This window comes from Nocardioides sp. DN36, assembly GCF_055380375.1.
In genome coordinates this window covers 3,044,928-3,941,280 of sequence record NZ_AP043823.1, presented here as the reverse complement: position 1 = coordinate 3,941,280, position 896,353 = coordinate 3,044,928, and the positions used below count along the sequence as shown (strand labels likewise).

At 72.4% G+C, this 896,353-nt stretch carries 872 protein-coding genes, 16 tRNA genes, 1 other RNA gene, 2 pseudogenes and 1 riboswitch (2 of these 892 only partly in view); of the genes and pseudogenes, 560 read left to right on the top strand and 331 right to left on the bottom strand.

The features are described from left to right. Nucleotides 1-735: the 5' portion of a replicative DNA helicase gene (gene dnaB, locus ACZ43H_RS19890; protein WP_464590883.1), read on the bottom strand. 555 nt of this gene lie to the left of the window's left edge; the window shows 735 of its 1,290 coding nt (coding positions 1-735); its start codon is at nt 733-735; the stop codon falls past the left edge of the window. A gap of 713 nt (nt 736-1,448) precedes the next feature. Between dnaB and ACZ43H_RS19885 the strand changes: the two genes are divergently transcribed. Both ACZ43H_RS19885 and ACZ43H_RS19880 read left to right on the top strand, forming a co-directional pair. Continuing rightward, a complete protein-coding gene (locus ACZ43H_RS19885; RefSeq protein WP_464585804.1) occupies nt 1,449-2,819 on the top strand; it encodes an MATE family efflux transporter in 1,371 nt (456 codons plus the stop codon). A 9-nt stretch (nt 2,820-2,828) separates the two neighbouring features. Beyond that, entirely contained in the window at nt 2,829-3,416 is a 588-nt protein-coding gene (locus ACZ43H_RS19880; RefSeq protein WP_464585802.1) for a hypothetical protein, read from the top strand. A gap of 24 nt (nt 3,417-3,440) precedes the next feature. On the opposite strand, the gene rplI is transcribed toward ACZ43H_RS19880, so the two are convergent. The 4 genes from rplI to rpsF all read right to left on the bottom strand — a co-directional run bounded on the left by rplI (nt 3,441) and on the right by rpsF (nt 5,188). Beyond that, the gene (gene rplI, locus ACZ43H_RS19875; RefSeq protein WP_464585800.1) at nt 3,441-3,887 is read right to left on the bottom strand and encodes a 50S ribosomal protein L9; all 447 of its coding nucleotides are present in this window, start codon (nt 3,885-3,887) and stop codon (nt 3,441-3,443) included. 14 nt (nt 3,888-3,901) lie between these two features. Continuing rightward, complete coding sequence (rpsR, locus tag ACZ43H_RS19870; protein ID WP_179661957.1) at nt 3,902-4,138, bottom strand: 30S ribosomal protein S18; 237 nt, start codon at nt 4,136-4,138, stop codon at nt 3,902-3,904. A gap of 71 nt (nt 4,139-4,209) precedes the next feature. After that, nucleotides 4,210-4,800, bottom strand: coding sequence for a single-stranded DNA-binding protein (locus ACZ43H_RS19865; protein WP_464585798.1), 591 nt, complete (start codon nt 4,798-4,800; stop codon nt 4,210-4,212). A 97-nt stretch (nt 4,801-4,897) separates the two neighbouring features. Further along, nucleotides 4,898-5,188, bottom strand: a complete 291-nt coding sequence (gene rpsF / locus ACZ43H_RS19860) for a 30S ribosomal protein S6 (protein WP_379182452.1) — start codon at nt 5,186-5,188, stop codon at nt 4,898-4,900. Nucleotides 5,189-5,413: 225 nt separating this feature from the next. On the opposite strand from rpsF, the gene ACZ43H_RS19855 reads away from it, so the two are divergent. Then, on the top strand, nt 5,414-6,613 hold the full coding sequence (locus ACZ43H_RS19855; protein WP_464585797.1) for a serine/threonine-protein kinase: 1,200 nt from the start codon (nt 5,414-5,416) through the stop codon (nt 6,611-6,613). Here the strand turns inward: ACZ43H_RS19855 and ACZ43H_RS19850 are convergent. The 3 genes from ACZ43H_RS19850 to ACZ43H_RS19840 form a co-directional block, all read right to left on the bottom strand. Next, nucleotides 6,595-7,989, bottom strand: coding sequence for a hypothetical protein (locus tag ACZ43H_RS19850; RefSeq protein WP_464585795.1), 1,395 nt, complete (start codon nt 7,987-7,989; stop codon nt 6,595-6,597). The two genes, ACZ43H_RS19855 and ACZ43H_RS19850, sit on opposite strands and share 19 nt — an antisense overlap. Before the next feature lie 61 nt (nt 7,990-8,050). Continuing rightward, nucleotides 8,051-8,173, bottom strand: coding sequence for a hypothetical protein (locus ACZ43H_RS19845; RefSeq protein ID WP_464585794.1), 123 nt, complete (start codon nt 8,171-8,173; stop codon nt 8,051-8,053). Continuing rightward, nucleotides 8,170-9,369: a hypothetical protein gene (locus tag ACZ43H_RS19840; protein WP_464585792.1), complete on the bottom strand. Its 1,200-nt coding sequence runs from the start codon at nt 9,367-9,369 to the stop codon at nt 8,170-8,172. Before ACZ43H_RS19840 ends, ACZ43H_RS19845 begins: the two co-directional genes overlap by 4 nt. A 161-nt stretch (nt 9,370-9,530) precedes the next feature. Here ACZ43H_RS19840 and ACZ43H_RS19835 point away from each other — a divergent pair, with 161 nt between their 5' ends. Genes ACZ43H_RS19835 through ACZ43H_RS19820 form a run of 4 tightly spaced genes read left to right on the top strand, consistent with a single transcriptional unit; the run spans nt 9,531 to nt 13,954 of the window. Then, a complete protein-coding gene (locus ACZ43H_RS19835) occupies nt 9,531-10,880 on the top strand; it encodes a threonine dehydratase (RefSeq protein ID WP_464585790.1) in 1,350 nt (449 codons plus the stop codon). Nucleotides 10,881-10,884: 4 nt separating this feature from the next. Next, complete coding sequence (locus ACZ43H_RS19830; protein WP_464585789.1) at nt 10,885-11,703, top strand: deoxyribonuclease IV; 819 nt, start codon at nt 10,885-10,887, stop codon at nt 11,701-11,703. After that, complete coding sequence (locus ACZ43H_RS19825; protein WP_464585787.1) at nt 11,700-12,875, top strand: lipid II:glycine glycyltransferase FemX; 1,176 nt, start codon at nt 11,700-11,702, stop codon at nt 12,873-12,875. The genes ACZ43H_RS19830 and ACZ43H_RS19825 overlap by 4 nt, the downstream gene beginning before the upstream one ends. Continuing rightward, nucleotides 12,872-13,954, top strand: a complete 1,083-nt coding sequence (locus ACZ43H_RS19820) for an alanine racemase (RefSeq protein ID WP_464585786.1) — start codon at nt 12,872-12,874, stop codon at nt 13,952-13,954. The genes ACZ43H_RS19825 and ACZ43H_RS19820 overlap by 4 nt, the downstream gene beginning before the upstream one ends. On the opposite strand, the gene ACZ43H_RS19815 is transcribed toward ACZ43H_RS19820, so the two are convergent. Beyond that, complete coding sequence (locus ACZ43H_RS19815; protein WP_464585784.1) at nt 13,947-15,392, bottom strand: glycosyltransferase family 87 protein; 1,446 nt, start codon at nt 15,390-15,392, stop codon at nt 13,947-13,949. The two genes, ACZ43H_RS19820 and ACZ43H_RS19815, sit on opposite strands and share 8 nt — an antisense overlap. Next, a complete protein-coding gene (locus tag ACZ43H_RS19810) occupies nt 15,389-17,701 on the bottom strand; it encodes a transglycosylase domain-containing protein (protein ID WP_464585782.1) in 2,313 nt (770 codons plus the stop codon). The genes ACZ43H_RS19815 and ACZ43H_RS19810 overlap by 4 nt, the downstream gene beginning before the upstream one ends. A 152-nt stretch (nt 17,702-17,853) precedes the next feature. Between ACZ43H_RS19810 and ACZ43H_RS19805 the strand changes: the two genes are divergently transcribed. Beyond that, on the top strand, nt 17,854-18,483 hold the full coding sequence (locus ACZ43H_RS19805; protein ID WP_464585780.1) for a PadR family transcriptional regulator: 630 nt from the start codon (nt 17,854-17,856) through the stop codon (nt 18,481-18,483). Nucleotides 18,484-18,500: 17 nt separating this feature from the next. Next, nucleotides 18,501-19,586, top strand: a complete 1,086-nt coding sequence (locus ACZ43H_RS19800; RefSeq protein ID WP_379182428.1) for an inositol-3-phosphate synthase — start codon at nt 18,501-18,503, stop codon at nt 19,584-19,586. A gap of 165 nt (nt 19,587-19,751) precedes the next feature. Here the strand turns inward: ACZ43H_RS19800 and ACZ43H_RS19795 are convergent, their stop codons facing one another. The 4 genes from ACZ43H_RS19795 to ACZ43H_RS19780 form a co-directional block, all read right to left on the bottom strand. Next, entirely contained in the window at nt 19,752-20,231 is a 480-nt protein-coding gene (locus ACZ43H_RS19795) for an SRPBCC family protein (protein ID WP_464585778.1), read from the bottom strand. Between the two features lie 91 nt (nt 20,232-20,322). Further along, entirely contained in the window at nt 20,323-20,907 is a 585-nt protein-coding gene (locus ACZ43H_RS19790) for a TetR/AcrR family transcriptional regulator (RefSeq protein ID WP_464585776.1), read from the bottom strand. A gap of 10 nt (nt 20,908-20,917) precedes the next feature. Further along, nucleotides 20,918-21,793, bottom strand: coding sequence for an aldo/keto reductase (locus ACZ43H_RS19785; protein WP_464590881.1), 876 nt, complete (start codon nt 21,791-21,793; stop codon nt 20,918-20,920). An 83-nt stretch (nt 21,794-21,876) separates the two neighbouring features. Next, entirely contained in the window at nt 21,877-22,449 is a 573-nt protein-coding gene (locus tag ACZ43H_RS19780; protein ID WP_464585775.1) for a TetR/AcrR family transcriptional regulator, read from the bottom strand. Between the two features lie 86 nt (nt 22,450-22,535). Between ACZ43H_RS19780 and ACZ43H_RS19775 the strand changes: the two genes are divergently transcribed. Next, the gene (locus ACZ43H_RS19775; RefSeq protein WP_464585773.1) at nt 22,536-23,213 is read left to right on the top strand and encodes an NADPH-dependent F420 reductase; all 678 of its coding nucleotides are present in this window, start codon (nt 22,536-22,538) and stop codon (nt 23,211-23,213) included. Between the two features lies 1 nt (nt 23,214). Here ACZ43H_RS19775 and ACZ43H_RS19770 read toward each other — a convergent pair whose 3' ends face one another. Further along, a complete protein-coding gene (locus tag ACZ43H_RS19770; RefSeq protein WP_464590879.1) occupies nt 23,215-24,639 on the bottom strand; it encodes a CCA tRNA nucleotidyltransferase in 1,425 nt (474 codons plus the stop codon). A 139-nt stretch (nt 24,640-24,778) separates the two neighbouring features. Between ACZ43H_RS19770 and ACZ43H_RS19765 the strand changes: the two genes are divergently transcribed. The 7 genes from ACZ43H_RS19765 (at nt 24,779) to trxA (ACZ43H_RS19735) (ending at nt 33,545) form a co-directional block, all read left to right on the top strand. Further along, nucleotides 24,779-26,944, top strand: coding sequence for a DUF6049 family protein (locus ACZ43H_RS19765; RefSeq protein WP_464585771.1), 2,166 nt, complete (start codon nt 24,779-24,781; stop codon nt 26,942-26,944). Nucleotides 26,945-26,954: 10 nt separating this feature from the next. After that, nucleotides 26,955-28,619: a murein biosynthesis integral membrane protein MurJ gene (gene murJ / locus ACZ43H_RS19760; RefSeq protein ID WP_464585770.1), complete on the top strand. Its 1,665-nt coding sequence runs from the start codon at nt 26,955-26,957 to the stop codon at nt 28,617-28,619. A 39-nt stretch (nt 28,620-28,658) separates the two neighbouring features. Further along, nucleotides 28,659-30,572, top strand: coding sequence for a protein kinase family protein (locus ACZ43H_RS19755; protein WP_464585768.1), 1,914 nt, complete (start codon nt 28,659-28,661; stop codon nt 30,570-30,572). Then, entirely contained in the window at nt 30,569-31,273 is a 705-nt protein-coding gene (gene sigM, locus ACZ43H_RS19750; RefSeq protein ID WP_464585766.1) for an RNA polymerase sigma factor SigM, read from the top strand. Before ACZ43H_RS19755 ends, sigM begins: the two co-directional genes overlap by 4 nt. A 52-nt stretch (nt 31,274-31,325) precedes the next feature. Then, nucleotides 31,326-32,048 carry a hypothetical protein gene (locus tag ACZ43H_RS19745; protein ID WP_464585765.1) on the top strand — a complete coding sequence of 241 codons (723 nt, stop codon included), beginning with the start codon at nt 31,326-31,328 and terminating at the stop codon, nt 32,046-32,048. Between the two features lie 86 nt (nt 32,049-32,134). Further along, complete coding sequence (gene trxB, locus ACZ43H_RS19740; RefSeq protein ID WP_464585763.1) at nt 32,135-33,136, top strand: thioredoxin-disulfide reductase; 1,002 nt, start codon at nt 32,135-32,137, stop codon at nt 33,134-33,136. An 85-nt stretch (nt 33,137-33,221) separates the two neighbouring features. Beyond that, on the top strand, nt 33,222-33,545 hold the full coding sequence (trxA, locus tag ACZ43H_RS19735; RefSeq protein ID WP_379182405.1) for a thioredoxin: 324 nt from the start codon (nt 33,222-33,224) through the stop codon (nt 33,543-33,545). Between the two features lie 23 nt (nt 33,546-33,568). On the opposite strand, the gene ACZ43H_RS19730 is transcribed toward trxA (ACZ43H_RS19735), so the two are convergent. Next, entirely contained in the window at nt 33,569-34,216 is a 648-nt protein-coding gene (locus ACZ43H_RS19730; RefSeq protein ID WP_464585761.1) for an N-acetyltransferase family protein, read from the bottom strand. A 108-nt stretch (nt 34,217-34,324) separates the two neighbouring features. Between ACZ43H_RS19730 and ACZ43H_RS19725 the strand changes: the two genes are divergently transcribed. From ACZ43H_RS19725 to ACZ43H_RS19715, 3 genes are read left to right on the top strand one after another with little or no spacing between them, the layout of a single operon-like run. Further along, nucleotides 34,325-35,671, top strand: coding sequence for an aminotransferase-like domain-containing protein (locus tag ACZ43H_RS19725; protein WP_464585759.1), 1,347 nt, complete (start codon nt 34,325-34,327; stop codon nt 35,669-35,671). Between the two features lie 20 nt (nt 35,672-35,691). Next, nucleotides 35,692-36,669, top strand: a complete 978-nt coding sequence (locus ACZ43H_RS19720; protein ID WP_464585757.1) for a D-alanine--D-alanine ligase family protein — start codon at nt 35,692-35,694, stop codon at nt 36,667-36,669. Between the two features lie 2 nt (nt 36,670-36,671). Then, entirely contained in the window at nt 36,672-37,439 is a 768-nt protein-coding gene (locus tag ACZ43H_RS19715) for a lysophospholipid acyltransferase family protein (RefSeq protein WP_464585755.1), read from the top strand. A 276-nt stretch (nt 37,440-37,715) separates the two neighbouring features. On the opposite strand, the gene ACZ43H_RS19710 is transcribed toward ACZ43H_RS19715, so the two are convergent. The 8 genes from ACZ43H_RS19710 to rpmH all read right to left on the bottom strand — a co-directional run bounded on the left by ACZ43H_RS19710 (nt 37,716) and on the right by rpmH (nt 42,983). Then, nucleotides 37,716-38,786 carry a ParB/RepB/Spo0J family partition protein gene (locus tag ACZ43H_RS19710; RefSeq protein ID WP_464585753.1) on the bottom strand — a complete coding sequence of 357 codons (1,071 nt, stop codon included), beginning with the start codon at nt 38,784-38,786 and terminating at the stop codon, nt 37,716-37,718. Next, the gene (locus ACZ43H_RS19705) at nt 38,783-39,775 is read right to left on the bottom strand and encodes a ParA family protein (protein WP_464590878.1); all 993 of its coding nucleotides are present in this window, start codon (nt 39,773-39,775) and stop codon (nt 38,783-38,785) included. Before ACZ43H_RS19705 ends, ACZ43H_RS19710 begins: the two co-directional genes overlap by 4 nt. A 131-nt stretch (nt 39,776-39,906) precedes the next feature. Beyond that, a complete protein-coding gene (gene rsmG, locus ACZ43H_RS19700) occupies nt 39,907-40,599 on the bottom strand; it encodes a 16S rRNA (guanine(527)-N(7))-methyltransferase RsmG (protein WP_464585751.1) in 693 nt (230 codons plus the stop codon). Between the two features lie 54 nt (nt 40,600-40,653). Then, the gene (locus ACZ43H_RS19695) at nt 40,654-41,208 is read right to left on the bottom strand and encodes a Jag family protein (protein ID WP_464585749.1); all 555 of its coding nucleotides are present in this window, start codon (nt 41,206-41,208) and stop codon (nt 40,654-40,656) included. Continuing rightward, nucleotides 41,205-42,170 carry a membrane protein insertase YidC gene (yidC, locus tag ACZ43H_RS19690; protein ID WP_464590876.1) on the bottom strand — a complete coding sequence of 322 codons (966 nt, stop codon included), beginning with the start codon at nt 42,168-42,170 and terminating at the stop codon, nt 41,205-41,207. The genes ACZ43H_RS19695 and yidC overlap by 4 nt, the downstream gene beginning before the upstream one ends. Nucleotides 42,171-42,206: 36 nt before the next feature. Then, on the bottom strand, nt 42,207-42,470 hold the full coding sequence (gene yidD, locus ACZ43H_RS19685; RefSeq protein ID WP_464585747.1) for a membrane protein insertion efficiency factor YidD: 264 nt from the start codon (nt 42,468-42,470) through the stop codon (nt 42,207-42,209). After that, nucleotides 42,467-42,817, bottom strand: a complete 351-nt coding sequence (gene rnpA / locus ACZ43H_RS19680) for a ribonuclease P protein component (RefSeq protein WP_464585745.1) — start codon at nt 42,815-42,817, stop codon at nt 42,467-42,469. The genes yidD and rnpA overlap by 4 nt, the downstream gene beginning before the upstream one ends. A gap of 28 nt (nt 42,818-42,845) precedes the next feature. Further along, nucleotides 42,846-42,983 (bottom strand): 50S ribosomal protein L34, encoded by a 138-nt coding sequence (gene rpmH, locus ACZ43H_RS19675; RefSeq protein ID WP_011758123.1) that lies wholly within the window; start codon nt 42,981-42,983, stop codon nt 42,846-42,848. A gap of 557 nt (nt 42,984-43,540) precedes the next feature. Here rpmH and dnaA point away from each other — a divergent pair. The 14 genes from dnaA to ACZ43H_RS19605 all read left to right on the top strand — a co-directional run bounded on the left by dnaA (nt 43,541) and on the right by ACZ43H_RS19605 (nt 58,334). Beyond that, nucleotides 43,541-44,983: a chromosomal replication initiator protein DnaA gene (gene dnaA / locus ACZ43H_RS19670; protein WP_464585743.1), complete on the top strand. Its 1,443-nt coding sequence runs from the start codon at nt 43,541-43,543 to the stop codon at nt 44,981-44,983. Between the two features lie 595 nt (nt 44,984-45,578). Then, complete coding sequence (dnaN, locus tag ACZ43H_RS19665) at nt 45,579-46,718, top strand: DNA polymerase III subunit beta (RefSeq protein ID WP_464585742.1); 1,140 nt, start codon at nt 45,579-45,581, stop codon at nt 46,716-46,718. Nucleotides 46,719-46,842: 124 nt separating this feature from the next. After that, a complete protein-coding gene (gnd, locus tag ACZ43H_RS19660) occupies nt 46,843-47,754 on the top strand; it encodes a phosphogluconate dehydrogenase (NAD(+)-dependent, decarboxylating) (RefSeq protein WP_464585740.1) in 912 nt (303 codons plus the stop codon). A 7-nt stretch (nt 47,755-47,761) separates the two neighbouring features. Further along, nucleotides 47,762-48,946, top strand: a complete 1,185-nt coding sequence (gene recF / locus ACZ43H_RS19655; protein WP_464585738.1) for a DNA replication/repair protein RecF — start codon at nt 47,762-47,764, stop codon at nt 48,944-48,946. After that, nucleotides 48,936-49,553, top strand: a complete 618-nt coding sequence (locus ACZ43H_RS19650; RefSeq protein ID WP_464585737.1) for a DciA family protein — start codon at nt 48,936-48,938, stop codon at nt 49,551-49,553. Before recF ends, ACZ43H_RS19650 begins: the two co-directional genes overlap by 11 nt. Before the next feature lie 318 nt (nt 49,554-49,871). Then, nucleotides 49,872-52,037, top strand: a complete 2,166-nt coding sequence (gyrB, locus tag ACZ43H_RS19645) for a DNA topoisomerase (ATP-hydrolyzing) subunit B (protein WP_464585735.1) — start codon at nt 49,872-49,874, stop codon at nt 52,035-52,037. Between the two features lie 156 nt (nt 52,038-52,193). Continuing rightward, entirely contained in the window at nt 52,194-54,839 is a 2,646-nt protein-coding gene (gene gyrA, locus ACZ43H_RS19640; RefSeq protein WP_464590874.1) for a DNA gyrase subunit A, read from the top strand. After that, nucleotides 54,839-55,405, top strand: a complete 567-nt coding sequence (locus ACZ43H_RS19635; RefSeq protein ID WP_464585734.1) for a DUF3566 domain-containing protein — start codon at nt 54,839-54,841, stop codon at nt 55,403-55,405. The genes gyrA and ACZ43H_RS19635 overlap by 1 nt, the downstream gene beginning before the upstream one ends. A 112-nt stretch (nt 55,406-55,517) precedes the next feature. Then, nucleotides 55,518-55,594, top strand: a tRNA-Ile gene (locus tag ACZ43H_RS19630). A 53-nt stretch (nt 55,595-55,647) separates the two neighbouring features. Next, nucleotides 55,648-55,773, top strand: a complete 126-nt coding sequence (locus tag ACZ43H_RS19625) for a DLW-39 family protein (protein WP_464585732.1) — start codon at nt 55,648-55,650, stop codon at nt 55,771-55,773. A gap of 12 nt (nt 55,774-55,785) precedes the next feature. Beyond that, a tRNA-Ala gene (locus tag ACZ43H_RS19620) sits at nt 55,786-55,858 on the top strand. A 138-nt stretch (nt 55,859-55,996) separates the two neighbouring features. Beyond that, nucleotides 55,997-56,551 (top strand): LURP-one-related/scramblase family protein, encoded by a 555-nt coding sequence (locus ACZ43H_RS19615; RefSeq protein WP_464585730.1) that lies wholly within the window; start codon nt 55,997-55,999, stop codon nt 56,549-56,551. A 56-nt stretch (nt 56,552-56,607) separates the two neighbouring features. After that, nucleotides 56,608-57,336, top strand: coding sequence for a hypothetical protein (locus ACZ43H_RS19610; RefSeq protein ID WP_464585728.1), 729 nt, complete (start codon nt 56,608-56,610; stop codon nt 57,334-57,336). Continuing rightward, on the top strand, nt 57,318-58,334 hold the full coding sequence (locus ACZ43H_RS19605; RefSeq protein WP_464585726.1) for a hypothetical protein: 1,017 nt from the start codon (nt 57,318-57,320) through the stop codon (nt 58,332-58,334). Before ACZ43H_RS19610 ends, ACZ43H_RS19605 begins: the two co-directional genes overlap by 19 nt. A 3-nt stretch (nt 58,335-58,337) precedes the next feature. Here ACZ43H_RS19605 and ACZ43H_RS19600 read toward each other — a convergent pair whose 3' ends face one another. The 3 genes from ACZ43H_RS19600 to ACZ43H_RS19590 are packed head-to-tail and all read right to left on the bottom strand — an operon-like array spanning nt 58,338 to nt 60,618. Further along, on the bottom strand, nt 58,338-59,135 hold the full coding sequence (locus tag ACZ43H_RS19600) for an MBL fold metallo-hydrolase (RefSeq protein WP_464585724.1): 798 nt from the start codon (nt 59,133-59,135) through the stop codon (nt 58,338-58,340). Next, the gene (locus tag ACZ43H_RS19595) at nt 59,132-59,899 is read right to left on the bottom strand and encodes a sterol desaturase family protein (RefSeq protein WP_464585723.1); all 768 of its coding nucleotides are present in this window, start codon (nt 59,897-59,899) and stop codon (nt 59,132-59,134) included. The genes ACZ43H_RS19600 and ACZ43H_RS19595 overlap by 4 nt, the downstream gene beginning before the upstream one ends. Next, nucleotides 59,896-60,618, bottom strand: a complete 723-nt coding sequence (locus ACZ43H_RS19590) for a FadR/GntR family transcriptional regulator (protein WP_464585721.1) — start codon at nt 60,616-60,618, stop codon at nt 59,896-59,898. Before ACZ43H_RS19590 ends, ACZ43H_RS19595 begins: the two co-directional genes overlap by 4 nt. Before the next feature lie 115 nt (nt 60,619-60,733). Here ACZ43H_RS19590 and ACZ43H_RS19585 point away from each other — a divergent pair, with 115 nt between their 5' ends. From ACZ43H_RS19585 to ACZ43H_RS19570, 4 genes are read left to right on the top strand one after another with little or no spacing between them, the layout of a single operon-like run. Continuing rightward, complete coding sequence (locus tag ACZ43H_RS19585; RefSeq protein WP_464585719.1) at nt 60,734-61,537, top strand: SURF1 family protein; 804 nt, start codon at nt 60,734-60,736, stop codon at nt 61,535-61,537. Next, nucleotides 61,534-61,905, top strand: coding sequence for a DUF3817 domain-containing protein (locus ACZ43H_RS19580; RefSeq protein ID WP_464585717.1), 372 nt, complete (start codon nt 61,534-61,536; stop codon nt 61,903-61,905). The genes ACZ43H_RS19585 and ACZ43H_RS19580 overlap by 4 nt, the downstream gene beginning before the upstream one ends. A gap of 4 nt (nt 61,906-61,909) precedes the next feature. After that, complete coding sequence (locus tag ACZ43H_RS19575; RefSeq protein ID WP_464585715.1) at nt 61,910-62,752, top strand: patatin-like phospholipase family protein; 843 nt, start codon at nt 61,910-61,912, stop codon at nt 62,750-62,752. Continuing rightward, nucleotides 62,749-63,774: a 1-acyl-sn-glycerol-3-phosphate acyltransferase gene (locus ACZ43H_RS19570; protein WP_464585714.1), complete on the top strand. Its 1,026-nt coding sequence runs from the start codon at nt 62,749-62,751 to the stop codon at nt 63,772-63,774. The genes ACZ43H_RS19575 and ACZ43H_RS19570 overlap by 4 nt, the downstream gene beginning before the upstream one ends. A gap of 13 nt (nt 63,775-63,787) precedes the next feature. Here ACZ43H_RS19570 and ACZ43H_RS19565 read toward each other — a convergent pair whose 3' ends face one another. Beyond that, the gene (locus tag ACZ43H_RS19565) at nt 63,788-64,600 is read right to left on the bottom strand and encodes a hypothetical protein (protein ID WP_464585713.1); all 813 of its coding nucleotides are present in this window, start codon (nt 64,598-64,600) and stop codon (nt 63,788-63,790) included. 186 nt (nt 64,601-64,786) lie between these two features. On the opposite strand from ACZ43H_RS19565, the gene ACZ43H_RS19560 reads away from it, so the two are divergent. After that, on the top strand, nt 64,787-65,299 hold the full coding sequence (locus ACZ43H_RS19560; protein ID WP_464585711.1) for a peptidylprolyl isomerase: 513 nt from the start codon (nt 64,787-64,789) through the stop codon (nt 65,297-65,299). Between the two features lie 26 nt (nt 65,300-65,325). Next, nucleotides 65,326-66,237, top strand: a complete 912-nt coding sequence (locus ACZ43H_RS19555; protein ID WP_464585710.1) for a rhomboid family intramembrane serine protease — start codon at nt 65,326-65,328, stop codon at nt 66,235-66,237. A 331-nt stretch (nt 66,238-66,568) separates the two neighbouring features. On the opposite strand, the gene ACZ43H_RS19550 is transcribed toward ACZ43H_RS19555, so the two are convergent. Further along, complete coding sequence (locus ACZ43H_RS19550; RefSeq protein ID WP_464585708.1) at nt 66,569-67,342, bottom strand: CPBP family glutamic-type intramembrane protease; 774 nt, start codon at nt 67,340-67,342, stop codon at nt 66,569-66,571. Between the two features lie 164 nt (nt 67,343-67,506). Here ACZ43H_RS19550 and ACZ43H_RS19545 point away from each other — a divergent pair, with 164 nt between their 5' ends. The 4 genes from ACZ43H_RS19545 to ACZ43H_RS19530 are packed head-to-tail and all read left to right on the top strand — an operon-like array spanning nt 67,507 to nt 72,789. Then, nucleotides 67,507-68,448 carry an ABC transporter permease gene (locus ACZ43H_RS19545; protein WP_464585706.1) on the top strand — a complete coding sequence of 314 codons (942 nt, stop codon included), beginning with the start codon at nt 67,507-67,509 and terminating at the stop codon, nt 68,446-68,448. Further along, a complete protein-coding gene (locus tag ACZ43H_RS19540; protein ID WP_464585704.1) occupies nt 68,445-69,443 on the top strand; it encodes an ABC transporter permease in 999 nt (332 codons plus the stop codon). Before ACZ43H_RS19545 ends, ACZ43H_RS19540 begins: the two co-directional genes overlap by 4 nt. Before the next feature lie 29 nt (nt 69,444-69,472). Next, complete coding sequence (locus ACZ43H_RS19535; RefSeq protein ID WP_464585702.1) at nt 69,473-71,128, top strand: ABC transporter substrate-binding protein; 1,656 nt, start codon at nt 69,473-69,475, stop codon at nt 71,126-71,128. Further along, nucleotides 71,125-72,789: a dipeptide ABC transporter ATP-binding protein gene (locus tag ACZ43H_RS19530; protein ID WP_464585700.1), complete on the top strand. Its 1,665-nt coding sequence runs from the start codon at nt 71,125-71,127 to the stop codon at nt 72,787-72,789. Before ACZ43H_RS19535 ends, ACZ43H_RS19530 begins: the two co-directional genes overlap by 4 nt. 16 nt (nt 72,790-72,805) lie before the next feature. On the opposite strand, the gene ACZ43H_RS19525 is transcribed toward ACZ43H_RS19530, so the two are convergent. Further along, on the bottom strand, nt 72,806-73,273 hold the full coding sequence (locus tag ACZ43H_RS19525; protein ID WP_464585698.1) for a cell division protein CrgA: 468 nt from the start codon (nt 73,271-73,273) through the stop codon (nt 72,806-72,808). Between the two features lie 116 nt (nt 73,274-73,389). Here ACZ43H_RS19525 and ACZ43H_RS19520 point away from each other — a divergent pair, with 116 nt between their 5' ends. Then, on the top strand, nt 73,390-74,184 hold the full coding sequence (locus ACZ43H_RS19520; RefSeq protein WP_464585696.1) for a DUF881 domain-containing protein: 795 nt from the start codon (nt 73,390-73,392) through the stop codon (nt 74,182-74,184). A gap of 9 nt (nt 74,185-74,193) precedes the next feature. Here the strand turns inward: ACZ43H_RS19520 and pknB are convergent, their stop codons facing one another. From pknB to ACZ43H_RS19485, 7 genes are read right to left on the bottom strand one after another with little or no spacing between them, the layout of a single operon-like run. Further along, a complete protein-coding gene (gene pknB, locus ACZ43H_RS19515; protein WP_464585694.1) occupies nt 74,194-75,975 on the bottom strand; it encodes a Stk1 family PASTA domain-containing Ser/Thr kinase in 1,782 nt (593 codons plus the stop codon). After that, nucleotides 75,975-77,417, bottom strand: coding sequence for a protein kinase domain-containing protein (locus ACZ43H_RS19510; protein ID WP_464585693.1), 1,443 nt, complete (start codon nt 77,415-77,417; stop codon nt 75,975-75,977). The genes pknB and ACZ43H_RS19510 overlap by 1 nt, the downstream gene beginning before the upstream one ends. Continuing rightward, entirely contained in the window at nt 77,414-78,880 is a 1,467-nt protein-coding gene (locus tag ACZ43H_RS19505; RefSeq protein WP_464585691.1) for a peptidoglycan D,D-transpeptidase FtsI family protein, read from the bottom strand. The genes ACZ43H_RS19510 and ACZ43H_RS19505 overlap by 4 nt, the downstream gene beginning before the upstream one ends. Continuing rightward, nucleotides 78,877-80,307 (bottom strand): FtsW/RodA/SpoVE family cell cycle protein, encoded by a 1,431-nt coding sequence (locus tag ACZ43H_RS19500; protein ID WP_464585689.1) that lies wholly within the window; start codon nt 80,305-80,307, stop codon nt 78,877-78,879. The genes ACZ43H_RS19505 and ACZ43H_RS19500 overlap by 4 nt, the downstream gene beginning before the upstream one ends. Nucleotides 80,308-80,310: 3 nt before the next feature. Then, nucleotides 80,311-81,618 carry a PP2C family protein-serine/threonine phosphatase gene (locus ACZ43H_RS19495; RefSeq protein ID WP_464585687.1) on the bottom strand — a complete coding sequence of 436 codons (1,308 nt, stop codon included), beginning with the start codon at nt 81,616-81,618 and terminating at the stop codon, nt 80,311-80,313. A gap of 6 nt (nt 81,619-81,624) precedes the next feature. Beyond that, a complete protein-coding gene (locus ACZ43H_RS19490) occupies nt 81,625-82,104 on the bottom strand; it encodes an FHA domain-containing protein FhaB/FipA (RefSeq protein WP_464585686.1) in 480 nt (159 codons plus the stop codon). Then, entirely contained in the window at nt 82,097-82,804 is a 708-nt protein-coding gene (locus ACZ43H_RS19485) for an FhaA domain-containing protein (protein WP_464585684.1), read from the bottom strand. The genes ACZ43H_RS19490 and ACZ43H_RS19485 overlap by 8 nt, the downstream gene beginning before the upstream one ends. A gap of 178 nt (nt 82,805-82,982) precedes the next feature. Here ACZ43H_RS19485 and ACZ43H_RS19480 point away from each other — a divergent pair. Continuing rightward, nucleotides 82,983-83,069 (top strand) — tRNA-Leu (locus ACZ43H_RS19480). Between the two features lie 73 nt (nt 83,070-83,142). On the opposite strand, the gene ACZ43H_RS19475 is transcribed toward ACZ43H_RS19480, so the two are convergent. Together ACZ43H_RS19475 and ACZ43H_RS19470 are read right to left on the bottom strand one after the other, a co-directional pair. Further along, entirely contained in the window at nt 83,143-83,418 is a 276-nt protein-coding gene (locus ACZ43H_RS19475) for a GNAT family N-acetyltransferase (RefSeq protein WP_464585682.1), read from the bottom strand. Between the two features lie 447 nt (nt 83,419-83,865). Continuing rightward, on the bottom strand, nt 83,866-84,783 hold the full coding sequence (locus tag ACZ43H_RS19470; protein ID WP_464585680.1) for a homocysteine S-methyltransferase family protein: 918 nt from the start codon (nt 84,781-84,783) through the stop codon (nt 83,866-83,868). A gap of 69 nt (nt 84,784-84,852) precedes the next feature. Here ACZ43H_RS19470 and ACZ43H_RS19465 point away from each other — a divergent pair, with 69 nt between their 5' ends. After that, nucleotides 84,853-85,461: a TetR/AcrR family transcriptional regulator gene (locus ACZ43H_RS19465; protein ID WP_464585678.1), complete on the top strand. Its 609-nt coding sequence runs from the start codon at nt 84,853-84,855 to the stop codon at nt 85,459-85,461. Between the two features lie 11 nt (nt 85,462-85,472). Here the strand turns inward: ACZ43H_RS19465 and ACZ43H_RS19460 are convergent, their stop codons facing one another. Continuing rightward, nucleotides 85,473-86,300 carry a hypothetical protein gene (locus tag ACZ43H_RS19460; protein ID WP_464585677.1) on the bottom strand — a complete coding sequence of 276 codons (828 nt, stop codon included), beginning with the start codon at nt 86,298-86,300 and terminating at the stop codon, nt 85,473-85,475. Continuing rightward, nucleotides 86,290-86,790: an RNA polymerase sigma factor gene (locus ACZ43H_RS19455; RefSeq protein ID WP_464585675.1), complete on the bottom strand. Its 501-nt coding sequence runs from the start codon at nt 86,788-86,790 to the stop codon at nt 86,290-86,292. Before ACZ43H_RS19455 ends, ACZ43H_RS19460 begins: the two co-directional genes overlap by 11 nt. 201 nt (nt 86,791-86,991) lie before the next feature. On the opposite strand from ACZ43H_RS19455, the gene ACZ43H_RS19450 reads away from it, so the two are divergent. From ACZ43H_RS19450 to ACZ43H_RS19420, 7 genes are all read left to right on the top strand, one after another. Next, entirely contained in the window at nt 86,992-87,912 is a 921-nt protein-coding gene (locus tag ACZ43H_RS19450; RefSeq protein WP_464585673.1) for an NADP-dependent oxidoreductase, read from the top strand. Between the two features lie 32 nt (nt 87,913-87,944). After that, nucleotides 87,945-89,378: a 2-oxoadipate dioxygenase/decarboxylase gene (gene hglS, locus ACZ43H_RS19445; protein WP_464585671.1), complete on the top strand. Its 1,434-nt coding sequence runs from the start codon at nt 87,945-87,947 to the stop codon at nt 89,376-89,378. Nucleotides 89,379-89,462: 84 nt separating this feature from the next. After that, nucleotides 89,463-90,626, top strand: a complete 1,164-nt coding sequence (locus ACZ43H_RS19440; RefSeq protein WP_464585670.1) for an NAD(P)/FAD-dependent oxidoreductase — start codon at nt 89,463-89,465, stop codon at nt 90,624-90,626. 29 nt (nt 90,627-90,655) lie between these two features. Beyond that, entirely contained in the window at nt 90,656-92,191 is a 1,536-nt protein-coding gene (amaB, locus tag ACZ43H_RS19435) for an L-piperidine-6-carboxylate dehydrogenase (protein WP_464585668.1), read from the top strand. Nucleotides 92,192-92,352: 161 nt separating this feature from the next. Further along, a complete protein-coding gene (locus ACZ43H_RS19430; protein ID WP_464585666.1) occupies nt 92,353-93,381 on the top strand; it encodes a ScyD/ScyE family protein in 1,029 nt (342 codons plus the stop codon). Between the two features lie 74 nt (nt 93,382-93,455). After that, a complete protein-coding gene (gene dps / locus ACZ43H_RS19425) occupies nt 93,456-94,010 on the top strand; it encodes a DNA starvation/stationary phase protection protein Dps (RefSeq protein ID WP_464585664.1) in 555 nt (184 codons plus the stop codon). 61 nt (nt 94,011-94,071) lie between these two features. Next, nucleotides 94,072-94,731 carry a hypothetical protein gene (locus ACZ43H_RS19420; protein ID WP_464585663.1) on the top strand — a complete coding sequence of 220 codons (660 nt, stop codon included), beginning with the start codon at nt 94,072-94,074 and terminating at the stop codon, nt 94,729-94,731. A 16-nt stretch (nt 94,732-94,747) separates the two neighbouring features. Here ACZ43H_RS19420 and ACZ43H_RS19415 read toward each other — a convergent pair whose 3' ends face one another. From ACZ43H_RS19415 to ACZ43H_RS19395, 5 genes are all read right to left on the bottom strand, one after another. Further along, nucleotides 94,748-95,620, bottom strand: a complete 873-nt coding sequence (locus ACZ43H_RS19415; protein ID WP_464585662.1) for a phosphatase PAP2 family protein — start codon at nt 95,618-95,620, stop codon at nt 94,748-94,750. Next, a complete protein-coding gene (locus ACZ43H_RS19410) occupies nt 95,617-96,408 on the bottom strand; it encodes a VTC domain-containing protein (protein WP_464585660.1) in 792 nt (263 codons plus the stop codon). Before ACZ43H_RS19410 ends, ACZ43H_RS19415 begins: the two co-directional genes overlap by 4 nt. Beyond that, nucleotides 96,398-97,057: a DUF4956 domain-containing protein gene (locus ACZ43H_RS19405; RefSeq protein WP_464585658.1), complete on the bottom strand. Its 660-nt coding sequence runs from the start codon at nt 97,055-97,057 to the stop codon at nt 96,398-96,400. Before ACZ43H_RS19405 ends, ACZ43H_RS19410 begins: the two co-directional genes overlap by 11 nt. A gap of 72 nt (nt 97,058-97,129) precedes the next feature. Next, nucleotides 97,130-98,578, bottom strand: coding sequence for an ATP-binding protein (locus tag ACZ43H_RS19400; protein ID WP_464585656.1), 1,449 nt, complete (start codon nt 98,576-98,578; stop codon nt 97,130-97,132). After that, on the bottom strand, nt 98,575-99,264 hold the full coding sequence (locus tag ACZ43H_RS19395; RefSeq protein WP_464585654.1) for a response regulator transcription factor: 690 nt from the start codon (nt 99,262-99,264) through the stop codon (nt 98,575-98,577). The genes ACZ43H_RS19400 and ACZ43H_RS19395 overlap by 4 nt, the downstream gene beginning before the upstream one ends. Before the next feature lie 54 nt (nt 99,265-99,318). On the opposite strand from ACZ43H_RS19395, the gene ACZ43H_RS19390 reads away from it, so the two are divergent. After that, entirely contained in the window at nt 99,319-100,575 is a 1,257-nt protein-coding gene (locus ACZ43H_RS19390) for an MFS transporter (protein WP_464585653.1), read from the top strand. On the opposite strand, the gene ACZ43H_RS19385 is transcribed toward ACZ43H_RS19390, so the two are convergent. Continuing rightward, a complete protein-coding gene (locus ACZ43H_RS19385; protein WP_464585652.1) occupies nt 100,556-100,741 on the bottom strand; it encodes a hypothetical protein in 186 nt (61 codons plus the stop codon). The two genes, ACZ43H_RS19390 and ACZ43H_RS19385, sit on opposite strands and share 20 nt — an antisense overlap. A gap of 171 nt (nt 100,742-100,912) precedes the next feature. On the opposite strand from ACZ43H_RS19385, the gene ACZ43H_RS19380 reads away from it, so the two are divergent. The 3 genes from ACZ43H_RS19380 to ACZ43H_RS19370 all read left to right on the top strand — a co-directional run bounded on the left by ACZ43H_RS19380 (nt 100,913) and on the right by ACZ43H_RS19370 (nt 103,381). After that, nucleotides 100,913-101,413, top strand: coding sequence for a glutathione peroxidase (locus tag ACZ43H_RS19380; protein ID WP_464585650.1), 501 nt, complete (start codon nt 100,913-100,915; stop codon nt 101,411-101,413). Further along, nucleotides 101,410-101,886, top strand: a complete 477-nt coding sequence (locus ACZ43H_RS19375; RefSeq protein ID WP_464585648.1) for an SRPBCC family protein — start codon at nt 101,410-101,412, stop codon at nt 101,884-101,886. The genes ACZ43H_RS19380 and ACZ43H_RS19375 overlap by 4 nt, the downstream gene beginning before the upstream one ends. A 115-nt stretch (nt 101,887-102,001) precedes the next feature. Further along, nucleotides 102,002-103,381: an NAD-dependent malic enzyme gene (locus ACZ43H_RS19370; RefSeq protein ID WP_464585646.1), complete on the top strand. Its 1,380-nt coding sequence runs from the start codon at nt 102,002-102,004 to the stop codon at nt 103,379-103,381. 30 nt (nt 103,382-103,411) lie between these two features. On the opposite strand, the gene ppgK is transcribed toward ACZ43H_RS19370, so the two are convergent. Continuing rightward, entirely contained in the window at nt 103,412-104,170 is a 759-nt protein-coding gene (gene ppgK / locus ACZ43H_RS19365; RefSeq protein ID WP_464585645.1) for a polyphosphate--glucose phosphotransferase, read from the bottom strand. Nucleotides 104,171-104,287: 117 nt separating this feature from the next. Between ppgK and ACZ43H_RS19360 the strand changes: the two genes are divergently transcribed. The 5 genes from ACZ43H_RS19360 to ACZ43H_RS19340 all read left to right on the top strand — a co-directional run bounded on the left by ACZ43H_RS19360 (nt 104,288) and on the right by ACZ43H_RS19340 (nt 108,986). Continuing rightward, nucleotides 104,288-104,833 carry a DUF4232 domain-containing protein gene (locus ACZ43H_RS19360; RefSeq protein ID WP_464585643.1) on the top strand — a complete coding sequence of 182 codons (546 nt, stop codon included), beginning with the start codon at nt 104,288-104,290 and terminating at the stop codon, nt 104,831-104,833. Nucleotides 104,834-104,851: 18 nt separating this feature from the next. Then, nucleotides 104,852-105,493, top strand: a complete 642-nt coding sequence (locus ACZ43H_RS19355) for a PadR family transcriptional regulator (RefSeq protein WP_464585641.1) — start codon at nt 104,852-104,854, stop codon at nt 105,491-105,493. 149 nt (nt 105,494-105,642) lie between these two features. Beyond that, nucleotides 105,643-106,701 (top strand): ATP-binding cassette domain-containing protein, encoded by a 1,059-nt coding sequence (locus ACZ43H_RS19350; protein ID WP_464585639.1) that lies wholly within the window; start codon nt 105,643-105,645, stop codon nt 106,699-106,701. Continuing rightward, nucleotides 106,698-107,459, top strand: a complete 762-nt coding sequence (locus tag ACZ43H_RS19345) for an ABC transporter permease (RefSeq protein WP_464585638.1) — start codon at nt 106,698-106,700, stop codon at nt 107,457-107,459. The genes ACZ43H_RS19350 and ACZ43H_RS19345 overlap by 4 nt, the downstream gene beginning before the upstream one ends. A gap of 84 nt (nt 107,460-107,543) precedes the next feature. After that, complete coding sequence (locus ACZ43H_RS19340) at nt 107,544-108,986, top strand: fatty acid desaturase (RefSeq protein WP_464585636.1); 1,443 nt, start codon at nt 107,544-107,546, stop codon at nt 108,984-108,986. A gap of 308 nt (nt 108,987-109,294) precedes the next feature. Here the strand turns inward: ACZ43H_RS19340 and ACZ43H_RS19335 are convergent, their stop codons facing one another. Then, nucleotides 109,295-110,695: an HNH endonuclease gene (locus ACZ43H_RS19335; RefSeq protein ID WP_464585635.1), complete on the bottom strand. Its 1,401-nt coding sequence runs from the start codon at nt 110,693-110,695 to the stop codon at nt 109,295-109,297. 1,240 nt (nt 110,696-111,935) lie between these two features. Between ACZ43H_RS19335 and ACZ43H_RS19330 the strand changes: the two genes are divergently transcribed. The 3 genes from ACZ43H_RS19330 to ACZ43H_RS19320 all read left to right on the top strand — a co-directional run bounded on the left by ACZ43H_RS19330 (nt 111,936) and on the right by ACZ43H_RS19320 (nt 114,872). Beyond that, nucleotides 111,936-112,529: a TetR/AcrR family transcriptional regulator gene (locus tag ACZ43H_RS19330; RefSeq protein WP_464585633.1), complete on the top strand. Its 594-nt coding sequence runs from the start codon at nt 111,936-111,938 to the stop codon at nt 112,527-112,529. Then, a complete protein-coding gene (locus ACZ43H_RS19325) occupies nt 112,526-113,926 on the top strand; it encodes an MFS transporter (protein WP_464585632.1) in 1,401 nt (466 codons plus the stop codon). Before ACZ43H_RS19330 ends, ACZ43H_RS19325 begins: the two co-directional genes overlap by 4 nt. Before the next feature lie 97 nt (nt 113,927-114,023). Next, entirely contained in the window at nt 114,024-114,872 is an 849-nt protein-coding gene (locus ACZ43H_RS19320) for a methylenetetrahydrofolate reductase (RefSeq protein ID WP_464585631.1), read from the top strand. On the opposite strand, the gene ACZ43H_RS19315 is transcribed toward ACZ43H_RS19320, so the two are convergent. The 8 genes from ACZ43H_RS19315 to ACZ43H_RS19280 are packed head-to-tail and all read right to left on the bottom strand — an operon-like array spanning nt 114,839 to nt 121,394. After that, the gene (locus tag ACZ43H_RS19315) at nt 114,839-115,477 is read right to left on the bottom strand and encodes a pyridoxamine 5'-phosphate oxidase family protein (RefSeq protein ID WP_464585629.1); all 639 of its coding nucleotides are present in this window, start codon (nt 115,475-115,477) and stop codon (nt 114,839-114,841) included. The genes ACZ43H_RS19320 and ACZ43H_RS19315 overlap by 34 nt on opposite strands. Before the next feature lie 14 nt (nt 115,478-115,491). Then, nucleotides 115,492-115,944, bottom strand: a complete 453-nt coding sequence (locus tag ACZ43H_RS19310; RefSeq protein ID WP_464585627.1) for a VOC family protein — start codon at nt 115,942-115,944, stop codon at nt 115,492-115,494. A gap of 56 nt (nt 115,945-116,000) precedes the next feature. Beyond that, entirely contained in the window at nt 116,001-116,432 is a 432-nt protein-coding gene (locus tag ACZ43H_RS19305; RefSeq protein WP_464585625.1) for a hypothetical protein, read from the bottom strand. A 51-nt stretch (nt 116,433-116,483) separates the two neighbouring features. Then, complete coding sequence (locus ACZ43H_RS19300) at nt 116,484-117,149, bottom strand: DUF1638 domain-containing protein (RefSeq protein ID WP_464585624.1); 666 nt, start codon at nt 117,147-117,149, stop codon at nt 116,484-116,486. Beyond that, nucleotides 117,088-119,061 (bottom strand): ASKHA domain-containing protein, encoded by a 1,974-nt coding sequence (locus ACZ43H_RS19295; RefSeq protein ID WP_464585622.1) that lies wholly within the window; start codon nt 119,059-119,061, stop codon nt 117,088-117,090. The genes ACZ43H_RS19300 and ACZ43H_RS19295 overlap by 62 nt, the downstream gene beginning before the upstream one ends. A gap of 4 nt (nt 119,062-119,065) precedes the next feature. Then, the gene (locus ACZ43H_RS19290) at nt 119,066-119,947 is read right to left on the bottom strand and encodes a dihydropteroate synthase (RefSeq protein WP_464585621.1); all 882 of its coding nucleotides are present in this window, start codon (nt 119,945-119,947) and stop codon (nt 119,066-119,068) included. Beyond that, nucleotides 119,944-120,609: a corrinoid protein gene (locus ACZ43H_RS19285; protein ID WP_464585619.1), complete on the bottom strand. Its 666-nt coding sequence runs from the start codon at nt 120,607-120,609 to the stop codon at nt 119,944-119,946. Before ACZ43H_RS19285 ends, ACZ43H_RS19290 begins: the two co-directional genes overlap by 4 nt. After that, on the bottom strand, nt 120,609-121,394 hold the full coding sequence (locus tag ACZ43H_RS19280) for an IclR family transcriptional regulator (protein ID WP_464585617.1): 786 nt from the start codon (nt 121,392-121,394) through the stop codon (nt 120,609-120,611). The genes ACZ43H_RS19285 and ACZ43H_RS19280 overlap by 1 nt, the downstream gene beginning before the upstream one ends. Before the next feature lie 150 nt (nt 121,395-121,544). On the opposite strand from ACZ43H_RS19280, the gene ACZ43H_RS19275 reads away from it, so the two are divergent. The 12 genes from ACZ43H_RS19275 (at nt 121,545) to ACZ43H_RS19220 (ending at nt 138,168) form a co-directional block, all read left to right on the top strand. Beyond that, nucleotides 121,545-122,984: a trimethylamine methyltransferase family protein gene (locus ACZ43H_RS19275; RefSeq protein WP_464585615.1), complete on the top strand. Its 1,440-nt coding sequence runs from the start codon at nt 121,545-121,547 to the stop codon at nt 122,982-122,984. A 4-nt stretch (nt 122,985-122,988) separates the two neighbouring features. Further along, entirely contained in the window at nt 122,989-123,876 is an 888-nt protein-coding gene (gene purU, locus ACZ43H_RS19270) for a formyltetrahydrofolate deformylase (RefSeq protein WP_464585614.1), read from the top strand. A 79-nt stretch (nt 123,877-123,955) separates the two neighbouring features. Then, nucleotides 123,956-124,732, top strand: a complete 777-nt coding sequence (locus tag ACZ43H_RS19265) for an IclR family transcriptional regulator (protein WP_464585612.1) — start codon at nt 123,956-123,958, stop codon at nt 124,730-124,732. Nucleotides 124,733-124,970: 238 nt separating this feature from the next. Then, complete coding sequence (locus tag ACZ43H_RS19260) at nt 124,971-126,464, top strand: aldehyde dehydrogenase family protein (RefSeq protein WP_464585611.1); 1,494 nt, start codon at nt 124,971-124,973, stop codon at nt 126,462-126,464. A 30-nt stretch (nt 126,465-126,494) separates the two neighbouring features. Beyond that, complete coding sequence (betA, locus tag ACZ43H_RS19255; protein ID WP_464585609.1) at nt 126,495-128,210, top strand: choline dehydrogenase; 1,716 nt, start codon at nt 126,495-126,497, stop codon at nt 128,208-128,210. Beyond that, the gene (locus ACZ43H_RS19250; RefSeq protein ID WP_464585607.1) at nt 128,207-129,298 is read left to right on the top strand and encodes a quaternary amine ABC transporter ATP-binding protein; all 1,092 of its coding nucleotides are present in this window, start codon (nt 128,207-128,209) and stop codon (nt 129,296-129,298) included. Before betA ends, ACZ43H_RS19250 begins: the two co-directional genes overlap by 4 nt. Continuing rightward, nucleotides 129,295-131,349, top strand: coding sequence for an ABC transporter permease (locus ACZ43H_RS19245; protein WP_464585605.1), 2,055 nt, complete (start codon nt 129,295-129,297; stop codon nt 131,347-131,349). The genes ACZ43H_RS19250 and ACZ43H_RS19245 overlap by 4 nt, the downstream gene beginning before the upstream one ends. 29 nt (nt 131,350-131,378) lie before the next feature. Continuing rightward, a complete protein-coding gene (locus tag ACZ43H_RS19240; RefSeq protein ID WP_464585603.1) occupies nt 131,379-132,356 on the top strand; it encodes an ABC transporter substrate-binding protein in 978 nt (325 codons plus the stop codon). A gap of 128 nt (nt 132,357-132,484) precedes the next feature. Then, nucleotides 132,485-135,022: a GcvT family protein gene (locus tag ACZ43H_RS19235; RefSeq protein WP_464585601.1), complete on the top strand. Its 2,538-nt coding sequence runs from the start codon at nt 132,485-132,487 to the stop codon at nt 135,020-135,022. A gap of 1 nt (nt 135,023) precedes the next feature. After that, nucleotides 135,024-135,809 (top strand): electron transfer flavoprotein subunit beta/FixA family protein, encoded by a 786-nt coding sequence (locus ACZ43H_RS19230; protein ID WP_464585599.1) that lies wholly within the window; start codon nt 135,024-135,026, stop codon nt 135,807-135,809. Further along, nucleotides 135,806-136,783 carry an electron transfer flavoprotein subunit alpha/FixB family protein gene (locus tag ACZ43H_RS19225; protein ID WP_464585598.1) on the top strand — a complete coding sequence of 326 codons (978 nt, stop codon included), beginning with the start codon at nt 135,806-135,808 and terminating at the stop codon, nt 136,781-136,783. The genes ACZ43H_RS19230 and ACZ43H_RS19225 overlap by 4 nt, the downstream gene beginning before the upstream one ends. A gap of 158 nt (nt 136,784-136,941) precedes the next feature. Next, the gene (locus ACZ43H_RS19220; protein ID WP_464585596.1) at nt 136,942-138,168 is read left to right on the top strand and encodes a M15 family metallopeptidase; all 1,227 of its coding nucleotides are present in this window, start codon (nt 136,942-136,944) and stop codon (nt 138,166-138,168) included. A 3-nt stretch (nt 138,169-138,171) separates the two neighbouring features. On the opposite strand, the gene ACZ43H_RS19215 is transcribed toward ACZ43H_RS19220, so the two are convergent. Beyond that, nucleotides 138,172-139,056, bottom strand: a complete 885-nt coding sequence (locus ACZ43H_RS19215; RefSeq protein WP_464585594.1) for an alpha/beta hydrolase — start codon at nt 139,054-139,056, stop codon at nt 138,172-138,174. A 98-nt stretch (nt 139,057-139,154) separates the two neighbouring features. Here ACZ43H_RS19215 and ACZ43H_RS19210 point away from each other — a divergent pair, with 98 nt between their 5' ends. Both ACZ43H_RS19210 and ACZ43H_RS19205 read left to right on the top strand, forming a co-directional pair. Further along, nucleotides 139,155-140,135, top strand: coding sequence for an NADPH:quinone oxidoreductase family protein (locus tag ACZ43H_RS19210; protein ID WP_464585592.1), 981 nt, complete (start codon nt 139,155-139,157; stop codon nt 140,133-140,135). A gap of 47 nt (nt 140,136-140,182) precedes the next feature. Continuing rightward, nucleotides 140,183-142,135 carry a M13 family metallopeptidase gene (locus tag ACZ43H_RS19205; protein ID WP_464585591.1) on the top strand — a complete coding sequence of 651 codons (1,953 nt, stop codon included), beginning with the start codon at nt 140,183-140,185 and terminating at the stop codon, nt 142,133-142,135. A 12-nt stretch (nt 142,136-142,147) separates the two neighbouring features. On the opposite strand, the gene ACZ43H_RS19200 is transcribed toward ACZ43H_RS19205, so the two are convergent. Both ACZ43H_RS19200 and ACZ43H_RS19195 read right to left on the bottom strand, forming a co-directional pair. After that, complete coding sequence (locus tag ACZ43H_RS19200) at nt 142,148-142,810, bottom strand: calcium-binding protein (protein WP_464585589.1); 663 nt, start codon at nt 142,808-142,810, stop codon at nt 142,148-142,150. After that, nucleotides 142,810-143,556: a calcium-binding protein gene (locus ACZ43H_RS19195; RefSeq protein ID WP_464585587.1), complete on the bottom strand. Its 747-nt coding sequence runs from the start codon at nt 143,554-143,556 to the stop codon at nt 142,810-142,812. The genes ACZ43H_RS19200 and ACZ43H_RS19195 overlap by 1 nt, the downstream gene beginning before the upstream one ends. A gap of 35 nt (nt 143,557-143,591) precedes the next feature. Here ACZ43H_RS19195 and ACZ43H_RS19190 point away from each other — a divergent pair, with 35 nt between their 5' ends. Continuing rightward, nucleotides 143,592-144,113: a hypothetical protein gene (locus tag ACZ43H_RS19190; RefSeq protein ID WP_464585585.1), complete on the top strand. Its 522-nt coding sequence runs from the start codon at nt 143,592-143,594 to the stop codon at nt 144,111-144,113. A 60-nt stretch (nt 144,114-144,173) separates the two neighbouring features. On the opposite strand, the gene ACZ43H_RS19185 is transcribed toward ACZ43H_RS19190, so the two are convergent. Continuing rightward, nucleotides 144,174-144,917, bottom strand: coding sequence for a calcium-binding protein (locus tag ACZ43H_RS19185; RefSeq protein ID WP_464585583.1), 744 nt, complete (start codon nt 144,915-144,917; stop codon nt 144,174-144,176). Between the two features lie 84 nt (nt 144,918-145,001). Between ACZ43H_RS19185 and ACZ43H_RS19180 the strand changes: the two genes are divergently transcribed. Next, the gene (locus tag ACZ43H_RS19180; RefSeq protein ID WP_464585581.1) at nt 145,002-147,149 is read left to right on the top strand and encodes a RecQ family ATP-dependent DNA helicase; all 2,148 of its coding nucleotides are present in this window, start codon (nt 145,002-145,004) and stop codon (nt 147,147-147,149) included. Nucleotides 147,150-147,268: 119 nt separating this feature from the next. Continuing rightward, entirely contained in the window at nt 147,269-147,790 is a 522-nt protein-coding gene (locus ACZ43H_RS19175; RefSeq protein WP_464585579.1) for a hypothetical protein, read from the top strand. Between the two features lie 105 nt (nt 147,791-147,895). On the opposite strand, the gene ACZ43H_RS19170 is transcribed toward ACZ43H_RS19175, so the two are convergent. From ACZ43H_RS19170 to ACZ43H_RS19155, 4 genes are all read right to left on the bottom strand, one after another. Further along, complete coding sequence (locus ACZ43H_RS19170) at nt 147,896-149,140, bottom strand: acyltransferase family protein (RefSeq protein WP_464585577.1); 1,245 nt, start codon at nt 149,138-149,140, stop codon at nt 147,896-147,898. Further along, the gene (locus ACZ43H_RS19165; protein WP_464585575.1) at nt 149,137-151,050 is read right to left on the bottom strand and encodes a glycosyltransferase family 2 protein; all 1,914 of its coding nucleotides are present in this window, start codon (nt 151,048-151,050) and stop codon (nt 149,137-149,139) included. The genes ACZ43H_RS19170 and ACZ43H_RS19165 overlap by 4 nt, the downstream gene beginning before the upstream one ends. Before the next feature lie 299 nt (nt 151,051-151,349). Next, nucleotides 151,350-152,825: a DHA2 family efflux MFS transporter permease subunit gene (locus ACZ43H_RS19160; protein WP_464585573.1), complete on the bottom strand. Its 1,476-nt coding sequence runs from the start codon at nt 152,823-152,825 to the stop codon at nt 151,350-151,352. Nucleotides 152,826-152,925: 100 nt separating this feature from the next. Beyond that, complete coding sequence (locus ACZ43H_RS19155) at nt 152,926-153,414, bottom strand: glutathione peroxidase (protein ID WP_464585571.1); 489 nt, start codon at nt 153,412-153,414, stop codon at nt 152,926-152,928. 87 nt (nt 153,415-153,501) lie between these two features. Between ACZ43H_RS19155 and ACZ43H_RS19150 the strand changes: the two genes are divergently transcribed. Continuing rightward, nucleotides 153,502-156,294: a DEAD/DEAH box helicase gene (locus tag ACZ43H_RS19150; protein ID WP_464585569.1), complete on the top strand. Its 2,793-nt coding sequence runs from the start codon at nt 153,502-153,504 to the stop codon at nt 156,292-156,294. Then, the gene (locus ACZ43H_RS19145) at nt 156,291-156,968 is read left to right on the top strand and encodes an SWIM zinc finger family protein (RefSeq protein ID WP_464585567.1); all 678 of its coding nucleotides are present in this window, start codon (nt 156,291-156,293) and stop codon (nt 156,966-156,968) included. Before ACZ43H_RS19150 ends, ACZ43H_RS19145 begins: the two co-directional genes overlap by 4 nt. A gap of 222 nt (nt 156,969-157,190) precedes the next feature. On the opposite strand, the gene ACZ43H_RS19140 is transcribed toward ACZ43H_RS19145, so the two are convergent. Genes ACZ43H_RS19140 through trxA (ACZ43H_RS19125) form a run of 4 tightly spaced genes read right to left on the bottom strand, consistent with a single transcriptional unit; the run spans nt 157,191 to nt 158,845 of the window. Further along, nucleotides 157,191-157,787 carry an SACE_7040 family transcriptional regulator gene (locus tag ACZ43H_RS19140; RefSeq protein WP_464585566.1) on the bottom strand — a complete coding sequence of 199 codons (597 nt, stop codon included), beginning with the start codon at nt 157,785-157,787 and terminating at the stop codon, nt 157,191-157,193. 24 nt (nt 157,788-157,811) lie between these two features. Beyond that, entirely contained in the window at nt 157,812-158,075 is a 264-nt protein-coding gene (locus ACZ43H_RS19135; protein WP_379182191.1) for a metal-sensitive transcriptional regulator, read from the bottom strand. 3 nt (nt 158,076-158,078) lie between these two features. Further along, entirely contained in the window at nt 158,079-158,474 is a 396-nt protein-coding gene (locus tag ACZ43H_RS19130; protein ID WP_464585563.1) for a DUF302 domain-containing protein, read from the bottom strand. Beyond that, nucleotides 158,474-158,845 (bottom strand): thioredoxin, encoded by a 372-nt coding sequence (gene trxA / locus ACZ43H_RS19125; protein WP_464585561.1) that lies wholly within the window; start codon nt 158,843-158,845, stop codon nt 158,474-158,476. Before trxA (ACZ43H_RS19125) ends, ACZ43H_RS19130 begins: the two co-directional genes overlap by 1 nt. Before the next feature lie 106 nt (nt 158,846-158,951). Between trxA (ACZ43H_RS19125) and ACZ43H_RS19120 the strand changes: the two genes are divergently transcribed. From ACZ43H_RS19120 to ACZ43H_RS19105, 4 genes are read left to right on the top strand one after another with little or no spacing between them, the layout of a single operon-like run. Then, entirely contained in the window at nt 158,952-159,260 is a 309-nt protein-coding gene (locus ACZ43H_RS19120) for a rhodanese-like domain-containing protein (RefSeq protein ID WP_464585559.1), read from the top strand. Continuing rightward, the gene (locus ACZ43H_RS19115; protein WP_464585557.1) at nt 159,260-160,639 is read left to right on the top strand and encodes a rhodanese-like domain-containing protein; all 1,380 of its coding nucleotides are present in this window, start codon (nt 159,260-159,262) and stop codon (nt 160,637-160,639) included. The genes ACZ43H_RS19120 and ACZ43H_RS19115 overlap by 1 nt, the downstream gene beginning before the upstream one ends. Next, a complete protein-coding gene (locus ACZ43H_RS19110) occupies nt 160,636-161,481 on the top strand; it encodes a sulfite exporter TauE/SafE family protein (RefSeq protein ID WP_464585555.1) in 846 nt (281 codons plus the stop codon). The genes ACZ43H_RS19115 and ACZ43H_RS19110 overlap by 4 nt, the downstream gene beginning before the upstream one ends. Before the next feature lie 46 nt (nt 161,482-161,527). Further along, nucleotides 161,528-161,695: a hypothetical protein gene (locus ACZ43H_RS19105; RefSeq protein WP_464585553.1), complete on the top strand. Its 168-nt coding sequence runs from the start codon at nt 161,528-161,530 to the stop codon at nt 161,693-161,695. Between the two features lie 97 nt (nt 161,696-161,792). Here the strand turns inward: ACZ43H_RS19105 and ACZ43H_RS19100 are convergent, their stop codons facing one another. Next, a complete protein-coding gene (locus ACZ43H_RS19100; RefSeq protein ID WP_464585551.1) occupies nt 161,793-162,206 on the bottom strand; it encodes a VOC family protein in 414 nt (137 codons plus the stop codon). Nucleotides 162,207-162,292: 86 nt separating this feature from the next. On the opposite strand from ACZ43H_RS19100, the gene ACZ43H_RS19095 reads away from it, so the two are divergent. From ACZ43H_RS19095 to ACZ43H_RS19070, 6 genes are all read left to right on the top strand, one after another. After that, nucleotides 162,293-163,852: a carboxyl transferase domain-containing protein gene (locus ACZ43H_RS19095; protein ID WP_464590872.1), complete on the top strand. Its 1,560-nt coding sequence runs from the start codon at nt 162,293-162,295 to the stop codon at nt 163,850-163,852. A gap of 121 nt (nt 163,853-163,973) precedes the next feature. Next, complete coding sequence (locus ACZ43H_RS19090; RefSeq protein ID WP_464585549.1) at nt 163,974-165,908, top strand: acetyl/propionyl/methylcrotonyl-CoA carboxylase subunit alpha; 1,935 nt, start codon at nt 163,974-163,976, stop codon at nt 165,906-165,908. Between the two features lie 31 nt (nt 165,909-165,939). Continuing rightward, entirely contained in the window at nt 165,940-166,911 is a 972-nt protein-coding gene (locus ACZ43H_RS19085) for a hydroxymethylglutaryl-CoA lyase (RefSeq protein ID WP_464585547.1), read from the top strand. Then, nucleotides 166,908-167,999 (top strand): hypothetical protein, encoded by a 1,092-nt coding sequence (locus ACZ43H_RS19080; protein ID WP_464585545.1) that lies wholly within the window; start codon nt 166,908-166,910, stop codon nt 167,997-167,999. Before ACZ43H_RS19085 ends, ACZ43H_RS19080 begins: the two co-directional genes overlap by 4 nt. Continuing rightward, nucleotides 167,996-169,147 (top strand): hypothetical protein, encoded by a 1,152-nt coding sequence (locus ACZ43H_RS19075; protein WP_464585543.1) that lies wholly within the window; start codon nt 167,996-167,998, stop codon nt 169,145-169,147. Before ACZ43H_RS19080 ends, ACZ43H_RS19075 begins: the two co-directional genes overlap by 4 nt. Next, nucleotides 169,144-170,358, top strand: a complete 1,215-nt coding sequence (locus tag ACZ43H_RS19070) for a hypothetical protein (RefSeq protein ID WP_464585541.1) — start codon at nt 169,144-169,146, stop codon at nt 170,356-170,358. The genes ACZ43H_RS19075 and ACZ43H_RS19070 overlap by 4 nt, the downstream gene beginning before the upstream one ends. Here ACZ43H_RS19070 and ACZ43H_RS19065 read toward each other — a convergent pair. Beyond that, complete coding sequence (locus ACZ43H_RS19065; RefSeq protein ID WP_464585539.1) at nt 170,319-170,999, bottom strand: EcsC family protein; 681 nt, start codon at nt 170,997-170,999, stop codon at nt 170,319-170,321. The genes ACZ43H_RS19070 and ACZ43H_RS19065 overlap by 40 nt on opposite strands. 44 nt (nt 171,000-171,043) lie before the next feature. Here ACZ43H_RS19065 and aat point away from each other — a divergent pair, with 44 nt between their 5' ends. The 4 genes from aat to ACZ43H_RS19045 all read left to right on the top strand — a co-directional run bounded on the left by aat (nt 171,044) and on the right by ACZ43H_RS19045 (nt 174,188). After that, nucleotides 171,044-171,721 carry a leucyl/phenylalanyl-tRNA--protein transferase gene (gene aat / locus ACZ43H_RS19060; RefSeq protein ID WP_464585537.1) on the top strand — a complete coding sequence of 226 codons (678 nt, stop codon included), beginning with the start codon at nt 171,044-171,046 and terminating at the stop codon, nt 171,719-171,721. 176 nt (nt 171,722-171,897) lie between these two features. Further along, the gene (locus tag ACZ43H_RS19055; RefSeq protein ID WP_464585535.1) at nt 171,898-172,371 is read left to right on the top strand and encodes a hypothetical protein; all 474 of its coding nucleotides are present in this window, start codon (nt 171,898-171,900) and stop codon (nt 172,369-172,371) included. A gap of 148 nt (nt 172,372-172,519) precedes the next feature. After that, nucleotides 172,520-172,924 (top strand): hypothetical protein, encoded by a 405-nt coding sequence (locus tag ACZ43H_RS19050; protein ID WP_464585534.1) that lies wholly within the window; start codon nt 172,520-172,522, stop codon nt 172,922-172,924. A gap of 142 nt (nt 172,925-173,066) precedes the next feature. After that, nucleotides 173,067-174,188 (top strand): phosphotransferase, encoded by a 1,122-nt coding sequence (locus ACZ43H_RS19045; protein WP_464585532.1) that lies wholly within the window; start codon nt 173,067-173,069, stop codon nt 174,186-174,188. Nucleotides 174,189-174,232: 44 nt separating this feature from the next. Here the strand turns inward: ACZ43H_RS19045 and ACZ43H_RS19040 are convergent, their stop codons facing one another. Both ACZ43H_RS19040 and ACZ43H_RS19035 read right to left on the bottom strand, forming a co-directional pair. After that, nucleotides 174,233-174,589 carry a rhodanese-like domain-containing protein gene (locus tag ACZ43H_RS19040; RefSeq protein WP_464585531.1) on the bottom strand — a complete coding sequence of 119 codons (357 nt, stop codon included), beginning with the start codon at nt 174,587-174,589 and terminating at the stop codon, nt 174,233-174,235. After that, complete coding sequence (locus ACZ43H_RS19035) at nt 174,586-175,452, bottom strand: Fpg/Nei family DNA glycosylase (protein ID WP_464585530.1); 867 nt, start codon at nt 175,450-175,452, stop codon at nt 174,586-174,588. The genes ACZ43H_RS19040 and ACZ43H_RS19035 overlap by 4 nt, the downstream gene beginning before the upstream one ends. A gap of 82 nt (nt 175,453-175,534) precedes the next feature. Here ACZ43H_RS19035 and ACZ43H_RS19030 point away from each other — a divergent pair, with 82 nt between their 5' ends. Both ACZ43H_RS19030 and ACZ43H_RS19025 read left to right on the top strand, forming a co-directional pair. Next, entirely contained in the window at nt 175,535-175,822 is a 288-nt protein-coding gene (locus ACZ43H_RS19030; protein ID WP_464585529.1) for a hypothetical protein, read from the top strand. Between the two features lie 197 nt (nt 175,823-176,019). Continuing rightward, on the top strand, nt 176,020-177,234 hold the full coding sequence (locus tag ACZ43H_RS19025) for an ATP-binding protein (protein WP_464585528.1): 1,215 nt from the start codon (nt 176,020-176,022) through the stop codon (nt 177,232-177,234). Nucleotides 177,235-177,293: 59 nt separating this feature from the next. On the opposite strand, the gene ACZ43H_RS19020 is transcribed toward ACZ43H_RS19025, so the two are convergent. Then, nucleotides 177,294-177,791: an N-acetyltransferase family protein gene (locus ACZ43H_RS19020; protein WP_464585526.1), complete on the bottom strand. Its 498-nt coding sequence runs from the start codon at nt 177,789-177,791 to the stop codon at nt 177,294-177,296. Between the two features lie 146 nt (nt 177,792-177,937). Between ACZ43H_RS19020 and ACZ43H_RS19015 the strand changes: the two genes are divergently transcribed. Next, on the top strand, nt 177,938-178,720 hold the full coding sequence (locus ACZ43H_RS19015; protein ID WP_464585524.1) for a glycerophosphodiester phosphodiesterase: 783 nt from the start codon (nt 177,938-177,940) through the stop codon (nt 178,718-178,720). Between the two features lie 43 nt (nt 178,721-178,763). Then, a complete protein-coding gene (locus tag ACZ43H_RS19010; protein ID WP_464585522.1) occupies nt 178,764-179,705 on the top strand; it encodes a DUF5926 family protein in 942 nt (313 codons plus the stop codon). A gap of 178 nt (nt 179,706-179,883) precedes the next feature. Here the strand turns inward: ACZ43H_RS19010 and ACZ43H_RS19005 are convergent, their stop codons facing one another. The 6 genes from ACZ43H_RS19005 to larB form a co-directional block, all read right to left on the bottom strand. Further along, nucleotides 179,884-180,939, bottom strand: coding sequence for an adenylate/guanylate cyclase domain-containing protein (locus tag ACZ43H_RS19005; RefSeq protein ID WP_464585520.1), 1,056 nt, complete (start codon nt 180,937-180,939; stop codon nt 179,884-179,886). Further along, nucleotides 180,936-181,313 carry a Crp/Fnr family transcriptional regulator gene (locus tag ACZ43H_RS19000; protein ID WP_464585519.1) on the bottom strand — a complete coding sequence of 126 codons (378 nt, stop codon included), beginning with the start codon at nt 181,311-181,313 and terminating at the stop codon, nt 180,936-180,938. The genes ACZ43H_RS19005 and ACZ43H_RS19000 overlap by 4 nt, the downstream gene beginning before the upstream one ends. Nucleotides 181,314-181,399: 86 nt before the next feature. Beyond that, entirely contained in the window at nt 181,400-182,620 is a 1,221-nt protein-coding gene (locus tag ACZ43H_RS18995; RefSeq protein WP_464585517.1) for an arginine deiminase, read from the bottom strand. Between the two features lie 55 nt (nt 182,621-182,675). Next, a complete protein-coding gene (locus ACZ43H_RS18990) occupies nt 182,676-183,272 on the bottom strand; it encodes a TMEM165/GDT1 family protein (RefSeq protein ID WP_464585515.1) in 597 nt (198 codons plus the stop codon). Nucleotides 183,273-183,279: 7 nt separating this feature from the next. Further along, nucleotides 183,280-184,497, bottom strand: a complete 1,218-nt coding sequence (larC, locus tag ACZ43H_RS18985) for a nickel pincer cofactor biosynthesis protein LarC (protein WP_464585513.1) — start codon at nt 184,495-184,497, stop codon at nt 183,280-183,282. Further along, entirely contained in the window at nt 184,494-185,240 is a 747-nt protein-coding gene (larB, locus tag ACZ43H_RS18980; protein ID WP_464585511.1) for a nickel pincer cofactor biosynthesis protein LarB, read from the bottom strand. The genes larC and larB overlap by 4 nt, the downstream gene beginning before the upstream one ends. 114 nt (nt 185,241-185,354) lie before the next feature. Between larB and ACZ43H_RS18975 the strand changes: the two genes are divergently transcribed. Then, a complete protein-coding gene (locus ACZ43H_RS18975; RefSeq protein ID WP_464585509.1) occupies nt 185,355-186,167 on the top strand; it encodes a VOC family protein in 813 nt (270 codons plus the stop codon). A 15-nt stretch (nt 186,168-186,182) separates the two neighbouring features. Here ACZ43H_RS18975 and ACZ43H_RS18970 read toward each other — a convergent pair whose 3' ends face one another. Then, nucleotides 186,183-187,031 carry a prephenate dehydratase gene (locus ACZ43H_RS18970; RefSeq protein ID WP_464585507.1) on the bottom strand — a complete coding sequence of 283 codons (849 nt, stop codon included), beginning with the start codon at nt 187,029-187,031 and terminating at the stop codon, nt 186,183-186,185. Between the two features lie 102 nt (nt 187,032-187,133). On the opposite strand from ACZ43H_RS18970, the gene ACZ43H_RS18965 reads away from it, so the two are divergent. Then, complete coding sequence (locus ACZ43H_RS18965; RefSeq protein ID WP_464585506.1) at nt 187,134-187,532, top strand: DUF4446 family protein; 399 nt, start codon at nt 187,134-187,136, stop codon at nt 187,530-187,532. A 7-nt stretch (nt 187,533-187,539) separates the two neighbouring features. On the opposite strand, the gene ACZ43H_RS18960 is transcribed toward ACZ43H_RS18965, so the two are convergent. From ACZ43H_RS18960 to kdpA, 5 genes are read right to left on the bottom strand one after another with little or no spacing between them, the layout of a single operon-like run. Next, a complete protein-coding gene (locus tag ACZ43H_RS18960; RefSeq protein ID WP_464585504.1) occupies nt 187,540-188,220 on the bottom strand; it encodes a response regulator in 681 nt (226 codons plus the stop codon). Beyond that, entirely contained in the window at nt 188,217-190,727 is a 2,511-nt protein-coding gene (locus ACZ43H_RS18955) for a sensor histidine kinase (protein WP_464585502.1), read from the bottom strand. Before ACZ43H_RS18955 ends, ACZ43H_RS18960 begins: the two co-directional genes overlap by 4 nt. 20 nt (nt 190,728-190,747) lie before the next feature. Beyond that, nucleotides 190,748-191,374 (bottom strand): potassium-transporting ATPase subunit KdpC, encoded by a 627-nt coding sequence (gene kdpC / locus ACZ43H_RS18950; protein ID WP_464585500.1) that lies wholly within the window; start codon nt 191,372-191,374, stop codon nt 190,748-190,750. 13 nt (nt 191,375-191,387) lie between these two features. Continuing rightward, nucleotides 191,388-193,532: a potassium-transporting ATPase subunit KdpB gene (kdpB, locus tag ACZ43H_RS18945; RefSeq protein ID WP_464585499.1), complete on the bottom strand. Its 2,145-nt coding sequence runs from the start codon at nt 193,530-193,532 to the stop codon at nt 191,388-191,390. Next, a complete protein-coding gene (kdpA, locus tag ACZ43H_RS18940; RefSeq protein ID WP_464585497.1) occupies nt 193,529-195,193 on the bottom strand; it encodes a potassium-transporting ATPase subunit KdpA in 1,665 nt (554 codons plus the stop codon). The genes kdpB and kdpA overlap by 4 nt, the downstream gene beginning before the upstream one ends. A 365-nt stretch (nt 195,194-195,558) precedes the next feature. On the opposite strand from kdpA, the gene ACZ43H_RS18935 reads away from it, so the two are divergent. Beyond that, on the top strand, nt 195,559-195,993 hold the full coding sequence (locus ACZ43H_RS18935) for a hypothetical protein (protein ID WP_464585496.1): 435 nt from the start codon (nt 195,559-195,561) through the stop codon (nt 195,991-195,993). A gap of 4 nt (nt 195,994-195,997) precedes the next feature. Here the strand turns inward: ACZ43H_RS18935 and ACZ43H_RS18930 are convergent, their stop codons facing one another. Beyond that, nucleotides 195,998-197,980: an APC family permease gene (locus ACZ43H_RS18930; protein WP_464585494.1), complete on the bottom strand. Its 1,983-nt coding sequence runs from the start codon at nt 197,978-197,980 to the stop codon at nt 195,998-196,000. 178 nt (nt 197,981-198,158) lie between these two features. Here ACZ43H_RS18930 and ACZ43H_RS18925 point away from each other — a divergent pair, with 178 nt between their 5' ends. Continuing rightward, the gene (locus ACZ43H_RS18925) at nt 198,159-198,692 is read left to right on the top strand and encodes a GNAT family N-acetyltransferase (protein WP_464585492.1); all 534 of its coding nucleotides are present in this window, start codon (nt 198,159-198,161) and stop codon (nt 198,690-198,692) included. Nucleotides 198,693-198,766: 74 nt separating this feature from the next. Here the strand turns inward: ACZ43H_RS18925 and ACZ43H_RS18920 are convergent, their stop codons facing one another. Further along, nucleotides 198,767-200,341 carry a bifunctional phosphatase PAP2/diacylglycerol kinase family protein gene (locus ACZ43H_RS18920; RefSeq protein WP_464585491.1) on the bottom strand — a complete coding sequence of 525 codons (1,575 nt, stop codon included), beginning with the start codon at nt 200,339-200,341 and terminating at the stop codon, nt 198,767-198,769. 172 nt (nt 200,342-200,513) lie between these two features. Between ACZ43H_RS18920 and serS the strand changes: the two genes are divergently transcribed. The 5 genes from serS to ACZ43H_RS18895 are packed head-to-tail and all read left to right on the top strand — an operon-like array spanning nt 200,514 to nt 204,520. Continuing rightward, complete coding sequence (gene serS, locus ACZ43H_RS18915; protein WP_464585489.1) at nt 200,514-201,794, top strand: serine--tRNA ligase; 1,281 nt, start codon at nt 200,514-200,516, stop codon at nt 201,792-201,794. Continuing rightward, complete coding sequence (locus ACZ43H_RS18910) at nt 201,791-202,627, top strand: HAD family hydrolase (RefSeq protein WP_464585487.1); 837 nt, start codon at nt 201,791-201,793, stop codon at nt 202,625-202,627. Before serS ends, ACZ43H_RS18910 begins: the two co-directional genes overlap by 4 nt. Continuing rightward, the gene (locus ACZ43H_RS18905; protein ID WP_464585485.1) at nt 202,624-203,112 is read left to right on the top strand and encodes a GNAT family N-acetyltransferase; all 489 of its coding nucleotides are present in this window, start codon (nt 202,624-202,626) and stop codon (nt 203,110-203,112) included. Before ACZ43H_RS18910 ends, ACZ43H_RS18905 begins: the two co-directional genes overlap by 4 nt. Next, nucleotides 203,109-203,903: an HAD family hydrolase gene (locus ACZ43H_RS18900; protein ID WP_464585484.1), complete on the top strand. Its 795-nt coding sequence runs from the start codon at nt 203,109-203,111 to the stop codon at nt 203,901-203,903. The genes ACZ43H_RS18905 and ACZ43H_RS18900 overlap by 4 nt, the downstream gene beginning before the upstream one ends. Before the next feature lie 17 nt (nt 203,904-203,920). After that, nucleotides 203,921-204,520 carry a hypothetical protein gene (locus tag ACZ43H_RS18895; RefSeq protein WP_464585483.1) on the top strand — a complete coding sequence of 200 codons (600 nt, stop codon included), beginning with the start codon at nt 203,921-203,923 and terminating at the stop codon, nt 204,518-204,520. Between the two features lie 7 nt (nt 204,521-204,527). Here ACZ43H_RS18895 and ACZ43H_RS18890 read toward each other — a convergent pair whose 3' ends face one another. The 4 genes from ACZ43H_RS18890 to mobA all read right to left on the bottom strand — a co-directional run bounded on the left by ACZ43H_RS18890 (nt 204,528) and on the right by mobA (nt 207,247). Continuing rightward, nucleotides 204,528-205,127, bottom strand: a complete 600-nt coding sequence (locus ACZ43H_RS18890; protein WP_464585481.1) for a bacterial proteasome activator family protein — start codon at nt 205,125-205,127, stop codon at nt 204,528-204,530. Between the two features lie 134 nt (nt 205,128-205,261). Next, the gene (locus ACZ43H_RS18885; RefSeq protein ID WP_464585479.1) at nt 205,262-206,239 is read right to left on the bottom strand and encodes an NAD(P)H-quinone oxidoreductase; all 978 of its coding nucleotides are present in this window, start codon (nt 206,237-206,239) and stop codon (nt 205,262-205,264) included. 53 nt (nt 206,240-206,292) lie between these two features. Continuing rightward, nucleotides 206,293-206,616 carry a DUF6457 domain-containing protein gene (locus ACZ43H_RS18880; RefSeq protein WP_464585477.1) on the bottom strand — a complete coding sequence of 108 codons (324 nt, stop codon included), beginning with the start codon at nt 206,614-206,616 and terminating at the stop codon, nt 206,293-206,295. A gap of 4 nt (nt 206,617-206,620) precedes the next feature. Beyond that, entirely contained in the window at nt 206,621-207,247 is a 627-nt protein-coding gene (gene mobA / locus ACZ43H_RS18875) for a molybdenum cofactor guanylyltransferase (protein ID WP_464585475.1), read from the bottom strand. Nucleotides 207,248-207,293: 46 nt separating this feature from the next. Here mobA and ACZ43H_RS18870 point away from each other — a divergent pair, with 46 nt between their 5' ends. Then, nucleotides 207,294-208,067, top strand: a complete 774-nt coding sequence (locus ACZ43H_RS18870; protein WP_464585473.1) for a carbon-nitrogen hydrolase family protein — start codon at nt 207,294-207,296, stop codon at nt 208,065-208,067. Nucleotides 208,068-208,078: 11 nt separating this feature from the next. Further along, nucleotides 208,079-209,140 carry a hypothetical protein gene (locus tag ACZ43H_RS18865; protein ID WP_464585471.1) on the top strand — a complete coding sequence of 354 codons (1,062 nt, stop codon included), beginning with the start codon at nt 208,079-208,081 and terminating at the stop codon, nt 209,138-209,140. 37 nt (nt 209,141-209,177) lie between these two features. Here the strand turns inward: ACZ43H_RS18865 and ACZ43H_RS18860 are convergent. Both ACZ43H_RS18860 and ACZ43H_RS18855 read right to left on the bottom strand, forming a co-directional pair. Then, nucleotides 209,178-209,266 (bottom strand) — tRNA-Ser (locus ACZ43H_RS18860). 59 nt (nt 209,267-209,325) lie between these two features. Then, the gene (locus ACZ43H_RS18855) at nt 209,326-209,757 is read right to left on the bottom strand and encodes a hypothetical protein (RefSeq protein WP_464585469.1); all 432 of its coding nucleotides are present in this window, start codon (nt 209,755-209,757) and stop codon (nt 209,326-209,328) included. Between the two features lie 113 nt (nt 209,758-209,870). Between ACZ43H_RS18855 and ACZ43H_RS18850 the strand changes: the two genes are divergently transcribed. Next, entirely contained in the window at nt 209,871-210,332 is a 462-nt protein-coding gene (locus tag ACZ43H_RS18850) for a hypothetical protein (RefSeq protein WP_464585467.1), read from the top strand. 82 nt (nt 210,333-210,414) lie between these two features. Here ACZ43H_RS18850 and ACZ43H_RS18845 read toward each other — a convergent pair whose 3' ends face one another. Next, a complete protein-coding gene (locus tag ACZ43H_RS18845; RefSeq protein WP_464585466.1) occupies nt 210,415-211,071 on the bottom strand; it encodes a septum formation family protein in 657 nt (218 codons plus the stop codon). 322 nt (nt 211,072-211,393) lie between these two features. Here ACZ43H_RS18845 and ACZ43H_RS18840 point away from each other — a divergent pair. Beyond that, a tRNA-Ser gene (locus tag ACZ43H_RS18840) sits at nt 211,394-211,486 on the top strand. A 195-nt stretch (nt 211,487-211,681) separates the two neighbouring features. Next, a complete protein-coding gene (locus tag ACZ43H_RS18835; RefSeq protein ID WP_464585464.1) occupies nt 211,682-211,804 on the top strand; it encodes a hypothetical protein in 123 nt (40 codons plus the stop codon). A gap of 185 nt (nt 211,805-211,989) precedes the next feature. On the opposite strand, the gene ACZ43H_RS18830 is transcribed toward ACZ43H_RS18835, so the two are convergent. The 3 genes from ACZ43H_RS18830 to ACZ43H_RS18820 form a co-directional block, all read right to left on the bottom strand. Continuing rightward, a complete protein-coding gene (locus tag ACZ43H_RS18830) occupies nt 211,990-213,003 on the bottom strand; it encodes a LuxR family transcriptional regulator (RefSeq protein ID WP_464585462.1) in 1,014 nt (337 codons plus the stop codon). Between the two features lie 118 nt (nt 213,004-213,121). Further along, nucleotides 213,122-214,930, bottom strand: a complete 1,809-nt coding sequence (locus ACZ43H_RS18825; RefSeq protein WP_464585460.1) for a phosphoenolpyruvate carboxykinase (GTP) — start codon at nt 214,928-214,930, stop codon at nt 213,122-213,124. 296 nt (nt 214,931-215,226) lie between these two features. Beyond that, nucleotides 215,227-215,781 carry a hypothetical protein gene (locus tag ACZ43H_RS18820; protein WP_464585458.1) on the bottom strand — a complete coding sequence of 185 codons (555 nt, stop codon included), beginning with the start codon at nt 215,779-215,781 and terminating at the stop codon, nt 215,227-215,229. Nucleotides 215,782-215,891: 110 nt separating this feature from the next. Between ACZ43H_RS18820 and ACZ43H_RS18815 the strand changes: the two genes are divergently transcribed. From ACZ43H_RS18815 to ACZ43H_RS18800, 4 genes are all read left to right on the top strand, one after another. Further along, nucleotides 215,892-215,964 (top strand) — tRNA-Arg (locus tag ACZ43H_RS18815). 450 nt (nt 215,965-216,414) lie between these two features. Further along, nucleotides 216,415-217,125 (top strand): hypothetical protein, encoded by a 711-nt coding sequence (locus ACZ43H_RS18810; RefSeq protein ID WP_464585456.1) that lies wholly within the window; start codon nt 216,415-216,417, stop codon nt 217,123-217,125. A 178-nt stretch (nt 217,126-217,303) separates the two neighbouring features. Beyond that, entirely contained in the window at nt 217,304-217,483 is a 180-nt protein-coding gene (locus ACZ43H_RS18805) for a hypothetical protein (protein ID WP_464585455.1), read from the top strand. 159 nt (nt 217,484-217,642) lie between these two features. Next, nucleotides 217,643-218,452, top strand: coding sequence for a class II glutamine amidotransferase (locus ACZ43H_RS18800; RefSeq protein WP_464585453.1), 810 nt, complete (start codon nt 217,643-217,645; stop codon nt 218,450-218,452). Nucleotides 218,453-218,500: 48 nt separating this feature from the next. On the opposite strand, the gene ACZ43H_RS18795 is transcribed toward ACZ43H_RS18800, so the two are convergent. The 3 genes from ACZ43H_RS18795 to ACZ43H_RS18785 form a co-directional block, all read right to left on the bottom strand. Then, complete coding sequence (locus ACZ43H_RS18795; protein WP_464585451.1) at nt 218,501-220,003, bottom strand: DUF2252 domain-containing protein; 1,503 nt, start codon at nt 220,001-220,003, stop codon at nt 218,501-218,503. A 214-nt stretch (nt 220,004-220,217) separates the two neighbouring features. After that, nucleotides 220,218-220,373 carry a hypothetical protein gene (locus ACZ43H_RS18790; protein ID WP_464585449.1) on the bottom strand — a complete coding sequence of 52 codons (156 nt, stop codon included), beginning with the start codon at nt 220,371-220,373 and terminating at the stop codon, nt 220,218-220,220. Between the two features lies 1 nt (nt 220,374). After that, the gene (locus tag ACZ43H_RS18785) at nt 220,375-220,839 is read right to left on the bottom strand and encodes a DUF6325 family protein (protein WP_464585447.1); all 465 of its coding nucleotides are present in this window, start codon (nt 220,837-220,839) and stop codon (nt 220,375-220,377) included. Between the two features lie 168 nt (nt 220,840-221,007). Here ACZ43H_RS18785 and ACZ43H_RS18780 point away from each other — a divergent pair, with 168 nt between their 5' ends. Continuing rightward, complete coding sequence (locus tag ACZ43H_RS18780) at nt 221,008-222,444, top strand: MFS transporter (protein ID WP_464585446.1); 1,437 nt, start codon at nt 221,008-221,010, stop codon at nt 222,442-222,444. Nucleotides 222,445-222,479: 35 nt separating this feature from the next. Here the strand turns inward: ACZ43H_RS18780 and ACZ43H_RS18775 are convergent, their stop codons facing one another. Continuing rightward, the gene (locus ACZ43H_RS18775; protein ID WP_464585445.1) at nt 222,480-222,941 is read right to left on the bottom strand and encodes a MarR family transcriptional regulator; all 462 of its coding nucleotides are present in this window, start codon (nt 222,939-222,941) and stop codon (nt 222,480-222,482) included. Between the two features lie 90 nt (nt 222,942-223,031). Here ACZ43H_RS18775 and ACZ43H_RS18770 point away from each other — a divergent pair, with 90 nt between their 5' ends. The 3 genes from ACZ43H_RS18770 (at nt 223,032) to ACZ43H_RS18760 (ending at nt 224,273) form a co-directional block, all read left to right on the top strand. After that, nucleotides 223,032-223,430, top strand: coding sequence for a hypothetical protein (locus ACZ43H_RS18770; RefSeq protein ID WP_464585443.1), 399 nt, complete (start codon nt 223,032-223,034; stop codon nt 223,428-223,430). Nucleotides 223,431-223,474: 44 nt separating this feature from the next. After that, nucleotides 223,475-223,777: a chorismate mutase gene (locus ACZ43H_RS18765; protein ID WP_464585441.1), complete on the top strand. Its 303-nt coding sequence runs from the start codon at nt 223,475-223,477 to the stop codon at nt 223,775-223,777. Nucleotides 223,778-223,886: 109 nt separating this feature from the next. After that, on the top strand, nt 223,887-224,273 hold the full coding sequence (locus ACZ43H_RS18760; protein WP_464585440.1) for a hypothetical protein: 387 nt from the start codon (nt 223,887-223,889) through the stop codon (nt 224,271-224,273). A gap of 18 nt (nt 224,274-224,291) precedes the next feature. Here ACZ43H_RS18760 and ACZ43H_RS18755 read toward each other — a convergent pair whose 3' ends face one another. Next, nucleotides 224,292-224,759 carry an Lrp/AsnC family transcriptional regulator gene (locus ACZ43H_RS18755; RefSeq protein WP_464585438.1) on the bottom strand — a complete coding sequence of 156 codons (468 nt, stop codon included), beginning with the start codon at nt 224,757-224,759 and terminating at the stop codon, nt 224,292-224,294. Nucleotides 224,760-224,890: 131 nt separating this feature from the next. Here ACZ43H_RS18755 and pdhA point away from each other — a divergent pair, with 131 nt between their 5' ends. The 4 genes from pdhA (at nt 224,891) to paaK (ending at nt 229,871) form a co-directional block, all read left to right on the top strand. Further along, nucleotides 224,891-225,988, top strand: coding sequence for a pyruvate dehydrogenase (acetyl-transferring) E1 component subunit alpha (gene pdhA / locus ACZ43H_RS18750; RefSeq protein WP_464585437.1), 1,098 nt, complete (start codon nt 224,891-224,893; stop codon nt 225,986-225,988). Continuing rightward, complete coding sequence (locus ACZ43H_RS18745) at nt 225,985-226,971, top strand: alpha-ketoacid dehydrogenase subunit beta (RefSeq protein WP_464585435.1); 987 nt, start codon at nt 225,985-225,987, stop codon at nt 226,969-226,971. The genes pdhA and ACZ43H_RS18745 overlap by 4 nt, the downstream gene beginning before the upstream one ends. Then, nucleotides 226,971-228,353 carry a dihydrolipoamide acetyltransferase family protein gene (locus ACZ43H_RS18740; RefSeq protein ID WP_464585433.1) on the top strand — a complete coding sequence of 461 codons (1,383 nt, stop codon included), beginning with the start codon at nt 226,971-226,973 and terminating at the stop codon, nt 228,351-228,353. The genes ACZ43H_RS18745 and ACZ43H_RS18740 overlap by 1 nt, the downstream gene beginning before the upstream one ends. A 210-nt stretch (nt 228,354-228,563) precedes the next feature. Next, nucleotides 228,564-229,871: a phenylacetate--CoA ligase PaaK gene (gene paaK / locus ACZ43H_RS18735; protein ID WP_464585431.1), complete on the top strand. Its 1,308-nt coding sequence runs from the start codon at nt 228,564-228,566 to the stop codon at nt 229,869-229,871. Between the two features lie 87 nt (nt 229,872-229,958). Here the strand turns inward: paaK and ACZ43H_RS18730 are convergent, their stop codons facing one another. Continuing rightward, on the bottom strand, nt 229,959-230,279 hold the full coding sequence (locus ACZ43H_RS18730; RefSeq protein ID WP_464585429.1) for an EthD family reductase: 321 nt from the start codon (nt 230,277-230,279) through the stop codon (nt 229,959-229,961). A 4-nt stretch (nt 230,280-230,283) separates the two neighbouring features. After that, a complete protein-coding gene (paaZ, locus tag ACZ43H_RS18725) occupies nt 230,284-232,326 on the bottom strand; it encodes a phenylacetic acid degradation bifunctional protein PaaZ (protein WP_464585427.1) in 2,043 nt (680 codons plus the stop codon). Between the two features lie 96 nt (nt 232,327-232,422). Between paaZ and paaA the strand changes: the two genes are divergently transcribed. The 8 genes from paaA (at nt 232,423) to paaI (ending at nt 238,470) form a co-directional block, all read left to right on the top strand. Further along, nucleotides 232,423-233,391 carry a 1,2-phenylacetyl-CoA epoxidase subunit PaaA gene (gene paaA, locus ACZ43H_RS18720; protein WP_464585426.1) on the top strand — a complete coding sequence of 323 codons (969 nt, stop codon included), beginning with the start codon at nt 232,423-232,425 and terminating at the stop codon, nt 233,389-233,391. Further along, complete coding sequence (gene paaB, locus ACZ43H_RS18715) at nt 233,388-233,759, top strand: 1,2-phenylacetyl-CoA epoxidase subunit PaaB (protein WP_464585424.1); 372 nt, start codon at nt 233,388-233,390, stop codon at nt 233,757-233,759. Before paaA ends, paaB begins: the two co-directional genes overlap by 4 nt. Nucleotides 233,760-233,790: 31 nt before the next feature. Continuing rightward, nucleotides 233,791-234,759, top strand: coding sequence for a 1,2-phenylacetyl-CoA epoxidase subunit PaaC (paaC, locus tag ACZ43H_RS18710; RefSeq protein ID WP_464585423.1), 969 nt, complete (start codon nt 233,791-233,793; stop codon nt 234,757-234,759). Continuing rightward, nucleotides 234,759-235,283, top strand: coding sequence for a 1,2-phenylacetyl-CoA epoxidase subunit PaaD (paaD, locus tag ACZ43H_RS18705; protein WP_464585421.1), 525 nt, complete (start codon nt 234,759-234,761; stop codon nt 235,281-235,283). Before paaC ends, paaD begins: the two co-directional genes overlap by 1 nt. Before the next feature lies 1 nt (nt 235,284). Beyond that, complete coding sequence (gene paaE / locus ACZ43H_RS18700; RefSeq protein ID WP_464585420.1) at nt 235,285-236,373, top strand: 1,2-phenylacetyl-CoA epoxidase subunit PaaE; 1,089 nt, start codon at nt 235,285-235,287, stop codon at nt 236,371-236,373. 68 nt (nt 236,374-236,441) lie between these two features. After that, nucleotides 236,442-237,188, top strand: coding sequence for an enoyl-CoA hydratase/isomerase family protein (locus ACZ43H_RS18695; RefSeq protein ID WP_464585418.1), 747 nt, complete (start codon nt 236,442-236,444; stop codon nt 237,186-237,188). Continuing rightward, nucleotides 237,188-238,036: a 3-hydroxyacyl-CoA dehydrogenase family protein gene (locus ACZ43H_RS18690; protein WP_464585417.1), complete on the top strand. Its 849-nt coding sequence runs from the start codon at nt 237,188-237,190 to the stop codon at nt 238,034-238,036. Before ACZ43H_RS18695 ends, ACZ43H_RS18690 begins: the two co-directional genes overlap by 1 nt. Then, a complete protein-coding gene (gene paaI, locus ACZ43H_RS18685) occupies nt 238,030-238,470 on the top strand; it encodes a hydroxyphenylacetyl-CoA thioesterase PaaI (protein ID WP_464585415.1) in 441 nt (146 codons plus the stop codon). The genes ACZ43H_RS18690 and paaI overlap by 7 nt, the downstream gene beginning before the upstream one ends. Before the next feature lie 108 nt (nt 238,471-238,578). Here paaI and ACZ43H_RS18680 read toward each other — a convergent pair whose 3' ends face one another. Next, entirely contained in the window at nt 238,579-239,205 is a 627-nt protein-coding gene (locus ACZ43H_RS18680; protein WP_464585413.1) for a TetR/AcrR family transcriptional regulator, read from the bottom strand. A gap of 310 nt (nt 239,206-239,515) precedes the next feature. Between ACZ43H_RS18680 and ACZ43H_RS18675 the strand changes: the two genes are divergently transcribed. Continuing rightward, nucleotides 239,516-239,953: a PGPGW domain-containing protein gene (locus tag ACZ43H_RS18675; RefSeq protein WP_464585412.1), complete on the top strand. Its 438-nt coding sequence runs from the start codon at nt 239,516-239,518 to the stop codon at nt 239,951-239,953. 22 nt (nt 239,954-239,975) lie between these two features. Here the strand turns inward: ACZ43H_RS18675 and ACZ43H_RS18670 are convergent, their stop codons facing one another. Both ACZ43H_RS18670 and ACZ43H_RS18665 read right to left on the bottom strand, forming a co-directional pair. Beyond that, nucleotides 239,976-241,175: a 4-hydroxybenzoate 3-monooxygenase gene (locus ACZ43H_RS18670; RefSeq protein WP_464585411.1), complete on the bottom strand. Its 1,200-nt coding sequence runs from the start codon at nt 241,173-241,175 to the stop codon at nt 239,976-239,978. A gap of 70 nt (nt 241,176-241,245) precedes the next feature. After that, the gene (locus tag ACZ43H_RS18665) at nt 241,246-241,695 is read right to left on the bottom strand and encodes a response regulator (RefSeq protein WP_464585409.1); all 450 of its coding nucleotides are present in this window, start codon (nt 241,693-241,695) and stop codon (nt 241,246-241,248) included. Nucleotides 241,696-241,871: 176 nt separating this feature from the next. Between ACZ43H_RS18665 and ACZ43H_RS18660 the strand changes: the two genes are divergently transcribed. Next, on the top strand, nt 241,872-242,546 hold the full coding sequence (locus ACZ43H_RS18660; protein WP_464585407.1) for a response regulator: 675 nt from the start codon (nt 241,872-241,874) through the stop codon (nt 242,544-242,546). 8 nt (nt 242,547-242,554) lie between these two features. Here ACZ43H_RS18660 and ACZ43H_RS18655 read toward each other — a convergent pair whose 3' ends face one another. Beyond that, a complete protein-coding gene (locus ACZ43H_RS18655) occupies nt 242,555-243,325 on the bottom strand; it encodes an IclR family transcriptional regulator (RefSeq protein WP_464585405.1) in 771 nt (256 codons plus the stop codon). A gap of 70 nt (nt 243,326-243,395) precedes the next feature. On the opposite strand from ACZ43H_RS18655, the gene pcaH reads away from it, so the two are divergent. The 5 genes from pcaH (at nt 243,396) to ACZ43H_RS18630 (ending at nt 248,153) form a co-directional block, all read left to right on the top strand. Beyond that, complete coding sequence (gene pcaH / locus ACZ43H_RS18650) at nt 243,396-244,190, top strand: protocatechuate 3,4-dioxygenase subunit beta (RefSeq protein ID WP_464585404.1); 795 nt, start codon at nt 243,396-243,398, stop codon at nt 244,188-244,190. Then, nucleotides 244,187-244,795: a protocatechuate 3,4-dioxygenase subunit alpha gene (pcaG, locus tag ACZ43H_RS18645; RefSeq protein WP_464585402.1), complete on the top strand. Its 609-nt coding sequence runs from the start codon at nt 244,187-244,189 to the stop codon at nt 244,793-244,795. Before pcaH ends, pcaG begins: the two co-directional genes overlap by 4 nt. Nucleotides 244,796-244,799: 4 nt before the next feature. After that, a complete protein-coding gene (locus ACZ43H_RS18640) occupies nt 244,800-246,056 on the top strand; it encodes a lyase family protein (RefSeq protein WP_464585400.1) in 1,257 nt (418 codons plus the stop codon). Then, nucleotides 246,053-247,252, top strand: coding sequence for a bifunctional 3-oxoadipate enol-lactonase/4-carboxymuconolactone decarboxylase PcaDC (gene pcaDC / locus ACZ43H_RS18635; RefSeq protein WP_464585398.1), 1,200 nt, complete (start codon nt 246,053-246,055; stop codon nt 247,250-247,252). The genes ACZ43H_RS18640 and pcaDC overlap by 4 nt, the downstream gene beginning before the upstream one ends. 115 nt (nt 247,253-247,367) lie before the next feature. Next, complete coding sequence (locus ACZ43H_RS18630; RefSeq protein ID WP_464585396.1) at nt 247,368-248,153, top strand: IclR family transcriptional regulator domain-containing protein; 786 nt, start codon at nt 247,368-247,370, stop codon at nt 248,151-248,153. A 254-nt stretch (nt 248,154-248,407) separates the two neighbouring features. Here the strand turns inward: ACZ43H_RS18630 and ACZ43H_RS18625 are convergent, their stop codons facing one another. Further along, nucleotides 248,408-248,911 carry a VOC family protein gene (locus ACZ43H_RS18625; protein ID WP_464585394.1) on the bottom strand — a complete coding sequence of 168 codons (504 nt, stop codon included), beginning with the start codon at nt 248,909-248,911 and terminating at the stop codon, nt 248,408-248,410. A 44-nt stretch (nt 248,912-248,955) separates the two neighbouring features. Beyond that, complete coding sequence (locus tag ACZ43H_RS18620; RefSeq protein ID WP_464585391.1) at nt 248,956-249,723, bottom strand: pirin family protein; 768 nt, start codon at nt 249,721-249,723, stop codon at nt 248,956-248,958. 104 nt (nt 249,724-249,827) lie between these two features. On the opposite strand from ACZ43H_RS18620, the gene ACZ43H_RS18615 reads away from it, so the two are divergent. The 4 genes from ACZ43H_RS18615 (at nt 249,828) to ACZ43H_RS18600 (ending at nt 252,925) form a co-directional block, all read left to right on the top strand. Continuing rightward, nucleotides 249,828-250,283 carry a MarR family winged helix-turn-helix transcriptional regulator gene (locus ACZ43H_RS18615; RefSeq protein WP_464585389.1) on the top strand — a complete coding sequence of 152 codons (456 nt, stop codon included), beginning with the start codon at nt 249,828-249,830 and terminating at the stop codon, nt 250,281-250,283. Between the two features lie 85 nt (nt 250,284-250,368). Next, nucleotides 250,369-251,559, top strand: a complete 1,191-nt coding sequence (locus ACZ43H_RS18610) for a thiolase family protein (RefSeq protein WP_464585387.1) — start codon at nt 250,369-250,371, stop codon at nt 251,557-251,559. Then, nucleotides 251,556-252,239 carry a 3-oxoacid CoA-transferase subunit A gene (locus tag ACZ43H_RS18605; RefSeq protein ID WP_464585385.1) on the top strand — a complete coding sequence of 228 codons (684 nt, stop codon included), beginning with the start codon at nt 251,556-251,558 and terminating at the stop codon, nt 252,237-252,239. Before ACZ43H_RS18610 ends, ACZ43H_RS18605 begins: the two co-directional genes overlap by 4 nt. Further along, nucleotides 252,236-252,925 carry a 3-oxoacid CoA-transferase subunit B gene (locus tag ACZ43H_RS18600; protein WP_464585383.1) on the top strand — a complete coding sequence of 230 codons (690 nt, stop codon included), beginning with the start codon at nt 252,236-252,238 and terminating at the stop codon, nt 252,923-252,925. The genes ACZ43H_RS18605 and ACZ43H_RS18600 overlap by 4 nt, the downstream gene beginning before the upstream one ends. A gap of 75 nt (nt 252,926-253,000) precedes the next feature. Here the strand turns inward: ACZ43H_RS18600 and ACZ43H_RS18595 are convergent, their stop codons facing one another. The 6 genes from ACZ43H_RS18595 to kdgD all read right to left on the bottom strand — a co-directional run bounded on the left by ACZ43H_RS18595 (nt 253,001) and on the right by kdgD (nt 258,944). Continuing rightward, a complete protein-coding gene (locus ACZ43H_RS18595) occupies nt 253,001-253,633 on the bottom strand; it encodes a sulfite exporter TauE/SafE family protein (protein ID WP_464590870.1) in 633 nt (210 codons plus the stop codon). Nucleotides 253,634-253,754: 121 nt separating this feature from the next. Continuing rightward, on the bottom strand, nt 253,755-254,144 hold the full coding sequence (locus tag ACZ43H_RS18590) for a universal stress protein (protein WP_464585381.1): 390 nt from the start codon (nt 254,142-254,144) through the stop codon (nt 253,755-253,757). Beyond that, nucleotides 254,141-255,088 carry a 2-hydroxyacid dehydrogenase gene (locus ACZ43H_RS18585; protein WP_464585379.1) on the bottom strand — a complete coding sequence of 316 codons (948 nt, stop codon included), beginning with the start codon at nt 255,086-255,088 and terminating at the stop codon, nt 254,141-254,143. The genes ACZ43H_RS18590 and ACZ43H_RS18585 overlap by 4 nt, the downstream gene beginning before the upstream one ends. Further along, entirely contained in the window at nt 255,085-256,443 is a 1,359-nt protein-coding gene (locus ACZ43H_RS18580) for an enolase C-terminal domain-like protein (RefSeq protein WP_464585377.1), read from the bottom strand. Before ACZ43H_RS18580 ends, ACZ43H_RS18585 begins: the two co-directional genes overlap by 4 nt. Further along, entirely contained in the window at nt 256,436-258,028 is a 1,593-nt protein-coding gene (locus tag ACZ43H_RS18575; RefSeq protein WP_464585375.1) for an aldehyde dehydrogenase (NADP(+)), read from the bottom strand. Before ACZ43H_RS18575 ends, ACZ43H_RS18580 begins: the two co-directional genes overlap by 8 nt. A gap of 1 nt (nt 258,029) precedes the next feature. Next, a complete protein-coding gene (gene kdgD / locus ACZ43H_RS18570) occupies nt 258,030-258,944 on the bottom strand; it encodes a 5-dehydro-4-deoxyglucarate dehydratase (protein WP_464585373.1) in 915 nt (304 codons plus the stop codon). A 279-nt stretch (nt 258,945-259,223) separates the two neighbouring features. On the opposite strand from kdgD, the gene ACZ43H_RS18565 reads away from it, so the two are divergent. The 6 genes from ACZ43H_RS18565 to ACZ43H_RS18540 all read left to right on the top strand — a co-directional run bounded on the left by ACZ43H_RS18565 (nt 259,224) and on the right by ACZ43H_RS18540 (nt 265,531). Then, nucleotides 259,224-260,795 (top strand): ABC transporter substrate-binding protein, encoded by a 1,572-nt coding sequence (locus ACZ43H_RS18565; protein ID WP_464585371.1) that lies wholly within the window; start codon nt 259,224-259,226, stop codon nt 260,793-260,795. A 79-nt stretch (nt 260,796-260,874) separates the two neighbouring features. After that, nucleotides 260,875-261,804, top strand: coding sequence for an ABC transporter permease (locus ACZ43H_RS18560; RefSeq protein WP_464585369.1), 930 nt, complete (start codon nt 260,875-260,877; stop codon nt 261,802-261,804). 10 nt (nt 261,805-261,814) lie between these two features. Further along, entirely contained in the window at nt 261,815-262,795 is a 981-nt protein-coding gene (locus ACZ43H_RS18555) for an ABC transporter permease (RefSeq protein ID WP_464585367.1), read from the top strand. After that, nucleotides 262,792-263,811 (top strand): ABC transporter ATP-binding protein, encoded by a 1,020-nt coding sequence (locus ACZ43H_RS18550; RefSeq protein ID WP_464585365.1) that lies wholly within the window; start codon nt 262,792-262,794, stop codon nt 263,809-263,811. The genes ACZ43H_RS18555 and ACZ43H_RS18550 overlap by 4 nt, the downstream gene beginning before the upstream one ends. Next, nucleotides 263,808-264,806 (top strand): ABC transporter ATP-binding protein, encoded by a 999-nt coding sequence (locus ACZ43H_RS18545; RefSeq protein ID WP_464585363.1) that lies wholly within the window; start codon nt 263,808-263,810, stop codon nt 264,804-264,806. The genes ACZ43H_RS18550 and ACZ43H_RS18545 overlap by 4 nt, the downstream gene beginning before the upstream one ends. Continuing rightward, complete coding sequence (locus ACZ43H_RS18540; RefSeq protein ID WP_464585361.1) at nt 264,806-265,531, top strand: TSUP family transporter; 726 nt, start codon at nt 264,806-264,808, stop codon at nt 265,529-265,531. The genes ACZ43H_RS18545 and ACZ43H_RS18540 overlap by 1 nt, the downstream gene beginning before the upstream one ends. Before the next feature lie 147 nt (nt 265,532-265,678). On the opposite strand, the gene ACZ43H_RS18535 is transcribed toward ACZ43H_RS18540, so the two are convergent. From ACZ43H_RS18535 to ACZ43H_RS18515, 5 genes are all read right to left on the bottom strand, one after another. Continuing rightward, nucleotides 265,679-266,689 carry a 2-hydroxyacid dehydrogenase gene (locus ACZ43H_RS18535; protein WP_464585359.1) on the bottom strand — a complete coding sequence of 337 codons (1,011 nt, stop codon included), beginning with the start codon at nt 266,687-266,689 and terminating at the stop codon, nt 265,679-265,681. Continuing rightward, a complete protein-coding gene (locus tag ACZ43H_RS18530) occupies nt 266,686-267,984 on the bottom strand; it encodes a glucarate dehydratase family protein (protein WP_464590868.1) in 1,299 nt (432 codons plus the stop codon). The genes ACZ43H_RS18535 and ACZ43H_RS18530 overlap by 4 nt, the downstream gene beginning before the upstream one ends. A 62-nt stretch (nt 267,985-268,046) precedes the next feature. Beyond that, nucleotides 268,047-268,862, bottom strand: a complete 816-nt coding sequence (locus tag ACZ43H_RS18525; RefSeq protein ID WP_464585357.1) for an IclR family transcriptional regulator — start codon at nt 268,860-268,862, stop codon at nt 268,047-268,049. A 237-nt stretch (nt 268,863-269,099) separates the two neighbouring features. After that, nucleotides 269,100-269,846 (bottom strand): DUF1684 domain-containing protein, encoded by a 747-nt coding sequence (locus tag ACZ43H_RS18520; protein WP_464585356.1) that lies wholly within the window; start codon nt 269,844-269,846, stop codon nt 269,100-269,102. 51 nt (nt 269,847-269,897) lie between these two features. Further along, nucleotides 269,898-270,188 (bottom strand): DUF1330 domain-containing protein, encoded by a 291-nt coding sequence (locus ACZ43H_RS18515; RefSeq protein WP_464585354.1) that lies wholly within the window; start codon nt 270,186-270,188, stop codon nt 269,898-269,900. An 83-nt stretch (nt 270,189-270,271) separates the two neighbouring features. Here ACZ43H_RS18515 and recC point away from each other — a divergent pair, with 83 nt between their 5' ends. From recC to ACZ43H_RS18495, 4 genes are all read left to right on the top strand, one after another. Beyond that, complete coding sequence (recC, locus tag ACZ43H_RS18510; RefSeq protein WP_464585352.1) at nt 270,272-273,574, top strand: exodeoxyribonuclease V subunit gamma; 3,303 nt, start codon at nt 270,272-270,274, stop codon at nt 273,572-273,574. Beyond that, nucleotides 273,574-276,873 carry an exodeoxyribonuclease V subunit beta gene (gene recB, locus ACZ43H_RS18505; RefSeq protein ID WP_464585350.1) on the top strand — a complete coding sequence of 1,100 codons (3,300 nt, stop codon included), beginning with the start codon at nt 273,574-273,576 and terminating at the stop codon, nt 276,871-276,873. The genes recC and recB overlap by 1 nt, the downstream gene beginning before the upstream one ends. Next, nucleotides 276,870-278,636: an exodeoxyribonuclease V subunit alpha gene (gene recD / locus ACZ43H_RS18500; protein ID WP_464585348.1), complete on the top strand. Its 1,767-nt coding sequence runs from the start codon at nt 276,870-276,872 to the stop codon at nt 278,634-278,636. Before recB ends, recD begins: the two co-directional genes overlap by 4 nt. A gap of 83 nt (nt 278,637-278,719) precedes the next feature. Further along, nucleotides 278,720-279,343: an ACT domain-containing protein gene (locus ACZ43H_RS18495; protein WP_464585346.1), complete on the top strand. Its 624-nt coding sequence runs from the start codon at nt 278,720-278,722 to the stop codon at nt 279,341-279,343. Between the two features lie 149 nt (nt 279,344-279,492). On the opposite strand, the gene ACZ43H_RS18490 is transcribed toward ACZ43H_RS18495, so the two are convergent. Beyond that, the gene (locus ACZ43H_RS18490) at nt 279,493-280,980 is read right to left on the bottom strand and encodes an alpha/beta hydrolase family protein (RefSeq protein ID WP_464585344.1); all 1,488 of its coding nucleotides are present in this window, start codon (nt 280,978-280,980) and stop codon (nt 279,493-279,495) included. A gap of 154 nt (nt 280,981-281,134) precedes the next feature. Here ACZ43H_RS18490 and ACZ43H_RS18485 point away from each other — a divergent pair, with 154 nt between their 5' ends. Both ACZ43H_RS18485 and ACZ43H_RS18480 read left to right on the top strand, forming a co-directional pair. Further along, a complete protein-coding gene (locus ACZ43H_RS18485) occupies nt 281,135-282,070 on the top strand; it encodes a 1,4-dihydroxy-2-naphthoyl-CoA synthase (protein WP_464585343.1) in 936 nt (311 codons plus the stop codon). 25 nt (nt 282,071-282,095) lie between these two features. Further along, nucleotides 282,096-282,617, top strand: a complete 522-nt coding sequence (locus ACZ43H_RS18480) for a hypothetical protein (RefSeq protein ID WP_464585342.1) — start codon at nt 282,096-282,098, stop codon at nt 282,615-282,617. On the opposite strand, the gene ACZ43H_RS18475 is transcribed toward ACZ43H_RS18480, so the two are convergent. The 3 genes from ACZ43H_RS18475 to ACZ43H_RS18465 are packed head-to-tail and all read right to left on the bottom strand — an operon-like array spanning nt 282,614 to nt 284,863. Then, complete coding sequence (locus tag ACZ43H_RS18475; protein ID WP_464585340.1) at nt 282,614-283,117, bottom strand: hypothetical protein; 504 nt, start codon at nt 283,115-283,117, stop codon at nt 282,614-282,616. The genes ACZ43H_RS18480 and ACZ43H_RS18475 overlap by 4 nt on opposite strands. A gap of 46 nt (nt 283,118-283,163) precedes the next feature. Next, a complete protein-coding gene (locus tag ACZ43H_RS18470; RefSeq protein ID WP_464585338.1) occupies nt 283,164-284,495 on the bottom strand; it encodes a putative T7SS-secreted protein in 1,332 nt (443 codons plus the stop codon). Further along, nucleotides 284,492-284,863 (bottom strand): WXG100 family type VII secretion target, encoded by a 372-nt coding sequence (locus ACZ43H_RS18465; RefSeq protein ID WP_464585336.1) that lies wholly within the window; start codon nt 284,861-284,863, stop codon nt 284,492-284,494. Before ACZ43H_RS18465 ends, ACZ43H_RS18470 begins: the two co-directional genes overlap by 4 nt. Before the next feature lie 137 nt (nt 284,864-285,000). On the opposite strand from ACZ43H_RS18465, the gene ACZ43H_RS18460 reads away from it, so the two are divergent. Next, complete coding sequence (locus ACZ43H_RS18460; protein WP_464585334.1) at nt 285,001-285,513, top strand: DUF4333 domain-containing protein; 513 nt, start codon at nt 285,001-285,003, stop codon at nt 285,511-285,513. A gap of 116 nt (nt 285,514-285,629) precedes the next feature. Then, the gene (locus ACZ43H_RS18455) at nt 285,630-286,145 is read left to right on the top strand and encodes a class I SAM-dependent methyltransferase (protein WP_464585332.1); all 516 of its coding nucleotides are present in this window, start codon (nt 285,630-285,632) and stop codon (nt 286,143-286,145) included. On the opposite strand, the gene ACZ43H_RS18450 is transcribed toward ACZ43H_RS18455, so the two are convergent. Then, nucleotides 286,120-286,893, bottom strand: a complete 774-nt coding sequence (locus tag ACZ43H_RS18450) for an MOSC domain-containing protein (RefSeq protein ID WP_464585331.1) — start codon at nt 286,891-286,893, stop codon at nt 286,120-286,122. The two genes, ACZ43H_RS18455 and ACZ43H_RS18450, sit on opposite strands and share 26 nt — an antisense overlap. A 68-nt stretch (nt 286,894-286,961) precedes the next feature. Further along, entirely contained in the window at nt 286,962-288,221 is a 1,260-nt protein-coding gene (locus ACZ43H_RS18445) for an MFS transporter (protein ID WP_464585329.1), read from the bottom strand. An 82-nt stretch (nt 288,222-288,303) separates the two neighbouring features. On the opposite strand from ACZ43H_RS18445, the gene ACZ43H_RS18440 reads away from it, so the two are divergent. The 3 genes from ACZ43H_RS18440 to ACZ43H_RS18430 all read left to right on the top strand — a co-directional run bounded on the left by ACZ43H_RS18440 (nt 288,304) and on the right by ACZ43H_RS18430 (nt 290,826). Further along, a complete protein-coding gene (locus tag ACZ43H_RS18440; RefSeq protein WP_464585327.1) occupies nt 288,304-289,170 on the top strand; it encodes a LysR family transcriptional regulator in 867 nt (288 codons plus the stop codon). 101 nt (nt 289,171-289,271) lie between these two features. Continuing rightward, a complete protein-coding gene (locus ACZ43H_RS18435) occupies nt 289,272-290,057 on the top strand; it encodes an alpha/beta fold hydrolase (protein ID WP_464585325.1) in 786 nt (261 codons plus the stop codon). Nucleotides 290,058-290,139: 82 nt separating this feature from the next. Next, the gene (locus ACZ43H_RS18430; protein ID WP_464585322.1) at nt 290,140-290,826 is read left to right on the top strand and encodes an NAD-dependent deacylase; all 687 of its coding nucleotides are present in this window, start codon (nt 290,140-290,142) and stop codon (nt 290,824-290,826) included. 55 nt (nt 290,827-290,881) lie between these two features. Here the strand turns inward: ACZ43H_RS18430 and treZ are convergent, their stop codons facing one another. Genes treZ through glgX form a run of 3 tightly spaced genes read right to left on the bottom strand, consistent with a single transcriptional unit; the run spans nt 290,882 to nt 297,159 of the window. Continuing rightward, nucleotides 290,882-292,633 carry a malto-oligosyltrehalose trehalohydrolase gene (treZ, locus tag ACZ43H_RS18425; RefSeq protein WP_464585321.1) on the bottom strand — a complete coding sequence of 584 codons (1,752 nt, stop codon included), beginning with the start codon at nt 292,631-292,633 and terminating at the stop codon, nt 290,882-290,884. After that, nucleotides 292,633-294,978 carry a malto-oligosyltrehalose synthase gene (gene treY, locus ACZ43H_RS18420; protein WP_464585319.1) on the bottom strand — a complete coding sequence of 782 codons (2,346 nt, stop codon included), beginning with the start codon at nt 294,976-294,978 and terminating at the stop codon, nt 292,633-292,635. Before treY ends, treZ begins: the two co-directional genes overlap by 1 nt. A 9-nt stretch (nt 294,979-294,987) precedes the next feature. Then, entirely contained in the window at nt 294,988-297,159 is a 2,172-nt protein-coding gene (gene glgX, locus ACZ43H_RS18415; protein WP_464585317.1) for a glycogen debranching protein GlgX, read from the bottom strand. 149 nt (nt 297,160-297,308) lie between these two features. Here glgX and ACZ43H_RS18410 point away from each other — a divergent pair, with 149 nt between their 5' ends. The 4 genes from ACZ43H_RS18410 to ACZ43H_RS18395 all read left to right on the top strand — a co-directional run bounded on the left by ACZ43H_RS18410 (nt 297,309) and on the right by ACZ43H_RS18395 (nt 302,165). Then, nucleotides 297,309-298,775: an MDR family MFS transporter gene (locus ACZ43H_RS18410; RefSeq protein WP_464585316.1), complete on the top strand. Its 1,467-nt coding sequence runs from the start codon at nt 297,309-297,311 to the stop codon at nt 298,773-298,775. A gap of 41 nt (nt 298,776-298,816) precedes the next feature. Beyond that, complete coding sequence (locus tag ACZ43H_RS18405; RefSeq protein ID WP_464585314.1) at nt 298,817-300,133, top strand: serpin family protein; 1,317 nt, start codon at nt 298,817-298,819, stop codon at nt 300,131-300,133. A gap of 69 nt (nt 300,134-300,202) precedes the next feature. Next, nucleotides 300,203-301,348, top strand: a complete 1,146-nt coding sequence (locus tag ACZ43H_RS18400; protein ID WP_464585313.1) for an acyl-CoA dehydrogenase family protein — start codon at nt 300,203-300,205, stop codon at nt 301,346-301,348. Nucleotides 301,349-301,424: 76 nt separating this feature from the next. Beyond that, nucleotides 301,425-302,165 carry a VIT1/CCC1 transporter family protein gene (locus ACZ43H_RS18395; protein ID WP_464585311.1) on the top strand — a complete coding sequence of 247 codons (741 nt, stop codon included), beginning with the start codon at nt 301,425-301,427 and terminating at the stop codon, nt 302,163-302,165. 27 nt (nt 302,166-302,192) lie between these two features. Here ACZ43H_RS18395 and ACZ43H_RS18390 read toward each other — a convergent pair whose 3' ends face one another. Further along, the gene (locus ACZ43H_RS18390) at nt 302,193-303,209 is read right to left on the bottom strand and encodes a LacI family DNA-binding transcriptional regulator (RefSeq protein WP_464585309.1); all 1,017 of its coding nucleotides are present in this window, start codon (nt 303,207-303,209) and stop codon (nt 302,193-302,195) included. A gap of 107 nt (nt 303,210-303,316) precedes the next feature. Here ACZ43H_RS18390 and ACZ43H_RS18385 point away from each other — a divergent pair, with 107 nt between their 5' ends. From ACZ43H_RS18385 to ACZ43H_RS18350, 8 genes are all read left to right on the top strand, one after another. Next, nucleotides 303,317-304,627 carry an extracellular solute-binding protein gene (locus ACZ43H_RS18385; protein ID WP_464585308.1) on the top strand — a complete coding sequence of 437 codons (1,311 nt, stop codon included), beginning with the start codon at nt 303,317-303,319 and terminating at the stop codon, nt 304,625-304,627. A gap of 114 nt (nt 304,628-304,741) precedes the next feature. Continuing rightward, nucleotides 304,742-305,767: a carbohydrate ABC transporter permease gene (locus tag ACZ43H_RS18380; RefSeq protein ID WP_464585306.1), complete on the top strand. Its 1,026-nt coding sequence runs from the start codon at nt 304,742-304,744 to the stop codon at nt 305,765-305,767. Further along, entirely contained in the window at nt 305,767-306,666 is a 900-nt protein-coding gene (locus ACZ43H_RS18375; RefSeq protein WP_464585303.1) for a sugar ABC transporter permease, read from the top strand. The genes ACZ43H_RS18380 and ACZ43H_RS18375 overlap by 1 nt, the downstream gene beginning before the upstream one ends. A 22-nt stretch (nt 306,667-306,688) precedes the next feature. Beyond that, on the top strand, nt 306,689-307,249 hold the full coding sequence (gene thpR, locus ACZ43H_RS18370) for an RNA 2',3'-cyclic phosphodiesterase (RefSeq protein ID WP_464590866.1): 561 nt from the start codon (nt 306,689-306,691) through the stop codon (nt 307,247-307,249). A gap of 160 nt (nt 307,250-307,409) precedes the next feature. After that, nucleotides 307,410-308,555 (top strand): NAD(P) transhydrogenase subunit alpha, encoded by a 1,146-nt coding sequence (locus tag ACZ43H_RS18365; protein WP_464585301.1) that lies wholly within the window; start codon nt 307,410-307,412, stop codon nt 308,553-308,555. Next, on the top strand, nt 308,552-308,866 hold the full coding sequence (locus ACZ43H_RS18360) for an NAD(P) transhydrogenase subunit alpha part 2 (protein WP_464585299.1): 315 nt from the start codon (nt 308,552-308,554) through the stop codon (nt 308,864-308,866). Before ACZ43H_RS18365 ends, ACZ43H_RS18360 begins: the two co-directional genes overlap by 4 nt. Continuing rightward, on the top strand, nt 308,863-310,245 hold the full coding sequence (locus ACZ43H_RS18355) for an NAD(P)(+) transhydrogenase (Re/Si-specific) subunit beta (RefSeq protein ID WP_464585297.1): 1,383 nt from the start codon (nt 308,863-308,865) through the stop codon (nt 310,243-310,245). Before ACZ43H_RS18360 ends, ACZ43H_RS18355 begins: the two co-directional genes overlap by 4 nt. A gap of 73 nt (nt 310,246-310,318) precedes the next feature. Further along, entirely contained in the window at nt 310,319-310,492 is a 174-nt protein-coding gene (locus tag ACZ43H_RS18350; RefSeq protein ID WP_464585295.1) for a hypothetical protein, read from the top strand. A 47-nt stretch (nt 310,493-310,539) separates the two neighbouring features. Here ACZ43H_RS18350 and ACZ43H_RS18345 read toward each other — a convergent pair whose 3' ends face one another. Together ACZ43H_RS18345 and upp are read right to left on the bottom strand one after the other, a co-directional pair. Continuing rightward, complete coding sequence (locus tag ACZ43H_RS18345) at nt 310,540-311,766, bottom strand: IS30 family transposase (protein ID WP_464585293.1); 1,227 nt, start codon at nt 311,764-311,766, stop codon at nt 310,540-310,542. Between the two features lie 109 nt (nt 311,767-311,875). Further along, nucleotides 311,876-312,517 (bottom strand): uracil phosphoribosyltransferase, encoded by a 642-nt coding sequence (gene upp, locus ACZ43H_RS18340; RefSeq protein WP_464585292.1) that lies wholly within the window; start codon nt 312,515-312,517, stop codon nt 311,876-311,878. Between the two features lie 133 nt (nt 312,518-312,650). Here upp and ACZ43H_RS18335 point away from each other — a divergent pair, with 133 nt between their 5' ends. The 3 genes from ACZ43H_RS18335 to ACZ43H_RS18325 all read left to right on the top strand — a co-directional run bounded on the left by ACZ43H_RS18335 (nt 312,651) and on the right by ACZ43H_RS18325 (nt 314,102). Further along, on the top strand, nt 312,651-313,136 hold the full coding sequence (locus ACZ43H_RS18335) for a tRNA adenosine deaminase-associated protein (protein ID WP_464585290.1): 486 nt from the start codon (nt 312,651-312,653) through the stop codon (nt 313,134-313,136). A 6-nt stretch (nt 313,137-313,142) separates the two neighbouring features. Further along, the gene (locus tag ACZ43H_RS18330) at nt 313,143-313,607 is read left to right on the top strand and encodes a nucleoside deaminase (protein WP_464585288.1); all 465 of its coding nucleotides are present in this window, start codon (nt 313,143-313,145) and stop codon (nt 313,605-313,607) included. A gap of 63 nt (nt 313,608-313,670) precedes the next feature. Next, nucleotides 313,671-314,102: an SRPBCC family protein gene (locus ACZ43H_RS18325; RefSeq protein ID WP_464585286.1), complete on the top strand. Its 432-nt coding sequence runs from the start codon at nt 313,671-313,673 to the stop codon at nt 314,100-314,102. On the opposite strand, the gene ACZ43H_RS18320 is transcribed toward ACZ43H_RS18325, so the two are convergent. Continuing rightward, a complete protein-coding gene (locus ACZ43H_RS18320) occupies nt 314,083-314,238 on the bottom strand; it encodes a hypothetical protein (RefSeq protein WP_379181931.1) in 156 nt (51 codons plus the stop codon). The genes ACZ43H_RS18325 and ACZ43H_RS18320 overlap by 20 nt on opposite strands. A gap of 90 nt (nt 314,239-314,328) precedes the next feature. Here ACZ43H_RS18320 and ACZ43H_RS18315 point away from each other — a divergent pair, with 90 nt between their 5' ends. From ACZ43H_RS18315 to ACZ43H_RS18305, 3 genes are all read left to right on the top strand, one after another. Beyond that, nucleotides 314,329-315,333, top strand: coding sequence for a serine hydrolase domain-containing protein (locus ACZ43H_RS18315; protein WP_464585283.1), 1,005 nt, complete (start codon nt 314,329-314,331; stop codon nt 315,331-315,333). 154 nt (nt 315,334-315,487) lie between these two features. After that, nucleotides 315,488-315,838: a YciI family protein gene (locus ACZ43H_RS18310; protein WP_464585281.1), complete on the top strand. Its 351-nt coding sequence runs from the start codon at nt 315,488-315,490 to the stop codon at nt 315,836-315,838. Between the two features lie 46 nt (nt 315,839-315,884). Further along, nucleotides 315,885-317,159 (top strand): RNA polymerase sigma factor, encoded by a 1,275-nt coding sequence (locus ACZ43H_RS18305; RefSeq protein ID WP_464585279.1) that lies wholly within the window; start codon nt 315,885-315,887, stop codon nt 317,157-317,159. A gap of 97 nt (nt 317,160-317,256) precedes the next feature. On the opposite strand, the gene ACZ43H_RS18300 is transcribed toward ACZ43H_RS18305, so the two are convergent. Further along, nucleotides 317,257-318,024, bottom strand: coding sequence for a TolB family protein (locus tag ACZ43H_RS18300; RefSeq protein WP_464585277.1), 768 nt, complete (start codon nt 318,022-318,024; stop codon nt 317,257-317,259). Nucleotides 318,025-318,155: 131 nt separating this feature from the next. On the opposite strand from ACZ43H_RS18300, the gene istA reads away from it, so the two are divergent. Beyond that, nucleotides 318,156-319,691 carry an IS21 family transposase gene (istA, locus tag ACZ43H_RS18295; protein WP_021473522.1) on the top strand — a complete coding sequence of 512 codons (1,536 nt, stop codon included), beginning with the start codon at nt 318,156-318,158 and terminating at the stop codon, nt 319,689-319,691. Continuing rightward, on the top strand, nt 319,688-320,473 hold the full coding sequence (istB, locus tag ACZ43H_RS18290) for an IS21-like element helper ATPase IstB (protein WP_021473521.1): 786 nt from the start codon (nt 319,688-319,690) through the stop codon (nt 320,471-320,473). Before istA ends, istB begins: the two co-directional genes overlap by 4 nt. Before the next feature lie 110 nt (nt 320,474-320,583). On the opposite strand, the gene ACZ43H_RS18285 is transcribed toward istB, so the two are convergent. Both ACZ43H_RS18285 and ACZ43H_RS18280 read right to left on the bottom strand, forming a co-directional pair. After that, nucleotides 320,584-320,976, bottom strand: a complete 393-nt coding sequence (locus ACZ43H_RS18285) for a TolB family protein (protein ID WP_464585275.1) — start codon at nt 320,974-320,976, stop codon at nt 320,584-320,586. Further along, nucleotides 320,973-321,917 (bottom strand): TolB family protein, encoded by a 945-nt coding sequence (locus ACZ43H_RS18280; RefSeq protein WP_464585273.1) that lies wholly within the window; start codon nt 321,915-321,917, stop codon nt 320,973-320,975. Before ACZ43H_RS18280 ends, ACZ43H_RS18285 begins: the two co-directional genes overlap by 4 nt. A gap of 245 nt (nt 321,918-322,162) precedes the next feature. Between ACZ43H_RS18280 and ACZ43H_RS18275 the strand changes: the two genes are divergently transcribed. The 6 genes from ACZ43H_RS18275 to ACZ43H_RS18250 all read left to right on the top strand — a co-directional run bounded on the left by ACZ43H_RS18275 (nt 322,163) and on the right by ACZ43H_RS18250 (nt 326,489). Further along, complete coding sequence (locus tag ACZ43H_RS18275; protein ID WP_464585272.1) at nt 322,163-322,351, top strand: hypothetical protein; 189 nt, start codon at nt 322,163-322,165, stop codon at nt 322,349-322,351. Between the two features lie 86 nt (nt 322,352-322,437). Then, the gene (locus ACZ43H_RS18270) at nt 322,438-322,806 is read left to right on the top strand and encodes a cupin domain-containing protein (protein WP_464585270.1); all 369 of its coding nucleotides are present in this window, start codon (nt 322,438-322,440) and stop codon (nt 322,804-322,806) included. A 53-nt stretch (nt 322,807-322,859) separates the two neighbouring features. Then, nucleotides 322,860-323,954 (top strand): WD40/YVTN/BNR-like repeat-containing protein, encoded by a 1,095-nt coding sequence (locus ACZ43H_RS18265; RefSeq protein WP_464585268.1) that lies wholly within the window; start codon nt 322,860-322,862, stop codon nt 323,952-323,954. Nucleotides 323,955-324,026: 72 nt separating this feature from the next. Continuing rightward, nucleotides 324,027-325,337 (top strand): FUSC family protein, encoded by a 1,311-nt coding sequence (locus tag ACZ43H_RS18260; RefSeq protein WP_464585266.1) that lies wholly within the window; start codon nt 324,027-324,029, stop codon nt 325,335-325,337. A gap of 130 nt (nt 325,338-325,467) precedes the next feature. Then, nucleotides 325,468-326,019: a hypothetical protein gene (locus tag ACZ43H_RS18255; RefSeq protein ID WP_464585264.1), complete on the top strand. Its 552-nt coding sequence runs from the start codon at nt 325,468-325,470 to the stop codon at nt 326,017-326,019. Between the two features lie 212 nt (nt 326,020-326,231). Further along, nucleotides 326,232-326,489 (top strand): PspC domain-containing protein, encoded by a 258-nt coding sequence (locus tag ACZ43H_RS18250; RefSeq protein WP_464585262.1) that lies wholly within the window; start codon nt 326,232-326,234, stop codon nt 326,487-326,489. A gap of 16 nt (nt 326,490-326,505) precedes the next feature. Here ACZ43H_RS18250 and ACZ43H_RS18245 read toward each other — a convergent pair whose 3' ends face one another. Together ACZ43H_RS18245 and ACZ43H_RS18240 are read right to left on the bottom strand one after the other, a co-directional pair. Beyond that, entirely contained in the window at nt 326,506-326,988 is a 483-nt protein-coding gene (locus tag ACZ43H_RS18245) for a hypothetical protein (protein ID WP_464585260.1), read from the bottom strand. 105 nt (nt 326,989-327,093) lie between these two features. Then, a complete protein-coding gene (locus ACZ43H_RS18240) occupies nt 327,094-327,843 on the bottom strand; it encodes a lipoate--protein ligase family protein (RefSeq protein WP_464585258.1) in 750 nt (249 codons plus the stop codon). 241 nt (nt 327,844-328,084) lie between these two features. Between ACZ43H_RS18240 and ACZ43H_RS18235 the strand changes: the two genes are divergently transcribed. The 5 genes from ACZ43H_RS18235 to ACZ43H_RS18215 all read left to right on the top strand — a co-directional run bounded on the left by ACZ43H_RS18235 (nt 328,085) and on the right by ACZ43H_RS18215 (nt 333,625). Beyond that, the gene (locus tag ACZ43H_RS18235) at nt 328,085-329,314 is read left to right on the top strand and encodes an alpha-hydroxy acid oxidase (RefSeq protein ID WP_464585257.1); all 1,230 of its coding nucleotides are present in this window, start codon (nt 328,085-328,087) and stop codon (nt 329,312-329,314) included. A 47-nt stretch (nt 329,315-329,361) separates the two neighbouring features. Beyond that, nucleotides 329,362-330,420, top strand: coding sequence for a PLP-dependent cysteine synthase family protein (locus tag ACZ43H_RS18230; protein ID WP_464585255.1), 1,059 nt, complete (start codon nt 329,362-329,364; stop codon nt 330,418-330,420). Between the two features lie 154 nt (nt 330,421-330,574). Next, complete coding sequence (locus ACZ43H_RS18225) at nt 330,575-332,527, top strand: CocE/NonD family hydrolase (protein ID WP_464585253.1); 1,953 nt, start codon at nt 330,575-330,577, stop codon at nt 332,525-332,527. Between the two features lie 51 nt (nt 332,528-332,578). Beyond that, nucleotides 332,579-332,665, top strand: a tRNA-Ser gene (locus ACZ43H_RS18220). A gap of 108 nt (nt 332,666-332,773) precedes the next feature. Then, the gene (locus tag ACZ43H_RS18215) at nt 332,774-333,625 is read left to right on the top strand and encodes a phosphotransferase (RefSeq protein WP_464585251.1); all 852 of its coding nucleotides are present in this window, start codon (nt 332,774-332,776) and stop codon (nt 333,623-333,625) included. A 100-nt stretch (nt 333,626-333,725) separates the two neighbouring features. Here the strand turns inward: ACZ43H_RS18215 and ACZ43H_RS18210 are convergent, their stop codons facing one another. Both ACZ43H_RS18210 and ACZ43H_RS18205 read right to left on the bottom strand, forming a co-directional pair. Next, complete coding sequence (locus ACZ43H_RS18210) at nt 333,726-334,280, bottom strand: AAA family ATPase (protein ID WP_464585249.1); 555 nt, start codon at nt 334,278-334,280, stop codon at nt 333,726-333,728. A 42-nt stretch (nt 334,281-334,322) separates the two neighbouring features. Continuing rightward, nucleotides 334,323-335,693, bottom strand: a complete 1,371-nt coding sequence (locus ACZ43H_RS18205; RefSeq protein ID WP_464585247.1) for an FAD-binding oxidoreductase — start codon at nt 335,691-335,693, stop codon at nt 334,323-334,325. Between the two features lie 193 nt (nt 335,694-335,886). On the opposite strand from ACZ43H_RS18205, the gene ACZ43H_RS18200 reads away from it, so the two are divergent. Next, the gene (locus ACZ43H_RS18200) at nt 335,887-336,681 is read left to right on the top strand and encodes an MBL fold metallo-hydrolase (RefSeq protein ID WP_464585245.1); all 795 of its coding nucleotides are present in this window, start codon (nt 335,887-335,889) and stop codon (nt 336,679-336,681) included. A gap of 12 nt (nt 336,682-336,693) precedes the next feature. On the opposite strand, the gene ACZ43H_RS18195 is transcribed toward ACZ43H_RS18200, so the two are convergent. Further along, nucleotides 336,694-336,948 (bottom strand): GlsB/YeaQ/YmgE family stress response membrane protein, encoded by a 255-nt coding sequence (locus tag ACZ43H_RS18195; RefSeq protein ID WP_464585243.1) that lies wholly within the window; start codon nt 336,946-336,948, stop codon nt 336,694-336,696. A 117-nt stretch (nt 336,949-337,065) separates the two neighbouring features. Between ACZ43H_RS18195 and ACZ43H_RS18190 the strand changes: the two genes are divergently transcribed. After that, a complete protein-coding gene (locus tag ACZ43H_RS18190; protein WP_464585241.1) occupies nt 337,066-337,335 on the top strand; it encodes a dsRBD fold-containing protein in 270 nt (89 codons plus the stop codon). Nucleotides 337,336-337,338: 3 nt separating this feature from the next. Here ACZ43H_RS18190 and ACZ43H_RS18185 read toward each other — a convergent pair whose 3' ends face one another. The 5 genes from ACZ43H_RS18185 to ACZ43H_RS18165 form a co-directional block, all read right to left on the bottom strand. After that, nucleotides 337,339-338,490 (bottom strand): alkaline phosphatase family protein, encoded by a 1,152-nt coding sequence (locus tag ACZ43H_RS18185; protein ID WP_464585239.1) that lies wholly within the window; start codon nt 338,488-338,490, stop codon nt 337,339-337,341. Between the two features lie 157 nt (nt 338,491-338,647). Then, nucleotides 338,648-341,206 (bottom strand): cation-translocating P-type ATPase, encoded by a 2,559-nt coding sequence (locus ACZ43H_RS18180; RefSeq protein ID WP_464585238.1) that lies wholly within the window; start codon nt 341,204-341,206, stop codon nt 338,648-338,650. Then, the gene (locus ACZ43H_RS18175; protein WP_464585236.1) at nt 341,169-341,375 is read right to left on the bottom strand and encodes a DUF1918 domain-containing protein; all 207 of its coding nucleotides are present in this window, start codon (nt 341,373-341,375) and stop codon (nt 341,169-341,171) included. The genes ACZ43H_RS18180 and ACZ43H_RS18175 overlap by 38 nt, the downstream gene beginning before the upstream one ends. Before the next feature lie 38 nt (nt 341,376-341,413). Further along, nucleotides 341,414-342,262 carry an ABC transporter permease gene (locus ACZ43H_RS18170; protein WP_464585234.1) on the bottom strand — a complete coding sequence of 283 codons (849 nt, stop codon included), beginning with the start codon at nt 342,260-342,262 and terminating at the stop codon, nt 341,414-341,416. Next, complete coding sequence (locus ACZ43H_RS18165) at nt 342,247-343,152, bottom strand: ABC transporter ATP-binding protein (protein ID WP_464585232.1); 906 nt, start codon at nt 343,150-343,152, stop codon at nt 342,247-342,249. Before ACZ43H_RS18165 ends, ACZ43H_RS18170 begins: the two co-directional genes overlap by 16 nt. 298 nt (nt 343,153-343,450) lie before the next feature. Here ACZ43H_RS18165 and ACZ43H_RS18160 point away from each other — a divergent pair, with 298 nt between their 5' ends. After that, entirely contained in the window at nt 343,451-344,215 is a 765-nt protein-coding gene (locus ACZ43H_RS18160) for a crotonase/enoyl-CoA hydratase family protein (protein WP_464585230.1), read from the top strand. A gap of 27 nt (nt 344,216-344,242) precedes the next feature. Here the strand turns inward: ACZ43H_RS18160 and ACZ43H_RS18155 are convergent, their stop codons facing one another. Both ACZ43H_RS18155 and ACZ43H_RS18150 read right to left on the bottom strand, forming a co-directional pair. Beyond that, nucleotides 344,243-344,620: a hypothetical protein gene (locus tag ACZ43H_RS18155; RefSeq protein WP_464585228.1), complete on the bottom strand. Its 378-nt coding sequence runs from the start codon at nt 344,618-344,620 to the stop codon at nt 344,243-344,245. 54 nt (nt 344,621-344,674) lie between these two features. Then, a complete protein-coding gene (locus tag ACZ43H_RS18150; RefSeq protein ID WP_464585227.1) occupies nt 344,675-346,207 on the bottom strand; it encodes a hypothetical protein in 1,533 nt (510 codons plus the stop codon). Nucleotides 346,208-346,307: 100 nt separating this feature from the next. Between ACZ43H_RS18150 and ACZ43H_RS18145 the strand changes: the two genes are divergently transcribed. After that, nucleotides 346,308-347,195 carry an AAA family ATPase gene (locus ACZ43H_RS18145; RefSeq protein ID WP_464585225.1) on the top strand — a complete coding sequence of 296 codons (888 nt, stop codon included), beginning with the start codon at nt 346,308-346,310 and terminating at the stop codon, nt 347,193-347,195. A gap of 18 nt (nt 347,196-347,213) precedes the next feature. Further along, nucleotides 347,214-348,593 carry a vWA domain-containing protein gene (locus ACZ43H_RS18140; RefSeq protein ID WP_464585223.1) on the top strand — a complete coding sequence of 460 codons (1,380 nt, stop codon included), beginning with the start codon at nt 347,214-347,216 and terminating at the stop codon, nt 348,591-348,593. 3 nt (nt 348,594-348,596) lie between these two features. On the opposite strand, the gene ACZ43H_RS18135 is transcribed toward ACZ43H_RS18140, so the two are convergent. Genes ACZ43H_RS18135 through ACZ43H_RS18125 form a run of 3 tightly spaced genes read right to left on the bottom strand, consistent with a single transcriptional unit; the run spans nt 348,597 to nt 351,299 of the window. Continuing rightward, nucleotides 348,597-349,931, bottom strand: a complete 1,335-nt coding sequence (locus ACZ43H_RS18135) for a hypothetical protein (RefSeq protein ID WP_464585221.1) — start codon at nt 349,929-349,931, stop codon at nt 348,597-348,599. Further along, the gene (locus ACZ43H_RS18130) at nt 349,928-350,854 is read right to left on the bottom strand and encodes a hypothetical protein (protein WP_464585219.1); all 927 of its coding nucleotides are present in this window, start codon (nt 350,852-350,854) and stop codon (nt 349,928-349,930) included. Before ACZ43H_RS18130 ends, ACZ43H_RS18135 begins: the two co-directional genes overlap by 4 nt. 1 nt (nt 350,855) lies before the next feature. Beyond that, nucleotides 350,856-351,299, bottom strand: coding sequence for a hypothetical protein (locus ACZ43H_RS18125; RefSeq protein WP_464585217.1), 444 nt, complete (start codon nt 351,297-351,299; stop codon nt 350,856-350,858). Between the two features lie 157 nt (nt 351,300-351,456). Here ACZ43H_RS18125 and ACZ43H_RS18120 point away from each other — a divergent pair, with 157 nt between their 5' ends. Beyond that, on the top strand, nt 351,457-352,710 hold the full coding sequence (locus ACZ43H_RS18120) for a YncE family protein (RefSeq protein WP_464585215.1): 1,254 nt from the start codon (nt 351,457-351,459) through the stop codon (nt 352,708-352,710). A gap of 10 nt (nt 352,711-352,720) precedes the next feature. Here the strand turns inward: ACZ43H_RS18120 and ACZ43H_RS18115 are convergent, their stop codons facing one another. Continuing rightward, nucleotides 352,721-353,893, bottom strand: a complete 1,173-nt coding sequence (locus tag ACZ43H_RS18115) for a pyridoxal phosphate-dependent aminotransferase (protein ID WP_464585213.1) — start codon at nt 353,891-353,893, stop codon at nt 352,721-352,723. A 101-nt stretch (nt 353,894-353,994) separates the two neighbouring features. Here ACZ43H_RS18115 and ACZ43H_RS18110 point away from each other — a divergent pair, with 101 nt between their 5' ends. Then, on the top strand, nt 353,995-355,509 hold the full coding sequence (locus ACZ43H_RS18110; RefSeq protein WP_464585211.1) for a potassium/proton antiporter: 1,515 nt from the start codon (nt 353,995-353,997) through the stop codon (nt 355,507-355,509). Between the two features lie 10 nt (nt 355,510-355,519). Here the strand turns inward: ACZ43H_RS18110 and ACZ43H_RS18105 are convergent, their stop codons facing one another. Both ACZ43H_RS18105 and ACZ43H_RS18100 read right to left on the bottom strand, forming a co-directional pair. After that, nucleotides 355,520-356,029, bottom strand: a complete 510-nt coding sequence (locus tag ACZ43H_RS18105; protein ID WP_464585209.1) for a LytR C-terminal domain-containing protein — start codon at nt 356,027-356,029, stop codon at nt 355,520-355,522. Beyond that, on the bottom strand, nt 356,029-356,325 hold the full coding sequence (locus tag ACZ43H_RS18100) for a type II toxin-antitoxin system VapB family antitoxin (RefSeq protein ID WP_464585208.1): 297 nt from the start codon (nt 356,323-356,325) through the stop codon (nt 356,029-356,031). Before ACZ43H_RS18100 ends, ACZ43H_RS18105 begins: the two co-directional genes overlap by 1 nt. Before the next feature lie 85 nt (nt 356,326-356,410). Between ACZ43H_RS18100 and ACZ43H_RS18095 the strand changes: the two genes are divergently transcribed. After that, nucleotides 356,411-358,030, top strand: coding sequence for a helicase HerA-like domain-containing protein (locus ACZ43H_RS18095; protein ID WP_464585206.1), 1,620 nt, complete (start codon nt 356,411-356,413; stop codon nt 358,028-358,030). Between the two features lie 23 nt (nt 358,031-358,053). Here ACZ43H_RS18095 and ACZ43H_RS18090 read toward each other — a convergent pair whose 3' ends face one another. The 3 genes from ACZ43H_RS18090 to ACZ43H_RS18080 all read right to left on the bottom strand — a co-directional run bounded on the left by ACZ43H_RS18090 (nt 358,054) and on the right by ACZ43H_RS18080 (nt 362,985). After that, nucleotides 358,054-358,239, bottom strand: coding sequence for a hypothetical protein (locus ACZ43H_RS18090; RefSeq protein ID WP_464585205.1), 186 nt, complete (start codon nt 358,237-358,239; stop codon nt 358,054-358,056). Between the two features lie 104 nt (nt 358,240-358,343). Continuing rightward, nucleotides 358,344-362,324, bottom strand: a complete 3,981-nt coding sequence (gene eccCa / locus ACZ43H_RS18085; protein WP_464585203.1) for a type VII secretion protein EccCa — start codon at nt 362,322-362,324, stop codon at nt 358,344-358,346. 64 nt (nt 362,325-362,388) lie between these two features. Continuing rightward, a complete protein-coding gene (locus tag ACZ43H_RS18080) occupies nt 362,389-362,985 on the bottom strand; it encodes a hypothetical protein (protein WP_464585201.1) in 597 nt (198 codons plus the stop codon). A 45-nt stretch (nt 362,986-363,030) separates the two neighbouring features. Here ACZ43H_RS18080 and ACZ43H_RS18075 point away from each other — a divergent pair, with 45 nt between their 5' ends. From ACZ43H_RS18075 to ACZ43H_RS18040, 8 genes are all read left to right on the top strand, one after another. Next, nucleotides 363,031-364,470, top strand: coding sequence for a hypothetical protein (locus ACZ43H_RS18075; RefSeq protein WP_464585199.1), 1,440 nt, complete (start codon nt 363,031-363,033; stop codon nt 364,468-364,470). A gap of 126 nt (nt 364,471-364,596) precedes the next feature. Next, complete coding sequence (locus tag ACZ43H_RS18070; RefSeq protein ID WP_464585196.1) at nt 364,597-364,920, top strand: WXG100 family type VII secretion target; 324 nt, start codon at nt 364,597-364,599, stop codon at nt 364,918-364,920. A 28-nt stretch (nt 364,921-364,948) separates the two neighbouring features. After that, complete coding sequence (locus ACZ43H_RS18065) at nt 364,949-365,245, top strand: WXG100 family type VII secretion target (RefSeq protein WP_379181755.1); 297 nt, start codon at nt 364,949-364,951, stop codon at nt 365,243-365,245. Nucleotides 365,246-365,342: 97 nt separating this feature from the next. Then, entirely contained in the window at nt 365,343-365,801 is a 459-nt protein-coding gene (locus ACZ43H_RS18060; protein WP_464585194.1) for a hypothetical protein, read from the top strand. Beyond that, the gene (locus tag ACZ43H_RS18055; protein ID WP_464585192.1) at nt 365,798-367,138 is read left to right on the top strand and encodes a hypothetical protein; all 1,341 of its coding nucleotides are present in this window, start codon (nt 365,798-365,800) and stop codon (nt 367,136-367,138) included. The genes ACZ43H_RS18060 and ACZ43H_RS18055 overlap by 4 nt, the downstream gene beginning before the upstream one ends. A 157-nt stretch (nt 367,139-367,295) precedes the next feature. Continuing rightward, nucleotides 367,296-368,648, top strand: coding sequence for a type VII secretion integral membrane protein EccD (eccD, locus tag ACZ43H_RS18050; protein ID WP_464585189.1), 1,353 nt, complete (start codon nt 367,296-367,298; stop codon nt 368,646-368,648). Nucleotides 368,649-368,655: 7 nt separating this feature from the next. Then, nucleotides 368,656-370,104 carry a type VII secretion protein EccB gene (gene eccB, locus ACZ43H_RS18045; RefSeq protein WP_464585187.1) on the top strand — a complete coding sequence of 483 codons (1,449 nt, stop codon included), beginning with the start codon at nt 368,656-368,658 and terminating at the stop codon, nt 370,102-370,104. Continuing rightward, nucleotides 370,095-371,363, top strand: a complete 1,269-nt coding sequence (locus ACZ43H_RS18040; RefSeq protein WP_464585185.1) for a S8 family serine peptidase — start codon at nt 370,095-370,097, stop codon at nt 371,361-371,363. Before eccB ends, ACZ43H_RS18040 begins: the two co-directional genes overlap by 10 nt. Nucleotides 371,364-371,422: 59 nt before the next feature. Here the strand turns inward: ACZ43H_RS18040 and ACZ43H_RS18035 are convergent. After that, a tRNA-Ser gene (locus ACZ43H_RS18035) sits at nt 371,423-371,508 on the bottom strand. 97 nt (nt 371,509-371,605) lie between these two features. On the opposite strand from ACZ43H_RS18035, the gene ffs reads away from it, so the two are divergent. From ffs to ACZ43H_RS18000, 7 genes are all read left to right on the top strand, one after another. Then, nucleotides 371,606-371,696, top strand: an RNA gene (gene ffs / locus ACZ43H_RS18030) — signal recognition particle sRNA small type. Nucleotides 371,697-371,874: 178 nt separating this feature from the next. Next, nucleotides 371,875-374,037: a DNA polymerase III subunit gamma and tau gene (locus ACZ43H_RS18025; RefSeq protein ID WP_464585183.1), complete on the top strand. Its 2,163-nt coding sequence runs from the start codon at nt 371,875-371,877 to the stop codon at nt 374,035-374,037. A gap of 31 nt (nt 374,038-374,068) precedes the next feature. Then, nucleotides 374,069-374,443 carry a YbaB/EbfC family nucleoid-associated protein gene (locus ACZ43H_RS18020; RefSeq protein ID WP_464585181.1) on the top strand — a complete coding sequence of 125 codons (375 nt, stop codon included), beginning with the start codon at nt 374,069-374,071 and terminating at the stop codon, nt 374,441-374,443. A 13-nt stretch (nt 374,444-374,456) separates the two neighbouring features. After that, on the top strand, nt 374,457-375,053 hold the full coding sequence (gene recR / locus ACZ43H_RS18015) for a recombination mediator RecR (RefSeq protein WP_464585179.1): 597 nt from the start codon (nt 374,457-374,459) through the stop codon (nt 375,051-375,053). Further along, nucleotides 375,050-375,661 carry a DUF5063 domain-containing protein gene (locus tag ACZ43H_RS18010; protein WP_464585177.1) on the top strand — a complete coding sequence of 204 codons (612 nt, stop codon included), beginning with the start codon at nt 375,050-375,052 and terminating at the stop codon, nt 375,659-375,661. The genes recR and ACZ43H_RS18010 overlap by 4 nt, the downstream gene beginning before the upstream one ends. Nucleotides 375,662-375,754: 93 nt before the next feature. Continuing rightward, nucleotides 375,755-377,029, top strand: a complete 1,275-nt coding sequence (locus tag ACZ43H_RS18005) for an aspartate kinase (RefSeq protein WP_464585175.1) — start codon at nt 375,755-375,757, stop codon at nt 377,027-377,029. Beyond that, on the top strand, nt 377,026-378,054 hold the full coding sequence (locus ACZ43H_RS18000; RefSeq protein WP_464585173.1) for an aspartate-semialdehyde dehydrogenase: 1,029 nt from the start codon (nt 377,026-377,028) through the stop codon (nt 378,052-378,054). Before ACZ43H_RS18005 ends, ACZ43H_RS18000 begins: the two co-directional genes overlap by 4 nt. 23 nt (nt 378,055-378,077) lie before the next feature. Here ACZ43H_RS18000 and ACZ43H_RS17995 read toward each other — a convergent pair whose 3' ends face one another. From ACZ43H_RS17995 to ACZ43H_RS17985, 3 genes are all read right to left on the bottom strand, one after another. Then, nucleotides 378,078-378,875, bottom strand: a complete 798-nt coding sequence (locus ACZ43H_RS17995; RefSeq protein ID WP_464585171.1) for a hypothetical protein — start codon at nt 378,873-378,875, stop codon at nt 378,078-378,080. A gap of 96 nt (nt 378,876-378,971) precedes the next feature. Next, nucleotides 378,972-379,048 (bottom strand) — tRNA-Pro (locus ACZ43H_RS17990). Between the two features lie 103 nt (nt 379,049-379,151). Beyond that, nucleotides 379,152-380,087: a metallophosphoesterase gene (locus tag ACZ43H_RS17985; RefSeq protein WP_464585169.1), complete on the bottom strand. Its 936-nt coding sequence runs from the start codon at nt 380,085-380,087 to the stop codon at nt 379,152-379,154. 26 nt (nt 380,088-380,113) lie between these two features. Here ACZ43H_RS17985 and ACZ43H_RS17980 point away from each other — a divergent pair, with 26 nt between their 5' ends. After that, on the top strand, nt 380,114-380,572 hold the full coding sequence (locus ACZ43H_RS17980) for a GatB/YqeY domain-containing protein (protein WP_464585167.1): 459 nt from the start codon (nt 380,114-380,116) through the stop codon (nt 380,570-380,572). A gap of 34 nt (nt 380,573-380,606) precedes the next feature. Here ACZ43H_RS17980 and ACZ43H_RS17975 read toward each other — a convergent pair whose 3' ends face one another. Further along, nucleotides 380,607-383,039 carry a penicillin-binding protein gene (locus ACZ43H_RS17975; protein ID WP_464585165.1) on the bottom strand — a complete coding sequence of 811 codons (2,433 nt, stop codon included), beginning with the start codon at nt 383,037-383,039 and terminating at the stop codon, nt 380,607-380,609. Nucleotides 383,040-383,234: 195 nt separating this feature from the next. Here ACZ43H_RS17975 and ACZ43H_RS17970 point away from each other — a divergent pair, with 195 nt between their 5' ends. After that, a complete protein-coding gene (locus ACZ43H_RS17970; protein ID WP_464585163.1) occupies nt 383,235-383,531 on the top strand; it encodes a WhiB family transcriptional regulator in 297 nt (98 codons plus the stop codon). A gap of 63 nt (nt 383,532-383,594) precedes the next feature. On the opposite strand, the gene bagB is transcribed toward ACZ43H_RS17970, so the two are convergent. Together bagB and bagA are read right to left on the bottom strand one after the other, a co-directional pair. Further along, on the bottom strand, nt 383,595-384,791 hold the full coding sequence (gene bagB / locus ACZ43H_RS17965; protein WP_464585161.1) for an ATPase BagB: 1,197 nt from the start codon (nt 384,789-384,791) through the stop codon (nt 383,595-383,597). Beyond that, on the bottom strand, nt 384,788-385,798 hold the full coding sequence (gene bagA / locus ACZ43H_RS17960; protein WP_464585159.1) for an ATPase BagA: 1,011 nt from the start codon (nt 385,796-385,798) through the stop codon (nt 384,788-384,790). Before bagA ends, bagB begins: the two co-directional genes overlap by 4 nt. A gap of 203 nt (nt 385,799-386,001) precedes the next feature. Between bagA and ACZ43H_RS17955 the strand changes: the two genes are divergently transcribed. Then, the gene (locus ACZ43H_RS17955) at nt 386,002-386,781 is read left to right on the top strand and encodes a CoA transferase subunit A (RefSeq protein WP_464585157.1); all 780 of its coding nucleotides are present in this window, start codon (nt 386,002-386,004) and stop codon (nt 386,779-386,781) included. A 1-nt stretch (nt 386,782) separates the two neighbouring features. Further along, nucleotides 386,783-387,427 carry a CoA transferase subunit B gene (locus ACZ43H_RS17950; RefSeq protein WP_464585155.1) on the top strand — a complete coding sequence of 215 codons (645 nt, stop codon included), beginning with the start codon at nt 386,783-386,785 and terminating at the stop codon, nt 387,425-387,427. A 22-nt stretch (nt 387,428-387,449) separates the two neighbouring features. Here the strand turns inward: ACZ43H_RS17950 and ACZ43H_RS17945 are convergent, their stop codons facing one another. Next, on the bottom strand, nt 387,450-388,805 hold the full coding sequence (locus tag ACZ43H_RS17945; RefSeq protein WP_464585153.1) for an MFS transporter: 1,356 nt from the start codon (nt 388,803-388,805) through the stop codon (nt 387,450-387,452). A 249-nt stretch (nt 388,806-389,054) separates the two neighbouring features. On the opposite strand from ACZ43H_RS17945, the gene ACZ43H_RS17940 reads away from it, so the two are divergent. The 4 genes from ACZ43H_RS17940 to ACZ43H_RS17925 all read left to right on the top strand — a co-directional run bounded on the left by ACZ43H_RS17940 (nt 389,055) and on the right by ACZ43H_RS17925 (nt 391,382). Beyond that, nucleotides 389,055-389,213 (top strand): DUF4177 domain-containing protein, encoded by a 159-nt coding sequence (locus ACZ43H_RS17940; protein WP_165236972.1) that lies wholly within the window; start codon nt 389,055-389,057, stop codon nt 389,211-389,213. Continuing rightward, on the top strand, nt 389,210-389,668 hold the full coding sequence (locus ACZ43H_RS17935; protein ID WP_464585151.1) for a RidA family protein: 459 nt from the start codon (nt 389,210-389,212) through the stop codon (nt 389,666-389,668). Before ACZ43H_RS17940 ends, ACZ43H_RS17935 begins: the two co-directional genes overlap by 4 nt. After that, the gene (locus ACZ43H_RS17930) at nt 389,668-390,540 is read left to right on the top strand and encodes an NUDIX hydrolase (RefSeq protein ID WP_464585149.1); all 873 of its coding nucleotides are present in this window, start codon (nt 389,668-389,670) and stop codon (nt 390,538-390,540) included. Before ACZ43H_RS17935 ends, ACZ43H_RS17930 begins: the two co-directional genes overlap by 1 nt. A 68-nt stretch (nt 390,541-390,608) precedes the next feature. After that, the gene (locus tag ACZ43H_RS17925) at nt 390,609-391,382 is read left to right on the top strand and encodes an MBL fold metallo-hydrolase (protein WP_464590864.1); all 774 of its coding nucleotides are present in this window, start codon (nt 390,609-390,611) and stop codon (nt 391,380-391,382) included. Between the two features lie 34 nt (nt 391,383-391,416). On the opposite strand, the gene ACZ43H_RS17920 is transcribed toward ACZ43H_RS17925, so the two are convergent. The 3 genes from ACZ43H_RS17920 to ACZ43H_RS17910 form a co-directional block, all read right to left on the bottom strand. Further along, nucleotides 391,417-392,787 carry a hypothetical protein gene (locus tag ACZ43H_RS17920; RefSeq protein WP_464585147.1) on the bottom strand — a complete coding sequence of 457 codons (1,371 nt, stop codon included), beginning with the start codon at nt 392,785-392,787 and terminating at the stop codon, nt 391,417-391,419. Beyond that, nucleotides 392,784-393,287: a SigE family RNA polymerase sigma factor gene (locus tag ACZ43H_RS17915; RefSeq protein ID WP_464585145.1), complete on the bottom strand. Its 504-nt coding sequence runs from the start codon at nt 393,285-393,287 to the stop codon at nt 392,784-392,786. The genes ACZ43H_RS17920 and ACZ43H_RS17915 overlap by 4 nt, the downstream gene beginning before the upstream one ends. A 72-nt stretch (nt 393,288-393,359) precedes the next feature. Beyond that, the gene (locus ACZ43H_RS17910) at nt 393,360-394,037 is read right to left on the bottom strand and encodes a Crp/Fnr family transcriptional regulator (RefSeq protein WP_246355054.1); all 678 of its coding nucleotides are present in this window, start codon (nt 394,035-394,037) and stop codon (nt 393,360-393,362) included. Nucleotides 394,038-394,173: 136 nt separating this feature from the next. Between ACZ43H_RS17910 and nth the strand changes: the two genes are divergently transcribed. Genes nth through ACZ43H_RS17890 form a run of 4 tightly spaced genes read left to right on the top strand, consistent with a single transcriptional unit; the run spans nt 394,174 to nt 397,359 of the window. Continuing rightward, complete coding sequence (gene nth / locus ACZ43H_RS17905) at nt 394,174-394,878, top strand: endonuclease III (RefSeq protein WP_464585142.1); 705 nt, start codon at nt 394,174-394,176, stop codon at nt 394,876-394,878. Beyond that, nucleotides 394,875-395,480, top strand: a complete 606-nt coding sequence (locus tag ACZ43H_RS17900; protein WP_464585140.1) for a TlpA family protein disulfide reductase — start codon at nt 394,875-394,877, stop codon at nt 395,478-395,480. The genes nth and ACZ43H_RS17900 overlap by 4 nt, the downstream gene beginning before the upstream one ends. After that, nucleotides 395,477-396,187 carry an NUDIX hydrolase gene (locus ACZ43H_RS17895; protein WP_464585138.1) on the top strand — a complete coding sequence of 237 codons (711 nt, stop codon included), beginning with the start codon at nt 395,477-395,479 and terminating at the stop codon, nt 396,185-396,187. Before ACZ43H_RS17900 ends, ACZ43H_RS17895 begins: the two co-directional genes overlap by 4 nt. A 2-nt stretch (nt 396,188-396,189) precedes the next feature. Beyond that, nucleotides 396,190-397,359, top strand: a complete 1,170-nt coding sequence (locus ACZ43H_RS17890) for a MarP family serine protease (RefSeq protein WP_464590862.1) — start codon at nt 396,190-396,192, stop codon at nt 397,357-397,359. On the opposite strand, the gene ACZ43H_RS17885 is transcribed toward ACZ43H_RS17890, so the two are convergent. From ACZ43H_RS17885 to ACZ43H_RS17870, 4 genes are all read right to left on the bottom strand, one after another. Next, nucleotides 397,360-397,779, bottom strand: coding sequence for a phage holin family protein (locus ACZ43H_RS17885; protein WP_464585136.1), 420 nt, complete (start codon nt 397,777-397,779; stop codon nt 397,360-397,362). It lies immediately after the preceding gene. 78 nt (nt 397,780-397,857) lie between these two features. Then, the gene (gene nhaA / locus ACZ43H_RS17880) at nt 397,858-399,099 is read right to left on the bottom strand and encodes a Na+/H+ antiporter NhaA (RefSeq protein WP_464585134.1); all 1,242 of its coding nucleotides are present in this window, start codon (nt 399,097-399,099) and stop codon (nt 397,858-397,860) included. 265 nt (nt 399,100-399,364) lie between these two features. Beyond that, nucleotides 399,365-401,359: an acetate--CoA ligase gene (gene acs / locus ACZ43H_RS17875; RefSeq protein WP_464585132.1), complete on the bottom strand. Its 1,995-nt coding sequence runs from the start codon at nt 401,357-401,359 to the stop codon at nt 399,365-399,367. Nucleotides 401,360-401,471: 112 nt separating this feature from the next. After that, entirely contained in the window at nt 401,472-402,365 is an 894-nt protein-coding gene (locus ACZ43H_RS17870; protein WP_464585130.1) for a class I SAM-dependent methyltransferase, read from the bottom strand. 58 nt (nt 402,366-402,423) lie between these two features. Here ACZ43H_RS17870 and ACZ43H_RS17865 point away from each other — a divergent pair, with 58 nt between their 5' ends. After that, the gene (locus tag ACZ43H_RS17865) at nt 402,424-403,158 is read left to right on the top strand and encodes a Fic family protein (RefSeq protein ID WP_464585128.1); all 735 of its coding nucleotides are present in this window, start codon (nt 402,424-402,426) and stop codon (nt 403,156-403,158) included. 259 nt (nt 403,159-403,417) lie between these two features. Here ACZ43H_RS17865 and ACZ43H_RS17860 read toward each other — a convergent pair whose 3' ends face one another. Further along, complete coding sequence (locus tag ACZ43H_RS17860) at nt 403,418-404,218, bottom strand: HAD family hydrolase (protein ID WP_464585127.1); 801 nt, start codon at nt 404,216-404,218, stop codon at nt 403,418-403,420. Between the two features lie 137 nt (nt 404,219-404,355). Here ACZ43H_RS17860 and ssd point away from each other — a divergent pair. The 7 genes and pseudogenes from ssd to ACZ43H_RS17825 all read left to right on the top strand — a co-directional run bounded on the left by ssd (nt 404,356) and on the right by ACZ43H_RS17825 (nt 409,181). Continuing rightward, nucleotides 404,356-405,401: pseudogene (gene ssd, locus ACZ43H_RS17855) on the top strand (septum site-determining protein Ssd). Next, nucleotides 405,398-406,564 (top strand): TadA family conjugal transfer-associated ATPase, encoded by a 1,167-nt coding sequence (locus ACZ43H_RS17850; RefSeq protein ID WP_464585126.1) that lies wholly within the window; start codon nt 405,398-405,400, stop codon nt 406,562-406,564. Before ssd ends, ACZ43H_RS17850 begins: the two are co-directional and overlap by 4 nt. Next, complete coding sequence (locus ACZ43H_RS17845; RefSeq protein ID WP_464585124.1) at nt 406,561-407,325, top strand: type II secretion system F family protein; 765 nt, start codon at nt 406,561-406,563, stop codon at nt 407,323-407,325. The genes ACZ43H_RS17850 and ACZ43H_RS17845 overlap by 4 nt, the downstream gene beginning before the upstream one ends. A gap of 113 nt (nt 407,326-407,438) precedes the next feature. Next, nucleotides 407,439-408,035: a type II secretion system F family protein gene (locus ACZ43H_RS17840; protein WP_464585122.1), complete on the top strand. Its 597-nt coding sequence runs from the start codon at nt 407,439-407,441 to the stop codon at nt 408,033-408,035. A gap of 146 nt (nt 408,036-408,181) precedes the next feature. After that, nucleotides 408,182-408,463, top strand: coding sequence for a DUF4244 domain-containing protein (locus ACZ43H_RS17835; RefSeq protein WP_464585120.1), 282 nt, complete (start codon nt 408,182-408,184; stop codon nt 408,461-408,463). Further along, nucleotides 408,460-408,843, top strand: a complete 384-nt coding sequence (locus ACZ43H_RS17830; protein WP_464585118.1) for a TadE family type IV pilus minor pilin — start codon at nt 408,460-408,462, stop codon at nt 408,841-408,843. Before ACZ43H_RS17835 ends, ACZ43H_RS17830 begins: the two co-directional genes overlap by 4 nt. Next, nucleotides 408,840-409,181, top strand: a complete 342-nt coding sequence (locus tag ACZ43H_RS17825; protein ID WP_464585116.1) for an Rv3654c family TadE-like protein — start codon at nt 408,840-408,842, stop codon at nt 409,179-409,181. Before ACZ43H_RS17830 ends, ACZ43H_RS17825 begins: the two co-directional genes overlap by 4 nt. Before the next feature lie 24 nt (nt 409,182-409,205). Here ACZ43H_RS17825 and ACZ43H_RS17820 read toward each other — a convergent pair whose 3' ends face one another. Then, nucleotides 409,206-411,542: a DEAD/DEAH box helicase gene (locus tag ACZ43H_RS17820; RefSeq protein ID WP_464585114.1), complete on the bottom strand. Its 2,337-nt coding sequence runs from the start codon at nt 411,540-411,542 to the stop codon at nt 409,206-409,208. A gap of 170 nt (nt 411,543-411,712) precedes the next feature. On the opposite strand from ACZ43H_RS17820, the gene ACZ43H_RS17815 reads away from it, so the two are divergent. The 3 genes from ACZ43H_RS17815 (at nt 411,713) to ACZ43H_RS17805 (ending at nt 416,362) form a co-directional block, all read left to right on the top strand. Beyond that, nucleotides 411,713-412,051: an STAS domain-containing protein gene (locus tag ACZ43H_RS17815; RefSeq protein ID WP_379177299.1), complete on the top strand. Its 339-nt coding sequence runs from the start codon at nt 411,713-411,715 to the stop codon at nt 412,049-412,051. Nucleotides 412,052-412,277: 226 nt separating this feature from the next. Further along, entirely contained in the window at nt 412,278-414,719 is a 2,442-nt protein-coding gene (locus tag ACZ43H_RS17810; protein WP_464585111.1) for a sodium-translocating pyrophosphatase, read from the top strand. Nucleotides 414,720-414,883: 164 nt separating this feature from the next. Continuing rightward, nucleotides 414,884-416,362 carry a DUF7059 domain-containing protein gene (locus ACZ43H_RS17805; protein WP_464585110.1) on the top strand — a complete coding sequence of 493 codons (1,479 nt, stop codon included), beginning with the start codon at nt 414,884-414,886 and terminating at the stop codon, nt 416,360-416,362. Nucleotides 416,363-416,374: 12 nt separating this feature from the next. On the opposite strand, the gene ACZ43H_RS17800 is transcribed toward ACZ43H_RS17805, so the two are convergent. After that, the gene (locus ACZ43H_RS17800) at nt 416,375-417,178 is read right to left on the bottom strand and encodes a hypothetical protein (protein ID WP_464585108.1); all 804 of its coding nucleotides are present in this window, start codon (nt 417,176-417,178) and stop codon (nt 416,375-416,377) included. Nucleotides 417,179-417,374: 196 nt separating this feature from the next. On the opposite strand from ACZ43H_RS17800, the gene topA reads away from it, so the two are divergent. The 4 genes from topA to ACZ43H_RS17780 all read left to right on the top strand — a co-directional run bounded on the left by topA (nt 417,375) and on the right by ACZ43H_RS17780 (nt 423,688). Next, on the top strand, nt 417,375-420,068 hold the full coding sequence (gene topA, locus ACZ43H_RS17795; RefSeq protein ID WP_464585106.1) for a type I DNA topoisomerase: 2,694 nt from the start codon (nt 417,375-417,377) through the stop codon (nt 420,066-420,068). A 169-nt stretch (nt 420,069-420,237) separates the two neighbouring features. Next, the gene (gene tmk, locus ACZ43H_RS17790; RefSeq protein ID WP_464585104.1) at nt 420,238-420,897 is read left to right on the top strand and encodes a dTMP kinase; all 660 of its coding nucleotides are present in this window, start codon (nt 420,238-420,240) and stop codon (nt 420,895-420,897) included. Continuing rightward, nucleotides 420,894-422,135 carry a DNA polymerase III subunit delta' gene (locus ACZ43H_RS17785; protein WP_464585102.1) on the top strand — a complete coding sequence of 414 codons (1,242 nt, stop codon included), beginning with the start codon at nt 420,894-420,896 and terminating at the stop codon, nt 422,133-422,135. Before tmk ends, ACZ43H_RS17785 begins: the two co-directional genes overlap by 4 nt. After that, nucleotides 422,132-423,688, top strand: coding sequence for an alpha/beta hydrolase (locus ACZ43H_RS17780; RefSeq protein WP_464585101.1), 1,557 nt, complete (start codon nt 422,132-422,134; stop codon nt 423,686-423,688). The genes ACZ43H_RS17785 and ACZ43H_RS17780 overlap by 4 nt, the downstream gene beginning before the upstream one ends. 98 nt (nt 423,689-423,786) lie before the next feature. Here the strand turns inward: ACZ43H_RS17780 and ACZ43H_RS17775 are convergent, their stop codons facing one another. Beyond that, complete coding sequence (locus ACZ43H_RS17775; RefSeq protein ID WP_464585099.1) at nt 423,787-424,725, bottom strand: TauD/TfdA dioxygenase family protein; 939 nt, start codon at nt 424,723-424,725, stop codon at nt 423,787-423,789. Nucleotides 424,726-424,798: 73 nt separating this feature from the next. Beyond that, a complete protein-coding gene (locus ACZ43H_RS17770) occupies nt 424,799-425,725 on the bottom strand; it encodes a LysR family transcriptional regulator (RefSeq protein WP_464585097.1) in 927 nt (308 codons plus the stop codon). A 105-nt stretch (nt 425,726-425,830) separates the two neighbouring features. Between ACZ43H_RS17770 and ACZ43H_RS17765 the strand changes: the two genes are divergently transcribed. Both ACZ43H_RS17765 and ACZ43H_RS17760 read left to right on the top strand, forming a co-directional pair. Beyond that, on the top strand, nt 425,831-426,013 hold the full coding sequence (locus tag ACZ43H_RS17765) for a hypothetical protein (RefSeq protein WP_464585095.1): 183 nt from the start codon (nt 425,831-425,833) through the stop codon (nt 426,011-426,013). Nucleotides 426,014-426,120: 107 nt separating this feature from the next. Continuing rightward, a tRNA-Thr gene (locus tag ACZ43H_RS17760) sits at nt 426,121-426,193 on the top strand. Between the two features lie 132 nt (nt 426,194-426,325). On the opposite strand, the gene ACZ43H_RS17755 is transcribed toward ACZ43H_RS17760, so the two are convergent. The 4 genes from ACZ43H_RS17755 to ACZ43H_RS17740 all read right to left on the bottom strand — a co-directional run bounded on the left by ACZ43H_RS17755 (nt 426,326) and on the right by ACZ43H_RS17740 (nt 429,620). Further along, entirely contained in the window at nt 426,326-427,807 is a 1,482-nt protein-coding gene (locus ACZ43H_RS17755; RefSeq protein ID WP_464585093.1) for an NAD-dependent succinate-semialdehyde dehydrogenase, read from the bottom strand. 93 nt (nt 427,808-427,900) lie between these two features. Next, nucleotides 427,901-428,563: a GntR family transcriptional regulator gene (locus ACZ43H_RS17750; RefSeq protein WP_464585091.1), complete on the bottom strand. Its 663-nt coding sequence runs from the start codon at nt 428,561-428,563 to the stop codon at nt 427,901-427,903. A gap of 35 nt (nt 428,564-428,598) precedes the next feature. Then, complete coding sequence (locus tag ACZ43H_RS17745) at nt 428,599-429,102, bottom strand: flavin reductase family protein (protein ID WP_464585090.1); 504 nt, start codon at nt 429,100-429,102, stop codon at nt 428,599-428,601. Nucleotides 429,103-429,191: 89 nt separating this feature from the next. Continuing rightward, complete coding sequence (locus ACZ43H_RS17740) at nt 429,192-429,620, bottom strand: ester cyclase (RefSeq protein ID WP_464585088.1); 429 nt, start codon at nt 429,618-429,620, stop codon at nt 429,192-429,194. A 250-nt stretch (nt 429,621-429,870) separates the two neighbouring features. Here ACZ43H_RS17740 and ACZ43H_RS17735 point away from each other — a divergent pair, with 250 nt between their 5' ends. The 9 genes from ACZ43H_RS17735 (at nt 429,871) to ACZ43H_RS17695 (ending at nt 438,509) form a co-directional block, all read left to right on the top strand. Continuing rightward, nucleotides 429,871-430,491: an amino acid synthesis family protein gene (locus tag ACZ43H_RS17735; protein ID WP_464585087.1), complete on the top strand. Its 621-nt coding sequence runs from the start codon at nt 429,871-429,873 to the stop codon at nt 430,489-430,491. Beyond that, nucleotides 430,488-431,039, top strand: coding sequence for an amino acid synthesis family protein (locus tag ACZ43H_RS17730; protein ID WP_464585085.1), 552 nt, complete (start codon nt 430,488-430,490; stop codon nt 431,037-431,039). Before ACZ43H_RS17735 ends, ACZ43H_RS17730 begins: the two co-directional genes overlap by 4 nt. Before the next feature lie 10 nt (nt 431,040-431,049). Beyond that, nucleotides 431,050-431,793, top strand: coding sequence for an alpha/beta fold hydrolase (locus ACZ43H_RS17725; protein ID WP_464585083.1), 744 nt, complete (start codon nt 431,050-431,052; stop codon nt 431,791-431,793). Continuing rightward, entirely contained in the window at nt 431,786-433,273 is a 1,488-nt protein-coding gene (locus ACZ43H_RS17720) for an aldehyde dehydrogenase (protein ID WP_464585082.1), read from the top strand. The genes ACZ43H_RS17725 and ACZ43H_RS17720 overlap by 8 nt, the downstream gene beginning before the upstream one ends. Before the next feature lies 1 nt (nt 433,274). After that, a complete protein-coding gene (locus ACZ43H_RS17715; RefSeq protein WP_464585081.1) occupies nt 433,275-433,502 on the top strand; it encodes a tautomerase family protein in 228 nt (75 codons plus the stop codon). Beyond that, the gene (locus tag ACZ43H_RS17710) at nt 433,499-434,542 is read left to right on the top strand and encodes an LLM class flavin-dependent oxidoreductase (RefSeq protein WP_464585079.1); all 1,044 of its coding nucleotides are present in this window, start codon (nt 433,499-433,501) and stop codon (nt 434,540-434,542) included. Before ACZ43H_RS17715 ends, ACZ43H_RS17710 begins: the two co-directional genes overlap by 4 nt. A gap of 485 nt (nt 434,543-435,027) precedes the next feature. Further along, the gene (locus ACZ43H_RS17705) at nt 435,028-436,500 is read left to right on the top strand and encodes a purine-cytosine permease family protein (RefSeq protein ID WP_464585077.1); all 1,473 of its coding nucleotides are present in this window, start codon (nt 435,028-435,030) and stop codon (nt 436,498-436,500) included. A gap of 93 nt (nt 436,501-436,593) precedes the next feature. Continuing rightward, nucleotides 436,594-437,211, top strand: coding sequence for a cysteine hydrolase family protein (locus ACZ43H_RS17700; protein WP_464585075.1), 618 nt, complete (start codon nt 436,594-436,596; stop codon nt 437,209-437,211). A 221-nt stretch (nt 437,212-437,432) separates the two neighbouring features. Then, nucleotides 437,433-438,509 (top strand): acyltransferase family protein, encoded by a 1,077-nt coding sequence (locus ACZ43H_RS17695; RefSeq protein WP_464585073.1) that lies wholly within the window; start codon nt 437,433-437,435, stop codon nt 438,507-438,509. A 3-nt stretch (nt 438,510-438,512) separates the two neighbouring features. On the opposite strand, the gene ACZ43H_RS17690 is transcribed toward ACZ43H_RS17695, so the two are convergent. From ACZ43H_RS17690 to ACZ43H_RS17675, 4 genes are all read right to left on the bottom strand, one after another. Then, nucleotides 438,513-438,980 (bottom strand): PTS sugar transporter subunit IIA, encoded by a 468-nt coding sequence (locus tag ACZ43H_RS17690; RefSeq protein WP_464585071.1) that lies wholly within the window; start codon nt 438,978-438,980, stop codon nt 438,513-438,515. Continuing rightward, a complete protein-coding gene (locus ACZ43H_RS17685) occupies nt 438,977-440,263 on the bottom strand; it encodes an MFS transporter (RefSeq protein ID WP_464585070.1) in 1,287 nt (428 codons plus the stop codon). The genes ACZ43H_RS17690 and ACZ43H_RS17685 overlap by 4 nt, the downstream gene beginning before the upstream one ends. A 78-nt stretch (nt 440,264-440,341) precedes the next feature. Further along, nucleotides 440,342-440,875: a DUF421 domain-containing protein gene (locus ACZ43H_RS17680; RefSeq protein WP_464585068.1), complete on the bottom strand. Its 534-nt coding sequence runs from the start codon at nt 440,873-440,875 to the stop codon at nt 440,342-440,344. A 7-nt stretch (nt 440,876-440,882) separates the two neighbouring features. Further along, nucleotides 440,883-443,138 (bottom strand): SpoIIE family protein phosphatase, encoded by a 2,256-nt coding sequence (locus ACZ43H_RS17675; protein WP_464585066.1) that lies wholly within the window; start codon nt 443,136-443,138, stop codon nt 440,883-440,885. A 140-nt stretch (nt 443,139-443,278) separates the two neighbouring features. On the opposite strand from ACZ43H_RS17675, the gene ACZ43H_RS17670 reads away from it, so the two are divergent. Next, nucleotides 443,279-443,623: an STAS domain-containing protein gene (locus tag ACZ43H_RS17670; RefSeq protein ID WP_464585065.1), complete on the top strand. Its 345-nt coding sequence runs from the start codon at nt 443,279-443,281 to the stop codon at nt 443,621-443,623. A gap of 20 nt (nt 443,624-443,643) precedes the next feature. On the opposite strand, the gene ACZ43H_RS17665 is transcribed toward ACZ43H_RS17670, so the two are convergent. Together ACZ43H_RS17665 and ACZ43H_RS17660 are read right to left on the bottom strand one after the other, a co-directional pair. Next, nucleotides 443,644-444,066, bottom strand: a complete 423-nt coding sequence (locus ACZ43H_RS17665) for an ATP-binding protein (RefSeq protein WP_464585064.1) — start codon at nt 444,064-444,066, stop codon at nt 443,644-443,646. A gap of 12 nt (nt 444,067-444,078) precedes the next feature. Further along, on the bottom strand, nt 444,079-444,387 hold the full coding sequence (locus ACZ43H_RS17660; RefSeq protein WP_464585062.1) for an STAS domain-containing protein: 309 nt from the start codon (nt 444,385-444,387) through the stop codon (nt 444,079-444,081). Nucleotides 444,388-444,450: 63 nt separating this feature from the next. On the opposite strand from ACZ43H_RS17660, the gene ACZ43H_RS17655 reads away from it, so the two are divergent. Beyond that, a complete protein-coding gene (locus ACZ43H_RS17655) occupies nt 444,451-445,158 on the top strand; it encodes a biliverdin-producing heme oxygenase (RefSeq protein WP_464585060.1) in 708 nt (235 codons plus the stop codon). Here the strand turns inward: ACZ43H_RS17655 and ACZ43H_RS17650 are convergent. Continuing rightward, entirely contained in the window at nt 445,121-445,915 is a 795-nt protein-coding gene (locus tag ACZ43H_RS17650) for a putative protein N(5)-glutamine methyltransferase (protein WP_464585058.1), read from the bottom strand. The two genes, ACZ43H_RS17655 and ACZ43H_RS17650, sit on opposite strands and share 38 nt — an antisense overlap. Nucleotides 445,916-445,957: 42 nt before the next feature. Between ACZ43H_RS17650 and ACZ43H_RS17645 the strand changes: the two genes are divergently transcribed. Together ACZ43H_RS17645 and ACZ43H_RS17640 are read left to right on the top strand one after the other, a co-directional pair. Then, entirely contained in the window at nt 445,958-446,341 is a 384-nt protein-coding gene (locus tag ACZ43H_RS17645; protein WP_464585056.1) for a hypothetical protein, read from the top strand. Further along, nucleotides 446,334-446,756, top strand: a complete 423-nt coding sequence (locus ACZ43H_RS17640) for a hypothetical protein (protein ID WP_464585054.1) — start codon at nt 446,334-446,336, stop codon at nt 446,754-446,756. The genes ACZ43H_RS17645 and ACZ43H_RS17640 overlap by 8 nt, the downstream gene beginning before the upstream one ends. A 4-nt stretch (nt 446,757-446,760) precedes the next feature. Here the strand turns inward: ACZ43H_RS17640 and ACZ43H_RS17635 are convergent, their stop codons facing one another. Both ACZ43H_RS17635 and ACZ43H_RS17630 read right to left on the bottom strand, forming a co-directional pair. Further along, entirely contained in the window at nt 446,761-447,273 is a 513-nt protein-coding gene (locus ACZ43H_RS17635) for a DinB family protein (protein ID WP_464585052.1), read from the bottom strand. Then, nucleotides 447,270-447,677, bottom strand: a complete 408-nt coding sequence (locus ACZ43H_RS17630) for a VOC family protein (RefSeq protein WP_464585050.1) — start codon at nt 447,675-447,677, stop codon at nt 447,270-447,272. Before ACZ43H_RS17630 ends, ACZ43H_RS17635 begins: the two co-directional genes overlap by 4 nt. 94 nt (nt 447,678-447,771) lie before the next feature. Between ACZ43H_RS17630 and ACZ43H_RS17625 the strand changes: the two genes are divergently transcribed. After that, on the top strand, nt 447,772-448,833 hold the full coding sequence (locus ACZ43H_RS17625) for an MBL fold metallo-hydrolase (RefSeq protein ID WP_464585048.1): 1,062 nt from the start codon (nt 447,772-447,774) through the stop codon (nt 448,831-448,833). Here the strand turns inward: ACZ43H_RS17625 and ACZ43H_RS17620 are convergent. Then, nucleotides 448,817-449,254: a GNAT family N-acetyltransferase gene (locus tag ACZ43H_RS17620; protein WP_464585046.1), complete on the bottom strand. Its 438-nt coding sequence runs from the start codon at nt 449,252-449,254 to the stop codon at nt 448,817-448,819. The two genes, ACZ43H_RS17625 and ACZ43H_RS17620, sit on opposite strands and share 17 nt — an antisense overlap. Beyond that, nucleotides 449,251-450,180 (bottom strand): alpha/beta hydrolase, encoded by a 930-nt coding sequence (locus ACZ43H_RS17615; RefSeq protein WP_464585044.1) that lies wholly within the window; start codon nt 450,178-450,180, stop codon nt 449,251-449,253. Before ACZ43H_RS17615 ends, ACZ43H_RS17620 begins: the two co-directional genes overlap by 4 nt. Nucleotides 450,181-450,260: 80 nt before the next feature. On the opposite strand from ACZ43H_RS17615, the gene ACZ43H_RS17610 reads away from it, so the two are divergent. The 9 genes from ACZ43H_RS17610 to ACZ43H_RS17570 all read left to right on the top strand — a co-directional run bounded on the left by ACZ43H_RS17610 (nt 450,261) and on the right by ACZ43H_RS17570 (nt 460,970). Continuing rightward, the gene (locus ACZ43H_RS17610; RefSeq protein WP_464585042.1) at nt 450,261-450,845 is read left to right on the top strand and encodes a carboxymuconolactone decarboxylase family protein; all 585 of its coding nucleotides are present in this window, start codon (nt 450,261-450,263) and stop codon (nt 450,843-450,845) included. Next, on the top strand, nt 450,842-451,726 hold the full coding sequence (locus ACZ43H_RS17605) for an RNA polymerase sigma-70 factor (protein WP_464585040.1): 885 nt from the start codon (nt 450,842-450,844) through the stop codon (nt 451,724-451,726). The genes ACZ43H_RS17610 and ACZ43H_RS17605 overlap by 4 nt, the downstream gene beginning before the upstream one ends. Before the next feature lie 15 nt (nt 451,727-451,741). Then, nucleotides 451,742-451,861, top strand: a riboswitch (TPP riboswitch). Next, nucleotides 451,851-452,918, top strand: coding sequence for a thiamine ABC transporter substrate-binding protein (locus ACZ43H_RS17600; protein ID WP_464585038.1), 1,068 nt, complete (start codon nt 451,851-451,853; stop codon nt 452,916-452,918). (Overlaps the previous riboswitch by 11 nt.) A gap of 10 nt (nt 452,919-452,928) precedes the next feature. After that, nucleotides 452,929-454,572 carry an ABC transporter permease gene (locus ACZ43H_RS17595; protein WP_464585037.1) on the top strand — a complete coding sequence of 548 codons (1,644 nt, stop codon included), beginning with the start codon at nt 452,929-452,931 and terminating at the stop codon, nt 454,570-454,572. Between the two features lie 5 nt (nt 454,573-454,577). After that, on the top strand, nt 454,578-455,570 hold the full coding sequence (locus tag ACZ43H_RS17590) for an ABC transporter ATP-binding protein (RefSeq protein WP_464585035.1): 993 nt from the start codon (nt 454,578-454,580) through the stop codon (nt 455,568-455,570). Between the two features lie 30 nt (nt 455,571-455,600). Continuing rightward, a complete protein-coding gene (locus ACZ43H_RS17585) occupies nt 455,601-456,647 on the top strand; it encodes a phosphatase PAP2 family protein (RefSeq protein ID WP_464585033.1) in 1,047 nt (348 codons plus the stop codon). Nucleotides 456,648-456,915: 268 nt separating this feature from the next. Further along, nucleotides 456,916-458,214, top strand: a complete 1,299-nt coding sequence (locus ACZ43H_RS17580; RefSeq protein WP_464585031.1) for a C40 family peptidase — start codon at nt 456,916-456,918, stop codon at nt 458,212-458,214. Between the two features lie 89 nt (nt 458,215-458,303). Then, nucleotides 458,304-460,295: an acyl-CoA dehydrogenase family protein gene (locus ACZ43H_RS17575; protein WP_464585029.1), complete on the top strand. Its 1,992-nt coding sequence runs from the start codon at nt 458,304-458,306 to the stop codon at nt 460,293-460,295. Between the two features lie 3 nt (nt 460,296-460,298). After that, a complete protein-coding gene (locus ACZ43H_RS17570) occupies nt 460,299-460,970 on the top strand; it encodes a class I SAM-dependent methyltransferase (protein WP_464585027.1) in 672 nt (223 codons plus the stop codon). A gap of 77 nt (nt 460,971-461,047) precedes the next feature. Here the strand turns inward: ACZ43H_RS17570 and ACZ43H_RS17565 are convergent, their stop codons facing one another. Next, nucleotides 461,048-461,560 (bottom strand): inorganic diphosphatase, encoded by a 513-nt coding sequence (locus ACZ43H_RS17565; protein WP_445322247.1) that lies wholly within the window; start codon nt 461,558-461,560, stop codon nt 461,048-461,050. Between the two features lie 159 nt (nt 461,561-461,719). Here ACZ43H_RS17565 and dacB point away from each other — a divergent pair, with 159 nt between their 5' ends. The 13 genes from dacB to ACZ43H_RS17500 all read left to right on the top strand — a co-directional run bounded on the left by dacB (nt 461,720) and on the right by ACZ43H_RS17500 (nt 473,536). Further along, nucleotides 461,720-463,111, top strand: coding sequence for a D-alanyl-D-alanine carboxypeptidase/D-alanyl-D-alanine endopeptidase (gene dacB / locus ACZ43H_RS17560; RefSeq protein WP_464585025.1), 1,392 nt, complete (start codon nt 461,720-461,722; stop codon nt 463,109-463,111). A 50-nt stretch (nt 463,112-463,161) separates the two neighbouring features. After that, entirely contained in the window at nt 463,162-464,193 is a 1,032-nt protein-coding gene (locus tag ACZ43H_RS17555; RefSeq protein ID WP_464585023.1) for a zinc-dependent metalloprotease, read from the top strand. A 16-nt stretch (nt 464,194-464,209) separates the two neighbouring features. Then, a complete protein-coding gene (gene tilS / locus ACZ43H_RS17550) occupies nt 464,210-465,193 on the top strand; it encodes a tRNA lysidine(34) synthetase TilS (RefSeq protein WP_464585021.1) in 984 nt (327 codons plus the stop codon). An 82-nt stretch (nt 465,194-465,275) separates the two neighbouring features. Then, nucleotides 465,276-466,013, top strand: a complete 738-nt coding sequence (locus ACZ43H_RS17545) for an Ig-like domain repeat protein (RefSeq protein WP_464585020.1) — start codon at nt 465,276-465,278, stop codon at nt 466,011-466,013. Between the two features lie 58 nt (nt 466,014-466,071). Continuing rightward, nucleotides 466,072-466,623 (top strand): hypoxanthine phosphoribosyltransferase, encoded by a 552-nt coding sequence (gene hpt, locus ACZ43H_RS17540; RefSeq protein ID WP_464585018.1) that lies wholly within the window; start codon nt 466,072-466,074, stop codon nt 466,621-466,623. Between the two features lie 139 nt (nt 466,624-466,762). Next, nucleotides 466,763-468,817 (top strand): ATP-dependent zinc metalloprotease FtsH, encoded by a 2,055-nt coding sequence (ftsH, locus tag ACZ43H_RS17535; protein ID WP_464585017.1) that lies wholly within the window; start codon nt 466,763-466,765, stop codon nt 468,815-468,817. After that, nucleotides 468,814-469,428 (top strand): GTP cyclohydrolase I FolE, encoded by a 615-nt coding sequence (gene folE / locus ACZ43H_RS17530; RefSeq protein WP_464585015.1) that lies wholly within the window; start codon nt 468,814-468,816, stop codon nt 469,426-469,428. The genes ftsH and folE overlap by 4 nt, the downstream gene beginning before the upstream one ends. Next, the gene (folP, locus tag ACZ43H_RS17525) at nt 469,428-470,309 is read left to right on the top strand and encodes a dihydropteroate synthase (RefSeq protein WP_464585014.1); all 882 of its coding nucleotides are present in this window, start codon (nt 469,428-469,430) and stop codon (nt 470,307-470,309) included. Before folE ends, folP begins: the two co-directional genes overlap by 1 nt. Next, a complete protein-coding gene (gene folB, locus ACZ43H_RS17520; protein WP_379177213.1) occupies nt 470,306-470,677 on the top strand; it encodes a dihydroneopterin aldolase in 372 nt (123 codons plus the stop codon). Before folP ends, folB begins: the two co-directional genes overlap by 4 nt. After that, nucleotides 470,674-471,243 (top strand): 2-amino-4-hydroxy-6-hydroxymethyldihydropteridine diphosphokinase, encoded by a 570-nt coding sequence (gene folK, locus ACZ43H_RS17515; protein WP_464585012.1) that lies wholly within the window; start codon nt 470,674-470,676, stop codon nt 471,241-471,243. The genes folB and folK overlap by 4 nt, the downstream gene beginning before the upstream one ends. Further along, nucleotides 471,240-471,728 carry a DUF3180 domain-containing protein gene (locus ACZ43H_RS17510; protein WP_464585010.1) on the top strand — a complete coding sequence of 163 codons (489 nt, stop codon included), beginning with the start codon at nt 471,240-471,242 and terminating at the stop codon, nt 471,726-471,728. The genes folK and ACZ43H_RS17510 overlap by 4 nt, the downstream gene beginning before the upstream one ends. A gap of 9 nt (nt 471,729-471,737) precedes the next feature. Then, nucleotides 471,738-472,346 (top strand): hypothetical protein, encoded by a 609-nt coding sequence (locus ACZ43H_RS17505; RefSeq protein ID WP_464585008.1) that lies wholly within the window; start codon nt 471,738-471,740, stop codon nt 472,344-472,346. An 89-nt stretch (nt 472,347-472,435) separates the two neighbouring features. After that, the gene (locus ACZ43H_RS17500; protein ID WP_464585006.1) at nt 472,436-473,536 is read left to right on the top strand and encodes a GNAT family N-acetyltransferase; all 1,101 of its coding nucleotides are present in this window, start codon (nt 472,436-472,438) and stop codon (nt 473,534-473,536) included. Nucleotides 473,537-473,793: 257 nt separating this feature from the next. Here ACZ43H_RS17500 and ACZ43H_RS17495 read toward each other — a convergent pair whose 3' ends face one another. Further along, nucleotides 473,794-474,813: an ABC transporter ATP-binding protein gene (locus tag ACZ43H_RS17495; RefSeq protein WP_464585005.1), complete on the bottom strand. Its 1,020-nt coding sequence runs from the start codon at nt 474,811-474,813 to the stop codon at nt 473,794-473,796. A gap of 3 nt (nt 474,814-474,816) precedes the next feature. Between ACZ43H_RS17495 and ACZ43H_RS17490 the strand changes: the two genes are divergently transcribed. The 11 genes from ACZ43H_RS17490 to ACZ43H_RS17440 all read left to right on the top strand — a co-directional run bounded on the left by ACZ43H_RS17490 (nt 474,817) and on the right by ACZ43H_RS17440 (nt 491,298). Continuing rightward, nucleotides 474,817-475,524, top strand: a complete 708-nt coding sequence (locus ACZ43H_RS17490; protein WP_464585003.1) for an ABC transporter permease — start codon at nt 474,817-474,819, stop codon at nt 475,522-475,524. Beyond that, a complete protein-coding gene (locus tag ACZ43H_RS17485) occupies nt 475,521-476,285 on the top strand; it encodes an ABC transporter permease (protein WP_464585001.1) in 765 nt (254 codons plus the stop codon). Before ACZ43H_RS17490 ends, ACZ43H_RS17485 begins: the two co-directional genes overlap by 4 nt. Before the next feature lie 68 nt (nt 476,286-476,353). Next, nucleotides 476,354-477,310 carry an ABC transporter substrate-binding protein gene (locus ACZ43H_RS17480; protein WP_464585000.1) on the top strand — a complete coding sequence of 319 codons (957 nt, stop codon included), beginning with the start codon at nt 476,354-476,356 and terminating at the stop codon, nt 477,308-477,310. 30 nt (nt 477,311-477,340) lie between these two features. Further along, a complete protein-coding gene (locus ACZ43H_RS17475) occupies nt 477,341-480,304 on the top strand; it encodes a CDP-glycerol glycerophosphotransferase family protein (protein ID WP_464584998.1) in 2,964 nt (987 codons plus the stop codon). 64 nt (nt 480,305-480,368) lie between these two features. Further along, entirely contained in the window at nt 480,369-482,234 is a 1,866-nt protein-coding gene (locus tag ACZ43H_RS17470) for a class I SAM-dependent methyltransferase (protein WP_464584996.1), read from the top strand. Then, nucleotides 482,231-482,992, top strand: a complete 762-nt coding sequence (locus ACZ43H_RS17465; protein WP_464584994.1) for a class I SAM-dependent methyltransferase — start codon at nt 482,231-482,233, stop codon at nt 482,990-482,992. The genes ACZ43H_RS17470 and ACZ43H_RS17465 overlap by 4 nt, the downstream gene beginning before the upstream one ends. Beyond that, nucleotides 482,989-483,504: a hypothetical protein gene (locus tag ACZ43H_RS17460; RefSeq protein ID WP_464584992.1), complete on the top strand. Its 516-nt coding sequence runs from the start codon at nt 482,989-482,991 to the stop codon at nt 483,502-483,504. The genes ACZ43H_RS17465 and ACZ43H_RS17460 overlap by 4 nt, the downstream gene beginning before the upstream one ends. Beyond that, complete coding sequence (locus tag ACZ43H_RS17455) at nt 483,501-485,345, top strand: glycosyltransferase family 61 protein (protein ID WP_464584990.1); 1,845 nt, start codon at nt 483,501-483,503, stop codon at nt 485,343-485,345. Before ACZ43H_RS17460 ends, ACZ43H_RS17455 begins: the two co-directional genes overlap by 4 nt. Nucleotides 485,346-485,422: 77 nt before the next feature. After that, entirely contained in the window at nt 485,423-488,977 is a 3,555-nt protein-coding gene (locus ACZ43H_RS17450; protein WP_464584988.1) for a bifunctional glycosyltransferase/CDP-glycerol:glycerophosphate glycerophosphotransferase, read from the top strand. A 45-nt stretch (nt 488,978-489,022) separates the two neighbouring features. After that, complete coding sequence (locus ACZ43H_RS17445; protein ID WP_464584986.1) at nt 489,023-490,093, top strand: sulfotransferase family protein; 1,071 nt, start codon at nt 489,023-489,025, stop codon at nt 490,091-490,093. A 14-nt stretch (nt 490,094-490,107) separates the two neighbouring features. Next, the gene (locus ACZ43H_RS17440; RefSeq protein WP_464584984.1) at nt 490,108-491,298 is read left to right on the top strand and encodes a hypothetical protein; all 1,191 of its coding nucleotides are present in this window, start codon (nt 490,108-490,110) and stop codon (nt 491,296-491,298) included. Between the two features lie 46 nt (nt 491,299-491,344). Here ACZ43H_RS17440 and ACZ43H_RS17435 read toward each other — a convergent pair whose 3' ends face one another. Beyond that, nucleotides 491,345-492,769, bottom strand: a complete 1,425-nt coding sequence (locus tag ACZ43H_RS17435; protein ID WP_464584982.1) for an SDR family NAD(P)-dependent oxidoreductase — start codon at nt 492,767-492,769, stop codon at nt 491,345-491,347. Between the two features lie 117 nt (nt 492,770-492,886). On the opposite strand from ACZ43H_RS17435, the gene ACZ43H_RS17430 reads away from it, so the two are divergent. From ACZ43H_RS17430 to ACZ43H_RS17365, 14 genes are all read left to right on the top strand, one after another. After that, nucleotides 492,887-494,023, top strand: a complete 1,137-nt coding sequence (locus ACZ43H_RS17430) for a hypothetical protein (protein ID WP_464584980.1) — start codon at nt 492,887-492,889, stop codon at nt 494,021-494,023. A gap of 55 nt (nt 494,024-494,078) precedes the next feature. After that, entirely contained in the window at nt 494,079-494,834 is a 756-nt protein-coding gene (locus ACZ43H_RS17425; protein WP_464584978.1) for a TylF/MycF/NovP-related O-methyltransferase, read from the top strand. A 204-nt stretch (nt 494,835-495,038) separates the two neighbouring features. Continuing rightward, a complete protein-coding gene (locus tag ACZ43H_RS17420) occupies nt 495,039-495,953 on the top strand; it encodes a Rossmann-like and DUF2520 domain-containing protein (protein WP_464584976.1) in 915 nt (304 codons plus the stop codon). Then, a complete protein-coding gene (gene panC, locus ACZ43H_RS17415; RefSeq protein ID WP_464584974.1) occupies nt 495,950-496,849 on the top strand; it encodes a pantoate--beta-alanine ligase in 900 nt (299 codons plus the stop codon). Before ACZ43H_RS17420 ends, panC begins: the two co-directional genes overlap by 4 nt. Continuing rightward, entirely contained in the window at nt 496,849-497,268 is a 420-nt protein-coding gene (gene panD / locus ACZ43H_RS17410; protein ID WP_464584972.1) for an aspartate 1-decarboxylase, read from the top strand. Before panC ends, panD begins: the two co-directional genes overlap by 1 nt. Nucleotides 497,269-497,277: 9 nt before the next feature. Continuing rightward, nucleotides 497,278-498,951, top strand: a complete 1,674-nt coding sequence (locus tag ACZ43H_RS17405; protein WP_464584970.1) for an L-aspartate oxidase — start codon at nt 497,278-497,280, stop codon at nt 498,949-498,951. 10 nt (nt 498,952-498,961) lie between these two features. Then, the gene (gene nadC, locus ACZ43H_RS17400; protein ID WP_464584968.1) at nt 498,962-499,879 is read left to right on the top strand and encodes a carboxylating nicotinate-nucleotide diphosphorylase; all 918 of its coding nucleotides are present in this window, start codon (nt 498,962-498,964) and stop codon (nt 499,877-499,879) included. A 5-nt stretch (nt 499,880-499,884) separates the two neighbouring features. Continuing rightward, nucleotides 499,885-500,658, top strand: coding sequence for a type III pantothenate kinase (locus ACZ43H_RS17395; protein ID WP_464584966.1), 774 nt, complete (start codon nt 499,885-499,887; stop codon nt 500,656-500,658). A gap of 113 nt (nt 500,659-500,771) precedes the next feature. Continuing rightward, nucleotides 500,772-501,233: a WXG100 family type VII secretion target gene (locus ACZ43H_RS17390; RefSeq protein WP_464584964.1), complete on the top strand. Its 462-nt coding sequence runs from the start codon at nt 500,772-500,774 to the stop codon at nt 501,231-501,233. After that, nucleotides 501,230-502,186, top strand: a complete 957-nt coding sequence (locus ACZ43H_RS17385) for a hypothetical protein (protein ID WP_464584963.1) — start codon at nt 501,230-501,232, stop codon at nt 502,184-502,186. The genes ACZ43H_RS17390 and ACZ43H_RS17385 overlap by 4 nt, the downstream gene beginning before the upstream one ends. Next, entirely contained in the window at nt 502,183-503,607 is a 1,425-nt protein-coding gene (locus tag ACZ43H_RS17380; RefSeq protein WP_464584961.1) for a PGAP1-like alpha/beta domain-containing protein, read from the top strand. Before ACZ43H_RS17385 ends, ACZ43H_RS17380 begins: the two co-directional genes overlap by 4 nt. Continuing rightward, entirely contained in the window at nt 503,604-504,347 is a 744-nt protein-coding gene (locus ACZ43H_RS17375; RefSeq protein ID WP_464584959.1) for a hypothetical protein, read from the top strand. Before ACZ43H_RS17380 ends, ACZ43H_RS17375 begins: the two co-directional genes overlap by 4 nt. A 126-nt stretch (nt 504,348-504,473) precedes the next feature. Further along, entirely contained in the window at nt 504,474-504,809 is a 336-nt protein-coding gene (locus ACZ43H_RS17370; protein WP_464584957.1) for a histone-like nucleoid-structuring protein Lsr2, read from the top strand. A gap of 244 nt (nt 504,810-505,053) precedes the next feature. Then, entirely contained in the window at nt 505,054-507,642 is a 2,589-nt protein-coding gene (locus ACZ43H_RS17365; protein WP_464584955.1) for an ATP-dependent Clp protease ATP-binding subunit, read from the top strand. 176 nt (nt 507,643-507,818) lie between these two features. On the opposite strand, the gene ACZ43H_RS17360 is transcribed toward ACZ43H_RS17365, so the two are convergent. Further along, a complete protein-coding gene (locus tag ACZ43H_RS17360; RefSeq protein ID WP_464584953.1) occupies nt 507,819-508,685 on the bottom strand; it encodes an A/G-specific adenine glycosylase in 867 nt (288 codons plus the stop codon). A gap of 103 nt (nt 508,686-508,788) precedes the next feature. Here ACZ43H_RS17360 and ACZ43H_RS17355 point away from each other — a divergent pair, with 103 nt between their 5' ends. Continuing rightward, entirely contained in the window at nt 508,789-509,541 is a 753-nt protein-coding gene (locus ACZ43H_RS17355; RefSeq protein WP_464584951.1) for a hypothetical protein, read from the top strand. A 24-nt stretch (nt 509,542-509,565) separates the two neighbouring features. On the opposite strand, the gene disA is transcribed toward ACZ43H_RS17355, so the two are convergent. Beyond that, entirely contained in the window at nt 509,566-510,648 is a 1,083-nt protein-coding gene (gene disA / locus ACZ43H_RS17350) for a DNA integrity scanning diadenylate cyclase DisA (RefSeq protein WP_464590860.1), read from the bottom strand. Between the two features lie 122 nt (nt 510,649-510,770). After that, nucleotides 510,771-512,192 carry a DNA repair protein RadA gene (radA, locus tag ACZ43H_RS17345; RefSeq protein ID WP_464584949.1) on the bottom strand — a complete coding sequence of 474 codons (1,422 nt, stop codon included), beginning with the start codon at nt 512,190-512,192 and terminating at the stop codon, nt 510,771-510,773. A gap of 132 nt (nt 512,193-512,324) precedes the next feature. Between radA and ACZ43H_RS17340 the strand changes: the two genes are divergently transcribed. After that, nucleotides 512,325-513,356 carry a LacI family DNA-binding transcriptional regulator gene (locus ACZ43H_RS17340; RefSeq protein WP_464584947.1) on the top strand — a complete coding sequence of 344 codons (1,032 nt, stop codon included), beginning with the start codon at nt 512,325-512,327 and terminating at the stop codon, nt 513,354-513,356. Between the two features lie 84 nt (nt 513,357-513,440). Here ACZ43H_RS17340 and ACZ43H_RS17335 read toward each other — a convergent pair whose 3' ends face one another. The 3 genes from ACZ43H_RS17335 to ACZ43H_RS17325 all read right to left on the bottom strand — a co-directional run bounded on the left by ACZ43H_RS17335 (nt 513,441) and on the right by ACZ43H_RS17325 (nt 515,712). Beyond that, the gene (locus tag ACZ43H_RS17335; RefSeq protein ID WP_464584945.1) at nt 513,441-514,127 is read right to left on the bottom strand and encodes a class I SAM-dependent methyltransferase; all 687 of its coding nucleotides are present in this window, start codon (nt 514,125-514,127) and stop codon (nt 513,441-513,443) included. Nucleotides 514,128-514,144: 17 nt separating this feature from the next. Further along, nucleotides 514,145-514,783 carry a VOC family protein gene (locus ACZ43H_RS17330; protein WP_464584943.1) on the bottom strand — a complete coding sequence of 213 codons (639 nt, stop codon included), beginning with the start codon at nt 514,781-514,783 and terminating at the stop codon, nt 514,145-514,147. A gap of 149 nt (nt 514,784-514,932) precedes the next feature. Next, nucleotides 514,933-515,712: a DUF3109 family protein gene (locus ACZ43H_RS17325; protein WP_464584941.1), complete on the bottom strand. Its 780-nt coding sequence runs from the start codon at nt 515,710-515,712 to the stop codon at nt 514,933-514,935. A gap of 33 nt (nt 515,713-515,745) precedes the next feature. On the opposite strand from ACZ43H_RS17325, the gene ACZ43H_RS17320 reads away from it, so the two are divergent. From ACZ43H_RS17320 to ACZ43H_RS17285, 8 genes are all read left to right on the top strand, one after another. Next, entirely contained in the window at nt 515,746-516,681 is a 936-nt protein-coding gene (locus ACZ43H_RS17320) for a Ppx/GppA family phosphatase (RefSeq protein ID WP_464584939.1), read from the top strand. A 1-nt stretch (nt 516,682) separates the two neighbouring features. Beyond that, nucleotides 516,683-517,474 (top strand): sugar phosphate isomerase/epimerase family protein, encoded by a 792-nt coding sequence (locus ACZ43H_RS17315; protein ID WP_464584937.1) that lies wholly within the window; start codon nt 516,683-516,685, stop codon nt 517,472-517,474. Nucleotides 517,475-517,622: 148 nt separating this feature from the next. After that, complete coding sequence (locus tag ACZ43H_RS17310) at nt 517,623-518,333, top strand: ABC transporter ATP-binding protein (RefSeq protein ID WP_464584935.1); 711 nt, start codon at nt 517,623-517,625, stop codon at nt 518,331-518,333. Next, nucleotides 518,330-519,067, top strand: coding sequence for an ABC transporter permease (locus ACZ43H_RS17305; RefSeq protein WP_464584933.1), 738 nt, complete (start codon nt 518,330-518,332; stop codon nt 519,065-519,067). Before ACZ43H_RS17310 ends, ACZ43H_RS17305 begins: the two co-directional genes overlap by 4 nt. A gap of 78 nt (nt 519,068-519,145) precedes the next feature. Continuing rightward, entirely contained in the window at nt 519,146-520,081 is a 936-nt protein-coding gene (locus tag ACZ43H_RS17300; protein ID WP_464584931.1) for a proline dehydrogenase family protein, read from the top strand. Nucleotides 520,082-520,136: 55 nt separating this feature from the next. Then, on the top strand, nt 520,137-520,949 hold the full coding sequence (gene proC, locus ACZ43H_RS17295; protein WP_464584929.1) for a pyrroline-5-carboxylate reductase: 813 nt from the start codon (nt 520,137-520,139) through the stop codon (nt 520,947-520,949). 46 nt (nt 520,950-520,995) lie between these two features. Beyond that, nucleotides 520,996-521,910 (top strand): haloalkane dehalogenase, encoded by a 915-nt coding sequence (locus tag ACZ43H_RS17290; protein WP_464584927.1) that lies wholly within the window; start codon nt 520,996-520,998, stop codon nt 521,908-521,910. 41 nt (nt 521,911-521,951) lie between these two features. Beyond that, nucleotides 521,952-522,701 (top strand): alpha/beta fold hydrolase, encoded by a 750-nt coding sequence (locus ACZ43H_RS17285; RefSeq protein WP_464584925.1) that lies wholly within the window; start codon nt 521,952-521,954, stop codon nt 522,699-522,701. A 10-nt stretch (nt 522,702-522,711) separates the two neighbouring features. Here ACZ43H_RS17285 and trpS read toward each other — a convergent pair whose 3' ends face one another. Next, on the bottom strand, nt 522,712-523,671 hold the full coding sequence (gene trpS, locus ACZ43H_RS17280) for a tryptophan--tRNA ligase (RefSeq protein WP_464584923.1): 960 nt from the start codon (nt 523,669-523,671) through the stop codon (nt 522,712-522,714). A 227-nt stretch (nt 523,672-523,898) separates the two neighbouring features. On the opposite strand from trpS, the gene ACZ43H_RS17275 reads away from it, so the two are divergent. The 5 genes from ACZ43H_RS17275 to ACZ43H_RS17255 all read left to right on the top strand — a co-directional run bounded on the left by ACZ43H_RS17275 (nt 523,899) and on the right by ACZ43H_RS17255 (nt 527,897). Further along, nucleotides 523,899-525,086, top strand: a complete 1,188-nt coding sequence (locus tag ACZ43H_RS17275; RefSeq protein ID WP_464584921.1) for an acetoin utilization protein AcuC — start codon at nt 523,899-523,901, stop codon at nt 525,084-525,086. Nucleotides 525,087-525,271: 185 nt separating this feature from the next. Beyond that, nucleotides 525,272-525,478, top strand: coding sequence for a helix-turn-helix domain-containing protein (locus ACZ43H_RS17270; RefSeq protein ID WP_344153105.1), 207 nt, complete (start codon nt 525,272-525,274; stop codon nt 525,476-525,478). 138 nt (nt 525,479-525,616) lie between these two features. Beyond that, nucleotides 525,617-525,718: a 30S ribosomal protein bS22 gene (locus ACZ43H_RS17265; protein WP_008356322.1), complete on the top strand. Its 102-nt coding sequence runs from the start codon at nt 525,617-525,619 to the stop codon at nt 525,716-525,718. A 12-nt stretch (nt 525,719-525,730) separates the two neighbouring features. Then, nucleotides 525,731-526,774 carry an NAD-dependent epimerase/dehydratase family protein gene (locus tag ACZ43H_RS17260; RefSeq protein ID WP_464584919.1) on the top strand — a complete coding sequence of 348 codons (1,044 nt, stop codon included), beginning with the start codon at nt 525,731-525,733 and terminating at the stop codon, nt 526,772-526,774. Continuing rightward, entirely contained in the window at nt 526,767-527,897 is a 1,131-nt protein-coding gene (locus ACZ43H_RS17255; RefSeq protein ID WP_464584917.1) for a lysophospholipid acyltransferase family protein, read from the top strand. Before ACZ43H_RS17260 ends, ACZ43H_RS17255 begins: the two co-directional genes overlap by 8 nt. Before the next feature lie 39 nt (nt 527,898-527,936). Here the strand turns inward: ACZ43H_RS17255 and ACZ43H_RS17250 are convergent, their stop codons facing one another. The 3 genes from ACZ43H_RS17250 to ACZ43H_RS17240 form a co-directional block, all read right to left on the bottom strand. Next, nucleotides 527,937-529,082, bottom strand: a complete 1,146-nt coding sequence (locus tag ACZ43H_RS17250; protein WP_464584915.1) for a DUF5667 domain-containing protein — start codon at nt 529,080-529,082, stop codon at nt 527,937-527,939. Nucleotides 529,083-529,215: 133 nt separating this feature from the next. Beyond that, entirely contained in the window at nt 529,216-529,980 is a 765-nt protein-coding gene (locus ACZ43H_RS17245; RefSeq protein ID WP_464584913.1) for a sigma-70 family RNA polymerase sigma factor, read from the bottom strand. Between the two features lie 144 nt (nt 529,981-530,124). Next, nucleotides 530,125-531,012 (bottom strand): HAD family hydrolase, encoded by an 888-nt coding sequence (locus ACZ43H_RS17240; RefSeq protein WP_464584911.1) that lies wholly within the window; start codon nt 531,010-531,012, stop codon nt 530,125-530,127. Nucleotides 531,013-531,078: 66 nt separating this feature from the next. On the opposite strand from ACZ43H_RS17240, the gene ACZ43H_RS17235 reads away from it, so the two are divergent. The 7 genes from ACZ43H_RS17235 (at nt 531,079) to hemB (ending at nt 538,924) form a co-directional block, all read left to right on the top strand. Next, a complete protein-coding gene (locus tag ACZ43H_RS17235) occupies nt 531,079-532,692 on the top strand; it encodes a class I adenylate-forming enzyme family protein (protein ID WP_464584909.1) in 1,614 nt (537 codons plus the stop codon). A gap of 5 nt (nt 532,693-532,697) precedes the next feature. Further along, a complete protein-coding gene (locus ACZ43H_RS17230) occupies nt 532,698-532,949 on the top strand; it encodes a glutaredoxin family protein (RefSeq protein WP_464590858.1) in 252 nt (83 codons plus the stop codon). 218 nt (nt 532,950-533,167) lie between these two features. Continuing rightward, a complete protein-coding gene (locus ACZ43H_RS17225; RefSeq protein ID WP_464584907.1) occupies nt 533,168-533,836 on the top strand; it encodes a redox-sensing transcriptional repressor Rex in 669 nt (222 codons plus the stop codon). Further along, nucleotides 533,833-535,125: a glutamyl-tRNA reductase gene (locus ACZ43H_RS17220; RefSeq protein ID WP_464584906.1), complete on the top strand. Its 1,293-nt coding sequence runs from the start codon at nt 533,833-533,835 to the stop codon at nt 535,123-535,125. Before ACZ43H_RS17225 ends, ACZ43H_RS17220 begins: the two co-directional genes overlap by 4 nt. Next, nucleotides 535,122-536,072, top strand: coding sequence for a hydroxymethylbilane synthase (gene hemC, locus ACZ43H_RS17215; RefSeq protein ID WP_464584904.1), 951 nt, complete (start codon nt 535,122-535,124; stop codon nt 536,070-536,072). Before ACZ43H_RS17220 ends, hemC begins: the two co-directional genes overlap by 4 nt. Further along, nucleotides 536,069-537,751: a bifunctional uroporphyrinogen-III C-methyltransferase/uroporphyrinogen-III synthase gene (locus ACZ43H_RS17210; RefSeq protein WP_464584903.1), complete on the top strand. Its 1,683-nt coding sequence runs from the start codon at nt 536,069-536,071 to the stop codon at nt 537,749-537,751. Before hemC ends, ACZ43H_RS17210 begins: the two co-directional genes overlap by 4 nt. 174 nt (nt 537,752-537,925) lie before the next feature. After that, nucleotides 537,926-538,924, top strand: a complete 999-nt coding sequence (hemB, locus tag ACZ43H_RS17205; protein WP_464584901.1) for a porphobilinogen synthase — start codon at nt 537,926-537,928, stop codon at nt 538,922-538,924. Nucleotides 538,925-539,053: 129 nt separating this feature from the next. Here hemB and ACZ43H_RS17200 read toward each other — a convergent pair whose 3' ends face one another. After that, nucleotides 539,054-540,226: a lytic transglycosylase domain-containing protein gene (locus tag ACZ43H_RS17200; protein ID WP_464584899.1), complete on the bottom strand. Its 1,173-nt coding sequence runs from the start codon at nt 540,224-540,226 to the stop codon at nt 539,054-539,056. A gap of 256 nt (nt 540,227-540,482) precedes the next feature. Between ACZ43H_RS17200 and hemL the strand changes: the two genes are divergently transcribed. From hemL to ccsB, 6 genes are read left to right on the top strand one after another with little or no spacing between them, the layout of a single operon-like run. Next, complete coding sequence (gene hemL, locus ACZ43H_RS17195) at nt 540,483-541,844, top strand: glutamate-1-semialdehyde 2,1-aminomutase (RefSeq protein ID WP_464584898.1); 1,362 nt, start codon at nt 540,483-540,485, stop codon at nt 541,842-541,844. Then, nucleotides 541,844-542,524 carry a histidine phosphatase family protein gene (locus tag ACZ43H_RS17190; RefSeq protein WP_464584896.1) on the top strand — a complete coding sequence of 227 codons (681 nt, stop codon included), beginning with the start codon at nt 541,844-541,846 and terminating at the stop codon, nt 542,522-542,524. The genes hemL and ACZ43H_RS17190 overlap by 1 nt, the downstream gene beginning before the upstream one ends. Before the next feature lie 2 nt (nt 542,525-542,526). Continuing rightward, entirely contained in the window at nt 542,527-543,147 is a 621-nt protein-coding gene (locus ACZ43H_RS17185) for a TlpA family protein disulfide reductase (protein WP_464584894.1), read from the top strand. Further along, complete coding sequence (locus ACZ43H_RS17180; protein WP_464584892.1) at nt 543,140-543,901, top strand: cytochrome c biogenesis CcdA family protein; 762 nt, start codon at nt 543,140-543,142, stop codon at nt 543,899-543,901. The genes ACZ43H_RS17185 and ACZ43H_RS17180 overlap by 8 nt, the downstream gene beginning before the upstream one ends. Then, the gene (resB, locus tag ACZ43H_RS17175) at nt 543,898-545,508 is read left to right on the top strand and encodes a cytochrome c biogenesis protein ResB (protein WP_464584890.1); all 1,611 of its coding nucleotides are present in this window, start codon (nt 543,898-543,900) and stop codon (nt 545,506-545,508) included. The genes ACZ43H_RS17180 and resB overlap by 4 nt, the downstream gene beginning before the upstream one ends. Continuing rightward, a complete protein-coding gene (gene ccsB, locus ACZ43H_RS17170; RefSeq protein ID WP_464584888.1) occupies nt 545,505-546,530 on the top strand; it encodes a c-type cytochrome biogenesis protein CcsB in 1,026 nt (341 codons plus the stop codon). Before resB ends, ccsB begins: the two co-directional genes overlap by 4 nt. Before the next feature lie 2 nt (nt 546,531-546,532). Here the strand turns inward: ccsB and ACZ43H_RS17165 are convergent, their stop codons facing one another. Further along, the gene (locus ACZ43H_RS17165; RefSeq protein WP_464584886.1) at nt 546,533-546,730 is read right to left on the bottom strand and encodes a hypothetical protein; all 198 of its coding nucleotides are present in this window, start codon (nt 546,728-546,730) and stop codon (nt 546,533-546,535) included. A 44-nt stretch (nt 546,731-546,774) separates the two neighbouring features. On the opposite strand from ACZ43H_RS17165, the gene ACZ43H_RS17160 reads away from it, so the two are divergent. Beyond that, nucleotides 546,775-547,041, top strand: a complete 267-nt coding sequence (locus ACZ43H_RS17160; protein WP_464584885.1) for a DUF4229 domain-containing protein — start codon at nt 546,775-546,777, stop codon at nt 547,039-547,041. Nucleotides 547,042-547,069: 28 nt separating this feature from the next. Here the strand turns inward: ACZ43H_RS17160 and ACZ43H_RS17155 are convergent, their stop codons facing one another. Then, nucleotides 547,070-547,198 carry a hypothetical protein gene (locus ACZ43H_RS17155; protein ID WP_379177078.1) on the bottom strand — a complete coding sequence of 43 codons (129 nt, stop codon included), beginning with the start codon at nt 547,196-547,198 and terminating at the stop codon, nt 547,070-547,072. 29 nt (nt 547,199-547,227) lie between these two features. Beyond that, complete coding sequence (locus ACZ43H_RS17150; protein ID WP_464584883.1) at nt 547,228-548,118, bottom strand: 1,4-dihydroxy-2-naphthoate polyprenyltransferase; 891 nt, start codon at nt 548,116-548,118, stop codon at nt 547,228-547,230. Nucleotides 548,119-548,205: 87 nt separating this feature from the next. On the opposite strand from ACZ43H_RS17150, the gene ACZ43H_RS17145 reads away from it, so the two are divergent. The 6 genes from ACZ43H_RS17145 to ACZ43H_RS17120 are packed head-to-tail and all read left to right on the top strand — an operon-like array spanning nt 548,206 to nt 555,075. Continuing rightward, entirely contained in the window at nt 548,206-549,255 is a 1,050-nt protein-coding gene (locus ACZ43H_RS17145; RefSeq protein ID WP_464584881.1) for an AMP-binding protein, read from the top strand. Between the two features lie 29 nt (nt 549,256-549,284). Next, nucleotides 549,285-550,232, top strand: a complete 948-nt coding sequence (locus ACZ43H_RS17140; protein WP_464590856.1) for an o-succinylbenzoate synthase — start codon at nt 549,285-549,287, stop codon at nt 550,230-550,232. Next, nucleotides 550,229-551,818, top strand: a complete 1,590-nt coding sequence (menD, locus tag ACZ43H_RS17135; RefSeq protein WP_464584879.1) for a 2-succinyl-5-enolpyruvyl-6-hydroxy-3-cyclohexene-1-carboxylic-acid synthase — start codon at nt 550,229-550,231, stop codon at nt 551,816-551,818. Before ACZ43H_RS17140 ends, menD begins: the two co-directional genes overlap by 4 nt. A gap of 46 nt (nt 551,819-551,864) precedes the next feature. Beyond that, nucleotides 551,865-552,200 carry a hypothetical protein gene (locus tag ACZ43H_RS17130; RefSeq protein ID WP_464584877.1) on the top strand — a complete coding sequence of 112 codons (336 nt, stop codon included), beginning with the start codon at nt 551,865-551,867 and terminating at the stop codon, nt 552,198-552,200. A gap of 37 nt (nt 552,201-552,237) precedes the next feature. Continuing rightward, a complete protein-coding gene (locus tag ACZ43H_RS17125; protein WP_464584875.1) occupies nt 552,238-553,158 on the top strand; it encodes a helix-turn-helix domain-containing protein in 921 nt (306 codons plus the stop codon). 42 nt (nt 553,159-553,200) lie between these two features. Continuing rightward, nucleotides 553,201-555,075: a cation:proton antiporter domain-containing protein gene (locus ACZ43H_RS17120; protein WP_464584874.1), complete on the top strand. Its 1,875-nt coding sequence runs from the start codon at nt 553,201-553,203 to the stop codon at nt 555,073-555,075. A gap of 18 nt (nt 555,076-555,093) precedes the next feature. Here the strand turns inward: ACZ43H_RS17120 and ACZ43H_RS17115 are convergent, their stop codons facing one another. The 5 genes from ACZ43H_RS17115 to ACZ43H_RS17095 form a co-directional block, all read right to left on the bottom strand. Then, nucleotides 555,094-555,984, bottom strand: a complete 891-nt coding sequence (locus tag ACZ43H_RS17115; protein WP_464584872.1) for an alpha/beta fold hydrolase — start codon at nt 555,982-555,984, stop codon at nt 555,094-555,096. 35 nt (nt 555,985-556,019) lie between these two features. Then, nucleotides 556,020-556,610 (bottom strand): TetR/AcrR family transcriptional regulator, encoded by a 591-nt coding sequence (locus ACZ43H_RS17110; RefSeq protein ID WP_464584870.1) that lies wholly within the window; start codon nt 556,608-556,610, stop codon nt 556,020-556,022. A gap of 62 nt (nt 556,611-556,672) precedes the next feature. After that, nucleotides 556,673-557,494 carry an NmrA family NAD(P)-binding protein gene (locus ACZ43H_RS17105; protein WP_464584868.1) on the bottom strand — a complete coding sequence of 274 codons (822 nt, stop codon included), beginning with the start codon at nt 557,492-557,494 and terminating at the stop codon, nt 556,673-556,675. A 42-nt stretch (nt 557,495-557,536) separates the two neighbouring features. Beyond that, a complete protein-coding gene (locus ACZ43H_RS17100; protein WP_464584866.1) occupies nt 557,537-558,037 on the bottom strand; it encodes an N-acetyltransferase family protein in 501 nt (166 codons plus the stop codon). Next, nucleotides 558,034-558,642, bottom strand: a complete 609-nt coding sequence (locus ACZ43H_RS17095) for a LysE family transporter (protein ID WP_464584864.1) — start codon at nt 558,640-558,642, stop codon at nt 558,034-558,036. Before ACZ43H_RS17095 ends, ACZ43H_RS17100 begins: the two co-directional genes overlap by 4 nt. A gap of 54 nt (nt 558,643-558,696) precedes the next feature. On the opposite strand from ACZ43H_RS17095, the gene ACZ43H_RS17090 reads away from it, so the two are divergent. Next, entirely contained in the window at nt 558,697-559,347 is a 651-nt protein-coding gene (locus ACZ43H_RS17090) for an MBL fold metallo-hydrolase (protein ID WP_464584862.1), read from the top strand. Nucleotides 559,348-559,493: 146 nt separating this feature from the next. After that, nucleotides 559,494-559,958 carry a pyridoxamine 5'-phosphate oxidase family protein gene (locus ACZ43H_RS17085; RefSeq protein ID WP_464584860.1) on the top strand — a complete coding sequence of 155 codons (465 nt, stop codon included), beginning with the start codon at nt 559,494-559,496 and terminating at the stop codon, nt 559,956-559,958. Nucleotides 559,959-560,015: 57 nt separating this feature from the next. On the opposite strand, the gene ACZ43H_RS17080 is transcribed toward ACZ43H_RS17085, so the two are convergent. Together ACZ43H_RS17080 and ACZ43H_RS17075 are read right to left on the bottom strand one after the other, a co-directional pair. Further along, nucleotides 560,016-561,287: an isochorismate synthase gene (locus tag ACZ43H_RS17080; protein ID WP_464584858.1), complete on the bottom strand. Its 1,272-nt coding sequence runs from the start codon at nt 561,285-561,287 to the stop codon at nt 560,016-560,018. A gap of 57 nt (nt 561,288-561,344) precedes the next feature. Next, nucleotides 561,345-562,460, bottom strand: coding sequence for a L,D-transpeptidase family protein (locus tag ACZ43H_RS17075; RefSeq protein ID WP_464584857.1), 1,116 nt, complete (start codon nt 562,458-562,460; stop codon nt 561,345-561,347). A gap of 149 nt (nt 562,461-562,609) precedes the next feature. On the opposite strand from ACZ43H_RS17075, the gene ACZ43H_RS17070 reads away from it, so the two are divergent. The 16 genes from ACZ43H_RS17070 to ACZ43H_RS16995 all read left to right on the top strand — a co-directional run bounded on the left by ACZ43H_RS17070 (nt 562,610) and on the right by ACZ43H_RS16995 (nt 580,409). Next, on the top strand, nt 562,610-563,302 hold the full coding sequence (locus ACZ43H_RS17070; RefSeq protein ID WP_464584856.1) for a demethylmenaquinone methyltransferase: 693 nt from the start codon (nt 562,610-562,612) through the stop codon (nt 563,300-563,302). 277 nt (nt 563,303-563,579) lie between these two features. Further along, entirely contained in the window at nt 563,580-563,939 is a 360-nt protein-coding gene (locus ACZ43H_RS17065; protein WP_464584854.1) for an NADH-quinone oxidoreductase subunit A, read from the top strand. A gap of 39 nt (nt 563,940-563,978) precedes the next feature. Next, the gene (locus tag ACZ43H_RS17060) at nt 563,979-564,533 is read left to right on the top strand and encodes a NuoB/complex I 20 kDa subunit family protein (protein WP_379177043.1); all 555 of its coding nucleotides are present in this window, start codon (nt 563,979-563,981) and stop codon (nt 564,531-564,533) included. After that, nucleotides 564,530-565,258 carry an NADH-quinone oxidoreductase subunit C gene (locus tag ACZ43H_RS17055; RefSeq protein ID WP_464584852.1) on the top strand — a complete coding sequence of 243 codons (729 nt, stop codon included), beginning with the start codon at nt 564,530-564,532 and terminating at the stop codon, nt 565,256-565,258. Before ACZ43H_RS17060 ends, ACZ43H_RS17055 begins: the two co-directional genes overlap by 4 nt. 88 nt (nt 565,259-565,346) lie before the next feature. Beyond that, nucleotides 565,347-566,687 (top strand): NADH-quinone oxidoreductase subunit D, encoded by a 1,341-nt coding sequence (locus ACZ43H_RS17050; RefSeq protein ID WP_464584851.1) that lies wholly within the window; start codon nt 565,347-565,349, stop codon nt 566,685-566,687. After that, nucleotides 566,684-567,475, top strand: a complete 792-nt coding sequence (nuoE, locus tag ACZ43H_RS17045; protein WP_464584850.1) for an NADH-quinone oxidoreductase subunit NuoE — start codon at nt 566,684-566,686, stop codon at nt 567,473-567,475. The genes ACZ43H_RS17050 and nuoE overlap by 4 nt, the downstream gene beginning before the upstream one ends. A 57-nt stretch (nt 567,476-567,532) precedes the next feature. After that, nucleotides 567,533-568,843 (top strand): NADH-quinone oxidoreductase subunit NuoF, encoded by a 1,311-nt coding sequence (gene nuoF / locus ACZ43H_RS17040; protein ID WP_464584848.1) that lies wholly within the window; start codon nt 567,533-567,535, stop codon nt 568,841-568,843. Beyond that, complete coding sequence (locus tag ACZ43H_RS17035) at nt 568,840-571,293, top strand: NADH-quinone oxidoreductase subunit G (protein ID WP_464584846.1); 2,454 nt, start codon at nt 568,840-568,842, stop codon at nt 571,291-571,293. The genes nuoF and ACZ43H_RS17035 overlap by 4 nt, the downstream gene beginning before the upstream one ends. Then, a complete protein-coding gene (nuoH, locus tag ACZ43H_RS17030; RefSeq protein WP_464590854.1) occupies nt 571,293-572,591 on the top strand; it encodes an NADH-quinone oxidoreductase subunit NuoH in 1,299 nt (432 codons plus the stop codon). The genes ACZ43H_RS17035 and nuoH overlap by 1 nt, the downstream gene beginning before the upstream one ends. Beyond that, nucleotides 572,591-573,169 carry an NADH-quinone oxidoreductase subunit NuoI gene (nuoI, locus tag ACZ43H_RS17025; RefSeq protein WP_464584844.1) on the top strand — a complete coding sequence of 193 codons (579 nt, stop codon included), beginning with the start codon at nt 572,591-572,593 and terminating at the stop codon, nt 573,167-573,169. The genes nuoH and nuoI overlap by 1 nt, the downstream gene beginning before the upstream one ends. After that, on the top strand, nt 573,166-573,966 hold the full coding sequence (locus tag ACZ43H_RS17020) for an NADH-quinone oxidoreductase subunit J (protein WP_464584842.1): 801 nt from the start codon (nt 573,166-573,168) through the stop codon (nt 573,964-573,966). Before nuoI ends, ACZ43H_RS17020 begins: the two co-directional genes overlap by 4 nt. Beyond that, nucleotides 573,963-574,262, top strand: a complete 300-nt coding sequence (gene nuoK, locus ACZ43H_RS17015) for an NADH-quinone oxidoreductase subunit NuoK (RefSeq protein WP_180935411.1) — start codon at nt 573,963-573,965, stop codon at nt 574,260-574,262. Before ACZ43H_RS17020 ends, nuoK begins: the two co-directional genes overlap by 4 nt. Before the next feature lie 54 nt (nt 574,263-574,316). Continuing rightward, entirely contained in the window at nt 574,317-576,215 is a 1,899-nt protein-coding gene (gene nuoL, locus ACZ43H_RS17010) for an NADH-quinone oxidoreductase subunit L (protein WP_464590852.1), read from the top strand. After that, a complete protein-coding gene (locus ACZ43H_RS17005) occupies nt 576,212-577,753 on the top strand; it encodes an NADH-quinone oxidoreductase subunit M (protein WP_464584840.1) in 1,542 nt (513 codons plus the stop codon). The genes nuoL and ACZ43H_RS17005 overlap by 4 nt, the downstream gene beginning before the upstream one ends. Nucleotides 577,754-577,845: 92 nt before the next feature. Then, nucleotides 577,846-579,402, top strand: coding sequence for an NADH-quinone oxidoreductase subunit NuoN (gene nuoN / locus ACZ43H_RS17000; protein ID WP_464590850.1), 1,557 nt, complete (start codon nt 577,846-577,848; stop codon nt 579,400-579,402). Nucleotides 579,403-579,476: 74 nt separating this feature from the next. Continuing rightward, nucleotides 579,477-580,409 (top strand): polyprenyl synthetase family protein, encoded by a 933-nt coding sequence (locus tag ACZ43H_RS16995; RefSeq protein WP_464590848.1) that lies wholly within the window; start codon nt 579,477-579,479, stop codon nt 580,407-580,409. A gap of 57 nt (nt 580,410-580,466) precedes the next feature. On the opposite strand, the gene rarD is transcribed toward ACZ43H_RS16995, so the two are convergent. Beyond that, complete coding sequence (gene rarD, locus ACZ43H_RS16990; protein ID WP_464584838.1) at nt 580,467-581,375, bottom strand: EamA family transporter RarD; 909 nt, start codon at nt 581,373-581,375, stop codon at nt 580,467-580,469. 132 nt (nt 581,376-581,507) lie between these two features. Here rarD and ACZ43H_RS16985 point away from each other — a divergent pair, with 132 nt between their 5' ends. Continuing rightward, nucleotides 581,508-581,951 (top strand): hypothetical protein, encoded by a 444-nt coding sequence (locus ACZ43H_RS16985; protein ID WP_464584836.1) that lies wholly within the window; start codon nt 581,508-581,510, stop codon nt 581,949-581,951. Between the two features lie 73 nt (nt 581,952-582,024). On the opposite strand, the gene ACZ43H_RS16980 is transcribed toward ACZ43H_RS16985, so the two are convergent. Beyond that, a complete protein-coding gene (locus ACZ43H_RS16980; protein WP_464584834.1) occupies nt 582,025-583,119 on the bottom strand; it encodes a 2-oxoacid:ferredoxin oxidoreductase subunit beta in 1,095 nt (364 codons plus the stop codon). After that, complete coding sequence (locus ACZ43H_RS16975; RefSeq protein WP_464590846.1) at nt 583,116-585,050, bottom strand: 2-oxoacid:acceptor oxidoreductase subunit alpha; 1,935 nt, start codon at nt 585,048-585,050, stop codon at nt 583,116-583,118. The genes ACZ43H_RS16980 and ACZ43H_RS16975 overlap by 4 nt, the downstream gene beginning before the upstream one ends. 221 nt (nt 585,051-585,271) lie before the next feature. Between ACZ43H_RS16975 and ACZ43H_RS16970 the strand changes: the two genes are divergently transcribed. The 4 genes from ACZ43H_RS16970 to ACZ43H_RS16955 all read left to right on the top strand — a co-directional run bounded on the left by ACZ43H_RS16970 (nt 585,272) and on the right by ACZ43H_RS16955 (nt 588,948). Then, entirely contained in the window at nt 585,272-586,291 is a 1,020-nt protein-coding gene (locus ACZ43H_RS16970; protein ID WP_464584832.1) for a sulfate ABC transporter substrate-binding protein, read from the top strand. Nucleotides 586,292-586,398: 107 nt separating this feature from the next. Beyond that, complete coding sequence (cysT, locus tag ACZ43H_RS16965; RefSeq protein WP_464584830.1) at nt 586,399-587,142, top strand: sulfate ABC transporter permease subunit CysT; 744 nt, start codon at nt 586,399-586,401, stop codon at nt 587,140-587,142. Then, complete coding sequence (locus ACZ43H_RS16960; RefSeq protein WP_464584828.1) at nt 587,135-587,968, top strand: sulfate ABC transporter permease; 834 nt, start codon at nt 587,135-587,137, stop codon at nt 587,966-587,968. Before cysT ends, ACZ43H_RS16960 begins: the two co-directional genes overlap by 8 nt. Continuing rightward, entirely contained in the window at nt 587,965-588,948 is a 984-nt protein-coding gene (locus ACZ43H_RS16955; protein WP_464584826.1) for a sulfate/molybdate ABC transporter ATP-binding protein, read from the top strand. The genes ACZ43H_RS16960 and ACZ43H_RS16955 overlap by 4 nt, the downstream gene beginning before the upstream one ends. Nucleotides 588,949-589,026: 78 nt before the next feature. On the opposite strand, the gene ACZ43H_RS16950 is transcribed toward ACZ43H_RS16955, so the two are convergent. Next, nucleotides 589,027-589,518, bottom strand: coding sequence for a YajQ family cyclic di-GMP-binding protein (locus tag ACZ43H_RS16950; protein ID WP_379177009.1), 492 nt, complete (start codon nt 589,516-589,518; stop codon nt 589,027-589,029). A 120-nt stretch (nt 589,519-589,638) separates the two neighbouring features. Here ACZ43H_RS16950 and ACZ43H_RS16945 point away from each other — a divergent pair. Together ACZ43H_RS16945 and ACZ43H_RS16940 are read left to right on the top strand one after the other, a co-directional pair. After that, nucleotides 589,639-589,720 (top strand) — tRNA-Tyr (locus tag ACZ43H_RS16945). A 190-nt stretch (nt 589,721-589,910) separates the two neighbouring features. Continuing rightward, entirely contained in the window at nt 589,911-590,681 is a 771-nt protein-coding gene (locus tag ACZ43H_RS16940; protein ID WP_464584824.1) for a ribosome hibernation promotion factor, read from the top strand. Between the two features lie 6 nt (nt 590,682-590,687). Here the strand turns inward: ACZ43H_RS16940 and ACZ43H_RS16935 are convergent, their stop codons facing one another. Further along, on the bottom strand, nt 590,688-591,626 hold the full coding sequence (locus ACZ43H_RS16935; RefSeq protein ID WP_464584822.1) for a metallophosphoesterase: 939 nt from the start codon (nt 591,624-591,626) through the stop codon (nt 590,688-590,690). A gap of 79 nt (nt 591,627-591,705) precedes the next feature. On the opposite strand from ACZ43H_RS16935, the gene ACZ43H_RS16930 reads away from it, so the two are divergent. Further along, nucleotides 591,706-592,983, top strand: coding sequence for a hydroxyacid-oxoacid transhydrogenase (locus ACZ43H_RS16930; RefSeq protein ID WP_464584820.1), 1,278 nt, complete (start codon nt 591,706-591,708; stop codon nt 592,981-592,983). A gap of 19 nt (nt 592,984-593,002) precedes the next feature. On the opposite strand, the gene ACZ43H_RS16925 is transcribed toward ACZ43H_RS16930, so the two are convergent. Further along, nucleotides 593,003-593,872, bottom strand: coding sequence for a TetR family transcriptional regulator (locus ACZ43H_RS16925; protein ID WP_464584819.1), 870 nt, complete (start codon nt 593,870-593,872; stop codon nt 593,003-593,005). 167 nt (nt 593,873-594,039) lie between these two features. On the opposite strand from ACZ43H_RS16925, the gene ACZ43H_RS16920 reads away from it, so the two are divergent. The 11 genes from ACZ43H_RS16920 to ACZ43H_RS16870 all read left to right on the top strand — a co-directional run bounded on the left by ACZ43H_RS16920 (nt 594,040) and on the right by ACZ43H_RS16870 (nt 608,569). Further along, nucleotides 594,040-594,993 carry a cyclase family protein gene (locus tag ACZ43H_RS16920; protein WP_464584817.1) on the top strand — a complete coding sequence of 318 codons (954 nt, stop codon included), beginning with the start codon at nt 594,040-594,042 and terminating at the stop codon, nt 594,991-594,993. 26 nt (nt 594,994-595,019) lie between these two features. Further along, nucleotides 595,020-596,684 carry a class I adenylate-forming enzyme family protein gene (locus tag ACZ43H_RS16915; RefSeq protein ID WP_464584816.1) on the top strand — a complete coding sequence of 555 codons (1,665 nt, stop codon included), beginning with the start codon at nt 595,020-595,022 and terminating at the stop codon, nt 596,682-596,684. Beyond that, entirely contained in the window at nt 596,681-597,763 is a 1,083-nt protein-coding gene (locus ACZ43H_RS16910) for a phosphotransferase family protein (protein WP_464584814.1), read from the top strand. Before ACZ43H_RS16915 ends, ACZ43H_RS16910 begins: the two co-directional genes overlap by 4 nt. Nucleotides 597,764-597,765: 2 nt before the next feature. Next, nucleotides 597,766-598,971, top strand: coding sequence for an acyl-CoA dehydrogenase family protein (locus tag ACZ43H_RS16905; RefSeq protein WP_464584812.1), 1,206 nt, complete (start codon nt 597,766-597,768; stop codon nt 598,969-598,971). 230 nt (nt 598,972-599,201) lie between these two features. After that, nucleotides 599,202-601,373 (top strand): malate synthase G, encoded by a 2,172-nt coding sequence (locus tag ACZ43H_RS16900; RefSeq protein WP_464584810.1) that lies wholly within the window; start codon nt 599,202-599,204, stop codon nt 601,371-601,373. Continuing rightward, a complete protein-coding gene (locus ACZ43H_RS16895; RefSeq protein ID WP_464584808.1) occupies nt 601,370-601,798 on the top strand; it encodes a GlcG/HbpS family heme-binding protein in 429 nt (142 codons plus the stop codon). The genes ACZ43H_RS16900 and ACZ43H_RS16895 overlap by 4 nt, the downstream gene beginning before the upstream one ends. 14 nt (nt 601,799-601,812) lie before the next feature. After that, nucleotides 601,813-603,327 (top strand): FAD-linked oxidase C-terminal domain-containing protein, encoded by a 1,515-nt coding sequence (locus ACZ43H_RS16890; RefSeq protein ID WP_464584806.1) that lies wholly within the window; start codon nt 601,813-601,815, stop codon nt 603,325-603,327. Nucleotides 603,328-603,343: 16 nt separating this feature from the next. Next, on the top strand, nt 603,344-604,591 hold the full coding sequence (locus tag ACZ43H_RS16885) for an FAD-binding oxidoreductase (RefSeq protein ID WP_464584805.1): 1,248 nt from the start codon (nt 603,344-603,346) through the stop codon (nt 604,589-604,591). Beyond that, nucleotides 604,591-605,976: a (Fe-S)-binding protein gene (locus tag ACZ43H_RS16880; RefSeq protein ID WP_464584803.1), complete on the top strand. Its 1,386-nt coding sequence runs from the start codon at nt 604,591-604,593 to the stop codon at nt 605,974-605,976. Before ACZ43H_RS16885 ends, ACZ43H_RS16880 begins: the two co-directional genes overlap by 1 nt. A gap of 26 nt (nt 605,977-606,002) precedes the next feature. Beyond that, nucleotides 606,003-607,787 (top strand): L-lactate permease, encoded by a 1,785-nt coding sequence (locus ACZ43H_RS16875; protein WP_464584801.1) that lies wholly within the window; start codon nt 606,003-606,005, stop codon nt 607,785-607,787. Nucleotides 607,788-607,819: 32 nt separating this feature from the next. Beyond that, a complete protein-coding gene (locus tag ACZ43H_RS16870) occupies nt 607,820-608,569 on the top strand; it encodes an IclR family transcriptional regulator (RefSeq protein ID WP_464584799.1) in 750 nt (249 codons plus the stop codon). A 113-nt stretch (nt 608,570-608,682) separates the two neighbouring features. On the opposite strand, the gene fahA is transcribed toward ACZ43H_RS16870, so the two are convergent. Continuing rightward, nucleotides 608,683-609,906 (bottom strand): fumarylacetoacetase, encoded by a 1,224-nt coding sequence (fahA, locus tag ACZ43H_RS16865; protein WP_464584797.1) that lies wholly within the window; start codon nt 609,904-609,906, stop codon nt 608,683-608,685. Continuing rightward, nucleotides 609,903-610,775, bottom strand: a complete 873-nt coding sequence (locus tag ACZ43H_RS16860) for a hypothetical protein (RefSeq protein ID WP_464584795.1) — start codon at nt 610,773-610,775, stop codon at nt 609,903-609,905. Before ACZ43H_RS16860 ends, fahA begins: the two co-directional genes overlap by 4 nt. A 69-nt stretch (nt 610,776-610,844) precedes the next feature. On the opposite strand from ACZ43H_RS16860, the gene ACZ43H_RS16855 reads away from it, so the two are divergent. The 6 genes from ACZ43H_RS16855 to ACZ43H_RS16830 all read left to right on the top strand — a co-directional run bounded on the left by ACZ43H_RS16855 (nt 610,845) and on the right by ACZ43H_RS16830 (nt 617,402). Further along, the gene (locus ACZ43H_RS16855; RefSeq protein ID WP_464584793.1) at nt 610,845-612,098 is read left to right on the top strand and encodes a homogentisate 1,2-dioxygenase domain-containing protein; all 1,254 of its coding nucleotides are present in this window, start codon (nt 610,845-610,847) and stop codon (nt 612,096-612,098) included. 34 nt (nt 612,099-612,132) lie between these two features. Continuing rightward, the gene (locus ACZ43H_RS16850) at nt 612,133-612,426 is read left to right on the top strand and encodes a DUF1905 domain-containing protein (RefSeq protein ID WP_464584791.1); all 294 of its coding nucleotides are present in this window, start codon (nt 612,133-612,135) and stop codon (nt 612,424-612,426) included. Between the two features lie 96 nt (nt 612,427-612,522). Beyond that, entirely contained in the window at nt 612,523-614,907 is a 2,385-nt protein-coding gene (locus ACZ43H_RS16845) for an FdhF/YdeP family oxidoreductase (protein ID WP_464584789.1), read from the top strand. A 23-nt stretch (nt 614,908-614,930) separates the two neighbouring features. After that, nucleotides 614,931-615,926, top strand: a complete 996-nt coding sequence (locus ACZ43H_RS16840) for a pirin family protein (protein WP_464584787.1) — start codon at nt 614,931-614,933, stop codon at nt 615,924-615,926. A gap of 65 nt (nt 615,927-615,991) precedes the next feature. Next, a complete protein-coding gene (locus ACZ43H_RS16835; RefSeq protein WP_464584786.1) occupies nt 615,992-616,720 on the top strand; it encodes a flavodoxin family protein in 729 nt (242 codons plus the stop codon). A gap of 100 nt (nt 616,721-616,820) precedes the next feature. Further along, nucleotides 616,821-617,402 (top strand): DNA-3-methyladenine glycosylase I, encoded by a 582-nt coding sequence (locus ACZ43H_RS16830; RefSeq protein WP_464584785.1) that lies wholly within the window; start codon nt 616,821-616,823, stop codon nt 617,400-617,402. A gap of 4 nt (nt 617,403-617,406) precedes the next feature. Here the strand turns inward: ACZ43H_RS16830 and ACZ43H_RS16825 are convergent, their stop codons facing one another. After that, entirely contained in the window at nt 617,407-617,853 is a 447-nt protein-coding gene (locus tag ACZ43H_RS16825; protein WP_464584783.1) for a MarR family winged helix-turn-helix transcriptional regulator, read from the bottom strand. Nucleotides 617,854-617,930: 77 nt separating this feature from the next. On the opposite strand from ACZ43H_RS16825, the gene ACZ43H_RS16820 reads away from it, so the two are divergent. Continuing rightward, nucleotides 617,931-618,278: a hypothetical protein gene (locus ACZ43H_RS16820; RefSeq protein WP_464584781.1), complete on the top strand. Its 348-nt coding sequence runs from the start codon at nt 617,931-617,933 to the stop codon at nt 618,276-618,278. Nucleotides 618,279-618,456: 178 nt separating this feature from the next. Here the strand turns inward: ACZ43H_RS16820 and eda are convergent, their stop codons facing one another. Genes eda through zwf form a run of 3 tightly spaced genes read right to left on the bottom strand, consistent with a single transcriptional unit; the run spans nt 618,457 to nt 622,437 of the window. Further along, nucleotides 618,457-619,089 (bottom strand): bifunctional 4-hydroxy-2-oxoglutarate aldolase/2-dehydro-3-deoxy-phosphogluconate aldolase, encoded by a 633-nt coding sequence (gene eda, locus ACZ43H_RS16815; protein ID WP_464584779.1) that lies wholly within the window; start codon nt 619,087-619,089, stop codon nt 618,457-618,459. Next, on the bottom strand, nt 619,076-620,944 hold the full coding sequence (gene edd / locus ACZ43H_RS16810) for a phosphogluconate dehydratase (RefSeq protein ID WP_464584777.1): 1,869 nt from the start codon (nt 620,942-620,944) through the stop codon (nt 619,076-619,078). The genes eda and edd overlap by 14 nt, the downstream gene beginning before the upstream one ends. Further along, on the bottom strand, nt 620,941-622,437 hold the full coding sequence (zwf, locus tag ACZ43H_RS16805) for a glucose-6-phosphate dehydrogenase (RefSeq protein ID WP_464584775.1): 1,497 nt from the start codon (nt 622,435-622,437) through the stop codon (nt 620,941-620,943). Before zwf ends, edd begins: the two co-directional genes overlap by 4 nt. Before the next feature lie 96 nt (nt 622,438-622,533). Here zwf and ACZ43H_RS16800 point away from each other — a divergent pair, with 96 nt between their 5' ends. Then, complete coding sequence (locus ACZ43H_RS16800; protein ID WP_464584773.1) at nt 622,534-623,754, top strand: ROK family protein; 1,221 nt, start codon at nt 622,534-622,536, stop codon at nt 623,752-623,754. Nucleotides 623,755-623,780: 26 nt separating this feature from the next. Further along, nucleotides 623,781-625,181 carry an amidase gene (locus tag ACZ43H_RS16795; protein WP_464584771.1) on the top strand — a complete coding sequence of 467 codons (1,401 nt, stop codon included), beginning with the start codon at nt 623,781-623,783 and terminating at the stop codon, nt 625,179-625,181. 255 nt (nt 625,182-625,436) lie between these two features. On the opposite strand, the gene ACZ43H_RS16790 is transcribed toward ACZ43H_RS16795, so the two are convergent. Next, nucleotides 625,437-626,234 carry a thioesterase family protein gene (locus ACZ43H_RS16790; protein ID WP_464584770.1) on the bottom strand — a complete coding sequence of 266 codons (798 nt, stop codon included), beginning with the start codon at nt 626,232-626,234 and terminating at the stop codon, nt 625,437-625,439. Between the two features lie 30 nt (nt 626,235-626,264). On the opposite strand from ACZ43H_RS16790, the gene ACZ43H_RS16785 reads away from it, so the two are divergent. The 6 genes from ACZ43H_RS16785 (at nt 626,265) to ACZ43H_RS16760 (ending at nt 628,578) form a co-directional block, all read left to right on the top strand. After that, nucleotides 626,265-626,337 (top strand) — tRNA-Thr (locus ACZ43H_RS16785). 53 nt (nt 626,338-626,390) lie between these two features. Beyond that, a tRNA-Met gene (locus tag ACZ43H_RS16780) sits at nt 626,391-626,464 on the top strand. Between the two features lie 36 nt (nt 626,465-626,500). Further along, nucleotides 626,501-626,671, top strand: coding sequence for a 50S ribosomal protein L33 (rpmG, locus tag ACZ43H_RS16775; protein WP_121804265.1), 171 nt, complete (start codon nt 626,501-626,503; stop codon nt 626,669-626,671). Nucleotides 626,672-626,763: 92 nt separating this feature from the next. Beyond that, nucleotides 626,764-627,168 carry an FAS1-like dehydratase domain-containing protein gene (locus ACZ43H_RS16770; RefSeq protein WP_464584767.1) on the top strand — a complete coding sequence of 135 codons (405 nt, stop codon included), beginning with the start codon at nt 626,764-626,766 and terminating at the stop codon, nt 627,166-627,168. After that, nucleotides 627,165-627,542 (top strand): MaoC/PaaZ C-terminal domain-containing protein, encoded by a 378-nt coding sequence (locus ACZ43H_RS16765; RefSeq protein WP_464584765.1) that lies wholly within the window; start codon nt 627,165-627,167, stop codon nt 627,540-627,542. The genes ACZ43H_RS16770 and ACZ43H_RS16765 overlap by 4 nt, the downstream gene beginning before the upstream one ends. Next, complete coding sequence (locus ACZ43H_RS16760; protein ID WP_464584763.1) at nt 627,535-628,578, top strand: UDP-N-acetylmuramate dehydrogenase; 1,044 nt, start codon at nt 627,535-627,537, stop codon at nt 628,576-628,578. Before ACZ43H_RS16765 ends, ACZ43H_RS16760 begins: the two co-directional genes overlap by 8 nt. 24 nt (nt 628,579-628,602) lie before the next feature. Here the strand turns inward: ACZ43H_RS16760 and ACZ43H_RS16755 are convergent, their stop codons facing one another. The 3 genes from ACZ43H_RS16755 to ACZ43H_RS16745 all read right to left on the bottom strand — a co-directional run bounded on the left by ACZ43H_RS16755 (nt 628,603) and on the right by ACZ43H_RS16745 (nt 631,498). Beyond that, on the bottom strand, nt 628,603-629,187 hold the full coding sequence (locus tag ACZ43H_RS16755) for a DUF4190 domain-containing protein (RefSeq protein ID WP_464584761.1): 585 nt from the start codon (nt 629,185-629,187) through the stop codon (nt 628,603-628,605). Then, nucleotides 629,184-630,158, bottom strand: a complete 975-nt coding sequence (locus ACZ43H_RS16750) for an adenosine deaminase (RefSeq protein WP_464590844.1) — start codon at nt 630,156-630,158, stop codon at nt 629,184-629,186. Before ACZ43H_RS16750 ends, ACZ43H_RS16755 begins: the two co-directional genes overlap by 4 nt. 95 nt (nt 630,159-630,253) lie before the next feature. Next, entirely contained in the window at nt 630,254-631,498 is a 1,245-nt protein-coding gene (locus tag ACZ43H_RS16745) for a pyridoxal phosphate-dependent aminotransferase (RefSeq protein WP_464584757.1), read from the bottom strand. 172 nt (nt 631,499-631,670) lie between these two features. Here ACZ43H_RS16745 and ACZ43H_RS16740 point away from each other — a divergent pair. The 5 genes from ACZ43H_RS16740 (at nt 631,671) to rplA (ending at nt 634,444) form a co-directional block, all read left to right on the top strand. Continuing rightward, nucleotides 631,671-631,743, top strand: a tRNA-Trp gene (locus ACZ43H_RS16740). An 86-nt stretch (nt 631,744-631,829) separates the two neighbouring features. Continuing rightward, on the top strand, nt 631,830-632,078 hold the full coding sequence (secE, locus tag ACZ43H_RS16735) for a preprotein translocase subunit SecE (RefSeq protein ID WP_464584755.1): 249 nt from the start codon (nt 631,830-631,832) through the stop codon (nt 632,076-632,078). A gap of 87 nt (nt 632,079-632,165) precedes the next feature. Beyond that, nucleotides 632,166-633,005 carry a transcription termination/antitermination protein NusG gene (gene nusG / locus ACZ43H_RS16730; RefSeq protein ID WP_464584753.1) on the top strand — a complete coding sequence of 280 codons (840 nt, stop codon included), beginning with the start codon at nt 632,166-632,168 and terminating at the stop codon, nt 633,003-633,005. 184 nt (nt 633,006-633,189) lie between these two features. After that, complete coding sequence (gene rplK, locus ACZ43H_RS16725) at nt 633,190-633,618, top strand: 50S ribosomal protein L11 (protein WP_125036546.1); 429 nt, start codon at nt 633,190-633,192, stop codon at nt 633,616-633,618. A 106-nt stretch (nt 633,619-633,724) separates the two neighbouring features. Then, nucleotides 633,725-634,444, top strand: coding sequence for a 50S ribosomal protein L1 (gene rplA, locus ACZ43H_RS16720; RefSeq protein WP_464584750.1), 720 nt, complete (start codon nt 633,725-633,727; stop codon nt 634,442-634,444). An 81-nt stretch (nt 634,445-634,525) separates the two neighbouring features. Here rplA and ACZ43H_RS16715 read toward each other — a convergent pair whose 3' ends face one another. Continuing rightward, nucleotides 634,526-635,521 (bottom strand): DnaB-like helicase C-terminal domain-containing protein, encoded by a 996-nt coding sequence (locus tag ACZ43H_RS16715; RefSeq protein WP_464584749.1) that lies wholly within the window; start codon nt 635,519-635,521, stop codon nt 634,526-634,528. 125 nt (nt 635,522-635,646) lie between these two features. Between ACZ43H_RS16715 and ACZ43H_RS16710 the strand changes: the two genes are divergently transcribed. The 24 genes from ACZ43H_RS16710 (at nt 635,647) to ACZ43H_RS16595 (ending at nt 667,363) form a co-directional block, all read left to right on the top strand. Continuing rightward, a complete protein-coding gene (locus ACZ43H_RS16710; RefSeq protein WP_464584747.1) occupies nt 635,647-636,597 on the top strand; it encodes a D-2-hydroxyacid dehydrogenase family protein in 951 nt (316 codons plus the stop codon). Nucleotides 636,598-636,831: 234 nt separating this feature from the next. After that, nucleotides 636,832-637,494, top strand: coding sequence for a 50S ribosomal protein L10 (gene rplJ, locus ACZ43H_RS16705; RefSeq protein WP_464584745.1), 663 nt, complete (start codon nt 636,832-636,834; stop codon nt 637,492-637,494). Between the two features lie 75 nt (nt 637,495-637,569). After that, a complete protein-coding gene (gene rplL / locus ACZ43H_RS16700; RefSeq protein ID WP_379176917.1) occupies nt 637,570-637,965 on the top strand; it encodes a 50S ribosomal protein L7/L12 in 396 nt (131 codons plus the stop codon). A 328-nt stretch (nt 637,966-638,293) separates the two neighbouring features. Continuing rightward, a complete protein-coding gene (locus ACZ43H_RS16695) occupies nt 638,294-639,247 on the top strand; it encodes an ABC transporter ATP-binding protein (protein WP_464584742.1) in 954 nt (317 codons plus the stop codon). A 4-nt stretch (nt 639,248-639,251) separates the two neighbouring features. Beyond that, complete coding sequence (locus ACZ43H_RS16690; protein ID WP_379176913.1) at nt 639,252-640,037, top strand: MlaE family ABC transporter permease; 786 nt, start codon at nt 639,252-639,254, stop codon at nt 640,035-640,037. A gap of 5 nt (nt 640,038-640,042) precedes the next feature. Further along, the gene (locus ACZ43H_RS16685) at nt 640,043-640,870 is read left to right on the top strand and encodes an MlaE family ABC transporter permease (protein WP_464584739.1); all 828 of its coding nucleotides are present in this window, start codon (nt 640,043-640,045) and stop codon (nt 640,868-640,870) included. Between the two features lie 7 nt (nt 640,871-640,877). Continuing rightward, on the top strand, nt 640,878-642,155 hold the full coding sequence (locus ACZ43H_RS16680) for an MCE family protein (RefSeq protein WP_464584737.1): 1,278 nt from the start codon (nt 640,878-640,880) through the stop codon (nt 642,153-642,155). Further along, nucleotides 642,152-643,207: an MCE family protein gene (locus ACZ43H_RS16675; RefSeq protein WP_464584735.1), complete on the top strand. Its 1,056-nt coding sequence runs from the start codon at nt 642,152-642,154 to the stop codon at nt 643,205-643,207. Before ACZ43H_RS16680 ends, ACZ43H_RS16675 begins: the two co-directional genes overlap by 4 nt. Beyond that, complete coding sequence (locus ACZ43H_RS16670) at nt 643,207-644,172, top strand: MCE family protein (protein WP_464584732.1); 966 nt, start codon at nt 643,207-643,209, stop codon at nt 644,170-644,172. Before ACZ43H_RS16675 ends, ACZ43H_RS16670 begins: the two co-directional genes overlap by 1 nt. Nucleotide 644,173: 1 nt before the next feature. After that, on the top strand, nt 644,174-645,334 hold the full coding sequence (locus ACZ43H_RS16665; protein ID WP_464584730.1) for an MCE family protein: 1,161 nt from the start codon (nt 644,174-644,176) through the stop codon (nt 645,332-645,334). Beyond that, a complete protein-coding gene (locus ACZ43H_RS16660; RefSeq protein ID WP_464584728.1) occupies nt 645,331-646,734 on the top strand; it encodes an MCE family protein in 1,404 nt (467 codons plus the stop codon). Before ACZ43H_RS16665 ends, ACZ43H_RS16660 begins: the two co-directional genes overlap by 4 nt. Beyond that, nucleotides 646,731-648,044 carry an MCE family protein gene (locus ACZ43H_RS16655; RefSeq protein ID WP_464584726.1) on the top strand — a complete coding sequence of 438 codons (1,314 nt, stop codon included), beginning with the start codon at nt 646,731-646,733 and terminating at the stop codon, nt 648,042-648,044. The genes ACZ43H_RS16660 and ACZ43H_RS16655 overlap by 4 nt, the downstream gene beginning before the upstream one ends. Beyond that, nucleotides 648,041-648,634 carry a hypothetical protein gene (locus tag ACZ43H_RS16650; protein WP_464584724.1) on the top strand — a complete coding sequence of 198 codons (594 nt, stop codon included), beginning with the start codon at nt 648,041-648,043 and terminating at the stop codon, nt 648,632-648,634. Before ACZ43H_RS16655 ends, ACZ43H_RS16650 begins: the two co-directional genes overlap by 4 nt. Continuing rightward, on the top strand, nt 648,631-649,434 hold the full coding sequence (locus tag ACZ43H_RS16645) for a J domain-containing protein (protein ID WP_464584722.1): 804 nt from the start codon (nt 648,631-648,633) through the stop codon (nt 649,432-649,434). The genes ACZ43H_RS16650 and ACZ43H_RS16645 overlap by 4 nt, the downstream gene beginning before the upstream one ends. 274 nt (nt 649,435-649,708) lie before the next feature. Beyond that, complete coding sequence (rpoB, locus tag ACZ43H_RS16640; protein ID WP_464584720.1) at nt 649,709-653,188, top strand: DNA-directed RNA polymerase subunit beta; 3,480 nt, start codon at nt 649,709-649,711, stop codon at nt 653,186-653,188. Between the two features lie 91 nt (nt 653,189-653,279). After that, the gene (locus ACZ43H_RS16635) at nt 653,280-657,176 is read left to right on the top strand and encodes a DNA-directed RNA polymerase subunit beta' (RefSeq protein ID WP_464584718.1); all 3,897 of its coding nucleotides are present in this window, start codon (nt 653,280-653,282) and stop codon (nt 657,174-657,176) included. A 504-nt stretch (nt 657,177-657,680) separates the two neighbouring features. Then, nucleotides 657,681-658,073, top strand: coding sequence for a hypothetical protein (locus tag ACZ43H_RS16630; protein WP_464584716.1), 393 nt, complete (start codon nt 657,681-657,683; stop codon nt 658,071-658,073). A 57-nt stretch (nt 658,074-658,130) separates the two neighbouring features. Continuing rightward, a complete protein-coding gene (locus tag ACZ43H_RS16625) occupies nt 658,131-659,384 on the top strand; it encodes a geranylgeranyl reductase family protein (protein ID WP_464584714.1) in 1,254 nt (417 codons plus the stop codon). Further along, nucleotides 659,384-660,172: a lysophospholipid acyltransferase family protein gene (locus ACZ43H_RS16620; RefSeq protein WP_464584712.1), complete on the top strand. Its 789-nt coding sequence runs from the start codon at nt 659,384-659,386 to the stop codon at nt 660,170-660,172. The genes ACZ43H_RS16625 and ACZ43H_RS16620 overlap by 1 nt, the downstream gene beginning before the upstream one ends. A 5-nt stretch (nt 660,173-660,177) precedes the next feature. After that, complete coding sequence (locus tag ACZ43H_RS16615; protein ID WP_464584710.1) at nt 660,178-661,089, top strand: NUDIX domain-containing protein; 912 nt, start codon at nt 660,178-660,180, stop codon at nt 661,087-661,089. A gap of 53 nt (nt 661,090-661,142) precedes the next feature. Next, nucleotides 661,143-663,992, top strand: a complete 2,850-nt coding sequence (locus ACZ43H_RS16610; protein ID WP_464584708.1) for an FAD-binding and (Fe-S)-binding domain-containing protein — start codon at nt 661,143-661,145, stop codon at nt 663,990-663,992. Between the two features lie 88 nt (nt 663,993-664,080). Beyond that, a complete protein-coding gene (locus ACZ43H_RS16605) occupies nt 664,081-665,340 on the top strand; it encodes a class I SAM-dependent methyltransferase (protein WP_464584706.1) in 1,260 nt (419 codons plus the stop codon). After that, nucleotides 665,333-666,322: a hypothetical protein gene (locus tag ACZ43H_RS16600; RefSeq protein ID WP_464584704.1), complete on the top strand. Its 990-nt coding sequence runs from the start codon at nt 665,333-665,335 to the stop codon at nt 666,320-666,322. Before ACZ43H_RS16605 ends, ACZ43H_RS16600 begins: the two co-directional genes overlap by 8 nt. A 36-nt stretch (nt 666,323-666,358) precedes the next feature. After that, nucleotides 666,359-667,363, top strand: coding sequence for a DNA topoisomerase IB (locus ACZ43H_RS16595; RefSeq protein WP_464584702.1), 1,005 nt, complete (start codon nt 666,359-666,361; stop codon nt 667,361-667,363). 6 nt (nt 667,364-667,369) lie between these two features. Here ACZ43H_RS16595 and ACZ43H_RS16590 read toward each other — a convergent pair whose 3' ends face one another. Beyond that, entirely contained in the window at nt 667,370-668,209 is an 840-nt protein-coding gene (locus ACZ43H_RS16590; protein WP_464584700.1) for a GNAT family N-acetyltransferase, read from the bottom strand. Nucleotides 668,210-668,284: 75 nt separating this feature from the next. On the opposite strand from ACZ43H_RS16590, the gene ACZ43H_RS16585 reads away from it, so the two are divergent. Further along, a complete protein-coding gene (locus ACZ43H_RS16585; RefSeq protein WP_464584698.1) occupies nt 668,285-668,782 on the top strand; it encodes a macro domain-containing protein in 498 nt (165 codons plus the stop codon). A 425-nt stretch (nt 668,783-669,207) separates the two neighbouring features. On the opposite strand, the pseudogene ACZ43H_RS16580 reads toward ACZ43H_RS16585, so the two are convergent. Beyond that, nucleotides 669,208-669,753: pseudogene (locus ACZ43H_RS16580) on the bottom strand (helix-turn-helix transcriptional regulator); the annotation flags it as partial. A gap of 80 nt (nt 669,754-669,833) precedes the next feature. On the opposite strand from ACZ43H_RS16580, the gene ACZ43H_RS16575 reads away from it, so the two are divergent. Further along, the gene (locus ACZ43H_RS16575; RefSeq protein WP_464584696.1) at nt 669,834-671,009 is read left to right on the top strand and encodes an epoxide hydrolase family protein; all 1,176 of its coding nucleotides are present in this window, start codon (nt 669,834-669,836) and stop codon (nt 671,007-671,009) included. Here ACZ43H_RS16575 and ACZ43H_RS16570 read toward each other — a convergent pair. Further along, the gene (locus tag ACZ43H_RS16570) at nt 670,994-671,989 is read right to left on the bottom strand and encodes a helix-turn-helix transcriptional regulator (protein WP_464584694.1); all 996 of its coding nucleotides are present in this window, start codon (nt 671,987-671,989) and stop codon (nt 670,994-670,996) included. The two genes, ACZ43H_RS16575 and ACZ43H_RS16570, sit on opposite strands and share 16 nt — an antisense overlap. A gap of 82 nt (nt 671,990-672,071) precedes the next feature. Between ACZ43H_RS16570 and ACZ43H_RS16565 the strand changes: the two genes are divergently transcribed. Then, entirely contained in the window at nt 672,072-672,812 is a 741-nt protein-coding gene (locus ACZ43H_RS16565; RefSeq protein WP_464584692.1) for an alpha/beta fold hydrolase, read from the top strand. Nucleotides 672,813-672,861: 49 nt separating this feature from the next. On the opposite strand, the gene serC is transcribed toward ACZ43H_RS16565, so the two are convergent. Continuing rightward, entirely contained in the window at nt 672,862-674,001 is a 1,140-nt protein-coding gene (gene serC, locus ACZ43H_RS16560; RefSeq protein WP_464584690.1) for a phosphoserine transaminase, read from the bottom strand. A 96-nt stretch (nt 674,002-674,097) separates the two neighbouring features. Here serC and ACZ43H_RS16555 point away from each other — a divergent pair, with 96 nt between their 5' ends. Next, on the top strand, nt 674,098-674,577 hold the full coding sequence (locus tag ACZ43H_RS16555) for a zinc ribbon domain-containing protein (protein ID WP_464584688.1): 480 nt from the start codon (nt 674,098-674,100) through the stop codon (nt 674,575-674,577). Then, nucleotides 674,570-675,064 (top strand): GNAT family N-acetyltransferase, encoded by a 495-nt coding sequence (locus tag ACZ43H_RS16550; RefSeq protein ID WP_464584686.1) that lies wholly within the window; start codon nt 674,570-674,572, stop codon nt 675,062-675,064. Before ACZ43H_RS16555 ends, ACZ43H_RS16550 begins: the two co-directional genes overlap by 8 nt. Before the next feature lie 18 nt (nt 675,065-675,082). Here ACZ43H_RS16550 and ACZ43H_RS16545 read toward each other — a convergent pair whose 3' ends face one another. The 3 genes from ACZ43H_RS16545 to ACZ43H_RS16535 all read right to left on the bottom strand — a co-directional run bounded on the left by ACZ43H_RS16545 (nt 675,083) and on the right by ACZ43H_RS16535 (nt 678,065). Further along, nucleotides 675,083-676,171: a hypothetical protein gene (locus ACZ43H_RS16545; RefSeq protein ID WP_464584684.1), complete on the bottom strand. Its 1,089-nt coding sequence runs from the start codon at nt 676,169-676,171 to the stop codon at nt 675,083-675,085. Between the two features lie 91 nt (nt 676,172-676,262). Then, nucleotides 676,263-677,273 carry a TerC/Alx family metal homeostasis membrane protein gene (locus tag ACZ43H_RS16540; RefSeq protein ID WP_464584682.1) on the bottom strand — a complete coding sequence of 337 codons (1,011 nt, stop codon included), beginning with the start codon at nt 677,271-677,273 and terminating at the stop codon, nt 676,263-676,265. Between the two features lie 192 nt (nt 677,274-677,465). Further along, complete coding sequence (locus ACZ43H_RS16535) at nt 677,466-678,065, bottom strand: class I SAM-dependent methyltransferase (RefSeq protein WP_464584680.1); 600 nt, start codon at nt 678,063-678,065, stop codon at nt 677,466-677,468. A 102-nt stretch (nt 678,066-678,167) separates the two neighbouring features. On the opposite strand from ACZ43H_RS16535, the gene ACZ43H_RS16530 reads away from it, so the two are divergent. Beyond that, nucleotides 678,168-678,737 carry a hypothetical protein gene (locus ACZ43H_RS16530; protein ID WP_464584678.1) on the top strand — a complete coding sequence of 190 codons (570 nt, stop codon included), beginning with the start codon at nt 678,168-678,170 and terminating at the stop codon, nt 678,735-678,737. 54 nt (nt 678,738-678,791) lie between these two features. Here the strand turns inward: ACZ43H_RS16530 and ACZ43H_RS16525 are convergent, their stop codons facing one another. Beyond that, nucleotides 678,792-679,895 (bottom strand): citrate synthase 2, encoded by a 1,104-nt coding sequence (locus tag ACZ43H_RS16525; RefSeq protein ID WP_464584676.1) that lies wholly within the window; start codon nt 679,893-679,895, stop codon nt 678,792-678,794. A gap of 113 nt (nt 679,896-680,008) precedes the next feature. Between ACZ43H_RS16525 and pdxH the strand changes: the two genes are divergently transcribed. From pdxH to ACZ43H_RS16495, 6 genes are all read left to right on the top strand, one after another. Next, a complete protein-coding gene (gene pdxH / locus ACZ43H_RS16520) occupies nt 680,009-680,668 on the top strand; it encodes a pyridoxamine 5'-phosphate oxidase (RefSeq protein WP_464584674.1) in 660 nt (219 codons plus the stop codon). A gap of 62 nt (nt 680,669-680,730) precedes the next feature. Further along, nucleotides 680,731-681,315 (top strand): TetR/AcrR family transcriptional regulator, encoded by a 585-nt coding sequence (locus tag ACZ43H_RS16515; RefSeq protein WP_464584672.1) that lies wholly within the window; start codon nt 680,731-680,733, stop codon nt 681,313-681,315. Beyond that, nucleotides 681,315-683,051: an ABC transporter ATP-binding protein gene (locus ACZ43H_RS16510; protein ID WP_464584670.1), complete on the top strand. Its 1,737-nt coding sequence runs from the start codon at nt 681,315-681,317 to the stop codon at nt 683,049-683,051. The genes ACZ43H_RS16515 and ACZ43H_RS16510 overlap by 1 nt, the downstream gene beginning before the upstream one ends. Next, on the top strand, nt 683,048-685,063 hold the full coding sequence (locus ACZ43H_RS16505) for an ABC transporter ATP-binding protein (protein WP_464584668.1): 2,016 nt from the start codon (nt 683,048-683,050) through the stop codon (nt 685,061-685,063). The genes ACZ43H_RS16510 and ACZ43H_RS16505 overlap by 4 nt, the downstream gene beginning before the upstream one ends. 523 nt (nt 685,064-685,586) lie before the next feature. Next, a complete protein-coding gene (locus tag ACZ43H_RS16500; RefSeq protein ID WP_464584666.1) occupies nt 685,587-687,200 on the top strand; it encodes an MDR family MFS transporter in 1,614 nt (537 codons plus the stop codon). Then, nucleotides 687,197-687,658 (top strand): MarR family winged helix-turn-helix transcriptional regulator, encoded by a 462-nt coding sequence (locus ACZ43H_RS16495; protein WP_464584664.1) that lies wholly within the window; start codon nt 687,197-687,199, stop codon nt 687,656-687,658. Before ACZ43H_RS16500 ends, ACZ43H_RS16495 begins: the two co-directional genes overlap by 4 nt. 72 nt (nt 687,659-687,730) lie before the next feature. Here ACZ43H_RS16495 and ACZ43H_RS16490 read toward each other — a convergent pair whose 3' ends face one another. The 3 genes from ACZ43H_RS16490 to ACZ43H_RS16480 form a co-directional block, all read right to left on the bottom strand. After that, nucleotides 687,731-689,344, bottom strand: a complete 1,614-nt coding sequence (locus ACZ43H_RS16490; protein WP_464584662.1) for a glycoside hydrolase family 13 protein — start codon at nt 689,342-689,344, stop codon at nt 687,731-687,733. 114 nt (nt 689,345-689,458) lie between these two features. Further along, nucleotides 689,459-690,250, bottom strand: coding sequence for a hotdog family protein (locus tag ACZ43H_RS16485; protein WP_464584660.1), 792 nt, complete (start codon nt 690,248-690,250; stop codon nt 689,459-689,461). Beyond that, nucleotides 690,247-691,602, bottom strand: coding sequence for a cryptochrome/photolyase family protein (locus tag ACZ43H_RS16480; protein WP_464584658.1), 1,356 nt, complete (start codon nt 691,600-691,602; stop codon nt 690,247-690,249). The genes ACZ43H_RS16485 and ACZ43H_RS16480 overlap by 4 nt, the downstream gene beginning before the upstream one ends. Before the next feature lie 70 nt (nt 691,603-691,672). Between ACZ43H_RS16480 and ACZ43H_RS16475 the strand changes: the two genes are divergently transcribed. Continuing rightward, nucleotides 691,673-692,359 (top strand): metal-dependent transcriptional regulator, encoded by a 687-nt coding sequence (locus tag ACZ43H_RS16475; protein WP_464584656.1) that lies wholly within the window; start codon nt 691,673-691,675, stop codon nt 692,357-692,359. A gap of 62 nt (nt 692,360-692,421) precedes the next feature. Here the strand turns inward: ACZ43H_RS16475 and ACZ43H_RS16470 are convergent, their stop codons facing one another. Continuing rightward, a complete protein-coding gene (locus ACZ43H_RS16470; RefSeq protein ID WP_464584654.1) occupies nt 692,422-693,273 on the bottom strand; it encodes an NAD-dependent protein deacetylase in 852 nt (283 codons plus the stop codon). Beyond that, entirely contained in the window at nt 693,270-693,539 is a 270-nt protein-coding gene (locus tag ACZ43H_RS16465; RefSeq protein WP_464584652.1) for a DUF2277 domain-containing protein, read from the bottom strand. The genes ACZ43H_RS16470 and ACZ43H_RS16465 overlap by 4 nt, the downstream gene beginning before the upstream one ends. 135 nt (nt 693,540-693,674) lie before the next feature. Between ACZ43H_RS16465 and ACZ43H_RS16460 the strand changes: the two genes are divergently transcribed. From ACZ43H_RS16460 to ACZ43H_RS16450, 3 genes are all read left to right on the top strand, one after another. Further along, on the top strand, nt 693,675-693,890 hold the full coding sequence (locus tag ACZ43H_RS16460) for a hypothetical protein (RefSeq protein ID WP_464584650.1): 216 nt from the start codon (nt 693,675-693,677) through the stop codon (nt 693,888-693,890). A gap of 9 nt (nt 693,891-693,899) precedes the next feature. Next, the gene (locus tag ACZ43H_RS16455) at nt 693,900-695,084 is read left to right on the top strand and encodes a saccharopine dehydrogenase family protein (protein WP_464584648.1); all 1,185 of its coding nucleotides are present in this window, start codon (nt 693,900-693,902) and stop codon (nt 695,082-695,084) included. An 83-nt stretch (nt 695,085-695,167) separates the two neighbouring features. After that, complete coding sequence (locus ACZ43H_RS16450; protein ID WP_464584646.1) at nt 695,168-695,446, top strand: DUF4333 domain-containing protein; 279 nt, start codon at nt 695,168-695,170, stop codon at nt 695,444-695,446. 12 nt (nt 695,447-695,458) lie between these two features. On the opposite strand, the gene ACZ43H_RS16445 is transcribed toward ACZ43H_RS16450, so the two are convergent. Both ACZ43H_RS16445 and ACZ43H_RS16440 read right to left on the bottom strand, forming a co-directional pair. After that, the gene (locus tag ACZ43H_RS16445; RefSeq protein WP_464584644.1) at nt 695,459-695,656 is read right to left on the bottom strand and encodes a hypothetical protein; all 198 of its coding nucleotides are present in this window, start codon (nt 695,654-695,656) and stop codon (nt 695,459-695,461) included. A gap of 124 nt (nt 695,657-695,780) precedes the next feature. Continuing rightward, a tRNA-Arg gene (locus tag ACZ43H_RS16440) sits at nt 695,781-695,853 on the bottom strand. Between the two features lie 315 nt (nt 695,854-696,168). Here ACZ43H_RS16440 and ACZ43H_RS16435 point away from each other — a divergent pair. The 3 genes from ACZ43H_RS16435 (at nt 696,169) to ACZ43H_RS16425 (ending at nt 699,662) form a co-directional block, all read left to right on the top strand. Continuing rightward, on the top strand, nt 696,169-696,849 hold the full coding sequence (locus tag ACZ43H_RS16435) for a hypothetical protein (RefSeq protein ID WP_464584642.1): 681 nt from the start codon (nt 696,169-696,171) through the stop codon (nt 696,847-696,849). A 119-nt stretch (nt 696,850-696,968) separates the two neighbouring features. Next, complete coding sequence (locus ACZ43H_RS16430; RefSeq protein WP_464584640.1) at nt 696,969-698,264, top strand: hemolysin family protein; 1,296 nt, start codon at nt 696,969-696,971, stop codon at nt 698,262-698,264. Between the two features lie 63 nt (nt 698,265-698,327). Beyond that, entirely contained in the window at nt 698,328-699,662 is a 1,335-nt protein-coding gene (locus ACZ43H_RS16425; protein WP_464584638.1) for a chloride channel protein, read from the top strand. Here the strand turns inward: ACZ43H_RS16425 and argS are convergent. Continuing rightward, a complete protein-coding gene (argS, locus tag ACZ43H_RS16420) occupies nt 699,640-701,367 on the bottom strand; it encodes an arginine--tRNA ligase (RefSeq protein ID WP_464584636.1) in 1,728 nt (575 codons plus the stop codon). The genes ACZ43H_RS16425 and argS overlap by 23 nt on opposite strands. A gap of 135 nt (nt 701,368-701,502) precedes the next feature. On the opposite strand from argS, the gene ACZ43H_RS16415 reads away from it, so the two are divergent. Further along, nucleotides 701,503-702,726, top strand: a complete 1,224-nt coding sequence (locus ACZ43H_RS16415; RefSeq protein WP_464584634.1) for an LCP family protein — start codon at nt 701,503-701,505, stop codon at nt 702,724-702,726. Between the two features lie 10 nt (nt 702,727-702,736). Next, nucleotides 702,737-702,898, top strand: a complete 162-nt coding sequence (locus tag ACZ43H_RS16410; protein WP_464584632.1) for a hypothetical protein — start codon at nt 702,737-702,739, stop codon at nt 702,896-702,898. A gap of 16 nt (nt 702,899-702,914) precedes the next feature. Here ACZ43H_RS16410 and ACZ43H_RS16405 read toward each other — a convergent pair whose 3' ends face one another. From ACZ43H_RS16405 to ACZ43H_RS16395, 3 genes are all read right to left on the bottom strand, one after another. Next, complete coding sequence (locus ACZ43H_RS16405) at nt 702,915-703,274, bottom strand: MscL family protein (protein WP_464584630.1); 360 nt, start codon at nt 703,272-703,274, stop codon at nt 702,915-702,917. A gap of 53 nt (nt 703,275-703,327) precedes the next feature. Then, on the bottom strand, nt 703,328-703,963 hold the full coding sequence (locus tag ACZ43H_RS16400) for an SAF domain-containing protein (protein WP_464584628.1): 636 nt from the start codon (nt 703,961-703,963) through the stop codon (nt 703,328-703,330). Nucleotides 703,964-704,033: 70 nt separating this feature from the next. Continuing rightward, nucleotides 704,034-704,333 (bottom strand): FmdB family zinc ribbon protein, encoded by a 300-nt coding sequence (locus ACZ43H_RS16395; protein ID WP_464584626.1) that lies wholly within the window; start codon nt 704,331-704,333, stop codon nt 704,034-704,036. 82 nt (nt 704,334-704,415) lie between these two features. Between ACZ43H_RS16395 and ACZ43H_RS16390 the strand changes: the two genes are divergently transcribed. Beyond that, nucleotides 704,416-707,049, top strand: a complete 2,634-nt coding sequence (locus ACZ43H_RS16390; protein WP_464584624.1) for a penicillin acylase family protein — start codon at nt 704,416-704,418, stop codon at nt 707,047-707,049. On the opposite strand, the gene ACZ43H_RS16385 is transcribed toward ACZ43H_RS16390, so the two are convergent. Continuing rightward, entirely contained in the window at nt 707,046-707,660 is a 615-nt protein-coding gene (locus ACZ43H_RS16385) for a 5-formyltetrahydrofolate cyclo-ligase (protein ID WP_464584622.1), read from the bottom strand. The genes ACZ43H_RS16390 and ACZ43H_RS16385 overlap by 4 nt on opposite strands. Before the next feature lie 23 nt (nt 707,661-707,683). Between ACZ43H_RS16385 and ACZ43H_RS16380 the strand changes: the two genes are divergently transcribed. Genes ACZ43H_RS16380 through ACZ43H_RS16360 form a run of 5 tightly spaced genes read left to right on the top strand, consistent with a single transcriptional unit; the run spans nt 707,684 to nt 711,864 of the window. Then, nucleotides 707,684-709,096, top strand: a complete 1,413-nt coding sequence (locus ACZ43H_RS16380) for a UTP--glucose-1-phosphate uridylyltransferase (RefSeq protein ID WP_464584620.1) — start codon at nt 707,684-707,686, stop codon at nt 709,094-709,096. Further along, nucleotides 709,089-710,321, top strand: coding sequence for a molybdotransferase-like divisome protein Glp (gene glp / locus ACZ43H_RS16375; protein WP_464584618.1), 1,233 nt, complete (start codon nt 709,089-709,091; stop codon nt 710,319-710,321). Before ACZ43H_RS16380 ends, glp begins: the two co-directional genes overlap by 8 nt. Before the next feature lie 51 nt (nt 710,322-710,372). Then, on the top strand, nt 710,373-710,810 hold the full coding sequence (moaC, locus tag ACZ43H_RS16370; RefSeq protein ID WP_464590842.1) for a cyclic pyranopterin monophosphate synthase MoaC: 438 nt from the start codon (nt 710,373-710,375) through the stop codon (nt 710,808-710,810). Further along, nucleotides 710,807-711,283: a MogA/MoaB family molybdenum cofactor biosynthesis protein gene (locus ACZ43H_RS16365; protein ID WP_464584616.1), complete on the top strand. Its 477-nt coding sequence runs from the start codon at nt 710,807-710,809 to the stop codon at nt 711,281-711,283. Before moaC ends, ACZ43H_RS16365 begins: the two co-directional genes overlap by 4 nt. After that, nucleotides 711,280-711,864, top strand: coding sequence for a GNAT family N-acetyltransferase (locus ACZ43H_RS16360; protein ID WP_464584614.1), 585 nt, complete (start codon nt 711,280-711,282; stop codon nt 711,862-711,864). The genes ACZ43H_RS16365 and ACZ43H_RS16360 overlap by 4 nt, the downstream gene beginning before the upstream one ends. Here the strand turns inward: ACZ43H_RS16360 and ACZ43H_RS16355 are convergent. After that, the gene (locus ACZ43H_RS16355; RefSeq protein ID WP_464584612.1) at nt 711,815-713,356 is read right to left on the bottom strand and encodes a sulfatase-like hydrolase/transferase; all 1,542 of its coding nucleotides are present in this window, start codon (nt 713,354-713,356) and stop codon (nt 711,815-711,817) included. The genes ACZ43H_RS16360 and ACZ43H_RS16355 overlap by 50 nt on opposite strands. A 220-nt stretch (nt 713,357-713,576) precedes the next feature. On the opposite strand from ACZ43H_RS16355, the gene sepX reads away from it, so the two are divergent. After that, nucleotides 713,577-714,470, top strand: coding sequence for a divisome protein SepX/GlpR (sepX, locus tag ACZ43H_RS16350; protein ID WP_464584610.1), 894 nt, complete (start codon nt 713,577-713,579; stop codon nt 714,468-714,470). Between the two features lie 108 nt (nt 714,471-714,578). Next, a tRNA-Ala gene (locus ACZ43H_RS16345) sits at nt 714,579-714,654 on the top strand. A 74-nt stretch (nt 714,655-714,728) separates the two neighbouring features. On the opposite strand, the gene ACZ43H_RS16340 is transcribed toward ACZ43H_RS16345, so the two are convergent. Then, a complete protein-coding gene (locus ACZ43H_RS16340) occupies nt 714,729-715,214 on the bottom strand; it encodes a cupin domain-containing protein (protein WP_464584608.1) in 486 nt (161 codons plus the stop codon). A gap of 3 nt (nt 715,215-715,217) precedes the next feature. Beyond that, nucleotides 715,218-715,511, bottom strand: coding sequence for a DUF4287 domain-containing protein (locus ACZ43H_RS16335; protein ID WP_464584606.1), 294 nt, complete (start codon nt 715,509-715,511; stop codon nt 715,218-715,220). 178 nt (nt 715,512-715,689) lie between these two features. Between ACZ43H_RS16335 and ACZ43H_RS16330 the strand changes: the two genes are divergently transcribed. The 3 genes from ACZ43H_RS16330 to ACZ43H_RS16320 all read left to right on the top strand — a co-directional run bounded on the left by ACZ43H_RS16330 (nt 715,690) and on the right by ACZ43H_RS16320 (nt 720,545). After that, nucleotides 715,690-718,656, top strand: coding sequence for a helix-turn-helix transcriptional regulator (locus tag ACZ43H_RS16330; RefSeq protein ID WP_464584604.1), 2,967 nt, complete (start codon nt 715,690-715,692; stop codon nt 718,654-718,656). 105 nt (nt 718,657-718,761) lie between these two features. After that, a complete protein-coding gene (locus tag ACZ43H_RS16325) occupies nt 718,762-720,150 on the top strand; it encodes an FAD-binding oxidoreductase (protein WP_464584602.1) in 1,389 nt (462 codons plus the stop codon). Then, nucleotides 720,147-720,545 carry a cupin domain-containing protein gene (locus ACZ43H_RS16320; RefSeq protein WP_464584600.1) on the top strand — a complete coding sequence of 133 codons (399 nt, stop codon included), beginning with the start codon at nt 720,147-720,149 and terminating at the stop codon, nt 720,543-720,545. Before ACZ43H_RS16325 ends, ACZ43H_RS16320 begins: the two co-directional genes overlap by 4 nt. Here the strand turns inward: ACZ43H_RS16320 and ACZ43H_RS16315 are convergent. Together ACZ43H_RS16315 and ACZ43H_RS16310 are read right to left on the bottom strand one after the other, a co-directional pair. After that, nucleotides 720,529-721,932, bottom strand: coding sequence for a hypothetical protein (locus ACZ43H_RS16315; RefSeq protein WP_464584598.1), 1,404 nt, complete (start codon nt 721,930-721,932; stop codon nt 720,529-720,531). The two genes, ACZ43H_RS16320 and ACZ43H_RS16315, sit on opposite strands and share 17 nt — an antisense overlap. 108 nt (nt 721,933-722,040) lie before the next feature. Continuing rightward, on the bottom strand, nt 722,041-722,646 hold the full coding sequence (locus ACZ43H_RS16310; protein ID WP_464584596.1) for a TetR/AcrR family transcriptional regulator: 606 nt from the start codon (nt 722,644-722,646) through the stop codon (nt 722,041-722,043). Nucleotides 722,647-722,735: 89 nt separating this feature from the next. Between ACZ43H_RS16310 and ACZ43H_RS16305 the strand changes: the two genes are divergently transcribed. Together ACZ43H_RS16305 and ACZ43H_RS16300 are read left to right on the top strand one after the other, a co-directional pair. Beyond that, on the top strand, nt 722,736-724,346 hold the full coding sequence (locus ACZ43H_RS16305; protein WP_464584594.1) for an MFS transporter: 1,611 nt from the start codon (nt 722,736-722,738) through the stop codon (nt 724,344-724,346). A gap of 84 nt (nt 724,347-724,430) precedes the next feature. Next, nucleotides 724,431-725,156, top strand: coding sequence for a ZIP family metal transporter (locus ACZ43H_RS16300; RefSeq protein ID WP_464584592.1), 726 nt, complete (start codon nt 724,431-724,433; stop codon nt 725,154-725,156). Between the two features lie 13 nt (nt 725,157-725,169). Here ACZ43H_RS16300 and ACZ43H_RS16295 read toward each other — a convergent pair whose 3' ends face one another. Beyond that, nucleotides 725,170-725,574, bottom strand: coding sequence for a pyridoxamine 5'-phosphate oxidase family protein (locus ACZ43H_RS16295; protein WP_464584590.1), 405 nt, complete (start codon nt 725,572-725,574; stop codon nt 725,170-725,172). 72 nt (nt 725,575-725,646) lie between these two features. Between ACZ43H_RS16295 and ACZ43H_RS16290 the strand changes: the two genes are divergently transcribed. Next, entirely contained in the window at nt 725,647-726,612 is a 966-nt protein-coding gene (locus tag ACZ43H_RS16290) for an SDR family NAD(P)-dependent oxidoreductase (protein WP_464584588.1), read from the top strand. Between the two features lies 1 nt (nt 726,613). Here ACZ43H_RS16290 and ACZ43H_RS16285 read toward each other — a convergent pair whose 3' ends face one another. Continuing rightward, nucleotides 726,614-728,290: a dolichyl-phosphate-mannose--protein mannosyltransferase gene (locus ACZ43H_RS16285; RefSeq protein WP_464584586.1), complete on the bottom strand. Its 1,677-nt coding sequence runs from the start codon at nt 728,288-728,290 to the stop codon at nt 726,614-726,616. Nucleotides 728,291-728,444: 154 nt separating this feature from the next. Between ACZ43H_RS16285 and ACZ43H_RS16280 the strand changes: the two genes are divergently transcribed. The 7 genes from ACZ43H_RS16280 (at nt 728,445) to ACZ43H_RS16250 (ending at nt 736,292) form a co-directional block, all read left to right on the top strand. Next, a complete protein-coding gene (locus ACZ43H_RS16280) occupies nt 728,445-729,314 on the top strand; it encodes an endonuclease/exonuclease/phosphatase family protein (RefSeq protein WP_464584584.1) in 870 nt (289 codons plus the stop codon). A gap of 29 nt (nt 729,315-729,343) precedes the next feature. After that, entirely contained in the window at nt 729,344-730,186 is an 843-nt protein-coding gene (gene rsmI, locus ACZ43H_RS16275; protein WP_464584582.1) for a 16S rRNA (cytidine(1402)-2'-O)-methyltransferase, read from the top strand. A gap of 28 nt (nt 730,187-730,214) precedes the next feature. After that, nucleotides 730,215-731,117, top strand: a complete 903-nt coding sequence (locus ACZ43H_RS16270; RefSeq protein ID WP_464584580.1) for a TatD family hydrolase — start codon at nt 730,215-730,217, stop codon at nt 731,115-731,117. A gap of 276 nt (nt 731,118-731,393) precedes the next feature. Beyond that, entirely contained in the window at nt 731,394-732,539 is a 1,146-nt protein-coding gene (locus ACZ43H_RS16265) for a transglycosylase family protein (protein ID WP_464584578.1), read from the top strand. 54 nt (nt 732,540-732,593) lie between these two features. After that, nucleotides 732,594-733,505 carry a 16S rRNA (adenine(1518)-N(6)/adenine(1519)-N(6))-dimethyltransferase RsmA gene (gene rsmA / locus ACZ43H_RS16260; protein WP_464584576.1) on the top strand — a complete coding sequence of 304 codons (912 nt, stop codon included), beginning with the start codon at nt 732,594-732,596 and terminating at the stop codon, nt 733,503-733,505. After that, complete coding sequence (locus ACZ43H_RS16255; RefSeq protein ID WP_464584574.1) at nt 733,502-734,443, top strand: 4-(cytidine 5'-diphospho)-2-C-methyl-D-erythritol kinase; 942 nt, start codon at nt 733,502-733,504, stop codon at nt 734,441-734,443. Before rsmA ends, ACZ43H_RS16255 begins: the two co-directional genes overlap by 4 nt. After that, nucleotides 734,436-736,292, top strand: coding sequence for an ABC-F family ATP-binding cassette domain-containing protein (locus tag ACZ43H_RS16250; RefSeq protein WP_464584572.1), 1,857 nt, complete (start codon nt 734,436-734,438; stop codon nt 736,290-736,292). The genes ACZ43H_RS16255 and ACZ43H_RS16250 overlap by 8 nt, the downstream gene beginning before the upstream one ends. Before the next feature lie 114 nt (nt 736,293-736,406). Here ACZ43H_RS16250 and ACZ43H_RS16245 read toward each other — a convergent pair whose 3' ends face one another. Beyond that, on the bottom strand, nt 736,407-736,892 hold the full coding sequence (locus tag ACZ43H_RS16245) for a MarR family winged helix-turn-helix transcriptional regulator (protein ID WP_379176752.1): 486 nt from the start codon (nt 736,890-736,892) through the stop codon (nt 736,407-736,409). Between the two features lie 69 nt (nt 736,893-736,961). Here ACZ43H_RS16245 and ACZ43H_RS16240 point away from each other — a divergent pair, with 69 nt between their 5' ends. Continuing rightward, a complete protein-coding gene (locus ACZ43H_RS16240; protein WP_464584570.1) occupies nt 736,962-737,786 on the top strand; it encodes a trans-aconitate 2-methyltransferase in 825 nt (274 codons plus the stop codon). Beyond that, entirely contained in the window at nt 737,783-738,169 is a 387-nt protein-coding gene (locus ACZ43H_RS16235) for a VOC family protein (protein ID WP_464584568.1), read from the top strand. Before ACZ43H_RS16240 ends, ACZ43H_RS16235 begins: the two co-directional genes overlap by 4 nt. A 7-nt stretch (nt 738,170-738,176) precedes the next feature. On the opposite strand, the gene ACZ43H_RS16230 is transcribed toward ACZ43H_RS16235, so the two are convergent. Beyond that, nucleotides 738,177-738,302 (bottom strand): hypothetical protein, encoded by a 126-nt coding sequence (locus ACZ43H_RS16230; protein WP_464584566.1) that lies wholly within the window; start codon nt 738,300-738,302, stop codon nt 738,177-738,179. Between the two features lie 35 nt (nt 738,303-738,337). Between ACZ43H_RS16230 and ACZ43H_RS16225 the strand changes: the two genes are divergently transcribed. Continuing rightward, nucleotides 738,338-738,799: a hotdog fold domain-containing protein gene (locus tag ACZ43H_RS16225; RefSeq protein ID WP_464584564.1), complete on the top strand. Its 462-nt coding sequence runs from the start codon at nt 738,338-738,340 to the stop codon at nt 738,797-738,799. Here ACZ43H_RS16225 and ACZ43H_RS16220 read toward each other — a convergent pair. After that, nucleotides 738,771-739,502 (bottom strand): hypothetical protein, encoded by a 732-nt coding sequence (locus tag ACZ43H_RS16220; protein WP_464584562.1) that lies wholly within the window; start codon nt 739,500-739,502, stop codon nt 738,771-738,773. The genes ACZ43H_RS16225 and ACZ43H_RS16220 overlap by 29 nt on opposite strands. 110 nt (nt 739,503-739,612) lie before the next feature. Here ACZ43H_RS16220 and ACZ43H_RS16215 point away from each other — a divergent pair, with 110 nt between their 5' ends. Together ACZ43H_RS16215 and ACZ43H_RS16210 are read left to right on the top strand one after the other, a co-directional pair. Further along, the gene (locus tag ACZ43H_RS16215; RefSeq protein WP_464584560.1) at nt 739,613-740,740 is read left to right on the top strand and encodes a sensor histidine kinase; all 1,128 of its coding nucleotides are present in this window, start codon (nt 739,613-739,615) and stop codon (nt 740,738-740,740) included. Beyond that, a complete protein-coding gene (locus tag ACZ43H_RS16210) occupies nt 740,737-741,378 on the top strand; it encodes a response regulator (RefSeq protein WP_464584558.1) in 642 nt (213 codons plus the stop codon). The genes ACZ43H_RS16215 and ACZ43H_RS16210 overlap by 4 nt, the downstream gene beginning before the upstream one ends. On the opposite strand, the gene ACZ43H_RS16205 is transcribed toward ACZ43H_RS16210, so the two are convergent. Both ACZ43H_RS16205 and ACZ43H_RS16200 read right to left on the bottom strand, forming a co-directional pair. Then, nucleotides 741,371-742,843 carry a CehA/McbA family metallohydrolase gene (locus ACZ43H_RS16205; protein WP_464584556.1) on the bottom strand — a complete coding sequence of 491 codons (1,473 nt, stop codon included), beginning with the start codon at nt 742,841-742,843 and terminating at the stop codon, nt 741,371-741,373. The genes ACZ43H_RS16210 and ACZ43H_RS16205 overlap by 8 nt on opposite strands. Continuing rightward, nucleotides 742,840-743,115, bottom strand: coding sequence for a hypothetical protein (locus ACZ43H_RS16200; RefSeq protein WP_464584554.1), 276 nt, complete (start codon nt 743,113-743,115; stop codon nt 742,840-742,842). Before ACZ43H_RS16200 ends, ACZ43H_RS16205 begins: the two co-directional genes overlap by 4 nt. Before the next feature lie 124 nt (nt 743,116-743,239). On the opposite strand from ACZ43H_RS16200, the gene miaB reads away from it, so the two are divergent. Both miaB and ACZ43H_RS16190 read left to right on the top strand, forming a co-directional pair. After that, complete coding sequence (gene miaB / locus ACZ43H_RS16195; protein ID WP_464584552.1) at nt 743,240-744,730, top strand: tRNA (N6-isopentenyl adenosine(37)-C2)-methylthiotransferase MiaB; 1,491 nt, start codon at nt 743,240-743,242, stop codon at nt 744,728-744,730. Between the two features lie 118 nt (nt 744,731-744,848). Continuing rightward, on the top strand, nt 744,849-745,043 hold the full coding sequence (locus ACZ43H_RS16190; protein WP_464584550.1) for a hypothetical protein: 195 nt from the start codon (nt 744,849-744,851) through the stop codon (nt 745,041-745,043). A 33-nt stretch (nt 745,044-745,076) separates the two neighbouring features. Here ACZ43H_RS16190 and ACZ43H_RS16185 read toward each other — a convergent pair whose 3' ends face one another. Genes ACZ43H_RS16185 through ACZ43H_RS16160 form a run of 6 tightly spaced genes read right to left on the bottom strand, consistent with a single transcriptional unit; the run spans nt 745,077 to nt 746,725 of the window. Then, nucleotides 745,077-745,358 carry a hypothetical protein gene (locus ACZ43H_RS16185; RefSeq protein ID WP_464584548.1) on the bottom strand — a complete coding sequence of 94 codons (282 nt, stop codon included), beginning with the start codon at nt 745,356-745,358 and terminating at the stop codon, nt 745,077-745,079. Next, entirely contained in the window at nt 745,355-745,606 is a 252-nt protein-coding gene (locus ACZ43H_RS16180; protein WP_464584547.1) for a hypothetical protein, read from the bottom strand. The genes ACZ43H_RS16185 and ACZ43H_RS16180 overlap by 4 nt, the downstream gene beginning before the upstream one ends. Then, entirely contained in the window at nt 745,603-746,103 is a 501-nt protein-coding gene (locus ACZ43H_RS16175; RefSeq protein WP_464584545.1) for an NUDIX hydrolase, read from the bottom strand. The genes ACZ43H_RS16180 and ACZ43H_RS16175 overlap by 4 nt, the downstream gene beginning before the upstream one ends. Then, nucleotides 746,100-746,291 (bottom strand): hypothetical protein, encoded by a 192-nt coding sequence (locus ACZ43H_RS16170; RefSeq protein WP_464584543.1) that lies wholly within the window; start codon nt 746,289-746,291, stop codon nt 746,100-746,102. Before ACZ43H_RS16170 ends, ACZ43H_RS16175 begins: the two co-directional genes overlap by 4 nt. A 57-nt stretch (nt 746,292-746,348) precedes the next feature. Continuing rightward, entirely contained in the window at nt 746,349-746,510 is a 162-nt protein-coding gene (locus tag ACZ43H_RS16165; RefSeq protein ID WP_464584541.1) for a hypothetical protein, read from the bottom strand. After that, nucleotides 746,507-746,725, bottom strand: a complete 219-nt coding sequence (locus ACZ43H_RS16160) for an antitoxin (protein ID WP_464584539.1) — start codon at nt 746,723-746,725, stop codon at nt 746,507-746,509. Before ACZ43H_RS16160 ends, ACZ43H_RS16165 begins: the two co-directional genes overlap by 4 nt. Before the next feature lie 74 nt (nt 746,726-746,799). Between ACZ43H_RS16160 and miaA the strand changes: the two genes are divergently transcribed. The 6 genes from miaA (at nt 746,800) to ACZ43H_RS16130 (ending at nt 752,625) form a co-directional block, all read left to right on the top strand. Then, the gene (gene miaA, locus ACZ43H_RS16155; protein ID WP_464584537.1) at nt 746,800-747,720 is read left to right on the top strand and encodes a tRNA (adenosine(37)-N6)-dimethylallyltransferase MiaA; all 921 of its coding nucleotides are present in this window, start codon (nt 746,800-746,802) and stop codon (nt 747,718-747,720) included. Between the two features lie 3 nt (nt 747,721-747,723). Further along, nucleotides 747,724-748,272, top strand: a complete 549-nt coding sequence (locus ACZ43H_RS16150) for a dihydrofolate reductase family protein (protein ID WP_464584535.1) — start codon at nt 747,724-747,726, stop codon at nt 748,270-748,272. 77 nt (nt 748,273-748,349) lie between these two features. Continuing rightward, nucleotides 748,350-750,206 (top strand): gamma-glutamyltransferase, encoded by a 1,857-nt coding sequence (gene ggt, locus ACZ43H_RS16145; RefSeq protein WP_464584533.1) that lies wholly within the window; start codon nt 748,350-748,352, stop codon nt 750,204-750,206. Nucleotides 750,207-750,291: 85 nt separating this feature from the next. Further along, nucleotides 750,292-750,933 carry a pyridoxamine 5'-phosphate oxidase family protein gene (locus tag ACZ43H_RS16140; protein ID WP_464584531.1) on the top strand — a complete coding sequence of 214 codons (642 nt, stop codon included), beginning with the start codon at nt 750,292-750,294 and terminating at the stop codon, nt 750,931-750,933. After that, nucleotides 750,926-751,780: a diaminopimelate epimerase gene (gene dapF, locus ACZ43H_RS16135; RefSeq protein ID WP_464584529.1), complete on the top strand. Its 855-nt coding sequence runs from the start codon at nt 750,926-750,928 to the stop codon at nt 751,778-751,780. Before ACZ43H_RS16140 ends, dapF begins: the two co-directional genes overlap by 8 nt. Nucleotides 751,781-751,848: 68 nt before the next feature. After that, a complete protein-coding gene (locus tag ACZ43H_RS16130) occupies nt 751,849-752,625 on the top strand; it encodes an SDR family NAD(P)-dependent oxidoreductase (RefSeq protein ID WP_464584527.1) in 777 nt (258 codons plus the stop codon). On the opposite strand, the gene ACZ43H_RS16125 is transcribed toward ACZ43H_RS16130, so the two are convergent. From ACZ43H_RS16125 to ACZ43H_RS16115, 3 genes are all read right to left on the bottom strand, one after another. Beyond that, on the bottom strand, nt 752,626-755,571 hold the full coding sequence (locus ACZ43H_RS16125) for a hypothetical protein (protein WP_464584525.1): 2,946 nt from the start codon (nt 755,569-755,571) through the stop codon (nt 752,626-752,628). 204 nt (nt 755,572-755,775) lie between these two features. Then, nucleotides 755,776-756,414, bottom strand: coding sequence for a nucleoside/nucleotide kinase family protein (locus tag ACZ43H_RS16120; RefSeq protein ID WP_464584523.1), 639 nt, complete (start codon nt 756,412-756,414; stop codon nt 755,776-755,778). Nucleotides 756,415-756,419: 5 nt separating this feature from the next. Further along, complete coding sequence (locus ACZ43H_RS16115; protein ID WP_464584521.1) at nt 756,420-758,906, bottom strand: GcvT family protein; 2,487 nt, start codon at nt 758,904-758,906, stop codon at nt 756,420-756,422. Nucleotides 758,907-759,030: 124 nt separating this feature from the next. Between ACZ43H_RS16115 and hflX the strand changes: the two genes are divergently transcribed. After that, on the top strand, nt 759,031-760,539 hold the full coding sequence (gene hflX, locus ACZ43H_RS16110; protein WP_464584519.1) for a GTPase HflX: 1,509 nt from the start codon (nt 759,031-759,033) through the stop codon (nt 760,537-760,539). A gap of 60 nt (nt 760,540-760,599) precedes the next feature. On the opposite strand, the gene ACZ43H_RS16105 is transcribed toward hflX, so the two are convergent. From ACZ43H_RS16105 to ACZ43H_RS16085, 5 genes are read right to left on the bottom strand one after another with little or no spacing between them, the layout of a single operon-like run. Continuing rightward, nucleotides 760,600-760,797 carry a ferredoxin gene (locus tag ACZ43H_RS16105; protein ID WP_464584517.1) on the bottom strand — a complete coding sequence of 66 codons (198 nt, stop codon included), beginning with the start codon at nt 760,795-760,797 and terminating at the stop codon, nt 760,600-760,602. Continuing rightward, a complete protein-coding gene (locus tag ACZ43H_RS16100) occupies nt 760,794-762,041 on the bottom strand; it encodes an NADH-ubiquinone oxidoreductase-F iron-sulfur binding region domain-containing protein (RefSeq protein WP_464584515.1) in 1,248 nt (415 codons plus the stop codon). The genes ACZ43H_RS16105 and ACZ43H_RS16100 overlap by 4 nt, the downstream gene beginning before the upstream one ends. Next, entirely contained in the window at nt 762,038-762,616 is a 579-nt protein-coding gene (locus ACZ43H_RS16095; protein WP_464584513.1) for a ferric reductase, read from the bottom strand. The genes ACZ43H_RS16100 and ACZ43H_RS16095 overlap by 4 nt, the downstream gene beginning before the upstream one ends. Then, complete coding sequence (locus ACZ43H_RS16090; RefSeq protein ID WP_464584511.1) at nt 762,613-763,542, bottom strand: FAD:protein FMN transferase; 930 nt, start codon at nt 763,540-763,542, stop codon at nt 762,613-762,615. The genes ACZ43H_RS16095 and ACZ43H_RS16090 overlap by 4 nt, the downstream gene beginning before the upstream one ends. A gap of 2 nt (nt 763,543-763,544) precedes the next feature. Next, nucleotides 763,545-764,048 (bottom strand): hypothetical protein, encoded by a 504-nt coding sequence (locus ACZ43H_RS16085; protein ID WP_464584509.1) that lies wholly within the window; start codon nt 764,046-764,048, stop codon nt 763,545-763,547. 132 nt (nt 764,049-764,180) lie between these two features. Between ACZ43H_RS16085 and ACZ43H_RS16080 the strand changes: the two genes are divergently transcribed. Then, entirely contained in the window at nt 764,181-764,675 is a 495-nt protein-coding gene (locus ACZ43H_RS16080; RefSeq protein ID WP_464584507.1) for a hypothetical protein, read from the top strand. Between the two features lie 13 nt (nt 764,676-764,688). On the opposite strand, the gene ACZ43H_RS16075 is transcribed toward ACZ43H_RS16080, so the two are convergent. Beyond that, nucleotides 764,689-765,966, bottom strand: coding sequence for a sensor histidine kinase (locus ACZ43H_RS16075; protein ID WP_464584505.1), 1,278 nt, complete (start codon nt 765,964-765,966; stop codon nt 764,689-764,691). After that, a complete protein-coding gene (locus tag ACZ43H_RS16070) occupies nt 765,966-766,661 on the bottom strand; it encodes a response regulator transcription factor (RefSeq protein ID WP_464584503.1) in 696 nt (231 codons plus the stop codon). Before ACZ43H_RS16070 ends, ACZ43H_RS16075 begins: the two co-directional genes overlap by 1 nt. Before the next feature lie 47 nt (nt 766,662-766,708). Here ACZ43H_RS16070 and ACZ43H_RS16065 point away from each other — a divergent pair, with 47 nt between their 5' ends. The 3 genes from ACZ43H_RS16065 to ACZ43H_RS16055 all read left to right on the top strand — a co-directional run bounded on the left by ACZ43H_RS16065 (nt 766,709) and on the right by ACZ43H_RS16055 (nt 768,139). Then, a complete protein-coding gene (locus ACZ43H_RS16065; protein WP_464584501.1) occupies nt 766,709-766,861 on the top strand; it encodes a hypothetical protein in 153 nt (50 codons plus the stop codon). Between the two features lie 231 nt (nt 766,862-767,092). Next, complete coding sequence (locus tag ACZ43H_RS16060) at nt 767,093-767,287, top strand: hypothetical protein (protein ID WP_464584499.1); 195 nt, start codon at nt 767,093-767,095, stop codon at nt 767,285-767,287. 96 nt (nt 767,288-767,383) lie between these two features. After that, a complete protein-coding gene (locus tag ACZ43H_RS16055; protein ID WP_464584497.1) occupies nt 767,384-768,139 on the top strand; it encodes an SGNH/GDSL hydrolase family protein in 756 nt (251 codons plus the stop codon). Here ACZ43H_RS16055 and ACZ43H_RS16050 read toward each other — a convergent pair. Then, nucleotides 768,117-769,010 carry an alpha/beta fold hydrolase gene (locus ACZ43H_RS16050; protein ID WP_464584495.1) on the bottom strand — a complete coding sequence of 298 codons (894 nt, stop codon included), beginning with the start codon at nt 769,008-769,010 and terminating at the stop codon, nt 768,117-768,119. The genes ACZ43H_RS16055 and ACZ43H_RS16050 overlap by 23 nt on opposite strands. A 118-nt stretch (nt 769,011-769,128) precedes the next feature. Between ACZ43H_RS16050 and ACZ43H_RS16045 the strand changes: the two genes are divergently transcribed. Next, nucleotides 769,129-771,156, top strand: coding sequence for an ATP-dependent DNA helicase (locus tag ACZ43H_RS16045; protein ID WP_464584492.1), 2,028 nt, complete (start codon nt 769,129-769,131; stop codon nt 771,154-771,156). A 75-nt stretch (nt 771,157-771,231) separates the two neighbouring features. Here ACZ43H_RS16045 and ACZ43H_RS16040 read toward each other — a convergent pair whose 3' ends face one another. From ACZ43H_RS16040 to ACZ43H_RS16020, 5 genes are all read right to left on the bottom strand, one after another. Further along, nucleotides 771,232-772,542 carry an alkaline phosphatase family protein gene (locus ACZ43H_RS16040; RefSeq protein WP_464584490.1) on the bottom strand — a complete coding sequence of 437 codons (1,311 nt, stop codon included), beginning with the start codon at nt 772,540-772,542 and terminating at the stop codon, nt 771,232-771,234. Next, a complete protein-coding gene (locus ACZ43H_RS16035) occupies nt 772,542-774,290 on the bottom strand; it encodes an alkaline phosphatase D family protein (protein WP_464584488.1) in 1,749 nt (582 codons plus the stop codon). The genes ACZ43H_RS16040 and ACZ43H_RS16035 overlap by 1 nt, the downstream gene beginning before the upstream one ends. A 109-nt stretch (nt 774,291-774,399) precedes the next feature. Next, complete coding sequence (locus ACZ43H_RS16030) at nt 774,400-775,221, bottom strand: phosphatase PAP2 family protein (protein ID WP_464584486.1); 822 nt, start codon at nt 775,219-775,221, stop codon at nt 774,400-774,402. Between the two features lie 86 nt (nt 775,222-775,307). Beyond that, nucleotides 775,308-776,030, bottom strand: coding sequence for a transcriptional repressor LexA (gene lexA / locus ACZ43H_RS16025; RefSeq protein ID WP_379176680.1), 723 nt, complete (start codon nt 776,028-776,030; stop codon nt 775,308-775,310). 128 nt (nt 776,031-776,158) lie between these two features. Continuing rightward, nucleotides 776,159-776,950, bottom strand: coding sequence for a GNAT family N-acetyltransferase (locus ACZ43H_RS16020; RefSeq protein WP_464584484.1), 792 nt, complete (start codon nt 776,948-776,950; stop codon nt 776,159-776,161). A 59-nt stretch (nt 776,951-777,009) separates the two neighbouring features. Between ACZ43H_RS16020 and ACZ43H_RS16015 the strand changes: the two genes are divergently transcribed. The 5 genes from ACZ43H_RS16015 (at nt 777,010) to ACZ43H_RS15995 (ending at nt 780,566) form a co-directional block, all read left to right on the top strand. Next, entirely contained in the window at nt 777,010-777,807 is a 798-nt protein-coding gene (locus ACZ43H_RS16015) for an SDR family NAD(P)-dependent oxidoreductase (protein ID WP_464584482.1), read from the top strand. A gap of 214 nt (nt 777,808-778,021) precedes the next feature. Further along, entirely contained in the window at nt 778,022-778,561 is a 540-nt protein-coding gene (locus ACZ43H_RS16010) for a DUF6318 family protein (protein WP_464584480.1), read from the top strand. Nucleotides 778,562-778,890: 329 nt separating this feature from the next. Further along, nucleotides 778,891-779,316 carry a hypothetical protein gene (locus ACZ43H_RS16005; protein ID WP_464584478.1) on the top strand — a complete coding sequence of 142 codons (426 nt, stop codon included), beginning with the start codon at nt 778,891-778,893 and terminating at the stop codon, nt 779,314-779,316. Nucleotides 779,317-779,633: 317 nt separating this feature from the next. Beyond that, entirely contained in the window at nt 779,634-780,026 is a 393-nt protein-coding gene (locus tag ACZ43H_RS16000; protein ID WP_464584476.1) for a LysM peptidoglycan-binding domain-containing protein, read from the top strand. A gap of 123 nt (nt 780,027-780,149) precedes the next feature. Then, complete coding sequence (locus ACZ43H_RS15995) at nt 780,150-780,566, top strand: DUF3052 domain-containing protein (RefSeq protein ID WP_464584474.1); 417 nt, start codon at nt 780,150-780,152, stop codon at nt 780,564-780,566. Between the two features lie 19 nt (nt 780,567-780,585). Here the strand turns inward: ACZ43H_RS15995 and ACZ43H_RS15990 are convergent, their stop codons facing one another. Continuing rightward, entirely contained in the window at nt 780,586-780,885 is a 300-nt protein-coding gene (locus ACZ43H_RS15990; RefSeq protein WP_464584472.1) for a hypothetical protein, read from the bottom strand. Nucleotides 780,886-781,163: 278 nt separating this feature from the next. Here ACZ43H_RS15990 and ACZ43H_RS15985 point away from each other — a divergent pair, with 278 nt between their 5' ends. From ACZ43H_RS15985 to ACZ43H_RS15945, 9 genes are all read left to right on the top strand, one after another. Beyond that, a complete protein-coding gene (locus ACZ43H_RS15985; protein ID WP_464584470.1) occupies nt 781,164-782,123 on the top strand; it encodes an ATP-binding protein in 960 nt (319 codons plus the stop codon). Between the two features lie 39 nt (nt 782,124-782,162). Further along, a complete protein-coding gene (locus ACZ43H_RS15980; protein WP_464584468.1) occupies nt 782,163-782,666 on the top strand; it encodes a mismatch-specific DNA-glycosylase in 504 nt (167 codons plus the stop codon). A gap of 419 nt (nt 782,667-783,085) precedes the next feature. After that, entirely contained in the window at nt 783,086-783,604 is a 519-nt protein-coding gene (nrdR, locus tag ACZ43H_RS15975; RefSeq protein WP_379176660.1) for a transcriptional regulator NrdR, read from the top strand. A gap of 154 nt (nt 783,605-783,758) precedes the next feature. Then, nucleotides 783,759-786,674 (top strand): vitamin B12-dependent ribonucleotide reductase, encoded by a 2,916-nt coding sequence (locus tag ACZ43H_RS15970; protein WP_464584466.1) that lies wholly within the window; start codon nt 783,759-783,761, stop codon nt 786,672-786,674. Between the two features lie 393 nt (nt 786,675-787,067). Then, a complete protein-coding gene (locus tag ACZ43H_RS15965; RefSeq protein WP_464584464.1) occupies nt 787,068-787,556 on the top strand; it encodes a hypothetical protein in 489 nt (162 codons plus the stop codon). 366 nt (nt 787,557-787,922) lie between these two features. After that, nucleotides 787,923-789,197, top strand: a complete 1,275-nt coding sequence (locus ACZ43H_RS15960; RefSeq protein ID WP_464584462.1) for a hypothetical protein — start codon at nt 787,923-787,925, stop codon at nt 789,195-789,197. 113 nt (nt 789,198-789,310) lie between these two features. Next, nucleotides 789,311-790,696, top strand: a complete 1,386-nt coding sequence (locus ACZ43H_RS15955; RefSeq protein WP_464584460.1) for an SNIPE associated domain-containing protein — start codon at nt 789,311-789,313, stop codon at nt 790,694-790,696. 1,232 nt (nt 790,697-791,928) lie between these two features. Next, nucleotides 791,929-792,861 (top strand): KAP family P-loop NTPase fold protein, encoded by a 933-nt coding sequence (locus ACZ43H_RS15950; protein ID WP_464584458.1) that lies wholly within the window; start codon nt 791,929-791,931, stop codon nt 792,859-792,861. 54 nt (nt 792,862-792,915) lie between these two features. Beyond that, complete coding sequence (locus tag ACZ43H_RS15945) at nt 792,916-794,172, top strand: hypothetical protein (RefSeq protein WP_464584456.1); 1,257 nt, start codon at nt 792,916-792,918, stop codon at nt 794,170-794,172. A 43-nt stretch (nt 794,173-794,215) separates the two neighbouring features. Here ACZ43H_RS15945 and ACZ43H_RS15940 read toward each other — a convergent pair whose 3' ends face one another. The 5 genes from ACZ43H_RS15940 to ACZ43H_RS15920 form a co-directional block, all read right to left on the bottom strand. Then, the gene (locus tag ACZ43H_RS15940) at nt 794,216-795,268 is read right to left on the bottom strand and encodes a tyrosine-type recombinase/integrase (RefSeq protein WP_464584454.1); all 1,053 of its coding nucleotides are present in this window, start codon (nt 795,266-795,268) and stop codon (nt 794,216-794,218) included. Between the two features lie 364 nt (nt 795,269-795,632). After that, nucleotides 795,633-796,430: a hypothetical protein gene (locus ACZ43H_RS15935; protein ID WP_464584452.1), complete on the bottom strand. Its 798-nt coding sequence runs from the start codon at nt 796,428-796,430 to the stop codon at nt 795,633-795,635. Between the two features lie 257 nt (nt 796,431-796,687). Further along, complete coding sequence (locus ACZ43H_RS15930) at nt 796,688-798,829, bottom strand: AAA family ATPase (RefSeq protein WP_464584450.1); 2,142 nt, start codon at nt 798,827-798,829, stop codon at nt 796,688-796,690. Between the two features lie 219 nt (nt 798,830-799,048). Beyond that, nucleotides 799,049-799,693 (bottom strand): hypothetical protein, encoded by a 645-nt coding sequence (locus ACZ43H_RS15925; RefSeq protein WP_464584448.1) that lies wholly within the window; start codon nt 799,691-799,693, stop codon nt 799,049-799,051. Between the two features lie 280 nt (nt 799,694-799,973). Continuing rightward, nucleotides 799,974-803,066, bottom strand: coding sequence for a DEAD/DEAH box helicase (locus tag ACZ43H_RS15920; RefSeq protein WP_464590840.1), 3,093 nt, complete (start codon nt 803,064-803,066; stop codon nt 799,974-799,976). Nucleotides 803,067-803,227: 161 nt separating this feature from the next. Between ACZ43H_RS15920 and ACZ43H_RS15915 the strand changes: the two genes are divergently transcribed. From ACZ43H_RS15915 to ACZ43H_RS15875, 9 genes are all read left to right on the top strand, one after another. Next, nucleotides 803,228-803,485 (top strand): excalibur calcium-binding domain-containing protein, encoded by a 258-nt coding sequence (locus ACZ43H_RS15915; protein WP_464584446.1) that lies wholly within the window; start codon nt 803,228-803,230, stop codon nt 803,483-803,485. 146 nt (nt 803,486-803,631) lie between these two features. After that, on the top strand, nt 803,632-804,621 hold the full coding sequence (locus ACZ43H_RS15910) for a nuclease-related domain-containing protein (protein WP_464584445.1): 990 nt from the start codon (nt 803,632-803,634) through the stop codon (nt 804,619-804,621). Nucleotides 804,622-804,712: 91 nt separating this feature from the next. After that, on the top strand, nt 804,713-804,838 hold the full coding sequence (locus tag ACZ43H_RS15905) for a hypothetical protein (RefSeq protein WP_464584443.1): 126 nt from the start codon (nt 804,713-804,715) through the stop codon (nt 804,836-804,838). After that, nucleotides 804,835-805,533 (top strand): aspartate/glutamate racemase family protein, encoded by a 699-nt coding sequence (locus ACZ43H_RS15900; RefSeq protein ID WP_464584441.1) that lies wholly within the window; start codon nt 804,835-804,837, stop codon nt 805,531-805,533. Before ACZ43H_RS15905 ends, ACZ43H_RS15900 begins: the two co-directional genes overlap by 4 nt. Before the next feature lie 29 nt (nt 805,534-805,562). Next, nucleotides 805,563-806,006, top strand: a complete 444-nt coding sequence (locus ACZ43H_RS15895) for a hypothetical protein (protein ID WP_464584439.1) — start codon at nt 805,563-805,565, stop codon at nt 806,004-806,006. Nucleotides 806,007-806,083: 77 nt separating this feature from the next. Beyond that, on the top strand, nt 806,084-807,334 hold the full coding sequence (locus ACZ43H_RS15890; RefSeq protein ID WP_464584437.1) for a lipase family protein: 1,251 nt from the start codon (nt 806,084-806,086) through the stop codon (nt 807,332-807,334). Between the two features lie 228 nt (nt 807,335-807,562). After that, entirely contained in the window at nt 807,563-809,449 is a 1,887-nt protein-coding gene (locus ACZ43H_RS15885; protein WP_464584435.1) for a FlgD immunoglobulin-like domain containing protein, read from the top strand. A 57-nt stretch (nt 809,450-809,506) separates the two neighbouring features. Further along, nucleotides 809,507-809,854 (top strand): DUF898 family protein, encoded by a 348-nt coding sequence (locus ACZ43H_RS15880; RefSeq protein ID WP_464584433.1) that lies wholly within the window; start codon nt 809,507-809,509, stop codon nt 809,852-809,854. Between the two features lie 31 nt (nt 809,855-809,885). Then, nucleotides 809,886-812,051 carry an FUSC family protein gene (locus tag ACZ43H_RS15875; RefSeq protein WP_464584431.1) on the top strand — a complete coding sequence of 722 codons (2,166 nt, stop codon included), beginning with the start codon at nt 809,886-809,888 and terminating at the stop codon, nt 812,049-812,051. On the opposite strand, the gene ACZ43H_RS15870 is transcribed toward ACZ43H_RS15875, so the two are convergent. Next, the gene (locus ACZ43H_RS15870; RefSeq protein ID WP_464584429.1) at nt 812,048-812,602 is read right to left on the bottom strand and encodes a hypothetical protein; all 555 of its coding nucleotides are present in this window, start codon (nt 812,600-812,602) and stop codon (nt 812,048-812,050) included. The two genes, ACZ43H_RS15875 and ACZ43H_RS15870, sit on opposite strands and share 4 nt — an antisense overlap. Before the next feature lie 206 nt (nt 812,603-812,808). Between ACZ43H_RS15870 and ACZ43H_RS15865 the strand changes: the two genes are divergently transcribed. Then, entirely contained in the window at nt 812,809-813,219 is a 411-nt protein-coding gene (locus ACZ43H_RS15865; RefSeq protein WP_464584427.1) for a hypothetical protein, read from the top strand. A gap of 52 nt (nt 813,220-813,271) precedes the next feature. Here ACZ43H_RS15865 and ACZ43H_RS15860 read toward each other — a convergent pair whose 3' ends face one another. Next, the gene (locus tag ACZ43H_RS15860; protein WP_464584425.1) at nt 813,272-813,475 is read right to left on the bottom strand and encodes a hypothetical protein; all 204 of its coding nucleotides are present in this window, start codon (nt 813,473-813,475) and stop codon (nt 813,272-813,274) included. Between the two features lie 243 nt (nt 813,476-813,718). Between ACZ43H_RS15860 and ACZ43H_RS15855 the strand changes: the two genes are divergently transcribed. The 12 genes from ACZ43H_RS15855 (at nt 813,719) to ACZ43H_RS15800 (ending at nt 827,194) form a co-directional block, all read left to right on the top strand. Further along, entirely contained in the window at nt 813,719-814,747 is a 1,029-nt protein-coding gene (locus tag ACZ43H_RS15855) for a LacI family DNA-binding transcriptional regulator (RefSeq protein ID WP_464584423.1), read from the top strand. Beyond that, nucleotides 814,744-815,682 (top strand): carbohydrate ABC transporter permease, encoded by a 939-nt coding sequence (locus ACZ43H_RS15850; RefSeq protein ID WP_464584421.1) that lies wholly within the window; start codon nt 814,744-814,746, stop codon nt 815,680-815,682. Before ACZ43H_RS15855 ends, ACZ43H_RS15850 begins: the two co-directional genes overlap by 4 nt. Beyond that, the gene (locus tag ACZ43H_RS15845; RefSeq protein WP_464584419.1) at nt 815,679-816,521 is read left to right on the top strand and encodes a carbohydrate ABC transporter permease; all 843 of its coding nucleotides are present in this window, start codon (nt 815,679-815,681) and stop codon (nt 816,519-816,521) included. Before ACZ43H_RS15850 ends, ACZ43H_RS15845 begins: the two co-directional genes overlap by 4 nt. A 57-nt stretch (nt 816,522-816,578) precedes the next feature. Next, nucleotides 816,579-817,865, top strand: coding sequence for an ABC transporter substrate-binding protein (locus ACZ43H_RS15840; RefSeq protein ID WP_464584418.1), 1,287 nt, complete (start codon nt 816,579-816,581; stop codon nt 817,863-817,865). A gap of 17 nt (nt 817,866-817,882) precedes the next feature. Continuing rightward, on the top strand, nt 817,883-819,034 hold the full coding sequence (locus ACZ43H_RS15835; RefSeq protein WP_464584416.1) for an ADP-ribosylglycohydrolase family protein: 1,152 nt from the start codon (nt 817,883-817,885) through the stop codon (nt 819,032-819,034). Continuing rightward, complete coding sequence (locus ACZ43H_RS15830; protein WP_464584414.1) at nt 819,031-820,395, top strand: ADP-ribosylglycohydrolase family protein; 1,365 nt, start codon at nt 819,031-819,033, stop codon at nt 820,393-820,395. The genes ACZ43H_RS15835 and ACZ43H_RS15830 overlap by 4 nt, the downstream gene beginning before the upstream one ends. Further along, a complete protein-coding gene (locus ACZ43H_RS15825) occupies nt 820,392-821,309 on the top strand; it encodes a ribokinase (protein ID WP_464584412.1) in 918 nt (305 codons plus the stop codon). Before ACZ43H_RS15830 ends, ACZ43H_RS15825 begins: the two co-directional genes overlap by 4 nt. Beyond that, the gene (locus ACZ43H_RS15820) at nt 821,306-823,279 is read left to right on the top strand and encodes an SUMF1/EgtB/PvdO family nonheme iron enzyme (RefSeq protein WP_464584410.1); all 1,974 of its coding nucleotides are present in this window, start codon (nt 821,306-821,308) and stop codon (nt 823,277-823,279) included. Before ACZ43H_RS15825 ends, ACZ43H_RS15820 begins: the two co-directional genes overlap by 4 nt. Next, nucleotides 823,276-824,463, top strand: a complete 1,188-nt coding sequence (locus tag ACZ43H_RS15815) for a CaiB/BaiF CoA transferase family protein (protein WP_464584408.1) — start codon at nt 823,276-823,278, stop codon at nt 824,461-824,463. The genes ACZ43H_RS15820 and ACZ43H_RS15815 overlap by 4 nt, the downstream gene beginning before the upstream one ends. Continuing rightward, the gene (locus tag ACZ43H_RS15810) at nt 824,460-825,218 is read left to right on the top strand and encodes an HpcH/HpaI aldolase/citrate lyase family protein (RefSeq protein ID WP_464584406.1); all 759 of its coding nucleotides are present in this window, start codon (nt 824,460-824,462) and stop codon (nt 825,216-825,218) included. The genes ACZ43H_RS15815 and ACZ43H_RS15810 overlap by 4 nt, the downstream gene beginning before the upstream one ends. A 63-nt stretch (nt 825,219-825,281) precedes the next feature. Continuing rightward, nucleotides 825,282-825,944, top strand: a complete 663-nt coding sequence (locus ACZ43H_RS15805) for a hypothetical protein (RefSeq protein ID WP_464584404.1) — start codon at nt 825,282-825,284, stop codon at nt 825,942-825,944. A 26-nt stretch (nt 825,945-825,970) separates the two neighbouring features. Beyond that, nucleotides 825,971-827,194, top strand: a complete 1,224-nt coding sequence (locus ACZ43H_RS15800; RefSeq protein WP_464584402.1) for a hypothetical protein — start codon at nt 825,971-825,973, stop codon at nt 827,192-827,194. Nucleotides 827,195-827,238: 44 nt separating this feature from the next. Here ACZ43H_RS15800 and ACZ43H_RS15795 read toward each other — a convergent pair whose 3' ends face one another. Both ACZ43H_RS15795 and ACZ43H_RS15790 read right to left on the bottom strand, forming a co-directional pair. Further along, nucleotides 827,239-828,867 carry a LuxR C-terminal-related transcriptional regulator gene (locus ACZ43H_RS15795; protein WP_464584401.1) on the bottom strand — a complete coding sequence of 543 codons (1,629 nt, stop codon included), beginning with the start codon at nt 828,865-828,867 and terminating at the stop codon, nt 827,239-827,241. 45 nt (nt 828,868-828,912) lie between these two features. Continuing rightward, entirely contained in the window at nt 828,913-829,986 is a 1,074-nt protein-coding gene (locus ACZ43H_RS15790) for a flavin-containing monooxygenase (RefSeq protein ID WP_464584399.1), read from the bottom strand. 188 nt (nt 829,987-830,174) lie between these two features. On the opposite strand from ACZ43H_RS15790, the gene ACZ43H_RS15785 reads away from it, so the two are divergent. Beyond that, nucleotides 830,175-830,861: a SprT family zinc-dependent metalloprotease gene (locus ACZ43H_RS15785; RefSeq protein ID WP_464584397.1), complete on the top strand. Its 687-nt coding sequence runs from the start codon at nt 830,175-830,177 to the stop codon at nt 830,859-830,861. A 143-nt stretch (nt 830,862-831,004) separates the two neighbouring features. Here the strand turns inward: ACZ43H_RS15785 and ACZ43H_RS15780 are convergent, their stop codons facing one another. The 4 genes from ACZ43H_RS15780 to ACZ43H_RS15765 are packed head-to-tail and all read right to left on the bottom strand — an operon-like array spanning nt 831,005 to nt 833,341. Next, nucleotides 831,005-831,295, bottom strand: coding sequence for a contact-dependent growth inhibition system immunity protein (locus ACZ43H_RS15780; protein WP_464584395.1), 291 nt, complete (start codon nt 831,293-831,295; stop codon nt 831,005-831,007). Between the two features lie 17 nt (nt 831,296-831,312). Further along, nucleotides 831,313-832,716: an RNase A-like domain-containing protein gene (locus tag ACZ43H_RS15775; protein ID WP_464584393.1), complete on the bottom strand. Its 1,404-nt coding sequence runs from the start codon at nt 832,714-832,716 to the stop codon at nt 831,313-831,315. Continuing rightward, nucleotides 832,713-833,018, bottom strand: a complete 306-nt coding sequence (locus ACZ43H_RS15770; RefSeq protein WP_464584391.1) for a WXG100 family type VII secretion target — start codon at nt 833,016-833,018, stop codon at nt 832,713-832,715. Before ACZ43H_RS15770 ends, ACZ43H_RS15775 begins: the two co-directional genes overlap by 4 nt. Next, nucleotides 833,015-833,341, bottom strand: coding sequence for a WXG100 family type VII secretion target (locus ACZ43H_RS15765; RefSeq protein ID WP_464584389.1), 327 nt, complete (start codon nt 833,339-833,341; stop codon nt 833,015-833,017). Before ACZ43H_RS15765 ends, ACZ43H_RS15770 begins: the two co-directional genes overlap by 4 nt. A gap of 115 nt (nt 833,342-833,456) precedes the next feature. On the opposite strand from ACZ43H_RS15765, the gene rlmC reads away from it, so the two are divergent. Next, nucleotides 833,457-834,587, top strand: a complete 1,131-nt coding sequence (rlmC, locus tag ACZ43H_RS15760) for a 23S rRNA (uracil(747)-C(5))-methyltransferase RlmC (protein ID WP_464584387.1) — start codon at nt 833,457-833,459, stop codon at nt 834,585-834,587. A gap of 89 nt (nt 834,588-834,676) precedes the next feature. Here rlmC and ACZ43H_RS15755 read toward each other — a convergent pair whose 3' ends face one another. Then, nucleotides 834,677-835,258, bottom strand: a complete 582-nt coding sequence (locus tag ACZ43H_RS15755; protein ID WP_464584385.1) for a hypothetical protein — start codon at nt 835,256-835,258, stop codon at nt 834,677-834,679. Between the two features lie 156 nt (nt 835,259-835,414). Here ACZ43H_RS15755 and ACZ43H_RS15750 point away from each other — a divergent pair, with 156 nt between their 5' ends. Both ACZ43H_RS15750 and ACZ43H_RS15745 read left to right on the top strand, forming a co-directional pair. Continuing rightward, nucleotides 835,415-835,816, top strand: a complete 402-nt coding sequence (locus ACZ43H_RS15750; RefSeq protein ID WP_464584383.1) for a hypothetical protein — start codon at nt 835,415-835,417, stop codon at nt 835,814-835,816. Between the two features lies 1 nt (nt 835,817). Further along, nucleotides 835,818-837,098, top strand: coding sequence for a hypothetical protein (locus ACZ43H_RS15745; protein ID WP_464584381.1), 1,281 nt, complete (start codon nt 835,818-835,820; stop codon nt 837,096-837,098). Here ACZ43H_RS15745 and ACZ43H_RS15740 read toward each other — a convergent pair. Then, complete coding sequence (locus tag ACZ43H_RS15740; protein ID WP_464584379.1) at nt 837,038-838,135, bottom strand: flavin-containing monooxygenase; 1,098 nt, start codon at nt 838,133-838,135, stop codon at nt 837,038-837,040. The genes ACZ43H_RS15745 and ACZ43H_RS15740 overlap by 61 nt on opposite strands. Before the next feature lie 297 nt (nt 838,136-838,432). Between ACZ43H_RS15740 and ACZ43H_RS15735 the strand changes: the two genes are divergently transcribed. The 3 genes from ACZ43H_RS15735 to ACZ43H_RS15725 all read left to right on the top strand — a co-directional run bounded on the left by ACZ43H_RS15735 (nt 838,433) and on the right by ACZ43H_RS15725 (nt 843,538). Continuing rightward, nucleotides 838,433-839,887 carry an MFS transporter gene (locus tag ACZ43H_RS15735; RefSeq protein WP_464584378.1) on the top strand — a complete coding sequence of 485 codons (1,455 nt, stop codon included), beginning with the start codon at nt 838,433-838,435 and terminating at the stop codon, nt 839,885-839,887. A gap of 85 nt (nt 839,888-839,972) precedes the next feature. Further along, on the top strand, nt 839,973-840,188 hold the full coding sequence (locus tag ACZ43H_RS15730) for a heavy-metal-associated domain-containing protein (protein ID WP_464584375.1): 216 nt from the start codon (nt 839,973-839,975) through the stop codon (nt 840,186-840,188). 56 nt (nt 840,189-840,244) lie between these two features. Next, nucleotides 840,245-843,538, top strand: a complete 3,294-nt coding sequence (locus tag ACZ43H_RS15725) for a heavy metal translocating P-type ATPase (RefSeq protein WP_464584373.1) — start codon at nt 840,245-840,247, stop codon at nt 843,536-843,538. A gap of 12 nt (nt 843,539-843,550) precedes the next feature. Here ACZ43H_RS15725 and ACZ43H_RS15720 read toward each other — a convergent pair whose 3' ends face one another. Next, a complete protein-coding gene (locus ACZ43H_RS15720) occupies nt 843,551-844,105 on the bottom strand; it encodes a cysteine hydrolase family protein (protein ID WP_464584371.1) in 555 nt (184 codons plus the stop codon). A 10-nt stretch (nt 844,106-844,115) separates the two neighbouring features. Beyond that, a complete protein-coding gene (locus tag ACZ43H_RS15715; RefSeq protein WP_464584369.1) occupies nt 844,116-846,845 on the bottom strand; it encodes a helix-turn-helix transcriptional regulator in 2,730 nt (909 codons plus the stop codon). Between the two features lie 123 nt (nt 846,846-846,968). On the opposite strand from ACZ43H_RS15715, the gene ACZ43H_RS15710 reads away from it, so the two are divergent. Next, nucleotides 846,969-847,445, top strand: a complete 477-nt coding sequence (locus ACZ43H_RS15710) for an N-acetyltransferase family protein (RefSeq protein WP_464584367.1) — start codon at nt 846,969-846,971, stop codon at nt 847,443-847,445. Here ACZ43H_RS15710 and ACZ43H_RS15705 read toward each other — a convergent pair. After that, nucleotides 847,429-847,902 (bottom strand): hypothetical protein, encoded by a 474-nt coding sequence (locus ACZ43H_RS15705; RefSeq protein ID WP_464584365.1) that lies wholly within the window; start codon nt 847,900-847,902, stop codon nt 847,429-847,431. The genes ACZ43H_RS15710 and ACZ43H_RS15705 overlap by 17 nt on opposite strands. A 186-nt stretch (nt 847,903-848,088) precedes the next feature. Between ACZ43H_RS15705 and ACZ43H_RS15700 the strand changes: the two genes are divergently transcribed. The 3 genes from ACZ43H_RS15700 (at nt 848,089) to ACZ43H_RS15690 (ending at nt 851,333) form a co-directional block, all read left to right on the top strand. Further along, nucleotides 848,089-848,235 carry a hypothetical protein gene (locus ACZ43H_RS15700; protein WP_464584363.1) on the top strand — a complete coding sequence of 49 codons (147 nt, stop codon included), beginning with the start codon at nt 848,089-848,091 and terminating at the stop codon, nt 848,233-848,235. Between the two features lie 88 nt (nt 848,236-848,323). Continuing rightward, the gene (locus ACZ43H_RS15695) at nt 848,324-850,663 is read left to right on the top strand and encodes a transketolase-like TK C-terminal-containing protein (RefSeq protein ID WP_464584361.1); all 2,340 of its coding nucleotides are present in this window, start codon (nt 848,324-848,326) and stop codon (nt 850,661-850,663) included. Nucleotides 850,664-850,751: 88 nt separating this feature from the next. Continuing rightward, nucleotides 850,752-851,333, top strand: coding sequence for a thermonuclease family protein (locus tag ACZ43H_RS15690; RefSeq protein ID WP_464584359.1), 582 nt, complete (start codon nt 850,752-850,754; stop codon nt 851,331-851,333). Here ACZ43H_RS15690 and ACZ43H_RS15685 read toward each other — a convergent pair. Next, nucleotides 851,289-852,806, bottom strand: a complete 1,518-nt coding sequence (locus tag ACZ43H_RS15685; RefSeq protein ID WP_464584357.1) for an MFS transporter — start codon at nt 852,804-852,806, stop codon at nt 851,289-851,291. The genes ACZ43H_RS15690 and ACZ43H_RS15685 overlap by 45 nt on opposite strands. A gap of 148 nt (nt 852,807-852,954) precedes the next feature. On the opposite strand from ACZ43H_RS15685, the gene ACZ43H_RS15680 reads away from it, so the two are divergent. Further along, complete coding sequence (locus ACZ43H_RS15680) at nt 852,955-854,328, top strand: NAD-dependent succinate-semialdehyde dehydrogenase (RefSeq protein WP_464584355.1); 1,374 nt, start codon at nt 852,955-852,957, stop codon at nt 854,326-854,328. Nucleotides 854,329-854,342: 14 nt separating this feature from the next. Here ACZ43H_RS15680 and ACZ43H_RS15675 read toward each other — a convergent pair whose 3' ends face one another. Further along, a complete protein-coding gene (locus ACZ43H_RS15675) occupies nt 854,343-855,098 on the bottom strand; it encodes an MOSC domain-containing protein (protein ID WP_464584353.1) in 756 nt (251 codons plus the stop codon). 31 nt (nt 855,099-855,129) lie between these two features. After that, entirely contained in the window at nt 855,130-855,255 is a 126-nt protein-coding gene (locus tag ACZ43H_RS15670) for a hypothetical protein (RefSeq protein ID WP_464584351.1), read from the bottom strand. A gap of 249 nt (nt 855,256-855,504) precedes the next feature. On the opposite strand from ACZ43H_RS15670, the gene ACZ43H_RS15665 reads away from it, so the two are divergent. Further along, nucleotides 855,505-856,755, top strand: a complete 1,251-nt coding sequence (locus ACZ43H_RS15665; RefSeq protein ID WP_464584349.1) for an HNH endonuclease signature motif containing protein — start codon at nt 855,505-855,507, stop codon at nt 856,753-856,755. 19 nt (nt 856,756-856,774) lie between these two features. On the opposite strand, the gene ACZ43H_RS15660 is transcribed toward ACZ43H_RS15665, so the two are convergent. The 3 genes from ACZ43H_RS15660 to ACZ43H_RS15650 are packed head-to-tail and all read right to left on the bottom strand — an operon-like array spanning nt 856,775 to nt 859,518. Beyond that, nucleotides 856,775-857,158, bottom strand: coding sequence for a hypothetical protein (locus ACZ43H_RS15660; protein WP_464584347.1), 384 nt, complete (start codon nt 857,156-857,158; stop codon nt 856,775-856,777). Nucleotides 857,159-857,210: 52 nt separating this feature from the next. Beyond that, nucleotides 857,211-858,353 (bottom strand): acyl-CoA dehydrogenase family protein, encoded by a 1,143-nt coding sequence (locus tag ACZ43H_RS15655; protein WP_464584345.1) that lies wholly within the window; start codon nt 858,351-858,353, stop codon nt 857,211-857,213. Nucleotides 858,354-858,366: 13 nt separating this feature from the next. Continuing rightward, a complete protein-coding gene (locus tag ACZ43H_RS15650) occupies nt 858,367-859,518 on the bottom strand; it encodes an acyl-CoA dehydrogenase family protein (protein WP_464584343.1) in 1,152 nt (383 codons plus the stop codon). A gap of 117 nt (nt 859,519-859,635) precedes the next feature. Between ACZ43H_RS15650 and ACZ43H_RS15645 the strand changes: the two genes are divergently transcribed. Next, the gene (locus ACZ43H_RS15645; protein ID WP_464584341.1) at nt 859,636-860,088 is read left to right on the top strand and encodes a hypothetical protein; all 453 of its coding nucleotides are present in this window, start codon (nt 859,636-859,638) and stop codon (nt 860,086-860,088) included. Between the two features lie 22 nt (nt 860,089-860,110). Here the strand turns inward: ACZ43H_RS15645 and ACZ43H_RS15640 are convergent, their stop codons facing one another. After that, complete coding sequence (locus ACZ43H_RS15640; protein ID WP_464584339.1) at nt 860,111-860,716, bottom strand: hypothetical protein; 606 nt, start codon at nt 860,714-860,716, stop codon at nt 860,111-860,113. Between the two features lie 62 nt (nt 860,717-860,778). On the opposite strand from ACZ43H_RS15640, the gene ACZ43H_RS15635 reads away from it, so the two are divergent. Beyond that, entirely contained in the window at nt 860,779-860,943 is a 165-nt protein-coding gene (locus tag ACZ43H_RS15635) for a hypothetical protein (protein ID WP_464584337.1), read from the top strand. A gap of 26 nt (nt 860,944-860,969) precedes the next feature. Here ACZ43H_RS15635 and ACZ43H_RS15630 read toward each other — a convergent pair whose 3' ends face one another. From ACZ43H_RS15630 to ACZ43H_RS15620, 3 genes are read right to left on the bottom strand one after another with little or no spacing between them, the layout of a single operon-like run. Further along, nucleotides 860,970-861,443, bottom strand: coding sequence for a hypothetical protein (locus ACZ43H_RS15630; protein WP_464584335.1), 474 nt, complete (start codon nt 861,441-861,443; stop codon nt 860,970-860,972). Then, a complete protein-coding gene (locus ACZ43H_RS15625) occupies nt 861,440-862,588 on the bottom strand; it encodes a serine/threonine-protein kinase (protein ID WP_464584333.1) in 1,149 nt (382 codons plus the stop codon). Before ACZ43H_RS15625 ends, ACZ43H_RS15630 begins: the two co-directional genes overlap by 4 nt. A 37-nt stretch (nt 862,589-862,625) precedes the next feature. Continuing rightward, a complete protein-coding gene (locus tag ACZ43H_RS15620) occupies nt 862,626-862,775 on the bottom strand; it encodes a hypothetical protein (RefSeq protein WP_379177902.1) in 150 nt (49 codons plus the stop codon). A 197-nt stretch (nt 862,776-862,972) separates the two neighbouring features. On the opposite strand from ACZ43H_RS15620, the gene ACZ43H_RS15615 reads away from it, so the two are divergent. The 3 genes from ACZ43H_RS15615 to ACZ43H_RS15605 all read left to right on the top strand — a co-directional run bounded on the left by ACZ43H_RS15615 (nt 862,973) and on the right by ACZ43H_RS15605 (nt 866,536). Next, on the top strand, nt 862,973-863,557 hold the full coding sequence (locus ACZ43H_RS15615; protein ID WP_464584331.1) for a hypothetical protein: 585 nt from the start codon (nt 862,973-862,975) through the stop codon (nt 863,555-863,557). Between the two features lie 80 nt (nt 863,558-863,637). Beyond that, a complete protein-coding gene (locus tag ACZ43H_RS15610) occupies nt 863,638-864,732 on the top strand; it encodes a CHASE3 domain-containing protein (RefSeq protein WP_464584329.1) in 1,095 nt (364 codons plus the stop codon). Nucleotides 864,733-865,063: 331 nt separating this feature from the next. Further along, complete coding sequence (locus ACZ43H_RS15605) at nt 865,064-866,536, top strand: glycoside hydrolase family 30 protein (RefSeq protein WP_464584327.1); 1,473 nt, start codon at nt 865,064-865,066, stop codon at nt 866,534-866,536. Here ACZ43H_RS15605 and ACZ43H_RS15600 read toward each other — a convergent pair. Beyond that, the gene (locus ACZ43H_RS15600) at nt 866,511-867,317 is read right to left on the bottom strand and encodes a hypothetical protein (RefSeq protein WP_464584325.1); all 807 of its coding nucleotides are present in this window, start codon (nt 867,315-867,317) and stop codon (nt 866,511-866,513) included. The genes ACZ43H_RS15605 and ACZ43H_RS15600 overlap by 26 nt on opposite strands. 24 nt (nt 867,318-867,341) lie before the next feature. Beyond that, on the bottom strand, nt 867,342-867,761 hold the full coding sequence (locus ACZ43H_RS15595) for an Hsp20/alpha crystallin family protein (protein ID WP_464584323.1): 420 nt from the start codon (nt 867,759-867,761) through the stop codon (nt 867,342-867,344). 135 nt (nt 867,762-867,896) lie between these two features. On the opposite strand from ACZ43H_RS15595, the gene ACZ43H_RS15590 reads away from it, so the two are divergent. The 5 genes from ACZ43H_RS15590 (at nt 867,897) to ACZ43H_RS15570 (ending at nt 871,852) form a co-directional block, all read left to right on the top strand. Continuing rightward, the gene (locus ACZ43H_RS15590) at nt 867,897-868,532 is read left to right on the top strand and encodes an alpha/beta hydrolase (RefSeq protein WP_464584322.1); all 636 of its coding nucleotides are present in this window, start codon (nt 867,897-867,899) and stop codon (nt 868,530-868,532) included. A 141-nt stretch (nt 868,533-868,673) separates the two neighbouring features. After that, nucleotides 868,674-869,894: a hypothetical protein gene (locus tag ACZ43H_RS15585; RefSeq protein ID WP_464584320.1), complete on the top strand. Its 1,221-nt coding sequence runs from the start codon at nt 868,674-868,676 to the stop codon at nt 869,892-869,894. A 35-nt stretch (nt 869,895-869,929) separates the two neighbouring features. Then, nucleotides 869,930-870,388 carry a TspO/MBR family protein gene (locus tag ACZ43H_RS15580; protein ID WP_464584318.1) on the top strand — a complete coding sequence of 153 codons (459 nt, stop codon included), beginning with the start codon at nt 869,930-869,932 and terminating at the stop codon, nt 870,386-870,388. Then, complete coding sequence (locus ACZ43H_RS15575; protein ID WP_464584316.1) at nt 870,385-870,732, top strand: TraR/DksA family transcriptional regulator; 348 nt, start codon at nt 870,385-870,387, stop codon at nt 870,730-870,732. Before ACZ43H_RS15580 ends, ACZ43H_RS15575 begins: the two co-directional genes overlap by 4 nt. Before the next feature lie 49 nt (nt 870,733-870,781). Further along, nucleotides 870,782-871,852 carry an NADH:flavin oxidoreductase/NADH oxidase gene (locus tag ACZ43H_RS15570; protein WP_464584314.1) on the top strand — a complete coding sequence of 357 codons (1,071 nt, stop codon included), beginning with the start codon at nt 870,782-870,784 and terminating at the stop codon, nt 871,850-871,852. 49 nt (nt 871,853-871,901) lie between these two features. Here ACZ43H_RS15570 and ACZ43H_RS15565 read toward each other — a convergent pair whose 3' ends face one another. Beyond that, complete coding sequence (locus ACZ43H_RS15565) at nt 871,902-872,606, bottom strand: FadR/GntR family transcriptional regulator (RefSeq protein WP_464584312.1); 705 nt, start codon at nt 872,604-872,606, stop codon at nt 871,902-871,904. A 153-nt stretch (nt 872,607-872,759) separates the two neighbouring features. Here ACZ43H_RS15565 and ACZ43H_RS15560 point away from each other — a divergent pair, with 153 nt between their 5' ends. From ACZ43H_RS15560 to ACZ43H_RS15550, 3 genes are all read left to right on the top strand, one after another. Further along, a complete protein-coding gene (locus ACZ43H_RS15560; RefSeq protein ID WP_464584310.1) occupies nt 872,760-873,281 on the top strand; it encodes a gluconokinase in 522 nt (173 codons plus the stop codon). Then, nucleotides 873,281-874,717, top strand: a complete 1,437-nt coding sequence (locus ACZ43H_RS15555) for a GntP family permease (RefSeq protein ID WP_464584308.1) — start codon at nt 873,281-873,283, stop codon at nt 874,715-874,717. The genes ACZ43H_RS15560 and ACZ43H_RS15555 overlap by 1 nt, the downstream gene beginning before the upstream one ends. Before the next feature lie 114 nt (nt 874,718-874,831). Beyond that, the gene (locus ACZ43H_RS15550) at nt 874,832-876,115 is read left to right on the top strand and encodes an MFS transporter (protein ID WP_464584306.1); all 1,284 of its coding nucleotides are present in this window, start codon (nt 874,832-874,834) and stop codon (nt 876,113-876,115) included. On the opposite strand, the gene ACZ43H_RS15545 is transcribed toward ACZ43H_RS15550, so the two are convergent. Further along, nucleotides 876,103-876,534, bottom strand: a complete 432-nt coding sequence (locus ACZ43H_RS15545; RefSeq protein WP_464584304.1) for a hypothetical protein — start codon at nt 876,532-876,534, stop codon at nt 876,103-876,105. The two genes, ACZ43H_RS15550 and ACZ43H_RS15545, sit on opposite strands and share 13 nt — an antisense overlap. Before the next feature lie 63 nt (nt 876,535-876,597). Further along, nucleotides 876,598-877,797: a glycogen synthase gene (glgA, locus tag ACZ43H_RS15540; protein WP_464584302.1), complete on the bottom strand. Its 1,200-nt coding sequence runs from the start codon at nt 877,795-877,797 to the stop codon at nt 876,598-876,600. Nucleotides 877,798-877,849: 52 nt separating this feature from the next. Here glgA and glgC point away from each other — a divergent pair, with 52 nt between their 5' ends. Continuing rightward, the gene (gene glgC, locus ACZ43H_RS15535) at nt 877,850-879,097 is read left to right on the top strand and encodes a glucose-1-phosphate adenylyltransferase (RefSeq protein ID WP_464584300.1); all 1,248 of its coding nucleotides are present in this window, start codon (nt 877,850-877,852) and stop codon (nt 879,095-879,097) included. A gap of 96 nt (nt 879,098-879,193) precedes the next feature. On the opposite strand, the gene ACZ43H_RS15530 is transcribed toward glgC, so the two are convergent. Then, nucleotides 879,194-879,760 carry a mismatch-specific DNA-glycosylase gene (locus tag ACZ43H_RS15530; protein WP_464584298.1) on the bottom strand — a complete coding sequence of 189 codons (567 nt, stop codon included), beginning with the start codon at nt 879,758-879,760 and terminating at the stop codon, nt 879,194-879,196. Between the two features lie 75 nt (nt 879,761-879,835). On the opposite strand from ACZ43H_RS15530, the gene ACZ43H_RS15525 reads away from it, so the two are divergent. Continuing rightward, nucleotides 879,836-880,357, top strand: coding sequence for a hypothetical protein (locus tag ACZ43H_RS15525; protein ID WP_464584296.1), 522 nt, complete (start codon nt 879,836-879,838; stop codon nt 880,355-880,357). Nucleotides 880,358-880,377: 20 nt separating this feature from the next. Here the strand turns inward: ACZ43H_RS15525 and ACZ43H_RS15520 are convergent, their stop codons facing one another. Then, on the bottom strand, nt 880,378-881,934 hold the full coding sequence (locus tag ACZ43H_RS15520; protein ID WP_464584295.1) for an alpha/beta fold hydrolase: 1,557 nt from the start codon (nt 881,932-881,934) through the stop codon (nt 880,378-880,380). A 122-nt stretch (nt 881,935-882,056) separates the two neighbouring features. Between ACZ43H_RS15520 and ACZ43H_RS15515 the strand changes: the two genes are divergently transcribed. Next, nucleotides 882,057-883,247: a site-specific DNA-methyltransferase gene (locus ACZ43H_RS15515; RefSeq protein ID WP_464584293.1), complete on the top strand. Its 1,191-nt coding sequence runs from the start codon at nt 882,057-882,059 to the stop codon at nt 883,245-883,247. Continuing rightward, nucleotides 883,244-884,095 carry an oxidoreductase gene (locus ACZ43H_RS15510; RefSeq protein WP_464584292.1) on the top strand — a complete coding sequence of 284 codons (852 nt, stop codon included), beginning with the start codon at nt 883,244-883,246 and terminating at the stop codon, nt 884,093-884,095. The genes ACZ43H_RS15515 and ACZ43H_RS15510 overlap by 4 nt, the downstream gene beginning before the upstream one ends. Before the next feature lies 1 nt (nt 884,096). Here ACZ43H_RS15510 and ACZ43H_RS15505 read toward each other — a convergent pair whose 3' ends face one another. Continuing rightward, the gene (locus ACZ43H_RS15505; RefSeq protein WP_464584290.1) at nt 884,097-885,509 is read right to left on the bottom strand and encodes a WS/DGAT/MGAT family O-acyltransferase; all 1,413 of its coding nucleotides are present in this window, start codon (nt 885,507-885,509) and stop codon (nt 884,097-884,099) included. Nucleotides 885,510-885,651: 142 nt separating this feature from the next. Between ACZ43H_RS15505 and ACZ43H_RS15500 the strand changes: the two genes are divergently transcribed. From ACZ43H_RS15500 to ACZ43H_RS15480, 5 genes are all read left to right on the top strand, one after another. Next, the gene (locus tag ACZ43H_RS15500; protein ID WP_464584288.1) at nt 885,652-886,326 is read left to right on the top strand and encodes an HNH endonuclease family protein; all 675 of its coding nucleotides are present in this window, start codon (nt 885,652-885,654) and stop codon (nt 886,324-886,326) included. A 141-nt stretch (nt 886,327-886,467) separates the two neighbouring features. After that, nucleotides 886,468-886,779, top strand: a complete 312-nt coding sequence (locus ACZ43H_RS15495) for a hypothetical protein (RefSeq protein WP_464584287.1) — start codon at nt 886,468-886,470, stop codon at nt 886,777-886,779. A gap of 42 nt (nt 886,780-886,821) precedes the next feature. Beyond that, nucleotides 886,822-887,922: an FUSC family protein gene (locus ACZ43H_RS15490; RefSeq protein WP_464584285.1), complete on the top strand. Its 1,101-nt coding sequence runs from the start codon at nt 886,822-886,824 to the stop codon at nt 887,920-887,922. 38 nt (nt 887,923-887,960) lie between these two features. Beyond that, complete coding sequence (locus tag ACZ43H_RS15485) at nt 887,961-889,022, top strand: DNA polymerase IV (protein ID WP_464584283.1); 1,062 nt, start codon at nt 887,961-887,963, stop codon at nt 889,020-889,022. Continuing rightward, on the top strand, nt 889,019-889,519 hold the full coding sequence (locus ACZ43H_RS15480; RefSeq protein ID WP_464584281.1) for an SRPBCC family protein: 501 nt from the start codon (nt 889,019-889,021) through the stop codon (nt 889,517-889,519). Before ACZ43H_RS15485 ends, ACZ43H_RS15480 begins: the two co-directional genes overlap by 4 nt. Nucleotides 889,520-889,540: 21 nt before the next feature. On the opposite strand, the gene ACZ43H_RS15475 is transcribed toward ACZ43H_RS15480, so the two are convergent. Then, nucleotides 889,541-890,683, bottom strand: coding sequence for a glutamate--cysteine ligase (locus ACZ43H_RS15475; protein WP_464584279.1), 1,143 nt, complete (start codon nt 890,681-890,683; stop codon nt 889,541-889,543). A gap of 42 nt (nt 890,684-890,725) precedes the next feature. On the opposite strand from ACZ43H_RS15475, the gene ACZ43H_RS15470 reads away from it, so the two are divergent. Next, complete coding sequence (locus ACZ43H_RS15470; protein WP_464584277.1) at nt 890,726-892,108, top strand: threonine/serine exporter family protein; 1,383 nt, start codon at nt 890,726-890,728, stop codon at nt 892,106-892,108. Nucleotides 892,109-892,126: 18 nt separating this feature from the next. On the opposite strand, the gene ACZ43H_RS15465 is transcribed toward ACZ43H_RS15470, so the two are convergent. From ACZ43H_RS15465 to ACZ43H_RS15455, 3 genes are read right to left on the bottom strand one after another with little or no spacing between them, the layout of a single operon-like run. Continuing rightward, on the bottom strand, nt 892,127-892,669 hold the full coding sequence (locus tag ACZ43H_RS15465; protein ID WP_464584275.1) for a DUF402 domain-containing protein: 543 nt from the start codon (nt 892,667-892,669) through the stop codon (nt 892,127-892,129). Nucleotides 892,670-892,685: 16 nt separating this feature from the next. Further along, entirely contained in the window at nt 892,686-893,528 is an 843-nt protein-coding gene (locus tag ACZ43H_RS15460) for an SDR family NAD(P)-dependent oxidoreductase (RefSeq protein ID WP_464584273.1), read from the bottom strand. After that, a complete protein-coding gene (locus ACZ43H_RS15455; protein WP_464584271.1) occupies nt 893,525-895,048 on the bottom strand; it encodes a flavin-containing monooxygenase in 1,524 nt (507 codons plus the stop codon). Before ACZ43H_RS15455 ends, ACZ43H_RS15460 begins: the two co-directional genes overlap by 4 nt. Before the next feature lie 49 nt (nt 895,049-895,097). Here ACZ43H_RS15455 and ACZ43H_RS15450 point away from each other — a divergent pair, with 49 nt between their 5' ends. Then, nucleotides 895,098-895,730, top strand: coding sequence for a TetR/AcrR family transcriptional regulator (locus tag ACZ43H_RS15450; protein WP_464584269.1), 633 nt, complete (start codon nt 895,098-895,100; stop codon nt 895,728-895,730). A gap of 40 nt (nt 895,731-895,770) precedes the next feature. After that, a complete protein-coding gene (locus ACZ43H_RS15445) occupies nt 895,771-896,214 on the top strand; it encodes a pyridoxamine 5'-phosphate oxidase family protein (protein ID WP_464584268.1) in 444 nt (147 codons plus the stop codon). A gap of 11 nt (nt 896,215-896,225) precedes the next feature. Here ACZ43H_RS15445 and ACZ43H_RS15440 read toward each other — a convergent pair whose 3' ends face one another. Continuing rightward, nucleotides 896,226-896,353: the 3' portion of a mannosyltransferase YkcB-related protein gene (locus ACZ43H_RS15440; RefSeq protein ID WP_464584266.1), read on the bottom strand. 1,834 nt of this gene lie beyond the right edge of the window; 128 of the gene's 1,962 nt are visible here — the last part of the coding sequence; its start codon lies off the right edge, out of view; its stop codon occupies nt 896,226-896,228.

The following is an 896,353-nucleotide window of genomic DNA, read 5'->3' as shown; positions in this document are numbered from 1 at the left end:
GACCTTCGCCTCAGCCGACAGCAGGCGCATGGTGATCTCCGAGCGCGTCATCTCCAGGCTGAAGAAGGCGCTCGTCAGGTTGTTGTGGATCGAGGCGGCCCGACAGAAGTCGAGGGCGAGGGTCGACTTCCCCATGGCAGGACGCGCCGCGACGATGATCATCTGGCCCGAGTGCAGACCGTTGGTCAGGTCGTCGAGGTCGGCGAAACCGGTCGGCACGCCGTACAGGCCCGCCTCGCGGTTGCTGATCGCCTCGATCTCGTCGAGGACGCCGTCCATGATGTCGGACAGCGGGGCGTAGTCCTCGCCCGTGCGCTTGTCCGCGATCTTGTAGACCTCGGCCTGCGCCTGGTCGACCACGTCGTCGATCTGGCCCTCGCCGGCGTAGCCGATCTGGACGATCTTGGTGCCGGCGTCGACGAGCTTGCGCAGGATCGACTTCTCGCGGACGATCTCGGCGTAGTAGCCGGCGTTCGCCGCGATCGGCACGTTGGCCGACAGCGTGTGGAGGTACGGCGCCCCGCCGATCCGCTGCAGCTCGCCGCGACGCTGGAGCTCGGCCGCGACGGTGACCATGTCGACCGGCTCGCCGCGGCTGTAGAGGTCGAGGATCGCCTCGTGGATCGTCTCGTGCGAGGGACGGTAGAAGTCGGTGCCGCGCAGCACCTCGGCGACGTCGGCGATGGCGTCCTTGGACAGCAGCATCGAGCCGAGCACGGACTGCTCGGCGGCCATGTCCTGCGGCGGGGTGCGGTCACCGGGACGGCTGGGCCGCTCGCCGGGCGCGTACGGCGCCGGGCCGTCGCCCCACTCGTCGAGCGGAGACTCCGCGAGCCCTCCGTCGAACTGGCTGGCGGAGCCGTGTTCCCGGAACTCCTGCCCCGTCGTGCTCACCCTGGGCCTCCTGCACTCGTCTTCTCGTCCCGGCACCGTCCGGCCCGCCGCCGTCGCGCCGGCTCCGCGCGCCCCCGGGCGCGGCACCGACCACGGTAGGGACGGGTGCCGACAACGGGGCGATCGAGGACGCCTGCGAGGCCCCCGGGGCGGTTCCCGGGGCCCGGGCGACCCCCGGACCGTACGTCGGCGGGGCAGCCCGGTGAAAGCCCGTTGTCCACAGGTCCTGGGGATAACAGGCCGAAGGTCGTGGACGACACGCGGCGAGTTGTGCACCAGCTGGGGAGCAACCTGTGGACAACTGGGGAGCCAATCCGACGAAAGAGCTCCTGACCTGCGAAAACGCATTCCCACAGGTGTGGATGGAAAATACCTGAAAGATCTGTTCGTTCACCCTCCGGACACCTCTTCGACCCCCCTCGGCTATGTCGACAAAGCACCCGAACCCCGGGATTCCCACAGATGGGGCATAGTTACCCACAGGGGTTGGCGGGCTAGCCTTCGTGGGGGGCATCACAGCGTGAGTGGTCCTTACAGTGACTAGAATCACCACCGTGTCATCCACCGACCGCGAGATCTGGCGGCTCGCCGTCCCGGCCTTCCTGGCGCTGGTGGCCGAGCCGCTCTTCCTGCTCGCCGACGCCGCGATCGTGGGCCACCTCGGCACCACGGAGCTGGCCGGCCTGGGCCTCGCCGGTGCCGTGATCCAGACCGCGGTCGGGCTGTGCGTCTTCCTGGCCTACGGCACGACGGCCTCGGTGGCCCGCCACCTCGGGGCCGGCGACCTGCGGGGCGCCCTCGCGCAGGGCATCGACGGGGTCTGGCTGGCGGTGGGCATCGGCGCGCTGACCACGCTCGCGGGCGTCGTGCTCGCAGGACCGCTGGTCGGCCTCTTCGGTGCCGCGCCCGAGGTGAGCGACGCGGCCACCACCTACCTGCGGATCGCCTTCCTCGGCACCACCCCGTTGCTGGTCATGCTGGCCACCACCGGCGTGCTGCGCGGCCTCCAGGACACCCGGAGCCCGCTCGTGGTCGCGGTGGCCGGTAACGCCCTCAACGTCGTGCTCAACCTGCTCCTCGTCTTCGGACCCGGGCCGCTCCCGCACTTGGGCATCGCCGGGTCCGCGCTCGGGTCGGTCCTCGCCCAGGTTGCCAGCGCCGCCGCGCTGCTGCTGGTCGTGGTCCGCGCCGCCCGGCGCGAGCAGGCACCCCTGCGCCCCGACCTCGCCGGCATCCGGGCGGCCGCGCACGCCGGGGTCGCGCTCGTGGTCCGGACCCTCACCCTGCGCGCGGCGCTGCTGGTCACGACGTACGCCGTGACGCTCGGCGCCGCGGGCGGCCGCGACCAGCAGGTCGAGCTGGCCACCCACCAGCTGGCGATGACGATCTGGTCGTTCCTCGCCTTCGTGCTCGACGCGATCGCCATCGCCGCGCAGGCGATCACCGGGCGCCACCTCGGCGCCGGCGACGCACCGGGAACCCGCGCCGTCACCCGGCGGATGGTCACCTGGGGGCTGCGCGCGGGCGTCGTGACCGGGGTCCTGCTCGCCCTCGCCAGCCCCCTGCTGGGCGCCCTGTTCACCGACGACGCCGCTGTCCGCGACCAGCTGGTGCCGGTGCTGGTCGTCGCCGCGCTCGGCCAACCCGTCGCCGGGGTCGTGTTCGTGCTGGACGGGGTGCTGATCGGCGCGGGTGACGGCCGCTACCTCGCCCGGGCCGGCCTGGTCACCCTCGTGGTCTACGCCCCGGTGGTGCTGGCGCTGGCGCAGGGCTCGGCCGGCCTGGTCGCGATCTGGGTGGCATTCGCCGGCCTGTTCATGGGCGCGCGCCTGGTGGTGCTCGTCCGCAGGGAGCGGCGCGACGACTGGCTGGTGACCGGGGTCGGCCCGACGGCCGCCTCCTCGCCGCCGACCCCGGCTGCGTAGGTTGACCCCATGAAGCCGCTCCAGTCGATCGCGATGGGGCTGCTCATCGTGGTGCTCTCGGCCCGCTTCGGCGGGTACGACGCCCTGGCCGACCCGGTCGGCTGGCTGCTGGTGGTGCTCGGGGTGCGCGCGCTGCCCGACGGCGTGCCCCACCTCGGCCCGCTCCGCGGCCTCGCGGCCCTGGCCGGGGCCGTCTCCGCGGTCGTCTGGTTCCCGGCGGTCACCGACGCTCTCTACGACGCGGACGCGTCGCTGGGCTGGGCGGCCAACCTGCCCGAGCTGCTGTTCTCGGCCCTGCTGTGCCACGCGCTGGCCGCCGCGGCCGACGCCGTCGGGGACGCGCGACCCGCTCGCCGGCTGCGGCTCCTGCGCACGGCCGTCGTCGTGGTCGGCCTGCTCCCGGTCCTGGTCTTCGGCGGCGGGCTGGCGTCCTTCGAGACGACCTCCTACCTCGCCGCCGGCGTCGTGGCGGTGGCGCTCATCTGGCTGCTCTTCCGCCACTCCTCCGCCCCGTGGGCGCTGCCCGACGACCCCGACCGGGCGGGCTCGACGACGACAGGGGCCGTCCCTCCCGACGGAGGAACGGCCCCTGGCTGAGCGTCATGCGGCTCGGGCGTGAGGTCAGGCCGGGATCACGTTGAGGGCCACCGTGGCGGACACCTCGTCGTGGAGCTTGACCGAGACCTCGTGGGCCCCGAGCGACTTGATCGGGTTCTCGACCACGATCGTGCGCTTGTCGACCTGCTCGCCCGACGCCTCGGTGAGCGCGCCGGCGATCTCGGCGACGGTGACGGCGCCGAACAGGCGACCGCCCTCGCCGGCCCGGACCTTGACGGCGACCGTCTGGGCCTCGAGCTTGCCCTTGATCTGCGCGGCGTGGTCGTGGTCGCGGACGGCACGCGAGGCGCGCGCGGCCTTGATCGACTCGACGGTCTTCTCGGCACCGCGGGTCCAGCGGATGGCGACGCCACGCGGGACCAGGTAGTTGCGGCCGTAGCCGTCCTTGACCTCGACGATGTCGCCGGGGGCACCGAGGCCGGTGACCTCCTGGGTGAGGATGAGCTTCATCTGACTGGCTCCTCTCAGCGACCGGTGGACGTGTAGGGCAGCAGGGCGAGCTCGCGGGCGTTCTTGACCGCGATCGCCACGTCGCGCTGGTGCTGGACGCAGTTGCCGGTCACCCGACGCGCGCGGATCTTGCCGCGGTCGGAGATGAACTTGCGGAGCAGCGCGGTGTCCTTGTAGTCGACACCGGTCGCCTTCTCCTTGCAGAACTGGCAAACCTTCTTCTTGGGCTTGCGAATCACTGCCTTGGCCATTGTGGTGCTTCCTTTCTAGAAGCCCGGCTGACGCCGGAATGGTTGAGGGATTCGGTTGGGATGGTGCTGGATCAGAAGGGGGGCTCGTCCGAGCCGACGCCGGGCGCACCCCAGGGGTCGTTGCCCTGGGGCTGACCGCCGCCGTAGCCGCCGCCCGACTGGCCGCCCTGGCCACCCGACTGGCCACCCGACTGGGGAGCCGGGGTCGCCCACGGGTCGTTGCCGCCGGACTGCGGCCGGGACTGACCGCCCTGGCCGCCCTGGCCGCCGCCGGAGTAACCCCCGCCGCCGCCCTGACGGGAGGCACGGGTGACCTTCGCGGTGGCGAACGCCAGGGAGGGGCCCACCTCGTCGACCTCGAGCTCGACGACGGTGCGCTTCTCACCCTCGCGGGTCTCGTAGGAGCGCTGCTTGAGGCGACCCTGCACGACGACACGCATGCCGCGCTGCAGGGACTCGGCGACGTTCTCCGCGGCCTGCCGCCAGACCGAGCAGCTGAGGAACAGCGCGTCGCCGTCCTTCCACTCGTTGGCCTGTCGGTCGAAGGTGCGCGGCGTCGACGCGATCCGGAAGTTCGCCACGGCCGCCCCCGAGGGGGTGAAGCGCAGCTCCGGGTCGTCGACGAGGTTGCCGACCACCGTGATGACGGTCTCGCCTGCCATGCGGTCTCCTAGCTAGTTCTGATCAAGCCGTTGATCGATTCGCGCCCATCGTTGCCGCTGGCACCGACAGGCGGAAGGTTTCCTCCACAATCGACGCTCAGTGAGCGTCGGGGCGCATGACCTTCGTGCGGAGGATCGACTCGTTGAGGCCGAGCTGACGGTCGAACTCCTTGACCGTGGCGGGCTCGGCGTTCAGCGTGATGACGGCGTAGATGCCCTCGGCGTTCTTCTTGACCTCGTAGGCGAGGCGGCGACGTCCCCAGACGTCGACGGACTCGATGCTGCCGCCATCCTTGCGGATGACGTTGAGGTACTTGTCGAGAGACGTCTCGACGGTGCGCTCTTCGATGCTGGGGTCGAGGATGACCATGACTTCATAGGCACGCAAAGCGGTCTCCACCTCCTCTGGACTCGGCGGCCACGGTCTCTCCGTGGCAGGAGGGCGTTGCGTTCCCCACCGGTGACGTACGTCGGGTGGGGGTGCTCCGCGCTCGGCCCGTCGGTGGGCGTCGACACGGAGAACGCCCAAGGCTAACAGCGGCGATCCCGCGGGCCGAAATCCCTGCCCCGGCGCCGGAGTGAACCCGCCGCCCGCTGGGTATCGTCCCCCGCGATGACCGAGAGCAGCAGTCCCCAGCCGGGCCACCCGTCGAGCCCCACCGCGTCGCAGGCGCCCTCCCAGGCACCCTCGCAGGCACCCTCGCAGGCACCGCCCCCGCCCCTGGCCGGCCGCTACGTGCTCGTCGACCAGATCGGCGCCGGCGGCATGGGCTCGGTCTGGCGCGCGTGGGACCTGCGCACCGGCCGCTTCGTCGCGGCCAAGGTCCTCGGGCAGCACGACGGCGGCATGCTGCTGCGCTTCGTGCGCGAGCAGTCGGTCCGCATCCAGCACCCCCACGTGGTCGCGCCCAGCGGCTGGGCCGCCGAGGACAACCTGGTGGTCTTCACCATGGACCTGGTCCGTGGCGGGTCGGTGCAGACACTGCTCGGCGACCACGGCCCGCTCCCCGAGAGCTACGTCGCGGTCGTGCTGGACCAGACGCTCCAGGCGCTGGAGGCGATCCACGGCGCGGGCGTGGTCCACCGCGACATCAAGCCGGCCAACCTGCTGCTCGAGGCCACCGGCACCCGCCGGCCGGTCGTGCGGGTGGGTGACTTCGGCGTCGCCGCGCTCGTCGACGACGTGCGGCTCACCCGCTTCCCGGGGGCCATCGGCACCGACGGCTACATGGCGCCCGAGCAGGTCCGCGGCGCGGCGCCCGACCCGCGGCAGGACCTCTACGCCACCGGCGTGGTCGCCATCCAGATGCTCACCGGCCTCTCCCCGCGCCAGCAGCAGGGCGCCCCGCCCGGCGTGCTCAAGCCGCTGCTCGACGCGATGACCAGCGCCGACGTCGAGCAGCGGCCCCCGTCGGCGTCGGCCGCCCTCGACTACCTGCGCCGGCTCGGCGTGCCCCCGGGGGCGCCGTGGCAGGACGACCCCGAGCCGCCCGAGGTCTTCGACCAGCTCGGTGACGTCGCGGTCCCCGCCCACTCCCCCGCGCCCACCTCCGGGGCTCCGTCCGGCGCGCCCTCGGGCGCCCCGGCCCACGGCGCTCCCGCTCACGGCGCTGCGTCGTACGGCGCGCCCGCGGGCCCGCCGTCCGGGTCGCCGTCCGGGTCGTGGAGCCCGTCCGCGCAGGACGGGCCGGCCACGACGGTCCGGGGCGCCGCGCCCGCCGCGGGCGGGTCGTCGGCGACGCTGATCGCGATCGCCTGCTTCGTCGTGGCGCTGGTGCTCAGCGCGGTCGCGCTCTACCTCGTGGTCGGCTGACGGCGCCGGCTCCGCACCAGCAGGACCACCCCGGCGACGACCAGCAGCGCCGCACCTGCGGCCAGGCCGGCCACGACCGCGACGTTCGTGCCCTCGTCCTGCCGGTCGGACGCCGTCGGCTCACCGGCCCCGGACGTCGACGCCTCGGAGGGGTCGTAGGCCACCGGCTCGGCTCCCGTGGGTGCCGGCAGTGCGGTGGTGGTCCCGGCGTACACGGGCTTCCTGCCCCGCTCGTAGAGACCGGTCGGACCCTTGACGCCCGGTCCCAGCGTCATCGGCAGGGTGGCGTCCTCGTCACCGGTGACGTTCCCGGCGTAGACCGCGATGTAGTACAGGCCGGGCTCCGCGGTCAGCGGCGCCTCGCTGTCGAAGTAGTCGGTGGGCTTGTAGTCGGTGCGTGAGCGCGGCGAGACCAGCCAGCCGTGCGTCTCGACGGTGACCGGCGCGGAGCCGAGCGTGGCGGTGGGCTGGTGCCGGTCGGTGTCCAGCTCGCCGACGCTCACCACGCCACCCACGGGCGAGACCAGGCGGATCTCCACGCCCGCGCCGCCGTTGTTGCCCTCCTCGTCGGTGATGGTGGCCAGGGCGTCGAGCTCCTCGTTGAAGCCCAGCGGGACGGCGAACCACGACACCCGCCCCAGGGGCAGGTCCACGTGCACCGAGTCGTCGGGGGCCAGCACCGGCGCGTCGGTCATGGAGGTGCCGGGCTCGACGCTCAGCTCGGGCGGGCCGGGTGCGTAGACCTCGGCGCTGCCGTAGCCGGTCGGCGGCAGCTGGTCGAGGTTGGTCGCGGGCGCGGCCTCCCAGACGTCGAGCTCGTAGGGGACGTCGGCGGGCAGCTCGGTCCCCTCGTTGCTGAACACCAGCAGGAAGAACTCGTCCGCCTCGGCGCACTCCGGCTTGGGGTTGGAGAACCCCGCGTGCGTCGACAGGGGCATCAGCCGGGCGCGCTGCTCCTTGTCGTAGATCGTCCGGCCGCACACGACCAGGCTGCCGTCGGGGTTGCGCACCAGCAGCACCGCCCGGGGCCGCTCGCGACGCTTCGTGTGCTCGGGGTCCAGCACCGTGACGCCGAACATGACGGCCGAGCCGTCGATGGTGCGCCGGAACTTGTAGATGTTCTCCTGCGAGGTGGCCGCGGTCTTGTCGACGTAGCGACCCGAGGTGATCGTCGCCGCGGTCTCCGCCGTGTCCCCACCGTCGACGGGGGTCAGTCCCTCGGGCACCACGACCCCGGAGCCGTCGGCCATCGAGGCGGGCGCCGCGGCGGCGGGCAGGGCGGGGACGAGCCCGGCCGCGAGCAGCACGGCCGCGCCGAGGGCGCTCGTCGCACGGGCGGGGACGGGTCGACGGCGCAGGGCGCTCAGGTGGCTCACCAGGGTTCTCCGGTCAGGTCGGTGGGGCTGCTGTCGTGGTTCGCGGGACAGGTCGGGCGACTCATCGGCGACGGCCCGTCGTGAGGGCGACCAGGCCGGCGAGCAGCGCGACGCCGGCGACCGCGAGCAGGCCGAAGGCGAGGCCCCAGGGCCGGGTCTCGGCGAGGAGCAGCAGGGCGGTCACGGGTTCGCCCTGCGACGGACGAACAGGACGGCGCCGGCGGCCGCGAACGCCGCGGCGGTGGCGAACAGCCCGCCCACCAGCGGCCAGGGTGGAGCGCTCGGGTCGGAGGCGGCCGACGAGGTGGATCGCTCGCCGGGCGCCGAGCCGTTCACGAACGGCATCGGAGGCGGGTCGTCGGCGTACTCCGGCGGCTTCGGGGCGTAGTCGGTCACCGTGGCCACGGTGAGCGTCACGTCCACCCCGCTGCTGGGGGCGTCCTCGGGGGCGGTGTCGATCGACAGGTAGTAGTCACCGGCGAAGGCGGCCGGCGCCTGGTCCGCGGGCCCCTCCCGGTTGCGCCAGGCCACCGTCGGCGTCACCCAGCCGGCCGGGTCCCCCGACCCGTCCAGGGTGATCTCGCGGGCCTCGGGCCCGCCGCTGTACGCCGTGTCGCCGAGCGTGCCGCCCAGCGGCGTGAACCAGCGGGCCTCCACCGCGGCGTAGCCGCGGGCCCGGGTCCTGCTGGTGGCCTCGACCTGGGCGTGCTGGCCCCAGGTGAGCGGGATCCGGAGCAGGGCCGGCTCGCCGGGGTCGACGTGCACGGAGTAGGTGCCCTCGGAGACCTCGGGGGCGTCGGTGAAGGTGCGCCCGGCCACGACCTGCTGCGGCTGGGAGTCGGCGCCGGTCCGGCTCCAGACCACCGACAGGCTCTTCTCGGGCAGCATGGCCTCGTTGGTCACCGGCGGCTCCTCCCAGACCACGAGCTGGAAGTCACCCGGAGGCACGTCGGACTGGGCCGTCCGCAGCACCACCGAGCCGGCCTGCCGGCAGGCGGCCGACCGGTCGGTGCTGAACAGCTCGCTGGCGATCCCGCTCTGGCCCGCGGTCGACGACAGGGACTCGTAGCCGACGCACGGCTCGCCGGTCCCGTCCGGGCTGCTCTCGAGGGTGAGGGTGGGCGAGGTCGTCCTGGTGCTGCCGGGCACGAGCGCCGTGGCGCCGTACCAGAGCGTGCCGTCCGGGTCGTCGCGCTGCACCTCGACGTACTGCTCCTCCGTGCCCTGCGCGACCGGCACGGTGTAGAGGCCGCTGCCCACGAGGGTCGTCTCCTGCACGTTGGTGCCCGGGGTCACCGGCTCGCCGGCGAACCCGTGCCCCTCCGCCGCCACGGCCGCGGGGGCGGCGAGGACCAGCACCCCGAGTCCGAGCGTGGCCACGGCCCGCATCCTGGCGGCAGTCACCCGAGAGTCCCCCTTGCACCGTTCGCTGGTTCCGGTCACGGCCGGGGTCTACGGTGAACCGCGGCGGCCGCTGGGAACAGGCTTCCACGCTGCCGCCGGCCGAAACATCGCGGGCTCGACACGAGGAGGTCTCCACCGTGACCGACACGGGTGCGGACGACGCCGCCGAGGTGGCGGCGGGGCGGCGCCACCAGCAGGAGGAGCTGTACGGCGCGCCCGTGCAGGCGCTGCTGGACCGGGTCGCCGAGCACGTCGGGCTCGACCTGCGCGAGGTCGCCGGCACGATCGGGGTGTCCGTGCCGATGCTGACGGCGGTGGCCGAGGCCCGCCGGACCCGGATCGGCAACCCCGTCGCCACCACCCGGCTGTCGATGCTGCGCGACCTCGCCGACCACCTCGCGTCCGGGGCCGCCGACCCCGGCGACATCCCGGTGTCCGTGGCCCAGATCGCCGTCGCCACCGGCCCGCTGCCCGCGAGCGGCGCCACCGTGGTGGCGCCGTCCTCCCGGGCGGGTCGGTCCGACACCGGCTCGGCCATCACCCTCCACTCGCTCCGCGCGGCCACGGCGCGGGTGCGCGACCACGTCCCGGTCACTGCCACCCTGCGCTGGCCGCTGCTCGAGCGCTTCACCGGCACGACCACCTTCGTCAAGCACGAGAACCACAACCCCACCGGCGCGTTCAAGGTGCGAGGCGGCCTGAACTTCGTGGCCCGGCTGCTGGCCGCGGGAGACCCGCCGCCCGGCCTGGTCTCGGCCAGCCGCGGCAACCACAGCCAGAGCCTGGCCCTCGCCGGGCGCGTGCACGACGTGCCGGTGACGATCGTGGTGCCCGAGGGCAACTCCGCGGACAAGAACCAGGCCACCGAGGCGTACGGCGCGGAGGTGGTCGTGCACGGGCGCGACTTCCAGGAGGCCGTCGAGCACGCCGAGCTCCTCGCGACCGAGCGCGGGCTGCTGATGGTGCCGTCGTTCCACCCGTGGCTGGTCGAGGGCGTGGCGACGTACGCCGCCGAGCTGCACGAGGCCGTGCCCGACCTCGACGTCGTCTACGTGCCCGTCGGCATGGGCAGCGGCATCTGCGCCAACATCACGGTGCGCGACCTGCTCGGACGCGGGTGCGAGGTCGTGGGTGTGGTCGCCGAGCGTGCGCCGGCGTACGCCCTCTCCTTCGCGGCCGGCGAGCCGGTGCCGACCGAGACGGCCGACACCTTCGTGGACGGCGTGGCCTGCCGCACGCCGCACCCGGAGGCGGTGGCCACCATCAGCACCGGCGCGGCCCGCTTCGTGCGGGTCAGCGAGGAGCAGGCCGCCGAGGCGATGGCGCTGATGTACCGCTGCACGCACAACCTCGCCGAGCCTGCGGGAGCCCTGGCGCTGGCCGGGCTGCTGGCCGAGCGCGAGCGGGTCGACGGCGCGAAGGTCGCGGTCGTGCACACCGGGGGCAACGCCGACTTCGAGGTCCTGCAGCGTGCCTTCCTAGGATGACCGGATGAGCATCAGCATCGGAGCCCACGTCGACCAGACCGACCCGATCGCCGAGGCGAAGGCCCGGCAGGCGCCGCTGGTGCAGTTCTTCCTCGGCGACCCGCAGGGCTACAAGGGCCCGGAGTTCGCCTACGCCGGCGGCGCCGAGGGCCTGCGCGCCGACGCCGAGGCAGCGGGCATCGACCTCTACGTCCATGCGCCCTACATCGTGAACGTCGCGACCACGAACAACCGGATCCGGATCCCGAGCCGCAAGCTGCTCCAGCAGCACGTCGATGCCGCCGCCGCGATCGGCGCCAAGGGCCTGATCGTCCACGGCGGGCACGTCAACAAGGCCGACGACCCCGCCAAGGGCTTCGACAACTGGCGCAAGGCCATCGAGGCGACCGACCTGAAGCTGCCGCTGCTGATCGAGAACACCGCCGGCGGCGAGAACGCCATGACCCGCTACCTCGAGCGGATCGCCGGGGTGTGGGAGGCGATCTCCACCACCGAGCAGTTCGACATGGTCGGCTTCTGCCTCGACACCTGCCACGCCCACGCGGGCGGCAACGCGCTCGAGACGGTCGTCGACGACGTACGCCGGATCACCGGCCGGATCGACCTGGTGCACTGCAACGACAGCCGGGACGAGTTCGACTCCGGCGCCGACCGGCACGCCAACTTCGGCAACGGCCGGATCGACCCCGACCTCCTCGCCTCCGTGGTCCGCGACGCCGGCGCGCCGGTGGTCTGCGAGACCCCCGGCGGCGCCGAGGAGCACCGGGCGGACTTCGACTGGCTGCGCGAGCGGCTGCAGCCGACCGGTAGCCTCGGCGGGTGACTTCCCCGCTCTCCGGCCCGCTGACCGTGCGCGAGGTGTCCGAGGAGCAGCACCTCGACTTCCTCCGCCACCGCCGCTCGGCGAGCTTCCTGCAGACCCCCGCCTGGGGCCGGGTGAAGTCGGAGTGGCGCCGCGAGTCCCTCGGCTGGTTCCGCGGCGACGAGCTCGCCGGCGTCGGGCTGGTGCTCTACCGACAGCTGCCGAAGGTCAGGCGCTACCTGGCCTACCTGCCCGAGGGCCCCGTCATCGACTGGGCCGACGACGACCTCACCGCCTGGCTCACCCCGATGACGGCCCACCTCAAGGCCCGCGGCGCCTTCGGCGTCCGGATGGGCCCGCCGGTGGTGACCCGTCGCTGGAGCGCGGCGCAGGTCAAGGAGGGCATCGCCGACGAGGCGGTCCGCCGGCTCGGCGACGTGCCCCCCACCGAGCGCGACCACACCGGCGCCCGCGTGGTCTCCCAGCTCGACGACCTCGGCTGGCGGCTGCAGGCGGTCGAGGGCGGTTTCGCGGCCGGCCAGCCGCAGTACAACTTCCAGATCCCGCTGCGCACGCCCGACGGGGAGGCCCGCACCGAGGACGACGTGCTCAAGGGCATGAACCAGCTGTGGCGCCGCAACATCAAGAAGGCCACCAAGGAGGGCGTCGAGGTCACCTCGTCGGCGACCGCCGCCGAGGCGCTGGAGAGCCTGCCCGCCTTCCACGACCTCTACGTCCACACCGCCGAGCGCGACCACTTCACCCCGCGCCCCCTCTCCTACTTCCGCACCATGGTCGAGGCGCTGGGGTCCGAGGAGCCGGACCGGATCCGGATCTACCTCGCCCGGCACGACGGCGACCTGGTCGCGGCCACGATCGCGATCCGGGTCGGCGGCCACGCGTGGTACTCCTACGGCGCCTCCTCGACCGCGAAGCGCGAGGTCCGCGGCTCCAACGCCGTGCAGTGGGCGATGATCCGCGACGCCCTCGCGGCGGGCGCCGACGTCTACGACCTGCGCGGCATCACCGACACCCTGGACCCCGACGACTCCCACGTCGGCCTGATCCAGTTCAAGGTCGGCACCGGCGGCGAGGCCGTGGAGTACGCCGGCGAGTGGGACCTCCCGCTCAACCGCCCGCTCTACAAGGCGTTCGACGTCTACATGGCCCGTCGCTCGGGAGGCCGCGGATGAGCCTGGTCCTCACCGTCGACGGCGAGCGCTGGCGGGCCCACCTGCGCTCGGTGGCCGAGGCCAACCCCGGCCTGGTGCCGGTCGCCAAGGGCAACGGCTACGGCTTCACCGTGGGCCGGCTGGCCCGCCGCACCCAGTGGCTCGCCGACCAGGGCCTGGGCGGCGACACCCTGGCCGTGGGCACGTACGACGAGCTCCCGCACGTCGCGGACCGCTTCCGGGGCGACCTGCTGGTGCTCACCCCCTGGCGACCGTTCGGGGTCGCGCTGGAGACCGACCCCGACCTGGCACCACGCCTGGTCCACACGGTGGGTCGCATCTCGGACCTGGCCGACCTGCTGGCGCGCCAGCCCGACGCGCGGTTCGTGCTCGAGCGCGTCACCAGCATGCTGCGCCACGGCCTCTCGGCCCGCGACCTGTGGGCGGCCGCCCGGATGCTCCACGACCACCCGCAGGCGCGGCTCGAGGGGGTGGCGATGCACCTGCCGCTCGCCCAGGGCTCGCACCTGTCCGAGGTGAGCCGGCTGATGAACGACGTCGTGGCCGCCGAGCTCCCTGAGGGCCACGGCGCCACGACCGTCTGGGTCAGCCACCTGACCGGGGACGAGCTGGCCCGGCTGCGCGCGTCGTACCCCGACTTCAGCGTGCGCCCGCGCATCGGCACCAACCTGTGGCTCGGTGACCGCGGCGCGCTGCGGGTCACCTCCACGGTGCTCGACGTCCACCCGGTCGAGCGCGGCGACGTCTTCGGCTACCGCGGCCGCACCGCGCCCAAGCACGGCCACATCCTGGTGGTCAGCGGTGGCACCGCCCACGGCATCGGTCTCGAGGCGCCGACCGGCGACGGCTCGATCAAGGCGCGCGCGGCCACGCTGGCGCGCGGCGGCCTGGACGCGGTCGGCTTCGTGCGCTCGCCGTTCTCCATCGACGGCAAGCAGCGCCTGTTCGCGGAACCGCCGCACATGCAGGCCTCGATGCTCTTCCTGCCCCACGGCGCGCACGTGCCCGAGGTCGGCGACCGGATCGACGTGCGGGTCCGGTTCACGACCACGGCCTTCGACCGCGTCGTGGTCAGCTGACCGGGCCGGACCTCAGCGCCAGCGACGGCTCCGGCCGGGGCCGGGGCACCCAGTCCCCGCCCCGGACGGGGTCGTGCCGCGGCCGCAGCACGTCGCGCGCCACCAGGACCACCAGGTAGAGCTCGGCGGCCATCCGGGCGAGCACCGCGAACCAGTAGAAGCCGGCGTCGCCTCCCGCGGCGGGCGCGAGGTAGCCGCCGAGGTACCACCACACGGCGGCGAAGTAGAGCACCTCGCCTGCCTGCCAGACGAGCTGGTCGCGCCAGCGCGGCCGGGCGAGCACGGCGAGCGGCAGCAGCCACAGGACGTACTGCGGCGAGTAGACCTTGTTGACCAGCAGGAAGCCGGCGACCACGAGGAAGCCCAGCTGCGCCAGCCTCGGTGTCGAGGGGGCCAGCAGCCCGAGCACCAGGACCCCGAAGCACCAGGCCGCGAAGAACAGCCACGAGACGACGTTGATGGTGTGCACGGCGACGGTGTCGTCGGTCGCCTGGGCGATGACCAGCCAGATCGAGCCGAGGTCGGCGCCGCGGTCGGAGTTGAAGGTCCAGAAGACCCGCCACTGGTCCGGGCCGGTCAGGTAGGCCGGCAGGTCCGCCACCACCCAGGCCACGACGGCCGCGCCGGTCGCGGTCGCGAACGCGCGCCACTGCCGGCGCCGCGCGCAGATGACCAGCAGCCCCCCGAGCAGGAAGAGCGGGTAGAGCTTGGTGGCGGTGCCGAGGCCGATCAGGACGCCGGTGAGGACCGGACGGTCCCGCGACCAGGCCCACAGGGCGCCGGCGACCAGTCCGACCGCGAGCAGGTCCCAGTTGACCAGTGCCGTCAGCGCCAGCGCCGGGGACAGCGCGAAGAGCGCGGCGTCCCAGGGTCGGCGCGGGTTCACACCCGCCAGGAACCAGGCGGCGAGCAGCGCCACCGCCGCCATGCCCAGGGCGTTCACGGCGACGAACAGCCGCGACTCGGCCTTGACCTGGTCCGTGGCGGCCAGGGCGTCCGGCGACCGGGAGTACCTCGGCTCCAGGTCGGGCGACCCGCTCAGCCAGTGGGTGACCCATGCGGTCCCCCAGGCCCAGTAGGAGATCCCGACGGGGTACTCCATGACGTCGTACCGCGCCCGCACCTGCGCGTCGTCGGTGTAGGGCCAGTTCAGCTCCACGAGGCCGCGGCCGGTGTAGAGGTAGGGCAGGTCGGAGTAGCACATGTGGGAGTAGCGGGCGTCGCCGTCGAGCCACGAGTCGTGGTAGCAGTCGGCCTTCTGCACCATGCCGAGCGCGAAGCACAGCGCGGTCAGGGCCAGCACCACCCGGACCGGCGTCCACCACCGGTGCCGCCCCGCGTGCTCGCCCACGGGCCCGCCGACACCCTCGCTCAGGGCCGCGACGACGGGGTCGTCGAGGGTGGGGTGGACCCGCTCGTCCCCCGTGCCGGACGTCACCTGCTGACGAACCGGCGCTGCTCGCTCGCCACGCCGTTCCCGTTCCCGGGCTTGGTCGGCGACGGGTTCCCCGGGTTGGACGGCGACTGGGACGGTGACTGCGAGGGCGAGGAGCTGCCGGACGGCGGGCAGCCCAGCGGCCCGCAGGTGTCGCTCGGCGACGGCTGCGAGGTGGTCGGCGACTGGCTCGGCGACGACGAGCTCGACGGGGACCTGGTCGGGCTCTGCGAGGGCTTCTTGGTCGGCGACGGCTGCTTGGTCGGCGACGGCGGCGGCGTGTAGGGGGCGTGGCCCTCCTCGGGCGCCACACCGTCGACGTACGCCGGCGGCGGGAACGCCTCGACGGGCAGGCCCTCCATGTCGCGCTTCATGACCGCGGTCCAGGTGTCGGCCGGGTAGTCGGCACCGAAGTACGACGGCAGCCAGCCGTCGAGCTGCTCGTTGCCCTTGCCGCGGACGTACATGACGGCCGTGGACAGCTGCGGCGTGTAGCCGACGAACCAGGCCGAGGAGACGTCGTCGTCGGCGTTGGTCGCGGTGCCGGTCTTGCCGGCCGCCGGCCGGCCGAGCGCGAGGGCGGCGGTGCCGGTGCCGTGCTGGACCACCTGCTGCATCGCGTAGGAGGTGTCCGCCGCGATGTCCTCGGGGATCGCGTCCTTGGTGGCCTGCTTGTAGGACCAGAGCGTCTCGCCGCTCTTGCTCACGACCTTGTCGATCACGTGCACGTCGGCGCGCTGGCCGCCGTTCGCGATGGTCGCGTAGGCGTTGGCCATGTTGATCGGCGCGACGGTGGCCGAGCCGAGCGCGATGCCGGTGACGGGCTCGAGGCCGGGGCTGGTGTCGAGGTGGTTGTAGCCGGAGCGGTTCTTGTCCCACTTCGGGATGCCGAGGGCGTTGGCGGTCTCGAGGATCTTCTCCGGCCCGTCGCTGCCCATGGACATGGTCAGGTCGGCGTAGGCGGTGTTGATCGACTCCTCGGTCGCGGTGATCATGTTCACCGCGGAGCCGTAGTCCTCGCCGAGGCCGTCCGGGCCGGTGCCCTCGTTGCGCACCCGGTCCCCGGTGCCCTCGCCGTTGTAGTAGTACGGCGAGTTGCCGTCGAAGGTGTCCTTGAGCGAGAAGCCCGCCTTCAGCCCGGCCGCCAGCGCGAACGGCTTGAAGGACGACCCCGGGGCGCCGCCGGTCTCGGCCCAGTTGATCTGGGACTGCACGTAGTCCTGGCCGCCGTAGAAGCCGCGCAGCGCGCCGGTCCCCGGCTCCACGCTGGCGACCGCGATGTGCAGCTGCTTGTCGGAGAAGCCGTCCGGCCGGGCCTCCATCACGCCCTGCTCGGCGGCGTCCATCGCCTTCTTGGTGAAGGTCGTCGTGACCCGCAGGCCGCCACCGTCGATCTGCTCGTCGGTGAAGTCCAGCGCGTGCAGCTCGTCGCGGACCATCGAGAGCATGTGGCCCTTCTGGCCGCCGTACTGGCTCTGCGCCTGGATCTTGGGGAAGGTCGGGAGCCGCTTCCCGGCCTTCTCGGCCTGGTCGGCGGAGATGTTGCCCTGGTCGGCCATGCCGTTGAGCACGTAGGCGTAGCGCTCCTTGAGGTTGGCGCGCGCGTCCTTGCCGTTGGCGGGGTCGAACAGGGTGGGGTTGTTGAGCACGCTGGCGAGCACGGCGGCCTCGCGCAGCGTGAGGTCCTTGGCGTCCTTGTCGAAGTAGGCGCGCGAGGCGGCCTGGACGCCGTACGCGCCGCGGCCGAAGTAGATGGTGTTGAGGTAGCCCTCGAGGATCTGCGACTTGCTCAGCTGCTTCTGGATCTTCAGCGAGAGCACGGCCTCCTTCAGCTTGCGCTGGTAGGACCGCTCCTGGGTCAGGTAGAGGATCTTGACGTACTGCTGGGTGATCGTCGAGGCGCCCTGGGTGGAGTTGCCGCGCGCGTTGCTGAAGGCCGCCCGGAGGATGCCCTTGGGGTCGATGCCCTTGTCGGTCCAGAACGACTTGTTCTCCGCGGCGACCACCGCGTCCTGCATCTTCTGCGGGATCTCCTTGAGGGGGATCGACTCGCGGTTCTGGGTGGCGTACTGCCCCAGCTCGGTCTTGCCGTCGGCGTAGTAGACGAACGACGTCTGGGTCTGGAAGTCCTTGTTGGGGTTCGGGATGTCGATGGTGCGGTACAGGTAGAAGAAACCACCCGCCACCACCAGCGCGCCCACCAGCGCCGCGACCAGGAGCCACTTCCCGACACGCTTGAGCCGCGTCTTGTTGCTCGAGGGGGGCTTGGGGGACGACTTGGCGGGGCCCGCGGCCCTGCGCTTACCACTCAACTTCGGCTCTCCGGGGACTCGGGAGCGCGTTCGACGGTACGTCGAACCGCGCGCTCGGCGGGGGCGACCTCAACAGGGTACGCATCCCCCACGTGGCGCCCGATCACACCGTGTTGTCCACCACGGTTGGATATATCGCTACGATAGGTCACATGGCACGTCGTGCAGAGACCATCGAGCTGGCAGTCCTCGGGCTGCTGCACGAGGGACCCATGCACGGCTACGAGCTGCGCAAGCGGCTCAACCTGATGCTCGGGTGGGGGCGCGTGCTGTCCTACGGCTCGCTCTACCCGACCCTGAAGAAGATGCTGCGCGGACAGCTGATCGAGGAGGCGGCGGCGACGCCGGCGCCCGTGACCCGCCGCCCGCGCATCGTCTACCAGGTGACCGAGGCCGGTCACCGGGAGTTCGAGCGCCTGATGTCGGAGGTCGGTCCCACCGCGTGGGAGGACGACAACTTCGACATCCGCTTCGCCTTCTTCGGCCGCACCGACATGGAGATCCGGCTGCGCGTGCTCGAGGGCCGCCGCACCCGGCTCCAGGAACGGCTGGACCGGGTCCAGAACCAGCTGGCGATGACCCAGAAGGAGGTCGACCGGTACGCCGCCGAGCTGCAACGGCACGGCGTCGAGTCGGTCGAGCGGGAGGTCCGGTGGCTCTCGGACCTGATCAGCGCCGAGCGCAACCAGGGCGAGCTCCCCGGATCGGCTGCTGCAGCCGGCCCGGCAGGCCCAGATCCCACCAGCACCACAGACTCAGCAGAAGTCGCTCCCCAGAAGTGAGAAGGAAGGAAACCCCGATGGGTTCGGTACGAGTAGCAATCGTGGGAGTGGGCAACTGCGCCACTTCCCTGATCCAGGGCGTGGAGTACTACAAGGACGCCGACCCCGCGGGCAACGTCCCCGGACTGATGCACGTGCTGTTCGGCGAGTACCACGTCTCCGACGTGACGTTCGTCGCCGCGTTCGACGTCGACGACAAGAAGGTCGGCAAGGACCTGTCCGAGGCCATCAACGCCTCGGAGAACAACACCATCAAGATCACCGACGTGCCCACGCTCGGCGTGGAGGTGCAGCGCGGCCACACCCTCGACGGGCTCGGCAAGTACTACCGCGAGACCATCGAGGAGTCGGCCGCCGAGCCGGTCGACGTGGTCAAGGTCCTCAAGGACACCCAGGCCGACGTCCTCGTGTCCTACCTCCCGGTGGGCTCCGAGGAGGCCGACAAGTTCTACGCCCAGTGCGCGATCGACGCCGGCGTGGCCTTCGTCAACGCGCTGCCCGTCTTCATCGCCTCCGACCCGGTGTGGGCCAAGAAGTTCGAGGACGCGGGCGTCCCGATCGTCGGCGACGACATCAAGTCCCAGGTCGGCGCGACCATCACCCACCGGGTGATGGCCAAGCTGTTCGAGGACCGCGGCGTCGCGCTGGACCGCACCTACCAGCTCAACGTCGGCGGCAACATGGACTTCAAGAACATGCTCGAGCGCGAGCGCCTGGAGTCCAAGAAGGTCTCCAAGACCCAGGCCGTGACGTCCAACCTGCACGGCGAGCTGGCCGACAAGATCCACGACCGCAACGTGCACATCGGTCCGTCGGACTACGTCGCGTGGCTCGACGACCGCAAGTGGGCCTACGTGCGCCTCGAGGGTCGCGCCTTCGGCGACGTCCCGCTGAACCTCGAGTACAAGCTCGAGGTCTGGGACTCCCCGAACTCCGCCGGCATCATCATCGACGCCATCCGCGCCGCGAAGATCGCCAAGGACCGTGGCATCGGCGGGCCGATCATCTCGGCGTCGTCCTACCTCATGAAGTCCCCGCCGGTGCAGCTGCCCGACGAGGAGGGCCGCCGCCGCGTGGAGGCCTTCATCGCCGGCGAGGAGTGACCTGCCGGTCCTGAGGACCTGAAATGGATCGACCCGCCCGGAGCAGTGCTCCGGGCGGGTCGATGTCATCTCTGCGCCTCTCGGCGCGACACACACACGCGAGAGAACTGCCCGATCCCTGAGTCGCGCAAACCCTCGCCCGGAGCGGCCTGCGTCACACGCGGGTCAGGACGCGACGGTCCGGCGGGTCTCCGCCTCGGCCCTGATCCGCTCCAGGGTCCGGCGCATGCCGGCCCGCAGCTCCTCGGTGAAGACCTGCTGACCGCCCAGGGCGACCCGGGTCAGGCCCCGGGAGACCGCCGAGATGCCATCGGGAGCGCTGCGCCGCTCGGTCACCCGGGTGCCGCCGGAGTCGGTCGGCTCCAGGGTGAAGGACCAGACGGTCCAGTTCTCCTGGATCCGGAAGGCGAGCTCGCGGTGCGGGTCGCACGTCACGACCTTGGCCCGGGTCGGCCAGAACAGCGGGCCGCGGCGGTTGAGGTTGAGGAACGTCGTGCCCTCCTGCACCGGTCGACCGCGCACGATCGTCTTCACGACCTGCGGGCTCCACGACGACATCCGGGCCACGTCGGACACCAGCGCCCACACCGCGGCGGGCGGGGCCGCGACCTCGATGGTCTCCTCGAGCAGGGGTTCGACACTCATGGTTCTCTCCAGTCGGCAGGGGACACTGCCGGCGAACCTACCGTCGGTATGTCGGCCCCGTCAGCGTGACGGTGGCCACGCGGCGGTCCGCTCAGGTGCGCGGGCGCAGCCCGTCGAGGACCAGGTCCAGCACACACTCGAGCTGGTCGGTGAGCCGCGGATCACCCCATTCGTCCGCGTGCGCGGGATGGTGGAACAGCGCAGTCGCCTGGAGCACCGCCCGACCGGCCACCCGCGGGTCCGCGGCGACGAGGTCACCCGTGGCCACCCCGTCGGCCACGATCCGCGCCACCTGGGCAGCCAGGTGGTCGACGTGCGCCCCGACCACCTCCCGGGACTCCTCGGTGAGCCGGCGGAAGGTCGCGAACAGCTCCGGATCCTCGCGGGCGATGCCCTGCTTGGTGGCCGCCAGCAGCCCGACCCAGGCCCGCAACCGCTCCTCGGCGCTGCCCGGCCCTGCCGCAACCTGCTCCAGCGGCGCGGACACCCGGTCCAGCCACCGCTGCGTCACCGCGTCCCGGAGGGCGGCCTTGCTCGGGAAGTGCCGGTAGACCGTCCCGTGGCTCACGTCGAGCGCGCGCGCCACGTCGACGACCGTGGTCTTGGCGGGGCCGAAGCGGCGCAGCACGTCCTCGGCGGTGTCGAGGATGGTCTCGGCGGTCAGGGGCTCGGGCACGGCAGGCAACCTACTTCTCGCTGTCGAGGAACGACATCTGCATCGCGTCGTACCGCGTGCCCGCCACCGCCCCCACGGGCACGGCGGCCTCGATCGCGGCCAGGTCGGCCCCGGTCAGCTCGAGGTCGAGCGCGCCGAGCGACTCCGCGAGACGGGTCCGGGTGCGCGCACCCACCAGCGGGACGACCTGCTCGCCGCGGGCGGCCACCCATGCGATCGCCACCTGGGCCACCGTGGCGTCGCGGTCCTCGGCGACCTCACGCAGAGCATCGACGAGCCGCAGGTTCGCGTCGAGGTTGTCGCCGGTGAACCGGGGCAGGTGCGCCCGGAAGTCGCGGACATCGCGGTCGGCACTCCAGTGCCCCGAGAGCAGGCCGCGCGACAGGACGCCGTACGCCGTGATGCCGACGCCGAGCTCGCGGGCGGTGGGGAGGATCTCGGCCTCGATGCCGCGCGAGATCAGGGAGTACTCGATCTGCAGGTCCGCGATCGGGTGCACGGCGTGGGCCCGGCGCAGGGTCTCGGCGCCGACCTCCGAGAGCCCGACGTGGCGGACCCATCCGGCCTCGACCAGGTCAGCGAGCGCGCCGACGGTCTCCTCGATCGGGACGCTGGGGTCGAAGCGCGCGGGCCGGTAGATGTCGACGTGGTCGGTGCCGAGCCGCTGGAGCGTGTAGCCGAGGAAGTTCCTGATGGCCGCGGGGCGGGTGTCGGTGCCGCCCCAGGAGCCGTCCGGGCCACGCAGGGCACCGAACTTCACGCTGATCACGACGTCCTCACGGTCCCGCCCTCGGAGCGCGTCGCGGAGCAACATCTCGTTGTGGCCCATGCCGTAGAAGTCACCGGTGTCGAGGAGGGTGACTCCCGCATCGAGGGCCTCGTGGATGGTGGCGATGCTCTCCGAGTCGTCGGGCGGTGGAGGTCGAGGGGCTGGTCATACCTCCATGATGAGAGATGGACTGACAGATTTCAAGTTTTGTCAGTCATTGCGGCGGCGACCAGCGCCGCGGCCGACCGCTTGGCCTGGGCCGCGGCCTCCGGGTCGGCGTCGAGGGCCCCGCTGGCCAGGCCGCCGTCCAGCAGCAGCGTGAGGGAGCGGGCCAGCCCGCCCGGGTCCTCGGCCCCGGCCTCCTCGGCCAGGCCGCGCACCCAGGCGAGCACGTCGCGCTTGTGGGCGACGGTGCGGTCGTGCACCGGCGAGCCGGGCGTCGCCTCGGCGGCAGCGTTGATGAAGGCGCAGCCGCGGTAGCCCTCGCGCCGACAGGCGCTCCCGAGCGCGTCGAAGAGTCCGACGAGCCGGTCCGCCGACTCCGCCCCCGCCGCCTCCGCGGCCGCGTGGAGCTGGCCCGACCAGATGCCGTCGACCTTGTCGAGGTAGGCGACGACCAGGTCGTCCTTGGCCGGGAAGTGCTTGTAGAAGGTCGCCTTGGCGACGCCCGACTCGGCGATGATCCGGTCGACACCCACGGCGCGGATGCCGTGCGCGTAGAAGAGCCGGAAGGCGGTGTCGAGGATGCGCTGGCGAGCGGAGGGCGGGGGCACGTGTTGATGGTAGACAGATCTGTCTGCTAACGTCCACCTCGTGGTAGACAGACCTGTCTACCCATCGATCTTCCACAGGAGACACCATGAACATCGCAGTCCTCGGCACCGGCATGGTGGGCCAGGCCCTCGCCGGCCGTCTCGACGAGCTCGGCCACACCGTCGTCGTCGGCACCCGCGACCCGCAGGCGACGCTCGAGCGCACCGAGCCGGACGGCATGGGCAACCCGCCCTTCTCCGCATGGCACGCCCAGCACCCCGGGGTCGGCCTCGCGACCTTCGCCGACGCGGCCGCCGGCGCCGAGCTCATCGTGAACGCCTCCAACGGCGGCGCCACCCTCGAGCTCCTCCGCCTCGCCGGGGCCGAGAACCTCGCCGGCAAGCCGCTGCTCGACATCGCCAACCCCCTCGACTTCTCGCAGGGCTTCCCGCCCAGCCTGTTCGTCAAGGACACCGACTCCCTGGGCGAGCAGGTGCAGCGCGAGTTCCCCGACGCGAAGGTGGTCAAGGCGCTCAACACCCTCAACGCCACGCTGATGGTCGAGCCGAGGTCCCTCGGCGCGAGCAGCACCGTCTTCGTCTCCGGCGACGACGCGGAGGCCAAGGCGACCGTGGTGGCCCTGCTCGAGAGCTTCGGTCACGACGACGTCATCGACCTCGGCGCCCTCGAGACCGCCCGGGGCACCGAGATGCTGCTGCCGATCTGGCTGCGGCTCATGAACGCCCTCGGCACCGCCCAGTTCAACTTCAAGATCGTGCGCTGAGCTAGGCGGAACGCTCGGCCCACCAGGCGCGCAGCGCCGCCTCGGCGGCCTCGGGTGACATCGGGCCCTGGTCCATGCGCAGCTCGAGCAGGTGCTGGTAGGCCTGGCCGACCTCGCGGCCCGGGCCGATCCCGAGGATCTCCATGATCTGGTTGCCGTCGAGGTCGGGCCGGATCGAGGCCAGCTCCTCCTCCTCGGACAGCCGCTCGATCCGCGCCTCGAGGTCGTCGTAGGTGCGGCGCAGCCGGTCGGCCTTGCGCTGGTTGCGGGTCGTGCAGTCGGCGCGGGTCAGCACGTGCAGCCGCTCGAGCTGGTCGCCGGCGTCGCGCACGTAGCGGCGTACGGCCGAGTCGGTCCACTCGCCCGAGCCGTAGCCGTGGAAGCGCAGGTGCAGCTCGACCAGCTTGCTGACCGCGTCGATCTGGTCGTTGGAGAAGCGCAGCGCCTTCATCCGCTTGCGGGTGATCTTGGCGCCCACCACGTCGTGGTGGTGGAAGGTGACGGTGCCGTCGTCGACGAAGCGCCGGGTCCGGGGCTTGCCGACGTCGTGCATCAGCGCCGCGAAGCGGGACACGAAGTCCGGACCCTGCCCGGGAAGCCGGGGCTCGAGGTCGATCGCCTGCTCCAGCACGGTGAGGGTGTGCTCGTAGACGTCCTTGTGCCGGTGGTGCTCGTCGCGCTCCAGGGCGAGCGCCGGCAGCTCGGGCAGGACGTGGTCGGCGAGCCCGGTCTCCACCAGCAACGTCAGGCCCAGCCGGGGGTACGGCGCGCAGACCAGCTTGACCAGCTCGTCGCGGACCCGCTCGGCCGAGATGATCTCGATCCGGCCCGCCATCGCGCGCATCGCCTCGACCACGGCGGGGTCGACGGCGAACCCGAGCTGGGCGGCGAACCGGGCCGCCCGCATCATCCGCAGCGGGTCGTCGGAGAAGGAGTCCTCCGGCCGGCCCGGGGTGCGCAGCACCCGGTGGGCGAGGTCGACGACACCGCCGTAGGGGTCCTCGAATGCCCGGTCGGGCACCGACACGGCCATCGCGTTGACGGTGAAGTCACGCCTCCCCAGGTCTCCGGCGAGCGTGTCGCCGAAGTCGACGTCCGGCTTGCGGGAGGTGGGGTCGTAGGTCTCCGAGCGGTACGTCGTGATCTCGACCTGCCACTCGCCCTTGCGGCAGCCGATGGTGCCGAAGGCGCGGCCCATGTCCCAGATGGCGTCGGCCCAGCCCTTGAGGAGCCGCTCGGTCTGCTCGGGACGCGCGGACGTGGTGAAGTCGAGGTCGTTGTGCCGGCGGCCGAGCATCGCGTCGCGCACCGGCCCGCCGACCAGGAAGAGCTCGTGCCCCGCGTCACGGAACCGACGCCCCAGGTCGTCGATCACCGGCGCGATCCGGTCCAGCTCCGCCGCCACCGAGCGCTGCACGTCGGTCATCTGCAGGGGTGGGAGCGGGGCGTCGGGCACGGAGGGCAACTCTAGCGACCCACGGCCGGGGAACTCACGTCGGCGGAGCATCCGCGACGGGCCGGGAGCAGGCACGGAACCCGGAGCCGTGACGGCTAGAGTCAAGGCCGTGCCTCGCCCCACGTCGCTGCTTGCTGCCCTCGTGGCGCTCGTGGCGGCGTTCACGGGCGGCTGTCCGGCCGCCGTGGCTGCGGACCCCGGCGCCGTGGTCTCCCGGGCCGCCCACCCGAGGGCCACCCAAGGAACCCCGCTGTCGGTGACCATCGACTCCCTCAGCCCAGCCGTCGTCCCGCGCAAGGGTCCGATCCGGGTCACCGGCTCGGTCACCAACGAGGACGACGGGCCCTGGACGTCGGTCCAGGTGTTCGCCTTCCTCGGCGCCACCCCGCTGACCACGACCGCCGAGCTGGACGCGGCGGGCGACGTCCCCCCGGAGCAGGACGTCGGCGCCCGCATCACGTCCGACGGCTTCGACACGATCGACCGGATCGAGCCCGGCGAGTCCAAGCAGTTCTCCATCCTGGTGACCCAGTCCCAGATCACCGTCACCGAGGCCGGCGTCTACTGGTTCGGGGTGCACGCCCTCGGCTCGGGACCCGAGGGCCGGATCGACGGTGCCGACGGGCGGGCCCGCACCTTCCTCCCGCTGGTGCCCCGCACCCGGCAGCCGGTGGACACCGCCCTGGTGCTGCCCCTGCGCCGCGCCGTGTCCTACGCCCCCGACGGCAGCGTCGAGGACCTCGAGGGGTGGGACGAGTCGCTGGACGTCGGCGGTCGGCTGCGCTCCATGGTGGACTTCGGGGCGGCGGCCGGCTCCCGGCCGATCACCTGGCTGCTCGACCCCGCACTGCCGGACGTGGTCCGCACGCTCACCCTGGGCAACCCGCCGCGCTCCCTGGCCCCCAGCCTGCCCGAGACCGGGGACGGGAGCGGGGACGGCCCGTCGTCGGACCCCAGCGTGACCGCCGAGCCCGCCCCGTCGGGGGACGCCTCCGGGGACGCCGCGGCTGCGGAGACGACCGACCCCCGGCTCGACGCCGTCGCCGAGTCCGGCACCGACTGGCTCAACCGTCTCCACGAGGCGCTGGCCGGCCAGCAGGTGCTGGCCCTGCCGTACGGCGACCTCGACGTCGCCGCGGCGGCCGAGCACGACCCCGGTCTCTACCGCCGGGCCGACCAGCGCAGCGGCACGGAGCTGGCGCCGTGGGGCATCCCGATGAGCCGAGGGGTGTCCTCCCCGGACGGCTTCCTCGACGAGGCCGCGATCCGGGCCACCCCCCGCCGTTCCACCATCCTGGTGACCGACCAGATGCTCGGCCCCGACGCGCCGCCGGTGATCAGGACCGCCGGCCGTCGTGTCGTCACCACCTCGTCCGGTGCGGCCTCGGGCGGCCCCGGGCCCGACGACCCGCTCGGGCTCGTCACGCTGCGCCAGCGGATCCTGGCCGAGGCCGCGGTCCGGGAGCTGTCCCCCGGACGCCCGCCGCTCGTCGTGGTGCTGCCGTCGTACTGGACGCCTGGCTCGGCCGCGGGCTTCTTCGAGGGGCTGGACCAGGACTGGCTCGACCTCACCTCGGTCTCCGGCCTCGCCACCGGTCCGGCGCGCAAGGTGGACCCGGGCCGGCTCGACTACCCGCGCAGCCAGGAGGAGCGTGAGCTCCCCTCGGCCAACTTCACCTCGGCCAGGCGGCTGGTCCGCGTCGCCGAGACCCTGCAGAACGTGCTCACCGTCAACACGACGGTCGCGGCCGCTGCCGCCGACCAGGCGATGGTCTCCAGCTCCTTCGGACACCGGTCCACTCCCGCGGCGACGCGGGCGGCGACCGACCGCTCGCGGTCCTGGATCGAGCAGCAGGTCTCCGGCATCAGGATCGACGCGCCGCCGGCCGTCACCCTGTCCAGCCGGAGCGGCAGGTTCGCCGCCACCATCACCAACGGGCTCGACGAGCCGGTCACCGTCCGGATCCGCGCCCTCACCGACGAGCCGGACGCGATCCGCGGACCGGAGAAGGTCGAGATCGGGCCGGGCGGGCAGACCACCGTGCTGCTCAACGCGTCCTTCTCCACCCTGGGCATCCACAACGTGACGCTGTTCGTCACCGACTCCGACAACAGGCCGCTCGGGTCCTCCGACCAGCTGCCCATCCGGTCGGCCCAGGTCAGCCAGATCATCTGGCTCATCCTGGGCGCCGGCGTGGCGCTGCTGTTCGGCGCGATCGCCGTACGCCTGGTCCGACGGGTGCGCGCCGCGGCCCACGCAAGGCAGTCCTCGTGAGGAGGCGGGCATGAGCTCCTCGGAGAGCCAGAAGATCCTGAGCTCCAGCGCGGTGATGGCCGCCGGCACCGTCGTGTCTCGGTTGAGCGGGTTCGTGCGCGCCTTCCTGCTGACGGCCGCCCTGGGCAACCTGCTGCACGCCGACCTGTTCACGATCGGGAACACGATCCCGAACATGCTCTACATCCTGCTGGCCGGCGGCGTGTTCAACGCGGTGCTGGTGCCCCAGCTGGTGCGGGCGATGAAGCAGGACGACGACGGCGGCGAGGCCTACACCAACCGGATCGTCACGCTGGCCGCCCTGTTCCTGGCCGTGGTCTCGGTGGTGCTCGTGGCGGCGGCGCCGTGGGTGATGTCGCTCTACCTGAACTCCTGCTTCGAGTCCGCGGACCTGGCTGCCCAGCGGGAGTCGGTGATCGCCTTCGCCCGCTACTGCCTGCCGCAGGTCTTCTTCTACGGCATGTTCGTGCTGGTCGGGCAGATCCTGAACTCGCGCGGCCGCTTCGGCCCGATGATGTGGGCGCCGATCGCCAACAACGTCATCTCGGTGGCGGTGCTGGTCGTCTACCTGGTGGTCTACGGACCGGTCGCCGAGGGCGAGAAGCTCAGCGCCTTCACCTCCGGCCAGGAGCTGCTGCTCGGCATCGGCTCGACCGTCGGCATCGCCGCGCAGCTGCTCATCCTGCTGCCCTACCTCAAGGCCGCCGGCTTCAGCTACCGGCCGCGCTTCGACTTCCGCAACACCGGCCTCTCGCACACGCTGCGGCTCGGGGTGTGGACGGTCCTGTTCGTGGTCGTCAACCAGATCGCCTACACGGTGGTCGTGCGGCTCGCCTCCGGCGGCACCGCGGGCTGCGGGTCGGGCGGGGAGACCGGGACGGGCTACACGGTCTACTCGACGACGTTCCTGATCGTGATGGTGCCGCACTCGGTGATCACCGTCTCGCTCGCCACCGCGATCCTGCCGCGCCTGGCGGCGAGCGCTGCCGACGGCAACCTCGCCGGGCTCGCGCGCACCCTGAGCGGCACCCTGCGCACCGCGCTGGCGGTGATCATCCCGTTCGCCTGCCTGATGCCCCTGATCGCCGGCGACGTCGCCAACACGGTCTCCTTCGGTGCGGTCCGGGACAACTACGACCTGTTCACGCTCTCGCTCGCGCTCTTCGGCCCGGCGATCGCGCTGTTCACCGTCCACTACCTGATGCTGCGCGGCTTCTACGCCCTCGAGCAGACCCGCACCGTGTTCTGGATCCAGTGCGGTGTCGCGGCCACCAACATCGTGGTCGCGATGGCGCTGGTGGCGCGCACCGACGCCGAGCACACCTCGCCCTCGCTGGTGGTGGCCTACGCCGCGTCGTACGCCGTCGGCTCGGTGGTGTCCTACTCGGTGCTGCGCCGCGAGCTGGGCGGGCTGCGGACGCGCACCCTGGTCCGCTTCGGGGTCCGGATGGCGATCGCGGTCGGGGTCTCCACGGTGGCGGCCTTCGGGTTCCGCGAGGTGCTGGGGGTGCTCGGCGACGACCCCACCAACGCGGTCGCGGCGCTGCGTGCCCTCTTGGTGACGCTCCTGGACGGCGCGGTGTTCCTGGTGCTGGCGAGGTTCCTGCGGATCACCGAGGTCACCGAGGTCGTCGACATGTTCGCGAGACGCCTGCCCTCGCGCGGGCGGGGCTGAGCCTACGATGACCACGAGATCGCTGTAGGAGGGAGCTGCGTGCCGTTGTCCGTCCGGCCCGGCGACGTCCTCGCCGACCGTTACCGCCTCGTCGACCTGCTCGTCGAGAGCGGGAGCGGCAGGTTCTGGCGTGCGCACGACCGGGTCCTGGAGCGCCACGTGGCCCTGCACGTGCTCGAGGCCGACGACGAGCGCGCCCCCCGGCTGCTGGAGGCGGCCCGCCAGTCCGCGACCGTTCCGGACCGGCACCTGCTGCGCGTCCTCGACGCCGACCAGGTCGACGGGCTCTGCTACGTCGTCAACGAGTGGGGGTCGGGCAGCTCCCTGGACATCATGCTGGCGAACGACGGCCCGCTCGCCGCGCGCCGCGCCGCCTGGCTGGTCTCGGAGGTGGCCTCGTCGGTGGCCTCGGGCCACGACGCCGGCGTGGCCCACGGCCGCCTGGTCCCCGAGAACGTCCTGGTCGACGCCACCGGCAACATCCGGGTGATCGGCTTCTCCGTCGATGCCGCCCTGCACGGCCTGCCCGCCGGGCGGACCTCCAGCGACGTGGTCGACCTCGGGGCGCTCCTCTACTGCGCGCTCACCGGCCGGTGGCCGGGGGTGTCCCACTCCGGGGTGCCGGCCGCCCCGAACGAGCACGGCCGGGTGCTGCGGCCGCGGCAGGTGCGGGCCGGCATCCCCCGCCCCCTCGACGCGCTCTGCGACCAGGTGCTGAACCCGTACTCCGGCCCCGCCTCCCGCGACGGTCACGACCTGACCACGGCGAGGGGCATCGCCGACTTCCTGCGTGACTTCGTCGGCGACCCGACCGGGATGGCCGAGGCCGAGGCCGCCAGCCGCGGCGCCTCGAACCACACCGTCGTCCTGCCCGCGCTGCCGACCGCGGCCACCGGCACCCTCGGCCGGCCGACCGCGGCCACCCCCCGGGGCGAGCCCGACCCCGAGCCGGCTCCGGCACCGCCTGCCGCTGCCCCTACTCCTACACAGGCCTCCACCCCGACGGCTACACCGCCGGCGGGACAGGAGGCCGCGACCGACGAGCCCTCCCGGTCCGGCCCGGCCGAGCAGCCCACCCAGGCGGGGCTGCCGATCTTCGACGACGACAACGACGACGTCTCCTGGCTCACCGCCCGGTCCACCCCGCCACCCCCGCCCCCGCCGTTCGAGGAGCCTCCGGAGCGGCCGCTGTTCGCCCCCGAGCCCACCGACGGGCAGCCGGTCCGCAGGCCGCGGCCCCACGCCGCGTCGACCGCGCCACCGGACTACTGGCCGTGGGACACCGGCACCGGCACGGGCACCGGCACGACACCGGTGGCCGAGGAGGACGAGGAGGACGACGAGGTCCCAGGGCGCAGCTGGCTGCGCCTGGCGGCCCTGATCGGGCTCAGCCTGGTCCTGCTGCTGGCCGTCGTCGTCGCCTTCAACCTCGGGCGGGGACGCAGCCCCCTGGGTGCCAAGCCGGAGGCGGACTCGCCGGCGCCCTCGCCGTCGACGAGCGCCTCGCCGACCCCCCTGACCGGAGTGACCGCCGGCGACTTCGACCCCCAGGGCGACCCGCCGGAGGAGAACCCCGACCTGGCTCCACTCGCGGTCGACGGCGACCCGACCACCGCATGGCGCACGATGACCTACAACGAGGACCTCGGGCCCGGCGGCCTGAAGACCGGCGTCGGGCTCACCCTGGACCTCGGGTCCGTGCACGACGTCTCGTCGGTCGACCTCACCGTCCTCGGCGGCGCCACCGGCGTCTCCGTGTACCCGACCGGCAAGGCCCCCACCACGGTCACCGGGCTGACGGCCGCCGCGACCGCCGACGTGACCCGCCCCCGACAGCGGGTCGCGCTCGACGAGCCGGTGCGCGCCCGCTACGTCACCATCTGGCTGACGTCCCTGCCCGAGGTCGACGGCGGGTTCCGCGGTGAGGTGGCCGAGGTGACGGTCCGCGGATGACCGGGTCCCACGAGGCCGATCCCGCGGGCACCGGCACCGACACCCGCACCGACGCCGAGCTGCTGCGCGCCCACGTCGACGGCGAGACCGACGCGTTCGGGGTCCTCTTCGCGCGGCACCGCGACCGGCTCTGGGCGGTTGCCCTGCGCACGATGGGCAACCCCGAGGACGCGGCGGACGGGCTGCAGGACGGCCTGGTCGCTGCGTACCGGCGAGCCGGTTCGTTCCGCGGGGAGGCCGCCGTCACGACCTGGCTGCACCGGGTCGTGGTCAACGCCTGCCTGGACCGCCTCCGCGCCGCGAGGTCCCGGCGGGCCGAGCCGCTCCCCGACGACCTCGAGGAGTACCAGCGCCGCGGCGCCGTCGCGCCCACCACCGGCGACGACCCCGCCGAGGTGGCCGTGAGCCGGGACCGACGCGAGCAGGTGCTGGCAGCACTGGCCACCCTCCCACCCGAGCAGCGCGCGGCGCTGGTCCTCGTGGACATGGAGGGCTACCCGGTCGCCGAGGCGGCCCAGGTGCTCGGCTGCGCCACGGGCACCGTCAAGTCGCGGTGCTTCCGCGGCCGGGCCCGTCTCGCCGAGCTGCTGGGCGTGCTCGCCCCTGCGGGTGACCGGGACCACGCCGGTCCGGGGAACCCCGACCCCGCCCGGTCCGTCCCATCCACCGAGCCCCCACGCGGTCCCCCGGACGACCGGTGAGCCGCACCCGCTGACACCCATCACCTTTCCCCGCCGCCGAGAGGAGGACCCCATGGCCGCCGACGAACGCCCCGAGCTCGGCCCCGAGCAGGAGCGGGAGGTACGCCGCCTGCTCGCCGACGCCCGGCACACCGAGCCGATCCCGGTCGACGTCTCGGCACGCCTCGAGAGGGTCCTCGCCGAGCTGGCGGAGCAGCAGTCCACGGGCTCGCCGGGCGTGGACGACCCGGACCCGACGGCCCCCGGCACCGTCACGGAGCTCGCCTCACGGCGCCGCCGGCGCGCCGCCTCCGTCCTGGTCGCCGCCGCCGCCGTGGTGGCCGTGGGCGTCGGCCTCTCCCAGGTGGTCGACGTCTCCCCGAACGGCTCGGACTCGGACAGCGCCTCCTCCGCCGGCCAGGCCGCCCGCGACAGCTCGGGCTCCTCCTCGGGCCGCTCCCGGATCGAGCGGAGCGAGGTCGGCGCGGACGCTCCCGAGGACAACATGATGGCGCTGGCCGCGCCGGTCCGGGTGCGACCGGACCACTTCTCCGCCGACGTGGCGAGAGCCCGACGGACCGCCGGTGAGCAGGCGGCGTACTCCGCACAGGACCGGCGCCACCCCTTCGAGTGCGCGGCCGGCGACTGGGGCCGGGGCAAGCTCGTGCCGGTGCGCTACGACGGCACCAACGCGGTTCTCGTGCTGCGTCCGGTGACCGGCGACTCCCAGGTCGTCGACCTCTTCGCGTGCGGCGGCTCCGACGCGGTGCGCTCGATCACGCTCCCCGCGCGCTGAGGGAATGCCGCTCGCCTACGATCGGTTCTGACCACGAGCCAACAGGGCGGCACCGAGCGCCACCCGCCGAGGAGAGATCGTCCCCCATGTCTGAGTCCGGCACCCGCAACGTCATCATCATCGGCTCGGGTCCGTCCGGGTACACCGCGGCGGTCTACGCCGCCCGGGCGAGCCTGCACCCGCTGGTCTTCGAGGGATCGGTGACCGCCGGAGGCGCGCTGATGAACACGACCGAGGTCGAGAACTTCCCCGGCTTCCGCGACGGCATCATGGGCCCCGCGCTGATGGACGAGATGCGTGCCCAGGCCGAGCGGTTCGGCGCCGAGCTGGTCCCCGACGACGTCGTCGAGGTCGACCTGACCGGTGACGTGAAGGTCGTGAAGACCGCCACAGACACCTACACCGCCAAGGCGGTCGTGCTGGCCACCGGCTCCGGCTACCGCAAGCTCGGGCTGCCCCGCGAGGAGGAGCTCTCCGGTCGCGGCGTCTCGTGGTGCGCGACCTGCGACGGCTTCTTCTTCCGCGACCAGCACATCGCCGTGGTCGGCGGTGGTGACTCCGCGATCGAGGAGGCGACCTTCCTGACCCGGTTCGGCACCAAGGTCTCCCTGATCGTGCGTCGCGACGAGCTGCGCGCCTCCAAGATCATGCAGGAGCGGGCGTTCGCCGACCCCAAGCTCGAGATCGTCTGGAACTCGGTCGTCGAGGAGATCAACGGCGAGGACCGGCTGGAGTCGGTGACCCTCAAGGACACCGTCACCGGCGAGAAGCGCACGCTGGACGCCACCGGCCTGTTCATCGCGATCGGCCACGACCCCCGCTCGGAGCTGCTCAAGGGCCAGGTCGACCTCGACGAGAACGGCTACGTCGTCGTCTCGCACCCCTCGACCGGGACCAACCTGCCGGGCGTCTTCGCCGCGGGCGACCTGGTCGACCACCACTACCGCCAGGCGATCACCGCCGCCGGCACCGGCTGCGCGGCCGCGCTCGACGCCGAGCGCTACCTCGCCGAGCTCGACCACGTCGCCTCGACCCCGCAGGAGGCCCAGGCGCGGGCCGACGCGGAGATGGCGACCCAGGGCTCCTGAGCCGCTGACCCCCGGCGTGGTGGGAACAACTGTCCCCGCCCTGGTGTTGACTCGTCCGAGAAGACTTCAAGAGAAAGGTGTGACCGTGGCGAACATCGCTGCCGTGACCGACGCCGAGTTCGAGGCGCAGGTCCTCAAGTCCGACAAGCCCGTCCTGGTGGACTTCTGGGCGGAGTGGTGCGGCCCGTGCCGCCAGGTCGCCCCGATCCTCGACGAGATCGCGACCGCCCACGGCGACAAGATCACGTTCTTCAAGATGAACGTGGACGAGAACCCGGTCACCCCCTCGTCGTACCGCGTCACCGGCATCCCGACCATCAACGTCTACCAGAACGGTGAGGTCGTGAAGTCGATCGTCGGGGCCCGCCCGAAGGCCGCGCTGCTCAACGAGCTCGCCGACCTCATCTGAGCCTTCCGGTCAGAGCCTGACCGTCACGTGACGGTGCGCCCGCTCCTCGTCGCCTTCGGCGTAGGGGCGGGCGCTGGCTTCTTCACGGGGCGCACGACGCCCAGCAGTCGCTCGAGGGCAGCCTCCAGCTCGTCGCGCCAGGTCAGCGTGGAGCGCAGCTCCATCCGCATCCGGGGACTGGTGCCGTGGGCCCGCTGGGTCTTGAACCCCACGCTGCCGAGGAACTCCACGGGGGCCACGCAGCGGCGGTTGCCCCGCACGTCACCGAACGCCTCCACCGCCCTGATCCCGCCCCGTTCGATCAGGTCCCGGGCCATGCCCTGCACCAGCATCCGCCCGAGCCCGCCCCCGGCGTGCTCGGGGGCGACGTACACGTTGGTGAGCAGGACCGCGTCCGGCGACACCGGGGCGGTCGGGAAGCTCGCAGCGCCGGGCACGAACGCCTCCGGCGCGTAGATGAGGTAGCCGACCGGCACGTCGTCGACGAGCGCCACCCGGCCGCACGAGCCCCACTCGCGCAGCACCTCGGAGACCCAGGCGTCCTTCTCGCCGCGCGGGTCGTCGACCCGCTCGCGCCGCACGGGGTCGAGCTCCCAGAACAGGCACGAGCGGCACGGCTCGGGCAGGGCGTCGAGGTGGTCCAGCGTGAGCCGGACGATCTTGCGTGACATCGGCACCTCCTGCCGTGCTGCCCGGACCGGTGGACGACTGTGACCGACCCGCCCAATCCCCGGGCTGCACGTGCGGCCCGGACTCCCATCGTTCATGCTAGGCCTGTCATGGACAACACCCCCGCGCCCCGCGTCAGCACCAGCGTCACCGCCGGATCCGGCACCCGCCTCGACTCCTACGTCGACCGCTACGCCGCGCGCACCGCAGGGATGACCGCCTCGGAGATCCGCGCCCTCTTCGCCGTGGCCTCGCGGCCCGAGGTGGTCTCGCTGGCCGGCGGCATGCCGAACATCTCCGGCCTGCCGCTCGACGTCGTGGGGAGCGCGATCGCCGAGCTGGTCGCGACCAACGGCCCGGTCGCGCTGCAGTACGGCTCCGGCCAGGGCGACCCGACCCTGCGCGAGCAGATCTGCGACGTGATGCGGCTCGAGGGCATCGAGGCGCACCCCGACGACGTGGTGGTGACGGTCGGCTCCCAGCAAGCCGTCGACCTGGTCACCCGGATCTTCTGCGACCCCGGGGACGTCGTGCTCTGCGAGGCGCCGTCGTACGTCGGGGCGCTCGGCGTCTTCCGATCGTTCCAGTGCGACGTCGTGCACGTCGAGATGGACGCCGACGGGCTGGTCCCGGCCGCGCTCGAGCAGGCGATCACCGCCGTGCGGGCGGCCGGCAAGACCATCAAGTTCCTCTACACGATCCCCAACTTCCACAACCCGGCCGGCGTCACGCTGGCGGCCGAGCGGCGCCCGGAGATCCTCGAGATCTGCCGGCGCCACGACATCCTGGTGCTCGAGGACAACCCCTACGGACTGCTCGGCTTCGAGGGCGAGCCCCGGCGGGCGCTGCGAGCCGACGAGGCCGAGGGCGTGATCTACCTCGGGTCGTTCTCCAAGACCTTCTCGCCCGGGATGCGGGTGGGCTGGGCGCTGGCCCCGCACGCGGTGCGCGAGAAGCTGGTGCTCGCCCAGGAGTCCGCGACCCTGTGCCCTCCGTCCTTCAGCCAGATGGCCGTCTCGACCTACCTCGCCGGCCACGACTGGCAGGGCCAGATCAAGCAGATGCGGGAGATGTACCGCGAGCGGCGCGACGCGATGATGGAGGCGCTGCGCGACTACATGCCCGCGTCGTGCTCGTGGAACGAGCCCGACGGCGGTTTCTTCGTGTGGGTGACGCTTCCGCCCGGCATCGACGCCAAGGCGATGCTGCCGCGCGCGGTCACCGCGCGGGTGGCCTACGTACCCGGCACTGCCTTCTTCGCCGACGGCTTCGGCTCGGGCTCCATGCGGCTGTCGTTCTGCTACCCGACCCCCGAGCGGATCCGTGAGGGCGTACGCCGCCTCGCGGGCGTGCTCGAGGCCGAGATGGAGCTGCGCGAGACGTTCGGGGCCGCGGCACCGACCCGGGGCCTGGACGCCCGCAGCGGCTACGACGCCCCCAGCACCGACCTGAGCTGACCGAGATGAGCGGAGAACACGTGAGCATCGACGACGGCGCCCCCACCGGGGCGGTGCTCGTGCTGGCCGGCGGGCTGTCCCACGAGCGGGACGTGTCGCTGCGCTCGGGCCGTCGGGTCGCCGAGGCGCTGCGGGGCACCGGCCTCGAGGTCGTGGAGCGCGACGTCGACGCCTCGCTGCTGGCCACGCTGCGCACCGAGCGTCCCGCCTGCGTGGTCCCGATGCTGCACGGCGAGACCGGTGAGGACGGCGCCATCCGCGAGGTGCTCGAGCTCCTCTCGGTCCCGTACGTCGGCGCGCCCCCGGCCGCCTGCCGCACCGCGTTCGACAAGCCGGTCGCCAAGGCGGTGGTCGCGCGGGCCGGGATCGACACCCCCGAGGCGGTCTGCCTCCCGCACGAGACCTTCCGCGAGCTCGGCGCCGCCGCCGTGATGGAGGCGCTGGTCGCGCGCCTGGGTCTCCCCCTGATGGTCAAGCCCGCCAAGAGCGGGTCCGCGCTGGGCTGCTCGGTGGTCCGCCGGGCCGAGGAGCTGCCCTCCGCGATGGTGAACGCGTTCGCGTACGGCGACGTGGCGCTGCTCGAGCAGTTCGTCGAGGGCCTCGAGGTGGCGGTCCCGGTCATCGACGACGGCTCCGGGCCCCGGGCGCTGCCGGCCGTGGCGATCCGTCCCGACGGCGGGGTCTACGACTACACGGCGCGCTACACCGCGGGCTCGACCGAGTTCGTCACCCCGGCGCCGCTGGACGCGGACCTGTCCGCCGAGGTCGCCCGGGTGGCCCTGCTGGCCCACGAGGTGCTCGGACTGCGCGACGTCTCCCGGTCTGACCTGATCGTCGACCCCGCGGGCCGGGTATGGTTCCTCGAGGTCAACGTGGCCCCCGGGTTCACCGAGACCTCGACCGTGCCGCTCGCGATCCAGGCCGCCGGCCTGGACCTCGGCAAGGTGTGTGCCTCCCTCGTCCAGGCCGCCGTGTCGCGGAGCAGCCCCCAGGAGTAGACGTGCGTGACCTGACCTACCCCCCGATCATCGTCACCGCCAAGACCGCGTTCCGCCTGCTGGGCCAGCGGTTCCTGATGTCCGGCACCGAGCACGTGCCCCGTGAGGGCGGCGTGCTGCTGGCCTACAACCACATCGGGTACGTCGACTTCGTCTACGGGGGGCTGGCCGCCAACCCGTCGGGTCGGCTGGTGCGCTTCATGGCCAAGCGCGAGCTGTTCGACCACCGCTGGACCGGTCCGCTGATGCGCTCGCTGCACCACATCGAGGTGGACCGCGGCGAGGGTCTCGCGTCGTACCACACCGCGGTCGACTACCTGAAGGCCGGCGAGGCCGTCGGGATCTTCCCCGAGGCCACCATCTCGAGGTCGATGGAGCTCAAGGAGTTCAAGACCGGCGCGGTCCGGATCGCGGCCGCTGCGGGCGTGCCGATCGTGCCGGTGATCCTGTGGGGCACCCAGCGCATGATGACCAAGGGCCACCCCAAGGACTTCTCGCGGGGCAAGACCATCAGCATCACGGTCGGCGAGCCGATGCTGCCCAGCGGCGAGGACCCCACCGCGGAGACGGCCGAGCTCCGGGCCCGGATGGCCGCGATGCTCGACGAAGCGATCCGGGAGTACCCCGCCGAGGAGCAGCCGCCGGGTGCCTGGTGGGTGCCGGCCTCGCACGGCGGCGGTGCGCCGACGCCGGAGGAGGCGCTGGCGCTCGACGCCGCCGAGAAGCGCGAGCGGGCGGCCAAGCGCGCGGCCCGTCGCGCCCGCACCTGATCCCACCCGGCTGACGAGCGCCCGCTGGCCCCCGGATCCGGTGCTGTCAGCGGCGATCTGGGGGCAGTTGCTGCCCCTGCAGCCCCCGTGGACGCGGTGACACGGCGCTCAGAATCGTTCCTGGACAACTTTTCGGGCGCTCGCGGGGCGGTTTCAGCAACCATCGGCCCGTCCTGACGGGCCGGGAGCCCGGTGTTTCACGTGCAACAACGCGGTGAGAGCGCTGCAGTTCGTCGCTTTATCGACAAAGCAATTTGTCACTTTGTCGACAAATCGTCAGATCGGTCGGTCCGTGCGGTTGCGCGGGTCCATCACGTCGACGATGCGCTGGAGGTCCTCCAGTGAGGCGAACTCGACGGTGATCTTGCCCTTGCTCTTGCCCAGGTCGACCTTGACCCGCGTCTCGAAGCGGTCCGAGAGACGGTCGGCGAGGTCCACAAGACCCGGGGCAGTCGGCCGGCGTCGCGTCGTGCGTTGCGCGGGAGTGCTCCCGTCGCCGATGGCCACGATCTCCTCGAGCCCACGCACACTGATGCCCTCGGCGACGACGCGCTGGGCGAGACGGTCCTGCAGCTCCGGGTCCTCCACGGCCAGGAGCGCCCGCGCGTGGCCGGCCGAGAGCACCCCGGCCGCCACCCGGCGCTGCACGGCCGGGCTGAGCCGGAGCAGCCGCAGGGTGTTGCTGATCTGGGGTCGGGAGCGACCGATCCGCGAGGCCAGCTCGTCGTGGGTGCAGCCGAAGTCCTCCAGCATCTGCTGGTAGGCCGCCGCCTCCTCGAGGGGGTTCAGCTGCGAGCGGTGCAGGTTCTCCAGCAGCGCGTCGCGGAGCATGTCGTTGTCGTCGGTCTCACGGACGATCGCGGGAATCGTCTCCAGACCGGCCTCCTGGGAGGCGCGCCAGCGACGCTCGCCCATGACCAGCTCGTAGGCGTCCACACCGGTGCGGCGCACCACGACCGGCTGCAGGAGCCCGACCTCGCGGATGGAGTGCACCAGCTCGGCCATCGCGTCCTCGTCGAAGACCTGGCGGGGCTGCACCCGGTTGGGCGAGATCTGCTCGAGCGGGACCTCGGCGAAGTACGCCCCTGCCACGGGCGCCAGGCCCTGGTCGGGGACGACCCGGTCCGCCGGCGGACCACCCGCGTCGGCCGCTCCGTCGTGCTGTCCATCCTGACCGGCGCCGACCCCGGAACCGGACAGGCCGGCCGCCTGCGTGTCGGCCCCGTCCGGCCGCGCGGCCGACGACTCGCCGGCACCGGGGGTCTGCGGCGCGGCGGGCGCCGTCGGGATCAGCGAGCCGAGACCGCGGCCGAGCCCACGACGCTGCTGAGGACGACTGGCGTTCATCGGGGGGCTCCCTTGGTGGCGATCTCACGCGCGGCCTCGAGGTAGCACAGCGCGCCCGGCGATCCCGGATCGTAGGTCATCACGGTCTGGCCGTACGACGGGGCCTCGGAGACCCGCACCGACCGCGGGATGCTGGTCTTGAGCACCTGGTCACCGAAGTGCTCGCGCACCTCCTCGGCGACCCCCGCGGCGAGCCGGGTGCGGGCGTCGTACATCGTCACCAGGATCGTGGACACCTGCAGCCGCGGGTTCAGGTGGGCACGCACCATCTCGACGGTCTCCAGCAGCTGTCCGAGACCCTCGAGCGCGTAGTACTCCGCCTGGATGGGGATCATCATCTCCGCACCGGCCACGAGCGCGTTGAGCGTGAGCAGCCCGAGCGAGGGTGGGCAGTCGATGAGCACGAAGTCGTAGCGCTCCTCGCCCACCTCGGCCGCACTCCCGACCCGGGGGTGCCCCTGGATCGCCCGGTGCAGCCGGCTCTCACGAGCCACCACGCTCACCAGCTCGATCTCGGCGCCCGCGAGGTCGATGGTCGCCGGCACGACGTCGAGGTTGGCCACCTCGGGGCAGGGGCTGACGACCTCCGCCAGCGGAGCCCCGTCCACGAGTGCGTCGTACGTCGAGGCCACACCGCGGTGGTGCTCCACGCCGAGCGCCGTGGAGGCATTGCCCTGCGGGTCGAGGTCGATCACCAGGACGCGCTGCCCCAGCTGGGCCAGCGCGGCCGCGACGTTCACGGTGGACGTCGTCTTGCCGACGCCGCCCTTCTGGTTCGCCACCACGAGGACCCGGGTGGTGTCGGGGCGGGGCAGCGCCGGCCGCATCCGAGCGCCGTGACGCGCGAGCACGGTGTGCTCGGCCGCACGGGCCAGCGGCGTCGCCGCGTCGTCGAAGCCGGGCTCCGCGGCGGCCAGGTCGGCCGCCGTCCGTACCGTGAACGTCCGCGTGGGCGGTGTTTCACGTGAAACCACGTCGTCCTCTTCCATCGTCACTTGTGGATGATCGGCCTCAACCTGTGGAGAATCACGCTCAACAGGCCATCCCAGACCGGTGGATAACGTCGGCTCGGCATCCTCGGGCCAGCCGGGGGACGTGCGCCCGTCCCGGCTTGTCTCGGTCACGCCTTCCGCCTCCGCTTCGCTCCGCGTCGGCGTCCCGAGGCAGAGTCGCGCCGGGCTGCCCGATCCGCAGCCAGCGGCCAAGATACCTGCGTCGGATCCGCCCAGGCCACCTGGAGGGCGTACGTCGGACGCTCGACCAGCTCCGCACCGAGCACGCGCACCTCGGGCTCCGCGCATCCCCACTCACGGACCGCGTCCCGGGCGGCCTCGACCTCGTCGCGAACCGAGGAACCCTTCATCGCCACCAGGGCCCCGGTCGGGGCCACCAGGGGCATCGACCAGCCGAGCAGCCGGTCCAGGGGAGCGACCGCGCGGGAGGTGACCACGTCGAACCGGCGCTGCCCGTGCAGCGACTCCGCCCGCCCGCGCACCACCTCGACGCGGGACAGCTCCAGCTCGGTGACCACCTCGTCGAGGAACGTGGTGCGTCGCAGCAGCGGCTCGACCAACGTGATCTGCAGGTCGGGTCGGGCGATCGCCAGCACCAGCCCCGGCAGGCCGGCGCCGGTCCCGATGTCGCACAGCGTGACCCCGTCCGGCACCAGGTCGCCGAGCAGCGCGCAGTTCACGAGGTGTCGCTCCCAGAGGCGCGGGGCCTCCCGGGGGCCGATCAGGCCGCGGACCACCCCCTCGGTGGCGAGCAGCTCCGCGTAGCGCTCCGCGAGCGGAAGCCGCTCAGACGGGAACACCCCCCGGGCCACGTCGGGCGCGGGGGGTGTTTCACGTGAAACGTCAGCCATCGGTCACTCGGGCAGCACGACGACGTACCGGCGCGGCTCGGCGCCCTCGGACTCCGAGCTCAGCCCCGCAGCGGCGACCGCGTCGTGGACCACCTTGCGCTCGAAGGGGGACATGGGGTCCAACGAGACCGGCTCGCCGTGCTCGCGGACGCGGGCGATCGTCTCCTCGGCGAGGGCCACCAGCTGCTCGCGCTTGCGCGCCCGGTAACCCGACACGTCGAGCATCAGCCGGGAGCGCTCACCGGTCTCACGGTAGACCGCCAGCCGGGTCAGCTCCTGCAGGGCGTCGAGCACCTCGCCGTCGCGACCGACGAGCTGGCTCAGCTCGGCACCCACGATGGAGACCGCGGCCCGATCGCCCTCGACGTCCATGTCGAGGTCGCCGTCGAGGTCGGCGATGTCGAGCAGCTCCTCGAGGTAGTCCGCCGCGATGTCGCCCTCGTGCTCGAGCTCACGGACCCGGTCCGCGCCGGTGGTCGCGGTGGTCTCCTCGGTCACGCCGTCCTCGACGCTCTCGACGTTCTCGGCCTGGGTGGTGTCGGTGCCGGACTCGCTCACTGCTGCTCTCCCTCGGGGTTCGTCTTGTCGGTCGGGCGCGATCCGCCGGCCTTCTTGCGCTGCTCGCGGGACTGCCGCTTCGGCTGCTGGCGCCGGGCGGGGCGAGGCTCGGCCTCCGGCTCGACGGCGGCGGGCGTCGCGGGCGTGGCCGGGTGGCCGTGCTTGGCGGCCTTGGCGGCGTCACGGTCGGCCTTGGCCTGCGCGGCGGGCGTGCCCGGGGCGGGGTTGTTGCGGATCACGTAGAACTGCTGGCCCATCGTCCACAGGTTCGACGTGGTCCAGTAGAGGAGCACGCCGATCGGGAAGGCGATACCACCGACGGCGAAGACGACGGGGAGGACGTAGAGCAGCATCTTCTGCTGCTGTGCGTACGGACCGCTGAGCGCGTCCGACGGCATGTTCTTGCTCATCAGCTGGCGCTGCGTGGTGAAGGTAGTGGCGGTCATGGCGACCACGAGGATCGCCGCGACGACCATCACCGAGGTGTTGCCACCGTTGTCGAGGAACGTGTCGGCCAGCGGGATGTGGCCGAACAGCTTCGCCTCGCCGAACTGCTTGGCCATCGAGTCGGTCAGCACGCCGTTGCCGGTCTTGTTCTTCGCGGCGTGATCGAGCAGCCGGAACAGCGCCAGGAAGATCGGCATCTGCAGGAGGATCGGCAGGCACGAGGCGAACGGGTTGGTGCCCGTCTCCTTGTACAGCTTCATCGTCTCCTGGGCGAGCTTCTCCCGGTCGTGGCCGTACTTCTTCTGCAGCTCCTTGACCTTGGGCTGGATCAGCTGCATGTTCCGGCTGGACTTGATCTGCTTGACGAACAGCGGGATCAGCGCAGCACGGATGACGAGGGTCAGGCCGATGATCGACAGGGCCCACGAAGCGCCCCCCGCCGGGTTGAGCACGAGGCTGAACACCTCGTGCCAGGCGACCAGGACCGCCGAGATCGCGTAGTAGAGCGGGGTCATGATGAAGTGACCGATGTCGCCCAGGATTCCCACGGGTCAGGCTCCTTGCGTAGGGGGAGTTCCCGCGCTCACGCGGGGAGGCTTGTGTCGAACCGGCACCGGGTCGTAGCCGCCGGCGGCCCAGGGGTGGCAGCGCAGCAGGCGGCGTACGGCAAGCCAGCTGCCGCGCAGGCTGCCGTGCTCGCGCACCGCCTCCAGGGCGTAGGCCGAGCAGGAGGGGTGGTAGCGGCAGACCTGTCCGTACAGCGGGCTGATCACCGCGCGGTAGGCCTTGAGCAGGCCGATCAGGACGTACTTCACGCGACGAGCACCCGCCCCAGGCAACGCTCGAGGTCGGCGCCGAGTTCCGCGTACGTCGCACCGGCGGCCGCGGGCAGCGCCCGGACCACGAGCACAGCGGAGCCCGGGAGCGACGAGACGTGCTCCCGGGCCAGGTGTCTGAGTCGACGCTTCACGCGGTTGCGGGTCGCGGCGTTGCCCACCGCCTTGCTGACGACGAATCCCACCCGGGGTGGCCCGGAGGGTTCACCGGAGCGGGCCTGGGCGTGCAGGTGCACCACCAGGGTCCGCGAACCAGCGCGCCGCCCGGCGCGGACTGCCTCCCGGAAGGAGGTGGAGTCACGCAGCCGGTGCGGCGCGGTCAGCACGGGGTGGCCCGCCGGCAGAGGCGAGGCCTCAGACGGCCAGGCTCTTGCGGCCCTTGCGACGACGCGAGGACAGGATGGCGCGACCGGCGCGGGTGCGCATGCGCAGGCGGAACCCGTGCACCTTGTGACGGCGGCGGTTGTTCGGCTGGTACGTACGCTTGCTCACGAGCTTCTCTCCATGGTGTGACAGGGCAGCCACGCCGGTGGATCGGCAGCACCATCGGAGCCTCGGGCTCCGGACGCCTTTCGGCTGGCACCGCCCACCCACGAGCGCACAGCTGCGTGGACATGCGGCACCGGTCGACACCGGGTGACCGGCCAACGGTACGCGCTGGCGTTCAACAGGGTCAAACCGGCGTCCGGGGCCTCCTCCAGAGCCTGTGGATGACGTCTTGCTCCGCCCCGTCGCGCCTTGTTACGTTCAAGCCCTCCGAGGTTCCCCCACACCCCCGGACTCCTGTGGATCAACAGGCCGTGTGACGTCCGCCACTTTCCTGGCTTTCGCCCTCTGACCTGCGAAGACAGCGATCCGCAAGTCGTCGGGGCGTGTCTCGGACCGCGACTCTCCACAGGGAGGGTCTCGGGTTCACAACCTGTGGACAAAGTTGTGGAGAGAAAACCGGACCCATCCGATCGTCGGTTCCCCTGCGGCACGCCGCCGAGGGCGGCGAGCATGGGGCCCGACGACGAGCGCACGACCACCGGAAGCGAGGCGGGAACCCCGTGGAGCAAGGCACCTCGGACCTCAACGTCGCCTGGCGGGGCGTCGTCGACGACCTGCAGCCCAACCAGCGGGCCTGGCTGCGCGCCAGCGAGCCCGTCACCCTGCACGAGAGCACGGCGATCATCGCCGTGCCCAACGACTTCACCCGCACCCAGCTCGAGGGCCGGTTGCGCGGTCAGCTCGAGGACGCCCTCACCGTGGCCTTCGGGCGTGAGATCCGGATCGCGGTGACGGTCAACCCCCAGCTCGACGAGGACGCGACCGCCGACACCGCGCCGGTGATCAACAACTCGACAAGTCGAGAGATCGACATGTCGACAATTTCCCAGCCCGACGTGACACCGCCGCCGCCGGCGCGCGGGCCGGTCGACCCGGTCGAGTCACTGCCGCGTCCCACGGCGCTGGAGACCCGGCTCAACCCGAAGTACACCTTCGAGACCTTCGTCATCGGTTCGTCCAACCGCTTCCCGCACGCCGCCGCCGTCGCAGTGGCCGAGGCGCCGGGCAAGGCGTACAACCCGCTGCTCGTCTACGGCGACTCCGGTCTCGGCAAGACCCACCTGCTCCACGCGATCGGCCACTACGTCCGCAGCCTCTACAGCGGCGCGAAGGTCAGGTACGTCTCGAGCGAGGAGTTCACCAACGAGTTCATCAACGCGATCCGCGACGACCGGCAGGACCGGTTCAAGCGCCGCTACCGCGACGTGGACGTGCTCCTCATCGACGACATCCAGTTCCTGGAGGGCAAGACCCAGACCCAGGAGGAGTTCTTCCACACGTTCAACACGCTCCACAACGCCAACAAGCAGATCGTGCTCACCTCGGACCGTGCGCCCAAGCGGCTCGAGGCGCTGGAGGACCGGCTGCGCAACCGGTTCGAGTGGGGCCTGATCACCGACGTCCAGCCGCCGGACCTCGAGACCCGCATCGCCATCCTGCGCAAGAAGGCGGCGATGGACCGGCTCACCGCGCCGCCGGACGTGCTGGAGTTCATCGCCTCGAAGATCCAGACCAACATCCGCGAGCTCGAGGGCGCGCTGATCCGGGTGACGGCCTTCGCGAACCTCAACCGCCAGGAGGTCGACATGACCCTGGCCGAGATCGTCCTCAAGGACCTGATCCCCGAGGGCGGCGAGCCGGAGATCACCGCGGCGCTGATCATCGCCCAGACCGCGGCGTACTTCGGCCTCTCGATCGAGGAGCTCACCGGCCCCAGCCGCGGCCGGCACCTGGTCATGGCCCGGCAGATCGCGATGTACCTGTGCCGCGAGCTGACAGATCTCTCCCTGCCCAAGATCGGCGCCCAGTTCGGCAACCGCGACCACACGACCGTGATGTACGCCGACCGCAAGATCAACCAGCTCCTCGCCGAGCGCCGCGCCGTCTTCAACCAGGTCAGCGAGCTGACCAACCGCGTGAAGATGCAGGCCCGTCAGGTCTGAGAGACGTGCCCTTGACGGGCCGAGACCCCGCAAATGGCTCTCCAGAAAGCGTTCTGAGCGCTCTCGACCACCCACGACGCCCGGCTCGACGCCGGGCGTCGTGCTCATTTCGCTTCCTGACGAGCCATTTTCGGCTCCCGGACACGGGACGAATCACACGTCCCGGCCCTGTGGAGGGCTTGTGGTTCCGCGTGACATCGACGTGGAGCAGCTGTGGAAACTCCGGGCACGACTGACGGAACAAGATCCGAACTGCACAAGGACGTGTCATCCGCACCGCGCCGCTCCACAGGCCCTGTGCACCGAAATTCGCGGGCTGACCTGCACGGACCTGAGTTCTCCACAGTTTCCACGGATGCTGTGACTCCGACCTACCTCCAGACATCACGATCCCCGGTGAACATCCATCCGGCCCCCGACCTGGGGACAACCTGCCCCGGGACCCTCCGCGAACGCTCGGGGACCGGGAGGTCGTGCGCGAGGGCAAACGACACCGAACCTCCCACCGCACCCGCTCGCATGGCAGGATTCACCTCCCAGACCTCGCACCCCACAACCTCGAGTTGTGATTCACCGACCCGAAGGAACACCCAACGTGAAGTTCCGCGTCGATCGCGACGTGCTCGCCGATGCCGTTGCCTGGGCCGCACGCAGCCTCCCGGTCCGTCCGAGCGTCCCGGTGCTGGCCGGGCTCCTCATCGACGCGAGCGACGAGGGGCTGGTCCTCTCGACCTTCGACTACGAGACCTCGGCGCGCGCCACCCTCAAGGCCGAGGTCAGCGACGAGGGCCGCGCGCTGGTCAGCGGCCGGCTGCTCGCCGACATCTGCCGCAGCCTCCCGGCCAAGCCGGTGGAGATGGTGCTCGACGGCGCCCGGGTCTCGCTGACCTGCGGCTCGGCCCGCTTCAGCCTGCAGACGATGCCGGTCGACGACTACCCGTCGCTGCCCGACATGCCCGCCGCGACCGGCACGGTGCAGAGCGACCACTTCGCGCACGCCGTCGCCCAGGCCGTCACCGCGGCCGGCCGCGACGACATGCTGCCGGTGCTCACCGGCGTGCGGATCGAGATCGAGGGTTCGACGATCTCGCTGCTGGCCACCGACCGCTTCCGCCTGTCCCACCGCGAGCTGGGCTGGGACCCGCGCACCCCCGACGAGTCGCTGGCCGCCCTGGTCCCGGCCAAGGTGCTCGGCGACACCGCCAAGTCCCTCACCGCCGGCAGCGAGGTCACCATCGCCCTCGCCGCATCGGGCACCGGTGAGGGCATCATCGGCTTCGAGGGCGCGGCGCCCGGCGGCGTACGCCGCACCACCACCCGCCTGCTGGACGGGGAGTTCCCCAAGGTCCGCAGCCTGTTCCCCAACGAGCACCAGACCAGGGCGCTGGTCGACAAGGCCGCGCTGATCGAGTCGGTCAAGCGCGTGGCCCTGGTGGCCGAGCGCAACACCGCGGTCCAGCTCGCCTTCAGCGACGGGGTGCTGACCCTGGACGCCGGCTCCGGCGACGAGGCGCAGGCCTCGGAGTCGATCGAGGCGACCATCGAGGGCGAGGACATCACCACGGGCTTCAACCCGCAGTTCCTGCTCGACGGGCTCGGCGCGATCGACCAGCCGGTGGTCGAGCTGGCCTTCACCCAGGCCTCCAAGCCGGTCGTCATCAGCGGCAAGGTGGACGACGACGCCGAGGCGTCGCCGTTCCGCTACCTCCTGATGCCGCGCCGTCTCCTGTCCTGAGCGGGCCCGGCATCCCGCTCCGCGGCGCTCTCGTCGCTCCACGACCGGACCCGGGCCGCCCTCGCTCCTCGGCCCTGCCACAGGGGCGCCGGCCGCCGTCACCCTCGACCCTTAGGCTCTTCGCATGAAACTTGGACTTGTTGGACTCGGGAAGATGGGCGGGAACATGCGCACCCGCCTGCGCCAGGCCGGCCACACGGTCGTCGGCTACGACCGGAACCCGGACGTGTCCGACGTCGAGAGCCTCGAGGAGCTCGTCGCGCAGCTGCCTGCGCCGCGCGTCGTCTGGGTGATGGTTCCTGCGGGCGACCCGACCCGGGAGACCGTCCGGACCCTGGGCGACCTGCTGTCCGAGGGCGACCTGGTGGTCGACGGCGGCAACTCGCGGTGGACCGACGACCAGGCCAACGCCGAGATGCTGGCCCAGAAGGGCGTCGGCTTCGTCGACTGCGGTGTCTCCGGCGGGGTCTGGGGCCTGGAGAACGGCTACGCCCTGATGTGCGGCGGCTCCGAGGAGGACGTCGCCAAGGTCCAGCCCGCGTTCGATGCGCTTAAGCCCGAGGGTGACTCCGGCTTCGTGCACGCGGGCAAGGCGCCGGGCGCGGGGCACTTCGCCAAGATGGTCCACAACGGCATCGAGTACGCCATGATGCAGGCCTACGCGGAGGGCTTCGAGCTTCTGGAGAAGGTCGACCTGGTGGAGAACGTCGTCGACGTCTTCGACTCCTGGCGCGAGGGCACCGTCATCCGCTCCTGGCTGCTCGACCTGCTGGTCACCGCGCTGAAGGACGACACCCACCTCGACAAGCTCGCGGGCTACGCCGAGGACTCCGGCGAGGGTCGCTGGACCGTCGAGGCGGCCATCGACAACGCCGTCCCGCTCAACGTGATCACCGCCTCGCTCTTCGCCCGGTTCGCCTCGCGCCAGGACGAGAGCCCGGCGATGAAGGCGATCGCGGCCATGCGCAACCAGTTCGGCGGGCACGCGACCCGCACCGCGCCGCCGCCCGGCGGCGACGCAGCCCGGGGGGACTAGCACTCCGGTGCACGTCTCCCACCTCGTCCTGCACGACTTCCGCTCGTACGCCGCCGCGGACGTCCGGCTCGAGCCGGGCGTCACCGCGTTCATCGGGCGCAACGGACAGGGGAAGACGAACCTGGTCGAGGCGATCGACTACCTCTCCCGGCTCTCCTCGCACCGGGTGGCGACCGACGCTCCCCTGGTCCGGTCCGGAGCGGACCAGGCGGTGGTGCGGGCCGCGGTCGTGCGGGACGGCCGGACGGCGGTGCTCGAGGTCGAGCTCAACCCGGGTCGCGCCAACCGGGCCCGGGTCAACAAGTCGCCGCTCCCCCGGGCCCGCGACCTGGTGGGGCTGCTGCGCACGATCGTCTTCTCCCCCGAGGACCTGACCCTGGTCAAGGGCGACCCCTCGGACCGGCGCCGCTTCCTCGACGACCTGCTGGTTCTCCGGATCCCGCGGCTGGCCGGGGTCCGCGCCGACTACGACCGGGTGCTGCGCCAGCGCAACTCGCTGCTCAAGAACATCGGGGTGGCCCGGCGTGGGGGCCGCGACGCGCAGGAGTCGGCGCTCTCCACGCTCGCGGTCTGGGACGACAACCTCGCGCGCACCGGGGCCGAGCTGCTCGCCGAGCGGCTGCAGCTCGTGGACGCGCTGCGCCCCTACCTCGGCAAGGCGTACGAGACGGTGGCCCGCGGTGCCTCGCGCGACGACGCCGAGATCACCTACAAGGCCTCCTTCGAGCTGCCCGACGGGCACGGCGCGCTCCCCGACCGGGCGGTGCTCACCGAGGCGCTGCTCGCCGAGGTCGAGCGCAGGCGCGGCGAGGAGCTCGACCGCGGGGTCTCGCTGGTCGGACCCCACCGCGACGACCTGCTGCTGACGCTGGGCCACGGCGCGGGAGACGGCGGCACCCGGCTGCCGGTCAAGGGGTACGCCTCGCACGGCGAGTCGTGGTCCTTCGCGCTGGCGCTGCGGCTGGCGTCCTACGACCTGCTCCGTGCCGACGGGGACGACCCGATCCTCATCCTCGACGACGTCTTCGCCGAGCTGGACAGCGAACGCCGCGCGCAGCTGGCCGACCTGGTCGCCGGCGCCGAGCAGGTGCTGGTCACGGCGGCGGTCGGTGCCGACGTGCCGCCCGCGCTGGCCGGCGCGCGGTTCGTGGTGGCCGACGGCGAGGTCCGCAGGGCCGACGATGACCGGTGACGAGGAGGCCCTCCTCCCCGACGGCGCCGATGGCGTCGACGGCCCCGACGCCGACGCCGCCGGTCCCGACGCTTCCGGGCCGGCCGCACCCGACCCGGTGGTGGAGAACCACCGTGACGACGGGCTCGACCTCGCCCGGGCGCTGACCCGGGCGACCGCGCGCGCTGGTGGGGCGCCCGTCCGGCGCGCCAGGAAGTCCACCGGGCGGCGCTCCTCGTCCACCCGCGTGTCCGGCGCGCACCCCGACGACCGCGACCCGCAGCTGCTCGACAGCGTGGTCAACCGGCTCGTCGACGACCACGGCTGGGACCTCGACCTGCGGGTGCACGGGGTGTTCGGTCGCTGGCAGGAGCTGGTCGGACAGGAGGTGGCCCAGCACTGCACCCCGGAGGCGTTCGCCGAGGGCAAGCTCGTGGTGCGCACCGACTCGACCGCGTGGGCGACCCAGCTGCGGCTGCTCGCGCCGACGATCGTGCGCCGCCTCAACGAGGAGCTCGGCCACGGCACCGTCACGATCATCGAGGTGCTCGGTCCGCACCTGCCGACCTGGAAGAAGGGGCCCCGTTCGGCCCGCGACGGCCGGGGGCCGCGCGACACCTACGGCTGAGCCTCGTTTCACATGAAACGCCGCCACCTGAAACACCGCGACCGCCTGGTCGGCAGGGGTGCCTGCGAGACGATCTGCGAGGCCATCCGACGTACAGGGACCTGTCCGACCCCCTGAACGGCGGTTGCAGAGGCCCTCACGACCCGCTCAGGGGCCCATTTTGTCCACAGTTCCCCCCATCTGTGGGGTCGGTACGTGGTTTACGGCGCTGTGGCCGGTATCATGGCGTTCAGGGTCGCCGGCTCCTGGCTGCGGCGGCCTTCTGTGTGTCAGCCGCCGCCCGCTCCCGTGGGGCGGCCCCAAACTGTAGAGGTGTGCGTGACCGACGAACAGCACGTCGAGAACCCCGTCGAGACCCCTGCCGACACCCCGGCAGGCACCGCAGCACCAGACCAGGCAGAGGCGCCGGTCCCGCCCGCGCTGCGGGGCACCGCACCGGACGCCGGCACGTCGTACGACGCCTCCGCGATCCAGGTGCTCGAGGGCCTCGAGGCGGTCCGCAAGCGTCCGGGCATGTACATCGGCTCGACCGGTGAGCGCGGCCTGCACCACCTGATCTGGGAGATCGTGGACAACGCGGTCGACGAGTCGCTGGCCGGCTACTGCGACCGGATCGTGCTGACGCTGCAGGCCGACGGCGCCATCCGGGTCGAGGACAACGGCCGCGGCATCCCCACCGACACCGCGCCCGGGCAGGAGATGCCCGCGGTGACGATGGCGCTGACCATGCTGCACGCCGGCGGCAAGTTCGGCGGCGGCGGTTACAAGGTGTCCGGTGGCCTGCACGGCGTCGGCGTCTCGGTCGTCAACGCGCTCTCCACGCACCTGACGGTCGAGGTGAAGAACCGCGGCCACCTGTGGCGCCAGAGCTTCAGCCTCGGTGACCCGGACGGTCCGCTGGAGCAGGTCCGCCCGATGGAGCCCGGCGAGCGCACCGGCACCACGGTCATCTACTGGGCCTCCCCCGACATCTTCGAGACCACGACGTACTCCCTGGAGACGATCACCAACCGCATCCGCGAGATGGCCTTCCTCAACAAGGGCCTCGAGATCGTGGTGCGCGACGAGCGCCCCCAGGCCGAGGAGGTCCTCGAGGCGGTCCAGGACGAGACCGTCGCCGACGACGTCGACCAGGGCGGCAGCGACGCGATCCGCAAGGGTGAGGGCGGCGGCCTGGAGCGGATCTTCAAGTACGACCGCGGCCTCGTCGACTACGTCGAGCACCTCAACCGACGCAAGCAGGTCGCCAACCCCACGGTCATCGCCTTCGAGGCGGAGACCCCGGAGTCGGTCGAGAACCACATGAGCCTCGAGGTGGCCATGCAGTGGAACACGACCTTCTCGGAGTCGGTCCACACCTTCGCCAACACCATCAACACCCACGAGGGCGGCACCCACGAGGAGGGCTTCCGCGCGGCCCTCACCTCCCTGGTCAACAACTGGGGCGAGGAGTGGGGCCTGATGAAGAAGCCCGAGGACCGGGTCAAGGGCGACGACATCCGCGAGGGCCTCACCGCGATCATCTCGGTGAAGCTCGGCGAGCCCCAGTTCGAGGGCCAGACCAAGACCAAGCTCGGCAACACCGAGGCCAAGGGCTTCGTCCAGCGGATCATGAACGACCAGCTCGGCGACTGGTTCGAGAAGAACCCCGCCGAGGGCCGCGAGATCGTGCGCAAGGCGCAGGCCGCGGCGTCGGCCCGGATCGCCGCCCGCAAGGCGCGCGACCTGGCCCGCAACCGCAAGGGCCTCCTCGGTGGCGGCGGCCTGCCCGGCAAGCTGTCGGACTGCCAGTCCACCAACCCCGCCGAGTGCGAGGTCTTCATCGTGGAGGGTGACTCCGCAGGCGGCTCGGCCCGGCAGGGCCGCGACCCGCGGGTGCAGGCGATCCTGCCGATCCGCGGCAAGATCCTCAACGTCGAGAAGGCCCGCATCGACAAGGTCCTCGGCAACCAGGAGGTGCAGGCGATCATCTCCGCGCTCGGCACCGGCATCCACGAGGAGTTCAGCCTCGACAAGCTGCGCTACCACAAGGTCGTGCTGATGGCCGACGCCGACGTCGACGGCCACCACATCAACACGCTGCTGCTGACGCTGCTGTTCCGGTTCATGAAGCCGCTGATCGAGCACGGCCACGTCTACATGGCCCAGCCCCCGCTCTACCGCCTCCGCTGGAACAAGCCGGCCGAGCACGAGTTCGTCTACTCCGACGCCGAGCGCGACGCGCTGATGCGCGACGGCCTCGAGCAGGGCAAGAAGCTGCCCAAGGAGAACCCGGTCCAGCGCTACAAGGGTCTCGGCGAGATGAACGCCGAGGAGCTGTGGGAGACCACGATGAACCCCCAGCAGCGGCTGATGCTCCAGGTGACCCTCGACGACGCCGCCCAGGCCGACGAGATCTTCTCGGTGCTGATGGGCGAGGACGTCGAGCAGCGCCGCTCCTTCATCCAGCGCAACGCCAAGGACGTGCGATTCCTCGATATCTAGGTCTCTAGCGAGATCCCTAGATTCGAGTAGAGCAGCCCAGAGAGACCCAGAGAAGAGTTCTGAGACGTGACTGAGACCCCCACGGACAGCACCGGCGGGACCGGCGGACCCGAGGACCCGGGCGGCCGCATCGAGCCCATCGAGCTGCAGACCTCGATGCAGCGGGCCTACATCGACTACGCGATGGCGGTCATCGTCGGGCGCGCGCTGCCCGACGTGCGCGACGGCCTCAAGCCGGTGCACCGGCGGGTGCTCTACGCGATGTTCGACGGCGGCTACCGCCCCGACCGCGGCTTCTCCAAGTGCTCCCGCGTCGTCGGTGATGTCATGGGTCAGTACCACCCCCACGGCGACTCGGCGATCTACGACACCCTGGTCCGCCTCGCGCAGCCGTGGGTGATGCGGGCGCCGCTGATCCACGGGCAGGGCAACTTCGGCTCGCCGGGCAACGACTCCGCCGCCGCCATGCGGTACACCGAGTGCCGGATGGCGCCGCTGGCCCTGGAGATGGTCCGCGACATCCAGGAAGACACCGTCGACTTCCAGCCCAACTACGACGGGCGCTCGCAGGAGCCGACGGTGCTGCCGTCGCGCTACCCCAACCTGCTCGTCAACGGCTCGGCCGGCATCGCGGTCGGCATGGCCACCAACATCCCGCCGCACAACCTGCGCGAGGTCGCCGAGGGCGCCATCTGGGCGCTCGAGCACCCGGACGCCACCCGCGAGGAGCTGCAGGACGCGCTCGTCGAGCGGGTCAAGGGTCCCGACTTCCCCAACGGTGCGCTGATCGTGGGCCGCCAGGGCATCGAGCAGGCCTACCGCACGGGCCGGGGCTCGGTCACGCAGCGCGCGGTCATCGAGATCGACGAGGACTCCCGCGGCCGCACCTGCCTGGTGATCACCGAGCTGCCCTACATGGTCAACCCGGACAACCTGGCGCTGAAGATCGCCGAGCTCGCCGACTCCGGCAAGGTCCAGGGCATCTCCGACGTCCGTGACGACTCCTCGGGCCGCACGGGTCAGCGCCTCGTCGTGGTGCTGCGTCGCGACGCGGTCGCCCGCGTCGTGCTGAACAACCTGCTCAAGCACACCGAGCTGCAGACCAACTTCAGCGCGAACATGCTGGCCCTGGTCGACGGCGTGCCGCGCACCCTGACCATCGACCAGTTCATCTCGAACTGGGTCGCCCACCAAATCGAGGTCATCCAGCGGCGTACCCGCTTCCGCCTCGCCGAGGCCGAGCGGCTCGCCCACGTCCAGCGCGGCCTGGTCAAGGCGCTCGACGCGCTCGACGAGGTCATCGCGCTGATCCGCCGCTCCCCCGACGTCGAGGACGCGCGCACGGGCCTGATGCAGCTGCTCGACATCGACGAGGTCCAGGCCCAGGCCATCCTCGACCTGCAGCTGCGCCGGCTGGCCGCGCTGCAGCGCCAGGCGATCATCGACCGCCTCGCCGAGCTCGAGCGCACCATCGCCGACCTGCAGGACATCCTGGCCAACGAGGCGCGGCAGCGTCAGATCGTGGCCGACGAGCTGACCGAGATCGTCGAGAAGTACGGCGACGACCGGCGCAGCCAGATCATCGCGGCCGACGGCGACCTGTCGATGGAGGACCTGATCCCCGACGAGGACCTCGTCGTCTCCATCACTCGCGGCGGCTACGCCAAGCGCACCCGCGCCGACCAGTACCGCACCCAGAAGCGTGGCGGGAAGGGCGTGCGCGGCGCGACCCTGCGCGGCGACGACGTGGTCGAGCACTTCATCGCCACGACCAACCACCACTGGCTGCTGTTCTTCACCACCGCCGGCCGGGTCTACCGCACCAAGGCCTACAACCTGCCCGAGGCGTCGCGTGACGCGAAGGGCGGCCACGTCGCCGGGCTGCTAAGCTTCCAGCCCGACGAGAACATCGCGCAGGTGCTGGCGATCCGCGACTACGACCAGGCGCCGTACCTCGTCCTGGCCACCCGCAACGGCCTGGTCAAGAAGACCCGCCTGGCCGACTACAACAGCCCGCGCCAGGCGGGCGTCATCGCGATCAACTTCCGCGAGGACGACGACGAGCTGATCGGCGCCGAGCTGGTCAACTCCGAGGACCACATCCTGCTGGTCTCCCGCAAGGGTCAGGCGATCCGGTTCCCCGCCGACGACAGCCAGCTGCGACCGATGGGTCGCGCGACGTCGGGCGTCTCGGGCATGAAGTTCCGCGAGGGCGACTCGCTGCTGTCGATGTCGGTGATCCGGGCCGAGCAGGTCGCGGCCGAGGAGGCCGCCGAGGCCAAGGCGGAGGCGGCCGGTGCGTCGACGGAGCCGGGCGCGCTGCCCGACGTCAAGGAGCAGTACGTCTTCACGATCACCGACGGCGGTTTCGCCAAGCGCACCCGCATCTCGGAGTACCGCCTGCAGTCGCGCGGCGGCCTGGGCATCAAGGCGATGTCGCTGGCCAACGAGGAGCGTGGCGGCCTGGTCGGCGCGTTCATCGTGGAGGAGGGCGACGAGATCCTCTCCATCACCCAGGGTGGCCAGGTCGTGCGCAGCCCCATCAACGACCAGTTCCGGGCCACCGGACGCTCGACGATGGGCGTGAAGTTCGTGACGCCGAAGTCCGGTGACGCGGTCGCCGTGGTCGCCCGTTCGGTCGAGGCACGCGAGGACGAGGAGGACGGCGAGGTCGCCGAGGAATCGCCCGCCGTGGAGTCGGATGCAACAATCGATGGATCTGCCTCCGACCCGGCCGAGGCAGCGACCCCCGGCTCCGACACGACCGGCTCCGACCCGACAGGGGAGAGTGAGGAAGACTGATGACGGAACGTCCCGTCGAACGCACCTCCACCCGCACGACCCGTGACCGCAGCCGCGCCGAGGACACCTCGGTCCGGGCGCCGCTCGGCGAGCGCATCTCGGCCAAGCTGAGCAGCGCCGCCGACGAGCACCGGGCCAACGCCAACCCGGACTCGCGCACCGCGGCGAAGAAGGCGGCCCCGAGCGGCCGCCCGCCGCGCCGGGCCCGGCTCCGGCTGACGCGGATCGACCCGTGGTCGGTGATGAAGACGGCGTTCCTGCTCTCGGTCGCCTTCGGCGTGGTCACCGTGGTGTCCGTGCTGATGGTGTGGTCCGTGCTCGGCGCGGCCGGCGTGTGGGACTCCATCAACCAGACGGTGCAGGACGTCGTGGGCGGCCAGGACTCCGCGAGCTTCGACGTGGAGAACTACCTCGGCACCTCCCGGGTGCTCGGCTTCACCATGCTCGTCGCGGTGATCGACGTGGTCCTGCTGACCGCGATCGCGACGCTCGGGGCCTTCCTCTACAACATGGCCGCTGCCCTGCTCGGGGGCATCGAGGTCACGCTCGCGGAGGACGAGCGCTGAGCCCGTCGGGCGTCGTACCTCCCGTTTTGTCGGGCCGCGACGCCCTGCGGTAGTGTCTCCCCTCGGTCGCTGGTCGACCATCCCTGGCACAGGCTTCGCCTCGGCCAGACCCGGGCCTATAGCTCAGACGGTTAGAGCGCTTCCCTGATAAGGAAGAGGTCACAGGTTCAAGTCCTGTTAGGCCCACCACCCGGATCGACCGGCCGGACCCGTCCGGCCCGCCCGACGACGTAGGAGTCGCCATGAAGAAGCTCGTCCTGGTCCTGCTGGCGGCGGCCGGCGCCTTCGTCGCGAAGAAGAAGATCGACGAGGGTCGCACCGAGCAGGCCCTGTGGGCCGAGGCCACCGACAACGTCGAGCGCGGCTGACACTCCCGACCAGGGGCCTTGGCGCAATTGGTAGCGCACCTGCTTTGCAAGCAGGGGGTTAGGGGTTCGAGTCCCCTAGGCTCCACCCGTTCTCCCGCCGGAACCCCACGGGTTCCTCCCGGCTCCACCGGTCGCTGAGCCGACGACTCATCCCTCCTGAGGGATGCGGGCGCGCGCCGGTCGCGTGACGCTTGCCGCCTGTGCCGAGAGGGAGGTGGCGGCGATGCCGCTGGGACGACGACACGAGCGCCGCGAGGACCGGCGTGACGAGCGAGGCGGCGATCCGGGCGGGGTGACCTACCGGATGCGCCAGCGGATGCTCTCGATCGGTGACGACTACTGGATCGAGAACGCCGACGGGGAGCGCGCCTACAAGGTCGACGGGAAGGCGCTCCGGCTCCGCAAGACCCTCGTGCTCGAGGACGCGCACGGGCACGCGCTGGCGAAGATCCAGGAGCGGGTGGCCCGGCTGCGGGACTCCATGGAGGTCGAGGACGCCGACGGGAACCGGTTGGCGATGGTCAAGAAGGCACTGGTCACCCCGCTGCGGGACCGGTGGGTCGTGGACGTGAACGGCGGGCCTGACCTCGAGGTGAAGGGCAACCTGATGGACCACGAGTACACCTTCACCGAGGGCGACCGGGTCGTTGCGTCGGTCTCGAAGCGGTGGTTCCGCGTCGCCGACACCTACGGCGTGGAGATCGAGCCGGGCCAGGACCCGGTGGTGCTCCTGGCCGCCACGGTCGCCATCGACACGATGGCCCACGAGGAGCGCTGAGCCGTCCTCCGCCAGTAGCCTCGTCCCCGGCATCGAGGTCAGGGGAGGTACGTGCTGTGCAGGTGGTGACGAGCGCCGATCGATCGGACCTGGAGTCCGAGGTCCGCGAGGCGTTCCGGGAGCGGTGGCCGGAGTTCATCTTCCACGGGGAGGCGGCCCCGAAGTACCTCGCCCGGGTGGGTGAGTACTTCCGGCACTTCGACATCCTGCTGCTCGACGAGGGGAAGGTGGCCGCCGGCGGGTGGGGTGTCCCGTTCGCGTGGACCGGTGACGTCGAGGACCTGCCGGACGGGTACGACGGGGCGCTCGCGCGCTCCGTCGAGGACCACGAGGCCGGACGCGCGCCCAACGCCCTGAGCTTCATGGCCGCGGCGGTCGCACCCGCCTTCGACAAGCAGGGACTGGCCCAGCAGGTGCTCACGGCGCTCGTGGCGCGCGCCGAGGAGCACGGCATCACACACGTGGTGGCGCCCCTGCGCCCGACGTGGAAGCACCGCTACCCGCTCACGCCGATGGCGGAGTACGCCACCTGGGTGCGCGAGGACGGCCTGTCGATCGACCCGTGGATCCGCACCCACCAGCGGATGGGCGCCACGGTGCTCGGTCCGGCCGCCAGGTCGATGGTCATCAGCGGCACGGTGGCCGAGTGGGAGTCGTGGGCCGAGATGGCCTTCCCCGTGAGCGGGCAGTACGTCGTCCCGGACGCGCTCGGCCTGCTCGAGGTCGACCGTGACGCCGACCGGGCTACGTACGTCGAGGAGAACCTGTGGGTCCAGCACCGCTGACCCGCTCCCTCCTCCCGACGCTGCTGCTCGTCCTCCTCGGTTCCGGGTGCGACGACGTCCCGCCACCGCAGGCCGACGCGCCGGCTCCGCCTGCGCGTCTGGCCGGGACCCCGTCGTACGACGCACGCGAGGAGCCCGCGGAGGCGGTGCTGCCGCTGGTCCCGGCGACTGCCACGACGCTGACCGTCACCGATCTCGACGGGGTGCGCCGCCAGCTCGGGGTGCCGGACCTGACCAGCGCGGACCTGATGACGGACCGCTCGGAGTTCTGGGAGCGGGCGTCGAGCGAGGCCCCGCTGCTGACCGAGGGGATGCTGCGCGACGACACCTCGGAGCTGATGCTCGACCACGGCTTCACCGAGGACGACGTCGACTGGGAGGCCCACTTCACCGGCCCCGACGGCAACGGCTTCGTGCTCGCCTTCCGCCCCGACCTGGACATGGGTGCCGTCGCCGGGGCCGTCGAGGCCGGGGTCGGACCGCTCGCGGGGGCGCAGGTGCTGCGGGGGTCGCACCTGGTCGTCTCGGGCGTGGCCACTGACGGCGCGGACAGCTGGGCGACCGACCCGGCGGTGGTGCCGCTCGTCGGGGACCCGGCCGAGGCGACCTACGTCCGTCGAGGCTGCGTGCCCCTCGCCGACGCCCTGGGTGCGGACGCGTCGGCCGACGACCAGGACGCGGTGCTCGCGCACCACGACGTGACCGACCTCGACCAGCTGGACGCCGTCGCGGTCGGCTTCGGCGACCACCTCGCGACGGTGCGGCTGGGCACGGACCGGGCGGACCTCTTCGACCGGCTCCACCTCGGCGACGACTGGCCCGGTGGCGACCCGTCCTTCGGGGACGGCTTCACCCGCGGCGTCGGGGACCCGGCCACCGGACGGATCGGGTACGACGTGCCGCGGCCGCCGCTGGCGGCCGGGCTGGCGCTGACCGAGACGCTGCCCTTCGCGGTGTGCAACGAGGTCACCCCGATCCCGGAGCCGACCGGGCTGTGACCGTCAGCCCGCGGTGAGGGCGGCGAGCTCGGTGGCGTCGTGGGCGCTGAACACGGTGACCTCGCCGGCGTGCGCCGCACGGAGCTCGCGGAGCCGCTCCTGGTTGTGCCGGCGCTGCAGGTCGTCGGTCGCCATCAGGCGCTGGAACACGCGCAGGCCGGGCGGGGTCGTGACCGGCGAGCCCAGGTCCCCGGGGTGGAAGTAGGAGTCGCCCGCGTGCAGCAGCCAGTGGCCGTCGGGACGGCGGACGGCGACGCCGCAGTGGCCGCGGGTGTGGCCGCGCAGGGGGACCAGGAGGAGGTCGTCGTCGAGCGCGGTCACGGCGCCGAGGCCGAACCACTCCTCCCCCGCGACCCGGTGGCGCTCCCAGCGCGGCCCGTGTGCCCACTGCGCGGCGACGTAGCGCGCCCGCTCCCGCAGCTGCGGGTGCAACGCGGCGTCGAGCTCGTCGCCGAGCACGTGGACCCGCGCCTGCGGGAAGTCGCCGATCCCGCCGGCGTGGTCGAGGTCGAGGTGGGTGAGCACGATGTCGGTGACGTCCTCGACCCGGTGGCCGCGGGCCAGGACCTGCGCCCGGGCCGTCTCCGCCGGGTCGAGCACCGGCCGCACGACCGCCCGGAACGGTCGCCCGAGACGGCGCGGGTCGGCGATGTCCGCGGTCCCGAAGCCGGTGTCGACGAGCAGCAGGCCGCCGGGGCGCTCGACCAGCAGGCAGTGGGCGACCATCCGCTCGGCCGAGATCCGCCCGCCGAACGCGCCGGCGGGCCGCATGGTGGCGCAGTTGAGGTGGTGGACGGTCACGAGGCGATCGTGCCGTCCCGCTCGGCCTCCGTCGCGTGCAACCGCCGGACCGTCGGGGAGGTCTGCACCGCTGCCGGATCCGGGTAGGTGCCGAACAGGCGGTCGGCGGTCCCCGCGGTGGTCACCGTGAACCAGTAGTGCTCGTTCTTGTAGTGGTGGAGGCGGTGGTTGCGCCACACCGAGCGGAACCACGCCGACCGGGGCCGGTAGTCGCTGTGCACGAGGTAGTGGGTCCACTCGTAGCCGATCTTGATGGCGTGGACCGAGACGAGCAGCGACAGCGCGCTCGGGGTCGTCGGCATCGCCAGCAGCGCGACGGCGACGTACGCCGGCAGCAGCCAGACCAGCGCCCGCCACGGGATGAACACCAGCGGCAGGTCCCGGGGGTCGGCGTGGTGGGCGCGGTGCTCCCGCGCCAGGAGGGAGTCGACGGTGACCGGCCCGAGCGAGCGAGGCCGCCAGTGCAGGATCGCGACGTGGATGCACCACTCGATCACCGGGAAGAGAGCGACGAGGGCGGCGGGGACCAGCAGCTCCCACCAGGAACCACCGCCGACGGCCACCCGTGCGACGACCGAGCCGAGGAGGAAGGCCGAGATCAGCCAGGGGCTCGGGTGCCGCCAGAACTCCCGCCAGGCCGCGATCATCGGCAGCGACTGGCGTCGCCGCGCCGGGCCGGCCCCGGTCATCCGGTCCAGTCGGGCCTCGTCGGCGGCCAGCCGCTGGGCGGCGAGCTGCTCGACCTCGGGGTCGGGCTTGGTCATCGCTTCTCCTCGAGCTGCTGCAGGGCGGCGAGCAGGCTGGTGGTGGCCGGGCGCAGCACGCGCTCGGCGGCGGCGCGGGCGGTGTCGGGGTCCCCCTCGCCGATGGCGGCGGTCAGCACCCGGTAGACCCCGACCTGGCCCACCTCCTCGGCCATCGCGGGGGCGAGCGCCTCGAGCGCGGGCTCGTACGCCGCGCGCAGGCTGTTGAACATGAGTCGGAACGTCAGCGAGTCCGCCGCGTCCACGACCACGTCCCAGTAGGCCAGCGCGTGGACCTGCCGCTCGACGTCGTCGTCCGTCGCGGCGAGCGCGTCGACGGTCCCGGTGAGGGCGGCGGTCAGGGCCGGTCCCCCACGCTCGGCGGCCAGGGCGGCCACGCCCGGTCCGACGACCAGCCGCGCCTCGAGGATGCTGCGGGCGACCGCCGCGTCGAGGGCGCCGCCACGCACCAGCAGCCGGGGCAGCAGGTCGAGGCCGGCGTACCGGCGGAAGTCGCGCACCGTGGTGGCCCCGCCGTGCCGGACCTCGAGCAGTCGGGTCTGGGCCATCCGCTGCAGTGCCTCGCGCACCGCGGGTCGGGACACCCCGAGCACCTCGGCGAGCCGGCGCTCGCTCGGGAGCGCCTCGCCGGCCTCGAGCCCCCCGTCCACGACCTCGGAGAGCACCTGGTCGAAGACCTCGTCGGGCACGGACCGGCGGTTCACGGGCTGCAACGGCATGCCGGGGACGCTAGGACGGGTGATCCGAGTGGTCAAGTGGTCTGACCAGTATGTGGGAGCGGGGTCACCTGCCCCGAGGCCGGTTCCGGGGCCGCTGCGACGTACGCTGGAGGCCGTGCCCACCCTGCTCGCCCCGCGCTACTGGGGCGCGCACCTGCTGGCGCTGGTGCTCACCGCCGCGGCCGTCGGGCTCGGCGTGTGGCAGTACGACGCCTGGCAGGCGCGGCGGGCCGCGGAGGCCACCGACCTGACCCTCGAGGACCCGGTCCCGCTGGAGTCGGTGATCGGCCCCGACGACCCGTTCCCCGGGACCAAGGTGGGCCAGCCGGTCATCCTGGACGGGCAGTGGGTGCCCGAGGGGACCGTCTACGTGTCCGGACGCGAGCAGGACGGCCGGGACGGCTACTGGGTGGTGACACCGCTGGCGATCACCGGCGCGGGCGACCCGGCCATCCCCGTCGTCCGCGGCTGGGTGGGCGACTGGCACGACGCGCCGAAGGCCCCGACGGGCAGCGCCGAGATGGTCGGCTGGCTCCAGCCGACCGAGGGCACCGGCGAGGTCGACGACGACCCGAGCGACGACGTGCTGCCGCAGCTGCGCACCGCGGACGTGATCCAGCACGTCGACCAGGACCTCTACGGCGCGTACGCCGTGGTCGCCGACAAGGCGGCACCGGGCGCCTGGCCGGTCGGTGCGAACGCCCTCAACGACGGCACCGCCGGGCTCGCGGCCGCCGACCTCGCGCAGCTCCCCGACGCCGGCCGGTTCACCGCGCTGCGCAACCTGCTCTACGCGATCGAGTGGGTGTTCTTCGGGGCGTTCGTGGTGTTCGTGTGGTGGCGCTGGACACAGGACGTGCGCCGGGAGGCCGCCACCGAGCCGGAGCCACAGGACGACCCGGTACCTTCGGAGCCGTGACCGGCACCGACAACCTCCGTGGCCCCCTGACCCGCTACCGCGTCATGGCGACCGTGGTCGGCGTGCTGCTGATCGTCCTGATCCTGATCGGCGTCCCGCTGAAGTACCTCACCACCGACGGCTCCGACCTCCAGCGCCTCGGCGAGTGGATCACGACGTACCTCGGTATCGCCCACGGCTGGCTCTACATGATCTTCCTGGTCACGGCCTTCTGGCTCTCCCGCAAGGCGCGCTGGGAGCTGCCGTTCACGGTCGTCACCCTGCTGTGCGGCACCATCCCGATCGCCAGCTTCTGGGCCGAGCACCGCGCCACCCAGCGGGTGCGCGCCGAGCACCCCGAGCTGGTCTCACCCGCAGAGCGGGTCTAGGCGCGTGACGACCGCGTTCGTGCTGGGCGGCGGTGGCGTGCTCGGCGCGGTCGAGGTCGGCATGCTCAGGGCCCTGTTCGAGCGCGGCGTCACCCCCGACCTCGTGCTCGGCACCAGCGTGGGTGCGCTCAACGGCGCGATGGTCGCCCGCGACCCCTCCCTCGAGGTCATCGAACGGCTCACCGAGCTCTGGCGGGGCGCGAGCCGCTCCGGCCAGGAGGTGTACGGCGACCGGGCGCTGCGCACCGTCCGCCGTGCGGTCTCCACCGGCACCCACATCTACTCCGCGAAGCCGCTGAAGAAGAGACTCGCCGAGGAGCTCGGCGACCTGACGTTCGAGGACCTCCCGGTCCGCTTCCAGGTGTGCGCGGCCTGCATCGAGCGGTCGGCGGAGCACTGGTTCGACTCCGGGCCCGTGGTCGACGCGGTCGTCGCCAGCGCCGCCGTGCCCGGCCTGCTGCCGCCGGCCAGGGTGGGCGACGAGCACTTCCTCGACGGCGGCATCGTCAACTCGATCCCCGTCGGCCGGGCGGTCCAGCTGGGGGCGACCCGGATCTTCGTGCTCCAGGTCGGCCGCGTGGACCGACCGCTGAGCGTGCCGCGGCGACCCTGGGAGGTCGCGCGGGTGTCGTTCGAGATCGCCCGCCGGCACCGGTTCGTGCGCGAGATGGCCGAGCTGCCCGAGGACGTGGAGGCGCACGTGCTGCCGGCGCGGGGCACGTCCAGCCGGGACGACTCGCTGCTCGGCAGCCGCGACTTCAGCAGCGTGGAAGCGCGCATCGACGAGACCTACGAGGCCTGCGTGGCCTACCTCGAGGAGCACCTGCCCACCGCGGGGCACCCGTGATCCGGCTGCTGCGGCGGGTCGTCCTGGCGCCGCTCGTCGTGCTGGTCACCGCGCTGGTGTGGTTCACGCTGCCGCTGTGGCTGATCGTGGCCGCGGCCCTCTCCCCGGTGCTGCCCGGGCGCTGGCGGGCACTGCGGCTGCTGTGGGTGTTCATCCTCTACCTCACCTGCGAGGCGCTGCTGCTCGTGGTGATGCTCGGGCTGTGGCTCGCCTCCGGGTTCGGCCGGCGGATCAGGACGCCGTACTTCGAGGGCATCCACTACGACCTGGTGCAGGGCGTCATGTGGGTGTTCTTCCGGGAGGCGCGTCGGGTGCTGCGGCTGCGGATCGTCACCGACGGCCCCGCGCCGGACGCGCACCCGGGCATCCCGATCCTGGTGTGCTGCCGGCACGCCGGGCCGGGCGACTCGTTCACGCTCATCTACGCGCTCATGCACTGGTACTCGCGCGAGCCGCGGGTCGTCCTCAAGGACACCCTGGCCTGGGACCCGGCGATCGACGTGCTGCTCAGCCGGATCCCGGCGCGCTTCATCTCCCCGAACCCGGCCGCCGGGGAGGACCTCGAGTCGCACATCGCGGCCCTGGCGTCGGGGCTGGACGAGAACGACGCGTTCGTGATCTTCCCCGAGGGGGGCAACTTCACCCCTGAGCGGCGCCAGCGGGGCATCGACCGGCTGCGCCGGCTCGGCCTCGAGCGGATGGCGCGGCGGGCCGAGGAGATGACCAACGTGCTCGCGCCGCGACCCGGCGGCTTCCTCGCAGCGCTCGACGCCGCACCGGACGCCGACGTGGTCCTGGTCGCCCACACCGGGCTGGACCACCTGCGGACCGTGGGTGACCTGTGGCGCGAGCTGCCCATGGACAAGCAGCTGATCATGCGCTGGTGGCAGGTGCCGCGGGCCGAGATCCCCGAGGGCCGGGAGGCCCGGATCGACTGGCTCTACGCGTGGTGGGAGCGGATCGACACCTGGGTGGAGCAGAACCGGCCGGAGGATCTCTCCTCCGGCCGGTCCGGCAGCTGACGGTGCGGGGCGCTCAGGCCTTGTCGTCCTCGTCGAGGTCGACGACCTCGGCGGGGTTGTCCGGCGTGGTGACCGGGTGCGGCGACTCTGCCTGGTCGGCCAGCGCCTCGTCCGGCGAGGAGCCCGCGTTGTCGTCCTCGCCCTCCTCGGCACCCGACATCGGGGCGGCCGGGGTCGCGGGGGCGGCGGGCGGCGAGGGAGCCGGCGCCGGCGTGGGCACGTAGGACGACTGCCAGTTGTCGCTGGCCCCGCCGCCCTGGAGCTTCTTGGCCACGAAGCCGAGCACGGCGGCGATACCGCCGATGAGCACGATCTTCTTGAGCTTGCTCCCCTTCTTCTTCTCCGGGTTGAGCTCGGCGGCCTTGGCGGCGGCCAGGTCGCGGCCCTCGGCGGCCTTCTCGGCGGCGTAGCTGGCGCCCTGGGCGACCTTCTCGGTGGCGATCGCCGCACCCGCCGCGACCACCGGGGCGGCCTTCGCACGGGCGTCGGCCAGCACGGGGGCGGCCTTGTCACGGGCGTCGGCGAGGTAGGGGGCGGCCTTCTCGCGGGCGTCCGCCACGTAGGGAGCCGCCTTGGCGCGGGCGTCGGCCAGCGCGGGCGCGGCCTTCTCCCTGGCGTCGGCCACGTACGGCGCGGCCTTGGCGCGGGCGTCGGCCAGCGCCGGGGCGGCCTTCTCACGCGCCTCGGCGAGCAGCGGCAGCGCGCGCTCCTTGGCGTCCAGGGCAGCGGCCTTGGCGGTCTCGGCGGCCGACTCGAGCTGCGGCCGGACCGTGTCGACGTACTCGGAGGCTTGATCGATCAGCGACTTCTTCTTGCGCAGGCCCATGGGCGTGACACTTCCTTCTCGTCGTGTGACTTCCATTCGATCATGTCTGACCCGACCCAACCAGCGCCCGGTCGTCCTGCCCACCGTGCTGCTGGCCGTGTTGCGGGGTGTCTTGTCGCGCGTGCGAGGATCGGGCACAGACAGCATCGACGGTCACGTCGTACCCATTCCACGCGAGAGGCAGTCATGGCTGACCAGCAGGCCATTCTGAAGACCAACAGGGGTGACATCACCGTCAACCTGTTCCCCGACCACGCTCCCGAGACGGTTGCCAACTTCACCGGGCTGGCCGAGGGCACCAAGTCGTACGACGCCGGCAACGGCAGGACCGGCCCGTTCTACGACGGCCTGGGCTTCCACCGCGTCATCGAGGGCTTCATGATCCAGGGCGGCTGCCCGCTCGGCACCGGCACCGGCGGCCCCGGCTACACCTTCAAGGACGAGCCGCACCCCGAGCTCACCTTCGACAAGCCCTACCTGCTCGCGATGGCCAACGCCGGCCCGGGCACCAACGGCTCGCAGTTCTTCATCACCGTCGGTGCGACCACCTGGCTGAACTTCAAGCACACGATCTTCGGCGAGGTGGCCGACCAGGCCTCGCGCGACGTCGTCGACGCGATCGCCACGACCGCCACCGGCCCCGGTGACCGCCCGCTCGAGCCGGTCGTCATCGAGCACGTCGAGGTCGTGCGCTCCTGAGCGAGCCGCAGACTCCCGCGACCGGGGTGCCGACGTGCTACCGGCACCCCGGCCGGGAGTCCTACATCCGTTGCCAGCGCTGCGACCGGCCGATCTGCCCGGACTGCATGCGCGACGCCGCCGTGGGCTTCCAGTGCCCCCAGTGCGTGGCGGAGGGGGCCAGGAACACCCGCAGCGGACGGACGGCGTACGGCGGGCTGCGGCCCGGCAACGCCGGCATCACCTCGATGGTGCTGATCGGGATCAACGCGGCGGTGTGGCTGCTGGTGATGGCCACCGGTGGCTCGGCCAGCGCGCTGCTCAACAAGCTGATGCTGCTGCCCACCGGGCGCTGCGTCTCCTCCCAGCGGCCGGACCTGTACTTCCCCAGCATCGGCAGCGAGACCGCCTGCTCGTCGACCGGCCAGGGTGACTGGGTCCCCGGGGTCAGCGACGGTGCCTGGTGGCAGCTGTTCACCAGCGCCTTCACCCACGTCGAGATCTGGCACATCGGCTTCAACATGCTGGCCCTGTGGTTCCTCGGGCCGCAGCTGGAGCTCGCGGTCGGCCGGGTCCGGTTCCTGGCGCTCTACCTGCTCTCCGCCCTGGCCGGCTCCACGCTGGTCTACTGGGTGGCGCCCGTCGACGGCTCCACGCTCGGCGCCTCCGGGGCGATCTTCGGCCTGATGGGCGCGCTGCTCGTGATCGCCTTCAAGGTAGGCGGCAACGTGCAGCCGATCCTGGCCTGGATCGGCATCAACTTCCTCTTCACCGTGGTCGGCCGTGGCTTCATCTCCTGGCAGGGTCACCTCGGCGGCTTCATCGGGGGCACCCTCATCGCGCTCGTCCTCGTCTACGCACCGCGAGCGCACCGCACCCTGTGGCAGTCGTGCGGCCTCGGTGTGATCGCGGCCGCCCTCGTGGTCGCCGTCCTATTGCGCACCGCCGCCCTGACCTGACCGGTCCGGGCGCCTGTGGACAACCACCGGCGTCACCCCGCGACCTGTGGACACCGGGCCCTCGATACGGTTCATCCACAGGCACCTGGGGATCAACCGCCCCTCTGTCCACAGGGGAGCCGCGCCTTCCGGCCGGCGCCGGACCCCGGCAGCCCCCGGCGTACCCACTTCTGGGTATGCGCTCGTGACACCGCCTGCGAGCAGCGCCATCGTTGCGGCACGTTGTGCACAACTGTGGAATCACCTGTGGAGAACTACATCGATGTAGTTCTCCACAGGGTTGTCCCCAGTTGTGCACGAACTCCGGGGGCCGCAGCCGCCCCCGCCGCCCTCAGGAGAACACCGCGACGGCGGTCATGAGGCTCACGATCGTGTTCACGACCACGTGCGTGGCGATGGCCACCTCGAGGCTGCGGGTCCGCCACGCATGCACCGAGACGGCGACCTGGACCAGGAGGACGAGCAGGAATTCGGCCGGCTCCCACAGGTGCTCGGTGGCGAACAGGCAGCCGAGGAGCACGGGCTGGACCCCGGCCCGGACCGGCAGCCGGGTCATCAGGTGGCCCTTCCAGTAGAGCTCCTCGACCACGGGGTTCACGACTGCGTCGAGGATCCAGTTGGCCACCAGGGCGACGACCACCGCGAGGGTGCCGTAGGCCGTCACGTCACGAGGGTGCAGGGTCGGTGACAGGTCGCTGGGAAGCCAGCCGAACGCGGCGTCGATCGCACCGGAGACCGGGGCCAGCACGCCGGCCAGGACGACGGTCAGGGCGACGAAGCCGATCGTCCAGGCCAGCACCCGACGCGCCGGAAGCCTGCGGTCGAGGCTCACCGCCCCCCGGATGGACGCGATCCCCGTGTGCCGGAGGGCGTAGCGGCGCAGGTAGCCGATCTCGAGGAGGGTGACGACCCCGATCGCCACGGTGTAGCCGAGGGTCGCGGGGAGCCCGACGCTGCGGGCGGCCGGCGCGACGGTGAGGGCCAGCAGCACGGTGACGGCGCCGGGAGCCATGTTCACCAGGAGGGCGCGCGGCCACGAGTAGGGGACGTCGACCGGGGTCGACGAGGTGACGGGTGAGGTGTGGGAGAGGGGGGTCGTGTCCATGGCTCCACCGTGGCCGGATCCGGATCGCGGTCCTTGACGGATCCCTGCCGATGATCTGGAGAACGGGTGCAGGACCCCGCCGCCTCAACCCCATTATCGGGTAAGTGAGTCGACTTTGATAGGTTTCCACGTCGTTCTCACCCGCACCCGTTCAAGGAGGGCCTGTGGCTGCGCTGACCGGCCCCGACGCCGTCGAGCTCGCAGTGCCGGACACCCGGTTCCGGCCGAGCCCCTGGCGGACCTTCCGCCGTGACCGCGCCGCCATGCTCGGCCTGGCCGTCGTGGTCGCGGCGTTCCTGCTCGCGCTCGCGGCTCCGTGGGTCGCGCGCCTCGGCGGGCACGACCCGTTCACCTACGACGCGTCGGCACTCGCCGACGACGGCTCGCCGATCGGCGCCTTCGGCGGTGTCAGCGCCCGGCACTGGTTCGGAGCCGAGCCGCTCACCGGTCGCGACCTCTTCGCGGTCGTGGTCTACGGCGCCCGGACCTCGATCCTGGTGGGCCTGGCGGCCACGGTCGTCTCGGTCACCATCGGGGTCCTGCTCGGCACCAGCGCGGCGCTCCTGGGCGGCGCCTATGACCTCGTGGTCAGCCGAGGCACCGACGTGCTGCTGGGCTTCCCGAGCCTGATCTTCATGATCGCCCTGGGGGCGCTCGCTCCCGCGGCGATCCCGAAGTGGCTGCTCGTGGTGGGAGTGATCGGTCTGTTCGGCTGGCCTCCGGTGGCGCGGGTGGTGCGCGCGCAGTCGCTCACCCTCATGCAGCGGGACTTCACCCGGGCCTCCCGGGCCATGGGCGCCGGTCCCTGGCACGTGCTCCGGGAGCAGCTGCTGCCCAACCTGTGGGGCACCGTCATCGTGTTCGCGACCATGGCCATCCCCGGCAACATCGGCGCCGAGGCCGCCCTCTCCTTCCTCGGGGTCGGCGTGCCGCCACCGACACCCGCGTGGGGACGCACCATCGGCACGGCGATCGGCTGGATCGCCACCGACCCCTGGTACCTGCTCTGGCCGGCGCTCGCGCTCTTCGCGGTGACCTGGGCGTTCAACCTGGTCGGCGACGGGCTCCGCGACGCGCTGGACCCGCGCCTGGCGGGGGAACGATGACCACGACGTCGTACGTCCTGCGGCGGGTGCTCGCCGCCGTCCTGGTGCTGCTGGCGATCGCCGCCCTCACCTTCCTGGTCTTCCACCTGCTGCCCAGCGACGTCTCGCAGGCGTCGTGCGGCAAGCCCTGCACCACCGAACGCCGCGAGACCGTGCGGCACTTCCTCGGCTACGACCAGCCGGTGCTGGTGCAGCTCGGGGACTTCCTGCGCGGGATCCTCGTGGGCCGCGACTACGGCTCCGGCGGTGCCACCGTGCACTGCTCGGCGCCGTGCTTCGGCTACTCGTTCCGGCTCAACGAGCCGGTCACCACCCTGATCTGGGACCGCTTCGGCGTGACCGCCTCGATCGCGGTGGGCGCAGCAGTCCTGTGGACGCTCGTGGGTGTCACCACCGGCGTCGTCGCGGCGCTGCGGCGCAACAGCTGGGTCGACCGGGCCGCGATGGCCTCCACGGTCGTGGGGGTCTCGGCCCCCACCTACCTCGTCGGCCTGGTCGGCATCTACGTCCTGGGCTTCAAGCTCGACGCCGTCCCGGTCGGTGGCTACGTGCCGCTGGCTGACGGGATGGTCCCGTGGGCCTGGCACCTGGTGCTGCCGTGGTGCGTCCTCGCGGTCGCCAGCTCCGCGGTCTACACCCGGCTGACCCGCACCCAGATGCTCGACGTGCTCGAGGAGAACTTCGTGCGGACGGCCCGCGCCAAGGGCCTCTCCGAGCGCCGCGTCGTCACGCACCATGCGCTGCGCAACGCCCTGCTGCCGGTCGTCACCATCTTCGGCCTCGACCTCGGCAGCCTCCTGGGCGGCGCGGTCATCACCGAGAAGATCTTCAGCATGCAGGGCCTCGGCGCGCTGCTCGTCGACTCCGTCGGCAACCTCGACCTGCAGGTCGTCCTCGGCGTGACCCTCTTCTCGGCCTTCCTCATCGTCCTGGCCAACCTGGCCGTGGACCTCGCCTACGTCCGTCTCGACCCGCGCGTGGCGCGGCGCGGCTGACCCATCCACCCCACCAGAAGGAACGACCCGTGAATCGCACCCTCATCTCCCTGGCGGCCACCGCAGTCCTGGCCGTCACCGCAGCCGGCTGCAACGCCAACGGCAAGGACGACTCCTCCGCCACCTCGGGCTTCCACCGCGGCGGCACCCTGACCATCTACACCTCGTCCACCGAGCAGAGCTTCGACCCGGCCAAGAGCCAGAGCCTGGCGATCACCTCGCAGGGGCTGGTGCACCGCCGGCTCACCACCTGGGACATCCGCCCCGGCCAGCCGCCGAAGGTCGTCCCCGACCTGGCCACCGACACCGGCACCGCCAGCGACGGTGGCCGCACCTGGACCTTCACGCTCAAGCCCGGGCTGACGTTCTCCAACGGCGACCCCATCACGTCCGCCGACATCAAGTACGGCCTCGAGCGCTCCTTCGCCCCCGAGCTCTCCGGCGGCCTCGGCTACCACAAGACGCTGCTCGTCGGCGGGGACGACTACACCGGGCCCTACCAGGGCAAGGAGCTCGACTCCATCGAGACGCCGGACGACCGCACCATCGTCTTCAAGCTCGACACGCCGTACGGCGACTGGCCGTGGATCGCCTCGATGCCGGCGTTCGCACCGGTGCCCGAGGCCGAGGACACCGACCCCGCGACCTACGGCAGCGACCCGGTCGCCTCCGGCCCCTACGAGGTGGCCGAGAACGAGCCCGGCACGGCGGTCACCCTCGAGCGCAACCCCGAGTGGAGCACCAGGACCGACGACGTACGCCTCGGCGGGCCCGACGAGATCGTCTTCAAGCTCGGCCAGGAGGACACCGTCGCCGCGCAGCAGCTGATCGCCGACAGCGGGGAGGCCAGTGCCGCCTTCGGTGCCGGCTTCGTGCCGCCCGCGCAGCTGAAGCAGATCACGAGCAACCCGTCGGCCAAGGAGCGCCTGGCGCTGTCCGACCCCGGCGCGCTGGCGTACCTCGCGATCAACAACCAGCGGCCCGGCCTCGACGACGTCAAGGTGCGCCAAGCCATCGAGTACGCCGTCGACAAGCGCGCCTTCCAGCTCGCGGCCGGTGGCTCGCAGGGCGGCGAGCTGGCGACCACGCTGATCACCCCCGGCATCCCCGGCCGTGAGGAGTACGACCTGTACCCCGCGCCGGAGACCGGTGACGTCGCGAAGGCCAAGGAGCTCCTCGGCTCGACGAAGCTCGACCTGACGCTGGTCACCCCCAACGACGGTCAGTCCGTCGCCCGGGCCGAGGCGATCCAGCAGGGCCTGCAGCGGGCGGGCATCAAGGTCACGATCGACCCGCAGGACTCGAACGTCTACTACGACACGATCACCGGAGACAAGGGCGACTACGACCTCGCGGTCAGCAGCTGGCAGCCCGACTTCCCCAGCGCCAACGGCAACATCTCGCCGCTGTTCGACTCCAGCCAGATCGGGGGCGGCAGCTACAACCTGTCGCGCTACTCCGACAAGGAGGTCGACGCCCTGATCGCGAAGGCCACCGGTGAGGTCGACCCGGCGGCGGCGCAGGAGGCTTGGGCGCAGGCGGACAAGCGGATCATGGAGGACGCCCCCGTCGTGCCGCTGCTCTACACCCGCAACGCGTTCCTGCGCGGCTCGGACGTGCAGAACTTCGACGTGTCCGGGTTCCCGAACTACCCGAACTACCTGCGCACCTCGCTGGCGCAGTGACCTCCGTGACCGAGCCGCTGCTCAGCATCCGTGACCTGACCGTCGCGTTCCCCGACGGCCGGCGCGGCCCGCGCCGCGTGGTGCACGGGATCGACCTCGACGTGCCTCGCGGTCGGGTCGTGGCCGTCGTCGGCGAATCGGGCTCCGGCAAGTCGGTCACCGCGCAGTCCGTCCTCCGCCTGCACGCCCCCGGCGTGCAGGTGGGGGGCCGGGTGCTGCTCGACGGGGTGGACCTCCTCACCCTCGACGACGCGTCGCTGCGCGCCGTGCGGGGCGCCCGCGTCGGCACCGTCTTCCAGGAGCCGATGGCCGCCTGGAACCCGGTGCACACCATCGGCAGCCAGATCCGGGAGGCGCTGCGGGCCCACGACCGGGCGGGAGGGGCCGAGGACCGGGTCCACGAGCTGCTCGCCGCGGCCGGCCTCGGCGACCCGGCTCGGGTCGCGGCGTCCTACCCGCACCAGCTGTCGGGCGGGCAGCTGCAGCGGGCCATGATCGCGATGGCGACCAGCCGCGGTCCCGCGCTGCTGATCGCCGACGAACCGACCACGGCGCTCGACGTGACCGTGCAGGCCGGCGTGCTGGACCTGCTCCGTGGCCTCGCCGGCGACGGCACCGCGGTCCTGCTGATCACCCACGACATGGGCGTGGTCGCCGACCTCGCCGACGACGTGGTGGTGATGGAGAAGGGGCGGGTCGTGGAGCGCGGCCCGGCCGCCTCGGTGCTCGTCGACCCGCAGGAGCCCTACACGCGCAGCCTGCTGGCGGCGGTGCCCACGCTGCCCGCGGCGGGCGCTCTCGCTTCCGGTCCTGCCCCCGTCCGGGCCGCGAGCCGTACGTCGGTCGTGGCGCGTCTGGAGCAGGTGGACGTGACCTACGGCGACACCCGCGCGCTGCGCCGTGGGACCGGGACGCACGCCGTACGCGGCGTGGACCTCGCCGTGCGTCAGGGCGAGACGCTCGGCCTGGTCGGTGAGTCAGGGTCGGGCAAGTCGACCCTCGGCCGCTGCCTGAGCGGCCTGGTCCGGCCGACGGCGGGGAGGGCGCTGCTCGACGGCGCCGACCTGGGAGCGACGAGCCGGCGCGGCCAGCGCGAGCTGCTGCGGCAGGTCGGCATCGTCTTCCAGGACCCGAGCTCGTCGCTGAACCCCAGGCACCCGGTGGGCCGCTCGATCAGCGAGCCGCTGCGACTGGCGTCCTGGTCGGCGCCGCGGGCCCGGGCCCGCGTGGAGGAGCTCCTGGAGTCGGTCGACCTCGACCCGTCGTACGCCGAGCGGTTCCCGCACCAGCTGTCGGGTGGACAGCGTCAGCGGGTCGCGATCGCCCGCGCGCTCGCGCTGCGCCCACGACTGCTCGTCGCGGACGAGCCGACCAGCGCGCTCGACGTGTCGGTGCAGGCCACGGTGCTCGCGCTGCTGCGTCGCCTCCAGGGCGAGATCGGGTTCGCCTGCCTGCTGGTCACCCACGACCTGGCGGTCGTCGGTGCCGTCGCCGACCGGGTGGCGGTGATGCGCGACGGCGTGCTCGTGGAGGAGGGCGACACCCACCGGGTGCTGACCCGCCCGGAGCACGAGTACACCGCCCAGCTGCTCGCGGCGGCGCCGGTGGCCGATCCCCGGGTGCAGCGGGCACGCCGCACCGCGCGGGCCGTCCCGGCGTGAGGCCGCGACGGGTCGGTCACTCCCAGCGGGTCGCGAAGGTGAAGCCGACGGCCATGAAGCCGATGCCGACCAGCAGGTTCTTCTGACCGAGGTCGTCGAAGATCGGCAGCCGGCTGAGGTCGTCGCTGATGATGTAGAAGGTGCAGATCCACACCAGGCCGATCAGGAAGCAGCCCAGCATCCCGACCACCACGCCGCGGCCGCGGCCGAGCGGGGTCGACGGGTGGGCGGCGATCATCAGGCCGAGCATGATCGCGCCGAAGCCGATCAGGTAGTTCCAGTCACCCAGGTCCGCCATCCAAGCCGGGCTGCCCGGGTCGGGCGCGGGGACCGCGGTCGGGTCGACCCGGACCGCGGCGTAGTAGTAGGCCATCCACGCGATGCCCAGGACGATGAGCAGCAGCGAGACGACGAACCGCGCCGAGAACACCGGTCCCCGGGTCGGGTCGAGAAAGTCCGGCTGCTTGGCCTTCGGCTTGGACACGAGCTGCTCCTCGGTGGTGGGCCCTGGCGGGTCCTGTTTCTGGTCCTGTTGCGGGGCGTGCTCCTGCGCACGCGCCGGTGACGCATCGTCACAGGTCGCGGGCTACCTTAGTCGGCGTGACCCCTGGATCCCACGCGCGGCCCGCCGACGACGGGTCGGGGCGACCCGGTCGTCCGCGCCGCCCCCGCCGGCCCCGGAGCTGGTGGCGGGTCGGCACCCCGGTGGTGGTCCTGCTGTGCGGCGGCCTGTTCATCGTGAGCGGCCTCAACAGCCACGGCACCGACCTGCGCCCGGGGCGCTACACCGACCTGGCGTCCCTGGTGAGCAGCCAGGCCCGGCAGTACGGCGCGCTGCAGCAGCGGGTCAAGGACCTGAACTCCGACGTCGCCACCCTCACCGACGCGATGGACGACCGGGAGGTCCAGCGCTACCAGCGGCGCATCGAGAAGCTGAAGGACCCCGCCGGACTCGTGCCCCGCACCGGCCCGGGCGTGACCGTCACCCTCTCCGACGCCCCCGAGGACGTCATCAACAACAGCAACGTCGAGGTGAAGTACCTCATCGTGCACCAGCAGGACATCCAGGCGGTGGTCAACGCGATGTGGAAGGCCGGCGCCACCGCGGTCACCGTCAACGGCCAGCGGGTCGTCACGACCACCGGCATCAAGTGCGAGGGCAACTCCGTGCAGCTGCAGGGTGTGCCCTACCCGCAGCCCTACGTCATCTCCGCGGTGGGTGACCAGGCGTCGCTGCTGGCCTCCATCGACAGCGACGAGTACCTCCAGGTCTACCGCGAGCAGGCGGCCGACCCGACGATCTCGGTCGGCTGGGACCTCCGGCTCGAGGACAGCGTCACCGCGCCGGCGTACGACGGGCTGCTCAGCCTGGACTACGCCAAGCCGCTGAGCTGACCGCCCCGGTCAGCGCAGGCGGCCCGGCGGGAGACCGCTGCGCTGCGTGGTCGGCGGCTCGGTGGGCAGCGTCGGGGACTCCGAGGGGGACTCGGACGGGGAGGGCGTCGGGCTCGGTGCCTGGTAGGTCGACACCACGATGGTCACCGTGGAGCCCTCCGAGGCGGTCTCGCCACCGGCCGGGCTCTGGTCGATCACCGTGCCCGCGGGCTCGGTGGTGTTGTCCGACTCGAGGACCTTCGGGGAGAAGCCGGCGTCGCGCACCTTCTTCTCCGCCTCGTCCTGCTTGAGGCCCACCACGTCCGGCACCTTCTCGGGACCGTCGGAGTACATCACCGTGACGGTCGTGCCCTGCGGGACGTTCTCGCCGCCCGGCGGCGTGGTGGAGAGCACCTGGCCCCGCGGCTCGTCGGAGTCCTGCTCCTTGAGCACCGGCTTCAGCTTGGCACTGCGCAGCGTGGCGGCCGCGGCCTCCTTGTCCTGGCCCACCACCGACGGCACGGTCACCAGCGGCTTGCCGGTCGAGACCACGAAGTCGATGTCGGACCCGGGATCGACGTACTGGTCGCGGTTGGGGTCCTGGCTGATGACCTTGTCCTTGGCCACGTCCTGGTCGGCCTGGTAGTCGACCCGGCCCACCCCCAGGCCGGCGTCGCCGACCGCGGCGCGGGCCTGCTGCTCGGTCAGCCCGATCAGGTTCGGCACCTGGGTCTGCTCGACCTGGTTCTCGAACATCCGGGGGAGGACGAAGTAGGCGGCCGCGGCGAGGAGCAGGGCCACCAGGACGGCCAGGGCCACGACCATGCCGTTGCGACCGCGCCGGTCGTCGTCGTCGGACGGGGGTACGGCTGGCCGCACCGCGGTCGCGTCGACCGGCGGCTCCACCGGCGGGATCACGCTGGTCGGGGGCGCCGGGGCCAGCACCGCGTGCACGGGGCGCCCGGCGAGGTAGCGCTCGATGTCGCTGCGCATGGCGGCCGCCGACTGGTAGCGGTCCTCGAGCCGCTTGGCGAGCGCCTTCATCACGATGGCGTCGATCTCCGGCGGCAGGTCGGTGTCGTGGTCGGACGGCGGGGCGGCCGGCTCGCGGACGTGCTGGTAGGCCACCGCCACCGGGCTGTCGCCCACGAACGGCGGGCGACCGGTCAGCAGCTCGTAGAGCAGGCACCCGGCGGAGTAGACGTCCGAGCGCGAGTCGACGGTCTCGCCGCGGGCCTGCTCGGGGGAGAGGTACTGCGCGGTGCCGACCACGGCCGCGGTCTGGGTCATCGTCGAGGAGGCGTCGCTGATCGCGCGGGCGATGCCGAAGTCCATGACCTTGACGTCGCCGCTGGGCGTGAGCATCACGTTGCCGGGCTTGATGTCGCGGTGGATGATCCCGGCGCGGTGGCTGTAGTCGAGCGCGGACAGCACGCCGCTGGTGATCTCCAGGGCCCGCTCGGGGAGGATCTTGCGGCCCTCGCGCAGGATGTCGCGCAGCGTCCGCCCGGCGACGTACTCCATGACGATGTAGGGCTGGGCGACGTCGGACCCGTCGGTCGACATCTCCTCGCCGGTGTCGTAGACCGCCACGATCGAGGGGTGGTTGAGCGAGGCCGAGGACTGCGCCTCGCGCCGGAAGCGCGCCTGGAACGTCGCGTCGCTGGCGAGGTCGGTGCGCAGCCGCTTCACGGCGACGACCCGCCCGAGACGGGTGTCGATGCCCTTGCGGACCTCGGCCATGCCGCCCCGGCCGAGGAGCTCGCCGAGCTCGTAGCGACCACCGACCACGGTCGGCTGTGCGTTGCTCATCAGCGGGCGTCCCTTCCGTCGAGCGCACTGGGTGCGGAGGTGGTGGGGGTGCTGCTGGTCGGGGACGTGCTGGCCGGAGCCTGGGTGGCCGGCGCCGTGGTCGTCTGGCTCGGGCTCGGGCTCGGTGCCGTCGTGGTCGGGCTCTGGGAGGGGGACGGCGTGGTCGAGGACGAGGGCGTCCCGGACGGGGTCGTGGACGGCGAGCTCGACGACGGCGTCTTCGAGGGGCTCTTCGACGGGCTGGTCGAGGGGCTCGTCGAGGTGGGGGTCCGGCTGGGCTGCTGCGACGGCGACTGGGTGCGCGAGCGCGACGGGCTGGGGGTCGGGTTCTCGGTGGGGCCGGTCTGGTCACTCTCGCTGCCGAGGACCAGGAAGCCGATGACGACCGCGGCCAGCACCACGAACGCGCCGACCAGCAGCCACAGGGCGCCACGACGACGGCGCCCGCCGGACTCGTCGCGGGGGGTGGCCGGGGTGGGGGCGGGAGTGGGGGTCGGGTCCGCGACGGCAGCACCGGCGGCGGCACCGGCCGCGGGCACCCCGCCCGCGATGACCTGGGTGCTCTCGGTGTCGGGGGGCAGCACCAGCGCGGTGGCGGCGGTGGCCGGGTCGCGCAGCGCAGCGGCGAAGGAGGCGCCGTCGGGGTAGCGGTCACCGGGCTCCTTGGCCATCGCCTTGCGGACGACGGCCGCGAGGTCGGCGGGGACCTCGGGCGGGAGCGGCGGGACCGGCTCGCGCAGGTGGGCCAGCGCGGTGGCGATGGGGGTCTCGGCGACGAACGGGCGTCGGCCGGCGAGGCACTCGAAGGCCACCACGCCGAGGGAGTAGACGTCGGAGGCCGGCGTGACGGCGGTGCCGCGGGCCTGCTCGGGCGAGAGGTACTGGGGGGTGCCCATCACCTGCCCGGTCTGGGTGAGCGCCAGCCCGTCGGCGGCGCGCGCGATGCCGAAGTCGGTGATCTTGACCTCGCGGGCCGGGGTGACCAGCAGGTTCGCTGGCTTGACGTCGCGGTGCACGATGCCGGCGTCGTGCGCGGCGCCGATGGCCGCGGCGGCCTGCGCCAGCAGGTCCCGGGCGACGTCGGGGTCCATCGGCGCACCGGGGCGCAGCAGGGCCGAGAGCGGCTGGCCGTCGACCAGCTCCATCACCAGGTAGGGCCGGGGCGCGTCCGACCCGTCGGTCGGGGACGCCTCGCCGAAGTCGAAGACGGCCGCGATGCCCGGGTGGTGCAGGGACCCCGCGTGCCGGGCCTCGGTCTCGAAGCGGGACCGGAACGACTCGTCGTCGGCGTACTCGCCCTTGAGCACCTTGATCGCGACCTCGCGACCCAGCACGGTGTCGGTGCCCCGCCAGACCTCACCCATCCCGCCGGTGGCGATCCGGGAGTCGAGCCGGTAGCGGCGGCCGTCGTCGGCGTACCCGTGGTCCTGCTGCTCGCTCACTTGATCACCGCCTCCATGACCGCCTTGGCGATGGGGCCGCCGAGCATGCCGCCGGCGATCTCGCCGCGCGGGATGTCGGCCTTCTGGATCATGACCGCCACGGCGACCTGCGGGTCGTCGGCGGGCGCGAAGGAGATGAACCAGGCGTACGGCGGCACGTTGTCGATGCCGCTCTGGGCGGTGCCGGTCTTGCCGGCCACGTCGATGCCCGGGATGGCGGCGGGGTTGGCGGTGCCGTTGCTGACCGTGGAGACGAGCAGCTTGGTCAGCTCGCTGGCCGTCGAGGCCGAGACCGCGCGGGAGAGCTCGCTGGGCTCGGTCTTGTCGAGCACGTCGAGCTCCGGCGACTGCACCTCGTCCACGACGTAGGGGCGCATGACCGTGCCGCCGTTGGCGATGCCGGCCGCGACCATCGCCATCTGCAGTGGCGTGGCGGCGACCTCGTACTGGCCGATGCCGCTCTGGCCGACCTGCGCCTCGTTCATGTCCTTGGGGAAGTTCGACTCCGCCTGCGGGCCGAGGTCCTCGAGGTAGTGGCTGTTGAAGCCGAACGCCTCGGCCTGCTTCTGCATCCCCTCGGCGCCGACCTCGTTGGCGAGGGCGGCGAAGGTGGTGTTGCAGGAGTTCTCCATCGCCTGGGCGAAGGGGATCCGGTTGGTGCCGCAGTCGCGGCCCTCGTTGTCGATCAGGCCGGACTCGCCGCTGGTGAGCGGCAGCTGGTACGTCGCGCCACCGGGCACCTGGGAGTCGGCGTCGTAGCTGCCGCTCTCGATCGCGGCCGCGGCGGTGACGACCTTGAACGTCGAGCCGGGTGGCAGCCGGGTCTGGATGGCCCGGTTGACCAGCGGGTCGGAGTCGTCGGCGTTGAGGCGGTCGTAGGCGTCGCCGGCGGCGCCGAAGTCGTGGGAGGCCAGCTTGTTGGGGTCGTAGCTGGGCAGCGAGACCATCGCCAGGATCTTGCCGGTGTTGGGCTCCAGCGCCACCACCGAGCCCTCGACGTCGCCGGGCAGCGCGCTCAGCCCGTTGTAGGCAGCGGTCTGGGCCGCGGGGTCGATGGTGAGCTCGACGCTGCCGCCCTTGGACGAGTCGTTGCTCAGCAGGTCGACCAGCTTGGTCACGAACAGCAGCGAGTCGTCGCCGGAGAGCACGTCGTTCTGCGACTGCTCGATGCCGGTCTGGCTGTAGTAGGAGAACCACCCGGTCAGTGGGGCGTACTTGAACGGCTCCGGGTAGGTGCGCTGGAACTTGTACTGGTCGTCGACCGGCACGCTCTGCGCGACCGGGTCGCGGCCGACGAGGATCGCGCCCCGCTCGCGGGAGAAGGCCGCGGCGATGACCCGGCGGTTGCGGGGGTCCTTGTCCAGTGCGCCGGCCTTGTAGTACTGCAGGTAGGTCGCGTTGAGCATGAGCGCGACGAACAGCAGCAGGCAGAAGATCGAGATCGTGCGGATCGGCTTGTTCATGCCTCGCTCCTCACGGTCTTGACCACCTGGGTCGCATCGTTGTCGGCCGAGTCGTCGTCACCGGAGAGGTCCGGGATCGGCCGGCGGGCCTGGTCTGAGATGCGGAGCAGCAACGCGATGATCACCCAGTTCGCGACGAGCGAGGACCCGCCGTAGGAGAGGAACGGTGTGGTGAGGCCGGTGAGCGGGATCAGGCCGGTGACGCCGCCGATGACCACGAAGACCTGCAGCGCGAAGACGGCCGCGAGTCCGGTGGCCATCAGCTTGCCGAACCCGTCGCGGCAGACCAGCGCCGCGCGCAGGGCACGCTCCACGATCAGCCCGTACATCAGGATGACCGCGATGACGGCGGTGAGCCCGAGCTCCTCACCGATCGAGCTGACGATGAAGTCGGAGTTGGCGTAGGGCACCCGCTCCGGGCTGCCCCCGCCGAAGCCACGGCCGATCAGGCCGCCCCAGCCCATGCCGAACCTCGCCTCGACGGGCTGGAAGCTCAGGGCGCCGAACTTGTCGTCGTAGTAGTGCATCGGGTCGAGCCACACGTCGACGCGGACCGCCACGTGGCCGAACAGCTTGTAGGCCAGCAGCGCGCCGGCGAGGAAGAGCCCGCCGCCGACGACCAGCCAGCCCGGCCGCTCGGTGGCGACGTACAGCATGATCAGGAAGAGGCCGAAGAAGAGCAGGCTGGAGCCGAGGTCGTGCTGGAAGACCAGGATGCCGAGGCTGACCAGCCACATGGCCAGGATCGGGCCGAGGTCGCGGCCACGGGGCAGGTCCACGAACAGCACCCGGCGGCCGGCGAGCGCGAGCGCGTCGCGGTGCAGCACCAGGTAGCCGGCGAAGGCGATGACGAGCAGGACCTTGGCGACCTCGCCGGGCTGGAAGCTGAACGGCCCGAGGTGGATCCAGATCCGGGCCCCGTTGATCGTCCTGCCGACCACCGGAAGCATGGGCAGCAGCAGCAGCACGATCGCGGCCAGGCCGCTGGTGTAGGTGAACCGCTGCAGCACCCGGTGGTCGCGCAGCAGGATCAGGGTGCCGACGAACAGCAGCACGCCGAGCGTCATCCAGATCAGCTGCTGCTGGGCGAAGCCGCCGTGGGTGGTCGAGCTCGAGTCGGTCTCGTAGGCCAGGTCGAGGCGGTGGATGACGGCCAGGCCGAAGCCGTTGAGGGCGGCCACGACCGGGAGCAGCACCGGGTCGGCGTACGGCGCGACGAACCGCACCACCACGTGGCAGCCGATGACGAGCAGCGCCAGCCAGCCGCCGTACCCGACGATGTCGGCCGGGACCTCGCCCTCGACGCCGATGCCGACGGCGGCGTACGCCCCGATGCCCACCGCGAGGGCGAGCACGAGCAGGAAGAGCTCCGCGCCCCGGCGGCGCCGGTGCACGAATCCCAGGAAGGAGCCGGTGTTCTGGGCCATCGCTCAGCCGTCCGCGGTCGTGTCGGTGGACTGCTTGGCCGCGAGGTTGTCGACCGCGCGGCGGGCGTCCTCGAGGCTGCCGGTGTCGATGCCCTCGCGGACCTTGCCGGCGTCGAAGTCGGAGAGCCGGGCGAGCTCGACGTTGGTCGTCTCGTACGGCGTGGAGAGCGAGACCCCCGGCAGGTCGGCGTTGAGGCCGCGGAAGATCACGACGGTGCCGTCCTGCTCGCCGACGAAGTACTGCTGCTGGCTCCAGGACCAGGCGGCCGCCAGGCCGACCCAGGCGAGGCCGGCCACCACGACCAGGGCGAGCAGCCGCCGCAGCCACAGGAAGCGGCGCGGCGCGCGGGGGGCGTAGCGGGCCGCCTCCGGGTCGAGCGGGTCGTTGGAGATCGCGAACGGGACGTCGTCGGGGATCTCGGCGGCGACCGGCTCGAGCTCGCCGGTGTCGCCGGAGCGGTGGCCGCGGAAGAGGCTGCCCTTCGCGCCCCGGCCGCGGCGCCGCAGCTCCGCGGCGGCGCCGACGAGGATCGGTCGGGTCTCTTCCTCCGGGGCGCTGCCGGCGACGACGTCGGCCACGATGCAGGTCACGTTGTCGGAGCTGCCGGCCTCCAGGCTGGCGCGCACCAGCTCGACGGCGGCGAACTCCGCGCTGCCGGTGGAGAGGATGTCGGCGAGCCGGTGGTCGTCGAGGACGCCGCAGGCGCCGTCGCTGCACAGCAGCAGCCGGTCGCCCTCGGCTAGGCCGATGTGGAAGAGGTCGGGCTCGGCCTCGTGGATGCCGTCGAGCGCCTTGAGGATCAGGTTGCGGTGGGGGTGGACCCGGGCCTCGTCCTCGGTGATCCGGCCCTCGTCGATCAGGCTCTGGACGAAGGTGTGGTCCTTGGTGAGCTGGGTGATCTCGCCCTCGCGGTAGAGGTAGGCGCGGCTGTCGCCCACGTGGCCGAGGCCGAGCCGCTCGCCGTCGAAGAGCGCGACCGTGGCGGTGGTGCTGGTGCCGTTGAGCGAGGGGTCCTCGTCGACGAGCTCGCCGATCCGGTCGTGGGCCCGGTGCAGCGCGCCGGCGACCTGGCCGAGGAGGTCCTCGGTGGGCGGGTGGTCGAGCCGCCGCAGCTGCTGGACCGCCGTGCCCGACGCGATGTCGCCGCGGGCGGCGCCGCCCACGCCGTCGCAGACCGTGAGCAGCCAGGGGCCGGCGTACCCGGAGTCCTGGTTGTCCTTGCGCACCCGCCCCACGTCGGAGATGGCCGCGAAGCGCAGGTGCAGCGGGGTGTCCGGCGTGGGGGGAGGCTCGGTGATCGGCTGGGTCATCCGCGACTACTTCCGCAGCTCGAGGATCGTCTTGCCGATGCGCACCTGGGTGCCGAGGCTGATCGTGGTCGGCTGGGTGATGCGCACGCTGCCGATGTAGGTGCCGTTGGTGGAGCCGAGGTCCTCCACGAACCACTGGTCGCCGGAGGCGGCGATCCGGGCGTGCCGGGTGGAGACGTAGTCGTCGTCGAGGCGGATGGCGGCGTCGCTGCCGCGTCCGATGAGGATCGGGGCCGCGTCGAGCTCGGCCCGCTCACCGGAGTTGGCGCCCTCGGTGACCAGGACGTGGGTGGGTGCCCCGCGACGGCGGCTGGGCGCCTTGGCGGGCTTGCCCTGCTTGCCGGCCCGGCGGTCGGTCGCGCGGGCCGCCTCGGGCACGCGCGCGCCGAACATGTCGGAGCGGATCACCGAGATCGCCGACAGCACGAAGATCCAGAGGATCGCCAGGTAGGCGATCCGGATCAGGAAGAGGGTCAGCTCAGACATCCACGTCCTCCTCGACGACGCGCACCGTCATCGTGGTGTTGCCGATCTTGACCTGCGTGCCGTCGCGGACGCCGGTGTGGGTGACGCGGTGGCCGTCGACGAGCATGCCGTTGGTGGAGCCGAGGTCGCGGACCTCGATCCGGTCGCCGCCCGGCGAGACCGAGAACTCGACGTGGCGCCGGCTGACGCCGGGGTCGTTGATCCGGACGTCGGCCTCGGTGCCGCGGCCGATGACCAGGCCGGGCTGCTGGAGCGGGTGGCGGGTGCCGTTGACCTCGAGCACGGCCCGGGCGCGGCGCGCCTGCGTGTGGGTGGCGTTGCCGGTGACCTTCGCCTGGGCGCGGCTGCGGATCCGGAACCGGCCGGTGGTGAGGTCCTCGGCGGACTCGAAGTCGACGGTGACGGGGCCGGGGAAGACGTAGCCCTGCTGGTCGGCGTGGTCCTGCAGCTGGCGGACCATCTCCTCCGACATCGCGGAGTCGTACGCCGCGAGCCGGTCGAGGTCGGTCGCCGAGAGCTCGACGTGGAAGTCGTTGGGGACCATCCGCCGCTCGCGGGAGAGGATCTGGGTGTTGTTGTCGCACTCGCGCTGGAGCGCGGCGGCGATCTCGACGGGCTGCACCGCCGAGCGGAACGCCCGGGCGAACGCCCCGGAGATCATCTGCTCGAGCCTGTGCTCGAACCGTGACAGTCCGCTCATGCTGCCCGCCTCCTTCCGTTCCTCGGCCGAGCCGGCCGCCTCGACCACGGCAGGCCGACGAGCCCAGCAGCTCGCTGGGTCGCGACCGATCGTAACGGGGTCTGCACAGGCCGTGGTGCAGCCCCTCGGCCCGGTTTGGGAATGTCCGACGGGCTGGGATACCGTGTGCTCGCTTCAAGCGCGAGTGGCGGAATAGGCAGACGCGCACGGTTCAGGTCCGTGTGTCCGAAAGGACGTGGGGGTTCAACTCCCCCCTCGCGCACCACCACCATCATGACGAAGGCCCCGGACGAGAGTCCGGGGCCTTCGTGCTCTCCCGGGGCCGGCACCGACGAGCGTCACGCGGTGTGCGCCGGGCGCGGCTCCCGCCACATCTGCCACAGCGGCGGCGACGCGTCCACGGACAGCTCCCCGGTGACCTCGAAGCCGTGCCGCTCGTAGAGCGCCCGGTTCCGTGGGCTGGTCGCCTCGAGGTAGGCAGGGAGACCTTCCTCGTCGGCACGGTCCAGTCGGGACCGGAGCAGCCGGCCGCCGTACCCCTGTCCCTGACGCTGCGCGTGGACGCCCGCGAACCAGAGGTAGAGATGCGGGTCGTGGGGATGTCGGGCCTCCATGAGCCCGCTCAGCGCCTCGATCCGCGCCGGTGCCGGACCGCCGAGGTCGTCGGTGACCGTCCCGAGCCGTGCCCCCCTCGTCCTCGGTCAGGGGCGGTGCATCGGGCGGGACCCAGAGCGCCGCGCCGGCCCGGTCCCGGGTGCAGTACGTCTCGTGGTGGGCGAGGAGGGCATCGACGACGACCCGGAACCACGCGGCCAGACGGTGGTCACGCTGATGCGGGTCGGGGATGCACCAGGTGAAGACCGGGTCGTCCCGGAAGGCGCTGGCGAGCGTCAGGCTCAGGCCGGCGGCGTCGCCCGGCGTGGCCCTGCGGACGCCACCGACCTGGTCGCCAGCGGCCAGAGGGGCGCCGGGAAGGCCGGGGTGGCGTGGGTCGACGGTCGAGGTGAGGTGGGTGTTCATGGTGTGTCTCCGTGATGGTCGGGTCTGACGACGGGCGGGGGTCACACGCCCCAGAGGGCGGCGACGTGACGGGCGTCGGTGCCGCAGCAGCCGCCGACGACAGCCAGCCCGGGGAGGTGGGCGCGCAGCGCGTCGTAGGACGAGGTCAGGAGGTCCAGGTCGCCCGCATCGAGCTCCTCGGCCGCGTCGAGCTCGGCATGGGTGAGGGTGGATGCGTTCGGGTTGACCTGGACGATCCGGTCGAGCCACGTGCCGCCGTCCAGAGCGGGCGCGACGTGGGTGGGGTGGGCGCAGTTGACGATGAACCCGTCGGGCGCCTCCTCGGCCTCGACCAGCGTCACCGCCTCGCGCAGCGGGGTCCCGTCCGGCAGCCGGCCGTCGGTCTCGACGGTGAAGCCCACCAGCACCGGCACGCCGGCCTGCCGCGCGGCCCGCGCGATCCCGACGCCCTCCTCGGGGGTGGTGATCGTGTAGGCAGCGGCCACGTCGACCCCCGCCGCGGCGAAGGCCTCCAGCTGCAGACGGTGGTAGTCCGCGGCCTGGTCGGGGTCGGTCCTCTCGCCCGCGACGTACCCGTCGCCGCGCGGACCCACGGCACCGATGACCCGGACGTCACCGAGATCGGCGTAGGACTCTCGCAGCTGGTGCAGGAACGAGATCGCCGCCCGGTTCACCCGAGCGAGCGCAGTGGCGTCGTACCCGACCCTGGTGCCCCAGTCCGGGTTCGCGCGCCACGTCGGTGACTCGAGGGTGAGGCCGACGCCGGCCGCGCGCGCGATCGCGGCGTAGCCGTCGTAGTAGTCACGCAGCAACGCCCGCCCCCGCTCGTCCTCGACGAGCGGGAACGAGGCGAACTCCGGCAGGTCGACCCCGCGGTTGAAGATCAGGTCGGTCTCCAGACCGCCGTCGCTGACGTAGCGACCGGCAGTGAGCCAGGAGAGGTTCTCGGCAGTCTTCATGGTGCTCCTCCTTGAAACAGACTGATTGGTCTGTTTGTAACAGACCGTCTGGTCTGATACAAGGTGTTCATGCCGAAGAACGGGGCCATCAACCGGGAGCGGATCCTCGACGCCGCGCAGCACCTGGTGATCGAGAACGGGTTCGCAGCCACGTCCGTCGACCAGGTGCTCAGGGCCGCCGGGACGTCGAAGGGTGCGTTCTTCCACCACTTCGACTCCAAGGTCGACCTCGCGCGAGCCCTGACCGAGCGGTACGTCGCCGCGGACATCGGGCAGCTGCAGTCTGCCCTCGAGGCCACCGGATCGGTGGCCGATCCCGCGGACCGCGTCGTCGAGTTCGTCCGCTGGTTCGAGGACGCGGCCGAGGAGATCATGTCCGCGCAGAGCAACTGCCTCTACGTCGCGGTGCTCACCGAGCAGCAGCTGGTCTCGAACGGCACCGCGGACCTGATCCACCACGCCATCGAGGTCTGGCGCAAGGAGATCGCCGACCTCCTCACGGCCGCCGCCACGTCTCGCGGCCTCGACCTCGGGGACGTCGACGCCCTGGCCGACCACGTGTTCGTGACGTTCGAGGGGGCGTTCCTGCTGTGCCGCTCCACCGGGACGCCCGAGCACATGCGGGCCCAGCTCGGGGTGCTGCGTCGCCTGCTCGCGAGCCTGCTCCGCGTCGGGTGACCTGCACCCGGTCAGGTGCCGTGGTAGGTGGCCGACTCGACCATCCGGACGAGCTCGTCGACCTGGGCGTCGGTGACGTGGAGCCCGTAGCTGGCGAAGACAGCCACCCGCTGACCGTCGACGTCGAAGGTCCACATCAGGGTCGTGAAGCCCGGCGCCTGGGCGAACATGCCGGGGACGGCGTAGAGCGAGCTGGTCCGGTGACCGCACCGCGCGGTCTCCTTGCCGAGCGTGTCACGCAGCTCGACGCGGTACCCGGGGTGCCCGTCCAGGCTGACCGGCTCTGGGGCCGACGCGGACATCGCCGCGACGGAGCCGATGGCCCGCGCCACCTCGAGCGGCGTGGGGCTGGCCCCCAGACCTGTGTGCGAGCACCGGCCGAGGACGGCGTCCGGGCCGGCGAAGAAGTCCAGGCGACGGGTGGCCGGCCGCTCGGCGGGACCCGTGGCCAGGGCGTAGCGGTCGTCCTGCCCCCAGCCGGCGGGGACATCGACCTCCGCCTCGACCCCGTGCCACCAGTTCCCGGGCAGGAAGGACACCCGGTAGGTCCCGGGGGCCAGGTGGGCGGGATCGGCGAACGCGCCCCGGTTCGGGGTGAGCGCCTGCACCGTGACCGGCTTGCTCGGCTCCGGCTCCGCGGCCCGGGGTCGCCAGTCGTGGCCGGCGAGCAGCACGGCCAGCGCCACCGCGGCGGCCAGCACTGCGGCGTACGTCGCCTGCCTGGTGCGCCGGCGCGTGGCGGCCCGGGCCAGGACGCGGTGGAGCTCGGCCTCGACGTCGGGGTGGATCGAGTCGACCCCCCACGCCAGGGACTCCCGCAGGTCCTCCTCACTGGGCATCGCGCTCACCTCCCTCGGTCGGGTCGGTCAGGCTCGTGCCCAGGCGCGCGCGGGCCTGGAACAGGTGCTGCCTGACGGTCGCGGGGGAGACCTCCATGAGCCGGGCGATCTCGTCCACGGGTCGGTCCTCGAGGTAGTAGAGCGCGACCGCCGCCCGCTGGCGCGGGGGGAGCGAGGCCACCGCCTCGAACAGGTCCAGGTCCGGGAGCCGGTCGGTCGCCCCGTGGTCGACCAGCGTCAGCGTCAGCACCTGGCGGCGTTCCCGCTCGGCCCGGCGGATCCCCTCGCGGACCGCCACGGTGCGCACCCAGGCGGCCGGGTGGTCGTACGACGCCGCCTCCGACCAGCGCTCGTAGAGCCGCAGGAACGCCTCCTGGGTGACCTCCTCGGCGCGGCCGTGGTCGTGGAGGACGACGTACGCCGTGCGCAGGACCGAGGTGTAGTAGGCACGGAACACCTCCTCGAACCCGCTGCGTTGGACGCTGCGCATCTCGACTCCTCGTGGAGACCTGTCCGGCTCTTGCCCCCGTCCAGCCTCCTCGTACTGGAGAGGCCTGACGAGGGCCGAAGGTTCAGGTGGCGCCCGCTGGACTGGTCCACCGGGCAAGGAACGTCACAGCGTGCGGCGGGAAGGCTGCTCCCGGTGCGGGTGGTTGACGTCGACGACCCCCCAGCAGAAGGAGCAGAGAACATGCGTGCCGTCACCTACCCGGCGTACAGCGAGGACATCTCGACCCTGGAGGTCCGCGACGTCGCGGACCCGAAGGTCGGCCCGGGAGCCGTGCTGATCGAGGTCCGGGCCGCCGGGGTGAACCCGGTCGACTGGAAGCTGATGGCCGGCGGGCTGGACGGCCTCATGGACGCCGTCTTCCCCGTCATCCCGGGGTGGGACGTGGCCGGCACGGTGGTCGCGGTCGGGCCGGACACCCCCGAGCTCGCCGTCGGCGACGAGGTGATGGCCTACGCGCGCAAGGACACGGTGCACGGCGGCACGTTCGCCGAGCAGGTGGCCGTCCCGGCCTGGTCGGTGGCCCGCAAGCCGGCGTCCCTGACGTGGGAACAGGCTGGTGGCCTGCCGCTCGCGGGCGGCACGGCGCTGCGCACGCTGGACGTGCTGGAGGTCGGTGAGGGCGACACGGTCCTGGTCCACGCCGCCGCGGGTGGCGTCGGCAGCCTCGCCGTCCAGATCGCCGTCGCGCGTGGCGCCCGCGTGGTCGGGACCGCCTCCGAGGCCAACCACGAGTTCCTGCGCGGCCTGGGCGCCGAGCCGGTGGCGTACGGCGAGGGCCTGGTCGAGCGAGTCCGGGCGCTCGCGCCGGAGGGCGTGGACGCCGTGGCCGACTTCGTGGGTGGCCAGCTCGAGACCACGCTGGCGGTGCTCGCGGAGGGTGGCCGGCACGCCTCGATCGCCGACGGCTCGGTGGAGGAGCACGGCGGCCACGCCGTGTGGGTGCGCCCGCTCGGCTCGGAGACCGCGCGGCTCGCGGAGCTCGCCGACCAGGGCAGGTTGACCGTCGAGGTCGCGCGCACCTTCGGGCTCGAGGAGGTCGCGGAGGCGTTCGCGCTGAGCCAGCAGGGCCACACCCGCGGCAAGATCGTCATCGTGCCCTGACGTCCGGGGCCCGCGAGACGGAGGTGACCGCGATGAGCAGGACGACCGGCACGGTGGGGCGGACCGAGCTGCGGGCACGCTTCGCCGCCCGCCTCTCCTCCCTGTACGGGTCCGAGGTGCCGGCGTACACGACGCTGGTGCAGGTCTCGGAGGAGGTGAACCAGCGCGTCCTGTCCCGGCGCGGCGCGGACGCCGAGCGGCTCGGCACGATCGAGCGGGTGACCGCCGAGCGACACGGCGCGATCCGGGTCGGCTCGCCGCGCGAGCTCGCCGAGGTGGCCCGCGTGTTCGGGGCGCTGGGCATGTCGCCGTGCGGGTTCTACGACCTGCGCGACGCGGCGCCGGCGCCGATCCCGGTCGTGTCGACCGCGTTCCGGCCTCTGGAGCGCGAGGAGCTGGCCGCGAACCCGTTCCGGGTCTTCACCTCGGCGCTCGTCCCCGAGGACCGGCGCTTCTTCGACGAGGACCTCGAGGGCCGCCTGCAACGGTTCGTCGCCGCCCGCCGGCTCTTCCCCGAGGAGCTGCTGGTGCTCGCCGACCGGGCCGTGGAGCACCGGGAGCTCTCCGCCGACGACGCCGAGCGGTACCTCGAGCTCGCCACGGCGGCCTTCGCGCTCTCGCCCGAGCCGGTCGACCGGGCGTGGTACGCCGAGCTGGAGCGCGTCTCCGGCGTCGCCGCCGACATCGGCGGTGTCGGCAGCACCCACGTCAACCACCTCACGCCGCGGGTGCTCGACATCGACGACCTGTACGCCTCGATGCAGGCCCGCGGCATCGAGATGATCGACGAGATCCAGGGGCCGCCCCGCTGGGACGGACCGGACGTGCTGCTGCGGCAGACGTCGTTCCGCGCGCTGTCGGAGCCGCGCCGCTTCCGGGAGGTCGACGGCACCGTCAGCGAGGGGGCGCTGCGGGTGCGGTTCGGCGAGGTCGAGGCCCGCGGCATCGCGCTCACCCCGGCCGGCCGGGAGGTGTACGACGCGCTGGTGGCCGACGTCGACCGCCGGCTGGTCGAGGAGCCGGGTGCCGGGCGGGCGGACGTGGCGCGGCAGGTGTGGACCGAGGGGCTGCCCGACACCGAGCACGGGCTCTGGCGGGCCGGGCTGGGGTTCTTCACCGTCGCCGTCGACGACGCGGTGGCGGCAGGGGACGCCGACCCGCGCCAGCGGGCCGCGATCGCGTCCGGCGGGGTCGTCGAGCTCGTGGATGCGGGCGTCCTGCGGCTCGAGCCGATCGTCTACGAGGACTTCCTGCCCCGCTCGGCGGCGGGCATCTTCGCCTCGAACCTGAGCGACCGCGGCAGCATGGACGCCGAGCAGGGCGGGGCGGCCCGCGACGCCGCGTGGATGTCGGAGGTGCTGGGCACGACGGTGGCGGTCCCCGAGGAGGTCTACGCCCGGGAGGCGGCGGCCTCCCTCGAGAAGGCGGCGCGCCGGCTGGGGATCGAGGCCGGCCGCTTGTCCTGAGGTGTGGTCCGGATCACGATGGGTGCCTCAGCATGGTGGGCAGGCCGGTCCCGGCCGGCCCCCGATCCGAGAGCGAGGACCCACGTGGCGCCTGCCGCAGGCTTCCCGACCCACGCGTCCGTCGTCATCGTCGGTGGCGGGGTGATGGGCCTGAGCACCGCCTACCACCTCGCTCGGGCAGGGGTCACCGACGTCGTCCTCCTCGAGCGGGACGAGCTCGGCTCGGGGTCGACGTGCAAGGCGGCCGGCGGCGTCCGGGCGCAGTTCTCCGACCGGGTCAACATCGAGCTGGGGCTGCGCAGCCTGGAGACGTTCGCGGGGTTCGCGGACACCTTCGGCCAGGAGATCGACCTGCACCGGGTCGGCTACCTCTTCCTCCTCGACCGGCCCGAGCACGTCGCCGCCTTCGAGCAGAACGTCGCCCTGCAGAACGAGCTCGGCGTGCCGAGCCGGATGATCGACGTCGCCGAGGCCGCCCGCCTCTCCCCGATGATCAGCACCGACGGCCTCCTCGCGGCCGCCTGGTCGCCCACCGACGGGCACTGCACGCCCGAGTCGGTCGTCCTCGGGTACGCCGGGGCCGCGCGCCGCGCGGGTGCCCGCCTGGTCCGTGGCTGCACCCTCAGAGGCATCGTCCTGGAGGGCGACCGGATCACCGCGGTCGACACCGACCGGGGCCGGATCGTGACGGACACGGTCGTCTGCACCGCCGGTGCCTGGTCCCGGGCCGTCGGCGAGATGGCCGGCGTGGACCTCCCGGTCGAGCCGGTCCGCCGCCAGATCCTGACCACCGGGCCGGTGCCGGGCCTGGACCGTCGGACGCCGTTCACCATCGACTTCTCCACCAGCTTCTACTTCCACCGCGAGGGCCGGGGGCTGCTGCTGGGCATGTCGGACCCCGACGAGGAGCCCGGCTTCGACCTCACCCGGTCCGACCGGTGGCTGCCGCGGCTGGCCGAGGCGATCGGGCACCGGGCGCCCGCCCTCGCGGACGTCGGGCTGGCAGGCGGGTGGGCCGGGCTCTACGAGATGACGCCGGACCACAACGCGTTGATCGGGGAGGCGACCGGCGTCTCCCGGTTCCTCTACGCGACCGGCTTCTCGGGCCACGGCTTCCTGATGGGCCCGGCGGTGGGTGAGGTGGTGCGGGACCTCTTCCTGCGCCGGGAGCCGGTCGTGGAAGTGTCCACCCTGCACGCCGACCGCTTCGCCCGCAGCGGCCTGCGCCCCGAGCTGAACATCGTCTGACCTCGCGACCCACGCCGAAGGAGCACCCCATGACCACCCACCAGATCCCCGACGGCGAGACCCTGGCGTCCCTGGCGCTGGAGACCGCCCGGCGGTGCGGCGTCGACACCGACGCCGTCGCGGGCGACGTCACCGTCACCTCGCCGGTCAACGGAAAGCCCCTGACGTCGGTGCGCTGGGTCGACGCGGCCGCGGTCGACGAGGCCGTCGCGCGCGCCCACGCGGCGTTCCTGCGGTGGCGGACCGTGCCCGCACCGGCCCGCGGCGCGCTGGTCAAGAGGTTCGGTGAGCTGCTGGCGGACCACAAGGAGGACATCGCCACCCTGATCAGCCTCGAGGTCGGCAAGATCACCTCGGAGGCGCGCGGCGAGGTGCAGGAGATGATCGACATCTGCGACTTCGCGCTGGGCCTCTCCCGCCAGCTCTACGGGCGGACCATGCCGTCCGAGCGCCCGGGGCACCGGCTGATGGAGACCTGGCACCCGCTCGGAGTCGTCGGTGTCATCAGCGCCTTCAACTTCCCCGCCGCCGTGTGGTCGTGGAACACCGCCGTGGCGCTGGTGTGCGGCGACCCGGTGGTCTGGAAGCCGTCCGAGCTCGCGCCGCTCACCGCGCTGGCCTGCCACGCCGTGCTGGCCCAGGCGATCGCGGAGCTCGACGCGCCCGCCGACCTGTCCCAGGTCCTGCTCGGTGGCGCCGACGTCGGCGAGGCGCTCGTGGACCACGCCGGCGTCGCGCTCCTCTCGGCCACCGGGTCCACCCGGATGGGTCGGGCCGTGGGCCCGCGGGTCGCGGACCGCTTCGGCCGGTCCCTGCTCGAGCTCGGTGGCAACAACGCCGCGATCGTCGCGCCCAGCGCCGACCTCGACCTGACCACCCGCGGCATCGTGTTCTCGGCCGCCGGCACCGCAGGCCAGCGCTGCACCACGATGCGCCGCGTGATCGCGCACGCCAGCGTCATCGACGAGCTGACCGACCGGCTGGTGGCGGCGTACGACCGGCTCCCGATCGGCAACCCGATGACGGAGGGCACCCTCGTGGGTCCGCTGATCCACGCCGGCTCCTTCCAGGCCATGGAGAAGGCCCTGGGCCGGGCCGCGGAGGAGGGCGGCAAGCTGGTCGCGGGCGGCGGCCGTGCGCTGGCGGACGAGGCACCGGACGCCTACTACGCCCGGCCGGCGATCGTGCGCATCGACGCCCAGACCCCGGTGGTGGAGCAGGAGACCTTCGCGCCGGTCCTCTACGTGCTGCCCTACGAGGACCTCGACGAGGCGATCGCGCTGAACAACGCCGTGCCCCAGGGGCTGTCGTCGAGCATCTTCACGGGCGACCAGGCCGAGGCCGAGCGGTTCGTGTCGGCCGAGGGCTCCGACTGCGGCATCGTCAACGTCAACATCGGCACCTCCGGCGCCGAGATCGGCGGGGCCTTCGGCGGCGAGAAGGAGACCGGCGGGGGCCGCGAGTCCGGGTCGGACGCCTGGCGTGCCTACATGCGGCGGGCGACCAACACCGTGAACTTCTCCGGGGAGCTGCCGCTGGCGCAGGGCGTGGACTTCACGGTCTGACGGGCGCAGCGCGAGAGGTCAGGGGCCTTGGTCCCTACCTCTCGCGCGCGCCGGCGAGGTAGGCCGGAGGGGATCCTCACTACCACCGGAACGAGCGCGTCCGTGCTCGCTCGTCAGTGGCACCAGCACCTCGACCCTGCCGGACCCTGACGGAGGCTCTCATGCGTCACCCCCGCACCATCCTCGCGTGCGCCGCGGCCCTCGCGGCGCTCACCGCCTTCACCACCACCAGCCCTGCCGCGACGGCTCGCGCGCCCCAGGTGCCCACGGGGGCCTGGTGCGTCGGCGACCACGGGCACAGCCGGATCCTCGTCCGCCACCTGCAGGGCTCGGTCGGCAGCACGGTCGGACCCGACGGTGCGCTCTACGTGCCCGAGGGCATCCCCGGGCGCATCACCCGGATCGACCCGCGCACCGGGCACAGGTCGGTCTTCGCCACCGGACTGCCCCCACGGGTCGTCGAGGGGTTCGGCGGCGCGGTCGACGTCGCGTTCGTCCACCGCACGGCGTACGCGCTGGTGACCCTCGTCGGCAGTGACGTGGGCGGCAGCAGCACCGTCGGCGTCTACCGCATCGACGGACGGCACAAGGCCACGGTCGTCGCCGACATCGGGACCTGGGCCATCGACCACCCACCCGTCCCGGACTTCTTCGTCCCGAGCGGCGTGCAGTACGCCATGCAGCCCTACCGCGGAGACCTGCTCGTCACCGACGGTCACCACAACCGGGTGCTCAGGATCGACCTCGACGGCGCGGTCGGTGCCAACGTCTCCGAGGTGATCGCGTTCGACGACATCGTGCCCACCGGGCTGGACGTGCGCGGCGGCACCATCTACCTGGCCGAGGCCGGGCCGGTCCCGCACCTGCCGCGGAACGGCAAGGTCGTCACCTTCACCACGAGCCACCCGGTCGCCGAGCAGATCGCGAGCGGCGCCCGGCTGAACGTCGACGTCGAGCTCGGGGCCGGCCACCGGCTCTTCGCGCTCTCCCAGGGCAGGTTCCCCGTCGGCAACGACGAGGGGACGCCGGCGGCGCCGAACACCGGGGCGCTGATGCGGGTCAACGACGACGGCACCATGACGCGCGTCGTGCGGGGCCTCGACCGCCCGACGTCGATGGAGCTCATCGGGAGCACCGGGTACGTCGTGGGCCTGGCCGGTCAGGTCTGGAAGGTCACGTGCCTGGGCTGATCACCGAGCAGTGGGAGCGTGAATCTTCAACCACACCCCGTTTGTGGTGCGTGCGGCCGGGTAACGGAGAGGGCATGGCGACCAACAAGAAGCTCCACTACACCGTGCCCGGCATGACCGAGAGCGACGCCGTCCGCGTCGTCGAGCTGCTCCAGGACCGGCTGCACGCCTGCAACGACCTCCACCTCACCCTCAAGCACGTCCACTGGAACGTCGTCGGCCCGCACTTCATCGCGGTGCACGAGATGATCGACCCCCAGGTCGAGGCCGTCCGCGGCTTCGCCGACGACCTGGCCGAGCGGATCGCGACCCTGGGCGGCTCGCCCCTGGGCACCCCGGGCGCGCTGGTCCAGGCGCGCAGCTGGGACGAGTACAGCATCGGCCGGGCCACCACCCAGGAGCACCTCGGGGCGCTTGACTTCGTCTACCAGGGCGTGATCACGAGCTACCGCGACGGCATCAAGGAGCTCGACGACCTCGACCTGGTCACCCAGGACATGTTCATCGCGCAGACCGAGCAGCTCGAGCTGTTCCACTGGTTCGTGCGGGCGCACCTCGAGGACAAGGGCGGCCACCTGTCCACCTCCGGCGCGGACTCCGAGCGGGAGGCCGCCGACAGCGCGGGCTGACGCGTCGTACGACGACCGGGGCGCGGGCCGACGCGACCGGTGGGGTCTGGATACTGACCCCATGAAACGCGGCCTGCGCCCCCGCTCGTTGCTGCTCGTCCTGCTGGTCGCGGTGCTGGTCAACCTGCCCGTCGCGCACGACGGGTGGACCCGCTGGCGGGTGGAGCGGTCGGGGACCGACGTGACCGCGACCGTCGTGGACCACACGGTGATCGGGAGCGGGTCGGGCGCGGACCACTACCTGTCCTTCCGCTACGCCAAGGCCGTCGACCCCGACCGGCGCACATGGTCGGTCGAGGTCGACGCGGCGACGTACGCCGCCGCCGTGGCCGACGAGCGGCTCGCGGTGCGCGTGGTCGAGGGCGACCCCGGGGCCTACACCGTCGACGGCGAGGTCACCAGCCGGCTCGGCCTCGTCCTCACCCTGCTGGCCGACCTGGTCCTCGTCGCCGTGGTCCTCCTCGTCTGGCGCCTCGGCGGCCGCCGTCGACCGCGGCTGTTCGTGGTGGCGACCACCGACGTGGCGAGCTGCGAGCGCGGCACCGCGCTGGAGCGGATCAGCGGGGACCTCTACCTGGTCCGCGGCGAGGTCTCGGCGATCGAGGGGGACCGGATCGTGCTCGACCTCGGCGACCGCGAGGTCGCGGTGACCCTGGACGGGCACCGCAACGCCGTCGGCCGCCACGAGTCCGCCGAGGTCCACGGGCGGCTCGTGGGCTGACCGCACCGGTGGCGCCTCAGGACGCCGGCACCGGCTCCTGGCCGCGCGTGACGAGGAGGTACTCCCCGATCATGTCGCCGAGCAGGGCGCCGGCGGTGATGTCGCTGGGCACGTGCCCGGCCATGTAGACCCGCGACCACGCGACCTCGTCCAGCGTCCACCGGTAGTCCTGCGCCCGGTGCGGGGAGCGGCCGGTGAGGTACGTCGACGCCGCGGCCCCGGCGGTCGCGTGCCGCGAGGGGTAGGAGCAGGGGCAGACCTGGCCGGGGGTGACGGTGTGGTCGGGACGCAGCGAGGGGTCGACGACGTACGGCGCCGACTGCTGGTACTTCGCGCCGAGGTCGTCGGCGACCTGCTTGGCCATCGACAGGGCGTCGTCGACGTCGGTCTTCAGGGTGTCCCCGGTGCCGGACGGGAGCAGCTCGGCCTGGTCGTGGGCGGCCAGCTTCCAGACGTCCTTCTTGCCGTAGGCTTCCAGCCAGGTCGCGGCCGCGACCCCGGCGTCGGTGCGGGTGGGGGCGATGGCCTGGACCTCCTTGATCTCCCGGGCCCGGTCGGTGGCCGAGGGCGGCGGGGGCAGGGTCTTCTCGAGCCAGGCGGTGAACGCGGCGTCGTCGGGCGTCGCGCCGTGCCGGCTCCACCAGCCGGCCATCAGCCGCTCGGCACGTGGCTGCTGCCGGTCGATGCGCTGCCCGAGCGGCCCGATCGCACTGTCGGGGAAGAGCGCCGGCGGCGGATCGGCCTCGATCCGGTCCTTGGCCGAGGTGTTCACGAACGTGGAGTAGGCCCACGGGGCCACGGCGCCGCCGAGGACCGCGAGCGCCGCGACGACCGCGATGACGACGAACCGGCGGCGACGGCGAGGGGCTCGGGCTGGGGACGTGCTCATGCGATGGCCTCCTGGAGGTGCAGCTGCCGGCCGCGCAGCCTGCGGACGTCGTTGTCGGGGATGTCCGCACGCAGCAGGGACGCGGCGGAGACGTACTTGGAGAAGGAGCGGGGGCGGGCGCCGAGGGCACCGAGCAGCGCGTCGGCGCTCCCGGGCCGCAGCCCGCCCTTGGTCTCGACGAGCACCCAGTCCTCGTCGACCCAGACCCGGCCGCCGCCCAGCGAGCACTCGACGCCCCAGTCGAGGGTCACCCGCAGCGACGCGGCGGTGTCGGCCAGCGTGAGGCGCTGGTAGTCGACGCGCATCGACGGTCCGAGGGACGACACGTCGACCTCGACCCCGCGGTCGCGCAGGGCGGCGGTGGCGAAGGTGGCCTCGTCGTCGCCGAGCCGGCCGTGCTGGTCGGGGTGGCTCAGGGCCACGCTCTTGCTGGTCACGCCCCGGCCGTCGCGGGTCTTCACCTCGAAGCGGCACAGTCGGTCCTCGACGTACATCCGGCTGCGCACCTTCCACCGGCGCCGGCGGCGCTGGACGTGGTCGCGGCAGGCGTCGAGCCGAGGCGTGTCGAAGTAGACCGAGGAGTACGACGTGGTGCGGCGGCCGTCGATGGTCAGGACGCGGTAGGTGTCCGGCAGCCGGTCGAGGAAGGCGCTCGCCAGCCGTCGGTCCACGAGGTACTTCCGGTCGACGCGGGTCAGCTGGGCGGCCTCGACGACGACCTCCTCGAGCCCGACGCCGGCGCGCTCACCCGTCGCGAACGGGATGCTGCGCAGTCGCTCAGCGGGCACCGGCGGCCTCGCTCTCGGCGGCGTCGACGCGGGCGGTCGCCGCCTGGGCGTCCGCCCAGGCCCACCAGGTGTCCTCGACCGCCACCCGGACCCGCACCCGGGTGGTGTCGCGGACGAAGTCGACCTCGTCGACGGTGAGGCCCACCGGCTCGAGCCCCATCCGCTCGCGGACCTCGGCGGTGACGGCCTCGGAGTCGGTCAGGGCGCGGTCCAGGGTCAGCCGAACTACCCGGGTCGGGCTGGTCACCCGCGACTCGTCGGTCAGCCAGATCGCCACCAGCAGCACCACGTCGAGCGCGACGACGAGGGCCAGGTTGCGCTCGGGCAACCCGTTGACGAGGGCCAGGATCAGCGCCACGAACGTGTAGGCGACGTCCTTGAGGGTGAACGCCGCGCTGCGCAGCCGGACCAGGCTGAGCAGGCCGAAGAGCCCGAACCCGATCCCGGTCGGGAAGTCGCCCGAGCCGATCGCGGACACCGCCGCGAACAGCCCGATGTTGAGAGCGGTGAACACCAGCGTCATCTCGGGTGCCGCCGCGCGCCGGCGGTAGAGCACACCGACGAGCACGAGCATGGACAGCACGTCCAGGCCGAGCCGGGCCGGGCCGCCGAGGTTGCCGAGCGCGCTCGACAGGAGGTCGTTGAGCATGTGAGAGGCCTTTCGCCATCGGGACGGTGGCCACGCTAGGAACGCAACGTGAATCCCCGATGAAGCCCGGGCTCAGTCGGGGACGGGCAGCAGCACCGTGACGGTCATCCGGTCGTCGTGCTCGCAGGGGACGTCGGTGCCGGCGCCGTACCGCTCGTGGTGCCCACCGGAGCACAGCCGGAGCTCGCCGCCGGCCCGGGTCACGAGGCTCTCGACGAGCGACAGGCCCAGCCCGAAGCCCTCGCGGGACCGGGAGCCCGCGGCGCGGGTGAAGCGCCGGGTGGCCGTGGCGAGCAGCTCGGGCTCCATGCCGGGGCCGCAGTCGGCGACGCGGAGCCGGGCGTGCGCACCGACGGTGTCGACGGACACCACGACCGGGGGCGCTCCGTGCCGGGCGGCGTTGTCCAGCAGGTTGCCGACCAGCTGGCCCGCGGCGGCCTCGGACAGCGCCACCGCGGCCGCGGAGGCGTCGAGGCGGATGGCCCGGTCGAGGGAGGAGCCGCCGTGGTGGGTGGCGCGGTCCACCGCGTTGCGCCGCTCGACCTCGGCCCGGGCGACCGCGGCGAGGTCGCAGCCGCCCGCGTCCACCCGCTCGTGGCCGACGTCGAGCAGGTGGTCGGCGAGCTGCACCAGCCGGACCACGTCGGTCTCGATCTCGGCGAGGATCGCCTCGTGCTCGGCCAGCGTGCGGGACCTGCGACGGGCGAGCTGCAGCCGGGTGGTGAGCAGCGTCAGCGGGGTGCGCAGCTCGTGGCTGGCGTCGTTGACGAAGCGACGCTCCCGCTCGACCGCCTCCTCGAGGGCGGCGAGCATCGCGTTGAGGGTGTCGCCGAGCCGCGTCACCTCGTCGTTGCGACCGGCCGGCACCTCCAGGCGCACGCCGGTCGCGCCCCCCACGATGTCGGCGGCCTGGGCCCGGTAGCGCTCGACCGGCCGGAGCGCGAACCGGGCCAGCAGGTCCCCGACGAGCGCGGTGACCAGGAGGGCGCCGAGCCCGGCGACGGCCAGCTGGGCCAGCAGCTCGAGCAGGGCCTCGTCCCGGTGGTCGCGGCGTACGGCGACCACGAGCACCGCGGCCTCCTGGCCGGTGGGCAGCGGGGTGGCGTAGACCCGGAGCGGGTCCTGCGTGGTGGGCAGCAGCGCGCCGATGTCCTGCCGCACCGGGTCGTCGAGCGCCCGGCGCGCGGTGGCGGGCGAGATGAGGGGGCGGCCGCGCAGCGTCGGGCTGGCGGAGACGACCTGCCCGTCCCGGTCCAGCACCTGGTAGAGCTCGTTGCCCACGACCTGGCTGACGTCGGGGACCAGCTGGCCGTCGGGCTCGACCAGCGGGGCCAGCCGGCGCGTGTCGGCACTCAGGTCGCCGTCGAGCTGCCGGTCGAGGGCGAACTGCACGCGCCAGTAGACGAAGCCACCGGCCGCGGTGAGGACCAGCAGCATGGTCGCCGAGAACCCGGCCACCAGGCGCACCCGCAGGGGGAGCCGGGAGACCCGGCCGCGCAGGCCGCGGACCGCCCCGCTCACGGCCCCGCCGACGGCACGGGGTCGATCCGGTAGCCGGCGCCCCGCAGCGTGGTGATGGTGCTGGTGCCGAAAGGCCGGTCGATCTTGGCCCGCAGGCTCGCGACGTGGACGTCGATGACGTTGCTGCGCAGGTCGGTGTCGCCGTCCCAGACCTCGTCGAGGATGGTGAACCGGGTGACCAGGAGGCCGGCCCGCTCCATCAGCAGCCGCAGGATGTCGAACTCCCGGGCCGAGAGGTCGATCTCGACCTCGCCGCGGCGGACCCGCCGCGCGGCCGGGTCCAGCACCAGGTCGCCGACCCGCAGCGGCTGCTCCTCGTCGCCGACCGCACGCCGGTGCAGCGCGCGCAGCCGGGCCACCAGCTCGTCGAGGTCGAACGGCTTGAGCAGGTAGTCGTCGGCGCCGGCCTCCAGCCCCGCGACCCGGTCCGGCACGGTGGTCCGCGCGGTCAGCACGAGCACGGGCGTGCGCACCCCGGCCTCCCGCAGCCTGCGGCACACGGTGACGCCCTCGAGACCGGGGAGCATCCAGTCCAGCAGCAGCACGTCGTACGACGCGTCGCCGAGCGCGGCGCCGTAGGCCGCACGCCCGTCACCGACGACGTCGACCTCCCAGCCGATCTCGGCCAGGGACTGCTCGAGGAGGGCGGCCAGCCGGGGCTCGTCCTCCGCGACGAGCACCTTCACCTGGCTGTCCGTCCGCGCACGGCTCGACGGTAGCGTCCGTGACGTGAACGCCTCATGAAGACGACGGCGAACGTGCGGACGGAGCCGGCCTGGTCGCCGTGGCGCACGGTGGTGTGGTTCGGCGTCGTCAGCCTGGCCGCGGACATGGTCTACGAGGGTGCCCGGTCGATCACCGGGCCATACCTCGCGGCCCTGGGCGCCTCCGCGCTGGTCGTCGGCGTCGTCACTGGTGCCGGCGAGGCGGCCGCGCTCGTGCTCCGCCTGGTGTCCGGCCCGCTGGCCGACCGGAGCGGGGCCTACTGGCCGCTGACGATCGTGGGCTACGCGATGACCGCGGTGTGCGTGCCGCTGATGGCGGTCGCGCCGTTCCTGGGGGCGGCGGGGCTGGCGTTCGGCGCCACCATGGTGCTGCTCGAGCGCACCGGCAAGGCGGTCCGCAGCCCGTCGAAGTCGGCGCTGCTCGCGCATGCCGCCCGGTCCGTGGGCCGCGGCAAGGGCTTCGCGGTGCACAAGGCGCTCGACCAGGTGGGCGCGTTCGCCGGTCCCCTGGTGGTCGCGGGGGTCATCGCGCTGACCACCCGTACCTGGGCCGGCCTGGCGGTGCTCGCGGTGCCGGGTGCGCTCGCGATGGTGCTGCTGGTGGTGATCCGGGCGCGGGTCCCGGACATGAGCGTGTACGACGAGCCCGAACCGGACGTGGTGGTCGAGCCTGCGTCCCCCGCCGCGGGCCCCGCCGGGAAGCCCGCCGTGACACCCGCGCCGAAGCGGCTGCCCCGGGACTTCCACCTGTTCGCGCTGTCGTGCGCGGCGAGCACGCTCGGGCTGATGACCTTCGGCCTGATCGGCTTCCACCTCAGTGACGCCGGGCTGGTCCGGCCGGCGATGGTGCCGGTGGTCTACGCGGTGGCGATGGCGGTCGAGGCCGTCTCCGCCCTGGTGACCGGCCTGGCCTACGACCGGGTCGGCGCGCGGGTGCTGCTGGTGCTGCCGTTCCTGGTGGCGCTGGTGCCGCTGCTCTCCCTCGCCGACACCCTCGGCGTCGCGCTGGCGGGCGTGCTGGTGTGGGGCGCCGCCGTGGGGGTGCAGGACTCCACGGTCAAGGCGCTGGTCGCGGACCTGGTGCCGTCGGCGCGGCTGGCCACGGCGTACGGCGTCTTCGCGGCGTTCCAGGGTGCCGCCGCCCTCGCCGGGGGCCTGCTCGCCGGTGCCCTCTACAGCGGTGCGCGCGCCGACCTCGTGCTCGTGCTCGGCGCCTGCCAGGCGTTGTCGCTGGTGCTGCTGGTCGTGGTGCTCAGGCGGCGAGCCGGCTGAGGTCGGCGCCGTCCTGCTCGCCCGAGGGGCGCAGCGATGCGGTCTCCTCCTGCAGGGCGCGGCGCGCGGCCGGTGCGCCGTAGACCATGAGGACCAGCACCATCAGGATCGGCACGAGAAGCGTGAAGCCCATGGCACTGGCGGTGAACACGGCGACGAACGACATCTCGGGACTGCTCCTCCGGTGGGACACGGGGTTGGCCGGACAGGTCTGACGTGCCGTCCCCTCGAAGGAGACCGTGCTCGGTGGGGCCTTGGTGGAAACAGTGGTCCAGACCGGTTGGAGGGGTGATGTCGGCCACGGCACCGCGACCACCCCTTTGCCACACTCGGTGCCATGCCCACCCTCCACGACTTCGAAGCCCGCGGCATCGACGGCAGCACCGTCGACCTCGGTACGTTCTCGGGCCAGGTCGTCCTGGTCGTCAACACCGCCTCGCAGTGCGGGTTCACGCCGCAGTACCGCGGCCTGCAGGAGCTGCACGACACGTACGCCGGCCGCGGGTTCAGCGTGCTCGGCTTCCCGTGCGACCAGTTCGGCGGCCAGGAGCCCGGCAGCGAGGAGGAGATCGCGTCGTTCTGCGAGCGCAACTTCGGGGTCACCTTCCCGCTCTTCGCGAAGGTCGACGTGAACGGCGCCGACGCGCACCCGCTGTTCGCCTGGCTCCGCTCGGAGAAGCGGGGCCTGCTCGGCGGGCGGATCAAGTGGAACTTCACCAAGTTCCTCGTCGACCACGACGGGCGTGTGATCGGCCGCTACGGCCCGACCACGGCGCCGGAGAAGATCGCCGCCGACATCGAGGCCGCGCTGCAGGAGATGGACGAGGCCGCCGCATGACCCGCTTCTCCGCACGGACCGAGGCCCGGGCGGTGGTGGGGGCCGAGCGCGCCGACATCTGGGCCGCGCTGACCGACCCGGCGCTGGTGGCGCGGATGACGCCGTTCGTCACCCGGATCTCCGACCGCGGCGAGCACTGGTTCTGGGAGATGAGCAAGCTGCAGGTGGCCGGGGTCGGCGTGGCGCCGGCCTTCACCGAGCAGATGACGTTCACCGACAAGGAGCGCATCGAGTTCCACCACGACCCGCCGTCGGGCGAGAAGGAGCGGGCCGGCGCCTACGGGTGGTACGACCTCGGTGACCACGACGACGGCACCGTGCTGGCGACCCGGCTGGAGATCGCGGTCGACCTGCCGCTGCCGCGCGCCGCGGCGCCAGCGGTGCGCACCGCGATGCGGGGCGTGATGGCCACCATGGGGGACCGGTTCTCGCACAACCTGCTTGATCATCTGGGTGCTCCGCGCCGATCCTGAGTCGTGCTCCGCGCCGATCCTGAACCGTGCTCCGCGCCGGGCGTGAGCCGGGTTTCGGTCGTTTCGGTCCCGAGGTGACTTGCCCGTAACCACGCCCTCGGAGCAGGGTTCGACCATGGCCGCCACCACCTCGTCGTACTCGATCACCATGCGCCTGCACACCGCGCCCGACCACGGGGTGGTGGGAGCGGTCGCCACGGCGATCGCGCAGGCCGGCGGGATCGTGACCGCGATCGACGTGGCGGAGTCGAGCCACGACCGCCTCGTCGTCGACGTGACCTGCTCGGCCAGCGACGCCGACCACGCCCACGAGCTCGAGGTGGCGGTGGACCTCGTGGACGGCGTGCACGTCTACAAGACCAGCGACCGGACCTTCCTGCTGCACATCGGCGGCAAGATCGAGGTCACCTCCAAGGTGCCGCTGCGCAACCGCGACGACCTGTCGATGGCGTACACGCCGGGGGTGGGCCGGGTCAGCAAGGCGATCGCCGAGCACCCCGAGGACGTGTGGCGGCTGACGACCAAGGGCAACACGGTCGCGGTGGTGACCGACGGCTCCGCGGTGCTCGGCCTGGGCAACATCGGCCCCGGCGCGGCGATGCCGGTCATGGAGGGCAAAGCGGCGCTGTTCAAGCGGTTCGCCGACATCGACGCCTGGCCGATCTGCCTGGACACCCAGGACACCGACGAGATCGTGCGCGCGGTGGAGATGATCGCGCCGGGCTTCGGCGGCATCAACCTGGAGGACATCGCCGCGCCCCGCTGCTTCGAGATCGAGCGCCGGCTGCGGCAGAGCCTGGACATCCCGGTCTTCCACGACGACCAGCACGGCACCGCGATCGTGGTGCTGGCCGCGCTGACCAACGCGCTGCGGGTCGTGAAGAAGGACCTGGCCGGCGTCCGGGTCGTGGTCTCCGGCGGCGGCGCCGCCGGCACCGCCATCGTGACCCTGCTCCTCGCGGCCGGCGTCACCGACGTCGTGGTCGTCGACCGGGCTGGGGCGCTCTCCGCGGACGACGACTCCCTGGCCCCCGCGCACCGCGAGCTCGCCGAGGCCACGAACCCGCGCCGGGTGCGTGGCGACCTGCACACCGTGCTCGCCGACGCCGACGTCTTCATCGGGGTCAGCGCCCCCGGCGTGCTCAAGGCCGAGTGGATCGAGGACATGGCCGACGACGCGGTGGTCTTCGCGCTCGCCAACCCCGACCCCGAGGTCGACCCCGCCGAGGCGGAGAAGTACGCCGCGGTGGTCGCCAGCGGCCGGTCGGACTACCCCAACCAGATCAACAACGTGCTGGCCTTCCCCGGTGTGTTCCGGGGCCTGCTCGACGCGCGCGCCCACGAGATCACGACCGACATGCTGCTGCGCGCTGCGAAGGCGATCGCGCACGTGGTCAAGGACGACGAGCTGAACCCGAACTTCATCATCCCGACGGTCTTCCACCCGGACGTGCCCAAGGCGGTCGCCGCCGCGATCCGCGGCACGGCCGACTGAGCCCGGGGGCCTGGCCAGGCCCTCATCGGCTCAGAGGATCCCGGACTCCTCGCTGGCGTAGAGCGCGGCACCGACCACGCCCGCCTTGTTGAGCAGGGTGGCGGGGACGATCTCGGTGTCGAGGTCGAGCAGCGGGAGGAACTGGTCGGCCTTCTTGCTGACCCCGCCGCCGACGACGAAGAGCTCGGGGGAGAAGAGCCGCTCGAGCGTGCGGTAGTAGGTCGTGAGCCGGCCCGCCCACTCCTTCCACGAGAGGTCCTTCGCCTCGCGGACGCTGTTGGCGCTGCGCGTCTCGGCGGCCCGACCGTCGATCTCGAGGTGGCCGAGCTCGGAGTTGGGCACCAGCACGCCGTCGTACACCATCGCCGAGCCGATGCCGGTCCCGAGCGTGGTGACGATGACCAGGCCCATCCGGCCCTTCGCCGCGCCGTACCGCACCTCCGCGAGGCCGGCGGCGTCGGCGTCGTTGACCACGTGCACGTCGCGGCCGGTGGCCTCGGTGAACAGCGCGTCCGCGTCGGTGCCGACCCAGGAGTCGTCGATGTTGGCGGCCGAGTGCACGACGCCGTGGTGGACGATGCCGGGCACGGTCACGCCGACCGGCCCCTCCGAGTCCGGGAAGCGGGCCAGCAGGTCGACGAAGACCTCGGCCACCGCCTGGGGGGTGGACGGTTGCGGCGTGCGGATCCGCTCGCGCTCGACGGCGAAGTCGCCGGCCGCGAGATCGACCGGTGCGCCCTTGATGCCGGTGCCGCCGAAGTCGATGCCGACGGGGAGTTCCTTGGTCACGAGCCAAATCTCCACCGGGATCAGGGACCGAAGCAACTGGTCGGGGCCGCGGATGCGTGTTTCGGTCGAGGCGTCTTCGCGAGTGGCGCGGGGCCGCACACCGAGGAGGAGGTCACCATGACGAGGATGCGTAGCTGGGTCGGACCGCTGGCGGCGCTGGGGCTGGCGCTCTCGGGAACCCTGACCGGACTGGCCGGACCGGGCACGGTGGTGGGCGCCGGGACCACGGCGTACGCCGGAACCGTGGCCGCCTGCACCGCGCCGGCCATCGACGTGCGCAAGGGGCGTCTCGAGGGCGCGGCGGGCAGTCGCTTCCAGACCGTGCGCGTCATCAACACCGGCGGCCAGGCGTGCGCGACGCCGGGCTGGACCCGCTACCGGTTCTACAACCGCGACGGGCTGATCGGGTTCCGGTCGACGAGGAACCCGGGGTACGACCCCACGGCGGCGCCGGTGGTGCTGGGGGCCGGTGAGACCGGGCGGTCGACGCTCTCCTGGACCGACCCGGGGCCGGTGCCGCGCGCGAAGTGCCACCCGCGTCACGCCAGCGGGGTCCGGGTCAAGGTCGCGGGCCTGCCCGGCCACTACTTCCTGCGGATGGACGTGCGGGTCTGCACGACGAAGGCGTACCGCCCGCACGGGACGCGGATCTCCACCAGCTGACACTCCTACACTGCGCCTGTGGCCGCCCACGAGACCCGCATGCTGCTCCTGGGGGCGGTCGCGCTCTTCGAGCCCGTCAACGGCTACCAGATCCGGCGGGAGCTGGTCTCGTGGGAGGTCGACCGCTGGGCGCACGTGAACCCGGGGTCGATCTACAGCGGGCTGGCCACGCTCACCCGGCTCGGGCAGCTGGAGCGGACCGACCTCGTGGACGGCACGCGTGAGGTCGCGGTCTACGAGCTCACGGACGCGGGCCGCGAGGAGCTGCGACGGCTGATGCAGCAGGCCCTGGAGCGGGTCGACCTGTACGACGGTGTCGCGTTCCACGCGGCGTTCGGGCTGCTGCCGCTGATGTCGCGCGCGGAGGCCGTCGGGCACCTGCGCCGCCGCCTCGAGGGGCTGGGCGAGGCGGTCCGGCAGCTCGACGAGGTCGGGGCGGCGCCGAGCCCGCACGCCCCGCCGCACGCGATGACCGGGCTGCGGCTGCAACGGGACCGGGCAGCGGTCGAGCAGGCCTGGCTGGGTGAGGTGCTGGCCGACGTGGAGCGGGGCGGCCTGGACTTCCGGGGCGAGCCGTGGACGTGGGAGGCCCCGGCCGACGACCCCGGGTGGCAGATGCACCTGGACCGCGAGAAGTACCGCGCCCTGCTCGGCCGCTGACGCCTGCTCCTCCTCACCTCGCGTCTCGCGATGAGTCCTGGGCGTGGCTTCGGTCGGTACTCCCACGCCCCGCTGGGCGAAAGCGGTTGACGGCATCTGTTCAACCTTGAACACTGGGTATGTTCAAGGTTGAACACGAAGGGGAGAGCATGATCCACGCACGAGGACTGGTGCAGACGTTCCACACCGGTCAGGGCAGGAAGAAGAAGGAGGTGCGCGCCGTCGACGGCGTGGACCTCGACGTCGCCGAGGGCGAGGTGGTCGGGTTCCTCGGACCCAACGGGGCCGGCAAGACCACCACGCTGCGGATGCTGACCACCCTGCTGCGCCCCACCGCGGGCACGGCCACGGTGGCGGGGTGCGACGTGGTCCGCGAGCCGGTCCTGGTGCGGCGCAGCATCGGCTACGTCAGCCAGGTCGGCTCGACGTTCTCCGGCGCCTACGCGGGCGACGAGGTGGTCGACCACGGGATGCTCTACGGGATGCGCCGCGCGGACGCGGTCGCCCGGGGCCAGCAGCTCTTCGAGCAGCTGCAGCTGCAGGGGCTGTGGAAGCGGATGCCCAAGAACATGTCCGGCGGGCAGAAGCGTCGGCTCGACATCGTGATGGGCCTGATCCACGAGCCGAGCCTGGTCTTCCTCGACGAGCCGACGACGGGGCTCGACCCGCAGGCGCGGGCCAACCTCTGGGAGCACATCGCCGGCCTGCGGACCCGCAAGGGGGCGACGGTCTTCCTGACCACCCACTACCTCGACGAGGCCGACGCGCTGGCGGACCGGATCGTCATCATCGACCAGGGCCGGATCGTCGCCTCGGACACCGCCGACAACCTCAAGGCCCAGGTCTCCGGCGACCTCGTCGACCTCGAGGTCGCGGCCGACGACCAGGTCAGCGTCGCAGCCGAGCGGCTCGGCCACCTCAGCGACCGGGTCGACGTCGAGGGCCGCCACGTCCGGGGGCGGGTGCAGCGCGCGGGGCGCGTCGTACCCTCCCTGCTGCGCGAGCTCGACGGCGCCGGCGTCTCCCTGGACTCGATCGAGGTGCTCCGCCCGACGCTGGACGACGTGTTCCTGACCCTCACCGGTCGCTCGCTGCGGGACGCGGAGGCCGGCGACGTTGCCGACCCCTCGTCCGAGGCGACCGGCACCCCTCCCGACGGCGCCGCGGGTGTCGTCGCCGACCCCGTGCTCGAAGGAGCCGACCGATGAGCTTCCTCCGTGAGTCCTCCGTGGTGTTCCGCCGCCAGATCCGGATGAACCTGCGCAACCCCGCCTGGGTCCTGATCGGGATCATGCAGCCGGTGCTGTACCTGGTCCTCTTCGGCCCGCTGCTCAAGCCGCTGGTCGGCTCGTTCGACACCGGCACCACCAACGCCTACACGTTCCTGGTGCCCGGCCTGCTGGTCCAGCTGGGCATGTTCGGCGCGTTCTTCGCCGGCTTCGGGCTGATCGGCGAGTGGCGTGAGGGCGTCATCGAGGCGGAGCGCGTCACCCCTGCCTCGCGGTCGGCGCTGCTCGTGGGCCGGCTGATGCGCGACATCCTGCAGCTCCTCGTGCAGGCGCTGATCCTGGTCGGGCTCGGCTACGCGATGGGCATGCGGGGCTCGCTCGGCGGGGTCGCGCTGGGCATCGTGATCACGCTGCTGGTCGGCGGTGCCTGCGCGGCCGCGTCCAACGCGCTCGCGCTCACCACCAAGAGCGAGGACGTGATGGCCCCGGTCATCAACATCGTGATGATGCCGGTGCTGCTGCTGAGCGGGATCCTGCTGCCGATGACGATCGGCGCCGACTGGCTCAAGCGGACCAGCGACTTCATGCCGTTCCGCTGGATCGTGGACGCGGTCCGTGACGTCTTCGGCGGGGACCTGGCCAGCAGCCACGTGGCGTGGGGGACCGGCTGGGCCCTGGTGCTCTTCGCGCTCGCCTTCTGGTGGGGCACGGCGGTCTTCCGCAAGGAGAACGCCTGACTTTACAAAGCAGGACCTCTTGTCAAGCCGGGTTTACAGACCCTATGGTCGTGTAAACCCGGCTTCGGCAGGAAGGCAGCGGCCATGAGCACGACCTCGCAGCGCCCCTCCGGGGGCACGTCCGGCACCGTCCCGACCGGCTCGACCGAGCGGTGGACGGACAGGAAGCGCTACCTGTGGCTGATCGGCCTCGTGGTGCCGTCCCTGGCCTTCATCGGCTACGGCATGTGGGCGCTGACCGGCTGGGGCGTGTGGTTCTGGATCGGGCCGATCGTGATCCTGGTCGTCGTACCCGCCATCGACCTCGTCGCCGGGCTGGACCGCTCCAACCCGCCCGACGACGTCATCGAGGCGCTCGAGAAGGACCGGTACTACCGGTGGGTCACCTACCTGTTCCTGCCGATCCAGTACGCCGGCTTCGTCGGCGCGCTCTACCTGATCAGCGGGGGCGCCGACCTCGCGACCGTGGACAGGATCGGGCTGGCCGTCTCGATCGGCTGCATCGGCGGGATCGGCATCAACACCGCCCACGAGCTCGGCCACAAGAAGGAGAGCCACGAGCGCTGGCTCTCGAAGATCGCGCTCGCCCAGAGCTTCTACGGCCACTTCTACATCGAGCACAACCGCGGCCACCACGTCCGGGTCGCCACCCTCGAGGACCCGGCCAGCAGCCGGGTGGGCGAGAACTTCTACCAGTTCTGGCCGCGCACCGTGATCGGGTCGCTCAAGAGCGCGTGGCGCCTCGAGAAGCGTCGGTACGCCCGCCGCAAGCAGCACCCGTTCCGGATCGGCAACGACGTGCTCAACGCCTGGCTGATGTCAGCGGTCCTGTGGGGCGGGCTCATCGCGTGGCTCGGCGTCGGGATCCTGCCGTACCTGCTCATCCAGGCGGTCGTCGGCTTCTCGCTGCTCGAGGTCGTCAACTACATGGAGCACTACGGGATGCTCCGGCAGAAGGTCGGCGTCGGCGAGCGGCAGCGCTACGAGCGGGTCGACCCGTCGCACTCGTGGAACTCCAACAACATCGCCACCAACGTGCTGCTCTACCACCTGCAGCGGCACAGCGACCACCACGCCAACCCCACCCGGCGCTACCAGACGCTGCGCGACTTCGAGGAGAGCCCGGTTCTCCCGACCGGGTACGCCGGGATGATCGTCCTCGCCATCGTCCCCGCCGTCTGGCGGCGGGTCATGGACCCGCGCGTGCTCGCGCACTTCGACGGTGACCTCACCCGCGCCAACCTCTCGCCGCGCAAGCGCGACCGGATCCTCGCGAAGTACCCGCCGCCTTCCCACGGCGAGCCCACCGCCACCGACGTGAGCGTCGCCGCGGCGCAGGCGGTCGAGGTCCTCGCCGCGCAGTGCCCCGGGTGCGGCTACGTGTACGACGTGAACGCCGGTGACGAGCACGAAGGGTTCGCTGCCGGCACCGCCTGGGCGGACGTTCCCGACAGCTGGTGCTGTCCTGACTGTGGGGTGCGGGAGAAGGTCGACTTCATTCCTCTCGCGAAGTCTGAGGTTGCCTGAATCCTTTCGGGGTGTTGCCTTCTTCCGGCAGTGGCCTTCTCCGGCGGTTGCCGGCCCTCTCGGTGCTGTGGCTCGCTGCTGGCTTCGTGTGGCCCTTCGCCGCGGACCGTGCGCCGTCGCTTGCTTCGCTGCGGCGCCGGTTCCGTTTGCTCTCGTTGCGGTTCGCCGCGGCGCCTTCGCTCGCTCTTACGCTCCTTGCGCGCGGTTCGCGGCTGCGGGCCACTCCTGGCCGGCAGCCTCTCCTTCGCCCCTTCTCTGCTGGGGGTTGTTGTCGATCCCTGACCGTGCTCGACGGCTGATTCGTCTCCTCACTCGCGTCGGGGGCGGGATCGGGTCCACTGGTCGGGTGGGTGGCCGGGTCTCGGGGGTGGCCGGAACTCCGGCTTGCCGTCTGCGGGGCTGATCCGGACCTGCCAGGGGGTGTGGTGGACGGTGCGGTGGTGGTGGCCGCACAGCAGGACCAGGTTGTCCAGGCTGGTGTCGCCGCCCTCCGACCACGGGGTGATGTGGTGGGCGTGGCCCATCACCGGCGGTCGGGTGCAGCTGGGGAAGGCGCAGTGTCGGTCGCGGCAGACCAGGGCCCGCCACAGGGCCGGTGTCACCAGCCGGTGGGTGCGGCCGACGTCGAGGACCTCGCCCCTGCCACCGAGGGCGATGGGGATGATGTCGGCGTCGCAGGCCAGCCGCCGCACCACGGCCGGGGTGAGCTCCAGGCCGTCGTCGGTCACCCCTCCGACCGGGGTGGCGGCGTCTGGTGTGGTGGTGCCGAGGGTGGCCCAGTCGATCTGGCCCCGGAGGGTCTCGAGGGTGACGGTGACCGCGATGCGGGGGCGGGCGCCGTGGCAGTCGGGTGGGAGGTCGGTGGTCAGGGCGTGCCGGGCGGTCTCGACCAGGGCGTCCCACAACCGGGCGCCGTGATCCCTCGGGTCCTCGGCCTCGGCGCAGTCCGGGTCATCCTCATTATCTGTGCCGGTGCCGGTGCCGTTGCCGGTTGTGGTGGCGGTGGCGGGCTGGGGCTTGGTGAGTGGGAGGAGGGCGGCCTTGATCAGGGCGGCGTCCTCGATGGTGCCGCGGCCGCGGAGTCGGATGCCGCCGGCGCCGTCCTCGGTGATCGCGAGGTACCGGTGGTGGTGCGCGGCCCGGTCCTCCCGGTCCAAGGCCTGCTCGAGCTGGCGTTCGGCCTTGTCGGGGTCCACCAGGACGGCGAGGCGTTTGCCGACGGTGGCCAGGTCGGTGGCGTTCAACCGGCCCGCCTCGCCCAGCAACGCGGCCTCGCCCTCGGCCCGGACCGTTGGGTTGAGGGGGAGCCTGTCGACCGCGGTCACGATCACCGACGCCTGCTCCGGCGACACATGTCCCGCGGCGAGTGCCGCGTGGGTGGTCGCGTAGTCGCCGACGAGGGCCGTGGCCTGGCGGACGGTGCGGTGGCCCTCGGCGTGGTGCAGACCGGCGAGGTGGGTGAACCACGCCGCGGTCGACCCCCACGCCAGCTCGGTCTTGGCGACCCCGCGGGCCTCGATCTCGGCCAGCACCGGCGCCTGCACCGCCGCGACCCGGCAGCGGACCTGCTCCAGCGCGGCGACCACGTCGACCAGCTCGTCGCTGGTCTTGGCGGCCCAGAGCACCTCGCCGAGCTGGGTGAGCAGCGCGGCCGCGGCGGCGGCCACCCCGGCGGGGCTGGTCGTCGTGTCGGTCGGCTGCTGCTCCATGACCTGACTCAACCAGTAGGCGCCGACAGTCCCGGCCTCCTGACCTGTGGATATCTCGCTGGGCGAGATGCTTTCCGAAGAAAGTTTCGAGGAGCAGTTTGAACGCCTTGGCGGCGCTCTTGGGGGCAACCGCAGGGACCCTCGCCGAATGGTCACAGACTCCACCGGATCGGCCAGATTCGATGCGGTTGGTGACCAAACCACACACCCCGAACCCGGGAGCCGGCGCCGTCCGAGGCGGACCTCCCCGTATCCGGCCAGGACCACCACCGAAGGCAACCGGAGGGCCGGGAGCGAGTCGGAGCCCGGCGCCGACGCCCGCCGCCCGGCCGGGTCGCCAAGGAGGGGTGCCGATTGGTCACAGCCCGCATCGGATCGCGCCGATCCGATGCGGTTGGTGACCAAACCGCACACCCCGGAACCCGGGAGCCGGCGCCGTCCGAGGCTGACCTCCCCGTATCCGGCCAGGACCACCACCGAAGGCAACCGGAGGGCCGGGAGCGAGTCGGAGCCCGAACCCGACGCCAGCCGCCCGGCCGGCTCACCCAGGAGGGGCGCCGAATGATCACAGACGGCATCGGAAACCGTCGATCCTGTGCGGTTGGTGACCAAACCGCACACCCCGAAAGCCGGGAGTCGGCGTCGGCCGAGGCGGACCTCCCCGTAGCCAGCCAGGACCGCCACCGAAGGCAACCGGAGAGCCGGGAGCGAGCCGGAGCCCGAACCCGACGCCAGCCGCCCGTCCGGCTCGCCAAGGAGGGGTGCCGAATGGTCACAGCCCGCATCGGACTGCGCCGATCTGATGCGGTTGGTGACCAAACCGCACGCCCGGAAGCCGGGAGCCAGCCCCGACCCCAGCTGACCCGCCCCGTAGCCGGCAAAGGACCGCCACCAAAGGCAACCGGAGGGCCGGGAGCGAGCCGGAGCCCGACCCCGGACGCCAGCCGCCCGGCCATGTCGCCAGGAGGGGTGCCGAATGGTCACAGACCCCACCGAACCGCGCCGATCCGATGCGGTTGGTGACCAAACCGCACACCCCGAACCCGGAAGCCAGCCCCAAGCCCAGCGGACCTCCCAGGTAGCCAGCCAGGACCGCCACCGAAGGCAACTGGAGAGCCGGGGAGCCGGCCCCGACCCGGGCGGACCTGTCCCGTAGCCGGGAGCGAGCCGGAGCCCGAACTCGACGCCAGCCACCCCCAGCACGAGCGCACAGGATCACCCGACTTCCTAGACTGGTCCCGTGACCAGCGCCCCGCACGCCGCCGCCGCGGCGCCCACCATGCGCGAGCGCATCGTCGAGAGCGCGGTGGCGCTGACGACGGAGGTCGGGTGGGCGCGGGTCACCATGGCCACGGTGGCGGACCGGGTCGGGGTGAGCCGGCAGACGGTCTACAACGAGGTCGGCACCAAGCCGGGGCTGGCCGAGGCGATGATCCTGCACGAGCTCGACCGCTTCCTCGGCGTGGTCAACCTCGCCTTCGACGCGCACCCGGACGACCTGGTCGCCGCGATCGGGGAGGCGTCGCGGGGGGTGTTGGTGCTGGCCCAGGACAACCAGCTGCTGCACGCGGTGGTCTCGGCGACGCACGGAGCCGACACCGAGCTGCTCCCGCTGCTGACGACGCACGCCGAGTCGCTGCTGGCGGCGGCGAAGATCGTGATCGCCGACCGGATCGAGCCCTACGACCTCCGTCTCGACGAGGAGCACCTCGAGGCCGCGATCGACATGGTGGTGCGGGTCGTGCTCAGCCACGTCATGCAGCCGTCCGGACCCCCGGAGCGCACGGCCGCCGACATCGCCTGGATCTCCGCTCGCGTGCTGCGCAGCCCGTGAGCGAGTCGGGGACCGCGCCCGCGGTCCGGCTGGGCACGGCCGCCGGTCGTGGAGTCGTGGTCGCCGCCGTGCTCGGGTCGGGGATGACCCTGCTGGACGGCACGGTCGTGAACGTCGCGCTGCGCACGGTCGGCCGCGACCTCGACGCGAGCCTGGCCGAGCTGCAGTGGATCACCAACGGCTACCTCCTCTCGCTGGCCAGCCTGATCCTGCTCGGCGGCTCGCTCGGCGACCGGTTCGGCCGCCGGCGGGTCTTCGAGGTGGGGACGGTCTGGTTCGCCCTGGCCTCGCTCGCCTGCGGCCTCGCGCCCACCCCCGTCGCCCTGATCGCCGCCCGGATCCTGCAGGGGGTCGGCGCCGCGCTGCTGACGCCGGGGAGCCTGGCGATGATCCAGGGCGCCTTCCACCGCGACGACCGGTCCCGCGCGATCGGGTCGTGGTCGGGGCTGGGCAGCATCGCCGCGGCCCTCGGCCCGTTCGTCGGCGGCGGGCTGGTGGAGTACGCCTCCTGGCGCTGGATCTTCCTGATCAACCTGCCGGTCGCCGTGGTGGCGGTCGTGGTGGCCCGGCGCTGGGTGCCCGAGACCCTCGACCCGGCCGCGCCCGACCGGTTCGACGTCCCCGGGGCGGCGCTGGCCGCGATCACGCTCGGCACCGCGACGTACGCCCTGATCCAGTGGGGCGACCCGCTGGCGCCGTGGGCGGCCGGGACGGCGGCGCTCGCAGGGGTGGCGTTCGTGCTCGTCGAGAGGGCCAGCTCGCACCCGATGCTCGCGCTCGGCATCTTCGCCGACCGCACCTTCAGCGCCGCCAACGCGATGACCCTGCTGGTCTACGCGGCGCTGGGCGCGGTGCTGTTCTTCCTGGTGCTGCAGCTGCAGACGGTCGGCGGCTACGGGCCGCTGCTCGCCGGCATCTCCACGCTCCCGATCACCCTCTGCATGATCTTCCTGGCCGCTCGCGGGGGTGCGCTCGCGGCCCGGATCGGGCCCCGGGTGCCGATGACGTTCGGTCCGCTGGTGATGGCCGGCGGGACGCTGCTGCTGCTCCGGGTCGGCCCGGACGTGTCCTACTGGACCGACGTGCTGCCGGGGCTGACCGTCTTCGGGCTCGGCCTCGCGCTGATGGTCGCCCCGCTGACCGCGACCGTGCTGGCCGCCGCGCCCCAGGCGCACGCCGGGATCGCGAGCGGGGTGAACAACGCCGTCGCCCGCTCCGGCTCGCTGCTCGCGGTCGCGGCGCTCCCGGTGGCGGTCGGGCTGACCGGGGAGCAGTACGCCGATCCGGTCGCCTTCGACGCGGCGTACCGCACCGCCGTGGTCGCCTGCGCCGTCCTGCTGGCGCTCGGCGGCGTGCTCTCGTGGTGCACGATCCGCAACCCCAGCGGACGAGGCTGACCATCGGCCGGAACGTCGGCCCGTCGCCCCTTTTCGGCGCCTCCGGCGGCGGCTAGCATGAGCGGCAATCGGTGCGCATCACGAAACGGAGTGCATCATGCGCAACAAAGATGTCGCGCGGACCATGGTGCGCCTGCTCGAGCAGGCGCGGTACGAGGTGCTGCCCACCGCCACCACCGAGGACAAGCTCCTCACCCACGTCCCCCGGGACCGCACCGTCACCGTCACCGCCTCCCCGAGCAAGGGGCTCGAGGCGACGCTCGACCTCGCCGAGCGGCTGACCGGCCACGGGTACGTCGCGGTGCCGCACCTCGCGGCGAGGATGATCAGTGGTCGCACCGAGCTCGCCGAGATCTGCGCGCGGCTGACCGGCAAGGGGATCACCCGGATCTTCGTCCCGGGCGGCGACGCGGAGCCGGTGGGGGACTACCCCGACGCGCTCTCGCTGCTCGAGGACCTCGCCGACCTCGGCCACCCGTTCAGCCAGGTCGGGATCACCGGCTACCCCGAGTCGCACCCCACCATCCACGACGACCTCACGGTGCAGTCGATGTGGGACAAGCGCCGCTACGCCACCCACATCGTCAGCAACCTGACCTTCGACCCGGCGGTGATCTCCTCGTGGGTACTCCGGCTGCGCACCCGCGGCGTCACGATGCCGTTGCTGCTGGGGCTGCCCGGCCCGGTGGAGCGCGCCAAGCTGCTGGCCATGGCGACCAAGATCGGGGTGGGCGAGTCGACCCGGTTCCTGGTCAAGCACAAGGGGACGTTCGCCCGGCTGGCCGCGCCCGGCGGGTTCACCGGTGAGCGGTTCCTCGAGAAGTGCGCGCCCGCCCTCGGCGAGCCCGGCGCCCTGGTCGAGGGGCTGCACGTCTTCACGTTCAACCAGATCGCCGAGACCGAGGCCTGGCGTCAGGACCTGCTGGGGCGGTTGCGCAGCCGCTGAACCGACGGCGGCAGCGGCAGGTCCGCCGCCCACGGCGCCGGGACCGGCGGGTCCAGCACGGTGCGCAGCGGCACCAGCCCGCTCCACACGTCCGGCTCCGCGCCGGCCTCCTCGGGCGTCGCGGGCCACCCGTCGGTGACCTTCAACAGCCAGCTGCCGGCCACGATCGGCAGCGCGAGCGCCCGGCTCGCGGCCAGCTCCTTGCGGGTCGACCGCCGCACCTCCGACGTACGCCCCGGGAGCAGGCTCTCGGAGAAGGTGTCGAGCGCCGCCTCCGGCGGGTCGACGACCGTCAGCGCCCCGCGGATCGTCGCGGAGCGGTAGTTGACCGAGGACTCGAACGTCGTCGGCGCGACCACCAGCGCGTCGAGGGCGAACACCGTGAGCACCGCCGGTGCCCCGGCCGCCACCCGGCGCAGCGCCCCCGCGCCGGTCGAGCCGTGCAGGAGCACCCGATCACCGTCGCGGGCGTAGAGCATCGGCACGGCGAGCGGCTCGCCGTCGGCGACCGTGGACAGCACCCCGACCCACTGGGAGTCGAGGAGGTCGTCGAGGACCGCTCGGTCGGTGACGCCGTACTCGGGGAACCGGTTCAGCTCGCTCACGCCCCGGCCTCCGGTCAGCTCGAGACGAAGATGCAGAACGGGTGGCCGCTCGGGTCCGCGAACACGTAGAGCGGCTCCTCCTCGTCGGCGCTGCGGTCGTGGAGCACGGCCCCACCGAGGTCGAGCACCCGCTGCCGCTGCCGCTCGAGGCTCTCCACGTCGGAGACGGCCATGTCGAGGTGCAGCATCATCTGCTGGTCACCCGGCCGGTCGGGCCCCGGCGTCCACACCGGCGCGACGAACTCGGCGTTGGCCTGGAAGGCGAGCCCGCGGCCCGAGCGCCAGGCGTCCGGCTCGGGGCGCAGCACCAGCCAGTCCTCGCCGCGCTCGTCGGGCTCGCCCGCGGCCGGCGGCTCGTCGCCGGGGCGGTAGGAGTACCCCAGCAGCAGGCGGTAGAACTCGGCGAGCCGCCTCGGGTGGCGGCAGTCGAGGACGGTCTGGGCGACGAACGGGTGGGCGTCGGTCACGCCCCGACGGTACGACAGCGCGGCCCGCCCGTCAGCCGTCGGGGAGATCGGCGCCGTCACCTCGGGCGGGGCGGGCGGTAGTCCGTCTGGTGCAGGGTCAGGGCGACCCGCCCCCGGCCGTGGGGGCGTTCGGGCCACAGCCCCAGCCGTACGACGTACGCGCCGTCGGGGGAGTGCAGCTCCCAGGACGGGCCGGCCGTCCGCCAGCCGGCCAGCTCGAAGGCGTGGGTGACCTGACGGCGCCGGAGCTCGCGTGGCGCCAGCGCCGCCAGCAGGGCGTCGCCGCCGTTCCCGCACTGGACCCGCAGGTGCTGAACCACGGCCTCGGGCTGGACCACGCTCAGCATCCGCTCCATCTGCACCAGGTCGCGCCGCTGGTCGCGCTCGCACATCGCCGCCTGCGTCCAGTCGCCCGCCACGACCGCACCGAGCCCGCACGCGGTCACCGTCGCGGTGGCCGTGACGAGCAGTGCCACGGGGTGGTGCATCCTTCGAGGCTAGGACGGTTCGGGCCCGTCGTAATCACCGACAATGGGTGATCAGCCGGGGGTCGCGACCAGCGTCGAGAGCACCGACTCGAGCCCGCCGTCCCCGGTCTCGACCACGGTCAGCGGCAGGCCGATCCGTCCGGCGGCGTCCTCGGCCAGGGCGCGCAGCTCGTCGTCCGGTGCCTGGGCCAGCCACACCACCCGGGTGTAGTGGCCGAAATAGGCCTCCCGCAGCTCCGGCCAGCGGTCCAGCCCCAGCTCCTGCTCGACCGTCCGGGCGAACGACCGGACCAGGAAGTCGGTGAGCAGGTAGGTGCCGGGCTCCTCGTCGAAGAGGCGCTCGACGCGACCGGAGCCGGCGTACACGTCGTAGCAGTGCAGTCCCGGCAGGCGCTCGACACCCAGCTCGCGGCAGACCTCGTCGAGCGCGCCGTAGGTGCCACAGTCGGCGTACCCGACGACGATGCGGTCGTACGCCGCGGCGAGGCGCAGCGCGAGCGCCCGGACCTCGCCGGCGATCCGCTGCGGCTGGTTGTGCAGCAGCGGCGGCAGCGGGTGCACGTCGAGCGGCCAGCCCGTGCGGGCGGCGACCGCGGCGGCGGGCTGGGCCAGGGCCCCGCAGGCGAGGAGGGCGCAGGGCCGCCGGGCCGCGGGCTCAGAAGCCGAGCTGCTCGACGAAGCGGTCGTTGAAGTCGGGACGGTCGGAGAGCTCGACATAGGTCACCTCCTCCAGCAGCGTGCGCGCACCGGCCCGCTCGCGCACCGAGAGCAGCGCCATCTTGGCGCCCTCGCCGGCGACGTTGCCGGCGGAGACGATGCGCAGCACGGGCAGCTTGGGCACCAGCCCGATCCGGACGGCCGAGGCGGGGGAGAGGTAGCTGCCGAACGAGCCGGCCAGCAGCACCTGCTGGACGTCGCGGTGCTCGAGGCCGAGCTCCTCGAGGAGGAGCGACCAGCCGGTGGAGATCGCGGCCTTGGCGAACTGCAGCTCGCGTACGTCGCGCTGGGAGAGCACGACGCACTCGTCGGTCTTGGCGTCGGGGTAGGGGCGGTGCAGCACGAACACGCGCTCCTCGCCGATGCGGGTCAGCCGGTCGGCGAGGGCCGGCACCTCCTCGGCGGCCCGCTCGTCGGGCACGAACCGGCCGGTGCCGTCCAGCAGGCCGACCCGCACGAGCTCGGAGACCGCGTCGACCAGGCCGGACCCGCACAGGCCCCGCGGCTCGACGTCACCGATGACCGACAGCTCGACGGTGTCCCCGAGCTTGACCACCTCGATCGCGCCGTCGGCAGCGCGCATGCCGCACCGGATCGCGCCGCCCTCGAACGCCGGCCCCGCGGGTGCCGCGGTCGACAGGATCCTCTCGCCGTCGCTGAGCACGATCTCGCAGTTGGTGCCGACGTCGATGAAGAGCCGGGTGCGCTTGTCGCGGTCCATCCCGGTGGCGAGCATGCCGGCGACGATGTCGCCGCCGACGTAGGCGCCGAGGGCGGGGAAGAGGTACGCCCGGGCCCGCGGGTGGAGGGCCAGGCCGAGGTCGGTGGCGAGCACCGACGGCGGCTGGGAGGTGGACATGACGAAGGGCGCCACGCCCAGCGGCTCGGGGTCGATGCCGAGCGCCAGCGCGGTCATGGTGGCGTTGCCGGCCACCGCGACCTCGTAGACGCGGGCCGGGTCGACGCCGCCCTCACGACACACCTGGTCGGCCAGCTGGGCGAGGGTCTCTCCGGCCGCGGTGCGCAGCCGACCGAGCGCCTGGGGGTCGAGCATGGTGGCGCTGATCCGGGTGATCACGTCACCGCCGAACGGCTGCTGCCGGTTGAGCATCGAGGTGACCGCGAGCGGGGTGCCGGTGGCCACGTCGAGCAGGGTGGCGACGACCGTGGTGGTCCCGAGGTCGAAGGCGATCGCGTAGCGCTCCGCGGTCGTGTCACCCGGCTCCACGTCGACGAGCGCCTCGTCCACGACGACCGCGGTCACCTTGAAGTCACCCTCGCGCAGCACCCCGGGCAACCGCTGCAGGACGTGCAGGTCGGCGACCGGAGCGAGGTCGTCGATCGCCCCCAGCAGGCGGTCGAGGTCGGTGCGCTGGTCGGTGAGGCTGGGCTCGTCGAGCTCGACGTACCGCTTCTGGAGGGCGGGCCGCAGGATGACCTGGCGGCCGACGCCGACCGTGGCCGCCTTGGGTCGGGTGGTGAGCGGCGGGACGTCGACCGCGAGGTCACGGGTCGCCTGGACCAGGCAGGCCAGCCGCCAGCCGTCGTCGAGCTGCGCGCGGCTGAACGTGCGCACGTCGTGCCGCGAGATCGGGCTCGGCCCCTCGATGCGGACCCTGCACTTGTGGCAGGTGCCGTGGCCGCCGCAGGTCGAGTCGATGGCGATGCCGTTCCACGACGCCGAGTCGAAGACCGTCACCCCCGGCGGCACCCGCACCGACCGGTGCGTGGGCGGCGCCTCCCCGCCGGGGTCGACGGTGAACGAGAGCTCCACCCGGCCGGTGCCGTCGTGGACCGCCTGCTCGGTGCCCGGCGGTTCGAGCAGCCCCTCCCGGCGGACCCCGGCAAGGAAGAACTCGCCGCCCGGGAGGTCGGCCGACCCGGGGTCGGTGCGGTCGTCGGGCCCGGTCATGTGCTCACGCCGGCGCTGCCTGCTTCTTGCGGTGCGCCGCGATCCAGGCCATGCCCCACTCGTCGTGGTCGAGCAGCAGGTCCGCGGCCTTGACCGCGTCGACGATCTGGGGCGTGCGGACGTCCATGATCGCGCTGGTCAGGCCGGCGTGCATGGCCATCGGCAGGAAGGCCCCTCCGATGGTGTGCCGGTCGGGCATCCCGAAGGAGACGTTCGAGGCGCCGAGGGTCATGTTGACCCCGAAGTCGTGGCGGATCCGGGAGATCGTCTCCAGGGTGGTGCGCACGACGGAGGTGTCGGCCCCGATCGGCATGGCCAGCGGGTCGATGACGATGTCCTCGACCGCGATGCCGTACTCCTGCGTGGCGACGCGGATGATCTTGGCGGTCAGCTCGAGGCGCTTGTCGGCCTCCATGGGGATCTCGTCGGCGTCGTTGGGCAGGGCGATCACCGCGGCGTCGTACTTCTTGACCAGCGGGAGGATCGCCGCCATCCGGTCGTCCTCGGCGGTGATCGAGTTGACCAGCGCCCTGCCGTCGTACGCCGCCAGCCCGGCCTCGAGCGCCTCGACCACCGAGGAGTCGATGCAGATCGGGGTGTCGGTGAGCTCCTGCACCAGCCGGATCGCGCGGGCCAGCAGGTCGGCCTCGTCGGTGAGCGGGACCCCCATGTTCACGTCGAGGACGTCGGCACCCCCGGCGACCTGGGCGTGCACGTCGCGCTCGATCGCGGACAGGTCGCCCGCGCGCAGCTGCTCCTGGAAGATCTTGCGACCGGTGGGGTTGATCCGCTCGCCGATCAGGCAGAACCGCCGGCCGTGCCCGATCACGACCTCCTTGGTCGCGGAGCGGAGCACGGTCTCCCGCTGCTCGGCGGGGCCCGTCATGCCGGCACCTTGGAGCGACGGTCCTGGAGCAGCGACTTGGCCCGCTTGACGGTGGCGGAGGCGTCGGCGGCGTACCCGTCGGCGCCCACGGCGTCGGCGTACTCCTGGGTGACCGGGGCGCCACCCACCATCACGATCACCGAGTCGCGGATGCCGGCCTTCTCGAGGGCGTTCATGTTGGCCTTGAACATCGGCATCGTGGTGGTGAGGAACGCCGAGAAGCCCACGATGTCGGGCTGGTGCTCCTCGATGGCGGCCACGAACTTCTCCGGGGCGACCTGGACGCCGAGGTCGATCACCTCGAAGCCGGCGCCCTCGAGCATGATGTTGACGAGGTTCTTGCCGATGTCGTGGACGTCGCCCTTGACGGTGCCCATCAGGAACTTGCCGATGGTCTGGACGCCGGTCTCGGCGAGCAATGGGCGCAGCCGCTCCATCGCCCCGGCCATGGCGCGGCCGGCGATGAGCATCTCGGGGACGAAGAAGTCGCCGCGCTCGAAGCGGGCGCCCACCTCCTCCAGCGAGGGGATCAGGGCGTCGAACAGCAGGGTCTGGGGCTCCATGTCGAGCTCGAGCCCCTCGTTGGTCAGCTCGAGGACGCGCGGAGCGTTGCCCACGAGCGTCTCGTCGTAGAGGCTCTGCAGGATCTCTTCGGGGGTCATTACGCCACGCCCTCCTTGCGGGTGCGGCCGCGCAGCAGCGTGGAGAGCTGCGCGGCGTGGTCGAGGAGCTGCTGGCCGAGCTCGGTGAGCCGGCCCTCCATCCGTGGGGTGGGTCCCGAGACACCCAGGGCCGCGACCAGCTCGCCGCGGTGGCCGTGCACGGGGACGGCGACACCGGAGAGCCCGACCTCGAGCTCGTCGGTGGTGACCGCCCAGCCGCGGCGGCGGGTCCGCTCGCCGTCGCGACGCAGGTCGTCGGGGTCGCACAGGGTCGCCCCGGTCAGCCGGTCCAGCGGTCCGGTCGGGATCGGCAGCGCCCCGAAGGCGAGGAACACCTTGCCCAGCGCCGAGCAGTGCACCGGCACGTCGACCTCGGTCCAGTCGCGGGTGCCGAGCATGTAGCGGGAGTCGACCTGGGCGACCTGCACCACCCGGTCGCCGCGCACGACGCTGAGGTGGACGGTCTCGTGGGTGGCCTCGCCGATCTCGTCGAGGACGGGGTGGGCCAGCCGCACCAGCTCCTCCCACGGGTCGTGCCGCGCGGCGTACAGCCAGAACAGCCGGCCGGCGACGTAGGAACCGGTCTCGTTGCGCTCCAGCAGCCCGGTCCGCTCCAGCGCGGACAGCATCCGCGAGGTGGTCGACTTCGCCAGGCCGCACTCCTCCTGGAGGTCGGCGAAGGTGAGCGGCTCGTCGGCGCGCACGACCGTGGACACCAGCAGCGCCGCGCGGTCGACGGCCTGGGTGCCGGTCGACGTGCCGTTGCTGGTCGCGGTCTCGCTCACGGGCGGAGCTCCTGGTCGGAGGGCTGGGCGGAAGATCCCCTGAATTGGTTCCACATCATGGAACCAAAGTCCCACATGATGAGGCTAGGATCGCGACGAGGGTGCGGTCAAGGGGCCGCGCCCACCGGGTTCGCCGCCGCAGGAGGTCCGATGTTCCGCAACCGCATGCCGCGCTACGAGGTGCTCTCCGAGGAGGCGATGGCCACCCTCGACGGCGGCTGGCGCCGCCTGGTGACGGAGATCGGCGTGGAGTTCATGGACTCCCGCGCGCTCGACCTGTTCCGTGCGGCCGGCCAGAAGGTGGAGGACAACACCGTCTTCCTCGACCCGGACTTCGTGCTGGAGCAGGTGGCCAAGGCGCCGCGCGAGTTCGACGTGCAGGCCCGCAACCCCGAGCACTCCATCCACATCGGCGGCGACGCGATGGCGTTCGGCGCCGTCTACGGGCCGCCCTTCGTGCGGGAGGGCGACGTACGCCGCGACGGCACCATGGACGACTTCCGCAACTTCAGCCGGCTGGCGCAGACCTTCGGGGTGCTCGACTCGGCGGGCGGCGTGATCACCGAGCCCAACGACACCCCGCTGGACAGCCGGCACCTCGACATGACCTACGCCCTGCAGACGCTGACCGACAAGGTCTACATGGGCAACGTCGTCTCCGGCGTGAACGCGCGCGACACCCTCGCGATGACCGAGATCCTCTTCGGCTCCCGCGAGGCCATCGAGGCCACGCCGGCCACGATCTCGCTGATCAACTGCAACTCGCCGCTGCGCTGGGACGACCGGATGCTCGAGGCGCAGTTCGAGTACTCCGGCGCCAACCAGCCGGTCGTGCTCACGCCGTTCATCCTGATGGGCGCGATGTCGCCGGTGACCATCCCCGCCGCGCTCGTGCAGCAGATGGCCGAGGCGCTCTCGGGGATCGCGCTCTCCCAGCTGATCCGGCCCGGCTGCCCGGTGATCTTCGGGTCGTTCCTGTCCAACATCGACATGCAGTCGGGCTCGCCCACGTTCGGCACCCCCGAGTCCGGGCTGGGCCTGCTGTGCACCGGCCAGATCGCCCGCCACTTCGGGCTGCCGTTCCGCACCGGCGGCGGGCTCACCTCCGCCCAGGTGCCCGACGCCCAGGCCGGCTACGAGGCGCTGATGACGCTGCTGCCGACGTTCCTCGCCGGAGCCAACTGGGTGATGCACTCGGCCGGGTGGCTCGAGGGCGGCCTGGTCGCAGGCTTCGAGAAGTTCATCATCGACGTCGAGCTCGTGCAGATGCTCCAGCACGAGTTCACGCCGCTGGAGATCGACGAGGCGTCGATGGCGTTCGACGCCCACCAGGAGGTCGGCCACGGCGGCCACTTCCTGGGCGCGATGCACACGATGGAGCGGTTCCGCACCTGCTTCTACCGCCCGATGCTGTCGTCCTCGGAGAACTACGAGCGCTGGATGCGCAACGGCGCCAAGGACACCGCCACGCGCGCCGGCGAGATCTGGCGCAAGAAGCTCGAGGAGTACCAGCAGCCGGCGCTGGACGACGCCGTCCGGCAGGAGCTGGAGGAGTACGTCGTCCGCCGTCGTGCGGAACTGGGAGACTAGGTCCGTGCCCAGCTCCCCCGTCTCCGCCAACGCGACCACGCCCGCCGGCGACTTCGTCCTGGTGCTCGACTGCCCCGACCGCCCGGGCATCGTGCACGCGGTCTCCGGGTTCCTCGTCGAGCACGGCGGCAACATCGTGGAGAGCCAGCAGTTCGGCGACCAGAACACCGGCCGCTTCTTCATGCGCATCGACTTCCTCACCGAGGGCGCCACGACGCTGGAGCAGCTGCGCGGGGACTTCGCCGCGGTGGCGCGGACCTTCGACATGCGCTTCGAGCTCTGGGACGCCCGCGCGCCGTACCGCACGCTGATCATGGTCAGCAAGCACCTGCACTGCCTCAACGACCTGCTGTTCCGGCACAGCACCGGCGCCCTGCAGATCGACATCCCGGTGGTCGTGTCCAACCACCCCGACGCCGAGCCGCTGGTGCGGTCCTACGGCCTCGACTTCGCGCACGTGCCGGTCACCCCGGAGACCAAGCCCGCCGCCGAGGCCGAGCTGCTGCGGCTGGTCAAGGAGCACGACGTCGACCTCGTCGTGCTGGCCCGCTACATGCAGGTGCTCTCCGACGACCTGTGCCGCGAGCTGAGCGGCAAGGCGATCAACATCCACCACTCGTTCCTGCCGAGCTTCAAGGGCGCCAAGCCCTACCACCAGGCCTACGACCGCGGGGTCAAGCTGGTCGGGGCGACCGCCCACTACGTGACCGCGGATCTCGACGAGGGCCCGATCATCGAGCAGGACGTGATCCGGGTCGACCACAACCACACCCAGGAGCAGCTGGTCGCCGCCGGGCGCGACGTCGAGGCGCAGGTGCTCTCGCGGGCCGTGCGCTGGCACTCCGAGTCGCGGGTGCTCCTCAACGGGCACCGCACCGTCGTCTTCCGCTGACCTGCGTCGCGACGCGCCGGGCCCGCGCGACGCGCCGGGCCCGCGTGACACGTTGCGTCACGCGGCCTAGCGTTGCGCCATGAGCAACGCGGTGGAGGTGGCCCCGGGCGGGGTCCAGTCGGTGGACCGGGCGCTGACCATCCTCGAGGTGCTGGCCCGGATCGGCGAGGCCGGCGTCACCGAGATCGCGGCCGAGCTCGGCGTCCACAAGAGCACGGCGTTCCGGCTGGTCACCACGCTGGAGTCGCACCGGCTGGTCGAGCAGACCGCCGACCGCGGCAAGTACCGCCTCGGCGTCGGCCTGCTCCGCCTCGCCGGCGCCACCACCGCGCGCCTCGACCTGGTCCAGGAGGCGCGCCCGGTCTGCCGCCAGCTCGCCGCCGACACCGGCGAGACCGTCAACATCGCGGTGCTCTCGGAGAGCTCGGCGCTCTACCTCGACCAGGTCGCCGGCAGCTCGGCGCTGCAGCCGCACAACTGGGTCGGCCAGCACATCCCGCTGCACGCGACCAGCAACGGCAAGGTGCTGCTCAGCGGCCTCGACGCCGGCGCCCTCGACGAGGTGCTCGGCGGGCTGTCGCGCTACACGGCGATGACCATCACCCGGAAGTCGCAGCTGCGCGAGGAGCTCGCGGTCGTCCGCGAGCAGGGGTACGCCGTCGCGGTGGACGAGCTCGAGGTCGGGCTGACCGCCGTCGCCGCACCGATCCACAACGCCCACGGCGACGTGATCGCCTCGATGAGCGTGTCCGGCCCGACGTTCCGGCTGTCCCAGGAGCGGGTCGAGAAGGTGCTGCCGATGCTGGTCGAGGCCGCGCTCGAGGTCTCGCACCGGCTCGGGTGGGGCCACCGCTGACGACGAGCTTGCGCCGACTCGACCCTGTTTCGTGACGAAGTTGCGCCGACTCGACCCTGTTTCGCGGCGAGCTTGCGCCGACTCGACCTGCTCTCGGGAGGCTCACGCTTGTGCCTCACCTTGGTCACGTCAGGCCGAAGGTCCTTGACGTGACCACGCGAGTCCCACCATTCTCGGAATGTTCTCCGCTGGGTTGCGAGTGGAGGAATGGGTTGCGGATGGCGCAACGCTAGCGCGGGTGACCGCGGTGGGAGGGCAGCCGATGGCGGAGCTCTACGTCGACGGGGAGTGGACGAGCGCGCGCTCCGGTGGCCGCAGGGAGATCCGTTGTCCGGCGGACGGCTCGCTGGTCGCCGAGGTCGACGAGGCCGGCGCCGAGGACACGGCCGCGGCCATCGCCGCGGCCCACCGCGCCTTCCACGACGGCCCCTGGCCGCGGACGTCGGCGCGCGAGCGCGGGGACCTGCTGCTGGTGGTGGCCGACCTGCTCGAGCGGGACACCGCCATCGTGGCCGACCTGGAGTCGAGGGACACCGGCAAGCGGCTGGTCGAGAGCGAGTACGACGTCGCCGACGTGGTCTCCGTCTTCCGCCACTACGGCCGGGTCGCCGCGGAGGAGTCGGGCCGGGTCGTCGACACCGGCAACCCCGACGTGGTCAGCCGGATCGTGCACGAGCCGGTCGGCGTCTGCGGCCTGATCACCCCCTGGAACTACCCGCTGCTGCAGGTCTCCTGGAAGGTCGCGCCCTGCCTGGCGGCCGGCAACACCTTCGTGCTCAAGCCCAGCGAGATCACCCCGCACACCGCGATCCACCTGATGAAGCTGCTGGAGGAGGCCGGGCTCCCGGCGGGTGTCGGCAACCTCGTCCTCGGTGCCGGCGCCGCGGCCGGCGCCCCACTGTCGGAGGACCCGCGTGTCGACCTGGTCTCCTTCACCGGCGGCCTGGCCACAGGCAAGGCGATCATGGCCGCGGCCGCAGGCTCGGTGAAGAAGGTCGCGCTGGAGCTCGGCGGCAAGAACCCCAACATCGTCTTCGCCGACGCCGACCGCGAGGTGGCGCTCGACTTCGCGCTCACCGCCGTCTTCCTGCACTCCGGCCAGGTCTGCTCCGCCGGCGCCCGGCTGCTGGTCGAGGAGTCGATCCACGACGAGTTCGTGGACGCGCTCGTCGAGCGGGCGGGCCGGATCCGCCTCGGTGGCCCCTTCGACGACAAGGCCGAGACCGGGCCGCTGACCAGCTCCGGGCACCGCGACAAGGTCGAGCGGTACGTCGCCGCCGGGCTCGCGGAGGGCGCGGTGCTGCGCTGCGGTGGCGCCCGCCCCGACGATCCCGCCCTGGTCGACGGCTTCTACTACCTGCCCACGGTCCTGGACCGGTGCACGAGCTCGATGTCGGTGACCCAGGACGAGTCGTTCGGGCCGGTGCTCACCGTGGAGACCTTCCGCACCGAGGACGAGGCGGTCGCGATCGCCAACGACAGCATCTACGGGCTCGCCGGCGCGGTGTGGACCAGCGACGCCGGCCGGGCCGAGCGGGTCGCGGCCGGGCTGCGGATGGGCACCGTCTGGATCAACGACTACCACCCCTACGTGCCGCAGGCCGAGTGGGGCGGTTACAAGCAGTCCGGCATCGGGCGCGAGCTCGGCAACGCCGGCCTGGAGGAGTACCGCGAGACCAAGCACGTCTGGCACAACATCCGTCCGGCAGTCCAAGGCTGGTTCAAGGGCTAGATCCACGGGGCCGACCCACGAGGAGGGTGCATGAGCGACGAGCGGTACGACATCGTCATCGTCGGAGGTGGCTCCGCGGGGTGTGCCCTGGCGAACAGGCTCTCGGCCGACCCGGCCACGCGGGTGCTGGTCCTCGAGGCGGGCCGCTCCGACTACCGGATCGACCCGTTCGTGCACATGCCGGCGGCGCTGCCCATCCCGATCGGGAACCGGCTCTACGACTGGAAGTACGAGACCGACCCCGAGCCGCACATGAACGGCCGGCGCATCTTCCACGCCCGCGGCAAGGTGCTCGGCGGATCCAGCAGCATCAACGGGATGATCTTCCAGCGGGGCAACCCGATGGACTACGAGCGCTGGGCGCGCGAGCCGGGCATGAAGGAGTGGGACTACCTCCACTGCCTGCCCTACTTCAAGAAGATGGAGACCGTCCTGCTCGAGGACGGCAGCAACGGTGCCGACGGGTGGCGCGGCGGCTCCGGGCCGCTGGTGCTCGAGCGCGGCCCCGCGACCAACCCGCTGTTCGGCGCGTTCTTCGCCGCGGCCCAGGAGGCGGGCTACCCGCTGACCGACGACGTCAACGGCTACCGCCAGGAGGGGTTCGCGAAGTTCGACCGCAACGTGCACCGGGGCCGCCGGCTCTCCGCGGCCCGCGCCTACCTGCACCCGGTGAAGTCGCGCAAGAACCTGAGGGTCGAGACGCTCGCGCTCGTCACCGGCGTCCGGTTCCAGGGCCGGCGGGCGGTCGGCGTCGACTACCTGCGGGGCGGGCGGATGCGCCGCAGCGTCGCCGCCGGTGAGGTCATCCTGTGCGGCGGCGCGATCAACACCCCGCAGCTGCTCCAGCTCTCCGGTGTCGGCGACGAGGCGCTGCTGCGCAGCCAGGGCGTCGAGCTGGTGCACCACCTGCCCGGCGTCGGCGAGAACCTCCAGGACCACCTCGAGGTCTACATCCAGTACGCCTCGAAGCAGCCGGTCTCGATCGCACCCGGCCTGCGGATGCGCGCCCGTCCCAAGATCGCCTACGACTGGCTCTTCCACCGCTCCGGCCTCGGCGCCACCAACCACTTCGAGGGCGGCGGCTTCTGCCGCAGCAACGAGGACGTGGACTACCCGAACCTGATGTTCCACTTCCTTCCGGTCGCGATCCGGTACGACGGCTCCTCGCCGACGCAGGGACACGGCTACCAGGTCCACATCGGGCCGATGTACGCCGACACCCGCGGCTGGGTGCGGATCCGCTCCAGGGACCCGCGGCAGCACCCGTCGATGCAGTTCAACTACCTCTCCACGCCCAACGACAAGCGCGAGTGGGTCGAGGCGATCCGGGTCGCGCGCGACATCCTCAACCAGCCCGCGTTCGCGCCGTACAACGACGGCGAGCTCTCGCCGGGCCCGTCGGTGAGCACCGACGAGGAGATCCTGGACTGGGTGCGCGCGGACGCCGAGACCGCCCTGCACCCGTCGTGCACGGCGAAGATGGGCGTGGACGACTCGGCCGTGGTCGACCCGGCCACCATGCAGGTGCACGGCACCGAGGGGCTGCGCGTCGTCGACGCCTCGGTCTTCCCGTTCGTCACCAACGGCAACATCTACGCCCCCGTGATGATGGTGGCCGAGAAGGCTGCCGACCTGATCGCGGGCAACACCCCGCTGCCGGCCGCCGAGGTCCCGTACTACCGCTACCGCGACGGCATGCCCCTCTACCCGCCCGGCGACAGCCGCAACCCGGAGGACCGCTCATGACCACCTCGACCACGCCGGACACCTCGCCCAGCGCCGGAACGACCGTCACGAAGGGCGGCGCCCCGGCCGTCCACGTCGACAGCCTCTGGAAGATCTTCGGCCCGCAGGCCGACAAGGTCATCGGGACCCCCGACGCCGACCTCTCCCGTGCCGAGCTGAAGAAGAAGACCGGCTGCGTGGTGGGCGTGAAGGACGTGTCCTTCGACGTCGCCCCCGGCGAGGTCTTCGTGGTGATGGGGCTCTCCGGCTCGGGCAAGTCGACGCTGGTGCGCTGCCTGACGCGGCTCATCGAGCCCACCGCCGGGACGGTCCGGATCGACGGCGTCGACGTCACCGGGGCCTCCGACTCGCAGCTGCGCGACCTCCGGCGCAACCAGGTGTCGATGGTGTTCCAGCACTTCGGGCTGCTGCCGCACCGCCAGGTCATCGACAACGTCGCCTACGGCCTCGAGGTCCGGGGCATGGGGCGCAAGGAGCGGCGCGCCAAGGCCGAGAGCGTGGTCAACCTGGTCGGCCTGGAGGGCTACGAGGCGTCCTACCCCGACCAGCTCTCGGGCGGCATGCAGCAGCGCGTCGGCCTGGCCCGGGCGCTGGCGGGGGACCCGGACATCCTGCTCTTCGACGAGCCCTTCTCGGCGCTCGACCCGCTGATCCGCCGCGACATGCAGAACGAGGTGATCAGGCTCCACCACGAGCTCGGCAAGACCATGGTGTTCATCACCCACGACCTGCAGGAGGCGCTCAAGCTCGGGGACCGGATCATGATCCTGCGTGACGGCGAGATCGTGCAGGTCGGCTCCCCGGACGAGGTGGTCGGGGCCCCCGCGGACGACTACGTCCGCGACTTCACCTCCGAGGTCCCGCGCTCGCACGTCCTGACCCTGCGCTGGGTGATGCGTGAGCCGCGTCCCGACGACTCGACGGAGGGTCCGGTCATGTCGCCCGACACGATCGTGCGCCAGGCGGCCCGCGCCGCGCTCGCCTCGGACCACCCGGTGCGGGTGATGGAGGGAGACCGGCTGGTCGGCATCGTCGACGACGACGCCATCCTGCGGGTGGTCGTGGCCGAGGAGGGGATCCCCGCATGACCGCGATCCCCACGACCCACAGCCTGCGGGCCCGGCCGGCGGTGATGGGGGCGTTCCGCGCCCACTGGCGGCTCTGGTCGCTCCTGGGCGTGGTCGTGGGCTGGATCGCGCTCTGGGCGGCCTTCCAGGGCGAGGACACGCTGGCGATCAGCGGCTCGGCCCTCACCGACGTGCACAGCAAGCTCCTCGACGCCAGCAACTGGGTCGAGGACGCCGCGGCGTCGGGATCCAGTGCCTGGGTCAACGTCGCCAACGACTTCGCCGACGCCCTGAACGCCGTCTTCGAGTGGCTCCAGCACGTGTTCACGGTCGCCGAGTTCCCGCGCCCCCTCCCGCAGGTCGGCTGGCTGGGGACCATCGCCCTGGCGGCGTGGGTGACCTTCGCGGTGGCCGGCTGGCGGATGCTGCTGCTGGTGGTCCCGTCGTTCCTCATGTTCGGGTTCCTCGGCTACTGGGACGACTCGATCGACATGCTCCTGCTCATCGGGCTGTCCGTCGCCGTGGCCGCCGCCGTCGGCATCCCGCTCGGCATCTGGATGGGCCACAGCAAGACCGTCACCGCGATCATCACGCCGGTGCTCGACGTGATGCAGACGATGCCGACGTTCGTCTACCTGCTGCCGATCGCGATCCTCTTCGGCATCGGGCCCGCCGCGGCCATCGTGGTGACCCTGATCTACGCCACCCCTCCGGTCGTCCGGATCAGCGCGCACGGCATCAGGACGCTCCCCGCCGGCGTGCTCGAGGCGACCGACTCCCTCGGCCAGGGCGGCCGGCAACGCCTGCTGAAGGTCGAGCTGCCGCTGGCCAAGCGCACCATCATCGTGGGCCTCAACCAGACCATGATGGCGGCGCTGTCGATGGCCACCATCGCGGCCTTCATCGACGGGCCCGGCCTCGGCCAGCCCGTCCTCGACGGGCTCAAGCGCGGCCAGCTCGGCACATCGTTCGTCGCCGGCCTCGCGATCGTGATCATGGCGATCATGCTGGACCGCACGATCACCGCGGCCAGCGTGCGCAGCGAGCAGGCGAAGCGAGCCGGCGGCGGGTTCCTGCGGCTGCGCCGGATCGCGCTCGGTGTCGGCGGCGCGGGCACGCTGGTGGCGCTCTACCTCTCGCACAACTACGTCTGGGCGAACGAGTTCCCGAGCAAGCCCGACCTCGGCACCCCGATCCGGGACAAGGTCGACCAGTTCGGCGACTGGCTGCGCTCCGACCTCTCGAGCTTCACCAACTCCGTCCAGACCGGCTTCACCGAGCACTTCCTGAACCCGGTGCAGTCCCTGATCGCCGACTCGCCGTGGTTCGTCACGGGGGCGGCGCTGCTGCTCATCGCCGCCATCGTGGGTGGCGTCCGCGCGTTCGCCGTCTCGCTGGTCTGCCTGGCCGGGATCTACTACCTCGACCTGTGGAACAACGCGATGATCACGCTCACCGCGGTCGTGGTGGCGACGGTCGCGGTCGTGGCCCTCGCGGTGGTGTTCGGCGTCTGGATGGGGCGCAGCCGGGGGGCGGACCGGTCGATCCGGCCGTTCCTGGACGCCGGCCAGACCATCCCGGCGTTCGTCTACCTGATCCCGATCCTGATCCTCTTCGGGGCCAACCGGTTCACGGCCATGGTCGCCGGCGTCATCTACGCCGCGCCGGTGGCGATCAAGCTGGTCGCCGACGGGGTCCGCGGCGTCTCGACCAACACGGTCGAGGCCGCCGAGTCCTGCGGCTCGAACACCTGGCAGACGATCACCAAGGTCCAGCTCCCCATGTCCCGCGGCTCGCTGCTGCTCGCCGTCAACCAGGGCCTGCTCTACGTGCTGTCGATGGTCGTCATCGGCGGCATGGTCGGCGCCGGAGCGCTCGGCTTCGACATCGTGCACGGCTTCCGGCAGGCCAACTACACCGGCCGCGGGCTCGCCGCCGGGATCACGATCGTGCTGCTCGGGATCATGCTCGACCGGATCACGACGTACGGCGCCCAGCGGACGCAGCGCGGCCCGAAGCTGTCCGCGACCGCACGCTGGCGCGAGGTCCTGCGCCTCGCCCCGCCCAAGTAGCCCCACCACTCAACGAAGGGTCAACAACAATGAGAGTCAAGCGCACACACGCCGTGCTGGCGGCACTGGCGACCACGTCGGCACTCGCGCTGAGCGCGTGCGGGGGTGGCTCCATCGAGAACGCCGACAAGCCTGCCGGCGGGAAGGACTGCGGCGACCTCAACATGGCCGTCAACCCGTGGGTCGGCTACGAGGCGGACGCCTACGTCGTCGGCTACGTCGCCGAGAACAAGCTCGGCTGCACCGTCAACTACAAGGACCTCGACGAGCAGGTGTCCTGGAAGGGCTTCGGCAACGGCACGGTCGACGTCGTCATCGAGAACTGGGGCCACCCGGAGCTGCAGAAGAAGTACATGACGGACCAGGGCGGCGACGGCACGGCGGTGGATGCCGGACTCACCGGGAACGACGGCGTGATCGGCTGGTACGTCCCGCCGTGGATGGCCGACAAGTACCCCGACATCACGAACTGGAAGAACCTCAACAAGTACGCCGACCTCTTCAAGACCCCCGAGTCCGGGGACCTGGGCACGTTCTACGACGGCGACCCGGGCTTCGTCACCAACGACGAGGCGCTGGTGAAGAACCTCGACCTCAACTACAAGGTCGTCTACGCCGGCAGCGAGACCGCGCTGATCGAGGGCTTCCGGGACGCGGAGCAGAACAAGACCCCCTACATCGGCTACTTCTACGAGCCGCAGTGGTTCCTCTCCGAGGTGCCCCTGGTCAAGGTCGACCTGCCCAAGTACACCAAGGGCTGCGACGCCGACCCGACGAAGGTCGCCTGCGACTACCCGCCGTACCCGCTGAACAAGGTGGTCGCGAAGGACTTCGCCGACTCCGGCAGCCCGGCGTACCAGCTGGTGAAGAACTTCACCTGGACCAACGACGACCAGAACCTCGTGGCGAAGTACATCGCCGAGGACCAGATGGACCCCGAGGAGGCCGCCAAGAAGTGGGTGGACGCCAACCCCGACAAGGTCGACGCCTGGCTCAAGGGCATCTGACCGCCTGATCGCCAGGTCGTGCCCGGCCGGGCCATTGACACCCCGGTCGGGCACGACTCATATTTGAGGTGTCTCGCATCACGCACCGCGTTGCACATGACGCAACAAGCAAGTACGGGAGAGGTCTCATGGCAGAGGTCCCCGCCACCGCACGGGTGGTCGTCATCGGCGCCGGCATCGTCGGCAACAGCCTGGTCCACCACCTGGCGCGGCTGGGGTGGCGCGACATCGTCCAGATCGACAAGGGGCCGCTGCCCAACCCGGGGGGCTCGACCGGTCACGCGTCCAACTTCATCTTCCCCGTGGACCACTCCCGGGAGATCACCGACCTGACCCTGGACTCGGTGCGGCAGTACCAGGAGATGGGCGTCTTCACGCAGTCCGGCGGCTTCGAGCTCGCCCGGACGCCCGAGCGGATGGAGGAGTTGCGCCGGCGCATGTCCAGCGCGAAGGCCTGGGGCATCGAGGCCGAGCTCGTCGACCCGGCGTTCGTGAAGGAGAGGGTGTCCTTCATCGAGACCGCCCAGTTCATCGGCGCGTTCTGGACCCCGAGCGTGGGCGTGGTCGACTCGCTGCGCGCGGGCACGATCATGCGCGAGAAGGCCCTGGAGTCCGGCGCGCTCACCGTCGTACCCACCGTCGAGGTCACCGGCCTCGACGTGGAGGGAGGCCGCATCCGCCGGGTGCGCACCACCGGTGGCGACATCGAGGCCGAGGCGGTCGTGATCGCCTGTGGCGTGTGGAGCCCGAAGATCGGCGACATGGCCGGCATCAGCATCCCGCTGACCCCGGCGGTGCACCAGATGATCAGCGTCGGCCCGTGCCCACAGCTCGCCGAGCGCGAGGGCGAGATCTCGTTCCCGATCGTCCGGGACATGGACACCTTCTGCTACGAGCGCCAGCACGGCGCCGACATGGAGGTCGGCTCCTACGCCCACCGCGCGATCCTCCACGAGCCCGAGGACATCCCCTCGATCGAGCAGGCCAAGCTGTCGCCGACCGAGATGCCGTTCACCTCCGACGACTTCGACCCCCAGCTCGAGCAGGCCTACGAGCTGATGCCCGAGCTGCTCGGCGCCGAGGGCGCCGAGATGCGCTACGCGATCAACGGCCTGCTCTCCCTGACCTGCGACGGCAGCCCGATCCTCGGCGAGAGCGAGGTCCGCGGGCTGTGGACCGCCGCCGCGGTGTGGATCAAGGAGGGCCCCGGCGTCGGCCGCGCGGTCGCCGAGTGGATGACCCACGGCCACTCCGAGATCGACGTCTCGCACAGCGACATCGCCCGCTTCCACACCCACCAGAAGCGCCGTGAGCACACCCGGCTGCGCACCACCGAGTCGTTCATCAAGACCTACGGGATCATCCACCCCGCCGAGCAGTACGAGTCCGACCGCGACCAGCGGCTCTCGCCGATGCACGAGTCGGAGAAGAAGCTCGGCGCCTTCTTCTACGAGACCGCCGGCTGGGAGCGGCCGCACTGGTACGAGTCCAACGCCGGGCTGCTCGAGGAGTACGGCGACGCCGTGATGCCGCGCGAGCACGAGTGGGACGCGCGCTGGTGGAGCCCGATCATCAACGCCGAGCACCTGCGGATGCGCGAGGCGGCCGGCGTGATCGACCTGACCGCCTTCTGTGTCTTCGACATCACCGGCCCCGACGCGCTCGCGGCCGTGCAGCGCACCTGCGTCGCGCAGTGCGACGTCGCGGTCGGCAAGGTCGTCTACACGCCGGTCCTCGACCCCAAGGGCGGCTTCCGGTCCGACCTGACCGTGATGCGGCTCGGCGACAACCACTTCCGCGTGGTCACCGGCGGCGCCCACGGGATGGCCGACCGCAAGTGGTTCGCCGACCAGCTGGCCGACGTCACGGGCGGGGACGGCGCCACCTCGCTGACCGACCTGACCGACGAGGTCTCGACGATCGGGCTGTGGGGCCCGCGGGCCCGCGACATCCTCGCCTCGCTCACCTCCGACGACGTGTCCGACGCGGGCTTCGGGTTCCTGACCTGCCGGGAGATCACGGTGCAGACGGCGGGGGGTCGGGGAACCACCGTCCTGGCCTCGCGGATCTCCTACGTCGGCGAGCTCGGCTGGGAGCTCTACGTGCCGTTCGAGGACGCCGCCGACGTGTGGGAGACCCTGCTCGAGGCGGGTGCCCCGCACGGCGCGGTCCCGGTCGGGATCGGCGTCTACGGCACCACGGGCCGGATCGAGAAGGGCTACCGCGCGTTCGGCTACGAGCTCGACGCCGAGCGGACCATCGTCGAGGCGGGCATGCAGCGGCCCAAGGTGAAGGCCGCGGACTTCGTCGGCCGGGAGGCCTACCTGCAGCAGCGAGAGGCTGCTCCTGCTGCTGTCCTGTGCACGATGACCGTCGACGACCACACCTCGGCGTCCGGCGTGAAGCGCTACATGCTGGGTGGGGAGCCGATCCTCACCAGGGACGGCGGCACCCTCACCGACGGGCACGGCCACCACCCCTACGTCACCACCGCCGGCTCCGCGCCGTCGCTCGGCAAGCACGTGCTGATGGCCTACCTGCCGCCGGACCAGGCGGTCGTGGGCAACCAGCTCGCCGTGTCGTACATGGAGGAGCTCTATCCCGTGACCGTCGGCTCGGTCGACGCGACCGGGCTCTTCGACCCCGCCAACGAGCGGATCCACTGAGATGGTGAACGTGCTGGTCTGCATCAAGCGGGTGGTCGACTCCACCGGTGAGGTGGTGCTCACCGACGACGGCCAGGCCGTCGACGGGCGGTACGCCGGCTTCACGATGAGCAACCACGAGGAGTGCGCCGTCGAGCTGGCCGTCCAGGTGGCGGCCGCGACCGGGGGCGAGGCGACCGTGCTGACCCTCGGCGACGCGGGCGCCGTCGAGCAGCTGCGCTCCGCGCTCGCCGTGGGCTGCACCGCCGCCACCCACGTCGAGGCCGACCCGGCGCGGTTCGGCCCGGCCGACGTGGCCCGCGAGATCGCCGCGGTGGTCCGCGACCACGAGGCCGCGGGGCGCTCCCACGACCTGGTGCTGCTCGGCAACGACGCCGCCGACAGCGGCGACTTCCAGGTCGGCATCCGGCTCGCCTACGAGCTCGGCCGGCCGGTCGTCAACGGGGTCGCCACGGTGCGGGTCGAGGACGGCCCGGACGGGCGGAGCGCGGTCGCCGGCGGCGACGGCCCGGAGGGCCACGAGACCTACCGGGTCCCGCTCCCCGCCGTGGTGACGGTCCTGGAGGGCGGTGTCGAGCCGCGCTACCCGACCGTGCCCGGCCGGATGAAGGCCAAGAAGGTGCCGGTCGAGCAGCGCTCCCCGATGGCGGAGCCGGCCGGCCCGAAGCGGGTCCGGCTGCTGCTGCCCCCGCCCGCTCCCAGCAACGTCCAGGTCCTCGGCAAGGGGGCGGACGCCGCCCCGGCCGTGGTCGACCTCTTCGAGCAGCTGGGGGTGCTGGCCCGATGATCCTGGTCCTGGTCGAGACCGACGCCTCGGGCGCGGTCGAGGTGTCCCGTGAGGCGCTCACCCTCGCCCGCGACCTGTCCGCCGCCGGGGGTGGCGTGCCGGTCGACGCGGTCGTGGTCGGTGTCGTTCCGGACGGGCTGCAGCCGCAGCTGGCGGCGTACGGCGTCCGCACGGTGCACCATGCCGACGGCGACGAGCTCGCGGCGTTCTCCGGTGCCGCCTGGGCGGCCGCGGTGCAGGAGGCCCGCGAGGCCGCCGGCTCGGTCGTGGTGATGGCGGCCGGGACCCCGCGCGGCAACGAGGTGCTCGCACACGTAGGCGCCCGGCTCGGCGTCGCGATGGCCGCGAACGTGGTGTCCTTCGGCGGGCTGTCGCCGTTCGTGGTGACCCGGCAGGTGGTCGGGGGCGCCGCGCTGGAGGAGATGCGCCTCGACGAGCGGCCGGCGGTGTTCACCGTCGCCGGGCACGCGGTCGAGGCGGTGCCGGCGGCCGTGCCCGGACCCGCCGAGGTGGTCGAGTGCCGCCCCGTGCTGACCGACGCCGACCTGGTGGCCCGGGTGGTCTCCACCGAGGAGCCGGAGCCGGACCTCTCGGGGTCGCTCAAGTCGGCCCGGGTCGTGGTGGGCGCGGGCCGGGGCGCCGGCAGCGCGGACGGGTTCTCCGACCTGCTGGAGCTGACCGAGCTGCTCGGCGCCAACCTCGGTGTCTCGCGGGTGGTCACGTCGCTGGGCTGGCGGCCCCACCACGAGCAGGTCGGCCAGACCGGCTCCCGGATCTCGCCGGACCTCTACATCCCGTGTGGGATCAGCGGCGCGATCCAGCACTGGGCCGGCTGCGCCACGGCCAAGAACATCCTCGCCATCAACACCGACCCCGACGCGCCGATGGTCACCAAGGCGACGTACGCCGTCATCGGCGACCTGCACGAGGTGGTCCCCGCGATCAACGCGGAGATCCGCAGGCGCCGCGGCTGACGCCGAGAGCACGCCGAGTCGGCGCTGGTTGACCACGAAGGCCCGCCGAGTCGGCGCTGGTTGACGCCGCGCGGGCTGCCCGGGTGTCAACGAACGCCGACTCGGCGTGCTGGGGCTTGCGCGCGAGACCTACCCTGATCCCACGGGGAGGGAGGGCCATGCGCGGACGACGGGCACTGGCGGCGTTCGCGCTGCCGACGGTGCTGGCGCTGACGGCCGCCTGCACGGGCACCAGCGCCGACGAGGCCGCGGACCCCGAGTCGTCGTCCGCCGCCACGGGTGCCTCGAGCGCGACGCCGGGCGGCAGCAGCTCGGCCGCCCCGGCCGCGGATCCCGAGCACGCCGTCGACCCGCCCGGGCCGCGCACCGGCGTCGTCGGCATCGCCGACGTGCTCGTCTACAACACCTCCTCGCTCAGCCCCGCCACCGTCCGCCGGATCAGGCAGCTCGACGGTGTCACCCGCGTCGAGACGCTCTCCCTGGCCCAGGTGGTGATCGAGAACGAGGCGATCACGGTCGCGGCCGTCGACCCGGGCACCTACCGCAACTTCACGCCGTACGCCTCCGCCGAGACCCAGGCGGTGTGGGACCGGGTGGCCGGCGGCGAGCTGGCGCTCCGCCCGGCGCTGCGCGACAAGCTCCCGACCGACAAGCAGGACTACCTGCGCCTCGGCAGCGACAAGGACGCCACCGCGGTGCACATCGGGGCGTTCGCGCCCCAGACCCCCGAGGTGGACGCGGTCGTCAACAGCAGCTGGGCCCCGACGCTGGGCATGGAGCCCGACAACGCCCTGCTGATCGCCACCGGCCAGACCTCGCCCGAGTCGCTGCGCAAGAAGATCGAGAAGATCGCGGGCAACGACGCCTCGGTGCAGATGACCGACATCGTCGCCCGCCGCGGGCTCGACCCCGACGTGAAGCAGACGGCGTTCCTGGTCGGCACCGTCGCGGACGCGGTCGGCACGTTCAACTACACCGTGCTCGGTGGTGGCCGGATCGCGCCCGACCCGGCCTGGGTCTCCTCCCACATCGCCACCGAGACCGTCCCGATCCTCGGCAGCGTCACCTGCAACAAGCTGATCTTCCCGCAGCTCACCGCGGCGCTGAACGAGATCGTCGACCGGGGCCTCGCCGACAAGATCCACCCCGGTGAGTACGCCGGCTGCTACTACCCGCGCTTCATCGCCGGCACCACCTCGCTGTCCAACCACTCCTTCGGGCTGGCGCTGGACCTCAACGTCCCGGGCAACCAGCGGGGCACCGCGGGGGAGATGGACCGCGACGTGGTCGCGATCTTCAAGCAGTGGGGCTTCGCCTGGGGCGGCGACTGGCACTACACCGACCCGATGCACTTCGAGATGAACGCGCTGGTCAACCCCCGCTGACTCTCAGCCGACCGGGTCGCTGGTGTGCCGCCGGATCCGGTCCGCGACCAGCGCCATGGTCGCCGCCGCCCCCAGCAGGTCGTCGGTCAGGAAGTAGTGGTCGGCTCCCGGGGTGGTCGCGTGCAGGACCGGCACGTCGGCCTCGCGCAGCCGCTGCGCGTACAGGTCGCCCTGGGGGCGCAGGGTGTCGCGCTCCGCGGTCAGCACCACGGCCGGCGGCAGGCCCGTGAGGTCGCGAGCCAGCAGCGGCGAGGCGTAGGGCTCGCGCCGGGTCGCCTCGTCGGGGAAGTAGACGCGCCGGACCAGCCGGCGCAGCCCCGGCGAGACCATCCCCGTCCCGGCCTGCGGCTCGGACGCGACGTCGAGCGCCGGGACGCCGAGCACCTGCAGGGCGGGCCGGAACGAGCCCCGGTCGCGGGCCTGCAGGCACACCGAGGCGGCCAGCGCGCCGCCGGAGCTGAGGCCGCCGACGGCGACGCGACGCCCGTCGACCCCGATCCGGTCACCGTGGTCGGCCACCCAGGCGGTGACGTCGTGGCACTCGTGCTGGGCGACGGGGTAGGTGACGTACGGCCCCGCTCGGAAGTCCACGTTGACGACGACGACACCGGCCTCCGCGGCGACGTACCGGCACCAGAAGTCGTCCATCTCCGGGTAGCGCATCAGGAAGGCGCCACCGTGGAAGTGCACGTAGGCCGGCAGCAGGTGGGGTGGCAGGTCGGGGTCGCGGTACACGTGAACGGGGACGTCGCCGTACCTCGTCGGGACGCGGTGGTGCAGCGGCGGCGGCAGGTCGCTGCCCGAGAACCGCAGGTCCTCGCCGTACCGCACGGTCCAGCGTGCGGTCGCGTGCATGAGCGCAGCACGCAGCCGGTCGTCGATCCTCATCGAATCCCCTCACCCCACACCATGTTCGGTGACCCCGGCCGTCCGGATGAGGGTGACCTGCACAGGTCCAGACCAGCGGCACCGATAGCGTGCGGGCCATGCGCGCCGTCCAGGTCATCACGCCCACCGGTCCCGCCGACCTCGAGGTCCGCGACGTCGCGGAGCCGACGCCCGGCCCCGACGACGTCCTCGTCGAGGTGCACCGGGTCGGCATCTCGTTCCCGGACCTGCTGCTGAGCCGCGGTGAGTACCAGCTCAAGCCGGAGCCGCCGTTCACCCTCGGCGTCGACTTCGCCGGCACCGTGCTGCGCCCCGCCGAGTCCGGTGCGGGCGGCTTCGAGGTCGGCCAGCGGGTCGCCGGCGTCGGGGCATACGGCGGTGCCGCGGAGCAGGTGGCCACGCCCGCGATGTTCACCTTCCCGCTGCCCGACGCGCTGTCGTTCGACGAGGGCGCGGCGCTGCCGATGAACTACCTCACGGCGCAGTTCGCCCTCGCCGAGCGCGGCCGGCTGCGCGCCGGGGAGACCGTGCTCGTGCACGGCGCCGCCGGCGGGGTCGGCACCGCCACCATCCAGGTCGCGAAGGGGTACGGCGCCCGCACCATCGCCGTCGTGAGCTCGGAGGAGAAGGCCGCCGTGGCCCGGCAGGCGGGGGCGGACGAGACGGTGCTTCTCGACGGGTTCAGGGAGGCCGTCGTCACCCTGACCGACGGGCGGGGCGTGGACGTCGTCATGGACGTCGTCGGCGGCGACGTCTTCACCGACTCGCTGCGGGTGCTGGCGCCCCAGGGTCGGCTGCTGGTGGTGGGCTTCGCCGCCGGGCAGGGGATCCCGCAGGTCAAGGTCAACCGGCTGCTGCTGAACAACGTCGACGTCCGCGGCGTCGGCTGGGGCGCCTACGCGATGACCCGTCCCGGCTTCATGCAGGAGCAGTGGGCGGAGCTGGCCCCGATGATGGAGAGCGGCGTGGTCCGCCCGCCGGTCGGCGCGACGTACCCCCTCGAGGAGTTCGGTCGGGCGCTGGCGGACATGGACCAGCGGCGCACGCTGGGCAAGTCCGTCGTCCGGGTGCGCGACTGACCCCTGCCCGGCTTGCCAGCACGCGCCCGGCCGTTAGGGTCGGGGGCGTGAGCATCCTGGACGAGGCCCGCGAGGGCATGAACCCCGACATCCGGCCGCAGGACGACCTGTTCGGCCACGTCAACGGCCGTTGGCTCGACGAGACGGAGATCCCCTCGGACCGCTCCAGCTGGGGCCCGTTCGTCCAGCTCGCCGACGCGGCGGAGGAGCAGGTCCACCGGATCATCGAGGACCTCGCGGAGGCGGTCACCCGCGGCGACGAGGGCCTCGGCGACGACGCCCGCAAGATCGGTGACATCTTCGCCTCCTTCATGGACGCCGAGGCGATCGCCCACAAGGGCCTGCGCCCGGTGCGTCCGCTCATCGACGCGGTGGCCTCGCTGCGCGACGTCCGCGACCTCGCGGCGTTCCTCGGCGAGTTCGAGCGGATCGGCGGGCACGGCCTCTTCGGCTCCTACGTCGACACCGACGACCGCCAGTCCGACCGCTACCTGTTCCACCTCGTGCAGGGCGGGCTCGGGCTGCCCGACGAGTCCTACTACCGCGACGACAAGTTCGCGGAGGTGCGCGAGAAGTACGTCGCCTACCTGACCCGGCTGCTCGGCCTGGTCGAGCACGAGGACCCCGCCGGTGCCGCGGCCACGATCCTGGCCATCGACACGCGGCTGGCCGCCGGTCACTGGGAGCGCGCCGAGACCCGTGACGTGCAGAAGACCTACAACCTGATGACGGCGGAGCAGCTCAAGGAGCTGTGCCCGTCGTTCGACTGGGACGCCTACGTCACCAACCTCGGCGGCAACGAGCGCACCATCGCCGAGGTCTGCGTCCGGCAGCCGTCGTACCTCGCGCACCTGTCCACCGTGCTCGACGAGGTCCCGATCGAGGACTGGAAGCAGTGGCTGCTCAGCCACGTGGTCCGCTCGGCCGCGCCGTACCTCACCGACGACTTCGTCGAGACCAACTTCGACTTCTACGGCCGCACCCTCAACGGCACCCCCGAGCTGCGCGCCCGCTGGAAGCGCGGCGTGGCGCTGGTCGAGGGCGCGATCGGCGAGGCGGTCGGCAAGGAGTACGTCGCCCGGCACTTCCCGCCGAGCTCGAAGGCGCAGATGGACGAGCTGGTGGCCAACCTGCTCGCGGCCTACCGCGACTCGATCTCGCGGCTGGACTGGATGACCGACGAGACCAAGAAGCGGGCCTACGAGAAGCTCGAGACCTTCAACCCGAAGATCGGCTACCCGAAGAAGTTCCGCGACTACTCCGCGCTGCAGGTGCGCGCCGACGACCTGCTCGGCAACGTCGCCGCCGCGTCGGCGTTCGAGACCGACCGCCAGCTGGCGAAGATCGGCGCGCCGGTCGACCGCGACGAGTGGTTCATGCTGCCGCAGACGGTCAACGCCTACTACAACCCCGGCACCAACGAGATCTGCTTCCCGGCCGGGATCCTGCAGAAGCCGTTCTTCAGCCCGGACGCGCACCCCGCGGAGAACTACGGCGGCATCGGTGCGGTCATCGGGCACGAGATCGGCCACGGCTTCGACGACCAGGGCGCGCAGTACGACGGCGACGGCAACCTCAACGACTGGTGGAGCGCTGCCGACAAGGCGGCGTTCGAGGTGAAGTCGAAGGCGCTCATCGAGCAGTACGACGCCTTCGAGCCGCGCACCCTGCCCGGTGAGCACGTCAACGGCGCGCTGACCGTCGGCGAGAACATCGGCGACCTGGGTGGCCTGACCATCGGCCACACGGCGTACCTCATCTCCCAGGGCGGCCAGGCCTCCGTCGAGGACCGGCAGCGGCTGTTCATGAACTGGGCCTACTGCTGGCGCACCAAGCGCCGCAAGGAGCAGGAGCTGCAGTTCCTCACCATCGACCCGCACTCGCCCGCCGAGTTCCGCGCCAACATCGTGCGCAACCTCGACGAGTTCCACGAGGTGTTCGGCACCGCCGAGGGCGACGGGCTGTGGCTCGACCCCGCGGAGCGCGTCCGCATCTGGTGAGGTGGCCGGCGGTCAGCCGGCCACGACGCAGCTGACGGGCCGCTCGACGGCGTGACAGCTGTCGTAGCCGGCTCCGCCGTCGCCACGGTCGTCGTCGTTGCCGAGCCCGTCGCCGTCCAGCAGGTCGTCGCCCCGTCCGCCGGACAGCCGGTCGTCGTGGATGCCGCCCGCGAGGCGGTCGTCGCCGCGGCCGCCGTACGCCGTGTTCCGGCCGCGCGAGAGGTGGAGCAGATCGTCGCCCCGCCGGCCCCGGACCAGGTCGCCGCCGGTGCCGGCGAACAGGCCGTCCGCGCCGGGGCCGCCGAGCAGGGTGTCGGCGCCGGCGTCGCCGTGCACGAACGTCATGGGGGCGCCGGCCCGGGAGTCGACCACGATGAGATCGGCCTGCTCGCCGCCGTAGGCGTCGGCGCCCTGCGGTACCCGGATCCGGTCCCGGCCGGCCATGCCGTAGGCGGCCTGCGCGCCACAGATGCGGTCGTCGCCGCCCTCGCCGGTCACGGTCGCCCCGCCGACGACGACGTCGTCGCCGGCGGTCCCGTGCACGTCCTCGGCCGGGCCGGCGACGACGGTGGCCACGCGCCCGAAGCAGGTCGGGGTGGTGCCGGCGGCGACCGGCTCCTGGAGCAGCGCGCCGCTCCCGGCCAGCAGGAGGAGAGCTGAGAGGACGACGCGCATCAGCCGGCGATCTCGCAGCTGGTCTCGCGCTCGATCTCGCCGCAGGTGTCGCGGCCTCGTCCCCCGTCGCCCAGGTCGTGGTCGTCGACGTTCCCGCCGCCGTACAACGTGTCGTCGCCGCGGCCGCCGTAGAGCCGGTCGTCCTTGACGTGCCCGATGATGCCGTCCGCCCCGCGGCCGCCGTGGGCGACGTTCTCGCCCCAGTTGAGGTGGATCGAGTCCCGCCCGGCGCCGCCGTGCACGGTGTCGCCGCCGACGCCGGTGAAGACGAGGTCACGGCCCGGACCACCGCGCACGACGTCCGCGCCCGCCTTGCCGTAGACGTGCGCGGGGGCGGACCCGGGGGCGGAGCGGGTGACGAACAGGTCGTCGCCGGGCCCACCCTGGCCGGACGCCCCGGCCGCCACCTCGATCCGGTCCTCGCCCGCCTGCCCGTGGGCCTTGCCCGTGAACCCGCACAGTCGGTCGTCGCCGTTCCCGCCGTAGACGTCGCTGCCGCCGACGATCACGTCGTCGCCATCGGTGCCGACCGCCTCCTCGCCCGGCGCCGCGACGATCGTGGCCGCGCGTCCGAAACAGGTCGGCACCCCCGCGGCGGGAGCGGGGGCCGGGGCGCCGAGCAGGACGAGTGGACCGGCCACCGTGGCCAGGGCCGCGAGGCGACTGACGAGCGAGGGCACACGACCTCCCGGGAGCGCGACGACGATGTCGGCAATGTCGCACGGTCGGGGCAGCTCGCGCAGCATCTTCGCGGCCTTGCCTCGCGTGTAATGATGATTACATGATTACGAATGAGGATCTGGAGCGGGTGCGGGGCTGGTTCGCCGGCCGCCTGCCCGAGGAGTGGACGGTCGAGGCGCCGCGGGTGGCGGTCGACCGTGAGGAGATCACGGTGGTCCTGACCATCCCCGACGTCGAGCTCGCGGACGACGTCACCGACGCGGAGCGTGCGGAGGCGCAGGCCGGCCGGGCCCGGGCGTTCCGGGAGGACACCCGCGAACGCCGCATGGAGATCGCCCGCGAGGCCGAGCACCGGTTCGAGCGGAAGGTCTCCTGGGGTGTCCGGGTCGGCGGGCGCGAGGAGCTGTGGACGCATGTCGCGGCGCCCGTCATGACCCGGCTGCGGCAGCCGCAGCGCCAGGTGCTCGACACCCTCGTCGAGGCCGGCGTGGCGCGGTCGCGGTCGGAGGCCCTGGCGTGGTGCGTCCGGCTGGTCGGCCAGCACGAGGGCGACTGGCTCGCCGAGCTGCGCGAGGCGATGGGCGCCGTGGCCGACGTCCGCGGCCGGGGCCCCGCCGCCTGACCCGATGCAGTCGTGCGGCCCAGAGTGCGCCCCGGCGCACCATGGGCCGCACGACTCGTGTCAGCTGCGCTCGCAGTGGGACCGGTGCTCGACGTCGCCGTGACAGCGGTCGGTCCCGGCGCCGGCGCGACCCGTGTCGTCGTCGGCACCACCGACGAGGTCGTCGCCGCCGCGCCCGCCCTCGAGCAGGTCGTCCCCGCCCCTGCCGTCGAGGCTGTCGTGGCCCCGTCCGCCCGAGAGCCGGTCGTCACCGCCCATGCCGAACAGGCTGTCCCACCCGGGGCCGGCGGCCAGCACGTCGCTCCCGCTGCCCCCGTCTAGGAACTGCTCGGCGCCGCGGGACCTCAGCGTGTCGTCACCCGCGCCGCCGGCCAGGCGGCCCACCCGGTCGGCCGTGAGCAGCACCAGGTCGTCGCCGCCCTGGCCCGAGAGCTCCGGGTAGTCCCCGCCCCGGCCTCCGAAGCGGATCCGGTCGTCGCCGGCGCCGCCGTACACGAGGATCGCCCCGCAGACCCGGTCGCCGCCGTCGCCGGCGTGCACCTCGGCGCCTCCGCGGGCCACGATCACGTCCGGTCCCGGTGTCCCGGTGAGGTAGCCGGTTCCGACGATCGTGGCGGGCTTCCCGAAGCAGCGCGGCGTCGTCGTACCCGGGACGGCCTCGCCCGGGCCCGCGCCGAGCACAGCGGCGAGCGTGACGGTCAGTCCGACGTTGACGACGGCCGCCAGCATCATCCGGTTCGAGCCCACGATGTCCCCCGAGTGGTCGTGGCGGCCGGCGCCGCCTCCATCGGTAGAGACGCGCACGGGGCCCGAGGGGTTGCCTCGTCGCACCCTCGACCTGTGGAGGGCGTACGACGCGTGGTCGGAGGTCGCTGGTAGACAGGCCGGGTGAGCCCCTCCCAGTCGACGACCGCCGACGTCCGCCAGCAGACCCGCGACCGGGCGGAGGCCCACCTCCGCGCGCTCGTCGGGGCCCGGGACGGGCAGCCCGAGGCGCGCCTGCGTGAGGACCAGTGGACCGCGATCGAGGCGCTGGCCGTCGACCGACGACGGTCCCTGGTCGTGCAGCGCACGGGGTGGGGCAAGTCCGCGGTCTACTTCGTGGCGACCCTGCTGCTGCGCGAGGCCGGCGCCGGGCCGACGGTGATCGTCTCGCCGCTGCTGGCCCTGATGCGCAACCAGATCGCGGCCGCGGAGCGGGCCGGGATCCGCGCCGTGACCATCAACTCGACCAACATCGAGGACTGGGAGCCCATCCACGACGCCATCCGGGCCGGCGAGGTCGACGTCCTCCTGGTCAGCCCCGAGCGGCTCAACAACCCCGGCTTCCGCGACGAGGTGCTGCCGAGGTTGGCCGGCACCTGCGGGTTGCTCGTGGTCGACGAGGCGCACTGCATCTCCGACTGGGGTCACGACTTCCGGCCCGACTACCGCCGGATCCGCACCCTGCTGGGCGACCTGCCTGGGGGCATCCCCGTGCTCGCCACCACCGCGACCGCCAACGCCCGGGTCACCGCCGACGTCGCCGAGCAGCTGGGCGTCTCGGGCTCCTCCACGACCGATTCCGGTGACGGGGTGCTGGTGCTGCGGGGCTCGCTGGACCGCGAGTCGCTCCGGCTGGGCGTGGTGCGGCTCAAGACCGCCGAGCAACGGCTGGCCTGGCTGGCCGACCACCTCGCCGAGCAGCCCGGTTCGGGGATCATCTACTGCCTCACGGTCGCCGCGACCCAGGAGATCGCCGACTACCTGCGCTCCCGCGGCCACGACGTCGCGGCGTACTCCGGACAGACCGACCCCACCGAGCGGCACGCCCTCGAGCAGGACCTCGGCGCCGGGCGGGTCAAGGCGCTGGTGGCCACCAGCGCCCTCGGCATGGGCTTCGACGCGACACTCGGCTTCGTCGTCAACATGGGCGCGCCGTCCTCGCCGGTCGCCTACTACCAGCAGGTCGGCCGCGCGGGCCGTGGCACCGACGAGGCGACCGTGGTGCTGCTGCCGGCGATCGAGGACCGCGACATCTGGGCCTACTTCGCCTCGCTGGCCTTCCCGCGCGAGGAGCTGGTGCGCCAGACCCTGCAGGTGCTGGCCGACGAGGGGCGTCCGATGAGCACCGCCGCCCTCGAGACGTACGTCGAGCTCAACCGCAACCGCCTCGAGACGATGCTCAAGGTGCTCGACGTGGACGGCGCCGTGCGGCGGGTCCGCGGCGGGTGGGAGGCGACCGGCCAGGAGTGGGTGTACGACGAGGAGCGCTACCGGCGGGTGACCGAGGCCCGGGAGCGGGAGCAGCAGGCGATGCTGGACTACCTCGACACCGACCGCTGCCGGATGTGGTTCCTGCGCGACCAGCTCGACGACCCCGCTGCCGACCGCTGCGGGCGCTGCGACAACTGCGGTGGGCTCGACCTGTCCACGGAGGTGTCGGCGGCGTCGGTCGAGGAGGCGGGGGCGCGACTCGCGCGTCCGGGTGTGCCGATCGAGCCCCGGAAGATGTGGCCGACCGCCCTGGCCAACCTGGGCGTCGACCTGCGCGGCAAGGTCGGGGACGGAGCGAGCGAGGGGCGTGCCGTCGCCCGGCTCACCGACCTCGGCTACGGCCAGGCGCTCCGCGAGCTGTTCCGCCCCGGCCAGCCCGACGGCCCGGTGCCGGTGCCGCTGGTGAAGGCGGTCATCGAGGTGCTGGGCGACTGGCGCCCGAGCGTCGACGCGATCGTCGTCGTGGAGTCCGCGACCCGACCGACGTTGACCGCCGACCTGGCCGAGGGGCTCTCCCGCTACCTGCGGGTCCCGGTGATGGGGCGCTGGTCGATCGTCGACCCCGACGTGGAGCCGGGGCGGGGCGCGATGAACTCCGCGCAGCGCGTGGCCGCGGTCGGCCGCAGGTTCCGGCTCGAGGGCGAGCCGCTGGAGGGCCGATCGGTGCTGCTCGTCGACGACCTGGTCGTCACCGGCTGGACCCTCACCCTGGCCGCCCGGGCCGCTCGCGCGGCGGGTGCGGCCGAGGTGCTGCCGCTGGCGCTCGCCCTGCAGTCCTGAGCCGCCGCTCCGAGCGGTCAGCGAGTTCCCGCATTTCGCCTTCGGAGCAGCGGTGCGGTCCCTACTCTCGTGGTGACACCGCCGCCGGGGGACGGCGCCGCACTCTCGGAGGAAACCTCATGATCCGTTCCCGTCACGCCGCTGCCGTGCTCCTCACCGGAGCGCTGGTCCTCACCGGCGGCGCCGCCTCGGCCGCCCACAAGTCCGCGAAGGACAAGTCCGACGACGCCGCCCCGGCGGCCGACATCACCCGCGTCTCGGTCAAGAACACCGCGAAGACGCTCACCATCCACACCAAGCTGCAGAAGGCGTCCGCCGGTCGCAGCCACGTGGTGGCCACGCTGACCCCGGCCGCCGAGGGTGCGACGCCGTACGTCGTCCGCACCGTCGAGACCGGGAAGGGCAAGAAGGTCGGGGCGACCCTGGAGACCACCGCCGCCGACGCGACCGAGCCCACCGCCGTCGACTGCCCGGGCATCAAGGCCGCCGTGTCCTCCGGGCGCTCCGGCCAGGTCGTGATCCGGGTCCCGCAGTCCTGCTTCGGGGACGCCGCCGGCACGCTCACCGTCGAGGTGGTCACCGAGACCGCCGGTGGTGACGTCGCCGACGAGGCGCCCACCCTCAAGGTCAAGCAGGACTGACCTCCTCGCCCACTCGTTGAGATGGGCCTCGTTCACACGTGAGCTGGGCCTGGTTCGGTCCTCACGACCGAACCAGGCCCAGTTGAAGCCCGATTTCGGCCCATCTCAACGAGCGGCGGCGACCTCGTCCTCGCGCAGGTGGGCGTAGTAGTCACGCGGGCGGCCGTCGCGGTCGATCATCGACAGCAGCCGCAGCCCGGCGGCCTCGACCGTCCGCGAGCTGACCCAGGCCAGCGCCATGGTCGGGAGAGCGACCAGCACCGCCGACACCAGGAACCACGGTCCGGGCCGGGCGTCGGGCAGGACACCGAGCGAGTCCAGGAAGCGCATCACCGGCTCGTGGATCAGGTAGACGCCGTAGCCCAGCGTCCCGACCCAGACCAGCGGCTTCCACTCCAGCCAGGCCGGCCACGGGCCGTCGTGGAGCACGACCGAGGCCAGGGCGACCGTGATCGCGGCGGCGTACAGCGGGTGCCACCACTCACCGTCGATGCTGATCGGCCGCGTCATCACCAGCGCGCCGAGCGCGGCCACGCCCAGCGTGGCGGCCAGGCCGCGCAGTGGGGCCGAGAGCCGCACACCGGCCGCGCTGAGCACGGCCAGCCCCATGCCGAGGCCGAAGTCGGTGGCGCGGGAGAGCGGCGAGAACCAGATCGACCAGTTCGTCGGGTCCTGGCTGGTCAGCACGGTCGCCCACAGCAGGTAGGCGCCGCCGACCACCACGGACAGGGCCGGCAGTGCGGCCACGACGGCGATCCGGGCGCTGCGCCCCGGCGTACGACGGGCCGCGGCGTTCACGAGCGGCACCGCGAGGGCCATCAGCAGGTAGAAGTGGAACTCCACCGCCAGGGACCAGGCCGGGCCGTCGGTCCAGAAGATGTAGCTGTCGCTGTAGACGTGGGTGAACGTCAGGTGCAGGACCAGGTCCTGCCAGTGCCCGGGCCAGGCCGGGTTGGTGACGGCCCACACGACCAGCACCACGGTCAGGTAGAGCGGGAGCAGCCGCGCCATCCGGCGGTAGAGCAGCACGCGGCCGGGGCGGCCCCGGCGGCCCTCGATCGCGGAGCGCGCGACGGGCAGCCACAGGACCAGCCCGGACAGCACGAAGAACATGTCCACGAACAGGTCGGTGCCGAGCATCGCCTGGTGGGCCGAGCCGGACCAAGGCCATGCGCTGTCCGGACCCGAGCGGTTGTGCTGGTAGGCGTGGAAGGTGACGACGGCCAGCGCGGCGAGGCCGCGCAGCCAGCCCAGCGGGAACACCACGCGGCGGGCGCGTGCCGTGTCCGCGGGGTCGGTGGCGGGGGCGTTGGCCAGGGTCGGGGTCGGGGGTGTGAGGGTCGCGGTCATGCGGCCACCTCCGTCCGGTCGGAGTCGGTGCGGTCGGTGTCGGTGGAGCCGGAGCTGGCGGCGGTGCGCGGGGTGACCACCCACTGGTGCTCACCGCGCAGCTGCTTGAGGTGTGCGATCCGGTTCACCAGGTTCTTGGCCTCGGTGTAGAAGAGCAGGTTCGCCAGCGCTGCCCCGACGAACCACCACGGGTGACGGCGCAGCTCGGGCGCCGCGAGCCGCCAGGCGGCCAGCGTCTGCAGGGGACCGGACGCGGTCACGAACAGGGTGAGGAGCAGGAACATCGGCGAGCCGAGGTCGAAGCCGCCGTCGCGCCAGGCGAGGAAGCCGAAGAGCGGCCACACCGACATCGCGATCCAGGGGTAGAGCTCGCGCCAGCCCAGCAGGTAGACGACGCCGAGCTTCTGGCGCAGGGTCAGGGTGGGCTTGCGCAGGATCGGGCCGAGGTGCCGCAGCGACACCTGGAACCAGCCCTGGGCCCAGCGCATCCGCTGCTTCCACAGCGCGCGGGGGGTCTCCGGGGCGAGCTCGTGGCTGACCAGGCCGGGGTCGTTGACGATCCGGCCGTCCGCCTCGAGGACCCGCATGGAGGCCTCGATGTCCTCGGTCAGGAAGGAGCCACGCAGACGGATCCGCTCCAGGGCGGAGGCCCGCCAGTAGCCGTTGGAGCCGCCGAAGATGCCGAACTTGTACAGCGCGGTGCGGCCGGGGTGGGCCACGGCGTAGATCTGCTCGAACTCGACGGCGATCAGCTTCGCGAGCGCGGAGTCGTCGCCGTTGCGGATCACGCAGTGACCCTGCACGACGTCGGCACCGTCGGCGATCCAGCGCCAGGCGCGCTCGAACGAGCCCGGGGCCGGGTGGTGGTCGGCGTCGAAGATGCCGACGAACTCACCCTCCGCCACACGCAGCGCGGCGTTGACGTTCTGGGCCTTGGAGGTGCTGTCGGGCACCTTCAGCACGGTCAGTTCCGGGTGTCGCGTCGACAGCAGGCCCAGGTCGCCCTCGACCTCGAGCGGCACGGGGGTGTTGTAGGCCACCACGACCTGCAGGCCGCCGGAGTACTCCTGCTCGAGGAAGGAGTGCACGGTGTCCAGGATCGTGTCGGCCTCGTTGGGCAGGTACGCCGCGATCACGGCCGTCGCCCTCGGGGCGGGACCCTCGGGCTCGGCGGGCAGGCGTGGCGGCTCGAGCGCCTGGGAGCACTCGGCCCAGATCGTGAAGCCAGTCAGGCCCAGGGCACTCACCAGCACCCAGTACAGCGGCCCGGAGAGGTCGATGCCGACCATCGAGAGACCGACCAGGGCGAGGAACGGCAGCACGACGCTGCCGACGGTGGCGAGGAGCATCTGGCGGCTGGCGCTCACCCAGGTGACGGCCTTGTGCCGGGTCCTGACGTGCACGCCCTGCTGACGGGGCTGGTGGTCGCGCTGGTTGAGCGACTCCGCAGCCGCGGTGGTGGCGTGCGCCTCGGCCTGGGCCGGGTCCTGCTTGCGGGTGATCGGCGCCCAGCCGACACCGAGGTCGATGACGCCGTCCCTGTCCTGCAGGCGGTCGAGGACCTCGATGGCGTGGTAGGCCATCTCCTGCAGGCGGACCGGGCGAGCAGCCCGGTCCTCGTGCCGCAGCCGCAGGGTGAGTCGTCCGTCGGGCGTGCCGGCGACGATCTCGCCGGGCTGGAGGAAGCGGGTGAGCCGCTCGGCGGCCGCGGTGACGAGCTCGCCGGAGGCGCGGACCGAGGCGGTGACGTCGTCGCCGGGCACGGCCCACACCGGGTCGATGACCGCGACGATCTCGCGGTGCCGGGTGGGCACGGGCAGCCGGGAGCGGGCCGGAAGCCGGATGATCTCGGTCGGGGAGACCACCCGAGGTGCGTCGGGGGCCTGCTGTCGGGGGAGGAGGAGGGACACGTGCGTGACCTTTCGGAGTCGACGGGCGCCGCACACGTCACGGGGACGGCGGGCTGCTGACGGGTCGGACACGGACGGGCCGGGGGCCACGATCGTGCGTCGAAAGGCGCGCTGCGTGAGTCGCGCTGGATCGACCACCGTCCCGAACTCGGACCCGGCTCTGCAAGTCGGGTGCTCCGGCCGGGCGTGGTCGCCGTCACGGATCCGGACACGCAGCGACCCCGGCTCCCGCTCGGGGAACCGGGGTCACGGGTGCTGCGTCACACCGGCAGCGTGGGTGACGTCACGCGGCGGGACGGTCAGTGGACCGCCATCGCGGCCGCGTCGACCGGCTGCTCGGACCGGCTGCGCGGCAGGAACCATGCGGGGATCAGGCACGCGGCCACCATCACCGTGGCGATGACGAACACGTCGGCGTAGACGCCGGCCATGTCCGCGGGGACCGAGGCCGGGACGGTCGGGTCCACGTGGTCCTGGAGGCCGTTGGTGAGCAGCACCGAGAAGACGGCGGTGCCGATCGAGGCCGCGACCTGCTGGACGATGTTCATCAGCGTCGAGCCGCGGGCGATCGTGTGGTCCTTCAGGGTCTGCAGCGCCGCCGACATGATCGGCATCATCGTGCCGCCCATGCCGAGGCCCATCACGAAGAGCGCCGAGAGCAGGAAGGTGTACGACGTGGTGTCGGTGACCTGCGTGAACATCCCCATGCCGATCGTGATCACGACGATGCCGGCCATCACGATCTTGCCGGGGCCGATGCGGTCGGCCAGCACGCCCGCCACCGGCATGGTGAGCATCGCGCCGATGCCCTGCGGGGCCAGCAGCACGCCGGCCCCCAGCGCGTCCTCGCCGCGGACGGTCTGGAAGTAGAGGGGGAAGAGGAGGCTGGCACCGAAGAAGGCGATCGCGAACAGCGACATCGCCACCACCGCCACCGTCATGCGCGGGTTCTGGAACAGCCGCAGGTCGACCAGCGGGTGGATGTTGCGGCGGTGCAGCGCCCACGGCACGAACGCGGCGATCAGCAGCGCGCCGACCACGGCCGGGACCAGGACCTGGGCGTCCCACACGGTGCCGGCGGACGGGATCGAGGAGACGCCGTACAGGAAGGCGGCCAGGCCCGGCGAGAGCAGCACCATCCCGAGCCAGTCGAAGGTCTCGGACGGCTCGACGTTGTCGCGGGGCAGCACCAGGGCGGCGTAGACGATCGCGAGGACGCCGATCGGCACGTTGATCAGGAAGATCCAGTGCCAGCTGGCCGAGTCGATCAGGGCGCCGCCGAGGATCGGGCCGAAGATCGGTCCCAGCAGCATCGGGATGCCCAGGACCGCCATCACCCGGCCGACCCGCTCCGGGCCCGCGGCCCGGGTCAGGATCGTCATGCCGAGCGGCATCAGCATGCCGCCGCCGAGGCCCTGGACCACGCGGAAGGCGACCAGCATCTCGAGCGTGCTCGCCGCGGCGCACAGCGCGGAGCCGGCCGCGAAGAGCACGATCGCCAGCAGGTAGAGGCGCTTGGTGCCGAAGCGGTCGGCCGCCCAGCCGGTGAGCGGGATGACGCTCGCCAGCGCGAGGGTGTAGCCGGTCATCGTCCACGCGACCTCGGCGGACGTCGCGTCGAACTCGGTCTGGAACGTCTTGAGCGCCACCGAGACGACGGTGATGTCGAGGATGGACATGATGGCGCCGAGCACGACCACGCCGGCGACGACCAGCACGCCCTTGTCGAGCTTGTCGGTCGGTGGCGTGGTCCCGGGAGCGGTGTCGATGGTCACCGCTCGAGGCTAGGTGGGACCTCCGACAGCGGCATCCGACTTTGGTCGACGCCCGGAGTGCGGTCGGTCACGCCGACCCCTGGCCAGCCGTGGATCCGCCTCAGGCGAGCAGGTCCTCCACCGCGGCGACGACCAGCTCGTCGTCCGGCTCGACGCGCGGGGAGAAGCGGGCGACCACCGTGCCCTCGGCGTCGACCAGGAACTTCTCGAAGTTCCAGGTGATGTCTCCCGTCGAGCCCTTCTCGTCGGGCGCGGCCACCAGCTCGGCGTACACGGCGTGGCGGCCGTCGCCGTTGACCTCGACCTTCTCGGTCATCGGGAACGTCACGCCGTACGTCGCCGAGCAGAACTCTGCGATCTCCTCCGAGCTGCCGGGCTCCTGGGCGCCGAACTGGTTGCACGGCAGCCCGACGACGGTGAACCCGCGGTCGGCGTACTTCTCGTGGAGCTGCTCGAGGCCGGTGTACTGCGGGGTCAGCCCGCACCTGCTCGCGACGTTGACCAGCAGCGCCGGGCGCCCGCCGGTGATCTCGCCGAGCGTGGTGGGCGTCCCGTCCAGGCGGGCGATGGGGGCGTCGAGGATGCTCATGGGGGGCGAGTCTACGAGCGCGGGGGAACCCGTCGTCGGTACCGGTCGTTACCGTCGAGTCCCCACCCCGCCTCCCGAGGTCTGCGCTTGAGCTTCGTTCCCGTCACCGGTCCGGCGACCTTCCGACCCGGCGACCCGCCCCGCGAGGGGGTCGTCGAGTTCACTGACGACCGCCGGACGGTGGCGCTGCCGATCCGCGCAGCGCTGCCGGTGCTCACCCGCGCCCACGCGCGCGACGACCTGCACCCCAGCGTCGCGCTGCTCTCCGGCGCCGCGCTGCTCGGCATGCGGCTGGTGGCGGCCGGCAAGTTCGAGCCGGCCGAGGGGTCGACGCCCTCCTGGCGGGTCGCGCCGCTGGACGACGCCGACCGTGACCGGGTCGCCATGCTGGCCAGGGCGCGGGAGCACGACGGTCTCGGGGAGGACCTCGCCGAGGACGTCGTCCGCGGCCTGCTGGACGCCGTGGCCGATGCCATGCCCCGCAGCGCCCCGGTCACCGGGGCCCGCCGCCGGGCCGGCGGGTCCGCGGGCACCTCCTCCGACGGGCGGGGACGCCCGGCGCCCAGGGGTGACTTCGCGGCGCGCCTGCAGGCCCGCATCGACGGGCAGCGCGCCGCCGACGGTCCCCAGCTGGTCGCGCTCTCGCTGCGGGTCGAGGCCGACGAGGAGGAGCTGGTCGCCGGGGCCGTGCGCCTGGTGCTGCAGGTCCACGACGCCCAGAACCCGCTCCACGTCTGCGACGCGGCCCTGCTGTGGGCCGATGGTGCGCCCGGGGCCGCACACGGCTTCGGGGACCGGGCCCGCACCCACGCCAGCATCGCCCTGCGCGCCGCCGCCGACGCCTGGCCGGTCCTGGACCGGCTGCTCGAGCTGCGCGTGCCCGACCAGATCACGCTCGACAGCGACGAGCTGGTGAGCCTGCTCGAGGACGGCGTCGGGGCGCTGCGCGAGCGCGGCGTGGACGTGCTCTGGCCGCGCTCGCTGGGTCGGGACCTGACCACGACCGCGGTGCTGGACCGGGCTCCGCAGGCCCCGCGCGAGGCGCAGCTGGTGCCGGGGCTGCTCGGCCCCGACACCCTGTTCGCCTTCAGCTGGCAGGTCGCGCTGCACGGCGACCCGCTGACCGAGGAGGAGATGGACGAGCTGGCGGCCGCCGCGGCGCCGGTGCTCAAGCTGCGCGGCAGCTGGACCGTCGTCGACCCCGCCGTGGCCCGCAAGGCCCGCCGCCGGCTGATCCGGACCGTCAAGCCTGCTCAGGCCGTCGCGGCGGCGCTCACCGGCGTCGCCGAGGTCGGCCCTGCGGGCGCCGAGGACTCCTCGCCGGAGCCGGTGGTCGTCGGCGCCAGCCTGCTCCGGGTCCGGGAGCAGTTGCTGTCGGCCGCGACCCGGGAGCCGGTGCCCGCGCCGCCCGGCCTCGAAGCCACCTTGCGGGGATACCAGCAGCAGGGGCTGACCTGGCTGGTCGAGCTCACCTCCCTGGGCCTGGGGGCCTGCCTCGCCGACGACATGGGGCTCGGCAAGACCGTCACCCTGATCGCGCTGCACCTGCACCGCGTCGCGGAGGGGGCGGTCGCCGGCCGGCCGGTCGGTCCCACGCTGGTGGTCTGCCCGGCCAGCCTGCTCGGCAACTGGGAGGCCGAGATCGAGCGGTTCGGGCCCGGGGTCGCCGTACGCCGCTTCCACGGCGGCCGGCGCTCGCTCGAAGGACTCGAGGGCGGCTTCGTGCTCACGACCTACGGCACCATGCGCCGCGACCACGAGGCGCTGGCCGAGGTCGGCTGGGACCTGGTCGTCGCCGACGAGGCCCAGCACGTCAAGAACGCGCGCTCCTCCACCGCCCGCCACCTGCGGGCGATCCCCAGCGCGGCCCGGGTGGCGCTGACCGGCACACCGGTGGAGAACAACCTGACCGAGCTGTGGGCGATCCTGGACTGGACGACGCCCGGCCTGCTCGGCAGTCGCAACGCGTTCCGCAAGGTGTGGGCCGGGCCGATCGAGTCCGGCCTCGAGCCGACCAAGGCGCGTCAGTTCGCCGCGCTGATCGGCCCGTTCCTGCTGCGTCGCCGCAAGTCCGACCCGGGCATCGCGCCCGAGCTGCCGGCGAAGACCGAGACCGACCACCTGATCAGCCTCACCCGCGAGCAGGTCGTGCTCTACGAGGCCTTCGTGCGCGACACGATGGACCGCATCGAGCGCGCCGACGAGGAGACGCGTCGCGGTCTGGTGCTGGCGCTGCTCACCGGCCTCAAGCAGATCTGCAACCACCCGGCCCACTTCCTCAAGCAGTCGACCGGCCGGCTGTCGGGGCGCTCGGAGAAGCTCGACCTCCTCGATGAGCTGCTCGGCACCGTCCTGGCGGAGGACGGCGCGGTGCTGGTCTTCACCCAGTACGTCGCCATGGGGCGCCTGCTCGAGCAGCACCTCACCCGCGCCGGCGTGCCCCACCAGTTCCTGCACGGCGGCACCCCGGTCCGGGAGCGGGAGGCGATGGTGGCCCGGTTCCAGGCCGGCCCCGACGACCCGGCCGCCGGGCCAGCGGTGCCGGTCTTCCTGCTCTCGCTCAAGGCCGGCGGCACCGGCCTGAACCTCACCCGGGCCGACCACGTCGTCCACCTCGACCGCTGGTGGAACCCCGCGGTGGAGGAGCAGGCCACCGACCGCGCCTACCGGATCGGGCAGACCCGGCCGGTGCAGGTGCACCGGCTGATCACCCGGGGCACGATCGAGGAGCGGATCGCGGAGCTGCTCACCCGCAAGCGCGCCCTGGCCGACTCGGTGCTGGCCCGCGGTGAGGCGGCGCTGACCGAGCTGAGCAACGAGGACCTGCGCGACCTGGTCACCCTGCGCCGGCACAGCGACAACCCGGGTGGTGAGGCGTGACCGCCGTCGTCCACCCTGCCCTGCCGGCCAGACGCGGCGCCGCGCGGGCGACGACCTGGTGGGGACGGGCGTGGGCACGGGCGGTCGAGGAGGCGGCGTACTCCGACCGCGACCTGGTGGCCGGCCGGGCCCTGGCCCGGGCGGGGCACGTCGGCGGGATCACCACCGACGTCGGCCGGTTCGTGGCGGCCGTCGAGGACGGCGACGGCCTGTGGACGGTGTCCGGCACGCTGCCGGTGCTCGACGAGGCGGCCGGCGCCGGCCTGGTCGAGACCGTGGCGGCGGAGTCGGGACGGGTCGCGGCGCTGCTGGCCGGCGACCTCCCGCACCCCCTGGTCGAGCACGCGGAGGAGGCCGGGGTCGAGCTGCTGCCCTACGGCGGCGAGCTCGGCACCGACTGCACCTGCTCGGCCTGGGTGGACCCGTGCGTGCACGCGATCGCGGTGCTCTCGCAGCTGGCCTGGCTCATCGAGGCCGACCCGTTCGTCCTGCTGCAGCTGCGCGGGCTGCCGCGCGACGAGCTGCTGGCCCGCCTGCACGCGGGATCGGAGGTCGCGGGGGCGTCGGAGGGCTCCGACGACCTCGACGCGGGGCTCGACGCGGCGCTGCGGGCGGCGCTGCTGCTGCGGCTGCTCGAGGAGGACGCCGACCAGCCGGTCGACCACCTCTTCTGATCGTCGACCTGTCGCAGGTTCACGCCTGGAGGTCGTCGACCTGTCGCAGGTTCACGCCTGGAGGTCGTCGACCTGTCGCAGGTTCACGGGCCGAGCTGTCGAACAGCGACGGGTCGACGCGCCACGCGGTGAAGCAGCGACGGGTCGACGCGCCACGCGGTGAAGTTGCGACGGGTCGACGCGCCACGCGGTGAAGTTGCGACGGGTCGACGTCTCCCTGCGTCAAGAAGCGACGGGTCGGTGCTCCGAGATCCCGAGTGCACCCAGCGCCATCTCCTGCAGCAGCCCGCGCATCGGGGCGTCGGGGAGCAGGCTGCTGTGCGGCGTGGAGTTGATCAGCCCGAACGCTGCGTGCGCCATCGCCCGGGCCCGGTCCTGCCCGAGGTCGTCGTGGACTCGGCGGAGCTGGTCGGCCCACAGGTCGACGTACTCGCGCTGCAGGCTGCGGACCTGCTCGCGGGCCTCGCGCGGCAGCGACTGCCAGTCGCGGTCCTGCACCACGATCAGCGGCCGGTGCCGCAGTGCGAAGTCGACGTGCCAGTCGACGAGCGCCGCCAGCGCCGCCTCCGGGCCGGCGGCGGCGGTGACCCGCCTTCGGCCGACGCCGAGCAGCTCCTGGCTGATCGAGACCAGCATCTCGGCGAGCACGGCGTCCTTGGAGGCGAAGTGCTTGTAGAGGGCCGGGCCGGAGATCCCGCACGCGGCCCCGAGGTCGGCGACCGACACGCCGTGGAAGCCACGGGCCGCGAACAGCTCGGCCGCCGTCGCGAGGATCTGCTCGCGTCGGGTGCGGGGGTCCCGCTCGGCCTCGGTGGTCACGCCTGAAGGTTAGCGCTCGTTAACTCAGGCGAGCGAGAGGAAGAGCTTCTCCATCTTCTTCACGTCCACGTCGTCGATGCCCCCGCCCTCGGTCAGGCACTGCTGCAGCCCGGTCGCCACGATGGCGAAGCCGGCGCGGTCCAGCGCCCGGGAGACCGCTGCCAGCTGGGTCACGACGTCCTCGCACTCGCGGCCCTCCTCGAGCATCCGCAGGACGCCGGCCAGCTGCCCCTGCGCGCGCTTGATGCGGTTGATGACCGGCGTCATCTCCTGGGGGTCCAGCTCCATGGGTCAGCTCTCCTGGGTCAGGGTGGCGAGGGCGGCGGTCAGGCGCTGCCGGGCGTCGGCGGCGACGTCGCAGAGTGCGTCCCCGGCGAGCCGGGTCATCGCGTCGGGGTCGAAGGCTTCCACGACCGTCGTGTCCGCGTCGACAGAGCGGACCGCCACATTGCAGGGCAGCACGGTCGCGATGGCGGGGTCGATCTGCAACGCCTGGTGGGCCAGCTGGGGCCGGCAGGCGCCGAGGATGACGTGCGGCGCGACGTCGACGTCGAGCTTGGCCTTCAGCGTCTCCCGGAGGTCGATCTCGGTGAGCACGCCGAAGCCCTGGTCGGCCAGTGCCGCCCGCACGTCGGCCACGGTGCGGTCGTAGGACCGGTGGACCGTGGCCTGCAGGGTGTAGCCCATCAGGACCCCTGCCCGTCGGCGGCGTCCATCTGGGCCCGGACCTGGTCCATGTCGAGGTCACGCACCGCGGCGATCACTTGCTCCAGCGCCGTCGCGGGCAGCGCGCCGGGCTGCGAGAAGACCAGGACCCCCTCCTTGAAGGCCATCAGCGTCGGGATGGAGGTGATCCGGGCAGCGCCGGCGAGCGCCTGCTCCGCCTCGGTGTCGACCGAGCCGAAGTAGACGTCGGTGTGCACCTCGGACGCGGCCTCGTACACCGGCGCGAACTGGCGGCACGGTCCGCACCAGGAGGCCCAGAAGTCCACCAGGACGATGTCGTTCTCGACGACGGTGCGCTCGAAGTTCTCTGCGGTCAGCGTGTTGGCGGCCATGGCCTGCCCCTCTCTCGAAGTCCCTTTGACAATACCCCCCGGGGTGTTATCGTGAACAGCGTACATACCCCCAGGGGTATCTATCAAGACTCGAGGAAGGGTTCGGATGCGTGAGATCGACGTGGAACAGCTCGACGCGGTCCTCGACGAGGGCGGGGTGCTGGTCGACGTGCGCGAGCCGAGGGAGTACGCCGCCGGCCACGTGCCGGGAGCGGTCCTCATCCCGATGGGCCAGCTGACCTCGCGGCTCGACGAGCTGGACCGGAAGGTTCCGGTGCACCTGATCTGCGCCTCGGGCAACCGCAGCGGCGCGATGGCCGACGTCCTCGCCGCCCGCCGCTTCGATGCCGTCAACGTGCTCGGCGGCACCTCGGCCTGGGCGACCTCCGGTCGCCCGCTGGAGAGCGGGCTGTGATGCCCGGCCTCACGATCCTGGCGATCGACACCCCGACCCTGGGCGATCGCAGCTACCTCGTCCACGACGGCGAGGTCGCCTTCGTGGTCGACCCGCAGCGCGACATCGACCGGGTGCTGGATCTCCTCGCGGAGCACGACGTGCGGCTCACCCACGTCTTCGAGACCCACATCCACAACGACTACGTGACCGGCGGCCTCGCGCTGGCGCGGCGCACGGGCGCGGCGTACCTGGTGAACGAGGCCGACGAGGTCTCCTTCGAGCGGACCCCGGTTCGCGACGGCCAGCGGGTCGAGGTGGGGAGGCGGATGCGGGTGACCGCGCTGGCCACGCCGGGCCACACCTTCACCCACCTCGCCTACGCGCTCGCCGACGAGGACGCCAACCTCGACGAGTCGGTGGCGGTGTTCTCGGGTGGCTCGCTGCTGTACGGCGCCACCGGGCGGCCCGACCTGCTCGGGCCCGCGCACACCCACGACCTGGTCCGGCACCAGCACGCCTCGGTCCACCGGCTGGCAGACCTGCTCCCCGACGAGGCCGGGGTCTTCCCGACCCACGGCTTCGGCTCCTTCTGCTCCGCGACGCAGTCCGAGGCGACGGAGTCGACGATCGGACAGGAGAGGCAGGTCAACCCGGTCCTCACCCAGGACGAGGAGACGTACGTCGCCGAGCTGCTCGCCGGGCTCGGGGCCTGGCCGGCGTACTACGCGCACATGGCGCCGGCGAACGCCGCCGGTCCCGCCGAGCCGGACCTGAGCCTGCCCGGCGTGGCCGACCCCGACGAGCTCCGCAAGCGGATCGAGGGGGGTGAGTGGGTCGTCGACCTGCGCAACCGCACGGCCTTCGCCGCCGGCCACGTCCGCGGCACGCTGAACTTCGGCCTCGACGGCGGCTTCGCGACGTACCTCGGCTGGCTCATCGCCTGGGGCACCCCGCTGACCCTGCTGGGAGAGACCCCGGAGGCGGTCGCCGAGGCGCAGCGGGAGCTGGTCCGGATCGGCATCGACCGCCCGGAGGCCCACGCCACGGGTGGCCCCGCGGACTGGACGACCGACGACCTGGCCAGCTTCCCGACGGCCACGTTCGCCGACCTCGCCCAGGTGCGCCACCATCGCGAGGTGGTCGTCCTGGACGTACGCCGGGCGGAGGAGCACGACGCCGCCCGCATCGACGGCGCGGTCAACGTGCCCCTGCACGAGCTGACCGGGCGCCTCAGCGAGGTCCCGGCCGGCGAGGTCTGGGTGCACTGCGCGGGCGGTTACCGCGCCTCGGTCGCGGCCTCGGTGCTCGACGCGGCGGGCCGCACGCTGGTCGCCGTCGACGACTCCTTCGAGAACGCGGAGAAGGTCGGACTCCACCTGGTGGGACCCGAGGCGTGACTCTCGTCGTCCTCGCCGTCGTCGCCGGCGCGCTGATCGGGCTCAGCCTGGGTGCGCTCGGCGGTGGCGGCTCCATCCTCGCCGTGCCGGTGCTGGTCTACGCCCTGGGGCAGAGCCCCGCCCAGGCGACGACCGGGTCGCTGGTCGTGGTCGGCGTGACCTCGCTGCTCGGCGCGGTCACGGCGCACCGCGCGGGGAACGTGCTGCTCGGCCGGGGAGTGGCCTTCGGACTGGTCACGGTCGGGGGCGCGGTCGCGGGGGCCAAGGCCTCGGCACACGTGTCCGAGCCCGTGCTGCTGGCGGCGTTCTCGGCGCTGATGCTCGTGGTCGGGGTGCTGATGGTGGTGCGCCAGGTCCGATCCCGCGGCCGAGCGGACACGGGCGACGTCCGTCGGGCCACGCTCGACGACCCCATCGTCTCGCTACGCCTGAATGCTGCCGGGGCCCCGACCTTCGCCTGCCAGTGCCCGCGCGCCCTGAAGGTCCTCGTGACCGCCACGGCGGTCGGCCTGCTGACCGGCTTCCTCGGGGTCGGTGGCGGTTTCCTCGTCGTCCCGGCGCTGGTGCTCGCGCTGGCGCTCCCCATGGAGTACGCCGCGGGCACCTCCCTGGTCGTCATCACCATCACCAGCGCGGTGGCGCTCGCCGTCCGCGCCGGGTCCGGGACCCATCCCGACTGGGGCCTGGTCCTGCTCCTGACCGCGGCGTCCGCTGTCGGCGGCGTCGTCGGCGCCCGGGTCGCGGCCCGCGCCGACACCCGCAGGCTCGCCGCCGCCTTCTCCGGCCTGGTCGTCGCGGTGGCCGTCGCCTCCGCCGCCCAGGCCCTGCCCGCCCTCGCCTGACACCACTCGATCCCGACACCCGATCCCGATCCGAAGGAGAAACACCATGTGCCGACCCGTCGTCTGCAAGACCTGCGGCAAGACCACGTGGGCCGGTTGCGGCATGCACGTCAACCAGGTCCTCGCCGGCGTACCCGCCTCCGACCGCTGCCCCGGCCACGCCAAGCCGGAGCGCTCCGGTGGCCTGTGGAGCCGGCTGACCGGGCGCGGCTGAGCGGAGGCCCCCGAACTTGTAACGCTCCGTTAGGGAGACAGGTGCTCCGCCACAGAGGAGCACCAGAGCCCTTAACGGAGCGTTACAAGTGGCTGTCTCAGCCGACCGGCAGGGCCCGCAACACGCAGAACTCGTTGCCGTCCGGGTCGGCCATGACCACCCACGAGACGTCCTGCTGACCGACGTCGACCCGGCGGGCGCCGAGCGACTCGAGGCGCTCGACCTCGGCCGCCTGGTCGACGGGGCGCAGGTCGAGGTGCAGGCGGTTCTTGGTCGCCTTGTCCTCCGGCACCCGCAGGAAGAGCAGGTCGGGGGAGACGCCGTCCTCGGGGCTGCCGGCGGGCGGCTCGAGGACGATCTCCGCGTCGGTCTCGTGCGTACGCCGCCAGCCCAGCGCCTGCTGCCAGAAGCCGGCGACGCGGGCGGGGTCGGTGGAGTCCACGCACACGCACTGCCAGCGCAGTCCGGGGGTCGCGGGGGCAGGGTCAGGTGTTCTCGTCGAGTCACTCATCGACCCGCACTCTGGCAGGGGACCGGCCTCGTCGGCACCGGGTTTACGCCGGGGTTAACGATCGCTAACCTGACGGGGTGAGCGACATGAAGGAGCTGGTCGACGACCTCCGCGAGCGCCTGGCGGTGGCCCGTCGCGGCGGCAGCGAGGCCGCGCGCAAGAAGCACACCGACCGCGGCAAGCTGCTGGTCCGCGACCGGGTGGACCGGCTCCTGGACCCCGGCAGCCCGTTCCTCGAGCTGAGCCCCCTCGCGGCGACCGGCATGTACGGCGCCACGGACGGCGAGGAGGCCGTCCCGAGCGCCGGCGTCGTCACCGGCATCGGCCGGGTGAGCGGCCGTGAGTGCGTGGTCGTCGCCAACGACGCGACCGTCAAGGGCGGCACGTACTACCCGATGACGGTCAAGAAGCACCTGCGCGCGCAGACCGTCGCCGCCGACAACCGGCTGCCCTGCCTCTACCTGGTCGACTCCGGCGGCGCGTTCCTGCCGATGCAGGACGACGTCTTCCCCGACCGCGAGCACTTCGGCCGGATCTTCTTCAACCAGGCCAACCTCTCCGCGCGCGGCATCCCCCAGGTCGCCAGCGTGATGGGCTCCTGCACCGCCGGCGGCGCCTACGTCCCGGCGATGTCGGACGAGACGGTGATCGTCAAGGAGCAGGGCACGATCTTCCTCGGCGGGCCGCCGCTGGTGAAGGCTGCGACCGGCGAGGTCGTCACCGCCGAAGAACTCGGCGGCGGCGACGTGCACGCCCGCACCTCCGGCGTGGTCGACCACCTCGCTGAGGACGACGCCCACGCGCTCGCGATCGTGCGCAGCATCGTCGCGACCTTCGAGCGCCCCACGGTTCCCTCGATCGCGCAGCACGAGGTCGAGGAGCCCCACGAGGACCCCGCGTCGCTCTACGACGTCGTGCCGACCGACACCCGCACGCCCTATGACGTGCGGGAGGTGATCCGCCGGGTGGTGGACGCCAGCCGCTTCCACGAGTTCAAGAAGCTGTACGGCGAGACGCTGGTCTGCGGCTTCGCCCGGATCCACGGCTACCCGGTCGGCATCGTGGCCAACAACGGCATCCTGTTCAGCGAGTCGGCGCTCAAGGGCGCGCACTTCATCGAGCTGTGCAACCAGCGCGGCGTGCCGCTGGTGTTCCTGCAGAACATCACCGGCTTCATGGTGGGCCGCGAGTACGAGAACCGCGGCATCGCCCGCGACGGCGCCAAGCTGGTCACCGCGGTCGCCTGCTCGGTGGTGCCGAAGTTCACCGTCGTCATCGGCGGTTCCTTCGGCGCCGGCAACTACGGCATGTGCGGACGCGCCTACGACCCGCGGTTCCTGTGGATGTGGCCCAACGCCCGGATCTCGGTGATGGGCGGCGAGCAGGCCGCGAGCGTGCTCGCCACCGTCCGGCGGGACGGCATCGAGTCCCGGGGCGAGCAGTGGTCGCCCGAGGCGGAGGAGGAGTTCAAGGCCCCGATCCGCGACCAGTACGAGCACCAGGGGTCGCCGTACTACTCCACCGCGCGGCTCTGGGACGACGGCGTGATCGACCCGGTCGACACCCGCCGCGTCCTCGGCATGGGCCTCGCGGCCGCGGCCAACGCGCCGCTCCCCGAGCCCTCCTACGGCATCTTCAGGATGTGAGGCTCGCAGTGGCGTGCGAGGAACGAGCGCGACGCGTGAGCGAGACCAGGTTGAGCAAGCCCTGCGACCGAGGCACGAGGCCGCACGGGGCGCGTCGAAACAGCGGAACGAAGGCAGGCACATGATCGACTCAGTCCTCATCGCCAACCGTGGCGAGATCGCCCTGCGCGTGATCCGCGCCTGCCGCGCCGTGGGCGTGCGCAGCATCGCGATCTACTCCGACCTCGACCGCAGCGCGCTGCACGTGCGCGAGGCCGACGACGCCGTCCGCGTCGGCAGCTACCTCGACATCGACGAGGTCGTGGCCGCCGCCCGGACCACGGGCGCGGCCGCGATCCACCCGGGCTACGGCTTCCTGTCCGAGCGCGCGGAGTTCGCGCGCGCCGTGGAGGCCGCGGGGATCAAGCTGGTCGGCCCGTCCGCGGACGTGATGGAGCAGATGGGCCGCAAGGACGCCGCGCGCGAGGTCGCGGTCAAGGCGGGGGTTCCGGTGGTGCCGGCGTACTCCGTCGACGACCCGGTCTCCGAGATGCGCTTCCCGGTGCTGGTGAAGGCCGCGGCCGGTGGCGGCGGCAAGGGCATGCGGGTGGTCCGTGAGCCGGAGGCGTACGCCGAGGCCGTGGCCGCCGCGCGCCGCGAGGCCGCGAGCTCGTTCGGCGACGACACCCTCCTGGTCGAGAAGTACGTCGAGCGCGGCCGCCACATCGAGGTCCAGGTGCTCGCCGACGCCCACGGCAACGTGGTCCACCTCTTCGAGCGCGACTGCTCGACCCAGCGACGTCACCAGAAGGTCCTCGAGGAGGCCCCCGCTCCGACGATCACCGCCGAGACCCGCCGGGTGGTCACCGAGTCGGCCGTCGCGCTGGCCACCGCCGTCGGCTACGAGAGCGCCGGCACCGTCGAGTTCCTGCTCGACGACACGACCGGGGACGTCTACTTCCTGGAGATGAACACCCGCCTGCAGGTCGAGCACCCGGTGACGGAGTCCGTGGTCGTGTGCACCTCCCCGCAGCAGCGCGCGACCGGCATCGTCGGCGAGCACGTCGACCTGGTGCAGCTGCAGCTGCGGGTCGCCTCGGGCGAGCCGCTGCCGTTCAGCCAGGGCGACCTGGCGCTGTCCGGGCACGCGATCGAGGCGCGGGTCTACGCCGAGGACTCCTTCGGCGGCTTCCTGCCGCAGGCGGGCACGGCCACCTTGGTGCGCTGGCCCGAGCGGGTCCGCGTGGACCACGCGCTGGAGAGCGGACAGGTCGTCAGCACGTCGTACGACCCCATGCTCGGCAAGGTCATCGCCCGCGGGCCGGACCGCGAGAGCGCCCGCCGTGCGCTGGTCGCGGCGCTCGACGAGACCGCGGTCCTCGGCCTGACCACCAACACCGGGTTCCTCCGCGCGCTGGTCGCCAGCGACGAGTTCCGCGACGCAGGCATCGACACCGCCTGGCTGGACCGGAACACCGTCCCCGAGCCGTCCCGCGACCTCGCCCGAGTCTTCGTGGCCTGGGTGAGCGCGATGCTCGTCGCCGAGCAGGAGCCGGGCCACCCGTTCCACGCCGACGGCTGGCGCTCCGGAGCCGACCCCGCGCCGATCCTGGTCGAGCTCGACGAGACCGTCCCGGTCGACCGCGCCCGCGGCCGGGTCGGCGACCACGAGGTCCGGCAGCTCTCCGCCGCCCACCACGTCGCGGTGCTCGTCATCGACGGCCGCCGCGAGCAGGCCGTGGTGAACGTGCAGCCGCACGTCGTCGAGGCCGTCCACCGCGGACAGCGTTTCGTCTTCGAGCGGCCCGACGTCTTCGGTGACCACGCCCACGACGCCGGGGACGGCGCGATCATGGCGCCGATGCCCGGCACCGTCCTCGACGTCCGGGTCGAGGCCGGCCAGACGGTCGCGGAGGGGGACCTCCTCGGCGCGATGGAGGCGATGAAGATGGAGCTCAGCCTCAAGGCGCCGTTCGCCGGCACGGTCACCGCGGTCGACGCGGCCGCCGGCGACCAGGTGGCGCTGGGCGCCCGGCTGTTCCTGGTCGAGCCGCACGAAGCCGGGGCGGACGGATGACGTCCCCCCGCTCGCCCCGAGGAGAGAGCTGATGCGCACCCCCACCGTCGTCCCCGCCGGCGTCACGCCGGTCGCCGCGATGCCCGAGCGGGTCACGATCTACGAGGTCGGCCCCCGCGACGGCCTGCAGAACGAGAAGACGCTGGTCCCGACGGAGGTCAAGGCCGAGTTCGTACGCCGCCTGCTCGCCGCCGGCCTGCCGATCGTCGAGGCCACCAGCTTCGTGCACCCGAAGTGGGTGCCCCAGCTGGCCGACGCCGCCGAGCTGATGACGATGCTGGGCGACGCCGGCCGCGGCTGCCCGGTGCTGGTGCCCAACGACCGCGGCCTGGACCGGGCGCTCGAGCTGGGCGTGCGGCACATCGCGATCTTCGGCTCGGCCACCGAGACGTTCGCGCAGAAGAACCTCAACCGCAGCCTCGACGAGCAGTTCGCGATGTTCGAGCCGACGGTGGTCCGCGCCCGCGAGCACGGCCTGGACGTCCGCGCCTACGTCAGCATGTGCTTCGGCGACCCGTGGGAGGGCTCGGTCCCGGTCGAGCAGGTCGTGCGTGTCGGGAAGCGGCTCTTCGACCTCGGCGCCAGCCAGCTCAGCCTCGGCGACACGATCGGCGTCGGCACGGCCGGCCACGTGACCGCGCTGGTCCACGCCTTCGTGGCGGCCGGCATGGGCACCGACCAGCTCGCGATGCACTTCCACGACACCTACGGCCAGGCGCTCGCCAACGCCTATGCGGCGCTGCAGGCCGGCATCACGACGTACGACGCCAGCGCCGGCGGCCTCGGCGGCTGCCCGTACGCCAAGAGCGCCACCGGCAACCTGGCCACCGAGGACCTCGTGTGGATGCTGCGGGGCCTGGGCATCGAGACCGGTGTCGACCTCGAGGAGGTCGCCGCGGCCAGCGTCTGGATGGCCGGCCACCTGGGCCGACCCAGCCCCTCCGCCGTGGTTCGTGCCCTCGCCCCGGCCGCGACAGCGGGTGCGGCAGAATCGGGCGCATGAGCCGGGTCGTCTACCTCCACGTCGGCGCGCCCAAGACCGGCACCACCTACGTCCAGGACCGGCTCGGCCTGAACACCCGCACGCTCGCCGAGCAGGGCGTGCACGTGCCGACCGGTTCGCCGCTGGTCAGCCCCGCGCTCTTCCAGTTCCGGGCGGCCCTCGACCTGCTGGGTCAGGACTGGGGCGGCCGGCCCGGGCACGCCTCGGGCGCCTGGCGCGCCCTGGTGAAGAAGGTGCGCCGCAGCTCGGGCAGCGTGATCGTCAGCCACGAGATCCTGGCGCCGGCCTCGCCCGAGAAGGTCGCCCGGGCGATGCGCGACCTGCGCGGCAGCGAGGTGCACGTCGTCTACTCCGCCCGCGACCTGGCCCGTCAGGTGCCGGCCGCGTGGCAGGAGAGCATCAAGCAGGGCCGCAAGTGGTCCTACAAGAGCTTCCTCAACCGCTGCGAGCGCGGCGACTCGTGGTTCTTCCGGGCCTTCGACCTGCCGAACGTGCTCGAGACGTGGGGCGCCGGGCTGCCGCCCGAGCGGATCCACGTGCTGACCGTCCCGCGGCCGGGCGCGGTCGGCGACACCCTGTGGGACCGCTTCTGCCGGGCCACCGGGATCGACCCCGCGTGGGCCCCGGTCGACAGCGACCAGGCCAACCGCTCCCTCGGCACCGCGGAGACCCAGGTGCTCCGGCAGCTCAACCGTCGGATCAAGCGGGCGACCCGGCGCGAGGCGACGTACGACGAGCTGATCCGTCAGATGCTCGCCCAGGACCAGCTGGTCCGGCGCTCCTCGCCGCCGGTGCGGCTGCCTCCCGACCGGTTCCCCTGGGCCGAGGCCGAGGCGGAGCGCTGGATCGAGTGGCTGCGGGGCAGCGGCGTCGACGTCGTCGGCGACGTCGAGGAGCTGCGCCCGCTCCGTCCTGCGGACGAGGAGAGGTGGCGCAACCCGGACAAGATCGGGGCCAAGAAGCAGCTGCGCGCCTCCCTCGACGCGCTGGCCGCGATGACGCAGGAGGCCGCCAGCCGGCCGGACCCCGAGCGCCAGCTGGTCCGCCGGGTCCGCACCCGCGCCGTCGAGCGGTTGCGCAGGTCGTGAGCGACGAGGACACCCCCGGCGTACGCCGAGCCTGGGGGTGGGTGGGCCACCTGCGCGACGGGGGGACCACCCCGTGGCGCGAGTGGGCGGGGACCGGCCCCGCGGGCGGAGAGGTTCTCCCGGGGGCGCAGCAGCTGGAGCTGCTGCGGCGGCTCAACCGTGCCGGTCGACCCTCGACCACGCTGGTGGGCCGGGTCCTGACCGCCTCCGCACCCGGCCGTGGACGGCCCGACCTCGAGCTGGACGGCGCGGTCGCCCCACGTCGCTTCGGCCCGCCGCCGGTGGACCCGTGCGACCTGCCCGACGACGAGCTGCTCCGGGTGGCGTCGAGCCTGCTGGCCGAGGACGTGGTCGCCGCCGGGCCCGCGGCGCACGCCGCGGTGCCGCAGCCCGGCTGGGTGCGGCCCTGGCGCACGCGCTACCGGCTCGGCGGCGACCCGGCCCTCACCGAGCCGCTGCGCGCCCAGCTGGTCGCGCGGGGCCGGCCGCCCGGCGGTCGTCGTGCCACGGTGCTGCTGCTCGGCACGGACATGGGGCAGCTCCTGGCCGACGTCTGGGAGCACCGCTGCTTCGAGGTCGGCGGCGCGTCGTGGGCCCGCTGGCTGGACACGCTGGCCCGTCACGACCGCCTGCCGCCGCGGGCGGACCTGCTGACGATCGCCCGGGACTGGACGGCCCGTTCCGGTGGCCGACCGGTGGAGATCGTGCTCGACCTGTCGGCGTTGCCGCGGCTGGTGGGCGTACGCCGCCTCACGCTGGATGCCGCGCCCGTGTCCGCGGACTCGGCCGACCTGGCCCGCAGGGTGGCCGCGGTGCTCGGCCTGCTCGTCGTACCCCGTCGTCGCGAGGAGCTGCTCCGGGAGGTCCTGCGGCCCCGGCTGGTCGCGCTCGGGGGCCCGCCCGCGGCCGTCCCCGAGCGGCACCACGCCTGGGTGCACGCCCACGCCTGCCGGGTGCGGGACGGGCTGCTGCGTGCTGGCTACCCTGTGCACGGTGATCCGGACGGGCTGCTGCCCCGGGCCAGGGCCGGTGTCGAGCCGTCCGAAGCGGGAGTGCTGGAGCTGGCGCTCCGGCTGCTGCTCGACGAAGACACGGCCGCCGGGCTGAACGGGCACGGGATCGTCGAGGACGAGGGGAGTACGAGGTGACCAAGCGGGTCCTCCTGCACGTCGGCACCCCCAAGACGGGCACGTCGTACCTCCAGGACGTGCTGTTCCGGAACCGGCGCATGCTGCGCGCCCACGGCATCCACTACCCCGCCCACCGGTTCGACGCGCACTTCCTGGCGGCGCTCGACCTGATGCGGCTGCCCTGGGGAGGCCTGGAGGCGGAGGCGGTCGGTGCGTGGGACGAGCTCGCTGCCCGGGTCCGTCGCGCGCACGGCACCTCGATCATCAGCCACGAGATCCTCGCGACCGCCTCGCGCTCGCAGGTGGGACGGGCGCTGGAGTCGCTGGGCCACGGGGACGGCACCGAGATCCACATCGTGCTGTCCGTGCGCGACCTGGTCCGCCAGATCCCCGCGGAGTGGCAGGAGAACGTCAAGCACCGCAGCACCATCAGCTACGCCAGGTTCATCGAGCAGATCCGGGACCCGCGCCGGGAGAGCCGGATCGCCGCCTGGTTCTGGGGCGTCCAGGAGGTGCCCGAGATCCTCGACCGGTGGGGCCACGACCTGCCGCCCGAGCGCATCCACCTGGTGACGGTCCCGCCGCCGGGCGGCCCGCCGACGCTGCTGTGGCAGCGGTTCAGCCGGGCGTTCGGCCTCGACGGCCTCGACCTCGACCTGGAGGCGGAGCGGGCCAACCCCTCGCTGGGGGTGCCCGAGACGGCGCTGCTGCGACGGATCAACCTCTCGGTCAACCGCGACCTCGACCCGCCGGACTACCGGCCGCTGGTGCGGGAGCTGCTGGCCCACCAGACCCTGTCGCGACGCGCCGGCTCGCCCCGGCTGGCACTGCCCCCGGCCGTGCACCCCTGGGCCCAGGACCTGGGCCGGGCCTGGGCGGAGGAGATCGACAAGCGGGGGTACGACGTGGTCGGCGACCTCGCCGACCTGACCGGACCGCCCGCGCCGCAGCACTGGTCCGACCCGGACCGCCCGCGGGAGAAGCAGGTCGCGGGGGCGGCGCTGGACGCGATCTCGGCGCTGCTGCTGGAGAACGCGCGGCTGCGCCACGTCGAGGAACGGCTGGCCGGCGAGCTCGACCAGGCCCACCGGTCCCTCGAGCGGGCCTACCTCCGCCCGACGTACCGACTCCGGGAGAAGACCGTGCGCCGGCTGCGGGCCAGCCCGGCCGGGCGCGCCCTGCTCAAGGCCTACCGGGTGGCGCGGGGCAGGAGCTCCCGGTCGGCGTAGCGGCCGATCCGCCAGGTCGAGATGCCGTCCGCGCCGGCGCCGACCAGGCCACCGACCACCGGGACCCGCCGGCCCACCGTCGTCGCGAGGCGCTTGCCGGCGACCCGGGCGATCATGTCGGAGGCGACCTCCGCGGAGATGATCCGGTCCAGGTCGGGGTCGTGCAGCGGCGCGGTCGCCAGGGCCATCGGGGGCGCGGGCAGGCGCCGCTTCTTCACCAGCTGCTCGATCTGGTCCTCGCCCAGGAGGCTGGCCAGCACGGCGTTGCGCACCCGGGGGTCGGTGAGGTCGTAGCCCCGGAGGTGGGCGATGCCGGCGATCATCCGGGACTGGATCAGTGCCAGCCCGGTGATGTTGGCCGGGATCAGCACGGCCGCGGTGACCAGGCCGCCGAGGTTGGTCGCGAAGCCCTGCGCGCCGGCGTACCGGACGTGGTTCTCGATCACCTCGTGCACGGCACGACCGACGTCGCCGTGCTGCTCGGCCAGCTGCTTCTCGGCGGCGTGCGCGGCGGGTGGCAGTGGGCCGACGCCGTGGATGGCGCGGTGCAGCGCCTCCCGGACGAACGCCGTGGTCACGCCGGGGAGGGCGTCGGGGATCTTCGGGGCCAGCCGCTTCCCGATGCTGCTGCTCGCGCTCATGCCTCGATCCTAGGGGCGGGGTGATGGCCACTACGGTGGGCGCCGTGCCGATCGAACCGCCGCCGTCGGGCTGGGCCTTCGGGGACCCCACCGACTACGACCCCACCGACGACCTGGTCGCGATCGGGGCCGACCTGGAGCCGGGCACGCTGCTCGCGGCCTACCGGCGGGGGCTCTTCCCGATGCCTTCGGGCTCGCAGGGCGACCCGACGTACTGGTTCAGCCCGGTGCGCCGCGGCGTGCTGCCGCTGGACGGCCTGGTGGTGTCCCGCTCGCTGCGCCGGGCGGCCCGCGACTTCGAGATCCGCGTGGACACGGCGTTCGCCGAGGTCGTGGATGCCTGCGCCGACCCCCGGCGGGCCCAGGGCTGGATCGACGACGACGTCAAGACGGCCTACGGGCGCCTGCACGAGCTCGGCTGGGCGCACTCGGTCGAGGCGTGGCAGGACGGCCGGCTCGTCGGCGGGCTGTACGGCGTTTCGATCGGCGGGCTGTTCGCGGGCGAGTCGATGTTCCACCGGGTCCGGGACGCCTCCAAGGTGGCGCTCGTGGGACTGGTGGGGCTGCTGAGGGACGAGCACGCCCCGGACCGGCTGCTCGACGTGCAGTGGAGCACCCCCCACCTGGCCAGCCTGGGGGTCGTCGAGGTGAGCCGGACGGCGTACCTGCGCCGGTTGCGGGTCGCGCTGGGCGTGCCGGAGCCTGCCGGTTTCACCGGCTGACCTGTGAAACCGGCACGTGTCGGGTGGTGCGCCCCCTGACAGGTGCCAGTTCTCCCTGACAGGTGTGATGCGTCACGTCCCTCGCCCAGGCGGGGGGGCTCCTCAGGAACGGGTCAGGTTCACGTGGCACAGTCGACGACTTGCCGACATCGACTCCCAAGAGGGGACCGAACCTCATGAAGCACGCCCTGATCGCCGCCGCCCTGCTGTCGCTGGGAGGTGTCGCCGCCGGCTGTGGAGGCAACGACTCGGCCAGTGACGCCGACGCCTCCTCCGCGAGCTCGAGCAGCAGCCCGTCCGGCGCCCCGACCGACGCCTCGGCGACCGAGCTCTGCTCGGCGCTCACCTCGGGATCCTCGATCAAGACCGGCGCCGACGTCGTCGCGTTCGCCAAGAGCCTGGAGCAGGCCGGCACGCCCTCCGACATCCCGGCCGACGCCCGCAAGGGCTTCGAGACCTACGTCTCGGTCCTCGAGGACATCGACCCGAAGCTCACGGCCAAGCAGCTCCAGACGATGAAGGACCCCGACCTGAGCAAGGCCCAGCAGCTGAGCGTCCAGTCGTTCCTGCAGTACGCCGGGCAGGCGTGCGCCGCGGGCGCCTCGAGCCCGTCGCAGGGCACCGAGTCCCCGTCCGGCGGGGCCAGCTGACCCACCGCATCTCCTGGTGAGCCGCAGGGCCACCGTCCTCCCCGGACGGTGGCCCTGCGGCACGTCTGCGGCCGGTCCGGCCCGGTGCGCATGAATCCGGTCGGACGGGGGAGGGTGTCCTCCGAGACGGACCGACAAAGGAGAACGCATGAAGCACGCACTGATCGCCGCCTGCCTGGTGCTGACCGCGGGCACCACCGCGGGTTGTGGTGGCGGGCCGCCGGAGGACGCCTCGAAGGCCGACTTCTGCGGCACCTTCGACGACATCGCCAAGGACATGGGGGACCTCGACGAGAACGCCAAGGACTCCGACATCGTGAAGGCGATCAAGTCCGCCGCGGACAAGCTCGAGGAGACCGGGACCCCCGAGGGGATCCCGGACGACGCCCGCAAGGGCTTCGAGACCGAGATCCAGAAGATCGGCGACCTCGACGACGACGCGTCGCAGGACGAGGTCGAGAAGCTCGACTCCGACCTGAGCGACGACGAGCAGAAGCAGGTCGACGCGTTCGACGAGTACGTCACGAAGACCTGCGGCGACTCCACCGAGTGACGACGCGTTCCCGGGAGCAGGGGCGGGCGGCCGGGAGGCCGCCCGCCCCTGCCGCGTCCGGGCCAAGACGACCTGCGTGTGCTCGCCGGGACAGCTGATTCGGGACCGGTCATCGGGGTCGACTCGTGGGACACTGCGACCCGTGAGCAGCCGCGCGTACGACGCCGCGCCGGTCACCGAGACCGACATGTACGCCGTCTCCCGGGCTCTCGACGACCCCGGGCCGTGGACCGCGCGCCGGTTGGACTACTTCTCCGCGCTGGCCACGACGGGAGGCCTGTGGCGATTCGAGGGAAGGACGTCCTCCTGCGTGCTCAAGGTGGTGCAGGCCGAACAGGTACGTGCGCCGGGCCTGCAGGGCGATCCGTTCGTCCCCTCGAGCTTCACGTTCTGGCGTCGTGAGGCCGACCTGTACGCGCGCGGCGTCGCGGACCTCCTGCCCGTGGGGCTGCGGATGCCCCGGTTGGTGCACCGCCGAGACGCCGAGGACCGGGTGCTGCTGTGGCTCGAGGACGTGCCGGGTCGTCATGACCGTGACCTGTCCGATGCTGACCTCCGCCGCACCTGCCACGCCCTGGGTCGCGCCCAGGCGCATGCCCCGGCCCCGGCAGGGCCACCGTGGTCTGCGAACACGCTGCGAGAGATCGTCGCTCCGCGACTCGGGCTGAAGGACGTCCTCGAGGATGTCGCGGCGTTCGACCACCCCGATCTCGAGGGGGTGGTCGGTGAGGTCGAGCGCGCGGCCAGCCGGCGGCTGTTCGAGAGGATGCCGCTCGTCCTGGACCGGCTGGAGGGTGCCCCGCAGGTGCTGTGCCACCACGACTTCTGGTCGGCCAACATCTTCATCCAGCACGACGGCGAGCTGGTGCTGCTGGACTGGGCGCATGCCGGGGGCGGTGTCGTCGGCGCCGATGTAGCGGTCCTGGTCGGCACCCTCATCGGTGACCGTTACCGACCGGTGGAGGCGTTTCCGGAGCTGCTGCGTGTGCTGAGTGGCGCCTACGTCGACGGCCTGCTGTCGGAGGGCTGGCCAGGGGATCCGGTGCAGGTGCTGGCGACCATCGCGCTGGCGGCGCCGGCGCGGTTCCTCGGAGCCGTCGCCAACCTACCCCGGCTGGTGCGCGACCCCGGGCTCATGCAGCTGGTCTGCGCGCGAGCGGATTGGCAGCCCGCCGACTTCGTCAGCGCCATGGCCCGGTTCGTGGTGCTCCTCGACGACACGGTCGACGAGTCCCTGGCCCGGCTGCCCGACCGGGGCGCCTGACCCGGGAGCCGGTGCCGGGGACACGGGCAGGCGCGGCGGATCACTCACACCACGTGCGGGGGGCCGCCGTTCTCGTTGACCATGGGCCGGCCGGCACCGGCCCACTCGACCATGCCGCCCTCGAGGTTGACCGCGTCGATCCCCTGCTGCACCAGGTAGCTGACGGCCTGCGCGGAGCGGCCACCGATCTTGCACACCACGAGGGTCTGCCCGACGGGCAGCTCGGCCAGCCGCTGCGGCAGCTGCATGAGCGGGATGTGCAGCGCGCCCTCGATGTGACCGTGCTGCCACTCCACCGGCTCGCGCACGTCGAGGACCACCACCCCGTCGGGGATCGGGTCGGGGACACCCTCCACGGTCACGGTCGGGATCTGGTGGTGCATGGTGGCGTCTCCGGTCACTTGAGGAGCTTGGACATCCGGCGGTCGGCGAGCGGCTTGCCGCCGGTCTGGCAGGTGGGGCAGTACTGCAGGCTGGAGTCGGCGAACGAGACCTCGCGGACGGTGTCGCCGCACACCGGGCAGGGCTGGCCGGTGCGCCCGTGCACGGCGAGGTTGGACTTCTTCTCGCCCTTCAGCTCGCTGGCCGCCAGTCCGCGGGACCGCTCGACCGCGTCGCCGAGCACGGTGCGTACGGCGTCGTACAACGTCTGGAGCTCGGTGTCGTCGAGGCTGTTGGCCGGCTTGAACGGCGACATCCGAGCGGCGTGGAGCAGCTCGTCGGAGTAGGCGTTGCCGATCCCCGCGATGGTGCCCTGGTGGCGCAGCACGCCCTTGATCTGCTTGCGCCCCTCGCGCTCGAGGATCGCCCGGAACACGTCGATGGTGAACTCGTCGGCGAGCGGGTCCGGGCCGAGGCTGGCCAGTCCGGGCACGTCGGTGGGCTCGCGCACGACGTACATCGCCAGGCTCTTGCGGGTGCCGGCCTCGGTGACGTCGAGCCCGGCGCCGTCGTCGAGCACGATGCGCACGGCGAGCGGTGACTTGTTGCTCGGCTTGGGCGGGATCGTGGGGACCTCGTCGCGCCAGCGCACCCAGCCGGCGCGGGCCAGGTGGAACACGACGTGCAGGCCGGAGGTCTGGATGTCGAGATACTTGCCGTGCCGGGTGACGCCCTCCACGAACGTGCCCTCGAGGGCCGAGAGCGGCGGGTCGAAGGTCTTCAGGGCGCTGAACGCGGCGACGTGGACCTTGACGATCGCACGGTCCCGCAGCCGGCTCCCCAGGTCCAGGGCCAGCGCTTCCACCTCGGGCAGCTCGGGCACGCGCGCCAGTGTAGGCCGCGCGCGTGGGAGCGGGCCTGCCGATTCTCTGGTCCGGCCGCCCGGCGAGGGGCATCATGGAGGCATGGCCACCGCGCGACCACTGCCGGAGACGGGGTCGATCTTCCTCGACGCCCGTGGCGGCGACCGCGCGCTCCGGGTCTCCTGGCACCACGAGTCGGGGCTGGTCGTGCTCTCGCTCTGGCGCGACAACGTGTGCTCGGGCTCCTTCCGGCTCGCCGTCGACGAGGTGCCCGACCTGATCGACCTGCTCCGCGCCGGCCTCGACTCGGCGTACGACGTCTCCCTGGGCCACCGCTCCCGCGGCCCCCACGACACCCGCGTCATCCCGCGCGTCTCCCACCCCGCCTGACGAGATAGTCCGGCACGTTTCTGACGGGGTGCGCCATGGATAGTCCGGCACGTTTCTGACGGGCAACGGGGTAGTCCGGCACGTTCCTGACGTGCTCGCCGCCCGGCGACGTCAGAAACGTGCCGGACTATCGCTGGTTCTACGCCACGCGAGGGAAATCTACGGTTCACGCTAGAGACCCCGATACGGTCCTAGGCGTGGACCCGATCAGGAACCCCTACGCGCCCGGGGCCGGGCAGCGCCCGCCCGAGCTCGCCGGCCGCGACGAGCAGCTGCAGGCGTTCGACATCGTGCTGGAGCGGGTGGCCAAGGGGCGTCCCGAGCGCAGCCTGGTGCTGACCGGCCTGCGCGGCGTCGGCAAGACGGTGCTGCTCAACGCGCTGCGCTCGGCGGCCGTACGCCGTCGCTGGGGCACCGGCAAGCTCGAGGCCCGGCCCGACCAGGGGCTGCGGCGGCCGCTGTCGAGCGCCCTGCACCAGGCGGTCCGCGAGCTCGGCCACCCGCAGGCCGACGACGTCGACCACGTGCTGGGGGTGATCAAGTCCTTCGCCCAGCGCGAGGCCGGCCCGGCGGCGAAGCTCCGAGACCAGTGGAGCCCGGGGATCGACGTGCCCGCGGTCAAGGGTCGCGCCGACTCCGGTGACATCGAGATCGACCTGGTCGAGCTGTTCACCGAGCTCGGCGGGCTGGCCAGCGATGTCGGCAAGGGCATCGGCGTCTTCATCGACGAGATGCAGGACCTCGGCCCCGACGACGTGTCGGCGCTGTGCGCCGCCTGCCACGAGATCAGCCAGTCCGGGCTGCCGGTGATCGTGGTCGGCGCCGGCCTGCCGCACCTGCCGGCGGTGCTCTCGGCCAGCAAGTCCTACTCCGAGCGGCTCTTCCGCTACCAGCGCATCGACCGGCTGGCCCGCGAGGCCGCGGACCGCGCGCTGAGCGCGCCCGCCGAGGACGAGGACGCGGCGTACGCCGAGGACGCGCTGGCGGCGATGTACGCCGCGACCGGGGGCTACCCCTACTTCATCCAGGCCTACGGCAAGGTCGTCTGGGACCTCGCGCCTCGCTCGCCGATCACGGCCGAGGACGTCGCGGTGGCCGCGCCCGAGGCCGAGCGGGAGCTGGCGGTCGGCTTCTTCGGCAGCCGCTACGAACGGGCGACGCCTGGGGAGCGGGAGTACCTCCGGGCGATGGCCGACGCCGCCGTCGAGATCGCGGAGCGCGGCGAGGAGGAGCTCGACGAGATCCAGAGCGTGCCGACGTCCGACGTGGCGGCCGCGCTCGGCAAGAAGCCGCAGTCCCTCTCCCCGGCGCGCGACGCGCTGCTGAAGAAGGGCCTGATCTACTCCGGGGAGCGCGGCCGGATCGCCTTCACCGTGCCCCACTTCGGGCGGTACCTCCGCCAGCACGCCTGAGCGCTGCGAGCCGTGTGCCTCAGAACGCGCCTGGGCGCGTGCTCAGGCACACGACTCGTTCAGCGGGCCTCGAGCAGCGCCTCGCCGTCCTCCTCCCCGATCACCACGAAGCCGAGCCGCTCGTAGAGGGCGCGGGCGCGCGGGTTGTCGTGCTGCACGGTGGCCCGGGCCGGCAGGCCGGCGTGGTGCGCCTCGACGACGAGCTGCTCGATCAGGTGCGTCCCGATCCCGTGCCCCTGGTGGGCGGGCAGCAGCTGGATGCCGGCGACCTCGACGAAGCCAGGGGTCCGCACCACCCGGAGCCGGCCGGCCCGCTCGCCGTGGATCTCGATGACGTACGTCGTGCTGTGCTCGAGGCCCGGCGGCGGGGTTCCGGTGACCTGCGCGGCGGTCCAGGCGGTGAACCTGGTCCGCCACGCGTGCTCGTCGAAGTCGGCCGGTAGCCGGTTCTGGGCGCTGGTCGCCACGATCACCACGTCGGTGAGGAAGGCGATGTCGTGGTCGGTCGCCGGGCGCAGGTGGACCGACGGCATGGGCGTCACCGGCTCGAGGCTCACACGGGGAAGGTACGTCGCGACGGGTCCGCGCGCGCCCGGATCGGGCCCTCGTCCCCAGCCCGAGGGATCGCCGGCCGGTGGGAAGCGGGGGTGCCGCCCGCGATCCTCCCTCCGCTCCTGTGGCCGGACCGGACACAATGACGCCCATGAGGCCGCAGGTCGTCGCCCACCGGGGCGCCAGCCACGACAAAGCCGAGCACACCCTCGGGGCCTACCTCGCCGCCCTCGACGACGGCGCCGAGGCGCTCGAGTGCGACGTGCGGCTCACGGCCGACGGGCACCTGGTGTGCGTGCACGACCGCAACCTGCGACGGACCGCAGCCACCCGCGCCATCGTCTCGACGATGGAGCTCGCCGACCTCGACGAGCTCGACTTCGCCTCGTGGAAGCACCCGTGGTCCGAGCTCGACGACGAGGCGCCGGAGCGCGACGAGGACCTGGACCGGGTGCTCACCCTGCGCAAGCTGCTCGAGACCGTCGCCGACTACGACCGCCCGGTCGAGGTCGCCATCGAGACCAAGCACCCCACCCGCTACGCCGGCCTGGTCGAGCGCCGCGTGGTCGACCTGCTCCGCGACTTCGGCTGGGACGTCCCCGGTGCGCCGGTCCGGGTGATGAGCTTCTCGTGGACAGCCCTCCAGCGCATCGAGCGGCTGGCGCCGGGCATCCAGCTGGTCCAGCTCCTCGAGCGGGCGCAGTACTGGCCGATGCTGCGTGGCGTCATCGGCGAGAGCTGGATCGTGGGCCCGGGCATCAAGGAGCTGCAGGACCACCCCAAGCTCGGCCGCCGGATCGCCAAGGCCGGCCACCAGATGCACGTGTGGACGGTCAACACCCCCGCCGAGCTGCAGCTGTGCCTCGACCTCGGGGTCACCGCGGTGATCAGCGACCGGCCGGCGTACATGCTCGAGCTGCTGGGCGAGCGCTGAGCCGGTTGCCGGGTCGCCGCGGGCGCCGTATAGGTTCGCGCCCATGGCCAAGCGTTCCCGCACCAAAGCCCGCGACACCCAGCTCCCCGAGGGCGAGGTCGGCCCCCGCCAGCCCTGCCCGTGCGGCTCGGGCAAGCGCTACAAGGCCTGCCACGGCGCCGCGGGTGGCGCCCCGAGCGTCTTCGTCTCCCGCCCGTTCGAGGGCATGCCCTCGGAGTGCGACGTGGTCGCGCTGCGCGAGCTGGTCCCGGCCGCGACCGCGCCGCTGACGCTGAAGGAGCCCGACAGCGCCGGCCGCAGCGTCCAGCTCTGCTCGCTGCTGCCGATGGCCGCGCCCGCGATGGTGCGTGAGAGCGGTCAGATCTGGCTGGGCCTGCAGGTCCAGCACAACTTCGGCGACCCGGCCCGCGACCTCGGCGCGGTGCTGCAGAAGGCCCTCGCGACCGAGGAGCCCGGCATCGTCGGCCTGACCGACCCGCCCGGCGAGGGCCCGCGCCTGCAGGACCTGATCACCGGGGACCGGCTCGACGTGACCGTCCACGACGGCTTCGAGTACTGGATCGCCGACGTCGAGGACCAGTCCGGCATGGCGGCGGCCCTCGAGCAGGCCAACGCGGCGGCCAGCCCCACCGCGCGCCTGACGTCGGTCGAGGCGGCGTACTGGACCAACGTGGGCTCCAAGGAGCACCTGCGCTGGGTGATGCCCGAGCCCGAGGACCAGCTGCTCGACGCGCTCGCCCGCCTGCACGCCGCCGGCAAGGACGACATCGCTCCGGGCTCGCGCTTCGTGGGCATGTTCCGGGCCCACGGCCTGCTCGCCCCGGTCTGGGATCTCCCGGTCGGCACCGGCCCGGAGCCGCTGGAGGAGCCTGCCGAACGGTTCGCGGCCGATCTGGCCGAGGCGCTCGCCGACACGTCCCCGCTGACCGCCGAGCAGCGCTCCGCCCGCTCGGGCCTGGCCAACCGTCAGGTCACGATCCGCTAGACCGGGGGAGGCGTACGCCGGTTCGGTGTGCCGAACTTGTGGTAGATCACCCCGAAATTCTCGGGCGGGGGATTGTGTGACCAACCCGCGTCACGTAGATTTTCAACTGCCCGGTCGTTGTTGTGTCCCCCGTCGACAACGGCCGGGCTTTTCAATGCCCGGATCCGGGCGGCCCGCGTCAGCCCGCGCCGCGGGCCCGGCGCAGCACGTGCGGCTGGAGCCGCGCGTAGCCCTTCACCGGCGTCCGCCGCATCCGGCGGAACGTGTACGCCGCGTCCGCGGCCGGCTCCGCCTCGTCGTCCGGTGAGCGCCCCGACAGCGCCTCGTAGGCGCCCCGGTCGACCAGCACCGTGCCGGGACGGGCGACCGAGGTGAGCCGGGCGGCGATGTTCACGACCGGCCCGAAGACGTCGCCGAGACGGCTGACCACGGGACCGTGGGCCAGGCCGGCCCGGACCTGGGGGAACCGGTCCTGCTCGTCCGCGCCGCGCTCGGTCATCCGCAGCGCCACCTCGGCCGCGGCCGTCGCGTCGTCGGCCACGAAGAGCACCTCGTCGCCGATGGTCTTGATCATCCGGCCGCCGTGGTCGACCACGAGCCCGGTCGCCTCGTCCTCGAAGTGCTCCAGCCAGTCGACGAGCTCACCCTCGGCGAGGTTCTTGCTCTGCGAGGTGTAGCCCACGATGTCGACGAAGCAGACGCTCTGCGGCGTCGCGGCCGACCCGGAGGACTCGACCGTGAGCAGTCGGCTGGTGGCACTGGCGAGGTGGCGCCGCCAGATGTAGCTCTGCAGCTTCTCCACCCGGGGCAGCACCGAGGCGGCGAGCTCGGTCAGCCGCTGCTGCGGGTCGGGCCCCTCGATCGCGACGTCGGTGAGCAGGTCGGTCTGCCACTCGGCCAGCCGGGCGTAGCTGCGACCCCAGGTCCGCACCAGGGCGGCCTGCGAGTCGGGACCGAGGATGCCCAGCTCCATCAGGTCGTGGGTGAGCACCAGGGCCTGCACGTCGGCCTCGGTGAAGGCGACGGCGTCGTCGGTCTGGTTCGGGAAGCCCAGCAGCCGCCACAGCTGCTCGGCCACCTCGAGGGGTACGCCGGCCCGCTCGGCCACCTCGACCCGGGTCAGGCCGGGCTGCTCGCCCAGCAGGAAGGTCTCGACCACCTCGAGCGCCTCGGCGAGGTCGGGCAGCTCGACCGCGCCGGTGTCCGGCGCGGAGCCCTCGTCGGGTGCGCTCACTCAGCCCGGCTGAGGCGCTGGTCCGCCGCCGCGCGGAGCGCCTCGGCGAACGCCGGGATCTCCTCGCAGAGGCCCCGGACCGCCTCGTCGGTGAAGTGGATCAGCTCGAGCGGGGTCAGCGCCACGATCGAGGCGGTCCGCAGCGAGTGGTTGACGATGGCGGCCTCACCCATGATCTCGCCGGGGCCGAGCTGGGCGATCTCGTCGCCGTGGCGGCGTACCGACACCGTGCCCTCGAGCAGGATGTAGGCCTTGTCGGCCGGGGTCTTCTCCCAGATGGGAGACCAGCCCGCAGGCACCTTCACCCTGGTGCCGGCCGCGCTGATGCGCGCGACCTCCTGTGGCGTGAACGAGTCGAAGAACGAGACAGACATGCCGTGCCTTTCGCAGACGGTCCTCCCCGGCCGGATCCTCGCCGACCGGGGCCGGGGGTGTCCAGCGTCCCGGGGCGTACCGTTCGTCACGCCTCGGGGAGCGGCTCCCGGGAGATCGGGCAGCTCATGCAGCGCGGCCCGCCGCGGCCCGAGCCCAGCTCCGACCCGGCGATCCGGACGACCTCGATGCCGGCCTCCTCGAGGCGGGAGTTGGTCTCGTCATTGCGCTCGTAGGCCACGGCCACCCGGGGCGCGAGGGCCAGGGTGTTGTTGCCGTCGTCCCACTGCTCGCGCTCGGCGGTGACGGGGTCCAGGCCGGTGTCGATCTGGTGCAGGGTGTCGATCTGCATGGCCTTGGCGGCCGCGACCAGGAACGGCTCGGCCTCGGCGATGCGCAGCTCCAGGTCACCCTCGGCGGCCGAGCCGTCGGCGGTGGTGACGGCGTAGGCCTGCAGCGAGTCGGCGACGTTGGGGTACATCACGATCTTGTCGACGTCGACCATGGTGGCCACGGTGTCGAGGTGCATGGTCGCCCGCTCCTGGGCGATCGGGACCGCCAGCACGGTGTGCGCGAGGTCGGCGTGGAAGACCTGGCGGGCGAAGCGCTCGACGCCCGCGGGGGTGGTGCGCTCGCCGACGCCGACGGCGATCACGCCGGGCGCGAGCAGCAGCACGTCGCCGCCCTCCACATGCTCGTGGTGCCAGCCGTGGATCTTGCGGGTGCCGCGGAAGCGCGGGTGCTCGGTGTAGATCAGCTCGGTGAGCTGGGTCTCCCGCGCGCGGGCCGGCATGGCGAGCGAGGTGACCGCGACCCGGTCCCGCACCCAGACGCTGGAGTCGCGCGTGAACAGCAGGTTGGGCAGCGGGTCGATGAGGAAGTCGTCGCTGGCCAGCAGCGAGGTGACCAGCCCGAAGCCGCCGCGCACCTCGTCGTTGCGGATGCCGGCGGTGAGGTAGCCGGTGAGCTCCTCGGGGGAGGCCTCGCGCAGGGCGTGCGCGAGGTAGGTGCGCATGGTGTCGCCGAGGTGCAGCCCCGAGAGCGCGGTGGTGATCGCGTGGTTGCGGGCGACCTCGCTCTCCAGCGTCTCGGCGATCAGGTCGGTCAGGTAGAGCACCTCGACGCCGCGGTCCCGCAGCGCCTGGGCGAAGGCGTCGTGCTCGTCCTGGGCGCGGGCCACCCACGGGATGCCGTCGAAGAGCAGCTTGTCGTTGTTGCGCGGCGTCAACCGCTTCAGCTCCGGGCCCGGGCGGTGGAGCATGACGGTCTGGAGCCTGCCGACCTCGCTGTCGGCGCCGTGCTGGGTCATGTGCAGCACTCTAGTGGCGCGGGCGCCCGTTGCAGGACCCGCGCCACCTTCGGCCTCAGGCCAGGAGCTCGTACGCCGTGAGCCCGGCGAGCACGAGGCAGACCGCCGCGCCGAGGTAGTGCAGCGTGTGCAGCGAGATGAACTTCAGCAGGGTCCGCCCCGCGATGGCGGCGAGCCCGCTGACCACGAGCAGGGCGCCCAGCGCACCGATGAAGACGCTGACCGGGTCCTCGTACTTCGCCACCAGCGAGATCGTCAGCAGCTGGGAGAGGTCGCCCCACTCGGCGGCGAACAGGATCAGGAAGCAGGTGAGCACGGCCTTCCAGCCGGTCGCGGCGGTCGCCTTGGCGGCGTACTCCTCCTCGTCCTCGCTGGCCTGGTGGTGGCTGCGGCCCTCGCGGAAGAGCAGCACCGCCCCGATGAGGAAGATCGCGCCGGCGACCGCGCGGACCAGGTCCTCGGGCAGGAAGGTCACCGCGTGCCCGAGCAGCACCGCCACGACCGTCTGCACCAGGAAGGCCAGGCCGACGCCGATCCAGACGAGGAGCGGGCGGTACTTCGTGGCCAGCACCAGGGTGGCGACGAAGGTCTTGTCGGGCAGCTCCACCACGAAGATCGCGACGAAGGTGAGGGCGATGACCACGAGGTCCATCAGGGGATCAGGGCTCCTGTCGGAGGAAGGCGCGGCTCGCGGCCACGGCGTCGTTGAGCACGTCGAGCACGGGGCGCCCGAGGGCCGCGGCGGCGCGCGCCACGTCGTCGTACTCCGGTTGGGCGTTGACCAGCACGCCGTCGTGCCGGGCCAGCTTGACCGCCACGGTCTGGCCGTCGATGTCGACGGAGACCATCTCGCGGTCCAGGGCGTGCTTGCCGAGGGGTTGCTCGCGCAGGCCGATCGTGGAGGTCTGCCGGAAGATCTCGGCGCGGACGGCCGCGGCCCGGTCGGCGGCGACCAGGACGCTGAGAGTGTGGGCCGGGCGACCCTTCTTCATCAGGATCGGCGTCAGCCAGGCGTCCGAGGCGCCCGCCTCGAGCAGCGCGGCGATCACCGCGGGCCAGACCCGGGGGTCCAGGTCGTCGATGTTGGTCTCGACGAGGAGCGGGGGCGCCCCAGCGGGTGAGCCGGCTCCCGTGGCCGACCCGGCTCCGGTGGTCGAGCTCCTCGAGACCAGCACCCGCAGCACGTTCGCGTGCCCCTCGGGGTCGCGGCCGCCGGCGCCGACGCCGATGGTGTCGGTGGTCATCACGGGCTGCGGCCCCCAGCCGGTCGCCAGCGTCGTGAGCAGGGCGGCGCCGGTGGGGGTGCACAGCTCGGTGGCGGGCGCCCCGGGCGGACCGGCGTACGACGGCACACCGCGCAGCAGCTCGGCCACGGCGGGCGGGGGGACGGGGAGGGTGCCGTGGGCGCCCCGGACGGTCCCCGAGCCGACGGCGACGGGGGAGACGACGACCTCGGCGAGCCCGAGGTGGGCGAAGCCAGCGCACACCCCGACCACGTCGGCGATCGCGTCCAGCGCCCCCACCTCGTGGAAGTGCACCTCGTCGGGGTCGTGGCCGTGGACCGCGCCCTCGGCGACGGCGAGCCGCTCGAACGTGCGGGTCGCGAGCTCGCGCACCTCGTCGTCGAGGTCGGCCGCAGCCAGCAGCGCGCGGATGTCGCGCCAGGTGCGGTGGTGGACGGAGTCCGCGACCTCCACGTGGCAGCGGGTGGCGGCGAAGCCGTTGCGGGTCACCTGCTCGACGTCGAGGGTCACCGGCTCGGGCGCGATCGCGTCGACCGCGCCCTGCAGCACGTCGACCGGCACGCCCGCGCCCACCAGGGCGCCCAGCAGCATGTCGCCACTGGCACCCGAGGAGGCGTCGACCCAGATCGTCACGAGGCCCCCGGCCGCGGGGCCGCGTTGCGGGCGACCCGGGCGGCGAAGACGCCGGCGCCGTAGCCGTTGTCGATGTTGACGACCGTGACTCCCGGGGCGCACGAGTTCAGCATGCCCAGGAGGGCGGCGAGCCCGCCGAACGAGGCGCCGTACCCCACGGAGGTGGGGACCGCCACGAGGGGGACACCGGTCAGCCCGCCGACGACGGACGGCAGGGCGCCCTCCATCCCGGCGACCACGACCAGGCAGTCGGCGGCGGCCAGCCGGTCCCGGACGCCGAGGATCCGGTGCAGCCCGGCGACGCCGACGTCCTCGATCCGGTCCACGCCGGCGCCGTGCACCCGGATCGTGAGGGCCGCCTCGGCCGCGACGGAGGCGTCGGAGGTGCCGGCGCTGACCACCGCCACCGTGCCGCGCGCCGTCGGCAGCGGTCCGAGGGTGACGGCTCGGGCGACCGGGTCGAGCGTCGCACCGGGCAGGGCGTCGGCGACCCGGGCGAGGGCCTCGTCGGAGAGCCGGGTCGCGAGCACCGCGCGCTCGGGGTGGCGCTCCTGGAGGGTGCGCAGGATCTCGACGACCTGGTGGGGCGTCTTGCCGGCGCCGTAGACGACCTCGGGGTCACCGGTGCGGGCGGCGCGGTCGACGTCCACGCGCGCGAAGCCGAGGTCGGCGACGCGCGGGTCGGGCGAGGCGCCGGACGTCGGGCGGTCCCCCGGGTGTGCAGGGTGGTCGGGCTGGTCCACGCAGAGGAACCTACCCGGCGCCGCACCCGGCACCGGCTCCCGCCCGGGCCCTACGACCCTGTCCGCCGGTCCGCCTCGGGGTGTTGGCTCCCGGTGGGTGGAGGACCCGCCCGGGTGCCGACGACCCGGGGTGACGAGGAGGCCGTCGTGGCGAGGTTCGAGCGCTACCCGCAGGGGACGCCCTGCTACGTCGAGCTGACGACACCCGACCAGGCGGCGGCGCGAGCCTTCTACACCGGGCTGTTCGGCTGGGAGGTCGAGGAGGTCCCTGTCGACGACGAGGGCTCCCACTACCTGACGGCGGCCCTCGAGGGGGACCCCGTCGCCGGCATCGCCGGTCAGGGGCCGGACCAGGCCGGCCGGCCGGCGTCCTGGGCGGTCTACCTCGCGGTGGACGACGTCGCCGCCGCGGCGACCCGGGTGGCGGGGGCCGGCGGGAAGGTCCTGGCCGGGCCGTTCGACGTGATGGAGCTGGGCCGGATGGCGGTCGTGGAGGACCCCACCGGCGCCCGCGTCAACCTGTGGCAGTCCCTGACCCACGCGGGCACCGTGCGTGCCAACGAGCCCGGCACCCCGGTGTGGCACGAGCTGATGACCCCCGACGTCGACCGCGCCACCCGCTTCTACAGCGACGTCCTCGGGGTGGGCTGGGAGACGATGCCGGTGGACGGCACCGACTACTCCTGCCTCGTGGTCGAGGGGCGGCAGGTCGCCGGCGCGATGGCGCCGCCCCGGCCCGGGATCCCGCCGTGCTGGTCGGTCTACTTCGACGTGGAGAGCGTGGACGACGCGGTGGCGTGGGCCCAGCACCTCGGCGCGACGGTCCTGGCGCCCGCCTTCGACCTCCCCGGGGTGGGCCGGATGGCCGTGCTCGCCGACCCGCAGGGCGCCACGTTCGACCTGATGCAGTCCCAGCCGGCGGGCTGAGCCGGTCGTCGCGGGTCAGCCCGCGCGGAAGGGGTCGGCGGGGTAGACGCCGAGGACCTTCACGTCGGTGGTGAAGAAGGCGAGCTCCTCGAGCGCGTTGCGCACCGGTACGTCGTCGGGGTGGCCGTCGACCTCGGCGAGGAACTGGGTCGCGGTGAACTCCCCGCCGACCATGTAGCTCTCCAGCTTGGTCATGTTGACGCCGTTCGTGGCGAAGCCACCGAGGGCCTTGTAGAGCGCGGCGGGCAGGTTGCGGACGTTGAAGATGAAGCTGGTCACCACGGGGCCGTCGCCGGCGGGCGCCTCGACGAGCTCGCGGGAGAGGACCACGAACCGGGTGGTGTTGTGCTCCTCGTCCTCCACGTCGTCGGCCAGGACCTGCAGGCCGTAGATGTCGGCAGCCAGCGGCGGCGAGATCGCGGCCTGGGTCGGGTCGCCGGCCTCGGCGACCTCGCGGGCCGCTCCCGCGGTGTCGCCGGAGATGATCGGTGTGAGGCCGTGCTCGCGGATGACCTTGCGGCACTGGCCGAGCGCGTGGACGTGGCTGTGCACGGTGCGGATGGTGTCCAGCGTGGAGCCGGGGACCCCCATCAGGCTGAACCGGATCCGCAGGAAGTGCTCGGCGATGATGTGCAGGTCCGACGCCGGGAGGAAGTGGTGGATGTCGGCGACCCGGCCGGCGATCGAGTTGTCGATCGGGATCATGGCCAGGTCGGCCTCGCCCGACTCGACCGCGGCGAAGACGTCCTCGAACGACGCGCAGGGGAGCGCCTCCCAGTCCGGGTAGTGCTCCTTGCACACCAGGTGCGAGTTGGCGCCTGGTTCTCCCTGGTAGGCGATGCGTCGGTCGGTCACGCTCCTCATGCTTCCACGGCTCGCGCATCCCCTCGTCGCGTTGACCACCCGTTGGCCGTCACCGGGCGGGGCGCCGCCGGTTGGCGGAGTTCGCTACCTAGGCTTCGCACCGTGCCGTTCCTCGTCTCGATCGCCCTGCTGGTCGCCCTCGCCGCCCTGGTCCTCTCGGTCCTCTCGCTCCGCCGGCAGAGTGCCGCCCGGCGCAAGGTCGGCGCCGACGCGCTGCCCCAGGACGTCTACGGCCTGCGGCAGGAGGTCGCGGCGTTGCGCGCCGAGGCCCGCGACGCGCTGCGCCACCTCGCGGTGGTCCGGTACGACGCCTTCGGGGACATGGGCGGCCACCTGTCCTGGTCGCTCGCGCTCCTCGACGAGAGCGGCCACGGGGTCGTGCTGACCTCGATCCACGGCCGCAGCGACTCGCGCACCTACGCCAAGAGCATCTCGGCCTGGTCCTGCGAGCAGCAGCTCTCGCCGGAGGAGCAGGAGGCGATCGAGGGCGCCCGCCCGTAGCGTCCGGTCACGGCTCCAGCGTGTAGCCCAGCCCGCTGCTGGTCACCAGGTGGCGCGGGTGCGCGGGGTCGTCCTCGAGCTTGCGCCGCAGCTGCGCGGCGTACACCCGCAGGTAGTGGCTCTCGTGCTCGTACGCCGGCCCCCACACCTCGCGCAGGATCTGCTGTCGCGAGACCAGCTTGCCGAGGTTGCGGGCGAGCAGCTCGAGGAAGGCCCACTCCGTGGGGGTGAGGCGTACGTCGGCCCCGGCTCGGGTCACCTTCTTGCGGGCCAGGTCGATGACCAGGTCCCCCACCTCCACGACGGAGGCGCCCGGTGCCGTCTCCTGGCTGCGGCGCACCGCAGCCCGCAGCCGGGCCATCAGCTCGTTCATCGCGAACGGCTTGGTGACGTAGTCGTCGGCGCCGAGGTCGAGCGCCTCCACCTTGTCCTCGCCGTGCTGGCGCGCGGAGAGCACCACGATCGGCACGCTCGTCCAGCCACGCAGGCCGGCGATCACCTCGGTGCCGTCCATGTCGGGGAGGCCGAGGTCGAGCACGACCACGTCGGGATGCGTCTCGGCGGCAGCGGTGAGCGCGCCGCGCCCGTCGGCGGCGGTGACGACCTCCCAGCCGTGCGCGCGGAGGTTGATCGCCAGCGCGCGGGCCAGCGCCGGCTCGTCGTCGACGACCAGCACGCGGTGGCTCATGCGTCCTCGCTCTCGGGATCGACCCGCGGGACGGACAGCACCATCGTCAGCCCGCCACCCGGCGTGTCCTCCGCGGTCAGGGTGCCCCCCATCGCCTCGGTGAGGCCGCGAGCCACGGCCAGGCCGAGCCCGAGGCCACCGGGGCTGGTGTCGCCGAGACGCTGGAACGGCTCGAACATCCGCTCGCGCAGAGGGGCGGGCACGCCCGGGCCGCGGTCGACCACGAGGATCGACATCTCGTGCTCGAGGACCTGCGCGACCACGCGGACCGGTGTCCCTCGCGAGACCCGGACCGCGTTGGCGACCAGGTTCGCGACGACCCGCTCGAGCAGCCCCGCGTCGGTCCGCACGAACGGCGCCGACTCGTCCAGCTCGAGGACGACGCTGCCCGGCGGGTGGCCGGCCACCGCGATCGGCAGGATCTCCTCGAGGCTGCGGGGCCGCAGCACCGGGTGCAGGAGCCCGGTCTGCAGCCGGGACAGGTCGAGCAGGTCGTCGATGAGGTGCTCGAGCTGGTCGGTGGCGGAGTCGACGGCCTCGACCAGGGTGCGCCGGTCGGCCTCGTCGAGAGCACGCCCGCCGGAGACGAGGCCGTCCACCGCCGTGCGCATGGTGGCCAGCGGCGTACGCAGGTCGTGCGAGACGGCGCGCAGGATCGCGGTGCTGGTCGCGTCCGCGCGCTCGAGCGCGACCGCGCGGTTCTCGCTCTCGCGCAGCCGTCGGTACTCCAGCACCAGGCCGGTCTGGACGGCGAACCCCTCGAGCACCCGCTGGTCGGAGGCGCGCAGCGTCGACCCGCGCAGGGCGAGGACGTGGTCGTCGTCGACGGTGACCCGGGAGTCGGCCCCGTCCGGCACCGCCGCCGGGTGCGGTCCGCTCGCGGCGACCAGCCGCCAGGTGCCGGCAGGGGTCCGGGCCAGCAGCGCCACGGAGTCCTGGGCGAAGGTCTCCCGCAGCCGCTCCACGATCGCCTCGGCGGTGTCCTGACCGGTGAGCACCGACTGGGACAGCGACGCCAGGGTCGCGGCCTCGGCCCGTGCCTGCGCGGCCTCGGAGGCGCGGCGGGAGGCCCGGTCGACCACGGTCGCCACGCCGACGGCCACGGCGACGTAGACCATCAGGGCGACCAGGTTGGTGGGCTCGGCGATGGTCAGGCGACCGACCGGAGGGGTGAAGAACCAGTTGAGCGTGAGGAACCCGGCCAGGGCGGCCAGGAGGGCGGGCAGCATCCCGCCCACGAGGGCGACCAGGACGGTGCCGGCGAGGAAGAGCAGCAGCGCCAGGGGCAGCTGGTGGGACTCGTCCAGCGACTGCAGCCCGGCGGCCAGCACCAGCGGCAGCGCGAGGGCCAGGAGCCAGCCGACCAGCTGGCGGCGACGGCTGAGCGGCGACAGCTGCCTGCGGGAGCGAGCCGCCCCCGCCACCCGCTCGTGGGTGACCAGGTGGACGTCGATCGCCCCCGCCAGCGAGGCGATGCGGTCGCCGGTGGATCCCGTGAAGAGCCGGCGGAGCCTGCCGTGCCGCGAGACACCGACCACGATCATCGTCGCGTTGGCACCGGTGGCGAAGTCCACGACGGAGTCCGCCACCTCCTCACCCACCACGGTGTGGAAGGAGCCTCCCAGCGACTCGACCAGCTGCTGGGAGCGGGCGACCCGCCCGTCGTCGACGTTGCGGAGGCCGTCGGTGGCGATCACGTGCACGGCCAGCAGCTCCGAGCCGGCTGCCCGCTGGGCGAGGCGCGCGCCGCGACGCAGCAGCGTCTCGCTCTCCTCGCCTCCCGTGACCGCGACGACGATGCGCTCCTTGGTCGGCCAGGGGGCTGCGATGTCGTGCGCCCGACGGTAGTCATCAAGGGCGTCGTCGACCCGGTCGGCGAGCCAGAGCAGGGCCAGCTCACGCAGCGCGGTCAGGTTGCCGACCCGGAAGTAGGACGCCAGCGAGGCGTCGATCTGCTCAGGCCGGTAGATGTTGCCGTGCGCCATCCGCCGCCGCAGCGCGTCCGGGGCCATGTCGACCAGCTGGATCTGGTCGGCGGTGCGGACCACGTCGTCGGGAACGGTCTCGCGCTGCCGGACCCCGGTGATCCGCTCCACCTCGTCGTTGATCGACTCCAGGTGCTGGATGTTGACGGTGGTGATGACGTCGATGCCCGCGGCTCGCAGGTCCTCGACGTCCTGGGCGCGCTTCTCGTGCCGGCTGCCCGGCACGTTGGTGTGCGCCAGCTCGTCGACGAGGACCACGGCCGGCCTGCGGGCCAGGATCGCGTCGGTGTCCATCTCGGTGAACGTCGCGCCGCGGTGGTCGACCTCCTTGCGCGGGACCACCTCGAGGCCGTCGACCTGGGCCAGGGTCTTGGCTCGCCCGTGGGTCTCGACGTACCCCACGACGACATCGGTGCCGCGCTCGCAGCGGCGCCGGGCCTCGTCGAGCATGGCGTAGGTCTTGCCCACGCCGGGGGCAGCGCCGAGGTACACCGTCAGCTTTCCCCGGCGCCGCTCCTCCATGTCTCGATCCTGCCAGTCCGTCAGCCCTGGGCTGAGACCGACGAGGCTCGGAGCACGTCGATGTTCAGCTCCAGCACGTTGACGCGGGGTTCGCCCAGGAAGCCCAGGGTCCGGCCCGAGGTGTTGTCCTCGACAAGTCGCTGGACGTGGGCGACGCTCAGCCCGTTGGCCTTCGCGACCCGGGCCACCTGCAGGTCGGCGTACGCCGGTGAGATGTCGGGGTCCAGCCCGGACCCCGAGGCGGTGACGGCGTCCGGGGGCACGGCGCCCGGCTCGACACCGTCCCGCCCGGCGATCTCGGCGCGCCGCTCCTCGATGCTGGCGACCAGGTCGGTGCTCTCGGGACCGAGGTTGGAGCCGTAGGTGTCGAGCGGGTCCCAGCCGTCGCCCGCGGCGGACGGGCGGGGGTGGAACAGGTCCTTGCCGACGGTCCGCTGACCCAGGAGGGCCGAGCCGACCGCGTCCCTCGCGGCCGTGACGTGGTTGCCGGACGCGTCGACGAGGGAGCCGTCGGCCTGCCACGGCATCGCAACCTGGGCGATGCCGGTGATCGCGAGCGGGTAGGCGAGGCCGAGGACCAGCGTCAGCAGCACGAGCGCGCGCAGGCCCGCGAGGCTGTGGCGGAACAGGGCGTAGAGGTCGTTCATGGTCCAGTGCCTTTCAGAGGCCGGGGATCAGGGAGATGACGAGATCGAGCAGCTTGATGCCGACGAAGGGGGCGACCAGCCCGCCGACGCCGTACACCAGCAGGTTGCGGCGCAGCAGGTCCGAGGCCGACGACGGCCGGTAGCGCACGCCGCGCAGGGCGAGCGGGATCAGCGCGACGATGACCAGCGCGTTGAACACGACCGCCGAGACGATCGCCGACTCGGGGCTGGACAGCCGCATGAGGTTGAGGACGTCGAGGTCGGGGAAGGCCACGACGAACATCGCCGGCAGGATGGCGAAGTACTTCGCGACGTCGTTGGCGATCGAGAAGGTCGTCAGCGCGCCCCGGGTGATGAGCAGCTGCTTGCCGATCTCGACGACGTCGATGAGCTTGGTCGGGTCGGAGTCGAGGTCGACCATGTTGCCGGCCTCCTTGGCGGCCATGGTGCCCGTGTTCATCGCGACGCCGACATCGGCCTGGGCCAGGGCGGGGGCGTCGTTGGTCCCGTCGCCGCACATGGCGACCATCCGGCCGCCCTCCTGCTCCTTGCGGATCAGGGCCATCTTGTCCTCGGGGGTGGCCTCGGCGAGTACGTCGTCGACGCCGGCCTCGGCCGCGATCACCCGGGCGGTGACCTGGTTGTCGCCGGTGATCATCACGGTGCGGATGCCCATCGCGCGCATCTCGGCGAAGCGCTCGCGGATCCCCTCCTTGACGACGTCCTTGAGGTGGATGACCCCGAGCAGCCGCGCCGGGTCCGTGCCGACCTGCTCGGCGACCACCAGGGGCGTGCCGCCGCTCCCGCTCACCTTCTCGACGAGGGTGTCCAGCTCGGGGGAGAGCCGGCCGCCGGTGCTGTGCACCCACTTCGTGACAGCCGAACCGGCGCCCTTGCGGATGCTGCGACCCGGCAGGTCGATGCCGCTCATCCGGGTGGTCGCGGAGAACTCGACCAGGGTGGCCCCCGCGGGGACGCGGCCGTGACCCGGGTCCCTGCCCTCGTCGCGCACCAGGTCCACGATCGACCGGCCCTCGGGGGTCTCGTCGGCCAGGGACGCCAGCAGCGAGGCGTCCGCGATCAGCTCGACGTCCACGCCCTCGAGAGGCAGCAGCTCCGTGGCTCGCCGGTTGCCGTAGGTGATGGTCCCGGTCTTGTCGAGCAGCAGGACGTCGACGTCACCGGCGGCCTCGACCGCGCGACCCGACATGGCGAGCACGTTGCGGCGTACCAGCCGGTCCATCCCGGCGATGCCGATCGCCGACAGCAGCGCCCCGATGGTGGTGGGGATCAGGCAGACCAGGAGTGCGGTGAGCACCACGACCGACTGGTGCGCGTCGCTGTAGTCCGCCAGCGGGTAGAGGGTCACGACGACGACCACGAAGACGGCCGTCAGCGCGATCAGCAGGACGTTGAGCGCGATCTCGTTCGGGGTGCGCTGGCGCTCCGATCCCTCCACCAGCGCGATCATGCGGTCCACGAACGAGTGTCCGGGCTCGGAGGTGATGCGCACGACGATCCGGTCGGAGAGCACCACGGTGCCGCCGGTGACCGCGCTCCGGTCGCCGCCGGACTCCCGGATCACCGGGGCCGACTCTCCGGTGACCGCAGACTCGTCGACACTGGCCACGCCCTCGATGACGTCGCCGTCGCCGGGGATCCGCTCGCCCGCCACGACGACGACGACGTCGCCGGCGCGCAGCTGGGTGCTCTGCACCTCGTCGGTGGGCAGGTCGGCCAGGTTGCCGGTGTGCTCGAGCTGGTCGCGACCGCCACGCACCCGCCGCGCCATCGTCTCCTGCTGGAGGGCGCGAAGGCTGGCCGCCTGGGCCTTGCCGCGCCCCTCGGCCACCGCCTCGGCCAGCGTGGCGAAGACGACGGTGAGCCACAGCCAGACCGTGACGGACCAAGCCATCACGCTGGGGTCCACGATCGCCATGACCGTGGTGGCCGCGGCGCCGATCTCGACGACCAGCATGACGGGGCTGCCGAGCAGCTCGCGCGGGTCGAGCTTGCGTACGGCGCCCGGCAGCGCGGAGACGAGCTGCTCGGTCACGGAGCGCTGGACGGCGGCGGGCTTGTGGTGGTGGTCCTCCGAGTCCGGGATGCCGGCACCCCGGGACCGGTGGGACTGGACGTTGGTGTGCTGGACGTTCATGCGAGGGACTCCACGATCGGACCGAGGACGAGCGCCGGGACGTAGGTCAGACCGACCACGATCAGCGCGACGCCGGTGAGCAGGACCACGAAGAGTGGCTTGGTGGTGGGGAGGGTGCCGGCGCTCTCGGGCAGCTGCTGCCGGCTCGCGAAGCGTCCGGCGAGGGCCAGGACGAAGACCATCGGCAGGAACCGGCCGGCCAGCATGCAGACACCGAGCAGGGTGTTCCAGAACGGCGTACCGCTGGTCAGTCCGGCGAAGGCGCTGCCGTTGTTGTTGGACGCCGACGTGGTGGCGTACAGGGCCTCGGACAACCCGTGCGGCCCGGACGCCTGGAGGCCGGCGAGGCCGGCGTCGGCGGACAGCGCGACGGCCACTCCGGCGAGCACGAGGAACGGCGTGGTCAGCACGTAGAAGGCGACGAGCACGATCTCGTGCTGCCCGATCTTCTTGCCGAGGTACTCCGGGGTGCGGCCGACCATCAGGCCGGACAGGAACACCGTGACCACGGCCAGCATCAACATGCCGTAGAGGCCCGAGCCGACGCCGCCGGGCGCGACCTCGCCGAGCATCATGTTGAACATCGCCACGCCTCCGCCGGGCGCGGTGAACGAGTCGTGCATGGAGTTGACCGCGCCGGTCGACGTGCCGGTCGTCGCGGCGCCGAAGAGTGCCGAGGCGGCGGTGCCGAAACGCATCTCCTTGCCCTCCAGGGCTCCGCCGGCGGCAGCCGGCGCCGAGCCGTGCCCAGCCATCTCGGCCCAGGTGAGCAGGGCGATCGAGATGCCCAGCAGGATCGCCATCACCGACAGGATCGCGATGCCCTGGCGGCGGTCCCCGACGATGATGCCGAAGGCCCAGGCCATCGCGAACGGGATGAGGAGGAGCAGGAAGACCTCGAGCAGGTTCGTGACGGGGGTCGGGTTCTCGAAGGGGTGCGAGGAGTTGGCGTTGTAGAAGCCGCCCCCGTTGGTGCCGAGCTCCTTGATGACCTCCTGGCTGGCGACCGGACCACCGGTGACGTGCTGGACGCCACCGGTGAGCGTGTGCACGGTCTGGGGGTCCGCGAGGTTCTGCACGGCGCCGAAGACGATCAGGACGAACGCCCCGACGACCGAGATCGGCAGCAGCACCCGGACGACGGTGCGCACGAGGTCGGCCCAGAAGTTGCCGACGCGGCCGTCCCGGGCGGAGCGGGCCAGGCCGCGGGCGAAGGCCGCGGCCACCGCCATGCCGACCGCGGCCGACACGAAGTTCTGCACGGTCAGGCCGGACATCTGGAACAGGTGGCCGACGGCGGCCTCGCCGGAGTACCACTGCCAGTTCGTGTTGGTCGTGAACGAGACGGCGGTGTTCCAGGCGCCGTCGCTGGGCAGCGCGCCGAAGCCGAGCGAGAGGGGGAGGTGCTGCTGGAGGCGCCCGAGCGCAAAGAGCGCCAGGACGCTCACGAGGGAGAAGCCGAGCACCGAGAACGCGTAGGTGCGCCAGTGCTGGTCGGCGTCGGGGTCGACGCGCAGGAGCCGGTACGACGCCCGCTCGACCGCGAGGTGACGGTCGCTGGTGTAGATGCCGGCCAGGAAGCGGCCCAGGAACGGCACACTGACCGCCAGCAGCAGGACGAGGGCGAGGATCTGCCCGAGCGCGGGCAGGGTCGCGCTCACCTGCTCCACCGCCGGTCGATCACGCCGACCAGGACGGCGGTGAGGGCGAAGAACGCCAGGGTCAGGAGTACGTAGACGAGGTCAGCCACGTCTCCATCCCAGTCCTGCCCAGGCGCCGACCCGTCGCTTCTTGACGCTTCCCTGACGCCGACCCGTCGCTTGTTGACGGGATCCGGACGGTGTGGTGAGGCGGCTCACGCGAGTCCCCGGGGGCTGGTCGCGGCCGTCGCCGGTGCTGGGCCCCTCGGGTCGTCCCGCCGTCCCGTGCGGGTCACGGTCAGGGATCCGTCAGACCCTGCGGCCCGGACGTCAGGGTTCCGTCAACGTTCCCCCGTCAGCCGCCGACCGAGGCCTTCACTGGAGACATGACCGGAACGAATCGCGCGCCATCCCTGACGGAGCTCTCCGAGGTGCGCTTCGGCCTCGTCGAAGCGGCGCTGCTCGTGACCGCGACGGTGTGCCACCGCCTCGAGGCCGACGTCCGGGTCGGGCTCACAGCCCTGGCCGCGGTGACGGCGGCATCCTGCGCGGCCCTGCCCGCGAGGTACGCGGTGGGCGTCGCGCTGAGCGCCTGGGCGTTCCTCACCGGCTTCGTGGTGCACGCGGGTGGTCAGCTGACCTTCGGGGCCGCCGACCTCGACCGGCTGGGATTCCTGCTGCTCCTCGGACTCGTCGCGGCGGCGGCGGCGTCGACGGTCGCGCGGCACGCGACTCGCCGCCAGGCGCTCGCGGCCCGGCCGGCGCCGCTCGACCCGGACAGGACGCGCGCAGGGGACCTGCTCGCCGGCGCGCGGCGCTGACCGCTCAGCCGACGTGGACGTGCGGGCGGCGCCTGCGGTCGGGCTCGGCCCGGCGGAGCACCTCGCGGGTCACCGGGGCCACCTCGCCCACGCCGAAGAAGAGGAACCGCAGGATCTGGGTGACCGGGTTGCCCTCGGTCCACTCGAAGTAGATGTGGGGGTTGACCCCGGTGCGGTCCCGCATGTGCAGGAGCAGGGCGGCCAGCGCGTTCGGCACCGTCGAGGACTCGAAGGTCAGCACCCGCCGGGTGCCGTGGCGGACCTCTCCGTGCACCGTGACGGTGGTCTCGAACTCCGAGGGGTCGGTCAGGATCACCTCGACGAAGATGATGTCGCCCTCGTCGCGCAGGTCGTTGTCCGCGACCACCTGGCGGGTCTTGTTGACGTACTCCTCGGCGTCTCCGGCGTCGGGCTCGTTGGCGATCAGGCGGATGCTGCGCCGCGCGCAGTCGCGCATGAAGCGCTCGGCGGTGGGATCGAGCTGGACCGAGGTCACGCGGGGCTCGAACGCGCGCTTCACCCGGGACCAGAACGACACGGCGATGATCGCGCCGATGAAGCAGGCCCCGATCTTGACGCCGTCGGGGCGTTCGATGACGTTGTCGATGGTGGTGTAGACGAACACGGCGGCGATGAGGGCGAACCCCACGAACCTCTTGCGTTGCCCCGCGTGCCGGGCCGCCAGCGTCACGGCCACCGCGGCGGAGGTCATGAGGACCAGCACGCCGGTGGCGTATGCCCCGCCCTGCGCGTCGACGCTCGCGTCGAAGATCCAGGTCACGAGGAACGCCGCGGCGGTGAGCACCAGGACGAGCGGCCGCACCGCCCGCGCCCAGTCCGGCGCCATGCCGTAGCGGGGCAGGTAGCGGGGGATCAGGTTCAGCATGCCGGCCATGGCCGAGGCCCCTGCGAACCACAGGATCGCGATCGTCGAGACGTCGTACACGGTGCCGAAGGTGCTGCCGAGCTGCTCGTGGGCGAGGTAGGCCAGAGCGCGGCCGTTGGCCTCGCCACCGACCTCGAACTCCTTCTCGGGGATCAGCAACGTGGTGACGATGCTGCTGGTCACCAGGAAGACGCTCATGATGACGGCCGCGGTCGTCAGCAGGCGCTTGGCGCCGCGGATCCGGCCCTCCGGACGCTGCTCGGTGTCGTCCGCGTCGCCCTCGATCTGCGGCATCACCGCTACCCCCGTCTCGAACCCGGAGAGACCAAGCGCCAGCTTGGGGAACACCAGCAGCGCGATCCCGACCATGGCCAGCGGGTTGCCGTGCTCCTGGGTCAGCGCGTGCCGCCAGTCGGTCACCACCGAGGGGGACGTCACGACCTCGTAGAGCGAGTCCGCGACGACCACCGCGTTCAACGCCAGGTAGGCGCCGACCAGCACGACCGCGATGCCGATCGCCTCGGTGAAGCCCCGCAGGAACACCGCACCGAGACCGCCGAGCAGCACCAGCGTGATGAGCAGCTCCTGGCCGTGCAGGGCCTCGGGGACGTGCGGGTTCTCGACCACGTGCGCCGTGGCGTCGGCGGCCGACAGGGTCATCGTGATGAGGAAGTCGGTCGCGGCGAAACCCAGCAGCACGAGGACGAAGAGCTTGCCCTGCCAGAAGGACAGGAGCCGCTCGAGCATGGCGATGGATCCCTCGCCGTGCGGAGACTCCTCCGCCACCCGGCGGTAGACAGGCAGCGCCCCTAGCAGCGTCAGCCCCACCAGTACGATCGTGGCGAGCGGTGAGAGCAGCCCGGCCGCCAGGGCCGCGATCCCGGGCTGGTAACCCAGTGTCGAGAAGTAGTCGAGGCCGGTCAGGCACATCACCCGCCACCAGACGTGCCGCTCCTGCTCCGGGGCAGGCACCCCGTGCGGGCCCTGCCCGCGGTGACCGGTCTCCGCGATGTCGGCCAGCAGCCAGGCGCGGAAGCCGCGCCGCGATCCGCCCTCCTCCAATGGACCGGAGTCGCGGGGCGGGGACGCGCTGGTGGTCATGAGCACAGCCTGCCCGTTCGTGGCTCCGGCGGCTGCATGCCGGGTTGACCGCTGACCGTCGGCGCGCAGAAATCTTGACGGTTTCTTGACGCCGACCCGTCGCAGGTTGACGGCGCCGGGGCATCGACCCGTCGTGTGTTGACGGTCGAGTGCGCCGGGCAGGAGTCACGATGGGCTCATGGAGTTCTCAGTCCTCGACGCCGGGAGCGCCCGGGGCCTCGCCACCGAGGTCTTCGAGGTGTACGCCGACGTCTTCGGCGCCCAGGGCGGCTTCGAGGAATGGCGGGGGTCACCGTGGGAGCGGCACCGGGCGCGGCCGGACTTCCGCCTCGCGACGGTGCGGGAGGGGGATCGGCTCATCGGTTTCAGCTGGGGGTACACCGGCCAACGGGGTGAGTACTGGCCCGACCTCGTGGTCGAGGAGCTGCCGGGCCTCGACGCCTGGGTGGGTGGTCACTTCGAGCTGGTCGAGCTGGCGGTGCTCGAGAAGTGCCGCGGCCGGGGCGCCGGCCGGCGACTGCACGACCTGCTCCTCGCTGGGCTGCCGCACGACCGGGCGCTGCTGTCCACGGCGGCCGACGAAGCCGACCCGGCGGTCCGGCTCTACCGGTCCAGGGGCTGGCAGCGACTCGGCCTGCTGGGTCCGGACAGACAGGTCATGGGGCTTCGGCTCGGCCGTGAAAGAGGGACGGGTCGACGTCGTACGCCGTGAAGCTGCGACGGGTCGACGTCGTACGCGGTGAAGCTGCGACGGGTCGACGTCGTACGCGGTGACGCTGCGACAGGTCAGCGGGGCACGCGCACGAGCAGCCGCCCGTGGATGCACTCCATCCGCAGCTCCCGACCCGGCCCGATCGAGTCGCCGTCGAGCTGGCGCGGGGTGTCGGTCGAGGAGCGGATGACCACCGAGGCTCCGGTCATCCGGTTCACGAGGTCGTCGGTGTGCTTGAGCTTGAGCAGCACCCGCCAGGCGAGCGGGATCCAGGAGAAGAAGTTGCGCGGGTGCAGGATCACCACGTCCAGCAGCCCGTCGTCGATCGCGGCGTCCGGCAGCAGCGGGAGGCCGGCCTGCAGGAAGCCGACGTTGCCGACCACGACGGTGCGGGCCCGGTGCCGGGTGAACTCCCCGCCGTCGACGGACACCTCGACCCTGACCGCCGGGAACATCAGCGACTTCAGGGCCGAGAGCACGTAGGCGACCCAGCCGACCCGCTTCTTCAGGTCCTCGTTGACGCCCTCCATGATCGCGGCGTCGAAGCCCATGCCCGCCATCACCATGAAGTGGGTGTCCTCGATGCCGTCGCCCCCGACCGACACGAGGTCGATGGCGCGGTCCTGGCCGTTGAGCGCCACGTCGATGGCGGCGCGGATGTAGAGCGGGATGTGCAGGTTGCGGGCCAGCAGGTTCCCGGTCCCGGCGGGCACGATGCCGACGGGGATGCCGGTGCCGGCGAGCTCGGCGCAGACCTCGCGCACCGTGCCGTCACCGCCGCAGACCAGCACCAGGTCGGCGCCCGCCACCGCGGCGGCCTCGGCCATGCCGGTGCCCGGGTCCTCGACGGTCGTGTAGTGCCAGGTCGGCTCCGACCACCCGGCCTCGACGGCCATCGCGGAGACGATCGCGCGGAACTGGCCCGGGTCCTCGACCTTGATCGGGTTGAGCACCACCGCCAGCTTCTTCGCGGACGGCAGCACCTCGGGCAGCGGCTCGGAGCCGATCGCCAGGCTGCGCGGCAGGGGGGTGTAGATCGTCAGGCCGAGCAGCACCATGCCGGCGCCGAGGAGCGCGCCCGCGGTCACGTCGCTGATGTAGTGGCGTCCGAGCAGGACCCGGTCGGCGCAGACCAGGAGCACCCACACCGCGAGGACGAGGTAGATGGTGCGGCGGGTGCTCGCCCGGCGCACGAGCATGACCGCCAGCACGACGCAGATCCCCGCGAACGCCGTCACCGACGAGGCGTGGCCGGAGGGGAAGGACTGCGTGGTCAGCAGCCCGTTCTGGTTCTGCCACGGTGGACGGCCGCGCCCGATCTGGACCTTGATCAGCGTGGTGACCAGCGAGGTCACCACCATCACCACGACCGCGAAGACCGCCGCCCGTCGGTGCTTCTTGAACAGCAGCATGCCGGCGAGGAGCGCGGTCAGGATCGTCATCCCGACGGTGGCGAACGCCGCCTCGACGCCCTTCAGCGGCTGTCTCATCCAGTGCGCGTCCACCGCCCACTGCTCGGCCGGGTCGCCGCGGTTGTCGATCGACGTCAGCGGACCCCAGTCGTGGGTGACGAGGACCCCGATCACCGCGAACAGCGCGAAGCAGAGGAGTGCCCAGCTCAGGGTGGTCAGGCGAGAACGGTCGAGCACGCGGGTCCCTTCGGGTGGCTGGGGCGGGGCCAAGTATGCCGGGGCAGGGGACCGTACCCGGGGGCGGCGCGTATCTCGCGTGAGCCTTCCCACGTACGACGGATAGCCTTGCCGCCATGACCTCACCCCACGACGAGCCTCGCTTCGCTCCCCTCGCCGCAGGGACCCCGGGATGATCGACCCGCGAGTGCTCCGAGACGACCCCGACCGCGTGCGCGCCGCCCAGGCCAAGCGCGGGCTGTCCGCCGACGTCGTGGACAGCGCGCTCGCCGCGGACTCCGCCCGCCGGGCCGCGATCGCGGACTTCGAGGCCAAGCGCGCGGAGCAGAAGCAGCTCGGCAAGCTGATCCCGAAGGCCCAGGGCGAGGAGAAGGCCGAGCTGCTCGCGCGCACCAAGACCCTGGCCGCGGACGTGAAGGCCGCCGAGGCCGCCCAGGCCGCCGCCGAGGAGACCTGGCAGGCCGCCCTGATGAGCATCCCCAACCTCGCGGCCGACGAGGCGCCCGCCGGTGGCGAGGACGACTTCGTGGTCCTCGAGACCGTGGGCACGCCGCGGCAGTTCGACTTCGAGCCCCGCGACCACGTGGAGCTCGGCCGGCTGCTCGGCGCGATCGACCTCGAGCGGGGCGCCAAGGTCTCGGGGTCGCGGTTCTACTTCCTCACCGGCGTCGGTGCAGAGCTGGAGTTCGCGCTGATCAACCTGGCCAACGAGACGGCCCGCGACTTCGGCTTCACCCAGGTGATCGCTCCGTCGATGGTCAAGCCGCGCGCGATGGACGGCACCGGCTTCCTCGGCCAGGCCGCCGACGACGTCTACCGGATCGAGGGCCAGGACATGTACCTCGTCGGGACCTCGGAGGTCCCGATGGCGGCGTACCACTCCGACGAGATCCTCGACGGGGCCTCGCTGCCGCTTCGGTACGCCGCGTTCAGCCCCTGCTTCCGCAAGGAGGCCGGCTCGCACGGCAAGGACACCAAGGGCATCATCCGCGTGCACTGGTTCGACAAGGTCGAGATGTTCGTCTACACGACGCTCGAGGACTCCTACGCCGAGCACCAGCGGCTGCTGGAGATCGAGAAGGCCTTCCTCGACAAGCTCGAGCTCGCCTACCAGGTGATCGACACCGCCGCCGGCGACCTCGGGCTCTCCGCGCAGCGGAAGTTCGACTGCGAGGCGTGGATCCCCACGCAGGGGAAGTACCGCGAGCTCACCTCGACCTCGAACTGCACCGAGTTCCAGACCCGCCGCCTCGACATCCGCGGCCGGTTCGCCGCGGACGGCGGCAGCGAGGTCCGGCCGCTCGCGACCCTCAACGGCACCCTGTGCGCCATCCCGCGCGCGATCGTGGCGATCCTCGAGACCCACCAGCAGGCGGACGGGTCGGTGCGGGTGCCCAAGGCGTTGCAGCCGTGGCTGGGTGGCCGCGAGGTCCTGGAGCCGGTCGCCCAGTGAGCGACTGGCAGCCACGGCTGGTCGCCCTCGACATCGACGGCACCCTGCTCAAGTGGGTCGAGGGCTCCGGGACGACCCACGAGGAGATCGCGCCGGCGGTGTACGACGCCGTGCACCGCGCCCTCGACGGCGGCGCGCACGTCGTGCTCGCCAGCGGCCGCTCGCCCCACGGCATGACCCGCATCGCGGACCTGCTCGACCTGCACGGCGGCGAGCGTGAGCGCCTGTGGGTTGTCGCGTCCAACGGGGCCGTGGTGTTCCGCTACCCGCCGGTCGAGGTCGTGCACGAGGAGACGTTCGACGCCCGCCCGGCGGTGGAGGCGGTGCTGGAGCACCACCCCAACGCGCTGGTCGCGGTCGAGGAGCGCGGTGTGGGCTACCGGGTCAACCGGCACTTCCCCGACGGTGAGCTCTCCGGCGAGATGACGATCGCCGAGGTCGAGGAGATCGTCGCCGGCCCGGTCAGCCGGGTGATCATCCGCGACCCCGAGGCCACGGTCGACGACTTCGTCGCGCTGGCCGAGAAGCTCGGCCTGCACGGCATCAACTACGTGGTCGGCTGGACCGCCTGGCTGGACCTGGCTCCGGTCGGGGTCTCCAAGGCCTCCGGCCTCGAGCGGGTCGCCGGCGAGCTCGGGCTGGGACCCGAGCACGCGCTGGCCATCGGCGACGGCCGCAACGACATCGAGATGCTGCAGTGGGTGCGCCGCGGTGTCGCCATGGGACAGGCCATCGACGAGGTCCGCGCCGCGGCCCACGACGTCACCGCGAGCGTGTACGACGACGGGGTCGCCGTGGAGCTCGACCGCTGGTTCCGGGACGGGCGACCGTGAGCCTGCACGCGGAGGTGACCACCCTGCGGTTGCGCCTGCCGCTGGTGACCCTCGACGAGCGCGAGGACATGCTGGCCGGGCGCCGGCGGCCGCAGTGGCACCCCGACTACCCCCGCGAGGACGACCGTGACGCCGTCTCGATGGTGCGCGGCGAGGTCGACCCGTGGGGGCCGCGCCACATCGTGCGCGCCTTCGACGGCCTGGTCGTCGGGTCGATCGGCTTCTTCGGCCCGCCCGCGGACGTCGACGGCACCCCCGAGACCGAGGTGGGGTACGGCCTGGTGGCCGACGCCCGGGGTCACGGCGCCGCCACCGAGGCGCTGCGCGGCCTGCTCGACCAGGCGGACCGCAGCGGGGTCCGGATCCGGGCCAGCGTGCGGCCCGACAACACCGCCAGCATCCGCGTCCTCGCCAAGTGTGGCTTCACCGAGCTGCGCGGCGCGAACGACGACGGCGAGCTGGTCATGGCCCGTCCGCTCCCGTGAGCCTGCCCCGGCTGGTCGCCACCGACCTCGACGGCACCCTGGTCCGCTCCGACGGGACCGTCTCGGACTTCACCCGCGAGGTGCTCGCCGAGATCGAGCGTCGCGGCGTCCCCGTCGTCTTCGTGACGGGACGCCCGCTGCGCTGGACCGAGGAGGTCTTCGGGCTGGTCGGGGAGCACGGCCTGGCCGTGGTGTCCAACGGCGCCCTGGTGTGGGACGTGGCCCGGTCCCGGCCGCACCTCGAGCGACCGATCGACCCCGCGCTCGGGCTGGAGGTCTGCACCCTGCTGCGCGAGGCGGTGCCCGGGACGTCGTACGCCGTCGAGACGCTGGAGGGGATCGGCCTGGAGCCGGCCTTCCAGGAGCGCCACCCGGTGCCCGACGCGGCCCGGCGCGCCCCCGTCGAGGAGCTGTTCACCCGGCCCGCGCTCAAGCTGCTCGCGCGGCACGAGGAGCTGGCGCCGCAGGAGTTCTGGGACGTCGCCGAGGCGGTCGTGCTCGGCCGGCTCGTCATCACCTGGTCGACGGCGACGTCGTTGCTGGAGATCAGCGCCCCCGGCGTGACCAAGGCGTCCACGCTGGCGATGCTGTGCGACGACCTCGGGGTCGACGCGGCCGACGTGATCGCGTTCGGCGACATGCCCAACGACCTGCCGATGCTCGCGTGGGCCGGCACCGCCTACGCGATGGCCGACGCACACCCCACGGTCACCGAGACCGCGCACCACGTGGCTCCCGGGCACGACGAGGACGGCGTCGCGCGGGTGCTGGCTGGTGTGTTCGACCTGTGATCTGTTTCGATGGGCGCGTGTCCGCCCCCCTGTCCTTCGCCGGCCGCCGCCTCCTGGCCGCCCTGCTGCTCGCCGGCTCCGGCGTGGTGCTGGGCCAGCTGCCGGCCCACGCCTGCACCTGCGCGACCACGAAGCCGCAGACGCAGGCCGGCAAGGCCGACGACGTCTTCACCGGCACGGTCACCGACGTGACCAGCAAGGGCAAGGGCGACCGGGCCTCGACGACGTACTCCGTCAGGGTCGAGCGGGTCTACAAGGGCGACGTCACGACCACGACGGTCGACGTCACCTCCGAGGGCGCCGGGAGCTCCTGCGGGCTCGACGACCTGGTGGCCGACAAGAAGTACGTCTTCTTCGTCAAGGTCGACGGGACGGCGATGACCACCGACTCCTGCAGTGGCACGGCGCCGGCGAAGGACGCGCTGGTCACCCAGGTGGAGAAGCTGCTCGGCGACGGCCACGCGGCGGTGCCGCCGGCTCCCGAGCAGGCGGAGTTCACGCGGGTCGCGGACGCCGAGCCGACCAGCCTGCCGCGGCTCGCCGCCCCCGGGGTCGCCCTCGTGCTGGTGGGCCTGCTCGGCCTGGTCGTCGTACGCCGCCTCGGCAAGCGCGCCTGACCCGACCTCAGAGGTACATGCCGCCGGACTCGCCGGGCCGGTGCGGCGCCTGCTGCTCGGTCTGCTGCCCGTCCTGCTGCGGCACCATCCCCTGCGGCAGTGCGCGACGGATCTGCTCGAACTGGGCCCGGGCCGCCATCTGCTGGGCATAGATCGCGGTCTGGATGCCGTGGAAGAGGCCCTCGAGCCAGCCGACGAGCTGGGCCTGCGCGATCCGCAGCTCGCCCTCGGACGGGGTCTGGTCCTCGGTGAACGGGAGGGTCAGCCGCTCCAGCTCCTCGACCAGCTCGGGCGCGAGCCCGGCCTCGAGCTCCTTGATGGAGGCCTGGTGGATCTCCTTGAGCCGGTTGCGGCTGGCCTCGTCGAGCGGGGCCGCCTTCACCTCCTCGAGGAGCTGGCGGATCATGCTGCCGATCCGCATCACCTTGGCGGGCTGCTCGACGAGGTCGGTGAGAGCCCGCTCCTCCCCGTCCCCGTCCTCGTCCCCCGACTCGGACTCGGCGGCGTTCATCTGCGCGATCGCCGAGGCCGGGACCGACCCCATCGGCTGCCCGTCGGGCCCGATGATCACGACCTGCTGCTCCTGCTCGCCGGGGTTCTCAGTCATGCGCCCCAGCCTAGGTGGTGGCTGAAGAGAGCCCTCCCAACGGATAGTCCGGCACGTTTCTGACGTCACGGGGGTCAGGAACGTGCCGGACCATCCACCTGTGAGCAGGAACGTGCCGGACTATCTCCCCGAAATCAGGTGGTGAGGACGATCTTGCCCATGTGCTCGCCGGACTCCATCAGGGCGTGGGCGGCGGCGGCCTCCTCGAGCGGCATGGTGCCGTGGACGATGGGGCGGACCCGGCCTTCGGAGACCAGGGGCCACACGTGCTCGACGACGGAGGCGCAGATGGCGGACTTGTCGGCGACGGGGCGGGAGCGCAGGGAGGTGGCGACGACCGCGCCGCGCTTGTTCAGCAGCTTGGCGATGTCGAGCTCGCCCTTGGTGCCGCCCTGCATCCCGATGATGACGAGGCGGCCCTCCTTCGCGAGGGCGTCCACGTTGCGGCCGAGGTACTTCGCGCCCATGTTGTCCAGGATCACGTCGGCGCCGTGGCCGTCGGTCTTGTCCCGCACGACCTCGACGAAGTCCTCGTCGCGGTAGTTGATGGTGACGTCGGCGCCGAGGTCCGCGCACGCGGCGAGCTTCTCCGGCGTGCCCCCGGTGGTGAACACCCGCGACCCGTTGGCCGCGGCGAGCTGGATCGCGAAGGTGCCGATGCCGCCGGCCCCGCCGTGCACGAGGAGGTTCTCGCCCGGCTGCAGCGCCGCGATCATGAAGACGTTGGACCAGACCGTGCACGCGACCTCCGGCAGCGCGGCCGCGGTCACCAGGTCCACCCCGTCCGGCACGGGCATCACCTGGCCGGCGGGGACGACCACCCGGGTCGCGTAGCCGCCGCCGGCGAGCAGCGCGCACACCTCGTCGCCCACCGCCCAGTCGGTGACGTCGGGCCCCACCGCGTCGATGGTGCCGCTGCACTCGAGGCCGATGATGCCCGAGGAGCCGGGCGGCGGCGGGTAGTGCCCCTGCCGCTGCAGCAGGTCGGCCCGGTTGATCGCGGTCGCGGTGATCGAGATGGCCACCTCGCCGGGGCCCGGCTCGGGGTCGGGCAGATCGGCGACGGACAGGACGTCGGGCCCTCCGGCCCCGGAGGCGATGACGGCGCGCATGCCCGCCACCCTAGGACCCCGCCCGCAGCCGGCGCTGTCCCCCGCGGTCCGGTTCAGTCGTCGAAGGTGTCCGCGGTGTGGTCGACCCCGGTGTCGTCGGGGATCGGGTCGTCGACGTCGTCGGGGTCGGGGGCGTCGGCCGGGCGGTCCCAGCCCTCGGCGAGGCGTTGCGCCCGGGCGGCGAGCGCCTCGACCCTCTCCGGGTCCGCGCCGCTCGAGCCGGCGGCCAGGCCGAGGAGGTACGCCGTCACGGGCGCGGCCGGCCGCTCCACGGTGTGCGCGACCGTGCGGGCGAGGTCGAGGACCAGCCCCTCGTCGATCTCGGCTTCGATGTCGAGGACGTCGCTCAGCTCGTCGATCCAGTCGTGCAGGTTCACGTTCTCAGGTTTCCCAGATCCGGGCGGGTGCCGCAACCCCTGACACGCCGCGATTCTGCTCCTGCAGGTCCCGCACGTCCGCCCAGGTGTCGACGTCCCGGCCCTCGTCGCCCTGCGGGGCCACCTCCGCGAGGTCGAGACCGGCGAGCAGCCGGCGGATGGCCATACCGTGCTGGCCCTCGTGGTCGGGCCGCACCGCGTCGAGCCGGGCCAGGTCCAGCACGCCGGCGAGCTGCCTGCGTCCGTCGACGTCGGTGAGGAAGGCGCCGTCGCGGTCCACGGCGGCCTCGTGCAGCCGGCGGAAGGTGTACGCCGTCACGCGGGGCATGTCCACGGCCAGGACCCCGAGGGAGGTCGCGCGCCGGGCCAGGGCGTCCCGCCCGGTGAGCAGGGCCGCCACCGGTCCGCCGTACCTCGGGTCCTCGCGGACGAAGGTCACCGGCCGGGTGGTCGGGACGGGGTCGCCCACGACGACGACCTCGGCGGCGTCGAGGAGGGCGTCGAGAGCCCACTCGAGGAGCGTGCGGCCGGCGTGCTCGAGGGACGCCTTGTCGGCCCCGTCGAGGCGGGCGGCCGTGCCGCCGGCGAGGACGACAGCGGCGAAACCGGTGGTTCCGGGAGCGAGATCCACGCCCGCAGTCTCCCACCGCCCGTGCCGCCGGTGGCAGGCTGGACCCGTGACGGATCCCACGCAGCTGCGCGTCGCCCTCGTCCAGCAGGCCGCCGACCTCGACCCGGAGGTGAACCGCGCCCGGCTCGCCGACCTGGTGCCGGAGGGCGCGGACCTCGTCGTCCTGCCGGAGGCCTGGGCCCGCGACTTCGGCGAGGCCGGCTCCGACGTGAGCCCCTTCGCCGAGACGACGGATGGACCGTTCGCCGCCGAGCTGGCACGGGTCGCGAAGGAGCGGGACACCACGGTGGTGGCGGGGATGTTCGAGTCCGGGGAGGACCCGGCCCGGCCGTTCAACACGCTGGTGATGCGTGGCGCCGCCACCGCGGACTACCGCAAGATCCACCTCTACGACTCCTTCGGCTACCGCGAGTCCGACCGGCTCGGCGCCGGCCCGGTGCGACCGCGGGTGGTCGAGGTCGGCGGCTTCGCCGTCGGCCTGATGACCTGCTACGACCTGCGCTTCCCCGAGCTCGGGCGGGCGCTCGTCGACGCCGGTGCCGAGGTGCTGGTCGTCCCGGCCGCGTGGGTGGCGGGCCTGCGCAAGGTCGAGCACTGGCGCACGCTGGTCCGGGCCCGGGCCATCGAGAACACCGTGTACGTCGTCGCCGTGGGCCAGCCGGCCCCGCGCTACAGCGGCCACTCGCTGGTCGTCGACCCGCTCGGCGACGTGCTGGTGGAGGCCGGGGACGGCCCCGACCTGCTCACCGCCACCCTGGAGCGCGCGCGGCTGGAGGAGGCGCGGCGTACCAACCCCTCGCTCGCGAACCGGCGAATGTAACCTTCCACGTCGTGTCCTCGCCCGCCCCGCGTCGTCGTGCCAGCCGCCCGCCGTCGCGGTCGAGCCGGGCGTGGGGCCGGGGCCGCGACACGATCGGTGGGCTGGCGGCCTCGCGGCTGCCGCTCGCGGCCGGGTGTGTCGGCCTGCTCGCCGGGCTCGCGGCGCTGGTCGCCGCGATGGTGCCGGTCGGTCCCGCCTGGCTGGGCAGGGCCGGCGCGGTCGCGGTCGTGAGCGTCTACTCGTGGGCGCTCGCCGCCCGCACGGGTGGCCGCCCCGTCATCTTCGGCTCCCTCGCCCTGGCGCTCGGGGTGCTGGTGCTCGCCGCGGACGCGCCCTTCCTGCGGACGGGGGCGGCGGTGATGACCTGCGTGGTCTCCGCGGTGCTCGCGGTGATGGCGACGGTGCCGGCGGTCCGCTTCGTCGGCGCGGCCCGGGAGGCCGTGATCGCGGTCCTGATCGCCGCCGTGGGGGCGCTGGCCACGGTGGGCTTCGAGCCGGTCATCACCCTGGCCCGCTTCGAGTACGCCACGCTCGGGCTGGCCGTGCTCGGTGCCTTCGGCGTCGTCTACCGCCTCGGCGCCGGCCTGCACGGCCTCGGCCGGCGCGGCATCCTCACGGTGCTGGTCGGCACCGCCGTGCTCGGGCTGACGCTCGCGTACGCCGAGCTGCTGCGCCGCTACGGCACCCCGGGCCTGGTCTCCTCCCTGCTCGACGGCGTCGTGTGGAGCCGGGACACGCTCGGGGCGTTCCCGCGGCCGATCGAGACGGTGCTCGGGATCCCGGCGCTCGCGTGGGGCTGCCACATGCGCGCCCGCCGGCGTCAGGGCTGGTGGGTGTGCGCCTTCGGGGTCGCCGCGACCGCACCGGTGACGCAGGCGCTGCTCAACCCGGCGATCTCCCTGGCCGAGAGCGGGCTGTCCGTGGCGTACGGCGTCGTGGGCGGCCTGGTGCTGGGCTTCGTCGTGATCCGGGTGGACCTCGCGCTCACCGGCCCGCGCGGCAGCCGCGCCCGCCGGGCCGAGGAGGCCGCGGCGGCGCGGCCCGAGCCGCCCCGCACGGCCGCTCTGCAGTGACCCGACCGGCGGCGGTTGGACCGGCGCGGGTGCTCGGCAGAGGGGGCGGGATTCGAACCCGCGGCTGACATCTCTGCCAGCGACCGCTTTCAAGGCGGTTCCGATCGGCCACTCCGGCACCCCTCCGTGCCGCCCGGGGGCGGGCACCGGAGCAGTCTAGAGGCGCCGGGTGCCGGGCCGGGGACCTACTCCTCGCCGCCCAGCTCGAGCTCGACGGCGTCGTAGGCCAGGTCGTGCCGGCGCTGCAGGTGGTGGCTGACGTCGACGACCAGCCGGTGGACCTCGGTGCGCACCCGCTCGACGTCGGGGCTCTCGAGCACGGCCGGTCCCGCGGCGGCGAGCCGGCTGACGAGGGCCTGCCGCTCGCGCAGCAGGCCGCCGCTGCGGGCGGCGAGCCACCCGTCGTCGATCAGGTCGTCCTCGGCGACCAGCGCGTCCCGGACGGCGGCCATCCGCTGCCGCACGGTCCAGCCCCAGCCGCTGCGGTCGGCCGCGGCGCCGCGCGGTGCGTCCAGCGCCTGCTGCAGCCGGCCCAGCGCCTCCGGCAGGCCGCCGGGGACGGGGGCCGCCGGACGGCGGTCCGGCGGGGTGCTCGCGAGGGGAGTGGGTGCGACCATGGCTGTCTCCCGGGGGAAGCCGGAGTGGGGTGGGGTTCGAGTGTGACCCGCCTCGCGGGCGCTCGACAAGGCCGGTTGGCCCTCGAGTTCCGGTGTCTTGTTCAATCATCTCCATGCCCGGTCCCACCTCGTCCGACTATCGACTCTCGCCCGCCCTCGGCGCCCGGTTGATGGGCACGCTCCTGGTCGTCCTCGCCCTCCTCCTCTTCGCCGCGACCGCGCTGGTGGCGGTCCTGCACCTGTCGCTGGACCTGATCGTGCTGCTGGCCGTGCTCGGCCTGGTCCTGGTCTTCGGGGGCGGTTGGTTCCTGACCCGTCGGACGTACGTCGTCCACCTCGACGAGGACGGCTACCGGGTCCGGCTGATCCGGGGCGCGGGCGTCACCGAGGCCCGGTGGAAGGACGTCGAGGAGGTGGTCGCCGCCTCGCCGCGCGGCATCGACTGCCTCGTGCTGCGCCTGCGCGGCGGGACCACCACCACGATCCCGGTGGCCGCGGTGGCGGCCGACCGTGAGGAGCTCGCCCGCGACGTGCGGGACCACGTGCGGCGGGGCCAGGGCCTGCGCCCGCTGTGACGGCGTACGCCCCCAGTTCACGCGCACCAGGCGCGGGGCCGCCGAGCGCAGGCGCCGTCCACGATGATGGCGAGGGCGCGAGTCACGGCTGGCTGCGGGGCGGCAGGGGCCGACCGTCGGCTCGGTGGAACAGGCATGCCCCGGACAGGTCGCTCCCCTCGACCACCGAGCCCCACAGCACCGAGGGAACCAGACCGTCGCCGCGAGGTATGCGGCCGTCGCACTGGGTCGCCGCACGGGCTCGTTCCCGGCGCGTCGGGTAGGTGGATGTGGGGGCGGTGTGGATGACGTCCCCGGTCGCCTCGAAGAGGTGTGGCTCGGTGCAGCTGACGTAGGCCTGCCTGCGGCGGGGGTCTGGGGCGTGGTCGAGGCAGGCCCACGACCCTGCCGGTGGACGGCGGGCGGCGTCACGGCCGGAGAAGGAGGTCTCGCGGGGGGCCGACTTCCCGGTGGTCGCCGGGAAGAAGAGGTCGCAGCGCACCCATGAGGCCCCGTCGTCGACCTGCTTCTCGCTGGGTAGGAAGAGGACTACGGACCACGGGATCCAGGACGCGTCGCTGATGCCTACGTACCCGCGAACGTAGGCGTGGCAGCGCTCCGAGACCTCCAGGGCCGCGTCCGGGGTGGGGCGTGCCAGCGGGTACACGAACACGGTTTCCGTCGTGTGCGGCGCGGTGCACGACACGGTCTGCGAGTCGTCGCGCCAGTAGTCGTCGTCGGCCACGAGCTCCGGAGGCACCCGCCAGCAGGTTCCCTCGGCCGCAGAGCCCGGTTGGATCGCGGAACCCGTCCCGTCCGCCCGCGGAGGGTCGTCGGGCGTGCTCCCTCCACAGCCGGTGACGAGGACTGACACCAGGCCGAGCACGACGGTGCGCGGGAACGTCAAGGGGTTGCCCCAGACTCGAGACGACCCTTGAACAGTACGGCCAGGGACCGACACGGTGAAGAGCCGTCGTGCCCGGCGCCAGGGACACCCCCCGCGAGGCCGGACGTCGGGCGCGACGCTCCGCCCCCTGATTCGTCCCCGACCGGGGCCTCCTTGTAGCCTGTGCTGGCTGTCGGGAGGCGTCGCCTAGTCCGGTCTATGGCGCCCGCCTGCTAAGCGGGTTGAGGGCAAACCCCTCTCGCGGGTTCAAATCCCGCCGCCTCCGCCAGTGTGTCGGCCCCCTTCGGAGCTCCTCCGGAGGGGGCCGATCCCGTCTGCAGGATCGTGCATCCTGGAGCCTCGTTTGCATGAATGTGCAATGCAGAAATCTGAGGGAACGTTCGACCCCCGAGAAATGCAGAACTGCAACACACTTCTTGCATGGCCGTTCCGTGGGCCTAGAAAATCGAAGCTGGAGGGATTCATGAACATCGCACGCAAGGCGGCCATCGCAGTAGCCACCGCCGGCCTCAGCCTCGGGCTTCTCGGGATCAGCGCCCCGGCGCAGGCTGACAGCAGCTGGGGTTACGTCCACGTCCAGAAGTGACGTAGGGAGCAACTCCACACAGACGTGAGACGGGGACCCAACTCACCCCCCACCTTGTTCGGTCCCAGTGCCACCCCCCGGCCCGTCTCATCAGCGCGAGGGCAACGACCACCCGGTCGTTGCCCTCGCGACATTTGTGCGTGAGCTGGTTGCCCCCGCCCGGAGGCGGCGCGGCGTCCAGCGGCTCAGGAGCCGCCCGAGTCCGGGGTGGACTCCGAGCCGGAGATCCCTTGCTGGCCGATCACGTAGCCGAGCTGGAACCGGGTCTCCGCCTCGAATTCGGTCTTGAGGTCGGCGACGTAGCCCGCGTAGGTGCGCGGGCTGACCCCGAGCCGCTTGGCCGAGACCGGGTCGGAGTGGCCCTCGATCAGCATCCGCAGCGTCATCGCGCGCTGCTCGGCGGCGATGTCCTTCATCAGGGCGGTCTCGCTGCTGGTGAAGGGGCGAGCCCGCTCCCAGGACCTCTCGAAGACGTCGACGAGGTAGGCCACGACCGACGGCTCCCGCACGGCCATGGCCACGCTGAGGTCGTCGCCGCTGGGGATCACGGCGACCCGGCGGTCGATCACGATCATCCGGTTGAAGAACTCGTCGAGCGTCCGGACCTCGGCGCCACGGTCGGTGACGGCGGCGACGTACTTCCTCGTCACCGAGCTCCGGCGGGCGCTGTGCTGGTAGAGCGTCCGGATCCTGGCGCCCCGCTCGAGCAGGTTGGTGTCGCGGAGCGCGGCGAGTGCGAGCTTGCGGGGGTCCCGGCCGGTCTGCGGCTGCGCGGTGAGCATCTCCTCCTCGCAGTCGGCGACCAGGCCCTCGAGGAACGGGTCGATGGCCTCGGCGTGGACGTAGGTGAAGGGGCCCCGCGACGGGGCGCGGGCGGCGCGTCGCCAGGCGTGGTCGAGCACCCCGAACGCCTTCGCCCAGCTGGACGACTCCGCGAGCAGGTCCGTGCCCCGCTGACCGAGCGGGGCCACGACGCGGGACTGGACGGTGGTGGGGTCGACGCCCTGCCAGGTGTCGGTGGCGGGGTCGCGGTTGACGAGGTTGAGCCGGCGAAGGAGCGCGAACGGCTCCTCCAGGGCGCCACCGGCCACGATGCGGGGGTCCTGGGTGGAGATGCCGCTCTTGGCGATGATCTCCTCGAAGAGCTGGGTCGCGGCGGTCTCGAAGAGCGCACGGTCCTCGGGGCCGTAGGTCTCCACAGATGTCCCTTCCACTCGCCCCCCGATCCCAGACGTCGCCATGATCCCACAGGCCCCACGCGCAGAGGGCCCCATCCGGGAACGGATGGGGCCCTCGCGGTGTGCGGACGGAGCCGGGTCAGCTCCCCAGGCGCGTCTTGAGGCCGTCGAGCTCGGTCCAGAGGACGGCGGGGAGGTCGTCGCCGAACTTCTCGAACCACTCCTGGATCTGCGGGATCTCGGCCCGCCACTCCTCGACGTCGACGGCGAGGGCGGCCGCGAGGGCGTCCTCGGTCATGTCGAGGCCGTCCACGTCGAGCGAGCCCGGCGCCGGCACGTGGCCGATCGGGGTCTCGACCGCCGCGGCCTGGCCGTCGATGCGCTCCACGACCCACTTCAGCACGCGGCTGTTCTCGCCGAAGCCCGGCCAGAGGAAGCCGCCCTCGTCGTCACGACGGAACCAGTTGACGTAGAAGATCTTCGGCAGCTTGGCGGCGTCGTTGTCCTTGCCGACCGTGATCCAGTGGTTGAAGTAGTCGCCGGCGTTGTAGCCGATGAACGGCAGCATCGCCATCGGGTCGCGACGCACCACGCCGACCGCGCCGACCGCGGCCGCGGTGGTCTCCGAGGAGAGCGTCGCGCCGAGGAAGGTGCCGTGCGTCCAGTCGCGGGCCTCGAAGACCAGCGGGACGGTCGTCTTGCGGCGACCGCCGAACAGGATCGCGTCGATCGGGACGCCGCGCGGGTCGTCGTACTCCGGCGCGAGGATGTCGCACTGCTTGATCGGCGTGCAGTAGCGGCTGTTCGGGTGGCTGGACAGCTCCTCGGACTCGGGGGTCCAGGGCTCGCCCTTCCAGCTGGTGGCCTTGGCGGGCGGGTTCTCGAGGCCCTCCCACCAGATGTCGCCGTCCTCGGTGAGCGCGACGTTGGTGAAGACCGAGTTGCCCTTGTTGATGGTCTTCATCGCGTTCGGGTTGGTGTGCTCGTTGGTGCCAGGGGCGACGCCGAAGAAGCCGTACTCGGGGTTGACCGCCCACAGGCGGCCGTCCTCGCCGACCCGCATCCAGGCGATGTCGTCGCCGAGGGTCTCGACCTTCCAGCCCGGGATGGTCGGGGCCAGCATCGCGAGGTTGGTCTTGCCGCAGGCGGAGGGGAACGCCGCGGCGATGTACTTGACCGTGCCCTCGGGCGAGGTGAGCTTGAGGATGAGCATGTGCTCGGCCAGCCAGCCCTCGTCGCGGGCCATGACCGAGGCGATGCGCAGGGCGTAGCACTTCTTGCCCAGCAGCGCGTTGCCGCCGTACCCGGAGCCGAAGGACCAGATCGCGCGCTCCTCGGGGAACTGCACGATGTACTTGGTGTCGTTGCACGGCCACGCGACGTCGGCCTGGCCGGGCTCGAGGGGCATGCCCACGGAGTGCAGGGCCGGGACGAACTCGGCGTCCAGCTCCTCCATCCGGGCCAGGACGTGGCTGCCCATGCGGGCCATCACGCGCATCGAGGCGGTGACGTAGGCGGAGTCGGTGATCTCGACGCCGAACATCGGCTTCTCCGCGTCGAGGTGGCCCATCACGAACGGGATGACGTACATCGTCCGGCCCCGCATGCAGCCCTCGTAGAGGTCGCGCATGATGGCCTTCATCTCGTCCGGGTCCATCCAGTTGTTGGTGGGCCCGCAGTCCTTCTCGTCGACCGAGCAGATGTAGGTCCGGTCCTCGACGCGTGCGACGTCGATGGGGTCGGAGGCGGCGTAGAAGGAGTTCGGCTTGATCGCGGGGTTGAGCCGCGTGAAGGTGCCGGTCGAGACCAGAGCGTCGGTGAGCTCGGTCCACTCCTCGTCGGATCCCGTGCACCAGTGGATGGAGTCGGGTCGGGTCATCGCCGCGACTTCGTTGACGAAGTCGAGGATGCCCTGATGGGTGGTGGGTGCCTGGGTCTCGGCGGTCATCTGGGGTTCCCTCTCGCGCATTCGCGGTGGTCGCCTCCGCTGCGGGAAGGCGCCGCCGGCCGTCGAGCGTATCGACGGTGTGTCGTGGAGTAGTGGTGGATCGCTCGGCGTCGTTGTCGGCGACATGGTGCCCCGAGACGCAGTGCCCCGCGCCCGGGATGGGCTGAGGGTAACCGCCGCCCCTGGGCGCCTCCTATTGGATCGTTCAACGCTTCGTGCAGGTGGTCACAAGCTCCATCGGCCCTGGTCAGGGGCGTCCTGCTCGACCGCCCGACCAGGCCGCCCGATCGGGCCGCTCACCCGAAGGACTCGACGACCTGCCAGGCCGCGGGCTTGTCGAGCTCCCTGAGGACGACGGTCCGGCCGACGACGGCGGCGGCGGGCACGGCGGTCAGCACACGGTCGTGCGCCATCACCAGCACGACGCCCCCGCTCGCCCCCGCCTCCCGGGCCGCGGCCCTCAGGGCGGGCGCCGAGCCGGGGGAGAAGCGGAGCACGGTCGTCCACGAGGTGTGCTCGTGCGCCAGCCGGGTCCGCGCCTCGACCAGGGTGGCCGGGGCGGGCTGCTCGATCGGCGCCCAGGTCTCGGTGCCGTCGACGGAGCAGACCCGCCGCTCCTCCTGCGGGCTGCACCCGTCGTCGGTCATCACGCTCAGCGCCGCCCGGACCGTCACGTCGACCCGGGCCGTGACGTGCGGCTGCTCGGGGTACGCCGCGACGCTGCCGGGCGAGGCGGGCTGCTCGGGCGTGCCGGAGCCGTCACCGCCGGAGCACGCGGAGAGGCCGGCGGCGAGCACCGCGAGCGCGACGAGGGCCGCCGCGCGGGGCGTCGTACGCACGGGTCCGCACATGTGCCGAATGATGCGTGGCGCACCCCACGCTGTCGAGGGGACCCTTGATTTAGGCATCGCCGGGCAGGTCCGCTATTCTCGACCAGTCGTTCGGCGAGACCGGGCGACGGGCGCCTGTAGCTCAACGGATAGAGCATCTGACTACGGATCAGAAGGTTTGGGGTTCGAATCCCTACAGGCGCGCAGGACGAGGAGCCGCCGGTCAGCATCGCTGACCGGCGGCTTCGTGCATCTCGGGGGTACCACCCCGGAGTCGGCCCTGCCGTCGTGTCCGGCGAGCGACGCCGCTGCAACCTGGTCACCTCCCCCCGGCGACCTTCTGCCGCCGAACCGGGCAGGCGTGACCTCCGGCTGCTCGGGTGCCGGCCTGCGGGATATCGTCCGGCGTCGCTCGGGGGCAGCTCGGCGGCGCGATCACACAGGTGGTCGCTTCTTGAGGGAGAAGAATTGTCTCGGAATCGTAAGTACGTCATCAGCCTCGTCGCACTGGGAGCGGTGAGTCTCGGCAGCGCAGCCCTTTCCCCGGCCGCGGCAGGGTTCGCCGACACCGGAAGTGCCGACTCCCACAGGGGTTCGCCCTTGGCCGCGGCAACATCTCCGAAGGCCGGATCGGCCGGTGCGGAGCTGTCGCCCATGCAGGAGGCGATGCGTGACCTGACCACGGGTGAGAGCAGCAGCCGCGGGAAGCTCGGACGGCTCGCGCTCGATGACGCCCCAGGCGCCATCACCCCCGAAGAGGTCGGCGCGGAGCTGACCGCCAACGGAGCCACGGACGTCCAGATCATCACGGATGACGATGCGGATGTCGTGGAGCGGACTGGCGGCGGACTGGACAACGACACGTTCAAGGTGCACAAGGCATGGGCCGACTGGACCGAGGACGGAAAGAGCTGGATCGCCTTCTACGGCTACTGGGACTACAAGGCCGGCTTCATCGGCTCGGGCGACCCTTACGACGCGGCAGCAATGAAGGTCTCCGGCTTCAACAAGGACTGCTGGTACAACGCGTCGGAAGGCGTGCGCACCACTGACAGTGAGGGACACCGCACCTCGGGCTACACCAGCAAGTACAGCGACGGGCATGCCGCGACCATCTGGAACGTCAACGACGACACCCAGAGCTTCACGCTCAAGACCGGACATGGATTCGCCTGGATCGAGATGCGCAGGGACAAGTCGGGCTGCGCTGCTGACAAGGAGGGCAAGTTCTGGCACGAGCACAACCAGAACGGAAACGGCGGTTGGAGCGGGGGCATCGACCTGTGGGTGTTCAACCTCAGCTACGACGGCTCCGGGGGCCAGTCGCTTCGGAAGTCGACCCGGCTGAGCACCTACAACGGCTGAGCACCTACACGGCTGAGCACCTACACGGCTGAGCACCTACACGGCTGAGCACCTACACGGCTGAGCACCTGCGACGGCAGAGGCTCACGGCCTCGACCGCGCAGCGGTGAGACCGGGCTCGGGACCGGGGATGTGCCCCGGTCCCGAGCCACCCGCCTCGCATGGATAGGTTGACCGGGTGACAGTCGTAGTGGCCCGGACGACCGCGGCGATCGGCGCGGCGTTCCTGTTCGCGGGCATCCTGCTCGCTTGGTACTGCGAGATCGGAAAGATCTCCAACCGCCCCGCGCTCTTCCTGCAGTCCGTGGGTGCATTCGTCCTCATGGTCGGCCTCTTCGCGTCGATCGACGCTTCCTGACCCTCGCCGAGGCCGGCACCTGCCCGGCCGCGGCAGGCGCTGTGTCCGCGTCGCTTCTCATCCCGCACGGGTGATCCGAAGCCATGGCGGTCGAGGTGCCATGGGGGTGACCAAGGGAGAACTGTCATGTGTCGATGGCTCGCGTACTCAGGCTCACCGGTGACCCTGGAGGACCTCCTCTACAAGCCGGAGCACTCGTTGATCGTGCAGAGCATGCACTCGACGATGGGCGCCGAGGCCACCAACGGCGACGGGTTCGGCGTGGGCTGGTACGGCGAGGGCGACACCCCGGGTGTGTTCCGCAGCATCGAGCCGGCGTGGAACGACCGCAACCTGCGTGACCTGTCGGCCCACATCCGCTCGCCGCGCGTGTTCGCGCACATCCGCGCCGCCATCGGTTCACCGGTGCAGCAGACGAACTGCCACCCGTTCCGTCAGGGGAACTGGCTGTGGATGCACAACGGGTTCATCGACGGGTTCCACGCGATGAAGCGCGACCTCGCGCTGGCCGTGGCGCCCGAGCGGTTCGCCGACCTGGAGGGCACGACCGACTCGGAGATGCTGCTGTTCCTGGCCCTGACCTTCGGCCTCGAGGAGGACCCCCCGGCGGCGGTCGCCCGGGCGATCGGCCTGGTCGAGGAGACGGCCCGGAAGCACGACATCGAGTTCCCGATGCAGGGGACCATCGCGACGACGGACGGCGCGACCACCTGGGCCTTCCGCTACTCGAGCGAGGGCCGGTCCAGGTCGCTGTTCCACAGCACCGACGTCTCCACCCTGCGCAAGCAGTACCCGGACATGCCGTCGCTCCACCTGCTCTCCGACGACGCGCGGCTCGTCGTGTCCGAGCCCTTGCGGGACCTGCGGGGCGCCTGGCGTGAGGTGCCGGAGTCCAGCTGCCTGGAGATCCACGGTGGCGAGGAGAAGATCAGCCCGTTCGAGCCGCTGGTGCCGGCGGCCACGGCGTGAGACCGGCTCCCCGGCGACTCGGTCGCCGAGGAGGTGCGGTCGGGCGGGTCAGACTCCTTCGAGCGCCGGGATCCGGTTGCTGCTGATGGCGCCCGTGAAGAGCCCGAAGTCGCGATCGTTCTGGGCGGCGTAGAGCTGCGAGAACTTGGTGATCGCGCGGTCGAAGGTGTCGTCCGCGCCCAGGTAGGCGGCGATCGCGACCGGGTCGCCGGAACGGGCGTGCGCACGGGCCAACGTCCATCCGCAGAGGCGGCCGTAGAACTGCAGCGCGTGCGGATTCATCAGGTCGACGGTGGCCGAGCCCTTCATGTCGCGCAGCTGGCGCCAGTAGAGGTGGCGCCCGGCCTCGGCGCCCCTGCTCCAGCCGAGGAAGATGTCGCTGGTGGCCTGCATCAGCCGCTGCCCCTGCACCACCCGTTGGCCGGACTGCCGGTAGCGGCTCCTGCGCAGGTGTCCCTCGAGGACCGAGGACGTCGCCTCCTTGACCTGGAGGAACAGCGGGTCGTCCTCGTTGCGCCCCTCCAGGAGGAGGATGAACGCGCGCGTCCCCACGCTGCCCACGCCGACGACCTTCCGAGCCCAGTCGACGATCTCGAAGCGGTCCAGCAGCTGCTGGCGGTCCGGTGCGAGGCTCCCGCGGTACTCCGAGTACGAGCCGAGGACGGCCACCTCCAGCTCCTCGGGGTCGATCCCGTACGTCTCGTGCAGCTCGCGCACGGGGACGACCACCGGGGGGAGGCTGGCGATCCGATGTCTGCCGTCGACGATCTCGGTGAGCTTGGCGAACGCCTGCATGCTGGTCCGCGCGTGCGCCTTCTGCACGGCCTTGGTGTAGCGCTTCTGCATCTGCTTGGCCTCCTTGGCCGCCGCCCGGGCCTTGTCGTCCCCCTTCCCTTTCCCCTTCCCCTTGCCCTTCTGCTTGCCCGTGTCCTTGGTCTTGCCGGGGACGAGCTGGGAGGTGAACTCGCGGACGGCGTTCTCGAGGTCGCTCTCGGACAGGTGGGCGTACCAGACGTCCAGCGTCCTCATGGTCGAGAACTCGGCCATCGCCTCGCGGTACGCGCGCACCGTGGCCCGGGTGATCGCCGACACCTCGGACGCCGAGAAGCTGTTGTTGTGCCCCGCGACGGTGATGCTGGCCGCCAGTCGCTTCACGTCGTACTCGAAGGGGCCCGGCAGCGTCTCGTCGAAGTCGTTGATGTCGAAGACGAGGTTCCTCTCCGGGGACGCGAACACGCCGAAGTTCGACAGGTGGGCGTCGCCGCACAGCTGGACGTCCAGCCCCGCGGTCGGGGTCCGGGCCAGGTCCTCGGCCATGATCATGGCCGCACCGCGGTAGAACGTGAACGGCGACGCCATCATGCGGCCGTGGCGCACCGGCACCAGGTCGGCGTCCCGCCGGGCGTCCTGCTCCTCGATCAGGTCCACCGGGTCACGCCGGTCCGTCGGGGGATCCCACTGCGCGTGGCTCTCCAAGGGGACCCGGGTGCGGGCGGACCCGCCCCGCGCCCGGCGCTCGTCGAGGGCGATGTGCTCGGTCGGCTTCAACATGGCTCAGCTCCGTCTCGCTCGGATCACTCGGACCGGCCGGGCGGTGTACGGCCGGCGGGGTACTCCTGCATGAGTCCAGCGCCCACCCTTCGTCGAGGTCAGCACCGTGCGACCCCGGGGCGAGCAAGCAAGCACCGAACCTCCCGTTCACCTGCTCGCCGCAGAGGCGTTGGCCCCGCCGCCTCGGGACGTGCGCGGGAGCAGGAGCGGCGTTCTAGCGGCGGCGGTCCCGCCGGTCCTCGCGCCGGTCACCGCGGTCGTCGCGACGGTCCTCGCGACGGTCGTGCCGCCGGTCGACCCCGTGGGCGACGACGGCCGCGCCGCCGACGGCGGCCACGGTCCTGCGCCTGCGTCGGTTCGAGAGTGGCATGTCAGATCCCTTCCATCGTGTCGGACTCGATCGCGGCCAGGACGGCCTGCGTGGGGATGCGCCCGCTGGCGACCAGCTGCCCACCGGCGTGTCGCATCGCCGAGCCGAAGGGCGCGGCCCACACGTTCTCCCACACCAGCACGACGGCCGACGTGCCCGGGTCGATGGTCTCCGCGAGGTCGCTGACGTCCTGCTCGGAGAGCACCATCGCGAGGTCGGCCTCGGCGGCGCGCATCTCCCCGAGCTCCGACTCGTCGAGCTCGGAGATCTCCCCCAGCTCGAGCGTGCCGTCCTCGTCCTTCCTCAGGAACACCAGGTCGAGCACTCGCACCAGGCCACGGTCCACGAGGTCCCGGAGGTGGGGCGCGACCTGGCCCCGCCCGAAGTCGGGGCCGGGGAACTCCACGACCAGCCAGTCCACGGGGCCCAGCTGGTCCATGGCCTGCTGGTCCACTGTCTCAGTCATCGATCGACCTCACCTGTCTTGTTCGGAGGATTCAGGGCCCTTCCACCCTCGTCGCGTGCCTCACCGGTGACATCACCCGTCGTGGATGAGAGGGGCGCGCAGCCGCGGAAGTTGGTTGCCTATAACAAGCAGATGTACGATGCACTTCATTCGAAACAAGGAGTGCCCGTGTCCGCATCCCCACGCCCGGCGGCCAGCCCGGTCCTCGCCGTCGCCGTCCTCTGCCTCGGTGGCCTGAGCGCCGCCCTCACGCAGACCCTCGTCATCCCCATCCAGACCGAGCTCCCGCAGCTGCTGGGCACCTCGGCGTCGAACGCCGCGTGGGTCATCACCGTGACCCTGCTCGCCGCCGCCGTGTCCATGCCGATCGCGGGCCGCGTCGCCGACCTCGTCGGCAAGCAGCCGGTCCTGATGACCAGCGCCGCGATCCTGCTGGTCGGCTCGGTGGTCTGCGCGCTGTCGGACTCGCTGGTGCCGATGCTGGCGGGCCGGGCGCTGCAGGGCATGGCGATGGGCTTCATCCCCGTCGGCATCTCGCTGATGCGGGAGATCACGCCACCCCACCTCACCTCGACGGCCGTGGCCGCGATGAGCGCCACCCTCGGCGTCGGCGGCGCGATCGGGCTGCCGCTCTCGGCGTGGATCGCCGACACCGGCGACTGGCACGGCCTGTTCTGGGTCGCCAGCGGGCTGGCCGCGGTGATGGTCGTGGCCACCTGGGTGGCCGTCCCGCACGTCCACGACGCCCAGCCGGGCCGCCTCGACGTCGTCGGGGGCATCGGTCTCGCGGTCGGGCTGGTGTCGTTCCTGGTCGGTGTCTCGAAGGCCACCACCTGGGGCTGGGGCGACGCCCGCACCCTGGGCGCCATCGTCGCCGGGGTCGTGGTGCTGGTCCTCTGGGGCGCCTTCGAGCTGCGCCAGGCCGACCCGCTGGTCGACCTGCGCACCACGGCCCAGCTGCCGGTGCTGCTGACGAACGTCGCCGCCGTGGCCATCGGCTTCGGGATGATGGCGCAGTCGATCGTCGTACCCCAGCTGCTGCAGATGCCCGAGGCCACCGGCTACGGCCTCGGCCAGTCGATCCTCGCCGCCGGGCTCTGGATGGCGCCCGCGGGCCTGATGATGATGGTGTTCGCCCCGGTGTCCAGCAGCCTGATCGGCCGGCTCGGCGCCAAGGTGACGCTGATGGTCGGCGCCACCGTGCTCGGGCTCGGCTACCTGGTGGCCTTCGCCCTCATGGACGCTCCCTGGCAGCTGTTGGTGGCGTCCTGCGTCGCGTCTGCGGGTGTCGGCATCGGGTACGCCGCGATGCCGACCCTGATCCTGGACGCCGTGCCGATGCGCGAGGCCGCCTCGGCGGTCGGGCTCAACGCATTGATGCGCTCGGTCGGCACGACGCTGGCGGCGGCCGTCATGGCCACCCTGCTGACCAGCAACACCAGCTCGCTCGGCGGCTTCGAGGTGCCCACCAAGGGCGCCTTCCAGCTCTGCTTCGTGGTCGGCGCGATCGCGGCCTTCGTCGGCGTGGCCATCGCCTCGACCATCCCGCGCCGGCAGGCCGCGGCCGTGGCCCAGGCGGAGCCGGAGAGCGCCGCGGCGCGCTGACGCCGTCGGCCCGGCACACCAGCGGGCCCGGGGGACTACTCGCCGCGGGCCCGCTCGTGTGCCCGGTCGAGCGCGTCGTTGAAGGCGCGCAGCTCGACGAAGAGCGCCTCGGCGCGCTCCGCCCCGAGCTCGAGGATCGCGTCGCTGAGGGGCACCGCACGCAGCCGCCCGTCGTGCAGGTAGGACTCGCGCCCGACCTCGGTCGGCCTGAGCAGGCGCGTCGGGCGCCCCGGCTCGGCGTACCGCTCGAGCAGGCCGTGCCCGATCGCCGCCGTCACCTGGCGGCTGACCGTGGAGCGCTCGAGACCGAGCTCGGCGGCGAGCTCGCGCTGCGACCTGGGCCCCTCCTCGACGAGGAGCAGCAGGATCCGGAACGCCGAGTCCTCGAGCAGCGAGCCGGGGTACGACGTGGCGCGGCGCCGGCTCAGGCGCATCAGCTCGCCACCCATCGCCCGCAGCCGCGACTCCTCGACGAGGCCGTCGTCCCCGACGGTCATCGACGCACCTCCCTGCCGCGGACCGGGTGACAGCCCGGTGGCTGTCGGTCCGCCGACTCTACCCAGCGCGCCGGGCGGCATGCTGGACCCATGCGATTCACCGAGCACGAGATGACGGCCGCCCTGACCGGCGCCGCGAAGACGGTCCTCGCCGCGCAGATCAAGGACGTGCGCCGCGGCAAGCAGGACATCGACGCCGTCTGGGACGAGATGGACCGCTACCAGCGCTACGTGCTGCTCGACTCGCTCGGCAGCCAGGTGCTTCCGGTCCTCGTGGCGCTGCCCGACATCGAGGTGGAGACCGGGACCCGGCCCACCTTCACCGACGAGCAGGTGACCGCCGCGGTCGAGGAGCAGGTGGGCGACGACGTCGGTCGGCTCAAGCGGGCCGTGGTCGTCAAGGCCCGGGTCGCGCTGGTGCAGGCCGCGCTCGCGAGCGTGCCCCCGCGCAGCGATCCGGACGCGCTGATCGTCCCCGACCACCTCTGAGACGTGGCCTGCCGGCCGCGCTGCGTCGTGCTTGGATCGACCTCGTGACGAACGAGGACGCGGCCGCGGAGCTGCAGCGCCTGCGCGCCAGCATCGACAACCTCGACGCGGCGCTGGTGCACCTGCTCGCCGAGCGGTTCAAGTGCACCCAGGAGGTGGGGCGGCTCAAGGCCCGCGCCGAGATGCCGCCGGCCGACCCGGCCCGCGAGGCGTTCCAGATCGAGCGGCTGCGCACGCTCGCCCACGACTCCGGGCTCGACCCGCACTTCGCGGAGAAGTTCCTGACCCTGGTGATCAGCGAGGTCATCCGCAACCACGAGCGGATCAAGCAGTCCGAGGGCGCCTGACGACTGCGTGAGAGGGCTCTCACCGTCGGCTCATGAGCGCCACACCCCGGCTCGCCACCCTCGGGTCATCGCCCGGCCGCCCGGCCGGGCCGGACCAGAGGAGCCAGCCATGAAGAAGACCACCGGACTCGCCGCCGCCGTGCTGATCGCCACCGCGCTGCCGGTCATCGGCGCGGGCACCGCCCACGCCTCGGACGACGTCGTACGCCGCGGCTCGTGCACGGGCAGCACGGACTGGAAGATGAAGGCCAAGCCCGACGACGGCCGGATCGAGGTCGAGTCGGAGATCGACAGCAACCGCAACGGCCAGACCTGGCGCTGGGTGCTGCGCCACGACGGCGACGTCGTCGCCCGGGGCACGTCCACGACCAGGGCGCCGAGCGGCTCCTTCGAGGTGAGCCGACGGACGTCGGACGACGCCGGGACGGACTCCTTCAGGTTCCGCGCCGTCAACCCCGCCAGCGGCGAGGTCTGCGTGGGCCGGGTCAGCCTCTGACTCAGGTCGGCGTCCGCGTCAGGCCTCGGGGAGGAGCCCGGTGCGGCCCAGCGGCTCGGGCTCCTCGAAGACCAGCAGGGTGCGGGTGTTCACGACTCCGGGCATGCCCTGGATCTCGTCGAGGACGAGGCGGCGCAGGTCGGCGTTGTCGCGGGCCCGGACCAGCAGGATGACGTCGAACTCGCCGCCCACCAGGCCGATGTGCGCGATCCCGGGCAGCGCCCGCAGCGACTCGCGGACCGCGCGCCAGTCGGCCTGCTGCACGTTGAGGGTGACGTACGCCGACGTGCCGAGACCACTGGCGACCGGGTCGATCTCCGCGCGGAAGCCGCGGATCACCCCGGACTCGCGCAGCCTCTCGACGCGCGCGTAGGCGTTCGCGCGCGAGATGTGCAGCCGCTCGGCGAGGGTGCGCATCGACATCCTGCCGTCGGCGTGCAGCTCGGCGAGGATGCGGCGGTCGGTGGCGTCGAGGGCCGTGGCCACGTGTCTCGGTCTCCCTGCCTCGGCGGGTCGGTGTCTGGACGTTCGGCTCCCGAAGGTGGCGATCGGGACGCCATCTTCTCGGATTGTCCGCCCGAGTGGCACGCGAATGGCAACTCCACGACCATCGTGCCATGACACGTGACCCGGATCTCCTCCTCCCGGCACCCGAGCCCGTGATGCTCCTCGACCCGCAGGGGCGTCGGGTCGAGCGGCCGGACGCGGCGTACGAGATGCCCTCCGACGAGGCGCTGGTCCGGGCCTATGCAGCCCTGGTGGCGGGGCGTCGCCTCAACGACCAGGCCTACGCGCTGGTGCGCCAGGGCCGGCTCGCGGTCTACCCGTCGTCCCACGGCCAGGAGGCCTGCCAGGTCGTGGCCGCGCAGGTGCTGGCCGAGTCCGACTGGCTGTTCCCGACCTACCGCGACACGGTCGCGTCCGTGGCGCGCGGTGTCGACCCGGTCGAGGTGCTGGTGCTGCTCAAGGGCGACTGGCACTCCGGCTACGACCCCTACGAGCACAAGGTCGCCCCGCAGGCGACGCCGCTGGCCACCCAGCTGCTGCACGCCGTCGGCGTCGCGCACGCCGCCCGGCTCAAGGGCGAGGACACCGTGGTGATGGCGATGTGCGGTGACGGCGCGACCAGCGAGGGCGACTTCCACGAGGCGCTGAACTTCGCGGCGGTGTTCAAGGCCCCGGTGGTGTTCTTCGTGCAGAACAACGAGTACGCCATCTCGGTGCCGCTCGCGCGCCAGTCCGTCGCGCCGTCCCTCGCGCACAAGGGCGTGGGGTACGGCGTGCCCGGCGAGCGCGTCGACGGCAACGACGCCGCCGCGCTGCTGTCGGTGCTGGGCACGGCCGTCGCCCGGGCGCGGGCCGGCGAGGGGCCGCAGCTGGTCGAGGCGCACACCTACCGGATGCAGGCGCACACCAACGCCGACGACGCCACGCGCTATCGCCAGGACGCCGAGGTCGCCGCCTGGGTCGAGCGCGACCCGATCACCCGGCTCGAGGCGCACCTGCGCGACCGGGGCCTGCTCGACGACGCCGCCGCCGCGGCGTACGCCGAGGAGGCCGAGCGGCTCGCCGCGCACACCCGGGAGGGCCTCAACCGCGACGTCGAGCCGGACCCGGACGACCTGTTCCGGCACGTGTACGCCGAGCCGACGCCGCAGCTGCGCGAGCAGGCTGCGATCGTCCGTGACGAGCTGAGCCGGGAGGCCTCGCGATGACCCACGAGAAGCTGACCATGGCGCAGGCGCTCAACCGGGCCCTGCGCGACGCCATGGCCGAGGACCCGACCGTGCTGATGTTCGGTGAGGACGTCGGCGCGCTCGGCGGGGTCTTCCGGATCACCGACGGCCTGACCGCGGAGTTCGGTGACGACCGCTGCTTCGACACCCCGCTGGCCGAGTCCGGCATCGTCGGTCTCGCGGTCGGGCTGGCGATGAACGGCATGCGCCCGGTCGTCGAGATGCAGTTCGACGCGTTCGCCTACCCGGCTTTCGAGCAGATCGTCAGCCACGTCGCGAAGATGCGGAACCGCACCCGCGGCAAGGTCACCGTGCCGATGGTGATCCGGGTGCCGTACGCCGGTGGCATCGGCGGGGTCGAGCACCACTGCGACTCCTCGGAGTCCTACTACGCCCACACGCCGGGCCTGCACGTCGTCGCGCCGGCGAACGCCGCCGACGCCTACGGCCTGCTGCGCGAGGCGATCGCCTCGCCCGACCCGGTCGTCTTCCTCGAGCCCAAGAAGCTCTACTGGAGCAAGGAGGAGGTCGACCTGTCGGCCCCGGTGCCGGGCATCGGGACGGCCCGCGTCGTGCGCGAGGGCACCGACGCCACCCTGATCGCCCACGGCCCGTCGGTGCCGGTCGCGCTCGAGGCGGCCGAGGTCGCCGCGACCGAGGGGCGGTCGCTGCAGGTCGTGGACCTGCGCTCGATCGTGCCCTTCGACGACGAGACCGTCTGCGCGGCGGTCCGCTCGACCGGCCGTGCGGTCGTCGTCGCCGAGGCCACCGGGTTCGCCTCGGTGTCCTCGGAGATCGTCGCCCGGGTCACCGAGCGCTGCTTCCACTCGCTGGCCGCGCCGGTCCGTCGGGTCACCGGGTTCGACATCCCGTTCCCGCCGCCGAAGCTCGAGCACTTCCAGCTGCCCAGCGTGGACCGGGTCCTCGACGCCGTCGACGACCTGCAGTGGGAGTGGTCCTGATGAGCGAGCACATCTCTGGGCAGACCTTCCTCCTCCCCGACCTGGGCGAGGGGCTGACCGAGGCCGAGATCGTGCGCTGGCTGGTCGCCGAGGGTGACGTGGTCGCCGTCGACCAGGCCGTCGTCGAGGTCGAGACCGCGAAGTCGATCGTCGAGGTGCCCTCGCCGTACGCCGGCCGGGTCGCCACCCTGCACGCCGGCGAGGGGCAGACCCTCGACGTCGGCAAGCCGCTCATCACGGTCGCCGCGGACTCCCCGGTGGTGGAGACCCCATCGTCGGGTGACGCTGGGGCGGTCGAGGGGGAGGCCCACCGCGAGGAGGAGAAGGCCGGGTCGGGCAACGTGCTGATCGGGTACGGCACCGCGGCCGGGTCCGGCTCCGGGCGACGGCGGCGCCCCCGCCTGGCGGCGCCGGCGCTGCCCGCGGTCGCCTCGACGTCGATCTCGACGGCCGCGACCACCGCCCGGGTGCCGCGGGTGATCTCGCCGCTGGTGCGCCGGCTCGCGCACGAGAACGGCGTCGACCTGCGCACGCTCGAGGGCACCGGCCTCGCCGGCCTGATCGTCCGGGCCGACGTCGAGGGCGCCATCGCGCGACCGGAGCCGGTGGCCGCTCCGGCTGCTCAGTCCGGTTCGCCGTCTTCGGGCGCGCCGGCCGCGCCGGCCACCCCTGCGGCCGCCGTCGCCGTCGACGGTGAGCGCCGAATCCCGCTCAACGGCTTCCGGCGCACCGTGTCCGAGGCGCTCTCCCGCAGCCGCGCGGAGATCCCCGAGGCGACGGTGTGGGTCGACGTGGACGCGACCGCGCTGTGGGAGCTGCGCGAGAGCGCCCGCACCGCGACCTCGGGGGGCCCCGGCCTGATGTCCTACATCGCCCGGTTCGTGGTGGCCGCGCTGCGCGAGCACCCGGTGCTCAACGCCCGCCTCGACGTCGAGCGCCAGGAGATCGTCCAGCTCGACGCCATCAACCTCGGGCTCGCGGTGCAGACCGAGCGGGGGCTCGTCGTACCCGCCGTCCTCGGCGCCGAGCGGATGACCACCGCACGCCTCGACGAGGCGATCCGGGACCTCACCGGCCGAGCCCGCGAGGGGCGGGCGACCACCGAGGAGCTGACCGCCGGCACGTTCACGCTCAACAACTACGGCAGCTTCAACGTCGACGGCAGTGCGGCGATCATCAACCACCCGCAGGTGGCGATCCTGGGCTTCGGCCGGATCATCGACCGGCCGTGGGTCGTGGACGGCGAGCTGTGCGTCCGCAAGATCACCCAGATGTCCTTCGTCTTCGACCACCGGGTCTGCGACGGCGGCACCGCCGCGGGCTTCATGCGCAGCGTGGCCGACGCGATCGAGAACCCGGCCTCGGCGATCGCCCGGCTCTGACGCTCCAGTCCCGCGGGACGTCGTACGTCCTGGTTGCGCGGGCGGCCGGTTCGGATGACGTCCGGTGGGACGTCGTACGTCCTCGTCGTCCCGGCGGCCGGTTCGGATGACGTCCTTGGGCGTCCGGACGGCGGACCCGGTCTGGTGCCGCCCGTCACACGTCTGCTTTACTGACCGAAAGGTCAGTAAAGATGCGGAGTGAGGGTTGCCATGGCCGGGTCAACGTCGGGGATGGGTGAGCTGGAGCCGATCGAGACCGCCTCGGTCGACGAGCTGCGGGCACTGCAGCTCGAGCGCCTGCGCTGGACGGTCCGGCACGCCTACGACAACGTGCCCCACTACCGCGCCGCGTTCGACGAGGCGGGCGTGCACCCCGACGACGTCCGCGAGCTGGCCGACCTGGCCAAGCTGCCGTTCACCTCGAAGGCCGACCTGCGCGCGAACTACCCGTTCGGGATGTTCGCGGTGCCGCGCGAGCAGGTCTCGCGCGTGCACGCCTCATCCGGTACGACGGGCCAGCCGACCGTCGTCGGCTACACCGCCGAGGACCTCGACACCTGGGCGACCGTGATGGCGCGCTCGATCCGCGCCGCCGGTGGCCGGCCGGGCGACATTCTGCACAACGCCTACGGCTACGGGCTGTTCACCGGCGGCCTCGGCGCGCACGCGGGCGCGGAGAAGCTCGGCTGCACGGTGGTGCCGGTCTCGGGCGGGATGACCGAGCGGCAGGTCCGGCTGATCGTCGACTTCGAGCCGCGGATCATCATGGTGACGCCGTCGTACATGCTCGCGATCGTCGACGAGATGCGCCGCCAGGGCGTCGACCCGCGCTCGACCTCCCTGCAGATCGGGATCTTCGGCGCCGAGCCGTGGACCAACGAGATGCGCCGGGAGATGGAGGACGTGCTCGGCATCGACGCGGTCGACGTCTACGGGCTGTCCGAGGTGATGGGGCCGGGTGTCGCGCAGGAGTGCGTGGAGACCAAGGACGGCCTGCACGTCTGGGAGGACCACTTCTACCCCGAGATCATCGACCCGGTGACCGGCGAGGTGCTGCCCGACGGCGAGGAGGGCGAGCTGGTCTTCACCTCGCTGACCAAGCAGGCGATGCCGGTGATCCGCTACCGCACCCGCGACCTGACCCGGCTGCTGCCCGGCACGGCCCGGACGATGCGGCGGATGGAGAAGATCACCGGCCGCACCGACGACATGATCATCCTGCGCGGCGTGAACCTCTTCCCGACCCAGATCGAGGAGCTGCTGCTCCAGATCACCGACCTCTCGCCGCACTTCCAGTGCGTGCTCTCGCGCTCCGGCACCCTCGACGAGATGACCGTGCGGGTGGAGTCGCGCGAGGGGGTCGCCCCCGACGTGGCCCGCGCCGCCGGCCAGCAGCTGCGGCACATGGTCAAGAGCACCATCGGTGTGAGCGTGGCCGTCGACGTCGTCGCGCCCGCGGGCATCGAGCGGTCCGTCGGCAAGATGCGCCGGATCGTGGACGAGCGCCCGAAGCGCTAGGGGCTGCCCCAGCCGGACCGGGACGTCATGCGAAATGAGGGTCCTAGCCCTCGAACCGCATGACGTCCGCGCGGAGCCGGGCTCGGCTCAGGCCGGGGACTCCTCGACTGTACCGGTGAACATCGTCACCGCCGGGACGCCGAAGGTCTCGCGCATCTGCTCGGCGTCGGCACCGGTCGCGGCCATCTCGGGCGACTTCAGCGCCGCCTTCATCGCGTCGGCGTCGTCGAACCACAGCTCGGCGACGAGGTACGGCGCGTCGCCGCGCCCGAGCACCCGTGGGTGGCTCAGCGAGAACCGGCGCAGCCCGGGCAGCGTCGACGCCAGCGGCACGTGCACGTCGCGGTAGTGCGCGTCGAAGCCGGCGTCGTCCGCGGGCGCGGCGTACTGGATGGTGATGCGGTGCACGGGGTCAGTCCTCCTGCGGCCAGGTCTTGGCGACCAGCGTGAGCACGTCGTAGGTCGCGGCGACCTCGCCCTCGGCGTTCGTGACGACAGCGTCCCAGCGGACCTCGCCGTACTCCGCGTTGGTGCGGGGCGTGATCTGCTTGACGGTCAGCGTGACCGCGATCGTGTCGTCGGCCTTCACGGGGGTGAGGAACCGCAGGTTGTCGACGCCGAAGTTGGCCAGCACCGGGCCCGGGTCGGGGTCGACGAAGAGGCCGGCCGCGAGGGAGACGACGAGGTAGCCGTGGGCGACGATGCCGCCGAAGAGCGGGTTCCTCTCCGCCGCCTCGCGGTCGGTGTGCGCGTAGAACGTGTCGCCGGTGAACTCCGCGAAGTGCTCGATGTCGGCCAGCGTCACGGTGCGCGGCGCGGAGGCGATCGTGTCGCCGATCCGCAGCTCGGCGAGGCTCTTGCGGAACGGGTGCACGTCCTCGACCCGGCGCTCCGAGCCGGTCGTCCAGCGCCCGGTGATCGCGGTGAGCATGTCGGGGGAGCCCTGGAGGGCGGTGCGCTGCATGTGGTGGAGCACGCCGCGGATGCCGCCGAGCTCCTCGCCGCCGCCGGCCCGACCCGGGCCGCCGTGCACGAGCACCGGCAGCGGGGAGCCGTGGCCGGTGGACTCCTTGGCGTCGTCGCGGTCGAGGACCAGGATCCGGCCGTGCCACGGCGCGAGCCCGAGGACGACGGAGCGCGCCACGTCGCGGTCGTGGGTGACGACCGAGCCGACGAGGCTGCCCTTGCCGCGGGCCGCGAGCTCGATCGCCTCGTCGAGCGAGGAGTAGGAGAGGACCGTGCTGACCGGGCCGAACGGTTCGACGTCGTGCGGCTCGACCGCGCCCTTCTGCGCACGCAGCAGCACCGGCGAGAGGAAGGCCCCGCGCTCGGCATCGGCGTCGACGACGTCCACCCGGTCGGGGTCGCCGTACACGATCTCGGCGGAGCTGCGCAGCGCCTGGATCGCCTTGCGCACCTCCTCGCGCTGCTCAAGGCTGGCCAGCGCGCCCATCCGGACCGACTCGTCGGCCGGGTTGCCGATCGTGGTGGACGCCAGCCGCGCGGAGATCGCCTCGACCACGTCGCCGGCGATCGCGTCCGGCACGATGACCCGGCGGATCGCGGTGCACTTCTGGCCGGCCTTGACGGTCATCTCGGTGACGACCCCCTTGACGAAGAGGTCGAACTCCGGGTCGTCGGTGGTCACGTCGGGGCCGAGGACCGAGCAGTTCAGCGAGTCGGCCTCGACGCCGAGCTGCACGCCGCCGTGCAGGACGTTGGTGTGGGTGCGCAGCATCCCGGCGGTGTGCGCGGAGCCGGTGAAGGCCACCGAGTCCTGCACCTGCAGCTCGTCGAGGAGGGTGCCGGCGCTGCCCGCGAGCAGCTGCAGCGAGCCCTCGGGGAGGATGCCGGACTCGATGATCCGGCGGACGACGCGCTCGGTGAGGTACGCCGTCTGGCTGGCCGGCTTGACGATGCTCGGCAGCCCGGCCAGGAACGCCGGGGCGAGCTTCTCGAGCATGCCCCACACCGGGAAGTTGAAGGCGTTGATCTGCACCGCGACACCGGGGCGCGAGGTGTAGACGTGCTGGCCCACGAAGGTGCCGCCGCGGCCGAGCTGCTCGAGCCCGCCGTCGAGGACGACGGTGTCGTTGGGCAGCTCGCGCCGGCCCTTGCTCGAGACCGAGAACATGGTGCCGATGCCGCCGTCGATGTCGACGAAGGAGTCCCTCTTGGTCGCGCCGGTGCGGTAGGACAGCGCGTAGAGCTCGTCCTTGTCCTCGTTGAGGTGCGCGGCGACCTCCTTGAGCAGCGCGGCGCGCTGGTGGAAGGTCAGCTCGCGGATCGCCGGCCCGCCGACGCGGCGGGCGTACGCCGTCATCTCACCGAGGTCGAGCCCCTTGCTGGAGATCCGGGCGACCTCCTCGCCGGTGGCGGCGTCGAGCAGCGGCGCGCCCTCGTCGTCGGCGCGGAACCACCGTCCGGCGGCGTAGCTCTCCAGCAGTGCACTCATCGGCGGTCTCTCCCTTGCGCGGCGGTGGTCGGCCGTGCCACAGTATTACAGACCGTTCGGTCAGTAAATACTCGACGTGAGCCCACCGGAGACGCCATGACGACGACGTACGACGAGCCGGAGCTGCAGGCCGGCTTTGACGCGACCATCGCGCGCAACGACCGGATCGAGCCCCGTGACTGGATGCCGGAGGGCTACCGCAAGACGCTGGTGCGCCAGATCGCCCAGCACGCCCACTCCGAGATCATCGGCATGCAGCCCGAGGGCAACTGGATCACCCGCGCGCCGTCGCTGCGCCGCAAGGCGATCCTGCTCGCGAAGGTCCAGGACGAGGCGGGCCACGGGCTCTACCTCTACTCCGCCTGCGAGACGCTCGGCACCTCCCGCGCCGAGCTCACCGAGATGCTCATCGAGGGGCGCCAGAAGTACTCCTCGATCTTCAACTACCCCACGCTGTCGTACGCCGACGTCGGCACCATCGGCTGGCTGGTCGACGGCGCCGCGATCTGCAACCAGGTGCCGCTGTGTCGCACCTCCTTCGGCCCCTACGGCCGCGCGATGATCCGCATCTGCAAGGAGGAGTCCTTCCACCAGCGGCAGGGCTACGAGCTCCTGATGACGATGATGCGCGGCACCGACGAGCAGCGCGCGATGGTCCAGGAGTCGGTCAACCGCTTCTGGTGGCCGGCGCTGATGATGTTCGGACCCCCGGACGCCGAGTCGCCCAACACCGCCCAGTCCATGGCCTGGGGCATCAAGCGCAACACCAACGACGACCTGCGCCAGCGCTTCGTGGACATGACGGTGCCGCAGGCCGAGGCGCTCGGCGTCACCCTCCCGGACCCCGAGCTGGTGTGGAACGAGGAGCGCCAGGCGCACGACTTCGGCCAGCCCGACTGGGACGAGTTCATGCAGGTCGTGAAGGGCAACGGGCCCTGCAACGCCCAGCGCATCGCCCACCGCCGCAGGGCCCACGAGGACGGCGCCTGGGTCAGGGAGGCCGCCACCGCCTTCGCCCGCAAGACCGCCGAGGCCCGCGACGAGCAGCAGGAGACGACCCGATGACCGAGAAGGACTTCACCGCCGAGGGCGGCCACGGCGCCGTGCCCCTGTCCGGCGTGCCGACCTCCACGGAGGACCACGGCCGGACCAGCGCCGAGTGGCCGCTCTACGAGGTGTTCGTGCGCGGGAAGCGCGGCCTCAACCACGTCCACGTGGGGTCGCTGCACGCCGCCGACGACGAGATGGCCGTCCGGCACGCCCGCGACGTCTACACCCGCCGCAACGAGGGCGTGAGCATCTGGGTGGTGCGCTCGGACGCGATCACCGCGTCCAGCCCGGACGAGAAGGACCCGCTGTTCGCGCCGAGCGGCGACAAGGTCTACCGGCACCCGACGTTCTACTCGATCCCCGACAACGTCCCCCACATGTGAGTCTCGACAGGCTCGACCACCAAGGACTCAGATGACTGACACCCACGACCCTGCCCACGCGCCGTCGCACCCCGCGCCGGACCCGAACGACGCCCACGGCAGCATCTTCGACGGCCTGCTCGGCAGCGACTCCTCGCAGTGGGCCTTCGGCACCGACTTCGAGGACCCGCTGGCCGGCGTCGACACCTCGATCCCCGAGGGCGTCGACGGGGCTGAGCTGGCGGTGTACTGCCTGATGCTCGCCGACGACGCCCTGATCTCCTCCCACCGGCTCTCGGAGTGGTGCAGCAACGCCCCCGACCTCGAGGAGGACATCGCGCTGGCCAACGTCGCGCTCGACCTGCTCGGTCAGGCCCGGCTGCTGCTTGCGCGCGCGGCGGCGGCCGACCCGTCCGTCGTACCCGTCCTGCCCGAGGGCTCCCCGGTCCCGCCGGAGGACGCACTGGCGTTCTTCCGTGACGCCGAGGCGTTCCGCAACGTGCGGCTGGCCGAGGTGTCGAACGGCGACTTCGCGCACACGATCGTGCGGCTGCTGCTGCTCTCCTGCACCAGGCTTGCCGTGCTCGAGCGGCTCGTCGCGAGCCGCGACACCGTGCTCGCCGCCGTGGCGGCCAAGGGCGTCAAGGAGCTGGCCTACCACCGCGACTACGCGGGCCGCTGGTTCGTCACCCTCGCCCAGGGCACCGACGAGTCGCGGCGCCGGCTGCTGGCCGCGCTCGAGCAGGTCTGGCCGCTGTACGCCGAGCTGCTCACCGCGCACCCGCTCGAGGAGTCGGTCGCCGCGGCCGGCGTCGGGGTGGACCCCTCGACGGTCGCCGACGAGGTCGACGTCGTGCTGGAGCAGGTCCTCGCGATGAGCGGGGTCGCCCGCCCCGACAAGGCCCCGCTGGCCGGGGTCTCGGGCCGCACCGGCCGCGACGGCCTGCACACCGAGGCGCTCAGCCGGCTGCTCGCCGAGATGCAGGTGGTCGCCCGCGCCCACCCGAGGGGGCAGTGGTGATGCCGGTGGTCACGGTGGACCGGGCGGCGCTGCGCGAGCGCGCGTACGCCGTCGCGTGCACCGTCACCGACCCCGAGATGCCGATGCTGACGCTCGAGGACCTCGGCGTGCTGCGCGAGGTCGACGTGACCGGAGCGGGCGAGGTCGTCGTGGCGATCACGCCGACCTACTCCGGCTGCCCGGCCATGGCCACCATGCGCGACGACCTGGTGCACCGGCTCACCGACGCCGGGTTCGACGAGGTCCGGGTCAAGGTCGAGCTCTCGCCGGCCTGGTCCAGCGACTGGATCACCGAGCGGGGTCGCCGCGCGCTGACCGACGCCGGTCTCTCCGCGCCCGGGCCGGCCCCCCGGACCGACGGCCCGGTCGCGCTCAACCTGCTCCCGACCCGTCGGGCGGTCGGCTGCCCGCGGTGCGGGTCCGACGCGGTCGAGCTGACCTCGGAGTTCGGCCCCACCGCCTGCAAGGCGCTCTACCGGTGCACCGACTGCCTCGAGCCGTTCGAGCACGTGAAGGAGATCTGACGTGACCGTGACCGCCCAGCGCGTGAGCAGCCGGACGACGCCGGTGTTCCACACCCTGACCGTCGCTGCGGTCGAGCGGCTGACCGACGACGCGGTCGCCGTCACCTTCGACGTGCCCGAGGAGCTGGCCGAGGCGTTCGCCTTCGAGGCCGGCCAGTCGCTGACCCTGCGCCGCACCATCGACGGCCAGGAGCACCGACGCTCCTACTCCATCTGCGCCCCGGCGGGCGCCCGGCCGCGGATCGGGGTGCGCGAGATCCCCGACGGGCTGTTCTCCCGCTGGCTGGTCCACGAGGTGACGCCCGGCACCGAGATCGAGGTGCAGACGCCCACCGGCAGCTTCCGGGCCGACCCGGCCACCGGCGGACGCCACCTGTGCATCGCCGCCGGCTCGGGCATCACGCCGATGCTCTCGATCGCGAGCACCGTCCTGGGCCACCCCGAGGCCGAGGTGACGCTGCTCTACGGCAACCGCACCAGCGGCTCGGTGATGTTCGCCGAGGAGCTCGGCGACCTGAAGAACCGCTACGGACCGCGGTTCTCGATGGTGCACGTGCTGTCCCGCGAGCCGCGGGAGGTCGAGCTGTTCTCCGGCCGGCTCGACGCCGACCGGCTGCGTCGGCTGCTCTCGGTGCTCGTCCCGGTCGGGTCGATGGACCACGTGTGGCTGTGCGGCCCCTTCGCGATGATCAACGACGCCCGGGCCGTGCTCGAGGAGCTGGGGGTGCCCGCCGAGCGCGTGCACTTCGAGCTGTTCTACGTCGACGAGCCGCCGCCGGAGCTGCACCGGGCCGGCCCGGTCGTCAGCGGCGAGACCAGCGACGTGACCGTCGTCCTCGACGGGCTCTCGGCGACGTCGCCCATGCCGCGCGACCAGACGATCCTCGACGCCGCGCAGGCGGCCCGCTCCGACCTGCCGTTCGCCTGCAAGGGCGGCGTCTGCGGCACCTGCCGGGCGCTGGTGCGTGACGGCGAGGTCGACATGCGCCGCAACTACGCGCTCGAGGAGGCCGAGGTCGAAGCGGGCTTCGTCCTGACCTGCCAGAGCTACCCGGTCAGCGACTGCGTCACCGTCGACTTCGACGCCTGACCCGCGGCCCCGCCCCGCCCCGCAGCCCCGCCCCGCGTCGTACCACCCAACGTTTCCGAGGGAGACCCATGAGCAGCGCCGTCGTCGTCGAGGAGGCCGAGGACCGGGTCGTCCTGCGGCTGAACCGCCCCGAGGTCCGCAACGCCATCGACCGGCAGATGGTCGCCGAGCTGCACGAGGCCTGCGCGCTGCTCGAGGAGCGGCCCCGGGTCGCGCTGCTGGTCGGCGAGGGCGGCACGTTCGCGGCCGGCGCGGACATCGCCCAGCTGCGGGAGCGCCGCCGCGACGACGCCCTGCGCGGGATCAACTCGACGGTCTTCGACCGGGTACGCCGACTGCCGATGCCCGTGATCGGCCTGCTCGACGGCCACGCCCTCGGCGGCGGGGCCGAGCTGGCCTACGCCTGTGACTTCCGGATCGGCACCACGCGCACCAGGATCGGCAATCCCGAGCCCGGGCTGGGGATCCTCGCCGCGGCCGGCGCGTCCTGGCGGCTCGCGGAGCTGGTGGGTGAGCCGGTCGCCAAGGAGATCCTGCTCGCCGGCCGGGTCCTCGACGCCAGCGAGGCGCTGGGCGTGCACCTGCTCACCGAGGTCGTCGAGCCCGACGAGCTGCTCGCGGCCGGCCACCGGCTCGCCGACCGGATCACACGGCAGGCGCCGCTCGCCGTACGCCTCACCAAGTCCGTCTTCCACGCGCCCCGCGAGGCGCACCCGCTCATCGACGACGTGGCCCAGGCCGTGCTCTTCGAGACCGAGGACAAGCAGCAGCGGATGACGGCGTTCCTGGAGCGCAAGAAGTCGAAGGAGAACTGATGAGCACCAGCCTGCCCGAGGTCGTCGGCGTCTACGGCGGCGGCCGGATGGGGGCCGGGATCGCGCACGCGTTCCTGACCGCCGGCTGCGTCGTGACCGTGGTCGAGAACGACGACGCGGCCGCCGGCGCGGCCCGCGACCGGGTGACCTCGAGCCTGACCCGGGCCGAGGAGCGCGGGAAGCTCGACGGCCCGCTCGCCGACCACCTCGAGCGGCTCTCGGTGACCACGGCCGCGGCCGACCTGGCCGACGCCGGCCTGGTCGTGGAGGCCGTGCCCGAGGACCCGGCGCTCAAGGCCCGGGTGCTCGCGACCGTCGAGGCGACCGCGCCCGACGCCGTGCTCGCCACCAACACCAGCTCGCTGTCGGTCTCCGACCTCGCCGCCGGGCTGGCCGCGCCCGAGCGCTTCGTGGGGCTGCACTTCTTCAACCCGGTGCCGGCCAGCGACCTGGTCGAGATCGTGGTCGGCGCCCGGACCGCCGCCGGGCTCGTCACCCGGGCCCAGGGCTGGGTGGCCGACCTCGGCAAGACCGCGATCACCGTCACCGACTCCCCGGGCTTCGCCAGCAGCCGGCTCGGCGTCGCGATCGCGCTGGAGGCGATGCGGATGCTCGAGGAGGGGGTCGCGTCGGCCGCCGACATCGACACCGCGATGACGCTCGGCTACCGCCACCCTGTCGGCCCGCTGCGCACCACCGACCTCGTGGGCCTCGACGTACGCCTCGCGATCGCCGAGCACCTCGCCCGCGAGCTCGGTCCCCGCTTCGAGCCGCCGCAGCTGCTGCGCGACCTGGTCGCCGCCGGCAAGCTCGGGCGCAAGACCGGCGAGGGGTTCTACACGTGGTGAGCCCCGACGAGGCGGCCGCCCAGCAGCTCGCGGAGCACAGCGCGAAGGTGATGTGGGACAACGACGCCGCGTCGCGGGGGCTCGGCATGGAGCTGGTCTCGGTCGCGCCCGGCCGCGCGGTCGTGACGATGACCGTCCGCGAGGACATGGTCAACGGCTGGGACGTCTGCCACGGCGGGCTGATCGCCTCGCTCGCCGACAGCGCGTTCGCGGTCGCCTGCAACTCGCGGGGCCAGGTCACCGTGGCCGCCGGGTTCGACGTGACCTTCCTCGAGTCCGGGCGGCTGGGCGACGTGCTCGAGGCCACCGCCGAGGAGCGCGCCCTCCGCGGCCGCTCGGGGCTGTACGACGTGACCGTGCGCCGCGGTGACGGCACCGTGGTCGCCGAGTTCCGTGGCCGGAGCCGGTCGCTGGGGCGCTCGATCGGGGCCTGATTTGATTGCAGGAGTCACCGGCTGGCCGGTGACTCCTGCGCTTGTCGGCCGAAGTTTCGGCCGACAAGCAACAGTTTCGCCGGTCAGCCGGTGACTCCTGCAGCTGGCTCAGTCCGCATGCAGGCCGTCGAACGCGATCGTCGTGATGGCGGCGGAGACGGCCTCGGCGTCGACGGGGCCGCCGGGGCGGTACCACTCGACCAGCGAGTTCACCATGCCGAACAGCAGCCGGCTGACCAGGTCGGGGGCCACGTCGTCGCGCAGCGAGCCCTCGTCGATCGCGGCCCGCACCAGGGCGGCCAGGCGGGCGTCGATCTCGCGGCGACGACGCAGCGCGGCCAGCTCGACGTCGCTGTTGCCGCGCACCCGCAGCAGCAGGGTGACCGCGGGCTGGTGGGCGACGAGCACCTCGACGCTCTGCCGCACCACCTGGCGCAGCCGCTCGTAGGCGCTGGCGGAGCCGTTCTCCTCGGCGGCGGCGATGACCGCGGTCAGCCCGTCCAGCGCCTCGTCGAGGGCCTGCTCGAGCAGGTGGGACTTGCTGGGCACGTGGTGGTAGATCGCCGACTTGGTGAACCCGAGCTCGCGTGCCAGGTCGCCCATGCTGGTGCCGTCGTACCCGCGGCGGTTGAACAGCTCGACGGCGCGCCGGAGCACCGTCTCCTGGTCGTGGCCGGGGCGGCCGCGCCGGGGCCCGCCCGGCTCGCTCGACACCCCGCTCGCCGGCTCGGTCATGGCCGAAGGATGCCACAGGCCGCGTGCGTCGACGCCGCCGGCGGGGTCACGGGCGCCTAGTACGTCGGTGCCAGTCCAGACCCCTCCCTCGACGCAGGCGCCCCAGCGCCGTCGCTGTCGAGAATGGGCGCGTGCCGGCCGGCACTGGGACGTGCAGTGACCCCCTGCACCGCACGTCGCGGGAACGGCCGGCTGAGAGACGCCCGGCCCGGCGCCCTTCCGCGAACCCCCGTCAGCGGAAACCGCCGGGCCGGGCCCTCCGCACCGCAAAGAGGTCGCCGGGTGACCAGCCATCTGTCAGGCTGCTCCCATGAAGAGTGCCGCCCGTCGGGTCGTGCTGGAAACCGTCGGCTGGGTGCTGGTCGTCGCGGGTGTCGCCGCGCTGGTGCTGCCCGGCCCCGGGCTGCTCGGGATCTTCGCGGGCCTGGTCCTGCTCTCCCAGCAGTACGACTGGGCCGAGAAGCGCGTCGAGCCGGTGAAGAAGAAGGCGCTCAAGGCGGCCGAGGAGAGCGTCGAGACCTGGCCCCGGATCGTGTTCTCGACCCTGATCGCGGTCGCGATCATCGTCGCGGGCGCTCTGTGGATCTGGCACCCGCCGGCCCCGTCCTGGTGGCCGATCGACGAGCAGTGGTGGCTCGTGGGCGGCTGGGGGACCGGGGTCACCCAGGTCGCCTCGGGGCTGTTCGCGATCGGCATGATCGTCTACAGCTACCGCCGCTTCCACGACCAGGAGCCGGCCAACGCCTGATCGCTGCCGCGCGCGTGACGGGTCAGAACCCGATCGGCAGCCCCGCGTAGTTCTCCGCCAGCCCGGTCGCCCCGGCCTCGCTGGAGGTGACCCAGCGCAGCTGCGAGAGCTGCAGCTGCTCGTCGAACGGGTCGCCGCTAGTGTGCAGCATCGTGGTCATCCACCACGAGAAGTGGGTGCACCGCCAGACCCGCCGCAGCGCGGTGTCGGAGTACTCCTCGGCCCGGCGGGGGTCGCCCTTGAGCAGCAGGTCGACCAGCGCCGGCGCGAGCAGGCCGACGTCGGCGACCGCGAGGTTGAGCCCCTTGGCGCCGGTCGGCGGCACGATGTGGGCGGCGTCGCCGGCCAGGAAGAGCCGCCCGTGCCGCATGGGGGTCTGCACGTAGGACCGCATCGGCAGGACGCTCTTCTCGGTGACCGGCCCCGGCGTCAGCTCCCACCCGTCCTGGCCGTGCCCGAGCCGGGTCGCGAGGGCCTCCCAGATCCGGTCGTCGGACCAGCTCTGGGCGTCGGTGCCGTTCGGCACCTGGAGGTAGAGCCGCGAGACCGTCGCGGACCGCATCGAGTGCATCGCGAAGCCGTCGGGGTGCCAGGCGTAGATGAGCTCGTCGGTGGACGGAGCGACGTCGGCGAGGATCCCGAGCCAGGAGTACGGGTAGGTCTTCTCCCAGGTGCGTCGTACGCCGTCCGGCACGGCGCCCCGGCTCGGGCCGAACGACCCGTCGCACCCGACCACCACGTCGGCGGTGATCCGGCGGGGGCGGCCCTCGGCGTCGGTGAACGTCACCGACGGGCGGTCGGTGCCGAGGTCGTGCAGCGCGGTGTCGGAGACCTCGTAGTGCACCTGCTGGCCGGCGGCCGTGCGCGCGGCCACGAGGTCCTTCTGCACCTCGGTCTGGCCGTAGACGTACACCGAGCGACCGGTCAGGTCGACGAAGTCGAGGTGGTGCCGCTCGTGCGGCCACTGGAGGTAGATCCCGCGGTGCTCGTGCCCCTCCCGGCCCAGCCGGTCGGCCAGCCCCGCCGAGCGCAGCAGGTCCACGGTCGACTGCTCGAGGATGCCCGCGCGGATCCGGCCGGCGACGTACTCCTGCGAGCGCGACTCGACCAGGACGGAGTCCACGCCGTCGCTCGCGAGCAGGTGGGCCAGCAGCATGCCGGCGGGGCCGGCGCCGATGATCGCGACCCGGGTGCGCAGGTCGTCGTGTGCAGGGGAGCTCATGGGGCCGAGTGAAGCCGGTCACGCCGGACGCCGCCAGCGAGGACTTCCGCTGGGCGGAAGCCCCGCAGGGTCAGGGGACGTCGCAGGGCTGGGGGTCGGGCAGCAGCTGCCGCAGCGCCTCGACCGCGCCCGGCACGGCGAGCACGACCTCGCCGCCGGCCGCCCGCGCCACCAGGTCGGGGAGCTGGGCGCCGAGGCGCCCCTTCGCGAGGTAGCCCACCGCGCCGGCGCGCAGCATGTCGATGACGCCGCTGGCCCCGGTCTGGGCGGACACCGCGACGACGGTGGGGTACGGCGCAACGCCGGTCGTCAGGCTGCGGGCCGCCTCGGGCCCCCCGCCGGGCATGCGGACATCGAGCAGCACGACGTCGGGATGCAGCTCGCGGGCGAGCGCGATCGCCTCGTCCCCGCAGGCGGCCGTGCCCACCACGCGGAAGCGGCGGTCCGCCTCGAGCACCTCCGCGAGGGCGCCGCGGAAGTCGGCGTCGTCGTCGGCGACGACCACGCGGATTGCGGGCATCCGGACGCCTCCTGTCTCAGGGGTCCTCCCATCTTGCGCCCGGACCCGGTCGTGCGAGACGCCGTGCAGGCACCACCTGTTCTAGTACGTTGGTACTACGACGCGGTCGCAGCAGCGGCCGCGGAGACGCCGGGGGAGCACGTGGACGGACTCATGACGCGGTGGCGGGGGCAGCGATGACCGCCCAGGCGGATCTCGAGCAGACGGTCGAGCAGCCCATCAGGGTGCTCGTCGTCGACGACCACGACGTGCTCGCCACCAGCCTGGCGTCGGTGCTCGACCAGGAGCCCGACCTGGTCAGCGTGGGCGTCGCGCCGACGCTGGAGCGGGCCCGGAGCCTGATCCGCACCGCGGCGCCCGACGTGGTGCTGCTCGACCACCGGCTGCCCGACGGTGACGGCGTCGACGCGATCGGGGAGCTGCGGCAGCTGCGGCCGAGCATGAGCGTCGTGGTGCTGACCGCGAGCGCCGCCGACCACGTGCTCGTCTCCGCCATCGAGGCGGGTGCCTCGGGCTTCCTGTCCAAGACCCGCAGCCTGGCCGAGGTGACCTCCGCGGTCCGGGCCGCCGCGACCGGGGAGGCGGTGATCTCGCCGGAGATGCTGGCCCGGCTGCTGCCCCGCATCCAGCGCGGTGGACGGCCCCGTCACGAGGAGCTGACCGAGCGGGAGCGCGAGGTGCTCGCGCTGGTCGCCGACGGGCTGACCAACGCCGCGATCGCCCAGCGGCTGGTCGTGAGCGTGCACACCGTGCGCAACCACATCGCCAACCTCTCCGCCAAGCTCGGCGCGCACTCCAAGCTGGAGGCGCTCTCTATCGCGGTCCGCGAGGGGCTGCTGCCGGACCGCTGACGGTCGGCTCAGGCCCCGCCCGGCGGCAGTCCCGAGGTGAGCTGGCGGCCGATGCTCTGCGCGGCCACCTGGAGCGCCGCGACCAGTCGGGGGCGGTCCTTCTTCAGGCCGGGGACGACCAGCCCGAGCGCGGCCACGACGTCGGGTCCGCGGCGCACCGGGACCGCGACCGAGCAGGCGCCCAGGCTCATCTCCTCGACCGTGGTCGCGTAGCCCTCGCGCACGACCCGGGCGAGCTGCCGGCGCAGCAGCCCCGGCTGGGTCACGGTGTACGGCGTGATCCGGACCAGCCGGGTCAGCGCCTCCGCCTGCACCTCCGGTGGGGCGTGCGCGAGCAGCACCTTGCCGACGCCCGTGGAGTGCATCGGCAGCCGCGAGCCGATGGTGCTCACCACCGGCACCGACGCCCGCCCGGCCAGCCGGTCGAGGTAGAGCACCTCGACCCCGTCGCGCACCGCGAGGTGGACGGTGGCGAGCGTGGCGGCGTACAGGTCGTGGAGGTACGGCGACGCGAGCTGCCGCAGCCCGGTCTGCACCGGCGCGAGCAGCCCGAGGTCCCACAGCCGTCGGCCCACTACATACTCCCCGGTGGGGGTGCGCGCCAGCGCGCCCCAGCCGACCAGCTCGCCGACCAGCCGGTGCGCGGTGGCGACCGGGAGGCCCGCACGCTCGGCGAGCTCGGTCAGCGTCAGCCGGCGGTGCTGCTCGTCGAAGGCGCCGAGCAGGGCCAGTGCCCGCGACGTGACGGTGGTGCCCGGGGTGGAGGAGTTGCCGGCCATCGTCCCAGTCTTCCACTGGACGGAAACCATGTCTCGTCGGCGCCCGCGCGGCCGCCGTACCTTCTGTGACGTGAACGACAACCGAGCGTCCTCCGACGCGGCCGCCTCGACGCAGGCCGAGGTGAGCGAGGAGATCCAGCAGATCGCCAAGGCCTACGAGCGCGACCTCGTGCCGGGGGGTGAGGAGACCCAGCCGCGGCTGGACTACCCGCCGTACCGCTCCAGCGTGCTCCGCCACCCGACCAAGGACCCGCACCACGCCGACCCCGAGGGGATCGAGCTGTGGGCGCCGGTCTTCGGGCACCAGGACGTCGACCCGCTCGAGGCCGACCTGACCATCCAGCACCGCGGCGAGCCCGTGGGTGAGCGGATGGTCGTGACCGGTCGCGTGCTCGACGGCGACGGACGGCCGGTGCGCCACCAGCTCGTGGAGATCTGGCAGGCCAACGCCGGCGGGCGCTACATCCACAAGCGCGACCAGCACCCCGCGGCGATCGACCCGAACTTCACCGGGGTCGGCCGCTGCCTGACCGACGCCGACGGCAACTACGCGTTCACGACGATCAAGCCCGGGCCCTACCCGTGGAAGAACCACCGCAACGCGTGGCGGCCGGCGCACATCCACTTCTCGCTGTTCGGGACCGAGTTCACCCAGCGGATGATCACCCAGATGTACTTCCCGGGCGACCCGCTCTTCGCGCTCGACCCGATCTACCAGGCGATCGTCGACCCCGCCGCCCGCGGCCGGCTGGTCGCGGCGTACGACCACGACGTGACGCAGCACGAGTGGGCCACCGGCTACCGCTGGGACATCGTGCTCACCGGCAGCCACCGCACCCCCATGGAAGAGGAGACCGAGCAGTGAGCACCGTGAGCCCTCCTGGCAGCACCGGCAGGGTCCCCGGCGACCTCGCGCCCACGCCCGGCCAGACTGTCGGCCCGTTCTACGGCTACGCGCTGCCGTACGACGGCGACTCGGCGCTGGTGCCGCCCAGCCTGCCCGAGGCGGTCCGGCTGCACGGCCGGGTCCTCGACGGGGCCGGCCAGCCGGTGCCGGACGCCCTGGTCGAGCTGTGGCAGGCCGACCCGTCCGGGCGGATCGTGCGTGAGCCCGGGTCGCTGCACCGCGACGGGTTCACGTTCACCGGCTGGGGTCGGTGCGGGACCGACAACACCGGCCGCTACTCGTTCTCGACGCTGCGCCCCGGCCCGACGGCGCCCGGTCGGGCGGCGTACTTCGCGGTGACCGTGTTCGCGCGCGGGCTGCTCAACCGGCTGCAGACCCGCGCCTACCTGCCCGGCGACACCCCTGAGGGGGAGGCCGCGCTGGTGGCCGACCCGCTGCTCGGCTCGCTCGACCCCGCCCGCCGGGACACCCTCGTGGTCGGGTCGGACGAGCACGGGTTCGTGTTCGACATCCGGCTGCAGGGCGAGGACGAGACCGTCTTCCTCACCCGTCCGCGACACTGAGGCCATGACGGACGTGCTCTGGCCCGGCGACCAGCGCGCCGGCGACCTGTTCTCGGACTCGACGTTCCTCGCGGCCATGGTGGCGGTCGAGGAGGCCTGGCTGGACGCCCTGGTCGGCACCGGGATCGCCCCGGCCGCCGCGGCCAAGGAGGACCTGCTCGGGCTGGTCTGGCCCGCCCACGACGAGTGGCTGGCCAACGAGTCCGAGGCCGGCGGCAACCCGGCGATGGCGCTCGTGGCCCTGCTGCGCGACGGCCTGCGCCGCCAGAACCCCGAGGCCGCCCGGTGGCTGCACCGCGGGCTGACCAGCCAGGACGTCGTGGACACGGCGCTGATGCTGTGCGCCCGCGAGGCCGTCGACCGGACCCTGGCCGCGCTGCGGCACCAGGTCTCCCGGCTGTCGGGGCTCGTCGAGGCGCACCGGGCCACCCCGATGGCCGCCCGCACCCTCACCCAGCACGCGGTGCCCACGACGTTCGGCCTGAAGACCGCGCAGTGGCTGACCGGCGCGCTCGACGCGTACGACGACGTGGCCCGGCTGGTCCTGCCGGTCCAGGTCGGCGGCGCGGCAGGCACCATGGCGGCCACCGTCGAGCTGGCCTCCGACCTCCCCGACCCCGTGGGGACGGTCGCCGGGCTCGGTCTGGAGCTGGCGACCCGGCTGGGGCTGGCGCCGTCGACGCCCTGGCACACGTCGCGCGCCACGGTCACCCGGCTGGGCGACGCCGCGGTGCGCTGCACCGACGCCTGGGGGCGGATCGCCAACGACGTGCTGGTCCTGAGCCGTCCGGAGATCGCCGAGCTCTCCGAAGGGTCCGGCGGCGGCTCGTCCACGATGCCCCACAAGTCGAACCCGGTGCTGTCGACCCTGGTCCGGCGTGCCGCCCTGGCCGCGCCCCAACTCGGCGCCACCCTCCACCTCGCCGCCGCCGAGTCGGTCGACGAGCGCTCGGCCGGCGCGTGGCACACCGAGTGGGCGACGCTGCGGACGCTGCTGCGGCGCACCGTGGTCGCGGCCGAGCAGACCAGCGACCTGCTCGACGACCTGCAGGTCCACCCCGAGCGGATGCTCGCCACCGTCGAGGCTGCCCGTGACGACCTGCGCGCCGAGCAGCGCGGGATGGCCGCACTGGCGGGCGCTGCCCCGCAGGAGGAGTACCTCGGCGCGACCGCGGCGTTCGTCGAGGCACCGCTGGCCCGCGCGGCCGGGATCCTGGCCGAGCCCCCGACCGACCGACCCGACCCCGAGGAGAACGCGTGACCCCCGCCATCACCGCCGTACGCCTGACCGGCGCCCGCCACCGCGCCGACCTGCCCCTGCTGGTGCTCGGGCCGTCGCTGGGCACCACGGCCGCGACGCTGTGGACGGAGTGCGCGGCGGCCGGGCTGACCGACGCCTTCGACGTCCTCGCCTGGGACCTGCCCGGGCACGGCCACAACCGGTCGGTGCCGCAGGAGCCCTTCACGATGGCCGAGCTCGCCGCGGGCGTGCTGCACGTCGTGGACGACGTCCTCGCCGAGCGCGGCGACGACTCCTTCTTCTACGCGGGGGACTCGGTGGGCGGCGCGGTCGGCCTGCAGCTGCTGCTGGACGCGCCGGCGCGGGTCGACGCCGCGGCGCTGCTGTGCACCGGAGCCCGGATCGGGTCGGAGGAGTCCTGGACCGGCCGGATGGCGCAGGTGAGCATGTCCGGCACCCCGGTCATGGTGTCGGGCTCCGCGGAGCGGTGGTTCGGCGCCGGCTTCCTCGAGCGGGAGCCCGAGCGCGGGTCGGCGCTGCTGCACGCGCTGTCGGACGTCGTCGACGAGGGGTACGTCGCGGTGTGCGGCGCGCTCGCGTCCTTCGACGTGCGCGACCGGCTGGCGCAGATCACCGCGCCGGTGCTGGCCGTGGCCGGTGCCGAGGACGGCGTCACCCCTGTCGAGGGCCTCCGGGAGATCGCCTCGGGCGTGAAGGACGGGGAGCTGGTCGTGCTGGACGGGGTGGCGCACCTGGCCCCCGCCGAGGCGCCCGCGGTGGTGGCCGGGCTGCTTCGCCGGCACTTCCTCGGCGAGCCCGCCTCCCTCGACGGCCGCACCGTGCAGGAGGTGCGCGAGGCGGGGATGGTGGTGCGCCGCTCGGTGCTGGGCGACGCGCACGTGGACCGGGCGACCGCGGCCACCACCGACTTCACCCGGGACTTCCAGGAGCTGATCACGCAGTACGCCTGGGGCTCGATCTGGACCCGACCCGGGCTCGACCGCCGCAGCCGGTCGCTGATCACGCTCACCGCGCTGGTGGCGCGCGGGCACCACGAGGAGCTCGCGATGCACGTGCGGGCGGCGCGTACGAACGGGCTCACGGTCCAGGAGATCAAGGAGTGCCTGCTGCAGACCGCGATCTACTGCGGCGTGCCGGACGCCAACACCGCGTTCCGGATCGCGCAGAAGGTGCTGGACGAGATGGGGGAGCTGTAGCCGTGGTCCGCCCGGGGTTGTCAGGCAAGTCCTGTGGTTGTCGGCCGTTGCAACGGTCGACAACCACAGGAGTCACCGGCCAGCCGGTGAGTCCTGCGCCCCTATGCTCTCGCGCATGACCGAGCCCAGCCCCGCGCCCGGCGACCAGTTCGTCCAGTCGCTGGCGCGCGGGCTCTCGGTGATCACCGCGTTCGACGCCGACCACCCGGCGATGACGCTCAGCGACATCGCCGGTCGGACCGGGCTGAGCCGGGCGACGGCGCGGCGGTTCCTGCACACCCTGGTCGAGCTCGGCTACGTCCGCTTCGACGGCAAGCAGTTCGCGCTGACCCCGCAGGTGCTCCGGCTCGGCACGGCGTACCTCTCGGGGCTCGGCCTGCCCCAGCTCGTCCAGCCGCACCTCGAGCAGCTGTCGGCCCGGCTGGGGGAGTCGACCTCGGCCGCGGTGCTCGACGGCGACGAGATCGTCTACGTCGCGCGGGTCGCGACCCGGCGGATCATGACGGTCGGGATCACGGTCGGGACCCGTTTCCCGGCGTACGCCACCTCGATGGGTCGCGTGCTGCTCGCCGGCCTGCCGGCCCCCGAGCTCGACGACCACCTCGCGCGCGCCGACCTCGCCGCGCTCACGTCGCGGACCCTCCACGACGTCGCCGGGCTGCGCGCCGAGGTCGACCGGGTGCGCGAGCAGGGGTGGGCGCTGGTCGACCAGGAGCTCGAGGCCGGGCTGCGGTCGGTCGCCGCACCGCTGCGTGACGGGGACGGCCGGGTCGTCGCCGCGATCAACGTCTCCACCTCCGCGCAGGCCCGGCCCGAGCTGCCGCAGGAGTACGTCGACGCCGTGGTCGCCGCGGCTGCCGCGATCAGCGCGGACCTGACCTCGGCCGGGCTGCGCCTCTAGCCGGTCCGAGGGGTCGCGGGCTCGTGGGCGGTGCGTGAGCCACCGTCTCGGTGGGGGATTCGGTGGCTGGCTCACCGCCGGGTGGGGCGTGGGCTCGTGGGCGGTGCGTGAGCCACCGTCTCGGTGGGGGATTCGGTGGCTGGCTCACCGCCGGGTGGGTCGCGGGCTCGTGGGCGGTGCGTGAGCCACCGTCTCGGTGGGGGATTCGGTGGCTGGCTCACCGCCGATGCGCCCGCCCGCCCGCCCGCCGGCCCTCAGAGCACCTGGTTGCCGTACATCTCCCCCAGCGGGTCGGCGATCAGCTCGATGCGCGCGCCGTCGGGGTCGCGGAAGTAGACCGAGACCCCGCTGTGGACCTCGTGCTCCACCCCGGCCTCCTCGAGCCGACGCACCAGCTCCTGCCAGCGCTCGGGGTCGACCGAGATCGCCATGTGGTGCAGCCCGCCGAGGACCTCGGCGTACGGCCCGACGTCGAGGCCGGGGAAGTCGAAGAACGCCAGCAGGTTGCTGTTGCCGATGTCGAAGAAGAAGTGCGAGGAGCCGGCGTAGTCGCGGTTCTCGATCAGCTCGGTCAGCGGGAAGCCGAGCACGTCCTGGTAGAACCGGACGGTCCGCTCCACGTCGCTGCTGATCAGGGCGGTGTGGTGCAGGCCGCGCGCGGTCGAGGCGGGGCGCTCGCCGGTCGGTCGCAGGTACGCCGTGCGGATCCGCTCGCGCTCGGCCTCGATCGCCGTCAGGTCTCGCTCGTGCTCGGTCATGTCCCTCTCCTCGCTCCTCGGTTCGATCGTGCCAGGTGGTGCGCTCAGGCGGCGAGCGTGGCGTGCATCTCCCACACCAGGATCTCGGCCGGCTCGGTCGCGGTCACGCGCTGGCCGCCGGTGGCGGTGAAGCGGACCGCGTCGCCGGTCGTCAGGGCGCCGGCGCCCTCGAGCGTCACCGACCCGCGCGGCACGAACAGGTGCAGGAACGGCGCCTCGGGCAGCTCCACGGACTGGCCGGGCTGCAGGCGCGCGGCGTACAGCGCGGCGTACCTGTTCGCGATCCGGATCGCCGCCTCGCCGTCGTGCTTGTCCATGCCGGAGGCGACCGGCACCAACCCGCCGGCCAGCAGGTCGGACTCGATCTCGAGCTGCTCGTAGCCAGGGGTGATGCCCTGCTCGTCCGGGACCACCCACATCTGCACGAAGTGCACCGGGTCGCGGTGCTCCTCGCCGGAGAGGCGCCAGGAGTCGTTCTTCTCCGAGTGCAGGATGCCGGTGCCGGCGCTCATCCGCTGGGCCAGGCCGGGGTAGATCACGCCGTTGTGGCCGGTGGAGTCCTGGTGGACCAGCGAGCCCTGCAGCACCCAGGTGACGATCTCCATGTCCCGGTGCGGGTGGGTCTCGAAGCCGGTGCCGGGGTCGACGACGTCGTCGTTGTTGACCAGCAGCAGGCCGTGGTGGGTGTTGCGCGGGTCGTGGTGGTGGCCGAAGGAGAACGAGTGCTTGGAGTCCAGCCACCCGAAGTTGCTGGTGAAGCGGTCGGCCGCGCGGCGTACGTCGACGCCCGGGTTCAGCTCGATGGTGGCCATGGTCTCTCCTCGGGTCCGGTGCGGGTGGGCCGTGCCGGTGACGTGTCACCTACACGATGACCGAACATGCGTGACATGTCAATCATTCCCGCTACGCTGGCGGCATGGCGACCGACGACACTCCCTGGCTCGACGACCGGGAGCAGCAGGTCTGGCGAGCCTGGCTGGCGCTCGGCTCGCGCCTGCCGGCCGCGCTGAACCGCCAGCTGCAGCGCGACTCCGCCCTGTCCCTGCAGGACTTCGACGTGCTGGTCCAGCTCACCGACTCCGACGGGGGCCGGGTGCGCGTCTCGGGGCTCGCGGGCGCGCTGGGGTGGGAGCGCAGCCGCCTCTCCCACCACGTCACGCGCATGGAGCGCCGGGGCCTGGTCGCGCGGGAGGACTGCGACGACGACGGTCGCGGCGCCTTCGTGGTGCTCACGCCGGCCGGCCGGGAGGCCATCGAGGCGGCGGCGCCGGACCACGTCCGGACGGTCCGGGACCTGTTCTTCGACGCGCTCACCCCCGCCGACCTCGAGTCCCTGGGCGCCGCGATGGCCAAGGTGCTCGACCGGCTCTGAGGGGTTCCGCTCGGGGCCGACCCGTGGCATGATGTGTTCGTACAGCGCACATGCGTTCGCATCACGAACAAATGGAGGAACCACCGTGAGCTCGTCCTTCGTGTACGCCGCCGCCCGCACGCCGTTCGGCCGGTTCAACGGGGCCCTCGCGGAGGTCCGTCCCGACGACCTCGCCGCGACCGCGCTCTCCGGGGTCCTGGCGAAGGCCCCCGACCTCGACCCCGCCGCGATCGGCGACGTCGTGTGGGGCAACGCCAACGGCGCCGGCGAGGACAACCGCAATGTCGGCCGGATGGCGGTGCTGCTGGCCGGGCTCCCGGTCTCGGTGTCGGCCACCACCGTCAACCGGCTCTGCGGCTCCTCCCTCGACGCGGCGATGATGGCCTCGCGGGTCGTCGAGACCGGCGACGCCGACGTGGTCGTCGCCGGCGGCGTCGAGTCCATGACCCGGGCGCCGTGGGTGCTGCCCAAGCCGTCGCGGGCCTTCCCCGCCGGCAACGTCACCGCGGTGTCGACGACCCTGGGGTGGCGGCTGGTCAACGACCGGATGCCGAAGGAGTGGACGGTCTCCCTGGGTGAGGCCAACGAGCAGCTCCAGGAGCGCTTCTCCATCTCGCGCGAGCGCCAGGACGAGTTCGCCGCACGGTCCCACAACCTCGCCGACCAGGCCTGGAGCGCCGGCTTCTACGACGACCTCGTGGTCTCCGTCGAAGGAGTCGACCTCACCCGCGACGAGGGCATCCGTCCGGGCAGCAGCGCCGAGAAGCTCGCCGGCCTCAAGCCGTCCTTCCGCCCCGACGGCACCATCACCGCCGGCAACGCCTCGCCGCTGAACGACGGCGCCTCCGCGCTGCTGCTCGGCTCCGAGGAGGCGGCGTCCCGGATCGGCCTGGCCCCGCTCGCCCGCGTGGCTGGCCGCGGCGTGCACGCCCTCGAGCCGCAGGCCTTCGGGTTCGCGCCTGTCGAGGCAGCCGAGCAGGCGCTGCGCCGGGCCGGCATCGGCTGGTCCGACGTGGGCGCGATCGAGCTCAACGAGGCGTTCGCCGTGCAGTCCCTGGCGTGCGTGGACGCGTGGAAGGTCGACCCCGACATCGTGAACACCAAGGGCGGCGCGATCGCCATCGGCCACCCGCTGGGTGCGTCCGGCGGCCGGATCCTCGGCACCCTCGCGCACCGGCTCCGCGAGTCCGGCGAGCGCTGGGGCGTCGCGGCGATCTGCATCGGCGTGGGCCAGGCGCTCGCGGTGGTGCTGGAGAACGTGGGCGAGACGCGATGACCCTGATCTGCGAGAGCGCCGACGAGGCCGTCGCCGACGTGGCCGACGGCTCGACCGTGCTGGTGGGCGGCTTCGGGATGGCCGGCATGCCCGTCGACCTCATCGACGCCCTGATCCGGCAGGGCGCCACCGACCTGACCGTGGTCTCCAACAACGCCGGCAACGGCGACACCGGGCTGGCCGCGCTGCTCGCGGCCGGCCGGGTGCGCAAGATGGTCTGCTCCTTCCCGCGGCAGTCCGACTCATGGGTGTTCGACGGGCTCTACCGGGCCGGGAAGATCGAGCTCGAGGTGGTGCCGCAGGGCAACCTGGCCGAGCGGATGCGAGCGGCGGGCGCCGGGATCGGCGCCTTCTTCTGCCCGACGGGCGTCGGCACGCCGCTCGCCGAGGGCAAGGAGGTCCGCGAGATCGACGGGCGCACCTACGTCCTCGAGTACCCCATCAAGGGCGACGTCGCGCTGGTCGGCGCCCACGTCTCCGACCGGATGGGCAACCTCGTCTACCGCAAGACCGCCCGCAACTTCGGGCCGGTCATGGCGACCGCCGCGACCACGACCGTCGTCCAGGTTGCGAGCGTCGTGGACACCGGGGGCCTGGACCCCGAGGCCGTCGTCACGCCCAGCATCTACGTCGACCGCGTCGTGGCCGTCGGCGCCGCCCGTCAGCAGGAGGCCTCGTGACCACGAGCACCGACACCCGCACCCGCACCGTGGAGCACACCGACCGCGGCCCGCTCAGCCGCGACGAGATGGCCGAGATCGTCGCCCGCGACATCGCGCCCGGCTCGTTCGTGAACCTCGGCATCGGCCAGCCCACCAAGGTCGCCGACTTCCTGCCCGCCGACTCCGGTGTCGTGCTGCACACCGAGAACGGCATGCTCAACATGGGCCGCGCGGCGGTCGGCGACGAGATCGACCCCGATCTCACCAACGCCGGCAAGATCCCGGTGACCGAGCTGCCGGGAGCGTCGTACTTCCACCACGCCGACTCCTTCGCGATGATGCGCGGCGGACACCTCGACGTGTGCGTGCTCGGCGCCTTCCAGGTGTCGGCGGCCGGCGACCTCGCCAACTGGCACACCGGCGCGCCCGACGCGATCCCCGCCGTCGGCGGTGCGATGGACCTCGCCATCGGCGCCAAGCAGGTCCTGGTGATGATGACGCTCTTCGCCAAGGACGGTTCGCCCAAGCTGGTCCCCGACTGCACCTACCCGCTCACGGGCCTCGGCTGCGTGGACCGGGTCTACACCGACGTGGCGGTCTTCCGGGTCGGCTCCGCCGGCGTGACGGTGCTCGAGACCTTCGGCATCTCGTACGACGACCTCGCCGCGCGGCTCGACGTACCCCTGCGGCGGCTGGAGGCCTGAGCGGCTCGCGTCGGACGTCATACGTGATGGTTGCCGGAGCGACCGAACCGAACGACGTCCCGACGGCGTCGCCGCTCAGGAGACCAGCAGCCACCCCGCGAGGCCGAGCCCGGCGAGCCCGATGCCGATCCGCAGCGGCCGCTCGGGCAGCACCCGCACCAGCTGGGGGCCGATCCAGCTCCCGACGAGGGCACCCAGCGCCAGCGCGAGGGCGGCGACGAGGTGCACCGGCGCCAGCAGGACGTAGGCCAGCGTGGCGACCAGGTTGGCCAGCCCGGTGGCGACGTTCTTGACAGCGTTGGTGACGCGCAGCGGCTCCTGGTGCCGCAGCGAGAGCACCGACAGCATGATGATCCCCGCGCCCGCGCCGAAGTAGCCGCCGTACACGCCGACCAGGACCACCGCCGCGCCCCAGAGGCCGTTCGGCGCGTCCACTCCCTCGACCCGGCGCGAGTCCACCCACGCCCTCAGCCGGTCGCGCGCCAACAGCAGGGTGGCACCCAGACCGACCAGCCACGGGACGATCGCCTCGAACGCCGACGCCGGGGTGGTCAGGAGCAGCGCGGCGCCGATGGCGCCACCGGTCACCGCCTGGCCGCCCAGGACGAGCAGCCGGCGGCCCTGCCCGCGCAGCTCGGGGCGGGAGCCGGCCGCCGAGCCCACCGTCGTGGCGAACATGGCGGTGGTGTTCGTGACGTTGGCCGCCAGCGGTGGCAGCCCGGCGGCCAGCCGCGGGGTAGCTGACGAGGGAGGCGAGGCCGGCGACGGAGCCCGTGAGCCCCGCGCCGATGCCGGCGAGGACGAGGAGCCAGGCGTCCGGGATGCCCACCTAGGAAGCGGGAGCGATCGGGGGCTTCACCGCGGTCACCGGGCAGGCGGCGTCCAGGAGCACCCACTGCGAGGTGCTGCCCAGCACCAGCTTGCCGACCGGGGAGCGGCGCCGAAGGCCGATCACCAGCAGGTCCACGTGGTCCTCGTAGGACAGGTCGACCAGCTCGCTCCCTGCCTGCTGGTCGCCCGCCACGGCGCGCACCGCGATCTCCTGGCCCCCCACCGACGCGCGCGCCAGGGCGAGGTCCGCCGCGAAGGCGTCGCTCGCCGCGACCTCGTCGGTGACCACCACGACCAGGTCGGCCGTGCGGGCGGCGCACTCCCGGATCGCGTGGCCGAGGGCCGCGCGCCCCTCGGGGGTGGGCCGGTAGCCGACCCCGATCGTCATCGGAGCACCTCCGGCACCGGGGTGAGCAACGTGCCGTGGGCCAAGAAGTTGTCCAGGTTGTCCAGGGCGAGCCGCTCCATCGCCTCGCGGGTCTCGACCGTGCCGCTGGCCAGGTGCGGGAGCAGCACCACGTTGTCCAGGCCGAGCAGCGCCTCGGGCACGGTCGGCTCGTCGGCGAACACGTCCAGCCCGGCCCCCGCCAGCCCGCCCGACAGCAGGAGGTCCACGAGGGCTGCCTCGTCGACCACGGATCCGCGGGCGATGTTGACCAGGTAGCCCTCGGGTCCGAGCGCCTCCAGCACGGCCCGGTCCACCAGGCCGGTGGTGGCGCTGCCTCCCGAGGTGGCCACCACCAGGATGTCGACGCCTGCCGCCAGCGCGGCCGGGCTCCCGGCGTAGGCGTACGCCGTGCCGGGGACCTGGCGCCGGCTGTGGTAACTCACCGGACAGCCGAACGCCTCGAAGCGGGTGGCGATCGCCTGGCCGATGCGTCCCAGGCCGAGTATCCCCACCCGCTTGCCCGAGAGCCGGCGCATCAGCGGGAAGGTGCCCCCGCCGGCCCACTCGCCCCGGCGGACGAACCGGTCCGCGGTGGAGAGCCCTCGCAGCACGTCGAGCGCCAGGCCGAGGGCGGTGTCGGCCACGCAGTCGGTGAGGACGTCGGGGGTGTTGGAGACCAGGATCCCGCGCTCGCGGGCCAGGGCGGTGTCGGTGGTGTCGTAGCCGACCCCGAAGTTGACGACCGCCCGCAGCGACGGCAGCGCCGTCATCAGCGGTGCCGGCACCCCCGTGCGTCCCGAGGTGACGACGACGTCCACGCCGGCGCCGGGGCCGGCCAGGAAGTCCGCGCGGGCCTCGCTGTCGGGGAGCACGGACGCGTCGTACCTGGTCCGCAGGGTCTCGGCCAGCGAGGGCTTCAGCGGGCCGACCTGGAGCACGGTCATCGGGGGGATCCTTCGCGGTCGAGGGCAGGGCGCTTCGGGTCGAAGGTCCAGCCGGGGAGGAGGTACTGCATGGCGACGGCGTCGTCGCGGGCGCCGAGGCCCTCGGCGAGGTAGAGCTCGTGGGCGGCCCGGAGCCGGTCCTCGTCGATCTCGACGCCGAGCCCGGGTGCCGTCGGCACCTCGAGGTGGCCGTCCTTGATCAGCAGCGGGTCGCGGGTGATCCGCTGCCCGTCCTGCCAGATCCAGTGCGTGTCGATCGCGGTGATCTCGCCGGGCGCCGCGGCTGCGACGTGGGTGAACATCGCCAGGGACACGTCGAAGTGGTTGTTGGAGTGCGACCCCCAGGTGAGGCCCCAGGCGTCGCAGAGCTGGGCCACGCGGACCGATCCGGCCATCGTCCAGAAGTGCGGGTCGGCGAGCGGGATGTCCACCGCGCCGCTGCGCACCGCGTGCCCGAGCTGGCGCCAGTCGGTGGCGATCATGTTGGTCGCGGTGGTCAGGCCGGTGGCGCGCCGGAACTCGGCCATCACCTCGCGGCCGGAGTAGCCGTTCTCGGCGCCGCAGGGGTCCTCGGCATAGGCCACGACGTCGCGCAGCTCCCGGCCGTGCCGGATCGCGTCGGCCAGGAGCCAGCCGCCGTTGGGGTCCAGGGTCACCCGGGCGTCGGGGAACCGGCGGGCCAGGGCGGTGACCGTCTCGACCTCCTGCTCGCCGGGCAGGACGCCGCCCTTGAGCTTGAAGTCGGCGAAGCCGTAGCGCTCGTGCGCCGCCTCGGCGAGTGCGACCACGGCGTCGGGGGTCATCGCCTCCTCGTGGCGCAGCCGCGTCCACGCGTCGGCCCCCTCGGGCTCGCTGCGGTAGGCGAGGTCGGTGGCGGTGCGGTCGCCGACGAAGAAGAGGTAGCCGAGGACCGGCACCCGGTCGCGCTGCCGGCCCTCGCCGAGCAGCTCTGCGACGGGTACGCCGAGGTGCTGGCCGTGCAGGTCGAGCAGCGCCGATTCCAGCGCGGTGACCACGTGCACCGTCGTCCTCAGGTCGAAGGTCTGCAGGCCGCGGCCGCCACTGTCGCGTCCGGCGAACGCGGCGGCGACGCGGCGCAGGAGCGAGCGCAGCTCGGCGACCGGAGTGCCGGTCACCAGGGCCGCGGACTCCTCCAGCGTGCGGCGGATCTGCTCGCCGCCGGGCACCTCGCCGACGCCCACCCGGCCGTCGGAGTCGGTGAGCAGCACGACGTTGCGGGTGAAGTAGGGGCCGTGGGCGCCGCTCAGGTTCAGCAGCATGCTGTCGTGCCCGGCCACGGGGACGACGCGGACCTCGCTGACGACGGGGCCGCGGGAGCGGGCGGCCTCAGTCACGACGCAGCTCGCCGTCCACCTGGCGCCACAGGCCCAGGCTGTTGTCGGTGTCGACGGCCGCGGGCAGCAGCCCAGCGGGCACGTTCTGGTAGGCGACCGGCCGGACGAACCGCTCGATGGCCAGCGTGCCGACCGAGGTGCTCCGGCCGTCGGAGGTGGCCGGGAAGGGGCCGCCGTGCACCATCGCGTGCCCGACCTCGACGCCGGTGGGCCAGCCGTTGAAGAGGATCCGCCCGACCTTGTCCTCGAGCACCGGCAGCAGCGCGGCCGCGGTCGTGTGGTCGGCCTCGGTGGCGTGGACGGTGGCGGTGAGCTGGCCCTCGAGCCCGGCCGCCAGCGCCGCGAGCTCGTCGGCGGAGGACACCCGCACCACCACCGAGGAGGCGCCGAACACCTCCTCGTGGAGCGCAGTCTCGGCTCCGAAGGCCTCGCCGGAGGTGGTGAACACGTGGGCCTGCCCCGGCGCGGCGACCGTGCCGGGGTCGACGCCGGCGGCGACCTCGGTGACCGGCTCGAGGCCCCGCAGCCGCTCGACGCCGGCCACGTAGGAGGTGTGGATGCCCGGGTTGAGCATGGGAAGAGCCTCGCACCCGGCGACGGTCCGCGCTGCGGCGTCCACGAACGCGTCGAGGTCCGGGCCGTCGACGGCGAACACCAGGCCGGGGTTGGTGCACAGCTGGCCGACGCCCACGGTGAGCGACTCGACGTACGCCGCGGCCAGGCCGGCCGCGTCGGCGGCCAGGGCACCGGGCAGCAGGAAGACCGGGTTGATGCTCGACATCTCGGCGTACACCGGGATCGGCACCGGGCGGGCGGCCGCGGCCTGCATGAGCGCCACGCCCGCGGTGCGGGACCCGGTGAACCCGACCGCCTTGATCCGCGGGTCGCTGACCAGGGTGATGCCGACCTCGGTACCGGACCCGTAGACCAGCGAGAAGGTCCCCTCGGGCAGGCCGTGCTGGGCCACCGCACGGGCGATGGCGCCGGCCACGAGCTCAGAGGTGCCTGGGTGGGCGCTGTGTGCCTTGACCACGACCGGACACCCGGCGGCCAGCGCCGCGGCGGTGTCGCCGCCGGCGACGGAGAAGGCGAGGGGGAAGTTGCTGGCCCCGAAGACCGCGACCGGTCCGAGCGGCACCTTGCGCTGACGGATGTCGGGGCGGGGCAGCGGGGTGCGGTGCGGCATGGCGGTGTCGACGCGGGCGCCCACCCAGCTACCGTCGCGCACCAGCGTGGCGAAGAGGCGCAGCTGGTTGGAGGTGCGGGCGAGCTCGCCGCGCACCCGGGGCTCGATGATGCCGGTCTCCAGGACCACCTGGTCGACCAGGCGGTCGCCGAGGGCGTCGATGTTGTCCGCCACCTGGTCGAGGAAGGCGGCGCGCTCCTTGGGGGCCGTCTCCCGGTAGGTCGCGAACGCCTCGGCGGCCAGCTCGGCGGCGCGGGCGACGTCCGCCGCGGTGCCGAGGCCGTACGCCGGCTCGAGCTGCGCCCCGGTGCGCGGGTCGACCCCGTGCACCGTGCCGGCGGTGCCGGTCACGCGCTCGGCGCCGAGGAACATCGCGCCGGTGAGGGGCTGCTGGGTCATCTCAGATCACCTTCTTGACGAGGTCGGTCAGCTCGGCCAGCTCTGCCGCGCTGAGGTCGGTCAGCGGCGGTCGAACCGGTCCGGCCGGGCGTCCGGCCGCGGTCAGGCCGGCCTTGACGATCGAGACGCCGTAGCCCGCCTGCCGGTCGCGGATGTTGATGTAGGGCACCACGAAGTCGCGCAGCCGGTCCTGGACCTGCTCGCGGTCGTGGTTGCGGACCGCGGTGTAGAAGTCCGCCGCCCACTGGGGGGCGAAGTTGAAGATCGCGGAGGAGTACGTCGTCACGCCGAGCTCGAGGTAGGGCATCGCGTAGGTCTCCGCGGTGGGCAGCCCGCCGACGTAGAGAAGCCGGTCGCCGAGGTGGGCGTAGAGGGTGGCGAGCAGGTCGATGTCGCAGACGCCGTCCTTGAAGCCGATGAAGTTGGGGAACTCCTCGGCCAGGCGGACCACCGTCTTCGCGTCGAACCGGGCGTTTGCGCGGTGGTAGACCACGACGCCCAGCGAGGTGGCCGCGCACACCCGGGCGACGTGCTCGTAGAGACCGCGGGCCGGCAGCTCAGTGAGGTAGGGCGGCAGCAGCAGGATGCCGTCGGCCCCGTCGGCCTCCGCGCGCTGGACCATCTGGACGGCGGTCGAGGTGCCGTAGCCGGCAGCGCCCATCACCGGGGTGCCGTCCTTGACCTCGGCCACGGTGGCCCGCAGGACGGTCGAGACCTCGTCGTGGGTGAGGGAGAAGAACTCGCCGGTGCCGCCGGCGGCGAAGAGCCCCGCGACGTCGTACCCGTTCAGCCACTGCAGGTGCTCGCGGTAGGCCGCCTCGTCGAAGGCGAAGTCGGGGGTCGTGTGGGTGACCGGGAACGACAGCAGACCGGACCCCAGTGCGGAGCGGAGGTCGGACGGTGAGTAGCGGGCCATGGGTTCTCCAGGTGCTTTCCGAGGCCGCAGCGGCCGGGGCGGAGGTGGTTCGAGCGCTGCTCGAGACAGGGGTCAGCGGGTGCCAACAGATTCACGTTAACAGATTCCAACTACCTATTGGAATGCTGTCTGCATATGTGTATGGTCCTCGACACGGAGTTGTGACGGTGGACACGCGTTGACGGTCTCGGGACCTGGTTCTACTGTTGTCCACAACCCCGTATGTCATCTTCATCTGTGGACACTCAGGGTCTGCTTGGCACCTCGTGGAGGAACGAAATGCTTTCTGCCCAGCCCACACGTGCGGGTCTCCCCGCACGCCGACGGGGACTTGCGACCGGCCTCCTCGTGGCCGGCCTGGCGGCATCCGCCGCCGCGTGCTCGGTCAGCAACGGCGCCTCCGGCTCGGCTGCCGGGGACACGGTCCGCATCGTGCTCCCCGAGGAGCCGCCGACCCTCGAGCCCTGTGAGTCGTCGCTGACGTCCACCGGTGTCGTGGTCCGCTCCAACATCACCGAGCCGCTCGTGGAGCGCGACCCCACCAGCGGCGACCTCAACCCGCTGCTCGCCGAGTCCTGGGAGCAGACCTCTCCCGAGACCTGGACCTTCAAGCTCCGCTCCGGGGTGAAGTTCAGCGACGGCACGCCCTTCGACGCCGAGGCGGCGAAGTACTCCATCGACCGGGCCGTCAACGGCGACCTCGGGTGCAACGTCGAGGGCTACGTCTTCGGCGACACCGACCTGGACGTGAAGGTGGTGGACGACGCCACGCTCACGGTGACCACGCCGAAGCCGGACCCGATCCTGCCGCTGCGGGTCTCCTTCATCGAGATCGTGCCGCCCTCGACCAGCGACACCGAGAAGGTGCGCAAGCCGATCGGCACCGGCCCCTACAAGATCGAGAGCTGGGACGCCGGCCAGAAGCTGACGCTCACGGCCAACGACGAGTACTGGGGCGACGCGCCGGCGTACCAGAACGCCACCTACGTGTGGCGCTCCGAGGGCAGCGTGCGCGCGGCCATGGTCCTCAACGACGAGGCCGACATCGCGACCGGGCTCGGCCCGGAGGACGGCGCCGGCGACACCGCGGTGGCCTACCCCAACAACGAGACGACCGCGATCCGCATGCAGGTCACCGAGCCGCCGCTCGACGACATCCGGGTGCGGCAGGCCATCAACTACGCGATCGACCGCGAGGGCATCACCTCCTCGCTCTTCGGTGACGACTCCGAGGTCGCCTCGCAGCTGGTGCCCTCGGGCATCGTCGGCCACGACGACTCCCTCGAGCCGTTCCCGTACGACGTCGACAAGGCCGAGCAGCTGCTGGCCGAGGCCAAGGCCGACGGGGTCGACCTGAGTCCGCAGATCAGGCTGATCGGCCGGACCGCGCAGTTCCCGAAGATCGAGGAGGCCATCCAGGTCATCCAGAAGGAGCTGTCGGACCTCGGTCTGAACGTCAAGATCGAGATGATGGACACCGCCGGCACCGTCGAGGTGCAGCAGCGGCCGTTCCCGGCCGACACCGGGCCGTACCTGCTGATGATCCAGCACGGCAACCAGGCCGGTGACGCCGCGTTCTCGATGGACCAGTACCTCCTCAGCAACGGCTTCCAGTCCAGCGGCGGCACCCCCGCGCTGGACAAGGAGATCACCACGGCGGAGGCGAAGTCCGGCGAGGCCCGTCAGGGCGCGCTGGCGAAGGTCTTCCAGGACGAGCCGGAGCTGGTCGACCAGTACGCCTACCTGGCGCACATGAACGGCGTGCTCGGCGTCGGCAAGGACGTCAGCTACGAGCCCAACTCGGCCACCGGCGACGAGATGCACCTCGCCGAGATGTCACCCACGAGCTGAAACCCGCGGCCGGCCCGGGCCACCCGGGCCGGCCGCACCGGCTCCCCGACCCTGATCCCCGAGACCCTGCGAGGTCGCGATGTTCCCCTTCCTGCGCAAGCGGGCGCTGACCAGCACGCTGCCGCTCATCTTCGTCCTGCTGGGCGTGTTCGTGCTGGCCCGGCTCACCGGTGACCCGGCCTCGCTCTACCTGCCCGAGTCGGCGACCCCGGCCCAGCGCGAGGCGTTCGCCGAGTCCCACGGCCTCGACCTCCCGGTCTGGCAGCAGATCGTCGACTACCTCCAGGGCGTGCTGCACCTGGACTTCGGTACGTCGCTGCGCACCGGCGAGTCCGCCTCGGCCATGGCGCTGCGGGCCTTCCCCGCCACGCTGCAGCTGGCTTTCACGACGATGCTGATCGCGGTGGTGCTCTCCGTCGTGATCGGCAGCTGGGCCGCCTACCGGCCCAACTCGCTGGCCGACCGAGTCGCGTCCTTCGTCTCCATGACCGCCGCCAGCGTGCCGGACTTCTGGTTCGCGATCACCGGCGTCTGGATCTTCGCCGTCGTCCTCGGCGTGCTGCCCACCTCGGGCGTCGACGCCGGACTGCTCTCGTGGGTGCTCCCGGTGGCCACGCTGGCGATCCGGCCGGTGGGCGTGCTGACCCAGGTGGTGCGCGGCGCGATGGTCTCAGCGCTGTCCGCGCCGTACGTCCGGCTGGCCCGCAGCAAGGGCGCCACCGACGTGCGGGTCGTCACGCACCACGCGCTGCGGAACGCGGCGGCTCCCGCGCTCACCGTGGCGGGCGACCTGGCCGTCGGCCTGGTGAACGGCGCGGTCGTGGTGGAGTCGATCTTCGGCTGGCCCGGCATCGGCAAGCTGATGATCGACTCGATCCTCGGCCGCGACTTCGCCGTCCTGCAGGCCGCCGTGCTGCTCACCGCGGTGACGATCTTCCTGCTCAACATCGCCATCGACGTCTGCTACGCCCTGCTCGACGCCCGCGTGCGCGAGACGGCGAAGGTCTGAGGAGGCCGACGTGACGACGCTCATCGACCCGCCCGTCCCGACCGAGTCCGAGGCGGCCGCGGAGCCCACGGCCCCGGGCAAGGTGCGCCTGTGGCGGATGCTGTGGCGCGACAAGGTCGCCACCGTGGCCGCCGTGGTGCTGCTGCTCATGACCCTGGTCGCGGTGTTCGGGCCCTTCCTGGTCGGCGACCACGCCAACGACCAGGACCTCCAGCGCGGCGCGACCCCGCCGTTCTCGATGGCGGACGGCTGGCTGTACTTCCTCGGCACCGACTCGCTGGGCCGCAGCATGATCGCCCGGCTGGTGGTGGCCGCCCGGACGACGTTCGAGGTGGCGGTCCCCGCGGTGCTGGTCTCGCTGGTGATCGGCTCGCTGATCGGGATGTGGGCCGGCTACCACCGCGGCTGGCGCGAGACCGTGGCGATGCGGGTCGCCGACGTGATCCTGAGCTTCCCGTCCCTGCTGATGGCGGTGGTCGTGCTCTACGTCTTCTCGCCCAGCGCCGGCAACATCGTGCTGGTCCTGGCCATCACCCGGATCCCGATCTACCTGCGCACCGCGCGTGCCGAGTCCGCCGAGCTGCAGAGCCGGACCTTCGTGGACGCCGCCCGCACCTTCGGGACCAAGCCGTCGGCGATCATCCGGCGCCACGTCTTCCCGATCGTGCTGCCCACGCTGCTCACCGTCGCCACCATCGACTTCTGCTACGTGATGCTGGCCGAGTCCTCGCTGAGCTTCCTGGGCATCGGCATCCAGCCGCCGGACGTGAGCTGGGGCCTGATGGTCGCCCAGGGCCGTACCTACCTGCAGACCGCCTGGTGGCTCTCGTTCTTCCCCGGCCTGGCCATCGTCGTCACCACGGTGTCCGCGACGATCCTCGCGGCCTGGGTCCGCATCGCCACCGACCCCGACCAGCGCTGGCGGCTCACGGTGCCGCGCCGGGCGCGCCGCCGTGCCGGCGCGAAGACCCCGAAGGGAGCACCCTCGTGACCACCACGATCCAGGAGGCCGGCGTGCCGGACACCTCGGCCCACGAGGTCGCCCTCGAGGTCGACGGCCTGTGCGTCGACATCCGTACGCCGCGGGGAGTCGTCCGCGCCGTCGACACGGTCAGCTTCCGGGCCCGCCGCGGCGAGACCCTTGCCCTGCTCGGCGAGTCCGGGTGCGGCAAGTCGATGACCGCCCAGGCCGTCGTCGGGCTGCTGGCCCCGGTCGCGCACGTCGAGGAGGGCGCCGTACGCCTCTCCGGCACGGACCTGGTCACGGCCTCGTCGAAGACCCGCCGCGCGCTGGCCGGCCCCGAGCTGGCGATCGTCTTCCAGGACGCGCTGACCGCGCTGAACCCCGTCTACACGGTGGGCTACCAGCTCGCGGAGCCGTTCCGGATCCATCGCGGGATGTCGAAGAAGGCGGCCCGGGCGGAGGCGATCAGGCTGATGGAGCGGGTCGGCATCCCCGAGCCCGAGAGCCGGGTCGACGCCTACCCCCACCAGTTCTCCGGCGGCATGCGCCAGCGGCTGCTGATCGCGATCGCGGTGGCCCTCTCGCCGTCGGTGCTCCTGGCCGACGAGCCGACCACGGCGCTCGACGTCACCGTGCAGGCGCAGATCATGAAGCTGCTGCGCGATCTGCGCGAGGAGCGCGACATGGCGGTCGTGCTCATCACCCACGACCTCGCGCTGGTGGCCGAGCAGGCCGACCGGGTGGTGGTGATGTACGCCGGCAACGTGGTCGAGCAGGGCCCGGTGGCGGAGGTCTTCGGGTTCCCTAAGCACCCGTACACCAAGGGCCTGCTGGACTCGGTGCCGGTCGGAGCCGAGCGCGGCAGCGACCTGAGGTCGATCGGCGGCGCTCCGCCGGAGCTGCACGCGATCCCGTCCGGCTGCGTCTACCAGGACCGGTGCCCGCTGGTGACCGACCTGTGCCGCGCCCAGCGGCCCGAGCCCCTCGAGGTGGCCCTCGGCCACGTCGCGGCCTGCCACTTCTCCGAGGAGGTGTCCCGGTGAGCGAGCCGCTGCTCCGGGTCAACGACCTGACCAAGATCTTCCCGGTCCGCCAGGGCGGCCGGACCCGCGAGCTGCGGGCACTGGACGGGGTGTCGTTCGACCTGCGCCGCGGCGAGACCCTGGGCCTGGTGGGGGAGTCGGGTTGCGGCAAGTCCACGCTCGCCCGGACGCTGCTGATGCTCGAGCGCCCGGACTCCGGGGAGGTCACCTTCGACGGGGTCGACCCGTGGGCGCTCAAGGGCGCCGACCTGCTGGCCTTCCGCCGCCGGGTGCAGATGGTCTTCCAGGACCCGTTCGCCTCGCTCAACGCGCGGATGTCCGCCGGCGACATCGTCTCCGAGCCGTGGCTGACCCACCGCGGTCTCTACCGCAGCTCGCGGGACCGGTCCGCGCGGATGCGCGAGCTGCTGCACTTGGTCGGGCTGCGCCCCTCGGACGCGGACAAGTACCCCCAGGAGTTCTCCGGTGGCCAGCGCCAGCGGCTCGGCATCGCCCGCGCGCTCGCGCTCAACCCGGACGTCATCGTCTGCGACGAGCCGGTCTCGGCCCTCGACCTGTCGGTGCAGGCGCAAGTGCTCAACCTGCTGAACGACCTCCAGCAGGAGCTGGGCGTGTCCTACCTGTTCATCTCCCACGACCTCTCGGTCGTGCGGCACGTGGCGGACCGCGTCGTGGTGATGTACCTCGGCCGGATCGTCGAGCAGGGGGCCACCGAGCCGGCCTTCGACCGGCCGCAGCACCCCTACACCGCGGCGCTGATGTCGGCCGCCCCGTCGCTGGACCGCGGGACCCGGCGCGAGCAGATCATCCTGTCCGGGGAGATCCCCTCGCCGCTGGACCCGCCCTCGGGCTGCCGGTTCCGCACGCGGTGCTGGAAGGCCACCGAGGAGTGCGCGACCGCCGTACCCCCTGCGGCGGTCGACCCGGTCGACGGGGCGCACACCGCGGAGTGCTTCCACCCCCTGGAGCCGGCCGCCGTCGTGGCGTCGGCGTGATGGGGGAGGTCTCGCTCCTCGGCTACCTGGTGATCGCGACGGCGGTGGTGCTCGCCGCGGCGCTGCAGGCATCGATCGGTTTCGGCATGGGCATGCTCGCCGCGCCGATCGTGGCCATCGTGGACCCGGGCCTGCTGCCGGGGACGCTGATCCTGCTGGCCGTGGTGGTCACGCTGCTCGTCGTCCTCACCGAGCGCCAGCACATCGACCTCGGGGGCACCGGCTGGGCGCTGGTGGGCCGGGTGCCGGGCACGGTCGCGGGCGCCCTGCTGGTCGCCGCGCTCCCCGAGCGCGGCCTGGCGCTGATGCTCGCCGGCGTCGTGCTCTTCGGGGTGCTGCTCACCTCGCTGGGCTGGGCGCCGCGCCCAACCCGCCCGGCCCTGGTTCTCGCCGGCACCACCTCGGGCCTGCTGGGGACGGCCACGTCGATCGGCGGCCCGCCGATGGCGCTGGTGTGGCAGGGCAAGCAGGGCTCGGGCTACCGGGGCACGATCAGCGGCTTCTTCCTGATCGGGTCGGCCCTCTCTGTCCTCACGCTCGCGCTGACCGGCTCGATCACCCACGCCACGCTGGTGGCCGTCGCCTTCCTGGTCCCGGCCCCGGTCCTGGGCTTCGCCCTCTCCCTCGCCCTCAACCGGGTCCTCGACCCCCGAAGGCTGCGGATCACCGCGATCTCGGTGTCGCTCTTCGGGGCGCTGGTGCTGATCGGTCAGCAGCTGGTCTGACAGTTGTCGGCCGGGCCTCGCTGGGGGAGGTGCCGATGAGTCACCAGCAGGGTCCCTGGCTGTCCGCGTCACTCTGCCGCCAGTGACCCGGCCTCCCGGCTGAGGGCTGCAGCATCAACGGCGTTCGGCGAGGCCGGAGGGCCGCGTCTACCGCTCGACGACGTTCCGAAGGGAGCGTCTCGCGGCAAGCGCGTCCACGTTGTCGGTGATGTCGCGCGCCCGGCCGGCGAAGACCTCGGCGGTGTGACCGGACTGGTGTGGGGTGAGCACGACGTTGTCGAGGCCGGTGAAGTCCAGGTATGACGGCGGGGGAGCGTCCGGGTCGCGCGGGTTGCGCCACCACACGTCGATGCCGGCGCCGGCGATGGTGCCGTCGGTGAGGGCGGTGTGCAGCGCGTTCTCGTCGACGACCGCGCCGCGGGCGACGTTGACGAGGATCGCGGTCGGCTTCATGGCGGCCAGGGCGGCAGCGTCGATCAGGCCGCGGGTGGCGTCGGTGAGCGGGATCGTCACCACCACCACGTCGGAGGCGGCGAGCAGCTCGTGCAGCTGGTCCTCCCCACCCACCCAGGCCACGTCGACGCCGGGCGGGAGGGGAGCGTCGGGGGAGCGGCGTACGGTCCGGACCTCCATGCCCATCGCCGCGCCGAGCCGGGCGACCGTGGAGCCGATCTCGCCGAAGCCGACGACGCCGAGGGTGCGGCCGGCGAGGACGCCGCCGAAGGGGTAGGACCGGTCGACGATCGCGTTGTGCCAGACACCGCCGCGCATGTCGCGCTCCGAGCGGAGCACGCCGCGCAGCAGCATCATCGCGGTCATCATCACGTGCTCGGCGATCGAGCGGCCGTGGTGGAAGGTGTTGGCGAGCAGCACGCCGTCGGGCAGCGCGTCGACCGCGATCTTGTCCACGCCCGCGCCGGTGACGTGCACCAGGCGCAGCCGCGGCACCACCGCCAGCAGCTCCGGCGTCGCCGAGGAACAGACCAGCACGTCAGCGGTCGCGGCCGCCTCGAGCAGCGCCGGGTCGTCGCCGAACACGAAGGTCCAGGTGTGCGGCGAGGTGCCGTCGCGGGTCAGCACGTCGGCGAACCGGGCCATGACCGGCTCGGTGACGAGCACGTGCAGACCGTCCACCTGGCCGCCGTCCGGACTGCTCACCAGCGCGGGCTGCTGGGGTCGAAGTCGGGCTGGACGCGGCGCATGTAGCCGGTGTCGTCGCGGTTGCGGATGCCGCAGGCGACGTACTGGTCGTGCAGCCGCGCGAGCCGGTCCCGGTCCAGCTCGACGCCCAGGCCGGGGGCGGTCGGCACCGCGACCGCACCGTCGGCGAAGCCGATCGCGCCGGGGACGATCACGTCGTCCTCGAGGTCCTTCCACGGCCAGTGCGTGTCGCAGGCGTAGTCGAGGTTCGGCGTCGCGGCCGCCAAGTGGGTCATCGCCGCGAGCGAGATGCCGAGGTGGCTGTTGGAGTGCATCGACAGCCCCATCCCCCAGGTCTGGCAGATCGCGCCCAGGGTCTGCGAGCGGCGCAGCCCGCCCCAGAAGTGGTGGTCGGAGAGGACGACCTGCACGGCGTCCTGGGCGATCGACGGGGGCAGGTGGTCGAAGCTGACCACTGCCATGTTGGTGGCCAACGGCATCGAGGCCTCCCGCGCCACCGCCGCCATCCCCTCGATCGTGGGGGTCGGGTCCTCGAGGTACTCCACGACCCCTTCGAGGTCCTGGGCCACCTTGATCGAGGTCGGCACCGTCCAGGCGGTGTTCGGGTCCAGCCGCAGAGGGTGGTCGGGGAACTCCGCGCGCAGCGCCCGGATCGCGGCCACCTCCTCGTCGGGGTGGAACACGCCGCCCTTGAGCTTGATCGCGGAGAAGCCGTACTCGTCCACGATCCGGCGGGCCTGGCGCACCAGCCCCTCCGGGTCGAGCGCCGCGCCCCAGTCGTCGTCCTCCTGGCCGGGGTGGCCCGCCCACTTGTAGAAGAGGTACGCCGAGTAGGCGACCCGGTCGCGGACCGCGCCGCCGAGCAGGGTCGAGACCGGCAGCCCGGTCAGCTTGCCCTGGACGTCGAGCGCGGCGACCTCGAACGGCGAGAGCACCCGGTCGGCGGTCGAGGACGTCATCACCATGCCGCCCATGCCGTGGCCGCCGAGCCCGTCGTCGGTGCGCAGCGACTCGACCACCACGCGGAGCATCGCGTTGGTGTCCCACACGTCGACGCCGACCAGTCCGGTCGCGGCCCTCTGCAGGCGCTGGAGGTGCGGCAGGTCGCCGTACGACTCGCCGAGGCCGTAGGTGCCGTCCTCGGTGACCACCTCCACGATGCTGCGCAGCGCGAACGGCTCGTGCACGCCGACGGTGTTCAGCAGGGGCAGGTCACGGAAGGCCACCGGGGTCACCTGGACGGCGGTGATCCGGTGCTGCGCGGTGCTCGGACGGGTCGTGGCAGTCTCCATCGTGGTCACGCCACGATTGTGCCATGCGTCTACATATGGGGACAAGGGTCCCGTATGAGAAATCAGCGCCAGGCGAGGCTCTGGCTGAGCGGGCCGACGACGCGGGTGATCTTCTCGCTCACGACGCGCAGCGACTGCACGATCTCCGCCTCCCGCTCGGGGGTGAGCCGGGCCAGCGGCACCGACGCACTGATCGCGTCGGTGGCCGGCTCGAGGTAGTGCAGGGCGACCGCGAAGCACCGCAGGCCCAGGGTGTTCTCCTCGTTGTCGATGGCGTAGCCCCGCCCGCGGGTCCGTTCGAGCTCGGCGGCCAGCGCGTCGCGGTCGGTGATGGTGTGCGGGGTGAGGGGGTCCAGCGTCGCGGGGAGGTGCTCGGCGCGCTCCTCGGTGGACTGGTCGGCCAGGATCGCCTTGCCCAGCGAGGTCGAGTACGCCGGCAGGCGGCGACCGACCCGGCTGTAGGGGCGGAGGTACTGGCTGGACTCGCGGGTGGCGAGGTAGACCACGTCCGAGCCGTCGATGCGCCCGAAGTGGAAGGTCTCGTCGAGCTTCTCGTGCAGCTCGTCGAGGAACGGCGTCACCAGCGGCAGGTACGGGTCGGTGTCGAGGTAGGTCGTGCCGGCGAGCAGGGCCCGAATGCCGATCCCGTAGAGCGTGCCCGTCGTGTCCGCGCGCACCCAGCCGTGCTTGGCCAGGGTGCGCAGCAGCGCGTGCAGGCTGCTGCGCGGCACTCCCAGCGCCTCGCTCAGCTCGCGCAGACGCACGGGACGGTTCTGGCGGGCGGCGAGGAACTCGAGGATCTCCACGGTCCGCGCCGCGGACTTCACCTCGCGCACCCCGTTGGCGGGGGCGGCCTCGGCGCTGGTGCCGTCGGTCATCGTTGCTCCGTTCGGACGTCGGTGTCCCGGTCGGGTCCTGCTGCGACCGGCGGGGTGTGCCTGTCGCTACTCAAGGGTAGTCGCCCACGTAGCAGACCGTCCACATATGCGTACGAAGGACTGCAGGTGTGCGTATCCCGCAACCCGGTCCCAGCGGCGCAGCGCGACGATCCGGCCCGTGCCGACCGCCTCGACGTACCCGTGCGGCAGCTGGAGGCCTGAGCCCGAGCCCTCGCGCTACTGCCGGAGGTCCGGCACCTGCTCGCCCGCCTCGACAGCGAACGGCAGCGTGTTGGCGGCAGGCGGGAGCGGACAGGTGGCGAAGTCGGTGTAGGCGCAGGGCATGTTGGTCGCCCGGTTGAAGTCGAGGACCACCGTGCCGTCGGGCGACGCAGGCGCGGTCAGGAGCTGGCGGTTGGCCGGGTACGTCGTGACGCCCGAGGTGGCGTCGCGGAACAGGATCCAGAGGGAGCCGTCGTCCTCGCCCCACGCGACCAGCCGGTGTTCGGCCCCGTCGTGCTCGAGCACGACCTCGCCCACGGCGTCGCCGTCGGGCTCGGCGTACGGCTCGAAGCGCGCCACGCGGACCCACCCGGGGTCGGGCGGGTAGCACGGGGTGCCGCGGTAGGCGCGCAGGTTCGGGGAGTCAGGGTGGCGGGGACGGAGGATGGTGCGCCCGTCGCGACCGGCCACCTGGGCCACGGCGTCGCCGTACGCCACCGTCAGGCCGGCCTCGTCGAGCGGGCCGAGCAGATGGGTACCGGGGGTGAGGTCCGAGTCGCCCTTCGTGAGGGTCTCGCCCCGCTGGAGGGTGACCGCGGCGCCACGCTCGTCGGCGGACCACGCGCCGGGCACGTCGTCGAAGCGCTGCGGCGTCGCGGTCAGCCAGTGGATCGCGGTGATGGCGAGCCAGCCCTGCGGGTCCCGCAGCCGCCGCTCACGGGCCTCGCGCCACGACTGCCACCCGGTCCGGAACTCACTCACGGCCGCATCGTGCCACCCCCCGGGTCGGCCGATGGCGGCCGCCGGCACCTCTCACCCCACCCCGGGCACGATGCGCATGTCCCGGACGGCACCACCGTCGAGGGCGGCCAGCGCCTCCTGGTAGGCGGGGGAGTCGTGCGCGGCGCGTGCGGCCTCGACCGACTCGAACTCGATGAGGACCGTCCGGGTCTTCTCGCCCGACTCGTAGGTCTGCTCCGGCAGCCCGCGCGCGACGAAGGTGCCCCCGGCCGCGCGCAGCGCGGGGCCGGCCAGCTCGGCGTACGCCGCGACCTTGGCCTCGTCGACGATCTCCTTGTAGAGGCTGATCCAGTAGGCGGTCATGGCCGACATCCTGCCTCCCCGGCACAACCCCGCCCGTGTGGGACCACCGTCGACCGTCGGCGCTCCCGCATAGGGTGCCGTCCGTGACGCTCCACCTCCACCGCGCCCCGCGCACCGACCTGCTCGCCGACGCCCTCGGCGACCTGCTCGCGCAGCCGCTGGAGGACCCGTTCGCCACCGAGCTGGTGCTGGTCCCGGCCCGGGGCGTCGAGCGGTGGCTGAGCCAGCGGCTCTCGCACCGGCTGGGCCGTGGGGAGGCGCTGGACGGCGTCTGCGCGGGCGTCGAGTTCCGCTCGCCGCGCTCCCTGGTCGCCGAGCTGACCGGCACCGTGCACGACGACCCGTGGTCGCCCGACGCGCTGGCGTGGCCGCTGCTCGAGGTCGTCGACGAGACCCTCGACCAGCCGTGGAACCACACCCTGGCCCGCCACCTCGGCCACGGCGACACCAGCGCCGAGGGCGAGTTCCGGCGCGGCCGGCGCTACGCCGTCGCCCGGCGGATCGCCGGCCTGTTCGCGTCGTACGCCGTGCAGCGGCCGCAGCTGCCCGTCGACTGGCTCGAGGGGCGCGCCACCGACGGCTGCGGAGGCGATCTCGACGACGACCTGGCCTGGCAGCCGCCGCTGTGGCGGGCGCTGGTCGACCGGGTCGGTGCGCCCCCGCCGCACGAGCGGCACACCGCCGCGCTGGCCCGGTTGCGCGAGGGGGTCCCCGACCTGCCGCCGCGGCTCTCGCTGTTCGGCCACACGCGCATGCCCGTGACCGAGATCGAGCTGCTGACCGCGCTGGCGCAGGCCCACGACGTCCACGTCTGGCTGCCGCACCCCAGCGACGTGATGTGGCGTGCGCTGGTCGGGGAGACCGGCCCGGTGCCGCGCCGCGAGGACCACGGCCACCGCCGGGTCGACCACCCGCTGCTCGCCACCCTCGGCCGGGACGTGCGCGAGCTCCAGCGCAGCCTCGCGGTCACCGGCGCCGTCGACCACCACCACGACGGGCCGCCGGCGCCCGACACCCTGCTGGGCTGGCTTCAGTCCGACCTGGCGGCCAACGAGGTCCGTCCCGGCGGGCGGGCGCTCGGGGAGGACGACAGGTCGGTGCAGGTGCACAGCTGCCACGGCCCCGCCCGCCAGGTCGACGTGCTCCGCGAGGTGCTCCTGGGCCTCCTCGAGGACGACCCCACGCTCGAGCCGCGGGACATCCTCGTGATGTGCCCCGACATCGAGACCTACGCGCCCCTGATCACCGCCGGCTTCGGTCTCGGAGACGTCGTCGAGGACGGGCACCCGGCCCACCGGCTCCGGGTCCGGCTGGCCGACCGGGCGCTCACCCAGACCAACCCGCTGCTCGGCGTCGCCGCCCAGCTGCTCGACCTCGCCGGCGGCCGGGCGACCGCCAGCGCCGTCCTCGACCTGGCCCAGGCCGCCCCGGTGCGCCGCCGCTTCGGGTTCACCGACGACGACCTCGACACCGTGACCGCGTGGGTGCGTGAGTCCGGTGTGCGGTGGGGCTTCGACAAGGAGCACCGCGCGCCCTTCGGCCTGGAGCAGTTCCTGCAGAACACCTGGCAGTTCGGCGTCGACCGGGTGCTCGCCGGCGTCGCCCTCTCCGAGGACTCCCGGGCCTGGCTCGGCACCACGCTCCCGCTCGACGACGTCGGCAGCAACCACGTCGAGCTGGCCGGCCGGCTCTCGGAGTTCGTGGAGCGGCTCACGGTCGCCACGGACGCGCTGACCGGCACCCGCCGGCTCGCCGACTGGCTCGCCGCCCTGACCGACGGGATCGCGGCGCTGACCCGGGTGGACCGGGCCGACCAGTGGCAGACCGGCCAGGTGCAGCGCGAGTTCGCCGCGGTGCTGGCCGAAGCGACGTCGCGCGAGGACACCCCGATGCGGCTGACCGACGTCCGGGCGCTCCTCGGCGGCCACCTCGCCGGCCGCCCGACCCGCGCCAACTTCCGCACCGGCACCCTCACGGTCTGCACGATGGTGCCGATGCGCTCCGTGCCGCACCGGATCGTCTGCCTGCTCGGCCTCGACGACGGGGTCTTCCCGCGGGCCGGGCTGGTCGACGGCGACGACGCGCTGGCGCGGGACCCGATGACCGGCGAGCGCGACGTCCGCTCCGAGGACCGCCAGCTCCTGCTCGACGCGATCGGCGCGGCGACCGAGCGGCTCGTGGTCACCTACACCGGGGCCAACGAGCACAGCGGCCAGCCGCGGCCCCCCGCCGTCCCTCTCGGCGAGCTGCTCGACGCTCTCGACCGCACGACCGGCGCGCCGGTGCGCGACCGGCTGGTCGTCGAGCACCCCCTCCAGCCGTTCGACGTCCGCAACGTGACCCCCGGTGCTCTCGGCGTGGCGTCGCCGTTCACGTTCGACCCGGCGATGCTCGTGGCCGCCGAGACGGTCGAGCGGGACCGCCCGCCGGCCCCCGACTTCCTGCCCGCCCCGCTCCCGCCGGCGCCGGTCGAGGACGTGGCGCTGACCGACCTGCTCGCCTTCTTCCGCGACCCGGTCAAGGGGTTCTTCCGGGCCCTGGACCTCACCCTGCCGTGGGACGTCGACGGCGTCTCCGACCAGATGCCGGTGGAGATCGACGCGCTGGAGACCTGGGGCGTCGGCGACCGGATGCTCGCCGACATGCTCCGCGGCCTCCACCCCGACCAGGCCCTGGCCGCCGAGTGGCGCCGGGGTGCGCTGCCGCCGGGTCAGCTCGGCTGGCGCAAGGCCGGCCAGGTCCGCGACCAGGCGATGCAGCTGGCGATCGCGGCGCTCACCCACCGCCAGGTCGCCCCCAAGGCCTACGACGTCGACGTCGAGCTCGGCGGCGGCCGTCGGCTCACCGGCACGGTCACACCGGTGTACGCCGACCGGCTGGTCGCCGTGGGCTACTCCCGGCTCGACGGCAAGCACCTGCTGGAGTCGTGGATCCGGCTGCTGGCGCTGGCCGCCGGCCGCCCGGACCACAACTGGACGGCGCTCACCATCGGCCGCGCCGCCCGCGGCACCGCCCCCGCCCAGCGGCTGCTCGGTCCCGCCGACGACGAGCCGCTCGGCCTGCTCCAGGACCTGGTCGCGATCTACGACGCCGGGCGCCGCGAGCCGCTGCCGCTGCCCCTGAAGACGTCGTTCGCGTGGGCCAGCGCGCGCCACCACCACGACGACCCGCTCGACGCGGCCCGCCGCAAGTGGAAGAGCGGCAGCTACCCCGCCGAGGACGCCGAGCCCGCCCACGAGCGGGTGTGGGGTGTGCGGGCGCCGCTGGACCGGCTGCTCGGCCCGGTCCCGCCCGGGGAGGCCGTCGAGGGCGAGGACACCCGGCTCGGTGCCCTGGCCGCGCGGGTCTGGCTGCCGCTGCTGCGCTGCGAACGGACGGGCCTGTGATGGAACCCTTCGACCTCCTCGGCGACCTGCCGACCGGCGCCACCACCGTGGTGCTGGAGGCGAGCGCCGGCACCGGCAAGACCTTCACGCTCGCCGGCCTGGTGACCCGCTATGTCGCCGAAGGTGTCGCCACCCTCGACGAGATGCTGCTCATCACCTTCGGCCGGGCGGCCAGCCAGGAGCTGCGGGAGCGGGTGCGCGGGGCGCTGGTCGAGGCCGCCCGCGCCCTCGAGGACCCCTCCACGGTCGGCGAGAACGAGCTGCTCGCCCACCTCGTCACCGGCAGCGAGGAGGAGCTCGCGAGCCGGCGCCACCACCTGCGCGACGCCCTCGCCTCCTTCGACGCGGCCACCATCGCCACCACCCACCAGTTCTGCCAGCTCGTGCTCCGCTCGCTGGGCGTCGCCGGTGACACCGACGCCGGCGTCACCCTCGTGGAGAGCCTCGACGAGCTGGTCACCGAGGTCGTCGACGACCTCTACCTGCGCCGGTTCGGCCACCAGAAGGACTCCCCGGTCCTCACCCGCGCGCAGGCGCTGGGGCTGGCCCGCGAGGTCGTCGCCAACCCGCAGACCGTGCTCACCCCCACCGACCCCGCCGAGGGGTCGGTGGAGGCGGTCCGGGTGGGCTTCGCCCACGACGTGCTGGCCGAGCTCGAGACCCGCAAGCGCCGCCTCGGCATCCTGGGGTACGACGACCTGCTGAGCCGGTTGGCCACCGCGCTGGAGGCCGACGACGCCCCGGCCCGCGCGCGGATGCGCCGGCGCTGGCGCATCGTGCTGGTCGACGAGTTCCAGGACACCGACCCGGTCCAGTGGAAGGTGATCGAGCGGGCCTTCGTGGGCCACGCGACGGTCGTCCTGATCGGTGACCCCAAGCAGGCGATCTACGCCTTCCGCGGCGGCGACATCGTCACCTACCTCGAGGCGGCCCGGAAGGCCGACCGGCGGTGGACGCTCGGCACCAACTGGCGCAGCGACGCCCCGCTGGTCGAACGGCTCCAGACGGTGCTGCGGGGTGCAGCCCTGGGCCACCCCGACATCGTCGTGCGCGACGTGGAGGCGAAGCACCGCACGCACCGACTGGCCGGCGCGCCCCACAACGACCCCTTCCGGCTGCGGGTCGTGACCCGGGAGAAGTTCGGGCTGCGCGGCACCCGCACCGTCCCCATGGACGACGTGCGGGCCCACGTCGCCGCCGACCTCGCCGCCGACGTCCAGGAGCTGCTCGCCAGCGGCGCGACGTACGACGGCCGGCCGCTCGAGGCCGGCGACATCGCGGTGATCGTCGAGGCCCACCGCGACGCCCGGGTCTGCCGGGACGCGCTGGCGGCGGCGGGCGTGCCGGCCGTCTACACCGGCGACACCGACGTGTTCGCCTCCCGCGCGGCCGCCGACTGGCTGTGCCTGCTCGAGGCGTTCGAGCAGCCGCACCGCAGCGGGCTGGTGCGCGCGGCCGCGACCACGATGTTCTTCGGCGAGTCCGCCGCCACCCTCGCGGCCGGGGGCGACCGGCTGACCGACCGGGTCGCGGAGACCCTGCGCGAGTGGGCCGACCACGCCCGCGAGCGCGGGATCGCCGCCGTCCACGAGGCAGCCGTGCGCTCCGGACTGGCGCCGCGGGTGCTCGCGCACCGCGGGGGCGAGCGGGACATGACCGACCTCGCCCACGTCGCGCAGATCCTGCACGAGCTCGCCCATCGCGAGCGCCTCGGGCTGCCGGCCCTGCTCGACTGGCTGCGCACCCAGTCCCGCGAGCGGCAGGGGGCGGCCGAGCGCAACCGCCGCCTCGACAGCGACGCCGCGGCGGTCCAGGTGATGACGGTCTGGGTGAGCAAGGGGCTGCAGTACCCCCTCGTCTACCTGCCCTTCGGCTTCAACCGCTACGTCCCCCCGCGCGAGATCGTGCTCTACCACCAGGACGACCGGCGCTGCCTCGACATCGGCGGCAAGGACCAGCGCGGGTTCGCCGCCATCGAGGCGAGGGGCCGCCAAGAGATGGCGGGCGACGACATCCGGCTCACCTACGTCGCGCTGACCCGGGCCCAGTCCCAGGTGGTGGCCTGGTGGGCGCCGTCGTGGGACGAGCCCAACGGTGGCCTCTCCCGGCTGCTGCGGGGTCGCGGGGCCGGCCAGGCGGCGGTGCCCGACCGGTGCGAGCCGAAGATCGCTGACCCCGACGTGCTGGGCATCTTCCGCGGCTGGGAGGCCCAGGACGGGCCGGTCGTCGAGGAGTCGCGGATCCCGGCCCCCGGCCCGGTCCCGCCGCGGGCACCGGTGAGCGGCCTCGGGGTGCGCACCTTCGACCGCGCCATCGACACCGCCTGGCGACGCACCTCCTACTCCGGGCTGATCCGGTCGGCCGAGGAGTCCCGCGGCGTGGGCAGCGAGCCCGAGGTCGTCGCGCTCGACGACGAGGTGGGCGACCTGCCGCTGGCCGAGCCGGCGCCGGCGCAGGGCGCCGACGTGGTCTCGCCGATGGCCGACCTGCCCGCCGGGGCGACGTTCGGCTCGCTCGTCCACGGGGTGCTCGAGCACGCCGACCCGTTCGCGGCCGACCTCGCCGCCGAGCTCGCCGCGCAGGTGCGCGAGCAGCTGGCCTGGTGGCCGGTCGACACGCCGGTCGAGGACCTCGCCGCAGCCCTGGTCCCGCTCCACCGCACCCCCCTCGGCCCGCTCGCGCCCGGCCTGACCCTCGGCGGGATCGGGCTGCCCGACCGGCTCCGCGAGCTCGACTTCGAGATCCCGCTCAGCGGGGGCGACCGCGAGCCCGGCCCCGACGTACGCCTGGCCGACGTGGGCGCCCTCCTGCGCAAGCACCTGCCCGCCGACGACCCGCTCGCGCCGTACTCCGACCGCCTGCTCACCACCGGCCTGGCCGACCAGTCGCTGCGCGGCTACCTGTCCGGCTCCATCGACGTGGTGCTGCGGGTCCCCGGCGACGGCGGTCCGCGCTACCTCGTCGTCGACTACAAGACCAACCGGCTCGGCGACCCGGAGCAGCCGCTGACCGCGGCCGACTACACCCGCAACCGGCTCACCGAGGCGATGCTGCACAGCGACTACCCGCTGCAGGCCCTGCTCTACGTCGTGGTGGTGCACCGCTACCTCCGGTGGCGCCAGCCCGGCTACGACCCCGCCACCCACCTCGGCGGCGTGCTCTACCTCTACGTGCGCGGCATGTGCGGCGAGGAGACGCCCGTCGTCGACGGCCACCCCGCCGGGGTGTTCAGCTGGTCCCCGCCGGCCGCACTCGTCACCGCGCTGTCCGACCTCCTCGACGGGAGACGAGCCCGATGACTCTGCTCGAGACCGACGACCCGCGCGACCACCGGCTCGCGCTCGGCGCCACCGGCCTGCTGCGTTCCTTCAACGAGGCGGGGGTCGTGGAGGCGGCCGACGTCCACGTCGCCCAGCGGGTCACCGCCCTGGCCGGCGATGCCGACGAGACCGTGGCCCTGGCCGTCGCCCTGGCGGTGCGGGCGGTCCGCGGCGGTTCGGTCTGCGTCGACCTCACCACCGTCGCCGCCGACACCGGCGTCGACGAGCTGCCCTGGCCGAGGACCGCGGACTGGCTGGCCGCGATCGGGGCCAGCCCGCTCGCCGGTGATCCCGCCGTGCTGCGCCTGCTCGACGACCGGTTGCTCTACCTCGACCGCTACTGGCGCGAGGAGGAGCAGGTCTGCGCCGACCTGCTCGCCCGGCCGACGCCCGCGCCCCTGCCGGCCGCCGAATCCAGTGCGCTGGAGGACTCGCTGGACCGGGTCTTCGCCGCCGAGGGGTACGACGAGCAGCGCGCCGCCGCTCGGGTGGCGCTCGCCCAGGGCACGACCGTGCTCACCGGCGGCCCCGGCACCGGCAAGACCACCACGGTGGCCGCCCTGCTCGCCCTGCTCGCCGAGCAGGCGGAGCGGGCCGGCGGCGCGACGCCGCGGATCGCCCTCGCCGCCCCCACCGGCAAGGCCGCGGCCCGGTTGCAGCAGGCAGTCGAGGAGGAGGTCGCCAAGCTCCCCGCGACCGACCGCGACCGGCTCGGTGCGCTGAAGGCGGTCACCCTGCACCGCCTGCTCGGCCCGCGCCCGGACACCTCGGCCCGGTTCCGCCACCACCGCGAGAACCGCCTGCCCCACGACGTCGTGGTCGTCGACGAGACCTCGATGGTGTCGCTGACGATGATGGCCCGGCTGCTGGAGGCGGTCCGGCCCGAGGCCCGGCTGCTGCTCGTCGGAGACCCCGACCAGCTGGCGTCGGTGGAGGCCGGTGCCGTCCTCGCGGACCTCGTCGAGGGCCTCGGCGCCCGCCATGACCGGCGGATCGCCGCCCTGCGCACCTCCCACCGGTTCGGTGAGTCGATCCGGCGGCTCGCCGAGGCGGTGCGGGCCGGCGACGCCGACGAGGCCGTGGCGCTGCTCGAGGCCGGTGGCGGCCACGTCGAGCTGGTCAGCGACCCCGACCCCGAGCCGCGGCTGCGCGAGCTGCTGGTGCCCCGGGCCCTCGAGCTGGTCCGGGCCGCCGATCGTGGTGACGTCGAGGCCGCGCTGGAGCTGCTCGAGCGGCAGCGCCTGCTCTGTGCCCACCGGGAGGGACCCCACGGCGTACGCCACTGGAACCGGCAGGTCGAGCGCTGGCTGACCGACGAGACCGGCGAACCGATCTGGTCCACGTGGTACTCCGGCCGTCCGCTGCTGGTCACCGCGAACGACTACGGCCTCGGCGTGCACAACGGCGACACCGGTGTCGTCGTGCGCCGCGCCGACGGCATGCTGCGTGCCCACGTCGCCGGCAGCACCCGCCGCCTCGACCTCGCGACCAGCCGGCTCGGCCAGGCCGAGACGATGCACGCGATGACGATCCACAAGAGCCAGGGCAGCCAGGCCGACGAGGTGGTCGTGCTGCTGCCGCCCCCGGAGTCGCGCCTGCTCACCCGGGAGCTCTTCTACACCGCCATCACCCGGGCCCGGGAGAAGGTCGTCGTGGTCGGCGGGCCCGACGAGGTCCGCGCCGCCGTCGAGCGCCGTGCGCTGCGGGCCAGCGGCCTGCGCCTGCGGCTCTCCCGGGCATGACCGCCTGCGCCTGACCCGCCACTCTCACTGACCGGGCGGCGAAACCCTGGCGCAACGTGTGACCGCTAGGGTCGGTGAACCTGATGTCTGGAGTTGAGATGCCCTTCCTGCTGCGCGTGGAGCTGCCCGACGTGCCCGGTTCGCTGGGTCGTGTGGCGAGCGCGATCGGTGAGGCCGGCGGCGACATCGAGGCGATCGAGATCGTCGAGAAGCGCCACGAGGCCTCCACCGCCGTCGACGACGTGCTCCTCGAGGTCGCGCCCGGCGTGATGCCGGACTCGATCGTCTCCGCGTGCAACCAGCTCGACGGCGTCCGGGTCGTGTGGATCAGCCGGTACGCCGCCGGCGGCAACCTGTTCCTGGACCTCGAGGCGGTCGAGGAGCTGACCGCGAACCCGACCGAGGCGCTGGACCGGCTCATCGACCTGCTGCCCGTCACCTTCCGTGCGGAGTGGGCGGCCCGGGTCAGCGACTCCGCGGGCACGGTCTACGCCACCGGTGCCGCGCCGGAGGACCTCGCGTTCACCTCGATCGGCAAGGCTGCCCGGCTGGAGACCCCCGACGACAACGTCCACGTCGGGGCCCGGCTGAACAAGCACGAGATCGTGGTCATCGGTCGCCGCGGCGGCCCGGAGTTCCTCGACTCCGAGCTCGCCCGTCTCGGCCACCTGGTCGCCCTCGCGATGTCGATCGCCAAGGCCGGCTGAGAGAACGTCGACCTGTCGCAGCTTCACGCCAGGACACGTCGACCTGTCGCAGCTTCACGCCGGGACACGTCGACCTGTCGCAGCTTCACGCCAGGACACGCCGACCTGTCGCAGGTTCACGCCAGGACACGTCGACCTGTCCGGGTCTCTCAGCAGCCCACGTGGGTGATGTCGCCGTTCTCGCGTCGGCCGTCGTCGGTGCGCAGCGCGTAGGCCGAGCAGTAGTAGAAGCTCAGCAGCCGGTCGCGCTCGAGCCGCACCGGGTCCCAGTGGCCGTTCCCGGTGGGCTCGAGGTAGCGGAACGAGGTGTCGAGCAGGTCCACGTCACGGTGCTTGAGGTAGCGGTCCAGCCAGCGCTGGACGTAGACACTGGTGAGGTCCTGGCCGTACCGGCTGGCGGGGAGCACCAGCGGGATGTCGGTGTACTCCAGGTGCGTGGAGGCGCGGGGCACCACCAGCATCGAGTCGACCCCGGCCCGGCGCCACGCGTCGAAGCCGGTACGCCGCTCCCGCATCGGGTCGGGCCCGTCCGGCGAGGACTGCGGCGTGAGCGAGCTGCCTCCGGACAGGAACCAGGGAGACACCGTGAAGCCGTACTCCGACTGCACCGCGAGGGCGGGCACGGTCGGCTCGTTCCCGCTGCCGTCCAGGGGTCCCGAGGACGACGGCCCGGTCAGCTTGTCCAGGGCGACGACTGCCTCGACCCGCTCATCGGTGCCCTGCACCTTCGAGACCGCCGCGGCGCCCATCGAGTGGCCGACGATCGCGATCCGGGTGGTCCGGCCGGGGGTCGCCGTGCGCCGGTCGGGTGAGCGGTCGAAGAGCCGCCAGAAGGGGTTGTACGCCGTCACGTCGGCGCCGTCCGCGGCCGGGTTGCGGTAGGGATGCCGCGGTGTGGACGTGAAGAACCCGAGGGCGTCCCGCGTGCCGACCACGAAGTTCGACAGCTGCTGTGACGGCACGCCCGGGCAGCCGGACGTCTCCCCGTCGCCCGGCTCGGCGAACGGGTTGCAGAACGGCAGTGCGTTCGTGTCGGCAGGCGAGTCCTGGTGCGGCAGCGTCTCGCTGGTGCCCTGGCCCTGCACGTCGTAGGTCAGCACGACGTATCCACGCTCGGCGAGGTCCTGGGCCAGCCACTCGTACATCCCCTCCGAGCCCTGCACCGACCCCTCGGTGATCACGACCCCGGGGAACGGACCGTGCAGCTCCCGGCCGGTGTAGGGGTCCACGGCGCCCGGCTCCGGTCGGTAGACGTGGCCGCGCAGCAGCGCGCCGTACCTGTTGGTGAACGCGACCGCCCTCACCCGCCCGCGGGTGCCCTCCCACCCCGCGCGCAGCGGGTTGCCGACGTTCCACCCCGGGACGACGTTGCCGGGCGTGATCGCGGGACGGGTGGGCGTTGCCGCCTGCGCCAGGAGCTGGTCGACGCTCCGCTGCGTGGCGGCCTGCACGAGTGCGGGGACGTACGCCGGGTTCTGCAGCTGGCCCTCGGTCACCCGGCCGTAGGCGTCGGCGATGTTCTGCGCGTCCCGGGTCGTGTACGCCGGGTCCTCGGGCTGCGGTGCGGCGCCCGCGGGCGGGGCCGCGCCCAGCGCGAGGGTCAGCAGCGCGGCGGTGGCCGGGACGAGTCGTCGCATGCCCTGCCCAACGAGCCGGGCGTGAAGAAGCGACGGGTCGGTGCGCCCGCCACGTGAAACCACGACGGGTCGGCGCTCTCAGCCGTGAAGCTGCGACGGGTCGGCGTGCTCACCCGTGAAGCTGCGACGGGTCGGCGTTCACTACGGTGGCCCCATGAGTGCGATCGACGGGGTGTCGGAGATCTTCGACGCCGACGCCTGGGACGCGGTTCCCGGCTTCGAGGACCTGACCGACCTGACCTACCACCGCGCGAAGGCGCACGGCACGGTCCGGATCGCGTTCGACCGGCCCGACGTGCTCAACGCGTTCCGCCCGCACACCGTCGACGAGCTGCTGCGGGTGCTCGAGCACGCGCGCACCTCGGCCGACGTCGGCTGCGTGCTGCTCACCGGCAACGGGCCGGGCGAGAAGCACGGGAAGTGGGCGTTCTGCAGCGGCGGCGACCAGCGGATCCGCGGCCGCTCGGGCTACCAGTACGAGCCCGGCACCGAGGGTGGCGTGCGCGACGAGCGCACCCCCGCCGACGCGGCCCGGCTGGGTCGGCTGCACATCCTGGAGTGCCAGCGGCTGATCCGGTTCATGCCCAAGGTGGTCATCTGCCTGGTCAACGGCTGGGCGGCCGGCGGCGGCCACAGCCTGCACGTGGTCTGCGACCTGACCCTGGCCAGCCGCGAGCACGCGCGGTTCAAGCAGACCGACGCCGACGTCGGGTCCTTCGACGGCGGCTTCGGCTCGGCGTACCTCGCCCGCCAGGTGGGCCAGAAGTTCGCGCGCGAGATCTTCTTCCTCGGCGACGAGTACTCCGCCGACGACATGCACCGGATGGGCGCGGTCAACAAGGTGGTCGCGCACGCCGACCTCGAGCGCGAGGCGCTGGAGTGGGGCCGCAAGATCAACGGCAAGTCCCCGACCGCGCAGCGGATGCTGAAGTACTCCTTCAACCTCATCGACGACGGCCTGGTCGGCCAGCAGCTGTTCGCGGGCGAGACCACCCGGCTCGCCTACATGACCGACGAGGCGGTGGAGGGGCGCGACCAGTTCCTCGAGAAGCGCGAGCCGGACTGGTCCCCCTTCCCCTGGTACTACTGAGCAGACGACGAGCAGAGGAGCACCGATGCGCGAGCAGTTCCTGGCCGGGGTGCGGCAGGCCGCCGAGGGCACGCCGTACGTCGTGACGCCGACCGAGGCCGGCTTCGACGTGGCCCTCGACGTGGCCGACGCCCAGTGGTACGGCCTGCTGAACAAGGCCGGGCTGAAGAAGGCCTACACCCACCACGTCGCGGTCGCCGACGACGGCACCTACTCGGTGACCGACGACAGCCGCACCGTCGAGTGGGTGGCGGGCGTGCCGCGGCTCTCGGCGCAGGCGGAGCGGACCCGCGGCCGGTCCTACGAGGTCAGCTTCCAGAAGACCTGGGCGCTGAACGAGAAGGGGAAGCCGGCCAAGGTCGTCGACTACAGCTTCAACTCCGAGCAGGGACGCAAGCTGGTCACGGGCGTCGCCGACGAGCTCGGCCTGCGCCAGCGCCGCGGGACCGAGGAGAAGGTCGGCATCGCCTTCGCGCTCGTCGGTGGCGTGGGCGCCCTGCTGACGCTCGTCGTCCTCGGAGTGCTGGCCCTGATGGGCAAGCTCTAGGACTGCTCGCCGGGCGCGACCACGTGCACGGTCGCCATGAACTGCTGGAACTCCCGGCCGATGACCGGCATCTGCTCCGCGGTGCAGGTGAGGGTGTAGATCACCACCACGCGTCGGGCCGGGTCGGCCACGTCGACCAGACCGGTCACGGCCTGCGCCTGCTGCAGCTCGTAGGTCCCGCTCTCGGTCGTGGCCACCGCGCGCAGCCGCTGGGTCACGGCGGGTGCGTGCTCGGACTCGATGACCCGGCGGTCGAGCAGCTCGGCCTGCTCGGCCTGCACGCGGATCTTCGCCAGTGACTCGTCGGCGATGTCGGTGAGGGTGGCCGGGTCGTCGCGCCAGTCGCCGCTGATGGTGATCGTGGGCCGGTAGTCCTCGCCGGCACCGCGGCGCACGGCCAGGAACGCGGCGTTCTCGACGCCGAGGCTCTCGGGCGCCACCGGCTGCCACTCGGGCCCGGGCAGCTCGAACTCGATCGGCACCGGCAGGGTCGTGGTCATCGGGGGGCCTTCCGCATCTGGTGGTCCGCTGGGGTGGGGGAGGGGGTCACGGCAGGATGCTCCCGATCCCCTCGACGATGTCGCCGCCGGTCTCCCAGATCTCCGGGAAGTCGAGCGTCACCTCGCCGCCGAGCTTGCCGCCCCAGCCGAGGGCCACACCACCGGAGCCGCCGATGGTCAGCTTGCCGTCGTGCATGCCGAAGTCCAGGTCGCCGGCGATGCCGGCGCCACCCCAGCCCTCGGCGGTGAACTCGCCGCCGACGCCGCCGACGTCGCCGCCACCCGTGACGCCGACCTTGCCGCCGGCGAAGAGCTCCCCGCTGGCGTGCGCGCCGTCGGGGCCGATGCCGATGTTGCCCTCACCCGTCGCGCCGACCAGGAAGTCGCCCTTGAGGTAGCCCTCGGCGTAGCCGTACTCGCCGTGCACCTCGCCCTCGCCCTTGACGATCGAGAGCGTGCCGTCGGCGTTGATCCGCACGCCGTCCTTGTCGATGGTGGCCTCGGCGGAGCCGTCGGCGCCGAGCAGGGTCACCGAGCCGTCGGCGTTCATCTTCACCGGGCCCCAGTAGTCCTCCCACTTGCCCTCGGCCTGGCCGACGTACGCCGACCCCTCGGCCTTGCCGAGGCTGATCTTGAAGGGGGACTCCTCGCGGTCCTTGTACTTCGGGTCGCGACCGTCGGACGGGTCGGTGCCGAAGGTCTTCTCCCACCAGTCCCACTTGAAGGAGGGCCCCTCGACGGAGCCGTCGGCCCCGAGCCAGTCGCCGTCGCCCGAGGTCTTGCTGCCCTCGAGGCCGCCGAGCTTCACGACGGCGGCCTGACCGGCTTCGTCGAGGTCCTCGCGGGCCTGGTCGAGGATCTCCTGCGCCTCCTGGCGCAGCTTCTCGCCCGGATCGACGAACGGGCCGGGCCGGGCCGGTCGCATCGACGGCACGACGGTGCCGAACGGCGAGGTGGTCGTCGCCGGCGCGCAGAGGCTGTCGTTGTACGCCGCCACCGCGGCGTTGTAGTCGGTGACCGCCTGCTTCGTCGCGGCCTCGCCCTCGGCGTACTTGTCGATGGCGTCCTGGGCGCGCGACTGGGCGCCGGCCAGCGCGGAGGAGTACGTCGACAGCGCCTGGCGGGCGGTGTCGAGGAGCTTGGCGTAGGCCCGCCACTTCGCCTGCTCGTCCTCGAAGTTGGCCTCCCACGCGGGCTGGGCGTAGCCGCCCGACCAGCCCTCGATGCGGACCGCGCGCAGGTCGTCGTACATCCCGGTGATGCGGGTGGACTCCTGCTCCAGGACGGTGGCGTTCGCGTCGACCCGGGCGGTGCTGCCGGGCACCAGCTTGGTCGGGTCGGTCGTCTCCCCGAGCTGCATGGAGGCGGGCGCGGTCACGGCGTCGGTCCCGCAGCGGGCGGCGTCGGCGCGAACGGCGACGCGGGCGCGAACGGGTTGCCCGGGGTCGTGAACGGCGTCGTGAACGGCGAGCGGAAGGAGGACGCCACGCCCTCGTCGGTCAGCTGGTAGTCCCGGGCGGTGCTGTCGAGGGAGGTCGCCAGGGTCTCGGCGCCGTCACGCAGGGCCTGGCCCGCTGCGTCGCACTGCTCGACGACGGCGGCGAACCACTCGGCCAGCTCCACGTGGCCGAAGTCCTCGGCCTTGCTGTGGGTCGCGGCGAGCTCGTAGCCCGCCAGCGGGTCGGTGATCGTCCGCAGCCGGCCGGCCGCTTCGTGCAGGTTCTCGATGAGAACTTCGTAGCCCACCCTGTTCCTCTTCCCCGTGACGTCAGGCGAGGATAGGTCTACCCCACCGGTGCCGTCGGAAACCCGTGAGGGGAGGATCGGGGCACCGTGCGGGCGTCGGCTCCGGCCTGCTCGCACCCCCATCTCGGAGGAGGACCATGAAGAAGGTCGCGGCCCTGGCCGTCTGCGTGATCGCGCTGTCCGGCTGCAACGCGGAGGTCACCACCGGACCCTCCTCGGTCAGCAAGGGTGACCTGGAGAAGCGGGTCGAGGGACTCGTGCCCGACGAGACGACCGGCCCCGTGGACGCCACCTGCGAGGGGGACCTCACCGCGAAGGTCGACGCCACCCAGGACTGCCACCTCGAGGCCGGCGACGAGAACGCCGACGTGCGCGTGACGGTCACCTCCGTGGACGGGAGCACGACGAAGTTCGACGCCGTCCCGTTCATCCCCACCGACCGGATGGCCGACTCGATCGAGAAGTCGCTCACCGACCAGGGCTACCAGGTGGCCTCGGTGGACTGCGAGGACGAGCTGATCGGCAAGCTCGACGAGAAGGCGACGTGCACCGCGACCAACCCCGACGGCGGCGACGACGCGACCCTGGAGGTCAAGGTGACCGAGGTGCACGGACTGATGGTGAACTTCAACTACGAGGTCGTCAGCTGACCGGCGACGACAGCGGCCGCACCCGCTGGCAGCAGGTCGCCCGCCGGCAGGCGGGCGAGGACTACGCGCGCACCTACGCCGAACGGTTCCGGGCGCTGGCTGCCCGCGGGCAGGACGTGCACGGCGAGGCCACGTTCGTCACCGGGCTGGTGCCGGCGCCGGCGCGGGTCCTCGACGCCGGCTGCGGCACCGGACGGATCGGCGTCCGCCTCTCCGGCCTCGGGTACGACGTGGTCGGCGTCGACGTGGACGAGACGATGCTCGACGTGGCCCGCGCCGAGGCGCCGGACCTCGACTGGCGGGTCGGGGACCTGGCCACGCTGGACCTGGGGGAGACGTTCGACCTCGTCCTGCTCGCCGGCAACATCGTCCCGCTGCTGGAGCCGGGGACGCTCGGTGCGGTGGCCGGGCGGCTGGCGGCCCACGTGTCCCCGGGCGGTCAGGTCGTCTGCGGCTTCGGCCTCGACGGGGCGCACCTGCCGGTCGGGTGCCCGGTGACCCCGCTGGCCGACTTCGAGGCCGCGATGGAGGCGGCGGGGCTGCGGCCTACCGCGCGGTTCTCCGGGTGGGACGGGGCGCCCTTCGACCCGGCCGAGGGCTACGTCGTCACGGTGCACCGCCCGGCCGGCTGACCGGAGCAGCCCCGTCTCCTGTCGAGACGGCTCCCGGGGAGACGACGACCGACCACACGCCGAGGTGGGCGCCATGGTGGCGCGCCAGCGTGCGGAAGACGTCGGCGTCGGCGTCGAGACCGGGCTGGGCGCGGGTCACCATCGTGCAGCGGGTGCAGGGCTCGATCGCTTCCAGCACGGCGCCACCGACCTCGAGGTGACGCCCGACCCACGCGTCCTCGACCCACCCGTCGCCCGCCACGTCGAGCAGGATGTTCGGGCGGAAGCGTCGGGGATCCCACACGCCGGCGGGGTGGAGAGCCGCACCGCTCCGCAACGACGCCGTGGTGAGGACGAGGACGGGAGCGGCGTCGACGTACCGTCCCTCCGGCATCGTCCACTCGATCGCCTGGCTCGTGTCGTCGGTCGCGTCGGCGAAGTACTCGGCCCGTCCCGGGTCCGTCCCCCTCGACGGCACCAGGGAGACCGGGCCGTCCAGCCACTCCGACAGCAGCCGGTCGGTCCTCCCGCCCGGCCCGACGGCGACCCTGCCGTCCGGGAGCGTGAGGACCGGCGTGCCGTCGTCGTACGCGGCGGACGCGCCGAGCAGCTCGGGACGGCGGCGCGCGGTCAGGATCCGACCCGTGCGTTCGTCGCGGATGCCCCACTGCCGGTCGCCGCGGAGGCCGTCGTCGACGATCTCGGCGACCGCGACCGCCTCACCCTGCAGCGACTTCACGGGGTAGCGCCACAGACCCGCGACCTCCATGACCCACCTCCAGCAGTCGACCTGCCCACCACCGTACGGCGTGGCTCGGCCGCAGACGGCTCCGCCGGTCAGGCCTGCTCCGTCTCCAGGGTGAGCGTGGCGAGGGAGGGAGTACGCCGCAGCGCCCGGGCCAGCCACGCCGCGGCGAGCATCAGGACCAGCGCCAGCGCGCCGACGCCGGGCCAGCCGGCCGTGCCCCAGGCGGTGCTGCCCAGGTTGCCGAAGACCGAGGACCCGGCGTAGTAGGCGCACAGGTAGAACGCCGCGGCCTGGCTCGCGCTGGCGCCGACGAGGTGGGCGCGCGTGGCCACCCAGCCGCTCGCCAGTCCGTGGACGACGAAGAACCCGGCCGTCAACCCGGCGAGACCGACCACGATGGCGGGCAGCCAGGGAAGGAGGGTGAGCAGGATGCCGACGATGGCCAGGGCGCAGCCGGCGGGCAGGATCGCGCGACGTCCGAACCGGTCCGCGAGCCGTCCGGAGACGACCGAGCTCACCGTGCCGAAGACGTAGACGAGGTACACCAGGCTGACGGCGCCGAGCCCGAGGTGGTGCGGCCCGGTGGTGAGACGGAAGCCGAGCGCGTTGTAGACGGCGACGAGTGCTCCCACCGAGCAGGCACCGAGGAGGTAGAGCGCCCGCAGCGCCGGGTCGGCCAGCGCTGCGCGGGACATGGCCGCGAGGCCGAACCGGCCGGGGGCTCGTCGCTGGAAGTGCTGGGAAGGGGGAAGGGCGATGCTCACCGCGAGCGCGCAGCCGAGCGCGAGCAGGCCGGCCGCGGCCAGGGCCGGGCGCCAGCCGTAGGCGTCCGCGACGGGGGCGGTGAGCAGGCGGCTGACCATCCCGCCGAGGGCCGTGCCGCCGATGTAGAGACCCGCGGCCCGGGCCTGCGCCGTCGAGTGCAGCTCCTCGCGCAGGTACGCCGTGGCCACCGCCGGGAGTCCCGCGAGCGCGACTCCCTCGAGCAGCCTCAGGCCGAGGAGCGCGTGCCAGGAGGGAGCCAGCGGGCACAGCAGCGCCAGCACGCTCGCCGACCAGACGGCACCGAGGATCAGTCGGGTGCGCCCGTACCTCTCCGATGCCGGCCCGACCACGAGCAGGGCGACGGCCAGGCCTGCGGTGGCCAGCGACATCGTGAGCGTGGCCTGGGCGGGTGAGACCGCGAACTGGCTCCGGAGCTCCGGCAGCAACGCCTGGGTGTCGTACAGGAGCACGAACGTCGCCATCCCGGCCGCGAACATGGCCGCCATGACGCGTCGGTACCCGGCGCTCCCCGGCAGGTGCCCCGGCAACGCACGGGGGCGGAGCGTGGTCGCTGTGTCGTTCACGGACACCACTCTCGGCACGTCACGGTGATACGTCCAATGTCATGAGGAGCAGGATTCGATGCGCCACACGTATGATCAGTGGATGCTCGTGCGCGACCTGGAGTGGCTCGTGGCCCTGGCCGACCACCAGCACGTGACCGACACGGCAGCCGTGCTCGGTGTCAGCCAGCCGACCCTGTCCCGGGCCCTGGCCCGCGTCGAGGGCGAGCTGGGAGCCCGCCTCTTCGAGCGCGTCCCCGAGGGGCTGGTCACGACGCCCGACGGCGAGCTCGTCGTCGCCGGCGCCCGCGACGTCCTGGGTCGCTACCAGCAGCTGCTGCACGAGCTCGAGGCCAGGCTGGACCCGGACCGGGGGGTGGTGCGGCTCGCCTTCCTCGACTCGATGGCCACCTCGCTGGTGCCGCGGGTCCTCCGCGACTTCCACGAGGAGGCCCCGAGGGTCCGGGTGGTCCTCACCCAGGAGCCCGCCCACCACATCCAGCGCGACCTCGACCGCGGGGTGGTCGAGCTGGCGATCACGTCGGTGCGACCCGAGGGGGACTACGGCTGGCTCCCGCTCCAGGAGGAACGGCTCGTGCTCATCGTGCCTCCCAGCCACCGCCTGCGGAACCGCCGTCGCGTCGAGCTGACCGAGCTCGTCGCCGACGAGCTCGTCACCACGCCGGTCGGGTTCGGCTACCGCGAGCACATCAACCGGCTGTTCGCCGAGGCCGGCGTGACGGTGCCGGTCTCCTTCGAGAGCGCGGACCTGGCCACCATCGAGGGCCCGGTCGCAGCCGGGCTCGGCGTCGCGATCACCCCCGAGCAGTTCGCCGGGCTCTCCGGCACGATCGGCATCAACATCACCAGCCCGCACGCTCGCCGCAGCATCGGGCTCACCTGGCGCACGGACCGCGTCCTGAACCCGGCGGCCGCCCGGCTCCGCGACTTCGTCACGAGCCGGCGCTGACCGTCGTCCGACCCCGCGCGGGTTTGCCGGCCCGGGCCGTTCCCATCAGGACGGCGGCGTCCTACCGTGGGACGAGGGGCGCCGTGCCATCGGAGGTTGCCGTGAGGGAAGCCTGGGAGCAGCTGGTCACCGGGCCCGAGGATGCCGACCGGGCGGTCCTCCTGCTGCCGGGCGGGGCCAACGCCGCCCGTTCGTTCGACCTGGTGATGGCCGACGAGGCGCTGTCCGGCGTGCGCCTGGTGGCCACGACCCTGCCCGGCATGGCGGGTGCCCCGCTGACCGACGACGTGTCGATCCCGGCACTGGCGCGGGCGGCGGGGGAGCTGGCCGAGAAGCACCGGTGCGACGTGGTCGTGGGCTTCTCCCACGGGGCCACCGTGGTGCTGGAGATGCTGCTGTCCGGTCGCTTCCGGGGCCCGGTCGTGCTGCTGGGCATCAGCCTGACCAGTGCGGACGAGGCCGGGTTCTTCCGTGGCGTCGTACGGGTCTCGCAGAAGGTGGGGAGCTGGCCGTTCGCCGTGCTGCTGCGGCTCCTGCCCCTGATGGCCAGGTCGGCCAAGACACCCACATCGCACAAGCGGGACCTCGTCGAGGACCTCAGGCAGAACAGGGCGCGCGACTCGGTCCGGGTGAGCGGCCCGTACCTCGACTACATCGCTGCCGACCGGGACTACGCCGCCGAGCTCGCCGCCTCGGGCAGCCCGGTGTGGGTCGTCCATGCCGAGAAGAACGGCGACGGCGGGCTCACCGACCGGGAGCGCGCGACGCTCGAAGCGGCGGCCGACGTGACCCTGGTGACGGTCCCGGGCTCGGTGTTCCTCCTGCCCGACGAGGTCCCCGACCAGGTCGCCGGGGTGATCGCCCACGCCCTGTCGGCGGTGACCTGACCGCCGGCCCGCCGGGCCGGGGCCCTCCGGGCGAAGGAGCCTGCGACCGCGTGCGCGCCGGCACCTCCTAGTGTTGGTGCCGATGAGGATCGTGGTGCTCACCGGAGCCGGCATCTCCGCCGAGAGCGGGGTGCCGACCTTCCGCGACGCCGACGGGCTGTGGGAGGGCCACCGCGTCGAGGACGTCGCGACGCCCGAGGCGTACGTCGCCCAGCCGCACGTCGTACACCGCTTCTACGACGCCCGCCGCGCCGCCCTGGCCGCGGTCGACCCGAACCCCGCCCACCACGCGCTGGCCCGGCTGGAGGAGCACCTCGGCGACGACCTGCTCGTGGTCACCCAGAACATCGACGACCTCCACGAGCGCGCCGGCTCGGCCCGGGTGCTGCACATGCACGGCGAGCTGCTCTCGGCGCTCTGCCGGGCCTGCGAGGACCGGGTCCGCTGGGTCGCTGACCTCGGCGAGTTCCCGCCCTGCCCGTCCTGCGGAGTCAGCGCGCTGCGCCCCGACGTCGTGTGGTTCGGGGAGGTTCCGTACGGCATGGACGAGATCCAGGACGCGCTGGAGGAGGCCGACCTGTTCGTCTCCATCGGCACCTCGGGCGCGGTCTACCCGGCCGCGGGCTTCGTGCAGTACGCCCTCGCCCACGGCGCCCGCACCCTCGAGCTCAACCTGCAGCCCAGCGAGCTCAGCCACGTCTTCCACGAGTCCCGCCAGGGTCTCGCCGGAGACCTCGTCCCCGCCTGGGTGACCGAGCTCCTGCGATAGTCCGGCACGTTTCTGACGTCCGGGGTGTCAGAAACGTGCCGGACTATCCCTGATGTCAGGGGGCAGGAGCCACCATGGCGCCGGCGTGCGCGGGGAGGGCGAGCCGCCCACCGTCCAGCGACACGTCGTCGCCGGTGGCGAACAGCAGGTCCGCGGGGGCGTGCACGTCGACCTCAGCCGCGGCGTCGGCGAAGTTCACGACCACCTCGAGGTCGCCCCGACGCATCCGGAACAGCCGGGCGGCCTCGTCGACGGTGCAGGACACCGACGCGAAGGAGGGTTCGGTGAGCTCCTCGCGGGTGCGCCGCAGCTCGGCCAGCTGCCGGTAGACCGTGAGCATCCGGGCGTGCCGGCCGCGGGACAGCTCCGACCAGTCCAGCCGGGAGCGCTCGAACGTGACCGGGTCCTGCGGGTCGGGCACGACGTCGGGGTCCCACCCCATCCGCTCGAACTCCTTGATCCGGCCCTCGGCGGTCGCGCGCCCCAGCTCCGGCTCGGGGTGGGAGGTGAAGAACTGGAACGGCGACGAGCTCGCCCACTCCTCGCCCTGGAAGAGCATGGGGGTGAACGGCCCGGCCAGGGTCAGCAGCGCGGCGCACGCCAGCTGGTGGTCGTCGAGCGCCTCGGCGATCCGGTCGCCGATCGCCCGGTTGCCGATCTGGTCGTGGTTCTGGCTGCAGACGACCAGCCGCCAGGTGGGCATCGCGTGGGTGTCGACGGGCACGCCGTGGTCGCGGTCGCGGAAGGAGGAGAACGTCCCGTCGTGGAAGAACCCCTTCTCGCAGACCTTGGCCAGCGCCCCGAGCGGCTCGAAGTCGGCGTAGTAGCCGGACGTCTCCCGGGTCAGCGCCACGTGCACGGCGTGGTGGAAGTCGTCGCTCCACTGGGCGTCCAGCCCGTAGCCCCGCGCCTCGCGCGGTGTGATCAGCACGGGGTCGTTGAGGTCGGACTCCGCGATCAGGGTCAGCGGCCGTCGCTGGTGCGCCGAGAGCGCCGCGACCTCGACCGCCATCTCCTCGAGCAGGTGGACCTCGGAGGTGTCGGCGAGGGCGTGCACGGCGTCGAGCCGCAGCCCGTCGACGTGGTAGTCGGACAGCCACATCCGGACGTTGTCGAGGATGTAGCGGCGGACCTCCGCCGAACCCTCGCCGTCGAGGTTGACCAGGTCGCCCCAGGTGTTGGCGCCCTCCTTGAGGTAGGGGCCGAACAGCGGCAGGTAGTTCCCGGACGGGCCGAGGTGGTTGTAGACCACGTCCTGGATCACGCCCAGTCCCGCGGCGTGGCAGCCGTCGACGAAGCGCTGGTACGCCGCCGGGCCGCCGTACGGTTCGTGCACGGCATGCCACAGCACGCCGTCGTACCCCCAGTTGTGCACGCCGTTGACCGCGTTGACCGGCATCAGCTCGACGAAGTCCACACCGATCGAGCGCAGGTGGTCGAGCCGGGTCAGGGCCGCGTCGAGGGTTCCCTCGGGGGTGAACGTGCCGACGTGCAGCTCGTAGACGACCGAGCCGGCGAGCTGGCGACCGGTCCAGCCGCGGTCGGTCCAGGGATAGGAGCTCGGCCGGTAGGTGCGCGAGCGTGCGTGCACGCCGTCCGGCTGCCGACGCGAGCGGGGGTCGGGCAGCGGGGTGTCCCGGTCGTCGAGCAGGTAGCCGTAGTCGACGTCCTGGTCCCACACGTCCGGCACCGGCTCGGTGGGGGTCCACCAGTCGTCGGCACCGCGGACCATCTCGAGGGTCTCGTCGCCGAGGGAGAGCCGCACCCGCGAGGGCGTGGGCGCCCAGACGTCGAAGGGGCCGCGCATCAGGACTCCTCCCTCACCAGCAGGGCGACGGGCAGGTCGTCGAGCAGGTCGGCCAGCCGTACCGAGCCCGTGGCGCGGTGCCCGGACAGGGCATCGGTCCAGCTCCCCTCGGGCAGGTCGAGCGTGGTGTCCCCCCAGCCGCCCCGGGCCTCGAGCCCGATCGGCAGCCGGGTGATCACGGTGACGGCGCCGCCCCGGTCGAAGGCGACCGCGTGGTCTGCGGCCGGTCCGCTGGCGCGCAGCGGGGCGTACGACGTGAACAGCCCGGGCCGGTCCCGGCGCAGCGTGAGGGCCGTGTGCACGACGCCCAGCTTGGCGGTCCCGGGGTCTCCGGGCGAGCCGGTCAGCGTGGTGCGGGCACCCTCGCGGATCGCGCCGAGCCGGTCGGTGCGGTCGTCGAAGTCGACCGGACGCCGGTTGTCGGGGTCGACCAGGCTCTGCTCCCACAGCTCGCTGCCCTGGTAGACGTCCGGCACGCCCGGCACGGTGATCGAGAGCAGCTTCGCCGCCAGCGCGTTGCTCCAGCCGGCCGGGGCCAGCCGGTCGACGAGGCCGGTGAGGACGGCGCCGACCCCCGGGTCGTCGTACGCCGCGTCGACGGCCGCGTGCACGGCCTTCTCGTAGGCCTCGTCGGGGTCGGTCCACGTGGTGCGGTCGCCGGCCTCGCGCATCGCCTTCTCCGCGTAGGCGTGCAACCGCTCGCGGTCCAGGGGCCAGGCACCGACGGCGGCCTGCCACAGCAGGCTGCCGAAGCCCGGGTCGGGCACCGGGGCCAGCTCCAGCAGCTGGTCGAGCGCGGCCTCCCACTCGCGGGGGACCTCGGCCAGGGCGGTGATGCGGGCGCGCACGTCCTCGCCGCGCTTGGTGTCGTGGGTCGACAGCGTGGTCATCGCGTGCGGCCAGCCGGACTGGCGGGTCGCCATCTGGTCGTGGAAGGCGTCCGGGGCGAGCGCGAAGACACTCGGGTCGCCGCCGACCTCGTTGAGGGAGGTGAGCCGGGAGTACCGGTAGAACGCGCAGTCCTCCACGCCCTTGGCCATCACCATCCCGCTGGTCTGCTGGAACCGCTGCGCCGGGTCGGTCCGCGGATCCGTCAGGAGCCGCTCCAGGACGTCGAGCGCCGCACCGTCGACGTGCTGGGTCTCGATCCGGGCCTGCGCGAGGGCCTCGTCGAGGTGCTCGCGGCCCTCGGGCAGGTAGGAGCGGTAGACCGGGAAGGCGGCCAGCAGGTGGGCCACGGCCTCCTCCAGCTCCGCCTCCGGCACGGTGTCGTCGAGCCGCCGGACCTCGCGGACGATGCGCCGCACCTCGGAGTGCAGGATGCCGTGGGCGACCTCGAGCTTGCGTGCGCTGACGAACGACGGCCAGTACATCTCGCCACCGCGCAGCCGCGTCTCGAGCGCGTCGAGAGGCTCCTGACCGGCGGGGTCGGTGAGCAGCCGGTCGACGTGGGCCAGGACGTCGTACCCGGTGGTGCCCGCAGTGGCCCAGGAGGTCGGCAGCTCCTCGCCGGGCTCGAGGATCTTCTCGACCAGCACGTAGGCGCCGCCGGTCATCGCAGCCAGGTCGTCGAGGTAGCCCTTCGGGTCCCGCAGGCCGTCGGGGTGGTCGACCCGGAGCCCGTCGACGAGCCGCTCGTCGAACCAGCGCCGGATCTCGACGTGCGACCCGGCGAGCACGTCGGGGTCCTCGACCCGGATCCCGGCCAGCGTGTTGACCGCGAAGAACCGGCGGTAGTTCAGGTCGGCGTCGGCGCGGCGCCAGCCCACCAGCTCGTAGTGCTGGCGGGCGTGCACCGTGTCGGCGTCGACGCCGTCGGTGCCGAGGTCATCCGCGGTCCCGGGCGCCACCGGGTAGCGGTTGTCGTGGTAGCGCAGCTCGCCGTCGACGACCGCCAGCTGGGCGATGCGCCCGTCGGGCAGCAGGTCGTCGTCACCGACGACCGGGATCCGCAGCCGGCCGTCACCGGCCGCCCAGTCGACGTCGAACGCCGGCGCGTGCTGGGACTCCTGGCCCAGCCGCAGCACGTCCCACCACCACGCGGACTCGACCGGGGTGGCGACGCCGACGTGGTTGGGCACGATGTCGACCAGCACACCCATCCCGAGGCGCCGGGCCTCGGCCGAGAGCGCCGCCAGCCCCTCGGCGCCGCCGCGGGCCGGGTCGACCCGGTCGTGCGCCACCACGTCGTACCCGTGGTCGCTGCCGGGCTCGGCCGCCAGGATCGGCGACAGGTAGACCCAGTCCACGCCGAGCTCGTGGAGGTACGGCAGCCGCCGGGCCGCCGCGAACAGGTCCAGCTCCGGGGTGATCTGGAGCCGGTAGGTGCTGGTGGGCGTGCGCATGCGGTTCCCTCAGCCCTGCTTGGCCTGCGCCGCGACGGAGGCGGCGACCGAGTGGTCGACCTCGGCCTCGGGCTTCGAGTGCTGCTGCAGGACGACGACGCTGTGGGTCTCGAGGTGCAGCTTCCCACCGGCCTGGTGGGTGGTCTCGTCGTCCGCGGCGCCGCCGGTGTCGATGACGACGTCCCAGGCGTCGGCGTACTCGTCCGGCGGCAGGGTCACCTCGGCCGGACCGTCGGCGTTGAAGTAGAGCAGGAAGTGGTCGTCGGTGATGGCCTGGCCCCGCTCGTCGAGACCGGCGATGCCGTTGCCGTTGAGGTACATGCCGATCGCCTGGGATCCCCCCTGCCAGTCGTCGTCCTCCATCGGCCGGCCGTCGAGGTGCAGCCACACGATGTCGTTGAGCCGCTCCCCGTCACCGGTGCGCACGGTGCTGCCGGTGAAGAACCGCTTGCGACGGAACGTCGGGTGGTCCTTGCGCAGCCGGGCGACGGCCGCGGTGAACTCCACCAGCGGACTGTCGGCACGGTCCCAGTGCACCCAGGCGATCTCGGAGTCCTGGGCGTAGGTGTTGTTGTTGCCGTCCTGGGTCCGCCCCAGCTCGTCACCGTGCAGGATCATCGGCACGCCCTGGCTCAGCAGCAGCGTCGCGATGAAGTTGCGCTGCTCGCGGGCGCGGGCAGCCAGGATCTCCGGGTCGTCGGTCGGTCCCTCGACACCGTGGTTCCAGGAGCGGTTGTGGCTCTCGCCGTCGTTGTTGTCCTCGCCGTTGGCGTCGTTGTGCTTCTCGTTGTAGGAGACGAGGTCGCGCAGCGTGAAGCCGTCGTGGGCGGTGACGAAGTTGATGCTGGCGACCGGGCGCCGGCCCGAGTGCTCGTAGAAGTCCGAGGATCCGGCCAGCCGGGAGGCGAACTCGCCGAGCGACGGCTCGCCGCGCCAGAAGTCGCGGACGGTGTCGCGGTAGGCGCCGTTCCACTCGGTCCACTGGGGCGGGAAGTTGCCGACCTGGTAGCCGCCGGGGCCGATGTCCCAGGGCTCGGCGATCAGCTTCACCTGCGACACGATCGGGTCCTGCTGCACCAGCTCGAAGAACGTCGCGAGCCGGTCGACGTCGTAGAACTCGCGGGCCAGGGTGGCCGCGAGGTCGAAACGGAAGCCGTCGACGTGCATCTCGGTCACCCAGTAGCGCAGCGAGTCCATGATCAGCTGCAGCGAGTGCGGGTGCCGGACGTTGAGGGAGTTCCCGGTGCCGGTGTAGTCGGTGTAGTAGCGGCGGTCGTTCTCCTCCAGCCGGTAGTACGCCGGGTTGTCGATGCCACGGAAGCTCAGCGTCGGGCCGAGGTGGTTGCCCTCCGCGGTGTGGTTGTAGACCACGTCGAGGATCACCTCGATGCCCGCGGCGTGCATCGACTTCACCATCGACTTGAACTCCTGGACCTGCTGGCCGCGCTCGCCGGTGGCGGCGTACGACGCATGCGGCGCGAAGAAGCCGAGGGTGTTGTAGCCCCAGTAGTTGCGCAGCCCCTTCTCCAGCAGCGTGCTGTCCTGCACGAACTGGTGCACCGGCATCAGCTCGATGGCGGTGACACCGAGCTTGGTGAGGTGCTCGGTGACGGCCGGGTGGGAGAGGCCGGCGTAGGTGCCGCGCTGCTCCTCGGGGATGTCCGGGTGCAGCTGGGTGAGGCCCTTGACGTGCGCCTCGTAGATGACCGACTCGTTGTAGGGGATGTCGAGGCGGCGGTCGCCCTCCCAGTCGAAGAACGGGTTGATCACGACCCCGTGGGTCATGTGCGCCGCGGAGTCGTCGTCGTTGCGGGAGTCCGGGTCGCCGAAGTTGTAGCCGAACAGGGACTGGTCCCAGTCGATCTCGCCGGTGGTGGCCTTGGCGTAGGGGTCGAGGAGCAGCTTGTTCGGGTTGCAGCGCAGGCCGTTCTCGGGGTCCCACGGACCGTGCACGCGGTAGCCGTAGCGCTGGCCGGGCTGCACGGACGGCAGGTAGCAGTGCCACACGAAGGCGTCGACCTCGGTCAGCTCGACGCGGGTCTCGGTGACCTTCCCGCGCGAGCCGACCTCGAAGAGGCACAGCTCGACGCGCTCGGCCACCTCGCTGAAGAGCGCGAAGTTCGTCCCGCTCCCGTCGAACGTCGCCCCGAGGGGGTAGGCGTGCCCGGGCCAGGTCTCCATGCGGTCCTCCGCAAAACGTCGGAGCCCCGGGGGCGAGGCTCATTGGAACGATCAAAGCACAGGACGGGAGGTACGCCGACCTGCGCTGGACAGCCTGTACCCGCAGGGCCGGGGAATGAACCCCCGGCCTCGTGGGGTTCGGGTCACACGTGAGCTCCTCCCCACCGTCGACCCCGCCCGCGCCCGAGATCTCCCGGGCGAGCGTCGGGCTGCGCAGCGAGCGCGGACCGGTGCTGCTGGCGGTCATGCTCAGCATCGGCCTGGTCGCCATCGACTCGACGATCCTGGCCACCGCTGTTCCCGCGATCGTCGGCGACCTCGGCGGCTTCACGCAGTTCCCGTGGCTGTTCTCGGTCTACCTGCTGGCCCAGGCGGTGTCGGTGCCGATCTACGGCAAGGTCGCGGACCAGTTCGGCCGCAAGCCGGTGATGCTCCTCGGCGTGGGGCTCTTCGTCGTGGGTTCGCTGCTGTGCGGGGTCGCCTGGGGGATGGGGTCGCTCATCGCGTTCCGCGCGGTCCAGGGCCTCGGCGCCGGCGCCGTCCAGCCGATCGGCATGACGATCGTGGGTGACATCTACTCGATGGCGGAGCGGGCCAAGGTGCAGGGCTACATCGCCAGCGTGTGGGCGATCTCGTCGGTGGTGGGCCCGACCCTCGGCGGCGTCTTCTCCGACTACCTGTCCTGGCGCTGGATCTTCTTCGTCAACCTGCCGATCGGCCTGGCCGCGGCCTGGATGCTCGTGCGCCACTTCTCCGAGCGCGTCGAGCGGCGCCGACACCGCATCGACTACCTGGGGTCGGCGCTGCTGACGGTCGGCGGCGTCCTGCTGCTGCTCGGGCTCCTCGAGGGCGGGGTGCGCTGGGCGTGGACCTCGCCGGCCAGCGTCGTCGTCCTCGGGGCCGCGGTCGTGCTGCTGGTCGCCTTCGCGGTGGTGGAGCGTCGGGCGGCCGAGCCGGTGCTCCCGCCGTGGATCTTCCACAACCGGGTGCTGAACGCGTCCTCGGCCGGGTCGCTGGTCGTGGGCGTGCTGATGCTGGGGCTGACGTCGTACGTCCCCCTCTACGCGCAGACCGTCCTCCACCACGACGCGGTCACCGCGGGCCTGGCGCTGGCCGCCATGACCATCGGCTGGCCGATCGCGGCCACGACCTCGGGCCGCTTCTACCTCTCCGTCGGCTTCCGGGTGACCACCCTGATGGGCGCGGCGTTCGCCGTGGCGGGCGCCGCCCTGCTGCTCACCGTCGGTCCGGACAGCTCGCTGCTGCACCTGGCCGCCCCGTGCTTCGTGATGGGCATCGGCTTCGGGTACGTCGCCAGCCCGGCCGTGGTCGCCGCCCAGTCGGCTGTGACGTGGGAGCACCGCGGCGTCGCCACCGCTGCGAACATGTTCGCCCGCTCGGTCGGCAGCGCCCTGGGCGTGGCGGCCTTCGGCGCCATCGCCAACGGCGTCGTCGCGGCCCGGGTCGCCGGCGGCGTGCCCGACCTCGAGCAGCTGCCCGGCTCGGTCCTCGACCCGGCGATCCAGGCGGTGTTCGTCGCCTCCGCGGTGTTCGCGCTGCTGCTCCTCGTCGTCGGGATCGCGATGCCGCGTCGGGTGGAGGAGCCGACCGGCTGAGCCCCTGGAACCCTCCGGGACGCTGACGCGTCCAAGCCGCCGTGGACCTCGACCGTCGCGACACCCTCCGGCTCGCCGCCCTGCTCGGCATCCTGGTCCCGCTCGCGGCCTGCGACCACCGCGAGCCGTCGGTCCCGCCGCGGATGGGCCCGGTCCGCCTCGAGCTGGCCCGCTCGCCCGTCGGGCGCTCACCGGGAGACCCCGAGGCAGCGGCTGCGGCGGCCGGGTCGGTCCACGCGTTGGCCGCGGGCCTGTTCGGCGAGCTCGCCACCGGTGCCGGCAACCACGTGTTCAGCCCGTACTCGGTGGCCGTCGCGCTGGCGATGACCGCCAACGGTGCCCGTGGGAGGACGGCGACCGAGATGCTCGACGTGCTGGCCGCCCATGACGTGGCCGGCCTGGACGAGGGCCTGGACGCGCTGACCCAGCAGGTCGAGGCGCTGGCCGGTCCGGTCGACGACGGCAGCGAGCACCCGCCCGAGATCGAGCTCGCCGCGGCGAACGAGCTGTTCGCGCAGGTCGGCACCCGCTGGGAGGACGACTTCCTCGCCGCGCTCGCCCGCTGGTTCGGCGCCGGCGTGCGCCTCGTCGACTACGCCCGCGACCCCGAGGCGGCGCGGGACCTGGTCAACGGGTGGACCTCCGAGCAGACCCACGAGCGGATCCCCGAGATCCTCCCGACCGGCGCCGTGGACAGGCTCACCCGGCTGGTCCTGGTCGACACCCTGTACCTCAAGGCCCCGTGGGCCGAGCCCTTCTTCGAGGACCAGACCGGGGACCGGGCTTTCGAGCTCGACGACGGCACCGTGGCCGGCGTGCCGACCATGTCCGGCGCGCTGTCCTCGGCCGCGCTGGGTAGCGGTGACGGGTGGCAGGCGGTCCGGCTCCTGTACGCCGGCGGCGGGCTGGCGATGACCATCGTGCTGCCCGACCGGGGCCGGATGGCGGCCGTGGCCGACCTGGTCGCCGGCGGGCGCCTGCCGCGCATCCTCGCCTCCGTCGAGCAGCGGCCGCTGCAGGTCAGCCTGCCCCGCTGGACGTTCCGGTCGACCACGCCGCTCACCGACGTACTGGCCCGGATGGGCATGCCGAGCGCCTTCGACCCGCGCCGGGCGGACCTCTCGGGGATGACCCGGGACGAGCGCCTGCACGTCGACGCCGTCCTGCACGAGACCTTCGTGGCCGTGGACGAGCACGGCACGGAGGCGGCAGCCGCGACCGCGGTGGTCGTGGGCCCGACCTCCGCCCAGCTCCCCCTCGAGGAGGTCTACGTGAACCGGCCGTTCCTGTTCGTCGTCCACGACGTCCAGCACGGCACCCCGCTGTTCCTCGGCCGCGTCGAGGACCCCCGGTCCTGACCGGTCGGGCGGCGTGAGACCGGCCATAAGGTCTGGGCCACGTGGTTACCCGACAGTAGGATCGGGGTCATGACGCGTGAGATCTACGACGAGGACCACGAGGCCTTCCGGGCCTCCGTCAAGGAGTTCCTGGACCGCGAGGTCGTCCCGCACCTCGACGAGTACGAGCAGAACCACGGGCTGACCCGGGACTTCTGGACCGCGGCCGGCAAGCAGGGTTTCCTCGGGCTCGAGATCCCCGAGGAGTACGGCGGCGCCGAGGCGGGCGACTACCGGTTCAACGCGGTCCTCACCGAGGAGCTCGCCAAGGTCAACATGACCCTCCCGAGCTGCGTCGGGATCCACGCCGACATCGTGGCGCCGTACCTCGTGCACCTCACCACCGAGGAGCAGAAGAAGCGCTGGCTGCCGAGCTTCTGCAGCGGCGAGCTGCTCACCGGCATCGGCATGACCGAGCCCGGCGGCGGCTCGGACCTGGCCAACCTGAAGACCACCGCCGTCCGCGACGGCGACGACTGGGTCATCAACGGCTCGAAGACGTTCATCACCAACGGCGGCAGCGCCGACCTGGTCGTGGTCGCCGCGCGCACCTCGCCGGAGAAGAAGGCCAAGGGCATCTCCCTCTTCGGCGTCGACACCTCGCTGCCGGGCTTCTCGGTCGGCCGGGTGCTCGACAAGGTCGGCCAGGACGAGTCCGACACCGCGGAGCTGGCGTTCGAGGACGTGCGGGTCAGCAACGACGACCTGATCGGCGAGCTCGACACCGGCTTCATCTCGATGATGCAGTTCCTGCCCCAGGAGCGGCTCGGCTCGGCGATCACCAACCTCGCCCACGCCGCGCAGATCCTCGAGGAGACGATCCAGTACGCCAAGGACCGAAAGGCCTTCGGCCAGCCGATCGGCAACTTCCAGCACAACCAGTTCCTGCTGGCCGAGCTGGTCACCCAGGTCGAGGTCACCCAGGCGTACGTCGACCAGTGCATCATGAAGCACACCCGCCAGGAGCTCACGCCGGTCGACGCCGCGAAGGCCAAGTGGTGGACCTCGCAGGTGCAGAACGACGTGCTCGACCACTGCGTGCAGCTGCACGGCGGCTACGGCTACATGAACGAGTACCGCGTGGCCCGCGCCTGGCGCGACGCCCGGGTCACCAAGATCTGGGCCGGCTCGAACGAGATCATGAAGATGCTCATCGGTCGCGACCTCGGCCTGTGATGGCCCGGCCGACGACGGGGTGAGTGCAGCCTTGCCTTCCTTGCAGCAACCGCCCCCGGACGATGACGATTCGGGCATGAGCACCGACGCCAGCGATGTCGACGTACCCGTGGGACCGCACGAGGACGAGCCGCACACCAGCGGGATCAGCAACCGCCTGAACTGGCTGCGGGCCGGGGTGCTCGGCGCCAACGACGGCATCGTGTCGACCGCCGGCCTCGTGGTCGGTGTCGCCGGCGCCACCAGCGACCGGACCGCGATCCTGGTCGCGGGCGTCGCCGGGCTCGCCGCCGGCGCCCTGAGCATGGCGGCGGGGGAGTACGTCTCGGTCAGCACGCAGCGCGACTCCGAGCACGCCCTGCTCGAGAAGGAGCGCCGTGAGCTGGTCGAGGAGCCCGAGGAGGAGCTGGCCGAGCTGGCCGGGATCTACCGGGACAAGGGGCTCAGCGAGGAGCTGGCGCTCCGGGTCGCCCAGGAGCTCACCGAGCACGACGCGCTGCGCGCCCACGCCGAGGCCGAGCTCAACATCGACCCCGACGACCTGACCAACCCGTGGCACGCCGCGTGGGCCTCGATGCTGGCGTTCACCGTCGGAGCGCTGCTGCCGCTGCTCACGATCGTGCTGTTCACCGCCGGCCTCCGGGTCCCGGTCACGGTGGTCGCGGTCGTCATCGCCCTCGCCGTCACCGGGTGGGCCAGCGCGAAGTTCGGCTACGGCCCCACCCGCCGCGCGGTCTACCGCAACGTGGGCGGTGGCCTCTTCGCCATGGCCGTCACCTACGTGATCGGCGCGGCGCTCGGCACCCAGATCGGCTGACCCCCTTCTCGTTGAGCTGGGCCCAGCTCAACGAGTGGGCGCGGGGCCGGTGGAGGAGCGCAGGACCAGCTCGGGGCGGAAGAGGTACTCGTGCGGGGGGCTCGGCTCGCCCTCGATGGCGTCCGCGAGTGCCGCCACGGCGGCGAGGCCCATCGTCTGCACGGGCTGGCGCACGGTCGTGAGCGGCGGGTCGAAGAACTGGGTCAGCCGGGAGTCGTCGAAGCCGATCACCGAGACGTCGTGGGGCACCTCGAGACCCGCCTCCCGGACCGCGCGGACCGCGCCGAGCGCCATCGGGTCCGAGCCGCACACCACCGCGGTGGCCCCCCGCTCCAGGAGGTCGCGGGTCGCGGCGGCGCCGCCCTCGAGCGTGTAGAGCGCCTCCACGATCCAGCCCTCGGCCTCCTCGGGGGCGAGGCCCAGCGAGCGCCCGAGCGCGGCCACGAACCCCTCGCGCTTGCGCAGGGCGGGCACGTAGCGGTTCGGTCCGGTGGCCAGCCCGATCCGGGTGTGGCCGAGCTGCACGAGGTGGGAGACCGCGAGCGTCATCGCCTCGTGGTCGTCGGTCGAGAGGAACGGAGCCTCGAGCCCGGGAGCGAAGCCGTTGACGAACACGACCGGCAGCCCGCGGGCGATCAGCGCGCGGTAGCGCTCCTGGTCCGCAGCCCGGTCGGCGTGGCGGCCGGACACGAAGATGATGCCGGCGACGCCGTGGTCGAGCAGCGACTCGACGTACTCGTCCTCGGAGATGCCACCGGGCGACTGGGTGCAGAGCACGGGGGTGTACCGCCGGCTCGAGAGGGCGTCGTCGATGACCTGCGCGAAGGCCGGGAAGATCGGGTTCTCCAGCTCGGGCACCACCACGCCCACCAGGCCGGCGCTGCGGCGGCGCAGCCGGGCCGGTCGCTCGTAGCCGAGCAGGTCGAGCGCGACCAGCACCGACTGCCGTGCGCCGTCGCTCACGCCCGGCTTGTCGTTGAGGACACGGCTCACGGTCGCTTCGCTCACGCCCGCCTCGGCGGCGATGTCGGCCAGGGTTGCCACGGGCGTATGTAACGCGATCGTCACGCATTGTGCAAGGGCTTTCAATTCTTGCAAGATTCTTGCTAGCCTCCCGTGGCCCGCATCACAGAGAACCTTCAAGGAGCAACATGCGCCGCACCATGCCTGCACTCGCCGGCGTCGCCGCGCTCGCCCTGGCCCTGACCGCCTGCGGCGGCTCGGACAGCAAGAGCTCGGCCGAGACGCCCAAGTCCTCGTCGGAGAGCAGCGTCGACCCGGCCAGCCTCAAGGCCGAGCTGACCTGGTGGGACACCTCGGACCCGACGAACGAGGCCCCGGCGTTCAAGCAGCTGATCAAGAAGTTCAACGAGACCTACCCGAACGTCAAGATCAACTACCAGTCGGTGCCGTTCGCGGACGCGCAGAACAAGTTCAAGACCGCTGCCGAGTCCGGTTCCGGCGCTCCCGACATCCTGCGGGCCGAGGTCGCCTGGGTGCCCGAGTTCGCGTCGCTGGGCTACCTCTACGCGCTCGACGGCACCGCGCTCCTCGAGGACAACAACTTCCTGGAGACCCCGCTCTCCAGCGACCAGTACGACGGCAAGACCTACGGCGTCCCGCAGGTCACCGACACCCTCGGCCTGATGTACAACAAGAAGCTCTTCGCCAAGGCCGGCATCGAGTCCGCTCCCACGACGTGGGACGAGGTCACCGCTGACGCCAAGCTGCTGAAGGAGAAGGCCGGCGTCGACGGCATCTACCTCAACGCGGCCGGCTACTTCATGCTCCCGTTCATGTACGGCGAGGGCGGCGACCTGGTCGACACCGACGCGCAGAAGATCGTCGTCAACAGCGACGAGAACGTCGCGGGCATCAAGATCGCCCAGGACATGGTCAAGAGCGGCGTGGCGGCCAAGCCGGACGCCAACGACTCCTACGGCACCATGATGACCCTGTTCAAGGCCGGCAAGGTCGGCATGATCATCAACGGTCCCTGGGAGGTCGCGAACATCTCCTCCGACCCGAAGTTCGGTGGGTTCGAGAACCTCGGCATCGCCCCGGTTCCCGCGGGCTCGGCCGCGGCCGGCGCCCCCGTGGGTGGCCACAACTACGTGATCTACTCCGGCATGGACGAGGCCAAGGCCGACGCCGCGATCGCGTTCGTGAAGTTCATGAGCTCGCCTGAGTCCGAGGCGTTCGTCGCCGACCAGCTCGGCCTGCTGCCGGGCAACTCCGACGCCTACGACCTGGTCTCCGACAACGAGAAGGTCACCGCCTGGAAGTCCGCGCTCGACGTGGCCAAGGCCCGTCCGTGGATCCCCGAGGGCGGCCTGTTCTTCGGCCCGCTCGATGAGATGGCCACCAAGGTCATGGTCCAGGGCGAGGACCCGAAGTCGGCCCTCGACGAGACCGCCAAGCAGTACAAGAGCGACGTCGTCCCGGACTACGCCGCGGAGTGATCCACCACCGCCGTCCGCGGAGCCCAGCCAGCCGGCCGGGCTCCGCGGACGGCGCCCCGGCGCCGGCGTAGCCTGCGCCCTGCTCGTCTCACCCAGCAGTCCCCTGGAGGACCGATGTCCGCGACCGACGTCAGCCCCGCGCCGGCTCCCTCTGAGCCCGACACCCGCCGCCCCGGCCGGGCCCCCGGCCGGCTGCGCCGCAGCTTCGACCGGCACTGGTACGCCTGGGCGATGGTGCTGCCCACCGTCGTCGTGCTCGGCGTCCTGGTGCTGGCCCCCCTGGTCCAGGGGATCTACCAGTCCTTCACCGACCTCAACGAGGGCAACAAGCAGGACACGATCTGCACCAAGACGCTCGGCGGGGGCACCGAGTGCGAGCCCAACCCCGACAAGGCGCAGTTCGTCGGTCTCAAGAACTACGTCGACGTCCTGAGCGGTGAGCGCGGCCACTTCTGGCTGCAGTTCTCCAACACGCTCGTGTGGACCGTGAGCTGCGTCTTCTTCCACTTCACGATCGGGCTCGGCCTCGCCGTCCTGCTCAACCGCAACTTCCGCGGTCGAAGTCTCTACCGGGTGCTGCTCATCGTGCCCTGGGCGGTGCCGGCGTTCGTGAGCGCGTTCGCCTGGCGCTTCCTGTTCAACCCCAAGTTCGGCCTGGTCAACTCCATGCTCGAGAACCTGGGCATGGACGGCGTCGACTGGTTCAACCACCGCTGGACCGCGATGTTCACCGCGATCGTCGCCAACGTCTGGCTGGGTGTGCCGTTCATGATGGTCGCCCTCCTCGGGGGCCTGCAGTCGATCAACCAGGACCTCTACGAGGCCGCCTCGATCGACGGAGCCTCGCCCTGGCAGCAGTTCCGCAACATCACGCTCCCGGGCCTGCGTCCGGTGAGCTCGACCGTGATCCTGCTGGGCACGATCTGGACCTTCAACATGTTCCCGATCATCTACTTCGTGACCGGCGGACAGCCCGCCGGCCAGACCGAGATCCTGGTGACCGGTGCGTTCCGGGCAGCGTTCGAGGGGCTGCGCAACTACTCGCTGGCCGCGACGTACGGCGTCCTGATCCTGTCGATGCTCATGGTCTACGCCACGGTCTACCGCCGGGCGCTGCGCAAGCAGGGAGAGGTGTTCTGATGGCGATCACCACGATTCCGGGCGGCGAGGTCGTCGCCGACCTGTCGGTCGACCGGCCCCCGAAGCCGAGGCGGGAACGCTCGACCCTCGCCTCCATCGGGCTGCACGCCACGCTTCTCGTCGCGGTCTTCATCGCGCTCTTCCCCGTCGTCTGGGTGCTGCTCGGCTCGCTGAAGCCGGGCTACGCGATCCAGAGCACCGAGATCCACCTGTTCGACCATCCGTCGCTGGACAACTACAAGCACGTGCTGCTCGACACGAGCTTCCCGCGCTGGTTCTGGAACTCCGTCGTCGTCGCGGTGTTCACGATGGTCATCGGCATCTCGATGTCGGCGACCGCGGGCTACGCGCTCAGCCGGTTCAACTTCCCGGGCAAGCGCGGGCTGATGTGGGTCTTCCTGCTCACCCAGATGTTCCCCGTCGCGATCCTGATCGTCCCGATCTACACGATCATGGCGAACCTGAACCTGATCGACACCAAGGTCTCGCTGGTCATCGCCTACTGCACGGTCGCGGTGCCGTTCTGCGCGTGGATGATGCGCGGCTACTTCGACACCATCCCCAAGGAGCTCGACGAGGCCGCCTCGCTGGACGGGCTCGGCCCGTTCGGGACGTTCTGGCGGGTGATCCTCCCGCTGGCCCGCCCGGGCATCGCGGTGACGGCGTTCTACACCTTCATCACGGCCTGGGGCGAGGTCGCCTACGCGATCGCGTTCATCCAGACCGACAAGAACCTCACCCTCGGCGCCGGGCTGCAGCAGTTCGTTCCCCGCTACAACCCCCAGTGGGAGAGCCTGACCGCAGGCGCGGTGCTGATCACCATCCCCGCAGGCCTGGTGTTCTTCTTCGTCCAGAAGCACCTGGTCGCCGGGCTGACGGCGGGCGGCACCAAGGGCTGAGCGCTAGCGTCGGCGCGTGCGGATGTTCGTGGCGCTGGTCCCGCCGGACGAGGTCGTGGAGCACCTCGAGGAGTTCCTCGAGCCCCGGCGGGACGCGGCGCAGTTCCGCTGGGCCAGCGCCGAGCAGCTGCACGTGACGCTCGCCTTCCTCGCCGAGGTGGAGGAGCGCCGGGTCGACGACCTGGTCGAGCGGCTCGGCCGGGCCGCCGCCCGGCGTACACCGTTCGAGACGCGGGTCGCCGGCGGCGGCGCCTTCCCGAACGCGGCCCGGGCCCGGGTCGTCTGGGCGGGGCTGGACCTCACCGAGGCGGGACGCACCGAGCTCGACCGGATGGCGACCGGCGCCCGGGCGGCCGCGTCGCGAGCCGGGATCGCCGTGGACGGCAAGCGGTTCCGCCCGCACGTCACGCTGGCCCGCCTCGGCCGCCCGCAGGAGGTCTCGAGCTGGGTCCGCCTCCTCGACGCCTACGAGGGCCCGACCTGGACCGTCGACCGGATCACCCTGGTCGCCTCCCACCTCGGCGAGGGCCCGCGCGGGCGACCGCGCTACGAGGTGGTCGAGGAGCTCGAGCTGTCGCGATAGTCCGGCACGTTCCTGCTGGTTCCGGCGCCGTCGGGCCCGCCATGGACGTTCAAAACGTGCCGGACTATCCGTTCGGAGCGGTGGGGGCGTGGGATCGCTCACCACGCCGAGAACGTGAGATGCCTGTTCGCCCTGCGGTTTCTGCCCTAGGTTGCGACGGGTGAAGATCGCAGTAGCCAGGGAGACCCGTGACGGCGAGGCCCGGGTCGCGATGGTGCCCGAGCTGGTCGGCAAGCTGACCGGACTGGGGTACGACGTGGCGGTCGAGCCGGATGCAGGGGCGCACGCGCTGATCGCGGACGAGGAGTACGCCGCCGCGGGCGCGAGCGTCGACGCCGCCGCGATCGAGGGCGCGGACCTCGTGGTCTCGGTCCAACCGCTCGGCAACGACGTGATCCGGCGGCTGCCACGGGGGTCGTCGACGATCTCCTTCCTGCCGACCGGGCAGGAGCGCGCGGTGGTCACCGACCTGCGCGACTGCGGGGTGACGTCCTTCGCGATGGAGCTGGTGCCGCGCATCAGCCGCGCCCAGTCGATGGACGCGCTCTCCTCGCAGGCCCTGGTCGCCGGCTACCGCTGCGCGATCGTGGCCGCCGGGATGCTGCGCCGCTTCTTCCCGCTGAACATGACCGCGGCCGGCACGGTCCCGCCCGCGGACGTCGTGGTGCTGGGCGCCGGCGTCGCGGGGCTGCAGGCGATCGCCACCGCGAAGCGGCTCGGCGCGGTCGTCAAGGCGTACGACGTCCGCGCGGCCGCCGCGGAGGAGATCCGGTCGATGGGCGCGCAGGCGATCGACCTGGAGCTGGAGACGCTCGAGGGTGCCGGCGGCTACGCCCGGGAGATGACCGAGGACCGAGCGGCCCGGCAGCGCGAGCTGCTGACGCCGTACATCGCCGCCGCCGACGCGCTGATCACCACCGCCGCTGTCCCGGGGCGCCAGGCGCCGATGCTGGTGACGCGGTCGATGGTCGAGCAGATGAGCCCCGGGTCGGTGGTGGTGGACCTGGCCGCCGAGACCGGCGGCAACGTCGAGGGCTCGGTGCCCGGCGAGGTGGTCCGGATCGGCAACGCGCAGGTCTGGGGCGGCCGCAACGTGCCCTCGCAGATGCCGGGGCCGGCGTCACGGCTCTACGCCCAGAACATCGTCAACATCGTCACCCTGATGACCGAGACCTCCGAGGAGGAGGGCGGCGCGCGGTTCGCGCCGGACTTCGACGACGAGATCGTCGCCGGTTCGTGCGTCACCCACGACGGCGCCATCAGGCACGAACCCACCCGTACGGCGATCGAGGGAGAGAGCGCATGAGCGAGCCCGTCGTCTGGCTGACGATCTTCGTGCTGAGCGTGTTCGTCGGCATCGAGGTGATCTCGAAGGTCTCCTCGACGCTGCACACGCCGCTGATGTCGGGCGCCAACGCCATCCACGGGATCATCCTGCTCGGGGCGGTCATCGTCACCGGGAGCACCGACAACGACGTGGCGCTCGTCGTCGGGCTGGTCGCGATCGTGCTCGCCGCGGTGAACATGGTCGGCGGGTTCGTGGTGACCGACCGGATGCTGCAGATGTTCGTGCGCAAGAAGCCCGCCAAGGTCAAGCAGGAGGGTGGTGCCGCGTGACGCCGACCTGGGTCCAGCTGACCTACCTGGCCTGCGCGGTGTGCTTCATCCTCGCGCTCAAGGGCCTCTCGGGCCCCAAGACCGCCCGGACCGGCAACATCATCGGGGCCGTCGCCGCCGTGGTGGCGGTCGCGGTGCCGTTCTTCTACCTCGACCTCGAGCACGTGCCGCTGATCCTGGTCGCGATCGCGGTCGGCACCGCCGGCGGCGTCATCGGCGCGCAGCGGGTCCAGATGACCCAGATGCCGCAGATGGTGGCGCTGTTCAACGGTGTCGGCGGTGGCGCGGCCGCGCTGGTCGCGCTGCTGGAGCTGCACGAGATGCTCCCGTACGTCGACGGGGTCGGCTGGTTCACCCTGGCCGCGACCGCGTTCACGATCGCGGTGGGGTCCATCTCGTTCGCCGGCTCGATCATCACCTTCGCCAAGCTGCAGGAACTGATGACATCGCGCCCGGTGGTGTTCCCCGGGCTGCCCGTGGTGTTCGGCGTCGCGCTGCTGGCCACCCTGGCCCTGGGCGTGGCGACCGTGACCTCGCCGGCCATGTGGATCGGCATCGTGCTGGCGCTGCTCGGCCTGCTGATCGGCGTACTCCTCGTGCTGCCGGTCGGTGGCGCGGACGTGCCGATCGTGATCTCGCTGCTCAACGCGTTCACCGGCCTGACGGTGGCCGCGGGCGGCTACGTGCTGTCCAACGTGGTGCTGCTGGTGGCCGGCACCCTGGTCGGAGCGTCCGGAACCTTCCTGACCCTGCTGATGGCCGGCGCGATGGGCCGCTCGGTGTCGAACATCCTCTTCGGAGCGCTCAAGGGCGGCTCCACGCTGGGCGCCGGCGAGGCCAGCGACCGTCCGGTCCGCTCCGCCGGGCCCGAGGACGTGGCGATCCTGCTGGGGTACGCCGACCGCGTGATCATCGTGCCCGGCTACGGCCTCGCGGTCGCCCAGGCCCAGCACACGCTGCGCGAGCTGGTCGACGTGCTCGGCGAGCGCGGCACCAAGGTCGACTACGCCATCCACCCGGTCGCGGGCCGGATGCCCGGGCACATGAACGTGCTCCTCGCCGAGGCCCAGGTGCCCTACGAGCAGCTGGTCGAGATGGACCACATCAACGGGGAGTTCAAGAACACCGACGTGGTGCTCGTCGTGGGCGCCAACGACGTGGTCAACCCCGCCGCGAAGACCACCCCGGGCGCCCCGATCTACGGCATGCCGATCCTGAACGCCGACGAGGCCAAGCAGATCGTGTTCATGAAGCGCTCGATGCGCCCCGGCTTCGCGGGCATCGAGAACGAGCTGCTCTTCGACCCCAAGACCACGCTGCTCTTCGGCGACGCCAAGGAGTCGCTCGGCAAGCTCCTCAACGCGGTCAAGGCGCTCTGAGGCCGCCCTCTCGAGGCGGGCGAGTGTGACGCGGCTCCCGGTGACCAAACACCGGGAGCCTCGTTGGACGGTCATGCCAGAAGAGGACGAGGACCGCTTCGCGCGCCCCGACGGTCACCGCTACGACGCCCCCGAGTCCGACGAGAGCCGGGTCAGCAAGGAGTGGACCTACGCCGTGCTCGGCGTACTGGTCCTGGTGCTGCTGGTCCTCGTGGCGACCGGCACGGTCCGGATCTTTCCGGGCTGAGCGGCCGCACTTCTCAGCCAGTTCCTGACGTTCTCAGCCGGGTGATTTCAACCGGTGAGTGCGACACCACCTGGTTTGTTGGGGTCTGAGAGTAGCCGGTCGAGCGCTTCGGCCGGGGTGGCCCAGCTCAAGGTCTCGCGGGGACGGCCATTGAGCTCGGCGGCGACGGTGTCGAGGTAGCCGGGCCCCCAGAAGGACAGGTCGGTGCCCTTGGGGAAGTACTGGCGCAGGAGCCCGTTGGTGTTCTCGTTGGAGCCGCGCTGCCAGGGTGAGTGGGGGTCGCAGAAGTAGATATCCAGGCCGGTCGCGAGGGCGATCCGGGCGTGGCTGGCCATCTCCTTGCCCTGGTCCCAGGTCAGCGAGCGGCGCAGCTGGTCGGGCAGGGTGAGCATCTTCGCGATCATGGCCTCGGCGACGACCTCGGCGTCCCAGCCGGTCGGCAGGTGCAGCAGCATCGCGAACCGGGTCGTTCGTTCCACCAGGGTGCCGATCGCGGAGGCGTTGTCCTTGCCCATGATCAGGTCCCCCTCCCAGTGGCCGGGCACCGCCCGGTCGGCGACCTCGGGGGGTCGTTCGCTGATCATCACCATGCCCGGGAATCGGGGTGCCCGTCGCTGCTGTCCCTCGCGGTGGCGTTGCGGCTTGCGCAGCGTCCGGCCGGTGCGCAGGTGCTTGGCCAGCTCGCGCCTCAGCCCGCCCCGGGACTGCACGTAGAGCGCCTGGTAGATCGTCTCGTGCGACACCCACATCTCCGGATCGTCGGGAAGGTCCACCCGCAGCCGCCGGGCGATCTGCCGGGGGCTGTGGTTGCGGGCCAGCCGGTCTTGGACCTCACGCCGTAACCGCAGGTTGGTCGCCAGCTTGGCCGGCTTGGGGCGCTGGGCCCGCTCGTCGGCCCGGGCCTGGGCAACACTGGCACGGTATCGGGCCGACGGCGTACGTCCACGGTTCAGCTCGCGGTAGACCGTGGAGCGGTCGAACCCGATCTCCTCCGCGATCTGGGTGGGGGTGAGCCCGGCGGCACCCAAGTGGGCGATCTCTTCCCGATCTGACATCGACAATCGCCGACCCTGCGGGGCGGGCGACCTCGCCGGTGAGCCGTAGGACCGGGCATTGGCTGGGATCACCCCGCCACGCTGGCTGAACCACAGATCCGCCGAGGCCCGCGACACGCCCGCGGCCACGGCCGCGTCGTACCGCCCCAGCCCGGCCGCGATCCCGAGCCAGAACCGACGACGAACCTCTCGTGGGAACGGCGGGCGACCACCGGCCATGTGCGACACCTCCTCAGGTGTCGCACTCACCGCTAGACATCAAGCCGTTGCAACACCTGAGAACGTCAGGAGTCACCGGTGCACCGGTGACTCATCCAGCCGCCAGCCCTCAGCCCGCGACGCCGTACAGCCGGTCGCCGGCGTCGCCGAGACCGGGGACGATGTAGCCCTTCTCGTTGAGCTTCTCGTCCATCGCGGCGGTCACGACCGTGACGGGGACGTCGAGGCCGGAGAGCTCCTGCTCCAGCCGCTCGCAGCCCTCAGGGGCGGCCAGCAGGGTGATCGCGGTGATGTGGTCGGCGCCGCGGTCGGTCAGGAACTTGATCGCCGCCGCGAGGGTGCCGCCGGTGGCCAGCATCGGGTCGAGCACGTAGCACTGGCGGCCGGAGAGGTCGTCGGGCAGGCGCTCGGCGTACGTCGACGCCTCGAGCGTCTCCTCGTTTCGGACCATGCCGAGGAAGCCCACCTCGGCGGTCGGCAGCAGCCGCATCATCCCGTCGAGCATGCCGAGACCGGCGCGCAGGATCGGCACCACCAGCGGCTTGGGGGTGGCCAGGCGCACGCCGGTGGTCGGCGAGACGGGGGTGACGATGTCGACGTCCTCGACCCGGACGTCGCGCGTCGCCTCGTAGGCCAGCAGGGTCACCAGTTCGTCGGCCAGCCGCCGGAACGTCGGCGAGTCGGTCGTCTCGTCGCGCAGGACGGTGAGCTTGTGGGCGACGAGAGGGTGGTCGACGACGTGGGTGCGCATGGCGCAAACCCTAATGGGCGCGAAGGCAACGTGACATGCCGGGAATGGGTCGAAAGGGGGTTGGCCCCCCTCGTGTCGTCTGTCAGGCTGGTCTCTGCCCACGCGACACGGACGGCTGGATCGGAGGAGTGACATGGCCGACGAGATCGACGGAGTCGACTTCGCGCTCGCCGCCTACCGCGAGGAAGGCGTCTGGCAGGTGCAGGAGCTCGCCCACGACGTGCTCGAGGACATCACCACCCTGGCCCACGCCCTGCGCCGCTTCCCGGGCGACGGTGGTGCGGTCGGCCTGGTCGCCATGGACGAGGACTTCTTCATCATCGTCCGGGTCGCCGGTGCCACCACCCGGGTGCTGCTCTCCGACGTGACCGCGGCCGACGAGTGGGACCTCGCCCGTTCGGTCGTCGAGTTCCTCGCCCTCCCCGAGGTCGAGGAGGAGGACGACCAGGTGCCGGCCGGCGACCTCGACCTGCTGGGCGACCTCGGCATGCACGCCATGGACATGGCGGTCCTCATCGACGACTTCGAGCTCTACCCCGACGAGATGCTCTCCGACGTCGCCCGCAAGCTGGGCTTCGGGCAGCTCTTCGACGACGCCGTCGGCCTCACCAGCGCCTGACCCCGGATGACCGCACCCCACGCCGCGTGGCGTGAGCCGATGCTCGCCGCGCTCACCGAGGCCCGCGCTGCCCTCGCCACCGGCGACGTGCCGATCGGCGCCGTCGTCCTCGACCCGAGCGGTGTCGTGGTCGGCCGGGGCCGCAACGTCCGCGAGGCCGAGTCCGATCCCACCGGCCACGCCGAGGTGGTCGCCCTGCGGGAGGCCGCCAAGGCCCGCGGCGAGTGGCGTCTCGAGGGCTGCACGCTCGTCGTGACCCTCGAGCCGTGCACCATGTGCGCGGGCGCCGCCGTCCTGTCGCGGGTCGAGCGGGTCGTCTTCGGTGCCTTCGACGAGAAGGCAGGAGCGGTCGGCAGCCTGTGGGACGTGGTCCGCGACCGGCGGCTCAACCACCGGCCCGAGGTGGTGAGCGGCGTCCTGGCCGAGGAGTCGACGGCGCTGCTGGACGAGTTCTTCGCCGGCCACCGGTAGCAGCGCCGGGCGCCGGGTCGAACGGCCTTCCCTAGCGGGCTCCTGTGGGGGCACCGTGGTGTCATGAGCACGTCGTTCACCACCACCCGACACATCGACTCACCGGTCCAGCCGGTCGTGGACGTCCTCTTCGACGTCGCCCGGTGGCCCGAGTGGACCCTCACGATCGACCACGTCGAGAGCCTCGACGACGGGCCGCTCCGCGTCGGCTCGCGTGCGAAGGTCCGCCAGCCCAGGCTGCCGCGGGCGACGTGGGAGGTGACGGAGGTCGTGCCCGGCCGCAGCTTCACGTGGGAGGCCACCGGGCCCGGCATGCGGACCATCGGCCGGCACGAGGTCGTGCCCGACGGTGACGGCTGCCGGGTCACCCTCGGCATCGAGCAGACCGGACCGATGGGTGCGGTCGCCGCACGGGTTTGGCGGGGCCTGACCCAGCGCTACATCGAGCTCGAGGCCGAGAGCCTGGACGCGCGGGTCACGCGGCGTACCGGGTGAGGCAGGCGCCGCACCGCGGGCAGTGCGTCCGGGTGCAGGCGTCGAGGTCCTGGCCGCAGCCGCAGACCGGGGGAGTACGCCGCTCGGCGAGCGTCACGACCCGGGTGGACCACCAGGCGTGCCGTTCGGTGTTCATCGTCCCCACCTCCTCTCACCTGTCATCACGTCACCGGTACCGACCTGGTTCAGGGGCCCGATCCATCGCAGCCGCGGTAGTTTCGAGGCGATGCAGTCACTCCAGGACGCGGTGGACGACGCGGCGGAGCGCGCGGGGTTCTCCGGCGTGGTCCGCGTCGACCGCGCGGGCGACACGGAGCTCTGCGCGGCGTACGGGCTCGCAGACCGTGCCCACGGGGTCCCCAACACCGTGGACACCCAGCTCGCGATCGCGAGCGGGTCAAAGACCCTGACCGCGCTGATGGTGATGAGCCTCGTCGAGCGCGGGACGCTCACGCTCGGCACCACCGCGCGGTCGCTGCTCGGCGACGACCTGCCCCTGGTCGCCGACGACGTGACGGTCGAGCACCTGCTGGCCCACCGCTCCGGGATCGGCGACTACCTCGACGAGGACCAGCACTCCGACGTCAGCGACTACGTTATGACCGTGCCGGTCCACGAGCTCGCGACGACCGAGCAGTTCCTGCCGGCGCTGGACGGGCACGGGACGGTGTTCCCCGCGGGCGAGGGGTTCGCCTACAACAACGCCGGCTTCGTCCTGCTCGCGCTGCTGGCCGAGCGGGCGACCGGCGTGGAGTTCCACGACCTCGTGCATGCCCTGGTCTGCGAGCCCGCGGGCATGGTCGACACGGCGTACCTGCGCTCCGACGAGCTGCCGGGACGCGCCGCCCGCGGCTACCTGTCCGCGGACGGCCTGCGGACCAACGTGCTCCACCTCCCGGTGCGCGGCAACGGCGACGGCGGCGCCTACTCGACGGTGGCCGACGTCAGCGCCTTCTGGGCGGCACTCCAGGCCGGGCGGATCGTCCCGCCGGAGCGGGTCGCCGAGATGGTGCGGCCGCGCACCGACTGGCCCGAGGAGTCGCGGCGCTACGGCCTCGGGTTCCACCTGCACGCGACGGGCGACGGGGTCTTCCTGGAGGGGTACGACGCGGGCGTCTCGTTCAGGAGCGTGCACCGGCCCGAGTCCGGGACCACGTGGACCGTGATCGCGAACTGGTCCGACGGTGCCTGGCCGATGGTGCGGGTGCTCGACGAGCGCCTCGGCGGCTGACCCCGGGCGGCCCGCAGCGCGACCAGAAAAACTTTGCGACCTGATGTCGAAGGCGAAGGATGTCGTTCGACGTAGGGGTGAGTCGGCCACCGAGCAGCGGATGGCCCCGAAGCTGAGGAGCAGAGCAATGCCGCGGTTCATGGGATTTGTGAGGATGGCAGAAGGCATCGGCGCGCCGCCGCAGGCGCTGTTCGAGGCGATGGACACCTACATCGGGGAGCAGGTGCAGCAGGGTCACTTCCTCGACGGCGGCGGTCTGTTCGGCACCGAGGACGCGGTGAACTTCGTGGTCCGCAAGGGTGAGACGACGCGGGTCGACGGCCCGTACGCCGAGGCCAAGGAGGTCGTCGGCGGGTGGGCCCTCCTCCAGTACGACAGCCTGGAGGCCGCGATCGCCGGGCAGGAGGAGTTCGCCGAGCTGCACGCCAAGTACTGGCCCGAGTGCGAGATGGTCGCCACCCTGCGCCAGGTCTCGGAGGCTCCGCCCGAGGCGTCCGACGCCTGAGCACACCGCTCGGACACGGCCGTGCGGCCGGCCCTAGGCTGGCCGCATGGCCGAGACCACCGGCGAGACGATCACCGCCACCTGGCGTGAGGAGTCCGCCCGGTTGGTCGGCGCCCTGACCCGGATGACCCGGGACCTCGACCTCGCCGAGGACCTGGCTCAGGACGCTCTGGTGAGCGCGCTCGAGAGCTGGCCCACCCAGGGCATCCCCGACAACCCCGGCGCCTGGTTGATGACGACTGCCAAGCGTCGCGCCGTCGACAGCTTCCGGCGGGCAGACACCCTGCGTCGCAGGACCGAGGACCTCGGTCTTCGCCTGAGGGAGGAGGACGGCATGCCCGACCTCACGACGCAGGTGGACTTCATCGAGGACGACGCCCTCCGACTGATCTTCCTGTCCTGCCACCCGTTGCTCACCCCGGAGTCCCGGGCCGCGTTGACGCTCCGCCTGGTGGGCGGGCTGACGACCGCGGAGATCGCCCGCGGCTTCCTGGTCACCGAGACCGCGATGGCGCAGCGGATCTCCCGGGCCAAGAAGACGCTCAGCGAGGCACGCGTGGAGCTCGAGCTCCCCGTCGGCGCCGAGCGCACCGCACGGCTCGACGACGTGATGGCCGTGGTCTACCTGGTCTTCAACGAGGGCTACACCGCGACCGCGGGCGACGACTGGATGCGACCCGAGCTGGCGAACGAGGCCATCCGGCTGGCCAGGATGCTCGCCGAGCTCGTGCCGGACGAGCCGGAGGTGCACGGGCTGCAGGCGCTGCTCGAGCTGCAGGCCTCCCGCGTCGCAGCCCGCGTCGACGCCGAGGGCCGCCCGGTGCTGCTCGACGACCAGGACCGCAGCCTGTGGGACGAGCTCCTGATCCGGCGCGGGCTGGCTGCGCTGGAGCGTGCGGACGTGCTCGCCGCGCGCGGGAGCGCCGTCGGCCGGTACTACCTGCAGGCGGCGATCGCGTCCCGGCACGCCCGCGCGGCGACGCCGGAGGAGACCGACTGGCGCACGATCGCCACGCTGTACGACGTGCTCGCCGAGGCCGCACCGGGCCCGATCGTGGAGGTCAACCGCGCTGTCGCGCACGGACGGGCGTTCGGTCCCGAGGCGGGCCTCGCCGTCCTCGACGACCTCCCCGAGCGTGCGCTCGCCGGGTCGCACCTCCTGCCCAGCGTGCGCGCCGACCTGCTCGCGCGCGCCGGTCACCACGCCGACGCGGCCGCGTCGTTCCGCGAAGCCGCCTCGCTGACCGGCAACGAGAGCGAGCAGTCGTTGCTGCTGGGCCGCGCCGAGGAGTGCCGGAGGGCGGACGCACAGGGAGGGTGACCCGTTCGCGTCCGATCCGCTCGGACCGACCAGCTGCTCAGGCCAGGACCCCGGGCAGGCGGACGAGTCCGTCGTCACCCCGGGAGAGCGTGCGGATTCACCTCGTTGAGGTAGCCGGGCAGGGCGCGACCTGGGCGAGCTGCGGGACGTGGGCACACACGGGGCCGCCGGTCGTGAAGGCCCGTGGCGCGGACCCACCGGCTGCCGCCGACTCCGACTGCAGCGGTGCGGTCCCCCATCGGGGATCGGAGGCATCGAACGGCAGGAGCACCCGCTTGGCCGGCCCGCCCGACGCCGGTACGACGAACAGGTCGGAGCAGCAGAAGTCGGCGTAGCGCCGGTCCGACGCGAACAGGACCTTCTGCCCGTCCGGCGAGTAGGCAGGCAGGTAGTCCGAGTGGGGGAACGGCGGACGGGTCAGCGCGGTGAGCCCGGAGCCGTTCGGGCGAACGGTGAACAGGGACGGCGCCGGCCGGTCCCAGAAGACGTAGCTGGTGAACGCGATCCTGCCTCCGGTCGGTGACCAGTCCGGCGCCCACCCCTCCAGGCGGGGCGGGGTGACCCGTCGCTGGTTCCTGCCGTCCGCCGAGGAGACGTAGACCGCCATCTTCACTCCGCCGACGTGCCAGCGCATGTAGGTCATCCGGGAGCCGTCCGGCGACTGGTCGGCGAGGTCGTAGGACTCGTGGCTGTTCGGGGTGACGTGGTGCAGCCCGGTGCCGTTGGGCCGGACGGCCGAGATGCCGCCGTCGCAGTCCTCGCCGAGGCAGTTGTAGAACAGGATCCATGCACCGTTCGCGGTGAACTGTCGGCGGCCACGAGAAACTGCCCGGAGACGGCCACGAAGCTGCCCGGTGGCGGACATGAGAACTGCCCACTGACGGTCATGGGATCTGCCCGACACGACGTCGTCTGCCTCACCGGTTCCCACGGTTGAGGCCCCTCCTCAGGTGCGGTTGGCGTGCTGATGCGCCGTTCGCCCCTGAGGAGGGACATGTGAAGTCTGCCGAGGAGATCATGGAAATCTTGGATGCCTACGACCTGACTGGGTCGTTTCGTGATGCCGGTGAGTTGGCCGGCTGTTCGCACCACACGGTGAAGCACTACGTGGACCGCCGCGCTGCCGGCGGGGAGCTGGACCAGACCGCAGCCCGGCTGCAGTTGATCGATGAGTACCTGCCCAAGGTCGAGGAGTGGGTCGAGCGGTCGTTCGGGAAGGTCCGTGCCGATGTCGCCCACGAGAAGCTCGTGGCGTTGGGCTACAAGGGTTCGGAACGCACCACACGCCGCGCGGTCGCTAAAGTCAAGGCGTCCTATCGCTCTGGTCGGGTGCGGGTGCACCGGCCCTGGGTCACCGAGCCGGGGATGTGGCTGCAGTACGACTACGGCGACGGCCCGGTCGTCGACGGCGTCAAGACGGTGCTGTTCGTGGCGTGGCTGGCGTGGTCGCGGTTCCGGGTCGTGCTGCCGTTGCGTGACAAGACGATGCCGTCCGTGTTCGCCGCGCTGGACGTCACGTTCCGCCGACTCGGTGGAGTGCCGACCTACGTGCTGACCGACAACGAGAAGACCGTCACGGTCGAGCACATCGCCGGGATCCCGGTCAGGAACCAGCAGTTGGTCACCTTCGCCGAGCACTACTCGGTCGTGGTGCACACCTGTGTGCCCGCGGATCCGGCGTCCAAGGGCGGCACCGAGGCGTCGGTGAAGATCAGCAAGGCCGACCTCGTCCCCAAGGACACCAACCTGCGGGAGGAGTACGCGAGTTTCGCTGAGCTCGAGGCGGCCTGCGAGGCGTTCTGCGAGAAGGTCAACACCCGTGCCCACCGGACGACGAAGCGGCCGCCGATCGAGATGCTCGCCGAGGAACGAGCTCGGCTGCACCCCGTTCCGGCGCGAGCGCACACGGTCGCGTTCGGCACCACCCGCATGGTGCCGGCGAACACCCCGATGGTGATGTTCGAGTCCGGCCAGTACTCGGTCCCACACACCCTGCTCGGTGCAACAGTGTGGGTCCGCACCCACGGGGTCGGTGAGGACGAGTGGGTCGTCATCGTTCATGTCGGCGACGACGGTCCGATCGAGGTCGCCCGCCACCGTCGCGCCACGCCGGGAACGCCGAAGATCGATGACGGGCACTTCCCGCCCCAGCCGTCCGGCCCGCTGGACCGCCAGCCCCGAGCGAAGAACGCCGCGGAGTCGGAGTTCCTCGACCTGGGTGAGGGGGCCCGGCTGTGGTTGGTCGAGGCGGCTGCCGCGGGCACGCCGCGGATGCGGGTCAAGATGACCGAGGCGCTCGCGTTGGCCAAGTTGTTCGACCCCGTCGAGGTCGACTGGGCACTGGGCCACGCCGCGGTCCATGGCCGGTTCGCCGAGGCCGACCTCTCTTCGATCCTGGACCACCACGCCCGGCAGCCCGGCACAGGTGAGCATCGTGCCAGCGAGGACTCCTCGCTGACCCAGGGCACCGCCGCGTGGGCACGGCTCGGCCAGCGGTCCACCGCGGACGGCGACGGCGAGGTGACCCGATGACGACGAGGAGCCCCATCAGCACCGCGCCGCCGTTGCCGGTCGAGTTGGAGGAGCTGCTGCGCAAGCTGCGGCTGCCGCACATCCGTCGCCACGCGCCCGAGGTGGTCGCGACCGCGAAGGCCCAACGCTGGGAGCCCGCCGAGGTCCTCAAGGCCCTGTTCGCTGAGGAGGTCGCCGGCCGGGAACGCTCCGCCTTGGCCACGAGGCGGGCGGCCGCAGGGTTCCCGACCGGCAAGACGTTCGATGCGTGGCAGCCCGAGATCTCCTCGATCCCGGCCCCGACCCAGCAGGCGCTGCGGACCTTGGAGTGGGTCCACCGGCGAGAGAACCTCGTGGTCTGCGGGCCATCCGGGACCGGGAAGACGTTCCTGCTCGAAGCGCTCGGACAACAAGCCGTCGAGCAGGGACTCAAGGTCGCCTGGTTCACCCTGGAAGACCTCGGCGTCCTGCTGCGCCGGCACCGTGCGGACGACACCGTCACCAAGGCCATCGCCCGAATCCTGCGGGCCGACCTGGTCATCGTCGATGACATCGGGCTCCTGGCCGTCGCCGCCGACGCCGCCGAAGGCCTCTACCGCCTCGTCGACGCCGCCTATGAGAAGCGCTCGGTCGCGATCAGCTCGAACCTGCACCCGTCCGGGTTCGACGAGCTCATGCCCAAGACGCTGGCCACCGCCACAGTCGACCGGCTGCTCCACCACGCCCACGTCTGCCAGACCAGCGGCGACAGCGTGCGCCTGACCCAGGCACTCGCCGGCCAGGGGGTGAGCCCGTTGAGCTGAGCACCCCGGTCGGTGGTGGCCACCGCCCCCTTGGGCAGATCCCGTGGCCACCACCGGGCAGTTCTCGTGGCCGTCAGCGGGCAGGTTTCATGTCCGCCCCTGGGCAGTTCCTACTGTCCCTTGACAGTGAACCGCGGCCCCCAGTCGTCCGAGGCCGGATCATCCGGGGTCAGCTGCCGCGGGTGGGCTCCGTCGGCGTCCGCGATCCAGATCGTCGTGTCACCGCTCGCCGTGCTGACGTAGGCGATCCGCTCCCCGTCGGGAGACCAGTCACCCTGGAACGAGTCGGCGCCCCGGGTCACCTGCTCGACCGCGGATCCGTCGGGGTTGGCGGTGTAGATCTGGCAGCCGCCCGGATCCTCGCAGTGCGTGAAGAGGATGCGGCCGTCGGTCGGGCCGGAGGACGCCGCACGAGCCGCCGGCGCGTCGTCGAGCGCCGACGACATCGTCGTACCGAGCACGAGCACGAGGGCGGGCACGGCCCGCAGGAGGGCGCGTCTCATCGCCTGATCCCCCAATCGGAGTAGCCCGCCCCGAAGGCGGGGCCGACGACCCGCCGGGGATCGCCCCCGGCGGTGTCCGTGGTCTGCAGCGGTCCGTTGTCGGTCTGCGGGTCGACGGACTTGGAGACGATCCGGGAGCCATCGGGTGACCAGGCGCCGAACAGCGTGCTCGGTGCCACCGTGCGCAGCCCGGTCCCGTCGACGCGGATCGTGTAGAGGTTCCCGTCCCGGAAGCCGGTGAAGACCAGGTGGGTCCCGTCGGGGGACCAGGACGGCCGTTCGGGCGCGATCTTCGGGCCGAGAGGGTGCTGGTGACGGCCGTCGGCGTCCGCCAGCCAGACCCGGCCGTCGTACCCGCCCGCATCGCTGACGTAGGCGATGGTGGAGCCATCCGGGGACATCACCGGATCCGTCGGGTGCCACAGTCCACCGATGACGGTGTGTCGTCCCGAGCCGTCGAGGCGGACCGAGACGATCTTGCAGGTGAAGTAGAAACCGACGTAGCTGCCGCAGCGCGAGTACAGGACGCGGCGGCCGTCCGCGGTGAAGCTCGGCCCGGTGTCGGCCCAGGCGGGTTCGTCGACCAGCAGGCGTTGGTGCGAGCCGTCGGCCCGCATGACCCACACCTGGTCGTTGCTGTCCGGGGTGCTCAGCACGAAGGCGATGCGCCCCGCGTCGGGTGAGACGGCGGGATGCCACGCCGCAACGCCTCCGGGCTCGTCGGTCAGACGACGCAGACCACCACCGTCCGGGCGGACCGAGTAGATCTGCGACGAGTCGCGCGCGCCGCTGAAGTAGGTCCAGACCGTGTCGAACACGATCCGTCCGTTCCTGCCGGGGTACGCCGCGTGGACCGGCGCCGCGCTCCCCGCGACCAGGGCCACGCCGGTGGCGATGGTCGCCAGCCGGCTCACGACCCACCCGAAGCGACGGTCTGCCATGGGACGTCCTTCCGTGCGCCGGTGAGACGTCACCTTCCAACCAACACGAAGACGGCTGCGCCCGCTTCCCGAACACAGGTGATTCAAGGCGGTGGGGGACACCCCCACCCACCGGGTCGTGCTGACCGCACCGGAGTCGCCGCGAACCGGTCGGTCAGCGCCCCCGACCGTGCGCCTGCCCCGATCGCCGGCAGCGCCGAAGTGGCGTGTGCTGGATCCATCGGCACACATCGAGAGGCAGACCAATGAACCACATCGTCGAGCAGGAGAGCGGCACCTACGCACCCCGGAGCACGCGCCGGCACAACGGCTACTACGCGGGCGACTTCTCGGCGGTCCCGTTCACGCCGCCCGACCTGAGCACGCTGCTCGTGCTGACCCGCGCGCCGGGGGCGACCTCGTCGATCTCCCGCCTGAACGGATCGCTCAGGTGAGCGGACGCCGTGGACGAGGGCCGCCACCGGGCGGACACTCGGACCAGGGCCGTCCGGCGGCGGTCGGCGCACAGGGAGGACGAGGCATGAGCGAGGAGCAGGCGCCCGAGACGCGCGGTGTCACGACCGAGCTGCTGGCCACGGTCGACCTCGGCCCCGAGATCGAGGGCATGGAAGGGCGCCGGCTGCGGATGCGGATGGTGACCATCGAGCCGGGCGGGGTCTTCGGACCGGTGCACGACCACAAGGGCAGGCCGGGCACGGTCTACGTGCTGCAGGGCACGATCACCGACCACCGTGACGGCGTCGCCACGGACTACGGTCCCGGGCCCGGCTGGCCCGAGGACCACCGGACCCTGCACTGGCTCGAGAACCGGGGCGCGGTCCCGGCGGTGGAGATCTCGGTCGACGTGGTCACTGCGGACGAGGCAGGCGGCGGCCGGGAAGGCCGCTGACATCGGTGAAAGGGGGTATGGACAGACCGCCCCGGCCGGAGCAGAGTTCCGGCATGCCACGACTCGGGACCACCTTCCTCGCCATCGCCCTCCTCGCCGCCCCGCTCCTCGGAGCCCAGTCCGGGAGCCTGGCCGCCCCACCGAAGGGTCACCACCACGGCCCGTCGTGGACGGAGACGGTCGTCGACGCGGACCAGAGCTTCCGCGGGCTCGACGCCGTCAACCGGCGTACGGCCTGGGTGACGGGCGGCAACGCCACCGAAGGTGCACCGGGCCGGGTGTTCCGAACGACCGACGGCGGCCGGCACTGGGAGGACGTCAGCCCGCCCGACACCGACGGCCTGCTCTTCCGCGACGTCGAGGCACGCAGCGCCACGAAGGCCGTCATCCTCGCCATCGGGGAGGGGGAGGCGTCCCGGATCTACCGCACCACCGACGGCGGAGCGACGTGGGACGCGGCCTTCGTCAACGACGACCCGGCGGCGTTCTACGACTGCATGGCGTTCTACCCCGGCGGCCGGCGCGGGCTGGTGATGGGCGACCCGGTCGACGGGAAGTTCCGGATCCTCGCCACCCACGACTTCGGCCGCTCCTGGCAGGTCCTCCCCAGCGACGGCATGCCGGAGGCGCCGACGGAGTACGGCTTCGCCGCCAGCGGCGACTGCCTGGTCACGGCCGGCCACACGGCCTACTTCGGCTCCGGCGGCGGCGACTCGCGCGTCTTCAGGTCCACGGACCACGGCCTGACCTGGACCGCCAGCCCCTCCACGATCCCCGCAGGCGAGGCCGCGGGCGTCTTCGCCCTGGCCTTCCGCACGCCGAACAAGGGCATCGCCGTAGGTGGCGACTTCAACGACGCCGCCGACGGGACCGACGCCGTGGCCACCACCCGCAACGGCCGCACCTGGCGCAACGCGGGCGACCTCACCCACCTCGGCGAGGACGTCGCCTACCTCCCCGGCAACCGGCACCGCCTGCTCGTCACCGGCGAGTCCGGCGACGTGATGGGCACCAGCCTCAGCACCGACGGCGGCCAGAGCTGGACGCGGATCAGCGACACCGGCTACCACGCCCTCGACTGCACCCGCGACGGCTCCTGCTGGGCCGCCGGCAGCGGCGGTCGGGTGGCCCGCCTGGCGCGCCGCTGACGGGCGCTCTCCGTGCACGTGCTCCACGAGCGGATCGCGGACGCGACCTGACTCGGTGCGCCATGATGAGTCGTGGCCGACCGATGGCGAGGGCGACTCAGCCGTGAGCTGAACCGGCTGCGCCACGACGGCCGCGCGGCGCTGCTGTGGTCGCTGCGGATCACGTTCGCGGCCACCGCCAGCTACGTGGTCGGGCTGCTGATCTTCCCGGGGACCGAGCCCCTGCTGGCACCGCTGACCGCGATGCTCGTCGTCCAGGTCACCCCGGTGTCCCTGCTCGCCAGCGGCCTCGACCGGGTGGTCGCCGTGGTGACCGGGGTGTCGCTCGCGGTGGCGTTCGCAGCCGTGGTGCCGCTGGAGTGGTGGAGCCTGGGGCTGCTGATCTTCGTGGCGATCACGATCGGACAGGCCCTGCGCCTGCGCAACAACCTGATCGAGGTCGCGATCAGCGGCATGCTCGTGCTGGGCGTCGGCGCCCTCGGCGCCGAGTCGGCCGCGGGCCAGCGGATCGCGGAGACGCTGGTCGGCGCGGGGGTGGGGATCGCGGCGAACCTGCTGTTCCCGCCCCGGATCCCCACCGGCGACGCCGGCCGGGCGATCGAGGGGCTCGCCGACGCGGTGAGCGACCTGCTGACCGGCGCGGCCGACGAGCTCGAGGCGTTGGTGGCCGAGGGGGGTGAGCTGGCGCCGTCGGCACGGGCCTGGCTCGGCGAGGCACGCCGGATCACCCACCACGACATCCCCCGCGTCGGCGCCACCCTGCTGGCCGCGGAGCAGGGGCGGCGGCTCAACGTGCGCGCCGTGGGCACGGCCGACGTCGGCCCCGGCCTGCGGCACGGGGTCGAGGCGATGGAGCACTCCGTCCTCGCCATCCGCTCTATGTTCCGCGCGCTGGTGGACGCCAGCTCCGAGGGTGACTGGCGCGCCGACGAGAGCGCCGGCGACGTGCTGCTCGGGCTCGCCCTGACCTTCCGTGAGCTCGCGGGCGGGCTGGACGCCTTCGGCGAGCTGGTGCGGGTCGAGGCAGCCCCGGCCCGGCAGATGAGCAACGAGGACGTCCGGGCCCTGCGCAGCGCTCTCGAGGGACTGCCGGAGGCGCGCGGCCGGCTGGAGGACCTGCTCACCACCGACGCCGACCCCGTGCTGCGCGAGCTGCACGCGGCCGTGCTGTCGACGGTCAAGCGGCTGCAGCGCGAGCTGGACCTCGAGCAGCGGGTGCGTCGGCAGATCCAGATGCGGCGTACGACGCGGCCGCGGCCCCGACGTCCCCGCCCGCCCGCTGCCCCGCCTCTCGCCCCAGCGCCCGGAGGAGGTGAGGTGGCCCCGGACGCGGAGACCATGCCGATGCCGCGGCTCACCGAGGGGGACCGCGACGAGCCGTGACCGGGCGGCCGGACCAGACCGGCTGCCGTCCCGCGCAACCGTCGTGCTCCCCCGGGCGTATGTCGCCTGAGTCCTCCGACGGGGGCCTCGCCCGCCAGGGCCCCACCCATGCACGAAGGACGAGATCACCATGCGCACCACCATCGCCGCCGTCGGACTGACGGCCTCCGCCCTCACCCTCGGGATCGCCGGGCCGGCGCACGCCGAGCTGTACGGCGTCGACGACCCCCAGGACACCTCCCACGGCTCCGACATCCTCGCGCTCCAGGTGCGGAACGGGCCCGACAACCTCAACGTCAGGACGCAGCACCTCAACCTGCGCCGCGACCCGCCCACCGGCTCGGGCGGGATGATCTTCATCGACACCGACCGGAGCGACCGCGGCCCGGAGTACGTCTTCGTCGGCGGCTACTTCGAGGGCACCGACTACGTCCTCCGCGAGACCGAGGGGTTCCGGCGTGCCACGTGGGGCGACCCCGTCGAGCACGGTGACTACGTCCTGCGGGTGAGCTACGCCGATGACCAGGCGCTCGTGCGGATCTCGCAGGCCGCCCTCGGCGACCCGGACGAGGTGCGTGTCGCCGTGCGGGCCTCGGGCACGCGCACCGACGGGACCAGCGACGGGCTCGTCGACTGGGTCGGCAAGCGGCGCAGCTTCAGCCTGTGGGTGGCTCGGGGCTGATGCCCGCAGCGCCCGGGACGTCATACGAACTGGGGTCTAGAGCCCTCGTTTCGTATGACGTCCCGCTCCCTCTGGCTACCCCTGAGGGCCCCGACCCGGGACCCTCGGGGACAGGTCAGGGCTGCACCCGATGTGCCGAGGCCTCCTCGCGGCGCACAGTGGAGACACCAGGGAGATGCCCTGGACATCGACACCCGAGGACGTGCAGCACCATGAACGACATCCACCAGAGCTTCGCGAGACAGGGCCTGGTCCGGCCGCGCCAGGGAAGGGTGCTGGGCGGCGTGTGCGCCGGCCTGGGCCGACGGTTCGGCATCGCGCCGTGGACGGCGCGCCTGCTCTTCGTCCTGCTCCTCATGGTCGTCCCGGGCAGCCAGATCCTGGCCTACCCGATCCTGTGGATCCTGATGCCGTCGGAGGAGACGGTCGACGTGCGACCGCCGTACACCCCGCCGACGCCCGCAGCCTGACCAGCCCGGACGAGGGTCACCGGGCGAGTGCGTCGATGACGTCCTTGCTGTGGGTGAGCGGGACCCTGTTCCCCTCGAGCTCGATGCGGGACCCGGTCGTGGTGTCGATGAGCTCCAGGACCCGGACGTTCACCCGCTGGTGCACCTTCACCTCGAGGTTCTCGCGGGGGACCCGGAAGACGAACGGGCCAGCCGGGCTGTGCCGGGTCGCCGCGCCGAAGCCGCAGACGTGCGTGGGGGTCACCCCGACCAGCATCTTGTCCGGGAGTCCGCTGGCCGCGTCGTGGGCGTGCGCTCCGGCCAACGAGCCGCCGACGGTCGCGACCGAGTCGGCCATGCCGCCCGCCGACCCGGCCAGGCTGTCGCCCACGAGCCCGCCGGCGAACATGCTGCCGGTGTGGCCGCGGGGCAGGAACTGGCCCGCCGCGGTCACCTCCTCGGGGGCGCCGATCTCACGCAACGCGGTCTCGACGATCTCGATCATCTGCTCCTCGGCCATGTCATCTCTCCCTCTGAGGTCACGGTGCCGTTCCGGCCATGCTGCGCGCCGACCGTCCTGGCCCGCCATGGCTCGATCTGGGGAGGCTCGATGAGGGGAGACGGGTCAGGGTGCGACGCGGTACTGCTCGACCAGGTCGGCCGCGGCTCCCAGCAGCTCCTCGGGCACCGGTCGGGGATCGACGTGGCGCCCGGCCGCCCAGGCGTCGACGACGGACGCCTCGAGGGCGTCGACGTCGACGCCGGGGACCTCTCGGGACACCGAGCCCACCGATGTCTCGTCGAAGTCCTGACCGAGGCACCCGTAGACCTCCGCGAGCACCGGGCGTAGCCGCTCCTCGTCACCGACCACGACCAGCGAGCTGAAGAGCCACGCCCGGGGGGCCATCCGCTGCGCCGTGCCGACCAGCTTCTCCACGCCGCGCGCGTTCACGCTGTGCGCGCCGGGACAGTACTCACCGGGTACGGCACCGAGGCGGGCGTCCACCCCGAGCTGTCGGAACAGGTCCACGAACCGTTCGCCGAACTCCCGGAACCGTTCGTCCTGGCCGCCCGTCGCGCCCGGCTCGTGCCGGACGTGGTCGACCACCAGGGCGTTCGAGGTGTAGGCCACCGCCCTCCCGCCCGTTGCGCGCACCACCGGCTCGAAGCCCGCAGCCCGGGCTTCGTCCACCGCCGCGCCGAAGCCCGGGAGCCGGGTGTCGCGGCGACCGAAGACGACCACGGGCGAGACGGGCCGGTAGACGCGCAGCGTCTCCTCGACCTGTCCGGTGCCTGTCTCGACCACCAGGGCGCGGGCCAGGGCGAGCTCGAGCGCCGGCTCGCTGTCGACGAGGGCACCGCGCAGCAACCGCATGGCGCCATCATCGCCGACCGGCCTTGGATCGCCGCGAGCGCGACGTCGGGCTGCGCTCGGGAGGCACGCCCGCCGGGCAGTTCAGCCCGGAGCCTGACCTGCCACGCCTGTGACCGTCGCCGGACGCGCGGACTGCCCGGCCGGGTTGTCGCCGTCGCTTGCGTGCCGCCTGCGACCCGGGGTGTGCCGAGAACCGGCTGGCCCCTCGCCACGATCCCCCGATCCATGATGGAGTTCACCGATGAAGCGCCAGATGCCGAAGCGTCATGACCTCGCACCCCTGCTGAAGTTCAAGAAGCCGACGCTCTCCCCCAAGGAGCGGCGGCTCGCGGGGGCGCTGACCATCGACGACCTGCGCCGGATCGCCAAGCGGCGTACGCCCAAGGCCGCCTTCGACTACACCGACGGCGCGGCCGACGGCGAGGTCTCGCTGGCCCGCGCCCGGCAGGCGTTCGCCGACGTGGAGTTCACGCCCTCGATCCTGCGCGACGTGTCCACGGTCGACACCTCCCGCGAGGTGCTGGGCCGGCGGGTCGCGCTGCCGTTCGGGATCGCCCCGACCGGCTTTACCCGGATGATGCAGGCCGAGGGCGAGATCGCGGGTGCGTCGGCCGCCGGCGAGGCGGGTATCCCGTTCTCGCTCTCGACGATGGGCACGACGTCCATCGAGGATGTCGCCGCCGCGAACCCGCTCGGGCGCAACTGGTTCCAGCTCTACATGTGGAAGGACCGCGAACGCTCCATGGCGCTGGTCGAGCGGGCCGCGAAGGCCGGCTACGACACGCTCCTCGTGACCGTCGACGTGCCCGTGGCGGGTGCCCGGCTGCGCGACGTGCGCAACGGCATGACGATCCCGCCCACCCTGACGCCGCGCACGGTGGTCAACGCGATCCCGCGCCCGGCCTGGTGGATCAACTTCCTGACCACCGAGCCGCTCGCGTTCGCCAGCCTCGACTCGTGGTCCGGCACCGTCGCGGAGCTGCTCGACACGATGTTCGACCCGACCGTGACCTTCGAGGACCTCGCCTGGATCCGGGAGCAGTGGCCCGGCAAGGTGTCCGTGAAGGGCGTCCAGAACGTCGCGGACGCCCGCCGGCTCGCCGACGCCGGGGTGGACGCGATCGTGCTCTCCAACCACGGTGGCCGCCAGCTCGACCGGGCGCCGGTGCCGTTCCACCTGCTGCCCCAGGTGGTCAAGGAGGTGGGCAACGACCTCGAGGTGCACCTCGACACCGGCATCATGTCCGGCCAGGACATCGTCGCCGCGGTGGCCCACGGGGCGGACTTCACGCTGATCGGCCGGGCCTACCTCTACGGCCTGATGGCCGGTGGTCGCGAGGGAGTGGACCGCGCCATCGAGATCCTCCGCGGGCAGATCGAGCGCACCATGCGGCTGCTGGGGGTGCGCACCCTCGACGAGCTCGAGCCCGCGCACGTGACCGCGCTGCAGCGGATGGGCCCGCGGGGCTGAGCACGCCGACCCTGCACGGGGCGGGCCGATCTGGCAGGCTCCGGGTCATGACGGACTCCGCCCGCGCCTGGGTGACCGAGGCGATCCGCCGGATCGAGGCCGACACCAACCGCAGCGCCGACACGCACCTGCACGTCTTCCCGCTGCCGCGGTCGTGGGGCGTCGACCTCTACCTCAAGGACGAGTCGGTCCACCCGACCGGCTCGCTCAAGCACCGGCTGGCCCGGTCGCTGATCCTCTACGGGCTCGCCAACGGCGACATCACCGAGGGCACCACCCTGGTCGACGCCACCAGCGGGTCCACGGCGATCTCGGAGGCGTACTTCGCCGCCATGCTCGGCCTGGAGTTCGTCGCGGTCGTCCCGCGCGGCACCACCCGGGCCAAGCTGGACCTGATCGAGCGCGCCGGGGGGCGCTGCGACACGGTCGAGCGGGCCGGGGAGATGTACGCCGAGGCCGAGCGGCTGGGCCGGCAGCCGGGTCACCACTACCTCGACCAGTTCGGGCGGGCCTCGGTGGTCACCGACTGGCGCGGCAACAACAACATCGCCTGCTCGATCTTCGAGCAGATGGCCATGGAGCGGCACCCCGAGCCGGCCTGGATCGTGGTCGGCGCCGGCACGGGCGGCACCAGCGCCACCATCGGCCGCTACTGCCGCTACCGGCGGACCGACACCCGCCTCGCGGTGGTCGACCCCGAGGGCTCCGCGTTCGCCGAGGCCTGGCGGACCCGCAGCTGCGAGGTGGTCGCCGGCGGCTCGCGGATCGAGGGGATCGGCCGCCCCCGGGTCGAGCCGTCGTTCGTGCCGACCGTGATCGACGAGATGATCCCGGTCGAGGACGCCGCCTCGGTCGCCGCCATGCGCATCATCGAGCGGGTCATCGGCCGCCGCGTCGGTGCCTCGACCGGCACCAACCTGGTGGGCGCGCTGGAGCTCGCCGTACGCATGCGCGACGCGGGTGAGACCGGCAGCATCGTGACCCTCATCTGCGACGGCGGCGACCGCTACACCGGCACCTACTGGGACGACGCCTGGGTGGCCGAGCAGGGCTGGGACCTCGCCCCGCACCTGGCCCGGCTGGAGCGCCTGCTGGAGCTGGCCTGACTCTTGTAACGCTCCGTTAGGGGCTCTGGTGCTCCGCTGTGGCGGAGCACCAGAGCCCCTAACGGAGCGTTACAAGTGGGCGGGTGTGACCCGCGTCACCTCCCATCACCTCCCTCCGGGGCCGGCGTTGGACGGGGGAGACCAGGGAGGCCCCGTGAACCGCACCCGCTCCACCGTCCGGCTGCTCGCCGGCCTGACCGCGACCGTCCTGGTGGCCGGCCTGCTCGTCGCGACCACCACGTCGTACGCCGACCCCGCCGCGTCGACGCCCGCCGCCCGAACGCCCGCCGTCCGAACGCCCGCCCGAACGCCCGCCGGCACCTCCGCCGGCCCGTCGTCCGGCTGGGAGCCACGGCCGGAGCGCTACCCGGGCACCGTGGTCGAGAAGGACCTCGCGATCCGAATGTCCGACGGCACGGTGCTGCGCGGGGACCTGACCCTGCCCGCCGATGCGGACGGTGCCGCGGTCCGGCGGCGGTTCCCGGTCATCGTCACGATCACCGCCTACAACAAGACGGCGCTGGGGTCGTCCGGCGGGCTCGGCGGGACGGACCCCGGCTACCTCGTGCGTCGCGGCTACGCCCAGCTCACGGTGGACGCCCGCGGCACCGGCAGCTCCGAGGGCAGCTGGAACGCGTTCGGCCGCCGCGAGAACAGGGACGGCAAGGAGGTCGTCGAGTGGGCCCACTCGCGCCGCCGGCCGTGGAGCAACGGCCACGTCGGGATGAGCGGCCCGTCGTACATGGGGATCAACCAGATCTTCACCGCCGCCCAGCACCCGGCCGGCCTGGACGCGATCTTCCCGCAGGTGCCGGCCGGTGACGTCTACCGCGACGTCGTCGCCTCCGGCGGCCAGATCGACGTCGGCTTCATCCCGCTCTGGCTGGGCCTGGTGACCGCGACGGGCCTCGTCCCGCCGGCGACGCTGGGCAGCGACAGCGAGTCGGGCGTCTCCGCGCTGCTGGACCACCTCGGCGCCGCGGGCTCGTTCACGGCGCCGCTGCTGCTGGACGCGGCGCTCGGCGGCGACGCGGCGTACGACGGGCCGTTCTACCGCGAGCGCTCGCCGCTGCGGGTGATCGACCGGGTGCGCGTGCCGACCTTCCTGATCGGCGGCGAGCTCGACCTGTTCCAGCGCGGGACGCCGATGCTCTTCGAGCACCTGCAGGCGAACGACGTCCCGACGAGGTTGATCGTCGGACCCTGGGACCACCTCCAGGGCTCCTCGGGCGCCGACGTGGGCGACGCCGGCCACGGCTCCCTCGCGGAGCTGCAGCTGCGCTGGTTCGACCACTGGCTGCGGGGCCGGCCCGACCCGGGCCTGGACACGGACATCCCGCCGGTGACCCGCTACGAGCAGGGCAGCGGTCGGTGGCGCGCCTCCGACTCCTGGCTAGCGGCCGGCACGCGGGCCCGGAGCTACCTGCTCTCCGGAGACGCCACCACCGGCGGAGCGGCCGGCGCGCTGACCACGGGTACGCCGCAAGCCGGCACCGCCGACGTGCTCCCGGTCCCGGTGGCCGGGCTGTGCACCCGGTCGGCCAACCAGTGGACGGCGGGCCTCCCGAACGCCGTGCTGGCCGACAACCCCTGCTTCACCGACAACGCCCCCAACGACCGCGCCGGGGTCGTGTTCGAGACCGCGCCGATGACCAGCGCGGTGCGGTTCGCCGGGCCGATCAACGCACACCTGTTCATCTCCAGCACCAGCGGCGACGGGATGCTGTCGGTGGCCGTCGAGGACGTCGCCCCCGACGGCACGGTCACCCGGCTCACCGGTGGCTGGCAGGTGCTGTCCCAGCGGGCGCTGGACCCGGACCGCACCCGCTATCTCGACGGGTCGGTGCTGCAGCCGTTCCACCCGTTCACCCGGGCCTCGAAGCAGCCGCTCGGGAGCGGTGAGGTGGCGCCGGTCGACGTCGAGGTCTTCCCGACCGCGGCCAGCATCCGCCCGGGTCACCGGCTGCGGATCGCGGTCCAGGCCTTCGACGTCCCGCACCTGGCCCCCACCGCGACGGACCTGCCGGGCAGCCCGACGGTGATGACGATCCACGCGTCGCGGAAGTATCCCTCCGAGCTGACCGTCCCGTGGGTGGGAGGCCCCTGACCCCGGGAGTCGATTTCACGGCGCCGGACCCGCTCCGGTACTCTCTCCGGCGGTGGCGTGTCCGAGCGGCCGAAGGTGCATCACTCGAAATGATGTGTGGGGTCAAACCCACCGTGGGTTCAAATCCCACCGCCACCGCCCTGTGATGTCTCAGGACATCGCAAGCTCCCGGGCCCACGACTGTGGGTCCGGGAGCTGTCATTTCCGGGGTCGGCGGGTCGGGCCTTGCTCTGACATGGTTGCGCCGTGAACGGGGAGGTCGGCAAGCGGCGGACAGGCGAGAAGTATGCTCCGGTCCCCAGCACGGCGGATGCGGTCTCGGCATCGGTCGCCTGCGCGCGGGCCGTGGGGCTACCGGCCGACGACCCCGAGGTCATCGCCGAGGGCTACAGCGTCCGCGTTCGTCTGCGGCCCGCACCGGTCGTGACTCGCGTGGTGACCGTCGGACGAGAGTTGCGTCCGGTCCCGCTGCCATGGCTCGAACGTGAAGTGGCGGTTGCCCAGTTCCTGGTTGCCGAGGGACTTCCCGTCGTGAGCCCGTGGGAGGACCCGGGGCCCCACGTCGCTGAAGGGCTCGAAGTGTCCTTGTGGGACTGGGCCGACCACGACTCCGGCGTGGTGTCGGCCGCTGACTTCGGAACGATGCTGGGCCAGTTGCACGTGACGCTGGCTTCCTACCCCCGCGACCTGCCCCCTCTGGTCGGGCCTCTCACCGACATCTCCACGGCGCTGACCGTCTCATCGGATCCGGCACTCCACCGAGCAGCCGACGAGCTGCTGCCCCTGGCCCTGTCCTGGCCGCGGCGACCCCTGCATGGAGACGCTCACACCGGAAACGTGCTCACGACGCCGAGCGGCCCGCGATGGACCGACTTCGAAGACGTGTGTGTCGGGCCAGTGGAGTGGGACCTGGCCTCGACGACGATCACCGACGACGCCCTGGCTGCCTACCCGGGCCCGGTCGACCGGACCCGCCTTTCGGACTGCCGTGACCTGCGCCGTCTACAGATCCTGGCCAGCCTCCTGGTAGGGGGCTACGACGACGCTCCGCTCCACCAGACCCTCGTCACGCACCTCGACAAGCGCGCTCGTGCGTGATCGGCCGGGGAATCCGGGACTCCCGGACGCTGAAGACGCTCGCTGACCTCCGGGGTCGCAGGTCAGATGCGTTCCGGGCCGTCGACGTGGTCGCCCTGACCTACCGGCCGGTTCGCTGACGGGGATCGGGGACCCAGCCGAGCACCGTGTCTCGCAGCTCCTCCTGACCCGCCGTGCTGTCCAGCCGCAGCACGGGCTGGTGGCGGTCGGCCAACCACTTCTCGTGGGCGACCCGGCTCCGACCCTCGAACGCCGGATCGTCGTAGCCGCGCGCCCAGTCCAGGAACGCCTCCCACGCGTCGTGGTCGAACTCCCGACCCGCCCTTCGATGGACCTCACGTTCTGCGAGTCGCCGGAGTCGCTCCTCGGGGTCGAGCGTCAAGAAGACGATGGCGTCGCACTCGTCGACGACCGCTTCGCCCCAACCGACCATCGACCCCGACAGCACCCATGCCTCACGAGGGACGAACACCTCGTGCATCAGCGCCAGCCGGTCGCTCTCGGGCCGTTTCTCGACGTAGGGCGGATCGGTCGGCACCCAGAAGTAGTCGTCCGCATCAGCGTGCGGGACTGACCAGTGATTCGCCAGCGCCCGCGCGAGCGTGGTCGTTCCGGACCCACTGGCACCCAGCACATGGAGTCTGCAACGTCGCATGCCGTCATTCTGGCGGGCACGAGACCCCGGCGCCGCTCTGGTTCAGGCCGGCAGGATGTTCTGGTTGTGCCGGAACAGGTTCGCGGGGTCGTACCTCCTCTTGGTCGCCGCGAGCCGGTCGTAGTTGCCCTTGTAGTTGGCGCGGATCCGGTCCTGGTCGTCCTCGGCCATGAAGTTGATGTAGCCGCCCTCCTCCGAGTGCGGCGCCGTGGCGGCGTAGTAGTCCCGGACCCAGGCCGTGTTCCTCTCGTCGTCCTTCGCGTCGGGCCACATGCCCGCGATCACGGTGGCGAAGCTGGCGTCGCGGTAGGCGAACGCCGTGGACTCCGGCGCGACCCGGTGGCAGGCCCCGTTGATCGGGTAGATGTGCATCGTCGAGGTCATCTCGGGCACCTTCGACCCGTGCTCCACGTGGGCGGCGATCGCGTCGTCGGTGAGCTCCTTGACGAAGTTGGCCTTCCAGTAGTGACGCAGCCCCGACGGGTAGAGGTCGTCGAAGGCGCTGTTCAGGGCGGGATAGGGCATCGGCCCCACCATCTCCGCCACCACGGGCGCGAGGTCGCGGAACGGCTTGAGCACCTGCTCGCCCTTGTCGAGGTCGCCGGCCCAACAGGTCACCATGAGCGCCAGCGGCGTTCCGTGCCGCTCCTCGGGGATGAACGGCAGCGGCGGCGCGATCTGGTACGCCGGGAAGCCACCGAACTGCTCGGGCGCGTCGGCGATGAACTCCCGGTACAGCCGGAACAGGTCCCCGGCCCTGTCCAGCTCGAAGAACATCGGTCCGCCGTAGATGTCCTTGACCGGGCTGAGCCGGAACTCGAACGACGTGACCACGCCGAAGTTGCCGCCGCCGCCCCGGATCGCCCAGAAGAGGTCCGCGTCGTCCTTGTCGCTGGCGACGTGGAACGTGCCGTCCCCGGTCACCACGTCCGCCGACAGCAGGTTGTCCAGGGCGAGGCCCAGGCCCCGCGCGAGGTAGCCGATGCCGCCGCCCAGGGTCAGGCCGCCGACCCCGGTGGTCGAGATGATGCCGCCGGTCGTGGCCAGGCCGAACGGGTACGTCGCGGCGTTCAGGTCGCCCCACGTCGCGCCGCCGGCGACCCGGGCCGTGTGGGCCAGCGGATCGACCCGGACGCCCCGCATCGCCGACAGGTCGATGACCACGCCCCCGTCACAGGTGCCGAAGCCGGGGACGCTGTGCGCACCACCACGGACCGCGACGGTCATGCCGTTGTCGGCGGCGAAGCGGACGGCAGTCATGACGTCGCCGGCGTTGGCCGGTTGGACGACCACGGCCGGGCGCCGGTCGATCATGCCGTTGCGGACCGTGCGCGCGAGGTCGTACCCCTCGTCGTCGGGTCCGGTGACGGTCCCCCTCGTCTGCTCTCGCAGTGTCTCGAGCTGTGCATTCATGTGATCCCTCCTCAGGGCTCGGACGGTCGCGTCCGGACCACGAGGGCGTCGGGAGGGCGTCACAGGACGTGGCCGTTCGCAACAGCTCCAGGTACGGCCGACGCTAGACCCGGACCATCCGCGTGGCCATGGCACAGGAGCGTCATCCGCTGGGGGAGAGGTCCTCGGTGCCCGCGCTACGTACCGTGGAGCCATGACAGGCAGCCTGGCGTTCACCTGGTGGGGGCACGCCTCGACCACGGTCGAGGTGGGCGGCGTGCGCATCGTCCTGGACCCGCTGCTGACCGACCGCCTCCTGCACCTGCGGAGGTACGCCGATCCGCCGTCGCTGGAGGCGGCCACCCGCGCCGACGCGGTGATGATCTCCCACCTGCACGCCGACCACTGCCACCTGCCGTCGCTGCGGCTGCTGCCCCGCTCGGCGACGGTGGTCGCCGCGCCCGGCGTCGAGGAGCTGGTGGGGCGCCTCGGCTTCGAGCGGGTCGTGGTGGCCGAGCCCGGGCGGGAGGTGTGGGTCGAGACGCCGGCAGGGTCCTTCGACGTCCGGGTCCTCGGGGCCACGCACGACGGCCGCCGGCTGCCGCTCCCGCGCAGCACCGGGACCGCCGTGGGCTACCGGGTCGCGGCCATGGGCCGCTCGTTCTGGTACCCCGGTGACACCGGGCTGCGTGGCGACATGCGCGACGTCGAGCCGGTCGACCTGGCGCTGGTGCCGGTCGGGGGATGGGGGCCGAGCCTCGGGCCGGAGCACATGGACCCGGTCGAGGCAGCCGAGGCGGTGGACCGGGTCGGGGCCGGGTGGGCGGTGCCGGTGCACTGGGGCACGTTCTGGCCGGTCGGGCTGCGTCGCCTCGCCCCGCGACGCCACGAGCGGCTCTTCCTCACGCCGGGGGAGCGGTTCGTCGCTGCCGTCAGCGCCGCCGGCCGCACCCGCCCGGTGCTCGCGGCACTCGGGGAGCGCGTCCCGCTCGACCCCGGGCCCGGATGAGCGGCGCCGGGGTCAGACGCGGTCCTTGCCCGCGACGCGCTCGGCGACGCCGATCAGCAGGACCGCCGCGACCACGGCCAGCACGAAGCCGAGGACGTTGAGCTCCCAGATGCTCCCGGTGCCGAAGAACTGCGCGATGACGCCGCCGATCAGCGATCCGACCAGGCCGAGCCCGAGGGTGGCCAGGACGCCGAGGTTCTGCCGGCCGGGCTTGATGAGCCGCGCGAGGGCACCGATGACGAGCCCGGCGACGAGGAATCCGATCATGCGGCCACGGTAGCCCCGCGGTCCCAGACGACGGGGGCGTCGCCTCGTGACCTTGGCCCCTGACGGGTCCCCGCCGCACGTGGGTCGATGAGGGTGACACCCCTTTTTGGAGGAGACATGCACACCAAGACCTGGACCGTGGAGATCTTCATCGGTGAGCAGGAGGGCCGGACCCACGCGGAGGCGCGGCTGAGCACCGAGAAGTCGGCGCGGCCACTGAGCGGTGAGGGCACCGCCCGGCTCAACCCCACCGACGCGAACGTGCCCGAGATCGGTGACGAGCTGGCCGCCTCGCGCGCGCTGTCGGCGCTGGCGCACCGGCTCCTCGACGCCGCTGCCGAGGACATCGGCGCGATGACCGAGGAGCACGTGCGGCTCTACCGGTGAGTCTCAGCCGGCGGCGTACACGTCGCTGCCGAAGGCGCGCGCGTCCCGGGCGTAGCCGAGGGGTGCGAGGCCGAAGGTGTCCTCGATGCTGCGCAGCAGCGAGTAGTGGTTGTAGGGGGTGCCGTTGGTGCTTCCGGGCGTGATGAACGGCGAGACCAGCACGGCGCCGGTGCGGCCGCCGCCGAGGCCGTAGATGCCCGGGAGCGGGGCGTTGGGTCCGGGCCCCTCGCCGCAGCACGCCTCGGCCCCGTCGGTGCTCCCGGTGTCGGCCTCGTCGAAGGTGACCACGAGGAGCCCGTCCTGCTGGAACGCGGGGGAGGCCAGGATCCGCGGGACCCAGGTCCGCAGCCACTCGTCGGCCGTGGCCAGGCCGCCGGGCCGGCCATCGACGCAGGGGCTGTCGTGGCCGTCGTTGCAGAGGTTCGGGATGATGTAGGAGAGGTTCGGCGTCGTGGCTACCGACGCGAGGTCGCCCGGCAGCTCGGAGAGGTCCACGTCGTCGACCGCGCACGAGGGTGACGACGTGATGCTCTTGAAGTAGACGAACGGGTTGTGCCGGGCGGCGTACTGGTCGCCGACCTCGGCCTGCTGGGTGTCGTCCGCGTGGTTGGCCTCGGGGTGGCGGCACGGCGTCCCCATGTCCTCCATGTAGCCCCGCCAGGTCAGGCCGGCGGCCTCGAGCTGGTCGGCGACCGTCATGACCGAGCGGGGGTAGACGCAGCCGGTGCCGACGGCCTGATCGGGCGCGACCGTCGCGACCTGCACGAAGTCCGAGTAGACCTGGCAGTCGGCCTGGGTCTGGGCGTTCGGGCCCTGGCCACTGATCTGCGCGACGTAGTTCGGCAGGCTGTTGTGGGCCGTGCCGTGGTACTGGGTCAGCAGCTGGCCCCGGTCGCGCAGCTCGCCGCTGAGGTACGGCGCCGCCGAGCCCGGCCCGAACGTCTCGGCGTATCCCTTGTTCTCCAGGTTGATCACGAACACGTGCCCGACGGCGGGGGCGGCGGCCTCGCCCGTCGATGCGGACACGACCGTGTACGCCGCGTCGATGGTCTGGCTCAGCGGGGTGGCGGTGGAGGACGCCAGTGCGAGCGTGCCGAGGGCGAGGGGGGCCGCGAACCGGCGCGCGGCACCGTGGAGAGGGCTCCGGGAGAGCATGGGACTGGGTCACTCCTGGGGTCGTCGACGTGTCGTGATCGGCCCCCGTACCCGAGCAAGGTTCCCCGAGGAGCCGGTGCCAAACCAAACGACGGGGCCGGCCCGTGGTGATGGGCGCCGTGAGGCATCCCACACCGGCCGGCCGGCCGAGGTCGCGTCAACGGCGCCCGGCACGCACCCGCAGCCGCACCGCCAGCCCCGGCACCAGCGCGAGACCCAGGCAGGTCAGCGCGGCCGGCAGCGGCAGGTTCTCGGTGCCGAGCAGCTGCTGCAGGGGCGGCAGGTAGACGCCGGCGACCTGGAGCAGCGCGGCGCCCGCCACCGCGACGTCGAGGGGTCGCCGCTCCCACCTGCGTCCGGGCGCGCGCAGGGCCATCGCCACCCCCAGCTGGGCCGAGCCGAGGGCCAGGAACACGGCGGACTGCACGTGCCAGCCGGCCTGGTGCGCGACGAGCCCCGCGGCGAGCGTCACGACGCCGATGGTGGCCCCGATCCAGCCGATCTGTGCGGCCAGGCCGGCGCCGAGCACCGACTCGTCGGGCGAGCGTGGTGGCTGCCGCATCGACTCGGCCCGGACCGGCTCGGCCCCGAACGCGACGCCCGGCAGCCCGTGCGTGAGCATGTTGATCCACAGGATCTGGCCGGGCAGCAGCGGCACGCCCAGGGCCAGCAGCGGACCGAGGACCACCACGATCACCTCGGCCAGGCCGCCGGAGACGGCGTAGCGCAGGAAGTTGCGGATGTTGGTGTAGATCCGCCGGCCCTCCTCGACGGCCACCACCACCGTGCGCAGGTCGTCGTCGGCGAGCACCAGGTCGGCCGCCTGGCGGGCGACCTCGGTCCCGCCCCTGCCCATGGCGACGCCGATGTCGGCGTTGCGCAGGGCGGGGGCGTCGTTGACCCCGTCGCCGGTCATCGCGACGACGTCCCCGCGCTCCTGCAGGGCCTGCACGATCTGCACCTTCTCCTCGGGCCGGATGCGCGCGTAGACACGGGTCTCGGCCAGGGAGGCCGGGTCGACGCCGGCCTCCAGCTGCGGGCCGGTGACCGTGGTGGAGCCCTCCCCGGTGATGCCGAGCCGCCCCGCGATCGCGTCGGCGGTGACCGGGTGGTCGCCGGTGACCAGGACGATCGTGATCCCCGCGGCGTGGCAGTCCGCGATGACCTCGCGCGACACGTCCCGGGGCGGGTCGGCGATGCCGACGAGTCCGACCAGCTCCAGGGGAGCGTCGGCGGCACCGGCGCCGTCGTACGCCGCGGCGTCGGCCACGGCGATCACCCGGAAGCCCTGCTCGGCCAGCCGCGTGGTCTCCGCGGCCGCGAGCGCCCGCAGCTCGTCGCCCGACGCCACCATCCCCAGCACGACCTCGGGTGCGCCCTTGCACACGCGCAGCAGCCCCTCGCCGGACTCCGCCCGGTGCACGGTCGCCATCCAGCCCCGTTCGGCCTCGAACGGCACCTCGTCCTCGCGCGGCCAGGTCCGGTGGACGTCGACCGCGCTGGTCCCGCCCTTGGCCGCGAGGGCGAGCAGCGCCGCCTCGAGGGTGTCCCCGGCCGCTCCCCAGAGGTCGGTGTCGGGCGTCGGCTCGACCAGCCGGGCGTCGTTGCAGAGCACGGAGTCGCGCAGCAGCCGGTCCAGCGCGGCCGCGGGTGCGGCGGGACCGTCGGGCACCACGTCGCCCTCGGGCGCGTATCCGGCGCCGGACACGTCGTACCGGTGCCCGGGCGGCAGCCAGACCGCCCCCGCGACCATCCGTCCCTCGGTGAGGGTGCCGGTCTTGTCGGAGGCCAGGACCGTGACCGAGCCCAGCGTCTCGACCGCCGGCAGGTGGCGCACCAGCGCGTGCCGCTGAGCCATCCGGTGCGCGCCCAGCGCCAGCGAGATCGTGACGACCGCCGGCAACGACTCCGGCACGGCCGCCACGGCCAGGCTGACGGCGAGGACCGAGGTCTGCGCCAGGGGCTCGCCGCGGACCAGGCCGAGCACGACCACGACCACCCCGATCGCGAGCACCGCGAGCACCAGGTCGCGCGACAGGCGCCGCAACCGGCGCTGCAGCGGCGTCTCCCGCACCCGCGCCGTCGAGATCAGGCCGGCGATCCGGCCGAGTCCGCTGTCCGCCCCGGTCCGCAGCACCTCGCCCAGCCCCCGGCCCCGGGTCGCGACCGTGCCGGCCAGCACCTCGTCCCCGACGGCGCGCTCGACCGGCTGGGACTCCCCGGTCATCGCCGACTCGTCGACCGTCAGGGTGACCGCCTCGACCAGCCGCAGGTCGGCCGGCACGATGCCGCCGGCATCGAGCCGCACCAGGTCGCCGGGCACCACGTCGGCCGCCGCCACCTCGACACGGCGGCCGTCGCGGACCACCTCGGCCATCGGCGCGGTCAGCTGGTCGAGCTCCGCGATCGCCTGGTCGGCGCGCAGGTCCTGGGTCACGCCGACCGCGGTGTTCACGACCACGACCAGGGCGATGACGCCGGCGTCGGCCGCGTCGCCGATCAGCACCGTGACCACACCGGCCGCGAGCAGCAGCAGGATCATCGGGTCGCGCAGCTGCGCGCCGACCCGCCCGAGCGGACCGACCCGGTGCGGCCGGGGGAGCGCGTTGGGGCCGGCCTCGACGAGCCGCCGCGCGGCCTCGGCCGAGGTCAGACCGGCCGGCGTCGTGCCTGCCGGCTCAGGTGCCGGGCTCGTCGTGCGGGAAGTGCTGGACATAGGCGTCCGGTCCCGGGAAGGTCAGCGACTCGTGGCCGTTGTCCGACCAGCGCACGAGGTACGGCGGGGTGCCGTCCTCGCCGTGGACCTCCAGGATCTCGCCGTCGCGGACGGCCTCGTCGACGTGGGCGCTGCGGATGACCAGGCGGTCACCCTTGGTGGCGTGCATCGTGCTCTCCTCTCGTCGTGGGGTGGTTGCCGTCCCGGTCACCCGGGTGCGGCGATGTCGCGTCGGTCCAGCAGGGGCAGGGTCGCGAGGGTCACGACCAGGCAGCCGAGGGCCAGCCAGGCGAAGTCCGGCGGGAGGCCCCCGCCGAGCGGGCCGCTGGCGAGCGCCTGCTCGAGGGGCGAGAGGTGCTGCCAGGGGTCCACGCCCTCCACGAGCAGGCCCGCGACGTAGAGCACGTAGCCGGCCACCGCGAGCGCGGCGGGCACGGCGACCGCCAGCGGCCGCCGCCCGGTCGCCGCACCGACCCCCAGGGCCAGCAGCCCGAACTCGCTGCCGAGCAGCGCCATCGACAGGCAGCCGGAGAAGGTGTCCAGCGGGCCGATGCCCATGCCGATCACCACGCTGCAGCCGAGCGTCACGGCGTACAGCCCGACCCCGAGCAGCGCCACGCAGGTGACCAGGGCGAGCGCCTTCTCCAGCAGGATCCGGCTGCTGGACAGGGGGATCACGAGGAGCACGTCGAGCGTGCCGTCCTCCTCCTCGCCCGCCACCAGCCGGGCACCCCGCCCGATCGCGTAGACGAGGAACAGCGCGGGGAGCATGAGCGTGAAGAGCTCGGAGTTGATGAAGCCCAGGCCGCTGGTCATCGAGCTCACGTCGAAGAACCGCTGCATGTAGTCGGGGTACTGCTCGAAGAGCTTCTCGATGTCGGGCATGTCCTTGAACGACGGCCAGATCAGCGACTCGGTCACCACCAGCAGCGCGATGCCGACCGACCAGCCCACCAGCCCGTGCCGGTGGTCGCGCAGGCTCTTGCGGTAGACGCTGCGCAGGAGGAACGGCGTCTCGGCGGGCACCGTGGCCGGTGCGCTCAGGCGGCTCGCCACGGCTCACCTCGCGTGTAGTACCGGAGGAAGACCTCGGTGAGGTCGGCCTCGTGGGTCACGACGTTCTCCACGCCGTACGGCGCGACGGTGCGCAGCAGCGACTCGGCCGAGCCGGCCAGCACCAGGTGCGCCGTCCGGTCGTGGACGTGCACCTCGCTCACCTGGGGGCACCCCTGCAGCACCTCGAGCGGCACCTGGTGGGTGAACGTCACGTCCCAGCGCCGCACCACCTGGGCCCGCAGCTCGGGGATGGTCGCGGTCCGGACCAGCCTGCCCTCCCGCAGGATCGCGACCGTGTCGGCCACGGCCTCGACCTCGGAGAGGATGTGCGAGGACAGGAAGACGGTGGCTCCCGCCCGGCTCACCTCGCTCACCAGGGTCAGGAACTCCTGCTGCATGATCGGGTCGAGGCCGGTCGTGGGCTCGTCCAGCACGAGCAGGTCGGGCCGGTGCATGAACGCCTGGACCAGGCCCACCTTCTGCTGGTTCCCGTGCGAGAGGGTGCCGATCCGCCGCGACAGGTCGAGGTCGAAGCGGTCACCGAGCTGCTGCACGTCCGCCCAGTCGACGCCACCGCGGAGCGAGGCCAGGAAGCGCAGGTACTCCGCGCCGGTGAGGTCGGGGTACGCCACGAACCGGCCGGGGAGGTAGCCCACACGGCGCTGCACCTCGTCGGGCCGGTCGGCCACGTCCAGGCCGAGGACCTCCGCCCGGCCCGTCGTGGGCCGCAGCAGCCCGGTCAGCAGCCGGATCGTGGTCGTCTTGCCGGCGCCGTTCGGTCCGAGGTAGCCGAACACCGACCCGGTCGGGACGGTCAGGTCGAGGCCGTGCAGCGCGACGACGCGGCGGAACTCCTTGCGCAGCCCGCTGGTCTCGACGGCGGCCGTCATCCGGGCCTCCTCACCCTCGTCTGCCTGCGACGCTAGAGCGCCGGGAGGGGCCGCCTCAGGGGCCAAGGTCCCGCGGCGGGGGTGCGCTTCGCCACCTCGCGTCCCGGGGCCGGATCGGGACCTTGGCCCCTTGGGTCGTGCGGGCCCCACGGCTTGACTGGTGGTGCGACGAGGAGAGCCAGACCAAGGTTGCGGGACCGAGGACCGGGAGACCGGACCGACGCCCGAGACTCCATTACCCGTGTCAAACGGGATGAGGCTCTCCTCGTCCACCCGTGCCGCCACCTACGCTGGCCGGATGACCGTCCGCGTCGAGCGCCGAGGCTCTGTCACCACCGTCGTCCTCGACCGTCCCGAGGCCCGCAACGCCGTGGACGGACCCACGGCGCGGGCGCTCGCCGAGGCGTTCCGTGAGTTCGACGCCGACCCCGCCGCCGCGGTCGCCGTGCTGTACGGCGCCGGCGGGACCTTCTGCGCCGGCGCGGACCTCAAGGCCGTCGGCACCGCGACCGGCAACCGGGTCGAGGCGGACGGTGACGGCCCGATGGGGCCGACCCGGATGCGGCTGTCCAAGCCGGTCGTCGCGGCCATCGAGGGTCACGCCGTCGCGGGTGGTCTCGAGCTCGCCGCGTGGTGCGACCTGCGGGTGGCTGCCGACGACGCGGTGCTCGGGGTGTTCTGCCGCAGGTGGGGCGTGCCCCTGGTCGACGGCGGCACGGTCCGGCTGCCGCGGCTGATCGGGACCAGCCGCGCGCTCGACCTGATCCTCACCGGGCGGCCGGTCGGCGCGGACGAGGCCGAGCGGATGGGCCTGGTCAACCGTGTGGTCCCGGCGGGAACCGCGCGGGAGACAGCCGAGGCGCTGGCGGCGTCCCTCGCCGCGTTCCCCCAGGAGTGCCTGCGCGGGGACCGGCTCTCCGTGCTGGAGCAGGAGGGACTCCCGGCCCCGGCTGCGATGTCCGGGGAGCTGGAGCACGGGCTGCGGTCCCTGGCCGCCGGCGCCCTCGACGGCGCCGCGCGCTTCGCGTCCGGTGCCGGCCGGCACGGGACCTTCGAGGTCTGAGCCCCTGGACGGGTCGGGCGCGGCGGGTCAGCGCGGTGGTCGCAGGCAGACGGCCACCAGCGAGGTGGGCCCGTCGTCCTTGAAGACCTGCCAGCCACGGTCGAACGACACCAGCTCGATCGTGCCCCGCGGGCGGCGGATGATCGCCGAGCGAGGGATCGCGGTCTGCCCGAAGCCCTGGGTGCTGCACTCGTAGCGCGCCATCAGGGACCGCACCTGGAGGGTTGCGGGAGTCTCCACCCGGGTGTGCGACGTCGGGTCGGAGCTGTCGCTCATGCCGGTGACGTCGAGGCCGTCGGGCAGCAGGGCGGTCGCGACCGCTGCAGCCACGACCGTGATCCCGGCGGCCTGGACCAGGTGGTCGCGCAGGCGGCGGGGCGGGCGGCGGCGGGGTAGCGGTGCCATGACAGCCCAACGAGCGCACGGCGACCGGGTCACGGTGGGCCGCAGCGGGAGGGCTCAGCCGACGACGCACCCCGTCGGAGCAGTGGGCAGCGACCTGTGCACGCCGACGTGCAGGAGGAGGGGGATGCCGCACACCGTGTCGACCAGCCGGTAGTGCTCGGTCAGGGCAGCGCCCACCCGGCCCGTCGGGTCGAGGTGCCACGAGTCGAGCGGTGAGGACTCGACCACCCAGGTCGGGGCCCGGCCGCCCCGGAGCCGGCGCACCAGGTGGACCAGGTCCGGGTCCAGCGTGCGCATCGGCAGGGTCCACAGGTACGGGTAGACAGGGGTCAAGCCGGCCGCCGCCAGGATGTCGGCGCGCCCGTAGGTGACCAGGCCGCTGTCGCCGGGGCGGCTGGCGGCGCGCAGCCAGGTGGCCACCGCGCTGCCCTGGTGCTCCTCGGGAGGCTCGTACGCCGCGGCGCGCATGCCGGTCACGACCACGGCCGAGGCGAGGACCAGCGCGACCCCGGGCACCACGGGGAGCCGCCGGCGCAGCCCGCTCCCGGCCGCCAGCGCGGCCACCAGCACGACGCCCGGGACGAGCCCGATCAGGTAGTGCGCCCAGTAGCTCCCGCCGAGCACCACGCCGACGCTCTCGAACGCCACCATCGCGAGGACCCCGACGGTCACCGGGTCGCCTCGGCGCACGCCGGGGAACAGCGACCACAGGCCGGGGACCACGACCAGGGCGATGCCGCTGAGCAGGGTGAGCCCGAGCAGGGTCACGGCCCGGGCGTGGGTGGCGCTCGAGGAGTAGCCGACCATGACCGACGCCGCGTCGACGCGGAACTGGTACAGCGTGAACCAGAGCGTGCCCACGCCCGGTCCCTCGGTCTGGGCCCAGAGCGCCGTGGCCGCCAGGGGGAGCAGGACCCCTGCCGCTCCCATGCCGACGACGCGCAGGGCCCGACGCCACGGCCAGGCGTCGGTGACCGCGCCGGTGACGGCGAGGACGAGGCCGAGGACCAGCGCGTCGGCGAGGTTCTGCTTGACCAGCAGCGCCCCGGCCGCCAGCGTCCCGGCGAGCACGAGCAGGAGGTCGTCGCGGCCGGGTCGGAAGCTGCGCAGCGCCGCCAGCAGCGCCAGGCACGCCAGCATGGTCAGCGGGGCGCCGAGCAGCTCGCCGTTCACCTCCACCGAGCCCAGCAGCGGGTTCCCGGCCAGGGCGGCGGCGACGAGGGCCGCCCACGCCGTACCGCGTCGTCCCGCGAGCAGGTGGCCGCACCCTGCGGCGGCGACCACCAGCCCGGCCGTCGTCAGCAGGGCCAGCAACCGGGCCGGCTCGAGGCCGCCGAGCTCGACCGCGAACCTCCAGAACAACACCAGGGCCGGCGGCCTGTCGACGAAGAGGTGCCCGTAGAGCGTCGGACCGCCCTCGTGCCACTGCCGCGCCACCAGCATCAGCCCGCCCTCGTCGGGGTAGGTGACGTGCCGCACGAACGGGATCCGCAGTCCGAGGCTCAGCAGGACCGCACCCGTGGTGACGACCACGGGTGAGCCGAGCACGTGGAGTGTCCGCCCGAGCCGGCGCGGCACCGCTCCCATGCCGTCGACGCTAGGTCGCATCCGTGAAGGCCGGATGAACCGAAGGTCCTGACAGTGGGCAGGAGGGCACTCCAGGCGGGGTGTCTCCTAGGCTCGCGTCGTGACCTCCCCCGTGACTCCCGCCTGGTTCTCCTCGCCGTCCGACGCCGCCGACCGCCTGGCAGGCGCCGGGTACCTGGCCGACCCGGCGACCGCGACGACGGCGTACCTCGCCGGCGCGCTGGAGAAGCCGCTCCTCGTCGAGGGGCCCGCCGGCGTGGGGAAGACCGAGCTCGCCAAGGCGGTGGCCCGGGCGACCGGGGCCGACCTGGTCCGGTTGCAGTGCTACGAGGGGCTGGACGAGGCGCGGGCGCTCTACGAGTGGAACTACAAGAAGCAGCTGCTCCGCATCCAGGCCTCGCAGAACGACCAGACGTGGTCGGAGACCCACGACGACATCTTCACCGACGAGTTCCTGCTGACCCGGCCGCTGCTGACCGCGATCCGGCGTGAGGAGCCGACCGTCCTGCTCGTCGACGAGGTCGACAAGACCGACGTCGAGGTGGAGGGCCTGCTCCTGGAGGTGCTCTCGGACTTCCAGGTCACGATCCCCGAGCTCGGCACGGTGGCCGCCGTGCGCCGGCCGTTCGTGGTGCTCACCTCCAACGCGACCCGGGAGCTCTCCGAGGCCGTCAAGCGACGCTGCCTCTACCTCCACCTCGACTACCCCGACGCCGAGCGGGAACGCGAGATCGTGACCTCGCAGGTGCCCGACCTCGAGCAGCGGGTCGCCGAGCAGCTGGTCGCCACCGTCGGCCGGCTGCGCGAGCTGGAGCTGAAGAAGGCCCCGTCGATCGCCGAGTCGGTCGACTGGGCGCGCACGCTGATCGCCCTCGAGATCGGGGACCTCGACCAGCAGGCCGTGGCCGAGACGCTGGGCGTCGTCCTCAAGCACGCCTCCGACCAGGACCGCGCGGTGCGCGAGCTGAAGCTCGCCCGGCGCTCGTGACGTGGGGCTGAAGCCGCCATGTCCCTGACCGGCTCGCACATCGCGTTCCTCGAGGCGCTGCGCGGCGCCGGCCTGCCGGTCTCGCTGGCCGAGGGGGTCGACGCGGTGGCCGCGCTGCGGGCGCTGCCGTGGGACGACCGGTCGACGGTGCGCGAGGCGTACGCCGCCACGCTGGTCAAGCGGCACTCCCAGCGGCCCACCTTCGACACGCTCTTCGACCTCTACTTCCCGCGCCTGGTCGGCGAGGGGGTGGCCGCCGCGGAGACCGACGAGGGCCACGGCGGCGTCCGGGACAACGCCGCCGCGCTGACCTCGTTCCGCGACCGGCTGCTCGAGGCGCTGACCTCGGAGGAGGCCGCCGGGGGGCGGCAGGAGCAGCAGTCGCTGGCGGTCGAGATGGTCGGCCGGTTCGGGGCGATGCCCGGTCGCGGCCCGGGCCTGTCCTCGTGGTCGGCCTACACCGCGCTGCAGCGGGTGTCGCCCGCCGAGCTGACCGACCGCATCGTCGCCGCGCTGCTGGCCGAGGGACGGACCGAGGAGGAGGCGGCGCGGGTGGCCGGCCGTCGGATCGGCGCGTTCACCCGGCTGGTCGAGGACGACGCCCGGCGCCGGATCGCCGAGGAGAAGGGCGCCGACCACGTCGCCGAGGTCGCCGTGCGGCCGACGATCGACCGGCTCGACTTCACCTCCGCGCGCAAGGCGGACCTCGAGGAGATGCGGCGCGAGATCTACCCCCTCGCGCGCCGGCTCGCGACCAGGCTCACCCGGGAGCACCACGCCCGGCGCCGCGGGCCGCTCGACTTCCGGCGCACCGTCCGGGCGTCCATCTCGACCGGCGGCGTCCCGCTGGTCACCCACCACAAGCCGAAGCGCCCGCACCGCACCGAGCTGGTGGTGCTCTGCGACGTGAGCGGGTCGGTGGCGAGCTTCGCCCGGTTCACGCTGCTGCTGGTCTTCGCGCTGCGCGAGCAGTTCCAGAACCTGCGCGCGTTCACGTTCGTCGACAACGTCCACGAGGTGACCGGGCACTTCCGGCCGGGCGCCGACATCGCGGACGTGATGGCGGACTTGGCCGCGAGCACCTCGCACGCCGCCCTGTGGGGGCGCACCAACTACGGTCGGGCGTTCTCGACCTTCGCCGACCGGTTCCCCGACGCGCTGGGGCCGAAGTCCTCGCTGCTCGTGCTCGGCGACGCCCGCTCGAACTACAGCGACCTCTCCCTGCCGGTGCTCGCCGAGCTGGCCCGCACCGCGCGCCACTCCTGGTGGCTCAACCCCGAGCACCGGCGGCACTGGGACACCGGCGACTCGGCCGCTCGTGCCTACGGCGAGGTGGTGCCGATGGTGGAGTGCCGGAACCTGACCCAGCTCGGGGAGTTCGTGCACGACCTCCTGTGACGGTCATCCCCTCAGGTAGCCGAGCTCCTGGATGCGCTGGATCTCCGCGCGCACTTCCGGGTGCGGGGCGGAGTCGGCGGCGCGGCCGCCCGCGACGTACGCGCCGTGTCCCTGCTGGCCTCCGCCGTCGAAGACCACCGTGAGCCGGTTGCCCACCCCCGCGTTGACCAGGGAGCCGAGCAGCGCCACCGGGTCGGAGCGGTCCTCCAGCGCTAGGACCCGCGTGGCCTCGGGGATCCGCGGCACACCCGCGGAGGGGGCGCCCGTCGTGACCAGCTGTTCGACGGCGAAGGCCCCGGAGACGTGGGTCGCGGCGACCTCGGCCGCGGCGACACCGCCCTGCGCCGAGCCGACCAGCATGATCCGGGCGTCCGCGACGCCCTCGACCGCGGCCTCGAGGGCGCGCACCACCTGACGGGTGTACGCCGAGTGGTCGCCGCCGACGAGCCGCAGCCGGCGGTCCGAGCCGCCGTCCGGCCCGGAGAGGTAGGCGATGAAGCGGTTCGTGTCGACCCGCTGCACGACCACGCTGCGCGGTGCCTCCGCCAGGGTGGTCATCAGCTCCTCGAGGTTGCGCGGCGCCGTCGACCGCGCGGTGTCGGCGGACTCCTCGACGGGCGGGACCTCCACGAGCCCCGCCGCGACGTCGCGCAGCGCCGAGCCCGCGTCGACCGCGAACGGCTCCACGCCCGCGGCCCGGAGCCCGCCGCGGGCGGCCAGCCGACCCCGCTCCCCGGCCAGCACGCCGGTGGTCAGCAGCGACCGCATCTGCAGGCCGTCGAGCAGCCCGCCCCCGCCGCTGGTGACGTGGTCCATCAGCTCGGGGTTGTTCTCCGCGAGCTCGCTGAGGTAGGCCGCGACCCCGTCCCGGTCCAGCGCGTCGGTCTCGATCAGGCCGGCCGAGACGATCGCGCCGCCGAGCGCGACCTCGGGGGCGAGGTAGCCGATCGCGCGTCCGGCGATCGTGCCCAGGGTCTTGTACGCCGCGTCCTGCAGCTCGTCGATCCAGCGGTAGGTGAGCACGGTCGCGCGGACGACGAGGGCGTCGGCGTCCAGCTCGACCGACCGGGTCAGCAGGCCGTGCTTCCCCGTGGTCGCGGCGCGGACGTCGTCCTCGGCCACGGCGAAGGTCGACGGCGAGAGCTCGGCGGACTCGGCGACCGCGGGGTCGCGCAGCACCTCGGCGCCGAGCCGGGCCCGGCCGCGCATCTCCTCGCCGGCGCTGTCGAAGAGCGCGGCGAGACGCAGCATGCGGTCGTACTTGTCGTCCAGGTCGGCGGCCTCGACCGCCGTCAGCGGTGCCTCGCGGACCTCGTCGGACTCGGCGCGCTCGCTCATGACGTCACCTCCACGAGGACGGGGGCCAGGCCGGTGGCCAGGTCGCCGGGGTCGACGCGCCGGACCTCGACCCGGTGCTCGTCCCCGTCGCGGTGGGGCCGCAGGGCGTGCCACCCGTCGGCGAGCAGTACCCAGGAGACCACGCCCGCCACCGTCGTGTCCTTGCCGGAGACGTCCGCGACCATGGCGCGGAGCCGGCCGCGGGTCTCGGTCCCGAGCGCGGTGACCAGCCCCGCCACGTCGGCGTCGGCCAGGGGCGCGCCCTGCTCGTCGCGGACCGCGCCGCTGTGCTGGGCCACGAGCACCGGCACCAGGTCGGAGCGGCCGCTGCGGGCCGCCTCGCCGGCCGCGTCCAGCAGCTCGTACGGCAGGTCGACGATCGGCGGGAACGCGGAGTCGTGGAGCGTGAGGTCCTCGGGCACCACCGCCACGCGGGCCAGCTCGCCGGACCACTGCGCGACCGGGAACCACGCCACCTCGAAGACGATGCCGTCGACCGTGGAGAGGGTGGCGACGGCGTCGTCGGCCTGGCGGTGCCAGGCCTTGGCGCGCACGCTGCCCACGCCGATGTCGAGGTCGAGGGCGATCGCCGGGGTGGCCAGCAGCCCGACCGCGCCGACGAGGCCCGGGTCCACCGCCTCGCCGTCCAGCAGCCCGCGGCGGCCGAGGCTGGTGGCCGGGTCGTGCAGGGCGGCGAGCGCCGCGGCGTACGCCTCGTCCTCGGTCGACGCCCGGCTCCGGCCGAGCCGGCCGTCCAGTGCGGTGGCACCGGCGGGTTCGGCGACGTCGAAGGGGAGGGGGGCGCCGCCGGCCCGCTCGGCGACCAGGCGCAGCTCCGGGAGGGTGAGCGCGGCCCGGCGGGGCAGGGCGTCGAGGAGCCCGGTCGGCTCGGGCGGCGGTGCGCTCAGGTCGATGGTGGGCATGTCAGAGTCCCGGGATCTCGACGGTCAGCCAGTCCTTGTGGCCGCGCGGGGGTGGTGTGAACCCGGCGAGCCTCGCGTCGGCCGGGTCGGGGGAGCGGCGCACGCCGGCGGGGTCGTCGTGCGCCTCCACGCGGGCGACGCGGGTGCGTGCCTCGGTGACCAGCACCTCCGCCCGGCGCTCGGTGCCCGCGATCGTCTCCTTGAGCGACTCGACCTCCTGCAGGTGGCGCTCGAGGGACTCGGCCGCGGTCTCGTGCCGCGCGGCCGCCTCGCGCACCAGTGCCGCCCGGTCACGGATGCGCCGGCGCATCGAGTCGGCGGCCCGGCCGGTCCACGCGATGGACTCCGTGCGGGCCACGAGCTGGTCGGCCAGGGCGCGCAGGTCGACTCCCTGCTCGCGTAGCTGGGCGGCGCGCCTGCGCATGACGCCCGAGTCGCCGTACATCCGTCACTCACAACCTTTCAAGGGGTACCCGGGCGCTTTCCCGCGAACAGGTCCGGTGAAACCCGGGAGCCCGGTCGGGCTCGTAACCCCCGGGCGGCACCGGTCGTTGGCATCCCGCGACGGGTCCGACCCGCGACCGCCACCACCAGGAGCTGCCATGCCTCGCACCCGTGCACGCCGCCTCATCGGCCCCGGCGCCCTCGTCGCCCTGCTGGCCGTCCTGCTGCTCCCGGTGCCCGAGGCGTCCGCGGCGGGGGACGCCGCGGAGCCCGGCGTGCGCCGCGCGGTGTTCGTCGGCAACAACTGGGACGGCACCGCCGACGTCCTCGCCCCCGGCTCCTTCGAACGGCTGGGGCGCATCGACGTGGTCCCCGACCGCGACGAGCGGATGCGGGAGATCGCCCTCAACCCGGTGCGGATGACGTTCTTCCTCGCGATCCGCCAGGAGATCGGTGAGGGGCACGACCAGCTCGTCGACGACATGTACTCCTCGCGCGACGGACGCCTGCTCGTGGTCTCGCGCCCGTCGTTCGCCGACGTGGTCGCGATCAGCCTCAGGACGAAGAAGATCGTCTGGCGCTTCCCGGTCGCGGGCTACCGCTCCGACCACATGGCGATGTCGCCGGACGGCAGGCGGGTGGTCGTGAGCGCCTCGACGGCGGGCGTCGTGCACGTGCTGCGCGTGCGTGACGGCAAGGAGCTGGGCCAGTTCCCCTCGGGCGGCTCCCCGCACGAGAGCGTCTTCATCGACGGCGGCCGCCGGATCCTGCACGCGAGCATCGGCATGGTCTACAGCCCGCTGGACCAGCCGGAGGCCGACGCCACCAAGCAGGAGCGGCTGCTGGAGATCGTGGACGCGCGGACCCTGAAGGTGCTACGGAAGTACGACCTGCGCAAGGCCCTCGACGAGCGCGGCATGACCCGGACCAGCACCGCCGTGCGGCCGCTGACCCTCAGCCCCGACGACCGGACCTTCTACTTCCAGGTCTCGTTCTTCCACGGCTTCCTGGAGATGGACCGTGCGAGCGGGCGGATCACCCGGGTCAAGCACCTGCCGAACCTGGTGCCGGACACCCCGCGGGAGCAGTACCTGCTGGACTCCGCCCACCACGGCATCGCGATGAACCCGGCCGGCACGAAGCTCTGCGTCGCCGGCACCATGTCGGACTACGCGACCGTCGTCGACGCCCGCACCTTCGACCGGGGCCGGCTGCTGAAGGGCGGTCTCAAGCCCTACTGGGTGACGCCGAGCTGGGACGGCCGGACCTGCTACGTGTCCTGGAGCGGGTCGGACCGGATCTCGAAGATCTCCTACCGCACCGGGCGGATCCTGCAGAGCGTGCACGTGGGCGACCACCCGCAGCGGGTGCGCAACGGCTACCTCGACAGGTCGCTGGTCGCCGGGCTCTGACCCGGCAGGCTCAGAGGGCGTCGGCCAGCCGGTCGAGCGCCCGCTCGATGTCGCTGCCGGGTCCGGCGAAGCTGAGCCGGATGAACCGGCCGCCGTCGACGGTGTCGAAGTCGACGCCGGGCGCGACCGCCACGCCCGTGCGGGCGAGCAGGTCGTGGGCGAACGTCATCGAGTCGTCGGTGAGGTGCCCGACGTCGGCGTACACGTAGAACGCCCCGTCGGCCGGGGCCAGCTGCGTGATCCCCAGTCGCGGGAGTCCCTCGAGGAGCAGCTGCCGGTTGTGGGCGTACCTGCGGACGTGGCCGTCGAGCTCGGCGTACGACGCGTCGCTGAACGCCGCGAGGCCCGCGTGCTGGGCGAGCACCGGCGGGCAGATCGTGAAGTTGCCGGTCAGCACGTCGACCGCACGACGCAGGTGTGCCGGCGCCAGCATCCAGCCGATCCGCCAGCCGGTCATCGAGAAGTACTTCGAGAACGAGCTGAACACCACGGCCCGGCGGCTGGTCTCCCAGGCGCTGCGCGACATCGGGGCGCCGCCGTCGAGCGGGGCGTACTCGATGCCGTGGTAGATCTCGTCGGAGATCAGCTGCACGCCGCTCTCGTCGCACCACGCAGCGAGGTCGGCCAGCTCGGAGGGCAGCAGCATGGTGCCGGTGGGGTTCGCCGGGCTCGCCAGCACCAGCCCCTGGAGGTCCGGGATCGCGGCGACCTGCTCCACCGTCGGCTGGAAGCGCGTCGCCGGTCCGGTCGGGATCTCGACGACCTCGCAGCCCAGCGCCGTGAGCACGTTGCGGTAGCAGGGGTAGCCCGGACGGGCCATGGCGACGCGGTCACCGGCCTCGAACGCGGCCAGGAACGCGAGCAGGAAGCCGCCGCTGGACCCGGTGGTCACCACCACCTCGTCGGGGTCGACCTCGATCCCGTGGGCGCGCCGGTGGTGGCCGGCGATCGCCTCGCGCAGCTCGAGGATCCCGGTGGCGGGGGTGTAGCCGAGCGCTTCTCCCGACCGGAGCAGGCGCACCGCCTCGTCCCGCACCGGCACGGGTGCCCCCGTGCTCGGCTGCCCGGCCAGCAGGTTGAGCGTGTCGCCGTGCGTGCGCTGGCGCTCGGCGGACGCCGCCAGCAGGTCCATAACGTGGAACGGCGGCACGTTCGCCCGGCCGGCGGCTTCGAAGCGGTTCACCCGCTCGACCCTAACGAGGCCGCGTGCGCGTCCACGATCGACCGGTGAGCGCCCCCGCTAGACTGCGTGTCCGCCGCCCCTGCGATTGCGCGAGGTGACCCTTGACCTTTGACGTCCACCAGCTCGACACCTTCGTCCTGGTGGGGTCCGCGGTCACGTTCCTGGCCATCCTCGCCGTGCGGCTCTCCTCCCGGGCCGGCCTGCCGAGCCTGCTGATCTACCTGCTGATGGGTGTGGCGCTGGGTGAGTCCGGCGCCGGGATCCACTTCTCGAACGCCGAGCTCACCCACTCCCTGGGGTTCGCCGCGCTGGCGGTCATCCTGGCCGAGGGTGGGCTCACCACCAGGTGGAGCGAGGCACGGCCCTCGATGAGGCTGGGTCTCTCGCTGGCCACGCTGGGCGTGGGGGTGTCGGTCGCGGTCATGGCGCTCGCCGCCCACTACGTCCTCGGCCTGTCGTGGCAGCTGGCGGTGCTGCTGGGTGCGGTGACGTCGCCGACCGACGCGGCCGCGGTGTTCTCCGTGCTCCGGGTGGTGCCGCTGCCACGCCGGCTGGTCGGCACCCTCGAGGCGGAGTCCGGGCTCAACGACGCGCCGACGGTGGTCCTCGTGACGCTGGTGTCCACCGGCGCCGTCGCCGAGCACGGGCTCCTCGGCACCGCCGGGATCATCGTCTACGAGCTCGCTGCCGGCACCGCTGTCGGTCTCGCGTGCGGCTTCGGCGGCGCCTGGATCATGCGCCGGGCGGCCCTGCCGTCCTCGGGCCTGTACCCGCTCGCGGTCCTCACCCTGACCTTCCTCGCGTACGGCACCGCGGCCGCCCTCCACGGCTCCGGCTTCGCCGCGGTGTACGTCGCCGCGCTGGTGCTGGGCAACATGGAGCTCCCGCACCGGGCCGCGACCCGCTCGTTCGCCGAGGGCGTGGCCTGGCTGGCGCAGATCGGCCTCTTCGTGATGCTCGGGCTGCTGCTCGCGCCGTCGCGCATCAGCCTGTCCACCGTCGCCCTGGCCGTGGTCGCCGGTCTCGTGCTCACGTTCGTGGCCCGGCCGGTGTCGGTGGTGGCGAGCGCCGTGGTGCAGCGGATGGGCTGGCGCGAGCTGTCCTTCCTGTCCTGGGCCGGGCTGCGCGGCGCGGTCCCCATCGTGCTGACCACGATCCCCCTGGCCGAGGGGGTCGAGGGCTCGACCCGGCTGTTCGACCTGGTCTTCGTGATGGTCGTGATCTACACGCTGCTGACCGGCCCGACCCTGCCCTGGGTCGCGCGGGTCCTGAAGGTCGCCCGCCGGTCCGAGCCCCGGGGTCTCGAGGTCGAGGCGGCGCCCCTGGAGCGCATCGCCGCCGACCTGCTGCAGGTGTCGATCAGCCCGGTGTCGCGGATGCACGGCGTCGAGGTGGGCGAGCTGCGCCTGCCCAAGGGAGCCTCGGTGAGCATGGTGATCCGGGAGGGGGAGACGCTGGTGCCGGAACGACGCACGGTCCTGCGGCACGGCGACGACCTGCTCGTGGTCACGCCGCGCAAGCTGCGGGTGCAGACCGAGCAGCGGCTGCGCCAGGTCAGCGAGGGCGGTCGGCTGGCGCAGTGGCTGGGTCGCGACGAGGAGCGCCGGCGCGGCTGACCGCGGCGGGTCAGCTCACCGGGGGCGAGCAGATCTCGGAGTCGCTGCGGGCCACGACCCTCTTCGGCCCGCGGACCAGCTTGTCGAAGCCGTCGTTGACGACCACGGTCACCCCGACCCCGGGCGACTTCTTCTTCTCGACGACCGGGACCCGGGGGCCGAGCTGTCGGGCCACCAGCAGGGCTGCGGGGTTCTGTCCGTCATCGGTCCAGACCTGCACCCTCAGCACGTCCTTGCCCCGCGAGGTGTTGCCGCTCTCGCCGACCTGGAAGCCGCGTCGCTCGAGCATCGCCATGGTCTGCGCGGCCAGCCCCTGACGGTCACCGGCGTTGAACACGCTGACGACCACCTGCTCGGGGAAGACCTTCTCGCCCTTGGCCACCGGCCGGTCCTCGCACAGGGCCGGGTCGGCCTTGCCGGGGAACGGCTCGGTCATCGCCGACCAGCCCCACAGTGCACCGAGCAGCAGCAGGACACCCAGGACGCCGATGGTCGCGGCAGACCGGGCGCCCGCGCGCATCAGCCCTCCACGGGGTGGACGCGGGCGTGCAGGACGTTGCGCTGCTGCAGTGCGGCCCGGAGCGCCCGATGGAGGCCGTCCTCGAGGTAGTACTCGCCGCGCCACTCCACGACGTGGGCGAACAGGTCGCCGTAGAATGTGGAGTCCTCGTCGAGCAGCGCGGCCAGCTGCAGCGTGTCCTTGGTGGTGACCAGCTCGTCGAGACGCACCTGGCGCGGCGGCACGGCCGCCCACGCCCGCGAGGACAGCCCGTGGTCGGGGTACGGACGCCCCTCGCCGACGCGCTTGAAGATCACGCCGCGACTATAACCATCGCGCCCGCGCAGGCGCCGTCGCGCGAGATCCGGCGCTCGGTGGGCGCACGCTCGTAGTCTCGGGCCCATGACCGAGATGCCGCAGCCGGCAGCCGCCGCAGGTGAGGACCCGATCGCCGCGGCGGTCGCCCAGGGATACGCGTTCGAGGGGCCGGCCCTGGAGCTCGGCGGGCTGGTCCTGGACGCCGATCGGCTCAGTGACGTACGCATCCGGATCCCGCTGGCGATGGTGAACCGGCACGGCCTGGTGGCCGGCGCGACCGGCACCGGCAAGACCAAGACCCTGCAGCTGCTGGCCGAGCAGCTCAGCGCCCTGGGGGTCCCGGTGTTCGCCGCCGACGTCAAGGGCGACCTCTCCGGCCTGACGACCCCGGGCACCCCGAGCGAGAAGCTCGCGGCGCGGGCGGCCTCGGTCGGCCAGGAGTGGCACGCCACGGGGTTCCCGGTCGAGCTCTACGCCCTGGGCGGCCGGGGCACGGGCGTGCCGTTGCGGGTCACGATGTCCGCGTTCGGGCCGGTGCTGCTGAGCAAGGTGCTCGGGCTCAACGACACCCAGGCCTCCAGCCTCGGGCTGGTCTTCCACTACGCCGACGGTGCGGGGCTCCCGCTGCTGGACCTCGCCGACCTGCGGGCGGTGGTGACGCACCTGGTCAGCGACGAGGGCCGGGCCGAGCTCAAGAGCCTCGGCGGACTCTCCACCGCCACGGCCGGGGTGATCCTGCGAGAGCTGATCGCCTTCTCCGACCAGGGTGCCGACGCGTTCTTCGGTGAGCCGGAGTTCGAGACCGCCGACCTGCTGCGCACCGCAGCCGACGGGCGCGGCGTGATCAGTCTCGTCGAGCTGCCGGACCTGCAGGACCGGCCGGCGGTGTTCTCGACGTTCCTCATGTGGCTGCTCGCGGACCTGTTCCACGACCTGCTCGAGGTCGGCGACGTCGAGAAGCCGAAGCTCGTGTTCTTCTTCGACGAGGCGCACCTGCTCTTCCACGACGCCTCCGAGGAGTTCCTCGACCAGGTCGCGCAGACGGTGCGCCTGATCAGGTCGAAGGGGGTGGGCGTCTTCTTCGTGACGCAGAGCCCCACCGACGTGCCGGACGACGTGCTGGGGCAGCTCGGCTCGCGGGTGCAGCACCAGCTGCGGGCGCACACGCCCAACGACGCCAAGGCGCTGCGGGCGACGGTCGACACCTACCCCCGGTCGGCCTACGACGACCTCGGCGAGGTGATCACCGGGCTCGGGATCGGGGAGGCGGTCGTGACCGTGATGGACGAACGCGGTGCGCCGACGCCCGTGGCGTGGACCCGGCTGCGCGCACCGGAGTCCCTCATGGGCCCGGCCGACGCCGCCGCGATGCAGGCCGCGGTCGCGGCCAGCCCGGGCCAGGCGAGGTACGGCGTACCGGTGGACCGGGAGTCCGCCCGCGAGATGCTCGCGGCCCGTCTCGAGGAAGGTGCCCGCAAGCAGGCGGAGGAGGAGCGTGCCGGCGGGGAGCGGGCCGGTCAGCAGCCGCAGACCCGGGCGCCGCGCCCTCCGGCGAAGAAGGGTGCGGTCAGGAGCGGCTCCCGGGCACCGAAGGACACCGGCGACCTGGTCACGGACGTGGTCACCTCACCGGTCTTCAAGGACCTCGTGCGCACGGCCGCTCGCGAGATCGCACGCGGGATGTTCCGCACCGGCCGGCGCTGAAGGGCGCCGACCGGTCGCGTCCGTCAGGCGGACCAGCGCACCGAGTCGTCGACGAAGTCGGCCCAGGCGTTGACCCCGCGCAGGTCGCCGCGGGACTCCATCAGGCTGGTGAGTGCCTGCGCGTGGCGGGTGCGCAGGTCGCGCTGCTCGGCCACCCGGTCGAGACCGTGCTCGATCGTGGCGTCTCCCTGCACGTCGGTGTTCTGCATGTCGGCCCCCAAAGTGGTGCGTGTGGTTGATGTGGCACCAGCCTGCAGGGTCCAGATCGCCGGGAGGTTGACCCCGGGTTACAAGTACGTCTCGCGGGAGCGACTCAGAGCGCCTGGTCGGTCCACGCCATCTGCACGACCTCGATACCCCGGTCCCGCGACACGAGCCGACCTCGGCCGGGCGGCGCCGGCTGCGGCTTGATGTTGCCGATGAGCGGGCCCTCGTCGGGGGACCCGGACAGCAGCAGGCCCGGCATGGCCAGGTCGCGCATCGACTGGAGCACCGGCTCGTAGAGCGCGCGCGACGCGCCTCCGGACCGGCGGGCGACGGTGATGTGGAGCCCCACGTCGCGCGCCTGGGCCATCAGCGGCTGGAGCGCCTGCACCGGGGAGCTCTGCTGGGTGGCGACCAGGTCGTAGTCGTCGACGACGACGAACACCTCCGCGCCCTTCCACCACGAGCGGTTGCGCAGCTGCTCGGGGGTGACGTCGGGTCCGGGGATGCGGTTCTCGAGGTAGCTGGCGAGGTCGCGGATCGCCGGCTGCGCCTGGGTCGCCGAGGTCAGGTAGTTGAGGAGGTACTCGTCGGGGACCTCGCCCAGCAGCGAGCGGCGGTAGTCCACGATGACGATCTGCGCCTCCTGCGGCGACCGCGTGCGCATGATCTCGCGCACGTAGGTGCGCAGCACCGCGCTCTTGCCGGACTGCCCGTCGCCGAAGATCAGCAGGTGCGGCTCGCTGTCCGCGTCCAGCCCGACCGGTGCGAGCTCCTTCTCGTTGATGCCGAGCAGCAGGCGCTTGTCGGTGTCGGCGGGGCCGGCCTGCGCGAGCACGCTGGAGAGGTCGATGCGCTCGGGCAGCAGGCGCAGCTTGGGGCCCGAGGGGCCGTGCCACGCGGCCGAGACCCGCTTGATCAGGTCGTCGACGCCGTCGCCGAGGGTGTCCGCGTCGGCGGTGCCGTCGACCCTCGGGAGGGCGGCCAGGAAGTGCAGCTTGCCGGGGACCAGGCCGCGGCCGGCGCGACCGCTGGGCACCAGCGCCGCGATCTTGCGGTCGATCTCGGAGTCCATCGGGTCGCCGAGCCGCAGCTCGAGCCGGGTGCCGAACATGTCGCGCATCGCGGCGCGGAAGTCCGCCCAGCGCGCGGCGCCGGCGACGACGTGGAGGCCGAAGGTGAGGCCCCGCGTGGCGAGCTGCTGCAGCTCCATCTCGATGTCGTCGAAGTCGGCACGCAGGGTGCTCCACCCGTCGACGACGAGGAACACGTCGCCGTACCCGTCGTCCGCGCGGCCGGCGGCACGCCGCGAGCGGTAGGTCTCGATCGAGTCGATGCCCTGGGACCGGAAGTAGGCCTCGCGCCGGTCGACGACGCCCTGCACCTCCGCGAGGATGCGGCGGACGACGTCGGGCTCGGAACGGGTGCCGACGCCGGCGACGTGCGGCAGCTTCGTCAGGGGCGCGAAGGTGCCGCCGCCGAAGTCCAGGACGAACACCTGGGTCTCCAGCGGGGTCGTGGTCAGCGCCAGGCTGGTGACGATGGTGCGCAGCAGCGTGCTCTTGCCGCTGCGCGGGCCGCCCACCACGGCCACGTGGCCGCTGGCGCCGCTGAGGTTCACGGTGAGGGTGTCGCGGCGCTGCTCGCGCGGCCGGTCCACGGTGCCGAGCGGGATGACCAGGCCGCCGAGGCGGCGCCACTGCGGGGAGACCAGGCCGAGCTGGGGGTCCTCGGTGAGGTCGGCCATCAGCTCGTCGAGCGTGTCGGGGACGTCCAGCGGGGGCAGCCAGACCTGGTGGGCCGCAGGCCCCTGGCCGACCATGTGGTCGACGGCGATGTCGAGCAGCGAGTGCTGGTCGCCCTGGTCGGGTGCCGGCACCGGCTCGGGCTCCGGGTCGGACGTCTCGAGCGTGTGCACCTCGGAGATGGTGAAGGGCAGGATGCCCTTGAGGTGGCCGCCCTCGTCGCGGCGCACCCGCACCCGGCCCGACGGCGGGCCGGACACGTAGGCCGCCTTGAACCGCAGCATGGTGGAGGGGTCGGGCTTGAGGTAGCCGAGGCCGGGGACCGCCGGGAGCTCGTAGGCGTCGGGGACGCCGAGCACCGAGCGGGACTCGCCCGCGCTGAAGGTCCGCAGGCCCACCCGGTAGGAGAGGTGGGACTCCAGGCCGCGCAGCCGGCCCTCCTCGAGGCGCTGCGAGGCGAGCAGCAGGTGCAGTCCGAGCGAGCGGCCGAGCCGGCCGATGGCCACGAAGAGGTCGATGAACTCCGGCTTGGCCGACAGCATCTCGGAGAACTCGTCGACCACGAGGAACAGGGACGGCAGCGGCGCGAGGTCCTCGCCGGCGGCACGCGCCTTCTCGTAGTCCCGCACCGAGGCGAAGTTGCCGGCCTCGCGGAGCAGCTCCTGGCGCCGCACCATCTCACCGGACAGGGCGTCCTGCATGCGGTCGACCAGCGTGAGCTCCTGGGCGAGGTTGGTGATCACCGCGGAGACGTGGGGCATCTCCGACATGCCGGAGAACGTCGCGCCGCCCTTGAAGTCGACGAGCACCATGTTGAGCTGCTCGGGGGAGTGGGTCAGCGCGAGCCCGAGGACCAGCGTGCGCAGGAACTCGGACTTGCCGGATCCGGTCGCGCCGATGACCAGGCCGTGCGGGCCCATGCCCTGCTGGGCCGACTCCTTGATGTCGAGGTGCACCACGGAGCCGCCCTCGCCGAGCCCGATCGGCACCCGCAGCCGGTCGCGCGCCGGGCGCGGTCGCCACGCCGCGGCCGGGTCGAAGGAGCGGACGTCGCCGAGCGCGAGGAGCTCCATGAAGTCGGAGGGGCCGTTGATCTCACCGGACGTGTCCTCGCTGGGGCCGGTCGCGATCGTGTGCAGCGGCGTGAGCCGCCGGGCGAACGCCTCGGCGGTGGCCAGGTCGCACTGGTCGACCCGGGCGCGGATCGGCTCCTCGCGCAACCGCAGCGCCCGGACCGGGAACCGGCCGTCGGCCGCGGCCTCGCCGTCGAACTGGATCCGCAGGCGGGTCGCGTCGTCGAGCTCGTCCCAGCGAGCCGGCAGGTCGAGCAGTGTGACGCCGTGCAACCCGTCGGGCGGGATGACGTGGTTGCCGGGCGGGAGGGCCGCGCCGTCGGTGACCAGCAGGATGTGGGGGGTGGCCGGCCGCTCGTCGGCGCCGAAGCGCGGACGGTCGCCGAGGTCCGGGGGCAGGAGCGCGGCGAGGTCGGTCAGCGACGTGGAGACCATGCGCATCGGCCCGACCGCATCGGAGGCGCGCGCGCTGAGACCGTGGGGCAGCCACTTGATCCAGTCCCAGTGCGCGAGGTTCTGCTCCGAGCAGAGCACCGCGACGACGAGGTGCTCGGGGGAGTGGAACGTGGTGGCCGAGCAGATCATCGCGCGGGCCAGCGACCGGGCCGGCTCCTCCGGGCCGCACACCTCGACCCGGTCGAACGCGCGCAGGTCCACCGACGCCGGCAGGTCCGGCTGCAGGCGGTGCACGACCAGCAGCCGGTGCAGCGCCGAGGCGGCGGCCGGGTCGACCTGGTCGATGGGCGCGCTCTCCGGCGGGACCAGCTCCAGCGACAGCGGCTGGGCGCACACGCCGTACCGCACGTGCAGGAAGTTCGCGTCGGCGCTGCCGTGCTCCCACACCCGGGTCCGCTCCTCGGCCAGCGCCGGGAGGGCGCTGGGCTCGGGGTGGTGCCAGGTCAGGGCGCGTCGCTGCTGGTCGGCGGCCTCGCGCGCGACCTTGCGGACGTTGGCGAGGTAGCGGAGGTACTCGGTGCGCGACCCGCTGACCTGCTGCGTGCGCTGCTTACGCTGCCGGTCCAGCTGCACGATGATGAAGCCGAGGGTGGCGAAGAGGAACATGCCGGCCGCGATGTAGCTGCGCCCGCCGGTCGCGTTGCCCATCGTCGCCACCAGCACGATCGAGCCGAGGCTGCCCAGCATCGGGATCGCGTTCATCAGGACGCCGCTGGCGCCCTCGTTGGGCTCGATCTGCGGCGGCGGCTGGAGCACGATCTGCCCCGAGGGCATCTCGGGTTCGTCGAGCCGGGTCCCGCGAAGCGTCGTACTCACCAATTCCCCCTGTGGTCGTGCACCGGGCCGATCATAGATGTGGCGGGTCCGCACCCGCCGTCCCTCACTTCCAGCGCCAGCCGGCGAGGACGGAGTCCGCGAGCTCTCGCAGCCGGGCCCGGGGCAGCGAGGAGTCGATCACGACGACCACGTGCATGTCCCGGTAGGCCGCGCCGTAGGCCTCCGTGCGGCGACCGTCCCCGGTCGGCCCGGTGAGGTGGTACGCCGGCTCCCCGGCGACCGACGTCTCCGGGGCGATGGCCGGCTCGCGCGACCACGTCTGCGTGCGCAGGAGCTGGTGGGCGAGCTGGCCGAGCGTGAAGTCGTTGCCGTTGGTGGGGACGAGCGTGAAGTCGATCTCCGTCTCGGCCCCGGCGTCGGTGGCGTAGACGGAGAAGTCGGGCTCCTCGACGTCCACGTCGAAGCCCTCGGGCACCCGCGTGGTGAAGTAGCTGGTGTCGACGGCCTTTCCCGAGGCCGGAGCCACCGTCGAGGCGTCGCCCCCCGGCGTCGTGGACCCGGCGCGGGTCGGGGAGGGGTCGGGCTCGCCCGCGGCGGAGTCGGACGGGTCGCCGCACCCGGTGAGCAGCAGCCCGGCCACCGCGAGGGCGGCACAGGTGTGGCGCGCGCGGGACGCACCGCTCAGGTCCCGAGATGTCACGTCCACCAGGCTCCCAGCTCGTCGTGTGGTCGCTCGATGATAGGCGTGGCCCCGGACACCGACTACCCTGCACTCCGCGGGCGGCGGGCGTTCGTGCATGGAGCCGGGGGAGGCAGCGTGGTCGCTGGTGCGGGGGCGGACGGCCTGGCCCTGAGCGTCCACGGACCGTTGGGTGTCCTGGACCTCGTCGTGCCCGCCGGGGCGTCCGCGGTCGACGTCGCCAAGGAGTACGCCGAGCAGTCCGGCCTGGCGACCGTCCCCTTCCTCTTCACCAGCCTCGGCAGCCCGCTCGGCGCCGACACGGCGTTGGCCGCGGTGGGCATCTCGACCGGCGACCTCCTCGTCGCGACCACGTCCGCGGGACCACCGGCAGCGGCCTCCCACGCGAGCCCGGTGGTGCGCACGGTGGCCGGAGGCCCGGGACCGATCGCGGTCCTGTGGCTCTGCCTCGCGGTCGGCGCCGCCGTCCTCTCCGGCTGGTTCGCGGCGCGCACCGAGTCGTCGTCGCTGCACCAGGTCGCCGTGGCCCTGCTCGCCGTCGCCGCCGTCGTCGGTGTGCTGCCTCTCGGGCCCCTCGCGGCGCAGCGAGCGGTCGCAGCCCCGGCCTTCGCCGGCGCGGCCGCGTTCGCGGTCGCGTGGGACCCGGCCCCCGAGCGCCTCCCGACCGTGGTCGGCGTCGCCGCGCTGGTCGCGGCCGTGGCGGCCGCGGTCGCCCGGGCGCTCGACCGACGGATGGAGGAGGCGCTGCGGGTCTGGATCACCACCGGTGTCGGCCTCTTCCTCCTCACCGCCGTCGCCGCGTTGCTGGGCCTCGATCCCCAGGTGCCGTGGGCGCTGCTGCTCCTCGCGACCATGCTGGCGGCCCGCTTCGTGCCGGGCTTCGCCATCGACGTCCCCGACGACGTCCTGATCGACCTCGAGCGGCTGGCGGTCACCGCGTGGTCGGCTCGGGACCGGCGGCCGGGGCGTCGGGGCCGGGCGATGGTGTCCAGGTCCGCCGTCGCCGCCGTCGCCACGCGTGGCACGCGCATCGTCACGGCGTATAGCGTGGCGATCCTCGTGGTGGCCACGCTCTCGGCGCCGCTGCTCCTGCTGACCGTCACGTTCCCGATCGACCGGATCGGCGCGAGGTGCCTGGTCCTCTTCTGCGGCGGCGGCCTGCTGCTGGCCGCGCGCAGCTACCGCCACAGCGCCGCGCGCGCCCTGCTGCGCACCGCCGGGCTGGCGTGCTGGGTGACCCTGGCGGTCGCGGTGCTGCCGACCGTCTCCGGTCGCACCGGGCTCGTGGTCGCCGTTCTCGCCGTCGTCGCCGCGGTGCTGCTGGTGGTCGTCGCGGTCGCGACGGGCCGCGGCTGGCGCTCGGCCTGGTGGTCGCGTCGGGCCGAGGTCGCCGAGGCGCTGTGCGGGTCCGCCGCGGTGGCCACCCTGCTGGTGGCGGCCGGGGTTTTCCGCAGCTTGTGGGAATCGATCCACCTCGATGTTTAGGCGCAGACCCGTCGGGTAAACGCCACCGTGTCCGGGTCGGGCTGAATCGGGTCGGACGGACAGGACAGAGGAACACCACGAAACTCGAGCGGCGACATGCCGCCGCCACGGGGGAAGGAATGGCACATGTCGAACAGCTCTCCTGAGATGGGACAGGGTGAGAAGACACTCACCCGCGCAGCCGGGATGGTCTCGGACGCGAAGAAGGACTTCGACGGGATGAGCAATCGTCTCGACGGTCAGATCGGCGGTCTGCGCAACAAGTGGGCCGGCGCCGGTGGCTCCGCGTTCTTCGCGCTGCAACAGGCCTGGACCGAGAAGCAGAAGGTCATCACGAACGCCTTGAACGACTTCGAGGCGTCCCTCACGTCCACCGAGCGGGACAACGTCAACACCGACGAGGCCCAGTCGGCCAACTACAACCGGACCGCCGGTCGCCTCGGCGGCTGACCGCCACGACCAGGACTGAGGAGAGACCATGAACCTCGACGGACTTCGCGTCAACCACGCCGGCCTCGACACCGCGGCCGAGGACATGTACCGCACGGTCAAGGACATCGACGACCGCCTGAACCGCCTCGAGCAGGAGCTCGCGCCCCTGCGCAGCGACTGGACCGGTAACGCCCAGCAGGCCTACCAGACGGCCAAGGCCAAGTGGGACGGCGCCATCCAGGAGATGCGCAACCTGCTCGACGAGACCAGCAAGACCGTCTACCAGTCGAACGCCGAGTACAAGGCCGCGGACCAGCGCGGCGCGGCTTCGTTCGACATCTGACGACAGGGTCGTCTGCGACGGGGTCGGGTGCTCATCGGGCACCCGGCCCCGTCGACGCTGTGCACGGCATGACACTCACGGGGGTAGGTAGCACGTCATGGCACCACCGGATCTGTTCGGCGACATCAGGAACGCCCTGCAGGAGCTGAACGACCAGCTCGAGCTCAAGATCGACCAGGAGGCCATCGACCAGGTGATGGCCACGCTGGACGACCACGCGATCGACGTCCAGCACAGCCGTTTCTCGCACCTGCACGTCCCGTCGTCGACGTTCGGGGCGTCGAGCAGGGGTGTCGAGCTCGGGGACCACCACCTCAGGGCGCACGAGGTGGTCCGCGAGACCCTGCACGGGGTGCTCGCCGACCTGCAGGCCTTCAAGGAGGGCCTGGTCAGGGCGGAGAAGCTGGTTCGTGTCGCGGACGAGTCCGCGGCGGCCGACCTGGACCGCAAGCGCGCGTCCGACATCCTGATCGACGCGGCGCGGCACTCCGAGGGTGACCGGCGCAACCACGAGGCGCGCAACAACTACCGGGGCGACGGGGGCGTGTCGTCGTGAGCGGACCGCAGCAGGACCGGCTCCGGCTGGCCGTCCACCTCGCCAACAGCGCACTGGTCGACACGGCGCGCTCCGAGTGGCACGACGGGGCGCGGCTGCTCGAGAAGGTCGCCCTCGCGCTGGAGGGCGCAGCGCCCAACATCCGCGACCAGATCGGCGAGACCGGCAAGGCCGCCGCGGTCGCCTTCCGCACGGTCTCGTCCAGGGTCCACGACCGGGCCGGGGAGATGGCGGCCGCGAGCAACGCGCTGCGCGCGGCCCACGATGCCCTGGTCGACGCCGAGAAGCTGCAGGCCGAGTTCGACAGGGCGCCGCTCGCGCGGCCGACCAGGCCGACGAGCTCGCCGGGGGCCAACACACCCGAGGACGTGAAGGCCGGCCAGAGGTACGACACCGACAAGGCGGCCTACGACGGCGCGGTGGCCGACCGGGAGGCGCGGGCGCGGGCCGCGGCGGACCGCATGGACGCGGTGTACGCCCACTCCACGGTCACCATGAAGAAGGTCCACGGCGAGCCCGACCCGGCGCCGAGGCCCGCCGACCGCGTGGACGGCCCCGGCGACCGGACCGGCGGCACGACGCCGGGCGGGGGATCGAGCGGCTACGCCCCCGGCGGCGGCCGCACCGGCCACACCGTGACGACGTCGCACACCACGGACACGGACCACACCACGACCGGCACCACGAGCCACACGCCGACGCACGCCACGCCGGGCACGGACGACCACACCCAGACCGGGGACGACGCGTTGCCGCCCGGCAGCTCGCAGGGCGGGCCGCCCTCGTCGACGGGGTCCTCGGGTCCGGCGCACGGCACGCCCGGTTCCGGAGTCCCGGTCGGGACCCCGGGTGGTGGAGCCACGACCGGCACGACCGGTGCGACGGCCCCGGCGGCCGGCGGGCTGACCGGCGCTCTCGGCGGCGGCGCGCTCGGTGGCCTCACCGGCGTCTCCGGCGCGGTGCGCGGACCGCTCGGCGTGTCGACCGGCGGTGCCGGGTCGGCGTCCTCGGCCGGCAGCCGCGCTCTCGGCAGCACCGCGCGCAGCGGCGCCTCCAGCAGTGCACTGGGCAGGTCGACGTCCGCGACCTCGGCCACCGGGACCGGCGCGGGCGCCGGCGCCCGCGGTGGTGCCGCGGGTGCTTCCCGAGGCACCGGCGGTCGTGGTGCGGGCGGCTCGCGCGGTTCGGCCGGCGGCCGCGGCCCGGCCGGTGGCGGGGCCTCAGGTGGGGCCGGCCGCACCGACAACAAGGACCCCCGGAAGAAGAACACGGACTTCTTCGAGGAGGAGCAGGACTGGGTCGATGACGAGGGTGCCGCTCCCGGTGTCATCGACTGAGTCCGACGGATTCACTGCTCCCGCCCGGGACGGTCGCCACGGCCGTCCCGGGCGGTAGCATCTCAGCCGGTCCGGCTGGACCCGGGGCGACGTCCCCGGCCAGCGGCCGGACCACCACGACATCGGGGTACATCTTGGGGACCTTGGGGGAGACACGATGAGCCAGGCGCCCGTCACCACGTCCGGACTGGTCCGCGTGACCGTCGCATCAGGCACCCGACGGGTCGACCTCGTGCTGCCCGGGGCGGTCCCCGTCGCCGAGCTGGTGCCCGAGCTGGCGCGCAGCGTCGGCCTGCTCGACGCCTCGACCGTGTTCGGCGGCTACCGCCTGGTGACGGCGGAGGGCCGGGAGCTCGCCAACGACTCCGGCCTGATCATCCAGGGCGTCGAGGACGGCGGTCTGCTCACGGTGACCGCCGGGATCGACGACCCGCCTCCGCGCGTCTACGACGACGTGGTCGAGGCGATGACCGACGTCGTCGAGCACGACCTCAAGCCCTGGGAGCCGGCCTCGGGTCGGCGTACCGCCCTCTCGGCCGCCGGCCTGCTGATGGGCCTGGGAGCGGTGGCGCTGCTCATCCAGCGGGGGTCCCTGCTGGCCGCCGTCGCGGCCGTGGTGGTCGCCGCAGCCCTGGTGGTCGGCGCGATCGTGCTCTCGCGCGTCCAGCACGAGGCCGAGACCGCCGTGGCCCTGGCCTGGATGGGCTCGGTGTACGCCGCCGTGGCGGGCCTGATGCTCGTCACCGACGGCGAGTTCTTCGGCCTGCCCGTCGCATGCGCCGGTGCTGGCGCCCTCGTCGCGGGGCTGGTCGCCCTCGTCGGCCTCGGCGAGGGGCGCACCCTCGTCATCCCGCCGGTCGTCGTCGGCGCGATCTTCCTGGCCACCGGCCTGGTCATGCGGGCCGCGGAGTTCGACCCGGCCGTGGTCCTGACCACCGCGCTGGTGCTCGTGGTGATGGCCGGCAGCGTCTTCCCGTGGCTCGCGCTCGGCGCCACCGGCACCACGGTCGACCAGCTCTACTCCGTCGCCGACATCACCGCCGACCCTGCCGAGGTCGACCCCGTCCGGGTCAGCGCCGACGCCCGGGTCGCGCACGAGATCCTGGTGGCCGTCTCGGCCACCGTGGGGCTGCTGCTGGTCCTGATCGCGCCGCTCTCGGTCTCGCTCGGCCTCGCCGGCACCCTGCTGGCCGTCCTCGCCTGCCTGGTCGTGATGCTCCGCACCCGCCAGTACCGCACCGGCTCCGAGGTCCTCGTCGGCCTCGTGTCCGGGATCGTGGGGCTGGTGTCGGTCGCGGTCTCGATGCTGTGGCTGCACCCCGACTGGCGACCCACCGCCGCCGTCGCGCTCGCCGTCACCGGTGGGGTGCTGCTGCTCGTGACGCTCCTGCCCTCCACGCCGTCGGTGCGCCGCGGCCGGCTCGGCGACGTGGCCGAGACCGTCGCGCTCGTGGGCCTGCTGCCGCTGCTGGTGGTGGCGGTCGGCGTCTACTCGGCGATCCGGGGCTGAGCCGCCGATGGCGACCAAGCGCGACCTCGTCGAGGCCTACTCCTTCAGCCGGCGCCGCCTCGTCACGGCGTTCGTGTCCGGGGCGCCGGGCGGCCGCGAGGTGGAGCCCGCGCGACCCGGCCGGACCGTCGTCGGCGGCCTGGCGCTGGCGGTGCTGCTGATGGCGGGCGCGGCGATCGCCGGGGTGTTCGCACCCAAGGACCCGGAGGACTGGACGCAGCCCGGCCTGATCGTCTCCAAGGAGACCGGCGCCGCCTACGTGATCGTCGAGGAGAGCGAGCACCCGGTCCTGCGCCCGGTCATCAACATCACCTCGGCGAGGCTGATCCTCGACACCGGCGGCGACGTCGAGCCCAGGATCGTCTCGCAGAAGACCATCGAGTCGCAGACGATCGGGGACGACATCGGGATCCTGGGCGCGCCGGCGAGCGTCCCCGACGACTCGCTGCTCATCCCCGACGGCTGGACCGCCTGCACGCGCGCCGACAGCGGGCTGCGGGTCGACGTGTCCGCGACGCCGCAGGCGCGTGAGGCGCTGGGCAACGGCTTCGTGGTGACGAGCCAGAAGGCCACCTACGTCATCGCGGAGGCCGCGGACGGCACGGGGGCCCACCGCTACCAGCTCCCGACCGGTGGCAAGCTCGGCGAGGGCCAGGACAACCTGCTCGCCGACCTGCAGCTGCCGAACCGCGCCGGTGGCACCGAGGTTCCCGAGGAGTGGCTGGCCCTGTTCCCGGAGGGCGGCGACCTGAGCTGGGACACCTTCGGGTTGTCGGGGTTCGGGGATCCGGCCGCCGACCGTGGCGAGTTCGGGATCCCGGACGACGCCCGGATCGGCGACGTGCTCACCACCGGCGACGAGTCCCTGCTGCTGACCGGCGACGGCCCCGAGCCCCTCGACGACTTCGCGCTCGCCGTCTACCGGAACTCACCCACCCCCACCGGTCGGATCAGCGAGGGGTCGCGCTCCGGAGGGGCGCCCGTGGAGTGGACGCTCGACAGCCCGCCGAACGTCGGCCAGGTCAAGGGTCCCTACGAGTCCGAGCACTGGCCGTCGGGGACGCTCCGGGCGACCGAGGGCGACCACTGCGCCCTGCTCGCCGCGGAGAAGGGCGAGGCACCCGTGGCGCACGTGGCGACCGACGCCGCCGGGGACGCCTCGCCGGCCGACGTGCGCGAGGGTGAGCGCTCGGTCCGGGTGCAGCCCGGTCGTGGCGCCTACGTTCTCTCGGGCGACTGGGGGCAGTCCGCCGGCGGCGCACCCTTCCTCATCGACGCCAAGGGGCAGTCCTACCCGCTGGAGGGGCCCGACGTCGCCACCCGGCTCGGGTACGGCGACTACCCGGTCGCCGAGGTACCCGACTCCTGGGTGGGGCTCTTCGACGAGGGGGTCTACCTCTCGGTGGACGCCGCCCTGTGCCCGCCGCGCAGCGAGGGGGGCCGGGGGTGCGCCTGAGCGTCGCCGCCTCCGGCGCCGTCGCGGGCCTGGCGATGGCCGGGGTGCTGGTCCCCGCGGTCCCCGCGCGGGCCGACGTCGACGCCGCCTGCCTGGGCAGCCAGACCGACACGCCGCGGACCGACACCGACAACACCAGCGTGCCCCTCGAGGCCCTCGGCGTCGAGCAGGCGCAGGACCTCTTCGGCGGGCAGGCGCCCGGCTCCGGGGTGACGGTCGCCGTGCTCGACTCCGGCGTGGTGGACAGCCCCTTGCTGACCGTGAAGTCGCACCAGGCCTTCGGCACCGCGACCAAGGGGCTGGTGTCGGGCCACGGCAGCGTGGTCGCCGGCCTGATCGCCGGCCACGCCCGCGCTGACGGGAAGCCGGTCGGCGTGGCCCCCGGGGCCTCGGTCATCGACGTGCGCGTCTATGACACCGACCTCCCCCAGGACGGTGCGCAGCCCCCCCAGACCAAGGTCTCGACGGCCGCGCTCGTGGACGGGCTGGACTGGGTGGCCCGGAACGCGGACCGCGAGGGCATCAAGGTCGCCAACGTCTCGCTCGCCACCGTCCACACCCCGGAGCTGGAGCGGGCGGTGGAGAAGGCGTGGGACGCGGGCGTGGTCGTGGTCGCCGCGGCGGGCAACCGACCGGGCGAGGGACAGCTCAACTACGAGGCGCTCGGCACGTTCAGGACGGGTGAGGACGCCCACGACCTGATCGCCCCCGCCCGCTACCAGCACGTGGTCGCCGTCACCGCGACGCCCGACGGCGACCCCGAGCACCCGGCGCCGAACACCTACGTGGTCCAGAACTCCGCGACGGACGTGGCCGCGCCGACGTACGGCGGGGTGTCGGTCGACCTCAACGGCAGCACCTGCATCGTGCAGGAGGTCGCGACCTCGTGGGCCACGGCGGAGGTCAGTGGTGTGCTGGCCCTGCTCTGGTCGCGCCACCCCGACGAGAAGCCCGCCCAGATCGTCGCCCGGCTCCTCGACACCGCGGACGGATCGCCGCAGGACCCGACACCGCTGCGGGGCGCCGGCGTCGTGCAGCCCGTCGAGGCGCTCACCCGGCCCCTGCACCCGAGCCGGGCGGGCGAGCTGCCACGGGCCACGCCCGAGGAGGGCCGGACCCCCCGCGCCACCTCTCCCGAGCCCGAGGCCGACGTCCTCGCCGCGACGCGCGAGCACGCGGTGTGGTGGGGGCTCGTCGGCGGTGGCGCGCTGCTGCTGGCCCTGCTGCTGCGCCCGGTCACCGCGCGCCGGCGTACCTGACGAGGCCTGTGGACGACGACGGGCGCCGACCGCGTGGTCGGCGCCCGTTCGTTTCCCGGCGGAGGATAGGGGATTCGAACCCCTGAGGGCTGTTAACCCAACCCGCTTTCCAAGCGAGCGCCATAGGCCACTAGGCGAATCCTCCGCGGAGGAGAGTACCGGTCGCTCCCGGGAGGGGCGAAATCCCCCCACCTCGAGGTGCCGTCTTGGTGGGCGTCGGGCGGCTCCCCTACACTCGGGCCAACCCCCCGTGTGGCGGCATCTTGCCGAACTCCCCCAGGGCCGGAAGGCAGCAAGGGTAAGCGAGCTCTGTCGGGTGCGCGGGGGGCCTTTTCATGCCCCGACGCCTGAGAGCGAAGGCGTCGACCCGGGCAGGAGGTCGAGGAGGGCTCGGCGCCGGACCGGGCGCAGCGAGGGCAGGCGCGACCGTCTCGAGACCCCGGTCGTCCACGAGGGACGACCACGCCACCGCGCGCTACCGGCTGTCGGCGCGGGTGGTTAGGGTTCTTGCGTGGAGTCACCCCTCGCGTTGTACCGCCGCTACCGGCCCGAGACATTTCGGGAGGTCATCGGCCAGGACCACGTCACCGAGCCCCTCCGGGCCGCGCTGGCGAACAACCGGGTCAACCACGCCTACCTCTTCTCCGGCCCCCGTGGCTGCGGCAAGACCACCTCGGCCCGCATCCTGGCCCGCGCGCTCAACTGCGAGCAGGCGCCGGTGGCCGACCCGTGCGGCGAGTGCGACAGCTGCCGTGACCTCGCCCGCGGCGGGCCGGGCTCCATCGACGTGATCGAGATCGACGCCGCCTCCCACGGTGGCGTCGACGATGCGCGAGACCTGCGGGAGAAGGCGTTCTTCGCGCCGGTGCGCAGCCGCTACAAGGTCTACATCATCGACGAGGCGCACATGGTGACGACGCAGGGCTTCAACGCCCTGCTCAAGCTCGTCGAGGAGCCGCCGCCACACCTGCGCTTCATCTTCGCCACCACCGAGCCCGACAAGGTGCTGCCGACGATCCGCTCGCGCACCCACCACTACCCGTTCCGGCTGATCCCGCCGCGGTTGCTGTCGTCGTACCTCTCCGAGCTGTGCGAGAAGGAGGGCGTGTCCATCGAGCCGGCGGCGCTGCCGCTGGTGGTGCGCGCCGGGGCCGGCTCCGCGCGCGACACGCTCTCGGTCCTCGACCAGCTGCTCGGAGGGGCCGGTCCCGAGGGCGTCACCCACGCGCTGGCGACCGGGCTGCTCGGCTACACCCCCGACACGCTCCTCGACGAGGTCGTCGACGCCTTCGCCGCCGGCGACGGCGCCGCGGTCTTCGGGGTGGTGGACAAGGTGATCGAGACCGGCCAGGACCCGCGCCGCTTCACCGAGGACCTGCTGCGCCGGCTCCGCGACCTCGTCATCGTGGCGGCCGTCCCCGACGCACCGGCCACAGGCCTGATCGACGTCTCCGAGGACCAGGGTGAGCGGCTCGTGGCCCAGGCCGCGCGCTTCGGTGGCGCCGAGCTGAGCCGGGCCGCCGACCTGGTCGCGACGGGGCTCACCGAGATGCGTGGCGCGACCGCGCCCCGGCTCCTGCTCGAGCTGGTGTGCGCCCGGGTCCTGCTGCCTGGGGCCGACCACGCCACCGACGGCGTCCTCGCGCGGCTGGACCGGCTCGAGAAGCGGATCGCCATCACCGGCACCCCGTCCGTGCAGGCGAGCGCCCCGGCGGCGCCCCTGCCGCCGGCGCAGGACCGGCCCGCGTCGGTCACCGTCAAGAGCGACGTGGTCGCGCCGACGCCCACCCCTGCTCGCCACGAGCCCGTGCACCACGAGCAGGTCCGTCCGGAGCCCGAGCCGGTCCGCCGGCCGGCCGCCGAGCCCGCCCCGGTCGCCGAGCCCGTCCCGGTCGCTGAACCCGCTGCCGCGCCGCCGGCTCCCGCCGCCGAGCCGGTCGCGGCGGCTCCCGCAGCGCCGCCGGCCGCGGCCGCAGCACCCGCCGAGGACGCGCCTCGCGCCGGCGGCCTCACGCTCGTCGACGTGCGCCGGCTGTGGCCCGACATCGTCGAGGCCACCAAGCTGCGTCGCCGCGTCACGTGGATCCACCTCACCCAGAACGCCCAGGTCGTGGCGGTCGACGACCGGACGCTGACGCTCGGCTTCAGCAACGCCGGCGCACGGGACTCCTTCGACAACGGCGGCAGCCCCGAGATCGTCCGGCAGGCGGCGATCGACGTGGTCGGGACCGACTGGCGCATCGAGACGATCGTCGACCCGGGGGCACGCGCCGACGTGGCCGCGCCCCACCCCGTCCCGGACACCCCCGCGCCGCCGGCTGCGCCGCCGGCCGCTCCCGAGGCGCCCACGGCCGCGCCTGCGCCGGACGGACCGCCCGACTGGGCCGGTGGGGACCCGGCGCCCCGCGCCGAGGCCGCGCCCGAGCCGGCTGCCGCCCCCGAGGCGTCGACGAAGCCGCGGCCCGACCCCGAGTCGATCGCGGCAGCCCGGGGCGCCATCCAGCAGACCCGGGCCAACGGCACCGAGCGGCCCAACCGCGCCGAGGACCTCGCCGCGGCCGACGCCGAGGCGCACCCCGACGACCTCGATGCGGAGAACCAGGGCATCGACACCGCCGAGCTGCTCCGCCGCGAGCTCGGCGCCAAGATCATCGACGAGGTGCGGCACCAGTGATCGCACGACCGACCCGAGAGGTGACCACACCATGAGCCAGAACCCCTTCGACGCCCTCGGCGGCGCCGGCGGCTTCGACATGAACGCCCTGCTCCAGCAGGCCCAGCAGATGCAGGAGCAGCTCCAGAGCGCCCAGGCGCGCCTGACCGAGACGGTCGTCGACGGCACCGTCGCCGGTGGCGCGGTGACGGTGCAGGTCAACGGCGTCGGCGAGCTGGTGGGCGTCGACATCAAGGCGGGTGGCTTCGACGCCAGCAGCCCCGACGACCTCTCCGACCTCGGCGACATGATCGTGGCGGCCTACCGCGACGCCAAGGCCCAGGCCGACGCGCTCGCCAGCGAGACCCTCGGGCCCCTCGCCGGCGGCGGCGGTGCGGGCGGCATGCCCGGCCAGCTCGGGTTCTGAGAAGGCCTCCGCGTTGTACGAAGGCGTCGTCCAGGACCTCATCGACGAGCTCGGCAGACTGCCCGGGGTCGGCCCCAAGAGCGCGCAGCGGATCGCGTTCCACCTGCTGCAGGCGGAGCCGGCCGACGTGCGCCGTCTCGCCGACGTCCTGATCGAGGTCAAGGCGAAGGTGAAGTTCTGCAGCATCTGCTTCAACGTGTCCGAGGACGAGCAGTGCCGGATCTGCCGTGACCCGAGGCGCGACCCGGCGGTGCTGTGCGTGGTGGAGGAGTACAAGGACGTCGTCGCGATCGAGCGCACCCGGGAGTTCCGGGGCCGCTACCACGTGCTCGGCGGCGCGATCTCCCCGATCGACGGGATCGGGCCCGACCAGCTGCGGATCCGCGAGCTGATGGTGCGGCTGGCCGACGGCGCGATCACCGAGGTCATCCTGGCCACTGATCCGAACCTCGAGGGCGAGGCGACCGCGACCTATCTCACCCGGATGCTCAAGCCGCTCGGGTTGCGCGTGACCCGTTTGGCGAGTGGACTGCCCGTAGGCGGTGATCTCGAGTACGCCGACGAGGTCACCCTGGGACGTGCATTCGCAGGAAGGCGGAACGCTGAATGACCGGCACCACGAACCTCGACGCCGAGACCGAGGACTTCGCCCAGCAGATCGCCGACCAGGTGGAGAGCTTCCTGCTGGCGCTCCAGGCGGTGTCGCGGGAGGGCGACGGCGGGCGGGCGATCTCGCTGCTGCTGCTGGAGATCAGCCAGGTGCTCCTGGCCGGCGCCCGGCTGGGCGCCCAGCGCGACTTCACGCCCCGTGCCGAGTACCAACCCGATGTCGGGCCCGAGCCGGACCTCGACGACATGCGGATGCGCCTGGGCGGCATCCTCGACAGCGTCGACACCTACAGCTTCGTCTTCGACCCCTACGTCCCCGAGGTGGTGGAGAGCCAGCTCTCCGACGACCTGACGGCCATCGCGCTGGACCTGGTCAACGGCCTGCGTCACTACCGCGACGGCAACGTCGAGGAGGCGTTGTGGTGGTGGCAGTTCTCCTACGTCGCCTCGTGGGGCAACCTCGCCGGTGCGGCGCTGAACGCGCTGCTGTCCGTGGTGGCCCACGACCGGCTGGATGCGGAGTTCGAGGGCGAGGACGAGCAGGTCGCCGCCGCCGACGAGATGCTCGACGCTGAGATGCTGGGCTCGACGGACGGCTCCCCCCGGTAGACTCTGGCCCGGTCGCAGCGCAGCGCGGCGTGGTCCGGGCACCTGGCCGGGACGGGCGGCCGGAGACGCCAACCGAGCCTCGAGGACAGACCAGTGGGCATTGTCGTGCAGAAGTACGGCGGTTCGTCCGTCGCTGACGCCGCCGGGATCAAGCGGGTCGCGCAACGGATCGTCGCCACCCGCAAGGCAGGCAACGACGTCGTCGTCGTCGTGTCGGCCATGGGGGACACCACCGACGAGCTGAGGGACCTCGCCGAGCAGGTGACCCCGCTGCCGCCGCCGCGCGAGCTCGACATGCTGCTGACGGCGGGCGAGCGGATCTCGATGGCGCTGGTCGCCATGGCGATCGCGCAGCTCGGCCACAAGGCGCAGTCGTTCACCGGCTCCCAGGCCGGGGTCATCACCGACTCCGTGCACGGCAAGGCCAAGATCATCGACATCACCCCCGGCCGCATCGAGGCCGCGATCAGGGACGGCGCGATCGCGATCGTGGCCGGCTTCCAGGGTGTCTCGCAGGACACCAAGGACATCACCACCCTGGGCCGCGGCGCCTCGGACACCACCGCCGTGGCCCTGGCGGCGGCGCTGGGTGCCGACGTCTGCGAGATCTACTCCGACGTCGACGGCGTGTTCACCGCCGACCCTCGGATCGTCCCCGCGGCCCGCAAGCTCGACCGGGTCTCCACCGAGGAGATGCTGGAGATGGCCGCCTCGGGCGCCAAGATCCTGCACCTGCGCTGCGTGGAGTACGCCCGCCGCTACAACATGCCGGTCCACGTCCGGTCCTCGTTCAGCCAGAAGGAGGGGACCTGGATCATCCCGGACCCCTCGGAGGGAGAAGAGCCCATGGAGCAGGCGATCATCGCCGGTGTCGCCCACGACCGCAGCGAGGCCAAGATCACCGTGGTCGGCGTGCCCGACAAGGTGGGCGAGGCGGCCCGGATCTTCGAGGCGCTGGCCGCCACCGAGGTCAACATCGACATGGTGGTCCAGAACGTCTCGGCGGCCGCCACCGGCCTCACCGACATCTCCTTCACGCTGCCGCGTGCCGACGGCCAGACGGCCATGGGTGCGCTCGCGCGGATCCAGGAGGAGGTCGGCTACGACAAGCTCCTGTACGACGACCAGATCGGCAAGGTCTCGCTGATCGGTGCGGGCATGCGCTCGCACCCCGGCATCACCGCGAAGTTCTTCGCCTCGCTCGCCTCGGCGGGCGTGAACATCGAGATGATCTCCACCTCCGAGATCCGCATCTCGGTCATCGTCGACGAGGCCCAGGTCGACGAGGCCGTGCGCTCGACCCATTCGGCGTTCGACCTCGACGCCGACGAGGTCGAGGCGGTCGTCTACGGCGGGACCGGCCGATGACGCGCATCGGAGTGGTCGGCGCCACCGGCCAGGTCGGCGTCGCGATGCGCCAGATCCTCGAGGAGCGCGGGTTCCCCGCCGAGGAGATCCGCTTCTTCGCCTCCGCACGCTCGGCCGGAACCGTGCTGCCGTTCGCGGGGCGCGAGGTCGTCGTGGAGGACGCCTCGACCGCGGACCCCAGCGGTCTCGACATCGCGCTGTTCTCGGCCGGCGCCACCACCTCCCGGGCGCTGGCGCCGAAGTTCGCCGACGCCGGCGTCACGGTGGTCGACAACTCCTCCGCCTTCCGGATGGACCCCGACGTCCCGCTGGTCGTCTCCGAGGTCAACCCGCACGCGGTGGCCGAGGCCCGCAAGGGCATCATCGCGAACCCCAACTGCACGACGATGGCCGCGATGCCGGTGCTCAAGCCGCTGCACGACGAGGCCGGGCTGGTGCGGCTGATCGCCTCGACGTACCAGGCGGTCTCCGGCAGCGGCGTGGCCGGCGTGGACGAGCTCGCGGGCCAGGTGGCCGCGGCGGGCGACAAGGCGCGGGAGCTGGCCTACGACGGCGAGGCCGTGGCCTTCCCGGACCCGGTGAAGTACGCCCGCACGATCGCCTACAACGTGCTGCCGTTGGCCGGGTCGATCGTCGACGACGGCCTCGGCGAGACCGACGAGGAGCAGAAGCTCCGCAACGAGTCCCGCAAGATCCTCGGCATCCCCGAGCTGCGGGTGTCCGGTATCTGCGTGCGGGTCCCGGTCTTCACCGGGCACTCGCTGGCGATCAACGCGGAGTTCGAGCGGGCGATGACGCCCGAGCGTGCGCGTGAGCTGCTGGCGACCGCGCCCGGCGTGGAGCTCAGCGAGATCCCCACGCCGCTGCAGGCGGCCGGCAAGGACCCGTCGTACGTCGGCCGCATCCGGCAGGACCCGGGTGTGGACGGCGACCGCGGCCTCGCGCTGTTCATCTCGAACGACAACCTGCGCAAGGGTGCCGCGCTGAACACCGTGCAGATCGCCGAGCTGCTCGCCGCTCGCTGACGACCCTTCGGCCTCGGGCGGCCTCAGTCCTTCGCGGGCTCGTTGAACGCCGTGGTGACCCAGTGCGCGAGCGCGAAGGTCGCCACGGTGAGCACCGGGACGACGATCACCATCCACCAGCTGAAGATCACGTCGACGAGGAACAGCAGCGCCAGCACCGCGAGCAGGCCGACGGCCAGGAAGCTCGTGGAGCCGGGCTCCGGGACGCGCCAGGCCCGGAGCAGGGCCGAGCCGAGGAAGACCATCGCGACCATGATCGCGACGAGCAGCCAGAAGCCGGCGGCGCCGCACGTGGACGTGCCACGGGCGGCCTCGCAGGTGCGCTGCGAGCCCCAGGTGAGCCCGACGACGGCCAGCCCGACCACCGCACCGGTGATGACGGCGGCGAGCATGCCTCCGAGGGCCGGCAGCGACGGAGCCCTGCGGGCCCGACGCGAGCGCGCGGGGGCCTTCCGTGCGGGCCGCGCCGTGCTCCCGCCGGGCCTGGGCGACGGGACCGGGCCGGACGTGGAGCTCGGGGCGGGCGGCGGGGGCGGCGCTAGCGGAGCTGGGGCCACCTCGTCGGTGAACAGCGGGCGGGTCTCCGCGGGCGCCGACACGGGATCGGGCGCGGGCTCCGACACGGCCGGGGGCGGCTTCCTCGCGGCCGGCACCTCGATCGTCGGCTCGGGCGTCGGCTCGGGCGTCGGCTCGGGTGTCGGCTCGGGCGTCGGCTCGGGCGTCGCTCCGGCTTCCTGCGGCTGCTTGCGCTTGCGCCTGCCGAAGCCCAGGGACGGCAGCTCCAGGGAAGGTCCGTCGCTCCCGTGTTGCTCATCTGCCATGCGCGCAGTGTGCCAGAACGCGCGTGCCGACCGTCGTGCGTGAGGGCCGGAATGCGTGAGGGCCCCGATCCCACCCGGGATCGGGGCCCTCACGACTGGTCGGGCTGACAGGATTTGAACCTGCGGCCTCCTCGTCCCGAACGAGGCGCGCTACCAAGCTGCGCCACAGCCCGATTGCGGGTCCGACCTTGGGTCCGGCCCCGCAAGCACGGCGAGCATACCCGAGCACCTCGGTGCCTTCGTAATCGGCCCACGCCCGTGGACGTCGGGGCCGGTTCAGCCGCGTGCGGTGAGGGTCAGCAGCGTCGCCTCGGGGCGACACGCGACCCGGATCCGCGCGTACGGGCTGGTTCCGAGCCCCGCCGAGACGTGCAGCCAGGACGAGCCCGGGTCGCCGTCGCGCGAGCGAGCCGGGTGGCGGTGCAGGCCCTTGGCCCGCGCCGGCTCGAGGTCGCAGTTGGTGGTGAGCGCGCCGCGCCCGGGCAGGCAGACCTGGCCGCCGTGCGTGTGCCCGGCGATGACGGCGTCGTACCCGTCGGCGGCGAACCGGTCGAGCACCCGCAGGTACGGCGCATGGGTCACCGCGAGCCGCACGTCGGCCTCGGGGTCCGCCGGGCCGGCCACGTCGTCGAGGCGGTCGTACTCGAGGTGGGGGTCGTCGACGCCGGCGAAGGCGAAGGACGTGCCCCCGACCTCCAGCGACCCGTGGGTGTTGGAGAGATCGACCCAACCGGCGTCGGTGAACACCGCCAGCAGCTCGCGCCAGGGCAGCTGCGGGGTGTGCACGTTGCGCTGCCCGTCGTCGGGCAGCAGATAGCGCAGCGGGTTGCGGAGCGTGGGGGAGTAGTAGTCGTTGGAGCCGAAGACGAAGACCCCCGGCGTGTCGAGCAGCGGCCCGAACGCGTCGCGGACGACGGGCACCGAGTCACGGTGCGCGAGGTTGTCGCCGGTGTTGATGACCAGGTCCGGACGCAGGCCGGCCAGCCCCCGCAGCCACTCCTGCTTGCGGGTCTGGCCGGGAGTCATGTGGATGTCGCTGAGGTGCAGGACGCGCAGCGGCCGGTGCCCCTCGGGCAGCAGCGGAACGCTCACGCGCCGCAGGACGTACTGACGTGCCTCCCAGGCGGCGTACGCCGTCGCGCCCGCCCCGGCCACGACACCGGTCCCTGCGAGCGTCGCGATCGTGCGCCAGACCGGTGCCGAGGGAGTCATGCGGCAAGGCTGCCACAATGGCCCGCATGAGCACCCTCAAGGACCGTCTCCGCGCCGACCTCACCACCGCCATGAAGGCGCGCGACGAGGTGCGCTCCTCGACCCTGCGGATGGTGCTCACGGCGATCACCAACGCCGAGGTGGCGGGCAAGGAGCAGCGGGAGCTGAGCGACGACGACATCGTCGGCGTGCTGTCCACCGAGGCCAAGAAGCGCCGCGAGGCGGCGGTGGCCTTCGAGGAGGGTGGCCGCGCCGAGATGGCCGCCAAGGAGACCGCGGAGGCCGCGGTCATCGCAGACTACCTGCCCGAGCAGCTGACCGCCGAGGAGGTCGCCGGCATCGTCAGTGCGGCCGTCGAGCAGGTCGGCGCGGCCGGCGAGGGCATGAAGGCGATGGGTCGCGTCATGGGCGTCGTCCAGCCCCAGGTCAAGGGGCGGGCCGACGGTGCCGCGGTCGCGGCCGAGGTGCGCCGCCAGCTCGGCTGAGCGTCAAGCCCGACGACAGCGGTCGCTGACCGGGTCAGCGACCGCGGCCGCCGCCGCCGTTGCCGCCACCGTTGCCGCCCCCGTTGCCGCCACCGCCGCCGTGACCACCGCCGCCGTGACCACCGCCGCCGTTCCCGCCGCCGCCGTTCCCGCCACCGTTGCTGTGCGGCGGGACGTAGGGGTGGCCGGTGGACTGGTAGATGGTGACCGTGTTGCCGCTGCCGTACTGGGAGCCGGCGCCGGGTGAGGTGTAGGCGACCGTGTCGAGCGAGTAGTCGGAGTCGCGATAGCCGCCGAGCATCGTCGTGAAGCCGGCGTCCTCCAGCACCTGCTTGGCCTGGTCCAGGCTCATGCCGCGGACGTCCGGCACCAGGGTCAGGACGCCGGCGACGTCCTCGGCCGAGGGCTTCACGAAGTCCTCGTCGGGCAGCCACTGCTGGATCACCTTCATCGCGTCACCCCACATCGGTCCGGCCGTGGTGGACCCGTGGGCCGAGGCGACATAGGTGCCGTGCAGGGTCTGGCCGTTCAGCGAGACCCAGTGACCCAGGCTGTTGGCGCCGGCGATCATCGATGCCGTGGCGAGGTTGGGGGTGTAGCCCACGAACCACACGGCCATGTTGTCGTCGATGGTGCCGGTCTTGCCCGCCGAGGGCTGGTTGAGGCCGATGCCGGCGTCGTACCCGAAGCCGCCGGGCTCCTGCACGCCGCGCAGCACGTCGTTGACGGCGTCCGCGACGGAGGCGGGCAGCACCTGCTGGCACTGCGAGGGGTACTCCTTGAGCAGGTTGCCGGCCGAGTCCTCGATGGAGGTGACCGGGCGGGCGTTGCAGTGCAGGCCGCGGCCCGCGAAGGTCGCGTAGGCCTCCGCCATCTCCAGCGGGCTGGTGCTCGGCACGCCCAGGGTGAACGACGGCACGCGCTCGTGCGGCGGGTCGGTCAGCTCGACGCCCATCTCGCGGGCCAGCCGGTACGGCTCGCACAGCCCGGTCTGCTGCTCGAGCTGGGCGTAGAAGGTGTTCACGGACAGCTGGGTGCCGGTGTAGAGGTTGAACGTGCCGCTGTCGGTGGAGTTGTGCGGGTTCCAGACCTGGGTGCTCGGGTAGTTGCCCTCGCAGTCCGGGAAGGTGTTCATGTTCAGGAACACCTCGGGCGGTGCGCTGATGGTCTTGCTCAGCGGGATGTGCTGCTTCACCGCGGCCGCCAGCACGAAGGCCTTGAAGGTCGAGCCGGCCTGGAACCCCTTGGAGTGGCCGTACTCCTCGGGCACCACGTAGTTGAGGTAGGTCTCGCCGCGCGCCTTGTCGGTGCCCATCGGGCGGGACTGCGCGATCGCCTTCACGTCACCGGTGCGCGGCTCCACCATGGCCAGCGCGCCGATGGCCTGGTTGGTCGGGTCGACGTGCGACGCCACCGACCTGTCGGCGGCCACCTGGTCGCGCAGGTCGACGGTGGTGTGGATGGTGAGGCCGCCGGAGTAGAGGAGCTTCTTGCGCTCCTCCTTCGTCTTGCCGAGCGAGCGGTCCTGCATCAGCGTGGCGACGGCGTAGTCGCAGAAGAAGGGCGCGCGGGAGTTCACGCAGCCGTTGCGGGCCGGGATGGTGTGCAGGCCCAGCGGCATCTTCGAGGTCTTCTGGGCCTTGTGGTGGCTGATGACGTTCAGCTCGGCCATCCGGGCCAGCACCGTGTCGCGCCGCTCCAGCGCCTTCGCCGGGTAGCTCGTGGGGTCGTAGCCGGTGGGGCTCTTCACCAGGCCGGCCAGCATCGCGGACTCGCGCAGGTCGAGGTCCTTGGCGTTCTTGTCGAAGTAGTGCCGCGCTGCGGACTGGATGCCGTAGGCGCCGTCACCGAAGTAGGCGATGTTGAGGTAGCGCTCGAGGATCCAGTCCTTGGAGTAGTTCTGCTCGAAGGCGATCGCGTAGCGCAGCTCGCGCAGCTTGCGCGCGTAGGTGTCGTCGGTGGCGGCCTTGCGCTCCGCCTTCGTCTTGGCCTGGCTGAGCAGGGTCAGCTTGACCATCTGCTGGGTGATCGACGAGCCACCCTGCGACACCCCACCCGCGGCCTGGTTGGTGACCAGGGCGCGCAGCGTGCCCTTCAGGTCCAACGCGCCGTGCTGGTAGAAGCGGTAGTCCTCGATGGCGACGATGGCCTTGACCATCGTGCGCGAGATCTGGTCCAGCGGGACGGTGACCCGGTTCTCGTCGTACAGCGTCGCGAGGACGTCGCCGTTGGCGTCGAGGATGTTGGTCTTCTCGGGCAGCGCCTCGGTCTTCAGCTCCTCCGGGAGGCTGTCCATCGTCCGCGCGACGTCGCGCGCACCGATGCCGACGACTCCGGCGAAGGGGATGGCGAGACCGGCGACGACGACGCCCATGACCGCCGCGACGGCCAGCATCACGCCGAGGTGCTTAGCCACGCGACCGGCCGTCAGACGCTCTCCGGGCAGGGTGGACCGAGGGCTGGACATGCGCCCAATGTACGGGAGGGAGCGAGCCCCAACCCATTCATGACCCAATATGACTAGTTAGTTCGGACTAGGACATTTGGGTAAAAGGTGTCTGCCCCCGCCGCGGCGGAGTCCTTAACTTTGTGACCCTGAGGGGATCACCCGGGTAGACGTCATGGGGACGCCGCCTATCTCGGACGATGTGGGGACATCATCATGTGGGTTGAGGATTGGACGTCCGCGGCGGCATGCCGACAGGCGCAGCCGGACCAGTTGTTCGTGCGCGGCGCGGAGCAGAACAAGGCCAAGCAGCTCTGTGCGGGTTGCCCCGTGCGGACCGAGTGCCTGGCCGAGGCGCTCGACAACCAGATCGAGTGGGGGGTCTGGGGCGGCATGACCGAGCGCGAGCGCCGGGCCCTGCTGCGTCGCCGCCCGAACGCCTCCTGGCGCGCGGTCCTGGAGGCCGCTCGTGAGCAGGGCGCGAGCCCGACCAAGGTGACGGCCACGGCCTGAGCCACGTGCCGTCCCGGCCGCCGTCGAGGTGGCCGGTGCGGTGGGCCCGCGTCCGGGTCGGTGTCAGCGCTCGCCGAGCAGCTCGCCGACGCGGCGCAGGCCCTCGAGGTCGTGCACATCGCCGGGCAGGGCGGGCACCACCGCGGTCGGCACCTGCGGGTGTGCCGCGGCGAAGCGCTCGCGCAGCCGTGCCTCGCGCTCGACCATGCGGGACTGGTCGGCGTGCAGCCGCAGCAGCCCTGCGGTGAGCGAGCCCTGCTCGTGCCGGCGCAGCCGGGCCGCGGCGGTCATCGCCTCGTCGGCGGACAGGCTGCCGCGCGGTTCCGGGCTGGCCCGGTTGACGATGAGCCCCGCCAACGGCATCCGGTCCTCGCTGAGCCGCTCCACGAAGTACGCCGCCTCGCGCATCGCGTCCGGCTCGGGAGCGGCCACGACCAGGAACGCCGTCCCGTCGGCCTGCAGCAGCTCGAAGGTCTTCTGGGCGCGCTGGCGGAAGCCGCCGAAGAGCGTGTCGAACGCCGCGACGAACGTCTGCATGTCCCGCAGCACCTGCGCGCCGAGGATCTTGGTCAGCGCGTTGGTGATCATGCTGAAGCCGGCTGTCATGAACCTGGCCGGGCCCTTGGCCGGTGCCAGCAGCAGCCGGATGAACCGCCCGTCGAGGAAGCTCGAGAGCCGCTCGGGGGCGTCGAGGAAGTCCAGCGCCGAGCGCGAGGGCGGGGTGTCGACCACGATCAGGTCGTAGGTGCCGTCGCGCCGGGCGTCGTGGTGGATCTGGCCGAGCTTCTCCATCGCCATGTACTCCTGCGTCCCCGCGAAGGAGCTCGACAGCGCGACGTAGAAGGGGTTCTCCAGGATCTGCTGCGCCTTTTCGGGGCTGGCCTGGCTCTCGACCACCTCGTCGAAGGTGCGCTTCATGTCGAGCGTCATCGCGTCCAGCGAGCCGCCCGCCGCGGCGTCGACGCCGGAGACGGGGCGCGGGGTGTTGTCGAGCGCCTCGATGCCCATCGACTGGGCCAGCCGACGGGCAGGATCGATGGTCAGCACGACCACCCGGCGTCCTCGTTCCGCAGCCCGCAGCGCCAGCGCCGCCGAAGTGGTGGTCTTGCCGACGCCGCCGGAGCCGCAGCACACGATGATGCCGGTCCCCGGGTCGTCGATCAGGGCGTCGACGTCGAGGGAGGGTGCCGGCGCCTGGGTGAGTGGCCCCACCCGCCGCTGGGACCGGGTGCCCTGGGTCGAGCCCGCGGGGGTTTTCATGCCATCCCCTGGTCGCGCAGGCTCGCCGCGAGCTCGTAGAGGCCGCCGAGGTCCACCCCGCCCGCGAGGCGGGGAAGCTCGTACGTCGGCACGCCCAGCTCCCCGACCAGCCCGCGCTGGGCGTCCTCGAGTGCACGGCGCTCCGCATGGTCGCGGGCCTCGACCAGGAGTCCGTCGACGAGGTCGTCGCCGTCCTCCACGCCGGCCTGCTTCAGGTCGGAGCGGATGGCCGCCGCGTCGAGCGTCCCCCCACGGGCGGCGTCGAGGTCCGCGGCGTCGAGGTCCCGCGGACGGACCAGGTTCACCACCACGCCTCCGACCGGCAGCCCGGCCGCACTCAGCTCGTCGATGCCGTCCGAGGTCTCCTGCACGGGCATCTCCTCCAGCACCGTCACCAGGTGCACGGCGGTCCGCGGCGAGCGGAACAGGGTCATCACCGTGTCGGCCTGGCTCTTGATCGGCCCCATCTTGGCCAGTCCGGCGAGCTCGTTGTTCACGTTGAGGAACTGGGCGATCCGGCCGGTCGGCGGGGCGTCGAGCACGACGGCGTCGTACCGGATCGCCTTCTTGTTGCGGCTGTTGCGCTGGACGGCCTCGAACACCTTGCCGGTCAGCAGCACGTCACGCACGCCGGGAGCGATGGTGGTGGCGAACTCCACGACGCCGAAGCGGTCGAGGGCCCGGCCGGCCCGACCGAGCTTGTAGTACATGGCGAGGTACTCCAGCAGCGCCGACTCCGGGTCGATGTGCAGCGCGTGCACGACGCCGGGCGAGCCCTCCTCGCCGGGGAGGCCGGTCGCGATCCGGCGCTCCTCGTAGGGCAGCGGGTCGACGTCGAACATCCGGGCGATGCCCTGGCGCCCCTCCACCTCGCACAGCAGGACGTTGCGGCCGTGGTCGGCGAGCGCGAGGGCGAGGGCAGCAGCGACGGTCGACTTGCCGGTGCCGCCCTTGCCGGTGACGACGTGCAGCCGCACGTTCGGCCAGTCGTGCTTCTGCTGGGACACGTAGAGCAGCGTAGGACCCGGTCCCTGAGGCGGCGCGAGGACCGGGACGGGTCATGTCCAAAGCCCCCACCCGAGCGGCGGAACTCTGTGGCTGCCGCCCATGAAGCTGTGACGGCCGTCATGACTAGGATCGCCGGGAGGCGAGGCCGGGGTGATCCGGTCCGGACCAGGACGCCCGGGACCGGGCAAGGGAGGACGAGCGCGTGGACAAGGTCGTGGCGAGTGCGGCCGAGGCGGTGACCGACATCCCCAGCGGGGCGACGCTGTCGGTGGGCGGCTTCGGGTTGTGCGGCATCCCCTCGGTGCTGATCGAGGCGGTGCTGGACTCGGGGGTCGCCGAGCTCGAGGCGGTGTCGAACAACTGCGGCGTGGACGACTGGGGCCTGGGCCGGCTGCTGATGGCCAAGCGGCTGCGCCGGATGATCTCTTCCTACGTGGGGGAGAACAAGGAGTTTGCGCGGCAGTACCTCTCCGGTGAGCTCGAGGTCGAGCTGACCCCGCAGGGCACGCTGGCGGAGCGGATGCGCGCGGGCGGGTCGGGCATCCCGGCGTTCTTCACCGCCACCGGTGTCGGCACCCAGGTCGCCGAGGGCGGGCTGCCGTGGAAGTACGACGCCGACGGCAACGTGGTGGTCGCCTCCCCGGCGAAGCAGACGCAGACGTTCGAGACCGCGGAGGGGGAGAAGGAGTTCGTCCTCGAGCACGCGATCGTGGCGGACTTCGGCCTGGTGCGCGCCTGGAAGGGCGACCGGCACGGCAACCTCGTCTACCGAGACTCCGCGCGCAACTTCAACCCGCTGGCCGCGATGTGCGGGCGGGTGACGATCGCGGAGGTCGAGGAGCTGGTGGAGCCCGGCGAGCTGGACCCCAACGAGATCCACACCCCGGGGGTGTTCGTGCAGCGCGTGGTCGCGCTGACCCCCGAGCAGGCGGCGGACAAGCGGATCGAGAAGCGGACCGTGCGTCCGAAGGAGGGCAACTGACATGGCCGACCAGAAGGGGTGGACGCGCGAGGAGATGGCCGCCCGGGCCGCCTCCGAGCTGCACGACGGGTCCTACGTCAACCTCGGGATCGGGCTGCCGACGCTGGTGCCGAACTACGTCGGTGACGACGTGGAGCTGGTGCTGCAGTCGGAGAACGGCATCCTCGGCGTGGGTGCCTACCCGGTCGAGGGCGAGGAGGACCCCGACCTGATCAACGCCGGCAAGGAGACCGTCACGCTGCGTCGCGGTGCGTCGTTCTTCGACTCCGCGACGTCGTTCGGGATGATCCGCGGCGGCAAGATCGACGCCGCGATCCTGGGGGCCATGCAGGTGTCGAAGGGCGGTGACATCGCCAACTGGATGATCCCCGGCAAGATGGTCAAGGGCATGGGCGGCGCGATGGACCTCGTCCACGGCGCCAAGCGCGTGATCGTGCTGATGGAGCACGTCGCCAAGGACGGGTCGTACAAGATCGTCGAGGAGTGCTCGCTGCCCTACACCGGCCGCGGCGTCGTGGAGCGGATCATCACCGACCTGTGCGTCATCGACGTCACCCCCGAGGGCCTGAAGCTGGTCGAGCTCGCGCCGGGCGTGACCGAGGACGAGGTCCGCGAGAAGACCGAGCCGGATCTCCTGGTCGGCTGAGTCCCTGGCCGGGCCTGGCCGTTCAGGCCCGGCCGGTCCGGGCGGCGGTGACCGTCGCCAGCGCGCCCACGACGGCGGCCAGGACGAAGACCGACACGAACGCGTCGCCACCCGCGCGGGTGGCCGCACCGAAGGCGACGCCCGAGGCCGACAGCGCGAGCGCACCCCCGAGCGAGTCGGCGATCGAGAGCGCCGAGGAGTTGAAGCCGCGGTCGCCGTCGCTCGACGCCGCCAGCATCGCCACGCCGGTGCGCGGGTAGCCGAAGCCCATGCCCGCGCCGGCGAGGACGTAGGCCCCCACGGCCAGCACGGGCGCCGCGTGGGCGGCGACCACCACGGTCAGTGCGACCGTGCCGACGAGCACCAGACCGCTGCCCCAGCGCATGGCCGCGGTGTTGCTGACCCGCTCGCCCAGGCGCGACTGCACCTGGCTGGCCGCGGCCCAGGTCACGCCGACGCCGGTGAGGGCCAGTCCCGCGGTGCCCGGGGTCCAGCCCCACCGCTCCTGGAGCACGAAGACGATGTAGGCCTCGGCGCAGAAGAACGACGCGCTCATCAGCCCGCGCGTGCCGATGACCGACGGCAGCCCCCGCCGGGCCGTCAGGGCGCCTGCCGGGAGCAGTCGACGCAGGGCCAGCCCGACCAGTGCCAGGGCGGCCACGGCCAGCAGCACGACCGGTCCCTGACGGGAGCCGAGCAGCTCGAGGCCCAGCACCGCGACGGCGCCCACGCAGGCCCAGGCGAACCGGGACCGCGGCGCCGTAGCGCCCGCGGGCCGGGGCGTGAGTCGGCGCAGCGACGGCGACACGAGGGCCGCCGCGGCCGCCACCAGGACGACGGCGCCCAGGAACACCCACCGCCAGCCGACCGTGTGCGCGACCCACGCGGCGAGCGCCGGCCCGAACAGCGACGGCAGCACCCAGGCGGCCGCGAAGCTGGCGAAGACCGCCGGCTGCAGCAGGGGCGGGAAGACCAGCCCGACCAGCACGTAGAGCACCACGGTGAGTGCGCCACCGCCCAGACCCTGGAGGACCCGGCCGGCGACCAGCACCTCCATCGAGGGCGCCGAGCCGCAGACGACGAGCCCGAGCGCGAACAGCGCGAGCGCGGCCGCCAGCGGGACGGCCGGACCCCGTCGGTCGCTCCACCCGCCTGCGGCGACCATGCCGACCACGGCGCTGGCCAGCGGCGCGGCGAAGGACAGCGCGAACAGACCGACGCCGTCGAGGTCCTCGGCCACGGTCGGCATCACCGTCGTCACCGCGACCGCCTCGAACGCCACGAAGGCGCAGAGCGCGAACATGCCGACGGTCGTGGCGGCGTACGTCGGGGAGAGCAGCCGCGGTCGCGGCTGACGAGGCGGAGCTGTCACGGGCACGAGAGGACGCTAGGACTTCAACCGCGGTCGAGGTCAACTGGATTCGGTCGCCCCCTCGTGGTTCCCTTTCCCGACCTCTCGCTGCCCTGGGTCGCGGTCGCCTTCGGCATGGTGTGGCTGGGGGTGGTCCGGTTCATCTGGGGCTCTGCGCCGTGCTGTTCGTCGTGCTCGCGGTCAACGAGCTGCGCGGGGTGCTGTCGCCCGACGTCTCGTTCCTGTGAGGCGAGGGCGGTGAGTAGGGTGCCGACCATGACCAAGTGGGAATACCTGACGGCGCCGATCCTGACGCACGCAGCGAAGCAGATCCTCGACAACTTCGGCGCCGACGGGTGGGAGCTCGTCCAGATCGCACCCGGGATGAACCCCGAGAACCTCGTCGGCTACTTCAAGCGTCCGGTCGAGGCATGAGCACCCCGGAGGAGCGCCTCGCCGAGCTCGGCCTGGCGGTGCCCGAGGTGGCCAAGCCGGTGGCGGTCTACGTCCCGGCCGTGCGCAGCGGCAACCACGTCTTCACCTCCGGCCAGCTGCCGATGCGCTCGGGCGAGCTGATGCTCACCGGCAAGGTGGGTGGCGAGGTCAGCCAGGACGAGGCCGTCGAGTGCGCCCAGCAGTGCGCGCTCAACGCGATCGCGGCGGTCAAGGCGGAGATCGGCGACCTGTCGCTGGTGAAGCGGGTCGTCAAGGTGGTGGCGTTCGTGGCCTCCACGCCCGACTTCACCGGCCAGCCGCTGGTCGCCAACGGCGCCTCGGAGCTGCTCGGCAAGGCCTTCGGTGACGCGGGCGTCCACGCCCGGTCGGCGGTCGGTGTTCCGGTGCTGCCCCTGGACTCCCCGGTCGAGGTCGAGATCGTCGTCGAGGTCTGATGCTCCGCATCCCGCTGCCGCCGCAGCTCGTCGAGCAGGCGAAGGAGTACGCCGCCGGCACGCGCACGCCGGCCGAGCCGCGCAACGCCGCGACCGTCGTGCTCCTGCGCCCCGCGTCGCCCGACTCACCGGCGGGGGGTCCGTCGGTCTACCTGCTGCGCCGGCAGACGTCGATGGCGTTCGCGGGAGGCATGTGCGTCTTCCCGGGCGGTGGCGTCGACCGGCGTGACTTCGACGCCACCGTCGCCTGGCACGGCCCCTCGCCGGCCGACTGGGCCCACCGGCTCGGCACCGACGAGGAGACCGCACGCGCCCTGGTGTGCGCGGCGGTGCGGGAGACCTTCGAGGAGTCGGGCGTGCTGCTGGCCGGGCCGTCGCCCGAGACCGTCATCGCCGACACCACCGGCGAGGACTGGGAGGCCGACCGGGTGGCGCTCGAGGGGCGCGAGCTGGCGTTCACCGAGTTCCTGGCGCGGCGCGGGCTGGTGCTGCGCTCGGACCTGCTCGGCGTCTGGTCGGGCTGGTTGACGCCGGTCTTCGAGCCGCGCCGCTACCGCACCTGGTTCTTCGTGGCGGCCATGCCCGAGGGGCAGCGGACCCGCGACGTGTCGACGGAGTCGTCGTCCGTGCACTGGACGCCGGCGATGTCGGCGGTCGAGGCGGTGGACGCCGAGGAGATGCTGATGCTGCCGCCGACGTACCTCACCTGCCTCGAGATCGCGCAGTACGCCGCTCCCGGCGACGTCCTCGCGGCGGCCGAGGGCCGGCGGGTCGAGATGTTCACGCCCGAGGTCGAGGGGGAGGGCGACGCGGCCACGCTGTCGATGCCGGAGTCCCTGCGGCCGCTGGTCGAGGAGCGGCAGGGCTCGTGACCGGGAGCGGGTGGGCGGGAGGCTCCTTCGGTGAGCGGGCCCGGTGCGTCCTCGCTCCCAACGCGAACATGATGACGCTCGACGGCACCAACACCTGGGTGCTGCGCGAGCCGGGGGCCCGACGCTCGGTGGTCGTCGACCCGGGGCCGTCGATCCTCGCGCACCTCGACGCGGTGGCGGCCCGGGCAGGCGAGGTCGGCGTCGTGCTGCTCACCCACCACCACGCGGACCACTCCGAGGCCGCAAAGGAGTTCGCCGAGCGGGTGGGCTGCGGCGTACGCGCGCTGGACCCGGAGTACCGCCTCGGCTCGGAGGGCCTCTCCGACGGTGACGTGGTCGAGGTCGACGGCCTGGAGGTGCGGGTCGTCGGCACTCCCGGCCACACCGCCGACTCGCTGTCGTTCCTGCTGCCCGCCGAGGGCGCCGTGCTGACCGGCGACACGGTCCTGGGCCGCGGCACCACCGTGGTCGCCCACCCGGACGGGCAGCTCGGGGCCTACCTCGACTCGTTGGACCGCCTGCACGCGCTGGCCTCGGCCCACGAGGTGTCCCGGATCTGGCCCGGCCACGGCCCGGTCATCGACGACGCCCTGGGGGCCCTCGACTTCTACATCGCCCACCGGCGCGATCGGCTGGCCCAGGTCGAGGCCGCCGTGATCGAGCTGTCGGGGGAGCCCACCCTCGCGCGGGCACTGCCCCACGTGGACCTCGAGGCGGGCACCGGCTCCTCCCTGACCCCTCGCGCCGTCGTCGAGCACGTGTACGCCGATGTCGACCCGGTCCTGTGGGGCGCCGCTGAGCTCTCGGTCCGGGCCCAGCTCGCCTACCTCGCCACTCGTTGAGCTGGGCCCAGCTCGACACCGAATCCGGCCCAGCTCAACGGTGGGGGCGGCGGCGGAGCCACCACCACGCGGTCGCGAGCAGCGCGAGGGCACCGGCGGAGGCGAGCCCGATCGTGAGCGCGAGCCGCTCGTCCGACCAGGGCCAGTCCGGCTCGGGGCGGTCGACGGTCGGCCGGGCCAGGGTCATCAGGTCGACCGCGACGCTGAGGGAGTCGGGGACGGCGGGGTCGACGCGACCGACGATGCGATAGGTCGAGGTCGGGCCGCGCTCCGGGGTCGTGACCACGATCTGCCGTTCCGGGGAGCTGTCGTCGGCCGCGGCCCGCGGCGTCACCAGCGCCACCAGCAGACCGTCGTCGACCCAGCCGAGCGGCCGGCTGTCGGCGCCCTCCGGATACAGGTCGGCGAGGTAGCGGTGCGTCACCACCCGGCCGGTCGCGAGGCCGACCGACGTGATCCCCGGGGACTCGAAGGTGCTGCCCACCGCGACGAGCCCGCCCGAGGGCCGCACCGCCGCTCCCGAGACCGGCTGGGGCCCGCGCACCCGGACGCTGCCGAGCCCGCGGCCGTCCCAGGACGACACCCGCCCGTTCCTCAGCAGGCTGACGACGCCGTCGTCGTCCACGGTCGTGACGACCTCCGCATTGCCCGACGGGATGTCCTCGGACCTGGTCGCCCCGGGAGCGATCCGCCCCGTGGCGGTGCCGTGGTAGGTCGAGGAGGTCCCCGTCCAGTACGTCGCGACCCGGCCCTGCCAGACCAGCCACGCGCTGCCGGGGGACCAGGCCAGGGTGTCGACCATGACCCCGCGGCCGCCGGTGAGCGGGATGGTCCGCACGTCGCCGGTCGCGAGGTCGACGACGCGGACACCGCTCGGCATGGGTGTCGCGTCGGAGTCCGGCACGGGACCGGACCAGGCGTAGGCGAGCCGACGGCCGTCGGGTGACAGGGCCAGGCCGACCGTGCTGCCGCGGCTCAGGACCGCGTTGCCGAGGAAGCCCGGCAGGTCGAGCAGGTGGTAGGAGCCGTCGTCGGCGCCGATCACGACGGGCAGGCCGCCCTGGGTGACGAAGGCGGCGGCGCCGCGGCCGACGGCGAGGTCGGTCTCGACCCGGTCGCTGGACCAGGAGCCGTTCGGGTCCTGCATGGTGAGGCGCTCGGGCACGTTCCAGATGTGCCCGGGCACCGCCGGGGCCGAGCCGGCGGCGACGGGTGTCGACCGGTCGAGCCGGGGGAGCAGCGCGACGCCGGCGACCAGGGCGAGCACGGCCGCGGCAGCGGCGACGACCAGCGTCCGGTCGCGGACCCGCGCGCGACGGGCCCTCGCCCAGGTGTCTGCGGGCACGTCGGCGACCGGGGCCTGCTCGGCGACCCTGGCCAGCGCGTCCCGGAGCTGCCCGGTCACGACGGCTCCCCGATCAGCTCGGCCAGCTCCGGCGCCAGGACGCGCAGCCGGCCCAGGGCCTGCCGGGTGATCGACTTGACGGTGCCGGAGCCGATCCCGAGCACCTCGGCGGCCTGCACCTCGGTGAGGTCCTCGAAGTACCGAAGCACCAGCACGGTGCGCTGCCGGGTCGTCAGCCGGCCCAGGGCCTCCTCGAGGGTCAGCCGCAGGTCGGTGTCCGCCGACGCCGAGGGGGCGTCGTACGACGCGAGGGAGGTCTCGTGGACGTGTCGCCGTGATCGCCACCAGGAGACGTTCTGGGTGTACAGGATGCGGCGGACGTAGGCCTCGGGGGAGTCCTGGATGCGATGCCAGGACCGGGCCGCCTTGAACAGTGCCGTCTGCACGAGGTCCTCCGCGAGGTGGGCGTCCCCGGTGAGGAGGTACGCCGTGCGCGACAGGGCATGAGTGCGTGCAACGACGAACGCGTGGAACTCGTCCTCTGCTGAGCTTGCTGGCACCCGGGCCCCCTTTCACCTCGTACGACGCACAGGTCGTGGGCTCCGGGGGTCACCCGGGTGCAGAAATCTTCGTCAGCGGGCGCGGCGGGAGAGCCGCTCGACGTCCATGATCACGACCGAGCGCGGCTCGAGCCGCAGCCAGCCGCGGGAGGCGAAGTCGGCCAGCGCCTTGTTCACGGTCTCGCGGGAGGCGCCGACCAGCTGGGCCAGCTCCTCCTGGGTGAGGTCGTGGTGGACGTGCACGCCGTCGTCGGCGGTGCGGCCGAAGCGGTCGGCGAGGTCGAGCAGCGCCTTGGCGACACGACCGGGCACGTCGGAGAACACCAGGTCGGCCACGACGTCGTTGGCCTTGCGCAGCCGGCCGGCGAGCTGGGCCAGCAGGCCACGGGCGACGACCGGACGACCCTCGAGCCAGCGCAGCAGGTCCTCGTGGGAGAGGGAGGCGAACGAGGCGTCGGTGACCGCGGTGACCGTCGCCGAGCGCGGGCCGGGGTCGAAGAGCGAGAGCTCGCCGAACATCTGCCCCGGGCCGAGGATCGCGAGAAGGTTCTCGCGGCCGTCGGAAGAAGTGCGGCCGAGCTTCACCTTGCCGTCGAGCACGACGTAGAGCTTGTCGCCGGAGTCGCCCTCGTGGAACAGCACGTCGCCCCGTCGCAGCCGGCTCTCGGTCATCGACGACCTCAGCGCGGTGGCCGCCTCGTCGTCGAGAGCGCTGAACAGCGGCGCCTGACGAAGTACGTCGTTGTCCACGAAACCTCCTGGTGACCTCACCCGCCCCACACGGGCGGCCGCGACGATCCTAGCCAGTGCAATTGGTCACAGGAACAACCGGCACCGGGAAGTCGCGATCGGGGCACTGTCGGCGAGGCGCCGTACGCTGGGGCGCGTGCTCGATGCGGAAACCCCCACCGGCCTGGTCCGGCGTGCCCGGAAGATCGACCGGGTCCTCGCCGAGACCTACCCCGACGCGCGCTGCGAGCTCGACTTCGACAACCCCTTCGAGCTGCTCGTCGTGACCGTGCTGTCGGCCCAGACGACCGACAAGCGGGTCAACGCGGTGCGCCCGACGCTCTTCGCGGCGTACCCCGACGCCCCCACGATGGCCGCGGCCGAGCGCGACAAGCTCGAGCAGATCGTCGGGCCGCTGGGCTTCTTCCGGGCCAAGACCGAGTCGCTGCTCAAGCTGAGCCAGGCGCTGGTCGAGCGGTACGACGGCCAGGTGCCGGCTCGGCTCGCGGACCTCGTGACGCTGCCCGGCGTGGGCCGCAAGACCGCCAACGTCGTGCTCGGCAACGCCTTCGGTGTCCCCGGCATCACCGTGGACACCCACTTCGGCCGGCTGGCCCGCCGCTTCGGCTGGACCGACGAGACCGACCCCGTGAAGGTCGAGCACGCCATCGGCGCGCTGTTCCCGAAGCGCGACTGGACGATGCTCAGCCACCACCTGATCTGGCACGGCCGCCGCGTCTGCCACTCCCGCAACCCCGCCTGCGGCGCCTGCCCGGTGGCCCGCTGGTGCCCGTCGTACGGCGAGGGGCCCACCGATCCCGAGGCGGCTGCGAAGCTGGTCCGGACCGAGGGCAGAGCGTGAGGCCGTCCCTTGTTGCCGCGCTGGCCACCGCGGTGCTGGTGCTGGGCGCCTGCGGCACCGACCCCGTGCCTGCCCCGGGTCCGGCCAAGATCGACGTCGACACCCAGCAGCTGCGCCAGGCCAAGAAGGAGGCCGGTGTGGAGCCCTGCCGGGCCGCCGACGCGGCGCCGGTCGACGGCGGCCTGCCCGACGTGACCCTGCCCTGCTTCGGCGGCGGCGAGGACGTCACCCTGTCGGGCCTGCGCGGGCCGCTCGTGGTGAACCTCTGGGCCTCCTGGTGCGGACCCTGCCGCAAGGAGATGCCCGTGCTCCAGCAGTTCCACGAGAAGTACGGCGACCGCGTCGGTGTCCTCGGCGTCGACTTCCAGGACCCGCAGGCGTCGGGCGCCATGGACCTGGTCCGCACGTCCGGCGTGACCTACCCGCTGCTGGCCGACCCGCAGGGTGAGCTCCAGGGCAACGCCCCGTTCCCGGCCCGGATGGGGCTGCCCCTGTTCGCCTTCGTCGACGAGTCCGGACACGTCGAGCTGGCCGCCGGCGGCGTGGACTCGGTCGACGAGCTGGTCGACCTGGTCGACGAGCACCTGGGGGTGCAGCTGTGAGCGCCACGCCCGAGCTGCCCGACTGGCTGCGCCCGGTGGAGGCGGGCGCGCGGTCCATCACCGTGCACGACCTGACCCGGTTCATGCCGCCGGAGGACTCCGACGCCCGGCTCGGGGCGGTGCTGATGCTCTTCGGGGAGGGACCCGGCGGGCCCGACCTGCTGCTGACCGAGCGCGCCCACCACATGCGCTCGCACCCCGGGCAGGTCTCCTTCCCGGGCGGCAAGCTCGACCCCGGTGAGACACCCCGGGAGGCGGCGCTGCGCGAGGCGTGGGAGGAGACCGGGCTGGACCCCGCGGGGGTGACGGTCTTCGCGGAGCTGCCCGAGCTGTGGCTGCCGCCGAGCAACTTCGCGGTCACCCCCGTCCTCGGCTGGTGGCACGAACCGACCCCGGTGGCGGTCGTCGACCCCGACGAGGTCCACGAGGTCTACCGGGTGCCGATCAGCGAGCTGGTCGCCCCGGAGCACCGGATCGCCGTACGCCACCCCTCCGGCTGGGTCGGACCCGGCTTCCTGATCGGCGAGGAGAAGGACGTCATCCTCTGGGGGTTCACCGCCGGCATCATCGCCCGCCTCTTCGAGTTCCTGGGCTGGACGATCGACGTGGACGACCCGCCGATGCGTGACCTGCCGGACTACATGCTGCAGGGTGAACCCGTCCCGCGTGACGTGCAGCCCAACACCAGATTCGAGGAACGCCGGTGAACATGCTCGACTGGCTGCTGGTGGTGCTGGTCCTGGCCTACGCCCTCTCGGGCTACTGGCAGGGCTTCGTCACCGGTGCCTTCGCCACCGCCGGCCTGCTGCTGGGCGGGCTGTTCGGCGTGTGGCTGGCACCCGTCGCCCTCGGCGACGCCAAGTCGTCGCTGCTGGTGTCGCTCGGTGCGCTGTTCATCGTGATCCTCTCGGCCTCGCTGGGCCAGGCGATCCTGCAGTTCCTCGGTGCCAAGATCCGCGACCGGATCACCTGGCAGCCGATCCGCGCCATCGACGCGGTCGGCGGGGCGGCGCTCAGCGCCGCGGCCGTGCTGCTCGTCGCCTGGGCCCTCGGGGTCGCGATCTCGGGCACCCGCATCGGTTCGATCACGACGATGGTGCGCAGCTCGACCGTGCTCGGCAAGGTCGACGGCGTGCTGCCGGCGTCGGCGGGCGGCGTGCTGCAGGCGTTCAACAACGTGGTCGGCACCAGCTTCTTCCCGCGCTACCTCGAGCCCTTCGCGCCCGAGCGGATCGTCGAGGTCGGGCCCGGGCCGAAGCGGCTGCTCAAGGACCCCGACGTGGTCGACGCGGCCAGCAGCGTCCTCAAGGTGCGCGGCACCAACGACTGCGGCCGTGGCGTCGAGGGGTCGGGCTTCGTCTACGCGCCCGACCGGGTGATGACCAACGCGCACGTGGTGGCCGGCGTCGACTCGCCCGACGTGTTGATCGGCGACAGCTCGGTGCCCGCGGAGGTCGTCTACTACAACCCCGACATCGACGTGGCCGTGCTCGCGACGGACACCGGCACGGCTCCGGTCCTCGACTTCGACACCGGCGGCACGGCCCGCGAGGGCGTCGCGATCCTCGGCTACCCCGAGGACGGCCCGTACGACGTGCAGCCGGGCCGCATCCGCGCCGAGCAGCGCCTGCGGTCGCCCAACATCTACGGCGACGGCGCAGTGATCCGCCAGGTGTTCTCGCTGCGCGGTCTGGTCCGGCCCGGCAACTCCGGTGGACCGATCGTGTCGTCGGCCGGCGACGTCGTGGGCCTGGTCTTCGCGGCGTCGGTGACCGACCCGGACACCGGCTACGCGCTCACGACCGAGCAGGTGCAGCGCAGCGCCGAGCTCGGCCGGGCCAGCAGCGGCGAGGTGTCGACCGGCGACTGCGCCGGTTGATCAGGCCTGGCCCTTGAGGGCGCGGGGGATCTCCTTGCCCTGGGCGATCGCCTTCTCCGGCGCCCGCACCTGCTTGACCTTGCGCACGCCGACGTAGACGAGCACCCCGGCGAGCAGCAGGTAGAACGCGAAGACGATCAGGAACGCCCACTGCAGCGCGAGACCGTGGCCGTTCCAGTTGATCAGGTAGGCGATCGCGACGGAGAGCATGATCACCGCGAGGACGGCGAGGAAACCTGCGGCGGCGAAGAGGCCGATGCCGGTGCCGCCCGCCTTGACGCTCACCTTCAGCTCGGACTTGGCGAGCGCGATCTCCTTGGAGATCAGGCTGGAGATGTCCCGGCTGGCGTCGGTGACGAGCTTGCCGATGGTCGGCTCGTCCTCGGTGGGAGCAGCGGCCTTGACCGGTTCGGTTGCCATGCGGTGTTCCCCCTGCGGATGGGCTCGTGGGCTGGGCTCGGTGCTGACCCTACAGAAGGAGGCGTGGGAGCCGCGCCGTCAGGCCGTTCCCTCGTCCCCCCGCTGGTAGACGTCGGGGATCCCGTCCGCGTCGTCGTCGCGCTCCTCGAGCTCGCAGATGCGCCGGTAGACCCGGTTGCGGGCGCGCAGCACGACGGTCGCCAGCAGCGTCGCGACCAGCGAGCCGAGGAGCACACCGACCTTGACGTGGTCGTCGCGCGCCGAGCCGGAGCCGAAGGCGAGCTCGCCGATCAGCAGCGAGACGGTGAACCCGATGCCGGCGAGCATGGCCATCCCGAGCACGTCGACCCACGACAGCTCGTCGTCGAGGTCGGCCCGGGTGAACGTCGCGAGCAGCCACGTCGAGCCGGCGATGCCGATGGTCTTGCCGACCACCAGACCGGCGACGATCCCGAGCGCGACGGGGTCCTGCAGGGCGGTGCGCAGGCCGTCGAGACCACCGATGGTGACCCCTGCGGCGAAGAACGCGAACACCGGCACCGCGAAGCCCGCCGAGACCGGGCGCACCAGGTGCTCGAGGTGCTCGGCGAGCCCGGTCCCGTCCGACCCGTCCCGGCGGCGGACCGGCACCGTGAAGCCGAGAACCACGCCGGCCACCGTCGCGTGCACCCCGGACTCGTGGACCAGCGCCCAGGCCACGACCGCGAGGGGGATCAGCAGCCAGCCCCGGTAGAACCGACGCTGGACGAGAACGGCGAACACCGCGATCGGCACCACCGCGAGGGCGAGCCAGGCCAGGTGCAGCTGGTCGGTGTAGAAGATCGCGATGATCGTGATCGCGAGCAGGTCGTCGACCACGGCGAGGGTGAGCAGGAAGGTGCGCAGGCCCACCGGGAGGTGGGTGCTGATCACCGCGAGGATCGCCACCGCGAAGGCGATGTCGGTCGCGGTGGGGATCGCCCAGCCGGACAGGTCGCCGTCGCCGCCGAGGTTGACCGCGGCGAAGACCACCGCCGGCAGCGCCATCCCTCCCACCGCGGCCACCACCGGCAAGGCGGCCCGGCGGGTGTCGCGCAGGTCCCCGGCCACGAACTCGCGCTTGAGCTCCAGCCCGGCCACGAAGAAGAAGATCGCCAGCAGCCCGTCGGCGGCCCAGGTCCCGAGGCTGAGGTGGAGGTCGAGCGCCTCGGGCCCGACCCGGAGGTCCCGCAGCGCCTGGTAGGCGTCGGACCACGGCGTGTTCGCCCACACGATCGCGACCAGCGCACCCGCGATGAGCAGCATGCCGCCGGTCGTCTCCGCCCGGAGGATCTCCGCCACCCGCGAGCTCTCGAGGAACGACCCCCGCGTGAAGAGCCGCTGCGTACGACGGGGCTGTGGGCCCGGCGAGCGGTCGGGAGGGGCGGGGGGCGGGGGCGTGGTCACGGTGCTCCAGGGGTCGACGGCATGGTGCCGACCAGACTTCCCGGCGCTCCTGCGGTCAGCCTACCCAACCCCGAGTCGGCGCTCCTTGACACACCGAGCACGCCGAGTCGGCGCTCGTCGACCACCGCGGGGGTCAACCTGCGCCGACTCGGCGTGGGGGTCAGTCCTCGGACTTGCCGGAGTCGAGCCCGGTGGAGATCAGGTCCATCACCGAGGAGTCGGCCAGCGTGGTGACGTCACCGACCTCGCGGTGCTCGGCCACGTCCTTCAGCAGGCGGCGCATGATCTTGCCGGACCGGGTCTTCGGCAGCTCGGGCACGATCATGATCTGGCGCGGCTTGGCGATCGCGCCGATCTCCTTGCGCACGTGGTTGCGCAGCTCCTCGACGATGTCCTTGCCGCCGTCGCCGGCCTCCTCCCGCAGGATCACGAACGCGCAGACCGCCTGGCCGGTGTCCTCGTCCTTGGCGCCGACGACGGCCGCCTCGGCGACCTTCGGGTGCGACACCAGCGCCGACTCGATCTCGGTCGTGGAGAGCCGGTGGCCAGACACGTTCATCACGTCGTCGACCCGGCCGAGGACCCAGATGTCGCCGTCCTCGTCCTTCTTCGCGCCGTCGCCGGCGAAGTAGAAGCCCTGCTTCGCGAACCTCGACCAGTAGGTCTCCTTGAACCGGTCGTCGTCGCCCCACAGCGTGCGCAGCATCGACGGCCACGGCTCGGTGAGCACCAGGTAGCCGCCGGACCCGTTCGGCACCGGCTCGCCCTCGTCGTTGACGACCTCGGCGGAGACGCCCGGGATGGGCGTCATCGCCGAGCCCGGCTTGCCCGCGGTCACGCCCGGCAGCGGGCTGATCATGATCGAGCCGGTCTCGGTCTGCCACCAGGTGTCCACGACCGGGGTGCGGTCACCGCCGATCACGGTGCGGTACCAGACGTAGGCCTCGGGGTTGATCGGCTCGCCGACCGAGCCGAGCAGCCGCAGCGAGGACATGTCGTGGCGGTCCGGGATCTCCCGCCCCTGCTTCATGAAGGACCTGATCGCGGTGGGGGCGGTGTAGAAGATCGAGACGCCGTACTCCTCGATGATCTGCCACCAGCGACCGCGCTCTGGGCTGTCGGGCGTGCCCTCGTAGAGCACCTGGGTCGCGCCGTTCGCCATCGGTCCGTAGACGATGTAGGAGTGGCCGGTGACCCAGCCGATGTCGGCGGTGCACCAGTAGACGTCGGTCTCCGGCTTGAGGTCGAAGACCGCCCAGTGGGTGTAGGCCGAGCCGACGAGGTAGCCGCCGGTCGTGTGCAGGATGCCCTTGGGCTTGCCGGTGGTGCCGGAGGTGTACATGACGTAGAGCGGGTGCTCGGCGTCGAAGAACGTGACAGCGTGCTCCGTCGACGCCGAGTCCACGGCGTCGTGCCACCAGACGTCGACGGACTCGTCCCAGTCGACGTCCTGGCCGGTACGCCGCACCACCAGCACCTTCTCGACGGTGTGACCGCTCTCGGCGGTCTTCGCACGGGCCTCGTCGACCGCCGGCTTGAGGGCGGAGGGTGCACCGCGGCGGTAGCCCCCGTCGGAGGTGATCACGACGCGGGCGTCGCAGTCGATGAGCCGGGTGGCCAGGGCGTCGGAGGAGAAGCCGCCGAAGACCACCGTGTGCGGGGCGCCGATGCGGGCGCACGCGAGCATCGCGATGACGGCCTCGGGGATCATCGGCATGTAGATCGCGACCCGGTCACCGGTCCGCACGCCGAGGTCCGTGAGCGCGTTCGCGGCCTTGGAGACCTCGTCCTTCATCTCGGCGTAGGTCAGGGTGCGCTTGTCCTCGACGGGCTCGCCCACCCAGTGGAAGGCGACCTTGTCGCCGTTGCCGGCCTCGACGTGGCGGTCCACGCAGTTGTACGCCGCGTTGATCCGACCGCCGGTGAACCACTTCGCGAACGGCGGGTCGTCCCAGTCCACGACCCGGTCCCACTTCTGGTCCCAGGTCAGCCGCTCCGCCTGCTCGGCCCAGAAGGCCTCCCGGTCCTGCGCAGCCCGGTCGTAGGCCTCGGCCCGGAGGTTGGCGTGCTGGGCGAGCTCCGCCGGCGGCTCGAAGCGGCGCTCCTCGCGGGACAGGTTGGCCAGGGTCTGGTCAGAGGGGGTCTCTTCGCTCACGGTCTCTCCCGGATCTCGCTCGATGTGGCTCTCGCCACCCTAGGACGTGGGCCTCGCACGTGGATACGTCCCGGTCTTCCAGCGTGCACCGGCCGGGTTGGCCCCCGGTTGCCTAGCGGAAGTCGATGAGCAGCATGTCCGTGTCGGTGCCGTCCGAGACCTCCGGCTCCGCGGCGAGGGGGGTCTCGCCGGTCTCGTCGTCCGGCCCCGGCTCGTGCGCGACCTCCGGTTCCTCGGTGGCGCGTGGCTGGTCCACCACCACCGCCCGGAAGCAGCTGGACTCGTAGGGCAGCTGCATGCCGTCCATGCCCCGCCCGTAGTCGTCGTAGAACGCCAGCACCTCGGCGAGCTTCGCGGCCCGCGCCTCCTCGTCGAGCACCGCGACGTTGGAACGCGAGAGCACGAGGTCCTGGATCGATTCACGGTCGACGGTCTGCCAGAAGCGGAACGTCGTCGCCTCCACGAAGCCGAACAGCGCCGACTGCACCAGCGGCTCGGCCGGCTCGCGCAGCTGCTCCTGGGTGCCGATCAGCCGGCCGAGACGGCGTACCCACGGGATCCGTTCGTCGCGCTGGTTCCACACCAGCGCGAGGCGGCCGCGCGGCTTGAGGACCCGCGCGATCTCCGGCAGGGCACGCTCGAGGTCGAACCAGTGGAAGGCCTGGCCGCAGACGACGACGTCGACCGAGCGGTCGGGAGCCGGGATCTCCTCGGCCGACGCGACCGTCGTGCGGACGTCCGGGAGGTCGCGGCGCAGCACGGCCAGCATCGCCTCGTCGGGGTCGGTGGCGTGGACGTCGTGGCCGAGCGCGACCAGCTGCGCGGTGAGCTTCCCGGTGCCGGCGCCGAGCTCGAGGACGGTCACCGGCTGCTCGCCGACCAGCCACGCCGCCGCCTCAAGGGGGTACGACGGGCGGCCCCGGTCGTAGGCGTCGGCGACGGGACCGAAGGACCTCGCCCGGTCGGGGTTCCGGTCGTCCGAGGGGGGCTGCGGCGCATCACTCATCACCCATCACGTTACCGGCTGGGGGATGCCCGATCGGTGCGCCGTAGCCTTCACAGCCATGAGCGCGGATCCGCTGGCCTGGCTGACGAACCTCGAAGGCGTGCCGTCGGCGTACGCCGCGGCCCGCGACGGGATCGACGTGGTGCTGCGCGACCGCGGGCTGCGCCGCACGTCCCCCGAGACCACCGCGGAGTCGTTGCTCCGCGGGGCCCACGCGAGCGCGGTGCTCGAGGGATCCGGCTCCACGCTCGCCGAGGTCCGCGAGGGGACCGGGGACCAGGTCGCGCACGACGCCGTCCGGGTGTCGACCGAGCTGCTCTCGCTGACCCCGCTGCTGGCCAGGTCGCCCCTCCAGGCGCTGGCCCGCATCCACGCTCTCGCGGCCACCGGCAGCCTCCCCGCCGACCAGCTGGGCCGGCCCCGGGACGCCGCGTCCGCCGAACGGCTGCGCGGTCTGGCCGCGCTGCTCACCGCCACGACGTCGGCCCCGGCGCTGCTGCAGGCCGCCGTGGTGCACGCCGAGCTGGCGACGTTGGCCCCCTTCGCCTCCCACAACGGGCTGGTGGCCCGGGCGGCCGAGCGCCTGGTGCTGGTCGCCCGCGGGGTCGACGAGAAGTCGCTGGTGGTGCCGGAGGCCGGCCACCTGGCGCTGCGCGCGGCGTACGAGTCGAACCTGCGCGGGTACGCCGACGGCGGCCGGGCGGGCGTGCACGCCTGGGTCCTCTACGCGCCCGAGGCGTACGCCGCGGGTGCGGAGGCGAGCCCGCTGCGGCGCGCCGCCGACGACGCCTGAGCACAGGCCCCGGACGTGCGAGCGGCACCCGACTCGAGAAGATCCGGATGCCGCCGCTGACACGTGACTCCGATGGCTACCAAGCGTGCAACATCAACTGCTGCCCCGGGACCGCCCCGGTCTGGCAAGCGCCCTGTAGAAGGGTAGATCGCCGCGTGGGTACCCGGATCACGTGCTGTCCTGTGGAGTTCTGCCCCCGTTTCTACGCCCCATCGATCCCGTGTTCAAGGCTTGACATTCGGCGTCCGGGCGAGACGGATCAGGCGCCGAGCCGCCGCTTGCGGGCGTTGACCCACCACACGCCGCCCACGGCGACGACGCCGCCGACGGCCAGCGCGGCCAGGGTGGGCTTGGCCGGCGGGAGCGGCACCCGCGCCTGGAGCGCGACCGGCTTGCTGAAGACGAGGACGGGCCAGCCGTTGGCCGTCGCGATGCGGCGCAGCTCGCGGTCGGGGTTGACGGCGTGCGGGTGGCCGACCGCCTCCAGCATGTGCACGTCGGTCACGGAGTCGCTGTAGGCGTAACTGTGCTCGAGGTCGTAGCCCTCCTGCTCGGCGAGCTCGCGGATGGCGCGGGCCTTCTCCTCGGCGTAGGCGTAGTAGGCGATCTCGCCCGTGTACTTGCCGTCCTCGATCTCCATGCGCGTGGCGACCACGCGGTCGGCGCCGAGCATCTCCCCGATGGGGCCGACCACCTCGGTGCCCGAGGTCGAGACGATCACGACGTCGCGCCCGGCGAGGCGGTGCTCCTCGATCAGCGACACGGCCTCGTCGTAGACGAGTGGATCGACGATGTTGTGGAGCGTGTCGGCGACGATCTCGCGGACGGTCGCCACGTCCCAGCCGGCGCACAGCTGCGACATGAACTGCCGCATCTTCTCCATCTGGTCGTGGTCCGCCCCGCCGACGAGGTAGACGAACTGGGCGTAGGCCGACCGCAGCACCGCGCGCCGGGTGATCAGGCCTCCGGCCTGGAACGGTCGGCTGAAGGCCAGCGTGCTCGACTTCGCGATGATCGTCTTGTCGAGGTCGAAGAAGGCCGCGGTGGGGCGGTGCGCCATGGGCACATCGTAGGTGGGTACGCCGGCCGGCGGTCGCCGGTCCGGTTGTCGTCCCCAACCGCGTCTCCCGCGCGCGTCCTCCACAGGCCGGCGGAGGAGGCGGGTGTGCCCCCGCTGCTGACGGGGAGCCTGCTGCCATGACCGCGCCGCTGCTGATCACCCGTGACCGGACCCTGCTCGACGACCTGCTCCGCCTGGCGGCGGCCGCCGGGGTCACGCCCGACGTCGCCGCCGACGCAGCGGCCGCCCTCCGCACCTGGACGGCGGCCCCCTGGTCCTGCTGGGTGCCGACCTGGCGGCCGAGGTGGCGCGCACCCAGCCCGCGCGCCGGGCGCGCGTGCACCTGGTGGTGCCCGGCCCGGCCCCCGAGGCGCTGTTCCGCACGGCCGTGGCGGTGGGCGCCGAGGGCGTGGTCGAGCTGCCCCGGGCGGACGAGTGGCTGGTCGAGCTGCTGACCGACGTCGGCGACCACGACCGCGGTCAGGGGCTGCTCCTGGGGGTCGTGGGCGGCTCCGGGGGCGCCGGCGCCACGACCTTCGCGTGCGCCCTGGGGCAGGTCGCGTCGCGGCACGGGCCCGCGGTGGTGATCGACACGGACCCCCTGGGGCCGGGCGTCGACCGCGTGCTCGGGCTGGAGGACGACGAGGGCATCCGCTGGGACGCCCTGTGCCGGACCACCGGACGGCTCAGCGCCAGGTCGTTGCGCGACGCGCTGCCCCGGCGCGGGGACCTCGCGGCGCTGACCTGGCACGCGGCCACGACCCCCTCGCTGCCGTCGTACGCCCTCCGGGAGGCACTGTCGGCGGCACGCCGGGGCCACGACACGGTGGTGGTGGACCTCCCGCGGGCCTCCGACCAGCTGGTCGAGGAGGTGGCCTCCCGCTGCGACCTGGTGCTGGTGATGGTGGTCCCTTCCGTCGCGGGCGTCGCGGCGACGACGCGGCTGTGCGCGCGGGCTCTCGACCCGTCGCGGATGCGGCTCGTGGTGCGTGGTGGGGGCGTCGAGCCCGACGAGGTGGCCCGGGTGACGGGGGTCCCTGTCCTGACCAGGATGGCCGACCAGCGCGGGCTCGCCGAGGCCATCGACCTCGGCCTCGGGCCGGTGCGGTCGCGCCGGGGGCCGCTGGGTCGAGCCGCCGCGGACGTCCTCGGCAGGCTGGCGTTGACGCGGGCCGTGGCATGACCTCCGGTGCGGACGGATGGGCGGACGGGGACCTCGGGCTGGTCCGTGACCGGCTCGCCCGCGAGCCGGGCGAGGTCACCCCGCACCGCGTGGCCCAGGCCCTGCGTGAGTCGGGCCGACCGGTCGGCGACGCCACCGTGCTGGAGGTCTACGAGGCGCTGCGCCGCGACGTCGTGGGCGCCGGGCCGCTCGAGCCGCTGCTGCGGACGCCCGGGGTCACCGACGTCCTCGTCAACGGGCCGGACCGGGTCTACCTGGACCGTGGGGCGGGGCTGGAGCTCAGCGGGGTGCGGTTCCCCGACGAGGAGGCGGTCCGGCGCCTGGCCCAGCGGCTGGCGGCCGCCGGGGGGCGGCGCCTAGACGACGCCACGCCCCACGCGGACCTGCGGCTCCCGGACGGGACCCGCTTCCACGCGGTGCTGGCGCCGGTCGCCAGCCCGGGCACGCTGGTCTCGCTGCGGGTGCCGAGGGCCCGCACGTTCACCCTCGAGGAGCTGGAGGCGGCCGGGTCGCTGACAGCCGACGCCGGCGAGCTGCTGCGTGCGGTGGTCGTCTCCCGGCTGGCGTTCCTGGTCAGCGGCGGCACCGGCACCGGGAAGACCACGTTGCTGGCCGCCCTGCTGTCGCTGGTGCCACCGGACGAGCGGATCGTCCTCGTCGAGGACGCGGGCGAGCTGCGGCCGGCCCATCCCCACGTCGTGGCGCTGGAGGGGCGCCCGCCCAACATCGAGGGCGCCGGCGGGATCGACCTGCGGACCCTGGTGCGCCAGGCGCTCCGGATGCGTCCCGACCGGCTGGTCGTCGGCGAGGTGCGCGGCGCGGAGGTCGTGGAGCTGCTGGCGGCGCTCAACACCGGTCACGAGGGTGGCTGCGGCACCCTGCACGCCAACTCGGCGCTCGACGTCCCGGCGCGGGTGGAGGCCCTGGCCCTGGCCGCCGGGCTGGGCCGGGCCGCGGCCCACAGCCAGCTCGCGTCCGCGGTGGACGTCGTGCTGCACCTGACCCGCGACCGGGACGGCCGGCGCCGTCTGGGCCAGGTCGCCGTGCCCGAGCGGGGCCAGGACGGTCTGGTCCGGATGGTCACCGCCCTGGAGCTGGGCCCTGGGGGATCGGCGACCGTCGGCCCGGCGGGTGCCCGGCTCGTCGAGCGGCTCGGCCGATGACCCTGCTGCCGGCGCTGGCCGCCGCGCTGGCGGTGCTCCTGCTCGGGCCGGTGCGTCCCCGTGCCCAAGCCCCGACGGGTGCGAGCCGTGCGGCGTTGCTGCTCCCGGTGGCGGGTGCCGTGGCGCTGGCGGCCGGCCATCCCGAGGTCGCCGCGCCCACGGTGGTCGCGGCCGGCGCCCTGCTCGGTGCGGCGTGCCTCTGGGCTGCCCGGCGTCGCCGTCGCGAGGCCCGGGCGGTGGCCGGCCGGGTGCTCGAGACCTGCGAGCTGCTGGCCGCCGAGCTGGGGTCCGGCCTCCCGCCCGGTCGAGCACTCGACCGGGCTGCGGCGACGTGGCCGCCGCTCGCCCCGGCTGCCGAGGCGTTCCGGGTGGGCGCGGACGTACCGGACTCGCTGCGCCAGCTATCCCGGTCGCCGGGCGCAGCCGACCTGCGCCTGGTCGCCGCCGCGTGGCAGGTCGCCCACCGCACCGGGCACGGCCTCGCCCGGGCCGTCGACGCCGTCGCCGACGACCTGCGCGCCGCCGAGGCGAGCCGGAGGGTGGTGGAGGGCGAGCTCGCGTCGGCCCGCGCCACGGCGCGGATGGTCGCCGGCCTGCCGGTGCTCGCGCTGGCCATGGGCTCGGGCGCCGGGGGCGACCCGTGGGGCTTCCTGGTCGGGCGGCCGCTCGGCCTGGTCTGCCTGGCCGGCGGCATCGCGCTGGGGCTGGCCGGCCTGGCCTGGATCGAGGCGATCGCGCGGGACGTGGACCGGTGTCGGTGATGCCGTGGTCGGCCGTCGCCTGCACGGCGCTGGCGGTCGCGCTCGCCCTGCCGGGACGAGCCAGGCCCTCCCCAACGCGACCCGGTCCGCGGGAGGCGGCTGCCGGAGGGTGGATGCGTCGCCAGCGGGTGGTCCTCTCCCTGCTCGCCGGCGCGGCGGCGCTGCTGTTCGTGGGCGGCCCGGCCGGTGGCGTGGCGGCGGTCGTGGCGGGCGTCGGTGCGTGGGTCGCGATCGGTCGCACCGAGACGCCCGAGGCCCGGCGCGAGCGCGAGCAGGTGCGCCGCGACCTGCCGCACGTGGTCACGCTCTTCGCTGCCACGCTCCGTGCGGGGGCCGCGCCCGGTGACGGGCTGCAGGTCGTGTGCGGGGCACTGCCCGGTGCCGCGGCGGACCGGCTCGCGCTCGTGTCCGCCCGGCTCGCCCTCGGGCTCGACCCCGTCGGCGTCTGGGAGTCCCTCGGCTCCGACCCCGACCTGGCCCCGCTGGGCAGGACGCTGGCCCGGTCCCAGGCGACGGGCGCCGCCGTGGTGCCGGCGGTCGAGCGGCTGGCCGGGGACCTCGCCCGCCGGGCGCGCGCGGACGTCGAGGACCGGGCCCGGGCCGTGGGCGTGAAGGCGGCGCTGCCGCTGGGGTTGTGCCTGCTGCCCGCCTTCGTGCTGGTCGGGATCGTGCCCCTGGTCGCGGGCCTGCTGGCGAGCCTCGACCTCTGAGCAGTGGCCACCCGGCGTCCACCGTGCGTGCCCGGGCACGCCGCATCCACAGGCCGGACCCGCTGGCCCGCTCGAGGTCGACGGCATCGCCGAGCCTCGTCGTGGGCGGTCGCACCGGCGGCCGCACTCACTCCGAGAGGCGATCCATGTCCCTGAACACCCAGCTCCTGAACACCCAGCCCCTGACCACCGGGCCCCTGACCACCGGGCCCCTGACCACCCGGCCCCTGACCACCCGGCCCCCGGGCCGCCCCTCCCGGGCACCCGCGCGCAACGAGGCCGGCATCACGACCGCGGAGTACGCCGTCGGCACCGCCGCCGGCGCCGGACTGGCCGGGCTGCTCTACAAGCTGCTCACCGGCGGCTTCGGCAACCAGCTGCTGCACACGCTGTTCGACCACGTGCTGGGCCTGCTGGGCGTCGGGTGAGGACGGTCCGGGCCGCGGTGCCCCACCGGCGCGACGACCGTGGTGCCGCCACCGCCGAGCTGGCGATGTCGCTGCCCCTCCTGCTGGCGGTGACGGTCGGCCTGGTGTGGCTGCTTGCCGTGGGCGCCGCGCAGATCCGGGTCGTCGACGCGGCGCGCGAGTCCGCCCGCGCGGCGGCTCGTGGGGAGGGGGAGGCCGAGGCCGTCGCCCGGGGGCTGCAGGTGGCGCCTCCGGGCAGCACCATCACCGTCCGAGCGGACGCCGACCGGGTGACCGCCTCGGCGGTGGCCCGGGCGTCGGGCCCGGGCGGGGTGTTCGACCTGTTCCCGCCCGTCACCCTGAGGGCCGACGCGGTCGCCGCGCTGGAGCCCTCGCCGTGACCCGGTCCGACCGGGGCTCGGTGAGCGTGGTCGTGGTGGCCTGCCTGGGGGTGCTCCTGCTCCTCGGGGCCGCGCTGGGCGTGGTGGCGGCCATGGTGCGTGCCCACCGGCAGGCCCAGGCGGCGGCCGACCTGGCGGCGCTCGCGGTGGCCGGGGCGGTCGTCGGCGGTGGAGACGCCTGCGCAGCGGGGGCCGGCATCGCGGCCGCGAACGGCGCCCGGCTGGTCGGGTGCGCGGTGGACGGCCGCGACGCCCTGGTCCGGGTCGAGGTGACGGGGCCGCACTGGCTCGGCCAGGAGGGGGACCTGTCGGCCGAGGCCCGGGCCGGGCCGGGGTGAGGGCTGCTCGGCCGGGACCGGGGCTCAGGCCCCGGTCGACCCGCCGAGCAGCACGTCGAGCAGCCGCGCCGCCCCGGCCTTGTCGAGCGGGTTGTTCTGGTTGCCGCACTTGGGCGACTGGATGCACGAGGGACACCCCTCGACGCAGCCGCACGCCTCGATGGCCTCGCGGGTGGCGGTCAGCCACTCACGGGCTGCGGCGAACCCCCGCTCGGCGAACCCCGCGCCGCCCGGGTGGCCGTCGTAGACGAAGACGGTCAGTCGGCCGGTGTCGGGGTGGACGGCCGTGGAGACGCCACCGATGTCCCAGCGGTCACACGTGGCGAAGAGCGGCAGGAGCCCGATCGAGCAGTGCTCGGCGGCGTGCGCGGCCCCGGGCAGGTCCTGCTCGGCCAACCCGGACTCGGCGAGCACGTGCTCGGGCACGGTCCACCAGACCGCGCACGTGCGCAGCGACCGCTCGGGCAGGTCGAGCGGCTCCTCCCCGATGACGTCACCGCCGGGCTGGCGACGCTTGAGGAAGGACACGACCTGGTGCGACACGTCCACGTCGCCGAAGGAGACCCGGCAGTCCGCCCAGTCCCGGTGGGCGCGCTCCGCGACGATCGAGATGTCGGTGACCTCGCGGGCCGACGTCGAGTAGTCGGGCTCGGCCCGCTCGATCACGGCGACGTGGTCGTCGAGGTCGAGCGAGGTGACGAGGTAGGTCTCGCCGCGGTGCACGTAGACGGCGCCCTGGTGGGCGGCGCCGTGGGCGCTGGCGGCGTCGACGGTGCCGACGACCCGACCGGTCCCGGCCTCGACGAGCTGCACCGGCGAGCCGCCCGTGGAGCGGATGTCCGCCAGGTCGGCGGCCCGGCGCCGGTCGGTCCAGAACCACCCGCGCGGTCGGCGGCGCAGCAGCCCGGCCTCGGTGAGCTGGTCGATCACCTCCGGCGCGGTGGGCCCGAACAGCGGCAGGTCGGCCTCCGTGAGCGGACGTTCCTGGGCGGCCGCACACAGGTGCGGGCCGAGGACGTAGGGGTTGCCCGGGTCGAAGACCGTCGACTCGACGGGCCGTCCCAGCAGCGCCTCGGGGTGGGTCACGAGGTAGGTGTCGAGCGGGTCGTCGCGGGCCACCAGCACCCCGAGCGCGTCCTGCGCGCCGCGCCCGGCCCGGCCGACCTGCTGCCACAGGGCGGCGCGGGTGCCGGGGAAGCCGGCCATCAGCACGGCGTCGAGGCCACTGATGTCGATGCCGAGCTCGAGGGCGTTCGTGGCGGCGAGCCCGGTCAGGTCGCCGCGACGCAGCGCCTGCTCGATGGCCCGGCGCTCCTCGGGCAGGTAGCCGCCCCGGTAGGACGCCACCCGCCCGGGCAGGCTCGGGTCCACCTCGGCGAGCAGGTCAGCGGCGGTCATCGCCACCTGCTCCGCCCCGCGCCGGGAACGGACGAAGGCGAGGGTGCGGACCCCCTCGGCCACCAGGTCGGCCAGCAGGTCGGCGGTCTCGGAGGACGCCGCGCGGCGGACCGGGGCGCCGTTCTCGCCGCCGCCGGACGTGAACGGCGGCTCCCACAGCGCCAGTGACACCTCGCCGCGGGGCGAGGCGTCGTCGGTGACCGCCTCGACGTCGGCGCCGACGAGGCGCCGGGCGGCGACCTCGGGCTCGGCGACCGTGGCGGAGGCCAGCACGAAGGTCGGGTGAGCGCCGTACGCCGCACAGATCCGGCGCAGCCGGCGCAGCACGTGGGAGACGTGCGCGCCGAACACCCCGCGGTAGTGGTGGCACTCGTCGACGACGACGTAGGAGAGCGAGCCCAGGAACGACGCCCAGCGCGCGTGCCCGGGCAGCAGCGAGCGGTGCAGCATGTCGGGGTTGGTGAGGACGTACTCGCCGTGGTCGCGGGCCCAGTCGCGCTGGTCGCGGCCGCTGTCCCCGTCGTGCGTGGTCACCCGGACGTCGAGCCCGAGGCCGGTGAGCCCCGAGAGCTGGTCCTGCGCCAGGGCCTTGGTGGGAGCCAGGTAGAGCACGGTGGCCCCGCGCTGGCCGCGGGGGCCTCGGGCGGCCCGGATCGCGGTCAGGGCCGGCAGCTGGTAGGCCAGCGACTTCCCCGAGGCGGTCCCGGTGGCCAGCACGACGTGCCGCCCGGCGTGGGCGGTGTCCGCCGCGAGCGCCTGGTGGGACCACGGACGCTCGACGCCGCGGGCCACGAGGGCGGCGACCACGTCGGGGTCGGCCCAGGCCGGCCAGTCGCTGGTCCGGGCGGCGCGGGACGGCAGCACCTCGAGGTGCGTCAGGCGCCCCTCACGACCGGGCACGGACGCCAGGCGGTCGACCACCTGACCCGTGCTCCGGGGCACGATCCCGACCGCAGATTCCACGCTCTCAGTCTCGCAAATGGCACCGACAGTGGACGGCGCGCATCAACAGAGTCTTTACTTCTTTGTGCGTGCGAAGGGTGCGCGTGGTTTTATTGTGCTGGCCGAGTTTCGGGGCTTGCCGCCACGACTGACTCGGCAACCAGCCGTTTCGTTCCTCCAGGGGAGATCTTGTGGACTTGACTCTTGCGACGCGCGACGTCGATGGGAAGACCATCGTTGCCGTCGGGGGCGAGATCGACGTCTACACCGCGCCCAAGCTCCGGGACAAGATCACCGAGCTGGTGGCCGCCGGTGTCTACGACCTCGTCATCGACATGGAGGAGGTCGAGTTCCTCGACTCCACCGGTCTCGGCGTCCTGGTCGGCGGCCTGAAGAAGGTCCGGGCCCACGACGGCTCCCTGCAGCTGGTCTGCAACCAGGACCGACTGCTGAAGATCTTCCGGATCACCGGCCTGGCGAAGGTCTTCGTCATCCACGAGTCGGCCGAGGCCGCGCTCGCCGCCAACTGACCGCGGCCCCGCCTCGCCAGACCGGCTCCTGACCGGTCCTCCCAGCCCGCCGAGCCTGCCCGACGGGCTGGTCGAACGTGCTCGCCCGGAGCTGACGGTGCGCCGACTCCGCGACGCGCCGTGTGGCCCCGGTCACATCTAGGCGCATCGAGGCGCCCTCGCGTGCGTAGACTCCCCGCAGTTCGTGAGACATGCATCACTCCCTCGATCGCGCAGGAGGAATCACATGGCGGGGACGCATCCCTTCGTCGTGGACGTCTCCGGCGGCAATCTCGTCCTGGTCATCGTCGTCGCACTGATCGCGCTGGGCGCGCTCGCGATGGCAGCGATGTTCCGCCAGGAAGTCATGGCCGCCGGTGAGGGCACCGACAACATGAAGAACATCGCCCAAGCGGTGCAGGAGGGCGCCGACGCCTACCTGCAGCGGCAGTTCCGGACGCTGGCGATCTTCGCGGCGGTCGCGTTCTTCGCACTGCTGGCGCTGCCCGCCGACGACGCGACCGTGCGCATCTTCCGCTCCGTCTTCTTCCTCGTGGGAGCCGGCTTCTCGGCCGCCGTGGGCTACCTCGGCATGTCGCTGGCGGTCCGCGCCAACCTGCGCGTGGCGGCCGCGGCGAACACCACCGGCCGCGAGGCCGCGATGACCATCGGCCTGCGCACCGGCGCCATGGTGGGCATGCTCACCGTGGGCCTGGGCCTGCTCGGCGCGAGCCTCGTGGTGATCTTCTTCCAGGACCAGGCACCCAAGGTGCTCGAGGGCTTCGGCTTCGGTGCCGCGCTGCTCGCCATGTTCATGCGAGTGGGTGGCGGCATCTTCACCAAGGCCGCCGACGTCGGTGCCGACCTGGTCGGGAAGGTGGAGCAGAACATCCCGGAGGACGACCCGCGCAACGCGGCGACCATCGCCGACAACGTGGGGGACAACGTCGGCGACTGCGCCGGCATGGCCGCCGACCTGTTCGAGTCGTACGCCGTCACCCTGGTCGCGGCGCTGATCCTCGGGTCGCAGGCGTTCGGGGACAAGGGCCTCGTCTACCCCCTGCTGATCCCGGCGATCGGCGCGCTGACCGCCGTCATGGGCGTCTACGTCACCAAGCCGCGCGCCGGGGAGAACGGCCTCACCACGATCAACCGGGCGTTCTACATCTCGGCCGGCGTCGCCGCGGTGGCCAGTGTGATCCTCTCGTTCGTCTACCTGCCGACGTCGTTCGACGACTTCTCCGGCGTCGGTGGCAACACGCTCGACGAGCTCTTCGGTGGCCAGTCCGACGGCAACCCGGCCCTGATCGCGTCGATCGCGGTGGTGATCGGCATCGTGATGGCCGCCGGGATCCTCGCGCTCACCGGCTACTTCACCGGCACGGAGCACCGCCCGGTCAAGGACGTCGGGAAGACGTCCCTCACCGGGGCCGCGACCGTCATCCTGTCCGGCCTGGCGGTCGGCTTCGAGTCGGCGGTCTACACGACGCTGGTGATCGCAGCCGCCGTCTTCGGGGCCTTCCTGCTCGGTGGCGCGTCGCTGACGGTGTCGCTGTTCGCGGTCGCCCTCGCCGGCTGCGGGCTGCTCACGACGGTCGGGGTGATCGTGGCCATGGACACCTTCGGCCCGGTCTCCGACAACGCCCAGGGCGTGGCGGAGATGTCCGGCGACGTCAGCCCCGAGGGAGCACAGATCCTCACCGAGCTCGACGCGGTCGGCAACACGACCAAGGCGATCACCAAGGGCATCGCGATCGCGACCGCCGTGCTGGCGGCGACCGCGCTGTTCGGGTCGTACTCCACGTCCGCCTTCGAGGCGCTCGCCGAGGCCAACCCGACCCCGGACGAGTTCAAGATCTCCGACTTCTTCGTGTTCAACCCGGCGGTGCTCGTCGGCGTGCTCCTCGGCGCCGCGGTGGTCTTCCTGTTCGCCGGCCTGGCGATCAACGCGGTCGGCCGGGCAGCCGGCGCGGTGGTCTTCGAGGTGCGTCGCCAGTTCCGCGAGATCCCCGGGATCATGGAGGGGACCGGCCGTCCGGAGTACGGCCGCGTGGTGGACATCGTCACCAAGGACTCCCTGCGCGAGCTCATCACCCCGGGCATCCTGGCGGTGCTGGCGCCGGTGGCGGTCGGTTTCGGGCTCGGGGTCACCGCGCTCGCCGGCTTCCTCGCCGGTGCGATCGGCGCCGGCACCCTGATGGCGGTCTTCCTCGCCAACTCCGGTGGCGCATGGGACAACGCCAAGAAGCTCGTCGAGGACGGCCACCACGGCGGCAAGGGCTCGGACGCCCACGCCGCCACGGTCATCGGCGACACGGTGGGCGACCCGTTCAAGGACACCGCCGGCCCGGCGATCAACCCGCTGATCAAGGTGATGAACCTGGTCTCGCTGCTCATCGCCAGCGCCGTCGTGTCCATGGGTGTCGGCAAGGACCAGAACGACCCGCTGCGCATCATCATCGCGCTCGTCGCGGTCGCGATCATCGCCGGCGCGGTCTACGTCTCCAAGCAGCGCCAGGTGTCGATCGGCGACGGTGTCGACGAGCCGCCCGCGCCGCCGGCCGCTCCGCCGGCGGCTCCGCACGCCGACCCCGCCGGTGAGACCCGACCGCGGGCCTACACGCCGGACGCTCCGCCGCCCCCGGCGGACCCGGCGCCGACGCAGCAGTTCGAGCCGCCGACGCACTAGCCACCAGCACCACGACGCCGGCCCCCGGAGCCCTCGCTCCGGGGGTCGGCGTCGTCCGGGCGACGGCCGCCCGTGACGCCCCGTGTCGAGAGGACGGTCACACCGCCCCCGTGGGGCACCACGCGGGTGAGGCGGCAGCAGCGGTTGCCCCCTACTGTCGACGGGTGACGACCAGCGACCTTCCCCAGCGGCTGCGCGCTGCCCTCTCCCTGGCCGGCTTCACCTACGACGCGGTGGCCGAGGCCCTCGGGCCGCTCGCGCACGACGCGCTCGGCCGCAACGAGACCACCCCGGGCCTGCGCGCCACCGCCGGCGGCTCCCCGCTCGAGACCCTGATCCGGATGTTCCTGCTGCAGGCCCCGGTGGAGCTCGCGGCCGCCGAGGCCGCGCTCCCGGGACTGCTCGGCCCGATGGCCGCCGAGGGTCTGGTCGAGCAGACCGTGGGCGAGGTGGCGGCCCGCATGGACGTGCGGCCGTACGCCACCGGCGAGCTGGCCGGTGACCGGGACCTGTGGGTGGTCAGCGACCTCACCCCCGGGCTCGACGGGCAGCAGGTCCGGGTCCGCGCCGACCACGTGCTCGGGATCAGCTCGGCCTCGACCTCGCTCGCGCAGCTCACCCTGCGGATGCCCGTCGGACGTTCGCTCGACCTCGGCACCGGCTGCGGAGTCCAGGCCCTGCACCTCGCCCAGCACAGCGACCGGGTGGTCGCGACAGACGTGAACGCCCGTGCCCTGTGGACGACCCGGTTCAACGCGGCTCTCAACGAGGTGGGCGACCGGGTCGACGTGCGGGACGGTTCGCTGTTCGGCCCTGTCGAGGGTGAGCAGTTCGACCTGATCGCCACCAACCCGCCGTTCGTGATCTCACCCGCCACCGGGGAGCAGCTGGTCTACCGCGACTCGGGGCTGCCGGGCGACCGGGTCGTCGAGGACATCGTGCGGGCCGCGCCGGAGCACCTCACCGAGGGTGGCTGGTGCCAGGTCCTGGCCAACTGGGTGATCTCGAAGGACCGGCCCTGGGACGACCGCCTGGCCTCGTGGCTCGCCGACGACTGCGACGCCTTCGTCGTGCAGCGCGAGGTGCTCGACCCTGCGGCGTACGTCGAGCTCTGGCTCAAGGACGCCGGCCTGCACGGTGCCGGGGACTACCTGGTGCGCTACGACACCTGGCTGTCGTGGTTCGAGGAGCAGGGGGTCGAGGGGATCGGCTTCGGGTGGATCAACCTGCGCCGGCGCGGCGCCCAGCAGGTGGGCAGCCCGGCCCGGGAGCTCCTCGAGTGGCCCTACGACGTGGAGCAGCCGATCGCCCCCGCGATCCACGACTGGTCGACCTCGGCGGGTGCGGAGGTGACCGCCGACTCCCTGCTGGTCGTGCGCCCCGACGTCCAGCAGGAGACCCTCGGCGCCCCGGGGGCCGAGGACCCCGAGGTGGTGGTCCTGCGCCAGCAGCGTGGCCTGCGCCGGGCCCGCCAGGTCGACACGGTCGAGGCGGCGCTGGTCGGTGCCTGCGACGGGGAGCTGACCGTGGGCCAGATCCTCGACGCGCTCGCCGAGCTGCTCGACCTCGACGCCGGGCAGGCGCGCACGACGTACCTCCCGACCGTCCGCGAGCTCGTCGCCGAGGGCTTCCTGCAGGCCTGATCCGGGGCCGGTTCAGGCCGCGTCGGTGGCGGCCTCCCGGGCGGCCAGGGCCCGGTCGCGCATCCGGACCAGTCGTCGGCGGGTCGGGGAGCACAGCAGCTCCGCGCGGCCGAGCGGCTCGAGCGCCGGTGCTCCCTGGGGTCGCCACCAGCGGCCCTGGCCGAGGTCCCGGAACCCGACGAGCGCCCTGCGTACCGTGCTGCCGTAGCCGGAGAGCGGCGTCGACAGTGCCAGCGCCTCCTGCACGCGGGCCATCGTCAGCTCGCCCTGCGGCCGGAAGGACCCGTTGGCCTTGCCGACCGCCCAGCAGATCCCGCCCGCCAGGTGCGCCGCGGACCGCGCGCCGGTCACCGTCTCGGGCTCCTCGTCCCACAGCAGGAGCAGCGCCCGGCGCAGCGCGATCGCCGTCTCGGGGTCGAACATGCGGGCGGCGACCGCGTCGAGCAGCTCGGCGGTCGTCTCGAGGCGGCTGCGGGCACCGGCGTCGGGCGTCTCGGTGGGGAGGTCGCACCCGTCGTCGTCGAGGGGGGCCTCGGCCAGTCCGGTGACGGCGGCCGGCCCGCCGCAGACGTCAGCGAGCCAGTCGAGCGCCCGCTGCCACGGCGGCCGCGGGGGAGGAGCCGGCTCGGCCCGGAAGAGCTCGCGGTCGAACTGGTCGGCGTAGCGCTGCCAGCGGGTGCCGGCCACCGGTTCGGACCAGGTGTCCACCAGCCTCCCGTCCACCAGCACCAGGTGCGTGAGCCGCTCGAGGGCGGGCGGGGGCACCTCGGCGGGATCGTGGTCGCCGAGCCAGGGGTGGTCGTGGTCGTCGTACATCGTGCTCCTCCGAGCGGGGTCGCGGGTGTGTGGAGGCCCACGCTGGCACCTTCGGGCCGTCCCTCGCCGAGCTCCTCCACAGGGCGGGGCCGGACGGCCACGGGAGTGCGATCTGTGGAAGACGCGCTACCGTGAGCGGCCTTGGGCCCCGCAGCGGTGGCCCGTGCAGCAGGTGAAGCAGGAGAAGGAAGCACACGTGGCACACAAGTTGGTGATCGTCGAGTCCCCGGCGAAGGCCCGCACGATCGGCGGGTACCTCGGCGCGGGGTACGTCGTCGAGTCCTCCATCGGCCACATCCGCGACCTGCCGAACAACGCGGCGGACACCCCGGCCAAGATCAAGGACAAGCCGTGGGGCCGGCTGGCCGTCGACGTCGAGAACGGCTTCGAGCCCTACTACGTCGTCCCCCGCGACAAGAAGGCCCACATCTCCAAGCTCAAGTCGCTGCTCAAGGACGCCGACGAGCTCTACCTCGCCACCGATGAGGACCGCGAGGGCGAGGCGATCGCCTGGCACCTCCTCGACGAGCTGAAGCCGAAGAACATCCCGGTCCACCGGATGGTCTTCCACGAGATCACCAAGCCCGCGATCCAGGCCGCGGTCGAGAACCCCCGCCAGATCAACGACGACCTCGTCGAGGCCCAGGAGGCGCGCCGCATCCTGGACCGCCTCTACGGCTACGAGGTCTCGCCGGTGCTGTGGAAGAAGGTCATGTCCGGCCTCTCCGCGGGCCGCGTGCAGTCGGTGGCGACCCGCCTGGTGGTCGACCGCGAGCGGGAGCGGATGCGCTTCCGCATCGCGTCGTACTGGGACCTCGAGGGCACCTTCGACGCCGGCAGCAAGCACGAGCAGCGGATGTTCCCCGCCAAGCTGCACTCCGTCGACGGCGCCCGGGTGGCCCGCGGCTCCGACTTCGGCCCGGACGGGCTGCTCAAGGACGCCGCCAAGGTCGTCCACCTCGACCGCACCCGCGCCGAGGCGCTGGCTGCGGCGCTGCAGGACACGACGTACGACGTCCGCTCGGTGGAGTCCAAGCCCTACCGCCGCTCGCCGTACGCGCCGTTCCGCACCACCACCCTCCAGCAGGAGGCCAGCCGCAAGCTCGGGATGGGCGCCTCGGTGACCATGTCGGTCGCGCAGCGGCTGTACGAGAACGGCTTCATCACCTACATGCGTACCGACTCCACGACCCTCTCCGACGCCGCCGTCGGTGCGGCGCGGTCGCAGGTCCGGGAGCTGTACGGCGCGGAGTACCTCCCCGACTCGCCGCGCGTCTACGCCTCGAAGGTCAAGAACGCCCAGGAGGCGCACGAGGCGATCCGCCCGGCGGGCGACTCGTTCCGCACTCCCGCCCAGACCGGGCTCAAGGGCGACCAGTTCCGCCTCTACGAGCTGATCTGGATGCGCACAGTCGCCTCCCAGATGAAGGACGCCGTCGGCCAGTCGGTCACGATCCGCCTCGGTGGCGGCGCGGCCACCGGCGAGGACGTCGTGTTCTCCGCGTCCGGTCGCGTGATCACCTTCCACGGGTTCCTCAAGGCGTACGTCGAGGGCACCGACGACGCCTCCGCGGCCAAGGACGACCAGGAGACGCGGCTGCCCGCCCTCGAGGAGGGTGACGCCGTCTCCGCCGCGTCGGTCTCCGCGTCGGGCCACGAGACGAAGCCGCCGGCCCGCTACACCGAGGCCACGCTGATCAAGGAGCTCGAGGAGCGCGAGATCGGGCGCCCGTCGACGTACGCCTCGATCATCGGGACCATCCTCAACCGCGGCTACGTCTACAAGAAGGGCACCGCGCTGGTGCCGGCGTGGCTGGCGTTCTCGGTGACGCGGCTGCTCGAGGAGCACTTCCCGCGCCAGGTGTCCTACGAGTTCACCGCCTCGATGGAGGACGTGCTCGACGAGATCGCCGCGGGTCGCAAGGACCGCAACACCGAGCTCGGCGAGTTCTACTACGGCTCCGGCGACGTCGAGGGCCTGCACACGCTGGTCAACGAGCTGGGCGAGATCGACGCCCGCGAGCTGGCCACCTTCCCGATCGGTGGCGAGGACTCCGGCGTCCACCTGAGGGTCGGCCGGTACGGCCCCTACCTCGAGGGTCCCGACGAGGACGGGACGCCGTTCGGCCGCCGCGCCAACGTGCCCGACGACCTGCCGCCCGACGAGCTGACGATGGAGAAGGCCAAGGAGCTGCTGGCCAACCCCGCCGGCGAGGAGATCGAGCTCGGCGCCCACCCCGAGACGGGGCTGCGCGTGGTGGCGAAGAACGGCCGCTTCGGCCCCTACGTCACCGAGGAGCTGCCCGAGGACGCGCCGAAGTCGGCGAAGCCGCGGACCGGGTCGCTGTTCAAGTCGATGTCCCTGGACACGGTCACGCTCGACGACGCGGTCAAGCTGCTGTCGCTGCCGCGCGTGGTCGGGGTCGCCGAGGACGGCGAGGAGATCACCGCCCAGAACGGTCGCTACGGGCCCTACCTGAAGAAGGGCAGCGACTCCCGCTCGCTGGCCTCCGAGGACCAGCTGCTCACGATCGGCCTCGACGAGGCGCTCCGGATCTATGCCCAGCCCAAGCAGCGCGGGCGCGCCGCCGCGGCGGCGCCGCTCAAGGAGCTCGGCAACGACCCGGTCTCCGGGCAGCCGGTGGTGGTCAAGGCCGGCCGGTTCGGCGAGTACGTCACCGACGGCGAGTACAACGCCACCCTCCGCAAGGAGGACTCGGTGGAATCGATCACGATCGAGCGCGCGGCCGAGCTGCTCGCCGAGCGCCGTGCCAAGGGCCCGGCGAAGAAGGCGGCCAAGAAGGGCGCGAAGAAGACCGCCGCCAAGAAGACCGCCAAGAAGTCGACGGCGAAGAAGACGACCAAGAAGGCCGCGGCCAAGAAGTCCTGATCGCTGTCCCTGCGGCGCCCGGAAGGTGCGGATTGGTCCCCAACCGCAGGTTCCAGGGCGTCTCGGATGCGGTTCGTGACCGATCGGCGACCCTCGTCGGGCCCGTTGTCGGGCGCCCGCGCGGCACGCGCGGCGGGCGGAGTCGGACCCTCCGCCTAGGGTGTACGCCGTGAGCACCGGCGTCCACGCATCCACCGGCGTCTTCGTCTGCTTCGAGGGGGGCGAGGGCTCGGGCAAGTCCACCCAGTCCCGGCTCCTGCGCGACCGTCTGGCCGCCGAGGGGTACGACGTGGTGCTGACCTTCGAGCCGGGGGACACCCCGGTGGGGCGGCAGATGCGCCGGATCGTGCTGAGCCCGGAGACCGGCGTGCTCGCCGACCGCACCGAGGTGCTGCTCTACGCCGCCGACAAGGCCGAGCACGTCGAGACGCTGGTCCAGCCCGCGCTGGACCGGGGCGCGGTGGTCGTCACCGACCGCTACGTCGACTCCACGCTGGCCTACCAGGGCGCCGGCCGCGCCCTCGACGTGGCCGAGGTCGAGCAGGTCGCCCGCTGGGCCACCCACGACCTGCGGCCGCACCTGACCGTGGTCCTCGACCTCGAGCCCGAGCACGGCCTGGGCCGGTTCGAGGAGCGGGACCGGATCGAGGGCGAGTCGGTGGAGTTCCACCAGCGGGTGCGCTCGGCCTTCCTCGAGATGGCCGCGGCCGACCCCGACCACTACCTGGTGCTCGACGCCCGGCGGCCGGTCGAGGAGCTCGCCGCCGAGATCCGGGCCGAGGTGGCTCCGCTGCTGGCCCTCGCGGTCCGGGGAGCGGGACGGCGATGACCGACCTTCGAGACGGTCGCTCCGCTCCCTCCTCAGGAACCGCCCTTCGAGACGGTCGCTCCGCTCCCTCCTCAGGAACCGTCTGGGACGGCCTGGTCGGCCAGCACCGCGCCATCGAGGCGCTGCGCACGGCCGCGGAGGGCCACGGGATGAGCCACTCCTGGCTGTTCACCGGCCCGCCCGGGTCGGGGCGGTCGAACGCCGCGATCGCGTTCGCGGCCGCGCTGCAGTGCGAGACCGCCCCGCCCACCGGACCGGGCTGCGGGACCTGCCACTCCTGCCACACCGTGCTCGCCGGGTCCCACGCCGACGTGTCGGTGATCCGCACCGAGAAGCTCTCCATCGGCGTCGACGAGGTCCGCGACCTGGTCCGCCGGGCGGCGCTCTCCCCGGTCGGTCGGCGCTGGCAGATCCTCATCGTCGAGGACGCCGACCGGCTGACCGACCAGGCCTGCAACGCGCTGCTGAAGGCCATCGAGGAGCCCACCGACCGCACCGTCTGGATGCTCTGCACGCCGACGGTCGAGGACGTCCTGCCGACGATCCGGTCTCGGTGCCGACTGGTCACGCTGACCACGCCCACCTCCGAGGACGTGGCCGCGTTCCTGACCAGGACCGACGGCGTGCCCGACGCGCTGGCGTCGTACGCCGCCCGGGCCAGCCAGGGCCACATCGGCCGTGCCCGGGCGCTGGCCCGCGACGAGGCGACCCGCAACCGCCGCCGCGAGGTCGTGTCGATCCCGGCGCGGCTCACCTCCCTGGGCGCGTGCATGACCGCAGCCGCCAACCTCGCGGAGGTGACCAAGGAGGAGGCCGACCTCCTCACCCGCGAGCTCGACGCCCGCGAGCGCTCCGACCTCGACGCGTCGTACGGCGTGGTCGAGCGCGGGCGCCGCCCGCGCGAGTACGCCCCCGCGCTCGCGACGATGGAGAAGGGGCAGAAGACCCGCGCCAAGCGTCGCCACCTCGACGTGGTCGACCGCAGCCTGATGGACCTGGTCTCGGTCTACCGCGACGCGATCGCGCTGGCCTCGGGGGCTCCCGGGCGGCTGGTCAACGAGGAGATCCGCGGCGACGTCGACCAGGTGGTGCGCACCTCCACCCCCGAGCTCAACCTGCGCCGGATCTCGTGGATCTTCGAGGCGCGCGAGCAGATGCTCGACTTCAACGTGCCCGTCGCCCTCGCGCTGGAGTCGATGATGGTGGCGCTCCGGGTCCCCGACGGGCCGGCGAGATGAAGCGCGTCCTGGTCTCGGTGCTCGCCCTCGCGATGCTGGCCACCGGACTGGGCACCCTGGGGTTCGCGATCCTCCAGCTGGACGACGAGCCGGGCGTCTCGAGCGTCCCCGCCGCGCCTCCCACCACCACCCCTGACCCCGGGGCGACCCGGCCGCCGCGCCCGGACCTCGCCCGGTTCTACTCCCAGCGGCTGGACTGGTCGCCGTGCGGCGACACACTCTGCGCGACGCTGGAGGTGCCGCTGGACTACCGGCACCCCGACGGGCCGACGATCGACCTGGCCGTGCTGAAGGTCCCGGCGCAGGAGCCCGCCCGGCGGATCGGCTCGCTCGTGGTCAACCCCGGCGGCCCGGGCGCTCCGGGCACGCAGTACGCCGCCCAGGCGGGCCAGGTCTTCCGGCAGCCGCTGCTCGACCGGTTCGACATCGTCGGCTTCGACCCCCGCGGCACCGGCGCGAGCGACCCGGTCGACTGCCTCAGCGACGACCAGCTCGACGACTACGTCGCCATGGACCCAGACCCGGACACCGCCGCCGAGCGGGCGACCTACCTCGGCTTCGTCGACACCCTGGGCCGCGGCTGCGCCGAGCGGTCCGGCGACCTGGCCGCACACGTCTCCACCGTGGAGGCGGCCCGCGACATGGACGTCCTGCGGGCGGCGCTGGGCGAGTCGACGATGACCTACTTCGGCGCCTCCTACGGCACGAAGCTCGGTGCGACGTACGCCGACCTGTTCCCCGACAAGGCCGGACGCCTGGTCCTCGACGGCGCGGTCGACCTCTCGATCGGGGCGCGGGAGCTGGCGCTCGAGCAGGCCGCGGGCTTCGAGACGGCGCTGCGTGCCTACGTCCAGAACTGCGTCGACGAGACCGACAGCTGCTTCCTCGGCGACTCGGTCGACGCGGGACTCGCGCGGATCGCGTCCTTCCTCGACGGGGTCGACGCGCAGCCGCTGCCCACGAGCGGGGACCGTGAGCTCGAGGTGGGCAACGCGTTCTACGGCATCGTGGCGCCGCTCTACAACCGCGACTACTGGTACGTCCTCTCGGCGGCGCTCAAGCAGGGTTTCGAGGGGGACGGCTCGACGCTGCTGCAGCTCTCGGACCTCTACTCCTCACGCGGCTCCGACGGCTACGACGACAACAGCGCGGAGGCGATCTACGCCATCAGCTGCCTCGACGACCCCTACGCCATCAGCGGCGACCAGGTGGCCGGGGAGCTGGCCGACTTCGAGCGGGCCTCGCCCACCTTCGGCGACGTGTTCGCCTGGGGGCTGACCGGCTGCGGTGGGGTGCAGGTCCGATCCTCGGAGAAGCCCCGGGAGGTGCACGCGGCCGGCGCCCCGCCGATCCTGGTGATCGGGACGACCCGCGACCCGGCCACCCCGATGCAGTGGGCCGAGCACCTCGCCGACCAGCTCGACTCCGGCGTCCTGGTCCGCCGCGACGGCGACGGCCACACCGGCTACAACGCCGGCAACGACTGCGTGGACGGCGCCGTCGAGCACTACCTGCTCGACGGCACCGTCCCGCAGGACGGCCTCTCCTGCTGAGCACCCCCGCGACCCAGCAGACCACCCGTCCAGGGAGATAGTCCGGCACGTTTCCGACGTCACACAGGTCCAGAACGTGCCGGACTATCGCGATGGGCTCAGCTGATCAGCTCGTCGATGCGCGTGTAGGCGTCAGAGTCGCCGAGCACCACGCGGCTGCGGCGGCCGTCGATGCTGACCGGGGCGTCGCCGGCCACGGTCACCCGGCGCACCTCCCGGCGGTGGTTGTCGAAGTCCGCGACCGCGTAGTGCTGGGTGGCGCGGTTGTCCCACATCGCGACGTCACCCTCCTGCCAGGACCACCGCACGGTGTTCTCGAGGCGGGTCACCCGGTTCTGCAGCAGCTGGAAGAGCGCGCTGGACTCGGCGCTGTTGAGCCCGATGAAGCGGCGCACGAAGTGGCCGAGCACGAGCGACCGCTCGCCGGTCTCCGGGTGGACCCGCACCACCGGGTGCTCGGTCTCGTAGGCGGTGGAGCGGAACTGCCGACGGTCCAGCGCGTCGCGGTCGGGTCCGTCGTTCTCGGGGTCCTCCGAGGTGGCGACGTAGTCGTAGTCGTTGCTGTGCACCGCCCACAGGCCGTCGACGAGCGCCTGCAGCGGTGCGGGGAGGGAGTCGTACGCCGTGACCGTGTTGGCCCACACGGTGCTGCCGCCGTACGGCGGGATGGTCACGCCGCGCAGGACGCTGATCGCCGGGATCCGGTCGACGAACGTGACGTCGGTGTGCCAGCTGTTGGCGGCCATCCCCTTGGTCGCGGCGAGGCTCAGGACGTGCGCGCTGCCGGTGTTGACCGTCGGGTGGGCGGTGGTGAGCGTCCCGAGCTGCTGGGCGAACGCGATCTGGCCGGCGTCGTCGAGGTGGTGCTGGCCACGGAAGAAGACGACCTTGTGCCGCAGCAGGGCCCGGCGGATGGTCGCGACGGTCTCCGCGGGGAGGTCGGGGCCGAGGCGTACGCCGTCGATGCTGGCGCCGATCCGGCCACCGAGCCGGTGCACGTCGACGTCGTGGTGGGTGCGGTCGAGACTGATGGTCATGCGGGCCCTCCGTGCGTTCGTGATGACTAATCTCTACTGACTTACTAGAGAATAGCCCACGGTCTCCGCGCGGCTAGCGCGGACGCACCGGCTCGGCGATGGCCTGGATCCGGGCGGTGGCCAGCTCGATCATCAGCCGCGCGGCAGGGGAGAGGGTGGCGCCGGCTCGGTGCACGACCGCGAAGGTGTCGTACTGGCGGGGGCGCAGCGAGACCCAGCCGGCGTCCGGGGCGAGTCGCGGCAGCAGCTGGAGCGCGGCGCCCTTGGGGATCACCGAGTCGGCGAAGCCCATGCCGACCAGCTCGACCGCGGTCTCGATGTCCTCGACCTCGATGCGTGTCTGCGGGTTGCGACCGGTCTCGTGCAGCATCTGGCGCAGGGTCTGTCGGTTCGAGTCCTCCGCGCGGTAGGTCGTCTCCGGCATCACCAGCGAGGCCCGCGAGAGCCGCTGGGCGGTGACCGGCGTGGCCAGGTGCGCGGGCTCGGCACTGATGTAGACGAGCTCCTCGCGGGCCACCGGCGTGATGACCATCCCCTCGCTGGTGACGGTGGACACGGCCAGCATCGCGGCCTCGAGACGCCCGCGGCGCAGGTCCTCGGCGACCTCGGTGGAGTTCTGCCCGACCAGCTCCACCCGGACTCCGGGATAGCGGGAGAGCACGTCGGCAATCAGGCCGGCGCCGGCGTAGAGGCGGGCGATCCCGAACATGCCGAAGCGGATCGTGCCGGTCTCGAACGACTTCACGCGCTGCACGGCCTGCCGCGCGTCCTCGGCGGCGGCCAGGACGCGTTCGGCATGGGGTCGGAGGCTGTCGGCGACGGTGGTCGGCACGACGCCACGCCCGACCCTCCGGAACAGCTGTACGCCGAGCGTCTTCTCGAGGGCGCGCACCTGCTCGGAGACCGACGGCTGCGCATACCCGAGCTCCTCGGCCGCCGCGGTGAACGACCCCTGCTCGTAGACGGTGAGGAAGCAGCGGAGCTGGTGCGGCGACAACATAGGTGTCTCCTTGGCTTTCTATAGAAAGGAGAGGCTACCCCTATGTGTGACGGTGACCCACCATGGTGATGCACCCGTCCGCCGTCCTCTGAGAGGGAGGTCATCATGTTCGACCACCACTGCACCGCCTGCGACAAGCGCCAGCTGATCTTCCCGAGCCAGGTCACGGCGATGACCAACACCGACGAGGGCATCGTGGTCGGCTTCACCTGCTGGTGCGGCGCCGAGCAGTCGATGACCACGGGCCGCCGCGCACAGCGCTCCTCGAAGGTGTCGATCGCGGCCTGACACTCGCGCCTATCCGACGGTCGGCCGCCGGTTTCGCGCGCGGGCGGCGACGTCCGTATACTTCCCCGGGTTGCCCGGACAGGCCGTCGTGCCGAGCCGGGCAGCGCGCCGCCTTAGCTCAGTCGGTAGAGCGATTCACTCGTAATGAATAGGTCGTCGGTTCGATTCCGACAGGCGGCTCGCGAAGAGGCCTCCGACCTGCAGTGATGCAGGTCGGAGGCCTTCGTCGTCGATGAGCGCTCCCCGGGGCATGGGCACGGCACCGTCGTCGCCGGGGGTGAGCCGGCGACCGGCCCGAGGTCGGGGGCCCGGTCAGGACCGGTCCGGCCAGTCGACGGAGAAGTACTGCGTCTCGGTGTACTCCAGCATCCCCTCGCGGGCGCCCTCGCGGCCGAGTCCGCTCTGCTTCACGCCGCCGAACGGCGCTGCGGGGTCGGAGACGAGGCCTCGGTTGATGCCCACCATGCCGGCCTCCAGGCCCTCGGCCAGGCGCAGGGCGTGCTGCAGGTCTCCGGCGTAGACGTACGCGGCGAGGCCCGACTCCGACGCGTTGGCCAGCTCCAGGATCTCCTCGTCCGATGCACAGGTGACGATCGGCGCCACCGGACCGAAGATCTCGTCCCGCACGACGTCGGCGTCCGGAGGGACGTCTCGCAGCACCGCGGGAGCGACGAAGTGGCCGGTCAGGTCTCCGTCGAGAGTGGCCCGGTGGGACACCCTGGCCCCCGCTGCAACCGCCCGCTCGACCAACGCCTCGATGCGGTCGGCCGCGGAGGCGGTGATGACGGGACCGACCTCGGCTCGCGGGTCGCTCGCAGGAGCGGTACGCAGCGCCGCCACGGCGGCCCCGAACCGGCCGGTGAAGTCGTCGACCACCGCCTGGTGCACGAGGAAGCGGTTGGCAGCCGTGCAGGCCTGACCGCCGTTGCGGAACTTCGCCACCAGCGCACCGGCGACCGCCGCGTCGAGGTCCGCGTCCTCGGTCACGATGAACGGCGCGTTGCCGCCCAGCTCCATCGACGCGTTCACCACGCGCTCGGCCGCCTGTCGCAGCAGGATGCGGCCGACGTTGGTCGACCCGGTGAAGGAGATCTTGCGGACCCGTTGGTCCGCCAGCCACGTCGACACCACCGCTGCCGCGTCGGTGGTGGGGACGAGGTTGACCGTGCCGGGTGGCGCGCCTGCGTCCTGAAGGATCTGGGCGATCGCCATGGCGGTGAGCGGGGTCTCCTCGGCGGGCTTGAGGACCACCGTGCACCCGGCGGCCAGCGCCGGGGCGATCTTCCGGGTGGCCATGGCGGCGGGGAAGTTCCACGGGGTGACGAGGGCCGCGACACCGACCGGCCGGTGGGTGACGATGGTCCGGGTGCCACCCCCGGGGGACTCCCCGTAGCTGCCTCCGGTGCGGACCGCCTCCTCGGCGAACCAGCGGAAGAACTCGGCGGCGTACGCGACCTCGCCGCGGGCGTCGGCCTCGCACTTGCCGTTCTCGGCCATGATCAGCTCGGCCAGCCGGTCGGCGTCGGCCCGCATGCGTTCGTACGCACCGAGGAGGACGTCGGCGCGGGTCCGCGGCGCCGTGCTGCGCCAGGTGGTGAAGGCGGCTTGCGCCGCGTCCACCGCCGACCGCGCGTCCGCAGTGGACCCGTCGGCGACCGTCGCGATCACGCGACCCGTGCCGGGGTCCTGGACCTCGAAGGTCGTGGCGGCGGGCTTCCAGCTCCCGTCGACGAGCAGGGCGCGGGCGGGGTCGAGCTCGGCGATCGAGCGGTCGACGGCAGGCGTGAGCGGCATGACGTGCCTTTCATGGGTGGAGCGCCGGCGGAGGCGGGGAGCGACGGAACGAGGGGAGCCGGGCCGGGACGGTCGCGCGGCGCCGGGCGGAGCTCAGGACTGGAGGCCGGTGAGCAGGGCTCGTCGCGAGGCGCGGACGTGCTCGCGCATCACGCGCTCGGCGCTGTCGCCGTCCTTGGCGACGATGAGCTCCAGGACGTGGTGGTGCTCGCGGTCGGACTGCAGCGGGCGGCCGGGCTGCCCCAGCGACGTCGCGACGAGCCGTGAGTAGGCGAGCTGGTTCATCAGCATCCGGTAGTGCGCCTCGAGCTTGCTGTTGTCGGCGCCCCGGATGAGCACGTCGTGGAACTCCTGGACGAGCTCGGCCACGCGGTCCCGGTCGTCGCGGGCCACGGCGCGGTCGGCCTGCCTCAGGTTCTCCTCGAGCTGGTCGATCTCCGGCACCCGCCCTCGCTGCGCCAGCAGCCGCGCAGCGGCGCCCTCGAGCAGCTCCTTCATCTCGAAGAGCTCGGTGATCTCCCGCCGGGACGGGGTGGTCACGAAGGTGCCCACGCGGGGACGGATCTCGATGAGCCCCTCGGTCTGCAGCTGCTTGAGCGCCTCGCGGACCGGGGTCCGGCTCACGCCGAACTCCTCGGCCAGGGCGAGCTCCGAGAGGTTTACTCCCGGCTCGATCTCGCCCGCGATGATCCGACGGCGCATCTCGCTGATGACCCGGCCCTGGATCGAGCCGTTGCCCAGCCCGTTCGACCCCACTGGTGTTCTCCCGTCTTCGCGCCTCGAGGTGTGCATCATGCCAGCGGCGCGAGCGCGCCGCCGTCGAAGAACCGCCCGGCGCTGTAGACCATCGGGTCCCGGTCGATGCATGCGGCGTGGACCACCCGACAGATGAAGACCGTGTGGGTGCTCGCCTGCAGCCGCTCGCGGATCTCGACCTCCATCTGGGCGCTGCTGCGCGCCAGCAGCGGGCTCCCGTGGGGCCCCGGCGCCCAGTCGAGCCCGGCGAACTTGTCGTCGGACTTGGCCGCGAAGCGCGTCACCACGTCGAGCTGGTCGGTGGAGAGGATGTTGATGGCCAGGTGTCGGGCCCGGAAGAGGCAGTCGTGCGTCGAGGAGGTCCGCTGGACGCACACCATCACCGTGGGCGGGTCGAGGGAGATGCTGGAGAAGGCGTTCACGGCGAGTCCGCGCGGGACCTCCTCGTCCATGGCCGTCACGACCGTCACCCCGGTCACGAACTGTCGGTTGACCTGCTTCATCAGGTCCAGGTCCGGCTGCGTCGGCGTGGTGGCCATGGCGGTGCTCCTTGTCTCCTGGGGGGTCTTGTGCGCGGTCGCCCGCGAGGGCACGAGGGTCGGACGGCTCGTCATCGTGGACATCGCGATCACCCGTCCTGGCCCACGCTGATGATGCCGAGTGCGGTCAGCAGCGCCCGCGGGTCCCAGGTGACCTGCTCCTCGACGACCCGGTCGTCCTCGAACCGGGCGAAGGTCGCCCCGCTCACCCTCACCGTGCGCCGGGTGGCGGGAACGCCGAGGAACGAGTGGTCATGGGTGCCCTCGCTGTGCCAGCGGACAGCGGCGCGGTCGCCCTCGACGACGACCTCGTCGACCGTGGTGAGCAGGTCCGGGAAGGCCGCGCGCGTGGTGAGGACCGAAGCCTTGAAGTCGGCGAGCCCCTGGCTCGACCCGTCTGCGCTCAGACGCCGGTATGCCGGGCTGAGCAGCTCGTCGAGCGCGTCGACGTCCCCCTCGTCCCAGGCCGCGGCCCAGGTGCGGACGATCCGCTCCCGACGCTCGTCGTTGTTCGTCATCTCGCCCTCCTGGACGGGTCTGCCGTCGGTGACATCTTGCATACAAGAAGACGTTAGGCATGCCAGCGCGCTGTGTCAACGGTCACGTACGTCCGACCCTGTCCTCGAGCCTGAAGTTGGGCGTCTGAAGCGACGATGAGGCGGTGGAAGCGCGGTTGAGCGGCGCACGAAGACCGCTTGGGCAGTCTCACGGAACTGGTTCTGCTGACCTGCTTGACCGATGCCAGATGGAGTTCTATCGTCTTGTTGCATGCAAGAGAACATGTCTCCCGGAGTCCCGGGGCTGCGCAAGCTGGTGCTGTACCGCGACGAGGTGGTCACCGAGGCGGGCGTCGTCCCGGCGGTCCCCGCTCGCCGCGCCAGCGTCGCCGCCGTCGTCAGCAACCCGTGGGTGGCCAGCGGACCGGGGACGGACCTGGCCCCGGCGACTGCGGTCATCGCACCGGTCCTCGCCAAGCTGCTGACCGACCGGCTCATCGACGCCCTCGGCGGCGCGGGACGGATCGAGGCGTTCGGCAAGGCCGCGATCGTCGGCACGGCCGGAGAGATCGAGCACGCCGGAGCGCTGATCCACACGCCCTACTTCGGCAACCTCGTCCGCGAGTTCCTCGAGGGCGAGTCGATCATCTGCTTCGCCGACAACCGCGCCGAGGCCGGCGAGGCCCTCGTCGTACCGCTCTGGCACAAGACCCACGCGGCCACGCGCAGCCACTACCAGACCGTCACCGCGCGGGTCCCGGACGCGCCCCGCGCCGACGAGATCGTCGTGATCGCGGCGGCGTCGACCGGCCCGCGACCCCATCCCCGAATCGGCGACCGGAAGACCGATCCCGTCGTCAGCGCCGAGACCCTGGAGGCACTCCTGTCATGAACGTCCGCAAGATCGTCACCGTTGTCGAGGAGATCCGCTCCGAGGGCGGCCGCGAGGTCTGGCCTCCGGCCCGCGTGGCCGTCGTCGCCGCGGTGATCCGCAACCCCTGGGCCGGAAAGGGCTTTGTCGAGGACCTCGCCCCCGGCATCGACGCACACGCCTCCGACTTGGGTGCCCTGCTCGCGCCGGCGGTGCTCGACGCGCTCGAGGCGCCGGCCGAGGCCTACGGGAAGGCCGCGATCGTGGGTCTCGACGGCGAGGTCGAGCACGGCTCGGCCCTGATCCACACCCTGAAGTTCGGGGACCACTTCCGCAAGGCGGCGAACGCCACCACCCTGCTGCCGGCGGTGGAGAAGCGGGGTGCCGCCGGTGTCGTCTTCGACATCCCGCTCAAGCACGTCACCGACGCGACGATCCGGTCCCACCACCAGACCGTCGAGGTCCGCATCGCCGACGCCCCGCACCCCGACGAGATCGTCGTCGCGCTGGCTGCCGCGGCCCAGGGCCGGCCCCAGCAGCGGCTCGCCGCTCTCTCCACCGAGCAGTGAGCAGGCGGTCATGAGTGCGGCAGCGTCGAGGCCCACGATCGTGCTGCTGCACGGTGTCGGTCTCGACCACCACATGTGGGCGCCGGTCGCAGAGCTCCTGGCCGATCGGTTCGAGGTCCTCACGCCCGACCTGCCCGGGCACGGGGCCAGTCCGCCGGTCCGCGCCGGCGTGACCCTGCAGGACCTGGCGGCCGGCGTGGCGGAGCAGGTGCCGGAGGGATCTCACCTGGTCGGGTTCTCGCTCGGGGCCCTGGTGGCCCAGCACCTCGCCCGGCACCGCCCGGAGCTGGTCGCGACCCTGACCAGCGTGAGCTCGGTGTGCCGCCGCACGCCGCAGGAGCGCGAGGCGGTCCTGGCCCGCCTGCGCGCGGCGGAGGCCGACGTCGGCGCGTCCACGCGCGCCTCCCTCGAGCGGTGGTACGCCGGGACGACGGTCCCCTCGACGGTCGTCGAGCGCACCAGGGAGACCCTGGAGGCCAACGACGTCGAGTCCTTCCTCGCCTGCTACCGCGTCTTCGCGACCGGCGATGCCGAGCTCGCCGAGGGGCTGGCTTCCATCACCGTCCCCGCCCTCGCCGTGACCGGCGAGCACGACCCCGGGTCCACCCCCGAGATGACGTTCCGCCTCGCGGAGGCGCTGCCCCACTGCCGCGCGGTGATCGTGCCGCACGCCCGTCACATGCTGCCGGTCGAGCGCCCGCGGGAGCTCGTCGACTGCCTGACCACCTTCATCGGAGGAGACGTCCATGCCTGAGACCCAGCAGCTGCAGCACTTCATCGGCGGCGACGCGGTCGCGCCCGCCACTGGTGCCTACTTCGAGAGCACCAACCCTGCGACCCGGGCCGTGAACTACGTGGCCGCCCGGGGCGACGCGACCGATGTCGCGCGGGCGGTGGACTCCGCGCGGGAGACGTTCGAGGACCCGCGCTGGCGCGATCTCAGCGCCACGCGGCGCGGTCGCCTGCTGCGCCGCCTCGGCGACCTGGTGGGCGAGCACGCCGAAGAGCTGGCCCGCATGGAGACCGAGGACAACGGCAAGCTGCTGCGCGAGATGCGCGGGCAGCTCGCCACCCTCCCGGAGTACTGGTACTACTACGCGGGCCTGGCCGACAAGATCCACGGGGACTTCATCCCCACCTCCGATCGGCGGGTGCTCAACTACACGACGCGCGAGCCGCTCGGGGTCGTCGGGGCCATCACGCCGTGGAACTCCCCGCTCACGCTGACCACGAGCAAGCTGGCGCCTGCGTTGTGCGTCGGCAACACGGTCGTCGTCAAGCCGTCGGAGCACACCTCGGCCACCGTCCTGCGCCTCGCCGAGCTCGCGGTCGAGGCCGGCTTCCCGCCGGGAGCCGTGAACGTCGTCACCGGGTACGGCGTCGAGGCCGGTCAGCCGCTCGTCGACCACCCGGGACTCGCCAAGATCTCGTTCACCGGCAGCACCGCCACCGGCGCACGGATCGCGTCCAGCGCCGCCGGTCGCTTCATCGGCTCCACTCTCGAGCTGGGCGGCAAGTCGCCCAACATCGTGTTCGAGGACGCTGACGTCGCGAACGCGTCGATGGGCGTGGTGGCCGGGATCTTCGCCGCGGCCGGCCAGACCTGCATCGCCGGCAGCCGCGTCTTCGTCCACCGCTCGGTGCACGAAGAGCTGCTCGAGCGGGTGGCAGAGCGAGCGCGGTCCATCCGGATCGGTGACCCGCTCGACGACGCCACCGAGCTGGGCCCCCTGGCCTTCGAGGACCAGCGGGACAAGGTCGCGTCGTACGTCGACCTCGGCCGAGCCGAGGGCGCGCGCGTCCTCACCGGCGGCCGGGCCACCGACGGCGGCCTGGGCGGCTTCTTCTACGAGCCCACGGTGCTGGTCGACGTCGACAACGACATGAGGGTGGTGCGGGAGGAGATCTTCGGCCCGGTCGCGGCGATCATGCCGTTCGACACCGAGGAGGAGGTCGTCCGGCTCGCCAACGACACCGAGTACGGCCTGGCCGCCGGGGTGTGGACCCAGAACCTCTCCCGAGCCCACCGGATGGCCGCACGCCTCGACGCCGGCACCATCTGGGTCAACACCTACCGGGCGATGTCGCCGATGTCGCCGCGACAGGGCTTCAAGAGCAGCGGTGTCGGGGTCGAGCACGGCACCGAGACGATCAAGGAGTACACGCGCCTCAAGAGCGTGTGGATCAACACCAGCGAGGACCCCGTCGCCGACCCCTTCGTGATGAGGAGCTGACATGCCGTTGGTGGAGGTCACTCTCGGCGAGGGCCGCAGCCCGCAGCAGGTCCGGGACCTGCTGCGGGAGGTCCACGAGGCGGTGCTGCGCACCGTCGACACCAGGCCCGGGCACGTCCGGGTCATCGTGCGGGAGGTCCCGCGGACTCACTGGGCGACCGGTGACGTCACTCTCAGCGAGATGGATGCCGCTCGCGCCAACCAGACCGAGGAAGAGGAGAAGTCGTGAGGTTTTCGCTGTTCGTCCACATGGAGCGGTGGGACGAGGAGGTCAGCCACCAGCAGGCCTTCGAGCAGCTCACCGAGCTGACGTTGATGGCCGAGGCCGGCGGGTTCGGCACCGTCTGGATCGGTGAGCACCACGCCATGGAGTACACGATCTCGCCGAGCCCGATGCCGTTGCTGGCCTACCTGGCGGCGCGGACCTCGACCATCCGGCTCGGCGCGGGCACCATCATCGCGCCGTTCTGGAACCCGATCCGGGTGGCCGGGGAGACCGCGCTGCTCGACGTGATCAGCAACGGTCGCATGGAGGTCGGGCTGGCCCGCGGCGCCTACCAGTTCGAGTTCGACCGGCTGGCCGGCGGCCTGCCCGCGACCGACGGTGGCAAGCACCTGCGTGAGCTCGTGCCGGCCGTGCGCGAGCTGTGGCAGGGCGACTACGCCCACGACGGCGAGATCTGGCAGTTCCCCACGTCGACCAGCGTCCCGAAGCCCGTGCAGCAGCCGACGCCTCCGATGTGGATCGCGGCCCGCGACCCCGACTCGCACGACTTCGCCGTGCGCTCGGGCTGCAACGTCATGGTGACCCCGCTGATGAAGGGGGACGAGGAGGTCGTCGACCTCAAGCGCAAGTTCGACGCTGCGTGCGAGAACCACCCCGAGGTTCCGCGGCCCGAGCTGATGGTGCTCCGGCACACCCACGTGCACTCCCGCGAGGACCCCGAGGGCTGGCGTCCCGCGGCCGAGGCGATCAACCGGTACTACCGCACCTTCGACGCGTGGTTCGGCAACAAGTCGGCCCCGGTGAACGGGTTCCTCGAGCCCAGTCCCGAGTCGAAGTTCGAGGGCCGACCGGAGTTCGAGCCCGAGTCTCTCCATCGCACCGCCATGATCGGCACGCCGGAGCAGGTCATCGCCCGCCTCCGCACCTACCAGGAGCTCGGCGTCGACGAGTTCAGCTTCTGGATCGACAACAGCATGAGCCACGACGAGAAGCGTGCCTCGCTCGAGCTGTTCGTCAAGGAGGTCGTGCCGGCATTCGCGTGAGCCTCCCCCCCGGGCGCCGGGAGCAAGTCGCTCGAGGAGCAGCCGATGGCCGGCCGCGGACCCAGGTCCGCGGCCGGCCATCGGCATGTACGGCTCGTCGTACGCCCCTGTCGTCCCGAGGTCGTGGATCGTCGAGGCTCGGCACGGAAGTGGTCCATCACGTGCCCTGCGCCGGTCGGATAGCGACCGCCTGTTGCATGCAACAGTGTGAGGCTCTTTCTCGACCCTGGGGGGCAAGTGACCCCGCAGGTCAGGCGCGAATGACGTCACCGAGGCGCTGCTCGGGCGAACGAAGGAAAGTTTTCCCAAAAGCTGCTAGCGGGCTATTGACCGGTCTGGCATGCAACACCTAGTGTCTGTGGCATGCAACACGGGCGTGACTGCAGTCACAAGTTGCGGCAGTCTCTCGGGGAGCGCCCGTCCCGGAAGCCACTGGTCCCCGAGGGCCCAGCACGGCGGAACACCAGAAAGGCAGCGATGTGAACGTGGACGTCTCTCACGCCCCGACGGGCGAGCTGGCGGCGGATCGCCACTACCGCGACAAGGTCGCCGTCGTCGAGCCCTACGGCGTCGACGCGATCCCTGACTCCGAGCGGCACGGCAAGCCGGTCTCGCAGTTCTTCATCTGGTTCGCGGCCGGGATGAACTTCCCGATTATGGTGCTGGGCTTCGTCGGCGTGAGCTTCGGGCTCTCGCTCACGGCCGCCGTCACCGCCATCGTCGCGGGCTCGTTCGTCGGCTCGGTCGTCATGGGAGTGCTCTCCCGCATGGGTGGGCGGCTCGGCGTCGCCCAGCAGATCCAGGCCCGGGGGCCGCTCGGCTTCTTCGGGAACTTCGTTCCCGTGGCCTACGTCAACGTCTTCGCCGGCATCGGCTGGGCCGCGGTGACGGTGATCCTCGGGGCGCAGGCCCTGACGACGCTGGCCCCCGCGATCCCGTTCTGGGTCGGTGCGCTCGGCCTCGTCTCCCTGCAGCTGGTTGTCGCCGTCTACGGCTACAACATGATCCACTACCTCGAGCGCATCCTGGCCGTGGTGCTGTTCTTCGGCTTCCTGATGATCACCGTCGTGTCGGTGACCCGCGGCTGGCAGGGCGGCTTCGACACCAACCCGCAGGCGGCGTACTGGGTCGGTGGCGTGGGCGGCTGGATCACCTTCTCCGGCTACTTCCTGTCCTTCCTGATCGCCTGGTGGCCGTTCGCCTCGGACTACTCGCGCTACCTGCCCGACGAGGACCACGTGAACCGGGCGACCGGCTTCTGGACCTTCGCCGGCAACTTCGTCTCCCTCGCCTGGCTCGGGATCGCCGGGGCCCTGCTCGGCAGCTCCGCCGCCGCCGGCGAGAGCGCCATCGGCGCCCTCGAGCGGCTCACGGGCCCGTTCCACGTCGTCGCCCTGCTGGTCGTGCTGATCTCGTCGTTCTCCCAGAACTTCCTCAACGTGTACGGCGGCGCGATCTCGGTGCAGACCCTGCGGATCCCGGTCAGTCGTCGGACCGCGGTCATCGCCATCTGCGCGGCTGCCTACGTCATCAGCCTGTGGGCCGACGAGAGCTTCGAGGCGAAGTTCAAGAACTTCCTGTTCATGGGCGCCTACCTGATCGCGCCGTTCGGGGCGATCCTGCTGCTCGACTACGTCCTGGGGCACCGCCACGACCGGGAGCGCATCGCCGAGCTGTACGACTCCCGTCGGGTGCTGGAGTGGGGTTTCGTCGCCTGGCTGGTCGGGGCTGCAGCCTCGATGCCGTTCTGGAACCTCTCGTTCTTCGTCGGTCCGGTCGCCGAGGCGCACCCGGGTTGGGGTGACCTCTCCTACTTCGTCGGCTTCTTCGTCGGGGCAATCGCCTTCGTCGCCACGCACAAGCTGCCGCCGCTGTGGCACCGCCGGGGTCACCTGGCCCCGGACGCCGCCCCCGAGCCGGTCTCCGAGTCGACGCCGGGACTGCAGACCTCGGCCTGAGCCCCGACCGACCTGAGGTCTCCGCCGTCGGCCCGCGCCGGCGGCGGAGACCGTTTCCGTACCCCTGGAAGGACCACGCAGGAGGAGATGGACATGGACATGGACGAGGCTGTCGTGCACGCCGGGCGTCGCCCGGCACCGGCGGAGGAGAGGGACGGGGACGGAGCCCCGGGTGCCCGGCTGGTCGTGGTGGACATGCAGCGGGCCTTCGCCGACCCCGGGCTCGGATGGGGGGTCCAGGGCTACGAGCAGGCGCAGCGGCGGGTCGAGGACCTGCTGCAGCACTTCGGTTCCTCGAGCGTGCTGACCCGCTTCGTCCGGGACCCCGCCGAGCAGGGGGCGTGGAGGGACTACTACGGCCGGTGGCCGCAGTTCCGTGTCCCGGTCGAGAGCGAGCTGTGGGACCTCACGGTCGAGCGGCCCCCGGGCGCCCGGGTCCTCGACGCGCCGACGTTCTCCAAGTGGGGGGCGGCTCTGGAAGGTGCCGTCGCTGACGCTCCGCTGCTCCTCTGCGGTGTCGCGACCGAGTGCTGCGTGCTGGCCACCGCGTTCGGGGCTGCCGACGCCGGTCACCGGGTCGAGGTCGTGGCCGATGCGTGCGCCGGGGCCACCGACGAGCTGCACCGAGCGGCGCTGGAGATCCTGCAGGCGAACCATCCGCTGGTCTCCGTCGTGACGACGGCCGACGTTCTCGCCCGCAGCCACGCCTGAGGCGCCGGAGCCGTCGGCCGCCCGGCTCGTGGCCCGTGCCGGCGGGACGTCGTCATCCCGAGCGCGCACCCCGGGTGCGGCGGACCCACTCCGAGGTCCCCCGGGGGACCTCACGTGGCGCCGGTCACGGACGGGGTGCCCAGCCGGGACGTGTGCAGCGGCGCCCCGCGGCGTCCCGGGTAGCGTGCGCCGGTCCCCGTCCGAGAGTCCCCTGGAGCGCTGTGCCCACCCTCGTCACGCCCGGCGTTCGGCTGCTGTGGCCCGACCTCGCCAAGGGGGCGTGCATCCTGCTGGTGGTGCTCCACCACGTCATCACCAAGCACTACGCCTCGTGGGTGCCCGATGACCTGGGCCGGCTCGGCAGCGCCTGGCTGGGCACGACGTACTTCCTCAGGCCGATCCGGATGCCGCTCTTCTTCGTGATCAGCGGGATGTTCGCGGCAGGGGCGGTGCGCCGGCCGTGGCGGCAGGCGGCCCGGCGCGCGGTCGGTCCCTACTACCTGTACGTCGTCTGGCTGCTGCTGCTCGCCGTGGCGTTCTCCGTCGATCGCTCGCTGCCGATGAACCGCACGCAGGACCTCGGTGAGCTGGTCGCCGACCTCGTGCTCGCGTCGACCGGGCTGTGGTTCCTCTACGCCCTCTCGGTCTACTTCGTGCTGGCCAGGCTGCTCGCCCCGGTCCCGTCCCGGCTGCTGCTGCCGGTCGCGGCCGCCGGCTCGATGGCCGCGCACGCGCTGCCGCTGGACGAGGTCAACCGGGTCTCGGTGCTGGTCCACCTCTTCTGGTTCCTGCTCGGCACCCGCTGCGCCGACGCGCTGCGCGGGCTGGCGACCCTGGAGCACCGGGCGCTGCTGCCCGCCCTCGCCCTGGGGTACGCCGTCCTGGCGGGCGTGCTCGCTGCGCTGCAGGCTCCGCAGGCGGCCGACCTGCTGCTGGGCCTGCTGGGCGTGCCCGCGGCCGTGCTCGCCGCCGCGGGGCTGGCGGCCCGGCCTTCGGTGGCGGGTCCGCTGGCCCGTCTCGGGCGGCAGACGCTGCCCGTCTACGTGCTGCACGTGCCGGTGCTGGCGGTGGCACACCACCTCGTCGCGCCACCCCCGTCGGGCCTGGGCAGCGCCGGTGCGCTGGTCGTCGCCGGCTATCCGCTGCTGCTGACGGCGACCGTCGTGGCCGCCTGCCTGGCCGCCCACTCGGTGCTGCGCAGCTCCGGGCTGGGTGCCCTCTTCGAGCTGCCCCGCCGACGGTCCACCTCGACCGAGGCGGGCGAGGCTCCCAGCCGCGGCGCGGTGGTCAGCGTCTGAAGGTCACCGGCGACCGAGTGCGCCGCCCACGAGGGCGGCCAGCTCCTCGGGGGACTCGGCGTCGCGGACGGCGGAGCGGAAGCTGGACTTCACGCAGGCGCCGGCCAGCTGCGACAGCACCGCCAGGTAGCCCTGGGGGTCGTCGTCCGGTGCGGCGATGAGCAGCACGACCCCGACCGCCGGACCGTCGGCCTCGAGGGCGACGGGACGGGGGAGGCGGGCCACCGCGACGGACAGCTGGTGGACCGCGGGCGTGCGGGCGTGCGGGATGGCGAAGCCGCCCGGCAGCGCGGTCGAGGCGAGCGCCTCCCGCGCCATCACGGACTCGACGAAGGCGTCGGCGTCGCCCACCCGTCCGTCGGCGATCAGCAGCTCGGCCAGGGCGCTGACGACCGCGCGGGTGTCCTCGCCGACGGGGGTGCCCAGCGCGACGATGGCGGGGCTGGTGACGGGCGTGTCGGGGTTGCTCATACAGCGATTGTCTCCGTCGCCCCGGAGCGCCCGCCACCGAGGTCGGTCGGTGCCGCCTCGGAGGGGTGCTGCAGCAGGTGCCCGGCGGCCGCGCGGCGCAGGCGGCCACGCTGGCTCACCGCCAGGAGCACGGCGAGGCCGGTCACCGTCACCGTGACCGCGAACGCCGCCGTGTGGCCGTGGTGGTCGGCCAGCCGGCCGGCGACGCTGGAGCCCAGCGCGTAGCCGAGGCCGGTGGCACTGGCCAGCAGGGTCATGCCGGTGCCGACCCGGCCCGGCGGCACGATCCGCTCGCCGAGGGTGAAGACGCCGATCATGTACGGCGCCACCGCGAAGCCGAGCGCGAAGACGGTCACGGTGAGCGAGGCCAGCCCGTCGGCGACGAGCAGGGGCAGCGAGAGGAGGAACAGGGCGGACGCCGCGACGAGCACGCGGGTCTCCTGCCCGATCCGCTCCGGGACGAAGGCCGTGGCCAGACCGGCGGCCGCGCTCCCGACCCCGAGCATCGCGTGCACGAGCCCGGCCGCTCCGGGCTGCCCGGCGGCCGTCGCGAGCACGGTCGCACCGGTCTGGGTGGCGCCGAAGAGCGCGCCGATCGCGAGCTGGGCCACGGCCAGCACCGCGAACGCCAGGGTCAGCAATCGGCCGGTGGCGAGGGTGCGGGCGCTCTCGGCCGCGAGCTTGGCGGTCGGGTGCAGCGCGAAGGCCGAGCCGAAGACCGCCAGCAGCAAGGCCGCGAGGAGCAGCGCCCCGGACGGCGAGACCACCACGGCCCCGACGCCGACGAGCGCCGGACCGACCGCGAACGACGCCTCGTCGGCCGCGCCCTCGTAGGAGAAGGCGGCGTCGACGAGGCGGCGCTGGTGGGTCCCCGTGCCGGCGGTGATCGGGCGCCAGCGCACCCGGGCCAGGGGCCCGATCTGCGGCAGCGCCAGCCCGGCCAGGCCCGCGGCCGCGATCAGGGCCGCACTGGGGGCGCCGACCTGGACGAGCAGCACGAGCAGGGCCAGTGCGGCGCCGCCGGCCAGTGACTGGACGAGGACGACCGGGCGCTGCCCGATCCGGTCGGCGAGCGCCCCCGCGAGGGGTGCGCCGACGGCGCTGGTGACCGCGAGGGCGCCGGCCGCCAGGCCGCCGAGGGCGTACTGCCCGGTGGCGGTCGAGACCAGCAGCAGCGTGCCGAGCTGGCTCATGGCCAGCGGCAGCCGGCCGAGGAAGCTGATGAGGACGTACGCAGGGCCGGTGAGGTCGAGCAGGCGGCGGTAGGAGGAGAGCGGTGACACGGGGCGGGCCTTTCGGGTGCGTCAGTACGACGCGCCGAACCCACCTCCAAGACGCGTGAAACCCTCTACGCCGCCATTCTAGGACGGCTCGCCCGTGGGTCGTGAGTCCGCGGTGAGGTCCCCGGCCAGCCAGGCGTCCACGGGGCCGCGCAGCACGCTGATCCGGCCGGTGGGCTCGAGCACGGCGTACGTCACCTCGGCGAGCGTGGCCACGCCGGCCGCGCGCAGCGCCTGGCGCAGCTCGTCGTCGTGGACCCGGGCGCTGCGCAGGGCCGTGGGCAGCACCTGCCCGTCCCGGACGAGCACCACGGGGGAGCGGTGCAGCCGGTCGCGCCAGGGTGCGCGTCGCTGCAGGAGCGTCATCAGCCACTGCAGGAGGACCAGGGTCACCAGCGCCAGCAGGCCGGTGACGAGCGTCGGCTCGGCCAGCAGCGCGGTGCGGCCCACGACCGCGCCGAGCGCCATCACGCAGGCGAGGTCGGGCAGCGACAGGGTGGCCAGGGTCCGGTGGCCGGTCAGCCGCAGGAGCAGCAGGAAAGCGAGGTAGACCACGACGGTGGCGACCACGACCTGGAAGGCGGTCGACGGTGTCGTGGTCAGCTCGTCGAACACCGGCACCTCACAGGACGGTCAGCGCCAGGACGGTGGTGTCGTCGTCGCCCTGGGCGGGCATGTCGGCCAGCACCCGGTCGACCCACAGGTCGAGGTCCTGGCCGGCGGGCCCGTCACCGGCCGTGCGCGAGAGCAGGTCCAGGCTGTCGAACAGGTCGGTGCCGCGACGTTCCACCAGCCCGTCGGTGAACATCAGCAGGGTGGTGCCGGCGGGGACGTCGACCGACGTGACGACCGCGGTCCCCGCGCCGAGCCCGAGCACCGGACGGGCGACGGGGTGCAGCGGCGCGGCCGGGTCGGGAGGCAGGAGCAGCGGCGGCGGGTGGCCGGCGCTGGCGACCTCGAGGCGGCGCGCGGCGCGGTCGACGACCACGATCTGCGCCGAGGCGATCTGCTCGCCGAGCAGTGCCGACATGAACCGGTCCAGCTGGTCGAGGCTCTGGCCGGTGTCGTGGCCGGCGAACAGGTAGGCGCGCAGCGCGGCCCGGACCTGGGTCATCGCGGCCACGGCCGACACGCCGTGCCCGGCGACGTCGCCGATCACGAACGCCACCCGGTCGCCCTCCAGCTCCATGCAGTCCCACCAGTCGCCGCCGAGCTGGTAGGAGGCGGCGGAGGCGTAACGGACCGCGACCTCGAGACCCTCGAGCTGGGGCACGCCGTCGGCGAGCACGCTGCGCTGCAGGGACTCCGCGACCTCGATCTGGTCACGCGAGCGCTTCAGGAGCAGGCCGTTGATGCGGCTGCGCAGGTCGTGGGCGGCCTCCACGTCCTCCTCGAGCCAGGGCCGGCTGCGGCCACGCACGACCTCGCGCCACTTCTCGAAGGACTTACGGGGAGAGAGGCGCACCGAGGCGTCCTCCGCCGCCGCGACCTCCTTGTTGTGCGGGTCGCCGCCCCAGTCCACGGTCTGCTCGAGCTCGGGACGGAACCAGACGATCCAGCGGTCGGGCAGGGTCCCGATCGCGAGGGCGCCCGCGGGCAGGTGGTCGTACGCCGCCAGCCGGTGGTCCAGGTCGCCCAGCCGGTCGGTGTGCCCGACCGAACCGTCCTCGGGGCCGAGGATCGCGTGGGCGACCAGCGGGAGCGCCTCGACCGGGGGCACCGCACCGACCGTGCGCACGGTGCCGTCGTAGGACAGGGCGACACCGTCGGCCCCCATCACCTCGAGGAGCTCGGGGTCGTCGAGCAGGGCGTCCAGCGTGGACCCCGACGTGGCCGCCACCCGGCCGACGATGCGGCTCAGCATGGAGCGCGTGCGCAGCACCTCCTCCCGGGCGTCGGAGCGCTGCCGCTCGGCGACCTGCTGCGAGGCGACCTGGCCGAGGAACTCGGCCGCGGCGCGAGCGTCCTGGCTCGGCCGGTGGGGCCCGGAGTAGTGGTGGCAGGCGATCAGGCCCCACAGCTCTCCGTCGATGACCAGCGAGATCGACATCGAGGAGGTCACGCCCATGTTGTGGAGGTACTCGAGGTGGATGGGCGACACGCTGCGCAGCGTGGAGTGCGACAGGTCCAGCGGGGCCTCGGTCGCCGGGTCGAGGACGGGCACGAGTGGCACGGGGACGTAGTCGACGTCCGCGATGAGCCGGGTCCAGTTGACGGTGTAGAGCCGACGGGCCTGGGCCGGGATGTCGGTGGCGGGGTAGTGCAGTCCCAGGAACGGGTTCAGGTCGTCGCGGCGTTCCTCGGCGATCACCTCGCCGTTCCAGTCGCGGTCGAAGCGGTAGACCATGACCCGGTCGAACAGCGTCAGGGCGGCGACCTCGCGAGCCAGCTGGGCGGCCAGGCCCAGGACGGTCGTCTCCTCGGAGAGCCGGGCCATCGCGCCTCGGGCGGACTGATAGCTGAGCATCACCGAGCGCGGCCGGCCGAGCGTCTCGAGCTCGACGACCAGCCTGGTCGCGGACAGGTGCAGGCTGATGTCGACCTCGCGCCCGCCGAGCTCCCCGCGCACGGAGGCCGGCAGCCGGACGATCAGCGGCTCGCGGAAGGTCTGCTCGAGCGCGCGCGTGCGCACCTGCGCGGCGGCGTCCTCGCCGATGAAGGCCGCGAGGGGGCTCCCGACCGCGTCCGCCAGCGGTACGCCGGTCTGCTGCTCGCAGTTGGCGGAGGCGACCGCCACCTCGAGCGACGTGGGATCGACCGCGAGCAGCACGCCGTGGGGCTGGATCGCGCCCGGGATGTGGATCGGCTCGTCCTCACAGCTGGCCAGGTCGACGGGGCCGTAGGCCGGTGTGTGCTGCGAGCCCGGGGTCGAGACCATGGAACCTTCCGTGGAGGTGAGTGCCGGCTGGGGAAGCCGGGGTTCCGGCAACACTATCCCGCGCCGGCCGTCCGGGGCCGCGACCCACTTCACCCCTTCCGGTGGGCCGCCGACGCGGCGCGTTGCCTAGGGTGGGGCCCGTGCTTGACCGGACCTTCGAGGCAGAGCTCGTCGACCGGACCCTCGTGGTCCGGGGCGACGTGGACGACTACGGCATCATCACCCTGCGCAACCTGCTCGCGGAGCACGGGACGACGCCGGGGACCGCGCTGGTGGTGGACCTCAGCGCCGCCGACTACCTGCCGAGCGTCGCGGTCGGGGTGCTGACCCGGGCGCTCGGTGCGGCCCAGCGCGCCGGGGCCGAGGTCGAGCTGGTGGCCCGGCGGGGCAGCGTCGCCCAGCGCGTGCTGCACGTCTGTGCCCTGCCCTACCGTGAGTCCGCCGACGACGACCGGGACCCGCCGGACGCGGACGTGCCTGCCTGACCCACGTCGCGCGGCACCCGTCAGCGCCAGGCCAGCACCGCGGTGACCCGCGTGCCACCCTCGCTGTCGAACCACCAGGACGTCGACAGTGCCTGCACCATCGCCAGTCCTCGTCCGCGCGGGGCGTCGAGGTCGGGAGGCATCACGTGCGGCGTGGTCGGCCCGCCTCCGTCGAGGACGCTGAGCCGCAGCGTGGCGCCGTCGACCTGCCAGGAGACCTCGAGGCCCCGTTGCGTGTCGGGGCGGCCGTGGTCGAGCCCGTTGGCGACGAGCTCGCCGATCACGATCGCGGCGTCCATGGCTGCCTCGGAGGGCAGCGCCTGACGGCCCAGGAACTCCCTGAGCAGCGAGCGGGCCTGCCGGTTGCTGTCCCGGGAGAACGGCAGCTCGTGGACCTCGGCCGTGGACCCGTTCCCTGTGCTGACCGCCCCCGAGTCCGTCATGTGCCGACCGGGTCAGATCGTCTCGTGCTCGAGCTGGCAGATCGTGAGCACCCGCTGCGCCACGCTGCCCTCGGCCGCCAGCAGGCCGAGCCCGATCCCCGCCTGTGCGGCCTTGCGGCGGGCCGTCGCGAGGACTCCCACGGCGAGGCTGGGGAAGTAGTCGACACCGCTCAGGTCGATCCGCAGCCCGCGCGAGAACTCGCGGGAGTACTTCGAGATCTCCTCGCGGAGCACCACGCCCGCGGCCTCGTCGATCTCACCGGTCACGGTGAGCGTCGAGGAGCCCTCGTCGAAGCTGGAGGAGTACGACACGTCATCCACGTCACGAGGATAACCGGGATCGCCGTGGCATAGCGTGGGACCTCACCAACGGAAGGCAAGCCCGTGCTCCCAGCGGAGGATCGTTCGACCCCGCTCCCGGTCGCTCCCCTCTCGATCGCCCCGCTCTCGATCGCCATGCGCGAGGGCTCCCGGGCCGACCACGAGCGGGCCGAGGCCGCCGGCTTCGTGGGCGACCTGATGGCCGGGCGGATGGACACGACGCGGTACGTCGCCTACCTGCGCCGCCTGCGGGTCGTCTACACGGCCCTCGAGCAGGCGGTGTGGGAGCACCGCGACCACCCCGCGGTGGCAGCAGTCCACGACCTGTCCCTGGGCCGCAGCGATGCGCTGGAGCGGGACCTGGCGCACTGGTCGGGGGCCTCCGCGGAGCCGGTCTCCACGCGGGTCGCCTCGCCGGCGGCCGCGGCCTACCGGGAGCGGATCGAGCTCGCCGGAGCGCGCCCCCACCTGCTGGTGGCGCACCACTACACCCGCTACCTCGGGGACCTCTCGGGCGGACGCATGCTCGCCCAGGCGCTGCGCCGGAGCCATCCCGGGCTCGCGGACGGCGGGCTGGCCTTCTACGACTTCGCCGACGTCCCCAAGCCCGTGGCCTACAAGCGTGCCTACCGCGCCCGGCTCGACGCCCTCCCGGTCGACCCGGCCGGTCGCGTCGAGGTGGTCGAGGAGGTCCGACGCGCCTTCGACCTCAACCGGCGGCTCCTCGACGAGCTCAGCGCCCCCGACCAGGCGGCGGCCCTGTGCCCGTGACCCGGGTGCCGATGACCAGCGTGGCACCGAGGTCGTCGTCGTGGACCACCTCGGGGACCAGGCCGGCCGCCGTCATCAGCCCGGCCGTGACCGGGGCCTGAGCGACACCGCTCTCGACGAGCAGGCTCCCGCCCGGCGCCAGCCAGGCCGGCGCCCCGTCCACCACACGACGCTGCACGTCCAGGCCGTCGGGGCCGCCGTCGAGGGCGACGAGGTGCTCGTGGTCGCGGGCCTCGGGCGGCATCAGCGCGACCGCATCGGTGGGGACGTAGGGCGCGTTGCAGGCCAGCACGTCGACGCGCCCCCGCAGCCCGGGCGGGAGCGCGGCGTACAGGTCGCCCTCGAGGACCCGGGCAGGCGGGAGGTTGCGGCGCGCGCAGCCGACCGCGGCGGGGTCGACGTCCGCGGCGTACACCTCGACGCCGGGCACGGTGTCGAGCACGACCCGGCCGACCGCGCCGGTGCCGCAGCACAGGTCGACGACCACGGAGCCGGGGCGAGCCAGCGCGGCCGCACGCCGGGCCATCAGCTCGGTACGCCGCCGCGGCACGAAGACGCCCGGCTCGACGACGATGCGCAGCCCGCAGAACTCCGCCCAGCCGAGCACCACCTCCAGCGGACGTCCCGAGACGCGGTCGCGGACCATCCGCTCGAGCTCCTCGGGAGAGCCCGCCGCCGCCTCGAGGAGCGCGGCCTCGTCCTCGGCGAACACGCAGCCGGCGGCGCGCAGCCGGCCGACGGTGCTCGCGAGGGTCATGGCGGTCTCCGGGTTCGGGAGGGGGACGGCGATGATGGTGCCATGCAGTCCGCTCTCGACACCCCGCTCGGCCAGCTCACCGCGGTCGCGGCGGGGTACGCCGGCGTCGTCACGCTGGTCGCTCTCGTCATCACCCTGCGGCGCGTCCCACGGCCGACCTGGCTCGACCACATGGTCTGGGCCCTCGAGCTGGTCCTGGCGGTCCGCGCGGTCGCGGGCCTGGGCAGCATGCTGAACGGGCAGCGTCCCGAGGAGATGTCCGCCCACGTCGGCTACCTGGTCGCGTCGGTGTGCGTGCTCCCGATCGCGATGCAGTCGATCTCGGAGGACCGCGGGACCTGGTCCTCGGCCGTCGTGACGGTCGCGGCGCTGGCGGTGACGGTGGTCGCCGTACGCCTGCAGATGACCTGGGGGAACGGTGCCTGAGCCGACGCCCCGCAGCGGGCCGCACAAGGTCCTGCTCGCGTTCTACGCGCTCTTCACGCTCGCCGCGGGCGCCCGCGCCGCGGTCCAGCTCCTGACGCAGTACGACGAGGCGCCGGTGGCGTACTGGCTCTCCGCCGCGGCGGCGGTGACCTACGCGCTCGGCTGGTACGCCATCCGCCGGGCCTCCGTCGGGCACACCGGCTTCGCCAGCGTGATGCTCTGGGTGGAGCTCGGCGGCGTGCTCACCGTCGGCACGCTGAGCCTCGTCGAGCAGGACTGGTTCCCCGACGCCTCGGTGTGGTCCGACTACGGCGTCGGCTACGGTTTCTTCCCGGCCGTGCTGCCGATCGCCGGGCTGTTCTGGCTGCACCGGCAGAAGCAGCAGGAGCCCGAGTCGGCCCGCGCCGGCCGGTAGCGGGTCAGTCCGGGAGGACCAGCCAGGTGCGCCCGTCGATCAGCTCGCGCGCCGCGTCGAGGTGGCCGGCGTGCGTCGCGGTCTCGGTGATCACGTGCATGAGCACCTCGCGCAGCGTCTCCAGGCGGAAGCTGCCGAAGAAGTCCGGCCACCAGGCGGGAGCCGTGTCCAGGGAGGCGGACTCGACGATCGCGTCGGTCCGGGCGGCCTCGTCGCGGTAGCGCGCGAGGACGTCCTCGGCCGTCTGGTCGGCGTCGACCTGCCAGGCGCTCTGCGTGGACGCGGCGACCTCGTCGATCACGGCCTGCTCGCCCGCCACGACGCCGCGGAACCAGAACCGCTCGTCGTCCAGCGCCAGGTGGTGGACCAGGCCGAGGCACGACCAGCCGCTCGGGAGCACCGGCCGGCGCAGCGCTTCGTCGTCCAGCCCCTCGAGGATGCCCAGCACGTGCCGGCGCTGCGAGCGCAGGTGGGCCAGCAGCAGCTCGGTCTCGGGCGATGCCTGCGAGGCGCTCACGCCGCCTCGATCCCCTGCGCGACTTCCCAGCTGTGGCCGTCGGGGTCGGTGAAGGTGGCGACGCGCATCCCCCAGGGCCGGTCGACCGGCCCGACGAGGAGCGTGACGCCGCGCTCGCGCAGGTGGGCGCAGACCGCGTCGACGTCCTCGACCCAGATGCTCAGCTGGAAGCGCGACCCCGCGTCTCGCCCGGCCACCGGGGCCGGCTCGACGAGCTCCGCGGCCTCGGTGGCACGCAGCAGGTTGACGATGAGGTTGTCGAACTTCAGCGACGTCGACACCTCGTCCTCGAACACCACCGGGACGCCGAACACGTCCTGGTAGAACCGCTTGGCCCGCGGCACGTCCTCCACGAACAGGCTGATCGCGCTGATGGTGCCCAGCGTCGTCATGTCGGTGCTCACCCGAGCGTCCCCCTTGGTCACGTCCTCATGAACGTCCACACCGTAGACCGCCGCCCGTGCGCAGGGGTTCCGACTCGCCCCCTAGGGTCGAGGCGTGAGCTCCCCGACCAGCACCGCCCGCGCAGTCTCACCCGACTCCGGCCGGCACTGGACCGAGCCGGGCGCCTGGCGGGTGGCCGACAAGGTGCACCGGATCCCGTTGCCCCTGCCGTCGGACGGGCTGCGCGCGGTCAACGTCTATGTCATCGACACCGGCCACGGGCTGACGATGGTCGACGGCGGCTGGGCCATCGACGAGGGCCGCACGCTGCTGGAGAAGTCGCTGGGCGAGATCGGGTTCGCCTTCTCCGACATCACCCGCTTCCTGGTCACCCACGTGCACCGCGACCACTACACGCTGGCCGCGGTGCTCGGCCGCGAGGTCGGCGCGCACGTCAGCCTCGGGCTCGGCGACAAGCCCACCCTGGACCTGATGCACGCCGCCGACGAGTCGACGGACGACCCCACGCTGCTGGTGCTGCGCTCGGCCGGGGCGCACCGCATCGCCGAGGAGTGGCGGCGCTTCACCGACGGGCGGGTGCCCGACCTGAGCACGTGGGGCTACCCCGACGCCTGGCTCGAGGGCGACCACGCGATCGAGGTCGGCGACCGGACGCTCGACGCTGTCCACACACCGGGGCACACGCAGGGCCACTACGTCTTCGCCGAGCGCGCCGCCGGGCTGCTCTTCGCCGGCGACCACGTGCTGCCGACCATCACCCCGTCGATCGGCTTCGAGCCGGTCCCGGTCCGCCAGCCGCTGCGCGACTTCATGGGCTCGCTGGCCAAGGTCCGCGACCTCCCCGACCTGACGCTGCTGCCGGCGCACGGGCCGGTCGCGCCCTCCTCCCACGCGCGGGTCGACCAGCTGCTCGACCACCACGAGGAGCGGCTCGCCCGCTCCCTCGAGGTCCTCGGCGGCGGCCCGGCCACGGCGTACGACGTCGCCGGCGAGCTCCCGTGGACCCGCCACGAGCACCGGCTCGCCGACCTCGACTCCTTCAACGCGGCGCTCGCCAGCCTGGAGACCAAGGCCCACCTCGAGCTGCTGGTCGCCCGTGGTCAGGCCACCCGCGAGGACGCCGACGGCGTCGTGGTGTTCACCGCTGCCGGGTGACCCGGCGCATCGGCAGGTGTGGGATCCCGTCCTCGACGAACTCCGGCCCGTCGGTCTCGAACCCGAACGACGCGTACCAGCCCGCCAGCGGCGACTGGGCGTCCAGCACGACGTCGCGGCCCGGGCAGACCTGCAGCGCCGTGCTCATCAGGTGGTCGGCGAGGCCGCGACCGCGCGCGGCCGGGTCGAGGACCACCCGGCCGATGCGCCACACGTCCTCGTCGTCGAGCACCCGCGCGTAGCCGAGCAGGGTGTCGCCGTCCTCGAGCAGCACGTGGCGGGTGCCGGGCTCGGGGTCGCGCCCGTCGAGGTCGGGGTAGGGGCACTCCTGCTCGACGACGAAGACGGCCTGCCGCAGCCGCCAGACGTCGTACGCCGTGCGGGCGTCGAGCGCCTCGAAGGGGACCGCGACGACCCTCACGAGAGGAACTCCACCGTGCGGTGCCAGGCCCGACGGGCCTCGGGCAGCAGGGGCAGCAGCGGGTAGACGTGGATCAGGTCCGGCTCCTCGACGTAGGTGAGGTCCCACGTCGACGCGGCCGCCCGCGAGGCGAGCAGCCGGCAGCCCGGCGCGAGCAGGTCGCGGGTGCCGCAGAACATCAGCGCCGGCGGGAGCCCGTCGAGGTCGGCGAGAGCGGGGGAGACCTCGTGCCGGCCCAGGTCCTCGGGCGAGCCGGCCCACCACCCGGCGTACGCGTGCATCTTGCCGAGGAACAGCCAGGTGTCCCGGGTCGCGAACTCCTCGGTCTCCGGGGTGGAGGCCGTCAGGTCGACCCACGGCGAGTGGAGCAGCAGCCTCGAGGGCTGGGAGCCGCCCCGGTCCCGCAGCGTCTGCGCCACGGCCAGCGCGTAGCCACCGCCCGCCGAGTCGCCGGCCACCACGACCGGCTCGGGCTCCTGCAGCCAGCGCCCCGTCAGGTCGGCCACCGCCTCGTGGGAGTCCCGCCAGGAGTGCTCGGGGGCCAGCGGGTAGTCCGGCAGCACCACCCGGGCGCCGAGGGTGTGCGCCAGCCGGGCGGCGTACCGGACGTGGAAGGGGTCGATCGGCGCGACGAAGCCACCGCCGTGCACGTAGACGACGGTGAGCCGGGGCTCGAGGTGCCTCGGGGTGAGGACGTACGCCGGGAACTCGCCGGACGGGCCGGCCAGGGACTCGGTGACGACCGAGAAGCGGCGGTGGAAGCGGGGGACGAGCCGGGTCGGCAGCGTCCGGGTGAGCTCGTCGTGCCAGCGCTCGAGGCGGGCGCGCTCGGCGTCCTCGGTGTCGAGGTCGCGCGACCTGCGGACCCGGGGGACCGCCCAGGCGAGGAGCTCGTGGCGGCGGCTCGGGGACCGTCGGGCAGTCATGGGGGCGAGGTTGTCACACGCGCGGCCCGGCCGGTGTCTTCATGCCGACAGACGAACACGACTCACCCGAGGAGGGCACCGTGCCCAGCACGTTCCGCATCCCGAAGGCCACCATCTCCGGCGCCTACGGCAAGGTCATGACCGCCTACGCCCGTCGCACCTGGGGACAGGTCCCCGACAACGCCTACGTCTACTTCCACCACAAGCCGCTGCTGAAGGCGGTGTTCGCCTTCGAGGGGAAGGTGGCGAAGTGGCACGCCCTCGACGAGGACCTCAAGTCCTACGCGCAGCTGGCGAGCGCCGGGGTCATCGGCTGCAGCTGGTGCCTGGACTTCGGGTACTTCCTGGCCCACAACGACGGCCTCGACCTCGCCAAGGTGCGGGAGGTACCACGGTGGCGCGAGTCCGACGCCTTCACCCCGCTCGAGCGCGACGTCCTCGAGTACGCCGAGGCGATGAGCGTCACCCCGCCCACCGTCACCGACGAGATGGTCGCGAACCTGGTCGACCGGCTCGGCGCCGAGGCCGTCGTGGAGCTGACCCAGATGGTCGCGCTGGAGAACATGCGGTCCCGCTTCAACTCCGCCGCCGGCCTGCAGAGCCAGGGCTACTCCGACGTGTGCGAGATTCCGTTGGCCCGCCCGACGGGGGCGACGGCAGGATGAGCGGCGTGACCACTCGCGCGACCGAGGCCTTCGTCGCCCACCGCAACCTGCTGTTCACGGTCTCCTACGAGATGCTCGGCTCCGCCGCGGACGCCGAGGACGTGCTCCAGGAGACCTGGCTGCGCTGGGCCGAGGTCGACCACGCCTCGGTGCGCGACGAGCGCGCCTACCTGGTCCGGGTCGTCACGAGGCTGAGCCTGAACCGGTTGCGCACCCTCCAGCGCCGCCGCGAGGAGTACGTCGGGCCGTGGCTGCCCGAGCCGCTGCTCACCGCCCCGGACGTGGCCGAGGACGTGGAGCTGGCCGACAGCGTGTCCACGGCGATGCTGGTGGTGCTCGAGACCCTCGCACCGACCGAGCGGGCCGTGTTCGTGCTGCGCGAGGTCTTCGACCTGGGCTATGACGAGATCGCGGCGGCCGTGGACAAGTCGCCGGCCGCCGTGCGCCAGATCGCGCACCGGGCCCGCGCCCACATCGAGGAGCGGCGTCCGCGGGCCGACGTGTCGCCCAGCCTCCGCGACGAGGTGATCGGGCGGTTCCTGGTCGCGGCGAGCACCGGCGACATCACGAGCCTGATGGACGTGCTCGCCCCGGACGTCGTGCTCGTCACCGACGGGGGTGGCTTCAAGAAGGCCGCGCTGCGGCCGATCCTCGGGCGGGAGAAGGTCATCCGCTTCCTCGACGGCGTCACGCCGCAGGAGGGCGCGCAGGCCGACGTGGTCGTCGTCAACGGAGCCCCGGCGCTGCGGATCCTCCTCGACGGGGAGCTGGACTCGATCGGCTCGCTGCTGGTCGAGGACGGCCTCGTGACCGGCATCTACTGGGTCCGCAACCCCGCCAAGCTGGCCCGGCTCGACGAGGTGGTCAGCCTGACGCGGTGACGTCGTAGAGTGAGCGGCACAAGACAGGGGAGCACGCGCCCCGACGGGACCGGCGTGCTGAGAGTGCGGACGAGCCGCAGACCCTCCGAACCTGCTCCGGTTAGCACCGGCGAAGGGAGTCCACATGAAGTCCGCGCGTGCGCTCGCAGCGCTCTGCTCGACGACGGTCCTGGCCCTGGCGGCCTCGGCCTGCTCCGTCGTCGGCGAGAGCTCCGGCGGCGACGGGGTCGCGTCGAGCGACCGGGTCGTCCTGGTCACCCACGACTCGTTCGTGCTGCCGAAGGAGCTGAAGAAGAAGTTCGAGCAGGAGTCCGGCTACGACCTCGTGGTCCGCGCCTCCGGTGACGCCGGCCAGCTCACCAACAAGCTGGTGCTCACCAAGGACGACCCGATCGGGGACGTGGCCTTCGGGGTGGACAACACGTTCGCCTCCCGGGCGCTGGACGCAGGTGTCTTCGCGCCGTACTCCTTCGACGAGCCGGCCGGCGTCTCCGACTACGCCCTGCCCGGTGACGAGGACCACCGGCTGACCCCGGTCGACAACGGCAACGTCTGCGTCAACGTCGACGACACCTGGTTCGCCGCGCACGACCAGGCGCCTCCGAGGACGCTGGACGACCTGACCGACCCGGCCTACAAGGACCTGTTCGTCCTCCCGGGCGCCGCCACCAGCTCCACCGGGATGGCGTTCCTGCTCGCCACCGTCGCGGCGTACGGCGAGGACGGCTGGCAGGACTACTGGTCGAGGCTGATGGACAACGGCGCCGAGCTGACCGCCGGCTGGTCGGACGCCTATGAGGTCGACTTCACCCAGGGCGGCTCGGGCGACCGGCCGATCGTGCTGTCGTACGACTCCTCGCCGGCCTTCACCGTGCCGAAGGGCGCGAAGACCTCCACCACCAGCGCGCTGCTGGACACCTGCTTCGAGCAGGTGGAGTACGTCGGCGTGCTGGCCGGCGCCGCGAACGTCGACGGCGCGCGGGCGTTCGTGCGCTTCATGGACAGCCCCGAGGTGCAGGCGGCGCTGCCGGAGAGCATGTACGTCTTCCCGGACGCCGACGGGGTGGAGCTGCCGGCCGAGTGGGCGAAGTACGCCGTCCAGCCGACCGACCCGTACGCCGTGGATCCCGCCGACGTCGCCGCGCACCGCGACGAGTGGCTGCGGGACTGGAGCGACATCACGTCGCGATGAGGTCCCCGAGGTGACCACCCTGCGTCGCACCCTGACCCTGGCCGCGCTGGCCCTGGTGCCGGTGCTGGTGCTCGGCGTGTTCTTCGTGCTCCCCGTGAGCGGGATGCTCCGGCTGGGGTTCTGGTCCGACGGCTCGTTCGACCCCGCCGCCGTGCTGGAGGTGCTCGGCCGACCGCGGGTGCACCGGGTCGTGTGGTTCACGGTGTGGTCCGCCTCGGTCGCGACCCTGGTCGCGGTCCTGCTGGGGCTGCCCGCGGCGCACGCCCTGCACCGGTTGCGCTTCCCCGGTCGGGACCTGGTCCGTGCGGCGCTCCTGGTGCCCTTCGTGCTGCCGACCGTCGTCGTCGGTGTGGCGTTCCGCCAGCTGCTCGGCGAGGCGGGGCCGCTGGGGTTCCTCCGTCTCGACGGCACCGCGGTGGCGATCGTCGCCGGCCTGGTGTTCTTCAACGTCGCGGTCGTGATCCGGGCGGTCGGCTCCGCCTGGGAGTCCCTCGACCCGCGGCCCGCGGAGGCCGCGGCGGCGCTGGGGGCCAGCCCCGCCCAGGTGTTCCGGACCGTCACGCTGCCGGCGCTGCGGCCCGCGATCGTCTCCGCCGGCAGCGTGGTGTTCCTCTTCTGCGCGACCGCGTTCGGGGTGGTGCTGACGCTCGGCGGACTGCGCTACTCCTCGGTGGAGACCGAGATCTACCTGCTCACGACGAACCTGCTCGACCTCCAGGCCGCCGCTGCGCTCTCGATCCTGCAGCTGGTGGCCGTCGTGGTCCTGCTGGTGCTCGCCGGACGGCTGCGCGCCGTGCCCGACGACGGCGTGTCCCGCGTGCGCGCCCGTCCCCGTCGTCCCGGCCGCGGCGACCTCGCCGCGATCGGCTCGACCGTGGTGCTGCTGGTGCTGGTGGCCGCCCCGATCGCGACGCTGGTGGCCGGCTCCCTCCAGGTCGACGGCCGCTGGACCCTCGCGAACTACCGGGCGCTGACCACCACCGGCACCCACCAGGCCCTGCTGGTCCCGGTCACCGACGCGCTGGTGACCTCGTTGCGCACCGCCGTGGACGCCACCTGGATGGCGCTGTCCATGGGCCTGCTCGTCGCGTTCACCGTCACCCGCCGTTCGCGGTCCCGGACGGAGCGGCGGGTCCGCAGCGGCCTCGACGGGCTCTTCATGCTGCCGCTGGGCGTGTCTGCGGTGACCCTCGGCTTCGGCTTCCTGGTCACGCTGGACCACCCGCCGCTGGACCTGAGGGACTCGCCGTTGCTGGTGCCCATCGCCCAGGCGCTGGTCGCGCTCCCGCTCGTCGTACGCACCATCGTCCCGGTGCTGGCCGGCATCAACGACCGGCAGCGGCAGGCCGCCGCCTCGCTGGGGGCGGGGCCGCTGCGTGCGGTGCTGACCGTCGACCTGCCGGTCGTGTGGAAGCCGCTGCTGGCCGCCAGCGGCTTCGCGTTCGCCGCCTCTCTGGGGGAGTTCGGCGCGACCTCGTTCCTGGCCCGCGAGGAGCACCCGACGGTGCCGGTCGTGATCTTCCGGCTGATCGGCCACCCCGGGCCGATGAACTACGGGATGGCGCTGGCCGCGTCGGTGGTGCTCGCCGCGGCCACCACCCTCGTGATGCTGGCCGTCGAACGGCTCCGGGTGCCGTCCGTGGGAACCTTCTAGCCGCCATGCTCCAGATCGAGGACCTGACCGTGTCGTACGACGGGGTCCCCGCCGTCGTCGACGTCTCGCTGGACCTGCGCGACGGCGACGTGCTCGCCGTGCTCGGCCCGTCCGGCTGCGGCAAGTCGACGCTGCTGCGCGCGGTCGCCGGTCTCGAGGCGCCGACCGCGGGTACCGTGCGCTGGGACGGCCGCGACCTCGACGGCGTCGCCACCCACCGGCGCGGTTTCGCGCTGATGTTCCAGGACGGTCAGCTCTTCAACCACCTCACGGTGGCGCGCAACGTGGGGTACGCCCTGCGGATCCGGCGGACGCCCCGGGCCCGCGTCGCCCGTCGGGTCGAGGAGCTGCTCGCGCTGGTGGGCCTCGAGGGGTACGCCGACCGCCTGCCCTCGACCCTGTCCGGTGGCGAGCGGCAGCGGGTGGCGCTCGCGCGCTCGCTCGCGGTCGAGCCCCGGCTGATCCTGCTGGACGAGCCCCTCTCCGCCCTCGACGCCGGACTGCGCGAGCGGCTCGCCGGTGACCTGCGCGAGATCCTGCGGACGGCCGGCACGACCGCGCTGATGGTCACCCACGACCACGAGGAGGCCTTCACGGTCGCGGACCGGCTGGCCGTGATGCGCGAGGGCCGCCTGGTGCAGTCCGGCGCGATCGGCGAGGTGTGGCGCGCCCCGGCCGACCCCGACACCGCGCTGTTCCTCGGCTACGCGCGGGTGCTCCGCGACGACGCCGCCCGGCTGCTGCTCGAGGCGGCGGGCCTGCCCGGCGCGCCGGCGGTCGCCGTACGCCGCTCGGCCCTGCTGGCCTCGACCACCGGCCCCCTCGCGGGTCGCGTGGTCTCCGGCCGGGCCACCCCGGAGCAGGTGCGGCTGGTGGTGGACGTTCCGGGCCTCGGCGAGATCGACGCCGTCGCGCCGCTGGACCTCCGTCCGGGGCCGGGTGACCTGGTTCACCTGGCCGTGGAGGCGGCCAAGCTCGCGGTCATACCCGGAGTCTGACCCGAGGGCCAGATCCCTACACTGGCGTCCGTGTATCGCCGCGCCTACGCCCTCCTGATCGGGATCGCTGCGCTCATGGGCGCCCTCGCGGTCCTCGCGGCGCTGCTGCTGGACAAGAGGCTGGCCGACCCCGACGGGTTCCTCGGACCGTCCTGGGCGCGGCTCCCGCTGCTGGTCGGGGGCGCCTTCGCGGTCGACCTGGTGCCGCGGACGCTGTGGCAGTCGCGGATGCGGCCGAAGGCGATGCCGGAGATCTTCCGCACCCGGGTCCGCACGCACTGGACCCGCGAGCGCGTCACCCTGGTCGTGATGGGCGTCGTGTGCTTCTACATCACCTACGTCAGCTACCGGAACCTCAAGTCGTTCCTGCCGTTCGTGATGGGCGACACGAAGTACGACCGCGAGCTGCACCTCGTCGACCGGGCGCTGCTGTTCGGCCACGACCCCGCGATCGCGCTGCACGACCTGCTCGGCACCGGTGTCTCGGCGCACGTCCTGTCCTACATCTACCTGTGGTTCCTGCCGCTGGTGCCGCTGGCGCTCACCGCCTGGCTGGTCTGGTCGCGCAACATCACCTTCGGGTACTGGTTCGCGACCTCCCAGTGCATCGCCTGGTCGCTCGGCACGCTGTCCTACTACGCGCTGCCGACCCTCGGCCCCGGCTTCCAGTACCCCTGGCTCTACGACAGCCTCCCCGACACCCCGGCCTCGTCGTTGATGGAGTCGTTGTTCTACGGACGAGCGGGCGTCATCCACACGGGGATCGAGGGCGCCGTCCAGTCGGTGGCCGGCTTCGCGAGCCTGCACTGCGCGATCACCCTGCTGGTCGCGATGATGGTGCAGTTCACCCTCCGCTCGAAGTTCCTCAAGTGGCTCTTCTGGGTGAACTTCGGGTTCACGCTGCTCGCCACCATCTACTTCGGCTGGCACTACATCTCCGACGACGTGGCCGGCATCATGATCGCGCTGATCTCGTTCTACGTCGGTGGCGTCGCCAGCGGCCAGAAGTTCGACCGGCACGGCCTCGCCTCGCACCCCACGGCCACCACCTCCGCCGTACCCGTCGAGCAGGACTGAGCGCCACCCTCTCCCACTCGGCTTCCGCCGGATAGTCCGGCACGTTTCGTCCTGCCCGGACCGTCGGTCGGGGTACGAAACGTGCCGGACTATCCGACTGGGAACGAATTACAAGGTTGTAGTTCGTCAAGGCGACACGCCGGGGGCTGGAGATAAATCTGGGGAAAATGTTTCTTTTGTGACGAATGAGCACTAGCGTGCTCCGAGTGCCTGGGGTGAAGAGGAAGTCACCCCAGGCCCAGCAACCGGAGTCATGAGAGGCCCAGACGTGCGTGCACTGAGGATCGCCACCGCGATCGCCCTGACCTTCGTGGTCGGCGGGACCGTCACCGGTGTCGCCGTCGCGGCCGACGACTCGACCCCGTCGCGCCAGGACGTCCGCCAGGCCCAGGAGGCGGTGCAGGACAAGGCCGCCGACGTGGAGTCCGTCCGCGCCCAGCTGGTCCTGGCCAACCAGCGGCTGCAGTCCTCGGCGGAGGCGGCCGCGAAGGCGGCCGAGGCCTACAACGGAGCGCGCTGGCAGCTGCAGCAGGCCCGGGCCCAGGCGCGCAGCGCCCTGGAGCGCTCCCGGATCGCGGCGGCCGACGTGGAGCGCCAGCGTGGGGTGTACGGCGACGCCGTCGTCAGCTCCTACGAGATGTCGCCGGGCCTGACCGCCCTCTCCGCGATCGCCGACTCGGACGGCATCGAGACCGTCGTCGACCGGGCCACCACGCTGCAGAACGCCGAGGCCGCCCTCGACGACCACTACGACGAGTTCCGCGCCGCGGCCACCCTCGCGGACGTGGCCACCCAGCAGGCCGAGGACGCCCGCGCCACCGCGGCCGCGGCCGAGGAGAAGGCCCGCACCGCCCGCGACGCGGCCCAGGCCGCGGCAGACGACACCGCCGCCCAGGCCCAGTCGATCGCCGACGAGAAGACCCGGCTGATCGCCCAGCTCGCCGACCTCCAGCACACCAGCTTCCGGCTGGCCGAGAAGCGCCAGGCCGCGCTCGAGGCCGCAGCCGCCGCCGCGGCGGCCGAGGCCGCGCAGCACCAGCAGGAGCTCCAGGAGCAGCAGGCCCAGCAGCAGGCTCAGCAGCACGACCAGCAGAACCCCTCCGGCGGTGGCTCCGGGAACGGCGGCTCGACCCCGGACCCCGGGCCCAGCACGCCCCCCGCACCCCCCGCACCTCCCGCGCCTCCCGCGCCGCCGGCCCCCGCCTCGGGCGCCCAGGCCGCCATCGCCTTCGCCCGCGCCCAGCTCGGCGAGCCCTACCAGTGGGGTGCCGCCGGACCGGACGCGTGGGACTGCTCGGGCCTGACCATGGGCGCCTGGCGCGCCGGCGGGCTCTCGCTGCCGCACTACTCGGTGGCGCAGTACGACGCGTCGACCCCCGTCTCCTCCTCGAACCTGCAGCCGGGTGACCTCGTGTTCTGGGGCTCCTCCAGCGACCCGTCGTCGATCTTCCACGTCGCGATGTACATCGGCGGCGGCCAGATCATCCACGCACCCCGGACGGGCGAGCCCGTGCAGGTCGCGTCGATGTACTACTGGACGCCCCCGAACTTCTTCGCCCGCCCCTAGGGGCACGTCGAGGGCCACGGTCCGCCGCGGCCGCGCCGCGCCTCCAGACCACCTGTGTGGACGACGTACTCGTGGGTACGTTGACGCTCATGGCCACCGACACCGCCCCTCCGGCCGTCCCGGAGGGGACCGCAGCGTCCCGCTACGTCCAGCCCGAGGTCGACGTCCCCGCCCTGGCGGCACTGCTCGACGGCAGGTACGCCGAGGTCCGGTCGCTCGTGCGCACCAACCTCGCGGCGTACGCCTCGATCCTCGAGGACGCCGAGACCCTGCCGCGCGACGACTTCCGCGAGCGGGTCAGGGAGGTCGTCGTCGAGATGGCCTCGACCGGGCAGACCGGGATGGGCTTCCCGGAGGAGTACGGCGGCGGCGGGGACATCGGCGCCTCCGTGGCCGCCTTCGAGACCCTCGCCTACGGTGACCTCTCGGTGCTGGTCAAGGTGGGCGTGCAGTTCGGGCTGTTCGGCGGCGCGATCCTCCAGCTGGGCACCCGGGCCCACCACGAGGCGTACCTCCCGGACCTGATCACCGGGAAGCTGATGGGCTGCTTCGCGATGACGGAGTCCGGTCACGGCTCGAACGTGCAGGCGCTCGGCACCGTCGCGACCTACGACGTCGAGACCGAGGAGTTCGTGATCACCACGAACGGTGACGCCGCCCGCAAGGACTACATCGGCAACGCCGCCCGGCACGCCGAGGTCGCCGTGGTCTTCGCCCAGCTCGAGGTGGGCCCGGAGAACGACCGGGTGTCCGAGGGCGTGCACGCGTTCGTGGTCCCCATCCGTGAGCACGGGAAGCCGTGCGCAGGCGTGCGGATCGAGGACGACGGCGCCAAGATGGGCCTCAACGGCGTGGACAACGGCCGGCTGTGGTTCGACGGTGTCCGGGTGCCCCGGACCGCGCTGCTCAACCGGTTCGCCGACGTCACTGCCGACGGGGTCTACGAGAGCGCGATCGAGAACCCCAACCGGCGCTTCTTCACCATGCTCGGCACCCTGGTCCAGGGTCGCGTGTGCGTCGGCGGGGCCGGCATCAACGCGGCCAAGGTGGCGCTCACGATCGCGACGAAGTACGCCCTGCGCCGCCGGCAGTTCGAGGCCAGCAGCGACGAGCAGGAGGAGCTGCTCCTCGACTACGGCCTGCACCAGCGCCGGCTCCTCCCCCTGCTGGCCCGCACCTACGCGCTGCACTTCGCCCAGGAGGTCGTCGCAGCCCAGCTGCACGACGTCTTCTCCGGGATCAGCGACGACGAGCACATGCGGCGCGAGCTGGAGTCCCGCGCCGCCGGCACCAAGGCGCTCGGCACCTGGCACGCCACCCGCACCATCCAGGAGTGCCGCGAGGCCTGCGGTGGCGCCGGCTACCTGTCGGTGAACCGGTTCGCGGCGCTGAAGGCCGACACCGACGTGTTCACGACCTTCGAGGGCGACAACCACGTGCTGCTGCAGCTGGTCGCCAAGGGACTGCTCACCGACTACGCCAGCGAGTTCGAGGACCTCGACCAGTTCGGGATGGTGCGCTTCGTCGCCGGGGTCGCGGTCGACACCGTGATCGAGAAGACCAACGTCCACAAGCTCCTCGAGCGCATCAAGGACGTGCTGCCCGGCGGCGACCAGTGGGACCAGGAGGCGGGCCTGCTCGACCCCGACTACCAGCTCGCGATGCTCCGCTTCCGCGAGGAGCACATGCTGGCCGGCGTCGCGCGACGGCTCAAGCGCGGCATCGACCAGGGCATGAACCCGGGCGCTGTCTTCTCCCGCGTGCAGGACCACGTGATCGCCGCCGCGCGGGCCCACGTCGAGCGGCTGGTGCTCGAGGCGTTCGTGGCCAAGGTGCGCGCACTCCCCGACGGCGACCTCAAGGTCACCCTCAACCTCCTGTGCGACCTGCACGCGCTGTCCACGATCGAGGCGGACCGCGCCTGGTTCATGGAGCACGGCCGGCTCACCGTCGTACGCTCCAAGGCGATCAGCCGCGAGATCGGCAGCCTGTGCCGCAAGATCCGCCCGCTCGCCGGGGACCTCGTCGACGCCTTCGACGTGCCGGCCGAGATGCTCCGGTCACCGGACCTGGTCGGCTGAGCGGTGCGGATCCCCGGGCTGGGCGGCTGGAGCGAGGACCCGCTCTGGGCGGGCGTCTACGACTGGACGGTCGAGCACCCGCTGCGCGGCGGGCTGCTGTGGCGCGTGGGAATCGGCAGCGACCTGAACCGCCTCTACCGGGCGGCCGCCGAGATCGGTGAGCTGCCCGCGGGGGCGCGGGTGCTGGACGTGCCGTGCGGTGGCGGTGTCGCACTGCGCGGGCTGCGCCGCGGCCAGGGGGTGGAGTACGTCGCCGCCGACATCGCGCAGCGGATGCTGGACCGCACCACCGCGGCTGCTCGCCGCCGGGGGGTCGAGGACCAGGTCGTCACCCGGCTCGCCGACGTCGAGGAGCTGCCGTTCCCCGACGGCCACTTCGACCTGGTCGTGTCGTTCACCGGCCTGCACTGCTTCCCCGACCCGGCCCGCGCCGTCGTGGAGATGGTGCGCGTGCTGCGGCCCGGGGGAGTGCTCACCGGGAGCGCCCTGATGAACGACGCCGGAGCGCGCTACGCACCGGTCCGCGCGGCCGGACGGGCGGCGGGCCTGCTGGGGCCCGGCTGCACGTCCGAGCAGGTGGTGAGCTGGCTGGGCGCCCACGACATGGTGGGGATCTCCCTGGAGACGAGCGGGGCGATCGGCTACTTCAGGGGCGTCCGGGCCACCGACGGCTGACCCCGGAGATCGACCCCGGAGATGCGACATGCCCCCCGACCGCGGTCGAGGGGCACGTGCCGATGCTCAGCGGTGGCTCAGTGGCCGGCCTTGCGAGCGCGCTCGAAGGACGCCTCCACCTCGGCCTCGGCCTCGGTGCGGCCGACCCACTCGGCACCCTCGACGGACTTGCCGGGCTCGAGGTCCTTGTAGACCTCGAAGAAGTGCTGGATCTCGAGGCGGTCGAACTTCGAGACGTGGTTGATGTCGCGCAGGTGCTCCAGGCGCGGGTCGTGCGTGGGGACGCACAGCACCTTGTCGTCGCCGCCGGCCTCGTCGGTCATCCGGAACATGCCGATGGCCCGGCACTTGATCAGGCAGCCCGGGAACGTGGGCGCCTGGAGGATCACCAGCGCGTCCAGCGGGTCGCCGTCCTGGCCGAGGGTGTTCTCGATGTAGCCGTAGTCCTCGGGGTACGCCGTCGACGTGAAGAGCATGCGGTCGAGGCGGATGCGCCCCGTCTCGTGGTCGACCTCGTACTTGTTGCGCGAACCCTTGGGGATCTCCACGAGTACGTCGAACTCCAGCACGTCATCCTCCGCGATCGTCATCGGCCCGCGGGGCGGACCGGTTGTCGGTGTGGGCCCCTGGCGCGGGCCGGCTGACAGTCTCCCGCACAATGTGCACAAACGCGCAGTCGGAGAGGGGAAACGGTGACCGGACGTGACACACGCCACGTTCGGCGTTCGGGCACCCGTCTCCTGCTCTGGGTGCCGGTGGTGCTCGTGCTGGTGCTGCTGGCGGGTGCCGCGGCGTCCTGGCGCTACGACCTCGGCGGCCGCTGGCTGGGCACGGAACCGCCCGCGCCGGCCGGTCCGGCCGCGGTGCCGCCGCCGGAGGGCCTGACGCTCCCGGCGCCGGCCGCGCTGTCGCCGGTGGCCGCGCCGATCGACGACGCGACCCCCCTCGACGCCGGAACGCTGCGCCGCACCCTCGCCCGCGCGCTCTCCGACCGCGACCTCGGCAAGCACGTGCTCGCGACCGTCACCGGGCTGGACGGTGCGGACCCGGCCTTCTCGCGGGGCTCCGGCGTGGCCATGCCGGCGTCGACGATGAAGCTGCTGACCACCACCGCCGCGCTCGCCACCCTCGGGCCCGGCCACACGTTCACCACGCAGGTGGTGCCCGGCCCGGGTGACCGGGTCGTCCTCGTGGGCGGCGGGGACCCCTACCTGGCCAGCCGACCGGTGAGCGACGCGGCGTACCCCCACCGCGCCGACGTGGTCACGCTGGCCCGGGCCACGGCCCGCGCGCTGCGCCAGCAGGGCACCAGTCGGGTCCGGGTGACCTACGACGCGTCCCTGTTCAGCGGCCCGCGCATCGACCCGCACTGGCCCGACGACTACGTCCCGGACGGTGTGGTCGCGCCGATCACCTCGTTGTGGGTGGACGAGGGGCGGACGGCCAGCGGTGTCGGCCGGGTCTCCGACCCGCCGGCGGTCGCCGGCGAGGCGTTCGCAGCCGCGCTCCGCCGCGCCGGCATCGCCGTCAGGGGACCGGTGCGGGAGGGCCGGGCCGAGGCCGAGGCCGCCCCGCTGGCCAGTGTCGAGAGCGCACCCCTGTCGGAGATCGTCGAGGAGGTGCTCACCGTCAGCGACAACGAGGGCGCCGAGGTCCTGGGCCACCACGTCGGGATCGCCACGGGTGGCGCCGGCTCGTTCGCGGACGGTGCGGCCGGCGTGACCAAGGTGCTCGACTCGCTCGGCGTGCCGCTGGCGGGCGCCGAGATCCACGACGGCAGCGGGCTCTCCCGCGAGGACCGCCTCGACCCGGACACGCTGGCGGCCGTGCTGGCCCTGGCGGCGTCGCAAGAGCACCCCGAGCTGCGCTCCGTGGTCACCGGGCTCCCGGTCGCGGGCTTCTCGGGATCGCTGGCGTCCCGGTTCGTGGACGCCACGCCCGCCGGTCGGGGGCGGGTGCGGGCCAAGACCGGCACGCTCACCGGGGTGAGTGCCCTCGCCGGCCTGGCCACCGACCTCGACGGCGAACCGATGGTGTTCGTGCTCATGGCCGACAAGGTGGCCGTCGAGGACACCCTCGACGCCCGGGCTGCGCTGGACCGCCTGGCCGCCGACCTCGGCGCCTGCCACTGTGCCCGCTAGGTCCGCTCGCCCGCCGGTGCGGGATTGCCCGGCGCGGGTACGGTCGGTCCATGACTGACAACCCGGCCATGGTCGACTGGGACCTCGCGGTCTCCCTGGGCTCGCGCCTCGCCGGCGAGGGCCCGCGGGTCACCCGCGCGGAGGCAGCCGCCGCCGTGGCCGAGCTGCGCGCCGGGGCCGACCGTTCCACCGGCCTGGTGCGCGAATTCACCGGCCTGGTCGCCGCGGAGCGCACCGCGCCCGTTGTGGTCGTGGACCGGCCGGGCTGGATCCAGGCGAACGCCGACAGCTTCGCCACCATCCTGGGCCCCGTGGTCGAGCAGCTGACCGCGAAGAAGGCGCCCCCGACCGGGCTCGCGCTGGCCATCGGGTCGCGGGTCACCGGCGCCGAGGTGGGTGCGCTGCTCGGCTTCCTCGCCGGCAAGGTGCTGGGCCAGTTCGACCCGTTCTTCGGCGACGCCGGGCGTCTGCTCCTGGTCGCGCCGAACATCGTGCACGTCGAGCGCGAGCTCGGTGCCCGGCCGGACGACTTCCGCCTGTGGGTCTGCCTCCACGAGGAGACCCACCGGGTGCAGTTCACGGCGGTGCCGTGGATGCGCGAGCACCTGTTCGCCGAGATGCAGCGCATCGCCGAGACTCTCGAGCCCAGCCGGCTCCTCGACGACGGCCTCAGCCGGGTCGTGGAGGCGGTGAAGAGCGGCGGCGGCAGCCTGATCGACGCCATCGGCACGCCTGAGCAGAAGGAGATCGTGGACCGGGTCACCGGCGTCATGTCCCTGCTGGAGGGGCACGCCGACGTGGTCATGGACGGCGTGGGCCCGTCGGTGATCCCCAGCGTCGCCCAGATCCGGCGCGCCTTCGACCAGCGCCGCAAGGGCGTCGGCACCCTGGACCGCGTCCTGCGCCGACTCCTCGGTCTCGACGCCAAGATGGCCCAGTACCGCAACGGCGCAGCGTTCGTGCGGGGCGTCGTCGACAAGGTCGGGATGGCGGACTTCAACGCCGTCTGGGAGCGCCCCGAGAACCTCCCCAGCAAGGCCGAGATCGGCGACCCCGGGGCCTGGGTGTCCCGGGTCCTCTGATCCGACCGAGTCGCCGATGAGCCTGCACCCGGCCGTCGCGGCGGTGCGGCGCGGCGTACGCCGTGGCCTCGCCGACCTCGAGCCCGGCAGCACCGTCGTCGTGGCCTGCTCGGGTGGGGCCGACTCCCTGGCCCTGCTGGCGGCCACGGTCTTCGAGGGCGGGAAGGCCGGGTGGCGCGTGGTCGGCGCGACCGTCGACCACGGGCTGCAGCCGGGTTCGGCGGAGCGGGCGGCCCACGTCGTCGAGCAGATGGCCGGGCTGGGGGCCGACGAGACGCTCAGCGCCAGCGTCCAGGTCGACGGCGGGGGACTGGGGCCCGAGGCCGCGGCGCGCCGGGCGCGGTACGCCGTGCTCGAGCAGGTCGGCGAGCACGTCGGGGCCGCGGCGGTGCTGCTGGGGCACACCCGCGACGACCAGGCCGAGACCGTGCTGCTCGGCCTCGCCCGGGGTTCGGGCGGGCGGTCGCTCGCCGGCATGCGCCGGTCCTTCGACCGCTACCGCCGGCCGTTGCTGGACCTGTCCCGCGACGAGACGGTGACCGCCTGCCAGGTCGAGGGGATCGACTACTGGGAGGACCCGCACAACGCGGACCCGGGCTTCACCCGGGTGCGCGTGCGGCGCAGGGTGCTCCCGGTGCTGGAGCAGGAGCTCGGGCCGGGAGTGGCCGGGACCCTGGCGCGCACGGCCGACCAGCTCCGCGAGGACATGGACTTCCTCGACGACCTCGCCGACGACCGGTGGGGCCGGCTCCGGGGCGAGGACGGCTCGCTCCCCGTCGACGGTCTGACCGGGCTGGCCCCCGCCGTACGCCGACGGGTGCTGCGGCTGGCGTCCCTCGCCGCGGGCGCGCCGGCCGCCGAGCTGTTCCACGAGCACGTGGTCGCGCTGGACGGGCTGCTCACCGACTGGCACGGGCAGAAGTGGATCGACCTTCCCGGGCACCTGCGGTGCCGGCGCGAGCACGGCCGGCTCTGGTTTCTCGCCCGCGAAGCTCGCTGAGCAAAGAATTCCGCGAAACGCCTCCGGCGACCGAGCCGCAGCCTCATGATCGTGAGGCTCTCTCACCCCCCGGAGGACCCCCATGATCCGCACCCGCCCCGTCGTCGGTCTCCTGCTGGCGGCCCTGGCCGCGGGCGGAGCCGTCTCCACGATGAGCTCGCCCACCGTGGCCAACCCCGCCTTCCACGTGTCCGGGTCCGTGCTCGCGGCGGCCCAGCCGCCGCTGGTCCAGGGGCTCGTGGTCGACCAGCAGGGCCGCTACCTCAACAACGTCGCGGTGGAGGCGGTCCGCAAGGACGGCAGCGTCGCCGCCACCGCACTGACCTACGCCAGCAACCGTGAGGACGGCCCGCAGAACGGCTACTTCTACCTCGAGGTCGGCAGGAAGGGCGTCTACACGCTGACGATCTCGAAGGCGGGCTACCAGAAGCGCACCTACGGGCCGGTCGAGATCACCCGGCTCCGCCAGAAGGTCGCCCTGGGCGAGATCGAGCTGAAGAAGGCCCAGGCGACGACGTCCACGAAGGCGCAGCTCCCGACCGCGCAGATCACCTCGGACACCAAGGGGAAGGTCGTCGTCACCGTCGCGACCAGCGGCAGCAGCCGGCCCACCGGCGCCGTGGAGGTCCGGCTCGGCCGCAAGGTGCTCGGCAGCGACGACCTGACCGCCCGCGACAAGGGCAAGGTCACGGTCAGCCTGAAGAAGCTCGACCCCGGCAGCTACGCCCTCAAGGCCTGGTTCCTGGGCTCGAAGACGCTCAAGGCGTCCTCCTCGAAGGCAGTGACCCTGACCGTCAAGAAGCCCCGGCGTCACCGCTGACCGGCGACAGCCCCGCCCGCGCGCCGACCCGGGCGGGGCTGCCTCTAGTCTCTGACCCATGGACGCGTCCCACGTCGAAGACGACCTCGTCAACGTGCTGTTCACCGAGGCCCAGATCCAGGAGCGGCTCGCCGAGCTGGCCCGCGAGATCGAGGCCGACTACGCGGGCAAGGACCTCCTCATCGTCGGCATCCTGCGGGGCGCCGTGATGGTGATGGCCGACCTCGCCCGCAGCTTCAGCCGGCACGTCGAGATGGACTGGATGGCGGTGTCGTCGTACGGCTCCGGCACCAAGTCCAGCGGTGTGGTCCGGATCCTCAAGGACCTCGACACCGACATCTCCGGGCGGCACGTCGTGATCGTCGACGAGATCATCGACACCGGGCTCACGCTCTCGTGGCTGACCTCCAACCTGGGCTCGCGCAACCCGGCGAGCGTCGAGATCTGCACCCTGCTGCGCAAGCCGGAGGCGCTGCAGATGCCGGTCGAGGTCAGGTACGTCGGATGGGACATCCCGAACGAGTTCGTGGTCGGCTACGGGCTCGACTACCGGGAGAAGTACCGCAACCTCCGCGACATCGGCACCCTCGCCCCGCACGTCTACTCCTGAGCCGTTCCCTGTGACTGTGCCCACGCCCGGGCACTCGCCTGCGAGAATGTGCGTTGTCGAGGTTGTGTACCGTCGTCAGTTCAGTTGATCGTCCGCCCATGAGTCCGGTCGGACGGCAGAGCCGTGTCGAGAGAAGCCTGTGAAGCGCATAGTCAAGGGTCCGTGGCTGTGGATCGTCGTCGCCGTCGTCGGCGTCCTCCTCGCCCTGCAGTACCTCGCCCCCAACGGGGGGTACGACGAGATCGAGACCTCCCAGCTCGAGTCCTACATCAACAAGGGCGAGGTCAAGGAGATCACCTTCGTCGGGGGTGACCAGCAGATCCAGGCGACGCTCGACAGCGGCGTTCGCGACGACGGGGACAAGGTCAGCGCCTACTGGGTGGCCGGCCAGCAGCAGGGCATCATCAACGAGGTCGACAAGCAGGTCGCCAAGGGCACCATCGAGAAGTCCAACTCGAAGATCGCCAAGCCCAGCCTGATCGGCTCCTTCCTGTTCTCGGTGCTGCCGTTCGTGGTCATCTTCCTGGTCTTCCTGTGGCTGCTGAACAACATGCAGGGCGGCGGCGGCCGCGGCGTGATGCAGTTCGGCAAGTCCAAGGCGAAGCTGATCTCCAAGGACATGCCGAAGACGACGTTCACCGACGTCGCCGGCTGCGACGAGGCCATCGAGGAGCTCGGCGAGATCAAGGAGTTCCTCCAGGAGCCCGCCAAGTTCCAGGCCGTCGGCGCCAAGATCCCCAAGGGCGTGCTGCTCTACGGCCCGCCCGGCACCGGCAAGACGCTGCTGGCCCGCGCCGTCGCGGGCGAGGCGGGCGTCCCCTTCTACTCCATCTCCGGCTCCGACTTCGTCGAGATGTTCGTCGGTGTGGGTGCCTCCCGCGTGCGCGACCTGTTCGAGCAGGCCAAGGAGAACGCCCCCGCGATCGTCTTCATCGACGAGATCGACGCCGTCGGCCGCCACCGCGGCGCCGGCATGGGCGGCGGCCACGACGAGCGCGAGCAGACCCTCAACCAGCTGCTGGTCGAGATGGACGGCTTCGACGTCCGCGGCGGCGTGATCCTGATCGCCGCCACCAACCGGCCCGACGTGCTCGACCCCGCGCTGCTGCGCCCGGGACGCTTCGACCGTCAGATCGGCGTCGACGCCCCCGACCTGGCCGGCCGCCACATGATCCTCAAGGTCCACTCGCGCGGGAAGCCGATGGCCCCCGACATCGACCTGATGTCGATCGCCCGCCGTACCCCCGGCTTCACCGGTGCCGACCTGGCCAACGTCCTCAACGAGGCGGCCCTGCTCACCGCCCGGCAGAACCAGAAGCTGATCGGCAACCGGGCGCTCGACGAGGCGATCGACCGCGTCATCGCCGGCCCGCAGCGCAGCTCGCGACTGATGAGCGAGAAGGAGAAGCTGATCACGGCCTACCACGAGGGCGGCCACGCCCTGGTGGCCGCGGCGCTCCCCGGCACCGACCCGGTCCACAAGATCACGATCCTGCCCCGCGGCCGCGCGCTCGGCTACACGATGGTGCTGCCCGATGAGGACAAGTACTCCCAGACCCGCTCGGAGATGCTCGACAAGCTCGCCTACATGCTGGGCGGCCGGGCGGCCGAGGAGATGGTCTTCCACGACCCGACCACCGGCGCCGGCAACGACATCGAGAAGGCGACCAACCTGGCGCGGGCCATGGTGACGCAGTACGGCATGACCGAGCGGCTCGGGGCGATCAAGCTCGGGGAGTCCAACTCCGAGCCCTTCCTGGGCCGCGACCTCGGCCACCAGCGCAACTACTCCGAGGACGTCGCCGCCAAGGTCGACGAGGAGACCAAGAAGCTCTTGGCGACCGCCCACCAGGAGGCGTTCGACATCCTCGAGGAGAACCGCGACGTCCTCGACCACCTGGTCCTCGAGCTGCTCGACAAGGAGACGCTCGACAAGGAGCAGGTCGCGCGCGTCTTCGAGCCGCTGCGGCGTCGTGAGGCCCGCCCCGCGTGGACCGGCTCGCCGGACCGCAGCCCGTCGGCCCTGCCGCCGGTCGAGATCCCGCAGGAGATCCGCGACCGGGCCTCGGTCAACGGCTCCGCCCCGCAGGAGGCCGGCGCGATCATCACGCCTCCCGGCGCCGGCGGCGACGTGCACGGCGACCCCGGGGCCGGTGGCCCCGGCCAGTCCGGTCCGGACCTGCCGACGCGATGACCGACCCGATCGGCCTGGTGCCGCGCGACCCCGAGGACGTGCCCGCCTTCGACGCCCCGCGGGCCGAGGCGGCGGTGCGCGAGCTGCTCATCGCGATCGGCGAGGACCCCGAGCGCGAGGGGCTGCGGGAGACCCCCGGCCGGGTGGCACGGGCGTACGCTGAGCTGACGATCGGGCTGCGCCAGACGCCCGAGGAGGTGCTGACCACCACCTTCGACCTCGGACACGACGAGATGGTGCTGGTCCGCGACATCGAGCTGTGGTCGATGTGCGAGCACCACCTGGTGCCGTTCACCGGCGTCGCCCACGTGGGCTACATCCCGGCCGACAGCGGCAAGATCACCGGGCTGTCCAAGCTGGCCCGGCTGGTCGACGTGTTCGCCAAGCGCCCGCAGGTCCAGGAGCGCCTGACCACCCAGGTGGCCGACGCGCTGATGGAGATCCTCGAGGCCCGCGGCGTCATCGTCGTGATCGAGGCCGAGCACCTCTGCATGACCATGCGTGGCGTCCGCAAGGCCGGCGCCCGCACCATCACCTCCGCGGTGCGCGGCATGATGCACAACGCCGCCACCCGCTCCGAGGCGATGTCGCTCATCAACCGCGGACACTGATGGTCGCGCCGGGCTCGCTGTTCGCCCCGCTGGGCCGGCCCCGGTTGATGGGGGTCGTCAACGTCACCCCCGACTCCTTCTCCGACGGCGGCCGCTGGGTCGAGCCGGAGGCAGCGATCGCGCACGGCCACGAGCTGCTGCTCGACGGCGCCGACATCCTCGACATCGGCGGGGAGTCGACCCGCCCGGGTGCGACCCGTCCGCTGGTCGAGGAGGAGCTGGGCCGGGTCGTCCCGGTGATCAGCGCGCTCGCCGGCGCCGGGGCCGTGGTGTCGGTCGACACGATGCGCGCCGAGGTCGCCGAGGCGGCCCTGGAGGCGGGCGCGACCCTGGTCAACGACGTGTCCGGAGGCCTGGCCGACCCGCGGATGCTCGACGTGGTGGCGGCGGCCGGTGCGCCGTACGTCGCCATGCACTGGCGTGCCCACAGCGACCACATGCGCGACTTCGCGACGTACGACGCCCCCGGCGGTGTCGTCGAGGCGGTGTGCGAGGAGCTGGGCCGGCGGGTGGACGCGATGCTCGCGGCCGGCATCGCGGCCGACCGCATCGTGCTCGACCCGGGCCTCGGCTTCGCGAAGACGCCCGCCCACAACTGGCAGCTGCTGGCCGGCATCGACGCGCTGCTCGGCCTGGGACACCCCGTCCTGGTGGGCGCGAGCCGCAAGTCCTTCCTGGGGTCGCTGCTCGCCGACGCCGACGGCACGGCCCGCCCCGTGGACCAGCGCGAGGACGCCAACACCGCGGTGTCGGTGCACCTCGCGCAACACGCGGTCTGGGGGATCCGGGTCCACGACGTCCGCGCCAGCCGCGACGCCGTGGCGGTCGTCGGCCGGCTGGCGGCCGAGACCGGAGCGCCAGACGAGAAGGAGACAGAGTGACCGACGAGCTCGCCGTGCTGGGCATCGAGTGCTACGGGCACCACGGCGTCTTCGACTTCGAGCGCCGCGAGGGCCAGACCTTCGTGGTCGACCTCGTGCTGGGCCTGGACACCGCTCCCGCGGCCCGGTCCGACGACTTGCGTGACACCGTCGACTACGGAAGTCTCGTGGCCTCGGTGCAAGCCGCCGTTGAGAAGGATCCGGTCGACCTGATCGAGACCCTGGTCCAGCGCATCGCGGACGTCTGCCTCTTGGACGTCCGTGTTGAATGGGCCCGGGTCACGGTCCACAAGCCGGACGCACCCATCGACGCGACGTTCGCAGACGTCGCCTTGACGATCACCCGAACACGTGAGGGCGAGAAGTGACTGAGACCCCCAATCCGAACATCATCGACGCCGACACGCTGACCGGCGAGATGCGGCCGATCCGCCGCGCGGTGTTGGCGCTGGGGTCGAACCTCGGCGAGCGGATGGCGAGCCTCCAGGGTGCGGTCAACGCGATCGCGGACACCCCCGACGTGTGGGTCACCGGCGTCTCGCCGGTCTACGAGACCGAGCCCGTGGACAGCCCCGTGGACGCCAAGACCTACCTCAACGCCGTGGTCCTGATCGACACCACGCTCGCCGCGACCCGGCTGATGGACCGCGCGCTGGCCATCGAGGACGCCTTCGAGCGCGAGCGCACCGAGGTGCGCAACGCCCCCCGCACCCTCGACGTCGACCTGATCGTCGTCGGCGACCGGCGCAGCGACGAGGACTTCCTGCGCCTCCCGCACCCGCGCGCCGCCGAGCGGGCCTTCGTCCTGCAGCCGTGGCACGACCTCGAGCCGGAGGCGGAGTTCCCCGACCTCGGCCCGATCGCCGAGCTGCTGGAGAAGGCCGACCGTTCCGGGATCTCGCGTCGGGACGACCTGACGCTCGAGATCCAGTGACCCACGACCCGTCCGGCGAGGAGCCGTCGGGCGGGCACCTGCGACCCACGTCCGCGGGCGCCCTGACCGCCTGGGCCGTGATCGGCCTGGTCGGCGGCTGGCTGCTGCACCCGCTCACCGAGCGGATGCGGGGCAGCGCCCCGGTCGTGACCTGGACCCAGCCCCTCGCCCTCTTCCTGGGCGCCGCCATCGTCGGGGCCACCGCGTGGACCACCTGGCGCACCGTGCACGTGCGCCGCGAGCGCCTCGAGCCGCACCGCGCCGTCAACCGGTTGCTGCTCGCGCGCTCCTGCGCCTACGTCGGCGCGCTCGTCGCCGGTGGGTACGCCGGCTACGCGGTCAGCTGGCTGGGCGACCCGGCCGAGCTGGCGTCCCAGCGGGCCTGGCGCTCGGCGGCCGCCGCCGTGGCCGGTGTGGCGATCACCATCATGGCGGTGCTGCTCGAGCGAGCGTGTCGCGTCCGTTCCGACGACGACACGACATAACCTGCTTTCATGTCTTCCCCGTTGGCTCCGGCCACCTCCTGCCGGGCTCCCAAGGCCCGCCGCCGGCAGCGGAGCGTCCGGCTCACCGTCGCCGTCGCCCTCCTCGTGGTCGCGGCACTGCTCGTGCTCGGTGCCGTGGTGAGCGGCTCGTGGCCCGTGCTCGTGCTCGCCGCGCTGGTCGGTGTCGTCCTCGGTGCGGCCGCCACCCGCATCACCCACTCCGAGCTCATGGAGACCCGGCGTGAGGCGGCGCGGGACCGCGCCGAGCAGGCCCAGGCCTACCGCGACCTGACGGTCGAGCGCACCGCCGAGCAGAAGACCTTCGCCGAGACCATGGAGTCGCGGATCGCGGCCCACGAGTCCGCGATCCACGAGCTCGAGGTCGCGCTGACCTCGGCCCAGAAGCGCGCCGCCGAGGCAACCCGCAAGATGAACTCCGAGGCTCGCCGCGCCGACGTCGCCGAGCGCGACGGCCGCGAGGTCTCCGAGCAGCTCGAGGCCGCCGAGCTGCGCGCGGCCGAGGCGATCGTCCGGGTCGCCGAGCTGGAGCAGGAGATCGACGTGCTCAAGGCCGAGCTGCTGGCCTGGCAGACCGCGCCGGCCCGCCGTCACGCCTGAGCCCGTCCACGGCCCACCCGTGCCGACCCGCCCGCAGTCGCTGTGGGCGGGTCAGCGCATTTGCGGGCACTACGGCACAATCAACTGACGTGATCCCTGAGGACTCCCGTTTCGAGAGCGACCCCGACCTCGTCATCCGATCCGAGCTCGGCGCCGAACCGGGACTGCCGAAGGGCTGGGAGATCGGGACCCCCGACCCCTCCGACCGCTTCGACGTCGCCCGGCTGACCCACCTGCTGCGCGCGCACGAGCGGCACGGCCGCGGCTGGGCCGCCTCCGGGGTCGACGACGTGCTGGTGGAGGTCTCCGAGCACGGTCTGCGGATGCGCGAGAACGTCGTGGTCCGTGACGACACCGGCGAGATCCGCGCGTGGGGCAGCGTCCACGACCGCTCGGTCGGCCGGATGCTCTTCGTCCACATCGTCGAGCGGGACCTGCCCGGGGCGATCGCGAAGACGTGCTCCGACATCCTCGTCGAGTGGGCCGTCGGCCAGGCCCGGGCCGTCGGCGCGGCACGCGGGCTGGAGACCCAGCAGATCGACACCGGCGCGTTCGCCGACGACGAGCGCCAGCACACCTGGCTCGCGGACGCCGGCTTCGAGCGGGTGCGGACGTGGTGGCAGATGAGCCGGCCGGTCACTCCCGACGAGGCGTCCCTGACCGGGTCGCCCGACCACTGGGAGCAGGACGGCGTGGTGTTCCGGCTGGTGCGGCGTACCGGCGAGGGCATGCCCGACGAGTCCGACCTGCGCGAGGTCCACGACGTCCTCGAGGGCGCCTTCGTCGACCACTTCAACTCCAGCGAGGAGACCTTCGAGGAGTTCCTGTTCCGACTCCGCGAGGACCCGGGACACCGCTGGGACCACTGGTGGCTCGCCGAGCTGACCGAGGGGGAGGCCCCGCAGCCGGTCGGGGCCCTGGTCGGCACGGTCAGCGAGAGCTCCTCCGGCCCGGACGGGTCCTACGTGTCCTACCTCGGCGTCCTCGAGGCGGCCCGGGGCCGTGGCGTCGCCAAGGGCCTGCTGCGCACGATCATCGCCGACGCCGCCGCCCGCGGCCGGGACCGCGTCGGTCTCGAGGTGGACGCCGACTCGCCCACCGGCGCCGCCGGTCTCTACACCTCCATGGGCTGGCAGACGAAGTACGTCACCGAGTCCTGGCACCGGGATGTGACGGTCGACCCGGGCTGAGGAACGAAGCCCGGGTCGAGGACCGGCCAGGTCGAGCAAGCCCCGCGACCGAGGCACGAGGTCGCGACGGGCGCGTCGAAACCCATGGTGGTGCGCGGGGCGTGAGCCCCCGAGAGGAACGAAGCCCGGGTCGAGGACCGGCCAGGTTGACCTGTGAAACGCCTGACAACGGATAGTCCGGCACGTTCCGGACGTCCGAGGCTGCAGAAACGTGCCGGACTATCCGTCTCGGTCAGAAACGTGCCGGACTATCCGTCTCAGTCCGCCAGGGAGGCCCGCAGGGCCCGATGGATGCCGTTGGGTGTGAGCACGCCGACGAACCGGGCACCCTGCTTGACGCCCAGCATCGGCTTGTCCTCACGCAGCAGCACCGCGAGAGCCTGCTCGAGGGTGGAGTCCACGTCGATGGTGGCGCCGAGGTCTCCGGTGCGTACGCCGTCGAGGGGTTCGAGGTGGTCCGGGTCGATCGGGGTCACCGCGAGCCGTCGCAGCCCGCGGGTCGAGCCCACGAAGTCCGCGACGAAGTCGTCGGCCGGTCGTCCCAGCAGGTCCGCAGGGGTGGCGTACTGCGCGAGCCGGCCGCCCTGGGCGAAGATCGCGACCCGGTCGCCCATCCGCACGGCCTCGTCGATGTCGTGGGTCACCAGCACCACCGTCTTGCCGAGATCGTGCTGCAGCCGCAGGAACTCGTCCTGCAGGCGCACGCGCACGACGGGGTCGACGGCCCCGAACGGCTCGTCCATGAGCAGCACCGGCGGGTCGGCCGCCAGCGCGCGGGCCACGCCGACGCGCTGACGCTGGCCGCCGGACAGCTGGTGCGGATAGCGGTCGGCGTACGTCGCGGGGTCGAGGCCGACCAGCTCCATCAGCTCGTGTGCGCGCTGACGTGCCTTGGCCTTGGACTCGCCGTACAGCAGCGGCACCGTCATCACGTTCGTGACGATCTTCTGGTGCGGGAAGAGGCCGACCTGCTGGATGACGTAGCCGATCCCGCGCCGCAGCTCGACCGGGTCCTGGCGGGTGACGTCACGACCGTCGATCTCGATGGTGCCGGTGGTCGGCTCGATCAGCCGATTGATCATCTTCAGCGTCGTCGACTTGCCGCAGCCGGACGGTCCGACCAGGCAGACCAGCTCGCCGGCGGCGACCTCGAGGTCGAGCGCGCGGACCGCCTCGGTCCCGTCGTCGTAGGTCTTGCCGACCCCGGTGAGCCGGATCATCGGCTCGGTCGCGGGCCGGTCGGAGGCCCTGGCTGCGGGGGAGCCGGTAACGTCCATGCGGTGACCCTACTCGCGGCGGCGGCACCGGCCGTGGAGCCGAGCTGCTACAGCCGGCTCACGAACGAGTGGTTCTGCGTCCAGTACGTCCAGGACCGGCAGAGCGAGATCGTGGACGCGACCACCCAGCACCTGGCGATCACCGTCGCCTCGGTGCTGCTCGGTGTCGTGATCGCGTTCCCGCTGGCGCTGGTGGCGCGCCGCGTCCCGCGCCTCGAGGCGACGATCCTCGGCGTCAGCACCGGCATCTACACGATCCCGTCGCTGGCCCTCTTCCCGCTGCTGGTGCCGTTCACCGGGCTGTCGCCCACGACCGTCGTGATCGGGCTGGCGCTCTATGCCTTGACCGTGCTGGTGCGCAGCATGCTCGAGGGCCTGCGCTCGGTGCCCGAGGAGGTGCGCGAGTCCGCCACCGGCCTCGGCTACGGCCCCACCCGGCTGCTGTTCCGGGTCGAGCTGCCGCTCGCGCTGCCGGTGATCATGGCCGGGCTCCGGGTTGCCACGGTCTCGACGGTCGCCCTGACCACCGTGGGCTCGCTGGTGGCGTACGGCGGCCTCGGCAACCTGATCAAGGACGGCGTGTCCACCAACTTCCGTGCCGAGCTCTTCACCGCCTCGGTGCTGTGCGTGGTGCTGGCGGTGCTCCTCGACGTGGTGCTGGTGGTGGCGCAGCGGCTGATGACCCCGTGGACGAGGGGAGCGACCGCGTGAACGTCTTCGCCGACACCTGGACCTACCTCACCGACCCGGCCAACTGGCAGGGCGAGGGCGGGATGCTCCAGCTCCTGCTCCAGCAGCTGCTGCTGAGCGTCACTGCGCTCGTGGCCGCGGCCGTGGTCGGCCTGCCGATCGCGATGTGGCTGGGCCACCTGGGCCGGGGTGGGTTCCTGGCGATCAACATCTCCAACATCGGGCGCGCGGTCCCGACGTTCGCGCTGCTGGCCATCCTGGTCACCGCCGACCACCCGGGTGTGGCCACGTTCGGACCCTACGGCCGGGCCGGGCTGGCCACGCTGATCGCGCTCACCCTCTTCGCGCTGCCGCCGATCATCACCAACGCCTACGTCGCCGTCCGCGAGGTGCCGGCCGACGTCCGGCAGGCTGCCGACGGGATGGGGATGACCGGCCTGCAGAAGTTCCGTCGGGTCGAGCTGCCGCTCTCCCTCCCGCTGGTGATGTCGGGCGTCCGCCTTGCCCTCGTGCAGGTCTGGGCGACCGCGACCATCGCCGCCCTGGTCGCCGGGCCCGGTCTGGGGCGCGTCATCACCGACGGCTTCTACCGGTCGAACTACCCCAAGGGCATCGCCGGCGCGGTGGTCGTGGCCCTCGTCGCGCTGCTCCTGGAGCTGTTCGCGGCGTCGGTGCAGCGGGCCCTGGACCCGTCACCCCCGCGATCGTCACCGAAACGTGAGCGTGCGATGTCGGACCCGGCCCGTAGGGTGGCCGAAGCAGCCGAACCTGTCGGCAGCTGAGAGCGGGTCCGTCCGCTCGCATCCGGACACGCGCGGCCGCGGCCGCGGGACACAGAAGGTTGGACGCCATGCAGGTACGACGCTCTCTCGCCGCGGTCCTCTCCGTCGGTTCCCTGTTCCTCGCCACCGCGTGTGCCGGGGACGACCTCTCCAGCGACAAGGCGAGCGACGGCAGCTCCTCGTCGTCCGCCGCCAAGGGCAGCGGCACGGTCCACATCTCGGGGCAGAATTTCCCCGAGGCGGCCCTGGTCGCGGCGATGTACGACGAGCTGCTCACCGACGCCGGCTACACCACCGACGTCAAGCTGGTCGACACCCGCGACGTCTACATGCAGCAGTTCCCGGGCGACGTCGACGTCGTCCCGGAGTACGTCGGCGGCATCCTCGACTTCCTGAACACCACCAAGAACGGCGCGGACGCCAAGCCGATCACGACCTCCGACGCCCAGCAGTCGATCGAGGCCGGCAAGGACCTCCTCGACAAGCAGGGGATCACCTTGCTCGACCCGTCCGAGGCGACCGACACCAACGCGTTCTTCGTCACCCAGGACTACGCCGACTCCGAAAGCGTGAGCACGCTCTCGGACCTCCAGGGCAAGAGCGTCGTGCTCGCCGCTGCGCCCGACTGCGAGGGGCGCCCCGACTGCGAGGGCGGCCTCTCCGACGACTACGGGATCGACGTGACCAAGGTGCTGCCGCTGGGCTACGCCAGCGACCAGACCTACAAGTCGGTGCTCGACGGTGAGTCCCAGCTCGGCGAGACCAGCACCACCGACGGGACGCTGGAGTCCCAGGGCCTGCTGCTCCTCGAGGACGACAAGGGGATCCAGCCGGCGCAGAACCTCGTGCCCGCCGTGAGCTCGGACTTCCTCGACGAGCACCCGGACGTGGCCGACACCCTGAACGGCCTGATGGCCGCGCTCACGACCGAGAAGCTCACCGAGCTCAACGGCAAGGTGGCGGTCGACCGGGCCAAGCCCGAGGACGTCGCCCACGACTTCCTCACCGAGGCCGGCCTCGTCTGACGCCGTCCTGATCCCGTTACCCTGAGCCGCATGGCCGGCAGCTCGTTCACCCGACGGGCTGCCGGCGCCGCAGCCTCCGCGCTGCCCGAGGGGCTGCGCGCCTCGCTGCGACGACGGCTCGGCCGGGGTGCCGGTCCGGCGGGCCCGGTCTCGGTGGTGGTCGTGGTCGAGGCGGTCGACCGTCCCCGGCTGGGTGCCTGCCTCGAGTCCGTCCTCGCCCACCCCCCGGCCGAGGTGCTGCTCTGCCCGGTCGGCGAGCCGTTCGTCCTCGACGTGCCCGACCACGACCGGCTGCGCCGGCTGCCGCCGCAGCCGACCTGGCAGGAGGCTGCCGAGGCCGGGGCCAGGGCCGCCACGGCAGGTCACCTGGCCTTCGTGCGCGGCTGCGACCGGCTCCCGGGTGAGGCCCTGCTGCGGGCCGCGTCCTCGCTCGCGGCCTCCGGCTCGACGCTCGCCACCGGCCGGCTGGAGCAGACCGGGGAGCCCGAGCCGTGGCTGGCCCGGGCGCAGCAGTCGGCGCACGAGACCGGCGCGCAGGGCGCCGACCCCACCCGGGTCCCCGGGCTGGCGGGCGACCTCGCCGTCGGCAACAAGGTCGTGGACCGCGAGGTGTGGCTCGCGACGGGCGGCTTCGGACCCGATGACGACTGGCTGCTCTCGCCGGCGGTGGCCCGGCTCCTCGCCGCGGCCACCCGCGTCGACGTGCTGACGACGCCGGCGTACACCTTCGCCCACGACCACGGCACCCGCGCCTACGGCGCGACGCCCAGCCCCCTGCCCGGGCTCGCGGCCTGGCACGTCCGGACCCGCGCGGTCGACACCGCGCTGGCCGGGTCCGCCCTGGCGGACGGATGGCGTCGCCACCTCGCGGACGTCGAGCTGCCCCGGCTGCTGGCCGACGCCGAGCGCGCCGACGACGACCAGTGGGCCGAGCTGCGCGAGCTCGCCGGCGAGCACGACCCGGCCGGGCCGGGGGTGCGCGCCTCCGCCCGGGCCCAGATCCGGCTCGCGGTGCTGGACCGTCGCGCCGACCTCGAGGCGCTCGACGCCGACCTGGCCGGCCTCGGCGACGAGGTGCCGACCCGGGTCGAGGGGGCCGACGTGCTCGCCTGCTGGCCGACGCCGGGGCTCGACCTGCCCCGCGACGTGCTCCGGCTGTCCGAGGTGGAGACCCGGCTGCGCAGCCACGTCCAGCGGACGCGCGTCACGCCCGCCGGCTGCGTGGTGGACGTCCTGGTCGCGATCCGACACGTCGACCTCCACCCGGACACCACCCGGGTCGAGGCGCGCACCGCCGACGGAGCCGCCCTCCCGGCGGCGCCGCTGCCGCCGGCCGAGGCGACCCGCTGGGCGGCCAGCCGCTTCCAGGCCGCGGTCGCGGTGCGCCTCACGATCCCGTCCGGCTCCGGGCCCGTCGAGCTGTCGGTCGCCTGCGGAGGCGTCACGCGCAGCGGACCGCTGCACCTGCCCCAGACCCCTCCCGAGACGCGCGGCGTGGTCACGGTCGACGACGTCCGTCTCGACGGCACGGTCCTGGTGGTGACGGGTTCCGGCGACCTGGGGCGGCTCCGCCTGCTCGACCCCGACGAGCGACCGGTCGGGGTGGCCTGGGACCTCTCCACCCCCGGTGTCGCCCGCGCCGAGCTGCGGGTCGAGTCGTTCGGGCTCCCGACCTGGCTCGCCTCGGGGCCGCACCGGATCGTCACCGGCGACGGCAACGTCGCGGTGGGCGAGGACCTGCGCTCCCGGCTTCCGCTCGAGCTGCTCGGCGAGCGGCACCGCCTGCGCCCCCACCTCGGGCCGCGCGGCGGCCTGGTGCTCGGCGTGAACGCCCCGCTGGCCGACGACGAGCTCGGTTCCCACGCGCAGGAGCGGCTGCGGACGGCGTACGCCCTCGACGAGCGCCCGGCCGACCCGACGCTGTTCTACTTCGAGAGCTACGCCGGGCGCTCGGCCACCGACAGCCCGCGGGCGATCTTCGAGGAGCTGCGCCGGCGGCGACCAGGGCTGCGCGCGTCCTGGGGCATCTCCGACCACGGGCAGCACGTCCCCGAGGGTGCGACGCCGCTGCTGGTGCGCTCCCGGGAGTGGTACGACGTGCTGGCGCGGGCCGGGTGCCTGGTGCTCAACACCGACGTCGAGGTGTGGTTCCGCCGCCGGCCAGGTCAGTTCCTGCTCCAGACCTTCCACGGGTACCCCTCCAAGGCGATGGGGATGAGCCAGTGGCGGGCCAAGGACTATCCGCCGTCCCGGATCCGCGAGTTCCGGGCACGCGGCGTCGACACGTGGAGCGCCATCCTCACGCCCACCCCGGAGATGACCCGGCACTACCGCGAGCAGTACTCCTACGACGGGCCCGCCTGTGAGCAGGGCTACCCCCGCGACGACGACCTGGTCGTCGCCGGTGCCGCCGAGCGCCGGTCGGCGACCCGACGCCTGCTGGGTATCCGGGACGAGCAGGTGGCCGTCCTCTACGCCCCGACCTGGCGCGACCACCTCGCCGTGCGCCCGCGCGCGGCCGTGATGACCGACTTCCTCGACGTCGCGCGGGCCGCGGAGGCGCTGGGCGACGACCACGTCCTGCTGCTGCGCGGGCACCGGTTCCACACCCCGCGGGTGGCCGGCGGACGCGTCGTCGACGTGACCCGCCACCCGGAGGTCAACGACCTCATCCTGGCGTCCGACGCCGCGGTCCTCGACTACTCCTCGCTCCGCTTCGACTACGCCCTCACCGGCAACCCGATGGTCTTCCTGGTCCCCGACCTCGAGGAGTACGACTCCGGCAGCCGCAGCTTCCTGTTCCCGTTCGCCGACACCGCCCCGGGGCCGCACGTGCGCGACACCGACGAGGTCGTGGCGCAGCTGCGGGACCTCGCCGGGCTGCGCGAGAGGTACGCCCACCGGGTGGCGGCGTTCAACGCCGAGTACAACCCGTGGCAGGACGGGCGGGCGGCCGCGCGGGTCGTCGACTTCCTCGAGGCGTCTGGCCGCTGACCCCCGTGGGTGATGACCTAGGGTGACCCTTCATGCAGAACCTCGGACCAGGTCGGACTTGCTGATGTCACCTCGCGCGTCGCGCCTCTCGTCGCTCCTCGCCCGACGTTCCTCCACCGAAGCGCAGGAGCCGAAGCCGGCCCCGCGCCCCCCGGCCCCGGCCCCGGTGGTGGGCATCGTGGAGGAGTTCTCCCGTCGCCTCGTCGTCGGCTGGGTCTCCGTGCCCGCCGACTCGGCCCCCACCCGCGTCGACCTGTTCGTCGGCAAGCTCAAGCTGGCGTCGACCTTCGCGACCCCCGGCTCCTCGATGTCGGGGGTCGGGAGCGTGCTGCGCCGGGACCCGGCCGACGCCGAGGAGCAGGGTGCGGCCGCCTCGGAGCACGCAGCCGACCCCGCCGTGGCGCCGCGCGACCCCGGCCTGGTCCACGAGTGGCAGGTGCCGGGCATCCCGCGCCCGGCCGACGACCGGCGCAACTCACTGCAGCAGGTCCGCACGTTCTCCTTCCGGATCCGAGGGATCTGGCCCTACGTCAAGAAGTCGACCCGCATCACGGTCCGGGTCAACGGTCGGCCGCTCCCGATCTACGGGCACGGCACCTACCTGCTGCCCCCCAGGTCCGGCCGGCGGTCGGTCGCCGAGCTCGGCGAGCAGCTGGAGCAGGGGTACGTGCTCACGCAGAAGGGCCGGATCGAGCTCTCCAAGCAGCTCGACGAGAAGTGGCAGGCGGAGGTCGTCGGTCTCTACGACCGGACCAGCGAGGTGCTGCGCGAGCGCTTCGGGTACGACGCCTTCCTCGTCTACGGCACCCTCCTCGGCGTGGTCCGCGAGGGCGGCTACATCGGGCACGACGTCGACTTCGACGCGGCGTTCCTCTCGCAGCAGCGCACCGGTCCCGACGCGGCGGCCGAGATGGTCGAGATCGCCCTCGCCCTCGTCGAGGCCGGTCTCGACGTGGAGCCTCACCCGACGGCGCTGCACATCGTCGACCCGGAGCGGCCCGACAGCAGGATCGACCTCTTCCACACCTACTTCGACGAGTCCGGTCGGCTGAGGTTCCCCTTCGGCGTCGCCGGCACGTCCGTCATCACCGAGGACGACTGGCAGGGCACCCGGCACGTGGAGTTCCGCGGCGGCCACGGACACGTGCCGGTCAACGCCGAGCAGTTCGTGGAGCACCTCTACGGCCCGGACTGGCGCAACCCCAAGCCGGGCTTCAACTGGAACCTCGACCGCACGGACTCGGCGCCGGAGGGCTGCCTGCTCGAGGCCGACCTGACGAAGGTCTACTGGGCGAACTTCTACTCCCGCACCGGGTACGACAGCGGCTCGACCTTCTTCGAGTTCGTGCAGAAGCGCGAGGAGACGCCCGACACCATCATCGACATCGGGTGCGGTGACGGCCGCGACTCGCGCGCCTTCGCCGCCGCGGGCCGCACCGTCCTCGGCCTGGACCAGTCGCAGGTCGGGATCGCGCACGCCGGCAGCCGGACCACCGCAGGCGGGGCCAGCGGCTCGGCGCGCTTCCGCGTCTGTGACGTCTCGGACACCGATGACCTCGGCCGGGCGCTGGACGAGGGTGAGAGCGGCGCGAGCGGGCCCAAGCTGTTCTACATGCGGTTCTTCCTGCACGCGATCCCCGAGTCGGTCCAGGCCGGGCTGCTCGACGCGATCGGCTCCCATGCCCGTCCGGGCGACCTGCTGGCCGCCGAGTTCCGCACCGACAAGGACGAGCAGAACCACAAGGTGCACCTCAACCACTACCGACGCTTCCAGAACGCCGACGCGTTCGTCGAGGACCTGGAGGGACGGGGCTGGAGCATCCTCCACGTCGAGGAGGGCACCGGCCTCTCGCCGTACCGTGACGAGGACCCGGTCCTGTGCCGCGTGATCGCGCGCCGTCCCGACGACGCGGTGAGGACGCAGCCATGAGGCGGCACGAGCTCCTCGCGGGCCTGCACGACGTGCTGCGCCCGCGGACCTACTTCGAGATCGGTGTCCGCAACGGCCTGAGCCTGGCGCTGTCGCGGAGCCGCAGCGTCGCGGTCGACCCGTTCTTCAGCCTCACCAAGGAGATCCGCTGCGACGTCCACCTCGTCCGGACGACCAGTGACGAGTTCTTCGCGCGCCGGCACCCCTTCGCGCACTTCGACGTCCCTGACGTCGACCTCGCCTTCATCGACGGCATGCACCTCTCGGAGTTCGCGCTCCGGGACTTCATCAACACCGAGCGCTACTGCCACCCGGGCAGCGTCGTGGTGCTCGACGACATCCTGCCGCGCACGGTCATCGAGGCCGGCCGGCGGCGCGTGGGCCCCGCCGAGCACGGTGCCTGGACCGGCGACGTCTACAAGGTGATCGAGACGCTGCGCACGCTGCGCCCGGAGCTGGTGGTGCTGGAGGTCGACACCCAGCCGACCGGCACGCTGGTGATCCTGAACCCCGACCCGCGCAACCGCGTGCTCGCCGAGGCGTACGACGACCTGGTGGCCGACTACGTGCGACCCGATCCGCAGGTCGTGCCCGAGTCGATCCTGCACCGCAGCGGTGCGGTCAGCGGGGAGGACCTGCTGTCGGCCCCGTCGTGGTCGGAGATCCGGGCACTCCGCGGGACGGCGACGACCGAGGCCGCACGGCTCGCCCGAGCGGCGTACGAACGGGCCGGCCTGGTCGAAGGAGTGGTCGCATGACCACGCCCGAGAGGGTGGACGTCGCCGCCAGCTACGCCCGGCGCGTCGACGAGGGTGTCCACGTCGTGCTGCTCCTGCCCGATCTCGAGGTCGGGACCGGACCGGCCGTGGTCCGGCTGCGGGACGGTGAGCGCACGATCAAGCGCCCGGCCGAGGCCAGCCGGGACGCGGACGGTGCCCGGCTCGAGCTGGTGCTGCCCGCGGCGAAGCTCGGCCGTGGCGTGTGGCGGCTCGCCGTGCGTACCGCGCCGGACGCGCCCTTCACGCGCATCGAGGCCAGGCTGCTGACGGGTCGGCGTCAGCCGGTCGCGCTACTGCCCGGCCCGGCGCCGGACACCCGGATGCCCGCGCCGGAGCCCACCCGGAAGCACAGCCCGGGTCCCGCGCCCGCCCGTCGGTCCCGGTCCGGTCCGGCGCGTCGGGCGCGCCGGCTCGTCGCGCGGCTCGGCCGGGCCCGCGCCTCGCTGGCCGGATCCCGCACCGGATCCCGCCAGGCCCGGGAGCACCCGTGACCCGCGGGGGTCGTCGGTTCGGGCGGCCGGGCAGCCGCCGGGGCGACGACGACGTCGCTGACTCCCCGGCAGCGCAGGATGTCGCCGCGACGGGGGGTGCCGCCGGTCCCGAGCGTCGCCCGCGAGGGCGTGGCAGACGACGGGCCCGGGATCGAGGTGCCCTCGCCGGGCTCGAGTCCCTGCTCCCGGACGGCCGCGACCGACGGGTGCTCGTCCTCGCCGACGCGGCCCAGCGTCGAGAGCTGCTGCCCTGGCTCGAGACGTTCTCGAAGGACCGGATCTGCGTCGTCTCCGCCGACGAGGCGCCGGAGTGGGACCTCGCCGAGCGAGGGGTCGAGCACCGCACGTGCGCGGACCTCGTCACGGTGGTCAAGCAGGTCCGGATGCTCGACGCTCCGCACGTCGTCGTCACCCTGCTGCCGAGCGACCTGCTGCCGGCCGGCGCCGAGGACCAGCTCGACCTGTTCTCGGCCCTGTTCCGATTCGTGCGCCGCGGTGGCAGCTACATCCTCGACCGGGGCGCCACCGGGCCGCGGCTCGAGGGACTGCCGGAGTGGCTGCACCTGCTCGCCGCCGCCGAGGACCGCTCGCTGCGCGCCTCGCTGGGCGCGCGGCAGACCGAGCTTGCCGCGGCCGTCGGGACGTTCGCGGTCTCCCGCGACGCGGTGGTCGTGACCAAGCGAGTGGAGCACCTGGTCAAGCTCCGCGACGCCGAGCTCAACCGGATCCTGCCGGCCCGTGAGCCGGACCTGAGGGTCGCCGACCTCGACAAGCGCCCCGGTGGAGAGCTCATCTCGCGTGCCCGGGTGACGTCCCACACCGCGCTGGTCGACACCTCGATGCCGTCGGTGATCACCTACCCCGAGCTCACCACCCGCCACTACTCCGGGCAGGTCGCGCTCGGCGGAGCGACCCTGATGTACGCCGGGCACACCGTGCTGCCCGACTCGTTCCGCTGGCACCTGACCGACAACCCGTCCAACCCGAACCTGCGGGCCGAGTCACGCAGGTTCGCCCGTCTCCCCAGCGAGAGCCGACCACGGCGGACGCTCACGGGCGACTACTACCAGCTCGAGAGCACCTACCCCCACCACTTCGGGCACGTGATGACCGAGGTCGTCTCCCGGCTGTGGGGCTGGGAGGCGGCCAAGCGGGAGATCCCCGACCTCAAGGCGATCTTCCAGCTCAAGACCAAGAGCCGACGGGACCCCCGCCTCGAGCGGACCCTGTTCGCGGCGTACGGCATCAGCGAGGCCGACCTGGTCTGGGTCAACGAGCCCGTCCTCGTCGAGTCCGTCGTCGCCGCGACACCGATGTGGCACAACGCCACGCCCCACTACGTCCACCCCGACATCGTCGAGACCTGGGACCGGCTCGCCGCGGGCCTGGTGCGGGACGCCGGGCGCGGCCCGCACGAGCGGATCTTCGTGTCCCGCGGTGCCGGGGCCAAGCACCGGGAGTGCAGGAACGCCGTCGAGGTGGAGGAGTTCTTCCGGGCCCGCGGGTTCGAGATCGTCTACCCCGAGCTCCTCTCGCTCCCGGAACAGGTCGTCCTCTTCCGGGACGCCCGGGTGGTGGCGGGCTTCGGTGGTTCGGCGATGTTCAACCTGATGTTCGCCAAGTCGGTCGAGACCGTGGTCCTGCTCAGCCACGAGGCCTACACCGCCCGCAACGAGCACCTCTTCACCTCCCTCACCGGAGGCGACGTGCACTACTTCTGGTCGCGTCCGGACCTGGAGCACCCGGAGGACGGGTGGAGCCAGGAGGCGTTCACCGCTGCTTGGGAGTTCGACTTCGAACGCAACGGGGACGAGCTCGCGCAGGTGCTCGCGCAGGCGTGACGGATGGGTCAGCGGATCGACGACCGCCCTCGGGTGCACCTGTGGTCGAACACGGTCGGGATGACATGATTCGGCGCATGTCCAAGATCTCCGCCGTCCGTCGAGCCGCCGGTCACCAGGCCGGGCGGGTCGGTCGTCGGGTGGTGCAGACCCGGGTGGGCCGGCGGCTGCGACGGCCCGCGATCAGCGTCATCGTGCCGTTCTACAACGTCGAGGAGTACCTCGCCGAGTGCCTGGACTCGATCCGGCGCCAGACGTTCGTCGACTACGAGGTCGTGCTCGTCGACGACGGCTCACCGGACGGGTCCCGTGCCATCGCGGAGCGGTACGCCGCCCAGGACCCGCGACTGCGCGTGGTCACCCGCGAGAACGGCGGGCTGGGTGCGGCCCGCAACACCGGCGTCCGCGAGGCCCGGGGGCGCTACCTCACGTTCGTCGACTCCGACGACCTGCTGCCGCCGCACGCCCTGGCGGTGCTGATCGCCAGCGCGAAGCGGACCGGCTCCGACATCGTGGTCGGATCCGTGGAGCGCTTCGACGGACGCAGCACGTGGTCCCCCTCGTGGGTCTCCGAGGTCCACCAGGTCCCGCGGGAACGGGTCCGCATCGAGGAGTTCCTGCCGCTGCTGCGCAACCTCTACACGTGGAACAAGTTGTTCCGGCGCGACTTCTGGGACGCGCAGGACCTGTGGTTCCGCGAGGGCGTGGCCTACGAGGACCAGCCGATCATCACCCAGCTCTTCGCGCGCGCCGGTGCGATCGACGTGCTCACGCACATCGTCTACCGCTACCGCGCACGCGACGACAAGAGCTCGATCAGCCAGCAGACCGCCAGCGTCAAGGACCTGCGGGACCGGATCGCGGCCTGGGAGGTCAGTCGCGAGGCCTTCCGCACGGAGCTCTCGGCGACCGTCTACGACGGCTGGCTGCGGACGCTGCTCGACGCGCACTTCCAGTGGTACCTCACCAGCCCCGGCACCGTCGACGACGACTACTGGAACGAGCTGGTCGCCGCCGTCCGGTCCCTCACCGACGGCGTGCCGTCGTGGGTCTGGGACGACGTCACCCCCCACGCCCGGGTGCTGGTCCGGCTGGCCCAGCTGGACCGCCGCGAGGACGCCCAGGAGTTCGTCCGGCGCGGTGGCACCAAGTCCGAGGAGTGGCCCTCCGTCGTCCGCGAGGACGGCGTCCTGCTCGAGCTGCCGCTGTACGGCGACCCCGAGCTCGACGACTCGCTGTTCGTGATCCGTCCCCACCGGTTGCGGATCGCGCACGCCGTCGAGAACCTCCACTGGATCGACCAGCCCGACGGCGGGCGGACCTGCTGGATCTCGGGGTGGGCCTACCTGCGCAAGCTCGACCTGAGCAAGTACGACTCCGAGGTCGTCGTCCAGCTGCGCAACGAGGAGACCGGCGAGGTCCGCTCCTTCCCCTCCACCAGCCAGCCCCCGGCGAGCTACGCCCCGCCGCGCGACGGCCTGTGGTGCGACTACTCGCCCGGCCGGTTCGGCGTGGAGATCCCGCTGGACGACCTCGACGCCGGGGACGAAGCCGCGGTGTGGGCGGTCTGGCTGCGGGTCACGACCGCCGGGTTCACCGTCGAGAGGCCCGTGACGCGGCTGGTCCGCAGCGGGTCGGCGGGTGCCGTGCCGGCCGCACCGTTGGGCGGCGGCGACCGGCTGATCGCCGACTGGCAGTACCGGCAGCCCCTCCGGCTGCGCATCGACCGCGGCAACGTGACGGCCTCCGACGTCGCGCTCTCGGGCCGCGTCGTCACCGGCACCCTGGCCGCCACCGACGCCGCGCGCGTCGTCCGCCTGGCCGTCGAGGGCGCCGACAGCGTCGCCGAGGCCACCTGGAGCCCGACCGACGGCGGGCGCGCCTTCCGGGTCGAGCTGCCCGACTCCGCAGCACCCGAGGTCGGACGGTCCACCACCTGGCAGCTGGCCGCCTGGACGAAGGACGGTCGCCGGGTCGAGGTGCTGCCCACCGCGGACACCCGGATCCGGGCGACCAGTGGCAGCCTCGTCCTCGGCACCAACCGCAACGGCGGCCTGGTGGTCCACGAGTGGAGCCGGGGCGCCACCGCGGACCGCATCACCGTGTCGGACGACGGCCGCCTCACGGTGGTCGGACGCGTCTTCGGGCCGGGGAGCCCCCGGGTGGGCGTCGCGACCCGGAACAAGCGCACCCGTGTCTTCGGCGAGGAGACGCCCACCGTCGACGGACGGTTCGAGGCGAGCGTCGTGCTCGCCCACGAGCTGTACCGCTTCGGGATGCGGCCCCTGCCGACGGGCGACCACGACCTGTCGCTCGTCGTCCGCGAGGGCGATGCCGAGCCCGTCGAGGTGCCCCTCCTGGTCTCCTCCGAGCTCGGATCGGCGTTGCCGCTCCCCGTCCGCGCCGACGCCCTCGAGGGTCGCATCGTCCGCGGCCCCGAGACCGTCGTCCGGGTCAACCTCCAGCGCCCTCTCGGGACCGGCCGTGGCCGCTACGCGCAGAACCTCCTGCGCACCCAGGGACCCACGCGGACCGGGCTGACCCGCGGGGTGCTGATGCGTGCCTACTTCGGCGAGCAGGCCACCGACAACGGCATCTCGATCCAGAAGGAGCTCGCCCGCCGTGGCAGCGACCTGCCGGTCTACTGGGCGGTCCAGGACAAGTCGATCCCGGTGCCCGACGGCGGCATCCCGGTCGTGGTCAACAGCCCGGAGTGGTACGACCTGATCTTCTCGGTGAAGTACTACGTCGACAACATGTACCAGCCGGAGTACCACCGCAAGGCCGACGGCCAAGTGCTGGTGCAGACCTTCCACGGCTACCCGTTCAAGATGATGGGCCACCCGCACTGGCGCAACCTGCAGTTCTCGCAGGCCCGCATCGACGCCTACGACGCCCGTGCGCGCGACTGGGACTACCTGGTCTCGCCGGCCCGCTACGCCACGCCGCTGCTGGTGCGGGACTTCAACTACCAGGGCGAGGTCCTCGAGATCGGCTACCCGCGCAACGACGTGCTGAGCTCGCCGGAGGCGGACGAGATCCGCCGGCAGACCCGGGAGTCGCTGGGGATCGAGGAGGGTCAGAAGGCGGTGCTCTACGCCCCGACCTTCCGTGACTACCTCGCCTCGAACGACACCAAGGCCGTGATGGCGGACTTCTTCGACTTCGAGTCCGCCGCCCGGCGCCTCGGCGACGACTACGTCCTGCTGGTCCGGGGCCACGCGTTCAACGCGCGCTCCAGCCAGCGCGTGGGCAGCCGTCGCGGCTGCGTCGACGTCACGGACTACCCGGAGGTCTCGGACCTCTACCTCGCCGCCGACGCGGGGATCGTGGACTACTCCTCGCTCCGGTTCGACTTCGGGGTCACGGGCAAGCCGATGATCTTCCACGTGCCCGACCTGCAGCGCTACAAGGACACCCGCGGCTGGCTCTTCGACTTCGAGCCCACCGCGCCCGGCCCGCTGGTCGACACCACCGACGAGGTGGTCGACCGGCTGCTGGACCTCGACGGGGTGCGCGAGGAGTACTCCGCGGCGTACTCCCGCTTCCGCGACGACTACCTCGACCTCGAGGACGGTCGTGCGGGGGAGCGGTTCGTGGACGCGGTCTTCGTGCCCCGGGGCGACGCGTGACAGTCTCTGGCGACACCCGAGCGACACCCAGGAGAAAGTGACCTCGTGAACACCCTCGTGCTCATCACCGGGACCGGACGCAGTGGCACCAGCACGATGTCGGGCACCCTGCACCACCTCGGCCTGTACGTCCCGGGTCCGTACCTGGGAGCCAACGAGTCCAACCCCAAGGGCTTCTTCGAGTCGCGCTGGTCGGTGCGCTTCCACAAGCGGGTGACCCAGGACGCCCACATCCACGAGTTCGACGGACGTCCCGAGGCCTTCGACCGGGTGCAGTCGGTGCTGTCGGACGACGACCGCGAGCAGGTCGCCCGCTTCCTCCGCAAGCACGCGGACGGGCACGAGCAGATCGTGGTCAAGGACCCGCGGACCGTGTGGACCCAGGCCCTGTGGCGTGAGGCGGCCGCGGAGGCGGGGCTCGAGACGCGCTACATCTCGATGCTGCGGCACCCGGCCGAGGTCGTGGGCAGCCGCGCCACCTACTACGCGAGCTCCACGGACCAGGACAAGAGGCGGCGCTACGAGATCTTCAACGTGGCCCGCTGGATCAACAACTCGCTGATCAGCGAGCGGGAGACGCGAGGCCAGGCCCGCGCCTTCGTCAGCTACACCGACCTGCTGGACGACTGGCGGCCGGTGCTGGTGCGACTGTCGGCCGAGCTCGGGCTGACCTACGACGCCGACCCGGCCGACGGATCGCCGTCGCCGGTGGACGACTTCATCGAACCCGGCCTGCGCCGGCACCAGGTCACCTGGCAGGACCTCGAGATCCCGGCCGACCTGCAGGACCTCGCGCAGCGCATCTGGGACGACCTCGTGGTGCTGGGCGGCTCGGGCGGCCACGACGAGGCGGCCTCGGCCGACCTCGACGAGCTGTCGGTCCGCTACCAGCGGATGCTCAGCGACGCGGCCGCGATCAGCCACGACTCCATCGGCGAGGCCGTGGACGAGGCCCGTCGTGCGGGCGCGGAGGAGGAGCGGTCCCGCCGGAAGGCGTCGGACGGTGCCGTCGTGCCGGCGCCCCGGGGCTCGGGCCGCATCGTCGAGGAGACCGGTGGCCGGGACCTCCTGCGCGAGCTGGCCGCGCGGGCGCGTCGTCGCGCGCGGCGACGCTGAGGGGGCGCAGGGACATGGAACCGCTTCCCGAGGGAACCCACCTGATCCACATCGGTCCCCAGAAGACCGGGTCCACGGCGATCCAGAACGCGATGCACGTGGCCCGCGAGAGGCTGGCCGAGCACGGCGTGCTCTACCCGGGCCCCAAGCCGAAGCCGCGCGAGGCCGCCGAGGTGGGCCTCGGGTTCGAGCGCATGGACGGCCGCCGCAACAAGCCGACGCAGGCCTGGGACGACCTGCTCCGGCAGCTGCAGGCGCCGGGGCACCAGCGCGCGTGCGTGAGCCTGGAGGCGTTCGGGCGCGCGACCGACGAGCAGATCCGCCGGATCGTCACCGAGCTGGGTGGTGCGCGACCACACGTGCTCGTGGCGGCTCGACGCTACGACACCCTGATGCCCTCGCAGTGGCAGGAGCGGGTCAAGGCCCAGATGCGCCTGTCGTACGACGAGTGGCTGCGGGTCGTCCTCGGCCCGGCGGACCCGGGGCACAAGCACTGGCGCAACCTCTGGGTCCCTCACGACACGGTCACCCTGCTGCGTCGCTGGGCCGACGTCGTCGGTGAGGACAACATCACGCTGGTCATCCTCGACGAGGCCGAGCGGGACCGGCTGCCGCGCACGTTCGAGTCGCTGCTCGCCCTTCCCGAGGGCCTGCTCGACCCCGAGGGCACGACCCAGAACCAGTCGTTGACCTACAACCAGACCGAGCTGCTCCGCCAGCTCAACATCCTCTTCCACGAACGTGCGTGGCCACGCACCGACTACCACGACCTGGTCCGCCAGGGCGCCGTCTCGCAGATGCTGCGCGTCCCGGCGCCGGCCGGGGAGGCCAGGATCCCGGCACTCCCGGTCTGGGCGCGCGAGCGCCTCGTGGAGCTCTCCGACGAGCGCATCGAGGGGCTCGGCAAGCTCTCCGTGCGGGTCGTCGGTGACCTCGAGGCGTTGCGCGTGCAGCGTCTCGACGGCCCGGCCGAGGTCGCCGCGGCCGACCCGCAGGTCTCGCTGGGCACCGCCGTGAGCGCCCTCGAGGGGCTGATGATCGCCTCGAACCGGCGGCTGCGGGACGAGCAGCGCGCCTCCCGCAAGCGCCTCCGCGCCGCACGCCGCCGCGCCTCGGCAGCAGCCGCGGCCGGTGCGGCAGCCGCAGCCGTGCCCGAGGGCTCCAGGAGCCGCCGCGCCCTGCGCCGTCTCGTGCGGGGCCGCTGAGGCGCAGCCCGGGCCGGGGTCGGCGACCGACCCCGGGCGGACGTCCCTACTGGGCGGTCTCCGCGGCGCTGAGCGGGTCGTCCTTGCGGACGTCGATGATGTGCCCGGTGTGCGAGGAGATCAGCACGTCGAGCGACGTCTGCGCGACGATCTCCGAGTCGAGCAGCGTGCCGGCCGGCTCCTGGCCGAAGGCCTTGGTCCGCATCGGGGTGGCGGTGCGCTCGGGGTTGACGCAGTTGACCCGCACCCGGTCGGCCGCCCACTCGTCGGCGAGTGCCTGGGTGAGGTTCACGGTGGCGGCCTTGGCCGAGGAGTAGAGGCTGTAGCCGCTGCGGCCGCGGGTGTAGGAGCTGGACGTGAACAGCAGCAGCGAGCCGGAGGTCTCCTTCAGCAGGGGGTAGAACACCTGCGCGATGAAGACGGGGGCCAGGTAGTTCACCTCGGTGGCGGCGTAGATGGTCTCCTCGCTGGTCTCGAGGAGCGTGCCGCGAGGCAGGATCCCCGCGGTGTTGACGACATAGTCGACCCGCCCGGTCTTCTCCATCACCTCGCGGGCCGCCGCCGCCACGTCGGCACGGCGCTCCACGTGCGTGTTGGTGCTCGAGCGGCTGAACGTGAAGACGTCCGCACCGAGGCTGCTCGCCAGCTCGGCGATGTCCGCACCGATGCCGTAGCTGCCGCCGAACACCACCATCGTGCGACCCTCGAGCGCGGTGCGGTACTCGTCGTCCGAGGCGGGGGCGGGGACGTCGTTGCTGGTGAGCTGGAACAGCTTGTCGGCGAGGTACACGTCGACCGGCTCGGTGACCTTCATGTTCCGCTCGTCGCCGTGCACCACCCAGATGGGCTCCTCGGGGAGGTAGCGCAGCACGACCGTGCAGTCGTCGGTGGCGACGAAGTCGGGGTCCGTGCCGGCGATGGCGTAGGCCTGCTTGATCACCGACGAGCGGAACGCCTGGGGGGTCTGGCCACGGCGCAGCCTGGCCCGCGGCGGGATCTCCCTGATGGTGTTGTCGTCGGAGACCTCGATGATCGTGTCGGCCGAGGGGATCGCGACGTCGACGGCCGGGTGGGTGGCCAGGGCGTCGAAGCACTCCTGGATGATCCGCGGGGTCACGAGCGGGCGGACGGCGTCGTGGAAGAGCACGTGGCACTCGTCGTCACCGAGGCTCTCCAGCGCACGCAGCGTGGTGTCGTTGCGGGTCTCGCCACCCTCGAGGATGTCGGTGACCTTGTCGTCGTAGCCACCGCCGCGGACGATCGCGCGGACCGCGTCGAGGTGGCCCGGAGCCATCATGATCTTGATCTCGTCGACCGCCGGGTGGCTGTGCAGCGCGATCAGGGCGTGCTCGAGGATCGTCTTCCCGGCGACCTTGATCAGCTGCTTGGGGATGTCCAGCCCGATCCGGGCACCCACGCCGCCGGCGAGCAGGACGGCCACGTTCCGGACGCGGTCTGGCTTCGACTCCATGGCGGGCATTGTGTCAGAGCCGCCACCGCTGCCCGGCCGCCCGGGGCCGCCTCCGGGCACGGGGGGACCGGTAGGGTGAGTCGGCCCGGGAACGGGCGAGGACACGAGAGGCGAGGCGTGAGCGACGAAGACCCACTGCTCCTCCCACCAGGCGCGCGGTTGCTGCACATCGGGCCGCACAAGACCGGCAGCACCGCCATCCAGGTCTCCCTCCACGAGGCCCGCGACGCCCTCGCCGCGCACGGCGTCCACTACGCCGGCAACAAGGTCCGCCCGCGCAAGGCGGTGTGGTCCATCGGCGTCCGCGTCCGCCCCGCCGGCACCCCGCGCCCGCCCGAGAAGCACTGGGAGCGGCTGGTCGCCGACGTGACCGCCGCCGGCGACCAGCGCGTCTGCATCAGCAACGAGGACTTCGGTCGGGCCACGCCCCAGCAGATCCGCCGGATCGTCGACGACCTCACCGGCGGGGACGCCCACGTCGTCGCCGTCGCCCGCCGCTTGGACCGCTACCTGCCGTCGCAGTGGCAGGAGCGCGTCAAGGCCGGCGACAGCAGGTCGTACGACGAGTGGCTGCGGGTGGTCCTCGAGCCCCAGGTCGGCGACTACACGTGGGACCGCCGGGACCCGGAGTACTCCTGGGAGCGCACCAATGTCTGGTACGCCCACGACACCGAGGCGCTGGTGCGCCGCTGGACCGACGTGATCGGTCCCGACCGGTTCACCCTGATCGTCAGCGACGACCGCGACCGTCGGCTGCTCCCCACGACGTTCGAGCGCATGCTCGGCCTGCCGGCCGGGACGCTGCAGCTCTTCCCGGACCGCTCGAACAGGAGCCTGACGTGGGCGGAGGTCGAGCTGATCCGCGCGGTCAACGAGCTGCTCACCGGCCGCGGCGTCCGTCGGCCGCAGGTGCAGGCGATCGTCTCGCGCGGCATCGTGCGCGCGTTGCAGGAGCGCCCGGGTGAGCCTTCGAACCCGCGGACCCCGCCGCTGCCCGACTGGGCGGCAGAGATCGTCCGCGAGCGCAGCGCCGCCCGCCTCGCGGTGATCCGGGGCCTCGGGGCCCACATCGTCGGTGACCCCGACTCGCTCATGGTCACCGACGAGGGGGCCGAGGGCGACCTCGCCGACCCGCCCCGGGTCTCCGCGGCCACCGCCGCGGCCGCGCTCGCCGGAGCGCTGGACCGCCTGGGTGGACCCGGATCCGGGGCCGAGGACGACCCGGAGGCCGACGCCACGCCCGAGACCGAGTGACGCAGGTCTCCCTCGCCGACCGAAGAATGATTCAATCGGGCGCATGGTCTCGTTGATGCGAAAGGCAGCCGCCCTCCTCGGCGGCAACGAGCCGGCGCCTGCGCCGGCACCCGCCCCGGTCAAGAAGCAGCCGAAGTACCCGCTGGACTACGACCCGGCGAGCTGCGAGGTGATCGACCTGGTCAAGCCGTACACGATGACCAGCCACGAGAAGCTGTACGCGCTGATCACCGCGGTCCGCTACGTCGTGGACGCCCGGATCGAGGGCGCGCTCGTCGAGTGCGGCGTCTGGCGCGGCGGGTCCATGCACGCCATCGCGCGGACCCTGGACGAGAAGGGCGTGCACGACCGCGAGCTGCACCTCTTCGACACCTTCCAGGGGATGACCGAGCCCACCGAGCGCGACCGCAAGCTCAAGGGAGACCGCGCCGACGAGCTGCTCGAGACCTCCGCGAAGAACACGTGGGTCTGGGCGATCGCGTCCATCGAGGACGTCCGCGAGGGCCTGCAGACGCTGCCCTACCCCTACGAACGCTTCCACCTCGTGAAGGGGCCGGTCGAGGAGACCATCCCGGAGCACTGCCCCGAGAAGATCGCGCTGCTGCGCCTGGACACGGACTGGTACGAGTCGACCCGCCACGAGCTCGAGCACATGTACGACCGCCTCCAGCCGGGCGGGATCCTCATCATCGACGACTACGGCACCTGGCAGGGCTCCAAGGAGGCCACCGACGAGTTCGTGGCCGGGCTCGACAAGCCACTGATGCTGATGCGTGCCGGACGCTCCAGGATCGCGGTCAAGCCCGGCTGACCCGGCCGCGGCGGGCCGGCGCGGTGTCGGCCACGTCACTCCCGGAGCCGTTCCGTCGCCTGCAGGGCGGGGCGTAGATTCGGCAGTGGTTCCACTCGGGAACACCACGTACGACACGAGCAGACGTCCGGTACCCACCCCGGCCCCCGCGGAGCACGATCCCGCCGGGGGTGGTCGGAGGGACTGGAACGAAAGGTTCGCACCATGACGAAGGCACCTGTGCGCCTCCGGGTGGGCGTCGTCGGCGCAGGTCGCGTCGGGGCCGTCCTCGCAGCCGCTCTCGGCGCGGCCGGTCACCACGTCGTGGCCGCCGCCGGCGAGTCCGACGCCTCGCGGCACCGCATCGCCGAGCTGCTGCCCGGCGCCGCCAACGAGAAGCCGACCGTGGTCGCCCGTTCCTGCGACCTGCTGCTGCTCACGGTTCCCGACGACATGCTGCCCAACGTCGTGACGATGCTGGCCGCCAGCGGCGCGATCCACGAGGGCCAGCACGTCGTGCACACCTCCGGCCGGCACGGGCTGGCCGTCCTCGAGCCCGCCGCCTCGGTCGGGGCCCGGGTGATCGCCCTGCATCCCGCGATGACGTTCACCGGGACCGCCGTGGACCTGCCGCGCCTGGCCGGCTGCGTCTTCGGCCTGACCGCCCCGGCCGGCGAGCGCGCCGTCGCCGAGAGCCTGGTCGCCGATCTCGGCGGCCGCCCGATGTGGGTGCCGGAGGAGATGCGCACGCTCTACCACGCCGCGCTCGCCCACGGGGCCAACCACCTGGTCACCCTGGTGACCGAGGCGATGGAGATGCTCACCGCCGCCGGCGCCGACGACCCCGCCGGCACCCTGCGGCCGCTGCTCACCGCCGCCCTCGACAACGCGCTGCAGCACGGCGACGCCGCGCTGACCGGACCGATCGTCCGCGGCGACGTCAACACGGTGCGCGCCCACCTGGCCGACATCAGCGCCAACGCGCCCCAGACGCTGGCGTCGTACGTCGCCCTGGCGCGCGCCACCCTCGACCGGGCGGTGACCGACGGCCGGGTGCTGCCGATCCGGGCCGCCTCGATCCGGCTCGCGCTCGACGAGGCCGTGGCCCCGGTCGCCCCGAACCGGATCACGCTGCAGTGACCGGGACGCCCGTCCTCGCCACCACGCGCGAGGAGCTCGCCACGCTGCTCGCGCCCGCCCGCGCCGCGGGTCGCCGGGTGGGCCTGGTGCCCACCATGGGGGCGCTGCACGAGGGGCACGCCAGCCTGGTCCGGGTGGCCCGCGAGCAGGTCCCCGACGGACCGGTGGTCGTCTCGATCTTCGTCAACCCCCTGCAGTTCGGCGCCGGCGAGGACCTCGACCGCTACCCCCGCACCCTCGAGGCGGACCTGAAGGTCTGCGAGCGCGAGGGGGTCGACGTGGTCTTCGCGCCGTCCGTCGACGAGGTCTACCCCGGCGGGCACCCGCAGGTCACGGTCGAGCCGGGCCCGCTGGCCGACCTGCTCGAGGGCGCGACCCGCCCCGGCCACTTCCGCGGGGTGCTGACCGTCGTCGCCAAGCTCTTCGGCCTGGTCCGTCCGGACGTGGCGGTCTTCGGCGAGAAGGACTACCAGCAGCTGGTCCTCATCCGCCGGATGGTGCTCGACCTGAACATGGGGGTCCGGGTCGTCGGCGCCCCCACGCAGCGCGAGGTCGACGGCCTCGCGCTCTCGAGCCGCAACCGCTACCTCGAGGGGGAGCAGCGCGAGCAGGCGGTCGGACTGAGCCGCACCCTGCTCGCCGCGCGCGAGGTCTCCGAGTACGGCCCCGACGTCGCCCTCGACTCGGCGCGCGCCGAGCTGCGCCGGTCCCTCGGCGTCGACCTCGACTACCTCGTGCTCGCCGACCCCGGGCTCGGCGAGCTGCCCGCCGAGGTGCCCGCCGGCACCGAGGCGCGCATCCTCATCGCGGCCCGCGTCGGCGGCACCCGCCTGATCGACAACATGCCCATCACCCTCGGCTCCGGGCCCGAGCACCGCCACCAGGGAGACTCCTGATGCTCCGCACCATGATGAAGAGCAAGATCCACCGCGCCACGGTCACCCAGGCCGACCTGCACTACGTCGGCTCCGTGACGGTCGACGAGGACCTGCTGGACGCCGCGGACCTGCTGCCCGGGGAGCTGGTGCACATCGTCGACATCACCAACGGCGCCCGGCTGGAGACCTACACGATCGCCGGCGAGCGCGGCTCCGGCGTGATCGGCATCAACGGCGCCGCCGCCCGACTGGTGCACCCCGGTGACCTGGTGATCCTGATCGGCTACGGCCAGATGGAGACCGCCGAGGCGAAGGCATACCAGCCGCACGTGGTCTTCGTCGACGCGGACAACAGGGTGCTGGTGACCGGCAGCGACCCGGCCGGGACCTTCGACGGCGCCGGTCTGGTCCGGGGGGACCTCACCACCGCCCGATAGCCTGCACACGTGAACGGCAGAGCGGTCGACGCCCCCGTACGCCGGGTACCCGGCCGCCTCAGTGCGCCGCCCCCCGGATGGACCACGACCGCGGACGTGGTGGTCGTCGGCTCCGGGATCGCCGGGCTGACCGCCGCCCTGCGGCTGCGCGACCGGGTCGGCAAGGTCCTCGTCGTCACCAAGGACGTCCTGGCGGCCGGCTCCACCCAATGGGCGCAGGGCGGCATCGCCGCGGCGCTGGGTCCGGAGGACACCCCCGCCCAGCACGAGCACGACACGCTCGTCGCCGGCGCGGGGGCGTGCGACCTCGACGCCGTCCGGGCCCTGGTCACCGAGGGTCCCGAGGCGGTCCGGGAGCTGATCGCGCTGGGCACCCGTTTCGACCACGACCCCGACGGGGTGCTGTCGCTGACCCGCGAGGGCGGCCACCACCGGGACCGGATCGCGCACGCGGGCGGCGACGCCACCGGGGCCGAGATCCAGCGCGCGCTGATCGCCGCCGTCGAACGGGCCCCGGAGATCGAGGTGATCCAGCACGCGCTCGCCGTCGACCTGCTGCTCGACCCCGACGGCGGGGTCGCCGGCCTGACGCTGCACGTGATGGGCGAGGGCCAGCGCGACGGCGTCGGCGCCGTGCACTGCCGCGCGGTCGTGCTCGCCAGCGGCGGCCTCGGCCAGGTGTTCTCGCAGACCACCAACCCGGCGGTCGCGACCGGTGACGGCATGGCGGTCGCGCTGCGGGCCGGTGCGGCGCTGCGCGACCTCGAGTTCGTGCAGTTCCACCCGACGGTGATGTACCTCGGTCCCGAGTCGCGGGGACAGCAGCCGCTGATCTCCGAGGCGGTGCGCGGCGAGGGCGCCTTCCTGGTGGACTTCGAGGGCAACCGGTTCATGCAGGGCGTGCACGAGCTCGCCGACCTCGCGCCGCGCGACGTGGTCGCCAAGGCGATCACCCGACGGATGAACGAGACCGGGCACCCGCACATGTGGCTGGACGCGCGGCACCTCGGTGCGGCGTTCTGGGAGCGGCGGTTCCCGACGATCCTGGCCACCGCGAGGTCCCACGGGGTCGACCCGGTCACCGAGCTGATCCCGGTCGCGCCCGCCTGCCACTACGCCTCGGGCGGGGTCCGCACCGACCTGTGGGGCCGCACCAGCGTGCCCGGGCTGTACGCGACCGGCGAGGTGGCGTGCTCCGGCGTGCACGGCGCCAACCGGCTCGCCTCGAACTCCCTCCTCGAGGGGCTGGTGTTCTCCCGGCGGATCGCGACGGTGCTGCCCGGGGAGCTGCGGCCCTGGGCCGAGCCCGCCACGGACACGCGCACGGCCGGCCTGGTGCCGGGCTCGGTGCGCCGCGAGCTGCAGGAGGTGATGACCTCGCGGGTCGGCGTGCTGCGCAGCGCCGACGGCCTGGCCGAGGCGGCCCTGCTCCTCGACAAGCTGGCCGGGGTCGGGGCCGACGAGGTCAACCAGGAGTCATGGGAGAGCACCAACCTCCTGACGATCAGCGTCGCGCTGGCCGGCGCGGCCGCGCTGCGCGAGGAGACCCGGGGATCGCACTGGCGCGAGGACTTCCCCGCCCGCGACGACGCCGACTGGGCCGGACACCTCGACGCCGTGATGGCCGACGGCGAGACCACGCTCGACTTCCACCCGGCCGCCGCCACCGACCAGTCCGCCTGAGGAGAACCGCGTGACCGCCCGAACGCCGTACGACGCCCTCCCGCCCGCGCTGCTGACTGAGCTCGAGGACTCCGGCCTGGACCCCAAGGCCGTCTACGACGCGATCGTGGCCGCCGTCGCCGAGGACCTCCCCGGGGACGATGTCACCAGTGTCGCCACGATCCCCGCCGACGCCCGCGGCGTCGCCGACTTCGGGGCGAGGGAGCCCGGTGTCGTGGCCGGCCTGCCGGTCGCCGCGATGGTCTTCCACTACGTCATGGGCGACGAGGTCACCGTCACCGACCGGCTCCCCGACGGCACACGGGTGGTGGCGGGCGACGTGGTGATGCGGGTCGCCGGGCCGACCCGTGGCCTGCTCACCGCGGAGCGCACCGCGCTCAACTACGCCTCGCACCTGTCCGGCGTGGCCACCGCCACCGCCGCGTGGGTCGAGGCCCTGCAGGGGACCCGCGCCAGGGTCCTCGACACCCGCAAGACGCTCCCGAACTACCGCGCCCTGCAGAAGTACGCCGTGCGCTGCGGCGGCGGCGTCAACCACCGGTTCAGCCTCTCCGACATGGCGATGGTCAAGGACAACCACGTGGTGGCCGCGGGCGGCGTGGTGCCCGCCTTCCACGCCGTGCGGGCGGCGTACCCGCACCTCGAGGTGGAGGTCGAGGTCACCGACCTCGACCAGCTCCGGCAGCTGCTCGAGGCCGGCTGCGAGCGGATCCTGCTCGACAACATGGACACGGCGACCATGGCCGAGGCGGTGCGGCTGGTGGAGCGGGAGGGCGCCGCCGGACGGGTCACCCTGGAGGCCAGCGGCGGGCTCACGATCGCGCGCGCCCGGGAGGTGGCCGAGACCGGCGTCGACTTCATCTCGGTCGGCGCGCTCACCCACTCGGTCGTCGTCTTCGACCTCGGCATGGACCTCCAGGAGGCGTAGACCGCGTGGCGCTCCTGGCGGCCGACATCGGCAACAGCCACACCGTCCTCGGCATCATCGAGGACGGTGCGGTCGTCGCCGACTGGCGGATCGCGACGGTGGAGCGGCGCACCTCCGACGACTGGTCGGTCGTCCTCAAGGGCCTGCTGGACGACCACCTGGCCAGGATCGACGGGATCGCGGTCTGCTCGACGGTGCCCGCGGTGCTGCACGAGTGGCGCGAGATGCTGGCGAGCCACTTCCCCGACGTGCCCAGCGTCGTGGTCGAGCCCGGGGTGCGGACCGGGGTGCCGGTGCTGATGGACAACCCGCGCGAGGTCGGGTCGGACCGCATCATCAACGCCCTCGCGGCCGCCACGGACTACGGCGGGCCGGCGATCGTGGTGGACTTCGGGGGCACCGCGACCACCTTCGACGTCGTCAGCGAGCGCGGGCAGTACGTCGGCGGGGCCATCGCGCCGGGCATCGAGGTCTCGCTCGAGGCGCTCGGTCGCCGGGGCGCCCAGCTGCGCAAGGTCGAGCTGCTGCGACCCCGCGCCGTCATCGCCAAGAACACCGTCGAGGCGCTGCAGTCGGGCATGGTGTTCGGCGTCGCCAGCCAGGTCGAGGGCGTCGTCGCGCGGATGATCGCCGAGCTCGGTGCCGACCCGGCCGACGTCCGCGTCCTCGCGACCGGCTACCTCGCTCCGCTGGTGCTCGACGAGTGCCGTTGCTTCGACGAGCACGTCCCGTGGCTGACGCTGCGGGGCCTGGAGCTCGTCTTCGAGCGCAACCGCTGACGTCGGGCGCGGGCGCGGCGGGGGCGGTCGTCCACAGCTCTGGACCGGGTGGTTTCGGCACCCCGGTCGGGCGGGCATTGCTCCTGTGACGCAGACCATGCACAGGAGCGCGCATGTACGGGGAACCCAGCAAGATCCGTGAGGTGGCCGGCCGCCTCGAGAGACGGGCCGACCAGCTCAGGGCCGAGGCCGACGAGCTGCACGAGGCGAGCCGGGAGGTCGCCTGGACCTCGGTCGCAGCCGACCGGATGCGGGAGCAGGCGCGGCTGCGTCGCGACGAGCTCCGCGGCGTCGCCCGCGAGTACGACGAGGCTGCGCAGAAGGTCCGCGAGCACGCGGCCGAGGTGCAGCGGCTGCTCGACCTGATCGCCAGCATCGAGCGCCAGGTGCGCTCCATCATCAGCGGCGCCCTCGACCGGCTGCAGGGGGCGCTGTCCGACCTCGCCCACGGCATCAAGGACGCCCTCACCCCGGGTGACGAGTCCGACCGGCGGCTGGCGAACCTGGACACCCCGCCACCGGGCCACAAGGACTGGCTCGACATGCCCGACGTCGTCCCGGGGGTCCGGCTGTGAGCCCGGTGCTGCGGGTCCGGCCGGCCGCAGCGGCCCCCGCCGTGCCGCTGGTGCCGTTCCGCGTCACCCTTCGCCTCGACGAGCTCGTGCTGGCGGCCCGGATCGCCGACCTGCCCCTCCCCGTCCGCACCGACCGGCTGATGCGCGAGGACCGGTTCAGCGACCGGCTGGCCGGCACGCCCGCCAGCGAGGCCCGCGCGGTGCTCGCGGCGGCGCTCGCCCGGGTCGAGGACGACGGGCCCGACGGTGCCCGCGCGTCGCTGGCCGCGCGGGGCCTGCTCGAGGGTGAGGCCGTGGACGCCGGCGTGGTGTCGGCGCTGTCCGTGCTGGCCGCCGGCCCGCTGGGCGTGCTCCTCGACGTCGCCCTCGTCCGCGCCGAGGGTGACCTCCGGCTGCGCTCGTGGTTCGGGGTCGCGCCCTCGACCATCGCCCAGCTCTCGACCACGGACGGGCTGGATCACGAGCTGGCGTGGTTCGCGCCGGCCTTGTGGGTCTCACAGGTCACCCGCGCCGTCGCGGTCGAGCCGTGGGTGCCGCGCCCGGCGCCGCTCGCGCTCCCCGACCACGTCTCGCTCCCGAGCGAGCTGCTCGCCGGCAGCGAGAAGGCGCACCGCGAGCGGCGCACCGACCTGGTGCCCGCGCTGGCCGCGACGTACGCCGGCCGCGTCCGGCTCGGGGACGCCGGCTCGGTCCGCCCCGCTGACGTCGACGAGGCGCTGCGGCTGCTGACCACGCTCGGCACCGCCACCCGTGGACGCCTGCGGATGGTGACCCGTCGCCGGGACCGCGAGGACGCCGACCCGGCGGTCGCCTCCTGGCTCCTGTTCGACGACGGCTGGCACGAGCTGCGACCCGGCCGTGACGCCACGGCGGTGCTCCGGCGCCGTGACGCCCGTGACCTCGGGCTGATGACCTGGCCCGCGGTCGCGGCGGTGACGGGGGTGGCCGGATGAGCACGCCCGACATCACCGTGAGTGGCGGCGCCGGCGGCATCGACGCGCGGTACGACGACATCGAGCGCCTCGGCCGGCTCTACGGCGACACGGGTGCGCGGCTGCTCGAGTCCGCCTGGGACGACAAGCTCGAGGCGGCCGACGGCGACCTGCTGGCCTCCGCCGTCCTCTCGCCCGGGACCTTCGCCGCCGCCGAGGGCGCCATCGTCGACGCGACCTACGGGCCCCGCGGGCTGGTGGCCCGCGCGCTCGTGATCGAGGCCGAGAGCTTCTGCTTCGTGGCGGTCGTCGAGATCTACCGCACCGCCGACGAGCTGCGGCACGGGGCGATGGAGGCGCTGTCCTACGGTCTGGGCTTCGTGGTCGGCGTCGACCTGCCGGGCGTCCTCGTGCTCGGCGGCATCGTCTACGGAGGCCTGCACCTGTCGGGCGTGAGCAACGAGGAGATGATCGCCTTCCTCGAGGACCACCCCGAGATCGCCCAGACCCTGGTCAACGGCGGCGGCGGCCTCCTCGACGGCATGTCGGTCAACCCGCTCACCGGCCCGCTCATGGACCTGCTGGGCCTCGACGGCTTCCACCCCGACACCGGGTCGGCGGCCGACGACCTGGGCGACCTGCTCTTCGGCGACTACGCCGGCGACCTCAACGACGACTACCCGGGCCAGGAGTTCCAGGACGCCATCGACGCACCCCACGACGTGCAGGACGTCATCGACGACCTGGGCGTCGTCGCGACCGACACCCCGAACGGGGTGATCAACATCCAGCAGGTGGTGGGTCCCGACGGGTCGGTGCGCTACATCGTCCAGCTGCCGGGGACCGACGAGTTCCTGGACGAGCACGCGATCCGCAACATGGGCTCCAACCTCAACCTCATCGCGGGCGACTCCACGGCGTACGCCGACGCGATCCGCCAGGCGATGGAGGCGGCCCACGTGCCGCACGACGCCCCCGTGATGCTGGTCGGCCACTCGCAGGGCGGCATGCAGGCCGCCGCGCTGGCCGGCGACCCCGACTTCGACTACCACGTCACGCACGTCGTCACCGCCGGAGCCCCGGTCGCCACCTCGGGGATCCCCGACCACGTGCAGGTCCTCAGCCTGGAGAACACCGGTGACGTGGTCCCGCTCCTCGACGGCGAGAACAACCCGGCGACCGCCCACCACACGACCGTGCAGGCCGACATCCACAGCGGCAGCTTCGGCGCCGGACCCGGGCAGAACCACTCGCTGTCCACCTACAGCCAGATCGCCGGCGCGGTCGACGCCAGCAACGACCCGTCGGTCCAGCACTTCGTGGAGTCGATGCAGGAGCAGGGTTACCTCGACGGGACGACCTCGATCTCGAGCTCCTTCCAGACCCAGCAGGGGGACCAGGTGCGGGCTGCCGAGCTGCCGATCGGCAGTCTGGTGCCATGAGGCCTCTGCTCCCTGTGCTGGTGGCCGTGCTCGCCCTGGGGTCGTGCAGCAGCGCGACCAAGGCCCTGGAGGACGAAGCGGCGTGCCCCGGCCGGACCTGCACCGACGACGCCCGGGACCGCTACGACGCCATCGCGGGGCTCGATCGGGTGACCGGTGTGGAGAACGTGGCCCGGACCTACGGCCTGGACAGGGGCGCCGCCAGCGCCGCCACCGTGCGGGCCTCGGTGCGCGACGACCGCCAGGCCCGGCAGGTCGCGCTGGACGTGCTGGCCGAGCTCGACGCCTGGCCCGACCACGAGCCGTCGACGGCGACCGCGACGGTCCGGGCGGACCCGGCGGTCGAGACCGACTACGTCGGACGGCAGACCGAGGACCTCACGAACCCGTACTTCAAGGCGTGCTCGCCCGCCGAGTGCGAGCAGGCGCTCGCCGACCTGCGGGAGCGCATGCTCACCGAGATCGACGGTCTGCGTGACGTCGGCATCGAGGTCCGGGGCGCGACCCTGCACATCGACGGGACCACCGACCCCGACCGGTACTCCCCGGCGGCGGCCGCCGCCAAGGGGATGGTCTTCGACGCCGCCCTGCGGTTCGCCGACCGGCTCGACGTCGAGATGAGGGCGACGGGCCCGCTGGAGCTCACGCTGAGGCTGCGCGACGGCCGGGTCTGCGACCAGGCTCCGGGCACCACCGCGGCGTGCGACGAGGAGAATTCAAAACCTTTCGACAATTCCTGACCACACGCCGACTTCGCCAACTCGGATCAACGCGGGTTCAATTGGGAATTGCCGACTTTTCTGGCACACTTTGTCGCGCCGTTAATGACGGCAATTCCTTTTCGTGCGAATTGAATTGAGGAAGAAATGGCGCAGAAGGTCAACATCGTGCTGGTCGACGACATCGACGGAAGCGAAGCGACCGAGACGGTTTCCTTCGGCCTCGACGGCACGTCGTACGAGATGGACCTCAACGACGCGAACGCCGCCCGCCTGCGCGACGCGCTGGCGGAGTTCGTCGGCCACGCCCGCAAGGTCGGCTCCGCCTCCCGGCGCGGTGGCGGGCGTCGCGCCGGCGCGGCCGCCAGCGGCGGCCCGAGCGCCAAGGAGATCCGCGACTGGGCCCGCGCCAACGGTCACGAGGTGCCCGACCGCGGTCGCGTCTCCGCCGAGGTCCGTGAGGCGTACGACGCCGCGCACTGACCGACCCACCCGCACGCCGAGTCGGCGCTCGTTGACACCTTCGCGTGTCGAGGAGCGCCGACTCGGCGTCTGTGGGGGCTCGTCGACGCCCCACGTGCTCCCGTCCGGCCGGCCCTGTTCGCTCTCAGCGGAGCGGCGACTGCGCGCATCCGGGAACGCGTAGGCTGTCGTCGGGGTTAGTTCTCTTGTCCGGTCCCGTCGATCCACGAGCGGGGCGGCCCCGAGCTCCTGAGGAGAGTTTCAGATGTTCGAGCGGTTCACAGACCGAGCCCGCCGGGTGGTCGTGCTGGCCCAGGAAGAGGCCCGCATGCTCTCCCACAACTACATCGGCACGGAGCACATCCTGCTCGGCCTGATCCACGAGGGGGAGGGCGTCGCCGCCAAGGCGCTCGAGAGCCTCGACATCTCGCTCGAGGCCGTGCGTGCCCAGGTCGAGGAGATCATCGGCCAGGGGCAGCAGGCGCCGAGCGGCCACATCCCGTTCACGCCGCGCGCCAAGAAGGTCCTCGAGCTGTCCCTGCGCGAGGCGCTGCAGCTCGGCCACTCCTACATCGGCACCGAGCACATCCTGCTCGGCCTGATCCGGGAGGGCGAGGGCGTCGCCGCCCAGGTGCTGCAGAAGCTCGGCGCGGACCTCAACCGCGTGCGCCAGCAGGTCATCCAGCTGCTGTCGGGCTTCCAGGGCAAGGAGTCCGCGTCGTCGGGCGCCGCCGCGAGCGGCTCGACCAGCGACGCGCCCTCGTCCTCGCTGGTCCTCGACCAGTTCGGCCGCAACCTGACCCAGGACGCCCGCGAGGGCAAGCTCGACCCGGTCATCGGCCGGGAGCAGGAGATCGAGCGGGTCATGCAGATCCTGTCCCGCCGCACGAAGAACAACCCGGTCCTCATCGGCGAGCCCGGCGTCGGCAAGACGACGATCGTGGAGGGCTTGGCCCAGGACATCGTCAAGGGCAACGTGCCGGAGACGCTGAAGGACAAGCAGATCTACACGCTCGACCTCGGCGCCCTGGTGGCCGGCTCCCGCTACCGCGGTGACTTCGAGGAGCGCCTGAAGAAGGTGCTCAAGGAGATCCGCACCCGCGGCGACATCGTGCTGTTCATCGACGAGATCCACACCCTCGTCGGCGCCGGCGCGGCCGAGGGCGCGATCGACGCCGCCAGCATTCTCAAGCCGATGCTGGCCCGCGGCGAGCTGCAGACCATCGGCGCCACCACCCTCGACGAGTACCGCAAGTACCTCGAGAAGGACGCCGCGCTGGAGCGCCGCTTCCAGCCGATCCAGGTCGCCGAGCCCTCGATCGCGCACACCATCGAGATGCTCAAGGGCCTGCGCGACCGCTACGAGGCGCACCACCGCGTCACCATCACCGACGAGGCCCTGGTCTCGGCGGCGACGCTGGCCGACCGCTACATCTCCGACCGGTTCCTGCCCGACAAGGCCATCGACCTCATCGACGAGGCGGGCTCCCGGCTGCGCATCCGCCGGATGACCGCCCCGGCCGACCTGCGCGAGTACGACGACAAGATCGGCGACGTGCGGCAGCGCAAGGAGGCCGCCATCGACGGGCAGGACTTCGAGGCCGCCGCGCGCCTGCGCGACGAGGAGAAGCAGCTGATCCTGAAGAAGGCCGAGCGCGAGAAGCAGTGGCGCGCGGGCGACATGGACGAGGTCGCGGAGGTCGACGAGGAGCTGATCGCCGAGGTGCTCGCCGTGGCGACCGGCATCCCGATCGTGAAGCTGTCGGAGGAGGAGTCCACCCGGCTGCTCAAGATGGAGGACGAGCTCCACAAGCGCGTCATCGGCCAGGAGGAGGCCGTCAAGGCCCTCTCGCGGGCCATCCGTCGTACCCGCGCCGGCCTGAAGGACCCGAAGCGCCCCGGCGGCTCGTTCATCTTCGCCGGCCCGTCCGGTGTCGGTAAGACCTGGCTGTCCAAGACGCTCGCGGAGTTCCTCTTCGGCGACGAGGACGCGCTGATCCAGCTCGACATGAGCGAGTTCGGCGAGAAGCACACGGTCTCGCGGCTCTTCGGCTCGCCCCCCGGCTACGTGGGCTACGAAGAGGGTGGCCAGCTGACCGAGAAGGTGCGGCGCAAGCCGTTCTCGGTCGTGCTGTTCGACGAGGTCGAGAAGGCGCACCCGGACATCTTCAACAGCCTGCTGCAGATCCTGGAGGAGGGTCGCCTGACCGACTCCCAGGGCCGGGTGGTCGACTTCAAGAACACCGTCATCATCATGACCACCAACCTCGGCACCCGCGACATCGCCAAGGGCGTCAACCTCGGCTTCCAGCAGAGCGGCGACGCGGCGGGTTCCTACGACCGGATGAAGGCCAAGGTCTCTGAGGAGCTCAAGCAGCACTTCCGCCCCGAGTTCCTCAACCGTGTCGACGAGATCATCGTGTTCCCGCCGCTGTCGCAGGAGCAGATCATCTCGATGGTGGACAACATGATCGCGGCGGTCGAGAAGCGCCTCAAGGACCGCGACATGCAGCTCGAGCTGACCCAGCCGGCGAAGAACCTGCTCGCCGAGCGGGGCTTCGACCCGGTTCTCGGTGCGCGACCGCTGCGTCGCACCGTCCAGCGCGAGATCGAGGACACGCTCGCCGAGAAGATGCTCTACGGCGAGGTCGGCCCCGGCCAGATCGTGCTCGTGGACGTCGAGGGCGAGGGTCCCACCGCGACCTTCACCTTCAAGGGCCAGAAGGTCGGCGCGCTGCCGGACCTGCCGCCGTTCGAGACCGCCGGGGTCGAGCTCACCGGTGGTGAGGGCGCCACGGACGAGGGCGACGAGCCCGGTCCGATCGACGTCCCGAAGTCGCCCGACAACGACTGACGGTCACACCGCTCAACCAACAACGTCATCCGGCCCGGTCGCTCCTGCGACCGGGCCGGATGACGTCCCGGCGGACGTCGTACGACCCGGCTGCCACCGCGACCCGTTCGTACGACGTTCCGGCGGACGTCATTCGTCCCGGCTGCCACCGCGACCCGTTCGTACGACGTCCCGGCTCAGGGGAGGGCGTAGGTGCCCCGGTCGGTGCGCACGACCAGGCCGTCCTCGACCAGGCTGGCCAGGCAGCGGGCCCGCTGCAGTTCCTCGGACCAGGCCTGGTCCAGCCGGGCCTGGGTGACCTCGCCCTCGGCCTCGCGGAGCACCGCGAGCAGCCGGCCCCGGCACTGGCGGTCGGTCCCGGCCCACGCCTGCACCTTCCGCGGCGGCCCGTCGTACGCCGGGTGGCCGGCCGCGCGCCACGCGCACAGGTCGGCGACCGGGCAGGCGCCGCACCGCGGGTTGCTCGCGGTGCAGACCAGGGCACCGAGCTCCATGACGGCGACCGACCAGGTGGCCGCGGTGGGCTCGTGCTCGGGCAGCAGCTCGGCCGCGAGGGTGCGCTCACCCCTGGTCACGCTGGCGGCGGGGAACTCCACCCCGCTCACCGTCCGGGCCAGCACGCGGCGCACGTTGGTGTCGAGCACGACGTGCCGGCGCCCGTGCGCGAACGTCGCGATGGCGGCCGCCGTGTAGTCGCCGATGCCGGGCAGGGCGCGCAGGGCGTCGTAGTCCGCCGGGACCGCGCCGCCGTGGTGCTCGACGATGGCGGTGGCGGCGGCGTGCAGTCGCAGCGCGCGTCGCGGGTACCCCAGCCGACCCCAGGCCCGCACCGCCTCACCGGTGGGCTCCGAGGCGAGCGCGGCGGGGGTCGGCCAGCGCTCCAGCCAGGCCTGGTGGACCGGCAGCACGCGGGCCACCGGGGTCTGCTGGAGCATGAACTCCGAGACCATCACCGACCAGGGCGACGCGGAGGCCTCGCGCCAGGGCAGCTCGCGGGCGTGGTCGTCGTACCAGTCGAGGATCGGTTCGTGCAGCGCGCTCATCGTCGCCATTCTGAGCGGTCCCCGAGCGATCGTGCGTGGCGGGTCCGGGTGACCTCGGTGTGGCACCGTGAAGCCCGGGAGCGCGCCGCATAGCGTTGCGCCCATGTCCTTCACCCGTGGTCCGCTGCCGGCCCGCGTGTACTGGCGGCGCCGCCTCCTCGTGCTCGGCACGGCCCTGCTGCTGGTGTTCGCGTTCGCGCGGCTGCTGGGTGCCGGGAGCGACGCCTCCTCCGACGCCGACGAGGCCGCGCAGGTCGCCGCCGACCAGACGACCGCGGCCACCGACCCGACCGAGACGGCCACCGCGACCGCCACGGAGAGCAGCACGGGCAGGCCCGGCAAGCACCACAGCTCGCAGGCGCCGGTGCTCGCCGCGCCCGACGGGCCCTGCGCGGACTCCGACATCGCGGTGACCCCCGACGTGAAGGACGCGGTGGCCGGACGCGACGTCACCATCGCCCTCGAGCTGCGCACCATCGAGTCCGAGGCCTGCACGTGGCAGGCGTCGCCCAAGACGCTGACCCTGAAGCTCTGGTCCGGCAAGGACGACATCTGGACCAGCCGCCAGTGCCCGCGGGCGATCCCCACCAACGACCTGGTGGTCCGGCGCCACACCTCGACCGAGGTCGAGGTGACGTGGAACGGCAAGCGTTCCGACGACGAGTGCTCCCGGCTCACCGAGTGGGCGCTGCCCGGCTTCTACCACGTCGAGGCCGCGGCGCTGGCCGGCGAGCCCGACGAGGTCCAGTTCGAGCTGGCGGCCCCCACCGCGCCGGTCATCACCCGGACGCCCACCCCGCACCAGGCCAAGCACTCGGGCCGTCCGGTGGCCTCCCCGTCGGGCTCGGCCGGCTGACCCGCTGCCCGTCGCGGTGAACGGTCAGACGTAGCGCTCGAGGATGGTGGACTCCGCGAGACGGGACAGCCCCTCGCGGACGCTGCGGGCGCGGAGCTCGCCGACGCCTTCGACCGCCTGCAGGTCGTCGATGCCGGCCGAGAGCAGCTTCTGCAACGTCCCGAAGTGGTCGACGAGACGGTCGACGACCGACGAGGGCAGCCGCGGCACCTTGGCCAGCAGCCGGTAGCCGCGCGGCGCGACGGCGCCGTCGAGGTGCTCGCCGGTGCCGAGACCGAGGGCCTTGGCGGCGGCCGCCGGGTCGACCAGCTCGGTGGGGGAGAGCGACTCGAGCCGCTGCAGCAGCGCCTCGGGGGTCTTGGTGCGCCTGCCGGCCGGCAGGTAGTCGCGGATGACCAGCTCACGCTCGGCGTCGACGCCGGTGATCAGCTCCTCGAGCTGCAGCGACAGCAGGCGACCGTCGGTGCCCAGCTCGAGGACGTAGTCCTCGATCTCACGGGCGATCCGGGTGACCATCTCCAGGCGCTGGGCGACCACGGCGACGTCCCGGACCGTGACCAGGTCCTCGATCTCCAGGGCGGAGAGGGTGCTGGCCACCTCGTCGAGCCGCAGCTTGTAGCGCTCCAGCGTGGCCAGCGCCTGGTTGGCACGGGACAGGATCTGGCCGGAGTCCTCGAGGACGTGACGGGTCTCCCCGACGTACACCGCGATGATCTGCATCGACTGCGACACCGAGATGACGGGGTAGCCGGTCTGCCGTGCCACGCGGTCGGCGGTGCGGTGGCGGGTGCCGGTCTCTTCGGAGGGGATCGTGTGGTCGGGCATCAGGTGCACCGCGGCCCGGAAGATGCGGGTGACGTCCTTGTCGAGGATGATCGCGCCGTCCATCTTGGCCAGCTCGCGCAGGCCGGTGGCGGTGAACGGCACGTCGAGCGTGAACCCGCCCGTGGAGATCGACTCCACGGTCTTGTCGTAGCCGAGCACGATCAGGGCGCCGGTGCGGCCGCGCAGGATCCGCTCGAGGCCGTCGCGCAGCGCGGTGCCGGGGGCGATGGATGCGAGCGCTGCGCGCAGGCGCAACGTGTCGTCCGAGCGGTCGGTGGCCACCACGCCGTTCCCTCCGTTTCCGGCTGCGGCGTACGTCGGCCGCGTGGCCAGTCTAGGGCGTCTCGGCGTGTCGTCGGACCGGGGCGCGTGCTCGACGCGCCGACAGGAGCCCCGGACCGGGCTCAGACCCGACGGGGGCCGGTCGCCTTCGTGACGTTGTCGAGCAACCGGAGCGCGGCCGCGATGTTCGGCACGGAGACCACGCGCAACCCGTCGACCACCCGGGTCGCGGTCCGGGCCTCGGCGATCCGGGGTATGCCGTCCGCCGGTGGCTCCTCGGGCACCACCGCCACCCGGAACCCGAGCCGGGCCGCCTCGGCGATCCGCTGCGGCAGGTCACGGACCCGGCGCAGCTCCCCGGCCAGGCCGATCTCGCCCATGGCCACCATCCCCTTCGGGGCCGCCTGACCACTGGTCGCGGAGGCGATCGCGATCGCCACCGCCAGGTCGCTGGCCGGCTCGGCGACCCGGGCCCCGCCCACGGTGGAGGCGAACACGTCGTGCGAGTGCAGCCGGATCCCGCAGTGCTGCTGCAGCACCGCGAGCACCATGGCCACCCGGGACCCGTCGAGACCCGAGGTGGTGCGGCGCGGGCGTTCGCTGGCGGTGGGCGTGACCAGGGCCTGGACCTCCGCGAGCATCGGGCGACGCCCCTCCATCGACACAGCGACACAGGTCCCGGGCACGCGGGCGTGGTGGTTCTCCACGAAGAGCCCGGTGGGGTCGGTGACCGCGCTGATGCCGTCGTTGGACAGGTCGAAGCAGCCGACCTCGTCGACCGGGCCGAACCGGTTCTTCATGGCGCGGACCATCCGGAGCCGGGAGTTGCGGTCGCCCTCGAAGTGGAGCACGACGTCGACGACGTGCTCGAGCACCCGCGGACCGGCGATCGAGCCGTCCTTGGTCACGTGGCCCACGATGACGGTCGTGATGTTGCGCGTCTTGGCCACCCGCACCAGGGCCGCGGCGACCTCCTTGACCTGGGTGACCCCACCGGGGACCCCGTCGACCCCGGGAGCGCCGATGGTCTGGATGGAGTCGACGACCAGCAGGGTCGGCCGCACCTGCTCGATGTGGGTGAGCACGGCCCCCAGGTCGGTCTCGGCGGCCAGGAACAGCTCGTCGTGGACGCCGCCGGTGCGGTCGGCGCGGAGCCGGACCTGCGAGGCCGACTCCTCGCCGGTGACGTAGAGGGTGCGGCGCTGGTAGCGCGCGGTCTGGGCGGCCACCTCCAGCAGCAGCGTGCTCTTGCCGACCCCGGGCTCGCCGGCGAGCAGGATCGCGGCGCCCGGCACCAGGCCGCCGCCGAGGACCCGGTCGAGCTCGGGCACCCCGCTGGACCGGAACGTGGAGTCCTCCACCGACACCTGCCCGATCGGCACCGCGGGCCGGGTCACCGGGGTCGCGGCGGCGCGGGTCGAGGGGACGGCTGCGGCCTCCGCCACCGAACCCCAGGCCTGGCACTCGCCGCAGCGGCCGACCCACTTCGAGGTCTCCCACCCGCACTCGGTGCAACGGAAGGTCGGACGTGGCGGCTTCGGCATGGCGGGAACGCTAGGGCACGGCGCCGACAGCGCCGTTCACACGTGCGGGTGAACCGCGGGCCGGTCTGGTTATGATCCGCTTGGAACGTTCCAGTCCGGGGGGACGGACGCGACGTGCGGGAGGACGGTCGGATGACGAGGAGCCTGGGGCGCATCCCTGCGCCGCCGCCGACGCTCGCCGACGTGGCCGAGCGCGCCGGGGTCTCGCGCCAGACGGTCTCGAACGCCGTCAACAACCCCGACCTGCTGCGCAGCGACACCCTGGTCCGGGTCCAGGAGGCGATCGACGAGCTGGGGTACTCGCCCAACCGCGCCGCCCGGAACCTGCGGACCCGGGCCTCGCACCTGATCGGGATGCGGATCAACCCCGCCCAGGAGGGCACGGCCAACGCCACCATGGACCGGTTCGTCCACTCGCTGGTGGAGACCTCGGGCGAGGCCGGCTACCACGTGCTGCTGTTCGCCGGCAGCCACCGCGACCCGCTCGACGGGTACGACGACCTGCTGCGCTCGACCGCGGTCGACGCCTTCGTGGTCACCGACACCTACCTCGGCAACCCCCAGGCGGCCTGGCTGGAGTCCCGGCGGGCGCCCTTCGTCGCGTTCGGTCGTCCCTGGGACAACCCCGACGCCCCCCACCCGTGGGTGGACGTCGACGGCGCCGCGGGCGCCGACCTGGCCACCACCCACCTGCTCGACCGGGGACACCAGCGGATCGCCTGGATCGGGTGGCGCAAGGACTCGCGGATCGGCGAGGACCGGCGGTCGGGGTGGAGCCGGGCCCTCCGGTCGCGGGACCTGCCCACCACGGGGCTGGCTTCACGGGTGGAGGACACGGTGGCCAGCGGCCGGGAGGCGAGCGCGGTGCTCCTCGACGAGGCCCGGCCCAGCGCCTTCGTCTGCGCCTCGGACACCCTCGCGATGGGGGTGCTGCACACGCTGGCCGAGCGGGGTCTCGCTCCCGGGCGCGACATCGCCGTGGTCGGCTTCGACGACTCGCAGGTGGCCCAGGTGGTGCCTCCCGGGCTGACCTCGGTGCGCCAGCCGCTGGAGGACGTGGCCGTCGAGGTGGTCAAGGCCCTCGAGGGGCTGCTCGGCCACCCCCATCAGGCACCCAAGGGCGTCCTGCTCACCCCCACCCTCGCGGTGCGGGGCTCCAGCTGAGGAGTCACCGGCTGGCCGGTGACTCCTGTGGTTGTCGACCGTTGCAACGGCTGACAAGCGCAGGAAGTGCCTGACAACCCCGGCTCAGAACCGCTTCCACCACAGGTTGACCGCGTAGTCGACCTCGGTGCCCTCGTGCCCGGCCAGCACCTCGTCGGCGACCTCGCGCGCGAACTCGATGCGCACGACGCTCTCCAGGTCCGCCCTCGAGCCGAACGACCACCGGATGTCCACCGGGACCCGGGTCCAGCCGCGCGTCGACCAGAACCGCTCGACCGTCCCGGGGGAGGGGAGGTGCGGGTAGCCGCGCCGGAACCAGGCCCCGAACGTCGAGCGGGTGGGATCGTTGTCGATCACGAACGCGGTGCCGCCGCGGCGTACCACCCGGTCCAGCTCGGCGAGCCCGGGCTCGCAGCCGGGCCCGAAGAAGTAGGCCCAGCGCGCGTGCACCACGTCGACCGAGGCGTCGGGCAGGGGCACCGCCTGCGCCGTGCCCTGCAGGACGGTCACGTTCGGCAGCCGGCGGGTACGCCGTCGGGCCAGCGTGAGCAGGTCGGGGTGCGGCTCGACCCCGACGACCGACGCGGCGGCCTCGGCGAAGCGGGGCAGGTGGAAGCCGGTCCCGCAGCCGAGGTCGAGCAGCGTGCTCCCCGACCAGCCGGTGCCTCCCAGCACCGCGGCCATGGCTGCCTCGAGCCGTCCCTCGGGGTCGACCGCGCGGTTCTCGATCTCGTAGGTGGCGGTGTGCTGCCAGATGTTCGGGCTCGGCACCGCCCCCGACGGGAGGGTCAGAGACGCACCAGGCCGTGCGGCGTCTGCACCTGCGCGGCGATGATGCCGGGCGTGCCGTGCGGCGCGACCCACTCGACCTTGACGTCCTCGAGCGGCGCCTCGACGGTCTCGCCGAGCCACTCGCTCACCCGCTGCGGGTCGCCGGCGATCTCGAGGCAGGCCAGGGAGTACGCCGGGTCCGCACCGTTGCTCGGGTGGAGCTCCCGCGGGGAGTCCCACTCGATGAAGAACGGCAGCTGCGGGTCGGCGATCAGCCCGTTGATGCCGATCTGCTGCCAGCGCAGCTCGGTGCCGTCGGGACGGTGCCGGCTGCCGACGGCCGCCTCGCGGCCCAGGCGCGTCTCGACGGTGGTGATGTCGTCGACGGCGACGACCCAGCCGAGCCAGCCACCACCGAGGGCGGAGCGGGCGCGCACGGCCTGGCCGAACGGCGCCTTGTCGGACGCCGGGTGGTCGAGCACCTCGACGATCTCGATGTAGGTGCCGTCAGCCAGCGGCATGATCATGTTGCGGGTACCGAAGCGTGGGTGCACGCCTCCGTCGATGAATTCCCGGCCGAGCAGTCCCCCGATGCGCTGGGCGGTGCCGGCGAGGCCATCCGGTCCTGCTGCGTAAGAAAGATGGTCCAGGCGCATGTCAAGCATTCTCGACAACGCGTCCGGGACGTCACGCAGCGGGGTCGTGGTCTCTTGACGTCGAGACTTCCTGAGACGTTCCTGAGCGAACCGGGGAGGCGCGTCAGCGAGGGTCGGCAGCTCGCGTCAGCGAGGATCAGCAGCTCGCGTCAGCGAGGATCAGCAGGGTGCAGCGCCAGCGCCGAGCGGGAGCGCACGTGCGCCTCGCAGTGCCGCACCAGCTCGGCGTACGCCGCCGTGCCCATCAGCTCGGTCAGCTCCGGCTCGTGGGTGATGTAGACCGGCTCGACCGCGACGTGCGCCTCGGTGTTCCCGGAGCAGTACCAGTCCAGGTCGTGCCCGCCGGGGCCCCAGCCGCGGCGGTCGTACTCGCCGATCGACACCTCGGTGTAGGTCGTCCCGTCCTGCCGCTCGACCTCGCGGAAGGTGCGCCGGATGGGTAGCTGCCAGCACACGTCCGGCTTGGTCTCCAGCGGGTTGCGGCCCTGCTGCAGCGCCAGGCCGTGCAGCGCGCACCCGGCGCCGCCGGACCCGTTCGGCGGCGCGAAGTCGGCGCGGTTGTGGAAGACGCAGGCCTGCTGACCATCGACCTCGATCGTCAGCGTCTTGCGCTCGCCGTCCTCGTCGGTCTCGATCCAGTCCGACGTCCTGACCTTGCGGCCGGCCGGCTTGAACTGCCACTGGGTCTCGTCGAGCTGGTCGACGTACGCCGCGACCCGCTTCTCGTCGTCCCGGTCGGCGAAGTGCGCGCCGAGCGTGCAGCACCCGGTGTCGGGGGCGGACTCGTAGATCCCCTGGCAACCCTGGCCGAAGATGCACATGTAGCTGGAGGTGAGCCAGGTCAGGTCGCAGCGCATGACCTCCGACTCGTCGGCGGGGTTGACGAACTCGACGTACGCACGGGGGAACACGAGGTCGACTTCTGGCACGCGGCCACCCTACGTGCCGGGTAGCGTGGTGCCATGCGTCTGGGCGTCCTCGACATCGGTTCCAACACCGGTCACCTGCTCGTGGTGGACGCCCACGGCGGTGCGGCGCCGCTGCCGGCGTTCTCCTACAAGGAGCCGTTGCGGCTGGCAGAGCACCTCGACGAGTCGGGCGCGGTCACGCAGGCCGGCATCGACGCGCTCGCGGCCTTCACCAGGGAGGCGCTGGTGGTCGCCGAGGACAAGGGCTGCGAGGACATGCTGGCCTTCGCCACGTCCGCGGTCCGTGACTCGGTCAACTCCGACGCGGTGCTCGACCACGTGCACGACACGACCGGGGTACGCATCGAGGTGCTCTCCGGTGAGGACGAGGCGCGGCTGACGTTCCTCGCCGTACGCCGCTGGTTCGGCTGGTCGGCCGGACGGCTGGCGGTCTTCGACATCGGCGGCGGCTCGCTCGAGATCGCGGGCGGCTCCGACGAGTCCCCGGACGTCGCCTGGTCGCTGCCGCTGGGCGCCGCGCGGCTGGCCCGGCAGTTCTTCGGCGGTGGCGCACCGGACGACGAGGCGATCCGCGGGCTGCGCAAGCAGATCCGCGCGGAGATCGCCCGTGACGCCGGCCACCTGCTCCGGGCGGGCGCCCCCGACCACGCGGCGGCCACCTCCAAGACGTTCCGCTCCCTGGCCCGGATCTGCGGCGCGGCGCCCTCGGGTGACGGGCCGCTGGTGCCGCGCAGCCTGCCGCGGGACGAGATGACGGAGTGGATCCCCAAGCTGGTCGCGATGTCGCCGGCCGAGCTGGCGGACCTGCCCGGGGTGTCGCCGAGCCGCACCCACCAGATCGTCCCGGGCGCCCTCGTCGCCGACGCCGTGATGGACATCTTCGGCCTCGAGGCGCTCGAGATCTGCCCGTGGGCGCTGCGCGAGGGCGTGATCCTCGAGCGGCTCGACCAGCTCAGCGTGCTGGGCTGACATGGCGCCCCGGATCGGACTCTCCACGGCCTCGGTCTATCCCGAGTCCTCGGCGCACGCGTTCGGCTACGCCGCCCAGCTCGGGTACGACGCCGTCGAGGTCATGGTCGGCATCGACGCCCTGAGCCAGCAGACCTCGGCGGTCCAGCAGCTCTCCGAGCACCACGACATGCCGGTCTGTGCGATCCATGCGCCGTGCCTGCTGTTCACCCAGCGGGTGTGGGGCACCGAGCCGTGGGGGAAGCTCGAGCGCTCGGCCGAGATGGCGGCCGCGGTGGGCGCCGCGGTCGTCGTGGTGCACCCGCCCTTCCGCTGGCAGAAGGACTACGCCCGCGACTTCGTCAACGGGATCGCGGCCCTCGAGGAGTCCACGGGGATCGCCTTCGCCGTCGAGAACATGTACCCGTGGCGGGCCACCTCGCGCCGGGGCATGGAGATGTACCTCCCCGGCTGGGACCCCTCGGCCGAGCCCTACGCCAACACCACCATCGACCTCTCGCACGCCGCGATCGCCCGTTCCGACGTGGTCGCCATGGCCGGGCGGCTGGGGGAGCGGCTGCGCCACATCCACCTCACCGACGGCACCGGCTCGGCCAAGGACGAGCACCTCGTCCCCGGGCGCGGCTCGACCGGCGCGGCCGCGTTCCTCGAGCACCTCGCCCGGACGGAGTTCGCGGGCGAGATCGTGGTCGAGATCAACACCCGCAAGTGCAGCAGCCGCGAGGAGCGCGAGCGTGACCTGCTCGAGTCGCTGGAGTTCGCCCGTGAGCACTCCGTGGTGACGACGCCCTGAGGGGTGTGTCGGAATCGCGAGGTGGTGGTGTCGGAATCGCCGGTGCACCGGTGACTCCTGACGTTCTCAGCCGTTGCAACGCCTGAGAACATCAGGAACCGGCTGAGAAGTGCTGGGCACCGCCCCACCTTCAGAGCATGATCGGCGCATGACGAACCATGCCGTCGAGGTGCGCGACCTGACGGTCGTGCGCGGCGGCCGCGAGGTGCTGGGCCACCTCGACCTCACCATCGGGGGCGGGGTGACCGGCCTGCTCGGCCCGTCGGGGTGCGGCAAGTCGACTCTGATGCGCTCCCTGGTCGGCGTGCAGGAGCTCGCGTCCGGCACGGTCACGGTCTTCGGCGCCGAGGCCGGGGGCCGCGGGCTGCGCGACCGGGTCGGCTACGTCACCCAGGCCGCGAGCGTGTACGACGACCTCACGGTCGCGGAGAACCTCCTGTTCTTCGCCCGGGTGCTCGGGGCGCGGCGCGCCGCGGTCGACGCCTGCCTCGACGCGGTCGACCTCGGGCCCCAGCGCGGCCAGGTCGTGAGCAGGCTGTCGGGCGGACAGCGTTCGCGCGTGAGCCTCGCGGTCGCCCTGCTCGGCGAGCCCGACCTGCTCGTGCTCGACGAGCCCACCGTCGGCCTGGACCCGGTGCTGCGTCGCGACCTGTGGGCCCTGTTCCACCGGCTCGCCGACGAGGGGGCGGCGGTCTTCGTCTCCAGCCACGTCATGGACGAGGCCGACCGGTGCGACCGGCTGCTGCTGATGCGGGAGGGACGGATCATCGCCGACGGCACCCCGGCGGAGATCCGGGAGCGGACCGGCACGGCCGACATCGAGTCGGCGTTCCTCGCGCTCGTCGAGGACGCCGCGTGAGGCCCCGGGTCACGCTGGCCGTAGCCGCGCGGGTGCTGACGCAGCTGCGTCGGGACCACCGCACGCTGGCCATGCTGCTGGTCCTGCCGTGCCTGCTGATGTCGCTGCTCTGGTGGATCTACGACGCGTCCGCCCCCGAGACCTTCGACCGGATCGGCCCGGCGCTGCTCGCGATCTTCCCGGTGATCGTGATGTTCCTGGTCACCAGCGTCACCACCCTGCGGGAGCGCTCCAGCGGCACCCTCGAGCGGCTGCTCTCGATGCCGATGGGCAAGCTCGACTTCCTGGTCGGCTACGCCCTCGCGTTCGGGCTGGCCGCCGCGGTCCAGTCGGTGCTCGCCGTGTCGGTCAGCGTCGGCCTCCTGGGGCTCGACGTCCTCGGCCCGGTCTGGCTGCTCACCCTGGTCGCCGTGGCGGACGCCGTGCTCGGCACCGCGCTGGGGCTGTTCGTCTCGGCGTTCGCGCAGACCGAGTTCCAGGCCGTGCAGTTCATGCCCGCCCTGCTGATCCCGCAGCTGCTGCTGTGCGGCCTGATCATCCCGCGCGACCTGCTGCCGACCTTCCTGGAGAAGGTCAGCGACCTGCTGCCGCTGTCGTACGCCGTCGACGCGATGCAGCACCTCACCACCAGCGCGAGCACGGCCGACGTCTGGCAGGACGTCGCCGTGGTCGCCGGCTTCGCGCTCGCCGGGCTGGCCCTGGGTGCGGTCACCCTGCGCCGGCGTACCGCCTGAGGAACGGTTCGAGCCGTCGCCGGCGGGAGCACCTCGCCACTTCGTCCCGGGCGCGGCGCACGGCGTAACCTGTGCCGCATGTCCCTGCTCCGTCAGCCGATCCTTCTGCTCGCCCGCAGCGAGAAGGTCAAGAAGCTCGTCAGCACGATGCCCGTCTCCTCCGGGATCGTCACCAGCTACGTCCCCGGCGAGACCGCCGAGTCCGCCGTCGACGCCACCGCGCGGCTCGCGGACGACGGGCTGAGGGTGACGCTGGACTTCCTCGGCGAGGACACCCTCGACGCGGAGCAGGCGGAGAAGACGGTCGCGGCCTACCTCGAGGTGCTCCAGGAGCTCTCGAACCGCGGCCTGACCCGCGGCGCCGAGGTCTCGGTCAAGCTCTCGGCGATCGGCCAGGCGCTGCCCGAGATCGGTGACAAGGTCGCGCTCGAGAACGCCCGCACCATCTGCCGGGCCGCCCGCAACGCCGGCACCACGGTCACCCTCGACATGGAGGACCACACCACCACCGACCGCACGCTGGCCACCCTGCGCGAGCTGCGCAAGGACTTCCCGGAGACCGGCGCGGTGCTGCAGGCCTACCTGCACCGCACCGAGGCCGACTGCCGGGCGCTGGCCTACGAGGGCTCGCGGGTGCGGCTGTGCAAGGGTGCCTACTCCGAGCCGGAGACCGTCGCCTTCCAGGACCGGCTCGACGTGGACAAGTCCTACGTCCGCTGCCTCAAGGTGCTGCTGGCCGGCCAGGGCTACCCGATGATCGCGACCCACGACCCGCGGATGGTGGAGATCGCGTCCTCGCTCGCCAGCCGCTACGGCCGTGCGCAGGGCTCCTACGAGTTCCAGATGCTCTACGGCATCCGTCCCGAGGAGCAGAAGCGCCTCGCCGACGCCGGGGAGACCGTCCGGGTCTACATCCCCTACGGCCTCGAGTGGTACGGCTACCTCATGAGGCGTCTCGCCGAGCGTCCCCAGAACCTGTCCTTCTTCGTGAAGTCCCTGATCTCCAAGAAGTGAGCCCGCGGCGACCGTGAACGCAGGGGCCGCGTCGAATCCAGCAGAGGAGCCGAAGATGACGCAGCAGGCGCAGACCGCGATCCTCGGCGCCGGCGTGATGGGGGAGACCCTGCTGTCGGGGCTGGTCCGTGCCGGCCGGCGTGTCGACAACCTGCTGGTGGGCGAGAAGCGCGCCGAGCGGGCACAGGAGCTCGAGGAGCGGTACGGCGTCGCCGTCGTCTCCAACGTCGAGGCCGCCCGCAAGGCCGACACCCTCGCCCTGGTCGTCAAGCCCCAGGACATGGGTGACCTGCTCGCCGAGATCTCCGGCGAGCTGCGCCCCGGCCAGCTCGTGGTCTCCCTCGCGGCCGGCATCACGACCGGCTTCATCGAGGCCCGGGTGCCCGAGGGCGTCGCGGTGGTCCGGGTCATGCCCAACACCCCGGCGCTGGTCGACGAGGGCATGGCGGCCATCTCGCCCGGATCCCACTGCGACGACAGCCACCTCGCGGAGGCCGAGGCGCTGATGGCCTCGGTCGGGCGGGTGCTGCGGATCCCCGAGCGGCAGCAGGACGCGGTCACGGCGATCTCCGGCTCCGGGCCGGCCTACATCTTCTTCGTGGTCGAGTCGATGATCGAGGCGGGCGTCCACCTCGGCCTGCCCCGCGCGACCGCCACCGATCTGGTCGTCCAGACCGTGGTGGGGTCGGCGAAGATGCTCCGTGAGACCGGCACCCACCCCGTGGTGCTCCGGGAGCAGGTCACCTCGCCCGCCGGCACCACCGCCGCGGCGCTGCGCGAGCTGGAGATCCACAAGGTCCGGGCGGCGTTCCTCGCCGCCATGGAGGCCGCCCGCGACCGCTCGCGGGCCCTCGCCGAGGGGTCCTGAGCCCGGTCGCACGCGCTCTCCGGTCGCCGGTGCCAGACTGGCGGCCATGGAGACGTTCCGGACGCCCGAGGACCGTTTCGCCGACCTGCCCGGGTTCGCGTGGGAGCCGCGGTACGCCGAGGTACCCGACGGCGACGGCGGCACCCTGCGGATGGCGTACGTCGAGGCCGGCCCCGCCGACGGTCCGGTGGCGCTGCTGCTGCACGGCGAGCCGACCTGGTCCTTCCTCTACCGCCACGTGATGGCCGTCCTCGCGGGAGCCGGGATCCGCGCGGTCGCGCCCGACCTGGTCGGGTTCGGCCGCTCCGACAAGCCGACCCGCGCCGAGGACCACACGTTCGCCCGGCACGTCGCGTGGGTCCGCGCCCTCGTGTTCGACCAGCTCGACCTGCGCGACGTGACCCTGGTCGGGCAGGACTGGGGCGGCCTGATCGGGCTGCGCCTGGTCGCCGAGCACCCGGACCGGTTCGCCGGCGTCGTCGCCGCCAACACCGGCCTCCCCACGGGTGACTTCGACATGCCCGAGGTCTGGTGGATGTTCCGCAACGCCGTCGAGAAGGCCGCGGTCCTCGACATCGGCCGCCTGGTCGCCGCCGGCTGCGCGCGCGGCCTCGACGACGTGACCCGGGCGGCGTACGACGCGCCGTTCCCCGACGAGGCGTCCAAGGTCGGTCCGCGGGTGATGCCGACGCTGGTGCCCACCCGGCCCGACGACCCGGCGACCGAGGCCAACCGGGCTGCCTGGGAGGTGCTGACCCGGTGGGACCGGCCGTTCCTCACGGCGTTCAGCGACGGCGACCCGATCACCGGCGCGATGGCGCCGGTCCTGCGCAAGCTCGTGCCCGGCACGCGCGGCCTCGACCACCCGGTGATCGCGGGCGCCGGCCACTTCCTCCAGGAGGACGCAGGCGAGGAGCTCGGCCGCGTGGTCGCCGACTTCATGGGGACGAGCCGCCGGTAATCGACGTGCACGCCGCTCGAAGCGGCTGGGAGGATCGCCTCATGACGAGTCTCCATCACCGGGTCGAGGGGTCCGGCCCCACCGTCCTCCTGCTGCACGCGGGGGTCGCCGACCTGCGCATGTGGGACACCCAGGTCGACGAGCTGGTGCCCGGCCACTCGGTGGTCCGCTGCGACCTGCGCGGCTACGGCCACACCCCGCTCGAGGCCGGTGCCTCCTACTCCGACGCCGGGGACGTCCTCGCCCTGCTCGACGAGCTCGGCGTCCAGCGCTGCACGGTGGTGGCGGCGTCGTACGGCGGCTGGGTGGCGCTCCAGGTGGCCTCCGCGGCCCCGGACCGGGTGGAGCGGCTCGTCCTCCTCGACCCGCTCGCCGAGGTCGCCGAGCCGGACGACCGGTTGCGGTCGTTCTGGCGGGAGGAGGGTGCGCTGGTGGAGGCCGGCGACCTCGAGGCCGCCACCGACCTGAACGTCGTCACGTTCCTGGGGCCCGACGCCCCCGACGACGCCCGCGAGCTGCTGTGGAAGATGCAGCGCGGGATCCTCGGCCACCAGGTCGCCGCCGGTGAGGTCGAGAACGCCGAGCTCCCGGTCGACCTCGCGCGGCTGACCATGCCGGTCACCGTGGTCGCCGGCGCGCTCGACCTGCCGTTCTTCGTCGAGACAGCGCGCGAGCTGGCGCGCGTGCTGCCGGACGCTGAGCTGGTCGAGCTGCCGTGGGCGGCACACCTGCCCTCGCTGGAGCGGCCGCTCGAGACCGCCCACCTGGTCCGGGCCGCGCTGCTCGACTGACGTCGCGACCTCAGCCGAGCCCGATCGCGGCCTCGGCGGCGGCGAGCACCGGGGCCGTGACCTGGCGACAGTGCGCCGCGCCCGCGGCGTACACCCTGGTGACGTGCGCCGGGTCCGCGGCGAGGTCGGCGTACCTCTTCTGCAGCGGCTCGAGCTCGGCCACCACCGCGTCTGTCACCGCCTTCTTCAGGGCGCCGTACGTCGTGATCCCCGCCGCCGAGCCGCCGCAGGCCGCCAGGATCTCGAGCAGGTTGGTCACGCCGGGCTTGGCGTCCCGGTCGGCGCGCACCGCCGAGGCGCCGGTGTCGGAGTCGGTGACGGCACGCGACACCTTGCGGCGGACCACGTCGGGCGGGTCGAGCAGGAAGATCGACCCCGCGGCATCGGCCGACTTGCTCATCTTCCGCGTGGGGTCGGCCAGGTCCATGACGCGGGCGCCGACCGCCGGCGTGGCGATCTCCGGGACCCTGAACACCTCCCCGTAGGTCCGGTTGAAGCGCGCCGCGAGGTCGCGGGTCAGCTCCACGTGCTGGCGCTGGTCGTCACCCACCGGGACCACGGCCGGCCGGTAGAGCAGGATGTCGGCGGCCATCAGCACCGGGTAGGTGTAGAGCGACACCCGGCTGGAGGCGGCGCTCTTCTCCTTGAACTGGATCATCCGGTTCAGCTCGCCGGTGTACGCCGTGCACTCCAGCAGGTAGGCGAGGGAGGCGTGGGCCGGCACCTGGCTCTGCCGGAACAGCGTCGCCCGGTCCAGCCCCGCGGCGAGCAGCAGTGTCGCCATCTCGAGGGTCAGTGACCGGAGTCGCCCCGGGTCGTGGGTGGTGGTCATCGCGTGCAGGTCCGAGAGGCCGTAGTAGGCGTCGTCCTGGTCCTGGGCCATCGGCCGCAGCGCGCCGAGCAGGTTGCCGAGGGTCAGCCTGCCGGACGGGGTCAGCAGCGAGAGGCGGCGGGTGGGGGTGGTGGTCATGGTCGTTCTCCTGGGGTGAGGCCCCGGGGCGACCACGGTCCGCACGGACCTGGAGATGGGAACGGCCGCCTCGAGGGCGGCCGGTGAAGTGCGTGCTTCGAACGGGGTCCGCCGTCAGGCGGGCCACCACTGGGACGTCCGGTTCGTCAGCACGACCCCAGTCTGGCACGGGCCCACCGTGTGGCGCGACCCTCGTGGGCGCCCCCCTGGCGGGTAGCGTGCCCCCCATGCCCGAGTGCTCCGGCCCCGCGACGGTCGTGTTCGACAAGTCGCTCACCGAGTACGACTTCGGGCCCGCCCACCCGATGTCCCCGATCCGGGTCGACCTGACGATGCGGCTCGCCGAGGAGCTCGGCGTCCTCGACCACGGCCTGCGGCTGGTGCCCGCGCCGATGGCCGACGAGGCCCGGATCGCCACGGTCCACGACCCGCGCCTGATCGAGGCGGTGACCCGGGCCGGCACCGTCCCGGGGGTGCTCGACGAGGAGTTCGGGCTCGGCACCGAGGACAACCCGGCCTTCCGCGACATGCACCACGCCGCGGCCCACATCGTCGGCGCGACCGTCGAGGCGTGCCGACAGGTCTGGACCGGTGAGAGCCTGCACTCGGTCAGCATCACCGGGGGGCTGCACCACGCCATGCGCGACCGGGCCAGCGGCTTCTGCATCTACAACGACGTCGCGGTCGGCATCCAGCACCTCCTCGACCAGGGCGCGGAGCGGGTCGCGTACGTCGACATCGACGTCCACCACGGCGACGGCGTGGAGCGGATCTTCTGGGACGACCCGCGGGTGCTGACGATCAGCCTGCACGAGACCGGCCAGATGCTGTTCCCGGGCACCGGGTTCCCGAGCGACGTGGGTGGTGAGCAGGCGCGGGGGAGCGCCGTCAACGTGGCCCTGCCTCCGGGGACCGGTGACGCCGGCTGGTTGCGGGCGTTCCATGCGGTCGTCCCGCCGCTGGTGCGGGAGTTCGCCCCGGACGTGCTGGTCACCCAGCACGGGTGCGACTCGCACATCGAGGACCCGCTGGCGCACCTGATGCTGACCGTCGACGGTCAGCGCGCGGCCTACCTGGCGCTGCACGACCTCGCGCACGAGGTGACCGGCGGTCGGTGGGTCGTGACCGGGGGTGGCGGCTACGCCCTGGTCGAGGTCGTCCCGCGCGCCTGGACCCACCTGCTGGCGGTCGTGGCCGGGCGTCCGCTGGACCCCGCGACGGACACCCCGGACGGCTGGCGGGCCTACGTCCGGGACGGCCTGGGGCGGACGCCGCCGTATCGCATGACCGACGGTCGGACCATCGCCTACCGGGACTGGTCGGAGGGGTACGACCCCGAGACCTGGCTGGACCGCGCCATCCACGCGACCCGGATGGAGATCTTCCCCTGGCATGGGCTCGATCCGCTGCCCTGAACGTGCAACAGTGAGACTCAAGTAAAGAATCGGTGGGGGAAGCAAGGGGACACGCCGGAGCATCGCAAGTTGCTTTAGGCAACCCCTTCCCCACGAGTCACATCAGGCTCTATTCTCACCGTGCGCGACGCGTGCATTCACCGGTGGGGAAGCCGGTGGCGGGTCGCAAAGAAAGTCGGTGCACGATGGCTACCAACTCGTCCGGGGACATCTCCGAAGCGAAGTTCCTGACCGTTGCCGAGGTTGCCGCGATGATGCGCGTCTCCAAGATGACCGTCTACCGCCTGGTCCACAACGGCGACCTGCCCGCCGTCCGCGTGGGCCGCTCGTTCCGCGTCCGCGAGGAGGACGCCAACGAGTACCTCCGCAAGAGCTTCTACAGCGCCGGCTGACCGCTTCGTCGTCGATCGGACCAGACCCACATGGTGGACTCGGGCCGCCGGATTCTGCCTGTTCCGGACGGGCCTATAGGCTGTCCGGGTCCTCCGGGTGTTCTCCCGGGGTGACGAACAGTCCTTGAAAGGTGTCCCGTGGGTTCTGTCATCAAGAAGCGGCGCAAGCGCATGGCCAAGAAGAAGCACCGCAAGCTGCTGAAGAAGACGCGCGTCCAGCGCCGCAAGCTCGGCAAGTAAGCCCCCCGTGCGATGGGCAGGGTCGGCAGAGTAGTCCTGGTCACCGGGGTCTCGCGCGACCTCGGCAGGCGGTTCGCACGAGCCGTCGCGACCGACCCTGCCGTCGAGCGTGTCATCGGTGTGGACGTGGTCCCGCCGCGCGGCGACGTCGGTGACGTCTCGTTCGTGCGGGCCGACATCCGCAACCCTGTCATCGCCAAGGTCATCGCCAAGGAGGACGTCGACACCGTCGTCCACATGAGCGTGATCTCGACCCCCGGCAGCGCCGGGGGCCGGAACACGATGAAAGAGCTCAACGTCATCGGGACGATGCAGCTCCTGGCGGCCTGCCAGAAGGCGCCCGGCCTCCAGCACCTCGTGGTGAAGTCGACGACGACGATGTACGGCGCGAGCAGCCGCGACCCGGCCATGTTCACCGAGGACATGGAGCCGCGTCGGGCGCCCCGCTCGGGCTACGCCAAGGACGTCGCGGAGATCGAGGGCTACGTGCGCGGCTTCGCGCGCCGCCGCCCCGACGTCCGGGTCACCCTGCTGCGTGCGGCCAACGTGCTCGGGCCCCACGTGTCGAGCCCCCTGACGTCGTACTTCCGGTTGCCGGTGATCCCGACCGTGCTCGGCCACGACCCCCGGCTGCAGTTCCTGCACGAGCAGGACCTGCTCGCCGTGCTCGGCCACGCGGTCGCCCACGAGATCCCGGGCACCTTCAATGTGGCCGGCGACGGCGTCCTGATGCTCTCCCAGGCGATCCGCCGGCTGCAGCGACCGGCGGTGCCCATGCCCGCCTTCGCGGTCGGCGGCGTCGGCTCCGCGCTCCGGTCCGCCCGGCTGGCCGACTTCTCGCCGGAGCAGATCGCCTTCCTGACCTACGGCCGGGGCGTGGACACCCGCGCGATGCGCGAGGTGCTGGGCTTCGAGCCGGCGTTCACCACCGCCGAGGCGTTCGCGGACTTCGCCTCCGCGCTGCCACCGACCGGTGGCCTGTCCGAGAGGGCGCTGGCCGGCCTGGCCCGCGCCCTGCCTCCCGTCGACGAGCCGATCGGAGCCGGCCGTGGGTGACGCCGAGATCATCCCGATCGGGACGCGTGGTCGTCCGGGACGCGGGACCGGCACGCAGCCGTCCTCGGCCGCCCGCAACCTCGCCCCCGGCCCGCGCCCCACGACCCGCAAGCCCGCGCGAGCGCCGGCCCCCGAGCCCGAGGACACCGTCGACGACACCCTCGAGACGGACGCGTCACCGGACGCCGGACGCGGACCGGTCACCACCGAGGAGCGGGCACCGCTGGCCGGCATCCCCACCTCCGACTGGCTGGCGGCCTTCCAGCACGCCGCCCGTGAGGTGTTCGGCGAGCAGTGGGAGCCGCAGCTCGCCCGCTTCCTGGCCTTCCTGCGCCGCCGGGTCACCGGCGACTACGTGGTCGACGAGTACGGCTTCGACCAGGAGATCGCCCAGCGGTTCTTCATGGCGGCGCTCCGGCCGATCGCCGAGAAGTGGTTCCGCATCGAGGTCCGCGGCGCGGAGAACATCCCCGCCGACGGCGGCGCGCTGGTCGTCTCCAATCACTCCGGCACGGTCCCGGTCGACGGGCTGATGACCATGGTCTCGATCCACGACCACACCGGTCGCTTCCTGCGCCCGCTCGGCGCGGACCTGGTCTTCAAGCTCCCGTTCGTCAGCACGATGGCCCGCAAGGGCGGGGCGACCCTGGCCTGCAACGAGGACGCCGAACGCATGCTGCGCGGCGGTGAGCTCGTGGGCGTCTGGCCCGAGGGGTTCAAGGGCATCGGCAAGCCGTACTCCGAGCGCTACAAGCTGCAGCGGTTCGGCCGGGGCGGCTTCGTCTCCGCAGCCCTGCGCACCGGCGTGCCGATCGTGCCGCTGGCGGTGGTGGGTGCCGAGGAGATCTACCCGCTGGTCGGGAACATCCCCTCGCTGGCCCGGCTGCTGGGCGTGCCCTACATCCCGATCACGCCGCTGTTCCCGATGCTCGGCCCGCTGGGGCTCGTGCCGCTGCCGTCGAAGTGGCTGCTGGAGTTCGGGGAGCCCATCCGCACCGACGAGTACGACGCCGGCGCCGCCGACGACCCGATGCTGGTGTTCAACGTGACCGACCAGGTGCGCGAGACGATCCAGCAGACGCTCTACACGCTGCTGATGAAGCGGCAGTCGGTCTTCCGCTGACCGTCTGCCGACCGTCTGCCGACGGGGCTCGGCCCGAGGTCAGGGCAGGGTGTTGCCGAGCGTGTCGTCGGTCGTGTCGAGCAGGTCGCCCACGCCGTCGGTGACGTCGTCGACCGTGTCGCCGACGTCGGGCAGCGTCGGGTCGGTGGTCGGCTGCGAGCCGCCGCCGGTGAGCCCGTCGGTCAGCGTGGTGATCGGGTCCTTGGTCGGGTCCGTGGGGCTCGGCCCGGTCGACCCGCCGCCCGTGCCGGGCACGGAGACGCTGCCGGGCGGGAGGCCGTCGGCACCCACCGACGGCAGCTGGGGAGAGCCGTCGCGACCTTCCTGGTGGCGGTGCCGGCCGGGGTGTGCCGGGTCCTGGTGGGCCGAGGTGGGGAGCTGGGACGACGAGGCGGCGAAGACCGGCGGGATCTGGGTGATGCCGCCGCCCCCGCAGGTCGGGCAGGCCTGCTGGGCTGCCGTGTCGATCGCGATGAGCACCTGCGCGGCGTGCATCAGCTCGTCGCGGGCCTGGACCGGGACGAGCGACTCGAGCTCGGTGAGCTGGTCCAGGCTGCTGGCGGTGAAGTCGCGCAGCTCGTCCACCGACGCCTGGTTGCCGTTCTGGGAGTAGTCGGCCAGCAGCAGGTCGGAGGCCTCGGCGGCCTGGTCGGTGAAGTCGTTGAGGGTGTCCGCGATGACGAGGTCGTCGCCGAGGTCGCCGCCGCGGCTCAGCTCGGTCGCCTCGTCGAGGCGGTCGCCGGCGTTGGCGAGCATGGTCGAGCCCTTCTGGCCCTCGCCCACGCTGATGCCGGTGTGGACGTCCTCGATCGCACGCTTGATCGGGTAGAGCGTGTCGCCCGGCAGCGCGCTCTGGGCGGCCATCGCCATCGAGGTGGTGGCGCCCACGAGGGCGAGTCCGCCGATGGCGGCGGCGACGCGGCGTTCGCGCTTCGGCTGTCGCGGCGGGAGGGCCAGGCGCGAGGTGTCCGTCGGCGCGAGCGCGGCCGGGGCTTCGGCCATCAGCCTCTCGCGCAGCGCGCTGACGAACTCGGGGCGGGGCTCGGGGGCCGGCGTCGCGCGCATGGCGGTCACCAGCTCGAGCAGGGGGGCGTACCGTGCGTCGTCGGCACCGGTGGTCGGGGATCCCTCGACCCGGGCCGCGAACTCCTCGGCGCGCCGTCGCGCCGCGAACACGGGTGTCATCGCTTCTGTCCTGTCATCACGTCGGCCGTCGGGCTCCGGAAGTGGAGGCTCGACACCGCCAACAACGAGGCGCGGGGGCGGGAGGTTACGGCCGGCTCGGACCGGAGGGCAACGGGTGCCGGCGTGGCGTTCATCACTCCCGGATCCCCTCGGGCATCAGCTTCGCGAGGTTGCGGACCCCGCGCAGCTGGAGCTGCTTGACCGCGCCGTCGCTGCGGTCGAGGACGGCGGCGGTCTCGGCGATGCTCATGCCCTGCAGGAAGCGCATGACCAGGCAGTCGCGCTGCTCGTCCGGCAGCTGCTGGAGGGCCTCGAGCAGGATCTCGTTGGTGAGCCCGGCGAGCACCGTCTCCTCGGGCCCCTCGGTCGCGTCGTCGTGGAGGCCCATGTCCTCGGTGGTGAGCTCGAGGCGGGTCCGACCGGCCTTGAAGTGGTCGGTGGCGAGGTTGCGGGCGATCGTCATCAGCCAGGCGCCGAAGTCCTTGCCCTGCCACCGGAAGCTCGTCATGCTCCGCAGCGCCCGGAAGAACGTCTCGGACGTCAGGTCCTCGGCCAGCGTCGTGGAACGGGTCCGGTAGAAGAGGAAGCGGTGCACGGCCGGCTGGTAGTGGTCGTAGAGGAGGCCGAAGGCGTCGGCGTCGCCGCCGCGCGCCAGCTCCACCAGGGCGATCAGGCGGGTCCGCTCGGTCTCCGACTCCTCCGAGGAGGCCGCCAGCTCCTCGTCGCCGAAGCCACCCGGGCCTCCGGTCGGGGCGCCGACCTCGCCGTCGGTGAGGGCCTCGGAGAGGAGCACCTGGGTGCCGCCGGCCAGCGCGAGGTCCGCGCCGAGCAGGGCGCGGGCGACGGCCGCGCGCAGGGCATCGAGGCCCGACGCTCGATCCAGCCCATCCCAAGACATCGTGAGAGACCCTCCCGGTCAGCTTTCCCCCAAGCCCCGGCCATGGTAGGTCGGCCTCACCCGCTCTGTGAACAGTTGAACACCAAAACGTGGGCCAGGCCACTTCGGTAAAGAGAACGGGTCCCTCCGGGTCCGGTGTGGGGCTCAGTGCCGGCGCCCGCGGAGCGCCACCCCCGCCGCCACCGTGCCGCTGGCCGCACCGGCCACGGCCCCGATCAGCAGGCCGGCCCGGGCGGCCTTCCGCCCGGTCCGGTAGTCGCGCACCCTCCAGCCCATCTCGCGGGCGTGGGCGCGCAGCCGCGCGTCGGGGTTGATGGCGCAGGGGTCGCCGACCAGGCTCAGCATCGGCAGGTCGTTGTAGGAGTCGGAGTACGCCGAGCAGGCCGCCAGGTCGAGGTTCTCCCGGGCGGCGAGCGCCTTGACGGCCTCACCCTTGGCGGGGCCGTGCAGGAGGTCGCCGACCAGACGACCGGTGTAGACGCCGTCGACGTGCTCGGCGACCGTGCCCATCGCGCCGGTCAGCCCGAGCCTGCGGGCGATGATCTGCGCGATCTCGATGGGGGCGGCGGTGACCAGCCAGACCCGCTGGCCCTGGTCGAGGTGCAGCTGGGCCAGTGCCCGGGTGCCCGGCCAGATCCGGTGCGCCATCGCCTCGTCGAAGATCTCCTCGCCCAGCTCCTCGAGCTCGCTCACGGTGTGGCCGGCGATGAAGCCGAGGGCGGAGGTGCGGGCATCGGCGACGTGGTCGGGGTCCTCGACGCCCACCATCCGGAAGTAGGCCTGCTTCCACGCAGCACCCAGGATCTCGCGCGTGGTGAAGAAGTGGCGGCGGTGCAGGCCGCGGGCGAGGTGGAAGATGCTCGCCCCCTGCATCACGGTGTTGTCCACGTCGAAGAACGCCGCCGACGTGGGGTCGGCCGGAGTCAGGAGCGCGGACTCCACCTCCGCGGCCGACGCGGCCGCCTCGCCCGCGAGCGTCGAGCGCAGCTGGAGGTTCAGCGGCCGTCGGCTCCGGTCGGGCGGTGGGTTCACACCCGCAGCGTAGACCCCGGAGCGAGCGCCCCGGCGCCGGTCACGGGCGTGTGGAAGTATCCCTCCATGCCTGCGGATGCCCCGGCCCTGCACGACGTCGCCGACCTCGTCGCCGCCGCCGCGGCCGAGAACCCCGGCAAGCTGGCGATGGTCGAGGCCGGTGGCCGCAGCCTCACCTGGGAGGCGCTGGACGACGAGGTGGACCGGATCGCCGGAGGCCTCGGCGAGGCGGGCATCGTCGCCGGCTACCGCGTGATGCTGGTGCTCGGCAACCGGCTGGAGTTCGTGACGGCGTACCTCGGGGTGCTCCGCGCCCAGGTCGTGGCCGTCCCGGTGAATCCCGGGGCCACCTCCGGCGAGCTGGCCCGGATGCTGGCCGACTCCGGCTGCCGGATGGTCGTCGCCGAGCCGGAGACCGTCGGTGCGGTGCGCGAGGCGGTCGCGCTCGTGGAGCAGGCGCTCGCCGGCGAGGTCGACGACGTCGACCCCGGGCTGGTGGCGCGAGCGGTCGTGCCGCGACTGGTCGTGGTCGGTGGGGACCCGCGGCCCGGCGAGGTGCCGTTCGACGAGCTGCGCTCGGGGTCGCGCCGCCGGCTGCCGCCCCTGCAGGATCCCGAGAAGCTGGCCGCCCTCCTCTACACCAGTGGCACGTCGGGCCGCCCGCGCGCCGCGATGCTCACCCACCGGGCGCTGCTCGCCAACATCGAGCAGGTGGCGCGGGTGCAGCCCCCGATGATCCACGGCGACGACGTGGTCCTCGGGGTCCTGCCGCTGTTCCACGTCTACGGGCTCAACGCCGTCCTGGGCGGCGTGCTCCGGCACCGCGCCAAGCTCGTGCTGGCCGAGCGGTTCGACCCCCAGGGGACCCTCGACCTGATCGAGGACGAGGCCTGCAGCGTGGTCCCGGTGGCGCCGCCGGTCTTCGCGCACTGGCAGGACGTCGAGCACCTCGAGGAGCGCCTCGGCCCGGTGCGGCTGCTGCTGTCCGGGTCCGCGCCGCTCTCCGCTGAGCTGGTCGAGCGGTTCGCGAAGCGCACCGGCATCCCGGTGCACCAGGGCTACGGGCTCACCGAGGCCTCCCCGGTGGTGACCAGCACCCTGTGCAGCGAGCGTCTGCAGCCGGGGTCCGTCGGTGCCGCGCTGCCCGGCATCGGGCTGCGGCTGGTCGACGACGCAGGGCGGCCGGCCGAGGGGGAGGACCCCGGCGAGATCCAGATCGCGGGCGACAACCTCTTCAGCGGGTACTGGCCCGACGGTGCCGGCGGCCCCGACGCCGAGGGATGGTGGTCGACCGGCGACGTCGGCCTGCTCGACGCGTCCGGGGACCTCTTCCTGGTCGACCGGGTGAAGGACCTCGTCATCGTGTCCGGTTTCAACGTCTACCCGGTCGAGGTCGAGGACGTCATCCGCGAGGTCCCGGGCGTCGCCGAGGCCGCCGTCATCGGGGTCGCAGACGAGACGACGGGGGAGGCCGTGGTCGCCTACGTCCGGGCGCCGGGCGCCGACCCGGTCGCGACGGCCGACGCCGTACGCCTCCACTGTGCGCAGCGGCTCGCCCGCTTCAAGCAGCCGAGCCGGGTCGAGGTCGTCGAGGAGCTGCCGCTGACGGCGACCGGCAAGGTGCAGAAGGGTCGGTTGCGCGGGATCGAGCGGCGTCGCAGCCTGGGGCTGCTGGAGTGAGCGGCGTGCCGGCCCGGGTCACGCTCTACGGGCGCCCCGGCTGCCACCTGTGCGAGACCGCCCGGGAGGTGGTTGCGCGGGTGTGCGCGGAGCTGGGGGAGGATTTCGTCGAGGTGTCCATCGACGACGACCCGGCGCTGCTCGACCGATTCGGCGAGGAGATCCCGGTGACCTTCGTCGACGGCCGCCAGCACGACTTCTGGCGGGTCGACGAGGCTCGTCTCAGGGCTGCTCTCACCGCGCCGGATCGCCCGTGAACCCACCCGGGAGCACCCCCGACGGCGTGTGACTTCTCACATGTGCTAGCCCGCGTGCCGGGTGGGCCTCGGGCGCGGGCCGTCTCGGTTTGTTCTCGCGTTCACAAACTCCTACAGTGAACGAGCCGCACGGATGAGCAGGAGTCCTGCCAGGCAGTCACAGCCCTGGCAGGGAGGACGACCCGTCCGGCCCGATCCACGGCCTGGAGACGAGAGCAGTGACTGCACGGACTTCCCCCGAGAGTGCCCGGGACATCCCCGAGGCGACCGTCGCGCGACTGCCCGTCTACCTCCGGGCCCTCACCACGCTGTCCGAGCAGGGCACCGCGACCTGCTCCAGTGAGGACCTCGCCGCGGCTGCGGGCGTCAACAGCGCCAAGCTCCGCAAGGACCTCTCCTACCTCGGCAGCTACGGCACCCGCGGCGTCGGGTACGACGTCGACTACCTGCGCTACCAGATCGCCCGCGAGATCGGCGTGACCCAGGACTGGCCCGTGGTCATCGTGGGCATCGGAAACCTCGGCCACGCCCTCGCCAACTACTCCGGCTTCCGCAGCCGCGGCTTCCGTGTCGTGGCGCTGCTCGACGCCGATCCCCGCCGCCACGACGAGCTCGTCGCCGGGGTGGAGGTGCGTCCCTTCGACAACCTCGAGCAGATCGTGCGCGACCACGGCGTCGCGATCGGGGTGATCGCCACGCCGGCGCTCGCCGCGCAGGACGTCGCCGACCGGATGGTGGGCTGCGGGATCACCTCGATCCTCAACTTCGCGCCGACCGTGCTGTCGGTGCCCGCCGGGGTCGACGTCCGCAAGGTCGACCTCTCCATCGAGCTGCAGATCCTCGCCTACCACCAGCAGCGCAAGGCCAACGGGGAGGTGACCGCATGAGCGTCCTGGTCGTGGGCATCTCCCACAACTCCGCGCCGGTCCACCTGCTGGAGAAGGTCGCGCTGGACCGCGACGGCCTGCACAAGCTGCTGCAGGACGCGGCCGCGTGCGAGCACGTCATCGAGGCGACCGTGATCGCCACCTGCAACCGGCTCGAGATCTACACCGAGGTAGACCGGTTCCACGGCAGCGTCGAGGAGGTGTCCCGGCTGCTCGTCGACCGGGCCGGGGCCGCCACCGAGGCGATGCTCCCGCACCTGTACGTCCACTACGACGACGGCGCCGTCTCCCACCTGTTCCAGGTGGCTGCCGGCCTGGACTCGATGGCCGTCGGCGAGGGCCAGATCCTCGGGCAGACGCGCGAGGCGCTGCGGGTCGGCCAGGAGCTCGGCACCGTCGGTCCCGCGCTCAACACGCTCTTCCAGCAGGCGCTGCGCGTCGGCAAGCGCTCGCGTGCCGAGACCGACATCGACAGCGCCGCCCCCACGCTGGTCAGCGCCGCGCTCAGCCGTGCCGGCGCGACGACGGGCGACCTCGCCGGCAAGCGGGTCCTGGTCGTGGGTGCCGGGGCGATGGCCGGCCTGGCCACGGCGACCGTGGCCCGGCTCGGCGCCGACGACATCACGGTGGCCAACCGCAGCGCCGACCGGGCCGCCCGGCTCGCCGCCGAGTACGACGCCCGCCCGGCGCCGCTGACCGACCTGGCCGCCGAGCTGGCGGTCGCCGACGTGGTCATCGCCTGCGCCGGCGCGACCGGCCTGCTGGTGACCCGGGAGATGGTCGAGGCCGCGCGGCCCGACGCCCGCCCGATCGCCGTGATCGACCTCGCCCTGCCCCACGACGTCGACCCCGAGGTGGCCACGCTGCCCGGCGTCACCCTGGTCAACCTGGCCGAGCTCGCCGCGGAGCTGCACGAGTCCGAGGCCGGCCGCGAGGTCCTCGAGGTGCGCCGGATCGTGACCCAGGAGGTCGCGGCCTTCCTGTCCGCCCGCCGCCAGGCCAGCGTCACCCCGACGGTCGTGGCGCTGCGCTCGATGGCGACCTCGGTCGTCGAGTCGGAGATGGAGCGGCTGGTCGGCCGCCTCCCCGACCTCGACGACGCCGCCCGCGCGGAGGTGCTGCAGACCGTGCGCCGGGTGGCCGACAAGCTGCTGCACCAGCCCACCGTCCGGGTCAAGGAGCTCGCGAACGAGACCGGGGCGGTGTCCTACGCGGCGGCCCTCGCCGAGCTGTTCGCCCTCGACCCCGACGCGGTCGACGCCGTCACGCGACCGGAGGGACTGGCATGACGAGTCCCGTCCGCGTCGGCACCCGGCGCTCGCTCCTCGCGACCACCCAGGCGGGCACGGTCGCCGAGATGATCCGCACCCGGCTCGGCCGCGAGGTCGAGATGGTCGAGGTCACCACCGAGGGTGACCGGTCCCAGGCCGACGGCACCCCGCTGGCGGTCGTCGGCGGCACCGGCGTCTTCGTCGGTGCGCTGCGTGACGCGCTGCTGCGTGGCGAGGTCGACGTGGCGGTGCACTCCCTCAAGGACCTTCCGACGTACCCGCAGGAGGGCATCGCGCTGGCCGCGGTGCCCGGCCGCGAGGACCCGCGGGACGTCGTGGTCGCCCGCGACGGCCTCACCCTCGGCGAGCTGCCCGTCGGCAGCCGCGTCGGGACCGGGTCGCCGCGCCGGGCCGCCCAGCTGCGTGCGCTCGGTCTCGGTTTGGAGATCTCGGAGATTCGCGGCAACGTGGACACCCGGATCGGCAAGGTGCGCACGGGGGAGTACGACGCCGTCGTGCTCGCTCGTGCCGGTCTGGCGCGGATCGGTCGTCTCGACGAGGCGACCGAGGTGCTCGACCCGCTCCAGATGCTCCCGGCCCCCGGCCAGGGTGCGCTGGGGGTGGAGTGCCGGTCGGACGACGCCCAGCTGCTGGCCGAGCTGGTCACGTTGGACGACGACCACGCCCGCGCGGCGGTCACCGCCGAACGGGCCGTGCTCGCCACGCTCGAGGGCGGGTGCACGGCTCCGATCGGTGCACTGGCCGAGGTCGCGGAAGGTGAGGACGGGAACGAGATCTGGGTCAGGGCGGTCGCCCTGTCCCCGGATGGGGCGCTCTCGGTGCGGATGTCCGCGACCGGGTCCCCGGCCGACGCCGTTGGCGTGGGCAGCCGGCTGGCGAGCGAGATGCTCGCCGACGGTGCAGCACGGTTGGCAGAACCACCAGACAAGAGGCAGAACGCATGACGCGAGGCAAGTCCACCCCGACCACTGGCACCGCCACGACGCAGGCTCCGAGCCGGGGCTGGGTGTCGTTCGTGGGCAGCGGCCCCGGTGACCCGGGTCTGCTCACGGTCCGCGCCGTCGACCTGCTCCGGCGGGCCGAGGTCGTCGTGACCGAGGTGCCCGAGCACGAGGCCCTGGTGCGCACCCTGCTGGGGCTGCCGGAGCCGGCCGCGACCGAGGACGGCGACGTCACCGAGGTCGCCGGGCCGGTCATCGTCGACGGCGGCTTCGGCGAGGACGGGCAGCCGCTGACCCACGCCGCCCGCGCCAAGGTCGTCGTCAAGCACGCCAAGAAGGGCGCCCGGGTCGTCCGGCTGATGACCGGTGACCCGTTCCTCTACGCGTCCGGCCCCGAGGAGGCGCAGGCCTGCGTCAAGGCCGGCCTCGGCTTCGAGATCGTCCCCGGCGTGTCGTCGGTGAGCGCGGTCCCGGCGTACGCCGGCATCCCGCTGACGACCAAGGACAACCGCGAGGTCGCGGTGGTCACCTGCGGCGAGAAGGTCGACTGGTCGCAGTACGCCGACAACCGCACGCTCGTGCTGCTCTCGGCGGTCGGCATGATCGGCGACATCAGCAAGGCGCTCCTCGAGGCGGGCCGCTCGCCCAAGACCCCGGTCGCGATGACCCGGGTCGGCACGACCACCGAGCAGGCGACCGTGACCTCCACCCTCGAGCACATCGCCGCGGACGCCCGCGCCGCACGCATGGCGCCGCCGGCGATCACCGTCATCGGTGAGGTCGTCGACCTGCGCGGGACCCTGTCCTGGTTCGAGACCAAGCCGCTGTTCGGCTGGCGGGTCCTGGTGCCGCGCACCAAGGAGCAGGCCGGCGCCCTCTCCGAGCGCCTGCGTGGCTACGGCGCGGTCCCCGAGGAGGTGCCGACGATCTCCGTGGAGCCGCCGCGCAACCCGCTGCAGATGGACAAGGCGATCCGTGGCCTGGTCGAGGGTCGCTACGAGTGGATCGCGTTCACCTCGGTCAACGCCGTCAAGGCGGTCCGGGAGAAGTTCGAGGAGTACGGCCTCGACGCCCGCGCTTTCTCCGGCCTGAAGATCGCCGCGGTCGGCGACAAGACCGCCCAGGCCATCGCGGCCTGGGGCCTGCGCGCCGACCTGGTCCCTTCCGGGGAGCAGTCGGCGGCCGGGCTGCTGGCCGACTGGCCGGAGTACGACGAGGTCCTCGACCCGATCAACCGCGTCTTCCTGCCCCGCGCCGACATCGCCACCGAGAACCTCGTGGCGGGCCTGATCGACCTGGGCTGGGAGTGCGACGACGTCACGGCGTACCGCACGGTGCGGGCGACGCCGCCGCCGGCGCCGACCCGCGACGCGATCAAGACCGGCAAGTTCGACGCGGTCGTCTTCACCTCGTCCTCGACCGTGCGGAACCTCGTCGGCATCGCCGGCAAGCCGCACCCGTCGACGGTCATCGCGGTGATCGGCCCCGCCACGGCGAAGACCGCCGAGGAGCACGGCCTGCGAGTCGACGTGCTCTCGCCCAAGCCCGACGTCGAGGAGCTCGTCGACGCGCTCGCCGACTTCGGCGCCACCCGCCGGATCTCGCTGCTGGAGGCCGGCCAGCCGGTCACCAGGCCGTCCGAGCGCAAGCCCTCCGCCCGCCGGAAGGTCCGAGCCGAGTGAAGAGCCGGCGCAGCCGGCTCTGAGCGAAGGCGAGGAGGTTGAGGTGCGAAGGCCCGCTGAGGGCCTGAGCCTCGAAACCTCGGTGAGCCGAGAGGCAACCGCCACCACGGCAACCGCCACCACGGCAACCGCCACCACCGCAACCACAGGGCCGGGAGCGGCTCGAGGAGGACCATGAGCGACATCGAGCAGCCCAGCGTCGTCGGACCCTCAGTCCGGCCCCGTCGCCTGCGCACCACGCCGGCCCTGCGCCGGATGGTGGCCGAGACCTCGCTCGAGGCGCGGCAGCTGGTGCTGCCGGTGTTCGTCCGCGAGGGGATCTCCGAGCCGCGGCCGATCGGCTCGATGCCGGGCGTGGTCCAGCACACCCGGTCCTCCCTGCTGAAGGCGGTGGCCGAGGCGGCCGAGCTCGGGCTGGGCGGCGTGATGCTCTTCGGCATCCCCGAGCACAAGGACGCCACCGGCTCGGGCGCGGTGGACCCGGCCGGCGTGCTCAACCTCGCGATCACCGACGTGGTCGCCGAGGTGGGCGACGCGCTCACCGTGATGAGCGACCTGTGCCTCGACGAGTTCACCGACCACGGCCACTGCGGCCTGCTCACCCCCGACGGACGCGTCGACAACGACCGCACGCTCGGGGCGTACGCCGAGATGGCGCTGGCGCAGGCCGCCGCCGGTGTCGACATGGTCGGTCCGAGCGGGATGATGGACGGCCAGGTCGCGGTGATCCGGGCGGCGCTCGACGTGGCCGAGCACACCGACGTCTCGATCCTCGCCTACTCCGCGAAGTACGCCTCGGCCTTCTTCGGCCCGTTCCGCGAGGCCGTCGACTCCTCGCTGCAGGGGGACCGGCGCACCTACCAGCAGGACTCCCCAAACGCCCGTGAGGGCGTCCGGGAGGCGCTCCTCGACATCGAGGAGGGCGCCGACATCGTGATGGTGAAGCCGGCCCTGCCCTACCTCGACGTGGTGCGCCGCGTGCGCGACGCCGTCGACGTCCCGGTGGCGGCGTACAACGTCTCCGGGGAGTACGCCATGCTCGAGGCCGCCGCGGCCCAGGGCTGGATCGACCGCGAGCCGGCGATCCTCGAGACGCTCACCTCGATCCGCCGTGCCGGTGCGGACATCGTGCTGACCTACTGGGCCAGCGAGGTCGCGCGCCTGCTGCGGTGATCACGGCCGCGTCCGGCTCGGAGCCGGCCCTTCGTCCCACCGGGTTTCGACACGCTCCGTCGCGCTTCGCGAGCTCAGCCGCGGTTGCTGCTCAACCACCGTCGATCACAGCCGCTGACGCGTCCGTGATCAGTGCGTGTAGTCGTAGACGCACTTGTCGAACGGGTCGTTGTCGACCAGGGGGTTGTCGACATACCCCTCGGTCGTGCACTGCAGGATCGCCTCGGCCGTGGTCAGGATGTCGTCGACCGGCGGCAGCGACGGGGTCGGCAGCGGAGGCAGCGGGTTGTCCGGCACCGGGTCGTTGCCGCCACCGCCACCACCGCCGGGGTTGTTCGGGGTGGACGGCGGCTGCGTCGGCGTCGGCGTCTGGGGGTCGCTCGGCGTCGTCGGGCTGCCGCCGGCCGGGCCGGAGGCGGGGCCCTGCGGCTGCTGCTGGTGGTGCGGCTGTGCCGGCTGGGTCGGCGTGCTCGTGTCGGGCACGAAGTAGCCGGCCGACGTGGTGCCGTTGGGCACCGAGGTGAAGTCGCCGTCGAGGTAGGCGTTCATGATCGAGAGGACCAGGTCGACGTAGGACGCGCTGTGGTTGTAGCGGTAGACCGCGGCGCGCTGGCCCTTGGTCGTGGACAGGTCGTCGTTGCCGGAGCAGAGGTAGACCGCCGTGGCGAGCGCGGCGTCGTCGATGTCCTGGGGGTTGCGCTGGGCGTCGCCGTCGGCGTCCACGCCCACGACCGACCAGGTCGACGGGATGAACTGCATGGGGCCGACCGCGCGGTCGAACTTCGCGTCGGCGTCGTACTGGCCGGCGTCGGTGTCGGTGATGCGCTGGGTCTTGTGGGTGCCGTCCAGCGCGATGCCGTAGATGCCGGGGGTGGCCACGCCCTTGTCGTCGAGGTGGTTGCCGTTGGTGCGGCCGTGGTCGGACTCCACGCGCCCGATGGCGGCGACCAGCTGCCACGGGAGGTTGCAGCCCTTGTCGGCGGCGTTGATGACGGTCTCGGCCCGCTGGTAGGCGGACAGGGCCGCCGAGGGGATGCCGGACGTCGACGCGGTCGAGACCGCGCGGCGGGTGTCGCCGGTGATGCCGGGCGCGACCCGGCCGGGCGCCGAGACGCTGGCGGGGGCCTCGAGGGCCTCGGTGGGGACGGTCGTGCCGTCGGGGAGGGTCGTCGGGACGGTCTCGCCGGCGGAGGCGGTCTGGACGCCGACACCGGCGATGCTCGCCGTCCAGGCTGCCGAGAGCAGCGCCAGCGGCACGAGCGCCGTCGCCTTCTGGATACGACCGAACCGCGGTGTGGACATCAACATCTCCCCTGAGGCCAAACTACCTGCCGTGCTCCCTCAAGCACAGGTGACCGATTCAACGAACTGTGTCACACCGAGTTACGTCTGCGACCGTGCGTTGAGACGCAGGTCACGTCCCGTGGACGAGACGATGCTTCCCGCCGGTCGTGACGGTGAAACCCATTGTCCCGCGGGAGTGGTCTGGCGCACCCCCGAGATGGTGTAGGAGCGGGCTGCCGGTCACCCCATTTCCCCGCTCGGGGACAATCGCAGGGTGACTCCTGTCGGACCCCCCAGCACCCCGTCCGGAAACGCCCCCGGCACGGCCCGGTCGGCGTCCCTGTTCGACCGTGCGCGGGCCGTCACGCCCGGCGGCGTGAACTCGCCGGTGCGGGCGTTCAACGCGGTCGGCGGCACGCCCCGGTTCATGCGCTCGGCGCAGGGCGCGTGGCTGACCGACGTGGACGGCAACGACTACGTCGACCTGATCTGCTCGTGGGGTCCGATGCTCCTCGGCCACGCCCACCCCGAGGTGCAGGCGGCCGTGCAGGCCGCGGTCGCCCGCGGCACGTCGTACGGCACCCCGACCGAGCCGGAGGTCGAGCTCGCGGAGGAGATCGTCGCGCGGACCCCGGTGGACCGGGTGCGGTTCGTGTCCTCCGGCACCGAGGCGACCATGTCGGCCATCCGCCTCGCCCGCGGCTTCACCGGCCGCGACGTGGTGGTGAAGTTCGCCGGCTGCTACCACGGTCACGTCGACTCGCTGCTGGCCTCGGCGGGGTCGGGGCTGGCGACCTTCGCGGTGCCCGGCACCCCCGGCGTGCCCGCGTCCTCGACGGCGCTGACGCTGGTGCTGCCCTACAACGACCGGGCGGCCGTCGAGAAGGCCTTCGCCGAGCACGGCGACCAGATCGCCTGCCTGATCACCGAGGCCGCGCCCGGCAACATGGGCGTCGTCCCGCCCGAGCCGGGCTTCAACGCCTTCCTGGCCGAGACCTGCGCCCGGCACGGCGCGCTGTTCATCAGCGACGAGGTGATGACCGGCTTCCGCGCCAGCAGGCTCGGGCAGTGGGGCCTCGACGGCGCGCACGAGGGCTGGCGCCCCGACCTGGTGACCTTCGGCAAGGTGATGGGGGGAGGCTTCCCCGCGGCCGCGTTCGGCGGGCGCGAGGACGTCATGTCCCGGCTGGCGCCCGAGGGGCCGGTCTACCAGGCCGGCACGCTCTCGGGGAACCCGATCGCCACCACCGCCGGCCTGACCACGCTCCGGCTCGCCACCGACGAGGTCTACGCCCACATCGACGCGGCCGCCGACACGATCAGGTCCGCGGCCGCCGCGGCGCTGGCCGCGGCCGGCGTCCCGCACGTCGTCCAGTCGACCGGGACGATGTTCTCCGTCTTCTTCACCGACCCCGCCGACGGGCCGGTCCGCGACTTCGACGACGCCTCGCGGACCGACTCGATTGCGTTCGGAGCCTTCTTCCACGCCATGCTGGACCGGGGGGTCTACCTCCCGCCGTCGGCGTACGAGGCCTGGTTCCTGTCCTCCGCGCACGACGACCGCGCCGTGCAGACCGTGCTCGACGCCCTGCCCGAGGCCGCCCAGGCCGCCGCCCGTGCCCACGAGGACCGCTGATGAGCCAGACGCCCGACACGATCGTCCACCTGCTGCGCCACGGCGAGGTCCACAACCCCCGGGGCGTGCTGTACGGCCGCATGGACGGGTTCCACCTCTCCGAGCTCGGCCGGGCGATGGCCGAGAAGGTCGCGGGCGCGATCGGGGACCGCGACATCACGCACCTGCGCGTCTCGCCGCTGGAGCGGGCCCAGGAGACGGCCCAGCCCCTCGCCTCCGCGCGCGGGCTGGACATCGTCACCGACGCCCGGGTGATCGAGTCGACGAACGTGTTCGAGGGCAGGCGCTTCGGGCCGAACGACAAGGCGTTCCGCAAGCCGAGCACGTGGGTGCACCTCTGGAACCCGGTCAAGCCCTCGTGGGGCGAGCCCTACAAGCTGGTCGCCGCCCGGATGATGGCGGCCGTCGAGGACGCGCGTGACGCCGCCCGCGGCCACGAGGCCGTGATCGTCTCCCACCAGCTCCCGATCTGGATCACCCGGCTGCACGTGGAGAAGCGCTCCTTCCTGCACGACCCGCGCAAGCGCCAGTGCACGCTGTGCTCGCTGACCTCCCTGCACTTCGTGGGGGACCGGCTCACCCAGGTGTCCTACTCCGAGCCGGCGGGTGACCTGATCCCCACCCGCGACAAGCGCGCCCCGTTCTCGGCGGGCGGGGCGCCGGAGGAGCACAGGCCCTGACCATGCGCCTCGCCGGACCCTCCCGGACCCACGCCCCCCGACGTGCGGCCGCCGCGGTCGCCCTCGCCTGCCTGCTGGCGGTGACGGGCTGCTCGTCGCTGTCCGGGACCGGGGACCAGGGGTTCGTGACCAACGACGGCTCGGTCGAGGAGGTCGCCGTCAGCGATCGGGGCGACCCCGTCACCCTGAGCGGCACCGACCTCGACGGCAAGGCTCTCGACCTCCGGTCCTTCCGCGGCACGCCGGTCGTCGCGGTGGTGTGGGGCTCGTGGTGCACCCCCTGCCGCGCGGAGGCGCCCGACGTCGTCGCCGCGGCGAACGAGCTCGGCGACCGCGCGCAGTTCGTCGGCATCAACATCCGCGACGGCTCGACCGAGCAGGCCAAGAGCTTCGTGCGCCGGTTCGACGTGCCGTACCCGTCGTTCTCCTCGCCCGACGGCAAGGCGCTGCTGGCCTTCCAGGGGACCCTGACGCCCAACTCGATCCCGAGCTTCGTGGTGCTCGACCAGGAGGGACGGGTGGCCGCCAGCATCATCGGCCAGCTGCCGTCGAAGACCACCCTGGTCGAGGTCGTGAAGGACGTGTCCAAGGAGTCGTCCGGGGAGGCGTCCGTCGATGGGTGAGTGGTTCCACGACACCGCCGCGTCCGGCTCCCTGGTCCTCGCCGTCCCGGTGGCCCTGGTCGCCGGACTGGTGTCCTTCTTCTCGCCGTGCGTCATCCCGCTGTTGCCGGGCTACCTGTCCTACGCCACCGGCCTCTCGGGCGCGGACCTGGCCAGCGGCGCTGCGGAGGCTCGGCGGGGCCGGATGCTGCTCGGCTCGCTGCTGTTCGTGCTGGGCTTCACGGTCGTCTTCGTCGCCCTCGGCACCCTCTCCGGTGCCGTCGGCGCGTGGCTGGTGACCTGGCGGCAGACGCTCACCGTCGTGCTCGGCGTGCTGACCATCGTCCTGGGGCTCGTGTTCGCCGGCTGGCTGCCGTTCCTGCAGCGGGAGTGGCGGGTGCACACGGTGCCGGCGGTCGGCCTGGCCGCCGCCCCGGTCCTCGGGTTCCTCTTCGGACTCGGCTGGGTGCCGTGCATCGGCCCCACGCTCGCCGCGATCACCTCCCTCTCGCTCAACGAGGCCACCGCCGGCCGCGGGGCCCTGCTCTCCGCGGTGTACGCCGTGGGGCTGGGCGTGCCGTTCGTCGCCGCCGGCCTGGCCTACCGCCGGGCGCTGGGCGCGTTCGGGTTCATCCGGCGCCACCAGGTCTGGGTCACCCGGGCCGGCGGCCTGATGCTGGTCGCGGTCGGCGTCCTGCTGATCAGCGGCTGGTGGGACCAGGCCGTCACCTGGCTCCAGGTGCACCTGGTGAGCTCGTCCGAGGTGTCGGTGTGAGCAGCTCGGTGCGGGACCAGCGGCCGGAGGGCCACGTCGACAACGCCCCCTCGGGCGACCGTCGGCCGGGTGAGCTCACCCTGCGCGAGATGCTGCGCTGGACCTGGCGCCAGCTCACCTCGATGCGCACCGCCCTCGTGCTGCTCCTGCTGCTGGCGCTGGCCGCGATCCCGGGCTCGATCATCCCGCAGCAGGGGGTCGACTCCCTCAAGACGTCGCGGTGGCAGGACGCCCACCCCGAGCTGACGCCCGTCTACGAGAAGCTCGGCCTGTTCTCGGTCTACGACTCCCCGTGGTTCTCGGCCATCTACATCCTGCTGATGGTCTCGCTGGTCGGCTGCATCGTGCCGCGCACGTTCGTCTACTGGCGCGCGCTGCGCGCGAAGCCGCCCGCCGCCCCCCACAACCTCGGCCGGCTGCCCGACCACGCGTCGTACACCACCGACCTCGCGCCGGACGAGGTGCTCGCCGGCGCCCGCGGGCTGCTGCGCCGGCGCCGCTACCGCCTCCTGGACGGCGACGACGCGGTCTCCGCCGAGCGCGGCTACCTCCGCGAGGCCGGCAACCTGCTGTTCCACCTCTCGGTGCTGGTGGTGCTGGTCGGCTTCGCCATCGGCGGCATGTTCGGCTACAAGGGCGGGGTCATCCTCGTCGTCGGCAACGGCTTCTCCAACAACCTCACCCAGTACGACGACTTCGTGCCGGGCAGCCTGTTCCGGGCCGAGGACATGGAGCCGTTCTCCTTCGACGTCAACGACTTCACCGTCGACTGGCTGACGTCGGGGCCGCGCAAGGGCATGGCCCGGGAGTTCGACGCGAGCCTCACCTACCGCGAGTCCCCGGGCTCGCCCGAGAAGCAGTACGACCTGAAGGTGAACCACCCGCTCACCATCGGCGACACCGAGGTCTTCCTGATCGGGCACGGCTACGCCCCGGTGATCACGGTGCGCGACGGCAAGGGCGACGTGGTCTACAGCGGCCCGACGATCTTCCTGCCCACCGACCAGACCTTCCGGTCCTTCGGCGTGGTCAAGGCCCCCGACGCGGAGCCGACCCAGATCGGGCTGGAGGGCGAGTTCTACCCGACCTACGCGTTCACCGACAAGACCGGTCCGTTCTCGGTGTTCGGCAACGACCTCAACCCCGCCATCTCGATGCTCGTCTACACCGGTGACCTCGGCATGGACGACGGGACGCCGCAGTCGGTCTACGCGCTGGACAAGGCGCGGACCACGATGCTGAAGAAGCCCGACGGCTCGATGTTCCGCGTCGACCTGCAGCCGGGCCAGACGACCAAGCTCCCGAACGGGCTGGGCTCGGTGAGCTTCGACGGCGTCAAGCGCTGGACCAAGATCCAGATCAGCCAGACACCGGGCAAGCAGATCGCCCTGGCCGGCGTGGTCCTGGCCCTGATCGGGCTGCTCGGCTCGCTGTTCATCCGGCCGCGGAGGGTGTGGGTTCGTGCCCGCCGGGAGGATGGGTTCACACTGGTGGAGGTGGCCGCGCTGGACCGCTCGGGCGGCGGGGACGTGGCCACCGTGCTCGCCGACATCGTGGCGGCCCTGCCGGGCGCGCCGCGCAAGGACGCAGGAGAGGACAAGTCGTGACCGACGCCGCATGGGAGACCCTCAGCAACCAGGCCGTGGCGGCCTGTGGAGTCGTCTACTTCCTGGCGCTGCTCGCCCACCTCGTGGAGTGGAGCTCGTTGCGGCACGTGCCGGTCGAGACCTCGTCCGCCGCCCGGACCGCCACCTCGACCGGGGGCGGCGGGGTGGCGGTGGCCACCGGCGGCCCGGAGCCCGAGGCCGACGACGCGGCAGCGCGGCGTACCGCCCTGTTCGGTCGGCTGGGACTGATGCTGACCGGCATCGCGGTGGCCGTGCACTTCGTGGCCCTGCTGGGGCGCGGCATGGCCGCTGACCCGAACCGGGTGCCCTGGGGCAACATGTACGAGTTCACGCTGTCGGGCACCTTCGTGGTCGCCCTGCTCTACCTCGTGCTCAACCGGAAGTTCGCGCTGGCCTGGATGGCCCCGATCGTCGTCGGGTTCGTGCTGGCCCTGCTCATGGTCGCGGTGCTGTGGCTCTACGACCCGGTCGCCCCGCTGACCGAGGCGCTCGACTCCTACTGGCTGGTGATCCACGTCGTCTCGGCGATCATCGCCACCGGTGCCTTCACCCTCGGCGGCATCACCTCGGTGATCTTCCTCGTCAAGGAGCGCCGTCCGGGGCCGTCCACGGGGCCGCTGGCGCGGGTCCCCAGCCCCGAGGTGCTCGACCGGATCTCCTACCGGATCCACTCCTTCGGCTTCCCGGTGTGGACGTTCGCGGTCCTCATCACCGGCCCGATCTGGGCGCACCAGGCGTGGAGCAGCTACTGGAACTGGGACCCCAAGGAGGTCTGGGCCTTCATCACCTGGGTCGTGTACGCCGCGTACCTCCACGCGCGCTCGACCGCAGGCTGGAAGGGGCGCAAGGCCGCGTGGCTGGCGCTGCTGGGCATGGCGACGCTGTGGTTCAACTTCATCGGGATCAACTACTTCTCGAGCACCAGCCAGCACTCGTACGCGTCAGCGCCGGTGGTGTCCGAGAAGGTCGAGCCGGTCGCGGTCCGGGCGACCCTGCTCTGAGGTCAGGTCTCCGGATCCTTCGGGTGCTTGCGCTTCCGGTCGAGGTCGCGCAGGAAGTCGGGGTCGTCGTCGGGACCGAGCGGCCGGCTGGGTCGTGAGGGCGGCTGGTGTCGGGGCAGCACGCCCCGCCGCTGGATCGCGCGCACGACGAGGTAGACCGCCACCGCGACGAGGATCACGACAAGCAGGAACTTCAGCACACCTCAAGGGTAGGCGCCCGGTGGTCACCGCCTACCCTGAAGGCGTGAAGGAGTTCGTGGTCTACACCGCCCTGCGCATCGTGCTGTTCTTCGCCTCGCTGGCCGTCGTCGTCGGGGTGTGGATGCTCGTCAGCGACAGCATGAACCTGCTGTGGGCGGTCGTCATCGCCTTCGTGATGAGCGGGATCGCGTCGTACTTCCTGCTCAACCGGCAGCGGGCGGCGTTCGCCCGTCGGGTCGACGAGCGCGCCCACCGGGCGCGGGAGCGCTACGAGGAGATGCGGGCGCGCGAGGACGCCGACGACTCCTGACTCCTCGGGGGGACCCAGCGGCCCGCGCTCAGTGCTTGCGACGGTTGAGCTGGCGCTCGACGCGTCCGCGGTCCTGGCCGAGGACCTTGGCGAGGATCGGGACGCGGAACTTGTAGAGCACGACGGCGGCGACCACGATCAGCAGGATCCAGAGCATGCGCCGAGCCTACGTCGGCTCCCTCAGGATCAGGCCGCGACGACGAGCGGGGCGGCCACCAGGACCGCCCAGAGCAGCTCGGCGACGCCGGTCAGCTGGAGCACCGGGATGAGGCCCGGCCCGGTGGCGCCGCCGCGCACGGTCCGCACCGCACGGGCGGCGACGGCGAGGAAGCCCAGGCCCAGCAGCGCCCACCACGTGGTCGCCACGGCCACCGCCACCACGGCCCCGGCCGCGGCGAGCACGAGGAGCAGGTAGAGCGCCCGGGTCCGGCCGTCACCGAGGCGCACCGCGAGGGTCCGCTTCCCGGCCACCACGTCGGTGGGGATGTCGCGCAGGTTGTTGGCGACCAGGATCGCGCAGGCGAGCGAGCCGATCCCGACGGCGGCGTACACCGCCGCCCACTCCCAGGTCCCGGTCTGGACGTACGTCGTCCCGACCACGGCCACCAGCCCGAAGAAGACGAACACCATGACCTCGCCCAGCCCGAGGTAGCCGTAGGGCCGCGAGCCCCCGGTGTAGTACCAGGCGGCGACCACGCACAGCAGCCCGACCGCGACCAGCCACCAGGCGGTCGTCGCGGCGAGCACGAGGCCGGCCACCCCGGCCACGCCGAACGCCAGGAACGCCGCCCGCCTGACCGCGCCCGGCGTCGCCGCGCCGGACCCGACCAGCCGCATCGGGCCGACCCGCTCGTCGTCGGTGCCGCGGACGCCGTCGGAGTAGTCGTTGGCGTAGTTGACGCCCACCTGGAGGGCCAGGCTCACGACCAGCGCGAGCAGGGCCTTCCACCACACGCCCTGCCAGTCGTCCCAGGCGCCGGCGTACACCGCGACACCGGTGCCGGCGAGCACGGGGGAGACAGCGGCGGGGAGGGTGCGGGGTCGCGCTCCGGCGAGCCATTCGGCGGGGGTTGCCACCCGAGGATTCAACCAGCAGGCGCACCGTGCCGACGCAGTGGTCGGCCCGGAGGAGGCGCCCGGCACGTCGGTGCGAGGATGCCTCGCATGGATGTGCTCCGACCCGTGGGGGGCCCGACCCGTGACGTCGTGGCCGCGCTGGCGGCATGGCTGGACGCGGCCGGTGAGCCCGAGCCGCTGGTCGTCGAGACGTCCGGCTCGACCGGCCGACCCAAGCGGGTGCTGCTCTCGCGGCGCGCGGTGATGGCGTCCGTGACGGCCACCGAGCGCCGTCTCGGGGCCGCGGGTGCCTGGCTGCTGACGCTGCCCGCGTCGTACGTCGCGGGGCTGCAGGTGGTCTGTCGCTCCCTGGTCGCCGGTCACCCGCCGGTGCTGCAGGAGGAGCACGGGTCCTTCGTCGAGGCGACCGCCGCGCTGGTCTCGGCCGGGCCTCCCGACCGGGCCCGCTTCGTCTCCCTGGTGCCGACCCAGCTGCACCGGATGCTCGGGGTGTCGGCCGAGGTCGAGGCGCTGCGGACCTTCCACACCGTGCTGCTCGGGGGCGGCCCCGTCGACGCTGCGCTGCGCGCCCGGGCCGCGGCGGAGGGGGTGCGGGTCGTGGCGACCTACGGCTCCTCCGAGACCGCAGGGGGCTGTGTCTACGACGGCTACGCGCTGGACGGGGTGGCGCTGGCCATCGGGCGCGGCGGCCGGATCCGGATCGGCGGGCCGACCCTGTTCGACCGTTACGAGGGCGACCCCGAGCTGACCGCGTCGGTGCTCGAGGACGGCTGGTTCCTGACCTCCGACGCCGGTCGCCTCGACGAGGACGGGCGGCTGCACGTGCTGGGGCGGCTCGACGACGTCGTGGTCAGCGGGGGAGTGAACGTCCCCACCCCGGCTGTCGCGGCGCGGCTGCGCGAGCACCCCGGGGTGGCGGCGGCGGAGGTGCTCGGGGTGCCCGACGAGGAGTGGGGCAACCGGGTGGTGGCCTTCGTGGTCGCGCCGGCCGGCCTCGCGCTGGACGAGGCGCGGGCGTGGGTGGGCGCGGTGCACCCGCGGTCGTGGGCGCCCCGCCAGCTGGTCCTGCTCGATGAGATCCCCCTGCTGGGGAACGGGAAGCCCGACCGGCTGCGGCTGCGAGGGACGGTCCGGTGACGGGGGGAGTCCGCGTCTTCTCGATCCCGATGCGCACCCGCTTCCGTGGGATCACTGTCCGTGAGGGCGTGCTCGTGCGGGGCCGCGACGGCGGCTGGGGCGAGTGGAGCCCGTTCCTGGAGTACGACGCCACGGTCGCCGAGCCGTGGCTGCGCTGCGCCGAGGAGGCGGCCGCGGGTGACTGGCCGGACCCGGTCCGCGACTCGGTGCCGGTGAACGTGACCGTGCCGGCGGTGGGGCCGGAGCGCGCCCACGAGATCGTGCTGGCCGGCGGCTGCACGACCGCCAAGGTCAAGGTCGCCGAGCCGGGGCAGACCCTCGGCGATGACGAGGCCCGGCTGGAGGCGGTCCGCGACGCGCTGGGTCCGGCGGGCCGGGTGCGGGTGGACGCCAACGGGGGCTGGGACGTCGACGAGGCGGTCGGCGCGATCCGGCTCCTGGACCGGGCCGCGGGCGGGCTGGAGTACGTCGAGCAGCCCTGCGGACTCGTCGAGGAGCTGGCCGCCGTACGCCGGGCCGTCGACGTGCCGGTCGCCGCCGACGAGTCGATCCGCCGGGCCGCGGACCCCTACCGGGTGCGCGACCTCGAGGCGGCCGACGTGGCCGTGCTCAAGGTGCAGCCGCTGGGCGGGGTGCGGGCCTGCCTGCGGATCGCGGAGGACATCGGGCTGCCCGTCGTCGTGTCGTCCGCGCTGGAGACCAGCGTGGGGATCGCCGCCGGGGTCGCGCTGGCGGCGGCACTGCCCGAGCTGCCTCACGCCTGCGGGCTCGCGACCGTGCAGCTGCTCACCGCAGACGTCGTGAAGGCCCCGCTGCTGCCGGTGGACGGCGCGCTCCCGGTGGCCCGGCCGGCCGTCGACGAGGCCGCCCTGGCGGCCCTGGCCGCGGCGCCGGACCGGGTGGCCCACTGGGAGGCCCGGCTCGCCGAGGTGCAGGCCCTGCAGCGGTCGGCGCTGGGGCAGGATGGTCGACCGTGACGAACCCTGCCACCGGCCTCGCCCGGGCCGTCGTGTCCGCGCTGATCGAGGCGGGAGTCAGCGACGTGGTCATCGCCCCCGGCTCCCGCAACGCGCCCCTCTCCTTCGCGACGTACGACGCCGCCGCGGCCGGCCTGCTGCGGCTGCACACCAGGATCGACGAGCGCACCGCCGGGTTTCTCGCCCTGGGGCTCACGAAGGTCGGCGCCCGGGCCGCGGTGGTGTGCACCTCCGGCACCGCCGTCGCCAACCTGCACCCGGCGGTCCTCGAGGCCGCCCACGCCGGGCTCCCGCTCGTGGTCGTGACCGCCGACCGGCCGGCCCGGCTGCGGGGCACCAACGCCAACCAGACGACCGACCAGGTGGGGATCTTCGGGGGGCTCGTCGACACCCTCGACGTCGCCGATCCCGGCGGGTTGGACGACTGGGCCGGGCGTTGGTCGATGTTCCCCGCGCACGTGAACGTCCAGCTGGACGAGCCGCTCGTGCCCGAGGGCACCTGGACGCCCGACGTGGTCCGTGGCGAGTCCCCCCGTCGGGCCACCCCCGCCTCCCTCACGACGATCGCCGGCGGACCCCGCACCGTGGTCGTCGCGGGCGACGACGCCGGGCCGCCCGCGCGGGTCCTCGCCGAGCGCGCGGGCTGGCCGTTGCTCGCCGAGCCCACGAGCGGGTCACGCACGGGTGAGAACGCGATCCGCTGCTACCGGCTCCTGCTCGACACCGATCTCGGACGCAGCATCGAGCGGGTCGTGGTGTTCGGCCACCCGACGCTGTCCCGCCCCGTGACCCGGCTGCTGGCACGGGACGACGTGGAGGTGGTCGGCACACCGGCCCCGGGGACCTGGCCCGAGCGTCCCTTCGAGGTGGACGTGCGGGTCGTCGGGGGCCTCGCCGTCACCGAGCCCGCCGAGCCGGCCTGGCTCGAGGCCTGGCGCGAGGCCGACCGGTCCGTGGGTCGGCAGCTCGACGCGCTGCTCGCGGCCGAGCCCGAGCTCACGCCCCACGAGGTGGCCGGCGTGGTCAGCCGGTCGCTGTCGCCCGAGGGCCTCCTGTTCGTGGGCGCCTCCAGCCCGGTCCGTGACCTCGACCTGATGGTCGCGAGGTACGCCGTCGGCGACCGCCGCAAGGTGATCGCCAACCGGGGGCTGTCCGGGATCGACGGGACCGTCTCCTCCGCCATCGGTGCCGCCCTGGGCCGCCCGCGCACCTCACGGGCGATCGCGCTGATGGGCGACGTGACCTTCCTGCACGACGCCGGCGGCCTGGTCCTCGGGCCCCGCGAGGCACGTCCCGACCTCACGATCGTGGTGGTCAACGACGACGGTGGCTCGATCTTCTCCATGCTCGAGCAGGGCGCCGAGGAGTACTCCACGCCCTTCGACACGCTCTTCGGCACCCCGCACGGCGTCGACCTGGCCAGCCTCTGCGCGGCCACGCGGACGCCGCACTGGAAGGTCGACTCGCGCGCGGAGCTCGAGCAGGCCCTGGCCAATCCCAACGGCGGGATCGAGGTCGTGGAGGCCGTCGTGCGCCGTGACAACCGACGCGACCTCGACGCCCGCATCCGCGCCCTGCGTCCGTGACGGGCGCCCGGGTTTGGCGCGGTGGCCCCCGCGGGAGACTCGAGCCATGACCCAGCAGCCGCTGCCCGGTGTGATCCCGTATGTCGAGTTCCACCAGGGACCCAGGCGGGTGCTGACGCTGCAGTTGACCACCGGCAACGCGATGGCGGTCTCCAAGCACCGTCCGATCGTCAGCATCGACGGTCGGCAGTACCTCGTGATCTGGGGCGCGGTGCCGTTCGAGGTGCCCGCCGACCGCAACGTCCACGTGAGCGTCCACGTCGAGGTCGACCGGGTCTCGCAGGTGGCCTCGATGCTGCTGCCGCCGGGTGAGCAGCCGATGGCGTTCCGCTACGAGACGAACTACGGCTCGGGCGTCGGCAGCCTGACCCAGCAAGCGTGATCAAGGCGGTGCCGGCCGCCGCGGTCAGGATGGGGCCATGACCACGTCAGCCGACACCTTCGCGGAGTTCGTCGACCACCTCGCCGAGGCGCTCGACGACCCCCGCATCACCGAGGCGTCGGGCGAGGAGTGGGCCGCCCGGCTGCACTTCTCGCGGTTCCACTTCGACCGGATGATCAGGTCGGTCGCCGGCGAGCCGCCCAGCGCGCTGCGCCGGCGCATCCTCCTCGAGCGGGCGGCGTACCGCATGATCACCACCACCGCGCCGCTCATCGACGTCGCGGTGGAGGCCGGCTACGGCTCCCACGAGGCGTTCACGCGGGCCTTCACCCGGGCGTACGGCGTGCCGCCGGCCACCTGGCGGCGCAGGCCCGGGCACATCCAGATCGAGGCACCCAACGACGTGCACTTCCACCCACCCGGGAGCCTGCGGCTGCCGGCGAGAGACAAGGTGACCTCCATGGACCTGCTCACGAAGATGGTCGAGCACCACGTGTGGCTGACCGGCGAGATGGTGCGGCTGGCGGAGCGGCTGACCGACGAGCAGCTCGACCAGCCGATCGAGCTCGACGTCGACGACGACCGCCAGACGATCCGCTCGCTCCTGTCGCGCCTGGTCGGCCAGATGGGGATGTGGAACGCCGCGATGGCGACCCGGGACTACGACTGGTCGGTCGAGGAGCACGAGTCGCTGAGCTCCCTGCGGGAACGGCTGGCGACCGAGGGGCCGACGTACCTCTCCCACGTGCGCGAGGTCGTCGCGGCCGGCCGCCTCGACGACACCTTCGTCGACGCGCTGTGCGAGCCGGCCGAGGTGTTCACCTACGGCGGGATGATCGCGCACGTCCTCACGTTCGCCGCGCACCGGCGGACGCTGGTGGTCCTGGCGTTCGGCAGGCACGGCATCTCCGAGCTGGGCTGGGGCGACCCGATGACCTGGGTGGCGCAGCCGGCCTGAGATCCGTGGGCCGGCTCAGGGCGGGTCCGCCACAATGTCGGGGTGGAGATCGCCCTGTTCCTCGTCGGACTCGCAGTGGCGGTCCTCGCGTTCACCGCGCTCGCGGAGCGGGTCGGCTTCCCGGCACCCCTGCTGCTGATCGCGGTCGGCGTGGGCGCGAGCTACCTGCCGGGCATGCCCGAGGTGCACCTCGAGCCCGAGATCGTGCTGCTGGGGCTGCTGCCGCCGCTGCTCTACGCCACGGCCATCCAGAGCTCCCTGGTGGACTTCAACGCCAACCGGCGCGCGATCCTGCTGCTCTCCGTCGGCCTCGTCATCTTCACGACGCTCGGCATCGGCGTGATCGTGCACGCGATCCTGCCGGCCATCTCGTGGGGCGCCTCCTTCGCCATCGGGGCGGTGGTCGCACCCCCCGACGCGGTGGCGGCGACCGCCATCGGACGCCGGATCGGGCTGCCCCGGAGGGTGGTGACGATCCTCGAGGGCGAGTCGCTGCTCAACGACGCGACCGCGCTGGTGGCGCTGCGCACCGCCGTGGCGATCATCGCGGTGGGCTCGGAGAACGTCGTGGCCTGGCGCGTCGGCGCCGACTTCGTGTGGGCGGCCGTCGGCGGCGTGCTGGTCGGTGCCGTCGTCTTCGCCGTGGTGGCCTGGATGCGCACCAGGATCACCGACCCCGTGCTCGACACCGGCATCTCGTTCGTGATCCCGTTCGCGGCCTACATGGCAGCCGAGGAGATCCACGCCTCCGGCGTCATCGGTGTGGTGATCGCCGGCCTGCTGCTGGGCCACAAGGCGCCCATCCTGCAGACCGCGCAGTCACGGATCGCCGAACGGATGAACTGGCGGACCATCGCGTTCGTCCTCGAGAACACCGTCTTCCTGCTGATCGGGCTGCAGGCCCAGTGGCTCTTCGCCGACGTCGCCGACAGCGACCTGTCGGCCGGCCGCATCGTCGCGGTCTGCGTGGCCACCCTGGTCGGGGTCGTGGTGCTGCGCATGGCGTGGGTCTTCCTCGCCCGCTACGCCCTGGTCCGTCCGGGCCCGGACCCCGACGTCGGCTACAAGCCGCCGTGGACGTTCACGTTCGTGCTCGGCTGGGCGGGGATGCGCGGCGTGGTCACGCTGGCCGCGGCGTTCGTGATCCCCGAGGAGGCCGAGCACCGTGAGGTCCTGCTGTTCGTGGCCTTCACCGTCGTGGCGGGGACCCTGTTCGTCCAAGGGCTGTCGCTGGGCTGGGTGGCCCGTCGCCTCGACGTGCCGGCCCCCGACCCGATGGACGACGCCCTGGCGCGCGCGACGATCCTCCAGCAGGCCTCCAAGGCGGGGTACGCCGAGCTGGACGGGATGGAGTTCGACGACCCGCACGGCGTGGCCGACCTGATCCGCGATCGCACCGACCAGCGCAACTTCGCCGCGTGGGAGCGGCTCGGCACCACCGCCGACCAGGAGACGCCCAGCGAGCTCTACTCCCGCCTGCGGCGCGCGATGATCGACGCCGAGCGCCGCCGGGTCCTCGAGATCCGCCGTTCGGGCACGGTCGCCTCGGAGGTGATCAGCGAGGTGCTCTCGATGCTCGACGTCGAGGAGTCGATGCTCGAGATCGCCCACCAGGAGCACGACGAGCTGCGCTCGGTCAACGCCGCGCGCCGTCCGCACGGCGAGGTCTGCGACGACCTCGAGCGGCACCCCGCGGTCGACGAGGAGCCGCCGGACGCCTGCGAGGAGTGCCTCGAGGAGGGCACGCAGTGGGTCGCCCTGCGGCGGTGCCTCGAGTGCGGCCACATCGCGTGCTGCGACTCCTCGCCGCGCCAGCACGCCACCGCGCACTTCCGTGAGGCGCAGCACCCGGTCATGCAGTCGGCGGAGCCCGGCGAGGACTGGCGCTGGTGCTACGTGCACCACCTGACGGCCTGAACGCCGGTCCGCGCGGCCTCAGGCCGCCTGCGCCCGCCGCCCGCCGCCGATGAAGCCGACGACCTCGCCGATCACGTCCGGGTCGCGCAGGATCCGCCGGTGCCCGAGGCCCTCGGTGGTGACCAGCGACGCGTCCGGGAGCACGTCGACCAACCGCTGCGACTCGGCGTACGGCGTCTGCCGGTCGCCGACGTCGTGGACCACCAGCGTCGGCACGGGGTCGACGTGCGCGGCCTGGTGGCGGGCGTCGAACTCGGCGACCGGGATGCCTACGAAGTCGTGGACCTCCCGGTCGAAGGCGCGTCGGGTCCGGTCGCCGAACCCGAGCGCGCCCTGGAACCGGTCGACGAGGGTCTCGACCTCCACCAGCGGCGCCAGGAGCACGAGCCGTGCGGTGCCGAGCCAGCCGAACCGCAGGGAGAGGTACGTCGCCACCGCACCGAGGGAGTGCGCGACGACGGCCTCGGCGGGGCCGAATCGCGCGAAGACCGCGTCCAGCGCCTTGCCGAGCTCCACGCCGTGGGAGCGCCGGGGTCCCGACGGGCCGGGGTCGGAGTCGCCGTGCGCCGGGCCGTCGAACAGGACCACCCGGTGCCCGGTCGCCACCAGTGGCTCGACGAAGCCGGCCAGCTGGCTGCCGCGGCCGCCCCAGCCGTGCACGAGGTAGACCGTCGGACCGTGGCCGAAGACGTGGCCGCGGACCCGGGCGCCCTGGGCGGTGACGACGAACGGCTCGCCCCCCGGGGGCAGGGGGGCGGCGGCCGTGGTGGGCGGCACCGTGAACCACAGGTCGCGCGCCCGGCGTCCGGCGACCCGGGGCACGACCAGGTCCGCCGTGCGGAAGAAGACCTGCAGGGCGAGGCTCTGGGCACGAACGATCGTGCTTTTCCGGAGGGATGACGTGGCCATGAGGATGCCTCTCGGTGAGGGATGGTTGGGTCGGTTCAGCGAGCCCGGGCTCGCTCGATGATCGACTCGAACGCGCTGCGCGCGCGGTCGAGGGCGTGCTCGTCGCCGAGCAGGCGGGCGGCGTGGTGGTAGCCCATGATCAGCCCCTGGATCTCGAAGGCGATCTGGCGCGGGTCGACGTCGGCTCGGAAGTCGCCCTCGCTGACCGCGGTCTCGGTGACGGCGGCGATGGTGTCCTGCCAGTCGCGCTGGTCGGCGACGAGCGCGTCACGCATCGGTCCGGGCTGGTCGTCGAACTCGATGGACCCGGTCACGAAGATGCATCCGCCCGGGAGCACCTCGGACTCCCAGGTGAGCCAGCGGTCGAACAGCTCACGCAGTCGTCGCTCCCCTCGGGGAGAGGCCAGCGTCGGACGCACCGTGGTGTCGATGAACCTGCGCCGCGCGTGCGCCAGGGTCTGGAGCTGGAGCTGCTCCTTGGACCGGAAGTGCGCGAACAGGCCGCTCTTGCTCATCCGGGTCTGCTCCGCGAGCTGGCCGATGGTGAGCCCGGTGAAGCCGACGCGCGACGCCAGGGTGAGTGACTCGTCCAGGATCGCGGTCCTGGTCTCCTCGCCCTTGGTCATGGCACCGACAATAGGACGATCGTGCTTTTTGGGGCAAGGGTGGTGCAGTCCAGCGGCGCCCCTCAGCCCGCCAGCGCCTCCTCCAGCGAGCGCGCGGCACGGCCGGTGATCCGGCGTACGTCCTCGCTCACCGCGGCGACCGAGCCGTCCGCGATCGCGGTGTAGGTGCTGACCCACGCGTCGAGCTGCCACTGCTCCGCGTCGTACGCCGTGCGGCGCCAGGCGTAGGCCCGCTCCACCGTCTCGTCCTCGAAGCGCAGCGGGCGCCCGAGCACCGCCCCCGCCCGGGCCGCCACCTCGGCGAACGTCAGCGCCTCCGGTCCGGTCAGCTGGTACGTCGCGCCGCGGTGGGCTGCGGGGTCGCGCAGCACGGTGGCGGCCACGGCGGCCACGTCGGCGCGGGCCACCGCGGCGACCCGGCCGCTGCCGGCGGGGCCCCGGATCACGCCCCGGGCGTCGGCGAAGAGAGGCAGCAGGTCGAGGTAGAAGTTGTCCCGCAGCGCCGTCAGCGTCATCCCGGTGCCACGGATCGCGGCCTCGGCGTCGAAGTGGTCGCGACCCAGCGTGAACGTCGCGTCCGGTGCGGCTCCCGCGAAGGACGTGTAGACCACGTGCTGCACCCCGGCCCGAGCGGCGGCGGCGATGAACGCGCGGTGCTGCTCGCGGCGGTCGCGGGCCTCGGCGGCGGACACCATGAAGAGCGTCTCGACGCCGGCCAGCGCTGCACGTGCCGCGCCGTCGTCGGCGTACTCGCAGGCGCGCACCTCGCAGCCGAGGTCAGGAGCGCGCGACGGGTCCCGGACGACGAGGACCGGGTCGAGATCGGCCACGGTCCGGGCGACCAGGCCGCCGACGGCTCCGGTGGCACCGGTGACTGCGATCATGAGGGCCTCCTCGGTCCGCCGGGTGAACGCCGGTGGCCAGCCTCATGTTCCCGCGCGGACCATCCGCACGTGCAGCCCCTCGTCGTGCTCGTCGCGGGTGCCGTCGAGCCGGAACCCCTGCCGCTCGTAGAAGCGGATCGCCCGGTCGTTGCCGTGGAGGACCCACAGGTACGCCGCCCGGTCCCCGATCGCCTCCTCGAGCAGGGCATAGCCGACGCCCGTGCCCCAGCGGTCCGCCCGGACGTAGAGCGCCATCAGCTCGAGGTCGGTGTCGACGTCGTTGTCGCGTCCGGGGCCGGCACTGACGAAGCCGACCAGCCCGTCGTCGGACTCCGCGACGAGCGTGGTGTCGCTCTGCTCGAGGACCTGCCGCCACCGCTCGACCCGGGACGGGACGTCCGCACGGCGCTCGTCGAGGAACCTCTGGTCCATCAACCCCGTGTAGGCGTCGTCCCAGCAGTCGAGGTGCAGGTGAGTGAGGGGCTCGGCATCCTCCGGCACGGCCGGACGGATGGTGACGCGGTCGGTCCCCGGTGCGCTCATGCCAGCATCGTACGAACGGCCAGGGCGGCGATGACGACCGCCGACACGAGCCCCGTGACGAGGTGGCCGCGGTGGCCGGTGGCGACCCGGCCCAGCACCGCCCCGCCGCCGGCGAGCGCCAGCTGCCAGGACGCCGAGGCCAGGAACGCGGCCGTCACGAACACGATCCCCTCCAGCGGCGTCGAGACCAGGTGCCGGTTGCCGAGCACGACCGCGGCGAAGTAGACGACGGTGGTCGGGTTGACCGCCGTGATGCCTACGAAGACCGCGTAGGCCCGCCCCGGCCGCAGGGGAGCGGCCTCGCGCGGCCGACCGCTCGTGGCCAGGGCGTGGGCGGCGGTGAGCCCGGCGATGACGAGAAGGACCACGCCCGAGGTGATCCGCAGCGGGGTGGCGACGGGGGCCAGCAGTGCCGAGAGGGCGGCCCCGGCGGCCACCGCCAGCGCGGCGTACACCCCGTCGACGGTGGCGATTCCCAGCGCACCTGCGGCGCCGACGCGGAACGACGTACGCGCCGTGAGCGTGACCAGGAACGCCCCGACCGCGCCGATCGGGATCGCGATCGCCCAGCCGGTGACGAGACCGGAGACGACCACCTCGAGCACGCGCCGATTCTCTCGACCGCTCGACCACGACCGCCACGTGATTACGGTGGGCACATGCGGATCACCAAGTTCGGCCACGCCTGCGTCCGGATCGAGCACGAGGGCAGGACGGTGGTGCTCGATCCCGGCATGTTCACCGACCCGGAGGCCGTCGCCGGAGCCGACGCGGTGTTGATCACCCACGAGCACCCCGACCACTACCTGCCCGACCACCTGCGGGCCACGGACGCTCGGATCTACACCATCGAGGACGTCGCGGCCCGGATCCGCGAGGACGCCCCCGACGTGGCCGAGCGGGTGACCGTGGTGTCGCCGGGGGAGGAGTTCGATCCCGGGATCCCGACCCGCGCGGTGGGCGAGCTGCACGCCGTCATCCACCCGGAGTTCCCGCGGTTCCACAACAGCGGCTACGTCCTCACCGCCACCGGACCCGACGGGCAGGTCGAGAAGGTCTTCCACCCCGGGGACGCGCTCACCCATCCCGGCGAGCGTGTGGACGTGCTGCTGGTCCCGGTGTCGGCGCCGTGGATGCGCGCCGCGGAGGCGATCGAGTTCGCGCGGGAGGTGCAGGCGCCGCGCAACCTCGCCATCCACGACCGGGTCTACTCCGAGGCGGGCTTGAAGATCGTCGACGGGCACATGGCCGCCTTCCTGCCGAAGTCCGACCAGGAGTACGTCCGGCTCGCCGACGGCAAGGACCTCTGACCGGGTCGTGCCCCTGAGGGCGCGCCGGGGCACACCCTCACCCGCACGACGCTTGCGGACCCCGCGGCGTGCGGCGTTCACTGGAGGGACGGCCGCCGGCCCAGGGCGGGCCCCGCTCGACGGCGGCGACTTCCCGAGGAGTCGACATGACCGGACGCCAGGGCGACGTGGCCCTTCTCGACGACCCAGTGGCCCAGGAGCTGCTGCACTCCCGCCAGCTGGCGCGGCTGGCCTACACCTGGACCGACGGCACGCCGCGAGTCGTGCCGATCTGGTTCCACTGGACGGGGCGCGCCGTCACCTTCGGGACGCCGGTCAGGGCCCCGAAGGTCCGGGCGCTCCAGCGCGACCCGCGGGTGGCGGTGACGATCGACGACTCGTCGGGATGGCCGTACCACGCGCTGCTGCTGCGCGGCGACGCGACCGTGGAGCTGCGCGACGACGTGACGGAGGAGTACGCCGCTGCCGCGCGCCGTTACTTCGGCGACGAGCAGGGTGGGGCCTGGGTCGGCCAGCTCCGCGGGCAGCCCATGTGGCACATCTCGGTCACGCCGACCTGGGTGGCCGTGCTCGACTTCGAGACCCGGTTCCCGAGCGCGCTCTCCGCGTGACCGGGTCGTGCCCCGGAGGGTGCGCCGGGGCGCACCCTGACCCGCACGAGGCGGGGGTCAGGGGGAGAGGGCGTCTCGGACCGGCACGAACTTCGCCTGCGACTCGGCCAGCTCGGCCTCGGGGTCGGAGTCGGCGACGATGCCGCACCCGGCGAACAGCCGGACCGTCGGGCCGTCGACGGAGGCCGACCGCAGCGCGATGCCCCACTCGCCGTCGCCGCTGGCGTCCATCCAGCCGACCGGTCCGGCGTAGCGGCCGCGGTCCATCCCCTCGATCTCGCTGATCAGGGCGGTCGCGACGGGGGTGGGTGTCCCGCCGACCGCTGCCGAGGGGTGCAGTGCCTCCGCCAGCTGCAGCGAGGTGACGGTGGCGGCGTCGTGCACGACACCGGCCACGTCGGTGGCGAGGTGCATGACGTTGGGCAGGTGGAGCACGAACGGCGCCTCGGGCACGTTCATCGACGAGCAGTGCGGGTCGAGGGCGTCGGCGACCGAGCGGACGGCGTACTCGTGCTCCTCGAGGTCCTTCGAGGAGCGGGCGAGGGTCGCGGCGAGCGCGAGGTCGCGGTCGTCGTCGCCGGTGCGCCGGATGGTGCCGGCGAGCACCCGTGACGTCACCAGGCCGCGCTCGCGGCGCACCAGCATCTCCGGGGTCGCGCCGAACATGCCGTCCACGTGGAAGGTCCAGCACATCGGGTAGGAGTCGGCCAGCCGGCGCAGCGGCCAGCGCACGTCGACCGGCGCATTGGCGGTCGCGACCAGGTCACGGGCCAGGACGACCTTCTCGAGGTCGCCGGCGTTGATCCGGGCGACGGCATCGGCGACGACCGACATCCAGTGCTCGCCGTCCAGGGCGCCGTCGGCGAAGCTCACCTCGACCGGGGCCGGGGGCTCGTCGGCCACGCCGAGCACCGGCGCGGCGATGCTGTCGCGGCCGATCGTCGTGAGCCAGGTGGTGTCGCCGCGCCGGCCGATCACGACCTCCGGCACGACGAGCACGGAGTCGCCGGGCTCGTCGGCGAACGCGAACGTGCCGAAGCAGACCAGACCGGTGCCGGGCTCGTTGACCTCGTCGCGCACGACCGTGCGCGCGGTGGTCTCGGCCCACCACTTCACCGCGTCGGCGAACCGGGTCGCGCCGCTGGTGCGCACCTCGGCGGCGACCCCCCAGCCGACCAGGCCCTCACCCCGGCGCAGCCAGGTGACCGGGCGGTCGGTGGGCAGCAGGTCGAGCAGCGAGCCGACGGCGTCGGCGTCGAGGCGGACCGTGCGTGCGACGAGGGTGCCGAGGGTCGCCGACTGCTCGTCGGGGGTCGCGCTGGTCGTCACGAGGGTGAAGCGTACGCCGGTGACCGAGGCCACTCCGCCGGCGGCGGGGGCAGCCGGTCAGGACCAGTAGATGACGACGGTGTCACCCACCTGCACCTGTCCGAACAGCCAGGCCAGCCCGTCGTAGTCGCGCACGTTCACGCAGCCGTGCGAGGCGCCGGCGTACCCGCGGGACGCGAAGTCGGAGGAGTAGTGCACCGCCTGGCCGCCGGAGAAGAACATCGAGAACGGCATCTCCGAGCCGTAGAGGTGGGACACGTGGTCCTCGTCCTTGGTGTAGACGTGGAAGACACCCTCCCGGGTCGGGCTGTACGACGCGCCGAAACGCACGTCGAAGCTCCTCTGGACCTTGCCGTCGACGACCCAGCGCAGCGTCTGGCTGGTCTTGTCGATGCACAGGACGCGGCCGGTCAGGCAGCGAGCGTCGAGCGTGCCCGGCTGGTTGCTGCCGGTGGCGGGGAGCTCGTTGTACATCGCCGCGTGCGTGGGGGTGCCGGTCATGGCGTGCAGCCGGTCCAGCGTGCGCCGGTCGACCTCGCCGGTGACCGGGATCCGGCGCTTGGCCTGGAAGCCCTTGACCGCGGCCACGGTGTCGGCGTCGTAGCTGCCCGTCACGTCGCCGAAGAGCCACTGGATCGACACCAGTCGTGCCTGGAGGTCGCGGACCGGGTCGCCGCTGGCACCTGCGGCGAGGATGGCCGGGCCGGGGTGCAGGATGTTGAAGAGCTGGTCGTGGGTGGGCTGGTCGGTCATCGAGACCAGGCGCTTCCAGGTGCGCTGGTCGACGACGCCGGTGGCCTTGAGGCCCCGCTTCGCCTGGAAGCCTGCGACCGCCTCGCGGGTGGTGGCGTCGTACTTCCCCGTGGTGGTCTCGGGGAGCCACGCGAGCTGGAACAGGCGGTGCTGGAGCTCGCGCACCTGCTCGCCGGTCGCGCCGGGGTCGAGCACGTTCGTCGGCTCGGGGTCGGGCTCGGGCGTCGGCGTGTCCGTGGCCTGCGGGGTCGGGGACGGCGTCGAGGACGTCGTCGGTGCGACCGGGGCCGCCGAGCCGTCGGAGGCCGCGGCCTCGTGCTGACCGTCGTAGTGGCGAACGGCGATGCCGGCGCCGTACGCCGTCACGCCCAGCACCGCGACCGTCATCACGGCCACGACCAGTGCACGCAGTGCTCTCATCTCAAGCTCCCGGATCAGGGAAGTCCCGCACGAACTTCCAGTGTCAGCAGGGAGACGCCTGGATCGGGCATTTGGTTGCGCGGCGTGGCGGCCGTGACCGTTTTGTTGCCGAGTGCCGGCCGGCGCGGCGTCCCCCGTAGTCTCTGCGCGTGGCCCGCGCAGAACTCGACAAGCAGCCGACCGACGTCCGTCGCATGTTCGACGCGGTCGCCCGGCGCTACGACGTCACCAACGACGTGCTCTCGCTGGGCCAGGACCGCCGTTGGCGGCGCGACGTGATCGACGCGGTCGACCCCCGCGCGGGCGAGCGGGTGCTCGACCTGGCCGCCGGCACCGGCACCTCGAGCCAGCCGTTCGCCGACCGCGGTGCGACCGTGGTGCCCTGCGACTTCTCGCTCGGCATGCTGCGAGTGGGCAAGAAGGCCAAGCCGCACCTGCCGTTCACCGCCGGCGACGGGACCCGGCTCCCGTTCGCCGACGGCACCTTCGACGCCGTCACGATCTCCTTCGGGCTGCGCAACATCGTCGACCCCCTGGCCGGTCTGCGCGAGCTGCGTCGGGTGACCCGGCCCGGTGGTCGCCTGGTGGTGTGCGAGTTCAGCCATCCGACCTGGGCGCCGTTCCGCACCGTCTACATCGAGTACCTCATGAAGGCGCTGCCCCCGATCGCCCGCGCGGTCTCGTCCTCGCCCGACGCCTACGTCTACCTCGCCGAGTCGATCCGGGCCTGGCCCGACCAGGAGGGCCTCGCGGCGCTGATCGGCGAGGCCGGCTGGCACGCGCCCGAGTGGCGCAATCTCTCCGGGGGCATCGTGGCCCTGCACCGCGCGACCGCCCGGTAGGGAGCCGACCGCGCCGGTTCGGCCGGCGAACCTCTCAGCCACTTCCTGACGTTCTGGGGCGTTGCAACGGCTGAGAACTTCAGGAGTCACCGGTTCACCGGTGATTCCGCCAGGCGTCCCCGGAGGGCGGCTGTCCCGACACCCCCACCCCCTCGTGCGGGCGGGGTGCATGAGTGGCAGTATGTGTTCCGCGCCACTTAGTGATTCAGTTCACAAAGCCACAATCCGGCGGCGCAGGCCTGCCGGTCCGGGCGCGGGACAAGGAGGAACGCGAGGCATGGAGCTCTACACGCCGGTCCTGGCGTTGGCACTCCTCGCGGCGTTGTTCGCGGTGGGGTCCGTGATCATGAGCGCCGTCGTGGGGCCGAAGCGGTACAACCGCGCCAAGCTCGACTCCTACGAGTGCGGCATCGAGCCCACGCCGCAGCCGGTCGGTGGCGGCCGCTTCCCGGTGAAGTACTACATCACCGCGATGCTCTTCATCGTCTTCGACATCGAGATCATCTTCCTCTACCCGTGGGCCGTGTACTTCGACTCGATGAAGTTCTTCGGCCTCCTCGAGATGGTGCTCTTCATCGCCACCGTGTTCGTCGCCTATGCCTATGTCTGGCGCAGAGGCGGCTTGGAGTGGGACTGACCTTGGCGACGGCGATCGCGACCAGCGAAAGGCTCTGACGTGGGTATCGAGGAGAAGCTCCCCAGCGGCGTCCTGCTGACGACCGTCGAGGGCGTCGCGGGCTACATGCGCAAGGCGTCCTTCTGGCCGGCCACCTTCGGCCTGGCCTGCTGCGCCATCGAGATGATGACCACCGGCGGCCCCAAGTACGACCTCGCGCGGTTCGGCATGGAGGTGTTCCGGGCCAGTCCACGCCAGGCCGACCTGATGATCGTGGCCGGCCGGGTCAGCCAGAAGATGGCGCCGGTCCTGCGCCAGATCTACGACCAGATGCCCGACCCCAAGTGGGTGCTCGCGATGGGTGTGTGCGCCAGCAGCGGCGGCATGTTCAACAACTACGCGATCGTCCAGGGCGTCGACCACGTCGTCCCGGTCGACATGTACCTCCCCGGCTGCCCGCCGCGGCCGGAGATGTTGATCGACGCGATCCTCAAGCTCCACGACCAGGTGCAGCACGCCAAGCTCGGCAGCAACCGTCGGGCCGAGGTCGAGCAGCTCGAGAACGACGCGCTCAAGGCGCTGCCCACCTCCGAGATGAAGGGCCTCCTGCGGTGAGCGAGGAGAAGAAGGTCGAGCAGCCGGCGCCCGCGCAGTCGCCCGAGAACGTCCCCGCCCCCACCGGGGAGGTGCACCCGGTCGGCACCCGGCACGGCATGTTCGGCGTGCACGGCTCCGGCGACACCAGCGGGTACGGCGGCCTGGTGCAGCCCATCGTCTACCCCGGCCGGGCCGAGCGCCCTTTCGGCGGCTGGCACGACGAGGTGGCCGACGCGCTCGAGGAGAGGCTCGGGGCCGAGGGGCTGCAGAGCGCGGTCGAGCAGGTCGTCATCCACCGCGGCGAGATCACCTTCCACGTCCGGCGAGAGGACCTGGTGGTCGTCGCCCGGACGCTGCGTGACGAGCCGCGGCTGCGCTTCGAGCTCTGCTCGGGAGTCAGCGGCGTGCACTACCCCGAGGACACCGGGCGCGAGCTGCACGCGGTCTACCACCTGCTCTCGATGACCCACAACCGCCGCATCCGGCTCGAGGTCGCGGCCCCGGACGCCCACCCGCACATCCCCTCGGTCGTGGCGGTCTACCCCACCTGCGACTGGCACGAGCGCGAGACGTTCGACATGTTCGGCATCGTCTTCGACGGCCACCCCGCGCTCACCCGCATCCTCATGCCCGACGACTGGCCGGGCCACCCCCAGCGCAAGGACTATCCGCTGGGCGGCATCCCCGTGGAGTACAAGGGCGGCACCATCCCGCCTCCCGACCAGCGGAGGTCGTACAACTGATGCCACCCCACGACGTTCTTCACCTCCTCCGCTTCGCTCCTCCGGCGAACAACGCCGCGGGGACCCCGGCAGTCGGGAGCACATGGTCATGACACACGACATCTACGCAGGCGCCAGCGAGACCACCGAGGGCCGCGTCTTCACCGTCACCGGGCAGGACTGGGACACGATCGCGGAGGGGCTCGCCGACGCCGGCGAGACCGACGAGCGGGTCGTCGTCAACATGGGCCCGCAGCACCCGTCGACCCACGGCGTGCTCCGGCTGATCCTCGAGCTCGAGGGCGAGACGGTGACCGAGGCGCGGTGCGGGATCGGCTACCTGCACACCGGTATCGAGAAGAACATGGAGTTCCGCTCCTGGACGCAGGGCGTCACGTTCTGCACCCGGATGGACTACCTCAGCCCGTTCTACAACGAGATGACCTACGTGCTCGGGGTCGAGCGGCTGCTCGACATCGAGGACGACATCCCCGAGAAGGCCCAGGTCATGCGGGTCCTGCTCATGGAGCTCAACCGCATCTCCTCCCATCTGGTGTGCATCGCCACCGGTGGCATGGAGATCGGCGCGCTCACCGTGATGACCATCGGCTTCCGCGAGCGCGAGCTGGTCCTCGACCTGTTCGAGCTGATCACCGGCCTGCGCATGAACCACGCGTTCATCCGCCCCGGCGGCGTGGCACAGGACCTGCCGCCCGGTGCCCTCGACGAGATCCGCGACTTCATCGCCCTGATGAAGAAGCGGCTCCCCGAGTACGCCGCGCTCTGCAACGCGAACCCGATCTTCAAGGCCCGCCTGGAGAACGTCGGCCACCTCGACCTCTCCGGCTGCCTGGCGCTCGGCCTGACCGGCCCCGTGCTGCGCTCGACCGGCTACCCGTGGGACCTGCGCAAGACCCAGCCCTACAGCGGCTACGAGGACTACGACTTCGAGGTCCAGACCTGGGACACCTGCGACTCCTACGGGCGCTTCCGGATCCGCCTGGCCGAGATGTGGGAGTCGCTCAAGATCGTGGAGCAGGCCGCGGACCGCCTCGCGAAGCTCGAGGGTGCGCCCGTGATGGTCGGCGACAAGAAGATCGCGTGGCCCAGCCAGCTCGCCGTCGGCAGCGACGGGATGGGCAACAGCCTCGACCACATCCGCCACATCATGGGCGAGTCGATGGAGGCGCTGATCCACCACTTCAAGCTGGTCACCGAGGGCTTCCGGGTGCCGGCCGGCCAGGCCTACGTGCCCGTCGAGTCGCCCCGCGGCGAGCTGGGCGCCCACGTCGTCTCCGACGGCGGCACCCGCCCGTTCCGCGCGCACTTCCGCGACCCGTCGTTCACCAACCTGCAGGCGACCAGCGTGATGAGCGAGGGCGGCATGGTCGCCGACGTCATCGTCGCGATCGCCTCCATCGACCCGGTGATGGGAGGAGTCGACCGATGAGCCTGACCCAGACGACGTACGACGAGCTGCGGCAGGTCGCGGCCCGCTACCCCGAGGCGCGCTCCGGCCTGCTCCCCATGCTGCACCTCGTGCAGTCCGCGGAGGGCCGGATCACCCCGGAGGGGATCGAGGCCTGCGCCGAGATCCTCGGCATCACCGCCGCGGAGGTCAGCGGCGTCGCGACGTTCTACACGATGTACAAGCGCAAGCCGGTCGGCGACTACCACGTCGGCGTCTGCACCAACACGCTGTGCGCGGTGATGGGCGGCGACGCCATCTTCGAGCGGCTCAAGGACCACCTCGACGTCGGCAACGACGAGACCACCGCCGACGGCAAGATCACGCTCGAGCACATCGAGTGCAACGCGGCCTGCGACTACGCGCCGGTGATGACCGTGAACTGGGAGTTCATGGACAACATGACCCCGGAGTCGGCCACGCAGCTGGTCGACGACCTGCGCACCGGCGCCGAGGTCAGCTCGACCCGGGGCGCGCGGCTCTGCACCTGGCGCGAGGCCGAGCGGGTGCTGGCCGGGTTCCCCGACGACCGCGCCGACGAGGGTCCCTCCGCCGGGGCCGCGTCGCTCGTGGGCCTGGGCATCGCGCGCGAGCGGGGCTGGACGGCGCCGGAGTCGTCCGCGACCGGGAGCGCGGCCTCGCTCGGCAGCCGGCAGGGCGCGGCCGAGCAGGCCGACACCTCCCGCGCCGAGACCGAGACGAAGGTCGACGAGTCGCCGGCGGACGCCAAGCACGAGGACAACCCTGCGAAGGGGGATGACGCCCGGTGACCGTGTTCCGAAACGCTGGCTGGCGCTCGCTCCTCGACAACCGGAAGGGGGCACTTCGTGGCTGACACACTGACGCCGGTCCTGACCGACAACTGGGGCGAGGACCGCAGCTGGACGCTGGATTCCTACGAGGCACGCGGCGGCTACCGCGCCCTGGACAAGGCCTTCGCGATGGCCCCCGACGCCGTGATCGAGGAGGTCAAGGAGTCGGGCCTGCGCGGCCGCGGCGGCGCCGGCTTCCCGACCGGCATGAAGTGGGGCTTCATCCCGCAGGACAACCCCCGTCCGAAGTACCTCGTGGTCAACGCCGACGAGTCCGAACCGGGCACCTGCAAGGACGTCCCACTGATGATGGCCAGCCCGCACACGCTGGTCGAGGGCGTCATCATCAGCTCGTACGCGATCCGCGCCAACCGGGCCTTCATCTACGTGCGCGGCGAGGTCCTGCACGTCGTACGCCGCCTGCAGCGCGCCGTCCAGGAGGCCTACCTGGCCGGACACCTCGGCAAGGACATCCACGGCTCGGGCTACGACCTCGAGCTGGTCGTCCACGCCGGTGCCGGCGCCTACATCTGCGGCGAGGAGACCGCGCTCCTCGACTCGCTCGAGGGCCGCCGCGGCCAACCCCGCCTGCGCCCGCCGTTCCCGGCCGTCGCGGGCCTGTACGCCAGCCCGACGGTCATCAACAACGTCGAGTCGATCGCGTCCGTGCCCAGCATCATCGCCAACGGCCACGAGTGGTTCGCCTCGATGGGGACCGAGAAGTCCAAGGGCTTCGGCATCTTCTCCCTCTCCGGACACGTCAACCGCCCCGGGCAGTACGAAGCACCTCTCGGCATCACGCTGCGCGAGCTGATCGAGCTCGCCGGCGGCATCCGCGCGGGCCACGAGCTGAAGTTCTGGACCCCCGGAGGGTCCAGCACCCCCATGCTCACCGCCGAGCACCTCGACGTCCCGCTCGACTTCGAGGGCGTGGGGGCGGCCGGCTCCATGCTGGGCACGCGGGCCCTGCAGATCTTCGACGACACCACCTGCGTGGTGCGGGCGGTGCTGCGGTGGACGGAGTTCTACAAGCACGAGTCCTGCGGCAAGTGCACGCCCTGCCGCGAGGGCACGTGGTGGCTCGTCCAGACCCTGGCAGCGCTGGAGAAGGGACAGGGCAGCGAGTCCGACCTCGAGCTGCTGCTGGACCAGTGCGACAACATCCTCGGCCGCTCGTTCTGCGCGCTCGCCGACGGTGCGGTCAGCCCGATCACCAGCTCGATCAAGTTCTTCCGCGACGAGTACGTCGCCCACCTCACCCACGGCGGGTGTCCCTTCGACCCCGCCGCCTCGACCGTCTTCGCGACCGCGGGAGCGAGTGCATGACGACCACACCCGAGAAGACCGGGGCGAGCACCCCGGTCACCGAGGACCTCGTCACCCTGACCATCGACGGCGTCGAGGTGAGCGTCCCGAAGGACACGCTCGTGATCCGGGCCGCCGAGCAGGTGGGCGTCCAGATCCCGCGGTTCTGCGACCACCCGCTGCTGGCGCCGGTGGGCGCCTGCCGTCAGTGCCTCGTCGACGTGCCCGACGCCGGGAACGGCCGCGGCTTCCCCAAGCCGCAGGCCTCCTGCACGATCACGGTCGCCGAGGGCATGGTCGTCAACACCCAGGCCACCAGCCCGGTCGCCGACAAGGCGCAGCAGGGGATCATGGAGTTCCTGCTGATCAACCACCCGCTGGACTGCCCCGTCTGCGACAAGGGCGGCGAGTGCCCCCTGCAGAACCAGGCCATGTCCAACGGCCGGGGCGAGTCCCGCTTCTCCGCCTCCGGCGGCGTGAAGCGCACCTACCCCAAGCCGATCAACATCTCCGCGCAGGTGCTGCTCGACCGTGAGCGGTGCGTGCTGTGCGCCCGCTGCACCCGCTTCTCCGAGCAGATCGCTGGCGACCCGTTCATCGCGCTGATCGAGCGCGGCGCGCTGCAGCAGGTCGGCATCTACGAGCACGAGCCCTTCGAGTCGTACTTCTCGGGCAACACGATCCAGATCTGCCCGGTGGGTGCGCTGACCAGCGCCGAGTACCGCTTCCGCTCCCGCCCCTTCGACCTCGTCTCCACGCCTGCGGTCGCCGAGCACGACGCCTGCGGCTCGGCGATCCGGGTCGACCACCGGCGCGGCAAGGTGATGCGCCGGCTCGCGGGCAACGACCCCGAGGTCAACGAGGAGTGGATCACCGACAAGGACCGGTTCGCGTTCACCTACGCGACCATGCCCGACCGGCTCACCTACCCTCAGGTCCGCGATCGCGTGGAGGACGGGGGAGACGGCTCGCTGCGGCCGGCGTCCTGGCCCGAGGCCTTCGCCGTCGCGGCCCGGGGACTTCGCGCCGCGGGCCCAGCCGCGGTCCTGACCGGTGGCCGGGTGACCGCCGAGGACGCCTACGCCTACAGCAAGTTCGCCCGGGTCGCGCTCGGCACCAACGACATCGACTTCCGGGCCCGGCCGCTCTCGGCCGAGGAGACCGACTTCCTCGCCTCCGAGGTGGTGCTGACCGCAGCGGTGACCTACACCGACCTCGAGACGGCCACGACCGTCGTGCTCGCCGGGCTCGAGCCCGAGGACGAGGCCGGCGCGATCTTCCTGCGCCTGCGCAAGGCCGCGCAGCACCACCGCACCCGGGTGGTCTCGATCGCGCCCTACGCCTCGCGAGGGCTCCGCAAGATGAACGGCCAGCTGGTGCCCACGGTCCCCGGTGAGGAGGCCGCCGCCCTGGAGCAGCTGGTCTCGCACGCCGACTTCGGCCTCGACGCGACCGGGGTGATCCTCGTCGGCGAGCGGCTCGCCACCTCGCCCGGTGCGCTCGCGGCCGCGGCGCGGCTGGCCCGCACCACCGGCGCCCGGCTCGCCTGGGTCCCGCGTCGCGCCGGTGACCGCGGTGCGGTCGAGACCGGCTGCCTGCCGAACCTGCTGCCCGGTGGCCGCCCGGTGGCCGACGCGACCGCGCGGGTCGACGTCGCGACCGCCTGGGGTGTCGAGGGGCTGCCCGACACCGTGGGCCGCGACGCCGACGACATCGTGTCGGCGCTGCGCGCCGGCGAGCTCGGCGGCCTGGTCATCGGCGGCGTGGACCCCGACGACACCGCGGACCCGGCCGCCACCCGTGCGGCGATCGAGGCGGCGGCGTTCGTGGTCGCCCTCGAGCTGCGCGAGACCGACGTGACCCGCGCTGCCGACGTCGTCTTCCCCGTGGCGCCGGTCTCCGACAAGGCCGGGATGTTCGTGACCTGGGAGGGCCGCCCGCGCCCGTTCCCCGCGGTCTTCGACGACCCTCGCTCTCTGCCCGACCTGCGCGTGCTCGCCGGCATCGCCGAGGAGCTCGCCCAGCTCGGCCAGGGCAGCCCGCTCGGGTTCCGGACGGTCGCCGAGGCGCGCGCCCAGATGGAGGAGCTCGGCCCCTGGGACGGTGAGCGCGCGGCGACGGTCGAGCCGACCCCCGCGCCGGCGGCCACCGCCGACGGCGGGCTCAGGCTCGCCACCTGGAAGCAGATGATCGACAACGGCTCGATGCAGGACGGCGACCCGGCGATGCGGGCCACGGCACGACGGCCGGTCGCCCGGGTCAGCCCCGCGACGTACGCCACCCTGCCCGAGTCGGTCCGCGAGGGCGGCGTCCTCGTCGGGGACCGCGGCGCCATGTCGCTCCCGGTCGAGCCCACCGAGGGGATGGTCGACGGCGTCGTGTGGGTGCCCGCCAGCTCGGTGCTCCGCGGGGTGCTGGCCGACCTGGCCTCGCCCGGCAGCACGGTCACCCTGAAGGGAGCAGCGCAGTGATCGCCCTCGCAGCCGACGACCTCTCGGCGTTCGGCCACGACCCGTGGTGGGTCATCCTGCTCAAGACCGTGCTCATCTTCCTGGTGCTGGTCCTGCTCACGCTCTTCAACATCTGGTGGGAGCGTCGCGTCGTCGCGCGCATGCAGCACCGGATCGGCCCCAACGTGCACGGCCCCTTCGGCCTGCTCCAGTCGCTCGCCGACGGCGTGAAGCTGGCGCTAAAGGAGGACATCATCCCCAAGGCCGCGGACAAGGCGGTCTTCCTGATCGCCCCCGTGCTGGCGGTGATCCCGGCGTTCGTGACCTTCAGCGTGATCCCCTTCGGGCCGGTGGTGCGGATCCCGTTCACCGACACCTACACCGCGCTGCAGCTGACCGACATGCCCGTCGCCGTGCTGTTCGTGATGGCGATCGCCTCGATCGGGATCTACGGCATCGTGCTGGGCGGTTGGTCCAGCGGCTCGACGTACTCCCTGCTCGGCGGCCTGCGCTCGAGCGCCCAGATGATCTCCTACGAGGTCGCGATGGGCCTCGCGCTGGTCGCGGTGTTCCTGTACGCCGGGTCGATGTCGACCTCGCAGATCGTGGCCGCCCAGGACAAGTTCTGGTTCGGGCTGATCCTGGTGCCGTCGTTCGTGATCTACACGATCTCGATGGTGGGCGAGACCAACCGTGCGCCGTTCGACCTGCCGGAGGCCGAGGGCGAGCTGGTCGGCGGCTTCCACACCGAGTACTCCTCGCTGAAGTTCGCGCTGTTCTTCCTGGCCGAGTACATCAACATGGCCACCGTCTCTGCGCTCGCGACCACGCTGTTCCTCGGCGGCTGGCACGCGCCGTGGGGGATCGAGAAGATCAACGACGGGATGTTCAACGAGGGCTACTGGCCGCTGCTGTGGTTCTTCGGCAAGGTCCTGTTCTTCATCTTCGTCTTCATCTGGCTGCGCGGGTCGCTGCCGCGGCTGCGCTACGACCAGTTCATGGCGTTCGGCTGGAAGCGGCTGATCCCGATCTCGCTGGTGTGGATCGTGGCCGTGGCCACCATCCGCTCGATCTCGCTCGAGGGCGGGCTGGACCGGCAGTACCTCCTGGTCGGGATCGGCGTCCTGGCCGTGCTCTTCCTGGCGCTCTTCTTCGTCGGTGAGTCCGAGGAGGAGGCCGAGCCTGCCCAGCAGCCGACCGACGCCCACGCCGGCGGCTTCCCGGTCCCGCCGATGCCCGCCGGGGGCGCGGTGCGAGGCGCCGCCGCTCCGCTCACGTTCGACGCCCGTAGCTCCACCGTCGCGGGGAAGGAAGCCTGATGGCTGAGTCCAGGTCGCTCAAGGAACAGTTCTGGGACCCGGTGGCGGGTTTCGGTGTCACCTTCCGGACCATGTTCAAGAAGGTCGTCACCGAGCAGTACCCGTTCGAGAAGATGCCGACGGCGCCCCGTTTCCACGGCCGCCACCAGCTCAACCGCTGGCCCGACGGCCTCGAGAAGTGCATCGGCTGCGAGCTGTGCGCCTGGGCCTGCCCGGCGGACGCCATCTACGTCGAGGGTGCCTCGAACTCCGAGGAGGAGCGGTTCAGCCCCGGTGAGCGCTACGGCCGCGTCTACCAGATCAACTACCTGCGCTGCATCCTGTGCGGCCTGTGCATCGAGGCCTGCCCGACGCGCGCGCTCACGATGACCAACGAGTACGAGCTCGCCGACGACAACCGCGCCGACCTCATCTACGAGAAGTCCGACCTGCTCGCACCGCTGCTGCCGGGCATGGAGCAGCCGCCGCACCCGATGCGGCTCGGAGATGACGAGGGCGACTACTACCGCGGGACCTACGCGGCGCCCGCGCCCAGTGCGGGCGTCCCGCCCGTCGAGACGCAGGAGGCCGCCAAGTGACCGCCTTCTGGATCCTCGCGCCGATCATGGTGATCGCAGCCCTGGGCATCCTGTTCGTCCGCAAGGCCGTGCACGCCGCGCTGCTGCTGGCCGTGGTGATGATCAGTCTCGCGATGCTGTACGCCGTGCTGGACGCGCCGTTCCTGTTCGCGGTGCAGATCATCGTCTACACCGGCGCGATCCTGATGCTGTTCCTGTTCGTGCTGATGCTGGTCGGCGTCGACGCGTCCGACTCCGTCGTCGAGACCATCAAGGGCCAGCGGGTGCTGGCGATCATCGGCGGACTGCTCCTCGGCCTGGTGCTGGTGCTCGGGCTCGGCCAGATCTCGCTGGGCACCGGAGCCGGTCTCGGTGACGCCAACGGCGAGGGCAACATCCAGGCGCTCGCGCAGATCCTCTTCTCCCGCTACGTCTTCGCCTTCGAGGTCACCAGCGCCCTGCTGATCACGGCCGCCGTCGGCGCGATGGTGCTCGCGCACCGCGAGCGGTTGACCCCGAAGCCGAGCCAGGCCTCGCTGGCAGCGCAGCGGATGCGCGACTACGCCGACAAGGGCACCCACCCCGGGCCGCTGCCGCCACCGGGTGTCTTCGCCCGGCACAACGCGGTGGACACCCCGGCACTGCTGCCCGACGGCACCGCCGCCGAGGCCTCGATCAGCCGGGTGCTCGCGGCCCGCGGCACGGTCCGGTCGGCCCCCGCGCTCGCCGATGACATCGCGGAGGTCCAGCGCCAGCTCGGCGACGCCCCGCACGCCGGCCGCACCAGCCCCGCCCCGGCCGAGGAGGACACGCTGTGAGCGTCACCCCCTACATCGTCTTGTCGTCGATCCTGTTCACGATCGGCTGCGTGGGCGTGCTCACCCGGCGCAACGCCATCGTGGTCTTCATGTGCGTCGAGCTGATGCTCAACGCCTCGAACCTCGCCCTGGTCGCCTTCGCGCGCCAGCACGGCAACCTCGACGGGCAGATCGCGGCCTTCTTCGTGATGGTCGTCGCGGCCGCCGAGGTCGTCGTCGGGCTCGCGATCATCATGACCATCTTCCGGACCCGTCGCTCGGCCTCGGTCGACGACGCGAGCCTGCTGAAGTACTAAGGAGTGCAGGTGACTGCCCAGATCCTCGCGCTGCACGAGGCTGTCCACATCCCGGTGGTCGATCCCTCGTCCACGAGCGGCGTCTTCGACCTGCTCTGGCTGGTGATCGCCCTGCCCCTGGCCGGCGCGGCGGTCCTGCTGCTCGGCGGCCGGGCCACGGACCGGTGGGGGCACCTCCTCGGCACCGCGCTGCCGATCGGCTCCTTCGTGATCAGCCTGCTGATGTTCGTCGAGCTGCTCGGTCGCGAGGACAACGACCGCCAGGTCGCCCAGCACCTCTACGACTGGATGCAGGTCGGCCACCTCGACGTCGGCATGGACCTGCTCTACGACCCGCTGTCGTCGCTGTTCCTGCTGCTGATCACCGGTGTGGGGTCGCTGATCCACATCTACTCGATCGGCTACATGGAGCACGACCCACGCCGTCGCCGCTTCTTCGGCTACCTCAACCTCTTCGTGGCCGCGATGCTGATGCTGGTGCTCGCGGAGAACTACCTGGCCCTGTTCCTCGGCTGGGAGGGCGTCGGCCTCGCCTCGTACCTGCTCATCGGCTTCTGGCAGCACAAGCCCTCGGCTGCGGCCGCCGCGAAGAAGGCCTTCGTGATCAACCGCGTCGGTGACATCGGGATGTCGCTGGCGATCATGCTCTTCTTCGTCACGTTCGGCTCCACCAGCTTCACCGTCATCAGTGCGCACGCGGGGGAGGCGTCGGAGAACACCCTGACCGCGCTGGGCCTGCTGCTGCTCCTCGGCGCCTGCGGCAAGTCCGCCCAGGTGCCGCTGCAGGCCTGGCTGCTCGATGCGATGGAGGGCCCGACCCCGGTGTCGGCCCTCATCCACGCCGCCACCATGGTGACCGCCGGCGTCTACCTGATCGTCCGCTCCAACTTCGTCTTCGATCTCGCTCCGAACGCGCAGACGGTGGTGGTCGTCGTCGCCGTCGTCACGCTCCTGTGGGGTGCGGTCATCGGGTGCGCCAAGGACGACATCAAGAAGGTGCTGGCCGGCTCCACGATGAGCCAGATCGGCTACATGATGCTGGGCGCCGGCCTCGGCGTCGCCGGCTACGCGTTCGCGATCTTCCACCTGCTCACGCACGGCTTCTTCAAGGCCAACATGTTCCTCGGCGCCGGCTCGGTGATGCACGGCATGGAGGACGACGTGGACATGCGCCACTACGGCCTGCTGCGCAAGGCCATGCCCGTCACCTTCCTGACCTTCACGATGGGCTACCTGGCGATCATCGGCTTCCCGGGCTTCTCGGGCTTCTGGTCCAAGGACAAGATCATCGAGACCGCGCTGGCGGACAACTGGGTCGTCGGCCTGTGCGCCCTGCTCGGTGCGGGCGTCACCGGCTTCTACATGACCCGGCTGATGCTGCTCACGTTCTTCACCGACAAGCGTTGGGAGAAGGGGGTGCACCCCCACGAGTCGCCCGCGGTGATGACCGGGCCGCTGGTGGTGCTCGCCGCCCTCTCCGTGCTCGGCGGCGTGATGCTCATCAACGACTGGATCGTGGACTTCCTGGCCCCGGTGGTCGGCACCCCGGTGCACGAGGACCCGCCGCTGCCCGCGCTGGCGATCACCACGCTCGCGGTGCTCGTCGTGGCCGTCGGGGTCGCGCTGGCCTGGTTCCTGGTCGGCAAGCGCGACGTGCCCCGCACGGCTCCCCAGGACGTCTCGTTCGTCACCCGGGCGGCCCGTGAGGAGCTGTACGGCAACCAGATCAACGACGGGCTGGTGGTCAACCCCGGCCGGCACACCGTCAGCGGCCTGCTGACCTTCGACCGGTACGCCGTCGACGGCACCCTCACCGGCGGGCCGGTGGCCATCGGGGTCATCGCCGGCCAGGCCCGCAAGGTCCAGAACGGCTTCGTCCGCTCCTACGCCCTCTCCCTGCTCGGCGGCGTCCTGCTCGTCGTCCTGGCCCTCCTGGCGGTGAACCTCGCATGAACCAGCTCCCCTGGCTCACGATCCTGGTCCTGGTGCCGCTGGTCGGTGCCCTGGTCGTGGCGTTCGCGCCCCGGGCACCGGGCTCCGCGCTACCCAAGCAGCTCGCCCTGGCCGTCTCGGTGCTCACCCTCGCCGTCGGCGTGGCGATCGCCGCGCAGTACGACACCGGCGGCGGCATGCAGCTCACCGAGGACCACGAGTGGATCAGCGCGCTGGGCGTCCACTACGCGCTCGGCGTCGACGGCCTCGGCCTGCTGCTGATCCTGCTCACCGTGGTGCTCGTGCCCATCGTGGTCGTCGGCTCGTGGCACGACGCCGACGACCGCAACCCGGCCGCGTTCTTCGCCTGGGCGCTGGCCCTGGAGTCGTTCTCGCTGCTGGTCTTCGCGGCGACGGACGTCTTCCTCTTCTACGTCTTCTTCGAGGCGACGCTGATCCCGGCGTACTTCCTCATCGGCGGCTTCGGCCGCGAGGGCCGGGCCGTCGCGGCCCTGAAGTTCCTGATGTACCAGCTCGGCGGCGGCCTGGTGATGCTCGCCTCGGTCATCGGCCTGTACGTCGTCTCGGCGCAGGCCGGGACGCCGTCGTACCTCCTCTCCGACCTCGCCGGCCTCGACATGGGCACCAGCGCCGAGCGCTGGCTGTTCGCGGGCTTCTTCATCGCCTTCGCCGTCAAGGCGCCGCTGTTCCCCCTGCACACCTGGCTGGCCGACACGACCGAGCGGGCCACGCCTGGCACCAGCGTGCTGCTGGTCTGCGTGCTGGACAAGATCGGCACCTTCGGGATGCTGCGCTTCTGCCTGGGGCTGTTCCCGGACGCCTCGCAGTGGGCGACGCCCGTCGTGGTGACGCTGGCGCTGATCTCGATCGTCTACGGCGCGCTGATCGCGATCGGGCAGGACGACATCCTGCGCCTGATCGGCCTGACGTCGCTGAGCCACTTCGGCTTCATCACCCTGGGGATCTTCGCGTTCAGCTCGCAGGGCGCCTCCGGGTCCATCCTCTACATGGTCAACCACGGCATCGGCACGGCCGCGCTGTTCCTGCTGGCGGGCTACCTGATCCGCCGCCGCGGCACCTCGCTGATCAGCCGGATGACCGGCGTGGAGAAGTCGGCCCCCGTGCTCGCCGGGCTGTTCCTGGTGGCCGGTCTCGCGACCCTCGGCCTGCCCGGGCTGAGCCAGTTCGTGTCCGAGATCCTCGTGCTGATCTCGGCGTTCGACTACCACTGGTGGGTCGGTGCGGTGGCGGTCACCGGCATCGTGCTGGCGGCGATCTACGTGCTGTGGATGTACCAGCGCACCATGACCGGACCGGGCGTCCCCGGCATCGAGGACACCCCCGACCTGAACCGGCGCGAGATCGGCTCGGTCGCGCCGCTCGTGCTCGCGCTGGTGCTGTTCGGCTTCTACCCGATGCCCCTGCTCGACGTCAGCAACCCCACGGTCGATGCCCTCCTCGAGCACGTCGGGGTGAGCGACCAAGCACCTGTCGTGCCCGCTGCGGGTGACGACCAGGCTGAGGAAGGCCAGCAGTGAACGTCTCCGTGATCAGTGCCCTCGCCGGCGCCGCGTCCGACCCGTCGGCCGCGTTCGACAAGCCGCACATCGAGTACGCCCAGCTGTGGCCGATGCTCGTCGTCTTCGGTGCCGCGTGCCTCGGTGTCGTGGTGGAGGCGTTCCTGCCCCGCGAGCGTCGCTACGTCACCCAGACGGTGCTGACGCTGGTCGGCCTCGTGGCCGCACTGGTCGGCACCTGCCTGGTGGCCTCGGACCTCACCTCGCGCGGGGGCGGGGTCGCCCGCGGCCTGATCGCCGCCGAGGGCACGATCGTGGTCGACGGCCCCTCGGTCTTCTTCTGGGGGCTGATCCTGGTCTTCGCGATCGGCGGCGTGCTGCTGTTCGCCGAGCGCCGGCTCGAGGGCGGACTGTCCGCCTTCGCCGGCCAGGCCGCGGCGCTGCCCGGCTCCGAGGCGGAGCGCCGGGCGTCGTCCGAGGGCCTGGACCACACCGAGGTCTACCCGCTGCTGCTGTTCGCGGTCGGCGGCATGATGCTCTTCCCGGCCGCAGGCGACCTCCTGACGATGTTCGTGGCGCTCGAGGTGCTCTCGCTGCCGCTCTACCTGCTCTGCGGCCTGGCGCGTCGACGCCGCCTGCTCAGCCAGGAGGCGGCGATGAAGTACTTCCTCCTCGGCGCGTTCTCCTCCGGCTTCTTCCTGTACGGCGTCGCCCTCGTCTACGGCTTCGCCGGGTCGATGCAGCTCTCGGAGATCAACGAGGCGGTGCGCAACGACACCGACAACCAGGTCCTGCTGCTGATCGGCCTCGGCATGCTCGCCGTGGGGCTGCTGTTCAAGGTGGGCGCGGCCCCCTTCCAGGCCTGGACCCCCGATGTCTACCAGGGGGCTCCGACCGCGGTCACCGCGTTCATGGCGGCCTGCACCAAGGTCGCGGCCTTCGGCGCGATGCTGCGCCTGCTGTACGTCGCCTTCGGCTCGGACCGGTGGACCTGGCAGCCGATGCTGTGGATCATCGCGGTGCTGACCATGCTCGTGGGCGCCGTGCTCGCGGTCGTCCAGACCGACGTCAAGCGGATGCTCGCCTACTCCTCGGTGGCACACACCGGCTTCCTGCTCACCGGTGTCCTCGGCGTCCAGAGCGCCTCGGAGCTCTCCGACGGCCAGGTGACGTCGATGCAGGCCGTGCTGTTCTACCTCGCGACGTACGGCTTCGCGATGATCGGCGCGTTCGCGGTGGTCACCCTGGTGCGCGACTCGGGTGGCGAGGCCACCCAGTTCTCCCGCTGGGCGGGGATCGGGCGGCGGTCGCCCCTCACGGGAGGGCTCTTCGCGTTCTTCCTGCTCTCCATGGCCGGCATCCCGCTGACCGCGGGCTTCATCGGCAAGTGGGCGGTCTTCACGGTCGCGCTGGCGGCCGGCGCCTGGCCCGTCGTCATCGCGGCGGTGCTGTGCAGCATCGTGGCGGTGTTCTTCTACGTCCGGGTCATCGTGCTGATGTTCTTCGTCGAGGGCGGCGACAGCACCACCGGCGAGGTCGCGGCGGTCGTGAAGCCCTCGCTGCTCACCTCCGGCACCATCGGCGTGGGGGTCCTCGCGACCCTGGTCCTGGGCGTCGTGCCCGGCCCGGTTCTCACCCTCGCGGCCCATGCGGGACAATTCGTCAGGTGACGACAGGATCTGCCGCGGCCGGACTCGCGCTGCCCGTGACCGACGAGGCGCTGGCGACGAGGCTGCGCGCCCGGATGGCCGTGGTCGAGGAAGCCCTCCAGGACCATGTCCGCAGCCGTGCGGGCTTCGTGACCGAGGCCGCCAGCCACCTGATGGAGGCCGGCGGCAAGCGCTTCCGCCCGCTGCTGGTGCTCCTCGCCGCCGAGGCGGGTGACCACCCGGACGCCGAGGAGGTGGTCACCGCGGCCTGCGTCGTGGAGCTCACCCACCTCGCGTCGCTCTACCACGACGACGTGATGGACGAGGCCGACCTGCGCCGCGGCGCGGTCACGGCCCACTCGCGGTGGGGCAACCACGTCGCGATCCTCACTGGGGACTTCCTGTTCTCGAAGTCCTCCGAGCTCACCGCCGAGCTCGGGGCGGACGCGGTGCGCATCCAGGCCCAGACGTTCACCCAGCTCGTCGAGGGGCAGATCCTCGAGACCGTGAAACCGGGCCCGGGCGAGGACCCCCTCGCCCACTACCTCGAGGTGGTGGCCGGCAAGACCGGCTCGTTGATCGCCACCTCCGCCCGGTACGGCGCCCGCTTCGGTGGCGCCGGCCGCGAGGTCGAGGAGGCGCTCACGTCGTACGGCGAGATCGTCGGCAGCGCCTTCCAGCTCTCCGACGACATCCTCGACATCGCCTCGGAGTCGGGGGAGTCCGGCAAGACTCCGGGCACCGACCTCCGCGAGGGTGTGCCCACGCTGCCGGTGCTGATGGCCCGCGCCTCGCAGGACCCGGCCGACGACCGTCTCCTCGAGCTGCTCGACTCCGACCTGAGCGACGACGCCCTGCACGCCGAGACCCTCGACCTGCTGCGCAAGCACCCGGCGATGGACGAGGCGCGGGCCTACGTCGTCGCCCGTGCCCAGGAGGCCAAGGCGCTGCTCCGGGCCCTGCCCGAGGGGCCGGTGCGCGACGCGCTGGAGGCCTTCGCCGACATCGTGGCAGTCAGGTCCGCATAGCGACCGGCGTGTCGAGACCTGGCTGGCGACAGCGGAACGACGGCGTACGCGGACCCGCTACATCGCGCTGGCCTCGACCGCGAGCCGCAGCTGGCGGCGTCGGTGGGTCACGGCCTCCGCGGTGAAGACCACCAGCGCCACCCACACCAGCGCGAAGCCGATCCACCGGCCGGCCGGCATGTCCTCGTGGAACCAGAGGACGCCCAGCGCGAACTGGAACACCGGGGCGAGGTACTGCAGCAGACCCAGCGTCACCATCGGGACCCTCGTCGCGGCCGCGCCGAAGCAGATCAGCGGGATCGCGGTGACGATGCCGGTGGTCAGGAACAGCAGGGTGTGCCCGGTGCCGTGGGTGCCGAAGCTGGAGTCGCCGCCGGCGACCAGCGACCCGACGTACACCGCGGCGAACGGGGCGATCACGGACGTCTCCAGCGCCAGGCTCTCGACGGCGCCCGCATCGGCGGTCTTCTTCGCCAGTCCGTAGGTGCCGAACGAGAACGCGAGCACGAGGGCGACCCACGGCAGCCGCCCGTAGTCGAGTGTCAGGACCACGACGGCGCCCGCGGCCACGGCCAGCGCTCCCCACTGCAGCGGCCGCAGCCGTTCACGGAGGATGAGCACGCCCATCAGCACGGTGACCAGCGGGTTGATGAAGTAGCCCAGCGACGTCTCGACCACCCGGCCGTTGTTGACGCCCCAGATGTAGGTGGCCCAGTTGACGGTCACCACCACCGCGGCCACGGTCAGCAGGGCCAGCTTGCGACGGTCCCGCACGAGGGCCGTGAGCTGCCGGCGCCGGCCGAGAGCGACCACGAGGACACCCATCGTGACGCCGGACCAGAGGATCCGGTGGGCCAGGATCTCGAGTGCCCCGGCGGGCTCCAGCAGCGGCCAGTAGAGGGGGAAGGCGCCCCAGATGGAGTACGCCGCCACTCCCAGCAGCAGGCCACGTCGGGAGTCCGGCACCGGGCCAGCATAGACAGCGCGCAGGTGGTGCCCGGGATCGGTCGGCGGGCCAGTGTTTCGGATGTGACCGGAGTGGGGAGGGTGCGGGAGCACCACACCTGAACTTTGAGAACCCGAGGGGGAATCATGCGGATGAACCGCATCACGACCGGCCTGATCAGCTTCGCCCTGGTCGGGCTCGCACCGCTCGCCGTGTCGGCGTCCGCCGACGCAGCCACGGGCGGTACGACGGCCCACGCCGCGCGGGTGGCCGCGCCGTCGACCACGGACCGCCAGGCGCTCCCGAAGCGCGAGATCACGTCGAAGATCGTGCAGAAGGGCACGCACAAGCTGGTCTTCAAGGGCAAGGTCAAGGGCCTGCCGAAGTACGCCGACAAGATCGTCAAGATCCAGCGTCGGGTGGGGAAGAACGGTGGCTGGAAGTTCTACGCCAAGGACCGCACCGACAACCTGGGCTACTGGAAGCACGCCGTGGGCGCGCCCCGCAACGGTCGCTGGTACTTCCGGGCGATGACCCCGAAGACGGGTCAGTACTCCCGTTCCTTCAGCGACGTCTGGTACACCTACTCGATCTGATCGGCGGCTCCCGCAGCCGGACGACGAAGGGCCCCACCGTGGACGGTGGGGCCCTTCGTCGTGAGCGGGTGTGTCAGACGACGGTCCAGGTGTCGCCGCCGCCGATCAGGCCCGCGAGGCGCTCCTCGGGAGCCCCGGGCGCGGCGTCGCGGGCCGAGCCGATCTGGGCGCGGGCCTGGTCGTCGTACGTCGGCCGCTCGACCTGGCGGAAGATGCCGATCGGCGACTGGTTGAGGTAGCCCGCGTCGGTCAGCCGCGAGATCGCGAACGCGGTCGAGGGGTCGGGGCTGTGGGCGTCGTGGACCAGCAGCCTGTCCTCGGCCGCGTCTCCCAGGTCGGCCACCTCGACGACCTTCACCCCGCCGGTGCGGGCGTCGCGGATCAGGCCCTTGTCGCCGCCCGCGCCGAACCGGATGGGCTCGCCGTGCACGAGCGGGATGATCGCGTCGGCCTTGGTGTCGTTGTTCTTGATCGCGTCGAAGGCGCCGTCGTTGAAGATCGGGCAGTTCTGGTAGATCTCGACGAACGACGTGCCGCGGTGCGCGGCGGCCGCGGAGAGCACCGAGGTGAGGTGCTTGCGGTCGGAGTCGATGGTGCGGGCCACGAAGGTGCCCTCGGCGCCGAGGGCCAGCGAGACCGGGTTGAACGGGTGGTCCAGCGAGCCCATCGGGGTCGACTTGGTGATCTTGCCGGCCTCGGAGGTGGGGGAGTACTGGCCCTTGGTCAGGCCGTAGATCCGGTTGTTGAACAGCAGGATCGTCATGTTGACGTTGCGGCGCAGCGCGTGGATCAGGTGGTTGCCACCGATCGAGAGCGCGTCGCCGTCGCCGGTGACGACCCAGACCGAGAGGTCCTCGCGGGCCGTGGCGATGCCGGTGGCGATCGACGGCGCGCGGCCGTGGATCGAGTGCATGCCGTAGGTGTCGAGGTAGTACGGGAACCGCGACGAGCATCCGATGCCGGAGACGAACACGATGTTCTCGCGGCGCAGGCCGAGGTCGGGGAGGAACCCCTGGACGGCCTTGAGGACGGCGTAGTCACCGCAGCCGGGGCACCAGCGGACCTCCTGGTCGGAGGTGTACTCCTTGCCGGTCTGGGGCTGGTCGCTGGTGGGGACGAGCTCGACGCCGGAGCGGAGCCCCGGGAAGGGGAGTTCGGTGCTGGTCACTTGCCTGCCTCGCTTCCGGTGGTCGAGCCCGTCGAGACCAGGTTGACGTCGACGCCCTCCGCCTGGGAGACGAGCTCGCCGATCGCCTCGGCGAGCTCGGCGGCCTTGATGGGCATGCCGTTGACCTGGTTGTAGCCGATGGCGTCCACGAGGTACTTCGCGCGCAGCAGCATCGAGAGCTGGCCGAGGTTCATCTCGGGGACGAGGACCTTGTCGTAGCGCTTCAGCACCTCGCCGAGGTCCTTCGGGAAGGGGTTCAGGTGGCGCAGGTGCGCCTGGGCGACGTTGAAGCCGGCCTTGCGCACGCGGCGCACGCCCGCGCCGATGGGGCCGTACGTCGAGCCCCAGCCGAGCACGAGCACCTTCGCACCCTGCCCGCCCTCGGCTGACGGGTCGTCGACCTCCATCGGCGGGATGGTCTCGGCGATCCGGTCCACCTTGGCCTGCCGGGTGCGCACCATGAAGTCGTGGTTGGCCGGGTCGTAGGAGATGTTGCCGTGCCCGTCGCCCTTCTCCAGGCCGCCGATGCGGTGCTCGAGGCCGGGGGTGCCCGGGACGGCCCAGGGCCGGGCCAGTGTCTCCTCGTCGCGCAGGTAGGGCCAGAAGTCGGACTCGCCGTCCTCCAGCGGGTGGTTGCCGGCCGTGGCGAAGTCGGGGTCGATGCTGGGCAGGTCGTCGATCTCCGGGATCCGCCAGGGCTCGGAGCCGTTGGCGAGGTAGCCGTCGGAGAGCAGCATCACCGGGGTGCGGTAGGTGACCGCGATCCGGGCCGCCTCGAGGGCGGCGTCGAAGCAGTCGCCGGGGGACTGCGGGGCGACGATCGGCACCGGAGCCTCGCCGTTGCGCCCGAACATCGCCTGCAGCAGGTCGGCCTGCTCGGTCTTGGTGGGCAGGCCCGTCGAGGGGCCGCCGCGCTGGACGTCGACGACGAGCAGGGGCAGCTCGGTCATCACGGCCAGGCCGATCGCCTCGGACTTCAGCGCGATGCCGGGGCCGGAGGTGGTCGTCACGCCGAGGCTGCCGGCGAACGATGCACCGATGGCCGCGCCGATGCCGGCGATCTCGTCCTCGGCCTGGAAGGTCGTCACGCCGAACGCCTTGTGCTTGCTCAGCTCGTGGAGGATGTCGGAGGCCGGGGTGATGGGGTAGGACCCGAGGAAGACCGGCAGGCCGGAGCGGACCCCGCTGGCCACCAGGCCGTAGGCCAGCGCGAGGTTCCCGGTGATGTTGCGGTAGGTGCCCGCGGCCATGGGGGCGGGCTTGATCTCGTAGGAGACCGCGAACGCCTCGGTGGTCTCGCCGAAGTTCCAGCCCATCTTGAACGCCGTGATGTTGGCGTCGCGGATGTCGGCCACCTTGGCGAACCGGCGCTCGAGGAAGCTGATGGTCGAGTCGACCGGGCGGCCGTACATCCACGACAGCAGGCCCAGGGCGAACATGTTCTTGGCCCGCGCGGCGTCCTTGCGGGACAGGCCGAACTCCTTGACCGCCGCGACCGTGAGCCCGGTGAGGTCGACGGGGTGCAGGGCGTACTCCGCCAGGGAGTCGTCCTCCAGCGGGTTGGCGGTGTAGCCCGCCTTGGTGAGGTTGCGCGTGGTGAAGTCGTGGGTGTCGACGATGATCGTGGCGCCCTTGGGCAGGTCGGCCAGGTTCGCCCGCAACGCCGCCGGGTTCATCGCGACCAGCACGTCGGGCGCGTCGCCCGGGGTCAGGATGTCGTGGTCGGCGAAGTGGACCTGGAACGACGAGACGCCCGGCAGCGTGCCCTGGGGAGCGCGGATCTCGGCGGGGAAGTTGGGCAGCGTCGAGAGGTCGTTGCCGAACGCGGCCGATTCCTGGGTGAACCGGTCGCCGGTGAGCTGCATGCCGTCACCGGAGTCCCCGGCGAAGCGGATGATCACCCGATCCAGCTGCTTGACCTGCTTGGACACCACGCGCACTTCCCTCGCTGTTCTGCCGCCTGAGCGGTGGCGGCACGACCTCCCACGATAGTCGGGCCCCTCAGCACACCGAACCCGTCTCCCGGAGTGGACCCGTGATCCCCAACACGCGGTATCCATCATGTCCATATTTCGTACAGACACGGTTAAGTCGACTAGTCTTGCCGACATAACCGAGAAAGCCCCGGTGACCGGGGCGGGAAAGAGACGCGATGAAGACAACGATCAAGGTTGCGGCAGTGGCAGCTGCCGGGGTGCTGGCCTTGACCGGATGCTCCAGTGCTTCCGGCGACGGCAGCAAGACGTTGAACCTCGTGGGCTACTCGGTCCTCGAGCAGGCGAACGCCGGCGTCATCAAGGCATTCCAGGACACCGACGCCGGCAAGGACGTCGAGTTCAAGGAGTCCTACGGTGCCTCTGGCGACCAGAGCCGCGCGGTCGCGGCCGGCCAGGATGCCGACGAGGTCCACCTGTCCCTCGAACCCGACGTGACTCGGCTCGTCGACGAGGGGATCGTGGCCAAGGACTGGAAGGACAACGACACGCAGGGCATCTGCACGCAGTCGATCGTCGTGATGGTCGTCCAGTCGGGCAACCCCAAGAACATCACCAGCTGGTCCGACCTGACGAAGCCCGGCGTGGGCATCGTGACCCCGAACCCGGCGTCGTCCGGGTCGGCGAAGTGGAACCTGCTGGCGGCCTACGGCTCGGTCCTGGCCGACGGCGGCAGCGACGCGGACGCCCAGAAGTACATGAAGGACTTCTTCGCCAACGTCGTCGCCCTCCCCGACAGCGGTCGCGACGCGACCACCGCGTTCACCGGTGGCACCGGCGACGTCCTCCTCTCCTACGAGAACGAGGCCATCCTGGCCCGCCAGAGCGGGACCGACTTCGACTACGTCGTCCCGGACTCCTCGCTGCTGATCCAGAACCCGTGCGCGCTGACCGACGGTGCCGCCGACGGCGCCCAGGAGTTCATGGACTTCCAGAAGAGCAAGGACGGTCAGAAGCTCTACGCCGAGACCGGCTACCGGCCGCTGATGGACGTCGGTGACGTGACGGTCAAGGGTGCCAACGACGAGAGCGACCCGTTCCCGGAGCCGGCGAAGCTGCTCACCATCGACGAGGACTTCGAGGGCTGGTCCGTGGCCAACGACAAGTTCTTCGGTGACGGTGAGGACGGCGCTCCGGTCGGCATCATCACGAAGATCCAGGGCGATTCGGGCCAGTAACCGTGGCCACCGCATCTGTTGCGGTCGAGAGCCGGCCGGCGCGCAAGCGCCGGTCGGCTTCGGCCGGTTCCCTGACCGCCGGGTCGAGCCTCGGGCTCGGCGTGGCCATGATCTGGTTCAGCCTGCTGGTCCTGATCCCGCTCTCCGCGGTCATCGTCAAGGCCGCCGGTGGCGGCTGGTCGACGTTCGAGCACGTGCTCACCAACGAGCAGACACGCTCGGCGCTCCAGCTCACCGTGCTGTCCTCGCTCGGCATCACCGCGCTCAACATGGTGATGGGCACCGTGATCGCCTGGGTCCTGGTGCGTGACCGGTTCCCGGGCAAGGCGATCATCGACCTCGTCATCGACATCCCGTTCGCGATGCCGACCATCGTCGCGGGCCTGGTCCTGCTCTCCCTGTACGGCCCCCAGAGCCCGATCGGGGTCCAGGTGAACGGCACCCGCTGGTCGGTCCTGCTGGCCATCGCGTTCGTGACCCTGCCCTTCGTCGTGCGCACGGTCCAGCCGGTGCTCGAAGAGCTCGACACCGACGTCGAGGACGCGGCGGCATCGCTCGGAGCCAGTCGGCTCACGACGTTCCGTCGCGTGGTGCTTCCCTCCCTGGTGCCGGCGATCTTCGCCGGTGCGGCGCTCTCGTTCGCCCGCGGGATCAGCGAGTACGGCGCGCTGGTGCTGATCAGCGGCAACCTGGCCGGTCGCACCGAGGTCGTGTCGGTCCGGCTGTTCTCGTTCCTCGAGGGTGGGAACACGGAGGCCGCGGCCGCGGTGGCGACGATCATGCTGCTGGTGGCGCTGCTGGCGATCGTCGCTCTCGACGTGCTCCAGCGACGGGTGGCCCGACGTGGCTAGCACGAGCACGGCCGTCGGCAACGGGTCGCCGGTCGTCAAGTGGGTGCTGCGGCTGGTCGTGGTGGGCTACCTGCTGATGCTGGTGGCCTGGCCGACGGCGTTCGTCGTCCAGCACACCTTCGCCAACGGCCTCGAGGGCATCCGGTCCGCCCTCTCGGACCCCGACGTCGTCCACGCGCTCAAGCTCACCGTGCAGATCGCGGTGATCTCCGTCGTGATCAACACCGTCTTCGGTGTCGGCATCTCGCTGCTGCTGGTCCGCAACCGGTTCGTCGGTCGCCGTGCGTTGTCGGTGCTCATCGACCTCCCGCTGTCGGTCTCACCGGTCGTGGTGGGTCTCGCGCTGGTCCTCGTCTACAACGGGCGCTTCGGCTGGTTCGGTCCGTGGCTCGAGGACCACGGCGTCCAGATCGTCTTCGCCGAGCCCGGGATGATCATGGCGACCTGCTTCGTGATCCTGCCGCTGGTGGTCCGTGAGGTCGTGCCCGTGCTGGAGGAGCTCGGCGACGACCAGGAGCAGGCGGCCCGCAGCCTCGGCGCCAACAGCTGGCAGACCTTCCGTCGGATCACCCTGCCCGGCATCCGCTGGGCGGTCGTGTACGGCGTGGTGCTCAGCCTGGCGCGTGCCCTCGGTGAGTTCGGGGCGATCAAGGTCGTCGCAGGCAACGTCGGAGGAGACACCCAGGTCGCCACCGTCCTCGTCCAGCAGAAGTACCAGAACTTCCAGCAGGAGACGGCCTACTCAGTGGCCTTCATGCTCGTCTTCGCGGCCGTCATGTGCCTCGTCGTCGTCGCCCTGCTGCGCCCGAAGGAGGGCAAGAAATGAGCATCGAGATCAAGGGAGTCAGCAAGCGGTTCGGTGACTTCGTCGCCCTCGACGACGTCACCGTCTCGCTGCCGACCGGACAGCTGACGGCGCTGCTCGGGCCGTCGGGAGGCGGCAAGTCCACGCTGCTGCGCATCATCGCCGGGCTCGACTCGGCCGACGAGGGCTCGGTCAGCATCGAGGGGACCGAGGCGACCCACCTGCCGCCGCAGCGGCGCAACGTCGGCTTCGTGTTCCAGCACTACGCCGTGTTCAAGCACATGTCGGTCGCCAAGAACGTGGCGTTCGGCCTCGAGATCCGCAAGCGCCCCAAGGACGAGATCGCCCACCGCGTCGACGAGCTGCTGCGCCTCGTGCACCTGCAGCAGTTCGCGCACCGGCTGCCCTCGCAGCTCTCCGGCGGCCAGCGTCAGCGCATGGCGCTGGCCCGCGCGCTCGCCGTCGAGCCGAAGGTGCTGCTGCTCGACGAGCCGTTCGGCGCGCTCGACGCCAAGGTGCGCAAGGAGCTGCGCGACTGGCTGCGCCGCCTGCACGACGAGGTGCACGTGACCACCGTGTTCGTGACCCACGACCAGGAGGAGGCCCTCGAGGTCGCCGACGAGATCGTGGTCGTCAACGAGGGCCGGGTGGAGCAGATCGGCACCCCCGACACGCTCTACGACGAGCCGGCCAACGACTTCGTCATGGGCTTCCTCGGCGAGGTCACCCAGCTCGGCGGGGTCACCCTGCGTCCCCACGACATCAACGTGGCGACCGCCCCGACGCTGGCCGGCGCGACCGAGGGAACGGTCATCCGGCTGCTGCGCGTCGGTTTCGAGGTGCGAGCCACCGTGGCCACGGAGACCGGCGAGGAGGTCACGGTCGTGATGACCCGGACCCTCTCCCGGTCGTTGGGCCTGGAGCAGGGGAGCAAGGTCTGGCTGACGCCGGAGAAGGGCGCCACCATGGTCCCCTCGATGCGGTCGGTGGCCGTCGGCTGAGCTAGGACGCCGAGTCGGCGCTGCTTGACCTCGTCGCCCGCGGGCGCTCCGGTCAACCAGCGCCGACTCGGCGTGCTGTCACCGGTAGTTCGTGAACTGCACCGCGAAGTCGTAGTCCTGCTGCTTCACCAGGGCGATGACGGCCTGGAGGTCGTCGCGCTTCTTCGACGACACCCGCAGCTCGTCACCCTGGATCTGGGCCTTGACGCCCTTGGGGCCCTCGTCGCGGATCAGCTTGGAGATCTTCTTCGCGTCCTCCGAGCTGATCCCTTCCTTGAGGGTGATCGAGATCTTGCTCAGCTGGCCCGACTGGCGGGGCTCGGACGCGTCGAGGACCTTCAGGCTCACGTCGCGCTTGACCAGCTTGCCCTTGAACACGTCGAGCACCGCGTTGGCGCGGTCGTCGGCCGACGCGCTGATCTCGATGGCGTGCTCGCCCTGCCACTCGATCGTGGCGCCGGTGCCCTTGAAGTCGAAGCGGGTCGCGATCTCCCGAGCGGTCTGGCCGAGGGCGTTGTCGACCTCCTGGCGGTCGATCTTGCTGACGATGTCGAACGACGAGTCGGCCATGGTGTCCTCCAGTGGTGCGGTACGGCGGCTTGGACCCCCGGCATTTTCTTCCGCCGACGGGGCTGCGCTATTCTTTCGCCTTGTTGTCGGCCGGGCCAATCGGCCTCCGCCAACGCCCAAGGCAGGTTGCCCGAGCGGCCAATGGGAGCGGACTGTAAATCCGTCGGCTTTGCCTTCGAAGGTTCGAATCCTTCACCTGCCACTGACGCCCCGGTCATCGACCGGGGCGTCAGACATTTCAAGGGCGGTCAGCTCGTGTCCCGGGCGAGCGGCCGACGTGCCGGGCCGTCTGCCGCGTCCGCGCGGGACCTTGGCCACTGCCCGCGCGAGCTCGCGGGGCGTTGCATCGACTCGAGGCCGGTCCGATCGGATCTGGCCGGAGGGAGCAAGCGATGTCGGTGTCTGCTGGGTCGGCGGAGGTGCAGGTCACGCTGCGAGGGCACGCAGGTGCACGGGACCGGGACTACGCGCGCGAGAAGGTGGAGCAGGCGCTCGAGGCGTCGTCGAGCGGCGTCCTGAGCGCCCACGTCGTCCTGGAGCGCCGCGCCGATCCCGCCGTGAAGCGGCCGGCGCGCGCCGAGGCGACGGTCGAGCTCGGCGGCGTGACGCTGCGGGCGCACGCCGTGTCACCCACGATGTCCGAGGCGGTCGACGAGATGGAGTCCCGGCTTCGCCGCCAGCTCGTGCAGGCCCGCGACCGCAGCCGGACCCGGCACCGCTGGACCGGCGTGGCCTCGGAGCACGAGTGGCGCCACGGCGACCTGCGACGTGAGCCGGTGCCGTACTTCCCGCGTCCCGCCGAGTCCCGCGAGGTGGTGCGGCACAAGTCGTTCGCGGTCACGCCGATGACCGTCGACGAGGCGGCCTTCGAGATGGACCTGCTGGACCACGACTTCTACCTGTTCACCGAGCTCGAGTCGGGGGAGCCGGCGCTGGTGCACCGGCGCTCCGACGGCGGGTACGGCGTCCGCGGCGGAGGCGGCGCCGGCACGGTGGCGACGGTGGCCCACGAGCCGGGTCCGCCCACGCTGACCGACGCCGAGGCCCGCACCCGCATGGATGCGGGGGAGGAGACCCTCGTCTTCTACCGCGAGCCGGAGGACGGCGAGGGGCGCGTGCTCTACCGCCGGTACGACGGCCACTACGGCCTAATCACCAGCTGAGCCGGCCTACGGCCCGACCGTCAGCTCGCCGGTGTTGAGGGGCGAGTCCTTGCGCGAGACCAGGTCCAGGCGCTCCTCGGGAGACATCGCCTCCACCGCAGCGGCCACGTCGGCGGGGAAGCCGGTCACCTCGGGGGCCTCGGCGAGCGGGACGATCGTGTGAACCACGCGGTCGTCGTACAGGTGCATGAGCGTGACCGCCTGGTGGCCGTCCACGCCGGACACGAACCGGTCCAGCGGGGCGGGGTCCATGGTGTAGCAGGTCGCCGCGGCGACCGAGACCGGGATGCCCGCGAAGGTGGAGTACGACGAGAAGTGGAAGTGGCCGCCGATGATGGCGCGCACGTCGGTGCCGGCCACGACCTCGGCCAGCCGGTGCTGGTCGAGCAGCTCGATGATCTGGGCGGCGGGCACGGTCGGCACCGGGATCGGCGGGTGGTGCAGCGCCAGCAGGGTGCCGTGCGGGGCGGGCGTCGCCAGCACGCCGCGCAGCCAGGCCAGCTGGTCCTCGGTCAGCTCGCCGTGGTGGTAGCCGGGGACGCTGGTGTCGAGGGACACGATGCGCAGGCCGTCGACCTCGTGGACCCGGTCCTGCGGAGCATCGGTGCCCTCGCCCGCGAGCACGTCCCCGAACAGGACCTCGGCGTACGGCGCCCGCTCGTCGTGGTTGCCCATCACCCAGACGACCGCAGCGCCCATCCGCTCGGCCGCCGGCTCGACGATCGCGCGGAGCCGGGCGTACGCCGCCGGCTCGGCTCGGTCGGCGAGGTCCCCGGTGAACACCAGTGCCTGTGGGGGCGGGTCCAGCCGCGCGAGCCGGTCGAGGGCCCGGGACAGGCCGGCCGCGGTGTCGACCGCGTCGTACTGCAGCCGGTCGGCGAGCAGGTGCGGATCGCTGACGTGGGCGATCGTGTGGCGCGGGGCGGGGTACTGGCCGAACTGCACGCGGCCAGCCTAGGCCGGGGTCGCCCTGACCCGGGGTCTATAGGGTGGCGAGACGGTCACGCTCTCGAGGAGGACGACGATGTCGCAGCAGTCCGAGACGGTCTTCACCTACGGCGCTCCCCAGCTGAAGTTCGGGTCCGGGGCGTCCGACGAGGTCGGCTACGACCTCGCCCAGTACGGCGTCTCGCGGGCGCTCGTCGTGACCGACCCGGGTGTGGCGGCCACCGGGCTCCCGCAGCGGGTGGCCGACCAGATGGGGCGGTTCGGCATCGAGGCCCGGGTCTTCGACGGCTCCCACGTGGAGCCGACCGACGAGAGCATGCAGCAGGCCGTCGACTTCGCCCGCGACGCCGGCCCGTTCGACGCCTACGTCGCCGTCGGCGGCGGCTCCAGCATCGACACCGCCAAGGCCATCAACCTGATGATGACCAACGACGGCGAGCTGATGGACTACATCAACGTCCCCGTCGGGAAGGGCGCGAACCCGGCCAAGCCCCTCAAGCCCCTCGTCGCGGTGCCCACCACGGCCGGCACCGGCAGCGAGAGCACCACCGTCTGCGTGCTGGACGTCCTCAGCCTCAAGGTCAAGACCGGCATCAGCCACCCGCGGCTGCGACCCACGCTGGCGGTCATCGACCCCGACCTCACGCTCACCCAGCCGCCCGGGGTGACCGCGTCGTCCGGGATGGACATCCTGTGCCACGCGCTGGAGAGCTACACCGCGCGCTGGTACACGACCTACGACAAGAAGCAGCCCGAGCAGCGGGTTCCGTACTGCGGGTCCAACCCGATCGCGGACATGTGGTCGGAGAAGGCGATGTCGCTGCTCGGCAAGGCGTTCCGCCAAGCGGTGCACCACGGCGACGACCACGACGCGCGGCACGACATGGCGCTGGCGGCGACCTTCGCCGGGATGGGGTTCGGCAACGCCGGCGTCCACATCCCGCACGCGAACGGCTACCCGATCGCCGGGCGGGTGCGCGAGTTCCACCCCAAGGACTACCCGGCCGACCACGCGATGGTGCCGCACGGCATGTCCGTTGCCCTGACCGCGCCGGAGGCCTTCCGCTTCACCTTCGACGCCGCGCCGGAGCGGCACCTGCGCGCGGCCTCGCTCCTCGACCCCTCGGTGTCCGCCGACGGTGGGAACGCCGACACGCTGCCGGGCGTGATCATCGACCTGATGCGCGACATCGACATCCCCAACGGCATCGGCGCCGTGGGGTACGCCGAGGGCGACGTCGACGACCTGGTCGAGGGGACCCTCAAGCAGCAGCGGCTGCTGGCCACCTGCCCCAAGGACGTGACGGCCGAGGACGTCGCCGGGATCTTCCGCAGGTCGCTCGAGCTCTGGTGAGACCGCCGGGGCGGCGCGGTCAGGCGGTGCGGTGGCCGAGCAGGCCGAGCGCGAAGCGGCTGTACTCCTGCGCGATCTGCTCGGGCGTGGTCGGGCCGTCGGGGTGGAACCACTGCGCGAGCGAGGTGCACATCGTCGCGATCGCCTTGCCCGCATCGTCGGCGTGGCCCACCCGCAGCCCGCCCTGCGCGATCGCCTCGGCGATCTGGCCGTCCAGCAGCTCCTGCACGTAGGTGCGCAGCCGTGCGATCCGCTTGTAGCTCGCCGGCTCCAGGCTGCGCATCTCGCTGGCGCCGATGAAGGCCAGGTCGTTGCGACGCGCGTGGTAGAGCGCGAGCGCCTCGACGACCAGCGCGACCCGGTCGACGGGGCCGTCGCCCTCGTCACGAGCCTGCTCGACCCGCCAGATCAGGTCGGTCATGGTCAGGTCGAAGACGCGGACCAGGAGGTCCTGCTTGCTCGGGTAGTGGTGGTAGACCCCCGGGACGCTCATGTTCGCGAGCGCGGCGATCGAGCGCATGCTCGCGCCGTGGTAGCCGATCGCCACGAAGGCCCGGATCGCCCCGGCCAGCACGCCGTCGATCGGGAGCGGCGCGAAGTCGCGCCAGTGACCGGTCGGTGCCGGGACCGTGGGTTCCGCGGCACGGGCCGGCGCGGGGTGGGCGACGACCGGCGCCGCGCCCGCCACGAGGGAGGCGACCGGCACGTCGAGGACCTCGGCGACCCGGCGCAGCCGCTCCACCGAGAGCCCGGTCCGGTCGTTCTCGATCGCGCTCATGGTGGCGGCGCTGACCCCCAGCCGCGCGGCGAGGTCGCGCAGCGTCATGCCGTGCAGCAGCCGTTGGCGGCGTACGGCGGCCCCGGCGGTGGATGGCTCCTCGGACTCCATGAGTTCAGGTTATCTGAACAAGAGCGATCTCCGCCGGATGGCGCGCCTCCTCGCTTCTCAGGCATCCCTCAGGCTCAGGACCGTTGACTTCGGCGAGAGCGTCGTGTGACGCTGCTCTCAACCTACGCATCTTCCCGAGCGATCGCTCTGTCTGCCTGGAGGTTCAGATGACTGAAGTGCCCACCATGGATGAGCTCCTCAAGGACGCCCCGAAGAACTGGGGCAAGTGGGGGCCCGACGACGAGATCGGCGCCCTGAACTACCTCACCACCGAGGAGGTCCTGCGCGGGGTCCAGCACATCCGGTCGGGCACGGTCTTCACGCTCCAGCGCCTCATCGGGGACCCGAAGGGCGACCCCGTCTGGCCCGGCCGCAAGCCTGCCGAGCGCACGATGATCCTCGACGAGTCCTCGTGGGACGGCGAGGACGCCCCGCAGTTCCCGGGCGGCCTGCACTACGCCGACGACAAGATCGACGCGTTCCTGCAGGGCTCCACGCAGTACGACGCCCTCGGCCACGTCTGGTACGGCGGCCAGATCTGGAACGGGTACGACGCCCGCTCGACCGTGGGTGGCCTCGACAGGGCCAGCGTGGCCCCGATCGCCGAGCGCGGCGTCGTCGGTCGCGGCATCCTGCTCGACATGGCCCGCTACCGGGGCAAGGAGAACCTCGACAAGGCGGAGACCTTCACCCACGAGGACCTGATGGCCTGTGCCAAGGCGCAGGGCACCGAGATCGAGAAGCACGACATCGTCATCATCCGCACCAACTTCCTGCGGCTCTTCTTCGAGCAGGGCGACGCCTTCTACGAGGGCTTCTGCGAGCCCGGCCTGACCTACAGCCCCGAGCTGGTGTCGTGGTTCCAGGACATGGAGATCCCCAACCTCGTCACGGACACGATCGCCAACGAGGTCACGACCGACCCCGAGAACGGCACGGCGCTCCCGCTGCACTGCGCGCTGATGCGCAACCTGGGCGTGACGCTGACCGAGATCTGCGACCTCGAGAAGCTGGCCGCGTCGTGCGCCGAGGACGGGCAGTACACCTTCCTCTACGCCGCCGCACCGCTGAAGGTGAACCAGGCCAGCGGCTCGCCGGTCAACCCGCTCGCCATCAAGTGACGACCCCGAGCGTGCAGGGAGGCGCCGTGACGACGTACACCGAGAGGCCCTGGCTGTCGCTCTACCGCGACGGCACCGCCGGGGACATCGCGCAGGAGCACGACACGATGCTCGACCTGTTCCGGGCCACCGTGGACCGGACGCCCGACGCGGTCGCGATCCGCTACTTCGACGGCGTCCTCACCTTCGCCGACCTCGACGCCCGCTCGGACTCCCTCGCAGTCGCCCTCGCCGACCACGGCTTCGCCCCCGGCGACCGGCTCGCGGTCTACACCCAGAACAACCCGGCGTTCGTCGTCGGCCTCCTGGGTGCCTGGAAGGCCGGCGGTGCCGCGGTCGCGATCAACCCGATGAACAAGGCGCGCGAGCTGACCTACCTGCTCGCCGACTCGGGCGCAACGGCCCTGCTCTGCCTCGAGGAGCTCTACACCGCGGTGGCCCGCGACGTCATCGCCGCCGGGGAGGTGCGGGTGCGGACCGTGTTCACCTGCTCCCCGCTCGACGGCCAGACCCGCGACGACCAGCGGCTCTTCGCCGGTGCCCGTCGGGAGACCCCCGAGGGCGTCCTGGACCTCGAGCAGGTCGTCGTCGAGCACGCCGGCCGCCGGCCGGAACCGGTCGCGCCGAAGGGTGAGGACGTCGCGATCCTGACCTACACCTCCGGCACCACCGGCGTGCCCAAGGGGGCGATGAACACCCACGCCAACATGGCGTTCAACGCCCAGACCTATCGCGACTGGATGGGCCTCGGCCCGGACGACGCCGTGCTCGGCGTCGCGCCGCTCTTCCACATCACCGGGCTGGTCGGCCACGTCGGCATCGCGCTGCTGGCCGGCTGTCCGCTGGTGCTGGCGCACCGGTTCGAGCCCCACGTCGTGATGGACGCGATCCGCGAGCACCGGCCGACGTTCACCGTCGGTTCGATCACCGTGTTCATCAGCCTGTCCGGTCTCGAGGGGGTCACCAAGGACGACTGGTCGTCGTTCCGGATGCTCTACTCCGGCGGCGCGCCGATCGCACCGGCGGTCACCGACCAGTTCGAGGAGAAGACCGGCCTCTACATCCACAACATCTACGGCCTGACGGAGACCAACAGCCCCTCGCACGCCGTACCGCTCGGCGTGAAGGCTCCCGTGGACCCGAGCTCCGGCGCGCTGTCCGTGGGTGTCCCGGTCTTCAACACCGTGGTGCGGATCCTCGACGAGGACGGCAAGGAGGCGCCGGTCGGCGAGGTGGGCGAGATCGTCACCTCCGGTCCGCAGGTGGTGCCGGGCTACTGGCAGAAGCCCGAGGCGACCGAGCAGTCGCTGCCGGGTGGCGAGCTGCGCACCGGCGACGTCGGGTTCATGGACGAGCACGGCTGGTTCTACCTGGTCGACCGGAAGAAGGACATGATCAACGCTGCCGGCTACAAGGTGTGGCCGCGCGAGGTGGAGGACGTGCTCTACGGCCACCCCGCGGTGCGCGAGGTCGCGGTCGTCGGCGTGCCCGACGAGTACCGCGGTGAGAGCGTCAAGGCGTACGTCTCGCTCAAGCCCGGCGCCACCGCGACCGAGCAGGAGCTCATCGACTTCGCGAGGGAGCAGATGGCCGCCTACAAGTACCCCCGCTCGGTGGAGTTCCTCGACGAGCTGCCGAAGACCACCACCGGCAAGATCCTCCGTCGCGAGCTGCGCGCGACGACGGCGTGAGCGCGGCGGGCGCGGGGGTCACGTCCGGACCGGGTGCCTCCGGGTCGGACGAGTGGGCGGACCTCGTCCGGCCCGACCGGCTGGGGCCCGCTCTCGCCGAGGCGCTGGGCGACGAGGGCTGGCGGGCGTCGTCAGTGGCCCTGGTCAGCGGTGGCAAGTCCAACCTCACCTTCGAGGTCACCAGCCCGGCCGGGGTGGTGATCCTGCGCCGGCCGCCGTCGGGGGAGCTGCTGCCCAGCGCCCACGACATGGCCCGGGAGGCGCGCGTCCAGCGGGCACTGCGTCCCACCGCGGTGCCGGTCGCCGAGGTCCTGCTCGAGGACGACACAGATGCCCTGATCGGGGCGCCGTTCTACGTGATGGAGAAGGTCGAGGGCCACGTCATCCGCGCCTCGCTGCCCACCGGGTACGCCGAGTCGGTGGCCGACAAGGTGGCCGTGGCCGACGCCCTGGTCGACACCCTGGTCGCCCTGCACGCGGTCGACCCGGCCTCGGTCGGGCTCGATGACTACGGCCGACCCGTCGGCTTCCTCGAGCGACAGATCCGCCGGTGGAACGGCCAGTGGGAGAGGTCGCGCACCCACGACGTACCAGCCGTCGACGAGCTGGGACGCCGGTTGGCAGCCGCCCTGCCCGCGGCCCAGGGGTCCACGATCGTGCACGGCGACTACCGGCTGGACAACTGCCTGATGCACCTCACCGACCCCGGGCGGGTGGCGGCCGTCCTGGACTGGGAGCTCTCGACGCTCGGGGACCCGCTGACCGACCTGGGCCTGCTGCTGTTCTACTGGCGCGAGCCGGGGGAGTCCGAGCCGGCGCTGACGCCGGCGGTGACCGGGACGCCCGGGTTCCCGGGCCGGGCCCACCTCGCGGAGCGGTACGTTGCCGCCACCGGCGCGGACCTCGGGGACCTCGGGTTCTACGAGGCCTTCGCCCACTACAAGTTCGCCGTCATCGCCCAGGGCATCGCCGCCCGGGTGACGGCCGGCGTGATGGCCGGCCAGCAGTTCGGCGACCTCGACAGCGAGGTCGCGCGGATCGCCGAGGACGGCCTGCACCGACTCGCTCAGGAAGGCTGACCATGGACTTCGCACTCTCCCCCAAGGCCGAGGAGACCTGCGCCCGGATGTGGGACCTCATGCGCGAGGAGGTGTTCCCCGCCGAGCGGGAGTACGCGGCGTACCTCGCCGAGCACGGCGACCACGCCTACCCGCCGGTGATGGAGAAGCTGAAGGCGTCCGCCCGCGAGCGCGGGTTGTGGAACCTCTTCCTCCCGCACGTCTCGGGGATGAGCAACCTGGAGTACGCCGCGGTCGCCGAGGTCTCGGGCTGGTCGCCGGTGATCGCGCCCGAGGCGATCAACTGCCAGGCCCCCGACAGCGGCAACATGGAGACCCTCGACCTGTTCGGCACCGACGAGCAGAAGAAGCGTTGGCTCGAGCCCCTGCTCGCGGGCGAGATCCGCTCCGCGTTCGCGATGACCGAGCCCGACGTGGCCTCGTCCGACGCCACCAACATCACCACGAGCATCGTGCGCGACGGCGACGACTACGTCATCAACGGTCGCAAGTGGTGGATCAGCGGCGTCGCCGACGAACGCTGCGAGATCTTCATCGTGATGGGCAAGACCGACCCCGAGGCCGCTACGCACCGGCAGCAGTCGATGATCCTGGTCCCGCGCGACACCCCCGGCCTCTCGATCGAGCGGCACCTGCCGATCTTCGGCTACCAGGACCAGCACGGTCACTCCGAGCTGGTCTTCCGCGACGTGCGGGTGCCGGCGGCGAACCTGCTCGCGGGCGAGGGTGACGGCTTCATGATCGCCCAGGCACGGCTCGGTCCCGGGCGCATCCACCACGCCATGCGGGCGATCGGGATGGCAGAGCGCGCGCTGGCCCTGATGGTCGACCGGGCCCGGTCGCGGGTGGCCTTCGGCAAGCACCTCGCCGACCAGGGCGTCGTCCAGGACCTGATCGCGCGCTCGCGGATCGAGATCGACCAGGCCCGGCTGCTGGTCTACAAGACCGCCTGGCTCATCGACACCGTCGGCGCCAAGGGGGCGCGCACCGAGATCGCCGCGATCAAGGTGGCGGCACCGGCGATGGCGACCGCGGTCATCGACCGCGCGATCGAGGTGTTCGGGGCCGCGGGCGTCAGCGACGACACCCCGCTGGCCTACTTCTATGCCTGGGCGCGGGTGCTGCGCATCGTCGACGGCCCCGACGCCGTGCACCGCCGCTCGATCGCCCGCGAGGAGCTGCGCCGGGAGCGCCCCTACGTCGGCTGACCCCCGAGAACCACGCCGAGTCGGCGTTGCTTGACGCGTGCCAGGGCGTCAAGCAGCGCCGACTCGGCGTTCCGGGCGTCAAGCAGCGCCGACTCGGTGGGTTTGGCCCGGGTGCGCATGAAGGAGCGTGACTGCGGTCACGTACAGACGTTGTCAGACCAGGCGACACGACCTAGGGTTCCAGCAAGCGAAACATTTGTTCCACGATGCGGAATAGTGGAGGCTCGGAGATGGCACGACGGGTACAGGTCGGTGGGCTCGACGTCGCGGAGGTGCTGCACCGCTTCGTCACCGAGGAGGCGCTGCCGGGCTCCGGCGTGGACCCGGACGCGTTCTGGTCGGGTCTGGACGCCATCGTCCATGACCTGGCGCCGCGCAACCGCGAGCTGCTCGCCCGGCGCGAGGAGCTGCAGGCCCGCATCGACGAGTGGCACCGCGAGCACCCGGGAGCCCCCGACACGCCGGCCTACACCGCGTTCCTGCGGGAGATCGGCTACCTCCTCGACGAGCCTGCCGAGGTCAGCGTGACCACGGACGGCGTCGACGACGAGGTGGCCCGGATCGCCGGGCCCCAGCTGGTGGTGCCGCTGCTCAACGCCCGGTTCGCGACCAACGCGGTCAACGCCCGGTGGGGCTCGCTCTACGACGCGCTCTACGGCACCGACGTGGTCCCGCAGGACGGCGACCTCGCCCCGGGCGAGGGCTACAACAAGGTCCGCGGTGACGAGGTCATCCGGCGCGGCCGCGCCTTCCTCGACGAGCACTTCCCGCTGGCCTCCGGCTCCCACGCCGACGCCGAGGCGTACGCCGTGGACGACGCCGGCGTGGCCGTCACGGTCAAGGGCGACGTGGTCCGCCTCGCCGACCCGGGCCAGCTGGTCGGGTTCCGGGGGGACGCCGGCTCGCCGGAGGCGGTGCTGCTGGTCCACCACGGGCTGCACGTCGAGATCCAGGTCGACCGCGAGGACTCGATCGGGGCCACCGACGCCGCCGGCGTCAAGGACCTGCTGCTGGAGGCCGCGGTCTCCACGATCATGGACCTCGAGGACTCGGTCGCGGCCGTCGACGCCGACGACAAGGTCCTCGGCTACCGCAACTGGAAGCGGCTGATGGAGGGCACCCTCGCCGAGGAGGTCACCAAGAACGGCAGGACGTTCACCCGGTCGATGAACCCCGACCGCACCTATGCCACGACCTCCGGCGAGGAGGTCACGCTGCGCGGCCGGTCACTGCTGTTCATCCGCCAGGTCGGCCACCTGATGACCACCGACGCGGTGCTCGACCGCGACGGCAACGAGGTGCCCGAGGGCATCCTCGACGCCGTCATGACCGCGCTCGGCAGCCTCCGGGACCTGCGCGGCGAGTCCGAGCTGGCCAACTCCCGCCACGGCTCGATGTACGTCGTGAAGCCCAAGATGCACGGCCCGGACGAGGTGGCCTTCGCCGTCGAGCTCTTCGGCCGGGTCGAGGAGCTGCTCGGCCTCCCGCGACTGACCGTCAAGGTCGGGATCATGGACGAGGAGCGGCGTACGACCCTCAACCTGAAGGCCTGCATCGCCGAGGCCCGGGAGCGGGTCGCGTTCATCAACACCGGGTTCCTCGACCGCACCGGCGACGAGATCCACACCTCCATGCAGGCGGGGCCGATGGTCCGCAAGAACGACATGAAGGGCGAGACCTGGATCAAGGCCTACGAGGACCTGAACGTCGACATCGGCCTCGAGTGCCGGCTGCTCGGCCGGGCCCAGATCGGCAAGGGCATGTGGGCCGCGCCCGACAGCCTCGCCGCGATGTACGACGCCAAGGTCGGCCACCCGCAGGCCGGCGCGAGCTGCGCGTGGGTGCCGTCACCGACCGCGGCCACCGTGCACGCGCTGCACTACCACCAGGTCGACGTCCGGGCCCGCCAGGAGGAGCTCCAGCGGGGCGGCCGCCGCCGCGAGCGCGAGCAGCTGCTCCAGGTCCCGCTGGGCGACCCGGACTCGTGGTCCGAGGAGGACCGCCAGGCCGAGATCGACAACAACCTCCAGAGCCTGCTCGGGTACGTCGTCCGCTGGGTCGACTCCGGGGTGGGCTGCTCGAAGGTCCCCGACATCACCGGGGAGCCGCTGATGGAGGACCGCGCCACCTGCCGGATCTCCGCGCAGCACGTCGCCAACTGGCTGCACCACGGCGTCGTGAGCACCGAGCAGGTCGACGAGACACTGCGCCGGATGGCGAAGGTCGTCGACGAGCAGAACGCCGGCGACCCGGCGTACACCCCGATGGCCCCGGGCTTCGACGGCCAGGCGTTCGCCGCCGCCCGCGAGCTCGTGCTCGAGGGGCTCACCCAGCCCAGCGGCTACACCGAGCCGATCCTGCACCGCCACCGCGCCCTGAAGAAGAAGGAGAGCTCTTCGTGAGCCTGGACCTGGAGACCGCCCGCCGGATCATCGCCGGCGCCCGTGCGCACTCGAGCGAGGCCGGCTTCAAGCCGCTGACCGTGGTGGTGCTCGACGACGGCGGCCACGTGGTGGCCGTGGAGCGCGAGGACGGGTCGTCTATGAAGCGCTTCGAGATCGGCTTCGGCAAGGCCCACGGCGCCCTCTCGCTCGGCATGGGATCCCGCTCGATCATGGGCCGGGCCGAGCAGCAGCCCTACTTCATCGCCGCGGTCACCTCGGCCGTCGGAGGCGCGCTCGTGCCGGTGCCCGGCGGGGTGCTGGTCCGCGACGCCGACGGCACGCTCCTCGGGGCGGTCGGCGTCACCGGCGACACCTCGGACAACGACGAGGCCGCGGCGGTCGCGGGCATCGAGGGCGCCGGACTCACCGCCCAGGTCGACTGAGGGGGCGCGGCGCGATGACGGGGACCGCAGCGAGCACGGGGGCGACCCGGACGGGGAGTGCGGACAGCGCGGCCGGCATCGCGGCGGTCGCCCGCCGGGCGTCCGAGCTGCTGCCCGCGGCCGGCGTGATCACCGACCGGGCGCGGCTGCGGACCTACGAGTGCGACGGGCTCGCCCACTACCGCGTCACGCCGGCGCTCGTGGTGATCCCGGAGACCGCCGAGCAGCTCGCCGCGATCGTGACCGCCTGCGCCGAGCACCGGGTCCCCTTCGTGGCCCGCGGGGCCGGCACCGGCCTGTCGGGCGGTGCCCTGCCGCACGCCGACGGCGTGCTCGTGGTGACCTCGCGGATGCGCGCCATCCGGGAAGTGCGTCGCGAGGACCAGCGCGCGGTGGTCGAGCCGGGCGTCATCAACCTCGACGTCACCCGCGCAGCCACCCCGCTCGGCTACTACTACGCCCCCGACCCCTCCAGCCAGCAGATCTGCTCGGTGGGCGGCAACCTCGCGGAGAACTCCGGAGGCGCCCACTGCCTCAAGTACGGCTTCACCACCAACCACGTCGTCGCCGCCGAGCTCGTCACCCCCGACGGTGACCTCGTGCAGCTCGGCAGCGCGGCCCCCGACAGCCCAGGCTACGACCTGCTCGGCGCGGTGGTCGGCTCGGAGGGGACGCTCGGCGTCGCCACCTCGATCACGGTGCGCCTGACCCGGCTCCCCGAGGAGGTGCGCACGATCCTGGTGGGCTTCGAGTCCACCGACCAGGCCGGCGCCGCCACCTCGGCGATCATCGCCGCCGGCGTGGTCCCCGCCGCCATCGAGATGATGGACGCGCTGGCCATCGAGGCCGCCGAGGCCGCCGTCCAGTGCAACTACCCCGCCGGGGCCGGGGCGGTGCTGGTGATCGAGCTCGACGGCGCGGCCGACGACGTCGAGCAGGAGTACGCCGCGGTGGAGCGGCTCTGCGCCGAGAACGGGGCCTTCGAGCAGCGACTCGCCACCGATCCCGCCGACCGGGCCCTGATCTGGAAGGGCCGCAAGTCGGCGTTCGCGGCGGTCGGCCGGATCAGCCCGGACTACATCGTCCAGGACGGCGTCATCCCGCGCACCGCCCTGCCCGAGGTGCTGCGCGCGATCGCCGAGGTCTCGGCCTCCTCCGGTGTCCGGGTCGCCAACGTCTTCCACGCCGGCGACGGGAACCTCCACCCGCTGGTGCTCTTCGACGACGCGGTCGAGGGGGCCGGTGAGGCGGCCGAGCAGGTCAGCGGCGCGATCCTCGACCTGTGCATCGGGCACGGTGGCTCGATCACCGGCGAGCACGGCGTCGGCGTCGACAAGGCGGCGTACATGCCGAAGATGTTCACCGAGGAGGACCTCGACACCATGCAGCTGGTGCGCTGCGCGTTCGACCCGCACGGCATCTCCAACCCCGGCAAGGTCTTCCCGACCCCGCGGCTGTGCGGCGAGGTCCCCGGCCGGCACAAGGCCCCGCACCCGCTGCAGCAGGCCGGCATCGCGGAGGTCTTCTGATGGGGGAGGTCTTCTGATGACGACCACGACGGACGTGCTGCAGTCGGCGTGCGCGGAGGTGCGCGAACCGGGCCCCGAGGACGTCGTGGACGGCGTCGCCCCCGGCGTGGTCGCCCGCCCCGCCTCGACCGAGGAGGTCGCCGCGGTGATGCGCGTGGCCGCCGAGCACCGGCTGACGGTGGTTCCGAGGGGGCGCGGCACCAAGCTCACGTGGGGTCTCCCGCCGACCAGCGCCGACGTGCTGCTCGACCTCGGCGCGATGGACCGGGTGCTCGACCACGCCGCGGGCGACCTGATCGTGCAGACGCAGGCCGGCGCCACCCTCGACGCCGTGCAGTCGGTCGTGGGGGAGGCGCGCCAGCGCGTCACCATCGACGCGACCGTGCCCGGTGGCACCGTCGGCGGCACCCTCGCCACCAACACCAGCGGGCCGCGCCGCATGGTCGGCGGCACCATGCGCGACCTGCTCATCGGCCTGACCGTGGTCCGCGCCGACGGCGTCGTCGCCAAGGCGGGCGGCCGGGTCGTGAAGAACGTCGCCGGCTACGACCTCGGCAAGCTCGTGGTCGGCTCGTACGGCACGCTCGCCGTCGTCACCGAGGCCCTGTTCCGGCTGCACCCCGAGCCCGAGGCCCAGCGCTGGATCAGCGTGCCCGTCACCACGCCCGCCCAGGCGCAGCGGCTGGCCCAGGAGGCGGTGCACTCGCAGGTCGTGCCCGCGGCGGTCGAGATCGGCTGGGCGCCCACCGGCAGCGGCGTGCTCACGGTGCTGCTCGAGGGGCGCGAGCACGGCGTCGAGGGTCGGGCCGCCACCGTGCGCGGGCTGCTCGGCGACGAGTCGAGCGAGACCGATCAGGCCCCCGCCGGCTGGGCGGCGTACCCCTGGGAGCACGCCGCCACCGGTGAGGAGCGCGCCACCGCGCTGAAGCTGACGTTCGTGCTCTCCGGGCTGGCGGACGTGCTGGCTGCCGCGCGCGACACCGGCGTCCCCGTCGCGGTCAGCGGCTCCGCCGGCGCCGGCGTGGTGTATGCCGCGATTCCGGCCGGTGTGCCCGTCGACGAGGTGGCGACGGCGCTGACCCGGCTGCGCGAGGTGTCCGGTCGGCACGGCGGCAGTGCCGTCGTGCTCGACGCGGCTGCGTCGGTGAAGACCGGCCTCGACTGCTGGGGCCCGGTCCCCGCGATCGACCTGATGCGTCGCGTGAAGGACCAGTTCGACCCCGACCACCGGCTCGCGCCGGGCCGATTCGTGGGAGGCATCTGATGAGCACCGAGCAGACGACCGGCGCGCTCGGCGAGACGGGCTCGATCGTCGACCTCGGGGTGCCCGCCCCGGGAGGAGCGTTCGACGAGCACCACCCCCCGGACGCCGCACTCATCGGCGACTGCGTCCACTGCGGCTTCTGCCTGCCGACCTGCCCGACCTACGTCCTGTGGGGCGAGGAGATGGACTCACCGCGCGGCCGGATCTACCTGATGAAGGAAGGCCTCGAGGGCGAGCCGATGAGCGACGCCATGGTGTCGCACTGGGACGCCTGCCTGGGCTGCATGTCCTGCGTGACCGCGTGCCCGTCGGGCGTGCAGTACGACACCCTCATCGAGCAGACCCGGGCGCAGGTCGAGCGCCACCACCAGCGGTCGGCGTCCGAGCGGGCCCTGCGTTCCCTGATCTTCGCGATCTTCCCGCACCCGCGCCGGCTGCGCCTGTTGCGCGGCCCCCTGCGCGGGCTGCAGCGCACCGGGCTGGACCGCGCCCTGCGGCGTACCGGCCTGCTCGAGCGGATGGCGCCCCACCTCGCGGCCATGGAGAGCCTCGCCCCCCGGCTCGGCAAGCCCGAGAGGCTGCCCGAGCGGATCTCGGCGACCGGGGAGCGGCGGGCCGTGGTCGGCCTGCTCACCGGCTGCGTGCAGGGCGCGTTCTTCCCCGGGGTCAACGCCGCCACCGCGCGCGTGCTGCAGGCCGAGGGCTGCGACGTCGTGGTGCCGTCCGGCCAGGGCTGCTGCGGCGCCCTCTCGGTCCACAACGGCCGGGAGGAGGAGGCGCAGCGCTACGCCCGAGGGATCGTCGACGCCTTCGAGGCGGCCGGCGTCGAACGCGTCGTCGTCAACGCCGCCGGCTGCGGCTCGACGATGAAGGACTACGCGCGCCTGCTGGCTGACGTCCCGGCGTACGCCGACCGGGCGCAGGCGTTCGCCGAGAAGGTCAAGGACGTCTCCGAGGTCCTCGACGAGCTCGGCCCGGTCGCCACGCGGCACCCGCTGGAGGTGACCGTGGCCTACCACGACGCGTGCCACCTCGCCCACGCCCAGGGCGTGCGCGCCCAGCCGCGCAGCCTGCTGCGCGGGATCCCGGGCCTGGAGCTGCGGGAGATCGCCGAGCCCGAGCTGTGCTGCGGCTCGGCGGGCATCTACAACATCCTCAACCCCGAGCCGGCCCGCGAGCTCGGTGACCGCAAGGCCGCGAACATCGTCGCCACCGGCGCCGAGCTCCTGGTCACCGCCAACCCCGGGTGCCTGATGCAGGTCACCTCGGCCATCGAGAGGTCGGGTCACCCCATGGGGATGGCCCACACCGTCGAGGTCCTCGACGCCTCCCTGCGCGGCGTGCCCGCCTCCAGCCTCCGTGAGGGGACCCGCCCCTCCGCCTGATCCACCCACCTTTCGGGAGTCCCGCCATGTTCCAGCAAGATCCGCGAGCCGTCGCCGACTCGCTCACCCTGAGCGCCCTGTGCGCGATGATCCCGCTCGCCGTGCTGTTCCTCCTGCTGGGCGGGCTGAAGGTGCGGGCCTGGATCTCGGGCCTGGTGTCGCTGCTGGTGGCCCTGGTGGTCGCGGTGGCGCTGTTCGGGATGCCGGCCGACCAGGCGGTCAGCGCCGCCGTCGACGGTGGCCTGTTCGGCTTCTTCCCGATCCTGTGGATCGTCATCAACGCGGTCTGGATCTACAACCTGACGGTGGCGTCCGGGCACTTCGACGTGCTGCGGCACTCCTTCGAGAAGGTGAGTCCCGACCAGCGGATCCAGGCGATCATCATCGCCTTCTGCTTCGGCGCGCTCCTCGAGGCGCTGGCCGGGTTCGGCACGCCGGTCGCGATCTCGGTGGTCATGCTGATGTCGCTGGGCTTCCGCCCCGTCAAGGCCGCCACGGTGGCGCTGGTCGCCAACACAGCACCCGTCGCCTTCGGCGCCCTGGCCATCCCGATCGTCACCCTGGCCCCCATCGCGGCCGGCGTGAGCGACGACCCGCGACTCTCCGACGCCAACGCGCTGGACACGCTCGGGTCGATGGTCGGTCGCCAGACGCCGATCCTGGCGCTGGTGGTGCCGCTGATCCTGGTCCTGATCGTCGACGGCAAGCGCGGCCTGCGCCAGACCTGGCTGCCCGCGCTGCTCGCGGGCGGGGTCTTCGCGGTCGCCCAGTTCGTGACCGCCAACTACATCTCGGTGCAGCTGACCGACATCGTCGCCTCGCTGCTCGCCGCCGGCTCCCTCGTGCTGCTGGTGCGGGTCTGGCAGCCGGCCGAGGTGCTGACCGCGGACCGGGCCGCGTCGGAGGAGGACGCCGTGCCGGCCACGCCCGCTGCGACCGGCTCCGGTCGCCGGGGCGCAACGGCCACGGCGGCGCGTGGCTCGTCCGGTCCGGGTGGCGCGGGTGCCGGGGGCACGGGTGCCGGTGGCGCGGGTGCAGCCGGTGGGACGGCCCGGCCGTCGCCCGACGACCGCACCGAGGTGCTGCGCGCCTACGCGCCGTACCTCGTCATCATCGCGATCTTCTCGATCACCAACATCCCAGCGGTCGTGGACTTCCTGGCCAAGGAGCCGTGGACCTACATCTTCGACTGGCCGGGGCTCGACATCGTCAACAGCGCCGGCGACCCGGTGCTCACCCAGTTCAAGCTCAACTGGCTGCCCGCGGCGGGCACGCTGCTGGTGATCGCCGGGCTGATCAGCATGGTGATCCTGAAGATCGACCCGACCCGGGGCCTGCGCACCTACCTGGCGACGTACGTCGAGCTGCGCTCCGCGATCATCACCGTGATGGCGGTGCTGGCCCTGGCCTACGTCATGAACCTCTCCGGCCAGACCGCCTCGCTCGGTGTCTGGCTGGCCGGCACCGGCGCGCTCTTCGCGATCATCTCCCCGGTGCTCGGCTGGATCGGCGTGGCCGTCACCGGCTCGGACACCTCGTCGAACTCGCTCTTCGGGGCGCTCCAGGTCCAGGCCGCCGCCAAGGCGGGCCTCGACCCGGTGCTGATGGCGGCCGCCAACTCCTCGGGTGGCGTGCTCGGCAAGATGGTCAGCCCGCAGAACCTCGCCATCGCCGCGGCGGCCGTCGGCATGTCCGGGCGTGAGGGGGAGATCTTCCGCAAGGTGATCGGCTGGAGCCTGCTCATGCTGCTGCTGATGTGCGTCATCGTCGGCCTGCAGGCGACGCCGGTGCTGGACTGGATGGTGCCCTAGGCTCGGCCTTCCGAGCCAGGGAGAGGGAGGGCATGGCGGAGGAGGGCCGGACCGCGTCGGTGCAGTCGGTCGACCGCGCCCTCGACCTCCTCGAGACCATGGCCGAGCAGGGTCGTCCGATGGGCGTGGCCGACCTCGTGGAGCTGACCGGGCTGCCGCAGGGGACCGTGCACCGGCTGCTGCAGAGCCTGCAGCAGCGCGGGTACGCCCGCCGGGACGCCTCCCGCAAGTACTCCCTCGGCACGTCGGCCGTGCGGTTGGCCGACGCCGCGCAGCGGTCGCTGGCGCGCAGTGCCCGGCCCCACCTCGCCGAGCTCGTGACCGCCTCGGGGGAGACCGCCAACCTCGCGGTGCTGGAGGGGGACGACGTCGTGTACGTCGCCCAGGTGCCCTCGCCGCACACGCTGCGGATGTTCGCGGAGGTCGGCCGGCACGTGCCGCCGCACTCCACCGCGGTCGGCAAGGTGCTGCTCGCCGGCATGCCGCGCGATCGCGCGGTCGCCGTGCTCCGGCGTACCGGCCTCCCGGCGCGCACGCGCGAGACGATCACCGACCTCGACGACTTCCTCACCGAGCTCGACCTGGTGGCGGTGCAGGGCTGGGCCGCCGACGAGGAGGAGCAGGAGCTGGGTGTGCGTTGCCTGGCCGTCCCGGTCGACGCGCCCGGCGCGACCGTCGCCGCCCTGTCGCTCTCGGGTCCGGCGGACCGGTTCGCCGGCGCCCGCACCCCGGGCCTGGTCGAGCTGATGCAGCAGGTGGCCCGCACCTTCGCCGACGGTTAGCAGTCGAGTCGGCGCAAGCTCGTCGTGGAATGAGCTCGAGTCGGCGCAAGCTCGTCGTGGAATGAGCTCGAGTCGGCGCAAGTGCAACGAGCTTGCGCCGACTCGACGTCTCGTCAGGGGCGGGCGGGGGCGATCCGGCCGGTGACCTCGCCGAGCGCGATCCGGCCACCGCCGGTGCCGGGGGCGGTGTAGCGCAGGGTGACTTCGTCGCCGTCCTCGAGGAAGGTGCGCCCACCGTCCCAGTGGTCGGTGCCGAACGGCTCCTTCCCGCCCCAGCTGAGCTCGAGGAACGAGCCGCGCTGGCCGGGCTCCGCACCGCTGATCGTGCCGGAGCCGTAGAGGTCACCGGTGCGCAGTGACGCCCCGTTCACGGTCGTGTGCGCCAGCATCTGCGCCGGTGACCAGTACATCGTCCGGTACGGCGGCCGGCTGACCACCTCACCGTCGAGCACCACCTCGACGTCGATGTCCAGCCCGCGAGCGGTGTCGGGGGAGAGGTAGTCGAGAGGGCGCGGGTCCTGGCCCGGCAGGTCGACCCACGCGGCGTCGAGGGCCTCGAGGGGCGTGACCCAGTGCGAGATCGACGTCGCGAATGACTTGCCGAGGAACGGGCCGAGCGGCACGTACTCCCACGCCTGGATGTCGCGCGCCGACCAGTCGTTGAGGCCGACCACGCCGAAGACGTGGTCGGCGAAAGCGTCGACGGGGACCCGTTCGGCCAACGTCGTGCCGGTCCCGACCACGAACCCGAGCTCGGCCTCGATGTCGAGCCGCCGGCTCGGCCCATAGGTAGGGGCCTCCTCTGTCGGCGCCTTGCGCTGCCCGCACGGACGTACGACGGGGGTGCCGGACGCGACGACGGTGCCGCTGCGGCCGTGGTAGCCGACCGGGAGGTGCTTCCAGTTGGGCAGCAGCGGCTCCTGGTCGGGGCGGAAGATCCGGCCGACGTTCGAGGCGTGGTGCTCCGAGGCGTAGAAGTCGACGTAGTCGGCGACCGCGACCGGCAGGTGCAGGGTCACCTCGTCGAGGGGGAAGAGGTGGGGTGCCGTGCGCTCGCGGTGGACGTCGTCCCCGAGCACCTCGGTGATCCACCAGCGGGCGGTCCGCCACGCCTCGCGACCCATTGCCATGAAGGCGTTCAGGTCGGGCGTCCGCCAGGCCGCCGCCAGCACGGACGCGGGGTCGCCGATCTCCGCGACCGGAGCGAGGTCGAGCACGTGGTCGCCGATCCGGACGCCCACCCGGGGCGGTTCGCCGGGCCGGGAGAACACGCCGTACGGCAGGTTGTCGACGTCGAAGAGGGAGCCAGCGGCGCCCTCGACCCAGGTGGTGGTCATCGGTTCCCTTCGGTGGAGATCAGGCCCAGGGTGAGCAGGTCGTCGAGGGGTTCGCTGACCGAGCACGACCCGAACGAGGTGAACCAGCGGCGGGCGCCGGCGAGGTCGGCCGCGCGCGCGTCGGCAGCCAGCGCGGTGCCGTCGCGCTGCTCGAGGGTCTCGACGACCTCCGCGGTCGAGGCGCCGTCGAAGGCGCGTCGGGTCGCGAGCAGCACGTTGACGAAGCCGTGGTGCTCGAAGCCGTCGTCGCCGGTGTGACGCACGGCGTTGTGCAGCCCGGCCGTGCACTTGAACGGGGTCTCCCGGTCGAGGGCGGCATCGATCCAGCCGGCGAGGGCGTCGGCGGTGGGGAAGAGGTGGGTGTCCAGCCCCCCGGTGCGGAACTTCAGGCGCAGCTCCGCGGCCGCGACCTCGTCGGCGGCGGCCAGCCACTGGTGGGTCGGCTCGCCGGCCGGGAGCTCGACGAACACCGGCACCTCGTCGGCCAGGTCGCCGGCGGCCCGCGCGGCGTCGACTGCCGTGACCACGCGCCGAGCGTTCCCGACGAGGTCGTCGAGATCACGGAGCGCGATCTCCAGGCCGGCCAGCTCGAGGCCGAGTCGGCCGCAGAGCGCGGCGGGGCCGGCCACCTGGCCGGCGCCGCCGGTCACGACGACCGACAGCCGGGCGGGGGTGCCGCGCAGCAGGGGGACGTCGGTGTCGCGCACCACGAACGACCCGACGAGGTCAGCCCACCGCTCCGTGCGGCGTCCGACGTGCGCGGCCGCCGCATCGTGGAGCGGGGCGTCGCCGGGCGGGAAGATCGCGGCATCATCGACGAGCCCGGCCCAGGAGGCATCGAGGCGAGCGGGTTCCGTGGTCGGAGGCACGCGGCTACCCTAACGGTGAGACGCATAGCGGACGAGCATGTCCGTTTATCGGACAAATGGAGCAAACCCATGGCGCACTACCGACAGGTCGGCGAAGTCCCCCCGAAGCGGCACACCCAGTTCCGCGACCCCGAGGGCCACCTCTTCTACGAGGAGCTGATGGGGGAGGAGGGCTTCTCGAGCGACTCCTCGCTGCTCTACCACCGCGGCGTCCCCTCGGCGATCGTCGGCGCGGAGGTCTGGGAGCTGCCCGACCAGACGCGCACCCCCAACCACCCGCTCAAGCCGCGGCACCTCAAGCTCCACACCCTCTTCCCCGCGCCCGGCGAGGGCGCCGGCGCGGACGCGGTCACCGGTCGCCGGCTGGTGCTCGGCAACAACGACGTCCGGATCCAGTACGTCGTCACCGGGACCGAGCCGTCGCCGTACTACCGCAACGCGATCGGCGACGAGTGCGTGTACGTCGAGTCCGGCAGCGGCACCGTCGAGACCGTCTTCGGTGTGCTGTCCTACCGGCAGGGCGACTACGTGCTGATCCCGCGCGCCACCACGCACCGTTGGGTCCCCGGCGAAGCGAGCCGTCTCTACCCGATCGAGGCCAACAGCCACGTCGCGCCGCCCAAGCGCTACCTGTCCCGCTACGGGCAGCTGCTCGAGCATGCGCCGTACTGCGAGCGCGACCTGCACGGCCCGACCGGTCCGTTCCTGGTCGAGGCCAGTGACCAGCAGAGCGACGTCGAGGTCCTGGTCAAGCACCGCAGCAGTGCGGGCATCGTCGGCACCCGCATGACCTACGCGACCCACCCCTTCGACGTCGTCGGCTGGGACGGCTGCCTCTACCCGTACACCTTCAACATCGACGACTACATGCCGATCACCGGCAAGATCCACCAGCCGCCGCCGGTGCACCAGGTCTTCGAGGGCCACAACTTCGTGATCTGCAACTTCCTGCCGCGCAAGGTGGACTACCACCCGCTCGCCGTGCCGGTGCCCTACTACCACTCCAACGTCGACAGCGACGAGGTCATGTTCTACGTCGGTGGCGACTACGAGGCGCGGAAGGGATCGGGCATCAACGTCGGCTCCATCTCGCTGCACCCGGGCGGCCACGCGCACGGACCGCAGCCGGCGGCGATCGAGGCGTCGCTCGGGGCCGAGAGCTTCGACGAGTCGGCGGTCATGGTCGACACCTTCGCGCCCCTCGACCTCGGTGAGGCCGGGATCGCGGCGGAGGACCCGGCGTATGCCTGGACCTGGGCCGGACGCGGGCCCCAGGGGCCGGCAGACGGCGGCGACAACCCGGCGGTGTTCTCCAACTCCTGAGGAGCCTGTCCGTGGGGGACGGCAGGATCGACCCATGGAGACGTTCGTGTTCACGGCGGGGATCTGGCTCTCGGAGTCGGTCGGATCGTGGGCGTTCGTGACCCTGCCCGCCGACGTGGGCGAGGAGGTGCACCTGCGGTCCGGCCCGCCGACGGCCTTCGGATCCGTGCGCGTCGAGGTCGGGGTCGGCTCGTCCACCTGGCGCACCTCGGTCTTCCCCGACACGGTGCGCGGCTACGTGCTGCCGGTGAAGGCCGCGGTACGCCGGGTCGAGGGACTCGAGGTCGGCGACAACGTGGAGGTGTCGCTGCGCGTCCTCGGTGGGTGAGGGCCAGCCGGATCCGCGTCCGCGGGAGCGCGCGTGTGCCCCGGTCGAGGACGGGGTACGTCACCCTCGGTTGATCGACAGGGACAGGATGGGCACATGAGTCGCAAGGCGCCGAGCAAGGACATCGACGAGCGGGACCTCGAGGTGGAGGGGTCGGCCCACGCCGCAGCGGGGGTCACGGCGGTCGCCGTCAGCATGAAGCGGTCGATCGAGCAGATGGGTGCCCGGCGTACGGCGCAGACGCTGCTCAAGCTCAACCAGGTCGACGGCTTCGACTGCCAGGGCTGCGCCTGGCCCGACCCCGACCCCGAGCACCGTCACACCGCCGAGTTCTGCGAGAACGGCGCCAAGGCCGTCACCGAGGAGGCCACCCTGCGCCGGGTGGGTCCCGAGTTCTTCCGCGAGCACTCGCTGGCCGACCTCGAGGACAAGACCGACTACTGGCTGGGCCAGCAGGGCCGGATCACCGAGCCGATGGTGCTGCGCGAGGGCGGAACGCACTACGAGCCGATCTCGTGGGACGGCGCCTTCGAGCTGATCGGGCGCCACCTGAACGGTCTGGCGAGCCCCGACGAGGCGGTGTTCTACACCTCGGGCAAGACCTCCAACGAGGCCGCGTTCGCCTACCAGCTCTTCGCCCGTGCCTACGGCACCAACAACCTGCCGGACTGCTCCAACATGTGCCACGAGTCGACGTCGGTGGGCCTCGCCGAGGTCATCGGCATCGGCAAGGCGTCGGTCACCTTCGACGACGTCCACGACGCCGAGCTCATCATCATCGCCGGCCAGAACCCCGGCACCAACCACCCGCGGATGCTCACCGCGCTCGAGATCGCCAAGAAGAACGGCGCGAAGATCATCGCCATCAACCCGCTGAAGGAAGCGGGACTGGTCCGGTTCAAGAACCCCCAGAAGGTGCGCGGCGTCGCCGGCCCGGGCACCGGGATCGCCGATCTGCACCTCGCGGTGCGGATCAACGGCGACCTCGCTCTCTTCCAGGCCCTCTCCGCCCTGCTGCTCGAGGGCGGCCACCTCGACCGGGACTTCATCGACCAGCACACCTGGGGCTTCGAGGCCTGGGCCGAGCACCTGCGCAACCTCGACTGGGACCTGGTGCTGCGCTCCACCGGCCTGACCCGGGCCGAGATCGAGGAGGCCGCCGCGATGCTGGCCGCCTCGAGGAAGACGGTCATCTGCTGGGCGATGGGCATCACCCAGCACCGCAACGGGGTCGCCACCGTCAAGGAGATCTCGAACCTCGCCTTCCTGCAGGGCAACATCGGCAAGCCGGGCGCCGGCCTGTTCCCGGTGCGCGGGCACTCGAACGTCCAGGGCGACCGCACGATGGGCATCTGGGAGCGGCCCCCGGGCCACTTCCTCGACGCGCTGCGTGACGAGTTCGGCTTCGAGCCGCCCCGCGAGCACGGCTTCGACGCGGTGGCCGCGGTCAAGGCCTTCCGCGACGGGAAGGCCAGGGTCTTCTTCGGGATGGGTGGCAACTTCGTCTCCGCGATGTCCGACACCGCCGTCACGGAGGACGCCCTGCGCCGGGCCGACCTCACCGTGCACGTGTCGACCAAGCCGAACCGGTCCCACGTCGTCCACGGCCGCGAGGCGCTGATCCTCCCGGCCCTCGGCCGCAGCGAGAAGGACCTCACCGGCGGGCGACCGCAGCGAGTGACCGTCGAGGACTCGCTGTGCTCGGTCCACGCCTCCCACGGACCGCTGAAGCCGGCGTCGCCGCACCTCAAGTCCGAGGTCGACATCGTCTGCTCGATGGCGCTCGCCACCATCGGCGACCGTGCAGGCATCCCGTGGCGGGCGTTCCGCGACGACTACACCGAGATCCGGCGCCGGATCGCCAGGGTGGTGCCCGGCTGCGCGGGGTACGACGAGAAGGTCGACCAGCCCGGCGGGTTCGTCCTGCCGCACCCCCCGCGCGACACCCGCACCTTCCCCACCGAGAAGGAGAAGGCGATCTTCACCGTCAGCCCGACCGAGGTGCTGGAGGTCCCCGAGGGCCGGCTGCTGCTGCAGACCATGCGCTCGCACGACCAGTTCAACACCACGATCTACGGCCTCGACGACCGCTACCGCGGCATCAAGAACGGCCGCCGCGTCGTGTTCGTCAACCCCGACGACATCGTCACCCTGGGTCTCGAGGAGGGCCAGATGGTCGACATCGTCAGCGAGTGGGCGGACGGGACGGAGCGCCTCGCCCCGAAGTTCCGCGTCGTCTCCTACGACACCCCGCGCGGCTGCACCGGCGCCTACTATCCGGAGACGAACGCGCTGGTCCCGCTCGACTCCAAGGCCGAGGGCAGCAACCAGCCGGCGTTCAAGTCCGTGGTGGTGCGGCTCGTGCCGCACGACGCGGAGCGGCCGGAGGTCGGACGGGCCGAGGTGGAGAGCGGCGACGGCGCGGACGGCGGTCGTGGCGATGAGCAGAAGCGGCACGTGGAGCCCCACCACCTGAGCTGACGCGGCGGGGGCAGACTGGGTCCATGAGCAACCCGGAGCGCGACCCCGACGAGATCACCTGCACGGCCGCGCCGGCCGGTGGGGTCGAGATCATGACCCCGCGCGACGTCCCGCTCGGCGGCCCGCGGGCGATGCAGGTGCGGCGCACCCTGCCGCAGCGCCACCGGTCGCTGATCGGTGCTTGGTGCTTCGTGGACCACTACGGACCCGACGACGTCGCGGACACCGGCGGCATGCGGGTCGCGCCGCACCCGCACACGGGGCTGCAGACCGTCAGCTGGCTGTTCACCGGGGAGATCGAGCACCGCGACAGCGCCGGCCACCACGCCATGGTGCGTCCCGGTGAGGTCAACCTGATGACCGCGGGCCGCGGGATCAGCCACTCGGAGGTCTCGACGCCCGGCACCCGCACCCTGCACGGGGCCCAGCTCTGGGTCGCGCTGCCCGACTCGGCCCGCCACACCGACTCCGGGTTCGCCCACCACGCGCCCGCGCCGGTCACCGGACCCGGCTGGGAGGCGCGGGTGTTCCTCGGGAGCCTGCTCGGGGACAGGTCGCCGGTGCCGACGTACACCCCCCTCCTCGGGGCCGAGCTCCTCCTCGAGCCCGGCACCACGCTCGCGCTCGACGTCGACCCGTCGTTCGAGCACGGCGTCCTCGTCGACACCGGCGTGGTCTCGGTGGCCGGCACAGAGACCAAGCAGCACGACCTCGCCCACGTGCCGCCCGGCACGGACCGGCTCGAGCTCGTGGCGTACGACGCTCCCGTGCGGCTGCTGCTCCTCGGCGGCCCGCCGTTCGGGGAGTCGATCGTGATGTGGTGGAACTTCGTGGGCCGCACCCACGAGGAGATCGCGGCGTTCCGGGCCGAGTGGCAGGAGCAGCTCATGGTCGATGGCGCCGTGGTCGGCGACTCCCAGGACGTGGCCGACGGGCGCTTCGGCGTGGTCGTGGGCGACCACCTGCCGCCGATCCCCGCACCGGTGCTGCCCAACGCGCGGCTCAAGGAGCGCCGCTGACGGGTGGTGGCGGATGACCACGTTTCGGTGATGTGCCGGCGGCGCCTGGGCGGAACAGTGGGTCCATGACCCAGACGCCGGACATCTCTCTCGACTTCAGCGGACTCAGGGCGACCTTCGTCAACTGCACCCTCAAGCGGAGCCCGGAGCGCAGCCACACGCAGGGGCTGGTGGACGCCAGCGCCGCGATCATGCGCAAGCACGGGGTCGAGGTGGAGGAGCTGCGCCTCGTCGACCACGACGTCGCGACCGGGGTCTACCCGGACATGACCGAGCACGGCTGGGAGACCGACACCTGGCCCGACCTCTACCCGGGCATCCTGGCCAGCGACATCCTCGTGGTCGCGGGCCCGATCTGGCTTGGCGACAACTCCAGCATGACCAAGAAGCTGATCGAGCGGCTCTACTCGCTGAGCGGGGAGCTCAACGACAAGGGGCAGTACCTCTTCTACGGGCGGGTCGCCGGCTGCCTGATCACCGGCAACGAGGACGGCATCAAGCACTGTGCCCAGAACGTCCTCTACAGCCTGCAGCACATCGGCTACACGATCCCGCCGAACGCCGACGCCGGCTGGATCGGCGAGGCCGGCCCCGGGCCGTCGTACCTCGACCCCGGCAGCGGTGGCCCGGACAACGACTTCACCAACCGCAACACGACCTTCATGACCTGGAACCTGCTGCACCTGGCCCGGATGCTCCGCGAGGCCGGCGGCGTCCCCGGCTACGGCAACCAGCGCTCGGAGTGGAACGCCGGCACCCGTTTCGACTGGGAGAACCCGGAGTACCGCAGCTGAGCCCCGCCGGACGTCGTACGAACTGGCGGTCCGGTCGACCAGTCCGTACGACGTCCCGGCGGTCCCCGCGCTGTCGGCACCGGGTGACAGGATGCCGCGCATGGGACCCGTGACCGGTGAGGATGGCATCGACCGCTGCCCGTGGGCGGGCGGCCCCGGCGTCATGCGCGACTACCACGACACCGAGTGGGGCAACCGCGTCCACGGCGAGGCCGCCTACCTCGAGCGGCTGACGCTCGAGGCGTTCCAGTCCGGGCTGTCGTGGTCGACGATCCTCAACAAGCGCGAGGCCTTCCGGGAGGTCTTCGCGGGCTTCGACGCGGACACGGTCGCGGCGTACGACGACAGCGACGCCGCGCGGCTGATGGCGGACCCGCGGATCGTGCGCAACCGGCTCAAGATCGCGGCGGCGATCACCAACGCCCGGGCCACCGTGGCGCTGCGGGAGCAAGAGGGGCTGGAGGCGCTGGTGCTCTCGTTCCGTCCCGACGAGCCGCCTGCGGCGGCGACCACCGAGGACATGGTCACGACCTCGCCGGAGTCGAAGGCACTGTCGAAGGAGCTCAAGAAGCGCGGCTTCGCGTTCGTGGGGCCGACGACGATGTTCGCCCTGATGGAGGCGATCGGCGTCTTCGACCCGCACCTGCTCGGCTGCCACCGCCGGGGTGCCGTGTCGGCGTGACCTCTCAGGAGCGAGCGGCCGCGATGACGCGGGTCAGCATGCCGTGCAGCCGCTGCAGCTCCGTGACCTCGATGCCGAGGGCGTCGACGACCTGGCCGGGGATCTGCTCGGCGCGTCGGCGCAGGTCGCGGCCCTGCTCGGTCAGGCGCACGGCCAGCGCACGCTCGTCCCGGGGATCGCGCTCGCGACGCACCAGCTCGGACTCCTCGAGCCGCTTGAGCAAGGGGGAGAGGGTCGCCGGCTCGAGCTGCAGCAGCCGGCTCAGCTCCCGGACGGACAGGGGTTCGTGCTCCCAGAGAGCGAGCATCACGAGGTACTGCGGATGGGTGAGACCCATCGGCTCCAGCAGCGGCCGGTAGACCGCCACCACGCTCCGGGCGGCCACGGACAGGGCGAAGCAGACCTGTTCCTCGAGGGCCAGGGGGTTCGCGGGTCGGGCAGCGGACGTCACATTGGTGAGTCTACAAATGATTAGTACACTCACCAATAGCCCCGCGAGGGGACCCATCCAGCGTGGAGACGGCGTCGATGAGCCAGTCCGACCCCCGCCCGGCCCCGCCGCGGCGCAAGCACCTGATGGACCCGAACGCGCCGCGACCGCCTGCGCGCCAGTCCATGAGCATGACCAGCGTCCAGCGCTGGGTGATGTCGGTGCTGGCCGTGACGACCATTGGCCACTTCTCGGCCGGCCTGGTGATCGCAGCAGTCTTCCTCGACCGTGGCACCGCGTCGCAGGTCGGGCTCGACGTGATCGCCGCGGTGGTGGGTGTGCTGGGCGTGGCCGCCGGCTTCATGATCCACCAGAAGCAGCCGTTCACCCCCTGGCTGCTGGTGGGTCTGCTCCCCGCCGCGATCGGGCTCTACTTCATCCTCTGACGGAAGCAGCCCGCAACGTCATACGTCCTGGTGGCGCGGACGACCGGACCGTACGACGTCCGGCGGGACGTCATCCGATCTCGTCGGCATGACGACCAGGACGTACGACGTCCCGCGAGACGTCATCCGGCTGCGTCGCCATGACGACCGGACCGTACGACGTCCGCGAAGCGACAGGTCAGCCGAGACCAGCGGCCGCCGCTGCGAGCCGCTCGACCCGTGACCAGTCACCGGTGGCGAGCGCGTCCTTCGGGGTCAGCCAGGAGCCGCCGACACACCCCACGTTGGGGAGCGCGAGGTACGACGCCGCGGTCGCCGCGGTGATCCCGCCCGTCGGGCAGAAGCGCGCGGCCGGGACCGGCGAGGCGACCGAGGCGAGGAACGCCGCGCCCCCGGAGGCCTCGGCCGGGAAGAACTTCATCTCGGTCCAGCCGGCTTCGAGCACCGCGAGCACCTCGGAGACCGTGGCGGTGCCGGGCAGGAACGGCAGCCCGGTGTCGGCCATCCCCTGCAGCAGGGTGGGCGTCGCGCCCGGGGAGACGAGGAACTGCGCCCCGGCGTCGCGGGCCTCCTTGGCCTGGCCCGGGGTCAGCACCGTGCCGGCGCCGACCAGGATCTCGGGCACCTCGTCGGCGATGGCCCGGATCGCGTCCAGCGCCACCGGCGTGCGCAGGGTGAGCTCGATGACCGGCAGTCCGCCGGCCACGAGCGCGCGGGCGACGGGGACCGCCTGCGCGAGCTCGTCGACGACGACCACGGGCACGACCGGGACCCGGTCGAGCAGGCTGCGGGTGTTCTCAGACGCGGACAACGGAGACCTCTTCCGGGGGGACGGGGACGCCGGGGAACACGCTGGCCCCCGTGTCGGCGGATCCGACGGTGGCGCGGAACGCCGCGAACAGCTCGCGACCGGTGCCCATCCACTCCGGACCCTGGGGCGCCCGGCCGGTGACGGGACGCGCGGCCAGCTCGGCGCGGTCCACGTGCAGGTCGAGGGTCCCGGTGGTGGCGTCGACGGTGATCTCGTCACCGTCCTGCACCCGGGCGAGCGGCCCGCCGAGGGCCGCCTCGGGGGTGACGTGGATGGCGGCCGGGACCTTGCCCGACGCGCCGGACATCCGGCCGTCGGTCACGATCGCGACCTGCTGCCCGCGGTCCTGCAGCACGCCGAGCGCGGGGGTGAGCTTGTGCAGCTCGGGCATCCCGTTGGCCGCCGGGCCCTGGTAGCGGATCACGGCCACGAAGTCGCGGCCGTCGAGCTCGCCCTCGCCGAAGGCGGTCAGGAACTCGTCCTGGTGGTCGAAGACCACCGCCGGGGCGGTCACCACCCGGTGCTCGGGCTTGACCGCGGAGGTCTTGATCACCGCGCGGCCCAGCGGCCCGGAGAGCAGCTTGAGGCCGCCGTCGGGGGTGAACGGGTCGTCGGCGGGCCGGAGGACGTCGAGGTCGAGCGAGGACTTGGGGCCCTCCTCCCAGCTCAGCTCGTCACCGCGCAGCCGCGGCTCGGTCGTGTAGCGCCACAGCCCGTGCCCGGCGATGGTGCGCACGTCCTCGTGGAGGAGGCCCGCACGCAGCAGCGTGTGCACGAGGAAGGCGATGCCACCGGCGGCGTGGAAGTGGTTCACGTCCGCCTCGCCGTTCGGGTAGATCCTCGCCAGGCTCGGCACCACCGCGGACAGGTCCGACAGGTCGTCCCAGGTCAGGGTGATGCCCGCGGCGCGCGCGATCGCGACCAGGTGCAGTGTGTGGTTGGTCGAGCCGCCGCTGGCGAGCAGCGCGACGCAGGCGTTGACGATCGCCTTCTCGTCCACGATCTCGCCGATCGGGGTGTTCTCGCCGCCCTGCCGGGTGAGCTCGGTGACCCGGGCGCCGGCGGCGCGGGTCAGGGCCTCGCGGAGCGGGGTGCCGGGGTTGACGAACGACGACCCCGGCAGGTGCAGGCCGAGGACCTCCATCAGGAGCTGGTTGGAGTTGGCGGTGCCGTAGAACGTGCAGGTGCCGGCCGAGTGGTACGACGCGGCCTCGGCCTCGAGCAGCTCGTCGCGCCCGACCTTGCCCTCGGCGTACAGCTGGCGGACCTTGGCCTTCTCGCCGTTCGGCAGGCCCGAGGTCATCGGGCCTGCCGGCACGAAGACGGTCGGCAGGTGGCCGAAGGAGAGGGCGCCGATCAGCAGGCCGGGCACGATCTTGTCGCAGACGCCGAGCATCAGCGCGCCGTCGAACATGTCGTGGGAGAGCGCGATCGCGGTCGACATCGCGATCACGTCGCGGCTGTAGAGCGAGAGCTGCATGCCGTCGCGGCCCTGGGTGATCCCGTCGCACATGGCCGGCACCCCACCCGCGAACTGCGCGATGCCGCCGGCCCGGATGACGGCCTTCTTGAGGGCGGCGGGGTAGGTCTCGAAGGGCTGGTGCGCGGAGAGCATGTCGTTGTAGGCGGACACGATCGCGACGTTCGGCTTGGTGCGCCCGCGAAGCGCCTGCTTGGCGGCGCTGTCTGCGGCGGCGAAGCCGTGCGCGAGGTTGGCGCAGGCGAGCCGGCCGCGGGCCGGCCCCTTGTCCGCGGCGGCCCGGATGCGCTCGAGGTACGCCGCGCGGCCGGGCGCGCTGCGCTCGACGATGCGTGCGGTCACCTCGGTGACGACGGGGTGGAGGGGAGTGGTCACTGGTCAGGCTCCTGCCAGGATCGGCCGTCGCGCTCGAGGAGCGTGGTGGCGGCGATGGGCCCGCTCGTGCCGGCCGGGTAGCGCAGCGGCTGGTCGGGCGACGTTGCCCAGCGGGTGAGGATCGGCTCCACCCACGTCCACGCGGCCTCGACCTCGTCGCGGCGCATGAACAGGGTGGGGTTGCCCTTGATGACGTCCATCAGGAGACGCTCGTAGGCATCGGGGAGGCGCTGCTCGAACGCCGTGGCGTAGCTGAGGTCCAGGGAGACCGGTCGCAGCCGGATCCCGCCCGGGCCGGGCTCCTTGGCGGTCAGGTGCAGGCGCATGCCCTCGTCGGGCTGCACCTGGATGTGCAGCCGGTTGGGCTCGGTGGTGCCCTCGCTGTTGGGGAACATGTGGTGCGGCGGGGCCTTGAAGACCACGATGATCTCCGAGGCACGACGGTCCATCCGCTTGCCGGTGCGCAGGTAGAACGGCACGCCCGCCCAGCGCCAGTTCTGGACCTCGGTCTTGAGGGCCACGAACGTCTCGGTGCGGGTGGCGTTGTGCCCGAGGTCGTCGGTGTACGACGGCACGGCCTCGCCCTCGACGAGCCCGGCGGTGTAGCGGCCGCGCACGGTGTCGCGGTCCACGTCGGCCGGCGTCATCGGCTTGAGCGCCTGCAGCACCTTGAGCTTCTCGTCGCGGACGGTCTCGCGGCCGATGTGGGTCGGCGGCTCCATCGCGACCAGGCAGAGCAGCTGCAGCAGGTGGTTCTGCACCATGTCGCGCATCGCACCTGCGTGGTCGTAGTAGCCGCCGCGGTCGCCGACGCCGAGCGACTCGGCCACGGTGATCTGCACGTGGTCGACCCAGCGGGAGTTCCACAGGGGCTCGAGGAAGGCGTTGGCGAAGCGCGTCACCAGGAGGTTCTGGACGCTCTCCTTGCCGAGGTAGTGGTCGATGCGGAAGATCTGCGACTCGTCGAAGACCCGGCCGACCGCGTCGTTGACGGCCTGCGCGGAGGCGAGGTCGTGCCCGATCGGCTTCTCGAGGACGACCCGGGCGCGCTCGTCAACCACGCCGATCTCGTCGAGGCGCTGGCTGATGTCGCCGAACAGCGCGGGGGCGACGGCGAGGTAGAAGACGCGGACGGCCTGCTCCGCGTTCGGCCGGTCCTTGAGCAGGGCGTGGAAGCGGTGCCAGTCGTCGGGCCGCTGCGCGTCCAGCATCAGGTGGTGCAGGCGGCCGACGAAGCGGTCGACGACCGTCTCGTCGAGGTCGGCGGGAGCGACGTACGTCGTGAGCGCGGAGCGGACCTCCTCGCGCCAGCCGGCGTCGTCGAGCTCGGAGCGGGAGACACCGAGGATGCGCGTGTCGTCGGGCAGCTGGCCCTCGAGGTCGCGGTGGTAGAGCGCCGGCAGCAGCTTGCGCAGCGCGAGGTCGCCCGTGCCGCCGAAGACGGTGAAGTCACACGAGGTCGGGACCGTGTGGGGGGAGGCGGTCTGGTCCATGCACTCCACGGTAGGGAGAAGTTTGGATCGTTACAAGCACAACTAAGGTATTTTTGAGATCAAAGTGAGGAGCGGCGTCCGAACAGGAGGCGGGACATGAGCGAGACCACGCACGGATCGGCGCACGGATCGGGCGCCCCGGCGACCGCGGGTGAGCTGCTCGAGCTGGTGCGCACCGGCCGGGCCAGCACCCGGTCCGACCTGCGTCGGCTGACCGGCCTGTCCCGGACCGCCGTCGTCAGCCGCGTCGCGGCGCTCACGTCCTCAGGACTGCTGCTGCTCGGCGAGGAGCTCGCCTCCACCGGCGGCCGCCCGCCGGGCGCGCTCGTGTTCAACCGCGACGCAGGTGTGGTGCTCGCCGTCGCCGTCGGTCGCTCGCGCAGCCAGCTCGCGGTCCTCGACCTCGAGGGCACCGAGCTGGCGGCGGACTCCCGTGACCACCGCGTGGGGATCGGCCCGGACGAGCTGATGCCCGAGATCGCCGCCCGGCTCACCCGGCTGCTCGAGGGGGTCGCCCCCGAGGTGGTCGGCATCGGGCTCAGCCTCCCGGGCACCGTCGACGTGGTCCGCGGCGTCAGCCTCGACTCCCCGGTGATGGGCGGCTGGGACGGCGTGTCCCTCGCGCCGTACCTCTCCGCGGTCGCCGACGCCCCGCTGTTCGTCGGCAACGACGGAGACGTGATGGCGCGCGCGGAGCTGCTCGCGCGACCGGGCTCGTTGCGTGACGCGCTCGTGGTCAAGGCCTCCACCGGCCTCGGGCTCGGCATCGTCGCCGACGGGCACGTCCTGTCCGGGCACCTCGGCGCCGCCGGGGAGATCGGACACACCTGGCTCGGCGCCGCGGACGGCCTCACCTGCCGCTGCGGGCGCACCGGGTGCCTGGAGGCCGTGGCCGGAGGATGGGCGCTGGTGGCACGTCTCGAGCAGTCCGGTCACCACATCGGCCACGTGCGGGACCTGGTGTCGCTCGCCCTCGACGGGGACGCCGAGGCGCGCGGGCTGCTGCGCGAGAGCGGACGGCACCTCGGCGAGCTGCTGGCTGTGGCGATCAACCTGCTGAACCCCGCCACGATCGTCATCGGCGGCGACATGGCGGCGGCGTTCGACGTGTACGCCGGCGGCGTGCGCGAGAGCGTCTACGCCCGGGCTGGCGCCCTGTCGACCCGCGACCTGCAGATCGTCCCGGCGACGCACGGTGACCGGGCCGGCATCGTGGGCTGCGCCGCGCTCGCCCTGGACCACGTGCTGGCGCCGGCCGCGGTCGACGCGCGTCTCGCGGCGCCGCCCGCCCGGGTGCCCGCAGATGCGCTGGGCTGACCCGGTCGCTGAGTAGGTTGGGCCGCATGACCCGCGTGCACGCGTTCGGTGACGACGCCCTCGGGGACCTCGACGCCGTCGGGCTGGTGGCCCGGATCCAGGACCGCAGCGTCTCCGTGGTCGAGGTCGTCGAGGCCGCGATCGCCCGGGTGGAGCGGGTCGACCCGGTGCTCGACACGCTCGCCCACCGGGCGTTCGAGCGGGCCCGCGAGGAGGCGCGCCACCCGCGCGGCGGGTTCTTCGCCGGCGTGCCCAGCGTGCTCAAGGACAACGTCGACGTGCAGGGGATGCCGACCCGTCACGGCACCGACGCCTTCGTCTCCCGGCCGCGACGGGAGGACGGGGACTTCGCGCGGATGTTCCTCGCCACCGGGCTGGTGCCGCTGGGCAAGACCCGGCTCTCCGAGTTCGGCTTCAGTCCGTCGGCCGAGCACCCGCGGCTGGGGCCGGTCCGTTGTCCGTGGGACACCGACCACACCGCGGGAGCGTCCTCGGCCGGGTCGGCCGCGCTGGTCGCCGCCGGCGCGGTCCCGCTCGCCCACGCGAATGACGGCGGCGGCTCGATCCGGATCCCGGCCTCGGTGAACGGACTGGTCGGCCTCAAGCCCACCCGGGACCGGCTCGCGCAGGACAAGCTGATGCGGGACATGCCGGTTCGCATCGTGTCCGACGGGGTCCTCACCCGCTCGGTGCGGGACACCGCCGCGTTCTACCGCGAGGCCGAGAAGGTCTACCGCGCGCTGCAGCTCCCGCCCGTCGGCAACATCACCCGCCCCGGCCGGGCGCGGCTGCGGGTCGCCGTCGTGACCAGCGGCGTCGGCGTCAGCGCGTCGCCGGAGGTCGCGGAGCTGACCCTGAAGACCGCCGGCCTGCTCGAGGAGCTCGGGCACCGGACCGAGGCGGTCCCGGCCCCGGTCGCCGCCTCGTTCCCGGACGACTTCCTGCTGTACTGGTCGCTGCTGGCGCTGGCGATCGTCCGGACCGGCCGGCGCAGGTACGGCCGCAGCTGGGACCCGACGCGGCTGGACAACCTGACGCTGGGCCTGGCGGCCCACGCCCGTCGCAACCTGCACCGGGTGCCGCTCGCGATCCGGCGGCTCAAGCGCACCCGCCGGCGCACCGAGGAGCTCTTCGACACCTATGACGTGGTGCTGACCCCGACGCTGGCCACGGAGACCCCGCGGATCGGCCACCTCGACCCGAGCCACGACTACGACACGATCATGGAGCGGCTGCTCGGCTGGGTGGCCTTCACGCCGCTGCAGAACGCGACCGGAGAGCCGGCCATCTCGCTGCCGCTGGCGACCACCGAGGCCGGCCTCCCGCAGGGGATGATGTTCGGCGCCGCCGCCGGCCGGGAGGCCACCCTCCTCGAGCTCGCCTACGAGCTGGAGGAGGCCCGTCCCTGGGCCCGCATCCAGGACTGATCGCCGAGTCGGCGCAAACTCGCCGGAAAATGAGGCCGAGTCGGCGCAAGCTCGTCGGGAAAAGCCTCGAGTCGGCGCAAGCTCGCCGGGAAAAAGCCTCGAGTCGGCGCAAGCTCGCCGGGAAAAAGCCTCGAGTCGGCGCAAGCTCGCCGAGCTGATCCGTTCTGACGACGAGGTTGCGCCGACTCGACGTGCTTCAGCGGCGAGGTTGCGCCGACTCGACCTGTTCTGACGACGAGTTTGCGCCGACTCGACTCAGCGGGGGGCGACGAGCAGGGCCTGCGAGGACCGGGCGACCAGGCCGAGCTCGTCGGAGATCGCCGCGGTGGCCACGCCGACCGAACCCGAGCTCAGGGTGGTCTCGGCGTCCAGGCAGATCCAGTCGCCCACCGGCGGGCGCAGCACGTGGACGGTCAGCTCGGTGTTGAGGAACGCCCAGCGGCGTACGTCGAGCGCGGCGCTGGCGCCCGAGGCGGAGTCGGCGCAGGCCAGCAGCCGCTGCACCGGCGAGAGCTGCTCGCCCTCGACGAGCGCCGGCGGGCGCATCCACACCACGCCGGGGCCCGGGGTCGTCACCGAGCCGGACACCCATCGCCAGTCGACCGCGTCGAGGTAGCCGCCGTGCCAGGCGGTGGGGCGGTCGTGGGGCACGCCGTCGGCAGGGCCGTGCGTCATCGGCTTCGGCCGGTCGGGCCCGTCCGTGGAGGCGGGGAACAGCCAGGCTCGTGCCGAGGCGACGACCCGTCCGCGCGCGACGTCGTGCAGCTCCGCGCCCACCAGCTGCACCGACCGCCCGGGCCGCAGCACGGCGGCCGTGGTCGCCAGCGGCCCGACCGGGACCGGGCCGTGCAGCTCCATGGTGAAGCGGCCGACGTGGGCCTGCGAGAGCCGCTCGACGGCGCGGGCGAGCAGGGCCGCCGGCGGGCCGCCGTGCTGGGCGTCGGGGGCCCACGGACCGGCCGTCGCGGGCAGCGACTCGAAGGTCTCGCGCCCCTCTCCCGGGGCCTCGATCAGGCGGTAGAACCAGGGGTGCTCACCCGATTTTTCTTCCACGTCGCTCCCTGTGTATTGTTCTCGCTCGTTGCCCCTTTAGCTCAGTCGGCAGAGCGTCTCCATGGTAAGGAGAAGGTCTACGGTTCGATTCCGTAAAGGGGCTCTGGGTGTGGGTTGCCGTCGGTCAGTATTCTGGCCGACGTGCCCTGTCCCGGTGGCGGGGTAGCTCAGGTGGTTAGAGCACACGGCTCATAATCGTGGTGTCGCGGGTTCGAGTCCCGCCCCCGCTACTAACTCTCGACCGACCAGCAACAAAAGGACTTCCCGTGGCCAGCAAGAGCTCCGACGTTCGCCCCAAGATCACGCTCGCGTGCGTGGACTGCAAGGAGCGCAACTACATCACCAAGAAGAACCGCCGCAACGACCCCGACCGTCTCGAGCTGGCGAAGTTCTGCCCGCGCTGCCGCAAGCACACCGCGCACCGCGAGACCCGCTGACGCACCGCAGCACCCGCCTGGCCCGCCCGAGATCCTCGGGTCGGGCCAGTCGTCATTTCGGGGGCCTCCGACGGCGCCGATAGTGTGACGTCATGCCTGTCGACCAGTCGCTCGTCGGCCGGGAGTTCCCGCCGACCACGCCGTACGCCGTCACCGAGGAGAAGGTCCGCGCGTTCGTCGCGGCGACGGGCGGTGACGAGTACGCCGGGGGCCCGGTGCCGGCGACGTTCCCGATCGTGATGGCCTTCGACGCGATGAACGCCTTCCTCGAGGCCGAGTCCGTCGACCTGTTCCGCATCGTCCACGGCGAGCAGAAGTTCCACTACGAGCGCCCGGTGGTGCCCGGCGACGTCCTCAGCGCCTCGCTCACCGTGGCCAGCCTGCGCCAGATCGGCGGCAACGACATCATCGGCACGGCCAGCCGGATCACCGACGCCGACGGCGCCCTCGTGTGCACGACCACCGCCACGCTCGTCCACCGAGGAGAGTCCGCATGAGCCTGCCCACGCAGACCTTCACGATCACCCGGGCCGACCTGGTCGCCTACGCCGAGGCCAGCGGCGACCACAACCCGATCCACCAGGACGAGTCGGTCGCGCGCAGCGTCGGGCTTCCGGGCGTGATCGCCCACGGCATGTACACCATGGCGCTCGCGGCCCGTGCGGTCGCGTCCTGGTTCCCCGACGCCGAGGTGGTCAGCTTCGGCTGCAAGTTCACCAACCCGGTCGTCGTGCCCGCCGACGGCGGCGTCGACGTCGAGGTGGCCGGCGAGGCCAAGCCGGGCGAGGACGGGCTCACCACCGTCGCCCTCACCGTCACCTGCGAGGGCCAGAAGGTGCTCGGCATGCCGAAGGCTGTCGTGCGTGCCTGAGCTGCTCCGCGACCACACCACCCTCCGCCTCGGCGGTCCGGCCCGGGAGTTCGTCACCGCGACCACGGTCGACGAGCTGGCCGACGTCGTACGCCGTGCCGACGAGGCCGGTGACCCGGTGCTGGTCCTGGGCGGCGGCAGCAACCTCGTCGTCGCCGACGAGGGCTTCGACGGCACGGTCGTCGAGGTGGCGACCCGCGGCATCGTCCCGGACGTCGAGGACGGGCAGGGCTCCTGCGGCGGCGTCCTCGTCAGGGTGGCCGCCGGAGAGACGTGGGACGGCCTCGTGGCGCGCGCCGTGGCCTCGGGCTGGGTGGGCGTGGAGGCGCTCTCCGGGATCCCGGGCTCGGTCGGCGCCACCCCGATCCAGAACGTCGGCGCCTACGGCCAGGAGGTCGCCCAGACCATCGCCGCGGTGCGGGTGTGGGACCGCGTGCTCAAGGGCGTCCGGACCTTCGCGAACGCCGACTGCGGCTTCGGCTACCGACACAGCCGGTTCAAGGCCGACCGCCTGGATCCGTGGGGTGGTCGACACGTCGTGCTCGAGGTGACCTTCCAGTTCCGTCAGGGCACTCTCGGCGCGCCCGTGGCCTACGCCGAGCTGGCGCGCACTCTGGGCGTCCAGCCGGGGGAGCGGGCGCCCCTCGCCGACGTGCGCGCGGCCGTCCTGGGGTTGCGGACGGGCAAGGGCATGGTGCTCGACGCGGGTGACCACGACACGTGGAGCGCCGGCTCGTTCTTCACCAACCCGGTGGTCGCGCCGGAGCAGGTGCCGGAGGGCGCGCCGGCCTGGCCGCAGCGCGACGGGAGCGTCAAGACCAGCGCCGCCTGGCTGATCGAGCACGCCGGGTTCGCCAAGGGGCACGGGAACGCGCTGGCGAGCCTGTCCACCAAGCACACGCTCGCCCTGACCAACCGGGGGAGCGCCACCGCCGCGGACCTGCTGGCCCTGGCCCGCGAGGTCCGCGACGGTGTGGAGCGTCGGTTCGGCATCCGGCTCGTCAACGAGCCGGTGCTGGTCGGCTGCGAGCTCTGACGCCCGCAGCCGACACGGTGGAGGTCAGTACCCGCTGCTGCTGGAGGAGGTCCCGGCGAACGCCAGGCCGATCAGGCCGATGATGGCCAGGAGCCCCAGCGCCAGCAGCACGGTGCCGATGATGCCCATGATCCTGCCCGCGTTGGCCTGGTCACGGCCGCCGTATCGTCCCGGCTCGGCGTCGATCTCGCGCACCGCCCGCGCACCGATGCGCCAGGCGAAGGGGGAGAGCACCAGCGTGATGCCGCCGCAGAAGGCGATGCCGGCCAGCCCGATCAGGCTCAGGACCAGCGCCGTGGTCGCCGAGGGGTGGTTGGCGGCCATCGGCGTGCCGTAGCCGTAGGCGCCGGGCTGCGCGCCGTAGGGCTGCTGGCCGTAGGGCTGTTGGCCGTACGGCTGCTGACCGTACGGGGCCTGGCCATAGGGCTGCTGGCCGTAGGGGGCCTGGCCGTAGGGCTGCTGCGGCGGGGCCGGCGGGGCGCCGTACGGGTTCTGCTGTCCGTAGGGGTCCTGGCCGTAGGGCTGGTGGGTCGGGGGAAGCGAGGAGTCCCCCTGGCCGGGAGGCTGGCTCGACCCGGGGGGCTGGTTCGCGTCGTCTGGGCTGCTCACGCGTCCATCCTGACAGGCTCCGGGGTCAGCCACCGGTCGACCTCGGCGATCAGCTCGCGCTTCACGTCGTCGGGCGCGCGCGAGCCGAGGACCGACATCCGGCCGAGCTCGGCGAGCTGGGCGTCGGTGAGCTCGTGCGCCGCCCGCATGGTGGCGTACTGCCCCGCCAGCCGCGAGCCGAAGAGCAGCGGGTCGTCGGCCCCGAGCGCCACGGTGGCCCCGGCCGCGAGCAGCGTCGGCAGCGGCACCGACGTCAGGTCCGAGTAGACACCGAGGGCGACGTTGGAGACCGGGCAGACCTCGAGAACCACGCCGCGCTCGACGATCCGGTCGAGCAGCGCCGGGTCCTCCGCGGAGCGGACGCCGTGGCCGAGCCGGTCGGCGTGCAGCGCGTCGAGGCAGGCACGGATGCTGTCCGGCCCGAGGAGCTCGCCGCCGTGGGGGACCAGGGTCAGGCCGGCCCGCTCGGCGATCGCGAACGCCGGCGCGAACTCGGTGGTGGTGCCCCGGCGCTCGTCGTTGGAGAGCCCGAACCCGACCACGCCACGGCCGGCGTACTGCGCGGCCAGCCGGGCCAGCGTCCGCGCGTCCATCGGGTGCCGTGTCCGGTTGGCCGCGATCACGACGGCGATGCCGAGCCCGGTGTCCCGGGACGCGGCGGCGACGGCGTCGAGCACCAGGTCGGTGAAGGCGGTGATCCCGCCGAACCGGGCGCCGTAGCCGCTGGGGTCGACCTGGATCTCCAGCCAGCGGCCGCCGTCGCGCACGTCGTCCTCGGCGGCCTCGCGCACCAGGCGACGCACGTCGTCCTCGGTCCGGAGCACCGAGCGTGCGACGTCGTAGAGCCGCTGGAAGCGGAACCAGCCCTTCTCGTCTGCCGCCGACAGTCGCGGCGGCCACTCCGAGACCAGCGACTCGGGCAGCACGATGCCGTCCCGCTCGGCCAGCTCGAGCAGCGTCGCGTGCCGCATGGAGCCGGTGAAGTGCAGGTGCAGGTGCGCCTTCGGCAGGGTCAGCAGGTCACGCGCGCCGGCCCCGCCGTCCACCCCCGTCGGACCGCCCACGCTCAGGCGAACAGCTTCTGGAGCCGCGTGACGCCCTCCGCCAGGTCGTCGTCCCCGAGCGCGTAGGAGAGCCGGAGGTAGCCGGGCGAGCCGAAGGCCTCGCCGGGCACGACCGCCACCTCGGCCTTGTCGAGGATGTACTCGGCGAGCTCGGCCGACGTCTCGATGACGCGGCCGTCGTACTCCTTGCCGAGCAGGCCCTTGACCGACGGGTAGGCGTAGAACGCGCCGTGCGGGGTCGGGCAGAGGACGCCGTCGATCTCGTTCAGCATCGAGACGATGGTCCGGCGACGGCGGTCGAAGGCGACCTTCATCTCCTCGACGGCCGTCAGGTCCCCGCTCACGGCGGCGATCGCGGCGCGCTGGGCGACGTTGGAGACGTTCGAGGTGGCGTGCGACTGCAGGTTCGTGGCGGCCTTGACCAGGTCGGTCGGGCCGATCATCCAGCCCACGCGCCAGCCGGTCATCGCGTAGGTCTTGGCGACCCCGTTGACGACGACGCAGTTGTCGGTGAGGAACGGGCAGAGCACCGGCATCGAGCCGGTGTCGACGCCGTCGTAGACCAGGTGCTCGTAGATCTCGTCGGTCAGGACCCACAGCTGGTGGTCCTCGACCCACCGGCCGATCTCACGGATCTCGTCGGAGGTGTAGACGGCGCCGGTCGGGTTCGACGGCGAGACGAACAGCAGCACCTTGGTGCGCTCGGTGCGGGCGGCCTCGAGCTGCTCGACGGTGACCTTGTAGTCCTGCGTCTCGTCGGCCAGCACCGGCACCGGCACGCCGCCGGCCAGCTGGATCGCCTCGGGGTACGTCGTCCAGTACGGCGCCGGCACGATCACCTCGTCGCCCGGGTCGAGCATCGCCGCGAACGCCGCGTAGATCGCCTGCTTGCCGCCGTTGGTCACCAGGACCTGGCCGGGCTCGATCGCGAGGCCGCTGTCGCGGAGGGTTTTCTCGGCGATCGCCTTCTTCAGCTCCGGCAGCCCGCCGGCCGGGGTGTAGCGGTGGTTCCTCGGGTCGCGGCAGGCCTCCACGGCCGCCTCGACGACGTAGTCCGGCGTCGGGAAGTCGGGCTCGCCGGCGCCGAAGCCGATGACCGGCCGGCCCTCGGCCTTGAGGGCCTTGGCCTTCGCATCCACCTTCAGCGTCGCGGACTCGGCGATGGCGCCGATGCGCTGCGAGACGCGACGGTCGCGGGGGCTTCCCCCGGCGGCGGGGCCGGGCTGGGCGGACACGTTGGCGGTCATGGCACCATCGTAGAGGCGCAGTCGCGGAGCAGCGGCCCGGGTTTCACGCCCGGACCGGCCGTTCCACCGGCGGCACCGGGGCCGGTTTGGACTCGGCCTCGGTGTTACCCGTAGACTCCCCGTTTGGTGGTTTCCCACATGCTCCGGCGTGCCCGGAAGTGGGCGTCATCGGAGGGCACTAGCTCAACTGGCAGAGCATCGGTCTCCAAAACCGAAGGTTGGGGGTTCAAGTCCCTCGTGCCCTGCAAGACAGACGCACGACAGCAGCACAGATGGATGCACGACAGCTGGTCCACCCGGCCAGGAAATCGAACGAGGAGAGGTGACGCGCGTGTCGGACAGCAAGGCCGTCCGCGGTCCGCGAGAGAGCAGGACCGAGAAGCGCACCAGCCTTCCCACGTTCTACCGCCAGGTCGTCGCCGAGCTGCGCAAGGTCGTCTACCCGACCCAGGAGCAGCTGGTCACCTACTTCCTGGTGGTCATGGTGTTCGTCCTCTTCATGATGGCGCTCGTCTCGGTGGAGGACCTGGCGTTCGGCAAGCTCGTCTTCGCGATCTTCGCCGGCAACTCGGACCAGTGACCACGCGGGTGTCCTCCCGGACACCCGCCCGCCCGGCCTCGACCGGGCACAGCAGATCGAAATGACATCGAAGTGACGGAGCATCACGTGTCGGAGCAGTACGACTCGGTCGAGACCGAGGAGACGGTGGCCGCCCCCGCGGGCGACGCGTCTACCGAGGAGACCCCGGAGGTCGCCGCGGAGACCGAGGCCCCCGTCGAGGACGGCGACGAGGCCGGTACGCCGGTCGACGCCGACAGCGAGTCCGAGGACGTGTCGGACGACGAGCCGGTCGCGGAGGGCGACGACGAGCCCGGTGACGACGACCCGCTCGAGGCGTTCCGCCGCGAGCTGTGGGCCAAGCCCGGCGACTGGTTCGTGGTGCACACCTACTCCGGCATGGAGAACCGGGTGAAGTCGAACCTCGAGAACCGCATCATCTCCCTCAACATGGAGGACTACATCCACGAGATCGTGGTCCCCACCGAGGAGGTCGCGGAGATCAAGAACGGCCAGCGCAAGATGGTCAAGCGCACCGTCCTGCCCGGCTACGTCCTCGTCCGCATGGACCTCACCGACGAGTCCTGGGCCGCGGTCCGGCACACCCCGTCGGTCACCGGCTTCGTCGGCCACAGCCACCAGCCGGTGCCGCTGAGCATGTCCGAGGTCGAGAACATGCTGGCGCCCGCCGTCGTGGCCCGCGCCGAGGCCGAGGCCGTCGCGGCCGGCACCCCGGCAGCCAGCACCGGTGCCACCGCGAAGAAGCCGATCGAGGTCGCCGACTTCGACGTGTCCGACTCGGTCATGGTCGTCGACGGTCCGTTCGCCACGCTCCACGCGACGATCACCGAGATCAACGCCGAGTCCCAGAGGGTCAAGGCCCTCGTCGAGATCTTCGGCCGGGAGACCCCGGTCGAGCTGAGCTTCAGCCAGATTCAAAAGGTCTGAGGCCCGGGCCCGAGCTTGCGAGGGCCCGGACAGCCGAAGAGGTTGAGGAGCGTCGGCGCACACCCGAGCGAAGCGAGGGAGTGCGTGACGCGTCTCGAAACCCAGTAGGTCCGGGTATCGAGAGACACAAGAAGAAGTGGCAGGGGGTCCGCCCCCGTCATGACCACACGAGAGAGAGAAAGAAATGCCTCCCAAGAAGAAGATCGCCGCACTGGTCAAGGTGCAGCTGCAGGCCGGTGCCGCTACCCCGGCCCCGCCGGTCGGTACCGCCCTCGGTCCGCACGGCGTCAACATCATGGAGTTCTGCAAGGCGTACAACGCCCAGACGGAGTCCATGCGCGGCAACGTGATCCCGGTCGAGATCACCATCTACGAGGACCGGTCCTTCACCTTCGTCACGAAGACCCCGCCGGCCGCCGAGCTGATCAAGAAGGCCGCCGGCCTGAAGAAGGGCTCGGGCGTCCCGCACAAGGAGAAGGTCGGCAAGCTGACCAAGGACCAGATCCGCGAGATCGCCACGACCAAGCTGCCCGACCTCAACGCGAACGACATCGACGCCGCGATGAAGATCGTCGAGGGCACCGCTCGCTCCATGGGCGTCACCACCGACTGACGACCCCTCGCTGGTCCCGCCGGTCGGGACCAACGGACCACTAGCACCTGTGGCAGGGCCGCGCTGGCCCCTTGAAGACCACACCTGGAAGAGAAGAGAACCAGACATGCAGCGCAGCAAGACCTACCGCGCAGCGGCCGAGTCGTTCGACAAGGACGAGCTCTTCGCCCCGCTGGCCGCGATCAAGATCGCCAAGAACGCGAGCAAGAAGAAGTTCGACGAGACCGTGGACGTCGTCATGCGTCTCGGCGTCGACCCCCGCAAGGCGGACCAGATGGTCCGTGGCACCGTCAACCTCCCGCACGGCACCGGCAAGACCGCCAAGGTCCTGGTCTTCGCGAACGCCGAGAAGGCCGAGGCCGCCCGTGAGGCCGGCGCCGACGTCGTCGGTGGCGACGAGCTCATCGAGAAGGTCGCCGGCGGCTGGCTCGACTTCGACGCCGTGGTCGCGACCCCGGACATGATGGGCAAGGTCGGTCGCCTCGGTCGCGTGCTCGGTCCCCGTGGCCTGATGCCGAACCCGAAGACCGGCACCGTGACGCCGGACGTGGCCAAGGCCGTGTCCGACATCAAGGGCGGCAAGATCGAGTTCCGTGTCGACCGCCACGCGAACCTGCACTTCATCATCGGCAAGGCGTCCTTCTCCGAGGTCCAGCTGGCGGAGAACTACGCCGCCGCTCTCGAGGAGGTGCTGCGTCTCAAGCCGGCCAGCTCCAAGGGCCGCTACCTGAAGAAGGTCACCGTCTCGACGACCATGGGCCCGGGCGTCCAGGTCGACCCGAACCGCGTCAAGAACGTCGCGGTCGAGGACGAGGCCACCGCCTGACGTTCCACGCGCCCGAGTGCGTGCGAAGGGCCGGTCACCCCGTGGGGTGGCCGGCCCTTCGGCCTGTCCTGGGCAGCGCGGCTACTCGGTGAAGACGCGCTCGTCGACCAGCTGCTCACGGACCAGCCGGCCCTCGGCCACGAAGCGGCCCTGGTCGAACCGCTTCTGGAACTCCAGCTCCACCCCGTCGCGCCCGAAGCGGTTCTTCTCGACCGAGAGCACCGCCCACTCGCGGAACCGCTCGGCGTTGCCGAGGTTGTAGGTCAGGTGGTGACGGGCGACGATGTCGTACTTGCTGTTGAGGATCAGCACGACGTCCGCCTCGTAGCCCAGCGCCGAGGAGCCCCGCAGGTGGTTGACCCGCATCCGCCGGCCGCTCTCGAGGCCGGTCTTGTCGGCCGCGACGACGGCCAGAACCGGGACGGCGGCGTCGATGGCGAGGTCCTTGAGGCCCTCCACGACGGTCGTGGTGCGCTCCGCCTCCTCGGCCGGGCCGTCCGGGACGAGCACCTTCTGCAGGTAGTCCACGACCACCATCGGCGAGTGCCCGGTGAGGTGGTGCGTCGTGTCCACGGCGGTGCGGATCGCCGCCAGGTCGGTGGCGCTGCCCGTGGAGCGGTGCACGTGGAACAGGTCCGAGTACTTCCTGATCCGGGTGAGTGCCTCGTTGCCCGCGGTCACCTTGTCGAGCCGGTCCTCGATGGTGCCGCTGCCGACGGCGTCGAACGCCTCGCGGATCGCGGTGAGCCGGGCTCGGTTCGTGTCGTCGATCTCGCCGGCCTCCAGGGCGACCAGCTTCTCGATCAGGTCCTCGGGGTCGTGCTCGTAGGAGAAGTACACGACCGGCCGTCCTTCACGGACGACGTTGCGGGCGAGCTGGAGTGCGAACGTGGTCTTGCCCAGGCCCTGCGGGCCGGCCAGCAGGCACAGTCCGCCGGAGCGGAGTCCACCGCCGATCACGGGGTCCAGCCCGCCGAAGCCGGTGGGCCAGATGCGGTCCGCGGCGTGGCGACCGGTGCGCAGCCGCTCCTCGGTCCGGGTCAGCACGGTCGAGACACTGGTGAGCTTGTCGTCCATGTCGACAGTGGAGCAGCGGCGGCCCGCTCCCAGGGGCGAAACGAGGGCAGGGATCCCCTGAGATGGGTACGCCGGGTGCCGCCCCGCGGAGCGCGCGTCGCGGCCCGGGTCGTACCTTGGCGGGCGTGCGCTGCGTGATCCTCGACGACTACCAGGGCGTCGCCCTGCTCCACGGTCCCTGGTCGGACCTCCCGGGGATCGAGGTGACGGCGGTGCGCGAGCACCTGGCCGACGAGGAGGCCGTCGTGGCCGCCGCCGGTGACGCCGAGATCCTGGTCGTGATGCGGGAGCGCACGCCGCTCACCGCCTCGCTGCTCGCCCGGCTGCCCCGCCTCCGGCTGGTGGTCACCAGCGGGATGCGCAACGCGTCCATCGACCTGGCGGCCTGCCGCGAGCGCGGTGTCACCGTCTGCGGCACCGGCTCGTCGTCGACCCCGCCGGTCGAGCTGACCTGGGCACTGGTCCTGGGCCTGGCCCGCCACCTGGTCACGGAGTCCACGGCGTTCCGGGAGGACGGCCCGTGGCAGTCGACCGTGGGCGTCGACCTGGCCGGGGCGACCCTGGCGCTGATCGGCCTGGGCAAGATCGGCACCCGGGTGGCCGCGGTGGCCGGCGCCTTCGGGATGGACGTGGTCGCCTGGAGCCCGCACCTGGCCCCCGAGCGCGCGGAGGCGGCCGGCGTGCGGTTCGCCCCGAGCCTGTCCTCCGCGCTGGCCCAGGCGGACTTCGTCTCGCTGCACCTGGTGCTGTCCGACTCCACTCGAGGTCTGCTGGGGCCTGCGGAGCTCGCGATGATCCGCCCCACGGCGTACCTCGTGAACACGTCCCGGGCGGGCCTGGTCGACACCGGCGCCCTGGTCGCCGCGCTCGAGGAGGGCCGGATCGCCGGCGCCGGCCTCGACGTGCACGACGAGGAGCCGCTGCCCGCGGACCACCCGCTGCGACGCCTCCCCAACGTCCTCGCCACGCCGCACCTCGGGTACGTCACCCGGGGCAACTACGACACCTACTTCACCGAGGCGGTCGAGGACGTGGCAGCCTGGCTGGCGGGGGAGCCCGTACGCCGCCTCGCCTGAACCTCGATTTGGCCGGCCCCGTGCGCACCCCGTAGTCTTCCTCTCGAAACCAGAGACCGCCGGTTGTCGCGCCGCATCAGCAGCACGACCGAAGGCTCCGCGGATTGCGGACGGCCAGCGCAGGTGTCAGAGCAAGGCCGGGTCCGCCCGGCCGTCCACGCCCTGAGCGCCCGCGCTCGGGGCGTTCGTCTTTCCCGGGTCCTTCACGGTGGTCTCCAGTCCGGAAGGAGACCCATGGCGCGGGCAGACAAGCAGGCCGCCGTCGCGGACATCGTTGAGTCGTTCAACGGTGCCGCCGGTGCTGTGCTGACCGAGTACCGCGGTCTCACCGTGAAGCAGCTGCAGGAACTGCGGCGCTCCCTCGGTGCGAACGCCAACTACGCCGTGGTCAAGAACACGCTGGCCAAGATCGCCGCCACCGAGGTGGGCATCGAAGGCTTCGACGACCTGCTGACCGGTCCGACCGCCATCGCCTTCATCAACGGCGACGTGGTCGAGGCGGCCAAGGGTCTGCGTGACTTTGCCAAGGCGAACCCCACCCTCGTCATCAAGGGTGGCGTCCTCGACGGCAAGCCTCTCGACGCGAAGGAGGTCGCCAAGCTGGCCGACCTCGAGTCGCGCGAGGTGCTCCTGGGCAAGATGGCGGGCGCCATGCTCGCGTCGCTCAGCCAGGCCGTCTACCTGCTCAACGCCCCCCTCGCCCAGGCTGCCCGGCTCGCCGGTGCGCTGCAGGCGAAGGCCGAGCAGGACCCCTCGATCCTCGCAGGTGGTGCCGGTGCTCCGGCCGCCGCCGAGGAGGCTCCGGCTGCTGCGGACGAGTCCGCCGAGGCCGAGGTCCCCGCTGACGAGGCCGCCGCTCCCGCGGAGGCCTCCGAGGGCGAAGCCGCCGAGGCCTGAGGGCCCCGGTAACCAACCACCTGTAACCCGGCCCGTCGCGACCCGACGGGCCACCGAATGGAAGGAACCGCCACCATGGCGAAGCTCACCACCGACGAGCTCCTCGACGCGTTCAAGGAGATGACCCTCATCGAGCTCTCCGAGTTCGTGAAGCAGTTCGAGGACACCTTCGGCGTCACCGCCGCCGCCCCGGTCGCCGTTGCCGCTGCCCCCGCCGCCGGCGGTGCCGCTGGCGACGCCGGCGAGGCTGCTGGCGAGCAGGACGAGTTCGACGTCATCCTCGAGGCCGCTGGTGACAAGAAGATCAACGTCATCAAGGAGGTGCGCGCCCTCACCTCGCTCGGCCTGAAGGAGGCCAAGGAGCTGGTGGAGTCCGCGCCGAAGCCGATCCTCGAGAAGGTCGCCAAGGACGCCGCGGAGAAGGCCAAGGAGGCCCTCGAGGGCGCCGGCGCCACCGTCACCCTCAAGTGACGTCTCTCTGAGTCCCGGACAGGGGCGACCACCCGCGAGGGTGGTCGCCCCTGTTCTGCATTTCGCGCTCCCAAGGATGTGGGCTCGCGTGCGCGGGCGTTCGTGTCTCGCGGGCTAGACCTCAGGTTTGCCCCGCAGGACGCGTGGGCAGGTTCGGCCCGGGAGAGGAATCGGCTCGTGACCCCCGGGAGATCTCGCGGCAACTGCCGCGTAACCTCGCCACGGCCGGGCCGTTGTTACTCACCAGTGGGACCCGCGAGGGGAGTCGCTCGTGCGCCCATGAGGGGGGCGTTCGACGGGGTGCAGACGACAGGGAGAGAGCGGCGCCATGGGCGTGGAGATCAAGGTCGAGGACCTCAGCAAGTCCTTCGGCAAGCAGCTCATCTGGGGTGACGTGACGTTGACCGTCCCGGCCGGGGAGATCTGCGTCATGCTCGGCCCCTCGGGCACCGGCAAGTCGGTCTTCCTCAAGACGCTGATCGGGCTGCTCAAGCCCGACAAGGGGTCGATCATCATCGAAGGCACCGACATCGCCAGCTGCAGCGAGCGGGACCTCTACGAGATCCGCAAGCTGTTCGGCGTGCTGTTCCAGGACGGCGCGATGTTCGGCTCGATGAACCTCTACGACAACGTCGCGTTCCCGCTGCGGGAGCACACCCGGAAGTCCGAGTCCGAGATCCGCGACATCGTCATGGAGAAGATGGACCTCGTCGGCCTGATCGGCGCCGAGGACAAGCTCCCCGGCGAGATCTCCGGCGGCATGCGCAAGCGCGCCGGCCTGGCCCGCGCCCTGGTGCTCGACCCGGAGATCGTGCTCTTCGACGAACCCGACTCGGGTCTGGACCCGGTCCGCACGGCGTTCCTGAACCAGCTGATCGTGGACCTGAACGCCCAGATCGACGCGACGTTCCTCATCGTCACCCACGACATCAACACCGCGCGCACGGTCCCCGACAACATCGGGCTGCTCTACCACCGCCACCTCGCGATGTTCGGTCCCCGCGAGATGCTGCTCTCCTCCGAGGAGCCGGTGGTCCGGCAGTTCCTCAACGCCCAGAGGGTCGGCCCGATCGGCATGTCGGAGGAGAAGGACGCCGACGAGCTCGCGGCCGAGGCCGACCAGGAGCTGCCGCCGCTGCCGCCGATCCCGATGCAGCTCGAGCCCTCCAACGGCATCCCGCGGCGCAGCCAGCGCGAGCCGGGCGCGTGGTGCCGCGAGAACGGCGTGACGCCTCCGCCGGGCTCGTTCGAGGAGAACATGACGATGACGACGGGGGTCTGATCCGTTGTCCTCCCTGACCGCCACGCGCGCCCTCGCGCCGATCGGCACCGCAGGCAAGCTGTTCGCCTTCGGTCTCGACGTCGGCCGCGGCCTCTTCCGGCGCCCCTTCCAGATGCGCGAGTTCCTCCAGCAGGCCTGGTTCATCGCCTCGGTGACGATCATCCCCACGGCGCTGGTCGCCATCCCGTTCGGCGCGGTCATCGCGCTGCAGGTGGGCGGGCTGATCAAGCAGTTCGGCGCCCAGTCCTTCACCGGCTCCGCGGCGGTCCTCGCCGTGGTCCGCGAGGCGGGCCCGATCGCGACCTCGCTGCTGATCGCCGGGGCCGGTGGCTCCGCGATCGCGGCCGACCTCGGCGCCCGCAAGATCCGCGAGGAGCTCGACGCGATGATGGTGCTGGGCATCGACCCGATCCAGCGCCTGGTCGTGCCGCGGGTGCTCGCCTGCATGCTGGTCGCCGTCTTCCTCAACGGGCTGGTGAGCGTGGTGGGCGTGGCCGGTGGCTACGTCTTCAACGTCGTCCTGCAGGACGGCACACCGGGTGCCTATCTAGCGAGCTTCACCGCCCTGGCGCAGCTGCCGGACCTCTGGCAGGGCATGGCCAAGGCACTGGTGTTCGGCCTGATCGCCGCGATCGTGGCGTCGTACAAGGGCATGAACGCCGCAGGAGGACCGAAGGGTGTCGGTGACGCGGTGAACGAGTCCGTCGTCATCACCTTCATGTTGTTGTTCGTCGTCAACTTCGTGATGAGCGCGATCTACTTCCAGCTCGTCCCCCCGAAGACGGGTTGACCCGCATGGCCAGCATCAAGGCGGTCTACGACAAGCCGCTCAAGACCCTCGACAGCCTCGGCGAAGAGCTCGCGTTCTACGTCCGGGCGCTCCTGTGGACCCCGCGCACGGTCCGCCGCTACAAGAAGGAGATCATGCGCATCCTGGCCGAGGTCACCCTCGGCTCGGGAGCGCTGGCCGTCATCGGCGGCACCGTCGGTGTCATCACCGCGATGTGCTTCTTCACCGGCACCGAGGTGGGGCTGCAGGGCTACGCCGCCCTGAACCAGATCGGCACCGCCGCGTTCTCCGGCTTCGTGTCGGCCTACTTCAACACCCGCGAGATCGCGCCGCTGGTCGCCGCGATCGCGCTGGCGGCCACCGTGGGCTGCGGCTTCACCGCACAGCTCGGCGCCATGCGGATCTCCGAGGAGGTCGACGCGCTCGAGGTGATGGCGATCCCGTCGCTGCCGTTCCTCGTCACCACCCGGATCATCGGCGGCCTGATCGCGATCATCCCGCTGTACGTCGTGGGGCTGCTGTCGTCGTACTTCGCGACGAGGCTGACGGTCACCCGCTTCTTCGGCCAGAGCACCGGCACCTACGACCACTACTTCAACCAGTTCCTGCCGCCGGGCGACGTGCTCTGGTCGTTCGGCAAGGTGCTGGTCTTCGCGGTCACCGTGATCCTGATCCACTGCTACCACGGCTACACCGCCTCGGGCGGTCCCGCCGGCGTGGGCGTCGCCGTCGGCCGGGCGGTGCGCACCAGCATCGTCGCCATCAACGTCATGGACCTGTTCCTGTCCATGGCCATCTGGGGCACCACCACGACCGTCCGGTTGGCGGGGTGATGCGGCGATGAGGATCCTCCACCACTTCCGGCTGCTCGGGCTGCTGTTCCTGTGCATGCTGCTGGCGGGCGTCTACCTGACCTACGGCATCTTCAGCAAGAAGTTCGTCGACTACGACCGGGTCACCCTCCAGACCTCGAGCATCGGCCTGCAGCTGCCCGCCCGCGCCGACGTGAAGATCCGCGGCGTGATCGTCGGCGAGGTGCTCGGCTTCGACTCGAACGCCGAGGGAGCGAAGCTGACCCTGGGGATCTACCCGAGCCAGGTCGACACGATCCCCGAGAACGTGACGGGCTCGATCGTGCCCAAGACGCTCTTCGGCGAGAAGTACGTCTCCCTCGAGGTGCCCGACGACCCGTCGCCGCAGCACATCGAGACCGGCGACACGATCAAGCGGACCGAGGTCGCCGTCGAGGTCGAGAAGGTCCTCTCCGACCTCTACCCCCTGCTGCGCACCGTGCAGCCCGCCGAGATCAACCAGACCCTCAACGCGCTGGCCACCGCGCTGGAGGGCCGCGGTGAGCAGATCGGCGAGAACCTCGAGACCGTCGACAGCTACCTCAAGCGGATCAATCCGCAGATCCCCGACATCGTCGAGGACCTGCGGCTGACCTCCCAGGTCTCCGACACCTACTCCTCGGTGATGCCGCAGATCGCCCGGATCCTGCGCAACACGGTGAAGACGACCGGCACCCTCGAGGATCGCCAGGCCAAGCTCAACGCGCTGTTCACCGACGTGACGGCGTTCTCCGACACCGCCCGCGGCTTCCTCCAGGCCAACGGTGACAACCTGATCCGGCTCGGCCAGGTCAGCGCCGCCCAGCTGCGGGTGCTGGCGAAGTACGCCCCGGAGTTCCCCTGCCTGACCAAGGGCATCGTGAACGCCGGCAAGCTGCAGGCCGAGGCGTTCCGCGGGTTCACGCTGCACATCGTCCTCGAGACGCTGCCCAACCAGCCTCGTGGCTACAACGCCAACGACGTCCCGCGGGTCGCCGACGACCGCGGTCCCAACTGCCTGCACCTGCCGAACCCGCCGTGGTCGCAGTCGAACCCCGTGCGGCACCAGCCGGACTTCAACGACGGCGTCGACGAGCCCACCGGCAAGGGCACCAGCCGGGTCGCCCCGAACTACTACCGCACCAGCCTGGTCGGCAGCCGTCAGGAGTCGGACTTGCTCAAGTCACTGCTCGGTCCCTCGCTCGGCCTGACCGCCGGCGACGTGCCCGACCTGGGGGTCCTGCTCGTGGGCCCGATGGCCCGTGGGGCGGAGGTGTCGCTGCGATGAAGATGCTCGACAGGCGCACCGCCTCCGACCTGACCAAGCTGCTGATCTTCATCCTCGTCACCACGCTGGCGACCGGTGTCCTGGTCATCACGATCGGCAACCTGACCTTCGGTGGCAGCAAGCAGTACAAGGCCGAGTTCGTCGACGCCACCGGCGTCGTCAAGGGTGACGACGTGCGGATCGCCGGCGTCAAGGTCGGCACCGTCAAGAACATCGAGATCGTCGACCGCACCCGCGCGATGGTCACCTTCTCGGTGCAGGACCAGACCTCGCTGAGCAAGGCCACCCACGCGGCGATCCGCTACCGCAACCTCGTCGGCCAGCGCTACATCTCGCTCACCCAGGAGATCGGCGACGGTGCGGCCCTCCCCGAGGGCGCCACGATCCCGGTGTCACAGACCTCGCCCGCGCTGGACCTCACCGTCCTCTTCAACGGGTTCAAGCCGCTGTTCCAGGCGCTCTCGCCCTCGGACATCAACAAGCTCTCCTACGAGATCGTCCAGGTCTTCCAGGGCGAGGGCGGCACCCTTGAGGGGCTGCTGGCCCACACCGCCTCGGTGACCTCGACGCTGGCCGACCGCGACAAGGTGATCGGCAGCCTGATCGACAACCTCAACGACGTGCTCGACCACATCGGGGACCGCGACGACCAGCTCAACCAGCTGATCACGACGTTCCGGGCCTTCGTGGGCGGCCTCAAGGACGACCGCCAGGCCATCCTCGGCTCGCTGGACCAGATCTCCGAGCTCTCGGTCCAGACCGCCGACCTGGTCTCGGGCATCCGCGAGCCGTTCGTGGACGACATCAAGCAGCTCCGCTCGGTGGCCACCACCCTGGACGCCAACAAGAGCGAGCTGGACCGCGCGCTGCAGGTGCTGCCGATCAAGCTCAACAAGGTCGGCCGGACCGCGATCTACGGCTCGTGGTTCAACTTCTACCTGTGCCAGTTCAAGGGGAAGGTGACGATCCCGGGTGCCGGTGATCTGAACGTCAACTACCCCCCGCAGGGAGTCAAGGTCGCCGACCGCTGCGACCTCGGAGGTAACGGCTGATGAGCGTCCCCTTCCGTGAGCGCAACCCCGTCGTCATCGGTGCCGTCAGCCTGGCGGTCATCGCGGTGATGATCCTGGGCGCCTTCCGGGCCCAGGACCTGCCGCTGATCGGCGGCGGCGACACCTACTACGCGGCGTTCTCCGAGTCCGGTGGCCTGAAGGCCAACGACGAGGTCCGCATCGCCGGCGTCCGGGTCGGCAAGGTCGAGAAGGTCGAGCTCGACGGCGACCACGTCCGGGTCACCTTCCGCGTCGAGAGCGGCGCCGACTTCGGCGACGAGACGCACGCGGCGATCAAGGTCAAGACCCTGCTCGGCGCGATGTACCTCTCGCTGGAGCCGGCCGGGTCGGGCCAGCTCGCCGAGGGCGCCGAGATCCCGGTGGACCGCACCAGCTCGCCGTACGACGTCGTCGACGCCTTCTCCGGCCTCGCCGAGACCTCCGAGCAGATCGACACCGACCAGCTGGCCAGGTCGCTGACCACGCTCGCGGACCTGACCAGGAACACCCCCGAGGAGTTCCGCAGCGCCCTCGACGGCGTCTCGCGGCTCTCCTCGAACGTCGCCGCCCGGGACGACCAGATCAACACGCTGCTGAAGAACCTCAAGCGGGTCTCCGGCGTCCTCGACGCCCGCGACCAGGACATCGTCGGCCTGATGAAGGACTCCGACGTGCTGTTCCGCGCCCTGGTCGCGCGCCGCGAGGCGGTGCACAACCTGCTCGTGTCGACGTCGACCCTCTCCAAGGAGCTGACCGCCCTGGTGAAGCAGAGCCGAGCCGACCTGAAGCCCGCGCTGACCCACCTCGAGTCGGTCGTCGCGGTGCTGAACAAGAACGAGGACAACCTCGACAACAGCCTGCGGCTGATGGCGCCGTTCTACCGGGTGTTCGCCAACACGCTCGGCAACGGCCCGTGGTTCGACACCTACATCCAGAACCTTCCCCCCGTTCCGCAGGTGGGCTGAGATGACGACCCTGAAGAAGCTCATCGTCCCCGCGATCATCGTGGCTCTCGTCGGCGCCGCCGCGCTCGTGATGTTCCGCGGCGGCGACCAGAAGACGCTCACCGCGAAGTTCCCGCGCACCATCTCGATCTACGAGGGCAGCGACGTGCGGGTCCTCGGCGTGCCGATCGGGCAGGTCGACAAGGTGACTCCCTCCGGCACCGACGTCGTCGTCACCATGTCCTACGACCCCGACGTGAAGATCCCGGCCGACGCCAAGGCGGTGATCATCGCCCCGTCGATCGTGGGGGACCGGTTCGTCCAGCTCACGCCGACCTACGAGGACGGCGACGACGTCCTCGCCGACGGGACGGTGCTCGACCAGGACCGCACCGCGGTGCCGCTGGAGCTCGACCAGATCTACTCCTCGCTCGACGACCTGACCGTGGCGCTCGGCCCGACCGGTGCCAACAAGGACGGCGCCCTGTCGGACCTGCTGGAGACCACCGCGAAGAACTTCGGCGGCCAGGGCGCGCAGTTCCACCAGACGATCGAGGACTTCGGCAAGCTCAGCGCCACCCTCGACGACAACAAGGACGAGCTGTTCGGCTCCGCCCGCAAGCTCGAGGGCTTCATCGGGACCCTGGCGAAGAACGACAAGACGGTCCGCCAGTTCAACCAGTCGCTCGCCGACGTCTCCTCGATGCTCTCCGGCGAGCGCCAGGAGCTGGCGGCGTCGTTGAAGAACCTCGCCGAGGCGATGGGCCAGGTGTCGACGTTCGTGAAGACCAACCGCGAGGTCCTCGGCCGCAACATCTCCGGCCTCAACCGGGTCTCGAAGGTCCTGGTCAAGCAGCGCGGCGCGCTCGACGAGATCCTCAAGGACGCCCCGGTGGCCCTGAACAACCTCGCACTGACCTACAACCCGCAGGCCGGCACCCTCGACACCCGCGCCAACATCGGGCAGCTCGGGCAGCAGATCGGTGCCGATCCGGAGGCGTTCCTCTGCTCGCTCCTCGACCAGGCCGACACCAGCGGCCAGGCCTGCGACCTGATCAAGAACGGCGGCCTCGCCGGCCTCGCCGGCCTCGGCCGGACCGGGACGTTCGGGCAGGGCGCGCAGTCCGCGCCTCGCGACGTCTACGACCCGAGCCTGGGCGGTCTCGTGGAGGTGGAGCGATGAGCAGGTGGACCAGGCTCGGCAGGATGCTCCTGCTGCCCCTCGCGGGCTCGCTGCTGCTGACCGGCTGCGGCTTCGACGTCTACAAGCTGCCGCTGCCCGGCGGCACCGACGTGGGCGACGACCCGATCACCGTGCACGTCATGTTCTCCGACGTCCTCGACCTCGTACCGAAGTCGACGGTCAAGGTGAACGACGTCAGCGTGGGTCAGGTCACCGATGTCGCACTCAAGGACGGCGCGGCCGACGTCACGCTCGAGCTGCGCGGTGACACCGACCTGCCCCAGAACACCGAGGCCACGATCCGGCAGACCAGCCTGCTGGGCGAGAAGTTCGTCTCGCTCGCCCCGCCCGCGGACGGCGCCCAGGGAGAGCTCGGCGACGGCGACGTGATCCCGCTCGAGCGCTCGGGACGCAACCCCGAGGTCGAGGAGGTGCTGGGCGCGCTCAGCCTGGTGCTCAACGGCGGTGGCGTCGCCCAGCTCAAGACCATCGCCCAGGAGCTCAACCTGGCGCTCGAGGGCCGGGAGGACTCCGCCCGGTCCGTGCTGACCCAGGTCGAGACGCTGATGAAGCAGCTCGACGAGAACAAGGTCGAGATCGTCAAGGCGATCGACTCGCTCAACCGCCTCGCCGGCTCGGTGCGCAAGCAGGAGAGCAGCATCGACGCGGCCCTCGAGGAGCTCCCGAGCGCCCTCACCTCCCTGGACAAGCAGCGCGACGACCTCGTCAAGATGCTCAAGGCGCTCGACAACCTCGGGGACGTCGGCGTCCGTGTCATCCAGGCGTCCAAGGACTCCACGATCGAGACGGTGCGCCAGCTCAACCCGGTGCTCACCGAGCTGGCCAACTCCGGTGACGACTTCGTGAAGTCGTTCAACGTCTTCCTCACCTACCCGTTCGTCGACGAGGTCGTGGGTCGTGACCCGCAGGTCGCCCGCAACCTGCACATGGGTGACTACACCAACCTGTCGATCGAGCTGGACCTGTCGCTGACCGGCCAGGACGGCCCCGGCACGCCGACGCTGCCGACGAACCTGCCGACGGTCATCGACCCCACGGTGATCCTCGACAACGTGACCAAGTGCCTGCGCAGCGGTGACCTCACCAGCAAGGCCTGCCAGAAGGTGCTCAACACGCCGTCCGAGCTGCTGAAGCTCAAGGAGGAGTGCCGCAAGAAGAAGAACGAGGACAAGGACGTCTGCAAGCAGCTCAACCAGCTCCCCGACGTCCCGGGCGGCCTGCCGCTGCCCACCTCGCTGCCCTCGATCCCGGGCCTGGGCCGCACCGGCTTCGGCCCCACCGCGCAGGCTGACCCGCGCGGTCCGACCATGAGGCAGATGATGAAGGTCTACGACCCCGCGCTGGTGAGCCTGCTCGTCCCGGGGATGGTGGTCCGATGATCACCCGGCGCACCCGGATCCAGCTGCTGGTGTTCGTGCTGATCACCCTGCTGGGCGTCAGCTACGTCGGCGCCCGCTACGCCCGCCTGGACCGGCTCGTCCTCGACGACTCCTACACCGTGGTCGCCCACTTCAAGGAGTCCGGCGGCATCTTCGCCGGGGGAGAGGTGTCCTACCGTGGCGTGCGCGTCGGCCAGGTCGGCAAGCTCGAGCTCACCGACGACGGCGTCGACGTCTACCTCGACATCGACAAGTCCTACGACTCGATCCCGGCCGACACCCTCGCCGTCGTCGGCAACAGGTCCGCGGTCGGCGAGCAGTACGTCGAGCTGCAGCCGCAGGTCGACACCTCGCCGTACCTCGACGACGACTCCGAGATCGCCGCCGACGACACCCGCACCCCCATCGCCACCCAGAAGCTGCTGGGTGACCTGTCCACCACCGTGGAGTCGGTGGACAAGAAGGCCCTGTCGACGACCGTGTCCGAGCTCGGGCAGGCCTTCGGCGGCACCGGCAAGGACCTGCAGCGGATCATCGACACCGGCAACGCCTTCATCAAGTCGGCCAACGACAACTTCGACGTCACCACCGCCCTGATCAAGGACGGCAACATCGTCCTGAAGGGGCAGGTCGCCTCCGCGAGCGCCATCCGGACCTTCGCCCGCGACCTGTCGCTGTTCAGCGGCACGCTGGCCGGCTCCGACGAGTCGCTGCGGGCGGTGATCGACAACGGCTCGGCGACGGCGACCCAGCTGCGTACCTTCCTCGAGGACAACCAGGTCGACCTCGGCGAGCTGATCAACAACTTGGTCACCACCGGTGACGTCGTCGTCAAGCACCTCGACGGCGTCGCGCAGATCCTGGTGATCTACCCCTACGTCGTGGAGGGCGGCTTCACGGTCGTCTCCAAGTCGCCGGACACCGGGCTGTACGACGCCCACTTCGGCATGGTCCTCACCCAGGACCCGAAGGTCTGCACGCGCGGTTACGAGAGCACGAACATCCGGCCGCCGCAGGACGGCAGCAACGCCCCCATGAACACCCGGGCGCACTGCGCCGAGCCGCCCACCGTGAGCAACCCCCGCGGCTCGCAGAACGCGCCCCGCGTCGGGGCGGCCTACCGGGCCCCCGCCGGCCCCGGCTACCGGGCCCCCATCGTGGCGTCGTACGACCCCACGACCGGCCGCCTGTCCTGGGGTGGCAAGGTTGACCCGGCTCTCGGGTCACCGGGCACCCCCGCCCCCAGCACCCTCGGAGAGGAGTCGTGGAAGTGGCTGTTCCTCCAGCCCTTGATCAAGACGCAGGAGTGACGAGCAGCAGCGATTCCGACGCCCGGGTCCTGCCCGGGCCGACGGAGCCCTCCACGGGGGAGCGTTCCGGAGCGACGACCTTCAGGGTCGTCGTCCTCGGCGTGCTCGTCATCGTCCTGCTGGCCGCCTGCGGCACCCTCGTCTGGCTGCTCGCGGGCCGCCGGGGGGAGGCCGACGACCTTCAGAAGGCGCGCGAGTCGGTGATGTCCCAGACCGACCAGTTCATGCTGCGGATGGGCACCTACGGCCCCGACCTGCTCGACTCGAAGGGCCAGATGCCGGAGTACCGCGCCCGGGTCAAGGAGGTCATCACGCCGAAGTTCGCGACCTCCTTCGACAAGCAGGCGGGCACCGCCGAGCAGCTGGTCACCCAGGCCGGTGTCTCCCGCAAGGCCCAGGTGTTCGCGACCGGTGTCTCGGACATCGACGCCGACTCGGCGACCACGCTGGTCGCCGGCACGTTCACCGACACCTACAGCAAGGGTGGCCAGCAGGAGCCGGTGCCGTTCCGGATCCAGGTGTCCCTGGTGAAGACCGACGGGAAGTGGCTGGTCGACGACTTCAGCCCGGTGACGGGAGCCGACGAGTGAACCCCAGCTGGTACGACCTCCTCGGCGTCGGTCCGAGCGCCTCCGAGAGCGAGATCCGGGCGGCCTGGAAGAGCGCGATCGCCGACCTCGACCCCACCGACCGCCGCTTCCGCGTCTGCAACCAGGCCGCGGAGGTGCTGCTGAACCCGGAGCGTCGGGCGGCGTACGACGCACAGCTCGCGCTGGAGCAGGCGGACGAGGATCCGGTCGACGATCCGGTCGATCAGGCGCCCGCCGCGGCCGCGCCGGCGGCGCCGGCCGCGAGCGAGGGGCCGGTCGCGAGCGAGGAGCGGGCCCCCCGGTCCCGCACGGGAGTGCCCGGGTGGGCGCTCGCCGTCGTCGGCGTGCTCACCGCGCTGGCGGTCGGGGCGGCGGCCTGGATCTGGGTGGCGGAGCCCTCCGACGCCGCGGTCGAGGAGTCGACGCGGGCTGCCCAGCCGGCGGCCGAGCGTGCCGTCGGCCCGATCCTGTCCTACGACGCGAAGCACCTCGACGAGGACCAGCAGGCGGCGGAGTCGTACATGACCTCCGACTACCGCAAGGACTACGACCAGCTCTTCGAGGTCATCAAGCAGAACGCCCCGGGCACCGAGACGGTCGTCAAGGCGCAGGTGGTCGCGTCCGGGATCGTCCGGTCCGGCGACGACCGCGTCGACGTGCTCCTCTTCGTCAACCGGCCCACCACGAACAAGAAGACGCCCCAGCCGGTGGTCTACAAGGACCAGGTGACGGTGACCATGCAGAAGGTCGCAGGGGAGTGGCTGGTGGACGACATGGTGACCTCGCCGGTCGCCCGGTAGCCGCGCCGAGCCGCAGCCAACCGGCAGTCCGACGACAGCCGACCGGGGAGGCGCGCGGCGCCTCCTCGGCGCGGACACTTGACCGAGGGGGCCGCGCGGTTCATCATCATCGGCAACGTCTCGCCGAAGCGGCGCATGCCGGTGTTGTGGCGCGCCCAGTGTTGGGGTATCGTAGCGCTTTGCGCCTGCCCTCAAATGCGAATCGCCTGCCCGGTGGCTGATTTAGTGGTGGGCCGGCGCCACCCATGAGAGCGAACCCGTCGAAGGACACCTCTTGGCCGCGCGCACCACCTCTGCCACTGCAAATTCTCTTGGCAACCGCCGCATCTCTTTCGCAAAGATCAGCGAACCTCTCGAGGTTCCGCAGCTCCTCTCCCTCCAGACCAACAGCTTCGACTGGCTGGTCGGCAACGAGGCGTGGAACGACGCAGTCGAGCGTCGGATCGCCGAGGGCGAGGACGTCTCCCGCAAGTCCGGTCTCCAGGAGATCTTCGAGGAGATCTCCCCGATCGAGGACTTCTCCGAGACGATGTCCCTCTCGTTCGAGAACCCGGTCTTCTACGACCCGAAGTACACCACGGACGAGTGCAAGGAGAAGGACTTCACCTACTCCGCGCCGCTGTACGTGTCGGCGGAGTTCACCAACAACGACACCGGTGAGATCAAGGGCCAGACGGTCTTCATGGGCGACTTCCCGCTCATGACCGACAAGGGCACCTTCATCATCAACGGCACCGAGCGCGTGGTCGTCTCGCAGCTCGTCCGTTCGCCCGGCGTCTACTTCGAGCGCTCCGCGGACAAGACGTCCGACAAGGACATCTACACCGCGAAGCTGATCCCCTCGCGCGGCGCCTGGCTCGAGTTCGAGATCGACAAGCGCGACATGGTCGGCGTCCGCCTCGACCGCAAGCGCAAGCAGAACGTCACGGTGCTGCTCAAGGCCCTCGGCTGGACCAACGAGCAGATCCGCGAGGAGTTCGGCGAGTACGAGTCGATGATGCTGACCCTGGAGAAGGACCACACCCAGGGCCAGGACGACGCGCTGCTCGACATCTACCGCAAGCTGCGCCCGGGCGAGCCGCCGACGCGTGAGGCCGCGCAGACGCTGCTGAACAACTACTACTTCAACCCCAAGCGCTACGACCTCGCCAAGGTCGGCCGCTACAAGATCAACAAGAAGCTGGGCCTCGTCGAGGCGTTCGACCAGCAGACGCTGACGATCGACGACGTGGTCGCCGCGATCAAGTACATCGTCGCGCTGCACGACGGCCGCGAGCAGATCGAGTCCCCCCAGGGCACCCTCGACATCGCTGCCGACGACATCGACCACTTCGGCAACCGCCGCATGCGCACGGTCGGCGAGCTGATCCAGAACCAGCTCCGCACCGGCCTGGCCCGCATGGAGCGCGTGGTCCGCGAGCGGATGACGACCCAGGACGTCGAGGCGATCACGCCGCAGTCGCTGATCAACATCCGACCCGTGGTGGCGGCGCTGAAGGAGTTCTTCGGCACCTCCCAGCTCTCGCAGTTCATGGACCAGACCAACCCGATCGCCGGACTGACGCACAAGCGTCGCCTCTCGGCGCTGGGTCCCGGTGGTCTGTCCCGTGACCGCGCCGGCATGGAGGTCCGCGACGTCCACCCGTCGCACTACGGCCGCATGTGCCCGATCGAGACGCCGGAAGGCCCGAACATCGGTCTGATCGGCTCGCTGGCCTCCTACGGCCGGATCAACCCGTTCGGCTTCGTCGAGACCCCCTACCGCAAGGTCGTCAAGGGTGTCGTCACCGACCAGGTCGACTACCTCACCGCGGACGACGAGGACCGTCACGTCATCGCGCAGGCCAACGCCGCGCTCGACGAGAAGGGCCGCTTCGCCGAGGAGCGTGTGCTGGTCCGCCAGCGCGACGGCGAGGTCTCCGAGATCCTGGCCGACGAGGTCGACTACATGGACGTCTCGCCGCGCCAGATGGTGTCGGTCGCGACCGCCCTGATCCCGTTCCTCGAGCACGACGACGCCAACCGTGCGCTCATGGGCGCCAACATGCAGCGCCAGGCCGTGCCGCTGATCACCAGCGACTCGCCCCTGGTCGGCACCGGCATGGAGTACCGCGCCGCGGTCGACGCCGGTGACGTCGTCACCGCGACCAAGGCCGGCGTGGTCAAGGAGGTGTCCGCCGAGATCATCGAGACGATGAACGACGACGGCTCCTACTCGACGTACAAGCTGGCGAAGTTCCGCCGCTCCAACCAGGGCACCTGCATCAACCAGCGTCCGCTGGTGAGCGAGGGCGACCGCCTCGAGGTCGGCTCGCCGATCGCCGACGGTCCGTGCACCGACGACGCCGAGATGGCGCTGGGCACGAACCTCCTGGTGGCGTTCATGCCGTGGCAGGGCCACAACTACGAGGACGCGATCATCCTCAGCCAGCGCCTGGTGCAGGAGGACATCCTCACCTCGATCCACATCGAGGAGCACGAGGTCGACGCCCGCGACACCAAGCTCGGCCCCGAGGAGATCACCCGGGACATCCCGAACGTCTCCGAGGAGATGCTGGCCGACCTCGACGAGCGCGGCATCATCCGCATCGGCGCCGAGGTCACCACCGGTGACATCCTCGTCGGCAAGGTCACGCCCAAGGGCGAGACCGAGCTGACCCCCGAGGAGCGCCTGCTCCGCGCGATCTTCGGTGAGAAGGCGCGCGAGGTGCGCGACACTTCGATGAAGGTGCCCCACGGTGAGTCCGGCACGGTCATCGGCGTCCGCGTGTTCGACCGCGAGGACGGCGACGAGCTGCCCCCGGGCGTCAACCAGCTGGTCCGCGTCTACGTCGCCCAGAAGCGCAAGATCTCCGTGGGTGACAAGCTCGCCGGCCGTCACGGCAACAAGGGCGTCATCGCGAAGATCCTGCCGATCGAGGACATGCCGTTCATGGAGGACGGCACCCCGGTCGACGTCGTGCTGAACCCGCTCGGCGTGCCGCGTCGTATGAACATCGGTCAGATCCTCGAGCTCCACCTCGGCTGGCTCGCCAAGCAGGGCTGGGACCTCGACCTGTCCGACGACAAGAGCGACGCGGACTGGAAGCAGCGCCTGATCAAGATCCACGCCGACAAGGCGGAGCCGGACACGAAGGTCGCCACCCCGGTGTTCGACGGTGCCCGCGAGGACGAGATCACCGGCCTGCTCGGTGCGACGATCCCGAACCGCGACGGCGTGCGGATGATCGACGAGACCGGCAAGGCCAACCTGTTCGACGGCCGCTCCGGCGAGCCGTTCCCGGACCCGGTCTCGGTCGGCTACATGTACATCCTCAAGCTGCACCACCTCGTCGACGACAAGATCCACGCGCGCAGCACCGGCCCCTACTCGATGATCACGCAGCAGCCGCTGGGCGGTAAGGCCCAGTTCGGTGGCCAGCGGTTCGGTGAGATGGAGGTCTGGGCGATGGAGGCGTACGGCGCCGCCTACGCCCTGCAGGAGCTGCTCACGATCAAGTCCGACGACGTGCCGGGTCGCGTCAAGGTGTACGAAGCGATCGTCAAGGGCGAGAACATCCCCGACTCGGGCATCCCGGAGTCGTTCAAGGTCCTCGTCAAGGAGATGCAGTCGCTCTGCCTCAACGTGGAGGTGCTGTCCCAGGACGGCACGGCCATCGAGATGCGCGACGCGGAGGAGGACGTCTTCCGCGCCGCCGAGGAGCTCGGCATCGACCTGTCGCGTCGCGAGCCCAGCTCGGTCGAAGAAGTCTGATGCGTGTGGCGGCGCGCTCCTCGCGGAGCGCGCCGCCCCCGCCCAGTCCACAGCCTTGATTCAACAGTTCTAACGAAGGACAACAGCCACCGTGCTCGATGTGAACTTCTTCGACCAGCTTCAGATCGGCCTGGCCACCGCGGACGACATCCGCACCTGGAGCCACGGCGAGGTCAAGAAGCCGGAGACCATCAACTACCGCACGCTCAAGCCCGAGCGTGACGGCCTCTTCTGCGAGAAGATCTTCGGTCCCACCCGGGACTGGGAGTGCTACTGCGGCAAGTACAAGCGAGTCCGCTTCAAGGGCATCATCTGCGAGCGCTGCGGCGTCGAGGTGACCCGTTCCAAGGTCCGGCGTGAGCGCATGGGCCACATCGAGCTGGCCGCCCCGGTCACGCACATCTGGTACTTCAAGGGTGTGCCGAGCCGCCTGGGCTACCTGCTCGACCTGGCGCCGAAGGACCTCGAGAAGGTCATCTACTTCGCGGCGTACATGATCACCTCCGTCGACGAGGACGCCCGCCACCGCGACCTGTCCTCGCTCGAGGGCAAGGTGCAGCTCGAGCGCGAGCGCCTCGAGAAGCGCCGTGACGGCTCCATCGAGGACCGCGCGCGCAAGCTCGAGGAGGACCTCGCGGCCCTCGAGGCCGAGGGTGCCAAGGCCGACGCCCGCCGCAAGGTCAAGGACGGCGCCGAGCGGGAGATGAAGCAGCTGCGCGACCGTGCGCAGCGCGAGATCGACCGTCTCGACGAGGTGTGGAACACCTTCAAGTCGCTCAAGGTCCAGGACCTGACCGGCGACGAGATGCTCTACCGCGAGATGAAGAACTGGTTCGGCAAGTACTTCGAGGGCCACATGGGCGCCACGGCGATCCAGAAGCGCCTCGAGAGCTTCGACATCGAGGCCGAGATCGAGTCGCTGCGCGACACGATCGCCAACGGCAAGGGCCAGCGCAAGGTCCGCGCCCTCAAGCGCCTCAAGGTCGTCGACGCCTTCCGCAAGACCGGCAACAAGCCCCAGGGCATGGTGCTCGACGCCGTCCCGGTCATCCCGCCGGACCTGCGTCCGATGGTGCAGCTCGACGGTGGCCGCTTCGCGACCTCCGACCTCAACGACCTGTACCGCCGCGTCATCAACCGGAACAACCGCCTCAAGCGGCTGCTCGACCTCGGCGCCCCCGAGATCATCGTCAACAACGAGAAGCGGATGCTCCAGGAGGCCGTCGACTCGCTGTTCGACAACGGCCGCCGCGGTCGTCCGGTCACCGGCCCGGGCAACCGGCCGCTGAAGTCGCTGTCCGACATGCTCAAGGGCAAGCAGGGTCGTTTCCGTCAGAACCTGCTCGGCAAGCGCGTGGACTACTCGGGCCGTTCGGTCATCGTGTCCGGTCCGCAGCTGAAGCTGCACCAGTGCGGTCTGCCCAAGCAGATGGCGCTGGAGCTCTTCAAGCCGTTCGTGATGAAGCGCCTCGTCGACCTGTCGCACGCGCAGAACATCAAGTCCGCCAAGCGGATGGTCGAGCGCGCCACCTCCGGCGCCCGGTACGCCGTGGTGTGGGACGTCCTCGAAGAGGTCATCACCGAGCACCCGGTGCTGCTCAACCGTGCGCCCACGCTGCACCGCCTCGGCATCCAGGCCTTCGAGCCCCAGCTGATCGAGGGCAAGGCCATCCAGATCCACCCGCTCGTCTGCTCGGCGTTCAACGCCGACTTCGACGGTGACCAGATGGCCGTGCACCTGCCGCTGTCGGCGGAGGCCCAGGCCGAGGCCCGGATCCTGATGCTGTCGACGAACAACATCCTGAAGCCGTCGGACGGTCGCCCCGTGACCATGCCGACCCAGGACATGATCATCGGCCTGTTCTTCCTCACCACCGACCGTGAGGGCGAGCCCGGCGAGGGTCGTTCGTTCTCGTCGCCGGCCGAGGCGATCATGGCGTTCGACCGTGGCGAGATCACGCTGCAGAGCAAGATCCGGCTGCGTCTCGACGACATCGTGCCGCCGCTCGAGCTCGAGCTCGGCCCGGACTGGGAGGAGGGCCAGTCGCTGACCCTCGAGACCACCCTGGGTCGCTCGCTGTTCAACGACACCCTGCCCGCCGACTACCCCTTCGTGAACTACGAAGTGGGCAAGAAGGCGCTGGGTGCGATCGTCAACGACCTGGCCGAGCGCTACACCAAGGTCGAGGTCGCGGCGTCGCTGGACGCGCTCAAGGACACCGGCTTCCACTGGGCGACCCGCTCGGGCGTGACGGTCTCCATCGACGACGTCACCACGCCGCCGGAGAAGGCCCAGATCCTCGAGGGCTACGAGGCCCAGGCCGCCAAGGTGCAGAAGCAGTTCGAGCGCGGTCTGGTCACCGACGAGGAGCGTCGCCAGGAGCTCATCGAGATCTGGACCCAGGCGTCCAACGACGTGGCCAAGGCCATGGAGGGCACCTTCGACCGGTCGAACCCCATCTACATGATGGTCGACTCCGGTGCGTCCGGAAACATGATGCAGATCCGTCAGGTGGCGGCCATGCGTGGTCTGGTGGCCAACCCGAAGGGCGACATCATCCCGCGGCCGATCAAGGCGAACTTCCGCGAGGGCCTCTCCGTGCTGGAGTACTTCATCTCCACCCACGGTGCCCGCAAGGGTCTCGCCGACACCGCGCTGCGTACCGCCGACTCGGGCTACCTGACCCGTCGTCTGGTGGACGTCTCGCAGGACGTCATCATCCGCGAGGACGACTGTGGCACCGAGCGCGGTCTGCCCAAGCGGATCGGTGAGCGTCGTGAGGACGGCACCGTCGTCAAGCACGAGAACGCCGAGACCGCGGCGTACGCCCGGTCCGCGGCGACCGAGGTCACCCACCCGGAGACCGGCGAGACCCTCGCCGCCGCCGGTGAGGACCTCGGCGACGTGAAGATCGGTGAGCTCATCGCGGCCGGCATCGAGGAGGTCAAGGTCCGCTCCGTGCTGACCTGTGACGCCCGCACCGGCACCTGCGCGAAGTGCTACGGCCGCTCGCTGGCCACCGGCAAGCTGGTCGACATCGGTGAGGCCGTCGGCATCATCGCCGCCCAGTCGATCGGTGAGCCCGGCACGCAGCTGACCATGCGTACCTTCCACACCGGTGGTGTGGCCTCCGCGGACGACATCACGCAGGGTCTGCCCCGTGTGGTCGAGCTCTTCGAGGCCCGCTCGCCCAAGGGTCGTACGCCGATCTCCGAGGCCGCCGGCCGCGTGGAGATCGAGGAGACCGACAAGGCCCGCAAGGTCATCGTCACCCCCGACGACGGCTCCGAGGTCCAGGAGTACCCCGTCTCCAAGCGTTCGCGCCTCAACGTCGAGGACGGCCAGCACATCGAGGTGGGCCACCACCTCACCGCTGGTACCCCCGACCCGCAGGACGTCCTGCGGATCCTGGGTGTCCGCAAGGCGCAGGAGCACCTGGTGGACGAGGTGCAGCACGTGTACCGCAGCCAGGGCGTGTCGATCCACGACAAGCACATCGAGATCATCGTGCGGCAGATGCTGCGCCGGATCACGGTCATCGAGTCGGGCGACACCAACCTGCTGCCGTCCGACCTGGTCGACCGGGTGCTGTTCGAGGAGGAGAACCGTCGCGTGGTCTCCGAGGGCGGCAAGCCGGCCTCGGGTCGCCCGGTCCTCATGGGCATCACCAAGGCCTCGCTGGCGACCGAGTCGTGGCTCTCGGCGGCCTCCTTCCAGGAGACCACCCGCGTCCTCACCGACGCGGCGATCCACGGCCGCTCGGACTCGCTGCGCGGTCTGAAGGAGAACGTGATCATCGGAAAGCTGATCCCGGCTGGTACCGGCCTCGAGCGGTACCGCAACATCCGGGTGGAGCCGACCGAGGAGGCGCGTGCCGCGGCGTACTCCGTCACCGGGTACGACTCGTACGACTACGAGTTCGGCAACTCCGGTGGTGGGCAGGCCGTCGCGTTGGACGACTTCGACTTTGGTTCCTACCAGAGCTGAGCGCGTCAGCGCGAAGATCTGGTGCAAGGAACCAGGTTGAGGAGCGTCGACGCAGACCGCGCGCCAGCGCGGGATGCGTGACGCGTCTCGAAACCGGGTCCGCATGACGGAACCCCGTCGCCCTTCTGGGGTGGCGGGGTTCCGTCATTTCTGGCGGTCTTGGGCCGGCGGTTGCCGGCTCTTCGGGGCTCGGTCTCTTCGCGTCGTGCGGCGGTCCGCCTGCGCACTCCCGCCCCCGTCGCTGGGCTCGCCGCGTCGCCGCCTCCTGCGGGCTTCGGTAGAGCGCCGCTGGCGGCGCCGCGCCTCGCTTTACGCTCCTCGGGGCGGCAGTGCGCCTGCGGCCCGCCTCGCGTCGGCGCCCCGTCCTGCGCCTTTCCCGGTGTGGGGTGGATGTGGCAGTAGCTGTCTCCCGGGGTCGGTCGTCGGAGGTGCTCGCTCCCGTCCTCGGCAGGAAGTGGTCTGGTCCGCGGGTCCTGTCCCGGCTGTCCGGCGCAGGCTGGAGGGGTGCGACCCCGGTCCGCGCTGTTGGTCGCCGTGGTGGTCCTCGTCAGCGTCGCCGTCACGGGATGGGGTCTCCTACGCGCCAACCACGAGACCGACCCCGGGGTTCCCTGGGACAGCTACCGGCTCACCACGCACGGGGTCGAGGTCTACAAGCTGCTCCAGTCGTGCGAGCGGATCACCGGCGTCGACGTCGAGGAGACCAGCGAGAGGGTGGAGATCACCTTGCACGTCGACCACGGCACCCGGTGTGGGGACGTGGCCACCCCGACCGCCAGCGAGGTCCGGCTCGACGACGACCTCGGCGCGCGTGAGGTGTACGACGGCGCCTGCATCGACCTGGCCTTCCCGACCAGCCTGTGCGAGCGCGTCCCCCAGCAGACGATCAGGCGCTGACGCCCTCGGGGGAGGCGTGCGTGCGGGCCCCTTCGGTCCACCTGCGACAATCTGCCCGTGAACGCCGTCCCTCCTGCCTCGACCGACGTCCTGGTCGTGGGCGCAGGCCCGGCGGGGTCGGCGGCCGCGGCGTGGGCCGCCCGCGCCGGGCTCGACGTGCTGCTGGTCGACGCGCAGGTCTTCCCCCGTGACAAGACCTGCGGCGACGGGCTGACGCCCCGGGCGGTCGGGGAGCTGCAGCGGCTGGGACTCGAGGACTGGCTGCGCGCGCACACCGTCAACCGGGGCCTGCGGGCCCACGGCTTCGGGCAGACGCTGCTGCTGCCGTGGCCGGGCGGCTCCCTGCCGGACTGGGGCTCGGCGGTCGCCCGGACCGAGCTCGACGACCACCTGCGCACCACGGCGATCAAGGCCGGGGCCCAGGCGGTCGACGGGGCGCGGGCGATCGACGTCCACATCGAGGGCGGGCGCGTCGCGAGCGTGACCTTCGAGCGCACCGGCCCGAGCGGCTCGGCGCGGTACGAGGTGCGCTGCCGGCGGCTGGTCGTCGCTGACGGGGTGCGGTCGCCACTGGGCAAGATGCTCGGGCGCGAGTGGCACCGCGAGACGGTGTACGGCGTGGCCGGCCGGTCCTACGTGGCCTCCGGGATGTCCGACGACCCGTGGATCAGCTCCCACCTCGAGCTGCGCGGCGCGGACGGCGAGATCCTCTCCGGCTACGGCTGGATCTTCCCGCTGGGGACGGGGGAGGTGAACCTCGGCGTCGGCACGCTCGCCACGGCCAGGCGCCCGGCGAACGTCGCCATCAAGCCGCTGATGAAGTTCTACGCCGAGGAGCGCCGCGAGGAGTTCGAGCTCACCGGTGACCTGCGTGCTCCCACCTCCGCGCTGCTGCCGATGGGCGGTGCGGTCTCGAACGTCGCCGGCCCCAACTGGGCACTGATCGGCGACGCCGCCGGGTGCGTGAACCCGCTCAACGGCGAGGGCATCGACTACGGCCTCGAGACCGGGCGGCTGGTGGCCGAGGTGATGGCCGAGCACGACGACCTGTCCGAGGTGTGGCCCGCGCTGCTGCGCGACCACTACGGCGAGGCGTTCTCGATCGCGCGCCGGCTGGCCGGCCTGGTCACGGTGCCGCGGCTGCTGCCGACCCTGGGGCCGGCGGGCATGCGCTCGGACCGGCTGATGACGCTGGCGCTGCGCTGGATGGGCAACCTGGTCACCGACGACGACCGCGACCGGGCCGCCCGCGTGTGGCGCTGGGCGGGGCGCCGCTCGCTGGCCCGCGACGCCCGGCCGCCCTTCGCCTGATGTCGGCGTGGTACCGGCTCACCGTCTGGGTGGGGCGGCTGGCGATGCGCGCCCTGGGCATCACGACCCGCTGGACCGGGGAGCACCACCTGCCCACCACGGGGCCGGTGCTGCTCGCCAGCGTGCACGTGTCCTACCCCGACTTCCTGTTCATCGGCAAGGCCGCCCTGACCCGCGGTCGCGCGGTGCGCTTCCTGTGCCGCCACGACGTCTGGAACGTCCCGGGAGTGCGTCGGGCCATGGAGTCGATGCGCCACGTCCCCGTCGACCGCCGGGTGCCGGCGGCGGCGTACCTGCAGGCCCGCGGCCTGCTGGCCGCGGGGGAGGCCGTGTGCGTCTTCCCCGAGGCCGGCATCTCGCACTCCTTCACCGTGCGCTCGCTGATGCGCGGGGCCGCCGCGCTGGCCCGGGAGACCGGCGTGCCGGTGGTCCCCGTGGTCGTGTGGGGCGGACAGCGCCTCTTCACCGTCGGCCGCAACGGCAGCCGTGTGTCCTGGGACCTGCGCCGCGGCCGCACCGTCGACGTGCGCTTCGGTGCGCCCCTCGAGGTGCCGCCGGGCAGCAACCTGGTCGCCGCGACCGAGGCGCTGGGGCACACGCTGACCGCGATGCTCGAGCAGGTGCAGCGGCTGCCCGTGCACCGGCCGCGAGACGGCGAGCACGCGCCGTGGTACCCCGCCCACCTCGGCGGGCACGCGCCCGACCGGCGCACGGCGCTCCACCTCGACGACGTGCCGCGCTCGGCCGTGCCGCCCACCTGGGGACCGCCGCCCGAGCCACTACGGTGAGCGGCATGGGGACGATTCCGAAGCGGCAGCGCGTCGGGGCCTACGCGGTGATCCTGCGTGACGACCGGATCCTGCTCAGCCGCCTGGCGCCGATGGTGACCAGCGAGGAGCTGTGGACGCTGCCCGGTGGGGGACTCGACCACGGCGAGGACCCTCGCCACGCCGTGGTCCGCGAGATCCACGAGGAGACCGGCCTCGACGCCGACGTGGGGGAGACCGCCCGCGTCTACTCCTCGCACCTGCCGATGGCCTGGCGCGAGGGCCGGCGCATCGACGCGCACGCGCTGCGGATCGTGTACGACGGCTGGGTGCCGGTCGATGCCCCGGAGCCGCGCGTCGTCGAGGTCGGTGGTTCCACCGCCGAGGCGGCCTGGATCTCCGTGCGCGACGTGCTCGACGGGAAGGTCCCGGTGGCGGCGGTCGTGCTCGAGGCGCTGCGCGACCACCGGCCGTTCCGCCGGCAGCGGGTCGCGGCGTACGCCCTGGTGGTCCGCGAGACCCGGGACGGGCAGAGCGTGCTGCTGACCCGGATCTCGCGGCGCGGCCACCACAGCGGGTCCTGGACGCTGCCCGGCGGCGGCCTCGACCACGGCGAGTCCCCCCGGGAGGCCGTGGAGCGCGAGGTGCTGGAGGAGTGCGGTGTCCCCTGCACGGTCGGCGCGCTGCTGGACGTCCACGACGTCCACTTCGGTGGCACCGCGCCCTCGGGCCGGCACGAGGACTTCCACGGCGTCCACCTGGTCTTCGAGGCCGAGCTGGCCGACGACGCCGAGCCCCGCGTGGTGGAGGTCGACGGCACGACCGACCAGGTCGCGTGGGTGCCGGTCGCCGAGGTCGACTCCGGCGCGGTCGAGGTGCTCGACGTCGTCCGGCACGCGCTCGCGGTGCGGCGGACCCGTCGGGTGCACCAGGACTGACCACACCTCGGCGGCCGTCCGGCACGTCTCCGGTGGCCCGTTATCTTGGGGCGGTGGATGCGCCTGATCTCGTTGCCGAGCTCCGTGCCCGCGGGATCCCCGACGTCGACGACTCGAGCCTGACCCGCGCCCTGTACTCCTCGGACGCCTCGCTCTACCGCGTCGTGCCCCGGGCGGTGGCGCGTCCGCGGCACGAGGAGGAGATCTCGGCGCTGCTCGACGCCGCGCGGGAGCTGGGGGTGCCGCTGACGATGCGTGGCGCCGGAACCTCGATCGCCGGCAACGCGGTCGGACCCGGCATCGTCGTCGACACCCTCAAGCACCTCAACCAGATCGTCTCGATCGACCCCGAGGCGCGCACCGCCGTCGTGCAGCCCGGGGTGGTGCACGCCGACCTGCAGCGCGCGGCCGCCCCGCACGGCCTGCGCTTCGGGCCCGACCCCTCGACCCACACCCGCTGCACGATCGGCGGGATGATCGGCAACAACGCCTGCGGCTCCCGGGCCCTCGGCTACGGCCGCACGGCCGACAACGTCACCGGGATGCGGGTCGTCTTCGGGACGGGCGAGGAGCTGTCCATCGGTGGCGGTGCCGAGGGGTCGGCCGGATGGTTCTCGAGCCGGGAGACCGGCGTGGTCCAGGGGCTCGGGTCCCTCGTGGACCAGCACCTCGGTCACATCCGCACCGGGTTCGGACGGTTCACCCGCCAGGTCAGCGGCTACTCGCTGGAGCACCTGCTGCCCGAGAACGGCCGCCGCGTCGACCGGTTCCTCGTCGGCTCCGAGGGCACGCTCGGGCTGGTCACGCAGGCGACCGTCCGGCTGGTGCCCGAGGAGTCCGACCGGCTGCTGGTGGTGCTGGGCTACCCCTCGATGGTCGAGGCCGCGGACGCCGTGCCCGCCCTGCTGGCGGCCGGCGACGGCCGGCTGATCGCCTGCGAGGGCCTCGACTCACGCATCGTCGACCTGGTCCGGGCCCGCGGCGCCGGCGTGCCGGACCTGCCGCGCGGCGCCGGCTGGCTCTTCGTCGAGGTCGCCGGCGACGACGCCCCGGCGTTGGCTGCGCGGCTGGTGGCCGAGTCGAGCGCGCTGGACAGCCGGCTGGTCTCCGACGGCGCCGAGTCGGCTGCGCTGTGGCGGATCCGTGAGGACGGAGCGGGCCTGGCCGCACGCAGCCTCGAGACCCCGGCGTACTCCGGCTGGGAGGACGCGGCCGTCCCGCCCGCTCGCCTCGGCGCGTGGCTGCGCGACTTCGACGAGCTGCTGCGTCAGCACGACCTCGACGGCGTTCCCTATGGCCACTTCGGCGACGGTTGCGTGCACGTGCGCATCGACTTCCCATTCCGGCCCGGCGACGACCGCGGGCCGAAGCTGTTCCGCGACTTCCTCACGGCGTGCGCGCTGAAGCTGCGCGACCACGGCGGCTCGCTGTCCGGCGAGCACGGTGACGGCCGGGCCCGCTCGGAGCTGCTGCCGCTGATGTACGACGTGGAGTCGTTGCGCCTCTTCGGCGCGGTCAAGGCGATCTGCGACCCCGACAACCTGCTCAACCCCGGCAACCTGGTCGATCCCGCGCCGCTGGACGCGGACCTGCGTGCCGTGCGGCCGCGCACGCCCGTCAGCTCCGCGCTGCGGTTCGTGCACGACGGTGGCTCGCTGGGCAACGCGGTGCACCGGTGCACGGGGGTCGGCAAGTGCGTGGCGCCGCGCACCAACGGCGTGATGTGCCCGTCCTACCTCGCCACCCGCGACGAGAAGGACTCCACCCGCGGTCGCTCCCGGGTGCTGCAGGAGGCGCTGGACGGGACCCTGGTGCACGGGCTCGCCGACCCCGCCGTCGACGCGGCCCTGGACCTCTGCCTGGCCTGCAAGGGCTGCGCGTCGGACTGCCCCACCGGTGTCGACATGGCGACCTACAAGGCCGAGGCGCTGCACCAGAAGTACGACGGGCCGGGTGCGACCGCCCGCCGCCCGCGCAGCCACTACCTGCTCGGTCGGCTGCCGAAGTGGGCGGCGCTGGCCGCTCCGGTCGCGCCGCTCGCCAACCGGATGACGAAGCTCGGCCCGGTCGCCCGGCTGGCCAAGGCGACCGCGGGCATCGACCAGCGCCGGTCGATCCCCTCCTTCGCGCCGACCACGCTGCGCAGATCGGTCTCGAAGAAGCGTCGTGCGGCTGAGGGTGCGTCGGGGCGCACCCTGGGGGACACGACGCCGGACGTGTGGATCTGGGCGGACTCGTTCACCGACCACTTCCTGCCCCAGACCGCGCACGCCGCGATCGAGGTCCTCGAGGCGGCCGGCCTGACGGTCCGGGTGATCGCGGACGACGCCTGCTGCGGGCTGACCTGGGTGACCACCGGACAGCTGGACAAGGCGCGCGCCATCATGGGCCGCACGGTCGCCACGCTGGCGCCGTACGTCGCCTCGGGCGTGCCGGTGCTGGGCCTCGAGCCGTCCTGCCTGGCGACGCTGCGCAGCGACGCGGTCGAGCTGACCGACGACCCGCGGGCTGGCGAGGTGGCCGCGGGGGTGCTGACGCTCGCCGAGCTGCTCGAGCGCCTCGACTGGACGCCGCCGGACCTGAGCGGGGTCACCGTCGTGGCCCAGCCGCACTGCCACCACTCGTCGGTGCTCGGCTGGGCCACCGACCAGCGGCTGCTGGAGTCCGCCGGCGCCACGGTCACCCGGGTGGCGGGCTGCTGCGGGCTGGCCGGCAACTTCGGCATGGAGCAGGGGCACTACGAGGTGTCGGTGGCGATCGCCGAGACCCACCTGCTGCCGGCGGTGCGCGCCCACGAGGGCGCCGTGGTGCTCGCCGACGGCATGTCCTGCCGGGTCCAGCTCGACGACCTCGCGGGCGTCCCGGCAATTCATCTGGCCGAGCTGCTGGCCCGTAACCTGTAGGCGTGAACCCCCGCCACCGTCGCCTCGTGATCCCGGTGGCCCTGGTGGCCCTCCTGCTGCTCGTCGTCATCGCCGCGGTGGTGCAGAAGTGAGCGAACCGCTGCTGCGGGCGCTGAGCCGGATGCGCGCCCACCTGCTCGACCCCGAGACCCTGGTCAAGGCCGTCGCCTCCGGCCGGCAGAAGGGGCAGCAGCCGCGCTGGAAGCGGGTCGAGATGCGCTACGTCGACCTCAAGGCCGGGCGCCACCTGCAGGTCACGGCGTACGACGCCACCCAGGCGCACACCTCCAACCACCAGGAGGGGGCCGACGCCCGGGACGCCGTCGACGACCTGCTGGACATGCCCTTCGGCAACTGGCACGTCGACACCACGACCCAGAGCCACCAGCTGCGGGTCACCAAGAAGCTCGAGGCGGTGGTGCACACCACCGAGCGGTCCGAGGAGGTCGAGGTCGACCGCGGCCACGACCGCGACAAGACGCGCCTGCTGGCCGAGGACGACGCGCTGTTCCGGGTGCTCGGCCTCACCGACGCGCAGGGCCGGATGAAGCCCAGCCGGCAGGCGAAGTACCGCCAGGTCGAGGAGTTCCTGCGACTGCTCGACGCCGCGATCTCCGACGCCCTCGCCAAGGGCCACCTGCGCCGGCCGACCGCCGAGGAGCCGCTGCGGATCGTCGACCTCGGCTGCGGCAACGCCTACCTGACCTTCGCCGCCCAGCGGTTCCTGACGTCGGTGCGAGAGCTGCCGGTCGTCGTCACCGGGGTGGACGTCAAGGAGCAGTCCCGCCAGCACAACAGCGCGGTGGCCCGCGAGCTCGGGGTGGACGCCGAGTTCGTCGTCGGCAGCATCTCCGGCGCGGTGCTCGAGCAGGACCCCGAGGTGGTGCTGGCGCTGCACGCCTGTGACGCCGCCACCGACGAGGCGCTGGCCCGCGCGGTCGGCTGGGGGGCGCAGCTGGTGCTGGCCGCGCCCTGCTGCCACCACGACATCGCCGCCCAGCTGCGCAAGGCGCCCACGCCCTCGCCGTACGCCCTCCTCACCCGGCACGGCATCCTGCGCGAGCGCTTCGCCGACACCCTCACCGACGCGCTGCGCGCCTCGCTGATGCGCCTGTCCGGCTACCGCGTCGACGTCGTGCAGTTCGTGGAGAGCCAGCACACCCCGCGCAACACCCTGCTGCGCGCGGTGCGCACGGGCGCGCCGGTCAAGGGCGGCGGTGTGCGCAAGGAGTACGACGAGCTGGTGGCCACCTGGTCGCTGCGGCCGCGGCTGGCCCAGCTGCTCGACGAGCAGCGTCCGGCGGCGCACGAGGCGGAGGAGCGCGCCGGGGAGGCTGCCGGTGCGTGACCGGGTGCTGGCCGCCCTGCTCGTGGTGCCGTTCGTGATGGGTGCCGCCGCGGCACCCGCGCGCCCCGGCGACGTCGCGTTCACGTTCACCGACCCGCAGATCGTGGAGTCCAGCGGCCTGGTCGCCCGGGACGGCCTGTTCGTCACCACCAACGACTCCGGGGACTCCGGTCGGGTGTTCACCGTCGACCCCGCCGACGGGGACACCGTCGGCGTGACCAGCTGGGCGCAGGACCCCACCGACGTCGAGGCGCTGGCGCCCGCCGGGCGGGGCGCCGTCTGGGTCGGCGACATCGGCGACAACACCATCGAGCGCGACAGCGTGCAGGTCGCGCGGGTCCCGGTCGGCCGTGGCGACGCCACGGTCGACGCCCGGACCTACGACCTCACCTACCCCGAGCGGCCGGTCAACGCCGAGACGCTGCTCTCGGACCCGACGACCGGACGGCTGTACGTCGCCACGAAGAACGTCTTCGGCGGCACCCTGTACGCCGCGCCCGCGACGCTGCGGGCCGACGGGCCCAACCGGCTGCGTGCCCTCGGGCCGGTGCTGCCGATCGCCACGGACGGGGCGTTCTTCCCGGACGGGCGGCACGTCATCCTCCGCGACTACTCCCAGGCCGTGGTCTACACCTTCCCGGGGCTGGAGGAGGTCGGCTCGTTCCGGTTGCCCGACCAGGACCAGGGTGAGGGCATCGCCGTGGACGAGTCCGGTGCGGTCTTCGTGTCGTCCGAGGGGCAGCGCGAGCCGGTGCTGCAGGTGCGGCTGCCCGCCGACGTACGCCGCGCGGTCGGCCCGGAGCGACCGGCGGCCTCGCCGTCGGCGACCCCGTCCGCCGCGGGCTCGGCCGACCGGCGCGGCACGCCCGCCCCGGACCCGGTCGAGCGTCCGGCCTGGCCATGGTTCCTGACCGGATGGCTCGCGCTCGGCGGGCTGGTCCTGGTCGCCCGGTGGCTCGGCAAGCGGCCCTCCGGCCGCTGAGGTTTGCGCGGCCCCGCCGCTGGCTACCTTCTGCGCATGCCACGCCTGCGCCGCACCTCGCCCGACCAGCCGGGATGGACCCGACGCCGCGCCGGTCGCGGCTTCGTCTACCTCGACGGTGAGGGCGACCGGCTGCCCGAGGAGGACGCCCAGCGGGTCCGCGACCTGGTGATCCCGCCGGCCTGGGAGGACGTGTGGGTCTGCCCGTGGCCCAACGGCCACCTGCAGGCGGTCGGCACCGACGACGCCGGCCGGCGGCAGTACCTCTACCACCCCGACTGGCGGGCCCGTCGGGACGCAGAGAAGTTCGACCGGATGCTGGAGTTCGGGCGGGCGCTGACCCGTGCCCGCGAGCTGGTGCTGACCGACCTCGGTCGTGAGGGCATGCCGCTGGAGCGGGCCTGCGCGGCCGCGGTCCGGCTGCTCGACCTCGGCTACTTCCGGATTGGCAACGACGTCTACGCCGACACCAACGGCAGCTTCGGCCTCACCACCCTCGAGCGCCGGCACGTGCGACGTCGCCAGGACCGGCTGGTCTTCACCTTCACCGGCAAGTCCGGCGTCGACCACCGCATCGAGATCGACGACGCGGTGGTGATCGAGGCGATCGACATCATGCGGCGCCGGCGCGGGCAGGACCTGCGGCTGCTGTCGTACAAGGAGGGGCGCTCCTGGCGGGGGATGCTGCCGGCGCTGGTCAACGAGTACGTCCGCGCCAGCACCGGCCTCGAGGCCACCGCCAAGGACTTCCGCACCTGGCACGCCACCGTGCTGGCCGCGGCGGCGCTGGCCGAGACCGACGAGCACGGCGAGACCCAGGCGTCGCGCAAGCGGGCGGTCTCGGGCGCGATGAAGGAGGTCTCCTCCTTCCTCGGCAACACCCCCACCCTAGCCCGGTCGTCCTATGTCGACCCGCGCGTGATCGAGGCCTACGAGGAGGGGCGCACCATCGACGGCACGACGCGACGCACCTACGACACCCCCGACGCCCGGCAGGCGGCGCTGGAGCGCGCGACCCTGCGGCTGCTCAAGGAGTCGTGACGGAGGTCAGCGCGCAGGGGTGAAGATCCGGTCCCGGCGCAGGTAGAGCTCCGCGAGGCCCAGGCGACGCATGTTGTGCTGCGACGGGTTCGGGTTGCCGGGCGACTCGGGCCAGGTCTCGGTCGACACCCAGTGGCAGCCCCGGGCGGTGCCCTCGCGCAGCCGGGCCGCCATCAGCGCGGACTGTGCGCCGCGGCCACGGAACGCGGGCAGGGTCGCGGCGCCGCTCAGGGTCGCCACCTCCCCGTGCACGAAGAGGTTCGCCACCGCGGCCAGCTCGTCCCCGTCCCAGGCGCCGTAGGTGACCCAGTCGTCGTCGTACGTCGGCACCTCGGCGAACCACGCCTCCATCGCCGGGTCGGGAGGCATGCCGAAGCCGGTGCGGATCACCCGGGCGTACTCCGCGGCGTCCTCGGGCGGCAGCCGGTCGATCCGCAGGTCGGTGCGGTCAGGTCCGAGGTCGGGGAGCGGCCCGAAGTACTTCACGAACGTGGCGCCCGGCGCCAGCCCGCGCTCCTCGAGCAACGTCTCCCAGCCCTCGGGCTGCGCGTGCGGCGAGACCTGGACGGCCAGCGACGGCACCGCCCGCTCGGTGGCGAGCCGCAGGACCTCGTCGACGACACCGGCGGTGACCGGCTCGGTCAGGCCCAGCCCCACCGCCTTGTTCCAGTAGCCGCCGGTCGGGTCGTGCGTCATCAGGGTCAGGACCCCGCCGCCGATCCGCACGGCGTCCATCCCCAGCGCGCGCTCGGCCTCCGCGGAGGCGTCGTGGTTGAAGCGGTACATGAACTCCGCCTCGGCCTGCTCGGCGAGCACCCCCCACGCGGGGTCGAAGGTCGTGGGCACGCCTCCAGCATGCGGGTGCGGGACCCGTGCCGCCATGGCCCGGGCGGGCAGGATCGGGGCAGGCACAATCGGGGCATGGAGATCACCGTCGTCCAGGGGGACATCACCCGCCAGCAGGTCGATGCGGTCGTCAACGCCGCCAACCGCGCGATGCGGGGCGGCGGAGGTGTCGACGGCGCGATCCATGCCGCCGGCGGCCCGGCGATCCTCGAGGACTGCATCGCTCGCTTCCCGCACGGGCTCGCGACCGGCGACGCCGGCTGGACCACCGCCGGCGACCTGCCGGCCCGCTGGGTGATCCACGTGGTGGGCCCCAACCACCGGGCCGGCGAGACGGACCGTGCGCTGCTGACCTCGTGCTACGCCCGCGCCCTCGAGGTGGCCGACGAGATCGGTGCGGGGACGATCGCGTTCCCGCTGATCAGTGCGGGGATCTTCGGGTGGCCCAAGGACGACGCGATCGCAGCCGCGCTGGAGACACTGAGGTCCGCCGGGGCGCGGGTCGCGGAGGCCCGGATGGTGGCGCGCGACCGCGCGACGTACGACGAGATCTCGGCGGCGCTCGGCGGCTGAGCGCCGGTCGGTCGCTCAGCCCGGGTCCACCGACCCCGCGTAGCGACGCGCCAGCAGCCGCAGGTGCTCGACCAGCTCCGGGGGGTCGGTGACGTGGAAGTCCAGGCCGAGCATGCCGATGTAGACCGCGACGATCTCGTGGCTGTCGCCTCCGGTGACCAGGACGCTCCGGCCGTCGGGGAGCGGCTCGACGGTCCCCACCGTCGGGTTGATCCGGGCCAGCACCTCCTCGGCGGGGGAGTCCACGACGATCCGGGCGTGCACCGCCCGCCCGTGGCCGCCACCTCGCGCACCACGAACTCGGTCAGGTCGCCCCCGGGCACGGGGGAGGGGGTGAACCGGGGGCCGCCCGGCGTGCGGAGCCGCAGCCAGTCGACGCGGTACGGCGCCCACGCGCCGGTGTCACGGTCCCGGCCCACTAGGTACCAGCGCCGTTGCCAGCTCACCAGCCGGTAGGGCTCGACGTTGCACGGTTCGCCCCGGTAGTCGCAGCGCAGGCTCTGCTCGTCCCGGATGGCCGCGGCCAGCTCGGTGAGCACCGCTGGGGCCACCTGCGGGTCGGGCACGTTGCTGTCGGTGTTGACCGGGCCGGCGCTGGTGGCGTCGCGCAGCGCCCCGATCTGTCGCTGCAGCCGGTGCGGCAGGACGTGCTCCAGCTTGGCCAGGGCCCGCGCGCTGGTCTCCTCGACGCCGGCGATGCCGGACGCGGCCCGCAGCCCGACCGCGACCGCGACGGCCTCCTCGTCGTCGAGCAGGAGCGGGGGCAGCTTGGCGCCGACGCCGAGCCGGTAGCGCCCGCCCCGCCCGCGGACCGCGTCGACGGGGTAGCCGAGCTCGCGCAGCCGCGCGACGTCGTTGCGGACGGTCCGGTCGGTGACCTCGAGGCGCTCGGCGAGCTCGGCCCCGGACCAGTCGACGCGGGACTGCAGCAGGGCGAGCAGCTCGAGCAGCCGGGCCGATGTCTGGCGCACGACGTACTCCTTCACGCTCTGTCCGGGAGTCCGAGATTAGCGGAACGAAGTGTTCCGGAATTGCTTCTAGCGTCAGCGCCATGAACACCGACACCACACCCGCCGCCGACGTCACCTCCCTCGACCCCGCGGTCACCGCCGCCATCACACCGTTCCGCGTGGACATCGCCCAGGACACCCTGGACGACCTGCGCGACCGCCTGGCCCGCACCCGGTTCGCCGCCCCGGCCCCGGGCGACTCGTGGGACCACGGCACGCCCGAGTCGTACCTGCGCGAGATGGTCGACCACTGGCAGCACCGCTTCGACTGGCGCGAGCAGGAGGAACGGATGAACGCCGTGCCCCAGTTCCTGACCGAGATCGACGGGCAGACCATCCACTTCGCCCACGTGCGCTCCGCCGAGCCGGGCGCCCGGGCGCTGGTGCTGACGCACACCTACCCGGGCTCGTTCCTCGACTTCCTCGACATGATCGGCCCGCTCACCGACCCGGTGGCGCACGGAGGTCGCGCCGCGGACGCCTTCCACGTGGTCATCCCCTCGATCCCCGGCTTCGGCTTCAGCGCCCCGCTCACTGAGGGCGGCTGGACCGTCGCCCGCGTCGCGAGGACCTGGGACGTCCTCATGCGGCGCCTGGGCTACGACTCCTACGGCGCCCACGGGAGCGATGCCGGGGCGATGGTCTCGCGGGAGCTGGCGGTGATGGACCCCGACGGGTTCCTCGGTGCGCACGTCCTGCAGCTGTTCTCGTTCCCGTCCGGCGCCCCCGACGAGCTCGCGTCCTTCGGTGAGAAGGAGTACGCCGCGCTGGAGTTCCTGGGCTGGTTCCAGCAGCGGGCCGGGTTCGCCGCCGCCAACGGCTCCCGACCGCAGACCGTCGCCGCGGGCCTGGCCGACTCACCCGTGGGGCAGCTGGCCTGGAACGAGCTCTTCGAGAACTTCGGCAACGGCACCAGCCTGCTCACCCGCGACCAGGTCCTCACCCAGGTGTCGCTCTACTGGCTGACCAACACCGCCGCCTCCGCGGCGCGGTTCTACTGGGAGGAGAGCAGGTCCGGTGCCGAGCCGGCCGTCAGCCACGGCCGCACCGGGGTGGCCGTCTTCGCCGACGACTTCCAGACGATCCGGCCGCTGGCCGAGCGCGACAACACCGCGATCGTGCACTGGAGCGAGCATCCCGAGGGTGGCCACTTCGCGGCGATGGAGGTCCCCGACGTGGTCGCCGGTGACATCCGGGCGTTCTACGCCGGGCTCTGAGCAGGTGCAGCCCGAGGTGCCGGCGACGGCGCCGCGCTGGCTCGGAGGCGGTCGGACAGGGCGAGGACCTCGTCGCGCAGGGCGGCGGGGGTGATCACCTCGAAGTCCCAGCCGAGCCCGGCCAGCAGGCAGGCCATGCCGTCGAGGTGCTCGGCGCGCGTCTCGAGGAGCACGCCGTCAGGGTGCTCGGTCAGCCGTCCCACGCTCGAGGGCAGTCGCTCGCTCGCTTTCGCGAGGGTGGTCCGCAGCACGACGGTGACCTCGTGCGACCACCCGACCGCCGCGATGCCCGACACGACCCGTGCCGTCGCGTCGAAGTCGGCGGGCACGACGTAGGAGCCGTCGCCCTGCCTGACCGAGGCGATGCGGTCCAGGCGGAAGGTCCGTACGTCATCGCGGCCATGATCGTGTCCGGTGGCGTACCAACGGCCGGAGTGGAAGACCAGGCCGTAGACGTCGAGCTCACGCTGCGACTCCTGCCCGTCCCAGGCGGTGTAGGCGATCACCACGCTGCGCCGCGCTTGCGCTGCCCAGGCGAGATCGAGGAGCGTGTCGGCGCCGGCGGGAGCGCTGGTGCGCGTCGGGGTCGTGAACTGCGCGGTCGACAGCAGGCTGTCGAGCCGGTGGCGCAGCGCCCGCGGCAGCACGCGCGACACCTTGGCCAGCGCGCTCGCCGTCGCCGCGTGGTCGGTGGTGGCGAGCCCCGCGCGTTCCGCGGCCCGCAGACCCATGACGACGGCGACGGCCTCGTCGTCCGTGAGCATCAGCGGGGGCAGCTTGTAGCCCGGTGAGAGCCGGTAGCCGCCGTACCTGCCCCGCTGCGCCTGGACCGGGATCCCGAGATCGGCGAGGTGCTCGGCGTAGCGCCGGACGGTCCGCTCGTCGACCCCGAGCCGCGCCGCGAGCTCGCCGACGGTGCGCTGCCCGCCCGACTGGAGCAGCTCCAGCATCGCCAGCACGCGTGCGGTGGGGCGGGTCACGGCTCTCCTCGGGGCTGCCTGGCAAGAACTGCGTCTGGATACCGGGCGGAATCTGTCCGCAAAGCACCTTAGCGTTGCGGCCATGAACACCACCACCTACGTCCTCGTCCCCGGCTTCTGGCTCGGCGCCTCGATCTGGCGCGCCGTTGCAGACTCGCTGGGCGAGCGCGGCCACGTCGTGCACTCCGTCGACCTGTCCGGCATGGGTGAGCGCGCGCACCTCGCCTCGCCGGAGACGGACCTGACGACCCACATCGACGACGTCGTGCAGCTCCTCGAGCAGCACGACCTGCACGACGTCGTGCTCGTCGGCCACAGCTACGGCGCCCTCGTGACGACCGGTGCGGCAGATCGCGCGCCTGAGCGGGTGGCCCGTCTGGTCTACATCGACTCGGGCCCCCTGCCGGCCGGCACGGCGCAGGCCGACTTCGAGGGACCCGACGCGCGGGCGGCCAACCAGGACCTGGTCATGACGCACGGCGAGGGCTGGAAGCTTCCACCGCCGCCCTGGGCCGTGCTCGCCACCGGAGTGCCCGAGGTGGACGACGATGCCGTGGCCGCGCTTGTCGAAGGCTCGCAGCCGCAGCCCTGGCGCACCGCCACCCAACCAGTCGAGCTCACCGGCGCCTGGGAGGGCCTGCCGCGGGCGGGCGTGCTCTGCAGCTTCAGCCTCGAGCAGCTGCGGCAGATGGCGCCCCACGCGCCGGTGTTCGCGCACATGGCCGACGGCGACTGGACGTACGTCGAGCTGCCGACCTGGCACTGGCCGATGGTGAGCCGACCGGTGGAGCTCGCCACCGTGCTGGAGTCGGTCAGCTGCTAGACGACGACGGTAGGGCCCCGGGGCGACGTCCCCGGGGCCCATCCGCGCCTCAGGAGTGGGCGACCACGTGGTCGATGCAGGCGGTGAGCGCCTCCACGTCGGCCGGGTCGACCGCAGGGTACATCGCGATCCGCAGCTGGTTGCGGCCCAGCTTGCGATAGGGCTCGGTGTCGACGATCCCGTTGGCGCGCAGCGTGGCGGCCACCTGGGCGGCATCGATCGAGTCGTCGAAGTCGATGGTGCCGATGACGAGCGAGCGGTGGTCGGGGTCGGCGACGTACGGCGTGGTGTAGGACGTCTTCTCGGCCCAGCCGTAGAGCGCGCTCGACGACGCCGTGGTCCGCTCGACCATCCCCGCGAGCCCGCCCTGGGAGTTCATCCAGTCCAGCTGCTCGGCCATCAGGAACAGGGTGGCCACCGCCGGGGTGTTGTAGGTCTGGTTCTTGCGGGAGTTGTCGATCGCGGTCGGCAGGTCGAAGAACGCCGGGACGTGCCGGCCGCTCGCGGCGATCTCGGCGGCCCGGTCCAGCGCGGCCGGCGACATGATCGCGAGCCAGAGGCCGCCGTCGGAGGCGAAGCACTTCTGCGGCGCGAAGTAGTAGGTGTCGACCTCGGTCAGGTCGACGGGCAGCCCGCCCGCGCCGGAGGTCGCGTCGACGAGCACGAGCGACTCGGCGGCGGAGGTCCCCTCGGGGCGGCGCACCGGCGCCATCACGGCGGTCGAGGTCTCGTTGTGCGCCCAGGCGTAGGCGTCGACGCCCTCCTCGGCGACCGCGACGGGGCGCGAGCCGGGCTCGGAGGCGATCACCGACGGGTCGGCCAGCCAGGGCGCGTCCGCGGCCGCCTTGGCGAACTTCGAGGAGAACTCGCCGAACGAGAGGTGCTGGCTCCTCTCCCGGATCAGGCCGTAGGTCGCGATGTCCCAGAACGCCGTGGCACCGCCGTTGCCCAGCACGACCTCGTGGCCCTCGGGCAGGTCGAAGAACGTCGCGAGGCCGTCGAGGACCCGGCCGACCAGGTTGCGCACCGGCGCCTGCCGGTGCGACGTGCCCATCAGCGAGGTCCCGGTGGCGGCGAGCGCGTCGAGGTGGCTGGTCTGGATCTTCGACGGGCCCGCTCCGAACCGGCCGTCCGCCGGGAGCAGGTCGGCGGGGATCTCGAGCGGGGAGCTCTGCGGGGCGTCGGTCATGAACAGCCTTCCGGGTGGGTAGGAGGTGACTCCTGACGACGCTGTCAGAGCCCCTATTGTGGCACCCGCCACGCGCCGTACTCCCGAGGAGTCCAGATGAGCAGCAGCACCGGGAACCCAGGTTTCGCCGACCAGGGACGCAAGCGCACGATCCTCCGGGTCGTCGGTTTCGTGCTCCTCGCCGCGGGGCTGGTGGTCGCGGTCAAGGGCGGCCTGGCGTTCTACCACGGCGCGACCAGCGAGTCGGTGGACGACAGCTCGGGGTTCGCCGGCGTGCTGCTCCTCGCGGCCGGCGGGTTCCTGGTCGTCTTCGGTCTCGGCGCCCTCAACGCCGGGTTCATGGGGGCATCCGCGCGGTACGCCGCCGGCGAGACGATGCCGGTGGTGAAGGACTCCGCCTCCTACCTCACCGACGGCCAGGGCGTCCTCGGCGTCGGCCGCACGGTCGACGACCGACCGGGCACGACGTCCGGGTCGGCCGGGTCGACCGCCACCGGGCCGTACTGCAGCCGGTGCGGCGTGCGCAACGACGCCGACGCGAAGTTCTGCGACTCGTGCGGGTCGGCTCTTGGCTGAGACCGGGGCCCGGCTGGAGATCGTCCGCGTCGGCTACGGGCAGCCGGACGCGATGCGCCTGATCGCCGAGGTCCAGGCGGAGTACGTCGTGCGGTACGGCGGCCCCGACGACACCCCGCTCGAGCACGCGATGTTCGAGCCGCCGGCCGGCAGCTTCTTCGTGGGATACACGGACGGCGATGCGGTCGCGACCGGGGCGTGGCGGCGCAACGGCGTCGAGGCGTTCGGCACGACCGAGACCGCAGAGGTGAAGCGGATGTACGTCGTGCCCCGGCTGCGCGGGGCGGGGCTGGCCCGCCGGATGCTGGCGCACCTCGAGGAGGACGCGGCCGCCGCGGGTGCCCGGGCGCTGGTCCTGGAGACCGGGTTGCGGCAGCCGGAGGCGATCGCGCTCTACGAGTCCTGCGGCTACACGCCGGTCCCGGGGTTCGGCTACTACAAGGACGCGCCGCTCTCGCGGTGCTTCGGCAAGCTGCTGACCGCCTGAGACGTGCCCCAGGGTGCCCTAGGTGCAGGAGTGGCCGCGGTAGGTGGGGTTCCCGCTGTCGATGCGTGAGCCGGTCTCGAGCACCGTGTTGCCGTGCCGGCGCCAGCCGTCGGTGGGCTCCCCGCGGGGGAACCAGACGCCGTAGTACCCGACGCAGCCGAACAGGCGCCGGCTGAAGACGTTGTCGAGGAACCGCACGTCCTTCACGCTGTAGCCGCCCCGGGGGTCGGCGTCGGACGGGCTGTAGTCATGGGCGTAGACGGAGAACCCGCCACCGGCGATGAGGTTGTGGCGCACCGTGATGTCCCGGCTGCTGCGCAGGCTGTCCCAGATCGCGATGGCGCTGTTGGAGGAGTTGCCGTCGTCGGTGGTCATCAGCCAGGTGTTGTGCCGGATCACCCCGTGGGACGCGCCCTCGGTCTGGTAGCCGTCGACGTGCCCGTTCGCGGTGCGCGTGGTGAAGTCGTGGAACCAGCTGCCGGTGATCTCGAAGTCGTCCCCGGTCGTCCGCGAGTAGCCGGTGTCGCTCCAGCTGAACACCCCGTCATTCGCATGGCGGCAGTCGAGCCTCTTCACCACGAGTCGGGTGCCCTGGTGCCAGACACAGGCGTGAACCCCCCGCATCCCGTTGGTGGACACGCGGCGGACGGTCGCGCTCGCGCCGTTCCCCACCGTGATCACGGCGGACCCGTTGGCCGCCTCGCCGCGGCGCCCCGACGTGCAGCGGACGGCGACGTCACGGACCGTCACGTCGCGGGCCTCGACGCTCAGGCAGCCGACGATCCTGCGGCAGCTGATCGTGGCGCCCCTCCTCGTCACGTGGATGATCGACGTGGGGTCGGAGCCCCGCTCGGTCAGGGCGTTGCCGGGACACCGGCTCGCGCGCGGTCCGGTGCTGCCGGGCCCGGGCCAGCCGCACCTCCCCAGGTGGCCCCAGACGTAGGACCCGTCGCCGGAGCACCGGTCCGCCCGCGCCGGGCTGGTGTCGGTGCCGGCGGCGTGCACCCACGGGCCCGGGGCGACGCCCCCGGTGACGCCGAGCAGGGCGCCCATCAGCACGAGCCGGGGCACGAGCGAGAGAACGGTCTGGACTGCGCGGTGCTGCACGGGTCTCCTCGTGGTCCGTCACCCCCCGGGACCCGCGGGAGTCTAGGCACCTGTCGTGGGCGCGCGCCCGACGTGTCCCCCATCGTGGGGATCAGCCGGCCATCTCGTCCACGTCGTCCCGGTCGCTCCGGGAGGCCGCCAGGCTGGTGGCGACGGTGACCGCCAGGATGCCCACGACCACGCCCAGCGAAGCGAGCGTCGGGATCTCCGGGACGGCCGGCCACTGCAGGTGGGCCCAGTGCAGGGCCAGCTTGGCGCCGATGAATGCCAGGATCGCGGCCAGCCCGTAGCCGAGGTGGACCAGCCGGCTCAGCGCACTCTCGAGGACGAAGTAGAGCGCGCGCAGGCCGAGCAGGGCGAAGGCGTTGGTGGCGAAGACGAGGTAGGGGTCGCCCGTGATGCCGTAGACCGCGGGGACCGAGTCGATCGCGAAGACGATGTCGGTGGCGAGCACCGCCAGCACCACCAGGGCGAAGGGGGTCAGTGCCCGACGCCCGGCCTGCCGGACGCTCAACCGCGGGCCGGCGTACTCCTCGGTGACGGGGAAGAACCGACGGGCCACCCGCACGACCCGCATCCGCGACACGTCGACCTCGTGGTCGTGCCCGGCGAGGGTGTCGCGGAGGATCTTGACGCCGGTGACGACCAGCACCAGGCCGAAGACGAGGAAGACCCAGTCGAACGCGGCGAGGGCGGCCGCGCCGAGGGCGATGAAGACGCCGCGCAGCGCCAGCGCGCCGACGATGCCGTACAGCAGCACCCGCTGCTGCAGCGCCGCCGGCACCGCGAACGCCGCCAGCAGCAGCATGAACACGAACAGGTTGTCCACGCTGAGGGACTTCTCGACCAGGTAGCCGGTGAGGTACTCCACGCCCCGGTCGGTGCCGTGCTGCCACCACACCCAGCCGCCGAAGGCGAGGGGGAGGGCGACGTAGAAGGCCGACCAGCCCAGGGCCTCACGCAGCGAGACCTCGTGCGGTCGGCGGGTGAGTGCGAAGTCCAGCGCGAGCAGCGCGAGGACGAGGCCGATGGTGACGGCCCACAGGGTCGGGGTGGCGATCGTGTCGACGGTGCTGGTCGCGGTCGCAGCGAGCGGGGACATGGTGCTCCTCGGACGTCATTCGGTGTCCGAGGTCTTCCTCGACCGGCGCCTGCCGGCGACCTCCCGGGACGGCCGTGGGGCTGTCGTACTGACCGGGTGGTGCTTGGGTGAGGTACTCCCCTCGAGCCCCCAGTGTACTGACCCCTTTCAAGGGCTCGATCCGACACTGCAAGGACAGGGTCCGATGCGGGATCAGCCCACGACCAGGTAGCGCTCGTCGTCGATCTCGCGACCCCAGTAGACCGGGTCGGGCAGCAGGGTGAGGGTGGCGTCCCGGCCGGCGGCCTCGAGCAGCGCGACCGTCTCGGCCGCGGCCAGCCCGCCCCCGTTGAACCAGCGACCCTCGACCAGGAGCAGCCGGCCGCCCGGGACGAGCAGGTCGACCCAGCGGCGCAGGGCGTCGGCGGGGTCGGGCATCGCCCAGAGGACGTGCCGGCACAGCACGACGTCGTACGCACCCGGGTCCAGCGGAGGGGCGGACGCGTCGGCCTCGGTGAATCGGACGCCGGTGTCACCGTCGGCCTTCTCGGTGGCCAGGCGCACCATCTCGGGGGAGATGTCGATCCCGTCCACGGTGTAGCCGTGCTCGGCCAGCAGCAGCGCGAGGGTGCCGGTGCCGCAGCCCAGGTCGGCCACCCGGGCCGGTGCCGGCGGCAGCGCGTCGAGCAGCAGCGCGCGCCAGGCCTCCCGGGTCCCGGGGTCGCGCAGCCCGTGGTCGGGAGCCTCGTCGAAGGTGGCGGCCTCCGCGTCCCAGAGGATGCGGGTCTGGTGCAGGTGGTCCCGGGTCGTCATGCGCGGAGCATAGGCACCGCGGCCGCGGGGGGTCATTCGCCTCAACGGGTGAGGACACCCGGTTCGGGTGCCCCTCGGCGCGATCCGACCTACCCTCTTCGGGTGTCTCGGATCCGGATCGCCCCCGCCCTCGTCCTGCTCGTCGTCCTCGCGCTGGTGGTGCCGGCGGCGTCGGCGGCCATCGAGGACTATCCCGACTACCAGCCCCAGACGAGGTGCGCGCCGCACGCGAAGCCCGGCACGAAGTACCTCGGGCACCGCGTGGTGAAGCGGTTCGGCGGCGCCTTCGGGCCGATCGCCCGCCCGTGCGGCAGCGGCGGCACCTCCGAGCACAAGGAGGGCCGCGCGTTCGACTGGGTCCTCGACGCGACGAGCAAGAAGGACCGGACCCGCGCCCGAGCCTTCAAGGACTGGGTGTTCGCGACCGACCGGCACGGCAACACCGACGCCCGCGCCCGCCGGATGGGGATCATGTACATCATCTGGAACGACCACATGTACTCCGCCTGGGACGGCTACGAGCGCGAGCCCTACCTCAGCTCGAGCTGCAAGACCCGCAAGAGGTGCAGCAAGACGCTGCGGCACCGCGACCACCTGCACATCTCGCTGACCCGCAAGGGCGGCAAGGGGCGCACCAGCTGGTACGACGGGCGGGTGCCCGCAGCGGACTGAGCGTCCGGGCGACCGGCTCGGGACGGAGCCGGTCGCCGTGCGGCAGGGGGAGGGTCAGGCCGACCACTCCGAGCGCCAGCCCTCGACCTCGTCGGCCTTGCGGGCGGAGGGGCCCGTGTAGACCGCCGAGGGACGGATCAGGCGCCCGGTGCGCTTCTGCTCGAGGATGTGCGCCGACCAGCCGCCGGTGCGGGCGCAGGTGAACATCGAGGTGAACATGTTCGCCGGCACCTCGGCGAAGTCGAGCACGATGGCGGCCCAGAACTCCACGTTGGTCTCGAGCACCCGGTCCGGGCGGCGCTCGCGGAGCTCGGCCAGCGCGGCCTTCTCCAGCGCCTCGGCGACCTCGTAGCGCGGGGCGTCGAGCTCGCGCGCCGTACGCCGCAGCACCCGGGCGCGCGGGTCCTCGGCGCGGTAGACGCGGTGGCCGAAGCCCATCAGCCGCTCGCCGGAGTCGAGCAGGCCCTTGACGTAGGCGCGCGCGTCGCCCGACTTCTCGACCTCCTCGATCATGCCGAGCACGCGGGAGGGGGCGCCGCCGTGCAGCGGGCCGCTCATCGCGCCGATCGCGCCGGAGAACGCCGCCGCGACGTCGGCGCCGGTGCTGGTGATGACGCGGGCGGTGAAGGTGGAGGCGTTCATGCCGTGCTCGGCGGCGCTGCTCCAGTAGGCGTCGATGGCCTTGACGTGCTTGGGGTCGGCCTCGCCCTTCCAGCGGATCAGGAACTTCTCGGCCAGCGTCTCGCCCTGGTCCACCGTGGACTGGGGGACGACCGGCATGTTGAGCCCGCGCGCGGACTGCGCGGCGTACGACAGCACCATGACGGCGACCCGACCGAGGTCGGCGCGCGCCTGCTCGTCGGAGATGTCGTAGGTCTGGCCGAAACCGAAGGCGGGCGCGAGCATCGCGACCGCGGCCTGGACGTCGACGCGGACGTCGCCGGTGTGCACCGGGAGGTTGTAGGGCTCGGCGGGCGCGAGGCCCGGGGTGTAGGAGCCGTCGATCAGCAGGCCCCAGACGTTCTCGAACGGGACCCGGCCGACGATGTCCTCGATGTCGACGCCGCGGTAGCGCAGCGCGGAGCCTTCCTTGTCGGGCTCGGCGATCTCGGTCTCGAACGCAACGACACCTTCGAGTCCGTGGTGTACCTCGGTCATGCGCTCGCGGCTCCTCTGCTCCGTGTGCGCCCCTGGTCGGACGCGCCGGTCGCATTCTGCACCTGTGCCGGGATCAGCGCACCTGTGAGGTCCCCCGTTCTAGGGTCGTGGCCATGGAGCGCGAGAACCCGACCGATGAGATCGACCTGGCCGCCCTGCGCGAGGAGTACTCCCGCGCCGGGCTCGCGGAGTCCGACCTGGATCCCGACCCGTTCGCGATGTTCGACCGCTGGATGCGCGAGGCGGTCGAGGCCGACCTGTACGACGCCAACGCCATGGTGGTGGCCACCGTCGGCCCGGACTTCTCGCCCTCGGCGCGGTTGGTGCTGCTCAAGGGGGTCGACGAGCGCGGCTTCGTGTTCTTCACCAACACCGGGTCGCGCAAGGGGCAGGAGCTTGCGGGCAACCCGCGCTGCGCGCTGCTGTTCCCCTGGCACCCGCTCGAGAGGCAGGTGCGGGTCGACGGCGTCGCCGTACCCCTGGACCGGGCGGCGGTGGAGGAGTACTTCGCCCGACGGCCCCGCAAGTCCCGCCTCGGGGCGTGGGCCTCGCACCAGTCGCGCCCCGTCACCGGCCGCGACGAGCTGAGCCTGGCGTACGCCGAGGCCGACGCGCGGTTCCCCGACGAGGTGCCGGCGCCGGAGGAGTGGGGTGGCTACCGGGTGCACGCCGAGGCGATCGAGTTCTGGCAGGGCCGGCCCGGGCGGATGCACGACCGGCTGGTCTACCGGCGCTCCGGGGCGGGGTGGGCCACCGAGCGGCTCGCTCCGTGAGGTGGATTCCGACGTCTGCAAAACCGGTTGTGAGTGAGCGCTCACTCACTTAGTCTGGCAGGGTGACCCCACGTGCCGCCGCCATGAATCCCGACGCCCGTCGGGCGCAGCTCGTCGACGTGACGCTCCAGCTGCTCCGCAGGCACGGCCGGGCGGTCACCACGCGGCAGATCGCCGAGTCCGCCGGGATCGCCGAGGGCACCATCTTCCGGGTCGTCGACTCGAAGGAGGAGCTCGTCGACGCCGCGATCGAGCGGGCCTTCGCACCCGGGGACGTCGTCGCCCGGATCGAGGAGATCGACCCGGCGCAGCCGTTGCGGGACCGGCTGCTGGTGCTGGTCTCGATCCTGCAGCAGCGCCTGCGCGCCACCTTCGGACTGATGCAGAAGGTGGGCCTGGTCGGACCGCCGCGACACCTGCACGACTCCGCGGCCGCCGAGGAGTGGCGGACCCGGCTCAGCGAGCTGCTGGTGGGCGTGGTCGGCGACGACGCCGACCGGCTCTCCGTCCCGGTCGAGGAGTTCGTGCACGTGCTGCGCCTGCTCACCTTCGCGGGCAGCCACGAGCACATCGCCGACGGGCACCTGCTCACCCCCGACCGGATCGTCGACACCGTCCTGAACGGACTGCTGAAGAAGGACTCCTGATGCTGCTCCGACTCCTGCGTGAGCGACTCGCGCCGTACAAGACCTGGCTGGCCGCGGTGGTCGTCCTGCAGTTCATCGGCGTGGTGGCGATGCTCTACCTGCCCAGCCTGAACGCCGACATCATCGACAACGGCGTGGCCCGGGGCGACACCGCCTACATCGTGCGCACCGGCGTGCTGATGCTGGTCGTCTCGCTCGCGCAGATCGTCTGCTCCGTGGGGGCCGTCTGGTTCGGCGCGCGCACGGCGATGGGCTTCGGTCGCGACGTCCGCGCGGCGCTGTTCCACCGGGTCGGGACGTTCTCGCAGCGCGAGGTGCAGCACTTCGGTGCACCCTCGCTGATCACCCGCGGCACCAACGACGTGCAGCAGGTGCAGATGCTCGTGCTGACGGCCTGCACGATGGCGGTCTCCTCGCCGATCATGATGGTCGGCGGTGTCCTCATGGCGCTGCGCGAGGACGCCGGCCTCGGCTGGATCCTGGCCGTGGTGGTGCCGGCGCTGTTCCTGAGCGTCGGCCTCGTCGTCAGCCGGATGGTCCCGAGCTTCCGGCAGATGCAGGCCCGCATCGACGAGGTCAACCGGGTGCTGCGCGAGCAGATCACCGGCATCCGCGTCGTGCGGGCGTTCGTCCGCGAGCCCCACGAGACCGCGCGCTTCGCCACGGCCAACGGCGACCTCACCGAGGTGGCGGTCCGGGCCGGACGCTGGATGGCCACGATGTTCCCGCTGGTGATGCTCGTCGTGAACGTCTCCAGCGTCGCCGTGATCTGGTTCGGGGGCCACCGCGTCGACAACGGGCAGATGCAGGTCGGCGCGCTGACCGCGTTCCTGTCCTACCTGATGCAGATCCTGATGTCGGTGATGATGGCGACCTTCATGCTGATGATGGTGCCGCGCTCGTCGGTGTGCGGTGACCGGATCACCGAGGTGCTCGACACCGAGACCTCGGTCGCGCCGCCCGCCGACCCGGTCACCCCCGACCCCGAGCGGCGCGGGTGGCTCGACCTCGACGGCGTGGTCTTCGCCTACCCGGGCGCGGAGTCGCCGGTGCTCGACGACGTCTGGTTCTCCGCCCGCCCCGGCCAGACGGTCGCGGTGATCGGCTCCACGGGCGCCGGCAAGTCCACGCTGGTCAACCTGGTGCCACGGCTCTTCGACGCCACCGAGGGGACGGTCTCGGTCGCCGGCACCGACGTACGCCGCCTCGCGCCCGACGACCTCTGGTCGCAGATCGGGCTGGTGCCGCAGAAGGCCTGGCTCTTCAGCGGCACCATCGCGAGCAACCTGCGGCACGGCAAGCCGGACGCCACCGACGACGAGCTGTGGGCGGCGCTCGGGGTCGCGCAGGCACGCGACTTCGTCGAGGCGCTGCCCGAGGGGCTCGACGCCCCGGTCGTCCAGGGCGGCACCAACTTCTCGGGCGGTCAGCGGCAGCGGCTCGCGATCGCGCGCGCGGTCGTGCGACGCCCCGGCATCTACCTCTTCGACGACTCCTTCTCGGCGCTGGACCTGGCCACCGACGCCCGGCTCCGGGCCGCGCTGCGGCCGGTCACCACCGACGCCACGGTCGTGATCGTCGCCCAGCGGGTCTCGACCATCATCGACGCCGACCTGATCCTCGTCCTCGAGGACGGCCGGATCGTCGGGCGGGGCACCCACGAGCAGCTGCTCGATGAGTGCGCGACCTACCAGGAGATCGTCACCTCCCAGATCAGCAGCGAGGACGCGGCATGACAGTCTCGACAGGCTCGACCACCGAGGGTGAGCGCAGGAGCCCCGCCAGCAAGGGCAAGGCGCTCGAGGCCACCGAGCGCATCCAGGCGCCGGTCGGCGGACCCGGCCGCGGCCCGATGGGCGGCGGCATGGTCGGCCAGAAGGCGATGAGCTTCGGGCCGTCCGCGCGCCGCCTGGTCGCCCGGATGGAACCCGACCGCGGCAAGGCGATCCTGGTCGTGGTCCTCGGCGTCGCCAGCGTCGCGCTGATGTCGGTGGGCCCGCGGATCCTCGGCAAGGCCACCGACCTGGTGTTCTCCGGCCTGTTCAGCCGCAACCTGCCCGCCGGGGTCACCCAGGAGCAGGCCGTGCAGGGCCTGCGCGCCCGCGGCGACAGCACGCTCGCCGACATGCTCGCGTCGATGGACCACATCGTGCCGGGTCAGGGCGTCGACTTCGTCGCCGTCCGCAACGTGCTGCTCGTCGTGCTGGCGGTGTACGCCGGCGCCGCCCTGCTCGGCTGGCTGCAGGGCTTCGTCCTCAACACGGTCGTGCAGAACACGGTCTACCGAATGCGTGCGGACGTCGAGGCGAAGATCAACCGGCTGCCGCTGGGCTACTTCGACCGCTCGCCGCGCGGTGAGCTGCTGAGCCGGGTCACCAACGACATCGACAACGTCAGCCAGACGCTGCAGCAGACCATGAGCCAGCTGATGACCTCGCTGCTGACGGTCGTCGGCGTGCTCGCGATGATGGTGTGGATCTCGCCGCTGCTGGCGCTGATCGCGCTGGTCTCCGTCCCCCTCTCGCTGCTCGTCACCCGGGCGATCATGAAGCGCTCGCAGGGACAGTTCGTCGCGCAGTGGCGGCGTACCGGACGCCTGAACGCCCACATCGAGGAGACCTTCTCCGGTCACGCGCTGGTCAAGGTGTTCGGGCGCCAGGAAGAGGTCGAGCGGACCTTCGCCGAGGAGAACGACGAGCTCTACCGGGTCAGCTTCGGGGCGCAGTTCGTCTCGGGCCTGATCATGCCGTCGATGATGTTCATCGGGAACCTCAACTACGTCGTGATCGCGGTTGTCGGCGGCCTCCGCGTGGCCAGCGGCTCGCTGTCGCTGGGCGAGGTACAGGCGTTCATCCAGTACAGCCGCCAGTTCACGCAGCCGCTGACCACCGTGGCCTCGATGATGAACCTCCTCCAGTCCGGCGTCGCCTCGGCCGAGCGCGTCTTCGAGCTGCTCGACGCCGAGGAGGAGCCGGCGGACGCGCCCGACGGTGGAGTGCCCGCCAGCCGGCGCGGGGAGGTGGCCTTCGAGCACGTGGCGTTCCGGTACGACGACGACCAGCCGCTCATCGAGGACCTCTCGCTGGTGGCCCGGCCGGGGCAGACGGTGGCGATCGTGGGTCCCACCGGCGCCGGCAAGACCACGCTGGTGAACCTCGTGATGCGGTTCTACGACGTGGACTCCGGACGGATCACGATCGACGGCGTCGACATCACCAGCGTGCCCCGCGCGGCGCTGCGCGGCCAGATCGGCATGGTCCTGCAGGACACCTGGCTCTTCGAGGGCACGATCCGCGACAACATCGCCTACGGGCGTCCGGACGCGACCGAGGAGCAGGTGCTCGAGGCGGCGCGGGCCACTTTCGTGGACCGGTTCGTGCACTCGCTGCCCGACGGCTACGACACCGTGGTCGACGAGGAGGGCAGCAACCTGTCCGCGGGTGAGCGCCAGCTGGTCACGATCGCCCGCGCCTTCCTCACCGACCCGGCCCTGCTGATCCTGGACGAGGCCACCTCGTCGGTGGACACCCGCACCGAGCTGTTGCTCCAGCACGCGATGGCCGCGCTGCGCACCGACCGGACCAGCTTCGTGATCGCCCACCGGCTCAGCACCATCCGTGACGCCGACCTGATCCTGGTCATGGAGGACGGCGCGATCGTGGAGAAGGGCACCCATCACCAGCTGCTGGCGGCCGAGGGGGCCTACGCCCGCCTCTACCAGTCCCAGTTCGCCGCCGCCGTCGCCTGACCCCTCGTCGAGCTGGGCCGGGTTCGGCGCCGTACGCCGAATCCGGCCCAGCTCATGACCGATTTCGGCCCAGCTCGACACTGAGTTCGGCCCATCTCAACGAAGGGGTAAATGCCTTGAAGGGGCGACGGGGCCGTCCTACGGTGGTGGGACACGGGAAAGGAGGTGGTCCGAAGAATGAATTCTTATGGGACGCGTGAGGTGGCTGCCCGCTAGCAGCAACCGTCAGCGAAGTACTGCTGGCGAATCCACAGCAGACACCCGACCCGCAGACGATCCGGTCATCACGTCCACCGGAGCGGGCCTCCAACTGAGGTCCACGTCTGCGGGTCGCTGCATTTCCGCCTCCGCCTCGTCGGGCATCCGCGGACCGAGTGCGAGACCGTCTGCTCCGACCGGATGGTCCGGCACGTTCCTGCACGGCCGGGAAGCCTGTGGCGGTCGCCACGTTGGTTGCCTGGGTCAACCAACAGGGAATATAGTTGCCTGTCGCAACCTTCTACCTCCTGTGAAACGAGCTTCCTTGTCCACCCAGGCAGTCCCTTCCTCCGCCGAGCAGTCCGGCCAGATGACCCACCGCGAGGTGCTGGAGGCGCTCAGTGGCCTCCTCCTCGCGATGTTCGTGGCGATGCTCTCGAGCACCATCGTGTCCAACGCGCTCCCGACGATCGTCTCCGACCTGCACGGCAGCCAGACCGGCTACACCTGGGTCGTCGTCGCCACGCTGCTGACGATGACGGCGACCACGCCCATCTGGGGCAAGCTGGCCGACCTGTTCAGCAAGAAGGTGCTCGTCCAGTCCGCGCTGGTGATCTTCTCCATCGGCTCGGTCATCGCCGGCTTCTCGACGTCGATGAGCATGCTGATCGGCGCCCGCGCCATCCAGGGCCTCGGCGTCGGTGGTCTCACCGCGCTGGTCCAGGTCGTCATCGCCTCGATGGTGACCCCGCGTGAGCGCGGCCGCTACTCCGGCTACATCGGCGCGGTCTTCGCGCTGGCCACCGTCTCCGGCCCGCTGGTGGGTGGCCTGCTCGTCGACACCGTCGGCTGGGAGTGGTGCTTCTTCGCCGGTCTGCCGGTCGCTGTCCTCGCCTTCGTCGTGCTCCAGAAGACCCTGCACCTGCCGGTGATCAAGCGCGAGGTGCACATCGACTACCTCGGTGCGGTCCTGCTCGTGGGCGGCGTCTCGATCTTCCTGGTCTGGGTCTCCCTCGGCGGCCAGCAGTTCGGCTGGACCTCCGGCACCAGCTGGGCGCTCCTCGCCGCGGCGGTCGTCGTGATCGCGGCCGCGATCCTGGTCGAGGCGAAGTTCGCGATCGAGCCGGTCGTGCCGCTGCGCCTGTTCAAGGACCGTACGACGTCGCTCGCGACCATCGCCTCGGTCCTGATCGGCGTCGCGATGTTCGGCTCCACGGTCTACCTGAGCCTCTACTTCCAGCGGGCGCGCGGCATGAGCCCGACCGACGCGGGCCTGATGTCGGTCTGCATGGTCGGTGGCCTGCTGGTGTCCAGCATCGTCTCCGGGCGGATCATCAGCTCGACCGGCGTGTGGAAGAAGTGGCTGGTCGGCGGCATGGCTCTGGTCATCGTCGGGCTCTCGCTGCTGAGCACCATCGACGCCACCACGCCGCTGTGGCGGGTGGGCGCGTTCATGGCCGTGCTGGGCCTGGGCCTCGGCGCCACCATGCAGAACCTCGTGCTCGCGGTGCAGAACAACACCGCCCAGGCCGACATGGGCGCCGCCAGCTCCGTCGTCGCGTTCTTCCGCTCGCTGGGCGGCTCGATCGGCATCTCCGCGCTGGGCGCCGTCCTGGCCCACCAGGTCGCCGACGAGGTGAAGACCGGCGTCACCGCGCTGGCCCGGACCCGTCCCGAGCTCGTGCAGGGCTTCCAGGGCCACGACAACGGCGAGATCCCCGACGTCAGCACGCTGCCGGCTCCGCTGCGCGCGATCTTCGAGGGCGCCTTCGGTGACGCGACCGGCCACATCTTCCTCGTGGCCGTCCCCTTCGCCGTGGCCGCGTTCCTCTGCGTGATCTTCATCAAGGAGGTGCCGCTGCGCACCACCATCGACCGCGAGGACGAGGTCGTCACCGGTCCGTCCCCGGCCGCCGAGACGGAGGTGGGCGCGCGATGACCACCTCGACCGCCACGCGGCGGACCGAGTCCCTGCGGCTGCTCGAGCAGGAGGTCGGCGTGATGATCCGGCGGATCCGCCGGGTGCTGTGGGAGCGGGCCCGGGGTGTCCACCCCGACCTCCAGCCCGCGTCGTACCTCATGCTCGCCTACCTCGCCGACCACGGCGCGATGCGCGGCTCGGGCATCGCCGAGGCACTCGCCATCGACAAGGGGGCGGTCAGCCGCCAGCTGCAGCACCTCGTCGACCTCGGCCTGGTCGACCGGACCCCCGACCCGGGCGACGGCCGCGCCACGCTGGTCTCGGCCAGCGCCGACGCGGTGGAGCGGATCACCGCCGTGACCGAGGAGCGGCGGCGCTGGCTCGACGCCCGGCTGGGTGACTGGACCGACGCCGAGCTGAGTGACTTCGCGGCCGTCCTGGGCCGCTACAACGCGGCGCTCGACGAACGCGGCTGACGGAGCCCTCCGGACGACGAAGCGCCTGCCCCCTCCGTGGGGGCAGGCGCTTCGTGCATCACGGGGCCGGGGTCAGCTCAGCCAGACGGCCGTGTCGGCCGGCAGCCGCCCGCCCTCGAGGTGGCCGCTCGCGAGCAGCACGTCGCCCTCGGGGAGGTCGACCGGGGTGGTGCCGCAGTTGAGCACCGCGGTGACCGGACCGCGGCGGAAGCCGAGCACGTCGGCGCCGAGGTCGAGCAGCTCCACGTCGTCGCCCGCGGTGGTCGCGAACGTGCGCCGCGTGGCCAGGGCCGCCCGATAGAACGACAGCGTCGACTCCGGGTCGGACTCCTGGGCCTCGACGGTGCGCTCGGACCAGTCGGCCGGCTGCGGGATCCACGGGTGGCCCTCGCCCGGCCCGAAGGCGAACGGCGGCTCCTGGTCGCCCCACGGGATCGGCACCCGGCAGCCGTCGCGGCCGGGCTCGCCGGTGCGGAACCAGGACGGGTCCTGCCGGTGGTCGGGGTGCACGTCGACCTGCTCCAGGCCGAGCTCCTCGCCCTGGTAGAGGTACGACGAGCCGGGCAGCGCGAGCATCGCCAGCGTGGCCGCGCGGGCCCGGGCCAGGCCCTGCTCGCCCCCGCCGTACCGCGTGACGTGGCGGATCACGTCGTGGTTGCTGAGCACCCAGGTGGGCGTCGCGCCGACCGGACGCAGCGCGTCGAGCGTGCCGGTGATGACGTCGGCGAACTCCTTCGCCGACCACTCGGCGAGCAGCCAGGAGAAGTTGAAGGACTGGTTCATCTCGTCGGGGCGCACGAAACGGGCCATCGACTCGGGGGTCTGGGTCCAGGCCTCGGCGACGTCCATCCGGTCGCCGTCGTACTTGTCGAGGATCTGGCGCCAGCGGCGGTAGACGTCGTGCACCTCGGGCTGGTCCCACATCGGCTCGTCGCGCATCCGGCGCTCGACCATGCTGCCCTCGACGTGGGTCTCGTGGGCGTCCTCGTCGGCGTGCACGACCTGGTCGCGCAGGCTCTCCTCCTTGAAGAGCCCGTGCGCCACGTCCACGCGGAAGCCGTCGACGCCGCGGTCGAGCCAGAACGTCAGGACGTCCTCGAACATGTCGCCCACCTCGGGGTGGCGCCAGTTCAGGTCGGGCTGGGTGCTGTCGAAGAGGTGGAGGTACCACTCGGCGCGTTGTCCTGAGCCTGTCGAAGGGTCCTCGACGCGGGTCCACGCGGGGCCGCCGAAGACCGACTCCCAGTTGTTCGGGGGCTCCGAGCCGCCCTCACCGCGACCGGGGCGGAAGAGGTAGCGCTCGCGCTCGGGGCTGCCCGGGCCGGCTGCGAGGGCGGCCTGGAACCACGCGTGCGCGTCGGAGGTGTGGTTGGGGACCAGGTCGACGATCACCTTCAGACCGAGCTCGTGCGCCCGGTCGAGGAGCGCGTCGGCGTCCGCGAGGGTGCCGAACAGCGGGTCGACGTCGCAGTAGTCGGCCACGTCGTACCCGTGGTCCTTCTGCGGCGAGGTGTAGAACGGCGTGATCCACAGGGCGTCCACCCCGAGGTCGCGCAGGTACGGCAGCCGCGCCGTGATCCCCGGCAGGTCGCCGACGCCGTCCCCGTTCCCGTCAGCGAAGCTGCGGACGTAGACCTGGTAGATGGAGGCGTGCCGCCACCACTCGATTTGATCGTTCCAACCCATGCGCTCAAGTCTTCCGAGCGCGCGGGGGACTAGTCAATTCCCGTGGCGAGTGGGAGACGTCATACGGCCGGGTCGCGCGGGCGACCGGTGCGTACGACGTCCCGTGGGACGTGGTCAGGCGAACGCGGCCGGGTCCACGGCCACCCACACGTGCTCCGCGCAGGCCACGACGCGGCCGTCGGCGTCGTACAGCGTCGAGGCGGTGAAGGTCTTGCGGCCCTCCTGGCCGCGCGCCAGCCCGACGACCACGTGCTGCTCGCCGATCACCGGCAGGGCGTCGACCCGCGCGGTCATGCCGGCCAGCACCATCAGCCGCTCGGTCAGGTCGCCGGCCCAGCCACCCACGCAGTCCAGCGCGGCCCACGTGGTGGCCAGTGATGCCCGCGGGTGCTCGTCGACGTAGGAGTGGAAGTCCTCGCCCACGCTCGGGTGCGGCGTCCACGGCGCCGCGATCCGGGTCGCGCCGTCCTGGTCCCCGACCCGGCCCGGGAAGATCCGCAGCCCGTCGCCCTCGTCTCGGCCGGTCCCGCAGGAGAAGCAGCTGGGGAAGGGGTGCGAGGTCCGGCCGGGGTACGCCGCCGAGGCGGCCTGCGCCTCCTCAGCCGGGACCGGCTCGACCGTCACCAGCGCGTCGTCGACGACGGTGGCCCGGGCCACGACCGCGCCCCCGAAGGTGGCGACCGTGGAGCCGTCGTCCTCGGCCACGGTCATGGGGGTGTCCAGCGGTGGCGGCTGGCGCAGCGCCACCCGGATCGTCGGCCACGAGCGGGCCCGGTCCGCGGGGCAGTCGTGGGGGATGAGCGCCGCCAGCGCGCCCGCCGTCCAGCCGCCGTTGCCCGAGGACGCCGGGCCGCAGAAGCGACGCGGCACCAGCAGGTCGGCCGACAGGTTCGGGGAGGTCGTCATCGTCGGATCTTCTCCCAGCGGTCCAGCGCCTCCCGGCGCTCCTCCTTGTGGTCGACGAGCGGCTCCGGGTAGCCGACGGCCCGCCGGGTCTCCTCGTCGGGCTCGTGCGGGTCGTCGACGTCGGCCAGCTCCTCGACCCACTGCCGGACGTAGGCCCCGTCCGGGTCGAACTTGCGGCCCTGGCTGGTGGGGTTGAAGACCCGGAAGTACGGCGCCGCGTCGGTGCCGCACCCGGCCGTCCACTGCCAGCCGTGCTGGTTGGAGGCGAGGTCACCGTCGACCAGCCAGTGCATGAAGTGGCGGGCGCCGTGCTGCCACTCGAGGTGCAGGTCCTTGACCAGGAAGCTGGCCACGATCATCCGCACCCGGTTGTGCATCCAGCCGGTGGCCCGGAGCTGGCGCATCCCGGCGTCCACGACCGGGAAGCCGGTGCGGCCGTCGCGCCACGCCTCCAGCTGTTTGCCGGGGCGGTCGTAGGGCATCTTCGCGAACTCCTCGCGGAGGTACTCGCGCGCGGTCCCGGGGCGGTGGAACAGCACGTCGGCGTAGAACTCCCGCCAGGCCAGCTCCTTGCGGTAGGTCACCGCGCCCTTCGAGCGGAACCTGGCGAGGTCGGCCAGCATGGTGCGCGGGTGGATCTCGCCCCACTTCAGGTGCACCGACATCCGGGAGGTGCCCTCGATGCCGGGCTTGTCGCGGTCGTCGTCGTACTCGCCCACGCGCTCGTCGAGGAAGTCGCGCCAGCGCCGGGCGGCGGCCTGCTCGCCGGCCTCGGGGAGCGTGAGCCCGGCGGGCAGCTCCGGGTCGGGGATGTCAGTGGTGTCCTCGAGCGCCAGCCAGCTCATGCCCGTCGGCGCGTCGATCGGGCCGCGCCAGCCGTGCTCGGCCCAGGCCTTCGAGAACGGCGTGTAGACCTTGTACGGGTCGCCGGAGCCGTTGGTCACGCGGCCCGGCGCCACGGCGTACGCCGAGCCGGTGCGGACCAGCTCGATGTCGTGCTCGGCGAGCGCCTCCTCGACGGCCTGGTCGCGCTGCCGGCCGTAGGGGCCGAAGTCGGCCGCGACGTGCACCCGTCGGGCGCCGACCTCGCGCGCGGCCATGACCACGCGTCGCACCGGGTCACCGCGGACGACCGAGAGGGAGGCCTGACGCTGCCGCAGCGAGGCGTCGAGGGCGCGCAGCGAGGCGCCGAGGTAGGCACGCCGGCTGGGGCCGGCCGGGCCCCACAGGGCCGGGTCGAGCACGAACAGCGGGAGCACGTCGCCGTCCGCGGCCGCTTCCACGAGAGCAGGGTTGTCCGCCAGGCGGAGGTCGCGGCGGAACCACATCACGGCGTTGGTCGAGGTGGCCATCGGGCACCACTGTGCCACGTCCGTGGCGACGGGCGACGGGGATGTGTGCGGCATGCGTCAGAATGGGTCGGTGAGCGACCTGATCGACACCACCGAGATGTACCTCCGGACCATCTACGAGCTGTCCGAGGAGGGCATCGTCCCCCTGCGTGCGCGGATCGCCGAGCGGCTCCACCAGAGCGGGCCGACGGTCTCCCAGACCGTGGCCCGGATGGAGCGCGACGGACTGCTCACCGTGCAGGGCGACCGACACCTGGAGCTCACCGACGAGGGCATGCGCCTGGCCACCCGGGTGATGCGCAAGCACCGGCTGGCCGAGCGGCTGCTGACCGACGTGATCGGCCTGGACTGGGAGCTGGTCCACGAGGAGGCGTGCCGCTGGGAGCACGTCATGTCGGAGACCGTGGAGCGTCGGCTCGTCGAGCTGCTCGACCACCCGACGGAGTCGCCCTACGGCAACCCGATCCCGGGGCTCGACGAGCTCGGTGAGGTCGTCGCCGGCGAGGAGTTCATGGAGGGCGTGGAGCCGCTGTCCAAGGCGGCGTCCGCGGACGAGGCGCGGGTGATCGTGCGCCGCATCTCCGAGGAGATGCAGAAGGACGAGACCCTGATGAGCGCGCTGCGCCGGGTGGGGGCGCTGCCGGACAAGACGATCACGGTCGTGACGACCGGCGAGGGCGTCCTGGTCGGCTCCGGTGGCGAGACCGCCGAGGTGGTGCCCGAGGCGGCGGACCACATCTTCGTGCGCCGGCTCTGATCCGGCCCGCGTCGGGGGACGTCGGGCACCGGCCGGCAGGGGAGGTGCGGGCCGCCGGCCGGTCAGGCCGGCTCGGCCAGGCGGGTCAGGAAGGCGCTGCAGCCGACCTCCAGCTTGTACGCCGCCAGCTCGTCGCCGCGGGTCGCGCCCCGGTTCACGATGACCACCGGGGTCCCGTTGCGGGCCGCCCTGCGCACGAAGCGGAGCCCGCTCATCACGGTGAGGGACGAGCCGGCCACCAGCAGCGCACCGTCGTCGTGGACCAGGGCCTCGACCGCGGCGTAGCAGCGCTCGACGCGCGGGGGTGGGACGTTCTCGCCGAAGAAGACGACGTGCGGCTTGAGGATCCCGCCGCACGCCTCGCACCCGGGCACGACGAAGTCGCGGGTCTCGTCGAGCTCGACGTCACCGTCCGGCCGCACGGCCGCCCCGGCGTGCCGCTCGGCGAAGCCGGGGTTGAGCCGGGTGAGCCGCTCGTGCAGCGCCGCCCGGGCCGACGTGGTGCGGCAGTCGAGGCAGACCACCTCGGCGATCCGTCCGTGCAGGGCCACCAGCCGGCGGGACCCCGCCCGCTCGTGCAGCCCGTCGACGTTCTGGGTGATCAGCAGCGTCGGGTCGAGGCGGGCCAGCGCGTGGTGGCCGTCGTTCGGGTCGGCGCCGTGCATGCGCCCCCAGCCGAGGTGGCTGCGCGCCCAGTAGCGCTGCCGGGCCTCCGGGCCGGACACGAACTCCTGGTAGGTCATCGGCGTCCGCGAGGGCGAGCCCGGCCCCCGGTAGTCGGGGATGCCGGAGTCGGTCGAGAGGCCGGCACCGGTGAGCACCACCAGCGGGCGGCCGCGCAGCAGCGCCAGGGCCGCGGCGTACGCCTCGTCCCGGATCGCCGGCTCGACCGGCGCCGCGTCCCGCAGGCTCATCGGGCGTAGCGCAGCGCGGCCCGGGCGCGCGCCTTGTCGGCCTCGACCTCCCGGTCCTTCGGCGGCGCGCTGGTGACCAGGTCCTCGAGCAGGTGCTGGGTGACGTGGGCGATCTCCCGCACGGCGCGGTCGAACGCTGCCTGGTTGGCCTGCGACGGTCGCGTCGAGCCGCTCACCTTGCGGACGTACTGCAACGCGGCCGCGGTGACCTCGTCATCGGTGGCCGGCGGCTCGAAGTTGTGGAGCGGGCGGATGTTGCGGCACATGCGACTCAGGGTACGTCGCCGTGGCCCACCTGCACCGACGACCGGCACCGGACCTGTCCCGTCGTGGCTGCGACGGTGCAACCCTGTGGGAGCTCGGCCCGATCCGGGTCCGCGGACGAAGGAGCGTCGAGGAACGTGATGTGGTGGGAGGCCGACTGGCTGCATGCCGAGCTGGACATCCGCACGCCCGAGGAGCCCGGCGTGCTCGCTGCGGTGGCCCCGGCGCTCCCGCCGGGCCGGCCGCAGCCGCCGTCCGAGCTCGAACGCAGGCCGCGTCTGGTCCACGAGGACGCCACCGGAGTGAGGTCCCACGGGGCGGCGGGCGACCCGGACTGCGACACACCGGGCTAGCCTCGGTCCATGGGCGAGGCACGCAACGCAAACCGTGAGTTCGACATCGTGCTCTTCGGAGCGACCGGGTTCACCGGCCGGCTCACCGCGGAGTACCTCGCCCGGCACGGGCCGGCCGGGCTGCGCTGGGCGCTGGCCGGGCGCAGCCCGCAGAAGCTGGAGAAGGTGCGCGACCAGCTGGCCGACATCGACCCCGAGCTCAAGCGCCTCGAGCTGATGCACGCCGACGTCACCGACGCGGCGTCGCTCGCGGACGTGGCCGGCCGGGCCCGTGTGGTCATCACCACCGTCGGCCCCTACCTGACGTACGGCGAGCCGTTGGTGGCCGCGTGCGCCGAGGCCGGCACCGACTACGTCGACCTGACCGGCGAGCCCGAGTTCGTTGACCGGATGTACCTCGCCCACCACGCGACCGCCGAGCGCACCGGCGCCCGGATCGTGCACGCGTGCGGCTTCGACTCCATCCCGCACGACCTGGGCGCGATGTACACCGTGCAGCAGCTCGACGCTGCCGGGCCGGTGGCGGTGCGCGGCGTGGTCCGCGCGGGCGGCATGTTCTCCGGCGGCACCTTCCACTCCGCGATGACGGCCATGTCCCGTGCCCGGCAGATGAAGGAGGCCTCGTCGGCCCGCCGCCGCGCCGAGCCGCGCCCCGAGGGCCGCTCGTCCCGCGCCGTCGCCGGCAAGCCGCACCGGGACGGGGCGCTCGGCTACTGGCTGCTCCCGCTGCCGACCATCGACCCGATGGTCGTCGCCCGCAGCGGTGCGGCGCTGGCGTCGTACGGCCCGGAGTTCCGCTACTCGCACTACGTGGGCACGAAGACGCTGCGGTACGCAGCCGGCGGGGCCGCCGGCGTCGGGTTCCTGGCCGCGGCCGCGCAGGTGCGCCCGGTGCGCAACCTGCTGCTCGGCCGGATCAAGCAGGGCGACGGGCCGGGCGAGAGCAAGCGCGAGAAGTCGTGGTTCACCGTGGACTTCGTGGGGGAGGGCGACGGCCGGACCATCCACACGCGGGTCTCCGGCGGCGACCCCGGCTACACCGAGACGGCCAAGATGCTGGCGGAGTCGGCGATGTGCCTGGCCTTCGACGACAACCCGACGACGTCCGGCCAGGTGACGACCGCCCAGGCGATGGGCGACAACCTGCTCGCCCGGCTGCAGGCCCAGGGCATCCGCTTCGAGGTCGTCACCTGAGTCCTCGGGGTCCCTCGCGGGTGTGAGGGACACGCCTCACGACAAAGGGCCCTCGGCCGGTGGGCGCTGACTACCGTGCGCCCATGAGAACTCTCCGGATGACCCTGGCGGCCGCCCCCGCGCTCCTGCTGCTGACCGGCTGCAGCCCCTCCGAGGTGGACATCGACGGGCTCGAGAAGGAGATCACGTCGGGGGTCAAGGACCAGACCGGCCAGGCGGTGAGCGTCGACTGCCCCGACCAGGTCGAGTGGAACACCGGCGGCACGTTCGAGTGCGACGTCGAGACCAAGGACGGGCAGCAGGTCACGGCCGCGGTGACCATGAAGAACGACGACGGCGACGTCGCCTGGGAGATCAAGTGAGCTGAGCCCCGCTCACCCGGCGGGGTTCACGTCCCGCGCGGTCGCGGGCAGCTCCACCATGATCGCCATGTCGGGGTGGCTGTCCGGGTCGATCCAGACCCGGGCCGCGCCGAGTCTCCCGAGCGCCCCCTCGATCGCGGACAGCAGCTCGCTGGCGACCGTGGCCTTCATGGGTCCGTGCAGGGTGAGCAGTCGTCGGGGAGCGGTCACCGGGTCGTCCTCGGGGTCGTGGGCCGGGCGCGCGGGTCCCCTTCCGAGCGCGGGTACGCCCCTACCAACGGCGTCGCTGGGGGCGGGTGACGGAGACGTGACTCACGCGGCGATCCACGAAGGGTGCCCCAGGCAGGAGTCGAACCTGCGACCTTTCGCTTAGGAGGCGGCTGCTCTATCCGCTGAGCTACTGGGGCGAGCCCTGTGCAGCCTCGTGGTGAGCGCTGTCCAGTGGCGGTGGTCATTTTGTCAGCAGACGGGTGATGTGACGAATGCGGCCCCTGAGGACACCGGGAGGACCGCTGCCCGGGGTCGACGCGCGGATGTCCGCGTCCGCGCTCAAGTAGTGCCCGGTCGGGTCCGATGACACCAGTGGACGTCCGACCCGTTCGGCGCCCCGTCGTCGCGGTGTAACGACCGGGACGTCTGGCGACATGTACGGGTTGCGGCCCTACCTGTGTCGCACATCACCTCCCGGGACCCCTCCCCGGCCTGATCACTGTGAGGCCCCCATGCCAGTGCTCGGCACCACCGCGTTCAAGCTCGTCTCCGCCACCTCCGCCATGGCCGCCGCCGGCCTGCTCTCGCTCTCCGCGCCGTACGCCGGCGCCGCCTCGGGTGATGCCGACGGCGACGGCATGCCCAACCGCTGGGAGATCGCGAACCACCTGAACCCCCACCGTGCCAACGCCAAGGGCAACCCCGACCACGACGGCCTGCGCAACATCGCCGAGTACCGTCACGACACCCGCCCCCGCGACGAGGACTCCGACAACGACGGCGACGACGACGGGGACGAGGTCCACGACGGACTCCACTCGACCGACCCGACCGACCCCGACACCGACGGTGACGGCACCGAGGACGGCGACGAGGACGCCGACCACGACCAGGTCGACAACGAGGACGAGGACGACGCCGACGAGAGCTGCACGGCCGATGACGACGACGCCGACGAGGACGGCCTCGCCGACGAGGACGAGAACGACTTCGGGACCCGGGTGCACGACTCGGACAGCGACGACGACGGGACCCCGGACGGCGCCGACGACTCCGACCACGACGGCCAGGGTGACTCCGACGACGCCGACGAGCAGGACGACGCGGACGACGACGACCAGGGCCAGGACGACGACTGCCAGGGCGACCAGGACCAGGGTGGCGACCACGGCGGTGACGACGACCTGCGCTGACGCGGGGCCGGGCCGACCCCACGGGGTCGGCTTCGGCCGCTCGCTATCTTCGAGCGCATGGACGACCCACGAAGTACGGACCGTTCACCGCTGACCACGGTCGGGGGTGAACGGGCCTGATGGACAGCCAGACCTTCCTCAACCTCGGCCTGGTCCTCGTCTTCGTCCTCGTGGGCGGCGTCTTCGCCGCCACCGAGATAGCACTCGTCTCGCTGCGCGACAGCCAGCTGGTGCGCCTCGAGCGCCAGAGCGCCCGCGGGGCACGTGTGGCCGCCGTCGCGCGCGACCCCAACCGGTTCCTGGCCGCCGTGCAGATCGGCGTGACCGTGGCCGGGTTCTTCTCGGCGGCGTACGGCGGCTCGACGCTGGCGCCCGACCTGGCACCGCACCTGCGGAGCCTGGGCCTGCCCGCCGACGCGGCCGACACGACCGCTCTCGTGGTGATGACGCTCGTGATCGCCTACCTGTCGCTGGTCCTCGGCGAGCTCGTGCCCAAGCGGCTCGCCCTCCAGCGCTCGGCCGGGCTCTCCCTCGCGGTGGCGCCGCCCCTGGACCGGTTCGCCACGCTCATGCGACCGGTGATCGGGCTCCTCTCCGCGTCGACGAACGTCGTGGTCCGCCTGCTGGGAGGAGACCCGTCGGCGACCGGCGAGGAGCTGTCGGAGGAGGAGCTGCGCGACATCGTCGCCACCCACGAGGGCCTCGGGGAGCAGGAGCGTCGCATCCTGCGCGACGTCTTCCAGGCCTCCCGGACCACCGTCAAGGAGGTGATGCGGCCGCGCGGCGAGGTCGAGTTCCTCGCGGCCGACCTGCCGCTCGTGGACGCCGTCGACCTGGTCCGGACGAAGCCCTGGTCGCGCTACCCGGTGATCGGGACCGGCTTCGACGACGTGCTCGGCTTCCTGCACGTTCGGGACCTGCTGGGGGTCGCGAGCGACGACCGCCGGGTGGTCGGCGACGTGCGGCGGGACGTGCTGATGCTGCCCGCGACCAACAGGGTGCTGCCCTCCGTCTCGACCATGCGCCAGGAGGGCGTCCACCTCGCGGTCGTCATCGACGAGTACGGCGGCACCGACGGCATCGCCACGCTGGAGGACCTCGTCGAGGAGCTGGTCGGGGAGATCCGCGACGAGTACGACGCCACCGAGCCCCGGACCGGCGACATCGGCACCTCCTCGACCGTGGACGCCGGCGTGACGATCGAGGAGTTCGCCGAGACGACCGGCCTCGAGCTCGAGGACGGCAGCTACGAGACCGTGGCCGGCTACCTCATCGCCCGGCTCGGCCGGATCCCGCGCGCGGGCGACTCGGTCGAGATCAACGGGGCGCGGCTGGAGGTGACGCAGATGGCCGGCATGCGGGTGGCCGAGGTGCGCGTGCTCCCCGCCCACCGGCGCACACCGGACGTGCCCTGACGGCTCACGCCTCACTCACTGGGGGCGATCTGCGCGCCCCGGCCGTCGTGGTACGGCTGAGCAGTGGACACGCAAGGGACCGAGACGCCGCCCGCCGCGGGGCCGGCGACGCCCGACCCGTTCGAGCTGCTGCGCAGCCGGGCGTACGTCGGCCTGCTGGTGCTCGGCGCCCTCGTCGGGGTGCCGGTCGCCGTCGTCGCCTACTTCTTCCTGGCCTTCGTGACCAAGGCCCAGCACTGGGTCTTCGTGAGCCTGCCCGACGGGCTGGGTCTCGGCTCGTCGCCGCTGTGGTGGCCGGTCGTGCCGCTGGTGGTGTGCGGCCTCGTGGTCGGCCTCACCCTGAGGTACCTCCACGGCACCGGTGGTCACCGGCCCGCCGAGGGCTTCAAGACGGGTGGAGCCACGGACCCGCGGGACCTGCCGGGCATCGCGGTGGCCGCGCTGGCCACGCTCTGCCTCGGCGCGGTGCTCGGGCCGGAGGCTCCCCTGATCGCGATCGGCAGCGGCCTGGGCGTGCTCGCGGTGCGCCTGCTGAAGAAGGACGCCCCACAGCAGGCGGTCGGGGTGATCGCGGCGGCCGGGAGCTTCGCGGCCATCGCCACCCTCCTCGGATCGCCGATCACCGGCGCCTTCCTGCTCATGGAGGCCGCCGGGCTGGCCGGGACCATGATGGGCGTGGTGCTGCTGCCGGGCCTGCTGGCCGCGGGCATCGGCGCGCTGATCTTCGTCGGGCTCGACGGGTGGACCGGCCTGGGCACGTTCTCGCTGGCGATCCCGGACCTCCCCGCCGCCTCCGCCCCGACGGTGAGCGAGTTCCTCTGGGCGATCGGGATCGGCGTGGTGGCCGCGCTCCTCGGCCTGCTGATCAGGCGGGGGGCGCTGGCCCTGCAACCGGTCGTCGAGCGCCGGCAGGTCCTGCTGACCCCGGTGGTCGGGCTCGGGGTGGCGCTGGTGGCCATCGCCTTCGAGGCGGCGACGGACAAGGAGGCGTCGTACGTCCTCTTCTCGGGACAGGACGCGCTGCCCGACCTCGTGCAGGCGGCGTCCTCCTGGTCGGCGGGTGCGCTGGCCCTGCTGGTGGTGTGCAAGGGCCTCGCGTACAGCCTCTCGCTGAGCTGCTTCCGCGGCGGCCCCGTCTTCCCGGGCATGTTCGTCGGCGCCGCGCTCGGGCTCCTCGCCGCTCAGCTGCCGGGGCTCTCCACCATCGCCGGGGTGGGCATCGGCATCGGCGCGATGACCGTGGCCATGCTCCGGCTGCCCCTGGTGTCGGTGCTGCTGCCGTCGCTGATCCTCGTCAGCGACGCCGTCGCCCTGATGCCGCTGGTCATCGTGGGCGTGGTGACGTCGTACGTCGCCTCCGCCTGGCTCACACCGGTCACATCCGCTGCGGCGCCGTGATGCCGAGCAGGGCCAGCCCCTGCTCGAGCACGGCCAGCGTCACCGCGCACAGCCGCAGCCGTGAGGCGCGGACCTCCGCCTCGGGCGCCTTGAGCACCGGGCAGCGGTCGTAGAACGTGGTGAACGTCTGCGCCAGGTCGAAGAGGTAGGTGCAGAGCCGGTGCGGCTCGAGCGTGGCGCCGACACCGGCCACCACGTCACCGAACCCGAGCAGCGCGAGCATCAGCTCCCGCTCGGCCTCCTCGGTCTGCAGGACCGGGCCGTCCGGGGCGTCCCCGGCCCGGCGCAGGATCGAGCGGATCCGCGCGGCGGCGTACTGCAGGTAGGGGCCGGTGTTGCCGGTGAGCGACACCATCCGGTCCAGGTCGAAGGTGTACTCGCTGTCGTGGGCGACCGAGAGGTCGGCGTACTTCACCGCGCCGATGCCGACCTGGCGGGCGACGAGCCGACGCTCGGTGTCCGGCATCTCGGGCCGGGCCTCGGCGATCACCGCCGCCGCGCGCTCCACGGCCTCGTCGAGCAGGGCGCGGAGCCGGATCGGCGCGCCGCTGCGGGTCTTGAGGATCTTCCCGTCGGGGCCGAGGACGTTGCCGATCTGGACGTGCACGACCTCGACGTCGTCGGTCAGCCAGCCCGCCCTGCGGGCGGTGGCGAAGACCATCTGCAGGTGCAGGTGCTGGGGGGCACCGATCACGTAGAGGATCCGGTCGGCCCCGAGGTCGCGGACCCGGTGCCGGATGGTGGCGAGGTCGGTCGTGGCGTAGCCGTAGCCGCCGTCGCTCTTCCGGATGATCAGCGGCACCGGCCTGCCCTCGCGGCCGGTGAACTCCTCGAGGAAGACGCACAGCGCCCCCTCGCTCATCGTCGCGATCCCGGCTGCCTCGAGGTCCTCGCAGATGCCGGGCAGCTCGTCGTTGTACGTCGACTCGCCGGCCAGGTCGGCGTCGGTCAGCGTGACGTCGAGCGTGGAGTAGATGGAGTTGAAGTAGGCCGTGGAGAGGTCGATCAGCTCCTGCCAGAGCCGCAGCGTGTCCGGGTCGCCGGCCTGCAGCGCCACCACCCGACGGCGGGCCCGGTCGGCGAAACCATTCTCATCGGCGTCGAACTCGGCGCGGGCGCCCTGGTAGAACGCGTTCGGGTCGGTCGACAGGAGCCGTGCCTGCTCGGAGTCCTCGCCGACGTCGAGGAGGTGCTCGATGAGCATCCCGAACGGCGTGCCCCAGTCGCCGATGTGGTTCTGCCGCACCACCCGGTGCCCGAGGTGCTCGAGCGTCCGGGCCAGCGCGTCGCCGACCACGGTCGTGCGCAGGTGGCCGACGTGCATCTCCTTGGCCACGTTGGGTGCCGAGTAGTCGACGGGGACGACCTGCGGCTCCTGGACCGGGACCCCGAGCCGGCCGTCGCCGGCCAGCGCCGTGACCTGCCCGGCCAGCCAGTCGCCGCGCAGGGTGAGGTTGACGAAGCCGGGGCCGCTGACCGCGGGCGCCAGGCACACGTCGGCGACGTCGAGGTGCTCGACGAGGGCCTCGGCGACGGCGCGGGGGTTGCTCCCGAGCCGCTTGGCGAGCGCGAGCGCGACGTTGGCCTGGAAGTCGGCGAACTGCGAGGGTCGCAGCACCGGGTCGGTGCCGGCGTGCTCGGGCCCGAAGGCCGCGCCCAGGGCGCGCTGGAGGCGGTCGATGAGCACGTCGGCGGGGCTGGTCATGCCGCTCAGGGTAGGCGCCGGGCCGGCCGCGACCACGGGCGGGTTTGGTCGAAAGGGCAGGTCAGCGGCACACTTTGGAGATTGCGCGTAGGTTCGAGCTGCGCCGAGCTCTCCCGATCCCCGAGGTGAACACGCATGTCCGACGCTGAGCAGAGCAGTGCCCAGCCGGAGCCCGGCGCGCCCAAGAGGCGCGGCAAGAAGCGCAAGAGACACACGGTCGCCAAGGTCGTGGTCGCCGCGCTCGTGGTGCTCGGCATGGTCACCGGTCTCTCCGTCGTGTTCATCTACCGCCACCTCAACGGCAACCTCAACGTCGTCGACCTGACCCAGCAGCTCGGCACCGACCGCCCCGACAAGGTGGCGGTCGAGGGCCCGCACGAGCCGCTGAACATCCTGGTGATGGGGTCCGACGCCCGCGACTGCCAGGGCTGCAACATCGACAACCTCACCGGCATGGGGGAGCGGTCGGACACCACGATCCTGATCCACCTCTCGGCGGACCGCACCCGCGCCTACGGCATCAGCATCCCGCGCGACTCGATGGTCGACCGGCCCACCTGCAAGACCGAGGACGGGCAGGACATCCCGGGTGGCACCCACGTGATGTGGAACGAGGCGTTCTCCGTCGGTGGCCCCGCCTGCACGATCCGCCAGTTCGAGCAGCTCAGCGGCGTCCTCGTCGACCACTTCGTCGTGGTCAACTTCGAGGGGTTCAAGGACATGGTCGACGCGATCGGCGGCGTCCAGGTCTGCATCCCCGAGGACATCGTCGACCCGGCGCACGGCATCAACATCCCCGCCGGCACCCGCAAGCTCGAGGGCCAGCAGGCGCTCAACTACGTCCGTGAGCGCTACGTCGTCGGCAACGGCTCCGACGTCGGCCGGATGAAGCGCCAGCAGGCGTTCATCGCCTCGATGGCCCACCAGGTCGTGACCGCCGGCACGCTCGCCAACCCGATCAAGGTCGTGCGCTTCCTCGAGGCCGCGACGAAGTCGATCACCCTCGACAAGGAGATCGGCAGCCTGAAGAAGATCGGTCAGCTCGGCTACGAGTTCCGTGACATCGGGCTGGACAAGATCCAGTTCATCACCATCCCGAACACGGTCGACCCCGCGGACGCCAACCACCTGGTGTGGACCCCGGAGGCCAAGCAGGTGTGGAAGAAGATCGCGAACGACGAGCCGCTGACCAGGCGCCTCGCGCGGGACGTGATCAGCGCCGGCAACGTGCCCGGCACGTCCGGCAGCAGCAACCCCTCGGGGAACGGCTCGTCGTCGCCCTCGCCCGGTGGCGGCGGCTCGGGCAGCACCGAGGGCCCGGACGCCCAGACGCTCAGCGACGCCGGGCTCTGTGCCTGAGGGGCGGGGCGTGGCCGAGGAGACCGACTGGGAGCGCCGCCGGCGGCTGGCCGCGATCTTCGGGGACGTGCTCCCCGAGACGACCGCCGACGAGCGGGAACCCGACACCGGGTCCGGTGAGGACGCCGGAGAGGCCTGGCTGAAATCCCAGGTGCCGCCCCACCACGGCTGACGCCCGCCTTGGCGCGTCAGACCTGGCGCTGGGCGAGCAGGTCGCGGATCTCCTGGAGCAGCTTCACGTCCTCGGGGGTGCCCGGCTCGGGGCTGGGGAAGTAGCGCTCCTTGGCCTTGGTGTAGGGCATCACGATGAAGAAGTACACGACCGCGGAGATGATCAGGAACGAGATCACCGAGGTGAGCCAGATCCCGATCGAGATCCCCTTCCACTCGTAGTTGGAGAAGTCGGGCGTGCCGCCGGCCTTGCCGATCAGGTCCATGATCAGGCCGACGGTGGCGGTCACCACGGTGGCGAACGCGGCCGCCATGATGAAGGCGACCGCGAGCTCGACGAGGTTGCCGCGGAGGATGAAGTTCTTGAACCCGGTCATGTGCTGCTCCTGTGTCGTCCGAGAGGCCCGCCCCGTGCGGGGATGACTGCACGCTAACGGGTGTAGACGAAGGTCAGGAAGTAACGCACGGCGGCGTCGGCGATGGCCGGCACGTCGCCCGGTTCGGCGCCCACCACCACCAGGCGCCCGCCCACCTCGCCCGCGGCCGACGGCTCCCCGCCGGACCGCGGGACCGCGAGCACGGGGACGTCGGTCGCCACGACCCGGGCACCCGACCCCTGCGGGTCCGCGGCGACCAGGTCGACCCGGTCGCCCGTGTGCAGGAGCCCGGCCATGCCGGCGTCGGGCAGTCGCACCGGCGTCGCGACCCGGCCGGGGTACGCCGCGGCCAGGGCCGGGCCGAGCAGGCGCACGTCGGTGACCGGCTCGCCCGCGCGCAGCGGCGCGGCGAGGACCCGGCCCTCCGGACCGTTGACCAGCCCCGACGGCACGGAGTCCGGTGGCAGGTCCACCTCGGTGAGGTCGTCGGCGGCCAGGACCGAGCCCGCGGGCAGGTCCCGGGCGGCCACCCGCACCGTCACGACCGGCGGGGGCGGCGCGGCCGCGGCGTGCAGACCGGTGGCCACGGCCACCGCGGTGAGTCCGGCGGCCAGCAGCCGACGGCGCCGCAGCACGGCGCGGCGTACCGAGCGGAGCAGGCGGGTCAGGTGGTCACGGGTCGAGGCCATGGCCTCGACGGTAGGAGTTTTCGGGCCGGACGGGGCCGGCTCTCCACAGGCCCCTCCCGGGGCCGGGGCGTCAGTCCTTGGCGGCCGACGCGGTCGCGGCGGGCTTGCTGTCGCTCGAGCCCGTCGACGAGGAGTCGCCCGACGTCGTGGTCGAGGAGCTGCCCGAGGACGAGGCCGTCGTCGAGGAGCCCGACGAGCGGCTGTCGGTGCGGTAGAAGCCCGAGCCCTTGAAGACGACGCCCACGGCGTTGAAGACCTTGCGCAGACGACCGTCGCACTCCGGGCAGACGGTGAGCGCGTCGTCGGAGAAGCTCTGGAACTGCTCGAAGGCGTGGCCGCACTCGGTGCAGGCGTACTGGTAGGTCGGCACGGTTCTCCTTGGTGGCGTCGGGTCGGCTGGCACTCGGCCCCGGCGACTGCCAATCATACGGCACGGCACAATGACCAGCACCATGACCGAGCAGCCCGATCCCCGCCCGTCGGAGCCCGGCCCCGGCGCCCGTTCCGGCCCGGCCACCTGGTGGCGTGCGTTCCTCGGCTGGCCCCGCTGGGCCCGGATCGCGGCGTACGTCGCAGCCGGCCTGGTGCTGGTGCTGGTGGCCGGACTGGTCACCGGGGTGGTCCTGGTCCGCAGGCCGTTGCCGCAGACGACCGGCAGCCTCGAGCTGCCCGGCCTCGACGCGAAGGTCGAGGTGGTCCGCGACGACCACGGGATCCCGCAGCTCTACGGCGACTCGGTCGAGGACCTGATGCGGGCGCAGGGCTACGTCCACGCCCAGGAGCGGTTCTTCGAGATGGACGTGCGCCGGCACGCCACCGCCGGCCGTCTCGCGGAGATGTTCGGCAAGGACGCCCTCGAGAGCGACGAGATGGTCCGCACCATGGGCTGGCGACGGGTCGCGGAGCGGGAGCTCGCGCTGATCAAGCCCGAGACCCGGACCGCGCTGGAGGCGTATGCCGACGGCGTCAACGCCTACCTCGACCAGCACTCGTCCAGCCAGATCGCCGTCGAGTACACCGTGCTCAACGCCGGCGGCCTCGACTACGAGCCCGAGCACTGGACGGCCGTGGACTCGCTGTCCTGGCTCAAGGCCATGGCCTGGGACCTGCGCGGCAACATGACCGAGGAGATCGACCGGGTCCTGTCGCTGGCCGGCCACAGCGCCGAGCAGGTGGCCGAGCTCTACCCGGCGTACCCGTTCGCCGAGCACGCCCCGATCGTCGGGCAGGGTGCCGTCGTCGACGGCGTCTTCGACCAGGACGCGACCCCGGGCGCGACCCGCAACCCGCAGCGGCCGGCGTACACCGCGGGCGCTCGTGCCGCGCTGTCCCGGCTGCGCCACGGCATCGCACGGATGCCCACCCTGCTCGGGCGTGGGGACGGCGTCGGCAGCAACAGCTGGGTGGTCGACGGCGAGCACTCCGCGACCGGGGCGCCACTGCTCGCCAACGACCCGCACCTCGGCACCAGCCTGCCGGGGGTCTGGATGCAGATGGGCCTGCACTGCCGGACCGTCTCCGAGGACTGCCCCCTCGACGTCGCCGGCTTCACCTTCTCCGGGGTCCCGGGCGTGATCATCGGTCACAACGCCGACATCGCCTGGGGCTTCACCAACCTCGGTGCCGACGTGAGCGACCTGTTCCTCGAGCGGGTCGAGGGGGACCGGTGGCGCTACGACGGCCGGCTGCGCCCGCTGCGCACGCGCACCGAGACGATCAAGGTCGACGGCGGCGACGACGTGAGGATCACCGTCCGCTCGACGAAGCACGGGCCGCTGCTCTCCGACGTCTCGGACGAGCTCGAGGACGTCGGCTCCGACGCGCGGGTGCCGGGCCGGCCCGACGACGAGAGGTACGCCGTCGCGCTGTCCTGGACCGCGCTGAAGCCGGCGCCCACCGCCGACGCGATCCTCGAGCTGGACCTGGCCACCGACTGGGACTCCTTCCGGGCCGCGGCATCGGCCTTCGCGGTGCCCGCACAGAACCTCGTGTACGCCGACACCGAGGGGCACATCGGCTACCAGGCCCCCGGCCGGATCCCGATCCGCAAGTCCGGCAACGACGGCCAGCTGCCCGTCGCCGGCTGGCAGCCCGAGAACGACTGGACCGGCGACTACGTGCCCTTCTCCGGGCTGCCCAACGTGCTCGACCCCGACGAGGGGTTCATCGTCACCGCCAACCAGGCGGTCATCGGCCCCGACTACCCCTACCGGCTCACCGACGACTGGGACCAGGGCTACCGCTCCCAGCGGATCCGGGACCGGCTCTCGGAGGAGGGGGAGCTGTCGGTCGACGAGATGCTCGCCCTCCAGCTCGACGCCCGGAACCCGATCGGCCCGGTGCTCACGCCGTACCTCCTCGACGTGCCGCTGCCGCACGGCTACTACTCGGCCGGGCAGCGGCTGCTGCGCTCGTGGGACTTCTCCCAGCCCGCCGACAGCGCCGCGGCGGCGTACTTCAACGTCGTCTGGAGCAACCTGCTCCGGCTGACCTTCGACGACGACCTCCCCGAGGACCAGCGGCCGGACGGCGGCGACCGGTGGTTCGCGGTCGTGAGCCGGCTGCTCGAGAAGCCGTCGGACCCGTGGTGGGACGACAGCGGCACAAGCGAGGTGGAGACCCGCGACGACATCCTGGCGGCCGCGATGACCGCCGCGCGCGACGAGCTGACGCAGCGCCAGGACGTGCACCCCGAGGAGTGGAGCTGGGGTCGGCTGCACCGGCTCGACCTGCACCAGGCGGCGCTGGGCGAGTCCGGCATCGGCCCCGTCGAGTGGCTGGTCAACCGCGGGTCCTGGGACCTCGCGGGTGGCAGTGCGGCCGTGGACGCGACCGGGTGGGACGCCGCGGACGGCTACGACGTCGAGACCGCTCCGTCGATGCGGATGGTGGTCTCGCTCGGTGACCTCGACCGGTCCCGGTGGATCAACCTCACCGGCGTCTCGGGGCACCCGTTCGACCGCCACTACACCGACCAGACCGACCTGTGGGCCGCCGGCGACACGCTGCCCTGGCCGTTCACGCGGTCGGCGGTGGAGGACGCGGGCGAGGACACGCTGACCCTGGAGCCCGCGGAGCCTCGCTAGAGGAGCCGCACCCCCGAGGGTGTCGCGGCGGCGAGCACCCGCCGGTCGTGGGGCTCGGCGGGCACGTCGATCCCGACCTCGTCGTCGTAGAGGAGCACGCAGGTGAAGGTGCCGACGGGAACCCGCGCCAGCGCCCGGTCGTAGCACCCGCCACCGCGGCCCAGGCGCAGCCCGTCGGGGGACACCGCCAGGCCGGGCAGCAGGACGACGTCGGCGGTGCCCACCGCGTCCGGTCCGAGGCGTGCGCCGACCGGCTCGAGCAGCCCGAGTCGGGCCGGGGCCAGGCTCCCCTCACCGCGGTGGACCGCCCAGTCGAGGTCCAGGTCGGGCAGCAGCACGGGCAGGATCACCCGCTTGCCCGCCTCCTCCAGCGCGGCGAGCAGGTGGCCGGTGCCGGGCTCGTTGCCGATGGAGACGTACGCCGCCACGGTGGCCGCGCGGCGCACCTCCGGGACGGCGAGCAGCACCTCGGCGAGGGCCCGGGAGGCGTCGCCGACCTCCGCCAGCGGACGCCGGTTGCGGCGGGTCAGCAGCCGGTCCCGCACGGCCAGCTTGGCCGCGGCGGCGCCCGGCCTCGGAGACGGATCTGAGGGCATTTGCGGCGGGACCACCGGACCAGCCTACGATCGACTACATGGGTAGCGCAGGGTTGCAACGGGCACGCGACAAGATGGTCGCCGCGGGCGTCGACGAGGTCGCCATCGAGACGTTCGCGCACTACTACCGGCTCCTCGAGCACGGGGAGACCGGGATGATCCCCGAGTCGTCGATCGAGCCGGTGGACATGGAGCGGCTCGCGGACGTCGAGGTGTCCGACGAGGACGCCGCCGAGGCGATCCGCAGGACGGCCGTGATCAAGCTCAACGGTGGGCTCGGCACCTCCATGGGCATGGACCGTGCCAAGTCGCTGCTGTGCGTGCGCCGCGGGCTGTCGTTCCTCGACATCATCGCCCGGCAGGTGCTGCACCTCCGCACGGAGCACGACGCCACGCTGCCCCTGATCTTCATGGACTCCTTCCGCACCTCCGCGGACACGATGGCCGCGCTGGCCCGCTACGAGGACCTCAAGGTCGAGGGCCTGCCGCTGGAGTTCCTGCAGAACAAGGAGCCGAAGCTGCTCGCCAAGGACCTGGCGCCGGTGAGCTGGCCCAAGGACCCCGACCTCGAGTGGTGTCCGCCCGGCCACGGTGACCTCTACACCGCGCTGCGCGGCACCGGCCTGCTCGACCGGCTCATCGAGGCCGGCTACAGCTACGTCTTCGTCTCCAACTCCGACAACCTCGGGGCGGTCCCGGACGCGCGGGTCGCGGGCTGGTTCGCCACCTCGGGCGCGCCGTTCGCGATCGAGGCCGTGCGGCGCACGCCCTCCGACCGCAAGGGCGGCCACTTCGCCCGGCGCAAGAGCGACGGCCGGATCGTGCTGCGCGAGACCGCGCAGACGCTGCCCGAGGACGCCGAGGCGCTGGCCGACCTCGACCGCCACCGGTTCTGCTCGACCAACAACCTGTGGTTCGACCTGGCCGCGATGAAGACTGCGCTCGACGTGCGCCAGGGGATCCTCGGCCTGCCGCTGATCCGCAACGTCAAGAACGTCGACCCCGGCGACAAGTCCACCCCCGAGGTGATCCAGGTCGAGACCGCGATGGGGGCGGCGATCGAGGTGTTCGAGGGTTCCCGGCTGATCGAGGTGGGGCGTGACCGGTTCGTGCCGGTGAAGACCACCAACGACCTGCTGGTGCTGCGCTCGGACGTCTACGACATCGGGCAGGACTTCGTGCTCGACCAGGTCGCCGACGCGCTGCCGTTCGTCGACCTCGACGCCGACCACTACAAGCTCGTCGGGGAGTTCGACAAGCGCTTCCCCGAGGGCGCGCCGTCGATGCGCAAGGCCACCGCGCTGCGCGTCGAGGGCGACTGGACCTTCGGCAAGGGCGTCGAGGTCATCGGCGAGGTGACCCTCGAGGCGGCGTCGGCCCAGCGCGTCGACGCCGGCTCGGTGCTCTCCGACGGCGCGACGGGCGCCGCGGACGGGTCCACGCATGGGTGACGACCTGACCTCCGTCGAGGACCACCTCGCCCGCATCCTCGACGCCGTCGGGCCGCTGCCGGACTTCCCGCAGCCGCTGATGGAGGCCCTCGACCTCGCCGCCGCCGAGGACGTCGTCGCCCCGATCCGACTGCCCTCGTTCGACAACTCCGGCATGGACGGGTACGCCGTGTGCCACCGTGACGTGGTCACCGCGACCGGCGAGTCGCCGGTGCACCTGCCCGTGGTCGGCGAGATCGGCGCCGGCCAGGCGCAGCTGCTGGCGATGTCACCGGGCACGGCCGTCAAGATCATGACCGGCGCGCCGCTGCCCGCGGGGGCCGACTCCGTCGTGCCCTACGAGTGGACCGACCGGGGTGTCGCGCAGGTCCGGATCGACCGCGCTCCCGACCTCGGCCAGCACGTCCGCCGCGCCGGTGAGGACGTCGCCGAGGGCGACCTGCTCGTCGAGCACGGCACTGTGCTCGGTCCGCGTCACCTCGGGCTGCTGGCCTCGGTCGGCCGGGCCACCGTGCGCTCGCGCCCACGGCCGCGCGTGGTGATCCTGTCCACCGGCTCGGAGCTGCGTGAGCCGGGGCAGCCGCTGGGCCACGACACGATCTACGACGGCAACTCCTTCCTGCTCGCGGCGTCCGCGCGGCGTGCCGGTGCCATCGCCTACCGGGTCGGGATCGTCCCCGACGAGCCGCGCGAGTTCCTCGACGCGCTGCACGACCAGCTCGTGCGCGCCGACATCGTGGTGACCAGCGGCGGGGTGTCGCAGGGCGATTACGACGTCGTCAAGGAGGCGCTCGCCCCCACCGGGACGGTCTGGTTCGGGGGAGTCGCCATGCAGCCGGGCAAGCCGCAGGGCTTCGGAGTGGTCGGCGAGGACCGCACCCCGATCTTCACGCTGCCCGGCAACCCGGTGTCGTCGTACATCTCCTTCGAGATGTTCGTGCTGCCCGCGATCCGCAAGCTGATGGGGAAGACGCCGTGCTCCCGACCGACCACGCGGGCCCGGCTCACCCGCGCGATCAGCTCGCCGGCGGGCCGGCGCCAGTTCGTGCGAGGGGAGTACTCCGTGGACGGCGGCGGGCCGTACGTCAGCCCGGTCGGCGGCCACGGGTCGCACCTGATCGGTGACCTCGCGTCGTCCAACGCGTTGGTCGTGGTGCCCGAGGACGTCACCTCGGTGCCCGCGGGCGAGCAGGTGCAGGTGCTGCTGCTCGACCAGGACTTCTGAGGGGGATCTGTGGACCGGTTGACCCACGTCGACGAGGCCGGCGCCGCCCGGATGGTCGACGTCTCCGGCAAGGACGTCACCGCCCGGACCGCCGCCGCCTCCGGGCGCGTGCTGGTCTCGGCCGAGGTGGTCTCGCTGCTCCGCGGGGCGGGGGTGCCGAAGGGGGACACCCTCGCGGTGGCCCGGCTCGCCGGGATCATGGGCGCCAAGCAGACGCCGTCCCTCGTCCCGCTGTGCCACCCGCTGTCGATCTCGGGCGTGACCGTCGACCTGACGGTCACCGACGAGAGCGTCGACATCGCCGCCACGGTGCGGACCACCGACCGGACCGGCGTCGAGATGGAGGCGCTGACCGCGGTGACGGTGGCGGCCCTCACCGTCGTCGACATGGTCAAGGCGGTCGACAAGGCGGCCGTGATCACCGACGTCCGGGTGGAGACCAAGACGGGCGGCAAGTCCGGCGACTGGGCCCGGGAGAGCGGCTCGTGAGCCTGCGCGCCGAGGTCGTGGTCGCGTCGAACCGCGCCGCGGCCGGCGTCTACGAGGACGCCACCGGCCCGCTGATCGTGGACTTCCTCGCCGAGCTCGGGTTCACCGTCGACGCCCCCGTCGTGGTGCCGGACGGCGAGCCGGTCGGCGAGGCGATCGCGGCGGCGGCGACCGGCGGGGCGCGCGTGGTGCTGACCACCGGCGGCACCGGCCTGACCCCGACCGACCGGACCCCCGAGGTGACGCGCGCGCTGCTCGACCGCGAGGTCCCGGGCGTCGCGGAGGCGATCCGTGCCCACGGCGTCGCCAACGGGGTCCCCACCGCGGTGCTGTCGCGTGGCCTGGCCGGTGTCGTGGGCAGCTGCCTCGTGGTCAACCTGCCGGGGTCGCGCGGCGGGGTGAAGGACGGCCTGGCCGTGCTCCGGCCGATCCTCGTGCACGCGGTCGAGCAGGTCGTCGGGAGCGATCATTGAGCGGCTGGCCCGTCTGGCTGTCGTCGGGCGAGGTGACGCTGCGGCCGCTGACCTATCGTGACGCGCCGGACTGGCGCGCCGCGCGGCGTCGCAACGCGGCCTGGCTCAAGCCCTGGGACGCCACCGTCCCGCCCGGGTCCGAGGCGCGACCGTCGTCGTTCCGGTCGCTGGTGTGGCGGCTGAACCGCCAGGCGCGGGCGGGGACGACGTACCCCTTCGCGATCGAGGTCGACGGCCGGTTCGTGGGGCAGGTGACCGTCAACAACATCGTGCGCGGTTCCGCGCAGTTCGCCTCGGTCGGCTACTGGCTGGACCGGGAGTACGCCGGCCGCGGCATCATGCCGCGCGCGGTCGCGATGGTCATCGACCACTGCTTCTCCACCGCGGGCCTGCACCGGATCGAGATCGCGATCCGGCCGGAGAACTCCAACTCGCTGCGGGTCGTCGAGAAGCTGGGCCTGCGCGAGGTCGGCTACGCCCCGAAGTTCCTGCACATCGACGGGGCCTGGCGCGACCACCGGATCTACGCCGTCACCGTCGAGGAGTGCCCCGAGGGGATGCTGGCGAGGATCCGGGACTGAGGCCCTCGCCGCGGGGACCCCGTGGTTGGGGGACGGGTCCGAACCGGCGGTCGCAGTCGGCGCCGGCACACAGCGCCAGGGCGGCGTACCTCCTCGCCAGCTCGCGCAGCACGGGTCGGTAGCGCGGGTCGCGGGCGACGTCGACGATCTCGTGGGGGTCCCTGCGGCGGTCGTAGAGGAAGGCCCGCTGGTCGTCGATGCGCAGCATGTAGGTGTAGCGCCGGGTGCGCACCCCGCGGAAGTCCCAGCCGGGGTCCGGCCCCCGCCTGCGGTGGTTGCCGGCCTGCACCAGCTGGGTGTCGCGCCACGACCGTGATCGGTAGCCGCGCAGGACGGACGCGAACGACCGACCGTCCTGGAGGCGGCCGGTGGTGCCGCCCGCGAGGTCGAGGATCGTGGGGGCGAGGTCGGTGAGCGTCACCGGCAGGCTCGAGGTCCTCCCGTGGCGGGCGCCGGGGACGCGGACCACCAGGGGCACCTCGAGGGCCTCGCGGAACAGCATGTTCTTGCCCGTGAGGCGGTGCTCGCCGAGGAGGAATGCGTTGTCCGAGGTGACGAGGATGTAGGTGTGGCCGAGCTGGTGGGTCTCGCGCAGGACGGAGACGAGGCGGGCCACCGCGGTGTCGACGTCCTGCAGCGACTGGATGCGCCGGGTGAACTCGGTCTGGAGGGGCCGCCGGGGCAGTGGGTGCCGCATCCGGTTCGGGTAGGGCCGGGGCCGTCGACCGGCGACGTCGAAGGACGGCTTGGAGAGCGAGGGCGACCGCACGCCCTCGAGCACGTGCCGGTGTCGTGCGGTCGGCAGCGGGAGGCCGACGGTGGCTGAGTGGTGGTCCCGTCGCAGGTGCGGGGCGACGTGGGAGGCCCAGATGAAGAAGGGGGCGTCGTCCGCGGCGAGGCGGCGTACGAACCGTGTTGTGTAGCCGGAGATCACCGGGGTGACGTTGCGGGTGAAGGCGCGGGTCCCGCTGTCGGTGGCGAAGCGGGTGTCGTCGTAGCTGTAGACGCCGCTCACGGCCGCGCGCCAGATCGTCCAGCCCGCGGGGCGCCCCTCCCAGTTCCAGCGGTTGAGGAACTTCCCCACCAGCGCCGTGTCGTAGCCCGCCGCCTGCAACCAGGTGCCGATGGTGTTCGTCTTGTCCCGCAGCACGTGGTAGCCCCCGTAGGGACCGCGGTTGAACTGGACCCCGTTGTTCTGCCCCATCTGTCCGGTGATGATCTCGGCGCGGGCCGGGCAGCACAGGGGTGCCGGCGACAAGGCGTGGGAGAAGGTCACCCCGTGCCCGCCCAGCAGCCGACGGGTCCGGGGCATCCACGTCAGGTCGGCGAGGGTCTGGTCATCGGTGGTGACGAGCACGATGTTGGGGGCCCCCGGGCGGGCCACGGGCGCCGGCGACGGTGGCGGTGCCGGGGCTGGCGGGTGGTCGTCGTCGCGTCCCACGACGAGCCACGAGATCGTCGCCACCAGGGCCACGCAGAGGAGCAACACCACGCCGAGGCGCCTGCGACGAACGGCGTTCGTCATGTCGTGTGCCCCCGGTTGCTACGACCCCGGGCCGACGCCCGGGGTGTCGGTGCCCCGGCCTCGGTTGACCCGGGGGCTGTCTCTTCGAGTCTAATGACCCCTCTTCCCCCATCAGTCACACGAGTCTTTTTGCGACACACGGGTGGACATCCGCGGGGGTGTGCGCTAGCACTCCTAACCTCTGAGCGTGGACCCCAGCGCATTGATCTTCGTCGCCCTCGCCGTCGCGTGGGCCGTCTACCTCGTGCCCAAGGCGCTCAAGCACCACGACGACGCGGTGCGCAGCCGCTCGGTCGACCGGTTCTCCCACACCATGCGGGTGCTGGCGCGGCGCGAGCCCGTCGACCGGCGCAACGCCCGGCTCGTCGTCACCCCCGGCCGCGCCGCCTCCACCGCGGTCGTGACCACCAAGGCCCACGCCCGCCCCGAGGTCGTCCACGCCCCCGAGTCGCCTGCAGCCGAGGTGCCCGCGGCCGAGGCGCCCGTCGCCGAGGTCCCGGTGGTCGCGCAGCGCGCCCGCCGCGAGGCGGCCAACCGTGCCGCCCGTCGGCGCCGCCGCGTGCTCGGCACGGTCCTGCTCGCGAACGTCGTGGTCCTCGCGCTCGCGGCCTTCTCCGTCCTGCCGTGGTGGTCCGAGGCGATCCCGGCCGGGCTGCTCGTCGCCTGGCTGGTCGCCTGCCGGCTGATGGTGCGCTCGGAGCGGGCCGCGGCCCCCGCCGTACGCCGTCCCCGCGCCGCCGCCCCGCGACCCACCGAGGCGACCGCGACTCCCGACGAGGAGGTCGTCACCGAGCACCTCGTCGCCGACGAGGGCGACGACTGGACGGTCGACACCTCCTCGATGCCGGCCGCCGTGGTCGACCCGACCCTGTGGGACCCGGTGCCCGTCACCCTCCCGACCTACGTCACCAAGCCGGCGGCCGCCCGCCGCACGGTGCGCACCATCGACCTCGACGCCACCGGCGTGTGGACCTCAGGCAACACCCACGCGGACTCCCAGCTGGCCCGTGAGGCAGACGAGGCGGACAAGGCGCGCAAGTCACGGGCGCAGGGTGAGGACCAGCGCGCCGTCGGCTCCTGAACCCCGGGCCGACCCGGCCCGACGCGGCTCCCGGCCGTGTCGGGAACCGATTGGGAGACGCCGCACCCGTGGTGCTAACGTTTCCCACCGCGTCCCCCGGGACGCACCGGGGCTGTGGCGCAGTTGGTAGCGCGTCTCGTTCGCAATGAGAAGGTCAGGGGTTCGAATCCCCTCAGCTCCACCACGAGAAAGGCACCGCCTCCCCTGTGGGAGGCGGTGCCTTTCTGGTTCTTACGCGCCGGACCGCGAGTCGCGCGGTCAGACCCAGTGGGTGTCGTGCATCTGCATGAAGCTCGCGCGCTGCTCCTCGGTCATCTGCTCACCGCGTGCCAGGGTCTCGAAGTAGTCCTCCCGGGGCCCACCGGGCGCGAACATCAGCAGCATCGACGCGTGGTCCGCACCGCGGAAGCCGTGGATGCCGCCCTCCGGGACGTACAGGAAGTCGCCCGGCCGAGCCGTGATCCACCCGCGGCCGTCGTGGAGCCGGACCTCGCCGGAGAGCACGTAGAACTGCTCGGAGATCGAGCGGTGGAAGTGCGGGTCCGGGCCGGACTCGGTCTCCCCGAACGTCCACCGGTACAGGCCGAACCGCCCCGCTGCCTGGTCGCCCGTGGCGAGGTACTCGCACGTGCCCCCGCTCCGGAAGGTGATCTCCGGTGGCTCGTCGGTGCGCCGCAGCCAGGCGCTGGCCTCACCGTCGGTGCCGGAGTAGGTGTCGGCGGGGTAGGGGCGAGGGAGTGACACGGCTCAGCCCTCGGAGGACCGGGCGGCCACGCCGTCGAGCCTCAAGGTCGTGGACGCGTCGCGGTGGCTGCCGCTGGTCCCGACATGGCGGTCGCTGATCTCGGGGCCGTTCTTGATCACGTGGACGAGCGCCATGCCGTGCCCGCGTCCCAGACCCAGGTCCTCGGCCAGCCAGGCGAGGACCTCCCCGGCCTTCGACTCGGGTCCGAACCCACGCTCGTGCGCACGATCGACGATCTCCTGAGGGGTCAGCCCCGTCTTCTCCTCGGCCTTGTCGAGGTACGCCTGGAACGACAATGCGCCGCCCTTTCACTCTCGGCCACCGCGGAGGACCTCCGGGTGGCAGCAGATCCCGCCCCGGTCGGGGCGGGCGAGGGGATTGTCCACCACGCAGGCCCGACGTCGCTGTGCCTCGCGGCAGCCTGGCCCCGCGTTCTGCGGGATCGCGACGGCCACCGGCTGCCATGATGCCGTTGTGGTGGTGTCCCAGGACGAGGTGCCGCTCGTCGGCCGCGAGCGCGAGCTGACACTCCTGCGCGCCGCCGTGACCGGCGCCGCCGAGGGCGAGCCCGCGGGGGTCCTGGTCGCGGGGGAGGCGGGCGTCGGGAAGTCCCGGCTGGTCCGCGCGCTGCTGGAGGAGCCGCCGCGTCCGCAGGCGCTGGTGCTGCGGTCGCAGTGCGTCGACCTGGGCGATCCGGGCCTGCCGTACCTGGCCGTGATCGACCTCGCCCGGGCCGTGCAGGGGATCGCCGGATCCGATCCCGAGGTGGCCGCGGTCCTCGACCGGTTCCCTGCCGTGGCCGGCCTGACGGACCCGCAGGGTGCCGGCGACGGCGCCGTCGACGAGTCCCGACGGCTCCAGGTCTTCGATGCGACGGCCGCGCTGCTCGCCGCCGTCGGGCGCGTCCGCGGCCCGGTCGTCGTGCTGGTCGAGGACCTCCAGTGGGTGGACGCGTCCTCGGCCGACTTCCTCCGGTTCCTGCTCAGCCGGATGGTCTCGGAGCGGGTGCTGGTGCTGGCGACGGTCCGGACCGACGGGCTGGCCGTCCGTCCGCGGGTGCGCCGGTTGCTCAGCGAGCTGGGGCGGCTGCCGGCGGTGCGTCGGCTCGACCTCGAGCCGTTCACGGCGTCGGAGGTGGCGGAGTACCTCGCGCGGGTCGACGGCCCTGCGGACGCCGCCGACGACGTGTTCGGCCGGACCCGCGGGAATCCCTACTACGTCGGGACCCTGGCAGCAGGACTGGGACCGGACGGGAGGCTGGACGAGGGGATCCCGCGGGCGTTGGCGGACCTGCTCGTCGGCAGGCTGGACGGGTTGTCGGACGACGTGCGCACCGTGGTGCGTGCCGCCGCGGTGGTGACGCACGTCGTGCCCGACCGCCGGCTGCGCCGAGTCGTGGGCCGGGTGGCGGGCCTGGCCGACGGCGCCATGGACGAGGCGCTGCGCGTCGCGGTGGGCGAGGGACTGCTGACACCGGACGGCGCCGGCTACTCCTTCGCGCACGACCTGCTGCGCGCGGCCGTGCACGACGACCTGCTGCCCGGCGAGCGCGCGCGGCTGCACGCCGCGCACGCGAGCGTGCTCGAGGAAGGCGACGCGGGCTCCGCCAGCCCAGCCGAGGTGGCCCAGCACTTCACGCAGGCGCAGGACACCCCGAAGGTGCTGCTCTGGTCGATCCGGGCCGCCGCCGAGGCGGAGAGGGTCCAGGCTCCGGACGAGGCCCTGCAGCACCTCGAGCGCGCGCTCGCGGCGTGGCTGGACGTCGCCGACGCCCCCTCGCTGGCGGGCGAGTCGATCGGTCGGGTGGCGGTGCGGGCAGCCCGTGCTGCCGGGCTGGCCGGCGAGTCGGCCCGGGCCGTCGAGTGGGCCCGCCGGGGGATCCGGCTCTGCGAGGCCGACGAGGACGAGCGGGGACGGGTGCAGGCACGCGCCGAGCTGGTCCGCCAGCTCCTGGCGGCCGACGCCGCCGACCAGGCGGTCCGGCCCGCCGAGGAGGCGGTCGTGCTGGCGGAGACCACCGGCGTCGACGCGGGCACCGCGGCGCTGGCCCACCTCGGGCTGGCTCGGACACTGCTGCTGACCCATCGGACCGACGAGGCGCGCCCGCAGGCCGGCCGCGCGCTCGAGGAGGCACGGGCCGCGGGCGACGCGGGGGTCGAGGTCGAGGCGCTCACCACGGAGGCCTTCCTCGACGAGGTCGACGGGGACCGGGCAGGCGCAGCCGCACGGCTCGGCGCCGCCCTGCAGCTGGCGCGCGCCGAGGGCGAGCTGGCAGCGGAGCTGCGTGCGCACTACGTGCTGGCGTCCTTGCACTACTACAACGGGGACGTGACCGGGTCGCTGCCGATCCTGCGGACGGCGATGGCGCGGGTGACCGAGAGCGGCCTGCGGTGGAGCGGCTCGGGCGTCGAGCTGAGGCTGCTGCAGGCGATCGCGCTGTACGTGTCCGGTGACCTCGACGGGAGCCTGGCGGCCGCTCAGGCGCCGGGGAGCCGGCCACCGGACGTCGCGGCCGCGCGGCTCGCCGCGGTGGGTTGCTACGCGGCCGTCGCCCGGGGGCTCCCGGATGCCGAGCGCCGGGTGGCCAACCTGGAGGGGAGCTGGGACGCCGACCCCCAGGTCGGTCTGGTGGCCGGCGGCTGCGAGGCCGACCGCCTCACCTGGCAGGGCGACTACGCCGCAGCGGTCGCGATGGCCGACCGGGCGCAGAGCCACATGGACACCGTGGCCGGCGAGGGGATGTACGGCGGCCTCTGGCTGTCGGCCCTGGCGCTGGGGGCGCTCGCCGACGAGGCGACGTACTGCCGCTTGCGGCGCGACGAGTCCGGCGCAGCGACCGCGCTCCGGCAGGGGGACGTGCTGCTGCAACGGGTGGAGCGGATCGTGGCGGGCGGGCACGGACGGCCGGGGGACCTGGGACCCGAGGGGCGAGCCTGGCAGGCCCGGGCCGTGGCCGAGCACGCCCGGTTGCGTGGTGAGCCGGCCGTCGAGCAGTGGCAGCGGGCGCTCGATGCCTTCGGCTACGGCCACGTCTACGAGCAGGCCCGCTGCCACTGGCGACTGGCCGAGGCCTGGGTCGCCGCGGGGGACCGCGCCGCCGCCAGGCCGCACGCCGACGCCGCGGCCGCCGCGGCGGAGCGGATGCGGGCGGGTCCGCTCCAGCGCGCCGTCGAGGCGACGGTGAGCCGGGCCCGGTTGGGGAGCTCCACCGATCGCGACGCCGTGCTCACCGGGCGGGAGCGGGAGGTCCTCGCGCTGGTGGCGGAGGGGCTGACCAACCGCGAGATCGGGAAGCGCCTGTTCATCAGCGAGAAGACGGCCAGCGTGCACCTGAGCCACGTGATGGCGAAGCTGAACGCCACGAGCCGGACCGAGGCGGTCACGGTCGCCCACCGGCGGGGGCTGCTGGACGTGATCGGGCCGGACCGTCCCGCACGCTGACCTCGGTCCGAACTGCGTGAACTCCTCATGCCCGGGGCGACCCCTTAGACCCAGAGTCGACGCCATGCCGATCCGCACCGTGCGGAGGCATCGAGGAGGATCGAGATGGCAACGTCGTACTCGCGCGAGCGGCTCGCGCACGAGGTGGCCGGAGCGGTGCACGACGGCGGGGAGCCCGCCGCCGCCCGCGAGGCCGCCGGGTTCAACACGGCCGTGACCCACCACCCCGCGGTGGTGGTCGCGGCGACCAGCGCCCAGGACGTGGCGGCGGCGGTCAGGTACGCAGACGAGGAGGGCCTCCCCGTCGCGGTGCAGGCCACCGGACATGGGGCGAGCGCGCCGGCCGACGGAGCGGTGCTGGTGTCCACCAGGCGCATGCAGGGAGTCCAGGTCGACCCGGTCGCCCGCGTCGCCCGGGTCGAGGCCGGCGTCCGGTGGCGGTCGGTGATCGACGCAGCCGTGCCCCACGGCCTGGCGCCGCTGTCCGGCTCGTCGTCGGGCGTGGGGGTCGTCGGCTACACCCTCGGCGGAGGGATGGGCCACCTCGCCCGCCGCCACGGCTTCGCGGCCGACCACGTCCGCTCGGTCGAGCTCGTGACCGCTGCGGGGGAGGTCAGGACCGTCACCGCCGAGAGCGACCCCGAGCTGTTCTGGGCGGTCCGTGGCGGTCAGAGCAGGTTCGGGATCGTGTCGGCCCTCGAGCTCGACCTCTTCCCGGTGCCGCGGTTCTTCGGCGGGGCGATGATCTTCGCGGCCCCCGCCGTCGAGGAGGTGCTGCACGCCTTCGCCACCTGGGCGCCGACGATGCCCGAGGACGTCACCACCTCCGTCGCGCTGCTGCGGCTGCCGCCGGCCGAGCACGTGCCACCCCCGATGCGTGGCGTCGTCAGCCTGGCCGTGCGCTTCGGCTTCACCGGCTCCCCGGAGCGGGGGGAGGCACTGCTCGCGCCGATGCGCAGGGTCGCGTCCCCGGTGCTGGACTCCGTCGGCCCGATGTCGTTCGCCGAGGTGGACCGCATCCACATGGACCCCGCCCAGCCACTGCCCGCGGTCACCCGCGGTGCGCTGCTGCGCTCGACGCCCGCCGCCCTGATCGACACGGTGCTCGACGTGGCCGGCCCGGGCGTGGACGCGCCCCTGGCCGTGCTCGAGATGCGGCTGATGGGTGGGGCGCTCGGCCGTCCCGCGACGGTCCCGAACGCGGTCGCGGGCCGCGACGGCGCGTTCTCGGTGTCGGTGGTCGCCCCCGCGCCACCGCCGTTGCTGGCGACCGCCCACGCCGTGACCGGCCGGGTGGTCGAGGCCCTGGAGCCGTGGTCGACGGGGACGTCGCTGGTGAACTTCGCCGGCCACGGCGGCGACCGCGGAGCGAGCGGGGCGTGGACCCCGGACGTGCTCGAGCGGCTGCGTCGGGTCAAGGCCGCGGTGGATCCGCACGACGTGTTCGGCGGCGGCCTCGCTGCCCCGACGGCAGTGCCGGCAGGTGTGCGATGAGCCGGCAGGTGGTCGTCGTCGAGCCCGGGCAGGGCCACCGGGTCGGCAACGTCGAGTTCCTCGCGCGCACGGAGGACACGCCCTTCTTCAACCTCGCCGTCATCGTGCTCGCACCGGGGCAGGGGGTCGAGGGCCATCGGCACGGGGCCGAGGACGACTCCTTCCTGGTGCTCGAGGGCACGCTCTCGCTGACCGTCGGCGACGACCAGCGCGTCGTGCAGGCCGGGCCGGGAACGTTCGCGCTCGTGCCCGCGGGCACGCTGCACGCCCTGCTGAACGCCGGGTCGACCGAGGTGCGCTTCCTCAACATCCACGCACCCGGTGGGTTCGACCGGCGGATCGGACTCGGGCGGCAGCCGGCCCGGCCTGCCGTGACCGTCAGGCCAGGACGCTGACCACGTCGACGTAGAAGCTCGTCGGCAGCGTCGAGTCGTTGACGGCCTGGAACTTCAGCGTGATCGTCTGCCCGGCGTAGGCCGAGAGGTCGACGGTGGTGGCGGTCCACGTCCCGGTGGGCGAGGCGTTGCTGTAGCTCTTCAGCGTGGTGCCGTTGGCCTGGATGTTGAGCTTGTCGTACGCCGTCGAGCCCGACTCCTGGGTCGTGACGTAGCTGCGCAGCGTCAGCGTCTGGGAGCTGGCACCGGTCGGCACGGTCACCTGCTGGGTGGCCGACTGGGTCGAGGAGGTCGTGCCGCCGACGAGCAGCGAGTGGGTGCCGGCGTAGGCGCGGGTGGTCACGACCGAGGCGCCGGAGCCCAGGCTCCAGGAGGAGTTGCCGGACTCGAAGCTGCCGTTGACGACCCGCTCGGCCGGCGTGCCCGTGCCGCCACCGCCGCCGCCGGAGGTGGAACCACCCACGAGCCACTGGGTGGCGTTGAGGGCGAGCGGGGCGTCCGTGCCGGCCGGGTCGTTCCAGCCGTCGTAGAGCGTGTTGCCGGACTGGCCGGTGCCGTCGTCGATCGGGGAGCTGTCGCCCCAGAAGGCCACCCGGCCGGAGCCGAAGGTGCTGGTGACGAAGGCGGCGCCGGTGGTCCCGCTCGCGGAGTAGCCGGAGCGGTAGAGCTCGCCGCGGACCGCGGCGTTGGCGGCCGGGTGCAGGGTGGCCGTGGTGCCGTTGCGGAGGATGGTGCCGGTCACCGTCCCGAAGGGTCCGCTGATGACCGGGTCGTCCACGGCCTGCGCGCCGACCACGTTCGGGTTCTCGTTGCCGATGTTGAGGTGGTCGATCGCGAAGCCGAAGGGGTCCGTGGAGTCGACGGAGTTGTTGGTCATCAGGTCGTTGAGCACGTCGACCGAGTCGTAGCCGTCGTTGTTGCGGTCGGAGACGTCGTGGTCGCTGACCATGAACAGGCCGCCGCCGGCCTGGACGAACTGCATGATCGCGGTCTTCTCGGCCGCCGTGAACAGGGTGTTGGGCTCGGGCAGCACGAACTCGTCGTACCTGCTGAGGTCCTGCGGGTTGCTCGTGTCGCCGTAGGTGATCCGGCCGGTCGCCGGCAGCGTGGCGAGCGAGTAGTCACCGGTGCGCTGGAGCGCGACGCCCCAGGCGGAGATCGCTCCGGTCCAGCTGGCCTCACCGGTGGGGGTGGCGTTCTGCCCGAGCGGGTCGGGCTGGCTGGTGGAGATGATCCAGTCGGCGTTGCCGGCGGTCTCCGCGGAGCTGTTGTCGAAGAGCACCTTGTACGGCGGGGTGGCCGCCGTCGCCGGGCTCTGGAGGGCGGGGCTCAGCCCGGCGACGAGCGCGCAGGTGAGCAGGACGATCTTCAGTGGTTCCCGAGACATGCCGGAGAATCTAGGGCGCTGCGCCCTGCTGCGACAGGGGTCGAGCGGTGACGGCCGGGTGAACGCTCACCCGCGGCGGTCACACCGGCGTGGTCGACCCCCCGGCGGTCATGACGGGCCGGCGGCGAGCGGGCCGGACAGGCAGGCCTGCAGCCGGGGCGCGAGGTCGGCGACGACCTCGTCGGCCGCCAGGCCGGCCAGCGGCTCGACCTGGATCACGTAGCGGGTCATGGCGAGCCCGATGATGTGCATCATCACCAGCGACGCCCGGAGGTCCGCGCGGTCGCCCCCGATCTGCTCGGCCACCGGCTGCAAGAGCTCGGCGGTGATCCGCTCGCGCAGCAGCCGTCCCGCCTCGGGCTCGGAGGTGGCGGCCCTGACGACGGAGAGCATCCGGTTGCGGCCGTCCTCGGACTCCAGGGTCTGGAGCACGAAGGACGCCAGCCGGTGGCCGGCCTGCTCACGGGGCCCCTCGACGAGGCGCGCGACCACGACCTCGGGGGCGGCCGGCAGCTCGGCGGCCTCGACGAAGAGGCGCACCTTGGAGCCGAAGTAGTGGGTGACCAGGGCGGGGTCGACCCCGGACTCGATCGCCACCTGGCGCATCGAGGTCCGGTCGTAGCCCACGGTCGCGAACATCCGGCGGGCGGTCGCCCGGATGGTGTCCCTCGTGCCGCTGTCCCCGGCGCGGCGGCCTCGTCGTGTCGTGCTCACGGCAGGTCTCCCCAATTAATTCTTGACGTGTTGAATTCAATGCGTGCAGAATTATGGCGCAAGCCTACTCATCCCCTCCTGGAGCCACCATGTCCCATTCGATCCCGACGGCCGCCGGACCGGTCGCCGCGCCCGCGCTCACCCCCCGCCGGCGCACGAGCATCCTCGTCGTCGTCTGTCTCGGCCTGATGATGGTGGTGTCGGCCGTGAGCGGCCTGAACGTCGCGCTCCCCGACCTCGCCGTCGACACCGGGGCCAGCCAGACCGAGCTGACCTGGATCGTCGACGCCTACACGCTGGCCTTCGTCGGGCTGCTGCTGCCGCTCGGCGCCATGGGCGACCGGTTCGGTCGCCGGGGCGTGCTGCTGTTCGGGCTGCTGGCCTTCGGGCTCGGCGCCGGGCTGGCGATGACCACCGACGACCCCACGACCCTCATCGAGCTGCGGGCCCTGATGGGCGTCGGCGCGGCCGCGGTCATGCCGGCCACCCTGTCGGTCATCACCAGCTCGTTCCCGCCCGAGGAGAGGGGTCGGGCCGTCGGGGTCTGGGTCGGCGTCGCCGGCGGGGGAGCCGTGCTCGGCCTGCTCGCCTCCGGCATCCTCCTCGAGCTCTTCTCGTGGAGCTCGTTCTTCGGGCTCAACGTGACGCTGGCCGCGGTCGCCCTGGCGGGGACGCTGGTCGTCATCCCGTCCTCCCGTGACGAGCACGCACCGCGCCTGGACCCGGTCGGTGCGTTGCTCTCCCTCGTCGGCATCGTCGCCCTGGTCTTCTCGATCATCGAGGGCCCCGAGCGCGGCTGGTCCGACCCGCTCACCGTGGCCGGCTTCGTCGTCGGCGCGCTCGGCCTCGCGGGGTTCGTCCTGTGGGAGCTGCGTCGCCCCGACCCGATGCTGGACCCCCGCCTCTTCCGGCTGCGCGGCTTCAGCGCCGGCTCGCTGGCGATCACGGTGCAGTTCTTCGGCAGCTTCGGCTTCTTCTTCGTGATCATGCAGTACCTGCAGTACGTCGAGGGCCGCTCGCCGCTCATGGCGGCCGTCTGCCTGCTGCCGCTGCCGGTCGTGCTCATCCCGCTGGCCCGCCGGGCGCCCGCGATCGCGGCCCACCTCGGCACACACCGGGTCGTGGCGCTCGGGCTCGTGCTGAGCGCCACCGGCATGCTGGTGCTGTCCCGGCTGTCCCTCGACTCGTCGTACGGCTTCCTGGCCATCGGCCTCGTGGTCTTCGCCGCGGGCATGGGACTGGCGGGCACGCCGGCCACGACCGCCATCGTCTCCTCGCTCCCGAAGTCCCGTCAGGGCGTGGCCTCGGCGGTCAACGACGCGTCGCGCGAGCTCGGCAGCGTGCTCGGCATCGCCATCCTGGGCAGCGCGCTGAATGCGGCGTACCGCGACGGAGTCAGCCCCGCGACGGACGGGCTGCCTCCGCAGGCCGCGGACGCGGCGGAGTCCTCGATCGCGTTCATCACCCGCGGGGCGGACCAGATCGCCGCGATGGGGCCGGCGGGGGACCGGCTCGTGCAGGCCGCCCAGCAGTCCTTCGTCGACGCGACCGGGACCGCGTTCCTGATCTCCGCCGGCGTGCTGCTGGCGGGTGCGGTCGTGGTGTGGTTCCGGGCGCCGCGGGACGTGGAGGTCGAGGTGTCCGAGGAAGCCCCGGAAATGCACGAACCGCCGGCGTCTCGGGTCACCGGCGGTTCGTGAGAGAAACGTAGCGCGGCCAACCCCAAGAGATCCTGAGTTCCGCCTCAAGATCTCCTCAATTCGGGCTGTGGCAGCATCGCCCGCATGTGGGAAGCGGCGTTCTGGGGCTTCGTGGGCGGCTTCGCACTGCTGCTGGGGGCGGTCGCCGGGATCTGGCTGCCGGCCAGCAAGCGCTTCGTCGGCCTGATCATGGCGTTCGGCGTGGGCGTGCTGTTCAGCGCGGTCGCCTTCGAGCTCACCGCGGAGGCCTACGACCGCTCCGGCGCCGACGCGGTGGTCCTGGGGCTGCTGGCCGGGTCGCTGGTGTTCTTCGGTGGTGACTGGCTGATCGACCGCCGGGGCGGGGAGCGGCGCAAGAGCCAGAACGGCTCACCGGCCGACGCCGGCCCAGGGGCGCTGGTCCTCGGGGCCCTGCTCGACGGCATCCCCGAGTCCGCGGCGATCGGGGTCAGCCTGGTCGGCGGCGGCACCGTGGGCACGGCGGTCGTGGCCGCCGTCTTCCTCTCCAACATCCCGGAGTCGCTGTCCGCCTCGGCCGGCATGCGCAAGGACGGCCGCTCGGTGCGCTACGTGCTCGGGCTGTGGACCGCCGTGCTGCTGGCGTCCACGGTCGCGGCCGCCCTCGGGTTCGGCCTGCTCGGCTCGGCGCCGGCCGTCGTGATCGCGGTGACCCAGGCGTTCGCCGCCGGTGCGATCCTCACGATGCTCGCCGACACGATGGTGCCCGAGGCCGTCGAGCACGCGGGCGCGCTGGTCGGCCTGGTGACCGCGGTCGGCTTCACCCTCGCGTTCCTGCTGTCGATGGCCTGAGCCCGGGTCGACCTCAGAAGTCGCTCGAGGACAGCACCCGGTCGACCTCGATCCGGATCGCCACCCGGTCCGGGTTCTCCCGCGGGGTCCGGTAGCGGGCGGCGTACATCGTCTCGGCCCGGCGCACCGACTCCGGGTCGGAGAGCACCGACCCCCGTCCCTCGATGGTCGACCAGCGCCGACCGTCGACCTGGCAGGCCGCCAGCAGCGGCGAGTCCGCGAGGTTGCGCGCCTTGCGCGACTCCCGCGAGGTGATCACCCACGCGCACCCCTGCTCACGGTCGAGGGCCACCCCGACCGGCACGACGTGCGGTCGGCCGTCGGCGCGCAGGGTGGTGAGGGTGCACAGGTGCCGCTCGGTCCAGAAGTCCAGCAGGGCGGCGGGCCACGCGGGCCAGTCGGGCGTCGGTGAGGTCACGCCCCCATGGTGCCGGGTCGGCCCACGCCGACGTGCTTGGGTGCGTGGTGTCCGCGGGCTACGTTCGCCAGCATGCTGCCGCGCCCCCTCGCCGTCGGGATCGACACCGTCCTGGACCGGACCGTGGCCCCCGGGTACACCCGGATCGGCCCTGCCATCCGCCGCCACCTCCCGACCTGGCCCGCCGACCCGGAGCCGGACGCCATGAAGGGCAAGGTCGTCGCGGTCACCGGCGCCACCTCGGGTCTCGGCCTGGCCACCGCCGAAGGGCTCGCCCGGCTCGGTGCCGAGGTGGTCCTCGTGGTGCGTGACACCGACAAGGGCGCGCGGGTGCTGCGCGACCTCTCCGGTCGGCTGCCCCTGGCCGAGCTGCACCTGGCCCGCTGCGACGTGGGCGACCTCGACGACGTACGCCGCTTCACCGACGAGCTGGACGTCGGCCACCTCGACGTGCTGGTGCACAACGCGGGGGCGATGCCGCCCGAGCGCACCGAGTCGGCCCAGGGCCACGAGCTGACGATGGCCCTGCACGTGCTCGGTCCGGTGCTGATGACCGAGCTGCTGCGGCCCCGCCTGACCGACGCGCGCGTCGTGCTCGTGACCTCCGGCGGGATGTACGGGCAGCGGCTGCGCGCCGACGACCCGGAGTACCTGCAGGGGGACTACTCGCCGACCACGGCCTACGCCCGCAGCAAGCGCGCCCAGGTCGAGCTCCTGCCGGTGCTCGACCAGCGCTGGGGCGGCTCGGGCATCTCGGTGCACGCCACCCACCCCGGCTGGGCGGACACCCCCGGCGTCGTGGACTCCCTGCCGACCTTCCACAAGATCACCGGCCCCCTGCTGCGCGACGCGGAGGGCGGCGCCGACACCACCGTGTGGCTCTCCGCGACCGACCCGGTCCCGACCGGCGGCCAGCTCTGGCACGACCGCCGGCCGCGCCCGTCCCACCTGCTGCGCCGGACCCGCACCGGCGAGGACGAGCGCGCCGCGCTGTGGCAGTGGGTACGCCGCGAGCTGGACCTCGCCGAGGACGCCTAGCTCAGATCCAGCGCTGGAACCAGATCCGGTCCAGCCACTCGCCGTGGGTCAGCAGCTGGTCGGTCCAGATCGGCCAGAACCACGCGAAGTTCACCAGCACCAGCACGAAGAACGACCCGGACACGATGACCCCGGCGGTGCGCCGGGGAGTCGGTACGGGCGAGGAGCCGATCAGTCGGCCCATCGTGAGGGTGAGCGCCAGGACCAAGAACGGCAGGGTCACGATGGCGTAGAACGAGAAGATCGGCCGGTCGTCGTACTGCAGCCACGGAAGCCAGGTCGACAGCGTCCCGACCACGGCGAGCCCGAACCGCCAGTCCCTGGCGCCGATCCACATGGCGGCGGAGTAGAGCAGCGCGAGCACCCCGCCCCACCACAGCACGGGCGTGCCGAGAAGCAGCACCTGGCGCAGGCAGTCGCTGCCGGCGGGGGCGTCGCAGCCCTGCGTGCCCGGCTTGATGTCGACGTCCGCCTCGACGCCCACCGGCCGGTTGAGGAGCAGCCAGCCCGACGGCTTCGAGGCGTAGGTGTGCGTGCTGTCGTTGAGGAAGTGCGTGTGGAACACGTAGACGTCGCGCTGGTAGTGCCAGAGCGAGCGCAGCGACTGGGAGACCTCGCCCAGGCCCGAGGCGTCCGGCTCGTCGCGGGTCGGCCAGTCCTTGCCGCCGTCGTAGTGGGTGTACTGCGTCGCCGACAGGTGGGTCTCGTACTCGTGGGCGTGGATGAGCCACCCCGTCCACGAGGCGACGTAGACCACCAACGCCACGAGCACGAGGTGCACGAAGGCCGGCACTCCGTCGACCAGGGCCGACCTGAGCACCGCCCAGCGCACGCCGAAGGAACGCCGGGCGCCCGCGCTCCACAGCCACACCAGGACGCCGAAGGCGGCCAGCGGGTACGCCGCCTCCCACTTGCTCCCGAGGGCCAGCCCCCAGCACACCCCGGCGAGCAGCAGCCACGGGCGGAACAGCAGCCCGCGCACCGGGCCCCAGCCGTGGGTCACCTGCTCCGGGGCGAGCCGGGCCAGCCTGGCGCGGTACCAGTCCCGGTCGTTGACCGTGCAGGCGACGGCGCAGAGCAGGAAGAACGCGACGAAGATGTCGAGCAGGGCCAGCCGGGACAGCACCAGGTGCAGGCCGTCGAAGGTCAGCAGCAGGCCGGCGACGCAGCCGAGCGCGGTCGACCCGGTGAGGCGCCGCGCCAGCCGGCACATGACCAGCACCATCAGCGACCCCACGACGGCGGCGGAGATCCGCCAGCCGAACGGGTCCATGCCGAAGGCCTTCTCCCCGAGCGCGATCAGCCACTTGCCGACCTCGGGGTGCACGATCATCGACGGGCTGTCCTTCCACACACCCGTGGTGGTGCCGTCGAGGATCTTGTCGTTCGCGCTGCCGACGTACTCCTTCACGTAGCCGAAGTGGGCCAGCGACCAGGCGTCCTTGGCGTAGTAGGTCTCGTCGAACTCGAAGGCGTGCGGGGTGCCGAGGTGCCAGAGCCGGAGGAACAGCGCGAGCAGTGCCACCCCGATGCTGGCCGACCAGCCCACGACCGGGTCCTCGAGCCGCTTCCGACCCCGCGCCCGTTCGCGGGCGAGTGGCACACGTCGGCCCGCGGCGGTGCTCGACAGGCCCACCCGGCGCCGGACCGCGGCGTCCGGAGGAGCGAGGTTCGTCACGACCGGAGACTCTACGTGCACCAAAATGAGGAGAAACGCTCAAGTCAGCGCGCGGAAGCCCCGATCCTTCTTGCGGGGTCCCCCCGGCCCCGCGTCCCGGACTGGAGCGACTGGATCGACGGGACGCCTCCCCTGCGTCTGCCCGGAGACCGTCGTGCTGGTTCGTGCTGCCACCTCCCTGATCCCTGCCCTCGTGCTGCTGGTCGGCGGCCTCACCCCTCCACCCGCCCTCGCAGGCTCCTCGGGGTCCGTCCCCGTCCCGCTGCGCGTGGGGAGCTACAACATCCGGGCCGGCGAGACCGTCGACTCCTTCGAGGCCGGCGTCGAGGCGCTGCGGCCGCGCGTCGACGTGGCCGGGCTGCAGGAGATCACCGGGCGCGACAAGCTCCGGTTCCTGCAGGCCACGACGGGCTGGGCGTCCTTCAGTGCCCCCGAGCAGCTGCAGAACCCGGTCATCTGGGACCGCTCCAAGCTCGCCTTCGTCAGCGGCCGCGGGGCGCTGCTCGCCAAGGGGCGCTACATCGGCGACGAGCTGCCCAAGATCGGGGACCACACGAAGGACACCTACGCCACGATCGTGCACCTGCGGCACCTGCTCAGCGGTCGGTCGCTGACGGTGATCAACGTGCACCTGCTCGCCGGCGCGACGCAGGCGGGTCGGCCGCGCGTGGACCGGCCGCTGATGTTCACGGAGTACCGCGACCAGGTCCGCAGCCTCGATGCGCTGGTGGCGGCCGAGGCCGCCTCCGGCCAGGTGATCGTGCTCGGCGACTTCAACGTGGGCTACGAAGCCGACGCGCGGTGGCAGCGCAAGAACTTCCCCTACACGAGGCTGACCAAGCACGCGATGGTCGGCATGTGGAGGGACTGCGGCACCGACGAGCACGGCACCCACGGGCGCCAGTACATCGACCAGGTGTGGACCGACGTGCCCGCGGTCAGCTGCGAGGTCGACTACGACATCCAGCACTCCGACCACTACCCGGTCGTGGGGACCTACGCCCTGGACACGCTGCCCGGCTGATCCGGTGGCGGGCCTGCGATGATCGGGGCGTGACCACCCCTCCAGGCACGCTCGTGCTCGCCGCCACGCCCATCGGCCGGGTGGCCGACGCGCCGCCGAGGCTGGCCGACGAGCTGGCGAGCGCCGACGTGGTCGCCGCGGAGGACACCCGCCGGCTCAAGCGGCTCACCAGCGACCTCGGCGTCACCGTGACCGGCCGGGTCGTGTCGTACTTCGAGGGGAACGAGAGCTCCCGCACCCCCGCGCTGCTCGAGGCCCTGCTGGCCGGGGAGCGGGTGCTGCTCGTGACCGACGCCGGCATGCCCAGCGTCTCCGACCCCGGCTACCGGCTGGTCGCCGCCGCGGTCGAGGCCGACGTGCCCGTCACCGCCGTGCCCGGCCCCTCGGCCGTGCTCACCGCGCTGGCCGTGTCCGGGCTCCCGGTGGACCGGTTCTGCTTCGAGGGGTTCCTGCCCCGCAAGGCGGGCGAGCGGTCGCGTCGGCTCGCGGCCCTCAAGGCCGAGGAGCGGACCATGGTGTTCTTCGAGGCGCCGCACCGCACCCATGCCGCGCTGGCCGCGATGGCCGAGGCATGGGGCGGGGAACGCGCCGCGGCGGTGTGCCGGGAGCTGACCAAGACCCACGAGGAGGTGCGCCGCGGTCCGCTGGCCGACCTGGTGACCTGGGCCGACGAGGGCGTGCGGGGCGAGGTGACGATCGTCGTCTCCGGCGCGCCGGGCGGCCCGGACCTCGCCGACGACCCGGACAGCCTGCGCGCCGCCGTGGCCGACCTCGAGGCGGGCGGGACCAGCCGCAAGGACGCGATCCTGGAGGTCGCGCGCCGGGCCGGGCTGCCCAAGCGCGAGGTCTACGACGCCGTGCACAAGCAGTGACCCGGACACGTTGCCAGGAGGAGCACGCATGACCGACCGGCCGACCCGGTCCCGCGCCGCCACCGAGGAGAGGAGCGGCTCGCGCCGCGACCGCGAGCGCCCGCCCGTCCCCGAGCCGCTCCCGCACCCGGTGGTCGACAACCACTGCCACCTCGACATCGCCGACGCGGACCGGCCCGACGACTGGTTCACCACGGCGGAGGCCCTCGCGGCCGCCGCCTCGGTCGGCGTGCCCCGGATCGTGCAGATCGGCTGCGACCTGCAAGGCGCCCGCTGGGCGGTCGAGGCCGCGGCGACGTACGACGCCCTCGTGGCCGGTGTCGCCCTGCACCCCAACGAGGCGCCGCGACACGCCGCCGCCGGCGACCTCGAGGACGCGCTGGCCGAGATCGAGAGGCTGGCGCGGGCGCACGACAAGGTGCGTGCGGTGGGGGAGACCGGGCTCGACCACTTCCGCACGGGTGAGGAGGGTCGCGCCGCCCAGGTCGAGTCGTTCCGCCGCCACATCGACCTCGCCAAGCGGCTGGACAAGACCCTGGTCATCCACGACCGCGACGCCCACGAGGAGGTGCTCGCAGTCCTCGACGAGGAGGGCGCGCCCGAGCGCTGGGTGATGCACTGCTTCTCCGGCGACGCGGACGTGGCGCGCCGCTGCCTGGACCGGGGTGCGTTCCTGTCCTTCGCGGGGACGGTCACGTTCAAGAACGCCCAGCCCCTGCGCGATGCCCTCGCGCTGGCCCCCCAGGACCGGATCCTGGTGGAGACCGACGCGCCGTACCTCACCCCGACGCCGTACCGCGGCCGCCCCAACGCCTCCTACCTGGTGCCGCTCACGATGCGTGCGATGGCCGAGGTCCGGGGTGCCGACCTGGGGGAGCTGTGCGCGGCCGTGGACGCCAACACCGAGGCGGCGTTCGGAGGCTCCTGGTAGCACCCCGAGCCTCCGAAACCGTGGATTTTGCCGACGAGAGGCTCGTCACGTCGTCCCCAAATACGGGGTCCGCGGGTTTGCATCCCCCGGAAGCGTCGTTATCGTCTTGTGACTGATGGCCGGGATCGGGATCGATCTGACCAGTGCAGGTGGCCGCCGCAACGTAGCGGTGGCCCCGCCTAGAACCCCCGCAAGCGTGCAAGCACCCACCGGTGGCTGGCGCGCGCCGCGAAGCGCTGGCACCCGAGAACCGGGGAGTACGACGTTCGGAGAATCGTGCCCAGTAATGAGCACAGCAAGCTGTCCCGACTGACCTCTCGACTCAAGACCCGCACCGCCCTGGTCGCCACCGCGACCGTCGCGGTGCTCGCCGTGGCCGGCACCACCTTCGGCTACTCGGCGCTCAGCAAGGAGGTCACCCTCTCCCTCGACGGCCGTTCCGAGCAGGTCACTGCCATGGGCGGCACCGTCGGTGACGTCCTGGACTCCCAGGGCATCGAGGTGGGTGACCACGACATCGTCGCTCCCGGGCTCGACGAGCCGGTGTCCGACGGCACCCGCATCTCGGTCAAGTTCGGCCGTCCGCTCAAGCTCGAGGTGGACGGCGACTCCCAGACCTACTGGGTCACCGCGACCAAGGTCGCCGACGCCCTCGGTGAGATCGGCAAGCGCTTCACCGGCGCCGAGCTGTCCACCAGCCGTGGCGGCAACATCGACCGCGGGGGCCTCAAGCTCGAGGTCGTGACCCCGAAGACCCTCACGGTGAAGGTGGCGGACCGGAAGCCGGTCGAGCGCCAGCTCACCGCGCTGACCGTCGGGGACGCGCTCAAGGAGATGGGCGTCAAGGTCGGCAAGACCGACCGGACCGTCCCGGCCAAGGGCCACGAGGTCCAGGACGGCGACAAGATCGTCTTCACCGACATCCGCCGGGTCACCAAGCGCGTCAAGGGCGAGAGCATCGACTTCGACACCGTCCAGCGTGACGACTCCTCGATGATGCAGGGCGACTCGACCGTCGTGCGCGAGGGCTCCGAGGGCACGCGCAACGTGACCTACCAGCTGGTCTTCCGCAACGGCGACCTCGCCGTGCGCAAGGTGCTGTCGCAGCAGGTGACCCGCCAGCCGGTCGACGAGATCGTCAAGGTCGGCACCAAGGAGGAGCCGGCCCCGACGACCAACTACGTCTCCGGTGGCTCGGCGTGGGACCGGATCGCCCAGTGCGAGTCCGGTGGCAACTGGGCGGCCAACACCGGCAACGGCTACTACGGCGGCCTGCAGTTCAACCTGAGCACGTGGCAGGCCTACGGCGGCGTGAGCCGTCCGGACCTCACCAGCCGTGAGTACCAGATCAGCATCGCCGAGAAGGTGCGCGCTGCGTCCGGTGGGTACGGCGCCTGGCCGGTCTGTGGCGCCCAGGCCTGACCCCGGCGTCACCCGCTTTCGGTGGTCGAGCCTGTCGAGACCTAGGCTCGTCCCGTGACGAGCGCTGATTCCACCTCCGCCGGTCCGAGGCTTCTCGGGCCGGCGGAGGTGCGTTCGCTGGCGGCCGAGCTCGACCTGCGCCCGACCAAGCAGCGCGGCCAGAACTTCGTCATCGATCCCAACACCGTCCGGCGGATCGTGCGTGAGTCGGCGATCACCGCGGACGACGTCGTCGTCGAGATCGGGCCGGGTCTCGGGTCCCTGACCCTGGCCCTGCTCGAGGTCGCGGGCCGGGTGGTGGCGATCGAGGTGGACGAGGTCCTCGCCGCGCGCCTGCCCGCCACCATCGCGACGTACGCCCCCGAGCAGCGCGACCGGTTCGAGGTCGTCCTCGGCGACGCGATGCGCATCGGGTCGGTACCCGGACCGGCGCCGACCGCACTGGTCGCGAACCTGCCCTACAACGTCTCCGTGCCGGTGCTGCTGCACATGCTCACGCTGCTGCCCTCGCTCGAGAAGGGACTGGTGATGGTCCAGGCAGAGGTCGCCGACCGGCTCGCCGCCACCCCCGGCTCCAAGGTGTACGGCGTCCCCTCGGTCAAGGCGGCCTGGTTCGCCGACGTGCGCCGGGCCGGTGCGATCGGCCGCAACGTCTTCTGGCCGGCGCCCAACGTCGACTCCGGGCTGGTCGCCTGGACCCGGCGCGAGCCGCCGACCACCAGCGCGACCCGCGAACAGGTCTTCGCGGTCGTCGACGCGGCCTTCGCCCAGCGCCGCAAGGTGCTGCGCGGAGCCCTGCGCGGCCTGGCCGGCTCCGCGGAGGTGGCCGCCGCGGCGCTCGACCACGCCGGCGTGGACCAGCTCGCCCGCGGCGAGTCCCTGACCATCACCGACTTCGTGCGGATCGCCGAGGGCCTCGTCGCCCAGGGCTGGGCCGGCTCCGGCGTGCGGGGGGTCGACGCGTGATCCCGGACGCCCCGGGGCTCGTCGTGCGCGCGCCCGCCAAGATCAACCTGCACCTCGGCGTGGGAGCGGTGCGGCCCGACGGGCTGCACCCGCTGCTCACCGTCTACCAGGCGGTCGGCCTCTACGACGACCTGCGAGCCGTCCCCTGCCCGCAGTGGCAGCTGGGGCTCGCCGTCGAGGACCACGTCGACCACACGGGGGTGCCGCTGGACGGCGACAACATCGTCGACCGGGCGGCCGAGCTGTTGGCCGTCCACCACGGCCGGGACCGGAACGACCTCGGTGGCGACCTGCACATCACCAAGGCGATCCCGGTCGCCGGCGGGATGGCGGGCGGTTCCGCCGACGCCGCGGCGGCGCTGGTCGCCCTCGACCGGCTCTGGGGCCTCGACACCCGCGACGACGACCTGCTGGCGCTGGCCGCCCAGCTCGGCAGCGACGTACCTTTCGCCCTCGTCGGTGGCACCGCACTCGGCACCGGCCGCGGCGAGATCGTCACGCCGGTGGTCGACCACGGCACCTGGTGGTGGGTGCTCGCGCTCTCGTCCGAGGGCATGTCCACCCCGGCGGTCTACCGGCACTTCGACGAGCTGCACCCCGACGCGCCGGCCACCCCGCCGCCCGCCGACGACCTGCTCGCCGCACTGGACTCCGGCGACCCGCACCGGCTCGCCGCCACCCTCCACAACGACCTGCAGGTGCCCGCCTTCGACCTGCGTCCCGACCTGGCCCGGCGGATCGAGCGCGGCGAGTCGGAGGGCGCGCTGCGCGGGCTGGTGTCCGGCTCCGGGCCGACCTGCGTGTTCCTGTGCGAGTCCGGCGACCACGCCCGGGCCGTCGCGGCGGCCCTGCGCGCGCCGACCGCGGACGAGCAGGAGCCCGTCGTCCTCGTCGCCAACGGCCCGGTGGCGGGAGCCCACGTGGTGACCCATGGCTAACCTCCTCAACCTCGAGCGGGTCTCGAAGTCCTACGGCGTCCGCCCGCTGCTCACCGACGTCTCGCTGGGCATCGGCGCCGGCGAGCGGATCGGCATCGTCGGCCGCAACGGCGACGGCAAGACCACGCTCCTCGAGGTGATGACCGGCCTCGAGGAGCCCGACACCGGTCGGGTCTCGCGCACCCGCGGCCTGCTGGTCGGCTATCTCCACCAGGGCGACGAGCTGGTCGACACCCACACCGTCCGGGAGGCCGTGCTCGGCGGCCTGTCCGACCACGAGTGGGCCGCCGACGCGCGCAGCCGCGAGGTCGTCGAGGTGCTGCTCGCCGGGGTCTCGCTGGACCGGCCCGTGGTCGGGCTCTCCGGCGGGGAGCGGCGGCGCTGCTCGCTGGCCGCCCTGCTGCTCGGCGACCACGAGCTGATCGTGCTCGACGAGCCCACCAACCACCTCGACGTGGAAGCCGTGGCGTGGCTGGCCCAGCACCTGGTCCAGCGCCCGTCCGCGCTCGTGGTCGTCACCCACGACCGGTGGTTCCTCGACGCGGTCTGCCAGTGGACCTGGGAGGTCCACGACGGTGTCGTCGACGCCTACGAGGGCGGGTACGCCGCGTTCGTGCTCGCCAAGGCCGAGCGCCAGCGCCAGGCCTCGGCCTCCGAGACCCGTCGGCAGAACCTCGCCCGCAAGGAGCTCGCCTGGCTGCGTCGGGGCGCGCCCGCGCGGACGTCGAAGCCGAAGTTCCGCATCGAGGCGGCGAACGCGCTGATCGAGGACGTGCCGCCGCCGCGCGACCGCATGGAGCTGCAGAGGTTCGCCACCCAGCGGCTCGGCAAGGACGTGATCGACGTCGAGGACGTCGACCTGGTGCGCGGGGACCGCAAGCTCCTCTCGCACGCCACCTGGCGGCTCGGCCCGGGCGACCGGGTCGGGATCGTCGGCGTCAACGGCGCCGGCAAGACCTCGGTGCTCTCGCTCATCGCCGGGTCGCTCCCGCCGGCGGCCGGCAAGGTGAAGCAGGGCCGCACCGTGGCGCTGCAGCACCTGACCCAGCAGCTCGACGACCTGGACCCCGACGGCCGGGTGCTGCCGACGGTCGAGTCGATCCGCCGGGTCACGAAGACGGCCGACGGCGAGATCACCGCGAGCTCGATGCTGGAGCGGTTCGGCTTCACCGGCGACCGGCTGACCGCCCGCATCGGCGACCTCTCCGGCGGCGAGCGCCGCCGGTTCCAGCTGCTCCGGCTGCTGCTCACCGAGCCGAACGTGCTGCTCCTCGACGAGCCGACCAACGACCTCGACATCGAGACCCTCAACGTCCTCGAGGACTTCCTCGACGGCTGGCCCGGCACCCTCGTGGTCGTCTCGCACGACCGCTACTTCCTCGAGCGGGTCACCGACTCCGTCTGGGCGCTCCTCGGCGACGGCCAGATCTCGATGCTGCCCCGCGGGGTCGACGAGTACCTCGAGCGGCGTACCGCCGACCTCCACGTCGAGTCGGCGCAAGTGCAGGCTCAGAACTCGTCGAGTCGGCGCAAGCTCGTCGCGGAAACGGGTCGAGTCGGCGCAAGCTCGTCGGACGAGGAGCCCGACGTGTCGCCTCCCGCCCCGCCCTCGACCCCGAAGGCGAAGGCCGGCAGCGCCGAGGAGCGTGCGGCGCGCAAGAACATCGCGCGGATCGACAAGCGGCTCGAGCGGATCGCCGAGCAGGAGGCGGCGCTGAACGCCGAGGTCCTCGAGCATGCCCAGGACTACGCGAAGCTGGCGGACCTCAGCGCCCAGCTCGACGAGCTGGCGACCGAGAAGGAAGAGCTCGAGATGGAGTGGCTGGAGGCCGCCGAGCTGCTGGATTGATCGATCACCGTCCTCAGCATCTCACCGGGCTTCGACACGCTCCGTCGCGGCTTCGTGCCTCAGCCGCGGTCGCTGCTCAACCACCGTCGATCGCGTCCGCTGGCGCGTCCGCGATCAGGCGAAGGGGGCGAGCAGGGTCCGCAGCAGGGCCGCGAGCTGCTCCTGCTCGGCGTGGGGCAGGTCGGCGAGGAACGACTTCTCGGCCTCCAGCAGCGCCTCGAACGCCCCGTCCACCGCGGTCTTGCCCTCGGCGGTGAGTCGGACGATGACCCCGCGCCGGTCCTCGGGGTCGGGGTGGCGCTCCACGAAGCCGCGGGCCGCGAGCCGGTCCACCCGGTTGGTCATCGTGCCGCTGGTCACGAGGGTCTCGCGCAGCAGCCGGCCGGGGGAGAGCTCGTACGGCGCGCCCGCTCGACGCAGCGCGGCGAGCACGTCGAACTCCCAGGACTCGATGCCGTGGGTGGTGAACGCCTGGCGGCGGGCCAGGTCGAGGTGGCGCGCGAGCCGGGAGATCCGGCTGAAGACCGCGACGGGCGCCAGATCGAGGTCGGCGCGCTGGCGCGCCCATGCCTCCACCAGGTCGTCGACCTCGTCCCTCATGGGCCCATCGTAGCCGGTTCGGTCGAGAATCTTGACATCGAGACAGTTCTGGTCGACCATCAATGTGTCTTGACGTCAAGATACTTCGACGAGCTGGAGGCTGCCGTGACGCACCGCTGGGACCCGGACCGCTACCTGACGTACGCCGACGAGCGCGGCCGCCCGTTCGTCGAGCTGCTGGCGCGGATCGGCGCCGTCGACCCGCGCACCGTGGTGGACCTCGGCTGCGGGCCCGGCAACCTGACCGCGCTGCTGGCCGACCGGTGGTCGGGCGCGCAGGTCACGGGCCTGGACTCCAGCCCGGAGATGATCGCCAGGGCACGCGCCGCCGACGACCGGATCGCCTTCGAGGTCGCCGACCTGCGGGACTGGGCCTCGACCGCCGAGGGTCCGCCGGTCGACGTGCTGGTCTCGAACGCGACCCTCCAGTGGGTCCCCGGGCACCTCGACCTGCTCGAGGGCCTCGTCGCCCGGGTCCGGCCGGGCGGCTGGTTCGCCTTCCAGGTCCCCGGCAACTTCGACGAGCCCAGCCACACGATCCGCAGCGAGCTCGCGGCCGAGGCGGCGTACGCCCCGCACACCCGCGGCGTGGCCGTGCCGTCCAGCCACGACCCGGCGGTCTACCTCGACCGGCTGACCGCGCTGGGCTGCGTCGTCGACGTCTGGGAGACGACCTACCTCCACGTGCTGACCGGTGAGGACCCCGTGTTCACCTGGGTCTCCGGCACCGGCGCCCGCCCCACCCTGCAGGCACTGCCCGACGACCTGCGCCCCGCCTTCGAGGCGGAGCTCAAGAGCCGCCTGCGGGCGGCCTACCCTGAGCACGCGTACGGCGTGGTGCTGCCCTTCCGGCGCATCTTCGCCGTCGCCCGGACCCCGCTGGAGGGACGATGAAGCTGCACCACGTCCAGGTGGGCTGCCCGCCCGGCGGCGAGGACGCCGCCCGGCGCTTCTACGCCGACGGGCTCGGGATGACCGAGGTCGAGAAGCCCGCCGACCTGAGGGCTCGCGGCGGCGCCTGGTTCTGGGCGTACGACGCCGACGGCATCGTCGCCGCCGAGATCCACGTCGGCGTCGAGGAGCCGTTCGCGCCGGCCCGCAAGGCGCACCCCGCGTTCGTGCTCGACTCGGTCGCCGACCTCGAGGCCGCGGCCGCGCGGCTCGTCGCGGCCGGGAGCGAGGTCGACTGGAGCCAGCGCACGACCTTCGCCGGCCACCAGCGGTTCCACACCTTCGACGGGCACGGCAACCGGGTCGAGGTGCTGGCCCCGGCCTGAGCCGGGCTCACCGCCACAGGTCCACCACGGGCCCGGCCGTCGAGAGGCCCTGGGTGCGTCCGGCGCGCGCCGAGGCGATGCGCGCGGCCGGGTCGAGGATGTTGTGCCCGACGACCTTGCCGCGGGGGAGCATGACAGGAGAAGTTACCGAGCGGTAATCTCATCTCCATGAGCCAGGTCCTGACCCTGTGGAAGAAGACCAGCGCGCTGCCCCAGGGGTCGCGGATCTTCTCGGTCCTCTTCGCCCAGAAGGCGCCGTACTTCGCCACCATCCGGCCGCGCTTCACCGAGATCCGGCCCAACCGCGCCGAGCTGGTGATCCCCAAGCGGCGCCGCGTCCACAACCACCTCGGCACCGTGCACGCGATCGCGCTGTGCAACGGCCTCGAGGCCGCGATGGGGGCGCTCGCCGAGGCGACCATCCCGGCCGACAAGCGGTGGATCCCCAAGGGGATGGAGGTCAGCTACACCGCCAAGGCGACCAGCGACATCACCTGCATCGCCGAGACCGACCCCGAGCAGTGGACCTCGGACGACCCTGACCTCCCGGTCCGCGTGCGCGGGGTCCGGGAGGACGGGACCGTCGTGGTCGAGGGCGTCATCAGGCTCTGGGTGACGCCGCGGAGGTGACGCCGTCGCGCAGCCAGTGCCAGGCGAGCGCGCCGATCCACACCTCGTAGGCGAGCGAGCTCAGCGCCAGCGGCGCGAAGAACACGTCGCTGACGGTGGTCGCGGTGCCCACCGCGCTCACCACGGCGATCGCGATGCCGGTGCGCTGCAGCCACGGGGAGTCCCCGACCAGGCGGAGCGCGAGGACGACCGCCAGGACGAGGAAGATCCGCGGCAGTGCCGAGAACGTGAGGGAGTACGGCGCGATCGCGTCCCAGCCGGCCAGCAGTCGCGGGTCGGTGCCCTTCTCCGCCGCGTCGAGCGCGACGTCGTGGAGCACCGCCGCGTAGGGCCACACGAAGGCCAGCAGCGTCCCGGCAGCGACCGCCACGGTCGCCAGGGTGCCGGTCGCGTCCGCCCGCCGCAGCCGCGCGTGCACGGCGCCGAGGAAGCCGAGCAGCAGGACGCCGGCGACCATGAACGCGTAGTTGCCGACCCGGTAGGCGTCCGCGGCGTCGAGGACGTGGTGACCCCAGACCACGGGGTCCTCGCCGGGCCCGCCGCCCCTGGGCAGGACGAAGACCGTCATGCCCACCATGACGGTGAGCTGGCAGACCGTGAAGGCGAGTCCGAACCAGGTGCTGATCCGGGTGACGTCGAGGCCCGGCGCACGGGTGCTCGATCGTGGGGTGTCGGTGTCGATGTCGGTGTCGATGAGAGTCATGCCGGGACCGTACGAACGGCGTCGGTCCCCGCACATCGACCGCCGGGCTGGTCCGCGGATCAGCCCGTGGGCTGAGGCCGAGCCGGCCCGGTGCGCCCTACGCTGCCCGGGTGACCCCCCGCGTGACCCCTGCCGCCGGGCGCCTCGGCGCCAACCGCACGGACGCGCTGGTCGCAGCGGTCCTCGTGGCGCTCGGGCTGGTCCAGGTCACGCTGTGGCCGATCGCGGACTCCGTGGTGGGCCAGCTCTACGTGGTCGGTACGACGGCGCCGCTGGCGTGGCGGCGTACCCACCCGGTGCCCGCAGCCGTCGTCTCCACGCTGCCGTGGCTCGTGCCCACCGAGGGGTTCCCGCTGCTCGGCTTCGTGGCGGTGGTGCTCCAGTTCTTCGCGCTCGGCAGCTGGGGCCGGCCGGGTCGGGCCGTCGTCGCGGCGACGCTGTGGGCGGCGTTCGCGACCGCCGTCGGGACGCTGCTCGGTCCGGAGGCCCCGGTCGCCGCGATCGGCGCGGTGATCGCGGTGGCGGGACCGGTGCTGGCGGGCCGGCTGGTCGCGCACCTGCGGGCGCAGAACGCCGAGCTGTCCCGGCTGGCCGAGCGGCTGCGCGAGGAGCGGCAGCGCGCGGAGCAGGCGGCCGTCGAGGCCGAGCGCGCCCGGATCGCGCAGGAGCTGCACGACGTCGTGGGCCACGAGGTCACCCTGATCGCCGTGCAGGCCGAGGCCGCGGCCGCCGCCCTCCGGCTCGCGCCCGAGCGGGCCGCGGAGCCGGTCGAGGCCATCCGGGCGACCGCGCACCGCACGCTCGCGGAGATCCGCGGCGTCCTCGACGTGATGTCCCCGGACGTCGACGTGCGCGGCGCCTCCGACGACCTGACGGAGGTGGCCCGTCGCGCCGAGCAGGCCGGCATCGCCAACACCCTCGTGGTCACCGGTGCTCCCGCCGCGCACCAGGAGCAGGCCCGGCTCGCGGTCAACCGGGTGGTCCGGGAGTGCCTCACGAACGCGGGCCGGCACGCACCCGGCGAGCCGGTCACGATCGAGGTCGACTGGGAGGACCACCAGGTGCTGGTGCACGCCACCAACAGCACCACCACCTCGGCGGCGCCGGTGCCGGGACGCGGGCTGACCGGGATGCGCCACCGGGCCGAGCTGCTCGGTGGCGCCTTCGACGCCGGTCCGTGCGACGGCCGCTTCGAGGTCCGGGTCACGCTTCCCCTCGTCGCGGAGGCCGGGCGGTGACCCGGGTGCTGCTGGTCGACGACCAGGACCTGGTCCGGCAGGGGCTCCGGCTCATCCTCGAGCTCGCGGGGCTCGAGGTGGTCGCGGAGGCGCGCGACGGCGTCGAGGCGGTCTCGGCGGTCGCGGAGCACGCGCCCGACGTCGTGCTGATGGACCTGCGGATGCCGGGGATGGACGGCATCGAGGCGACCCGGCGGATCACCGAGTCGGGCCACCGCACCCGCGTCCTGGCGCTGACCACGTTCGACGTCGACGAGCACGTGGTCGAGGCACTGCGCGCCGGCGCGGTGGGGTTCCTGCTCAAGGACGCCACGGCCGACGCCCTCGTGGAGGCCGTGCACCGCGCCGCCGCGGGCGAGCCGGTCGTGGCCCCGGCCGTCCTGTCCCGGATGATGGCGAGCTTCGCGTCCCGGCCGCCGGCGTCCGTCTCGCTGCCGCCCGGGTTCGGCGAGCTCAGCGAGCGCGAGCGCGAGGTGCTGGCGATGATCGGCGCCGGCCGGTCGAACGCCGAGATCGCGGCGGACCTGGTCATCAGCATGGCGACGGTGAAGACGCACGTGCGGCACATCTTCGCCAAGCTCGACCTGCGCGACCGCGCCCAGGCGGTGGTGGTCGCCCGCGACGCGGGTCTCAGCTGAGGAGCACCGGGTTGGTCATCGCGACCATCGCCGAGCCCCGGCGCACCTCGGCCCGCACGAACGACGTACCGCCGGGCACCGAGGCCTCGACGAGCACCTCGCCGCCGGTGGCCGGGGCGGTCGCGTGGACCGTGGTGGCCGGGCCGAGCAGCGTGGCGACGCAGCCGTCGTCGAGGCCGGTGACGTGGAGGCGTACGGCGACCGCGTCGCCCTCGTTGCTCGGCACGTGGTCGCCGCACCCACCGGTCACCTCGCCGAGCGTCGCGCTCAGCTCGAGGTCGATGTCGGAGGACTCGGCGATCCACGCGTGGCCGCCCCGGTAGCCGGCGAGCAGGGCCCCGACGGACAGCGAGTCGGCGCGGACCACCGTCTGGGCGAGCCCGATCCGCTGGCCGTGGTTGTGGGAGTCGGAGTTGCCGACCGCCGGCTTGAAGACGCCGTCGGTGAGCAGGCCGTGCCACAGCGACAGCGCCCTCTCGTTGGCGTAGGCGTTGAGCCCGCTCCACGGCCCGTTCCACACCTCGACGGCGTCCATCGGCGCGAAGTCGTCCCCGAACTGCCAGCCGATCCCGGACCCGAGCTGCTTGGGATGCGCCGCGATCGCGATGCCGCCGGCGTCCCGGACCTGCTGGGTGAAGCCGGGGAGCTGGCCGTCCTCGGGACGGTAGCGCCAGTCGACCCACGTCCCGGCCGGCAGCCCGGCGGCGATCCAGTGCCCGGCCCGCGTGGTGACCTCCTCCCCGCAGATCACTAGGAAGTCGTCGTCGACGACCTTGCCCCAGCGGGCGTGGGCCGAGCTGGTGTTGTGCTCGGAGCTGCCGATGAAGTCCAGCCCGGCCGCCCTGGCGTCGGCCAGCGCCTCGGCCGGGGTCTGGGAGCCGTCGGAGTGGACGGTGTGGACGTGCAGGTCCCCGCGGTACCAGCCGGCTCCGCGACCCGGGACGCTGGTCGGCGGCGGGTGCGGGACGAACCGCGGTCGGCGTCGGCCGAAGTGCAGCGTCACCTCCACCTTCCAGGGGGTGCCACCGAAGTCGATCTGGTACGGCCCCAGCGCGATCGCCCAACGCCCGGGGGTGATCGGCCCGGCGAGGTAGCCGGGCGTCGCGCGGTGGCGGCTGATCCGGAACGAGCGACGAGCCCCGCCCGACCAGCCCCGGAACCCAGCGGCATCGCCCAGCCCGTGGCCGGAGGGGTCGAAGATGCCGATGTCGACGACGTTGAAGGTCGTCGGCCCGGCCGGCATCGGCGTGTAGTCGTAGTGCACCTCGATGGCGCGCACACCCTCGGGGACCCGGAACGGCACGTAGTGCCAGTCCGGACCGTCCGGGTCGGTGAACCTCCCCTTGAAGACCAGGGTCCTGCTGCGCTCCCCGGCGTACGCCGGCGCGACCGTCGTGAGTGCGGCCGTGGTCGCGACCCCGGTGCCGGCGAGCAGCAGGGAGCGCCGGTCGAGGTGGCCGGTCACGCGCCACCCCGGCGTCCGCTGCGGCGCCGAGCCAGGACCGACCGGTTGCTCTGCGAGGACAGCACCGAGCGGTTGCTCTGGTGGGAGAGCACGGAGACGTTGCTCTGGTAGGAGCCCAGCGACAGCGTCGACATCCACGAGCCGATGCTCGCGAACGACGCGAACGAGCCGACGCTCCCGAAGGACGCCACGGAGCCGATGCTGCCGATCGACAGGACCGACCCCTCCGAGCAGATGGACAGGACGGAGTTGCGCGATCGCCAGGAGAGCACGGCCGCACCCTAGTCCGCGGCCGTCCGGGCCATCGGTGCTTTCGGGAGGACCCGTCCACAGCAGGCGAGCGAGGGCGCGCGGGATTCCCGCCCGCCCCGCTGCCCGCCGTACCCTTGTGCGGTCATGGTTGAGGCAGCAGCGCGCACATATGAGGTCCGCACCTACGGGTGCCAGATGAACGTCCACGACTCCGAGCGGCTGACCGGGCTGCTCGAGGACGCGGGGTACGCCGCGGCGCCGGTTGGTGAGCAGGCGGACGTGGTCGTCTTCAACACCTGCGCGGTGCGCGAGAACGCCGACAACAAGCTCTACGGCAACCTCGGCCACCTCGCGCCGGTGAAGGCCGCGCACCCGGGCATGCAGATCGCCGTGGGCGGCTGCCTGGCGCAGAAGGACCGCTCGACCATCACCCAGAAGGCGCCGTGGGTCGACGTCGTGTTCGGCACCCACAACATCGGCTCGCTGCCGGTGCTGCTCGAGCGGGCGCGGGTGCAGCAGGAGGCCCAGGTCGAGATCCTGGAGTCCCTCGACATCTTCCCCTCAACGCTGCCGACCAAGCGCGAGTCGGCGTACGCCGCGTGGGTGTCGATCTCGGTCGGCTGCAACAACACCTGCACGTTCTGCATCGTCCCGTCGCTGCGCGGCAAGGAGAAGGACCGCCGGCCGGGCGACATCCTCGCCGAGGTCCGCGCGCTGGTCGCCGAGGGCGTCTCCGAGGTGACCCTGCTGGGCCAGAACGTCAACGCGTACGGCGTGGAGTTCGGCGACCGGCAGGCGTTCTCGAAGCTGCTGCGCGCCTGCGGCGAGATCGAGGGGCTGGAGCGGGTCCGCTTCACCAGCCCGCACCCGGCCGAGTTCACCGACGACGTCATCGAGGCGATGGCCGAGACGCCCAACGTGATGCCCTCGCTGCACATGCCGCTGCAGTCCGGCTCCGACAAGGTGCTGCGCGACATGCGCCGGTCCTACCGGTCGACGAAGTTCCTCGGGATCATCGAGCGGGTTCGCGCCGCGATCCCGCACGCGGCGATCACGACCGACATCATCGTGGGCTTCCCCGGTGAGACCGAGGAGGACTTCCTCGAGACGCTGCGGGTGGTCCGGGAGTCGCGGTTCTCCAGCGCCTTCACGTTCCAGTACTCCAAGCGCCCCGGCACCCCCGCCGCGGTGCTCGACGACCAGGTCCCGCCCGACGTGGTCAAGGACCGCTACGAGCGCCTCGTCGCGCTGGTCAACGAGATCGCGTGGGACGAGAACAAGGCGCTCGTCGGCCGGACCGTCGAGCTGATGGTCGCCGAGGGGGAGGGGCGCAAGGACGCCGCCACCCACCGGCTCTCCGGCCGCGCCCCCGACAACCGGCTCGTGCACTTCTCCGCGGACTTCTCCGAGGTGGACGCCGACGGCGTGCGACCGGGCGACATGGTGACGGTGACGCTGACGTACGCCGCCCCGCACCACCTCGTCGCAGACGGCCCGGTGCACGCCGTGCGTCGTACCCGCTCGGGGGACGCGTGGGAGGCCCGCCAGGCCTCCCCGGCCCCGTCCGGCGTCTCGCTCGGCATGCCCTCGCTCGGGGTGCCGGCGCCGCTGCCGGACGCGCCCGCCTGCGGCTGAGACCGCGGCCGACTGCGGTTGATCCGACGCATCTGGTGAACCGGATCGACCGCGAAGGTCATCCACAGGTCGGCGGCCCGGCCGTTTCGGGACTGCTCGATCGCCGCACCATGACCACATGCACGAGATCGCCCGCATCCTCACCGACCAGGCCGGTGTGATCGCACCACGCCAGGTGCTGGGGACCGGTCAGCAGCCTCACGACGTCGCGCGGATGCTGCGCCGTCGCGAGTGGGCGCCGGTGCACGAGGGCGTCTTCGTGGACCACACCGGTGAGCTCACGTGGCTGCAGCGCGCCTCCGACTGCGGTTGATCCGACCCACCTGGTGAGTCGGATCAACCGCAGTCAGGAGCGCGGGTCCTTGCTCGAGTAGCCCGACTTGGGCTCGAGTCCCTCCGGTTGTGGCTCCGGGTTGCCGGTCGACTGCTCGGGCGGCACGTCCGCCTCGGGGTCGCGCTCCTGAGGTGCGGTGTCGCGGATCCCGTCGGTGGCGACCTGGCCCGGGCCGGTCGGGCCGACCCGCTCGCTGCTCACGCCCATTCCGCCCGCGGCACGCTCGGGGCCGGCTGCGTTGGGCGTCGAGTCCTGGACGTCGGCGTCGTCGGACGGGTCGGAGGGACCGCTCACGCCGGGGACTCCTTCTCGCCCGACATCGGCTCCTCCTCGTCGCGGGTGGCCTGCGTGGAGGTGTCCTCGCCCTCCTGGATCGCCGCGGGGACCTCGACGTCGTCCACGGCCGGGTTGTCGCGGGTCGAGAGGTCGCGGGTGGCCGGATGGGTGTGGTCGATGTCGTCCACGGCGTCCACGCCGCCCGGCGCGAGCTCGCCCGGCTCCGTGTGGGGCTCGGGCATCGGACCGAGGTCCTGGGTGTTCATGAGGTTCTCCCTCCCTCGTGGTGCGCTCCCTCGAAACCGAAGGTGCTGTACGCGGTGGTGGTACCCGTCCGCAGCGACTCCAACACCGACCGCTCGTGCGGCACGACGGGATCGGGCAGGTCGCCGAGCGGGCACCAGCGCAGCTCGGCGCACTTCTCGGGCTCGACGACGCGCGGCTCACCGCGCCAGGAGCGGGCGGTGAAGAAGAAGTCGATCCGCTCGTCGATCGGCTCCCCACCGCGGGTGCGCTGCATCGCGGTCAGGAACGCCAGGTCGAGGTCGGTCACGTCGATCTCCTCGGCCGCCTCGCGCCGCGCGGCGTCGTACGCCGTCTCGCCCTTCTCGACGTGCCCGGCCGCGGCCGCGGCCCAGTGGCCGTCCATGAACCCGGTGTTCTGCCGCAGCTGCAGCAGCACCTCCGGGCCGGTGACGCCGTCGCGCAGCAGGAAGACGTACGACGCCGGCACGACGACGAACCGGTCCAGCGGGGCGCTCACTCCTCGGTGGTCTCTTCGGTCTCGAGGTCGTGCGGGGTCGCCTCGGGCTCGCCCTCCACGTCGTAGACGGTGCCGGTCTCGTCGGAGACGGCCGTCTCCCGCTCGTCGGCCTCGTACTCCTCGGGGTCGGGGGCCTCGGTGGGCGCCTGCTCCTCGGCGAGCTCTTCCTCGTCCGGTCCGGTGGTCATCGGGTCTCCCTGGTGTCGTCGTCCTGGCGGTTCATGGTCGTCCTCCTGTCAGAGGGCTCACTGGGACGGCTGGTCCTCGGAGGTCTCGGCGTTCTCCTCCTGCGTCGCCGACCCGCCGCCCGCGTCACCCTCGTCGGGCAGCTCGCCGGCGTGCTCGCCTGGCGGGGTGCCGGTGCCGAGCGGCCGCTGCTCCTCCTCCTCGGGGATCGGCGCCGTCATCGGGCGCCACCGTCGGGGATGTCGTCGTTGCGGCCGTCGAGCTTGTCGAGAGCGTCCTTGGCCTTCTCGGCGCCGGTCGCGAGCTTGTCGGCGTGCTTGCCGCCGGTCTTGTCGTCGACCAGCTCGGCGGCCTTGTCGATGCCGTCGGCGATCTTGTCGCCGTGCTTGTCCACGGCGTCGCCGAGCGCGTCCTTGGCCTTGTCGAAGAAGCTCATCCGCCACTCCTCTCTGATCGGGTCGGACCCCGGCTGGGTGCGGTCCCGTACCCGGTCTTTGACACACTAACCACATGCCGCCAGACCCGATCGGAGTGCCGGTCGTGGCCATCGTGGGCGCGACCGCGTCGGGCAAGACCGGGCTCTCCCTCGACCTCGCCGAGCGGCTCGGTGGGGAGGTCGTCAACACCGACGCCATGCAGGTCTACCGCGGCATGGACATCGGCACCGCCAAGGTCCCGGTGGAGGAGCGCCGCGGCATCCCGCACCACCTCCTGGACCTGATGACGGTCCGTGACCCGCTCACGGTCGCGGAGTTCCAGCAGCAGGCCCGCGACGTCGCGCGCGAGCTGCGCGAGCGCGGCACGGTGCCGGTGCTGGTCGGGGGCTCGGCGCTCTACACCCGCGCGATCCTCGACCGCTTCGAGTTCCCCGGCACCGACGAGTCGGTGCGCGCCCGCCTCGAGGACGAGCTCGCCGAGGTCGGCTCGCTGCGGTTGCACCAGCGGCTCGCGGTCGCCGATCCTGAGGCCGCCGCCCGGATCCTCCCCGAGAACGGCCGCCGGGTCGTGCGCGCGCTGGAGGTCATCGAGATCACCGGGCGCCCGTTCACGGCGTCGCTGCCCACCCTGGAGTACGCCGACCCCGCGTCGGTGCAGATCGGCGTCGACATCGACCGGCCCGCCCTCGACGCCCGCATCGAGCGGCGGGTCGACCAGATGTTCGCCGACGGCTTCGTCGAGGAGGTCGCACGCCTGCTCGACGAGGGACTGGCCGAGGGGCGGACCGCGGGCCGGGCGATCGGCTACCGCGAGGTCGCCGCCCACCTCGCCGGCGAGCTCTCCCTCGACGAGGCCCGGGAGCGGACTGTCATCGCGACCCGCCGGTTCGCCCGGCGCCAGGACTCGTGGTTCCGCAAGGACCCGCGCATCGTGTGGGTCCGGTACGACGACCCGTCGAGGCTGGAGCGCGCGCTGGCGGCCGTGCCACGCTGAGGCATGACCCGCACCACCTACTACACCGCCACCACCCTCGACGGGTTCCTCGCCGACGAGCGCGACTCGCTGGACTGGCTGTTCGTCCAGCACATCGACGAGGACGGGCCGATGAACTACGGCGCGTTCATCGCCGGCATCGGCGCGCTCGCGATGGGCGCCACGACGTACGAGTGGATCCGCGCGCACCACCTCGACAAGGGCGAGCCGTGGGCCTACGAGCAGCCGACCTGGGTCTTCACCCACCGCGACCTGCCTCCCATCGAGGGGGCCGACGTCCGGTTCGTCGCCGACGACGTGCGGCCGGTGCACGCCGCCATGGCCGAGGCCGCCGGCGGCCGGGACCTGTGGGTGGTCGGCGGCGGGGACCTCGCCTGCCAGTTCGCCGAGGCCGGGCTGCTCGACGAGGTGTGCGCGCAGATCGCGCCGGTCACCCTCGGGAAGGGCCGGCCGCTGTTCCCGCGACCGTTCGACCTGAAGCTGACCGAGCTGGCGCGCAACGGCGACTTCGCCTGTGCGAGGTACGACGTGGTGGGGCCGCGCACCCCCTGAGCCCGGGCCGGGCCTCGACACCTTTGGCAGGGCGAGGCAGGGTGGGGGAGTCCGTCGCTCCATCTCGGGAGGAACGCATGCGCCGACCCCGCGCCACCACGTCCGTGGCCGTCCTGGCCCTCGCCGCCACCACGCTCACCACCGGCCCGGTGGGTGCCGCCGGCGCCGACCCCGGCAGCCGGGCGCCCGCGCAGCGGGCGACCCCGCCGCCCAAGACCCCGACCATGGTCGGCCGCGGCGGCGCGGTCACCTCCGTCGACGCGAACGCCTCGCGGATCGGCCTGCGGGTGCTGAAGAACGGTGGCAACGCGGTGGACGCCGCGGTCGCGACCGCGGCCGCCCTCGGCGTGACCGAGCCGTTCAGCACCGGCATCGGTGGCGGCGGCTACTTCGTCCACTACGACGCCAGGACGGGCAAGGTGCGCACCATCGACGGCCGCGAGACCGCGCCCGCCGCGATGCCGCACGACGCGTTCATCGACCCGGCCACCGGTGATCCCTACCGGTTCACCCCGGAGCGGGTGACCAGCGGCGTCTCCGTCGGCACCCCCGGCACGCTCGCCACCTGGCAGCGCGCCCTGGACAAGTGGGGCACCCGCACCCTGGCGCGGACCATGCGGCCGGCGGCCCGGCTCGCCCGGCACGGGTTCGTGGTCGACCAGACCTTCCACGACCAGACAGTGCAGAACGAGGAGCGCTTCAAGGCGTTCACGTCGACCAAGCGCCTCTACTGGAAGCACGGGCACGCCCCGCGGGTCGGCAGCCGCTTCCGCAACCCCGACCTCGCCGCGACGTACGACCTGATCCGCCAGAAGGGCCCGCGCGTCCTCTACGACGGCAGGCTCGGCCGCGAGGTCGCCCGCACCACGCGCAAGCCGCCCACGACGCAGGGCACCGACCTGCCCGTCCCGCCCGGCTACCTCACCGCGAAGGACCTGCGCGCCTACCGTGCGATCGACCGGCGGCCGACGCACTCGGACTATCGCGGGTACGACGTCTACGGCATGGCGCCGTCCTCCAGCGGCGGCCTGACCGTCGGCGAGGCGCTCGACGTGCTCGAGCAGTACGACATCTCCTCGATGGACGACGCGGCGGCGCTGCACCACTACATCGAGGCCAGCGCCCTGGCCTTCGCCGACCGCAACGCCTACGACGGCGACCCGGCGTACGTCGACGTGCCGCAGCGCGACCTGCTCTCGGACAGGTTCGCCGCGGAGCGGGCCTGCTCGATCGATCCCGACCAGGCGATGCCGAAGCCGACCGAGCCCGGTGACGTCACGTCCTACGACGGTCAGTGCGACGCGGGCGCCGCGGGCACCACCGACCCGGCGACCGACACCGAGAACGTCGAGACCAGCAACCTGACCGTGGCCGACCGGTGGGGCAACGTCGTGGAGTACACGCTCACCATCGAGCAGACCGGCGGGTCCGGCATCGTGGTGCCCGGTCGCGGCTTCCTGCTCAACAACGAGCTCACCGACTTCTCGGCGGAGTACGACCCCGAGGACCCGAACCGGATCGAGGGCGGCAAGCGCCCGCGCAGCTCGATGTCGCCGACGATCCTGCTGCAGGACGGCAAGCCGTTCCTCGCGCTCGGCTCGCCGGGCGGCTCGACGATCATCACCACGGTGCTGCAGATGCTGTTCAACCGCATCGACCGGGGGATGCCCATCGACGAGGCGCTCGCCGCCCCGCGCGCGTCGAACGGCAACACCGCGAAGACGCTGGCGGAGCCGGAGTTCATCGACGCCTACGGCGCCCTGCTCGCGCCGTACGGGCAGGAGCTCCAGCCCTCGGGCGACACGTTCACCAGTGCGGCCGAGATCGGCGCGGCCACCGCGATCGAGTTCGGTCGGCGCGGGCTGCTGACCGCGGTCGCGGAGCCCAAGCGGCGCGGCGGTGGGTCGGCCACCGTGGTGAAGCCTTCGCAGTAGCAGTAGCCGTTGGTCGTCGAGACCACCCCGGGGCCGCGCCCCCTTCCCGCGGCCCCGGGGTCCGGTCCCCGCGTACCGTGGACCCGTGAACCACGACCAGACCTGGACCGAGATCGCCTCGGTCGACGAGCTCGTCGCGCTGCTCGGCGAGCCGGGCCAGCGGGCCCGTGACAAGGCCCGGCCCGCGCTGCTCGACGTCGACCGCGACTGGCTGTCCGCCTCGCCGTTCTGCGTGATGGCCACCGCGTCCGCCGACGGCCGCTGCGACGCCTCGCCCAAGGGCGACCCGGCCGGCAGCCTCGTGCACGTGATCGACGAGCGGACCATCGCCATCGCCGAGCGACCCGGGAACCGGCGTGCCGACGGCTACCGCAACATCCTCGAGAACCCCCACGTGGGGCTGAACTTCCTGATCCCCGGGCGCGGCGACACCCTGCGGATCAACGGCCGCGCGCGGCTGGTCAGCGACGCGCCGTTCTTCGACGAGATGGTCGTCAAGGGGCACCGGCCGGTGCTGGCGGTCGTGGTGGACGTCGACGAGCTGTTCTTCCACTGCGCGAAGGCGTTCCTGCGCTCGGGGCTCTGGCAGCCGGAGACCTGGGACCCGGAGGGCGTCGTGCCGCGGCGCGCGGTCATCGCCAAGGAGGTCGAGCCGAGCGGGATGACCGTCGAGCAGCTCGACGACTACTACCGACCCGACAACTACGCCAAGGGCCTGTATGCCTGACACCTACCCCTTCCTCAAGGGGCACGGCACCGAGAACGACTTCGTGCTGCTGCCCGACCACGACGGCAGCGTGCACGGCGCGCTGGACCCCGCACGCGTGCGCGCGCTCTGCGACCGGCGGGCAGGCATCGGCGGCGACGGCGTGATCCGGGTGATCCGCACGGCGTCGTACGACGGGCCGGACGCGGGGGTCCTCGGGGACGCCGAGTGGTTCATGGACTACCGCAACAGCGACGGCTCGCCCTCGGAGATGTGCGGCAACGGGATCCGGGTCTTCGTCCGGCACCTGCTCGACGAGGGCCTGGTGGACGCCTCCGAGCCGGTCCCGGTGGCGACCCGGGACGGGCTCAAGGTGCTGACCGTGTCCGGAGACCTGGTCACCGCCGACATCGGCGCGCCGAAGGTGTTCGGGAACAGCGTCGTGGGTGTAGGGCTGCGCAGCTGGCCGGCCCGCCACGTCGACATGGGCAACCCGCACGCGGTCGCGTTCGTCGAGTCGCTCGACGACGCGGGCCCGCTGCTCGATGCCCCGGCGTACGACGCCGAGAGCTACCCGCAGGGTGTCAACGTGGAGTTCGTCGTGCGCCGCGGCGAGCGACACGTCGCCATGCGCGTGCACGAGCGCGGCTCGGGGGAGACCCGGTCCTGCGGCACGGGTGCGTGCGCGGTGATGGTGGCCGCGGCGCTGCGCGACCGGCTGGTGGCCGAGGGCGGCGTTCCTGCCGCGGACGTGGCGTACCGCGTGGACGTGCCCGGCGGCACGCTGACGGTCACCTGGACCGCGGAGAACCGGGTGCTGCTCACCGGCCCGGCCGTGGTCGTGGCCTCGGGGGTCACCGCCCTCTGAGTCGTGTGCCTGAGGACGCGCCATGGCGCGTTCTGGGGCACACGACCCGGGCTCTAGGATCGCCAGCCATGGACATCAACGGAGCATCAGCGATCGTCACCGGCGCGGCGTCGGGCATCGGCGCGGCCGTCGCCCGCAAGCTCGCCGCGGCCGGTGCGCGGGTCGTCGTCGCGGACCTGCAGGCCGACAAGGGCGAGGCGCTCGCGCAGGAGATCGGCGGCGTCTTCGCCAGCGTCGACGTCACCGACACCGAGCAGATCAAGGGTGCGGTCCGGATCGCCTCCGACTTCGGCCCGCTGCGGGTGCTGGTGAACTCCGCCGGCATCGGCTGGGCCCAGCGCACCATCGGCCGCGACGGCGAGTTCGACTCCGCCCACGACCTCGGTGCGTTCACCAAGGTCGTCGCGATCAACCTGATCGGCGCCTTCGACGCGCTGCGGCTCGCGGCCACCGAGATGAGCAAGCTCGAGCCGACCGAGTCCGGCGAGCGCGGCGCGATCGTCAACATCTCCAGCGTGGCGGCGTTCGACGGCCAGATCGGCCAGGCGGCGTACGCCGCGTCCAAGGGCGGGCTGGTCGGGCTGACGCTGCCGGTGGCCCGCGACCTCGCCGCGGCGGGCATTCGGCTGAACACGGTCGCGCCCGGGCTGATCGACACCCCGATCTACGACTTCGCGCCCAACCCCGAGGAGTTCAAGGAGCAGCTCGGCCAGAGCGTGCTGTTCCCGAAGCGGCTCGGCCGCCCCGAGGAGCTGGCCTCGATGGTGCTCGAGTGCCTGACGAACCCGTACATGAACGGCGAGACCGTCCGCGTCGACGGCGGCATCCGGATGCCTCCCAAGTAGTCACGCCAGGGTCGCGGCCACGGTCGCGTACAGCTCCTCGGCGTACGCCGCCTGCTCGTCGGGCACCCGCGCCAGCACGAGCTGCTCGACGAGGCTGAGCAGCTCGGGCAGCACCCACGCCTCGGGCGGCTCGGGACTGACTCCTGCCTGCACCGCCCCGCGGAAGTCCACGAACGTCGCGCAGCCGCCCACCACCGAGGCGAGGGTGCTGCGCGCGGCGAGGATCTTGCGGGCGTTGTAGCGCCCGAGGTCGCGGTACGCCGCGAACTGGGCGGTGTGGAAGAACTGGTTGACGGTGCTGACCCGCGGGAACGTCGGGTCCACCTCGCGGTAGGCCAGCAGCTGCGGGGGCATGTCCTGGGTGAGCGCCGGCTTGCAGTACCAGAGCACGCTGATCCGCTCGATGCCCTGGTCGACCCGGCGCACCAGGCCGATGTTCACCGACCGCGGGGAGTAGTCCCGGCCCGGTGACGGCTCCGGGTCGGCGCGCAGCACGTCGAGGTTGAGCGCGATGCTGGCCGCGCACTCGAGCTGGGCGAGGTCGACGGCGCGGGAGATCGACCGGGCCAGGTTGCCCGGGCCGGAGTCGGCGTCCACGCAGACGAGCTCGCGGTGGTGGGCGGTGCGCAGCAGCTCGACCAGGGCGGTGTTCTCCCAGTGGCCGCCGTCGGTGACGTAGAGGTAGAGGTCACTGGGGTCGTGGAAGCCGAAGAACTCCTTGAGCAGGTAGCCGAGGCCCGGCCGGGGCAGCGGGTTGCCCAGCGCGGCCAGCCGGGCGGCGTACCGCGGGTTCGGGATCCACGACCCGAGCCGCACGTTGGCGAACGCCAGCAGCATGCTCACCGGCCCGAGCCGGAACCGTCCCATCGCCGGTGACACCGCGGCGCCGGACAGCCCGACCGCGCGCATCGTGGTCAGCCGCGGGCTCCACGACGGGCGCAGCGTGCCGAGGTCCTCGGCCGAGCACTCGTAGCGCTGCCACAGTCCGTCCTCCTCCTGCGGCACGAACACCCGCACCGCGGTGGGCGAGAACGTCACGCTCAGGGCGGGCACGCCGTAGTGGGTGCGGACGCCGCGGCCGGTCACCGTGGCCGACGCGCAGATCGTCAGCGGGGTGCCCGACGGCTCGGCCGCGCTGCGCACCGGCAGCGCGGCGAGCGTCGGCTCGACCCGCTCGTCTCCGCCGGCGGTGTCGTTGTTGACGTAGGCGCGGGCGCGCACGACGCCGTCGCTGCCGAGCAGGCGGTACGTCGCGAACGCCGAGCGCAGCTTGCCCCGGTAGAACGCCGCGAGCGACCAGAACTCCGAGGTGCCGAGCAGGTGCAGCGCGAGCAGCACCACCACGACGACCACCAGCAGCACCACGTGCCGGTCGGCGGGCGCGGCGGCCATCGCGCCGAGGCCCCACCGGCAGACGAGGAACAGCAGCAGCGCGCCGAAGACCAGCCCGCCCAGCGTCGGGGCGAACCGGGCCAGCGGCTTGCGCATGATCCGCAACACCGCGCCGGCCGATCCGAGGACGCCGGCCACGGTGACCACGGAGGTGAACAGGTCGTGCGCCGCGACCGGGCGCCACAGCAGCTCGATCAGCATCGGGACGACCACGAGCGCCGCGGCCAGCAGGGTGGCGACCGCGAGGCCGCCGTACCCGAGGAACTTCGGGACCAGCAGCCACGCCGGCGGGAGCGTGCGGCCGCTCGCGTCGGTGAACTTCCCGGCCGCCACCCAGAGCACGACGGCCACGACGCCCAGGACCAGCCAGAGGAGGATCGGCCAGCCGACCCGGCCCGGCTGGACCAGGCAGTCCCGGTCGGCCTCGAACACCAGCGGCCGCTCGAGCCGCCAGGAGGGGCAGGTGATGCCGACGTACCACCGGTAGAACCAGCCGACCAGCTGGGAGACCACCCACAGGATCCCGAGGAACACCAGCGCGTTGACGGCGATCCCGGTCAGCACCGTCGCGAGGACCGCGGGCAGCCGGCGGGCGCGGGTGGCATCGACTGCCTCACCGGTCATCGAGCCGCCCATGGTCATGGCGTCCTCCCCGCTGCCGCGCGGAGCGTTGGACAGCAGGTAGCCGAGGTTGGCGCGCAGGTGCCGCTCCTCCGGGGTGATCTGCACGCCGCCGTAGGCCCACGGCTCCGGGTCGGGCGACGCCGGCCGCGGCAGGCTGCGGGACACGCTCCACGCGCCGGTCATGTAGGAGCCGCCCGACACCGACGTGACGTGGTCGGCCTGGTCCCAGCCGCGCGCCACGAGGCCGTCGCGCTCGAGGGACTGCAGCGCCCCCAGGCTGATCGAGGCGGCCCGGATGCCGCCACCGGAGAACGCCAGTCCCAGGCCGCCCTCGGCCTCGGTGAACCGGGCCGGCCCGCCGGGGTCCGTGTCGGCCTCGCGCAGCACGGCCCGGACCTCGCCGCGCAGCAGCAGCGACATCAGCCCGCCGACGGCGTACAGGCCGACGAGGAGGATCGCCAGCCACTTGGCCCACGACGCGGCGGCGGCCAGCTGCCACGCGGTCGACCACGGGTCGAGGTCGCCGGGGCCGCAGCCGAGCAGGACGAACAGGTCCTCCAGCAGGTCGAGGGCACCGGCGCCGAGGGCGACCAGGGCAAGAGGTACGCCGAGCCGCCGGGTCGACATGGTGCGGTAGGCCGGCCCCGTCCAGAGCGCCAGCAGCGCCAGCAACGGGGCCCAGCACAGGATGAACGGCACGTCCCAGGCCAGCGCGCGGAAGATGTCGTCGGTGCCGTAGACGGAGACCCAGAAGGCGGCCGCGCCGGGGCTGCCGACCAGCTCGAGCCCGACGATCCCGGGGCCGCCAACGCTCGGGTCCAGCGAGGCGAGCCAGCCGAAGACGACGCCGAGGGCGAGGAGCACGAACGCCACGACCAGGCCGACCAGCCCGCCCCTGCCGGTGCCCAACCAGGCCTGGATCCGGTGCATCCCGACCACCGCCCTCCCGGGCGACCTGGCCGCCCGATCGACGTCTTTCAGTCTGGCCGGGTCCGAGGGAGGTACGCGTGCCCCGGATGGGGGATCCTCCCGTGGCCCATCCGGCTCCCCAGGGATAGTCCGGCACGTTTCGGCCCGGCGAGGTCGGAAACGTGCCGGACTATCTCGTGCTGGCGAGGTCGGAAACGTGCCGGACTATCCCGTGGGGTCGAGGTCGGTGAGGTCGAGGACCAGGTCCGCGCGGTCGCGGGCGGCCTCGACGAGGTCCGCGTTGGGCTGGTCGACCCGCTCGACCCAGGCCCGGGCGGCGTCGGGGGACTTGCCGAACGCCACGTGCCGGGCGACGAGGCGGGAGACCCGCAGCGGCTCGGGGGCGACCACGTGCCAGACCGCGTCGAGGTTCGCCCGGACGGCCCGCCACGGCGGCTCGTCCAGCAGCAGGTAGTTGCCCTCGGTCACCACCAGCCCCGCCGATGGCTCGACCGGGACCGCGCCGGCCAGCGGCTGCTCGAGGTCGCGCTCGAAGCCCGGCGCCATCACGACGTGGTCGGGCCGGTCCCGCAGCCGGGCCAGCAGCGCGGCGTACCCCCACGCGTCGAAGGTCTCCGGCGCGCCCTTGCGGTCGAGGAGGCCGCGGCGGGTGAGCTCGACGTCGGCGAGGTGGAAGCCGTCCATCGGCACCACCACCGCGCCGGCGGTGCGGGCGAGGTGGGCGGCCAGGGTCGACTTGCCCGCCCCCGGCGCCCCGGTGATCCCGAGCAGCACCCGCTCCGGGCGTGCGGGCAGCAGGCCGGCGAGCTCGCGGCCGTCGGGAGAGAGGCGTACGGCGGCCACGCGGGTCAGACGCGGATCCGCGCGGACGTGGGGTCGTACATCGGTCGCAGGGACACCTCGAGCGGGTGCCGGGTGCCGGCCACGTCGACCTCCCACGTCCCGGTGGCCAGCCAGTCGGGCGTGACCGGTGACCCGCTGCCGGAGACGAAAGCCAGCCCGACCGAGGAGCCCAGCGTCCAGCCGTACGACGCCGCGCGCACGTAGCCGACCTCGACGCCGTCGCGCAGCACGACCTCCGCGTGGAACAGCAGCGGCTCCGGGTCGAGCACCCGGACCTGCACCAGCCGCTGGCCCATCCCGCCGGCCGCGGCGTTCGCCTCCTTGCGGGCCAGGACGGCGTCGCGGCCGACGAACCCGCCCGGCTTGTCGAGCGCGAGCGCGAAGCCGAGCCCTACCTCGAGCGGGCAGTCGGTGTTGTCGATGTCGTGGCCGAAGTCGCGGTAGGCCTTCTCCATCCGCAGCGAGGCGAGCGCCTTCAGGCCGACCGGCACCAGGCCGTACGCCGCGCCGACCGACTGCAGCGCGTCGTACACCTTGAGCCCGTCCTCGGCCGGCACGTAGAGCTCGTAGCCCAGCTCGCCCAGGTAGGTGATGCGGGCGCACAGCACGCGCACGCCGGCCAGGTCGATCCACCGCGCGGTGCGGAACGGGAACGTGTCGGAAGACAGGTCGGCCTCGGTCAGCTCGGCCAGCACCTCCCGGGACCGCGGCCCCTGCACATTGAGCTGGGCGTAGTCCTCGGTGATGTCGTCGACGATGACGTCCGCCGGGCCGACGTTGCGGCCCAGCCAGGCCAGCGCGTGCCCGTGGGCGGTGTCGGAGGCGACGACGAGGAAGTCGTCGTCGGCCAGCTTGGTGACGGTCAGGTCGGCCTCGATCCGGCCGTTCTCGTCGAGCCACTGCGTGTAGGTGATGGTCTCGGCCGGGCCGTTCACCTCGCCCGCCGACACCCGGTCCAGCACGGCACCGGCGTCGGCGCCCCGGACACGGAGCTTGGCCATGAAGCTCATGTCCATCAGCCCGACGCCCTCGCGCACGGCCCGGTGCTCGGCCGCCCACTGCTCGAACCAGGGCGCGCGCCCCCACGTCGGCTCCGCGACCGGGGTCACGCCGGGCCCGGCGAACCAGTCGGCGCCCTCCCAGCCGGACACCTCGCGCAGCAGCCCGCCCTGGCCGACCAGCCGGTCGTGCACGGGGGAGAGCAGCGTCCCGCGGGCGCTGCGCAGCTGCTTGCCGGGCGTGTGCGCGGCGTACACGGTGCCGAGGATCTCGGTGGTGCGGGCGGCGCGGTAGCCGTCGTCGGCCTGGTAGGGCCGGAAGCGGTCGAGGTTGAAGCCGGTCACGTCGACGTCGGGGCGACCGGTGGTGATCCAGTGCGCCAGCACCCGGCCCAGGCCGCCGGCGGACAGGATCCCGACGGAGTTCATGCCGGCCGCGACGAAGTAGTTGCGGATGCCGGGTGCCTCGCCGACCGCCGGGGCGAGGTCGGGGGTGAACGACTCGGGTCCGCAGAAGAAGGTGCGGACCCCGGCCTCGAGGGTGACCGGGACCCGGGCCATCGCCTTCTCCAGGAAGGGGCCCATCCGGTCCCAGTCCGGCGGGATCTTGCCGAAGGAGAAGTCCTTCGGGATGCCCTCCACCCGCCACGGTGCGGCCTGCGGCTCGAAGAGGCCGACCATCATGCCGCCGCCCTCCTCGCGGTAGTAGCCGTAGGAGGCGGGGTCCTCGAAGACCGGCGCGTCCGGGTCGAGCCCCTCGATCGTGTCGGTGATCAGGTAGTAGTGCTCGGCCGCCTGGTTGGGGATCACCAGCCCGTTCTGCGCGCCCAGCTCGCGCGCCCACATGCCGGCGCAGTTGACGACGTACTCGCATTCGACGTCGCCCGCGGTGGTCGAGACCCCGGTCACCCTGCCGGCCCCGGCGGTCGAGCCCGTCGAGACCCGCACGTCGGTGACCGAGACGCCCTCGACGATGCGTACGCCGAGCTGCCGGGCGCCCTTGGCCAGGGCGGTGGTGACGTCGACCGGGTTCACGCGGCCGTCGCCGGGGACGTGGAAGCCGGCGAGCAGGTCGTCGGTCCTCGCCCACGGGAACAGCTCGGACATCTCGCGCGGGGAGATCTCCTCGACCTCCAGGCCGAGGTGACGCTGGAACGCGGCGACCCGGCGGTACTCCTCGAGCCGGTCCCCGTCGGCGGCCGCCTCGATCAGCCCGACCGGCCGGAACCCGGTGGCCTGGCCGGTCTCCTCCTCCAGGCGGGCGTAGAGCTCGCGGGAGTAGAGCCGGATCCCGGTCGAGGTCTCGGAGGTGGAGCCGAAGCAGGTCATCAGCCCCGCGGCGTGCCACGTCGTACCCGACGTCAGCCGGTCGCGCTCGAGGAGGACGACGTCGGTCCAGCCGGCGTGGGCGAGGTGGTAGGCGACGGAGCAGCCGATGACGCCGCCGCCGACGATGACGACGCGGGCCCGGTCCGGGAGTGCGGGGGTGTTCACCGGCCCAACGTACTGCCGACGGGAATCGCGGCCGGACCTGCGGCGTTCCACTCTGTGCGGGGATCCTGCGCCGGATGCTTAACGGCTCGCGCTCTCCGCCCACCCCACCTACCCTGAAGGGCATATGACGAACGCACGCGACTTCAACCTCGACGCCGAGCTGGACGCCACCGAGACCTGGGACGACAGCGAGGACGGCTGGGAGTCCGGGTACGCCGACGAGGCGACCGACTCCTGGGTCGAGGAGCCCGATCCCGAGGACACCGACGAGACCGTCGGTGAGATGGACCTCGCCGAGCGGCACGCCCTGCGCCGCGTCGCGGGGCTGCGCACCGACCTCGAGGACATCACCGAGGTCGAGTACCGCCAGCTCCGCCTCGAGCGGGTCGTGCTCGTCGGGGTGTGGACCGAGGGGTCGATCGAGGACGCCGAGAACTCCATGGCCGAGCTCGCGCTGCTGGCCGAGACTGCCGGCTCCGAGGTCCTCGACGCGATCTACCAGCGCCGCCAGAAGCCCGACCCGGCCACCTACATCGGCCGCGGCAAGGTCGACGGCCTGCGCGAGATCGTGCAGGCGACCGGTGCCGACACCGTGATCCTCGACGGTGAGCTGGCGCCCAGCCAGCTGCGCAACCTCGAGGACCGGCTCAAGGTCAAGGCCGTCGACCGGACCGCGCTGATCCTCGACATCTTCGCGCAGCACGCGAAGTCCAAGGAGGGCCAGGCGCAGGTCGAGCTGGCCCAGCTGAACTACATGAAGCAGCGCCTGCGCGGCTGGGGTGGCAACCTCTCCCGCCAGGCCGGCGGCCGGGTCGCGGCGGGTGCCGGTATCGGTGGTCGTGGTCCCGGTGAGACCAAGATCGAGACCGACCGGCGGCGGATCAACACCAAGATCGCCAAGCTGCGCCGCGAGCTGAAGGAGATGAAGGGGACCCGCGACACCAAGCGCCAGGAGCGCCGTCGCAACCACATCCCCAGCGTCTCCATCGCCGGCTACACCAACGCCGGCAAGTCCTCGCTGCTCAACCGGCTCACCGACGCCGGGGTGCTGGTCGAGGACGCGCTGTTCGCGACCCTGGACCCGACCACGCGGCGCACGACCACCGCCGACGGCCGCGTCTTCACGATGAGCGACACGGTCGGCTTCGTCCGGCACCTGCCCCACCAGCTCGTCGAGGCGTTCCGCTCGACGCTGGAGGAGGTCGCCGACTCCGACCTGATCCTGCACGTCGTCGACGGCTCCCACCCCGACCCCGAGGGCCAGCTGGCCGCGGTGCGCGAGGTGTTCGCCGAGATCAAGGCCGACCAGGTCCCCGAGCTGGTCATCATCAACAAGGCCGACGCCGCCGACCCGATGGTGCTGGCTCGGCTGCGCCAGCGCGAGCCCCACTCGGTGGTCGTGTCCGCGAAGACCGGGGAGGGCATCACCGAGGCCCTGCGCGTCATCGAGGGCGAGCTGCCCCGTCCGGGCGTGGAGTTCAAGGCGCTGCTGCCCTACGAGCGCGGTGACCTGATCAACCGGCTGCACCAGCACGGCGAGATCGACTCGATGGAGCACACCGGCGACGGCACGATCGTGCTCGGCCGGGCCAACGAGGACCTGGCCGGCGAGCTGGCGGCGTACGCGCTCTGACCTCGTCGGGACGTCATGCAGATCGAGGGTCCTAGGCCACGATCCGCATGACGTCCGCGGTCAGCGCGTGACCAGCCGCAGCGCCAGTCGCGGACAGGCGCGTACGGCGGCCCGGGCGTCGGCCAGCAGCTCGTCGGTGACGTCGCCCCCGACGATCGGGTAGCCCCACTCGTCGAGGTCGACCACCTCCGGCAGCAGCTCGTGGCACAGCCCGCGGGCCCGGCAGCTGGGCCAGTCCACCCGCAGCTGCCGGCTCACGACGCCTGCTCCCGGTGCTCAAGGGCGCAGCCCCCGGAGGCGTGCGCCCCGACCTCGTCGGGCAGGGCCGTGAGCAGCGAGGACACCAGGCGCGCGGTCCCGTCCGGGTGCGCGCACGCACCGCGACCGCTGACGAGCGCCGTGAGCTGGGCGACCCGGGCCGGCCCGGCGGTGCCGCAGAGCAGCGCGCGCAGGGCCTCGGCCAGCGCGGGCAGCCCGTTGCGGCACGGGCCGCACCTCCGCGCGCTCTGCCCGGCGAGGAAGTCGACGATGCCGCTGGTCAGCTCGACCGGGCAGGTGTCGGCCGAGGGGGTGAGGACCACACCGGCGCCCAGCGGTACGCCGAGGCGCCGCATCCTGTCGACCGAGACCCGGGCCCGGGACACGGTGTGCCAGGTGGCCCAGGAGCCGTGGAACCCGCCCACCAGCGCCGGGAGACCCACGGCGGTCTCGGGCAGGACGTCGCGCAGACGGGCGCCGTAGCCGACCTCGTGCACCTGCGGGACCTCGCCCGGGCGGGTCAGGGTGAGCAGGGCGGTCCCGGGCTCCCGGGTGGTGCCGTGCTCCCGGAAGGCGGCCTCGCCGCGCAGCGCGAGCAGGCCCACGTGGGCCCAGGTCTCGGCGTTCGACAGCAGCGTCGGGCGGCCGCGCAGGCCGTCGACGGCCTCGGGCGCCCACGCGGTCACCGGCAGGTTCGGTCGCCCCGACATCAGCTCGATCACCGCGCGGGCCTGGCCCGCCACGAAGCGCGGGGCCGCGTCGTGGTGGTGGACCGGGATGCCGTCCACGCGTGAGGCGAGCGCGCGCAGCATGCTGAGCCGGACCTGCGGCCGCTCGCCGGGCAGCACCACGTGCAGCTCCCCGGCACCCAGCGCCCGGGCGGTCGCCACCGCACCGTCCAGGACCAGGTGGGGGCTGGCCAGGGCGAGGGCGCTGTCCTTGGCGCTCGCGGGCTCACCCTCGCTGAGGTTCACCACGACCACCGGCCGGGGACGGGACGCGGCCGCCCGGAGCTTGGTGACGAACGGGAACGCCGCCCCGCCGCGGCCCCGGAGGCCGACCCGGTCGACGAGGTGCTCGAGCGCCGGCAGGCGCAGGGCCGGGAGGTCGCCGTACCGCTGTCGGTGTGCGTCGAGGGACGGCCCCCTCCCCAGCCCCTCGAGCAGGGCGGGTCCCTCGTGGATGCGGACCTCGTCCGGCACGGGCACGGGAGACGCGGGCACGGGAGAGATGGGGCGGGTCACGACAGGCTCCTCTCGGGCAGGCGGGTCCGGGCCAGCCGGACCAGCAGGGCCGCGAGCACGGCGGCCACGCAGGCCAGGGTGGGCAGGGCGACCCACCGGTGGGCCGGCGCGAGCAGGGTGGCCGGGTCGGTCCCGAGGTCGGTGCCGATGCCGAGGCCGTGCGCGACGGCCAGCGCCCACGCCCCCCAGGACAGCAGGTGCACGAGGTGCCAGGTGCGGTGTCGGAGCCGCGAGCGCAGCAGGCTGGTGACGACCACGACCGCCATCAGGTCCAGGGAGACCGTGCCCAGGCCCAGCCACAGGGGCAGGTAGCTCGCGCCCACCGGGACGAACGCCTGCCACCAGCGGATGTCGACATAGGTGTCGACGACGGCCGAGACCACGTGGACGCCGAGCAGCACCACCGACAGCAGCGCCAGGTTGCGGTGCAGCGACTGGGTGACGAATCGGGGGAGGCCGCGGCCGGCGCGCCCGTTCAGCGCGAGCACGCCGAGGACGGTGCTGGCGGTGAGCAGGACCAGCAGGACCACGCCGGTGCTGCGGTTGAGGTACCAGAGGAACGGGCCGTCGGTCATGCCGCACCTCCGTGGGTGGGTCGGTCCTCGCGGGGCCACGGCCCCACCGTGCGCACGCTCCCGTCGCGCGCCACCAGGCGCGCGGTGACCCCGCGGTCGGCCAGCCAGGCCGGGGCGGCCGGGCCGAGCACGACCGCGGCGGTCGAGGCGGTGTTGGCGCCGACGCAGGTGGCGCCCGTGGTCGTCACCGTCCGCCACACCTCCTCGGCCGGCAGGCCGGTGCGCGGGTCGAGCAGGTGGTGGCGTCGTACGCCGTGCCGCGTCCAGCGGCGGACCCGCGTGCTGGACGTGGCCACGCCGCCGCGGTCGAGGGCGACCAGTGCCTCGGGCGGGTCGCCGGGGCGCTCGGCGACGGCGACGGGCCACGGCGTCCCGTCCGGGCGGGCGATGCGCAGGTCACCGCCCACGCTGACGACGGCGGCGCCGGCGAGGTGCTCGGCGTACGCCGCGGCGACGAGGTCGGCCGCCCAGGCCTTCCCGGTCGCCCCCAGGTCGAGGGCGGTGCCGGTCGGGATTCTCAGGCCGCCCGCCGGATCGAGCCCTATCTCGCGCCAGGCGTCGGGATCCGGCGGCGACGGTGGGGTGGCGGGGACCTCGCCCTCGCACTCACCGAGCAGCGCGAAGTCGCGGTCGTAGCCGAGCTGGACCAGCGGTCGACCCAGCAGCGGGTGGACCAGCCCGTCGGTCGCCCGGGCGGCCTCGACGGCCGCGTCGACCGCCGAGACCAGCAGCGGGTCGACCTCGACCCACCGGCCCGGGTGGGCGTTCACCCGGCTCAGGTCCGAGTCGGCGCGGAAGCGGCTGCACACCTCGTCCACGTCGCGCAGCACCTCGGCCGCCAGCCGCCGGGCGGTGCCGAGGTCCCCCGGCCTCCGCACCCCGACGAACACCGTCGTGCCGAGTGCCTCGAAGGTCGTGGCGGTCATGGTCACGACCCGGTCGCCGGGGCCGGCGGCGGGGGCGGCGGCGGCGGGGGTGGCGGCGGGGGTGGCGGCGGAGGCGGCGGTGGCGGGGCCGCGGCCGGTCCCGGGGCGGGGGGTGCTGCCGGCGGCGGCGGCGCCGGCGCGGTGGGGGTGCTCACCGTGCCCCCGCCACCGACGTACGTGGGGGTGCTGGCCGCTGCGGTCACGTAGCGGGTGGTGACCCGGGTCCGGGTCGGCCGGTGCTTCAGCACGATCCGCGGGGCCTGGCTGCGGGCCTCGGCGAGCGCCTGCTGGCGGGCGACCCGCTCCTCCCACCTCGCTCGGGCCCGGGCCGCCCTGGCGGCCACGGCGTCCTGCTGGGCCTGGCGGCGGGCCTCCTGGTCGGCGTGGTCGCGCGCCGCGGCGCCGGCCAGCCAGCCGGTGGAGGTGAGGGCGCCGACCGCAGCGAGGCCGGTGGCGGCGCTGACGGCGAGGCGGTAGCGGTTCCGGCTCTCGGGGGAGAACGTCATGTCCGCCAGCGTCGGGGAGCCGGCGGCAAGCCGGCCTCAGGGCCGCGTCAAGTCCTCGTCAACCGCGGGCTTGACGTGGTCTTGAGGTTCTCGCGAGGCGCCCCTAGGTGTCGGGCCGCCACGCTGACCCGCATGAACCGCATCTCTGTCGGCATCATGACGTCCGCGCTGGTCATCGGCCTCGCCGGTTCGGTGGCGGCCTACCGCAACGTGGCCGAACCGGCCCCGAGTGCCGCGCCGGTGGCCGCGGCCGAGCCCGCGCCACCGCCGCCGCACCGACCGCTCGCCCAGGTCGTCCGGCCCGGCATCCGCGTGCGATGGGCGCCGTGCGCGCCGGGCACCCACCTCGAGAAGGGGGTCTGCGTGCGGGAGGTGGTGCGCACGGTCACGGTGCCGGCTCCGGCGGCCCCGGCACCGCCTGCCCCGGCGACAGCCGCGCCTCCCGCCCAGCCCGTGGCGGCCGCACCCCCGGCGGCACCCCCGGCGGCACCCGCGGCGACCCACGACGGCGAGTCCGGCGAACCGGAGGACCACGGTGATCAGCACGGTGACGACCACGGCGAGGACCACGAGGGTCACGAGGGTCACGAGGACGGCGGCGCCCCCCACGAGCCCCACGACGACTGAGCGGCTGCCCACCTCACCTGGGGCTGACCGGGAGCACGACCTGCACCGCCGTGCCGCCCTCGGGAGCGGCGCCGATCGTCAGGTGCCCCCCGCCGCCGGAGACGGTGCGCCGGGCGATGTCGAGCCCGAGCCCGGTGCTGCCCGGTCGTTCTCGCCGGGCGCCGGCCTTCATGCCGGCGCCGGAGTCGGCGACGACCAGCACCGCGCGGGTCCCGGTCTCGTCGCGGCCCAGCTCGACGCGCAGCGCGGTCCCCTCGGGGGTGTGCGCGAAGACGTTGTCGACGATCACGTCGACGAGGTCGGCGAGGTCGTCGGCCGCCAGCGGGACCGGCAGCGGACCGGGCGGCAGCCGGACCGTGAGCGCGCGGCCCTGGTCCTCGGCCAGCGCACCCCAGAAGGCCACCCGGTCACGCACCGCGGCCGTGGCGTCGCAGGTGGGCGCCAGGTCGGTGCGGACCGGTCGCCGGGCGTCGCGCACGATCGCGTCGATGGTCCGCTGCAGGACCGCGATGTGCTCGCCGAGCCGCTCGGCGAGCTCGGGGTCCGGCACCGCCTCGGCGTCCAGCCGCAGGGCCGTCACCGGGGTCCTCAGCCGGTGCGACAGGTCGCCCACCGCGGCCCGTTCGCTGGCGAGCAGCTCGGCCGTGCGCTCCGCGAGGCCGTTGAGGGCCCGGGCCAGCTCCTGGGTCTCCTCGGTGCCGCGCACGTCGGCACGCGCGGCGAGCTCGCCCTCGCGGAGCCGGTGCGCGGTGCCGGCCACCTCGCGGAGCGGCTCGCTGATCCGCCTCCCGAGCCGGGAGGCGAGGACCAGGGCCAGGACGAGCAGGAGCACCCCGAGCCCGATGATCCCGGCCCAGGCGCGGGCCACGCCCTGCCGGAGGTCGGCGGCGGTCACCGTGGAGCGGACGACCGCGGTCCCGTCCTCGACGACCACGGGGAGCAGCACGCGGCCGCCGGCACCGTCGACGACGGTGAAAGCCTCGCCGCGACGGGCCCGGAGCACCTCGGGGTCTCCCTTCATCGGCGGACCCGACCCGAGCTCCCGGCCGTCGCTGGTGAGCACCTGGGTGGTGGGCGCGCCGCGCCGGTCCAGCCCGGCCACCAGCTCCTCGAGCTGCGGGTCGTCGTGCAGCCCGGCCACCAGGATCGCCACGCTGCGCGCCTCCTGGTCGGCCGCCGCCATCGCCCGGTCCTCGGCCAGGGTCCGCACCAGCAGGCAGAGCGGGATCACGAACGAGACGACGACGACCGACGTCGTCGCGACCACCAGCCATGAGATCCGCCGACGCATCAGGGTTCCTCGGCGTCGGGATCCACCAGGCGCACCCCGACGCCGCGCACGCTGACCAGGTAGCGCGGCTCGGCAGCCGACTCGCCGAGCTTGCGGCGCAGCAGGGACAGGTGGACGTCGACGGTCCGGTCGGAGCCGCCGTACGCCTGCTGCCAGACCTCGGCCAGCAGCTCCCGCTTGGTGACCACCTCGCCGGCCCGGGACGCGAGGAGGAGCAGCACGTCGTACTCCTTGCGGGCCAGATCGAGGGGTACGCCGGCCAGGCTGGCCGTGCGGGAGCGCTCGTCGACGACCAGGTCGCCCACCCTGATGGGGGCCGGAGGTCCGCTGGCCCGGCCGCCGCGGCGCAGCACGGCCCTGATCCGGGCGGCGACCTGGTCGGTCCCGAACGGCTTGACCACGTAGTCGTCGGCGCCGCTGTCCAGCGCCCGGACCATCGTGGGGTCGTCGTCCTGGGCGGTGATGACGATGATCGGCACCTGGCTGGCGGCCCGGATCATGGAGATCAGCGTGAGCCCGTCGACGTCCGGCAGGCCGAGGTCGAGCAGCACCACCTCCGGGGCCTCGTGCAGGACGTGCTCGAGTCCGGCCAGGCCGGTGCCGGCCGTGGCCACGGCGAACCCCCGCTCCCGGAGGCCCCGCTGGACCGCGACGCGGATGGCGTCGTCGTCCTCGACCACCAGGATGCCGGTCATGCTCGAACCGTAGCCCCGCGTTGTGAGGGCGCTGCGAGGATGAACAGGTGAAGCCGTCCCGGGCCGTGGTGCTGGCGATCGTCACCTGGCTGGCGGTCGTGGCCGCGGGCTCGACCGCGGTGTGGCTGGTCATCTCCCGGGCGGGGGAGGACGTCGGCATGGCGACCCAGCGCGCCGTGCAGGCGGCTCCGACGCAGTAGGGTCCCGCCTCCGGGAGGAGTGCCACCCCGGGGCATCCGACGCCCTCGGCCCCGGCGTCCTCCGCCCCGGCCAGCTCCGCCCCCACCAGCTCCGCCCCCACCAGCTCCGGCCCCGCCCCCTCGGCGCCTGCGATCGGGCCGGGCGGCACCGTCGGCAGCCCGGGCCCGACCGCCCAGCGGCGCACCTGGCAGGGCGTCGGTGGCTACGTCACGGCGCAGTGCCGGGGCGGCGTGATCGGCCTGGTGGCGGCGCAGCCCGACAACGGGTTCTCGGTGACGGTGGGTGACCGCGGGCCGGAGGCGCTCGAGGTGCACTTCGAGGGGCGCGGCGGCGAGGACAGCCGGCAGTCCGAGGTGGCCGCCCGGTGCGTGGGGGGAGTGCCGCGGTTCGCCGTCCACACCGAGGGCGCGGGCGGCGACGACTGAGGCGTGCACCGGGCCGTCGATAACGGTTCGGTCGCGGACTGGGGATCTTTCGTGATTTCCCCGGTCTGGACCAGTCCGTGGCCGCATCATGGACCCGTGATCCATCGGGGGGTTGCGGGGAGGGTCCCGCTCACCAGTCTGCGCCGGCGCCAGGTCGGCCTCGCCGTCGTGCTCGTGGCGCTGCTCGCCGCGACGCTCAGCGGCTGGTTCGCCGAGCGGGCCCGCGGTGCGGACCCGTCCCGGTGCGAGCGGTTCGCCGCGGACTCGGTGGCCAGGGCCCACTCCGTGACCGGATCCGGCCAGCGGGTCGTGGTCATCGGTGACTCCTACTCCGCGGGCCTCGGCCTCGCCGACCCGGCCTCGTCCTGGCCCTCGCGGCTCCCCGGCAGCATCCACGTCGCCGGCTTCTCGGGCTCGGGGTTCAGCGAGGGCGCCAGCACCTGCGGCGCCGTGTCCTTCGCCGACCGGGCGCCGGCCGCCGTGCGCGGCGGCGCCGACCTGGTGGTCGTCGAGGGCGGGCTCAACGACTTCGACCAGCCGACCAGCGCGATCACCGCGGGCTTCGCTCGGCTGATGCGGGCGCTCGACGGGCACCCGGTGGTCGTGGTCGGGCCGGTCAGCGCACCCTCACGCGCCGGCGCGGTCCCGCGGGTGGACGCGCTGCTGGCCGGCCTCGCCGAGGAGTACGGCGTGGCGTACGTCGGCACCTCCGACCTCGCGCTGGACTACCTCGGTGACGACCTGCACCTGACGCCGGCCTCCCACCAGGCGTTCGGCGATGCCGTCGCGGCCCGGATCGCCCAGCACCCGGCCCGGCAGCCGGTGCTGGTCAGCGGCCGGCCAGCCGCCTGAGGTCGCGGAGGATCTCCTCGATCTTCACCGCCAGGGACACGTGTCCCTCGTCGTCGAAGAGGTGCGCCTGGGCCCCGGGCACGTGCGCCGCCAGCCACTCGCCGTGGGTGAACGGCACCATCGCGTCCTGACGGCCCTGCCACACCGCCACCGGCACCCGGATGGAGTCGAGGTCGAACCCCCACGGGCTGGTCGCGGCCAGCCCGTCGTCGCGGGCACCGATCACGCCCTGCGCGCCGGCGTGGTGCATGCTCCGGGCCAGGTAGTCACCGAGGGCGTCGGTGAACGCGGCCGCGTCCACGGGGGTCAGCAGGTCGCCCATCGCGGCCGCCACCTGGCCGGGCTCGGCCTGCAGGATCGGCAGGAAGTCCTCCGTGAGGTAGGCGGCGTACGCCTCGGGTCCCTGCTCGGCGGCGGCGTACTCCGCGCGGTTCTCCGGGGCCATCCCCTCGAACCAGTCCAGCCCCTCGACACCCTTGGGCGCCACGCCGGCCAGGGTCGCGGCGGCCAGGCAGCGGTCCGGCAGCTCGGCGGCGCAGGCGAGCGCGCGTGGGCCGCCGCCGGACCAGCCCAGCGTCACGAACTCGTCGACCCCGAGGTGGTCCAGGATCCGCACCGAGTCGGCGACGTCGTCGACGATGCGCGGCGGGCCGGCGGACCACGAGTAGGGCGTGGAGGTGCCGTAGCCGGGCCGGGAGTAGGTCACCAGGCGCAGCCCGAGCGAGCGCGCCACCTCGTCGAACGTCGGGTACGGCACGGCGGCCGTGGGCGAGCCGCCGTGGTAGAGCCAGGGCAGGCCGTCGGGGTCGCCCCCCGTGAGCACCTCCAGCGTCCGCCCGTCGTCGGTGTGCACCTCGATGTGGTCCGTCACGATTCCCCCTCGTCGTCTGGTCCCCTGGCACCCTAGCCCCGCGCCCCGACACCGGGGAGGACTCCTGCCCTGGGGACGGCCGCAGCACGCTGTCCGTGCCCGCGGTTAGGGTTCTCGGGTGCCACCCACCGCCCCCTCCACCAGCCCCGCGCCGACCCCGGAGACGACCCCGGACACGACCGCGGCCGGTGGTGTGCGCGAGGTGCTGGGCTCGGCGGTCACCGCGCTCGGCGGCAAGCAGCGCGACGGGCAGGTGCAGATGGCCGAGGCGGTCGCCGAGGCGATGACCGACGGCCGGCACCTGCTGGTGCAGGCCGGCACCGGCACCGGCAAGTCGCTGGCCTACCTGGTCCCCAGCCTGCTGCACGACCAGCGGGTGGTGGTCGCCACCGCGACCCTGGCCCTGCAGCACCAGCTGGTCGAGCGCGACATCCCGCGCCTGGTCGAGGCCGTGGGTGACCGGGTCGACGCGTCGTACGCCGTGCTCAAGGGCCGCTCCAACTACGCCTGCCTGCACCGGATCCGCGAGGGCGTGCCCGACGACCAGGGCGCGCTGGTGGAGATGCCGAGCGGGTCGATGGGCCAGAAGATCCTCGAGCTGCGCGCGTGGGCCGAGGAGGAGGCGGAGTCCGGCGGCAGCGGGGAGCGCGACAACGCCCCGCGGCACACCGACCGCGAGTGGCGCCAGGTCAGCGTCGGCCACCGCGACTGCCTCGGCGCCGCGAAGTGCCCGTTCGGCCAGGAGTGCTTCGTCGAGCTGGCGCGTGAGAAGGCCCACCGCTCCCACCTCATCGTCACCAACCACTCGCTGCTCGCGATCGACGCGATCGAGGGGGTGCCGATGATCCCGGACTACGACGTCGTGGTCATCGACGAGGCCCACGAGCTCGTGCAGCGGGTCACCCAGGCCGCCACCGACGAGCTGAGCGCTGGCGACGTCGAGCGGGCCGCCCGGCGCTCCCAGCGGTTCGTGGACGGCTCCGAGGCCGACGACCTCGCCGACGCCGCCGATGCCCTGCGCGACGCGATCGGGGAGTCCGACCCCGGCCGGTTCGAGCGGCTGCCGCAGCACCTCGGTGACGCGCTGGTGCTGGTGCGCGATGCCGCGCGGGCCTGCCTCTCGGCGTACCCCAAGGAGGGCGACTCCAGCGACGCCGACGCGGGCCGGACCCAGGCCAAGGGGTCGGTCCAGGAGGTCTTCGCGAACGCCGAGCGGATGGCCGCCGACCTCGAGTCCGACGTGCTGTGGCTCAGCGAGGGCGGCGATCGCATCCCGCCGCGCCTCTGCGTGGCGCCGCTGCAGGTGTGGGGCCCGATGCGCGACAAGCTGCTGACCGACAAGACCGTGGTCTTCACCTCGGCGACCCTGATGCTGGGCGGTGACTTCAGCTCGGTGGCGACCAGCGTCGGGCTCAAGCCCAGCGAGCGGATCATCGACGGCCAGGCGGTCGGCGGCGCCACCTCCGAGAGCGCGCTGCCCTGGCGCGGCCTCGACGTCGGCTCGCCGTTCGACTACGGGCAGCAGGCGATCCTCTACGTCGCCCGCCACCTGCCGCCGCCGGGTCGCGACGGCCTCGGCAAGGCCCAGCTCGACGAGATCTGCGAGCTGGTGGACGCGGCCGACGGGCGCACCCTCGGGCTGTTCTCGAGCCGGCGCGCCGCCGAGGCGGCCGCGGAGGCGGTCCGCGAGCGGCTCCCGCACCTGACCACGCTGGCGCAGGGCGACGCGCAGCTGCCCGAGCTGGCCAAGCAGTTCGTGGACGACCCCCACACCTGCCTGTTCGGCACGCTCAGCCTCTGGCAGGGACTCGACGTCCCGGGCGACACCTGCCAGCTGGTGATCATCGACCGGATCCCGTTCCCGCGGCCCGACGACCCGCTGATGAGCGCCCGGCAGAAGGCCGCCGACAAGGCCGGCGGCAACGGCTTCATGCAGGTCGCCGCGACCCACGCCGCGCTGCTGATGGCGCAGGGCGCCGGGCGGCTGATCCGCACCACCACCGACCGGGGCGTGGTGGCGGTGCTCGACCCGCGGCTCGCGACGGCGCGGTACGGCGGTTTCCTCAAGGCCAGCCTGCCGCCGATGTGGACCACCACCGACCCCGCGGTCGTCCGCAAGGCCCTGGCCCGGCTCGCCGGGAGCTGACGGGCAGCCTGCGCGGACCGTAGCGTCGTACGAAGTGGGGGCTAGAGGCCACGTCTCGTATGACGTCCGCGTCCCTCAGAGCCGCGCGTGCCCGTCCCAGCCGCCTCGCGGGGCGCCCACGCCGAAGAACGACGCCACGGTGGGCGCGACGTCGACGGTGTGCGCCCGGGCCGGGTCGGAGACCCCGCGGGGGACCCGCGGGTGGCCGCCGGCGACGAAGAACGGGATCGGCCGGGTGGCGGGGTGGCCGTGGTTGCCCGGGATCGGGTTGTCGGTCACCGGGTCGGGGTCGCTGAAGCGCCAGCCGGCGCGGCAGTAGACCACGACGTCGCCGGCCTCGGGGCCCAGGCGCAGGCTCGGCTCCCGCCGGTCGTGCGCGGTGAGCACGCCCGGGTGGGCGTGGGCGATCGCCCGCATCCGGTCCACCGCCCGGTCCCGGTCGCGGGCGGGGCCGGTCCAGTAGAGGAGGTCCGCGCCGCCGTTGTCGGCGATCTGCACGCGACCGGCGAGCAGCGGGTCCGCGTCCATCGGTGCCTGGAGGCTGACCACCTTGTCCGGGGTCGACCAGTCCATCGAGTGGTCGGCGAGCACGAGCAGCATCGAGTGCCGCCAGCGACCGGTGGACCGCAGCATGTCCACGAACCGCCCGACCTGGTGGTCGGTGTCGGCGAGGGCCGCCCGCCGCTGCAGCTTCAGCGTCGTCCCGGTCAGGTCGGCGTGGCCGAACCGGTCGATGTCGCCGAGATTGACGAACATGAAGTCGGGGTCGAGCCGGTCGACCATGGCGAGGGCGGCGTCCATCGTGAACTGGTCGGGTGCGTGCCCGGAGACGGGCACGACCGGCGCCGGCTCCCAGCGGTGCGTGGCGCGGGTGCCGAAGACGCCGTAGAGGTACTCCTTGCTCAGCACGGTGCCGGTGGTGAGCCCGTGCCGGTTCAGCCGGCCGATCACGGTGGGCGCCGCGATGTCGGTGGCCCGGTCCATGGTCCGGACCTCGCCGAGCCCGCGGTCGTAGATCGCGTTGGCGGGCACGCCCGAGCGGTCCGGCCGCACGCCGGTCATCATCATCACGTGGTTGGGGATCGTCTCCATCACCGGCAGTGAGGTGGCGCGGGGGAACCGCAGCCCGCGCTCGCGCAGGGCGTGCAGGTGCGGGGTCAGCAGGCCGTCGATCTCGTCGGGGCGGCAGCCGTCGACCACCAGCACGTAGGCCCGCTTGCGGTGCCGGCTGCGGCCGGTGGTCGCAGCCGCGGCGCCGGGCAGGCTCGAGAGCAGCAGCCCGGACGCGCCGGCGGTGAGCCCGGCCGACAACAGGGTGCGGCGACCGGCCCGCGCCTGCTCGAGGCCGGCGACGAACGCACCGGACGGTCGTTCAGGTCCGCACATCAGGAGCCCACCGGGCGGTCGACCGCCTCGACGCGTCCGGTGCCGGTCCGGGTCGCCCACGAGGTGGACCAGGTGATCGGGGTGTCGCGGTCGGCCCGGTCGCCGATGACGAACCAGTCCATCTGGGCACGGTCGGCGGTCAGGTCGAGCACCGAGAACCCGTGGCTGTCGAAGTCGAGGTACTTCACGTGCCGGTTGTTGGCCTTGATCGCCTCCTCGACCGGCACGCTGGTCGTCCGGGCGGGCGAGCCGGTGATGTCCTTGAGGTTGCTGGAGGTCACCGACGTGCACACGAACTCCACCCCCGCCGACTCCCCGAGCGGGTAGGTCGAGGCGTCGTACGGCAGCTCGGCGGCCCAGCCGGAGTGGATGTCGCCGGTGATGAAGAGCGCGTCGCTGACCTGGTGCCGGCGGATGTGCGCGAAGACCTCGCGCCGGTCGTCGGTGTAGCCGTCCCACTGGTCGACGTTGTACGGCGCCCCGTCGGCCGGCAGCAGTCCGGTGACGTCGTTGACCGGGTCGACGAGGTCGTCTGGGATCGCCCCGAAGTTCACCGGCGCGATCATCACCGGGTTGCCGACGACCTTCCACTGCACGGCGTCGTGCGAGAGCGAGTCCTTGAGCCAGTCCATCTGCTGACGGCCGGTGATGGTGCGGTCCGGGTCGCTCACCGCGGGATCGGGGTCGGGCACCGGGGTGGGGGCGACCGGCTGGACCTGGCGGTCGCGGTGGCTGCGCAGGTCGAGCATGCTGAGCTCGGCGAGGGTGCCGAACCGGAGCCGGCGGAAGAGCCGGTCGCCGTCACCCACGCGGACGCTGCCGTCGAGCCGGGCGGGCATCCACTCGTCGTACGCGCGGTGCGCCCGCGCCCGGCGGTCCCGGTAGCTGCCCTCGCCGCCGGCGCCGTGGCCGGGGGTGTGGTTCTCCGCACCGTCCCGCCAGGCGTCGTTGGCGGTCTCGTGGTCGTCCCAGGTGACGATCCAGGGGTACTTCGCGTGCAGGTCCTGCAGGTCGGGGTCGCGTTTGTACTGCCCGTGCCGCTGGCGGTAGTCGGCCAGCGACACCATCTCGTGGGCGGGCTGGTGGCTGCGGATGTCACGGTCGTCCGGGCCGTAGCCGTACTCGCCCGGCCCGTACTCGTAGAGGTAGTCGCCGAGGTGCACGACCGCGTGCAGGTCGTCGCGGGCGGCGAGCCCGCGGTAGGCGCTGAACCAGCCCGCCTGGAGGTTCGCGCAGGAGACGACACCGAAGCGCAGGTGGTCGGGGGTGGCGTCGTGTGTCGGGGCGGTGCGGGTGCGCCCGGCCCGGCTGGTGTGGCCGTCCCAGCGGAACCGGTAGTGGTACCACCGGGCGGGGTCGAGCCCCTTCACGTCCACCTTGACGGTGTGGTCGCGCTCGGGGCCGGTGGCGAAGCTGCCGCTGCGCACGACGTGGCGGAACTGTGCGTCGGTCGCCACCTCCCACGCCACGCGCACCCGCGGCCCCCTCCCGGAGCCGGGGGTGCTGGCCGGGGTGGGCGTGACCCGGGTCCAGATGACCACGGCGGTGGGGAGCGGGTCCCCGGACGCGACGCCGTGCCGGAACGCGCCACCACCCTCCCGGGCCGGGGAGGCCTGCGCGGTCGCCGGTGCAGCGGTCGGCGCGAGGCCGGCGAGGACGCCGCCGGCGGCGCCGGTCGCGAGGACGGTACGCCGCGGCAGCGGCCGGGCTCGCAGGGGCTTCGGGGTGGCGGCGCGTGGGGTGCTCACGCGTCCTCAACGCACGGGACCGGGTGGGGGTGACGGCGCGCGGGGTGTGAGCACCGTCAGTTCACCCGGGCGTCGCCGGGGAGTCAGCGGGGCAGCCAGTCGGGGAGAGTCAGTCGGCGGCGGCCGCGGCCGAGCCCTGGGTCGCGGTCAGGCTGTCGAGCTCGCGGTCGAGCTCGTCGTCGTCGACCGGCGCGGGCATGCCTTCCGCGGCCAGCCACCCGGCGACCACGACCAGCCAGCCGACGACCACGTCGATCACCCAGTGGTTGCCGGTGCCGACGATGACGACGGCGGTGCCGGCGGCGTACAGCCAGCCGAGCACCCGCAGCCAGTGCCAGCGGGCGTGCCGCTGCAGCGAGATCGCGACCCACAGCGCCCAGCCGGCGTGCAGCGACGGGAACGCGGCCAGCTCGTTGGTGAGCCCGCCGAGGCCGCGCGGCGCGGAGGCGTCCGCGCTCCACCAGCCGTCGGCGGCGTGCAGGCTGAGCACGTCGACGTACCCCTCGATGAACCGCGGCGGGGCGGTCGGCATCAGGAGGTAGGCGACCAGGCCGATGATGGTGCCGATCGCGAGCGCCCGTCGGGCCGGGATGTAGCAGCGCGAGCCGAGCCGGTAGAGCCAGAGCAGCACGGCGGCGGTGACGACGTAGTGGAGCGTGGCGTACCAGTAGCTGCCGATCAGCCCGATGACGTCGTTGTCGGTGAAGAGATGGTTGAGGGGCACCTCCCAGTGGATCCCGAGGTGCCGCTCGATGTGGAGGAGGTCGTGGGCGCGGGCCAGGGCAGGGCCCATCGCGGCGTCGGCGAAGAGGCGCGAGAGGCTGTAGGCGACCCACAGGCTCAGGACCAGCGCCAGCTCGAGGACGCCGCGCACGAGACGCGGGTATCGCTTACGGATACCCACGATCGCGGGAATGCTCGGGATGCTCACGGGTCCACTCTCAGGTCAGGCAGGGCACATCGCTATCAAGTATGCCCCTGACCTCCCCCTGAAGCCCGCTCATTATTACCTCGGGGTCACATTCGCCGCAGGACCGCGGTGACCTTCCCGAGGATGGTCGCGTGGGTGCCGTCGATGGGCTCGTAGGCGTCGTTGTGAGGGAGCAGCCAGACGTGGCCGTCCTTGCGCTGGAAGGTCTTCACCGTCGCCTCGCCGTCGATCATCGCCGCCACGATCTCGCCGTTCTGCGCGGTCTGCTCCTGGCGGATGACGACGTAGTCGCCGTTGCAGATGGCGGCGTCGATCATCGAGTCGCCGGAGACCTCGAGCAGGAAGAGCTGGCCGTCGCCGACGAGCTGCTTGGGCAGGGGGAAGACGTCCTCGATCCGCTCCTCGGCGAGGATCGGGCCGCCGGCCGCGATCCGGCCGAGGACGGGGACGTACTGCGCCGCGGGCACGGCGTCGCCGACGCCGGTCTCGTCGTACATCGTCTCGTCGGCTGCCGAGATCGACCGGCGGGCGGCCATCACCTCGGGCAGGAACACCTCGATGGCGCGGGGACGGTTGGGGTCGCGCTTGAGGAAGCCCTTCTCCTCGAGCACCTTGAGCTGGTGGGCGACGCTGGAGGAGCTGGTCAGGCCGACGGCGTCGCCGATCTCGCGCATGCTCGGCGGGTAGCCGCGCTTCTCGATGGAGTTCCTGATCGTGGTCAGGACGCGCTGCTGGCGCGGGGTGAGGCCGGTGGCGTCGGGCGGGCCGTCGGGAAGCTGGGTGACCTTGTCGGACTTCTTCGTGGCCATGCGGCTGCCTCCAGGCTCTGCGGCGGACGCTCCGGGGCGCCCCGGGCGAGTGGGGACCACGCTAGCCAAATCGACTGGGTGATTCAAACATCTGTTCGAAGGCGTGTCGCGGGTCGTGACGGGGGTGATCAGGCGTCGTCGGGGGCCCACACGTACTGCGGCATGGTGCACACCTCGACGTAGCCGAGCCGCTCGTAGACCGGTCGCCCCATGCTGCTCGCGACCAGGATCGACTCGTCGCACCCACGCCTCCGTCCCTCGCGCATCAGGGCGGCCGTGACGGCGTACCCGACACCGCGCCTGCGGGCCTGCGGGAGCGTCGCGACGTCGTAGATGCCCGCCGTGCGTCCGGTGATCCACACCGAGCCGCAGCCGACGGGCTCGCCGTCGAGGCTCGCCACGGCGTGCACCAGGCAGGCCGGGTCGAAGACCGTCAGCCAGTCCCGGAGAGGTGCGGCGAGGGAGCCGGGGATCTCGAACACCTCGCACATGAGTCGCGCGACGTCATGGTCCGACGCGTCGGTGCCGAGCGCGATCTCCAGGCCGGGCACCGCGCTCGTCTCGGCTCCGTGCTCCTCGGTGACGAGGGGGACGTGCATGCCCGGACTGTCCTCGCGGTGGGCGCCGATCCCGGTGAGCGCGCGGTCCAGGGCCTCGGACCAGGTGGACGGGCCGCACCACCACAGGAACGGGAGCCCGGCCTCGATGAACGGGGCCGCCGTCTCCTCGACGCGTGCCTGCTCGGTCCCGGGGGCGAACCGGGCGCCGACGACGTCGTTGAAGAGCGGGTGCGGCAGTCCGGTCCGGAACGTCGTGACGTCGGGGTCGGTCCCGGTCGTGACGAGCGGGGAGGTGGCCAGGACGCGGTGGAACTCCGCGAGGTTCACCTCGACGGCGTCGGCGCGCGGGTCGCTGGCCATCTTCGGAACGTACGCCGGGACGGGCCGTCTGCGCATGACGCATCTGGTTGACTCCGGCCATGCCCTTTGCCTCGAGCTGTGTCGTCACCGGAGGTGCCCGCGGGATCGGGCGGGGGATCGCCGAGCAGATGGTCGCCCGTGGCCACGCCGTCGTCGTCACCGACGTGGACGGGCCCGCTGCCGAGCGGACGGCCGCCGAGATCGGCGCCGTGCTCGGTCTTGCGCTCGACGTCCGCGACCCGGCCGCCCACGCTGCGGCCGCCGCGGAGGCCACGCGCCACGGCGAGCTCACCGCGTGGTTCAACAACGCCGGCGTCGGCGACGACGGCACGCTCTCCGCGCTCTCCGAGGAGGCGGTGCGGCGGCTGGTCGAGGTCAACGTCCTGGGCACGCTGTGGGGGATGCGCGCCGCGCTCGAGGCCTTCGGCCCCCGCGGCGGCGACATCGTGAACACCGCGTCGCTGTCGGGCTTCGGGCCGGTGCCGGGCTACAGCGTGTACGCCGCCACCAAGGCCGCGATCGTCTCGATCTCCATGTCGTGTGACGTGGAGACGCCGCGGGGCGTGCGCGTGCACGCGCTCTGCCCGGACGGCGTGCAGACAGCGATGCTGGACGGCCAGGACCCGGAAGGGATCGGGTCGGCGCTGGTGCACTCCGGCGGACGGATCCTCACCGTCGACGAGGTCGCCTCGGCCGCGGTCTCCCTGCTCGGCACCTCCCGGGTGGTGCGCTCGGTGCCGGGCTGGCGGGGCGGCGTGGTCCGGGCCTCGGCGCTCGCGCCCTCGGTCGCTGCGCGCGGGCTGGGACTGTTCGTCGCGCAGGGGCGGCGGGCGATGAAGCGGTCCGGCTCCGCCTGACCGGTCCCGAGAGCAGGGCAGTTCGCCCTCTCTTGGTTCCTCGTCGCGCTCGGTCTCGCCGGGTGGCGCTCGAACTGCCCGGCCGTGTGGTCGCGGCTCGTCATCCACAGGTCGGTGACGTGTGGGTTCCCCGCTCGTTGGACCTCTACTAGCGTGCTTGTCGGCGCTCGGTTCTCGGGTTTTCGGGTGCCGGTTCTCGGGGAAGGATCTGCGCGTGCATCGCTCTCGGATGGCGTTCGCTTTCGGACTCGCGTCTGCCCTGGTGCTGGGTGGGTGCTCGGATGATCCTGAGCCGAAGATGGCTCCGGCTCCGTCTGCATCGGCCTCGGTGAGTGAGTCCCCCTCGCCGAGCGAGTCGTCTGGGTCATCGCCTCGTGATGCCCAATCCGAGTTCATCGGGACGTACTTCGATTCGGTCTCGGATTCGATCTCAACAGGTGACACCGCTGCATTTATGAGCCTCTCTGACGAGAACTGTCAAAGCTGCAAGGCGCTGCAGCAAAACCTGCACAGTGCGTATCTCGGCGGCGGCCACATCGAGGGTGGCAAATGGGAGGTCACGTCCTCGGAGTTCGTTCGTGAGTCCAAGCGGGTTGGAGCAATTTGGAACGTCGACGTTGCCACTCAGCGCGAGCGCTGGTTCAACGGTGACGGTGATCAGGTCAAGACAGTCGTTGCCGGCGTCCAGCATCTAGGAGTGGCAATCCAGTCGACGCCTGATGGCTTGATCGTGCGCGAGATGAGACTTCGATGATCGTCAGAGCCTCCCTGCTCGCCATGGCCGTGGCACTTGGACCTTTCTCGGCTGCGACAGCGGACTCGAGCGGTTCGCATGGAGGTGCCAACGTCACGGCTAATGCTGGCGGCCTGACCACCCACTTCGTGCATCACTTCCCGGGGCAGTCGTCCAACGCCCCTGGCTCTGCAGACCAACCTTCTGAGGCGATCGCGTCCGAGGCGACGACATTCGTGGACGCGGGGCTGTTGACGAGTTTCTGCTCCGGCACGAACTGGACTGGGACGTGCAACCCAATCGAGGCTCAGACCGGGCCCGCTCCGACGCCGGCTGTTACCCAAGGCGTCGTGCTGGGAGCGCTGAAGAAGATCGAGTTGCCGAAGTCCGACCTGAAGGTCCAACCGCCGGGCGGCGAGACGCTGGTCAACTTCGAGACGAACTTCTACACCGAGCAGCAACCGTTCACGCGCACGGTGCGCCTGCTGGGGCAGCGAGTGGACCTGAAGATCTGGCCGAGCCAGTTCCGGTGGGTGTTCGGTGACGGGGACGAGCTGGCCAGCGCGAGCGCGGGGGCGCCGTACCCGGACCTGGAGATCACCCACGACTACCGCGCCAAGGGCGGGGTGAGCCCACGCGTGGACACGACGTACTCCGCCCAGTTCCGGGTCAACGGCGGGCCGTGGCGCGACGTCGACGGGACGGTCACGATTCCGGGTGCGCCGGAGCGATTGCGGGTGCGGACCGCGACGCCGGTCCTCGTCGGCTACCACTGAGATCTCGGAGTCCCATGTCGCGCCAGGCGCGAGAACCACTCCACGATCGCGCCTCGGAGTAGGGGCCATGCACCCGCGCGAGCGCACCCCCAAGCACTCGAACGCGTTCGAACAAATGTTCGTCACGGGTCTTGTGCCGTTCGAACACCTGCTCTAACCTCGTACACATGTTCGATCGAACGCCTGATCGACTCGATGGAAGCCGGATGGTCCAGACCAGTCCCACACGGACTGTCGGTGGCTCCCGTTAGACATCGGTTCGACAGCAGATCGATCACGACGACCGAGGCTGACCGCCACTTCCCCAGGAGGTCCCGATGAGCACGATGACCGCGAGCACCACCTTCCGCCCGACCGTGGTGCGCACGCCCGCCACCCGGACGACCCGCACGGCCCCGATCGGCCACGCAGGCGGCCAGGTCCGGCTCACCCGTCGCGGCCGGCTCGTCGTCTTCGCGCTCGCCCTGCTCGTGGTCCTCGGCCTCGGCCTGTTCTGGGCGGCTGGGTCGGTCGCGACCGAGCAGCCCGGCACCCCCGAGCCCACCCGTGTGGTGATGGTCGGCTCCGGCGAGACCCTCTGGGCGATTGCCGCCGACATCGCCGACGACGGCGACGTCCGCGGCATGGTGGAGCGGATCGAGCGGCTCAACGCCCTCGACTCCGCGATGGTGCAGGCCGGCCAGCGCCTGCGCGTCCCGGCGGGGGACTGACCCGCCGACGCAAGACTTCGCCAGCCGACTCGACCCCGGCTGGCGAGCCGGGGAAGACGAGGGGTGGGGCCTGGGGAGGCTCCGCCCCTCGCGGCATTTCCGCCACGTCGCTAGCGTCGCGCCATGGCCGGCTACTCAGGCACCCCGCTGGTGCGCAAGCTCGGCATCAAGGACGACCATGTCCTCTTCCTCGACGGCGCCCGCGACGCCCTGGACCTCGGCGAGGTCGCGGCCCGCGTCGTACGCCGTCTGCCGCGGCAGGCCGACGTCACCCTCACGTTCCACACCCGGCGCGGAGCGCTGGAAGCCCGGCTCCCGACCCTGTTCGAGCGGACGGCTCGTGACGGCATGGTCTGGGTCTGCTGGCCCAAGAAGGCCGCGCAGAGGACGACCCGCAACCCCGACGGCCTCGAGTCCGACCTCGACGAGAACATCGTGCGCGGGCTCGGCCTCGAGCTGGGGTTCGTCGACGTCAAGGTCGCCGCGATCGACGAGACCTGGTCGGGGCTGAAGTTCGTCCGCCGCCTGGCCGACCGCTGAGGAATCGACGAGAGAAAGGTCAGCGAGCGGCGCGCCGGCCGCCCGGGGTGCGGACCTGCGGCACAGCCGGGGGTGCGAGCGGAGCGGGGTCCTCCGGAGCAGGGGAGGGCGCGTCGTGGGTGATCCCCAACCGGCGCAGCAGCCGGGTCACCAGCATCAGCCCGGCGAACAGGCACGCGACCGCACCCGCTGACGCGAGGGCGAGGAACCACCAGGCGCGCGAGTCGCCCGAGCGGGCGGTGGAGCCGAAGTCGATGGCGGCGTACACGAGGTACCCCCACGCCACCACGCAGACCGTGACCCCGACGGCGAGCAGCAACAGGGTCGGCGAGAACGACGGTGCCCGTTTCGATGCCCGTCGTGACCCTGCGCGCTTCCCCCGGCTTCCCACAGTCACATTGTGACCGATCGTGAGGGTCGCCACGCCGTCGGGCCGGCACTTCGATCCGGATCGCGACACGAATGTCAAGTGCCGTATGGGGGATCTGTGCGCCGTGTGGCGTGGCTTACCCTGTGCCCGTGGTGGAGGGGTTGGGCTCCGCGGGGGATGCGCCCTCGGAGCAGCTTGAAGAGGGGCCGCGAGGACCGCTGGGGCACTTGTCCCGACTGGGGTTCGCGCTGCGCAGCGCGCACGACGTGGACCAGATCGCGCGCTTCCTGATCACCGACCTCGTCGAGCTCCCGGGAGTCTGTCGCGTCGGGATGGCGCTCACCGAGGGTGGCGGGCGCCGGCTCCGGTTCGTCGCCAACGAGCGGGTCGCCCCCGAGGGGCTCGAGTGGTGCCACATCGACAGCTACGAGGACGTGCCGCTCACCGCCGTGGTCCGCACCGGCGAGCCCGTGTTCGGCAACCTCGACCAGCTCGAGCGCGAGTACGCCGACATCGTCCGTCGCCAGCGTGCGGACGGTGTCGAGGCGATGGCGGCCTGGCCGCTGCCCGGCACCGGCTCGCCAATCGGCGGCATCATCCTGTTCTTCTGCAAGCCGCAGGAGTTCACCGAGGCCCAGCGCGGGCTGCTCGACGCGACCGCGCGCCGGGTCGCCGACGCCGTACGCCGCGTCCGCGTCACCAGCGGCCGCGGGCCTGGCGACGCCAGCCCGGACGACCCCGCGCTGATCGGCGACGGACGGCGCAACGCGGTGCTGCTGGAGAGCGACCCACGGGCGCCCGGCGCGGCCCGTCGGTTCCTGCGCGAGCAGCTGGCCGCGTGGCAGATCGACGCCGACACGGTCGACACCGCGCAGCTGTGCCTCTCCGAGCTGGTCACGAACGTCGTGATGCACGCCCGGACCACTTCCGAGCTCACCGTGCACCTCGAGGACGGCGTCCTCACCGTCGTGGTCCGTGACCTGGGCGGCTCGAGCCGCTCCGGCGACCCCGGTGTCATCGCGCCGCCGGGGGAGGGCGAGGACCCGCTGCGGGTCTACGGTCGCGGGCTGATGCTCGTCGACGCGCTCGCCGACCGCTGGGGCTCCGAGGTCGACGCGAGCGGCACGACCGCGTGGTTCGCGCTCGAGCTCGCCTCCGCGCAGGGCTCGTCGGCCCAGACCGGCTGACGCACGCCGCGCCTTGGCCCGACTTGTCAGGGTGGCGCCATGGAGGTGCTCCCGGACATCGTCGGACCGGAACCCCGCGTCGTCTTCTGCGGCATGGCGGGCGCGCAGAGCCGGCGCGGTCGCGACCACTACTACGAGACGCCCGGCAACGCATTCTGGGAGCTGCTGCACGCCAGCGGGCTGACGCCGACCCGGCTCGCCCCCGGCGACGACGCCCGGCTGGTCGAGCACGGGCTCGGGCTGACCGACCTGGTGCGCCACCCGACCGACCCGCCGACGTACGACGTGGACGAGCTGGTGGCCAAGCTCGAGCGCTGGCGGCCGGAGTGGCTCGCCTTCACCAGCAAGGGCGTCGCGCACGCCGCGGCGCGGGTGCTCGGCGTACGCCGTCCCGGGCTCGGGATCGCCGACTGGGAGCTGGCGGGGGCGCAGGTCTTCGTGCTCCCCGGGCCCAGTGGCGCGAACCGGCGGCACGACTACGACGGCCGGCCGGACCGGCTCTCGTGGTGGCGCGACCTGGCCGGGTTGGCGGGCGGCGACTGAGCATGTGGGGTGACCCAGTCGCCGTCCGCGTGTGCACACCTCATCAGGGGCGGGAGGGGGTCCGGGGAGCCCGGTCCCAGACATCGCCAAAGTTGGTCACGATGGGCCCGCGACACGCCCGGATCAGACCGGTCCACCGCCCCTGACCTGCGGTTTTCCTCCTGGGCGGGGACATACCTCCGGTACTTGTCGCGTTCGCTTGCGAAGGCCTGTGGTCGGGGCGTACGGTTACCACTACATCTAGTACTTACACCGGTGTAGTTATCCACATCTAGTTCACAGCTAGGCGCGGAAGACCCACAGGTGACCGGGTGTTCTACACAGCAAGACCCCCGTTTTCCACAGCCTCTGCACACCCGTCGAGGGTGTCTGTGGCGACCCCGGAGGACGGGCGAACGCGCACATGAGAGGGGGACCCGATGCACTGTCCGTACTGCCGCAACACCGACACCCGGGTCCTCGACTCCCGCGTGGCCGACGACGGCGGCTCGATCCGCCGCCGTCGTACCTGCCCGGCGGAGAACGGCGGCTGCGGCAAGCGGTTCACGACCGTCGAGCAGATGCAGTTGACCGTGCTCAAGCGCAGCGGCGCCACCGAGCCGTTCACCCGTGACAAGGCCGTCGCCGGTGTCCGGAAGGCCTGCAAGGGCCGCCCGGTCTCCGAGGACGACCTGGCCTGCCTGGGCCAGGCCGTCGAGGACGCGCTGCGCAGCGAGGGCTTCGCGGAGGTCCCGGCCCACCAGGTGGGCCTGGCCATCCTCGGCCCGCTGCGCAAGCTCGACGAGGTGGCCTACCTCCGGTTCGCGAGCGTCTACCGCGCGTTCGAGTCGGCGGACGACTTCGAGGACGAGATCGCGATGCTGCGCGCCGAGCGCACCGCGGTCCCCTCGACCCCCGGCGAGCTGCTCGACGCGGCCGCCTCGGCCCCGCCGGGCTGACCCAGACCGCCCGGCGTGTGTAGTGGGGAAGCTGCGCGCGCCGGGCGAACCAATTCTTCCCCCGACCCAGAGCACTTCAGAGTGTCGGTGGTCGGAGAGACCATCAGTAGCAAGCCCACACAGCACGTCATCGAGGGACCAGGGAGAGCACACAATGACCGAGACGGTGAGCGGCGCAGCACGCGCCAAGACGGGTGCCGGGCTGAAGATCGAGCGGGTCTTCAGCACCAAGGGCAAGCACCCGTACGACGAGATCACCTGGGAGCGCCGCGACGTCGTCCAGACCAACTGGAAGACCGGCGAGGCCGTCTTCGAGCAGCGCGGCGTGGAGTTCCCCGACTTCTGGTCGGTCAACGCCTCCACCATCGTCACGACGAAGTACTTCCGCGGCGCCGTCGGCACCGACGCGCGTGAGTGGAGCCTCAAGCAGCTCATCGACCGGGTCGTGAAGACCTACACCAAGGCCGGCACCGACCACGGCTACTTCGCCACGAAGGCCGACGCCGAGGTCTTCGAGCACGAGCTGACCTGGCTGCTGGTCAACCAGTACTTCTCCTTCAACTCTCCCGTGTGGTTCAACGTCGGCACGCCCTCGCCGCAGCAGGTCTCCGCCTGCTTCATCCTCTCCGTCGACGACTCGATGGACTCGATCCTGAACTGGTACAAGGAGGAGGGCTTCATCTTCAAGGGCGGCTCCGGTGCCGGCCTGAACCTCTCCCGCATCCGATCCTCCAAGGAGCTGCTCTCCTCCGGCGGCACGGCCTCCGGCCCGGTCTCCTTCATGCGCGGTGCCGACGCCTCCGCGGGCACCATCAAGTCCGGCGGCGCCACGCGTCGCGCGGCCAAGATGGTCGTCCTCGACGTCGACCACCCCGACATCGTCGAGTTCGTCGAGACCAAGGCGCGCGAGGAGGACAAGATCCGCGCGCTGCGCGACGCCGGCTTCGACATGGACCTCGGCGGCGCCGACATCACCTCGGTGCAGTACCAGAACGCCAACAACTCGGTCCGCGTCTCCGACGAGTTCATGCGTGCGGTCGAGGACGGCACCGACTTCGCGCTGCGCGGCCGGATGACCGGCGAGGTCATCGAGAAGGTCGACGCCCGCGAGCTGTTCCACAAGATCGCGAAGGCCGCCTGGGAGTGCGCCGACCCGGGTCTGCAGTACGACGACACGATCAACGACTGGCACACCAACCCCGAGACGGGCCGGATCACCGCGTCCAACCCGTGCTCGGAGTACATGTCGCTCGACAACTCCTCGTGCAACCTGGCGTCGCTGAACCTGCTGAAGTTCCTCAAGGCCGACGACACCTTCGACGCCGCGCTGTTCGCCAAGGCGGTCGAGTTCATCATCACCGCGATGGACATCTCGATCTGCTTCGCCGACTTCCCGACCGAGTCGATCGGCAAGACCACGGTCGACTACCGCCAGCTCGGCATCGGCTACGCCAACCTCGGCGCGCTGCTGATGGCGATGGGCCTGGGCTACGACTCCGACGGTGGCCGCGCGATGGCCGCGACCATCACCTCGCTGATGACCGGCACGTCCTACAAGCGCTCCGCCGAGCTCGCCGGCGTGGTCGGCCCGTACGCCGGCTACCAGCGCAACGCGGACGCCCACAAGCGGGTCATGCGCAAGCACCAGGCGGCCAACGACACGGTCCGCACGCTCTCGATCGCCGACGCCGACGTGCACAAGCTGGCCACCAAGGCGTGGGCCGACGTGATCAAGCTGGGCGAGAAGAACGGCTTCCGCAACGCGCAGGCCTCGGTGCTCGCGCCGACCGGCACCATCGGCTTCATGATGGACTGCGACACCACCGGCATCGAGCCCGACTTCTCCCTGGTGAAGTTCAAGAAGCTCGTCGGCGGCGGCTCGATGCAGATCGTCAACCAGACGATCCCGCGGGCGCTGAAGAAGCTCGGCTACCAGCCCGAGCAGGTCGAGGCGATCGTCGCCTACATCGCCGAGCACGGCCACGTGATCGACGCCCCGGGCCTGAAGACCGAGCACTACGAGGTCTTCGACACCGCCATGGGTGCGCGTGCCCTCAAGCCGATGGGCCACGTCCGCATGATGGCCGCGGCGCAGCCGTTCCTCAGCGGAGCGATCTCGAAGACGGTCAACCTGCCGGAGACGGCGACCGTCGAGGAGATCGAGGAGATCTACCTCCAGTCGTGGAAGCTCGGCCTGAAGGCGACCGCTTGCTACCGGGACAACTGCAAGGTCGGCCAGCCGCTGTCCGACGGTGGCGGCAAGGCCAAGAAGGACGCCTCTGACGCCGAGGCCGCTGCGGCCGAGGTCGTCGAGAAGGTCGTGGAGAAGGTCGTCTACGCCCCGACCCGCAAGCGCCTGCCGAAGTCCCGCGTCTCGCGCACCACCTCCTTCACGGTGGGTGGCGCCGAGGGCTACATGACCTCGGGTGCGCACGACGACGGCCAGCTCGGCGAGGTCTTCCTCAAGCTCGGCAAGCAGGGCTCGACCCTGGCCGGCGTGATGGACGCCTTCTCGATCGCGGTCAGCATCGGCCTGCAGTACGGCGTGCCGCTGGAGACCTACGTCTCGAAGTTCACCAACCTGCGCTTCGAGCCCGCCGGCCTCACCGACGACCCGGACGTGCGGATGAGCCAGTCGATCATGGACTACATCTTCCGCCGCCTCGCGCTGGACTACCTGCCCTTCGAGACCCGCCAGGGCCTGGGCATCTACTCCGCCGACGAGCGCCAGCGCTACCTCGAGACCGGCTCCTACGAGCCCGTCGAGGAGACCGGCATGCCGGCCGAGCTGATGGAGTCCACCTCCTCGGTGGTTGAGGAGGCCGGCCACGGCCGTCTCGAAACCTCCGAGGACGACGAGCCCGTGGTCATGCACGACAGCCACGGCAGCGACCAGCGCGAGGTGCCGGCCAAGCCGGCCAAGGAGGCGCACACCTCCGCCGAGCTGATGGAGAAGATCACCGGCCAGGCGATCGACTCCCCGCTGTGCTTCACCTGCGGCACGAAGATGCGGCCTGCTGGCTCGTGCTACGTGTGTGAGGGTTGCGGGAGCACCAGCGGCTGCAGCTGAGTTCTAGCTCTATAGCTCCAGCCACGTCGGGCCCGTCACCTCTGGTGGCGGGCCCAACGGCGTTGTCGGTTCCCGCTGTTAGACAGGCGTGAGTTCAAGTCCCAGGGTCGGGATCGGAAGTGGTCACGGTCGACCGTGGGCGGAGGCGCTCGCCGAGATCCACGAGTGCGAGCTCGTGCGAGAACTGCCTCTGGCTCCGCACCTGGATGCGGCGTCAGCCTGCGGAGAAACCTCTCGGGGGCAGGACTCCTCACCCTGAGTACATCGCCGAACAGGGTCGAGTAGGGGACGGCGTAAGGCTTCGTGCTTCGTCCTTGGCGGCGGAATGACCCACGACCGGTGGAGTCGGAAGGTCAGGGCCGCTGGCCGGTGATCTGCTCTACCCTCGGCGACATGTGGGAGGCCTTGGTCGGTGGCGTGTTCGCTCTCCTCGCTGGCTGGCTGGCCATCGGCGGCCGGGAGCGGCGTACGCGAGCGGCGATTAAAGAAGAACTAGAGATCATGCAGTTGCTCGACGCTGATCATCCGGATCGTGCGGACCTTGAGGCGCGCCTAGACCGGCGCCTGTCGCAGTACCTGCATCCTCCCGATCTCGAGAAGCTCACGTGGCAAGGACTCGTGCTTTCCGCAGTCATCGCGCTGGTGTTGTTGCAGGTGTGGCCAGAAGTTGGCCTAGAGCCGAGGAGCGGTCTCGGCCAGACTGCCTTGGGCATGGGTACCGGCGCGCTGGCAGTGCTGCTTGCTGCTGGCAGCCGACTAATCCACGTCATGGTTATGCCGGCGAAGCGTGCGGCGTTCCTAGCGGTGGTCCGGAGCACCGGCAGCGACACCAGTGCCCCGGACGATGCCTCCAAACCGTTGGACGCGCGCGTTTGGCCTTAGTGACTCTGACGACGACAGCGCGAGATCGCGGCGGAATGACACACCTCTCGATCGCGCGGATGGGGTGGATCACGGCAGGTCCGGATGTCCGGGAGCCGGAGGTTCGAACTCCTCCAAGACAGGGTGTTGGCACTTCGCTGGAGCACTCGGAAATGCAGACTGCGGACTGCTGAATCACTGACAGCCATCACTCCGCCGCTCGCCGCTCGCCGCTCGCCGGCCGCAAGGGCGGCGCGGCATGTTGGAGCGGGGCGTTACGCCGATGGCGGCCGCCTTTGTGAAGGCCGTTGGGTTCCCTCAAGCGGACTCCACAGTCGGAACCCGTGACTATGGTGTGGCCGCAGTCGAAGTGAAAGGTGCGATGGAATGGCCAAGCGGGGGTTCTTCGCGGAACTGAACTACCAGGCTCAGCAAGCGGAGAAGCGGCAGCGTCAGCAGCAGGCGGCGGCGGTGCGCGCACACAATGCAGCGGTTCGTGAAGCGGAGCGTGCGGCGAAGGCGGCCGAGCGTGCGAGGCTCACCGCGCAGCGCGCCACAGAAGCGCAGCGCAAGGCCGCCGAGAAGGAAGCCAAGCGCCTTCACATCGAGGCTCGTGAGGCTGAAGTCGAGGCGATGAACGCCGAGCTCAGCTCCACCTACGAGGAGATCGACCGACTTCTCGAGGCCACCCTCGAGGTGGATGACTACGTCGACTTGGAGTCGCTGAAGTCCGCGGCCGTGCACCCTGAGTTCAACCCCGGGCGGCTCGCTGAGCCCATTCGACCGCCCCAGCCGCCTGCGCTCCGCAACGCCCCCATCTACACCGAGCCGGCCGCCCCTAAGGGTCTCGCCAGTGCGTTCGGAGGAAAGAAGAAGCACGCCGCCGCCGTCGAGCAGGCTCAGGCGGCGCACGCCCAAGCGGTGCGGAATTACGAGGCGTACGTCGCCGAACGCAACGCCGAGCACGACCGAGCGTTGGAGAAGCACGCCGCGGCTGTACAGGACCGTCTGGCGAGGCTCGCTAAGGCCCAGGAGCAGTACCAGACCGAGTGCCAGCAGCGCGATGATGATGCCCAGGCGCACAATGAGGAGCTGTCGAAGTTCATCAACGACCTCGCCTTCGACATCCCGTCGGCCATCGAGGAATACGTCGGCATCGTGCTGTCGAACTCGGTGTACCCCGAGGCGTTCCCGGTCGAGTACGACCACTCGTTCGACCTGGCCACTCGCGAGCTCACGCTGTCGGTGTTCGTGCCGGAGCCGTCAACGCTGCCGACGGTGAAGGAGTACCGGTACGTGAAGGCGAAGGACGAGGTCGCCGCCACCCAGCTGTCCGCGAAGGCGCAGAGGGACCGCTACTCCTCCGCCGTGCACGAGACCGCCGTGCGGACACTTCACGAGGTGTTCGAGGCGGACCGGGCGGGGAAGATCCAGTCCATCGCCCTGACCGTCGGCGTGAACCGAGTCGCGCCGGCAACCGGGCTGCCCGAGACCGTCCCGCTCGTCCAAGCCGCATCCGGCCGGGAGACGTTCAACGAGTTCGACCTCTCAAACGTCGTCGCCGTGGAGACGCTGAAACACCTAGGTGCGGCCCTGTCCAAGAACCCGTTCGACCTCACCCCGGCCGACACCGGCCGCGGCGTCCGGCAACGGAACGCCTGATGCGGTTCAACCCGCCGCCCGGCTGGCCCCAGCCCCCGGAGGGATGGGTACCCCCCGCCGGGTGGAGCCCGGACCCCTCGTGGCCCGCCCTGCCCGAAGGGGGGCACCTGTGGGTGTCCGAGGATGGCAACGCCGAAGGGGCCGCTACCGAGGAGGTTGCGGAGGAGGCCGGCCAGTCCGCCTGGGCCGACTGGGACCCTCTGTTCGACCCGCTGCCTCCCGGCGGTGAGCAGACCGCGGCCACCGAGGCAGCGCCGCCCACGACGGCCGCTGCGGCAGTTCCGGCCGCGAACACACAGATACCCGCCCCGGCAGCTGCACCACCGCTGAGTTCTGTGGACACACCTGTGCCTGAAAGCCCGTCGACTTCGCCTGCGACGGCCGGCGATGCAGCCCTGTTGGCTCGCATCCGCGAGCTCGAGCGTGCGCTCGCCGTCGCTCAGTCCGGCTCCGACGAACTTGGGGTGGTGGAACTGAGCGACCAACGGGTCCTCCAGGACGTCGGCATCTACCGCTACCACCATCCCCTCGAGGACGCGGCCGCGTACAAGGACCGGCTCGATGCCATCAACGCGCGCATCGACGGGTTCGTGAAGACCGGCACCGCCGTCCTGGCCTCCGACCTGTTCACTTTCGACGGCTCTCTGGCCAAGGGCCGGAAGATGATCGCGGACTTCTCGAAGCTGATGCTGCGCGCCTACAACGCGGAGGCCGACAACTGCGTACGGTCGCTGCGTTCGGGCAACGTGCGCACCGCGAAAGCACGACTCGAGCGCGCGATGGCGGCCATCGAGAAGCTCGGCGCCATCATGGAGATGCGTGTCAACCCTGACTACCACCAAGTGCGGGTCGAGGAGCTCGAGCTCACCGCGGACTTCCAGATGAAGGTCCAAGAGGAGAAGGAACGTGCCCGCGAGGAGCGCGCCGAGCTGCGGGAGCAGCAACGCGTCGAAAAGGAGCTCGCGGCCGAGCGCGAGCGCCTGGACAAGGAGCGCGCGCACTACGTCGGCGTCCTCGAGGCACTACGCCAGAATGGTGACGACGCCGCGGTCGCTGAGCTGGAGGGTCGCCTTCAAGACATCGACGCTGCCATTGAGGCGAACGACTACCGAGCAGCGAACATCCGCGCCGGGTACATCTACGTCATCTCCAACATCGGCGCCCTTGGCCCGAACGTGGTGAAGATCGGCATGACTCGCCGTCTGGAGCCGCGGGACCGCGTGCGGGAGCTTGGCGACGCGTCCGTGCCATTCTTGTACGACACGCACGCCCTGTTCTTCTCCGAGGACGCGATCACTCTGGAGAACGACTTGCACAAGGCGTTCGCGGACCGGCGGGTGAACCGCGTCAACGAGCGCCGAGAGTTCTTCTTCGCGACTCCGGGCGAGGTTCGTGCACTGCTGGTCGAGAAAGTCGGCGGGCTGCTGGAGTTCAACGAGGAGCCGGAGGCGCCGGAGTACTTCCAGTCCCAGGGGCTGTGGCCGACTTTCAACGCCTGACTCAATGCCACCTTCTCGCGGCGGAAAGACGTACTCATTCCGGGGCAGGTGCACCAGCCGGGTATTCGATTCCGAAGTGGTGGGCGATAACAGCTGTGGTTTCACAACCCCAGTCGACTCGTCGTGGGACCGGCTCGCCGTCGTCGTCGCCGTCGCACGTGCCGTTTCCAGATCCGCAATCGCGGTGGAGCGCCAGTACGCTCCGCGCGAGAGCATCGTCAATCGAGTTCAATCGACGCATTGCATCGACCCAACGAGCCACAGGGGTTGGCCGATCATCGATCTCGTGGACGACATCCACGTGCATCCTTCGGCTGGCCTCTTCGTCGTACTCGTACCGAGTCATGAGCTGACGCTACGGCGCACGGACGGCGTTCAGTGCGGCTTTCGCAGCTTGGTGCGACATGGCTGACGGGCTCTGGGCATGCCGCAACGCGGCGAGGTGACGCGGCCTCGCGCACGCCACATCGGGTGGCCGTGCTCTGCGATAGTCAGGTCCATGGGTAGACAAGACGACCGGCCGCCGCTCGTTCGAGCGCTGGAAGCCGTCAACGGCTTGAAGGCGGGAACCTGGGAGAGCGTTGAGGTGTTGTCGGCACTGGCGATTGAAACCAAGGACCTGCCCGACGGCGCCAGGATGCTCGCCTCGGCCCGGTCGGCGGCCTCGGGGCTCAAAGCTGGGAGTTGGGAAAGCGTCCGGGCCCTCGCGTGGCTGGCTCGAGCAGATCGAGAGCTGGGCTCCTTGTAAGCCGCCTGACTGCAGATGACCCATCGGGAACGGTGGTCCGGACTTCGATGGCGTCCTGGTTGGGCGCCTGCAACCGGAGTTCTGCTCGACGCCGGCTTCCGAAAGCTTGGTGATCTGCCCGCTGACTTCGACAACAGCCTGCTCAAGGTCTATGAAGTCGAGCCGAAAGCCGTGGAATGCTCCGTGAGGCCATAGCCGCACGCGGCTGACTTCCTGAAGCTCCGGTAAGTCGCCGGCCGCTGTCGCGGCGGTAAGACGCGCACCCACGGCACGCCGGCTCCGACCGATCTAAGCGACCTAGCGAACCAGGCCGAGCTTCACTGATCCGCGGCTCAGTCGCGAGTTGCCCGGCCGAATCACCGCTTCACCCGGCAGAGAGGTATGCCGCCTGACAGCATGAGGTTGTGCCCAATTCACTGTCGCTGCGCATCCACCGTAGGCGTCCAAGGCCGGCGCTGCCCTCGCTACGGACTGGCCAGCAGCGATGAAGTGGCTGAACCGCAGAAAAGGGCACGAAGAACGGGAAGCCACAGTGTCAGGGGCAGTTGGCTCCGCACCCGAACCCTCAGACGGCGCTGTCGACTACTTAGCCGACAGTCCAATTGAAGAGTCGGACGACGACCGGTTCGGGCGCAGCCCATGGGCTGGACGCGTGGCGGAGACGATAGCTGCACAGCGCGACGCGTCCAGTCTGGTCGTGGGAATCTACGGGCCATGGGGTGACGGCAAAACCAGCGCGCTGAATCTCATCCACAAAAAGCTTGAAGTGACCGAAGGAGTAGTGCCCGTCAGGTTCAACCCCTGGCGACTTGGTGACGAGGCAGAAATGTTTCAGGGCTTCTTCGCGTCGCTCGCAGACGCGCTTGACGAGCAATTGCCATCAGCGTCGGAACGCGTCGGGCAGACGTTGCGCGACTACGGCGGGTTGCTCGTCGCAGTGCCGATGGTCGGAGGCCTCCTGAAGGAGGGCGCTGGGGCTGCGGGCGCGAAACTGTCGGAGACGAACTTGGCCAATCAACGAAAGAAGATCGAGAGTCTGCTGGCTGAGCACCGGCAGCGGGTCGTGATTCTGATCGACGACATCGACCGTTTGGATAAAAGTGAGATCCAGGCGATGTTCCGACTGGTGAAGGTTGCTGCAGACTTCAAGCACACCGCGTATGTGCTGGCCTTTGACCACCGTGTCGTTGCGAGCGCGCTTGCTGAGCGGTATGCAGCTGAGCCATCCCACGGCGCGAGCTTCATGGACAAGATCATTCAGTTGCCGCTGCACTTGCCGCCGGCACCGCCGAATGAGTTACGGACCATGGCACTGGAAGCTGTCGACGCTGCGCTCGCCCAAGCGGGAATCGACCTCACGAAAGAGGAAGTCGGCACGTTTGTCTCGGCTTTCGATCGTGCTGTAGGGCCCCGATAGGCGACTCCGCGAGCGGCCAAGAGGTACGGGAATGCGCTGCTCTTCAGTCTGCCGATGATCGGCGGCGAGGTGCATCCGGTCGACCTGATGCTGATCGAGGCGATGCGCGTCTGCTACCCATCGCTCTACGAATGGGTTCGGTCACACCCAGACGAGGTCCTTGGACCCTACAGATTGAGCGATGGTGGCGAAGGCCCCGCGATCGCTGCGCTTCGCGCCGCCGTCGAGACCGCGACCGTAGGGCTGTCCGCTGATGACGCGGCCCGCGCCCGGACCCTGCTCACGACTGTCTTGCCGCGCACGGAGAGTGCGTGGGACAAGAAGCAATGGGGAAGTGATTGGGACGAACCGTGGACTCGAGACAAGCGAATTGCGTCGAAGCTGTACTTCCGACGCTACTTCGCCTACTCCATACCGCCCGGTGACGCTCCCGATGCGGACCTGGATGACTTGATCGCTGAGGTTGATAAGGCAGAGCCAGACATCAGCCGGGTCGTGGCCATTGCCTCGGCGGTCCTCGACTCGGGCACGTCAGGAACGGTGATCCCGAAACTCGCGTCTCGAGTCCCAAGTCTGGGCTCGCGGGCAGCTGCGGAACTCGCGATGGTCGTCACGCACTTCAGCGATCGACTCTCCGATGAGTCTGGCTTCCTAGGCCTGTCGGACCTTGAGCGGGCGGCGGTGCTCGTCCGCGACCTACTCGGACGGGTCGTCGATGACGAACGCTCAGACCTCGCCGCGACGCTGATGCGCGACACGCAGCATCTGCCATTCGCGGTCGAACTGCTTCGTTGGTTGCGGCCGCAAGACGATCATCAAGACCGCGCGGTGCTGACTATGGAGGATTGCGATGCTGCCGGGCGTGTCCTGGCTGACCGGCTGCTGGAAGTCTGGTGCGCGGGTGATCCGTTTGAGCAGCTGGGCAGGAAGGTAGCCGCAGCGCTCCACGTATGCGCTATCTACGGAGACGGCGCCGCGATGCGACAGTGCCTGCGCCGACGCACTGAGGACGACGTCACCTTCGCCACGGCCCTTATGCGGTCGTTCCTGGGGCAATCGTGGTCGATGGATACGGGGGCCCCGCTAGTTCCCGATCTCCGGCGTGAGGGCTACGAGGCGCTCCGAGAGTACGTCGATCCAGAATGGCTTTTTCCGCACCTCCAGCAACGTTTTGGTGAGGAGATTGGCGCGAGGGAGGAAGGCCAACCCCGGCGCAACGCTGATGATCACGAGCGGCTCGCTGAGCAGTACGCCCGGTTTTACCGGGCGGATGTTTCTGCGGGGAACGCAGGCGAAGAGGAGTCGATGTAGAAGATCCAGCATCTGCTCGTCGGCACATCCCTGCGCTAGACATCTACGCGTGCATCGCGCTCACACCAGATCTGACGCTGCGGGTGGCCCGCGGACCTGGCGTAGTCAGCCCTCCGGCGGCGTACGGCTGCCCCGACAAGCCGGTAGCGCGCTTCTTTCTGGGCGAAGCTGCGGCGTCCACCGAGACGCCGGCGACGTACGCGGTCAGGAAGTGGACCCCGTGGCGATCGAGGTTGCCCCGGGCGCGGTCGTAGTGCTCGGTGGTGCGTGGGTCGGCGTGCCTGGCCAGGATCTGAGCGTCTCTAAGCGGCACGCCTGCGTCGAGGGCATTGGTGATGGCAGCGTGCCGCAGAGAGTGCGGACTGATGTGGTGTGGGATACCGGCGACCTTGGCGATCCTGGCGACCATCCGGTAGGCATCGCGGCGATCGATCGGATTACCCGAGACGGGCCGCAGGATGAGGGGTCCGGTGGTGCGCTGGCTACGGCATGCCTCTAGGACGCGCAGGACGGGCACAGTGATCGGCATAGTCGCTGGCTTGTTGCCCTTGCCGACCAGGCGGAGCACGCGGTGCCCTCGCAGGGTCTCTGCATAGTCCTCGATCCGCACGGCAGCGGCTTCGGAGGCGCGGAGGGCGTTGATTCCGAGCAGGTAGGCCAATGCACCGTGGTGGACGGTAAGGGTCTGAGAGACCTGCAGGAATCGGATCAGTTCGAGCCGGTCCAGTCCCTGCGTTCGAGACTCGTCGCGATGGACCTTCGGGAGTCTGGCGTAGACGGCTGGGTCGGCCACGATCAGGCCGTCGATGTGGGCGAATCGGAAGAATCCCCGGACCGCGTGCATCGTCGTGACGACCGAGGAGTCCATCAGTCCGGAGTCGCCGAGGTGGCGGATGTAGAGCTCAACGTGGGCCCGTTGGATCCCCCGCAGCGGGTCGAGGCCATTGGTCTCGCACCAAGCGAACCAGCGGCGCAGCTGGAACGCGTACAGCTGGTGGGTATGTCCGGAGTAGCGGGCGAGGAAGGAGACCGCGGCCAGTTGGGCCGGAGACATCTCGGTCGGGCGGAAGGGCAGAAGTGTGGTCGTGGCTGACATGGGGTCACCTCGCGGCGGCACCTACTCGGCCCGGCCCCGCCCGCCGTCACGGCAACCGAGCGTCTGGGCCTTGGAACGCTAGCCCCGCTGCCTGCAGGCCGACGACCGGTCGCGGCGGTAAGACGCGCCCGAAAGGCACGGTTTGCGGTCGGGCCGGATGACGGGCACAAGCGCCTTGCCGCAACGTCCTGACGCCGTACCCGCATCGGACTTAACCAGCGGGCCGGATCTGGCGTCTTAAGGTTGGTGAGCCGCCAGGCGCCACAGTCAGCGCCTATGCCGCTACGCGGAAGCCCGTCCCGAGCGCAGTCCCGGAGCGCCCAGTGAGCAGCCCGCCCGCGCGGCCTGGCGGTGCCCCAGGTGTCTACTCCTCCGCAGGGCTGTCCGGGCGAATGTAAGCCCTTTTCGTGCCGTCAACCATGCGCTGCGTGTGCTCGGTCGGCGCGCCTTGTTCCCTCGGGTCCGGGTGGCCGAGTCGCCGCAAGCAGGCTCTGCCGAATGCCGTCGTTGCCCATCGCTCCTCAACCGTGGCGCCTCGGCTGTACACGCCCTGGCTTTCTCGCATCCGCTGGTTGCGCTCCACCAGAGCGTGTCGTTCGAGGACCGCTAAGACGGGCCCTGTCAGATTCGGCGTGGTCATGAATTGTTCCGCTTCAAGTCCGCCCGTCATGAAGTCGTGGATGTCGTTCTCTCGAAGGGATGACTGCTCGAGACGGCCAAGAACCCTCACGTGTATTGGCTCAAGGTCTGCAAGCGCTCGCACGATGAGCGACTCTTGGTCCACCACAGCTTCGTCCTCAAGTCCGTTTGCGAGGCATCTGCCGAGCGCCGCTACCTTCTCGCTATAGAGCGTCGATGCCGCCCCTCTAAGAGCATCGTGTAGTAGAGATGCCTGATTCGGGTTCGCTAGTGCTCGCTGCACCAGCGCATCAGGGTTCTCGTCCAGGGATTGAGCAGCGTGAGCAACCACGGCGACGGCGTTGTCCTCGTGCTGTCCACGGATTTCGTTCCATGCGCGCTCTACCAGGGTCGTGAGGTAGGGCCCGGCGAAGGCGCCGATCGCTCCGCCGACCGGTCCACCGATGGCGGTCCCCACTAGCGCCCCGCCCGCCTGGCCCGCTCCCTCGATAGCCTTGCCGGCCTTGTTCCCAGAGTTCTGCACAGGGCAACGTTCGCACAAAGCGGCGCGCGAGGGCCCACGTCGGGCTGACGCGGCGGCATGACGCGACCTGGACGGCACGCGGCGGAGGGCCTCAGTGGACATCGGCGTGCGATCCACCGCACGTGCAACTCTGCGGGCGGAGGGCCGTCGAGATGTGCTGGGAGAGCGCGGACGTCGACGATACGCGGCAAGAGTCCCTCGGCGCCTCAAGGTCGTACGCCCGTTCGCAGACCGCCTTCCGTGGCAGAGCCGCTTCGCTACGCCAAGAGTGCCGCGCACGCCTGAACGACATGATCGGGTACCGCATCGAACTTGCGAGGATTCAGTTGCATGACGTACTCATTCTCGATGTGGTAGGACTCATTCACGAATTTCCTGAACGCAGGATCGCCTCCGAGCCCGACTGGGTCAATGGCGGATGCAATACGAAAGATCTGAACCTTTTCGTATCCCACATCTGTATTCTCGAATTTCGCCTTCAGAACCTCGCGATCCTTGAGTTGCGAAAGTAGGGCCTGGTAGTCAAAGTCGGGAATCACCCTATGAATTTCGGAGACTGCTTGGGCGAGTTCTTCCTGACTCAGAGGCGCGAGGTGTCCGTCGGCACCCTTCGAACTGGGCTCGTCGCGAACATGCAGAAGACTCGATAGGACGTCGTACTCTGCGCCCACCTGGCCGTGGACCTCGTATAGCCGCCGTAGATAAATGCACTTAATGACAGGATCCGCGGATGAGCCGATGTTTTCATTGCAGACTTGAGAGAAGGTCATGATGTCGTTAGGCATGATCGGCTTCTCTTCCACCTTTCCGTCCCGGCTTCGCAGAAAGTGGACGGCTGGGGTAGCTGCACGAAACTGTCCCGATGTGGCTGTTCGAACGATGTCGATGGCAGGCTCTATGTCGTGCGTAAGGAGGAGCGTAGTAAATCCGCGGAGGCTCTGTTGGCCGTGGAAGAGCTTGTGGAGAATGGCGAACTTCTTTGTCTTGTCAAAGCTCGAAACCGGGTCGTCCAGGACAACGAGGTCAGGCGCCTCTCGGCGAACCTGATGCATGAAGAGAACCATCGCAAATGCGTTACGCTCGCCGTAGCTGAGGTGACTGCTGGCGGCCCCAAGGTGGCCGGGAGCATCCTGATGCTCAAATATCATCCGATATGCATCGCCACTGGATTCGATCCGCACAGTGTATTTGTATCCAGCGGACCGCAGGTACTCATTGATCTCCTCTTGATTCCGAGCGATCGACCTCGCTACCTGCGTCTTCTGAACACCGACTCGCTTCTTGATTTCATTGATTCGCCCGGCGACATCTTCTAGTCGTACGTTCATGTCGCGTACCACGGATTGGGTGCCGTCAGAGTTGAGCGCATCGAGTAGCTCAAGATCGATCTGCAGGCCCCGTATCGCCTTTTCCACGTCCGGCTCGTCGCGGAGCGAGGCGAAGGAGACACCCTTAAGAGCGGTGAATTTTTCCAGTAGCGTCTCGACTTGGCCCCGCAGGTTTGCCAAGAACTGATCTTGTTCAGGCGACAGCTCATCCAGGCTGGTTGTAATTTTGCGGAGTTGCGCAAGTCGTTCTGGCACGAAGAACCCAGCCAGCTTGTCGATGACAAGACGGAGCGCGCTCATGTTTTTCACTGCAGCGGACTCGTACTCTTGCGACACGTGGACGGCCGTCCCTTTGTCTACGTTGGGCACGGAGCAAAAGGGGCAATTGTCAGACATGTCAAGGTAGGGTTTGCCCTTCGACTGCCACGATAACCAACCCGCTGGATCATCGCTACGGAGAAAGTTCTCGAATCCAGCCAGGGGCTCGGGAATTGTGGCGAGCTTTCCACCCACCCCAAGCGCCTTGAAGCCTTTGCTTGTCTTGGCAATGCCTCCGGACTTGGTAAGGGTGAAGGCGTCGCGTAGTTCCACGAAGCCCGCGATCACGGCGTCGAGGGCTTCGTTCTCCACGAACATCCGCTTTAGGCCTTCGAAGATGTCCTCAAGTTCCTTCACGCCCGCTTGGTACTCAGGCGTGTTAATGAAGATCTCGAAGCTGTTCTTCACTACTTCATCTGGCTGGAACACAAACTGGGAAACGTAATTTTCGTCGAAAACGAGAACACTATTGATCTCATCGGCGCCGGCTAAGGTTGGCTCGATCTCGCTGTCGCCGTGGCGATGCTTGAAGGGGAGCAGTTCTTGGAGAGCGTCGCCGCCGTCTGCGTTTAGGACTAGGGCGCGAGCGATGGTGCTCTTGCCGATGCCGTTTGGGCCGTACTTGATGTTGAGGGCTCCTCTGCGGAGCGTGATCTGCGCTTCGGCGATGCTGTTGCAGTCTTTGATGCAGATGACGAGGTCGCTGAGTTGTGCGGACGGCTGCTCAGAAGGAGGGGCGGCTGGCGTGGTCATGATGCCGGCACGCTCTCACGGAATCGGCGCCGAGCGGCTGAGAATCTGCGAGATTCCAGCATGCCGAGGACGAGTTGATCTCGACGCTCGACTACGTCTATCTGGACGGTTCGGCCGTGCGTCTAACTGGGCGGGATGTCGCGCGTGAATTTCAACCGTCCGTCGCTCGACTCAGTCATCGTCAGGACCATCGCGGTCGGGCGACCGTGGCGGGTTAAGTCAGCCGAAGTAGCAGAGGAACTGCGGGGTGCCGATGGCCGGGTGGACGACGTGTGTCGCTTCCGAGTCCGGCGTCGTGTCGCGGCCTTGAATGCTGAACCGATAGGGGCGCGCGAGGTCGAACTCGACTTGCTCCACGGCTCCAGGGACGAGAGTCGGCGATGTGTAGACCTCGGTGGTCTCGTCAGTCAGGAGCGTGACGGTGGCGGTTGTGCCGTCGGAGCTGTCGTCCTTAAGTCCCAGGGTGCCGCGGAAGGCCTTGCAGTGGCGTCCGAGGGTGTAGCGGCTCTCCCACATGCTCGAGCTCGAGTAGGTCTGCCATCCCAGCCAGGTGTCACCGTTCATAGCGAAAGAGATGAACTGGCTGTCCCAGATAGCGCCCGCGGAGTAGTACGCGTCGAAGTCGTAGAGGTTGATCCAGTGCCAGATCTTGACGTTCGCCGGTCGTGAGGTGGAACGGTCGCCCGAGGTGTAGGTGATGACCGCACGGATGCGCTGCGTGACGGAATCGTCGGCGACCATCTTCAGGATCAAGGAGCCGCCATTGGTCACGCGCCGTGACCGTACCGCCGTCCACACCGGGGTGCTGTCGCCGAGATACTCAGGCAGGAATTGCTGAAACTCGATCCTCTTGGCGTCTCTCATGTGAGGGACTTTCGCGGTGATCTTGTAGCGGTCGCCCTCAGTGACCGAGGCCGGAGAGGACAAAGAGGGTCTAGAGGCCGCCCGAGGCACTTGACCCGTCGGCGCAGAGCCCTCTGATGCGTCGGCAGCACCCGTGGCGAGCCCACCGACCGCAAGCATCCAGGTCATGGCGAGCGCGACCGCTCCAGTCAGACGGTTCACTTCATCCCCCGATTGCTACGACGAACCTGCCGGAGGGTCTATCGGGCGTGCGATGGGCGATCTGAAGGGTGTTGGTCTGTCAGTTCGCTGCGACCGTGGCGGAGTTGAAGAACTCGGACGGCATCGGATGCTTCAACCGCCACCTGATCGCGATCGGACGCTCGCCCACGTGCGACACGTATCGCGCCGGTCCGAGGAAGAGGTACGGCGCGGTGCCGAACTCGTCCTTCTGTTCCTCGCGCACGAACAACAGCACGCTGCTCGATCCGGTCACGTAACGTTGGCCGGTGGGCGATGCCACCGATGTGGTGGACTGCGACTCCCAGTGGAACAGCGTCGGGTTAATCGGGTAGTCGCGGTACATGGTGGTCGGCGAGTAGTCGGCTTCCGACTTCTTCAGCGTCACAAAGAGGATGTCGGCGTTGAGTGCCTGCGAGTAAGCAACGCCTTGCATGACACTGGTGGGCTTGCGCGTGAGGTCGGCGTACTCGAGGGCAGACAGAATCTCCTCGCGTTGGTACCTGGCGTGCACCCTGAGTGGCGTGTCAGCCAATCGGCCATCGAGCTGGAGAGCCGGATGCCGGGCTGCTTCAAAGGCGAAGTCCACGACGCTTCGAAGTTCATGCCGCACAGCAGCCTCTCCGCGGAGCACTGCCAAACCCGCCTCATACGACTCGTGCCCACCGCCGTCCGGCCAGACCGAGAAGAACAGCATCCGCGCGAGTCGCTGCTCCGCGGCCGGCAGCTGCTCATACGGGGGAGCGCCGTCTCGGAGGAGGCGGTCATAACCCTGCGCGCGGTGCGCGTCGTCGACATGAGCAAAGGCGCGCCCGCGCTTAAGAAGCTTGGGCTCGCGTTGCGTGCCCGCCGGCGTTGGCAGGCCGGCGTCTCGACGGAGCTCCGTCCAGGAGCGTGAACCTTGACGAAGGACGTCCGGCAGCTCGATGCCAGACTCCCTCAGGAACGTCGATAGGTCCTGGTCGCCGTACGAACGAAGCTCGGTCACCATCTGCGACCAGCGGCTTGCCACCTGCGTCCGCACGTTGTCCAGAATCAGCTGCTGCGACTGCTGGTCCATCACGATCTGACACCCCGAGGGCAGGAACGAAAAGCCACGCATGATCTCGCGCTCCAGGCCCCGACGTGTGTTGCCGGTGAGGGCACGCAGCTTGAGGTCGAACCGGAACTCCTTGCGGTGATAGCCCACGAAGTCCAGCGCCGTCAGTACCGCCTTCGATCGGGTACGCCGCAGCCCACGTCCGAGTTGCTGCAGGAACACCGTGGCACTCTCGGTTGGCCGGAGGAAGAGGACCGTGTCGACCTCAGGGAGGTCTAGCCCCTCATTGAAGAGGTCGGCGGCAAACAAGATGTTGACGCGACGCTCGCGAAGGTCGCGAAGAGCCCCCTCGCGATCAGCCTGAGCGTTCTGACCACTGACCGCGCGCGCTGGAATCCCGGCCTCGTTGAAGACGTGCGCCATGTATTCGGCGTGCGCGACGCTGACACAGAATCCCAACGCCCGCATGGCGCCTGGGTCCAAGACCTTGTCGCGCAGCTGGTTCAGCACGATCGCGGCGCGATGACGGTTGCCGGTGTAGACCGATGACAGCTCGGCCTCGTCGTAGCGTCCCCTCGTCCATCCGACACGTCGCAGGTCAGTGCCGTCCGCGATCGTGAAGTAGTGGAACGGGCACAGCAGATCCGCCCCGAGTGCATCCCAGAGGCGAAGCTCGGCGGCGGTCCGGTTGTCGAAGAAGACCCGGACGTCGACGCCATCGGTCCGCTCAGGAGTAGCTGTCAGGCCGAGAAGTTCGCGCGGTTCGAGGCGGTCGATGAGTCGTCGGTACGTCGTGGCTTGAGCATGATGAAACTCGTCGATCACCACGATGTCGAAGGCATCCGGTGGGAGGTTCTCGACCCCGTAGGCCGTCAGCGATTGGACGCTCGCGAAGACGTGTCGCCACCGTTCAGGTCGGGCGCCGCCGACATACAGCTCTCCGAAGTCGGCGTCTGCCAAGACCTCGCGGTAGGTGCGGAGGGATTGCTCGAGAATCTCGCGTCGGTGGGCGACGAAGAGCAGTGACGGGCGTTCGTTGCTGGTCTCATCGCAGAGACGGCGGTAGTCCAGGGCAGCGACGACGGTCTTGCCGGTCCCCGTAGCTGCCACGAGCAAGTTGCGGTGCCGGTCATGCACGACGCGTTCAGCCTCTAGAGCATCGAGCATCTCCTGCTGGTACGGAAAGGGCCTGACCTCGAGACCCGCAAGGGAAATCGTGACGCGGCTGTGTTGAGTCCGTCCTGATGCCTCTGCGAGCGCATCGTCGAGTCTGTCGCGATCCCGGTCCGGGTCGTAGAGCTCAAAGGAGGCGTCGTTCCAGTACGTGTCGAAGGTTGCGCGGAACTTCTCCAGCAATGCTGGAGTGCCTACGCGGGAGAGGCGTACGTTCCATTCGACTCCGTCGAGCAACGCGGCGCGAGACAGGTTCGACGAGCCGACGTAGGCGGTGTCGTACAGCGTCCGCCGGCGGAACATCCAAGCTTTGGCATGCAGACGCGTGCGCTGTGCGTCGTACTGGACTTTGACTTCTGCTCCGAATTCGCGGATGAGCCGATCCAATGCTGCGCGCTCTGTCGCACCCATGTACGTCGTCGTGATGACGCGCAGCGGAGCCTGTCGCATGCGCAGCCGATTGAGTTGTGGCTCGAGCAGGCGGAGGCCGTGCCACTTCACAAAAGCGCAGAGCAGGTCTACCTCGTCGGACGTGTCGATCTCCGCGCGCAGTTCAGCGCCCAGGCTCGGCTCATCCTTGGCGTTCGTGAGGAGCGCCGCTTCACTGAGAGGCGTTCGCGGTCGATCGGCCTCCAGGCCAACGTTCCCGGGGGCAGCGCCCGCGCCGAGCCGCATCAGCTGGGTAGGCGGGGCGGCGACGGAATCCGCATCTGCAAGCGTTTCAAGAACTTCGTTGACCAGAGCGAGACGCCGACCTGGGTCCTTGATGTCCATTAGGGCTCGAAGGCTCGACTCGTACACATGGCGCGCCAGAACGTGAGGCTGGTCGGCCGGTTCGACGCTGCCGATGATCGTTCTCGGTTGTTCGTCGGCCAACTGCTCTTGAAGCGCCTTCGTCACGAGTCGTTCGTAAAGACCCTCCGGCAGTACCTCATACGTCACCGGCTCAGCTTGCACGATTCCTAGATCACAAAGAGCCCATTCGTGGGTGACAACAGGGAATCTGCCCAATCGCCAGACAGTCGACGACGTGCGGACTCACCCTTGGCTCCGGTACTGGCCGTCGACATCCGGTCGCCGGCTATCGGAGGGAGAACCAACACATGAAGAAGTTGCTCGCGGTGGCCGTCTCCGCGGCCGCCATTGCGGTGCCGCTGCAGACCGTCAGCGCCGAGGCGGTGACGGACTTTGCCAACTGCACTGCGCTGAACAGGGTCTACCCGCACGGGGTTGGGCTCAAGCACGCGCACGACCACACCAGCGGCACCCCGGTCACGAACTTCGCGCGCAGGCCCGCTGTCTACCGGGCGAACAGCGAGAGCGACGGCGATGGCGACGGCATCGCCTGCGAGAAGCACTGAGCTGACGTAGCGCCGGCCCCGGCCCGCACGGGCAGCTTTGCCCGTGCGGGGACGGGGCCTGCGTCGTCCTCCGGGCGACCTGGGTCAAGTCAGAGCCCGGCGCGACCGAAAAACGTCAGAGAATGGGACAACGCACGGGGGCGAGCATGGCGGGGGAATCGGCGCACGAGGTGGCGCGATGGCAACGGGAGAAGGCCGAACGCCTGCTCCGATCCGCAGAGATGTGGGAGCGGGGCGGGGACGGCGAGCAGGCCGTTGGCGTGATCCTCGACCAGCTCCGTGCCGAGGGCTGGGAGGTCTTCCACGACGTTCGCTGGCCCGGTCGGCCGCGCGCGAACCTCGACCACGTGGCGATCGGACCGACCGGTGTCTTTGTCATCGACGCGAAGAACTGGTCGGGACGGATCGACGTACGAGGACAGACCTTTCGGCGGGACGGCTGGCGACAGGACCGAACCGTGGCCGCCGCGGGTGACGCCGCCCTCGCCGTTGCCGCTCTCCTCAATCCAGATGCTGGAGCGGTGACTCGCTCGGCCCTGTGCTTCGTGCGCGACGAACCCGTGTCGGGATGGTGCTACGAGGTGATGCTCTGCTCGACCGGCAACCTGCGCGAGATGCTGCTGAGCCGACCTGCGGTGCTCACCCTTGACCAGGTGAAGGTGGCATCGGTTGAGCTCCAGCTCGGCCTTCGGGCAGCGTCGCGACTCGCGCCTCCCACGCCGGCTCCGACGCATGCTCAGGTTCTCTGGCGCGCAGTCGTCGCGGCTGCCAGCCAGCCCCGGTCGACCAAGCCCACCGCCAGAAGAGCGAAGGGCGGCACCGGGGGCGTGGGTGCGCTACTGCGTTTCGTGCTCGTGCTGCTTCTCGCCATTCTGGCCATCGGTCTCCTGCCCCGACTGGGAATGTTCATCGGCAATCAGCTCACCCAGTCGCTCACGCCCGGGGCGACCGAGTACAGCAACTGCGCCCTGCTGCACCAGGACTATCCACGCGGCGTCGGCACCAAGGCGGCCGTGCGTGACATCGCGGCGAAGAACCGCAGGCCTGCGGCGAAGCCGGAGATCTACCAGGCGAATGTCGGGCTCGACGTCGACCGGGATGGCCTTGCCTGCGAGAGGTCGCGCGGACGCCGCTAGGTTAGATATTGCGAACCCGGTGATTTCACCGGCGCGACGCTCCCGGCGTCGAGCGCACGATGGTCCTCCACCACGACAACGGAGGACCGTCATGAACACGATGCACCCCGAGACCGCCCGCCACGAGATGGACCGCCGCTTGCGGGCCGCCGCCGAGGAGCGCCGACGCCGGCTCGCCCGCGGCGGGTTCCACCGGTCCCGTCGGGTGTGGCGATGAAACGCATCGGCCTGCTGGGCGACATGAGCTGGGAGAGCACCGCCCTGTACTACCGGCTGCTCAACGAAGGCGTCGCCCAGCGCCTCGGCGGGCTGCACTCCGCGGACTGTGTCGTGATGTCGGTCGACTTCGCGCCCATCGCCCAGCTCCAGGCCGCAGGCCACTGGGACGAAGCAGGGGACCTGTTGGCGGCTCGGGCCCGGGACCTGCAGGCGGCGGGTGCCGAGCTGGTGCTGCTGTGCACGAACACCATGCACAAGGTGGCGTCGCACATCCAGGACGCCGTCGACGTCCCCCTGCTGAACATCATCGACACCACCGCGGACGCCGCCCGGGCCGCCGGCCTGTCGCGACTCGGCGTCCTCGCGACCGCGTTCACCATGGAGCAGCCGTTCTACCGGGAGCGGATGGAGTCCCACGGCCTGGAGGTGCTCGTCCCCGACGCGCCGGGTCGCGCGCTCGTGCACCGGGTGATCTACGACGAGCTGTGCCGCGGCATCGTCAGCGACCAGTCACGCCACGAGGTCCGCACGATCATCGGCGAGCTCGTGGACCGGGGCGCCGACGGCATCGTCCTCGGATGCACCGAGATCGAGCTGCTCGTCGGGCAGGCCGACAGTGCGGTCCCGGTGCTGCCCACCACGGCGCTCCACGCCGAGGCCGCGATCGAGGCGGCGCTCGGGAGCCGGGCCTGACGCGAGCACGCCCCTGCGACACTCTGTCCGTGACCGAGACGCAGCAGCCCTCGCCCGACTACGAGTGGGCGATCAGCTCCGAGCCCGACTACCTGGTCGTGCAGTTCCCACCGCTCGTCGCCAGCCAGGGCGGCCGCGCGGTCGATGCGATGCGGACGCTGTTCAAGGCGCGCGGGTTCGCCGAGGCCACCACGCTCGAGAACGCCAGGCCCCCGGTTGCGAACGGCTGTGTGCTGTCGGAGATCGACGCGTCCACCGCCGAGCTCGTCGTCCAGATCGGCAGCTCCGCCAGCCGCATCGCGATCCCGCACGGTGACCGGGCCTGGTCGGCCCGCGTGCTCGAGGAGAAGGAGGTGCTCGTGCTCGCCTGCGAGGCGGTCATCGTGGACGGTGCGATCCAGCGCGAACGACTCGAGCGCGAGGTCGCCGCGGGCGGCGTCCTGGCCGCGCGGGTCCCCGCCGGACGGCTCTAGGCGGCGCCGGCCGGGGTAACCATGTGGCGGGCGTCTCGTTGGACACGGGACCGCAGATCCTGCCGAAGGGACCACCCGTGCGTCTCAAGCCCGCTGCCCTCACCCTGCTCGCGACCGCCCTCGCGGCCACGATGGCGCCGGCAACCCCGGCGGCCGTCGGCGCCGAGCCGGGGATCGTGCGTCCGGGCAAGGACCCGTTCTACAACTACGACGGGGACACGCCGCTCCGCGACATCAAGCCCGGGACCCCCCTGAAGACGCGCGACGTGACGCTCGCGGCGGACACCAACGAGACCCCGCTGCCGGCCCAGCAGATCCTCTACCGCACGACCGACACGATGGGTCGGGCGGTCACCACCGTGACGACGGTGGTCCTCCCCGTCACCGGCACGGCACAGCCGCGGGTGGCGGCGTACCTCTCCTTCTACGACGCGCTCTCGGCCAAGTGCAACCCGTCGTACACCCTGCGCGGCGGCAACCCCGGCGCCGCCAACCAGCAGCTCACCGACCTCGAGCAGGGCACCGTCCAGAGCCTGAGCGCGCAGGGCTACATCGTGACCGTGCCCGACTTCGAGGGCCAGGACCTGCACTGGGTCGCCGGCCGCGAGTCCGGGATCAGCACGCTGGACGGGATCAAGGCCACCCTCAGGTCGCTGAAGCTCGGCAAGGGCACGCCGGTCGGGATGATGGGCTACTCCGGCGGCTCGATCGCCGCCGACTGGGCCAGCGAGCTCCAGCCGCGCCGCGCGCCGCGGATGAACCTGGTCGGCACCGCCATGGGCGGGATCCCGGCGGACCTGCGGCACAACCTGCCGTACGTCGACGGCACGCCCGAGTGGTCCGACGTGATCCCGGGCGCCATGATCGGCATCAGCCGGGCATACGACGTCCGCCTGGGGCACTACCTCTCGAAGTGGGGCCGCAAGGTCGCGCGGACCGAGTCGCACCAGTGCATCGGCGAGATGTCCGGCGAGTTCCCGAACCTCACGATCAAGCACCTGATGAAGAAGCGGTACGAGGACATCCTGGGCGTGCCGGTCTTCCGCCGGATCATGAAGCAGCTGGAGATGGGCTCGGCCAAGGGCCACCCGAGCGCACCGATGCTGATGGTGTGGGGCAACCACGACGGCAAGGGCGACGACGTGATGGTCGTGAAGGACCAGGCGCGGCTGGCGAAGGAGTACTGCAGCCAGGGCGTGCCGGTGCAGACCCAGGAGATCCAGGGCGCCGACCACAGCCAGGCCGGGGCGAGCTTCATCCCTGCGGCCGAGGCATGGCTGGCGTCGCGGTTCGCCGGGGTGCAGGCGCCGAGCTCCTGCGCCTCGTGATCGGGGCCCCGAGCCTCTGGGGCGCACCGTTGCCGAGGACGGCATAGCCCGAAAGGGTCATTTCGTCCCGGGTTCGTCGTTCCGCCCACGCAGCGGCCCGGGCGTTCGTAGGGTGACCGCACCCTTGGCGGGCGATCGAGGCAACGGTCGCTGCGACGGTTCGACGTTCAAGCCCATGAACTCACCTCGCTTCCCGCTGCCCCGAACACTCCCGTCTGGAGAACGTGCATGCGCGCGAACCGAGCCGTCCTCGTGGCTGTCCTCGCGGTGGGTCTCGCGACCCCCGCCGCCGCGGCGACCCACAGTCCCCACGTCAGCAAGAGGAGTGCGCTCGGTGGCCCGGTCCACCGGCTGGCCCTCAGCGGCTCCCACGCGGCCGGAAGGCAGCTCGCACAGCGTGCGGAGGCGGCGACGACGACGGGTGCGCCCGTCGCTGCCGCCATCTCCTCGACCCCCGTGATCACCGAGCCGGCCTCGGGCGCGACCGTGTCCGGTGCGATCACGCTCGCGGCCACGTCCGAGGCGGCGTCCGTGCGGTTCGGCCTGACGTCGTACCCGTGGACCCAGAGCGTCCCCGTCGTCGACGGCGTCGCGAGCACGACGTTCGAGACGTTCGGCCTGAACGGTCCCCAGCGCTTCACCGCCCAGGACTGCGACGCCACGGGCTGCTCGGCGAGCTCCGCCGCGGTGGACGTGACCGTCGACAACGCACCGGTTGCCATCGTGCAGCCGTCCGACAACGCGACCGTCGGCACGAGCGTCTCGGTGATGGCGACGGCGCCCGGGGGTGCCGTCCGCTTCCTGCTGGACGGCTCACCGATCGCCCAGGCGACGTCCGAGCCGTACGCCGCCACGATCGACACCAGCGCCCTGGGGCAGGGCGCACACACGGTGGGCGCCGTTGCGTGCAGCACCGACTTCGCACGTTGCGACGCGTCCCGTGCCGACCAGGTCGTCATCGATGTCCAGAACCGCCTCGCGCCGGTGGTCACGTCCGCCACGCCGTCGACGTTCAGCCCCAACGGCGACGGTCGCAAGGACACCACGGAGGTGACCTGCCGCCTCGACACCGCGCAGTCCGTCGCCTGGCGGGTGCTCAACCGCTCCGGACAGACCGTGCGCGGACCGGTGACGCTGGGGACGCTGAGCGCCGGGAACCACGCCTTCACCTTCAACGGCAGGAACAACGCCGGGTCCTTTCTCGGCGACGGCGCCTACACCGTGCGCCTGGAGACCGCCCGCACCGTGGGCGGCACCGAGGTGACGGGGTCGGCGGAGCGCACGGTCGAGATCGACCGCACCGCTCCTCTCGCGCGGCGCATGAGCGCGACGCCGCGAACCTTCTACCCCGTCAAGGACGGCTACCGCGACAGGGCGACTATCGAGGCCGACCTGAGCGAGGACGTGCAGTCCCTGCGCGCCGAAGTCCTCGACCCGCGCGGCAAGCGGGTGCGCACGATCGACTCCGGCGCGCAGCGACGCGGCACGCGCAAGGTGGTCTGGGACGGTCGTAGCAACAGCGGGGCGAGGGTGGCCGCCGGCCGCTACGGCGTGCGGGTCACCCTTCGTGACGCCGCCGGCAACCAGACGGTCACGGACAGCAAGGCCCTCGTGGTGTCGGACGAGAAGCTCGTCAAGAGGTCCGGCGTCAAGACGATGGCGCCGAAGTCCAACCTCGCCGGGCACATCATCGGCGGCTGCTCGCAGATCTGGTACCCGGCGAAGAAGGGCTGGCCGGGGTCGCTTCGCTACCTGAGCAACTACGACGTCTGCTACGACCCGACCGACACCGAGCTCCTGGCGTTCACCCGGCACGCGATCAAGCTGCCCGCGGCCGTCGAGTACGGCAAGGTGCGGGTCGACACCTACGGCGCCCGGAGTGTCCCCGGGTACGCCGACATCGGCCTGGTCTTCTACGAGACGAGGTCCGGGGACATCTCCGACCAGGGCGGCATCCTCCGCGCGAGCCAGCGCTGGCACTCGGGTGACTCGGTCCGGCTTGACGGGTTCCTCACCCGCAAGCACCTGTTCCGCTGGTGGGCCGGCACCTCGAACGGGAACTTCTACGACGTGAAGACCTTCCGGGTCTCCTACTCGTACTACGTCCTGAACTGAGGGTCCTCGCCCTCCGACACCACGACCACACTCACCCATAACCCGGAAAGGCCTCTCATGGCTCGCAACTCGGGACGCTTCCACTTCGATGGAGGGGCGGCGACGTACGTCGGGACCGCGATCCTCGGCGCTCTCATCACCGTATTCACACTGGGCTTCTGCTACCCGTTCGCCTTGGTGCTGAAGGAGCGGTGGCGGGCCAAGCACTCCTACATCGACGGTCGGCGCCTGGTGTTCACAGGCTCCGCCATCGGGCTGCTCGGCAACTGGATCAAGTGGTTGCTGCTGTCCTTCGTGACGCTCGGGATCTATCTGTTCTGGGTGGGTCCGCGGATCGCGCGATGGAAGTGGCAGCACACGGACTTCGACACCGCGTGGGCGCCCAGCGCCGAGACCGCGGCCTGACCGTCGGGGTCCGTCTGCCAACATCGAGGTCGTGCCCGAGGTCCGCCGAATCCTGCTGGAGACGAAGGACCGGGTGGCCGCCTCCGACCCCGGGCTGGGCCGGCTCAAGCAGGCGCTGAGCGCCACGTCCGCGGTCGGTACGGCGCTGCCGGTCCAGCTGCTCGTCGCCCACGTGCTCGGGTGGTCGAGCCAGGTCGCGTTCGCGACCACGATGTTCGGCGCGGTCGTCGCGATGCTCGGCTCCAACGCCCTCGTGGCCAAGCGGCGCGGCGCGGCCGCGCGGACCGCGGCGTACTTCCCGCTGGCCGTCGCCGTCGGCCTGGTCCCGGCGACGCTGACCGGCGGGCACCGGCTGCTGCAGGTCGTCGGCTTCGCTGCGGCGCTGTTCCTCGCGGTGTGGGTGCGCAGGTTCGGGACGGACTTCTTCTTCTACGGGTTCATGGCGTGGATGGGGTTCTTCTTCGCGACCTTCCTGCAGGCCACGTGGGACCTCGTGCCCGAGCTGCTCGTCGCGGCGGTGGTCTCGACGGCGTGGGTGTGGCTGCTGACGACCACGGTCTTCCGCACCGACCCGCGGCGGGTGCTGCAGTCCACGCTCGGCGCCTGCTTCGCGCGCGGCCGGTCGGTGGCCCGCGAGTGCGTCGACCTGCTCGAGGTCCGCGACGCCGGGCCACGGACCCAGCAGCGTGCGCTGCGGTCGCTGTCCGGCCAGCAGGCGGCGCTCGCCGAGGCCGCGCTGCTGGCCGAGGCCTGGTCGGCCGAGCCGGACGCGCTGCCCCCGGGCTGGTCCGCGGCCGCGCTGCGCCGGCGGATGCTCGAGATGCAGCAGGCCGTGGAGCGGTTCGCGGGCGCGACCGTCGCCCTGCGCGGGGCATCGGACGAGCTGGTCGACGAGGCCCGTCGCGCCGTCGACCACCTCGCCCGTCGCCGCGACCTCGCCGCCGCCGTGGCCAGCGAACGACTCGACCGTCTGGCCGACGCCGCTCACGAGGCCGGCGACGACGACTGGTGGCCGGCGCGGCACCTGGCGTACGGCGTCCGCGAGTTCCTGCGCTTCGACGCCGCCGTCGACGACCCGCCGGAGGTCGACCCGGGGGAGGAGGAGTTCGAGGCCGCCGCCGGCCTGGTCTTCGGCAACCTGCCCGGCGCGCCGTCGGTCGCCCGCGACGTCCCCGTCCGCGCCGGTCGCTGGAACCCCATGGGCCGGCTCTCGATGACCTCCCGCCAGGCCGTGCAGGTGATGCTCGCCGGCGTCCTCGCGATCGCGCTCGGCACCCTGCTCTCCCCGACCCGCTACTACTGGGCGGTGATCGCGGCGTTCGTGACCTTCACCGGCACCGGCACCCGCACCGAGACGTTCCTCAAGGGCTCCGCGCGCATCGCCGGCACTCTCGCCGGCCTCGTCGCCGCGGTCCTCCTCGCGCACGTGACCGCCGGCCACGAGGTGGCGGTCTTCGCGACGATCCTCGGCTCGATCTTCCTGGCGTTCTACCTCGTCAAGGTGTCGTACGCCGCGATGACGTTCTTCATCACGATCCTGCTCGGGCAGCTCTACACCGTGCTCGGCTCGTTCAGCGACCAGCTGCTCGAGCTGCGGCTCGGCGAGACCGCCGTCGGTGCCGCCGTGGGCGTCCTGGTGGCGATGGTCTTCGCGCCGCTGTCGACGCGGGACACGGTGCGGTCCGCGCGCGACGAGCTGCTCGAGTCGCTGCGCGAGCTGCTCGAGGGGGTGGCGGCGTACGCCGGCGGCGGGCGGGTCGACCTGGACGCGCTGACCCGCACCCTCGACGACCGGGCCCGGAGGATCGCACTGGTGGCCCGCCCGCTCACCCGGCCGCTGGTGCTCGGTCACTCGCCACGGCGCACCCGGCGCCGGCTGGGCCTCTACGTCACCGCGGTCACCCAGGCGCGGGCGCTCGTCGTGGCGCTGCAGCGGCGACCGGTCACGCACCCGGAGGTCACCGTGGCCGCCGCCTGCGCGCTCGCCGAGGCGGTCGGTGCCCTCGTCCCGAGCGCGATGGGCGCGGCCGCCCCCGCGGCCGAGGACCCGTTGCGGCGCAGCGACGTCGCGCTCTTCCGCGACCACGGCTCGGCCCGCGACGAGGACCCCGTGATCCGGCACCTGCACCACCTCGGCGGCACGCTCACCGAGCTCGCCGAGACTGGCGTGGGGCTGCCGGGTCGCCCCCGCGCCTAGCGACGCTGCTGCGCGACCTCGGCCGCGGCGAGCTGGTCGAGGCGGTCCATCGGGAGCTCGAGCCCGCGCCGGACGTGGTAGCGACCCACGAGGCAGATGCGGTCGAGGTCGTCCTCCGCCAGGTCGGCGTAGGTCAGCGGGATGGTGAACCACCGCATCGCCTCCCGGAGCCGTCCGTGGCTGCGGAACGACTCACCCACGAACGCGCACCCGCCGGCGCCCATGCGGTCGGCCCGGATCAGGGCGCGCAGCTCGGCGGCCAGGGACTCGACCTTCGCCTCGTCGCCGGTGTCGAGGGCGAGGCTCAACAGGTTCGCGAGCGGGTCGGTCCTCGACTCACCGCCGTCCTCGAGGGCGAGCTCGTAGCACCGGCGGGCCTCGTCGTGCTCCTCGCGCATCTGCCGGTGCTGGCCCGCGGCGACCAGGAACGTGGCCCGGCCGTGCTCGCCGACCGGCATCGACTGCGCCAGCGCCTCGAAGTCCTCCGCCTTCGTGGTGCTGGCGCTCATGTCGATGTCGCTCAGGCGGTCGAAGACCTCGTCGTCGTCCATGTCGCGAGGGTAGAGGGAGGTTCTCCACAGATCGCCCGACGGGGGTGGTGGGGACCCGTCGTGCGAGGCAACGTGACGGCATGCCGAACCCACGCCAGCGACGCCCGCGCCATCATCCACCGAGACGCCGGCCGGGTCACCCGGCTCGACGGGATCCCCGCCGCTCGCAGCCGACGGCAGCGCGGCCGCTGCTGACGCCGGGAGAGATGGAGTCGACGCACGCCGCCTGGCGGGCCGAGGTCCAGGGCGACCCCGAGGCTGCACTCGCGGCGTACGAACGCCTCCCCGCGTTCCACGACAGCCCGCACCACGCCGTCCTGCGCCAGCTGGCGGCGAACGTCGAGCGGCTCCCTGCCTGGGCCTGGGCGCGCTGGGTGGTCCACATGTGCGGCCGGCAGGGATCGGGTGACGCCGACGACGAGCGCCACCAGCGGGCCATGGAGCGCACACTGCTCTCGGTGTACGCCGAGGAGTGCCGGTCCTACTCGCCGGAGGGCATGACGCCGGAGCGGTTCGTCGCCGAGATCATCGGGACGGACTGGGTCTACCGCCAGTTGCGCACCTACGAGTACGGCGGCCTGGCGGTTCGCCGAGCTCGCCGCGTTGTCGAGACCTGAGGGTCGAGCGGCGTAGCCGGGCGTCGCCTCGCTCTCGCAGGTCATTGCCGTTCTAGTTGTGCAGCCAGGCGCTCCAGCGTCCCCGCCTGCGCACGCGCGCGTCGCGTTGCTGGGTGAGACGGATGTCCTCCTGTGCGCCCTCGATGTCGCTCCGGTCGGCGGCTGAGTATCCGCCGATGCCGCCGCCCTTCAGGCTCCAGCGCAAACCTGCCGCGACCATGATGATCGCGACGGCGATGATCAGCCAGCCGATCATCGGATCACCCCTTCCGAAGGTGCACATTCGGATTCTAGTTGTGTCCGGCACCTGTCAGGGCGCTTCAACCAAGCGCAGTTCGTGCGGCGGCCGGTCGAGCCTGAGCCCGTCCAACGCAGGGTCGAAGCGGTGCGGGAGTCGGTGTGCTGGCGCTGCCTGGGCCTTACCCGTTGACGTGACGGCCGTCGCATGGCAGTCTCTGCAAACGATTACAGTAATCGTTTACTGAGAGCGAGCCGGACAGTGTCGAACGAGCGCCCCACGGTCGCCCGCGTGGCCGAGCTGGCCGGCGTCTCGGTCGCCTCGGTCTCCCGGGTCCTCAACGGCCTGCCGGCCAGCGAGGCGGTCCGGGAGAAGGTCAACCAGGCGGTCGCCGAGGTCGGCTACCGGCCCAACGCCTTCGCCCGCAGCCTGAAGGTCCGCCGCTCCCAGCAGCTCGCGCTCGCGGTCGCCGACGTCGGCAACCCCGTCTACGTCGAGATGATGCGCGCGATCGAGGACGAGACCCGCGCCCGCGGCTACCGGCTCCTGGTCTCCTCGACCGGCGGCCGCACCGACGACACCCTGGCGCTCCTCGAGAGCCTCGACGGCGGGTACGCCGACGGCCTCGTGCTCAGCCCCGTCCGGGTGGACGCGAGGCTCGTCGAGGCGCTGCGCAAGGTCACCTGCCCGACCGTGGTCATCGGCACCGTGCCCACCGACCTCCCCATCGACAACGTCCGCGCCAACTCCGCGGGCGGCGTCCGGATGGCGCTCGAGCACCTGCACGACCAGGGCTGCCGGCGGATCGCCTTCGTCAACGGCCCCGGCGACACCGTCCCCGGTGCGGCCCGGCGCAAGGCGTTCGAGCGCACCGCCAGGACCCTGGGGCTCGACCCGGCCGAGGAGCTGCGCGTCGAGGCCGGGGACTTCACCCTGGCCGAGGGCCGCAAGGCCGCCGAGACCCTGCTGGACCGCACCACCCCCGACGCCGTCCTGGGCGGCAACGACCTGCTCGCCATCGCCACCATGCAGGTGCTCGCGGAGCGCGGCCTGCGCATCCCCGAGGACGTGGCCGTGGTCGGCATGGACGACACCGAGCTCGCCGGCGTCACCACCCCGAGCCTGAGCAGCGTCGGCCTCGGCGCCCTCGAGCGCGGGCGGGTGGCGGCGCAGCTCCTGCTGGACCGGATCGACGACCCCCAGGGGGCGGCGCAGCGCGAGCCGCAGCGGGTCACCGTCCAGCCCCACCTGACGATCCGCCGCTCCTCGCTGAAGGGACAGGCCGGATGACCACCACCCAGCTCGCACCCCCGCCACCCGCGGCGCCCGCCCCCGCGAAGCCCAGGGGCCGCAGGCCCGGCAAGCTCAAGGGCGACGCCTGGCCGCTGCTCCTGCCCGCGCTGATCCCGGTCGCGCTGTTCAGCGTCTACCCGCTGCTCCAGGGCATCTACCTCGGCTTCACCGACTCCCGCGCCGGCCTCAACCAGGTCACCCACTTCACCGGCCTGCAGAACTACCGGGACCTGATGGGCAACGAGCTGTTCTGGAGCTCGTTCAAGATCGGCCTGATCTGGGCCTTCTCGGTCACCACCCTGCAGTTCCTCGCGGCCATGGGCCTCGCGCTGCTCCTCAACGAGAACCTCAAGCTGCGGTGGCTCGCGCGCACCCTCTCGCTGGTCCCGTGGGCGATGCCGCCGGTGGTCACCGGCATCATGTGGCGGCTGATGTTCGACCCCAACTCCGGGCCGATCAGCAGCACCTCGCAGGCGCTCGGCCTCGGCCCGCTCAACCTGCTCGGCGACTTCAGCACCGCCCTGCCCGCGGTCATCGTCGTCGGCGTCTGGGCCGGGATGCCGCAGACCACGATCACCCTGCTCGCCGGCCTCCAGGGCATCGACGAGTCCCTGCACGAGGCCGGTGCGGTCGACGGCGCCAGCGCGTGGAAGAGGTTCCGCCACATCACGCTGCCCCAGCTCAAGCCCGTCATCGTCGCGATCACGACGCTCAACTTCATCTGGAACGTCAACACCTTCGACCTCATCTACGTGATGACCAACGGCGGCCCCGGCGGCAAGACCATGGTGCCCGCGCTCTTCGCCTACAACGAGGGCTTCCGCTACGGCCACTTCGGCGTCGCCGCCGCGATGGGCAACGTCATGGTCGTCGTCATTGTCGGGATGCTGCTCTTCTACCTCCGCGCGCGGCTGAAGGAGACCAATCGATGAGCGCCACGCGCACCAGCCCCGCCGGCCGCGTCGGGCAGTACGCCGCCCTCGTCGCCTACTGCGCCTTCCTCGGCTTCCCCCTGCTCTGGCTGCTCTCCACGGCGTTCAAGAGCACCTCCGAGATCGCCCTCGGCGCGACCGGGCTGCTGCCCTCGAGCCCGACGCTGACCAACTTCACCACCGCCATCGACCGGGCGAACCTGGTCGACGCCGGCCTCAACAGCCTCCAGGTCGCGGTCGCCACCACGATCCTGACGGTCGCGCTGGCGCTGCCCGCGGCGTACGGCCTGGCGCGGTTCCGCACCGTCCTCAAGCCGGTCACGCTCGGCTGGATCCTGGTCAGCCAGGTCTTCCCGACGATCCTCGTGATCATCCCGCTGTTCCTGATCCTCAAGCAGTTCCAGCTGCTCGACGCGCTGCCCGGCCTGACGATCGTGTACGTCGTCTTCACGCTGCCGTTCTGCCTCTGGATGCTGATCGGCTACGTCTCCAACATCCCGCGCGAGCTCGAGGAGGCCGGCGCCATGGACGGCGCGGGCCGGCTGCGGATCCTGGTCAGCATCGTCTTCCCGCTGCTGCGTCCGGGCGTCGTCGCGACCGCGCTGTTCGCGTTCATCTCGTCGTGGAACGAGTTCCTCTTCGCGCTCGTGCTGATCCAGACCCCCGACAAGGTGACGCTGCCGCTGGCCCTGTCCCGGTTCGTCGGCGCGGAGGGCCAGGTCCAGCTCGGGCCGCTCGCCGCGGCCTCGCTGCTCGCCACCATCCCGAGCCTGCTGTTCTTCGCGCTGATCCAGCGCCGACTCACCTCCGGGCTGCTGTCCGGAGCCGTCAAGGGCTGACCCGCCCACCACCTCACGAACCAACCACACCGCACCATCCATGAAGGGGATCCACCGATGAAGCTCAAGTCCGCGGGCGTCGCCGTCGCCGCCCTCACGCTCGCCCTCGCGGGGTGCGCCACGTCCACCCAGGAGTCGCCCGAGAGCAGCGGCGGGGACGGCAAGAAGGTCACCCTGCGCTTCCAGAGCCTCGCCTTCCAGGAGCCGACGGTGAAGGCCACCAAGGAGATCGTCGACGCCTGGAACGCCGACCACCCCGACACCCAGGTCGAGTACGTCCAGGGCAGCTGGGACTCCGTGCAGGACCAGCTGGTCACCCAGTTCCAGGGCGGCACCGCGCCCGACATCATCCAGTACGAGTCGGCCGCGATGACCGGCTTCGCCCAGCAGGGCTACCTCGCCGACCTCTCCGGCTCGTTCTCCGACGACGTCGAGTCCTCGGTCAGCCAGGACGTGTGGGACACCGTCACCGTCGACGACAAGGTGATCGCCGCGCCGACGCTGCTGCAGAGCTACGTCGTCTTCGCCAACGAGGACCTGCTGAAGAAGGCCGGCGTCGAGATGCCGACCGGTGACACCTGGTCATGGGACGACTTCCAGGCCGCCGCGAAGGCCACCACCAAGGACGGCGTCTACGGCCTCGGCTGGGGGCTCGGCTCGCCGACCGCGACCATGCTCAGCCTCGGCGAGAACTTCGGGGCGGCGTACTTCGACGGCTCCGGCACCGACGCGACCATGAGCGTCGGCGACGCCGAGCTCGAGCTGCCCGAGCGCATCCACGCCATGACCTACGACGACAAGTCGCTCGACCCGGTCACCCTGACCCAGGCGGGCTCCGACGTGATGTCGGGCTTCCTCAAGGGCAAGTACGCCATGACCGTGCAGGGCTCCTACAGCGCCCAGACGCTCGCCGAGTCCGCGCCCAAGGACTTCCACTGGGTCGCGATGCCCGTGCTCGAGGGTGACAGCGCCGCGCAGGCGGCGAACCCGCAGACGCTGTCGGTCTCCGCGCAGAGCGAGGACGTCGAGGGTGCGGCGGAGTTCGTCGACTACTACATGCAGGCCGAGAACCTCGCCAAGGTCGCCGAGGGCGACTGGCTGATCCCCGCCTCCTCCGACGCGGCCGACCAGGTCTCCGAGGACACCGACGGCGAGAACGGCTGGGACACGATCCTCGCCGGCGGCCAGTACTTCAGCAAGGCGCCCTTCCAGTCGGTCACCAACTACCCGCAGTGGAAGGACCAGATCGCCACGCCGGCCTTCCAGCGCTACCTCGCCGACGACATCTCCGCCGACGAGCTGGCCAGCCAGCTGAGCGACGGCTGGGACCAGGTCAACAAGTGATCCACGAAAGGCTCAGCGTGAAGCTGCTCGACAAGGCACTCGGGACCCTGGTGGGCTCCGCCGTCGGCGACGCCCTCGGGGGCGCCACCGAGGGCTGGACCACCGAGCAGATCCGGGACCGGTACGACGGCTGGGTGACCGGCATCGTCCCGCCCTTCAACGCCGACTGGCGCGACGCCCGGCCCATCGCGCCGTACCACAAGGGCGACGGCCACATCACCGACGACACCTTGATGACCCACGCCCTCGTCGACGTGTACGCCGAGCGGCGCGACCACCTCGACGCGTACGCCGTCGCCTCCGACCTGGTCCCGCTGCTGATCGGGGAGAAGCGCTGGGTGCCGGAGCTGGAGGCCGAGGCGCTGCTGCTGCAGCGGATCTTCCTCGCCGAGAAGTGGCTGGTCGCGCGCCTGCACTACGGGCACGTCGACCCCCGCGAGGCCGGGGTGGGCAACATCGTCAACTGCGGTGCGGCGATGTACATGGCGCCGGTCGGGGTCGTCAACGGCGCCGACCCGGCCGGTGCCTACGCCGAGGCGATCGAGGTCGCCGCGGCCCACCAGTCGAGCTACGGGCGGGAGGCGGCCGGCGTGCTGGCCGCCGCCGTGGCCGCGGCCTTCACCCCCGGCGCCACCGCCCGGTCGGTGGTCGAGGACGCGCTCGCCGTCGCCCACGACGGCACCCGCGCCGCGATCGAGGCGGTCGCCTCCGCCGCGGAGGGCCTGAGCGACTGGCGCGAGGCGATCCCGGTGCTGCGCGCGGCGATCGAGCCGTTCGACACCGTCGGCCCCACCTACCGCGCACCCTCCATGGACGCCCGCCGGCCCAGCCGCACCAAGGCGATCGAGGAGCTGCCGGTGGCGCTCGGGATGGTCCTGGTCGCCGACGGCGACTACGAGTCCGCCGTCCTCGGCGGGGTCAACTACGGCCGCGACGCCGACTCGATCGCGAGCATGGCCGGCGCGGTCTGCGGCGCGCTCGGGGGTCACGGTGCCATCCGGTCGGACTGGGCGACCGAGGTCGCCGAGGCCAGCCGGACCCCGCTGGAGCCGGCCGGGCGCACCATCGCCGCCGTGGCGCAGGACGTGTTCGCCAAGGACGCCGAGCGTGCCCGCCTGCGGGAGTCGCGGCGTACCTCCCTGTTCGACCTGGAGGAAGTCGCCGGATGAGCCGCCTGACCTGGGTGCAGCCGCCCGACCTGCTGGCCCACGAGCTGGTCGCCAGCAGCGAGGACGGCAAGCAGGTGGACGACGTCCGCGACCGCTGGCTGGCCGCCGGCGGGCAGGACTCGGCACCCGTCGCCGGTCTCGGCCAGGTCGGGGACGAGAAGCTGCGGGCCCTCGCTGTCGAGCTGCTCGACGAGCTCGATGCGCGGCCGGTCGACCCGGCGCTGGCCGAGCGGGAGCCCGACACGTGGGAGGCGATCGAGGCGGCCCGGGGCCCGGCGCTCACCGCGCAGCCACCGGGGGAGGACCTCGGGGACCGGGTGCACGGTGCCTGGGTCGGCCGCGCCGCCGGCTGCCTGCTCGGCAAGCCGGTCGAGAAGATCCCGCGGCACGGCATCCGGGAGATCCTGACCAGCCAGGGGCGTTGGCCGCTGACCGACTGGTTCACCGCGGTCGGCCTGCCCGACGAGGTCGCCGCCCGTTGGCCGTGGAACCGGCGCAGCGCCCCCACCAGCCTGGCCGAGAACATCGACGGGATGCCCGAGGACGACGACCTCAACTTCCCGATGCTGGCGCTGGGCCTGATGGAGACCCTCGGCGCCGACCTCACCACCGACGACGTCGCCGACGCGTGGCTGGCGAACCTGCCCGGCGGCCGCGTGTTCACCGCCGAGCGGGTCGCCTACCGCAACCTGCTGCTCGGCGAGGGCGCCCCGCGCACGGCCACCCGGCACAACCCGTTCCGGGAGTGGATCGGCGCGCAGATCCGCACCGACCTCTACGGCTGGGCGCGACCCGGTGACCCGGCCGCCGCGGCCCGGCTCGCGTGGGTCGACGCCCGGCTCAGCCACGTCCGCAACGGCGTCTACGGCGCCATGTTCGTCGCCGCCACCTGCGCCAAGGCGGTCGTCTGCGATGACGTCGACGAGGCCGTCGCAGCCGGGCTCGCGGTCGTCCCGCCGCAGAGCAGGTATGCCGACGCCGTACGGCTCGGCGTCGAGCTCGGCCGCTCCGGGCTGGAGACCGAGGACGCGCTCGACCGGCTGTACGACGCGTACGGCCACCTGCACTGGGTGCACGTGCTCAACAACGCCGCGCTCGTGGCGTACGCCCTGACCGCGAGCGAGGGTGACTTCGAGACCGCGATCTGCACCGTCGTCAGCGGCGGCTGGGACACCGACTCCAACGGCGCGACCGTCGGCTCGATCTGCGGCGCCCTGACCGGGTTCCGCCGGCTGCCCCGGCGATGGGTCGACCCGCTGCGCAACCGGGTCGCCACCAGCCTGCCCGGCCACGACGGCATCGGGCTGGACCGGCTCGCCGACCGCACCCTCGCTCTCGCCGTGACGGGGGTGGCCCGATGAGCCACGAGGTCGTGGTCGTCGGCAGCGCCAACCTCGACCTCGTCTCCACGGTCACCACCATCCCGGCGCCCGGCGAGACCGTGCTGTCCACCGCCCGCGAGGCGCGGGCCGGCGGCAAGGGCCTCAACCAGGCCGTCGCCGCGTCCCGGGCCGGGGCCCGGACCCTGCTGGTCGGCGCGATCGGGGACGACGACGCCGGTCGCACCCTGCTCGAGGAGGCGGCCGCCGCGGGCATTGACACCGCGCTCGTCCGGCGGGTCGCCGGGCCGAGCGGCACCGCCTGGATCATGGTGCGCCCCGACGGGGAGAACGCGATCGTCGTCGACAGCGGCGCCAACGCCACCCTCGAGTCGCTGGCCGCCGCCGAGCGCGAGGCGGTCGCCGCCGCCCGGGTCGTCGTCGCACAGCTCGAGACGCCCCTCGCTGCCGTGCACGAGGCGGCCTCGGTCGCCCGGGAGGGCGGGGGCCGGGTCGTGCTCAACGCCGCACCGGCCCGCGAGCTCCCGCGCGAGCTGCTGTCCTGCGTCGACGTCCTCGTCGTCAACGAGCACGAGGCCCGCCACCTCTCCGGGCACGCCGACCCCGCAGCGGCGGCCGCCCACCTGCTCGACGTGGTCGGCTCGGTCGTGGTGACCCTCGGTGCGGAGGGCGCGCTGCTCGCCGACCCGGCCGGCCAGCGTCGCGTCGCGGGCGTGCCCGCCACCGTCGTCGACACCACCGGCGCCGGGGACACGTTCACCGGCGTCCTGGCCGCGACGCTCGCCGCCGGCGCCGACCTCGACGCCGCCGCGGTCCGCGCCGTCGTGGCCGGTGCGCTGGCCGTCGAGCGCGCCGGTGCCGTCCCCTCCATCCCCACCGCCGACCAGATCCACGCCCGGGCCGAGGCCCACCTGGCACAGGAAGCCGACCGATGACGATCCCCATGGACGCGCCCCGCGACCCCTACGCCTCGCGTCCCATCGACCAGCCCGTCCGGGTCCCGCTCGGGCCCGACGCCGACCTCTCGGTCCTCGACGAGGCCAAGATCCTGGCCGCGCCCGAGGACCCCGCCGACCGTCCGGCGTGGCGGGAGGCGCTGCACCGGTGGCGCCGCGAGGCGCGCGGGCGGACGGCGTACGACGGCTCGGTCTACGACCACCCCGACAGCCGCTGGGCCACCACCGCGTGGAACGTCGCGATGGTCTGGCTCTGGGACGAGGCCGTCCGCGACTGGGACCGCGAGGCCTTCGACGCCGACCGGCTGCTCGCGGCGTACGCCGGCTTCGGCGGGCTGGACGCGGTCGTGCTGTGGCACGCCTACCCCGTGATCGGGTTCGACCCGCGCAACCAGTTCGACTGGTACGACGTGCCGGGCCTCGCCCAGCTGGTGGCGGACCTGCACGAGCGCGACGTCAAGGTCTTCCTCGACTACAACCCCTGGGACACCGGCACCCGTCGGACCGAGCGCACCGACGCCGCCAGGTTGGCCGAGCTCGTCGAGCTGCTCGGTGTCGACGGCGTCTTCCTCGACACCCTCAAGGAGGGCGACCCCGAGCTGCTCGCCACGATGGCCGCGCTGGAGCCGCGGCCGGTGCTCGAGGGCGAGTCGCGGGTGCCGCTGGCGCGAATCGTGGACCACCAGGCCTCGTGGGCGCAGTGGTTCGCCGACAGCCCGACTCCGGGGGTGCTGCGGGCGCGCTGGTTCGAGCAGCGGCACATGATGCACCACACCCGGCGGTGGAACCACGACCACCGCGACGAGATCCGTTCGGCCTGGGTCAACGGCGCCGGCGTGCTGATCTGGGACGTCGTCTTCGGCGTGCGCGTCGACTGGGAGCCGCGCGACCAGCACAGCCTGCGCCGGATGCGTGCCGTCTACCGCCACCTCGAGGACTTCCTCGTCGAGGGGGAGTGGGAGCCGCTCGCCGACCTCGAGCCCGAGGCCACCGCCGCCGGCATTGCCGGCTCCCGCTGGAGCCTCGGCGGCTGCGACCTCTACACGCTGGCCAACCCCGCCTCCTCTGCGTACGACGGCCCGCTGCTGCCCGCGGCCGACGGCGAGGTCCACCTGGTCCTCGGCGACCGCGCGGTGCCGGCCGGCGGGATCGTCGGTGTCGTCCGCGTGCCGGCCGGCGCCGAACCGCCGGCCGGCCTGGCCGCGCTGGTCGCCGACAACGCGGGTGACCCCGCTCCGGGCGCGCCGGCACCGCGGCCCGCCCCCGCGCTGCGTGCCCCCGCGACCGCACCCGGCCGGGTCGCCCCCGACGCGATCCTCCTCGAGCCCGGTGAGCACGAGCTGACCGTCCGCTGGCGGCAGCGCGAGACCGGGCTCTACGAGGCAGCGCCGTACGTCGAGGACTGGAAGCCGCTGCCGCCCCGTTTGCACCAGCTCCGCGAGGAGCGCCTGACCGTGCAGACCGGCGCGGTCGCCGTGGACGCGGCCGACGTCAGCAACGCCGACTTCGCGATGTTCCTCGCCGACTCCGGCTACCGCCCGGCGGTCCCGGACCGGTTCCTCGCACACTGGGTGGACGGCGCGCCCGGACCCGGCACCGGTGACGAGCCGGTGCGGTTCGTCGACCTCGAGGACGCCCGCGCCTACGCCCGCTGGCGCGGTGCGCGGCTGCCCACCGAGCACGAGTGGCAGCTCGCGGCCGGCCGGACCGGCTGGCGCCGTCGCGAGCCCCTCGTCTGGCAGTGGACCGAGAGCGAGCACCGCGACGGGCGCACCCGCTGGGTGGTGCTCAAGGGCGGCTCGTGGTTCCGCGCCGAGGGCTCGGAGTGGTACGTCGACGGCGGCCCCCAAGACCCGTCGTGGTCGGTGCGGTTCCTGCTCACCCAGGCCGGCACCGGGCGCTCGGAGTGCATCGGCTTCCGCTGCGCCGTGGACCTGGACCAGCGGTGAGCGGCCCGCTCGAGGGACTGCGCGTGGTCGACGCGGCGACCCTGTTCGCCGGGCCGCTGGCCGCGACCTACCTCGGCGACTTCGGGGCCGACGTCGTCAAGGTCGAGCACCCGCGGCGACCCGACGCCGCGCGTGGGCACGGCCAGGTCAAGGACGGCATCGGGCTGTGGTGGAAGACGCTCGGCCGCAACAAGCGCACGGTCACCCTCGACCTCAAGCACCCTGACGGCGCGGCCACCATGCGCCGGCTGCTCGCGTCGGCCGACGTGCTGGTGGAGAACTTCAGGCCCGGCACGCTCGAGCGTTGGGGCCTCGCCCCGGAGACGCTGCTGGAGCTGAACCCGCGGCTGGTCGTCGCGCGGGTGACGGCCTTCGGCCAGGACGGGCCGTACGCCGGCCGTCCCGGCTTCGGCTCGTTGGCCGAGGCGATGAGTGGCTTCGCGGCGATCACCGGTGAGCCGGACGGCCCGCCGACGCTGCCGCCGTTCGGGCTGGCCGACGGGATCGCCGGCCTGGCCACGGCGTACGCCGTGATGGCCGCGCTGCGCCACCGCGACCTCACCGGCCGGGGTCAGGTCGTCGACCTCGCGATCATCGAGCCGATCCTGATGATGCTGGGGGCGCCGCTGACGGCCTACGACCAGCTCGGCTACGTGCAGCCGCGGACCGGCAACCGCTCGGTCAACAACGCGCCGCGCAACGTCTACCGGACCGCCGACGACGAGTGGGTCGCGGTGTCGACGAGCTCGCAGAGCATCGCCGAGCGGGTGCTGCGGATGGTGGGCCGCGACGACCTCGTCGAGCAGCCGTGGTTCGCCTCGGGCGGGCAGCGCGCTGAGCACGCCGACGAGCTCGACGCGGCCGTGGGCGGGTGGATCGCCGAGCGTCCTCGCGACGAGGTGGTCGCCGCGTTCGAGGAGGCGGAGGCCGCGATCAGCCCGGTGTACGACGTCCGCGGGCTGCTCGCCGACCCGCAGTACCGCGCCCGTGGCACCGCCCTGACCGTGCCCGACGAGGACCTCGGTCCGCTGGTGATGCAGAACGTGCTCTTCCGCCTGTCCGAGACGCCGGGTGCGGTGCGGTGGGCCGGGCGGCGCCCGGGCGCCGACACCGACGAGGTGCTCGGCGAGCTGGGGCTGTCCGCCGAGGAGGTCGCCGCGCTGCGCGAGGCGGGTGCGGTGTGAGCACCGTGGCGCTCTACGTGCCCGGGTCGCGGCCGGACCGCTTCGACAAGGCGGCCGCGACCGGGGCCGAGGTGATCCTCGACCTCGAGGACTCGGTGGCTCCCGCCGACAAGGCCGCGGCCCGGTCCGCGGTCGCAGCCTGGGTGGCGTCGTACGGCGGGCCGGTGCAGGTGCGCGTGAACGCCCCCGGCTCCTCCGACCTCGGGCAGGACCTGGCCGCGCTGCCTCCCGGGGTGGACCTGCGGGTGCCGAAGGTGTCCGCCCCCGAGGACCTCGAGGCGGTCGCCGGGCGGCGGGTGCACGCGATCCTCGAGTCGGCGGCCGGGGTGGAGAACGCGCTGGCCCTGGCCCGCGCCCCCGAGGTGGTCTCGCTCGCACTCGGAGAGGCCGACCTCGCGGCGGAGCTGGGCCTGGCGGGGGACGAGGCCTTCGACTGGATCCGCTCCCGGGTCGTCGTCGCGGCCGCGGCCGCCGGGCTGCCCGCGCCGATGATGTCGGCGTACCCCGCCGTCCGCGACCTCCCCGGGCTCGAGGAGTCGTGCCGTCGCGGGCGTCGGCTCGGCCTGCGCGGGCGCACTGCCATCCACCCCTCGCAGGTGGACGTGATCCGATCGGTCTTCGCGCCGTCGCCCGACGAGATCGGGTGGGCGAGCGACGTGCTGGCGGCCCTCTCCTCGACCGGGGTCGCCACGCTGCCCGACGGGTCGATGGTCGACGCGGCGATGGCCAGGCGGGCGCGGTCGATCCTCGGCTGATCACCTTTATTGAGGCTTGCTGCGCCGATCCTGCGGGCGCATGCTGGATCGGGAGGAGGAGTCATGGCCACCTACGAGATTCCCGACGGCCTCCCGGTCCTGTCGCGAGGCAGGCACCGCTCGGCCCGCAAGGGCGCCTGCTTCATGGAGATGGCGTCGGTGCTGGCGAACGAGCCGTGGAGCGACCACCCGAAGTGCACCCACCCGCTGCTGGGCCACCTGGCGCGGCTGGTCAACGACCACACCACGGACCGGCACCGAGGGGAGCTGGTGACGCTCATCCCCTCCGTGGTCGGTCTCCGGGGCGGAGGCCTGTCCTGGACGCTGGCCCTGACCTCCCACGTCGCGCTGCGCGCCCTCCCGCTGGTGCCCGCCACCTCGGAACGGGCGCTGGTCGCGGGGCTGCTGCGGTGCGATGAGCTGGCGACGGCGCTCGGACCGGGCGCGGTCGAGGGCGCCGACGCGGTCAGGCGGGCGCTGGATGACCGGCCCGACGCGGTGCGGTGGTCGAGACGACTGGCCGGCGGCTCGGGCATCACCGGCGCGCAGTTCGAGAAGCGCTCGGCGCCCAACGTGATGCGGTGCGCGGTCGGCGGGATCGCGACAGCCGCGCCGACCCCCGACGAGTGCGACGCGCGTCTGCGTCACCTGCTCGACGGGGCCATCCGCACCGCGCAGCGGCTGGACCGCAGTTCTCCACAGATTGTCGAACCCGTCTGGCGGTGACAGCGCTGCCGGGCTTCAGTGGAGGCATGCCGAAGTCACAGGGACGCAAGCCACCCAGGAACACTCGCCGCACGACATCGTCCGCCAGGAGCGGTCGACGCCCGGACCTGCTGACGTTCGCGCCGCTGGTGCAGGCGACCAACGAGGCCGAGGCTCGCGGCGACGCCGCCGGTGCGCTCGAGCTGGTCCTGTCGCGCCCGACCGGGCCCGACGGGAGGCTCTTCTGGAGCCCGGAACGGGTGCGCCGGCTCAGCCAGCTGTACGCGCTCGGGCCGTTGCTGCCCCGGTGGTCGACCTCGCGGTGGATCCTCGCGCAGGCGCTGCAGGTCATGGAGCCGGGCAACCGGGGGCGCAGCCGGCGAGCCCACGAGACCGCCGTCCGGGTGCGCGGCGGTCCGGGCACGGTGCGCGGAGTGGACGACGTCGACCGGGGGGCCCAGGTCGCCGACCACGACTGGGTCTATCGCCAGCTCTTCCTCTACGAGCTCGGAGGCCTCGACCAGTTCCTGCGCCGGGTCGCCGCCCCCGACCTGGTGGCCGGCGCGGACCGCATCGGGGACTGGGCGGCCACCCCCATGGGCGGCTACCGCCTGGTCGCCGAGACCTCCCGCGAGCTGACCTGGGAGGACCTCGCCACCGGTGGGGAGACCCGCACGATCAACCTCGGCGCGACCACGATGACCACCCCGGGCGGCTGCGTGCTCGGCCGGGTGGTGCCGACGGACGAGGGCTCGATGTTCGAGAGCGCGCCCTTGGTCGTGCCCGAGGGCGCAGCGCTGGACGTCGCCCGTGGACGGCGCAGCTGGGTGGACGCGGTGGAGCGGGCGTGCCACGACGAGTACCTCGTGGCGGACGACGACGACCTGTGCATCACGGGCGACTTCGACTTCGCCCTGCTGACCGACGTCCCCGACATCACTCAGCACTGGTTCCAGCACCTCGCGGCCGACATCCCGTTCGCGGCGCACGACGAGTGCGACCCGCCGCGGATCTTCACCGAGTTCGTGCTGGCAGCCCTCGAGGGCACGCTGCAGGACGTCCTGGACGAGGAGCTGAGGAGCTTCGACACCACCGCGAACGTCGCACCGTCGGTGGCCGCCGCACTGGTGGAGCCGTACGTCGGCGAGTGCCTGCTGCACCGGCTGACGTCGACCGACTCAGCTGCGCTCGTTGCCCTGGGCGCGCAGCTGCCCCGACCCGCCGCGGACGTGTGCGTCGCGCTGGCGGAGGCACTCCGCGCGGCGGCCTGATACGCGCGGGAACCAAGCCCCGGTCGTGCTCACCGGCTCCCGGATCAGAGCAGGTCGTGCTCGAAGGCGAAGGCTGCTGCTGCGGTGCGCGACCCGACGCCGAGCTTGGTGAAGATGTTGGACAGGTGCCGGGCGACGGTCTTCTCGCTGAGCACGAGCGCCGTGGCGATCGCGGCGTTGCTGCGCCCGGCCGCGACCAGCCGCAGCACCTCCACCTCGCGTGCGGTCAGCCCGGCCGGCAGGTCGGTGGGGGAGAGCAGCTGCTCGACCTCCCGTGCCGCCGGCCCGGCGCCCAGCCGGAGGAACGCCGCGTGCGCCGCCTCCAGCTCGGCCGTGGCCGAGGCGGAGTCGCCCAGGGCGGCCAGGGCGCGGCCGGTGAGTTCACGCACCCGCGCGACCTCGTAGGCACTCTCGAGGCGCCCCCACAGCTGGGCGGCCTTGCGCAGGTAGGGGAGCGCCCCGGACGCGTCGCCCGCGGCGACCTCGACGGCGCCCCCGGCGTACGCCGCCATCGCCCGCGCCGCCGGCGAGCCGACGTGCTCGGCCACCCGGTCCAGCTCCAGCGACGCCGCGCGCGCCTCCTCGACTGCTCCGACACCGAGCAGCACGTCGACCGCCCCGGGGAGCAGCCGGCACCCGTGCACCGGGTCGGACGGCTCCGCGAGCAGCCGGCGCACCGCGCCGGCCGCCGCGTCGCGGGCGCCGCGCGCCAGCCACAGCAGGGCCAGCCCGGGCTGCGGGTCGAAGCCGTGCTCGCCGGCCCGTTGGTACGCCGCGTCCGCCGCGTCGAGCTCGCCGCGCAGCCGCAGCAGGTCACCACGCTCGCACTCCGCCAGGCCGATCGCAGCGAGCGAGTGCGCCGCCCGGTAGCGGGTCACGGCGCGCTCGAGCTCCTCCAGCGCCTCCGGCCAGGCGCCCTGCAGCCGCATCACCTGGCCGCGGTGCAGCGAGCACTGCCCGGTGAAGGTCACCAGCCCCGGCAGCGAGGTGCACCAGCGGTGCAGCGCGGACGTCCACTGCGCCACCCGGTCGTAGTCGGCGATCTCCTGGCAGCCCTCGATCGCGGTGCAGAAGACGTTGCCGAAGATCTCGGGCGAGGTCTCGCCGGCCGCCACCCGCGCCATCGCCTCGTCCAGCAGGGCGAGGCCCTCGGTCACCCGGCCCGAGTAGATCGCGAGCCTGCCCGAGGCGACCAGGCCGAGCGCGAGCAGGTCGGCGTCGCCGTGCTCCCGCCCCGCGGCCACCGTCTCCGCGGCGCAGGTGGTCGCCGCCGGCCACTCGGCGGCCCGGAGGTGGCGGTACATCCGCAGGAACGCGACGTACCCCCGCTCGGGGCCGCCCCCGCCGGGGTCCTCGAGGAGCCGCTCGGCGCGCGCCGTCCAGCCGCCCGCGAGCGCCTGCTCGCCGGTGGTGTCGAGCATCATCGCGACGTGGAAGGCGCACTGCACGGCGCCGGTCCGGTCGCCGGCGTCCTCGCACGAGCGGAAGGCGCGCTGGTAGTGGCCGACCGCCTCTTCCGGGCGTCCGAGGAGGTACGCCGACAGGGCGGCCCGGCGGAGGTCGTCGACATCGAGGGACGCCGGGTCGACCCCGGCCCAGGTGTCGAGGGCGGCGGCCCAGTCGCCGCGCTCGTAGTCCTCGCGGGCCTGCAGCAGCTCGTCGACCACGCCCATCGCGGGCACCTCCCTCCCCGGACATTACCCGCGGGGACGGGCGGCTCAGGCTGCCTTCGCGATCCGGCTCGCGACCAGCTCGGCGTCGCGGCCGACGCCGGGCAGCAGCATCGAGGAGAAGGCGTACTGGAAGGAGAGGCCGCAGAAGTACAGGCCGGGTGCGTCGTCGACGACGCCGCGGTACTCCCGCGGCCAGCCGTCCTCGCCCACCACCGGCAGGTCGATCCAGCCGAGCTGCTGGCGGAAGCCGGTCGCCCAGATGACGTTGGCCGCCTCGACCGTGGTGCCGTCGGCGAGCAGGGGCAGGCCGCCGCGGACACCCTCGACGCGGGACTCCGTGCGGACCACCCCGCGGGCGGCGAGGTCGGAGCGCTTGACGCGCAGCATCGGGCCGCCGTGGAACCGGATCTCCGTCATCTCCTTGCGGCCGACGGGCGTGCGTCGGGTGAGCAGGTGGCGCCACAGGAACAGCAGCACCGGGAAGACGACGTGCATCGCCGGCGACTCCAGCCGCAACGGGATCTGGCCGCAGTCGCGCCCGGCCAGCGTGGTCGGGTGGGTGAGGGCCACCTCGTAGGCGATGTCCGTGCCGGAGTGCGAGGCACCCACGACGACCACGGGTCCCTCGCGCAGCTGGCCGGGTCGGCGGTACTCGCTGGAGTGGAGCTGGAGGATCGACGGGTCGAGGTCCCGGGCGACGTCGGGGACGTACGGCGTACGCCCGAAGGTCCCGGTCGCCACGACCACGCTGTCGCAGCGGATCGGCCCGCCGCTCGTGGCGACGACGTACCCCGCGCCGTCCGGTGCCGCCGACAGCCGGTCCACCGCGATGCCGAGGCGGACCGGCAGCTCGAAGCGCCTGGCGTAGGCCTCGAGGTAGTCCGCGACCTGGTCCTTGCCGGGGAAGGACCACGGCTCGCTCGGGAAGGGCATCCCCGGCAGGCCGTCGAACTTCGCCGGTGAGTACAGCCGCAGGCTGTCCCACTGCTGGCGCCAGTTGTCGCCGATGCGGCGGTTGCGGTCCAGCACGACACAGGTGCGACCGCGCTTCTGCAGCTGGTAGGCCGTGGCGAGGCCGGCCTGTCCGGCTCCGATGATGACGGTCTCGACGTGGTCCATGGTTCCTCCCGGTGGGTGTGCTCCTCACGCTAGGAATCCAGGGCGGGCCGCCGCATCGGGCGGATCGTGCACCGCCGTCGCGCCGCGCATGGGTGGAAGCACCCATGCGCCTGACCGGGTGTCGGTGCCGGCTCCTACGGTGTCTCCCGCGGAGGCCGAGGGGTGCCTCGCGGACCGAGGGGACGTGGATGGATCTCACCGAGGCGGCACGGCTCGGGCGCGAGCTGCTCGACGAGCACGGGCTGCGGGACTGGACGATCGTGTTCGACCGGGCGAAGCGCCGGGCCGGGGTCTGCCGACCTGGGCGCAAGGAGATCGGGCTCAGCGCGCCGCTGACCGCGCTCCACCCCGAGGCCGAGGTGCGCGACACGATCCTGCACGAGGTGGCGCATGCGCTCGTGGGGGTGCGGCACGGGCACGACGCGGTCTGGCGGGCGACGGCGGTGCGCATCGGGTGCAGCGGTCAGCGGTGCGCGAGCGAGGACGCCCCGAGCATCGAGGGGAGCTGGGCCGGCACCTGCCCCGCGGGCCACCGGGTGACGCGGCACCGCCGCCCCGAGCGGCCCTCCTCCTGCCGCACCTGCTCACGGTCGTTCGACGTGGCCCACCTGCTGACCTGGACCTACCGCGGCGAGCCGGCCCCGATGCATCCCGGCTACCGCGCCGAGCTCGAGCGCCTCGAGCAGCGGGCCGCCGCCCCGACCCCGACCCCGCCCGCACGGGTGCGGATGGGCGACCGGCTGCGGATCGCCGTCCCCGGCAGCAAGTACGACGGCGTCGTCGGCACCCTCGTCAAGCGTGGCCGGACCCGCTACCACCTGCGGGTCGGGAGCTCGGTGATGACCGTGCCGTTCTCGATGGTCGAGCCCGCCTGACTCGTGTGGCCCAGAGTGCGCCCTGGCGCACGGCTGCCCGCACGACTCCGGGTTGTGGTCAGGGTTGGGTGGCGGCGGACAAGGGAGTGCCCATCTCTCACCGTCCGGATTGTTGGGATCAGTCGTCAGTGACTCAATCCGAGTCAGTTCCGAGTCGCGGCCGCGACGCGCTCGGCCATCTTGGTGAGCCAACCGCGATAGCCACCGTCCTCCTCCTCAGGCAGCAACTGGCATCCCAGTCGATCGAGAAAGGCTTCGAGCTCGGACTCGTTGGGGAAAGCCTGGAGAGCCCACGTCACTTCCGCAGGGAGTAGAGGAGCAAGGTTGGGAGACCGCGCGACGAAGACGTCCACGTTGTCCCAGACATCGCCCACCAAGTCGTAGTCCTGATGCAGGTATGCGCCCATGAGCTGCTCGAGAGCGGGTGTGTCCATGTTCCCTTCCTTCGCGATCACGGCTGGGGGAAAGCAGTGAGAATGCGATACCCCTCCGGCATAGATGCATCCTTCAGCAAGATGGCTCGAACGCCACTCACGTCGAGTATTTCGCCGCTGCGCAGAGCTGTTCGTCCAGTGGTGAATGGCATGTTTCCGTCGAGTCGCAGGGAGTCCTCGCCGTGATCAAGCCAGGCTTGGATGTCCGCAGCGTTCTGGTCTAAAAGTCGGGACAGTGCGGACTCGGCCGCCGGTTGGTCGATGAAGGTCGAGCTGGATCTGAGACTGGGCTTCTGCTGAAGTCGCTGGAGCAACTGCTCGTCGGTCTTGCCGATGTGCCTCTCGATCGTGTGGCTGCCTGAGTGCTCGTGCCTGGACAACCAGCCCGCCTCGCGCTCCCACCAGAGCTTGAGAGTCCCGGCCTCGCCTCGCGCAGCAGAGCGAGCCGCCGCCGCATCCTTGAACTTCGTCAGCGACACCCGCGCGGCTTTCAGTCCCTCACGACTGACCCGCACGGTGCTCGCGATCGAGGCGGCGAAGGCCCGCAGGGCCTCGACGATCGCGGCGAAGCGCGGGGACTCGGCGGCGACCTTGGCCGCGACCGCGGAGAGGCCGGCAGCGGTGCCGGCGCCGCCGGTGAGCACGCCCAGGGCCACGCTGATCGCGACGCCCTCGACGATCTGCTCGAGGACCCATGCCGCGAGCTCGAGGATCTCGTGGTGCTTCGCCTCGACCTCGTCGGCGTACTGGTCGCAGGCGGACGCCAGGGCGGCGTACTGCGAAGCGAGGTCGCGCACCGTGGACCGCAGCTCGTGCGTGGCGTCGATGGCGAGCGGGATCTCGGGGGAGCGCTCGCGCCAGAAGCCGCGCATCGCGCTGTCGCAGTGGGTCTCCAGCCCGTCGAGCCCGTCCGCCGCGGCCCGCCACGCAGCCGCGGCGGCGCGCAGCCGGTCGACGTCGGCGCCGGGCCACACGAACCCCTCGAGGTGGTCGAGGATCCAGCCGACCTTCCACGGCAGCCCCGGCTCGGTCGCGCCCAACGAGGTGGGCGGCGTCGACGGCAGCACGACGACGTACCCCCGGTCGTCGCCCACGTCGGGCAGCACGCCACCGTCGTAGACGGTCGACCCGGCGGCGACCGAGCGCACCTCCGCGCGGACGTGGTTGGTCAGCGCGGCGTGGGTGAGGTGCCCGAGACCGGTGAACGAGTCGACGAGGTCGGCCAGGGCCGCGACCGCCTCCCGCGCGCTGTCGTCGTACGCCGTGGCGAACTCCTGCGACGTCGAGTCGTCGCCCGCCATCCCGCCGGAGCCGGCCAGCTGGCTCGTGAGCTTGTCGAACCACAGCGCCGCGAGCTGGTTGCCTCCGACGAACGCCTCGGCCGCGGTCTCGTAGCCGGTGCCGTTGACCTCCAGCCTCACCGGACCCGCTCCCACATGTGGGTGTTCGCCCGCGCCGCCGCGTCGTAGTTGTCGCGGGCGACGCCGGCGACCGCGCGCAGCACCCTCAGCGCCTCGTGCATCTCGCGGAAGCCGTCGGTCCAGGTGTCGTGGGCGACGCGATGAGCCTCGGCCGCCTCACCGGCCCACGAGAGGTGCAGTCGACCGACCGACCGGGCGAGCTCTTCGACCAGCTCGCGCAGGTCCGCGTCGCAGCGCGCCATGTCCTCGACGACGTCCACCAGCCCGTCGACGTCCGCCACGAACGGCATGAGCGCGCTCACCGGCCGGCCCCCGCGGTGAGCACGGCGTGGGCGACGCGGTCGAGCCGCGCCTGCGCCTCGCCGTCCTGCTGGACCAGGTCGCGGTGCACCGCGTCGGCGAGCCGGCCCAGCGCCCTGAGCCCGTCGAGCACCTCCTGGGACCCGTGGTCCCAGGTCTCCCAGCCCTCCGCGAACGCCTGCGCGGCCCGGCCGGTCCAGTCGCCGTCGAGCAGCCGGTCGACCTCGCGGGTGATGTGGTGGCGGGCCCGGTGCAGGCGCTCAGCGGCCCGGTCGATGTCCGCGAGCGCGGCGCGGAACGCGGTGTCCTCGACGTTGATGGTCATGTCGTCCCCCGAGAAGAGCGAGTACGTCGTCCGCCTCCGAGCCTGCCCGCTGATCCGGGCCCGCAGGGGTCCGCGGGCACATCTGTGGAAAACCGCTGAGTACGCTGGCCCGGCGATGCACTGCACCTACTTCGAGGCGGGACGCTGCCGTTCCTGCACCCTGCTCGAGCAGCCCTACCCCCGCCAGCTCGCCGGGAAGCAGGCCCACGTCGAGGAGCTGCTCGCGGGCCACCCCGACCTGGTCTGGCTGCCGCCGGTCCCGAGCCGGCAGGAGGGATTCCGCAACAAGGCCAAGATGGTCGTGACCGGCACCGCCGACGAGCCGTCCCTGGGCATCCTCCGTCCCGACGGCACCGGCCAGGACCTGCGCGACTGCCCGCTGCACACGCCCGGCCTGCACGCCGCCCTCCCGGTGCTCGCGGACTTCATCACCCGGGCCCGGATCACGCCGTACGACGTCCCGCAGCGCCGCGGCGAGCTGAAGCACCTCCTCGTCACCGAGTCACCGGACGGGGAGCTGATGGTGCGCTTCGTGCTGCGCTCCCAGGAGCCGGTCACGAGGATCCGCAAGCACCTGCCCGCCCTGCTCGCCGAGCTGCCGCAGGCGGTCGTGGTCTCGGTGAACCTGCAGCCCGAGCACAAGGCGGTGCTCGAGGGGGAGCGCGAGATCCTGCTGACCGACCGGGCGACGCTGCGGATGCGCGTGAACGGGCTCGACCTGCACCTGCGGCCGCAGAGCTTCTTCCAGACGAACACCGAGATGGCGGCGGCGCTCTACCGCCAGGCCACCGAGTGGATCACCGAGCTGGCGCCCGCGTCGGTGTGGGACCTGTACTGCGGGGTCGGCGGGTTCGCGCTGCACGCCGCGACGAGCGCGGGGCCGCAGCAGGTGGTCGGCATCGAGGCCAGCGCCGAGGCGATCGAGAGCGCCCGGCAGAGCGGTCTCGAGGCGGGACTGACCGGGATGCGGTTCGAGGCCGGGGACGCCACGGCGTACGCCGTCACCGCGGGCTCCGCGCCGGACCTGGTCGTCGTCAACCCGCCGCGGCGCGGGATCGGCCACGAGCTCAGCCGGTGGCTGGACGCCTCCACGGTGCGCCACGTGCTCTACTCCAGCTGCAACGCCACGTCGCTCGCCCGTGACCTCGCGGCGATGCCGTCGCTGGTGCCGACGCGGGGGAGGGTGCTCGACATGTTCCCCAACACCGACCACTACGAGGTGCTGGTGCGGCTCGAGCGTCGCTGAGGCGCTGGTCCGGGCCGAGCTCCGTCGCCGTCAGCAGAACCGGGTCGAGGCGCGCCGCCTCGCCGCCCTGCTGGACCGAGGGCTCGCGCTCAGCGCCACTGGAAGGTGGCGAGGACCGACGCGATCAGCTTCTCTCGCTCGGCCTTCGGGACCGCGTTGTCGAGCTCGAAGGAGATCGAGACGAGGTGATCGTCGTGCAGCGCGCCGAACTCCTCGAAGTCGTCGTACTCGTCGACGGGCCCGGACAGGTGGTAGGCGGGCTCGCCGTCGAGCTCGACGTCGGCGAGGCGCTTGGGTGCGGAGTCGAAGTGCTTGGACTTCTGCGAGTTCGCAGCGGCCTCGTCGAGCGTGCCCGTCCGCCAGCCGGGGTCCTCGCCGAGGTTGATGACATCGGTCCCGCGCTGCGCCGAGTCGAGGTACGACGCCATGTCGGGGATGTGCTCGTAGCCGTCAGGCGCGTTCACCGTGGCCCCCGACTGCTTCAGGACCGGTCCCGTCGCTGCGGCCGCCTTCTCCGAGGGCGACGGCTCCGCTGGGTCCGAGGCGGACCCCGAAGCGGAAACGGAGGCGCTCGGCGCGGGATCTGCCGCGGCGGGGTCGTCGTCCTGGCTGGTGCAGGCACTCGCCACCAGAGCGACGACGCTGACCGCCGTCGCGATGCGCATGATCACCCGAGATCTCCTGTGGTTGCACGATTGCTGCTCGTCAGGATAGCGATGGACCGTGAGAGCCCGGTCGGAGAGGACTCCCGACGCGTTTGCGGTCGTGACCTCCGGGGTAGGCCCTCGTTTGAACAACTGAGTCAACTCGGGTGAGGGGGAACCAGCATGGTGGCGATCGATGAGGTCGGCGCAACACTGAACGATCTGGCAGTCGATCCGGACGTCGTCAAGGACATTCTCGAGATCCTGGAGACAGGGGCGGACGAGCTTCACTCCAACCCGGTCGGTGACGTCTCGGACGGGTCGTTCGGCCCCGGCTCCGACGCTCTCGACCTCTCGGTGAACACGGCCAAGGCGCACCGGCACGTCAAGCAGGCGATGGACGACATGGTCGCCGGCCTGCGTGGCTTCAGCGCCAACATCAAGGACTTCGCGCAGAGCGCGCACGTCGCGGACGACGACAGCGCGACGAGGCTCGCGGCGATCCAGCAGTCGACGTCGTGCGTCGCGGCCCCGAGCTTCGCGGCGCCCAGCACCTGCACGCTGCCCACCGACGGGGGTGCGTGACATGGCGAAGGGGTTCGAGCAGGCCAAGCTCGACGACTACGTCGACCAGGCCCACGAGGACGCGGTGACGAACGGCTCCGCCGAGTGGAAGCGAGTCAGCGGCCTGCTGGAGCAGGTGCAGCGCCGCCTCGAGCACGCCACCTACCAGGCCCTGGCGCTGGGCGGGGAGACCGGCCCGGCCGCGTCCAAGGCCTTCGCCAAGTCGGCGACCGCGATGGGCGACAAGGCGGGTCAGCTCCGCGAGGGCAGCGAGGCCCTGCGTGCCGCCGCGGCGGCCATCGCCTACGGCCGCGGCAAGCGCGCCGAGCTCGGCCAGGCCGGCCCGAGGCCGAGCAGCCCCGAGCCGCTGGCGCCCGGAGCCACCGACAAGGAGATCGCCAAGCACGGTCAGCAGCAGTCCGCGGTCTCGGCGTGGGAGCAGGACCAGGAACGGCGCGAGCGGATCGCTCGTGAGACGACCACCTCGATGGACGCGGACTTCCGGAAGTCGACCGCCGTGATGAAGAAGATCCACGGCGAACCCGACCCGGTGCCGAAGCCCACCGACCAGCAGGGCCCGGGGTCCACCACCACGCCCGGCGGCCCGGGTGGCCGCACGCGCTCGCCGTACGACAACGGCGGCCGCACCGGCACCAACAACAACAACACGTCGGTGATCACCTCGACCAACAACGACGACTCGACGAACAACACCCAGACCACCAGCAACCCGCCCCCGAACACGGACATCCACTACCCCGTCGCCGACGAGGGCGACATGTCGGCCGAGCCGTCCGGCAGCTCGCAGGGCTCCTGGACCGGATCGGACCCGAGCGCCCCCGCTCCCGGCGCCCTCACCGGCGGCGGAGGAGGCAGCACCACCCCGGCGACCTCGGTCGGTGCCGGTGCCGGGATCACCGGTGGCGCCGGCCTGCTCGGCGGTGCGGCGATGGGCGGCCTCGGCGGCAACATGGGCGGGATCCGTGGTGGGCTCACCCCGGTCTCCACCAGCAGCTCGGGCGTGCGGCCGATCGGCTCGACGGCTCGCTCCGCGACCACCGGCACGCTCGGCCGCGGCTCGACCCCGGTCGGGACGGGCAACGGCAGCGGCGGCTCCGGACGCGCCGGCGGTGGCCGGTCGACGACCGGTGGTCGAGGCGCAGCGGGCGGTCGCGGCGGCGCGGGGGGTGCGACCGGGCGCGGCGGCGACCGCAGCAAGGGCTCGAAGAAGTCGGAGCGCGATCACATGGACGAGGAGTGGGAGATCGACGACGAGGACGCCGCTCCCTCGGTCCTCGACTGAGCCAGACGGCTCACGACCCACGCGGCGTCGTCCCCGACGAACCCGAGCAGTGCGGAGCCACGGGTGTGCTGCCAGGGCAGGCCGACGAAGGCCAGCCCCGGCACATCCGTGATCCCGCGCTCGTGGACCACCGTCTGGTCGACGACCACGCCCGGGACGTCGATCCACGAGTAGTCACGCCGGAACCCGGTCGCCCACACCACGGTCGCCGGGCGCGCGACCGACCCGTCCTCGAACCGGACACCCTCCGACGTCGCCGCGACCAGTCGCGGGCGCAGGCTCACGCCGGCGGCACGCAGGTCACGCGTCGGGGACCCGATCACGAGATCGCCTCGTGCCCGCATCCGCCGCGCCAGTCGTGAGTCGGCGGTCTTCGTGATGACGCCGAAGCGGGTGAGCCACCAGAACAGGTCGCGGCCCAGCAAGCGCTGCGGCAGCTGCAGCGACCCCGAGCCGGCCGCCAGGGTGACGTCGCGGGTCCCGGAGAGCTCGAGCGCGATCTGACGGCCGGAGTTCCCCGCCCCCACGACCAGGACCGGCCCGGGCGGCAGGGCGGCGGGGTTGCGGTACGCCGCGCTGTGCAGCTGGGTGACCCCTTCCATCCGGCTCGCGAGCTCCGGGACGACCGGCGTCTGGAACGGTCCGGTCGCGACCACGACCTGGTGGGCGAGGAGCCGACCCTGCCGGGTGTGCACGGCGAAGCCCCCGTCGACCCGCTCCAGGCGGGTGACCGGGCAGTCCAGCAGCACCGGCAGCTCGAAGCGCTCGGCGTAGGCGACCAGGTACGCGGCCACCTCGTCCTTGCTCGGGTAGCTGTCGGTCGCCCCGGGGAACGGCCAGCCGGGCAGGCCGTCGTACTGCGCGGGGGAGAAGAGCCGCAGCGAGTCCCAGCGCGAGCGCCACGCGTGACCGATCTCGGGGGCGGCGTCGACGACGAGGAAGCGCAGGCCCCGGCGCCGGAGGTGGTACGCCGTGGCGAGGCCGGCCTGGCCGGCGCCGATCACGATCACGTCGAGGGCGTCGTGCGTGGGGCTCATGGTGGTGCCTTTCGGTGGGGTGTGGTCACCACCGTGCCCGGCGAGATCGCCGGGTCGCGCCGGTGAAATCGCCGGGATCCGCCGGGTCCGGAGCCGGCGACGGCGGAGGTTGTCGGCCAGGTCCTGCGCTTGTCGGCCGTTGCAACGGTCGACAAGCACAGGAGTCACCGGCCAGCCGGGGAGTCCTGCACGGCCGCAACCCCGGTGGTTCCACCGGCGCGAGCAGGCGCCCGGGAGGCCGAGGCTCGGAGCACGAGATCCACACCGGGTCGACAGCCCGTGCCGAAGGAGAACCCGATGTCCACCACAGCCCACGCGGCCCACCAGCCGCCGCACCCGGTGGCGGAGGAGGCCCGCCGTCCCTGGACGGTGCTCGGCCTCATGCTCGCCGCCCAGTTCATGGTCGTGCTCGACGTCAGCGTCGTGAACGTCGCGCTGCCGAGCATCGGCGCCGACCTGCACTTCAGCTCGTCCGACTACCAGTGGGTGGTCAGCGCCTACGTCCTGCTCAGCGGCGGCCTGCTGCTGCTCGGGGGCCGGATGTCCGACCTGTTCGACCGCCGCCGGATGTTCCTCATCGGCCTGACGCTGTTCACCGGCGCCTCGCTGGTCAGCGGCCTCGCCGACTCCGCGTTCACGCTGGTCCTCGCCCGGGGCGCCCAGGGCGCCGGCGCCGCGATGCTCACCCCGGCCGCCATGTCGATCGTGATGACGACGTACGCCGGCCGCCAGCGCGCCGCCGCCCTCGCCGTGTGGGGCACCATCGCCAGCATGGGCATCGCCGCCGGCGTGCTCTTCGGTGGCCTGCTCACCAGCGCGTTCGACTGGCGCGCGGTGTTCTTCATCAACGTCCCGATCGGCGTCGTCGCCCTGGTCGGCACCCTGCGCGCCGTCCCCGCCGGCACCAGCCGAGGCGCCGGTCTCCGCGGGCTCGACGTACCCGGCGCGGCCACCCTCGTCGGCGGGCTGCTCCTCCTCGTCAACGCCATCGAGAGCGCCGGCAGCCACGGTTGGACCGACGCCACCACCCTGGTCTGCGCCGTGGGTGCGGCCGCCCTGCTCACCGCCTTCACCGCCACCGAGCGCCGGGTCGCGTCCCCGCTGGTGCCGCCGCGCACCTGGCGGATCCGCTCCCTCGTCTCCGCCTCGACCGTGATGGCCGGCGTCACCGGCGCGGTCGTCGGCTCGATCTTCCTCAGCTCGCTCTACCTCCAGGAGGTCCTGGGCTCCTCGGCGGTCGTCACCGGCCTGGAGTTCCTGCCGCTCGCCGCGGCGATCACCGCCGCCGCGGCCGTCGCCTCGAAGCTGCTCCCGCTCGCCGGCCCGCGCACGCTCATCCTCGTGGGCCTGGTCGTCTCCGCCGCCGGGGCGCTGCTGCTGGCCACCGCCGGCGCCGACGCGTCGTACGCCGCCGACGTGCTGCCCGGCTTCCTGGTCCTCGGCCTCGGGGTCGGCCCGATGTTCGTGGCGATCTCGGTCGCCGCGATGGGCGACGTGAAGCACGAGGAGTCCGGTCTGGCGTCGGGCCTGATGATGACCGGCCACGAGGTCGGCGCGGCCCTGGGCGTCGCGGTGCTGACCGCCGTCGCCGGTGACGTCACCACCCGCGCCGGGCTGCTCGCCGGGCACAGCGAGGCGTTCGTCGCGGTCGCCGCGATCTTCCTCGGGCTGGTGGTCCCGGCCGCCCTGACCCCGAACAAGGTCGCGCACGGTGCCGGCCACGGGCACGGGCACGGCCACGGCCACCACTGAACCATCGCTGGACATACCCCCCAAGGGTATGTATCTTCAATCAGGAACACATACCCCCTAGGGGTACTCAGAAAGGAATCAGAACATGTCCACCACCACCACCACCACCCACCAGGTCACCGGCATGACGTGCGGCCACTGCGTGAGCGCCGTCGAGCGGGAGGTCGGCGCCATCCCCGGGGTGACCGACGTCCACGTCGAGCTGGCCACCGGTGACGTCACCGTCACCAGCACCCGCCCGCTGACCCACGACGAGCTGACCGCCGCCCTCGACGAGGCCGGCTACCAGCTCGCCTCCTGAGCCCGACCGGGCGACCCAGGCACCACCCAGGCAGCACCCAGGCAAGGAGCACCGAGATGACCGTGACCACCCCGCCCCGCACCGACGGGCCCGGCGCCGACGGACACAGCGCCGCCGGACACAGCGCCGCCGAGTGCACCCTCGACATCGGCGGCATGACCTGCGCCTCCTGCGTCGGACGGGTCGAGAAGGCCCTGTCCCGCGTAGACGGGGTGGTCACGGCCTCGGTGAACCTCGCCAACGAGACCGCCCACGTCGCGTACGACGCCGGCTCGGTCTCGCCGACCGACCTCACCGCCGCGGTGGCCAGGGCCGGCTACTCCGGCACGGTGCGCGGCCCGGCCGCCCGGGACGACGAGCCGGTCCGGGAGCGCACCGAGGTCGACGACCTCGACGCCCGCCGGGACACCGAGATCCGCCACCTCAAGCGCCGCTGGCAGGTCGCGCTCACCACCGGCCTCGGGCTGATGGGCGTGATGTACCTGCCGCTGCACCTCGACACCATGGACTGGCTGATGCCGCTGATCCTGGTGATCGCCACCGGCGTCCAGCTGTGGGCCGGCGCCGACATCTACCGGCTGGCGTGGGCCGCGACGAAGAACCGGGCCACGACCATGAACACCCTGGTCGCCCTGGGGACCGGCGTCGCCTACGGCTACAGCGCGTTCGTCACCCTCTGGCCGGGACAGGCGCAGTCGTGGGGACTGCCGCTGCACCTGTACTTCGAGACCGCACTCGTCGTCGTCGCGCTGGTCCTCATGGGCCGCTGGCTGGAGCTGAAGGCCAAGAAGCGCACCGCCGCCTCGGTCAAGGCGCTGGTCGGTCTCGCCCCCGCCACCGCCCGGGTGCTCCGCGACGGCCAGGAGGTCGACGTGCCCGTGGAGGAGGTCGCCGCCGGCGACCTGGTCCGCGTCCGTCCGGGCGAGAAGCTGCCCGTGGACGGCGTGGTCACCGAGGGCGCGTCCAGCGTCGACGAGTCGATGCTGACCGGCGAGAGCGCACCTGTCGAGAAGGCCGCCGGGGACTCCGTCATCGGCGCCACCCTCAACCGCACCGGCACCCTGGTCGTCCGCGCCACCGCGGTCGGCGCCGACAGCACGCTGGCCCAGATCGTCCGGCTCGTGGAGGACGCGCAGGGCTCGAAGGCTCCGATGCAGCGCCTCGCCGACCGGGTCTCCGCCTGGTTCGTGCCGGCCGTGCTGCTGGCCGCGCTGGCGACCTTCCTGGCCTGGGTGACCTTCGGTCCGGGCATCGACAACCTGGTCCTCGCGATCGGCACCACCATCGCGGTGCTGATCATCGCCTGCCCGTGCGCCCTCGGCCTGGCCACGCCGACCGCCGTCATGGTCGGCACCGGCAAGGCCGCCGAGCTCGGCATCCTGATCGGCGACGGCGAGGCCCTCGAGAACGCCCGCCGGCTGACCGCGGTCGTGCTGGACAAGACCGGCACCATCACCCGCGGCCGCCCCGGACTGGCCGGCATCGAGACGCGCGACGGGTGGAGCGAGGACGAGCTGCTCGCCCTGGTCGCCTCCGCCGAGGTCGGCAGCGAGCACCCCGTGGGCGAGGCGATCGTCGCCGCCGCCCGCGAGCGCGGGCTGGCCCTGCGCCCCGCCACCGGCTTCGAGGCCGTCGCCGGTCACGGCATCACCGCCCGGGTCGACGACCGGGCCGTCCTGGTCGGCAACCTCGCCCTGATGGACGTCCACGGCGTCGAGGCGGGCCCGCTCGCCGCCACCGCGGAGCGCTCGGCCCACGACGGCCGGACCCCCATGTACGTCGCCGTCGACGGCCGTCTCGCCGGGCTGGTGAGCGTCGCCGACACCGTGCGCCCGGAGTCGGCGGAGGCCGTCGCCCAGCTCAAGGCACTGGGCCTGGAGGTCTGGATGGTCACCGGCGACAACGCCGGCACCGCCCGGGCGATCGCGGCCCAGGTCGGCATCGAGCACGTGATGGCCGAGGTGCTCCCCGGCGACAAGTCCGAGCGGGTCGCGGGCCTCCAGGCCGACGGCCACGTGGTCGCGATGGTCGGCGACGGCATCAACGACGCGCCGGCGCTGGCCCGGGCCGACCTCGGCATCGCGATCGGCACCGGCACCGACGTCGCCATCGCCGCCTCCGACATCACCCTGGTCGGCGGTGACCTGCGCGGCATCGTCTCGGCCATCGCGCTCTCGCGGCGCACCGTCACCACGATCAAGCAGGGCCTGGTCTGGGCGTTCGCCTACAACGTGCTGCTGATCCCGGTCGCGGCCGGCGCCCTCTACTGGTGGGACGGGCTGCTGCTCGACCCCGTGCTGGCCAGCGCGGCGATGGCGATGAGCTCGGTCAGCGTGGTCACCAACGCGCTGCGGCTGCGGGGCTTCCGGCCGCCGGCCACGGCCCACGAGGTGCTGCACCGGCCGCTGCGCGCCCGCGTCGGCCAGTCGGCGTACCTCCTCGGTGTCGCGACCCTCGCGCTCGCCCTCGGCGCCGGGTTCACCTGGCTGAGCCGCACCGACCAGGCCGAGCGCGGCATGAACGGCGTGCTCGCGTGGTCGGAGGGGATGGGCATGCCGATGCGCCCCCTGATGAGCGTCATGGAGGAGACCGACGTGCCGCCGGTCAGCCCGCACGACGCCGGCCTCGAGGTCGACCTCGACGTGCCCGACGTCGTGCGTCCCGGCGAGCCGACCCCGATCACCATCACCGTCCGCGACGCGGAGACCGGTGATCCGGTCGACGACCTGGTCCGCACCCACCAGGTGTGGATGCACATGATCCTGACCCGGTCGGACCTCGGCAGCTTCGCGCACATCCACCCCGAGCCCACGGGCGAGGACGGTGTGCTGAGCGTGACGGCGGTCTTCCCGACCGGCGGCGACTACACGGTCCACACCGAGTTCCGCCGCCAGGGCCAGATGGCCGACGTGCTGGACGAGCACACGATCCACGTGGCCGGCGCGGTGCCGCCGCGGGTGAGGGTCCCGGCCACCGACGTCCGCGAGCAGGTGGTCGACGGGGTGCGGGTGCAGCTCGACGGTGACCCGCACGTGGGGGAGACCAGCGACTTCACGCTGCGCTTCACCGACGAGGCGACCGGTGCGCCGGTCGAGGACCTGCAGCCCTACCTCGGGGCCGCCGGGCACGTGGTCGTGATGCGCTCCGACGGGTCGATGTTCGGCCACCGCCACGCCGAGACGTACGACGACCGCGACCGACCGGTGAACGCGCTGCCGGGGACGGAGTTCGGCCCCGAGCTCGACCTGCACGTGCGGTTCGAGGTCGCCGGCGCCTACCGGTTGTGGGGGCAGTTCGAGCTCGAGGACGGGACCGTCGTCACGGCTCCGTTCGTGGTGCACGTCCGCTGACCACTCGGGCGGTCAGGTGAGGGAGCGGAGGACCTCGGCGGTGCTGACCACGGTGGCGAACTCGTCGTGCAGGTTCGTCGCCGTGGCCCGCGCCAGCTCGTCGGCGGTCATCGTGGTGCCGTCCGGGCCGGTCCGGTCGAACGTGTGGGTCGCGTCGATCGCGAACCACACGTCGAGGCCGAGGTTGCCGCCGACCCGGGCGGTGGTCTCGCAGCAGTGGTTGGTGGTGATCCCGCAGACCACGATCCGCTCGATCCCCTCACCGGCCAGCCAGGCCTGCAGGTCCGGGGAGCCGTGGAAGCTGGAGTTCACCGACTTGGTGACCAGCAGGTCCGGGGTGTGCCGGGCGAGGTAGGGCTTGAGCGCGTTCCCCGGGTTGTCGGGGTGCAACGGGCTGTCGGGCTCCTCGGAGTCGTGGCGGACGAACACCAGCGGCTGCCCGGCATCGGCGAACGCGTCCACGAGCGCGGCGATGTCGTCGTCGCACCCCGGGTTGTTGCGGGCACCCCAGGACGGGTCGGCGAAGCCGACCTGGGCGTCCACCACGACGAGGGCGGTGCGGTCCATGGGTCCTCCTTCAGCCCAGCGCCAGCCGGGACAGCTCGAGCCGGGACGTGACGCCGGTCTTGGCGAACACGTTGCGCAGGTGGAAGTCGACGGTGCGGGGGCTGACGAACAGCTGGGCGGCGACCTCGCGGTTGGACAGCCCGCCCCGGACCAGCTGGGCGACCTGCAGCTCGGTCGGCGTCAGCTCGACCTCCGTCCCGACCTCGCGCTTGCGGGCGGTCTCGCCCGAGGCCCGCAGCTCCTGGGCGGCCCGGTCCGCCCACGGGGTCGCCTTCAGGTCCTCGAACGTCACGAGCGCCGCGCGCAGGTGCTCGCGGGCGGCGACCCGGCGGCGGGCGCGCCGCAGGTGCTCGCCGTACGCCAGCTGGGTGCGGGCCCGCTCGAAGGGACGGACCGACTCGGCGTGCAGGGCCAGCGCCTGCTCGAAGTGGGCGGCCGCGTCGTCGTCCGCGCCGGCGAGGACGGCCCGGCCGTGGGCGGCCATGGCTCCGGCCCAGGGCTGGCCGGTCGCGTCGGCGAACGCCTGCAGGTCGTCGATCCACAGGCGCGCGGTGTCGGCCTGGTCCGCGTGCACGGCCGCCTCGACCCGGTCGAGCCCCGCGGAGCGTTGGAGGATCGGGTGCGTGACCTGGGCCAGGTGGTGGAACGCGGTCGACCAGCGGGGCGCAGCGTGCACGCCCTTCGCCCAGCGGGTGACGTCGCGCAGCACGACGTCGAGGATGCCCACCGACCGTCCCTCGAGAGCGGTCTCGAGCTCCTGCAGCTGCGTCTCGTAGGCATCTTCGCCGCGCAGTGCCGAGAGCAGCAGCAGGTTGGCCAGCGGCATCGCGGCCAGCACCGCCTGGCCGGTGCTCCCGCCGAGGGTGAGCGCCTCGTGCTGGTGCGCCGCCGCGGTCGCCCACCGCCCGTTCGGCAGCTCGCTCATCCCGAGCAGGGTCAGCGTGTGCAGCACGTCCACGACGGCGCCCGCACCGCGGGCCTCGGCGAGGACCCGCTGGTGGTAGCCCTCCGCGGCCCCGGTGTCGCCGATGTGGAGCGCCGCAAGGCCCAGGTTGGTCAGCAGGTTGCGGTCGTCCTCGAGCTGGTTGCCGGTGGCGAACGCCTGCCGGATCAGCGAGGCCGCGGATTCCCAGTCGCGCGCGACGACGCTGCGCAGCCCCAGCGTCAGCTCGCTGAGGCAGCGCTGCAGGAGCGGCACGTCGCCTGCGGGGAGGGCGGCGTACGTCGCCGGCTCGACGTCCCCGCCCGGGTCCCCGGCGAACGCCGCCAGCGCGGCCGCGATCATCGCCATGGTGCGCGCCCGGTCGGGGTCGTGCGGGGCCACGTCGCGGGCGTTCTCCAGGAGCATCCGCTGCCCCACCGGCACCGAGCCGGTGTTCCACTCGATCATCGCCCTCAGGTGCTGGATGCCTGCCCGCAGGAGCGGCTCCTCGGCCAGCTCGTGAGCGCTGTCGGAGAGCTGTCGGGCGCGCGTCGGCTGCCCGGCCAGCCAGGCCGCGGTCGCGGCGGCGTAGGTCCGGCGGGCCCGGCCGGCCGCGTCCTCGCTGAGCTCGGCGGCGCGCTCCCAGGCGGCCGCTGCCGCCTCGTGACCTCCGCGCTGCCCGGCCCGGCCCGCCGCGGCGTCGAGCTCGGCGACCACGGCCGGGTCGGGGCTGTCGACCGAGGCAGCGCGGTGCCAGGCCCGCCGGTCGGCCTCGTCGGGCCCGGTCATCGCGTCGGCCAGCGCCGCGTGCACGGCCCGGCGCTCGGTGCTGGTGGCGGAGGCGTAGAGCGCCGAGCGGACCAGGGGGTGCCGCAGTCCCAGCACGGTGCCCTCCACCCGCACCAGTCCGGAGGTCTCGGCCTCGGTCAGGGCGTCCGGTCCGGCGCCCAGGGTCGCGGCCGCCGTGGTCACCGTGTCGACGCGCGTCGAGTCGTCGGCCGACGCCACCAGCAGCAGCCGCTGCGCCGCCGGCGAGAGCCGGCGGGCGCGGTCCAGGAAGACCCGCTCGATGGTGTCCGTGACCGGCAGTCGACCGGGCAGGTGCTCCTGGCCGGCGAGCTGGTCCGCGGTGAGTGCCCGGGGGACCTCCACCAGGGCCAGCGGGTTGCCGCCGGTGGTGGCCAGCAGCTGGGCCGCCACCTCCGGGGAGATGGTGGCGCCGGTCAGCTCGCGCAGCAGGTCGGCGCCGGCGGCCGGGTCCAGGCCGTCGAGGCGCAGGGTCGGCAGGTCGGCGGACTCGAAGGTCCGCACGTCGTGCTCGCGGGCCGCGAGGAGCAGCGCCACCCGCTCGAGCTGGAGCCGGCGGGCGACGAACTGCAGCGCCGCTGCCGACGCCTCGTCGAGCCAGTGGGCGTCGTCGACGACCGCCAGCACCGGCCTGCTCTCGGACGCCTCGGCGAGCAGGCTGAGCGTGCCGAGGAAGGCCAGGAACCGGTCGCTGCCGGACCTGACGTCGCCGACCTCCTCGCCCAGGGCGACCCGCAGGGCGCGGGCCTGCGGCGCCGGCAGCTCCCCGGCCAGCGGCATCAGCGGTCGCAGCAGCCGCTGCAGCGCGGCGAACGCCAGGGGCGCCTCCGACTCGATGCCCTGGGTGCGCAGGACGGTCATGTCGTCGGCGGCCGCGATCGTGTCCGCGAGCAGCGCGGACTTGCCGGTGCCGGGATCACCCAGCAGCACCAGCGCCCCTCCGGCTCCGTCCCGCGCAGCTCCGAGCAGCTGCGCTGCCCGGGCCTGTTCCCTCCCACGGCCGTGCAGCACGTCGCGACCTTACCGGGACCGGCGGCCAGGATCCCGGCGATTTCCCCGGTGCCACCGGTGGCCGGCCCGACGACGCTGGGTGCACCGCCCGGGAGCCGCCCGGGCCCGCGACAGGAGACACCGATGACGCCCACGACCGTGCGCCGAGCCGCGCCCGCCGACGCCGCGACCGTGCAGCAGCTGCTGCTCGAGCTCGCCGACCACGAGGGGGAGGGCCAGCACGTGCACGTCGACACCGCCCGCTGGCGCGAGCTGCTGGCCGACCCGCAGGTGGTGGTGCTGCTCGCCGAGCAGGGCGACGAGGCGGTCGGCTACGTGAGCGCCGTACGCCAGGTGAGCCTGTGGCTCGGTCGGGACCTGCTCGCGCTCGACGACCTCTACGTCCGGGCGTCCGCGCGCGGTCGCGGCGTGGGCGAGCAGGTCATGCGCGCGCTCGCGGCGTACGCCGCCGCCGACTCCCTGCTGATCCGGTGGGGGCTCCGCTCGGACAACGACGGGGCCCGGCGGTTCTACGAGCGGCTCGGCGCCACCATGCGCACCAAGACGGTTGCCGCGTGGCGGCCGCACGACTACGCGGCGCTGCTCAGCTCGAGCAGCTGATCTGCTCGCCCAGCGTCTTCATCGCGTCCTCCAGGTCACCGGCCGCCTTGCCGATGTCCTGCAGCGCCTGCAGGGCACCCTGGCCGTTGCCGAGCGACTTGAGCTGGTCGGTGAACGCGGTCAGCGCCGTCTGGAAGGCGTCGACGTCCTCGCCGTACGAGGTCTTGGCGACGTCCGCGAACTGCTGGAAGTCCGTGGTGATCGCCGTCAGGTCGGTCTTGTACTCCGCGGCCGTGCTGTCGTCCTTCAGCCCCTCCACGTCCTGGGTGAGCTGGTCCAGGGCGGAGCAGACCTCGGCGGAGGCCGTCCCGGTCGGGCTGGTCGACGGGGTCGGCGACGAGGACGTCGACGACGAGGAGCCGCCGGAGTCCGAGTCGGAGCCGCACCCGGCGGCCGACAGGGCCAGGCCCAGGCAGACGCATGGCGCGAGGGCGAGGGTGAGCAGGCGGTGGGTCACGACGTTCCTCCGTGGTGGTCGGTCCCTCCACCATCAGCCCGCCCCGGGGCGCGGCGCCTCGTCCCCGCAGGGTGACTCGAGCCCCGGCTGGGCCCGTTCAAAGGCGACTCCAAGCCGGCTGCAAGTCAGCACCAGCACGCTGTCCCTGCCCGTCACCGTGGCGGGCACCCGACGAAGGACACCACCATGACGACGACCATGACCAGGACGACCGCCCGCCGCAGCTGGCACTCCCTCACCCGCGACGAGAAGCGGCAGCGCGTGAACGAGCTGCGGCGCCGACAGCAGCACGACATCGAGGTGGAGCTGCGCCGCCTGCAGGTCCTGCGGTGAGCCCGTGAGGCACGCGACCGGGGTGGCGTGGCGACCCGCCGCCCCGGTGCGCGATCATCACTGTGCCCACACCCCGGGGAAGGACACGATGAGCCAGCTCGACCATGCAGCCCCTGCCCTCACCGACGAGGACGCCGCGACCCTCCGGGAGATCTCCCAGCGGGTGCTGTGGCTCTCCGCCGCGATCGTGGACGCCGCCAACCGCGGCCGCCCCAACACCAGCGGCGTCAAGGTGGGCGGCCACCAGTCGTCCTCGGCCTCGATGGTCGACATCATGGTGGCGCTGTGGTTCCACGAGCTGACCAGCGAGGACCGGGTCTCGGTCAAGCCGCACGCCTCGCCGGTGCTGCACGCGGTCAACTACCTGCTCGGCGACCTCGACGCGCGCTACCTGCCGACGCTGCGCGCCAAGGGCGGGCTCCAGTCCTACCCCTCGCGGTTGAAGGACCCCGACACCGTCGACTTCTCCACCGGCTCGGTGGGCATCGGCGCGACCGCCGCGCTCTGGGCGGCCATCGCGCACCGCTACGTGCGCTCGCAGTTCGCCGATGCGCCTCCCGCGGGCCGGTTCGTCAGCCTGCTCGGCGACGCCGAGCTGGACGAGGGCGCGATCTGGGAGGCCGTGGCCGACCCGCAGGTGGCCCACCTCGGCGAGCTGCTGTGGGTCGTGGACCTGAACCGGCAGTCCCTGGACCGGGTCGTGCCCGACATCCAGATCGCCCGGCTGCAGGGCATGTTCGAGGCCGCCGGCTGGCAGGTCGTCACCCTCAAGTGGGGGCGGCTGATCTCCGAGCTCTTCGAGCGCCCCGGCGGCGAGGAGCTGCGGCGCCGGCTCGAGGACATGCCCAACGAGGAGTACCAGCGGATGCTCCGCGTCGACTCCTCCGAGGTCGCCGACCGGATCATGGGGGAGGGCGGCTCGCCGCAGCTGCGTGCGCTGCTCGACCAGGTGCCGACGGCCCAGCTCGCCGCGGCCGTGCGCGACCTCGGCGGCCACGACCTCGGGCTGCTCGTCGACACCTTCGGCGCCGTCGACGACGACCGGCCGACCGTGGTCTTCGCCTACACCGTCAAGGGCCGTGGCCTGCCCACCGAGGGCCACCCCAACAACCACTCCGCGCTGCTCACCGAAGCCCAGATGCACGCGCTGGCCGACGCCTCCGGCACCACGCTGGCGGACCCGTGGGCCGTGTTCGAGCCCGGCAGCGCCCCGGCCGACCTGTGCCGTGCCCGCGGGGAGGCTCTGCGGCGTACGCCGGTCGCGGCACCTGCCGCGGTCGCCGTGCCGGCCACCCTCGGCCACCCGCACCGCAAGGCCGTCTCGACCCAGGCGGCCCTCGGCCGGCTGCTCGCCGACCTCAAGCACGACGCTCCCGAGGCGGCGGCGCGCGTGGTCACCTGCAGCCCCGACGTCGCGTCCTCGACGAACATCGGCGGCTGGATCAACAAGACCGGTGTGTGGTCGGTGCACGACCGGCGCGACTGGTTCGCCGACGACACCGAGCGGGTCCTGAAGTGGTCCGAGGTCAGCAACGGCCAGCACATCGAGCTCGGCATCGCGGAGGTCAACCTGGTCGGTCTGCTCGGCGAGCTGGGCGCGACCTGGTCGCGCTGGGGCGAGCGGCTGATCCCGATCGCGACGCTCTACGACCCGTTCGTGTCGCGGGCGCTGGAGCCCTGGTCCTACGGCATCTACTCCGGCGGGCAGTCGATCCTGGTCGGTACGCCGTCCGGCGTGACGCTGGCGCCCGAGGGCGGTGCCCACCAGTCGATCACCACGCCCTCGATCGGGCTCGAGCAGCCCGGCTGCGTGGCCTGGGAGCCGGCGTTCGCGCCCGACCTGGAGTGGTGCTTCCTGCACGCGATGTCGCAGGTGGGGGTGCCGGGCGGCACGTCGGCGTACTTCCGGCTCTCCACGCGGCCGCTCGACCCGGCGCTGGCCCGGCTGCCCGAGGAGCCGGTGCTGCTCGAGCGGCGTCGGCGCCAGGCGGTGGCCGGCGGCTACCGGATCACCTCCCACGACCCGGCCACCGAGCAGGTCACGCTGGTCGGCGTCGGCGCGATGATGCCCGAGGTGCTCGCCGCGGCCGAGCTGCTGGAGTCCTCCGGGGTGACCGCCGGCGTGGTCTGCCTGACCTCGCCCGACCTGGTGTTCCGCTCCTGGCAGCAGCGCGCCAGCCGCTCGTCGGGCGAGGGGAGCGGGATCGCCGAGGAGCTCTTCCCGGCCGAGCACCCCGCGCCGCTGGTGACCGTGCTCGACGGCCACCCGCACACGCTGTCCTTCCTGGCCGGCCTGCGCGGTGACCGGACCCGGTGCCTGGGTGTCAGCGAGTTCGGCCAGTCCTCGGGCCTGGAGGACGCCTACGCGCTGCACGGCATCGACACCGGCTCGATCGTCGACGCGGCGCTGTCGCTGCTGGGTCGCTGACGACTCCCCGATCCGCGGTATCCCCGCGCCCGCTCCGGGATCGTGTCGGTGGCGGCGCGCATCCTCGTGGGGACGGGGAGGTGCGCGCATGCGTGGGATCGGCGGGGTGCTGCTGGCGGCGGGCGTCGTGGGCGCCTGGTGGGTGAGCGCGACGTCGACACCGTCCGAGAGCCGGGAGCCGCAGCCGGCGGTCCGTGCCGACGCGTCGCGACCGGCGGCTGCGCGCACGGCCACGGTGGTGCGGGTGGTGGACGGTGACACCCTCGTGCTGCGGGTGCCCGCCGGCACCCGGGGCGTGCCCGCGGGCGACAGGACCCGGGTGCGGCTCCTCGAGATCGACACCCCCGAGAGCGTCGAGCCCGGTGCGCCGGTCGAGTGCTACGCGAAGCGGGCCGCAGCGGAGCTGAGGCGGCTGGCGCCGCCGGGCTCGAAGGTCTGGGTGCTCCCGGACAAGGACCTCCTCGACGTCTACGGGCGCACGCTGCTCTACGTCTGGAACGCCGACGGGGACTTCGTCAACCTCCGGCTGGTGCGCTCGGGCGCGGCGCGCTCGGTGCTGTACGAGCCGAACGACCGCTACATCGCGCTGATGCACCGCGCCGAGGCGCGGGCCCGAGCCACCCGGTCAGGCGTGTGGGGCCGTTGCGACTTCTTCGGCGCCCTCGCGTGAGGGGGCCGCGTGCCGCGCCTGGTACGCCGTCTCCTGCTGGGTCTCGTACTCCGCCTGCGGGCCGGGGACGACGTGCGTCCGGGCGCGGACGACCGGGACGAACACCGCCACCAGGGCCGCGAGCCCGGAGGTGACCACCAGGACGGCGAACCCGTGGGTGTAGCCAGCCTCGACGGGGAGCCCGTCGGGACGGAGGCTGGCGGTGACCACGCTGGCAAGCAGCGCCCCGCCGAGGGCGCCGCCGACGGTGCGGATGTTGGCGTTCATGCCGCTGGCAACACCGGTCTGCGTCTGCGGGACGGCGTCGACGACGAGGTTCGACATGGCGGCGAACGCGAGGCCGAAGGCGAGGCCGAGGACCGTGGTCTCGACGACGACCTGCCACAGGGTGTCGTGCGCGACCGTGAGGCCGAGGGTGCCGAGCGCGGTCAGGGCCGCGCCGGCGACCAGGATCGCCTTGGAGCCGAACCGCGCGGCGAGCCGGCCGGAGAAGACACCGGCGATGAACGTCGCCGCGGTCTGGGGCAGGAGCAGCAGGCCGGACTCGGTGACCGAGACGCCGAAGCCGTAGCCGGTGAACTCGGGGGTCTGCAGGAACTGGGGCAGGAACGCGAACATCGAGTACATCCCCATGCCGAACAGCAGGGCGACCAGGTTGACGGTCCACACGGTCGGGATCCGCATCATGTGCATGTCGACGAGCGGCTGGTCGCTGCGGGACTCCGCGACCACCCAGATCGGCAGCAGGACCGCGGCAACCACGAAGAGACCGAGGACGCGCCCCGAGCTCCAGCCCCAGCTGTGGCCCTGGCTGACGGCCAGCAGCAGGGCGACCAGCCAGGCCGAGAGCAGCAGGGCGCTGCCGACGTTGATCCGGCCCGGGGTGCGCTCGGGCGACTCGGGCACCCACACGGCGGCCGCGACGGCCGCGACGAGGGTCATGACCATCGGCAGCCAGAACAGCCAGTGGTAGCTCAGCGCGTTGACCACCGGTCCGGCCAGCACCAGCCCGAACCCGCCGCCGACGGCGAGCAGCGCGGCCGACGTACCGACGGCGCCGGCGACCTTGTCGCGCGGGAACTCGTCGCGGATGATCCCGAAGGTCAGCGGCAGCACGCCGCCGCCGATGCCCTGGACCGCGCGCGCCACGATCAGGACGCCGATCGTGGGGGCGAGCGCCGCCATCAGCGAGCCGACGGTGAGCGCAGCGAGGGCGAAGACCAGCATCCGCTCCTTGCCGACCTTGTCGCCGACCCGGCCGATGATGGGCGTGAAGACCGACGCGGAGAGCAGGTACGCCGTCAGCACCCACGTGACCGTCGCCTGGTCGGTGTCGAGCGCCGCCTCGATGGTCGGCAGCACGGGGTTGACCATGGACTGCAGCAGCGAGAACGACGAGACGCCGAGGCAGAGGACCAGGAACGTCACCCGGTAGTCGGTCCTGCGTTCCGTCGCTGCTGTGTGCCTGCCCATGCTCGGCCCTCCTGAGACGTCGATGCCCAACCACTCAGAGAAGAGCCCGGGTGTTGTCCCGAACCCCACCACCACCCGAGGCATTCCCCCGCTCGCTGGTGTCGATGGTCACCTTGCGCGCCCCCGTGTCCCCCGTAGCGTCGAGTGCATGAGTGACTACCAGATCGTCAACCCGGCCACCGGCGAGCTCGTGAAGGAGTTCCCCACTGCGACCGACGCCGAGGTGCAGGACGTGCTCGAGCGTTCCCACGCTGCCTACGCCTCCTGGCGGACCACCGGCAAGGACGAGCGCACCAAGGTGCTGCTGCGCGTGGCCGAGCTGTACGAGGAGCGTGCCGACGAGCTGGCGGCGATCATCGCGCGGGAGATGGGCAAGACCCTGCGCGAGGGCAAGGGCGAGATCAAGCTGGTCGCGTCGATCTACCGCTACTACGCGGAGGAGGGGCCGGAGCTGCTCGCCGACACCCCGCTGAGCCCGAGGATGGGCGGTGACGCGGTGGTGCGCAAGGAACCGGTGGGTCCGCTGCTCGGGATCATGCCGTGGAACTTCCCCTACTACCAGGTGGCCCGGTTCGCGGCGCCCAACCTGATGGTGGGCAACACGATCATCCTCAAGCACGCCCCGCAGTGCCCCGAGTCGGCGCTCGCGATCGAGCAGGTCTTCGTCGACGCCGGGCTCCCCGCCGACGCCTACCTCAACGTCTTCGCCACCAACGACCAGTCCGCGGACATCATCGCCGACGCCCGCGTCGCGGGCGTCTCGGTGACCGGCAGCGAGCGCGCCGGCTCGGCGGTGGCCGAGATCGCCGGCCGCAACCTGAAGAAGGTCGTCCTGGAGCTCGGCGGCTCGGACCCGTTCATCCTGCTCGACGCCGAGGACCTCGGCGCCGCGGTGAAGTCCGCGGTCCGCGGGCGGATGGGGAACGCCGGCCAGGCCTGCAACGGCGCCAAGCGGATGATCGTCGTGGACGAGCTCTACGACGCGTTCGTCGAGCAGTTCACCGCCGCGATGGCCGCCCTCACGCCCGGCGACCCCACCGACCCGGACTCGGCGTTCGGCCCGCTCTCCTCCGAGACCGCCCTGCAGAACCTGCTCGAGCAGGTCGAGGACGCGGTCGCCAAGGGCGCGACCGTGCGCACCGGCGGCAAGCGCGTCGACCGGCCCGGGTCGTTCATGCAGGCGACCGTGCTGACCGACGTCACCCCGGACATGCGCGCCTTCGGCGAGGAGCTGTTCGGCCCCGTCGCCGTCGTCTACCGGGTGGCCGACGTCGACGAGGCGGTCGAGCTGGCCAACGGCTCGTCGTTCGGTCTCGGCGGTGTTGTCTGGAGCGCCGACGTCGAGAAGGCGCAGCAGGTCGCCGACCGCCTCGACACCGGGATGGTGTGGATCAACAGCGCCCAGGGCTCCGTCGCCGACCTGCCCTTCGGCGGCACCAAGCGCTCCGGCGTGGGCCGCGAGCTCGGCCCGTACGGCATCGAGGAGTTCGTGAACAAGAAGCTCGTCTACACCCCGCGCTGAGGCCCTCCCTCGGCTCAGCAGACAGTGGCGGTGTCCCCGGGACGGACGACGCCCGGCTCGACGACGTGGGCGTCCACGCCGAGGTCGAGGCCGGGTGCCGCCCGGGGCAGCGAGCCGAGTCCCTTGAGGAGCGGCCCGGAGCCCACGCCGGTGGCCGGGTCCAGGTCGATGACGGCGCAGCGGGGGATCGGCCCGTGCACCCGCACTGTCGCCGCGCCGAGCCGGAGCGTCCGGCCCGGCCACTTGTGCTCCGCGAACGGCTCGTCGCCGTCGACGACGACCGTGCCCCGCAGTCGCGCCGACGCGGTCGCGAGGTCCGGCCGGCCGACGTGGTGGGCCAGGGCCCGCAGCGAGGCGAGGGAGACGACGCTGACCGGGGCGCCGTACACCACGGCGCCCCGCGGGGCCGCCGCCAGCCGGACCGGCCGCCCGAGCCACGACGAGGCGAGCGCCGCGTGCGGGCCGTCGAGCAGCTCGAGGTCGGCCGGGCGGCCCCAGTAGTCGCAGGTCACCCGCTCCTCGCTGGGGACCGGTGGCGCCGACGCCACCTCGCCAGAGGGCAGCGCCAGCTGCAGGACCCGGCCGTCCCAGCGGGACCGCACGGCCAGCAGGGTCGGGTTCTGCACCGTCCTGAGGACCTGCCGCCCGGCGACGTCGACGAGGCAGAAGGCCCGGTCGCCGACGGGTCCGTGCCGGTCCAGCGTCACGGCGTCGTACGACGCGTAGCGGGTGCCCTTGACCGGGGTGAACCCCACGCTGACCACCTGCATGCCCCGAGCGTGTCACAGGCGCTCGACGTGCTCACGCGGCCTGAACGGGCGGCTCCACCTCGGCGGTGGGCGCGGGCCGGTCGACCAGCGCCTGGATCCGGGCGCCGAGGACGTCGCTGATCCAGCCCAAGAGCGCCCCGACGACCACGGCGAGCACCGTGCCCCAGGTGTAGAACGCCGTGCCGAAGACGGCGGTGCCGGCGAACGCACCGGGGATGAACGAGCGGATCGGTGCGGCCGACCTCCACCTCGGCCTCCGTCCCGGGCTCGGCGGTTGAGGTGCGAGGAGCGCCAGCGACGAAGCCTCGAAACCCCGCCCAGCGGATCACGTAGGGACGGACTCGCGCGGTCTCCACAGCGCAGAGATTTTACTCGAAGACCTGCTCGAATAGTTGTAGAATGAGGCATGGCAGTCAACCCGACCCCGATGACGCACCCCCTGGTGCGCGGCGCCGGCGACCTGACCGCCCTGGTCACCGACCTGGCCGGGCTCGACCCCGGCTACCTCGACCCCGCCGAGAAGGAGACCGCCCTGGTCCTGCTGGGCCGGGCGGTCGACCAGCTCGCCGCGATCCAGGGTCGACTGCTCGCTAGCACCGAGGACCTGGTGGCCGAGACCGGCGACCGGAACGTCGCCGCCTGGGCCGAACGCACCCAGCACGCCGACTACTCGGCGGTGGCGCGGGCGACCCGGCTGGGGGAGGCGCTGGAGCGCCGTTGGCCCCAGTTGCAGGCCGGCTGCCTCGACGGCCGGGTCAACCAGGCCCAGGCCGCGGTGATCGTGAAGGCGCTGGACGGGCTGCCCGAGCGGCTCGGCCCCGAGCCGAAGGTCAAGGCGGAGGCCCACCTGGTCGACCAGGCCGCGCACTTCAGTCCCCGGGCACTGAAACGCCTCGGCGAGCACCTCCTCGAGGTCCTCGCCCCCGAGATCGCCGACGCCGAGGAGCAGCGGAAGCTGGAGGCGGAGGAGCGTGCCGCCCGCCGGACCACCCGGCTCACCATGCGCGTACGCGGGGACGGGTCCACCGACATCCAGATCCGAGTCCCCGACCACGTCGCGTCCCGGTTGAAGGTCTACCTCGAGTCGATCGCCGCACCCCGCCGTCAGGAACAGCACACTGGTGACAGTGAGGTGGAGCAACTCCCGTACCCGCGCCGGCTCGGGGAGGCGTTCTGCACCCTCCTCGAACAGCTCCCCACCCAGCTGCTGCCGCAGCACGGCGGCACCGCCACCACCGTGATGGTCACCATCGACCTCGACCAGCTCAAGGCCGGCCTCGGCGCCGCCGGGCTGGCCACCGGCGACCGGATCACCGCCGCCGAGGCCCGCCGGCTCGCCTGCACCGCCCAGATCATCCCCGTCGTCCTCGGCGTCGACTCCGAGATCCTCGACCTCGGCCGCACCCGCCGCCTCTTCTCACCCGCGCAACGCAAGGCCCTGGTCATCCGCGACCGACGCTGCCGCGCCCAGGGCTGCGAGATCCCAGCCGCCTGGTGCGAAGCCCACCACGCCGAGACCCCCTGGGCGAAGGGCGGGAAGACCGACCTCAAGGACGGCGTACTCCTCTGTAACTGGCACCACCACCGAGCCCACGACCCACGCTTCGGCACCGACCGGTTGGCCAACGGAGACGTCAGGTTCACCAGACGAAGGTGAGCCGCGTGGGGGCGAGGATTCAGTCGGCGAGATCGACCGTGTACGCGTCGTGGTCCGAGAGTCGTCGGCCGTCGCGCGTTGCCGGGTGCCGGCGCGGGCGAGTGACAACAGCCGTGCTGGGCACAGCGACGTGGTCGATGCTCAGGAGACCCTCGAGCTGATGCTCCAGCGGAGCCGTCGGAGCGGTGAGCCCGAGGGCGTCGAGCGCGTCGACGACATGGGTACGCCCGCCCATGCTTCCGGCGTACTCACGCCCGGTGAGGGCATGGTTCCAGTCGCCGCCCCAGACCAGCAGGTGCTCAGGAAGTGACTTCCTCAGCTGATCCACCGCCGCACGGGTCCTGTCGACGTGGCGCTCGCCCTGCCACGGATGCCGCGCGCCGCACGAGCGCCACGGCAGCACCGCCGGTCGTGCGTGTGGGAGTGCGCCGGAGCGCACTCCCACCCACGCGGCGTCAGGGGAGTGGGTCGACCTCGTCGTGGTCACCGACGGCGGCGCCGAGGAGCCGCAGGTGGTGGTCGCCGTCGCCGAGCAGGTGGTCCAGCGCGGTGAGGCGGCTGGTGTAGCTGCCGATGCTGTACTCCGCGGTCATGCCGATGCCGCCGTGCAGCTGGATCGCCTCCTGGCCGAGGTGACGCCCGGCGCGGCTGACCTGCAGTGCGGCCCGCGAGGCCGCCTCGGCCATCTGCTCGGGCTTGCCGGACGCCAGCACCATGGTGGCCCACAGGGTCAGGCTCTTGGCCAGCTCGAGGGAGACGTACATGTCCGCGGCCCGGAAGTTCAGCGCCTGGAACGTGTTGAGCGGGACCCCGAACTGCTTGCGGTTCTTGAGGTACTCGGTGGTGGCCGACAGGGCCACGTCCATCGCGCCGATCGCCTCGTTGCACGCCATCACCCGGGCGATGTCGAGCACAGCCGCGATGGAGGCCGACGCGTCGCCACCCTCGCCGAGCGGCGTGGCCGGTGCCTCGGACAGGACCACCCGGGCGGCGCGGCCGCCGTCGTGCGTGGCGTAGCCCTCGCGGCTGACGCCCGAGGCGGACGGGTCGACCAGGAAGAGGCCGGTCCCGCCGTCGGTGAGTGCCGCCGACACCACGAGCAGGTCGGCGCGCACGCCGTGGACGACCGGCTCCTTGGTGCCGGACAACGTCCAGTCCGAGCCCTCGCCGCTCGCGCTGACGGCGGACGCCGAGGCGGACCACCGCGAGCCCGGCTCGTTGTGGGCGAAGGCCAGCACGCTCTCGCCCGCCGAGAGGGCGCCGAGGACCTCCCCGCGCTGCTCGGCCGACCCGGCCGCGGCCACCAGGCCGCCGGCCAGGACCACGGAGGTGAGGTACGGCTCGGGAGCGATCACGCGACCGATCTCCTCGGCCACGATCGCGACCTCCACGGGGCCGGCACCGGAGCCGCCGTCCTCCTCGCGGAACGGCAGCCCGAGGATGCCCATCTCCGCCAGCCGCGCCCACAGCTTCTCGTCGAAGCCCGGGTCGTCGGCGACGGTGCGGCGACGGTTCTCGAAGTCGGCGTAGGTCTTGCCGACCAGGCCGCGCACGGCCTCGCGCAGCGCCTGCTGCTCCTCGTCGTAGGTGAAGTCCATGTCAGTCCGCCCTTCAGAGCCCGAGGATCGTCTTCGCGATGATCTGCCGCTGGATCTCGTTGGACCCGCCGTAGATCGAGGCCTTGCGCAGGTTGAGGTACGCCGGGGTGGCGCGGCGCGCCCAGCCGGGCACGTCGGAGTCGTCCCCGGCGCCCGAGGCCAGCGAGGCCGGGCCGGCCAGGTCCACGACCAGCTCGCTGACCGCCTGCTGGAGCTCGGTGCCCTTGAGCTTGAGGACCGAGGAGGCGGGGTGCGGCTTGCCGTCGGCCGAGTGCGCGACCACGCGCAGTGCGGTCAGCTCGAGGGCGAGCAGCTCGTTCTCCAGCTCGGCGAACCGGGCGGCGGTGAGCGGGTCGGCGAGCTGGTCGCCGGCGTACTCCTTGGCCTGCGCCAGCACCCGCTTGGTCGCGCCCACGGGGGCGACGCCCACCCGCTCGTTGCCGAGCAGGAACTTCGCGTAGTCCCAGCCGGCGTTCAGCTCGCCGACGAGGTTCTCGGCCGGCACGCGCACGTCCTCGAACCACACCTCGTTGACCTCGTGGCCGCCGTCGATCAGCTCGATCGGCCGCACGGTCAGGCCGGGTGAGGTCATGTCGATCAGCAGGAACGAGATGCCCCGCTGCTTCTTGGCCTCCGGGTCGGTGCGGACCAGGCAGAAGATCCAGTCGCCGTGCTGGCCGAGCGTCGTCCACGTCTTCTGGCCGTTGACGACGAACTCGTCCCCGTCGCGGACCGCGGTGGTGCGCAGCGAGGCGAGGTCGGAGCCCGCGTCGGGCTCGGAGAAGCCCTGGGACCACCAGATGTCGAGGTTGGCGGTCGCCGGGAGGAACCGCTCCTTCTGCTCCTGGGAGCCGAAAGTCGCGATCACCGGACCGACCATCGAGGCGTTGAAGGCCAGCGGCGTCGGCACGCAGGCACGCTGCATCTCCTCGTGCCAGATGTGCCTGCGCAGCGGGGACCAGTCCTTCCCGCCCCACTCGACCGGCCAGTTCGGGACGGCCAGCCCGTGGGCGTTGAGCGCCCGCTGGCTCTCGACGATCTGGTCCTTGGTGAGCTCGCGGCGCTCGGCGACGGCGTCGCGGATCTCCTGGGGGACCTCGGTGGTGAAGAAGGTCCGCATCTCCTCGCGGAAGGCGGCATCCTCGGCGGACAGCTCCAGCTGCATCGGCGTCTCTCCTGGGTCGACGGCGGGCCGGTCAGAGCCCGGTGCCCGCGACGTTACCCGCTCGTAGGTCGGGGCCGGGTTGCGGTCGTCGGCCCCGCGGCGGCAAGGTTGTTCCCGATGACATCGTCGGCCGATTACTGCGACCACTGTGACCTTCCGCTGAGCCAGTGCGTGCACGGGCAGCCCCCGCCGCCGCCGCCGGAGAAGAAGGCGGCGCCGGTGCGTCGTACGAAGCCGGCCACGACCCGGGCGAAGGCGGCCCCGGCCGTCAGCGTCACGAGCAAGCCGCCGCGGCGCACGCCCCAGCGCGAGTTCCGCCGCTTCATCCTCGCCGCGCTGCAGGAGAACGGCGGCCGCGCGGAGATGGAGGACGTGATGGCCGAGCTCGAGCGGCGGATGGAGCCAGTCCTGCGTCCCGCCGACCACGAGACGGTCAACCAGGGCGAGATCCGCTGGCGGTACGCCGCGCGCCTCGAGCGCAAGGCGATGCTCGACGAGGGCCTGATCCAGCCGCCCCGCCAGCCCGGCGTGTGGGAGCTGACCGACCTGGGGCGCAGCGTCACCGAGTAGCCAGGGACCCCGGTAACCGGGGTCAGACCAGGACCCGGATCTCCTCGCCGAGCCGAGCGCCCTGCTCCAGGACCAGGTCGTCCCCGGACCAGAACATGCCGGGGTCGTAGTAGTTGGTGGGGAGCCGGTCGTCGAGCAGCCCCATCGCGGCGTACGTCGCCGCCACCACCTCGGCGCAGTAGGTCATCTCCGCCTCGGCCCGACGGCGTACCCGACCGCGCGCCCAGCGCCCGACCAGCGCGGCCGTGCTCGGGAACGGCGTGCCGTCTAGGCGGGCGATGGTCCGCAGCACCTCGCCCTCCATCGCCGGGGTGACGTCCGCCTGCAGCTGGCGCAGCCAGACCCGCTGCTCGTAGCGGCCGGTCCACTGGTCGACGGCCTCGCGCAGGTCGTGCAGCTGGACCCCGCGGTGGTGCGACCCGGTCCACACGTCGAGCAGCCCCTTGCCCAGCTCGGCGTGCCACATCAGCGGCGGCATGTCGTCGAGGACCACCGCCATCCCGACGTGGTTCACCGGCGCGTTGGTCAGCACCCGGATAGCGTGGTCGGCAGCCGAGCGTCCGCGGAACAGCCACAGGTCGCCGGTGCGGGTGAGGTCGACGGCCTCGTCCAGGGTCAGGTCGGCCATGGCTGCCCAGTCATCCGCTGCTCGGTCATCGCTGCTCGTTCATGTGTGGGAGGAGTCCGTTCGTGAAGCTGTGGAAGGTGCTGGGGGTCGCCGGGCTGGCGGGGGTCGCGGCCACGGGGGCCATCATCGCGCGTGACCAGCGCCGGCGCGCGCAGCTCACGCCGGACGAGGTGCGCGACCGGCTGCACCAGCGTCTGGAGGAGATCCAGGAGGAGCCCGACTCCTAGCCCTCGGGTGGCCCCGTGCGGACCTCTCAGTGGCCGTGCCCCTTGCCGTGCTTCCCCGGCTTGCCGTGCTTCGGGTGCTCGTCCTTCTTCTCGTGGCCCGGCTTCTCGTGACCCGGCGGGGCCGGGCTGCTGTCGTCCGTCTCGGCCTGCTCCGGGTCGCTCTCCTCCGTCGACGGCGAGGTCGACGACGTCTGGTCGGAGGTCGGGTCGCTGCGCTCAGCGGGCAGGGCCCGGACCATCGCCTCGGCCGCGGCGGTGATCGCGTCGACGTCGGCCTGGTCGAGCTCGCCGCTGCGCTGCGCCGCCATGGCTGCGCGGGCGAGGGCGTCGACGGCCCGGCGGGTCTCGGCGTCGTCGTGGGCGGCCACCGCGGAGTCGACGGCCGCCAGCCTGTCGGCGAGGGCCGGCACCCGGTCGACCGGAGCGGGGTCGCTGCCACAGCCCGCGGTCAGCACGAGCAGCACGGCCGCACCGGCCAGCGCCCGGGCCCCTGCCCTCACCGCCCGCCTCCGTCGACCGCGTCGTGCAGGTCCTGCAGCGGCTGCTCGAGCCGCGGCGGCGTCCCGGCGGGCAGCTGGTCGGGGGTCGAGCTCGAACCACCGCCGGACGCGAGCGCGGCGATCACCAGCAGCAGCACCATCGCGGCTCCGGCGCCGATCACGCCCCACTGGTGCCCGGGCACGCGGGCCGCCGCAGCCCGGACCTCGGCGAGCACGTCCCGTCGGGGTGCGCGGGCGCGCGGAGTGGGGGAGGTCGGAGTTGGGGCGGACGGGGCAGGTGCGGACGGGGCAGGTGCGGGCGCGGCCCGGGGGACCGGTGCGGACAGCGGCAGCGTCGTGCCCGCCGGGTCGGCGGCGATCAGGTGCAGCTCCCGTGCGACGTCGGCCGCGCCCGGTCGTCGTCCCGGTTCCCGTGCGGTCATCGCCGCCAGCAGCCGGCGCCAGGCCTCCGGCAGCCAGGCGGGTACGCCGGGCTCGCGCTGCAGGCGGGCGAGCGCCGACTCGGTGGGACTCCCCGGGAAGGCCCGTTCACCGGTCAGCGACTCCAGCAGCACCAGGCCGAGGGAGTACACGTCCACCGCGGTGGTGATCTCCTCGCCCTGCACCTGCTCGGGCGCGAGGTAGGCGGCGGTGCCGATGGCGTGACCGGTGCGGGTGTGCCGGACGGTGTCGCCGATCAGCCGGGCGATGCCGAAGTCGGCGAGCTTGACCCGGTCGTCCTCGGTGACGAGCACGTTGCCGGGCTTCACGTCACGGTGCACGACGCCCTCGGCGTGCGCATAGGCGAGGGCGTCGGCGAGCTGCTCCCCGATCGCGGCCACCCGGACCGGGTCGAGCCGGCGGCCGGCACAGCACTGCGCGAGCGTCTGGCCCTCGACCAGCTCCATCACCAGGTAGGGCCGCTCGGCGGTGGTGCCGGCGTCGAGCACCATCACCAGCCCGGGGTGGCTCAGCCGCGCCAGGGTGTGGGCCTCGGCGGTGAAGCGGAGCCGGTCGGTCTCGTCGTCGGCGGTGTCCCGCAGGACCTTGACGGCCACGGGTCGGTGCAGCACCCGGTCGGTGGCCCGGTGCACCTCCGCCATCCCGCCGCGACCGATGACCTCGTCGAGCTGATACCTCTCGGCCAGCACGGGCTCGCTCGTCAACATCCACTCCTGTCCAGGTGGGCCGGGGCGCTCCGGCTCAGGTGAACCAGACCGCGTCGCAGCCGTCGCACTCGTAGCGCTGGCTGACGACGCCGTCGTCGAACTCCACCGACCGCAGCTGCCATCCGTGCGTGTGGCCGGTGAGCTCCTCGCGAGCACCTCCGGCGGGCTCGACCAGCGCCGTCATTGTCACAGCCCCTCGGTGGTGCCGCGGTGGCGGCGTCGGATGGACGGGCGCCACCGTCCGGTGCACGCCTCGGGAGTAGTGCCCAGCCGGGCGACATCTCAATCATGGGACGCTCCGCGCCGCTGCGGCGTTGCCCCGCCGGGTCTCGTGGTCTGGACCGCACGGTTGAAACCTGTATGAACGGGCACGGTCCCGCCATGTCGATCCTCGCCAGCGTGCGCCAGGCCGGTCCGGCCGGCTTGCTGACCAGCGTCTCCCGCACCGTCGGGCTGGGCCCGGTCCGGCCCTGGCTGCCGGCGGGGGAGACCCTGCGGGCGCGGCTCTACCGGCACGGGCTCGAGCCCGGCGTGGGCGTGCCGTGGCTGGACGAGCCCGGCGTGGTCGACGCCCGGGTGCGGCTGACCTACGGCGCGGCCCTGGCCGGGTCGCAGGTGGCGGTGACCGGTCTGGCGCTCCGCGTGGAGAACCCCGACGGGTCGGTCGGTGACGTGCTGCTGCAGGCTCGTGGGCCGCGGCGTGGCCCCGCCCGGGACACGATCCTGACCACGGCGACGCCGTACGTCGTCGCGGGCGTGCCGGGCGGGCTGCTCACGCTCGGGGCGCGCCAGTGCGGGTCCGAGACCTTCGAGCTGCTGTGCGTCGCCGGTGACGGCGAGTGGCGCGGGTTCGGCGACCTGCGGGTCTCGCCTCGACCGCACGGCGGCCGGCCGCTGGACCCCGACCCGCTCAGCAACGTGCTGCCCGGCCTCGCCACCCGCATCCCGGCACCGCGCGCCTCCTGATCCCTGCCCCGGCAGTACCGTGTCTGCTGGCGGACCCGGCTGAGCCGGAACCGGGCCGGCTCCTCCGGGAAGGGGTGGGCGTGACGCGCGAGGACCCCGACCTGCCCGCGACGTCCCCGGCCTTCCGCCCGGTGCGCTCGCTGCGCTTCTGGCTGACCGCGGCGGCCGTCCTCGCGCTGCTGGCCGTCGGCACCGGAGCGGTGGCCACCCTGGCGACCCGGCAGCTGGTCCAGGACTCGACGACCGAGCTGACCGAGCGTCTGCGCCCCGCCCAGGGCGCGAGCCAGCAGCTGCTCACGGCCTACGTCGACCAGGAGAGCGGCCAACGCGGCTACGTCCTCACCGCGGACGAGTCGTTCCTCGACCCGTACCGCTCCGGTGCGCGCAGGTCGGCGGAGCTCGAGGACCGGCTGGCCGTGCTGCTGCAGGACGACCCGGAGGCGCTGCGGCTCCTCGCCGACGTCTCGGCCGCAGGGCAGACCTGGCAGCGCCACGTCGCGGCCGAGATCGTGGAGGTGCGGGAGAACGGCGCCGCGGGCCACGACAAAGTGGCGCACCAGCGCCAGGAGAAGGAGCTGTTCGACGCCCTGCGCGACCGGCTGGACGCGCTGCGCGCCGACGTCGACGGCCTCGTGGACGACGAGGTCGAGCAGGTGGCCGCGGCCCAGGACCGGGTCGACGCCGCGATGGTGGTCGCGGTCGTGCTCGCCGTGTTCGCGCTGATCGCCACGATGGGCCTGCTCCGCTTCGCGCTGACCCGGCCGCTGCGCGAGCTGATCGAGCAGCTCGGTGTCGTCTCGGCCGGTGACTACCAGCGGCACATCGACGCCGAGGGGCCCGAGGAGGTCCGGCAGATCGCCGAGGCCGCCGAGACGATGCGGGTCAGCGTGGTCGACCGGTCGGCCGAGCTGGTCGCGGCGCAGCACGAGCTGAGCGTGCAGACCGAGCGGCAGCGGATGGCCGCCGACCTGCACGACACCACCATCCAGCGGCTCTTCGGGTTGGGGCTGCGGCTCAGCGCGCTCGCCTCCCAGCGCCCCGAGCTCGCCGGCACGCTCAACTCCATGATCGACGAGGCGGACGAGATCATCCGGGAGCTGCGCCGGATGATCTTCGAGATGGGCGGGACGCAGACCGGCGTGGAGCCGCCGGCGCCGGACCGGCTGCCCAACTGACCGGCACGTCGGACCAGTACGTCGAAACAGAACGAGGGCCCGTCACCCTCCCCGGTGCCGGGCCCTCAGGACCGCTGGACTGGATCAGCGGCCTGGCGCATTCGCCTGCGCCGACCGGGTCCGTGGCAGCGACGTCACGGGCGCCGGTCGACGTGTCCAACACTCCCGCGACTCAGCGTGAGCGGCATCACCCATGCTGGGGATCCCGTGGCCCCCCGGGGGGTCACGGGGCCGGCTACGGGGCTGGTCCCGGGGTTTGGCCGCGGCGCGGCGGTCCGTCCACACTGGAGGGGACCGGAGCACCTTCCTCGGACCCGTCCCCGGAACTCACATGCCCCAGCTGCCCACGTCCGCGCGCCGTCGACCCGCCCGCCGGACCGCTGCCACCCTCAGCGTGCCGGCTCTCCTCCTCGTCACGGTCCTGACCGTGGTGGCCGGCTGCGCGACCCCGGACCAGGACGCGTCGGAGCCGGCCCGCGACCACACCGCCCTGCCGGCCCCCGCGCCCGCCCCCGCCGTCGACCCCGGCGCCGGCGCGCGCCTGTGGCTGACCTCGCCGACCGACCCGTCCCGTCGGCTGACCCGGACCGACCCGGTCGCCGGCCCCGGCCCCGCGACCGCGGAGGTCGACGTCGACCCCGGCGCCCGGCGTCAGCCCTGGTGGGGGACCGGTGCGGCGCTCACCGACGCGTCCCGGCAGCTGCTGGCGCGGCACCCCGCCGCGGCCCGGCTGCTGTACGGCGCCCGACGCGCCGACGGCGCCCGGCTGGACCTGCTGCGGCTGCCGTTGACCGCGACGGACCTCTCACCCCGGACCTGGGCGTGGGACTGGGACGGCGCGCAGGCCACCCCGCCACGACAGGAGCAACGAGCCGTGCGGATGGCGACCGGCCCCCTGGCGGACCTGGCGCCCGACCTGCGGGTGGTGGCCACACCGTGGACCGCCCCGGCCGAGATGAAGACCAGCGGGTCGCTGCGCGGCGGCGCTCTCGTGGACCAGGCCGTTCCCGACTTCGGGCGGATGCTGGTGTCCCAGGCGCAGTGGCTGGCGCGGCGCGGCGTACCTCTATGGGCGATGACGCTGGGCAACGAGCCCGGCTACTCCACCGACTACGCCACCATGACCATGAGCGACGACCAGATGGCGCGGCTCGGCCAGGAGGTGGGCCCCCGGCTCAGGGCGGGGGGCGTGCAGCTGTGGGCGCTGGACCACAACTGGGCCGACCGGCCGCGCGCGGACGCCGTGCTGGGCGCCGCCCCGGGTGCCTTCGACGGCGCCGCGTTCCACTGCTACCGAGGCACCCCCGACCAGATGGCCGACCTCTCGGTGCCGAGCCTGGTCTCCGAGTGCACGGGCACCACCGACGGCTGGTCGGGCACCTTCGGCTGGGATGCGCGCAACCTCGTGTCGAACGCCGTCGCCGCGGGGTCGTCGGGACTGATGATGTGGAGCCTGGCGCTGGACGCCGACCACGGTCCGGTGGACGCCGGGTCCCGGTGGGGCTGCAAGGACTGCCGCGGCCTGGTCACGGTCGAGGGCGACCAGGTCCGGCCGGAGCCGGAGTTCTACACGCTCGCTCACCTCTCGCGCGCCGCGTCGCCCGGCGCCCGCGTGATCTCCTCGAGCGCGACGCCCGGACTGTCGACAGCCGCCTTCCGCAACCGCGACGGCAGCATCGGCGTGTTCGGGCAGAACGCGACCGGTGCCACCCAGACGGTCGCCCTCAGGATCGTCGGCCGGGTCGACCTGTCCTACACCGTCGCCCCGGGTGAGATGTTTACGTTCCGGAGCGCGGCCGCCTGAAGGCGGCGACCAGCAGCACCGTGGCGATCGCGCCGAGGACGATGCCGGCGACCAGCAGCCCCACCGCGATGTCGTCGAGGATCGGGATCGTGGCGCCCACCGAGACGTCGGCGGCCACGGGCGTGGTGCCCTCGCCGTTCATCACCACGAGCGTCCAGCTGCCCTCGTCCGCCGGCCAGGTGATCGACTGCTGGCCCTGGCCCCGCGCGGAGGCGACCCAGAAGTCCTGGTCCTGCGGGGCGCCGCTCGGCGGGCCGCCGTCGACGAAGTCGGTGTCCGGCGTCCGGTCCCCGCTCAGAGGGTCGTTCACGGTCGAGCGCGCGACGCCGGCGAGGTAGGCCTCGACGTCGCTGGTGCGGGCGATCCCGACGAAGACGCCGTTGTCGGTCCGCGAGTCCGCCTCGACCTTGACGGTGCCGAGCCAGCGCTCGGGCAGGTCGGCGGCCGGGGTGCCGTTGCGCAGCTCCACCTCGGGGCTGGTGGCGGCGTACCCGGGGGAGGCGAACTCGACGTCCGAGCTCATCAGGTAGCCCCGGCTGTCGCGGATGCCGTCGTCGGCGAGGCGCAGCACGCCGCCGCCGGCCAGTAGGCCCAGGGACGAGAACGCGAGGACCCCGCCGACGATGACGGCGATGATCCGCCCGGCGCCCCAGCGCGACGGGGGCCGCGCGGGCGGGGCGGGAGGGGGCGGACCGGTGGCCGGGGGCGGAGCGCCGCCCACGGTGCGCGGTCCCGCGTCCAGCGTCGCCTCCCCCCGGACCGGGTCGCCGTGCGAGCTCATGGTCCCTCCCTGGGTGGGTCCGGGTCAGGACTCCGGGCGCTGGACGGGGATCGGGGTCGGCTCGGTCGAGGTCGAGACGGTCGGGAAGCCGACCTCGAGGATCCCGTCGCGGTACGTCGCGGTCACGGCCGACGGGTCGGTGCCCTGGGGCAGGCGGACGCTGCGCGCGAAGGCGCCGTACCGGAACTCGCTGTGCTCCTTGTCGCGCTGCTCCTCGCGACGCTCCCCGCGGATGGTGAGCACGTCGTCGTGGACGGTGAGCTCGATGTCCTTGGTCGGGTCCACGCCGGGGATCTCGGCCCGGATGGTGCCGTGGCCGTTGTCGGTGAAGCTCTCGACCCGGATGAAGTGGCCGCCCTCCCGGGGCGAGAGGCCGGCTCCGGACTCGAGCCAGTCGAGCATGTCGGCCAGCCGGTTCGAGGCGCGTACAGCAACAGTGGACATGGTGTTCTCTCCTCTCGGACAACCGGACTGACGGCGCCGGTCCTGACCTCCAGCGTTGCCCCGGCCCCGGTGGCACCGCAGGGGAGAAGGTCCCGCTGCGGCAGGGACGTTGTGCGGGAAGGGCACACTGGCGGCGTGCGCGCCCAGCCCCGCCTGCTCCCGACCCGGGTCCCTCGCCGGCCCGAGGGTGTCGTCCTCGTGCTGCACGGCGGCGCCAGCAGGCCGGGCCGGCCGGCGGTCAGCCCCACCCAGCTGTCCGTGGTGCGGATGGTCCCGGTCGCGCGGCGCATCGCCCGCGGCGGTCGGGGACGGCTGGCGGTGTTCCGCCTGCTGAACTCCTACCGCGGCTGGGACGCCACCCACACCCCGCTCGACGACCTCGCCTGGGCGCTCGACCGGGTCCGCGACCGGCTCGGCGACCTGCCGGTGGCGCTGGTCGGGCACTCCCTCGGCGGGCGCGCCGCGCTGCTGGGCGGCGCCGGGGAGGGGGTCCGCAGCGTGGTCGCGCTCAACCCGTGGGTCTACCCCAGCGACCACGCGGACCTGACCGGCCGCCGGGTGCTCGTCGTGCACGGCACCGAGGACCGCGTCGCCGACCCCGGACGCTCCGCGACGGTGGCCCGCAACCTCGCCGGCACGGCCGAGGTCGAGTACGTCGAGGTGCCCGGCGCCCGGCACGCCATGCTGCGCAGGGGCGGGCGGTTCGAGCGGCTGGCGTCCGCGTTCGTCAACGACACCCTCCTCGGTGACGGCGACATGACGGCTCGGTGACCAGTGGTGGCGAAGCCCCAGATTTGGGCAGACGGATGCCTCGATGACCACGTAGGGTCGAGTCACCACCCGCACCGACAGCGGGGGATCGAACGGGAGGCGGCCTTGCGCCGGGCAGTGGTCATCATCGTTGGGGCGGTCGTGGCTGCCCTCGTGCCGTTCTCGGCCGCGCGGGCCGACAGCACCGTGGTGGTGCGGGGGCTCGGCTTCTCGGCCGACAGCATGACCAACCTCGCGATCGTCGGCTGCACGGACCTCTACGGCATCGGCGGCGGCTCGCCCACGACGTACCTCTCACCCAGCCCCGGGGGCCCTGCCGGCAGCCGCAGCCTGAAGTTCGACCTCGACGGCGGCACCGCCGTCGGCTCCCAGCACCGGGTCTCCTCGATGGCCGCCACCACCGTGGCCGGCCTCTCGGTCCTGGCCCCGCAGGGGACCAGCGGCGTGGCGTACGCCGGCTACCAGTCGCCCGAGGACGCGGGCACGACCCTGATCTGGGTCGGTCGGGCCCCTCTCTCCGTCGCTGCCGGCGGGTGGCGCCCGGTGGACGCGCCGGGCCTGACCTACCGCTGGACCAAGTACGACCTCGCCACCCGGCGGCCCGTCGGGCCGGCCTCCACCAGCAGCACGGTCAGGGCGTTCCTGGCGGCGCACGGCGGGGACGGAGCCGGCTTCTACGCCCTCGGCCTCGGCTGCGACGGCCGGCCGTTCAAGCTCGACGCGCTGCGCACCGGTAGCCCCGGCGACGTCACCACCTACGACATCGAGGGCTACACCACCGCGACCGGCATCAGCGGCTCGGCGATGCGGATCGCCGCGGGTGACTCGCTGACGATCAACGGCCACGTGTCCAGCGACATGATCGGCCCGCTCGCCCAGGGCCTGCTGGTGCTCGAGGCGCAGTCGTTCGGCGAGCCGGGCTTCAAGCCGGTCGAGGGGGCCGCGCTCGAGGTCTCGGGCGGCGGCACCAGCGCGACGGTCGAGCCCACCACGCACACGGTCTACCGCTGGCGGTTCGGCGGCTCCTCGTCGGCCGAGGGCAGCGTGTCGCCCGTCTTCACCGTCGACGTCGCGCCCCTCGTCACCGCCTCCCCGGACGTCGCGGCCGCCAAGGCGGGCGGACAGCTCGCGATCGTGGGCACCACCACCCCGGCCCGCCCCGGCACCCGCGTCACGCTCTGGCGGGTCGCCCCCCACGGGCCGGTGCGAATGGGCACCGACACCACCGACGCCGCCGGCGCCTACCGGGTCCCCGTGCCCGTGGGCGAGACCGGTGGCTTCCGCTACTACGTCACCGTGCCGGCGGGTGGCGGCAACCTCGCCGGGCAGTCGCCCACGCAGGCCTTCGCGCCCCTGCAGTAGCAGCCGGGGCTTGCCCCGTCGGCGAGAGTGGGGGCATGCGCGCTCACGTCCTCACCGCCACCATGACCGCAGCCGCCGCCGCGATCGGCAGCCGCGGCACGAAGCCCGACAGCTCGTGGTACCGCTCGCTGGACAAGCCGTCGTGGCAGCCGCCGGGCATCGCGTTCCCGCTGGTGTGGACCCCGCTCTACGGGCTGATCGCGTGGGGGACCGGCCGGCTGATCGAGCGCGCCGCACCCGAGGACCGGGCCCGGGTGGTCGCACTGACCGGCGCCGACCTGGCCGTCAACGCCGGCTGGTGCTGGGCGTTCTTCGACCGTGAGTCGCCCCGCGCCGGCCTGGCCACCATCGCGGTGCTGAACGGGCTGAACCTCGCGCTGCTGCGGGAGGCCGCCCGCCGGGACCGGACCGCGGCGGCCGCGATCGCGCCGTACGTCGCGTGGACCGGCTTCGCGACCGCGCTGAACGCCTCGATCTGGCGCCGCAACCGGTGACCGACCCCGGTCGGCTGCTCGCGGCCCGGCTGCTGCGGGAGGAGCGGGACCGGACGTCCGACCGGCTGGCCCGCCTGCGCCGCGACTTCCGCGGGGTGGTGGACGCCTCGCGCGACTCCAACGCCGACGACGAGCACGACCCGGAGGGCGCCACGATCGCGTTCGAGCGCTCGCAGGTCGACGCGCTCATCCGCCAGGCGGAGGCGCACCTGGCCGAGATCGAGGCGGCCCTCAACCGGCTCGCGGCGGGCGAGTACGGCACCTGCGAGGTGTGCCGCGAGCCGATCGCGCCGGAGCGGCTGGCGGCCCGGCCCACCGCGCGCACCTGCGTGCGGTGCGCCTGACCTGGGGGCACCGAGGAACATCGACGGCAGCTGCGCGGTTGGGCGTCGTATGAGCCAGCTCTTCAGCCCGATCACCCTGCGCGAGGTCACCATCCGGAACCGGGTGTGGGTCTCGCCGATGTGCCAGTACTCCGCCGTCGACGGGGTGCCGAACGACTGGCACCTCGTGCACCTCGGTTCGTTCGCACGCGGCGGGGCCGGGCTGGTGCTCACCGAGGCCACCGCCGTCGTCCCGGAGGGACGCATCTCGCCGGCGGACACGGGGATCTGGAACGACGAGCAGCAGCGGGCCTGGGCGCGGATCGTGGAGTTCGTGCACGGTCAGGGTGCGACGGCCGGCATCCAGCTGGCGCACGCCGGCCGCAAGGCCTCCTCCACGGTGCCGTGGGAGGGGCGCGGCTTCGTGGCCGACGAGGACGGCGGCTGGGAGCCGGTCGGCCCTTCGCCCTCGGCCTTCCCCGGCCTGCGCGACCCGCGGCCGCTCGGGCTCGACGAGCTGCCCGCTGTGGTGACGGCGTTCGGCGACGCCGCCGAGCGCGCCCTCGCCGCGGGCTTCGACGTCCTGGAGATCCACGCCGCGCACGGCTACCTGCTGCACGAGTTCCTGTCGCCGTTGTCGAACCAGCGCGACGACGAGTACGGCGGCACCTTCGACAACCGGGTGCGGCTGCTGCTCGAGGTCGTGGCCGAGGTGCGCCGTCGGGTCGGCGAGGCGGTCCCGGTCGTGGTCCGGATCTCGGCGACCGACTGGGTCGAGGACGGGTGGACGGCCGACGACTCGGTCCGGCTGGCCGCCCTGCTGCGGGAGGCGGGCGTCGACCTCGTCGACGTCTCCACCGGCGGGAACGCCCTCGCGGACATCCCGGTCGAGCCCGGCTACCAGGTGCCCTTCGCCCGCCGCCTCCGCGCGGAGGCGCAGGTCGCCACCGGCGCCGTCGGGCTGGTCACCGAGCCCAAGCAGGCCGAGGAGATCGTCGCGGACGGCTCTGCCGACGTCGTGCTGCTCGCCCGCGCGCTGCTGCGCGACCCGCACTGGGCGCTGCGCGCCGCGCACGAGCTCGGCGTCGAGGTCGGCCGGGGGATCGACTGGCCGGACCAGTACCTCCGCGCCGCCCTCTGAGCCCTCGTGCGGGTGAGAGCGCGCCCCGGCGCACTCACATCCGCACGAGTCAGGCCTGCTCCTCGCGGAGCGCGGTCGCGGCCTCCTCGATGATCTTGCGCATCGCGGTCTCGGCGGTGGCGCTGTCGCCGAGACGCACCGCGCGGGCCACCTCGTCGTGCAGCGCGATGGCCTCCGGGTTGGGGCGCGCCGGCATCATCCCGTGGTGGGTGCGACCGCTGAGCACCTCCTCGACGACCCCGTCGAGGGCCCGGAGCATCTCGTTGCCGCTCGCCTCGAGCAGGGTGCGGTGGAAGATCGTGTCGGCGAGCAGGTAGGCGTCCAGGTCGCCGTCGCGACCGTGCACGACCATGTCCGAGACCGCCGCGGCCAGGATCCGGCACTGGTGGCCGTCGGCCCGCTGCGCGGCCAGCGCCGCCGCGACCGGCTCGATCCCGCGCCGCAGCTCCGAGAGCGAGAGCAGTTGCTCGGTCCGGTCGCCCTCGTCGAGGCGCCACCGGATCACCCGCGGGTCGAAGACGTTCCAGCGGTGCCGCGGCTGGATGGTGATCCCGACCCGTCGTCGCGAAGCCACCAGGCCCATCGACTCCAGCACCCGGATGGCCTCGCGGGCCACGCTGCGGGAGACGGCGTACTCGCCGCAGATGCCGTCCAGCGTGAGCACCTGCCCCACCTCGAGCCGACCAGAGGCGATCCGGGCGCCCAGGGCGCTCAGGACGCTCGCGTGCTGGCCGGCCGGCGGGATCGTCGTCACGACAAACATCATGTCACCCCGGCGTGCGGCGCGTAATGAACGGGCAATTTCGCTGTAGGGGTTGCAAAAGTATGACTAATCGGGTCACCATGTGACGACCAGCACAGCCCCGCTCAGCGCGACGCGTTGAGCCCGAGCCAGGGAGTACGTCGCATGCCGCACCCGCCGCTCCTCGTCGTCATGGGTGTCTCCGGATCGGGCAAGTCCACGGTCGGAGCCGCCCTCGCCCAGCGCCTCGGCGTGCCGTTCGTGGACGCCGACGACCTGCACCCCGCTGCCAACATCGCGAAGATGACGCGCGGCGAGCCGCTCGACGACGACGACCGGCGCCCGTGGCTCGAGACCATCGGCGGCTGGCTGGCCGACCACCCCGAGGGTGGTGTGGTGAGCTGCTCGGCGCTGAAGCGCACGTACCGCGACCAGCTGCGCGACCACGTCGGGACCCTGGAGTTCCTGCACCTGCAGGGCAGCCGCGAGGTGATCGCGCGCCGCCAGGCCAGCCGGCCCGGCCACTTCATGCCCGCCTCGCTGCTCACCTCGCAGTTCGACACCCTCGAGCCCCTCGGACCGGACGAGCGCGGCGTCGTGCTCGACGTCGACCAGAGCGTCGACCGGATCGTCCAGCAGTACGTCGACCGGCAGGCCGCCGGGTCCACCCCCGTGAAGGAGAACTGATGTCCACCCTGACCGCCCTGCTGCCGCTCGCCGGCACCAGCCTGATCGAGCCGGTGGCCGGCGGGGGCCAGCTGATCCTGGCCACCCTGCTCGGCATCGCGCTGATCGTCGTGCTCATCACCGTCGTGAAGGTGCACCCGTTCCTGGCCCTCACCTTCGGCGCGCTCACGGTGGGCGCGGTCGCCGGCCAGAACATCCTCGCCAACGAGGACAAGACCGGCGTGCTGCCGTCCTTCCTCACCGGCTTCGGGACGACCGCGGCCGGCGTCGGCACCCTGATCGCGCTGGGTGCCATGTTCGCCAAGCTGCTCGCCGACTCCGGTGGCGCCGACCAGATCGTCGACACCATCGTCAGCCGGGCGACCCCGCGCACGCTGCCGTGGGCGATGGCCCTGGTCGGCGGCATCATCGGCCTGCCGATGTTCTTCGAGATCGGCCTGGTCATGCTGATGCCGGTGATCTACCTGGTCGCCCGCCGGGCGCAGGTCTCGCTGATCACGGTCGGCATCCCGGCGCTCGCCGGCCTCTCGGCGATGCACGGTTTCGTGCCCCCGCACCCCGGCCCGGTGATCGCGGTCGGCAACCTCGGCGCCAACCTCGGCCTGACGCTGGGCCTCGGCGTGCTCGTGGCCGTCCCGACCGTGATCGTGTCCGGCCCCGTCTTCGGCCGGTTCGCGGGCCGCTGGGTCGACATCCCCGCGCCGGCGACGTACGACACCGCCGCCCAACAGGTCTCCGACGGTCCCGGCGCCACGACCACGCTGCGCCGCCCGACCTTCGCGATGACGCTGTTCAGCGTGCTGCTCCCGGTCGTGCTGATGCTGGGCAAGGCGCTGGCCGACGTGCTGGCCGACGACCCCACGGCCCCGGCCCGGCGCGTCCTCGACCTCGTCGGCGAGCCGTTCTTCGCGCTGCTGATCGGCCTCGTCGTCGCGATGTTCACCCTCGGGCGCGGCTCGGGCATGGACCGCAACCGCATCTCGGCCACGCTGAGCGAGTCGCTGCCGCCGATCGCCGGCATCATCCTCATCGTCGCCGCAGGCGGCGGCTTCAAGCAGGTCCTCGTCGACACCGGCGTGGGCACCCTGCTCGGCGACTGGGCCCGCGACGCGAACATCTCGGTGCTGCTGCTCGCCTGGGTCCTGGCGGTCCTGATCCGCCTCGCCACCGGCTCGGCCACCATCGCCACCATCACGGCGTCCACGCTGGTCGTCCCGCTCGTCGCCGGGCTGCCGTCCGCCGAGGTCTCGCTCGTGGTCCTCGCGATCGGTGCCGGCTCGGTGTTCTTCTCCCACGTCAACGATGCGGGCTTCTGGCTGGTCAAGGAGTACTTCCGGATGGACGTCCCCCAGACCATCAAGACCTGGTCGGCGATGGAGACGGTGCTCTCGGTCAGCGGCCTGGTGTTCGTCCTGCTCCTCAGCCTGGTGGTCTGATCCTCCGACGTCATACGCCCCGGTCGCCCGCGCGACCGGGGCGTACGACGTTCCTGGGCCGGTGAGCACCGAATCCCCTCGCCCCCGGGGCCCTGTCGTTGCCATCCTTGGCCGGTGCTGACCCAGGGACCGGACGAGGGACGACTGCGGGTGCCGGCCGTCCTGCGCGACGAGCCGCAGTACCGGCTGCTGTTCGGCAGCCAGGTGCTCTCGATCCTGGGCGACCGGGTCACGTCGATCGCGCTGCCGTTCGCGGTGCTGGCCACCGGCGGCGGTGTCGCGGACGTCGCGCTGGTCTCCGCGGCCCAGTTCCTCCCGTTCGTCCTCCTCGCGCTGCCCGCGGGGGTCTGGGCGGACCGGCTGGACCGCAAGCGGATCCTGGTCGCCTCCGACCTGGTCCGGATGGCCTGCCAAGTGGTGGCGGCGGCGCTGCTGCTCGGTGGGGGAGCGTCCGTCACGGCGCTGGTCGTGCTGGCCGCGGTCTACGGCGGCGCCGACGCGTTCTTCGCCCCGGCGTTCACCGGCTTGCTGCCCTCCACCGTGAGCCCGGCCACCCTGCAGCCCGCCAACGCGTTGCGGGGGCTGTCCTTCTCGGTGGCGAACGTCGTCGGACCGGTGGTCGCCGGCGTGCTGATCGCGTACGCCGGAGGGCCGGGCGGCGCGCTGCTGTTCGACGCCGCGACGTTCGTCGTGTCGGTCGCGCTGCTGCTGCCCCTGCGGCCCCGGGTGGTCGAGCGGGCCATGCACGAGGAGGACCCGGCCGCCACCACCGACCACTTCTGGACCAGCCTGCGCGAGGGCTGGAGCGAGGTGCGCACCCGGCGCTGGGTCGTCGCGTTCCTGGCCGGGATGAGCGTCTACCACGCGGTGGTGCTGCCCTCGATCTTCGTGATCGGGCCGGTGCTGATGGACCGCGAGCTCGACGGCGCCCGCTCCTGGGCGGTGGTCACCGCGTGCTTCGGGATCGGCTGCGTGCTCGGTGACCTGCTGCTCCTGCGCTGGCGCCCGCGGTTCGCGCTGCGCGTCGCGAGCGTGATGCTGGTCGGCGCCTCCTGCCAGGCCGCCTTCATCGGCAGTGGCCTGGGCACCTGGGGCATCGGCGCGCTCGAGCTGCTCGCGGGTGTCTGTGTCACCGGTGCGTTCACGCTCTGGGAGACCTCGCTGGGCGAGCACGTGCCGGAGCGCTCGCTGTCGCGGGTCTCGAGCTACGACTACCTCTCCACGGCCGGCGTGATCCCGCTCGGCAACCTGCTCGCCGGCCTGGCCAGCGCGGCGTACGGCCTGCACGCGACGCTCGTGGGCATGACGGTGGTCGGTGTGGGCGTGTCCGTGGTGGTCGCGTCGGTGCGGTCCGTGCGGATGCTGCCGCGCGGGGCCCAGCCGGCTCAGGCCGGCTGAGCGAGCACGTCGTCCATCGGCAGCGGCACCAGCTGGTCGTCCGTGGCGAGGTGGACGACGTCGGTCTCGACCTCGGCGGCGCGGGCGGCGGCATAGAGGCTGCGGGCCCAGGCGAGGTCGTCGGGACCGGGGCCGCCGCGCCCGGGGCGGGAGCGCAGGAAGGCGACCCGCTCTCCGCCGCGCATCTCGCCGCGGAAGAAGCCGAGGAACTCCACGAGCGACGCCTCCTGCTCGGGCGTCGGCGGGTCGACGGTCTCCTCGACCTGGGTCAGGTGCGGCAGCGGCGTGTGGTCGGCCTGGATGAACATCACCCACAGGCTGTGCCCGCCGAAGCCGAGCGGCTCCATGAGATGGCGCCAGGCGGTCTCGAGGTCGGCCTGGGTGCGGATGGTGGGCGTGAACGGTGTCTTCTCGGTCATGCGGTCCAGCCTCGCCCGGGGCGGCGATCGGCGCGACCGGTCATCCACAGGCCCCGGGCCGCCTCACAGCACAGACCGGTAGACCCCCACGGTCCGCTCGGCGATGGCGCCCCAGCTGAACGCCTGGATCGCGCGCTGCCGCCCGGCCCGGCCCATCTCCGCCGCGCGCTCCGGGTCGCCGACGACCTCGTTCAGGGCCGCGGCGAAGTCGGCGACGTACTGCTCGGGGTCCAGCGGCGTGCCGGTCCCGTCGGTGGCCTGGTCGATCGGCACCAGCCGGCCGGTCGCCGTGGCGTCGGCGGCGTCGACCACCACCTCCGGGATGCCCCCGGTCGCGGTGGCCACGACCGCCGTCTCGCAGGCCATCGCCTCGAGGTTGACGATGCCGAGGGGCTCGTAGATCGACGGGCAGGCGAACGCCGTGGCCGCGGTGAGCAGCGCGACGACGTCGCGGCGCGGCAGCATCTCCCGGATCCACACCACCCCGTGGCGCGTCTGCGCGAGCCCGTCGACGAGGCCGACCACCTCGGCCTCGATCTCCGGGGTGTCGGGCGCGCCGGCGCACAGCACGATCTGCACCTCGGGCGGCAGCTGCGCGACCGCGCGCAGGAACAGCGGCAGCCCCTTCTGCCGGGTGATCCGGCCGACGAAGACCACCGACGGGCGGTCCGGGTCGACGCCGAGCTCGCGGACCCGGTCGGGGTTCGCGACCGGCCGCCAGTCGTCGGTGTCGATGCCGTTGTGGACCACGTGGACGCGGGCCGGGTCGATCGAGGGGTAGGAGGCGAGCACGTCGTGGCGCATCGCCGAGGACACCGCGATGACGGCCGCCGCGGCTTCGTACGACGTCTTCTCCACCCATGACGAGACGGCGTACCCGCCGCCGAGCTGCTCGGCCTTCCACGGCCGCAGCGGCTCCAGCGAGTGGGCGCTGACGACGTGCGGCACGTCGTAGAGCAGCGAGGAGAGGTGGCCGGCGAAGTTGGCGTACCACGTGTGGGAGTGGACCAGGTCGGTGCCGGCGCAGCCGTCGGCGATCGAGAGGTCGACGCCGAGGGTCTTCAGCGCCCCGTTGGCGCTCGCGAGCTCGGCGTGGTCGGCGTACGACGTGGTGCCCGGCTCGTCACGCGGCGCGCCGAAGGCGTGGACCCGCGTGTCGAGGTCGGGGAGCGCGCGCAGGGCTCGGACGAGCTCGGCGACGTGGACCCCCGCCCCGCCGTAGATCTCGGGTGGGTACTCCTTGCTGAGGACGTCTACGCGCATGTCGCGAAACTACCCCTGCCCGTGGACGCCCGGACAGGGCTAGCGTGCAGGCATGAGCCCGAGCAGCCGCAAGAAGGTCCTGGCCATCGTCCTCGCCGGCGGGGAGGGCAAGCGGCTGATGCCGTTGACGGCGGACCGGGCCAAACCGGCCGTCCCGTTCGGCGGCATCTACCGCCTGATCGACTTCGCCCTCTCCAACGTCGTGAACTCCGGCTACCTGCAGGTGGTCGTGCTGACCCAGTACAAGTCGCACAGCCTGGACCGCCACGTCACCCAGACCTGGCGGATGTCGACGATGCTCGGCAACTACGTCACCCCGGTGCCGGCCCAGCAGCGGCTCGGCAAGCACTGGTACCTCGGCAGCGCCGACGCGATCTACCAGTCGCTGAACCTGGTCCGCGACGAGCGGCCGGACATCATCGTGGTGGTGGGCGCGGACCACGTCTACCGGATGGACTTCTCGCAGATGGTCGACCAGCACGTCTCGAGCGGCGCGGCGTGCACCGTGGCCGCGATCCGCCAGCCGATCGAGATGGCCGACCAGTTCGGCGTCATCGACGTGCAGCCCGACGACCCGTCCCGGATCCGTGAGTTCCTCGAGAAGCCCATGGACCCGGTGGGGCTGCCCGACAGCCCGGGGGAGGTGCTGGCCTCGATGGGCAACTACGTGTTCGACGCCGACGCCCTGGTCGAGGCGGTGACCCGGGACGCCACGATGACCGGCTCGAAGCACGACATGGGTGGCGACATCGTCCCCGCCTTCGTGCGGCGCAACCAGGCGGGCGTCTACGACTTCAAGGACAACGACGTGCCGGGCGCCACCGAGCGCGACCGCGGCTACTGGCGCGACGTGGGGACGATCGGGTCCTACTACGCCGCGCACATGGACCTGGTGTCGCCGCTGCCGGTGTTCAACCTCTACAACTTCGACTGGCCGATCTACACCTCCTACGGCCCGCAGCCGCCGGTCAAGATCACCCCGGGTGAGGACGGCATCGCCTCGCGGACGCTGGAGTCGCTGCTCTCGCCCGGCGCGGTCGTCAGCGGCGGCACGGTCAGCCGGTCGGTGCTCTCCCCGGCTGCCTTCGTCGGCTCGGGCGCGGAGGTCAGCGACTCGGTGCTGATGAACGGCGTCCGCGTCGGTGCCGGCGCGGTGGTCCGCAACGCGATCCTCGACAAGAACGTCGTGGTCGCCCCCGGCGCCAAGATCGGCGTGGACCCCGAGGCCGACCGGGCCCGCGGGTTCGTGCTCGAGGACGGGCTGACCGTGCTCGGCAAGGACCAGGTCTTCGGCGACTGAGCCTTCCGGGGGATAGTCCGGCACGTTTCTGCGTTCGGACGGATAGTCCGGCACGTTTCTGCGCCCGGACGTGACGAAACGTGCCGGACTATCCAGTCAGATCAGGCCCGCGGCGCGCGCGGGTTCGGCGTACGCCGCGGCGAGGCTGTCCACGGTCTCGTGCGCGTTGAGGCCGCTCGGGTTCGGGACGACCCAGAGCTCGGCGCCCGCGAACGGCTCGGGCTGGCGGCCCAGGACGGCCTTCGGCTGCCCGAAGGCGTGGCGGTACGCCGTGATGCCGGCGACCGCGACGACCCGCGGCGCGACCCGGCCGACCAGCTCCTCGAGCCGCCGGCCGCCCTCGCGCAGCTCCTCGCGGCCCAGCTCGTCGGCGCGGGCCGTGGCCCGGTGCACGAGGTTGGTGATGCCGATGCCGCGGGCGCGCAGGCCCTCGCGGTCGGCGTCGGTCATGCCCGCCGAGGGGTCGATCGGGTGCTCGAGGATGCCGGCGCGCAGCAGGGCGGGGTAGAAGCGGTTCACCGGGTGCGCGAAGTGGGTCTGGGTCGCTGCGGTCCACAGCCCCGGGTTGATCCCGACGAACAGCAGCCGGACGTCGGGGCCGAGCAGGTCGGGCACCTCGGTGTCGCGGAACGACTCGAGCTCGGCGCGGGTGAAGCGGGGCACGGCCGCATGCTGCCACGCCCGGCCGCGCGCGGGCGGGGCGGGGAACCCGCGGGGGCGCGGTAGCGTCCCATTCCCATGCGACGAACTCTCGGACCCCTGCTCCTGTCCCTGCTGCTGGCCGCGGGCCTGCTCGCCGGCTGCGGCGACGACGGCGCGGACACCCACGGCACGGCCACCGACGAGGGCTCGCCCTCGGCGAGCGGCAGCCCCTCGGGGTCCGGCAGCCCGATCGGCAACGGCACCGTGGACTTCACCCAGGTCGCGATGATCAGCCAGTCCGGCGCCGGCGGCCGCGCCAGCCAGCGGCCCACGGTGCTCGACGACGAGGCGGCCGTGGCGGCGTTCTCCCGGCAGTTCCGGACCGACGCGGTCGGGAACCGGATCGAGCAGGCGATCGCGAAGGCCGACGTCGCCGACGACCAGACCGTGCTCGGCGCGGTGGTCGCGGTCGGCTGCGACGTGCCGCCGGGAGTGACCGTGCACCGGATGGGAGACGGCCTGTCCGTCACCGCGATGAAGGTGAGGAAGCCGCTGCCCGAGTGCCTGGTCGCGGTCACCACCGTGGCGCTGGTGGCGGTGGACTCCGACGAGGTCTGAGCCCGCTCAGGTCGAGCAGGTCAAGGTGCCACCACGGGGAGGTGGACGACCGTGTGGTCGAGCACGACCGCCCCCGGCGTGCGGCTGCCCATCCCCACGAAGGTGTCGCTGACGGGGCTGGCGAGGATGAACAGCGACTGCCCGGCGGGCACGTCGACCGCCACCGACGGCAGCGCGATCCGGCGCCGCTCCCCGGTCACGGGGGCGGACTCGTCGAGCGGCAGCACGTTGTTCTGGACCAGGTGCGCGTCGGCCGCCGACGTGCCGACCGCGAGGCCGTAGAACGCGCGGTTGTTGACGCCGAGGGCGGTCAGGTCACCGGTGAGGTAGGGCGTACCGGCCACCCGGATCGGTCCGTCGACGATCTTGTACGACAGCGGCACGCCCCCGGTCTCGGGCGTGGCGACCGTGCCGACCTCGTCGTACGCCGTGTTCGCCCGGACCGAGTCGACGGTGGTGCAGGTGCTGGTGGGCGTGGCCAGGTGGTAGCGGCCGTAGCCGCGCAGACCGGTGTCGCGGCCCTTGAGTTGCTCGTCGAAGAAGCGGACCGAGAGCCGCTCGAAGCTGCCGCCGGCCAGCTTCCTGCTGCACGGGTCGGAGGTGACGTCGATGCCGGGCGGGGTGACCGCAGGTAGCACGTGACCGCCGTTGTAGGCGACGAAGATGCTGTGCCGGCGGGCCCGCTTCGTGATCGTGTGCTTCCAGCTCGCCAGCCCCTGCTGCAGCGGGAACAGCGAGTCGGTGGTGCCCTGCCCGAAGAGGACCGGGATGTCGAGGCGGCGGCCGTGGTCGACGTGCCACTTCGGACCGTTCTTGGAGAAGAACGTCTTCATGTCCTCGGTGCCTGGGACCGAGCCGTCCGGCCAGGTGCCGGTGGCGGCGCCCTCGACCAGCGCGGCGTACACGTTCGGCGGGAGCGCGTCGGAGGCGGTGGAGGCCGCGGAGAGCGCGGTGGCCCAGGCGGTGCGGACGACGTCCTCGGGGGCGAGGCTCTGGCTGAGGTCGTACCACGTGATCTCGGGGGCGAGCGCGTCGAAGACCGGCTTGCCCCGCAGCCGCAGCTCCTCGAAGGCGCCGAGGAGCTGGTAGCCGCCGCCGTAGCTGCCGCCGATCGCACCCAGCCTCGGGTCGCCCCGGCCGTCCTGCCGCACCCACCGGATCCGGCTCACCAGCCGGACCAGCTTGCGCACGTCGTGGCCCTCGACGTCGGGGTTCTCGACGTACGCGTGACCGCCGCTCGCGCCGAACCCGCGCTGGTCGAAGGAGAGCACGGCGTACCCCGCGTCGAGGAAGCGGCGGAAGGCCGCGGGGTCGGTCGTGCGCGAGCCGCCCCAGCCGTGGCTGTGCATGATCATCGGGACCGGGTGTCGCCTCGTCGCGCCCGCGGGGCGGAAGAGCGTGAAGCAGATCTGGACCTTCGTGGTGCTGCCCGGGTCGGGCACGCTGGTCAGGCAGTCGTCGGTGACCCTCACCCGGCCCGTCGGTGTCGCGCTGGGCGCGGCCGTGGCGGCCGGGAGCGCGGTCAGGGTGGCGGCGGCGAGTGCGGCGCCGAGGGCGATAGCGATGCGCGACTTCATGGGGACCCCGTTCGCGATGGTGGTGCGTGTTCCAACGACCTTCCCGCCGAGACGTCATGCGAACCGTGGTCCAGACGCCTGGATCCGCACGACGTCCCTGAGGTCGCACTAGGGTGCGGCTCGTGGGACAGCCGTGGAACACCTTCATCGAGGGGGACAACCTCGAGGTGCTCGGGCGCCTGACCGAACCGGTCGACCTCGTCTACATCGACCCGCCGTACAACACCGGCAACGACTTCGCCTACCGCGACGACTTCCGGCACGGCGACGCCCGCAGCACCCGGCACCAGGCGTGGGTGGCGATGATGCGACCGCGGCTCGAGGCCGCCCGGTCGCTGCTGCGCGACGAGGGCGCGATCTTCGTGAGCATCGACGACAACGAGGTCGCCCACCTGCGGCTGCTGATGGACGAGGTCTTCGGCGAGGCCGGCTTCCTGGCCCAGGTCGTGGTGAACCTCAACGCCAAGGGGCGCCAGCTCGGCAAGGGGTTCGCCACCAGCCACGAGTACCTCCTCGTCTACGCCAGGGACCCGCGGCGCTGCGTCCTCGACGCCAGCAGCAGCGACGCCGTCGACGAGCGGGACTTCCCGCTGACCGACGAGCCGACCGGCCGGCGCTACCGCCGCCTGCCGCTGCGCAACACCAACAAGAAGTTCAACCCCCAGACCGCCCGGACCCTGCACTTCACGGTGTGGGGTGACCCGGTCACCGGGCGGGTCTCGACGACGCCTTTCGACGGGGCCCAGGAGATCGGGCCGGTGTTCGGCGACGGTCGGCCAGCGGTCTGGCGCTGGTCGCGCCCCCTCATCGACCAGCGCCCCGACGACCTCGTGTGCCGCACCGTGAAGGGGAAGCACGGGGACCGGGTCGACGTCTTCCAGAAGGACTGGCTGCACAGCGACGCCCCGGGCGGCCGGCGCAAGAAGCTGCGCACGATCTGGCTGGCCGAGGAGATCGGCTCCACCGACACCGCGGTGGCCGAGCTGAAGGAGATCGTCGGCCACGTCTTCGAGTCGCCCAAGCCGACCGGGCTGATCCGCCGGATCCTCGCGACCATGCCCGACGACGTGCACGTGCTCGACTTCTTCGCCGGCAGCGGCACCACCGGCCACGCGGTCGCCCTGCAGAACGCCGAGGACGGCGGCACCCGCCACTGCACCAGCATCAACTCCGCCGAGCCGACCCGGCAGGGCTCCAACGCCCGCAACGCCGGGCTGCTCACGGTCGCCGACATCACCCGGGCCCGGCTGCGTGCGGTCGCCGAGACCGTCGGTGGTGGACTCGAGGAGGACCCGCCACACTGGCGGGCATGACCCCACCCGAGCAGCAGCCCGGCGCCGCGCGCGTCGCCCTCGTCACCGGCGGATCCAGCGGCATCGGCGAGCGGACCGCGGTGCGGCTGCGCCGGGCCGGCTTCGAGGTGTACGCCGTGGCGCGGCGGGTGGACCGGATGGCCGGACTGGAGCGGGAGGGTGTCACGACGTTCGCCATGGACGTCACCGACGACGCCTCGATGGTGGCCGGGGTCGACCGGGTCGTCGCCGAGCAGGGGCGGATCGACGTCCTGGTCAACAACGCCGGGTACGGCTCCTACGGCGCGGTCGAGGACGTGCCGATCGACGAGGCCCGCCGCCAGTTCGAGGTCAACGTGTTCGGCCTCGCCCGGCTCACCCAGCTGGTGACGCCGCACCAGCGCCGCCAGGGGAGCGGGCGGATCATCAACATCTCCTCGATCGGCGGGAAGTTCTACGAGCCGCTGGGCGCGTGGTACCACGCCACGAAGTTCGCGGTCGAGGGCTTCAGCGACAGCCTGCGCATCGAGCTGGCGCCGTTCGGCATCGACGTCGTGCTCATCGAGCCGGGCCCGATCCGCACCGAGTGGAACGAGATCTCCCGAGAGAGCCTCACCGAGACGAGCAGCGGCGGTGCCTACGAGGAGATGGCCGCCCACGTCCGCCGGGTGCTCGAGCGCGCCGACACCAGCAGGCTGATGTCCAGCCCGCCGGAGGTCGTGGCGAAGAAGATCGTCAAGGCCGCCACGGTCCGCAACCCCCGCGCGCGCTACCCCGTCGGCCGCAACGCCGGCACGATCCTGGGCGCGCGCCGGCTGCTGCCGGACGCGGCCTTCGACGCGGTCGTGAAGCGGACGTACCTGCCCTGACTCAGGCGCCGACCGCCTTCTCCAGCGCCGTCACCTCGTCGTCGAGGTGCGTCAGCAGCCGCTGCAGGTGCGGCACGGTGCGCCGGCAGCCGGTCAGGCCGAAGCCCATGTTGCCGTCGTACGACGTGCAGGTGATGTTGAGCGCCATCCCGTTGATGGGGATCGAGAGCGGGTACTGCCCGACCAGCTTCGCGCCGTTCCAGTAGTGGGTGGTCCGCGGCCCGGGCACGTTGCTGATGATCAGGTTGTACGGCGGCCGCACGATGCCCTGCATCTTCAGCAGCGGCGGCAGGATGGCCGGCGCCTGGCCGAGGGCACTCATCGCCAGGATCTGCATCGGGGTCATGCTGGAGAGGGCCCGCTTGCCGTCCACCATCGAGAGGTGGATGGCGGCGAGGCGCTCGGCCGGGTCCGCGAGGTCGGTGCCGAGCTTGCACATCACCGCGCCGACGGCGTTGCCGCCCTCGGTGGAGGCCAGCTGCGACTGCTTGGCGTTCAGCCCGACCGGCACCATCGCCACCAGCGGGGTGTCCGGGAGGGCGCCGAGCTCGAGCAGGTAGGTGCGCACCGCGCCGGCGCACATCGCCAGCACGACGTCGTTCAGCGTGGCGCCGGAGGCCCTGCCGATGGCGCGGAGCCGTTCGATCGGCCAGTCCTGCGCGGCGAAGCGGCGAGAGCCGGTGATGCTGGTGTTGAACATCGTGCGCGGGGCGTAGAGCGACAGCGACGAGGTCTCGTTGCGGACGCTCTTGTTCAGCGTCCGCACCAGGGCGCCGGGCAGGCCGGCGGCCTCCGCGGTGATGCCGAGGGCCGTCCGGAACGCCGCGAGCGGCACCTGGGCCAGGTCGTGGTGCGCTGGTTCCTGGGAGCTCTCCTGGGCGCGGGGGGCGCGGGCCGGCCGGGCCCCCCACGGCGCGGGCATGCCGCGCTTCTCCGGGTCGGTCGTGAGCACGCTCTGGATCAGCCGCATCGCCGAGACGCCGTCGACGAGGGCGTGGTGGGTCTTGGTGTACATCGCCACCCGGCCGTCGCGCAGCCCCTCGATGACGTGCGCCTCCCACAGCGGGCGCTCCCACGCCAGCCGGGTGCCGTGCAGGCGGCCGCAGAGCTCGAGCAGCTCGCGCACCCGGCCGGGCTTCGGCAGCGCGCTGTGACGCACGTGGTGCTCGATGTCGAACTGCGCGTCGTTCTCCCACACCAGCTGGCCGGCCGTCCTCAGCGACCGCTTGGGGTGCTTGATGAAGAGGGGCGAGATCTCCTCGACGTCACGCATCTGCTCGAACATCTCGCGCACGTAGCCGCGCCCGGCACCCTCCGGCTTCTCGAAGAGCTGGAGACCTCCCACGTGCATGGGCTGGCTGCGGTTCTCGGCGAGGAGGAAGGCTGTCGACGTCGGATCGATCGGTGAGACCACGCTTACCCCGTTTCTGGTCGTGGCGTCCGATCCTTGCCGGTGGTGGCGGTCGCCACAAGGGCAGGACGTCGTGACACCGGTGACGTGGCCGGTCCCGGTGCGTGCCGAGCGGCCGGGCGGGTTCCTCCGTACGATGCTGGACATGGCGACCCTCGGACCTGATCGCTCCCGTGGCCTGCTCCGCCGCCTGCTGGTCGTGGCGGGTCTGGTCGTCGGCGCGCTCGGCATGCCTGCCGCGGCCTCGGCGGACAGCTACTCGGCGCCCCTGCGGCGCGCCGTCAGTGACCTGCGCGTCGCGTCGGAGGTCCGCACCGGCTACGACCGGGACCTGTTCCCGCACTGGGTCGACGCCGACGGCGACGGGTGCAGCACCCGCGACGAGGTGCTGATCGCCGAGGCCGACGACCCGGTCACCGTCGGGGACGGCTGCTCGCTCAGCGGCGGCCGGTGGTTCTCCTACTACGACCGGGTGTCGTGGACCGACCCAGGGCGCATCGACATCGACCACATGGTGCCGCTCGCGGAGGCCTGGGACTCGGGGGCGCGTCGCTGGAGGACGAAGACCCGTCAGGCCTACGCCAACGACCTCGGCGACGGACGCACGCTGGTGGGGGTCACCGACAGCGTCAACCAGTCCAAGGGCGACCAGGACCCCGACGAGTGGATGCCCGAGCACGGCACCTGCCGGTACGTGCGCGAATGGGTCGCGGTCAAGCACCGGTGGCGGCTGAGCGTCGACCGCGGCGAGAAGGATGCCCTGGCCTCCCTCGCCGCCGACTGCACGAACACGACGATCACGGTCGAGCTCGCCCGCTGACGGTCCACCTGCCGTCCACAGGCGCGGCGACGGCCCTGCTCGTCCACAGGTCCGTCCGCGACCTCAGGGCCCGGTCCCCGCGCGCTCCTAGCGTCCTGCGTACGCCGGAACTCGCCGGCGTCTGACCTGCAGGAGCAGCACATGAAGAACCTCATCGCCGTCGGGGCCGTCGTCGTCGCCCTCGTCACCGGAGGAGGGGCCGCCTGGGCCGCCGTCGGGGACCCGCCCGGGCCCGGCACGATCGTCGACGTCAGCGGCGACGCCGACAACGGCTTCACCGTCGAGCACTACGACGGCAGCACCGACTACCCGCCGACCCTCTCCGAGGCCCGGGCCGAGTGCGAGGAGTACCGCCACCACGTCTCCGTCGTCCGCTGCCGGACGCAGGTCCGGGTCTGGTACCGCAGCATGGGCCGGCTCAAGCGCGCGCTCGACTACGCCCACGCCCAGTAGGGCGAGCCCGCGCGAGGCCGCCCGCGTGGCAGGATCTCCGCCATGGAGGCCGGACCACTCGACCGCTTGTGGAGTCGTGGTCGCACCTCCCTGCGGGCACGCGTCCGACGGTGGGAGTCCAAGCGCTGGCAGATAGCGCAGTGCTCCCTCGCGGCGGGCGCGGCGTGGCTGGTCGCCTCGGACCTGCTGCACCACGACACGCCGTTCTTCGCGCCGATCGCCGCGGTGGTCAGCCTCGGCACCTCCTACGGCCAGCGGCTGCGCAGGGTGGTGGAGGTGACCATCGGCGTGGCCGTCGGGGTCTTCCTCGCCGACCTGCTGGTCGCCTGGCTGGGGCAGGGGTGGTGGCAGCTGTCGCTGATCGTCGCGCTGGCGATGTCGACGGCGTTCCTGCTCGACGGGGGCCAGCTGTTCGTCACCCAGGCGGCCGTCCAGTCGATCGTGGTCGCCACCCTGATCCCCGACCCCGGGGCCGCGCTGACCCGGTGGACCGACGCGCTGGTGGGTGGCGCCGTGGCGCTGGTCGCGGCCACCGTGGTCCCGGCCGCGCCACTGCGCCGACCCCGGGAGCAGGCCGCCGTGGTGATGCGCAAGATCGCGGCGCTGCTGCGGGCGGCGGGCGAGGTCATGGTGGACGGCGAGGTCGAGCGGGCGCTCGCGCTGCTCGCCGACGCACGCTCGACCGACCACCTGATCCGGGAGCTGCAGGACGCCGCCGACGAGGGGCTCTCGGTGGTGGCGTCCTCGCCGTTCCGGGTCCGGCACAAGGGCAACCTGCGCCGGATGGTGGAGCTGGTCGACCCGCTGGACCGGGCGCTGCGCAGCACCCGGGTGCTGGTGCGCCAGACGGCGGTGGCCGCTTACCACCGGCGCCCGGTGCCCGGCTCCTACTCGCTGCTGGCCCTGGACCTGGCCGATGCCGCCGACGTGGTCGCCGCCGAGCTCAGTGCGGACCAGATGGCGGTCGGGGCCCGCCCGGCGCTGCTCGCGGTCGGCAACGCGACGGGGCAGGTCGAGCGCACCGACCAGCTGACCGCCGAGGTGGTGCTGGCCCAGATCCGCTCCGTGGTCGTCGACCTGCTGATGCTCACCGGTCTCGACCAGCTGGAGTCCACCGACGCCCTGCCCCCGCCACCGCGATGACCGGGACCGGGGCCGGGGGCCCGACTGTCCGGCGGTGGGTGCTGCACGTCGACCTCGACCAGTTCATCGCCGCGGTCGAGGTGCTGCGCCGGCCCGAGCTCGCCGGCCTGCCGGTGGTCGTGGGTGGTCGTGGTGACCCGACCGAGCGGGGCGTGGTCGCGACGGCGTCGTACGAAGCGCGTGAGCACGGGGTGGGGTCGGGGATGCCGCTGCGGCTGGCCCAGCGCAAGTGCCCGGACGCCGTGTTCCTGCCCGCGGACCACGCGGCGTACGACGCCGCCTCCCACGAGGTCATGGAGACGCTGCGGTCCCTGACCTGGCGAGGAGCGCCGCTGGTCGTGGAGGTGCTCGGCTGGGACGAGGCGTTCGTGGCGGCCGGGGAGGGGGAGGGGGGTGGGTCCCCCGACCAGGGCGACCCCCACGAGCTGGCCGACCTGATCCGGGCCCGCGTCCTCGAGGCGACCGGGCTGCACTGCTCGGTGGGGATCGGCGACAACAAGCTGCGCGCCAAGATCGCCACCGACTTCGGCAAGCCCCGCGGGGTGGGCCGGCTGACGGCCGACACCTGGTTCGAGGTGATGGGGGACCGGCCGACCGACGCGCTGTGGGGCATCGGTCGCAAGACCGCCAAGAAGCTGGCCGCCCTCGGGATCGACACCGTCGCCCAGCTCGCGGCCTCGGACGCGCGGGTGCTCGCGGCGGAGCTCGGCCCGACGATGGGGCCGTGGTACCACCGGCTCGGCCGCGGCGAGGACTCCAGCCCGGTCGACGCCACCCCGTGGGTGCCGCGGGCGCATGGTCGTGAGGAGACCTACCAGGTCGACCTGGAGGACTGGGAGCAGATCGCGGCCGAGGTGCGCGGCCTCACCCGGCGGGTGGTCGCCGACATCGACCGCGAGGGCCGGCCGGCGGCCCGGGTGGGGATCAAGGTCCGGTTCCGCCCGTTCACCACCCTCACCCGCAGCCTCACCCTGCCGGAGCCGACCAACGACCCCGACGTGCTCGCCGACGCGGCGGTCTCGCTGCTGGACCGGGTCGACCACGACCGCGCCGTGCGCCTGCTCGGGGTCCGGCTGGAGATGACGGAGGCGGGCACGTGATCGGCGACCGGTGGGGAGTGACCGAGGAGGAGGTCGCCCGTGTCTACCCGTGCGACGGGTTCGTGGCCGCGCCGACGCTGCAGGCCTGGCGGGGCGTCACCGTGCACGCGGCCCCGGCCGCGGTGTGGGACTGGGTCGTCCAGATCCGGTGGGCGCCGTACTCCTACGACTGGATCGACAACCTTGGGCGCCGCTCGCCACGCCGTCTGGTCGACGGGCCGGCACCCGCGCCCGGTGACCGGTTCACCACCACCGCGGGCCGTCCGGCGGGTCGCCTGCTGGAGGTCGAGCCCGGCGTGCACTACACCGGTCGCATCCTGGGTGCGGTGATGTCCTACGTGCTCGTCCCCGTCGACGACCACACCACCAGGCTGCTGCTCAAGGTGGTCATGGGCTCCCACCGCTGGCTGGCTCCCGCCGTCTCGGCGGGCGACCTCGTGATGGCGCGTCGCCAGCTGCTCACGCTCAAGCGGCTCGCCGAGCGGCACCCGGGTTGACCCGAGGCCGGCTAGGCGACGTCAGCCGCCGTCCCGGCCGAGGCCGTCGCGCAGCTCGCGGACGACCGAGTCGACGACAGCCACCAGGTCGCCCCCGGTCCGCTCGGCGACCGCGCGCTGCCGCTGGTACGACGCACCGCGCTGCGGGATGTCGGCCACCCCGGCCAGCTCGGCGGAGCAGCCCAGCCGGTCGGCCACCGGCTCCAGGCGCACCAGCAGGTCGGCGAGGTCTTCGGTGACCAGCCGCTCGTCCGACGCGGCGTCGAGGACGACGATGGCGTCCAGGCCGTAGCGGGCCGCCCGCCACTTGTTCTCCTGCACGTGCCACGGCGGCATCGTGGGCAGCTGCTCGCCGGCAGCCGCACGGGTGTCGAGGTCCACCACCAGGCAGTGCATGAGCGCCACCAGGGCGGCCAGGTCGTCGAAGTCGGAGATGCCGTCGCAGACGCGGTTCTCCAGGGTGCCCAGGTGGCTGGCCGGGCGCACGTCCCACCGGATCTCGGAGAGCTCCTCGATCACCCCGGTGACCAGCTGGTCGGAGGCGAACGCCTCGAACTCCGACCACCGCTCGAACTGGAACGGCAGGCCGGCCGTGGGCAGCTGCTGGAACATCAGCGCCCGGTTGGAGGCGTAGCCGGTGTCGACCCCGGCCCAGATCGGCGAGGAGGCGGAGAGGGCCAGCAGGTGCGGGTAGTGGTTCAGCAGCGAGGAGAGCACCGGCATCACCCGCTCCTTGTCCGGCAGGCCGACGTGGACGTGGACGCCCCAGATCAGCATCTGGCGACCCCACCACTGCGTGCGGTTGATCAGCTCCTCGTAGCGGTGCCCCTCGGTGAGCTGCTGGCGGGTCCACGACGCGAACGGGTGGGTGCCCCCGCCGTACAGGTCGACCCCGAGCCGGTCGGCCACCGGCACCACCGTCTCGAGGGTGCGGCGCAGGTCGGTCATCGCCTGACCCACCGTGCCGCAGACACCGGTCACGATCTCGACGGTGTTGCGCAGCAGCTCCTTGTGCAGCCGTCCCTCGTCGGCCAGCCGGGGCCCCGCAGCGGCGAACAGGTCGGCGGCGGTGTTGCTCAGGTCACGGCTGGACCTGTCGACGAGAGCCAGCTCCCACTCGACACCGATCGTCGGCTCGGGGGAGCCCCGGAAGTCGATGCGCACCCGGACAGCGAAGCACATCTGCGCCCTGCCAGCATTGTCCCCATGCTGGAGGCTCGTGCACTGAACCTGACGCTGGACTTCTGCCTCAGGGTCGGCGAGATGCTCCTCTCCTCCGGAGCGGGGGCCGCCGACGTCACCGCGACCATGCGGGCGCTGGCCTGGCACCTCGACGTCCGGCACCCCGACATCGACGTCACCTTCACCTCGCTGTCGATGACCTACCAGCCCAGTCCCGAGGACCCGCCGCTCATCCAGATCCGGCAGGTCAAGCAGCGCGACATCGACTACGAGGACCTGACCCTGGTCGACCACCTGGTCCGCGACGTGCTGTCGGACCGGGTCGACCTGATGGAGGCCCGCGCCACGCTGGCCCGGATCGTCTCCTCGGGCCACGCCACCCCGCGCTGGGTGGTCACGCTCGGCTGGGGCGTGATGTGCGCCGGCGTCGGCCTGCAGCTCGGGGGCACGGCGACGGTCGTGGCGATCGCGTTCGCCGCCGCGGTGTGCATCGACCGGTCGCAGCTGCTGATGTCGCGACGCCGGCTGCCGTTCTTCTACCAGCAGGTCGCCGGCGGTGGCATCGCGACGATCCTGGCCGCCCTCGCGGCCGCCACCGGGCTGGTCGACGACCCTTCGCTGGTCGTCACCGCGAACATCGTCATGCTGCTGGCCGGGATCGGGTTCATGGGTGCGCTGCAGGACGCGCTCTCCGGCTTCTACGTCACCGGCGGGGCCCGGCTCACCGAAGCGCTGCTGGCGACCTCCGGCATCATTGCCGGCGTCAGCGGCGGCCTGACCCTGGCCGGCCTGTTCGGGGTGGAGATCGGCCGACTCGACCCCGGCGCCGGCGGCAGCGTCAAGGCGGTCTCGATGATGGCGCTGGGTGGCGCGATCTGTGCCGGGGCGTTCGCGTTCTCCTCCTACGCGCCGCGTCGCATCATCGTGCCGATCGCCGGCATCGCCGCACTCGCCATGGTCATCTCCCAGACCCTCGCCCTGCAGGACGCCGGGCGGACGTGGCCGACCGCCCTGGCGGCGTTCTTCATCGGTCTGGTCAGCTACACCGTCGCGGGGCGGCTGCGGGTGCCGCCGCTGGTCGTCGTGGTGTCGGCGGTGGTGCCGCTGCTCCCCGGTCTCTCGATCTACCGGGGGCTCTCGCTGCTGGCCGAGGGCGACAGCTCCACCTCGACCTCCGAGGGGCTGCTCGCGATGGTGACCGCGGCCTCGGTCGCGACCGCGCTCGCCTCCGGCGTGATCCTGGGGGAGTACGTCGCCCAGCCGCTCAAGCGCGAGGCCCAGAAGCTGGAGAGCCGGCTCGCCGGCCCCCGCCTGGTCGGCCCGCTCAAGGTGCGGACCAGCCGCAAGGCGCGCCGGGAGGCCCGCCGGGACGCCCAGGGCGCGACCGGAGCCCTGGTCGAGGACTGAGGGTCCACCAGGGCGGCGTCACCGGGACGCGAGCACCGCGAGCCACGCCGCGCTGCTGCCGTCGTACGGCGCGTGCCCGGCCGAGACCGCGGCCTGGACCCGGTCGCAGGACCGCATCGCGAGCCGGGCGATCTCCTCGGGGTAGCCGAACCGGACCCGGTGCTCGGCGAACTCGTCCTCGTCGTCGACCCACACCCGGCCGGTGGTCCCGCGCACCACGTCGAGGTCGAGGTCGACCGCGCGCAGCACCGGCCCGTCCCACGCCGGCGGCGTGGTCATGTCGACGTAGACCTGGACCGGTCCGCCGACCGCGTGGAAGGTCGCCAGCCAGCCGCGCTCGTGGTCGGGACCGGGCGCGGGCACCAGGCCGACCTGGTCGACGGGCGCGACGTAGTCGGCACCCGGCCGCGACATGTGGGTGCCGCCGGGGATGCCGACCCAGTCACCGTGCTCGTCCGAGCCGAGCAGCACGGCGTCGAACTCCCAGTGCGGGCGGTCGCCCCACTTGGTCATCACCATCCGGACGGCGGCACCCGGGGCCGGGCGGTCAACAGGCGTCACACGCCGGTTCTACCACTCAGACGATGGTCGCCTTCGGCGGCACGACCTTCTGGCTGACGGTGGCGATGATGTCCTGGTAGCGCGAGCCGGTGAGCTTCGCGAGGTGGTGCAGCGCGTGCGCGTCGAGCCCCACCAGCACCCGGGCCTTGTTGCCCAGGATGCCCTTCACGATGATCTCGGCGGCGCGCTCGGGGGTCATCTTCGCGAGCTTCTCGTCGAAGAGCCGCGCGGTCGCCTCCTTGTCCTCGCGGGCCGAGACCCGCGCGTTGCGGGCGATCGCGGTCTTGATGCCGCCGGGGTGCACGGCGGTCACGCCGACCGCGTGACCGGCGATCAGCATCTCCTCGCGCAGTGCCTCGGTCAGCCCGCGCACGGCGTACTTGGTCGCGTTGTAGGCGCTCTGGCCCGGCATCGAGATCAACCCGAAGAGCGAGGAGAGGTTCACGACGTGGCCGTCGCCGGAGGCGATCAGGTGCGGCAGGAACTCCTTGGTGCCGTGCACGACGCCCCAGAAGTTGACCCCCACGATCCAGTCCATGTCCTCGTAGGTCAGGTCGACGAGGTCACCGGCCAGCGCGACGCCGGCGTTGTTGATGACGACGTTGACCCGGCCGAACTGCTCGGCGACGGCAGCGGCGTACGCCGCGAAGGCGGCGCGGTCGGCGACGTCGAGGCGGTCGCTGCGCACCTCGCGCGCGCCGGCGGTGGCGGCGAGCTCGACGGTCCGGGCCAGCCCCGCCTCGTCGACGTCGGAGAGGGCGAGCAGGGCGCCACGGCGGGCGGTGTTGACGGCGAGCGCGCGACCGATGCCGGAGCCGGCTCCGGTGATCACGACCACCTTGTCCTCGAGGGTCTTCATGCGGTCACTTCCTCGGTCTGGCGGGGGCGGGTGGTGGTGCGGGGTGCGGTCACGTCGTACGCCGCCACGTCGAAGCGGGACAGCAGCCCGCGGAACGCGAACGTCGAGCGTGGCCACAGGGTGGTGTTGCGTCCGTGGTCGTCCATGTACCAGCTCGAGCATCCCCCGGTGCTCCACACGGTCCTCCTCATCCGGCGCTGCAGGTCGGCGTTCCACTCCCGGGTGGCGCTCGGGGTGGGCTCCACGGCGGCGTACCGGTGCGCATCCATCGTGCGGATCGCGTCGCGGAGGTACTCCACCTGCGACTCGATGATGAAGACCATGCTCGAGTGGCCGAGCCCGGTGTTCGGGCCGACCAGCATGAACAGGTTGGGGAAGCCCGCCACGGTGGTGCCCTTGTAGGCGGCCATGCCGCTCTCGCGCCACTGCGCGGCCAGGGTCCGGCCCTCGCGGCCGGTGATGTGCTCGGTGATCGGAAGCTCGGTGGTGAAGAAGCCGGTGGCCACGACGATCACGTCGACCGGGCGCTCGACCCCATCCTCGGTGACGACGGCCTCGGCGGTGACCCTGCTGATCCGGTCGGTGACGACCTCGACGTTGTCGGAGTCCAGCGCGGGGTAGTAGGTGTTGGAGATCAGGATCCGCTTGCAGCCGATCTCGAACGTCGGCGTGAGCTTCTCCCGCAGCGCCGGGTCCGACACGCCCTTGGCGAGGTTGGCCAGCGCCATCTTCTTCGCGGGCAGCGCCAGCTTCGGCTGCAGGGTGAAGCCGGGGACGTAGGTCTCCCGGCCCCAGTAGATCGCGGTCCGGTAGAGCTTCTGCAGGCCCGGCACGTGGCGCAGCGCGAGCTTCTCGAGGCGGCCGTACCTGCGGTCGTTGCGGGGGAGGACGTACGGCGCGGTGCGCTGGTAGAGGTCGAGGTGCCCGACCCGCTCCTGGATCTCGGGGACGATCTGGATGGCGGACGCGCCGGTGCCGATGACCGCGACCCGCTTGCCGGCGAGGTCGACGTCGTGGTCCCAGCGGGCGGAGTGGAAGAGCTCGCCCCGGAAGTCGCCGATCCCGTCGATGTCGGGCAGCCGCGGCTCGGAGAGCCCACCCGCGCCGAGCACGAGCGTGCTCGACGTGATCGTGGTCCGGCCGCCGGCGTCGGCGATCTCGGTGCGCCAGACCTGGGCCTCGTCGTCCCAGGCAGCGGACTCCAGGGTGGTGTGGAACCGGAACCGGTCGAGGGTGCCGGACTCCTCGGCGACGCGCCGGAGGTAGGCCTGGATCTCCGGCTGGGGGGAGAAGGACATCGACCAGTCGGGGTTGGGGGCGAACGAGAAGGAGTAGAGCTGGCTCGGCACGTCGCAGGCCGCGCCGGGGTAGGTGTTGTCGCGCCAGGTGCCGCCGACGTCGCCGCCCTTCTCGATGACCAGGAAGTCGTCCTCGCCGTCCTCGGCCAGCTTGATCGCCGCGCACAGGCCGGCGAACCCGGCGCCCACGACGAGGTGCTTCACGTGCCCCGTGGAAGTCATGGCCCGACGGTATTGGCGTTATTGAACAAGTGTCAATAGAATGTCCTGCGTGACGGCCGACACACCCTCCGACGCTCCCGCCCCGCGCGACGCCGGGGCCGCGCGCACCCGGCTCAGCCCGGACCAGCGCCGGTCGCAGCTGCTCGACCTCGGCGTACGCCTGCTCGCCACCCGCTCCCTCGACGAGCTGTCGATCGACCTGCTGGCCGAGGAGGCGGGCATCTCCCGGGGGCTGCTCTACCACTACTTCGGCAACAAGCACGCCTTCCACCAGGCCGTCGTACGCCGGGCCGCGGACGACCTGATCGCCCAGACCGCGCCGCCGGTGGACGGTGAGCCGCTGGAGCGTCTGCTGACCTCGGTGACCGCCTACCTCGACTACGTGGTGGCCAACCACGAGGGGTACCTCTCGCTGGTCAAGGGCGCGGCGAGCGGCAACGACACGCTGCGCGAGATCTACGACGAGGCCCGCTCGGCGCTGACCGACCGGATCTTCCGGGAGGACGCGCAGGGGACGATCGTCCCGGACACGCCCGCGACCCGGCTGGTCGTGCGCGGGTGGGCGGCGATGACCGAGGAGCTCGTCCTGACCTGGGTGCGGGATCCTGCCGGGGTCACCCGCGAGGAGCTGCTGGCGGTGATCGCCGCGTCGCTGCCGGCCCTGGTGGAGGTCCTGCCCTGAGGATCGCTCGTGTCCACCGGCGCGGGGGGATACTGGGGACATGGACGAGCTCGTCGAGCTGTCGGTGGCGGAGTGCCGCGACCTGCTCGGGACGGACACCGTCGGCCGGGTCGCCTTCGTGACGCCCGCCGGCCCGCGGCTGGTGCCGGTGAACTACGCCCTGCACGAGGACGCGATCGAGATGCGGACCACGGCGTACAGCGAGCTGGGGGTGTACGCCCCCGGCCACGAGATCGCCTTCGAGATCGACCAGCTCGACGGTGAGCGGCGGCGCGGCTGGAGCGTGGTCGCGCACGGCGTCTGCGAGCGGCTCGAGGAGCCGAACGCCGGCAGCTGGCACCGCACCGGCCCCGGGCCCGAGCCCTGGGCGGGTGGCGTCCGGCCGCTGTGGCTGCGGCTGGAGTGGCGCGAGCTCACCGGCCGCCGGGTCGGTGGCCAGCACTGGCCCCACCCCGTGGTCAGCGGCCGCGGCCGCGGCTACTGACTGTCCTGGGACTACTGGACCCCGCTGGACAGGTCGTAGACCGTCACCCCGTCCACGGTCTGAGCCTCGAAGTTGGCCGCCACCCAGGCCGCGATGTCGGTCGAGGAGCTGCCGCTCGCGCTCGGACCACCCGTCCCGC

Excerpts from the sequence above, each read along its gene's own strand:
- ACZ43H_RS16400 (WP_464584628.1), bottom strand. The coding sequence starts at position 703,963 with ATGGCCTCGACCCGTGACCACCTGACCCGCCTGCTCCGCTCGGTACGC.
- serS (WP_464585489.1), top strand. The coding sequence starts at position 200,514 with ATGATCGACCCGCGAGTGCTCCGAGACGACCCCGACCGCGTGCGCGCC.
- ACZ43H_RS17970 (WP_464585163.1), top strand. The coding sequence starts at position 383,235 with ATGTGGGTTGAGGATTGGACGTCCGCGGCGGCATGCCGACAGGCGCAG.
- ACZ43H_RS19455 (WP_464585675.1), bottom strand. The coding sequence starts at position 86,790 with ATGCGCAGCGTCCAACGCAGCGGGTTCGAGGAGGTGTTCCGTGCCTAC.
- ACZ43H_RS16230 (WP_464584566.1), bottom strand. The coding sequence starts at position 738,302 with ATGCTCCCCCGCGGCAAGGTCGTCGGGCACAACATCCTCGACCCGGCC.
- treZ (WP_464585321.1), bottom strand. The coding sequence starts at position 292,633 with ATGCGCGGCCCCTTCGACGTCTGGGCGCCCACGCCCTCGCGGGTGCGG.
- ACZ43H_RS19865 (WP_464585798.1), bottom strand. The coding sequence starts at position 4,800 with ATGGCAGGCGAGACCGTCATCACGGTGGTCGGCAACCTCGTCGACGAC.
- thpR (WP_464590866.1), top strand. The coding sequence starts at position 306,689 with ATGTTCGTGGCGCTGGTCCCGCCGGACGAGGTCGTGGAGCACCTCGAG.
- recB (WP_464585350.1), top strand. The coding sequence starts at position 273,574 with ATGGAACCCTTCGACCTCCTCGGCGACCTGCCGACCGGCGCCACCACC.
- ACZ43H_RS17105 (WP_464584868.1), bottom strand. The coding sequence starts at position 557,494 with ATGATCGCAGTCACCGGTGCCACCGGAGCCGTCGGCGGCCTGGTCGCC.
- ACZ43H_RS15605 (WP_464584327.1), top strand. The coding sequence starts at position 865,064 with ATGCCCCAGCTGCCCACGTCCGCGCGCCGTCGACCCGCCCGCCGGACC.
- ACZ43H_RS15940 (WP_464584454.1), bottom strand. The coding sequence starts at position 795,268 with ATGTCAGCCACGACCACACTTCTGCCCTTCCGCCCGACCGAGATGTCT.
- ACZ43H_RS16320 (WP_464584600.1), top strand. The coding sequence starts at position 720,147 with ATGAGCCGGCAGGTGGTCGTCGTCGAGCCCGGGCAGGGCCACCGGGTC.
- ACZ43H_RS18890 (WP_464585481.1), bottom strand. The coding sequence starts at position 205,127 with ATGACTGAGAACCCCGGCGAGCAGGAGCAGCAGGTCGTGATCATCGGG.
- ACZ43H_RS19335 (WP_464585635.1), bottom strand. The coding sequence starts at position 110,695 with ATGGAGCAGCAGCCGACCGACACGACGACCAGCCCCGCCGGGGTGGCC.
- ACZ43H_RS17200 (WP_464584899.1), bottom strand. The coding sequence starts at position 540,226 with ATGTCCACACCGCGGTTCGGTCGTATCCAGAAGGCGACGGCGCTCGTG.
- ACZ43H_RS16745 (WP_464584757.1), bottom strand. The coding sequence starts at position 631,498 with ATGACCGCCAACGTGTCCGCCCAGCCCGGCCCCGCCGCCGGGGGAAGC.
- ACZ43H_RS17615 (WP_464585044.1), bottom strand. The coding sequence starts at position 450,180 with ATGACTGCCCGACGGTCCCCGAGCCGCCGCCACGAGCTCCTCGCCTGG.
- ACZ43H_RS18605 (WP_464585385.1), top strand. The coding sequence starts at position 251,556 with ATGACCCTGATCTGCGAGAGCGCCGACGAGGCCGTCGCCGACGTGGCC.
- ACZ43H_RS17090 (WP_464584862.1), top strand. The coding sequence starts at position 558,697 with ATGCGGATCACCAAGTTCGGCCACGCCTGCGTCCGGATCGAGCACGAG.
- ACZ43H_RS15765 (WP_464584389.1), bottom strand. The coding sequence starts at position 833,341 with ATGACCATCAACGTCGAGGACACCGCGTTCCGCGCCGCGCTCGCGGAC.
- miaA (WP_464584537.1), top strand. The coding sequence starts at position 746,800 with ATGCCGCCAGACCCGATCGGAGTGCCGGTCGTGGCCATCGTGGGCGCG.
- hflX (WP_464584519.1), top strand. The coding sequence starts at position 759,031 with ATGACGAACGCACGCGACTTCAACCTCGACGCCGAGCTGGACGCCACC.
- ACZ43H_RS18785 (WP_464585447.1), bottom strand. The coding sequence starts at position 220,839 with ATGACTGAGACAGTGGACCAGCAGGCCATGGACCAGCTGGGCCCCGTG.
- ACZ43H_RS17700 (WP_464585075.1), top strand. The coding sequence starts at position 436,594 with ATGGACATGGACGAGGCTGTCGTGCACGCCGGGCGTCGCCCGGCACCG.
- ACZ43H_RS19155 (WP_464585571.1), bottom strand. The coding sequence starts at position 153,414 with ATGAGCATCCTCGACGCCCCCATCGCCCGCCTGGACGGGACGCCCACC.
- ACZ43H_RS19795 (WP_464585778.1), bottom strand. The coding sequence starts at position 20,231 with ATGAGTGTCGAACCCCTGCTCGAGGAGACCATCGAGGTCGCGGCCCCG.
- ACZ43H_RS19450 (WP_464585673.1), top strand. The coding sequence starts at position 86,992 with ATGCGTGCCGTCACCTACCCGGCGTACAGCGAGGACATCTCGACCCTG.
- ACZ43H_RS17800 (WP_464585108.1), bottom strand. The coding sequence starts at position 417,178 with ATGTACGACGACCACGACCACCCCTGGCTCGGCGACCACGATCCCGCC.
- ACZ43H_RS18400 (WP_464585313.1), top strand. The coding sequence starts at position 300,203 with ATGACGCGTGAGATCTACGACGAGGACCACGAGGCCTTCCGGGCCTCC.
- ACZ43H_RS17270 (WP_344153105.1), top strand. The coding sequence starts at position 525,272 with ATGGCTACCAACTCGTCCGGGGACATCTCCGAAGCGAAGTTCCTGACC.
- ACZ43H_RS18560 (WP_464585369.1), top strand. The coding sequence starts at position 260,875 with ATGTTCCCCTTCCTGCGCAAGCGGGCGCTGACCAGCACGCTGCCGCTC.
- ACZ43H_RS16595 (WP_464584702.1), top strand. The coding sequence starts at position 666,359 with ATGCCACGCCTGCGCCGCACCTCGCCCGACCAGCCGGGATGGACCCGA.
- ACZ43H_RS18270 (WP_464585270.1), top strand. The coding sequence starts at position 322,438 with ATGAGCGAGGAGCAGGCGCCCGAGACGCGCGGTGTCACGACCGAGCTG.
- rplA (WP_464584750.1), top strand. The coding sequence starts at position 633,725 with ATGCAGCGCAGCAAGACCTACCGCGCAGCGGCCGAGTCGTTCGACAAG.
- ACZ43H_RS19295 (WP_464585622.1), bottom strand. The coding sequence starts at position 119,061 with ATGACCGGGCCCGACGACCGCACCGACCCCGGGTCGGCCGACCTCCCG.
- ACZ43H_RS17005 (WP_464584840.1), top strand. The coding sequence starts at position 576,212 with ATGAACCAGCTCCCCTGGCTCACGATCCTGGTCCTGGTGCCGCTGGTC.
- ACZ43H_RS17755 (WP_464585093.1), bottom strand. The coding sequence starts at position 427,807 with ATGCCGCTCACGCCTGCCGTCGACCGCTCGATCGCCGAGCTCGACCCC.
- ACZ43H_RS19170 (WP_464585577.1), bottom strand. The coding sequence starts at position 149,140 with ATGACCGCGACCCTCACACCCCCGACCCCGACCCTGGCCAACGCCCCC.
- ACZ43H_RS16890 (WP_464584806.1), top strand. The coding sequence starts at position 601,813 with ATGACGGGGACCGCAGCGAGCACGGGGGCGACCCGGACGGGGAGTGCG.
- ACZ43H_RS17100 (WP_464584866.1), bottom strand. The coding sequence starts at position 558,037 with ATGAGCGCACCGGGGACCGACCGCGTCACCATCCGTCCGGCCGTGCCG.
- ACZ43H_RS16695 (WP_464584742.1), top strand. The coding sequence starts at position 638,294 with ATGGGCGTGGAGATCAAGGTCGAGGACCTCAGCAAGTCCTTCGGCAAG.
- ACZ43H_RS15960 (WP_464584462.1), top strand. The coding sequence starts at position 787,923 with ATGGCCAAGCGGGGGTTCTTCGCGGAACTGAACTACCAGGCTCAGCAA.
- ACZ43H_RS15595 (WP_464584323.1), bottom strand. The coding sequence starts at position 867,761 with ATGTCCACTGTTGCTGTACGCGCCTCGAACCGGCTGGCCGACATGCTC.
- ACZ43H_RS16075 (WP_464584505.1), bottom strand. The coding sequence starts at position 765,966 with ATGCGTCGGCGGATCTCATGGCTGGTGGTCGCGACGACGTCGGTCGTC.
- ACZ43H_RS17435 (WP_464584982.1), bottom strand. The coding sequence starts at position 492,769 with ATGGAGTCGAAGCCAGACCGCGTCCGGAACGTGGCCGTCCTGCTCGCC.
- ACZ43H_RS17645 (WP_464585056.1), top strand. The coding sequence starts at position 445,958 with ATGCAGTCCGCTCTCGACACCCCGCTCGGCCAGCTCACCGCGGTCGCG.
- tilS (WP_464585021.1), top strand. The coding sequence starts at position 464,210 with ATGAGCCTGCACCCGGCCGTCGCGGCGGTGCGGCGCGGCGTACGCCGT.
- ACZ43H_RS19300 (WP_464585624.1), bottom strand. The coding sequence starts at position 117,149 with ATGTCGAGCTCTCCGACCGTCCCGACTTCAACGACCGCTTCGTCGAGC.
- ACZ43H_RS16925 (WP_464584819.1), bottom strand. The coding sequence starts at position 593,872 with ATGGAGTCCGAGGAGCCATCCACCGCCGGGGCCGCCGTACGCCGCCAA.
- ACZ43H_RS17925 (WP_464590864.1), top strand. The coding sequence starts at position 390,609 with ATGATGACGCTCGACGGCACCAACACCTGGGTGCTGCGCGAGCCGGGG.
- ACZ43H_RS15750 (WP_464584383.1), top strand. The coding sequence starts at position 835,415 with ATGGTGGCGATCGATGAGGTCGGCGCAACACTGAACGATCTGGCAGTC.
- ACZ43H_RS19030 (WP_464585529.1), top strand. The coding sequence starts at position 175,535 with ATGGCCACCGCGCGACCACTGCCGGAGACGGGGTCGATCTTCCTCGAC.
- hpt (WP_464585018.1), top strand. The coding sequence starts at position 466,072 with ATGGACGCGTCCCACGTCGAAGACGACCTCGTCAACGTGCTGTTCACC.
- ACZ43H_RS16970 (WP_464584832.1), top strand. The coding sequence starts at position 585,272 with ATGAAGACAACGATCAAGGTTGCGGCAGTGGCAGCTGCCGGGGTGCTG.
- ACZ43H_RS16495 (WP_464584664.1), top strand. The coding sequence starts at position 687,197 with ATGACCACCTCGACCGCCACGCGGCGGACCGAGTCCCTGCGGCTGCTC.
- ACZ43H_RS17290 (WP_464584927.1), top strand. The coding sequence starts at position 520,996 with ATGGAGACGTTCCGGACGCCCGAGGACCGTTTCGCCGACCTGCCCGGG.
- ACZ43H_RS19800 (WP_379182428.1), top strand. The coding sequence starts at position 18,501 with ATGGGTTCGGTACGAGTAGCAATCGTGGGAGTGGGCAACTGCGCCACT.
- folP (WP_464585014.1), top strand. The coding sequence starts at position 469,428 with ATGGTCGCGCCGGGCTCGCTGTTCGCCCCGCTGGGCCGGCCCCGGTTG.
- ACZ43H_RS19830 (WP_464585789.1), top strand. The coding sequence starts at position 10,885 with ATGAGCATCAGCATCGGAGCCCACGTCGACCAGACCGACCCGATCGCC.
- eccD (WP_464585189.1), top strand. The coding sequence starts at position 367,296 with ATGAGCCAGGCGCCCGTCACCACGTCCGGACTGGTCCGCGTGACCGTC.
- rlmC (WP_464584387.1), top strand. The coding sequence starts at position 833,457 with ATGCACTGCACCTACTTCGAGGCGGGACGCTGCCGTTCCTGCACCCTG.
- ACZ43H_RS17565 (WP_445322247.1), bottom strand. The coding sequence starts at position 461,560 with ATGACGATCGCGGAGGATGACGTGCTGGAGTTCGACGTACTCGTGGAG.
- ACZ43H_RS18430 (WP_464585322.1), top strand. The coding sequence starts at position 290,140 with ATGAGGATCGTGGTGCTCACCGGAGCCGGCATCTCCGCCGAGAGCGGG.
- ACZ43H_RS19210 (WP_464585592.1), top strand. The coding sequence starts at position 139,155 with ATGCGCGCCGTCCAGGTCATCACGCCCACCGGTCCCGCCGACCTCGAG.
- ACZ43H_RS17470 (WP_464584996.1), top strand. The coding sequence starts at position 480,369 with ATGTCACCTCGCGCGTCGCGCCTCTCGTCGCTCCTCGCCCGACGTTCC.
- ACZ43H_RS15730 (WP_464584375.1), top strand. The coding sequence starts at position 839,973 with ATGTCCACCACCACCACCACCACCCACCAGGTCACCGGCATGACGTGC.
- ACZ43H_RS16870 (WP_464584799.1), top strand. The coding sequence starts at position 607,820 with ATGGCGGAGGAGGGCCGGACCGCGTCGGTGCAGTCGGTCGACCGCGCC.
- ACZ43H_RS16490 (WP_464584662.1), bottom strand. The coding sequence starts at position 689,344 with ATGGGTTGGAACGATCAAATCGAGTGGTGGCGGCACGCCTCCATCTAC.
- lexA (WP_379176680.1), bottom strand. The coding sequence starts at position 776,030 with ATGGCCACGAAGAAGTCCGACAAGGTCACCCAGCTTCCCGACGGCCCG.
- ACZ43H_RS18310 (WP_464585281.1), top strand. The coding sequence starts at position 315,488 with ATGGCAGAAGGCATCGGCGCGCCGCCGCAGGCGCTGTTCGAGGCGATG.
- ACZ43H_RS19000 (WP_464585519.1), bottom strand. The coding sequence starts at position 181,313 with ATGTCTGTCTCGTTCTTCGACTCGTTCACGCCACAGGAGGTCGCGCGC.
- ACZ43H_RS16820 (WP_464584781.1), top strand. The coding sequence starts at position 617,931 with ATGAGCCAGTCCGACCCCCGCCCGGCCCCGCCGCGGCGCAAGCACCTG.
- ACZ43H_RS18185 (WP_464585239.1), bottom strand. The coding sequence starts at position 338,490 with ATGCTCTCCCGGAGCCCTCTCCACGGTGCCGCGCGCCGGTTCGCGGCC.
- ACZ43H_RS18655 (WP_464585405.1), bottom strand. The coding sequence starts at position 243,325 with ATGGCCGGCAACTCCTCCACCCCGGGCACCACCGTCACGTCGCGGGCA.
- ACZ43H_RS17870 (WP_464585130.1), bottom strand. The coding sequence starts at position 402,365 with ATGAGTGATGCGCCGCAGCCCCCCTCGGACGACCGGAACCCCGACCGG.
- ACZ43H_RS16040 (WP_464584490.1), bottom strand. The coding sequence starts at position 772,542 with ATGTGCGGACCTGAACGACCGTCCGGTGCGTTCGTCGCCGGCCTCGAG.
- ACZ43H_RS18195 (WP_464585243.1), bottom strand. The coding sequence starts at position 336,948 with ATGATCGGATTCCTCGTCGCCGGGCTCGTCATCGGTGCCCTCGCGCGG.
- ACZ43H_RS16995 (WP_464590848.1), top strand. The coding sequence starts at position 579,477 with ATGGCCGTGGTCGAGGAAGCCCTCCAGGACCATGTCCGCAGCCGTGCG.
- ACZ43H_RS18625 (WP_464585394.1), bottom strand. The coding sequence starts at position 248,911 with ATGACCGAGCACGAGCGAGACCTGACGGCGATCGAGGCCGAGCGCGAG.
- ACZ43H_RS18105 (WP_464585209.1), bottom strand. The coding sequence starts at position 356,029 with ATGCGCGCGGGCGCCCGGTCTGCCGCGACCATCGGCGTCCTGGGTGTC.
- ACZ43H_RS17480 (WP_464585000.1), top strand. The coding sequence starts at position 476,354 with ATGCAGGTACGACGCTCTCTCGCCGCGGTCCTCTCCGTCGGTTCCCTG.
- ACZ43H_RS17085 (WP_464584860.1), top strand. The coding sequence starts at position 559,494 with ATGACCGGACGCCAGGGCGACGTGGCCCTTCTCGACGACCCAGTGGCC.
- ACZ43H_RS15970 (WP_464584466.1), top strand. The coding sequence starts at position 783,759 with ATGACCGAGACGGTGAGCGGCGCAGCACGCGCCAAGACGGGTGCCGGG.
- ACZ43H_RS17715 (WP_464585081.1), top strand. The coding sequence starts at position 433,275 with ATGCCGTTGGTGGAGGTCACTCTCGGCGAGGGCCGCAGCCCGCAGCAG.
- ACZ43H_RS19275 (WP_464585615.1), top strand. The coding sequence starts at position 121,545 with ATGTTCCGCAACCGCATGCCGCGCTACGAGGTGCTCTCCGAGGAGGCG.
- ACZ43H_RS16905 (WP_464584812.1), top strand. The coding sequence starts at position 597,766 with ATGGACTTCGCACTCTCCCCCAAGGCCGAGGAGACCTGCGCCCGGATG.
- ACZ43H_RS17725 (WP_464585083.1), top strand. The coding sequence starts at position 431,050 with ATGAGTGCGGCAGCGTCGAGGCCCACGATCGTGCTGCTGCACGGTGTC.
- hglS (WP_464585671.1), top strand. The coding sequence starts at position 87,945 with ATGAGCAGGACGACCGGCACGGTGGGGCGGACCGAGCTGCGGGCACGC.
- ACZ43H_RS18135 (WP_464585221.1), bottom strand. The coding sequence starts at position 349,931 with ATGAGCGAGCGCGCCGAGTCCGACGAGGTCCGCGAGGCACCGCTGACG.
- ACZ43H_RS16470 (WP_464584654.1), bottom strand. The coding sequence starts at position 693,273 with ATGAGCCTGCGGGACGCGGCGCCGGTCGAGCCGGCGATCCGGGACGAG.
- ACZ43H_RS16510 (WP_464584670.1), top strand. The coding sequence starts at position 681,315 with ATGCTGCTCCGACTCCTGCGTGAGCGACTCGCGCCGTACAAGACCTGG.
- ACZ43H_RS17050 (WP_464584851.1), top strand. The coding sequence starts at position 565,347 with ATGACACACGACATCTACGCAGGCGCCAGCGAGACCACCGAGGGCCGC.
- ACZ43H_RS19505 (WP_464585691.1), bottom strand. The coding sequence starts at position 78,880 with ATGAACAAGCCGATCCGCACGATCTCGATCTTCTGCCTGCTGCTGTTC.
- ACZ43H_RS18395 (WP_464585311.1), top strand. The coding sequence starts at position 301,425 with ATGAGCACCGACGCCAGCGATGTCGACGTACCCGTGGGACCGCACGAG.
- ACZ43H_RS19225 (WP_464585598.1), top strand. The coding sequence starts at position 135,806 with ATGATCCTGGTCCTGGTCGAGACCGACGCCTCGGGCGCGGTCGAGGTG.
- ACZ43H_RS16770 (WP_464584767.1), top strand. The coding sequence starts at position 626,764 with ATGCCTGTCGACCAGTCGCTCGTCGGCCGGGAGTTCCCGCCGACCACG.
- ACZ43H_RS18575 (WP_464585375.1), bottom strand. The coding sequence starts at position 258,028 with ATGACCCAGCAGCCCCTCACCGGCGCGATGTTCCTCGGCGCCGAGCGC.
- ACZ43H_RS16325 (WP_464584602.1), top strand. The coding sequence starts at position 718,762 with ATGGCAACGTCGTACTCGCGCGAGCGGCTCGCGCACGAGGTGGCCGGA.
- folE (WP_464585015.1), top strand. The coding sequence starts at position 468,814 with ATGACCGACCCGATCGGCCTGGTGCCGCGCGACCCCGAGGACGTGCCC.
- ACZ43H_RS15490 (WP_464584285.1), top strand. The coding sequence starts at position 886,822 with ATGGAGGCCGGACCACTCGACCGCTTGTGGAGTCGTGGTCGCACCTCC.
- ACZ43H_RS16380 (WP_464584620.1), top strand. The coding sequence starts at position 707,684 with ATGGGTAGCGCAGGGTTGCAACGGGCACGCGACAAGATGGTCGCCGCG.
- ACZ43H_RS18245 (WP_464585260.1), bottom strand. The coding sequence starts at position 326,988 with ATGGCCGAGGAGCAGATGATCGAGATCGTCGAGACCGCGTTGCGTGAG.
- ACZ43H_RS15950 (WP_464584458.1), top strand. The coding sequence starts at position 791,929 with ATGAAGTGGCTGAACCGCAGAAAAGGGCACGAAGAACGGGAAGCCACA.
- ACZ43H_RS17940 (WP_165236972.1), top strand. The coding sequence starts at position 389,055 with ATGACCAAGTGGGAATACCTGACGGCGCCGATCCTGACGCACGCAGCG.
- ACZ43H_RS18955 (WP_464585502.1), bottom strand. The coding sequence starts at position 190,727 with ATGGAGGAGCGGCGCCGGGGAAAGCTGACGGTGTACCTCGGCGCTGCC.
- ACZ43H_RS17575 (WP_464585029.1), top strand. The coding sequence starts at position 458,304 with ATGGCCACCGACACCGCCCCTCCGGCCGTCCCGGAGGGGACCGCAGCG.
- ACZ43H_RS18740 (WP_464585433.1), top strand. The coding sequence starts at position 226,971 with ATGAGCGAGCACATCTCTGGGCAGACCTTCCTCCTCCCCGACCTGGGC.
- eccB (WP_464585187.1), top strand. The coding sequence starts at position 368,656 with ATGGCGACCAAGCGCGACCTCGTCGAGGCCTACTCCTTCAGCCGGCGC.
- ACZ43H_RS18065 (WP_379181755.1), top strand. The coding sequence starts at position 364,949 with ATGAACCTCGACGGACTTCGCGTCAACCACGCCGGCCTCGACACCGCG.
- sigM (WP_464585766.1), top strand. The coding sequence starts at position 30,569 with ATGACCGGGTCCCACGAGGCCGATCCCGCGGGCACCGGCACCGACACC.
- paaA (WP_464585426.1), top strand. The coding sequence starts at position 232,423 with ATGACGACGACGTACGACGAGCCGGAGCTGCAGGCCGGCTTTGACGCG.
- ACZ43H_RS17380 (WP_464584961.1), top strand. The coding sequence starts at position 502,183 with ATGAGCACGCCCGACATCACCGTGAGTGGCGGCGCCGGCGGCATCGAC.
- paaK (WP_464585431.1), top strand. The coding sequence starts at position 228,564 with ATGGCCGGGTCAACGTCGGGGATGGGTGAGCTGGAGCCGATCGAGACC.
- ACZ43H_RS18935 (WP_464585496.1), top strand. The coding sequence starts at position 195,559 with ATGACCGGAACGAATCGCGCGCCATCCCTGACGGAGCTCTCCGAGGTG.
- ACZ43H_RS17145 (WP_464584881.1), top strand. The coding sequence starts at position 548,206 with ATGGATGTGCTCCGACCCGTGGGGGGCCCGACCCGTGACGTCGTGGCC.
- ACZ43H_RS16305 (WP_464584594.1), top strand. The coding sequence starts at position 722,736 with ATGTCCCATTCGATCCCGACGGCCGCCGGACCGGTCGCCGCGCCCGCG.
- ACZ43H_RS19820 (WP_464585786.1), top strand. The coding sequence starts at position 12,872 with ATGAGCCTGGTCCTCACCGTCGACGGCGAGCGCTGGCGGGCCCACCTG.
- ACZ43H_RS19010 (WP_464585522.1), top strand. The coding sequence starts at position 178,764 with ATGGCCAAGCGTTCCCGCACCAAAGCCCGCGACACCCAGCTCCCCGAG.
- ACZ43H_RS18160 (WP_464585230.1), top strand. The coding sequence starts at position 343,451 with ATGACCGTCCGCGTCGAGCGCCGAGGCTCTGTCACCACCGTCGTCCTC.
- ACZ43H_RS16390 (WP_464584624.1), top strand. The coding sequence starts at position 704,416 with ATGACCGAGCAGCCCGATCCCCGCCCGTCGGAGCCCGGCCCCGGCGCC.
- ACZ43H_RS17730 (WP_464585085.1), top strand. The coding sequence starts at position 430,488 with ATGAACGTCCGCAAGATCGTCACCGTTGTCGAGGAGATCCGCTCCGAG.
- pdhA (WP_464585437.1), top strand. The coding sequence starts at position 224,891 with ATGACACGTGACCCGGATCTCCTCCTCCCGGCACCCGAGCCCGTGATG.
- pdxH (WP_464584674.1), top strand. The coding sequence starts at position 680,009 with ATGGAGCGCGAGAACCCGACCGATGAGATCGACCTGGCCGCCCTGCGC.
- ACZ43H_RS17845 (WP_464585124.1), top strand. The coding sequence starts at position 406,561 with ATGACCCTGCTGCCGGCGCTGGCCGCCGCGCTGGCGGTGCTCCTGCTC.
- ACZ43H_RS18150 (WP_464585227.1), bottom strand. The coding sequence starts at position 346,207 with ATGGGAGCGGTGCCGCGCCGGCTCGGGCGGACACTCCACGTGCTCGGC.
- ACZ43H_RS18660 (WP_464585407.1), top strand. The coding sequence starts at position 241,872 with ATGACCGCCCAGGCGGATCTCGAGCAGACGGTCGAGCAGCCCATCAGG.
- ACZ43H_RS15910 (WP_464584445.1), top strand. The coding sequence starts at position 803,632 with ATGGCGGGGGAATCGGCGCACGAGGTGGCGCGATGGCAACGGGAGAAG.
- ACZ43H_RS19590 (WP_464585721.1), bottom strand. The coding sequence starts at position 60,618 with ATGCCGTTGCAGCCCGTGAACCGCCGGTCCGTGCCCGACGAGGTCTTC.
- ggt (WP_464584533.1), top strand. The coding sequence starts at position 748,350 with ATGCGCCGACCCCGCGCCACCACGTCCGTGGCCGTCCTGGCCCTCGCC.
- ACZ43H_RS18525 (WP_464585357.1), bottom strand. The coding sequence starts at position 268,862 with ATGACCGACGGCACCAGCGCCGAGGCCGCCCCCGCCAACGGGGTGCGC.
- kdpB (WP_464585499.1), bottom strand. The coding sequence starts at position 193,532 with ATGAACGTCCAGCACACCAACGTCCAGTCCCACCGGTCCCGGGGTGCC.
- ACZ43H_RS17650 (WP_464585058.1), bottom strand. The coding sequence starts at position 445,915 with ATGACCCTCGCGAGCACCGTCGGCCGGCTGCGCGCCGCCGGCTGCGTG.
- ACZ43H_RS19245 (WP_464585605.1), top strand. The coding sequence starts at position 129,295 with ATGACCGCGATCCCCACGACCCACAGCCTGCGGGCCCGGCCGGCGGTG.
- ACZ43H_RS17440 (WP_464584984.1), top strand. The coding sequence starts at position 490,108 with ATGGAACCGCTTCCCGAGGGAACCCACCTGATCCACATCGGTCCCCAG.
- ACZ43H_RS18810 (WP_464585456.1), top strand. The coding sequence starts at position 216,415 with ATGCAGGAGGCGATGCGTGACCTGACCACGGGTGAGAGCAGCAGCCGC.
- ACZ43H_RS17365 (WP_464584955.1), top strand. The coding sequence starts at position 505,054 with ATGTTCGAGCGGTTCACAGACCGAGCCCGCCGGGTGGTCGTGCTGGCC.
- ACZ43H_RS18760 (WP_464585440.1), top strand. The coding sequence starts at position 223,887 with ATGAAGAAGACCACCGGACTCGCCGCCGCCGTGCTGATCGCCACCGCG.
- ACZ43H_RS18305 (WP_464585279.1), top strand. The coding sequence starts at position 315,885 with ATGGCCGAGACCACCGGCGAGACGATCACCGCCACCTGGCGTGAGGAG.
- ACZ43H_RS15500 (WP_464584288.1), top strand. The coding sequence starts at position 885,652 with ATGGCGACCCTCGGACCTGATCGCTCCCGTGGCCTGCTCCGCCGCCTG.
- ACZ43H_RS17740 (WP_464585088.1), bottom strand. The coding sequence starts at position 429,620 with ATGACGAACAACGACGAGCGTCGGGAGCGGATCGTCCGCACCTGGGCC.
- ACZ43H_RS16750 (WP_464590844.1), bottom strand. The coding sequence starts at position 630,158 with ATGCGGCACGCGACGCTGCTCGAGCTGGCCGAGCGGGACGGCATCGTG.
- ACZ43H_RS15780 (WP_464584395.1), bottom strand. The coding sequence starts at position 831,295 with ATGGACACACCCGCTCTCGAGCAGCTCATGGGCGCATACCTGCATCAG.
- ACZ43H_RS16315 (WP_464584598.1), bottom strand. The coding sequence starts at position 721,932 with ATGTCTCGGGAACCACTGAAGATCGTCCTGCTCACCTGCGCGCTCGTC.
- serC (WP_464584690.1), bottom strand. The coding sequence starts at position 674,001 with ATGACCGACGCCCCGCAGAGCTCCCCGCTCGAGATCCCCGCCGACCTG.
- ACZ43H_RS16830 (WP_464584785.1), top strand. The coding sequence starts at position 616,821 with ATGGGACCCGTGACCGGTGAGGATGGCATCGACCGCTGCCCGTGGGCG.
- ACZ43H_RS18775 (WP_464585445.1), bottom strand. The coding sequence starts at position 222,941 with ATGACCGTCGGGGACGACGGCCTCGTCGAGGAGTCGCGGCTGCGGGCG.
- ACZ43H_RS17665 (WP_464585064.1), bottom strand. The coding sequence starts at position 444,066 with ATGACGGACTCGGGGGCGGTCAGCACAGGGAACGGGTCCACGGCCGAG.
- paaC (WP_464585423.1), top strand. The coding sequence starts at position 233,791 with ATGACTGACACCCACGACCCTGCCCACGCGCCGTCGCACCCCGCGCCG.
- ACZ43H_RS15725 (WP_464584373.1), top strand. The coding sequence starts at position 840,245 with ATGACCGTGACCACCCCGCCCCGCACCGACGGGCCCGGCGCCGACGGA.
- ACZ43H_RS19375 (WP_464585648.1), top strand. The coding sequence starts at position 101,410 with ATGACCCGCTTCTCCGCACGGACCGAGGCCCGGGCGGTGGTGGGGGCC.
- ACZ43H_RS18180 (WP_464585238.1), bottom strand. The coding sequence starts at position 341,206 with ATGTCCAGCACTTCCCGCACGACGAGCCCGGCACCTGAGCCGGCAGGC.
- ACZ43H_RS15615 (WP_464584331.1), top strand. The coding sequence starts at position 862,973 with ATGTCGATCCTCGCCAGCGTGCGCCAGGCCGGTCCGGCCGGCTTGCTG.
- ACZ43H_RS18280 (WP_464585273.1), bottom strand. The coding sequence starts at position 321,917 with ATGGCAGACCGTCGCTTCGGGTGGGTCGTGAGCCGGCTGGCGACCATC.
- ACZ43H_RS19240 (WP_464585603.1), top strand. The coding sequence starts at position 131,379 with ATGAGAGTCAAGCGCACACACGCCGTGCTGGCGGCACTGGCGACCACG.
- ACZ43H_RS19415 (WP_464585662.1), bottom strand. The coding sequence starts at position 95,620 with ATGAGCACGTCCCCAGCCCGAGCCCCTCGCCGTCGCCGCCGGTTCGTC.
- ACZ43H_RS17065 (WP_464584854.1), top strand. The coding sequence starts at position 563,580 with ATGGAGCTCTACACGCCGGTCCTGGCGTTGGCACTCCTCGCGGCGTTG.
- ACZ43H_RS17260 (WP_464584919.1), top strand. The coding sequence starts at position 525,731 with ATGGGCAGGGTCGGCAGAGTAGTCCTGGTCACCGGGGTCTCGCGCGAC.
- ACZ43H_RS18320 (WP_379181931.1), bottom strand. The coding sequence starts at position 314,238 with ATGAACACCGAACGGCACGCCTGGTGGTCCACCCGGGTCGTGACGCTC.
- ACZ43H_RS17860 (WP_464585127.1), bottom strand. The coding sequence starts at position 404,218 with ATGGCGCACCGCCCCACCGCGGCCTTCTTCGACCTCGACAAGACGATC.
- ACZ43H_RS19320 (WP_464585631.1), top strand. The coding sequence starts at position 114,024 with ATGCGCAACAAAGATGTCGCGCGGACCATGGTGCGCCTGCTCGAGCAG.
- ACZ43H_RS18620 (WP_464585391.1), bottom strand. The coding sequence starts at position 249,723 with ATGGCCACCATCGAGCTGAACCCGGGCGTCGACGTACGCCGCGCGGCC.
- ACZ43H_RS17600 (WP_464585038.1), top strand. The coding sequence starts at position 451,851 with ATGAAGTCCGCGCGTGCGCTCGCAGCGCTCTGCTCGACGACGGTCCTG.
- ACZ43H_RS16670 (WP_464584732.1), top strand. The coding sequence starts at position 643,207 with ATGAGCGTCCCCTTCCGTGAGCGCAACCCCGTCGTCATCGGTGCCGTC.
- ACZ43H_RS16485 (WP_464584660.1), bottom strand. The coding sequence starts at position 690,250 with ATGACGACCTCCCCGAACCTGTCGGCCGACCTGCTGGTGCCGCGTCGC.
- ACZ43H_RS16855 (WP_464584793.1), top strand. The coding sequence starts at position 610,845 with ATGGCGCACTACCGACAGGTCGGCGAAGTCCCCCCGAAGCGGCACACC.
- ACZ43H_RS19290 (WP_464585621.1), bottom strand. The coding sequence starts at position 119,947 with ATGACGGGCCCCGCCGAGCAGCGGGAGACCGTGCTCCGCTCCGCGACC.
- ACZ43H_RS18010 (WP_464585177.1), top strand. The coding sequence starts at position 375,050 with ATGACCGGCACCACGAACCTCGACGCCGAGACCGAGGACTTCGCCCAG.
- ACZ43H_RS18300 (WP_464585277.1), bottom strand. The coding sequence starts at position 318,024 with ATGTCCGCCACCGGGCAGCTTCGTGGCCGTCTCCGGGCAGTTTCTCGT.
- ACZ43H_RS15525 (WP_464584296.1), top strand. The coding sequence starts at position 879,836 with ATGCGACGAACTCTCGGACCCCTGCTCCTGTCCCTGCTGCTGGCCGCG.
- ACZ43H_RS19215 (WP_464585594.1), bottom strand. The coding sequence starts at position 139,056 with ATGAGGATCGACGACCGGCTGCGTGCTGCGCTCATGCACGCGACCGCA.
- ACZ43H_RS17315 (WP_464584937.1), top strand. The coding sequence starts at position 516,683 with ATGGCGCCCCGGATCGGACTCTCCACGGCCTCGGTCTATCCCGAGTCC.
- ACZ43H_RS17835 (WP_464585120.1), top strand. The coding sequence starts at position 408,182 with ATGTCCCTGAACACCCAGCTCCTGAACACCCAGCCCCTGACCACCGGG.
- ACZ43H_RS16430 (WP_464584640.1), top strand. The coding sequence starts at position 696,969 with ATGGACAGCCAGACCTTCCTCAACCTCGGCCTGGTCCTCGTCTTCGTC.
- ACZ43H_RS15880 (WP_464584433.1), top strand. The coding sequence starts at position 809,507 with ATGGCTCGCAACTCGGGACGCTTCCACTTCGATGGAGGGGCGGCGACG.
- ACZ43H_RS16765 (WP_464584765.1), top strand. The coding sequence starts at position 627,165 with ATGAGCCTGCCCACGCAGACCTTCACGATCACCCGGGCCGACCTGGTC.
- ACZ43H_RS15695 (WP_464584361.1), top strand. The coding sequence starts at position 848,324 with ATGAGCCAGCTCGACCATGCAGCCCCTGCCCTCACCGACGAGGACGCC.
- ACZ43H_RS15915 (WP_464584446.1), top strand. The coding sequence starts at position 803,228 with ATGAAGAAGTTGCTCGCGGTGGCCGTCTCCGCGGCCGCCATTGCGGTG.
- ACZ43H_RS15905 (WP_464584443.1), top strand. The coding sequence starts at position 804,713 with ATGAACACGATGCACCCCGAGACCGCCCGCCACGAGATGGACCGCCGC.
- ACZ43H_RS18190 (WP_464585241.1), top strand. The coding sequence starts at position 337,066 with ATGCACACCAAGACCTGGACCGTGGAGATCTTCATCGGTGAGCAGGAG.
- ACZ43H_RS18090 (WP_464585205.1), bottom strand. The coding sequence starts at position 358,239 with ATGCAGAACACCGACGTGCAGGGAGACGCCACGATCGAGCACGGTCTC.
- ACZ43H_RS18615 (WP_464585389.1), top strand. The coding sequence starts at position 249,828 with ATGGCGACCGACGACACTCCCTGGCTCGACGACCGGGAGCAGCAGGTC.
- ACZ43H_RS19135 (WP_379182191.1), bottom strand. The coding sequence starts at position 158,075 with ATGGAGCTGGACCCCCAGGAGATGACGCCGGTCATCAACCGCATCAAG.
- ACZ43H_RS18995 (WP_464585517.1), bottom strand. The coding sequence starts at position 182,620 with ATGACCCAGCACGGCGCCGACAGCGAGGTCGGCAGGCTCCAGACCGTC.
- ACZ43H_RS18235 (WP_464585257.1), top strand. The coding sequence starts at position 328,085 with ATGAAGCGCCAGATGCCGAAGCGTCATGACCTCGCACCCCTGCTGAAG.
- ACZ43H_RS18330 (WP_464585288.1), top strand. The coding sequence starts at position 313,143 with ATGACCGCACCCCACGCCGCGTGGCGTGAGCCGATGCTCGCCGCGCTC.
- ACZ43H_RS15800 (WP_464584402.1), top strand. The coding sequence starts at position 825,971 with ATGCCGAAGTCACAGGGACGCAAGCCACCCAGGAACACTCGCCGCACG.
- ACZ43H_RS19725 (WP_464585759.1), top strand. The coding sequence starts at position 34,325 with ATGGACAACACCCCCGCGCCCCGCGTCAGCACCAGCGTCACCGCCGGA.
- ACZ43H_RS19360 (WP_464585643.1), top strand. The coding sequence starts at position 104,288 with ATGACGAGGATGCGTAGCTGGGTCGGACCGCTGGCGGCGCTGGGGCTG.
- bagB (WP_464585161.1), bottom strand. The coding sequence starts at position 384,791 with ATGAAAACCCCCGCGGGCTCGACCCAGGGCACCCGGTCCCAGCGGCGG.
- hemC (WP_464584904.1), top strand. The coding sequence starts at position 535,122 with ATGACGAGTCCCGTCCGCGTCGGCACCCGGCGCTCGCTCCTCGCGACC.
- ACZ43H_RS18155 (WP_464585228.1), bottom strand. The coding sequence starts at position 344,620 with ATGGCACCGCTACCCCGCCGCCGCCCGCCCCGCCGCCTGCGCGACCAC.
- rplK (WP_125036546.1), top strand. The coding sequence starts at position 633,190 with ATGCCTCCCAAGAAGAAGATCGCCGCACTGGTCAAGGTGCAGCTGCAG.
- ACZ43H_RS18350 (WP_464585295.1), top strand. The coding sequence starts at position 310,319 with ATGCCAGAAGAGGACGAGGACCGCTTCGCGCGCCCCGACGGTCACCGC.
- ACZ43H_RS17420 (WP_464584976.1), top strand. The coding sequence starts at position 495,039 with ATGACGAAGGCACCTGTGCGCCTCCGGGTGGGCGTCGTCGGCGCAGGT.
- ACZ43H_RS18210 (WP_464585249.1), bottom strand. The coding sequence starts at position 334,280 with ATGCGACGTTGCAGACTCCATGTGCTGGGTGCCAGTGGGTCCGGAACG.
- ACZ43H_RS19855 (WP_464585797.1), top strand. The coding sequence starts at position 5,414 with ATGACCGAGAGCAGCAGTCCCCAGCCGGGCCACCCGTCGAGCCCCACC.
- ACZ43H_RS19095 (WP_464590872.1), top strand. The coding sequence starts at position 162,293 with ATGAAGGAGCTGGTCGACGACCTCCGCGAGCGCCTGGCGGTGGCCCGT.
- ACZ43H_RS19615 (WP_464585730.1), top strand. The coding sequence starts at position 55,997 with ATGCCGCTGGGACGACGACACGAGCGCCGCGAGGACCGGCGTGACGAG.
- ACZ43H_RS16835 (WP_464584786.1), top strand. The coding sequence starts at position 615,992 with ATGACCCAGACGCCGGACATCTCTCTCGACTTCAGCGGACTCAGGGCG.
- ACZ43H_RS17360 (WP_464584953.1), bottom strand. The coding sequence starts at position 508,685 with ATGAGCGCGCTGCACGAACCGATCCTCGACTGGTACGACGACCACGCC.
- ACZ43H_RS18585 (WP_464585379.1), bottom strand. The coding sequence starts at position 255,088 with ATGACCGTGCTCCAGGTCGGCCCGCTGAAGCCCTCGCTGGCCGAGACC.
- ACZ43H_RS15690 (WP_464584359.1), top strand. The coding sequence starts at position 850,752 with ATGCGTGGGATCGGCGGGGTGCTGCTGGCGGCGGGCGTCGTGGGCGCC.
- upp (WP_464585292.1), bottom strand. The coding sequence starts at position 312,517 with ATGCGCACCCACGTCGTCGACCACCCTCTCGTCGCCCACAAGCTCACC.
- ACZ43H_RS19730 (WP_464585761.1), bottom strand. The coding sequence starts at position 34,216 with ATGTCACGCAAGATCGTCCGGCTCACGCTGGACCACCTCGACGCCCTG.
- miaB (WP_464584552.1), top strand. The coding sequence starts at position 743,240 with ATGGTTGAGGCAGCAGCGCGCACATATGAGGTCCGCACCTACGGGTGC.
- paaD (WP_464585421.1), top strand. The coding sequence starts at position 234,759 with ATGCCGGTGGTCACGGTGGACCGGGCGGCGCTGCGCGAGCGCGCGTAC.
- ACZ43H_RS16955 (WP_464584826.1), top strand. The coding sequence starts at position 587,965 with ATGAGCATCGAGATCAAGGGAGTCAGCAAGCGGTTCGGTGACTTCGTC.
- ACZ43H_RS18275 (WP_464585272.1), top strand. The coding sequence starts at position 322,163 with ATGAACCACATCGTCGAGCAGGAGAGCGGCACCTACGCACCCCGGAGC.
- ACZ43H_RS18990 (WP_464585515.1), bottom strand. The coding sequence starts at position 183,272 with ATGGACCTCGTGGTCATCGCCCTCACCTTCGTCGCGATCTTCGTGGTG.
- ACZ43H_RS17285 (WP_464584925.1), top strand. The coding sequence starts at position 521,952 with ATGACGAGTCTCCATCACCGGGTCGAGGGGTCCGGCCCCACCGTCCTC.
- ACZ43H_RS16150 (WP_464584535.1), top strand. The coding sequence starts at position 747,724 with ATGACCCGCACCACCTACTACACCGCCACCACCCTCGACGGGTTCCTC.
- ACZ43H_RS17770 (WP_464585097.1), bottom strand. The coding sequence starts at position 425,725 with ATGTTGTCGCCGCACCAGCTCCGCTGCTTCCTCACCGTCTACGAGCAG.
- ACZ43H_RS16575 (WP_464584696.1), top strand. The coding sequence starts at position 669,834 with ATGAACACCGACACCACACCCGCCGCCGACGTCACCTCCCTCGACCCC.
- ACZ43H_RS15655 (WP_464584345.1), bottom strand. The coding sequence starts at position 858,353 with ATGGACTTCACCTACGACGAGGAGCAGCAGGCGCTGCGCGAGGCCGTG.
- ACZ43H_RS18925 (WP_464585492.1), top strand. The coding sequence starts at position 198,159 with ATGGAGTTCTCAGTCCTCGACGCCGGGAGCGCCCGGGGCCTCGCCACC.
- ACZ43H_RS16540 (WP_464584682.1), bottom strand. The coding sequence starts at position 677,273 with ATGTCCCCGCTCGCTGCGACCGCGACCAGCACCGTCGACACGATCGCC.
- ACZ43H_RS19470 (WP_464585680.1), bottom strand. The coding sequence starts at position 84,783 with ATGAAGACTGCCGAGAACCTCTCCTGGCTCACTGCCGGTCGCTACGTC.
- ACZ43H_RS18930 (WP_464585494.1), bottom strand. The coding sequence starts at position 197,980 with ATGACCACCAGCGCGTCCCCGCCCCGCGACTCCGGTCCATTGGAGGAG.
- ACZ43H_RS17275 (WP_464584921.1), top strand. The coding sequence starts at position 523,899 with ATGCCCGAGTGCTCCGGCCCCGCGACGGTCGTGTTCGACAAGTCGCTC.
- ACZ43H_RS17720 (WP_464585082.1), top strand. The coding sequence starts at position 431,786 with ATGCCTGAGACCCAGCAGCTGCAGCACTTCATCGGCGGCGACGCGGTC.
- ACZ43H_RS17985 (WP_464585169.1), bottom strand. The coding sequence starts at position 380,087 with ATGACTCCCTCGGCACCGGTCTGGCGCACGATCGCGACGCTCGCAGGG.
- ACZ43H_RS16170 (WP_464584543.1), bottom strand. The coding sequence starts at position 746,291 with ATGACCACCGGACCGGACGAGGAAGAGCTCGCCGAGGAGCAGGCGCCC.
- ACZ43H_RS16465 (WP_464584652.1), bottom strand. The coding sequence starts at position 693,539 with ATGTGCCGCAACATCCGCCCGCTCCACAACTTCGAGCCGCCGGCCACC.
- ACZ43H_RS19195 (WP_464585587.1), bottom strand. The coding sequence starts at position 143,556 with ATGCTGCGCGAGCTGCCCCGACCGTGCGACATTGCCGACATCGTCGTC.
- ACZ43H_RS16930 (WP_464584820.1), top strand. The coding sequence starts at position 591,706 with ATGTCGCAGCAGTCCGAGACGGTCTTCACCTACGGCGCTCCCCAGCTG.
- ACZ43H_RS16715 (WP_464584749.1), bottom strand. The coding sequence starts at position 635,521 with ATGGACGACAAGCTCACCAGTGTCTCGACCGTGCTGACCCGGACCGAG.
- ACZ43H_RS18565 (WP_464585371.1), top strand. The coding sequence starts at position 259,224 with ATGCTTTCTGCCCAGCCCACACGTGCGGGTCTCCCCGCACGCCGACGG.
- ACZ43H_RS16940 (WP_464584824.1), top strand. The coding sequence starts at position 589,911 with ATGTCGGTGTCTGCTGGGTCGGCGGAGGTGCAGGTCACGCTGCGAGGG.
- ACZ43H_RS16080 (WP_464584507.1), top strand. The coding sequence starts at position 764,181 with ATGAACCGCATCTCTGTCGGCATCATGACGTCCGCGCTGGTCATCGGC.
- ACZ43H_RS18695 (WP_464585418.1), top strand. The coding sequence starts at position 236,442 with ATGAGCAGCGCCGTCGTCGTCGAGGAGGCCGAGGACCGGGTCGTCCTG.
- ACZ43H_RS18175 (WP_464585236.1), bottom strand. The coding sequence starts at position 341,375 with ATGCACGCCACCAAGGGTGACCGCCTGGTCATCCGCAGCGCCCACGTC.
- ACZ43H_RS19200 (WP_464585589.1), bottom strand. The coding sequence starts at position 142,810 with ATGCGCGTCGTCCTCTCAGCTCTCCTCCTGCTGGCCGGGAGCGGCGCG.
- ACZ43H_RS19495 (WP_464585687.1), bottom strand. The coding sequence starts at position 81,618 with ATGACCCAGCCGATCACCGAGCCTCCCCCCACGCCGGACACCCCGCTG.
- radA (WP_464584949.1), bottom strand. The coding sequence starts at position 512,192 with ATGCCGAAGCCGCCACGTCCGACCTTCCGTTGCACCGAGTGCGGGTGG.
- ACZ43H_RS17745 (WP_464585090.1), bottom strand. The coding sequence starts at position 429,102 with ATGGCCACCACGCCGACGCAGCCGGACCTGGACCTGATGAAGCAGGTC.
- ACZ43H_RS18825 (WP_464585460.1), bottom strand. The coding sequence starts at position 214,930 with ATGACCGCCGAGACCCAGGCACCCACCACCCATCAGGGCATCCTCGAC.
- glp (WP_464584618.1), top strand. The coding sequence starts at position 709,089 with ATGGGTGACGACCTGACCTCCGTCGAGGACCACCTCGCCCGCATCCTC.
- ACZ43H_RS16480 (WP_464584658.1), bottom strand. The coding sequence starts at position 691,602 with ATGGCCACCTCGACCAACGCCGTGATGTGGTTCCGCCGCGACCTCCGC.
- ACZ43H_RS17390 (WP_464584964.1), top strand. The coding sequence starts at position 500,772 with ATGTACGGGGAACCCAGCAAGATCCGTGAGGTGGCCGGCCGCCTCGAG.
- ACZ43H_RS16160 (WP_464584539.1), bottom strand. The coding sequence starts at position 746,725 with ATGAGCTTCTTCGACAAGGCCAAGGACGCGCTCGGCGACGCCGTGGAC.
- ACZ43H_RS15930 (WP_464584450.1), bottom strand. The coding sequence starts at position 798,829 with ATGACCACGCCAGCCGCCCCTCCTTCTGAGCAGCCGTCCGCACAACTC.
- ACZ43H_RS16225 (WP_464584564.1), top strand. The coding sequence starts at position 738,338 with ATGAGCCAGGTCCTGACCCTGTGGAAGAAGACCAGCGCGCTGCCCCAG.
- ACZ43H_RS15620 (WP_379177902.1), bottom strand. The coding sequence starts at position 862,775 with ATGACGGCGCTGGTCGAGCCCGCCGGAGGTGCTCGCGAGGAGCTCACC.
- ACZ43H_RS17950 (WP_464585155.1), top strand. The coding sequence starts at position 386,783 with ATGGCCGACCAGAAGGGGTGGACGCGCGAGGAGATGGCCGCCCGGGCC.
- ACZ43H_RS16000 (WP_464584476.1), top strand. The coding sequence starts at position 779,634 with ATGAGCACGATGACCGCGAGCACCACCTTCCGCCCGACCGTGGTGCGC.
- ACZ43H_RS18360 (WP_464585299.1), top strand. The coding sequence starts at position 308,552 with ATGAGCGAGCCCGTCGTCTGGCTGACGATCTTCGTGCTGAGCGTGTTC.
- cysT (WP_464584830.1), top strand. The coding sequence starts at position 586,399 with ATGATCTGGTTCAGCCTGCTGGTCCTGATCCCGCTCTCCGCGGTCATC.
- moaC (WP_464590842.1), top strand. The coding sequence starts at position 710,373 with ATGGTCGACGTCTCCGGCAAGGACGTCACCGCCCGGACCGCCGCCGCC.
- ACZ43H_RS15740 (WP_464584379.1), bottom strand. The coding sequence starts at position 838,135 with ATGAGCCCCACGCACGACGCCCTCGACGTGATCGTGATCGGCGCCGGC.
- ACZ43H_RS15995 (WP_464584474.1), top strand. The coding sequence starts at position 780,150 with ATGGCCGGCTACTCAGGCACCCCGCTGGTGCGCAAGCTCGGCATCAAG.
- ACZ43H_RS15700 (WP_464584363.1), top strand. The coding sequence starts at position 848,089 with ATGACGACGACCATGACCAGGACGACCGCCCGCCGCAGCTGGCACTCC.
- ACZ43H_RS15560 (WP_464584310.1), top strand. The coding sequence starts at position 872,760 with ATGCCGCACCCGCCGCTCCTCGTCGTCATGGGTGTCTCCGGATCGGGC.
- nuoI (WP_464584844.1), top strand. The coding sequence starts at position 572,591 with ATGGCTGAGTCCAGGTCGCTCAAGGAACAGTTCTGGGACCCGGTGGCG.
- ACZ43H_RS18530 (WP_464590868.1), bottom strand. The coding sequence starts at position 267,984 with ATGGAGACTGCCACGACCCGTCCGAGCACCGCGCAGCACCGGATCACC.
- ACZ43H_RS17890 (WP_464590862.1), top strand. The coding sequence starts at position 396,190 with ATGCTCGACTGGCTGCTGGTGGTGCTGGTCCTGGCCTACGCCCTCTCG.
- ACZ43H_RS16290 (WP_464584588.1), top strand. The coding sequence starts at position 725,647 with ATGCTGCCGCGCCCCCTCGCCGTCGGGATCGACACCGTCCTGGACCGG.
- ACZ43H_RS19235 (WP_464585601.1), top strand. The coding sequence starts at position 132,485 with ATGGCAGAGGTCCCCGCCACCGCACGGGTGGTCGTCATCGGCGCCGGC.
- ACZ43H_RS18095 (WP_464585206.1), top strand. The coding sequence starts at position 356,411 with ATGACCGAGATGCCGCAGCCGGCAGCCGCCGCAGGTGAGGACCCGATC.
- ACZ43H_RS19770 (WP_464590879.1), bottom strand. The coding sequence starts at position 24,639 with ATGACCGACGTGCAGCGCTCGGTGGCGGCGGAGCTGGACCGGATCGCG.
- ACZ43H_RS17495 (WP_464585005.1), bottom strand. The coding sequence starts at position 474,813 with ATGGACGTTACCGGCTCCCCCGCAGCCAGGGCCTCCGACCGGCCCGCG.
- ACZ43H_RS19100 (WP_464585551.1), bottom strand. The coding sequence starts at position 162,206 with ATGAGTGACTCGACGAGAACACCTGACCCTGCCCCCGCGACCCCCGGA.
- ACZ43H_RS17765 (WP_464585095.1), top strand. The coding sequence starts at position 425,831 with ATGTTCGACCACCACTGCACCGCCTGCGACAAGCGCCAGCTGATCTTC.
- ACZ43H_RS17505 (WP_464585008.1), top strand. The coding sequence starts at position 471,738 with ATGTCTTCCCCGTTGGCTCCGGCCACCTCCTGCCGGGCTCCCAAGGCC.
- ACZ43H_RS15720 (WP_464584371.1), bottom strand. The coding sequence starts at position 844,105 with ATGGACCGCACCGCCCTCGTCGTGGTGGACGCCCAGGTCGGCTTCGCC.
- ACZ43H_RS18970 (WP_464585507.1), bottom strand. The coding sequence starts at position 187,031 with ATGAGGAGCGTGACCGACCGACGCATCGCCTACCAGGGAGAACCAGGC.
- ACZ43H_RS15850 (WP_464584421.1), top strand. The coding sequence starts at position 814,744 with ATGACCACCACCCAGCTCGCACCCCCGCCACCCGCGGCGCCCGCCCCC.
- ACZ43H_RS18070 (WP_464585196.1), top strand. The coding sequence starts at position 364,597 with ATGTCGAACAGCTCTCCTGAGATGGGACAGGGTGAGAAGACACTCACC.
- ACZ43H_RS18640 (WP_464585400.1), top strand. The coding sequence starts at position 244,800 with ATGACGGACGTGCTCTGGCCCGGCGACCAGCGCGCCGGCGACCTGTTC.
- ACZ43H_RS19500 (WP_464585689.1), bottom strand. The coding sequence starts at position 80,307 with ATGGCCCAGAACACCGGCTCCTTCCTGGGATTCGTGCACCGGCGCCGC.
- ACZ43H_RS17545 (WP_464585020.1), top strand. The coding sequence starts at position 465,276 with ATGATCCGCACCCGCCCCGTCGTCGGTCTCCTGCTGGCGGCCCTGGCC.
- ACZ43H_RS16615 (WP_464584710.1), top strand. The coding sequence starts at position 660,178 with ATGGGGACGATTCCGAAGCGGCAGCGCGTCGGGGCCTACGCGGTGATC.
- ACZ43H_RS17475 (WP_464584998.1), top strand. The coding sequence starts at position 477,341 with ATGGCCGGCAGCTCGTTCACCCGACGGGCTGCCGGCGCCGCAGCCTCC.
- ACZ43H_RS17210 (WP_464584903.1), top strand. The coding sequence starts at position 536,069 with ATGACGCGAGGCAAGTCCACCCCGACCACTGGCACCGCCACGACGCAG.
- ACZ43H_RS18230 (WP_464585255.1), top strand. The coding sequence starts at position 329,362 with ATGACGGACTCCGCCCGCGCCTGGGTGACCGAGGCGATCCGCCGGATC.
- ACZ43H_RS18130 (WP_464585219.1), bottom strand. The coding sequence starts at position 350,854 with ATGCCCACCATCGACCTGAGCGCACCGCCGCCCGAGCCGACCGGGCTC.
- ACZ43H_RS17460 (WP_464584992.1), top strand. The coding sequence starts at position 482,989 with ATGACCACGCCCGAGAGGGTGGACGTCGCCGCCAGCTACGCCCGGCGC.
- ACZ43H_RS16455 (WP_464584648.1), top strand. The coding sequence starts at position 693,900 with ATGGGCGAGGCACGCAACGCAAACCGTGAGTTCGACATCGTGCTCTTC.
- betA (WP_464585609.1), top strand. The coding sequence starts at position 126,495 with ATGAGCGACGAGCGGTACGACATCGTCATCGTCGGAGGTGGCTCCGCG.
- ACZ43H_RS18265 (WP_464585268.1), top strand. The coding sequence starts at position 322,860 with ATGCCACGACTCGGGACCACCTTCCTCGCCATCGCCCTCCTCGCCGCC.
- ACZ43H_RS19090 (WP_464585549.1), top strand. The coding sequence starts at position 163,974 with ATGATCGACTCAGTCCTCATCGCCAACCGTGGCGAGATCGCCCTGCGC.
- ACZ43H_RS15680 (WP_464584355.1), top strand. The coding sequence starts at position 852,955 with ATGAGTGACTACCAGATCGTCAACCCGGCCACCGGCGAGCTCGTGAAG.
- ACZ43H_RS15805 (WP_464584404.1), top strand. The coding sequence starts at position 825,282 with ATGGCCACCTACGAGATTCCCGACGGCCTCCCGGTCCTGTCGCGAGGC.
- ACZ43H_RS19230 (WP_464585599.1), top strand. The coding sequence starts at position 135,024 with ATGGTGAACGTGCTGGTCTGCATCAAGCGGGTGGTCGACTCCACCGGT.
- ACZ43H_RS16555 (WP_464584688.1), top strand. The coding sequence starts at position 674,098 with ATGAGCAGCAGCACCGGGAACCCAGGTTTCGCCGACCAGGGACGCAAG.
- glgX (WP_464585317.1), bottom strand. The coding sequence starts at position 297,159 with ATGGAGACCTGGCCCGGGCACGCCTACCCCCTCGGGGCGACGTTCGAC.
- ACZ43H_RS15580 (WP_464584318.1), top strand. The coding sequence starts at position 869,930 with ATGCGCGCTCACGTCCTCACCGCCACCATGACCGCAGCCGCCGCCGCG.
- fahA (WP_464584797.1), bottom strand. The coding sequence starts at position 609,906 with ATGACCACCACCTGGGTCGAGGGCGCCGCTGGCTCCCTCTTCGACGTC.
- ACZ43H_RS15510 (WP_464584292.1), top strand. The coding sequence starts at position 883,244 with ATGACCCCACCCGAGCAGCAGCCCGGCGCCGCGCGCGTCGCCCTCGTC.
- ACZ43H_RS16095 (WP_464584513.1), bottom strand. The coding sequence starts at position 762,616 with ATGACCGACGGCCCGTTCCTCTGGTACCTCAACCGCAGCACCGGCGTG.
- ACZ43H_RS18665 (WP_464585409.1), bottom strand. The coding sequence starts at position 241,695 with ATGCCCGCAATCCGCGTGGTCGTCGCCGACGACGACGCCGACTTCCGC.
- ACZ43H_RS15980 (WP_464584468.1), top strand. The coding sequence starts at position 782,163 with ATGGAGGTGCTCCCGGACATCGTCGGACCGGAACCCCGCGTCGTCTTC.
- ACZ43H_RS18960 (WP_464585504.1), bottom strand. The coding sequence starts at position 188,220 with ATGAGCCACCGCGTGCTGGTCGTCGACGACGAGCCGGCGCTGGCCCGC.
- ACZ43H_RS16505 (WP_464584668.1), top strand. The coding sequence starts at position 683,048 with ATGACAGTCTCGACAGGCTCGACCACCGAGGGTGAGCGCAGGAGCCCC.
- dapF (WP_464584529.1), top strand. The coding sequence starts at position 750,926 with ATGCCTGACACCTACCCCTTCCTCAAGGGGCACGGCACCGAGAACGAC.
- ACZ43H_RS19050 (WP_464585534.1), top strand. The coding sequence starts at position 172,520 with ATGAAGCACGCACTGATCGCCGCCTGCCTGGTGCTGACCGCGGGCACC.
- ACZ43H_RS19175 (WP_464585579.1), top strand. The coding sequence starts at position 147,269 with ATGATCCGTTCCCGTCACGCCGCTGCCGTGCTCCTCACCGGAGCGCTG.
- ACZ43H_RS19805 (WP_464585780.1), top strand. The coding sequence starts at position 17,854 with ATGGCACGTCGTGCAGAGACCATCGAGCTGGCAGTCCTCGGGCTGCTG.
- ACZ43H_RS19015 (WP_464585524.1), top strand. The coding sequence starts at position 177,938 with ATGAGGCCGCAGGTCGTCGCCCACCGGGGCGCCAGCCACGACAAAGCC.
- ACZ43H_RS17185 (WP_464584894.1), top strand. The coding sequence starts at position 542,527 with ATGCGCCTCGCCGGACCCTCCCGGACCCACGCCCCCCGACGTGCGGCC.
- ACZ43H_RS19650 (WP_464585737.1), top strand. The coding sequence starts at position 48,936 with ATGACCGGTGACGAGGAGGCCCTCCTCCCCGACGGCGCCGATGGCGTC.
- ACZ43H_RS18820 (WP_464585458.1), bottom strand. The coding sequence starts at position 215,781 with ATGTGCGGACCCGTGCGTACGACGCCCCGCGCGGCGGCCCTCGTCGCG.
- ACZ43H_RS18380 (WP_464585306.1), top strand. The coding sequence starts at position 304,742 with ATGTCCGCGACCGACGTCAGCCCCGCGCCGGCTCCCTCTGAGCCCGAC.
- ACZ43H_RS17190 (WP_464584896.1), top strand. The coding sequence starts at position 541,844 with ATGAGCCAGACGCCCGACACGATCGTCCACCTGCTGCGCCACGGCGAG.
- istB (WP_021473521.1), top strand. The coding sequence starts at position 319,688 with ATGACGACGAGGAGCCCCATCAGCACCGCGCCGCCGTTGCCGGTCGAG.
- ACZ43H_RS15495 (WP_464584287.1), top strand. The coding sequence starts at position 886,468 with ATGAAGAACCTCATCGCCGTCGGGGCCGTCGTCGTCGCCCTCGTCACC.
- ACZ43H_RS15845 (WP_464584419.1), top strand. The coding sequence starts at position 815,679 with ATGAGCGCCACGCGCACCAGCCCCGCCGGCCGCGTCGGGCAGTACGCC.
- ACZ43H_RS19390 (WP_464585653.1), top strand. The coding sequence starts at position 99,319 with ATGAAGACGACGGCGAACGTGCGGACGGAGCCGGCCTGGTCGCCGTGG.
- ACZ43H_RS19385 (WP_464585652.1), bottom strand. The coding sequence starts at position 100,741 with ATGTCGTTCGTCGCCGTGTTCACCGCCAGTGCCATGGGCTTCACGCTT.
- ACZ43H_RS16405 (WP_464584630.1), bottom strand. The coding sequence starts at position 703,274 with ATGACCGGGTTCAAGAACTTCATCCTCCGCGGCAACCTCGTCGAGCTC.
- ACZ43H_RS15460 (WP_464584273.1), bottom strand. The coding sequence starts at position 893,528 with ATGAAGACCCTCGAGGACAAGGTGGTCGTGATCACCGGAGCCGGCTCC.
- ACZ43H_RS19635 (WP_464585734.1), top strand. The coding sequence starts at position 54,839 with ATGACGGAACGTCCCGTCGAACGCACCTCCACCCGCACGACCCGTGAC.
- ACZ43H_RS15555 (WP_464584308.1), top strand. The coding sequence starts at position 873,281 with ATGTCCACCCTGACCGCCCTGCTGCCGCTCGCCGGCACCAGCCTGATC.
- ACZ43H_RS16250 (WP_464584572.1), top strand. The coding sequence starts at position 734,436 with ATGGCTAACCTCCTCAACCTCGAGCGGGTCTCGAAGTCCTACGGCGTC.
- ACZ43H_RS17300 (WP_464584931.1), top strand. The coding sequence starts at position 519,146 with ATGTCCCTGCTCCGTCAGCCGATCCTTCTGCTCGCCCGCAGCGAGAAG.
- ACZ43H_RS16020 (WP_464584484.1), bottom strand. The coding sequence starts at position 776,950 with ATGGCCAGCGACCCGCGCGCCGACGCCGTCGAGGTGAACCTCGCGGAG.
- ACZ43H_RS18480 (WP_464585342.1), top strand. The coding sequence starts at position 282,096 with ATGCGCGAGCAGTTCCTGGCCGGGGTGCGGCAGGCCGCCGAGGGCACG.
- ACZ43H_RS15445 (WP_464584268.1), top strand. The coding sequence starts at position 895,771 with ATGGACGAGCTCGTCGAGCTGTCGGTGGCGGAGTGCCGCGACCTGCTC.
- ACZ43H_RS16900 (WP_464584810.1), top strand. The coding sequence starts at position 599,202 with ATGGCACGACGGGTACAGGTCGGTGGGCTCGACGTCGCGGAGGTGCTG.
- ACZ43H_RS15570 (WP_464584314.1), top strand. The coding sequence starts at position 870,782 with ATGAGCCAGCTCTTCAGCCCGATCACCCTGCGCGAGGTCACCATCCGG.
- ACZ43H_RS16840 (WP_464584787.1), top strand. The coding sequence starts at position 614,931 with ATGAGCAACCCGGAGCGCGACCCCGACGAGATCACCTGCACGGCCGCG.
- ACZ43H_RS19550 (WP_464585708.1), bottom strand. The coding sequence starts at position 67,342 with ATGGACACGACCCCCCTCTCCCACACCTCACCCGTCACCTCGTCGACC.
- ACZ43H_RS17840 (WP_464585122.1), top strand. The coding sequence starts at position 407,439 with ATGCGTCGCCAGCGGGTGGTCCTCTCCCTGCTCGCCGGCGCGGCGGCG.
- ACZ43H_RS19745 (WP_464585765.1), top strand. The coding sequence starts at position 31,326 with ATGGCCGCCGACGAACGCCCCGAGCTCGGCCCCGAGCAGGAGCGGGAG.
- ACZ43H_RS16415 (WP_464584634.1), top strand. The coding sequence starts at position 701,503 with ATGTCCGACGCTGAGCAGAGCAGTGCCCAGCCGGAGCCCGGCGCGCCC.
- ACZ43H_RS17110 (WP_464584870.1), bottom strand. The coding sequence starts at position 556,610 with ATGACCAAGGGCGAGGAGACCAGGACCGCGATCCTGGACGAGTCACTC.
- ACZ43H_RS17235 (WP_464584909.1), top strand. The coding sequence starts at position 531,079 with ATGCCTGCGGATGCCCCGGCCCTGCACGACGTCGCCGACCTCGTCGCC.
- ACZ43H_RS19190 (WP_464585585.1), top strand. The coding sequence starts at position 143,592 with ATGATTACGAATGAGGATCTGGAGCGGGTGCGGGGCTGGTTCGCCGGC.
- ACZ43H_RS15925 (WP_464584448.1), bottom strand. The coding sequence starts at position 799,693 with ATGAGAGACGCCAAGAGGATCGAGTTTCAGCAATTCCTGCCTGAGTAT.
- proC (WP_464584929.1), top strand. The coding sequence starts at position 520,137 with ATGACGCAGCAGGCGCAGACCGCGATCCTCGGCGCCGGCGTGATGGGG.
- ACZ43H_RS18020 (WP_464585181.1), top strand. The coding sequence starts at position 374,069 with ATGAGCCAGAACCCCTTCGACGCCCTCGGCGGCGCCGGCGGCTTCGAC.
- nuoN (WP_464590850.1), top strand. The coding sequence starts at position 577,846 with ATGCTCGTCGTCTTCGGTGCCGCGTGCCTCGGTGTCGTGGTGGAGGCG.
- kdpC (WP_464585500.1), bottom strand. The coding sequence starts at position 191,374 with ATGAACGACCTCTACGCCCTGTTCCGCCACAGCCTCGCGGGCCTGCGC.
- ACZ43H_RS16665 (WP_464584730.1), top strand. The coding sequence starts at position 644,174 with ATGACGACCCTGAAGAAGCTCATCGTCCCCGCGATCATCGTGGCTCTC.
- ACZ43H_RS15885 (WP_464584435.1), top strand. The coding sequence starts at position 807,563 with ATGCGCGCGAACCGAGCCGTCCTCGTGGCTGTCCTCGCGGTGGGTCTC.
- ACZ43H_RS18200 (WP_464585245.1), top strand. The coding sequence starts at position 335,887 with ATGACAGGCAGCCTGGCGTTCACCTGGTGGGGGCACGCCTCGACCACG.
- ACZ43H_RS18450 (WP_464585331.1), bottom strand. The coding sequence starts at position 286,893 with ATGGAGGTCGCGGGTCTGTGGCGCTACCCCGTGAAGTCGCTGCAGGGT.
- ACZ43H_RS19625 (WP_464585732.1), top strand. The coding sequence starts at position 55,648 with ATGAAGAAGCTCGTCCTGGTCCTGCTGGCGGCGGCCGGCGCCTTCGTC.
- ACZ43H_RS17130 (WP_464584877.1), top strand. The coding sequence starts at position 551,865 with ATGACCCAGCAGCCGCTGCCCGGTGTGATCCCGTATGTCGAGTTCCAC.
- ACZ43H_RS16850 (WP_464584791.1), top strand. The coding sequence starts at position 612,133 with ATGGAGACGTTCGTGTTCACGGCGGGGATCTGGCTCTCGGAGTCGGTC.
- ACZ43H_RS15820 (WP_464584410.1), top strand. The coding sequence starts at position 821,306 with ATGACGATCCCCATGGACGCGCCCCGCGACCCCTACGCCTCGCGTCCC.
- kdgD (WP_464585373.1), bottom strand. The coding sequence starts at position 258,944 with ATGGCCCGCTACTCACCGTCCGACCTCCGCTCCGCACTGGGGTCCGGT.
- rplL (WP_379176917.1), top strand. The coding sequence starts at position 637,570 with ATGGCGAAGCTCACCACCGACGAGCTCCTCGACGCGTTCAAGGAGATG.
- glgC (WP_464584300.1), top strand. The coding sequence starts at position 877,850 with ATGAGCCCGAGCAGCCGCAAGAAGGTCCTGGCCATCGTCCTCGCCGGC.
- ACZ43H_RS16435 (WP_464584642.1), top strand. The coding sequence starts at position 696,169 with ATGCCAGTGCTCGGCACCACCGCGTTCAAGCTCGTCTCCGCCACCTCC.
- rplI (WP_464585800.1), bottom strand. The coding sequence starts at position 3,887 with ATGAAGCTCATCCTCACCCAGGAGGTCACCGGCCTCGGTGCCCCCGGC.
- ACZ43H_RS19080 (WP_464585545.1), top strand. The coding sequence starts at position 166,908 with ATGAGCCGGGTCGTCTACCTCCACGTCGGCGCGCCCAAGACCGGCACC.
- zwf (WP_464584775.1), bottom strand. The coding sequence starts at position 622,437 with ATGGACCAGACCGCCTCCCCCCACACGGTCCCGACCTCGTGTGACTTC.
- ACZ43H_RS17735 (WP_464585087.1), top strand. The coding sequence starts at position 429,871 with ATGCAAGAGAACATGTCTCCCGGAGTCCCGGGGCTGCGCAAGCTGGTG.
- ACZ43H_RS17375 (WP_464584959.1), top strand. The coding sequence starts at position 503,604 with ATGAGGCCTCTGCTCCCTGTGCTGGTGGCCGTGCTCGCCCTGGGGTCG.
- ACZ43H_RS16880 (WP_464584803.1), top strand. The coding sequence starts at position 604,591 with ATGAGCACCGAGCAGACGACCGGCGCGCTCGGCGAGACGGGCTCGATC.
- ACZ43H_RS19710 (WP_464585753.1), bottom strand. The coding sequence starts at position 38,786 with ATGAACGCCAGTCGTCCTCAGCAGCGTCGTGGGCTCGGCCGCGGTCTC.
- ACZ43H_RS19775 (WP_464585773.1), top strand. The coding sequence starts at position 22,536 with ATGAACATCGCAGTCCTCGGCACCGGCATGGTGGGCCAGGCCCTCGCC.
- ACZ43H_RS16180 (WP_464584547.1), bottom strand. The coding sequence starts at position 745,606 with ATGAACACCCAGGACCTCGGTCCGATGCCCGAGCCCCACACGGAGCCG.
- ACZ43H_RS18670 (WP_464585411.1), bottom strand. The coding sequence starts at position 241,175 with ATGAGCTCCCCTGCACACGACGACCTGCGCACCCGGGTCGCGATCATC.
- ACZ43H_RS18125 (WP_464585217.1), bottom strand. The coding sequence starts at position 351,299 with ATGTACGGCGACTCGGGCGTCATGCGCAGGCGCGCCGCCCAGCTACGC.
- ACZ43H_RS15600 (WP_464584325.1), bottom strand. The coding sequence starts at position 867,317 with ATGAGCTCGCACGGCGACCCGGTCCGGGGGGAGGCGACGCTGGACGCG.
- ACZ43H_RS16800 (WP_464584773.1), top strand. The coding sequence starts at position 622,534 with ATGAGCGAGACCACGCACGGATCGGCGCACGGATCGGGCGCCCCGGCG.
- ACZ43H_RS19055 (WP_464585535.1), top strand. The coding sequence starts at position 171,898 with ATGAAGCACGCCCTGATCGCCGCCGCCCTGCTGTCGCTGGGAGGTGTC.
- ACZ43H_RS16620 (WP_464584712.1), top strand. The coding sequence starts at position 659,384 with ATGTCGGCGTGGTACCGGCTCACCGTCTGGGTGGGGCGGCTGGCGATG.
- ACZ43H_RS16270 (WP_464584580.1), top strand. The coding sequence starts at position 730,215 with ATGACCGACCGGCCGACCCGGTCCCGCGCCGCCACCGAGGAGAGGAGC.
- ACZ43H_RS15650 (WP_464584343.1), bottom strand. The coding sequence starts at position 859,518 with ATGCAGCTGGAGCTGTCCGCCGAGGATGCCGCCTTCCGCGAGGAGATG.
- rpsR (WP_179661957.1), bottom strand. The coding sequence starts at position 4,138 with ATGGCCAAGGCAGTGATTCGCAAGCCCAAGAAGAAGGTTTGCCAGTTC.
- ACZ43H_RS17075 (WP_464584857.1), bottom strand. The coding sequence starts at position 562,460 with ATGAGAGCACTGCGTGCACTGGTCGTGGCCGTGATGACGGTCGCGGTG.
- ACZ43H_RS18590 (WP_464585381.1), bottom strand. The coding sequence starts at position 254,144 with ATGACGATCGGGGTCGGCTACCGGCCCACCCCCGAGGGGCGCGCGGCC.
- ACZ43H_RS15685 (WP_464584357.1), bottom strand. The coding sequence starts at position 852,806 with ATGGGCAGGCACACAGCAGCGACGGAACGCAGGACCGACTACCGGGTG.
- ACZ43H_RS18630 (WP_464585396.1), top strand. The coding sequence starts at position 247,368 with ATGACCGAGCCCAGCCCCGCGCCCGGCGACCAGTTCGTCCAGTCGCTG.
- ACZ43H_RS16950 (WP_379177009.1), bottom strand. The coding sequence starts at position 589,518 with ATGGCCGACTCGTCGTTCGACATCGTCAGCAAGATCGACCGCCAGGAG.
- ACZ43H_RS18790 (WP_464585449.1), bottom strand. The coding sequence starts at position 220,373 with ATGCCACTCTCGAACCGACGCAGGCGCAGGACCGTGGCCGCCGTCGGC.
- ACZ43H_RS19250 (WP_464585607.1), top strand. The coding sequence starts at position 128,207 with ATGACCACCTCGACCACGCCGGACACCTCGCCCAGCGCCGGAACGACC.
- ACZ43H_RS19380 (WP_464585650.1), top strand. The coding sequence starts at position 100,913 with ATGCCCACCCTCCACGACTTCGAAGCCCGCGGCATCGACGGCAGCACC.
- ACZ43H_RS16165 (WP_464584541.1), bottom strand. The coding sequence starts at position 746,510 with ATGACGGCGCCGATCCCCGAGGAGGAGGAGCAGCGGCCGCTCGGCACC.
- ACZ43H_RS18885 (WP_464585479.1), bottom strand. The coding sequence starts at position 206,239 with ATGCGCGCCGTCATCGCCTCCGGGGCCGGAGGGCCCGACGTCCTGTCC.
- ACZ43H_RS15545 (WP_464584304.1), bottom strand. The coding sequence starts at position 876,534 with ATGACCGAGAAGACACCGTTCACGCCCACCATCCGCACCCAGGCCGAC.
- ACZ43H_RS17450 (WP_464584988.1), top strand. The coding sequence starts at position 485,423 with ATGTCCAAGATCTCCGCCGTCCGTCGAGCCGCCGGTCACCAGGCCGGG.
- ACZ43H_RS16090 (WP_464584511.1), bottom strand. The coding sequence starts at position 763,542 with ATGACCGCCACGACCTTCGAGGCACTCGGCACGACGGTGTTCGTCGGG.
- yidC (WP_464590876.1), bottom strand. The coding sequence starts at position 42,170 with ATGACCCCGCTCTACTACGCGATCTCGGCGGTCCTGGTCGCCTGGCAC.
- ACZ43H_RS17035 (WP_464584846.1), top strand. The coding sequence starts at position 568,840 with ATGACGACCACACCCGAGAAGACCGGGGCGAGCACCCCGGTCACCGAG.
- ACZ43H_RS19460 (WP_464585677.1), bottom strand. The coding sequence starts at position 86,300 with ATGCCCAGTGAGGAGGACCTGCGGGAGTCCCTGGCGTGGGGGGTCGAC.
- ACZ43H_RS17155 (WP_379177078.1), bottom strand. The coding sequence starts at position 547,198 with ATGCTCTGGATCCTGCTGATCGTGGTCGCCGCCGTCGTGCTCTACAAG.
- nuoE (WP_464584850.1), top strand. The coding sequence starts at position 566,684 with ATGAGCCTGACCCAGACGACGTACGACGAGCTGCGGCAGGTCGCGGCC.
- ACZ43H_RS18240 (WP_464585258.1), bottom strand. The coding sequence starts at position 327,843 with ATGCGGTTGCTGCGCGGTGCCCTCGTCGACAGCGAGCCGGCGCTCGAG.
- ACZ43H_RS18680 (WP_464585413.1), bottom strand. The coding sequence starts at position 239,205 with ATGACCGAGCCGGCGAGCGGGGTGTCGAGCGAGCCGGGCGGGCCCCGG.
- ACZ43H_RS16015 (WP_464584482.1), top strand. The coding sequence starts at position 777,010 with ATGCCCTTTGCCTCGAGCTGTGTCGTCACCGGAGGTGCCCGCGGGATC.
- paaZ (WP_464585427.1), bottom strand. The coding sequence starts at position 232,326 with ATGAGTGCACTGCTGGAGAGCTACGCCGCCGGACGGTGGTTCCGCGCC.
- ACZ43H_RS18690 (WP_464585417.1), top strand. The coding sequence starts at position 237,188 with ATGAGCACCAGCCTGCCCGAGGTCGTCGGCGTCTACGGCGGCGGCCGG.
- ACZ43H_RS18205 (WP_464585247.1), bottom strand. The coding sequence starts at position 335,693 with ATGAATGCACAGCTCGAGACACTGCGAGAGCAGACGAGGGGGACCGTC.
- ACZ43H_RS18375 (WP_464585303.1), top strand. The coding sequence starts at position 305,767 with ATGGCGATCACCACGATTCCGGGCGGCGAGGTCGTCGCCGACCTGTCG.
- ACZ43H_RS16885 (WP_464584805.1), top strand. The coding sequence starts at position 603,344 with ATGACGACCACGACGGACGTGCTGCAGTCGGCGTGCGCGGAGGTGCGC.
- ACZ43H_RS16565 (WP_464584692.1), top strand. The coding sequence starts at position 672,072 with ATGAACACCACCACCTACGTCCTCGTCCCCGGCTTCTGGCTCGGCGCC.
- ACZ43H_RS19130 (WP_464585563.1), bottom strand. The coding sequence starts at position 158,474 with ATGGGCTACACCCTGCAGGCCACGGTCCACCGGTCCTACGACCGCACC.
- ACZ43H_RS18835 (WP_464585464.1), top strand. The coding sequence starts at position 211,682 with ATGAACATCGCACGCAAGGCGGCCATCGCAGTAGCCACCGCCGGCCTC.
- ACZ43H_RS15945 (WP_464584456.1), top strand. The coding sequence starts at position 792,916 with ATGATCGGCGGCGAGGTGCATCCGGTCGACCTGATGCTGATCGAGGCG.
- ACZ43H_RS18165 (WP_464585232.1), bottom strand. The coding sequence starts at position 343,152 with ATGACGGCCGCCGTCGAGACCAGCGGGCTGCGCAAGGAGTTCCGCCGC.
- treY (WP_464585319.1), bottom strand. The coding sequence starts at position 294,978 with ATGCGCACGCCCACCAGCACCTACCGGCTCCAGATCACCCCGGAGCTG.
- ACZ43H_RS19405 (WP_464585658.1), bottom strand. The coding sequence starts at position 97,057 with ATGCTCAACGACCTCCTGTCGAGCGCGCTCGGCAACCTCGGCGGCCCG.
- ACZ43H_RS17330 (WP_464584943.1), bottom strand. The coding sequence starts at position 514,783 with ATGCGCCTGGACCATCTTTCTTACGCAGCAGGACCGGATGGCCTCGCC.
- ACZ43H_RS16125 (WP_464584525.1), bottom strand. The coding sequence starts at position 755,571 with ATGCACCGGATCCAGGCCTGGTTGGGCACCGGCAGGGGCGGGCTGGTC.
- ACZ43H_RS15665 (WP_464584349.1), top strand. The coding sequence starts at position 855,505 with ATGGCAGTCAACCCGACCCCGATGACGCACCCCCTGGTGCGCGGCGCC.
- ACZ43H_RS15640 (WP_464584339.1), bottom strand. The coding sequence starts at position 860,716 with ATGGCCGACCTGACCCTGGACGAGGCCGTCGACCTCACCCGCACCGGC.
- ACZ43H_RS18770 (WP_464585443.1), top strand. The coding sequence starts at position 223,032 with ATGCGATTCACCGAGCACGAGATGACGGCCGCCCTGACCGGCGCCGCG.
- ACZ43H_RS16845 (WP_464584789.1), top strand. The coding sequence starts at position 612,523 with ATGAGTCGCAAGGCGCCGAGCAAGGACATCGACGAGCGGGACCTCGAG.
- ACZ43H_RS15965 (WP_464584464.1), top strand. The coding sequence starts at position 787,068 with ATGTGGGAGGCCTTGGTCGGTGGCGTGTTCGCTCTCCTCGCTGGCTGG.
- ACZ43H_RS19345 (WP_464585638.1), top strand. The coding sequence starts at position 106,698 with ATGAGCTTCCTCCGTGAGTCCTCCGTGGTGTTCCGCCGCCAGATCCGG.
- ACZ43H_RS18120 (WP_464585215.1), top strand. The coding sequence starts at position 351,457 with ATGCCTCGCACCCGTGCACGCCGCCTCATCGGCCCCGGCGCCCTCGTC.
- ACZ43H_RS16660 (WP_464584728.1), top strand. The coding sequence starts at position 645,331 with ATGAGCAGGTGGACCAGGCTCGGCAGGATGCTCCTGCTGCCCCTCGCG.
- ACZ43H_RS15745 (WP_464584381.1), top strand. The coding sequence starts at position 835,818 with ATGGCGAAGGGGTTCGAGCAGGCCAAGCTCGACGACTACGTCGACCAG.
- nrdR (WP_379176660.1), top strand. The coding sequence starts at position 783,086 with ATGCACTGTCCGTACTGCCGCAACACCGACACCCGGGTCCTCGACTCC.
- ACZ43H_RS17995 (WP_464585171.1), bottom strand. The coding sequence starts at position 378,875 with ATGGCAGATGAGCAACACGGGAGCGACGGACCTTCCCTGGAGCTGCCG.
- ACZ43H_RS19490 (WP_464585686.1), bottom strand. The coding sequence starts at position 82,104 with ATGTCTGAGCTGACCCTCTTCCTGATCCGGATCGCCTACCTGGCGATC.
- ACZ43H_RS15865 (WP_464584427.1), top strand. The coding sequence starts at position 812,809 with ATGGAGTCGACGCACGCCGCCTGGCGGGCCGAGGTCCAGGGCGACCCC.
- ACZ43H_RS19350 (WP_464585639.1), top strand. The coding sequence starts at position 105,643 with ATGATCCACGCACGAGGACTGGTGCAGACGTTCCACACCGGTCAGGGC.
- ACZ43H_RS15790 (WP_464584399.1), bottom strand. The coding sequence starts at position 829,986 with ATGGACCACGTCGAGACCGTCATCATCGGAGCCGGACAGGCCGGCCTC.
- ACZ43H_RS18345 (WP_464585293.1), bottom strand. The coding sequence starts at position 311,766 with ATGGCCGGTGGTCGCCCGCCGTTCCCACGAGAGGTTCGTCGTCGGTTC.
- ACZ43H_RS17555 (WP_464585023.1), top strand. The coding sequence starts at position 463,162 with ATGACTGACAACCCGGCCATGGTCGACTGGGACCTCGCGGTCTCCCTG.
- ACZ43H_RS19565 (WP_464585713.1), bottom strand. The coding sequence starts at position 64,600 with ATGGGCCTGCGCAAGAAGAAGTCGCTGATCGATCAAGCCTCCGAGTAC.
- ACZ43H_RS17810 (WP_464585111.1), top strand. The coding sequence starts at position 412,278 with ATGGCGGGGACGCATCCCTTCGTCGTGGACGTCTCCGGCGGCAATCTC.
- ACZ43H_RS19540 (WP_464585704.1), top strand. The coding sequence starts at position 68,445 with ATGACCACGACGTCGTACGTCCTGCGGCGGGTGCTCGCCGCCGTCCTG.
- trxA (WP_464585561.1), bottom strand. The coding sequence starts at position 158,845 with ATGGCCGCCAACACGCTGACCGCAGAGAACTTCGAGCGCACCGTCGTC.
- dps (WP_464585664.1), top strand. The coding sequence starts at position 93,456 with ATGGCGACCAACAAGAAGCTCCACTACACCGTGCCCGGCATGACCGAG.
- ACZ43H_RS17865 (WP_464585128.1), top strand. The coding sequence starts at position 402,424 with ATGAGCGCGGATCCGCTGGCCTGGCTGACGAACCTCGAAGGCGTGCCG.
- hemB (WP_464584901.1), top strand. The coding sequence starts at position 537,926 with ATGAGCGACATCGAGCAGCCCAGCGTCGTCGGACCCTCAGTCCGGCCC.
- trxB (WP_464585763.1), top strand. The coding sequence starts at position 32,135 with ATGTCTGAGTCCGGCACCCGCAACGTCATCATCATCGGCTCGGGTCCG.
- ACZ43H_RS19430 (WP_464585666.1), top strand. The coding sequence starts at position 92,353 with ATGCGTCACCCCCGCACCATCCTCGCGTGCGCCGCGGCCCTCGCGGCG.
- ACZ43H_RS17930 (WP_464585149.1), top strand. The coding sequence starts at position 389,668 with ATGCTCCGCATCCCGCTGCCGCCGCAGCTCGTCGAGCAGGCGAAGGAG.
- ACZ43H_RS17675 (WP_464585066.1), bottom strand. The coding sequence starts at position 443,138 with ATGGTCTCGACCCCGGGCTCGCAGCACACACCGGCCTACGGCCCCGTC.
- ACZ43H_RS15645 (WP_464584341.1), top strand. The coding sequence starts at position 859,636 with ATGACATCGTCGGCCGATTACTGCGACCACTGTGACCTTCCGCTGAGC.
- ACZ43H_RS16085 (WP_464584509.1), bottom strand. The coding sequence starts at position 764,048 with ATGACGTTCTCCCCCGAGAGCCGGAACCGCTACCGCCTCGCCGTCAGC.
- ACZ43H_RS17975 (WP_464585165.1), bottom strand. The coding sequence starts at position 383,039 with ATGTCCAGCCCTCGGTCCACCCTGCCCGGAGAGCGTCTGACGGCCGGT.
- ACZ43H_RS16450 (WP_464584646.1), top strand. The coding sequence starts at position 695,168 with ATGAGAACTCTCCGGATGACCCTGGCGGCCGCCCCCGCGCTCCTGCTG.
- ACZ43H_RS16300 (WP_464584592.1), top strand. The coding sequence starts at position 724,431 with ATGTGGGAAGCGGCGTTCTGGGGCTTCGTGGGCGGCTTCGCACTGCTG.
- ACZ43H_RS18460 (WP_464585334.1), top strand. The coding sequence starts at position 285,001 with ATGAAGAAGGTCGCGGCCCTGGCCGTCTGCGTGATCGCGCTGTCCGGC.
- ACZ43H_RS19220 (WP_464585596.1), top strand. The coding sequence starts at position 136,942 with ATGCGCGGACGACGGGCACTGGCGGCGTTCGCGCTGCCGACGGTGCTG.
- ACZ43H_RS17980 (WP_464585167.1), top strand. The coding sequence starts at position 380,114 with ATGAGCACCCTCAAGGACCGTCTCCGCGCCGACCTCACCACCGCCATG.
- ACZ43H_RS16245 (WP_379176752.1), bottom strand. The coding sequence starts at position 736,892 with ATGAGGGACGAGGTCGACGACCTGGTGGAGGCATGGGCGCGCCAGCGC.
- ACZ43H_RS18855 (WP_464585469.1), bottom strand. The coding sequence starts at position 209,757 with ATGGTCGCACCCACTCCCCTCGCGAGCACCCCGCCGGACCGCCGTCCG.
- ACZ43H_RS16190 (WP_464584550.1), top strand. The coding sequence starts at position 744,849 with ATGCACGAGATCGCCCGCATCCTCACCGACCAGGCCGGTGTGATCGCA.
- ACZ43H_RS19105 (WP_464585553.1), top strand. The coding sequence starts at position 161,528 with ATGTGCCGACCCGTCGTCTGCAAGACCTGCGGCAAGACCACGTGGGCC.
- ACZ43H_RS15795 (WP_464584401.1), bottom strand. The coding sequence starts at position 828,867 with ATGGGCGTGGTCGACGAGCTGCTGCAGGCCCGCGAGGACTACGAGCGC.
- ACZ43H_RS15735 (WP_464584378.1), top strand. The coding sequence starts at position 838,433 with ATGTCCACCACAGCCCACGCGGCCCACCAGCCGCCGCACCCGGTGGCG.
- ACZ43H_RS19085 (WP_464585547.1), top strand. The coding sequence starts at position 165,940 with ATGCGCACCCCCACCGTCGTCCCCGCCGGCGTCACGCCGGTCGCCGCG.
- ACZ43H_RS17340 (WP_464584947.1), top strand. The coding sequence starts at position 512,325 with ATGACGAGGAGCCTGGGGCGCATCCCTGCGCCGCCGCCGACGCTCGCC.
- ACZ43H_RS15470 (WP_464584277.1), top strand. The coding sequence starts at position 890,726 with ATGCTGGAGGCTCGTGCACTGAACCTGACGCTGGACTTCTGCCTCAGG.
- paaB (WP_464585424.1), top strand. The coding sequence starts at position 233,388 with ATGACCGAGAAGGACTTCACCGCCGAGGGCGGCCACGGCGCCGTGCCC.
- ACZ43H_RS19420 (WP_464585663.1), top strand. The coding sequence starts at position 94,072 with ATGAAACGCGGCCTGCGCCCCCGCTCGTTGCTGCTCGTCCTGCTGGTC.
- ACZ43H_RS16235 (WP_464584568.1), top strand. The coding sequence starts at position 737,783 with ATGAAGCTGCACCACGTCCAGGTGGGCTGCCCGCCCGGCGGCGAGGAC.
- ACZ43H_RS18250 (WP_464585262.1), top strand. The coding sequence starts at position 326,232 with ATGAACGACATCCACCAGAGCTTCGCGAGACAGGGCCTGGTCCGGCCG.
- ACZ43H_RS17850 (WP_464585126.1), top strand. The coding sequence starts at position 405,398 with ATGACCTCCGGTGCGGACGGATGGGCGGACGGGGACCTCGGGCTGGTC.
- ACZ43H_RS17465 (WP_464584994.1), top strand. The coding sequence starts at position 482,231 with ATGAGGCGGCACGAGCTCCTCGCGGGCCTGCACGACGTGCTGCGCCCG.
- gnd (WP_464585740.1), top strand. The coding sequence starts at position 46,843 with ATGAAACTTGGACTTGTTGGACTCGGGAAGATGGGCGGGAACATGCGC.
- ACZ43H_RS16685 (WP_464584739.1), top strand. The coding sequence starts at position 640,043 with ATGGCCAGCATCAAGGCGGTCTACGACAAGCCGCTCAAGACCCTCGAC.
- pknB (WP_464585694.1), bottom strand. The coding sequence starts at position 75,975 with ATGAGCAACGCACAGCCGACCGTGGTCGGTGGTCGCTACGAGCTCGGC.
- ACZ43H_RS17250 (WP_464584915.1), bottom strand. The coding sequence starts at position 529,082 with ATGACACCCGTGTTCGCGGCGCGACGGCGCGCCGAGGAGTTCGCGGCC.
- ACZ43H_RS19120 (WP_464585559.1), top strand. The coding sequence starts at position 158,952 with ATGCGTGAGATCGACGTGGAACAGCTCGACGCGGTCCTCGACGAGGGC.
- ACZ43H_RS17425 (WP_464584978.1), top strand. The coding sequence starts at position 494,079 with ATGCGAAAGGCAGCCGCCCTCCTCGGCGGCAACGAGCCGGCGCCTGCG.
- ACZ43H_RS16130 (WP_464584527.1), top strand. The coding sequence starts at position 751,849 with ATGGACATCAACGGAGCATCAGCGATCGTCACCGGCGCGGCGTCGGGC.
- ACZ43H_RS18440 (WP_464585327.1), top strand. The coding sequence starts at position 288,304 with ATGCTCGTGCGCGACCTGGAGTGGCTCGTGGCCCTGGCCGACCACCAG.
- ACZ43H_RS19370 (WP_464585646.1), top strand. The coding sequence starts at position 102,002 with ATGGCCGCCACCACCTCGTCGTACTCGATCACCATGCGCCTGCACACC.
- ACZ43H_RS15860 (WP_464584425.1), bottom strand. The coding sequence starts at position 813,475 with ATGATCGGCTGGCTGATCATCGCCGTCGCGATCATCATGGTCGCGGCA.
- ACZ43H_RS15455 (WP_464584271.1), bottom strand. The coding sequence starts at position 895,048 with ATGACTTCCACGGGGCACGTGAAGCACCTCGTCGTGGGCGCCGGGTTC.
- ACZ43H_RS17320 (WP_464584939.1), top strand. The coding sequence starts at position 515,746 with ATGCGTCTGGGCGTCCTCGACATCGGTTCCAACACCGGTCACCTGCTC.
- ACZ43H_RS17775 (WP_464585099.1), bottom strand. The coding sequence starts at position 424,725 with ATGACCATCAGTCTCGACCGCACCCACCACGACGTCGACGTGCACCGG.
- ACZ43H_RS15675 (WP_464584353.1), bottom strand. The coding sequence starts at position 855,098 with ATGCAGGTGGTCAGCGTGGGGTTCACCCCGGTCAAGGGCACCCGCTAC.
- ACZ43H_RS16525 (WP_464584676.1), bottom strand. The coding sequence starts at position 679,895 with ATGACCGAGGTACACCACGGACTCGAAGGTGTCGTTGCGTTCGAGACC.
- ACZ43H_RS19065 (WP_464585539.1), bottom strand. The coding sequence starts at position 170,999 with ATGAGCGCGAGCAGCAGCATCGGGAAGCGGCTGGCCCCGAAGATCCCC.
- ACZ43H_RS16985 (WP_464584836.1), top strand. The coding sequence starts at position 581,508 with ATGAACCGCATCACGACCGGCCTGATCAGCTTCGCCCTGGTCGGGCTC.
- ACZ43H_RS17590 (WP_464585035.1), top strand. The coding sequence starts at position 454,578 with ATGCTCCAGATCGAGGACCTGACCGTGTCGTACGACGGGGTCCCCGCC.
- ACZ43H_RS16795 (WP_464584771.1), top strand. The coding sequence starts at position 623,781 with ATGACCCGCGTGCACGCGTTCGGTGACGACGCCCTCGGGGACCTCGAC.
- ACZ43H_RS17115 (WP_464584872.1), bottom strand. The coding sequence starts at position 555,984 with ATGGCCACGTCATCCCTCCGGAAAAGCACGATCGTTCGTGCCCAGAGC.
- ACZ43H_RS19285 (WP_464585619.1), bottom strand. The coding sequence starts at position 120,609 with ATGACCCCCGAAGAGATCCTGCAGAGCCTCTACGACGAGACGCTCGTG.
- amaB (WP_464585668.1), top strand. The coding sequence starts at position 90,656 with ATGACCACCCACCAGATCCCCGACGGCGAGACCCTGGCGTCCCTGGCG.
- ACZ43H_RS17245 (WP_464584913.1), bottom strand. The coding sequence starts at position 529,980 with ATGTCTTGGGATGGGCTGGATCGAGCGTCGGGCCTCGATGCCCTGCGC.
- ACZ43H_RS18540 (WP_464585361.1), top strand. The coding sequence starts at position 264,806 with ATGGGGGAGGTCTCGCTCCTCGGCTACCTGGTGATCGCGACGGCGGTG.
- argS (WP_464584636.1), bottom strand. The coding sequence starts at position 701,367 with ATGACCAGCCCCGCCGACGTGCTCATCGACCGCCTCCAGCGCGCCCTG.
- ACZ43H_RS15520 (WP_464584295.1), bottom strand. The coding sequence starts at position 881,934 with ATGAAGTCGCGCATCGCTATCGCCCTCGGCGCCGCACTCGCCGCCGCC.
- ACZ43H_RS16675 (WP_464584735.1), top strand. The coding sequence starts at position 642,152 with ATGAAGATGCTCGACAGGCGCACCGCCTCCGACCTGACCAAGCTGCTG.
- ACZ43H_RS18255 (WP_464585264.1), top strand. The coding sequence starts at position 325,468 with ATGCGCACCACCATCGCCGCCGTCGGACTGACGGCCTCCGCCCTCACC.
- ACZ43H_RS19475 (WP_464585682.1), bottom strand. The coding sequence starts at position 83,418 with ATGGAGGCCCGACATCCCCACGACCCGCATCTCTACCTCTGGTTCGCG.
- ACZ43H_RS16920 (WP_464584817.1), top strand. The coding sequence starts at position 594,040 with ATGACTGAAGTGCCCACCATGGATGAGCTCCTCAAGGACGCCCCGAAG.
- ACZ43H_RS18140 (WP_464585223.1), top strand. The coding sequence starts at position 347,214 with ATGTCCCTGACCGGCTCGCACATCGCGTTCCTCGAGGCGCTGCGCGGC.
- ACZ43H_RS18000 (WP_464585173.1), top strand. The coding sequence starts at position 377,026 with ATGACGCGCATCGGAGTGGTCGGCGCCACCGGCCAGGTCGGCGTCGCG.
- ACZ43H_RS16680 (WP_464584737.1), top strand. The coding sequence starts at position 640,878 with ATGAGGATCCTCCACCACTTCCGGCTGCTCGGGCTGCTGTTCCTGTGC.
- ACZ43H_RS18325 (WP_464585286.1), top strand. The coding sequence starts at position 313,671 with ATGAGCACGTCGTTCACCACCACCCGACACATCGACTCACCGGTCCAG.
- ACZ43H_RS18485 (WP_464585343.1), top strand. The coding sequence starts at position 281,135 with ATGAGTGCGATCGACGGGGTGTCGGAGATCTTCGACGCCGACGCCTGG.
- ACZ43H_RS15785 (WP_464584397.1), top strand. The coding sequence starts at position 830,175 with ATGGATCTCACCGAGGCGGCACGGCTCGGGCGCGAGCTGCTCGACGAG.
- ACZ43H_RS15825 (WP_464584412.1), top strand. The coding sequence starts at position 820,392 with ATGAGCCACGAGGTCGTGGTCGTCGGCAGCGCCAACCTCGACCTCGTC.
- ACZ43H_RS19340 (WP_464585636.1), top strand. The coding sequence starts at position 107,544 with ATGAGCACGACCTCGCAGCGCCCCTCCGGGGGCACGTCCGGCACCGTC.
- ACZ43H_RS16875 (WP_464584801.1), top strand. The coding sequence starts at position 606,003 with ATGTTCCAGCAAGATCCGCGAGCCGTCGCCGACTCGCTCACCCTGAGC.
- ACZ43H_RS17140 (WP_464590856.1), top strand. The coding sequence starts at position 549,285 with ATGCGCACCCGCTTCCGTGGGATCACTGTCCGTGAGGGCGTGCTCGTG.
- ACZ43H_RS18315 (WP_464585283.1), top strand. The coding sequence starts at position 314,329 with ATGCAGTCACTCCAGGACGCGGTGGACGACGCGGCGGAGCGCGCGGGG.
- ACZ43H_RS18515 (WP_464585354.1), bottom strand. The coding sequence starts at position 270,188 with ATGACCGCCTACTGGATCAGCCTCTACAAGGAGATCGTCGACGAGGCC.
- ACZ43H_RS19560 (WP_464585711.1), top strand. The coding sequence starts at position 64,787 with ATGGCTGACCAGCAGGCCATTCTGAAGACCAACAGGGGTGACATCACC.
- ACZ43H_RS15870 (WP_464584429.1), bottom strand. The coding sequence starts at position 812,602 with ATGGACGACGACGAGGTCTTCGACCGCCTGAGCGACATCGACATGAGC.
- ACZ43H_RS18795 (WP_464585451.1), bottom strand. The coding sequence starts at position 220,003 with ATGTTGAAGCCGACCGAGCACATCGCCCTCGACGAGCGCCGGGCGCGG.
- ACZ43H_RS17780 (WP_464585101.1), top strand. The coding sequence starts at position 422,132 with ATGAAGCGCGTCCTGGTCTCGGTGCTCGCCCTCGCGATGCTGGCCACC.
- ACZ43H_RS18850 (WP_464585467.1), top strand. The coding sequence starts at position 209,871 with ATGCCCGGTCCCACCTCGTCCGACTATCGACTCTCGCCCGCCCTCGGC.
- ACZ43H_RS15840 (WP_464584418.1), top strand. The coding sequence starts at position 816,579 with ATGAAGCTCAAGTCCGCGGGCGTCGCCGTCGCCGCCCTCACGCTCGCC.
- ACZ43H_RS16220 (WP_464584562.1), bottom strand. The coding sequence starts at position 739,502 with ATGACTCTCATCGACACCGACATCGACACCGACACCCCACGATCGAGC.
- ACZ43H_RS18475 (WP_464585340.1), bottom strand. The coding sequence starts at position 283,117 with ATGACCACGACCCTGCCGGTGCCGATCGAGTTCGAGCTGCCCGGGCCC.
- ACZ43H_RS17785 (WP_464585102.1), top strand. The coding sequence starts at position 420,894 with ATGACCGACCTTCGAGACGGTCGCTCCGCTCCCTCCTCAGGAACCGCC.
- ACZ43H_RS18490 (WP_464585344.1), bottom strand. The coding sequence starts at position 280,980 with ATGCGACGACTCGTCCCGGCCACCGCCGCGCTGCTGACCCTCGCGCTG.
- ACZ43H_RS19305 (WP_464585625.1), bottom strand. The coding sequence starts at position 116,432 with ATGCACCACCCCGTGGCACTGCTCGTCACGGCCACCGCGACGGTGACC.
- ACZ43H_RS18675 (WP_464585412.1), top strand. The coding sequence starts at position 239,516 with ATGAAGAGTGCCGCCCGTCGGGTCGTGCTGGAAACCGTCGGCTGGGTG.
- ACZ43H_RS19465 (WP_464585678.1), top strand. The coding sequence starts at position 84,853 with ATGCCGAAGAACGGGGCCATCAACCGGGAGCGGATCCTCGACGCCGCG.
- ACZ43H_RS19595 (WP_464585723.1), bottom strand. The coding sequence starts at position 59,899 with ATGACCAAGCCCGACCCCGAGGTCGAGCAGCTCGCCGCCCAGCGGCTG.
- ACZ43H_RS16655 (WP_464584726.1), top strand. The coding sequence starts at position 646,731 with ATGATCACCCGGCGCACCCGGATCCAGCTGCTGGTGTTCGTGCTGATC.
- ACZ43H_RS17355 (WP_464584951.1), top strand. The coding sequence starts at position 508,789 with ATGTCCTTCACCCGTGGTCCGCTGCCGGCCCGCGTGTACTGGCGGCGC.
- panD (WP_464584972.1), top strand. The coding sequence starts at position 496,849 with ATGCTCCGCACCATGATGAAGAGCAAGATCCACCGCGCCACGGTCACC.
- ACZ43H_RS15710 (WP_464584367.1), top strand. The coding sequence starts at position 846,969 with ATGACGCCCACGACCGTGCGCCGAGCCGCGCCCGCCGACGCCGCGACC.
- ACZ43H_RS19265 (WP_464585612.1), top strand. The coding sequence starts at position 123,956 with ATGAGCAACGCGGTGGAGGTGGCCCCGGGCGGGGTCCAGTCGGTGGAC.
- recD (WP_464585348.1), top strand. The coding sequence starts at position 276,870 with ATGACTCTGCTCGAGACCGACGACCCGCGCGACCACCGGCTCGCGCTC.
- ACZ43H_RS17935 (WP_464585151.1), top strand. The coding sequence starts at position 389,210 with ATGAGCACCCCGGAGGAGCGCCTCGCCGAGCTCGGCCTGGCGGTGCCC.
- ACZ43H_RS18385 (WP_464585308.1), top strand. The coding sequence starts at position 303,317 with ATGCGCCGCACCATGCCTGCACTCGCCGGCGTCGCCGCGCTCGCCCTG.
- ACZ43H_RS17690 (WP_464585071.1), bottom strand. The coding sequence starts at position 438,980 with ATGAGCAACCCCGACACGCCCGTCACCAGCCCCGCCATCGTCGCGCTG.
- glgA (WP_464584302.1), bottom strand. The coding sequence starts at position 877,797 with ATGCGCGTAGACGTCCTCAGCAAGGAGTACCCACCCGAGATCTACGGC.
- ACZ43H_RS19880 (WP_464585802.1), top strand. The coding sequence starts at position 2,829 with ATGAAGCCGCTCCAGTCGATCGCGATGGGGCTGCTCATCGTGGTGCTC.
- ACZ43H_RS17605 (WP_464585040.1), top strand. The coding sequence starts at position 450,842 with ATGAGCGGCGTGACCACTCGCGCGACCGAGGCCTTCGTCGCCCACCGC.
- murJ (WP_464585770.1), top strand. The coding sequence starts at position 26,955 with ATGAGCTCCTCGGAGAGCCAGAAGATCCTGAGCTCCAGCGCGGTGATG.
- ACZ43H_RS17125 (WP_464584875.1), top strand. The coding sequence starts at position 552,238 with ATGACCACGTCAGCCGACACCTTCGCGGAGTTCGTCGACCACCTCGCC.
- ACZ43H_RS19115 (WP_464585557.1), top strand. The coding sequence starts at position 159,260 with ATGCCCGGCCTCACGATCCTGGCGATCGACACCCCGACCCTGGGCGAT.
- ACZ43H_RS18335 (WP_464585290.1), top strand. The coding sequence starts at position 312,651 with ATGGCCGACGAGATCGACGGAGTCGACTTCGCGCTCGCCGCCTACCGC.
- ACZ43H_RS16585 (WP_464584698.1), top strand. The coding sequence starts at position 668,285 with ATGGAGATCACCGTCGTCCAGGGGGACATCACCCGCCAGCAGGTCGAT.
- ACZ43H_RS17885 (WP_464585136.1), bottom strand. The coding sequence starts at position 397,779 with ATGGCAACCGAACCGGTCAAGGCCGCTGCTCCCACCGAGGACGAGCCG.
- ACZ43H_RS15830 (WP_464584414.1), top strand. The coding sequence starts at position 819,031 with ATGAGCCGCCTGACCTGGGTGCAGCCGCCCGACCTGCTGGCCCACGAG.
- rplJ (WP_464584745.1), top strand. The coding sequence starts at position 636,832 with ATGGCGCGGGCAGACAAGCAGGCCGCCGTCGCGGACATCGTTGAGTCG.
- ACZ43H_RS18745 (WP_464585435.1), top strand. The coding sequence starts at position 225,985 with ATGACCCACGAGAAGCTGACCATGGCGCAGGCGCTCAACCGGGCCCTG.
- ACZ43H_RS17220 (WP_464584906.1), top strand. The coding sequence starts at position 533,833 with ATGAGCGTCCTGGTCGTGGGCATCTCCCACAACTCCGCGCCGGTCCAC.
- ACZ43H_RS18285 (WP_464585275.1), bottom strand. The coding sequence starts at position 320,976 with ATGAGACGCGCCCTCCTGCGGGCCGTGCCCGCCCTCGTGCTCGTGCTC.
- ACZ43H_RS17180 (WP_464584892.1), top strand. The coding sequence starts at position 543,140 with ATGGGTGAGTGGTTCCACGACACCGCCGCGTCCGGCTCCCTGGTCCTC.
- ACZ43H_RS18495 (WP_464585346.1), top strand. The coding sequence starts at position 278,720 with ATGTCTGGAGTTGAGATGCCCTTCCTGCTGCGCGTGGAGCTGCCCGAC.
- ACZ43H_RS16535 (WP_464584680.1), bottom strand. The coding sequence starts at position 678,065 with ATGACGACCCGGGACCACCTGCACCAGACCCGCATCCTCTGGGACGCG.
- ACZ43H_RS19705 (WP_464590878.1), bottom strand. The coding sequence starts at position 39,775 with ATGGAAGAGGACGACGTGGTTTCACGTGAAACACCGCCCACGCGGACG.
- ACZ43H_RS15900 (WP_464584441.1), top strand. The coding sequence starts at position 804,835 with ATGAAACGCATCGGCCTGCTGGGCGACATGAGCTGGGAGAGCACCGCC.
- ACZ43H_RS18060 (WP_464585194.1), top strand. The coding sequence starts at position 365,343 with ATGGCACCACCGGATCTGTTCGGCGACATCAGGAACGCCCTGCAGGAG.
- ACZ43H_RS16070 (WP_464584503.1), bottom strand. The coding sequence starts at position 766,661 with ATGACCGGCATCCTGGTGGTCGAGGACGACGACGCCATCCGCGTCGCG.
- ACZ43H_RS19485 (WP_464585684.1), bottom strand. The coding sequence starts at position 82,804 with ATGAGCGGACTGTCACGGTTCGAGCACAGGCTCGAGCAGATGATCTCC.
- trpS (WP_464584923.1), bottom strand. The coding sequence starts at position 523,671 with ATGACCACCACCCCCACCCGCCGCCTCTCGCTGCTGACCCCGTCCGGC.
- gyrA (WP_464590874.1), top strand. The coding sequence starts at position 52,194 with ATGCAGCGGGCCTACATCGACTACGCGATGGCGGTCATCGTCGGGCGC.
- ACZ43H_RS17370 (WP_464584957.1), top strand. The coding sequence starts at position 504,474 with ATGGCGCAGAAGGTCAACATCGTGCTGGTCGACGACATCGACGGAAGC.
- ACZ43H_RS17310 (WP_464584935.1), top strand. The coding sequence starts at position 517,623 with ATGACGAACCATGCCGTCGAGGTGCGCGACCTGACGGTCGTGCGCGGC.